777 protein-coding genes, 6 tRNA genes, 3 rRNA genes and 10 pseudogenes (2 of these 796 cut by a window edge) are annotated in these 922,746 nt (G+C 59.2%); 416 read left to right on the top strand and 380 right to left on the bottom strand.

Features of this window, described 5'->3' with window-relative positions:
- The 7 genes from NK667_RS03710 to NK667_RS03740 all read left to right on the top strand — a co-directional run.
- Nucleotides 1-344, top strand: the 3' portion of a protein-coding gene (locus NK667_RS03710; RefSeq protein ID WP_054051821.1) for a GNAT family N-acetyltransferase. 139 nt of this gene lie to the left of the window's left edge; the window shows 344 of its 483 coding nt (coding positions 140-483); its start codon lies beyond the left edge, outside the window; it ends in the stop codon at nucleotides 342-344.
- A 93-nt stretch (nucleotides 345-437) separates the two neighbouring features.
- Nucleotides 438-1,364 (top strand): hypothetical protein, encoded by a 927-nt coding sequence (locus NK667_RS03715; RefSeq protein WP_054613875.1) that lies wholly within the window; start codon nucleotides 438-440, stop codon nucleotides 1,362-1,364.
- A gap of 101 nt (nucleotides 1,365-1,465) precedes the next feature.
- Entirely contained in the window at nucleotides 1,466-2,458 is a 993-nt protein-coding gene (locus NK667_RS03720; RefSeq protein WP_054613876.1) for a 2-dehydro-3-deoxygalactonokinase, read from the top strand.
- Between the two features lie 19 nt (nucleotides 2,459-2,477).
- Nucleotides 2,478-3,098, top strand: a complete 621-nt coding sequence (locus NK667_RS03725; protein ID WP_054051827.1) for a 2-dehydro-3-deoxy-6-phosphogalactonate aldolase — start codon at nucleotides 2,478-2,480, stop codon at nucleotides 3,096-3,098.
- A gap of 47 nt (nucleotides 3,099-3,145) precedes the next feature.
- Nucleotides 3,146-4,294 (top strand): galactonate dehydratase, encoded by a 1,149-nt coding sequence (dgoD, locus tag NK667_RS03730; RefSeq protein ID WP_008152275.1) that lies wholly within the window; start codon nucleotides 3,146-3,148, stop codon nucleotides 4,292-4,294.
- A gap of 197 nt (nucleotides 4,295-4,491) precedes the next feature.
- Nucleotides 4,492-5,802, top strand: a complete 1,311-nt coding sequence (locus NK667_RS03735) for an MFS transporter (RefSeq protein WP_054613877.1) — start codon at nucleotides 4,492-4,494, stop codon at nucleotides 5,800-5,802.
- Between the two features lie 60 nt (nucleotides 5,803-5,862).
- Nucleotides 5,863-6,666 carry an IclR family transcriptional regulator gene (locus tag NK667_RS03740; protein WP_054613878.1) on the top strand — a complete coding sequence of 268 codons (804 nt, stop codon included), beginning with the start codon at nucleotides 5,863-5,865 and terminating at the stop codon, nucleotides 6,664-6,666.
- Here NK667_RS03740 and NK667_RS03745 read toward each other — a convergent pair.
- On the bottom strand, nucleotides 6,663-7,715 hold the full coding sequence (locus NK667_RS03745) for an NAD(P)-dependent alcohol dehydrogenase (protein WP_054613879.1): 1,053 nt from the start codon (nucleotides 7,713-7,715) through the stop codon (nucleotides 6,663-6,665). The two genes, NK667_RS03740 and NK667_RS03745, sit on opposite strands and share 4 nt — an antisense overlap.
- Before the next feature lie 191 nt (nucleotides 7,716-7,906).
- On the opposite strand from NK667_RS03745, the gene NK667_RS03750 reads away from it, so the two are divergent.
- Nucleotides 7,907-8,797 carry an AraC family transcriptional regulator gene (locus tag NK667_RS03750; protein ID WP_054613880.1) on the top strand — a complete coding sequence of 297 codons (891 nt, stop codon included), beginning with the start codon at nucleotides 7,907-7,909 and terminating at the stop codon, nucleotides 8,795-8,797.
- A 186-nt stretch (nucleotides 8,798-8,983) separates the two neighbouring features.
- Here the strand turns inward: NK667_RS03750 and NK667_RS03755 are convergent, their stop codons facing one another.
- Nucleotides 8,984-10,648 (bottom strand): electron transfer flavoprotein-ubiquinone oxidoreductase, encoded by a 1,665-nt coding sequence (locus NK667_RS03755; protein WP_054613881.1) that lies wholly within the window; start codon nucleotides 10,646-10,648, stop codon nucleotides 8,984-8,986.
- Nucleotides 10,649-11,193: 545 nt separating this feature from the next.
- Between NK667_RS03755 and NK667_RS03760 the strand changes: the two genes are divergently transcribed.
- The 10 genes from NK667_RS03760 to NK667_RS03805 all read left to right on the top strand — a co-directional run bounded on the left by NK667_RS03760 (nucleotide 11,194) and on the right by NK667_RS03805 (nucleotide 21,048).
- Nucleotides 11,194-11,943 (top strand): electron transfer flavoprotein subunit beta/FixA family protein, encoded by a 750-nt coding sequence (locus NK667_RS03760; RefSeq protein ID WP_054613882.1) that lies wholly within the window; start codon nucleotides 11,194-11,196, stop codon nucleotides 11,941-11,943.
- Nucleotides 11,944-12,888, top strand: a complete 945-nt coding sequence (locus NK667_RS03765) for an electron transfer flavoprotein subunit alpha/FixB family protein (protein WP_054613883.1) — start codon at nucleotides 11,944-11,946, stop codon at nucleotides 12,886-12,888.
- A gap of 234 nt (nucleotides 12,889-13,122) precedes the next feature.
- On the top strand, nucleotides 13,123-13,950 hold the full coding sequence (locus NK667_RS03770; RefSeq protein WP_054051841.1) for a substrate-binding periplasmic protein: 828 nt from the start codon (nucleotides 13,123-13,125) through the stop codon (nucleotides 13,948-13,950).
- 9 nt (nucleotides 13,951-13,959) lie between these two features.
- Complete coding sequence (locus NK667_RS03775) at nucleotides 13,960-14,316, top strand: DUF4398 domain-containing protein (protein WP_054051843.1); 357 nt, start codon at nucleotides 13,960-13,962, stop codon at nucleotides 14,314-14,316.
- Nucleotides 14,313-15,125 (top strand): OmpA family protein, encoded by an 813-nt coding sequence (locus NK667_RS03780; protein ID WP_054051845.1) that lies wholly within the window; start codon nucleotides 14,313-14,315, stop codon nucleotides 15,123-15,125. The genes NK667_RS03775 and NK667_RS03780 overlap by 4 nt, the downstream gene beginning before the upstream one ends.
- Nucleotides 15,126-15,468: 343 nt before the next feature.
- Entirely contained in the window at nucleotides 15,469-16,908 is a 1,440-nt protein-coding gene (locus NK667_RS03785; RefSeq protein WP_054051847.1) for an aminotransferase-like domain-containing protein, read from the top strand.
- A gap of 89 nt (nucleotides 16,909-16,997) precedes the next feature.
- On the top strand, nucleotides 16,998-17,477 hold the full coding sequence (locus NK667_RS03790) for a hypothetical protein (RefSeq protein WP_054613884.1): 480 nt from the start codon (nucleotides 16,998-17,000) through the stop codon (nucleotides 17,475-17,477).
- Between the two features lie 166 nt (nucleotides 17,478-17,643).
- Nucleotides 17,644-17,898 carry a YkgJ family cysteine cluster protein gene (locus NK667_RS03795; RefSeq protein WP_054051850.1) on the top strand — a complete coding sequence of 85 codons (255 nt, stop codon included), beginning with the start codon at nucleotides 17,644-17,646 and terminating at the stop codon, nucleotides 17,896-17,898.
- Between the two features lie 42 nt (nucleotides 17,899-17,940).
- Nucleotides 17,941-18,546 (top strand): START domain-containing protein, encoded by a 606-nt coding sequence (locus tag NK667_RS03800; RefSeq protein ID WP_054051852.1) that lies wholly within the window; start codon nucleotides 17,941-17,943, stop codon nucleotides 18,544-18,546.
- 408 nt (nucleotides 18,547-18,954) lie between these two features.
- Entirely contained in the window at nucleotides 18,955-21,048 is a 2,094-nt protein-coding gene (locus NK667_RS03805) for an LTA synthase family protein (protein ID WP_054613885.1), read from the top strand.
- Nucleotides 21,049-21,110: 62 nt separating this feature from the next.
- Here the strand turns inward: NK667_RS03805 and NK667_RS03810 are convergent, their stop codons facing one another.
- Nucleotides 21,111-21,269: a DUF3309 family protein gene (locus NK667_RS03810; RefSeq protein ID WP_177331420.1), complete on the bottom strand. Its 159-nt coding sequence runs from the start codon at nucleotides 21,267-21,269 to the stop codon at nucleotides 21,111-21,113.
- A 398-nt stretch (nucleotides 21,270-21,667) separates the two neighbouring features.
- Between NK667_RS03810 and NK667_RS03815 the strand changes: the two genes are divergently transcribed.
- From NK667_RS03815 to csrA, 3 genes are all read left to right on the top strand, one after another.
- Nucleotides 21,668-22,483: an SDR family oxidoreductase gene (locus NK667_RS03815; RefSeq protein WP_054051857.1), complete on the top strand. Its 816-nt coding sequence runs from the start codon at nucleotides 21,668-21,670 to the stop codon at nucleotides 22,481-22,483.
- 64 nt (nucleotides 22,484-22,547) lie between these two features.
- Nucleotides 22,548-22,880 (top strand): YnfA family protein, encoded by a 333-nt coding sequence (locus NK667_RS03820; protein ID WP_054613886.1) that lies wholly within the window; start codon nucleotides 22,548-22,550, stop codon nucleotides 22,878-22,880.
- Nucleotides 22,881-23,033: 153 nt separating this feature from the next.
- On the top strand, nucleotides 23,034-23,219 hold the full coding sequence (gene csrA, locus NK667_RS03825; RefSeq protein WP_054613887.1) for a carbon storage regulator CsrA: 186 nt from the start codon (nucleotides 23,034-23,036) through the stop codon (nucleotides 23,217-23,219).
- 5 nt (nucleotides 23,220-23,224) lie between these two features.
- Here the strand turns inward: csrA and NK667_RS03830 are convergent, their stop codons facing one another.
- The 5 genes from NK667_RS03830 to mnmC form a co-directional block, all read right to left on the bottom strand.
- Nucleotides 23,225-23,452, bottom strand: a complete 228-nt coding sequence (locus tag NK667_RS03830) for a YheU family protein (protein ID WP_010461751.1) — start codon at nucleotides 23,450-23,452, stop codon at nucleotides 23,225-23,227.
- A gap of 189 nt (nucleotides 23,453-23,641) precedes the next feature.
- Nucleotides 23,642-24,832 carry an osmoprotectant NAGGN system M42 family peptidase gene (locus NK667_RS03835; RefSeq protein ID WP_054051863.1) on the bottom strand — a complete coding sequence of 397 codons (1,191 nt, stop codon included), beginning with the start codon at nucleotides 24,830-24,832 and terminating at the stop codon, nucleotides 23,642-23,644.
- A gap of 165 nt (nucleotides 24,833-24,997) precedes the next feature.
- A complete protein-coding gene (gene ngg / locus NK667_RS03840) occupies nucleotides 24,998-26,746 on the bottom strand; it encodes an N-acetylglutaminylglutamine synthetase (RefSeq protein WP_054613888.1) in 1,749 nt (582 codons plus the stop codon).
- 3 nt (nucleotides 26,747-26,749) lie between these two features.
- A complete protein-coding gene (locus NK667_RS03845; RefSeq protein WP_054051867.1) occupies nucleotides 26,750-28,522 on the bottom strand; it encodes an N-acetylglutaminylglutamine amidotransferase in 1,773 nt (590 codons plus the stop codon).
- Between the two features lie 262 nt (nucleotides 28,523-28,784).
- Nucleotides 28,785-30,764 (bottom strand): bifunctional tRNA (5-methylaminomethyl-2-thiouridine)(34)-methyltransferase MnmC2/FAD-dependent 5-carboxymethylaminomethyl-2-thiouridine(34) oxidoreductase MnmC1, encoded by a 1,980-nt coding sequence (gene mnmC / locus NK667_RS03850; RefSeq protein WP_054613889.1) that lies wholly within the window; start codon nucleotides 30,762-30,764, stop codon nucleotides 28,785-28,787.
- A 252-nt stretch (nucleotides 30,765-31,016) separates the two neighbouring features.
- Here mnmC and pap point away from each other — a divergent pair, with 252 nt between their 5' ends.
- On the top strand, nucleotides 31,017-32,531 hold the full coding sequence (gene pap, locus NK667_RS03855) for a polyphosphate:AMP phosphotransferase (protein ID WP_054613890.1): 1,515 nt from the start codon (nucleotides 31,017-31,019) through the stop codon (nucleotides 32,529-32,531).
- Between the two features lie 102 nt (nucleotides 32,532-32,633).
- Nucleotides 32,634-33,818, top strand: a complete 1,185-nt coding sequence (locus tag NK667_RS03860) for a thiolase family protein (protein ID WP_054613891.1) — start codon at nucleotides 32,634-32,636, stop codon at nucleotides 33,816-33,818.
- Between the two features lie 129 nt (nucleotides 33,819-33,947).
- On the opposite strand, the gene NK667_RS03865 is transcribed toward NK667_RS03860, so the two are convergent.
- Complete coding sequence (locus NK667_RS03865; RefSeq protein WP_054613892.1) at nucleotides 33,948-34,142, bottom strand: DUF6316 family protein; 195 nt, start codon at nucleotides 34,140-34,142, stop codon at nucleotides 33,948-33,950.
- Between the two features lie 210 nt (nucleotides 34,143-34,352).
- Here NK667_RS03865 and NK667_RS03870 point away from each other — a divergent pair, with 210 nt between their 5' ends.
- The gene (locus NK667_RS03870; protein ID WP_054613893.1) at nucleotides 34,353-35,312 is read left to right on the top strand and encodes a DMT family transporter; all 960 of its coding nucleotides are present in this window, start codon (nucleotides 34,353-34,355) and stop codon (nucleotides 35,310-35,312) included.
- A gap of 106 nt (nucleotides 35,313-35,418) precedes the next feature.
- Here the strand turns inward: NK667_RS03870 and NK667_RS03875 are convergent, their stop codons facing one another.
- Nucleotides 35,419-36,813, bottom strand: coding sequence for a class II fumarate hydratase (locus NK667_RS03875; protein ID WP_054613894.1), 1,395 nt, complete (start codon nucleotides 36,811-36,813; stop codon nucleotides 35,419-35,421).
- A gap of 192 nt (nucleotides 36,814-37,005) precedes the next feature.
- Between NK667_RS03875 and NK667_RS03880 the strand changes: the two genes are divergently transcribed.
- From NK667_RS03880 to NK667_RS03900, 5 genes are all read left to right on the top strand, one after another.
- Nucleotides 37,006-37,539 carry a DUF2059 domain-containing protein gene (locus tag NK667_RS03880; protein WP_054051881.1) on the top strand — a complete coding sequence of 178 codons (534 nt, stop codon included), beginning with the start codon at nucleotides 37,006-37,008 and terminating at the stop codon, nucleotides 37,537-37,539.
- Between the two features lie 12 nt (nucleotides 37,540-37,551).
- Nucleotides 37,552-37,851, top strand: a complete 300-nt coding sequence (locus NK667_RS03885; protein WP_054613895.1) for a BolA family protein — start codon at nucleotides 37,552-37,554, stop codon at nucleotides 37,849-37,851.
- A 184-nt stretch (nucleotides 37,852-38,035) separates the two neighbouring features.
- Nucleotides 38,036-38,977, top strand: a complete 942-nt coding sequence (trhO, locus tag NK667_RS03890; RefSeq protein ID WP_054051885.1) for an oxygen-dependent tRNA uridine(34) hydroxylase TrhO — start codon at nucleotides 38,036-38,038, stop codon at nucleotides 38,975-38,977.
- Nucleotides 38,978-39,017: 40 nt separating this feature from the next.
- On the top strand, nucleotides 39,018-39,620 hold the full coding sequence (locus NK667_RS03895; RefSeq protein ID WP_177331421.1) for a DsbA family protein: 603 nt from the start codon (nucleotides 39,018-39,020) through the stop codon (nucleotides 39,618-39,620).
- Nucleotides 39,613-41,430, top strand: coding sequence for an ABC transporter ATP-binding protein (locus NK667_RS03900; RefSeq protein ID WP_054613896.1), 1,818 nt, complete (start codon nucleotides 39,613-39,615; stop codon nucleotides 41,428-41,430). Before NK667_RS03895 ends, NK667_RS03900 begins: the two co-directional genes overlap by 8 nt.
- Nucleotide 41,431: 1 nt before the next feature.
- Here NK667_RS03900 and NK667_RS03905 read toward each other — a convergent pair whose 3' ends face one another.
- Nucleotides 41,432-46,090: a deaminase domain-containing protein gene (locus NK667_RS03905; protein WP_063869660.1), complete on the bottom strand. Its 4,659-nt coding sequence runs from the start codon at nucleotides 46,088-46,090 to the stop codon at nucleotides 41,432-41,434.
- Nucleotides 46,091-46,407: 317 nt separating this feature from the next.
- On the opposite strand from NK667_RS03905, the gene NK667_RS03910 reads away from it, so the two are divergent.
- A complete protein-coding gene (locus tag NK667_RS03910; protein ID WP_054051892.1) occupies nucleotides 46,408-48,867 on the top strand; it encodes an EAL domain-containing protein in 2,460 nt (819 codons plus the stop codon).
- A gap of 78 nt (nucleotides 48,868-48,945) precedes the next feature.
- Nucleotides 48,946-49,707, top strand: a complete 762-nt coding sequence (locus NK667_RS03915) for an iron-containing redox enzyme family protein (protein WP_283777401.1) — start codon at nucleotides 48,946-48,948, stop codon at nucleotides 49,705-49,707.
- Between the two features lie 139 nt (nucleotides 49,708-49,846).
- Here the strand turns inward: NK667_RS03915 and NK667_RS03920 are convergent, their stop codons facing one another.
- From NK667_RS03920 to NK667_RS03940, 5 genes are all read right to left on the bottom strand, one after another.
- The gene (locus NK667_RS03920; protein ID WP_054613898.1) at nucleotides 49,847-50,773 is read right to left on the bottom strand and encodes a GGDEF domain-containing protein; all 927 of its coding nucleotides are present in this window, start codon (nucleotides 50,771-50,773) and stop codon (nucleotides 49,847-49,849) included.
- A 375-nt stretch (nucleotides 50,774-51,148) separates the two neighbouring features.
- On the bottom strand, nucleotides 51,149-51,889 hold the full coding sequence (locus NK667_RS03925; protein ID WP_007899713.1) for a YciK family oxidoreductase: 741 nt from the start codon (nucleotides 51,887-51,889) through the stop codon (nucleotides 51,149-51,151).
- A 152-nt stretch (nucleotides 51,890-52,041) separates the two neighbouring features.
- Nucleotides 52,042-52,713, bottom strand: a complete 672-nt coding sequence (mupP, locus tag NK667_RS03930) for an N-acetylmuramic acid 6-phosphate phosphatase MupP (protein ID WP_054613899.1) — start codon at nucleotides 52,711-52,713, stop codon at nucleotides 52,042-52,044.
- A 4-nt stretch (nucleotides 52,714-52,717) separates the two neighbouring features.
- A complete protein-coding gene (gene ubiG, locus NK667_RS03935; RefSeq protein ID WP_010461694.1) occupies nucleotides 52,718-53,416 on the bottom strand; it encodes a bifunctional 2-polyprenyl-6-hydroxyphenol methylase/3-demethylubiquinol 3-O-methyltransferase UbiG in 699 nt (232 codons plus the stop codon).
- Nucleotides 53,417-53,474: 58 nt separating this feature from the next.
- On the bottom strand, nucleotides 53,475-54,809 hold the full coding sequence (locus NK667_RS03940; protein WP_054613900.1) for a TRZ/ATZ family hydrolase: 1,335 nt from the start codon (nucleotides 54,807-54,809) through the stop codon (nucleotides 53,475-53,477).
- 108 nt (nucleotides 54,810-54,917) lie between these two features.
- On the opposite strand from NK667_RS03940, the gene mtnA reads away from it, so the two are divergent.
- From mtnA to NK667_RS04015, 15 genes are all read left to right on the top strand, one after another.
- Entirely contained in the window at nucleotides 54,918-55,994 is a 1,077-nt protein-coding gene (mtnA, locus tag NK667_RS03945; RefSeq protein WP_054051905.1) for an S-methyl-5-thioribose-1-phosphate isomerase, read from the top strand.
- 424 nt (nucleotides 55,995-56,418) lie between these two features.
- On the top strand, nucleotides 56,419-59,082 hold the full coding sequence (gyrA, locus tag NK667_RS03950; RefSeq protein ID WP_054051909.1) for a DNA gyrase subunit A: 2,664 nt from the start codon (nucleotides 56,419-56,421) through the stop codon (nucleotides 59,080-59,082).
- A gap of 247 nt (nucleotides 59,083-59,329) precedes the next feature.
- The gene (serC, locus tag NK667_RS03955; RefSeq protein WP_054613901.1) at nucleotides 59,330-60,415 is read left to right on the top strand and encodes a 3-phosphoserine/phosphohydroxythreonine transaminase; all 1,086 of its coding nucleotides are present in this window, start codon (nucleotides 59,330-59,332) and stop codon (nucleotides 60,413-60,415) included.
- Nucleotides 60,415-61,509: a prephenate dehydratase gene (pheA, locus tag NK667_RS03960; protein ID WP_028620536.1), complete on the top strand. Its 1,095-nt coding sequence runs from the start codon at nucleotides 60,415-60,417 to the stop codon at nucleotides 61,507-61,509. The genes serC and pheA overlap by 1 nt, the downstream gene beginning before the upstream one ends.
- 10 nt (nucleotides 61,510-61,519) lie before the next feature.
- A complete protein-coding gene (hisC, locus tag NK667_RS03965; RefSeq protein ID WP_054613902.1) occupies nucleotides 61,520-62,632 on the top strand; it encodes a histidinol-phosphate transaminase in 1,113 nt (370 codons plus the stop codon).
- A 28-nt stretch (nucleotides 62,633-62,660) separates the two neighbouring features.
- A complete protein-coding gene (locus NK667_RS03970; RefSeq protein ID WP_054614074.1) occupies nucleotides 62,661-64,868 on the top strand; it encodes a bifunctional prephenate dehydrogenase/3-phosphoshikimate 1-carboxyvinyltransferase in 2,208 nt (735 codons plus the stop codon).
- The gene (gene cmk / locus NK667_RS03975) at nucleotides 64,865-65,554 is read left to right on the top strand and encodes a (d)CMP kinase (protein ID WP_054051914.1); all 690 of its coding nucleotides are present in this window, start codon (nucleotides 64,865-64,867) and stop codon (nucleotides 65,552-65,554) included. Before NK667_RS03970 ends, cmk begins: the two co-directional genes overlap by 4 nt.
- 120 nt (nucleotides 65,555-65,674) lie before the next feature.
- The gene (gene rpsA, locus NK667_RS03980; RefSeq protein WP_054051916.1) at nucleotides 65,675-67,369 is read left to right on the top strand and encodes a 30S ribosomal protein S1; all 1,695 of its coding nucleotides are present in this window, start codon (nucleotides 65,675-65,677) and stop codon (nucleotides 67,367-67,369) included.
- Nucleotides 67,370-67,552: 183 nt separating this feature from the next.
- Nucleotides 67,553-67,831 (top strand): hypothetical protein, encoded by a 279-nt coding sequence (locus NK667_RS03985; RefSeq protein WP_054051918.1) that lies wholly within the window; start codon nucleotides 67,553-67,555, stop codon nucleotides 67,829-67,831.
- 149 nt (nucleotides 67,832-67,980) lie between these two features.
- Nucleotides 67,981-68,289 carry an integration host factor subunit beta gene (ihfB, locus tag NK667_RS03990; protein ID WP_054051920.1) on the top strand — a complete coding sequence of 103 codons (309 nt, stop codon included), beginning with the start codon at nucleotides 67,981-67,983 and terminating at the stop codon, nucleotides 68,287-68,289.
- Nucleotides 68,290-68,300: 11 nt separating this feature from the next.
- Nucleotides 68,301-68,540 carry a LapA family protein gene (locus NK667_RS03995; RefSeq protein ID WP_054613903.1) on the top strand — a complete coding sequence of 80 codons (240 nt, stop codon included), beginning with the start codon at nucleotides 68,301-68,303 and terminating at the stop codon, nucleotides 68,538-68,540.
- Between the two features lie 224 nt (nucleotides 68,541-68,764).
- Complete coding sequence (rfbB, locus tag NK667_RS04000; protein ID WP_054051924.1) at nucleotides 68,765-69,841, top strand: dTDP-glucose 4,6-dehydratase; 1,077 nt, start codon at nucleotides 68,765-68,767, stop codon at nucleotides 69,839-69,841.
- On the top strand, nucleotides 69,838-70,731 hold the full coding sequence (gene rfbD / locus NK667_RS04005; protein WP_054051926.1) for a dTDP-4-dehydrorhamnose reductase: 894 nt from the start codon (nucleotides 69,838-69,840) through the stop codon (nucleotides 70,729-70,731). The genes rfbB and rfbD overlap by 4 nt, the downstream gene beginning before the upstream one ends.
- Nucleotides 70,728-71,618, top strand: coding sequence for a glucose-1-phosphate thymidylyltransferase RfbA (gene rfbA / locus NK667_RS04010; protein WP_054051928.1), 891 nt, complete (start codon nucleotides 70,728-70,730; stop codon nucleotides 71,616-71,618). The genes rfbD and rfbA overlap by 4 nt, the downstream gene beginning before the upstream one ends.
- Nucleotides 71,619-71,675: 57 nt before the next feature.
- Nucleotides 71,676-72,596, top strand: a complete 921-nt coding sequence (locus tag NK667_RS04015; protein WP_054613904.1) for a glycosyltransferase — start codon at nucleotides 71,676-71,678, stop codon at nucleotides 72,594-72,596.
- 109 nt (nucleotides 72,597-72,705) lie between these two features.
- On the opposite strand, the gene NK667_RS04020 is transcribed toward NK667_RS04015, so the two are convergent.
- The 8 genes from NK667_RS04020 to NK667_RS04055 form a co-directional block, all read right to left on the bottom strand.
- Nucleotides 72,706-73,641 carry an NAD-dependent epimerase/dehydratase family protein gene (locus NK667_RS04020; protein WP_054051932.1) on the bottom strand — a complete coding sequence of 312 codons (936 nt, stop codon included), beginning with the start codon at nucleotides 73,639-73,641 and terminating at the stop codon, nucleotides 72,706-72,708.
- Between the two features lie 16 nt (nucleotides 73,642-73,657).
- Nucleotides 73,658-75,064 carry a glycosyltransferase gene (locus NK667_RS04025; RefSeq protein ID WP_054613905.1) on the bottom strand — a complete coding sequence of 469 codons (1,407 nt, stop codon included), beginning with the start codon at nucleotides 75,062-75,064 and terminating at the stop codon, nucleotides 73,658-73,660.
- Between the two features lie 58 nt (nucleotides 75,065-75,122).
- Complete coding sequence (locus tag NK667_RS04030) at nucleotides 75,123-76,793, bottom strand: acyltransferase family protein (protein WP_063869661.1); 1,671 nt, start codon at nucleotides 76,791-76,793, stop codon at nucleotides 75,123-75,125.
- A 95-nt stretch (nucleotides 76,794-76,888) separates the two neighbouring features.
- Complete coding sequence (locus tag NK667_RS04035) at nucleotides 76,889-78,229, bottom strand: glycosyltransferase family 4 protein (protein WP_054613906.1); 1,341 nt, start codon at nucleotides 78,227-78,229, stop codon at nucleotides 76,889-76,891.
- Nucleotides 78,229-82,380, bottom strand: coding sequence for a glycosyltransferase (locus NK667_RS04040; RefSeq protein ID WP_054613907.1), 4,152 nt, complete (start codon nucleotides 82,378-82,380; stop codon nucleotides 78,229-78,231). Before NK667_RS04040 ends, NK667_RS04035 begins: the two co-directional genes overlap by 1 nt.
- A gap of 4 nt (nucleotides 82,381-82,384) precedes the next feature.
- Nucleotides 82,385-83,725, bottom strand: a complete 1,341-nt coding sequence (locus NK667_RS04045; protein WP_054613908.1) for an ABC transporter ATP-binding protein — start codon at nucleotides 83,723-83,725, stop codon at nucleotides 82,385-82,387.
- On the bottom strand, nucleotides 83,715-84,548 hold the full coding sequence (locus NK667_RS04050; RefSeq protein ID WP_054051942.1) for an ABC transporter permease: 834 nt from the start codon (nucleotides 84,546-84,548) through the stop codon (nucleotides 83,715-83,717). The genes NK667_RS04045 and NK667_RS04050 overlap by 11 nt, the downstream gene beginning before the upstream one ends.
- A gap of 104 nt (nucleotides 84,549-84,652) precedes the next feature.
- A complete protein-coding gene (locus NK667_RS04055) occupies nucleotides 84,653-85,630 on the bottom strand; it encodes a glycosyltransferase family 2 protein (protein ID WP_254744553.1) in 978 nt (325 codons plus the stop codon).
- 510 nt (nucleotides 85,631-86,140) lie between these two features.
- Between NK667_RS04055 and NK667_RS04060 the strand changes: the two genes are divergently transcribed.
- From NK667_RS04060 to fabF, 6 genes are all read left to right on the top strand, one after another.
- A complete protein-coding gene (locus NK667_RS04060) occupies nucleotides 86,141-87,112 on the top strand; it encodes an NAD-dependent epimerase/dehydratase family protein (protein WP_054613910.1) in 972 nt (323 codons plus the stop codon).
- The gene (locus NK667_RS04065; RefSeq protein WP_054613911.1) at nucleotides 87,109-88,137 is read left to right on the top strand and encodes an MraY family glycosyltransferase; all 1,029 of its coding nucleotides are present in this window, start codon (nucleotides 87,109-87,111) and stop codon (nucleotides 88,135-88,137) included. Before NK667_RS04060 ends, NK667_RS04065 begins: the two co-directional genes overlap by 4 nt.
- A 105-nt stretch (nucleotides 88,138-88,242) precedes the next feature.
- Nucleotides 88,243-90,237, top strand: coding sequence for a polysaccharide biosynthesis protein (locus tag NK667_RS04070; protein WP_054051950.1), 1,995 nt, complete (start codon nucleotides 88,243-88,245; stop codon nucleotides 90,235-90,237).
- 113 nt (nucleotides 90,238-90,350) lie between these two features.
- Nucleotides 90,351-90,686 carry a ComEA family DNA-binding protein gene (locus tag NK667_RS04075; RefSeq protein WP_054051953.1) on the top strand — a complete coding sequence of 112 codons (336 nt, stop codon included), beginning with the start codon at nucleotides 90,351-90,353 and terminating at the stop codon, nucleotides 90,684-90,686.
- 190 nt (nucleotides 90,687-90,876) lie between these two features.
- The gene (locus NK667_RS04080) at nucleotides 90,877-91,671 is read left to right on the top strand and encodes an SDR family NAD(P)-dependent oxidoreductase (RefSeq protein WP_054613912.1); all 795 of its coding nucleotides are present in this window, start codon (nucleotides 90,877-90,879) and stop codon (nucleotides 91,669-91,671) included.
- A gap of 32 nt (nucleotides 91,672-91,703) precedes the next feature.
- Nucleotides 91,704-92,978 (top strand): beta-ketoacyl-ACP synthase II, encoded by a 1,275-nt coding sequence (fabF, locus tag NK667_RS04085; RefSeq protein WP_054051957.1) that lies wholly within the window; start codon nucleotides 91,704-91,706, stop codon nucleotides 92,976-92,978.
- Here the strand turns inward: fabF and NK667_RS04090 are convergent.
- The 3 genes from NK667_RS04090 to eat form a co-directional block, all read right to left on the bottom strand.
- Complete coding sequence (locus NK667_RS04090) at nucleotides 92,975-93,532, bottom strand: TetR/AcrR family transcriptional regulator (RefSeq protein ID WP_054051959.1); 558 nt, start codon at nucleotides 93,530-93,532, stop codon at nucleotides 92,975-92,977. The genes fabF and NK667_RS04090 overlap by 4 nt on opposite strands.
- A gap of 131 nt (nucleotides 93,533-93,663) precedes the next feature.
- Nucleotides 93,664-93,831 (bottom strand): DUF2897 family protein, encoded by a 168-nt coding sequence (locus NK667_RS04095; RefSeq protein WP_081744012.1) that lies wholly within the window; start codon nucleotides 93,829-93,831, stop codon nucleotides 93,664-93,666.
- A 124-nt stretch (nucleotides 93,832-93,955) separates the two neighbouring features.
- Nucleotides 93,956-95,320, bottom strand: a complete 1,365-nt coding sequence (gene eat / locus NK667_RS04100) for an ethanolamine permease (protein ID WP_054051961.1) — start codon at nucleotides 95,318-95,320, stop codon at nucleotides 93,956-93,958.
- Nucleotides 95,321-95,726: 406 nt separating this feature from the next.
- Here eat and kdpF point away from each other — a divergent pair, with 406 nt between their 5' ends.
- From kdpF to NK667_RS04130, 6 genes are all read left to right on the top strand, one after another.
- Complete coding sequence (gene kdpF / locus NK667_RS04105) at nucleotides 95,727-95,816, top strand: K(+)-transporting ATPase subunit F (protein ID WP_007899818.1); 90 nt, start codon at nucleotides 95,727-95,729, stop codon at nucleotides 95,814-95,816.
- 8 nt (nucleotides 95,817-95,824) lie between these two features.
- A complete protein-coding gene (gene kdpA, locus NK667_RS04110; protein ID WP_054613913.1) occupies nucleotides 95,825-97,519 on the top strand; it encodes a potassium-transporting ATPase subunit KdpA in 1,695 nt (564 codons plus the stop codon).
- Nucleotides 97,520-97,529: 10 nt separating this feature from the next.
- Nucleotides 97,530-99,587: a potassium-transporting ATPase subunit KdpB gene (gene kdpB, locus NK667_RS04115; protein ID WP_054613914.1), complete on the top strand. Its 2,058-nt coding sequence runs from the start codon at nucleotides 97,530-97,532 to the stop codon at nucleotides 99,585-99,587.
- Between the two features lie 214 nt (nucleotides 99,588-99,801).
- Nucleotides 99,802-100,347, top strand: coding sequence for a potassium-transporting ATPase subunit KdpC (gene kdpC / locus NK667_RS04120; RefSeq protein WP_054613915.1), 546 nt, complete (start codon nucleotides 99,802-99,804; stop codon nucleotides 100,345-100,347).
- Nucleotides 100,348-100,488: 141 nt separating this feature from the next.
- Nucleotides 100,489-103,134, top strand: coding sequence for a sensor histidine kinase (locus NK667_RS04125; protein ID WP_054613916.1), 2,646 nt, complete (start codon nucleotides 100,489-100,491; stop codon nucleotides 103,132-103,134).
- 68 nt (nucleotides 103,135-103,202) lie between these two features.
- Complete coding sequence (locus tag NK667_RS04130; RefSeq protein WP_054613917.1) at nucleotides 103,203-103,901, top strand: response regulator; 699 nt, start codon at nucleotides 103,203-103,205, stop codon at nucleotides 103,899-103,901.
- Between the two features lie 123 nt (nucleotides 103,902-104,024).
- On the opposite strand, the gene NK667_RS04135 is transcribed toward NK667_RS04130, so the two are convergent.
- The gene (locus tag NK667_RS04135) at nucleotides 104,025-105,062 is read right to left on the bottom strand and encodes a patatin-like phospholipase family protein (protein ID WP_054051972.1); all 1,038 of its coding nucleotides are present in this window, start codon (nucleotides 105,060-105,062) and stop codon (nucleotides 104,025-104,027) included.
- 222 nt (nucleotides 105,063-105,284) lie between these two features.
- Between NK667_RS04135 and NK667_RS04140 the strand changes: the two genes are divergently transcribed.
- From NK667_RS04140 to NK667_RS04150, 3 genes are all read left to right on the top strand, one after another.
- Nucleotides 105,285-105,563: a hypothetical protein gene (locus NK667_RS04140; protein WP_054051974.1), complete on the top strand. Its 279-nt coding sequence runs from the start codon at nucleotides 105,285-105,287 to the stop codon at nucleotides 105,561-105,563.
- Nucleotides 105,564-105,652: 89 nt separating this feature from the next.
- On the top strand, nucleotides 105,653-106,420 hold the full coding sequence (locus NK667_RS04145) for a CHAD domain-containing protein (RefSeq protein ID WP_054613918.1): 768 nt from the start codon (nucleotides 105,653-105,655) through the stop codon (nucleotides 106,418-106,420).
- A 233-nt stretch (nucleotides 106,421-106,653) separates the two neighbouring features.
- Complete coding sequence (locus NK667_RS04150) at nucleotides 106,654-107,451, top strand: acyl-CoA thioesterase (RefSeq protein ID WP_054613919.1); 798 nt, start codon at nucleotides 106,654-106,656, stop codon at nucleotides 107,449-107,451.
- Nucleotide 107,452: 1 nt separating this feature from the next.
- On the opposite strand, the gene NK667_RS04155 is transcribed toward NK667_RS04150, so the two are convergent.
- From NK667_RS04155 to NK667_RS04170, 3 genes are all read right to left on the bottom strand, one after another.
- Entirely contained in the window at nucleotides 107,453-107,815 is a 363-nt protein-coding gene (locus NK667_RS04155) for an Mpo1-like protein (protein WP_054051980.1), read from the bottom strand.
- A gap of 204 nt (nucleotides 107,816-108,019) precedes the next feature.
- Entirely contained in the window at nucleotides 108,020-109,504 is a 1,485-nt protein-coding gene (locus tag NK667_RS04160) for a methyl-accepting chemotaxis protein (RefSeq protein ID WP_054613920.1), read from the bottom strand.
- A 230-nt stretch (nucleotides 109,505-109,734) separates the two neighbouring features.
- A complete protein-coding gene (locus NK667_RS04170; protein ID WP_054051984.1) occupies nucleotides 109,735-110,544 on the bottom strand; it encodes a TatD family hydrolase in 810 nt (269 codons plus the stop codon).
- Nucleotides 110,545-110,778: 234 nt separating this feature from the next.
- Here NK667_RS04170 and NK667_RS04175 point away from each other — a divergent pair, with 234 nt between their 5' ends.
- The 3 genes from NK667_RS04175 (at nucleotide 110,779) to NK667_RS04185 (ending at nucleotide 113,295) form a co-directional block, all read left to right on the top strand.
- Nucleotides 110,779-112,200, top strand: coding sequence for an MltF family protein (locus NK667_RS04175; RefSeq protein WP_054613921.1), 1,422 nt, complete (start codon nucleotides 110,779-110,781; stop codon nucleotides 112,198-112,200).
- Nucleotides 112,201-112,303: 103 nt separating this feature from the next.
- Entirely contained in the window at nucleotides 112,304-112,738 is a 435-nt protein-coding gene (locus NK667_RS04180; protein ID WP_054613922.1) for a DoxX family protein, read from the top strand.
- Nucleotides 112,739-112,986: 248 nt separating this feature from the next.
- Nucleotides 112,987-113,295, top strand: coding sequence for a hypothetical protein (locus tag NK667_RS04185; protein ID WP_054613923.1), 309 nt, complete (start codon nucleotides 112,987-112,989; stop codon nucleotides 113,293-113,295).
- 18 nt (nucleotides 113,296-113,313) lie between these two features.
- Here NK667_RS04185 and greB read toward each other — a convergent pair whose 3' ends face one another.
- Genes greB through NK667_RS04200 form a run of 3 tightly spaced genes read right to left on the bottom strand, consistent with a single transcriptional unit; the run spans nucleotide 113,314 to nucleotide 117,033 of the window.
- Nucleotides 113,314-113,811 carry a transcription elongation factor GreB gene (greB, locus tag NK667_RS04190; RefSeq protein WP_054051991.1) on the bottom strand — a complete coding sequence of 166 codons (498 nt, stop codon included), beginning with the start codon at nucleotides 113,809-113,811 and terminating at the stop codon, nucleotides 113,314-113,316.
- Between the two features lie 34 nt (nucleotides 113,812-113,845).
- A complete protein-coding gene (locus NK667_RS04195; RefSeq protein WP_054613924.1) occupies nucleotides 113,846-116,350 on the bottom strand; it encodes an ABC transporter permease in 2,505 nt (834 codons plus the stop codon).
- The gene (locus tag NK667_RS04200; protein ID WP_054051996.1) at nucleotides 116,350-117,033 is read right to left on the bottom strand and encodes an ABC transporter ATP-binding protein; all 684 of its coding nucleotides are present in this window, start codon (nucleotides 117,031-117,033) and stop codon (nucleotides 116,350-116,352) included. The genes NK667_RS04195 and NK667_RS04200 overlap by 1 nt, the downstream gene beginning before the upstream one ends.
- A 10-nt stretch (nucleotides 117,034-117,043) precedes the next feature.
- Between NK667_RS04200 and NK667_RS04205 the strand changes: the two genes are divergently transcribed.
- The 3 genes from NK667_RS04205 (at nucleotide 117,044) to NK667_RS04215 (ending at nucleotide 119,321) form a co-directional block, all read left to right on the top strand.
- Complete coding sequence (locus NK667_RS04205) at nucleotides 117,044-117,649, top strand: arylesterase (RefSeq protein WP_054051997.1); 606 nt, start codon at nucleotides 117,044-117,046, stop codon at nucleotides 117,647-117,649.
- A gap of 56 nt (nucleotides 117,650-117,705) precedes the next feature.
- A complete protein-coding gene (locus NK667_RS04210; protein ID WP_054051999.1) occupies nucleotides 117,706-117,999 on the top strand; it encodes a hypothetical protein in 294 nt (97 codons plus the stop codon).
- 350 nt (nucleotides 118,000-118,349) lie between these two features.
- Entirely contained in the window at nucleotides 118,350-119,321 is a 972-nt protein-coding gene (locus tag NK667_RS04215; RefSeq protein ID WP_054052002.1) for a L,D-transpeptidase family protein, read from the top strand.
- Between the two features lie 125 nt (nucleotides 119,322-119,446).
- Here the strand turns inward: NK667_RS04215 and oprI are convergent, their stop codons facing one another.
- A complete protein-coding gene (gene oprI, locus NK667_RS04220) occupies nucleotides 119,447-119,698 on the bottom strand; it encodes an outer membrane lipoprotei OprI (RefSeq protein ID WP_002553018.1) in 252 nt (83 codons plus the stop codon).
- A gap of 645 nt (nucleotides 119,699-120,343) precedes the next feature.
- On the opposite strand from oprI, the gene NK667_RS04225 reads away from it, so the two are divergent.
- Entirely contained in the window at nucleotides 120,344-120,631 is a 288-nt protein-coding gene (locus tag NK667_RS04225) for a GNAT family N-acetyltransferase (RefSeq protein WP_020800382.1), read from the top strand.
- A gap of 63 nt (nucleotides 120,632-120,694) precedes the next feature.
- Here NK667_RS04225 and NK667_RS04230 read toward each other — a convergent pair whose 3' ends face one another.
- A complete protein-coding gene (locus NK667_RS04230; protein ID WP_054052004.1) occupies nucleotides 120,695-121,771 on the bottom strand; it encodes a 3-deoxy-7-phosphoheptulonate synthase in 1,077 nt (358 codons plus the stop codon).
- 129 nt (nucleotides 121,772-121,900) lie between these two features.
- Entirely contained in the window at nucleotides 121,901-122,344 is a 444-nt protein-coding gene (locus tag NK667_RS04235; protein WP_054613925.1) for a PilZ domain-containing protein, read from the bottom strand.
- Here NK667_RS04235 and NK667_RS04240 point away from each other — a divergent pair.
- The 5 genes from NK667_RS04240 (at nucleotide 122,343) to cysB (ending at nucleotide 126,298) form a co-directional block, all read left to right on the top strand.
- Entirely contained in the window at nucleotides 122,343-122,729 is a 387-nt protein-coding gene (locus NK667_RS04240) for a thioredoxin family protein (RefSeq protein ID WP_054613926.1), read from the top strand. The two genes, NK667_RS04235 and NK667_RS04240, sit on opposite strands and share 2 nt — an antisense overlap.
- Nucleotides 122,726-123,682, top strand: a complete 957-nt coding sequence (locus NK667_RS04245; protein ID WP_054613927.1) for a putative 2-dehydropantoate 2-reductase — start codon at nucleotides 122,726-122,728, stop codon at nucleotides 123,680-123,682. Before NK667_RS04240 ends, NK667_RS04245 begins: the two co-directional genes overlap by 4 nt.
- Before the next feature lie 24 nt (nucleotides 123,683-123,706).
- Nucleotides 123,707-124,612, top strand: coding sequence for a 5'-nucleotidase (locus tag NK667_RS04250; protein ID WP_054052013.1), 906 nt, complete (start codon nucleotides 123,707-123,709; stop codon nucleotides 124,610-124,612).
- Between the two features lie 94 nt (nucleotides 124,613-124,706).
- Entirely contained in the window at nucleotides 124,707-125,210 is a 504-nt protein-coding gene (locus NK667_RS04255; RefSeq protein ID WP_054052016.1) for a universal stress protein, read from the top strand.
- Between the two features lie 113 nt (nucleotides 125,211-125,323).
- Nucleotides 125,324-126,298, top strand: coding sequence for an HTH-type transcriptional regulator CysB (cysB, locus tag NK667_RS04260; protein WP_054052018.1), 975 nt, complete (start codon nucleotides 125,324-125,326; stop codon nucleotides 126,296-126,298).
- 6 nt (nucleotides 126,299-126,304) lie between these two features.
- On the opposite strand, the gene NK667_RS04265 is transcribed toward cysB, so the two are convergent.
- Both NK667_RS04265 and NK667_RS04270 read right to left on the bottom strand, forming a co-directional pair.
- Complete coding sequence (locus NK667_RS04265) at nucleotides 126,305-126,787, bottom strand: GreA/GreB family elongation factor (RefSeq protein ID WP_054613928.1); 483 nt, start codon at nucleotides 126,785-126,787, stop codon at nucleotides 126,305-126,307.
- 2 nt (nucleotides 126,788-126,789) lie between these two features.
- Entirely contained in the window at nucleotides 126,790-127,200 is a 411-nt protein-coding gene (locus tag NK667_RS04270) for a hypothetical protein (protein ID WP_054613929.1), read from the bottom strand.
- A 124-nt stretch (nucleotides 127,201-127,324) separates the two neighbouring features.
- Between NK667_RS04270 and earP the strand changes: the two genes are divergently transcribed.
- Together earP and NK667_RS04280 are read left to right on the top strand one after the other, a co-directional pair.
- The gene (gene earP, locus NK667_RS04275; protein WP_054613930.1) at nucleotides 127,325-128,482 is read left to right on the top strand and encodes an elongation factor P maturation arginine rhamnosyltransferase EarP; all 1,158 of its coding nucleotides are present in this window, start codon (nucleotides 127,325-127,327) and stop codon (nucleotides 128,480-128,482) included.
- 48 nt (nucleotides 128,483-128,530) lie between these two features.
- Nucleotides 128,531-129,100 carry an elongation factor P gene (locus tag NK667_RS04280; protein ID WP_007943632.1) on the top strand — a complete coding sequence of 190 codons (570 nt, stop codon included), beginning with the start codon at nucleotides 128,531-128,533 and terminating at the stop codon, nucleotides 129,098-129,100.
- Nucleotides 129,101-129,274: 174 nt separating this feature from the next.
- Here NK667_RS04280 and NK667_RS04285 read toward each other — a convergent pair whose 3' ends face one another.
- The 4 genes from NK667_RS04285 to NK667_RS04300 all read right to left on the bottom strand — a co-directional run bounded on the left by NK667_RS04285 (nucleotide 129,275) and on the right by NK667_RS04300 (nucleotide 132,568).
- Nucleotides 129,275-130,291, bottom strand: coding sequence for an alpha/beta hydrolase (locus NK667_RS04285; RefSeq protein ID WP_054613931.1), 1,017 nt, complete (start codon nucleotides 130,289-130,291; stop codon nucleotides 129,275-129,277).
- A gap of 33 nt (nucleotides 130,292-130,324) precedes the next feature.
- A complete protein-coding gene (locus tag NK667_RS04290; RefSeq protein WP_054052028.1) occupies nucleotides 130,325-130,744 on the bottom strand; it encodes an organic hydroperoxide resistance protein in 420 nt (139 codons plus the stop codon).
- Between the two features lie 336 nt (nucleotides 130,745-131,080).
- The gene (locus NK667_RS04295) at nucleotides 131,081-131,542 is read right to left on the bottom strand and encodes a MarR family winged helix-turn-helix transcriptional regulator (protein WP_054614075.1); all 462 of its coding nucleotides are present in this window, start codon (nucleotides 131,540-131,542) and stop codon (nucleotides 131,081-131,083) included.
- Nucleotides 131,543-131,611: 69 nt separating this feature from the next.
- Nucleotides 131,612-132,568 (bottom strand): LysR family transcriptional regulator, encoded by a 957-nt coding sequence (locus tag NK667_RS04300; protein ID WP_054613932.1) that lies wholly within the window; start codon nucleotides 132,566-132,568, stop codon nucleotides 131,612-131,614.
- Nucleotides 132,569-132,678: 110 nt separating this feature from the next.
- Here NK667_RS04300 and NK667_RS04305 point away from each other — a divergent pair, with 110 nt between their 5' ends.
- A complete protein-coding gene (locus NK667_RS04305) occupies nucleotides 132,679-133,428 on the top strand; it encodes a sulfite exporter TauE/SafE family protein (RefSeq protein ID WP_083471275.1) in 750 nt (249 codons plus the stop codon).
- Here the strand turns inward: NK667_RS04305 and NK667_RS04310 are convergent.
- Nucleotides 133,418-134,272: a LysR substrate-binding domain-containing protein gene (locus NK667_RS04310; protein WP_054613934.1), complete on the bottom strand. Its 855-nt coding sequence runs from the start codon at nucleotides 134,270-134,272 to the stop codon at nucleotides 133,418-133,420. The genes NK667_RS04305 and NK667_RS04310 overlap by 11 nt on opposite strands.
- Nucleotides 134,273-134,368: 96 nt before the next feature.
- On the opposite strand from NK667_RS04310, the gene NK667_RS04315 reads away from it, so the two are divergent.
- A complete protein-coding gene (locus NK667_RS04315) occupies nucleotides 134,369-134,584 on the top strand; it encodes a DUF1127 domain-containing protein (protein WP_054052224.1) in 216 nt (71 codons plus the stop codon).
- A 64-nt stretch (nucleotides 134,585-134,648) separates the two neighbouring features.
- A complete protein-coding gene (locus tag NK667_RS04320) occupies nucleotides 134,649-135,878 on the top strand; it encodes a winged helix-turn-helix domain-containing protein (RefSeq protein ID WP_054613935.1) in 1,230 nt (409 codons plus the stop codon).
- An 89-nt stretch (nucleotides 135,879-135,967) separates the two neighbouring features.
- Here the strand turns inward: NK667_RS04320 and NK667_RS04325 are convergent, their stop codons facing one another.
- The gene (locus NK667_RS04325) at nucleotides 135,968-137,314 is read right to left on the bottom strand and encodes a class II 3-deoxy-7-phosphoheptulonate synthase (protein WP_054613936.1); all 1,347 of its coding nucleotides are present in this window, start codon (nucleotides 137,312-137,314) and stop codon (nucleotides 135,968-135,970) included.
- 146 nt (nucleotides 137,315-137,460) lie between these two features.
- Between NK667_RS04325 and NK667_RS04330 the strand changes: the two genes are divergently transcribed.
- Nucleotides 137,461-138,216 carry a spermidine synthase gene (locus NK667_RS04330; protein WP_054613937.1) on the top strand — a complete coding sequence of 252 codons (756 nt, stop codon included), beginning with the start codon at nucleotides 137,461-137,463 and terminating at the stop codon, nucleotides 138,214-138,216.
- Nucleotides 138,217-138,319: 103 nt separating this feature from the next.
- Here the strand turns inward: NK667_RS04330 and NK667_RS04335 are convergent, their stop codons facing one another.
- Entirely contained in the window at nucleotides 138,320-139,111 is a 792-nt protein-coding gene (locus NK667_RS04335; RefSeq protein ID WP_054613938.1) for a crotonase/enoyl-CoA hydratase family protein, read from the bottom strand.
- A gap of 421 nt (nucleotides 139,112-139,532) precedes the next feature.
- Here NK667_RS04335 and NK667_RS04340 point away from each other — a divergent pair, with 421 nt between their 5' ends.
- Nucleotides 139,533-141,206 (top strand): DEAD/DEAH box helicase, encoded by a 1,674-nt coding sequence (locus NK667_RS04340; protein WP_054052043.1) that lies wholly within the window; start codon nucleotides 139,533-139,535, stop codon nucleotides 141,204-141,206.
- A gap of 213 nt (nucleotides 141,207-141,419) precedes the next feature.
- Here NK667_RS04340 and NK667_RS04345 read toward each other — a convergent pair whose 3' ends face one another.
- Nucleotides 141,420-142,187, bottom strand: coding sequence for a DODA-type extradiol aromatic ring-opening family dioxygenase (locus tag NK667_RS04345; RefSeq protein ID WP_054613939.1), 768 nt, complete (start codon nucleotides 142,185-142,187; stop codon nucleotides 141,420-141,422).
- Between the two features lie 103 nt (nucleotides 142,188-142,290).
- Between NK667_RS04345 and NK667_RS04350 the strand changes: the two genes are divergently transcribed.
- Complete coding sequence (locus NK667_RS04350) at nucleotides 142,291-142,947, top strand: thiopurine S-methyltransferase (protein WP_054613940.1); 657 nt, start codon at nucleotides 142,291-142,293, stop codon at nucleotides 142,945-142,947.
- 199 nt (nucleotides 142,948-143,146) lie between these two features.
- Here the strand turns inward: NK667_RS04350 and htpX are convergent, their stop codons facing one another.
- Together htpX and NK667_RS04360 are read right to left on the bottom strand one after the other, a co-directional pair.
- On the bottom strand, nucleotides 143,147-144,034 hold the full coding sequence (gene htpX, locus NK667_RS04355; protein WP_010461286.1) for a protease HtpX: 888 nt from the start codon (nucleotides 144,032-144,034) through the stop codon (nucleotides 143,147-143,149).
- Nucleotides 144,035-144,350: 316 nt separating this feature from the next.
- The gene (locus NK667_RS04360) at nucleotides 144,351-145,562 is read right to left on the bottom strand and encodes a pyridoxal phosphate-dependent aminotransferase (protein WP_054052048.1); all 1,212 of its coding nucleotides are present in this window, start codon (nucleotides 145,560-145,562) and stop codon (nucleotides 144,351-144,353) included.
- Nucleotides 145,563-145,787: 225 nt separating this feature from the next.
- Here NK667_RS04360 and msrB point away from each other — a divergent pair, with 225 nt between their 5' ends.
- The 3 genes from msrB to NK667_RS04375 all read left to right on the top strand — a co-directional run bounded on the left by msrB (nucleotide 145,788) and on the right by NK667_RS04375 (nucleotide 147,314).
- A complete protein-coding gene (gene msrB / locus NK667_RS04365; protein ID WP_054613941.1) occupies nucleotides 145,788-146,180 on the top strand; it encodes a peptide-methionine (R)-S-oxide reductase MsrB in 393 nt (130 codons plus the stop codon).
- Between the two features lie 190 nt (nucleotides 146,181-146,370).
- The gene (locus NK667_RS04370) at nucleotides 146,371-146,856 is read left to right on the top strand and encodes a glutathione peroxidase (protein WP_054613942.1); all 486 of its coding nucleotides are present in this window, start codon (nucleotides 146,371-146,373) and stop codon (nucleotides 146,854-146,856) included.
- Entirely contained in the window at nucleotides 146,853-147,314 is a 462-nt protein-coding gene (locus NK667_RS04375) for a MarR family winged helix-turn-helix transcriptional regulator (RefSeq protein ID WP_054052054.1), read from the top strand. The genes NK667_RS04370 and NK667_RS04375 overlap by 4 nt, the downstream gene beginning before the upstream one ends.
- Here the strand turns inward: NK667_RS04375 and NK667_RS04380 are convergent.
- On the bottom strand, nucleotides 147,298-149,619 hold the full coding sequence (locus NK667_RS04380) for a hybrid sensor histidine kinase/response regulator (protein ID WP_054052056.1): 2,322 nt from the start codon (nucleotides 149,617-149,619) through the stop codon (nucleotides 147,298-147,300). The genes NK667_RS04375 and NK667_RS04380 overlap by 17 nt on opposite strands.
- A 154-nt stretch (nucleotides 149,620-149,773) precedes the next feature.
- Here NK667_RS04380 and NK667_RS04385 point away from each other — a divergent pair, with 154 nt between their 5' ends.
- Together NK667_RS04385 and NK667_RS04390 are read left to right on the top strand one after the other, a co-directional pair.
- Nucleotides 149,774-150,664, top strand: coding sequence for an ATP-binding protein (locus NK667_RS04385; RefSeq protein ID WP_054613943.1), 891 nt, complete (start codon nucleotides 149,774-149,776; stop codon nucleotides 150,662-150,664).
- Nucleotides 150,661-151,143 (top strand): GAF domain-containing protein, encoded by a 483-nt coding sequence (locus NK667_RS04390; RefSeq protein ID WP_054052060.1) that lies wholly within the window; start codon nucleotides 150,661-150,663, stop codon nucleotides 151,141-151,143. The genes NK667_RS04385 and NK667_RS04390 overlap by 4 nt, the downstream gene beginning before the upstream one ends.
- Before the next feature lie 126 nt (nucleotides 151,144-151,269).
- Here NK667_RS04390 and NK667_RS04395 read toward each other — a convergent pair whose 3' ends face one another.
- From NK667_RS04395 to NK667_RS04410, 4 genes are read right to left on the bottom strand one after another with little or no spacing between them, the layout of a single operon-like run.
- Nucleotides 151,270-154,215 (bottom strand): HD domain-containing phosphohydrolase, encoded by a 2,946-nt coding sequence (locus NK667_RS04395; protein ID WP_054613944.1) that lies wholly within the window; start codon nucleotides 154,213-154,215, stop codon nucleotides 151,270-151,272.
- A gap of 48 nt (nucleotides 154,216-154,263) precedes the next feature.
- The gene (locus NK667_RS04400; protein WP_054613945.1) at nucleotides 154,264-157,908 is read right to left on the bottom strand and encodes a transporter substrate-binding domain-containing protein; all 3,645 of its coding nucleotides are present in this window, start codon (nucleotides 157,906-157,908) and stop codon (nucleotides 154,264-154,266) included.
- An 8-nt stretch (nucleotides 157,909-157,916) separates the two neighbouring features.
- Nucleotides 157,917-158,549: a response regulator transcription factor gene (locus tag NK667_RS04405; protein WP_152980853.1), complete on the bottom strand. Its 633-nt coding sequence runs from the start codon at nucleotides 158,547-158,549 to the stop codon at nucleotides 157,917-157,919.
- Between the two features lie 12 nt (nucleotides 158,550-158,561).
- A complete protein-coding gene (locus NK667_RS04410) occupies nucleotides 158,562-158,714 on the bottom strand; it encodes a hypothetical protein (protein WP_254744578.1) in 153 nt (50 codons plus the stop codon).
- A gap of 536 nt (nucleotides 158,715-159,250) precedes the next feature.
- Between NK667_RS04410 and NK667_RS04415 the strand changes: the two genes are divergently transcribed.
- The 5 genes from NK667_RS04415 (at nucleotide 159,251) to NK667_RS04435 (ending at nucleotide 164,367) form a co-directional block, all read left to right on the top strand.
- A complete protein-coding gene (locus NK667_RS04415; RefSeq protein ID WP_054613947.1) occupies nucleotides 159,251-159,532 on the top strand; it encodes a hypothetical protein in 282 nt (93 codons plus the stop codon).
- A 54-nt stretch (nucleotides 159,533-159,586) separates the two neighbouring features.
- On the top strand, nucleotides 159,587-160,657 hold the full coding sequence (locus NK667_RS04420; protein ID WP_054613948.1) for an ABC-three component system protein: 1,071 nt from the start codon (nucleotides 159,587-159,589) through the stop codon (nucleotides 160,655-160,657).
- Nucleotides 160,658-161,092 carry an ABC-three component system middle component 2 gene (locus NK667_RS04425; RefSeq protein WP_054613949.1) on the top strand — a complete coding sequence of 145 codons (435 nt, stop codon included), beginning with the start codon at nucleotides 160,658-160,660 and terminating at the stop codon, nucleotides 161,090-161,092.
- Nucleotides 161,092-162,909 carry an ATP-binding protein gene (locus NK667_RS04430; protein ID WP_054613950.1) on the top strand — a complete coding sequence of 606 codons (1,818 nt, stop codon included), beginning with the start codon at nucleotides 161,092-161,094 and terminating at the stop codon, nucleotides 162,907-162,909. The genes NK667_RS04425 and NK667_RS04430 overlap by 1 nt, the downstream gene beginning before the upstream one ends.
- 405 nt (nucleotides 162,910-163,314) lie before the next feature.
- On the top strand, nucleotides 163,315-164,367 hold the full coding sequence (locus tag NK667_RS04435; RefSeq protein WP_054613951.1) for a DUF3800 domain-containing protein: 1,053 nt from the start codon (nucleotides 163,315-163,317) through the stop codon (nucleotides 164,365-164,367).
- Nucleotides 164,368-164,392: 25 nt separating this feature from the next.
- Here the strand turns inward: NK667_RS04435 and NK667_RS04440 are convergent, their stop codons facing one another.
- The 4 genes from NK667_RS04440 to NK667_RS04455 form a co-directional block, all read right to left on the bottom strand.
- Nucleotides 164,393-165,283 carry an AbiJ-related protein gene (locus NK667_RS04440; protein ID WP_236708552.1) on the bottom strand — a complete coding sequence of 297 codons (891 nt, stop codon included), beginning with the start codon at nucleotides 165,281-165,283 and terminating at the stop codon, nucleotides 164,393-164,395.
- Nucleotides 165,284-165,840: 557 nt separating this feature from the next.
- Nucleotides 165,841-166,656, bottom strand: a complete 816-nt coding sequence (locus NK667_RS04445; RefSeq protein WP_054613952.1) for a hypothetical protein — start codon at nucleotides 166,654-166,656, stop codon at nucleotides 165,841-165,843.
- 108 nt (nucleotides 166,657-166,764) lie between these two features.
- The gene (locus NK667_RS04450; protein WP_054613953.1) at nucleotides 166,765-167,700 is read right to left on the bottom strand and encodes a hypothetical protein; all 936 of its coding nucleotides are present in this window, start codon (nucleotides 167,698-167,700) and stop codon (nucleotides 166,765-166,767) included.
- 146 nt (nucleotides 167,701-167,846) lie between these two features.
- Nucleotides 167,847-169,151 carry an FRG domain-containing protein gene (locus NK667_RS04455; RefSeq protein WP_054613954.1) on the bottom strand — a complete coding sequence of 435 codons (1,305 nt, stop codon included), beginning with the start codon at nucleotides 169,149-169,151 and terminating at the stop codon, nucleotides 167,847-167,849.
- 240 nt (nucleotides 169,152-169,391) lie between these two features.
- On the opposite strand from NK667_RS04455, the gene NK667_RS04460 reads away from it, so the two are divergent.
- Nucleotides 169,392-169,640 carry a hypothetical protein gene (locus tag NK667_RS04460; protein WP_254744581.1) on the top strand — a complete coding sequence of 83 codons (249 nt, stop codon included), beginning with the start codon at nucleotides 169,392-169,394 and terminating at the stop codon, nucleotides 169,638-169,640.
- 240 nt (nucleotides 169,641-169,880) lie between these two features.
- On the opposite strand, the gene NK667_RS04465 is transcribed toward NK667_RS04460, so the two are convergent.
- The 3 genes from NK667_RS04465 to NK667_RS04475 all read right to left on the bottom strand — a co-directional run bounded on the left by NK667_RS04465 (nucleotide 169,881) and on the right by NK667_RS04475 (nucleotide 172,857).
- Nucleotides 169,881-171,164 (bottom strand): SMODS domain-containing nucleotidyltransferase, encoded by a 1,284-nt coding sequence (locus tag NK667_RS04465; RefSeq protein ID WP_054613956.1) that lies wholly within the window; start codon nucleotides 171,162-171,164, stop codon nucleotides 169,881-169,883.
- Nucleotides 171,157-171,777: an SLATT domain-containing protein gene (locus NK667_RS04470; protein WP_054613957.1), complete on the bottom strand. Its 621-nt coding sequence runs from the start codon at nucleotides 171,775-171,777 to the stop codon at nucleotides 171,157-171,159. Before NK667_RS04470 ends, NK667_RS04465 begins: the two co-directional genes overlap by 8 nt.
- 579 nt (nucleotides 171,778-172,356) lie before the next feature.
- Nucleotides 172,357-172,857, bottom strand: a complete 501-nt coding sequence (locus NK667_RS04475; protein WP_236708553.1) for a helix-turn-helix domain-containing protein — start codon at nucleotides 172,855-172,857, stop codon at nucleotides 172,357-172,359.
- Nucleotides 172,858-173,031: 174 nt separating this feature from the next.
- Here NK667_RS04475 and NK667_RS04480 point away from each other — a divergent pair, with 174 nt between their 5' ends.
- The 5 genes from NK667_RS04480 to NK667_RS04495 all read left to right on the top strand — a co-directional run bounded on the left by NK667_RS04480 (nucleotide 173,032) and on the right by NK667_RS04495 (nucleotide 175,212).
- A complete protein-coding gene (locus tag NK667_RS04480) occupies nucleotides 173,032-173,355 on the top strand; it encodes a DUF6957 family protein (protein ID WP_152980855.1) in 324 nt (107 codons plus the stop codon).
- Complete coding sequence (locus NK667_RS32760; protein WP_413786135.1) at nucleotides 173,321-173,440, top strand: DUF6957 family protein; 120 nt, start codon at nucleotides 173,321-173,323, stop codon at nucleotides 173,438-173,440. The genes NK667_RS04480 and NK667_RS32760 overlap by 35 nt, the downstream gene beginning before the upstream one ends.
- A gap of 42 nt (nucleotides 173,441-173,482) precedes the next feature.
- Nucleotides 173,483-173,905 (top strand): hypothetical protein, encoded by a 423-nt coding sequence (locus NK667_RS04485; protein ID WP_054613959.1) that lies wholly within the window; start codon nucleotides 173,483-173,485, stop codon nucleotides 173,903-173,905.
- Nucleotides 173,906-174,011: 106 nt separating this feature from the next.
- A complete protein-coding gene (locus NK667_RS04490) occupies nucleotides 174,012-174,740 on the top strand; it encodes a metallophosphoesterase family protein (protein ID WP_054613960.1) in 729 nt (242 codons plus the stop codon).
- Between the two features lie 67 nt (nucleotides 174,741-174,807).
- Nucleotides 174,808-175,212, top strand: coding sequence for a DUF6957 family protein (locus tag NK667_RS04495; protein WP_054613961.1), 405 nt, complete (start codon nucleotides 174,808-174,810; stop codon nucleotides 175,210-175,212).
- 455 nt (nucleotides 175,213-175,667) lie between these two features.
- Here NK667_RS04495 and NK667_RS04500 read toward each other — a convergent pair whose 3' ends face one another.
- Entirely contained in the window at nucleotides 175,668-175,967 is a 300-nt protein-coding gene (locus tag NK667_RS04500; RefSeq protein ID WP_054614077.1) for a hypothetical protein, read from the bottom strand.
- 198 nt (nucleotides 175,968-176,165) lie between these two features.
- Here NK667_RS04500 and NK667_RS04505 point away from each other — a divergent pair, with 198 nt between their 5' ends.
- From NK667_RS04505 to NK667_RS04520, 4 genes are all read left to right on the top strand, one after another.
- A complete protein-coding gene (locus NK667_RS04505; protein WP_054613963.1) occupies nucleotides 176,166-176,465 on the top strand; it encodes a hypothetical protein in 300 nt (99 codons plus the stop codon).
- Nucleotides 176,466-176,630: 165 nt separating this feature from the next.
- Nucleotides 176,631-177,065: a LexA family protein gene (locus NK667_RS04510; protein WP_083471276.1), complete on the top strand. Its 435-nt coding sequence runs from the start codon at nucleotides 176,631-176,633 to the stop codon at nucleotides 177,063-177,065.
- Nucleotides 177,052-178,332: a translesion error-prone DNA polymerase V subunit UmuC gene (umuC, locus tag NK667_RS04515; protein ID WP_054614078.1), complete on the top strand. Its 1,281-nt coding sequence runs from the start codon at nucleotides 177,052-177,054 to the stop codon at nucleotides 178,330-178,332. The genes NK667_RS04510 and umuC overlap by 14 nt, the downstream gene beginning before the upstream one ends.
- Nucleotides 178,333-178,384: 52 nt before the next feature.
- Nucleotides 178,385-178,882, top strand: coding sequence for a 3'-5' exoribonuclease (locus NK667_RS04520; RefSeq protein ID WP_054613965.1), 498 nt, complete (start codon nucleotides 178,385-178,387; stop codon nucleotides 178,880-178,882).
- 302 nt (nucleotides 178,883-179,184) lie between these two features.
- Here the strand turns inward: NK667_RS04520 and NK667_RS04525 are convergent, their stop codons facing one another.
- On the bottom strand, nucleotides 179,185-179,502 hold the full coding sequence (locus NK667_RS04525; protein ID WP_083471277.1) for a hypothetical protein: 318 nt from the start codon (nucleotides 179,500-179,502) through the stop codon (nucleotides 179,185-179,187).
- A gap of 421 nt (nucleotides 179,503-179,923) precedes the next feature.
- Here NK667_RS04525 and NK667_RS04530 point away from each other — a divergent pair, with 421 nt between their 5' ends.
- Nucleotides 179,924-180,289: a histone-like nucleoid-structuring protein, MvaT/MvaU family gene (locus tag NK667_RS04530; protein ID WP_054613966.1), complete on the top strand. Its 366-nt coding sequence runs from the start codon at nucleotides 179,924-179,926 to the stop codon at nucleotides 180,287-180,289.
- 112 nt (nucleotides 180,290-180,401) lie between these two features.
- Here NK667_RS04530 and NK667_RS04535 read toward each other — a convergent pair whose 3' ends face one another.
- Both NK667_RS04535 and glgX read right to left on the bottom strand, forming a co-directional pair.
- Nucleotides 180,402-181,082 carry an HAD family hydrolase gene (locus NK667_RS04535; RefSeq protein WP_054613967.1) on the bottom strand — a complete coding sequence of 227 codons (681 nt, stop codon included), beginning with the start codon at nucleotides 181,080-181,082 and terminating at the stop codon, nucleotides 180,402-180,404.
- A gap of 99 nt (nucleotides 181,083-181,181) precedes the next feature.
- Nucleotides 181,182-183,356, bottom strand: a complete 2,175-nt coding sequence (gene glgX, locus NK667_RS04540) for a glycogen debranching protein GlgX (RefSeq protein ID WP_054613968.1) — start codon at nucleotides 183,354-183,356, stop codon at nucleotides 181,182-181,184.
- Between the two features lie 229 nt (nucleotides 183,357-183,585).
- Here glgX and NK667_RS04545 point away from each other — a divergent pair, with 229 nt between their 5' ends.
- Nucleotides 183,586-184,770, top strand: coding sequence for a DUF2252 domain-containing protein (locus NK667_RS04545; RefSeq protein WP_054613969.1), 1,185 nt, complete (start codon nucleotides 183,586-183,588; stop codon nucleotides 184,768-184,770).
- Nucleotides 184,771-184,817: 47 nt separating this feature from the next.
- On the opposite strand, the gene NK667_RS04550 is transcribed toward NK667_RS04545, so the two are convergent.
- Entirely contained in the window at nucleotides 184,818-185,294 is a 477-nt protein-coding gene (locus NK667_RS04550; RefSeq protein WP_054613970.1) for a DNA-binding transcriptional response regulator, read from the bottom strand.
- Nucleotides 185,291-185,566 carry a DUF1652 domain-containing protein gene (locus NK667_RS04555; protein WP_083471278.1) on the bottom strand — a complete coding sequence of 92 codons (276 nt, stop codon included), beginning with the start codon at nucleotides 185,564-185,566 and terminating at the stop codon, nucleotides 185,291-185,293. Before NK667_RS04555 ends, NK667_RS04550 begins: the two co-directional genes overlap by 4 nt.
- Before the next feature lie 558 nt (nucleotides 185,567-186,124).
- On the opposite strand from NK667_RS04555, the gene NK667_RS04560 reads away from it, so the two are divergent.
- From NK667_RS04560 to NK667_RS04570, 3 genes are all read left to right on the top strand, one after another.
- The gene (locus NK667_RS04560) at nucleotides 186,125-187,009 is read left to right on the top strand and encodes a manganese catalase family protein (protein ID WP_054613971.1); all 885 of its coding nucleotides are present in this window, start codon (nucleotides 186,125-186,127) and stop codon (nucleotides 187,007-187,009) included.
- 232 nt (nucleotides 187,010-187,241) lie between these two features.
- Nucleotides 187,242-188,171 carry a ZIP family metal transporter gene (locus NK667_RS04565; RefSeq protein WP_054613972.1) on the top strand — a complete coding sequence of 310 codons (930 nt, stop codon included), beginning with the start codon at nucleotides 187,242-187,244 and terminating at the stop codon, nucleotides 188,169-188,171.
- A 38-nt stretch (nucleotides 188,172-188,209) separates the two neighbouring features.
- Nucleotides 188,210-188,746 (top strand): hypothetical protein, encoded by a 537-nt coding sequence (locus NK667_RS04570; RefSeq protein WP_054613973.1) that lies wholly within the window; start codon nucleotides 188,210-188,212, stop codon nucleotides 188,744-188,746.
- Here NK667_RS04570 and NK667_RS04575 read toward each other — a convergent pair.
- The gene (locus NK667_RS04575; RefSeq protein ID WP_083471279.1) at nucleotides 188,743-188,979 is read right to left on the bottom strand and encodes a hypothetical protein; all 237 of its coding nucleotides are present in this window, start codon (nucleotides 188,977-188,979) and stop codon (nucleotides 188,743-188,745) included. The genes NK667_RS04570 and NK667_RS04575 overlap by 4 nt on opposite strands.
- Nucleotides 188,980-189,008: 29 nt before the next feature.
- The gene (locus NK667_RS04580) at nucleotides 189,009-189,263 is read right to left on the bottom strand and encodes a DUF6555 family protein (RefSeq protein ID WP_083471280.1); all 255 of its coding nucleotides are present in this window, start codon (nucleotides 189,261-189,263) and stop codon (nucleotides 189,009-189,011) included.
- Nucleotides 189,264-189,482: 219 nt separating this feature from the next.
- Between NK667_RS04580 and NK667_RS04585 the strand changes: the two genes are divergently transcribed.
- Both NK667_RS04585 and NK667_RS04590 read left to right on the top strand, forming a co-directional pair.
- The gene (locus tag NK667_RS04585) at nucleotides 189,483-189,743 is read left to right on the top strand and encodes a hypothetical protein (protein WP_054614079.1); all 261 of its coding nucleotides are present in this window, start codon (nucleotides 189,483-189,485) and stop codon (nucleotides 189,741-189,743) included.
- Nucleotides 189,744-190,078: 335 nt separating this feature from the next.
- On the top strand, nucleotides 190,079-190,318 hold the full coding sequence (locus NK667_RS04590) for a DUF1652 domain-containing protein (protein ID WP_054613975.1): 240 nt from the start codon (nucleotides 190,079-190,081) through the stop codon (nucleotides 190,316-190,318).
- Between the two features lie 26 nt (nucleotides 190,319-190,344).
- Here the strand turns inward: NK667_RS04590 and NK667_RS04595 are convergent, their stop codons facing one another.
- A complete protein-coding gene (locus NK667_RS04595) occupies nucleotides 190,345-190,737 on the bottom strand; it encodes a hypothetical protein (RefSeq protein ID WP_054613976.1) in 393 nt (130 codons plus the stop codon).
- Nucleotides 190,738-190,779: 42 nt separating this feature from the next.
- A complete protein-coding gene (locus tag NK667_RS04600) occupies nucleotides 190,780-191,019 on the bottom strand; it encodes a hypothetical protein (protein ID WP_054613977.1) in 240 nt (79 codons plus the stop codon).
- A gap of 898 nt (nucleotides 191,020-191,917) precedes the next feature.
- On the opposite strand from NK667_RS04600, the gene NK667_RS04605 reads away from it, so the two are divergent.
- The 3 genes and pseudogenes from NK667_RS04605 (at nucleotide 191,918) to NK667_RS04615 (ending at nucleotide 194,888) form a co-directional block, all read left to right on the top strand.
- Entirely contained in the window at nucleotides 191,918-192,739 is an 822-nt protein-coding gene (locus NK667_RS04605; protein ID WP_054613978.1) for an alpha/beta fold hydrolase, read from the top strand.
- Complete coding sequence (locus tag NK667_RS04610) at nucleotides 192,729-194,240, top strand: sensor histidine kinase (RefSeq protein ID WP_054613979.1); 1,512 nt, start codon at nucleotides 192,729-192,731, stop codon at nucleotides 194,238-194,240. Before NK667_RS04605 ends, NK667_RS04610 begins: the two co-directional genes overlap by 11 nt.
- 192 nt (nucleotides 194,241-194,432) lie before the next feature.
- Nucleotides 194,433-194,888: pseudogene (locus NK667_RS04615) on the top strand (Hsp20 family protein).
- A 97-nt stretch (nucleotides 194,889-194,985) separates the two neighbouring features.
- Here NK667_RS04615 and NK667_RS04620 read toward each other — a convergent pair.
- The 4 genes from NK667_RS04620 to NK667_RS04635 all read right to left on the bottom strand — a co-directional run bounded on the left by NK667_RS04620 (nucleotide 194,986) and on the right by NK667_RS04635 (nucleotide 200,121).
- Nucleotides 194,986-195,447, bottom strand: a complete 462-nt coding sequence (locus tag NK667_RS04620) for a low affinity iron permease family protein (RefSeq protein WP_083471281.1) — start codon at nucleotides 195,445-195,447, stop codon at nucleotides 194,986-194,988.
- Between the two features lie 180 nt (nucleotides 195,448-195,627).
- On the bottom strand, nucleotides 195,628-197,934 hold the full coding sequence (locus NK667_RS04625) for an FdhF/YdeP family oxidoreductase (protein ID WP_054613980.1): 2,307 nt from the start codon (nucleotides 197,932-197,934) through the stop codon (nucleotides 195,628-195,630).
- A gap of 218 nt (nucleotides 197,935-198,152) precedes the next feature.
- Complete coding sequence (locus NK667_RS04630; protein ID WP_054613981.1) at nucleotides 198,153-199,376, bottom strand: zinc-dependent alcohol dehydrogenase; 1,224 nt, start codon at nucleotides 199,374-199,376, stop codon at nucleotides 198,153-198,155.
- Nucleotides 199,377-199,644: 268 nt separating this feature from the next.
- Nucleotides 199,645-200,121 carry a hemerythrin domain-containing protein gene (locus NK667_RS04635; protein WP_054613982.1) on the bottom strand — a complete coding sequence of 159 codons (477 nt, stop codon included), beginning with the start codon at nucleotides 200,119-200,121 and terminating at the stop codon, nucleotides 199,645-199,647.
- Between the two features lie 452 nt (nucleotides 200,122-200,573).
- On the opposite strand from NK667_RS04635, the gene NK667_RS04640 reads away from it, so the two are divergent.
- On the top strand, nucleotides 200,574-201,950 hold the full coding sequence (locus NK667_RS04640) for a cytochrome ubiquinol oxidase subunit I (RefSeq protein WP_054613983.1): 1,377 nt from the start codon (nucleotides 200,574-200,576) through the stop codon (nucleotides 201,948-201,950).
- 12 nt (nucleotides 201,951-201,962) lie between these two features.
- Nucleotides 201,963-202,964: a cytochrome d ubiquinol oxidase subunit II gene (cydB, locus tag NK667_RS04645; protein WP_054613984.1), complete on the top strand. Its 1,002-nt coding sequence runs from the start codon at nucleotides 201,963-201,965 to the stop codon at nucleotides 202,962-202,964.
- Between the two features lie 4 nt (nucleotides 202,965-202,968).
- Here cydB and NK667_RS04650 read toward each other — a convergent pair whose 3' ends face one another.
- Both NK667_RS04650 and NK667_RS04655 read right to left on the bottom strand, forming a co-directional pair.
- The gene (locus tag NK667_RS04650; protein ID WP_054613985.1) at nucleotides 202,969-203,499 is read right to left on the bottom strand and encodes a cupin; all 531 of its coding nucleotides are present in this window, start codon (nucleotides 203,497-203,499) and stop codon (nucleotides 202,969-202,971) included.
- A gap of 37 nt (nucleotides 203,500-203,536) precedes the next feature.
- Complete coding sequence (locus tag NK667_RS04655; RefSeq protein WP_054613986.1) at nucleotides 203,537-203,797, bottom strand: hypothetical protein; 261 nt, start codon at nucleotides 203,795-203,797, stop codon at nucleotides 203,537-203,539.
- A 234-nt stretch (nucleotides 203,798-204,031) separates the two neighbouring features.
- Here NK667_RS04655 and NK667_RS04660 point away from each other — a divergent pair, with 234 nt between their 5' ends.
- Entirely contained in the window at nucleotides 204,032-204,292 is a 261-nt protein-coding gene (locus NK667_RS04660) for a hypothetical protein (RefSeq protein WP_054613987.1), read from the top strand.
- Nucleotides 204,293-204,672: 380 nt separating this feature from the next.
- Here NK667_RS04660 and NK667_RS04665 read toward each other — a convergent pair whose 3' ends face one another.
- Nucleotides 204,673-205,083, bottom strand: a complete 411-nt coding sequence (locus NK667_RS04665) for a response regulator (RefSeq protein ID WP_054613988.1) — start codon at nucleotides 205,081-205,083, stop codon at nucleotides 204,673-204,675.
- Nucleotides 205,084-205,355: 272 nt separating this feature from the next.
- Here NK667_RS04665 and NK667_RS04670 point away from each other — a divergent pair, with 272 nt between their 5' ends.
- Nucleotides 205,356-206,057, top strand: coding sequence for a glycosyltransferase family 2 protein (locus NK667_RS04670; protein ID WP_054613989.1), 702 nt, complete (start codon nucleotides 205,356-205,358; stop codon nucleotides 206,055-206,057).
- 19 nt (nucleotides 206,058-206,076) lie between these two features.
- Complete coding sequence (locus NK667_RS04675; RefSeq protein WP_413786136.1) at nucleotides 206,077-206,328, top strand: hypothetical protein; 252 nt, start codon at nucleotides 206,077-206,079, stop codon at nucleotides 206,326-206,328.
- A 455-nt stretch (nucleotides 206,329-206,783) separates the two neighbouring features.
- Here the strand turns inward: NK667_RS04675 and NK667_RS04680 are convergent, their stop codons facing one another.
- On the bottom strand, nucleotides 206,784-207,002 hold the full coding sequence (locus NK667_RS04680; protein WP_083471283.1) for a DUF2934 domain-containing protein: 219 nt from the start codon (nucleotides 207,000-207,002) through the stop codon (nucleotides 206,784-206,786).
- Between the two features lie 363 nt (nucleotides 207,003-207,365).
- Here NK667_RS04680 and NK667_RS04685 point away from each other — a divergent pair, with 363 nt between their 5' ends.
- Entirely contained in the window at nucleotides 207,366-207,593 is a 228-nt protein-coding gene (locus NK667_RS04685) for a PLD nuclease N-terminal domain-containing protein (RefSeq protein ID WP_054613990.1), read from the top strand.
- Between the two features lie 79 nt (nucleotides 207,594-207,672).
- The gene (locus NK667_RS04690; protein WP_054613991.1) at nucleotides 207,673-207,876 is read left to right on the top strand and encodes a DUF2934 domain-containing protein; all 204 of its coding nucleotides are present in this window, start codon (nucleotides 207,673-207,675) and stop codon (nucleotides 207,874-207,876) included.
- A gap of 173 nt (nucleotides 207,877-208,049) precedes the next feature.
- Here NK667_RS04690 and NK667_RS04695 read toward each other — a convergent pair whose 3' ends face one another.
- Nucleotides 208,050-208,292, bottom strand: coding sequence for a hypothetical protein (locus NK667_RS04695; RefSeq protein WP_054613992.1), 243 nt, complete (start codon nucleotides 208,290-208,292; stop codon nucleotides 208,050-208,052).
- Between the two features lie 428 nt (nucleotides 208,293-208,720).
- Between NK667_RS04695 and NK667_RS04700 the strand changes: the two genes are divergently transcribed.
- Entirely contained in the window at nucleotides 208,721-209,545 is an 825-nt protein-coding gene (locus tag NK667_RS04700; RefSeq protein WP_054613993.1) for an alpha/beta fold hydrolase, read from the top strand.
- A 32-nt stretch (nucleotides 209,546-209,577) separates the two neighbouring features.
- Here NK667_RS04700 and NK667_RS04705 read toward each other — a convergent pair whose 3' ends face one another.
- Nucleotides 209,578-210,390 carry a DUF1206 domain-containing protein gene (locus NK667_RS04705; RefSeq protein WP_054613994.1) on the bottom strand — a complete coding sequence of 271 codons (813 nt, stop codon included), beginning with the start codon at nucleotides 210,388-210,390 and terminating at the stop codon, nucleotides 209,578-209,580.
- Nucleotides 210,391-210,506: 116 nt separating this feature from the next.
- Nucleotides 210,507-211,034 carry an SH3 domain-containing protein gene (locus tag NK667_RS04710; RefSeq protein ID WP_083471284.1) on the bottom strand — a complete coding sequence of 176 codons (528 nt, stop codon included), beginning with the start codon at nucleotides 211,032-211,034 and terminating at the stop codon, nucleotides 210,507-210,509.
- Between the two features lie 1,157 nt (nucleotides 211,035-212,191).
- On the opposite strand from NK667_RS04710, the gene NK667_RS04715 reads away from it, so the two are divergent.
- The 3 genes from NK667_RS04715 to NK667_RS04725 all read left to right on the top strand — a co-directional run bounded on the left by NK667_RS04715 (nucleotide 212,192) and on the right by NK667_RS04725 (nucleotide 218,901).
- A complete protein-coding gene (locus NK667_RS04715; RefSeq protein ID WP_054613995.1) occupies nucleotides 212,192-213,316 on the top strand; it encodes a response regulator in 1,125 nt (374 codons plus the stop codon).
- 93 nt (nucleotides 213,317-213,409) lie between these two features.
- On the top strand, nucleotides 213,410-217,954 hold the full coding sequence (locus NK667_RS04720; RefSeq protein ID WP_063869662.1) for a PAS domain-containing hybrid sensor histidine kinase/response regulator: 4,545 nt from the start codon (nucleotides 213,410-213,412) through the stop codon (nucleotides 217,952-217,954).
- Between the two features lie 11 nt (nucleotides 217,955-217,965).
- Nucleotides 217,966-218,901, top strand: coding sequence for a diguanylate cyclase (locus NK667_RS04725; protein ID WP_054613997.1), 936 nt, complete (start codon nucleotides 217,966-217,968; stop codon nucleotides 218,899-218,901).
- Between the two features lie 320 nt (nucleotides 218,902-219,221).
- Here the strand turns inward: NK667_RS04725 and NK667_RS04730 are convergent, their stop codons facing one another.
- The 4 genes from NK667_RS04730 to NK667_RS04745 form a co-directional block, all read right to left on the bottom strand.
- Nucleotides 219,222-219,872: a hypothetical protein gene (locus NK667_RS04730; RefSeq protein ID WP_054613998.1), complete on the bottom strand. Its 651-nt coding sequence runs from the start codon at nucleotides 219,870-219,872 to the stop codon at nucleotides 219,222-219,224.
- Nucleotides 219,873-219,880: 8 nt separating this feature from the next.
- Nucleotides 219,881-220,342 carry a helix-turn-helix domain-containing protein gene (locus tag NK667_RS04735; RefSeq protein WP_054613999.1) on the bottom strand — a complete coding sequence of 154 codons (462 nt, stop codon included), beginning with the start codon at nucleotides 220,340-220,342 and terminating at the stop codon, nucleotides 219,881-219,883.
- 162 nt (nucleotides 220,343-220,504) lie between these two features.
- Nucleotides 220,505-220,714 carry a hypothetical protein gene (locus tag NK667_RS04740; RefSeq protein WP_054614000.1) on the bottom strand — a complete coding sequence of 70 codons (210 nt, stop codon included), beginning with the start codon at nucleotides 220,712-220,714 and terminating at the stop codon, nucleotides 220,505-220,507.
- An 86-nt stretch (nucleotides 220,715-220,800) separates the two neighbouring features.
- Nucleotides 220,801-223,443, bottom strand: coding sequence for an AAA family ATPase (locus NK667_RS04745; protein ID WP_054614001.1), 2,643 nt, complete (start codon nucleotides 223,441-223,443; stop codon nucleotides 220,801-220,803).
- Nucleotides 223,444-224,394: 951 nt separating this feature from the next.
- Here NK667_RS04745 and NK667_RS04750 point away from each other — a divergent pair.
- The 4 genes from NK667_RS04750 to NK667_RS04765 all read left to right on the top strand — a co-directional run bounded on the left by NK667_RS04750 (nucleotide 224,395) and on the right by NK667_RS04765 (nucleotide 229,958).
- Complete coding sequence (locus NK667_RS04750; RefSeq protein WP_054614003.1) at nucleotides 224,395-225,375, top strand: hypothetical protein; 981 nt, start codon at nucleotides 224,395-224,397, stop codon at nucleotides 225,373-225,375.
- Nucleotides 225,376-225,768: 393 nt separating this feature from the next.
- Nucleotides 225,769-226,941: an RES family NAD+ phosphorylase gene (locus NK667_RS04755; protein WP_236708554.1), complete on the top strand. Its 1,173-nt coding sequence runs from the start codon at nucleotides 225,769-225,771 to the stop codon at nucleotides 226,939-226,941.
- Between the two features lie 355 nt (nucleotides 226,942-227,296).
- Nucleotides 227,297-228,901 (top strand): ATP-dependent nuclease, encoded by a 1,605-nt coding sequence (locus NK667_RS04760; RefSeq protein WP_054614005.1) that lies wholly within the window; start codon nucleotides 227,297-227,299, stop codon nucleotides 228,899-228,901.
- Nucleotides 228,894-229,958 carry a UvrD-helicase domain-containing protein gene (locus NK667_RS04765; RefSeq protein WP_054614006.1) on the top strand — a complete coding sequence of 355 codons (1,065 nt, stop codon included), beginning with the start codon at nucleotides 228,894-228,896 and terminating at the stop codon, nucleotides 229,956-229,958. Before NK667_RS04760 ends, NK667_RS04765 begins: the two co-directional genes overlap by 8 nt.
- 813 nt (nucleotides 229,959-230,771) lie before the next feature.
- On the opposite strand, the gene NK667_RS04770 is transcribed toward NK667_RS04765, so the two are convergent.
- The 11 genes from NK667_RS04770 to NK667_RS04820 form a co-directional block, all read right to left on the bottom strand.
- Complete coding sequence (locus NK667_RS04770; protein WP_054614007.1) at nucleotides 230,772-231,818, bottom strand: tyrosine-type recombinase/integrase; 1,047 nt, start codon at nucleotides 231,816-231,818, stop codon at nucleotides 230,772-230,774.
- A 422-nt stretch (nucleotides 231,819-232,240) separates the two neighbouring features.
- Entirely contained in the window at nucleotides 232,241-233,671 is a 1,431-nt protein-coding gene (locus NK667_RS04775; protein WP_054614008.1) for a site-specific integrase, read from the bottom strand.
- Entirely contained in the window at nucleotides 233,664-234,215 is a 552-nt protein-coding gene (locus NK667_RS04780) for a hypothetical protein (protein ID WP_054614009.1), read from the bottom strand. The genes NK667_RS04775 and NK667_RS04780 overlap by 8 nt, the downstream gene beginning before the upstream one ends.
- Nucleotides 234,196-236,343: a hypothetical protein gene (locus tag NK667_RS04785; protein WP_152980861.1), complete on the bottom strand. Its 2,148-nt coding sequence runs from the start codon at nucleotides 236,341-236,343 to the stop codon at nucleotides 234,196-234,198. Before NK667_RS04785 ends, NK667_RS04780 begins: the two co-directional genes overlap by 20 nt.
- The gene (locus NK667_RS04790) at nucleotides 236,331-238,472 is read right to left on the bottom strand and encodes a hypothetical protein (RefSeq protein ID WP_054614011.1); all 2,142 of its coding nucleotides are present in this window, start codon (nucleotides 238,470-238,472) and stop codon (nucleotides 236,331-236,333) included. The genes NK667_RS04785 and NK667_RS04790 overlap by 13 nt, the downstream gene beginning before the upstream one ends.
- Nucleotides 238,473-238,888: 416 nt before the next feature.
- Nucleotides 238,889-239,281 carry a response regulator gene (locus NK667_RS04795; protein ID WP_054614012.1) on the bottom strand — a complete coding sequence of 131 codons (393 nt, stop codon included), beginning with the start codon at nucleotides 239,279-239,281 and terminating at the stop codon, nucleotides 238,889-238,891.
- 178 nt (nucleotides 239,282-239,459) lie between these two features.
- On the bottom strand, nucleotides 239,460-240,791 hold the full coding sequence (locus NK667_RS04800; RefSeq protein WP_054052070.1) for a deoxyguanosinetriphosphate triphosphohydrolase: 1,332 nt from the start codon (nucleotides 240,789-240,791) through the stop codon (nucleotides 239,460-239,462).
- A 68-nt stretch (nucleotides 240,792-240,859) separates the two neighbouring features.
- Nucleotides 240,860-242,023, bottom strand: a complete 1,164-nt coding sequence (locus tag NK667_RS04805; protein ID WP_054052072.1) for an EAL domain-containing protein — start codon at nucleotides 242,021-242,023, stop codon at nucleotides 240,860-240,862.
- 125 nt (nucleotides 242,024-242,148) lie between these two features.
- Complete coding sequence (locus NK667_RS04810) at nucleotides 242,149-242,490, bottom strand: hypothetical protein (protein WP_054614013.1); 342 nt, start codon at nucleotides 242,488-242,490, stop codon at nucleotides 242,149-242,151.
- Nucleotides 242,487-242,876 (bottom strand): phage holin family protein, encoded by a 390-nt coding sequence (locus NK667_RS04815; RefSeq protein ID WP_054052077.1) that lies wholly within the window; start codon nucleotides 242,874-242,876, stop codon nucleotides 242,487-242,489. Before NK667_RS04815 ends, NK667_RS04810 begins: the two co-directional genes overlap by 4 nt.
- A gap of 1 nt (nucleotide 242,877) precedes the next feature.
- On the bottom strand, nucleotides 242,878-243,192 hold the full coding sequence (locus NK667_RS04820; protein WP_054052078.1) for an ElaB/YgaM/YqjD family protein: 315 nt from the start codon (nucleotides 243,190-243,192) through the stop codon (nucleotides 242,878-242,880).
- A 306-nt stretch (nucleotides 243,193-243,498) separates the two neighbouring features.
- Between NK667_RS04820 and NK667_RS04825 the strand changes: the two genes are divergently transcribed.
- The gene (locus tag NK667_RS04825; protein WP_054614014.1) at nucleotides 243,499-244,707 is read left to right on the top strand and encodes an ammonium transporter; all 1,209 of its coding nucleotides are present in this window, start codon (nucleotides 243,499-243,501) and stop codon (nucleotides 244,705-244,707) included.
- Here NK667_RS04825 and NK667_RS04830 read toward each other — a convergent pair.
- A complete protein-coding gene (locus NK667_RS04830) occupies nucleotides 244,704-246,416 on the bottom strand; it encodes a cation:proton antiporter (protein WP_054614015.1) in 1,713 nt (570 codons plus the stop codon). The two genes, NK667_RS04825 and NK667_RS04830, sit on opposite strands and share 4 nt — an antisense overlap.
- A gap of 208 nt (nucleotides 246,417-246,624) precedes the next feature.
- On the opposite strand from NK667_RS04830, the gene NK667_RS04835 reads away from it, so the two are divergent.
- The 3 genes from NK667_RS04835 to NK667_RS04845 all read left to right on the top strand — a co-directional run bounded on the left by NK667_RS04835 (nucleotide 246,625) and on the right by NK667_RS04845 (nucleotide 248,296).
- Nucleotides 246,625-246,861 carry a glutaredoxin family protein gene (locus NK667_RS04835; RefSeq protein WP_054052084.1) on the top strand — a complete coding sequence of 79 codons (237 nt, stop codon included), beginning with the start codon at nucleotides 246,625-246,627 and terminating at the stop codon, nucleotides 246,859-246,861.
- A 152-nt stretch (nucleotides 246,862-247,013) separates the two neighbouring features.
- Nucleotides 247,014-247,334, top strand: a complete 321-nt coding sequence (locus NK667_RS04840; protein ID WP_054614016.1) for a hypothetical protein — start codon at nucleotides 247,014-247,016, stop codon at nucleotides 247,332-247,334.
- Between the two features lie 71 nt (nucleotides 247,335-247,405).
- Entirely contained in the window at nucleotides 247,406-248,296 is an 891-nt protein-coding gene (locus tag NK667_RS04845; RefSeq protein ID WP_054614017.1) for a pseudouridine synthase, read from the top strand.
- A gap of 78 nt (nucleotides 248,297-248,374) precedes the next feature.
- Here NK667_RS04845 and NK667_RS04850 read toward each other — a convergent pair whose 3' ends face one another.
- Together NK667_RS04850 and mobA are read right to left on the bottom strand one after the other, a co-directional pair.
- On the bottom strand, nucleotides 248,375-248,596 hold the full coding sequence (locus NK667_RS04850) for a YgdI/YgdR family lipoprotein (RefSeq protein ID WP_054052090.1): 222 nt from the start codon (nucleotides 248,594-248,596) through the stop codon (nucleotides 248,375-248,377).
- Nucleotides 248,597-248,673: 77 nt separating this feature from the next.
- Nucleotides 248,674-249,276 (bottom strand): molybdenum cofactor guanylyltransferase MobA, encoded by a 603-nt coding sequence (gene mobA / locus NK667_RS04855; RefSeq protein ID WP_054614018.1) that lies wholly within the window; start codon nucleotides 249,274-249,276, stop codon nucleotides 248,674-248,676.
- A gap of 81 nt (nucleotides 249,277-249,357) precedes the next feature.
- Between mobA and moaB the strand changes: the two genes are divergently transcribed.
- Entirely contained in the window at nucleotides 249,358-249,897 is a 540-nt protein-coding gene (moaB, locus tag NK667_RS04860) for a molybdenum cofactor biosynthesis protein B (protein WP_054614019.1), read from the top strand.
- 22 nt (nucleotides 249,898-249,919) lie between these two features.
- Nucleotides 249,920-251,107, top strand: coding sequence for a molybdopterin molybdotransferase MoeA (locus tag NK667_RS04865; protein WP_161807658.1), 1,188 nt, complete (start codon nucleotides 249,920-249,922; stop codon nucleotides 251,105-251,107).
- Nucleotides 251,108-251,161: 54 nt separating this feature from the next.
- Here the strand turns inward: NK667_RS04865 and NK667_RS04870 are convergent, their stop codons facing one another.
- Complete coding sequence (locus NK667_RS04870; protein ID WP_236708555.1) at nucleotides 251,162-251,425, bottom strand: hypothetical protein; 264 nt, start codon at nucleotides 251,423-251,425, stop codon at nucleotides 251,162-251,164.
- Between the two features lie 234 nt (nucleotides 251,426-251,659).
- Between NK667_RS04870 and yegS the strand changes: the two genes are divergently transcribed.
- A complete protein-coding gene (gene yegS, locus NK667_RS04875) occupies nucleotides 251,660-252,577 on the top strand; it encodes a lipid kinase YegS (protein WP_054614020.1) in 918 nt (305 codons plus the stop codon).
- Here yegS and NK667_RS04880 read toward each other — a convergent pair.
- The 3 genes from NK667_RS04880 to NK667_RS04890 all read right to left on the bottom strand — a co-directional run bounded on the left by NK667_RS04880 (nucleotide 252,561) and on the right by NK667_RS04890 (nucleotide 255,095).
- Nucleotides 252,561-253,220 (bottom strand): response regulator, encoded by a 660-nt coding sequence (locus NK667_RS04880; protein ID WP_054614021.1) that lies wholly within the window; start codon nucleotides 253,218-253,220, stop codon nucleotides 252,561-252,563. The two genes, yegS and NK667_RS04880, sit on opposite strands and share 17 nt — an antisense overlap.
- Nucleotides 253,217-254,110, bottom strand: a complete 894-nt coding sequence (locus NK667_RS04885) for a sensor histidine kinase (protein ID WP_054614022.1) — start codon at nucleotides 254,108-254,110, stop codon at nucleotides 253,217-253,219. The genes NK667_RS04880 and NK667_RS04885 overlap by 4 nt, the downstream gene beginning before the upstream one ends.
- 514 nt (nucleotides 254,111-254,624) lie before the next feature.
- Nucleotides 254,625-255,095 carry a hypothetical protein gene (locus NK667_RS04890; protein ID WP_054052103.1) on the bottom strand — a complete coding sequence of 157 codons (471 nt, stop codon included), beginning with the start codon at nucleotides 255,093-255,095 and terminating at the stop codon, nucleotides 254,625-254,627.
- Between the two features lie 443 nt (nucleotides 255,096-255,538).
- Between NK667_RS04890 and NK667_RS04895 the strand changes: the two genes are divergently transcribed.
- Nucleotides 255,539-256,474, top strand: coding sequence for a chemotaxis protein CheV (locus tag NK667_RS04895; RefSeq protein ID WP_054052105.1), 936 nt, complete (start codon nucleotides 255,539-255,541; stop codon nucleotides 256,472-256,474).
- Nucleotides 256,475-256,651: 177 nt separating this feature from the next.
- Entirely contained in the window at nucleotides 256,652-257,458 is an 807-nt protein-coding gene (locus NK667_RS04900) for an MOSC domain-containing protein (RefSeq protein ID WP_054614023.1), read from the top strand.
- A gap of 74 nt (nucleotides 257,459-257,532) precedes the next feature.
- Here the strand turns inward: NK667_RS04900 and ppnP are convergent, their stop codons facing one another.
- The 8 genes from ppnP to NK667_RS04940 form a co-directional block, all read right to left on the bottom strand.
- On the bottom strand, nucleotides 257,533-257,817 hold the full coding sequence (ppnP, locus tag NK667_RS04905) for a pyrimidine/purine nucleoside phosphorylase (RefSeq protein WP_054614024.1): 285 nt from the start codon (nucleotides 257,815-257,817) through the stop codon (nucleotides 257,533-257,535).
- Nucleotides 257,818-257,887: 70 nt separating this feature from the next.
- A complete protein-coding gene (locus tag NK667_RS04910; RefSeq protein ID WP_054614025.1) occupies nucleotides 257,888-258,430 on the bottom strand; it encodes a 3'-5' exonuclease in 543 nt (180 codons plus the stop codon).
- A gap of 71 nt (nucleotides 258,431-258,501) precedes the next feature.
- On the bottom strand, nucleotides 258,502-260,463 hold the full coding sequence (locus NK667_RS04915; RefSeq protein WP_054614026.1) for an acetyl-CoA carboxylase biotin carboxylase subunit: 1,962 nt from the start codon (nucleotides 260,461-260,463) through the stop codon (nucleotides 258,502-258,504).
- Between the two features lie 109 nt (nucleotides 260,464-260,572).
- Nucleotides 260,573-261,370 carry an enoyl-CoA hydratase/isomerase family protein gene (locus NK667_RS04920; protein ID WP_054614027.1) on the bottom strand — a complete coding sequence of 266 codons (798 nt, stop codon included), beginning with the start codon at nucleotides 261,368-261,370 and terminating at the stop codon, nucleotides 260,573-260,575.
- Nucleotides 261,367-262,524, bottom strand: coding sequence for a citronellyl-CoA dehydrogenase (atuD, locus tag NK667_RS04925; RefSeq protein ID WP_054614028.1), 1,158 nt, complete (start codon nucleotides 262,522-262,524; stop codon nucleotides 261,367-261,369). The genes NK667_RS04920 and atuD overlap by 4 nt, the downstream gene beginning before the upstream one ends.
- A gap of 23 nt (nucleotides 262,525-262,547) precedes the next feature.
- On the bottom strand, nucleotides 262,548-264,164 hold the full coding sequence (gene atuC, locus NK667_RS04930) for a geranyl-CoA carboxylase subunit beta (protein ID WP_054614029.1): 1,617 nt from the start codon (nucleotides 264,162-264,164) through the stop codon (nucleotides 262,548-262,550).
- Nucleotides 264,165-264,167: 3 nt separating this feature from the next.
- Entirely contained in the window at nucleotides 264,168-265,052 is an 885-nt protein-coding gene (locus tag NK667_RS04935) for an SDR family oxidoreductase (protein WP_054052121.1), read from the bottom strand.
- Between the two features lie 12 nt (nucleotides 265,053-265,064).
- Nucleotides 265,065-266,855, bottom strand: coding sequence for an acyclic terpene utilization AtuA family protein (locus NK667_RS04940; RefSeq protein WP_161807659.1), 1,791 nt, complete (start codon nucleotides 266,853-266,855; stop codon nucleotides 265,065-265,067).
- Between the two features lie 190 nt (nucleotides 266,856-267,045).
- On the opposite strand from NK667_RS04940, the gene NK667_RS04945 reads away from it, so the two are divergent.
- The 6 genes and pseudogenes from NK667_RS04945 (at nucleotide 267,046) to NK667_RS04965 (ending at nucleotide 271,802) form a co-directional block, all read left to right on the top strand.
- Nucleotides 267,046-267,672 carry a TetR/AcrR family transcriptional regulator gene (locus NK667_RS04945; RefSeq protein WP_054052124.1) on the top strand — a complete coding sequence of 209 codons (627 nt, stop codon included), beginning with the start codon at nucleotides 267,046-267,048 and terminating at the stop codon, nucleotides 267,670-267,672.
- A gap of 92 nt (nucleotides 267,673-267,764) precedes the next feature.
- Nucleotides 267,765-268,559, top strand: a complete 795-nt coding sequence (locus NK667_RS04950) for a substrate-binding periplasmic protein (RefSeq protein ID WP_054052126.1) — start codon at nucleotides 267,765-267,767, stop codon at nucleotides 268,557-268,559.
- 134 nt (nucleotides 268,560-268,693) lie between these two features.
- Entirely contained in the window at nucleotides 268,694-269,530 is an 837-nt protein-coding gene (locus tag NK667_RS32765; protein WP_054614031.1) for a hypothetical protein, read from the top strand.
- A gap of 6 nt (nucleotides 269,531-269,536) precedes the next feature.
- Nucleotides 269,537-269,668, top strand: a pseudogene (locus NK667_RS04955) (amino acid ABC transporter substrate-binding protein); the annotation flags it as partial.
- 134 nt (nucleotides 269,669-269,802) lie between these two features.
- The gene (locus NK667_RS04960) at nucleotides 269,803-270,636 is read left to right on the top strand and encodes a hypothetical protein (protein WP_063869663.1); all 834 of its coding nucleotides are present in this window, start codon (nucleotides 269,803-269,805) and stop codon (nucleotides 270,634-270,636) included.
- A gap of 152 nt (nucleotides 270,637-270,788) precedes the next feature.
- Nucleotides 270,789-271,802 carry a GNAT family N-acetyltransferase gene (locus NK667_RS04965; protein ID WP_054614032.1) on the top strand — a complete coding sequence of 338 codons (1,014 nt, stop codon included), beginning with the start codon at nucleotides 270,789-270,791 and terminating at the stop codon, nucleotides 271,800-271,802.
- A 134-nt stretch (nucleotides 271,803-271,936) separates the two neighbouring features.
- On the opposite strand, the gene NK667_RS04970 is transcribed toward NK667_RS04965, so the two are convergent.
- The gene (locus NK667_RS04970; protein ID WP_054614033.1) at nucleotides 271,937-272,485 is read right to left on the bottom strand and encodes an RNA polymerase factor sigma-70; all 549 of its coding nucleotides are present in this window, start codon (nucleotides 272,483-272,485) and stop codon (nucleotides 271,937-271,939) included.
- A gap of 372 nt (nucleotides 272,486-272,857) precedes the next feature.
- Here NK667_RS04970 and NK667_RS04975 point away from each other — a divergent pair, with 372 nt between their 5' ends.
- Nucleotides 272,858-285,841, top strand: coding sequence for a non-ribosomal peptide synthetase (locus NK667_RS04975; protein ID WP_054614034.1), 12,984 nt, complete (start codon nucleotides 272,858-272,860; stop codon nucleotides 285,839-285,841).
- Between the two features lie 172 nt (nucleotides 285,842-286,013).
- Complete coding sequence (locus tag NK667_RS04980) at nucleotides 286,014-286,826, top strand: alpha/beta fold hydrolase (RefSeq protein ID WP_054614035.1); 813 nt, start codon at nucleotides 286,014-286,016, stop codon at nucleotides 286,824-286,826.
- A 92-nt stretch (nucleotides 286,827-286,918) separates the two neighbouring features.
- Here NK667_RS04980 and dsbG read toward each other — a convergent pair whose 3' ends face one another.
- The 3 genes from dsbG to dsbD are packed head-to-tail and all read right to left on the bottom strand — an operon-like array spanning nucleotide 286,919 to nucleotide 290,270.
- Nucleotides 286,919-287,689 carry a thiol:disulfide interchange protein DsbG gene (dsbG, locus tag NK667_RS04985; RefSeq protein ID WP_054614036.1) on the bottom strand — a complete coding sequence of 257 codons (771 nt, stop codon included), beginning with the start codon at nucleotides 287,687-287,689 and terminating at the stop codon, nucleotides 286,919-286,921.
- Nucleotides 287,665-288,531, bottom strand: a complete 867-nt coding sequence (locus NK667_RS04990; RefSeq protein ID WP_054614037.1) for a TlpA disulfide reductase family protein — start codon at nucleotides 288,529-288,531, stop codon at nucleotides 287,665-287,667. The genes dsbG and NK667_RS04990 overlap by 25 nt, the downstream gene beginning before the upstream one ends.
- Nucleotides 288,531-290,270 (bottom strand): protein-disulfide reductase DsbD, encoded by a 1,740-nt coding sequence (gene dsbD / locus NK667_RS04995; protein ID WP_054614038.1) that lies wholly within the window; start codon nucleotides 290,268-290,270, stop codon nucleotides 288,531-288,533. The genes NK667_RS04990 and dsbD overlap by 1 nt, the downstream gene beginning before the upstream one ends.
- Before the next feature lie 153 nt (nucleotides 290,271-290,423).
- Here dsbD and NK667_RS05000 point away from each other — a divergent pair, with 153 nt between their 5' ends.
- From NK667_RS05000 to NK667_RS05020, 5 genes are all read left to right on the top strand, one after another.
- Complete coding sequence (locus NK667_RS05000; protein WP_054052145.1) at nucleotides 290,424-291,104, top strand: response regulator; 681 nt, start codon at nucleotides 290,424-290,426, stop codon at nucleotides 291,102-291,104.
- On the top strand, nucleotides 291,101-292,426 hold the full coding sequence (locus tag NK667_RS05005; protein ID WP_054052147.1) for an ATP-binding protein: 1,326 nt from the start codon (nucleotides 291,101-291,103) through the stop codon (nucleotides 292,424-292,426). Before NK667_RS05000 ends, NK667_RS05005 begins: the two co-directional genes overlap by 4 nt.
- Nucleotides 292,427-292,643: 217 nt before the next feature.
- Nucleotides 292,644-293,129 carry a GNAT family N-acetyltransferase gene (locus NK667_RS05010; RefSeq protein ID WP_054052148.1) on the top strand — a complete coding sequence of 162 codons (486 nt, stop codon included), beginning with the start codon at nucleotides 292,644-292,646 and terminating at the stop codon, nucleotides 293,127-293,129.
- Nucleotides 293,130-293,272: 143 nt separating this feature from the next.
- Nucleotides 293,273-294,685: an aspartate aminotransferase family protein gene (locus NK667_RS05015; protein WP_054614039.1), complete on the top strand. Its 1,413-nt coding sequence runs from the start codon at nucleotides 293,273-293,275 to the stop codon at nucleotides 294,683-294,685.
- Between the two features lie 82 nt (nucleotides 294,686-294,767).
- Nucleotides 294,768-294,995 (top strand): MbtH family protein, encoded by a 228-nt coding sequence (locus NK667_RS05020; protein WP_007990131.1) that lies wholly within the window; start codon nucleotides 294,768-294,770, stop codon nucleotides 294,993-294,995.
- A 174-nt stretch (nucleotides 294,996-295,169) separates the two neighbouring features.
- Here the strand turns inward: NK667_RS05020 and NK667_RS05025 are convergent, their stop codons facing one another.
- The 8 genes from NK667_RS05025 to NK667_RS05060 all read right to left on the bottom strand — a co-directional run bounded on the left by NK667_RS05025 (nucleotide 295,170) and on the right by NK667_RS05060 (nucleotide 301,505).
- On the bottom strand, nucleotides 295,170-296,141 hold the full coding sequence (locus tag NK667_RS05025; RefSeq protein ID WP_054614040.1) for a metal ABC transporter substrate-binding protein: 972 nt from the start codon (nucleotides 296,139-296,141) through the stop codon (nucleotides 295,170-295,172).
- The gene (locus NK667_RS05030; RefSeq protein ID WP_054052155.1) at nucleotides 296,142-297,041 is read right to left on the bottom strand and encodes a metal ABC transporter permease; all 900 of its coding nucleotides are present in this window, start codon (nucleotides 297,039-297,041) and stop codon (nucleotides 296,142-296,144) included.
- Nucleotides 297,041-297,799 carry a metal ABC transporter ATP-binding protein gene (locus NK667_RS05035; RefSeq protein WP_161807661.1) on the bottom strand — a complete coding sequence of 253 codons (759 nt, stop codon included), beginning with the start codon at nucleotides 297,797-297,799 and terminating at the stop codon, nucleotides 297,041-297,043. The genes NK667_RS05030 and NK667_RS05035 overlap by 1 nt, the downstream gene beginning before the upstream one ends.
- Nucleotides 297,800-297,900: 101 nt before the next feature.
- Nucleotides 297,901-298,827, bottom strand: a complete 927-nt coding sequence (locus NK667_RS05040; protein WP_054052159.1) for a metal ABC transporter substrate-binding protein — start codon at nucleotides 298,825-298,827, stop codon at nucleotides 297,901-297,903.
- Between the two features lie 35 nt (nucleotides 298,828-298,862).
- A complete protein-coding gene (locus NK667_RS05045) occupies nucleotides 298,863-299,435 on the bottom strand; it encodes a DUF6162 family protein (protein WP_054614042.1) in 573 nt (190 codons plus the stop codon).
- A gap of 2 nt (nucleotides 299,436-299,437) precedes the next feature.
- Nucleotides 299,438-299,767 (bottom strand): hypothetical protein, encoded by a 330-nt coding sequence (locus tag NK667_RS05050; RefSeq protein WP_054614043.1) that lies wholly within the window; start codon nucleotides 299,765-299,767, stop codon nucleotides 299,438-299,440.
- Nucleotides 299,764-300,306 (bottom strand): hypothetical protein, encoded by a 543-nt coding sequence (locus NK667_RS05055; RefSeq protein WP_054614044.1) that lies wholly within the window; start codon nucleotides 300,304-300,306, stop codon nucleotides 299,764-299,766. Before NK667_RS05055 ends, NK667_RS05050 begins: the two co-directional genes overlap by 4 nt.
- Nucleotides 300,303-301,505, bottom strand: a complete 1,203-nt coding sequence (locus NK667_RS05060) for a PepSY-associated TM helix domain-containing protein (RefSeq protein WP_054614045.1) — start codon at nucleotides 301,503-301,505, stop codon at nucleotides 300,303-300,305. Before NK667_RS05060 ends, NK667_RS05055 begins: the two co-directional genes overlap by 4 nt.
- Before the next feature lie 420 nt (nucleotides 301,506-301,925).
- Here NK667_RS05060 and leuC point away from each other — a divergent pair, with 420 nt between their 5' ends.
- Both leuC and leuD read left to right on the top strand, forming a co-directional pair.
- Entirely contained in the window at nucleotides 301,926-303,347 is a 1,422-nt protein-coding gene (gene leuC / locus NK667_RS05065) for a 3-isopropylmalate dehydratase large subunit (protein WP_054614046.1), read from the top strand.
- On the top strand, nucleotides 303,344-303,955 hold the full coding sequence (leuD, locus tag NK667_RS05070; protein ID WP_054614047.1) for a 3-isopropylmalate dehydratase small subunit: 612 nt from the start codon (nucleotides 303,344-303,346) through the stop codon (nucleotides 303,953-303,955). The genes leuC and leuD overlap by 4 nt, the downstream gene beginning before the upstream one ends.
- Nucleotides 303,956-304,080: 125 nt before the next feature.
- On the opposite strand, the gene NK667_RS05080 is transcribed toward leuD, so the two are convergent.
- From NK667_RS05080 to NK667_RS05095, 4 genes and pseudogenes are all read right to left on the bottom strand, one after another.
- Entirely contained in the window at nucleotides 304,081-305,031 is a 951-nt protein-coding gene (locus NK667_RS05080; RefSeq protein WP_054052172.1) for a LysR substrate-binding domain-containing protein, read from the bottom strand.
- 20 nt (nucleotides 305,032-305,051) lie between these two features.
- A pseudogene (gene dctA / locus NK667_RS05085) lies at nucleotides 305,052-306,349 on the bottom strand (C4-dicarboxylate transporter DctA).
- Between the two features lie 96 nt (nucleotides 306,350-306,445).
- A complete protein-coding gene (locus NK667_RS05090; protein WP_054614048.1) occupies nucleotides 306,446-307,321 on the bottom strand; it encodes an alpha/beta fold hydrolase in 876 nt (291 codons plus the stop codon).
- Between the two features lie 244 nt (nucleotides 307,322-307,565).
- Entirely contained in the window at nucleotides 307,566-308,024 is a 459-nt protein-coding gene (locus NK667_RS05095) for a VOC family protein (protein WP_054614049.1), read from the bottom strand.
- Between the two features lie 255 nt (nucleotides 308,025-308,279).
- On the opposite strand from NK667_RS05095, the gene NK667_RS05100 reads away from it, so the two are divergent.
- The 3 genes from NK667_RS05100 to NK667_RS05110 all read left to right on the top strand — a co-directional run bounded on the left by NK667_RS05100 (nucleotide 308,280) and on the right by NK667_RS05110 (nucleotide 311,007).
- Nucleotides 308,280-309,494, top strand: a complete 1,215-nt coding sequence (locus NK667_RS05100) for an SfnB family sulfur acquisition oxidoreductase (protein WP_054614050.1) — start codon at nucleotides 308,280-308,282, stop codon at nucleotides 309,492-309,494.
- Between the two features lie 2 nt (nucleotides 309,495-309,496).
- A complete protein-coding gene (locus NK667_RS05105; RefSeq protein ID WP_054052181.1) occupies nucleotides 309,497-310,162 on the top strand; it encodes a methionine ABC transporter permease in 666 nt (221 codons plus the stop codon).
- Between the two features lie 74 nt (nucleotides 310,163-310,236).
- Nucleotides 310,237-311,007, top strand: a complete 771-nt coding sequence (locus NK667_RS05110) for a MetQ/NlpA family ABC transporter substrate-binding protein (protein WP_054614051.1) — start codon at nucleotides 310,237-310,239, stop codon at nucleotides 311,005-311,007.
- 173 nt (nucleotides 311,008-311,180) lie between these two features.
- On the opposite strand, the gene soxR is transcribed toward NK667_RS05110, so the two are convergent.
- A complete protein-coding gene (soxR, locus tag NK667_RS05115; RefSeq protein ID WP_054614052.1) occupies nucleotides 311,181-311,636 on the bottom strand; it encodes a redox-sensitive transcriptional activator SoxR in 456 nt (151 codons plus the stop codon).
- A 93-nt stretch (nucleotides 311,637-311,729) separates the two neighbouring features.
- Between soxR and NK667_RS05120 the strand changes: the two genes are divergently transcribed.
- The gene (locus NK667_RS05120; RefSeq protein ID WP_054614053.1) at nucleotides 311,730-312,101 is read left to right on the top strand and encodes an antibiotic biosynthesis monooxygenase; all 372 of its coding nucleotides are present in this window, start codon (nucleotides 311,730-311,732) and stop codon (nucleotides 312,099-312,101) included.
- A gap of 4 nt (nucleotides 312,102-312,105) precedes the next feature.
- Here the strand turns inward: NK667_RS05120 and NK667_RS05125 are convergent, their stop codons facing one another.
- From NK667_RS05125 to msuE, 4 genes are all read right to left on the bottom strand, one after another.
- On the bottom strand, nucleotides 312,106-313,209 hold the full coding sequence (locus NK667_RS05125) for a sigma-54 interaction domain-containing protein (protein ID WP_054052190.1): 1,104 nt from the start codon (nucleotides 313,207-313,209) through the stop codon (nucleotides 312,106-312,108).
- Nucleotides 313,210-313,231: 22 nt separating this feature from the next.
- Nucleotides 313,232-314,419, bottom strand: a complete 1,188-nt coding sequence (locus NK667_RS05130; RefSeq protein ID WP_054614054.1) for an acyl-CoA dehydrogenase family protein — start codon at nucleotides 314,417-314,419, stop codon at nucleotides 313,232-313,234.
- Between the two features lie 140 nt (nucleotides 314,420-314,559).
- Nucleotides 314,560-315,705 carry an FMNH2-dependent alkanesulfonate monooxygenase gene (ssuD, locus tag NK667_RS05135; protein WP_054052194.1) on the bottom strand — a complete coding sequence of 382 codons (1,146 nt, stop codon included), beginning with the start codon at nucleotides 315,703-315,705 and terminating at the stop codon, nucleotides 314,560-314,562.
- A gap of 10 nt (nucleotides 315,706-315,715) precedes the next feature.
- Nucleotides 315,716-316,279, bottom strand: coding sequence for an FMN reductase (gene msuE / locus NK667_RS05140; RefSeq protein WP_054052229.1), 564 nt, complete (start codon nucleotides 316,277-316,279; stop codon nucleotides 315,716-315,718).
- Between the two features lie 391 nt (nucleotides 316,280-316,670).
- On the opposite strand from msuE, the gene NK667_RS05145 reads away from it, so the two are divergent.
- From NK667_RS05145 to NK667_RS05160, 4 genes are all read left to right on the top strand, one after another.
- Nucleotides 316,671-316,940 (top strand): hypothetical protein, encoded by a 270-nt coding sequence (locus NK667_RS05145; protein ID WP_054052195.1) that lies wholly within the window; start codon nucleotides 316,671-316,673, stop codon nucleotides 316,938-316,940.
- A gap of 101 nt (nucleotides 316,941-317,041) precedes the next feature.
- Complete coding sequence (locus NK667_RS05150) at nucleotides 317,042-317,653, top strand: LysE family translocator (RefSeq protein ID WP_054614055.1); 612 nt, start codon at nucleotides 317,042-317,044, stop codon at nucleotides 317,651-317,653.
- A gap of 206 nt (nucleotides 317,654-317,859) precedes the next feature.
- Nucleotides 317,860-319,017 (top strand): aminotransferase class V-fold PLP-dependent enzyme, encoded by a 1,158-nt coding sequence (locus NK667_RS05155; RefSeq protein ID WP_054614056.1) that lies wholly within the window; start codon nucleotides 317,860-317,862, stop codon nucleotides 319,015-319,017.
- Between the two features lie 65 nt (nucleotides 319,018-319,082).
- Nucleotides 319,083-320,891 (top strand): aminopeptidase P family protein, encoded by a 1,809-nt coding sequence (locus NK667_RS05160; RefSeq protein ID WP_054614057.1) that lies wholly within the window; start codon nucleotides 319,083-319,085, stop codon nucleotides 320,889-320,891.
- A 45-nt stretch (nucleotides 320,892-320,936) separates the two neighbouring features.
- Here NK667_RS05160 and NK667_RS05165 read toward each other — a convergent pair whose 3' ends face one another.
- Both NK667_RS05165 and NK667_RS05170 read right to left on the bottom strand, forming a co-directional pair.
- Nucleotides 320,937-321,527: a 2-hydroxychromene-2-carboxylate isomerase gene (locus NK667_RS05165; RefSeq protein WP_054614058.1), complete on the bottom strand. Its 591-nt coding sequence runs from the start codon at nucleotides 321,525-321,527 to the stop codon at nucleotides 320,937-320,939.
- Nucleotides 321,528-321,565: 38 nt separating this feature from the next.
- The gene (locus tag NK667_RS05170; RefSeq protein ID WP_054614059.1) at nucleotides 321,566-322,294 is read right to left on the bottom strand and encodes an SDR family oxidoreductase; all 729 of its coding nucleotides are present in this window, start codon (nucleotides 322,292-322,294) and stop codon (nucleotides 321,566-321,568) included.
- A gap of 92 nt (nucleotides 322,295-322,386) precedes the next feature.
- Here NK667_RS05170 and NK667_RS05175 point away from each other — a divergent pair, with 92 nt between their 5' ends.
- Nucleotides 322,387-322,965 carry a TetR/AcrR family transcriptional regulator gene (locus NK667_RS05175; RefSeq protein WP_054052207.1) on the top strand — a complete coding sequence of 193 codons (579 nt, stop codon included), beginning with the start codon at nucleotides 322,387-322,389 and terminating at the stop codon, nucleotides 322,963-322,965.
- Here the strand turns inward: NK667_RS05175 and NK667_RS05180 are convergent.
- Nucleotides 322,952-323,233 carry a hypothetical protein gene (locus NK667_RS05180; protein ID WP_054052208.1) on the bottom strand — a complete coding sequence of 94 codons (282 nt, stop codon included), beginning with the start codon at nucleotides 323,231-323,233 and terminating at the stop codon, nucleotides 322,952-322,954. The genes NK667_RS05175 and NK667_RS05180 overlap by 14 nt on opposite strands.
- 169 nt (nucleotides 323,234-323,402) lie before the next feature.
- Complete coding sequence (gene rhtA, locus NK667_RS05185) at nucleotides 323,403-324,290, bottom strand: threonine/homoserine exporter RhtA (RefSeq protein ID WP_054614060.1); 888 nt, start codon at nucleotides 324,288-324,290, stop codon at nucleotides 323,403-323,405.
- A 612-nt stretch (nucleotides 324,291-324,902) separates the two neighbouring features.
- Here rhtA and NK667_RS05190 point away from each other — a divergent pair.
- The 5 genes from NK667_RS05190 (at nucleotide 324,903) to rrf (ending at nucleotide 330,090) form a co-directional block, all read left to right on the top strand.
- Nucleotides 324,903-326,441 (top strand): 16S ribosomal RNA (locus NK667_RS05190).
- 83 nt (nucleotides 326,442-326,524) lie between these two features.
- A tRNA-Ile gene (locus NK667_RS05195) sits at nucleotides 326,525-326,601 on the top strand.
- 10 nt (nucleotides 326,602-326,611) lie between these two features.
- Nucleotides 326,612-326,687: transfer RNA gene (locus tag NK667_RS05200), tRNA-Ala, on the top strand.
- A 238-nt stretch (nucleotides 326,688-326,925) separates the two neighbouring features.
- Nucleotides 326,926-329,817 (top strand): 23S ribosomal RNA (locus NK667_RS05205).
- Nucleotides 329,818-329,974: 157 nt separating this feature from the next.
- Nucleotides 329,975-330,090, top strand: a 5S ribosomal RNA gene (rrf, locus tag NK667_RS05210).
- Together the 16S, 23S and 5S rRNA genes with 2 tRNA genes alongside form the textbook arrangement of a ribosomal RNA operon.
- Before the next feature lie 94 nt (nucleotides 330,091-330,184).
- Here the strand turns inward: rrf and NK667_RS05215 are convergent.
- On the bottom strand, nucleotides 330,185-331,108 hold the full coding sequence (locus tag NK667_RS05215; protein ID WP_054617384.1) for a TIGR03571 family LLM class oxidoreductase: 924 nt from the start codon (nucleotides 331,106-331,108) through the stop codon (nucleotides 330,185-330,187).
- 277 nt (nucleotides 331,109-331,385) lie between these two features.
- Between NK667_RS05215 and mrdA the strand changes: the two genes are divergently transcribed.
- Complete coding sequence (gene mrdA, locus NK667_RS05220; protein WP_054617393.1) at nucleotides 331,386-333,278, top strand: penicillin-binding protein 2; 1,893 nt, start codon at nucleotides 331,386-331,388, stop codon at nucleotides 333,276-333,278.
- Nucleotides 333,279-333,290: 12 nt separating this feature from the next.
- On the opposite strand, the gene NK667_RS05225 is transcribed toward mrdA, so the two are convergent.
- Complete coding sequence (locus tag NK667_RS05225) at nucleotides 333,291-334,247, bottom strand: LysR family transcriptional regulator (RefSeq protein ID WP_054617383.1); 957 nt, start codon at nucleotides 334,245-334,247, stop codon at nucleotides 333,291-333,293.
- 156 nt (nucleotides 334,248-334,403) lie between these two features.
- Here NK667_RS05225 and NK667_RS05230 point away from each other — a divergent pair, with 156 nt between their 5' ends.
- The 6 genes from NK667_RS05230 to NK667_RS05255 all read left to right on the top strand — a co-directional run bounded on the left by NK667_RS05230 (nucleotide 334,404) and on the right by NK667_RS05255 (nucleotide 339,874).
- On the top strand, nucleotides 334,404-335,705 hold the full coding sequence (locus NK667_RS05230; protein ID WP_054617382.1) for an MFS transporter: 1,302 nt from the start codon (nucleotides 334,404-334,406) through the stop codon (nucleotides 335,703-335,705).
- Entirely contained in the window at nucleotides 335,702-336,457 is a 756-nt protein-coding gene (locus NK667_RS05235; RefSeq protein ID WP_054053476.1) for a class II aldolase/adducin family protein, read from the top strand. The genes NK667_RS05230 and NK667_RS05235 overlap by 4 nt, the downstream gene beginning before the upstream one ends.
- On the top strand, nucleotides 336,454-337,383 hold the full coding sequence (locus NK667_RS05240) for a 2-hydroxyacid dehydrogenase (RefSeq protein WP_054053473.1): 930 nt from the start codon (nucleotides 336,454-336,456) through the stop codon (nucleotides 337,381-337,383). Before NK667_RS05235 ends, NK667_RS05240 begins: the two co-directional genes overlap by 4 nt.
- A 105-nt stretch (nucleotides 337,384-337,488) precedes the next feature.
- Nucleotides 337,489-338,862, top strand: a complete 1,374-nt coding sequence (locus NK667_RS05245; RefSeq protein WP_054617381.1) for an MFS transporter — start codon at nucleotides 337,489-337,491, stop codon at nucleotides 338,860-338,862.
- 15 nt (nucleotides 338,863-338,877) lie between these two features.
- Complete coding sequence (locus NK667_RS05250) at nucleotides 338,878-339,270, top strand: RidA family protein (RefSeq protein ID WP_054617380.1); 393 nt, start codon at nucleotides 338,878-338,880, stop codon at nucleotides 339,268-339,270.
- The gene (locus tag NK667_RS05255) at nucleotides 339,263-339,874 is read left to right on the top strand and encodes an RraA family protein (protein ID WP_054617379.1); all 612 of its coding nucleotides are present in this window, start codon (nucleotides 339,263-339,265) and stop codon (nucleotides 339,872-339,874) included. The genes NK667_RS05250 and NK667_RS05255 overlap by 8 nt, the downstream gene beginning before the upstream one ends.
- Here the strand turns inward: NK667_RS05255 and NK667_RS05260 are convergent.
- Complete coding sequence (locus tag NK667_RS05260) at nucleotides 339,871-340,803, bottom strand: LysR family transcriptional regulator (protein ID WP_054053465.1); 933 nt, start codon at nucleotides 340,801-340,803, stop codon at nucleotides 339,871-339,873. The two genes, NK667_RS05255 and NK667_RS05260, sit on opposite strands and share 4 nt — an antisense overlap.
- Nucleotides 340,804-340,966: 163 nt before the next feature.
- Between NK667_RS05260 and NK667_RS05265 the strand changes: the two genes are divergently transcribed.
- From NK667_RS05265 to qhpG, 7 genes are all read left to right on the top strand, one after another.
- Nucleotides 340,967-342,277, top strand: coding sequence for an MFS transporter (locus tag NK667_RS05265; RefSeq protein WP_054053463.1), 1,311 nt, complete (start codon nucleotides 340,967-340,969; stop codon nucleotides 342,275-342,277).
- A 23-nt stretch (nucleotides 342,278-342,300) separates the two neighbouring features.
- Complete coding sequence (locus NK667_RS05270) at nucleotides 342,301-343,530, top strand: Zn-dependent hydrolase (protein ID WP_054617378.1); 1,230 nt, start codon at nucleotides 342,301-342,303, stop codon at nucleotides 343,528-343,530.
- Nucleotides 343,531-343,685: 155 nt separating this feature from the next.
- Nucleotides 343,686-344,711, top strand: a complete 1,026-nt coding sequence (locus NK667_RS05280) for a histone deacetylase family protein (RefSeq protein ID WP_054617377.1) — start codon at nucleotides 343,686-343,688, stop codon at nucleotides 344,709-344,711.
- Between the two features lie 239 nt (nucleotides 344,712-344,950).
- Nucleotides 344,951-346,855, top strand: a complete 1,905-nt coding sequence (locus tag NK667_RS05285) for a sigma-54-dependent Fis family transcriptional regulator (RefSeq protein WP_054617376.1) — start codon at nucleotides 344,951-344,953, stop codon at nucleotides 346,853-346,855.
- Nucleotides 346,855-348,573, top strand: a complete 1,719-nt coding sequence (locus NK667_RS05290; protein WP_054617375.1) for an ABC transporter ATP-binding protein — start codon at nucleotides 346,855-346,857, stop codon at nucleotides 348,571-348,573. The genes NK667_RS05285 and NK667_RS05290 overlap by 1 nt, the downstream gene beginning before the upstream one ends.
- On the top strand, nucleotides 348,563-349,240 hold the full coding sequence (qhpE, locus tag NK667_RS05295) for a subtilisin-like serine protease QhpE (RefSeq protein ID WP_054617374.1): 678 nt from the start codon (nucleotides 348,563-348,565) through the stop codon (nucleotides 349,238-349,240). Before NK667_RS05290 ends, qhpE begins: the two co-directional genes overlap by 11 nt.
- Complete coding sequence (gene qhpG / locus NK667_RS05300) at nucleotides 349,237-350,526, top strand: flavin-dependent monooxygenase QhpG (RefSeq protein ID WP_054617373.1); 1,290 nt, start codon at nucleotides 349,237-349,239, stop codon at nucleotides 350,524-350,526. Before qhpE ends, qhpG begins: the two co-directional genes overlap by 4 nt.
- Nucleotides 350,527-350,628: 102 nt before the next feature.
- Here the strand turns inward: qhpG and NK667_RS05305 are convergent, their stop codons facing one another.
- Nucleotides 350,629-352,119 (bottom strand): aldehyde dehydrogenase family protein, encoded by a 1,491-nt coding sequence (locus NK667_RS05305; protein ID WP_054617372.1) that lies wholly within the window; start codon nucleotides 352,117-352,119, stop codon nucleotides 350,629-350,631.
- Between the two features lie 274 nt (nucleotides 352,120-352,393).
- Between NK667_RS05305 and NK667_RS05310 the strand changes: the two genes are divergently transcribed.
- The 5 genes from NK667_RS05310 to peaD all read left to right on the top strand — a co-directional run bounded on the left by NK667_RS05310 (nucleotide 352,394) and on the right by peaD (nucleotide 357,552).
- Nucleotides 352,394-352,648, top strand: coding sequence for a DUF1652 domain-containing protein (locus NK667_RS05310; RefSeq protein WP_054053445.1), 255 nt, complete (start codon nucleotides 352,394-352,396; stop codon nucleotides 352,646-352,648).
- Between the two features lie 343 nt (nucleotides 352,649-352,991).
- Complete coding sequence (gene peaA, locus NK667_RS05315; RefSeq protein WP_054617371.1) at nucleotides 352,992-354,572, top strand: quinohemoprotein amine dehydrogenase subunit alpha; 1,581 nt, start codon at nucleotides 352,992-352,994, stop codon at nucleotides 354,570-354,572.
- Nucleotides 354,573-354,653: 81 nt separating this feature from the next.
- Nucleotides 354,654-356,084 carry a quinohemoprotein amine dehydrogenase maturation protein gene (gene peaB / locus NK667_RS05320; protein ID WP_054617370.1) on the top strand — a complete coding sequence of 477 codons (1,431 nt, stop codon included), beginning with the start codon at nucleotides 354,654-354,656 and terminating at the stop codon, nucleotides 356,082-356,084.
- 1 nt (nucleotide 356,085) lies between these two features.
- Complete coding sequence (gene qhpC / locus NK667_RS05325; protein ID WP_054053439.1) at nucleotides 356,086-356,409, top strand: quinohemoprotein amine dehydrogenase subunit gamma; 324 nt, start codon at nucleotides 356,086-356,088, stop codon at nucleotides 356,407-356,409.
- Between the two features lie 24 nt (nucleotides 356,410-356,433).
- Nucleotides 356,434-357,552 (top strand): quinohemoprotein amine dehydrogenase subunit beta, encoded by a 1,119-nt coding sequence (gene peaD / locus NK667_RS05330; protein WP_054617369.1) that lies wholly within the window; start codon nucleotides 356,434-356,436, stop codon nucleotides 357,550-357,552.
- A 123-nt stretch (nucleotides 357,553-357,675) separates the two neighbouring features.
- On the opposite strand, the gene NK667_RS05335 is transcribed toward peaD, so the two are convergent.
- The 5 genes from NK667_RS05335 to NK667_RS05355 all read right to left on the bottom strand — a co-directional run bounded on the left by NK667_RS05335 (nucleotide 357,676) and on the right by NK667_RS05355 (nucleotide 360,843).
- Complete coding sequence (locus tag NK667_RS05335; RefSeq protein WP_054617368.1) at nucleotides 357,676-358,077, bottom strand: lysozyme inhibitor LprI family protein; 402 nt, start codon at nucleotides 358,075-358,077, stop codon at nucleotides 357,676-357,678.
- A 122-nt stretch (nucleotides 358,078-358,199) separates the two neighbouring features.
- Complete coding sequence (locus tag NK667_RS05340; RefSeq protein ID WP_054055340.1) at nucleotides 358,200-359,036, bottom strand: IS3 family transposase; 837 nt, start codon at nucleotides 359,034-359,036, stop codon at nucleotides 358,200-358,202.
- On the bottom strand, nucleotides 359,033-359,335 hold the full coding sequence (locus NK667_RS05345; RefSeq protein WP_054055342.1) for a transposase: 303 nt from the start codon (nucleotides 359,333-359,335) through the stop codon (nucleotides 359,033-359,035). Before NK667_RS05345 ends, NK667_RS05340 begins: the two co-directional genes overlap by 4 nt.
- Before the next feature lie 172 nt (nucleotides 359,336-359,507).
- Nucleotides 359,508-359,906, bottom strand: a complete 399-nt coding sequence (locus NK667_RS05350) for a GFA family protein (protein ID WP_054617367.1) — start codon at nucleotides 359,904-359,906, stop codon at nucleotides 359,508-359,510.
- Nucleotides 359,899-360,843, bottom strand: a complete 945-nt coding sequence (locus NK667_RS05355) for an ADP-ribosylglycohydrolase family protein (RefSeq protein ID WP_054617366.1) — start codon at nucleotides 360,841-360,843, stop codon at nucleotides 359,899-359,901. The genes NK667_RS05350 and NK667_RS05355 overlap by 8 nt, the downstream gene beginning before the upstream one ends.
- Nucleotides 360,844-361,040: 197 nt before the next feature.
- Between NK667_RS05355 and NK667_RS05360 the strand changes: the two genes are divergently transcribed.
- Together NK667_RS05360 and NK667_RS05365 are read left to right on the top strand one after the other, a co-directional pair.
- On the top strand, nucleotides 361,041-361,529 hold the full coding sequence (locus tag NK667_RS05360) for an SRPBCC family protein (RefSeq protein ID WP_054617365.1): 489 nt from the start codon (nucleotides 361,041-361,043) through the stop codon (nucleotides 361,527-361,529).
- A complete protein-coding gene (locus NK667_RS05365; protein WP_054617364.1) occupies nucleotides 361,530-362,330 on the top strand; it encodes an aminoglycoside phosphotransferase family protein in 801 nt (266 codons plus the stop codon).
- A gap of 1,056 nt (nucleotides 362,331-363,386) precedes the next feature.
- Here NK667_RS05365 and inhA read toward each other — a convergent pair.
- On the bottom strand, nucleotides 363,387-364,073 hold the full coding sequence (inhA, locus tag NK667_RS05370) for an isonitrile hydratase (protein ID WP_054617363.1): 687 nt from the start codon (nucleotides 364,071-364,073) through the stop codon (nucleotides 363,387-363,389).
- 92 nt (nucleotides 364,074-364,165) lie between these two features.
- Between inhA and NK667_RS05375 the strand changes: the two genes are divergently transcribed.
- Nucleotides 364,166-365,164 (top strand): GlxA family transcriptional regulator, encoded by a 999-nt coding sequence (locus tag NK667_RS05375; RefSeq protein ID WP_054617362.1) that lies wholly within the window; start codon nucleotides 364,166-364,168, stop codon nucleotides 365,162-365,164.
- Here NK667_RS05375 and NK667_RS05380 read toward each other — a convergent pair.
- The 5 genes from NK667_RS05380 to NK667_RS05400 form a co-directional block, all read right to left on the bottom strand.
- The gene (locus NK667_RS05380) at nucleotides 365,118-366,023 is read right to left on the bottom strand and encodes an alpha/beta fold hydrolase (RefSeq protein ID WP_054617361.1); all 906 of its coding nucleotides are present in this window, start codon (nucleotides 366,021-366,023) and stop codon (nucleotides 365,118-365,120) included. The genes NK667_RS05375 and NK667_RS05380 overlap by 47 nt on opposite strands.
- A 114-nt stretch (nucleotides 366,024-366,137) precedes the next feature.
- Nucleotides 366,138-367,382, bottom strand: a complete 1,245-nt coding sequence (locus tag NK667_RS05385; protein ID WP_152981167.1) for a hypothetical protein — start codon at nucleotides 367,380-367,382, stop codon at nucleotides 366,138-366,140.
- Between the two features lie 135 nt (nucleotides 367,383-367,517).
- Nucleotides 367,518-367,907, bottom strand: a complete 390-nt coding sequence (locus tag NK667_RS05390) for a hypothetical protein (protein WP_054617360.1) — start codon at nucleotides 367,905-367,907, stop codon at nucleotides 367,518-367,520.
- Between the two features lie 545 nt (nucleotides 367,908-368,452).
- Nucleotides 368,453-370,279, bottom strand: coding sequence for a glycoside hydrolase family 15 protein (locus NK667_RS05395; protein ID WP_054617359.1), 1,827 nt, complete (start codon nucleotides 370,277-370,279; stop codon nucleotides 368,453-368,455).
- Complete coding sequence (locus NK667_RS05400) at nucleotides 370,272-371,072, bottom strand: glucose 1-dehydrogenase (protein WP_054617358.1); 801 nt, start codon at nucleotides 371,070-371,072, stop codon at nucleotides 370,272-370,274. The genes NK667_RS05395 and NK667_RS05400 overlap by 8 nt, the downstream gene beginning before the upstream one ends.
- Before the next feature lie 228 nt (nucleotides 371,073-371,300).
- On the opposite strand from NK667_RS05400, the gene NK667_RS05405 reads away from it, so the two are divergent.
- Nucleotides 371,301-372,473, top strand: a complete 1,173-nt coding sequence (locus tag NK667_RS05405; RefSeq protein WP_054617357.1) for an MFS transporter — start codon at nucleotides 371,301-371,303, stop codon at nucleotides 372,471-372,473.
- Nucleotides 372,474-372,586: 113 nt separating this feature from the next.
- On the opposite strand, the gene NK667_RS05415 is transcribed toward NK667_RS05405, so the two are convergent.
- Entirely contained in the window at nucleotides 372,587-373,720 is a 1,134-nt protein-coding gene (locus NK667_RS05415) for a cupin-like domain-containing protein (protein ID WP_054617356.1), read from the bottom strand.
- Nucleotides 373,721-373,852: 132 nt separating this feature from the next.
- Here NK667_RS05415 and NK667_RS05420 point away from each other — a divergent pair, with 132 nt between their 5' ends.
- From NK667_RS05420 to NK667_RS05445, 6 genes are all read left to right on the top strand, one after another.
- Entirely contained in the window at nucleotides 373,853-374,587 is a 735-nt protein-coding gene (locus tag NK667_RS05420) for a thioesterase II family protein (protein WP_083471411.1), read from the top strand.
- A 248-nt stretch (nucleotides 374,588-374,835) separates the two neighbouring features.
- Complete coding sequence (locus tag NK667_RS05425; RefSeq protein WP_054617355.1) at nucleotides 374,836-387,189, top strand: non-ribosomal peptide synthase/polyketide synthase; 12,354 nt, start codon at nucleotides 374,836-374,838, stop codon at nucleotides 387,187-387,189.
- Nucleotides 387,189-400,730, top strand: a complete 13,542-nt coding sequence (locus NK667_RS05430; RefSeq protein ID WP_054617354.1) for a non-ribosomal peptide synthetase — start codon at nucleotides 387,189-387,191, stop codon at nucleotides 400,728-400,730. Before NK667_RS05425 ends, NK667_RS05430 begins: the two co-directional genes overlap by 1 nt.
- Nucleotides 400,727-403,948 (top strand): non-ribosomal peptide synthetase, encoded by a 3,222-nt coding sequence (locus NK667_RS05435; protein ID WP_054617353.1) that lies wholly within the window; start codon nucleotides 400,727-400,729, stop codon nucleotides 403,946-403,948. Before NK667_RS05430 ends, NK667_RS05435 begins: the two co-directional genes overlap by 4 nt.
- A 591-nt stretch (nucleotides 403,949-404,539) precedes the next feature.
- The gene (locus NK667_RS05440; RefSeq protein ID WP_054617352.1) at nucleotides 404,540-407,020 is read left to right on the top strand and encodes a TonB-dependent siderophore receptor; all 2,481 of its coding nucleotides are present in this window, start codon (nucleotides 404,540-404,542) and stop codon (nucleotides 407,018-407,020) included.
- 764 nt (nucleotides 407,021-407,784) lie between these two features.
- Complete coding sequence (locus NK667_RS05445; protein ID WP_054051488.1) at nucleotides 407,785-408,153, top strand: DUF6124 family protein; 369 nt, start codon at nucleotides 407,785-407,787, stop codon at nucleotides 408,151-408,153.
- A 463-nt stretch (nucleotides 408,154-408,616) separates the two neighbouring features.
- Here the strand turns inward: NK667_RS05445 and NK667_RS05450 are convergent, their stop codons facing one another.
- The 5 genes from NK667_RS05450 to pvdM all read right to left on the bottom strand — a co-directional run bounded on the left by NK667_RS05450 (nucleotide 408,617) and on the right by pvdM (nucleotide 418,449).
- A complete protein-coding gene (locus tag NK667_RS05450; protein ID WP_054617391.1) occupies nucleotides 408,617-412,747 on the bottom strand; it encodes an amino acid adenylation domain-containing protein in 4,131 nt (1,376 codons plus the stop codon).
- Between the two features lie 136 nt (nucleotides 412,748-412,883).
- Nucleotides 412,884-414,542, bottom strand: coding sequence for a cyclic peptide export ABC transporter (locus tag NK667_RS05455; RefSeq protein WP_054617351.1), 1,659 nt, complete (start codon nucleotides 414,540-414,542; stop codon nucleotides 412,884-412,886).
- A 130-nt stretch (nucleotides 414,543-414,672) separates the two neighbouring features.
- A complete protein-coding gene (pvdO, locus tag NK667_RS05460) occupies nucleotides 414,673-415,560 on the bottom strand; it encodes a dihydropyoverdine dehydrogenase (RefSeq protein ID WP_054617350.1) in 888 nt (295 codons plus the stop codon).
- A 238-nt stretch (nucleotides 415,561-415,798) separates the two neighbouring features.
- Complete coding sequence (gene pvdN / locus NK667_RS05465; RefSeq protein ID WP_054617349.1) at nucleotides 415,799-417,082, bottom strand: pyoverdine-tailoring periplasmic protein PvdN; 1,284 nt, start codon at nucleotides 417,080-417,082, stop codon at nucleotides 415,799-415,801.
- Nucleotides 417,079-418,449, bottom strand: coding sequence for a pyoverdine-tailoring dipeptidase-like protein PvdM (pvdM, locus tag NK667_RS05470; protein ID WP_054617348.1), 1,371 nt, complete (start codon nucleotides 418,447-418,449; stop codon nucleotides 417,079-417,081). The genes pvdN and pvdM overlap by 4 nt, the downstream gene beginning before the upstream one ends.
- A 232-nt stretch (nucleotides 418,450-418,681) precedes the next feature.
- Here pvdM and pvdP point away from each other — a divergent pair, with 232 nt between their 5' ends.
- Entirely contained in the window at nucleotides 418,682-420,310 is a 1,629-nt protein-coding gene (gene pvdP / locus NK667_RS05475; protein WP_054617347.1) for a pyoverdine maturation tyrosinase PvdP, read from the top strand.
- Between the two features lie 403 nt (nucleotides 420,311-420,713).
- Here the strand turns inward: pvdP and NK667_RS05480 are convergent, their stop codons facing one another.
- Genes NK667_RS05480 through NK667_RS05490 form a run of 3 tightly spaced genes read right to left on the bottom strand, consistent with a single transcriptional unit; the run spans nucleotide 420,714 to nucleotide 425,262 of the window.
- A complete protein-coding gene (locus tag NK667_RS05480; RefSeq protein WP_054617346.1) occupies nucleotides 420,714-422,108 on the bottom strand; it encodes an efflux transporter outer membrane subunit in 1,395 nt (464 codons plus the stop codon).
- A gap of 7 nt (nucleotides 422,109-422,115) precedes the next feature.
- On the bottom strand, nucleotides 422,116-424,089 hold the full coding sequence (locus NK667_RS05485) for a MacB family efflux pump subunit (RefSeq protein ID WP_054617345.1): 1,974 nt from the start codon (nucleotides 424,087-424,089) through the stop codon (nucleotides 422,116-422,118).
- The gene (locus tag NK667_RS05490) at nucleotides 424,090-425,262 is read right to left on the bottom strand and encodes an efflux RND transporter periplasmic adaptor subunit (protein ID WP_054617344.1); all 1,173 of its coding nucleotides are present in this window, start codon (nucleotides 425,260-425,262) and stop codon (nucleotides 424,090-424,092) included.
- Between the two features lie 320 nt (nucleotides 425,263-425,582).
- Between NK667_RS05490 and NK667_RS05495 the strand changes: the two genes are divergently transcribed.
- The 5 genes from NK667_RS05495 to NK667_RS05515 all read left to right on the top strand — a co-directional run bounded on the left by NK667_RS05495 (nucleotide 425,583) and on the right by NK667_RS05515 (nucleotide 434,932).
- Nucleotides 425,583-426,065: a sigma-70 family RNA polymerase sigma factor gene (locus NK667_RS05495; protein WP_054051507.1), complete on the top strand. Its 483-nt coding sequence runs from the start codon at nucleotides 425,583-425,585 to the stop codon at nucleotides 426,063-426,065.
- Between the two features lie 132 nt (nucleotides 426,066-426,197).
- Nucleotides 426,198-427,535: a lysine N(6)-hydroxylase/L-ornithine N(5)-oxygenase family protein gene (locus NK667_RS05500; protein WP_054617343.1), complete on the top strand. Its 1,338-nt coding sequence runs from the start codon at nucleotides 426,198-426,200 to the stop codon at nucleotides 427,533-427,535.
- Between the two features lie 504 nt (nucleotides 427,536-428,039).
- Nucleotides 428,040-430,745: a magnesium-translocating P-type ATPase gene (mgtA, locus tag NK667_RS05505; RefSeq protein ID WP_054051511.1), complete on the top strand. Its 2,706-nt coding sequence runs from the start codon at nucleotides 428,040-428,042 to the stop codon at nucleotides 430,743-430,745.
- 341 nt (nucleotides 430,746-431,086) lie between these two features.
- A complete protein-coding gene (locus tag NK667_RS05510) occupies nucleotides 431,087-431,707 on the top strand; it encodes a response regulator transcription factor (protein WP_054617342.1) in 621 nt (206 codons plus the stop codon).
- Nucleotides 431,708-434,932, top strand: a complete 3,225-nt coding sequence (locus tag NK667_RS05515; RefSeq protein ID WP_054617341.1) for an ATP-binding protein — start codon at nucleotides 431,708-431,710, stop codon at nucleotides 434,930-434,932.
- 3 nt (nucleotides 434,933-434,935) lie between these two features.
- On the opposite strand, the gene dkgB is transcribed toward NK667_RS05515, so the two are convergent.
- A complete protein-coding gene (gene dkgB / locus NK667_RS05520) occupies nucleotides 434,936-435,739 on the bottom strand; it encodes a 2,5-didehydrogluconate reductase DkgB (RefSeq protein WP_054617340.1) in 804 nt (267 codons plus the stop codon).
- Between the two features lie 242 nt (nucleotides 435,740-435,981).
- Nucleotides 435,982-436,521, bottom strand: coding sequence for a PaaI family thioesterase (locus NK667_RS05525; protein ID WP_054051519.1), 540 nt, complete (start codon nucleotides 436,519-436,521; stop codon nucleotides 435,982-435,984).
- A gap of 192 nt (nucleotides 436,522-436,713) precedes the next feature.
- Here NK667_RS05525 and NK667_RS05530 point away from each other — a divergent pair, with 192 nt between their 5' ends.
- The 3 genes from NK667_RS05530 (at nucleotide 436,714) to NK667_RS05540 (ending at nucleotide 439,760) form a co-directional block, all read left to right on the top strand.
- The gene (locus tag NK667_RS05530; RefSeq protein ID WP_054617339.1) at nucleotides 436,714-437,580 is read left to right on the top strand and encodes a pirin family protein; all 867 of its coding nucleotides are present in this window, start codon (nucleotides 436,714-436,716) and stop codon (nucleotides 437,578-437,580) included.
- A 205-nt stretch (nucleotides 437,581-437,785) separates the two neighbouring features.
- Complete coding sequence (locus tag NK667_RS05535; RefSeq protein ID WP_054617338.1) at nucleotides 437,786-439,228, top strand: mechanosensitive ion channel family protein; 1,443 nt, start codon at nucleotides 437,786-437,788, stop codon at nucleotides 439,226-439,228.
- A 91-nt stretch (nucleotides 439,229-439,319) separates the two neighbouring features.
- The gene (locus NK667_RS05540; protein WP_054051525.1) at nucleotides 439,320-439,760 is read left to right on the top strand and encodes a carboxymuconolactone decarboxylase family protein; all 441 of its coding nucleotides are present in this window, start codon (nucleotides 439,320-439,322) and stop codon (nucleotides 439,758-439,760) included.
- Here NK667_RS05540 and NK667_RS05545 read toward each other — a convergent pair whose 3' ends face one another.
- Both NK667_RS05545 and NK667_RS05550 read right to left on the bottom strand, forming a co-directional pair.
- Nucleotides 439,761-441,350: a DHA2 family efflux MFS transporter permease subunit gene (locus NK667_RS05545; RefSeq protein ID WP_054617337.1), complete on the bottom strand. Its 1,590-nt coding sequence runs from the start codon at nucleotides 441,348-441,350 to the stop codon at nucleotides 439,761-439,763.
- Nucleotides 441,347-442,468, bottom strand: coding sequence for an HlyD family secretion protein (locus NK667_RS05550; protein WP_054051528.1), 1,122 nt, complete (start codon nucleotides 442,466-442,468; stop codon nucleotides 441,347-441,349). The genes NK667_RS05545 and NK667_RS05550 overlap by 4 nt, the downstream gene beginning before the upstream one ends.
- Before the next feature lie 343 nt (nucleotides 442,469-442,811).
- Between NK667_RS05550 and NK667_RS05555 the strand changes: the two genes are divergently transcribed.
- Entirely contained in the window at nucleotides 442,812-443,462 is a 651-nt protein-coding gene (locus tag NK667_RS05555; RefSeq protein WP_152981156.1) for a hypothetical protein, read from the top strand.
- Between the two features lie 53 nt (nucleotides 443,463-443,515).
- Nucleotides 443,516-444,373 (top strand): hypothetical protein, encoded by an 858-nt coding sequence (locus NK667_RS05560; RefSeq protein WP_054617335.1) that lies wholly within the window; start codon nucleotides 443,516-443,518, stop codon nucleotides 444,371-444,373.
- Nucleotides 444,374-444,427: 54 nt separating this feature from the next.
- Here the strand turns inward: NK667_RS05560 and NK667_RS05565 are convergent, their stop codons facing one another.
- Both NK667_RS05565 and NK667_RS05570 read right to left on the bottom strand, forming a co-directional pair.
- Entirely contained in the window at nucleotides 444,428-445,363 is a 936-nt protein-coding gene (locus NK667_RS05565) for a choline ABC transporter substrate-binding protein (protein WP_054617334.1), read from the bottom strand.
- Between the two features lie 240 nt (nucleotides 445,364-445,603).
- Nucleotides 445,604-447,073: an aldehyde dehydrogenase family protein gene (locus NK667_RS05570; RefSeq protein WP_054617333.1), complete on the bottom strand. Its 1,470-nt coding sequence runs from the start codon at nucleotides 447,071-447,073 to the stop codon at nucleotides 445,604-445,606.
- 203 nt (nucleotides 447,074-447,276) lie between these two features.
- On the opposite strand from NK667_RS05570, the gene NK667_RS05575 reads away from it, so the two are divergent.
- Entirely contained in the window at nucleotides 447,277-448,014 is a 738-nt protein-coding gene (locus NK667_RS05575) for a class II aldolase and adducin N-terminal domain-containing protein (RefSeq protein WP_054617390.1), read from the top strand.
- A gap of 410 nt (nucleotides 448,015-448,424) precedes the next feature.
- On the opposite strand, the gene NK667_RS05580 is transcribed toward NK667_RS05575, so the two are convergent.
- From NK667_RS05580 to NK667_RS05590, 3 genes are all read right to left on the bottom strand, one after another.
- Nucleotides 448,425-449,489, bottom strand: a complete 1,065-nt coding sequence (locus NK667_RS05580) for a GlxA family transcriptional regulator (RefSeq protein ID WP_054617332.1) — start codon at nucleotides 449,487-449,489, stop codon at nucleotides 448,425-448,427.
- 9 nt (nucleotides 449,490-449,498) lie between these two features.
- Nucleotides 449,499-451,160: a choline dehydrogenase gene (locus tag NK667_RS05585; RefSeq protein ID WP_054617331.1), complete on the bottom strand. Its 1,662-nt coding sequence runs from the start codon at nucleotides 451,158-451,160 to the stop codon at nucleotides 449,499-449,501.
- Between the two features lie 148 nt (nucleotides 451,161-451,308).
- A complete protein-coding gene (locus tag NK667_RS05590) occupies nucleotides 451,309-452,478 on the bottom strand; it encodes an aromatic ring-hydroxylating oxygenase subunit alpha (RefSeq protein WP_054617330.1) in 1,170 nt (389 codons plus the stop codon).
- 309 nt (nucleotides 452,479-452,787) lie between these two features.
- Between NK667_RS05590 and NK667_RS05595 the strand changes: the two genes are divergently transcribed.
- The 4 genes from NK667_RS05595 to NK667_RS05610 all read left to right on the top strand — a co-directional run bounded on the left by NK667_RS05595 (nucleotide 452,788) and on the right by NK667_RS05610 (nucleotide 457,328).
- Nucleotides 452,788-453,162, top strand: a complete 375-nt coding sequence (locus NK667_RS05595; protein ID WP_083471413.1) for a c-type cytochrome — start codon at nucleotides 452,788-452,790, stop codon at nucleotides 453,160-453,162.
- A gap of 129 nt (nucleotides 453,163-453,291) precedes the next feature.
- Entirely contained in the window at nucleotides 453,292-453,792 is a 501-nt protein-coding gene (locus NK667_RS05600; RefSeq protein ID WP_054617329.1) for a sigma-70 family RNA polymerase sigma factor, read from the top strand.
- 40 nt (nucleotides 453,793-453,832) lie between these two features.
- Nucleotides 453,833-454,807, top strand: coding sequence for a FecR family protein (locus NK667_RS05605; protein ID WP_054617328.1), 975 nt, complete (start codon nucleotides 453,833-453,835; stop codon nucleotides 454,805-454,807).
- 97 nt (nucleotides 454,808-454,904) lie between these two features.
- On the top strand, nucleotides 454,905-457,328 hold the full coding sequence (locus NK667_RS05610) for a TonB-dependent siderophore receptor (protein ID WP_054617327.1): 2,424 nt from the start codon (nucleotides 454,905-454,907) through the stop codon (nucleotides 457,326-457,328).
- Nucleotides 457,329-457,718: 390 nt separating this feature from the next.
- Here the strand turns inward: NK667_RS05610 and NK667_RS05615 are convergent, their stop codons facing one another.
- Nucleotides 457,719-458,870 (bottom strand): MFS transporter, encoded by a 1,152-nt coding sequence (locus tag NK667_RS05615; RefSeq protein ID WP_054617326.1) that lies wholly within the window; start codon nucleotides 458,868-458,870, stop codon nucleotides 457,719-457,721.
- Nucleotides 458,871-459,007: 137 nt separating this feature from the next.
- Entirely contained in the window at nucleotides 459,008-459,259 is a 252-nt protein-coding gene (locus tag NK667_RS05620; RefSeq protein ID WP_054617325.1) for a hypothetical protein, read from the bottom strand.
- Between the two features lie 92 nt (nucleotides 459,260-459,351).
- Between NK667_RS05620 and NK667_RS05625 the strand changes: the two genes are divergently transcribed.
- Nucleotides 459,352-460,131 carry an AraC family transcriptional regulator gene (locus NK667_RS05625; protein ID WP_054617324.1) on the top strand — a complete coding sequence of 260 codons (780 nt, stop codon included), beginning with the start codon at nucleotides 459,352-459,354 and terminating at the stop codon, nucleotides 460,129-460,131.
- Nucleotides 460,132-460,148: 17 nt separating this feature from the next.
- Here the strand turns inward: NK667_RS05625 and NK667_RS05630 are convergent, their stop codons facing one another.
- Genes NK667_RS05630 through NK667_RS05640 form a run of 3 tightly spaced genes read right to left on the bottom strand, consistent with a single transcriptional unit; the run spans nucleotide 460,149 to nucleotide 466,878 of the window.
- Entirely contained in the window at nucleotides 460,149-461,258 is a 1,110-nt protein-coding gene (locus tag NK667_RS05630; protein WP_161807691.1) for a hypothetical protein, read from the bottom strand.
- Nucleotides 461,255-464,452 carry a phospholipase D-like domain-containing protein gene (locus NK667_RS05635; protein ID WP_236708665.1) on the bottom strand — a complete coding sequence of 1,066 codons (3,198 nt, stop codon included), beginning with the start codon at nucleotides 464,450-464,452 and terminating at the stop codon, nucleotides 461,255-461,257. The genes NK667_RS05630 and NK667_RS05635 overlap by 4 nt, the downstream gene beginning before the upstream one ends.
- 2 nt (nucleotides 464,453-464,454) lie before the next feature.
- Nucleotides 464,455-466,878, bottom strand: a complete 2,424-nt coding sequence (locus NK667_RS05640; RefSeq protein ID WP_083471409.1) for a type VI secretion system Vgr family protein — start codon at nucleotides 466,876-466,878, stop codon at nucleotides 464,455-464,457.
- Between the two features lie 264 nt (nucleotides 466,879-467,142).
- Here NK667_RS05640 and NK667_RS05645 point away from each other — a divergent pair, with 264 nt between their 5' ends.
- On the top strand, nucleotides 467,143-468,135 hold the full coding sequence (locus tag NK667_RS05645; RefSeq protein ID WP_054617322.1) for a diaminopimelate epimerase: 993 nt from the start codon (nucleotides 467,143-467,145) through the stop codon (nucleotides 468,133-468,135).
- A 130-nt stretch (nucleotides 468,136-468,265) separates the two neighbouring features.
- On the opposite strand, the gene codA is transcribed toward NK667_RS05645, so the two are convergent.
- The 6 genes from codA to NK667_RS05675 all read right to left on the bottom strand — a co-directional run bounded on the left by codA (nucleotide 468,266) and on the right by NK667_RS05675 (nucleotide 474,291).
- Nucleotides 468,266-469,510, bottom strand: coding sequence for a cytosine deaminase (gene codA, locus NK667_RS05650; protein ID WP_054617321.1), 1,245 nt, complete (start codon nucleotides 469,508-469,510; stop codon nucleotides 468,266-468,268).
- A 13-nt stretch (nucleotides 469,511-469,523) separates the two neighbouring features.
- Nucleotides 469,524-470,795 carry a cytosine permease gene (codB, locus tag NK667_RS05655; protein ID WP_054617320.1) on the bottom strand — a complete coding sequence of 424 codons (1,272 nt, stop codon included), beginning with the start codon at nucleotides 470,793-470,795 and terminating at the stop codon, nucleotides 469,524-469,526.
- 239 nt (nucleotides 470,796-471,034) lie between these two features.
- Nucleotides 471,035-471,865 (bottom strand): alpha/beta fold hydrolase, encoded by an 831-nt coding sequence (locus NK667_RS05660; protein ID WP_054617319.1) that lies wholly within the window; start codon nucleotides 471,863-471,865, stop codon nucleotides 471,035-471,037.
- 341 nt (nucleotides 471,866-472,206) lie between these two features.
- Complete coding sequence (locus tag NK667_RS05665) at nucleotides 472,207-472,659, bottom strand: GNAT family N-acetyltransferase (RefSeq protein WP_054617318.1); 453 nt, start codon at nucleotides 472,657-472,659, stop codon at nucleotides 472,207-472,209.
- A gap of 110 nt (nucleotides 472,660-472,769) precedes the next feature.
- Entirely contained in the window at nucleotides 472,770-473,126 is a 357-nt protein-coding gene (gene queD / locus NK667_RS05670) for a 6-carboxytetrahydropterin synthase QueD (RefSeq protein WP_017736453.1), read from the bottom strand.
- Nucleotides 473,127-473,211: 85 nt separating this feature from the next.
- Nucleotides 473,212-474,291, bottom strand: a complete 1,080-nt coding sequence (locus tag NK667_RS05675) for a hypothetical protein (RefSeq protein WP_054617317.1) — start codon at nucleotides 474,289-474,291, stop codon at nucleotides 473,212-473,214.
- 261 nt (nucleotides 474,292-474,552) lie between these two features.
- Here NK667_RS05675 and NK667_RS05680 point away from each other — a divergent pair, with 261 nt between their 5' ends.
- From NK667_RS05680 to NK667_RS05695, 4 genes are read left to right on the top strand one after another with little or no spacing between them, the layout of a single operon-like run.
- Nucleotides 474,553-474,861, top strand: coding sequence for a PepSY domain-containing protein (locus tag NK667_RS05680; RefSeq protein WP_054617316.1), 309 nt, complete (start codon nucleotides 474,553-474,555; stop codon nucleotides 474,859-474,861).
- Nucleotides 474,861-475,166 carry a PepSY domain-containing protein gene (locus tag NK667_RS05685; RefSeq protein ID WP_054617315.1) on the top strand — a complete coding sequence of 102 codons (306 nt, stop codon included), beginning with the start codon at nucleotides 474,861-474,863 and terminating at the stop codon, nucleotides 475,164-475,166. Before NK667_RS05680 ends, NK667_RS05685 begins: the two co-directional genes overlap by 1 nt.
- A gap of 3 nt (nucleotides 475,167-475,169) precedes the next feature.
- Complete coding sequence (locus tag NK667_RS05690) at nucleotides 475,170-475,838, top strand: response regulator transcription factor (protein WP_054617314.1); 669 nt, start codon at nucleotides 475,170-475,172, stop codon at nucleotides 475,836-475,838.
- On the top strand, nucleotides 475,835-477,148 hold the full coding sequence (locus NK667_RS05695; RefSeq protein ID WP_054617313.1) for a sensor histidine kinase: 1,314 nt from the start codon (nucleotides 475,835-475,837) through the stop codon (nucleotides 477,146-477,148). The genes NK667_RS05690 and NK667_RS05695 overlap by 4 nt, the downstream gene beginning before the upstream one ends.
- 210 nt (nucleotides 477,149-477,358) lie before the next feature.
- Here the strand turns inward: NK667_RS05695 and NK667_RS05700 are convergent, their stop codons facing one another.
- The 3 genes and pseudogenes from NK667_RS05700 to NK667_RS32775 form a co-directional block, all read right to left on the bottom strand.
- Nucleotides 477,359-479,041: an MFS transporter gene (locus NK667_RS05700; RefSeq protein WP_054617312.1), complete on the bottom strand. Its 1,683-nt coding sequence runs from the start codon at nucleotides 479,039-479,041 to the stop codon at nucleotides 477,359-477,361.
- 323 nt (nucleotides 479,042-479,364) lie between these two features.
- Nucleotides 479,365-480,120: a methyl-accepting chemotaxis protein gene (locus NK667_RS32770; protein ID WP_420852081.1), complete on the bottom strand. Its 756-nt coding sequence runs from the start codon at nucleotides 480,118-480,120 to the stop codon at nucleotides 479,365-479,367.
- Between the two features lie 102 nt (nucleotides 480,121-480,222).
- Nucleotides 480,223-481,512, bottom strand: a pseudogene (locus tag NK667_RS32775) (PDC sensor domain-containing protein); the annotation flags it as partial.
- A gap of 356 nt (nucleotides 481,513-481,868) precedes the next feature.
- On the opposite strand from NK667_RS32775, the gene NK667_RS05710 reads away from it, so the two are divergent.
- Both NK667_RS05710 and NK667_RS05715 read left to right on the top strand, forming a co-directional pair.
- Nucleotides 481,869-483,185 carry a Na+/H+ antiporter family protein gene (locus NK667_RS05710; protein WP_161807692.1) on the top strand — a complete coding sequence of 439 codons (1,317 nt, stop codon included), beginning with the start codon at nucleotides 481,869-481,871 and terminating at the stop codon, nucleotides 483,183-483,185.
- A gap of 193 nt (nucleotides 483,186-483,378) precedes the next feature.
- Nucleotides 483,379-485,061: a methyl-accepting chemotaxis protein gene (locus NK667_RS05715; protein WP_054051592.1), complete on the top strand. Its 1,683-nt coding sequence runs from the start codon at nucleotides 483,379-483,381 to the stop codon at nucleotides 485,059-485,061.
- A gap of 155 nt (nucleotides 485,062-485,216) precedes the next feature.
- Here the strand turns inward: NK667_RS05715 and NK667_RS05720 are convergent, their stop codons facing one another.
- A complete protein-coding gene (locus NK667_RS05720; protein WP_054617309.1) occupies nucleotides 485,217-486,152 on the bottom strand; it encodes a LysR family transcriptional regulator in 936 nt (311 codons plus the stop codon).
- Nucleotides 486,153-486,398: 246 nt separating this feature from the next.
- Between NK667_RS05720 and NK667_RS05725 the strand changes: the two genes are divergently transcribed.
- The 3 genes from NK667_RS05725 to NK667_RS05735 all read left to right on the top strand — a co-directional run bounded on the left by NK667_RS05725 (nucleotide 486,399) and on the right by NK667_RS05735 (nucleotide 487,706).
- Nucleotides 486,399-486,893, top strand: coding sequence for a DMT family transporter (locus NK667_RS05725; RefSeq protein ID WP_054617308.1), 495 nt, complete (start codon nucleotides 486,399-486,401; stop codon nucleotides 486,891-486,893).
- Between the two features lie 2 nt (nucleotides 486,894-486,895).
- Nucleotides 486,896-487,348: a DMT family transporter gene (locus NK667_RS05730; RefSeq protein ID WP_054617388.1), complete on the top strand. Its 453-nt coding sequence runs from the start codon at nucleotides 486,896-486,898 to the stop codon at nucleotides 487,346-487,348.
- A 193-nt stretch (nucleotides 487,349-487,541) separates the two neighbouring features.
- Nucleotides 487,542-487,706 (top strand): metallothionein, encoded by a 165-nt coding sequence (locus NK667_RS05735; protein WP_054617307.1) that lies wholly within the window; start codon nucleotides 487,542-487,544, stop codon nucleotides 487,704-487,706.
- Nucleotides 487,707-487,780: 74 nt separating this feature from the next.
- Here the strand turns inward: NK667_RS05735 and NK667_RS05740 are convergent, their stop codons facing one another.
- A complete protein-coding gene (locus NK667_RS05740; protein ID WP_054051602.1) occupies nucleotides 487,781-488,008 on the bottom strand; it encodes a DUF6555 family protein in 228 nt (75 codons plus the stop codon).
- Nucleotides 488,009-488,153: 145 nt separating this feature from the next.
- Here NK667_RS05740 and NK667_RS05745 point away from each other — a divergent pair, with 145 nt between their 5' ends.
- The 3 genes from NK667_RS05745 to NK667_RS05755 all read left to right on the top strand — a co-directional run bounded on the left by NK667_RS05745 (nucleotide 488,154) and on the right by NK667_RS05755 (nucleotide 490,387).
- Nucleotides 488,154-488,936, top strand: a complete 783-nt coding sequence (locus tag NK667_RS05745; RefSeq protein ID WP_054617306.1) for an AraC family transcriptional regulator — start codon at nucleotides 488,154-488,156, stop codon at nucleotides 488,934-488,936.
- Between the two features lie 289 nt (nucleotides 488,937-489,225).
- Nucleotides 489,226-489,399 (top strand): DUF1427 family protein, encoded by a 174-nt coding sequence (locus NK667_RS05750; RefSeq protein ID WP_082356724.1) that lies wholly within the window; start codon nucleotides 489,226-489,228, stop codon nucleotides 489,397-489,399.
- Between the two features lie 31 nt (nucleotides 489,400-489,430).
- The gene (locus tag NK667_RS05755; RefSeq protein ID WP_054051607.1) at nucleotides 489,431-490,387 is read left to right on the top strand and encodes a quinone oxidoreductase family protein; all 957 of its coding nucleotides are present in this window, start codon (nucleotides 489,431-489,433) and stop codon (nucleotides 490,385-490,387) included.
- Between the two features lie 113 nt (nucleotides 490,388-490,500).
- Here NK667_RS05755 and NK667_RS05760 read toward each other — a convergent pair whose 3' ends face one another.
- Nucleotides 490,501-491,535 carry a purine-nucleoside phosphorylase gene (locus NK667_RS05760; protein ID WP_054617305.1) on the bottom strand — a complete coding sequence of 345 codons (1,035 nt, stop codon included), beginning with the start codon at nucleotides 491,533-491,535 and terminating at the stop codon, nucleotides 490,501-490,503.
- 9 nt (nucleotides 491,536-491,544) lie between these two features.
- On the bottom strand, nucleotides 491,545-492,501 hold the full coding sequence (locus tag NK667_RS05765) for a nucleoside-specific channel-forming protein Tsx (protein ID WP_054617304.1): 957 nt from the start codon (nucleotides 492,499-492,501) through the stop codon (nucleotides 491,545-491,547).
- A gap of 593 nt (nucleotides 492,502-493,094) precedes the next feature.
- On the opposite strand from NK667_RS05765, the gene NK667_RS05770 reads away from it, so the two are divergent.
- From NK667_RS05770 to mnmH, 3 genes are all read left to right on the top strand, one after another.
- Nucleotides 493,095-503,507 carry an autotransporter-associated beta strand repeat-containing protein gene (locus tag NK667_RS05770; RefSeq protein ID WP_283777348.1) on the top strand — a complete coding sequence of 3,471 codons (10,413 nt, stop codon included), beginning with the start codon at nucleotides 493,095-493,097 and terminating at the stop codon, nucleotides 503,505-503,507.
- A gap of 244 nt (nucleotides 503,508-503,751) precedes the next feature.
- On the top strand, nucleotides 503,752-504,786 hold the full coding sequence (selD, locus tag NK667_RS05775) for a selenide, water dikinase SelD (protein WP_054617303.1): 1,035 nt from the start codon (nucleotides 503,752-503,754) through the stop codon (nucleotides 504,784-504,786).
- Nucleotides 504,786-505,889, top strand: a complete 1,104-nt coding sequence (gene mnmH, locus NK667_RS05780; protein ID WP_054617302.1) for a tRNA 2-selenouridine(34) synthase MnmH — start codon at nucleotides 504,786-504,788, stop codon at nucleotides 505,887-505,889. The genes selD and mnmH overlap by 1 nt, the downstream gene beginning before the upstream one ends.
- A 138-nt stretch (nucleotides 505,890-506,027) precedes the next feature.
- Here mnmH and NK667_RS05785 read toward each other — a convergent pair whose 3' ends face one another.
- Together NK667_RS05785 and NK667_RS05790 are read right to left on the bottom strand one after the other, a co-directional pair.
- Nucleotides 506,028-507,083 carry a permease gene (locus tag NK667_RS05785; RefSeq protein WP_054051616.1) on the bottom strand — a complete coding sequence of 352 codons (1,056 nt, stop codon included), beginning with the start codon at nucleotides 507,081-507,083 and terminating at the stop codon, nucleotides 506,028-506,030.
- A gap of 92 nt (nucleotides 507,084-507,175) precedes the next feature.
- Nucleotides 507,176-507,850 (bottom strand): hypothetical protein, encoded by a 675-nt coding sequence (locus NK667_RS05790; RefSeq protein WP_054051618.1) that lies wholly within the window; start codon nucleotides 507,848-507,850, stop codon nucleotides 507,176-507,178.
- A 303-nt stretch (nucleotides 507,851-508,153) separates the two neighbouring features.
- Here NK667_RS05790 and NK667_RS05795 point away from each other — a divergent pair, with 303 nt between their 5' ends.
- From NK667_RS05795 to hemB, 3 genes are all read left to right on the top strand, one after another.
- Complete coding sequence (locus tag NK667_RS05795; RefSeq protein ID WP_054617386.1) at nucleotides 508,154-508,852, top strand: glutathione S-transferase family protein; 699 nt, start codon at nucleotides 508,154-508,156, stop codon at nucleotides 508,850-508,852.
- A gap of 24 nt (nucleotides 508,853-508,876) precedes the next feature.
- Nucleotides 508,877-509,719, top strand: coding sequence for a PhzF family phenazine biosynthesis protein (locus tag NK667_RS05800; protein ID WP_054617301.1), 843 nt, complete (start codon nucleotides 508,877-508,879; stop codon nucleotides 509,717-509,719).
- Between the two features lie 354 nt (nucleotides 509,720-510,073).
- Nucleotides 510,074-511,048: a porphobilinogen synthase gene (gene hemB, locus NK667_RS05805; protein WP_054051622.1), complete on the top strand. Its 975-nt coding sequence runs from the start codon at nucleotides 510,074-510,076 to the stop codon at nucleotides 511,046-511,048.
- 194 nt (nucleotides 511,049-511,242) lie between these two features.
- On the opposite strand, the gene NK667_RS05810 is transcribed toward hemB, so the two are convergent.
- Both NK667_RS05810 and NK667_RS05815 read right to left on the bottom strand, forming a co-directional pair.
- The gene (locus tag NK667_RS05810) at nucleotides 511,243-512,772 is read right to left on the bottom strand and encodes an FAD-dependent oxidoreductase (RefSeq protein WP_054617300.1); all 1,530 of its coding nucleotides are present in this window, start codon (nucleotides 512,770-512,772) and stop codon (nucleotides 511,243-511,245) included.
- 256 nt (nucleotides 512,773-513,028) lie between these two features.
- Nucleotides 513,029-515,242 carry a TonB-dependent receptor gene (locus NK667_RS05815; protein ID WP_054617299.1) on the bottom strand — a complete coding sequence of 738 codons (2,214 nt, stop codon included), beginning with the start codon at nucleotides 515,240-515,242 and terminating at the stop codon, nucleotides 513,029-513,031.
- Between the two features lie 348 nt (nucleotides 515,243-515,590).
- Between NK667_RS05815 and NK667_RS05820 the strand changes: the two genes are divergently transcribed.
- Entirely contained in the window at nucleotides 515,591-516,682 is a 1,092-nt protein-coding gene (locus NK667_RS05820; protein WP_054617298.1) for a DUF1615 domain-containing protein, read from the top strand.
- Between the two features lie 300 nt (nucleotides 516,683-516,982).
- On the opposite strand, the gene NK667_RS05825 is transcribed toward NK667_RS05820, so the two are convergent.
- On the bottom strand, nucleotides 516,983-517,381 hold the full coding sequence (locus tag NK667_RS05825; protein WP_054617297.1) for a hypothetical protein: 399 nt from the start codon (nucleotides 517,379-517,381) through the stop codon (nucleotides 516,983-516,985).
- Between the two features lie 225 nt (nucleotides 517,382-517,606).
- Here NK667_RS05825 and NK667_RS05830 point away from each other — a divergent pair, with 225 nt between their 5' ends.
- Nucleotides 517,607-518,227 carry a cysteine hydrolase family protein gene (locus tag NK667_RS05830; RefSeq protein ID WP_054617296.1) on the top strand — a complete coding sequence of 207 codons (621 nt, stop codon included), beginning with the start codon at nucleotides 517,607-517,609 and terminating at the stop codon, nucleotides 518,225-518,227.
- Nucleotides 518,228-518,335: 108 nt separating this feature from the next.
- Here the strand turns inward: NK667_RS05830 and NK667_RS05835 are convergent, their stop codons facing one another.
- From NK667_RS05835 to NK667_RS05880, 10 genes are all read right to left on the bottom strand, one after another.
- Complete coding sequence (locus NK667_RS05835; protein WP_054617295.1) at nucleotides 518,336-519,952, bottom strand: ABC transporter ATP-binding protein; 1,617 nt, start codon at nucleotides 519,950-519,952, stop codon at nucleotides 518,336-518,338.
- Nucleotides 519,953-519,965: 13 nt separating this feature from the next.
- Nucleotides 519,966-520,988: an ABC transporter permease gene (locus tag NK667_RS05840; RefSeq protein WP_054050652.1), complete on the bottom strand. Its 1,023-nt coding sequence runs from the start codon at nucleotides 520,986-520,988 to the stop codon at nucleotides 519,966-519,968.
- Nucleotides 520,988-522,055, bottom strand: coding sequence for a microcin C ABC transporter permease YejB (locus tag NK667_RS05845; protein ID WP_054617294.1), 1,068 nt, complete (start codon nucleotides 522,053-522,055; stop codon nucleotides 520,988-520,990). The genes NK667_RS05840 and NK667_RS05845 overlap by 1 nt, the downstream gene beginning before the upstream one ends.
- Nucleotide 522,056: 1 nt before the next feature.
- Nucleotides 522,057-523,928 carry an extracellular solute-binding protein gene (locus tag NK667_RS05850; protein WP_054617293.1) on the bottom strand — a complete coding sequence of 624 codons (1,872 nt, stop codon included), beginning with the start codon at nucleotides 523,926-523,928 and terminating at the stop codon, nucleotides 522,057-522,059.
- A gap of 270 nt (nucleotides 523,929-524,198) precedes the next feature.
- A complete protein-coding gene (locus NK667_RS05855) occupies nucleotides 524,199-526,928 on the bottom strand; it encodes a TonB-dependent receptor (protein ID WP_054617292.1) in 2,730 nt (909 codons plus the stop codon).
- A 207-nt stretch (nucleotides 526,929-527,135) separates the two neighbouring features.
- On the bottom strand, nucleotides 527,136-527,537 hold the full coding sequence (locus NK667_RS05860) for an ExbD/TolR family protein (RefSeq protein WP_054050660.1): 402 nt from the start codon (nucleotides 527,535-527,537) through the stop codon (nucleotides 527,136-527,138).
- Entirely contained in the window at nucleotides 527,537-528,241 is a 705-nt protein-coding gene (locus NK667_RS05865) for a MotA/TolQ/ExbB proton channel family protein (protein ID WP_054050662.1), read from the bottom strand. Before NK667_RS05865 ends, NK667_RS05860 begins: the two co-directional genes overlap by 1 nt.
- Nucleotides 528,242-528,291: 50 nt before the next feature.
- Entirely contained in the window at nucleotides 528,292-529,110 is an 819-nt protein-coding gene (locus NK667_RS05870; protein ID WP_054050664.1) for a TonB family protein, read from the bottom strand.
- Nucleotides 529,111-530,362: 1,252 nt separating this feature from the next.
- Complete coding sequence (locus NK667_RS05875; protein WP_054617291.1) at nucleotides 530,363-530,950, bottom strand: GNAT family N-acetyltransferase; 588 nt, start codon at nucleotides 530,948-530,950, stop codon at nucleotides 530,363-530,365.
- Nucleotides 530,951-530,966: 16 nt separating this feature from the next.
- A complete protein-coding gene (locus tag NK667_RS05880; protein ID WP_054617290.1) occupies nucleotides 530,967-531,761 on the bottom strand; it encodes a DUF4349 domain-containing protein in 795 nt (264 codons plus the stop codon).
- Between the two features lie 147 nt (nucleotides 531,762-531,908).
- Here NK667_RS05880 and NK667_RS05885 point away from each other — a divergent pair, with 147 nt between their 5' ends.
- The gene (locus tag NK667_RS05885) at nucleotides 531,909-532,532 is read left to right on the top strand and encodes a glutathione S-transferase (RefSeq protein ID WP_054050669.1); all 624 of its coding nucleotides are present in this window, start codon (nucleotides 531,909-531,911) and stop codon (nucleotides 532,530-532,532) included.
- 129 nt (nucleotides 532,533-532,661) lie between these two features.
- On the opposite strand, the gene NK667_RS05890 is transcribed toward NK667_RS05885, so the two are convergent.
- The 3 genes from NK667_RS05890 to NK667_RS05895 all read right to left on the bottom strand — a co-directional run bounded on the left by NK667_RS05890 (nucleotide 532,662) and on the right by NK667_RS05895 (nucleotide 534,104).
- Nucleotides 532,662-533,102 carry a CBS domain-containing protein gene (locus tag NK667_RS05890; RefSeq protein WP_054053921.1) on the bottom strand — a complete coding sequence of 147 codons (441 nt, stop codon included), beginning with the start codon at nucleotides 533,100-533,102 and terminating at the stop codon, nucleotides 532,662-532,664.
- Nucleotides 533,103-533,195: 93 nt separating this feature from the next.
- Nucleotides 533,196-533,327, bottom strand: coding sequence for a hypothetical protein (locus NK667_RS32625; protein WP_330220024.1), 132 nt, complete (start codon nucleotides 533,325-533,327; stop codon nucleotides 533,196-533,198).
- A 36-nt stretch (nucleotides 533,328-533,363) separates the two neighbouring features.
- Nucleotides 533,364-534,104, bottom strand: a complete 741-nt coding sequence (locus NK667_RS05895) for a LysR family transcriptional regulator (protein WP_330220023.1) — start codon at nucleotides 534,102-534,104, stop codon at nucleotides 533,364-533,366.
- Nucleotides 534,105-534,318: 214 nt separating this feature from the next.
- Here NK667_RS05895 and NK667_RS05900 point away from each other — a divergent pair, with 214 nt between their 5' ends.
- Together NK667_RS05900 and NK667_RS05905 are read left to right on the top strand one after the other, a co-directional pair.
- A complete protein-coding gene (locus NK667_RS05900; protein ID WP_054617289.1) occupies nucleotides 534,319-535,152 on the top strand; it encodes an SDR family oxidoreductase in 834 nt (277 codons plus the stop codon).
- A gap of 238 nt (nucleotides 535,153-535,390) precedes the next feature.
- Entirely contained in the window at nucleotides 535,391-537,751 is a 2,361-nt protein-coding gene (locus NK667_RS05905) for a DNA polymerase II (RefSeq protein WP_161807690.1), read from the top strand.
- Here the strand turns inward: NK667_RS05905 and NK667_RS05910 are convergent.
- The 3 genes from NK667_RS05910 to NK667_RS05920 all read right to left on the bottom strand — a co-directional run bounded on the left by NK667_RS05910 (nucleotide 537,716) and on the right by NK667_RS05920 (nucleotide 540,802).
- Entirely contained in the window at nucleotides 537,716-538,186 is a 471-nt protein-coding gene (locus NK667_RS05910; RefSeq protein ID WP_054617287.1) for a DUF1810 domain-containing protein, read from the bottom strand. The two genes, NK667_RS05905 and NK667_RS05910, sit on opposite strands and share 36 nt — an antisense overlap.
- Before the next feature lie 28 nt (nucleotides 538,187-538,214).
- Nucleotides 538,215-539,036, bottom strand: coding sequence for an aldo/keto reductase (locus tag NK667_RS05915; RefSeq protein ID WP_054617286.1), 822 nt, complete (start codon nucleotides 539,034-539,036; stop codon nucleotides 538,215-538,217).
- A 617-nt stretch (nucleotides 539,037-539,653) separates the two neighbouring features.
- Complete coding sequence (locus NK667_RS05920) at nucleotides 539,654-540,802, bottom strand: aldose epimerase family protein (protein WP_054617285.1); 1,149 nt, start codon at nucleotides 540,800-540,802, stop codon at nucleotides 539,654-539,656.
- A gap of 236 nt (nucleotides 540,803-541,038) precedes the next feature.
- Between NK667_RS05920 and NK667_RS05925 the strand changes: the two genes are divergently transcribed.
- From NK667_RS05925 to NK667_RS32785, 5 genes and pseudogenes are all read left to right on the top strand, one after another.
- Nucleotides 541,039-541,776 carry a hypothetical protein gene (locus NK667_RS05925; RefSeq protein ID WP_054617284.1) on the top strand — a complete coding sequence of 246 codons (738 nt, stop codon included), beginning with the start codon at nucleotides 541,039-541,041 and terminating at the stop codon, nucleotides 541,774-541,776.
- A 239-nt stretch (nucleotides 541,777-542,015) separates the two neighbouring features.
- A complete protein-coding gene (locus NK667_RS05930) occupies nucleotides 542,016-542,801 on the top strand; it encodes a sulfite exporter TauE/SafE family protein (RefSeq protein WP_054053906.1) in 786 nt (261 codons plus the stop codon).
- A gap of 337 nt (nucleotides 542,802-543,138) precedes the next feature.
- On the top strand, nucleotides 543,139-543,738 hold the full coding sequence (locus tag NK667_RS05935; RefSeq protein ID WP_063869709.1) for a biliverdin-producing heme oxygenase: 600 nt from the start codon (nucleotides 543,139-543,141) through the stop codon (nucleotides 543,736-543,738).
- A pseudogene (locus tag NK667_RS32780) lies at nucleotides 543,735-544,643 on the top strand (GAF domain-containing protein); the annotation flags it as partial. The gene NK667_RS05935 and the pseudogene NK667_RS32780, both read left to right, overlap by 4 nt.
- Nucleotides 544,644-544,727: 84 nt before the next feature.
- A pseudogene (locus tag NK667_RS32785) lies at nucleotides 544,728-545,963 on the top strand (ATP-binding protein); the annotation flags it as partial.
- Here the strand turns inward: NK667_RS32785 and NK667_RS05945 are convergent.
- The gene (locus tag NK667_RS05945; protein WP_054617282.1) at nucleotides 545,960-546,328 is read right to left on the bottom strand and encodes a VOC family protein; all 369 of its coding nucleotides are present in this window, start codon (nucleotides 546,326-546,328) and stop codon (nucleotides 545,960-545,962) included. The pseudogene NK667_RS32785 and the gene NK667_RS05945 sit on opposite strands and share 4 nt — an antisense overlap.
- 309 nt (nucleotides 546,329-546,637) lie before the next feature.
- On the opposite strand from NK667_RS05945, the gene NK667_RS05950 reads away from it, so the two are divergent.
- Entirely contained in the window at nucleotides 546,638-547,207 is a 570-nt protein-coding gene (locus tag NK667_RS05950) for a DUF4174 domain-containing protein (protein WP_054053900.1), read from the top strand.
- A 272-nt stretch (nucleotides 547,208-547,479) separates the two neighbouring features.
- On the opposite strand, the gene NK667_RS05955 is transcribed toward NK667_RS05950, so the two are convergent.
- Nucleotides 547,480-548,274: an SDR family NAD(P)-dependent oxidoreductase gene (locus tag NK667_RS05955; protein WP_054617281.1), complete on the bottom strand. Its 795-nt coding sequence runs from the start codon at nucleotides 548,272-548,274 to the stop codon at nucleotides 547,480-547,482.
- 172 nt (nucleotides 548,275-548,446) lie between these two features.
- Between NK667_RS05955 and NK667_RS05960 the strand changes: the two genes are divergently transcribed.
- Entirely contained in the window at nucleotides 548,447-549,574 is a 1,128-nt protein-coding gene (locus NK667_RS05960; protein WP_054617280.1) for an MFS transporter, read from the top strand.
- Between the two features lie 114 nt (nucleotides 549,575-549,688).
- Here the strand turns inward: NK667_RS05960 and ampC are convergent, their stop codons facing one another.
- Nucleotides 549,689-550,840 (bottom strand): class C beta-lactamase, encoded by a 1,152-nt coding sequence (gene ampC, locus NK667_RS05965; RefSeq protein WP_413786167.1) that lies wholly within the window; start codon nucleotides 550,838-550,840, stop codon nucleotides 549,689-549,691.
- A 154-nt stretch (nucleotides 550,841-550,994) separates the two neighbouring features.
- Between ampC and NK667_RS05970 the strand changes: the two genes are divergently transcribed.
- Nucleotides 550,995-551,870 carry a LysR family transcriptional regulator gene (locus NK667_RS05970; RefSeq protein WP_054617278.1) on the top strand — a complete coding sequence of 292 codons (876 nt, stop codon included), beginning with the start codon at nucleotides 550,995-550,997 and terminating at the stop codon, nucleotides 551,868-551,870.
- A 123-nt stretch (nucleotides 551,871-551,993) separates the two neighbouring features.
- Here the strand turns inward: NK667_RS05970 and gudD are convergent, their stop codons facing one another.
- Entirely contained in the window at nucleotides 551,994-553,337 is a 1,344-nt protein-coding gene (gudD, locus tag NK667_RS05975) for a glucarate dehydratase (RefSeq protein ID WP_054617277.1), read from the bottom strand.
- Between the two features lie 24 nt (nucleotides 553,338-553,361).
- Nucleotides 553,362-554,708 (bottom strand): MFS transporter, encoded by a 1,347-nt coding sequence (locus NK667_RS05980; RefSeq protein WP_054053888.1) that lies wholly within the window; start codon nucleotides 554,706-554,708, stop codon nucleotides 553,362-553,364.
- 272 nt (nucleotides 554,709-554,980) lie between these two features.
- On the opposite strand from NK667_RS05980, the gene NK667_RS05985 reads away from it, so the two are divergent.
- Both NK667_RS05985 and NK667_RS05990 read left to right on the top strand, forming a co-directional pair.
- Nucleotides 554,981-555,694 (top strand): FadR/GntR family transcriptional regulator, encoded by a 714-nt coding sequence (locus NK667_RS05985; protein ID WP_054617276.1) that lies wholly within the window; start codon nucleotides 554,981-554,983, stop codon nucleotides 555,692-555,694.
- 92 nt (nucleotides 555,695-555,786) lie between these two features.
- Nucleotides 555,787-556,017 carry a hypothetical protein gene (locus NK667_RS05990; protein ID WP_054617275.1) on the top strand — a complete coding sequence of 77 codons (231 nt, stop codon included), beginning with the start codon at nucleotides 555,787-555,789 and terminating at the stop codon, nucleotides 556,015-556,017.
- A 186-nt stretch (nucleotides 556,018-556,203) separates the two neighbouring features.
- On the opposite strand, the gene NK667_RS05995 is transcribed toward NK667_RS05990, so the two are convergent.
- Nucleotides 556,204-557,121, bottom strand: coding sequence for a DMT family transporter (locus NK667_RS05995; protein WP_054617274.1), 918 nt, complete (start codon nucleotides 557,119-557,121; stop codon nucleotides 556,204-556,206).
- Nucleotides 557,122-557,219: 98 nt separating this feature from the next.
- Between NK667_RS05995 and NK667_RS06000 the strand changes: the two genes are divergently transcribed.
- Nucleotides 557,220-558,083 (top strand): LysR family transcriptional regulator, encoded by an 864-nt coding sequence (locus NK667_RS06000; protein WP_054617273.1) that lies wholly within the window; start codon nucleotides 557,220-557,222, stop codon nucleotides 558,081-558,083.
- A 169-nt stretch (nucleotides 558,084-558,252) separates the two neighbouring features.
- On the opposite strand, the gene trhP is transcribed toward NK667_RS06000, so the two are convergent.
- Nucleotides 558,253-559,572, bottom strand: coding sequence for a prephenate-dependent tRNA uridine(34) hydroxylase TrhP (gene trhP, locus NK667_RS06005; RefSeq protein ID WP_054617272.1), 1,320 nt, complete (start codon nucleotides 559,570-559,572; stop codon nucleotides 558,253-558,255).
- Between the two features lie 168 nt (nucleotides 559,573-559,740).
- Between trhP and NK667_RS06010 the strand changes: the two genes are divergently transcribed.
- The gene (locus NK667_RS06010; RefSeq protein ID WP_054053877.1) at nucleotides 559,741-560,802 is read left to right on the top strand and encodes an AI-2E family transporter; all 1,062 of its coding nucleotides are present in this window, start codon (nucleotides 559,741-559,743) and stop codon (nucleotides 560,800-560,802) included.
- On the opposite strand, the gene NK667_RS06015 is transcribed toward NK667_RS06010, so the two are convergent.
- The 3 genes from NK667_RS06015 to NK667_RS06025 all read right to left on the bottom strand — a co-directional run bounded on the left by NK667_RS06015 (nucleotide 560,799) and on the right by NK667_RS06025 (nucleotide 561,876).
- Nucleotides 560,799-560,981: a hypothetical protein gene (locus NK667_RS06015; RefSeq protein ID WP_054053939.1), complete on the bottom strand. Its 183-nt coding sequence runs from the start codon at nucleotides 560,979-560,981 to the stop codon at nucleotides 560,799-560,801. The genes NK667_RS06010 and NK667_RS06015 overlap by 4 nt on opposite strands.
- 104 nt (nucleotides 560,982-561,085) lie before the next feature.
- The gene (locus tag NK667_RS06020) at nucleotides 561,086-561,280 is read right to left on the bottom strand and encodes a hypothetical protein (protein WP_054617271.1); all 195 of its coding nucleotides are present in this window, start codon (nucleotides 561,278-561,280) and stop codon (nucleotides 561,086-561,088) included.
- Nucleotides 561,281-561,516: 236 nt separating this feature from the next.
- Nucleotides 561,517-561,876, bottom strand: coding sequence for a hypothetical protein (locus NK667_RS06025; protein ID WP_054053873.1), 360 nt, complete (start codon nucleotides 561,874-561,876; stop codon nucleotides 561,517-561,519).
- A gap of 245 nt (nucleotides 561,877-562,121) precedes the next feature.
- Between NK667_RS06025 and NK667_RS06030 the strand changes: the two genes are divergently transcribed.
- On the top strand, nucleotides 562,122-562,940 hold the full coding sequence (locus NK667_RS06030; protein WP_054617270.1) for a shikimate 5-dehydrogenase: 819 nt from the start codon (nucleotides 562,122-562,124) through the stop codon (nucleotides 562,938-562,940).
- A 126-nt stretch (nucleotides 562,941-563,066) separates the two neighbouring features.
- Here the strand turns inward: NK667_RS06030 and NK667_RS06035 are convergent, their stop codons facing one another.
- Complete coding sequence (locus tag NK667_RS06035; protein ID WP_054617269.1) at nucleotides 563,067-563,711, bottom strand: YceH family protein; 645 nt, start codon at nucleotides 563,709-563,711, stop codon at nucleotides 563,067-563,069.
- A gap of 141 nt (nucleotides 563,712-563,852) precedes the next feature.
- Here NK667_RS06035 and NK667_RS06040 point away from each other — a divergent pair, with 141 nt between their 5' ends.
- The gene (locus NK667_RS06040; protein ID WP_054617268.1) at nucleotides 563,853-564,362 is read left to right on the top strand and encodes a DUF1993 domain-containing protein; all 510 of its coding nucleotides are present in this window, start codon (nucleotides 563,853-563,855) and stop codon (nucleotides 564,360-564,362) included.
- A gap of 187 nt (nucleotides 564,363-564,549) precedes the next feature.
- On the opposite strand, the gene sstT is transcribed toward NK667_RS06040, so the two are convergent.
- The gene (gene sstT / locus NK667_RS06045; protein ID WP_054617267.1) at nucleotides 564,550-565,776 is read right to left on the bottom strand and encodes a serine/threonine transporter SstT; all 1,227 of its coding nucleotides are present in this window, start codon (nucleotides 565,774-565,776) and stop codon (nucleotides 564,550-564,552) included.
- A gap of 335 nt (nucleotides 565,777-566,111) precedes the next feature.
- On the opposite strand from sstT, the gene NK667_RS06050 reads away from it, so the two are divergent.
- On the top strand, nucleotides 566,112-567,272 hold the full coding sequence (locus NK667_RS06050) for an MFS transporter (RefSeq protein ID WP_054053937.1): 1,161 nt from the start codon (nucleotides 566,112-566,114) through the stop codon (nucleotides 567,270-567,272).
- Here the strand turns inward: NK667_RS06050 and nhaR are convergent.
- Complete coding sequence (nhaR, locus tag NK667_RS06055) at nucleotides 567,259-568,158, bottom strand: transcriptional activator NhaR (protein ID WP_054617266.1); 900 nt, start codon at nucleotides 568,156-568,158, stop codon at nucleotides 567,259-567,261. The two genes, NK667_RS06050 and nhaR, sit on opposite strands and share 14 nt — an antisense overlap.
- A 275-nt stretch (nucleotides 568,159-568,433) precedes the next feature.
- On the opposite strand from nhaR, the gene NK667_RS06060 reads away from it, so the two are divergent.
- Together NK667_RS06060 and NK667_RS06065 are read left to right on the top strand one after the other, a co-directional pair.
- Nucleotides 568,434-568,676 carry a hypothetical protein gene (locus NK667_RS06060; RefSeq protein WP_054053861.1) on the top strand — a complete coding sequence of 81 codons (243 nt, stop codon included), beginning with the start codon at nucleotides 568,434-568,436 and terminating at the stop codon, nucleotides 568,674-568,676.
- Nucleotides 568,677-568,704: 28 nt separating this feature from the next.
- A complete protein-coding gene (locus NK667_RS06065; RefSeq protein ID WP_054617265.1) occupies nucleotides 568,705-569,454 on the top strand; it encodes a TerC family protein in 750 nt (249 codons plus the stop codon).
- Between the two features lie 80 nt (nucleotides 569,455-569,534).
- Here NK667_RS06065 and NK667_RS06070 read toward each other — a convergent pair whose 3' ends face one another.
- The gene (locus tag NK667_RS06070) at nucleotides 569,535-569,693 is read right to left on the bottom strand and encodes a hypothetical protein (protein WP_177331489.1); all 159 of its coding nucleotides are present in this window, start codon (nucleotides 569,691-569,693) and stop codon (nucleotides 569,535-569,537) included.
- 179 nt (nucleotides 569,694-569,872) lie between these two features.
- On the opposite strand from NK667_RS06070, the gene NK667_RS06075 reads away from it, so the two are divergent.
- The 3 genes from NK667_RS06075 (at nucleotide 569,873) to NK667_RS06085 (ending at nucleotide 571,152) form a co-directional block, all read left to right on the top strand.
- Nucleotides 569,873-570,601, top strand: coding sequence for a peptidase C39 family protein (locus NK667_RS06075; RefSeq protein WP_054617263.1), 729 nt, complete (start codon nucleotides 569,873-569,875; stop codon nucleotides 570,599-570,601).
- A gap of 110 nt (nucleotides 570,602-570,711) precedes the next feature.
- Complete coding sequence (locus NK667_RS06080; protein WP_054617262.1) at nucleotides 570,712-570,918, top strand: DUF6021 family protein; 207 nt, start codon at nucleotides 570,712-570,714, stop codon at nucleotides 570,916-570,918.
- 18 nt (nucleotides 570,919-570,936) lie between these two features.
- The gene (locus NK667_RS06085) at nucleotides 570,937-571,152 is read left to right on the top strand and encodes a hypothetical protein (protein ID WP_054053853.1); all 216 of its coding nucleotides are present in this window, start codon (nucleotides 570,937-570,939) and stop codon (nucleotides 571,150-571,152) included.
- Nucleotides 571,153-571,214: 62 nt separating this feature from the next.
- On the opposite strand, the gene pbpG is transcribed toward NK667_RS06085, so the two are convergent.
- From pbpG to folD, 3 genes are all read right to left on the bottom strand, one after another.
- Nucleotides 571,215-572,153: a D-alanyl-D-alanine endopeptidase gene (gene pbpG / locus NK667_RS06090; RefSeq protein WP_054053851.1), complete on the bottom strand. Its 939-nt coding sequence runs from the start codon at nucleotides 572,151-572,153 to the stop codon at nucleotides 571,215-571,217.
- A gap of 159 nt (nucleotides 572,154-572,312) precedes the next feature.
- Nucleotides 572,313-573,107 (bottom strand): methanethiol S-methyltransferase, encoded by a 795-nt coding sequence (mddA, locus tag NK667_RS06095; protein WP_054617261.1) that lies wholly within the window; start codon nucleotides 573,105-573,107, stop codon nucleotides 572,313-572,315.
- 172 nt (nucleotides 573,108-573,279) lie between these two features.
- On the bottom strand, nucleotides 573,280-574,134 hold the full coding sequence (folD, locus tag NK667_RS06100) for a bifunctional methylenetetrahydrofolate dehydrogenase/methenyltetrahydrofolate cyclohydrolase FolD (protein WP_054053847.1): 855 nt from the start codon (nucleotides 574,132-574,134) through the stop codon (nucleotides 573,280-573,282).
- Nucleotides 574,135-574,408: 274 nt separating this feature from the next.
- On the opposite strand from folD, the gene NK667_RS06105 reads away from it, so the two are divergent.
- From NK667_RS06105 to NK667_RS06155, 11 genes are all read left to right on the top strand, one after another.
- Nucleotides 574,409-574,485: transfer RNA gene (locus NK667_RS06105), tRNA-Arg, on the top strand.
- Nucleotides 574,486-574,517: 32 nt separating this feature from the next.
- Nucleotides 574,518-574,593: transfer RNA gene (locus NK667_RS06110), tRNA-His, on the top strand.
- 56 nt (nucleotides 574,594-574,649) lie between these two features.
- A tRNA-Leu gene (locus NK667_RS06115) sits at nucleotides 574,650-574,734 on the top strand.
- Nucleotides 574,735-574,812: 78 nt separating this feature from the next.
- Nucleotides 574,813-574,888, top strand: a tRNA-His gene (locus tag NK667_RS06120).
- Nucleotides 574,889-575,291: 403 nt separating this feature from the next.
- Nucleotides 575,292-576,602, top strand: a complete 1,311-nt coding sequence (gene tig / locus NK667_RS06125; RefSeq protein WP_054053845.1) for a trigger factor — start codon at nucleotides 575,292-575,294, stop codon at nucleotides 576,600-576,602.
- Nucleotides 576,603-576,695: 93 nt separating this feature from the next.
- Nucleotides 576,696-577,331: an ATP-dependent Clp endopeptidase proteolytic subunit ClpP gene (gene clpP / locus NK667_RS06130; RefSeq protein ID WP_054053844.1), complete on the top strand. Its 636-nt coding sequence runs from the start codon at nucleotides 576,696-576,698 to the stop codon at nucleotides 577,329-577,331.
- Nucleotides 577,332-577,443: 112 nt separating this feature from the next.
- Complete coding sequence (gene clpX, locus NK667_RS06135; RefSeq protein WP_007901798.1) at nucleotides 577,444-578,727, top strand: ATP-dependent Clp protease ATP-binding subunit ClpX; 1,284 nt, start codon at nucleotides 577,444-577,446, stop codon at nucleotides 578,725-578,727.
- A gap of 162 nt (nucleotides 578,728-578,889) precedes the next feature.
- Nucleotides 578,890-581,286 carry an endopeptidase La gene (lon, locus tag NK667_RS06140; RefSeq protein ID WP_054053842.1) on the top strand — a complete coding sequence of 799 codons (2,397 nt, stop codon included), beginning with the start codon at nucleotides 578,890-578,892 and terminating at the stop codon, nucleotides 581,284-581,286.
- A 148-nt stretch (nucleotides 581,287-581,434) separates the two neighbouring features.
- Complete coding sequence (locus NK667_RS06145; RefSeq protein WP_002552737.1) at nucleotides 581,435-581,707, top strand: HU family DNA-binding protein; 273 nt, start codon at nucleotides 581,435-581,437, stop codon at nucleotides 581,705-581,707.
- 233 nt (nucleotides 581,708-581,940) lie between these two features.
- Complete coding sequence (locus NK667_RS06150) at nucleotides 581,941-583,812, top strand: SurA N-terminal domain-containing protein (RefSeq protein ID WP_054617260.1); 1,872 nt, start codon at nucleotides 581,941-581,943, stop codon at nucleotides 583,810-583,812.
- A gap of 228 nt (nucleotides 583,813-584,040) precedes the next feature.
- Nucleotides 584,041-584,883: a DUF2242 domain-containing protein gene (locus tag NK667_RS06155; protein WP_054617259.1), complete on the top strand. Its 843-nt coding sequence runs from the start codon at nucleotides 584,041-584,043 to the stop codon at nucleotides 584,881-584,883.
- Between the two features lie 351 nt (nucleotides 584,884-585,234).
- Here NK667_RS06155 and NK667_RS06160 read toward each other — a convergent pair whose 3' ends face one another.
- Complete coding sequence (locus NK667_RS06160) at nucleotides 585,235-586,272, bottom strand: AraC family transcriptional regulator (RefSeq protein WP_054617258.1); 1,038 nt, start codon at nucleotides 586,270-586,272, stop codon at nucleotides 585,235-585,237.
- A gap of 3 nt (nucleotides 586,273-586,275) precedes the next feature.
- Nucleotides 586,276-587,406 (bottom strand): carbon-nitrogen hydrolase family protein, encoded by a 1,131-nt coding sequence (locus tag NK667_RS06165; protein WP_054617257.1) that lies wholly within the window; start codon nucleotides 587,404-587,406, stop codon nucleotides 586,276-586,278.
- A gap of 210 nt (nucleotides 587,407-587,616) precedes the next feature.
- Between NK667_RS06165 and NK667_RS06170 the strand changes: the two genes are divergently transcribed.
- Together NK667_RS06170 and NK667_RS06175 are read left to right on the top strand one after the other, a co-directional pair.
- Nucleotides 587,617-589,656 (top strand): oxidoreductase, encoded by a 2,040-nt coding sequence (locus NK667_RS06170; protein ID WP_054617256.1) that lies wholly within the window; start codon nucleotides 587,617-587,619, stop codon nucleotides 589,654-589,656.
- Between the two features lie 153 nt (nucleotides 589,657-589,809).
- Entirely contained in the window at nucleotides 589,810-590,727 is a 918-nt protein-coding gene (locus tag NK667_RS06175) for a 1-aminocyclopropane-1-carboxylate deaminase/D-cysteine desulfhydrase (RefSeq protein WP_054617255.1), read from the top strand.
- Nucleotides 590,728-590,787: 60 nt separating this feature from the next.
- Here the strand turns inward: NK667_RS06175 and NK667_RS06180 are convergent, their stop codons facing one another.
- The 3 genes from NK667_RS06180 to NK667_RS06190 all read right to left on the bottom strand — a co-directional run bounded on the left by NK667_RS06180 (nucleotide 590,788) and on the right by NK667_RS06190 (nucleotide 593,700).
- Nucleotides 590,788-591,348 (bottom strand): cytochrome b, encoded by a 561-nt coding sequence (locus NK667_RS06180; protein WP_054617254.1) that lies wholly within the window; start codon nucleotides 591,346-591,348, stop codon nucleotides 590,788-590,790.
- Between the two features lie 224 nt (nucleotides 591,349-591,572).
- Entirely contained in the window at nucleotides 591,573-592,400 is an 828-nt protein-coding gene (gene phnX / locus NK667_RS06185) for a phosphonoacetaldehyde hydrolase (RefSeq protein ID WP_054617253.1), read from the bottom strand.
- Between the two features lie 190 nt (nucleotides 592,401-592,590).
- Entirely contained in the window at nucleotides 592,591-593,700 is a 1,110-nt protein-coding gene (locus tag NK667_RS06190; protein WP_054617252.1) for a 2-aminoethylphosphonate--pyruvate transaminase, read from the bottom strand.
- A 109-nt stretch (nucleotides 593,701-593,809) separates the two neighbouring features.
- Here NK667_RS06190 and NK667_RS06195 point away from each other — a divergent pair, with 109 nt between their 5' ends.
- On the top strand, nucleotides 593,810-594,673 hold the full coding sequence (locus tag NK667_RS06195; RefSeq protein ID WP_054617251.1) for a LysR substrate-binding domain-containing protein: 864 nt from the start codon (nucleotides 593,810-593,812) through the stop codon (nucleotides 594,671-594,673).
- Nucleotides 594,674-594,792: 119 nt separating this feature from the next.
- Here NK667_RS06195 and NK667_RS06200 read toward each other — a convergent pair whose 3' ends face one another.
- Nucleotides 594,793-595,665 (bottom strand): LysR family transcriptional regulator, encoded by an 873-nt coding sequence (locus NK667_RS06200; protein ID WP_054053822.1) that lies wholly within the window; start codon nucleotides 595,663-595,665, stop codon nucleotides 594,793-594,795.
- A 268-nt stretch (nucleotides 595,666-595,933) separates the two neighbouring features.
- Here NK667_RS06200 and NK667_RS06205 point away from each other — a divergent pair, with 268 nt between their 5' ends.
- On the top strand, nucleotides 595,934-597,259 hold the full coding sequence (locus NK667_RS06205) for an MFS transporter (protein ID WP_054617250.1): 1,326 nt from the start codon (nucleotides 595,934-595,936) through the stop codon (nucleotides 597,257-597,259).
- Between the two features lie 10 nt (nucleotides 597,260-597,269).
- Nucleotides 597,270-598,661 carry an FAD-dependent oxidoreductase gene (locus NK667_RS06210; RefSeq protein WP_054617249.1) on the top strand — a complete coding sequence of 464 codons (1,392 nt, stop codon included), beginning with the start codon at nucleotides 597,270-597,272 and terminating at the stop codon, nucleotides 598,659-598,661.
- A 152-nt stretch (nucleotides 598,662-598,813) separates the two neighbouring features.
- Here NK667_RS06210 and NK667_RS06215 read toward each other — a convergent pair whose 3' ends face one another.
- Nucleotides 598,814-600,208, bottom strand: a complete 1,395-nt coding sequence (locus NK667_RS06215) for a type VI secretion system Vgr family protein (protein WP_054617248.1) — start codon at nucleotides 600,206-600,208, stop codon at nucleotides 598,814-598,816.
- Between the two features lie 232 nt (nucleotides 600,209-600,440).
- Between NK667_RS06215 and NK667_RS06220 the strand changes: the two genes are divergently transcribed.
- Nucleotides 600,441-601,148 carry a YebC/PmpR family DNA-binding transcriptional regulator gene (locus NK667_RS06220; RefSeq protein WP_054053813.1) on the top strand — a complete coding sequence of 236 codons (708 nt, stop codon included), beginning with the start codon at nucleotides 600,441-600,443 and terminating at the stop codon, nucleotides 601,146-601,148.
- A 148-nt stretch (nucleotides 601,149-601,296) separates the two neighbouring features.
- Here the strand turns inward: NK667_RS06220 and NK667_RS06225 are convergent, their stop codons facing one another.
- Nucleotides 601,297-602,610: a leucine-rich repeat-containing protein kinase family protein gene (locus tag NK667_RS06225; protein ID WP_054617247.1), complete on the bottom strand. Its 1,314-nt coding sequence runs from the start codon at nucleotides 602,608-602,610 to the stop codon at nucleotides 601,297-601,299.
- Nucleotides 602,611-602,798: 188 nt separating this feature from the next.
- On the bottom strand, nucleotides 602,799-603,914 hold the full coding sequence (zapE, locus tag NK667_RS06230) for a cell division protein ZapE (protein ID WP_054617246.1): 1,116 nt from the start codon (nucleotides 603,912-603,914) through the stop codon (nucleotides 602,799-602,801).
- Between the two features lie 318 nt (nucleotides 603,915-604,232).
- Between zapE and NK667_RS06235 the strand changes: the two genes are divergently transcribed.
- The 7 genes from NK667_RS06235 (at nucleotide 604,233) to NK667_RS06265 (ending at nucleotide 610,744) form a co-directional block, all read left to right on the top strand.
- Nucleotides 604,233-604,727, top strand: a complete 495-nt coding sequence (locus tag NK667_RS06235) for a Csu type fimbrial protein (protein WP_283777303.1) — start codon at nucleotides 604,233-604,235, stop codon at nucleotides 604,725-604,727.
- Between the two features lie 106 nt (nucleotides 604,728-604,833).
- Nucleotides 604,834-605,358 (top strand): Csu type fimbrial protein, encoded by a 525-nt coding sequence (locus NK667_RS06240; RefSeq protein ID WP_054617244.1) that lies wholly within the window; start codon nucleotides 604,834-604,836, stop codon nucleotides 605,356-605,358.
- Nucleotides 605,359-605,378: 20 nt separating this feature from the next.
- Entirely contained in the window at nucleotides 605,379-605,915 is a 537-nt protein-coding gene (locus tag NK667_RS06245; protein WP_054617243.1) for a Csu type fimbrial protein, read from the top strand.
- A 4-nt stretch (nucleotides 605,916-605,919) separates the two neighbouring features.
- Nucleotides 605,920-606,420, top strand: a complete 501-nt coding sequence (locus NK667_RS06250; protein ID WP_054617242.1) for a Csu type fimbrial protein — start codon at nucleotides 605,920-605,922, stop codon at nucleotides 606,418-606,420.
- 51 nt (nucleotides 606,421-606,471) lie between these two features.
- Complete coding sequence (locus NK667_RS06255; RefSeq protein WP_236708666.1) at nucleotides 606,472-607,221, top strand: fimbrial biogenesis chaperone; 750 nt, start codon at nucleotides 606,472-606,474, stop codon at nucleotides 607,219-607,221.
- Between the two features lie 206 nt (nucleotides 607,222-607,427).
- Complete coding sequence (locus tag NK667_RS06260; RefSeq protein ID WP_054617240.1) at nucleotides 607,428-609,785, top strand: fimbria/pilus outer membrane usher protein; 2,358 nt, start codon at nucleotides 607,428-607,430, stop codon at nucleotides 609,783-609,785.
- Nucleotides 609,782-610,744 (top strand): Csu type fimbrial protein, encoded by a 963-nt coding sequence (locus tag NK667_RS06265; protein ID WP_054617239.1) that lies wholly within the window; start codon nucleotides 609,782-609,784, stop codon nucleotides 610,742-610,744. Before NK667_RS06260 ends, NK667_RS06265 begins: the two co-directional genes overlap by 4 nt.
- 108 nt (nucleotides 610,745-610,852) lie before the next feature.
- On the opposite strand, the gene NK667_RS06270 is transcribed toward NK667_RS06265, so the two are convergent.
- The 9 genes from NK667_RS06270 to NK667_RS06310 all read right to left on the bottom strand — a co-directional run bounded on the left by NK667_RS06270 (nucleotide 610,853) and on the right by NK667_RS06310 (nucleotide 619,334).
- The gene (locus NK667_RS06270; RefSeq protein WP_054055318.1) at nucleotides 610,853-612,031 is read right to left on the bottom strand and encodes an integrase core domain-containing protein; all 1,179 of its coding nucleotides are present in this window, start codon (nucleotides 612,029-612,031) and stop codon (nucleotides 610,853-610,855) included.
- Nucleotides 612,032-612,161: 130 nt separating this feature from the next.
- The gene (locus NK667_RS06275) at nucleotides 612,162-613,208 is read right to left on the bottom strand and encodes an ABC transporter substrate-binding protein (protein WP_054614081.1); all 1,047 of its coding nucleotides are present in this window, start codon (nucleotides 613,206-613,208) and stop codon (nucleotides 612,162-612,164) included.
- 18 nt (nucleotides 613,209-613,226) lie between these two features.
- Nucleotides 613,227-614,342 carry an NAD(P)/FAD-dependent oxidoreductase gene (locus NK667_RS06280; RefSeq protein WP_054614082.1) on the bottom strand — a complete coding sequence of 372 codons (1,116 nt, stop codon included), beginning with the start codon at nucleotides 614,340-614,342 and terminating at the stop codon, nucleotides 613,227-613,229.
- Nucleotides 614,339-615,694 carry an FAD/NAD(P)-dependent oxidoreductase gene (locus NK667_RS06285; protein ID WP_054614083.1) on the bottom strand — a complete coding sequence of 452 codons (1,356 nt, stop codon included), beginning with the start codon at nucleotides 615,692-615,694 and terminating at the stop codon, nucleotides 614,339-614,341. The genes NK667_RS06280 and NK667_RS06285 overlap by 4 nt, the downstream gene beginning before the upstream one ends.
- On the bottom strand, nucleotides 615,691-616,353 hold the full coding sequence (locus NK667_RS06290) for a hypothetical protein (RefSeq protein ID WP_054614084.1): 663 nt from the start codon (nucleotides 616,351-616,353) through the stop codon (nucleotides 615,691-615,693). The genes NK667_RS06285 and NK667_RS06290 overlap by 4 nt, the downstream gene beginning before the upstream one ends.
- On the bottom strand, nucleotides 616,350-616,640 hold the full coding sequence (locus NK667_RS06295; protein ID WP_054053789.1) for a (2Fe-2S)-binding protein: 291 nt from the start codon (nucleotides 616,638-616,640) through the stop codon (nucleotides 616,350-616,352). Before NK667_RS06295 ends, NK667_RS06290 begins: the two co-directional genes overlap by 4 nt.
- A 7-nt stretch (nucleotides 616,641-616,647) precedes the next feature.
- The gene (locus NK667_RS06300; protein WP_054053788.1) at nucleotides 616,648-617,442 is read right to left on the bottom strand and encodes an ABC transporter permease; all 795 of its coding nucleotides are present in this window, start codon (nucleotides 617,440-617,442) and stop codon (nucleotides 616,648-616,650) included.
- A 6-nt stretch (nucleotides 617,443-617,448) separates the two neighbouring features.
- Nucleotides 617,449-618,318, bottom strand: coding sequence for an ABC transporter permease (locus tag NK667_RS06305; RefSeq protein WP_054614085.1), 870 nt, complete (start codon nucleotides 618,316-618,318; stop codon nucleotides 617,449-617,451).
- The gene (locus tag NK667_RS06310) at nucleotides 618,315-619,334 is read right to left on the bottom strand and encodes an ABC transporter ATP-binding protein (RefSeq protein ID WP_054614086.1); all 1,020 of its coding nucleotides are present in this window, start codon (nucleotides 619,332-619,334) and stop codon (nucleotides 618,315-618,317) included. Before NK667_RS06310 ends, NK667_RS06305 begins: the two co-directional genes overlap by 4 nt.
- A gap of 244 nt (nucleotides 619,335-619,578) precedes the next feature.
- On the opposite strand from NK667_RS06310, the gene NK667_RS06315 reads away from it, so the two are divergent.
- Nucleotides 619,579-620,415 (top strand): IclR family transcriptional regulator, encoded by an 837-nt coding sequence (locus tag NK667_RS06315; protein ID WP_054614087.1) that lies wholly within the window; start codon nucleotides 619,579-619,581, stop codon nucleotides 620,413-620,415.
- A gap of 122 nt (nucleotides 620,416-620,537) precedes the next feature.
- On the opposite strand, the gene NK667_RS06320 is transcribed toward NK667_RS06315, so the two are convergent.
- Nucleotides 620,538-621,290 carry an anti-sigma factor family protein gene (locus NK667_RS06320; protein ID WP_054614088.1) on the bottom strand — a complete coding sequence of 251 codons (753 nt, stop codon included), beginning with the start codon at nucleotides 621,288-621,290 and terminating at the stop codon, nucleotides 620,538-620,540.
- Entirely contained in the window at nucleotides 621,287-621,793 is a 507-nt protein-coding gene (locus NK667_RS06325) for a sigma-70 family RNA polymerase sigma factor (RefSeq protein WP_054614089.1), read from the bottom strand. Before NK667_RS06325 ends, NK667_RS06320 begins: the two co-directional genes overlap by 4 nt.
- A 158-nt stretch (nucleotides 621,794-621,951) precedes the next feature.
- On the opposite strand from NK667_RS06325, the gene NK667_RS06330 reads away from it, so the two are divergent.
- Together NK667_RS06330 and NK667_RS06335 are read left to right on the top strand one after the other, a co-directional pair.
- Nucleotides 621,952-623,037: a catalase family peroxidase gene (locus tag NK667_RS06330; protein WP_054614090.1), complete on the top strand. Its 1,086-nt coding sequence runs from the start codon at nucleotides 621,952-621,954 to the stop codon at nucleotides 623,035-623,037.
- Nucleotides 623,034-623,579 (top strand): cytochrome b, encoded by a 546-nt coding sequence (locus NK667_RS06335; protein ID WP_054053772.1) that lies wholly within the window; start codon nucleotides 623,034-623,036, stop codon nucleotides 623,577-623,579. The genes NK667_RS06330 and NK667_RS06335 overlap by 4 nt, the downstream gene beginning before the upstream one ends.
- A 157-nt stretch (nucleotides 623,580-623,736) precedes the next feature.
- Here the strand turns inward: NK667_RS06335 and NK667_RS06340 are convergent, their stop codons facing one another.
- Entirely contained in the window at nucleotides 623,737-624,936 is a 1,200-nt protein-coding gene (locus NK667_RS06340) for an MFS transporter (RefSeq protein WP_054614091.1), read from the bottom strand.
- Between the two features lie 95 nt (nucleotides 624,937-625,031).
- Between NK667_RS06340 and NK667_RS06345 the strand changes: the two genes are divergently transcribed.
- The gene (locus NK667_RS06345; protein WP_054614092.1) at nucleotides 625,032-625,478 is read left to right on the top strand and encodes a winged helix-turn-helix transcriptional regulator; all 447 of its coding nucleotides are present in this window, start codon (nucleotides 625,032-625,034) and stop codon (nucleotides 625,476-625,478) included.
- A 37-nt stretch (nucleotides 625,479-625,515) separates the two neighbouring features.
- Here NK667_RS06345 and NK667_RS06350 read toward each other — a convergent pair whose 3' ends face one another.
- Nucleotides 625,516-626,667 carry a M14 family metallopeptidase gene (locus NK667_RS06350; protein ID WP_054614093.1) on the bottom strand — a complete coding sequence of 384 codons (1,152 nt, stop codon included), beginning with the start codon at nucleotides 626,665-626,667 and terminating at the stop codon, nucleotides 625,516-625,518.
- A gap of 482 nt (nucleotides 626,668-627,149) precedes the next feature.
- Nucleotides 627,150-627,491 (bottom strand): DUF6124 family protein, encoded by a 342-nt coding sequence (locus NK667_RS06355; protein ID WP_054053765.1) that lies wholly within the window; start codon nucleotides 627,489-627,491, stop codon nucleotides 627,150-627,152.
- A 130-nt stretch (nucleotides 627,492-627,621) separates the two neighbouring features.
- On the opposite strand from NK667_RS06355, the gene NK667_RS06360 reads away from it, so the two are divergent.
- Nucleotides 627,622-628,272, top strand: a complete 651-nt coding sequence (locus NK667_RS06360; RefSeq protein ID WP_054614094.1) for a LexA family protein — start codon at nucleotides 627,622-627,624, stop codon at nucleotides 628,270-628,272.
- A gap of 39 nt (nucleotides 628,273-628,311) precedes the next feature.
- On the opposite strand, the gene NK667_RS06365 is transcribed toward NK667_RS06360, so the two are convergent.
- The 4 genes from NK667_RS06365 to NK667_RS06380 form a co-directional block, all read right to left on the bottom strand.
- On the bottom strand, nucleotides 628,312-630,261 hold the full coding sequence (locus NK667_RS06365; protein ID WP_054614095.1) for an acetyl/propionyl/methylcrotonyl-CoA carboxylase subunit alpha: 1,950 nt from the start codon (nucleotides 630,259-630,261) through the stop codon (nucleotides 628,312-628,314).
- Nucleotides 630,261-631,073 (bottom strand): gamma-carboxygeranoyl-CoA hydratase, encoded by an 813-nt coding sequence (locus NK667_RS06370; RefSeq protein WP_054053760.1) that lies wholly within the window; start codon nucleotides 631,071-631,073, stop codon nucleotides 630,261-630,263. The genes NK667_RS06365 and NK667_RS06370 overlap by 1 nt, the downstream gene beginning before the upstream one ends.
- A gap of 105 nt (nucleotides 631,074-631,178) precedes the next feature.
- The gene (locus NK667_RS06375; RefSeq protein ID WP_054614096.1) at nucleotides 631,179-632,786 is read right to left on the bottom strand and encodes a carboxyl transferase domain-containing protein; all 1,608 of its coding nucleotides are present in this window, start codon (nucleotides 632,784-632,786) and stop codon (nucleotides 631,179-631,181) included.
- 12 nt (nucleotides 632,787-632,798) lie between these two features.
- Nucleotides 632,799-633,962, bottom strand: coding sequence for an isovaleryl-CoA dehydrogenase (locus NK667_RS06380; RefSeq protein WP_054053755.1), 1,164 nt, complete (start codon nucleotides 633,960-633,962; stop codon nucleotides 632,799-632,801).
- A gap of 339 nt (nucleotides 633,963-634,301) precedes the next feature.
- Between NK667_RS06380 and NK667_RS06385 the strand changes: the two genes are divergently transcribed.
- Nucleotides 634,302-635,999, top strand: coding sequence for an AMP-binding protein (locus tag NK667_RS06385; protein ID WP_054614097.1), 1,698 nt, complete (start codon nucleotides 634,302-634,304; stop codon nucleotides 635,997-635,999).
- Nucleotides 636,000-636,137: 138 nt separating this feature from the next.
- On the opposite strand, the gene NK667_RS06390 is transcribed toward NK667_RS06385, so the two are convergent.
- From NK667_RS06390 to NK667_RS06410, 5 genes are all read right to left on the bottom strand, one after another.
- Nucleotides 636,138-636,890, bottom strand: coding sequence for an SDR family NAD(P)-dependent oxidoreductase (locus NK667_RS06390; protein ID WP_054614098.1), 753 nt, complete (start codon nucleotides 636,888-636,890; stop codon nucleotides 636,138-636,140).
- A 121-nt stretch (nucleotides 636,891-637,011) separates the two neighbouring features.
- Entirely contained in the window at nucleotides 637,012-637,914 is a 903-nt protein-coding gene (locus tag NK667_RS06395; RefSeq protein ID WP_054614099.1) for a LysR family transcriptional regulator, read from the bottom strand.
- 634 nt (nucleotides 637,915-638,548) lie between these two features.
- The gene (locus tag NK667_RS06400; protein ID WP_054614100.1) at nucleotides 638,549-639,448 is read right to left on the bottom strand and encodes a hydroxymethylglutaryl-CoA lyase; all 900 of its coding nucleotides are present in this window, start codon (nucleotides 639,446-639,448) and stop codon (nucleotides 638,549-638,551) included.
- Between the two features lie 136 nt (nucleotides 639,449-639,584).
- Nucleotides 639,585-639,986 carry a MerR family transcriptional regulator gene (locus NK667_RS06405; RefSeq protein WP_054053745.1) on the bottom strand — a complete coding sequence of 134 codons (402 nt, stop codon included), beginning with the start codon at nucleotides 639,984-639,986 and terminating at the stop codon, nucleotides 639,585-639,587.
- Between the two features lie 213 nt (nucleotides 639,987-640,199).
- A complete protein-coding gene (locus NK667_RS06410) occupies nucleotides 640,200-641,129 on the bottom strand; it encodes a LysR family transcriptional regulator (protein ID WP_054053742.1) in 930 nt (309 codons plus the stop codon).
- 154 nt (nucleotides 641,130-641,283) lie between these two features.
- On the opposite strand from NK667_RS06410, the gene NK667_RS06415 reads away from it, so the two are divergent.
- Nucleotides 641,284-642,513 (top strand): acyl-CoA dehydrogenase, encoded by a 1,230-nt coding sequence (locus NK667_RS06415; protein WP_054614101.1) that lies wholly within the window; start codon nucleotides 641,284-641,286, stop codon nucleotides 642,511-642,513.
- 154 nt (nucleotides 642,514-642,667) lie between these two features.
- On the opposite strand, the gene NK667_RS06420 is transcribed toward NK667_RS06415, so the two are convergent.
- Nucleotides 642,668-644,008: a substrate-binding domain-containing protein gene (locus NK667_RS06420; protein ID WP_054614102.1), complete on the bottom strand. Its 1,341-nt coding sequence runs from the start codon at nucleotides 644,006-644,008 to the stop codon at nucleotides 642,668-642,670.
- Between the two features lie 192 nt (nucleotides 644,009-644,200).
- Nucleotides 644,201-645,013 carry an exodeoxyribonuclease III gene (gene xthA / locus NK667_RS06425; RefSeq protein ID WP_054614103.1) on the bottom strand — a complete coding sequence of 271 codons (813 nt, stop codon included), beginning with the start codon at nucleotides 645,011-645,013 and terminating at the stop codon, nucleotides 644,201-644,203.
- A 298-nt stretch (nucleotides 645,014-645,311) separates the two neighbouring features.
- Here xthA and NK667_RS06430 point away from each other — a divergent pair, with 298 nt between their 5' ends.
- From NK667_RS06430 to NK667_RS06495, 14 genes are all read left to right on the top strand, one after another.
- The gene (locus NK667_RS06430; protein WP_054053735.1) at nucleotides 645,312-645,962 is read left to right on the top strand and encodes a GNAT family N-acetyltransferase; all 651 of its coding nucleotides are present in this window, start codon (nucleotides 645,312-645,314) and stop codon (nucleotides 645,960-645,962) included.
- A gap of 65 nt (nucleotides 645,963-646,027) precedes the next feature.
- Nucleotides 646,028-647,755, top strand: coding sequence for an autotransporter assembly complex protein TamA (locus NK667_RS06435; protein ID WP_054053734.1), 1,728 nt, complete (start codon nucleotides 646,028-646,030; stop codon nucleotides 647,753-647,755).
- Nucleotides 647,752-651,420 (top strand): translocation/assembly module TamB domain-containing protein, encoded by a 3,669-nt coding sequence (locus tag NK667_RS06440; protein ID WP_054614104.1) that lies wholly within the window; start codon nucleotides 647,752-647,754, stop codon nucleotides 651,418-651,420. Before NK667_RS06435 ends, NK667_RS06440 begins: the two co-directional genes overlap by 4 nt.
- Before the next feature lie 184 nt (nucleotides 651,421-651,604).
- The gene (locus NK667_RS06445) at nucleotides 651,605-652,624 is read left to right on the top strand and encodes a LacI family DNA-binding transcriptional regulator (protein ID WP_054614105.1); all 1,020 of its coding nucleotides are present in this window, start codon (nucleotides 651,605-651,607) and stop codon (nucleotides 652,622-652,624) included.
- Nucleotides 652,608-653,612 carry an ABC transporter substrate-binding protein gene (locus NK667_RS06450; RefSeq protein WP_054053726.1) on the top strand — a complete coding sequence of 335 codons (1,005 nt, stop codon included), beginning with the start codon at nucleotides 652,608-652,610 and terminating at the stop codon, nucleotides 653,610-653,612. The genes NK667_RS06445 and NK667_RS06450 overlap by 17 nt, the downstream gene beginning before the upstream one ends.
- Before the next feature lie 9 nt (nucleotides 653,613-653,621).
- A complete protein-coding gene (locus NK667_RS06455; RefSeq protein ID WP_054616211.1) occupies nucleotides 653,622-654,482 on the top strand; it encodes an ABC transporter permease in 861 nt (286 codons plus the stop codon).
- Nucleotides 654,479-655,273 carry an ABC transporter permease gene (locus NK667_RS06460; protein ID WP_054614106.1) on the top strand — a complete coding sequence of 265 codons (795 nt, stop codon included), beginning with the start codon at nucleotides 654,479-654,481 and terminating at the stop codon, nucleotides 655,271-655,273. The genes NK667_RS06455 and NK667_RS06460 overlap by 4 nt, the downstream gene beginning before the upstream one ends.
- Entirely contained in the window at nucleotides 655,270-656,301 is a 1,032-nt protein-coding gene (locus NK667_RS06465) for an ABC transporter ATP-binding protein (RefSeq protein ID WP_054614107.1), read from the top strand. Before NK667_RS06460 ends, NK667_RS06465 begins: the two co-directional genes overlap by 4 nt.
- Before the next feature lie 25 nt (nucleotides 656,302-656,326).
- A complete protein-coding gene (locus NK667_RS06470; RefSeq protein WP_054614108.1) occupies nucleotides 656,327-657,160 on the top strand; it encodes a phosphodiesterase in 834 nt (277 codons plus the stop codon).
- Nucleotides 657,161-657,353: 193 nt separating this feature from the next.
- Entirely contained in the window at nucleotides 657,354-658,673 is a 1,320-nt protein-coding gene (locus tag NK667_RS06475; protein WP_054614109.1) for an OprD family porin, read from the top strand.
- 198 nt (nucleotides 658,674-658,871) lie between these two features.
- Nucleotides 658,872-659,345, top strand: coding sequence for a MarR family winged helix-turn-helix transcriptional regulator (locus NK667_RS06480; RefSeq protein ID WP_054053718.1), 474 nt, complete (start codon nucleotides 658,872-658,874; stop codon nucleotides 659,343-659,345).
- The gene (locus NK667_RS06485) at nucleotides 659,342-660,811 is read left to right on the top strand and encodes an efflux transporter outer membrane subunit (protein WP_054614110.1); all 1,470 of its coding nucleotides are present in this window, start codon (nucleotides 659,342-659,344) and stop codon (nucleotides 660,809-660,811) included. Before NK667_RS06480 ends, NK667_RS06485 begins: the two co-directional genes overlap by 4 nt.
- 15 nt (nucleotides 660,812-660,826) lie before the next feature.
- Nucleotides 660,827-662,041: an HlyD/EmrA/EmrK family protein gene (locus NK667_RS06490; protein WP_054614111.1), complete on the top strand. Its 1,215-nt coding sequence runs from the start codon at nucleotides 660,827-660,829 to the stop codon at nucleotides 662,039-662,041.
- Nucleotides 662,042-662,238: 197 nt separating this feature from the next.
- Nucleotides 662,239-663,768, top strand: coding sequence for a DHA2 family efflux MFS transporter permease subunit (locus NK667_RS06495; RefSeq protein ID WP_054053711.1), 1,530 nt, complete (start codon nucleotides 662,239-662,241; stop codon nucleotides 663,766-663,768).
- A gap of 292 nt (nucleotides 663,769-664,060) precedes the next feature.
- Here the strand turns inward: NK667_RS06495 and lpxH are convergent, their stop codons facing one another.
- Nucleotides 664,061-664,813, bottom strand: a complete 753-nt coding sequence (gene lpxH, locus NK667_RS06505; RefSeq protein ID WP_054614112.1) for a UDP-2,3-diacylglucosamine diphosphatase — start codon at nucleotides 664,811-664,813, stop codon at nucleotides 664,061-664,063.
- Complete coding sequence (locus NK667_RS06510) at nucleotides 664,810-665,313, bottom strand: peptidylprolyl isomerase (protein WP_054053931.1); 504 nt, start codon at nucleotides 665,311-665,313, stop codon at nucleotides 664,810-664,812. The genes lpxH and NK667_RS06510 overlap by 4 nt, the downstream gene beginning before the upstream one ends.
- 251 nt (nucleotides 665,314-665,564) lie before the next feature.
- On the opposite strand from NK667_RS06510, the gene NK667_RS06515 reads away from it, so the two are divergent.
- Nucleotides 665,565-667,265: a glutamine--tRNA ligase/YqeY domain fusion protein gene (locus NK667_RS06515; protein WP_054614113.1), complete on the top strand. Its 1,701-nt coding sequence runs from the start codon at nucleotides 665,565-665,567 to the stop codon at nucleotides 667,263-667,265.
- An 18-nt stretch (nucleotides 667,266-667,283) separates the two neighbouring features.
- A complete protein-coding gene (gene cysS, locus NK667_RS06520) occupies nucleotides 667,284-668,666 on the top strand; it encodes a cysteine--tRNA ligase (RefSeq protein ID WP_054053706.1) in 1,383 nt (460 codons plus the stop codon).
- A 219-nt stretch (nucleotides 668,667-668,885) separates the two neighbouring features.
- Here the strand turns inward: cysS and NK667_RS06525 are convergent, their stop codons facing one another.
- Nucleotides 668,886-670,733, bottom strand: a complete 1,848-nt coding sequence (locus NK667_RS06525) for a sigma-54-dependent Fis family transcriptional regulator (RefSeq protein WP_054614114.1) — start codon at nucleotides 670,731-670,733, stop codon at nucleotides 668,886-668,888.
- Between the two features lie 467 nt (nucleotides 670,734-671,200).
- Between NK667_RS06525 and NK667_RS06530 the strand changes: the two genes are divergently transcribed.
- From NK667_RS06530 to NK667_RS06555, 6 genes are read left to right on the top strand one after another with little or no spacing between them, the layout of a single operon-like run.
- The gene (locus NK667_RS06530) at nucleotides 671,201-672,295 is read left to right on the top strand and encodes an ABC transporter ATP-binding protein (RefSeq protein ID WP_054053702.1); all 1,095 of its coding nucleotides are present in this window, start codon (nucleotides 671,201-671,203) and stop codon (nucleotides 672,293-672,295) included.
- A complete protein-coding gene (locus tag NK667_RS06535) occupies nucleotides 672,295-673,392 on the top strand; it encodes an ABC transporter ATP-binding protein (protein WP_054614115.1) in 1,098 nt (365 codons plus the stop codon). The genes NK667_RS06530 and NK667_RS06535 overlap by 1 nt, the downstream gene beginning before the upstream one ends.
- A complete protein-coding gene (locus NK667_RS06540; RefSeq protein ID WP_054053698.1) occupies nucleotides 673,389-674,255 on the top strand; it encodes a carbohydrate ABC transporter permease in 867 nt (288 codons plus the stop codon). Before NK667_RS06535 ends, NK667_RS06540 begins: the two co-directional genes overlap by 4 nt.
- A gap of 8 nt (nucleotides 674,256-674,263) precedes the next feature.
- Nucleotides 674,264-675,064 (top strand): carbohydrate ABC transporter permease, encoded by an 801-nt coding sequence (locus tag NK667_RS06545; protein WP_007896138.1) that lies wholly within the window; start codon nucleotides 674,264-674,266, stop codon nucleotides 675,062-675,064.
- Nucleotides 675,065-675,074: 10 nt separating this feature from the next.
- Nucleotides 675,075-675,347 carry a DUF2160 domain-containing protein gene (locus NK667_RS06550; RefSeq protein ID WP_054053694.1) on the top strand — a complete coding sequence of 91 codons (273 nt, stop codon included), beginning with the start codon at nucleotides 675,075-675,077 and terminating at the stop codon, nucleotides 675,345-675,347.
- A gap of 46 nt (nucleotides 675,348-675,393) precedes the next feature.
- The gene (locus NK667_RS06555; RefSeq protein ID WP_054053692.1) at nucleotides 675,394-677,136 is read left to right on the top strand and encodes an ABC transporter substrate-binding protein; all 1,743 of its coding nucleotides are present in this window, start codon (nucleotides 675,394-675,396) and stop codon (nucleotides 677,134-677,136) included.
- Nucleotides 677,137-677,353: 217 nt separating this feature from the next.
- Here NK667_RS06555 and NK667_RS06560 read toward each other — a convergent pair whose 3' ends face one another.
- The 23 genes from NK667_RS06560 to NK667_RS06670 form a co-directional block, all read right to left on the bottom strand.
- The gene (locus NK667_RS06560; RefSeq protein WP_152980878.1) at nucleotides 677,354-677,566 is read right to left on the bottom strand and encodes a hypothetical protein; all 213 of its coding nucleotides are present in this window, start codon (nucleotides 677,564-677,566) and stop codon (nucleotides 677,354-677,356) included.
- 220 nt (nucleotides 677,567-677,786) lie between these two features.
- The gene (nuoN, locus tag NK667_RS06565; protein WP_054053690.1) at nucleotides 677,787-679,250 is read right to left on the bottom strand and encodes an NADH-quinone oxidoreductase subunit NuoN; all 1,464 of its coding nucleotides are present in this window, start codon (nucleotides 679,248-679,250) and stop codon (nucleotides 677,787-677,789) included.
- A 7-nt stretch (nucleotides 679,251-679,257) separates the two neighbouring features.
- Nucleotides 679,258-680,790: an NADH-quinone oxidoreductase subunit M gene (nuoM, locus tag NK667_RS06570; RefSeq protein WP_054053688.1), complete on the bottom strand. Its 1,533-nt coding sequence runs from the start codon at nucleotides 680,788-680,790 to the stop codon at nucleotides 679,258-679,260.
- Between the two features lie 40 nt (nucleotides 680,791-680,830).
- Nucleotides 680,831-682,684 carry an NADH-quinone oxidoreductase subunit L gene (gene nuoL, locus NK667_RS06575; protein ID WP_054614116.1) on the bottom strand — a complete coding sequence of 618 codons (1,854 nt, stop codon included), beginning with the start codon at nucleotides 682,682-682,684 and terminating at the stop codon, nucleotides 680,831-680,833.
- Nucleotides 682,681-682,989 carry an NADH-quinone oxidoreductase subunit NuoK gene (nuoK, locus tag NK667_RS06580; RefSeq protein ID WP_007905077.1) on the bottom strand — a complete coding sequence of 103 codons (309 nt, stop codon included), beginning with the start codon at nucleotides 682,987-682,989 and terminating at the stop codon, nucleotides 682,681-682,683. Before nuoK ends, nuoL begins: the two co-directional genes overlap by 4 nt.
- A gap of 2 nt (nucleotides 682,990-682,991) precedes the next feature.
- A complete protein-coding gene (nuoJ, locus tag NK667_RS06585; protein WP_054053684.1) occupies nucleotides 682,992-683,495 on the bottom strand; it encodes an NADH-quinone oxidoreductase subunit J in 504 nt (167 codons plus the stop codon).
- A 9-nt stretch (nucleotides 683,496-683,504) separates the two neighbouring features.
- A complete protein-coding gene (gene nuoI, locus NK667_RS06590; protein WP_177331423.1) occupies nucleotides 683,505-684,050 on the bottom strand; it encodes an NADH-quinone oxidoreductase subunit NuoI in 546 nt (181 codons plus the stop codon).
- 12 nt (nucleotides 684,051-684,062) lie between these two features.
- Complete coding sequence (gene nuoH / locus NK667_RS06595) at nucleotides 684,063-685,070, bottom strand: NADH-quinone oxidoreductase subunit NuoH (protein ID WP_028623953.1); 1,008 nt, start codon at nucleotides 685,068-685,070, stop codon at nucleotides 684,063-684,065.
- Nucleotides 685,067-687,781 carry an NADH-quinone oxidoreductase subunit NuoG gene (gene nuoG, locus NK667_RS06600; RefSeq protein WP_054053677.1) on the bottom strand — a complete coding sequence of 905 codons (2,715 nt, stop codon included), beginning with the start codon at nucleotides 687,779-687,781 and terminating at the stop codon, nucleotides 685,067-685,069. Before nuoG ends, nuoH begins: the two co-directional genes overlap by 4 nt.
- 137 nt (nucleotides 687,782-687,918) lie before the next feature.
- Entirely contained in the window at nucleotides 687,919-689,274 is a 1,356-nt protein-coding gene (gene nuoF / locus NK667_RS06605) for an NADH-quinone oxidoreductase subunit NuoF (RefSeq protein ID WP_054053675.1), read from the bottom strand.
- Nucleotides 689,271-689,768: an NADH-quinone oxidoreductase subunit NuoE gene (gene nuoE, locus NK667_RS06610; protein WP_054053673.1), complete on the bottom strand. Its 498-nt coding sequence runs from the start codon at nucleotides 689,766-689,768 to the stop codon at nucleotides 689,271-689,273. The genes nuoF and nuoE overlap by 4 nt, the downstream gene beginning before the upstream one ends.
- A gap of 2 nt (nucleotides 689,769-689,770) precedes the next feature.
- The gene (gene nuoC / locus NK667_RS06615) at nucleotides 689,771-691,555 is read right to left on the bottom strand and encodes an NADH-quinone oxidoreductase subunit C/D (protein WP_054614117.1); all 1,785 of its coding nucleotides are present in this window, start codon (nucleotides 691,553-691,555) and stop codon (nucleotides 689,771-689,773) included.
- Nucleotides 691,556-691,627: 72 nt separating this feature from the next.
- A complete protein-coding gene (locus NK667_RS06620) occupies nucleotides 691,628-692,302 on the bottom strand; it encodes a NuoB/complex I 20 kDa subunit family protein (RefSeq protein WP_008146035.1) in 675 nt (224 codons plus the stop codon).
- Between the two features lie 10 nt (nucleotides 692,303-692,312).
- Nucleotides 692,313-692,726 (bottom strand): NADH-quinone oxidoreductase subunit A, encoded by a 414-nt coding sequence (locus NK667_RS06625; RefSeq protein WP_003223812.1) that lies wholly within the window; start codon nucleotides 692,724-692,726, stop codon nucleotides 692,313-692,315.
- Nucleotides 692,727-693,333: 607 nt separating this feature from the next.
- Complete coding sequence (gene aceA / locus NK667_RS06630) at nucleotides 693,334-694,659, bottom strand: isocitrate lyase (protein WP_008032724.1); 1,326 nt, start codon at nucleotides 694,657-694,659, stop codon at nucleotides 693,334-693,336.
- 500 nt (nucleotides 694,660-695,159) lie between these two features.
- Nucleotides 695,160-695,921: a secretin N-terminal domain-containing protein gene (locus tag NK667_RS06635; RefSeq protein ID WP_054614118.1), complete on the bottom strand. Its 762-nt coding sequence runs from the start codon at nucleotides 695,919-695,921 to the stop codon at nucleotides 695,160-695,162.
- Between the two features lie 169 nt (nucleotides 695,922-696,090).
- Nucleotides 696,091-696,516 (bottom strand): GNAT family N-acetyltransferase, encoded by a 426-nt coding sequence (locus NK667_RS06640; RefSeq protein WP_054053668.1) that lies wholly within the window; start codon nucleotides 696,514-696,516, stop codon nucleotides 696,091-696,093.
- On the bottom strand, nucleotides 696,509-697,678 hold the full coding sequence (locus NK667_RS06645; protein ID WP_054053667.1) for a ribosomal protein uL16 3-hydroxylase: 1,170 nt from the start codon (nucleotides 697,676-697,678) through the stop codon (nucleotides 696,509-696,511). The genes NK667_RS06640 and NK667_RS06645 overlap by 8 nt, the downstream gene beginning before the upstream one ends.
- An 86-nt stretch (nucleotides 697,679-697,764) precedes the next feature.
- A complete protein-coding gene (gene purB / locus NK667_RS06650; RefSeq protein ID WP_054614119.1) occupies nucleotides 697,765-699,135 on the bottom strand; it encodes an adenylosuccinate lyase in 1,371 nt (456 codons plus the stop codon).
- A gap of 126 nt (nucleotides 699,136-699,261) precedes the next feature.
- Nucleotides 699,262-699,885 carry a high frequency lysogenization protein HflD gene (hflD, locus tag NK667_RS06655; RefSeq protein ID WP_054053662.1) on the bottom strand — a complete coding sequence of 208 codons (624 nt, stop codon included), beginning with the start codon at nucleotides 699,883-699,885 and terminating at the stop codon, nucleotides 699,262-699,264.
- Nucleotides 699,882-701,027: a tRNA 2-thiouridine(34) synthase MnmA gene (gene mnmA / locus NK667_RS06660; RefSeq protein WP_054053661.1), complete on the bottom strand. Its 1,146-nt coding sequence runs from the start codon at nucleotides 701,025-701,027 to the stop codon at nucleotides 699,882-699,884. The genes hflD and mnmA overlap by 4 nt, the downstream gene beginning before the upstream one ends.
- Before the next feature lie 59 nt (nucleotides 701,028-701,086).
- Nucleotides 701,087-701,533, bottom strand: coding sequence for an NUDIX hydrolase (locus NK667_RS06665; RefSeq protein ID WP_054053658.1), 447 nt, complete (start codon nucleotides 701,531-701,533; stop codon nucleotides 701,087-701,089).
- 198 nt (nucleotides 701,534-701,731) lie between these two features.
- Nucleotides 701,732-703,957 carry an NADP-dependent isocitrate dehydrogenase gene (locus NK667_RS06670; protein ID WP_054614120.1) on the bottom strand — a complete coding sequence of 742 codons (2,226 nt, stop codon included), beginning with the start codon at nucleotides 703,955-703,957 and terminating at the stop codon, nucleotides 701,732-701,734.
- Between the two features lie 494 nt (nucleotides 703,958-704,451).
- On the opposite strand from NK667_RS06670, the gene icd reads away from it, so the two are divergent.
- Nucleotides 704,452-705,708, top strand: coding sequence for an NADP-dependent isocitrate dehydrogenase (gene icd, locus NK667_RS06675; protein ID WP_017339594.1), 1,257 nt, complete (start codon nucleotides 704,452-704,454; stop codon nucleotides 705,706-705,708).
- Between the two features lie 62 nt (nucleotides 705,709-705,770).
- On the opposite strand, the gene NK667_RS06680 is transcribed toward icd, so the two are convergent.
- Nucleotides 705,771-706,052 (bottom strand): cold shock domain-containing protein, encoded by a 282-nt coding sequence (locus NK667_RS06680; protein WP_054616212.1) that lies wholly within the window; start codon nucleotides 706,050-706,052, stop codon nucleotides 705,771-705,773.
- 225 nt (nucleotides 706,053-706,277) lie between these two features.
- On the opposite strand from NK667_RS06680, the gene clpS reads away from it, so the two are divergent.
- Both clpS and clpA read left to right on the top strand, forming a co-directional pair.
- On the top strand, nucleotides 706,278-706,661 hold the full coding sequence (clpS, locus tag NK667_RS06685; protein WP_054053655.1) for an ATP-dependent Clp protease adapter ClpS: 384 nt from the start codon (nucleotides 706,278-706,280) through the stop codon (nucleotides 706,659-706,661).
- 30 nt (nucleotides 706,662-706,691) lie between these two features.
- Nucleotides 706,692-708,962, top strand: a complete 2,271-nt coding sequence (clpA, locus tag NK667_RS06690; protein ID WP_054053653.1) for an ATP-dependent Clp protease ATP-binding subunit ClpA — start codon at nucleotides 706,692-706,694, stop codon at nucleotides 708,960-708,962.
- 954 nt (nucleotides 708,963-709,916) lie between these two features.
- Here the strand turns inward: clpA and infA are convergent.
- The 4 genes from infA to trxB form a co-directional block, all read right to left on the bottom strand.
- A complete protein-coding gene (infA, locus tag NK667_RS06695; protein WP_002553999.1) occupies nucleotides 709,917-710,135 on the bottom strand; it encodes a translation initiation factor IF-1 in 219 nt (72 codons plus the stop codon).
- 111 nt (nucleotides 710,136-710,246) lie between these two features.
- The gene (locus tag NK667_RS06700) at nucleotides 710,247-710,954 is read right to left on the bottom strand and encodes an arginyltransferase (RefSeq protein WP_054053650.1); all 708 of its coding nucleotides are present in this window, start codon (nucleotides 710,952-710,954) and stop codon (nucleotides 710,247-710,249) included.
- 55 nt (nucleotides 710,955-711,009) lie between these two features.
- The gene (aat, locus tag NK667_RS06705) at nucleotides 711,010-711,690 is read right to left on the bottom strand and encodes a leucyl/phenylalanyl-tRNA--protein transferase (protein ID WP_054614121.1); all 681 of its coding nucleotides are present in this window, start codon (nucleotides 711,688-711,690) and stop codon (nucleotides 711,010-711,012) included.
- 64 nt (nucleotides 711,691-711,754) lie between these two features.
- Nucleotides 711,755-712,714 carry a thioredoxin-disulfide reductase gene (gene trxB / locus NK667_RS06710; protein ID WP_054614122.1) on the bottom strand — a complete coding sequence of 320 codons (960 nt, stop codon included), beginning with the start codon at nucleotides 712,712-712,714 and terminating at the stop codon, nucleotides 711,755-711,757.
- Nucleotides 712,715-713,020: 306 nt separating this feature from the next.
- Between trxB and NK667_RS06715 the strand changes: the two genes are divergently transcribed.
- The 6 genes from NK667_RS06715 to cysG all read left to right on the top strand — a co-directional run bounded on the left by NK667_RS06715 (nucleotide 713,021) and on the right by cysG (nucleotide 720,720).
- The gene (locus tag NK667_RS06715; protein WP_083471288.1) at nucleotides 713,021-715,426 is read left to right on the top strand and encodes a DNA translocase FtsK; all 2,406 of its coding nucleotides are present in this window, start codon (nucleotides 713,021-713,023) and stop codon (nucleotides 715,424-715,426) included.
- A 65-nt stretch (nucleotides 715,427-715,491) separates the two neighbouring features.
- Complete coding sequence (gene lolA, locus NK667_RS06720; RefSeq protein ID WP_054053642.1) at nucleotides 715,492-716,115, top strand: outer membrane lipoprotein periplasmic chaperone LolA; 624 nt, start codon at nucleotides 715,492-715,494, stop codon at nucleotides 716,113-716,115.
- 216 nt (nucleotides 716,116-716,331) lie between these two features.
- The gene (locus tag NK667_RS06725) at nucleotides 716,332-717,654 is read left to right on the top strand and encodes a replication-associated recombination protein A (RefSeq protein WP_054614124.1); all 1,323 of its coding nucleotides are present in this window, start codon (nucleotides 716,332-716,334) and stop codon (nucleotides 717,652-717,654) included.
- Entirely contained in the window at nucleotides 717,654-718,028 is a 375-nt protein-coding gene (gene crcB / locus NK667_RS06730; RefSeq protein WP_027614675.1) for a fluoride efflux transporter CrcB, read from the top strand. The genes NK667_RS06725 and crcB overlap by 1 nt, the downstream gene beginning before the upstream one ends.
- 16 nt (nucleotides 718,029-718,044) lie before the next feature.
- Nucleotides 718,045-719,325, top strand: a complete 1,281-nt coding sequence (serS, locus tag NK667_RS06735; protein ID WP_054614125.1) for a serine--tRNA ligase — start codon at nucleotides 718,045-718,047, stop codon at nucleotides 719,323-719,325.
- Nucleotides 719,326-720,720, top strand: a complete 1,395-nt coding sequence (gene cysG / locus NK667_RS06740) for a siroheme synthase CysG (protein ID WP_054614126.1) — start codon at nucleotides 719,326-719,328, stop codon at nucleotides 720,718-720,720. It abuts the gene before it with no gap.
- A 169-nt stretch (nucleotides 720,721-720,889) separates the two neighbouring features.
- On the opposite strand, the gene NK667_RS06745 is transcribed toward cysG, so the two are convergent.
- From NK667_RS06745 to NK667_RS06785, 9 genes are all read right to left on the bottom strand, one after another.
- Complete coding sequence (locus NK667_RS06745; protein ID WP_054614127.1) at nucleotides 720,890-721,891, bottom strand: glutathione S-transferase family protein; 1,002 nt, start codon at nucleotides 721,889-721,891, stop codon at nucleotides 720,890-720,892.
- A gap of 89 nt (nucleotides 721,892-721,980) precedes the next feature.
- Entirely contained in the window at nucleotides 721,981-722,982 is a 1,002-nt protein-coding gene (locus NK667_RS06750; protein WP_054614128.1) for a glycosyl transferase family protein, read from the bottom strand.
- Entirely contained in the window at nucleotides 722,979-723,314 is a 336-nt protein-coding gene (locus tag NK667_RS06755) for a TusE/DsrC/DsvC family sulfur relay protein (protein WP_054614129.1), read from the bottom strand. Before NK667_RS06755 ends, NK667_RS06750 begins: the two co-directional genes overlap by 4 nt.
- Nucleotides 723,311-723,604, bottom strand: coding sequence for a sulfurtransferase complex subunit TusB (gene tusB / locus NK667_RS06760; RefSeq protein ID WP_054614130.1), 294 nt, complete (start codon nucleotides 723,602-723,604; stop codon nucleotides 723,311-723,313). The genes NK667_RS06755 and tusB overlap by 4 nt, the downstream gene beginning before the upstream one ends.
- Complete coding sequence (gene tusC / locus NK667_RS06765; protein WP_054614131.1) at nucleotides 723,604-723,966, bottom strand: sulfurtransferase complex subunit TusC; 363 nt, start codon at nucleotides 723,964-723,966, stop codon at nucleotides 723,604-723,606. Before tusC ends, tusB begins: the two co-directional genes overlap by 1 nt.
- A gap of 1 nt (nucleotide 723,967) precedes the next feature.
- Nucleotides 723,968-724,360, bottom strand: a complete 393-nt coding sequence (tusD, locus tag NK667_RS06770; protein ID WP_054614132.1) for a sulfurtransferase complex subunit TusD — start codon at nucleotides 724,358-724,360, stop codon at nucleotides 723,968-723,970.
- 230 nt (nucleotides 724,361-724,590) lie between these two features.
- On the bottom strand, nucleotides 724,591-725,295 hold the full coding sequence (locus tag NK667_RS06775) for a YoaK family protein (protein ID WP_054614133.1): 705 nt from the start codon (nucleotides 725,293-725,295) through the stop codon (nucleotides 724,591-724,593).
- A 35-nt stretch (nucleotides 725,296-725,330) separates the two neighbouring features.
- Nucleotides 725,331-725,660: a DUF6388 family protein gene (locus NK667_RS06780; protein ID WP_054614134.1), complete on the bottom strand. Its 330-nt coding sequence runs from the start codon at nucleotides 725,658-725,660 to the stop codon at nucleotides 725,331-725,333.
- Nucleotides 725,661-725,681: 21 nt separating this feature from the next.
- Nucleotides 725,682-725,927, bottom strand: a complete 246-nt coding sequence (locus NK667_RS06785) for a hypothetical protein (RefSeq protein ID WP_054053620.1) — start codon at nucleotides 725,925-725,927, stop codon at nucleotides 725,682-725,684.
- 149 nt (nucleotides 725,928-726,076) lie between these two features.
- Here NK667_RS06785 and NK667_RS06790 point away from each other — a divergent pair, with 149 nt between their 5' ends.
- The gene (locus tag NK667_RS06790; protein ID WP_054614135.1) at nucleotides 726,077-726,427 is read left to right on the top strand and encodes a hypothetical protein; all 351 of its coding nucleotides are present in this window, start codon (nucleotides 726,077-726,079) and stop codon (nucleotides 726,425-726,427) included.
- Nucleotides 726,428-726,552: 125 nt separating this feature from the next.
- Here the strand turns inward: NK667_RS06790 and NK667_RS06795 are convergent, their stop codons facing one another.
- A complete protein-coding gene (locus NK667_RS06795) occupies nucleotides 726,553-726,984 on the bottom strand; it encodes a GNAT family N-acetyltransferase (RefSeq protein ID WP_054614136.1) in 432 nt (143 codons plus the stop codon).
- A gap of 143 nt (nucleotides 726,985-727,127) precedes the next feature.
- On the opposite strand from NK667_RS06795, the gene NK667_RS06800 reads away from it, so the two are divergent.
- From NK667_RS06800 to NK667_RS06815, 4 genes and pseudogenes are all read left to right on the top strand, one after another.
- Complete coding sequence (locus tag NK667_RS06800) at nucleotides 727,128-727,565, top strand: hemerythrin domain-containing protein (protein ID WP_054614137.1); 438 nt, start codon at nucleotides 727,128-727,130, stop codon at nucleotides 727,563-727,565.
- A 222-nt stretch (nucleotides 727,566-727,787) separates the two neighbouring features.
- Nucleotides 727,788-728,423 carry a lytic polysaccharide monooxygenase auxiliary activity family 9 protein gene (locus NK667_RS06805; protein ID WP_054614138.1) on the top strand — a complete coding sequence of 212 codons (636 nt, stop codon included), beginning with the start codon at nucleotides 727,788-727,790 and terminating at the stop codon, nucleotides 728,421-728,423.
- A 42-nt stretch (nucleotides 728,424-728,465) separates the two neighbouring features.
- Nucleotides 728,466-729,467, top strand: a pseudogene (locus NK667_RS06810) (chitinase); the annotation flags it as partial.
- 144 nt (nucleotides 729,468-729,611) lie between these two features.
- A complete protein-coding gene (locus NK667_RS06815) occupies nucleotides 729,612-730,205 on the top strand; it encodes an NUDIX domain-containing protein (RefSeq protein ID WP_054614140.1) in 594 nt (197 codons plus the stop codon).
- Between the two features lie 115 nt (nucleotides 730,206-730,320).
- On the opposite strand, the gene NK667_RS06820 is transcribed toward NK667_RS06815, so the two are convergent.
- Nucleotides 730,321-730,839, bottom strand: coding sequence for a methylated-DNA--[protein]-cysteine S-methyltransferase (locus tag NK667_RS06820; protein ID WP_054614141.1), 519 nt, complete (start codon nucleotides 730,837-730,839; stop codon nucleotides 730,321-730,323).
- A 148-nt stretch (nucleotides 730,840-730,987) separates the two neighbouring features.
- Here NK667_RS06820 and ggt point away from each other — a divergent pair, with 148 nt between their 5' ends.
- The 6 genes from ggt to NK667_RS06850 all read left to right on the top strand — a co-directional run bounded on the left by ggt (nucleotide 730,988) and on the right by NK667_RS06850 (nucleotide 735,971).
- Complete coding sequence (ggt, locus tag NK667_RS06825; protein ID WP_054053604.1) at nucleotides 730,988-732,715, top strand: gamma-glutamyltransferase; 1,728 nt, start codon at nucleotides 730,988-730,990, stop codon at nucleotides 732,713-732,715.
- Nucleotides 732,716-732,786: 71 nt separating this feature from the next.
- The gene (locus tag NK667_RS06830) at nucleotides 732,787-733,320 is read left to right on the top strand and encodes a cysteine hydrolase family protein (RefSeq protein WP_054614142.1); all 534 of its coding nucleotides are present in this window, start codon (nucleotides 732,787-732,789) and stop codon (nucleotides 733,318-733,320) included.
- A 141-nt stretch (nucleotides 733,321-733,461) separates the two neighbouring features.
- On the top strand, nucleotides 733,462-734,082 hold the full coding sequence (locus NK667_RS06835) for a YajG family lipoprotein (protein ID WP_054614143.1): 621 nt from the start codon (nucleotides 733,462-733,464) through the stop codon (nucleotides 734,080-734,082).
- 81 nt (nucleotides 734,083-734,163) lie between these two features.
- Entirely contained in the window at nucleotides 734,164-734,949 is a 786-nt protein-coding gene (locus NK667_RS06840) for a lysozyme inhibitor LprI family protein (protein ID WP_236708561.1), read from the top strand.
- A gap of 10 nt (nucleotides 734,950-734,959) precedes the next feature.
- Nucleotides 734,960-735,181: a hypothetical protein gene (locus tag NK667_RS06845; protein WP_236708562.1), complete on the top strand. Its 222-nt coding sequence runs from the start codon at nucleotides 734,960-734,962 to the stop codon at nucleotides 735,179-735,181.
- A 421-nt stretch (nucleotides 735,182-735,602) separates the two neighbouring features.
- Nucleotides 735,603-735,971: a DUF6124 family protein gene (locus NK667_RS06850; RefSeq protein ID WP_054053597.1), complete on the top strand. Its 369-nt coding sequence runs from the start codon at nucleotides 735,603-735,605 to the stop codon at nucleotides 735,969-735,971.
- A gap of 241 nt (nucleotides 735,972-736,212) precedes the next feature.
- Here the strand turns inward: NK667_RS06850 and NK667_RS06855 are convergent, their stop codons facing one another.
- Nucleotides 736,213-736,854: a TetR/AcrR family transcriptional regulator gene (locus tag NK667_RS06855; protein WP_054053596.1), complete on the bottom strand. Its 642-nt coding sequence runs from the start codon at nucleotides 736,852-736,854 to the stop codon at nucleotides 736,213-736,215.
- Nucleotides 736,855-737,072: 218 nt separating this feature from the next.
- On the opposite strand from NK667_RS06855, the gene NK667_RS06860 reads away from it, so the two are divergent.
- Both NK667_RS06860 and NK667_RS06865 read left to right on the top strand, forming a co-directional pair.
- Entirely contained in the window at nucleotides 737,073-737,816 is a 744-nt protein-coding gene (locus tag NK667_RS06860) for an SDR family oxidoreductase (protein WP_054614144.1), read from the top strand.
- Between the two features lie 75 nt (nucleotides 737,817-737,891).
- The gene (locus tag NK667_RS06865) at nucleotides 737,892-738,287 is read left to right on the top strand and encodes a cupin domain-containing protein (protein ID WP_054614145.1); all 396 of its coding nucleotides are present in this window, start codon (nucleotides 737,892-737,894) and stop codon (nucleotides 738,285-738,287) included.
- A 17-nt stretch (nucleotides 738,288-738,304) separates the two neighbouring features.
- Here NK667_RS06865 and NK667_RS06870 read toward each other — a convergent pair whose 3' ends face one another.
- On the bottom strand, nucleotides 738,305-738,604 hold the full coding sequence (locus NK667_RS06870; RefSeq protein ID WP_054053591.1) for a hypothetical protein: 300 nt from the start codon (nucleotides 738,602-738,604) through the stop codon (nucleotides 738,305-738,307).
- A 167-nt stretch (nucleotides 738,605-738,771) separates the two neighbouring features.
- Between NK667_RS06870 and NK667_RS06875 the strand changes: the two genes are divergently transcribed.
- The 6 genes from NK667_RS06875 (at nucleotide 738,772) to NK667_RS06900 (ending at nucleotide 745,472) form a co-directional block, all read left to right on the top strand.
- Nucleotides 738,772-739,782, top strand: a complete 1,011-nt coding sequence (locus tag NK667_RS06875) for a helix-turn-helix transcriptional regulator (protein ID WP_054614146.1) — start codon at nucleotides 738,772-738,774, stop codon at nucleotides 739,780-739,782.
- Between the two features lie 129 nt (nucleotides 739,783-739,911).
- Nucleotides 739,912-741,747, top strand: a complete 1,836-nt coding sequence (locus NK667_RS06880; protein ID WP_054614147.1) for an amidohydrolase — start codon at nucleotides 739,912-739,914, stop codon at nucleotides 741,745-741,747.
- Nucleotides 741,748-742,004: 257 nt separating this feature from the next.
- Nucleotides 742,005-743,402 carry a purine-cytosine permease family protein gene (locus NK667_RS06885; RefSeq protein ID WP_054614148.1) on the top strand — a complete coding sequence of 466 codons (1,398 nt, stop codon included), beginning with the start codon at nucleotides 742,005-742,007 and terminating at the stop codon, nucleotides 743,400-743,402.
- Between the two features lie 264 nt (nucleotides 743,403-743,666).
- Nucleotides 743,667-744,125 (top strand): GNAT family N-acetyltransferase, encoded by a 459-nt coding sequence (locus tag NK667_RS06890; RefSeq protein ID WP_054614149.1) that lies wholly within the window; start codon nucleotides 743,667-743,669, stop codon nucleotides 744,123-744,125.
- A 367-nt stretch (nucleotides 744,126-744,492) separates the two neighbouring features.
- Complete coding sequence (locus NK667_RS06895) at nucleotides 744,493-744,987, top strand: antitoxin Xre/MbcA/ParS toxin-binding domain-containing protein (protein ID WP_054053581.1); 495 nt, start codon at nucleotides 744,493-744,495, stop codon at nucleotides 744,985-744,987.
- The gene (locus tag NK667_RS06900; RefSeq protein WP_054053580.1) at nucleotides 744,984-745,472 is read left to right on the top strand and encodes an RES family NAD+ phosphorylase; all 489 of its coding nucleotides are present in this window, start codon (nucleotides 744,984-744,986) and stop codon (nucleotides 745,470-745,472) included. Before NK667_RS06895 ends, NK667_RS06900 begins: the two co-directional genes overlap by 4 nt.
- A 544-nt stretch (nucleotides 745,473-746,016) precedes the next feature.
- Here NK667_RS06900 and NK667_RS06905 read toward each other — a convergent pair.
- Nucleotides 746,017-748,503, bottom strand: a complete 2,487-nt coding sequence (locus NK667_RS06905; RefSeq protein WP_054614150.1) for a hypothetical protein — start codon at nucleotides 748,501-748,503, stop codon at nucleotides 746,017-746,019.
- Between the two features lie 284 nt (nucleotides 748,504-748,787).
- Here NK667_RS06905 and NK667_RS06910 point away from each other — a divergent pair, with 284 nt between their 5' ends.
- Entirely contained in the window at nucleotides 748,788-750,233 is a 1,446-nt protein-coding gene (locus tag NK667_RS06910) for a SulP family inorganic anion transporter (protein ID WP_054614151.1), read from the top strand.
- A gap of 6 nt (nucleotides 750,234-750,239) precedes the next feature.
- Here the strand turns inward: NK667_RS06910 and NK667_RS06915 are convergent, their stop codons facing one another.
- The gene (locus tag NK667_RS06915; RefSeq protein ID WP_054614152.1) at nucleotides 750,240-751,139 is read right to left on the bottom strand and encodes a LysR family transcriptional regulator; all 900 of its coding nucleotides are present in this window, start codon (nucleotides 751,137-751,139) and stop codon (nucleotides 750,240-750,242) included.
- 95 nt (nucleotides 751,140-751,234) lie between these two features.
- On the opposite strand from NK667_RS06915, the gene NK667_RS06920 reads away from it, so the two are divergent.
- From NK667_RS06920 to aepX, 7 genes are all read left to right on the top strand, one after another.
- Nucleotides 751,235-752,431, top strand: coding sequence for an MFS transporter (locus tag NK667_RS06920; protein ID WP_054614153.1), 1,197 nt, complete (start codon nucleotides 751,235-751,237; stop codon nucleotides 752,429-752,431).
- A gap of 34 nt (nucleotides 752,432-752,465) precedes the next feature.
- Nucleotides 752,466-753,290, top strand: coding sequence for a hypothetical protein (locus NK667_RS06925; RefSeq protein WP_054053570.1), 825 nt, complete (start codon nucleotides 752,466-752,468; stop codon nucleotides 753,288-753,290).
- Nucleotides 753,291-753,369: 79 nt separating this feature from the next.
- Entirely contained in the window at nucleotides 753,370-754,608 is a 1,239-nt protein-coding gene (locus NK667_RS06930) for an MFS transporter (RefSeq protein ID WP_054614154.1), read from the top strand.
- Between the two features lie 320 nt (nucleotides 754,609-754,928).
- Nucleotides 754,929-756,158, top strand: coding sequence for a pyridoxal phosphate-dependent aminotransferase (locus NK667_RS06935; protein WP_054614155.1), 1,230 nt, complete (start codon nucleotides 754,929-754,931; stop codon nucleotides 756,156-756,158).
- Nucleotides 756,159-756,212: 54 nt separating this feature from the next.
- Nucleotides 756,213-757,058, top strand: coding sequence for a hypothetical protein (locus NK667_RS06940; RefSeq protein ID WP_054614156.1), 846 nt, complete (start codon nucleotides 756,213-756,215; stop codon nucleotides 757,056-757,058).
- 88 nt (nucleotides 757,059-757,146) lie between these two features.
- Nucleotides 757,147-758,532, top strand: a complete 1,386-nt coding sequence (fumC, locus tag NK667_RS06945; protein ID WP_054614157.1) for a class II fumarate hydratase — start codon at nucleotides 757,147-757,149, stop codon at nucleotides 758,530-758,532.
- A gap of 48 nt (nucleotides 758,533-758,580) precedes the next feature.
- The gene (gene aepX, locus NK667_RS06950; protein ID WP_054614158.1) at nucleotides 758,581-759,468 is read left to right on the top strand and encodes a phosphoenolpyruvate mutase; all 888 of its coding nucleotides are present in this window, start codon (nucleotides 758,581-758,583) and stop codon (nucleotides 759,466-759,468) included.
- Nucleotides 759,469-759,626: 158 nt separating this feature from the next.
- Here the strand turns inward: aepX and NK667_RS06955 are convergent, their stop codons facing one another.
- Both NK667_RS06955 and NK667_RS06960 read right to left on the bottom strand, forming a co-directional pair.
- Entirely contained in the window at nucleotides 759,627-761,033 is a 1,407-nt protein-coding gene (locus NK667_RS06955; protein ID WP_054614159.1) for a M15 family metallopeptidase, read from the bottom strand.
- A 17-nt stretch (nucleotides 761,034-761,050) separates the two neighbouring features.
- Nucleotides 761,051-761,566 carry a GNAT family N-acetyltransferase gene (locus NK667_RS06960; protein WP_054614160.1) on the bottom strand — a complete coding sequence of 172 codons (516 nt, stop codon included), beginning with the start codon at nucleotides 761,564-761,566 and terminating at the stop codon, nucleotides 761,051-761,053.
- Nucleotides 761,567-761,887: 321 nt separating this feature from the next.
- Between NK667_RS06960 and NK667_RS06965 the strand changes: the two genes are divergently transcribed.
- On the top strand, nucleotides 761,888-762,928 hold the full coding sequence (locus tag NK667_RS06965) for an ABC transporter substrate-binding protein (RefSeq protein WP_054614161.1): 1,041 nt from the start codon (nucleotides 761,888-761,890) through the stop codon (nucleotides 762,926-762,928).
- Between the two features lie 135 nt (nucleotides 762,929-763,063).
- Here NK667_RS06965 and NK667_RS06970 read toward each other — a convergent pair whose 3' ends face one another.
- The 4 genes from NK667_RS06970 to NK667_RS06985 all read right to left on the bottom strand — a co-directional run bounded on the left by NK667_RS06970 (nucleotide 763,064) and on the right by NK667_RS06985 (nucleotide 767,937).
- Nucleotides 763,064-764,374 (bottom strand): MFS transporter, encoded by a 1,311-nt coding sequence (locus NK667_RS06970; protein ID WP_236708618.1) that lies wholly within the window; start codon nucleotides 764,372-764,374, stop codon nucleotides 763,064-763,066.
- A gap of 184 nt (nucleotides 764,375-764,558) precedes the next feature.
- Nucleotides 764,559-765,419 (bottom strand): CAP domain-containing protein, encoded by an 861-nt coding sequence (locus NK667_RS06975; RefSeq protein WP_054614163.1) that lies wholly within the window; start codon nucleotides 765,417-765,419, stop codon nucleotides 764,559-764,561.
- A gap of 476 nt (nucleotides 765,420-765,895) precedes the next feature.
- On the bottom strand, nucleotides 765,896-767,200 hold the full coding sequence (locus NK667_RS06980) for an ATP-binding protein (protein ID WP_054614164.1): 1,305 nt from the start codon (nucleotides 767,198-767,200) through the stop codon (nucleotides 765,896-765,898).
- The gene (locus NK667_RS06985) at nucleotides 767,197-767,937 is read right to left on the bottom strand and encodes a response regulator (RefSeq protein ID WP_054055184.1); all 741 of its coding nucleotides are present in this window, start codon (nucleotides 767,935-767,937) and stop codon (nucleotides 767,197-767,199) included. The genes NK667_RS06980 and NK667_RS06985 overlap by 4 nt, the downstream gene beginning before the upstream one ends.
- Nucleotides 767,938-768,234: 297 nt before the next feature.
- On the opposite strand from NK667_RS06985, the gene NK667_RS06990 reads away from it, so the two are divergent.
- The 3 genes from NK667_RS06990 to NK667_RS07000 all read left to right on the top strand — a co-directional run bounded on the left by NK667_RS06990 (nucleotide 768,235) and on the right by NK667_RS07000 (nucleotide 770,176).
- A complete protein-coding gene (locus NK667_RS06990; protein ID WP_054055186.1) occupies nucleotides 768,235-768,498 on the top strand; it encodes a DUF2790 domain-containing protein in 264 nt (87 codons plus the stop codon).
- A gap of 39 nt (nucleotides 768,499-768,537) precedes the next feature.
- Nucleotides 768,538-768,792, top strand: coding sequence for a hypothetical protein (locus NK667_RS06995; RefSeq protein WP_054055188.1), 255 nt, complete (start codon nucleotides 768,538-768,540; stop codon nucleotides 768,790-768,792).
- Nucleotides 768,793-768,964: 172 nt separating this feature from the next.
- Nucleotides 768,965-770,176 (top strand): cytochrome c biogenesis protein DipZ, encoded by a 1,212-nt coding sequence (locus NK667_RS07000; RefSeq protein WP_054614165.1) that lies wholly within the window; start codon nucleotides 768,965-768,967, stop codon nucleotides 770,174-770,176.
- 18 nt (nucleotides 770,177-770,194) lie between these two features.
- On the opposite strand, the gene NK667_RS07005 is transcribed toward NK667_RS07000, so the two are convergent.
- Nucleotides 770,195-770,653: a GNAT family N-acetyltransferase gene (locus tag NK667_RS07005; protein ID WP_054614166.1), complete on the bottom strand. Its 459-nt coding sequence runs from the start codon at nucleotides 770,651-770,653 to the stop codon at nucleotides 770,195-770,197.
- A gap of 40 nt (nucleotides 770,654-770,693) precedes the next feature.
- Nucleotides 770,694-771,683, bottom strand: coding sequence for an AraC family transcriptional regulator (locus NK667_RS07010; RefSeq protein ID WP_054614167.1), 990 nt, complete (start codon nucleotides 771,681-771,683; stop codon nucleotides 770,694-770,696).
- Between the two features lie 180 nt (nucleotides 771,684-771,863).
- Between NK667_RS07010 and NK667_RS07015 the strand changes: the two genes are divergently transcribed.
- Nucleotides 771,864-772,154 (top strand): DUF4242 domain-containing protein, encoded by a 291-nt coding sequence (locus NK667_RS07015; RefSeq protein WP_054614168.1) that lies wholly within the window; start codon nucleotides 771,864-771,866, stop codon nucleotides 772,152-772,154.
- A gap of 33 nt (nucleotides 772,155-772,187) precedes the next feature.
- Nucleotides 772,188-773,000 (top strand): class I SAM-dependent methyltransferase, encoded by an 813-nt coding sequence (locus tag NK667_RS07020; protein ID WP_054614169.1) that lies wholly within the window; start codon nucleotides 772,188-772,190, stop codon nucleotides 772,998-773,000.
- Between the two features lie 190 nt (nucleotides 773,001-773,190).
- Here the strand turns inward: NK667_RS07020 and NK667_RS07030 are convergent.
- A pseudogene (locus NK667_RS07030) lies at nucleotides 773,191-773,622 on the bottom strand (GNAT family acetyltransferase); the annotation flags it as partial.
- Nucleotides 773,623-773,780: 158 nt separating this feature from the next.
- Here NK667_RS07030 and NK667_RS07035 point away from each other — a divergent pair.
- A complete protein-coding gene (locus NK667_RS07035) occupies nucleotides 773,781-774,380 on the top strand; it encodes a SagB/ThcOx family dehydrogenase (protein WP_054614171.1) in 600 nt (199 codons plus the stop codon).
- A gap of 37 nt (nucleotides 774,381-774,417) precedes the next feature.
- Here NK667_RS07035 and NK667_RS07040 read toward each other — a convergent pair whose 3' ends face one another.
- The 4 genes from NK667_RS07040 to NK667_RS07055 all read right to left on the bottom strand — a co-directional run bounded on the left by NK667_RS07040 (nucleotide 774,418) and on the right by NK667_RS07055 (nucleotide 776,869).
- Entirely contained in the window at nucleotides 774,418-774,876 is a 459-nt protein-coding gene (locus NK667_RS07040) for a GNAT family N-acetyltransferase (protein ID WP_054614172.1), read from the bottom strand.
- A 163-nt stretch (nucleotides 774,877-775,039) separates the two neighbouring features.
- Nucleotides 775,040-775,426: a DUF488 domain-containing protein gene (locus tag NK667_RS07045; protein ID WP_054614173.1), complete on the bottom strand. Its 387-nt coding sequence runs from the start codon at nucleotides 775,424-775,426 to the stop codon at nucleotides 775,040-775,042.
- A gap of 6 nt (nucleotides 775,427-775,432) precedes the next feature.
- Complete coding sequence (gene pcsA / locus NK667_RS07050) at nucleotides 775,433-776,155, bottom strand: phosphatidylcholine synthase (protein ID WP_054055209.1); 723 nt, start codon at nucleotides 776,153-776,155, stop codon at nucleotides 775,433-775,435.
- 348 nt (nucleotides 776,156-776,503) lie between these two features.
- A complete protein-coding gene (locus NK667_RS07055; RefSeq protein ID WP_054614174.1) occupies nucleotides 776,504-776,869 on the bottom strand; it encodes a VOC family protein in 366 nt (121 codons plus the stop codon).
- Between the two features lie 176 nt (nucleotides 776,870-777,045).
- On the opposite strand from NK667_RS07055, the gene NK667_RS07060 reads away from it, so the two are divergent.
- Nucleotides 777,046-777,771 (top strand): tellurite resistance TerB family protein, encoded by a 726-nt coding sequence (locus NK667_RS07060; protein WP_054614175.1) that lies wholly within the window; start codon nucleotides 777,046-777,048, stop codon nucleotides 777,769-777,771.
- Nucleotides 777,772-778,298: 527 nt separating this feature from the next.
- On the top strand, nucleotides 778,299-779,270 hold the full coding sequence (locus NK667_RS07065) for an IS110 family RNA-guided transposase (protein ID WP_054616597.1): 972 nt from the start codon (nucleotides 778,299-778,301) through the stop codon (nucleotides 779,268-779,270).
- 33 nt (nucleotides 779,271-779,303) lie between these two features.
- Here the strand turns inward: NK667_RS07065 and NK667_RS07070 are convergent, their stop codons facing one another.
- Nucleotides 779,304-779,978 carry a DUF3313 domain-containing protein gene (locus tag NK667_RS07070; protein WP_054616214.1) on the bottom strand — a complete coding sequence of 225 codons (675 nt, stop codon included), beginning with the start codon at nucleotides 779,976-779,978 and terminating at the stop codon, nucleotides 779,304-779,306.
- 173 nt (nucleotides 779,979-780,151) lie between these two features.
- Here NK667_RS07070 and NK667_RS07075 point away from each other — a divergent pair, with 173 nt between their 5' ends.
- Nucleotides 780,152-781,213, top strand: a complete 1,062-nt coding sequence (locus NK667_RS07075; protein WP_054614176.1) for a hypothetical protein — start codon at nucleotides 780,152-780,154, stop codon at nucleotides 781,211-781,213.
- A 39-nt stretch (nucleotides 781,214-781,252) separates the two neighbouring features.
- Here the strand turns inward: NK667_RS07075 and NK667_RS07080 are convergent, their stop codons facing one another.
- The 3 genes from NK667_RS07080 to NK667_RS07090 form a co-directional block, all read right to left on the bottom strand.
- A complete protein-coding gene (locus tag NK667_RS07080; RefSeq protein ID WP_054055218.1) occupies nucleotides 781,253-781,531 on the bottom strand; it encodes a DUF3303 domain-containing protein in 279 nt (92 codons plus the stop codon).
- A 221-nt stretch (nucleotides 781,532-781,752) separates the two neighbouring features.
- Nucleotides 781,753-782,154 (bottom strand): hypothetical protein, encoded by a 402-nt coding sequence (locus NK667_RS07085; protein ID WP_054055226.1) that lies wholly within the window; start codon nucleotides 782,152-782,154, stop codon nucleotides 781,753-781,755.
- 112 nt (nucleotides 782,155-782,266) lie between these two features.
- On the bottom strand, nucleotides 782,267-782,581 hold the full coding sequence (locus tag NK667_RS07090) for a DUF2388 domain-containing protein (RefSeq protein ID WP_054614177.1): 315 nt from the start codon (nucleotides 782,579-782,581) through the stop codon (nucleotides 782,267-782,269).
- A gap of 223 nt (nucleotides 782,582-782,804) precedes the next feature.
- Between NK667_RS07090 and NK667_RS32790 the strand changes: the two are divergent.
- The 3 genes and pseudogenes from NK667_RS32790 to NK667_RS07100 all read left to right on the top strand — a co-directional run.
- Nucleotides 782,805-783,560, top strand: a pseudogene (locus tag NK667_RS32790) (HAMP domain-containing protein); the annotation flags it as partial.
- A gap of 132 nt (nucleotides 783,561-783,692) precedes the next feature.
- Nucleotides 783,693-784,418, top strand: a complete 726-nt coding sequence (locus NK667_RS32795; RefSeq protein WP_413786150.1) for a methyl-accepting chemotaxis protein — start codon at nucleotides 783,693-783,695, stop codon at nucleotides 784,416-784,418.
- Between the two features lie 66 nt (nucleotides 784,419-784,484).
- Nucleotides 784,485-785,150 (top strand): polysaccharide lyase family 7 protein, encoded by a 666-nt coding sequence (locus tag NK667_RS07100; RefSeq protein WP_054055232.1) that lies wholly within the window; start codon nucleotides 784,485-784,487, stop codon nucleotides 785,148-785,150.
- 126 nt (nucleotides 785,151-785,276) lie between these two features.
- Here NK667_RS07100 and NK667_RS07105 read toward each other — a convergent pair whose 3' ends face one another.
- Nucleotides 785,277-785,708, bottom strand: a complete 432-nt coding sequence (locus NK667_RS07105; protein ID WP_054614178.1) for a nuclear transport factor 2 family protein — start codon at nucleotides 785,706-785,708, stop codon at nucleotides 785,277-785,279.
- Nucleotides 785,709-785,889: 181 nt separating this feature from the next.
- On the opposite strand from NK667_RS07105, the gene NK667_RS07110 reads away from it, so the two are divergent.
- Genes NK667_RS07110 through NK667_RS07120 form a run of 3 tightly spaced genes read left to right on the top strand, consistent with a single transcriptional unit; the run spans nucleotide 785,890 to nucleotide 787,274 of the window.
- Nucleotides 785,890-786,111, top strand: a complete 222-nt coding sequence (locus NK667_RS07110) for a hypothetical protein (protein WP_054614179.1) — start codon at nucleotides 785,890-785,892, stop codon at nucleotides 786,109-786,111.
- Between the two features lie 12 nt (nucleotides 786,112-786,123).
- Nucleotides 786,124-786,555 carry a hypothetical protein gene (locus tag NK667_RS07115; RefSeq protein ID WP_054614180.1) on the top strand — a complete coding sequence of 144 codons (432 nt, stop codon included), beginning with the start codon at nucleotides 786,124-786,126 and terminating at the stop codon, nucleotides 786,553-786,555.
- Between the two features lie 53 nt (nucleotides 786,556-786,608).
- A complete protein-coding gene (locus tag NK667_RS07120; RefSeq protein ID WP_054616215.1) occupies nucleotides 786,609-787,274 on the top strand; it encodes a DUF72 domain-containing protein in 666 nt (221 codons plus the stop codon).
- 209 nt (nucleotides 787,275-787,483) lie between these two features.
- Here the strand turns inward: NK667_RS07120 and NK667_RS07125 are convergent, their stop codons facing one another.
- Nucleotides 787,484-787,945 (bottom strand): lysozyme inhibitor LprI family protein, encoded by a 462-nt coding sequence (locus NK667_RS07125; protein WP_054614181.1) that lies wholly within the window; start codon nucleotides 787,943-787,945, stop codon nucleotides 787,484-787,486.
- 604 nt (nucleotides 787,946-788,549) lie between these two features.
- Here NK667_RS07125 and mqo point away from each other — a divergent pair.
- Nucleotides 788,550-790,199 carry a malate dehydrogenase (quinone) gene (gene mqo / locus NK667_RS07130; RefSeq protein ID WP_054614182.1) on the top strand — a complete coding sequence of 550 codons (1,650 nt, stop codon included), beginning with the start codon at nucleotides 788,550-788,552 and terminating at the stop codon, nucleotides 790,197-790,199.
- 516 nt (nucleotides 790,200-790,715) lie between these two features.
- Here mqo and NK667_RS07135 read toward each other — a convergent pair.
- The 4 genes from NK667_RS07135 to NK667_RS07150 all read right to left on the bottom strand — a co-directional run bounded on the left by NK667_RS07135 (nucleotide 790,716) and on the right by NK667_RS07150 (nucleotide 797,243).
- Complete coding sequence (locus tag NK667_RS07135) at nucleotides 790,716-791,732, bottom strand: LecA/PA-IL family lectin (RefSeq protein ID WP_054614183.1); 1,017 nt, start codon at nucleotides 791,730-791,732, stop codon at nucleotides 790,716-790,718.
- A gap of 408 nt (nucleotides 791,733-792,140) precedes the next feature.
- On the bottom strand, nucleotides 792,141-795,161 hold the full coding sequence (locus NK667_RS07140) for an EAL domain-containing protein (protein WP_054614184.1): 3,021 nt from the start codon (nucleotides 795,159-795,161) through the stop codon (nucleotides 792,141-792,143).
- A complete protein-coding gene (locus tag NK667_RS07145) occupies nucleotides 795,149-796,168 on the bottom strand; it encodes a substrate-binding domain-containing protein (RefSeq protein WP_054616216.1) in 1,020 nt (339 codons plus the stop codon). Before NK667_RS07145 ends, NK667_RS07140 begins: the two co-directional genes overlap by 13 nt.
- A 454-nt stretch (nucleotides 796,169-796,622) precedes the next feature.
- On the bottom strand, nucleotides 796,623-797,243 hold the full coding sequence (locus NK667_RS07150; protein ID WP_054614185.1) for a hypothetical protein: 621 nt from the start codon (nucleotides 797,241-797,243) through the stop codon (nucleotides 796,623-796,625).
- A gap of 109 nt (nucleotides 797,244-797,352) precedes the next feature.
- Here NK667_RS07150 and NK667_RS32800 point away from each other — a divergent pair.
- Nucleotides 797,353-797,442, top strand: a pseudogene (locus tag NK667_RS32800) (hypothetical protein); the annotation flags it as partial.
- A gap of 63 nt (nucleotides 797,443-797,505) precedes the next feature.
- Here NK667_RS32800 and NK667_RS07155 read toward each other — a convergent pair.
- Nucleotides 797,506-797,754 (bottom strand): hypothetical protein, encoded by a 249-nt coding sequence (locus tag NK667_RS07155; RefSeq protein WP_054616217.1) that lies wholly within the window; start codon nucleotides 797,752-797,754, stop codon nucleotides 797,506-797,508.
- Between the two features lie 302 nt (nucleotides 797,755-798,056).
- Here NK667_RS07155 and NK667_RS07160 point away from each other — a divergent pair, with 302 nt between their 5' ends.
- The 5 genes from NK667_RS07160 to katG all read left to right on the top strand — a co-directional run bounded on the left by NK667_RS07160 (nucleotide 798,057) and on the right by katG (nucleotide 806,175).
- The gene (locus NK667_RS07160) at nucleotides 798,057-799,787 is read left to right on the top strand and encodes a PAS domain-containing sensor histidine kinase (protein WP_054614186.1); all 1,731 of its coding nucleotides are present in this window, start codon (nucleotides 798,057-798,059) and stop codon (nucleotides 799,785-799,787) included.
- Entirely contained in the window at nucleotides 799,772-800,161 is a 390-nt protein-coding gene (locus NK667_RS07165; RefSeq protein ID WP_054055281.1) for a response regulator, read from the top strand. The genes NK667_RS07160 and NK667_RS07165 overlap by 16 nt, the downstream gene beginning before the upstream one ends.
- Before the next feature lie 9 nt (nucleotides 800,162-800,170).
- Complete coding sequence (locus NK667_RS07170; protein ID WP_054614187.1) at nucleotides 800,171-802,285, top strand: EAL domain-containing response regulator; 2,115 nt, start codon at nucleotides 800,171-800,173, stop codon at nucleotides 802,283-802,285.
- Between the two features lie 211 nt (nucleotides 802,286-802,496).
- Nucleotides 802,497-803,564, top strand: coding sequence for an NAD(P)-dependent alcohol dehydrogenase (locus tag NK667_RS07175; RefSeq protein WP_054614188.1), 1,068 nt, complete (start codon nucleotides 802,497-802,499; stop codon nucleotides 803,562-803,564).
- 355 nt (nucleotides 803,565-803,919) lie between these two features.
- Nucleotides 803,920-806,175, top strand: a complete 2,256-nt coding sequence (katG, locus tag NK667_RS07180) for a catalase/peroxidase HPI (protein ID WP_054614189.1) — start codon at nucleotides 803,920-803,922, stop codon at nucleotides 806,173-806,175.
- 550 nt (nucleotides 806,176-806,725) lie between these two features.
- Here katG and NK667_RS07185 read toward each other — a convergent pair.
- The 4 genes from NK667_RS07185 to NK667_RS07200 form a co-directional block, all read right to left on the bottom strand.
- Entirely contained in the window at nucleotides 806,726-806,932 is a 207-nt protein-coding gene (locus NK667_RS07185) for a hypothetical protein (RefSeq protein WP_054616218.1), read from the bottom strand.
- Between the two features lie 61 nt (nucleotides 806,933-806,993).
- Nucleotides 806,994-808,016 carry an AbrB family transcriptional regulator gene (locus NK667_RS07190; protein ID WP_054614190.1) on the bottom strand — a complete coding sequence of 341 codons (1,023 nt, stop codon included), beginning with the start codon at nucleotides 808,014-808,016 and terminating at the stop codon, nucleotides 806,994-806,996.
- Between the two features lie 93 nt (nucleotides 808,017-808,109).
- Entirely contained in the window at nucleotides 808,110-808,487 is a 378-nt protein-coding gene (locus tag NK667_RS07195; RefSeq protein ID WP_054614191.1) for a low affinity iron permease family protein, read from the bottom strand.
- 174 nt (nucleotides 808,488-808,661) lie between these two features.
- Nucleotides 808,662-811,241 (bottom strand): bifunctional diguanylate cyclase/phosphodiesterase, encoded by a 2,580-nt coding sequence (locus NK667_RS07200; protein ID WP_054614192.1) that lies wholly within the window; start codon nucleotides 811,239-811,241, stop codon nucleotides 808,662-808,664.
- Nucleotides 811,242-811,604: 363 nt separating this feature from the next.
- On the opposite strand from NK667_RS07200, the gene NK667_RS07205 reads away from it, so the two are divergent.
- The 3 genes from NK667_RS07205 (at nucleotide 811,605) to NK667_RS07215 (ending at nucleotide 814,046) form a co-directional block, all read left to right on the top strand.
- Nucleotides 811,605-812,825, top strand: coding sequence for a hypothetical protein (locus tag NK667_RS07205; RefSeq protein ID WP_054614193.1), 1,221 nt, complete (start codon nucleotides 811,605-811,607; stop codon nucleotides 812,823-812,825).
- Nucleotides 812,826-812,860: 35 nt separating this feature from the next.
- Entirely contained in the window at nucleotides 812,861-813,490 is a 630-nt protein-coding gene (locus tag NK667_RS07210) for a Vgb family protein (protein WP_054614194.1), read from the top strand.
- 193 nt (nucleotides 813,491-813,683) lie between these two features.
- Entirely contained in the window at nucleotides 813,684-814,046 is a 363-nt protein-coding gene (locus tag NK667_RS07215) for a hypothetical protein (RefSeq protein ID WP_054054576.1), read from the top strand.
- Here the strand turns inward: NK667_RS07215 and NK667_RS07220 are convergent.
- From NK667_RS07220 to NK667_RS07245, 6 genes are all read right to left on the bottom strand, one after another.
- Nucleotides 814,041-814,829, bottom strand: a complete 789-nt coding sequence (locus NK667_RS07220; RefSeq protein ID WP_054616219.1) for an alpha/beta hydrolase — start codon at nucleotides 814,827-814,829, stop codon at nucleotides 814,041-814,043. The genes NK667_RS07215 and NK667_RS07220 overlap by 6 nt on opposite strands.
- Nucleotides 814,830-814,906: 77 nt before the next feature.
- Entirely contained in the window at nucleotides 814,907-816,028 is a 1,122-nt protein-coding gene (locus NK667_RS07225; RefSeq protein WP_054614195.1) for a hypothetical protein, read from the bottom strand.
- Nucleotides 816,029-816,178: 150 nt separating this feature from the next.
- Nucleotides 816,179-817,642 carry a GDL motif peptide-associated radical SAM/SPASM maturase gene (locus tag NK667_RS07230; protein ID WP_054614196.1) on the bottom strand — a complete coding sequence of 488 codons (1,464 nt, stop codon included), beginning with the start codon at nucleotides 817,640-817,642 and terminating at the stop codon, nucleotides 816,179-816,181.
- Between the two features lie 103 nt (nucleotides 817,643-817,745).
- Entirely contained in the window at nucleotides 817,746-818,327 is a 582-nt protein-coding gene (locus NK667_RS07235) for a DUF1842 domain-containing protein (RefSeq protein WP_054614197.1), read from the bottom strand.
- A 54-nt stretch (nucleotides 818,328-818,381) separates the two neighbouring features.
- On the bottom strand, nucleotides 818,382-819,023 hold the full coding sequence (locus tag NK667_RS07240; protein ID WP_054614198.1) for a DUF1842 domain-containing protein: 642 nt from the start codon (nucleotides 819,021-819,023) through the stop codon (nucleotides 818,382-818,384).
- Nucleotides 819,024-819,061: 38 nt separating this feature from the next.
- Nucleotides 819,062-819,250 carry a DUF1843 domain-containing protein gene (locus tag NK667_RS07245; protein ID WP_054054566.1) on the bottom strand — a complete coding sequence of 63 codons (189 nt, stop codon included), beginning with the start codon at nucleotides 819,248-819,250 and terminating at the stop codon, nucleotides 819,062-819,064.
- Nucleotides 819,251-819,564: 314 nt separating this feature from the next.
- On the opposite strand from NK667_RS07245, the gene NK667_RS07250 reads away from it, so the two are divergent.
- Entirely contained in the window at nucleotides 819,565-819,798 is a 234-nt protein-coding gene (locus NK667_RS07250; protein ID WP_054614199.1) for a hypothetical protein, read from the top strand.
- Here the strand turns inward: NK667_RS07250 and yghX are convergent.
- Together yghX and NK667_RS07260 are read right to left on the bottom strand one after the other, a co-directional pair.
- Nucleotides 819,786-820,694: a YghX family hydrolase gene (gene yghX / locus NK667_RS07255; RefSeq protein ID WP_054614200.1), complete on the bottom strand. Its 909-nt coding sequence runs from the start codon at nucleotides 820,692-820,694 to the stop codon at nucleotides 819,786-819,788. The two genes, NK667_RS07250 and yghX, sit on opposite strands and share 13 nt — an antisense overlap.
- 36 nt (nucleotides 820,695-820,730) lie before the next feature.
- Nucleotides 820,731-821,231 carry a transporter suffix domain-containing protein gene (locus NK667_RS07260; protein ID WP_054054559.1) on the bottom strand — a complete coding sequence of 167 codons (501 nt, stop codon included), beginning with the start codon at nucleotides 821,229-821,231 and terminating at the stop codon, nucleotides 820,731-820,733.
- A 174-nt stretch (nucleotides 821,232-821,405) separates the two neighbouring features.
- Here NK667_RS07260 and NK667_RS07265 point away from each other — a divergent pair, with 174 nt between their 5' ends.
- The 4 genes from NK667_RS07265 (at nucleotide 821,406) to NK667_RS07280 (ending at nucleotide 825,748) form a co-directional block, all read left to right on the top strand.
- Entirely contained in the window at nucleotides 821,406-822,941 is a 1,536-nt protein-coding gene (locus NK667_RS07265; RefSeq protein WP_054616220.1) for an efflux transporter outer membrane subunit, read from the top strand.
- Nucleotides 822,934-824,073: an HlyD family secretion protein gene (locus tag NK667_RS07270; RefSeq protein ID WP_054054557.1), complete on the top strand. Its 1,140-nt coding sequence runs from the start codon at nucleotides 822,934-822,936 to the stop codon at nucleotides 824,071-824,073. Before NK667_RS07265 ends, NK667_RS07270 begins: the two co-directional genes overlap by 8 nt.
- Nucleotides 824,063-825,079 carry a DUF2955 domain-containing protein gene (locus tag NK667_RS07275; RefSeq protein WP_054614201.1) on the top strand — a complete coding sequence of 339 codons (1,017 nt, stop codon included), beginning with the start codon at nucleotides 824,063-824,065 and terminating at the stop codon, nucleotides 825,077-825,079. The genes NK667_RS07270 and NK667_RS07275 overlap by 11 nt, the downstream gene beginning before the upstream one ends.
- Before the next feature lie 90 nt (nucleotides 825,080-825,169).
- Nucleotides 825,170-825,748, top strand: coding sequence for a DUF4337 domain-containing protein (locus NK667_RS07280; protein WP_054614202.1), 579 nt, complete (start codon nucleotides 825,170-825,172; stop codon nucleotides 825,746-825,748).
- A 696-nt stretch (nucleotides 825,749-826,444) separates the two neighbouring features.
- Here NK667_RS07280 and NK667_RS07285 read toward each other — a convergent pair.
- Complete coding sequence (locus NK667_RS07285; protein WP_054614203.1) at nucleotides 826,445-830,242, bottom strand: CheR family methyltransferase; 3,798 nt, start codon at nucleotides 830,240-830,242, stop codon at nucleotides 826,445-826,447.
- Nucleotides 830,243-830,712: 470 nt separating this feature from the next.
- Nucleotides 830,713-832,476, bottom strand: a complete 1,764-nt coding sequence (locus NK667_RS07290; RefSeq protein WP_054614204.1) for an L-lactate permease — start codon at nucleotides 832,474-832,476, stop codon at nucleotides 830,713-830,715.
- 383 nt (nucleotides 832,477-832,859) lie between these two features.
- Here NK667_RS07290 and NK667_RS07295 point away from each other — a divergent pair, with 383 nt between their 5' ends.
- From NK667_RS07295 to ycaC, 4 genes are all read left to right on the top strand, one after another.
- Nucleotides 832,860-833,276, top strand: coding sequence for a DoxX family protein (locus NK667_RS07295; protein WP_054054547.1), 417 nt, complete (start codon nucleotides 832,860-832,862; stop codon nucleotides 833,274-833,276).
- A complete protein-coding gene (locus NK667_RS07300; RefSeq protein ID WP_054614205.1) occupies nucleotides 833,269-833,886 on the top strand; it encodes an antibiotic biosynthesis monooxygenase in 618 nt (205 codons plus the stop codon). Before NK667_RS07295 ends, NK667_RS07300 begins: the two co-directional genes overlap by 8 nt.
- The gene (locus tag NK667_RS07305; protein WP_054054543.1) at nucleotides 833,883-835,721 is read left to right on the top strand and encodes an amidohydrolase; all 1,839 of its coding nucleotides are present in this window, start codon (nucleotides 833,883-833,885) and stop codon (nucleotides 835,719-835,721) included. Before NK667_RS07300 ends, NK667_RS07305 begins: the two co-directional genes overlap by 4 nt.
- A 69-nt stretch (nucleotides 835,722-835,790) precedes the next feature.
- Nucleotides 835,791-836,417: an isochorismate family cysteine hydrolase YcaC gene (gene ycaC / locus NK667_RS07310; protein WP_054054541.1), complete on the top strand. Its 627-nt coding sequence runs from the start codon at nucleotides 835,791-835,793 to the stop codon at nucleotides 836,415-836,417.
- A 227-nt stretch (nucleotides 836,418-836,644) separates the two neighbouring features.
- Here ycaC and NK667_RS07315 read toward each other — a convergent pair whose 3' ends face one another.
- Entirely contained in the window at nucleotides 836,645-838,072 is a 1,428-nt protein-coding gene (locus tag NK667_RS07315) for a mechanosensitive ion channel family protein (RefSeq protein WP_054614206.1), read from the bottom strand.
- 182 nt (nucleotides 838,073-838,254) lie between these two features.
- Entirely contained in the window at nucleotides 838,255-839,274 is a 1,020-nt protein-coding gene (locus NK667_RS07320) for an alpha/beta hydrolase (RefSeq protein WP_054614207.1), read from the bottom strand.
- A 139-nt stretch (nucleotides 839,275-839,413) separates the two neighbouring features.
- On the opposite strand from NK667_RS07320, the gene NK667_RS07325 reads away from it, so the two are divergent.
- On the top strand, nucleotides 839,414-840,310 hold the full coding sequence (locus tag NK667_RS07325) for a LysR family transcriptional regulator (protein ID WP_054614208.1): 897 nt from the start codon (nucleotides 839,414-839,416) through the stop codon (nucleotides 840,308-840,310).
- A 130-nt stretch (nucleotides 840,311-840,440) separates the two neighbouring features.
- Here NK667_RS07325 and NK667_RS07330 read toward each other — a convergent pair whose 3' ends face one another.
- From NK667_RS07330 to gspG, 3 genes are all read right to left on the bottom strand, one after another.
- Entirely contained in the window at nucleotides 840,441-841,172 is a 732-nt protein-coding gene (locus NK667_RS07330) for a hypothetical protein (protein WP_054614209.1), read from the bottom strand.
- A 149-nt stretch (nucleotides 841,173-841,321) separates the two neighbouring features.
- Nucleotides 841,322-842,509, bottom strand: a complete 1,188-nt coding sequence (locus NK667_RS07335) for a type II secretion system F family protein (protein WP_054614210.1) — start codon at nucleotides 842,507-842,509, stop codon at nucleotides 841,322-841,324.
- Between the two features lie 14 nt (nucleotides 842,510-842,523).
- Nucleotides 842,524-842,958, bottom strand: a complete 435-nt coding sequence (gene gspG, locus NK667_RS07340; RefSeq protein WP_054054531.1) for a type II secretion system major pseudopilin GspG — start codon at nucleotides 842,956-842,958, stop codon at nucleotides 842,524-842,526.
- Nucleotides 842,959-843,154: 196 nt separating this feature from the next.
- On the opposite strand from gspG, the gene NK667_RS07345 reads away from it, so the two are divergent.
- From NK667_RS07345 to NK667_RS07440, 20 genes are all read left to right on the top strand, one after another.
- Entirely contained in the window at nucleotides 843,155-843,763 is a 609-nt protein-coding gene (locus NK667_RS07345) for a lytic transglycosylase domain-containing protein (RefSeq protein WP_054054529.1), read from the top strand.
- 380 nt (nucleotides 843,764-844,143) lie between these two features.
- On the top strand, nucleotides 844,144-849,948 hold the full coding sequence (mnxG, locus tag NK667_RS07350; protein WP_054614211.1) for a manganese-oxidizing multicopper oxidase MnxG: 5,805 nt from the start codon (nucleotides 844,144-844,146) through the stop codon (nucleotides 849,946-849,948).
- Between the two features lie 355 nt (nucleotides 849,949-850,303).
- A complete protein-coding gene (locus NK667_RS07355) occupies nucleotides 850,304-852,268 on the top strand; it encodes a YncE family protein (RefSeq protein WP_054614212.1) in 1,965 nt (654 codons plus the stop codon).
- A 1-nt stretch (nucleotide 852,269) separates the two neighbouring features.
- Nucleotides 852,270-852,923 (top strand): SCO family protein, encoded by a 654-nt coding sequence (locus NK667_RS07360; protein ID WP_054614213.1) that lies wholly within the window; start codon nucleotides 852,270-852,272, stop codon nucleotides 852,921-852,923.
- Nucleotides 852,920-853,540, top strand: coding sequence for an SCO family protein (locus NK667_RS07365; RefSeq protein ID WP_054614214.1), 621 nt, complete (start codon nucleotides 852,920-852,922; stop codon nucleotides 853,538-853,540). The genes NK667_RS07360 and NK667_RS07365 overlap by 4 nt, the downstream gene beginning before the upstream one ends.
- A gap of 9 nt (nucleotides 853,541-853,549) precedes the next feature.
- Nucleotides 853,550-855,091, top strand: coding sequence for a cytochrome c/ABC transporter substrate-binding protein (locus NK667_RS07370; RefSeq protein ID WP_054614215.1), 1,542 nt, complete (start codon nucleotides 853,550-853,552; stop codon nucleotides 855,089-855,091).
- 15 nt (nucleotides 855,092-855,106) lie between these two features.
- The gene (locus NK667_RS07375; protein ID WP_054614216.1) at nucleotides 855,107-856,054 is read left to right on the top strand and encodes a peptidylprolyl isomerase; all 948 of its coding nucleotides are present in this window, start codon (nucleotides 855,107-855,109) and stop codon (nucleotides 856,052-856,054) included.
- A 222-nt stretch (nucleotides 856,055-856,276) separates the two neighbouring features.
- A complete protein-coding gene (locus NK667_RS07380) occupies nucleotides 856,277-856,807 on the top strand; it encodes a response regulator (RefSeq protein ID WP_054054515.1) in 531 nt (176 codons plus the stop codon).
- A gap of 84 nt (nucleotides 856,808-856,891) precedes the next feature.
- A complete protein-coding gene (locus NK667_RS07385; protein WP_054614217.1) occupies nucleotides 856,892-858,598 on the top strand; it encodes a GspE/PulE family protein in 1,707 nt (568 codons plus the stop codon).
- Nucleotides 858,579-859,382, top strand: a complete 804-nt coding sequence (locus NK667_RS07390; RefSeq protein WP_054054512.1) for a hypothetical protein — start codon at nucleotides 858,579-858,581, stop codon at nucleotides 859,380-859,382. Before NK667_RS07385 ends, NK667_RS07390 begins: the two co-directional genes overlap by 20 nt.
- A gap of 1 nt (nucleotide 859,383) precedes the next feature.
- Nucleotides 859,384-859,929 (top strand): PilN domain-containing protein, encoded by a 546-nt coding sequence (locus tag NK667_RS07395; RefSeq protein WP_054054510.1) that lies wholly within the window; start codon nucleotides 859,384-859,386, stop codon nucleotides 859,927-859,929.
- A complete protein-coding gene (locus NK667_RS07400; protein ID WP_054614218.1) occupies nucleotides 859,916-860,464 on the top strand; it encodes a type IV pilus inner membrane component PilO in 549 nt (182 codons plus the stop codon). The genes NK667_RS07395 and NK667_RS07400 overlap by 14 nt, the downstream gene beginning before the upstream one ends.
- A complete protein-coding gene (locus NK667_RS07405) occupies nucleotides 860,464-860,970 on the top strand; it encodes a hypothetical protein (RefSeq protein ID WP_054054505.1) in 507 nt (168 codons plus the stop codon). Before NK667_RS07400 ends, NK667_RS07405 begins: the two co-directional genes overlap by 1 nt.
- Nucleotides 860,967-862,799, top strand: a complete 1,833-nt coding sequence (locus NK667_RS07410; protein ID WP_054054503.1) for a secretin N-terminal domain-containing protein — start codon at nucleotides 860,967-860,969, stop codon at nucleotides 862,797-862,799. The genes NK667_RS07405 and NK667_RS07410 overlap by 4 nt, the downstream gene beginning before the upstream one ends.
- 2 nt (nucleotides 862,800-862,801) lie before the next feature.
- Nucleotides 862,802-863,275 carry a type II secretion system protein gene (locus NK667_RS07415; protein WP_054054501.1) on the top strand — a complete coding sequence of 158 codons (474 nt, stop codon included), beginning with the start codon at nucleotides 862,802-862,804 and terminating at the stop codon, nucleotides 863,273-863,275.
- A gap of 4 nt (nucleotides 863,276-863,279) precedes the next feature.
- Nucleotides 863,280-863,654 carry a type II secretion system protein gene (locus tag NK667_RS07420; protein ID WP_054054499.1) on the top strand — a complete coding sequence of 125 codons (375 nt, stop codon included), beginning with the start codon at nucleotides 863,280-863,282 and terminating at the stop codon, nucleotides 863,652-863,654.
- A 229-nt stretch (nucleotides 863,655-863,883) separates the two neighbouring features.
- On the top strand, nucleotides 863,884-864,339 hold the full coding sequence (locus NK667_RS07425; RefSeq protein WP_236708619.1) for a type II secretion system protein: 456 nt from the start codon (nucleotides 863,884-863,886) through the stop codon (nucleotides 864,337-864,339).
- The gene (csgE, locus tag NK667_RS07430) at nucleotides 864,336-864,725 is read left to right on the top strand and encodes a curli production assembly/transport protein CsgE (protein WP_054054495.1); all 390 of its coding nucleotides are present in this window, start codon (nucleotides 864,336-864,338) and stop codon (nucleotides 864,723-864,725) included. Before NK667_RS07425 ends, csgE begins: the two co-directional genes overlap by 4 nt.
- Nucleotides 864,722-865,141 (top strand): curli assembly protein CsgF, encoded by a 420-nt coding sequence (locus NK667_RS07435; protein WP_054054493.1) that lies wholly within the window; start codon nucleotides 864,722-864,724, stop codon nucleotides 865,139-865,141. The genes csgE and NK667_RS07435 overlap by 4 nt, the downstream gene beginning before the upstream one ends.
- 31 nt (nucleotides 865,142-865,172) lie before the next feature.
- Nucleotides 865,173-866,033, top strand: a complete 861-nt coding sequence (locus NK667_RS07440; protein WP_054054490.1) for a CsgG/HfaB family protein — start codon at nucleotides 865,173-865,175, stop codon at nucleotides 866,031-866,033.
- 730 nt (nucleotides 866,034-866,763) lie between these two features.
- Here NK667_RS07440 and NK667_RS07445 read toward each other — a convergent pair.
- Genes NK667_RS07445 through NK667_RS07460 form a run of 4 tightly spaced genes read right to left on the bottom strand, consistent with a single transcriptional unit; the run spans nucleotide 866,764 to nucleotide 872,388 of the window.
- Nucleotides 866,764-868,212: a curlin gene (locus NK667_RS07445; RefSeq protein WP_054614220.1), complete on the bottom strand. Its 1,449-nt coding sequence runs from the start codon at nucleotides 868,210-868,212 to the stop codon at nucleotides 866,764-866,766.
- A gap of 28 nt (nucleotides 868,213-868,240) precedes the next feature.
- Entirely contained in the window at nucleotides 868,241-868,702 is a 462-nt protein-coding gene (locus NK667_RS07450; protein ID WP_054054480.1) for a curlin, read from the bottom strand.
- Between the two features lie 60 nt (nucleotides 868,703-868,762).
- Nucleotides 868,763-871,006 (bottom strand): Ig-like domain-containing protein, encoded by a 2,244-nt coding sequence (locus NK667_RS07455; protein ID WP_054614221.1) that lies wholly within the window; start codon nucleotides 871,004-871,006, stop codon nucleotides 868,763-868,765.
- Nucleotides 871,007-871,041: 35 nt separating this feature from the next.
- Entirely contained in the window at nucleotides 871,042-872,388 is a 1,347-nt protein-coding gene (locus NK667_RS07460; RefSeq protein ID WP_054614222.1) for a hypothetical protein, read from the bottom strand.
- 752 nt (nucleotides 872,389-873,140) lie between these two features.
- Between NK667_RS07460 and NK667_RS07465 the strand changes: the two genes are divergently transcribed.
- The 7 genes from NK667_RS07465 to NK667_RS07495 all read left to right on the top strand — a co-directional run bounded on the left by NK667_RS07465 (nucleotide 873,141) and on the right by NK667_RS07495 (nucleotide 882,963).
- Entirely contained in the window at nucleotides 873,141-873,509 is a 369-nt protein-coding gene (locus NK667_RS07465; protein ID WP_054614223.1) for a DUF6124 family protein, read from the top strand.
- 322 nt (nucleotides 873,510-873,831) lie between these two features.
- Nucleotides 873,832-875,280, top strand: a complete 1,449-nt coding sequence (locus NK667_RS07470; RefSeq protein WP_054614224.1) for a sensor histidine kinase — start codon at nucleotides 873,832-873,834, stop codon at nucleotides 875,278-875,280.
- Nucleotides 875,281-875,464: 184 nt separating this feature from the next.
- Nucleotides 875,465-878,269 carry a multicopper oxidase domain-containing protein gene (locus tag NK667_RS07475; RefSeq protein WP_054614225.1) on the top strand — a complete coding sequence of 935 codons (2,805 nt, stop codon included), beginning with the start codon at nucleotides 875,465-875,467 and terminating at the stop codon, nucleotides 878,267-878,269.
- A gap of 17 nt (nucleotides 878,270-878,286) precedes the next feature.
- Entirely contained in the window at nucleotides 878,287-879,312 is a 1,026-nt protein-coding gene (locus NK667_RS07480) for an SCO family protein (RefSeq protein WP_413786141.1), read from the top strand.
- 102 nt (nucleotides 879,313-879,414) lie between these two features.
- Nucleotides 879,415-880,908, top strand: coding sequence for an ATP-binding protein (locus tag NK667_RS07485; RefSeq protein ID WP_054050968.1), 1,494 nt, complete (start codon nucleotides 879,415-879,417; stop codon nucleotides 880,906-880,908).
- On the top strand, nucleotides 880,877-882,301 hold the full coding sequence (locus tag NK667_RS07490) for a sigma-54-dependent transcriptional regulator (protein ID WP_054614226.1): 1,425 nt from the start codon (nucleotides 880,877-880,879) through the stop codon (nucleotides 882,299-882,301). The genes NK667_RS07485 and NK667_RS07490 overlap by 32 nt, the downstream gene beginning before the upstream one ends.
- 119 nt (nucleotides 882,302-882,420) lie before the next feature.
- Nucleotides 882,421-882,963, top strand: coding sequence for a hypothetical protein (locus NK667_RS07495; protein ID WP_054614227.1), 543 nt, complete (start codon nucleotides 882,421-882,423; stop codon nucleotides 882,961-882,963).
- 3 nt (nucleotides 882,964-882,966) lie between these two features.
- Here the strand turns inward: NK667_RS07495 and NK667_RS07500 are convergent, their stop codons facing one another.
- Complete coding sequence (locus NK667_RS07500; RefSeq protein ID WP_054050974.1) at nucleotides 882,967-883,353, bottom strand: hypothetical protein; 387 nt, start codon at nucleotides 883,351-883,353, stop codon at nucleotides 882,967-882,969.
- Nucleotides 883,354-883,529: 176 nt separating this feature from the next.
- On the opposite strand from NK667_RS07500, the gene NK667_RS07505 reads away from it, so the two are divergent.
- Nucleotides 883,530-884,336, top strand: coding sequence for a class I SAM-dependent methyltransferase (locus NK667_RS07505; protein WP_054614228.1), 807 nt, complete (start codon nucleotides 883,530-883,532; stop codon nucleotides 884,334-884,336).
- 462 nt (nucleotides 884,337-884,798) lie between these two features.
- On the opposite strand, the gene NK667_RS07510 is transcribed toward NK667_RS07505, so the two are convergent.
- From NK667_RS07510 to NK667_RS07590, 17 genes are all read right to left on the bottom strand, one after another.
- Nucleotides 884,799-885,497, bottom strand: a complete 699-nt coding sequence (locus tag NK667_RS07510) for a GNAT family N-acetyltransferase (RefSeq protein ID WP_054050978.1) — start codon at nucleotides 885,495-885,497, stop codon at nucleotides 884,799-884,801.
- A 114-nt stretch (nucleotides 885,498-885,611) separates the two neighbouring features.
- Nucleotides 885,612-886,403, bottom strand: a complete 792-nt coding sequence (locus tag NK667_RS07515) for a ChbG/HpnK family deacetylase (RefSeq protein WP_054614229.1) — start codon at nucleotides 886,401-886,403, stop codon at nucleotides 885,612-885,614.
- Nucleotides 886,375-887,580, bottom strand: a complete 1,206-nt coding sequence (locus tag NK667_RS07520) for a GNAT family N-acetyltransferase (protein ID WP_054614230.1) — start codon at nucleotides 887,578-887,580, stop codon at nucleotides 886,375-886,377. The genes NK667_RS07515 and NK667_RS07520 overlap by 29 nt, the downstream gene beginning before the upstream one ends.
- A 4-nt stretch (nucleotides 887,581-887,584) precedes the next feature.
- Entirely contained in the window at nucleotides 887,585-888,274 is a 690-nt protein-coding gene (locus NK667_RS07525) for a GNAT family N-acetyltransferase (RefSeq protein ID WP_054614231.1), read from the bottom strand.
- 86 nt (nucleotides 888,275-888,360) lie between these two features.
- The gene (locus NK667_RS07530) at nucleotides 888,361-890,280 is read right to left on the bottom strand and encodes a hypothetical protein (RefSeq protein ID WP_054614232.1); all 1,920 of its coding nucleotides are present in this window, start codon (nucleotides 890,278-890,280) and stop codon (nucleotides 888,361-888,363) included.
- Entirely contained in the window at nucleotides 890,277-891,581 is a 1,305-nt protein-coding gene (locus NK667_RS07535; RefSeq protein ID WP_054614233.1) for a lipopolysaccharide biosynthesis protein, read from the bottom strand. The genes NK667_RS07530 and NK667_RS07535 overlap by 4 nt, the downstream gene beginning before the upstream one ends.
- Nucleotides 891,578-892,579 (bottom strand): polysaccharide deacetylase family protein, encoded by a 1,002-nt coding sequence (locus NK667_RS07540; protein ID WP_054614234.1) that lies wholly within the window; start codon nucleotides 892,577-892,579, stop codon nucleotides 891,578-891,580. The genes NK667_RS07535 and NK667_RS07540 overlap by 4 nt, the downstream gene beginning before the upstream one ends.
- A gap of 12 nt (nucleotides 892,580-892,591) precedes the next feature.
- A complete protein-coding gene (locus NK667_RS07545; protein WP_054614235.1) occupies nucleotides 892,592-893,728 on the bottom strand; it encodes a glycosyltransferase in 1,137 nt (378 codons plus the stop codon).
- Nucleotides 893,721-894,689, bottom strand: coding sequence for a glycosyltransferase family 2 protein (locus tag NK667_RS07550; protein WP_054614236.1), 969 nt, complete (start codon nucleotides 894,687-894,689; stop codon nucleotides 893,721-893,723). The genes NK667_RS07545 and NK667_RS07550 overlap by 8 nt, the downstream gene beginning before the upstream one ends.
- Nucleotides 894,686-896,053: an O-antigen ligase family protein gene (locus tag NK667_RS07555; protein ID WP_054050995.1), complete on the bottom strand. Its 1,368-nt coding sequence runs from the start codon at nucleotides 896,051-896,053 to the stop codon at nucleotides 894,686-894,688. The genes NK667_RS07550 and NK667_RS07555 overlap by 4 nt, the downstream gene beginning before the upstream one ends.
- Complete coding sequence (locus NK667_RS07560; RefSeq protein WP_054616221.1) at nucleotides 896,050-897,144, bottom strand: glycosyltransferase family 4 protein; 1,095 nt, start codon at nucleotides 897,142-897,144, stop codon at nucleotides 896,050-896,052. The genes NK667_RS07555 and NK667_RS07560 overlap by 4 nt, the downstream gene beginning before the upstream one ends.
- The gene (locus NK667_RS07565) at nucleotides 897,141-898,733 is read right to left on the bottom strand and encodes a GumC family protein (RefSeq protein ID WP_054614237.1); all 1,593 of its coding nucleotides are present in this window, start codon (nucleotides 898,731-898,733) and stop codon (nucleotides 897,141-897,143) included. Before NK667_RS07565 ends, NK667_RS07560 begins: the two co-directional genes overlap by 4 nt.
- A gap of 17 nt (nucleotides 898,734-898,750) precedes the next feature.
- Complete coding sequence (locus NK667_RS07570) at nucleotides 898,751-899,779, bottom strand: polysaccharide biosynthesis/export family protein (protein WP_054051000.1); 1,029 nt, start codon at nucleotides 899,777-899,779, stop codon at nucleotides 898,751-898,753.
- Nucleotides 899,780-899,801: 22 nt separating this feature from the next.
- Nucleotides 899,802-900,449 (bottom strand): CpsD/CapB family tyrosine-protein kinase, encoded by a 648-nt coding sequence (locus tag NK667_RS07575; protein WP_054614238.1) that lies wholly within the window; start codon nucleotides 900,447-900,449, stop codon nucleotides 899,802-899,804.
- Nucleotides 900,450-901,196 (bottom strand): sugar transferase, encoded by a 747-nt coding sequence (locus NK667_RS07580; protein ID WP_054051004.1) that lies wholly within the window; start codon nucleotides 901,194-901,196, stop codon nucleotides 900,450-900,452.
- Nucleotides 901,197-901,216: 20 nt separating this feature from the next.
- Nucleotides 901,217-902,263, bottom strand: a complete 1,047-nt coding sequence (locus tag NK667_RS07585; RefSeq protein ID WP_054614239.1) for an NAD-dependent epimerase — start codon at nucleotides 902,261-902,263, stop codon at nucleotides 901,217-901,219.
- Nucleotides 902,260-903,612 carry a UDP-glucose dehydrogenase family protein gene (locus tag NK667_RS07590; RefSeq protein WP_054051007.1) on the bottom strand — a complete coding sequence of 451 codons (1,353 nt, stop codon included), beginning with the start codon at nucleotides 903,610-903,612 and terminating at the stop codon, nucleotides 902,260-902,262. The genes NK667_RS07585 and NK667_RS07590 overlap by 4 nt, the downstream gene beginning before the upstream one ends.
- 389 nt (nucleotides 903,613-904,001) lie before the next feature.
- On the opposite strand from NK667_RS07590, the gene NK667_RS07595 reads away from it, so the two are divergent.
- Nucleotides 904,002-905,699 carry a sulfatase-like hydrolase/transferase gene (locus NK667_RS07595; RefSeq protein WP_054614240.1) on the top strand — a complete coding sequence of 566 codons (1,698 nt, stop codon included), beginning with the start codon at nucleotides 904,002-904,004 and terminating at the stop codon, nucleotides 905,697-905,699.
- A gap of 119 nt (nucleotides 905,700-905,818) precedes the next feature.
- On the opposite strand, the gene NK667_RS07600 is transcribed toward NK667_RS07595, so the two are convergent.
- Nucleotides 905,819-906,724 (bottom strand): YncE family protein, encoded by a 906-nt coding sequence (locus NK667_RS07600; RefSeq protein WP_054614241.1) that lies wholly within the window; start codon nucleotides 906,722-906,724, stop codon nucleotides 905,819-905,821.
- 173 nt (nucleotides 906,725-906,897) lie between these two features.
- Here NK667_RS07600 and NK667_RS07605 point away from each other — a divergent pair, with 173 nt between their 5' ends.
- The 7 genes from NK667_RS07605 (at nucleotide 906,898) to NK667_RS07635 (ending at nucleotide 913,398) form a co-directional block, all read left to right on the top strand.
- Complete coding sequence (locus NK667_RS07605; RefSeq protein WP_054614242.1) at nucleotides 906,898-907,566, top strand: ABC transporter ATP-binding protein; 669 nt, start codon at nucleotides 906,898-906,900, stop codon at nucleotides 907,564-907,566.
- A gap of 1 nt (nucleotide 907,567) precedes the next feature.
- Nucleotides 907,568-910,039, top strand: a complete 2,472-nt coding sequence (locus NK667_RS07610; protein ID WP_054614243.1) for an ABC transporter permease — start codon at nucleotides 907,568-907,570, stop codon at nucleotides 910,037-910,039.
- Nucleotides 910,029-911,084: a lipocalin-like domain-containing protein gene (locus NK667_RS07615; protein ID WP_054614244.1), complete on the top strand. Its 1,056-nt coding sequence runs from the start codon at nucleotides 910,029-910,031 to the stop codon at nucleotides 911,082-911,084. Before NK667_RS07610 ends, NK667_RS07615 begins: the two co-directional genes overlap by 11 nt.
- A gap of 62 nt (nucleotides 911,085-911,146) precedes the next feature.
- The gene (locus NK667_RS07620; protein WP_054051018.1) at nucleotides 911,147-911,389 is read left to right on the top strand and encodes a hypothetical protein; all 243 of its coding nucleotides are present in this window, start codon (nucleotides 911,147-911,149) and stop codon (nucleotides 911,387-911,389) included.
- Nucleotides 911,390-911,400: 11 nt separating this feature from the next.
- Entirely contained in the window at nucleotides 911,401-911,568 is a 168-nt protein-coding gene (locus NK667_RS07625; RefSeq protein ID WP_166655970.1) for a hypothetical protein, read from the top strand.
- Nucleotides 911,569-911,654: 86 nt separating this feature from the next.
- Nucleotides 911,655-912,239, top strand: coding sequence for a hypothetical protein (locus NK667_RS07630; protein ID WP_054051020.1), 585 nt, complete (start codon nucleotides 911,655-911,657; stop codon nucleotides 912,237-912,239).
- 331 nt (nucleotides 912,240-912,570) lie between these two features.
- Nucleotides 912,571-913,398 (top strand): VanW family protein, encoded by an 828-nt coding sequence (locus tag NK667_RS07635; RefSeq protein ID WP_054614245.1) that lies wholly within the window; start codon nucleotides 912,571-912,573, stop codon nucleotides 913,396-913,398.
- Between the two features lie 52 nt (nucleotides 913,399-913,450).
- On the opposite strand, the gene NK667_RS07640 is transcribed toward NK667_RS07635, so the two are convergent.
- A complete protein-coding gene (locus tag NK667_RS07640) occupies nucleotides 913,451-913,633 on the bottom strand; it encodes a hypothetical protein (protein WP_054614246.1) in 183 nt (60 codons plus the stop codon).
- 115 nt (nucleotides 913,634-913,748) lie between these two features.
- Here NK667_RS07640 and NK667_RS07645 point away from each other — a divergent pair, with 115 nt between their 5' ends.
- A complete protein-coding gene (locus NK667_RS07645; RefSeq protein ID WP_152980888.1) occupies nucleotides 913,749-914,162 on the top strand; it encodes a hypothetical protein in 414 nt (137 codons plus the stop codon).
- 75 nt (nucleotides 914,163-914,237) lie between these two features.
- Here NK667_RS07645 and NK667_RS07650 read toward each other — a convergent pair whose 3' ends face one another.
- From NK667_RS07650 to NK667_RS07680, 7 genes are all read right to left on the bottom strand, one after another.
- A complete protein-coding gene (locus NK667_RS07650; RefSeq protein WP_152980890.1) occupies nucleotides 914,238-916,115 on the bottom strand; it encodes a hypothetical protein in 1,878 nt (625 codons plus the stop codon).
- An 81-nt stretch (nucleotides 916,116-916,196) separates the two neighbouring features.
- Nucleotides 916,197-916,826, bottom strand: a complete 630-nt coding sequence (locus NK667_RS07655; protein WP_054614249.1) for a hypothetical protein — start codon at nucleotides 916,824-916,826, stop codon at nucleotides 916,197-916,199.
- A 716-nt stretch (nucleotides 916,827-917,542) separates the two neighbouring features.
- The gene (locus NK667_RS07660) at nucleotides 917,543-918,592 is read right to left on the bottom strand and encodes a hypothetical protein (RefSeq protein ID WP_236708563.1); all 1,050 of its coding nucleotides are present in this window, start codon (nucleotides 918,590-918,592) and stop codon (nucleotides 917,543-917,545) included.
- Nucleotides 918,593-918,604: 12 nt separating this feature from the next.
- Complete coding sequence (locus tag NK667_RS07665; RefSeq protein WP_236708564.1) at nucleotides 918,605-919,654, bottom strand: DUF6708 domain-containing protein; 1,050 nt, start codon at nucleotides 919,652-919,654, stop codon at nucleotides 918,605-918,607.
- A 12-nt stretch (nucleotides 919,655-919,666) separates the two neighbouring features.
- On the bottom strand, nucleotides 919,667-920,719 hold the full coding sequence (locus NK667_RS07670) for a DUF6708 domain-containing protein (protein ID WP_236708565.1): 1,053 nt from the start codon (nucleotides 920,717-920,719) through the stop codon (nucleotides 919,667-919,669).
- Nucleotides 920,720-920,863: 144 nt separating this feature from the next.
- Nucleotides 920,864-921,958: a hypothetical protein gene (locus NK667_RS07675; protein WP_330220012.1), complete on the bottom strand. Its 1,095-nt coding sequence runs from the start codon at nucleotides 921,956-921,958 to the stop codon at nucleotides 920,864-920,866.
- 31 nt (nucleotides 921,959-921,989) lie between these two features.
- Nucleotides 921,990-922,746 carry the end of a toxin VasX gene (locus tag NK667_RS07680; RefSeq protein WP_054614252.1) on the bottom strand. Its footprint extends 2,564 nt past the window's final position, so 757 of the gene's 3,321 nt are visible here — the last part of the coding sequence; the start codon falls outside the window, past its right edge; the stop codon is at nucleotides 921,990-921,992.

Here is a 922,746-nt window from a genome sequence, read left to right on the forward strand (position 1 = left end):
AAGGCGCCACCGCCCACGGTCTGATCTGCCTGCGGGACGGCTTGCCGATCGGCTTCGCAGTGTTTTTCTTCAGCTACTCCACCTGGCTGGGCAGCAACTGCCTGTACCTCGAAGACCTCTACATCACCCCCGAGCAACGCGGTGGCGGCGCCGGCAAAACCTTGCTGCGCCACCTGGCAAAAATCGCCTGCGCCAATGATTGCGGCCGTTTTGAGTGGAGCGTGCTCGACTGGAACAAACCGGCCATCGAATTCTACAAATCCCTCGGCGCGCAGCCGCAGGAAGAGTGGGTGCGGTATCGGATGGATGGGGCGGTACTTCGGGAGTTTGCCGAGGGGCGCTGATGCGTGATGGTTATCCGCAGATGAATCTGTTGTCGGCCCCCCTCTAGTCCGGCACTCTGTGCGCCCTTTGCGCGCTCACGGATGACATTTGCAATGCAACCTGGCTTCTGCACTTTCCTGCGTTTTTTTACCTTGATGATGTTCTGTGCACTCTGTTCGGGGTGCCTGCATCTCGACGTACCGCCGGCACGCATCGAGTTTGTATCGATTAATCACAATAGCTATTCACTCTATGACGTGCGGTTTACTTCTGACAGGGACCTGATTCATTTATATGAAGCACACGGCCGCGGCGGACAGATAAGCACCAGCCTTCATTGTTCGCTCGATGGTGATCTCGACTTCTCCGTGGAACACAACATTGCGCTGGAAGGTTATGGCCTCATAGAAGATATGCGCCTGATCGAGGGCGATCGACGTTATGAAATGCTGGCCAGTATTCGATTTGAGGACAATGAAGACCGGACTGGCTCTAGTGATATCGCTCGATCACGGTTAGTCCGACTCTTGGAACCTCAAGACTACGTGCCCTGTAAGGTCGTCATCACCGCGTTTCCTTTCACGGCTTACTATTCGAAAGTGATGTACGTCCCGACGTCGCGGATTATTGCCGAGGTGAAAAATCCTCGAATTGCGCCTCGGCAGGTTTCACTCAAACCTGCTGATCGCCCTTTGACGTGGCTGCAATTCGAGCCGGTTTGCATCGTTCGATGGCGCGAAGAATTGTCACCGGCTTACGACCAGATCGACGACGTCGGTTTATGCCGCGATGCGCCCTACGCCGGTCTGTTGGCTTCATTCGCACCCAGCAACAAGAAACTGAGGCTTATCACCTGGTCGGACCAAACCCCCAAACCGCTGACGGCTTACACCCTTATTCGAGGCGATGGTCGGCGAGAGCCCGGTATCTCGGCTGAGAACGGCGATACCCACCTGGTGGGTTCCATGACGCGGGAGACGCTGAAGGTTGAAGTCGGGGCGGGTATTGGGGCTAAAGAACGATGGACACCACAAATCTAGCAATCCCATTATGTGGGAGTATTAATTACATATTGAGATTTTCCCTCTAGGAGGTCTATAGTCCAGCTCACTCACTGCCAATAAACAAAACAGGTGAAGCGATGCTGGCGCAATTGATCGCGCTCGATTGGGGGACAACCTCATTACGTGCTTACAAACTCGCTGCGGGTGGCCAGGTGCTGGAACAGCGTTCGCTGTCGTCCGGGATCATGCAGCTGCCCCGGACGCCGCGAATCATCAACGGCCAGGAATGCGCCGACGGTTTTGAACTGGCCTTCGACGAGGCCTGCGGTGACTGGCTTGACGCCCAGCCCGATCTGCCTGTGATTGCTTGCGGCATGGTCGGCAGCGCCCAGGGCTGGCGCGAAGCGGCCTACCGGGATACGCCGGCAAACGTCGCCAATCTCGGAACTTCCCTACAAACCGTACGCAGTCTTCGCGGTGTCGATGTGCACATCGTGCCGGGTGTGATTCAGCGTTCGCACCTGCCGAACGTGATGCGCGGTGAAGAAACCCAAGTGCTTGGCGTGCTGCAGACGCTGCCGAGTGGCAAGGGTGACGATCTGTTGATCGGTCTGCCGGGCAGTCATTCGAAATGGGTGGAAGTGGCCGACGGCTGCATCGTGCATTTCGATACCTTCATGACCGGCGAAATCTTTGCCGTGCTCAGTGAACACAGCATTCTCGGGCGCACCCAGCAACAAGGTGCGTCGTTCGATGGCCAGGCGTTTGACCGGGGCGTGCAAGTGGCGTTGTCGGCGGACGGCGAGATCGGGCCGTTGTCGACGCTATTCAGCGCGCGCAGCCTCGGGCTGACCGGCGAACTCAGCGCTACGGCGCAACCTGATTATTTGTCCGGCCTGTTGATCGGTCATGAACTGTCGGCCCTGGCCAATGTTCAGAGGCGCCGCCGCAACAGCGTGCACTTGCCGTCGATCATCCTCATCGGTAATGCCCAACTCTGCGCACGCTACAGCCGGGCCCTCGATGCCTGCGGTTTTGCCAAAGTGATGTTGGCCGAACAGGCCACCGAGCGCGGGTTGTGGCAACTGGCGGTTGCCGCCGGACTGGTCTCACAACATCCATCCCGTTAAACCTGACTGGAGATCTGACATGCTCAAGCAAGCCCTGGCGCAAAACGGCCTGATCGCGATCCTGCGCGGCCTGCGTCCAACAGAGGCTGCGGCCATCGGCGAAGTCCTGTACAGCGCCGGATTTCGCGTCATCGAAGTGCCGCTAAATTCCCCCGAGCCGTACGAAAGTATCCGCATCCTGCGCAGTACTTTGCCGGCCGATTGCCTGATCGGCGCGGGCACGGTGCTGACACCGGAACAGGTCGAGCAAGTGAAAGCGGCGGGCGGCCAAGTGATCGTCATGCCTCATAGCGATCCCAAGGTTCTGCGTGCAGCGAAAGCGGCGGGGTTGTTCCTGTCGCCGGGCGTGGCGACGCCGACCGAAGCCTTTGCCGCATTGGCCGAAGGCGCCGACGTGCTGAAGATGTTCCCCGCCGAACAGATGGGCCCGGCTGTTGTAAAAGCCTGGCTCGCGGTATTGCCGGCCGGGACCATTCTGGCGCCGGTTGGCGGGATCACTCCGGACAACATGCAGGTGTTTATCGACGCGGGCGTCAAAGGTTTCGGCCTGGGTTCCGGGTTGTTCAAGCCGGGCATGACGCCTGATCAAGTGGCCGCCAATGCCAAGGCCTACGTCGCTGCATGGAACGCTCTGCGTTAAGACTTTTTGGCGCCGAGCGCGCTACATCTAACAAGAGAGAGAATCAGATGAAAATCACCAAACTGACCACCTTCATCGTTCCGCCGCGCTGGTGCTTCCTCAAGGTCGAAACCGACGAGGGCGTGACCGGTTGGGGCGAGCCTGTAGTCGAAGGCCGCGCTCACACCGTCGCTGCTGCCGTTGAGGAATTGTCCGACTACCTGATCGGCAAAGACCCACGCAACATTGAAGACATCTGGACTGTGCTGTATCGCGGCGGCTTCTATCGCGGCGGCGCGATCCACATGAGCGCACTCGCCGGCATCGACCAGGCGTTGTGGGACATCAAGGGCAAGGCCCTGGGTGTGTCGGTCAGCGATTTGCTCGGTGGCCAGGTGCGGGACAAGATTCGCGTGTATTCGTGGATCGGTGGCGACCGTCCGGCCGACACCGCGCGTGCGGCGAAAGAAGCGGTGGAGCGTGGTTTCACTGCGGTGAAAATGAACGGCACCGAAGAGCTGCAATTTCTCGACTCCTTCGAAAAAGTCGACCTGGCCCTGGCCAACGTCGCCGCCGTGCGTGACGCGGTCGGCCCGAACGTCGGTATCGGCGTCGATTTCCATGGCCGGGTGCACAAGCCTATGGCCAAGGTGCTGATGAAGGAACTCGACCCGTACAAACTGATGTTCATCGAAGAACCGGTGCTCAGCGAAAACTACGAAGCGCTGAAAGAATTGGCACCGCTGACCAGCACCCCGATTGCTCTCGGTGAGCGCTTGTTCTCGCGCTGGGATTTCAAGCGTGTACTCAGCGAAGGCTACGTCGACATCATTCAGCCCGATGCGTCCCACGCTGGCGGCATCACCGAAACCCGCAAGATCGCCAACATGGCCGAAGCCTACGACGTGGCGCTGGCGCTGCACTGCCCGCTGGGTCCGATTGCCTTGGCCGCCTGCCTGCAACTCGACGCGGTTTGCTACAACGCGTTCATCCAGGAACAAAGCCTGGGCATCCACTACAACGAGAGCAACGACCTGCTGGATTACGTCAAGGATCCACGGGTGTTCGACTACGACAAAGGCTTCGTGAAAATCCCGAACGGCCCGGGCCTGGGCATCGAGATCAACGAGGAATATGTGATCGAACGCGCGGCGGTCGGCCACCGCTGGCGCAACCCGATCTGGCGTCATGCCGATGGCAGTTTTGCGGAGTGGTGAGTGCTTCCTGACTCAACACAAATCCAATGTGGGAGCGGGCTTGCTCGCGAAGGCGTCGTAACAGCCAATGATGATGTCGACTGACACACCGTCTTCGCGAGCAAGCCCGCTCCCACACTGGATCTCCATGGACAGGTAGATCTGCGTCAAATCCGATTTTGATATCGCCCTCAATAAACATAAGAAGAGGCATCCTCATGCAACCGCAAACCCTTACCGGGCAGGCGTCGTTGGTGACGCCCAGCCGCAAGCGTTTTTTCATCATGGTGCTGCTGTTTATCACTGTGGTGATCAACTATCTGGACCGCAGCAACCTGTCGATTGCCGCCCCGGCGCTGACCAGTGAACTGGGGATTGATCCGATTCATGTCGGGCTGATTTTCTCCGCCTTCGGCTGGACCTACGCCGCCATGCAAATCCCCGGCGGCTGGCTGGTGGATCGCGTGCCGCCACGGATTCTCTACAGCGTCGCGCTGCTGTTGTGGTCACTGGCCACGGTGATGCTCGGTTTCGCCGGCAGCTTCATCGCGTTGTTCGTGTTGCGCATGGCGGTCGGTGCGCTGGAAGCCCCGGCCTATCCGATCAACAGCCGCGTGGTCACTACCTGGTTTCCCGAACGCGAACGCGCCACGGCCATTGGTTTCTACACCTCCGGACAGTTTGTCGGGCTCGCATTTCTGACGCCGGTACTGGCCTGGCTGCAACATGAATTTGGCTGGCACATGGTGTTCGTCAGCACCGGTGTGGTCGGCATTATCTGGGCGGTGATCTGGTACGCGGTGTATCGCGAGCCACGGGATTTCAAGGGCGCCAACGACGCGGAAATCGACCTGATTCGCGAGGGCGGCGGGCTGGTAGACATCCAGGCTGAGCAAGCCAAGGTCAAAGCCAAATTCAGCTGGACCGACCTCGGGATTGTCCTGAGCAAACGCAAGCTCTGGGGCATCTACCTCGGCCAGTTCTGCCTCAACTCGACGCTGTGGTTTTTCCTGACGTGGTTCCCGACTTACCTGGTGAAATATCGCGGCATGGACTTCATCAAGTCTGGCCTGCTGGCGTCGCTGCCGTTTCTCGCCGCCTTCGTTGGCGTGCTGTGTTCCGGGTTCTTCTCCGACTTCTTGATCCGTCGCGGCTACACCGTCGGATTTGCCCGCAAGCTGCCGATCATTGGCGGTCTGCTGATTTCCACTTCGATCATCGGCGCCAACTTCGTTGAGTCGACGCCGCTGGTGATTGCCTTCCTCGCGTTGGCGTTCTTCGGGAACGGGCTCGCCTCGATCACCTGGTCACTGGTGTCGACCCTGGCCCCGGCGCGACTGCTCGGGTTGACCGGTGGGGTGTTCAACTTCATCGGTAACCTGTCGGCGATTACCACGCCGATCGTGATCGGTTTCCTCGCCACCGGTGATTCGTTCGCCCCGGCGATCACCTACATCTCGGTTCTGGCATTGATTGGCGCGCTTTCCTACATCTTGCTGGTGGGCAAGGTCGAGCGTATCAAGTTGTAGTGGCAGCCGTCGGGCGACCATAATGCCGCCCGTTCCCTCGCTCAACGGTAAAGGCTGGATATGCAGGAAGACGCCCCAAAAATCGCCAAGGACGCCGCGCCGACCGGCACCCAGACACTGCTTCGTGGTCTGGGTGTGGTTCAGGCCGTGGCCAGTGGCGCCCGCGATCTCAAGGAAATTGCCCGGCTGATCGGCACCACGCGCAGCACCACCCATCGCCTGGCCAGTTGCCTGGTGGATGAGCGTTACCTGCGTGTCGTGCCGCAAGTCGGCTATCTGTTGGGGCCGAAGCTGATCGAGCTGGGTTTCCAGGCGCGGGAAGAACTGCCGCTGGTGACATTGGCAGGTCCGTATCTGGATGAGTTGTCGGCATTGACCGGCGACACCATTCACCTGGCGATTCGCGAAGGCGACGAGGTGCTGTATCTGCACAAGAATCCGGGGCGCAATGGTCCGGAAATGCGTTCGCGGGTCGGCCATCGCATGCCCTTGGCGCGCACCGGGATCGGCAAGGCGCTGATGCTCGATGACACCCAGGAAGACTGGAAACGTCTGTACGAAGTCAGCCTTCCGGCCGGTGGGAAAAATCAGTTCTGGCCGCAGCACCCGGAGCAGTCCTGGGAGCAATTTCAGCAGCGCATGATTGAGTATGTGGCGGGGGGTTACGCGTTCGATCTGGAAGACAACGAGCCGTCGATCCGTTGTGTGGCGGCGCCGATCCGCGATGCCAGCAAACGCATCGTCGCCGGCATCAGCATCGCCAGCACCGTGCCGTATATGCCGCTGGAAAAAATGGCCGAGCTGATTCCCCTGATCAAAGGGGTCACGGCCCGGCTCTCGGCGGAACTCGGCGCGAAGGTTTAGACCTTCAGGGTCGCCATGTCGATCACGAAGCGGTACTTCACATCACCGGCAATCATGCGGGTGAACGCTTCGTTGATCTGATGGATGTTGAGCATTTCGATGTCGCAGGTGATGTTGTGCTCGGCGCAGAAATCCAGCACTTCCTGGGTTTCTGCGACGCCACCGATCAGCGAACCGGCGAGCACGCGACGGCTCATCACCAGTTTGCCGGCGTGAACTGGCGGATCGATCGGTTCGATCAAACCCACCAGAATGTGCACGCCGTCGAAACGCAGGGTATCGAGGTACGGATTGAGGTCGTGCTGCACCGGAATGGTGTCCAGCAGGAAGTCGAAATGCCCGGCGGCGGCCTTCATCTGTTCGGCATCGGTGGACACGATCACGTGGTCCGCGCCCTGGCGACGACCTTCTTCAGCCTTGCTCGCGGAGCGGGTGAACAACGTCACTTCCGCGCCCATGGCCTTGGCGAACTTGATGCCCATGTGGCCCAGGCCACCCATGCCGAGAATCCCGACCTTGTCGCCAGCCTTCACGCCGTAATGCTTGAGCGGCGAGTAAGTGGTGATGCCGGCACAGAGGATCGGCGCGGCGCTGGCCAGGTCGAGTTTTTCCGGGATACGCACCACGAAGTGCTCGCTGACCACGATGCTGTCGGAGTAGCCGCCCATGGTGTTGCTGCCATCGACCCGGTCCGGAGTGGCGTAAGTCATGGTCGGACCTTCGAGGCAATATTGCTCCAGGTTTGACTGGCAGGCTTCGCAGCTGCGGCACGAATCAACCATGCAACCGACACCGACCAGATCGCCGATTTTGTGTTTGGTGACGTTTGCACCGACGGCGGTAACTTTGCCGACGATCTCGTGGCCGGGCATCAGTGGGTAAACGGCAATGCCCCACTCGTTACGGGCCTGGTGGATGTCGGAATGGCAGACGCCGCAGTAGAGAATATCGATCGCGACGTCGTCGGCCCGAGGGCTGCGACGTTCGAATTTCACAGGGGCGAGGGGAGTGGTGGCCGACTGGGCGGCGTATCCGATAGCGGTGTACATGAGGAGCCTCGCAAAAGCAGTGACAGATGAGATGCGCCATTTTGGGGGGCGTGACCGGTGTCATCCATGACGATTCCTCCGGGTGTCATGCCTAATCCTCCGGGATGTACCGTTGATGGGTCGCATTGCCAGCCAGACCTGCGATGATGTTTTCATCCCTTTTTTCGTCACTTTTGTGTGAAGAGCTGCCCATGTTGTTGACCCGTCATCTGGATGCCAACGCCACGCTGGTTTCACTGATTCTACCGCTGACCACCCGCGACGGTTTCGCCCCCACGGCGTTGCCGGGCGTGCAGGTATTGCGCGCCAGTTGCGACGTGGCTCGGGGGCCGCAGATCTATGAGCCGAGCCTGGTGATCATCGTTCAGGGCAGCAAACTGGCGTACCTGGGGCCGCGTACTTTGGAGTACGGCGCCGGGCATTACCTGATTCAGGCGTTGCCTGTGCCATTCGAGTGCGAAACCTTTGCCGCGCCGGAAGGGCCGATGCTGGGGATTTCCATCGCTATCGACCGAGTGTTGCTCGGCGAATTGGTGTTGGCCATGGGGCTGGTGTCGGGACGCAGTGTTGCGGCGCAGACGCTGGAGTCGATGACTTCGGCGGTGCTCGATGATGAGATGCGCGGTTGCGTGGAGCGGCTGTTGCGTTGTCTGCACGATCCGCTGGAATGCCAGATCATGGGCCCGGCGCGTTTGCGTGAATTGTTGTTCGTGGCGTTGCGTGGTCCCCAGGCCGATGTGTTGCGGGCATTGGTGGAACAGCAGGGGCAATTCGCGCGGATTGCCGCTTCGCTCAATCATCTACACGGTCATTTCACCGAGCCGTTGAATGTCGAGACACTGGCGGGTTGCGCGAACATGAGTGCATCGACCTTTCATGAGCATTTCAAGCGCAGCACGTTGTTGTCACCGGTGCAGTATTTGAAGCGCTTGCGGTTGCTCAAGGCGCAGCAATTGTTGCTGTCCCAAGGGTTGGGCGTGGCGCAGGTGGCGCATCGGGTGGGGTACCAGAGCACGTCGCAGTTCAGTCGCGAATATAAGCGCTACTTTGAGCGCAGTCCGGGGGATGAGCGCGCTGCTTGAACCACCGCAAATCCCCCCTGTGGGAGCGGGCTTGCTCGCGAAAGCGGTGTGTCAGTCGATTTAAAGGGTGACTGATACACCGCTTTCGCGAGCGAGCCCGCTCCCACATTTGTTTTGTGTTGCTGCTTGAATCCCGCGCAACAAAAAGGCCCCCATGTCGGGAGCCTTGATGTTCAGGCGTGCAACTTACATGTTCGGGTAAGTCGGGCCGCCGGAGCCTTCCGGCGCCACCCAAGTGATGTTCTGTGCAGGGTCCTTGATGTCGCAGGTCTTGCAGTGAACACAGTTCTGGGCGTTGATCTGGAAGCGCTTCTCGCCGTCTTCCTTGGTGACCACTTCGTACACGCCGGCCGGGCAGTAGCGCTGAGCAGGCTCATCGTACAGCGGCAGGTTCTTGCTGATCGGGATGCTCGGGTCGGTCAGCTTCAGGTGGCACGGTTGTTCTTCTTCATGGTTGGTACCGGAGATGAACACCGAGCTGAGTTTGTCGAAGCTGATTTTGCCGTCCGGTTTCGGGTAGTCAATCTTCTTGCAGTCGGCCGCCAGCTTGAGGCAAGCGTAATCCGGCTTGGTGTCGTGCAGGGTGAACGGCAGTTTGCCGCCGAAGATGTTCTGGTCGAGCCAGTTGAAACCGCCGCCAACGATGGCGCCAAACTTGTGGATCGCCGGGCCGAAGTTGCGGCTGGCGAACAGTTCGTCGTAGAGCCAGCTCTTTTTGAACGCATCGACGTAAGTGGTCAGTTCTTCAGTGCCGTCTTTCTCGGCGAACAGCGCTTCGGCCACGGATTCAGCGGCGAGCATGCCGGACTTCATCGCGGTGTGGCTGCCTTTGATCTTCGCGAAGTTCAGGGTGCCGAGGTCGCAACCGATCAGCGCGCCGCCCTTGAAGACCATTTTCGGCAGCGAGTTCAGGCCACCTTTGCAGATGGCGCGAGCGCCGTAGCTGATGCGCTTGCCGCCTTCCAGGTACTGCTTGAGCACCGGGTGATGCTTGAGGCGCTGGAATTCGTCGAACGGCGACAGGTAGGTGTTGCTGTAGGACAGATCGACGATCAGACCGACGACCACCTGGTTATTTTCCAGGTGATAGAGGAACGAGCCACCGGTGTTCTCGGTGCCCATGATGTCCAGCGGCCAACCGGCGGTGTGGACCACCAGGCCTGGCTGATGCTTGGCCGGGTCGATTTCCCAGATTTCTTTCAAGCCGATGCCGTAGTGCTGGGCGTCGGCATCGCTGTCGAGGTTGAAGCGCTTGATCAACTGCTTGCCGATGTGGCCACGGCAACCTTCGGCGAACAGCGTGTACTTGCCACGCAGTTCCATGCCAGGGGTGTACAGGCCTTCCTTCGGATGGCCTTCACGGTCAACGCCCAGGTCACCGGTGATGATCCCGCGGACTACGCCGTTCTCGTCGAACAGCGCTTCCTGAGCGGCGAAGCCCGGGTAGATTTCCACACCCAGGTTCTCGGCCTGCTGGGCGAGCCAGCGGCACAGGTTGCCCAGGGAGATGATGTAGTTGCCTTCGTTGTGCATGGTCTTGGGCACAAAGAGGTCAGGGATTTTCTGCGCGCTGTCGGCGTTCTTGAGAACAAAGATGTCATCGCGGGTGACCGGCGTGTTCAGCGGGGCGCCGAGTTCTTTCCAGTCCGGGAACAATTCGTTCAGGGCGCGTGGTTCGAACACGGCACCGGACAAGATGTGAGCACCGACTTCGGAGCCTTTTTCGACCACGCAGACGCTGATTTCCTTACCGGCTTCAGCAGCCTTCTGCTTCAAGCGGCAGGCGGCGGAAAGACCAGCGGGGCCGGCACCGACGATGACCACGTCGAATTCCATGTATTCGCGTTCCACAGGTTATCTCCTACTCAAGGCTCAACAGTTTTTTTTCTAATTGGAGGTTTGGTGTCGCATCCATGAATTCCGGCGCAAGGCCGGAAGAGGACAATCGATGAACCACCTTTCTCTCTGGGTGGCGCATTATATCTACACCACTCCTAGCGTCCAATACAAACGTTTGTTTGAATTGGCTCCAGGCCAGATAAATCAAAGTAACGCGGCTTATGACTGGCCATTTTGCCGTATTGACCGGAATAGGTGTTCCGGTCAAGATACGGGCGGTTTTGCGCTCGCCGTAGGCTGACTGTTGGTTTCAAGAGCACCTCTAAAGACAGGGCGATGGCAGTACAAGGTGATGCGCAGCGAGGATTTGGCGCGCAGTTTACACGCCGCGGTAATGAATGACTCGTCGGTCACCACTGACGAACGGTCATTGTTCACGTGGGCAGTGTCACCCCGTTCAGATGCCAGCGTTTTTAGAGGTGCCCTTGCGCCCACGAGCATCAACCGCCAGGTTCGCCTAGGCGACTTTCTTTTCACCGGAGAGTAACGAGGAATCCATGAAGGTTCTTGTAGCTGTCAAACGCGTTGTGGATTACAACGTCAAGGTTCGCGTCAAGGCGGACAATTCCGGCGTCGACCTCGCTAACGTGAAGATGTCGATGAACCCATTCTGCGAAATCGCCGTGGAAGAAGCCGTACGCCTGAAAGAGAAAGGTGTTGCGACTGAAATCGTCGTCGTTTCCGTTGGCCCGTCCACCGCTCAAGAGCAACTGCGCACCGCGCTGGCTCTGGGTGCCGACCGCGCCATCCTCGTCGAATCCGCTGAAGATCTGACGTCCCTGGCGGTTGCCAAACTGTTGAAAGCCGTTGTCGACAAGGAACAGCCTCAGATGGTGATCCTCGGCAAACAGGCCATCGACAGCGACAACAACCAGACCGGCCAGATGCTCGCTGCATTGAGCGGCTACGGTCAGGGCACGTTCGCGTCCAAAGTCGAAGTCAGCGGCGACAGCGTTGCCGTGACCCGCGAAATCGACGGCGGCGCGCAGACAGTTTCTCTGAAACTGCCGGCCATCGTCACCACCGACCTGCGTTTGAACGAGCCGCGTTATGCGTCCCTGCCAAACATCATGAAAGCCAAGAAGAAGCCTCTCGAAGTGCTGACTCCGGACGCTTTGGGCGTTTCCACCGCCTCCACTAACAAGACCGTAAAAGTCGAAGCGCCGGCTGCACGCAGCGCGGGTATCAAGGTCAAGTCGGTGGCTGAACTGGTCGAGAAACTGAAAAACGAAGCGAAGGTAATCTAAATGACTATCTTGGTTATTGCTGAACACGACAACAAAGTGCTGGCCCCGGCCACGCTGAACACTGTTGCTGCCGCTGCCAAAATCGGTGGCGACATCCACGTTCTGGTCGCTGGTCAAGGCGCTGGCGCCGTGGCTGAAGCCGCTGCGAAAATCGCTGGCGTGGCGAAAGTGCTGGTGGCCGACAACGCCGCCTACGCTCACCAATTGCCGGAAAACGTTGCTCCGCTGGTTGCTGCTCTTGCCCATGAAGGCGGGGGCACGGGCTACAGCCACATCCTGGCTGCCGCGACTTCCAACGGCAAAAACATCCTGCCGCGCGTTGCCGCGACCCTGGACGTTGACCAGATCTCCGAGATCATCTCGGTTGAAAGCGCTGACACCTTCAAGCGCCCGATCTACGCCGGTAACGCCATCGCTACCGTTCAATCGAACGCTGCAGTCAAAGTGATCACCGTGCGTGCCACCGGTTTCGACCCGGTTGCTGCTGAAGGTGGTTCCGCTGCCGTTGAAGCGGTGGCTGCTGCCCACGACGCTGGCACTTCGAGCTTCGTTGGTGAAGAACTGGCCAAGTCCGATCGTCCGGAACTGACCGCTGCCAAGATCGTCGTTTCCGGCGGTCGCGGCATGCAGAACGGCGACAACTTCAAACACCTGTACGCCCTGGCCGACAAGCTGGGCGCTGCTGTCGGTGCTTCCCGCGCCGCAGTCGACGCAGGCTTCGTACCCAACGACATGCAGGTCGGTCAGACCGGCAAGATCGTTGCTCCACAGCTGTACATCGCGGTCGGTATCTCCGGCGCGATCCAGCATCTGGCCGGCATGAAAGACTCCAAAGTGATCGTAGCGATCAACAAGGACGAAGAAGCGCCGATCTTCCAGGTGGCCGATTACGGCCTGGTGGCTGACCTGTTCGAAGCAATCCCTGAGTTCGAGAAGCTGGTCTAATCCAGCGGCTTAAACTATAAAGAGCCCGGCCTTTTGGTCGGGCTTTTTTTTGTTCTTCTGTAGGCGCTGTGTAGGAGCTGTGTAGGAGCTGGTAGGAGCTGTCGAGTGAAACGAGGCTGCGATCTTTTGATCTTGTTTTAAAAAAATCAAAGTCAAAAGATCGCAGCCTCGTTTCACTCGACAGCTCCTACACAAATCAAGCGATCTAACTGGATTTAAGTGGAGAGTATTGCCATGGATCTGCGCCGCCTGTATGGCTGGTCTTTTTTGCTGGGCCTGACATTGTTGCCAGCGCTCGCAAACGCTGCGGGCAAATGCGAGCGCCTGGTGGTTACCGGCAGCCCGGATGCACCGCCGTACCTGTGGCAAGACCCGCAAAACCCCAAGCACCTGATTGGCGCCAGTGCCGACTTGTTGCAGCAAGTGGCGGGGGAGTTGGGTATCAAAGTCGAGATGCTCTACGCCGGCAAACGTGCCCAGGCCCTGGACGAAGTGCGCAGCGGGCGCATGGACATGCTGGCGGACGCACCGTTGACCCTCAACGAACTGGAAACCCTGGATTACATCCATCCACCGCTGCTGGAAAACGACTACCTGGTCTGGACCCGCAAAGGCTCGACACTGACCTACAGCGAAGCCAAAGACTTGCATGGGCACTCTGGCGCCGTGTCGGAAAAGTCTCGAATGACCCGGGAGTTCGGCACTTTCGCCGAGCAGCAATTGACCCTGGCTCGTACGCCGAACCTGACCCAGGCCTTGCAGAAATTGCTCTTGGGTGAGGTGGAATATGTACTCGCCGGGCGCTATTCGGGCATGGCGGCCGCGCAGGCATTGGGCATGGCCAATGACTTGCTGGCGTTCCCGCAACCTGTCGACAAACCCGGCCTGTTCCTCGCGGTTTCCCATAACTCCGCTTGCAACGATCCGTGGTTGCGCGGACAGCTGGCCAAAAAGATGACAGAATTGCCCGCGTCCGGACTGACGGAAGCTGTGCTGCAACGCAATATCGAGCGTTGGAAAGCGCAGCAACAGCAACAACCCGTCAGTACCCCAAAACAGTAGGGATTTTTAGTGAGTATTCGACCTCTTTTCGCTGCCCTGGCCGTTCTGGCTCTGGCGGGTTGTGCAGCCGATCCGGCGCCGAATGAACAAATTCGCCTGACCGAGCAGGCACTGGAACAAGCCAAAGCCGTTGGCGCCACCGCTGACGATGTGCCGGAGCTGAAACTGGCTGAAGACAAGTTCTCCCGCGCCCAGGGCGATATGACCGACCAGTCCTACAAACATGCCCGCATGCGCGCCGAACAGGCTGAACTGGATGCGCGCCTGGCCGAAGCCCGGGTCCTGACCCTCAAAAGCCAGGAGCAGTTGAACGTACTCAATACCCGCATCACTCGCCTGCGCAAGCAACTGGGAGATGCCAAATGAGCCTCAAGTCCAAAGCACTCGGCGGTCTGATCCTCGCAGGTTGCGCCAGCCTGTATGGCTGCGCCGGCCAACACAGTGAGTCCGCATTGCAGCAGGCCGGTGCCGACTTCCAGAAGGTCAAGGAAGATTCCAACGTGCTGCGTATCGCGCCGAAAGACGTGATCCGCGCCGGTGAGTCCCTGGCCCGCGCCGACCGCCTGTCCAGCTATTGGGGCAGCGGTTCGGACGTGGTGCATTACGCCTATTTGAGCCAGCGCTACAGTGAAATTGCCCGGGAGCACACCAATCAGGTGCTCAACGAGGAGCAGGCGGCGAAACTCGAACTGGAACGCCAGCGCCTGCAACTGGCCCTGCGCGAGTCCAAGTTGCTGAGCGTGCAGCAGCAGGGCAAATGGCTCGAAGAACAGATCGTGGCGCTGGCCACCACCCAGACGGATCGTGGTTTGGTGATGACCCTCGGCGACGTACTGTTCGACACCGGCGAAGCAGAGCTGAAGAACTCGGCGAACCGCGTGGTGCTGAAGATCGTGCAGTTCCTGCAGCTCAACCCCAAGCGCGTGGTGCGGATCGAGGGTTACACCGACAGCACCGGCGGCAAGCAGGACAACCTCAAGCTGTCCCGCGACCGTGCGCAATCGGTGGCTGACGTGCTGATGGACCTGGGCATCGACGACAAACGCATTCAGGTCGAAGGCTATGGCGATGAATACCCGGTGGACGTGAACGCGACTGAGCGCGGTCGCGCACAGAACCGTCGGGTGGAAATTGTGTTCTCCGACGAAAAAGGCCAGCTCGGCGCCGCCCGCTAAGGCCGACGCCAGTGCTCCTGTAGGAGCTGTCGAGTGAAACGAGGCTGCGATCTTTTGATCTTTCGCTTGAAACACAAGTGGACCTGAAAAGATCGCAGCCTCGTTTCACTCGTCAGCTCCTACGGTTTGCGTGGTTCATACGACTCATCCGGTTCATACAACCCGGCCTGCCTGTCAGCGCCGGGTTTTTTTACGCCTGTTAATTGGTTCGCAAAGCAGTACAGATTTTGCTGACACTGCACTGTACGGTCGACTATTGTGGCAACTGTCCCCGTACACTTCTAAACTGTTCCGGTATTGTTTCACACAAGAATAAAATGCCCGTGAAATCGAGTGCTGCGTCATGACCAATCTCTTGCTCTACCAACGTATTGCTCAACAACTGGCCGAAGACATCCGTCGCGGTGTCTATCAACCGGGGGAGCGCGTGCCTTCGGTGCGCAAGATGAGCTCGCAGCTCAATGTCAGCCATGCCACCGTGTTGCAGGCGTACGCCAATCTCGAAGACCAGGGCCTGATCCGCGCCCGGCCGCAGTCCGGTTACTACGTGCACCAGACCCCGGCCCTGACCGCGCCGACGCCGGACATTGCCCGGGTCGAGCGTCCCGGTCTGGTTACGCGCAGCAGCATCATCCAGCAAGTCTTGGTCGAATCCCGTCGCGAGGGCGTTTTCCCCTTGGGCGCGGCGGTGCCGAGCGTCGATTATTTGCCGGTGCGGGCGCTGCATCAGCAATTGGCCAAAGTCACTCGATTTCATAGCCCGCGGGCGTTCAGCTACATGTTCAGCCCGGGTTTCGAACCGTTGCGCCGTCAGGTCGCGATTCGCATGCGCGACGCCGGGGTGGTGGTTGATCCGTCCGAAGTGGTGATCACCCACGGTTGTGTCGATGCTTTGCAAATGTCGCTGCGGGTCTTGACCCGGCCAGGTGACCTGATCGCTGCAGAATCGCCGACCTATTACGGTCTGCTGCAACTGGCCGACTTGCTCGGCCTCAAAGTCATCGAAATCCCCAGCGATCCCGCCACCGGCATGAGCCTCGAAGCCTTGCAACTGGCCGCTAACCAATGGTCGATCAAGGCGCTGGTGCTGACCACCCGCCTGAGTAATCCGCTGGGCGGCACGATGCCCGAAGAGCGGCAAAAACAACTGCTGCGCCTGGCCTCGGATTTCGATATCCAGATTGTCGAAGACGATATCTACGGCGAATTGATGTTCGAGCAGGGCCGCACCAAAGCACTCAAGGCTTACGACCGGCTGGATCGGGTGATCTATTGCTCGAGCTTCTCCAAAACCCTGTCGCCGGGCGTGCGGATCGGCTGGATGATCGCCGGCAAATACCAGCAGGAGATCCAACGCTTGCAGACGTTCAGTACGCATTCGGCCTGCAGCGTCACGCAAATGGGCATCGCGGCTTACCTGGAAAACGGTGGCTACGACCGGCATTTGCGCTACATCCGTCAGGAGTACCGCAAAAACCTCAGCGCCTTCCAGTTGGCGGTGCAGCAATATTTCCCCGAAGGCACGCAGATGAGCCGGCCTACCGGCGGCTTCATTTTGTGGGTCAGCTTGCCGGGCCGGGTCAACACCCAGGAGCTGCATGTGCGGGCCTTGCAGCAGGGCATCAGCATCGCGCCGGGGCTGATTTTCAGTAACACCGAGCAGTTCAATCACTGCATTCGGCTGAACTGCGGCACCCCTTGGAATCGCGAAGCTGAGCGTGCATTGATGACCCTCGGCTTGCTGGCGACCCAACTCTGTCAGGAGACTGCCAGCGGTTTTTGATCAAGCGGGCAGATGATCGACTGCCCGTGCTTGTCATGTCGCGTGCAACAAGCGAGCATATGGCCCTCTGCCTTTCGCCCGTTGGGTCCATGAAATCGATTTTTTCTGCCGCTTGGCTGTCGATCTGCCTGATGCTGACTGCCATACCGCAAGGTGTGATGGCGGCTGCTGCCACGGAAAAACCCGCCGCCAGCAGCACCAAGGCAACGCCGAAGAAACCGGTCGTGGCCAAAAAAGCCGTGCCAGTCAAAAAGAAAGCCGCACCGATCAAGAAGCGCGCGCCCATCGCGTCCAAGTCCAAGTCGGCCAGTGAAGTGGTCAAGACCACCCAATTGCCCCCGGCCAATCTCGACTTGAGCCTGCCCCAGCACATGGTTGAAGAGCTCAAGCCTATCGGCACCGTGCCTTTACCCAAGCACGACGGGGCGTTCCCACAAATGTTCGGCGACAAGACCAGCGACTTCCAGCTCAACGGCCGCCTGCTGAGCAACGAAATGCAGCTGCAATTGCGTAACGAAGAGCGCCGTGAAGTCGAAGGCGCGGCGTTGGAATTCGAGTTCAAGCGGTAAATCATTGCCCTCGGCAAGCCGCGGACCAGACGCTTCGTCGGAGACTGGTCGGTCACGTTCGCCTGAGCGCAAAAACTGCCCTTCAAGTAATTTTAAACAGTCGTTTTAGCGGTTACTCTGTGCCACGTCCCTTTTACACATCACCCGTCGCGAGGAACTCGTCGTCATGAAATGCCGTGAAGGCTGTGGCGCCTGTTGTATTGCCCCTTCCATCAGTTCACCGATTCCCGGCATGCCCCAGGGCAAAGCCGCTGGCGAACGTTGCGTACAACTTTCTGTCGAAAACCTGTGCAACATTTTCGGCCAGGCAGAGCGTCCGGCCGTCTGTTCGGCCTTCGAAGCCGATGCCGAGGTTTGCGGCAACAGCAGTGAAGAAGCCATCAGGCTGATTGGCTGGTGGGAGCGAATGACGGCGGCGTGATGTGTTCAAACGAACGGAAACTCAACAATAAGGAATAACACTATGGGTTCGCTGCATCGTATTGCTGTGCTGTGTGGTTTGACGGTTGTGCTGGCCACCTCGGCCGCCCAGGCTGAAGACTGGAAAGTCGCGAAAAACGAAGACGGCATCAAGGTGTCCCTGAGTGAAGTGGCCGGTTCCGATTACAAGGCCTATCAGGGCGTGACCCTGATGAAGACCACCATCGCCAAATTGCGCGCGCTGCAGGAAGACGTGTCGGGAGCCTGCTCGTGGATTCACGAGTGCAAAGCCCAGAAGTTGCTCAAACACGAAGGCGCCGACAGCTGGACCTACACCCAATTCAATACTCCGTGGCCCGTCACCCCACGTGATTCGGTGCTGCACGTCACCACCGTCGAAGGCGCCGATGGCAGCCTTACCCGCAAACTCGAAGGTGTACCGAAGTACATTCCTGAAGAAAAAGGCTTTATTCGGGTCGCCAAGGTTGACGGTTTCTGGAAGTTCGTACCCAAGGGTGATCAGGTCGAAGTGACCTATCAAGTGCACACCGAGCCAGGCGGCAGCGTACCGTCGATGATCGCCAACAAGTTTGTGGTCGATGCCCCGTTCAATACCCTGAAAGCCCTGAAAGAACGCGCCGAGAAGTAACTGCGCCGCGCTTTCGAAAACGCCCCGACTGGTTCGGGGCGTTTTTATTTGGGCAATGCTTAAACACAATCCCCTGTGGGAGCGGGCTTGCTCGCGAAGGCGGTGTGTCAGTCGATATCAATGTTGAATGATTAACCGCATTCGCGAGCAAGCCCGCTCCCACAGGTTCAGAGTCCTGTCAGGTTCAGTGTTTTATTGTGTTTCCAGATATACGTTGCACGAAATTTTCACAAAGCCTCCAAGACAATTCGCCCGCGCCAACATCCGCACAGTAATCAATAGCAATGCCGCGAGTGATCGGGCAACATTTGCGCACCCGCGCAAGCCCCGGGGCCGAGTACTGGCCAACAGAGGGCAGGGCGCAGCTGTATTTTTGAAACTTCAACTTCCAATGGGTCCTAAAACGACATGGCAAACCCGGACGCCCTGAATCAGCAGCGAGCTTCTAATCGCCTGCTGCAACCGACCGTCAAATCGCATCTGGCCTACACGTTACTGTGTGCCCTGGTCATGATGGTCATGTTCAGCCTGCTGCGCGTCGCGCTGCTGGTCTACAACCGCTCGATGATCCTCGATACACCGGCTTCGACCTTCCTCGAAGCGTTCGCCAACGGCCTGCGTTTCGACCTGCGCCTGGTGGTTTACCTCATCATTCCGTTGCTGCTGGCATTGTTCAGCGCCCGGGCCATGGCAGCTCGCGGGTTCTTCCGTTTCTGGCTGACCATCGCTTCGAGCATCGCGCTGTTCCTCGGCCTGATGGAGATGGACTTCTACCGTGAGTTCCACCAGCGCCTCAACGGCCTGGTCTTCCAGTATGTGAAAGAAGACCCGAAAACCGTGATGAGCATGCTCTGGTACGGTTTCCCGGTCGTTCGCTACCTGCTGGCCTGGGCCGTGGGCACGTTGATCCTGACCCTGGCGTTCAAGGGCGCCGACCGCGCCACCCGTCCGCGTGGTCCGTTCAGCGGCGGCAGCATCGGCACGCGCCAGATCGCCCCGTGGTATGCGCGCATCGGTGTGTTCGTGGTTTGCCTGCTGATCTGCGTAGTCGCCGCTCGTGGCACCCTGCGCCAAGGCCCGCCGCTGCGTTGGGGTGACGTCTACACCACCGACTCCAACTTCGCCAACCAATTGGGCCTCAACGGCACACTGTCGCTGATCGCGGCGGCCAAGGCGCGGATGTCCGAAGAACGTGACAATATCTGGAAAGCCACGCTGGATCAGCCTCTGGCCCAGCAAACCGTGCGCGACATGCTGCTGACCCCGAGCGACAAACTGGTCGACGCTGACATCGCTGCGGTACGCCGTAACTACACGCCGGATGCCAACAAGACCCTGCCGATCAAGAACGTGGTCGTGATCCTGATGGAAAGCTTCGCCGGTCACTCGGTGGGCGCTCTGGGTCGTCCGGGCAACATCACGCCAGCCTTCGACAAGTTGTCGAAAGAAGGCCTGTTGTTCGATCGTTTCTTCTCCAACGGCACCCACACCCACCAGGGTATGTTCGCCACCATGGCCTGCTTCCCGAACCTGCCGGGTTTCGAATACCTGATGCAGACCCCGGAAGGCAGCCACAAGTTGTCCGGCTTGCCGCAGTTGCTCAGCGCCCGTGACTATGACGACGTGTACGTCTACAACGGCGATTTCGCCTGGGACAACCAGTCGGGCTTCTTCAGTAACCAGGGCATGACCAACTTCATCGGGCGCAACGATTTCGTGAACCCGGTGTTCTCCGACCCGACGTGGGGCGTGTCCGACCAGGACATGTTCAACCGTGGCCTGGAAGAACTGAAGGCTCGCGATGGCAAGGACAAAAAACCGTTCTATGCCTTGCTGCAAACCCTGTCCAACCACACGCCATACGCGTTGCCGACGCCATTGCCTGTCCCGCCTGTGACTGACCGTGGCAGCCTCAATGAACACTTGACCGCCATGCGCTACTCCGACTGGGCGCTGGGTCAGTTCTTCGAGAAGGCGCGCAAAGAGCCTTACTTCAATGAAACCCTGTTCGTGATCGTGGGCGACCATGGCTTCGGCGACGAGCAGCAAATCACCGAAATGGACCTGGGCCGCTTCAACGTGCCGATGCTGATGATCGCACCGGGCATCCAGCAAAAGTTCGGTGAGCGTGACCACACCGTGGGCACTCAGATCGACATCGTGCCGACCATCATGGGCCGTGTTGGTGGCGACGTGATTCATCAATGCTGGGGCCGCGACTTGCTGAACCTGCCGGAAGGCGACAAGGGTTTTGGCGTGATCAAGCCTTCTGGCAGCGATCAGACCGTGGCACTGCTGACGGCTGACCGCGTGCTGGTCTTGCCGAAAGAAATGCCGCCAAAGCTGTATCAGTACGAACTGGGCGCCAATCCGAAAGGTGTGGTGATTCCCGAGTCGGCTGACGAAGCGGCGCTCAAGCAGAAGCTTGAGTCGTTCCTGCAAACCGCGACCAAGAGCCTGCTGGATAACACCGCTGGCGTGGTCAACGGCAAGCCGGACTAAGGTTTGACGCAATAAAAAAGAGGCCCTTTTTCAAGGGCCTCTTTTTTTGGTCGGTTAAATCTTTATATCTTGCCGAGCAAGAGCAGAATCAACAGCACAACCAACACCACACCGAGGATACCCGACGGGCCATAACCCCAACTTCTGGAGTGCGGGAAGACCGGCAGACCGCCAATCAGCAAGAGGATCAGAATAACGATAAGAATTGTGCCCATGACGATTTCCTTGTTGGAAGTGTTCCGGATTGACCGAATGTTTTAACCATCAGCCGGGATGTAATTAATCCGAACTGCTTACAAAATCCGACTCACGCACCTGAAAGAAAATTCAAAGTTTTTTAATGTTTTTTAGAAACCAGGCTTATTTCTTTTTCTCTTAGGTCAAGTTCACAAGTTAGACCGCGTTATCGTTCTTCGCGAGCAAGCCCGCTCCCACAAGGGAATGCGATCAACTGTGGGAGCGGGCTTGCTCGCGAAGGCGGCAACACGGTCTACAAACAAACCAGGCCAGTCACTCCCACGGTTTGCCCGGACCATTCAGCAATCTGATGGAGCGTGGGTCGGGCAATTTCCTTCGCTACACTCGGCGCATCTTCCCCAGAACAACAAGGCTGTTTGCTATGCAAAATCGCATGATGATCACTGGCGCAGGCTCGGGCCTGGGTCGCGAAATCGCGCTGCGCTGGGCCCGCGAAGGCTGGCAACTGGCCTTGTCGGATGTCAGCGAGCCGGGCTTGCAGGAAACCCTGAAACTGGTGCGCGAAGCCGGCGGTGACGGTTTTATCCAGCGCTGCGACGTGCGCGACTACAGCCAACTGACCGCGTTCGCCCAGGCGTGCGAAGAGAAACTCGGCGGCATCGATGTCATCGTCAACAATGCCGGCGTGGCTTCGGGCGGGTTCTTCAGCGAACTGTCCCTGGAAGACTGGGACTGGCAGATCGCAATCAACCTGATGGGCGTGGTCAAGGGCTGCAAAGCCTTCCTGCCGCTGCTGGAAAAAAGCAAAGGCAAGATCATCAACATCGCCTCGATGGCTGCACTGATGCAAGGTCCGGCCATGAGCAACTACAACGTGGCCAAGGCCGGTGTGGTGGCGTTGTCCGAAAGCCTGCTGATCGAACTGGCGCAGCAGGAAGTCGGTGTGCACGTGGTGTGCCCGTCGTTCTTCCAGACCAACCTGCTGGATTCCTTCCGTGGTCCGACCCCGGCGATGAAAGCCCAGGTCGGCAAGTTGCTGGAAAGCTCACCGATTACTGCCACTGACATTGCCGACTACATCTATACGCAAGTGGCCGCCGGTGAATTCATGATCCTGCCCCACGAGCAGGGCCGCATGGCCTGGGCGCTGAAACAGAAAAACCCGCAACTGCTCTACAACGAAATGACCGTCATGGCCGACAAAATGCGCGCCAAGGCCAAACAATCCGCCAACTGATCTTGCCCGCCAGCAACAGCGTCGTTAGGGTGGCCGCATTCGGCCATCCTAACGAGACGTCTGCATGCTCAATTACCTGTGGTTTTTTCTTGCCGCGCTGTTCGAAATCGCTGGCTGTTTCGCGTTCTGGATGTGGCTGCGCCAAGGCAAAAGTGCCTGGTGGGTCATACCGGCGCTGCTGAGCCTGACCTTGTTTGCGCTGTTGCTGACGCGGATCGAAGCTACCTACGCCGGCCGCGCCTATGCCGCCTACGGTGGCATCTACATCATTGCGTCGATTGGCTGGCTGGCGGTGGTCGAGCGGGTGCGTCCGCTGGGCTCGGACTGGGTCGGCGTGGCGCTGTGCGTGATCGGCGCGTCTGTCATCCTTTTCGGCCCGCGCTTCAGCGCATCCTGAAGGATCGGTCCTTCATGGGCTCGGTTTGCAGGACATGTCTGTCAGGCAAAATGTCTTGGGTTGTAGGGCATTACTGATTTGCCTGTATTGCATTGAAGCTCCCGCGTGTGCCGGGCATCTTCAGGGACCGGTAACCCTTGAAGGATGAAGGCCATGCTTGTACTCAGTCGTGTCGTAGGCGAATTGATTTCCATCGGTGACAACATTTCCGTGCGCATTCTGGCGGTCAACGGCGGCAGCGTGCGCTTCGGCGTCGAAGCCCCGCAAGACGTCAATGTGCACCGAGCCGAAGTCTACCAACGCATCCAGGTCAAACAGTCCAAACACAAAGAACGCTGAGCGATTCAGTCGAACAGGTGCTTGGGCACATCGTGCTTGAGCATCAACTGGCATTGTTCGCTGTCGGGGTCGAAAACGATCAGCGCCTGGCCCTTGGTCAGTGCCTGGCGAACCCGCAGTACGCGGGTTTCCAGCGGCGTGTCATCGCCATTGTCCGTGCCGTCGCGGGTCACGAAGTCTTCGATCAGGCGGGTGAGGGTGTCGACTTCAAGTTGGTCGTAAGGGATCAGCATAGGCACCTCGGCTAAAACAATGGCGCGATGCTACGGCGAATGAGGTTTTGCGGCTAGCTGGGCGCATCATTGCCCGATCTACCGCTTTCGCGAGCAAGCCCGCTCCCGCTAGGGGAATGCATTCCAAATGTGGGAGCGGGCTTGCTCGCGAAGGCGTCGGATCACACACCAAACGTTTCAAACTGAAAATCAGCTCTCGTTACGCTGCCCAACAAGGCTATCCACCGACGGCACCCGCGTATCGCTTTCCATCTGCGTGTCATGTTCGATCTGATGACTGAACCGGTCCAGCGAACCCTTGGCCGGTTGCGCATCGCTGGCAAACACCGGCGGACTCAGAATGTACGCGCCGAGCAAACGACTCAACGCCGCCAGGCTATCAATGTGCGTACGTTCGTAGCCATGCGTCGCATCGCAACCAAACGCCAGCAGCGCGGTACGAATGTCATGCCCGGCGGTCACCGCCGAGTGAGCGTCGCTGAAGTAATAGCGGAACAGGTCGCGACGCACCGGCAAATCGTTGTCACTGGCCAGGCGCAGCAAATGTCGCGACAGGTGATAGTCGTAAGGGCCGCCGGAATCCTGCATCGCCACGCTCACGGCGTGTTCGCTGGAGTGCTGGCCCGGCGCGACCGGTGCAATGTCGATGCCGACGAATTCACTGACATCCCACGGCAACGCCGCCGCCGCGCCACTGCCGGTTTCCTCGGTAATGGTGAACAGCGGATGACAGTCGATCATCAGCTCTTCACCGCTGTCGATGATCGCTTTCATCGCCGCCAACAGCGCGGCAACCCCGGCCTTGTCGTCGAGGTGACGGGCGCTGATGTGGCCGCTTTCGGTGAATTCCGGCAGCGGATCGAAGGCGACGAAATCGCCGACGCTGATCCCCAGGGAATCGCAATCGGCGCGGGTCGCGCAGTATGCGTCAAGCCGCAACTCGACGTGATCCCAGCTGATCGGCATTTCATCCACGGCGGTGTTGAACGCATGCCCGGAAGCCATCAACGGCAACACGCTGCCACGGATCACGCCGTTGTCGGTAAACAGGCTGACCCGGCTGCCTTCGGCAAAACGGCTGGACCAGCAGCCGACCGGGGCCAGGGTCAAACGACCGTTGTCCTTCACCGCACGCACTGCCGCGCCGATGGTGTCCAAATGCGCGGAGACCGCCCGGTCCGGGCTGTTTTTCTTGCCCTTGAGGGTGGCGCGGATAGTGCCGCGCCGGGTCATTTCGAAGGGAATGCCCAGCTCTTCGAGCCGCTCGGCGACGTAACGCACGATGGTGTCGGTGAACCCGGTCGGGCTGGGAATGGCGAGCATTTCCAGCAGGACTTTTTGCAGGTAGTTGAGATCCGGTTCTGGAATTTTGCTGGTCATGGAAACTCCTGATGAGTAACGAACATCGATGGTTTCGATGAGGGGAAAGGATTTTGTGGTGCCTGGTAGGCCGCCTTCGCGAGCAAGCCCGCTCCCACACGGAATCGCGGCGCTTTTGTAGGAGCGAGGCTTGCCCGCGAAGGCGCCAGTCCAGGCACTACATGATTAAGAAACCGCCGGCTGACTATGCGGAAACAACAAATCCACAAACCGCTCCGCCGTCGGCTGCGGTTCATGATTCGCCAGGCCGGCGCGTTCATTGGCTTCGATAAACACGTACTCCGGCTGATCGGCGGCCGGTACCAACAGGTCGAGGCCGACCATCGGGATATCCAGCGCCCGCGCCGCGCGTACGGCGGCATCCACCAGCGTCGGGTGCAGGATCGCGGTGACGTCTTCAAGCACGCCGCCGGTATGAAGATTCGCCGTACGCCGTACGAACAGATGCTCACCGGCCGGCAGAATGCTCTCGTAGTCGTAACCCGCCGCCTGCAAGGTGCGCTCGGTTTCGTGGTCCAGCGGGATCTTGCTTTCGCCGCTGGTGGCCGCTTGACGGCGCCGGCTCTGGGCTTCGATCAGCGCACCGATGGAGTGCTGACCATCACCGACAACTTCCGCTGGCCGACGAATCGCGGCAGCGACCACTTCAAAACCGATCACCACAATCCGCAGGTCCAGCCCTTCGTGGAAGCTTTCCAGCAACACGCGGGAGTCGAACTGGCGCGCCGCTTCGATGGCTTGCTGAACCTCTTCAATGGTCTGCAAATCCACCGCTACGCCTTGGCCCTGTTCGCCGTCGAGTGGCTTGACCACCACCCGTTCGTGCTCGTCGAGAAACGCCAGGTTGTCGTCACCGTTGCCGGCCAATTGCTGGGAGGGCAGGTTCAGGCCAGCGGCTTTCAACACCTTATGCGTCAGGCTCTTGTCCTGGCACAGGCTCATGCTGATGGCGCTGGTCAGGTCGCTCAACGATTCACGGCAACGCACCCGGCGTCCGCCGTGGCTAAGTGTAAACATCCCGGCGTCGGCGTCATCGACTTGAACATCAATGCCGCGACGGTGAGCTTCCTCGACGATGATCCGCGCATACGGATTGAACTCGGCTTCCGGTCCAGGCCCCAGGAACAACGGCTGATTGATGCCGTTCTTGCGCTTGATGGCGAACGTCGACAAGTTACGAAAACCGAGCTTGGCGTAGAGACTTTTCGCCTGGCGGTTGTCGTGCAACACCGACAGATCCAGGTAACTTAGCCCACGGCTCATGAAGTGCTCGATCAGATGCCGCACCAGCACTTCGCCGACACCCGGCCGTGAACAATGCGGGTCAACTGCCAGGCACCAAAGGCTGCTGCCGTTTTCCGGATCGTTGTAGGCCTTGTGATGATTGAGGCCCATGACGCTGCCGATAATCGCGCCGCTGTCCTCGTCCTCTGCCAGCCAATACACCGGGCCACCCATGTGACGCGGGGTCAGCAACGACGGATCGATCGGCAACATTCCGCGAGCCTGATACAGCAGATTGATCGCCTGCCAGTCCGCCTCGCTCTGCGCCCGGCGAATACGGAAACCACGGAACACCCGGGTCGACTGGCGATAATCGCTGAACCACAGACGCAAGGTGTCGGACGGATCCAGAAACAACTGAGCCGGCTCCAGCCCCAACACTTGCTGGGGCGCCGCCACATACAGGGCGATATCGCGCTCGCCGGGATGTTCGTTGAGCAACTCCTGGGCGATGCTCGCCGGATCAGGAAAGGTATGCCCGATCAGCAACCGGCCCCACCCGCAGTGCACCGCAATCGGCGCCGCCCCGAGTTCACTGCCGTCCTCGGCTAGGCGCGCCTGCAAGCGTTCGTAAGTGGGGGACTGACCGCGCAGCAAGCGTTGGCTGTAAGCCGTAGCGTGGGGTTTCATCGATCAGAGTCCTTGTTCACTGAGCCACAGGTTCAGCGCCGCCAATTGCCACAGCTTGGAGCCGCGCAACGGGGTCAACTGGCCTTGCGGGTCGGTCAGCAAGCGATCAAGCATGGCCGGGTTGAACAGGCCGCGATCCTGGCTTGGATCGAGCAGCAGTTCGCGCACCCAGTTCAGCGTATCGCCCTGCAAATGCTTGAGGCCGGGCACCGGGAAGTAGCCCTTTTTACGGTCGATCACTTCGCTTGGAATGACCAGTCGCGCCGCTTCTTTCAGCACTTGCTTGCCACCGTCTGGCAGTTTGAATTTGCCCGGCACCCGGGCCGACAATTCCACCAGGCGATAGTCGAGGAACGGCGTACGCGCTTCCAGGCCCCAGGCCATGGTCATGTTGTCGACGCGTTTGACCGGGTCGTCCACCAGCATGATCGTGCTGTCCAGACGCAAGGCTTTATCTACCGCCGCATCAGCGCCGGGTTGTGCGAAATGTTCCTTCACGAAGTCGCCAGCAGCGTCATTCGCTGTCAGCCATTTCGGCTGCACGGTGGCGGCGTAGTCTTCGTAGCTGCGATCGAAAAACGCCTCGCGATACGCCGCATACGGATCGGCTGCGCCGTCCACTTGCGGGTACCAGTGATAACCGGCGAACAACTCGTCCGCGCCCTGGCCGCTCTGCACCACTTTGCAGTGCTTGGCCACTTCGCGGGACAGCAGATAGAAGGCAATGCAGTCATGGCTGACCATCGGCTCGCTCATGGCGCGGAACGCCGCAGGCAACTGCTCGATGATCTCGCTTTCCTGAATGCGCAACTGGTGATGCTGAGTGCCGTAATGCTTGGCGATCAGGTCCGAATACTGGAATTCGTCGCCACGCTCGCCGCCGGCATCCTGGAAGCCGATGGAAAAGGTCGACAGGTTCTCCACGCCGACTTCACGCAACAGACCGACCAGCATGCTCGAATCGACACCACCGGACAGCAACACGCCGACATCCACCGCCGCGCGCTGACGGATCGCTACCGCGTCGCGGGTGCTGTCGAGCACACGGTCACGCCAGTCTTCCAGGGTCAGGTTCATCTCATCGGCGTGGGGACCGTAGGGCAGGGTCCACCAGGTTTTCTGCTCGGTGGTGCCATCGGCTTCGATGCGCATCCAGGTCGCCGGCGGCAGTTTTTCGATGCCCGCGATCAAGGTGCGCGGAGCCGGGACCACCGCGTGGAAATTCAGATAGTGATTGAGTGCAACGGGGTCGAGCATCGGGCTGATATCGCCACCCTTGAGCAACGCCGGCAAGGCCGAGGCGAAGCGCAAGCGCTGGCCGGTGCGCGACAGGTACAACGGCTTCACGCCGAGACGGTCACGGGCGATGAACAGGCGTTTGGCGTCACGTTCCCAAATGGCGAAGGCGAACATGCCGTTGAGCTTGGGCAACAGTGCTTCGCCCCAGGCGTGATAGCCCTTGAGCAGCACTTCGGTGTCGCCGCCGGAATAGAAGGCATAACCGAGGCTTTCGAGCTCGGTGCGCAGTTCCGGGAAGTTGTAGATCGCGCCATTGAAGGCCAGGGACAGGCCCAGTTGGTTGTCGATCATCGGCTGCGCCGAGCCGTCCGACAGGTCCATGATTTTCAGGCGACGATGGCCCAGGGCAATCGGCCCTTGGCTGTGAAAACCCCAAGCATCCGGGCCGCGAGGGGCCAGGTGATGGGTGATTCGTTCAACGGCCGCGAGGTCCGCAGGTTGTTGATCAAAGCGTAACTCGCCAGCTAATCCGCACATAAAGTCCTTACCGGTTTTTCCGTTGGGGAGGGTCAGTCGATACCGCGCCGACACGGCGGGTACTCTGAAACTGACCCGGCGGGTTGGCGGGAGTTTTAGATCGATCGGTTATAAGTAACAGGGCGGGGCTGTTGCGGACAAAGCTAGACCCTGTCCCCGTAGGAGCTGCCGAAGGCTGCGATCTTTTGATCTTGATCCTAAAAACAAGATCAAAAGATCGCAGGGTATGACTCACCTACATAGGCAACTTTGTCTGTGCGAATCAACTGCCGCGGATCAACCGGCGCAAGGCAAAACGGTTCGGATGACAGGCCTCGGCGACGCTGCGCGGCAAGGGCAACGGTTCGTTGTCCAGCCACGCAGCCAGCAACTCGCCGGACAGCGGCGCGGTGATCAAGCCCCGTGAGCCGTGACCGCTGTTGACGTACAAGCCATCAAGCCAGGGGCATGGAATGTCCGGCACTTGCCGGGCGTCCTTGCTCAGGGCGGCATAGGCCTGATTGAACGCTTGGCCGTCGGCGAGCGGACCGACGATGGGCAGGTAGTCGGGGCTGGTGCAACGGAACGCGGCGCGACCTTGCAGCTGTTCGGCGTCCAGTTGATCGGCGTGCAGGCGGGTGACCAGATCGCTGGAAATCTCTTCCAGCAGTTGCAGGTTGCCCAGGTGTTCGGCGGTGGTGGGTGTCAGGTCATCGCTGTTGAAATCGAAACTGGCGCCTAGGGTGTGTTCGCCCAGTCGCGACGGTGCCACATAACCTTCGGCGCATACCACCGTGGCCAGGCTCTGGCTCTCGCTGGTTTGCGCCAGTCGGGTGATTTGCCCGCGAATGCGCTTGAGCGGCAGGTCGGCACTTTGCGCAAAACGTTTGATCTCGGCGGCGCCGGCCAGCACGACCACCGGTGCGCTGGCGAGCAGGGTTTCGCCGTCCCAGGCTTGCCACTGGTCATCGACCTTGCGCAGTTCCAGCACGTTACGATGAGTCAGCAATTGAACATTGGGTTGGGTTGCCTGCCACTGACACAACGCCGGCGGATGCACCCAGCCACCGTCGGGATAGAACAAACCGCCATGGGCCAGCGCAATGCCGGCCTGCGCCTCGGCTTGTGGCTGATCCAGCACATGCAGCAAGTCGGCCGGGAACGCCGCCGCCAATTGCGCCTGACGCTCGGCTTCCTTGGCATTGAACGCCAGTTGCAGCACGCCGCAGCCGTCCCAATCGACGCCGCGATGCAAATGTTCAAGCACGCGCCGGGTGTGGCCAAAACCGCTGACAATCAATTGCGATAACGCGGTGCCATGGGCCGACAGCTTGAGGTACAGCACGCCTTGCGGATTGCCCGAGGCTTCCTGGGCGATGTCGGTATGTCGTTCCAGCAAACTGACCTGCCAACCCCGGGCCGCGAGGCTGGCCGCACTGGCACAGCCGGCCAGACCGGCGCCGATCACCAAGGCACGGCGTTCGCCTTTATGCACGGGCGGGCGAGCGAACCAAGGTTTGGCGGCGACAGGTGCGGCGACTTCAGCAGGCCAGCCAAGAAAGACGCCCCGCAGGATTTCCCATTTATGGCCGATGCCCGGCGTGCGCTTCATCTTGAAGCCCGCGGCGTTGAGCAACCGACGGACCCAACCAGTGCTGGTAAACGTGCTGATGGTTGAATCAGGAGCGGCCAGCCGCGCCAGTTCGGCGAACAGCTCGGCGGTCCACATGTCGGGGTTTTTCGCCGGGGCAAAACCGTCGAGAAACCACGCATCCACCTGTGCGTCCAGTTGCGGCAACTGTTCCAGCGCATCGCCGATCAGCAACGTCAGGGTCACCCGGCCGTTATCCAGCACCAGCCGTTGGAAGCCCTGATGGATCGCCACGTACTGGGCCAATAACTGGTCGGCAAAGGGCTTGAGTTCTGGCCACAGTGCCAGCGCCCGTTTCAGATCCGGGGCGGTCAGCGGGTATTTTTCCACGCTGACAAAATGCAATCGCGCACCGGCCACGGCCTGCTCCTCGAACAGTTGCCAGGCGCAGAGAAAATTCAACCCGGTGCCGAAACCGGTCTCGCCAATCACCAGTCGACCGTCAGCGGGCAACGCGGCAAAGCGTTCCTTCAGGCGGTTTTGTTCGATGAACACGTAACGGGTTTCATCCAGACCGGACAGGTCTGAAAAATACACATCATCGAACACCCGCGAGTACGGGCGTCCCTGGTCGTCCCAGTCGAGCTGGGCGTTGGGCAATTCGGGGTTCATGGCAGGCTCGGTAACGGCTAGGCGGGCATTCTATCTGATCGGGGCTTGTGTGCTTGATCCGTGGCAAGTCCTTAGACAAGTAAGGCGGTGAAGATCAAAAGATCGCAGCAGCTCCATGGAATGCGTATCCCTGTAGGAGCTGTCGAGTGCAACGAGGCTGCGATCTTTTGATCTTGCTCGTGATCTTGAACTTCTCCCCCCATTGGAGAGGTCAATCCGCTAGTCTTGCTCAATCTTGGAAGGGAGCCGCCCATGTTCGAATCTGCCGAAATCGGTCACGCCATCGACAAAGAAACCTACGACGCCGAAGTACCGGCCCTGCGTGAAGCCTTGCTCGAAGCGCAGTTTGAACTGCAGCAGCAACAACGTTTTCCGGTGATCATTTTGATCAATGGCATCGAAGGCGCCGGCAAGGGCGAGACGGTCAAGTTGCTCAACGAATGGATGGACCCGCGCCTGATCGAGGTGCGCACCTTCGACCAGCAGACCGACGAAGAACTGGCGCGGCCACCGGCCTGGCGCTATTGGCGGATGCTGCCGGCCAAGGGGCGCATGGGGATTTTCTTCGGCAACTGGTACAGCCAGATGCTGCAAGGTCGCGTCCATGGCGACTTCAAGAATGCGGTATTGGATCAGGCGATCAACCAGTCCGAGCGTTTCGAAAAAATGCTCTGCGACGAAGGCGCGCTGATCTTCAAGTTCTGGTTCCACCTCTCGAAAAAACAAATGAAGGCGCGGCTCAAGGCACTCGCTGACGATCCGTTGCACAGTTGGCGCATCAGCCCGCTGGACTGGCAGCAATCCCAGACCTACGACAAATTCGTCAAATACGGCGAGCGCGTGCTGCGCCGCACCAGTCGCGACTATGCGCCATGGCATGTGATCGAAGGCGTCGATCCGCATTACCGCAGTCTGGTGGTCGGCCAGATCCTGCTCGAGGGTCTGCAAAATGCGCTGAAGCGGCCCAAGGTTCATCCGGACAAGGTCAACGCCGCGCCGTTGCCGATTCATGTCGATCAAATGAATGTGCTCGACAGCCTGGATTTGACCCAAAGCCTGGACAAGGACGATTACGAAGAACAACTGATTACCGAGCAGGCGCGATTCTCCGGCCTGATGCGCGACAAACGCATGCGTCAGCACGCTTTAGTGGCGGTGTTCGAGGGCAATGATGCGGCGGGCAAGGGTGGAGCGATTCGTCGGGTCGCGGCAGCCCTCGATCCACGGCAATACAGCATCGTGCCGATTGCTGCGCCGACCGAAGAGGAGCGAGCGCAGCCGTACCTGTGGCGTTTCTGGCGACATCTCCCGGCGAAGGGCAAGTTCACCGTGTTCGACCGTTCGTGGTACGGCCGGGTGCTGGTGGAGCGCGTCGAAGGTTTCTGCCCGCCGGCGGATTGGTTGCGGGCGTACAGCGAGATCAACGATTTCGAAGAGCAGATTTCCGATTCCCACGTCATCGTGGTCAAGTTCTGGCTGGCCATCGACAAGCAGACTCAACTGGAACGCTTCCAGGCTCGGGAGGACATCCCCTTCAAGCGCTTCAAAATCACCGAAGACGACTGGCGCAACCGCGACAAGTGGGACGCCTACCGCGCTGCAGTCGGCGATATGGTCGATCGCACCAGCACCGAGATCTCGCCCTGGACTTTAGTGGAAGCCAATGACAAGCGTTGGGCGCGGGTCAAAGTGTTGCGCACGATCAACCGGGCGCTGGAAGAAGCGTTCGACAAGGCCGACAAGAAGGCCAGGAAGCACAAGAAGTAGGACGATGGTTGCGCATACGCGGGGTGAATGATTGTCGCGGTCGGCAATGGGGTGGACTTATGCTCGGTCCACTCTCAACCGACAACAACAATGAGGTATGCCATGCGTGAAGTGGTGATCGTCGACAGCGTACGGACCGGCCTGGCCAAATCCTTTCGCGGCAAGTTCAATCAGACCCGCCCGGACGACATGGCGGCCCACTGCGTCAATGCGCTGCTGACGCGCAACGACATCGACCCGGCCAGCGTCGAGGATTGCATCGTTGGCGCTGGCTCCAATGAAGGCGCCCAGGGCTACAACATCGGGCGTAACGTCGCGGTGCTCTCGCACCTGGGCATCGGCACTGCCGGCATGACCCTCAACCGTTTCTGCTCATCGGGCCTGCAAGCCATCGCGATTGCTGCGAACCAGATCGCCTCGGGTTGCAGCGACATCATCGTGGCCGGTGGCGTCGAGTCCATCAGCCTGACCATGAAAAGCGTCAACACCGACAACCTGATCAACCCGTTGCTCAAGGAACAGGTGCCGGGCATCTATTTCCCGATGGGCCAGACCGCTGAAATCGTCGCCCGTCGTTACAACGTCAGCCGCGAAGAACAGGATTTGTACGCGTTGCAGAGCCAGCAACGCACCGCGCAAGCTCAGGCGGCCGGGTTGTTCAATGATGAAATCGTGCCGATGGCAGTCAAGTATCGGGTTGAAGACAAAGCCACCGGCCAGGTGCAGATCCTCGATGGCATCGTCGATCACGATGACTGCAACCGCCCGGACACCACCCTGCAAAGCCTCGCGGGTTTGAAACCGGTGTTTGCCGAGGACGGTTCGGTGACGGCGGGTAACTCGTCGCAACTGTCGGACGGTGCGTCGATGACTCTGGTGATGAGCCTGGAAAAAGCCCTGGAATTGGGCTTGAAGCCGAAAGCGTTCTTCCGAGGCTTCACCGTGGCCGGTTGTGCGCCGGACGAAATGGGCATCGGCCCGGTGTTCTCGGTGCCGAAGTTGCTCAAGGCCAAGGGCTTGCAGGTTGCCGATATCGATCTGTGGGAACTCAACGAAGCGTTCGCGTCGCAGTGCCTGTACAGCCGTAATCGACTGGAAATCGATAACGCCAAGTACAACGTCAATGGCGGCTCGATTTCCATCGGGCATCCGTTCGGCATGACCGGGTCGCGTCAGGTCGGGCATATCGTGCGGGAACTGCAACGGCGCAACTTGCGTTATGGCGTGGTGACCATGTGCGTGGGTGGCGGGATGGGGGCTACGGGGTTGTTTGAGGCGGTGCGTTAAACCGGTAGATTTGTTTTGCCTATTGTGGCGAGGGGGCTTGCCCCCGTTGGACTGCGCAGCAGTCCCTTGTTTTCTGGTGTACGGGGGGCCGCTGCGCGGCCCAACGGGGGCAAGCCCCCTCGCCACAGGTTATCGGTTTTTGCTCTGAAGCTGCATCCGCTCGATATACGCCTGTATCTCCCGCGCCGCCGCCTCAGGGTTGTCGAACGGCCCTTCGAGGGTGTTTTCCCGGGTGCTGAAATACAACTCCCCATTCACACGACACATCCGGTCACTGCGAAAGTGCGTGGCGGGGGCGTTGTCCTGGGCGCGCATGCCGTACATGGCGATCTCCTGAGGGTAGGTCCTGTTTGCGGATCCAATGAGCTTATGCCTGAAGTACTTGCCGCGCCTGGCGACCTGATCGACGGCACTTCGTCAATTTAGCGTTGCGACCTGCACAGTTTCATTCGCGGCCAATCCACAACTGTCCCTGTGTGCCATCGGGCGCTCAGCCTAGAATGACGACTCTCGTCACTTGGCTTTGGGGTCGGCATGCATATTTCATCGGGTCGCTGGGTGTACGGTCTGTTCCTGGCCTTGCTGACCGCGCTGTTGTGGGGAATCCTGCCGATCAAACTCAAGCAAGTGCTGGTCGTCATGGACCCGGTGACGGTGACCTGGTTTCGCCTGCTGGTGTCCGGCGGTTGCCTGTTCCTGTATCTGGCAGCGACCAAACGCCTGCCAAGCCGCAAAGTGCTCGGCCCAAAGGGCGGCTGGCTGGTGCTGATGGCGGTGCTCGGGTTGGTGGGCAACTACGTGTTGTACCTGATGGGCCTGAACCTGCTGAGCCCCGGCACCGCGCAACTGGTGGTGCAGATGGGCCCGATCATGTTGCTGATCGCCAGTCTGTTTGTGTTCAAGGAACGCTTCAGCATCGGGCAGGGGATTGGCCTGTTGGTGCTGCTGATCGGTTTCGGGCTGTTTTTCAATCAGCGCCTGGCCGAATTACTCACGTCCCTGACCGACTACACCGCCGGCGTATTGATGGTGTTGGCGGCGTCGACGGTCTGGACATTCTATGCGCTGGGCCAGAAACAATTGCTGACGGTGTGGAATTCGTTGCAGGTGATGATGGTGATTTATCTGTTCTGCGCGCTGTTGCTGACGCCGTGGGTACATCCGCTGGAAGCGCTGAGCCTGAGTCCGCGACAAGGCTGGTTGTTGCTGGCGTGTTGCATGAACACACTGATCGCCTATGGCGCATTCGCTGAAGCGCTGGCGCATTGGGAGGCTTCGCGGGTGAGCGCGACCTTGGCGATAACGCCGTTGGTGACGTTTGTCGCGGTGGCCTTGGCGGCGTGGGCATGGCCCGAGTATGTGCATGCAGAGACCATCAATGGCCTGGGTTATGGCGGCGCGGTGCTGGTGGTATTGGGATCGGCGCTGGTGGCATTGGGGCCGTCGTTGATGGCGGGGCTCCGGGCGCGGCGGGTGAAGGTGGCAGCAGGGTAGACCGCGTTATCGTTCTTCGCGAGCAAGCCCGCTCCCACAAGGGAATGCGAAAACCCCTGTGGGAGCGGGCTTGCTCGCGAAGACTGACTATCAGACGCTACAAACCTCAGCCCTTGGCCCCCGCTTCGAGCATATTCTCCGGCCGCACCCACGCATCAAACTGCTCATCGGTCAGATAACCCAATTGCAACGCCGCCTCACGCAAGGTCAGCCCTTCGGCATACGCCTTCTTGGCAATCTCCGCCGACTTGTCGTAGCCAATGTGTGGGTTCAGCGCGGTCACCAGCATCAAGCCACGTTCCAAATGTTCCGCCATTTTCTCGGCATCCGGTTCCAGCCCGGCGATGCAATGCTGCTGGAAGTTGCTGCAGCCATCGGCCAGCAGGCGAATCGATTGCAGCAGGTTGTGGATGATCACTGGTTTGAACACGTTCAATTGCAGGTGACCCTGACTCGCGGCAAAACCGATCGCCACATCGTTGCCCATCACTTGGCAGGCGAGCATCGACAACGCTTCGCACTGGGTCGGGTTGACCTTGCCGGGCATGATCGAACTGCCAGGCTCGTTGGCCGGCAGCTTCACTTCAGCGAACCCGGCACGCGGGCCGGAGCCGAGCAAACGCAGGTCGTTGGCGATTTTCATCAGGGTCACGGCCAGGGTTTTCAGCGCCCCGGACAACGTGGTCAGCGGTTCATGGCCGGCGAGGGCAGCGAATTTGTTCGGCGCGGTGACGAACGGCAAACCGGACAGCGCGGCCAGTTCAGCGGCAATCGCTTCACCAAAACCGTGGGGCGAGTTCAGCCCGGTGCCCACCGCCGTGCCGCCCTGGGCCAGTTCACAGACTTGCGGCAATGCGCTGCGGATCGCCCGTTCGGCGTAATCCAGTTGTGCGATAAACGCCGACAGCTCCTGGCCGAAGGTGATCGGCGTCGCATCCATCATGTGCGTGCGGCCGGTCTTGACCAGTTTCATGTGCCGCGCCGACAGCTCGGCCAACCCACCCGACAATTCACTGATCGCCGGCAGCAGTTGTTGCTGCACCGCTTGAACGGTGGCGATGTGCATGGCGGTGGGGAAGCAATCGTTGGAGCTCTGGGAGCGATTCACGTGATCGTTGGGGTGCACCGGCGACTTGCCGCCGCGAGGGTTGCCGGCCAATTCGTTGGCGCGACCGGCAATCACTTCGTTGACGTTCATGTTGCTCTGGGTGCCGCTGCCGGTCTGCCATACCACCAGCGGGAACTGGTCGTCATGGCTGCCGTCGAGCACTTCATCGGCGGCTTGCTCGATCAGCCGGGCGATGTCCGCCGGCACGTCACCATTACGGTCGTTGACCCGGGCCGCGGCTTTCTTGATCAGCGCCAGCGCATGCAGGACCGCCAGGGGCATGCGTTCCTGACCGATGGCGAAGTTGATCAGCGAACGTTGGGTCTGCGCGCCCCAGTAGGCATCATCCGGGACGTCCACTTCACCAAGGCTGTCGGTTTCGATACGGCTCATCGGTCACACTCCTGAATGTCTGATTGCGCAGTTTAGGCCGTGTTCGGCCGATGTGGTTCCATCAGTCTGTTTTTTGACCGCTCAGCCCTGCAAATCAGGCCCTGTAAGGGGCAGGGGTTGAGCCATGACGTTTTTTAGGCGCAGAATGGTCGCCCTTGGGGTTTTACCTCGCCTGCTAGAAAAGGAAACTCGATGACTCGTCTTCGTGCCATCTGTACCGCGGTTGCACTGGTTTGCGCCAGCGGCCAGGTTTTTGCCGATACCGCCAGCCACAACGCCAGTGCCGAAGCTTTCCTGACCCTGGCGCACGCTGACAAATTGGGCACTCCGGTGTACATGCAAGTGCAGCAAATGTTCGCTCAGCGCTTTGAACAGACCAAAGCCCCTGAATCGAAAAAGGCCCTGCTGGAAACCTACCAGGCCAAGGCCAACGCCGCTCTGGACCAAGCCATTGGCTGGAACAAGCTGAAACCTGACATGGTCAAGCTGTACACCACCAACTTCAGCGAGTCCGAGCTCAAAGACCTGGTTGCTTTCTACCAGTCGCCGCTGGGCAAAAAAGTCCTGGAAAAAATGCCGCAGCTGACTCAGCAATCGGCCCAGATGACCCAGGCCAAACTCGAAAGCGCCGTGCCAGTGGTCAACAAGCTGTTGGCTGACATGACCAACGAGCTGGATCCGAAGGCTGCCGCAGCTGCACCTGCTCCTGCCAAGAAAAAGCCTTAAGCGGAGTCGGGTATGACCATGCAACAACGCATCGAATCGACGCTGGGGTTGTTACAGCCCGAGCACCTGCAAGTGCAGGATGAAAGCCACATGCACAGTCGTGGGTTGCAAACCCACTTCAAGGCCGTGGTGGTCAGCCAGCAGTTCGAAGGGCTCAATCGCGTCAAGCGTCACCAGAAAGTCTACGGCACGCTCGGCGAGCTGATGGGTGAGTTTCATGCGTTGGCGCTGCATACCTACACGCCTGAAGAATGGGCACAGATGGATGCGGCCCCGGCCTCACCGACCTGTGCTGGCGGCAGCAAGCATTGATGTCCTGCCCCCTGTAGGAGCGAGGCTTGCCCGCGAAGGCGTACTCAAGATCGCCATCGCGGGCAAGCCTCGCTCCTACAGAAGCGTTTATTTTTGCTAGAATCCGCAACGCGCCGCTAACCCGGCGCGTTTTTTTTCGCATCCGGTTCACCCCTTACGAGGGTAGCCACCTGGAGAATCACCCATGACACAACAGATTGTCGTGGCGGCACTGTATAAGTTCGTCACCCTGGAAAACTATGTCGAGATGCGTGAGCCATTGCTGCAAGCGATGGTCGACAACGGCATCAAAGGCACGCTGCTGATCGCCGAAGAAGGCATCAACGGTACCGTGTCCGGCAGCCGCGAAGGCATCGACGGGCTGATGGCCTGGCTCAAGAACGACCCGCGCATGGACGATATCGACCACAAAGAATCGTACTGCGACGACCAGCCGTTCTACCGCACCAAGGTCAAGCTGAAGAAAGAAATCGTCACCCTCGGCGTTGACGGCGTAGACCCGAACAAAGCCGTCGGCACCTACGTCGATCCGCAGAACTGGAACGCGCTGATCAGCGATCCGGAAGTGCTGCTGATCGACACCCGCAACGACTACGAAGTCGCGATTGGCACCTTCGAAGGCGCCATCGATCCAAAAACCACCAGTTTTCGCGAATTCCCCGACTACATCAAAGAACACTTCGACCCGGCCGTGCACAAGAAAGTCGCGATGTTCTGCACCGGCGGCATTCGTTGTGAAAAGGCTTCGAGCTACATGCTCAGCCAGGGCTTCGATGAGGTCTATCACCTCAAGGGCGGCATCCTGAAGTACCTCGAAGAGGTGCCGCAGGAAGAAACCAAGTGGCAGGGCGACTGCTTTGTGTTCGACAACCGCGTGACCGTGCGCCACGACTTGAGCGAAGGCGACTACGATCAATGTCATGCCTGTCGTACACCGATCAGCGTCGAAGACCGCGCATCCGAGCACTACGTGGCGGGCATCAGTTGCCCGCATTGCTGGGATAAGCTGAGCGAGAAAACCCGTCGCAGCGCCATCGACCGGCAGAAGCAGATCGAACTGGCCAAGGCGCGCAACTTGCCGCACCCGATCGGTTACAACTACAAGCAAACCCCTTCCGAGGCTTGAACCCATGTCTGCTCGCCGCCTGCTCTATGTGATGGACCCGATGTGTTCCTGGTGCTGGGGCTTCGCGCCGGTGGCTGAAGCGCTAGTCGAGCAGGCGCAGGCGGCGGGCGTGGAGTTGCATCTGGTGGTGGGCGGTTTGCGCACCGGCAGCGGTTCGGCACTCGAGCCGACCACCCGACGCTACATTCTTGAGCACTGGCAAGCGGTCACCGAGGCCACTGGCCAGCCGTTCAAGCGCGAAGGTGCGTTGCCTGACGGCTTTGTCTACGACACCGAGCCGGCATGCCGGGCGCTGGTGACGGCGCGCAGCCTGGCGCCGGATTGCGCGTGGAAACTGCTCGGGCTGATTCAGCACGCGTTCTACGCCGAAGGTCGCGACGTCACCCACGCCAGCGTGCTGGTGGAATTGGCGGAAAAGGCCGGTTTGCCGCGCATCGAGTTCGCTGCGGCGTTCGACCGTGCCGATCAGCACGCTGCCACCGCCGCCGATTTCACCTGGGTCCAGGACCTCGGCATCGCCGGGTTCCCGACCTTGCTGGCCGAGCGCGATGGGCAATTGGCGTTGCTGACCAACGGCTATCAACCCCTGAATGTCCTGTCACCGCTGCTCGGCCGCTGGCTGGAGCGCGCTGCCTGTGCATGATCTGCCCGACGATGTACCCGCTTCCCCGCGTGTCGATCGACTGAGCTGGGCGGAAATCCGCCGACTGGCCCTGCATCATAAAAAATCCCTGTGGATCGCCAACGGCGTGGCCGTGCTGGCGACCCTGTGCAGTGTGCCCATCCCGTTGCTGTTGCCGTTGCTGGTGGACGAAGTGCTGCTGGGTCACGGCGATTCTGCGCTGAAGATCATGAACCACGCACTGCCCGATGTTTGGCAGAAAGCCGCCGGCTACATCGGCCTGATGCTGCTGGTGACCTTCGTCCTGCGCTGTGGCGCGTTGCTGTTCAACGTGGTGCAAGCGAAGTTGTTTGCGGCGCTGGCCAAAGACATCGTTTACCGCATCCGCGTGCGACTGATCGAACGGCTCAAACGCATCTCCCTGGGCGAATACGAAAGCCTGGGCAGCGGCACGGTAACCACGCACCTGGTCACCGACCTCGATACCCTCGACAAGTTTGTCGGCGAAACCCTCAGCCGTTTCCTCGTGGCGATGCTGACCCTGGTCGGTACCGCGAGCATTCTGGTGTGGATGCACTGGAAACTTGCGCTGCTGATCATGCTGTTCAACCCGCTGGTGATCTACGCCACGGTGCAGCTCGGCAAACGGGTCAAGCACCTGAAGAAGCTGGAGAACGACAGCACATCGCGTTTCACTCAGGCATTGACCGAAACCCTGGATTCGATCCAGGAAGTGCGCGCCGGTAATCGTCAGGGTTTTTTCCTCGGTCGGCTGGGTCAGCGTGCCCGGGAAGTGCGCGATTACGCAGTGAACTCGCAATGGAAAACCGACGCGTCGAACCGGGCCAGCGGCTTGCTGTTCCAGTTCGGTATCGATATTTTCCGCGCCGCCGCGATGCTCACCGTGCTGTTCTCCGACCTGTCCATCGGCCAGATGCTCGCGGTGTTCAGCTACCTGTGGTTCATGATTGGTCCTGTCGAACAGCTGCTGAATCTGCAATACGCCTACTACGCTGCTGGCGGTGCGCTGTCGCGGATCAACGAGTTGCTGGCGCGTGCCGATGAGCCGCAATACCCCGGTGGCGTCGATCCATTCCAGGGTCGCACCACCGTGGGCATCGACGTTCAGGGGCTGAGTTTCAGTTATGGCGATGAGCTGGTGCTGGACCAGATGAACCTGAGCATCGCCCCCGGTGAAAAAGTCGCGATCGTCGGCGCCAGCGGTGGCGGTAAAAGCACCCTGGTGCAGTTGCTGTTGGGCTTGTACACGCCGCTGGCCGGGACCATTCGTTTCGGTGGTGCGACGCAAGAAGAGATCGGCCTGGAAACCGTGCGGGAAAATGTCGCCGTGGTGTTGCAGCATCCGGCGCTGTTCAACGACACCATCCGGGCCAACCTGACCATGGGTCGCGAACGCAGCGACGAAGCGTGTTGGCAGGCCCTGGAAATCGCCCAGCTCGATGGCACGGTGCGCGGCTTGCCCCAGGGCCTGGACAGTGTGGTCGGGCGTTCCGGTGTGCGTTTGTCCGGTGGCCAGCGTCAACGGCTGGCCATTGCGCGGATGGTTCTGGCCCAGCCCAAAGTGGTGATCCTCGACGAGGCCACCTCGGCGCTGGATGCCGCCACCGAATACAACCTGCATGAAGCACTGGCGCGGTTCCTCAGCGAGCGCACCACCCTGATCATTGCCCACCGACTGTCAGCGGTGAAGCAGGCCGACCGCGTGCTGGTGTTCGATGGTGGACGCATCGCCGAGGATGGCGACCATCAGCAACTGATCGCCGATGGTGGTTTGTACGCCAAGCTTTATGGGCATTTGCAGCAGCTGTAAGTCACTTCCACAGGACTTGCAGCGCGTTTTCCCCGCCGTCGTAGGCGAATTCTTTCATCACCACCGAGCAGGAATCACACGGCGGCATCGTCGTGGCGACGTCGACCGACTTCATCGACTCCCGATTCGGGTATTTCTTGCGGATCACGCTGATCAGTTTGCTTTCACTGTCCAGTGAAGTGGGGCGGCTGGTCAGGTCCGGGCGATAGTTGTCGATGTCGCCGATGGTGTGCGGCACGGCGAGTAGTTTGCCTTCATCGGTGACATGCAGCGACGTGCTGGGAAACGAAGCATTGCGGTCGATATTGAAGTAGGTCGTTTCTCCCACGATGACTTCATCCATGCCCCGGTTATGCTTGAACAGCGGCAGATGCCCAGTAGCGCCCTGTGCGCCGGAAACACTGACGTAGACCTCGCGTTTCCCAGCGGCAGTGATGACTTCGGCATAAGCGATGTTTCGCACGCTGTGCTGGCGCAATCGATAGGGGAGCAATTTGTGGAACTGGTGCATCGTGGCATCGATTTTCAACGCGCTGGTGGCATTTTTTGGCGTTATGACCGTTTTAAGAAACAGTGTATCGAAGATCTCCGCCGTCCTTTGGCGAAAGGCCTCGGGGGCGTCCTTACTGCGTGACCAAGACGTTGCGCCTTCAGGCAGTTTGCTGATGATCATGCGCGTCGAATGATCGAACATCGCCGCTTCACCAGGGCTGGTGTCGACCTTCAACCACTTGAGGGTGTCCGGCGGGTTGGCGTGGCCACCAATCGGTATGGCGATTTCCTCCATGGTCTTCAAGGCGCGTTCGACGGCCTCGACGCCATGGATGCGCACGGTGTTATTGGCGTTGAGGGAACCGGTGTAAACCACCAGCAATTCGTTGCGCACCTCGTCGGGAAGGGTGGAGGCTTTTTTGAAGGTCAACGCATCACGCACGCTGTGGCCCTTGGCGACTTCAGCAACATAGAAGTCCCCGGCGTTGAGGCGGGTGAACAGGTAGTGTTTCGATCCGTCCATGGCTTCGACAATCGTGGTGCCCACGTCAAAGGTATCGACCAGCTCTTCCCCAACGACGGGGATGCTGACTTTGACTCGCCCATAAATCCCTTTCTGGAACTCCATCGTGGCGTGGAAGGACGGGTGTGTGGCGATGTTGAAGCTTTCCATCGCCGCCCTGTTGGTGGCCGGCGTGTAGATACTGTCGCCGAACCATGGCGCCCAGCCTTTGCTGTCATCAAACAGGCCGATGTCAGGCGTGGGGGCCGGGGTGCGGGTGACGTAGCGGGTCTGGCAAACCTCCGCGCCGGGGGCGCGACGTATCCGGCAAGGCAATGCCTTTAAGCCGTTACCGATATCCATGTCATCCGCGCGGCGCAGTACGTCTGCGTCCAGGCGATACGGCACGTCATCGATCAGCAGGGTGGTTCGGCCATCGACTTCCAATATCTCCACCACCTCGTTGTTGTCGCCAATGTGCACAACAACATGACTGTCGGTTTTTTCCACGGTGCTATAAGCCGAGCGACCGGGAGAAAACCCGTCGATGCTGTTGCTCAGCCCTGGACCGTAAGGCCTGGACGATAATGGATCGACGAGAAAGTGGCGTGGGGTAGCATCGGCGGCGGGAATGCTGCGGGTGGGAACGTCGGATACTCGGTTGAACCTGGCCAGTTGATCGCCCTCGATCAAGGGACGCCAGCGGCCGGGTTCGCTCACCTGGGGCAGGCCTTTGATAAAGCTGTAGCTGCCGGCGGACCCGGTCAGGGTTCTGGCATTCCGGATCCCTTTACTGCTGAGGCGGATAACACCCACGATACCTTTTCTGACAATCGACTTGAGTAAGGTCGGAAGCCCTTCGATAGGGTTAAGGTTTTTCAGCGTGGAGGTCATCAATTTACGCGTCAACGTGCCAAACGAGCGCAATGAGGTACGTGCGCTGACCTTTCCCGCCATCATCGCGATTTTCAGCGAGCCCGACATGAACTTGCCGATGGGAAACAGGAAGGAAGCCAGATCAGCACCCAGGCCGATCACACCCTCCAAAATGGTTTTCGCATCGCCAGACATCAGGTCGTCGATGCTGCTCCAGAACGGTACGAAGCTCTTCAGCGCCTGGAGTTTTGCCTGGTTCTTTTGCCTTTTGATATCGAACTGGGTTTGCCCCCTCGCGTAAGCGCGAAGTGCGGTCTCATCGACAAAAAGAAAGTGGCCAGAGATGAACTTGGCTATTTCCTGAAAGCGCGGTGAGGAGGGCGATGGGAAATGAGTCAGCGAAGGTTTTGCCGGTAAGGAGTCACCAATCGCATCGAGGATGGCGGAGCACTGCGCGTCTTGGTTCGGCACGGTCCCTTTGGTGTGAGCGTCCCAATCGAATGGCAGTGATTTGCTACGGTTGACCAGGTCGGGATGCAGCGAGAAGAGCGTTTCCTGCTCCGGAATAAAAGGTGCCCCGGGACCTGCGGTAAAAAAGGCGAATTCCTGCGCGGGGCCGAGCATATCGGAGGTGATATCGTCGCGGCGGCGGATAAACCCGGTCCTAGGCAGCACTTCGTAGTAGTACGAGCGTATCTCATGGGTGACTCGCAGGACAAAGCCCATTCGGGTCCTGAGGGGCATGGTCATTTCAGGCTTTTCAAAGATGGCCCGGAGGTCTTTGGTTTCTCCCCGCAGGGACAGCAACTGGACTTTCCCTCGATCCAGTATTTGGCGATCAGCCGGCGGCAGTGTGGCGAACAGGCTGATGATCAGGGTTTCATAAGCGCCTTTGATCGAAACGAGATGGGCGTCCAGTTTTGTCTGGAACTGCGCGGAGATATCGGGCAATACCTTGCGGTTAGGATTGAAGTAGGGGGCGTGGGGAGGCTCATCGAATCCGCTGAAGTGGTTGGTGAACAGCCTCCGTTTAGCATCCATCCGGACCCATAAGTTGTCCGTGGTTTCTCCATCCGTTTCAGTGATCAGCCAAGTCTTGCCCTGATTGAACTGACCGTCGGCGCACACATCCTCAAAGGTGTAGGAAACAACGAATGATGGCGTTTTGAGCAGGCCCGGACCGACATGTGCCGGTTTTTCCTTCAACACCAGTTTGCGACCATCGTCAAAACCTGCACCCGGGAATAACTTGTCCTTCTGCGCTTTGGCCATGGCCAGCCGATCCGGCGGAGTGACATCGATCCGGGTGATGGCGCTGCGCAACTGCTCGCTGTGCTCATCGAGTGCTTTCACGGCTTGCTCGATTTCAGCGACGCTGTAGTCCATGTCCTTTCGCTGGATGACAATGCCTTGGGTAACGGCCCACTCCAGTGCTGGGACAACACGTGCCAATGCGATGCTCGCCAGATCTTCTTCGGATGCGTCCTCGCTCAAGGCAAGTGGCAGTTCCACCAACTGCTGAAAACTCAAACGCTGCAACAGACCTTCACCCAAGGCTTCCGCCAACAGCACAGCATGGGCAAAATTCACCCAAACGACCGAGCTGCGGTAGGGCAGTTCTGCCGGGATGTCGCGGATGGAAAAGGTTTTTGGAAGCGCTGCCTGATAAATCCGGGCCAGGATAATGGCTTCATTTACTGACGATGCACGGCGAGTCTTGAGCAGGTGCGCTTCGAATTCGGCCCGTATGCTTTGATAGCTTTTCCCCCAGTTGCCGGTTTTTTGCACGTTGTAGCCGGCGATTTCATCGGGCGCCTCGGCGGATGGCGCATGGCAGTACAGGCGGATGGCGTGACACACCAGTTTGTTGCGCACCGAGGGCGCCGTCTGCTCGCCAGGGTTGGCGCCATACCAGCCTAGCGCCTTGATCAACAGGCCTGCGAGGGTTTGGGCCCGATTCACGTTCAGCAGCTTCTGCAGATAGACCGTCGGTTTGGCGCGAATCGCTTCAGGTTCAACCTTCAGGTCAAACCCCGAGCTCAAATAAGCAACCAACGTAGTCCTTGGCGGTAAAACAGCGACTATTGTCTCGATAATCAGTGCGTCGGATCGTCGGGCCAGATAGTCCTTGAACGCGGGGTCTTGCGCCAGGTGCGGAGCCCTCTGGAGCAAGGATTCGTGGGCTTTTTGGCCTTCGGGTCGAACGTGGTGCAACAGTTCGTCGAGCTCCAGGCCATTCTCGAGTTCAAGCACATGACAGGCGCGTTTTTCTTCCAGTGCGTCGATGGCTGACTGACGTTGAGCAGGGCTTTGCAAATCACCGGGCGCGTTGCCGTAGTAGCGGGCCATGTGTTGAAGGCTGAACTGGCCATCGCGACGAATCGTTCCACCGAGGGCTTGCACTGCGTTGTCCAGGGCATCCTGGTAAACCTGCCATTTAGGATGTGTAGTCGGTAAGCGGGGTGTTACTGCTTTGCTGACACTGGTGCGGTTTCCATCAGTGGGCTGGTCCTTTTTTGATGGAATCGTCAACTTGCTGTAGGACTCAACACTTGGTGCTTCACGATTTTCTTGTTCCGTGAGCTGTTCCAGAGCCTTCAATGCGTCTTGTGCTGTTCGGCTGTCCAGATCCATGGGTGAAAAGCGGCTGGGTCGTAACAACTGGTCGCCGGCTAGTTGAGGATCGCGCAGGGCGGCCAGCAGCAGGTTGTAGTCTTCCAACTGGCCTTGATGTCGTTGGGTGTAGTGGGTGGCGGACTGTACGGTTGTGTTTGTTAATGCGGTGGACATGAATAATGATTCTCTTCGCAAAGTTGCTCGCTAACCTGCATTCCATTGATTGATGGAAGGGCAGGGCCGGCGCCCAGTTAAGCGAGTAGGCAAAGAGCAAGTGCGGTACATATATATACAAACGACTAATCACTAGTCGCAGCGGCTCCTGTTAACGGTCAACTGACGGCGCAGGTCACGTTGTTGCTCTATGCTGGGACGATGCATCTTCGCCGGGTGTACGTCCCGCCCCTTGCAGGGAGAGGGATCGCCTCCTAGTCTTGCGGGAGTGGCGGGATCTGGATGATGATCAGGGCAGTGCCAATGCAAGGGACCTCATGAAGCCAAAACGGACTCTCGGAACGCCACGATTGTTGGGCATCGTCTGGCCGTTTATCGCCGTCGTGCTGTTTCAAGCGTTGCTCGGCGGTGTCAGCCTCTATGTGCTATCGGCGGTGCGCGGCTATGTGGCCGGCGAAAGCCTGTGGTCCAAGGGCCAGAAAGACGCCATCTATTACCTCAACCTCTACGCCGACAATCGCGACGAGGCGATCTTCCGCAAATATCAGGATGCCATCGCCGTGCCTCAGGGTGGGCATGAGTTGCGCGTGGCGCTGGACAAGCAGCCGCCGGACCTCGAAGCCGCACGCGTGGGGATTCTAAAGGGCGGGAACCATCCGGACGACGTCGCCAGCCTGATCTGGCTGTACCTCAACTTTCGTCACTTCAGTTACCTGGAAAAAGCCATCGACCGCTGGACTGTGGGCGATGCTTACCTGGTGCAACTCGATGACGTCGCCCGGGAGATGCACCAGCGTGTCGTCGATAATCAGGCCACCGCTGCGGATATCAAGCGCTGGAAGGATCAGATCTTTGCCATCAACGACAGCGTAACCCCGGCCGCCAAGGCGTTCAGCGACGCGCTGGGCGAGGGCTCGCGATTGATCCTGCGGCTGTTGCTGGTGACCAACCTGGCCACTGCGCTGGGGCTGATCGTCCTGGCATTGCTGCGCACCCACAAACTGCTCAAGCAGCGCCATGCTTTCGCCGAAGCTCTGCAACTGGAGAAGGACCGGGCGCAGATTACTTTGCAGTCGATTGGCGATGGCGTGATCACCACGGATGTCGAAGGGGCGATTGCCTATATGAACCCTGCCGCCGAAGCCATGACCCACTGGAAAGCCGAGCAGGCCACCGGGTTGCCGCTGGCGGCGCTGTTCAATCTGCTGGACGAGAATGCCCAGGCCGACGGCTTTACTTTGATCGAGCACATCTTGAGTGGCCAGCTCAGCGGCGGCAGCGAGCATTCGAAACTGATCCAGCGCCTGGATGGCAGCACGGTGTCGGTGACCCTGGTTGGCGCGCCGATCCGCAATGCCGGCAAGGTCAGCGGCACGGTGCTGGTGCTGCACGACATGACCCAGGAACGCCAATACATCGCCAACCTGTCCTGGCAGGCCACCCACGACGCCTTGACGGGGCTGGCCAACCGCCGTGAATTCGAATATCGCCTGGAGCAGGCGCTGCACAACCTCACGCGCCAGCCTGGGCGCCACGCCCTGATGTTCCTCGATCTGGACCAGTTCAAACTGGTCAACGATACCTGCGGCCATGCGGCGGGGGATGAGCTGCTGCGACACATCTGCGCGCTTCTGCAATCCGGTCTGCGCGAAGGGGACACGCTGGCCAGGCTGGGCGGCGACGAATTCGGCATCCTGTTGGAGAACTGTCCACCGGAGCATGCGGAAAAAATCGCCGAGGTGCTGCGCCAGACTGTGCAGAACCTGCACTTTGTCTGGAAGGGCCGACCATTCCTGACCACCGTCAGCATCGGCCTGGTGCATGTCGCGCAAACCCCTACCACCCTTGAATCCTCGCTACGCGCCGCCGATATGGCCTGTTACATGGCCAAGGAAAAGGGCCGCAATCGGGTGCAGGTCTACCACGCCGACGATTCGGAACTGTCCCTGCGTTTCGGCGAGATGGCCTGGGTTCAACGTTTGCACATGGCCCTGGAGGAAAACCGCTTCTGCCTGTACGCCCAGGAAATTGCACCCCTGGGGCATGTCGAGCACGGCGGCGGGCACATTGAAATACTGCTGCGCCTGCATGACGAAGCCGGGCGGATGATCTTGCCCGACAGTTTCATTCCGGCCGCCGAGCGTTATGGCTTGATGACGTCACTGGATCGCTGGGTTGTGGAGAATGTATTTAAGATCATCGCGCAATGTATTGCCGAACAGCGCAAAGGTCCGTTGGCTATGTGTGCGATTAATCTGTCAGGTATTACCATAGGAGATGAGGCGTTTTTAGACTTCCTGCGTGAACAGTTTGTTACTTACGCTATTCCTCCTGAAATGATTTGTTTTGAAATTACAGAAACCAGCGCTATTTCGAATTTAGGAAGTGCAATCAGATTTATTAATGAACTCAAAGGTTTAGGTTGCCACTTCTCACTTGATGACTTTTGCGCCGGAATGTCCTCGTTCGCTTACTTGAAACATTTACCTGTAGACTTCTTGAAGATCGACGGGAGTTTCGTAAAGGACATGCTGGACGACCCGATTAACCGCGCTATGGTCGAGGTGATTAACCACATCGGCCATGTCATGGGTAAACGCACCATTGCCGAGTTTGTCGAGACACCCCAGATCGAGCAGGCATTGCTCGAAATCGGTGTCGATTACGCTCAAGGGTATGTTATAGAACGCCCGCAATTGTTTACCTGTGACAGCTTGCAAAGTCGTCCCGCCAGACCACAGCCTCTGTTATTCAAGGCGCCTGGCACGTTCCGTTGAAATCTCTTGCTGATCTTACAATCACAAATCAAAAGGAGCCGAACAGTGATCGACACATTCAACCGAACCGGACCACTCATGGAAGCTGCAAGTTATCCCGCCTGGGCTCAGCAACTGATCCAGGATTGCAGCGAGAGTAAGCGCCGGGTTGTCGAACACGAACTGTATCAGCGCATGCGAGATAACAAACTCAGCGCAAAGACCATGCGTCAGTACCTGATAGGGGGCTGGCCGGTGGTCGAGCAGTTCGCGTTATATATGGCACAAAACCTCACCAAGACCCGCTTCGCTCGTCACCCCGGCGAAGACATGGCGCGTCGCTGGCTGATGCGTAACATTCGTGTCGAACTCAATCATGCCGATTACTGGGTGCACTGGAGCCGCGCGCACGGTGTCAGCCTGGAAGATCTGCAAGCACAACAGGTTGCCCCTGAACTGCATGCGTTGAGCCATTGGTGCTGGCACACCAGTTCGGCGGATTCGCTGATCGTGGCCATCGCCGCCACTAACTACGCCATCGAAGGCGCGACCGGGGAGTGGTCCGCGTTGGTGTGTTCGAGTGGTGTCTATGCGGCAGCCTTCCCCGAGGAAGATCGCAAACGCGCCATGAAGTGGCTGAAGATGCATGCCCAGTACGATGATGCCCATCCATGGGAAGCACTGGAAATCATCTGCACCCTCGCGGGTACGAACCCGAGCAAAGCGCTGCAAGTGGAACTGCGCCAAGCGGTGTGCAAGAGCTACGACTACATGTTCCTGTTCCTGGAGCGCTGCATGCAGCAGGAACACGCTGAACGGGCGCCGGTAGCTCGGGAAAGGATGGCGTTGGTCGAGAGTTGATCCCTTAAGGCAACACAAACCAAATGTGGGAGCGGGCTTGCTCGCGAAAGCGGTAGATCAGTCGACTTAAAGGGTGACTGTCAGTCCGTCTTCGCGAGCAAGCCCGCTCCCACATTGGTTATGCGGTGTGGCTAAGTGCTTAGCCCGCCATCGCCAGGCGATTACGTCCTTCGCGCTTGGCCACGTACAGCGCGCTGTCGGCTCGGCGCAACAGGCTTTCGGCGGACTCGCCGGGCAGCAAGGTCGAGCAACCGAGGCTGACCGTCAGCTCGATCACTTGGCCATCGGCGCAATATTCCTGAGCCTGGGCAGCAAACCGCAGGCGTTCGCCGACCATCGCCGCCGCTTCCCGCGTGGTGTTGGACAGCAGAATCAAAAACTCCTCGCCGCCAAACCGGAACACCATGTCCACGTTGCGCAACTGGCCTTTGATCGAGGCGGCAACCGCCTTGAGTACTTCATCGCCGGCGCTGTGCCCGTGGCTGTCATTGACCCGTTTGAAGTGGTCAATGTCGAGCATCAGCAACGACAAAGGCTGCAAATGACGCCGTGACATTTCTATTTCCCGCTGCAGGGTCTGGTCCATCGCGACACGGTTGCCGGTGCCGGTGAGCGGGTCACGCAGGGCACTTTGGGTCGCGGCGCGGTAGAGCAGGGCGTTGCGCATCGGATACAGCAGCGCCGACAGTAGCGACTCCAGATTGCCTTGTTCCTGTTCGTTGAAACGCTGATTGCGGCGGAACACCAGCTCACCCAGATGTTCACCTTCATGGCTCAGGCTGTAGCTGACCGTATGATGACCGCGCTGACCGAATTCAAGACGCAGGTCACTGGTCTTGTGCTCATAGCTCAAGGCATCCAGGGGAACAAGGCGCTGAATTTCGCGGAAAAAGAGCCCGAGAATGCGTTGCGGCTCAAGACTGGTTTGCAGTTGCAGGCCCAGTTGCTGGCGCAATTGCGCGAGACTGACCGGCCGCTCCAGGAGAGGAGGCTGCTGACCAAAGCCCAGGCGTTGCAATTTGGCGCTATCGAAGTCAATTGCGTTGGTCTGGGAAGGCGATTTCATATGGCGTGAGCCCCTAAGCAGTAAGGCTGTCTTACAGGCTGGGTGAGAGCGGCTTTGGGCTGCGCGTCATACTGGTCCATCAGTCCCGTAGGACATTTGGTACGAGTTTAGTCCGCTTTGCCGAATATAAGTAACCTATCGACTCAGGCGCTAACGCCAGCTGCTGTCACACTGCGTGTCTGAACAAAATTAGAGCGAAAGTCGTGCCATTCGGTTCATTCGGATAAAAACCGTTCTAATTCATTGGATTAGAGCGTTCTTCGAGAAATGTCGCCGAGATCGGCGGCATTTGTTTGACTGGAAAGGGCAGAAGTTGCAGCGATTGTAATGTGCCGCGACGGTTAAATGTCGCGGCACAAAAGCGACGTGCGGGCGTTACTGAGCGTTGAACGCCTGGCCATTGATGCCCGTACTGTCCGGGCCCATCAGGTACAGGTAGACCGGCATAATCTCTTCGGGCGTCGGGTTGTTCAACGGGTTTTCACCCGGATAAGCCTGGGCGCGCATGCTGGTGCGAGTGGCGCCGGGGTTGATGCTGTTGGAGCGCACCGGTGCCACGGTATCGACTTCATCGGCCAGGGTTTGCATCAGCCCTTCGGTGGCAAACTTGGAGACACCGTAAGCGCCCCAGTACGCCCGGCCCTTGCGCCCGACGCTGCTTGAGGTGAACACCACCGAGGCGTCCTGCGACAGCTTCAGCAACGGCAGCAAAGTGCTGGTAAGCATGAACATGGCGTTGACGTTGACATGCATGACGCGCATGAAGTTTTCGCCGGACAACTGCTCGATCGGCGTACGCGGACCAATGATCGACGCGTTGTGCAGCAAGCCGTCGAGATGGCCGAACTCAGTCTCGATCATCGCCGCCAACTCATCGTATTGATGGGGCAGGGCGGTTTCCAGGTTGAACGGGATCACCGCCGGCTGTGGATGCCCGGCTGCTTCGATCTCGTCGTAGACCTGAGTCAGGTTGGCTTCAGTCTTGCCCAGCAACAATACGGTGGCACCGTGGGCGGCGTAGGTTTTCGCCGCCGCAGCGCCGATGCCACGGCCAGCGCCGGTGACCAGGATGACCCGGTCCTTGAGCAATTCAGGGCGGGCGGAATAATCAAACATAAAAAAACCTCAACAAATCAGAATGCAGACCGCGGCGTGGCCATTCGCGAGCAAGCCCGCTCCCACAGGTACAGCGAGATCCATGTGGGAGCGGGCTTGCTCGCGAAGGCGTCAGCGCCGACAACCCGAAATCAGGATTGGAAAATCGATTCTTAGCAACTGCACAACGCGCTATCCAGCACCTTGCGCAACTCCAGCGGATGATCCACCACCACATCCGCGCCCCAATGCCGCGGGTTGTCGTCCGGATGGATGTAGCCATAGGTCACGGCGGCGGTCTTGGTGCCGGCGTCGCGGCCCGACTCGATATCGCGCAGGTCATCGCCGACAAACAGCACGCTGGCCGGGTCCAGGTCGAGCATCTTGCAGGCCAGGATCAACGGCTCCGGGTCCGGTTTGCTGTTCTTCACATGATCCGGGCAGATCAGCAGCGCCGAGCGCTCGGCCAATCCCAGTTGCTGCATGATCGGTTCGGCAAATCGCAATGGTTTGTTGGTCACCACGCCCCAGATCAGTTTGGCTTTCTCGATGTCGGCCAGCAGCTCGCCCATGCCGTCAAAGAGTTTGCTGTGAACCGCGCAATCCTTGAGGTAACGCTCCAGGAACTCCAGGCGCAGCTCCTCGAAGCCTGGCGACTCCGGGTCCATGGAGAAAGTCACCGCGACCATCGCCTTGGCGCCGCCGGAGATCTCGTCGCGAATGTGCTTGTCGTTCATCGGCGGCAAGCCGCGATCGGCGCGCATCGCCTGGCAGATGGCAATAAAGTCCGGCGCAGTGTCGAGCAGGGTGCCGTCCATGTCGAAAAGGACTGCTCTGATTCGCATCGGCTTACTCCTCGCGCAGGGTCTGGATCATGTAATTGACGTCCACGTCGGCCGCCAGTTTGTAGTGCTTGGTCAGCGGGTTGTAGGTCAACCCGATGATGTCCTTGACGGTCAGGCCGGCCATGCGGCTCCAGGCACCCAGCTCGGACGGGCGGATGAATTTCTTGAAGTCGTGGGTGCCACGGGGCAGCAACTTCATGATGTATTCGGCGCCGATGATGGCGAACAGGTAAGCCTTCGGATTGCGGTTGATCGTCGAGAAGAACACTTGGCCGCCCGGCTTGACCATCTTGAAGCAGGCACGGATGACCGAAGAGGGATCCGGCACGTGTTCGAGCATTTCCAGGCAGGTGACCACGTCGAACTGCTCAGGCATTTCTTCGGCGAGGGCTTCGGCGGTGATCTGGCGGTATTCGACGCTCACGCCGGATTCCAGTTGATGCAACTGCGCGACCGCCAGCGGCGCTTCGCCCATATCGATGCCCATGACTGTGGCGCCGCGCTGGGCCATGGCTTCGCTGAGGATGCCGCCGCCGCAACCGACGTCGAGGACTTTCTTGCCGGCCAGGTTGACCCGTTCGTCAATCCAGTTGACCCGCAGCGGGTTGATGTCGTGCAGCGGTTTGAACTCGCTTTCGCGGTCCCACCAGCGATGGGCCAGGGCTTCGAATTTGGCGATTTCAGCGTAGTCGACGTTGCTCATGGTTTAAGTCCTCTAAAACTTGAAAAATCCTGTTGCCCCGGGCGTGCGCCCGAGGTGCTTACGATTCGGTATGGCCGCTGATGCGCTGGCCCCAGGCCTTGGCCGTGGCGCAGAGTTGTGCTTCATCCAGGCGCGTCAGGCGCTTGTCGTCGAGCAGTTGCTTGCCGGCGACCCAAACGTGTTTCACACAATCGCGGCCAGTGGCGTAGATCAGTTGCGAAACCGGGTCGTAGATCGGTTGCTGGGCCAGGCCGGACAGGTCGAACGCGACGATGTCGGCAGCCTTGCCGATTTCCAGCGAGCCGGTTTCGGTCTCGATGCCCAGCGCGCGGGCGCCGTTGAGGGTGGCCATGCGCAAGGCGCGGTGGGCGTCCAGCGCGGTGGCCGAGCCGGCGACAGCCTTGGCCAGCATTGCGGCGGTGCGGGTTTCTCCGAGCAGGTCGAGGTCATTGTTGCTGGCGGCGCCATCGGTTCCGATGGCTACGTTAACCCCGGCCTGCCACAGGCGTTCCACCGGGCAGAAACCGCTGGCCAGTTTCAGGTTCGATTCCGGGCAATGAATCACATTGGTGTTGCTTTCTACCAGCAAGGCCAGGTCTTCATCGCTGATCTGGGTCATGTGAACCGCCTGGAAGCGCGGCCCAAGCAAGCCCAGGCGGCCGAGGCGGGCCAGCGGGCGTTCGCCACGTTGTTCGACTGCTTGCTGCACTTCGAAAGCGGTTTCATGGACGTGCATGTGAATCGCTGCGTCCAGCTCCTCGGCGATCACCCGGATTTTCTCCAGGTTCTCGTCGCCCACGGTGTAGGGCGCGTGAGGGCCGAAGGTGATTTTGATGCGTTCGTGGTGCTTGAGATCGCCGAACAATTCCACGCCCTGACGAATGGCGTCATCCGCCGTGGCGGCACCGGGAATCGGGAAATCGAGGATCGGAATTGCGATTTGCGCGCGAATGCCGCTGTTATGCACGCGTTCGCTGGCAACCTTCGGGAAGAAATACATGTCAGAGAAGCAGGTGATGCCACCTTTCAGCTGTTCGGCAATCGCCAGGTCCGTGCCATCGCGCACAAACTCTTCATCGACCCACTTGGCCTCGGCCGGCCAGATGTGGTTTTCCAGCCAGGTCATCAACGGGAGGTCGTCAGCCAGGCCGCGGAACAGCGTCATCGCCGCGTGGCCGTGGGCGTTGACCAGGCCGGGGCTGAGCAGAACATCCGGGAGCTCGCGGACTTCGGTCGCGTTACACTTCAGCGCTTCGGCACGCGGGCCGATAAACACGATGCGACCGTCGCGGATGCCCAGGCCGTGCTCTTTGAGAACCACGCCAGCGGGTTCGACGGGTACCAGCCAGGTCGGCAGCAATAATAAGTCGAGCGCAACGGCAGGTTTCGGCATCGAAGATCGGTTCCAGTGCTTTTGTAAAGGATGGCGAAGTATACCCGAGCGTCTTCGCGGGGGGATCGCTATAATCGGCGGCTTTTGTTCATGAGTGCGGGGTGAAGGATGCGCGATCGACTATTGGCTGCAGAGAAAGTTAAGGCCATCGATTGGCGTGATGGTGCCCTGTACCTGCTGGATCAGCGTATTTTGCCATTCGAGGAAACCTGGATCGCCTATACCAGCGCTGCTGGCGTGGCCGAGGCCATTCGCTCGATGGTGGTGCGCGGTGCGCCGGCGATCGGCATCAGTGCAGCCTATGCCATGGTGCTGTCAGCCCGCGCCCGGATTGCCGAAGGCGATGACTGGCAGGCATCGTGGGAAGAGGATTACGCGTTGTTGGCGGATTCCCGTCCAACGGCGGTCAATCTGTTCTGGGCCCTGAGCCGCATGCGTGACCGCCTGGACCGTCTCAAGGGCGATGCCGATCCTCTGGCAGCGCTGGAGGCCGAGGCCATCGCGATCCACGAAAGTGACCGCGAAGCCAACCTGACCATGGCCCAACTGGGTGTGGACCTGATCCGCAAGCATCAGGGCAATGCCCAGGCGATCCTGACCCATTGCAACACCGGCGCCCTCGCTACCGGTGGTTTCGGCACGGCGCTGGGGGTGATTCGCGGCGCCTTTATTGAAGGCATGGTCGAGCGTGTCTACGCCGACGAAACCCGTCCCTGGCTGCAGGGTTCGCGGTTGACCGCGTGGGAGCTGGCCAATGAAGGCATTCCCGTCACCCTCAACGCCGACTCCGCCGCCGCCCACATCATGAAAACCAAAGGCATTACCTGGGTGATCGTCGGCGCTGACCGGATCACCGCCAATGGCGACGTGGCGAACAAGATCGGCACTTATCAATTGGCCGTGAGCGCCATGCACCATGGCGTACGCTTTATGGTGGTAGCGCCGAGTTCGACCATCGACATGAATTTGGCCAGTGGCGACGACATTCCGATCGAAGAGCGCGACGGCAGCGAGTTGCTGGAAGTCGGCGGCAAGCGGGTCGGGGCGGATGTCGATGCCTTCAACCCGGTATTCGACGTGACACCGGCGGACCTGATCGATGCGATCGTCACCGAGAAGGGCATCGTCGAGCGTCCGGATACCGCGAAAATGGCGCAGTTGATGTGCCGCAAGCGTCTGCATTGACGGTATTTTTTGTCAGATAAATTGCCTTCGCGGGCAAGCCTCGCTCCTACAGGTTCCACATTTCTGTAGGAGCGAGGCTTGCCCGCGAAGAACGATGACGCGGTCTACCTCTCCTGCTACCCCATATTTTGCTTATGAATAGGGGGTTGTGGCGGCTCTAAGCCCCTCTCGTCCCCTTTAAGCCTGTCACCGGTCAACTAACTATGCTCCATGCGCATCTGGGGGATAGGTGCGTGGCGGCTCTTGTGATAACATCCGGCGTTTTCCGAGGCAGTCCCACGGGGTTGTCTTTACTGCGCAGATCCATGGCATAACTCGTTGATTTGTCGTAAGTCGGTGCATGGCAATCAGTCGGCATCGGCGAGCTTCGTTCGTCCCATATGGATGTGACGAAGTTTCACCAGAAAAAGGAATCAGGCTTCTCATGGGCGAACTGGCCAAAGAAATCCTCCCGGTCAATATCGAAGACGAGCTGAAGCAGTCCTACCTCGACTACGCGATGAGCGTAATTGTCGGGCGGGCACTGCCGGATGCGCGCGATGGCTTGAAGCCCGTGCACCGGCGTGTGCTGTTCGCGATGAGCGAGCTGGGCAACGACTTCAACAAGCCGTACAAGAAATCTGCCCGTGTTGTCGGTGACGTGATCGGTAAGTATCACCCTCACGGTGATACCGCGGTGTACGACACCATCGTTCGGATGGCGCAGCCATTCTCCTTGCGCTACCTGCTGGTAGACGGTCAGGGCAACTTCGGTTCGGTGGACGGTGACAACGCCGCGGCCATGCGATACACCGAAGTGCGCATGACCAAGCTGGCGCACGAGCTGCTGGCTGACCTGCACAAAGAAACCGTGGACTGGGTGCCGAACTACGACGGCACCGAAATGATCCCGGCGGTCATGCCGACCCGTATTCCCAACCTGCTGGTCAACGGCTCCAGCGGTATCGCCGTGGGCATGGCGACCAACATCCCGCCGCACAACCTCGGTGAAGTCATCGACGGTTGCCTGGCCCTCATCGACAACCCTGAGTTGACCATCGATGAGCTGATGCAATACATCCCTGGTCCGGACTTCCCGACCGCCGCGATCATCAACGGTCGCGCCGGCATCATCGAAGCCTACCGCACCGGTCGCGGCCGCATTTACATGCGCGCCCGCTCGATGATCGAAGACATCGACAAGGTCGGTGGCCGCCAGCAGATCGTCATCACCGAACTCCCGTACCAGCTGAACAAGGCCCGTCTGATCGAGAAGATCGCCGAGCTGGTCAAAGAGAAGAAGCTGGAAGGCATCACCGAACTGCGCGACGAGTCCGACAAGGACGGTATGCGCGTCGTGATCGAACTGCGTCGCGGCGAAGTGCCTGAGGTGATCCTCAACAACCTCTACGCCCAGACCCAGCTGCAAGCGGTGTTCGGTATCAACATCGTTGCGCTGATCGACGGCCGTCCACGGATCCTGAACCTCAAGGACCTGCTGGAAGCCTTCGTTCGTCACCGTCGCGAAGTGGTGACCCGCCGTACCGTGTTCGAGCTGCGCAAAGCCCGCGAACGTGGCCACATCCTTGAAGGTCAAGCGGTTGCCCTGTCGAACATCGACCCGGTCATCGCCCTGATCAAGGCTTCGCCGACGCCGTCGGAAGCCAAAGAAGCGCTGATCAAGACTGCGTGGGAATCTTCCGCCGTGGTCGCGATGGTTGAGCGCGCCGGTGCCGACTCGTGCCGTCCAGAGACCCTGGACCCGCAATACGGTCTGCGCGAAGGCAAGTACTTCCTGTCGCCGGAGCAGGCGCAAGCCATTCTGGAACTGCGTCTGCACCGTCTGACCGGTCTGGAACACGAGAAGCTGCTGGCCGAGTATCAAGAGATCCTCAACCAGATCGGCGAACTGATCCGCATCCTCAGCAGCGCCACGCGCCTGATGGAAGTGATCCGCGAAGAGCTGGAAGTGATCCGCGCCGAATACGGCGACGTGCGCCGCACCGAAATTCTCGATGCCCGTCTCGACCTGACCCTGGGTGACATGATCCCGGAAGAAGAGCGCGTCGTGACCATCTCCCACGGTGGCTACGCCAAAACCCAGCCATTGGCTGCGTACCAGGCTCAGCGTCGTGGCGGTAAAGGCAAATCGGCGACTGGCGTCAAAGATGAGGACTACATCGCTCACCTGCTGGTCGCCAACAGTCACACCACGCTGCTGCTGTTCTCCAGCAAAGGCAAAGTGTACTGGCTGAAAACCTATGAAATTCCGGAAGCGTCCCGTGCAGCCCGTGGTCGTCCGCTGGTCAACCTGCTGCCGCTGGATAGTGATGAATACATCACCACCATGCTGCCGGTCGACGAATACACCGAAGGTCACTTCATCTTCATGGCGACCGCCAAAGGCACCGTCAAGAAGACCCCGCTGGAATCCTTCAGCCGTCAACGCAGCGTCGGCCTGATCGCGCTGGAGCTGGATGAAGGCGACGTGCTGATTTCTGCTTCCATTACCGATGGCAGCCGCGAAGTCATGCTGTTCTCCGATGGCGGCAAGGTGACTCGCTTCAAGGAAACCGACGTTCGCGCCATGGGCCGTACCGCTCGTGGTGTGCGCGGCATGCGTCTGCCTGAAGGCCAGAAGCTGATTTCCATGCTGATCCCGGAAGAAGGCAGCCAGATCCTCACCGCTTCGGCGCGTGGTTACGGCAAGCGTACGGCGATCACCGAGTTCCCTGAGTACAAGCGTGGCGGTCAGGGCGTTATCGCCATGGTCAGCAACGACCGTAACGGCCGCCTGGTCGGTGCAGTCCAGGTGCTCGACGGCGAGGAGATCATGCTGATTTCCGACCAGGGCACCCTGGTTCGTACTCGCGTCGACGAAGTCTCCAGCCTGGGTCGTAACACCCAGGGTGTGACCCTGATCAAACTGGCCAGCGACGAAACGCTGGTCGGTCTGGAGCGGGTCCAGGAGCCGTCGGAAGTCGAGGGCGAAGAGCTCGAAGGTGAAGAGGGCGAAGCAGGTGCGGTGTTCGACGGTGAAGTCGTGATCGACGACGTTGCCGACGACCAGCAACTCGACGCTGCAGCCGACGAAGAACCGCAGGAATAAGCGGACAAGCAGGGGGCGGATGAAGATTCGCCCCTTCTTGTTTCTCCTGTTTGAATGTAGGACTTGTAGGACATGTAGGAGCTGTCGAGTGAAACGAGGCTGCGATCTTTTGATCTTGCTTCGCAGATGCAGGGAAAAGATCGCAGCCTCGTTTCACTCGACAGCTCCTACGGCTCCTACGACCCCTACAGGATTTTGAATTTTCAGATTTACTGCGTGATACCACCAAATCAGAGCGAGATTGGATGTGAGCAAGAGAGCCTATAACTTCTGTGCCGGTCCTGCGGCGCTGCCTGAAGCTGTCCTGAAGCGCGCTCAGGGTGAACTCCTCGATTGGCACGGCAAGGGCCTGTCGGTCATGGAAATGAGCCATCGCAGCGATGAGTTCGTGTCCATTGCTACCAAGGCCGAGCAGGATCTGCGTGATCTGCTGAATATCCCTTCGAACTATAAAGTGCTGTTCCTGCAAGGCGGCGCCAGCCAGCAATTTGCCCAGATTCCGCTGAACCTGCTGCCTGAAGGTGGCTCGGCCGACTACATCGACACCGGTATCTGGTCGCAGAAAGCCATCGAAGAAGCTTCGCGCTACGGCCACGTCAACGTTGCCGCGACTGCCAAGCCTTACGACTATTTCGCTATTCCCGGCCAGAACGAATGGAACCTGTCGAAAGACGCGGCCTACGTTCACTACGCGCCGAACGAAACCATTGGCGGCCTGGAATTCAACTGGATCCCGGAAACCGGCGACATTCCGCTGGTGGCGGACATGTCCTCGGACATTCTCTCGCGTCCGGTGGATATCTCGCGTTTCGGCATGATCTACGCCGGCGCCCAGAAAAACATCGGCCCGAGCGGCATCCTGGTCAACATCGTTCGCGAAGACCTGCTCGGTCACGCCCGTTCGCTGTGCCCGACCATGCTCAACTACAAGGTCGCGGCCGATAACGGCTCGATGTACAACACCCCGCCGACCCTGGCCTGGTACTTGTCGGGTCTGGTATTCGAGTGGCTGAAAGAGCAGGGTGGTGTTGAAGCCATCGGCAAGCTCAATGAAGTCAAACAGCGCACGCTGTACGATTTCATCGACGCCAGCGGCCTCTACAGCAACCCGATCAACAAGTCGGATCGCTCGTGGATGAACGTGCCGTTCCGCCTGGCTGACGATCGTCTGGACAAGCCATTCCTGGCCGGCGCCGACGAACGCGGACTGCTGAACCTCAAGGGTCACCGTTCCGTGGGTGGCATGCGCGCCTCCATCTATAACGCCGTCGACATCGTTGCGGTCAACGCACTGATTTCGTACATGGCAGAGTTCGAGAAGGAACACGGCTAATGTCTGAGCAAGAACTCAAGGCACTGCGCGTTCGCATTGATGCCCTGGACACCAAAGTCCTGGAGCTGATCAGCGAGCGTGCACGCTGCGCCCAGGAAGTTGCGCGAGTAAAGATGGCCTCGCTGGCCGAAGGCGAAGTGCCGGTGTTCTATCGTCCTGAGCGTGAAGCCCAGGTGCTCAAGCGCGTGATGGAGCGTAACCAGGGGCCTCTGGGCAACGAAGAGATGGCGCGGTTGTTCCGCGAAATCATGTCCTCGTGCCTGGCGCTCGAGCAGCCGCTGAAAGTGGCTTACCTCGGCCCTGAAGGTACATTTACTCAAGCCGCGGCCATGAAGCATTTCGGCCACGCAGTGATCAGCAAGCCAATGGCGGCGATCGACGAAGTATTCCGTGAAGTGGCGGCCGGTGCGGTGAATTTTGGCGTGGTCCCGGTGGAAAACTCCACCGAAGGCGCGGTCAACCACACCCTCGACAGCTTTCTGGAGCACGACATGGTGATCTGTGGCGAAGTCGAGCTGCGGATCCACCATCACCTGTTGGTCGGTGAAAACACCAAGACCGACAGCATCAGCCGCATCTATTCCCACGCCCAGTCCCTGGCCCAGTGCCGCAAGTGGCTGGACGCCCATTATCCGAATGTCGAGCGCGTGGCGGTGTCCAGCAACGCCGAAGCGGCCAAGCGGGTCAAGGGTGAGTGGAACTCGGCGGCGATTGCCGGCGACATGGCTGCGGGCCTGTACGGGTTGACCCGTCTGGCGGAGAAAATCGAGGATCGCCCGGACAACTCCACGCGATTCCTGATGATCGGTAGCCAGGAAGTGCCGCCGACCGGCGACGACAAGACGTCGATCATCGTCTCCATGAGCAACAAGCCCGGCGCCCTGCATGAGCTGCTGGTGCCGTTCCACGACAACGGCATCGATCTGACGCGGATCGAGACTCGTCCGTCGCGCAGCGGTAAATGGACCTACGTGTTCTTCATCGACTTCGTCGGCCATCACCGTGATCCATTGATCAAAGGTGTGCTGGAAAAGATCAGTCAGGAAGCAGTAGCACTCAAAGTGCTGGGTTCCTACCCGAAAGCAGTTCTCTAAGGGGTAGCAAATGAGTGGTGACTTCCTCGCTCTGGCACAGCCGGGCGTGCAACAACTTTCGCCGTACGTTCCAGGCAAGCCTGTGGACGAACTGGCGCGCGAGCTGGACATCGATCCGGCCAAAATAGTCAAACTGGCCAGCAATGAAAACCCGCTGGGTGCCAGTCCAAAGGCATTGGCCGCGATTCGCGAAGAATTGGCCGAGCTGACCCGTTATCCCGATGGCAATGGTTTTGCGCTCAAGACCTTGCTGGCTGAGCAGTGCCGCGTCGAGCTTAACCAAGTGACGCTGGGCAACGGTTCCAATGACATTCTGGAGCTGGTTGCCCGCGCGTATCTGGCGCCGGGCCTGAATGCGGTGTTCAGCGAGCACGCGTTCGCGGTCTATCCGATCGTGACTCAGGCCGTAGGTGCTGAAGCGCGGGTTATTCCTGCCAAAGACTGGGGCCATGACCTGCCGGCAATGCTGGCGGCAATCGATGCCGACACCCGCGTTGTGTTCATCGCCAACCCGAATAACCCGACCGGGACCTGGTTCGGCGCCGAAGCGCTGGACGAATTCCTGCAGGACGTGCCGGCCCATGTGTTGGTAGTGCTGGATGAGGCCTACATTGAATACGCCGAAGGCAGCGACTTGCCGGATGGCCTGGATTTCCTCGCCGCTTATCCGAACCTGCTGGTTTCGCGCACGTTCTCCAAGGCCTATGGCCTGGCGGCATTGCGGGTCGGTTATGGCTTATCCACCGCCGTGGTCGCCGATGTGCTGAACCGCGTACGTCAGCCATTCAACGTCAACAGCCTGGCCCTCGCCGCTGCGTGCGCTGCGTTGCAGGATGCCGAATACCTGGCTGAAAGCCGTCGCCTGAACGAAGCCGGCATGCTGCAACTGCAAGCGGGTTTTCGTGAGTTGGGGCTGAGTTGGATTCCGTCCAAGGGCAACTTTATCTGCGTCGATCTGGGGCAGGTCGCTGCGCCGGTCTTCCAGGGTTTGCTGCGTGAAGGCGTGATCGTGCGTCCGGTGGCCAATTACGGCATGCCGAACCACTTGCGCATCACCATCGGTCTGTCGGCTGAAAACAGTCGCTTCCTTGAGGCGCTGACCAAGGTTCTGGCTCGTGGTTGATGTCACTGCACTGCAATCTGCTGAACCTATGATCGGGCGCCTGGTGGTGGTCGGTCTGGGGTTGATCGGTGGTTCGTTTGCCAAGGGTTTGCGCGAAAGTGGCTTGTGCCGCGAAGTGGTCGGGGTCGATCTCGATCCGCAATCGCGCAAACTGGCGGTAGAACTGGGCGTGGTGGATCGCTGCGAAGACGACTTGGCCGCTGCATGCCAGGGCGCTGACGTGATTCAGCTGGCCGTACCGATCCTGGCCATGGAAAAAATGCTCGCGCGTTTGGCCGGAATGGATCTGGGTCAGGCGATCCTGACCGATGTTGGCAGCGCCAAAGGCAATGTGGTGCGTGCGGCCACCGAAGCCTTCGGCGGCATGCCGGCGCGCTTCGTGCCGGGGCATCCGATTGCCGGTTCCGAGCAGAGCGGGGTGGAAGCCTCGAATGCCGAGCTGTTCCGTCGCCATAAAGTGATTTTGACGCCGCTGGATCAAACCGATCCGGCAGCGCTGGCCGTGGTCGACCGTTTATGGCGTGCATTGGGCGCCGATGTCGAGCACATGCAGGTCGAGCGCCATGATGAAGTGTTGGCGGCAACCAGCCATTTGCCGCACTTGCTGGCGTTCGGTTTGGTCGACTCGTTGGCCAAGCGCAATGAAAATCTTGAGATCTTCCGTTACGCTGCGGGCGGTTTTCGCGATTTCACAAGAATCGCGGGTAGCGACCCGGTCATGTGGCACGACATCTTCCTCGCTAACCGCGAAGCTGTCCTGCGCACACTCGATACATTTCGCAGCGACCTCGACGCCTTGCGCGACGCGGTCGATGCAGGGGATGGGCACCAATTGTTGGGCGTATTCACTCGCGCCCGGGTTGCCCGCGAACATTTCAGTAAAATCCTGGCCCGCCGGGCTTATGTGGACGCTATGAACTCCAACGACCTGATTTTCCTGGCACAACCTGGTGGCCGCCTGACTGGGCGGATTCGTGTACCGGGCGACAAATCTATTTCCCACCGTTCGATCATGCTCGGCTCCCTGGCTGAAGGCACCACTGAAGTGGAAGGTTTCCTCGAGGGCGAAGATGCCCTGGCGACCTTGCAAGCCTTCCGCGACATGGGCGTCGTGATCGAAGGTCCGCACCACGGTCGCGTGACCATCCACGGTGTCGGCCTACATGGCCTGAAGCCTGCGCCAGGTCCGATCTATCTGGGCAACTCCGGCACGTCGATGCGTCTGCTGTCCGGCCTGTTGGCGGCACAGAACTTCGACAGCACCCTGACCGGTGATGCCTCGCTGTCCAAGCGTCCAATGAATCGCGTGGCCAATCCGCTGCGTGAAATGGGTGCCGTGATCGAGACTGCTGCAGAAGGTCGTCCACCGATGACCATTCGTGGCGGTAACAAGCTCAAAGGCCTGACCTACACCATGCCGATGGCCAGTGCCCAGGTTAAGTCCTGCCTGCTGCTGGCGGGTCTGTACGCTGAAGGCAAGACCACCGTCACCGAGCCAGCGCCCACCCGTGATCACACCGAGCGCATGCTGCGCGGCTTTGGCTACCCGGTCAGCGTCAACGGTGCAACGGCGTCGGTCGAGTCCGGCCATAAGCTGACCGCCACCCACATTGAAGTACCGGGAGATATTTCGTCGTCGGCGTTCTTCCTGGTGGCTGCGTCGATTGCCGAAGGTTCGGAGCTGGTGCTTGAGCACGTCGGTATCAACCCGACCCGTACCGGCGTGATCGACATCCTGCGCCTGATGGGCGCCGACATCACGCTGGAAAACCAGCGTGAAGTGGGTGGTGAACCTGTCGCTGACCTGCGCGTACGGGCAGCTAAACTCAAAGGTATCGAGATTCCCGAGGCGCTGGTTCCGCTGGCCATCGACGAGTTCCCGGTGCTGTTCGTGGCAGCGGCCTGTGCCGAAGGGCGCACCGTCTTGCGCGGCGCTGAAGAGCTGCGAGTCAAGGAGTCAGACCGGATCCAGGTCATGGCCGATGGCTTGCTGGCGCTGGGCGTCAAGTGCGAGCCGACCCCGGACGGCATCATCATCGACGGCGGCCTGATCGGCGGCGGCGAAGTGCACGGTCACGGCGATCACCGGATTGCCATGGCCTTCAGCGTGGCTTCACTGCGCGCCACGGCACCGATCCGCATCCACGATTGTGCCAACGTCGCGACCTCGTTCCCGAATTTCCTGGCGCTGTGCGCACAGGTCGGTATCCGTGTTGCACAAGAGGCTCAGTCGTGATTATCAAGCCACCGGTCATCACCATCGACGGACCTAGCGGTTCGGGCAAGGGCACTATTGCCGGGATTCTGGCCAAGCGTCTGGGGTGGTGCCTGCTGGATTCCGGTGCGCTGTATCGACTGTTGGCGTTCGCTGCACGCAATCATGGCGTCGATCTGACCAATGAAGAGTCGCTGAAACTGCTGGCCGCTCATCTGGACGTGCAGTTCGTCGGCGCGACCGAAGGTCATCCGCAGCGGATCATCCTTGAAGGTGACGATGTCACCGATGACCTGCGCAATGAGCAGGTCGGTGCCTGGGCTTCCCAGGTCGCTGCGCTGCCGGCGGTGCGCGATGCGCTGCTGCAACGCCAGCGGGCGTTCCAGGAACCGCCGGGCCTGGTGGCCGATGGCCGCGACATGGGCACGGTGGTATTTCCCGACGCGCCGCTGAAGATATTCCTCACTGCCAGTGCCGAGGAGCGTGCGCGCCGTCGATACTTGCAGTTGAAGGGCAAAGTCGATGGTGTTAGTCTGTCGAGTCTGCTAGATGAGATACGTGTCCGCGACGAGCGTGACACCCAGCGAGCGGTAGCCCCGCTCAAACCGGCGGCTGACGCCATACAGCTGGATTCCACGGAATTATCCATCGATCAGGTGCTGGAACGCATCATGAGCGAGATCGCCATTCGCGATATCGCCGGGTGACCAAGAAGCTGCGCAGGGGACCAGTCATAGTCTTGCGCTGCTTCTTTAAATGAACGTAACCCACGTCGTCTGGGATGTGGAGATGGGCGTATCCTTCGCCCTTATTCAACAGGAATTAAAATGAGCGAAAGCTTTGCGGAACTCTTTGAAGAAAGCCTAAAAACCCTGAACCTTCAGGCAGGCTCCATCATCACCGGTGTTATCGTTGATATCGATTACCAAGCTCGCTGGGTAACCGTTCACGCTGGCCTGAAGTCTGAAGCACTCATCCCGCTTGAGCAGTTCTACAACGATGCTGGCGAACTGACTATCAACGTCGGTGACGAAGTTCACGTTGCGCTGGACTCGGTTGAAGACGGCTTTGGTGAAACCAAGCTGTCCCGTGAAAAAGCCAAGCGCGCTGAATGCTGGATTGTTCTGGAAGCAGCCTTCGCAGCCGAAGAAGTGGTCAAGGGCGTTATCAACGGTAAGGTTAAAGGCGGCTTCACTGTCGACGTTAACGGCATCCGTGCGTTCCTGCCAGGTTCTCTGGTTGACGTCCGTCCAGTGCGCGACACCACGCACCTGGAAGGCAAAGAGCTGGAATTCAAGGTCATCAAGCTCGACCAGAAACGCAACAACGTTGTCGTTTCCCGTCGTAGCGTCCTCGAAGCCGAGAACTCCGCTGAGCGTGAAGCTCTGCTGGAATCCCTGCAGGAAGGCCAACAAGTCAAAGGTATCGTCAAGAACCTCACCGATTACGGCGCATTCGTCGATCTGGGTGGCGTCGATGGCCTGCTGCACATTACCGACATGGCTTGGAAGCGTATCAAGCATCCTTCCGAAATCGTCAACGTTGGCGACGAGATCGATGTCAAGGTTCTGAAGTACGATCGCGAACGCAATCGTGTTTCCCTGGGCCTGAAGCAACTGGGCGAAGATCCATGGGTTGCTATCAAAGCCCGTTACCCAGAAAGCACTCGCGTTACCGCTCGTGTAACCAACCTGACCGACTACGGCTGCTTCGCTGAGCTGGAAGAAGGCGTTGAAGGTCTGGTACACGTTTCCGAAATGGACTGGACCAACAAGAACATCCACCCTTCGAAAGTCGTACAAGTCGGCGACGAAGTGGAAGTTATGGTTCTGGACATCGACGAAGAGCGTCGTCGTATCTCCCTCGGCATCAAACAGTGCAAATCTAACCCATGGGAAGATTTCTCTGGCCAGTTCAACAAGGGCGATAAAATCTCCGGCACCATCAAGTCGATCACCGATTTCGGTATCTTCATTGGTCTGGACGGCGGCATCGACGGTCTGGTTCACCTGTCCGACATCTCCTGGAACGAAGTGGGCGAAGAAGCCGTTCGCCGCTTCAAGAAGGGCGACGAGCTGGACACCGTTATCCTGTCGGTTGACCCAGAGCGTGAGCGTATCTCCCTGGGTATCAAGCAACTGGAAAGCGATCCGTTCTCCGAGTACGTTCAAGAGAACGACAAAGGCGCAATCGTTAAGGGCATCGTGAAAGAAGTTGACGCTAAAGGCGCCATCATCACTCTGGCCGACGATATCGAAGCGACTCTGAAAGCCTCCGAAATCAGCCGTGACCGCGTTGAAGACGCGCGCAACGTTCTGAAAGAAGGCGAAGAAGTAGAAGCCAAGATCATCAGCGTTGACCGCAAGAGCCGCGTAATCCAGCTCTCGATCAAGTCGAAAGACGTTGAAGACGAGAAAGAAGCTATCCAGAGCCTGCGCGATAAGCCAGCTACGGAAGCCGCTGCCACTGGTGATACCACCATGGCTGCACTGCTGCGTGAAGCAATGGCCAAGCAGAACTAAGTTCTGTAAGACCATAGAAAAAGGGCGACTTCGGTCGCCCTTTTTTGTGCCCGGAATTTGGGGCATGAACCAATCCCTTCCGCATGCTGTCTCTTTCTTTAGTCGGATCAATCGTTTATTTGCAGCTAGGCTTACGCTTGGGGCGAACGAGAGTCGGGCGTGGCGTCCGGCATAAGGAAGTGAATGAACAAGCTCATTGTCGCAATTGCTGTGCTGACATTGACGGGGTGTACTACTAACGCCAAGACGCATGTTGTACGCGGGGTCAGTGGTATCGAGATCGATTGCTCGGGATTGGGTTCCGGGTGGGAGAAATGCCGCAAGCGAGCCGCCAAGGAGTGCAAGGCTGCCGGGTACAAGGTGGTTGCACGATCCGACGATGCCAAAGAAGAGGATGAGTTTCCTTTTGGCTTTAATCCAGCAGGCTACCTTACGCGCACCATGTTGGTTATTTGCAGGTGATAGTGTGGTGCCGCGGCTGTTTCGGTGTCCTGTAAATGGGCATTTCGAGGCTGGTAAAGATATGTCAAACCCTGGGCTGTTCAAATTCCTCCGGGCATGCTAAAACCTTTGAAGCGCTGATCTAGCTGCTTGAAAAAGAAGGGAAAAATATGACGAAGTCGGAGTTGATCGAACGAATTGTCACCCATCAAGGGCTGCTCTCATCCAAGGATGTGGAGCTGGCCATCAAGACCATGCTTGAGCAAATGTCCCAATGTCTAGCCACCGGGGATCGTATCGAGATCCGTGGTTTTGGCAGCTTCTCCCTGCACTACCGCGCACCGCGCGTGGGTCGTAACCCGAAAACCGGTCAGTCGGTTAGCCTCGATGGCAAGTTCGTTCCGCACTTCAAGCCGGGCAAAGAACTGCGTGATCGGGTCAACGAAGAAGAGGAGGAAGGTTTTGACCTCCATAACTAAAGGTTCGGCGCATGCGTAGCCTCAAGCGTGTACTCCTTGGCTTGGTATTCCTCTTGCTGATTCTGGTTGTTCTGGCATTCGTTCTCGAAAATCAGCAATCGGTTTCACTGTTGTTCTTTGGTTGGGCCGGGCCGCAACTACCGGTGTCGCTGGTAATGGTTCTTGCACTACTGATCGGCATGTTGATCGGGCCGATTTTGGGCTGGTTCCTGGGGCGTGCGTCCCGGGCCTCACGCAAGCGCCTTGTCTGATTCCGATAATGTGAGCGCAGGGCGAATTGGCTACACAGCTTGTCTATATCCATTAGTAAAACCTTCATTAAGCTGTAAAATGCTCCGCTTGTCCGGAGAGTGGCGCCTGCCGTTCCGTTCAGACTGACACTGTCAGAAGCTATGCTTAGTTATGGCTTTTGCATTCATGGATCAGACAGCGCTCGGTTGGTAGCTCTGTCAGCAGCTCAAGGGTATGGTTTCGCGTGAAAATTCTAGTAACCGGCGGCGCCGGGTTTATCGGTTCGGCAGTCATTCGTCATATCATTTCCAATACTGCCGACTCGGTGATTAATGTCGATAAGCTGACTTACGCCGGCAATCTTGAGTCATTGGCCGAAGTTAGCGAAAATTCGCGTTATGCATTCGAGCGCGTAGATATCTGCGACCGCGATCAGATCGACCGTGTCCTGCGTGAACATCAACCCGATGCCATCATGCATCTGGCCGCAGAGTCCCATGTCGATCGCTCGATCTCTGGTCCGTCCGAGTTCATCCAGACCAACATTATCGGCACTTACACCCTGCTGGAAGCTGCACGCCACTATTGGGCGGCATTGGATGATGCGCGTAAAGCCAACTTCCGTTTCCACCATATTTCCACCGATGAAGTCTACGGAGACCTCGAAGGTCCGGAAGACCTCTTCACGGAAACCACGCCATACCAGCCAAGCTCGCCGTACTCGGCCAGCAAGGCCAGCTCCGATCACCTGGTTCGCGCCTGGAGCCGTACCTATGGCCTGCCGACCCTGGTCACCAACTGCTCGAACAACTACGGTCCTTGCCACTTCCCTGAGAAGCTGATCCCGCTGATCATCCTCAACGCACTGGAAGGCAAGCCGCTGCCGGTCTACGGCAAAGGTAACCAGGTCCGTGACTGGCTGTATGTCGAAGACCACGCTCGCGCCCTGTACAAGGTCGTGACCGAAGGTGTCATCGGCGAGACTTACAACATCGGCGGTCATAACGAAAAGCAGAACATCGAGGTCGTTCAGACACTGTGCGCACTGCTTGATGAGATGCGCCCGGATTCCGCACATCGTCCTCACGCCAGCCTGATCACCTACGTTCAGGATCGTCCGGGCCACGATCAGCGTTATGCGATCGATGCCAGCAAAATCCAGCGTGAGCTGGGTTGGACTCCGGAAGAAACGTTTGAGACCGGTATCCGCAAAACGGTCGAGTGGTACCTCACCAACACTGAGTGGGTTGATCACGTGAAGAGCGGCAGCTACCAGCAATGGATTGACCAGAACTACGCGGATCGTTCGAGCAAGGCATGAAGATCCTTCTGCTGGGAAAGAACGGGCAAGTCGGCTGGGAGCTGCAGCGCTCCTTGGCTGCACTTGGCGAGCTGACTGCCTTGGATCGCCAGACGGTCGATGGTTTGTGCGGTGACCTGTCTGACCTCGATGCGTTGCGTGCGACTATCCGTCGGGTCAAGCCTGACGTTATCGTCAACGCCGCAGCTTATACCGCCGTCGATAAAGCCGAGTCCGAAACCGAACTGGCTGATCGTGTGAACGCTCAGGCAAGTCAGGTTCTGGCAGAAGAGGCCGCGTCCCTGGGTGCCTGGCTGATTCACTACTCGACTGATTACGTCTTCAGCGGTCAGGGCTCTGTGCCATGGCAAGAAACGGATGGCGTCGCACCGGTGAACCACTACGGGGCCAGTAAACTGGCTGGCGAGCAGGCGATTATTGCGTCGGGTTGCAAGCATCTGATCTTTCGCACCAGTTGGGTCTACGCCGCTCGCGGCAACAATTTTGCCAAGACGATGCTGCGCTTGGCAAAGGATCGCGAAACACTTAGCGTCATCGCCGATCAGATCGGCGCCCCGACGGGTGCAGACTTGATCGCCGATGTGACTGCATTGGCTATTCAGCAAGTCATGCAGCGCCCTGAACTGGCAGGCTTGTATCACCTTGCGGCTGGCGGTGAAGTGTCCTGGCACGGCTACGCCAGTCATGTGATCGAATTTGCCCAGGCCAATGGCGAGTCACTTGCCGTCAAGTCAATTAGCCCGATCGAAACAACCGCATACCCGACACCTGCCCGTCGCCCTCTGAACTCCCGTTTGAATACTCAGAAGCTACGCGACAATTTCTCTCTACACTTGCCGGATTGGCAAAGTGGTGTAACCCGAATGCTTAGGGAAGTTCTGAACAAATGAACACGACAAATCGTAAAGGCATCATCCTCGCTGGCGGTTCGGGCACGCGCCTGCATCCGTTGACTCTCGGCGTGTCCAAGCAGATGTTGCCGATCTACGACAAGCCGATGATCTTCTATCCGCTGTCGGTGCTGATGCTCGCGGGGATGCGAGAGATCCTGATTATCTCCACGCCTGATGACTTGCCAAGCTTTCGCAAGTTGCTGGGTGACGGCAGCCTGTACGGCATCAAGCTGACTTACGCCGAACAGCCTACTCCAGACGGCCTGGCTCAAGCGTTCATCATCGGGGAAGAGTTCATCGGCAAGGACCCTTGCTGCCTGATCCTTGGTGACAACATCTTCTACGGCCAGCACTTCTCGGATAACTTGCGTTCTGCGACTGAACAGAAGTCTGGTGCGACGGTCTTTGGTTACCACGTCTCCGACCCTGAGCGTTTTGGCGTGGTTGAATTCGATGCTACTGGTCGTGCTCTCAGCATTGAAGAAAAACCGCTGAAGCCCAAGTCCAACTACGCGGTGACCGGCCTGTACTTCTACGACAACGAAGTTGTCGAGATAGCCAAGAACATCAAGCCTTCCGAGCGCGGCGAGCTGGAAATTACCGACGTCAACCGTGCTTACCTTGAGCGTAAGTCCCTTAACGTCGAAATGCTTGGCCGCGGTTTTGCCTGGCTCGATACCGGTACTCACGACTCGCTGCTTGAAGCCAGCCACTTCGTGCATACCATCGAACAGCGTCAAGGCCTGAAAGTGGCTTGCCTGGAAGAGATCGCCTACCACAATGGCTGGATTACTGCCGAGCAGCTGGGTGCTCAAGCTGACGCCCTGAAGAAGACGGGCTACGGTCAGTACCTGCAGAAGTTGTTGGACTCGCCTTCCCACTGATTCGAAAGACCAGTCCTTCTCGAAAAAAAGCGTTCAATCGGTTCAAGCAGGAATGGCATGCCAGTAAAACTTCCCAAGATTGCGGTTTTGCTGGCTGCCTACAATGGCATGCAGTGGATCGAGGAGCAGCTTTTATCAATTCTTGACCAGTCTTCTGTTGCGGTAACGATCTACATAAGTGTCGATCCCTCCAGTGATGGAACTGAGTCCTGGTGTGAAGCTTTTTGCGCTGCCCAAGAGCGTGTTGTTTTACTACCCGATGCAGGACAATTTGGCGGTGCTGCACGCAATTTTTTTCGATTGATACGCGATGTCGACTTTGAAAATTACGATGCCGTTGCCTTTGCTGATCAAGATGATATCTGGCATTCAGATAAGCTGATGCGCTCCATGGAAATCATGGCTGCGCGAAAGGTTGACGCCTATTCAAGTAACGTCACGGCCTTTTGGTCAGGCGGAAAAAAGGTGTTACTCGATAAGAGCCAACCACAGGTCGCATGGGACTATCTCTTCGAAGCGGCCGGCCCAGGCTGTACTTACGTTTTTACCAAGCCGCTTGCTAAAGCACTAAAAGAAGCTGTCTTGCAGAATTGGAGTCAGCTTCAACAAGTAAGTTTGCATGATTGGTACTGTTACGCATTTGCTCGAAGTCACGGGTACGACTGGTTTATTGACCCTAAATCAACAGTGCTTTATCGGCAGCATGAAAGTAATCAGGTCGGTGCTAACACCGGGTTGTCACCATTGCTGCAGCGATATAAGACCATTCACGAAGGTTGGTGGTTTACTCAGGTGAGGGTGATTGCAGAGCTGATAGGGCAGGCCGACGAACCGTGGGTGAAGAGTTGGTTGCGCTTCAGGCGCCGTAATCTATTGGCGCTGTCATTGAAGTCATGGCAGTGTCGTCGACGATTGAGAGACAAGATATTGTTTTTCTTCGTGTGCTGCTTGACTGCAATAGTCGGCAGGAACATTTAACGAGAGGGGAGTGGCAACTGCTGTAACTCCAGGAAGCTCTTGCTTGCCAGCTTAAGCCACTACCAAACTCATGGTTGTTAAACAGCATGAGCTTGGCTTGAAAGTGTGCTTATTCGCTCTTTAGAGTATCAACGTACCAGCGAATGGTCTGGGCCAACCCCACCTCTAGTGAATGCTTGGGCTCCCAGCCAAGGTGTGTCTTTGCGAGGGTACAGTCAAGTACATTGACTGGCACATCGAATGGTCGGGCAGGCAAGTAATTGCGGGCAACATTTTTGTGCGTAATCTTTTCTATCAGATCAATTAGAGTATTGAGCGTCGTTCCGTTGCCGGAGCCGATGTTGAAAGTAATTTGCTCGCCATCATATTCCAGAGCTTTGGAAAATGCGCTTGCGATATCCTGGATATATATATAGTCACGGGTAACGGAGCCATCGCCCCATATATCAATAGCTTTGTCACCCACAGCCCTGCTAACGAACGCCGCAATGGCGCCTTGTGCTGTTTCGATGCGTTGCCGTTCCCCATATGGGTTCGCTACACGCAGAATGACGGGTTTGATGTTGTGTAATTTGCTATAGAGATAGAGGTATTTTTCGATAGCGAGTTTGCTGATCCCATAAGACACTTCCGGATTCGTCGGATGATCTTCTGACAGCGGGCATGAAACGGGTTTTCCATAAACAGTACCACCTGAAGAGATGAATACTATTTTGTCCACTTTCTGCTCAACCATGACGTTGAGCATATTAATGGTGGCAATGACATTAGTCTGAACGTCATAAACAGGATCTTCATTAGAGGATTTTGGCAGCGTGGTTGACACAAGGTGAAGCACGCCGTCGACGCCCTTGATAGCTTCCTCAAGATCATGCTTGCTCTGGAGGTCCCCCGAAATCCATTCAACGGACTCATGGGGCGCAAACGTCCGGTAAGGAGGAACTCGAGGTCGCTCGAAAATACGCAGGCTGTGACCTTCTTTGAGGAGCCTGTCCGCGATGGCCGAGCCAATGAAGCCACCACCACCAAAAATTACATATTTCATGATTTATTCCAATTCTTCATGAGCTGTGGATAAGGCTCGAGTAAACACTTGAAAGCGTGTTGATATACGCATGCATCGGTTCACCGGCTATCCTTCCTGCGCTCTGATTGTGAGCCGGGTCACTAATCAATGCAAGGCGTGACACAAGGCGTTCCGCCAGCTGCTCCGCATTCCCTGGCTCGAACAAGGTTACGTCGTCCGTAGCGCCCAGATACTCGGTTATACCCGTGACGTTGCTGGCAACAACCGGTGTACCGCAAGCCACTGCGTTCAATAACACTAGCGGGGCGTTTTCGCGCCAGGTAGAAGGTATGACCAGTACATCAATGGAATGCAAAATGTTGCCAATTTGTTGATGGGGAAACGTACCCATAAAACGAACGCGAGGGTCCGATTGAATAATTGCATTCAGCTTCTTGACGTATTCAGGGTTTTGATTAGTGTCGCCGTAAATAACGAAGTCGACATTCGCATCAGCAATTGTCTTTATCGCTTGAGCAAAGACATGGCAGCCTTTGTGGTCCACGAGGGTCCCTATAAAACCGATCGCAGGGCGACGACGAACCGAAATCTCTGGCGTTGGCTCAGAGCGATAAATAAGAGGGGGTTGGATCCCATACCTCAAGCGAGTTATTTTTTTTTGCGGAATACCTGAGTTGAGCAGCAGAGATTCAATAAACAAGGTAGGCGGCAATATTCTATCTATTTGGATCAGGCTGTCGTGTATGGATTGTTTACGGTTCGCTAAATCGCGAAGCACTTGCGCGTGTTTTTTAAATCGAGTTGCTGTGAGCCATGACGATGCAAAAATCAGTGCAGAAAATAAAGCGCTGGGTACCACGCTCAAAAGGCGTCGAGTAGGCCCGGTCTTTCTGTTCATGATCACATGCTTCAGGCAATTCCCAGATAGCAGGCTGGGTCCGGAGCATTCCTCTTTACCCCAAGGCTTGACCAGTTGGCAGGCTCTACAAGTTATCCAATAGTCAGTGGGGGTGTAGACAGTGGGGATCTTATAGTCAAAACACGCTTGAAGCGCTGCAGTGGTCAAGTTTTTAAGGTGAAAGAAATGCACCAGATCGGGTTTGAACTCGTCGAGCAAGCGTCTGAACGGAGTAGTGATTGCCGTGTTGCGATACTCGTTCAAAATTGCATCGCTAGAGAAACGTCCGGGCAGGTAGGTTATCTCTAATTGATGTACCTGGAAGCCTTGGTACAGGTAACTTGATGTGCCCGGGGTTTGCCGATCAGTCAGTGCGGCCGTAACGATTTCAACCGTATACCCACATGCTCGCAACGATTGCGCCGTCGATAGCGTAAGTACCTCTGTTCCCGCAGAAAACTGAGGGAAAAATTGATGTACGCACAACAAAATACGCTTGCCGTCGGCAATACACGGCTCACCTGTCATGGTGAGCAGCGGCATCGCGCATTTTGTTTTCTATCTCGGTTTTCTCATCGTCGCGGAGCATGATCCGGTTTCCTTAGTTTGACTGAATACTTGATAAATCAAGAATCACGCGTCGCCCATTGTAATCAGAAACAGGACTTTCCACGCTCATGGGTAGGGAAGGGTCGAGATAAATTGCCAGTCCCAGTTTCTCAGGTTGGCTATTACCTGACTTCCCGCCAAGTGTCGCCACTTCCACCCATTCGTCACCTGCGCGCAGGCTACTGGATTTTGAAAAGTAGGTATCGGACTTGTCAATGATCTCGGAGTTCTTGTCGAGCAGGTGGACAGCGAGTATGTAGCCTTTTGGCAGCGGTTGAAGCAGCTTGAATGCCAGCTCAATATTGCTGCTGCCAGACGTGGCTTTTCGGGATGTCGCCGCAATGAGTCGAACGCTGTCACCAAATTGAGGTGATTTGCTTAACGTGAAGTTCTTGACCAGATAGTTGCACTGTTCGGACTGGCAACCTTGGGGGGCAAACATCGGCGGCAAGGTTTTCAGCATGACTATCAGGCTGACGGCGACCAGCATGTAGCCTATCGCTTTCGCAGGGTAGGCGGATGCAAGGCCCTTTGAGATCGAAGTTTTATTGATGCTTAGTATCAGCTTGCGGCAAGGGTTTTCGATAGCCCTTTGCATCAGGAACGCTGTCCCCAGGGCCAGCAACCAGAATGCGGGGCCTCGGACATACAAGGGGATGTTACTAAAATAGGGTTCGTTCGCCAGATACCATTGGAACAGTGTCATATGAACAAGGTACAGCGAAAAGCTGATCTCGCCCAAAAGCACAAGCAGTGGATTGGACAGCGCTCGGGAAAGGATGCCTTTGCCAAGCGCAAAAGCAACGATCAGCAATGCGAAAAATACGAAACTGCCGGATTTGATCAGGTAATAATTTAATGCGGTACCGATAACGCCGTGCATGCCAAGAAACGTGGTCAGTTTAGGTGTGAGCCACATTGCTCCTATAGCAAGAGCAACTGTAAGGCATTCGACGACAGAGAACAGAGAGGCCGGCTTGCCGTCGGCATTCGCCCGGATCTTTTGGTAAGCGCCGCAAGCGAGAATGCCGGCGAAAAACTCCAACAGCCGAACCAGGGGATTTACATACAATAAACCCATCATGCTGACTTGTGACGAGGCGTCGTCAGCAGGGATGTTCCACGCAATCGAGAATCCCAGGAACAAAGCGACTATGAAGGATATGAATAACAGTTTCGCCTTCCAGCCCGGGATGATGCTAGTGATAAGCAGCGGAAAGGTCAGGTAGAAGAACATCTCTGTTGAAATGCTCCAGGCAACTCCATTAAAAGTCAGGAACACATCTCGTAAAGGAATCAGAGACTGGATCAGGAAGAGATTCGCCAGCGCTGTAAATCCGGCCTGCAGGTGTGACAGGGCGCCAAGATTTAAGCTTGATGTCAGCAGGTAGAGCAAGACAATGGCTGCGATATGCGCGGGCCAGATGCGTGCAATCCGGGCTTTTAGAAAGCCACCTATTTCTGCGGCGGTCGAAAGGCTAGGGTAGTTGTAGGCAAGAATGAAGCCGGAAAGCACAAAGAAAAACGAGACCCCCTGAGCGAGAGAGAGGGTTGTCGCCAAACCGAAGGAGCCGAATGCGCCGTGTGTATGGCCCAGAACAATCATCGCTGCTGCGAAAAAGCGGAGTGATGTCAGTGCGTCAAGTTTTACTGTCGCATGCATGAAAAATGGATCCTGTGCTTTAGTCTATAAAGCGAGTTCGAATTGATGAATGTTTAGCCATCCTTGGCTAAGTTGCTATCAACGGCCTTATAGACTTAACCAGCTGTTTTCATGTACATGGCAAACGTCTCTTTTGCCATGATTTCTGGTGTTCTTTCATACGTCGTGGTTTTGGCCAGTTCGTAAAGCTTTTTCGGATTGGCAACCCAGACGGATAGTTTCCGGTACAGATCCTCTGCGCTGCCTCTGTCGAAAATTTCGCCATTTACGCCGGCTTCTACAAACTCTGTCATCCCGCGTACGTCCGAGACAAGAGCTGGTGTATGAGTGGCCAGTGCATTCAAAAGAACCAGCGGGCTGTTCTCATACCAGCGCGATGGAATGACCAAAGTATCCATGTCCCTAAGAATGTTGGCCATGTCCTTGCTTTCGAATACGCCGCGGAATTCAATTTGAGTACCCGCGCTTTTGGCTTTCAGCTCTTCCATGTAAGCCGGATCCTGATCTGTCGGTCCATAGATCAGCAGGCGCGCAGAGCCCACAGGCAGCCGATTGAACGCATCGATCAGCAGGTCTGTACCTTTATGTGGGGCAATCTGGCCGATGAATCCAATAGTCGGAATGTGATCAGCCGGGCGTTCGGGTTTCTCGGTGCGGTCTACATCAATCCCGAACCACAGAGTCTTCATAGGCACCTTGATATCATTATTGACATAGGCTTCTTTCAGAAACGTGGTGGGTGCGACTGCACCGGAATAGGATCCGTTGTACAAGGCTCCCAAAATATCGGGACGGTCGGCGATGTAATCTATCGTCGTGTCGAAAACACCATTTTTGATTCCTGGCAGTTTTCTTAAAGTTGTCGCCACGCTGGCGATCAGCTTCGCTGATGTGCCATTTTTTGCGTATTTGAGCCAGCCGTCGTTGGCCGTACGAGCTGACTCCTTCAGGTAGCAGGCAACACAATTGCTTCTGGATGGCGAGGGGCCGGCACACAGCGCTCCGTCAGCAGCTTCCAGCTTGTTGGTCAGGCAGAAGCCGAAGAAGTCTGTAAAGGTTGCATACGTCGGGATGCCCAACGCCTTGGTCGCTTCAAGCAAGGCACTGGTATGGTTGATCAAGTGCGTGACATGAACAATATCCGGTTTCAACTCTGCCAATAGGTCGGTTAATACCGGACGCATTTCGGCCTGATAGTATGTTTCTTTGATAGTAGAGTGAGGGATCTTGTTCTTGTCGATGCAGACGACCTCGAACCCCTCGTGCTGATAAGTCGTCACCAACTGTTCAGCAGCCGGTTCGCCTTGAAACAAGGCACTCACGATGACAACTTCATGGCCCCAGGATTTATAGTTCTTGGCCAGTTCCAGCGTGTAGGTTTCGGTCCCGTAAAAGTGGTCCGGGAAAAAACAGTGTACGAAAAATACGATTTTCATTATTTCTTTTCCGCCAAGGTTGCGGCATAGATTTTGTCATAGCTTTTAATCATCGCTTTAATTGAGAAGTGAGCTTGAGCTCTCTCACGATGACGTTGGGCGATAAGGGTTCTGCGGGAGGTATTTTCCAGCAGGTTCACGATGATATCCGACAGGCTATCTGCGTCACCGTAAGGTGCGAGCAGAGATGAATCATCGACGATTTCGCCGATGGCACCGATGTCGTATCCCACGACCGGGACATGCATGTTCATCGCAAACGGACTTACCTGGCCGAAGCTCTCTTTCCAGACGGGAGCTACAAACAGCTTCATGCGGCGATAGAGTTCCGGCAACTGGGAGTAGGCCACATAGCCCGTGAACTCGAAGTTATCGCCGACCCCTGCAGTGTTGACGGCATTCTTGAATTCTTCCATCAGGCTTCCGCCACCGACAATCAGCACGCGGGTCTGCGGTCGCTTTTGTACGGCTTTTATGAACGGAAAGATGGATGCCGCATTGAGTTTGTCCGTTTCGAGGCGGTAAACCATGCCGATAGTGTCTATGTCGGAAAGGTTGGGGCTCTTGGCTTCGAATATAGAAAAATCGGAACCTGGATAAACGGTGACGTTCGGATCAGTATCGTGGCCAAACACGTTGCGCACATAGTCACTGACGTAGACGTAACGCTTGATCGCAGATGATTTATGAGGCGTCACAGGCGTATTGATATTCTGGATGACCGGAATATTCAGCTGCTGCGCTGCAAGCATCGCCTGGTCATACCAAGGTTCGTCGCAATCACCCCAATAATGCATATGGATGATGTCGGGTTGAAGCGATTCAAGGTATTGGACAAATGGCTGCTCGTCCGAAGAAAGCTTGATTTCCTTTACCGTAATCCCTGCATAAGCAGCAGGTGTTGGGGAGAGGCTAGTCAGAATGCTTTGATCGAAACGGCCACCGAGGTATTCATAAATGTCGACTACCAAGCGAGAGGAGCCGCCTGTCATGAAGTTGGCGATAACGTGCAGCACGCGCGGCCTGTTGTTCCGCACGGAAGTGGGCTGTTTTACGATATAGGTGTCCGCGCTGATATTGGCATCTGTGTTGGCTTCCAAAAGAACCGGCGTTCCCCTGTAAATACGCTTCAGATTATTGACTGTCGGCGCCAAAAAGCGTCGTACAGGCAATGGAGTTATCAGCGATCCGGCTAAATAGACCAGCCGAAGGCATTTTTTCAGATCCGTGGGTTGTGTCGCAAAGGCCTGGCTCAAACGATGAAGTCTGCTTCTACTGAAATGCTCAAGCTTCTGTTCTTTTTGAGAGTGCTCGGAGTTTAAATGATTTATCAGCAAATCCTTCTGAGCAAACTCTGTGTTTAATTTATCGATGGCCGAGTCTTTCTGGGAATGCTCGGCGTTCAAATAATCGATAGTCGAGTCTTTCTGAGCGATTTCGGAGTTTAAATATTCGATAGCCGAATCTTTTTGAGCGAGCTCGGAATTCAATTGGTCGAGTGCCAAATCTTTTTGAGCGAGTTCTGAGTTCAAATATTCGATAGTCGAATCTTTTTGAGCGAGTTCGGAATTCAATTGGTCGAATGCCAAATCTTTTTGAGCCAGGTCTGAGTTGAATTTTTCGAGTGCCGAGTCTTTTTGATTCAGCTTGGAGTTCAATTGATAGAATGCCGTATCTTTTTGAGCGAGTTCGGAATTCAACTGATTGATGGTCGAGTATTTTTGCGAAAGTTCATAGTTGAAACGATCGATGGTTGACTCTTTGTTAGCCAGTTCGGAGTTCAACTCATTAATGGTCGAATATTTTTGTGAAAGTTCGTTGTTAAAACGATCGATGGCCGACTCTTTGTTAGCCAGTTCGGAGTTCAGCTCATTGATGGCGGAGTATTTTTGCGCCAGCTCAGAGTTGAAACGATCAATAACAGTGTCTTTTTGCCCCAAAATTTCGGTGAGCGATATTTCCTGATTCTGAAGTTGCTGGGTGGCGGACGCTACTTCGTTGAGTATTTTTCCCTTTTCCAGAACCAATTCATTGATTGCGATATCTTTCTGCACAATCACTCCATTGAGGCGTTTTGTTTCCGCGACAATGGTCGTGATCGTAGAAAGCTGCGAGCTGCGGTCGCGCAGGTGTTGATGCCACCATTGAGGTGTACGATCTTTTTCGTTCGAAATGTATCGCAGTGAATAGGCACACGACGAAGCCAGTTCCACGATGGCGCCGAGTTCGGATACGCCGAAATCGGTCGGTTTATCGAGTGAGCCTATCGACGCGCGCCAATCTTCGCCCATTGCTTTTTCTGCGCTGATGACACCTTCACGCCAGTACTCTACCGCTTGGGTGGTATTGCCCAGACCGGACTCGATCAGCCCAAGATTCAGGTAGGCGCTTATTTGCTTGGTGATCAGCGTAGGGCTGAACTTTGTGCAGTCAAAAGCGATGCAGGTTTTATAGAGGGGGATTGCCCGGGATGTATCACCGGTCGCCTGCCACAGTTGCGCCATGACAAATGCCAGGGACACCTTCCAACGCAGCTGTTGTGGCGACTGATCGGGTTCATCCAGATAAGCCTGGATTTTCAGCGAAAAAGCTTCAATGTCCTCAAGCGTAAACTCGCCGTGTTTGAGGAGTTGATATGCCTGGATGCAAAGTGCTGCACCCAAGTCAGGCGATGCCAAAGAGGATTGACGTGTTACTTGATTTGCAAGATCCAGCAACTTCTCGTCGTTTTCTATTCGATGTCCGATGGTCACCAGACCTTTGACAAGCCACGGGTTCTCATAATCCGTGAAGTCAGTTGCCTTCCACTCGGTGTTCTCCGGGTAGAGGTCATAGGTGGTTTCGGTGTATGGCACGGAACTGCCGAGCACAGGGGATTTCATCCCCACCAGCAGGCACCACTCACAGGAAGGGTCATCTTTTTGCAGTGTCGCGGTGTCAACTTCGTACATCTCGCGGATGCCAACAGCCCACTCGTAAGTGTTGTTGATTTTTGGCTTGTACTGATCTGCGGTCTGGACGTAAGCGGACTCGAGAATAAAGTCTTTCTCGAGCTCCTTAACAATGCGGTCCCAAGTGTAGACGTGAAAGTGGAACGGATTCGGGTCGTCGCCGGTTTCGTCGGACCAGTCATTGGGCACGGAAAGTACGATCCGGCCTGACGGACTTAGTATCCGATAGAATTCAGCCATCAGACCAACAGGATCAGGCACATGCTCCAGGGTCTCGAAAGAAGTAATGAAATCAATCGAGTTGTCCGGAATTTCGTTGAGCGCCTCTGGCAGCCAGCCTTCCTTGAACGTCAGTTGTGAGTTGACCGCCGAAAAACTCGCTTCAGCATATTTGATGGCGTAGTTGCTTCCATCAACACCTAGAATCGAGCTGGCATCAGAGCAGTTGAAAAGGGTGTAGGCCCCGTAGCCCAGGCCACAGGCTGCATCGAGCACCCGATCGCCGTTACGTACATAACGGCTCGCCAACATATAGCGAATGATATGTGCGTCTGATCGGCTCCCGGGCTCCCGGGTCATGTCCATATGCAAATCGCGTTCTTCTTTCAGTGCTTCCAGCGGGTAAAGACGCGCTGCTTCTCTGGGTAGCTTTTCCAGAGGGATTGCAATATTGCCCTGTTCGTACTCAAGCGACTGGTAGTCGTTAACGCGGTAGTAGGCTGGATGCTTGCGCGCGCCATTATTGAAAAAGATCAATTCCCAGGCTTTGCGAGCTTCTTTGGTGCTCGATTCGGACGAGGTATCCAGGTACAGGAAAATATTACGTTCCGAAACCCGGGTAGTCTCCAGCGCCAGGTGCTCGAGCGAGAGCCCCAGATCGATGGCATTGCTCACCAGGACTGTAGAGAAGCTTTCATCGCTGAACGGCAAGGCCTCGCCGTCCCATTCGACAAAGCGATCAGGCAGCAATGTGTTCAATTCTTGCGTAGCGGCGCCAGGGCAGACGTTGTAAACCTGTACGCCGACCATCAGGAATGCGCGCAACAATTCTGGATCGGGTACGCCAATATGCAGCAACTTGCCGTTGCCACACGCAGAGAGTACCTGCGCAACCAACTGGCTGCGCTCACCTGTGGTCAGTGCTCGCGGTGTCCTGCCTGCTTCGGAAGCCGAGCGAATGGTTGTGTTCGAGATTGTCATTGGCTCAGCCCTTTATTTCAGTTGCTTTCATGCGAAGGTCAAGTACCCCTCCGAAATGGTACTCGCGCGGTTTGGTCGCCACAGTGAAGAATGCCGCCTCGTCTCTCCAGTGGAGAATGCGCTGTTCTGCGTAATAAGGTTTGCCTTCCTGGGAGACCGCAGCCTGTATTTCATACAGATTGGCGCCCAGGCTGCATTCAAACTGAAAATCAACGGAAGACACTGTTCCTGACTTGAATGTCTTGTTCCAGAACGATTCACCGGTGGTCAGGTTGGCAGCAATCGCCATGTCTTGGTTCAGTGTGCCCCAAGAGTAAATCTTCACGCCTTCCTTGTTGCGCAGTCGCAAACTGACATTGAGATGCTCAAGGTCAACATTGGCGCGGAAAGCAACGCGAATGATCGCAATATCCGTTGCGTAGAAAACCTGGGTTTCTTCGCCTTCGGCGTTCAATACCTGAACGTCCAGGACCTCGGCATCCTGATTCCCAAAGGAAAACCTGTCAGCGGCTTTTTCATCGACCTTGGTCGCCACTGCTTCTTCTTTTTGATGCTGGGCGGCTTTTTCCGACAGGTTTTTTGTCAGTTGCTGCAAATAAAGACTTTCTTGTTCGTGCAGGTTTCTGCGGTAGTCGAGAATTACATCTGCCGAGGTGCCAATACTGTGAATTTTTCCGTTCGAAAGAAAAATCGCACGTTGTGTCAGTGTTCGCACTGACTCTTCGTCGTGTGATACGAACAGAAGGGTTGTGCCATTGCTCGTCAGCTTCTCGATACGCTCATAGCAACGCTTTTGAAACAGCGCGTCGCCCACTGCCAGTGCTTCGTCGACGATAAGGATCTCCGGTTTCAGGTTGGCCTGAACGGAGAACGCCAATCGCACAAACATACCACTCGAATAGGTTTTCACTGGCTGGTCGACGAACTCGCCAATGTCGGCAAACGACAGAATGTCATCCATCAACTCATCGGTTTTGCTGCGGCTTATGCCGTGAATCGCGCAGTTGAGGTAAACGTTTTCGCGTCCGCTGAACTCGGGATTGAAGCCCGAGCCGAGTTCCAGCAATGCGGCGATGCGGCCATCAACATTGACGGTGCCGGACGTGGGCGTCAGGGTGCCGCAGATAATCTGCAGAAGGGTCGATTTGCCTGAGCCGTTCTTGCCGATGATGCCCACGGACTCGCCCCGTGCGACTTCAAAGTTGATGTCTTTGAGTGCCCAGAACTCCTGGTGGAGCTTTTTCGAAGGCAGCACCATCTGGAGTAAGCGGTCATGCGCTTTCTCATACATGTTGAAACGCTTTGAGAGGCCATTGACGTGAATGGCAACATCGTTAGAGGACATCAGCAAAGCCTGCGCGAGTTTTTTGAAAGAATGCAAAGCCCAGACAGCAAATTACGATGCCGACGGCATAGCTGATGCCCAGAGTGTGAAGGTCAGGAGTTTGGCCAAACAACATTGTTGCTCGTCCATTTTCAATGATGGCGGTGAGTGGGTTTATGTAGAGCCATCCCTGATACTCCTCCGGCAGCGCGCTGATCGGATAAAAAACCGGCGACAGGAACAGCAGCGCTGTCGTCACCATTCCCGTGATCTGACCAATGTCTCGGATGTAGGCACCCAATGAAGCGAGAAGCCAGGATAGGCCGATCACCATCAAAACCAGTGGCAGCAGGACAACCGGGAAGTATAGCGCCGTTAAGGGAACTGCCTTATAGAACACCAATTGCGCAGCGATCAGGACTGACAGGCTGACACACAAGTGGAACAACGCATTCAACACTGAAGTAGGGGCGAGCGTTTCAATCGGGAAAACGACTTTTTTTACATAGTTGACGTTGCTTGTGATCAGTTTGGGAGCCGAGTTTATGCACTCGGCGCAAAAAGCATGAATGATCAATCCGGTAAAAAGAATAAGCGCGAAGTCTACCTTCGAGCCGACGGCTGTGCTTGCACCCCAGCGCGCTTGAAATACGGTAGAGAAGACAAAGGTATAAATGGCCAGCAGCAATAAAGGGTTTATGAACGACCAGGCGACGCCCATGACCGAGCCCCGATAACGAGAAGAGATTTCCCGTTTCGTCAGTTGCAGAATCAGTTGTCGATTCTTGATCGCACTAATCAACATTCTTAAAGGAGAGGTTGGAAACGAGTCATGCATGTTCAAGGAAATAGCTCCATTCGCGTCAGATCCGGAAGAAAAAGCTTCCCGCAGCCGGCGCAAGACAATTCAATCGATTTTAATAGCTGGAGTGAACAGGCGTTCATTCGTCAGATGCCCTTCATGATGGCGGCAAAAAACAGACCGATATTGCCTGGTGTGGTTTGTCTATAAACACCTGCTCGATGGAGTCCCAGAAGTCGCCCGACAAGGTTGCTCTTCCTGGCGAATTTGAAGCTTTCGAGGGTTCGTTGGTTCTCTGGAGTCAGTAAATTGCCTACGGACGACAGGCAATGGAGGTTCTGTTCGTTCCAGGCAGAGAATCGCCCTTTAAGCATCATGCGAAGTCGCAGTAATCGTGCCTTCCAGCCTGAGTTGGAGCCCACCAGGTTGTCTTCATGCTGCCGGTACAGGACAGAGGGCATGGGGTCGTACGAGACCTTTCCACCTGCACCGGTTATTAGCAGATAGGCCCACCAGTCATGGGAGACGATGTCCATATTCTCGCCCGCATTCGCCATTAACTGGCGAGCAGCCTCGTTGAAGACCATCGTATTTCCCCCGGCCAGGCTCTGAACCAGAGCGTTGGCGAATGCGGGAGGGCGCTTGAACAGTGGCGAACATTCCAGCGGGTGCCCGTGAGTGTCCACTCCCTGAGTTCTTCCGCAGTAGAGCGCAGGAGTTTCGGAAGGTATTGTTTGCAGCCAGCTCACAGCGGTTTCAAGTTTGTTTTCGAGCCAGATGTCATCCTGGTCGGCCCACGCAAAAAAGTCGGCATGTAGGGACTGCTTGCACGCGAGAGTGAGGAAGTTGGTCGCGAATCCGCGCTTTGGACCTTGAAATGCGATGATTTTTTCGTGCCCCCAACGTTCGCGAAACGATTCGATTATTTCGAGAGTGTTGTCGGTCGATCCGTCATCCGAGACGGCGACTACCCAGCTTTCATGCGATTGGCGTTCAATCGATTCCAGCTGCTCAGCCAGAAATCGCTGGCCATTGTACGTGCACATGAGCACCGCGACATTTTTTGGCGATGGACGAGGATCGATGGCTGCTAGCCCTGTGAGGCTGTTTGGTTTGGTATCCACTTGAAAATCTGGTGTAAAAGGGCTAGGCACCAAGCACTCCGTTGCAGAGAAATGACCGAACGGTTCACTGGTTCCTATCAGCAGCACGCAGCGGGTTACCGCTTGCCGTTAAATAGGGTTGTATGACCCAAGTCAAAAGGGGCATTGTACCGAAAATCCCCGTCTATTTGATAGAGGGAAAGGGCCGGAGCGTGGCGGGTTGACTGGTGTGTGCGGTTTTGGGTGTTTGGCGTCGCTTTCAGGCATGCTTGTTGTTGGTGTGCGGATATCCCGCCGCCAGGAACTGCGGTGTAACGGTACGAATCCGGTTCGGCCGTATCATTACAAGAGAATTCGGTTTTACGTGTTTTTTCGAGGCGTGGTCAAAAACTTGATGTGTTTTTTCTACATGATTAGCAGGATCTCGTTCTCGTGTTATGGAGGTCGGCAAGTATTGTTACGGTTACCTTTGGTCACGAAAATCCGCGACGTTGTGAGACGCTTTGATTTTGCTTTTGTAGAGCACAATAAATGAGTGCTGAAAGTATTCTTGTTACTGGCGGTTCGGGATTTGTGGGAGGAGGGCTGCTGCGTTATCTGGCCCGGACAGGTCAGTACTCTTCAGTCGCCGCTCTGAGGAGTAAGCCAGCTGACCTGCCGCCGTCGGTTCGAACGTTTGAGTTCAAAAGCCTGACACCTGATCTCAACTGGCGTGCGGCTCTGATCGATATTGATGTCGTGGTTCACGCTGCTGCTCGAGTGCATGTCATGAACGAGGAGTCGGCCGACCCGTTGGCCGCTTTTCGTCTTGTGAATGTTGAGGCCACGTTGAACCTGGCTCGACAAGCTGCAGACGCCGGCGTGAAGCGTTTCATTTTTATCAGTTCGATCAAGGTGAACGGCGAAGGGACTGCCCCGGGTGTGGCATTTACAGCTGATGATTTACCGGCACCTGCAGACCCGTATGGTGTTTCCAAGTTTGAGGCCGAGGCAGCCTTGCGTGCGCTGGCGGAGTCGGTGTCGATGGAGGTTGTGATTATCCGCCCGGTTCTTGTATACGGTCCGGGCGTAAAAGCTAACTTTCTCAGCATGATCCGCTGGCTTCAACGAAGTATCCCGTTGCCGCTGGGGGCCGTCGATAACAAGCGTAGTCTGGTCAGTCTGGATAACCTGATTGACCTTGTCGTGACGTGCTTTGATCACCCCGAAGCGGCAAATCAGACGTTTCTGGTCAGTGATGGCGAAGATGTTTCAACGACTCAATTGTTGTGTAAAATCGGCCGCGCTCTGGGGCAGCGTGTCTTCTTGATCCCAGTGCCTGTAGGGTTGATGAGTTTCGTTGCAAGGCTGGTGGGTAAGGGCGCTATTGCACAACGACTCTTCGGTTCTCTGCAGGTTGATATAGAAAAGAACAAACGCCTCTTGGGATGGACGCCTCCTGTCACTCTTGATCGGGGATTAAGTGCTGCTGTGCAGCCATTTTTGGAATCCCGCAAACGATGATCTTATGTTGGCTCATTTTGGCATTGGCCGGTCTTTCCTATGCTCTTACTGCGATATTGCGTCGCTACGCTCTGTCTCGAAGTCTGCTCGATATTCCCAATAATCGCAGTTCTCATTCGGTTCCGACGCCAAGAGGTGGTGGAGTTGCGATCGTACTGACCTTTCTCCTGGCTCTGGCAGTGCTGTTCTCCGAGGGCCTTATTCCCGCGAGCATTTTTTTCGCGCTGGCAGGTGCGGGTGCTCTGACTGCAATTATCGGTTTCCTGGATGATCATGGGCATATAGCCGCGCGTTGGCGATTATTGGCACATTTTCTGGCGGCGATCTGGGGGGTTTACTGGTTGGGTGGGCTGCCCGCGTTGAGTGTCTATGGCGTTAGTATCAACCTGGGCTGGTTTGGCCATCTGCTTGCGGTGATTTATCTGGTATGGATGCTCAATCTTTATAATTTCATGGATGGTATAGATGGTATCGCCGGTGTTGAGGCGGTAACGATTTGCCTTGGCGGTTGTCTTCTGTATTGGGCAGGCCATTCGGCGGATCAGGCTTGGCCTGCGGTTCTCCTGGCCGCGTGTGTCGCAGGGTTTCTCTGTTGGAACTTCCCCCCGGCTAAAATCTTCATGGGGGATGCCGGGAGTGGTTTTCTCGGTGTTGTGATTGGCGTTTTATCACTACAGGCGGGATGGATTTCTCCTGATATTTTATGGGGTTGGCTGATACTCCTGGGTGTTTTTATCGTTGATGCCACTTTTACGTTGCTACGCCGTTTGTTGCGCGGCGACAAGATTTACGAGGCGCACCGCAGCCATGCCTATCAATTTGCATCGCGTCGGTTCGGCAAGCACCTGCCGGTCACGCTGGCGGTAGGCCTGATTAACCTGTTTTGGTTACTGCCGGTGGCGTTTTGCATGGTGTATTACAAGCTGGATGGTGCGACGGCTTTGGTCATCGCTTATGTACCGTTGGTTCTATTAGCGCTGAAGTACCGGGCAGGGCAGCTTGAAGGTGTCTCGTCAAATAACTGACGAGTAGCCTTGTCGTTTGGGTTTACAGTGCTATTCCTGTATCGGAACGCTTGACCGATCGACGTAGCGGGATCAAGGGAGAGCACTGAGGTGGTGGACGGATTTATGGATAAAGTCAGGGCGTATCTGTTGGGACTTCCCCGGCGGCGCAAAAGGTTGATTCAAGTTGCGACCGACACGGTGTTGGTGTGGCTTGCCCTTTGGTTGGCTTTCATCGTCCGTCTGGGCATCGATGACATGTACAACCCGCTGCGGGTCCACTTGTGGCTTTTCGCTGCTGCTCCGCTGGTCGCCATCCCTCTTTTTATCCGCTTTGGCATGTACCGTGCGGTCATGCGCTACTTCGGTAACGATGCGCTGATTGCGATTATCAAGGCCGTGAGCCTTTCTGCCTTGATATTGGCCGTGGTGGTCTACTGGTACAGCAACCATGAGGCGGTTGTTCCGCGGTCGATCATATTCAACTATTGGTGGTTGAGCCTGGTGATCATTGGTGGCTTGCGCCTGTGCATGCGCCAGTACTTCATGGGTGACTGGTTTACGGCTGCCAAGCACGTCCCCTTCACCAATCGTGACGACGGCTTGACCAAGGTTGCGATCTACGGTGCCGGAGTGGCCGGTAACCAGCTTGTCGCTGCACTACGCATGGGACGGGTCATGCGTCCCGTGGCATTTATCGACGATGATGCAAATATTGCGGATCGCTCTATTTCCGGCCTGCAAGTCTATAAACCGAAACATATCCAGCAGATGATCGATGTCACCGGTGCCCAGGAAATCCTCCTGGCCTTGCCGTCATCGACCCGTGCACGGCGCCGGGAAATCCTCAATATGCTCGAGGGTTACCCACTCCACATACGAAGCGTCCCCAATGTCACCGACCTGGCCAGCGGTCGGGTAAAGGTCGAAGACATCCAGGAAGTGGATATCGCGGACTTGCTGGGCCGCGACGCGGTTCCTGCGCAGCCGGATTTGCTTTCGCGTTGTATCAAAGGCAAGACGGTGATGGTAACGGGGGCGGGCGGGTCAATCGGTGCAGAGCTTTGCCGCCAGATATTCTCGCTGGGCCCGACCACGCTTCTGCTGTTCGAACATAGCGAATTCAATCTCTACAGCATTCTTTCCGAGCTGGAACAGCGCGGCTGCCGCGAGTCCGTGCCGGTGAAGTTGCTGCCGATCCTCGGCTCCATCCGCCACAAGGACAAGTTGCTGGACGTGATGAAGACCTGGCGCGTAGACACCGTCTACCACGCGGCAGCCTATAAACACGTACCCATGGTCGAACACAATATTGCCGAAGGAGTGCTCAACAACGTTATAGGCACTCTGAATACTGCCCAGGCTGCCTTGCAGTCCGGTGTTTCCAATTTCGTGTTGATTTCCACTGACAAAGCCGTCCGTCCTACCAATGTCATGGGCAGCACCAAACGCCTGGCCGAATTGACGCTGCAAGCCCTTAGCCGCGAAATTGCCCCGGTATTGTTTGGCGACAAAGGCAACGTGTCCCGTGTCAACAAAACCCGTTTCACCATGGTGCGCTTTGGCAATGTATTGGGGTCTTCTGGTTCGGTGATCCCGCTGTTCCACAGCCAGATCAAATCAGGCGGCCCGCTGACCGTTACGCACCCGAAAATCACTCGTTACTTCATGACCATCCCGGAAGCTGCACAATTGGTAATCCAGGCCGGTTCCATGGGGCTGGGCGGTGATGTGTTCGTGCTCGATATGGGCGAGCCGGTAAAAATCGTCGAACTGGCGGAGAAGATGATTCACCTATCCGGCTTGAGTATTCGTTCGGAGAAAAACCCTCAAGGCGATATCTCCATCGAATTCACCGGCCTGCGTCCGGGCGAAAAACTCTACGAAGAATTGCTGATTGGCGACAACGTGGTGGCGACGCCTCATCCAATGATCATGAGCGCTCACGAAGACCATCTGCCGTGGGATGTGCTCAAGGTCCGTTTGACGGAGCTGCTCAACGCTGTCGAGCAGGATGACTACTCCCGAGTTCGCCTGCTCCTGCGTGGGACCGTCAGTGGCTACACTCCGGACGGCGAAATCGTCGACTGGATCTACCAGCAGCGCCGTCTCGAACCCTGATTGTTTCATATTTTGAAACGTACACACTTTTGACAGCTCCATTACATCGCCTAAGTTGGTAGAGCAGCTTCGGAAAAGCTGCTTTCTCAATCGATGTTCATGGAGCTTCACTTATGCGTACAGGTTATTTCTCCTCCCTGGTTTTTGCCCTGCTCACCAGCGCCTCTATTGCCGCCATTGCTGCGCCTGCGAGCAAGCCTGAGGCTGTCAATGCGCCGCTGGTAATGGACGTTACCGCCAAGGCACAAGGTGAAAAAATAGATCTGAATGGTGCCGATGCTCCGACGCTGCAGCGTGAGCTGGCAGGTGTCGGCGAAGCCAAGGCCAAGGCGATTGTTGCATATCGTGACACTAATGGGCCGTTTGCATCGGTGGATGAGTTGCTGGAAGTGAAAGGGATCGGCAAAGCGATTCTGGACAGGAATCGCGATAAGCTCGAAGTGAACTAAGCTTTAGAGCTACGCCAAGAGGCCGGTCATTGACCGGCCTTTTTACGTTCTGGACGCCAGCGCCGACGCGCGACCTTTCGTCAGCAAATAAAAAATTACGGCTATCATATGGCAATTGAATTATGCCTATAATAAAAAGCTGAAGCGCTTTGGCGCTCGCTTTCCCTCAAGCATTTTCAGGAGCACTGTCATGAATTCTGCCAAGTCTCAAGGTACAGCTCTCGTCACCGGCGCTTCATCCGGTATCGGCGCAATTTACGCCGAGCGATTGGCGGCGCGTGGTTTTGATCTGTTGTTGGTGGCTCGCGATGAGCAGCGACTGGAAGCGGCGGCGAGTAAGCTGCGCGACGAGCACGGCGTTCAAGTTGAAGTGCTCAAGGCAGACCTGACGCAAAAGGATGAGGTGCTGAAGCTTGAACAACGCCTGCGAAGTGATTCGAGTATCACCCTGCTACTCAACAACGCCGGCGTCGCATCAGATGGTTTGCTGGCCAATGCTGATATGGACCAACTGGAGCGCCTGATACAGCTCAACGTCACCAGCGTTACTCGCCTGGCGTCGGCGGCAGCGGCCAGTTTTGCCAAGGCCGGGCGGGGCACGATCATCAATATTGCGTCGGTCGTCGCCTTGTTCCCTGAGCGGTTCAACGCGACGTATAGCGCCAGCAAGGCGTATGTTCTGAGTCTGACCCAATCGTTGAATGCCGAATTGAACGGCACCGGGGTCCAGGTCCAAGCGGTGTTGCCTGGGGTGACACGCACGGAAATCTGGGAGCGTTCCGGTATCGACGCCAGCGGCATCCCGGCGGAAATGATCATGGAGGCCGGGGAAATGGTCGACGCGGCGCTGTCGGGTCTGGACCAAGGCGAGTTGATTACGATTCCTTCGTTGCCCGACGCTGCCGATTGGGATGCCTTTGTAGCGGCGCGTCTGGTATTGGCACCGAATCTTTCCAAAAGTAAGGCCGCCACGCGTTACAAGTGAGGCGCCATGAATCGGCTTGAGGTAATTGCGGTATGAGTGATCGTCGAGTAGTTGTAACGGGCATGGGCATTGTGTCGCCGCTGGGCACGGGCGTCGAAGCTGTCTGGGCGCGCCTGCTGGCCGGGCGCTCCGGACTGCGAGCGTTGCCGGCTGACGTCGTGGCGGATTTGCCGGCCAAGGTCGGTGGCGCCGTACCGAGCGCAACCGAAGATGCGGAAGCCGGTTTCGATCCAGATCGGGCAATCGCGCCCAAAGAACAGAAGAAGATGGACCGTTTCATTATGTTTGCCATGGAGGCTGCACGTCAGGCGCTGGAGCAGTCCGGTTGGAAAGCGCTGGACGCCAATGCCCAGGAAAGGACGGCCACCATCATCGGTTCTGGCGTGGGTGGATTCGGCGCAATCGCCGATGCAGTGCGCACCACCGACACTCGCGGTCCGCGACGTTTGTCGCCGTTCACCATTCCATCGTTCCTGGTCAATCTCGCGGCCGGCCACGTGTCGATCCAACATGGTTTCAAAGGTCCATTGGGCGCACCGGTCACCGCGTGTGCGGCTGGCGTTCAGGCGATCGGTGATGCGGCGCGGCTCATTCGCTGTGGCGAGGCCGATATTGCCGTGTGCGGCGGGGCAGAGGCGTCAATTGATCGTGTCAGCCTGGCCGGTTTTGCCGCGGCCCGCGCCTTGTCCAGCGGTTTCAACGACACGCCGGAGCGCGCTTCGCGGCCGTTCGACAGTGATCGCGACGGCTTTGTGATGGGGGAGGGTTCCGGTCTACTGGTCATCGAATCCCTGGAACATGCGCTGGCCCGTGGAGCCCAGCCCATCGCGGAACTGGTCGGCTACGGCACCAGTGCCGATGCCTATCACCTGACCGCCGGCCCCGAGGACGGCAGCGGGGCCCGACGGGCGATGTCGCTGGCGTTGGCGCAGGCGGGAATTTCGCCGGCGCAGGTCCAGCATCTGAATGCTCACGCCACCTCGACGCCGGTCGGAGATCTGGGTGAGTTGGCGGCGATCAAGTCATTGTTCGGGACGGACAACAAGATTGCCGTGACCTCGACCAAGTCTGCCACCGGGCATCTGCTCGGCGCCGCCGGCGGGATCGAGGCGATCTTCACGCTGTTGGCCATCCGCGATCAGATCGTGCCTGCGACCCTCAATTTCGAAACGCCGGACCCGGCAGCCGAAGGCGTGGATATCGTCCATGGCGAAGCGCGGTCGATGCCGATCGAATACGCCCTGTCCAACGGCTTCGGCTTCGGCGGGGTGAATGCCAGCGTGCTGTTCAAGCGTTGGCAGGGCTAGTCGCTGGATTGCTTGAGGTGATTGCGAGTGACGTCGAGAATTCGCTGGGCCAGTTCAGCGTTCTCGACACTGCGTGATAGTAAAAGCGCCCCGACCAGCGTCGACATGATGACGATGCTGCGTTCGGCGGCGTTTTCCCCTTCAAGGGTGCCTTGCACCTGTTCCAGTCGCGCGTTAAGCACTGCATCGCTGGTGGGGCTCGCTTGCCCGCGCAACCCGAGTTCCGACGACATGGTCGGCAGGGGACAGCCCTCGTGTGGGGATGTCTTGTGCCATTCGGATAAGTAAGTGTCGATGAACGCATCCAGTGGACGCTCGGAAGCGAACAGCTCGGCGCAAACGCCTTCGACTTGCTCGCCAGCGGCCACCAAGGCCTTTTCCACCAGTTCGTCCTTGGATTTGAAGTGTGAATAAAAGCCGCCGTGGGTCAGCCCCAGCGCTTTCATCAAAGGTTGCAAGCCGGTCGCACCGATTCCGTCGCGGCGAAAGCGTGCTGACGCTTCCTTGATAATGCGTTGGTGGGTCTGGGCTTTATGGTCCTGCGAGTAACGCATCTCTAATCTCCGCGACAATGCGCCATCTTAACCAATGAATGTTGGATGGTGACTGTACTTCTACTCCTAAAAAGCATGCAGATGCGTCGAACCACAAAAAATAAACCCCGCCTTGATGGCGGGGTTTTTTGTCAGCGGTCCTGCGCTTCCTTGGCATCCATTTCCGCATTGCGTTCGGCGACGCGTTTACGTTGCTCTTCGGTCAGATCGACCTTGGTGGCGGTGTCTCGCAACATCATCAAACCGCCAACGATCGAGCCGATTGCAACGACCAGAATCAACCAGGCATACCAGGGCATAGGGCTCTCCTTGAGGGCAGGCCGGTTGGCGGAGTTCGCCAACCGATCGTGCATACCACTTTGAGCGATTAATTTTCGCAGTGGTTCCATTCTATGCCTGATATGCCAGCAACAGCTGCGCTGTTTAAAGCCCGGTCAACATCGCATCCGCCGGCGCATCGGCCCGCAGTTGCGCGGTCAGCATGAAGTACACGAAACCCACCGCCATGAAACCGAGGAAGATCAACCCGATCAACGCGTTGAACCAGGCCATCGCCACCAGGCACACCACCGCCAGCACCAGCGCAATCATCGGCACCAGCGGATAGCACGGCGCACGGAAGGTGCGTTCCAGGTTCGGCTCGGTTTTACGCAATTTGAACAGGCTGAGCATGCTCATGATGTACATCACGATCGCGCCGAACACCGCCATGGTGATCATCGCCGCCGTCAGCGTCATGCCGCCGAGGTTGATCAAACCGTCGCTATAGATAGCGGCGATACCGATCAGGCCACCAGCGATGATCGCCCGGTGCGGCGTCTGGAAGCGCGACAACTTGGCCAGGGATTTCGGCAGGTAACCGGCCCGGGCGAGGGCAAAGAACTGCCGTGAATAGCCAAGGATGATCCCGTGGAAACTCGCCACCAGGCCGAACAGGCCGATCCACACCAGCATGTGCAACCAGCCGGAGCTTTCACCGACCACAGTTTTCATCGCTTGCGGCAGCGGATCGTTGATGTTCGACAGGGTGCGCCAGTCACCAACGCCGCCGGCAAAGAACATCACGCCCATGGCCAGTAGCACCAGGGTCAGGATGCCGCTGATATAAGCCTTCGGAATCGTGCGTTTCGGGTCCTTGGCTTCCTCGGCCGCCATGGCTGCGCCTTCGATAGCGAGGAAAAACCAGATCGCGAACGGGATCGCCGCGAACATCCCGGCAATCGCCGGTGCGCCGAACACATCGGAACCGGCCCAGCCATTCAGGGCGAAGTTACTGAAACTGAACGCCGGGGCGACCACGCCCATGAACACTAGCAGCTCGGCCACGGCCAATACGCAGACGATCAACTCGAAGGTGGCCGCGAGTTTCACCCCGAGGATGTTCAGGCCCATGAACACGATGTAGGCGCCGACCGCCGCGTGCTTCGGATCGAGCGCCGGAAACTGCACATTCAGATAAGCGCCAATCGCCAGTGCGATGGCCGGCGGGGCGAAGACGAATTCGATCAGCGTCGCCAGCCCGGCGATCAATCCACCTTTCTCGCCAAAGGCGCGGCGGCTATAGGCAAACGGACCGCCGGCATGGGGAATCGCGGTGGTCAGCTCGGTGAAACTGAAGATGAAGCAGGTGTACATGGTGGCGACCATGAACGAGGTCACCAGAAAGCCCAATGTGCCCGCTACACCCCAGCCATAACTCCAGCCGAAGTACTCACCGGAAATCACCAGCCCGACCGCGATGCCCCACAGGTGCAGCGTGCCCAGCGTGGGTTTGAGTTGTGTGTTCATGCGTTGCTCCCTGAACGGTTTGGAAAGCTCGGGGGAGGGCATTGCAGTGGGCGTGCCATTTTGTATTTTGGCGTCGTAAAGCGGTTAAAGCTGTCGTATCGGGGATGATCGCGGCGGGATGCGCGCATTTTGTGCGCCAGTTGGGAGCAGTGCCGCCCGTTATGCCGCCTTCGCGAGCAAGCCCGCTCCTACAGGGGATTTGTGAACGACGCAAAACCAATGTGGGAGCGGGCTTGCTCGCGAAGAGGCCGGTCCATGCACCGCAAAACCTCGCTGTAACGCCGCCATAAACCCACTCTTTACGCTTTCTTTATGCCCCGCCACACCCCTCGCTCTCGTTCCTTTACAGCCTTGTTTCCGACAATGACTCCACACGCGGCAATACGCCGTAACACGGAGAACTTCCATGAGCGTTCTGGACGGGGTGTCACTGCTATTGGCAGTGGGGCTGTTCATTTATCTGTTGGTTGCGCTGTTGCGCGCGGACCGGAACTAGGAGCGGCTATGCACAGTTATGACTATTGGCTGATCCTGGCCTTCTTCGCCGTGGTGCTGATCCCGGCACCGTTCCTTGGGCGTTTCTACTACAAGGTCATGGAAGGCCAGCGCACGTGGTTGTCGCCGATCCTCGGCCCGGTCGAGCGCGGCTGTTATCGGGTGGCCGGCGTGGATCCGCAGGCCGAACAGAGCTGGCAGAAATACACCCTGGCCTTGCTCGCCTTCAACCTCGCGGGTTTCTTGCTGTTGTTCGCGATCCTGTTGTTCCAGGATCACTTGCCGCTCAACCCGCAAAACCTGCCGGGCCAGGAGTGGACGCTGGCGTTCAACACCGCCGTCAGCTTCATGACCAACACCAACTGGCAGGCCTACAGCGGTGAAGCGTCCCTGAGCTACCTGAGTCAGATGGTCGGCCTCACCGTGCAGAACTTCGTCAGTGCCGCCACCGGCCTCGCCGTGCTGGTTGCCTTGTGCCGTGGTATCGGTCGCAAGTCGACCAAGAGCCTGGGCAACTTCTGGGTTGACATGACCCGCGCTACCCTCTACGGCCTGCTGCCGCTGTGCCTGCTGCTGGCGCTGTACCTGGTCTGGCAGGGCGTACCGCAAACTTTCGCGCAGTACGTGAATGCGGTAACCATGCAAGGTGTCGATCAGGTCATTCCGCTCGGCCCGGCTGCCAGCCAGATTGCGATCAAGCAACTGGGCACCAACGGCGGTGGCTTCTTCGGCGTCAACTCGGCGCATCCGTTCGAGAACCCGACGGCGTGGAGCAACCTGTTTGAGATGGCCTCGATCATCCTGATCCCGGTGGCCCTGGTGTTCACCTTCGGCCACTACGTGAAGGACCTGCGTCAGAGTCGCGCGATTGTGGCCTGCATGTTCGCGCTGTTCCTGATCGGCGGCGCGACGTCGCTGTGGGCCGAGTACCAACCGAACCCGACCCTGGCCAACGCTGCCGTCGAACAGACCGCACCGCTGGAAGGCAAGGAAGCGCGCTTCGGTACGACGGCGACTGTGCTGTGGTCGGTGACCACGACGGCGGCGTCCAACGGTTCGGTCAACGGCATGCACGACAGCCTTAACCCGCTAAGCGGCATGGTTGCGCTGGTCAACATGATGGTCGGCGAAGTGATCTTCGGCGGCGTTGGTGCCGGGCTCTACGGCATGTTGCTCAACGTTTTGATCGCGGTGTTCCTCGCCGGCCTGATGATCGGCCGCACTCCTGAATACCTCGGCAAGAAACTGCAGGCCAGGGAAGTGCAACTGCTGGTGGTGACCTTGCTGGTAATGCCGGTTGGCGTGCTGGTGCTCGGCGCGATTGCGGCGAGTTTGCCCGGCCCGGCCGGAGCCATCAGTAACCCCGGGCCGCATGGTTTCAGCCAGTTGCTGTACGCCTACACCTCGGCCAGTGCCAACAACGGCTCGGCGTTCGGCGGTATGAGTGCCAATACCCCGTTCCACAACCTGATGCTGGGGCTGGGCATGTTGATCGGTCGCTTCGGTTACATCCTCCCGGTTCTGGCGTTGGCCGGCAGCCTGGCGATGAAGAAAACCGCACCGATCGGCCAGAACAGCTTCCCGACCCATGGCCCGCTGTTCGTGACCTTGTTGACCGTGACCATTTTGCTGGTGGGCGGCCTGACCTTTTTGCCGACCCTGGCGCTGGGCCCAATCGCTGAACATCTGAGCATGGGCTTCTAAGGAGTCAATGATGAATATGCCCGCAACTAAACCGGCGCCTGTCAAAGCCCCGGAACAACCGAAAACCGCGATCTCGGCCCTGTGGCGTCCGGCGCTGGTGCAAGCCTTCGTCAAGCTCGACCCTCGGCAATTGCAGCGCGCGCCGGTGATGCTGGTGGTCGAACTGACCGCCGTGCTGACCACCGTGCTGTGCTTCATTCCCGACAGCGCCGTGCCGACCTTCGTCGCCGCGCAAATCGCGTTGTGGCTGTGGTTCACCGTGCTGTTCGCCAACTTTGCCGAAGCCCTGGCCGAAGGTCGCGGCAAGGCCCGCGCCGACAGCCTCAAGGCGGGCAGCGAAGGTTTGAGCGCCCGCCGTCGGACCTCCAACGGCACCTTCCAGGTGGTGCCCGCCACCAGCCTGCGCAAGGACGATGTGGTGCGCGTCGAAGCCGGGGAAATGATTCCCGGTGACGGCGAGGTGATCGAGGGCATCGCGGCAGTCAACGAAGCGGCGATTACCGGTGAATCCGCGCCGGTGATTCGCGAATCCGGCGGCGACCGTTCGGCCGTCACCGGCAACACCCGGCTGGTGTCCGACTGGCTGCTGGTGCGCATCACCGCCAACCCGGGCGAATCAACCCTGGATCGTATGATTGCGTTGGTCGAAGGCGCCAAACGGCAGAAAACGCCTAATGAAGTGGCGCTCGACATCCTGCTGATCGGCCTGACCCTGATCTTCCTGCTGGTGGTCGTGACCCTGCAACCGTTCGCCCACTTCGCCAATGGCAGCTTGCCGCTGGTGTTCCTGGTGGCGTTATTGGTCACGCTGATCCCGACCACGATTGGTGGTTTGTTGTCGGCCATCGGGATCGCCGGGATGGATCGCCTGGTGCGGCTGAACGTGATCGCCAAATCCGGTCGCGCGGTGGAAGCGGCGGGGGACGTGCACGTCCTGCTGCTGGACAAGACCGGCACCATCACTTTCGGTAACCGTCGTTGCACCGCCGTCTATGCAGCGCCAGGCGTCAACGCGAAAGAACTGGCCGAGGGTGCGTTGTTGGCTTCGCTGGCCGACGATACCGCTGAAGGTAAATCCATTGTCGAGTACCTGCGCGGGACTCATCCGCAGCCCGAGCCGTCCGCCGAGTTGCTGACCGCCGTGCCGTTCAGCGCCGAAACCCGCCTGTCCGGTGTCGACTATCAGGGCCGCGTGTACCGCAAAGGCGCGGTGGATTCGCTGCTGGCCTTCGTCGGTCTGAAGCGTGCCGACCTGGCAGCGTCCCTGTCCCGGGAAATCGACAAGATCGCCCAGAGCGGCGGCACTCCATTGTTGGTCTGCGCCGACGGCAAACTGCTTGGCGCAATTCACCTCAAGGACGTGGTCAAGCCGGGCATTCGCGAACGTTTCGCCGAGCTGCGCAAACTGGGGATTCGTACGGTCATGGTGACCGGCGACAACCCGCTGACTGCGGCGGCGATTGCTGCGGAAGCTGGCGTGGATGACGTGCTGGCCGAAGCCACCCCGGAGAAAAAACTGGCGCGCATTCGCCACGAGCAGAACGACGGTCGCCTGGTTGCCATGTGCGGTGACGGTGCCAACGACGCCCCGGCCCTGGCCCAGGCAGACGTCGGCATGGCGATGAACGACGGCACGCAAGCGGCACGCGAGGCGGCGAACATGGTCGACCTCGACAGCGATCCGACCAAGCTGCTGGACGTGGTGCAGATCGGCAAGGAATTGCTGGTGACTCGCGGCGCGCTGACGACCTTTTCCATCGCCAACGACGTGGCCAAATACTTCGCGATCCTGCCAGCACTGTTCGCCTCGATCTACCCGCAACTCGGCGTGCTCAACGTCATGCACCTGAGCAGCCCGCAGAGCGCGATCCTTTCGGCGATTGTGTTCAACGCCTTGATCATCGTGGTGCTGATTCCACTGGCGTTGCGCGGTGTGCGAGTGCAAGCGGCGAGTGCGGCGGCGTTGTTGCGACGCAACCTGTTGATCTACGGCTTGGGCGGGATTCTGGTGCCGTTCGTGGGCATCAAGGCAATCGACATGCTGTTGACGGCGTTGCATTTGGTTTAACGAGCTATCGGGTGGTGCGGGCTTTTGTGGCGAGGGGGCTTGCCCCCGTTCGATTGCGAAGCAGTCGCCAAACCGATGCATGCGGTATGCCTGAAGAAATGAGATTGCAGGTTATGGGGCTGCTTCGCAATCGAACGGGGGCAAGCCCCCTCGCCACAGGTTGGGGTTTGTTTCCAAGTCTGTGTCTGTATTCAATGAATTCGAGGATTTCGAAATGTCCACAATGATACGTCCGGCCCTGAGCCTGCTGGTGCTGATGACCCTGATCACCGGCGTCGCCTACCCCTTGGTGGTCACTGGCGTTGCGCAAGTCGCGTTCCCGAACCAAGCCAACGGCAGCCTGGTGCGCGACGCCGACGGCAAGGTCCGTGGCTCGTCGCTGATTGCCCAGGATTTCGTCGGTGACGCCTGGTTCCATCCACGGCCATCAGCCGGTGCATTTGCCACCGTGTCGAGCAGCGCCAGTAACCTTTCGCCGAGCAACCCGGCGTTGGCTACTCGAGTGATCGACGATGCCAATAAACTGATCGTGCCAGGCCAGGGCCCGGTGCCGTTGGCGATGTTGACCACCTCCGGCAGCGGCCTTGATCCACACTTGCCACCGGCGGCGATTGCCTATCAACTGGCGCGTGTTGCGGCGGCGCGTAATGTGCCGGTGTCGACGCTTCAGCAACTGCTGAACGCGAATATCGAGCAGCCGCTGGTGGGGCCGCCGGTGGTTAATGTGTTGGCGTTGAATATCGCGCTGGAAAAGTTGTAGATCGGTGGCGCCGCTAATCGCGAGCAAGCTCGCTCCCACAGGGGATCTTCAGCGCCCACACATCCCATGTGGGAGCGAGCTTGCTCGCGATGGCGGCCGCACAATCACCACCACAATAACTGGAAAAAGAGATTCCCAAGCATGAGCGATTCCGGCCGCGCCGACGCATTGTTAGCAGACCTGCCCCGCGATGGCCGTGGCCGGCTCAAGGTGTTCCTTGGCGCCGCGCCCGGTGTCGGCAAGACCTACGCCATGCTGCAAGCCGCCCACACCCAACTGCGCCAGGGCGTGAAAGTCATTGCCGGCGTGGTCGAAACCCACGGTCGCGCCGAAACCGAAGCTCTGCTCGGAGGCTTGCCGCAACAACCGCTGGTGCGCTCGGAATACCGCGGCGTGATGCTTGAAGAAATGGACCTCGACGGCCTGCTCGCAGCCAAGCCGAAACTGGTGCTGGTCGACGAACTGGCCCACAGCAACGCCCCTGGCAGTCGTCACGCCAAGCGTTGGCAAGACATTCAAGAACTGCTCGCCGCCGGCATCGACGTGTACACCACGGTCAACGTCCAGCACCTGGAAAGCCTCAATGATCAAGTGCGCGGCATCACCGGCGTGCAGGTCCGCGAAACCCTGCCGGACTGGGTCCTGCAAGAAGCCTACGAACTGCTGCTGATCGACCTGCCGCCTCGGGAATTGCTGGAGCGTTTGCGTGACGGCAAAGTCTACGTGCCGGAACAGGCGCGGGCGGCGATCGATGCGTTTTTCACCCAGACCAACCTCACTGCCCTGCGCGAAATGGCCATGCAAACCGCTGCGGCCCAGGTCGATGATGATTTGGCCCAGGGTTATCGCCAGCTCGGTCAGGCAGCGCCAGCCGTGCGCGGTCGCTTGTTGGTCGGGGTCGACGGCGATGCCCAGGCCGAGCGCCTGGTGCGCCATGCCAGCCGCGTCGCCCAGCGTCGGCATTTGCCGTGGAGCCTGGTGCATGTGGACAACGGCAGTGTGCGCGACGAGCAATCGCGTCTGCGCCTGCAAAGTGCCCAGCAACTGGCCGAACGCCTCGGTGGCGAAGTCGTTTTGTTGCGCGCCGGCGAGGTGGCGAAAACCCTGATCCAGCACGCCGCCGAACGCCGCGCCAGCCTGGTGTTGGTCGGGCAGTCTCGCCAGCGCTTGCGGCGGCGTTTGTTCGGCGGTGGTCTGGCCTCGCGCTTGCTGCGCGATGCCCGAGGGCTGGAAATCAACGTCCTCGACAGCGATCACGAAGAGCATCAGCCACGCCAGCGTTCGACACATTCACTGGTCTGGTTCGATTACGCACTGGCGGTGGTGGCGACACTGTTGGCGAGTGCGTTGGCCTGGGCCGTGGCGAGTGTCTTGCCGCTGCCGAATATCTCCCTGGTGTTCCTCGCTGCCGTGTTGCTGGTGGCGGTGCGCAGCAGCCTCGGCCCGGCGCTGGCCTGTGCGGCGCTGTCGTTTCTGACCTACGACTTTCTGTTCATTCCGCCGAATTTTTCTTTCAGCATCCAGCGCGAAGAAGACGTGCTGACCTTGCTGTTTTTCCTGTTGATGGCAGCACTCACCGGCAACCTCGCTGCGCGGCAGCGTCGGCAGTTACAGGCCCTGCGCGACACCCAGGAAGAAACCACCGAACTGCTCGATCTGTCGCGCAAACTCACTGCCGCCACCGATCGCCAGGCCGTGGTCAGCGCCGCCGCCCAACACTTGAACGGCTGGAGCGATCTGCAATTGTGCCTGCTCAATCGTGACGGGCAGGGCGGCTGGAAAGTCGAGACCGGTGGCCCACTGGAGTTCTCTGAAGCCGAACGCGCTGCCGCCGATTGGGCTTGGCAACACGATCAACCGGCGGGCGCCGGCACCGGCACGCTGCCGTTCGGTCGTTGGTGGTGGTGGCCGTTGTCGGTCGAGGACGGACCGCTGGGATTACTCGGCGTGTGCGCCAAAGAAGGCCAGACCTTGAGCGGTCAGCGTCGACGTTTGTTGACGGCCCTGAGCCAACCGCTGGCCCAGGCGTTGGCCCGTGCGCAATTGGCCGAGGACCTGGAAGCCGCGCGGTTGCACGGCGAAACCGAGCAATTGCGCAGTGCGCTGCTGGCCTCGGTGTCCCACGATTTGCGCACGCCGTTGACCTCCATGCGCGGCAGCATCGACAGTCTGCTGGCCCTCGGCGAAGCGATCCCGCTGGAGGATCGGCGCGAGTTGCTCGAAGGCACTCGCGATGAAGCCGAACGCCTCGACCGCTACATCCAGAACTTGCTGGACATGACCCGCCTCGGTCACGGCGCGCTGAAACTGGCGCGGGACTGGGTGTCGCCCGCCGACATCGTCGGCAGTTCGCTCAATCGCCTGCGCGCGGTGCTGGCGCCGTTGCAGGTCAGCACCGAAGTGCCGGCCGAGTTGCCGCTGCTCTATGTGCATGCGGCGCTGATCGAGCAGGCGCTGGTCAACGTAATGGAAAACGCTGCACGGTTTTCCCCCGCTCACGGACGCCTGCAAGTGCGCGCCGGGGCCGATGACAGCGAGCTGTTTTTCTCGGTGAGCGATGAAGGTCCGGGGATTCCCGAAGAAGAACGCTCGAAGATTTTTGACATGTTCTACACCGCCGCTCGCGGTGATCGGGGCGGGCAGGGTACCGGGCTGGGCCTGGCGATCTGTCAGGGCATGGTCGGTGCCCATGGCGGACGGATCAGCGTCGCCGACGGCATCGAAGGTCGCGGCACCTGCATCACGTTGCACTTGCCGTTGCAGGCGCAGCCGGCCTTTGAAAATTAAGCGCCGAAAGTGAAGCCTGATCATGCTTGCGCTACTCTCTTGCCACTTCTTTGTGTTGATGTGAATTCATGAGCCAGACCGCGACCATCTTGGTCATCGATGACGAACCGCAGATCCGCAAATTCCTGCGCATCAGCCTCGCCTCCCAGGGCTACAAAGTACTGGAGGCCGGCACTGGCAACGAAGGCCTGGCGCAAGCGGCGCTGAACAAACCCGATCTGCTGGTGCTCGACCTCGGCTTGCCGGACATGGACGGCCAGCAAGTGCTGCGCGAGTTTCGCGAATGGTCGACGGTGCCGGTGTTGGTGTTGTCGGTGCGGGCCAGCGAAGGGCAGAAAGTTGAAGCGCTGGATGGCGGCGCCAACGACTACGTGACCAAGCCGTTCGGCATTCAGGAGTTCCTTGCCCGGGTGCGCGCCTTGTTGCGTCAGGCGCCGGCGGGTGAAGCCCAGCAAGCGGCGTTGACGTTCGGGCCGCTGACTGTGGATCTGGCGTATCGCCGGGTGTTGCTCGACGGCGTCGAAGTCGCGCTGACCCGCAAGGAATACGCGGTGCTGGCGCAACTGGCGCGGCATCCGGGGCGGGTGATTACCCAGCAGCAATTGCTCAAGGACATCTGGGGGCCGACCCATACCGAAGACAGCCACTATCTGCGGATTGTGGTAGGGCATCTGCGCCAGAAACTGGCGGACGATCCGACCCAGCCGCGGTTTATCGTGACCGAGGCGGGGGTGGGGTATCGGTTGTTGAGTGAGGGTGGGATTTAGGTTTTGTGGTGTCTGGTCGGACGCCTTCGCGGGCAAGCCTCGCTCCTACAAGGTCAAGCAAGCCCGTAGGAGCGAGGCTTGCCCGCGAAGAGGCCCTCTCATTCACTCGAGAATCATGAGTTGTCAGCTCTGCTCTTTCTCATACCGATCCATCGTATCCCGCGCAATCTCCCGACCCAACGCGATCAACTCCGGCGCCTTGTAGAACTCGAAAAACCGGCACACCCGCTTTGGCACGTTGATCAGGACGTCCGGTGGATACCCGGCAATCTTGTACTGCGCCAACGAGGTCTGCATCACCTCGAAACTCTGATTGATCAGGTCCAGCAAAGACGCCGGCCCGACGTTGTCGATGATGAACGAACCGGTAGCGGATTTCGGTGCGCCTTCACCTTGCGGGGCGGCCGCCGGTTGCTGGGCTTCGGGTTCGGCGGATTCGATCCACGGATTAATCTCCGCCGCTTCGGCCTTCAGTGCCTCCTGTTCCAGCAACAACAATTGTTCGGCCTGTTTGCGCCGGAACGGCATCTTCGAGCCAAGCGAGTTGATCAGGCTGTTGAACCGCGACTTGAACGCCGCTGGGCGCTCGATCACCGGTAATTGGTAATGCCGCTGGTTGGTCGAGTTGAGGTTGACCGCGATGATCAGATCACAATGGCTCGACACCACCGGCACAATCGGCAACGGGTTGAGCAAACCGCCATCCACCAGCATGCGATTGCCCTGCATTACCGGTGTGAACAGGCTGGGAATCGCCGCTGAGGCGCGAATAGCCTGGTGCAGGCAGCCGGCCTGGAACCAGATTTCCTGCTGGTTAGTCAGGTCGGTAGCCACCGCCGTGTAGGGAATGCGCAGGTCTTCGATATTGATCTCGCCGACGATCTTGCGAATCTGGCCGAAGACTTTCTCGCCGCGAATGGCGCCCAGGCGAAAACTCACGTCCACCAGACGCAACACATCAAGGTAGTCCAGACTTTCGATCCAGTTGCGATATTCGTCGAGTTTGCCGGCGGCATAAATCCCGCCGACCACGGCGCCCATGGAGCAACCGGCGATGCAGGCGATGTCGTAGCCACGCCGTTCGATCTCTTCAATGACACCGATATGCGCGTAGCCCCGGGCTCCACCCGAGCCCAGCACCAGTGCGACACGCTTTTTCATTAACCGCCCTCGTCTGACAAGGTTCAACAATGCACCCATCGAGGGGCGCGCTTCAATCGGTAAGGTCGTTTGCCGGGGCGGGGGCGTCGTTTTTTCGACACTGCATGGCGCCAGATGGGTATGCTCGCGAGCGCTATAGTTTGTACGGGCGGTGCAAGGCACTTTTTGCGCGGCGCACCGTCTTACTTGCACGACTGTTTATCTATCTTTGAGGTGTTATCGATGAAAGCCTGGATCTGTGTGCCTTTGATTGCCCTGGCTCTGGCCGGTTGTGCTGGCAAAACTGCTTACCGCGACAGCTGCGGCACCCAGATCGATGCGGCCTGGCATGAGCTGGACCTGGCCAAGGCCGAAGGTTTCGCCGGCACCGTCAGTTACTCCAAGGCCCTGTCGCTGTTGACCGGCGCCAAGACCCAGCAGCAATTCGAAGCCTATGAAGGCTGCACCAGCAAAGCTGAAAAGGCGCGTTTCTATATTCGTGAGTCGCGCGCCGGTCGATAAGCGCATGATGTAGCTCAATGCCTGCGGCATGCGCCGCAGGCAGGATGAGATTGAGCGCGATAACGGAAACTCGATTCAGGGAGCAAGTGATGTCTGCCTTGGTTGACCGGTTGGTGGCTCAGGTCTTGAGCATTGAAGTTCGTCTGCTGGCCTGCCAGGCACGCTTGAGTGCTCGCACCGATCCGGAGGCGCTGCACGATTTGCGCACCACGGTTCGGCGCTTGCGCAGTCTGTTGCGACCGTTGCGCGGTTTGCCCGGGGTCGAGCAACTGGAAAGCGCGGCGTCCGGGGTCGGTGAGTTGACCACGCCGCTGCGCGATCGCGAAGTGCTGGCGGCGTACTTGCTCCAGCACGGTCAACCCGAGGCGGCGCAGCGGCGCATGGCGCAAATGGATGTGGCTTATCCGACCGTTGCGACCAGCCCGCAAGTGATTCAACTGCTGATGATCCTCGACGCTTTTCCGCGTTTCCTGCGGGCCTCCCAGCGTCAGGGGCTGCTCAAGGGCTTGCGCCAACGTATCGAAAAGCGCCTGGCCAAGCAGTGGAAAAAACTGGATGAGGCTTTGCACGATCCGGCCCATGATCGCCATCGTTTGCGTTTGTTGATCAAGCGCGTGCGCTATGGCATCGAGGCCTATCCCGAACTGGATCGCCTGCCGAAAGCGGCGATGCCACGGCTCAAATCGGCCCAGGCTGCGTTGGGCGATTGGCACGATTGCTGGCAGTGGTTGCTGCGGGCCGAACAGGAGGCGGATTTACTGCCTTGTGTGGCGGTCTGGAAAATCACCATGGCCAAGGCTGAAGGCCGCGCCGACCGCGTGCTCGATAAACTCAGCAAGGCCTGCTTCAAATCCTGAGAACACCACAAAATCCAATGTGGGAGCGGGCTTGCTCGCGAATGCGGTGTGTCAGTCACCACCTGTATTGACTGACACACCGCATTCGCGAGCAAGCCCGCTCCCACAAGGGATCTATGTTGGATTTGGAATTGCGTCCTATCTGTCAGTCTCTTTGTCCGGAATAAGCGCTGTATCCCCTCCGCAGGCTGGTTAAGATCCCTTCATTCTTTTCCCGCATTCTTGAGGTTCCCATGCGCTTTTCCGATCTGCTTGACGCTGTGCGCAGTCAACCGCAGGCGTTGTCCATTCCTGCCGAATGGGGCCAGGGCCGGGCCAGTTTTGGTGGCCTGATCGCCGCGTTGCAATACGAAGCCATGCGCGCGAAAGTCCCGGCGGATCGTCCGGTGCGTTCGCTGGCGATCACCTTTGTCGGCCCGGTCGAGCCGGATGTGCCAGTCAGTTTTGAAGTCGATGTCTTGCGCGAAGGCAAGGCTGTCAGCCAAGTACTGGGCCGGGTAATGCAGAAAGGTCAGGTGGTGACGTTGGTCCAAGGCAGCTTCGGCGCCTCGCGACCGTCCGAAGTGGCCGTGGCGGCCCAGCCTGCACCCGAGATGAAACACTGGGACGATTGCCAGGAACTGCCTTACATCAAAGGCGTGACCCCGGAATTCATGAAACATCTGGCGATGCGCTGGAGCGTCGGCGGGTTGCCGTTCACCGGGAATAAATCCCGGGACATGGGCGGTTGGGTGCGCTTGCGCGGCGATGTGAAGGAAGAAGCGCTGAGCGAGGCCTACATTCTCGCGCTGGTCGATGCCTGGCCGCCGGCCTTGTTGCCGCACCTGAACAAACCGGCGGCGGGCAGCACGCTGACCTGGACCATCGAATTCGTCCAGCCGCTGCTGGCGCTGAACACGCTGGACTGGTGCAAATACCTGGTGGACATCGAACTCGCCCGTGACGGCTACGGCCACGCGGCAGCGAAGCTGTGGAGCGCTGACGGTCAGTTGATCGCCATGAGCCGGCAGACTGTGACGATCTTCGCCTGACTCACCGGTGGTGGCGCTTACGCCAAGCGCGCCACCAGCCGCCGCTGAGGAAAAACCGTGGGAAGGTCAGGAACTGCTCGACCAGCAAGCGTGACATCGCATCTTTGCGATCAGTGAACGGCTCGGAGGCTTGCGCCTCCAGGCTGTGACCGTGGCGCTGCAAGCCCAACGCGGCGATGACGCCAATCACGCCGATCACGACATTCAGCAAGCTCAAGCTGAACACCCCGGACACTATCAACAGAAACCCGATGATGAACAACGGCACCGCGATCAGGTGTATCGCCAGGTTGGTCGGGTGCTGATGATTGTGCGGGTAGGACTTCCATTGCCAGGCCGGAAGGTTGGGGTGACGTTTGCCCATGATGAAACTCCTCAAATCCATGTTGAACACAGGCTTGAAGAATAGGCGCGGTGCTGGAGGGCGGCGAATCAAGGTTGGCTATCGAAGTGATAGGGGTAATGACAGAAATTGATGTTGACGGGGCGGACGCCTTCGCGGGCAAGCCTCGCTCCTACAGGGGATCGCGGTCTACTGTAGGAGCGAGGCTTGCCCGCGAAGAGTCCCTCAGAGTTTCAACTGCCCGATCGCCTTGCTTAACTCCCCAGCCAACGTCGCCAACTCATTACTGGTATTCGCCGAATCCACGGTCTGCTGCACAGTATTCTCGGTCACGTCACGAATGCTCACCACCGAGCGATTCATCTCCTCCGCCACATGACTCTGCTGCTCGGCAGCCACGGCGATTTGCGTGTTGCTCTCACGCATCTGCGCCACCGCGCTGGTGATTTGCGCCAGTGCGGCGCCGGCCTCTTGAGCCTGCTGGACGCAGTCGTCAGCCTTGAACGAGCTTTCCTGCATGAAATCCACGGCATCCCGCGTCCCGGCCTGCAAGGCTGAAACCATCAAGGTGATTTCGTCGGTAGAAGTTTGCACACGCTTGGCCAGGTTGCGCACTTCATCGGCCACCACCGCAAAACCACGGCCCATTTCCCCGGCCCGCGCAGCCTCGATGGCGGCGTTGAGCGCCAGCAGATTGGTTTGCTCGGCGATGCTGTGAATCACACTGACCACGCCATTGATCTTCTGACTGTCCTCGGCCAGGCGCTGGATCATCTCGGCGGTCTGTTGCACGCCGCTGGACAAACCGGCAATCGACTTCTGCACCCGGCTGACCACTTCCTGGCCACTGCCGGCCAGGGTGTCGGCGCTTTGCGAAAGGTCGCGGGTGGCGCCGGCGTGCTGGGCGATGTGATAAACCGTGGCGGTCATTTCATTGATCGCGGTGGCGGCCTGATCGGTTTCGCTTTGCTGACCGAGCATGCCGTGGCGCACGTCGTTCATGCTCGCCGCCAATCGCGCCGCACCGACGTCCAGCTGCTTGGCGGTATTGGCGACGGTGTTGACCACCCGCTGATAACCGGCCTGCATCGCATTGAACGCATTGGCCATCTGCCCGACTTCATCCTTGCAAGCCAGTGGCACGCGGGCGGACAGGTCGCCGGTTTTCTCGACGTGCAGCATCACGTCTTTCAAGGTGTTGAGCTGGCTGAGCAAGAAGCGGATCAGCAATTGCGAAGCGCCGAGCATCGCCAGCATCAGGATCGCCACCGCCATCGCGTAATTGAAGAAGCGCTCACTGAGCACCTGACTCAGGCTTGGACCGTAGGCGATCACCGCGACTTGCTGGCCATCGGCGCGACTGAACACCTCGGCCCCCATCAACGGGTTGTCGCCGAACAGCGGCAGGGTATTGATCTCGATCCAACCGTTGTTGGTATCGGTCAGTTCAAGGACTGGTTGATCGTTCAGCCGTGGTGCCTGGCCGTGACTGAACGTCAGCACGTTGTCGGCCTTGGGCAGCGGCTGCCCGACGGGCCAGGCGCTGAGTAAACGCGCCTGTGCCTGGGCCGACGCCTGGGACGCGTGGCTGCGGGCCTGCTGTTCGAGTTGTACGGCGTACAACACCAACAGCAGGGTAGTGACGAAGGCGACCGCATTGACCGCCCAGAATTTGTATTTCAGCGAGATGTTGCTAAGCCAGGCACCCATAGGAAGGTCTTCTCTGATAGCGGAAACAGCATTGGCAAGGTGCCAGTATTGTGCCGCTATGCAGGGGGTTGGATTTGACGTAGGTCAACAACCCGCACACTGATGTTATGGGCCAACACCAATCCCCTGTGGGAGCGGGCTTGCTCGCGAATGCGGTGGGTCAGTCGCCACATGCACTGACTGACACTCCGCTTTCGCGAGCAAGCCCGCTCCCACAAGGGGAGTTGGGGCTACTGGGGAATTGAGGGAAGACGAAAGAATGCCCGCGCACAAGCCGTCGTATGCGCCGCCAAGTCCTCTTCGCTCTCTTCGCGATGCAACGCCACTTCACGCAGCACTTCAGTCAGATACGCCGGCTCGTTACGCCCATTCTTCGGCTTCGGCCGCAAACTGCGCGGCAGCAGATACGGCGCATCGCTCTCCAGCATCAACCGGCCGCGCTTGATCTCTTTCACCAGCGGATGCAGGTGCGTGCCCCGACGCTCGTCGCAGATCCAGCCCGTAATGCCGATGTGCAGATCCAGGTCGAGGTAGCTGAACAGCGCTTTCTTTTCACCGGTGAAGCAATGCACTACGGCGGCCGGCAACTGATCGCGGTAGTCCCGCAGGATTTCCAGCAGGCGCTGGCTGGCATCGCGCTCATGCAGGAACACCGGCAATTGCAGCTCGACGGCCATGGCCAGATGCTGTTCAAGGACCTTTTCCTGCTGCGGGCGCGGTGAGAAGTCGCGGTTGAAATCCAGCCCGCATTCGCCCACGGCGACCATGTTCGGCTCCTTGAGCAAACTGCGCAGGCGTTGTTCGCTGTCGGCGTTCCAGTCGCTGGCGGAGTGGGGGTGAATGCCGGCGGTGGCGAACAGCCGTTGTGCGCTTTCATCCAGTTGCCGACACAGCTCCAGCGCCTGTTCGCTGCCGTCGACGCTGGTCCCGGTCAGCACCAATTGGCAGACCCCGGCCGCGTAGGCGCGATCAAGTACTGCCTGGTGTTTATCGTCAAAACTGGGGTTGGTCAGGTTGACGCCGATATCGATGAGTTGCATGGTGCTACCTCGGACCAAAGGCCGGAAAGCATATCAGAGCTGTAGATTTATAAGAAAAGCCAAGAACTACAACGAGTTGAAGCTGTCTCTTGATGCCGCGAGACAGGTCGGGTTGGTGAAACTGCCATCACTGTGCCAGTCTTGCGCACGTTGCCAGCGCTCCAGGCGCTCTGTTTCTGTCGTTCGATGTCATGAATTTTCGTGAGGTCGGCCAGTATTCTTTCCGGAGAGTGGATGACACGTCCCTCGGTTTTGCTACTGCTGTGTTGTTCGTTGCTGCTGCCGTTGCCGGCGGTTGCGCGTCTGGCCGGACCGCTGCAAGCCGTGCCGGCCACCAAGGTGCGCGACCTGGCGGAAATCCGCAGCAGCCGTGTGCTGAAAGTCCTGGTCAACCAGAGCCGTAACAGCTCCGGCGAAGTCCAGGGCCAGGCCATCGGCGTCGAATATCATCGCCTGCGCGCCTTCGAGCAATACCTCAACGGTCATGCTCGCGACGGCCAGGAAATCACCCTCAAGATCATCCCCAAAGCCAAGGATCAACTGCTCGGCGCGTTGCAGCGCGGCGAGGGCGATCTGGTGGCGCCGGGAGAACTGCTCGATCCGCAATCCGGCCACGCGGTCAGTACCAGCGAACCGATTGCCAGCAACGTGCCGCTGATCCTGGTCGGCATCAAGGGCGAACGCCGCTACACGAAACTCGAACAACTCTCCGGCAAGACCCTGGCGTTGCCCACGGGCAGTGCCGCCGGGGATGCGGTCAGCCAGATCAACCAGAAACTTGCCCTGCACAAACTGGCGCCGATAACCGTCGAGTGGGTCGATCCGAGTCTGGCGGTCGAGGATGTGCTGGAAATGGTCCAGGGTGGCATCTTCCACCTGACCATCGTCGAGCAACCGATCGCCGAGCGCTGGGGCAAGATCCTGCCCAAGTTGCGCTTCGATCGGCAGTTGCTGATCAGCGAACCGGGTGAGGAATACTGGTTCGTGCGTCGCGATGCGTCGATGCTGCGGGCCAGTATCGATCGCTTCCTGACCACCTATAAAAAGCCGTCGGATGAGGACGTGGCATTCTTGCGTATCTACCGACGGCTGTATCAAGTCCACTATCCGCTGGCGAAGGCTGACCGGCAGCGTCTGGAAAAACTCCGCCCGGTGTTGCAGAAACACGCAGATGCCCAAGGCATGGATTGGCTGAACCTGGCGGCGCTGGCGTTCAAGGAGTCGGCGCTGCAACCCGAGGCTCGCGGTGGTGGCGGCCCGACCGGCCTGATGCAGATCACCCCGTCCGCCGCCCAGCGCGTCGGGGTCAACAACATTCAGAACCTCGACGCCAATGTGCAGGCCGGGGCCAAGTACCTGGCGATGATCCGTCGCAAATTCTTCTCCAGCCCCAAACTCAATGAGCGCGAGCGTATGGCGTTTGTGCTGGCAGCCTACAACATAGGACCGGAACGGGTTCAGGGCATGCGCGCCGAGGCCCGGCGCCGTGGCTTGAATCCGAATCAGTGGTTCTTCCAGGTCGAGCGCATTGCAATGGAGCAGGTGGGGATGAGCGCCGTCAGCTATGTTAATAGCGTGAACAAGTATTACTTGGCGTTCGATCGGGAGCGGGAGTCGTTGGAGCCTCAGGGGCAAAAAGTCGCCTCACGGAAATGATCGACTAAACTGATGGTTATGGCGAAATATTTGCGCTTTTATCATTCGATTTAACGATTAATATAGCGGCCAACCAACACACACATTCAATGGATGACACAGCATGAGCTCACTGATCAACAAAGTACTGTTTACCCGCGCTGGCTACGGCCTGACTGTTCTGCGGATCGTTGTCGGCATCATCTTCGCTGCCCACGGCTCGCAGAAACTCTTCGGGATGTTCGGTGGCTACGGCATTGCCGGCACCGCGCAGTACATGGAAAGCCTGGGCTTGGCGCCGGGTCACCTGATGGCGATCCTGGCCGGTGGCACCGAGTTCTTCGCTGGCCTGGCCTTGATCATTGGCCTGCTGGTGCGTCCGGCGGCACTGGGTCTGATCTTCCTGTCGCTGGTCGCCATCTTCACGGTGCACATCAGCAACGGTTTGTTCATGGCCAACAACGGTTATGAGTTCGCCCTGGCCTTGCTCGGTGGCAGCATCGCGGTACTGATCGAAGGTGCCGGCAAGCTCTCGGCTGACCGCGCCATCGCCGGCTGACCGCTCTGGCTCAACAAAAAGGCCCGCATTGTGCGGGCCTTTTTTGTTGCGCGTCATTCTTGACACTGTCCGGTCAGGTTCTCTAGGATGCTGCTCATGCGCCGATTTAAACAGCTACTTGCGGGGCGCCAGGTGACTCATTCAGTTGCCGATAGAAGCTTGAGTCAGGCTTCGAAATACCGCTAAAGCGCTGGTTCGGTGTTGCCTCTCACCTGCCATGCAGACTTTCGAGGCAGAGACACGACCCAATGAATGCACTAAGCCCCGTTGTACGCCCCGCGCCGATCACGGCACACCTCACCCAGCGCAATCCAAAAATCCTGCTTGGCGGTAAACATCAGCCGACGCTTCTGCGTTATCTCGATGGCTGGCCACGTCGCACCGGCGGCCCTGCCGCGTTCCTGATCCAGTTTGTCGAAGATGGCGAGTCGTTGGCGCGTTTTGCCAACGACAGTTTCGATCTGGCAGTGATTCAGTCGCCCACGCTTGACGATGCACCGGAAGTGATCCGGCAGCTGACTCGTGTTGCCCGTCAGGGGTTGATTACCCGGCGTTGAGGCATACAGCGCTGCGGCTCATGGATACTCGATCGCCACGATATACACGCACTGCTCGCCAGTCGGTGTCTGGACCCGAACTTCAGCATCCAGCGCCTTGCCGATCAGTGCCCGCGCCAATGGCGAATCGATGCTGATCAAGCCCAGTTTCAAATCCAGTTCATCCGGGCCGACGATGCGGTAGCGCGACTCTTTGCCTTCTTCATCTTCAATCGTCACCCAGGCACCAAAGTAAACCTTGTTCGGATCGCTGGGCTTTTCGCTGACGACTTTCAGGGCTTCCAGGCGCTTGGTGAGAAAACGCACACGACTGTCGATCTCACGCAGCATTTTTTTGCCGTAGGTGTACTCGGCGTTTTCCGAGCGATCACCCTGGGCCGCCGCTTCGCTGACCGATTGCGTCACCTGTGGTCGACGCACGTGCCAGAGTTCGTGAAACTCGGCACGCATCCGCGCTTCACCTTCGGGGGTGATCAGCGCGGTGCCAGCGGTGCGGGGAGGGCGATAACGGCTCATGGTGACTTCTTGTAGTAGAGAGTGCTTGAGTCTATCAACCCTCGCGCAAGACTGTCAGGGGGCTGGCATTCAAGGCGCGACGCGTGCCGAACACACCGGCACCACCGATCAGCACCGCACCAATCAATGGCAGTACCAGCAACCACGGATGCGGATGCCAAGGCAGGTCGAAGGCGTAGCGGTAAAGTACCAGGCTGACCAACTCTGAACCCAGTGCCGCCAACAAACCGCTGACCGCGCCGAGCAAGCCGAACTCGATCCGCCGGGCCTTGACCAGTAACTGCCGCTCCGCCCCGAGTGCTCGCAACAGCGCGCCTTGGCGAATCCGTTCATCCAGCGTGGCTTGCAGACCGGAGAACAGCACCGCCATCCCCGCCGCCAATACAAACAACAACACGTACTCCACCGCCAAGGTGACCTGGGCGAGGATGCTGCGCAGCTGTTCCAGCAAGGCCTCGACTTGCAGAATGGTCACCGCCGGGAAGGCCCGGGACAAATCGACAATCTGCTGATCGTGACCCGCCGCCAGATAGAAACTGGTGAGGTAAGTCGCCGGCAAATCTTTCAAGGTGCCGGGCTGGAAGATCATGAAGAAGTTCGGCTGGAAGTTGTCCCAGTTAATCTCCCTCAGGCTGGTGACTTTCGCTTCGCGATTGACCCCGCCGACGGTGAAAACCAGATGATCGCCCAGCTTGAGTTTCAGGCTCTCCGCGACTTTGCCTTCGACCGACACGCCAGGAATCTCATCCGGCGCCTGTTCGGTCCACCAGTTACCCGAGGTGAGCTTGTTGCCCGCCGGCAGGTCCGCCGCCCAGGTCAGGCTCAGGTCACGCTGGATCGCCCGGTCACCGGCCGAATCCTTGCTGACGATGTCCTGCACCGCTTCGCCATTGATGCTGATCAGCCTGCCCGGCACCACCGGATACAGCGGCGCCGATTGCGCCGACAGTTCGATCAGTCGATCGGTGAAGGCTTGTTTGTCCGCTGGCAGAATGTTCAACGCGAAATAATTCGGCGCGTTTTTCGGCAGCTGGTTTTGCCAGGTGTCGAGCAGCTCGCCGCGCAGCAAAGCGATCAGCGCCATGGACAGCAGAATCAAACCGAAGGCCAGGGATTGGCCGGCCGCTGCCAGTGGATGACGCAGTAATTGACCCAGACCCAAACGCCAAGGCAACGAAGCACGGGCCAACATTCGCCGCAGGCTTTTGAGCAGCAACAGCAGCAAGCCGCCGAGCACCACGGCAGCGATCACACCACCGCCGAGCAGGGCAAAAGTCAGGACCAGGTCCAGGCTCAAGCGCCACATGATCAGCCCGAGCGCACCCAGCGCCGCGCCGTAGACCATCCAAGTGCTGGACGGAATTGGCAGCATGTCCCGACGCAACACCCGCAATGGCGGGACCCGGCCGAGTGCGGCCAGCGGCGGCAGGGCGAAACCGGCCAGCGCCACCAGCCCGGTGCCGATCCCGGCAATCGCCGGCAGCAAACCACCCGGTGGAACATCCGTAGGCAACAAGTCATGCAGCAGCGCAAACAATCCGAGCTGCGCGAGCCAGCCGAGGAGGGCGCCGCTAAGACTGGCGAGCAAGCCGAGCACCGTCAGCTGCAAACTGAACAGCACCATGGTTTCCCGACGCGACAAACCCAGGCAGCGCAGCAAGGCACTGGCGTCGAATCGACGTGTAGCGAAGCGGGTCGCCGACAATGCCACGGCAACCCCGGACAGCAAAACCGCCACCAGACTGGCCATGTTCAAATAACGCTCAGCCTTGCCCAGCGCGCCGCCGATTTGCCGGTTGCCGTCCCGGGCATCCTGGATACGTTGGTTGGCCGCCAGTCCCGGTTTGATCAACTGACGATAAGTTTCCAGCGCCTCGGCCTTACCGCGCCAGAGTTCGCGGTAACTGACGCGGCTGCCGGGCTGCACCACGCCGGTGGCGGTGAGGTCGCTGAGGTTGATCAGCACTCGAGGTGTCAGGCTGTAGAAATTGCCGGCGCGGTCGGGCTCATAAGTCAGCACTCGCGTCAGCTTCAGGGTTTTCATGCCGACGTCGATGCTGTCGCCGATCTTCAGGTCCAGCGCCGTCAGCAACCGCGCCTCGACCCAGGCTTCGCCGGGTTTCGGCCCGCCACCGGGTTCTTCAGGGGCGAAGGGCGCGGGGGCGCTTTTCAGTTCGCCGCGCAGCGGATAGACATCGTCGGCGGCCTTGATGCTGGACAACTGGATGCCGTTGTCGGTCGCGATGACACTGGAGAACTCCACCACCTGGGCGTGTTCCAGACCCAGCTCGGTGCCGCTCTTGATCTGTTCCGGTCGTGCCGGCGAACTGCCTTCGAGCAGCAGGTCGGCGCCAAGGAACTCGGTGGCGCGCAACATCATGGCGCCGTTGAGGCGGGCACCGAAATAACCGATGGCGGTACTCGCCGCCACGGCCACCAGCAAGGCGAAGAACAACACCCGCAGTTCACCGGCGCGAGCGTCGCGCAACAGTTGGCGGATAGCGAGGCTGAACAGGCGCAATAGCGGCAAGCGTGCCATCAAGGCTCCAGAGGGGCGACCAGCAGGCCGGCTTCAAGGCGGATCAGGCGCCGGCAACGATGTGCCAGGCGTTCATCGTGGGTCACCAGCACCAGGGTCGTGCCGCGTTCCTTGTTCAGTTCGAACAGCAGGTCGCTGATGCGCTCGCCGGTGTGGCTGTCGAGGTTGCCGGTGGGTTCATCGGCAAACAGCACGTCAGGCTCGGCGGCAAACGCACGAGCAATCGCCACGCGCTGCTGTTCGCCGCCGGAGAGCTGGCGAGGCGAGTGGGTCAGGCGCTGGCCCAGGCCAACCCGCTGCAGCAATTCGGTGGCGCGCTGCCTTGCGTCTTTGCGGCCGTCGAGTTCCAGCGGCAGCATGACGTTTTCCAGGGCGTTGAGACTGTCGAGCAACTGAAAGGACTGGAAGACAAACCCCACATGCTCGGCGCGGATGCGTGCCCGTTGATCTTCATCAAGATTGCTCAGGGCTTGCCCGGCGAGGGTGACTTCGCCACTGCTCGGCAGGTCGAGGCCGGCCAGTAGGCCGAGGAGGGTGGATTTGCCGGAACCGGAGGCGCCGACAATGGCCAAACTGTCGCCCTTGTTCAGTTCCAGGCTGAGTTCGTGCAGGATAGTCAGTTCACCTTCCGCGCTGGGAACCACTTTGCTGAGGTTCTTCGCGGTGAGAATGCTTGCGCCCATGGAGAATCCGATGCGTGTGTGGTTTTTGAGTGCTGGCCTGGCCTTGATGTGCATGGCCCAGAACGCAGCGGCGGGTACAGTCCTGATCGTTGGCGATAGTATCAGCGCCGGTTTCGGACTGGATACCCGCTTAGGGTGGGTGTCGCTGCTTGAGCAACGGCTCAAGCGCGAAGGTTTCGACGATAAAGTGGTCAACGCCTCCATCAGCGGCGACACCAGTGCCGGAGGCCAGGCACGCCTGCCGGCGCTGCTTGCAGAGCATAAACCGGAGCTGGTGATCCTCGAGTTGGGAGGCAACGACGGCTTGCGCGGAATGCTGCCAACGCAATTGCAACAAAACCTTGCGGCGATGATCGACAGCTCCAAAGCCAGCGGTGCCAAGGTCCTGTTGCTGGGCATGCAACTGCCACCGAACTACGGTGCCCGTTACACCGAGGCCTTTGCGAAGGTCTATGGCGCCCTGGCAGAGGAGAAAAAAATCCCGCTGGTACCGTTTTTTCTCGAAGGAATCGGCGGCCATCCTGACCTGATGCAAGCCGACGGCCTGCACCCGGCCGCGGTGGCTCAGGACAAGTTACTGGAAAATGTCTGGCCGACACTGAAACCGCTGCTTTGACGCTTTTCTAGTGGCGGTGTTTCGGCTAAGGTGGCGCCCCCGATTTGGAGCCCCCGATGCCGCGTCCTGCCTGGTCCCTTTTTGCCTACCAACTGATCGAGCCTGACGAGCAGCTGGATCTGTTCGCCTGCCAGGAAGTGCGGGTGCATCTGGTGGCGCGTCAGCTGGAGCTCGGCGGTTCGGCGGACCGAACCTTGTGTGGCAGCCTGTTGCCGGCACAGCCGCGCTGGTCGAGCGTGAATCGCACGGTGTTCCAGGACCAGCGTTTGTGCTCGCTGTGCCGGGCCATCCTCGAATCGCAGAAGCGCGGCACCTCGCCGATCTGGCCGGAACTGCGGTTCGAGCTTTAGGTCGCAGTGGCCAATGCCAGTAAATTCAAGGTGACTACTGTCCTTGTGGCGAGGGAGCTTGCTCCCGCTGGGTCGCGAAGCGGCCCCAAAATTCTGGCTTCCCAAATAATCAGTTGCCTGACTCAGGACTGCTGCGCAGTCCAGCGGGAGCAAGCTCCCTCGCCACAGGTAAGTGTTCGACGCCAAATTTGCGGATCTGATCGGTACTAGGCCGAGTCTCTCGCCACACAAGCTCTACATGAAAAAAACGTCATGTATCGCCTGCAACATTCTCGGCCTCCCCGAATTTACGGGCGTCGGTGTACAATCGCCTTCTTATACCCTTGTCGATCATGCGAAGGATTTTCCGGATGTTGCCGCGCTTTCCTGCCGTCACCCGCTGCCTGACCCTTGCCGCCCTCTGTGTGGCGGGTCCAGTTTCAGCACTAGAGCTGCCTCTACCGCCCCCTGGTGAAGACATCATCGGCCAGGTGCAAGTGATCAAGGCCAAGTACGAAGATACCTTCGCCGACCTTGGGACCACTTACGATCTGGGCTATTCGGAAATGGTCGCGGCCAATCCGGGCGTCGACGCCTGGCTGCCGGGCGCCGGCACCGAAATCATTCTGCCGACCCGCTTCATCCTGCCGCCGGGTCCGCGTGAAGGCATCGTCATCAACCTGGCCGAATACCGCCTCTACTACTACCCGAAAGGCCGGAACGTGGTGTACACCTTCCCGCTGGGTATCGGTCGTGAAGGCTGGGGTTCGCCGATTGCCCATACCACCATCACCGCCAAGACGCCGAACCCGACCTGGACCCCTCCAGCGTCGATCAAGGCCGAGCACGCCGCTGACGGTGACCCGTTGCCGAATGTGGTGCCGGCCGGCCCGGACAACCCGCTGGGGCCGTTCAAGTTCAACCTGGGCACGCCGGGCTACCTGATTCACGGCTCGAACAAGAAATTCGGCATCGGCATGCGTACCAGTCACGGCTGCTTCCGCATGTTCAACAACAACGTGCTGGAAATGGCGAGCATGGTGCCGGTCGGCACGTCCGTGCGGATCATCAACGACCCGTACAAATTCGGCCTGAGCGGCGGCAAGGTTTATCTTGAAGCGCACACGCCGCTGGACGACAACGGCAATCCGTCGGTGGTCGACAAGCACACCGCCGTGATCAACGCGATGCTCAAGCGTGAAGACATCACCAACAACCTGCGTATGAACTGGGATGTGGTGCGTGACGTCGTGGCTGCCGAAGATGGCCTGCCGGTGGAAATCGCCGTGCCGAACACTTCCGCACCGATGGTGTCGAGCGTGCCGGTCGATCTGCAGCAGTAAGCACGAAGAACAGGAACCCGCCGACGTTGGCCGTCGGCGGGTTTTTTTATGGCCGGTACTAAACGCCGGGCATAAAAAAAGCCGACCCATAAATGGATCGGCTTGATAACAATCCCGAAGGACTATTACTTGCGGCTAGCTTTGTCCAGCATGCGCAGAGCACGCTCGTTAGCTTCGTCAGCAGTCTGTTGTGCTTTTTGAGCAGCAGCCAGAGCTTCATCAGCTTTACGGTAAGCTTCGTCTGCACGAGCCTGGGAGCGAGCAGCTGCGTCTTCAGTAGCGGTCAGACGTGCTTCGGTTTCTTTCGATACGCTGCTGCAACCGGTAGCCAGAACTGCGGCCAGAGCCAGAGCAGAGAATTTCAGAACGTTGTTCATCGTGTTCCCCTTCAAGGACTTTCTATTAAGTAGCTGTCTCCTCAGAGTGAGGAAATAGCCGGCGTACATACTACCCATTACTTGTCGTAAGTAAACTGACGTAAAGCAAGAAGCAAAAAAAATTGTAGGCGTTGATTCTTTTTCGAGCAATTTTTAACTGCTCTGTATAAAAAATACCCAGCTGCAAGGCCCGAGATGAGCGAGCCGCATGAGAAAAGTTCCCTATTCCGAAGGCAGTATTTCCAGTCTTTGTTAAAGTCTGTCTACATGCTTTCGTCTACACTTTTGTTCGGATTTTGCGCAGCGCCTCTCATATCTTTCTGCATGTTGAGGTGACTTTAACGAAGGGCGCTCGTCTTAAGTCTCAACATCCGGCAATGTTCAGGCTTTCGACCCGGGAAGATCTTCGGTCGAGCCGTCCCTGCGTAACCCCGGAGCAGCACCCGCAGTCCCCCTCGGCATGATGACGAGCGCACCTTGAGCATTTTCGCCAATGGTGCCTACTATTTGATACGTGCCCAGGTTGCGCGAGATTGGTGTCGCTCTTCTCGGTGTCCATTCAGGCACAGGGTGGCGTAGATGTTCCTTCGCCGGAAAAACATCGGTAAGGTAGGGGTCAGAATCCAAGACCCGCGAGGAGTAGTGATGAGCGAGGCGTTGTCCATCCACCATGACCAGGCTGGTCATCAGTTCGAGACCAATGTGGACGGTCATCGTGCCTACCTGACCTATATGGATCTGGGGAAACAGACCCTGGATATCTATCGCACCTTCGTGCCCAACGCTTTGCGTGGCCGTGGCATTGCGGCGGCATTGACCGAGCAGGCGCTGCAGTACGCCGAAGAAATGGGCTACACGGTGATTCCATCGTGCTCCTACGTGGAGCGCTACATGGAACGTCATCAGCGGCACGCGGCCAAGCTGAGCCAGTAAACGCAACGCATAAAAAAACGCCGGGTTTAAGCCCGGCGTTTTTTTGTGCCTGAAAAACAGTATTCAGCTGCGATCGCGTTTCGGCAACACATCCTTGAGCTTGGCGTGCATGCTGCGCAAGGTGTTTTCGGTGGCGGACCAATCGATGCAGGCATCGGTGATCGACACGCCGTATTGCAGGTCGGCGAGGTCTTTCGGGATCGCCTGGCAGCCCCAGTTCAGGTGACTCTCGACCATCAGGCCGATGATCGACTGGTTGCCTTCGAGGATCTGGTTGGCGACGTTCTCCATCACCAGCGGTTGCAGGGCCGGGTCCTTGTTGGAGTTGGCGTGGCTGCAATCGACCATGATGTTCGGCTTGATCTTGGCCTTGTTCAGCGCTTGCTCGCAGAGCGCGACGCTGACCGAATCGTAGTTCGGCTTGCCGTTGCCACCGCGCAATACCACGTGACCGTAGGCGTTGCCCTTGGTGGTGACGATCGACACGCCACCTTCCTGGTTGATACCCAGGAAACGGTGCGGACTGGAAACCGACTGCAGCGCGTTGATCGCCACGGTCAGGCCGCCGTCGGTGCCGTTCTTGAAGCCGACCGCCGAGGACAAGCCGGAAGCCATTTCACGGTGCGTCTGGGATTCTGTGGTGCGCGCGCCGATGGCCGACCAACTGATCAGGTCCTGCAAGTATTGCGGGGAGATCGGGTCGAGGGCTTCGGTGGCGGTCGGCAGGCCCATCTCGGCCAGGTCCAGCAGCAACTGGCGACCGATGTGCAAGCCATCCTGAATCTTGAACGAGTCATCCAGGTACGGATCGTTGATCAGACCTTTCCAGCCGACAGTGGTACGTGGCTTCTCGAAATACACACGCATGACCAGATACAAGGTATCGGACACTTCGGCGGCGAGGGTTTTCAGGCGCTCGGCGTATTCGTGGGCCGCCTTGATGTCGTGGATCGAGCACGGCCCGATGACCACGAACAAGCGGTGATCGGTGCCATCAAGAATGTTGCGAATGACTTCGCGGCCCTTGGTCACGGTGCGCAGGGCGGCATCGCTCAAAGGGATATCACGCTTGAGCTGATCGGGAGTGATCAGGGTTTCGTTGGAAGCGACGTTTAGGTCGTTGATCGGTAAATCAGCCATCGTTTACTCGTCAGGTCACGGGTGCCGGCCGCCAGCGAACCCGCGCGGCGGAGCACAGCAAATTAAGCGCGTCGGGGGACCCGAACCTTAGCGCGTTACACCGTGGCTCGACAATGGGCAAACACCGGTTTAATCCAGCACTGGCTGCGCAAAAGCCTTGCGAACCGTGTCGTGGGAGAACTCATCGGCATGCTGCTGCACCCATTCGAGTGCCAGGGCTTGAGCTTCCTGCAGATCATCATGGGCATCGTGCAGGCGGCAATAGCGCTCGATCTGGCACACCTGCTCGCCCATCCGTGCACTGAACAGCATCTGTTCATCGACAAAGGCAATGCCCACCAGATAGCCGCGCTTTCGGCGCAGGCACCAGGCTACGTAGCCCAGAAAACGCAAATCGGGGTTCAAGGTCGGCATGCGTACTTCCAGCGCTGTGCCGTGGCGCCAGGCGCGGTGGTAATTGCAAGCCATGCCGCCGAGGCTGATAGTGTGCAGCCGTTGCCGTGAAATGCACTCATGTTTGAGCAGCGTAAGTTCCACGGGCACATCGTCAGGATGAGGAAGAAAACGTCCCATGAACACGGACTCCCTGTGTCGCCCATTTGACATTGTTTCCCCCAGTATAGTGGTCGAATCGGAACTGACCGATTTCGACGCCGACCAACGGCTGCTGGCGATGAGCGGCATTTCCCTGGTTATTTTCACCAGCGTCGGTTGCGCCAGTTGCCGTTTTGCCCGCGAGCAGTTGCCCAGACTCGATCTGGCGATTGACCGGCTGTGCTGGATCGACGCCGCTGACAATGGCGGGTTGGTGGAACGTTATGAGGTCTTTCATTTGCCGGCGCTGTTTGTGGTGCGCGACGGTGAGTTCTTTGGGGCGGTACAGTCGCGCCTGACCGACACCGAACTGAATCAGGCGGTAGGCCAGGCGCTAAGTCGAATTGCTGAGGAGTTGCCATGATGGGAGCAGTTGCCAAGCCGACAATCGGCATTATCGGGACCGGCGCAATCGGTGGTTTTTACGGGGTGATGTTGGCGCGGGCCGGTTTCGATGTGCATTTTCTGTTGCGCAGTGAATTTTCCGCAGTGGCCGAACGCGGGCTTCAGGTTGACAGTGCGCCGCATGGGGCGCTGACGTTAAACCCGGTCCAGGCCTATTCGAGCGCCGAGGACATGCCGCCCTGTGACTGGCTGCTGATCGGCGCCAAAACCACCAGCAACGCCGATCTGGCGCCCGCCATCCTTCAAGCCGCCGCACCGAACGCCAAAGTGCTGGTGCTGCAAAACGGCCTCGACGTTGAGGACAGCCTGCGCGAATTACTTCCCGATTCGCTGCATGTGCTTGGTGGGCTCTGCTTTATCTGCGTTCATCGCACCGGGCCTGGCGTGATCACGCATCAAGCGCTGGGCGCGGTGAATGTCGGTTATCACAGTGGCCCGGCCGCTGATGAGCCGGCACGCATGGCCATTGTCGAGGAGGGCGCCGGGATGTTCCGCGCGGCTGGCATCGATTCTCAGGGCATGCCGAACCTGCACCAGGCGCGCTGGCAAAAACTGGTGTGGAATGTTCCTTACAACGGTCTCTCGGTGTTGCTTGGGGCGAGCACTACGCCGTTGATGGCCGATGCTGACAGTCGGGAACTGATCAAGGCGTTGATGGCCGAAGTGGTTCGGGGCGCAATCGCTTGTGGTCACGAGATTCCGGCCGTGTATGCCGATCACCTGTTTATGGTGACCGAAAAAATGCCCGACTATTGGCCGAGCATGTACCACGATTTCCTGCACAAACGACCACTGGAGCTGGAGGCAATTTATGCCCGGCCACTGGCGGCGGCGAAAGCGGCGGGATGTGAGTTGCCACGCATCGAGGCCTTGTATCGGGCGCTCGGTTTTATCGATCGACGTAACGTTTGAGTCGATCCACCAGAGGGGAAAGGCATGGCCAAAGACATAGATGACAAGCTGGTGCTGGCGATTTCTTCGCGAGCGCTGTTCGACCTGAGCGAAAGCCACAAGGTCTATCTGTCTGACGGGGTCGAGGCCTATCGGCAATACCAGATCGAGCACGAAGACGAAGTCCTCGCACCCGGTGATGCATTCCCTCTGGTGGAAAAACTCCTGAATCTCAATGCCAGTCTGGGTCGTGCCCGGGTCGAAGTGGTGCTGGTGTCGCGCAACAGTGCCGACACCGGATTGCGGGTGTTCAACTCGATTCACCACTACGGCCTGGCAATTTCCCGAGCGGCGTTTGTCGGCGGACGCAGTCCTTATCCGTACCTCAAGGCCTTTGGTTGCGACCTGTTTCTCTCCACTCATGCCGAAGATGTGCGCAGTGCGCTGGACGCCGGTTTTGCTGCCGCGACCATTCTGTCGGGCGGCGCGAGCCGTGCTGCCAGTGATGAATTACGCATTGCCTTCGACGGTGACGCGGTGCTGTTTTCCGATGAATCGGAGCGGGTCTATCAGTCGGGTGGGCTGGAAGCTTTTCAGGCCAGCGAGCGTGAATCAGCCCGGGAGCCCTTGCGTGGCGGCCCGTTCAAAGGCTTCCTCGCGGCATTGAATTTGTTACAGCGCGAGTTCCCCGAAGACGCCTGCCCGATCCGCACCGCCCTGGTCACCGCGCGTTCGGCACCGGCCCACGAGCGGGTGATTCGCACGCTGCGCGAGTGGGACATTCGTCTGGATGAATCGCTGTTTCTCGGCGGCCTGACCAAAGCGGCGTTTCTGGAAGCGTTTGCCGCCGACGTGTTTTTCGATGATCAGGCCGGTCATTGTGAGCTGGCGCGCGAAGTCGTCGCCACCGGCCATGTGCCGCATGGCATAAGCAATGAGCAGAAAGTTTAAGCCCTTGAGTCAAGGTGTTACGCGGCACGTCGTACTCGGCAAGGCACTGCTAAGCTGAATCAATCTCCGCCATGTCGGCACGCAAGGAGGTCATATGATTCGTTCCATGTTGTATGCCACTGACCTCGGCCTGTACGCACCGTTGGTGATGCAGCACGCCCTGGCGCTGGCGCGAACATTCAATGCCGACTTGTATGTGGTGCACGCGGTGGAGCCCATGGGGTTGTTCGCCGAGTCGGTGCTTCAAAGTTATCTCGATGAGCAGGCGTTGAACGAATTTCATAGTCAGGGCCTGAACACGGTGATCGCCAATATCGAACGGCGGGTGCTGGAAAGCTTTCGTGAAGAATTGGGGGATGAGGGGGAGCAGGATCTGGAACGGATTCAAGCGGTGCGGGTGCTTCAGGGTGACCCGTCGCAGGTGATTCTCGACCAGGCGCAGAAACTCTCGGTGGATTTGCTGATCGTAGGAAGTCATAGCCATCGCGCCAGTGCGGAAACCCCGCTGGGCCGCACGGCAGCGCGGGTCTTGCAGTTGGCCCGGGTGCCGGTCTATCTGGTGCCACTGGTAGAGCGTCGACGTCAGGGAGACCGGTAGAGCACGAATAATGGCGTTTTGATAAAAAAGTTCTAGATTTATTCTTCAAACCATTAATATAGTTATATACCGTCGCTGATGCCCGTGGCGTCTACCTGCTTTGAGGGATTCATATGAAGCTTCAACAACTGCGCTACATCTGGGAAGTGGCGCACCACGACCTCAACGTTTCCGCTACCGCCCAAAGTCTCTACACCTCGCAGCCGGGCATCAGTAAACAGATCCGTTTGCTGGAAGACGAATTGGGCGTCGAGGTCTTCGCCCGCAGTGGCAAGCACCTGACCCGTGTTACCCCGGCCGGCGAACGCATCATCACCACCGCCGGCGAAATCCTGCGCAAGGTTGAAAGCATCAAGCAGATTGCCCAGGAATTCTCCAACGAGAAGAAAGGCACCCTGTCGATCGCGACCACCCACACCCAGGCGCGTTATGCGTTGCCGCCGGTGATCAGCAATTTCATCAAGCAGTACCCGGACGTTGCGTTGCACATGCACCAGGGTTCGCCGATGCAGATCGCCGAAATGGCCGCTGACGGCACCGTGGATTTTGCCATCGCCACCGAAGCCCTGGAGCTGTTCGGTGACCTGGTGATGATGCCGTGCTACCGCTGGAACCGTTGCGTGGTCGTGCCCCAGGGTCACCCGTTGACCAAGCTGCCGAAGCTGACCCTCGAAGCCCTCGCCGAATACCCGATCGTGACGTACGTGTTCGGTTTCACTGGACGTTCGAAACTCGACGAAGCTTTCAGCCATCGTGGCCTGACGCCGAAAGTGGTGTTCACCGCTGCCGACGCCGACGTAATCAAGACTTACGTGCGTCTTGGCCTGGGCGTGGGCATCGTGGCGAAGATGGCGGTCGATGCCAAACTCGACAGCGATCTGGTGATGCTTGATGCCAGCGATCTGTTCGAATCCAGCATCACCAAGATCGGCTTCCGTCGCGGCACCTTCCTGCGTGGCTTCATGTGCGACTTCATCGAGAAGTTTGCCCCGCACCTGACCCGCGAAGTCATGGCCAAGGCGATCCAGTGCCACAACAAGCAGGAGCTGGAAGAACTGTTCGACGGCGTCGAACTGCCGGTTCATTAATCTGCGTTAAATCACCTCGGTAACAGCAAACTGTTGCCGAGCGCCCGCCACCAGAATCTCCACCTCGTCCCCTTCGAACTTGCCCAGCAGGCTTTTGCCCAGCGGCGAGCGGGGGGTGATGACGGTAATCATCTGCCCCACCACATCAACCTTCAAACCCGCCGCGTCGGGGGCCAGGAACAGCCACTGTTCACGTCCCTTTTCGTCTTCCAGACCGAGCAGGGCGCCGACTTCGATACCGCGCTGATCGTCATACGGACGCAATGTCAGGTTCTGGCACACCGTCAGTGAATGACGGATTTCCTCGACCCGTTTCGCCTGCCCGGCCGCCAGGTACGACGCTTCCAGGCCAAGGGTGTCGTACTTGTTTTCGGCGATGTTTTCTTCGTGAGTCGCGGTTTCGTACGCGGTTTGCGCAGCGCGTTCGGCGATGTCGAGATCGATGCGCAGCTTGTCGAGAATCAGTTGGTGGACGATTTGCTTGTTCATGATCAATCGCAGAATTGCTGGACGTTGGCGCGGCTTTTTTCGCTCGGCGCGGTCTGGTCCTGTTGCAGCCAGAACTGACATTTGGGGTTCGACAGGTTGCGGTTATTGGTGCGGGCCTGATCGAGGAATTGCTGTTGTTCGTTCTTGCGCAGGTTTTCTTTGTATTGTTCGAACAGCGGGCTCTGCGGCGGGATGTCCGGCACCGGCTGCACCACCACCGGCGGTTGGGCCAGTTGCTGTACGGCCTGGGCCACTGGCGCCAATTGCTCGGGGAAGATAAAACGCGAGGCGAGCCAGCACGTCAGCGCGATGGCCAGGAAGCCCAGCCAAAGGCCCAGGGCAATGCTGCCGGTCAATTGCAGGGCATTGAGGCGGATCGGCAACGGACGGCGCGGGTTGGGACGATAGGGCATGGCTGCCTCCTGGCGGGTGTTCGCGGGCGGATGGCGATTGTCGCACGAAGATTAATCGTCGTCGGCCCTTCTGCACGGGGTAATTTATGCGGACAATCGGCGCCTTTGCCAACGGAAGCCTTTAATGCCTGAACTGCCTCAAATGAAAAACCGCGGGCGCTGGGATATTTTTTGCACCGTGGTCGACAACTTTGGCGACATCGGTGTGACCTGGCGCCTGGCCCGTCAACTGGTGGCCGAACATGCAGTAGACGTTCGCCTGTGGGTCGACGACCTGCGGGCCTTCGAACGCCTGTGCCCCGAGATCGAAATCCACGCGCCGCAGCAATGGCAACAGGGTGTCGAGGTGCGGCAATGGGCTGCCGAATGGCAACCGGTGGAGGCCGCTGACGTGGTGATCGCCGCGTTCGCCTGCCAATTGCCGAGCCCGTACATGGACGCCATGGCCGCGCGGGAAACACCGCCGTTGTGGATGAACCTGGATTATCTGAGCGCCGAAGACTGGGTCATCGGCTGCCACGGTTTGCCGTCGGTGAAGTACAAGAGCGTGCAGAAGTTCTTCTTCTTTCCGGGGTTCCAGAAGGGCACCGGCGGCTTGCTGCGGGAAACCGGATTGCTGGAGCGGCGTCGGCAATTTCAGCAAAACCCCGAAGCCCGGCGCGAATTCCTGCAAGGCTTGGGGATTGATCCTGCGCCCGCTGCGCAACTGATCTCGCTGTTTGCCTACGAGAACACCGGGCTGGCGAGCTGGCTCGACACACTCGCCGCCGACTCTGCGCCCACGCATTTGCTGGTGCCAGAAGGGCGGATTCTCGGTGACGTCGAACGCTGGCTCGGGATAAACGGCTTGGTGGCGGGAGCGCTGCATGTGCGCGAAGCCTTGACCGTGCAAGTGCTGCCGTTCATCCGACAGGATCAATACGATCACTTGCTCTGGTGCTGCGATTTCAACGCCGTGCGCGGCGAAGATTCGTTTGTGCGTGCCCAATGGGCAGGGCGGCCGCTGCTCTGGCACATCTATCAGCAAGAGGAAAATATCCACCTCGACAAGCTTGAAGCGTTCCTCGCGCTCTATACAAAAGGCTTGTCGGCGCCTGCCGCAGAGGCAATCAGCGGTCTTTGGCGCGCATGGAATGCCGGCCAAGATATCGCCGACCAATGGCTGGCGACCCGCAAACACTGGCCAGAGCTGCAAAAACACGCTGAGGCGTGGTGTCTGGAACAAGCCTTGCAGGCGGATCTTGCCGCAGCGCTGGTACAGTTTTATGTAAATTGGATATGATACGCGGCCTAGATTTTTGTAAATCCCATCCAAATTCGGATATTCGCAATGAAAACTGGTAAAGAACTGAAACCCGGTACCGTGATCCGTCTCGAAAACGATCCTTGGCTGGTTCAGAAAGCTGAATTCACCAAGTCCGGTCGTAACAGCGCGATCATGAAGACCAAGCTGAAGAACCTGCTGACCGGTTACAAGACCGAGATCGTTTACAGCGCTGACGACAAACTGGACGACGTAATCCTCGACCGCAAAGAAGCGACCCTGTCCTTCATCAGCGGCGACACCTACACGTTCATGGACACCACTGACTACACCATGTACGAGCTGAACGCTGAAGACATCGAAGCCGTTCTGCCTTTCGTTGAAGAAGGCATGACCGATGTTTGTGAAGCGATCTTCTTCGAAGAGCGTCTGGTTTCCGTAGAACTGCCGACCACTATCGTGCGTCAAGTTGACTACACCGAAGGTTCCGCTCGCGGCGACACTTCCGGCAAGGTGATGAAGCCTGCCAAACTGAAGAACGGTACCGAACTGTCGGTTGCTGACTTCATCGAAATCGGCGACATGATCGAGATCGATACCCGCGAAGGCGGTTCCTACAAAGGCCGTGCTAAATAAGCACAGCTTCAGGAATGAAAAAGCCCGACCATTGAGTCGGGCTTTTTTGTGCCTGCCAGAAACACATATTCCCTGTAGGAGCGAGGCTTGCCCGCGAAGGCGGTTTGTCATTCAACATTGATGTCGACTGACACGACGCCTTCGCGGGCAAGCCTCGCTCCTACAAGGGTGGGGTTATTTCTTCAGGTGTTGCTTGAGTTCTTCAGACGCTTGCAACATCGCCGAACGCACCGCCGGCACCTGGCTCACCACGTTCAACAAACCATAATCGTGGATCATGCCGTTGTAGCGAACCGCCGTGACCGGCACGCCAGCCTCGTCGAGTTTGCGTGCATAGGCCTCGCCTTCATCGCGCAGCACATCAGCACCTGCGGTCTGCACCAGCGCTGGCGGCAGGCCTTTGAGTTGCGCCGTGGTCGCCCGCAGCGGTGATGCGTAGATCTCGTTCCGCTGATTGGCGTCGGTGGTGTAGTTGTCCCAGAACCACTTCATCATGTTTTTGGTGAGGAAGTGCCCCTCGGCAAACTGGTTGTAAGACGCGGTTTCGAAGCTGGCATCCGTCACCGGCCACAACAGCACCTGGAACTTGATCGCCGGCGTGCCTTTGTCTTTGGCCATCAGCGCAACCACCGCGGCCATGTTGCCACCGACACTGTTGCCGGCCACCGCCAGGCGTTTGCCGTCGACGTTGATCTCTTTGCCGTGCTCGGCCACCCACTTCGTGGCGGCGTAAGCCTGATTGATCGCCACCGGGTAGTGCGCTTCCGGCGACGGTGTGTAATTGACGAACACCGCCGCCGCACCCGAGCCCACCACCAGATCCCGAACCAGCCGTTCGTGGGTCGGGAAATCCCCCAGTACCCAACCGCCGCCGTGGAAGAACATGAACACCGGCAGCTCACCCTTGATCCCGGCCGGCCGGACGATGGTCAGGCTGATCGGTTGGCCATCGACTTGAATGGTCTTCTGGCTGACATCGGCTTTGGGCAGCGTCAGCTTCACCCCGGCTTGCGCACCCACCAGCACCGCGCGGGCTTCTTTGGGCGTGAGTTGCTCCATCGGCTTACCGGTGCCGGCATTCAGTACATCGAGGAACGCCTGGGTGTTGTGTTCAACCCCATCGCCCGCGAATGCGCTGTGGACGGAGAGGGTGAGAAGGGTACCGGTCAAGACTTTGCTGAACGTGTTCATGGTCATTTCCTGTTCGGGCCTGGGAATCTGCGGTTAGACGGTGACGTGCAGGCGCACTTCGACGTTGCCACGGGTGGCGTTGGAGTACGGGCAGACCTGGTGAGCCGCATCGACCAGGGATTGCGCGTCAGCTTGATCCAGGCCCGGCAGGCTGATGTGCAAGTCGATGTCCAGACCGAAACCGCCAGGGATCTGGCCGATGCCGACATGGGCAGTGATCGAAGCGTCGTTCGGGATGCTGCGTTTGGTCTGGCTGGCCACGAACTTCAGCGCGCCGATGAAGCAGGCGGAGTAGCCGGCGGCGAACAGTTGCTCAGGGTTGGTCGCCGCGCCGCCAGCACCGCCGAGTTCTTTCGGAGTAGCGAGTTTGACGTCGAGGATGTTGTCGCTGGAAACCGCACGACCATCACGGCCACCGGTGGAAGTTGCGATTGCGGTGTAGAGAGTTTGCATGGTGTGAGCCTCATTCCGATTTGGGTGTTTTGCGCTAAATGTTTGCGCGCTAAGTAACTGCGAGATAAATGTAGCTCGCTAATATTTAGCGCGCAAGATAAATTTTTGAAAAAGTTTTTTGAGGGAGGCGAGTGGAAGGGCGAGGGTTGTGAAGACTATTGAGTTAGAAGGGTTTGATCAGAATTTTAGGGCGAATATTTTTTTGAAGGTAAACACAAAACTAGTGTGGGAGCGGGCTTGCTCGCGAAAGCGGTGTATCAGTCAACATTATTGCTGAATGACACACCGCCTTCGCGAGCAAGCCCGCTCCCACAGGGATCTATTGTGTTTGGGGGATTAGAGGCTGTCTTGCAGGTGGCTACGCAGTTCTTGAAGGTCATTTTGCAGCTTCTTCAACTGCTCAAGCGTCTGCCCGCTGGCGCCCAAAATGCACTGCGGAATATCCCGCGCCTTGTCGCGCAACGCCCGGCCCTGTTCGGTCAGCTCGACAATCACCACCCGCTCATCTTCACGGCTGCGGGTGCGGCTGAGCAGTCCTTCGACTTCCAGGCGCTTGAGCAGCGGCGTCAACGAGCCCGGATCGGTCAGCAGACGGTTGCTGATTTCACCGACGGTCAAACCATCCTTTTCCCACAACACCATCATCGCCAGGTACTGCGGATAGGTCAGGCCCAGTGCTTGCAGCAACGGTTTATAGACCTTGGTCATCAGCAGCGAAGTGGAATGCAGGGCGAAGCAGACCTGATTGTCCAGCAGCAGGTCGTCGCAGTTGTCCGGGGTGTTGCGTTCGGTGGTCATGTCAAAGCCTTGATCAGTGATCTTCATGAATCTAGCGGGCGAATCTTTAATGCGCCAGATAATTTTGGCTTAGTAGCCGGTCAGATTGCCTTGCAAGGCCAGATCCCACGGTGCGATCGGGCTGAAGCGGGTTTTCAGGTATTCCAGCAACAGGCGACTGCGTGAGCTGGCCTGTTGCTCCAGGCGCAATGCGTAAATCCCGGCGGTTTCCGGTTTCGGCAGGCCGTTTTCGCAGAACAGCGGCAGCAATTCGCCGCGCAGCAGGTATTCGCTGGCCAGCCATGTCGGCAAGTGCGCGATACCGAGTCCGGCCAGTGCGCCGCAAACCAGCGCCTCGGCATTGTTGGCGCTCATGCGGATCCGCGCCGGGCGGTGCAGTTGCATGCGCCCGTCCTGTTCGAAGCGCCAGGCGAAGGGCGGGGCGAGGCCATCCCAGTCCAGGCCATCGTGTTCCATTAGCTGCGACGGATCGGTCGGCACGCCTCGGCGTTTCAAATAGTCGGGACTGGCGCAGGCGATGCGCACCATGTTCGCCAATGGCGTGGCCACCAGCCGGGTGTCGGCCATTTGCCCGGCGCGCAGCACAAGATCGACCTTGCCCAGGTTCAGGCCCTGCATATCGACAAAACTGTCGATCAGGTGCAATTGCACGTCGAGACCGGGGTACAACATCAGAAAGTCAGCGATAACCGGTGCCAGATGCCGGCGGCCGAATGCGGCGGGTGCGTCCACCCGAATCAAGCCTTCAGGCGCGCTGCTGAGGGACACCGCTTCCGCCCGGGCCAGACGCAATTCAGCGACGATCCGCCGCGCCCGTTCGGCAAACGCCAAACCCGCCGGCGTCGCTCGCACCGCGTGGGTGCTGCGCAGGAATAGCTGACTGCCGACCGCGCTTTCCAGGCTGTCGATACGCCGGGCCACCGCTGAAGGCGTCAAAGGATGACGTCGGGACGCGGCGGAAAAGCTCCCGGTTTCGAGCACGTCGAGGAACAGCCCAAGTTGATCGGTCAATTGATTGGGATTCATGGTTTTACCAGCGCTTGTGCGAAATCGGCACAGCCATTGTGCGTTGCTGTGCGTTTCCCCGCTAGGGCCGACTGCGTAGGATGAAACGCCTGACAAGAGGGAATTGGCCTGTGATTGAGTTTTTGATGTACCTGATCTTTGGCGTGGCCCTTGGCACCCTGGGTGGTTTGTTCGGAATCGGCGGTGGCCTGGTGGCCATCCCGTTGCTTGGCGTGCTCTGCGGTCTGGACCAGCAACTGGCCCAAGGCACGGCGTTGGTGATGGTGGTGCCGAACGTGATGCTGGCGCTGTGGCGCTACCACCAGCGCAATCGCATCGAATTGCGCCATGCATTGCCATTGGCCTCGATGGGGTTTTGTTTCGCGTGGATCGGTTCGATCTGGGCCGTGGGCATCGATGCGCAAACCATGCGCATCGGCTTCGTCGCGTTCCTCGTGGCCCTGTCCACCTACAACCTGGTGCGCATGTTCACCGCCAACGCGCCAGCATCTTCGCAGATGAATTACTCATGGCCATGGCTGGGCGTGCTGGGCGCGGCGTCCGGGACCATGGGCGGGTTGTTTGGCGTGGGCGGGGCAGTGGTGGCGACGCCGGTGCTGACCAGTCTGTTCGGCACTACTCAAGTGGTTGCCCAGGGTTTGTCGCTGGCGCTGGCATTGCCGAGCACCGGCGTCACCCTGGTGACTTACGCCGTGCACCATGAGGTGAACTGGATGATCGGTTTGCCATTAGCGGTTGGCGGTCTGATGAGTATCAGTTGGGGCGTGAAAATCGCCCACGCCTTGCCGGAGAGGCTGTTGCGCGGGCTGTTCTGCGGTTTCCTGGTGTTCTGCGCGGTGATGCTCGCCCTTAAAGTTTGAAGCCTTCGACGATGTGCTCGGCCAGGCATTCGGTGATCGGCGACGGGTTGTGCAGGTTGCGCACCAGCATGATGCTGGCCTCGGGCAGCAGCGGCAGGTCTTCGGCGGCGCCGAGGATGCGCATGTCCGGGGTGATCAGGCTTTCCAGTTGCGCGGTTACCGCCAGGCCGGCGCTGACCACGGCCATCAACGCCGACAGGCTCGAACTGTTGTAGGCGATCCGATAATCACGGCCCATCGCGTCGAGGGCATTGCACGCCCACAACCGGCAGAAACAATCACTGTTGAACATTGCCAGCGGCAATGGTGTTTGCTCGTGGGCGCTGAAACATTGCGCCTCGGCCCAGACAAAACGCTCCTTGCGCAGCAACTGGCCGATCTCGGTGCCAGGCTCGCGGGTGACGATCGACAAGTCCAGGTCCTGGCGCTGCAAGAGTTGCTTGGTTGATTCGCAGTGAACTTCGATCTGGATCAGCGGATAGAACTTGGCGAAGCGCGACAGGATCCCCGGCAAAAAGCGCATTACGTAATCATCCGGCGTACCAATGCGCACCGTGCCGACCATGTGCGGTTCGCGAAGGGTATTGAACACTTCGCTGTGCAGTTTGAGGATGCGTCGGGCATAGCCGAGCAGCACCTGGCCTTCAGCGGTCAGCTTGACCTGGCGCCCGTCGCGCTCGAACAGCTGGCGCTGCAACACGTCTTCTTCCAGGCGTTTCATCTGCATGCTCACCGCAGACTGCGTGCGGTTGACCAATTCGCCGGCGCGGGTAAAACCGCCCTGGTCGGCAATCGCGACAAAGGTACGCAGTACATCGGTATCAATACTGGGGAAAGCTGACATCCATCAATCTCCGAGATGCATACCATCAGAAACATTCGTTGGATTGATCTTAGCTCTGGCGCGAGACTTGAGCCATCCCTAAAGGAGGGCAACATGATGAAAGGTCAACACGAGCATGTAACGTCAGAAAAATTCTCAATCCACGCCGTTTCGGATCTGCTGCACAAGTTTAGTCGCTGGTACGAACTTCACCGCGAACGTGAGCTGTTGGCGAGCCTGAGTGATGAAGCGCTGAAGGACATTGGCGTGAGTCGTGCGGATGTCGAGCACGAGTCGATCCGGCCGTTCTGGGACGATCCGATGCATAAATGATGAGGCCATTGCTACACAAACCCCTCTCTGGTGAGGTAGGTTGCGAGCAGACAAGGAGGTGCTCATGCCCGCAACGCTGTCCTTTTCCATCAAACAGGCTCGACGTCTGGCACTGGCTGCCCAAGGGTTCAACGGGCGTCAGCCGCCAGCGGCGATCAAACCGGTGCAGCTCAACCGGCTGATCGAACGCCTGGGCATCTTGCAGATCGACTCCGTCAATGCGTTAGTGCGTTCGCACTACCTTCCGCTGTTTTCCCGTCTTGGTAACTACTCACCCGAACTGCTCGATCAGGCTGCCTGGAGTCAGGGCCGGCGACGCACGTTGTTCGAATATTGGGGCCATGAAGCTTCGCTGTTGCCGTTGTCCATGTATCCGTTGATGCGCTGGCGCATGCAGCGTGCGACCCGTGGCGAAGACATCTATCAGCAATTGGCGCGTTTCGGTCGTGAGCAACAAGACACGATTCGTCGGGTGCTGGCATCCGTTGAAGAGCTGGGCGCGTTGGGTGCGGGAAGCCTGTCGACCCGCCAGGAACGGGCCGGGCCGTGGTGGGACTGGAGCGCCGAGAAGCATGCGCTGGAATGGTTGTTTGCCGCCGGTGAAGTAACTGTCGCCGGGCGGCGTGGCTTCGAGCGACTTTATGATCTGCCGGAGCGGGTGATTCCTTCGGCGATTCTCCAGCAACCTTTGCTCACCGAAGCCGAGGCTCAGCGCGGGTTGTTATTGCATGCGGCTACGGCGTTGGGTGTCGGCACGGAAAAGGATTTGCGCGACTACTTTCGTTTGAACCCGGCCGACAGTCGGTTGCGATTGGCGGAGCTGGTCGAGAGTGGAGAGTTGCTGGCCTGCGAAGTGCAAAGTTGGCGGCAACCGGCCTACTGTTTGCCCGAGCCCAAAGTGCCGCGCAAGGTCGAGAGCAGCGCGTTGCTGTCGCCGTTTGATTCGCTGATCTGGGAGCGCAGCCGCACTGAGCGCATGTTCGATTTTCGCTATCGGCTGGAGATTTACACGCCGCAGGACAAGCGGGTCTACGGCTATTACGTGCTGCCGTTTTTGCACAATGAACGGATTGCTGCGCGAGTTGATCTGCGCGCTGAACGGGCGCTGGGCCGGTTGGCGGTGCATGCGGTACATGAGGAAGAACCGGGGCTGGATGAGGCGGGGATGCTGGCGTTGGCGGTCAATTTGCGGCAAATGGCGGATTGGCTGGGGTTGGAGCATGTGCAGTTGAATTGTCAGCGGGTGAGTGCGGATCGGTTGAGGGTGGCATTGGCCAGCGTTGGCGGTGATTGAAAGGACGCCTTCGCGGGCAAGCCTCGCTCCTACAAAGGATCGCGTAATCCTGTAGGAGCGAGGCTTGCCCGCGAAGGGCTCGACGCGATTTAACGGCGGACTTGCTTCAACGTCTCAGCAATCAAAAACGCCAATTCCAGCGACTGATCGGCATTCATCCGCGGATCGCAATGGGTGTGGTACCGATCCGACAACCCGTCTTCAGTAATCGGCCGCGCGCCACCAATGCATTCGGTGACGTTCTGCCCGGTCATTTCGATGTGGATACCGCCGGCATAGGTGCCTTCCGCTTCGTGCACCTGGAAGAACTGCTTCACTTCGCCGAGGATCTGCGCGAAGTCGCGGGTCTTGTAGCCGCTGCTGGCCTTGATGGTATTACCGTGCATCGGGTCGGAACTCCAGAGCACTTTCTTGCCTTCACGTTCCACGGCACGGATCAGTTGTGGCAAGTGATCGCCGACCTTGTTCGCGCCCATCCGCGCGATCAGGTTCAAGCGGCCCGGGTCGTTGTCCGGGTTGAGCACATCGATCAGGCGAATCAAGTCTTCCGGGTTCATGCTCGGGCCGACTTTCACCCCGATCGGGTTGTTCACTCCGCGCAGGAATTCCACGTGTGCGCCGTCAAGCTGGCGGGTGCGGTCGCCGATCCACAGCATGTGGGCCGAGCAATCGTAGTAATCGTTGGTCAGGCTGTCGCGACGCACGAAGGCTTGTTCGTAGTTCAGCAGCAGCGCTTCGTGGGCGGTGAAGAAACTGGTTTCGCGCAGTTGCGGCGAACTGTCCATGCCGCAGGCGCGCATGAAGGCCAGGGTTTCATCGATGCGATCGGCCAAGTGGCTGTACTTCTCGGCCAGGGCCGAGTTGGCGATGAAATCCAGGTTCCACTTGTGCACTTGATGCAGGTCGGCAAACCCGCCCTGGGCAAAGGCGCGCAGCAGGTTCAGAGTCGCGGTGGACTGGTGATAGGACTGCAGCAGGCGTTCCGGGTCTGGAACGCGGCTTTTTTCGTCGAAACCGATGCCGTTGACGATGTCGCCACGGTAGGCCGGCAAGGTTACGCCGTCGATGGTTTCGTCATTCGACGAACGCGGTTTGGCGAACTGGCCCGCCATGCGCCCGACCTTGACCACCGGGCAGCCGGCGGCGAAGGTCATGACGATCGCCATTTGCAGCAGCACTTTAAAGGTGTCGCGGATCTTCGCGGCGGAGAATTCGGCGAAGCTTTCGGCGCAGTCGCCGCCCTGCAACAGAAACGCGCGGCCCTGGGTTACTTCGGCAAACTGACGGCGCAACTCCCGGGCTTCACCTGCAAACACCAGCGGCGGATAGCTGGCCAGGGTTTGCTCGACGTGCAGCAAATGCGCGGCGTCGGGATAGCGGGGTTGTTGCTGGATCGGCAGGGCACGCCAGCTGTCAGGGCTCCAGGGTTGGCTCATCACGGTCTCTAGTGTTTACGCACGGGTCCTTATGTTATCAGCAATTAGTGCGTGACCTGTTCCCGTCGCTTCGCGGACAATCGCGCCTTTGCCGCTTCATGTTGCGGTGTATTGGTTGCCGGGCCCGGTGACGATCTGGAGACGAAATGACTGAGGAGCGCGTCGAGCATCTGCTCGCCGAGGTACAGGATGAGTTCGGCGTGATTCGCGTGCTGGAAGTGGCCGATTATCGCTTTCTCGAATTCGGCGATGCCATCGAGCAAAGCTGCGTGTTCACTGCTGACCCGAGCTGGCTGGAGTACGACTACACCCGCGCCATGCTGATCGGTGCGTTGTGCCACGAGCAGCCGGAAAGCGCGCTGTTCCTTGGTCTCGGCGCCGGGACGCTGACCCAGGCTTGCCTCAAGTTCCTGCCGCTGGAAGACGTCGAAGCCATCGAGTTACGCCCCGACGTGCCGCGCCTGGCCATCGAATACCTCGGGCTGGATGACGATCCCCGACTGTACATCCGCGTTGGCGATGCGCTGGAGTTGCTGGAAACGGCTGAGCCGGCCGACCTGATTTTCGTCGATCTCTATACCGATGTCGGGCCGGGCGTCGGGCATCTGGCCTGGAGCTTTCTGGAAAACTGTCAGAAACGCCTGAACCCGGGTGGCTGGCTGGTGATCAATCAGTGGGCCACCGACGACGGTAAACCGCTGGGGGCGGCATTGTTTCGCGGGCTCTATCACCGGCATTACTGGGAACTGCCGGTGAAGGAGGGCAACGTGATCCTGATCGTGCCGTCGGAGCTGGATCAGGAACTGGACATGGACAGCCTGATCGCCCGGGCCGAAGGGCTGGCGCCGCAGTTGGGGTATTCGTTGCTGTCGTTGATCAAGGCGATTCGGCCGGCGACTTGATGTGGTGCCTGTGAGGGCCCCTTCGCGAGCAAGCCCGCTCCCACAAAGGTTGCGCATGACCTGTAGGAGCGAGGCTTGCCCGCGAAGGCAATATCCGCAAACCTCAAACCCCTTTGAAAACGCCCGGCCGCTTCTCAATCATCGACCGCACACCTTCCTTGGCGTCCTCACTGGCCAGCAACTTCTTCACCATCGGCGGCAACGCCTGTGCCGCCGCCGTTTCCCCTTCATAACGCGCCTGTCTGGCAGACATCAACGTCGCCTGAACCCCCAGTGGCGCCTGCCGGGCGATGCGCTCCGCCAGTTCAATCGCCCTTGGCAACAAATCCTCGCTGGCCATGACTTCCTGGACCAATCCCAGGCGCAACGCGTCATGCGCGTCGAATTCATCGCCGGTCAGCAGCCAGCGCATGGCGTTGCCCCAGCCGGCGACCTGATGCAGGCGCAACGTGGCGCCGCCGAACGGGAAGATCCCGCGCTGCACTTCCATCTGCGCGAAACGGGTGTTGCTGGCGCAGAGGTTGATGTCGGCGGCCAGCATCAGCTCGATGCCTATGGTCAGGCAGTAACCTTGCGCGGCGACGATCACCGGTTTGCTCACCCGTGGCCCGGCGAACACGCCCCACGGATCACAGCCGCCGGGTGGCGCCTGCCAGCCTTCGGCGAGGGCGGCGCTGGCATTGATCAGGTCGAGCCCGGCGGTGAAATGCTCGCCATGGCCGAACACCACCGCGACCCGCGCCTCGCTGTCGGCCTCGAACTCGCCGTAGGCCAGGCTCAGCTCGTTAAGCAGATCCAGGTCGAAGGCGTTGCGCTTGGCGACCCGGTCCAGGCCAAGTAACAAGACATGACCACGTCGTTCACGGCTGACACGGCTGGAAACGGTCTGATTCATGGGGCATTTCCTCGGGCGGGAAGGGGAGGTCAGACCGAAGGTCTGCGTCACAAGGGTGAACCGTTTTAGCGCCATCACCAGCAGGGCCGGGCCTTTGAAAAATAGACCGTTGCACGATTATCCGCAAAGCCTGTGACACAACGGTATATACGTCAGTTTTCCGACAAATAATGCTCCCTTTTTGGCCGAATTCCGGTATAGTGCGCGCCGGCCTTTAACCGGGCCGCGTTTAGGTAGCGCAATTCCCCGAAGTCAGCTTCGGCTGCACGTCCGCACAGCGGACTCTCCCTTGACGAATCTTTTTCATTCATTCGTTTTCGCAAATCCCCGCCGACAAAGCAGCCAGGGCGACTCTTGAGTCTTACACGGCATGCGCAGCTTTGGAGCATGGGTCTTTGCGGATGCACTTAGAGGCAGACCCATGACCCAGGAAACCGGCGGCTTCGCCGCTTTTAATCTTAATCCGAATATTCTTGCAGCCGTCATTGCGACCGGCTACGAAGAACCTTCGGCTATTCAGCAGCAATCGATCCCGATCATCATGGCCGGCCACGACATGATTGGCCAGGCGCAAACCGGTACCGGTAAAACCGCCGCGTTCGCACTGCCTATCCTGCATCGCATCGATCCTGCCAAGCGCGAGCCGCAAGCCCTGATCCTGGCGCCAACCCGTGAGTTGGCGCTGCAAGTAGCAACCGCTTTCGAAACCTACGCCAAGCAAATGCCGGGCGTTACCGTTGTGGCCGTTTACGGCGGCGCCCCTATGGGCCCACAACTGAAAGCAATCCGTAATGGCGCACAGATCGTTGTCGCCACTCCGGGTCGTCTGTGCGACCACCTGCGTCGTGACGAAAAAGTCCTGTCGACCGTGAACCACCTGGTTCTGGACGAAGCGGACGAAATGCTCAAACTGGGTTTCATGGACGACCTCGAAGTTATCTTCAAGGCTCTGCCACCAACCCGTCAGACCGTATTGTTCTCGGCGACCCTGCCGCAGTCGATCCGTGCCATTGCCGAGCGTCACCTGCGTGATCCGCAGCACGTGAAGATCCAGACCAAGACTCAGACCGTTACCGCGATCGAACAGGCTCACCTGTTGGTTCACGCTGACCAGAAGACCTCGGCTGTATTGAGCCTGCTGGAAGTCGAAGACTTCGACGCCCTGATCATGTTCGTGCGCACCAAGCAAGCGACCCTGGATCTGGCCAGTGCCCTGGAAGCCAAAGGCTACAAAGCCGCTGCGCTGAACGGTGACATTGCTCAGAACCAACGTGAGCGCGTAATCGAATCCCTCAAGGATGGCCGTCTGGACATCGTTGTTGCGACCGACGTAGCTGCTCGTGGCCTGGACGTTCCGCGCATCACTCACGTGTTCAACGTTGACATGCCGTACGACCCTGAGTCCTACGTTCACCGTATCGGCCGTACCGGCCGTGCTGGTCGCGAAGGTCGTGCACTGCTGCTGGTTACTCCTCGTGAGCGCCGCATGCTGCAAGTGATCGAGCGTGTAACCGGTCAAAAGGTTGCCGAAGTTCGCCTGCCGGACGCTCAAGCTGTTCTTGATGCCCGCATCAAGAAGTTGACCAACAGCCTGTCGCCGCTGGTGGCTGATGCCGAATCGACTCACGGTGATCTGCTTGATCGCCTGACCGCTGACATCGGTTGCACCCCGCGTGCCCTGGCCGCTGCTCTGTTGCGCAAAGCCACCAACGCTCAGGCGTTGACCCTGGCTGCAATCGAGAAAGAACGTCCACTGGTGCCGAACAACGCACCACGTGGCGATCGTCCAGAGCGTACCGGTGATCGTCCGGACCGTGGTGATCGTGAGCGTCGTGCTCCGGTTCCATTGGCTGAAGGTCGTGCTCGTTGCCGTACCGCGCTGGGTGCGCGTGATGGTATCGCTGCCAAGAACCTGCTGGGCGCTATCCTGAACGAAGGTGGCCTGGCTCGCGAAGCAATCGGTCGCATCCAGGTGCGTGACAGCTTCAGCCTCGTCGAGCTGCCGGAAGATGGTCTGGAAAAACTCCTGACCAAACTGAAGGACACTCGCGTTGCTGGCAAGCAGTTGAAGCTGCGTCGCTATCGCGAAGATTAATCCGCTCTCGGGCTGATTGATCGCACATAAAAAATCCCCGACTGGTTCGGGGATTTTTTTGCCTGCTGTTTGTGTTTGGCTGGAGACCGAGTCGCGCCCTTCGCGAGCAAGCCCGCTCCCACAGGGGATCTCTGTTATACACAGATGTTGTGTTCACTGGAGATCCCTGTGGGAGCGGGCTTGCTCGCGAATGAGGGCAACTCGGTCTACCGATCAGCCAAACCGGTAAATATCCATCCCCAGCGCCCCCATGGTGAACCCCTGGTGCGCAATCCCGAACTCACCCCCGGCCCCACGGGCAAAGTACAGCGGTAGCAAATGCTCATCACTCGGATGGTTGCGCACAGCATTCGGCGCCTGCTGACGATAATCATGCAGCGCGGCCTCGTCGTTGGCAGCGAGTTTCTCAATCATCCAGTCGCGGAACGCCTTGGCCCACGGTTCAACGCTCTCCGGGCCGGCATGCCAGTCCAGTTCACGCAGGTTGTGGGTGATGCTGCCGGAGCCGATCAACAGCACGCCGTGTTCACGCAGACTGGCCAGCGCATGACCGACACGGGTTTGTAGCGCCGGGCCGCCACGGGTCGGCAGCGAGACTTGTACCACTGGAATATCGGCCTGCGGGTACATCAATGACAAGGGCACCCAGACCCCGTGATCAAACGGCCGCTTGGCGTCGATGCGCGCCGGCAGACCATCGGCTTTCAGCAACTCGACCACCTCGGCGGCCAGTTGTGGATCGCCGGGTGCCGGGTATTGCACGTCGAACAGGGCTTTGGGGAAGCCACCGAAGTCATGCCAGGTGTCAGGCTGCGGATTGCCGCTGACCAGCAGCTCGTTGCTTTCCCAGTGCGCAGACACGATCACGATGGCTTTCGGTTTCGGCATTTCTGCAGCCAGGCGCGCCAGGGCCGGGCCGCTGGCGCCCGGTTCCAGTGCCAACATGGGCGAACCATGGGATATGTACAGGCTGGGGAACATGAATGAGCTCCTGAGGGGTAAGATGGCGTCATCTTCAGTCAGATCATTGATCTAAATCTAATATAAGTTTTAGGGTCTTTTGATCGAATTTTCGGGATTAATTATGCAGCCGGAGTTTTGGCACAAGCGGTGGACGACGAATCAGATCGGCTTCCACCTGCCGGAAGTGAATCCATATCTGCAACGGTACTGGCCGCAACTGAGCCTGGAAGAGGGCGCGCGGGTGCTCGTGCCGCTATGCGGGAAAAGCCTGGATCTGCTGTGGCTGGCCAAATGCGGTCACGAGGTGCTGGGCGTCGAGTTGTCGGAAAAAGCCGTGGAAGATTTTTTCCATGAGCATCAATTCGACCCGGACGTCAGCGACCAGGGCCCTTTCACCGTATATCGTGCAGGCTCGATTGAAATCTGGTGCGGCGATTTCTTCGCACTGACTGCCGGCGATGTGGCTGATTGCAGCGCGTTGTACGACCGCGCGGCGTTGATCGCTTTGCCGCCGAAGATGCGTGAGCAATACGCCGAGCACCTGAAACGGATTCTGCCGAAGGATTCCCTGGGAATTTTGATCACCCTGGATTACGACCAGGCGCAAAAGGACGGCCCGCCGTTTGCGGTGCTGGATGACGAAGTGCAGAAGCTGTTTGGCGCATCGTGGGAGCTGAAGATTCTGGAAGACCAGGATGTTCTGGGTGAGAGCTGGAAGTTTGTCGAGAGCGGCGTGACACGGCTTGAAGAGCGGGTGTATCGGGTTTCCAGTCGTTAAGGTGTGGCGAGTTTGATTGCCTCATCGCGAGCAAGCTCGCTCCCACAATGGATCTGTGGTGATCAAAAAATTGTGTTTCAACTCGGTCAACTGTGGGAGCGAGCTTGCTCGCGATGAGGCCCGACTGAGCACCACAAAAACCAGCAGACAAAAAAAGGCCCGCATCGAATGCGGGCCTTTTCTTTTAGTGCGAAGCCAATCAGCCCCGACGACGCAACGCGTCAATACGCTCTTCCAGCGGCGGGTGGCTCATGAACATGCGAGCGAAGCCCTGTTTGATGCCACCGTTGATGCCAAAGGCGTTCAGGGTGTCCGGCATGTGTACCGGCAGACCTTGTTCGGCCCGCAGGCGTTGCAGGGCGCCGATCATTGCGCTGGTACCGGCCAGGCGTGCGCCGGCTTCGTCAGCGCGGAATTCGCGTTTGCGCGAGAACCACATGACGATCGAGCTGGCCAGGATACCCAGCACCAGTTCGGCGAAGATGGTCGCGATGTAATAGGCGATGCCCTGGCCTTCTTCGTTCTTGAAAATCACCTTGTCGACAAAGTTGCCGATGATCCGCGCGAAGAACATCACGAAGGTGTTCACCACGCCCTGGATCAGGGCCAGGGTGACCATGTCGCCATTGGCCACGTGACCGATCTCGTGGGCCAGCACGGCTTTGACTTCATCCGGCGAGAACCGCTCGAGCAATCCTTGGCTGACCGCGACCAGCGCGTCGTTCTTGTTCCAGCCGGTGGCGAAGGCGTTTGCCTCGTAGGCCGGGAAAATCCCGACTTCAGGCATCTTGATCCCGGCTTCCCGGGACAGTTGCTCGACCGTTTGCAGCAGCCATTGCTCGTGACGGGTGCGCGGCTGGCTGATGATTTGGGTGCTGGTGCTCATCTTCGCCATCCACTTGGAGATGAACAGCGAGAACAGGGAACCGGCGAAACCGAAGACCGCACAGAAAATCAGCAGCTGATTGAGGTTGAGATCAACCCCGTTGGCCGCCATGAACCCGTTGAAGCCGAAAAGGCTCAGGGTGATGCTGGCAATCAGCACGACCGCCAGGTTAGTGGCCAAAAACAGCAGGATGCGCATCATGGTTGTAGAAATCTCCTCATACTAAAGATGTAGCGTACTGCGGGGTATATAAGGTGCTGCACCGCGCTATTCAACCGGGTGACTATTTCAAACTGTGTCCTACAGCAATAGTTTAGCTGCGTGCAGGGCATTTCCGACGCGGACGCAGGAAGGGTTTGACAGACGATTAACCGCGTAGCCCCCGTCTTTGTTAGACGCGAGCGCAGATACCGTCATCAGGCAGCGATGGCAACAAGGGTGTGCGGCAAGATATAGAGATGTGTTGCTGAATCAATCACCGTGCGACCCGGACCTGCGCCGCACGGTGACCGTCGGCTTACTGGCGGTAAGTCTTGAGGAAGTTGCCGATCCGGCCGATGGCCTGATCCAGTTCGTCGACCCGGGGCAGGGTGACGACGCGGAAGTGATCCGGCCATGGCCAGTTGAACGCCGTGCCTTGCACCACCAGCAGCTTCTCGGAGAGCAGCAGGTCGAGCACGAACTTCTCGTCGTTGTGAATCGGGCAGACTTTCGGATCGATCCGCGGGAACGCATACAGCGCGCCCATCGGCTTGACGCAGCTCACGCCCGGAATGTCATTGAGCAATTCCCAGGTGCGGTTGCGTTGTTCCAGCAAGCGACCTTGAGGCAAGACCAGGTCATTGATGCTCTGATAGCCGCCGAGTGCGGTCTGGATCGCGTGCTGGCTTGGCACGTTGGCACACAGGCGCATGTTCGCCAGCATGTCGATGCCTTCGATGTAGCTCTGGGCGTGGTGTTTCGGCCCGGAAATGGCGATCCAGCCGGAACGGAAACCGGCCACGCGGTAGGACTTGGACAGACCGTTGAAGGTCAGGCACAACAGGTCCGGCGCCAGAGAAGCGGTGCAGATGTGCACGGCATCGTCGTACAAGATCTTGTCGTAGATCTCGTCGGAGAACACCACCAGATTGTGCGAACGGGCCAGTTCGAGCATGCCCAGCAACACTTCCTTCGAATACACCGCGCCGGTCGGGTTGTTCGGGTTGATGATCACCAGGGCCTTGGTGTTCGGGGTGATCTTGGCCTTGATGTCGGCCAGGTCCGGGAACCAGTCGGCACCCTCGTCGCACAGATAATGCACCGGGTTGCCGCCCGCCAGGCTCACGGCGGCGGTCCACAGCGGGTAATCCGGAGCCGGCACCAGCACTTCGTCGCCGTTGTTGAGCAGGGCCTGCATCGACATCACGATCAGCTCGGACACGCCGTTGCCCAGGTAGATGTCTTCGATACCGACGCCTTCGACCTGCTTCTGCTGGTAATACTGCATCACGGCTTTGCGGGCGCTGAACAGGCCCTTGGAGTCGCTATAGCCCTGGGCGGTCGGCAGATTGCGGATCACGTCCTGGAGGATTTCATCCGGCGCTTCGAAACCAAAGGGCGCCGGGTTGCCGATGTTCAGCTTGAGGATGCGATGGCCTTCCTCTTCCAGGCGTTTGGCGTGCTTGAGCACTGGGCCGCGAATGTCGTAGCAGACGTTGGCGAGCTTGTTCGATTTGCTGACCTGCATGGCGATGTGTTCCCGAAAATGAACGATCCAGGCGGCGGATGGACAACCGTACTGGGAATCCTGCGTAATCACACAGGCCTGACGCCTTCAATGGCGACACTCATAATCCGTTTGAATGCGCGGGGTCTGGCTGCCAGACTGGCGTTTGACGAGGCGCAATCATACGTGCCGCCCGATCCGTGGAAAAGGTACAGATCGGGCTTTTTCAGCTGCTGAGGTGTGACGATGGAAAAGTTGGATAAAACCCTGGAAGAATGGAAGGCGATGCTCGACCCGGAGCAGTACAACGTTTGCCGCCTCAAGGGCACCGAACGGCCGTTCTCCGGCAAGTACAACGACACCAAGACTGACGGCGTCTATCACTGCATCTGCTGCAACGAGCCGTTGTTCGATTCCAAGACCAAATTCGATTCCGGCTGCGGCTGGCCGAGCTTCTACGCGCCGATCGGCGAGAGTGCGATGGTCGAGATCCGTGACGTCAGCCACGGCATGATCCGCACCGAAGTGGTCTGCGCCAAGTGCGATGCGCACCTGGGGCACGTGTTCCCGGATGGCCCGCCACCGACCGGTTTGCGTTACTGCATCAACTCGGTGTGCCTGGACTTGGTGCCACGCTAGTAATCCGAGTCCCGTAGGAGCGAAGCTTGCTCGCGAAGGCGTCTTAACATTCAACACAGAAGTTGACTGACACGACGCCTTCGCGAGCAAGCTTCGCTCCTACAGGGGATCGGTATTGAATAATTAGATTGCACACAATTCAATTGCTTACTATGTTTGACGCTTCTTCCTTCATCTGGAGCCCGAACCCATGAGCGACAACCTGCTGAACATCCCGGTCACTACCATCAAGGGTGAACAGAAAACCCTGTCCGACTTTGCCGGCAAAGCCGTGTTGGTGGTCAATACCGCCAGCAAATGCGGTTTCACCCCGCAGTACAAAGGTCTGGAAGAACTGTGGCAGACCTACAAGGATCAAGGCTTGGTGGTGCTGGGTTTCCCCTGCAACCAGTTCGGCAAGCAGGAGCCCGGCAACGAAGGGGTGATTACCGAGTTCTGCGAGCTGAACTACGGTGTCAGCTTCCCGCTGTTCAAAAAGATCGACGTCAACGGTTCCGACGCCCATCCGCTGTTCGTGCAATTGAAAAAGCGCGCACCGGGACTCTTGGGTTCCCAAGGCATCAAGTGGAACTTCACCAAGTTCCTGATCGGCAAGGACGGCCAGTTGGTCAAGCGCTTCGCCCCGGCCACCAAGCCGCAGGACTTGACCGCCGAGATCGAAGCCCTGCTCAAATGAACAGCGTGTCCGCCGATTCCCTGAAACTCGACAGCCAGCTCTGCTTCAAGCTGTATGCCGCTTCCCGGGCGGTGATTCGTGGCTACAAGCCGATGCTCGATCAGCTCGGCCTGACCTACCCGCAATACCTGGTGATGCTGGTGTTGTGGGAATGGCAGGAAGAGGCGCCGGAGCAGCCGACCGTCAAGGCGCTGGGCGAACGTCTGGCGCTGGATTCCGGCACGCTCACGCCGTTGCTCAAGCGTCTTGAGCAACTGCAACTGGTGCAGCGCCAGCGCTCGGCGCGGGATGAGCGTGAGGTGCACCTGAGCCTGTCGCCCGCCGGCCAAGCCTTGCGCGAGCAGGTCGGGCCGCTCAAGGCGCGCCTGCTGTGCGACAGCGGCGTGGACCTGAATCGCCTGAATGAACTGCGTGACGGCCTCGATCAGTTGTTGGGGCAGATCAAGGCACTGTCGTAGTCGGGATCCACAAGTCGAGCAGGGCAGCCAGCTCTTCTCGGCGGAAAGGCTTGGCCAGATAGTCGCTCATGCCCGCCACACGACAGCGTTCGCGTTCTTCGGACATGGCGTTGGCGGTCAGGGCGACGATCGGCAACTGCGGCCAACGCCCGCTGCGACGAATGTGCCGACTGGCTTCGTAGCCGTCCATCACCGGCATGTTGCAGTCCATCAGCACCAGATCGAACTCACTCAGCTCAAGTTGATCCAGGGCTTCGGCGCCGTGGGCGGCGACAACCACTTCGCAACCGAGTTTGCCGAGCATGCCCTTGGCCACCAATTGATTGACCGGGTTGTCCTCCACCAGCAGCACCCGACCGCGCCGTTGGGGCGTGAGGGCGACGAGTTGCGCGTCGTTGATCGTCGCTGTGTCCGGCTGCAACACCCGGCGCAGTGTCTGGTACAGCGCGTTGCGGGCCAATGGCCGCGCCTGTTGTTGCAAGGGCGCCAGGGCCGCAGCTTCTTCGCTGGGCATGAAACTGCCATAAGCCGTCACCAGCAGAATCGGCGCCGTCAGCGTGGGGCGCAGGCCGAATAGGCATTCCGGGCAGTCGGTGATCAGGACATCGGGATCCAGCCCAAGCAACGAGTCCTCAATGGAGCGCTGCTGATAGTCGAGGCCCCATAACGGCAGCAGGCTTTTCAAGAGTTCCGCCAGGCCACTGCTGGCCGTCGTAATCGCGATGACTTTGCCTTGCAGTGGCGCAGGTGCAATAGCGCGGGTGTGGCAAGGCAGCGGCAGGTCGGCGCAGAACTGGCTGCCGAACCCGGCCTCGGAGCTGATCGTCAGCCGTCCTTGCATCGCTTCGCAGAGGTTATACGTGAGGGCCAGGCCCAACCCGGTGCCGCCGAATTGCCGGGTAATACCGGCGCCGGCCTGGGTGAAGGGCTGGAAGATTTTGACCTGCGCATCCTGGGCGATGCCGATACCGGTGTCGCACACCTCGATGCGCACGCCATCTTCAAACGTCGAAAGCCGCACATCGACCCGTCCGAATCGGGTGAACTTGAGGGCGTTGGACAGCAGGTTGCTGACAATCTGCCGCACCCGGGTCGGGTCGCCCAGCACCAGGGCTGGAAACTGCGGATCGATCAGGCAGGCCAGTTCGACGCTGGGTGCGGCGTTCTGCGACAGCAGGTTGGCGGTGTCCTCAATCAATGAGCCGAGGTCGAACGGTATATGTTCGAGCTCCAGTTGCCCGGCGTCGAATTTCGACAGGTCGAGGATATCGTTGAGCAGTTCCACCAACACTTTGCCCGAGTCATGCGCGATCGACAGTTGCTGTTGTTGTTCCGCATTCAACGGGCCATCGAGCGAGAGCGCGATCATCCCCAGCAAACCGTTGAGCGGGGTGCGGATCTCGTGACTCATGTTAGCCAGGAACGCCGAGCGCGCTTCAGCCATGTCGAGTGCGGTGCTGCGGGCAACTTCCAGTTCTTCATTCGATTGGCTGAGCCGGGTGTTGATAGCCTTGAGTTCGGCAGTGCGCGCCGAGACGATGTTTTCGAGTTGCGCGAGGTAGTCGGTCAGGCGGTTTTCCGCATTGCGCCGTTGCTGGATTTCGGTGGCGATGTTCTCAAACTGTTGATTGGCCACTTTGACCAGAACACCGATTTCATCGTTTTCATGCCCCGCCGGGTATTCCAGCCACGTCGGTTCCGCGCTTCGCGGATCGCGGCCGCTGAGTTCGCGGATGACCCGCACCAGCGGCTTGGTCAGCATCACATAGAACAGCGCCAGGAGAATGCCGGTCAGGATCAGGCTACGGGCGAAACCGTTGAGCAAGGTCACTTCGGCCCGGCGCAGGAAGCGGTTACCGAAGGAATAGGTATCAACCTCAAGCTTCAAGGTGCCGAGGGATTCGTTGGGTAAATGGTCGAGGTAGAGTCGGTCTTCGAACTGCCGGTTGGCGCCGAACAGGAAGTCGCTGATCACCCGGTAACCGCTTTGCAGGCCCTGGCGCTTGACGCTGGCCAGCACGGTATTGTTGTTATCGGTCAATTGCGCGCTGATGATCGCCGGCGAACGCAACAGGCCCATGGTCAGTTCCTGGGCGAGTTCGGCGTCGATGTTGTAGGCGATGCGTGAGGCCGGGTTATGGCTGATTTCCAGCAACGACAGGATTTCGCGGTTGATGGAGGCGTCTTCGCTGGCATAATCGATGCCTATTTGCACCAGACTGAGCAAGGTGCCCAGTATGAAACCGACCAGCACAGTGAGCCGGGCCTGCTTGTATGACAGCCGGTGGGTGAACTTGATATCCATGGGGTGTTGAACCACTTCCGTTTCCCTTCGCTGCTCAAGCATAGTCGATCATGCATGGATACCGATGTTCCCACGTCATCCTCTTTCGAGGGTGCTGGTTGTTGTAAGTTGCTGTATCGCCATCATTACTGTGAAACGTGCCCGAGGAGAAGACGTGGATTCCCGATTGAATGCTTTTCTTGAACGCGCCGATGCCGTTCTGGCCCGTATCGAACCCCTGCTGCCGGCCCCTCGGCAAACCATCGACTGGGCGCATTGCCTGGCCGCGCGCTGGCAGCGTGAGGGTCGCAGCGGTTTCCTGTTGCCGCTGCAAGTCAGCCTCGACACCCGTTTGACCGACCTGATCGGTGTCGATCGCCAGGTCGAGCAACTGGGCCGCAACACCCAGCAATTTATCGACGGCATGCCGGCCAACCATGCGCTGCTCTGGGGCTCGCGTGGCACCGGCAAATCGTCGCTGGTCCGCGCGTTGCTGTCCGAGCACGCTGCCGCCGGTTTGCGCCTGATCGAGATCGAGCGCGATCACTTGGCGGACTTGCCGCGTATCGTCGAACAGATCGCCAAATTGCCCCAGCGTTTCGTGCTGTTCTGCGATGACCTGTCTTTCGAATCCGGCGAAGGCGATTACCGCGTGCTCAAGAGCGTGCTCGACGGCTCCCTGGAGCAAGCGCCGGACAACGTTCTGTTGTACGCCACGTCCAACCGCCGCCACCTGGTGCCGGAAAAGGAAAGCGATAACGAAAACTGGAAACGCGTTGATGGCGAACTGCACCCCAGCGAAGCGGTGGAAGACAAGATCGCGTTGTCGGACCGTTTTGGTCTGTGGCTGTCGTTCTATCCGTTTACCCAGGAGCACTTCCTCAATGTGGTTGAGCACTGGATCGGGCAACTGGCCGACAAGGCCGGCCTCGCCTGGCAGCGCACCGAAGAGCTGGATATCCTCGCGGTCCGCTGGGCGACTGGCCGTGGCAATCGCAATGGCCGTTGCGCTTATCAATTTGCACGTTATTGGGTTGGACTGAAGCTGTTGGAGAACAAGGCATGATCGATTTACAACAAAGCGGCCAGGGCCTCGAAGGCTACGGCATGCTGCACGCACAGCTGGAATCCTTGCTGGCGGACGAGCGGGATTTCATCGCCAACGCGGCGCAGTTTTCTGCGTTTTTGTTCAATCAGCTCGATGACCTGAACTGGGCCGGTTTCTACCTCAATCGCAACGAAGAGCTGGTGCTGGGCCCGTTCCAGGGACAGATCGCCTGTGTACGGATTCCGTTCGGTCGTGGTGTATGCGGGGCGGCAGCGGCGACTTTGCAGACGCAACTGGTCGAGGATGTGCATGCGTTTCCCGGACATATCGCCTGCGACAGCGCCTCGAACAGCGAACTGGTGGTGCCACTGGTCAAGGACGGCCGACTGATCGGCGTGCTGGACCTGGACAGCCCGAAACTGGCGCGGTTTACCGCTGACGATCAGGCGGGTATCGAGCAACTGGCGGCGATATTCCTGCGCCTGACGGATTGCTGACCACCAGTTGAAGCGCACCTCCTGTGGGAGCGGGCTTGCTCGCGAAGGCGGTGTGTCAGTCGCTATGTGTGTTAACTGATACACCGCCTTCGCGAGCAAGCCCGCTCCCACAGTTGGTCTATGGCGCTAGCGTAAGCCTGCCTTGGCCAGCAGGCTTTCCGAATCCACGACATCGATCTGTTTCGGGTCGAGGAATTGTTCTGCGTACTGCCGGTAAATCTGCTCGTTGATAAACAGCCCGAACAGCTCGGGATCGATATGGGCATCGCGGCACATCGTGGCCATGATGCCCAGCGCTTCGCTCAAGGACTTGGCTTTCTTGTAGGGGCGATCGGCTGCGGTCAGCGCTTCGAAAATATCGGCAATCGCCATCATCCGCGCCGGCAGGCTCATGTCGTCGCGCTTCAACTGTTTGGGGTAACCGGTGCCGTCCATTTTTTCGTGGTGGCCGCCGGCGATTTCCGCGACGTTGTTGAGGTGGCCAGGGAAGGGCAGGTGGCTGAGCATCAGGATCGTCTGCACCATGTGGTGATTGATGATGTAACGCTCTTCGCGGGTCAGGGTGCCCCGGGGAATGCTCAGGTTGTAAAGCTCGCCGCGATTGTATTTGTGGTGCGGCACATCGAGCTTGAAACCCCAGGGATTGTCGGCCGGGATCAGTTCGCTTTCGGCGCGTTCCAGCAGGTGCTCGGGTTTGTCCGCCAGTAACGGTTCACTGACCGGCAGCGTCGGCGCGGGATTGCGTGCCTGGCGGCGGTTCTCTTCCCAAGACACCCCCAGGCGATCATCCAGGGTTCGGGTCCAGGTGTGTTGGGCGATCAGGTTCAGACGCTTGAGGTCGTCCTCGGCCATCGCTTCGCCGCCCAGGTTGCAACGGGCGATAAAGGCAAAGTCATCGTCCAGCCCGGCCAGATTGGCATTGCGCAGTTCAGCCAGGTGTTGTTCGTCGCCACCCAAAGCGATGGCCTGCCAATAGTTGATCCAGGCGTCACGCTTGAGCACTTCAAAACGGGTGCGGATTTCGTGGATGCGATCGTTCAGGGTTTCCAGTTTGGTCGCCTTGTCGACCACATATTCAGGCGTGGTGACCTTGCCGCAATCGTGGAGCCAGGCGGCAATGTGCAGGGCTTCCCACTCATCTTCGGTGGGCTGGTAGCCGCTGAACGCGGGCTCTTGGCTGGCTGCGGCCGCCTGGGCGAGCATCAGGGTCAGCGCCGGCACGCGCTGGCAATGGCCGCCGGTGTACGGGCTCTTGGCATCGATCGCGCCGGCCAGCAGTTGAATGAACGAATCCAGCAGTTGTTTTTGCTTGGCCTGCAGGCGCTGGCTCTCGATACTCACCGCCGCCGCGCCGGACACCGCTTGCAGAAACGCGATGCGATCCGGGCGAAGTTTTTCCAGGTCGCCTGGGCTGCCACTGTCGGCCAGCAGCAAAATCAGCAACCCGACGGTTTCGTTATGCCGATTGCGCAGCCGAATGCCGATCAAATGCACCCGTGGGCTCTCCATGGCCAGCAAGACTTTTTGCAAATCCCCAGCCTGTTCGAAACCCAGACTGGCGACCACATTGTCGGTAACCGCCAACTGTTGCAGCCACGAAGGGCTCTGCGGGTTCTGCAGTTCGTGTCCCTGGACACCGAACGACGGCAAGGGTTGGGACGCGCCGTTGATCACCAGGCCATGGGGCTCGATGCGATCGCTGTCACTTTCGCGCAGGTAGATCAGGCCGGCCTGGGCCTGGGCGATTTTTACCGTTTCAAACAGCACCCGTTGCAGCAAGGGCGCGAACCGGGTTTCGGCACACAGGCTGTCGGTGATCTGAAAAAAACTGCCCAAGGTGTCCTTCATCCGCACCATCGAAACATGTAACTGATCGACTTCCAGTACCGGTGAACGACGACTGACGGGAAAGTTGAAATCGAAACTGCGAATCGCATCGGCTTCCTTCACCAGCGCACGCAAGGGTTTGACCAGGATCCGCGACGTCAACCAACCCACCGGCAGGCACAACAATAAAGTGGCCAGGGTGATCAGCGCCCCTTGCCAGCGCATGCGGTAGGCATCGACCAGCAATTCATCCTCGGGCACCAGCAATGCCATCTGTAAACCCTCGGGGCCACCCTCCTGCATGTGGCTGCGGGCGACGATCCATTGCCGGCCAGCGACGTCCAGGCGCTTGCCCGTCTGTGGGTTGGCGAGCAGGGCACCGAGAACGGGGCTCAGGTCGGCGGCTTTGCTAAGGCGGGCGGTCTGGTCATCGATGATCAGTTTGCGGCTGTCGGGATAGGCAATCGCATTGCCCTCGGCATCGAACAACGCAATCTCGGTGCTGGGGGTGACGACGTGTTTGGCCAGGGTCGCGGAAAGCTCGGCCAGGGTCAGGTCGGCGCCCATCACCGCACCATCGCCACTGCGCCGGGCCAGTGTGGTGCCGACGTTATGGGTAGAGAAGAAAATGTAGGGTTCTGTGGTGATCTGGTCCGTGTCCTGGCGAGCATTGGTAAACCAGTCGCGAGTTCGCGGATCGTAGCTTTCGTCGGCAATCTGTTGGCGGCTGATGAGGTTCAGGGCCAGGTCGTAGAACAGGAATTGGGAGACAACCTGCGCTCCGTCGCCCTGATGTTCGATGCTCCACACCTGATACGCCGCCGTGTCCGGCGCCTTGAGCTGCGTCTTCAAGGCTTCGGTGCGCAACGGCCGGACCATGAAGAAATCGCCATTGCCGTAGCCCAGGTACAGCGAGGCCAGGTTGGGATTGTCCTTGAGTGATTGGCTGAACGGCTTGAGCAGCGCCAGGCGCGACGCAAGTGCCGGGGCTTGGGTGTCCGGTGTATCGGCCAGCAGGCTCAGCAGGTGACGAATCGGCTCATAGGTCGATTGCAGGTCCAGGCGTACATCCTGCTCAATGCGATTGAACAGCTTTTCGCTGCTGGACAGGATGATCTGCGTGGTCTGCTGGTAATTGAAAATGCCCAGCACCACGCCGGTCAGCAACAACAGGAAGGTGAACATGACGCTGATATGAACGTGCAGGGGAAACCGGCGTTGATCCGGGCGCAGTGGGCTGGGCATTACAGTCTCTCCATAGTGGTTAACGCACTGCTCAGCGTCCAAGCATAGTTAAGGCTCCGTCATTTTGCTGTGGGTGTTCAGGTCAATCTGTTGCAGCAACGCGCGCTCCAGTTCAAGCATGGCCAGATCCATGTTTTTGATGGCGAGGCTCAGTCCATTTTCAGCCGCTGGTGCCTGGCAGGCTTTTTCGAGCGCCTGGCAACAATCGATCAATCGGGAGGCCTGGATGATGCGGGCCGCGCCTTTGATTTTATGCGCGATGTCGAGCAGGGCCTGATGGTCATCGAGAGTGGACAAGCCCAGCAGCTCCTGGCGATCCAGGTGGTTGCTGCTCAACAGTTCGTCCAGCAACCGCTGGGTCATTTGCGGATTGCCTCCCGTCAGCAAATCCAGCCCTTGCAAATTGAACGGCTGCTGACGAACCGATGGCTTGATGCCTTCGACCCACTGACTCAATGCCATCAGGCTCAGAGGTTTGAACAGGCAATCATTCATTCCTGCGTATTTGCAGCGGTGTATTTCTTCCGGCTGCGCATTGGCGGTAAACCCCAGCACGGTGCATGACGGGCGTTGTTGCTGCCGTTCATGCTCGCGGATGGCGCGGGCCAGATCGTAGCCATTCATGATGGGCATGTTGCAATCGACCACCACCAGATCGAAGGGCTCGATCTTCCAGGCATCCAGTCCGGCCTGGCCATCGTTGGCCCCGGTAAACCGATGCCCCAGGTATTCAAGCTGTTGGCACATGAGCAAGCGGTTGGCGGGATGATCGTCGACCACCAGAACATTCAATGGCGTGCGGGTGGTGTGGATGGGTGTTTCAACCCGGTCCGACGCCTGCTCCGGCGCCAATGTTGCCAAGTGCAATGAAAGGCTGACCTGAGTGCCCACCCCCAGCTGACTGTTCAGTTGCAGGCTGCCGCCCATCATTTCGCACAATTGGCGACTGATCACCAGGCCGAGCCCGGCGCCGCACCTGGCCATCTGCCCGGTGTTATCGGCCTGGGCAAAGGGTTCGAACAGACGCTGCTGATCCTGTTCGCTGATGCCGACCCCGCTGTCCCTCACCTGTACCTGCATCCGCGTATGCTCGGGCTCATCACCGGGCAATAGCTCGACGGTTATCCTGACCTCGCCCTGTTGCGTAAATTTGATGGCATTGCTGACCAGATTCGACAGCACCTGTTTGAAGCGCAGCGGGTCAAGCAGCACATCCACGGGCGGCTGGGGCGGGTTGAACTCCAGCAGCAAGTTAAGATTTTTTTGCCGGGCCAGTCCGTCGAAAATCCTCACCACCGAGGTCACGATTTCCCCCGGATTGACCCGCTCCGGGCTCAGGCTCAGTCGCCCGGATTCGATCCGGGCAATGTCGAGAATGTCGCCGATCAGCTCCAGCAAGTCTTTTGCCGAGCTGTAGGCGGTTTCGATGGACGAATGATGCTGATGCCCTTGATCCATTCGTTTGAGGGTCAGCTCCAGCATGCCGATCACCGCGTTCATCGGGGTGCGGATTTCGTGGCTCATGGTGGCCAGGAACGTACTTTTGGCCCGGTTGGCCTCATCGGCCTGCTCCTTGGCGGCTCGCAGCTTGTCGAACAGTTGCCGCCGCTCGCTGATGTCGATCCAGCCGCCGATGATGCCTTGCACTTCACCGCTGGAGTCGCGATAGGGCAGGATCCAGTGATAGATCGTCAGCCGGCGGCCGCCGATGTGCAACGGACGGTCGACAATCAACGGCAACCCTTCGGCCACAACCCGTTGATAGTCAGCCTGAAACTCCCGGGCTTCGAAGGCATTGTTCATGTTGCCCGGCATAACGCATTTGCCGATCACGTCTTCGCGTTTCGCCTGGAAAACTTCCAGGTAACTGTCGTTGCAACTTTGCAGCAGCCCTTGGCGGTCACGTACATAAATCGGGTGAGGCGTACCGTTGACCAGCGAGCGCATGAATTCGAACTGATCGTTCAGCGCGCGCTCGGCCGCCTTGCGCTGATTGATCTGACGGCGCATCCAGGCGTTCCAGGCCATGGAAATCAGCAACAGCACGCTGGCGCCGATCACGAGCTGATAGAACACCCGGTGAAAGTTGTTCCAGGTCCTTTCCGAAGCCGCCGAGTAGCCACGCCAGCGACTGTTGATCACGCCCAGTTCTTCCGGAGCAATGCTCAGCAGCGCTTTGTCGATGATCGAACTGAGTTCGGTGGCGCCCCGCGCCGTGGCCAGCGAGAACGCTGCCTGTTGGGTGCCAATGGTGGTGCTGATCTGCAGTTTGTGTTCGAAGATGCGCGACGAAATAAAGTAATTGGCGATGACCAGTGAGTTGACGGCACCTTCTACCTGGCCCTCGGCGAGCAATTCCACAGCGTGAAAGGTGTCCGGCGTTTCAATCAGGTGGATCCGCGGAAATTCGCTGCGCAGATAGTCCACCAGCGGATTGCCCTGGGCGATGGCCAGGCGCTTTTCCTGTAGCTGCGAAAGGTTGGTCGCGCTGTCGGGGGACTTGCGCGTCAGCAGCACAAAGGAGTTTTCCAGATACGGGCGGCTGAAGTTCAGTTGCGCTTCGCGTTGTGGAGTCGGCAGCAGCGCTGCGATCAGATCGGCCTGATTGCCTTTGACCAGCGCGATCATCTGATCGTCGCCGCGGCTGCGCTGAATGTCGAAGCGCAAGCCGGTGCGCAAGCGGATCAGTTCGAGAAGGTCGGCGGTAACGCCGCGAAAGTTGCCGTCGCTGTCAAAAAACGTCAACGGCGCAAACGCCTCGTTGACCACCACACGGACGACAGGGTGCTGCGCCAGCCAGCGCTGTTCGCGGTCCGTCAGTTGCAGTTTGTGATCGGTGAGGAGAATGTCGCTGCCGGCGCTCCAGCGCTTGGCGATGTTTTCCCGTTCGCTGGTGGGGACAGCGTTAAGTATCGCGTTGACGATCTGCAGCAGGTCCGTGTTGTTCTTGTGTACGGCAAAACTGAAACCGTGAGCTTCGTGTTTACCGAAATTGGCCATGCGGATGTTGTTCAGGTAACCCTTGTTGATCATGTAGTGGGCGGAAATGGTGTCGCCGAGAAAAACGTCAGCCTGGTCAAAGGCCACCGCATTGATTGCATTTTGATAAGAGGGGTAGTCGGTGATGATTGCCTTCGGGTACAGCGCCTGAACTTCCTCCCGCGGTAAATAGTGATACACCATGCTCAGGCGCAGCCCGGCGAGTCCGTCGGTCAGAGACCGGGTTTCTCCCTCCCGGGTTACCAATACCGGTTGATCCACGGCATAGGGCACGGACAGTTGAATGTCGGCATTGTGTGCTTCGAATCCGTTGGCCGTGCCGAGCAGGTCGACCTCACCGTTTTCCAGTGCATCGATGGCGGCATTACGGCTCGCGTAGCGCTGGACCTTGACCGGCAAGCCCATGGCCTGCCCGAGGATCCCGGCATAATCAGCGGTGAAGCCTTCATAGTCACGGCCGCTGACAGTCAGGTCAAAAGGCGGGTAATCCGGGGCAGATGTGCCCACGATCAGTTCGCGTTTATTGTTAGCCCATTGCCGTTGTGATTTATCCAGTTGGACTTCCAGATGCCCGACTGTGGCGCGGCTGAGCAGGGTGTAGTTCTCGACGGCGTTATGCGTCGCGGACACTGAAGTGCTCAGGCATAAACCCGTGCTCAATATTATTAGATAGTCCTTTATGCTGCTGGGCATCCTGTCTCTCACACTAAGGCGTTACGTTTTGCCATCTCGATGAGCGCTACCAGGGATTTGGCCTTGAGTTTTTGCATGAGTCGTTTTTTATAAGTGCTTACCGTCTTGTTGCTCAGGAACATGCCCTTGGCGATTTCCTTGTTAGTGCGCCCTTGAGCGAAAAGTTGCAACACCATCAGTTCCCGGTCATTCACGGACTTGAACAATTCAAGTTCGGCGTAGCGCACATCATCCGGGCGCACCGGGTTCAAGGCCTGGCTCGGGAAGTAGTTGTAGCCCGACAGAACGGCCTTGATGGCGCTCATCAGTTCACTCAGATCTTCCTGTTTGCACACATACCCCGAAGCGCCGGATTGCATGCAGCGAATCCCGAACAGCGTTGGGCATTGCGCCGTCAGCACCAGTGTTTTCAACGGGGTGCTCATTGCATTGAAGCGAGAGAGAACTTCCAGCCCGTCGAGTTTGGGAATGCTGATGTCGAGAATGATCAAGTCGGGCATGCATTCACGAACCATCTGCATGGCATCGACCCCATTATCGGTTTCGCCCACGACTTTATAACCCTCATGCTCCAGCAGCATCCGGACAGCAAGACGGATGACGGGGTGATCGTCGACAATAAAAACGTTTTGTGGACAGATATCTCTTTGGTGTCAAAGCCCATAGGCTTTGACCTGCTCCTGCTCCTGCTCCTGCTCCTGCTCCTGCTCCTGCTCCTGCTCCTGCTCCTGCTCCTGCTCCTGCTCCTGCTCCTGCTCCTGCTCCTGCTCCTGCTCCTGCTCCTGCTCCTGCTCCTGCATTAACAAGCTTAAGCTCTGCTTTCGATAGGGAGTGCTCTAAGCTTGATGTTACTGACACACCACTATCTATGGCATACCCCGGAAGCCTCAGGATTTTGCCGGTTTGCTTTTGACTCCCTAAACCGGGCCATATCGATGCATAGTCGATCTCGCCAGTTCAAGCCTCTTAGAGGTGTCGATACAGGGGAGATTTGGCTTGCCTTACGAGTCCCTCACGATCCATAAAGATCGCGACGGAGATGGGGCAGCGGGTTTCACAAAGCAGCGCAATGACGATAGTATTGTGCCATTACCCAGGGGCACCCGGATGCCCAGTAACCCTCGCCTAGCGGGTGAGGAGGCCGGTAGGAGCTCGGCATGGATCAGCTACGCTACAGGAACGCAGACAGACAGGGATTATATCCGGAGCATTTACTCGGGAGCTTTCGTCGTGCCTGAGATTTGACGAACATCTGACCAACTCATCTGACCAACGCCCCCGATGAGTCGCCCAGCCGAACATAATCAGACGAACAACATTTCAATAACTAAGGGATTCATGCATGAGTGAGCAGGAACAGGAATACGCTTTTCACCCAGCTGATCTAATCGAATATGCGATGGACAAACCAATTGGCGCAGCCCGCGCGGCGTTGACAATGGGGTTGGAAGAAGCTGACGTTTACCCCGATATTATCATTGGTGAACTGTCAGGGAACATGGAGTTGAATCAGCGTTTCCTGAAGAAACTCACGGGTGCCTTGCGGAAGAACCCAAATAAAATTATTGGTGATATGCCAAATCATATCAAGGCTCTTCAGTTGGAGCGCGATCTCGGATTATGACTTCCTTTAACTATTATTTTGTGGGTGGCGCACCTGGTCGGAGAGGTGTAGCTAATGTCTTTTGGTGAGAACACCATCAAGCTCCCTCCAGCCCCGGAATTCGAGCTCACGGCACTGGATATAGAAAAAGGTGAGCCAGTCCACCCTCTGGATCGTCTGCAGATCATGTCAGCAGATACTTGGGAGGTCTTTACGCTGGAGTTCGTTTCTTACCTGGGCAACGGCTACGAGTCCGTAACCCGCTGTGCTGGTGCGGGAGACAAAGGGCGTGATGTTATCGCCAAGTTTGCAACGGGGTGGGACAATTATCAATGCAAGCACTACAAAGATAAGTTGAGCGTTGCAAACGTAGTCGCGGAACTGGGTAAGCTGGTTTACTACACGTGGAGGGAAGACTACACCCTGCCGCGTGATTATCGCTTTGTTTCGCCGAAAGGATGTAGTTCTGATTGCATTGATATGCTGGTCAACAAGTCTCGCATCAAGGTCGAGATCATCAAGCGCTGGGATAAGGTCTGTAAGGATAAGATCACGAAGACAGAGTCCATTCTTCTTGAGGGTGCTCTGTTGGACTATCTCAACACCATCGACTTTTCTTTTGTTGATGAGATGTCTTCCCAGGAGTTGATTGCTAAGCATGCGCTGACACCGTATCACTCAACGCGTTTCGGGAGCTACCATCTAAAGCGACCACAGGTTCAGAAATCCGTACCTGATGCTGTTGGAGATAACGAGAAAGTCTACATTGAAGCTCTCCTGCACGCTTTCTCCGATGCCGATGGGGCAGAGTATTCACTTGATAGCGTCATGGACACTGATTACAAGGATGACTTGGAGCGAGCGAGGATTAACTTCTTCAGCGCTGAGTCGCTGGAGATGTTTTCCCGCGATGCGTTTCCTACGGGGTGCTATGAAAGCCTCAAGTGCGAGTGTCACGAAGGTGTTCACAGTGTAGTACGTAAAAAGTTCGATGATGGGTATCAACGGTTTCTCGACGTCAGCACTCACTGCGTGAAGATTCAATATGACGCCCATCCTCTACGTCATTTCTTGCAGACCTCTGATCGAAAGGGGCTATGCCACCAGTTGGTGAACGACCTCAAGTTTAAATGGATCAAGAAATAGATGATGAATTCAAAGGACTTGTACAATAGCCCTGTTGAGATTGGTGCGCGCATCGTTTTGTTGCTCGCGGGCTTGTCCCGGGAGCTTGACTTGGATGAGCTAATCTTCTTTGACTATGCGTCGATTTATAGCAGTGACTTTGAAGGGGAGCCGAGTCTGCACCCTGTCTTACTGAATCGACTTGCCGAACTGGTTCGTAGGCGAGAAATATTTCCAGGCGCGATTAAGCTATTCATTGCTAAGGGATTGATGACTTCTCGGGTTGACGAGCATGGTGTTCGCTATTCAATCACTGACCCCGGTAGGGCATTTTCCACCAAGTTGACCACTGAGTATCACGCAGATTTCAAGCAGCGTGTTTTGTGGGTCGAGAGGAATATTGATTACCTCGCGGCTCAGCGTCGCAGTATTTATAAAATTGACAGGGTGGTCTGATGTATATTGAAAGTGTGGTTGTGAGTGGCCCTGATCGGAGAGACGCTTCAGTGTATTTTACGAAGGGTGCTAATGTTGTTCAGGGTGGTTCTAATACGGGCAAATCCTACATTGTTCAGTGCATCAAATTTGCCTTGGGTTCAAATACGCCCCCAAAGACTATAGATGAGTCTTTGGGCTACACCACGGTCAGGGTTAAATTTATAAATGATGATGCGACCTCTTTTACTATTGAAAGAGGGCTTTCTGCAAGTTCAAAGCCTACCTTTTATGATGAGAGTGGGGAGGTTCAAGTTCTGGGTGTAAAGCACAACCCTACGAAAATGAATTCTATTTCCAACCAAATTTTGGACAGGTTGGGACTCAATGGAAAACTTCTGCTGAAAGGCACTACTTCGTTAAACAATGCCTCTTTCTCTCTTCGCGATTTCGAAAAAGTTTTTTTGATGGATGAAACGCGAATTGTTGCTGATTACTCTCCATTGGGTACAGGCCAAAATGATGGAGCCACTAAAGAAAAATCTATCCTAAAGCTGCTGCTCACCGGAAAAGACGACGCCGGGGTTAAACAGGCTAAGAAGGAGCTGGCGTCAAAGGGGGCGTTGAGACATCGAGTTGCTGCGGTCGAAGACATCATCAGGCAATTCTATCCGGATGATGACGCCGCTGAGGCCCTTGAGCTCCAGAAGCTCAACTCGTTTACCGCCCAGGTCGCGCTCCGACTGGGGGTGGCCGAAAATGAGCTGGAAGGTGCGTTCCATTCGAGTGAAGACCTGTTTACCCAAAAAGCCAACCAGCTCTCCGAGCTGGAGTCTGTTGAAGGCAAACTCGCAGAAGATAAGGCGCTTCTCGACCGATTCGACATGCTTGGCCAGAAGTACGAATCAGACCGCCAGCGCCTGCAGGGCATTGAGCAGGCGGCAGTTCTGCTTGATGGTTCAGACGCTGTGCTATGTCCAACCTGCGGCAACCATTTTGACTCCGAGTCATGCACGACGGACGTTGAGGATATCAAAAAAGGTGTTTCCTTCGAGTTGAACCGAATTTCGAAGAACATTCACGAGCTCGCTGAAGCCCAGGGATCCTTGACCGCAGCGATCGAACGAAACGCCTCCAGCGCTGAGGCCACCAAGACGTCCATCGCCGCACTGGAGAGGTTGATCTCATCCGAGATCCAAGATTCGGTACAGGCCGTAAGCGACCTGAAGGAGCTCGCCTCGTGCCTTAGGCAAGACAAATCTGCACTGGAACGGCGTGTAGCCGATAAGGTCAGGCTGAAGGGAGAGCTAAAACGGCTCGGTATTTTGCTGCTTGAAGAGCAAAACACCTATATGCCTGAAAGCTTTGAGGAAACAGCCCAGCCTCTGGTGAAAGAGATTGAAGCGATCTTGAAACGGTGGAGCTTCCCGAATTACAGCCCGGTAACATTCAATTTCGCAACACGAGACATCACCATTGGTGGGAGTGCGAGAGGCAATTTCGGCAAAGGGTATCGAGCGATCGCTTCAGCTGCGTTCGCGCTGGGGCTGATGAATTTGCTGAAGCTTTCTGGGCGTCATCCTGGTTTTGTCGTGCTCGATTCGCCACTGACTACGTACAAGGAAGGGGATCCGGAGCCAGGGGAGGAAGATAAAGAAGTAGCTGAGGATATGATATACGCGTTCTATCAGGACATTGCAGATAACTTCAAAGATTCTCAAGTTATCGTATTTGAGAATAAGGAGCCTGATACGGCTATCATTCCTCATTTGAATTACGAGCACTTTACTAAGAGCAGGGGGAATGGTCGATATGGCTTCTTTCCGCTAAAAAACTGATTCGATGCTGTGATGTAGTCCGTCACTCGTCAAGTGGGTGGTGATCGACTAACTTTATTTTTTGTTAGCAGTAACGCAGCTTCTGGCAGATTGAACAACGATATCGGTCAAAGCTCAAAAGTGTTCGGTCGTACGGTCTGGCTCGGTGCGATTGATGGCCGTCAATTTGAACGCAAATCGAGTCCGATGAGATCGAACTGTAAACCCAGGCTGGAGTGTGGCGAGCCCCGAGTCATGGCGTCGTCAACAATGATTAACGATAAAGCAGTGAGCGATCGCCGGTTTCACTGATTAATCCGCCTTGTCTAATCAAGATTGAGGCTGCGCGCCAGGGCTGGGTGGATGGACGGTTATGGATAGCACAATTTTGTCTCTCCCGAGCCATCGGGATACGGAGTGATTTGCATGGAATGCTTTCGAATTGATGAGAGCGGCTACACCGGATTTGACCTGTTGAACGAAGCGCAACCCTTTCAGGGGGCTTCAGCGATCGGTATCGATGACGCAGAGGCTGCGCGCCTTATTCGTGAATATTTTCCCAAGCTTCAGGCGCCTGAGCTGAAGTACCGGTCGCTCTCAAAGCGTGTAACCAACCATCCCAGGCTTCTGGGGCTAATCGGCGAACTGCTGGCCAATCACAAGTGCATTACCTACCTCTGCGACAAGCGCTTCGCATTGCTCTTGAAGTTTGTGGATTACGGGGTTGAGCCCCATTACTACGAGCGCAACATTAATTTCTACGAGGATGGGCGAAATTACGCCTTAGCGTCTGTGTTGTATTACGCAGGGGCTCGACTGTTGGGTGACGGGGCGATGGAGAACCTGGAACGTGCATTTCAAAATGCTATGAAGCTCAAAAGCCTAGCAGCGCTTTCCGATTTAGTTACCGCCGCCCGGCAGACCGATTGGAGAAAGCTCGCAGATGCTACGGGGCCTCTGGTGTACGCCGATCCTGACTGTCTGGCGGCAATTGCAACCCCAGGGGTTACAACAGACATGGCATTACCCGTTCTCATGGCGCTCATCAGTCAAATGGAGCTGATGAGTGACGGGCCGTATAGGGTTGAGCATGACCAGTCGAGGAATCTGCTGACCTACCATGATCTGCTCCAGCGTCAGATCGATCACACGGATGAGGCTGAGTTTCGGCAGTCTGCACTCGCGAGCATCCGGTATCCGCTGAGGCTGAGCGAGGTGACCCAGGTCGATTCTAAGACGAGCCCAGCCGTCCAGCTTGCGGACGTGCTCATCGGCGCCACGATTGAGTCCGCGCAACGTATGACTGGACGAATCACTGATGGATTGGATCCTCAGTGTCTGGCTGAACTGTATCGCGATGATCAGATCATCCACATGCTGCCATCCTTGGATTTGGAGGGGCAGCGTGAATTCAGGAAGGGGACTCGGGCAGCGGCGTTGATCGATTACTTCGCGGAAAATTTTTCATCGTCCCAGTGAAGCAGTTTTCGGCTCAGGAGTTCAGTTAGCCATGATGCGGCAACAGCGAGTAACGCTCAAACAGCGAGCGATAGAATGCAATCAGCACCTCCTCGGCATTAGGCTGCTGAAGCTCGTGAACACCGAAGCGATACACCTCATACCCCACCAACCTCAGAGCCCTGTCAGCTGCCATCATCTCCGCGTAGAGACGGGGATTTGAGCGCCCGTCTGTGTCGGAATAGTGGTGTTTGCCATCAATTTCGATGACAACCCTTGCTCCACCGGGAAGCAGCAGAAGGAAGTCCATGCGTGACCTTAGCAATGCCTCCTTGCCGCGCCGTGACACCGTCTGGGGATCCCAGTGAAACCAGACCTCGGGCAGCAAGACCGGAAGCTCGGGAATCGCTGTCGTGAAGGTTTTGAAGAAGCTGGTAAAGGCCAGTGCTTGAGGGGGCGATGATTTCGGCAGGCACCCTTCAAGACGTCGATACAGACTTTTCTTGGCTTGGCTTTCCTCGATGCCATGAGTCTGGGCGTACCAAGCTTGTAGGTCGCGCCACAGGAGACCAGAACTCCCTATCGGACGGTCATAGATCAGAACATCCATTGGGTCGGACATCACCTCGATATCGTTGTCCAGGGCGTTGCCCAGTCGCAGGTCTGGCTTTCTGGTAGAGGCGAAGATGAGATTCTTTGGTGCTGACTGTTTGCCTGATCCTACGTAGGCCAAGGAGGCCGTCAGGAAGGCATCTTCTCCCACCCCAACGACAATGTGGACTCCACACGCTTTGAGGGTATCGTTGACGACCGCGATGAATTTTCGTTGAGCAGGTTCGCTGGGCAATACCCGCGAGGAAGCCAAGGCTTCGACGAATCGGCCAAATCGGGCATGCGAGGACTGAAACGCTCCGAGTTTGTCAAAGAGCGTCGCCACATCCCAATCGGGATTTTCGATGTAGTGTCGAGTCGCCAGAACTCACTCAGCACTTGTTCGAACGCAGTCCTGGTCATAAACAGGTCAATGTTGTTGAGCTTTTCTGCCAGTTCTCGCCGGTAGCGACCAGGGATGACAGGCGCTGTTCCATCGTCCCACACCAGCTCTTGAAGCTGGTCTCGCTCATGAACCTCAAAGCCAATCAGCTCCAAGGCTTTCTGAGCAGCAGCCACCCGTTGTGCATCATTCGCGTCTTCTACCGCTTTCTCAAGATGGCGCCTTTTTGAGCTGTACTCACTGCAGGTATCGAGACCCAACGAGAAGAGCAGCTCAGGGATTCGCGTATCCGTGTAGTGGTCTTTCTGGTTGCCTAAGATCTGGCTGAAGGTGTCTCTCAGGCTGGTGAGGTTTTGCTGGGTTCGAGGCATGCGCAAGGGGGTGCTCCGAGGTCGTTGAAAGGATGTTATCACCACCAGTCGGAACATTGAGCAAGCCAGCATATCAATTACAACCACTGATCCTCTAACGACAAAAACCGGCCACCTGGGCCAGCTTTTTTATCCGAATTTGAAGAACTGCGCGTATGCCTGATCAAGATAGGACTTGCACATTTTTGTTACAAAAGCGTATCCCTGGTCGATCTTCATTACAGGCAGTCTGCTGGCCTTTACTTTGTCTTTAAAGCCGTGCCTGGAATCAAAGCCGGTAATAGAATAGTTGTTCGCGGTGAACGTAAAACTCTCCCGCTCCTTCTTGTCTTCGCCGATAGTGATCCCTTTAACCCTGGCATGAGAGTCAATAGTTTCCAAAAGTCGATAGTAGCCGACCCAGCTATTTTCTAACTCGAACTGTTTTAGGAGCATGTAGACATCTTCATTTTCAGTAGCCAAGATCATCAAACCAAGCCGGGCGGACATTCGAAGAGCACATTTCACCTCCTCATTCCACTTATATTGGCTGATCGCTGGGCGCCTCAGTAGGCTAAGCGGCATCATTGGTTCATGCCAGTCAAGCGGCTTGCCTTCGAGCAAGATCTTGTGAATCGTGATTGGTCTTGCGTCTCTCCAGAACAGCTTGGATGCTCCGTTGAAAAGACTAGATAGTTCGTACGAGATCTGCCATATCAGATTTTCGTCATCTTCCCCCTCAAAATAGATCGAATTGAAGCTGAAATAGTCGCTTGGGCAGTCGTTCCAGTGATCAACCCCACCCCAAATGTGAAAATACTCTGTGGTTCCTACCCGCTCGCTGAGCTCTCTCAAGTCTTGAGGGTCACCGTTCAGCATCACTTCAAAATCAGCTCGCGCTGCCATGGTCACCTCGTCCATTTTGATGGCTGGCATGCTATCAAAAAGCCGGACAGTGTCCGGCATTCCTAGGCTGCATGTTTGATTCTAGTATTAGTTCTAGTTTTGCTCGCGAGGCTTTCAAGGCGGTAATTACGGCGTTAAAAGGCCTCATTGTTCTTTTGGGGCTGGTGGTCAGACTTTGGCTATCTGCGACTTCACGGCCAGCGTCAGGGTCAGGCGCCGGTTAGTGAATGTCTTGAATAACCCCTCCTTGGTGGCTTTTGTCTGGGCCGGGGTAGGGGCTTTCCACAGGCCGAAGATGATGACCTCATCGTTCTCGGTCAGCCCATCAAACCAGCTTGCCTTGATCGCCCACACGCTCACTTCGAGGCTGATTCCGTTTGTGGTTTCGTTGGGATCTTGGGTGACCCTGAGTCTTTCGAGATTCAGGACATTGAGCTTGGGATCGTCCTTGACGCCCCGCTTGATTTTACCGACGCGCCCTTGGACGGCGATGGGGTATTGAGTCGAACTCTTTGAGACGGCGTAGTGGGCTTCCATTTGCCGTGCGTGGTCGAAGTAGAACTGGTTCCAGCCAACGGTGTTGCCTGCAAACACCAGTTCCAGGTGCTCCTCGATGTCAGCGTCTTCGTCGCACATTGCGCGCAATCTGAGGACGCGCTGTGCGGTGTTGATATAGGAAGACAGCCGATTGGATGATGGTGTGTAGCTTTTGGAGGTAGTAGGGGTTCTCTCGCCGCCGTCATCTTCCTTGAGTCGCCTAGCAGTTGCTTTCAACTCTTCTGTCACCGCGATCAGACGCATGCGGAAGCGGTTTTTCTGAACGCTTTCGACCAGGCCTTCGGAGGTGCTGGCGAGCTCAACGATTTGCTTGTCGACGCCAAAACGGCAGTTAGGGCCATGCGCTCCATTCGCTTGCAGGCGGAAGAATGCACGAACCTTAGAGGGGTTGTCGTAGCAGTCCCGAGTGAAGGAATTGACATGAATCACTGTGGCGTCGCACCGCTCACACTTCAGAGGAGCTGTTCCCATGCCCTTGGCATAGTTGTCTGCAGCCCATTTGACGCCTTTTTTGTCGAAGGCGTGGGTCATCTTGATACCGGCCATACAAATCCTTATGCGCGTGCTGCCGCCTGGCTGCGGCATAGCGTAGTGAGTCGGTTACAGCGATGAGTCGAGATTCATCTCGACATTGGTCGAGGCTAGCCGTCCGTGCTCCTTAGTGATCGGCACGGCTGAGTGTACGAGCTTCGTCACTCGAAGCCTTTGGGATCCCTCAGGAACTCTTCGGCGATGTGCAGCGCGCTGATGTGCTGCGCATGGACGATGGGATTGCCGCATGAGCAATCTGTGGTCTGCGCTTCCCGTGTCCACACTCCGCTTGCCTGCCTCCGATATGTCCAGCCCGTGATGAAGCCGGCGCCGCTCAGTCGGAGTCCTGGGTGGTTGACGGTGAGTTCACAAACCTCAAATAGGTCGGGCCCGCGAGGTATGACGCCGACGCCCTTCTGGTAGAGCGTCAGGTGATCGAGGGTTGGATGCTTGATCAACGTGTCTGCTTCGAATGCTACCGTGCCATTCTCGTTGATTAACTTCTCGATCTGAGGGAAGCGAAGGGGCTTGCTCGGGTCGGCTGAGCCATAGAGCACTATGCCCGGGATTTCGACGAAGATTCCACTGTGTGGGTTACCATCAATCGAATCCTGGGTATCCAGAATCTTTGCACCACGATAGAACGCTGTTTGCGCACCTGCGATTTTCACAAAGCTCGGATGGTATTCCGGAAGCTCCAATGTTCGCTTGAACGCAGGCAGATTTTTGAGGCTTGCTTCAGACTTGATCTCCTCCCAAGGCAAGCCCAGCAGCGATCTCAAGATCGGATCTTCTGCGGGAGAGGGAAAGAGCGTGTTCGTGCCGGTTAAGCCACGGGCAGCGGCATACGCCTGCAGAACGTCGCTCGAGACAGTGATTTGTGCGAGAAAGCAATTCTGTGGAATCGGATTGTGCAGAGGGCCGAGAAGCCAAGCTGACTGAGCCACGGTGCGCGGCCTGTAGCCCTCAACGGTCAAGGTAGCCAAGTTGACCAGGCCTACATGATTAGCGGCCTGCTTACTGAGCACATACAGATGGCCAGTGCCGATCACAGGTGCATAGCGGGCCATGCGCTTTCTGACCATCACCGCCACCTCGTCACAGTCCTCGCACAGCTCTAGAGTGGTCGCTTCAGTGTATTTGTGGCTGGCAAACCACGCGGCTACTGCTGGGCTGGAGGTGCAATCCACGTAAAACGAACGCCACCCGTAGTGTTGAAGGAGGGCCTGCTGATAGCCAAAGTCTGCTCGATGTTTAGCGATGTATGCATCCAACACGCTTTGGGAGTAGCGGCACCATTTGAGCATTTCGCTCGGTATACAACCCTTTCTATCAAAGGACGTGCCGATGGAGGGTGCTCCCACCTCACCGTAATGGGAGGTCTGGCCACGAAACAAAACATCCTCACCGAAGCTCCCAATGAGCTGGTTTAACTCGTCGACGCTTTTTGCTGCATATTGCTTCATGCTGCCTCCCCCGCGATCGCATATGCGTTCGTGATTTCCTGGGCCCTACAGATTCGCTGCAGCGAGCAGCGCAAGCCGAGACGCATTCTTGCACAGCCATGGTGTTGCTGAGGAGCTTCTCCAAGCCGTGCGGATTGAGGCCGGTAATATCAGGTTATGCCTTGGGATGCTTTCTCAGTCGCCGGTTTGATATCGTGCTAGCGGTTCGACCGCAGGTAGCCTGTCCAGAAGGAATCAGTCATGTTGATGTTTAGGAAGTACAGCCCGAGGTTCGCCAGTGAGGGGGAAATTGCTGCGCAGCGCTATGCCAACAAGCTGGTGTGGCCCGGTCGTGTGGTTTCCTTATTACTCGCGTTTCCGCTAACGCAGTGGCTTGCAGCGATCCTCGGAATCGTTTTGGGACTGATCGTCTACGCGGTAGGGGGGATTTTCGGAAGCATGAGAAAGCGCTCGCCGGGCAAACTCCTTTCTGGCGTCGGCTCTGGCTGATGAAAGGTGGTGCAACGTTCTTGGGTTGTACCGTTGTTGCTGCCGGCGTGGCGCTGGGTCAGACAGATTGGTTGGGCAAGGCGCATGCGTTTCATGAGGTCACCCAATCAGCTATGACATTCGTGACCCTTACCGAAGCGTTGTTTAAGTGAGCGACCTATGAGAGGTCGGTCGCTCCGACCTCTCATGCCCGTTCTACGGAAGCACTTCTCGCACGTTCTTCTTTCATTACAATCGTACTCAGATCGGCACAATGATCCGACTGCGAGCTACACAAACATTGTCTTTCACTGCATAGCATTCCACGTAATGATCGCCTTGGAAGGTTGAGTGCTCGGTGATTTGGCTGTGGCCGCTGTCGATACGGATTTCGCCGCGAATCATATTTCGCTCGATGGCTTGGGGGCCCACATTCTTAACCTTCCAGTAGATCTTATAGGGTGGCGGCACATCGATCTCGGCGACCCAGAATGTCAACTCACGCTGCTTCGGAATCCGGTAGGTCATGACGCGAGACATGAGATTGCGAAGTCGGTCACCCTCGTTCTTAACCGAGCAATCGATGCGTAGGGTGTACTGGATGTCGAGGCTGAATTTTTGACCGATGAACTGCTCGACGTTCTTGACGCGGTTTTCCGTGATGGCCTGCTTCTTTTCCTGCTCGACGTATTCGGGGAAATGCTCGCCAAACACCGTGCTCCACCGCTCATGGGCAGCCTCGGCATCGTCAAGAGCCTCCTGTAAGCGCCTCAGCGCCTTTTTGGCTTTGGGGTGGAAGTTTCCTGATTTATTGACGATGGAGCCGCTACCGGGTGCACGCCACTGCTCCTTCTCCTCATCGATGTCTACCAGGTACGCGAAAAAATCCCGAGTCATTTCGCTGTAAGCGGCATAGGACTTGGCGTCGTAGTCCGTGGTGCTCTTGAGGAACTGGTAGCACAGTGTATCGATGAGCATCCCCTTTACCGGCACGCCATGATCGTTCTTCCAGGCTCGCACCATTTTGCAAAGACGCTTGAGGTTATGATTTTTGTCCTGGTTTAGCGTGTTGATCTCTTCGATTTCAGCGACCGGATTGCAAGTTTCCCAGCTGCCTCCATCATTGGCATCAGGGTAGGTGTAACTGCCATCCTCATGCTCGAATGCCGGGAGCACCTCCACCACGTAGTCCGAGAAATTTATCGACACTACCTGCTGCTGGGCCCTCACCTCATGGTTCGGGAAGCGCTCTTTCAGCGCAAGCCGGATCTCACCCAGCAACGACGACTGGCTGTTGTTCTCGTAGCGCTGGAAGCGATCGTATACCGACCACGGCAGCACGAACGCCATATCCAGATCGCTCACTCCGTGGACGGCGGTATGTCGACCGTACGAGCCGACCTGGCGGCAATGCTGGGTTTCTGAGGCACTGTCGTAGTATTTTCCGTTTAGCTTCTCAGTGACCTGCCGGTAGCTTTTGGAGATCTCGTCGGCATTCTTGACCGCCAGGTTTCTACGAAACTGCTCGAAAAGCTCTTTACTCATGGGTGCAGACTTCCTTCAGTGAGAGTAGAAGTTCCGGGTGTGCGGTAAGCCATGACCCGCCCGCCAAAGCGATCAGAATCACTACGATCAGTGCGTAAGCTGAAAACGGGATTTTGTCCCTGAAGAACGTAAATTCACGGTGTTCTGCGATCCAGTCGATCTGTTGATCCCAAAAGAATTTTTTATGAGCAAGCCAGCCCGAAAACAGAATGTGCTTCCTCTGGCAGGCCGATCGGAAATCAGTGGTGATTTGATCCAGTTCGGCTTGATCGGCGGCGGTGAATTGCAGGTTGGATTTGCAACGAGCCGACATGCCCTTCAGCTGATCAAGCAACTGAGTCAGCTTGTTTCCAGCCTGGAAATATTGCTCTTTGGTGTCGGCGTAATAGGTGATGTAGAGGCTGCAGATGCCGATGACCGTGATGAGCGCTGAGACATGCTTTGCCGCCAAGAGATCGATGTAGAGCGCTAGCACACCGATCACCAAGGAAATCAGACCAATCCACCCTGGCGCTTTCTCAACGATGTCATAGGTGGAGAAGTGAAGTTTGGCTGAGTAACCGACGTCGTACGCCTTCTCGGCGATCAACTTCATTGCAACCTGCTGATCCATTTAGCTTACCTGCAGTGAGTCCCTAGAGATCGCCTGCCTACCGCAGATGTGCGATAGGCCGACGGCCCTGACGCCCTCAGATTGAGCTGGGCAGAGTGAAGAGGCGTTCCAGCGCAAGGCGATTCGTCAAGTGGCGGGGTAGATTTTAGCCACTTTATGCCATGTAATGGCCACTACATTTCTCTGTAAACATCGAATTTGAGAAGGAGCTTGCTTTGGTCGATACTACGGTTGTTGAGCGCGTTCTCTGCGTTGTTGATCCATGCCTTAGCTTCGTAGACACCTCCAAGCCTTAAAATGAGACCCATTAGGAGGTGCCATGTCTGTGTGATCGGCGATGAGATTTATAATGTGTTCAGGATGATTGTTGAGTTTGCCTTGGAAGGCTTGCTAGCTTTCATTTATAAAAAACGTCAACGCGTCATTCTTCGATTGAGATGGGTCTCTAAAATCGTTAGAGGTACGCAACTGAACATCCATTCGCTCTTGTAGGCTAGCGCAAATCATAAGGCTTCAGATCTTCTGCAATTTATAATTCGCTGCCTCGACCTAAAGCCGTCGATATTGCCTTGATCGCCGCTAGTCCTTCTGCCAGTACCGATACACCGTGGAGCTGGCCAATCCAAGCCTCCGCGCCACCTCAGCCTGCCTCAATCCTAACGCTTTCAGTTCTCTCACGGCATCGGCATTCTCGGTTTTGCCAGGCTTACCTGAAGGTCTCTTTTTCAGCTCTTTGCCCATAAATTGATTCCGGACAAGCTGCTCTCCTCCGTCTGCTTTGAATGAGGCAAGCTCTGCGCGTGCTCGCTCTAGAGTGGTGTCGGTAGGCTCATCCTTCTGGATAGCGACACAGAGGGCCATAAGAGCAACAGGATCGAAATGGAGGGCCTCTGCTATCTCGATCAATTTCGAAACCGTGATATTGCTCTTTCCTTGCTCCAGCTTTCCTATGTTTGCTTTCGCACTGACGTCTGCCAAATCACCGTAGTCAAAACCTCGGATTGTCCTGATTGCCCTGAGTGCTCCGGCGATCTCATTCTTAAGCGACATGGTCTGCCCTAAAAGCGAGGATAGAGCCATAACGCCTGTCTTCCGATAAACCACGTTTAGTGGTAGTATCGGAAATGTGCGGTAACGCCTTCTCAGAGCTAAGCCGCACAATCATAGTTTCAGAGTCTTTTCGAGATGGGCATCAGGCAGTTTGAGCGTCCTGAGCGCCCAAACATATCACATGTATTGTCAGAGGCTTTTTGATTGAAACTCGAAGAAAATCAAGCAGCCGGTGAGCTCCTCTCCAGCAATGGAGAGCCTCGGTATGGTTCTACGGAAAGCGAAGAGAGCTTGATTCAGTTGGTACGAGGCCGCTTTCCAAACAAAGGTTTTTGCATCGTCCAGCAGTGGACGATCGTGCGCGCGATAGCGAGTGATGGGGATCTCACTAAAATCCATGTCCATGGCCACCTGCCGCTCTTTGTTTTCGCCGAAAAAGTCATCCTAGACAGCCGAGGACGGTTCGATTACGGAAAATTGGGTGCGCAGCACCATGGCCATTTCGTTCCAAGACGGCTTTCTCTTTGAAACCAGAAACACTGTGTACCTCTTTGCGGGAGACGGCGACGAAAAGTCAGCCAGTCTCGCTGCAATACTGTCTCTTTATCAGTGATATTGGCTGCGACTGCGGTCTGTAGATCCACGGGAATGTGAAATGTTTAGAAGTCATGAGACCGCTGCCGAGGGCGCTCCTAATATTTTTGGAGATGGATATTCGAACTGGCGCATGTTTGAACGCCACTTAGCTCATCCGTGGTATCACGTCGTCCTTGAAGAGTGCTTGGATGGCAAGGTATGGCCACGTTCCCTGATGATTAGCGACGTCGATAAGCTTGAAGAAATACTTTCTCAACAAACCAGTGAGTTTCTCGTTACGGAGATTCAGGTCGTCACGCCCGGCTGGATGAATAGAACTGGTAAGTGGAAGATGGAAATGCTTTCGGGGCTGTTGGTCGGATATGACTCCAATGGAGCTCGTGTTTGCCTTCATAACATAGGCGATGAAAAGGCTTATACCGATGCCCCAGGACGTCTTGTTGACCCTCACTCTCTCAAAGGGCTTCGAGTGATTTTTTAATCCGAGTACGTAACCCGCAGCCTCTCCCGGCAAGGCGCGCCATGCTCGGAGGCCGCCGGCCGCAGCTGTATGCAATGTACAACTAAATCGAAAGTGGTCGTCTGCTATGAAAATTCAGATTTACTCAGATCTTCACCTCGGTTTCGCTCGATTCGAGCCCACCCCTAGCGACGCGGACGTAGTCATTCTCGCTGGTGACATTGATATCAAATCTCGCGGAGTGAACTGGGCGAACGACACATTCCATTGCCCTGTGATCTACGTCTGTGGAAATCATGAGTACTACAGCGGCCACATTGATCGCACGCTTCAAAAAATGAAGGACGCCGCCGCGCCACATGTCCATGTACTCGAAAATGAAGTTTTGACCCTCAACCAAACCAGGTTTTTGGTCACTACAGCGTGGACAGACTACTCGTCGACCGGCGACGCCGTTGCGGCGAAACGCGCCGCTTGGGAACGAATGAACGACTTCACTGCCATCCGAACAGATGAGAGTTACCGACGCCTTCGTCCCGATGATTTGATCGCTAAATCTAAAGCAGCCTATGCCTGGCTCACACAGGAACTCGACAAACCTTTCGATGGCGAAACAGTTGTAGTAACGCACCATGCACCGGTACTGGATTACGTTGGTGATGAGCTTCCCACACACCTGGTGGCTGCTTATGCCAATGACTGGAAGGAGCTCGTAGGCAGGGCCGATCTTTGGGTTTATGGGCACACTCACGTCTCAGCGGATTTCCTCACGAATGGGTGCCGTGTGATCTCCAACCCTCGCGGCTATCCGAATCAACAAACCGGTTTCAATCCGGATTTTCTGATCGAGATTTGATGAATAGTCGTTCACCAACGAACCTCAGCGAACTGAATTTCGCTGCGTACGAATTCGAGAAACTCACATGGTTACGTTAAAAGAGATCTCCCAGCTCCTTTACGGCGCAGGCGAGGAGGTGGCCGGCTGGCAGGGCACCCAGGACGAGCTGATTGCATTGGCCGCAAACGCCTTCCCTGGCAAAGCCTTCTGTGTTGTGAAGCAGTGGATCCTGATCGACCTTACGGTTAACTCTGATGAGAAAGAAAAGCTCACCGGGCTCGGTCTACTTCCCGCAACGCTTTTCGCTCACGAAATCGTCCTAGACAGCAAAGGCCGCTTCCAGCCTCAAATGTGGGTGCGCAGCAATTTCGGTGTGTCTTTCACTGAAGGCTCCATGTTTGAAACCAAAAGTACGGTCTATCTCCTCCTCGGGCCAGGACTGAGAAAAGAGGCCAGCATTGGTGCTGCTTTTTCGATGAAAGCAGGGTGAGCGATGCTCGCAGACAATTAAACAGAGTCGTTTTGGAGCATGGGTTTGATGCCAGAAGTAACTGAGTTGGAGTTCCACAGTAAAGATTTAAGCGACTTTCAGCTGAGTCGCTTGGTGCGAGCAAGCCTTCGAAAATACACGGTGCCAGTCACTGCTTTCATTAGCGACGCTGTCTTCGCGGATGACACATGCCTGGGCGTTTCCTTCGACCATGCTGAGCGTGACGATGCGTACCATAGGGTGGATGGTTCTATTCTCCGGACAGGTAAAATTCAGTCAGCGAGGAAAGAAGGGCGGTTTTGGCTGCTCGAAACCCAAGACGGCAACTACGTCATCGCTAGCTTCAAGCGAGACCTCGGAAGAGCGAGCTTTCTCAAGCTTCTTCACTCCGCTGACCCGTGCTGAGTGATGCTCAGGCCACCAACTAGGTTTCGTGCGACTCCGATGCGGCTGGCTCAATAGCCGTAATCGTTAAGCAATTTCTTCAAAAACTCACGCCGCCGTTGGACGATGCTCAAAATGAGATAGTCGCGGTCGGTGTCTCTGGTCGACAAATGCCCAGCGTCCACAAGACCGTGGATATAGCCTTCGGCTCTGCCCTTAGCTTCGAGCAGTGCCTCTTTGGATGTGCTTTTGTAAATGTCTACAGCGATGAGCTCCCACCGCTTTTTCTGACGGTGCCCAACGGGGTCATCGGAAAATTTCGGGGCGTTGATCAGAGTGTTGAAATCGGCATGTACGTTTGGTGTGTTCAAAGCAGATTCTCGGAACGGTGATAACTGAGCGGAGGCTATCATGCGCACACTATATCGCTTGTTGTTGGCTGGTTTTTATAGGCGCTGGCGCGAAGGGGCGACATCAATGATGGTGCCCGCTTTCGGTGGCGTCTTTCAACGTTGTGGCGCGTACAGGCAGTGCTATTCAGCGAGTACATTCCTAGCCCGGAGTTCGATATGGGATACCTCAGCCTAGAGGACATCTACCCCGATGACGTAAAGATATATGGCCATCTGCGGGTGGGGATGACCGACCTCTACGTAAAAGACAATCATGCCGTTTATGGTGTGGTTACGCGTGGTCAATACCGCGAGCTGACCAGCAGGTTACTGCGTGACGAAGCATTGCAAATCATCATCAGCGCTAAGCTCGCAGCGTTGCCTGAGGATTACGATCCGTGGATAAGGCGGATCGAGCGCAATCGCGCCTTACACGCTAGGTATGGGGACAAGTTCGATCCTTGGGCAGACGACTGACAGAGCCCACGTCCAATCACAAACGCAGCGCCTCATCTTATTCGGCAGACCTGGTAGTTACGCTTGTCGCAAATCCATCGGTCGAAATTTCCTTTCGCGAGATTGACCGCAAGCGCGCTTCGACGTTAACTGTATGTATATACAGTTTCAGTTAAGGCATTGCTCATGAGCGTCACCATCCTCGGCCCACTTGCAGCAGGGGGAGTCCAGCTTCCGTTTTACTCCTTCAAAGTCCCTGCAGGCTTCCCATCGCCGGCTGCGGATCACCTTGAGCAACACATATCTATCGACGAGCTTCTGGACATTCGAGCACCGCATATCTATCTGGTGCGCATCGAAGGAAGCAGCATGGAAGGTGCTGGAATATTTGATGGTGATATGGCGGTTGTTGATCGCTCGATCACCGCTGAGCATGGGCACATCGTGATTGCTGCTGTTAATTGTGAGCCGGTCTGCAAGCGCCTTTGCAAACGTGGGCCCAATGTCATCTTGATGTCCGAGAACGTAGGTTACCCGCCACGATACATCCTCGAAGGCGATGAGCTGATCATCTGGGGAGTGGTGACATTCAGTGTGCGTGCTCATGATCCAAAAGCCTGAGCCCGTCTTCGCTCTCATCGACTGCAACAGCTTCTACGCGAGCTGTGAGCGAGTCTTCCGTCCAGACTTGGCCAAGACTCCCATCGTGGTGCTCAGCAACAACGATGGATGCGTGATTGCCCGCAGCTATGACGCAAAACCTTTCGTGAAAATGGGTGAGCCGTTCTTTCAGATCAAGCACAAACTCAAGCAGCATGGCATCGTCGCGTTTTCATCGAACTATGCCCTTTATGGTGACATGAGCGAGCGAGTGATGAGTGTCATCGAATCGCTCGTGCCAGCTGTCGAGGTGTACAGCATCGATGAGGCGTTCGCGGATTTATCAGGTGTGCCAGGTGATCTTGAGGCGCTTGGTCGTCGTATCCGTGCGCAGGTATATCGCGGCACTGGAATCCCTGTCGGTGTTGGTATCGCTGGCACTAAAACCCTCAGCAAGCTGGCCAATCACGCCGCTAAAAAATGGCAAGTACAGAGTGGTGGTGTGGTTGATCTTCGTGACCAAACCAAGCGCGATTGGGTGCTGAAGAAATGCTCGGTCTCGGACGTCTGGGGAGTTGGACGCAAGATGACTCTTCACCTCGAAGGCATGGGCATTAAGTCCGCTTGGGATCTCTCCAAAACCGATCCCTGGACGTTGCGTAAGAAATTCAGCGTAGTGGTTGAGAAGACGGCGCGGGAGCTCGCGGGTACGCCATGCCTTGAGCTTGACGAGCCTGATCCACCAAAGCAGGAAATTTGCTGCAGTCGAATGTTCGGCAAACGTCTCACCGAGATAGCGACGATCAAGGAGGCGGTCGCTACATATATGATGCGAGCCACGGAGAAACTTCGGGCTCAGAAGTCCTTGTGCAAGAAAATAAGGGTCAGCATTCGCACCGGTATGTTCAATCCGGAGGAAGCCAAATACGCTAATGGAGTCTTGGTCGAATTACCGTACCCAACTGACGATGTCCGGTTGATGACAAAGGCTGCCGTGGAAGCAGTGGATCGAGTCTTCCGACCTGGTTTCAAATACAGCAAAGCTGAGGTGCTTCTGGTCAACCTATGCCAGAAGGGCGAGTACACCGACGACTTGTTTTCGATCTCTCAACCGGAAGCGACCGAGAAAGTAATGGGCGTTTTAGATGCCATCAATGGCAGGTGGGGTAGGGGGACGATGCGTCTCGCGAGTGTGCCAACTGATCCAGACTGGGGGATGCGCCGGGAGATGATGAGCCAGAGTTTTACGACGCGGGTTGATCAGCTATGGACAGTGTACTGTAAATAGTCAGATGAGCAGGGCTCAGGTCACGCTAGAAAACCTATGAAAGGATCGGTCGTTGAAGATATTCCTAGATTGCGAATTTACTCAGCTGAATCGAGACTCGAAGCTGATATCCCTGGCGCTAGTATCTGAGTCTGGCAAAGAGTTTTACGTTGAGCTGACGGATACCTATGCAGTTGAAGACTGCAGTGACTTCGTCATCCACAACGTTTTGCCGCAGCTTGATCATTCGCTATGTGGTCAGTCGCGAAGGGAAGCCCAGGCATCTCTTCGAAGATTTCTGGGGAGCTTCGCCGAGGAACTTGAGGTCTGTTCTGATGCGCCACATTGGGATTGGGGTTTTTTCTGTGATCTCGCTTGTGCAGATCATCAACCCTGGCCACTCCAGGTTGTGAGTCAACCGACCAACCTTACTATCTTGTTCAATCAGGTGAGTGCGGAAGCTCTTGAACAGGTAGTGCTGGTTGATCCGCCACACCATGCGTTGCTGGACGCGCGGATGCTTGCAGAGCTCTGTATGGCCTTGGCCTCTCGGTTGGTTTTATCACCGTAGCGGTGCATCACTTCAGAGGTCGATCTGCTTTGGACGGTGGACTGCAGATAAATCGAGTTTCACCAACGATGGGGATGCCAAGCTGGATTATTCCAAATTATGGCTCCGCCATAATTATTGCTGAGCCATAATTTCTCACTTTTAAAAGCCTCGGTTCAGGCATCGAAGCAATACGCCATTTAACAGTGATCGTCTGCTGTATTCATCCTGTATGACTCAGCGGACACCCATTGATAAGGCAATAGCTGCTCGATCTCACTTGCCGGTGCTTCGACAGCCGCGCGAGAACGCCTTTGAGATACCTAGCAACGCTGTAGCGCAAGGTACCAATCAGAGTAGGGTGTATTGGCAACCTGCTTTCTATTGAAGTCTGGGCTGCCATCGTCCCACCAAACCGGCCCGCGCTCCCCTAGCGTCTCTTTAGCTTTTTGCACGCATGCTCTTGCCGCCGACAATTGCTCGTCATCTCCAGAGGCTATCGCTGCCTTCACCGCACGACGCGCTGCCATCAGCTTGTCAACAGCACGTTGCCGGTCAACCTCATTCAGCGACGGGTTGGTGCAACGCCATAGCTTGCCTTTGACTACGAAGTAGCGACCGTCTGGAGTCGTCGGATACATTTTTATGGTTTCCCATTGTATTCGTGAACTCCCCAGCTGATATCTGCTCAAGCTATCACTGAGGGATCAGTTTTGAGTGGTGCGAAACGACAAGGCTCGCCGCGTAGGAGAGTGTTTACAGGGGGCATCAGCGACAGTTTCGTCCTGAACAAATGAATGCTGCCGGCGTGTGTTTCGCAGCATTCCCTACAACATGGAAATTGCTATCGCCGTCCATGCGCCAATCATGCTGACGGTGGTCATTGCAAGGCTCATAAATATCTCCCTTTGCTTTGTCGTCTTCAGATTCTCCTAGTAGGTGACCTTGTGCCGCTTGTGTGATTCAAATTTAATGGTGGAAATAGAGCTGCCTGATCCGCATATTGATGCAAGTTTGTCTTTTTGGTGTACCGTTAGAATACTAATCCAGAAGAGGTTTTCCATGTCTAAGCTCGCAGAATTCCGCCAACTTGAAAAACATCTCGCCGAACAACTTGCAGCACTTGAAACTTTGAAAGGGGATGCAGGCCTTAAGCAGGAAATCGAATTCGAAACGAAGCTTCGTGCTTTGCTGGCCAAGTACGGCTATAGCCTAAAAGACATCGTCAATTTGCTTGATCCACATGCCGGTCGCAAAGCACCAGCGGCAGAGCAGAAATCCGGCAGCCGCAAACCTCGCCAAGTGAAGATTTACAAGAATCCTAAAACTGGCGAAGTCGTGGAAACTAAAGGTGGCAACCACAAAACTTTGAAAGAGTGGAAGGCGGAACACGGTTCGGACACTGTCGAGTCCTGGCTGACCAAATGAGTTTGGTTTGAGTACAAAAAGGCCCGCGAGGGCCTTTTTTAATATCGATTAATAGTGGGTCTCAGGGTGTTGGCATTTAGGTTATCACTTGCGTCATACACGCTCACCTGCACTAGAAGCTCGGACGGGAGGCAACCTCATCCAGGTGCTGCAGCAGAGACAGTGGATCTTCGTAGACTCTGAGTGCCCCTGCACGCTCGAGCTCACCCGTGTCGTAGCCACCAGAAAGCAGCCCTATACCGGTTGCCTTACAGCGTCTGGCGGCGAGCATGTCCCAGATGGCATCTCCTATCACCAGGCATTCTTCGATAGGCACAGCGAGTTTGGCTGCACCCGCGAGGAACAGGTCTGGATCGGGCTTGCCATATTTGACGTCATCACGGGTGATGAGATTTACGTCTGCGATGTCGAGACCTAACGCCTTGAGATTAATTGCTGCGGTATCCATCCCACCGCTTGTGGCAATGCACCACTTGAGCTGGTCGTGGTTCAGAGTATCCAGAAGTTCAATGGCGCCAGGGAGAGCGCTGATCTGACTCTGCAGCTCTTTGTAGGCTTTAGCATGTTTATCACTAAGTCTTTTAGCCTGATCTGGATTGATCTCCAGTCCGGTTTCACGGGCTAACATCTTAAGCATCAGTCCGCCGCTCATACCGATCTTTCGATGAATTCGCCACATGGCTAACGGAATGCCTTCTGCATCCAGCGCAGTTTTCCACGCAAAGACATTCTGGTAAACGCTATCAGTTAACGTGCCATCCAGATCAAATATGAACGAGGTTTGCTGGCGCATGCGTGTCACCTCCTAGATAAAAGTTCAAGCGGTAGATACCTGGTTTTGAAGTGTTGGTGGAACCGCAGAGCACGAACGCCGCTGCGGTTTTATCGCGTTTCACTTCCGCTTTTTCGCTGAGGGCTTTTTCAGCTCGAACATCAGCACTGAACGCCCGGTTACTTGGTATTCATCTCCAAAAGAAAACGATTCACCAGGGTCAAAATCTGTCTGGTTAGTATCCAATTGGAGAGCCCACTGTTTGCCTTGTGGCACTTCAGGCAGTTTAAAGCCCACTACATCGTGATGCGCGTTGACGATGATCAAAAGCGAATGATCTACTCCTTCCCGGCGAATACCGCTCGTTTGAGTGCGACCGTCCAGCAGGATGCCCATGCAACGGTTGCTGCCGTCCTGCCATTGCTCCATACCCATTTCATCACCGCTCGGCTGGATCCAGCTCACGTCTTTCACGCCGAGGCTCTCGTCATACTCCCCGGTGAAAAAGCGGTTGCGACGAAGCAGTGGGTAGCGATTGCGCAAGTCGATCAGGTACCTGACAAACTCCTGGAGCTCGCCACTTTTCTCACTCACATTCCAATCGACCCAGCCGATCTCACTGTCCTGACAATAGGCATTGTTGCTACCACCTTGGGTACGAGCAAACTCGTCGCCTGCCAAGAGCATGGGCGTGCCTTGGGACAGGAAGAGCGTGGCGAGAAGATTGCGCATCTGCCGATAACGCAGCTCGATGATGGCAGGGTCTTCGGTTGGCCCCTCGACACCACAGTTCCACGACCTGTTGTCGGAGTGCCCGTCACGGTTATCTTCGCCGTTGGCCTCGTTGTGTTTCTCGTTATACGAGACGAGGTCGTTCAGCGTGAAGCCATCGTGGGCGGTGATGAAATTGACCGATGAAGCCGGCTTGCGGCCACGTCGATTGAACTGGTCACCCGAGCCGAGAAATATCTTGGCAAAGTCACCTAGCATTTCGTCGTCACCTTTCCAGAAGGCGCGCGAGATGTCCCTAAACTTGTCATTCCACTCCATCCAGCCCGGAGGGAAATTGCCGACTTGATAACCCCCGGGGCCGCAGTCCCAGGGTTCAGCTATAAGCTTCACCTTCGCGAGCGCTGGATCCTGACGACACGCATCAAGGAAGCCGCCTCCCTCGCTGAATCCGTCTGGTTCCCGGCCAAGGATAGTCGCCAGGTCGAAGCGGAACCCGTCCACGCCCATCTCCGAGCTCCAATATCTCAAGGAGTCGGTCACCATCTGCAGCACGCAGGGATGGCTCATATTGAGTGTGTTGCCGGTACCTGTGTCATTGATGTAATAACGGGCATCGTCGGGCATCAAGCGGTAGTAGTTGGCGTTGTCGATACCTTTGAGTGACAGGGTAGGGCCCATCTCGTTGCCCTCGGCGGTGTGGTTGTAGACCACATCCAAAATCACCTCCAACCCTGCCTTGTGAAATCGCGAGACCATGACTTTGAATTCGCCGATGGACTGTCCTGCCATATAGCGAGCGTGCGGAGCAAAAAAGCCAAGCGTGTTGTAGCCCCAGAAGTTGTGCAGTCCTTTTTCTAGGAGATGATTGTCATCCAGGAAGTAATGCACAGGCATTAGCTCTACAGACGTCACGCCGAGCGAGCGAATGTATTCGACGACATCGTATTGATGGAAAGCTGCAAAGGTGCCGCGTTCAGACTCCGGAACCGCAGGGTGCCGCATGGTAAAACCGCGTACATGGGCCTCATAAAAAACAGTATTTTCCCAAGGCACGTTCGGCTTTGCTGTATTGCCCCAAGTGAAGGCAGGGTCGATGACCCTACAGCGAGGCATGAAAGGTGCGCTATCACGTTCATCGAATGACAAGTCACCATCTTCATGTCCTACGGTGTAGCCGAACAGCGCATCGTCCCATTGCAGTTCACCCGAGATCTGCTTGGCATAAGGGTCGATCAGCAATTTGTTGTGATTAAAACGATGACCATTTTCCGGATCGTATGGGCCGTGCACTCGATACCCGTATAGGGTGCCTGGCCGAGCATCAGGAAGGTAGCCATGCCAAATCTCATTGGTGAATTCCGGTAACTCAATGCGTTCAATTTCTTCCTGACCTTCAGCATCGAATAGGCACAGCTCAACCTTTGTGGCATTCGCCGAAAAAATTGCAAAGTTGACGCCCGAACCGTCCCACGTTGCGCCTAAAGGATAGGGAAGGCCTTCACTGACGCGGGTGGCTGGACGATCTTGGCTTGATGCACTGTCGCTCGCTGTTTGATCAGACATGATCAAGCACTCCGGAGAAAATTTAGGTTGGGCGAATAACCAACGCGGTCTATCGATAGAAGCCCGGAGTGCGGAACAGTTCAGGATATTTGCAGGGCATTTGTGCGTGGCCGATGCGGAACATTCTCGAGTGGGAGAACCCGCATGAATCATTTTGATGCGCTGTAATATTTTGAAACATCTGAGGCTGCGCGGGAGTCCACTGGTTTCAGCCCTTTAAGAATTCCTCATGAAAACGCCTCGCCCGTCCGCACGACTTGAACCACTTTCCCAGCTTAGAAATTTGAAGATGGCTCGATCTGCTCACGCCTATGTGCGAGGGAGCACTACTCAGTTTTATGAATGGCTACATAGTCAGTCTGGGAGGCGTCTTCCAAGTGGGCCACCCGTTTGGATCTGCGGTGATTGTCACGCGGGAAACCTTGGGCCGACGGGTGATCTAAAAGGCCGGATTGACATCCATATTCGCGATCTTGATCAGACAGTTATTGGCAATCCTGCACATGACTTGGTAAGGCTGGCTTTGTCATTAGCGACCGCAGCTCGTGGGTCTGATCTACCTGGCGTTGCAACTGCTCGAATGCTCGAAGAGATGATGCGTGGGTATGAGCAAGCGTTCGAAGACGATGTCGACGAAGAACCACCTCGACCTGCTCAAGTAAAAGCCGGGATGCGTAACGCAGTACAAAGGACGTGGAAGCATTTGGCAAAAGAGCGCATTGAGGACACTCGTCCCACGATCCCCCTCGGCAAGCATTTTTGGTCTCTTTCCCGAGCCGAGCGCAATGCTCTAAAAACACTTTGCGCCACCTCTGAAATCCACACTCTGGTGACCTCACTCAAAGGCAGGTCTGAAGATGACCCAGTTGAAATGCTCGACTCTGCGTATTGGGTGAAAGGCTGCAGCTCGCTGGGTTTGAAACGGTACGCGGTGTTGTTAGGGGTGGGTGATGAGGACAATCAAGAATTTTGCCTGCTAGATATCAAAGAGGCAGTTAGTGCGGTAGCTCCTCGGGCAGCGAGAGCTGCAATGCCAAGAGATAATGGTAAGCGAGTCGTAGAGGGGGCTCGTTTTCTTTCGCCCGGCTTGGGCAATCGGATGCTGGCAACACGTGTGCTCGATCATGGATTTTTTATTCGTGAGCTGCTCCCTCAAGACATGAAGCTGGAGCTGGATCAGTTGAGCCAACGAGATGCAATGCTTGCAGCCGGTTACCTGGCGCGAGTGGTTGGAATTGCTCACGCAAGGCAGATGGACATGGCTACTCGATCTTCTTGGATTGGCGACCTTCGAGCTTGCCGATCAAAGACACTCGATGCACCTTCTTGGCTTTGGTCGAGTGTCGTTCAATTGGTCGGAAATCATGAGAGAGGTTACTTGGAACACTGCCGTCGTTATGCGCTTGAACATTAAGTCGAGGGTTGGGCGCGGTAAGTCTTGGTAACAGCGCAAGCGCCGCGTCAACCCAACGTGGTCTTAGAAGCGTCCCTTGTCTGAGGCATATGGCTCGCCCTTGAGAGCGCAGCTGTCACTGTGCTTTCTAATTGATTAAGCGTGTATGGTTTCCTTAGAAAGGACGAGGAGGAGGGAATCAGATGGTCTTCTATCACGTGACCTGACGTGAGAATCGATGGAATTAATGGCCACTCGTCTCCCGCCATTTTAACAAAGTCTAGGGCCTCGGAAACGTTCGAAATTCCCTGGTCAGCAATTATCAGCGGGCACTTTCCTTGGACATCCACAAGATGGCTCATAGCAGCTTCTGCATGGTCGAAAATGACGGAACTGAAGCCGAATTCAGTCAATATTTCAGCTAACAGTAATCGGACTGCTGCATTCTCATCAATGATGATTACGTCACCATAAGCCGGTTGTGGGGCATCGAAGGTATGTATTGGGTCAATTTTGTTTAGCTGCGAAGAATTAGGTTTCATCATCGCTGCAACCCAAAAGCCTGATTATTGACTGCGTAGCCAGGAGCAGACGTTGAGAGTTCGAGGTCTTGTCGGAGCCCCTCGATGAGGTTTGCGATGGCATGTCCATTACTCAGTTGAGCCACAGAAATACCGGTGACGACAAGTACTTCTTGATTTGACCTGTCGTGGAAGAAACGTACAGTCAATGCCGCTCCCAGATCGACAGTGCATTCACAACGAATTGGCAGAAAACTTTGCTCGACTAAATGGCGAATTTCTAGAATCGACAGCATGCTCGGTCGTCTCGACGGGAGCCAGCCAAATGACTTTTGTCTGAAGGATTATGAGGAAGCGTCGTGAAAGTACGCGCTTGATAGGGCTTGACCTATTTATTGGCTAGGGGCTCACCCTTAATATTAGCCCTTTACGGCCTTCATCCTTAGACCCTTTTACGCTCGGGAAGGTTCGGCATGCATTGGTCGCGCAGGTCTACACCGCTACCAATTCGTGGGACTTCGTCAACGAGGTCATTAGTGTTCTTCTCGCTTTTTCTCATCACTGTCGGCGTCGGGTGATGCCGATAGCTGAAGGCGTCCCTCCGAATCGAAACAAGAGCTTGAAGTTGTCATGACTGCGGTTGAGGTAAGCGGCGAAAGAAAAGTTTTAATCGATTGAAGGGTGACCGACGACCGGAGGTAAAACGGGTAATTTGCACGGCTAAAAACCGCCTGTCGCGATCCCTAAATCTTTATAAAATTTTCCACAACGCATCGCCTTCAGATGACTGTGGACGTCGCATTCGGTAAATCACCGATTGAGTATCGACGCCTTTAGGCCTGAGGAGATTCGTCATGTTTTTACATAACAAACGACTTCAATACACCGTGCGCGTTGCCCAACCTAACCCAGGGTTGGCGAACCTTTTACTTGAGCAATTTGGTGGAGCGCAGGGAGAGCTGGCGGCTGCGTCTCGATACTTCACCCAAGCATTGGCCGAAGATGATCCAGGAAGAAAGGATCTGCTGATGGACATTGCCACCGAGGAGCTAAGCCACCTTGAGATCGTCGGTTCAATCATTGTGATGCTTAACAAAGGTGCCAAAGGCCGCTTGGCCGAAGGCGTGGAAGAAGAGGGCGAGTTGTATCGTGCTATTAACGGCGCCGGCAATGACTCACATATCACCGCGCTGTTGTACGGCGCTGGTGCGCCACTGACCAACTCTGCGGGTGTACCTTGGTCGGCAGCTTACGTCGATACCATCGGTGAACCCACAGCGGATATGCGCTCCAACATTGCCGCCGAAGCACGCGCCAAGATTGTTTACGAACGTCTGATGAACGTTACGGATGACCCTGGTGTGAAGGAGGCATTGGGGTTTCTTATGACTCGCGAAATCGCGCATCAACTGTCATTCGAAAAAGCGCTGCACTCGATCCAGCCGAACTTCCCGCAAGGCAAGCTTCCAGGCATGCCTGATTTCACCAACGTTTATTTCAACATGTCCCAAGGCGCAGAAAGCACTCGCGGGCCATGGAATCAAGGTGACGATTGGGATTATGTGGAAGACCCCAAGCCAGCAGTCGACGGTGGCGATGGCACCGCAACTGTGGAACTGAGCGAGGGTGAAGACTCGCTGCTGATGGACTTAAAAGCTCGGACTATGTCTGACCCGGAAAGTAATCCAATCACTGGTGCTGATTTGGGTGCAGGGGTTCAAGGGCGTGAAGAAGTCTAATGGAGGTCACCGCACGCCGTTCTGGCGTGCGGTGCTTTAGTTGAAGCGTTGAGGTGAACCAAATGTTTTCTAATTCGAAGAATTTTTCCGCAGTATCCGTAGAACGCTTTTCGCGTCTCTTTGACTCCACCGCAATGTCGTTTGAGCGAGAAGCGCAACGTATATCGAAACAGATTCTCACCGTCGCCAGGAGAGATTCTAAAAAGCAATCCGACGGTAATTAGGAGGCGTCATGTCCGAACCATCCTTACCTGTTAAGGCATCGTGGCGTTCTGGATTCGACTCTGAAAAAAATGGCGGGTGGGTAGGCATGGTTTTTTGGTCAACCCTTATTGGGGTGACCATCTTGTTGCTTATCAGCGGTTACAGCGCCTTCACCGGCGCAAACCGTGTCAACCTGCACTATGCACTCATCGGTGGACTTTCGGGCTTTGGTGCGACTGCTCTAGGTGCGGTTGTAGCAGTGATCTTGCGCGACATTACAGCCCGCACGCAGGACACCATGCTAGGGTTTGCAGCCGGTATGATGCTCGCTGCCAGTTCCTTTTCACTTATCCTCCCAGGCATCGCGGCGGCGCAGTCTATTTGTGATAACAAACTTTTTGCTGCGTGTGTCGTGGTGCTGGGTCTGGGATTGGGCGTGGCGCTTATGATCGGGTTGGAGCGCTTCGTCCCTCACGAGCATTTGGAGAGTGGACGTAAAGGCCCCGAGGCGCAGCGGTTCAATCGAGTGTGGCTCTTCGTCCTTGCAATTACGCTGCATAACTTGCCTGAGGGCATGGCGATCGGTGTCAGCTTCGCCAATGGAGACATGAAGGTTGGTTTGCCGCTGACGACAGCAATTGCCATTCAGGATATCCCAGAAGGCCTTGCTGTTGCATTGGCCCTGCGCGTGACCGGCATCTCCGCAATGCGTGCTGCATTGATCGCCGTGGGATCAGGTCTGATGGAACCTTTAGGGTCTGTCGTCGGCCTTGGTATCTCCACAAGTTTCGCATTGGGCTACCCCGTTGCTTTAGGTCTTGCAGCAGGAGCGATGATCTTTGTTGTTTCCCATGAAGCTATCCCCGAGACACATCGCAATGGTCACGAAACGCCAGCGACGCTGGGATTGATGCTGGGTTTCGGTGTGATGATGTTTCTTGATACGGCATTGGGTTGAACACCAGAGTCATATCAATTGGTCTGAGAGAACAAATAGTGCCTAAAATTTTGACTTCGCATTTATACGAAACAGAACTGAGCGCGCACAACGCCAAGATGTTCGGATCGCCTAAAGAACGTCTGGATTTTTATCGGAGAGAAATCCAATACGAGACGAGCATCTTGGCCAATCGAACAGACGCTTATCTGGCCGCGCAATCCTTTTTGGTCATCGCCTTTGCTTCTTGTATGGCCAATCTCAATCCCGAATGGGGAAAGCTTTTCACTTTAGTCGTGCCGCCATTTCTCGCACTGTTGGGAGTTCTTAGCTCGCTGAATGCATGGCCAGGAATTCGGGCGGCCTACGACATCATCGATCACTGGTATTACAAACAGAGCGAGCTTCTGAGGAGTGAACCAATGATGGGGCTCGCGTATGACGAATCTCCGTTGTTCAGTGAACGCGAGTCGACGCACAAGGGGTATCGAAAGGCTCTGCTATTTTCCGTTCGTACACCTTGGATCTTCGCGACGTTTTGGATTCTGCTAGCTATCTGGTCTGTCTACATCCAATTCACAAATCCGGGGGCCTAGACAGATTGAGTACCAAGCTTAGGACTCGTCGGTTTTTTCTGGCGTGTTGCTTGAATCCAAATCCTAGTTGCTTCGACTCGTTTGGCGTCCGCGATAGCTTTTGCCTCCTTAAATTTCTTCCAGATTTCTCCCGTTTTGGCTTCAGCATCCAAGATGCTGTAAGCGAGTGCCTCCAGGCGATCCGCCTCGAAGAAAAGCGCAGTTGAACGAGCTACCTCGGCGACATTATTCAACTCGCTTTCGTCTTTCGAAATATATGCGCTTATGAGGGTGAGACCTCCGTCCAATTCAAGGTTGCGGACTCACGCCATCTCACATCAGTCACCCCATACTTTTCAGCTTGAGGTTTGGAGATGACTTTGAGTGGCGGTCTTCCAGGCTTTGGTATGGGAGCTAATCCAGCATCACAACTCGCCCAATGCCAGGCGTCTGCATTGCGCATTGTCTTTGTCCGGATAATGAAGGATTTCGGCTCCCCATGGAGCTTGTACTCAATGATGAAAAGATCAGTGTTCATGAGATCCTCCTTACGCTCATGGACAAAAGAGTGGGCTCGCCAAAAAAAATTCAAAACGTTTTTCGGGCAATGTTAGGTGACTGAAATATCGACCGTTTTCCAAATTTTCATCACTCGTTAGCAACCTAGCTACTCGCTGGCGGTGCCTCTTGTGAGCTCTCAGGAACCTAAGTCGAATTTCCATGCTTCATGTTGAAATCCCTCGGGTGTAACACGGCCATGAACTCATTCAAAAATATGCTGGCACTGTCTCTGAATGCACAAATTCGTGTATTGGATATGTGGCATCGTGCCCTTGAAAACTGCTCTGTCCGTATGGAGTGTCCGGATACCCACCATGAGGAATTAATTCGTCTAGCTGACGAGTTGGATCGGCAACACATGATTAGCTGGGTGGAGTGGCGTGACTTACGGCTGGAAGCAGATAGAGCGTATTTAAGTGCTGTGGCGGGAGAGGACTATCACCCTGGCGGGATGTAGCTGAGAATTAGGATTGTACCGCGCGATGGATTCTCGTTTTCTGAAGCACGTTCCGATGCGTTCGATCACGATAGCCTGAGAACCCATCCACAAGTCCCGCCGAAATGTTCATGAGACTCGTAGCCACTCTGAACTTTTTTGGGGCCGGTATTTCCACTAACCACCTGCAACGAAATCTGTCCGTATCCATCGGGTTAGAGGGCAGCTTTTGATGGGAAAGCTTCGACGTGCAAGGGCGTTTTCCGGCTGGTGTATTTATCTATTGCACCACGCTTTTTACTGATCTGCCCCTCAACAATTATGAACCAACAAAATCTTACGCATAGGGCGCAAGCGTGATATCCAACTTAGAATTACGACACATCATCGAAAGCGGTTTCCTGCCCCTTTCCTGTTCTTGCACTATGAACGCGGACGGATCGCTAAAGATACGGGTGTTCGATAAGGATACTGGCCGGGTGGAGCTCTTAGTCACGCCCATTGCCACCTCCGGCTTGACATCCAGCCGAGCGATTGCCGAGTTGATAGGCGAAATACGTAATGAGATGGCGGCTAGAACCAAAAATTTTGCTTGAAGACGACCGACAGATCAATACGGCACCTAGAGCGATACAGGATTGATGCTCATCTCATCTATTCGCTGGATCAAGGCGTCGCCTGCTTTGACATTGATTTTGGTCTCTCGCATTCGACCGCCTATACAGCCTTCCAGCGGTAGCGTTAGTAGCTTGTGTACCCCAAATGTGAGGCCGAAGTCAGCTGCCTCTTTTTGTGCGAAGTCTGCGGCGGGTCTCCCATCAATCCATAGTCGGATCGTGCATTTTTTTTCCACGGGTAGTGGATCGTTAATCACAACAAGATGAGCGTCGGATTTTTTGGTGAGTGCGTACTGCCGCTCCAGCGGCACCCGGCTCAAGGTATCTGGACTGCTTTTGCTCGACGTTGAGCAGGCCGCCATCAAGGCAAAAGCCACTAGGAAAATGGAATACTTCATCTCGTTCCCAAGTAATTTTCGTAGAGATCGCTGTCGACAATTTTAGGTGCCCAAAGCGAGTTGCCTCAACGTCATCTCAGTCACTTTGTCGAAATGCTCAGCCAGCAAATCGCATTGCTCATCAGAAAGCCCCCGGGAGCACATTATTCCCAGCACAAAGCCATTTGCTTTCGCGCCGTTTTTGACAGCTGCAATCATCGACCCAGCGTTCTCGATGTCGTGCTGGATTCTTCGCGCCTGGCGCCGAATCGCCTCAGGCATTTCATTGGTGACGTCGTTCATTTGTTGCTCCGCACGCTCTTAACTGCCCCCCAGTGGCAGTCGAGGCACCAGTGCCTTCTGAATTAATCGACCAATATCAGCGTTCGGAGGTTCGTTTTTTTGCCCGTGATCTGGCCAACGGCGTCGGCCATTTGATTCAAAAGGACGGTGAGGATTCGGCGTTCGGGCAGTCTTCATCATGTAGCGACTGGTGAGGACTCGCGAACTAAAAATGTGCTTTGAAATCCTGCTGAGACCTTCCATTTTCTTCCTGCTTATCGGGTACGTGATCTCATGACCACCAAATCATTTATCGCGTTTTTGCTGATTCTCGGCGCTGTCTGGACAATATTGGTTTGGAGTGTCGAGATATGGGTTTCGCCTGCGGCTCACGCTCTGGTATCAGCCACCGTGATTAGTGAAAGGTCAAAGTAAATGCGTTGATTAGGGGCTTAGCTGGACACATCCTTTGAATCCTTTGATAGCGGTTGCAGCATAGCTTCGGTAGATGGTGGAGTAGATCCTGCCCGTTCGAACGAGAGCCCTGAAATCTAAGGTGGGAAGCCACGGCTCATTGCAGTCGCAGCGTTGAATTTTCACTCCCGCTGGCGATGGAATGAAGCCGACTGAGGGTTTGATACGTTGCAACATTTGTGAAGTAAGCCATTGATTTGCCAAGTTGAATTTATCGTAAGCACATTGGTCTGACCTTTACTTACGTTTCTCTAATTCGCTCACCCACTCAAATCTCGAAACACTGCGATCGACGCGGGAGCGCAGGGTGGTGAGATGGCCGATTGGTTTCGCTTGCTTTCGGTTAATTTTTTGCCGCCGAGCAGAGCGGACGACGCTAGTGAATGACCTACACTGCTAAACTTGCCCAAACGAATTCCATGTGTGATCAGCGCAGGAGGCTTAAATGTCTGTCCATATTCGCAACAATGTACGCGTCCAAGGTTCAGGCCCTGCCACCTTAGTTTTTGCGCATGGTTTTGGCTGTGATCAGAATATGTGGAGACTGGTCGAGCCAGCATTTCGAAAAAGCTTTCAGACGATTCTTTTCGACGTTGTAGGTTGTGGGAAGTCAGACCTCTCAGCCTACGAGATTGTGAGGTACTCATCATTGAAAGGGTACGCGCAAGACATCGTGGAGATTATTGAGGAGTTTGCGGACGGCCCGGTCATATTTGTTGGGCATTCTGTCAGTGCTATGGCTGGCGTAATCGCCGCAAACATGCGTCCTGAGCTCATCGGGGCGCATGTCATGGTTGGGCCTTCACCGTCGTATATCAACGATGGGGAGTATTTTGGTGGGTTCAGCCGGGAGGACATCGACTCGCTTCTGGAGACTTTGGAAAGCAACTACCTTGGCTGGTCGAGTTCCATGGCCCCCGCGATCATGGGCGCGCCTGGACAACCCCATCTTGGTGTCGAATTAACTAACAGCTTCTGCCAGACCGACCCTGATATTGCGAAACGGTTCGCCAGGGTGACTTTCCTATCCGATAACCGCAATGATGTGGCCAAGCTACTGGCGCCAGCGCTGATTATTCAGTCATCCGACGACATCATTGCGCCTGTCGAAGTAGGTCGTTACCTCAACAAGGTCATCCCGGATAATCGTCTTGAGGTGATAGAAAACGTGGGGCACTGTCCGCACCTGAGTGCTCCTGATCTATGCATCAATTCGATCCAAAGCTTCATTGAAAGCGTTCAGGGTCGAATTGCTCATGGGGGCTAATGACGACCCACTCCCCGATGCTGACTTGCTTTACGAGCACGCTCCCTGCGCCCTCATTATCACTAGCAAGGCTGGTTTAATCCTCCGGGCAAATGCCACCTTCTGCGAGTGGTTGGGATACCCCAAAGATCAGCTGGTTGGCCGACGCAAACTACAAGAGTTGCTTACTATCGGAGGACGAATTTTTCATCAAACTCACTGGATGCCTTTGCTTGAGATGCAGCGTTCGGTCTCCGAAATAAAGCTTGAGTTTGCGACGTCTGAGGGTAAAAAAGTACCCATGATTCTCAACGCAACAAGGCGTGAGCACATTGGTGGCACTTTCGATGAGGTTTCCGCTTTTGTAGTGATCGAGAGGCACCGATTCGAGCAGGAAGTATTGATTTCTAAGCGGCAAGCTGAGGATTCGCTCGAAGCTCACTTAGCTCTTCAGCGGGACTTGTCGGTGGCCGATGCAAGGCTGCGAGTTGCTTTAGAGTCGGCACAGATGCATGTGTGGGACGTCGACCCGGTGACACTTGAGCGTCGTTACGATAACAGCGTCGCACAATTGCTCGGTTACCCGTCAAGCCAAGATGTTTCCGCTGCAATTTACTCAGGCTTCATAGACCCCAAAGATTTGCCAAGGGAGGCTGAGTTGTTTTCGGCGGCTCTCGGATCGGTAGCTCAAGAGTATCGCTGCATTTATAGATTGAACGGAATAGACGGCGTTCAGCGCACGGTACTCTCAACGGGTCGTGCAGCATTCGACCCGAATAACAAGCTCGTTCAGTTTGTCGGTATCCTTCATGACATTACAGACGTAAAGCGGGAGCAGGCTGCCGCAGAAGACCGTGCTCTATTCTCTGAGCAAATGATTGGGATAGTGAGTCACGATCTTCGCAATCCCCTATCGGTGATTTCAATTGCCACCGAAATGCTTGAGCGGAATGGCCTGTCCCCTAAGCAGCAGAAATTTGTTCGGCATGCTCAGGAAGCGGCGCAAAGAGCGCGAAGGCTCATCAACGATTTGTTGGATTTCACGCAGGCCAGAATAGGGCGTGGCATAGGGGTAACAAAAACAACCATCGATCTGCATCTGCTCATCTCAGAGGCTGTCGAGCAACTCCGAATCGTTTATCCCAAACGAGAGCTGCTGCATTCAATGCATGGCCAAGGCTTATGTATTGCTGACAGCGATCGGCTGACGCAGCTTGCAGGTAACCTTGTTTCCAATGCTGTTACCTATGGTGCGGTGGATCGCCCTGTGACAATAATTTCCTCCATTACGGAGCGAGGTTTCGAGTTGATGGTGCACAACTGGGGTACACCGATTCCTCGAGACTTCCTCGCCACGGTTTTCAGTCCGATGACTCGCGGCGTCAATCTTCCGCAAGATAGTCGCAGCGTTGGATTGGGGCTTTTCATTGTCAGCGAAATCGTGAAGGCGCATGGCGGCACAGTTTCGGTCAGCTCGACAATTGAAAGGGGTACAGAATTTAAGGCCGCTTTTCCGTTATGAGAGGCCCATTGATCTACCTTTGTGAGCCGTTATCGTTGCGGCGTTGGTTATTAATCTATTGATTATTAAAGATAAAAATATTTCGTTTGATGTCTCTTGAAAAATTTCCATCGATATCTATTTTGGTTTTACGCGATGCCGCAATCGGGTCGCGTTTTTAAATCACTTGGAGAAAACTCAGGAGATTTTGCAATGGCGACTACCCCTTCGTTGGCCCCTCTGTTCCGTCAATCCGTGGGCTTTGATCGCTTCAACGACATGTTCGAATCGGCGCTTCGCAGTGAGGCCGCAAACACCTATCCACCTCATAACGTATAGAAGCATGGTGATGACCAATATCGCATTGTGATTGCAGTAGCGGGTCTCTCAGAGGAGGACATGGATATTCAGGTCGAAAAAGGCGTTCTTACTGTCTCCGGCGGAAAACGTGAGAACGATAAGGAAGTGAAATACCTTCACCAAGGGATCGCTCAGCGGGCATTTCGTTTGTCATTCCGCTTGGCCGATCATATCGAGGTGCAAGGTGCCTCTCTCACCAACGGTCTGATGGCGATTGACCTGCTTCGGGTTGTCCCTGAAGAGGCGAAACCTAAACGGATCGAGATCGGCGCTTCGACTAAACCTGATATGCCCCAGGTGAGTTTGTAGTAAGGTAAACAGGCGCTTTCCGGAGCGCCTTTTTTACTTTAAACATTTTCTGCATTGCTACTGGTCGGATTGCAGATGTCATATGAAGCGATAGCGCTCAGCGCTGCGATCCAAATGACGCACGTATATTTGCGAAATCATCAATCCCTACGGTGCCAGGTTGGTCGCTTGATTTGACCGCTTCCGCCTGAGTATCGTGAACATTGATCTCTCCTTCTTCTCCCAATGAACTGTACTGTTCACGAAGTTTTCTCAGCTCCTTTGTATCCATTTTGTCCAAGCACAACGTGGCATTTTGAGCTTCTTTGGTCGCTCGGATAAGCTCATCAATTTTCAGATGCAAAATGTCATTGTCGCGATTTTGGGTGTTTTGAATAAGGAAAACCATGAGGAAGGTGATGATCGTCGTCGACGTATTAATGATTAGCTGCCAGGTGTCGTTGTAGTGAAAATACGGCCCCGTCAGTGCCCATACTGCGATCAGAGCGACAGCTATAAGAAAGGTCTTAGAACTACCAGCCCAGTTGGAAAGTGCTTGACAGAATCGTGCGAATTTCATGGAGGCGACCTCTTGCTGTGGTTGGTGGATAGACCTCAGCAGCTCCTTGAAATTCTTTTTTACAAATTTTCTTTCCCGTTCTGTTCGTCGCCTAAAGGCACCCCCTTTTATAGTCTTGAAAGCTATCAACTGGATGCTGCTGGCTGGATGGCGCGTAAGCGAATGCAGCCAGCGGTTCGCTTAGTTATTCCCCACGGAGCTCAGTTTCACGGGAACTGATTTGGCAGCCGGCACCTTGCTTCGCTCGGCATGGTGCCAAAGCGGAACGAGCGAATTACATTCTGGATAGTAAGCAGCGGCGCAGCCTTCTGGAATGTCATAAGCAACAATTTCGAATGGCCCAACTTGACGCTTCACTTCAGATTCTACAGCCGTGGTGATCAACACCCGCTCGCCGACTTCAAATCCCAGCCGAACGATATCGTTGAGGTGCATGAAAACCACCTCACGCGTACCGCTGATACCGCGAAAGCGATCCTCGTAGCCATAAATAGTGGTGTTGAATTGGTCGTTGCTGCGTAACGTCATCAGTTGCAGCACATCGCGTGGCACGACCTCTGGCGTTATGTCGTCATCTTCGTTGAGCGTGACCGGGGTGATGAATTGAGCCTTGCCACTTTTGGTCGACCACTCCCGCTTGGCGGCGGCGATGGGTCGATGAAACCCACCCGGTTCCGCCATGCGAGACTCCATGTCATGGAAGATTGCCGGGTAAATAGTACCGATGGCCGTCCTGATCCTGGAGTAGTCATCGCACCATGCCTGCCAATCGATTGAATGACCAGAGGGCAGGGTGGCCAGGGCCAGGCCAGCTACGATGCTGGTTTCTGCTCGCAGGTGTGGGCCAACCGGCTCGGCGTTACCACGCCAGCCGTGGATGCAGCCGGTGCTGTCCTCGGTGGTATAGGTTTGCTCCTTCCCGTTTTGCCGATCTATCTCAATGCGCCCCAGGCACGGCAACAACCAGGTATTTTTCGCTGGCAGCAGGTGTGTGCGATTGAGCTTCGTCGAAATCTGCACGTTCAGTTCCAACGTTTCCCAGGCGGGTTCCATTCGAGAAGTGTCGGGAATGGCCCGCAGGAAATTGCCACCCAAGCCAATGAAACCTCGTACCTGGCCGGTCAATATGCCTTCACAGGCGTCGACAGTGCACAGTCCCAATTGCTGCGGCACCTTGAAGCCAAAATGCTGTTCGATCAGTTCAGCAGGTACTTTCTTTGGGTCTTCGGTAATGCCTACTGTGCGCTGACCCTGGACGTTGGAGTGGCCCCTTACCGGACAGACACCCGCACCGGGTTTACCGATGTTCCCGCGCATCAACAGCAGATTGACCACCATCTGCACGTTCTCCACGCCATGCCGGTGCTGGGTCAAACCCATTCCGTAAATCATCATCACCCGCTGGCTGCGGGCATAAGTTGTGGCCGCCGCTTCAAGTGCGCCTCGGGTCAAACCTGATTTACGTTCGATGTGTTGCCAGTGATGCGCGCGAACCGATAGGGCGAAGGCTTCGAAGCCTTCGGTGTGCCGGGCAATGAAGTCGTTATCGAGAATTGCATTGCCGCCATCGCGTTGCGCTTGATCGTCAAGCTCTAGCAATGCCTTGGCAATTCCGATCATCGCTGCGGTATCGCCACCTATGGCGACCTGGTGATACTGGGTGCTGATGACAGTCGATTCCGGCGTCAGCATTTCGGTGGGTGACTGCGGGTTAACGAAGCGCTCTAACCCCCGTTCACGTAAGGGGTTGAAGGTGATGATGGGGACGTTACGTTTGCGCACGTCCTGCAACTGATGAAGCATCCTCGGAGCGTTGCTGCCGACGTTCTGACCAAAGAAAAATAGGCAGTCGGTGTGGTTGAAATCATCTAGCGTGACCGTACCGACGGGCACACCGATACTTTCTTGCAAACCCACTGACGTGCTTTCGTGGCACATGTTCGAGCTATCGGGCAGGTTGTTGGTGCCATAAGCCCTGGCGAATAATTGGTACATAAACGAGGTTTCCAGGGAGGCACGGCCCGAGGCATAAAACACCACACTGTCGGGCTCCATGGTTTTCAGCTTTGCACCGATATCTCGGTACGCTTCTTCCCACGTAGTTTCCCGATACCGATCAGTCGCCGAGTCGTATCGCATTGGGTGGGTGAGCCGACCCTGTTGCTCCAGATCATAATCTGGCCATTGCCGAAGATCACTCAGGGTGTGGTTGGAAAAAAATGCGGGATCGGTTTTCTTCGATGTCAGCTCCCAGGCAGTAGCCTTGGCGCCGTTCTCGCAAAACTCCAATGCGTGAGGGTGTCCTGGCTTGGCCCAAGCACAACTGACGCAAGCAAAACCATCCGGCTTGTTCTGCTTTAGAAGCGCTTTGGGAGCCTTGGCAAATGCTTGCTCACGCCAAAGTATTTTCATCACGGAGTTCGCGGATCCCCAGCCACCACTTGCATGTGTATAGGGCTTGAAGTGGACTTTTGGATGAATGAGCATTGGCGGCTCCGGAAAGCTTGTCGGGGGGATGTTGATATAGTTATGACGAATGTCCGCAAGGAATGGTTCGAGTGGATGTGAGGGGTATTAATCCATTCAGCGTGAGAGTGTTGGATGGGGCGCATTGCGCTAAATGGTAAAAAATAGAGCCGCAAGATGCGGATACTTGCGGCTCCTAAGCTTCAGCGATGCCGAAATCTGAAAGATTTGCACTGAGGCTATGTAGCCAGAACACCGTTGTCGATAATGCTCTCTGGCAGGGTCGTATTAGTATTACCAGGCGTCAGAATGACCTTTCTGCAATCCTCTTCCTTCTTGTCGAAAATCTTGTAGCCCTCAGCTGCCTGTTCGAGCGACATGCGATGGCTGATGATGACGTCCGGGGCAAGGCGACCCGTCTCGATGTGGCCGAGTAGTTCTGGAAGAAAACGTTGCACATGGGTTTGTCCCATTTTGAAGGTCAGCCCCTTGTCGAACGCGTCACCAAATAGGAATCCGTGAATGAAGCCCGAGTACACACCAGGCACACTCACAACTCCGCCGCGTCTAACCGCTGCGATACATTGGCGTAATGCCTTGCCGCTACTGCCTTCGAGCTTGAGGGTCGCAAGCACCGTTTCGGTGGTACTGCCTTTGGCTTCAAAACCTACTGCATCCACGACACCATCCACGCCCCGCATGCCTTTGGTTTGTCGAATGATCGTGTCTGCAGGATCATCGTCTTCGTCAAAATTTATCGGAATCACGCCATAAGTTTTCTGTGCATAAGCCAAGCGATAGGCGTGGTGATCAACCATGAAAATCTGATCAGCACCCAGCATTCGCGCGCAGGCGGCGCTCAACAATCCGACCGGCCCTGCGCCGTAGATGGCAATGCTTGATCCAGCGCTAATGCCGGTGTTTGTCACGGCCTGGAAGGCGGTCGGCAAGATGTCCGAGAGGAACAGAACTTTCTCGTCCGACAGCGTCCCAGGGACTTTGAAAGGCCCGGTATTAGCTTTGGGAACACGCACGAACTCGGCTTGCCCTCCAGGAATGCCGCCATACATGTGGCTGAAGCCAAAAAGGGCGGCGCCCGGTGGGATGGCCTTTTTATTCAGAATGGCGCCGCGCCCCGTATTGGTGGTTTCACACGCGGCGAACAAATCCATTTGGCAGAAAAAGCAGCTGCCGCAGGCGATCACGAAAGGGATCACCACCCGGTCACCCGCCTGTACAGCAGTGACAGCTGAACCTGTTTCCTCAACGATGCCCATGAACTCGTGGCCGAAGATATCGCCATGTTCGACGGTTGGGATCTTCCCTCGGTAAAGATGAAGGTCGGATCCACAAATCGCGGTGGCTGTTACTCGAAGAATGATGTCGTCGCTATCCTCGATAACTGGATCAGGAACAGTATCGACTTTTACGCTGTGCGCGCCGTGGTAGGTGAGTGCTCTCATGACGTCTTGCCCCCTCAATAACTTAGTGGTAAGTGGGAGAGGAGCGATGGGAAAGGTTAGTTCAGAGAAATAGAACGGGAGATGACTAGCGGGCTGCGCCGTGCCGTTGGTCTGCCTGATCTCTATTCAGTTAAACGTTCTGCGATGGATGAACCTCAAACATGTACGAGCGGGATTGCTCGCGTGAGTGACCTCATTAGCCCGCAGAAATTGCGGGCTTTTTTTGGACACAAAAAGGCCCGGCGCTTAGCCAGGCCATTCAGTTCAACTAAGCCGCGAGACTTGAGCTCGAAAGCGCTTTTTTGTACGCCGCTTTCATGTCTTCCATCTGCTGTCCGAGTTCATTCAGTTTGGCCTTACCGAGGAGCTTGTTAGCTTGAGGAAACATTTCTGTTTCTTCTTCCTCGATGTGATGCTCCAGTAGTTCCTTCACTACTTTCACACGACCAGAGAATTCTGGCGTTCCGGGATCTGTCGCTTTCAGATCTGGGAGTACCAGAGAGTCTACAGTTCGGTGCTCTTCCTTCGCTTCGTAATACATTACGTCCTGCTCCTTACCCCCAGCCTCTTTGAATGCTGGGTAGAGGATTTCTTCCTCCAGCTTGGTGTGGATGGTGATTTCCATCTCTAGCTTGGCCAGTAATTCAGTGCGCTTTTTGATACCTCGCTCAGTCGACTCACTGAGCTGGGTGAGGATGGCCTTCACGCGCTCGTGGTCTGCTTTCAAGAGGTCAATGGCGTTCATGTCGAGACTCCTCTGGTTATCACGGTTAGACGCGCGTCGATCAGTCTGCCAACGCTACGCAGAAACGTTAGATTGCATAGGATGTGCCAACCATAACCATCGGATAAATCTCAATTAATTCAATACATTGAGTTGCCTTTTGAACTGATTTTCTCGTGTATTTTGCAAGGTTGATATTTTCATGGGTTGCAGTTTACGGGATGCGCAGTTGTACCTGATTCAAGATAAATAATTTTCCGGAGAAACCTTCGAGTCCGTTTCACAATGTGCGGTATTTGGCCTTCTCTTGGCGTTATGAATCATTGCGGATTGCGAGAGTCAACCGACAATACTGCACATTGGACATCTGTAATGCTTACCTTCGATAGCCCGTTTAGCAATGTCTCTAGTCGTTGCACTCTTCAAAAAACGGTCGACGTCGCTGACGTTCTTGCAAACGGTGGGTGGGTGGTATGAACGCAGTTGATTCAGCTCTGGCGGCAGCGCGTGCTCAGTTTGCGATTGCTATAAGCTTTCATATCGTGCTGGCGGCCTTCACCATTGGCTTAGCCAATTTTCTCATGGTGTTGGAGGCACTGTGGCTATGGCGCGGTCAAAGGATCTACCTGGATGTTTATCTTTACTGGTTAAAAGTATTTGCGCTTAACGTTGCGGTAGGCACAGCGTCAGGTCTGATTTTGGAGTACCAGTTCGGGCTGAATTGGTCGCGGCTTTCGACTCAGGCAGGAGATATTCTTGGCCCGTTGATGTTCTACGAAGTGCAGGCGGCATTTTTCCTGGAGGCAGGTTTCCTCGGGATCATGTTATTCGGAATGAAAAAAGTTGGCCCTCGTCTGCATCTCTTCGCCACCTGCGCCGTCGCCCTCGGCTCTTTGATCAGCGCCTTCTGGATCTTGTCGGCCAATTCCTGGATGCAGACACCCGCCGGGTATTCCCTCGGAGCCAATGGGCGTTTCATAGCCGAAAGCTGGTGGGCGATCATCTTTAATCCCTCGTTCCCTTACCGGTTAACGCATATGACGTTGGCCGCGTTTATAGGCACCGCCACGCTAGTGGCCGGTATCAGCGCTTGGCAGTTATTAGGTGAACGGCAGAACCCGCGAGCTCGTCTCGCATACTCCATGGCGTTGTGGTTGATCGTGGTGCTTACACCTGTGCAAATCTTGGTGGGGGATCTTCATGGTGAGCACAGCCTTAAAGTTCAGCCGCAAAAGGTTGCCGCCATAGAAGGTTCCTGGACACGACCGGCGGACGGTGAGGGGGAGCCATTACGTTTATTCGCCCTTCCAGATATGGCTGAGCGACGCAACCATTGGGAGGTGGCGATTCCGCGTGTAGCGTCGTTGTACTTGCGACATGACCTGAGCGGCACCATAGCTGCGCTTGATGAGTTTCCGCCTGAGGACATCCCGCCGGTGCCTGCGGTGTTCTTCGCGTTCCGTGTCATGGTCGGTTTGGGACTATTGATGATGGGGCAGGGGCTGGTCAGTGTGGTACTGCGCTGGCGACATCGTTTATATGCCGCGCGCTGGATGCTCCGAGGGTGTGTGCTGATGGCACCTGCCGGATTTCTGGCGATGCTGAGTGGGTGGGTTGTTACAGAGGTTGGCCGTCAGCCCTTCACTGTCTATGGGTTGATGCGCACTGCTGACAGTCTGTCTTCGGTGTCTCGTCAGCAGGTAATAGGGGCGACGTGGACAATCCTGGCGTTTTATCTGGTGATCTTCGGTGTGGGTCTCTGGGTGCTACTGCGATTACTGCGGGAGCCGCCTCACGAAGACGAGCCTGGGCCGCAACCCACTTTGGCGGATGAGACGGGTAAATCCTGAGGGCTGACATCCATGATGGACACTGACTGGGTAACACTGTTGTCCGCTGCTGCGCTGGGGTTTTCGGTATTGAACTACGTGCTGTTGGACGGCACTGATCTTGGTGTGGGCGTGCTGCTTGGTCTTACTCGTTGCAGTAAGCACCGACGTGCCATGGCGGTGACCATCCTCCCGATCTGGGACGCTAACGAAACGTGGCTCGTGCTAGGTGGCGGCGGTCTGCTGGCGTTGTTTCCGATGGCTTACGCCGTGCTGCTGCCGGCGCTTTATTTGCCGTTTATCGCGATGTTCCTGGCATTGATTCTTCGCGCCGTGGCGCTGGAATTTCGCGATTACTCGCAAAGCTATCGTATGAAGCGCATGGTCGATGGCTTGCTGCTGATCGGTTCACTACTAACCGGGGCTACTCAGGGGATAGTGCTGGGAACGCTTGTACAAGGCGTGCCGTATCAGGACGGGCAGTACAGCGGGAACGGCTGGGAATGGTCGGGCCTGTTTCCGCTGTATTGTGGCGCCGTGCTCGTAGTGGGGTATATGTGGTTGGGCGCGTGCTGGCTGTATTGGCGCACTGTAGATGATCTGCAACGTCGATCAGGGCGACAGGCGAGGGTGCTGGCCATCGTAACCATGGTGCTTTTGGCCGTGTTAGTGATCTGGACAGCGACGCTTGACGCTCGATATGCGCAGCGGCTTTCCAATCCACTGGTCTGGCTGCCAGCCGCATTGTTGCTCACTGCACTGCTGATCAGCTTCACCATGAGCTTTCGAAGCCGCCGGCACTATCTGCCGCTATTCGCCGCACTGGGTATCTTCATCTTGGCGTTCGCCTTGATGATCGCAGCGCTCTTCCCGTTGATTGTCCCGCCTAACCTGACCTTGCAAGCGGCCGCCTCAAGTCCCACCAGTCAGATGTTCATGTTGGTCGGTTTCGCCGTGCTGATCCCGGTGACGCTCATCTACAACACCTACGGTTTCAGAGTCTTCAGCGGAAAGGTTCGCGCCGTTCGTGATTGACTTCTCAACGCTGGCCAGCCCAATACCGGTGTACAGCGCCTTGCGAGCCTTGCACCGGATCCTGGTCGGGAAACGGCAGCGTGTCGATGCTCGCCAGTTGGGCTCTGGTTGGTGCCTCGCGGCAGATATCTGCATGTTGTCCCGGCGGATAAGCACCGACGACCAGAAAGTCTTCGCTTGAGTCTAAATTGCAATGGCCAGTGCCGGCAGGCAGTAGCAACACGTCGCCTGGACTGACTTCAAGTACATGACCATCCGGGCCACCCAGCATCAACCGAGCCCAACCACTGGCGATGCCAAGCACTTCATGACCTTCAGTATGGTAGTGGTGGCAGCTGTAAACCCCATATCGCCATTGTGGTGGCCAGCCATTGGCGATGAAGGTTCGCTCGAACAATGCAGCCGGATCGTTGCCTTGAACTGCAATCGCGGTTGGGTAAATGAGTACCGGCAGGCGCGGGTTGTTGGGAACCCATTGGTTGCGTTCAAGCATCAGGGTTTGAACGGTAGCTGTCTCAGCTCGCGGTTTGTTCATTTAAGAATCTCCGAGACCTAGATGCGGCGATGGTTATTCATGTATCGATCTGCAACTCCAAATCAGCATTTTCCAGTCTGCGGGCGTGAGCCACCGTGCCGTTCAAGCGCTGTCCTCCTGAAGAAAGAATAATGGTCAAGGAGTGGGCCTTGTGTAGGTCATCTGGCACCGGCGACATAACCTGTACCTGAAAGGCACCTGGCGTGATGGGCGTGATGAGTACGTCGCATTCAATAGTTTTAGCGATGGGGCCGAAGAGGGTGTCGTTTAAGTAACTCAAACGTGCGCGGTCGGTCATGGATATGTCCTATAACGCCAGGGATTTAAAGCTTAATTTCTATCCGCTTCTATGTGCTAGACGGTAGCCATGACAGAAGAGTTCAACGCCAAGGGCTGATGGCACTTGGCGATTGCAGGCTGCGTATCAAGGCGCATTAAGCTCCGTCGGTAACCGATTTTTGGATCTGCAGTTAAACTAAAATCTGACCTGTAAGTCAGATTTATTAATGGCATGCGATAGGAGAATCCAACCATGCAGATCTACAAGATTGAATACCTGTTCGAAGGCGAGCCCCGCACGCATCAATTTGAAATCAAGCAGGCTCGGTTGTCCGCTCATGAGGCCGCGATGCACTTGCTACAGCTGCATTTTGGGGACGGTGAGAACAGCTTGATCATGCCCACTGCTGACGCGACGCCAGACGAAATTTTGAATCAGGCTGAACTGGTAGGGCTGGCACAGATTATGGTCGTCGATCAACCCAGTGTTGATGGCAGTCGAAACAACCAGTAGGCGCGACTCGGCCAATTTTAGGTACCGCTTTTGGCCATAAAAGCCGAGTGATTAGGGTGGGGCTGGTTAGTGATTTTATGAACTCAGCTCCCGCCGGAGATTTACTAGGCCCCGAACAGGCTAAAGAAACTCAATGCCGCACCCGTTCCCAAAATTAGGGAGATGAGTATCAGGGTCAGAACGATAGGTCTATAGGGCATAGCGCGTGTCGGTACACTCAAGGAAATAGTCCTTACATTTTCACTATAGTCGGTTATGGTTACTTGCGAATGCGAGTCGATTATCGGATCCGTCAGCTGACATTGCAACAACATACTTTCCACTTGTAGAGCGGATGCGGAAATTTCGGGCGTTAACATCGGCATGTCTGCGAGTCAGGTTTACGTCTTGCGGATGGGATAGCCAGGTTGGAGGAGTGATGCCATCGCAATTACGAGGTCGTCCAGAGCCCAAGGCTTGTGCAAATATATCGTCTCAACTGGTACTGTTTCGGGGTCTATCAAGTAGCCCGACGTCAGTATTGCTGCAATGGACGGCCATTTGCATTTCACCATTTCGATGAATTCAATACCTTGAATTTGTCCTGGTACGCCGTGATCAACGATGACGATACGGCATTGTCCATGGGCTTGCAGAAGATGGGTTAGCGCATCATCGGCAGTCTCAAACGCTAGAGCCTTGGCACCTATTTCAGCGACGATATCCACCATCAGTGAACGCAAGGTCGGATCGTCTTCTACGACGACTACCACTCCCTGAATTGGCAAAATGCCTTCCCAATTAACATTCACTCATCGATTCCTTATTGGTGCAAAACGTGCAGGCGTCATAAAAGCCTGGCTCTGAGTGTATGCCCAATCGAAGAATTTGCAGCCCCTGCTGCATTTCGTTTGATGACTCAAGTCATAGGATTGGGACTTTGAAGCTAGATCCGAATGAATTTTTTCCTGCTGAGGACGGCAAGAAGCTGATCTTTGCGATGATGTAGATTCTTTAAACCTTCTTTTAAAGCCGGGTGTCGATAACTGGAGAGCTAAAAATTTGCTTGAACGAGAGAACGCCAATGATCGGTGTTGTGATACCCGCCCATAACGAAGAAAACCACATCACCGACTGCCTGTCATCTGTCCTGGTGGCTGCGGGGCATCCAGACTTGCATGGTCAGTTGGTCACGATACTTGTCGTCTTGGACGATTGTACGGACAACACCGCGCAGTTAGTCTCGGCTCAGGGTGTCGCAAAGCTCGAGGCCACTTTTCAGAATGTGGGTAAGGCCAGAGCGACTGGAGCGCAGGAATTGCTTAATGCAGGCGCACAGTGGCTAGCTTTCACCGATGCCGACACGGTCGTTGCTCACGACTGGCTCGCTTGCCAGATTGAGTTCAAAGCTGATGCGGTATGTGGAACAGTTGAAGTGGACAACTGGAATGAGCATGGAGACCTGGTACGTTCCAAGTATCTCGAGTTATACCAATTCGTCGAGAACCATCGCCATATTCACGGAGCTAATCTCGGACTAAGCGCCGAAGCGTATCGAAACGCCGGTGGATTTCAGCATCTTGCCGCACATGAAGACGTTCACTTGGTGGCCGATCTTGAGAGGATCGGTGCACGCATTGTTTGGACGGCGACGAACCCGGTGATTACCAGCGCACGCCGGGATTTCAAATGTCAGGGCGGGTTTGGCGAGTATTTGACCTCTCTAGGCGCTTCGGTCGGAACGCCTGTACTTGACCCTAAGGTCAGTGCCGGTATTGCTCTTTGAATCGATGGGCTGATGGGGGATGACTTTGGAATGCATCAACCTTGTGCAATGGCCCGCCATGGTAGTAACGGTGATCTCAGCTTGGTTCGTTGGCTCGCAACGACCACGTCGACGCATGATCGCCTTTTGGGGGTTCATTGCGAGTAATGCTTTGTGGGTTGTCTGGGGACTCCACGCAAACGCTTACGCGTTGATAATCCTCGAATGTGTTCTGCTGGGAATGAACGCCCGAGGCTTCAAGAAGAATCTCAACGGGTATCGAGGATCCTGACGACATGGCGCCATAGATCAAGCGCGACTGTCTACACGAAAGACCTGAAAGAGAGTAATCGCAACCTCGCGTGTTTTATCGGAAACAGACGAAGACTTTTGCAGAAGTGACCTATGGTGAAGGTGTCTCTGTGAGGACGTGAAGATGATCCAAAGATTCGTTGTTGTCCCTGCAGTTCCCACTGAAACTGGCTCCTCGCGTAGGCAAACGCCCGGATACTGCAAAACAGCGCCAATAGGTTTTAACATTTACGACAATGAGAAAAAGTTGCGCTTGCAAGCTACCTTTCTGAGTCGACAAGAGGCTGAGGCTGAGTGCCAGTGGTTAAACCTGCAACGGCTGCAGAGTGTCCCCTCACACCCGGACACCTTCTAAATTCATGGTGATAGCGCGCATTCGATGCGTGCGCGCCATCGGTGGGTATCCGCTAGTAGTGGCTTCATCCAACACAAGCTTTAACGACCATCGTTATCTGGGTTTTCAGCCTCGGTAGCAGAGTCAGCTGGAGACGGGGCATTTTCGTTCCCTAATGTTGAGCCAGAGGTGGAACTGTCAAAATCCCCTTCGCCTGCTGATTTTTCAGCAGTGAACCAGTGCTCCAAGTCTTGTCCTTGAGGCTTGCCTTCCTTCTCCCAAAGCCGATACGCAGCTTCTCGAATTTTTTGCTCATCCATCTTCAAATTCCTCCCATTGCTCACTGAGTGAATTTCGGGACAACGGGAGAAAGCAGTTGTGTCTCCCTATTCGTCACAGCATCAAGCATAGGCGCCATGACAGGCTCCATCATTGCTGTTGGTCTGATTTCGCATGCACATCTATGTCTCGGTCAAGCCACGAATGTGTGGCGGTACTTTGGAGAAAAGACAAGCCGACTAGCGGCTGAGTTCTGATTCCATGCACGGGCCTCGCCCGATTGTCAGAAGTCGATGTCATGGAGGTCACGCGTTGCATTGATTCGCCTGTTGCAAAAACAAATTGGTTTGAACGCAGGCATGACGCCGAGGCCTAAGTTTTACTAGCGCTTGGAGGGTCGAATCATGTCGGAAGCCACCACTTACTTCGCTATCGCCGTCGCTGTGATCATTTTGCTTGTAGATCTATGGGCAATGATCAGCGTTTTTCGTAGTGACAAAACCGTGGGCATAAAAGCAGCCTGGGCCATCGGTCTCGTAATCTTTCCCGTTTTGGGATTGATTGTTTGGGGAGTGGCGGGGCCACGGGGCATCAAGGAGGGGCCAACCTCTCCGGAGCACAGCAAAGGCTAGTATAAGAGGCAGAAGGTTCGGGTACATCAATTCGAATTGAGGGCTGTGGAGTGACACCTTGATCACTGAGGAGAATGACATGATTGACGATTCAGCCATCCGCGAACGAGCGTATGCACTGTGGGAGAAGGATGCTTGCCCGGAAGGAGCTGCGCAATTCTACTGGCACCTGGCGCGGGAGCAGCTTCAAGCCCAGGTGCAAGCGCAAGAATCTGATGCGCGTAAACATGCATTTGATAACGTGAAAAGCGATGTACTTGATACCATTGCTTTCTCCACGTGATACGCGTGGAGACGCTGAATCTAGAAATGCCGAGGACGGTTTCATCTGTCGCGAAGAACGGGGAAGCTTGGTAATCGAGACGACTAAACGGTATGCCCAACCTGTGGAGGGCGTTGGTGAGGGAACCTAGGGATTTGAGAAAAGCTGCGAGCCGTCGACGCGCGTGAGGGGGTTTACTTCTGCTGGACTTTAAAATTCTTTTTAAACCCGCGTAGGTTCATAAGGAAAAGACAAATCTGCAAGACGATTAACGCATACGCCCCCGCGTAAACTCCCCAAGTCACCCACAACACGTTGCTCAAACTGAAGCATACAAACCCGGTCATTCGCCGTCCTGGTCGCTGCGATCCGATTAGCCATGCGGCGAGAACGGTCACAACCATCGCTGGCCATTGAACCCAATCCAGATAAGCCAAAATATCCTCCCAGCACAGATTCGTGAGCTGAATCGCTATGTGGATGCCACGCTAATCAATCTGGTTTCTGATGGTTGGGTGACGCATTCGATTTCCCGAGAATGTAGCAGGGGTGGAGCTGACCATTAGGATGGGTTGTGACCACTACAGAGATCAAAGACCAGCCTTCATGAAGCTTGAGGTTTGCTTCGTTGGCTGATAGCGCTTCCATGACTTGGATTGTCTCAGATATGTGCATTTCGTCTTTCTCAAATTTTAGGATCAATCATTAGGTGCTGCGTACGGACGAGGGTTCCTTTACCCAACACTTGTTATTGGATCGTTCGGAGCCACGCTAGGTCAGAATCCATAATCGAGACCATGCTTTGAAGCCTAAGAGTGAACATCTAACGCCGCCATCTCAGCGACATGAAGCGAGGGGGACATCAATGACAACGCGCAAACTGACCATTGAAAACTTGCAGTTGAACGTTTCAATCTGCGGGCAAGGCTCACCGCTACTCTTGCTCAATGGCCTGGGTGGTTTGATTCGTACCTTCGATCCTCTGCGCAATGAGCTGATGGACTACACGACTATTACTTTGGACGTGCCAGGAGTCGGTAAATCTCAAATGCCCCGCTGGCCAATGCGTCTGCCGAGCCATGCCGACTTGATCGCCGAGATGCTGAAGCAGCTGGGAATCGACCAAGTCGATCTGTTCGGCGTGAGTTGGGGAGGTGCATTGGCGCAAGAGTTTGCCCTGCGTTACCCGAGCATGGTGCGCCGGTTGATCCTTGCGGCGACCTCTGCTGGCCCGATGGTGATAGTGAAGCCCGCCGACATTTTGGATTTTTTTGGCAGCCGCAAAGGCGCCAAACTGCACAAAAAAGAAGGCTCGCGTAATTCGATACAGGCGCTGCTGCGCTTCGGTGTGGTGAAAGGCATGCTCACCGTTAATCCGCGAACCTATTACCACCAGTTAGCTGCCTTGGTCGGCTGGACAAGCCTGCTGCGGCTGTTCCGTCTGCGCCAACGAACGCTGATCCTTACCGGCGACCGCGACACGCTGGTACAGACGTACAACGCGCATATCCTGCGCCGCAGCATCCGCCGTGCCGAAGTGCACGTCCTAAAGGGCGAGGGGCATTTCTTCGTGGTCACCAGCGCCAAGCGAACTGCCGAACTGATACGAGAATTCCTCTGTCAGCAGCACGATGATGAAGAGCCGGCGACAATGACCGCCAGCGGCAGATTGAGGCCGCTCCTGCTCTAGTCCGAGAGGTGGATCGCCATTATCGCTGCACCCTATGGTCTCGATACTCCAGGCACATCCATATTGATCTTGCGCCAGAAAGCCTCAGAGAAACTGTAAACCGAGAAGGCAATTAGCCCCAGGGCCATCACAATCAAAATCAGCCATCCAGCAGGTAGATTCTGGAGAGCGTCGAGGGCTTCTTTCATACCAGGTGGATCCATGGCTTGATAATTGGAACCGCTAATTGCCAGCAGTAAGGCAATTTCTATAAACACGACTCCACGGGCTATTAGACCGAACCGAGACACTGGCCGGACGTACCGCATGACGTCCTCGTCGGCCTCAAAATATTTCTCGAACGACGCCTTCCATCCTTTGATGATGTGAGCAAATCCAACACCAAGCGGAATGAGAGCGATCAGGTACACCAACAAATTCGAGTGATCCCAAGACAAAAGATACGCTAGCCAGTCTTTGGTCTGCCCTCCGGAATCCCCCGAGCTTCTAATACCGCTAATGAGTAGACCCATTGCAAAAAACGCCAGAGCGGCGTTGACCAAACCTCCGGCAAACAGACCAGTGCGAATCACCACTCCTTTGAGTTCTTTGCCGTGATGATCGACATCGCGCGTAGCTTGCAAGAAACGCCAAGCCGAAAATGCGAGCAAACCTGCCACCACAAGACCAACTAAAAAATATCCGAATGGCTGGCCTAGTAAAGCTTCCAGGCTCTTGTGGCTGTCCTTCGGTTTTGTCGAATCATGCGCTGCCAGCAACGCGAAGATACCGATGATCAAATAAAGTACTCCTCGAGCGGCATATCCTCCCCGAGCGAGTATTACAAGGTTGTGTTGCGCGGACATTGGATCTATTCCCGAGAGTAGTACAAAAGCAGACCCCTCTCGCTGGAATGGGTTCGATACCAAATCGAAGACTGCACTGACTTCGTGATCGAGAATATCTACCGCTCGAAAATCGCTCAAACACCGTAACGCTTATTGCCACCTGAAGTAATGCAATACCGACCGCCTCTTGGCCCGATGCAAACGTTTCCCGAAGAACAAGGGCAGGAGGATCCGTATTCTGGAGTCTGCCTCTGGGTTGGTTTTACTGGCGAAGGCGATGGTTTCGGTTTAGAGGCGATGTAGCAATTCGATCCGCTACAAAGACTCTTGGAAGAAAGCCATTTCGCAGGTTGGCCATCGATGCTTATGCGTACCCAGTCATCCCGCTTTTCGAATACCTGAACCTTGGCTCCCCGGCTCAACTTGGAGATAACTTTTCCGCTTGGTTGATCTCGGATATTAAGCTTGTCTGCGCTTACGTATTGATCAATGGACGAGGCCGTTGTAGGTGAGGGAACCGATGTGGTTGAGACCAGAGTATTCGGTGTACTCGGGGGGCTCGGTTGCACAGGAATGGGAGGTGTGTCTTTTTTGCTTATCGCCCATAGGACAGCGAAAAGGATCAGGAGAGGGACAAAACATGACTGAGATTTCTTGCGCATTTTCCATTGCTCCCGCTCAGCAAGCACTACCCAGCCTGTCTTCCTGACCAACCTGGCTTCATAAACCTATTGCGAGCTTAGCCACGCTTCCATTTTCAGCAGCCTACCTAGCTCTAAATGCGTGGATTTCCCAATTTAAGCGTCGCGAGCAATCGCTGTCTTTCTCCCAGGGATGGAAACCACTCAGCTATCTCGACATTGCAGTGTCTGGACTCGCTGAGTACCCACTTCACGATCACGTCCGCTGCAGCCTTGGTTATGAGTAACCCAGAAGACGCGATATCAATTTGGGTTGTTGGAGCGAATCAGAAGTCTTTCTGGATGCCAAAAAGCTTCCTTAATAAACGCTAATTCGAGTTGTAGGTAAGCGGACAGTGAACACATCTTGCGTTTTATCGCCGCGAGTTTCAGCTCCCATGTAGTCGTGCTCAGGCCCAGGAGCATTGCTCCAATGACCATCAAGGTAAATGGCCAGCCCATCATGACTGGGGATGGAAGCCCACAACCTCTGGACTGTTACTCGAAGATTGGCCGGTGATCAATACGGTGAGATAGCAACTGAAAGGCTGGCTCGGTTAGACCTCCAATTTGTCGGCAGTAGCCGGAATGACCGAATTCTCACTTATGATCAGGCGCATCTGAACGGCCACTTTTCCCCGATAGATGCCTTTTGCGAAGGGCTGCAATCGACCCGCGGCAGCAATTTGGGACGTGTTCCTTCAGTAGAAGCTAGGTCACTCCCATAAGTGTTGACGTAAAACCAGCCGAAACGCTATGTGCGACAGTCGCTCGGGCCGTTTGCCAAGACTGTTTGGAACCGTGAGTCAGAGGGGGGAGCGCATATTTGGGGGCCTAGGGCAGCGAGCAGCAGAACGGAATCACTCAAGCATTTCCGCTATCGCGCCGTTCATGTACTACTCCCGCCAGCCTAAATACCTGCGAGCTGTTTGCTTGCTTGTATAGTTCGCGGGTCAGGAATAGATTCGATCCTTCAAGGAAGCTATCAATCCGCCTGCCAAAGGGAAATTGCCGTGATTTACTCCAAATCGCTCGGTTACCACCTCACCCTTTGATCTTAACGACGTCTATTGCTGTTGGCTAACCGTAAGCTGCTAAGACGTTGCGAAGTTGAGTATCAATCCAGTGAGGATTACCGAATGCGCGTGATGATTCTGGATGATGACCCCTGGATATCAGATCTTTTAAAACAGCTCGTGTTGAGCATCCGTCCGGTTGCCCAAGTCGATTGCTTTACGGATGTAGCTAGCGCTTTAAACGCTTGGCAGCCAAGCACCTATCAATTGGTGATGGCTGACTGGAATTTACCGGATGCCCCCGGTGTCAACCTGCTGCAGAAAATTCGCGAAAATGATCTAGACACGCCGCTGATCATGATCACCGGGCGCGCTGATCGAGACAGTGTGCTGGCGGTAAAATCGCTGAGGATCAGTGCCTTTTTCACCAAGCCATTCCAGGTTTCGCGCGTCGTACAATGTCTGGACGCGCTCCTTCCGCTTGATGAGGCCCTCCGAGCGACCACTGTCAACACTGAAGACTTGATTAGCTATCTCGGTGGGCTGTCTGCGGGCGAGTTGGACTTGCCTTTACTCGCCTCAGTAAAGGAAAAGCTTGAGCTCGGCTATGGCGGGGCCTTATTGGATCCGCGAGAACTCGCTAATGACTGGCGGCGTGACCCGGCGCTGTGTACCCATTTGATAGCCGCAGCCAATAGTGCCGCTTATCTCGGCCACGGCCAGCCATGCACGAATTTGAACTCGGCCCTCACTCGGCTAGGCGGGCTTACCAGCGTGAATTTGGCGATTAGCCTGGCCTTGCGACAGACCACGACTCAACCCAACGCTATGCTCATGACGTTCGTTCAGGCCCATCTGGATGATGCCGAGCGTTTGGCTGAAAGGGTTGTGCTCCTGGCTCAACAATGCGGTCTGGATCCCGCTCCGCTGCAAAGTGCCGCCCTGTTGCACCGCATGGGCGAACTCTGTGTGTTTTACCAAACTCAGAAATGGGAGAACCGGGGCAATAGCGTCACCGAAGAAGCGCTCACGTACGCTGTCCGTGACTTTGCAGCGCCATTTGCCGTTCGCTTGAAAGCCCACTGGGGACTGCCTATGGTTTTACGCGAGCTGATAGGTGCTATCTATGCCTTACCGCCTATGCAAATCCGTCGCGAACAAGTAGTGATGCGCCTTGCCGCGTCCATGAACAACGGCGAACCCGAAGCAGACATTGAAAGACTTAAACGATTGGCCGGCCTGACCTGAGCGTATTTGGGATTTGCAGGTTGGACATTTCGCGGCTCTCAATAGGATTCGAACTTTAATCTTGAAGGCTTAAGAGCCTTCTGCAAAGGGACAGTGCGGGTGAGAAAGCATAAGGTTTTTGCATTGAGCTGGGGGGTAGCTATCACTCTGGTCGTGGGGTTAGGCGCAAGCGTTCTTTGCGGCTGGGCCCTTGAGCACAGCAACGAGCAGCAAACACAGGAAGCGATCGCAGCGGCTACCGAAGACGCTGCTGATTTGGTTTTGGCTCGCCTTAATCTTTACCAATATGGATTACGAGGCGCTCGTGGAGCGTTGCTGACAGCTGGCGAAAATGGTATCAGCCGTGAGGTTTTTGACCACTATAACCAGACGCGCGACCTCGCTGTCGAGTTCCCCGGCGCAAGTGCCTTGGGCTTTATCAGGCGTGTCCTGGAGCAGGACGAAAGCGACTTTCTCAAGCACGCTCGGGCCGACGGAAAAACTGACTTCTCCATTCGCCAATTCTCGCCTCATTCAGGCGAGCGTTACGTTGTCCAGTATGTCGAACCGGTTGAGGGTAACAAGCCTGCAATTGGCTTGGACATCGCTTCAGAAACATCGCGGCGAGAGGCGGCACAGTCCTCGATACAAAGTGGTGCGGCACGAATCACCGGGCCCATTACGCTGATACAGGCCCAAGGGAAACTGCAGCAGTCTTTCCTGGTGTTGTTGCCCATCTTTCGCGGCGCAGTGACTCCGGCGACCGCTGCTGAACGAGAGACAGCTGCTTTTGGCTGGAGCTATTTTGTGTTGCAGACCGAGGAGGTACTCAAAGGCCTGCGCATAGAAAATGAGACGGTAAAGCTTCGATTGAGGGATATCACTGTCCCAGGGCAAGAAAAACTGTTTTTCGAAAGCAGCAACGACTCGACTAGCCAAGAAACGCTAGTGACCCACCGGCTGGAGCGTGATGTGTACGGGAGGCGCTGGCAAATTGAACTCGGCGCAAATCCGTTGTTCATCCAGCGCTTGCATCAGGTTTCACCAACGGTGGTTATGTTGATGGGTGGTTTGCTCACTTTTCTTCTGGCTACTCTGGCGGGTGTCATGAATGTCAGTCGTCAACGCAGGCAGCAAATCTTCACTGAGCAGGCAAGGTTGGCCGCGATCGTCGAAAGTTCGGCTGATGGCATTATTGGAAAAACACTCGATGGCATCGTCACCAACTGGAACAAGGGCGCCGAGCATCTGTTTGGCTATACCGCTGAGGAGGCAGTCGGCCACACACTGGTCAGCTTGATTGTTCCTGAGGCGCTTGTAGCTGAGGAAGCCCATATCCTTGCGCGCATAAGGGCGGGAGAGCGAATCACCAGCTTTGATACTCAACGCCGCCGAAAAGATAACCGGCTGATCGACGTATCCACCAGCATCTCCCCTATTTATGGCGAGGGTGGTCGCGTAATTGGCGCCTCCAAGACGTTAAGGGATATCTCGGCGAAAAAAGCAGCAGAGGCTCGAATTCTCGAACTCAACTCCAACCTTGAGGAGCAGGTTGCGCAGCGAACGTCCGAGTTGCGGCATCTCAATCTGTTGTTGGGCTCCGTGATGAGTTCGGCGACTGAGGTTTCGATCATTGCGACGGATCTCGATGGCTTTATCCGTGTATTCAACAAAGGCGCCGAGCATTTGTTGGGTTATGACGCCGATGAGTTGATAGGCAAAGATACCCCGGCGCTCTTCCATGTACCCGAAGACATCGCTGCCCGTGGCGTTGAGCTGAGCGAGGAATACGCCCAGCCCATCGACGGTTTCCGTGTGTTTACCCATAAACCTGAGCTTGAAGGCGCAGAAACCCGAGAGTGGACTTACATTCGCAAGGATGGCTCTCGGTTTCCTGTCACCCTAGTGGTCACCTCCATGCGCGATGCCGATGGGGTATCGAGCGGTTACCTGGGTATCGCCGTAGACATCACCAAACGTAAAGCGGCAGAAAAGGAACTGGCAGCGAGCCTGAAGACGACACTGGAACAACGTAGCGAACTGATGACGGTGCACGATCAGTTGCTGATGGCTGCTGAAGTGGCCGAACTGGGAGTCTGGTCTTGGACATTGGCAGACAACGCTTTGAAATGGAATGACCGCATGTTCGAGTTTTACGGGCAGCCACTATCGTTGCGCGATACAGGTCTGAACTACATGCACTGGTACTCGCGTGTTCACCCCGAGGATGTCGTGGCAGCGGCTGCCATGCTGAATGCCGCCGTTGAGGGGATTGATGTGTATGACACAATTTTCCGTGTCGTTCGCCCGGACGGCCAGATCCGCTTCATACATGCCGGCGCACAGATAGAACGCAGTCCAGACGGTACAGCGTTGCGCGTGACCGGTATCAATCGGGACATCACTGTTCAACGCGAGCTAGAGTCACATCTGCTTTACGCCAAGGAACAGGCCGATGCCGGGAGTGCGGCCAAGTCTGCCTTCTTGGCCAACATGAGCCATGAAATACGCACACCGATGAACGCCGTGTTGGGTATGTTGCAGTTGGTGCAGAACACCGACCTGAATGGTCGCCAACTCGATTATGTGACCAAAGCGCAGACTGCTGCTAAATCACTGCTGGGGTTGCTCAATGACATCCTTGATTACTCCAAGATTGAGGCTGGCAAGTTGCAACTCGATGTGCACCCGTTCGAGCTCGAACCGCTCATGCGTGACCTCGCTGTAGTACTTGCAGGTAACCAAGGCGAGAAGGAGGTTGAGGTCATGTTCGACCTGGACTCCAATTTACCCAACGACCTGATCGGCGATAGCCTGCGACTGCAACAGGTACTGATCAACCTGGCGGGTAATGCCCTCAAGTTCACCCTGGAAGGCCAGATTGTGGTCAGCATTGAACAACTGAAACGCACGGAAAATGCCGTGAGCTTGCGCATCGCTGTTTCTGATACCGGCATCGGTATCAGCACCGAACAGCTTCACCGTATTTTTGAAGGATTCACTCAGGCCGAGGCTTCAACTTCCCGGCGCTTTGGTGGCACAGGCTTGGGTCTGGTGATCTGCAAGCGGTTGGTCGCCTTGATGGGTGGTGAACTTCAGGTGGAGAGCCAGCAAGGTGTCGGGAGTCGTTTCTGGTTTGATATCAATCTGGATGTAGCGCCGACGTCACTGCTGAGATCCGCCTGTACTGGAGTCGATGTGTCCTTACGGATTCTGGTCGTCGACGACAACGCCATGGCGGGTGAATTGCTGTTGCGAACCGTACATGCATTGGGATGGAACGCTGACCGCGTGAGTGGTGGCACGCAAGCGGTGGAATGGGTGAGGAAAGCCCAGGCGCTAGGTGAAGCCTACGACGTGGTGCTGATGGACTGGCGGATGTCCGATATGGATGGGCTGAGCGCTGCGCAATTGATCCATCAGCAGGGCAACGGTGTCCCACCTCCAATGGTCATTATGATCACTGCTTACGGTCGCGAGGTATTGGCTGACGCCCACCAGGCGGGAGACGCCCCCTTCGTGGGGTTCCTCACCAAACCTGTCACTCCCAAGCAGCTAGCCGACGCTGTTCAGCGAGCACTCAAGGGCAAAGACCTGCTGCATTCTCCTATTCCCCGGTCAACGGTTGACAGGCCGCAGCGTCTGGCCGGGCTGCGACTATTGGTTGTGGAAGACAATATGCTCAATCGCCAGGTAGCCGATGAGTTACTGACAAGAGAAGGCGCGCAGGTGACGCTGGCTGAAGGCGGGCTGGAAGGTGTGAGTAAGGTGATGAATGAGCGTGCGCCCTTCGACGTCGTATTAATGGATATCCAGATGCCGGATATTGATGGCTTGGAGGCGACTCGTCGCATTCGATCGAACCCACGCTTCGCAACGCTGCCGATTGTGGCAATGACCGCAAATGCCTCCAATACCGATCGCGAAGCCTGTCTTGCTGCGGGGATGAATGATCATGTCGGCAAACCTATAGACCTAGACCAACTTGTCGTAACGTTGCTCTTGCAAGTGGGCCGCGAGGGCAGCCAAGCAGCTTCAGGCCTGGGGCAAACCATGATGGGCGAAGTCTTCATCGATTCCCGGGCGTCAATCATTGATCGTTTTGGTGGCGACCTCGATTTGATCCGCATCGTGCTGAAAAACTTCGGCCCGGAGCTGGAAAAGCAGCTAGTCCGGTTGCACGATCAGATCCAGCACCAAGACGCATCGGGGGCCGCTTTTGTACTCCATTCCATTAAAGGCAGCAGCGGCACCATGGGCGCCAAGGCGCTGTCACAGCTGGCCGGCAACCTGGAGCAGACTCTGAAAGATCCAGAGTCTGCAGCGAGCATGTTTGCTGACGTCACCTGGTTTGACGAATTAAGCAGATTGTTGCAACTCAGTCTTGAGCAGATGAGTGTCGACTTTGGTCAGAGCCCGCGAGCAAAGATCAGTGCTGGCAACCAAATCATGGAACCGACGCAATGGAAGGAATCCCTCGAAGAGATTTTGCTATTGCTGGAAGCCGGTAATCTTCAAGCCATAGAGCTGGCAGACGCGTTGGTGTCAAAAACGCCGCAATCCTTGCGCCCACAGTTCGACGAACTCGTTGACAGGGTGCAGTCTCTAGACTTTTCCGCTGCGATGCCGATTGGTCGTGACCTGTTGAGATCTGCCTGATGGAACAATCAATGGAAACCTGGATACCGCATTCATTTAGCCGTCCAAAGCTCCTTATTGTCGACGACCAACCGACTAATATCCGGGTACTTCATGAGCTATTTCGTGAGGACTGTGATGTTTTCATGGCCACCAGCGGTGAGCAGGCAATCAGCGTATGCCAGACCCTGCTACCTGACTTGATTCTTCTGGACGTGGTTATGGAGGGTATGGACGGGCATGAAGTATGCCGTCGACTCAAGGTTGATCCTGCGACCCAGAGCATCCCCATCATCTTCATTACCGCACAGCAGCAGGAGTCAGATGAAGTGCTAGGTCTGGAGCTCGGCGCGGTGGACTTCATCACCAAACCCATCAACCCGGTCATTGTTAAAGCACGGGTACGAACACATCTAACCCTGAAACTACAGAGCGATCTGCTACGTTCCATGGCGTTGATAGATGGTCTTACTGGGGTGGCCAATCGACGAAAATTTAATGAGGACATATTGGCGGATTGGCGTCAGTGCTTTCGAGAGCACAAGCCGCTATCGCTCATTTTGGTGGATGTCGACTATTTCAAACGCTACAACGACCAGTACGGGCACCAGGCTGGAGATGGCTGCTTGAAATCCATTGCTCAAGCGTTATCTGAAACGGTTAGACGGCCCTACGACCTGGTCGCTCGGTACGGTGGCGAAGAGTTCGCCTGCGTTCTGCCCAATACCGTTCTTTCGGGTGCGGTCGACATTGCAGAAAAAATGCAAAAGCGTGTCCGATCGCTGGGCATCGAGCATTCTGCTTCTGATGTCGATCGTGTGATGACTATCTCTCTAGGCGTCGCAACATTGACGCCCGCCGGCGAACATGGATTCGAGGCATTGATAGAAGCTGCGGACAAGCAACTTTACGAAGCTAAGAACGCGGGCAGGGCGCGGGTATGTTCATCTGCAATGTCGTCCAGTTAAGCGTTTTTTCCGCTGCTGACTACATTTGGGGTTGGAGCTTACTACTGGCAGCAACGGGCTAAGGGCGTCTAAGCAACCCGAAACAATGGTTAATCTCTATTACCTTACTTTGCACAAGCCGGCGATAAGGGCTAATGCATCTGCCCCATTTGCTGCTTGGCCTGAGTCTACTTTGGGTCGAGTGCTGCCTGTCGTGACCGGCTAAAAACGACCCATAGCTGCCGGTCAGCACCGGCAGTAAACGGCGATTAGCGGCCATTCGGGCGTATTCACATAGGACTATAGGTGGTTAAAACGAAACCGACGCCTGCCAATATTCGTTAAGTAACCAGAACTCCATATTCATTATAAATAAATTTTCGCCCACCTTTGGTATGAGCAATTAGTAATTTTTCTACCTCATCAAAGCTGTAGCTGTTTACGATGTCCATTTCTGGTGTTACGCAGAATAATTCCTCCCCTTTTTCTAGATCGAAAAGAAAAATCTTATCCGCATGCTCGGTTAAATTTTTCACTGCGCTAAAGTTGGTCTTACAAAACGCGAGCCTCCCATTTCTGGAAACACCACTATCTACAATAGATGCCGTCAACTTTTTAATAATGATTGGATTTCCCTTGCAATCAAAAACATTGAAAACTGCTGAGCTGTGCTCTTCGATCCAGCTTTCAAGACTGAATGTTCCATTATCTGCTATAGAACCTTTGTTAGGCCTAAGCATTTTTCCACGAGCAGTTACTATATCGGCTGCGAGGTCAGCCAATAAAAACTCCCCTACGCTCCTGTTATAAAATGACTTTCCAACATCTTTAGAAGATGATGCCGCCCAAGACAGAGCCCAATTTTTCAACCTAGACAGGCGATATAGCCCTTGATAACCAATTGATTCGATGACCATTAGGGGTCTACTGAACACAATCGTACGCGTTGTATTCTTCAAGTTTCTTTCGGGAATTACCTGACTTTTCTTCATAAAGTCATTCACTCAATGTGATTGGCAGTATTTAATCGAGCACCCGTAGTAATGTAGTAAATGTCAGCCCCCAAGAAATTTATGTTCGCCAAATAATCAGCTTTTGGGGTTCGCATTCCTCGCTCATATTTATACTGAGCATCGGTATTCACGCCACCAACGGCTCCAAAATGTTGCTGGGTCATCTTCAGCTTGACCCGCTCCTCACGTAACCGACTGCCAATAGTGCTTGGGCCCGTTCTGACAATTTCCCTGGACGCCTGCCTGGTCATACTTGCCTGTTTATAAGCGTCATCAATCTCAGTAGTGATGTCCTGGACAGCCTTTAACGTGTCCCGAATGCGCTTGACAGCTTCCACTCCACCAAATTTTTCAACGATGGTCAGAAGCCCTTGCAGAGCCTCCTCAAAGCCTCGTTGGTTAGTGTGCAAGCGTTCAATTATTTCTGCTAAAGCATGCTTTGTCGGCATCCCGCCTCCTCATGTGCATGAGGCAGAATCCTAGCAGTGATGCATGGAGAGGAAAAGTTATCGGGGGAGACTCGGCTGCCATCTTAAATTCATGGTGATCGGGTCGATAGCTGTCCTGCGCGACAGGCAGCTATTGGCCGAATACTGCCTGTCGGAAAGAAGTCATTCCGGCGTCATCAGCACCGCGAGCGTCATGTTGATGAATTCTTCGTTCTTACTGATTGTGTCCAAAGCACCACGAACGTTGCCGGCGATTTCTGCTGATCCGCGCTGCTCCACCCACAGCGTTAGCTCCATTATGGCCGCCTCAAGGGCGAGTTGGTTTTGATTGATCTTGTATAGCAGGGAAGGGAGCAGGTCTGAATTTGGCATCGTGATTCCTCCTTGAGTGAGCTAGTAGAATGCATGCCGCCGAGAGCGGCTCGTCTAGGGTGCAACATGCATAAATATTGGTTGAGTCAGGCCGCCTGAAACGGTTTTTTTCGAGCCGCATTGCGATCTGATCGAGCCCTTTCGTACACCTTCCTTCTCTGTGCGGCTTCTCCTATAAGATCGACAGCTACTTCGACATCACGTAGTAGTTGTTCAGGGGGCGGGATGGGCAGTTGACGCTCTGCGGGCGTGTCGTGAGCTTCAATTGCCTCGCACGACCGGTCGTAAATGTCGATTAATGTTTCCCACTCTGCTTGGGTGTGTCCGATGACTGCTCCAAAGGACTCAACAGATACGACATCGCTGAAAGGCTGCACAGTGTTGTTCATGAATTCTTCGCGGACAGCCCTTTCAATGGTGCCGCGTAATTTTCCATATGCCCTTGTCACAGCCTGCGCGCTGTCGTCATTCATATACGTACCCATAGTCTTTTGTATTTCTTGGGCAACCTCAGCTATATCCTCCAAACGCATTTTGCAGTTCATGGTTTCCCAGGTAAGTCCGTCGACTACTTGGCCTGGCGCGTTATCCCAGCGAACGGATTTATAGCTAGCCTCTACTCCCGCTTTTCGTTGTGCGGTGTTTAGCTCTGTGAGGAAAACCGCGTCATGGGTAAGCACAATAACTTGTCGCTCCACTGCCAACGATGCGAGTCGTTCTGCCATTTTTCGGCGGTAGCGGTGATCCAATGATGTCGACGGGTCATCGAAAATGACGGCGGAGTGATGAGGCAACGAGCGGATTTCGGACAAGAAGAGTGCCAGTGCAATTGCTCGTTGTTCACCCTCGGAAAGCAGGTGGTGAGCGTCAAGATTAGAACCTTTTATTTTCAGCGTGACTTTGGTTGTGCCCGCACTCGTTCGCCCAGCGAGCTCAGGTTGAATGTCTCGTCGATAGCCTAGAAGCTGCAACTCGGCCGTCATGGCTTCGGCCAAAGCAGAAGTGACGTACAGCCTGGCGAGGTTTGTCATTTTTGTTGAGACACCGGTCGGACTTAGTGCTGCTAGGCACTTATCGAGGTTTTGCCGCACGATGCTGTTTCGAACATATTGCTCCGCTTGTGGCAGCAACAATGCGAACGCCTGACGAGCCCTGAGCTGCTTAAGCTCCTCCTGAAGTCGCGCTCGACTCTCCGGATCATCCGATTCGCGCAGCGTTTTGGCAGCTGATTCGTTTGCTTCTATTAACCGGTGTAACCGGATTTCCAACCGATCGCCGTCAGGGAAGGCAGGGGTGGCTAGAGTCCAATCATTCGTTTCGACGGCGGTTACCAGCCATGTTCTGCGTAATTTCCACGCTTCACAAACGGCGACCAGATGAGCATGCTCATCCGGCGCTACTGCTTTCAATTCGGTCAATGAGGGCGCGTCGAGGGGAGTAAAGTCTGCGCTGTTCAATACCGCCAACGCTACTCGAAGTGCGTTCGCAGCGGCGGATGCATTTGCCGCCGCATGTTCGTTAACGAAGGTTGAAAAATCTCGCATGCGCTGCTGTGCATCAGGGGTCAAAACTGTCTGACAAAAAACGCATTTCGCACCGTCCTCTGTGTGTGGAAACGCGTGGCCTGGGTACGCATCAATAGTAGAAAAGCGCTCGGCTGCTTCAAAAAGTAATTTCCAAAGAGCGTTACCAGTTCCAGGAAGTGTTGCGTCATCCACCTGTAAATTTTTCTGTGCATCCTGGTAGGCCGCCTCGGCTTCTATGTTTTCATCGTGAAGGCGCCTGAGTGTCTGAAAGGCTTCATCAGACACTAGGGCATAACCCGAAACTGCGTGCTGAGCGCCAACCTCTAGCCGCTCGGACTGTCTGTCCAAGGCTTGGGCTTTGGGTTCCGGGTTCATGTCCTGCAGGGCTTGTGCAAGTTGTTGCAAACGAGTTTCGTCCTCTTCGCTCAATGTCCCTAGGGTTCTCATGACTTCGACGTCAGTCACCACGCCCAATTCTTTAATGAGAGCACCCACCTCTGTCTCACCGCGTACAGGGTCAAACAGTCCAGCACTAAGGGCCACCGCATCACGTTCAGCTGTGATGATACGGTGCAGCTCTCGCTGTGCCAGTACTAGGCGATTCAGCTGTCCCAAGCCGTAGGGTAAGAAGACGGGCGTTCCTTCTTCCTCCACATAATCCATAGCGCATGCAGCGTCATACACGGAGATCATGCTCAAATCTGAGTTTGAGGGTTCACCCTGCGTCCATGTAGCTTGCTGAGCATGACCATTAACCAGGAACGAAACATCCGCTGCCGGCACTCCCGCCGCACCGAATGCGTTGCAACGGACGTTGTCACGTCGCCTAGCTCGACAGGTATTTTTGAGCAGCCTTGCGTACCCTGATTTACCGACACCATTTTCGCCAAACAGCACGGTCAAGCCATTAGGCTGCAGGTCAACTCCGCGCCCTGCTGGGAAACCGTTGATGTTGGACAGGTTGGAGAGACCTAAAAGTTGGACAGTCGCACCGCTCCCGACTCCTGCTACATGATCTTGAGTGAGTGGTGAGGCACGTTCTGGGGAGGCTGGCCCATTCCCATGAGCCTCTTTGATCATCGCAATGAGGTTCTCAAGGTCGGCTGGACTAAGGGCGTCTTGAATAAAGAGGCGTCTGAGAGCATCTCTCTGCCAATCTTTAAGTTCGGCAGACCACACCAAAACATCATCGACCAGGCTCATGTGTTTTCACTCCGTTCGTGGTGGAGCTTAGCGATAGGCCGCCCCCACAACCGCCATGAAGCATAGACAACACTCGGCCTCTTCACTTACCTGCATGAGCTATTGCATATCGAGTCCGGCCGGCACTTATCCGGTGGGCCATGTGTATGCATTTGCGGTGACTGTCACGCGGGAAACCTCGGGCTGACCGGAGTTCTGAAGTGGCAGTGCAGTAGCCAGATTCTACTATCGTTAATTCTGGCCGCGTCGCCAACTGAGCTGATTCCACTCAAGGAAATGAAGTGTTTGAGCTGATAGAAGATGCCAAATCGGATTTGTGCTCGAGCGGCTGGGCCAGCCTTCACCTGCCACTCGGTGGAATCGAGAGGATGGAGCAAGCTGCGATGGCCATTGCCTACAGCCTCGGACAGCCCCGCGCTACGCGGCGGCGAGGCCCTCTAATTGACCATTTGGCTCCGACGAACAGGTGTGCGGCAAATCCACGCTCTCTCAGCGCCCGCTACGGCTTGAGCCAATTCCCTTGGCACACTGACGGAGCTCACTGGAGCACGCCGCCTCGGTATCTAATTATAGGTTGCTTGGAGGCGGATCAGCAGGCCGCTGAAACGCTCATCTGCGAAGGTCGCAACTTCGCCCCGCTGAACTCAACAGTAGCTCGCTCCTCAGTGTTCAGGGTTACCAATAGTTGCAACAGTTTCTACGCTACGGCCCGGGGCACCTCTGATTGCTACTACAGGTATGACCCCGGCTGTATGACGCCTATGGATGTCGGCGCACGGGAGATCATGCGCGCTATAGACCATGAGGAGCCCGAAGATGAGCACGCGATTGAGTGGTGTGCCGGGACGTTTTTGCTCCTTGATAACTGGCGTTTTCTGCATCGTCGGGCAGCTACAATTGAAAGCGCTGAGCGCAAGCTCTTAAGGGTGTCCGTCATGGAGAGCATTAACGATGCATAACGCAGGGAGCGGTGCGAAAAAGTCGCACAAAGAAGTACCTCCAGCTATTTCAGCAGAGGCATTGCTTGGGAAGTCTCGGCTCTACGCATCACGGGCCCTACAGGCTAAAGCGTCAAAGGATTCTGAGGTCTACCAGATCTGGGCTGCGTTGGCATTGGAACTTCTTGGTAAGGCTCAGTTGGCTGGTATACACCCGTGCTTGGTGGTGGAAACCGACAATACCAATAGCCTTCTTGAGTCATGTGGTATCGAGACAGATAGCAAGGTCAAAACCATCAGCGCTCACGTGGTGTTTGCTCGTTTGAAGCACACGGTGGAGAAATTCGGGACACCTCATGCGAAAGCATGCGAGAACATCTCCTCGCGCAGGAATATTGAGCTCCATTCTGGTCAGGCTGCATTTGCTGGCATGGTGGACAAGGACTGGGAAGGTCAATTCTGGTCTACGGCACAACTCATCCTGACATCAATGGGGCTGGAGTTGGAGGACTGGGTGGGAAGCGACTCGAAAATTCCGGCGACCCTAGCACGTGATTTTCGAACCATTAAGATTGAGGCGGCGAAGCACCGGATTGCGAATGCCCGTGCTGACTTTTTGAGTCCAGGTGACAAAAAGCGGAGCAAAAAAGAGCTAGAGGCGCTTCGGGAGCAGTCCAAGGCATTTTATTGGTATACATATCGCGAGTCCTTCAGGTATTCCCTTCTGGATAGCTATTGGGATATCCCATGCCCCGCATGCGAATGCAAAGGTTTTCTAGGCGGAGACAAGGTGCATGAAGAAGTCATTGATCAAGACCATGAAAGCGGCTACGAAACAGTAGAAAGGTACTTCACCCCTGCAGAGTTCTACTGTCCCTCCTGTGATCTGCGGCTGGATGGTGCCGAGGAAATGGAAGCAGCAGAATTTGAAGAAGAGTACACAGATCAGGACGAGCGAGAGATAGAGTACGAGCCCGACTACGGGAACGATTAGCAGCGTTGCCTGACCATGAGCCTGACAACCGTCACAACTACCGTAAGCTAGGTGCTACGAAGAGGGTTGCAAGACGATTAGCAGCTGCGTTGAACGATGCTTCTGCCGCCGACGTGTACGACGGCCTTTTTAACCTCCGGAGCGCTTTCATTCGTGGCCGTGGGGGAATGAGCAAGATATCCAGTTCCCTGCGCGTCCAGGCACGAAGGATTGCAGCGAAAGCGTGTGCGTCCATGGTAGGGCTGGGGAGCCAGTCGGGTCTTTCTCGTGATGAGATTCTCGACGATCTCTTAGATAAAGGCGTGCAGCTTGTTGGTAGGCAGCAGCCGAGGCGCTGAATGTAATCTCACGCAGGGAAGGCCTGGAGGTTACACAGGCATTAATGGAGGTGCCATGAGCAAGCTGGTATGTGTCGATTGCCTCACTGATGGGTATTTACAGGCGAATTTCGCTGACAACGATGTCGACGAGTGCGATTACTGCAATGAAGAGCGGCCGGTAGTGGAACTGGATGAGCTGGTGTCGGAGCTCGAAGAAGCCATCCGGGCTTCATTCATCTATGCCGAACAACCCATGTCGGTTGTCCACCATGGGTATGCACCAGTAGGGCATTCAATCTACGACGTGGTCGAGATGGTGCTTGGGGCCGAGGATACGGAGTTGCTGAGCGATCTTGAGGCAGAACTACGGGAGCAGTGGAGCGAATGCGACGATGACGATCCGTTCCTCACTGAACAGACTTACGCTTCACCCCAGCTGACGTCAGACTGGGCACAGATGCAACAAAGCCTCCAATTTGAATCGAGGTTGGTCAACCCAGTTGTGGGGCGAGTGCTTGAGAAGATATTCGCAGGAATTGAGGAGCTTCATACCGCAACTGGGCCTCGTTCAGCCATCACAATCGCCGGCCCTGGCCAACCTCTCAACGCCTTCAAGAGGGCCCGCAAGTTTGATGACGAGGAGGGGATGGTCACTGCTTTAAAGCATCCTGAGAAGTATCTCGGCCCAACACCGAGGGGTAAGGGATCGGCAGGTCGCATGAATGCTGCAGGTATATCCGTCTTTTACGGGGCCACGGATGACGAAACTGCCATCGCTGAGGTTCGTCCCCCCGTTGGCAGTTGGGTCGTCACAGCAACCTTTGAAGTTATCCGGCCGCTACGACTGTTAAACCTAGGTGATTTAGGTGGAATTCGACCAGACTCGACGCTGAGCTATTTTGATCCATTGCGCCAGGAACAGGCCGAACGTTGCGCCTTTCTTCGCGAGCTACAGCAGCAAATGCTCATGCCGGTAATGCCGGACAGCGCAGATCTGGGCTACTTGATTACCCAGGCAATCGCGGACTACCTTGCCACAAATGAAACGCTTAATTTGGACGGCATTCTCTTCCCATCTGTACAGGTGCCTAAAGATGCCTCCCCAGGGCTGAACACCATACTTTTTCACAAGGCTAGCGGTGTCGAGAAGACTGAGGATCAAGATGCGCTTGAGCACGTGAGTCTTTGGGAGTCAGACGAAGATCAATGGATCTTCTACCCGCAAATCTGGGAGGTAGCCCAGTGACTCAAGAACCAGCGACAGGTTACATGGGGTACGTACTCGCCCCCGAGCCCAGTCTTCGGCTCAACCGAAATGGCATCGCAATCCATAAAATTCAGGGTGTGAGCTTCACTTACAAATCCGATCCAGTTCGCCACGAGCCTTGGTCGGAAGGAGCACGTCACTACGGGATTCGATAGATAATTGCCAACGTCATTTGCTTTCGCAGAACCGTGACGATCGATACTCGGTGGAGCAGAGTGATGTGACACGGCGCCGTGAGGAGATCGAAAGGTATAAAGATTCGTCTATAGCTTCGTGGGCACTCACCTTGAAAACTATCAATGCCCCGCATTTTTCGCCAAGGGAATGACGATTCATGATCACTAGAATTCACATCCATGGGTACCGCATCTATAAGGATTTCAACCTTCTTCCGAATCCTAAAATGAACATTTTGGTCGGGGGTAACGACGCAGGTAAATCCACCTTGATGGAGGCGGTCTCGCTGGCTCTGAACGGCCGGATCGGTGGCCGCAGTGTCCTTGAAGAATTAAACCCGCACTGGTTCAACACCGAGCTCGTCAAGGATTTCCTTGCGGAGCGAGCCGACGGAAAAAAGCCCGCATTGCCAGAAATCCTGATAGAGCTTTACCTGCGCGATGACGATGAATTGCAGGTGCTCTGTGGTGCCGTGAACACCGCTGTCCCAACCAATGCCTGCCCGGGCGTCTTCTTGAGGATCTACCCAAACGAAGAGTACCAGGACATGCTGGATGACTGGCTCAAGACACCTAATGCCCTGCTGCCCGTTGAGTACTACACGTGCGAATGGCGGTCGTTCGCTGATCGGGAGCTTACCAAGCGTCCGCGGGTGCTGTCGGTGGCAACAATCGATTCTAGGACAGTCAAATCCTCAGCGGGTGTGGACTACCACCTTCGCCAGATCCTGAGCGACCACCTGGAATCCACTGAAAAGGCTGAAATTTCCTTGGGTTTTCGTACTGTCAAAGCCTCGATGACCGATGGTGCGCTGGCGACAGTCAATACACGGTTCTCGACACTGGGTGCATCATTGCTGGCGGAGCCTATGGCGTTGGCCATGGATCAGACGTCGCGCACGTCCTGGGAAAACGTCATTACCCCTCACGTAGACAATGTTCCCTTCTCGATGGCGGGCCAGGGTCAGCAAGCTGCGATCAAGATATCGCTCGCGATGAAGCGTCACTCGGCCAAAGTGAAGATCGTCATGATCGAAGAGCCAGAGAATCACCTGTCACACACCAGTCTTACCACTCTGCTAGACCGCGTTGAAAAGCTAGCTTCTGACGACCAACAATTGTTTGTGTCCACGCACAGCACGTATGTGCTCAATCGCCTAGGCCTTAACGCGCTGCACCTTTTGAATAGAAATCACGCGTCGAAGATTACGGCTCTCGATCCAGGAACTGTCCGGTACTTTCAGCGCCTTCCTGGATACGACACGCTCCGTCTCGTGCTGGCTAAAAAGGTTGTCCTGGTGGAAGGGCCGTCTGACGAAATCATTTTCGAAAGGGTGTTTCACGATGTGCATGGGTTAACACCCATGGCTGCCAGCGTCGATGTCATCAGCATGCGGGGGCTTGCGCTGGCCCGCTGCCTTGAACTGTGTGCTGCCGTCGATAAGCCGGTGGCGGTGATGCGGGACAACGACGGCATTGAGCCGGCTGATCTTAGAGTGCCAGTCGAGAAGTGGCTGGACAGCAAGAAGCGAGAACTCTTCATCGGCGAGGTGAGTGATGGTCGTACCCTCGAACCGCAACTGATCACAGCGAACGGTGAAGGTCATCTGAGAGATGTACTCGGAATCACGCCGAAAGCCGACTTGGTGACCTGGATGACACGAGAGAAGACTGAGGGGGCTTTGCTGATCGCTGAATCCCCGAAAGGCCTGACCGCCCCGAGCTACATGAAGGAAGCGGCGGAGTTCATCCAGAATGCCTAACCATTTGACGCTCGCAGTAGCTGGCGGACGAAAGACGCAGGGCCTTGTCGATTACTGCCGGGAAGCGACTGGTCGCAAGATTGCCGTGTTGACCTTCACCCAAACGAACCAGCAAGAGATCAGATCGCGCTTGGCAAGCCAGGCGGGCGACTGCAACACGTTGGAAGTGATGGGTTGGTACACTTTTTTGCTGCGCCATTTCGCCCAGCCATTCCTGCGTTTCAAATTCCCTAAGGATCGGGTCAAGGGCTTTGACTTTGAAGGCAGACCTTTCAAATTCGCCAAAGACAAAAGCAGGTTCATGGACTCTGGAAATCGGGTGTACGCATGCGAACTCGGCAAGCTTGCCTTTGAACTCATGCAAGCCACACCGGCGCTCCTGCGCAGGCTCGTTTGCATCTACGATGAGATATTGATCGATGAAGTCCAGGATCTTGCCAGCTTCGACTGGGAGATTTTGGAGGTACTGCTTGGCTCTAAAATTGATGTGCGGATGGTGGGAGATGTCAGGCAGGCGGTTTTGTCTACAAATCCCCGAGGCCAAAAGAACAAGAAATTTGGGTATGCGGCGTCGCTCGAATGGTTCCGGGATCGAGAGGCGGAGGGTTTGCTGAGCATCGCCTACGCCACCACGACCTACAGATGCAGGACAGAGATCGCTGCTTTTTCCGATACCATCTTTGACGCTACGTGGGGCTTCCCAGATACCAGCTCGGAGAATTTCGAGGAGACTGAGCACGACGGTGTGTACCTGCTTCATAGCCAGCATGTCGATGAGTACGTAGGCCGATTTAGACCACAGTGTCTGAGGCATTCGGTCACCTCGGCAAAACATCTCGACCTCGACTTTCAGAACTTTAAAGGGGTAAAGGGCGCGACATTCGATCGGGTATTGGTTGCGCCTACTGCCAATATTGAGAGCTTCATCAAGAAGGGCACCTCGTTGGAGGCCACAGCTGCAGCGGCGTTCTATGTCGCGGCGTCGCGAGCTCGACAAAGCTTGGCCATCGTCATCGACAAGGTCGGCACGTCGAAGCTACCAATATGGGCTCCATAGGCTCGATGGCCTGGGTTTTAGGTTTGGGGAGCTCTACAGGACTTTGCAGAGCCGGCACTAGCGCTATGGTGACACTTTCCTACTTGTCGTATTGGGGCGGCAGGGGGCAATCGTAGTTCACGTCAATCATGTCGATATTTTTTAGATCAAAATTGGCGTAGCTTTTCCATTTGACGTCCGCACCGAAGGTCGGCCGTAGAAGAAAACGAACGCAGTCGGCTTGGGCTTCTGGGCGATTTGGATAGCCGAATCGCCATGAGGTTCTTGAGCTTGTAGCTTTCGATGAGTGCGTCGGAGACAAAGCTTGAGGTGACGAGGCTTTCGTTTCCACGCATAAAGTTCTTTTTGAACCTGATCCGGTACTCATTCTCATCTTTTGTGCGATCAACGAAGGCCCAGCCGTAGTAAATGACGGGTTGGTCGGGCAGGTCGTCCAGACTGAATAGAGCTTCGCATCATGATGCGTTTGCCGAGCGCGACGTCCGTCAGCACTTGGCTAACCTCGCCGGCAGGGAGGGGAGGGTTTGTGTTCAAAGTGTTCTGCGCTCGAGTCATCGCTGGCCAATGGTTAGGCTGCGGTATGGAGTAACGTCAACAGGGAGGTCGCTCTTTCGGGCAGATTGGCCCGGCTACGCATGGGTTCCACGTCTGATGGTGGAACCCGTCTACTGTTACTACCTCAAACACTTTCGGCTGTGGAAAATAGCTGATTCGAATGCCGCTGGCTTGGCGAGTAATTGTTTACTCGAAGTAGGGCGACTTGGGAGCGACCGAGCCTCATTCGACTGAAGCTTGGCCCCTCCCTTTGATGCCTTATGCTTTTGGCTTCAGGTTTAGCAAGGAGCCGTAGTAGCGCAACATTTCAGGCGAGATATGGCCTGTCAAATTGGCCACGGTAGACTGCTTTGATTCTGCGATAGCTCGGATGAACCGAGCGATCACTGACAGCCGCAGTGCATGTACCGACATTCCCGTCGGATCGATTTGGGCCTCCAACAACCAGGAGCGCAGAATTCTATTCAACTCAAAAGAGGTCATTGGATAGGCAGAGGTCTTACCGGATGGAAACAGATAGTCTCCGTGAGAAAGCGCACTTTTTTCAATGTACCGACGAACCAATAATCCATCAGTTGTAATCAAAATGCGTCGTTTCCAGATCGTACGCGACTTGGTGAATGGCAAGTCCAGCATCACCTTATCGTGGGTGTGGATTACATTTTCGACTCTGAGTTGGTGTAGTTCAGACTGGCGGATACCAGAGAGCAGCACCGAAAACAAAACTCGATCACGAATAATGGCTTTGCGGTGGACTACCTCCGCGATGGCATCAAGCTCATGCTCACTTAGCAATTTTTTTGATAGGACGAGAGACGCGGAGCTCGAGGGTACAGTGCCTGATGAATCTGATGCTTCGTGAATTACGCCTCGGGCCGCTTCTGTGGATTTTTGCCTTGAACGCACTTTCGAACCATGGTTGTGTGTCTTGCCGACGTCAGCCGTTTGCCCTTGCCGAAGGCTGTGGAAAGCCAGAAGTTCGTGCAGTGGCAATAACATGACCAAACGCTCGATATCACTGTCGTCGATACCAACGACGTTGCTTGATTTGAGAAACTGAAAAATAGATGTGCTGACGTTGTCCCTTACCTCTGGAAGAGTAGGGACAGGTGCATCCGGCGAGCAATTTTTTGAAGATTGCGACACATCGTGAAAGTCGCGATAGCCCAGCCCTCGAGCCAGAATCTCTTGCGCGGTCATGAGGCTGATATCGTTAGCGATAGGCCAGTGATGCCGAAGCACGTTTGCAATGCGTTTGAAGCGGCGTTTTGGAGTTAGATCGAAGGTGTAGATCGGAAAGCGCATGGCATTTCTCCAATGCGTCAGGGTGTCGGCTGCCCTCTGACTATTGTCGAATGCCTACGGAGTAGATCATGACAACCTGAGGCCCATGGCCTTTTGCGAACCGACCGCTCGATCCAGGAATCGATTTATTAAAGCTAGCATAGCTTTGTGACCTGTCTAGGAAAACGGCCCTTCGAAATGCAGGAGTCTAAGAGCAGGAGCAGTTCTCGAACTCATCGGTCGATTGGTGAGCGGGCGCTAACTTGAGCTTCATCGCGTGCTCACTCATCGATGGTCGCTGAAGTTGATCGCTGCTATTGATCCTTTGAGCCTAAGGCCCGGCTTAGTCAGCCAAGCATAGCCGGTGGTGTTGCAGTCGATTCTGCGGGTTATGGGTGGCCTAGCCCAATTAACGAGAGATGTTTGGAATAACTCAATAGTCATTAAATGGAATTTAGTTTTGACAAGATTTGTTCGAGCTCAGAAATTCCTTTGGCGAGATCTGGGTCGCTATATATAGTGGAGTGCTTGGACAATTCATGTATCCTGATTTCAAGTTGTTGTATAAGCATTTTTGTTTGGTTTGGGGAGGGCGCGGATAAACTAGCTATCGCTATCGCAAATCCCTCATCGAAATAATTTTTCAGCGACATCGGATCACGATGGCCTGTAAGTTTGGCTACTTTGGCTAAGATTCTTCTTTGGACAGCCTCCATCCACAAATCTTTCTGAGCTATATCTCGCTTCAGTTCCTTTGCGATCTCATATGCTATCTGGGTAGTGATAAAACGATGTCGAAACATGGACAAGCATACTTGCACATCTGTGAGGCCAGATAGCTCACAAAGCCTTCTGAAGTCTCGCGCCAAGGATCGTGTTTTTATGGCTTTTCCATCTTGCGCCAGCATGAAGGATGTGGCTTTTGTGGGTGCAATATTTAAATATGCTATGAAAGCTGTACGTGCTTTAAGGTATATGGATATTTCGATCGCCTCCTCAAGCGATAGGGGGAACTCACGTATAGGTCTAGTTACTTGTCGTGTTTTCAATGTTGGAATGTACAGGGTTCTTTTTTCTAGCGGATGCTGATTCAACTTTAGGGGGATGCTGTTTAGCTCGTCAGGACGAAGGCCAGTCATTTTCGCGACTTTAAGAGTCGCTAGCCGACGGTTGTATAAATATTCGTTTTTCGCAATATAGTCGTCACGCCGTTGAGAAGCAGTAACATCGAACAAATATCTGGGATTGGTTTTCAGCCTATAAATTGTGTCGCTAATCTTGCCGATGAAGTTATCGGGCATGGGCTTTTTATCACCCACTGGGGGGCGCGCTGTTGGAATCGCTGGGTGGTACAGAATCGGCTGACCTTGCCTGTTGGCCTTCCATTCAATTGTCACTTGTGCACCAGTGCCTAACTCTCCAATGAGCTTAGGTTGTGAGACGAGCCGATAGTTCATTTGATACCAAATCAAAAAATCTATCACTCTTCTAATGGTATATGCGACATGGTTTGGACTGCGAGCATCAGTAAGGGCCGAATGTTTTAATTTTTTTCCTTCTAATAGGTGATTTGAGAGGCCCAAGAGGAACGTATCGTCAACTGCGAGTAAATGAGCACTATGGCTAAAGCAGTAACGTACGTAGTGAGTCATGTGACTTGCAAACGTTTCGGCTGAGTCGCCGGTGGCCTGAACAGTTACATGCTGTAACCAGATATTAATCAGGGTGCAAGGTGAGCCGTTTGGCCAGAACATATAGACTTGTTTCGAAAGAGTTTTTTTTCTGACGATTGCGGCATCTTTTTTTCGAGAATAAACCACACTCCAAGGCATCTCTAGTACCATGCCTGTTTGGTAAAGCTGAAACTTAGGCATCCACCTTTCCTCCCTGTATAACACTCCACGCCTTCGGAGGCAAAGCTGGGTTCGCACTAATGTCTTCAAATCTGAGGTTTGACTCGAATAGGAAGTTTGTTATCTGAAGTTTGGTTACATTATTAAGACTGGTATCTGTTTCCACTAGGTTTTTAAAAAACCTAAATAAATCAAGATAGGCATATGTAGCTAGCTGAGCTTGGTTGTACGCTTCATTAATCATAATTTCAGGCGTTGGTTTGTCCTCAATAAAATCTTGGCTGGCTAGTCTGTAAGTGGAATAGATTTTTGCTCGTAACGAACGCATGTGTTCCCAGAGATTCTCTGAAGTATGAGTGATGGCGGGAAGAGTGTGTTTTAAACAAAAGTTCTTAAGGGTGTTGTAACTTATTTTATCGAATTCATTCAAGATCTCTAAAGTGCAAAACGCTTTCATGTCGGCCAGCTTTTCTTGATGAGACTTTGTTAGGCTAATCTTTCCATCCCAAACTGACTGCAGCCAATCATGTCTTCTTTGTATGTTTTCAACGGTGGAATTTTTCATCTTGAGCCTCCCCGTATTTCAAAGCTATTTCTGTATCGAAAACTTCTGACTCATAGGTGGTCAGCCTTATGGTGTAAGTCGAAATGAGTAACCCGTCACTCGCCAGTAGCGCTTGGAGGAATTGGTCAAATTCAAATTTGTTTCTTGATTTTAAAGATGTAATATTCATAGTGGATAATATTTGTTTATACAAGGCCGAAAGCCCTTGGTTTTCGTTCAGGTTAAGGTTTCCAAGTTCAAGTTCGATTAGTTTGTCTTCGATGTTTTCAATGTTGTATTTGATGATTTCTTCTTCTGGCACGTCGCCACTTAGATAATCATGCAGGTAACGAGGGTCATCCTGTCCGGCTTGATGCCTTATAGCATCGTCTGCGTATACTTTTGCATGATTGTACATTGTGACAATGAAGAATTTCCTCATCTCGTGGATTTTGATGTACCAACGGCGTTTATAAATATCCACGGGAATTTCGATTATGTCGCAGAAAGACCGCATGGCAGAATTGATTCGTGAATCCACTCGTCTTCCACTTGGCTGATTAAAGCCTCTAGAAGAAGGGAAATAAAAAAGATGTTCGGAGTGTGGTGATGTATCTTGATATATTTCTTTCAGACCGCTGCCTAACACGGCTAATAGCTGAACCGCAACAGATGCAATGTAAGGGATTGGGCGGCGGATGTAGGGAGCGATTGGAACGCGCTTCTTAAGTATAGGCTGCTTGATAAAAGCTCCCTCGTTGTTAGTTTGGTAACTAAGCGAGTCGCGTAATATAGTGCTGAGCTCATTAATTCTAATGGGTTTCGTAAATCCGATTACTAACGCACACGCAGCTACAAAGCACTCAAGCGCAACTGCAAATGTCATATTTTTACTCGTGCTTTCCGTGTGTGATTGGCTGGTAAGTTTAGAAATGTTTAATGCGTCGGCCAACGGTTGGGCAGCCAGGCCTTCGAAGGGTTGTGTGTTATATGAAGAAATAATTTGTTCAAAGATTTTTTGCCTTTGTAGATGCCGATTGCTCCGCCCTTTTAATTCGCCAGGAGGGATGTTATGAAACGCGGTGATGATTTCAAGCGTCGCACCCACGATGGCTTTTCCATATACCATAATCCATTGTACTGCTTTATCTAGAGCGTACATGCCAATGGAATAAGGTATTTTCTTTGTGTGGCCATCCATTCTGATATTATATTTCTTCATGTGCTCTTTATGGTCAAACTTAAAGCTTGGCATGACGTCAGGTAAGTTTGAGTTTCCTTCAGCAAGCGACTTCAGAAGAATTAGGAACTGAATAAGTGATTTCCTGGTGATCTCCCCGGTCTTGTCTTTTTCAAAAATAGCAGTCTTATGAGAGGTGTGCTGTGCTCTTATTCTAACTCCCTCAACCAAGATCGACTGCTGGAGGGAAACTTCAAACTGTCGTAGAAATGTGCGGATATATATGTGGTTGAAAGCAGTGGCGTGAATGCCTAAAATCTTTGCCAAGTAGTCTCTAGAGACCAAACCAATTTCACAGTTTTTAATATTGCCTTTTCTAACGTATAAATTATTAGTTCTCAAATGGTCTATTATTTTTCCTATTTGGGGCTGTGTGAGCTTCTCACGATACTCTTCGTCAATCAGTTCGCAAAATAACTCACAAAGCCTCGGGATTATTTGAAGAATCCCTGCCCAGCCGCCTTCGCAGTATTGTTCAATGAGCACTTCAAAGGCGTTCTCATTGATTAGTTTAAAACCGCATGTCTGTGGTTGGTATCGTTCTTTATAGAGGCATTGCCAGCTTGCTATGTTGATGTAAAAGCGTACGTACTTCATCCATGTAGAATGATCGACTCGTGGTGACAGATATCCTGCTCGAACGCAGAAAACTTGCTTTTGAATCGTTTCTAGTAATAGTTTGTTATGCGGATCGGTTAATAGGCTTCCGTCAGGAAGAGATTCAGAAAAATTAATAGTTGCTGTTGCATTGTTCTTACCTACTACTTTCCATTCCGTCGAGCCTATACCTCCCTCCTTTAGCCAAGAGGCGGAATAGGTGATAGTGCCTTCTAAGTTCTGGCGGGCTTTCTCTATAAGTAAAGATAATGTCGCTCTGGAGCTCATGGGTTTAATATTTATTTTTGGCATGACTTTAACTCATTTATCAAGGCATCCACTTTAACGATTTTTTTGGCTAGCTTAGATTTTAATTCTAAAGCCTCAACGTAAACGGCCTGAAAATATGGAACAGATAAACCCGCAATATTCCCAATGATGGTGCCGTTTGCGCTCGGGTCTTTACTTATATCGTATGCGCAATGTAATAGGCGGGCTAATGTGGTGATCGATTCTTCAGTGATTCCCGAGGTGACATCTTCGAATTGTTTTATGCGTGGGCTTATACGAATTTCTGAAAATAAAAATATGGCAGCTAAAGAGGCGGCATCTAGTTTCAGAATTACCTTGTGATTCACTAGTCGTTCGATCAGGTGATGAACGGCATCCTCCGTAAGCTCAGCTGCATAGCGTTTAAGATCAATTGAGATTGGATCAGAAGCGACACTTACTGCCGCTTCTCTAATGATGAAGTTAAATAAGTCATTTTCTGTTAGAAAATCGCTCGCTGCCAGATGCCAAGGCTTGCCTTTAGTCGCCAAGACTATCAGTTTCGTCTGGAAGGTACGGAGGATGCGCACATTCCATCGCTGCTTCAACCACTTTGGAATGTACCTGACTATGATGACTGCAATAGAATTACCTAAAGTGTTTGCAGCCGCCTGATAGGTACCTTCTTTTAAAAAGCTAATCAGGGCCTGAGTTCCACGAATTCGCTTTAATGTAAATATTTTTCTTGATATGTCACCGGTAGTAAGCTCTTTTTCCAAAGCTTGATAAAGACTAACGCCCAACTTAGTGGTGAAAATTTGATCAAGGCTGCTGCTTAAACCAACCCATTCATATGTTGATGTTAAAAACATCTTTCTGTAATTGATATCGCCAGCTAGCATTAGTCGTATTCGAGCTTTCATTGTTGCCTTCACAAGCTCCACATAGATTTTATGGCTGCGGGGAGGTAGCGCGGAGACTTTTCGAGATATTGCCCGAGGTTTACTAACGCTCCACATTAGCCGGCCCAGGGCACTATTGTAATAATGTATGGGTTTGTCGTTCCCTGACAAATAATCTGCAGTACGTAGTGCGTGCGGATTAAACTTCGGATTTTCAGCTGCTAAAATTGCAGCTGCTGCACCGCAGTCTCGCGCTGAAAGGTACCCCAGTAGTCTGTTTAACGTCTCATTAATAGTTTGTGTAGGAGCCCCATAATCCCCTGCGATCTTCCTAAGCTCCTTTACCATTCTAGCCTGCATATAACTGTTGGTGCAGAACGGTTGAAAAAAAGGAATCTTTTCCATCGCCTTGTAAGAAATAGCATCCAACTCTCCTGTCCGGAGAAAAAAATGCTCGATCATCGCTAAAAACCACGCGGCGCCGTCTGGATTTTGAGCGTCAGCTATATATCGATGGTTAATGTAAAAATCTCCTGACGCTAAAACTGCCTCAATTTTTTCTACAGATATAGAATTGATTAAGCTTTCGCCTATGCGATGGCAGATTACTACGTTATCCCAGTAACCCTCACAAGCTAATACAATGGTTTGAGTGCGTGTCTCAAGATCGCTTTGAAGTTTATCAAGGAATTTATCTGTACTGATATTGAGGCTTTTGTCTACTAGGTAAGTCTTAGGCCATAAATCATCAACATTCGTCAATGGCCAAAGTGACTCTTCAACTGAGTCCAACACGTCTGCGCTTGTTTCGTCATCTGGGATTATAGGCTGCTTCATTGTCGGAATGACAATATCGAGAGGGATAATATGCCTTTGCTTAAGGTTTTTATATAGGAGGAGTACTTGTCGCCATTCCGTACGAATAGTTTCGAGTTTTTTGTCGCCTTTCTTGTTAAACTTTTCAGGGTGTGAAAGATGATATATGTAGTGTTCGCTAACAAATACTCTCCATTCTGAGCTGCCAAGTTCGGGCAAGCCCTTTCCTTCAGCATTCGCGAAATCTAATATTCTCTTGAGTGCATTTATACGATGTGCTTTTGTAAGGTTAGCAAATCTCTGACATATCAAAATCGTTTCATTGCATATTGACATCAAACTAGTTTCGGATGCTAAGGGCGGCCTTGGCAGTTCCATTTCTCTGCAGCGTTTCTTATTTTGCCACGGGAGCTGGAACAGGATATGGCCAGTGGCTATGTTGAATGAGATCATGGCTGAAGCCTCAGGATGCTCTGCCTGAAGATAGACGAGATGAAGTTGGTGTCAAATTTTCGGTATCAAAAAATGGCCTATCGATTGATTAACCGATTGAAATTTATCATGAAAAATATTTTGACGTTATGATCATGTCCACAAAAACATTCGAGTTCATAATCAAGTCCCATACGTGCGCGAATAAAGCGCGCACATTAGCTCAGTTAATTGAGAGGGCGCATGAGCGGACAGGTCTATAGCGGTGATATAGGACAATTCCTACAAATGAAAAAGAATAGGACTACGGATCAATTGGGTTTTGAGTGGGGAAATGTGAAAGTTCTGATTGTGTAATCAGAAAGTGACGATGTTTATAGTGCACATTACACGCGCGATTTTATTGGGCTTTTCAAGTGCGAGTATTTTGCGCACTTTTATATTAAGGCCAAGGTCAACAAGTTTCTAAATTCAGTTTGTTTCAGCGGCTTGGTCAAGTATCCCAGCAAGGGCAATCGGTGTTCACTGGCCTGTTTCCTGAGTCCCTCCAGTTCAAGGGAAGTCAGGCTGCTCAGCAGGATCGCCTGCCTGATCATTCCACGGTGACTGGCCAGCTGGATCAACTCCAGTCCGGGGAGGTCGGGCAGGCATTGATCGCAGAGCAGAATGTCGAATGGTTGCCGCGCCTCGTGCATCTTTTGCAACGCACCTTCGGCGCTGTCGGTGACGGTCAGTTGAGTGAAGCCGAAACTCTCGAGCAGGCATTGGGTCGCAAAGAGCTGGAAGGGATGATCTTCCACCAACAAGATGCGCCAGTCGTTTTTCAACATGGGAATTGGCATTAAACGGAATACGTCGCCAGCGGGGAGGGACGATTATTCCGCGGTTCGACAGGACAATCGATCAGCTGGCTCAGCGCGATACGTAGGGGGATTCGTTGAAACGCAGTTGACGGACGAGCGACTCGATCAGCCGGTCAGAATTATCTGACACGGCTGATTCCGGTTTTTATCCGTGGACGGAGCGGCCAGTCATTTCCTGGGCCATTTCACTGGCATAGCTGTCGGTCATGCCGGCGATGAAATCAATCATGCGCAGGAACGACGTATGCAACGGGCCATTCGGATCGGGCGCGTTATTGCCCAACAGGTCGAGTACCCGACGGCTCTTGAAGGATGGCGTGCGGCCGTTGTGCTGTTCCAGCGCCGCACCGCAGAAGGCGTTGAGCAGGATTTCCAGCGTGGTGTAGGCACCGATTTCATGCAGCGTCTTGCGCTTGTCCTGGAAGATTTTTTTGCGCGCCATGTCCTTGGCATTCAGCACGCAGCGCTTGGCCGGGCCGTGCATGTGTTCGACCAGATCGCCGGGCAGCGTGCCGGCCAGCAGCGCATCCTGCTGCTCGACAAAGGCGCGGGCGGCGGCGTTGGTCAGGTGCTCGATGGCCTTGCCCCGCAGGATTGCCAGTTTGCGCCGACGGGAATCTTGCGGGCCGAGCAGGCGATAGGTTTCTGGAATATCGTCACCCACCAGGTCGAGCAGCAACGACTCGACTTCTGCGTATTCCAGCAGGTCCATTTCCAGGCCATCTTCGAGGTCGATCAGCGCGTAGCAGATGTCATCGGCGGCTTCCATCAGGTACACCAGCGGATGACGGGCCCAGCGCTGGTCTTCCAGTTGCGGCAGGCCGAGTTTGTGCGCGATCTGTTCCAGCAGCGGCAGTTCGCTCTGATAGCAGCCGAACTTGTGCTTTTTGTAGCCCAGTGAATCGGCGTGCTTGGCCGTCCACGGGTACTTCAAGTAGGTGCCGAGGGTGGCGTAGGTCAGGCGCGTGCCGCCGTCGAACTGGTGATACTCCAGTTGGGTTAGCACGCGAAAGCCTTGGGCATTGCCTTCGAAATTCAGGAAGTCGTTACGCTCGACCTCGCTCATCGCATCCAGCCAGCCACGTCCGGCGGCCTGCTGGAACCAGTGACGAATCGCGTCTTCGCCCGAGTGGCCGAAGGGTGGGTTGCCGATGTCATGGGCCAGGCAAGCCGATTGCACCACCATGCCCAAATCACTCGGTTCGCACCATTCGGGCAGGGCGCTGCGAATGGTTTCGCCCACGCGCATGCCCAGCGACCGGCCGACGCAACTGACTTCCAGCGAGTGGGTCAGGCGCGTGTGGATGTGATCGTTGCTGGACACCGGATGCACTTGGGTCTTGCGTCCCAGGCGGCGGAACGCTCCGGAGAAAATGATGCGGTCGTGGTCTTTATGGAAAGGGCTACGGCCAAGTTCTTCCGGGCTGTGCAGCGGCTTTCCGAGGCGTTCGCGGGTAAGCAGGGTTTGCCAATCCAAGGCTGGTTCTCTCCGTCAAATGACTGATGGCCTAGCTTCCCGGTTCGCATCAGTGCCTGCAAGCAGAACTACAGCCCGGCGGCGTCGATATCGATGAGCAGCAGACGCTCACCGTTGTCGAAAAACTGTCCCGCCGTCAGGCAATACTGGTTACTGGTGGCATCGCGGTAGGTGTTGGAAAGCGTCAGCCGCCGCTCATCCCACCCCTCGGCCAGCAGATGATAGAAGTACGGGCGCCAAGACCAGTTGTGGCCCAGGTAGCGGTTATCGGCTTCCCAACGGTTGTTGCGCCATTCCAGATTGGGCGTCAGCTGCGTGCCGTGGCGATCGCATTGGTAGAAACGTAACAGCCAGGGAAAGGCATTCAGTTGCGGCAACGCGCTAATGGGCGCGCGGGCCTGGGCCCAATCCTGCAGGATCGCCATCAACTCGCTGAGTTGCCGGCGCATGACCATCAGTTGCCCGCGTTCAATCAGCTTGCGCTGGACATAGCGTTGGCGCAGTTGGGCGAACTGGTCGACGAAGGCATCGGTGGCGAAGAAATCGGTGTGCGCCCGGGCGAACAGAAAACCCTGCACATAACGTGAACCGCATTCCAGGGCAAAACTCAGTTGGGCTTCGGTTTCCACGCCTTCGGCGATGATCCAGCACCCGGTTTTCTCGGCCATCAGCGCCAGGGCCTTGACCACCTCGCTACTCGGTCCGCCCAGGGCTGCGGCCTGAAACAGGCGCATGTCGAGCTTGAGAATGTCGGGTTGCAGGGCAAGCACGCGATCGAGTTGCGAATAACCGGCGCCGAAGTCATCGATGGCAATTCGCGCACCGGCCTGGCGATAACGCGCGACCACTTCGGCCAGGCGTTGGCCGTCGCCGCCCAGTTCGGTGATCTCGAAGACGATGCGTTGGGGGTCGACGCCATGCCGGGCCAGTTGCTTGAGACTTGGCAGCGCTTGGTCCGGGCGCAAGCGACTGATCCAGCGCGGCGACATGTTCAGGCTCAGAAACCATTCCGAAGGTGCTTCGTGCAGACGGCTCAACGCGTTATCACGTATCTGTCGGTCGAGGCGACGCAGGGCGATGGCAGGAGTTCGCGGATCGGCGAACAGCGGCCCCACGGAGGTCAATTGACCATCGGCCTGGCGCAGTCGACCCAATGCTTCGACGCCCGCGATACGCCCGGTGGCGGTATCGATAAACGGCTGAAAGCAGGCGAGCGGTTGCCCGTCGATCACGAGGCCTCCTTAGTGAGGTTTTGTTTTTGGATGACCCGAGGCCGGGTAGGCACGCAGGATTGAACCCCTCGATAAAGAGGTTCAATCCCGGTGGTATTGCAAGAATGCAGCCAGCTAGCGAACGATCAGTGTTTGTTCGAGGAACCCTGCAGGACCAGCTTGATCAGCGGCCCCAGGCTGGTGCCCAGTTGAACCAGGCGTGTGAGGCTGCTGACGCCGCCGTTCTTGGCGCCCTTGCCGGTCAGGAAACCGAGCAGGGTTACGGCGGCCATGCCCCAGAGAGGAGCGTGCTTGATGCCAAAACCGCCTTGCAGGTTTTGAGTCATCCCGCGCACGCGCTGCAGGGGTTGCAACAATTGCCGGGATTCCTGGCGGATTTCCTGGCGATGCATTTCCATGCGCAAACGGATCAGCGCCTTGCGCATTTCCGCGCGCGAGCTGTTGTGCGGCAGTTCAGGCAGGCTCATGGCAGCAGGCGCTCCCGATCATTGGCCAGTTCTTCCAGGGTGCCATGGAAGGGCGAGGATTCATCGAATACCGCAGCCTTGAGGCGCATCCCGCAGAAAATCGCGGCCAGGGTGTAGAACACGCACAGCCCGATAATGGCGGCCAGGCGATAGGTGTCCCAAAACAGGATCATCACCAGCGTCGACAACCCCACCAGCAACAGCAAGGCAAACACCAGCGCCAGGCCGGCAAACAACAACAGGCTGACGGTGCGGGCTTTCTGTTCCTGCAATTCGATGCCGAACAATTCGACATGGCTGTGCAGCAACCCTAGGAAAGCCGCACCCAGCCGCCGCGAGGAAGCGCTTGTGCCCGTCGCGGACGGGCCGGATTCGCCGATAGACATATCAGCGACGCGTGGCCAGCAGGCCAATCAGGAAGCCCACGCCAGCGGCGATACCCACCGATTGCCATGGGTTGGCCTGAACGTAATCTTCGGTGGCGGTGACGGCGGCCTGGCCGCGCTCGCGCAGCGAGTCTTCGGTCAGTTTCAGGGTTTCGCGAGCACGCAGCAGGCTGTCGTGGATCTGGTCACGCAATTCATCGGCCTGATCGCCGGCGATGGATTTTGTGTGTTCCAGCAACCGTTCGGTGTCGCTGACCAGGGTCTGAAAATCGTTCATCAGGATTTCTTGAGCAGTCTTTGCCTTGATGCTGGCCATGGGTGAATCTCCGTAAGTGGCTTCTGATGCGTTCGAGTATGAGCCTTGGGTGAAGGTTCAGTACAAATGACTGGTACAACTTTTGCTATGTCATGGTGCGTCAGCCCGCGCCGTTGCGCTGTTGCTGGGCATGATTTGAGCAAAACCATAACTCAAATAATCGAAACCCGCGCAAAGGTCACGACCTTGTGCGCCAAAGCGGTTCATTGGAATCAATGCGTTGGTTCCGGCAGGCCGCAACTTGGTGCATGGATTATCTGCGCGAACTGCTTTGGTGCTTTTTTAGCCTTCAGGTCTGCCAACCCCATGGAAAATCTGCAAAGCGCTGTGGACAGTCTGGTCCATAGCTCCAATACGTTGTTCATTCTGATCGGTGCGGTCATGGTTTTGGCCATGCACGCCGGTTTCGCGTTTCTGGAAGTCGGTACGGTTCGGCAAAAGAACCAAGTCAACGCGTTGTCGAAAATCCTCAGCGACTTCGCGATTTCGACGTTGGCGTATTTCTTTATAGGCTACTGGATTTCCTACGGCGTGACTTTCATGCAACCGGCGGCGGTGATCAATGCCGATCACGGTTACGCTCTGGTGAAGTTCTTCTTCCTGCTGACCTTTGCGGCGGCGATCCCGGCGATTATTTCCGGTGGCATTGCCGAGCGGGCGCGCTTCGTTCCGCAGTTGTGCGCGACGGCGCTGATCGTGGCGTTCATCTACCCGTTTTTCGAGGGCATGATCTGGAACGGCAACTTCGGCGTGCAAGCCTGGTTGCTGCAGCACTTTGGCGCCAGCTTCCATGATTTCGCCGGCTCGGTGGTGGTTCACGCCATGGGCGGCTGGCTGGCGCTGGCAGCGGTGTTGTTGCTGGGACCACGGCAGGGGCGTTATCGCGACGGTCGGCTGGTGGCGTTCGCGCCGTCGAGCATTCCCTTCCTGGCTTTGGGCTCGTGGATTCTGATCGTCGGCTGGTTCGGCTTTAACGTCATGAGCGCGCAGACATTGCAGGGCGTCAGTGGCTTGGTGGCGGTGAATTCGCTGATGGCCATGGTCGGCGGCACGGTGGCGGCGCTGATCGTCGGGCGCAATGACCCGGGCTTTCTGCATAACGGCCCGTTGGCCGGGCTGGTGGCGATCTGCGCCGGTTCCGACCTGATGCACCCGGTCGGCGCGCTGGTGACCGGCGCGATTGCCGGGGCCTTGTTCGTCTGGTGCTTTACCGCAGCGCAAGGCAAATGGCACATCGATGATGTGCTGGGTGTCTGGCCGTTGCACGGTTTGTGCGGTGTCTGGGGCGGGATTGCTTGTGGCATTTTCGGCCAGACGGCACTGGGCGGCCTCGGCGGCGTGAGCCTGATCAGCCAGTTGATCGGCACCTCGCTGGGCGTGATCGTGGCACTGGCCGGCGGCTTCGCGGTGTACGGCACGATCAAGGCATTCCATGGTTTGCGCCTGAGTCAGGAAGAAGAGTATTACGGCGCGGACTTGTCGGTGCACAAGATCGGCGCCGTGAGCCAGGACTAGTTTTCCTCATCGTCGGCACCGGGATAAAACCGGTGCAGCAGGCTGTAGCGGTCATGTCGGACCTGATCGACCCGCTCCTGGACCTGATGCGCCGGCAGACCCAACATGATCAGCGCATGGGAGGCGAGCATCAGGCTCGACTCCAGTAACTCCGGCACCACTTCATTGGCGCCGGCGGCTTTCAATTCGGCCCACTGACTGTCGTCCCGGGTGCGCACCAGGATCGGCACGCTCGGGTTGTATCGACGTGCTTCCTTGAGGATCAACAGGGCGATATCAGTCTGGTCCACGGCAATCACCAGTAACCGCGCACGCTCCAGTCCCACGGCGGCGAGCAACTCGCCGCGTCGTGAATCGCCATAGTGCACGCTACTTTCCTCGGCGGCCGCTTCCTGCACCCGCACCGGGTCGTTATCCAGGGCGATATAAGGTTGCTGGGCGTTGTGCAGAAAGCGTCCGATGGATTGCCCCACGCGACCGTATCCGCAAATCACCACATGGCCGTGCAACCCGGCGTTGAGCGCGCTGATTTCCTCGAGTTTTGCTTCGTCGTTGGGTTTGCGATGCAGGCGCGCGGCGATACGTGGCGCGGCGCGCAGCAACAATGGCGTAACCAGCATCGAACAGAACGTCGCCGCCAGCAGCAAGCCGCCAAGGTCGGCGGGCATCAATTTGTTCTGTTGCATCTGCGCCATCAAGGCAAAGCAGAACTCGCCGCCCTGGGCCAGCGCCAAGCCACTGCGCCAGGCGGTCTCGCCATCGCTGCCGCGCCATTTGACCAGCAGAGCCACCACACTGCCCTTGATCAGCAGCAATCCGAGCGTGAGGCCGAGGATCAACAAGCCGTGGCTGGCAAACAGTTGCAGGTCGATCAGCATGCCGATACTGACGAAAAACAGTCCCAGCAGGATGTCGCGGAACGGCCGGATGTCCGCCTCGATCTGATGCCGGTAATGACTTTCCCCCAGCAGCATGCCGGCGAGGAACGCACCGAGAGCGGGGGAGAGTCCAAGCAGATGCGTCAGCCAGGCGGTCAGCAGCACAATCACCAACGCCAGCAGCACGAACAGTTCTGCGGAACGGGACGCGGCAACTTCCTGGAACAACCGGGGCAGCAACCAGCGACTGGCCAGCAGCAGGCCGACAAACAGCAACACGGTCTTGGCCAGTGTCAGGGGCAGCGCCCAATACCAGGCTTGATCGCTACTGCCGGCGAACACCGGCACCAGGGTCAGCAGCAACACCGCCACCACGTCCTGGAACAGCAGCACGCCAATGGCATTCTGGCCGTGACTGCTGAAAATCTCCCCCAAGCTGCCCAGCTCCTTGCTGACGATGGCCGTGGACGACAACGCCAGGCCGGCGCCGAGCAGCAGCGCCGGGGTGACCGACATGCCGAACAGCATCAGCAAACCGCCGAGCAGCAGCCCGGAAACCAGCACTTGCAGACTGCCGAGGCCGAACACCACCTGGCGCAACGCGAGCATTTTCGACAGGGAAAACTCCAGCCCCAGGGAGAACAGTAAAAACACCACGCCCAACTCGGCGAGGTCTGGCAGCTCCTCGCTTTCATTCACCCAATCCAATGCCGTGGGCCCGACCATCAGCCCCACGCAGAGGTAGCCCAGCACCGGCGGCAAACGCAGGCGCCGGAACAGGGCAATGACCACCAGGGAGGAGGCGAGGATGATCAACAGATTGGCAAACACTGAAAACTCCGGTGAAGGGTTCGGGCTACCCAAGCGTAGAGGCAAAAAAAGTCCAGAGCATCGCGCAAACGGGATTGCGCGCAAATGATGTGCATCAGGAAATTGCCGAAACCTTTTGAAATTGGCTGGCGGGCCCTTGGGGCGTTGGCTCGACGGTTGATGGCGGCGGGGCCTAGAATGAAAGTCTATTTGAACAGGTCTGTTTGTCATGCCTCCTGAATGTCAGCTGTTCGGCACCTTGGGTTGCCATCTCTGTGAACTTGCCGAAGACGAACTGATGCCTTTGGTCGAGCACGGTTTGATGGTGGAGTTGGTGGATATCGCGGAAAACGAGGATTGGGTCGAAGACTACGGCCTGCGTATCCCGGTGTTGCGGCGCCTGGATACCGGCGCTGAACTGGATTGGCCCTTCGACGCCGAGCAGGTCGTTACGTTCTTGCGCTAGGTCTTCCCCATCCGTCGCGGTGTTGTGTTCCGCCATTGGCGAAAAACAGGTTATTCGGTTACTGTATGTTCATACAGTTATTCGGATTGCCTGCCATGCGTCCTCCTATCTCGGAGTTGGCCAGGTAATCCCGCTAGTCAGAGGGATGAACCGTGGTCAATGTCGAACAATTGAAGAACAGCGTGAACCGGATGTCGGTCGATGTGGTGCGCGAGGCGGTCCTCGAACTGCGTCTGGATGGCCTGGTCACGGAAGGTAAAACCCCCTTCAACAAGCTGCATTTCAACACCTGTTTCGCCGAGATCGAAGCCCTGTTCCAGCGCGCGGGTTATCACCGGCAACTGGACGTCGTGGGGTACCAGGGCTTGATGTACGCGCTTTACGATCCCGTTCGCTGGGAAGCGGTGGATGTGCTGCGCTGGCTCAAGGAATTCACCGAAGCAGCGGCGCGGACTCAGTCGATACCGGCCTGAGGATTCTCCGCTAGGTTCGCTCCGGCCGCTGTTGGATAATGCCGCCCTGTATTGAGGGTTAGAGCGTTCGTATGTCCACTTCATCGTTTTCCGCTGCACACAGCCAGGCCAGCACCCTCTATTTGCCGCCGGGCCCGTGGCAGACCGTGCTCGATTGCCTGTGCGAGCACTTCGGCGCTATCGGCCGTGAGCAATGGCTGGACCGTATCGCTCGTGGCCGTGTCCTCGACGGCCAGGGACAGCCGATAGCCCTGGACCTGCCGTACAAGGAAGGTCTGCGGATTCATTATTTCCGTGAAGTGCCGGACGAAAAGCCGATCCCGGTGGTCGAGTCGATCCTGTACGCCGACGAACATTTGGTAGTCGCGGACAAACCGCACTTTCTGCCCGTTACGCCGGCTGGCGAATACGTGGAGCAAACCCTGTTGCGACGGCTGATCCACCGCCTGGATAACCCGCATCTGGTGCCGTTGCACCGCATTGACCGGCATACGGCGGGGCTCGTGCTGTTTTCGGCCAACCCGCAGACGCGTTCAGCGTATCAGTCGTTGTTTCCGACGCGCCAGATCGAAAAGCGCTACGAGGCGATTGCACGGGCGTTGCCTGAGCTGTCCTTCCCGCTGGTGCATAAAAGTCGGCTCGTGGACGGCGAACCGTTCTTTCGCATGCAGGAAGGCCCAGGTGTCAGCAATACCGAGACGGCGGTCGAGGTCAGGGAGAAAAACGGCGAGCTCTGGCGTTACGGGCTGTACCCAGTCACTGGCAAAAAGCACCAGTTGCGGGTGCACATGACCGCCTTGGGTGCCAGCATCTGCAATGATCCGTTCTATCCGCAGGTACTCAAGGACGTCGAGGATGATTACGCCAATCCCTTGAAGCTGCTGGCCCAAGGGCTGCGATTCGTGGATCCGGTCACCGGCGAGGAGCGCGCCTTCGAGAGCACCATCACCTTGCAGTGGTGATCGGCAGCGCACTTTTCTTCAGCCACGAAAAAGCCCGCATTTAGCGGGCTTTTCTGTATCTGGTTGTCACCGCAAGGATTACAAGTCCTTGACGGTACGAACCTGATCCTTGTTGATGCGGGTGTGCTTGCCGTCCAACTGTTCGAACTCGTAGAAACCCGACTCTTCATCGAATTTAGGTTGGTCGACGGCCTGGATTTCACGACCATCATTCAAGGTGATCACTGTTGGCGATGCACAACCGGCGAGGGTAGCGAGGCCCAGTGCGAGCATGAAAGTGGCGAGGGTCCGTTGAGTCATGAGTGTGTCTCCGAATATGAATACTTTTAGTTACTGAGCTTGTAGACGTATGCAACGAGCGCAAGTTCCTTCTCGTGTCAGTCTGACACAGTGTTGTGTGCACTTAACAGTTCTGGTGTGTTCAGGTTGGCCAGCCGAGGGTCGTTGTCCGGGCATTGCAGGGCGGTGGCACCCAGCTGCCGCATGATTCGCCCGGGGCTGCGCTCGCCTTCGTTCCAGGCGTTTTCGAACGCATTTGAAAGGACCACGGGAATAATGCACAGCAACGGCTCCCAATGGTCACCGTGGCGCAGCATCAGGGGATTGTCCGGGTGCTGTGCGGCGGTTTCGCGCATGTCTTGAAGCAGGGCTGCGTCGATGCGCGGCACGTCACAGGGCAAAACCAGCAAATGGGCATGGCGGGCGGCTTTCAGGCCAGCACGGATACCTGCCAGGGGCCCGGGGAAATCGGCGTGATCATCAACCACCAGTTGGTCGGCGTAGGGCGCGTATTTTTCCTGGTTTCTGTTGCAGGAGATGATCAAGTCGTCGCTCAGCGCGCGGGTCTTGCGGTGCAGATGGGCAATCAGCGGTTCGCCGTGCCACTCGATCAGCCCCTTGTCCTGGCCGCCCATGCGCTGGCCACGTCCACCCGCCAGGAGCAGAATTGAACAGGTCGGCAGCGGTGTCGTTGAAGTCATGGCAGCTCTCCATGGGGGCGGCGAAAAATTGAGGCGCTGTGATATAACACCGGGCTGTTTCCCCTACAACTGGAAGAGCCTATGAAAGCCAAGGCTGATGTACCTTTCGCGCCGCTCAACATCGCGGTGTTGACGGTCAGCGATACCCGAACCCTGGAAACCGACACCTCTGGGCAGGTCTTTGTCGACCGCCTGAGAGCAGCCGGTCACAACCTCGCAGAACGGGTGTTGCTTAAAGATGACCTCTACAAAATTCGCGCGCAAGTCGCCACCTGGATTGCCGACGATGTAGTGCAGGTCGTGCTGATTACGGGCGGCACCGGATTCACCGGGCGTGACAGCACGCCGGAAGCGGTCAGTTGCCTGCTGGATAAGCAGGTCGATGGTTTTGGCGAATTGTTCCGGCAGATTTCCGTAGCCGACATTGGCACCTCGACCGTGCAGTCCCGAGCATTGGCCGGCTTGGCCAACGGCACGCTGGTTTGCTGCTTGCCGGGTTCGACCAACGCCGTGCGTACCGGTTGGGATGGCATTCTGGCCGAGCAACTGGATTCGCGGCATCGTCCGTGCAATTTCGTCCCTCATCTGAAACAGGCGGCCCCCTGTGAATCCCGCGGGTAAGCCCGGCAAGACCGGCAGCTTGATGCCTGTCGAGGTGGCACTGGCGCGCTTGCTGGAAATGGCCGAAGCGGCACCGATCCGCGAGCGCGAACACCTGCCGTTGGCGCAGGTTCAGGGTCGTGTGCTGGCAGAGGATCTGATCTCGACGCTGGACCTGCCGCCCTGGCCCAACAGTGCCATGGACGGTTATGCCTTGCGACTGGCCGACTGGAGCGGTGAACCGTTGGTGGTCAGCCAGAAGATTTTCGCTGGCCAGGCCCCGCAACCGTTGCAGCCAGGCACCTGTGCACGAATCTTTACCGGCGCGCCGGTGCCTGCCGGTGCCGACTGCGTCGAGATGCAAGAAAACGCCGAGGTCCAGGCCGATGAGCGCGTGCGTTTTACCGAAACCATGACGCCGGGCCAGAACATTCGTCCACAGGGCCAGGAAACCACTGCCGGTGAATTGGTCTTGTCCGCCGGCACGCGTTTGGGGCCTATCGAGCAGGGGCTGGCGGCATCGCTGGGATGTGCTGAGCTGGCGGTGGTGCGCAAGGTTCGTGTGGCGGTGCTGTCCACCGGTGATGAACTGATCGAACCCGGTCAGGCGTTGGGTCCGGGACAGATCTACAACAGCAATCGTGTGTTGCTTTGCAGCTGGTTGCAGCGTTTGGGTTGCGAGGTGATTGATGCCGGCATTCTTGAGGATGATCTGGCGGTAACGCGTGCTCGCTTGGGCGAACTGACCAATGTGGACCTGATTTTGTCCACTGGCGGTGTATCAGTAGGGGAGGCCGACTTCCTGGGCATTGCCTTGCGCGAAGAGGGTGAGCTCACATTGTGGAAGCTTGCAATCAAGCCCGGCAAACCGCTGACGTTTGGACATTTCCGTGGCGTACCGGTGATTGGCTTGCCGGGTAACCCGGCTTCAACGCTGGTGACCTTTGCTTTGTTGGCGCGGCCTTATCTCCTGCGCCGTCAAGGTGTCCAAGAGGTTGAACCGTTGAAGTTCCCGGTGCCGGCAGGGTTCGTCTGGCCCAAGGCTGGCAACCGACGGGAGTACCTGCGTGGGCGCCTCGAGAATGGTCGGGCAATCATCTACAGGAATCAAAGCTCCGGCGTTCTGCGCAGCGCCGCTTGGGCCGAAGGCCTGGTGGAGGTGCTGGAAGATCGCACGTTGATCGAGGGTGAATACGTCAACTTCATCCCCCTGAGTGAAGTCTTGGGCTGATGCCTGTCGACGCAGGGCCGGCTGATTCAGCCGGGCCTCGCGTCACCCTGCCGCTTAATGAGACAGGAGCGTCACGACCTGATCGAACCGGCTGTTGGCGATCCATCCCAGAAGCCCCAGTAACACGGCGCTTGCGCCAGCCAGGTAGGCCAGTCGGTGCTTGATGGATTTGACGTCACCACGCACTTCGTCCATGTCTCGGCGAATGTACTTGAGGTGGGTCTCCAGCTCAACGACGCGAGGTTCCATAGCTTCTCCAGCAGGTTTTGCGCTGTTTGTGAATTCAGTCTGGTGAGCCCTTAGGGCGTTTGCATTCATTGCGTGCACATCCTTGTGTGTTTGTATTTTGATGGTTGAAACCACAGGGCCCAACGTTGGACCAATCACCTGGCTCGGTCAATTGAGCCGATTCCGTATGTCTCGTAAGAAAAAATACCGCGTTGTAGGACCCCGGGCGCCGGGACCCTGAATTAATTCAAGTTTTCCTGACTTTTTTGCGTGTCCGTGAGGTCAACATCTCCCATACGGATTCCAATCATGGGAGTGATGGCAATGGATGAGCGCAAGGCGCTGTTGATTCTGCATGGCAAGCAGGCACTCAATGAGGACGTTCGCGCGGCCGTTGAAGGCAAGCGCAAGCAGGGGTGGGAGCTGGCGGTCCGGCTGACCTGGGAGGCCGGCGATGCCGCGCGTCTGGTGGATGAAGCGCTGACTGCCGGATACACACAAGTGATTGCCGGGGGAGGTGACGGCACCTTGCGCGATATCGCTGAAGCCATGGCGGCACACCCGAACGAGGCTAGCCTGGTGCTGCTGCCGTTGGGTACCGCCAATGACTTTGCCCGCGCCGCCGGCATTTCCCTGGAGCCCGCTCAGGCACTGGAACTGCTGGACACTGCTCCGAGCGCCATCGATCTGGGAACCGTTGGCGGACAGGCGTTCCTGAACATGGCCACCGGCGGATTTGGCAGTAACGTCACGGCCAACACCTCGGAGGACCTGAAAAAAATCCTGGGTGGCGCGGCGTATCTGTTCACAGGGTTATCGCGCTTCAGCGAATTACATGCCGCTTATGGCGAGTTGCAGGGGCCGGATTTTCACTGGCGTGGTGAATTACTGGCGCTGGGCATCGGCAATGGCCGACAGGCCGGCGGTGGCCGTGTGTTGTGTCCGGAGGCACTGGTAGACGACGGATTGCTGGACATCAGCATTCTGCCGGCACCTCAGGAAGTGGTCGGCACGTTGAAGAACTTGCTGACCGAGGGCTTCGGCATCGACAACATGTTCGTGCGAGCCCGTTTGCCTTGGGTCGAGATCAAGGTCTCGGAAGGCCTGCATATCAATCTGGATGGTGAACCGCTTGAGGGTGACGACTTGCGTTTCGAAGCGCGTCCGGCGGCGTTGCGTGTGCATTTGCCGCCGAACTCGCCGCTGCTGGGCTCAACGCCAGCCCTCAATCGTCCAGGCTGATAATTTGCTCGCGCACGGCGAACAGCACCAGGCCTGCCACGTCGTAGATCTGCAAGCGTTTCATGATCTGCGAGCGGTGGGTTTCGACGGTCTTGATGCTCAGGCCAAGGCCGTTGGCGATTTCCCGGGTGGATTTGCCGCGCACGATCAGTCGCAGGATTTCGAGCTGGCGTGCCGTCAGGTTGTGGGAGTCCTGGGCCGGCGCCTGGTTTTTCTGAGTACGGGTCAGCGCCTGGTTGATTACCGTGTGGGCGATGGCCGGGCTCAGGTAGCGCTCGTTGTTGCGCAAGGCGTCCAGGGCGTGTTCGAGTTCAGTCGCCGTGGTGTCCTTGAGCAAGTAACCATGAGCCCCGGATTCCAGTGCCTGCATGATCAGCGTCGGGTCGGTGTGCATCGACAGGATCAGTACTTTGCTTTGCGGGCGAACCCTTTTGAGACGCTGCAAGGCTTCGAGGCCGCCGGTCTCCTTCATGGAGATATCCAGCAAGACAATGTCCGGGGACAGTTGCTCGACCATCTCCAGCAGTTGCGAGCCGTCATTAGCCTCGCCGACTACCGCGTAGCCGGGAATATCCAGCACCAGAGCGCGCACGCCTGCCCGGATAAGCGAGTGGTCATCCACCAGAAGTAAATTACAAGTCAACGCATAACCTTATTCGTACTGGCCCGTTCGAGCGCGCGGGGCGCCCAGGGGAAAAGTGCTTCGATTTGAGTGCCTTTGCCTGGCTCGCTGGTCACGGTCAAGGTCCCGCCCAATTGCTCGATCCGTTCCGACATCCCGGCCATTCCACGTTGTCCCTCGCGTCCGGGGTTTGCCGCGGGCGCGAAACCGAGGCCGTCATCGCTGATCAGCAATGTCAGGCCTTGGGGCAGCCGTTGCACGCGCACCAGTAAATTCCGGGCCTCGGCATGGCGCAAAATATTGGTCACCGCTTCCTGGGTAATCCGGAACGCGGCCACGGCCATTTCTTCCGGAATGCCGGTCAAGCGCTGATGGCATTCCAGGCTCCAGTGCACCGAGGTATTGGCCAGGGTCTTGAGCAAGTGTGCCCGCAGGCTGGCTTCCAGGCCAAGACTGGTCAGCTGTCGGGGGTTGAGGATGGCTGAGACGTCGCGCACCTTGTTCAGGGTTTCTTCCAGGGTGTCGCACAGCACCGAGCATTGCCCCTGAAGGTCTTCGGGCAGTCGGCGCTTGAGCCACTCGCTTTGCAGTTTTGCCGCGGTCAGCAATTGGCCGATATCGTCGTGTAACTCGCGGCTGAGCCGATGGCGTTCGTTTTCCTGGACTTCCAGAAGTCGGTCGGCCAGCTCTTGGGGTTGAAACTTGATCGATTTGCGCGACAGGCGATGCCCGACCCAGACACAGGCCAGTGCCGCGATGTTGAGCACCAGCAGGCTCGCCGGCAAGCGAGTGGAGAGGCCATAGACCAGCAGACTGCCAAGCGCCGAGCAGGTACACAGCAACAGCGTGAACCGACGCGCGTTTACTCGGGAAGGTGGCCACGTGGTGATTGACTTGAGGCTGGCGTACATAGCAGATGGAGCCAATGGATGTTCGCTGCGGGCAGACCCGTCATGGTGACTGACGAGTCTCTGTCTGAAAAACTTTTGGGTAAATCACCGACTTCAACGGAGCAAAGCAAAGGGCGAAATACAGCGTTGAAGTTTGGCGTGTTGCACTCGTCTGGAATCAAGGTGCCATTAATTGACGCCAATTAATGGCCGGCATAATACCACTTAAGATACCGTTGGTCGCGTTTGGTATATATGTCTATACAGTCAGGAAATAGGGTGCATGGACGTTGGTTCCATAATGGAAAAAGTTTAGGTTTTTGTCACATGAAGATAGTGAAGGTGCCTGGATTTTATTTTTAAAGTCAGGCATTACCTGAGCCCGAGACAGAAAGTCGGTGCTCGACTGGAATACTTATTTGTAATGAGTTGTCGTTGACAGATATGAAATATGTAATTGCGACATGTGCATTCAAATGACAGAGCTGGGTGTGGGCAATAACAAAACCAGCCAACGAATAGTTGTCCGGTAAATTTAAGCTTGCCGTTCCGAGAACGTCACGAGGGTGAGCGGTTTGGCATGCACGGGAGGCTGAAAACGGCTTTGCCCGACCTGAAAGGCAAACGCTTCGATCAACGATGTCTGCTCGCTGTCATCCAGGCTCAACTGGCCGGTTTTTTGGTCGATGAGTTCGAGTTGCCAGGCCAGCAGCGTCAGGCAATCTTTCAGCGCTTCCAAGGCCAAGTCGTTCAGCACTCTCTGATGCTGGGCATGGTTCAACAAACCATGAATGTGCAGCGAAAACTCCGACACCGCTTCCAGTCCCAAGGCATCGGCCTTGTTCGCCAGCTTGAGCAGGGTGCTGAGCATGCAGTCGATCGCGTCCGTATCATGGCTGATCAGTTGCAGATGACTGAGGCATTCCTCGGTTTTGGCCAGGAATGTTTCAGCCTCGACGAGAAACTCGGGAAGCCCTTGAGTCCCCTCTTTATGGTCGTTCGGCATGCTTATCTCCACAACGTCATGTCAGATGGGGGAATGTCGTGTGTGTCGATAATCACGAGTTTTTGCGCGAGCGCACCCCGGCGAGCTGTTGTGCACGCTGGATAACTCGAGAGGGTGGAGGGCCACTGACCTGCGATCGCACACAAAAGCCTGACTCCGTTCATGCAATGAGAATGGCGTCACATTAATGGCTATTGGATATTGCGAATATCAGGTTGGGCCTGATTGTTACTAGGGGAATCCCTTACGCAGGGGAACCTATCGTGCAAACCGAGGTCGCGCGGCAGGGAAAGAAACGTGATGAAAATCACGAGGCCAGTAAAGCATGATGTTAATGTGACATCAATGGCTGAAGATGGCATTTCGTCGCGGGGTCAAGGTCCTGCAATAACAGCCGATAACCCTCTTTAGTGAATTCATCAGAACAAGCCCAGGAGTCATTGATGGCCGGCATTCTCGACACGGTAGACCAACGCACGCAACTGGTGGGTGAGAATCGCCTGGAAATTCTCATGTTCCGCTTGGCCGGGCGACAATTGTTCGCGATCAACGTGTTTAAAGTTCAAGAAGTCCTGCAACTGCCGAAACTGACCCTGATGCCCCAGCGTCATCCGTTTGTGTGCGGCGTGGTCAACCTGCGCGGCCAGACGCTGCCGGTGATCGACCTGTCCCAGGCGATCGGCATGCGTCCTTTGGTGCCAAGTCCGACCAGCACCATTATCGTTACCGAGTACAACCGCTCGGTGCAGGCGTTCCTGGTCGGCGGTGTGGACCGTATCGTCAACATGAACTGGGAAGCCATTCTGCCGCCGCCGACCAGCGCCGGTCGCCAGCATTACCTGACGGCCATCAGCAAGGTCGATGACCAGTTGGTGGAAATCATCGACGTGGAAAAAGTCCTCGCCGAAATCGTCCCGTACAACGCCAAGGTGTCCAAGGACAAACTCGATGACCCGGTGCTCGAACGCGCCCGTGGTCGTGAAGTGCTGCTGGTGGACGACTCCAATGTGGCGCTCTCGCAATTGCGCGACACCCTCGGCCAGTTGGGCGTGAAGATGCACATTGCCAGCGACGGTCTGAAAGCCCTGAACATGCTAAAGGCCTGGGCCGATACCGGTGTGGTCATGACCGACAAACTGCTGATGATCTTCACCGACGCGGAAATGCCGGAAATGGACGGCTATCGCCTGACCACTGAAATCCGTAACGACCCGCGCCTGCGCGGCCTCTACGTGGTCTTGCACACCTCGCTGTCCGGCAGTTTCAACGACTCGATGGTGAAGAAGGTCGGCTGCGACAACTTCCTCTCCAAGTTCCAGCCGGACAAGCTTGTGGATGTAGTGCGCCAGCGCCTGATGCTGGACGAAGTACCGGCCTGATCACGATCTAATCCCTGTGGGAGCGGGCTTGCTCGCGAAAGCGGTGTCACATTCAGCATTGATGTCAGCTGACACACCGCCTTCGCGAGCAAGCCCGCTCCCACAGGTTTTTTTTGCCTTTGATTCAGCGATCAAGCTCGTATAGGGTGGCTTTTTTTGCCCACCAGGGAGCAGGCAATGCTGCGTCTGAGCGCGCTTTATCGTTATCCGTTGAAATCCGCCAAGGGCGAGACCCTGCAACAGGTTAGCCTCGACAAACTGGGCCTGGACGGTGATCGACGCTGGATGCTGGTAGATGAAGCCAGCGGGCGTTTCCTGACCCAACGCGCGGTGGCGCAGATGAGCCAGTTGTCGGCGCTGTGGAATGCCGATGGCGGCTTGACCCTCCGTGCGCCTGGCCATTCACCCATCGATATCGCCTTGCCCGGCAACGAGGCAGAACTGCGCGGCGTGACCATTTGGCGCGACACTTTGCGTGTGCCGGATGCCGGCGACGCGGCGGCTGCCTGGGTCAGTCAGTTCATCGGCAAGCCGACGCGGCTGGTGCAAGTGCCGCTGGATCGCGCGCGCAGCACCCAGGCCGGTTACGGCAAGGACGATGATCAGGTGGCGTTCGCCGATGGTTTCCCGCTGTTACTAATCGGGCAGGCATCGCTGGAAGACCTGTCGAGCAAAGTCGGGCGACCGCTGGAAATGCTGCGCTTCCGGCCCAATCTGGTGATCGAAGGCAGCGGAGCCTATGCCGAAGATGGCTGGAAGCGCATCCGCATCGGCGATGTCGAGTTCCGGGTGGTCAAGTCGTGCGCGCGGTGCATCCTGACCACCATCGATCCGCAGACCGGAGTCCGCAGCGATGATCGCGAGCCGCTGGCCACGCTGCAAAAGTATCGGGCCGAAGAGGATGGCGCGATGTTCGGCCAGAACCTGGTCAACGACAGCAACGGTCGGCTTGAAGTCGGCATGCCGGTGACGATCCTCGAATAACCCGCACCATGAACGAAAAATGCCCGTGTCCTTGGACACGGGCATTTTTTTTGTCACTGTGAAAACCCAGGGTTTTAGCCGCGGTATTCGCACAGGTAAGCGGTGTCGACGGCCACTTTCAGCTGGAACTTGCTGTTGGCAGGAACGTTGAACTGGCTGCCGGCGGCGAAGGTTTCCCAGTCGCTGCTGTCCGGCAACTTGACGGTCAGGGCGCCGGTCACCACGTGCATGATTTCACGCTGGCTGGTGCCGAATTCGTATTCGCCCGGGGCCATGACGCCGATGGTCGCCGGACCTTCAGCAGTGCCAAAGGCGATCGACTTGACGGTGCCGTCGAAGTACTCGTTGACTTTAAACATGGGCGATTCCTCGAAAAAGGGCTTAAAAGGGCCGGCCAGTATGCACAACGCCCCTTGCGCCGTCACCTTCCTAGATGGGCAGCACCAGCGGTAACAACCGCGCGGTATTGCGTGCGTCCTCCAGCGCCCTGTGTTGCTGGCCGTTGAACTGCATGCCCGCGAGTTGCAGCGCACCGTTGAGCCCCAGCGGCCGTTCCAGTCGCCGCGCCTTGGCGAAACGCTGCTTGAGGTTCATGTGCGGCACCTGGCTCAAGAAACTGTCGAGTTGCAGGCGCTGCCATTCCTGAAGCAATTGTTTGCGGTCGTAGTCCCCCCAACTGGCCCAACCGTCCAGGCGCGAATGATGTTGGCCGAGCCAGCGTTCGAACGCCGGCCAGACCTCGGTCAGCGGCTGCGCGGTATCGATATTGGCCTGGGTGATGTGGGTCAACTCGCGGCAAAACGGCGTCAGCAACGGCCGGCGCGTCGGACGTACGAAGCGCTGGAATTGATCCAGTTCCCGACCTTTTCGGTCCACCAGGGTGGCACCGATTTCGATGATTTCCATCTCTGTGACTGGCCAGCCACCCTCATCGGTGGTGGCTTCCAGATCAATGACCAACCAGTGAGGCATCGCAGGGTTCCTGGTATCCGCGTCCTGATAGGGCTTGAGCGTAGCCAAACCCGGCGGATCCGCCTAGCGCCTTATTCGACCTCCAACAAAATCTGACGATTTTTGACCTGATCGCCGACCCTGACCTGTAAGCGCTTGAGCACGCCGTCGATGCCGGATTTCAGCGGATGCTCCATTTTCATGGCCTCCAGCACTACCAATAGCTGCCCCTTGCTGACGGTGCTGCCCTCGCTGACCAGCACGTCGACGATCGCCCCGTCCATCGGCGCCTTGAGCGTGCCGGAGCTGACGCTGGCCTGGCTGGTCACTGCAATTTGTGTGCGATCCACCAGCCTCAGGCTGCCGGGGCGGGTGAATAGCCAGAGTTGCTCGGCGTCGAGACGGTAGGCGTGACGCTGGCGGATGCCGTCGATTTCCAGAATGGCGTGCTGCCCGTCGCAGTGGATGATCTTCAGTTCGAGCGTCTGGTCGCCGACCTGTAGCCGGTATGGCTCGCCGGGCACCGCATTCAGTTCAACGCTCCAGTTCTGGTCTTCCACGCCGATCCGATAGTGCAGCGGCACACTGGCATTGTTGCGCCAGCCGGCCAAAGGCATGGTGTGTTGCTGGGCTGAAGCCTGATAGAGCAGCGCCGTCGCGATGGCCAGTTCTTCGGCGCTCGGGACGTGCGCATGCAGGCAAGGATGCTCGGCAAAGTGCGAAGGGATAAACCCGGTGCTGAACTCGCCGCTGATAAATTGTGGGTGTTCGAGCAGACTGGCGAGCAGGCGCTGATTGCTTTGCACGCCCAGCAGCACGCTGTCCTGCACCGCCCGCACAAGCTTGCGCCGGGCTTCTTCGCGGGTGGCGCCGTGGGCGATGAGTTTGCCGAGCAGCGGGTCGTAGAAAGGACTGACGTGCTGACCTTCGATCAGCCCATGGTCGATACGTACGCCGCTTTGCAACGCCGGCTCCCAGGCGCCGATACGCCCGGTTTGCGGCAGGAAACCCTGGGCCGGGTCTTCGGCGTACAGGCGCACTTCGATGGCATGCCCGTTGAGTTGCAGCTGATCCTGTCGCAATGGCAGCGGCAGGCCTTCGGCGACGTGCAGTTGCCAAGCCACCAGATCCAGCCCGGTGATCAGTTCGGTCACCGGGTGTTCCACTTGCAGTCGGGTGTTCATCTCCAAAAAGTAAAACTGCCCGCGCGCATCGAGCAGGAATTCCACCGTGCCGGCGCCGACATAGTTCACCGCGCGCCCGGCCTTGAGCGCTGCTTCGCCCATGGCCTGGCGCAGTTCAGCTGTCATCACCGGGCAGGGCGCTTCCTCGATGATTTTCTGGTGCCGGCGCTGGATCGAGCAGTCGCGCTCGCCGAGGTAGATCAAGTTGCCGTGCTGGTCGCCGAATACTTGCACCTCGACGTGGCGCGGATCGATCAGCGCCTTTTCGAGGATCAGTTCATCGCTGCCAAACCCGTGCAGGGCTTCGGAACGTGCAGTGCGCAATTGTTCCAGCAAATCACTGGCGTCGTACACCAGGCGCATGCCACGCCCGCCACCGCCGGCACTGGCCTTGATCATCAGCGGGTAGCCGATGCGCTCGGCTTCGCTGCTCAGGGTCGCGTCGTCCTGTGCAGCACCTTGATAGCCGCTGATGCAGGGCACGCCGGCCTGGATCATGGCGAGTTTCGACAGGCGCTTGCTGCCCATCAGCTCAATGGCTTCGGGGCTGGGACCGATGAAGGTGATGCCGGCCTGTTGGCAGGCGAGGGCGAATTCGGCGTTTTCCGAGAGGAAACCGTAGCCGGGGTGGATCGCATCGGCGCCAGTGCAGCGTGCGGCTTCGATGATCGCCGGGATGTTCAGGTACGACTGCTGCACCGGGGCCGGGCCGATGTTCACGGCTTCGTCGGCGATCTGCACGTGCAGGGCATCGGCGTCGGCGTCGCTGAACACCGCGACGGTGCGGTAGCCCAGGGTCTGGGCGGTGCGCTGGATGCGGCAGGCGATTTCACCGCGGTTGGCGATCAGGATTTTGCGGAGTCCGGGCATCGGTCGTCTCTCAAGTTATGCGGTGAAAGTGATGGCCTCTTCGCGAGCAAGCTCGCTCCCACATTTGGAATGCATTCCCCTGTGGGAGCGAGCTTGCTCGCGATGCTTTTTAGGAGGCCCACCCCGGTTTTCGCTTTTGCACAAAGGCCATGGTCCCCTCGACCCCCTCAGCCCCAGTCACCGCTTCGCTGAACCACTCGGCCGCTTGATCCAATAATTCATCGGACGGCTGCCCGGCACTCGCCAACAGCAATTTTTTGGTCGACGCATTCGCCCCCGGTGCGCAGCACAACACATGCGCCAATACTTCTTCGAGGCGTTCGGCCAGGGCTTGCGCGTCGTGTTCGACAAAATGCACCAGGCCCATGCGCCGCGCCTGGGTGCCATCGAAGCGTGCCGCCGTCAGGGCCAGTCTTCGCGCCTGGGTCAGGCCGATGCGCTGGACCACGAATGGTGCAATCTGCGCCGGCAACAGACCGAGGCTGGTTTCCGGCAAACCGAATTGCGCCTGATGATCGGCCAGCGCGACATCGCTGACACAGGCCAGGCCAAACCCACCGCCCAGCACCGCGCCTTGCAGCACTGTGATCACCACTTGCGGGGCGTGTTGTACCTCTTGCAGCAAGGCACCGAACGCCCGGTTCAAGTCGCGATAGGCTTCCGGACCTTGAGCGCGGGCATTGGCCATGTCCTTGATGTCGCCACCGGCGCAGAAATGCCCACCGGCACCGCTGATCACCAAGGCCCGCACAGCCCGGTCGTCATGCACTGCCGCCAGCACCGCGCGCAGTTCGGCGACCATCTGCAAGCTCATGGCGTTGCGGCTTTGCGGGCGGTTGAGGGTGATGTGCAGTACGCCGTTGTGCCGTTCGAGCAACAGCGTCTGGCAATCCGGCAGGCTGGTCATTTCTTTTTCCCCGGCAGGATGCCCATGAGTTTGCAGATGATCCCCAGCATGATTTCGTCGGCGCCGCCGCCAATCGACACCAGCCGCACATCGCGATACGCGCGGGCCACCGGGTTGTCCCACATGAAGCCCATGCCGCCCCAATATTGCAGGCAACTGTCGCTGACTTCCCGGCCGAGTCGCCCGGCTTTGAGTTTGGCCATCGACGCCAGGCGCGTGACGTCCTGGCCTTTGATGTACTGCTCGGTGGCCTGATAGACCAGCGCCCGCAGGCATTCGATTTCGGTTTGCAGTTCCGCCAGGCGAAAGTGAATTACCTGGTTGTCGATCAGCGCATTGCCGAACGTCTTGCGCTCCTTGCAGTACTCGATGGTGCTGTCGATGCAGTATTCCAGGCCCTTGATCATGTTCGCCGCACCGAACAGACGCTCCTCCTGGAACTGCAACATCTGCATCATGAACCCCGCGCCTTCGTGGCCGATGCGGTTGCGCTGCGGGACCCGCACGTTATCGAAAAACACCTGGGCGGTTTCCGAGCTGCGCATGCCGAGTTTGTCCAGGTGCGAACTCAGGCTGATGCCGGGCGTGTTCATCGGCACCATGATCAGCGACTTGTTGACGTGGGGTTTGTCGTCCGAGGTGTTGGCCAGCAGGCAGATGAAATCGGCGCTCGGCGAGTTGGTGATCCACATCTTGCTGCCGCTGATCACGTAGTCGTCGCCGTCCTTGCGCGCGGTGGTTTTCAGCCCGGCGACATCGGAACCCGCGCCGACTTCCGACACGCCGATGCAGCCGACCTGCTCGCCAGTGATCGCGGGTCTCAGAAACTCTTCACGCAATTCATCGGAGCCGAAGCGGGCGAGGGCCGGGGTGCACATGTCGGTTTGCACGCCGATGGACATCGGAATGCCGCCGCAATGGATGGTGCCGAACTCTTCGGCGGCGACGATCGAATAGCTGTAGTCGAGGCCCATGCCGCCGAATTTTTCCGGTTTGGAAATCCCCAGCAATCCGAGGTCGCCAGCCTTGCGAAAAAGTTCATGGATCGGAAAGCGCCCGGCCTTTTCCCACTCCTCGACGTGCGGGTTGATCTCGTGATCGACGAACTGGCGGACGGTGCGCCGCAGTGCTTCGTGTTCCTGGGTGAAGATCATTTTTATTGTTCTCCTGAGCGCCGCTAGAAGCGGGCGACACCAAAACTATTGGCTTGCAGCGGCCGAACCTCGGCCTCATGGCAGATATCCAGCAAGTACCCGAGCAACGTCCGGGTGTCTCGCGGATCGATCAACCCGTCGTCCCACAAACTGGCGCTGCCATAAAGTGCGGTGGACTGGCTGTCGAGTTTCTGCGCGGTGACCTGCTCCAGCATGTCGAGCATTTTCGGGTCCGGCACCAAACCGTCCTTGAGCTGTTTGGCCTCGGTGACGATGCGCAACACCTTGCCGGCCTGGGCACCACCCATCACCGCCGTCCGGCTGTTGGGCCAGGCGAAGATGAAGCGCGGGTCGAGGCCACGACCGCACATCGCGTAATTGCCAGCGCCATAGGAACCGCCGACGACGATGGTCAGTTTCGGCACTCGGGCATTCGCCACTGCCTGGATCATCTTCGCGCCGTGCTTGATCACGCCTTGCTGTTCCGACTCGGTACCGACCATGAACCCGGTGGTGTTGTGGAAAAACAGCAGCGGGGTCTGGCTCTGGTCGCACAACTGAATGAACTGCGCAGCCTTGCTCGCGCCCTTGGGCGTGATCGGGCCGTTGTTGCCGATGAAGCCGCAGGCGCGACCCTGGATTTTCAGGTGACCGCAGATGGTCTGCTGATCAAACTCGCCCTTGAATTCGAGGAAGTTCGACGCGTCGGCAATCCGCGCAATGATTTCGCGCACGTCGTATGGCTTTTTCGGATCGTCCGGGATCAGGCCGAGCAATTCGTCGATGGGGTAGAGCGGCTCCTTCCACTGCGGCTCGGGCAGCCATGGCAACTGCTCGTTCCAGGACAACAGGCTGACAATTTCGCGCGCCAGACGCACGCCGTCGGCATCGTTCTCGGCCAGGTATTCGGCGGTGCCGGCGGTTTGTGCGTGCATCTCCGCGCCGCCCAGTTCTTCATCGGTGGCGACTTCGCCAGTGGCAGCTTTCAGCAGCGGTGGGCCGGCGAGAAACAGTTTGGCCTTGCCGCGCACCACCACCACGTAATCCGACAAGCCCGGTTGATACGCGCCACCGGCGGTGGCCGAGCCATGGACCACAGTGATCTGTGGCAAACCCATGGCCGACATCCGCGCCTGATTGGCAAAGCTGCGCGCGCCTTCGATGAAAATCTCGGCGGCGTAATTGAGGTTGGCGCCGCCGCTCTCGGCCAGGGTGATCACCGGCAGTTTGTTTTCCATGGCGATCTGTTGCAGGCGCAGGGATTTTTTCAACCCACTGGGGGAAATGGTTCCGCCCTTGATCGCGCTGTTGTTCGCCACCACCAGCACGCGCACGCCGGACACGTAACCGATCCCGGCAATCAAGCCGCCGCCGGCGGAACTGCCGTCCTTGTCGTCGTGCAATTTATAGCCGGCCAGGCTCGCCAGTTCGAGGAACGGCGCGCCGGGGTCGAGCAGCAGGTTGAGGCGTTCACGGGGCAGCAGTTGGCCACGCTTGTCGAATTTGGTCTTGGCTTCGGCGGCCTTGTTCAGCAGGTTCTGTTCGAGCTGACGCACGTGCTCGATACCTACCAGCATCGCCGCGCGGTTTTGCGCGAACTGTTCACTGAAAGGGTCGATCTGGGACTCGATCACCGGCATGGCTTATTCCTTGTCCTTGAGCACTTCGGGCCGCAGTACATCGGGTAAATAGGCGCGGTGGAAACCGTTGTACGACTCGCTGTTCTGCGCCTTGTGAATTGGCCACGCCCGACCGCCCAGGCTCGCCGCACCGTCGATGCGCAACGTGCTGCCACTGACGAACGCTGCCGCCGGACTGAGCAGGAACACAATCGCCGCACTGACTTCCGATTCGGTGCCAATCCGTTTGAGCGGCACATGCTCGCGCAGGGTCGGGATCACCGCTTTGAACGCACCTTCGTAGGTGTCCATGCCGCTGGAGGCAATCCAGCCCGGCGCCACGGCGTTGACCCGCACCCCGGCGTAACCCCATTCGAACGCCGCAGTCTTGGTCAGGTTGTCCATGCCCGAGCGCGACGCCCCCGAATGGCCCATGCCGGGCATGCCGCCCCACATGTCGGCGAGCATGTTGACGATGGCCCCGCCGTGTTTGCTCATGGATTGGTTGAACACTTCCCGGGCCATCAGGAAACCGCCCACCAGGTTGGTGCGCATTACGGTTTCGAAACCCTTCTGATTGATCGAGGCCAGTGGCGACGGGAATTGTCCGCCGGCATTGTTGACCAGGCCGTGGATCGGACCGAACAGGCGGATCAACTCGCTGACCAGATGCTTGACCGCTTCTTCCTCGCGAATATCGCAGGTTTTCCAGTCAGCCTTGCCGCCGTCCTCGGCAATCTCGGTGGCGACGTTTCTCAATTTGTCGGCATTGCGCCCCACCAGCAGCACATGGGCGCCGAGGGCCGCCAGTTCGTGGGCGGTACAACGGCCGATGCCGCTGCCGCCGCCAGTGACAATAATGGTTTGGCCAGCGAACAGATCGGGTTTGAAAATCGAGTCGTAAGCCATGGCAGCGGTCCTCTAGTTGACCTGGTCGGCGATGCGCTGGGGCACCGGAATCTGCATCTCCAGCAGTTGTTGGGCGAAGGCCTTGCCTTGCGGATCGATCCGCAGGCTGGCCACGCCGCCACCGCCGAGGGCGTTTTCCAGCAGGAAATTCAAGCTGTGGGTGCCGGGCAAATACCAGCGCTCGACACGCCCGTGGACCGGATCAAGCACGTGGCTCATCCAGTCGACGATCACCTCCGGCGTCAACGCTTCGGCGATCCACGGCAGGAACTGGGCATCCCGCGGCATGACCCCGATGTTGCTGTGATTGCCCTTGTCGCCGGAACGGGCCACCGCGAGTTTGATCAGCGCGACACTGGCGTCGGCCCGCTCGGTGGGTTTGGGTGGCTCGAACGGCACGGGCAGATCAGCGGGGTCGAGCGCATCGAGGGCGGGCAGGGCGCAGGGAAAGCGTTGACCCGTGAGATCAATCTCCAGCGTGCAGGCGGTTTTGTCGATCAGGAACGAGAACAGCCGGATCAGCGGATACACCGTCGGCCTGCCGCCAACAATCCCGGTCAATCCCGGTGCCATGCCGGTGGCGGCCTGAGCGATTTCCCGGGAGAACACGATCAACGCCTGTTTGCTCGGGTGGCGCACGGCGAGTTTGATCACCACTTCGCGGCTGTCCTGGCGTTGGCCGTGGGGGCCGTAGGTGGCCTCGCTGCCGAGCAGTTCGATGTTGACTTCGCTGTAAGGCGCCCAGCCGCGCTGGCTGAAAATCTCCGACGTCTTGTTGATGATTGCTTCGCTGACCCGCCGCGCCTTGTCCACCGCATCGATACCGGCGATCAGGCAACTGGCGGTGCAGCGGAAACCGTCCGGGTAAGTCGCGCTGACCTTGTATTGATCCGTCGGCGGCAGGCCTTTGGCGCCGTGCACCTGCACCGCGTTTTTGCCTTGTTGCTGGAGTTTGACCTGACTGAAATCGCAGACCACGTCCGGCAGCAGGTAGGCTCGCGGGTCGCCGATTTCATAGAGCATCTGCTCGCCGACGGTCAGCGGCGTGACCAGCCCCCCGGAGCCTTCGGGTTTGCTGACGATGAACTGACTGTCGGCGCTGACTTCGACGATGGGGAAACCGATGTGCTCGTAGTCGGGCACCTCGCGCCAGTCTGTGAAGTTGCCGCCGGTGCACTGCGCGCCGCACTCGATGATGTGCCCGGCCAGCGCGGCCTGGGCCAATTTGTCGTAGTCGTGCCACGACCAGCCGAATTCATGCACCAATGCTGCGCTGACCACGGCGCTGTCGACCACCCGCCCGGTTATCACGATGTCAGCACCCAAACGCAGCGCTTCAACGATGCCCGGTGCGCCGAGGTACGCGTTGGTCGACACGCACATCGGTGGCAACGGCGCGCCGCTGAACATTTCGCGAATGCCCTGGCTGCTGAGCTGTTTGAACTGCGGTTGCAGGTCATCACCCAGCAGCACGGCGATCTTCAGCGCCACACCGGCCTTGTCGCACGCTGCTTGCAGGGCGGCGGCGCAGGCTTGCAGGTTGACCCCACCGGCGTTGCTGATGACGCGGATCTTCTGCTCGGCGAGTTGCGGCAACAGGGGACTGAGGACTTCGATGAAGTCGCTGGCATAGCCGGCCAGGGGATCTTTCATCCGGGCGCCGGCCATGATCGACATCGTGATCTCGGCCAGGTAATCGAACACCAGATAGTCCAGGCGCCCGCCTTGCACCAGTTGCGCGGCGGCGGTCGAGGTGTCGCCCCAGAAGGCACTGGCGCAACCGATGCGGATGTTTTTTGGCACAGTCAACTCCATGCTCAGCTCCGACAGAAGTGCTCCGAGACTACCAAGCAAGCGCTTGGTTTGTAAACGCCTGAAATATCTTCTCCCCAAGCGCTTGCTTGGTCGCTCCGGCCAGCTTAAATTGCCCGCGCAACCCCGCTGATTTAGCGGCGAGCGGCGCATCTGACTGAACGACTGTAGGAGAGAACGGGTGGACGAGCAAAAAGCCCTGAGGGTGATGCGCGAATTGGTCGACAACGGCCAATTGACCGACCCGGATAGCGCTCGCGGCAAACTGCTGCAAGTGGCGGCTCATCTGTTCCGCAATAAAGGTTATGAACGCACCACCGTGCGGGATCTAGCCAGCGCAGTGGGCATTCAGTCGGGCAGTATTTTTCATCACTTCAAAAGCAAGGACGAGATCCTGCGTGCGGTGATGGAAGAAACCATTCGCTACAACACCGCGTTGATGCAGGCGGCCTTGGCCGAGGCTGCCAACGTGCGCGAGCGGGTGCTGGCGCTGATTCGTTGCGAGTTGCAGTCGATCATGGGCGGCAGCGGCGAAGCCATGGCGGTGCTGGTTTATGAATGGCGTTCGTTGTCCGCAGAAGGGCAGGTCCACGTGCTGGCCCTGCGTGACATTTATGAAGAGATCTGGCTGCAAGTGCTGGGCGAGGCCAAGGACGCCGGGTTTATCCGTGGCGACGTGTTCATCACCCGGCGTTTCCTGACGGGCGCGTTGTCCTGGACCACCACCTGGTTTCGCGCCGGCGGCAGCATGAGCCTCGATCAATTGGCCGATGAGGCGTTGATTCTGGTGCTGGAAGAACGGCAGTAAGACGTCTATCTCGACGATAAACTGGCTAAGTAGGCGAAACCGCCTAGCTTGAATGGATTGATGCATATTTTTTCGGGGAGTGGGTTGTTTTGATGTCTTCGCCAAGTTGGACGGTCTCGCGGCTTTTGCTGGCGGCACTCGCGGTGCTATGGGTATTGCCGTCCCAGGCAGCGCAACAGGTGCGGGTCGGCGCTGCGCACTTTCCGCCTTACACCGTGCGCCCGGAGTCTGGTGCTGACACCGGTTTGTTGCCGCAATTGGTGGAAGCCCTGAATCAATTGCAGACCGACTACCATTTCGTGCTGGTGCCCACTTCGATTCCCCGGCGTTTCGGTGATTTCAAGCAGGGCCGGGTGGACATGGCGATCTTCGAGAACCCGGAGTGGGGCTGGAAGGACATTCCTCACACCACCGTCGACATGGGCCTGGAAGACGCGGAGATTTTTGTCGCGCAACGTAAACCAGATCGTCAGCAGAGTTACTTTGCCGACCTCACGGGCAAGCGTCTCGCACTGTTCAGCGGCTATCACTACGAATTCGCCAACTTCAACGCCGACCCGAAATTCCTCGCGCAGAATTACAACGCCACGCTGACCTATTCCCATGACAGCAACCTGCTGATGGTGCTGCGTGACCGCGCGGACATTGCCCTGGTCACGCGCTCGTACCTGAGCGATTACTTGCTGCGCAACGAAAAAGTCGCCGATGAATTGCTGGTGTCCCAGCGCATCGATCAGGTCTACCACCACTACGCGCTGCTCAGTCCGAGCGCGCCGATCAGTGGCCCGGCGTTCACCCAGTTGCTGCAAGGCCTGCGCGACAACGGCCAGATGCTGAAGATTTTCGAGCCATACAAGATCGCCGTGGTGCCAGTGCCCAAGTCCTGACCGATTGTCTGAAATAGCGGGTTTTTGCCACTGACCTGTCAGATCTGACAGTAGAAAACCCGCAGCCCCCACGTTTACATGACCTCCTGCCGTCGGCTCTGTTCTTGGGCTGACTTTGTCTAGAGGTCCATGCCATGTCTGACCCTGTCTTCGTCAATCTGAAATGTGTTCCACCACTCAACGTCCCTGAGGCTCCTGACAACCGGCTCAAGGTGCGTCCAACTGATGACGGACAACCGGGCATTAGCGTTCTGGTGGAACCTTGGCCGTTTATGGCCCCGTCCAATACGGTAACACTGCATGTCTGCGGCCAGCGTCAGGATGGCAGCCCGTTCATGTTGCGCGTGGTGTATGCCGAGCCAGTCACTGATACCGACGTCAACGAAGGCTGGGAGCGATCTATTCCGTGGCACGTGCTCAACGATCTGCAGCACGGCAGTTCACTGGTGTTTGTATTTCAAGTGGCCTTTGACGATTGCTGCGGGTGCTGTCCGTTGCTGTTTCCACCATTGGTGATCGAGGTACTCATCCCATTCGAAGATTTGACGACGTTCACCGATGGAAATTGGAATCATTGGGAAAAAGGGGATGCAATAAAAGATGCACGGGATCTGCTGTTGGTTAACAGGAACGGTAACGAATGCCTGGAGAATATGACTTACTCCAGTAATTCATCTGGAGTGGTCTTGATTAAGACTTACGATCAGCTTGAGGTAGGTCTGCGTTATGAGTTTGGTTTGTCAGTTCGGCGATTGAATAATTCCAATCCCGTTCCAGCCCTGTCGTTGCAGACAAGTTCAGGGCCTGTGACCGATGAAACCCCGATTACTGACTTATCCTGGCATCCGCTCAAGGGCGAATTCATTGCTGATGCCTGCACCATGCAGTTGTGGATCTACAGTCATGAGGCTGATACAAACATCAGAGGTAACGATTACGGGTTGGACGATATTCTGGTCCGGCAGGTGTAGCGCTTCGTGCTCAGCCCGGCCGCGCCGATCAGTGGCCCGGCGTTCAGCCAGTTGCTGCAAGGCCTGCGCGATAACGGCCAGATGCTGAAGATTTTCGAGCCGTACAAGATCGCGGTGGTGCCGGTGTCCAAGCCTTGACCGCTTGTCTGGAAAAGCGGTTTTTGGCCACTGACCTGTCAGATCTGACAGTAGAAAAACCACGAGCCAAACGATTTGATGACCTCTTGTTTTCAGCTCTATTACTGGGCTGAATTTGTCGAGAGGTCCTTGTCATGGCACAACCCGTCTTCGTCAATCTGAAATGTGTTCCATCAATCAACGTTGCGCACACCCCTGATAATCATTTCAGCGTAAGGCCGGCCGAAGATTCAGGAGAGGGCATTGCAGTGCGTGTTGAACCGTGGCCTTTCATGGCGCCGTCCAACACGGCAACTCTGCATGTTTGCGGGACGCACAATGACGATAGCCCCTTCATGTTGCGCGTGGCGTATGCGGAGCCGGTCACTGAAGTTGAAGTCAACGAGGGTTGGCAAAGAACGATCCCTTGGGATGTGCTCGGTGATCTGCGGCATGGCAGTTCGCTGGTATGTATATTCCAAGTGGCGTTCGACGATTGCTGCGGCTGCTGCCCGTTGCTGTTTGCGCCGTTGAGCTTGCGGGTAAACGTGCCGTGGCAGGACCTCACTACCTTCACCGATGGTGATTACAACGGCTGGCAGGTCGGGCCGGCGGCTTCTGATCCAAGGGATCTTGTCATTGTCAGAATGCCTGACGGTAATGACGTGCTTCACAATAAGTCCCACACGAGTGCCTCCAACGGCGTGGTTCTATTCAAAACCTATACCGAATTGCGGGTGGGTGAGGTCTATGAATTCAGCTTGAGGATTAGTCGATCAGGCATGGCAGGCACAAAGCCGATTCTCGTGCTTCAGGCCGATGATGCGGTGGTGGCCGGTCCAGAAGAAATTCCCACTCTTGATTGGGTGATACTGCGCGGGAGCCTCATACCGAGCAGTACGACGATGACGTTAAGGCTCATCAGCGAAGTCGCCACCGGGGGAGGCAATGATTACTACGTGGACGATATCCTGGTCCGTACGTTGTAGTGGAGGAACTTCCATCGAAGGGAAGCCTGATACGCCTCAACGGCTTTCAAACGGTTTGTCGATTGTCGGGCCGGCCAGGCGGATGACTTGTTAAATTTCCTTCTCCCGCTTACGTCACTTGTTGAATTGTCGACGATACGTGAGCCCGACCCATGTCCAATCTGAATGACCTGACTGCCCTGGCGTTACCGTCAGGGCGCAGCCTTGTAGCCGATGAAACCGAAAACCGGCTGAGCCTCAGCCTGGAAGGGCAACCGCTGATTCGTTTGCGTCTGTCCCGCGAGCCCGGTTTGCACATCGAGGTGGAAGAACGCTTCGGGTTGCCCGCCGGTCAGGCGTTCTGGGCGGCGTGTTATTGGCTGTTTGCGCGTGATCCGGATTGCCAGCGCCTGACCTGGCGCCTCGGCGAAGCGCCGACCGAAGCCTTGCGCAGCGGTTTGCTGATCCCGACCGAAAAACTCGGTGAGTACCGCTGCGAGCGCACGCTGTTCTGGCAGTTGCCGCAGCCGTGGCTGGGGGAGTCGCTGTCGGGCATTTATCCACAGCAAATGGTCATCAGCGCCGGCAAGCGTCATCCCTTGCGCCCGGCCAAACCGCGCGGTGAAGTCTATCGACGTTTCGATGCACGTCTCGGCGCCTGGATTTCCTTGCGCACGGTAGAAATCGAACAGGACCTGCCGCGCTTCAATCGCTGGCAGAACAGCCCGCGGGTTGCGAGTTTCTGGGAAGAGCAGGGCAGCCTCGAAAAGCATCGCGGGTACTTGAGCAAGCTCGACGCCGATCCGCATACCCTGACGCTGATCGGTTGTTTCGATGATCAGCCGTTCGCCTACTTTGAAGCCTACTGGGCCAAGGAAGATCGCATCGCGCCGTTCTATGACGCCGGCGATTACGACCGTGGCATTCACATGTTGGTGGGGGAAGAGGCGCATCGCGGCCCGCACAAAGTCGCGAGCTGGTTATCGGCGCTGGTGCATTACCTGTTTCTTGATGATCCGCGCACCCAGCGCGTGGTCGCCGAGCCTCGTGCCGACAACGCGAAGATGATCGGGCATATGCACAACCAGTGTTTCCACTGCGAGAAAGAGTTCGACTTCCCGCACAAGCGCGCGGCGCTGATGGTGTTGGGGCGTGAGTGGTTTTTTGATCGGTGCAGGTTGGCGTGATGCGTAGGGCTCAAGATTCTTTGCGGTCTTGAGTCAGCCTTCGCGGGCAAGCCCGCTCCCACATTTGACCTGTGTTCGCAGGACCAATGTGGGAGCGGGCTTGCTCGCGAATGGGGGCAACGGGATTTTGGAACTTAACGCCGGGCAAACGTATCCGCCCGACTCCCCGATACCTTGCGGCAGTGCACCAGCGCATCACGAATCATGAAATTCACCAAGGTCGGCGAGACGCCGAGTTCCTTGGCGATGTCCTTCTGCGGTACGCCGTGCAGGCGGTACATCTCGAAGGCATAACGCGTGCGGCTGGGCAGCTCGGTCAGCGCATCGGCGATGTGTTCCAGGGTCGAGAAATTGATGTGCGAGGTTTCTGGCGAAGCGCCCTGGATCACCACGTTCAGACCTTCCTCTTCAGGGCCCGAATACTTCTGCTCCAGCGCCTGTTTGCGGTAGTGATCGATCGCCAGGTTGCGCACGATCTGGAACAGGTAACTGAGCTGAGCCTTGAATGAAGACGTGATCTGCGGCGCCGATTGCAGTCGGAAAAACGCATCTTGCACCACGTCCTCAGCCCGCGACCGGCAGCCGGTAATGCGGGCTGCAATTTTGACCAGAATCAGTCGGTTGTCGACAAAGGCCTGAAGTAGCGGTGAATCGCACCTGCTTGTGGATACTTGTTCCGTCATGGAAATCACCTTGCTGCAAATAGGGTTGCGGGACGACAAGCGTTTCGGAGCCGTCCTACACATCGAGCGACAAATTATGTTGAATGATAATGATTGTCAATTGAGAAAGAGAATTAATGCTCCACAAAAGTGCAGAGTGCGAACTGCGACACGCTGTCGCGCCCCCAGCCTGGTTGCCGTTCAAGGCTGCCGACTAATTATTTCAAGACATCAATCGTTCTCATTGGTGAATGGTTCCGGATACGTCCCGGCCAAAACAGCATTCCCAAGCCTTGCGCGGTCGGCGAAGACCGCGCCCTGCACGCCATTTGTATGAGCGTGACGTAGGAAAACCGATTCCAACTTGTAAGCCGAATTCAGGCAGGAAACCTCATGACCGACGCGTTCGAACTCCCCAGCACACTGGTCCAAGCCCTCCAGCGCCGCGCGGCCCTGACGCCGGATCGCGTGGCTTTGCGTTTTCTCGCCGAAACCCCGGATCAGGCGGTGGTACTCAGTTATCAAGAGCTGGATCAGCGCGCCCGCACCATTGCCGGCGCGTTGCAGGCCGAGGCCGGATTTGGCGATCGCGCGGTGCTGTTGTTTCCCAGTGGCCCGGATTATGTCGCGGCATTTTTTGGTTGCCTGTATGCCGGTGTCATCGCCGTGCCGGCCTATCCGCCGGAATCGACCAAGCGTCATCACCAGGAACGCCTGTTGTCGATCATCAGCGATGCCGAACCGCGTCTGCTATTGACCAGCGCCGGCCTGCGCGACGCCTTGCTGCAAATTGAAGGCGCGCCGCCGTTGCTTTGTGTGGACACCCTCGACAGCAATATGGCCGAACGCTGGGTTGCACCGAAACTTGAAGACGACCACATCGCTTTCCTGCAATACACCTCCGGCTCCACCGCGCTGCCTAAAGGCGTGCAAGTCAGCCACGGCAACCTGGTGGCCAACGAGCTGTTGATCCGTCACGGCTTCGGCATCGACCTGAACCCGGACGACGTGATCGTCAGCTGGCTGCCGCTGTACCACGACATGGGCCTGATCGGCGGGCTGTTGCAGCCGATTTTCAGCGGCGTACCGTGCGTGTTGATGTCGCCGGCGTACTTCCTCGGCCGGCCATTGCGCTGGCTTGAAGCGATCAGCGAATACCGCGGCACCATCAGCGGCGGGCCGGACTTCGCTTATCGACTGTGCAGCGAACGGGTCAGCGAATCGGCGCTGGAACGCCTCGACCTGAGTGGCTGGCGCGTAGCCTATTCCGGGTCCGAGCCGATTCGCCTCGACACCCTGGAACGCTTCGCCGAGAAATTCGCCACCTGCGGCTTCACCCCGGACAGCTTCATGGCCTCTTACGGTCTGGCCGAAGCCACGCTGTTCGTGGCCGGCACCCCGCGCGGCCAGGGCATCGGCACCCTGCGCGTGGACGATCAGGCATTGGCACAAAACCGTGCCGAAGCAGGCGAGGGCGCAGCGATCATGAGTTGCGGGATCAGCCAGCCGGATCACGCGGTGCTGATTGTCGATCCGGTTGCGTTAACTGAACTTGCCGACAATGCCGTCGGAGAAGTCTGGGCTGCCGGCCCGAGCATCGCCCACGGCTACTGGCGCAACCTCGAGGCCAGCGCCAAGACTTTCGTCCAGCACGCGGGCCGTACCTGGCTGCGAACCGGCGACCTGGGCTTCAAGCGAGAAAATGAGTTTTTCATCACCGGGCGCCTGAAAGACATGCTGATCGTGCGCGGCCACAACCTTTATCCGCAGGACATCGAGCAAACCGTCGAGCGTGAAGTGGAAGTGGTGCGCAAAGGTCGCGTCGCGGCGTTCGCGGTGAATATCGACGGTCAGGAAGGCATCGGCATCGCCGCGGAAATCAGCCGCAGCGTGCAGAAAATCCTGCCGCCCGACGCACTGATCAAAGCCATCCGCCAAGCGGTGGCCGAGGCGTATCAGGAAGCGCCGAGCGTGGTGGTGTTGCTCAATCCCGGTGCGTTGCCGAAGACCTCCAGCGGCAAACTGCAACGTTCGGCATGCCGCAATCGCCTGGCGGATGGCAGCCTCGACAGCTACGCGTTGTTCCCGTCGGCAGAGGTTGAACGCGAAGCCACGGCGCAATCCGCTTCCGAGCTGCAAAGCCTGATCGCCACAATCTGGTGCGAGCAACTCAACGTCAAACAGGTCAATGCCGACGATCACTTCTTCCTGCTCGGCGGCAACTCCATCGCCGCCACTCAAGTGGTCGCGCGCTTGCGTGAAGAGCTGGGCCTGGAGCTGAACCTGCGCCTGCTGTTCGAAGCCCCGACCCTCGGCGCTTTCGCCGATGCCGTCGCCCGCTTGCAACAGGACGGTGGCCTCGCCCAAGGCGCGATCACGCCGCTGTCGCGCACTGAAGCGATGCCGCAATCCCTGGCGCAAAACCGTCTGTGGATCACCTGGCAACTCGACCCGCAGAGCAGCGCCTACAACATTCCCGGCGCCTTGCGTTTGCGCGGCGAGCTGGACGAAGACGCCTTGCGCGCGAGTTTCCAGCAACTGATCGAACGCCACGAATCCCTGCGCACACGCTTCTTCGAACGTGACGGCGTGGCCCTGCAACGGGTCGATGCGGCCAGTGAATTCAATCTGCAACTGATCGACATCAGCGATTTGCCCGTCGACAAGCGTGAACTGCGCGCGCAACAAATCCGTGAGGACGAAGCCCGTACCCAGTTCGATCTGGAGAAAGGACCGCTGCTGTGGGTGACGCTGGTGCGCCTCGACGACGAGGACCATCAACTGCTGGTGACGATGCACCACATCATCGCCGACGGCTGGTCGCTGAACGTGTTGATCGACGAGTTCTCACGGCTTTACGCCGCCGCGTCTCAAGGCCAGCAAGCCACGCTCGCGGCATTGCCGACCCAGTACGCCGATTACGGCAGCTGGCAGCGTCAATGGCTGGCGCAGGGTGAGGGTGAACGGCAACTGGCCTACTGGAAAAACCAGTTGGGCGACGAGCATCCAGTGCTGAGTCTGGCCACTGACCACCCGCGTTCGGCGCAGCACATCCACAGCGCCGCGCGCCACAGCGTGCGTTTGGGTGTGAGCCTGAGCGAAGCGATTCGCCAGACAGCCCAGGCCCATGAAACCACGCCGTTCATGCTGTTGCTCACCGCGTTCCAGAGCCTGTTGCACCGCTACAGCGGCCAGCGTGACATCCGCATCGGCGTGCCGAACGCCAACCGTCCGCGCCTAGAAACCCAAGGGCTGATCGGCTTCTTCATCAACACCCAAGTGCTGCGCGCCGAGGTGGATTCACGCCTGCCATTCGTTGAGCTGCTGGCGCAAACCCGTCAAGCCGCGCTCGGCGCCCAGGCCCATCAGGATCTGCCGTTCGAGCAACTGCTTGAAGCCTTCCCGCAGGCTCGCGAGTCTGGATTGTTCCAGGTCATGTTCAACCACCAGCAGCGCGACTTGAGCGCATTGCGCCGTTTGCCGGGGCTGCTCGCCGAAGAACTGCCGTGGCACAGCCGCGAAGCCAAGTTCGACCTGCAACTGCACAGCGAAGAGGACCGAAATGGTCGCCTGAGCCTGTCCTTCGATTACGCCAACGAACTGTACGACGCCGCGACCATTGAACGCCTGGCCGAACACTTCACCAACCTGTTGCGCGAGGTTTGCGAACAACCTCAACAAGCCATCGGCGACCTGCAACTGCTGACCTCAAGCGAGCACGATCAGCACGCCTCGTGGAGCGCGGCACCCTGCACACCGGCCAGCCAATGGCTTCCGGAATTGCTCAACGAACAACTGCGCCAGACCCCGGAGCGCACCGCGCTGGTCTGGGATGGCGGCCAACTCGACTTCGCCGAACTGCACGCCCAGGCCAACCGCCTGGCGCATTACCTGCGCGACAAAGGCGTCGGCCCGGATGTGTGCGTGGCCATCGCCGCCGAGCGTTCGCCCCAATTGCTGATCGGCTTGCTGGCGATCATCAAGGCCGGTGGCGCCTACGTGCCGCTGGACCCGGATTACCCGGCGGAACGCCTGGCCTACATGCTCAGCGACAGCGGCGTCGAATTGCTCCTGACCCAGACTGAATTGCTCGACCGCTTGCCGGCCGCCGACGGCGTCAGCGTGATCGCCATGGACGCGTTGCACCTGGAAAACTGGCCGAGTCAGGCACCCGGCCTGCACCTGCACGGCGACAACCTGGCCTACGTGATTTACACCTCGGGCTCCACTGGCCAGCCGAAAGGCGTCGGCAACACCCACGCGGCCCTCGCCGAACGCCTGCAATGGATGCAGAACACCTATCGCCTGAACGACACTGACGTGCTGATGCAAAAAGCGCCGATCAGTTTCGACGTGTCGGTGTGGGAATGCTTCTGGCCACTGATCACCGGCGCACGCCTGTTGATCGCCGGCCCCGGCGAACATCGCGATCCCCACCGCATCGCGCAACTGGTCCAGCAATACGGCGTGACCACATTGCACTTCGTGCCGCCGTTGCTGGCGCTGTTTATCGAAGAGCCGCTGACTACCGAATGCACCAGCCTGCGCCGGGTGTTCTCCGGTGGTGAAGCCTTGTCTGCCGAGCTGCGCAACCGTGTGCTGGAGCAACTGCCGGCGGTGCAACTGCACAACCGTTATGGCCCGACCGAAACCGCGATCAACGTCACCCATTGGCATTGCACCACGGCGGATGGCGAGCGTTCGCCGATTGGCCGGCCGTTGGGCAACGTTATCTGCCGCGTACTCGACAGCGACCTTAACCCCGTGCCGGCAGGTGTGCCGGGGGAACTGTGCATCAGTGGCATTGGCTTGGCCCGAGGTTATCTCGGTCGTCCGTCGCTGACCGCTGAACGCTTCGTGGTCGATCCATTGGGCGAGCAGGGCGCGCGCCTGTACCGCACCGGCGACCGTGCGCGCTGGACCGCCGATGGCGTGATCGAATACCTCGGACGCCTCGATCAGCAGGTCAAGTTGCGCGGCTTCCGGGTTGAACCGGAAGAAATCGAAGCGCGTCTGCTGGCTCAGGACGGTGTCGCCCAAGCCGTGGTGCTGGTGCGCGAAACAGCGGCTGGCGGGCAGTTGATCGGTTACTACACCTCAACGGATTCCTCCGAAGACATTGATGTTCAAACAGCACGCCTGAAAACCGCATTGGCCGCCGAGCTGCCGGAATACATGGTCCCGGCGCAACTGATGCGCCTGGATGAAATGCCCCTGAGCCCAAGCGGCAAACTCGACCGCCGCGCCTTGCCGGAGCCGCAATGGCAGGTCCGCGAACACGTCGAGCCAGTCACCGAACTGGAGCAACAGATCGCCGGCATCTGGCGCGAAGTGTTGGGCCAGAAGCAGATCGGCCTGCGCGATGATTTCTTCGCGCTCGGCGGCCATTCGCTGCTGGCCACGCAAATCATCTCCCGCACCCGTCAGGCTTGCGACGTCGAATTGCCGCTGCGCGCGCTGTTCGAAAACAGTGAATTGGGCGCGTTCGCCGAACAGGTGCGTTTGATCCAGGCCAGCGGGCACACCAACAAGCAACCGCCAATCGAGAAAGTCGACCGCAGCCAAGCGGTGCCGTTGTCCTATTCCCAGCAGCGCATGTGGTTTCTCTGGCAGATGGAGCCGGACAGCCCGGCCTACAACGTCGGTGGCATGGCGCGGCTGCGTGGGGTGCTGGATGTCGGGCGTTTCGAAGCGGCGCTGCAAGCGCTGATCATCCGCCACGAAACCCTGCGCACCACGTTCCCGAGTGTCGATGGTGTGGCCCGGCAACAGGTGCATGCGGATACCGGCATGCGCATGGACTGGAAGGATTTCTCGGCCCTTGACACCGAGCTGCGCGAGCAACGGGTCCAGGCCTTGGCGGATAGCGAAGCCCACACGCCGTTCAATCTGGAAACCGGCCCGCTGCTGCGCGCCTGCCTGGTCAAGACTGCCGAGCAGGAACATTACCTGGTGCTGACCCTGCACCACATCGTCACCGAAGGCTGGGCGATGGACATCTTCGCCCGTGAATTGAGCGCGCTCTACGAAGCCTTCGTCGATGACCGCGAATCGCCGCTGGAACCGTTGCCGGTGCAGTACCTGGATTACAGCGTCTGGCAGCGTCAGTGGCTTGAATCTGGCGAGCGCCAGCGCCAACTCGACTACTGGACCGCGCAATTGGGCCGCGAACATCCGTTGCTGGAATTGCCCGCCGACCGACCGCGTCCGCCGGTGCAAAGCCATCAGGGCGAACTGTTCCGGTTCGACCTGAGCGATGACCTCGCGGCGCGGGTTCGCGCGTTCAATGCGCAAAACGGTCTGACCCTGTTCATGACCATGACCGCCGCCCTCGCTGTGCTGCTTTATCGCTACAGTGGCCAGACCGATTTGCGCATCGGCGCGCCGGTGGCCAACCGTATTCGTCCGGAAAGCGAAGGGCTGATCGGCGCGTTCCTCAACACTCAAGTGTTACGTTGCCAACTCGACGGGCAAATGTCCGTCGGCGAGTTGTTCGAGCAAGTGCGCCACACCGTGATCGAAGGCCAGTCCCATCAGGACCTGCCGTTCGATCACTTGGTCGAAGCCTTGCAGCCACCGCGCAGCGCCGCGTACAACCCGCTGTTCCAGGTGATGTGCAACGTGCAGCGCTGGGAATTCCAGCAGAGCCGCACCCTGGCCGGCATGACCGTCGAGTACCTGGCCAACGATGCCCGGGCGACCAAGTTCGACCTCAACCTGGAAGTCACCGACCTCGACCATCGCCTGGGTTGCTGCCTGACCTACAGCACCGACCTGTTCGACGAACCGCGCATCGCACGGATGGCCGGGCACTGGCGCAATCTGTTGGAAGCGCTGCTGGCGGATCCTCAGCAGCGCCTAAGCGAACTGCCGTTGCTGGAAGTGACGGAGCAGAAAAACCTGCTGAACAGCCTCGGCATCGAGCCGGGCGAACATCGTCTGGACCAGTGCATTCATCACCTGTTCAGCGAGCAAGCCCTGGCGCGCAAGGATGCGCCGGCCCTGACGTTTGCTGGCGAAACCCTGAGCTACGCCGAACTCGACAGCCGCGCCAATCGCCTGGCCTGGATGCTCCGCGAGCGCGGTGTCGGCCCGCAGGTTCGTGTTGGCCTGGCGCTGGAGCGTTCGCTGGAAATGGTCATCGGCCTGCTGGCGATCCTCAAGGCCGGCGGCGCCTACGTGCCGCTGGACCCGGAATACCCGCTGGATCGCCTGCATTACATGATCGAAGACAGCGGCATTGGTTTGCTTCTCAGTGACAAAGCCATGTTCAACGCCCTCGGTGAATTGCCACCGAGCGTGGCGCGCTGGTGCCTGGAAGACGACGCGGCGGAACTGGCCAACTACCCGGCCAGCGAGCTGCCGTTTATCAGCTTGCCGCAACATCAGGCGTACCTGATTTACACCTCCGGCTCCACCGGCAAACCGAAAGGCGTGGTGGTGTCCCACGGCGAAATCGCCATGCATTGCCAAGCAGTGATCGAGCGTTTCGGCATGCGTCCCGACGACTGCGAACTGCACTTCTATTCGATCAACTTCGACGCCGCCACCGAGCGTTTGCTGGTGCCGTTGTTGAGCGGTGCACAAGTGGTGTTGCGTGCTCAAGGTCAGTGGGACGCGGAAGAAATTTGCGGCCTGATCCGCCAGCATCAAATCAACATCCTCGGTTTCACCCCGAGCTACGGCAGCCAGTTGGCGCAGTGGCTGGCGACCCAGGGCGAAACCCTGCCGGTGCGCATGATCATCACCGGCGGCGAAGCGTTGACTGGCGAACACCTGGCGCGGATTCGCGCGGCGTTCAAACCAAGCATGTTCTTCAACGCTTACGGCCCGACCGAAACCGTGGTCATGCCGCTGGCCAGCCTGGCTCCTGACGTGCTGGAAGAAGGCCTCGGCAGCGTGCCAATCGGCAGCGTGATCGGCGCTCGTGTGGCGTACATCCTCGACGCCGATCTGGCCTTGGTGCCGCAAGGCGCGACCGGCGAGTTGTACGTCGGCGGCGCTGGTCTGGCCCAGGGTTATCACGAGAGGGCAGGCATGACAGCGGAGCGCTTTGTGGCGGATCCGTTTGCCGATAATGGCGGGCGTATCTATCGCACCGGCGATTTGGTCCGCCAGCGCGCCGATGGCCTGGTGGAATACCTCGGGCGCATCGACCATCAAGTGAAAATCCGTGGTTTCCGCATCGAACTGGGCGAGATCGAAACCCGTCTGCTGGAACACGAATCCATCCGTGAAGCGGTGGTCCTGGCGCTGGATGCGCCGAGCGGCAAACAACTGGTTGGCTACCTCGTCACCGAAGTCGCCGAGCAGGACGAAACACAACAGGCCGCACTGCGCGAAGCGCTCAAGGTTCACCTGAAATCGCAACTACCGGACTACATGGTGCCGACGCACCTGATCCTGCTGGCGAGCATGCCGCTGACTGCCAACGGCAAACTCGACCGCCGCGCACTGCCGGCGCCGAACCCGGAGCTGAACCGCCAGCACTACGTGGCGCCGAGCAATGAGCTTGAGCTGACGTTGGCCGGCATCTGGTGCGAAGTGCTGAACGTTGCGCAGGTCGGCCTCAACGATAACTTCTTCGAACTGGGCGGCGATTCGATTCTGTCGATCCAAGTGGTCAGCCGTGCACGGCAACAGGGCATTCACTTCAGCCCGCGAGACCTGTTCCAGCACCAGACCGTGCAGACCCTCGCCGCCGTCGCGACGCGCACCGAGCAAGTCACCGCCGAGCAAGGTTTGCTGGTTGGTAAATCTGGTTTGACGCCGATCCAGCACTGGTTCTTCGACACTGATATCCCCGAGCGCCAACACTGGAACCAGGCGTTGCTGCTGGAACCGACCGTGGCGCTGGAACCGCATCGTCTGGAGCAAGCGCTGCTGGCGGTGATCGAACAGCACGACGCCTTGCGCCTGCGCTTCACTCAAGTGGACGCGCAATGGCACGCCGCGCACCAAGCGCTGAATGACACCCCGGTGTTGTGGCAAGTGCGCGTTGCGTCCATGGACAAGTGCAGCGCGCTGTTTGCCGATGCCCAGCGCAGCCTCGACCTCGAACAAGGCCCGCTGCTGCGTGCCTTGCTGGTCGATGGTCCCGAAGGCCAGCAACGCCTGTTCATCGCCATTCACCACTTGGTGGTGGACGGTGTTTCGTGGCGGGTTTTGCTGGACGATCTGCAAACGGTCTACCGTCAACTCGATGCGCAACAGTCGGTGAAACTGCCGGCGAAAACCAGCGCCTTCAAGGACTGGGCGGAACGCTTGCAGGCCTATGCCGGCAGCGAATCCCTGCGCGAAGAACTGGACTGGTGGCAATCACAATTGGCCGGACCAAGTGTCGAACTGCCATGTGATCGCCCGCAAGGTGGCCAGCAAAATCGTCATGCACAAACCGTCAGCGTGCGCCTGGATGCCGAGCGCACCCGGCAATTGCTGCAACAGGCGCCGGCCGCGTATCGCACCCAGGTCAACGACCTGCTGCTGACCGCACTGGCCCAGGTCATGTGCCGTTGGAGCGGTCACGAATCGGCGTTGATTCAACTCGAAGGCCACGGCCGCGAAACCCTGTTCGACGAGATCGACCTGACCCGCACCGTGGGGTGGTTCACCAGCGCTTATCCGCTGCGACTGATCCCGGCGCTGGAGCAGGGCGACTCGATCAAAGCGATCAAGGAACAACTGCGCGCTGTGCCGCATAAGGGCCTGGGTTATGGCGTGCTGCGTTACCTCGCCGACGACCTGTGCCGCCAGACTATGGCCGCGTTGCCGGTGGCGCCGATTACCTTCAACTACCTCGGCCAGTTCGACCAGAGCTTCGGTACGGACGCGTTGTTCCGGCCTCTCGATGAACCAGTCGGCGCGGCCCATGATCCTCACGCGCCGCTGCCAAACGAGTTGAGCGTCGACAGTCAGGTCTACGGCGGTGAACTGGTGCTGCGCTGGACCTTCAGCGCCGAACGCCACGATCCGCACACCATCAGCGATTTGGCAAATGCCTACCTGGGCGAGTTGCAAAGCCTGATCGAACATTGCCTGCTGGATGAGGCCGGTGGCCTGACGCCGTCAGACTTCCCATTGGCGCGACTGACTCAGCCGCAACTCGATGCGCTGCCGATTCCGGCCGCCGTGATCGAGGACGTCTACCCGCTGACCCCGATGCAGGAAGGCATGCTGCTGCACACCTTGCTGGAACCGGGCACCGGCCTCTACTACATGCAGGACCGCTACCGCATCAACAGCGAGCTGGACCCCGAGCGTTTCGCCCAGGCCTGGCAAGCGGTGATCGCCCGTCACGAAGCCTTGCGCGCCTCGTTCTGCTGGAACGTTGGCGAAGACATGCTGCAAGTGATCCACAAACCGGGCAGCACGCCGATTGAGTATCTGGACTGGACTGCCGTCGCCGAAACCGAGCAAGAACCGAAGCTGCAAACGCTGCTGAAAAGCGAGCGTGAAGCCGGGTTCGATCTGCTCAACCAGGCGCCGTTCCACCTGCGCCTGATCAAGGTCGGTGCGGCGCGCTACTGGTTCATGATGAGCAACCACCACATCCTGATCGATGCCTGGTGCCGCTCGCTGCTGATGAACGATTTCTTCGAAATCTACATGGCGCTCGGTGAAGGCCGGGACGCGCAATTGGCCGTGCCGCCGCGTTATCGCGACTACATCGGCTGGCTGCAACGCCAGAGCCTGGCCGAAGCGCGGCAGTGGTGGAAAACCAACCTGCAAGGCTTCGAGCGGACCACGCCGATCCCGAGTGACCGGCCGTTCCTGCGTGAACACGCGGGTGACAGCGGCGGCATGATCGTTGGCGACCGCTATACAAGACTGGATGCCCGTGACGGCGCGCAATTGCGCGAACTGGCCCAAGCCCATCAACTGACCATCAACACCTTCGCCCAAGCGGCGTGGGCCTTGGTGCTGCGGCGCTTGAGCGGTGATCGCGACGTGTTGTTTGGTGTGACGGTAGCCGGGCGTCCGGTTGAAATGCCGGAGATGCAACGCACGGTCGGGCTGTTCATCAACAGCATCGCGCTGCGGGTGAAGATGCCGGAAGACGACCAGCGAGTCAGCGTGCGCCAGTGGCTCAGCGGTTTGCTCGACAGCAACATGCAACTGCGCGAGTACGAATACCTGCCGCTGGTGACGATCCAGGAAAACAGCGAACTGCCGAAGGGTCAGCCGTTGTTCGACAGCCTGTTCGTGTTCGAAAACGCCCCGGTGGAAGTCTCGGTACTGGACCGTGCGCAAAGCCTCAACGCCACTTCGGATTCGGGCCGCACCCACACCAACTTCCCGCTTACGGCGGTCTGCTACCCGGGGGATGACCTTGGTTTGCACATCTCCTACGACCAGCGTTATTTCGACGAAACCACGGTCGAGCGCATGCTCGGCGAGTTCAAGCGTCTGCTGCTGGCGCTGGTGCAAGGTTTCCATGGCGACATGGCCGACTTGCCGTTGCTGGGCAGCGAGGAACAGGACTTCCTGGTCCATGGCTGCAACCAGAGCGAGCACGAATACCCGCTGGAAAAAAGCTACGTCGAATTATTCGAAGCCCAGGTCGCGCAGCATCCACAACGGATTGCCGCGAGCTGCCTCGACCGGCTGCACAGTTACGTCGAACTGAACCAGCGCAGCAACCGTTTCGGTCACGCGTTGATCGCGGCGGGTGTCGGGCAGGATCAACCGGTGGCGTTGCTCGCCGAACGTAATCTCGATCTGCTGGGCATGATCATCGGCAGCTTCAAGGCCGGTGCCGGTTATTTGCCGCTGGACCCGGGCCTACCGAGTCAGCGCCTGAGCCGCATCATTGACCTGAGCCGCACGCCGTTGCTGGTCTGCACTCAGGCCTGCCGCGAGCAAGCGCTGGCGTTGCTGGACGAATTCGGCTGCGCCAATCGACCGAAGTTGCTGGTCTGGGAAGACGTGCAAGCGAGCGACGCGTCGGTGCAAAACCCTGGCATCTACAGCGCCCCGGATAACCTGGCCTACGTGATCTACACCTCGGGCTCCACCGGTTTGCCGAAGGGCGTGATGGTCGAGCAGCGCGGCATGCTGAATAACCAGTTGAGCAAAGTGCCGTACCTGAGCCTGAGCGCTAGCGATGTGATCGCGCAAACCGCTTCGCAAAGCTTCGATATTTCGGTCTGGCAGTTCCTCGCCGCGCCACTGTTCGGCGCGCGGGTGGACATCGTGCCGAACACCATCGCCCATGATCCGCAAGGCTTGCTGGCTCACGTACAGAGCCAGGGCATCACCGTGCTCGAAAGCGTGCCGTCGCTGATCCAAGGTATGCTCGCCCAGGACCGCATCAGCCTCGACGGCTTGCGCTGGATGCTGCCGACCGGTGAGGCAATGCCGCCGGAACTGGCGCACCAATGGCTGCTGCGCTACCCGGAGATCGGGTTGGTCAACGCCTATGGTCCGGCGGAATGCTCGGATGACGTGGCGTTCTTCCGCGTCGACATGGCCTCGACTCGCGGCAGCTATTTGCCGATTGGTACGCCGACCGACAACAACCGTTTGTACCTGCTCGATGGTGCGCTGGAGCTGGTGCCGTTGGGAGCGGTGGGCGAGTTGTGCGTCGCGGGTACGGGCGTCGGTCGTGGTTATGTCAGCGATCCGCTGCGCACCGCCCAGGTGTTTGTGCCGAATCCGTTTGGCGAGCCGGGTGATCGTCTGTATCGCACTGGCGACCTCGCTCGTCGGCGCAATGACGGCGTGCTGGAATACGTCGGACGTATCGACCATCAGGTGAAGATTCGCGGTTACCGCATTGAGCTGGGGGAAATCGAGGCGCGTCTGCACGAGCAACCTGAAGTCCGCGATGGGGCGGTGGGTGTGCAGGAAGGTGTGAACGGCAAGCACTTGGTCGGCTATCTGGTGGCAGCGGATTCGGCGCTTAACCCGAGCGAACGACTGGAGCGGATCAAGCAGCGCCTGCGCGCCGAATTGCCGGAATACATGGTGCCGCTGCACTGGTTGTGGCTCGACAAGCTGCCGCTGAATGCCAACGGCAAACTCGATCGCAAGGCGCTGCCGGCGCTGGAGATCGGCCAGTTGCAGAGCCAGGATTACCAGGCACCGCGCAATGAACTGGAGCAGACCCTGGCAGATATCTGGGCCGAGGTGCTGAAAGTCGAGAAGGTCGGTATTCGCGACAACTTCTTCGAACTGGGCGGTCATTCGCTGCTGGCGACACAGATTGCGTCGCGGGTGCAGAAATCGTTGCAGCGGGATGTGCCGCTGCGGGCGATGTTCGAGTGCAGTACGGTGGAAGAGTTGGCCGAGTACATCGACGGGTTGGCGGCGAATGACATGACCGAGGAGAAGGTCGATCGATTGAATGATCTGATGGCGGAGTTGGAGGGGTTGTAGTTCTCTAGCGTTTGTTCTGGCCTCTTCGCGAGCAAGCCCGCTCCCACAGGTGATCGCATTCCCCTGTGGGAGCGGGCTTGCTCGCGAAAGGGCCGGCACAAACACCATAAGGTTGACTGCCGAGCCCCGGCAGCCCAGTCTTCCCGCTCCATTTTTGGTGAGGAGACAGCTGATGCCCTTCGCAACAATAGACGGACAATCCCTGCACTACATCGACCAAGGCACTGGCCCGGCCGTACTGCTGGCCGGCAGTTACCTGTGGGACCAGGCCATGTGGGCGCCGCAGATTGCCGCGCTGTCGCAGCACTACCGGGTGATTGCCCTGGACCTCTGGGGCCACGGCCAATCAGGTCAACTACCCGAAGGCACTACATCGCTGGATGACATCGCTCGCCAGGCCCTGGCGCTGCTCGATCATCTGGACATCGACCGCGTCACGCTGGTCGGTCTGTCCGTCGGAGGCATGTGGGGCGTGCGTCTGGCGCTGTCCGCACCGCAACGGCTCAACGGCCTGGTGCTGATGGATACCTACGTCGGCGTCGAACCCGAGCCGACTCGCCAATACTATTTCTCGCTGTTCAAACAGATCGAAGACACCGGCGTGATCTCGCCGCAGTTGCTGGACATCGTGGTGCCGATCTTCTTCCGGCCAGGCATCGATCCGCAGTCGGCGCTGTATCAGGACTTCCGCGCGTCATTGGCAGCGCTGCCGGCGGAACGTCTGCGCGAGAGCATCGTGCCGATGGGACGGATTACGTTTGGGCGGGATGATTTGTTGCCGCGTCTGGGCGAGCTGAATCCTGACACCACGCTGGTGATGTGTGGCGATCAGGACAAGCCGCGACCGCCGTCGGAAGCACGGGAAATGGCCGAGTTGATTGGTTGCCCGTGTGTGCTGGTGCCGGAGGCGGGGCATATCTCCAATCTGGAGAATCCCGGGTTTGTGACGGAGGCTTTGTTGGGGTTCTTGGCTGAGAGGAATTAGTCGATCGTTCTGACGCCTTCGCGGGTAAGCCCGCTCCCACAGACAGCGTGAACCTGTAGGAGCGAGGCTTGCCCGCGAAGAGGCCAGTAAGGTCACTTAGGCCCGAGAATCTTCACCAACTTGTCCGGCGACGGCGCGCCTTGCTGTTGCTGCAGCTCACCCTTGTCATCCATGTAGAAAATCGCCGGGGTCGCCTGCAACTCCAGGTCTTCCATCAACTGCATGTTCGCCGCCAGTTTCGCCTGGATCGCCGGTGGCACGTCTTTCATCGCTTTAAGCGAGCTTTCCTTGCCGGATTTTTCGTGGTCTTCCAGGGCTTTGCTCGGGTCTTTGGCAGCGAGCAGCGCGGCGGATTTGCCGGGGCTGTCTTCGCGGATGATGCCGACCATGATGTGCCGCAACTGTACTTTGCCCGACTTGACCCATGGCCGCGCCTGTTCCCAGAACATGTTGCAGTACGGGCAGTTCGGGTCGCTGAACAGGTACACCACGCGCGGCGCATCCTTGTTGCCGTCGCCGATCCAGTTGCTCGCTTCCATCTTGCCCCAGACTTCCTTGGACATTGGCGCGTAGACCAGTTTCTGCAACGGCGCGCTGCTGAGGTCATTGCCGTCGGCGTCGTACAGGTTGCCGAGCAGCACGTGCTTGCCGCCCGGGGTCAGGTACAGCGCGATGCCGCGGTTCTGGTATTGCGCCGCGTAACCGCGCAAACCGTCCGGTGCGTCGAACTGGCCGACGATCTTCGCGCCCTTGGCTTCGATCTTCTTGATCGCCTCGGGCAATTCTTCAGCGGCCTGCGCCGACGGCAAGTGCAGCAGGGCTGCACCCAGGGTCAGCGTCAGCAGGTGGCGGAGGCGGGGCATGGCAATTTCCTTGCAGAGGTGGCCGGTGCGGCAGGAGTGGGGGTGTCGAAGTTTTCCAGGGCACGGGCCAGGCTGGCTTCGGACAATTCGCCCAGATGGCTACCCAGCAGGCGACCGTCGTGGCTATAGAACAGCGTAGTCGGCAAGGCCATGGAGCCGACGGCCTGACCCAAACGGCCGCTGCCATCGAACAGCACGTTGGACAGGCTCAGCCCCTGGGTTTCCAGGAAGGTGCTGACGCTTTGCATGCTTTCGGCCTGGTTGACGAACAGGAAGGTCAGGTCCGGGCGATGTTGCTGGGCGTTTTCCAGTACCGGCATTTCCCGGCGACACGGTGGGCACCAGGTCGCCCAAAGATTGATCACCAGCGGGCCGCCCTGATAGTCCGCCAGTTGCACGGTTTCGCCAGCGGCATTGCGCAAGGTGATTTCCGGCAGGCGCGTGCCTTGTTCGTAAAGGCTCAGGGAGAACGTCGCCAGCAACCAGAACAGCACGCCGCTGCCGACGCCGAAACCCAGAGGCCGGCGCAGACCCGGCCGGCGCCAGCCGCGAAACAACGCCGCCAGCACCAGCACGATCACCCCCGGCCAGGCGAGAAAACCGCCATCGCGCAGGTCGATGATTTGCCACGGATCGTTGCGGTAGTGCGCCCAGTAGGCGATCACGAAACTGATCCGCGCCGCCAGCATGCCTAGCAGAAACAGGCTGAACAGCACCGACTCGGGGTTCTCGCCGCCACGCTTGGCCACCCGCCAACCAACAAAAGTGGCCAGCGCCAGGGCACTGATCAGCAGCAGGTGATTAAGCGCGATGGCAAAGGTGCCGAGGGTAAAGGTCAGCATTAACGGGCATCTCGGGTGGTGGTCCAGCGTTGCAGGAAAGTCTCGGCATCCACCTCACCGGTGATGCGCTGGCTGCGGCGTTCGCTGCCATCGGCACCGATCCACAACAGACTGGGCGGCCCCGGCACTTTGTAACGGCCGAGCAGCTCGCGACTGGCGGCATTGTCGGTGGTCACGTCCAGCCGTAGCAAGCGTACGTCTTTCAGGGCGTCGAGGACCTGCGGTTTGGCGAAGACCTGTTTTTCCATGACCTTGCACGACACGCACCAGTCGGCGTAGTAATCCAGCAGCACCCATTGGCCCTGAGCCTGGGCATCGTCGAGTTCCCGTTGCAGGGCGACGGGGTCCTTGAGCGTGGTGAAGGCCTCGTGACCGACCGGATTTGCGGCATTGTTTGTATTGGATGCGGTGTACACCTGCAACGGCTTGAACAGGTCATCGCTGCCCCCGGCCGCACCGACCATCAGCAGGCTGCCCCAGATCCCGAGCAACAACGCGCTGGCGCCGAACAACTGGGCGACGCGGCCGAAACCTTCGGATTGCTTCCAGGCGCTGTAGGCGGCGATCAGCAGCAGGGCGCCGCACAGGCCGATCCACAAGGATTGATCCAGCACTGGGCGCAGCATCAGCAACGCCGTAGCCAGGAACAGGAAACCGAACACGCCTTTGAGCAGGTTCATCCACGCGCCGGGCTTGGGCAGGAAGCGGTTGCCGACGGTCACCAACAGCAACAGCGGCACACCGATGCCGATGCCCATGGCGAACAGAATCAGCCCGCCATGCAGCGCGTTACCACTCTGTGCGATGTAGAGCAGGGCGCCGGCCAGTGGCGCGGTCATGCATGGGCCGACCAACAAACCGGACAAGGCCCCGAGCACGCCAGCGCCGATCAGACTGCCGCCGCGTTGATTGCGCGAGACGTTTTCCAGTCGATCCCGCAGCGCCACTGGCAATTGCAGCTCGAAGAAGCCAAACATCGGCAGCGCCAGCAGCACGAAGATCGCCGCGAAACTGCCCAGCAACCACGGATTTTGCAGCAGCGCCTGGAGGTTCGCCCCCAGCAGCGATGCGAGCACACCCATCGCCGCATACACCAGCGCCATACAGATCACATAGCTGCTGGCCAGGGCAAAACCACGTTTGGGCGTGGCGCCGCTGCCGACGATCAAACCGGCGAGGATCGGCAGCATCGGCAAGGTGCAAGGCGTAAAGGCCAGCAGCAGGCCGAGCCCGAAGAACACCAGCAAACTCCAACCCAGCGCCCGCTGTTGCAGGTTGCTGGCCAGGGCCTGGTCCGGTGCTTCATTGATAGTTGTGTTCGTCGCGCTGCTGTTGCCCAGGTCGACGATTTTGGTCTGTGGCGGATAACACAATCCAGCATCCGCACAGCCCTGGAAACCAACTTTGATCTGACCCGTGGCACCGGCCGGGATCTTCAATTCCAGGCCTTGGCGATAGACCTGCTGTTCACCGAAGAACTCATCGCTGTGGGACTCGCCCGCCGGCAGCACCGGCTGCTGATCCGGGGCAAGGCCGTCGAATTTCAGGCGTTTCTGATACAGGTAATAACCGTCGGCGATCTGCCAGAACAGCTGGGTTTCACCGGAGTCCAGACGTTCTGACGTGAAAACGAATGCCTGCTCGACGGGGAGGAAATCCGGTTTGGTCTCGAACGGATTGGTCCCTGCCTGGGCCAGACCCGAGATCAAGAGAGCAAAGAGGAAAAACAGTCGACGCATGGGTAAGCCTTGTCCCGGTGCAAGTGAGTTGCACAATGGTGGGCGGCGATTAACCGATGATTAACCGCCATGGCCTTGTGGCGCCGGTGATCGGGGCATAATGTCCGCTTAATCGGCCAACGGCCTAATCAGCTTTTTTCTACGGGGCTTTCCATGCACGTACTGGTTTGCGAAGACGACGAGTTGATCGCCAGCGGCATCGTCGCCGGCCTCACCGCCCAAGGCCTGACCGTGGAGCATGTGGCCACGGCTTCCGCTGCGCGGGCGATGCTCAAGGTCGCCGAGTTCGACGTCATGGTGCTCGACCTCGGCTTGCCGGACGAGGACGGACTCAAGCTGTTGCAGCAGTTGCGGCATAACGGTCTGGAGACGCCAGTGCTGATCCTCACTGCGCGGGATTCGGTCACCGATCGGGTCGATGGCCTGCAGGCCGGTGCCGACGATTACCTGCTCAAACCTTTCGACCTGCGAGAACTCGCCGCGCGCCTGCACACGTTGCTGCGCCGGGTGGCGGGGCGTAGCGTCAACCTGATCGAGCACGGCGCCCTGACGTACGACCCGAGCAGCCGCGAAACCATGCTCGCCGGCCAACCGGTGGACCTGTCGCGTCGCGAGCAATCGCTGTTGCAGGCCTTGTTGCACAACCGTGGTCGGGTGTTGTCCACCGAGCAATTGAAGGACAGCGTCTACGGTTTCAACGATGAACTGGAAAGCAACGCGCTCAACGTTCATATCCATCACCTGCGGCGTAAACTCGGCAATGGCATCGTCGAAACGGTGCGTGGCCTGGGCTATCGCCTCGGGCCGGCGGACGGTGGAGATCAATCGAAGTGATGAGCCTGCGTTTGCGCCTGAGCCTGACCCTCGGCGCCGCGTTTGCGCTGATCTGGGCCCTGGCGGCAGCCTGGATGCTCAGCGACCTGCGTAACCAGATGATGTTTTCCCTCGACCAGCGCCTGGTCGCCTCGGCGCGCATGGTCGCCGGCCTGATGGAGCAATTGCCGGCGCTGCCGACCAAGGGCGAGGGCACGCATTTCAGCGCCGAGCAATTGAACGTCCCCGGCGGCATGGCTTGCCAGGTCAGTTCATTGCGTGGAGAAATCCTCGCGCGCAGTCACACCGACCCGCAACAAACCCTAGAAGCCGAGAAAATGGGCTTCCATGACCAGATGATCGATGGCGCGCCGTGGCGCAGTTTTACCCTGGCGCGCGGCGATCTGCGGATCACCACGGCGGACCGGCAGATCGAGCGCGAAGCCCTGAACATGTCGATCCTGCTGGCCGCTTCGGTGCCGGTGGGTGTGGCGTTGCTCGGGTGTCTGTGCCTGCTCTGGCTGGGGATCGGCCAGGGCCTGGCGCCGCTCAATCGCATGCGCGATGCCTTGATGCGCCGCAGTGCAGATTCTCTCGAACCGTTGCAGATCCAGCCGCTGCCCAGCGAGTTGCAACCGTTGCTCGACACGCAGAATCAGCTGTTCCAGCGCATCGGCCGGACCATCGAGCGCGAACGCCGCCTGACCGGCGACGCCGCACACGAGTTGCGCAGCCCGCTGACCGCGATCAAGACCCACCTGCAAGTGGCGCGCATGACCGATGGCGCGGCGCGGGATCAATCCCTGGCCCGGGCCGAAGAGGGCGCTGATCGCTTGCATCGCACCCTTGAACAGTTGTTATTGCTGGCACGGGTCGAGGGCAGTTTGTCGTTCGATGACGGCGTGCAATGCAGCGCCGAGCAAGTGGCAAAACTGGCGATTCAGGACGCCGCCAGTGGTGATCGCCAGCGCATCAAGTTTCAACCGCCGACCAAGTGTTCGGCTGCTCCGGTGCAAATGCCTGCGGTGCTGTCGATTGCCGCGCTGCGCAACCTGCTGGATAACGCTCTGCGCCATACCCCCAGCGACGGGGCCGTGGAGTTGAGCCTGGAAACCACCGGCAACCGCGTGCGCTTCGTGGTCCGCGACCATGGTCCGGGGATTGCCGCAGATGACCTGCAACACCTGACCCAACGTTTCTGGCGCAACGGCCAGAGCACCGGTTGCGGCTTGGGGCTGGCGATTGTCCAGGCGATTGTTCAGCGTTGTGCGTGCACGTTGCACTTCGACAGCCGCCCGGACGGGTTGCGGGTCGAACTGACCATGCCCCTGCAAACGGTCTGACAAACACCACAAAACCCCTGTGGGAGCGGGCTTGCTCGCGAAGAGGGCGTGTCAGTCGACATCAATGTTGACTGACCCACCGCTTTCGCGAGCAAGCCCGCTCCCACAAGGGGATCTGTGTTGCACATCAAATGTAACCTCTCTCCATTGGCATTCCGGCCCAAACCGGCGCTATCTTCCCGGCAGCTTTGACTCAATGGATTGAGGTATCAGCGCCATGGATGCACCCCTGCTCATCTGCAAGGCAACCCCTGCCGACGTCGGCATTATCAGCCGGATCGTCGAACGTTCGATCCGGGTTGGTTGCGCCCTCGACCACCGCAACGACGCGAAAATCGTTGCCGCCTGGACCCACAACAAGACCGCCGACCACATTCACGCCTGGCTGACCGACCAACGGCTTTACCTGAATATCGCGTTGCTCCACGACAAGCCGATCGGCGTCGCCATGGCCGCGAGCAGTGGCAAGATCGCCTTCTGCTACGTGCAACCGGAATGGTTTCGCCGTGGCGCCGGGCAGGCCTTGATCCGTGACCTGGAAGCCTGGTTGCGTGCCCGGGACTTGCCCCAGGCCCGACTCAACAGCACCCGCACCAGCGAAGCCTTTTATCGGCATCTGGGTTATCGCGCCTGCGCGGAAACCTTCAGCGTGGCGGGGCTGTATGCCATTCCGATGCACAAGATGCTGGCGCCACCTTCATAGAAAGCTGAGCGCGGGTCTAAATCCTCACGCCCCTGATGCGTTTCCAGAACAGGAAAACCTGCAAGTGCGCCCCGTGACCGGAACGCGCACCTGCCCGGTGTGCAGTTTTGGTCACTATCAACAGCGTATTGAGGGGTCGAGAGATGTCAGTCGCTACCAGCCTTATCGAAGATCAGCCGGCCCGGGTTGCCCCGACGCCTGCCGAGACGCTTTACCAGTTCAACGAATCGCCGTTGCTGGCCCGTCAGAGCCAGCAGGAATCGAATGCCCGCAGCTACCCGCGGCGCATTCCCTTGGCGCTCAAGCGCGCCAAGGGCATTTATGTCGAAGACGTCGAGGGCCGCCGTTTCATCGATTGCCTGGCCGGTGCCGGGACCCTGGCCCTGGGGCACAACCATGCGGTGGTGATCGAAGCGATCCAGCAAGTGCTGACCGATGAACTGCCGCTGCACACCCTCGACCTGACGACGCCGGTCAAGGATCAGTTCGTCCAGGACTTGTTCGGTCTGCTGCCGCCGGCATTGGCGGCGGAAGCCAAGATTCAATTCTGCGGCCCCACCGGCACCGACGCCGTGGAAGCCGCGCTTAAATTGGTGCGTACCGCCACCGGGCGCAGCACTGTGCTGTCGTTCCAGGGCGGTTATCACGGCATGAGCCAGGGCGCGTTGAGCCTGATGGGCAGCCTGGGGCCGAAAAAGCCCTTGGGCGCACTGCTCAGCAGCGGCGTGCAGTTCATGCCTTATCCCTACGATTACCGCTGCCCGTTCGGCCTCGGTGGCGCGCAAGGCGTGCAGGTCAACCTCAACTACCTGGAAAACCTGCTCAATGACCCGGAGGCCGGCGTGCAATTGCCGGCGGCGGTAATCGTCGAAGTGGTGCAGGGCGAGGGCGGGGTGATTCCGGCGGACCTCGACTGGCTACGCGGCTTGCGGCGCATCACCGAGCAGGCCGGCGTGGCGCTGATCGTCGATGAAATCCAGAGCGGTTTTGCCCGCACCGGCAAGATGTTTGCCTTCGAACACGCCGGGATCATTCCGGACGTGGTGGTGCTGTCCAAGGCTATCGGTGGCAGTCTGCCGCTGGCGGTGGTGGTTTATCGCGACTGGCTCGACACCTGGCTGCCGGGCGCCCACGCCGGGACCTTCCGTGGTAATCAGATGGCCATGGCCGCCGGCTCGGCGGTGATGCGTTACCTGAAAGACAACAATGTCTGCGAACACGCCGCTGCCATGGGCGAACGCCTGAGCGAACATCTGCGCATCCTGCAGCGGGACTTCCCGCAACTGGGGGACATTCGTGGTCGTGGCCTGATGCTTGGCGTCGAACTGGTCGATCCGACGGGCACGCCGGACGTGCAAGGTCATCCCCCGGCATTCGGTCGCCTGGCGCCGCTGGTGCAACGCGAATGCCTCAAGCGCGGCTTGATCCTCGAACTGGGCGGTCGACATGGCGCGGTGGTGCGCTTCCTGCCGCCGCTGGTGATCACCGCCGCTGAAATCGACCGGGTCGCGGAGATTTTCGGCCGTGCGTTGGCGGCAGCTATCGCCAGCCTCTAAATTTTCCGGCGCCTCGAACGTTCCTTCTACATACCGGCTGCACGCGCCGTGCAGCCCACCCCTACAACGATGGAGAGATAGCATGACGTCAGTATTCGACCGCGAGGACATCCTCTTTCAGGTCGTGGTCAACCACGAAGAGCAATACTCGATCTGGCCTGACTACAAAGCCGTGCCACAAGGCTGGCGCACCGTGGGCAAGAGCGGCCTGAAGAAAGAATGCCTGGCCTATATCGAAGAAACCTGGACCGACATGCGTCCGCTGAGCTTGCGTCAGAAGATGGAAGAGCAGGCGGCAGTGGCTCACTGAAGTCATCGCCCATAAAAAAACCGCTGAACCGATAACGGTCAGCGGTTTTTTTTTGCCTGGGATTTGTGTTGTCTGTCAGGCCGTCTTCGCGAGCAAGCCCGCTCCCACAGGGGAACGCATTCCAATGTGGGAGCGGGCTTGCTCGCGAAGAACGATAACGCGGACTAACTGACGTTATGCCCCACTCAACCCCTTGATCAGCAAATCCACATTCCCCTCCAGCTCGGCCACCGGGTCCGCACCGTCGGTGTTCAACACCACCAAGCGGCTGCCGGCCTCGCTGATCACTGCTTTCAACGCCTCGGACGGCTGGCGATGGTGCAACACCACCGCCACGTCATTGTCCTTGAGCGTCGCGCCCAATTGCTTGAGCGCTTCAGGTGTCCACTCGGCATCCGGCCGAGAATCGAGGCCGACCAGTTCCAGGTTGAGCCCGCCGACCAGGTAGCCGAAGTGATCACTCAGGCTCAGCACCGTCAGGTTATCAACGCTGGCCAGCCGCGCTTCGCTGTCGGCGCTGAGCTTGAGCAAACGCTGCTTGAGCGCCGCCAGGTTGGCTTCGATTTTCGGCTTGGCTTCGGGGGCCAGGCGCACCAGGTCGGCGGCCATCACGTCGGCCATGCGCCCCATGTTGTTGCTGGAAAACCATGGCTGACTGTTCAAACCATCGACCTTGTTGCCCGGCTGCACAGCGATGCCGGCCAGGGCGCCGTCCACCGGGCGGGCGGCGTCGATTTCGATGATGCGGATATTGCTGCGACGCGCGTTCGGGTACAGCGGATCGTCCGGCCACAACGAGCGGATGCCAATTACCGCATCAGCGTCGGTCGCCAGTTTGCTCAGTTCCGCCGCGCCACGCCCGGTGAAGTAAGCGGTCTGTCGCGTACCGGGCAGGTTGGCCGGTGCCGCGCGCTCGATGGCGACATCGGTGCCTTCCAGCAACACGCTGCCCAGTCCATAGGTCACCGGCAGTGACGCCAGTACCAGCATTTTATGCGCTGACGACGAGGCGAACAGGGCGGTATTACCGACCCCGTGATTGGCCACCAGGCGCATCGGTTCGAAGTTGTCGCCGGCCAGCGCATTGAAAGAAGCTGTCCCGCACAGGGCCACGGCCAGGCTCAATTGACGCAAAGTAAAAGACATTTATCCGAGATTCCCTTTCAGACTTGGAACGACACCGCGCGCGATGGCGGAGAGGGCGAAGGCGATACCGGCCACCAGAATGATCGCGGCACCGGACGGGATCGGCAGGTCGAAAACAATCGGCGCCAGAATCCCGCACAGGGTGCTGACCGTCGCAATCGCCACCGAGCACCAGAAAAACCCCTTCAGCGACTGGCTGAGTAACCGCGCGGCCGCCGCCGGAATCACCAGCAAGGCACCCACCAGGATCGCGCCGATGACTTTCACCGCCGCGACGGTGATCAGGGTCACCAGAATCACGAACAGATAATCCAGAGTCTTCACCGCCACCCCGCGCACCGCCGCCAGTTGCGGGTTGAAACTGGCGAGCATGATGCGGTTGTACAGCGGCAGGGCGAGGGCCATCACCAACGAACCGACGATGGCCAACACCAGCAAGTCATTGCCGTTGACCGTCAGCACCGAACCGAACAGCACGTTTTCCAGAATGTGCACGTTGATCTTGCCCGCCAGAATCAACAGCAGGCTCGCCCCCAGTGCCAGCGACACGGAGAGGAACACCCCGATCAGCGTGTCCGGCGCCAGGCCGGTGCGGTTGCGCAGGTAGTTGAGCAAGATGCCGAACAGCAAACAGTAACCAAACAGGCTGCCATATGGACCGGTATAAGGTTCGCCGAGCAGGATGCCGATGGCCACACCGGTCAGCGCCGCGTGACCTACCGCTTCGGAGAAAAACGCGAAACGCTTGACCACCACCAGCGTGCCCAGACCACCGAGCACCGGGCCGATCAGCAATCCGGCGAGCAGCGCATTCACCACAAATCCATAGGCCAGCGCTTCCGGCAAATAACCTGAAGAGGCCCAGCCCTGGACCATTAAACGAAAGGCTTCGTAACTCATCAGACAGCGCTCCGTGGATGGGTCGAGAACAGGGTCAGCAGACGTTCCGGGGTTAGCGCCTGTTGCGGCGTGGCGTCGAACAGCACCCGGCGATTGAGCCCGGTAACCCGGTCCGCCAGACGCCCGACCGCTTCCAGGTCATGCTCGATCCACAGCACGGTGATGCCGCTCTGGCGCCAGTCCTCGAGCAGCCGTTCGAACACCTGGATGCCGGCTTCATCAAGGGCCGACATCGGTTCGTCGAGCACCAGCAGTTGCGGCGCCGGAATCAGCCCTTGGGCCAGCAACACCCGTTGGCGTTCACCACCGGACAACGCACCCATGCGGCGCTTGCGTTTGTCCTGCATGCCAACCCGTTCCAGCGCTTCACCAATCGCGACGGCGTAATGCTTGCTCAAGCCGAGAAACGCCGGGCGCCGCTGACACATGGCGGCCATGAAATCGTCGACGGTCATTGGCAGGCCACGATCAAACTCCAGCGCTTGCGGCACGTAGCCGATGGTGCCGGGCTCGCCGGGCCATTGCAGGCTCAGGCGACCCTGGTGCGGCATCTGCCCGAGCAGAGTCTTGATCAGCGAACTCTTGCCGCCACCGTTCGGGCCGACCAGGGCATGCACGGTGCCAGGCTGAACGGTAAAGGTGACCTTATCGAGGATCGTCGTGCGACCCAGCGTCAGGCTGACCTCCGCAAAATCCAGAGTCGGACCGGAAACCTGTGGGAGCGGGCTTGCTCGCGAAGGCGTCGTGTCAGTCGACATCAATGTTGACTGATCCACCGCATTCGCGAGCAAGTCGAATCGTCGCACCGCCGCTCCCACAGGGGATTCGGGGGTATTCGAGTGAATGCTTTCTTTCGCCGTCATGACCCCGACTCCTGAATCGCCCGCACCACAGTGTTGAGGTTGCCGGTCATTTCCTTTTCATACTTGTCGGCGGTGTATTCGCCGTACGAGATGTGAGACAGCGGATACAGCTTCACGCCGGATTCACGCTGGATGGTGTCGACGTAGGTGGACGGGAAATCCATCTCCGAGAAGATCACTTTCACGTCGAGTTCGCGCAGTTGATCGATGGTTTTCTTCAACTGGCTCGGGCTCGGTTCGATGCCGTGGGCCGGTTCGACCACCGCCGTTACTTCCAGGCCAAACTCGCGCAGCAGATAGTCGTAGGCCGCGTGGACCGTGGCCACCCGCAGTTCGGCGTTCGGCGCCTGGGTCAGTTTGGCCAGGGCATCGGCGCGCATCTGCCGCAGGCGTTTGCCGTAGGCGCGGGCGTTCTGGGTGTAGGTCTTGGCGTTGTCCGGGTCGAGCTTGCCGAGTTCCCGGGCGATGTTGTTGACCTGGGCAATCGAGGCGCTGATCGACAGGAAGGTGTGCGGGTTGACCACTTTGCCGGCACCGCGCGCGGCGGTGCCAGTAGCAGCGAGCAGTGGCACGTTTTCGTTGGCTTCGATCACCGGGATGTTCGGGGTTTCGCTGGCGGCAATCATGCGGTCGGCGAAGTCGTCATGCCCGACGCCATTGAGCACGATCACGTCCAGCCCGCTGATGCGCTTGATGTCCTCAGCGCGCGGCTCATAGGCGTGGGGGTTGAAACCGGCCGGGATCAGCGGCACCACTTCGGCCTTGTCGCCGACGATGTTGGCCACGTAGCTGTAATAAGGGTGCAGGGTGATGCCGATACGCAGGCGCTTGGCCTGATCGGCGCTGGCCAACGGTGCCAGCAGCAAGGCGCACAGGCCGACCAGCAGCAGGCGCAAAAACGAGCGTTGAGATGAAATAGGCATGGGAAAGCGGTCTTCTCTCGGGTGAAGGCGAGGGGTCAGTGCCGATGCTGGCGGGTCACGCCGGCATCGAATTGCGCGACAATCTGTTGCCAGCCAGCGCTTTCCAGCGCGGCGTCAGTCAGGTCAGTCGGCGTAGCGAGGGTTTTGCCGCGATTGAGCCAGACGTCCGGTGCATCGTCGTCAGCGGTCAAACGCATCAGGAACGAACCGGCCACGCTCGGCGCCTGGCTCTGGCCTAAATAGGCCTTGGCGCTGAGCAACTGCCACGCATGGCCACCGCGACTGACGGAACTGGCGTCCTGTGCAAACGGCGCGAAGCCTTCCTCGGCCAGCGCTTCAGGCGTCGGCAGCGTGGTTTGCTCCTGGCGCAGCAAGTGAATCTCGTCCAGGGTCACCCGCAGATCGGCATAGATGCCTTGCTCGGAAGCGCTCAGGTCGCGGCGCGCATCCAGTTGATGGCTGCTGACAGTGCTCACGTCCTGGGATTCGTGGCGCCAGGCGACCACCGAGCCGGCCACCGCAAGGATCATCAGGCACAACAGCAGTACATACAGGGTTTCATGACCGGCACCCGCCGGGCGCACGACTTGGGTAGTAGGTGTACTCATGTTCAGGGCGCCTCAATGTCGGCTTGGTCGATCTCGACTACGTGGCCGGGACCGGCGTCGAACAGCACATAGAACTCGGCGGCGGGTTTCTTGAACACCAGCGTCGAATCGGCGCCTAGCTTGCCCGGCACGAGGATGGTTTCGTCGTAGCCGATCACGTCCAGGGTCACTCCCGGTGCGCCGCTGCCATCGGAGAAACCGCCGGTGCATTTGATTTGCTCGGCGTCGACGGCCTTGCATTCGCACATCGGGTTATGGGCCAGGGCGCTCGCACTGAAGCCGGCGCCGAGCACCAGCAGCGCGACGCGCAGCGGGCGGAAAAGGATGATCATGGTTTGCCTCCTTGTTTGTTCAGCCAGGCGATGGTGGCCGGGGATGCCTGGCTCAGGGGGATCGAGGCCTGATGCATGCTGCCGTCCCAGCCTTCCATGGTGATCCACAGTTCGGCGTCGGCCGGGGTCTTGACCGGCACCGGCAACGAGGCGCCCATGCGGTACGGCGTGCCGAAGAAAATCACCCCGGCGGCGCGCAGGCTGCGCGGTTTACCGATGCGCAGGTAGGTGGCCTTGACCTGTTCGACACAGGCGTTGCACAGGGCGGCGTTGAAGTTTTTCAGGTGACTGGCGGGGCCGTCCGGGCGCGGTGCTTCGTCGCGAAGTTCGGCCAGACGCATACTCCAAGGGCCGACCTGAATCTCGCCGATTTCGCGTTCGCCCAGGCCGCTGTCACCGCGAAGCAGCGAGGCTTCGCTGAAGTATTTGGGCATGAAACCCAAGGGGATCAGCAGCAACAGGATGTTCAAGTGGAAACGCCATCTGCGCCAGAACACACTCAGGCGCGGCGGTTGTGGGGCGGCGGTGACTTTGCTCACAGGCTGGCCTCCGAGGTTTCGCGGCTAATGCTTGATTGCGCCGTGGCGGTGCGCTGTTTCTTTTCGCTGCGCTTGAGCGCGTTGGCGGTGGCCAGGGCGGTGCGCTTGGTCCAGATCAGCAGGCCGCTCAGCACCATCATGCTCAGCACCAGGCCGAAGAAGAACCAGATCAACTTGATCCACAGCCCTCCGAAATCCCCGGTGTGCAGCGGTCGCATGGACTCTGTGACGAACTCCAGGGCGGTGCGGTCCGAGAGCAACCGCGAGGCGGCGATTTCACCGTTGTACGGGTTGATCGTCGCGGTCTGGAACATCAACGGATACCAACCGCGACCACCGATGTCGAGGTGGCTGTAGCCATTGCCCGGCAGGCTGACAAAACTGGCTTCGAGCCCGGGAATTTTCTGCATGGCGATCTCAATCGCGCGATCCAGATCGATGCGCGGTGGCGGCGAGCCGTCAGCGGAGAGCGGCACCGCTTCGCGGGACATGGCGGGAATGACCGGCTCGCTGGAGATGGAGATCTGGTTGTCGTACAGCAGGGCTTCAATCAAGAACCACAGGCCGGTGATGGAAATCACGGCGATGAACCAGATCGACCAGATGCCGCTGAGGCGGTGAAAGTCGCCCCAGAAAATCCGCGCCCCGTGACGAAAGCGCAGGGTTGGCTTGAAGAAGCCTTTCCAGAATTTCTTGTAGACCACCAGACCAGTGATCAAAGAAACCAGCAGCGGCAAGCCGAGGAACGACACCAGGTACCAGCCCCAGCTGTAGCCATTGGTGAACGGCACCAGCCACCAGCCATGCAAGGCGCGGGTGAATTGTTTGAAGTTGAACGTGGGCGCAACGCCCTGGATCACCCCGGTGTACGGGTTGACGTAGACCGTCGTCGAGCGCCCGTCGGGATAGCTGACGCTCACGTCGAGGGCGAAGTGCGATTCGTCGGGGCGCTTGATCGATTGCACCAGGGTCAGGGGTTCGGCTTGCTTGAGGGCCGCGAGGACCTGGTCATAACTGAGTCGCGGCGCATCGTCCGACGGTGGGCTGGCGCGCATTTGCGGGTTGGCCAGCCAGACGATTTCCTGGCTGACAACGGCCAGGGTCCCGGTGACGCAGACGATCAACACGAAAAACCAGATCGGCAACGCCAGCCAGCTATGGACGAGAAACCAGAGTTTGGAGCGGGATTTCTTCGACATGATTAAAGGTCTTGTTTCGATGAAGGGACCTCTACTGCGGGCTTCGCAGCGTGAGGGTCCTCGAAAAGCCCGGCCGTGGCTTTTGCCTACGCGGCCTGACTGCATCTAAATAAGACGGATGAGCAATGAAAATCCCGAAGGCTTATATGAAAGTAAATGTTTCGCGTTCACTAATTACCCTGATCCCTTGTGGGAGCGGGCTTGCTCGCGAAGGCGTCGTGTCAGTCAGCATCACTTTGCCTGACCCACCGCTTTCGCGAGCAAGCCCGCTCCCACAGGGGGATATGTGTTCACTCGGGAGCGCGATTCAACACGAACCATGGTTCACGGGATCACTCTCCAGCCATTGATGGCCAACCCCCGCTCCCTATGATGGAACCCAGACGCCTGCCGCGTACCGTCCTTTGAGCGAGTACTTCCATGACCCCAGCAAGAACCCTCTACGACAAACACATCGATGCCCACACGGTGTGTCGCCTCGATGACCAGGGCCACGTCCTGTTGTACATCGATCGCCAGGTCATTAACGAATACACCAGCCCGCAAGCCTTTAGCGGTTTGCGCGAGGCCAAACGCGAGGTCTGGCGCCCGGAAACCGCGTTGGCCGTGGTCGATCACGTCAACCCCACCGCCCCTGTGCGCATCGCCGCGATGCCGGATGCCGGCGGGGCGCGGCAGGTGTCGTACCTGGCTGAAAACTGCCGGGACTTCGGCATCGAGTTGCTGGACATCCTCGACAAGCGCCAGGGCATCGAACACGTGATCGCCCCGGAGCAGGGTTTCATTCTGCCGGGCATGGTGATCGCGGCCGGTGACAGCCACACCACCACCTATGGTGCCCTCGGCGCTTTCGGTTTCGGCATCGGCACCTCGGAAATCGAGCACCTGCTGGCCTCCCAGACCCTGGTCTACAAACGCCTGAAAAGCATGCGCGTGACCGTGGACGGCGAACTGGCCAGCGGGCTGACCTCCAAGGACGTGATCATGGCGTTGATCGGCCAGATCGGCGCATCCGGCGCCACCGGTTACGCCATCGAATTTCGCGGCTCGACCATCGATGCCCTGAGTGTCGAGGCGCGCATGACCATCTGCAACATGGCAGTGGAGGCGGGGGCTCGCGGCGCATTCATGGCGCCGGACGAGAAAGTCTTCGCCTACCTCAAGGACAAACCCCGCGCACCGAAAGGCGAGTTGTGGGACCGCGCCGTCGAGCAGTGGCGCAACTTGCACAGCGATGCGGATGCGCAATTCGACCGCGAGGTTTATCTGGACGCCAGCGCTCTGGAACCGATGGTCACTTGGGGCACCAGCCCCGATCAAGCCTCGCCCATCGGCGCGCGAGTTCCTGATCCGCAAGACGTCAGCGACCTGATCCTGCGCCAAGACATGCGCCGCGCCCTGAACTACATGGGCCTGGAGGCCGGCATGCCGCTGAGTGACATCGTCATCAGCCACGCCTTTATCGGTTCCTGCACCAACGCGCGCATTGAAGACTTGCGCGATGCCGCCAGCGTGGTGCGCGGCAAACACGTTGCCGAACATGTGCGGGCGATGATCGTGCCCGGTTCCACCGAAGTGCGCGATCAGGCTGAAGCCGAAGGCCTGGCGGCGATCTTTATCGACGCCGGGTTCGAATGGCGCCAGTCCGGCTGCTCGATGTGCCTGGCGATGAACGACGACGTGCTCGCGCCGGGTGACCGCTGCGCCTCCAGCACCAACCGCAATTTTGAAGGCCGCCAGGGCGCCGGAGCGCGCACGCATTTGATGAGCCCGGCGATGGTCGCCGCCGCCGCGATCACCGGGCGCCTGACCGATATTCGCCACTTTGGAGAACGCGCATGAGCCAGCAACCCTTCACCCAGGTCAGCGGCAAAGCCGCGCCGATGCTCGCGGCCAATATCGATACTGACGTGATCATGCCCAAGCAGTTCCTCAAGGGCATCGACCGCGCCGGGCTGGATCGTGGGTTGTTTTTTGATTTGCGGTTCTTGGCAGATGGTTCGCCTAATCCTGAATTCGTGCTCAATCAACCGGCCTGGCAAGGCGCGAGTTTCATGGTGGTCGGGCCGAATTTCGGCTGCGGATCGAGCCGGGAGCATGCGGTGTGGGGATTGAAGCAGATGGGGGTTCGGGCGTTGATCGGCTCAAGCTTTGCCGGGATTTTCTATGACAATTGCCAACGCAATGGGGTGTTGTTGATTACGCTCGATGAGCCGGTGTTGCAGCGGCTGGGTCGGGTCGTCAGTCAACCCGACAGCGCACAGATCAGCGTCGACCTTGAGGCCCAAGAGATTCGTGTTCAAGGGGAAGTCATCCCGTTCGAGATCGACACCTTGCGCAAGACAGCGTTGCTGCTGGGGCTTGATGCTATTGGCAGCACGTTGCAGCGTGCCGAGCAGATCAAGGCCTTTGAGCGTGAGCATCTGGCGGCCAATCCCTGGTTGTCCTGAACACAAATCCCCATGTGGGAGCGGGCTTGCTCGCGAAGGCGTCGTGTCAGTCACCATCAACCTTGACTGACACACCGCTTTCGCGAGCAAGCCCGCTCCCACAATTTTGAACTGTGTTGACCGGGCTAAACCGACAACCCTTTGAAATGCTCCTGCAAAAACTCCACACACGCCCGCAACTTCCCGGAATACGCCAGCCGCGTCGGATACACCGCCCACACATTCGCACTCTGGGTGTAATCCCCCAGCACCTGCACCAACCGTCCTTGCTCCAGCAACGGCTTCACATCCCACAATGAACGCAGCAACACCCCGCGCCCATCGAGTGCCCACTGCAAGACAATCTCGCCGTTATTCGACGACAACGGTCCGCTGACCCGCACGCTCTCCTGAACCCCGTCACGCTCCAGATTCCAGATGCCGAACGCGTTGTCGCGCTCTTTGATCACCAGGCAATGATGCTGCTCCAGATCATTGAGCGTTTGCGGCGTGCCGTGGCGTTGCAGATACGCCGGCGCTGCGCACAGCACCCGCCGATTGCTCACCAGGCGCCGCCCGATATGCTGCCCGGGAATGTCATCGCCGACGCGGATTTCCAGATCGAAACCTTCGCTGACGATGTCCACCACCCGATCAAACAGGTCCAGGCGAATCTCCAGCTCGGGATAACGCTCGGCCAGCAGCGAAACCGCAGGCGCCACATGGTTACGGCCGAAACCAAAACTGCTGCACAAGTGCAAACGCCCGCGAGGGCTGTCGTGGGCGTCGGAGAGTTCGTCGTGCAGTTGCTGGAAGTCATCAAGGATGCGCAAGGCCCAACGCTGCACCCGCTCGCCGTCTTCGGTCAGGGCGATGCGGCGGCTGGTGCGATGCAGCAGGCGGGTGCCAAGGGTGGTTTCGAGAATCTGGATACGTTTGCTGACATAAGCGGGGGACAGGCCCAACTCATCGGCGGCTGCAGCGAAACCGCTTTTGCGGATGACGGTGAGCAATACACGCAAGTCTTCGGGTAGAGGCACGGTGTCTTTCTTGGTGGTCATGGCAGAACGAGCACTGGCGGCATGAGCCGCCAGCATAGCATCGGTGTGTGGGCTTTCTATTCAGCGGAAAGCTTGGCGGCGGCCCGGGCATGTCGGCCACGCTTGAGGGCGATCGGCGCCATTTTGCTGCGGTCCAGTTCACCTTCCCATGCTGCCACCACCAGGGCGGCCACCGCGTTGCCGATGATGTGGTCAGGGATCGGCACTCGGCCATGAATCGGTCAACGCCGAGGATCAACACCATCGCCGCCACGGGCACGGTCGGCACTACCGCCAGACTTGCCGCCAGTGCGACAAAACCGGCACCGACCACCGCACCCGCACCTTTGGATGTGAGCATCGCCACCGCCAGCAAGGTCAATTGCTGCTCCAGCGTCAGGTCGATATTGGTCGCCTGAGCGAGGAACAACACCGCCAGGGTCATATAGATGTTGGTGCCGTCCAGATTGAAGGTGTAGCCGGTCGGCACCACGATGCCGACCACGCCCTTCGACGCGCCGAGGCTTTCCAGTTTCTGGATCAGCTGCGGCAGCGCCGATTCGGAAGAACTGGTGCCGAGCACGATCAACAGTTCAGCCTTGATGTACGCCAGCAACTTGAAAATGCTGAACCCGGCATACCGGGCGATGCTGCCCAGCACACAGGCTACGAAAATAAACGCGGTCAGGTAGAAAGTGCCGATCAGTTTCAGCAGCGGCAGCAACGAGCCGAGGCCGTACTTGCCGATGGTGAACGCAATCGCGCCAAACGCACCGATTGGCGCCACGCGGCTGATGATGCCGACGATGCGGAAAAACACCTCGCTGGCCTGATTGATGATGCCCACCAGCGGCCGGCCCTTTTCCCCGACCATCACCAGCGCAATCCCGAACAGCACTGAAACGAACAGCACCGGCAGAATTTCCCCCTGGGAAAACGCCTCGAAAAATGTGGTCGGAATCACATGCAACAGAAACCCGGTCACGCCTTCGCCGTGTTGTGCCTGGCCGACGAAACCGGCGATGGCCGTTGAATCCAGCGTCTTCACGTCGATGTTGAAACCCGCGCCCGGATGCAACGTATGCGCCGCGAGCAACCCGATCAACAGCGCAATGCTCGACACCACTTCGAAATACAGCAAGGCCTTGCCACCGACCCGGCCCACCTGTTTCACGTCGTGCATGCTGGTGATCCCGGAGACCACGGTGCAGAAGATGATCGGGCCGATGATCATCTTGATCAGCTTGATAAAACCGTCGCCCAACGGCTTGAGATCGATGCCGACCTGCGGCCAGTAATGCCCGATCGCAATGCCCAGGGCGATGGCGATAAGCACCTGCACATAGAGGGTTCCCAGCAGTTTTCTGATTGTCATTTTTATTATCTCGAGACGGTTTTGGGCATGACGATCCCGCGCGGGCCAGTGACGGCTCGCGACGGGAGGTGGATTCAGGTCAGGCTGTTACGGGAGTCAGCGCAGGAAACCGAGTACTTCGGCGAGCAACAGCTCGGGGGCTTCTTCGGCGATGTAATGGCCGGCGGGCAGCGCTTTGCCACGCACGTCGGTGGCCACCCGTTGCCATTCCTTGAGTGGCTCGAAGCACCGGCCGACGGTGCCTTCGGCGCCCCACAACACCAGCAGTGGCAGATTCAAGTCGCGGCCAGCGTCGATATCCGCGCGGTCGTGTTCCAGATCGATGCTGGCGCTGGCGCGGTAATCCTCGCAGATCCCGCGTGCGGTGCCGGGCAGTTTCAGGCAGCGCAGGTATTCGCCGAACGCTTCGGGAGTGAACGGTTTGAGGCCGGCGCTACGGCTGCCCATCACGCTGCGAAGGTAGGATTCGGGATCGGCTTCGATCAGGGTTTCCGGCAACGGCGCGGGGCGGATCAGGAAGAACCAGTGCCAATAGGCGCGGGCGAATGCTTCATTGGTTTGCGCGTACATCGACAGGGTCGGGGCGATGTCCAGCAGCACCATGCGTTGCACGGCATCGGGATGATCCAGCGCCAGGCGATGCGCGACCCGGGCGCCACGGTCGTGGGCCAGCACCGAGAACCGTTCGAAGCCCAGGGACTGCATCAGCTCGACACCGTCCTTGGCCATTTCGCGTTTGGAATAATTGGTGTGGTGATCGTTGGCCGGCGGTTTGCCGCTGTCGCCATAGCCGCGCAGGTCGGCGGCGACCACGGTGAAATGCTCGGCCAGTTGCTCGGCGATCTTGTGCCAGATGACGTGGGTCTGCGGATGACCGTGCAACAACAGCAGGCCCGGCCCGCTGCCACCGATGCGGTAGGCAATGTCCACACCGTTTACGTGGCGCTGGTCTTTCAGGAATCCGGCGAACATGGGGAATGACTCCTTGTTGTAGTTGCCTGCATCCTGAAATTGTTGAGCGGTTACGGCAAGGCGCAAAGCGTGGGGTGGTTGTTCATGAAGTGTGTTCAAGGGGATGGGCGGTGTCCGGGAGGGCGCCTTCGCGAGCAAGCCCGCTCCCACAGGAGATCGGCCGTGTACACAAAATGTGTGTTCAACCCAATCCCCTGTGGGAGCGGGCTTGCTCGCGAAGAGGCCCGATCAGGCGCTGAAAATTTCAACCCTGCTGAAACATCTCCTTCGCCCGCTGCTCAATCTGTTCCTGGGTCAGGTCCTCCTTGCGTGTCGCCAGAAACCACAAATGCCCATAGGGATCCCTCAAGGTCCCCGAGCGGTCGCCGTAAAACTGATCCTTGACCTCGGACACCACCGTGCCCCCGGCGGCAATCGCCTGTTTGTAGGACTTGTCGACATCGGTCACGTACAGGTGCAACCCCACGGACGGTGACCTGTCCGGGTTGCTCAACGGTCCTTGATCGCACGGCGTGCCGAGCATGATCGGGCAGTCGCCGATGCGCAGTTCGGCATGGCCGATGCCGCCGTCGGGCATGCTCAGGCGCATGACTTCGATGGCGTTGAAGGCTTTTTTGTAGAAGTCGATGGCTTCGGCGGCTTTCTGGATGCCGAGGTAGGGGGTGATGCTGTGATAGCCCTCTGGAATGGGGTTGACGCTCATAACGGTTCTCCCTTTTTGTTGTGAGTTGAAGGTGTTCCTTCGTCGATTTCCGGTCGGATAACTATAGGTCAGCGCCATTGGCGTCACCGAGTGCCCGACGAGCAGCAACGCCACTGTTCAGCCATCAACAGTGAAGCAGCAGATTGCTCGGGTTCATCGCCGTTGATTCCGATGAAACCCCCGAAAACATTGGTCCATGCACTCGGCACAGAAGCTGCAATGACCCTCTCAAAACCCTGTTGTCGAGAGTCATGTATGCCTGAATCTGCCGTTTATCCGATCAACCCGCCGGCCGCCCATCGGATCGCCGACGAAGCGGAAGCCCTGCGCGTCGCTGAACGCGTAGCCGCTGTGTTGCTGGAGCAGGACGCCGAACGCGACCGCACTCGCCAGGTGCCGGCCGAGATCGTCGATCTGTATTCCAATAGCGGTTTGTGGGGCATCAGCGTGCCCAAGGAATTCGGCGGCGCGCAGGTGTCCTACGCGGTGCTGGCGCAGGTGATTGCGATCATCTCGGCAGCGGATCCATCCCTGGGGCAGATCCCGCAAAACCACTATTGCCTGCTCGAAGACATTCGCCTGCAAGGCACGTCGGAGCAGCAAGCGCACTTCTTCGAACTCGCGCTGCAAGGGCATCGCTTCGCCAATGCGCTGTCGGAAACCGGCGGCAAGAATGTGCAGGACATTCAGGCGACGATCCGTCGTTACGGCGACGGCCATGTGATCAACGGGCGCAAGGGTTATTGCACCGGTTCGCTCTACGCCCATTGGCTGGCGGTGCTGGCCGTGGATGAAGAGGAGAAGGGCCAGTTGTCGTTCGTCGAGCGCGGCACCAAGGGGCTGGTGATCGTCGACGATTGGGACAGCATCGGCCAGCGCACCACGTCCAGCGGCACGGTGTTGGCCGAGGACCTGCACGTCTCGCCGTTTAACGTGTTCCCGACTTATCGTTCGTATGAAAGCCCGACCCTGGCCGGCCCGTTCGCGCAATTGACCACCGCCGCCATCGACGCCGGCATCGCCCGCGCGGCCCTGCGCGACACCATCGCTTTCGTCCAGCAATTCGCCCGGCCGTGGATCGACGCGGGGGTGGAAAAGGCCAGCGAAGATCCGCTGACCATCATTCAAATCGGTGGCCTGGAGATTCGCCTGGAAGCTGCCGAAGCCTTGCTCGAACGCGCCGGTCTCGCGCTGGATGCATCGCGCCCGGCACCCGATGAAGACAACGTCGCCCGGGCGTCGCTGGCGGTGGCAAAAGCCAAAGTGCTCACCACCGAAATCGCCATCGAAGCCAGCAACAAACTTTTCGAACTCGGCGGCACTCGTTCGACCCTGAAGAAGCACAACTTCGACCGCCACTGGCGCAACGCCCGGGTCCACACCCTGCATGACCCGGTGCGCTGGAAGTACCACGTGGTCGGCAACTGGCTGCTCAACGGTGTCAAACCGCCACGCCACGATTGGTCCTGACCATGGCCGAGTGGTTTAAAAACATCTATTGGGCCGACATCGCCCAAGCCTGCCTCGACACGTTGACCATGCTCGGCGCCGCTCTTGGTTTTACCGTGTTGTTGGGATTACCGCTGGGGGTGGTGCTGTTCCTCACCGGCAAGCGCCAGTTGCATGAAGCCGTCGGGGTTTACCGGGTGTTGTCGGTGATCGTGAACATGCTGCGCTCGCTGCCGTTCATCATTTTGCTGATCGTGCTGATTCCCCTGACCACGTTGCTGGTCGGCACTTCGCTCGGCGTACCCGGGACGATTCCGCCGCTGGTGGTGGGCTGCACGCCGTTCTTTGCGCGGCTGGTGGAAACCGCGTTGCGCGAAGTCGATCGCGGGGTGGTGGAAGCGACCCAAGCCATGGGCGGCACCACGTGGCAAATCATCCGCCATACCTTGCTGCCGGAAGCCCGAGGCGGGTTGCTGGCGGCGGTGACGGTCACCGCGATTGTGCTGGTGGATTACACGGCGATGGCCGGGGTGATCGGTGGTGGCGGGCTCGGCGACCTGGCGATCCGTTACGGCTATCAGCGCTTTCAGACTGACGTGATGGTGGTCACCGTGGTGTTGCTGCTGATCCTGGTGCAGGCCCTGCAAATGACCGGCGACCGCCTGGTGGCGCGCTATAGCCGACGCTAATTATTCGTTTCGACAAAACAATCAGGCCCCACGTCCACCCCACGACGGCCACTCAATCTGCCTTGGAGCACAGCATGAAAAAGACCCTGGCCATTCTGGCTGCCGTCCTGTCGTTCAGCGTTCACGCCAACGAAAAACTCATCGTCGGCGCCACCCCGGTGCCGCACGCGGAAATCCTCGAATTCGTCAAACCGACCCTGGCCAAGGAAGGCGTGGACCTGGACATCAAGGTCTTCACCGACTTTATCCAGCCCAACCAGCAACTGGCGCTGAAAAACCTCGACGCCAACTATTACCAGTACCGGCCGTTCCTCGATGATTTCAACAAGACCCGCCACACCGACCTGGTGCCGGTGGTCGGCGTGCACATCGAACCATTTGGCGCCTACTCGACCAAGATCAAGAACATCAGCGAATTGAAGGACGGCGCCACTGTGTCGATCCCCAATGACCCGGTGAACACCGGTCGTGCGCTGGTGCTGCTGCACGAAGCGGGGCTGATCAAACTCAAGGATCCGAGCAACACCCTGGCCACGCAACGGGACATTATCGACAACCCGAAACATCTGAAGATTCGTGAACTGGAAGGGGCGTTGCTCGCGCGTTCGGTGAGCCAGGTGGATTTGGCGTTTGTGTTTGCCAACTACGCGCTGGAAGCCGGGATCGACACCAACAGCGCGTTGATCGTCGAGAAGGGCAAGAGCCTGTACATCGAATTCCTGGTCGCGCGCCCGGACAATATCAACGACCCGCGCATCCAGAAACTGGCCAAGGCGTTGAATTCGGATGAGGTTCGGCAGTTCATCTTGAACCGCTATAAAGGGCAGATTGCACCGGGGTTTTAAGGCTACACACTGAATGACTGAGTGAACTCATTGTGGCGAGGGAGCTTGCTCCCGCTGGGTTGCGCAGCAGCCCCAAAACCGGAGAGTGCGGTGCTTCAGATCGACCGCGGTAGCCGACTTTACGACTGCTGCGCAGCCGAGCGGGAGCAAGCTCCCTCGCCACAGGATTGCGATCAATCCGATTCCAACAGCCGCGCCCCCGGCCCGCGCTCCCCCAGCACGTCGCCAAAGTTACGCAACGGACACGCCTCCATCGACAAACACCCACAGCCGATGCAGCCATTCAGCCGGTCGCGCAACAAGGTCAGCTGATGAATCCGCTGATCCAGATCCCGGCTCGACTGCGCCGACAACACCTTCCAGTCTGCCGCCGTCGGTGCGCGGTTATCCGGCAACGACTTCAACGCCTCGGCGATCTCCGCCAACGGAATCCCCAACCGCTGCGCAACCTTGATCAACGCCACCCGGCGCAACACTTCACGCGGATAACGCCGTTGGTTGCCCTGGTTGCGATGGCTTTTGATCAAACCCTTGGTTTCATAAAAGTGCAGGGCGGTCACGGCCACGCCGCTGCGGGCGGCCACCTGGCCGACGGTGAGTTCCTTGTGCAGGTTCTCCGGGGTGATCATCTGAAAAAGCCTCTTGACCTCTAGTTAACTTGAGGTTTTACCCTGCAGGCCTTCGGATCGCAAATCCGGTTTCAAGGTGAGTGGGGACTATTCATGCCAACGTCAGAGAAAAACCGCAGTTTCACCCAATTGATCGAATTCGAGATCGAGCCTCATCAACAACCCGCACTGGTCTCGGCGCTGTCCGCCCAGACCGAGCGTTTGGCCCAGGATTTCAGTGGTTTCCTGAGCGCGAGCATCCAGGCCAGCGACGATGGCCGGCGGGTGCTCAATTACCTGCAATGGCAATCCCGCGAGGCCGGGGAAGCCGCGTTCCAGCGCTTTGAAAGCGGCGAGCAGGATTTCTGGCAACTGATCCGCGCCCATCAGGCGAAAACCGTGACCTTCGGTTCATTCCAGGTGCTGCACAGCCTGGAGCGCAGTCACGATGATGCGCTGCACTGCAATCTGGTGCATTCCGGCTAAGCGCCTAGATCGACAACTGCATCAAGCGCTCGCCCTGCACATTTTCCGTGGGCCGGCGCTTGTTCACCGCCAGTTCGCCGATCTTGATCAGTCGTGTACGGGTCACGTTGCGGCTCAAGCCGAGCAACGCAGCGGTGTGCACCTGGTTGTAATGGCTGAAGCGATATGCCGCGCGCAACAACGCGTCTTCGACTTTTTCGTGCAGCGCCCCGGCCTGTTCTTCGAAGAGCTTTTGAAAGGCTCGGTCGAGCAGGGCTTCCGGTGAATCGTCGACCGTGCCGTGGTGATCGTCCTGACGCTCGATACGCATGTTCGACAAGCGCAGGTCGTCGCGTTCGATCACGCCGTTACGGCAGATCAGCAGGGTGTGGTGAATCACGTTTTCCAGTTCGCGGATATTGCCCGGCCAACTGTAGCTGCGCAGTTTCAGCTCGGCTTCTTTGCTGATGGTGATGGTGCCGTAGCCGAGGCGCTGGCTGTAGGCTTCGACGAAGTGGCGGGTCAGCGGCAGGATGTCGCCGGGACGGTCGCGCAAAGGGCTGAGTTCCAGGCTGACCACGTCGAGGCGGTAGTACAAATCCTCGCGGAAATGCCCGGCGTTGATGGCTTTCTCCAGTTGCACGTTGGTCGCGGCCAGCACCCGTACATTGATCGGAATGCTTTTGCGCGAACCGAGGCGCACCACTTCACGCTCCTGCAACACCCGCAGCAACTTGACCTGGATCGCCATCGGCAAATCGCCAATTTCGTCGAGGAACAAGGTGCCGCCATCGGCCTCTTCGAACCACCCGGCCTTGGCGCTCAACGCGCCGGTGAACGCGCCTTTTTCGTGGCCGAACAGTTCGGCTTCCACCAGGGATTCGGAGAACGCGCCGCAGTTCACCGCCACGAATGGCCGGTTGCGCCGTGCGCTGAGGTTGTGGATATGCCGCGCGACCAACTCCTTGCCGGTGCCGGTTTCACCGATGATCAGCACGCTGGCTTCACTCGGTGCGACCTGTTGCAAATGCGCGAGCAAGGCCTGGGATTTCGGGTCTTCGAACACCTGCGCGGTGGCGCGGATCGACGTGGCCAGGGCGGGCGAGGGCGGTAGGGTCAGCAGTTGCATTGCAGGCTCCATGAAGAGAAGGTCAGGAATAGAAAGTCGGAATCGGCAGGGACTGGTTCAGCGCCCAATCACCCAGTTCATGGAGTTTGTAATCCACCGGGTCGTGCAGGGTTTGCGTGCGCAGGTTGCGCCAGTGCCGGTCCAGTCGCAGCGAGGCGTGGGTCGAACGCGCGCCGGTCACTTCAAACAAGCGGCTACAGAGTTCCAGGCCATTGCGAGTGGCGGCGACCTTGGCCGTGGCAATCGCCGTCGCCAGATGTCCACGCTCTTCGGCGCTGAGGTTCGGGCCTTTGGCCCAGGCTTTGTCGAGCAGATCGGCGGCACGTTCCACCAGCAAACGGACGCCTTCGAGGGCCACCCAGAACTCGCCGTAATGGGCGAGCACATACGGATCTTCGCGCACATCCTGAGTGCTGGATTTATGCCAGGGCCGGGTTTCGGTGAGGGTGTATTGCCGCGCTTCTTCAAACGCACCTTCGGCAATGCCGAGGAACATGTGGGTGAAGGTCAGTTGCGCGATCAACGGCCGCAGGCAGGCGAACGGTGTGCTCAATGGACCTGGATCGAGCAGCAATTCCGACTCTTCGACCCGCACCCGTTCGAAGGTGGCGCTGCCGCTGTCGGTCTGGCGCTGGCCCATGTTGTTCCAGTCGTTGTGCAGGGTGATGCCGCTGCGACCGCTGGGGATCGCGGCGATCAACAGTTTGCCGCCAGCAGTTTCATCCACCGCTGAGGCGATCAGCATCTGTGAGTCGCTGGCGCCGGAGCAGAAGCTTTTCTTGCCGGAAAACTCGCGCCAGCCGCCGAGGTTTTTCACCACGGTGCGGGTGTCCAACGGGTTGAGGGCGTTGCCCCAGAACCAGTTCTTACGCGCGGTTTGTTCGAACCATGGCTGCCACTGCTCGGGTTTGGCGAACAGGCGCACCGTGGCGAGCATCAGGTGATGGAAACCGAAGACGTGGGCAATCGAACTGTCGACCTTGGCGAACTCGCGCACGATGGTCAGGGTTTCACTCCAGCTGGCGCCGAGGCCGCCGTACTGGGTGGGAATGCTCAGCGCGAGCAGACCGCTGTTGCGCAGGGCGTCACGCTCAGCCTTGGGCGTACCGCCGCGTTCGTCGCGCTCGACGGCGGTCAGGGCAAACTCGGCCGCCAATTGGCGGGCGGTGTGCAAGGGAGAGAGCAGGGCGCTTTGTGGTTTGGCCGTCACGCGGGGAATTCCTTATATGGACGATGCTTTCTGTAGGAGCGAGGCTTGCCCGCGAAGCAGGCGCCGCGGTGGTTCTGATGCACCGCGTGATCGTTCTTCGCGGGCAAGCCTCGCTCCTACAGGAGCAGTGTCAGGCAGTGTCAGGCCGACGCTTTTGCCGGCAGCACATCATTGGCAATCATTTCGCCAAATGGCCCTGTGAGGTTGGTCACGCCACGTCCCGCAAGACTGGCATACGGCTCCGGCAGCAGCGGGAACACCAGTTCGGCAAAGCGATACGCCTCTTCGAGGTGCGGGTAACCGGAGAAGATAAAGCTCTCGATCCCCAGGTCCGCGTATTCCTTGATCCGCGCCGCAACTTGCTGTGGATCACCCACCAGCGCCGTCCCGGCCCCGCCGCGTACCAAGCCGACGCCGGCCCACAGGTTAGGGGCGATTTCCAGATTGTCGCGCCGACCGTCATGCAACGCCGCCATGCGCCGCTGGCCTTCGGAATCAAACCGCGAGAACGACTTCTGCGCCGCTGCGATGGTCTCGTCGCTGATGTGCTCGATCAGTTTGTCTGCGGCTTTCCACGCCTCTTCGGCCGTCTCGCGCACGATCACATGCAGACGAATGCCGAACTTCACCGTGCGCCCGTTGCGTGCAGCACGCTCACGCACATCGGCGAGTTTTTCCGCGACGGCGGCCGGCGGTTCGCCCCAGGTCAGGTACACGTCGACCTGTTCGGCGGCGAGTTCATGGGCCGCTTCGGAAGAGCCGCCGAAGTACAGCGGCGGATAGGGTTTCTGCACCGGTGGATACAACGCCTTGGCGTTCTGTACTTGCAGGTGTTTGCCTTCGAAGTCGACGGATTCGCCTTGCAGCACCCGACGCCAGATGTGCAGGAATTCGTCGGTGACTTCGTAACGTTCGCTGTGATCGAGGAAGATCCCGTCGCCACGGTTTTCATCCGGGTCGCCACCGGTCACCACGTTGATCAGCAGTCGGCCATTGGACAAGCGATCCAGGGTGGCGGCCATGCGCGCGGAAACGGTCGGCGAGATGATCCCCGGACGAATCGCCACCAGGTATTTCAGGCGTTCGGTCAACGGCACCAGCGCCGACGCGATCACCCACGAGTCTTCGCAGGAGCGCCCGGTGGGAATCAGCACGCCGTAGTAGCCAAGGCTGTCGGCAGCTTGCGCCACTTGTTTCAGATAGTTGAGCGTCACCGGGCGGGCGCCCTGGGTAGTGCCCAGGTAATGGCCGTCGCCGTGGGTGGGCAGGAACCAGAAAACATCCATGAAGAGATCCTTAAGCGATTTTCAGCAGATTTTTGGGGTGCACGCCAAACAGCGGCGCGGCGCGTTCTGCAGCAAGACGAATGCGGGCCTTCAAGGGCTCACTGGTTATTTGATAATTCGAGAAATCGGCCTCGGTGGCGTACACGCCAATCGGCAGGGTCAGGGCCTGGAAGAAACTGAACAGCGGGCGCAGTTGATGATCGAGTACCAGCGCATGGCGTTCGCTGCCACCGGTAGCAGCCAGTATCACCGGGGTGTTGATCAGCGCATTTAGGTCGATCAGGTCGAACAGGTGCTTGAGCAGGCCAGGGTAGGAGCCGCGATAAACCGGCGCGGCGACGATCAGCAGGTCGGCGCTTTCGATGGCTTGTAGCTCGGCTTCGATCTCGGCACTCAATTCCTGACGGGCGAGGGCAGCGCCCAGTGGTCGGGCGATGTCGCCCAGTTCGATCAACTTGCTCTCGATCGGCAATTGCTCGCCGAGTTCGGCCAACAGCGCTTGGGTCAGCACCAAGGTGCGGGACGGACGCCAGGTACCGCCGGAGAGGGCAACGACTTTCAATGGACGCGACATGATCAGTTCCTTTTTAAACAGTTGCTCAGGGAGCAGTGAATAGTCACTGGGCTTGAGCAAGACCTGTACCAATCCTTCGAAGCCCCGTATTCCGGGGCTTTCAGCGTTATGGTCGACGCAGATTGTGTGACTGGCAGGGCCATTTGTTGAATGGCTGTTGCCTGGCAAACAGTTGCGTGGGCAACAGCGGGTGAAGCAATGCAGTTGTTATAAAGGCTTGCTGTTATTCCGTAAAAGATCATTAAAAGATATTTATAGATCATTATTGAATATACGGCGCTGCGGTCCCGCGGCCCCTGATACCCACTATCGAGAGCGTTGATTTCTGCCGAACGCAGGCCGGGCGTAGCCTTCACACATCGCCAAACACAACCTTGTCAGGACGCTCACCATGAACCGCTTACTCACTGTTTCCTTGCTCCTCGCCGTCTCCGTTCTCGCTGGATGTGCCAGCCATGTTTCGCCTGAACTGCGGCCCTACACCGCCGAGGAAACCAAGGAACTGGCGATGGAAGCGTTGAATCGCCAAGGTCTGTCGTTTGAGGAATACCACGCGAAAAAAGCCGCACTGCTCGGCCAGCCAACCAAGTCCTTCGGCTTTGATAGCCAGGGCGAAATGAACGCTGAACGTGCCGTACATCTTCACGGTCGTCCAAGCTGATCCGCGACTGTACTGCTCGAACTTTTACCCAACTGTCCGTGGGTTTCCCGCAAGGCGTGCGATAGGGTCAATACCTGACTGACCCTGACGGACTGCCACCCATGCTCTCGCTTGATCTGTTGCTGGGCTTCGCCCTGTTTGCCCTCGTGACCTCAATCACACCCGGCCCGAACAACACCATGTTGCTGGCATCGGGTGTGAACTTCGGCTTTAACCGCACCATCCCCCATATGCTCGGCATCACCTGCGGCTTCTTCGTCCTCGTGGTTGCGGTGGGTTTTGGCTTGGGCGCGGTGTTTCAAACCTATCCGTTGCTCTACACCGTCCTGCGCTACGTCGGCGCGGCGTATTTGCTGTATCTGGCGTGGAAAATCGCTCACTCCGGGCCGGTGTCCGACAACGAACAGGGTGAAAGCAAACCGATCAGTTACCTCAGCGCCGCCGCGTTCCAGTGGGTCAATCCCAAGGCCTGGATCATGGCCATCGGCGCCATCAGCACTTACACGCCAATGCAGGGCTACTTCACTAATGTCATCGTGATTGCTGCAGTGTTCGCCTTGATCAACCTGCCGAGCGTCGGCGTGTGGGCGGGTTGCGGAACGTTGTTGCGCAATGTGTTGAAGGATCGCCGCTGGTTGCGGATCTTCAATTGGGGCATGGCCCTGCTGCTGGTGGCTTCGCTGTATCCGTTGTTGATCGAAAGCTTTAGCTGACGCATTGCTTCAACCGGTTGGCCGATGCCTGTTAAGCTCGACTTCAGGAGCGTTCCTACGCACTTTTAAATGAAGTTGTTCTTCTTTAACGGCCTCCGATCAGGTATTGCTGAGGTGCGGATAATTCGGCGTCGCCCACAAGGTGACGCTTTGAGCTATTCAGTCACGAGCCTCCTGATCCCGGAACACGCTCTGCGAGTCTTTTTATGAATAAACGTCCGTTGTATTTCGACTACGCCGCCACCACGCCGGTGGATGAGCGGGTCATCAAGGTTATGGTCGAGTGTCTGGGTTTCAACGGCAATTTCGGCAACCCGGCGTCCAGCTCCCATGCGTTTGGCCAGCAGGCCCGGCAATCGGTCGAGCAGGCGCGCCAGCAGGTTGCCGAACTGGTCGGTGCCCAGGCGGACCAGATCGTCTGGACCTCCGGCGCCACTGAGTCGAATAACCTGGCGCTCAAGGGCGTCGCCCAGGCCCGGGGTGTGTCTGGCGGCCATATCATCACCAGTCAGATTGAACACAAGGCGATTCTCGACACCGCGAAACAATTGCAGGACGCCGGTGTGGCGGTGACTTATCTGGTGCCGGATGCTGATGGCCTGATCACTCCGCAAGCGGTCAGCGAAGCGATGCGCGATGACACCTTTTTGGTCTCGCTGATGCTGGTGAATAACGAACTGGGTACGGTCAACGACATCCCGGCCATCGGCCAGGTCGTGCGTAATCGTGACGCGTTGTTTCACGTTGACGCGGCCCAGGGCGCGGGCAAAGTCGTGATCGACCTGGCCGAATGGCCGGTTGACCTGATGTCGTTCTCGGCGCACAAGATCTATGGCCCCAAAGGCATCGGCGCGCTGTACGTCGGCCCGCGTGCGCAACAGCGGTTGCAGGCACAGATCCACGGCGGCGGTCACGAGGGCGGCTTGCGTTCCGGCACTCTCGCCACGCACCAGATCGTCGCCATGGGCGAAGCGTTTGCGTTGGCGGCGAGCTTGTTTGATGACGAGAAAGCCACCATCGTGCATCTGCGCGAGCGCTTGCTCGAACAACTGCTGAGCCTCCCCGGCGTGCGCCTCAATGGCAGCGCGACCCAACGTATTCCCCACACCTTGAGCCTGACCTTCAATGAAGGCGAGTTCAACGCGGCGGCGCTGGGCCATTCGATCGCGTTTTCCGCGACCTCGGCCTGTAATTCTGCAAGCAATGCGCCATCCCATGTGTTGCTGGCCCTGGGGCACGACGCCCGCTCGGCCGGTCGCACCATCCGCTTGAGCCTCGGGCGATTCACCACCGAGCAGGACATCGACCAAGCGATCGAACTGATTAAAGCGGCGAATGCCAGCGCCCCGGCGTTCTGGCAATAAGCCGTTAAAGCGCCGACTCAGATCGGCACTCAACAATAATGATGAAGTGGTTAGCAGGAGACATGATGAGTACGCAGCCTTTGACCAATGGATTGGTACCCCAGCGCCTGGCGCAAACCCGTGAGCTGATGAACCGCGAGGGTATTCACGCCCTGTTGGTGCCGTCGGCCGACCCGCACCTGTCGGAATACCTGCCGGGTTACTGGCAAGGCCGGCAATGGTTGTCGGGCTTCCACGGCTCGGTCGGCACCCTGATTGTTACGCCGGATTTCGCCGGCGTCTGGGCCGACAGCCGTTACTGGGAACAAGCGAGCAAGGAGCTCAAGGGCAGCGGCATCGAACTGGTCAAGCTGCAACCGGGTCAACCCGGGCCGCTGGACTGGCTGGCCGAACAAACCCCTGAAGGTGGCGTGGTTGCCGTCGATGGTGCGGTAATGGCCGTGGCCTCGGCACGCACGCTGGGCGGCAAACTCGAAGAACGCGGTGCTCGTCTGCGCACCGACATCGACCTGTTGAGCGAAGTCTGGAGCGATCGCCCAAACCTGCCGAACGAACCGATTTATCAACACTTGCCACCACAAGCGACGGTCAGTCGTGGCGAGAAGCTGGCCAATCTGCGCGAAGTGTTGAAAGACCGCGGTGCCGACTGGCATTTCATCGCCACCCTCGACGACATCGCCTGGCTGTTTAACCTGCGCGGCGGCGATGTGTCGTTCAACCCGGTGTTTGTGTCCTTCGCTCTGATCAGTCAGGAACAGGCGACTTTGTTTGTGGCTCTGAGCAAAGTCAGCAGCGAGTTGCGCGCCATCCTTGAACAGGACGGCGTGACCCTGCGCGATTACAGCGAAGTGGCCGATGCCTTGCGCGGCGTGCCGAGTGGCGCGAGCCTGCAGGTCGATCCGGCCCGCGTCACTGCCGGGCTGCTGGATAACCTGGACAGCGGCGTGAAGTTGTTGGAAGGACTGAACCCGACCACGTTGGCCAAATCCCGCAAAAGCCTGGACGACGCTGAACATATTCGTCGGGCTATGGAGCAGGACGGCGCGGCGCTGTGCGAATTCTTCGCCTGGCTGGAGTCGGCCTGGGGTCGTGAGCGCATCACTGAACTGACCATCGACGAACACCTGACCGCGGCCCGCACCCGGCGCCCGGATTATGTGTCGCTGAGTTTCAACACCATCGCCGCGTTCAACGCCAATGGCGCGATGCCGCACTATCACGCCACCGAAGAAGAACACGCGGTGATCGAGGGTGATGGCCTGTTGCTGATCGACTCCGGCGGCCAGTACCTGGGCGGCACCACCGACATTACTCGGATGGTGCCGGTCGGTACGCCAACCGACGAGCAGAAACGCGATTGCACGCGGGTGCTCAAGGGCGTGATCGCGTTGTCCCGTGCGCAATTCCCTCGGGGCATTTTGTCGCCGTTGCTGGACTCGATTGCCCGCGCGCCGATCTGGGCGGAGAGCGTGGATTACGGTCACGGCACCGGGCATGGCGTCGGTTACTTCCTGAACGTTCACGAAGGTCCGCAAGTGATTGCCTATCAAGCCGCCGCAGCACCGCAAACCGCGATGCAGCCGGGGATGATCACTTCCATTGAGCCAGGGACTTATCGTCCGGGTCGCTGGGGAGTGCGGATCGAAAACCTGGTGTTGAACCGTGAAGCGGGCAAGAGCGAATTCGGCGAATTCCTGAAATTCGAAACCCTGACCCTGTGCCCGATCGATACTCGCTGCCTGGAATCATCGTTGCTGACTGACGACGAGAAACAGTGGTTCAACGGCTATCACGCTGAAGTGCGTGAGCGTTTGAGCCCGCTGCTCGACGGTGCGGCGCTCGAGTGGTTGAACACCCGGACTGCGGCTATCTGACCGGTTTGAGTTCAGGCGCTCCATCGAGCGCCTGGCTCATTTTATTCAGCTCAAGGCTTCAAGGACGAAGTCCAGTCGGTCCTGGCCGAAGAACAGCTGATTATCGATAAACATACTCGGCGCACCGAACACGCCGCGTTGCATGGCTTTCTCTGTGTTGTCCTTTAGGGTGGCTTTGACCTCCTCATCAGCGGCCAGGGCCAGCACTTCGTTCGGGTCAAAATCGTTTTCCTTCAATACGGCCGCGACGGTCGCCGGGTCATCGAGGCCGCGGCCTTCTACCCACAGTGCTGTGAACAAACAATCGATGAAGTCCTGGAAACGCTCCGGTTGGCGCAATTGCACGCCAGTCACGGCGCGCATCAGCAGCAGCGTATTGATCGGGAAGTGCGGGTTGTATTTCAGCGGCACGTCGTAGCGTTTGGCGTAGCGGTCCAGGTCTTGAAACATATAGCGACCCTTGGCTGGGATCATCGCCGGTGAGGCATTGCCAGTGGCCTTAAAGACGCCGCCCAGCAGCATCGGAATGTAGATCAACTGGCTGCCGGTCTGCGCACAGATCTTTGGTAGTTGGGTGTACGCCAGGTAGGTGGCAGGGCTGCCAAGGTCGAAGTAAAACTCCACGGTTTTGCTCATGGTCGATGCACTCTGCTTATTGTTATGGGGGGGAGGGCTTACCAGCGTTCGTTCCAAGGGCGCAGGTCGAGCTCGAAGGTCCAGGCATCCCGTGGCTGACTGTGCAGGTACCAGTAGTTTTCGGCAATGTGCTCGGGGTTGAGAATGCCGTCCTGATCCTTGGTCGCGTACTTTTCCGGGAAACTGTCGCGGATGAAGTCGGTGTCGATGGCGCCATCGACCAGCACGTGGGCGACATGGATGTTCATGGGCCCCAGTTCCCGAGCCATGCTTTGGGCGAGGGCGCGAATGCCGTGCTTGGCGCCGGCGAACGCGGCAAACCCTGAGGCGCCGCGCAGACCGGCGGTGGCGCCGGTAAACAGGATGGTGCCCCGTTGGCGAGTGGCCATGCGCTTGGCCACTTCGCGGGCATTGAGGAAGCCGGAGAAGCATGCCATTTCCCAGATCTTGAAATATTTGCGCGCGGTTTCTTCGAGGATGCTGCACGGCACGTTGGCGCCGATATTGAAGACGAACGCTTCGATGGGACCGATCTGAGTTTCGATCTGCTCCACTAACGCAATCACGTCTTCTTCCTTGCGCGCATCACAGGCAAAACCATGGGCTTCGCCGCCGCTGGCTTTGATGGCGTCCACCAGCGGCTGGAGTTTATCGGCGCTGCGGCGGGTGACGCAGGCGATGAAACCTTCCTGTGCGAAACGCTTGGCGATGGCGCCACCGGTAGCATCTCCCGCGCCGACAACCAGTACGACCTTCTTGTTATTCATGGGTAGATCCCTTTGGTAAACGATCGTTAACTAAACGAACGTTATGCTACGATCCGGCCAGCGTCAAGGCGATCAATCCTGAGGACAAGGCAATGCGTTATTCGCCCAATCACAAGCTGGAAACCAAAGAGAAGTTGCTGGAAAGCAGCGCGGTGTCGGCCAAGAAGTCGGGTTTTGCCACGGTCGGTGTCGACGGTCTGATGAAGGCGATCGGCTTGAGTGGCGGGGCGTTCTACAGTCATTTTTCGTCGAAGGATGAACTGTTCGCTGCCATCGTCGAGCGAGAACTGTGCCAAAGCCTGGACCGATTGGGTGGGCATGGTGAGCAAGATCGCGCCAGGCTCGAGCGCTGTCTCAAGCATTACTTGAGCATGGCTCACGTCGAGCAGCCGGAGGCCGGGTGTGCGCTGCCTGCGTTGGGGGCGGAGATTGCTCGTTCAGATCTGGTGGTACGCCAGCAGGCAGAGATATGGATTTGCCGGCTTCAGGAGAGTTGGGCGCGGATTCTGGACAGCGACAGCCTGGCCTGGGCGATTCTGTCGCAATGTATCGGCGCACTGGTGGTGGCGCGAATGTTGGCCACTCCTGATATCCAGCGAACCGTGCTGCAGTCCAGTCAAGACGAGATTGGCCGTCAGATTGCCGGACGGAATCCGGCTACTTGCAAATGACGATCATGCTGCGACTGGTGTAGCCGGCGGGGTTGAGACCGAACGGATAGTCGCCAGGCTCTTCCACCGAGTCTCCCGACTTGGCGATGACCTTGTAGCCTTTGGGCGCGCACGAATTGGCGGCGCTGGTGTAGCACTTGTCCCAGGAGGACGAGAGCCCCGAACAGTTGATATGCAGCCCTTTCTTACCGTGTTTGACCTGGGTTCTAGAGGTCGCCGCGCAGCCTGCAACTGCAAGTATGGCGATCAGTATCAAAATTCGTTTCATCACTTTCCTTATTGCGGCCCGGATCTGGTGCCCGGGTCTGCGTTCGCTTTTGCTATCGCTTGACGCGCTCCGATGTCCTTATCTGAAAAAGTCCATGTGTGGCACTGGGTTGCGGGCCTAAACATGGCCTAATTGCGAGGCAAATACCAGAGCTTCGTCAAATCCGCTATCAATCTGCCGCGACCGCAGGCTTGGCGGCACTCCCCATGGTCATGGTTGCGCCGATGGAAGCCAGGATGATGCACAGGATGGCCATCCATTGTGACAAGGAAAGGTACTCATGGAGGAATAGCAAGCCTGAGAGCGCGCCGATTGCGGGTTCGATGCTCATCAGTGTGCCGAAGGTGCGTGCCGGCATCCGGGTCAGTGCGATCATTTCCAGGGTATAGGGCAGGGCGGTAGAGAGAAGCGCGACACCGATGGCGACAGGGATCAGCGATGGGGTCAGCAAGGCGGCACCCGCGTGGACGATGCCGATAGGGGCGACAAACAGTGCGGCGATCATCACGCCCAGGGCGGCGGTCGTTACACCATTGTCGGCCCCGGCCTTCTGGCCAAACAGAATGTACAGTGCCCAGCAGACACCGGCGCCGAGCGCATAGCCTGCGCCCGCCAGATCGATACCGGCCGTTGCGGCTCCCGTAGGTATCAATAGCAGCAAGCCGACGGCGGCGAGTGCGATCCACAAAAAGTCGATGGCACGACGTGAGGCATAGATGGCGACGGCCAGTGGTCCGGTGAACTCCAGCGCTACGGCGATCCCGAGCGGGACCGTGCGCAGGGACATATAGAAGAGGAAGTTCATGCCGCCGAGCGCCATCCCGTAGATGATGACGGTGCGCAGGGATTTTGCCGTGAGCTTCGCCCGCCATGGACGCAATAGCAGCAGCATGATCACGCTGGCAAAGATCAGTCGCAGGGTGGTGGTCCCTTGAGCGCCGACAATCGGGAACATGCTTTTAGCCAGGGAGGCGCCAGACTGAATGGATGCCATGGCTATTATTAGCAGGCCAACCGAGAAGAGGGTCGAGGCAAGACTGCGGGGTTGGTCATTCATTGCTAGGCATCGTCCAAGGCAGGAAGCGAAAGTGTTGTTTTATGTGTTGGGCAATATACTGCGCATTCGTTGAGGTCGCGTCTATATATAAGCAGGGATTTTGCGTGTCTTGATAGAAAAGCTGAATCAGGGGTTGACGGCAGATTCTGGAAGTCTATAATTCGCCCCACTTCCGGCGCAGTCGAAACGGAAAACTCCTTGGTAAACAAAGAGTTACGCAGGTTTAGGCAGTGAGTTGCTTCAGTTCATCGAAGCGCGAAAGGAGTTGAAAAAGAGGTGTTGACAGCAGCGAGTAACGCTGTAGAATTCGCCTCCCGCTAACGAGAGATCGAAAGCGCAAGTGGTTGAAGTTACAAAGGAAACTTTGAAAACTTCTTAAAATAACCGCTTGACAGTAACTGGCGCTGCTGTAGAATGCGCGCCTCGGTTGAGACGAAAGAATCAACCCACCGCTCTTTAACAACTGAATCAAGCAATTCGTGTGGGTGCTTGTGGAGTCAGACTGATAGTCAACAAGATTATCAGCATCACAAGTTACTCCGCGAGAAATCAAAGATGTAACCAACGATTGCTGAGCCAAGTTTAGGGTTTCTTAAAAACCCAAAGATGTTTGAACTGAAGAGTTTGATCATGGCTCAGATTGAACGCTGGCGGCAGGCCTAACACATGCAAGTCGAGCGGCAGCACGGGTACTTGTACCTGGTGGCGAGCGGCGGACGGGTGAGTAATGCCTAGGAATCTGCCTGGTAGTGGGGGATAACGCTCGGAAACGGACGCTAATACCGCATACGTCCTACGGGAGAAAGCAGGGGACCTTCGGGCCTTGCGCTATCAGATGAGCCTAGGTCGGATTAGCTAGTTGGTGAGGTAATGGCTCACCAAGGCGACGATCCGTAACTGGTCTGAGAGGATGATCAGTCACACTGGAACTGAGACACGGTCCAGACTCCTACGGGAGGCAGCAGTGGGGAATATTGGACAATGGGCGAAAGCCTGATCCAGCCATGCCGCGTGTGTGAAGAAGGTCTTCGGATTGTAAAGCACTTTAAGTTGGGAGGAAGGGCATTTACCTAATACGTAAGTGTTTTGACGTTACCGACAGAATAAGCACCGGCTAACTCTGTGCCAGCAGCCGCGGTAATACAGAGGGTGCAAGCGTTAATCGGAATTACTGGGCGTAAAGCGCGCGTAGGTGGTTTGTTAAGTTGGATGTGAAATCCCCGGGCTCAACCTGGGAACTGCATTCAAAACTGACAAGCTAGAGTATGGTAGAGGGTGGTGGAATTTCCTGTGTAGCGGTGAAATGCGTAGATATAGGAAGGAACACCAGTGGCGAAGGCGACCACCTGGACTGATACTGACACTGAGGTGCGAAAGCGTGGGGAGCAAACAGGATTAGATACCCTGGTAGTCCACGCCGTAAACGATGTCAACTAGCCGTTGGGAGCCTTGAGCTCTTAGTGGCGCAGCTAACGCATTAAGTTGACCGCCTGGGGAGTACGGCCGCAAGGTTAAAACTCAAATGAATTGACGGGGGCCCGCACAAGCGGTGGAGCATGTGGTTTAATTCGAAGCAACGCGAAGAACCTTACCAGGCCTTGACATCCAATGAACTTTCCAGAGATGGATTGGTGCCTTCGGGAACATTGAGACAGGTGCTGCATGGCTGTCGTCAGCTCGTGTCGTGAGATGTTGGGTTAAGTCCCGTAACGAGCGCAACCCTTGTCCTTAGTTACCAGCACGTTATGGTGGGCACTCTAAGGAGACTGCCGGTGACAAACCGGAGGAAGGTGGGGATGACGTCAAGTCATCATGGCCCTTACGGCCTGGGCTACACACGTGCTACAATGGTCGGTACAGAGGGTTGCCAAGCCGCGAGGTGGAGCTAATCCCAGAAAACCGATCGTAGTCCGGATCGCAGTCTGCAACTCGACTGCGTGAAGTCGGAATCGCTAGTAATCGCGAATCAGAATGTCGCGGTGAATACGTTCCCGGGCCTTGTACACACCGCCCGTCACACCATGGGAGTGGGTTGCACCAGAAGTAGCTAGTCTAACCTTCGGGAGGACGGTTACCACGGTGTGATTCATGACTGGGGTGAAGTCGTAACAAGGTAGCCGTAGGGGAACCTGCGGCTGGATCACCTCCTTAATCGACGACATCAGCTGCTCCATAAGTTCCCACACGAATTGCTTGATTCATTGAAGAAGACGATAAAGAAGCAGCCCGAAATTGGGTCTGTAGCTCAGTTGGTTAGAGCGCACCCCTGATAAGGGTGAGGTCGGCAGTTCGAATCTGCCCAGACCCACCAATTTTGTTATGGGGCCATAGCTCAGCTGGGAGAGCGCCTGCCTTGCACGCAGGAGGTCAACGGTTCGATCCCGTTTGGCTCCACCACTACTGCTTCTGTTTGTTGAAAGCTTAGAAATGAGCATTCCAATGTGAATATTGATTTCTAGTCTTTGATTAGATCGTTCTTTAAAAATTTGGGTATGTGATAGAAAGATAGACTGAACGTTACTTTCACTGGTAACGGATCAGGCTAAGGTAAAATTTGTGAGTTCTCTTAATTGAGGAATTCGAATTTTCGGCGAATGTCGTCTTCACAGTATAACCAGATTGCTTGGGGTTATATGGTCAAGTGAAGAAGCGCATACGGTGGATGCCTTGGCAGTCAGAGGCGATGAAAGACGTGGTAGCCTGCGAAAAGCTTCGGGGAGTCGGCAAACAGACTTTGATCCGGAGATGTCTGAATGGGGGAACCCACCTAACATAAGTTAGGTATCTTAAGCTGAATACATAGGCTTAAGAAGCGAACCAGGGGAACTGAAACATCTAAGTACCCTGAGGAAAAGAAATCAACCGAGATTCCCTTAGTAGTGGCGAGCGAACGGGGACTAGCCCTTAAGTGGCTTTGAGATTAGCGGAACGTTCTGGAAAGTACGGCCATAGTGGGTGATAGCCCTGTACGCGAAAATCTCTTAGTCATGAAATCGAGTAGGACGGAGCACGAGAAACTTTGTCTGAATATGGGGGGACCATCCTCCAAGGCTAAATACTACTGACTGACCGATAGTGAACTAGTACCGTGAGGGAAAGGCGAAAAGAACCCCGGAGAGGGGAGTGAAATAGATCCTGAAACCGTATGCGTACAAGCAGTGGGAGCCCACTTTGTTGGGTGACTGCGTACCTTTTGTATAATGGGTCAGCGACTTATTTTCAGTGGCGAGCTTAACCGAATAGGGGAGGCGTAGCGAAAGCGAGTCTTAATAGGGCGTCTAGTCGCTGGGAATAGACCCGAAACCGGGCGATCTATCCATGGGCAGGTTGAAGGTTGGGTAACACTAACTGGAGGACCGAACCGACTACCGTTGAAAAGTTAGCGGATGACCTGTGGATCGGAGTGAAAGGCTAATCAAGCTCGGAGATAGCTGGTTCTCCTCGAAAGCTATTTAGGTAGCGCCTCATGTATCACTGTAGGGGGTAGAGCACTGTTTCGGCTAGGGGGTCATCCCGACTTACCAAACCGATGCAAACTCCGAATACCTACAAGTGCCGAGCATGGGAGACACACGGCGGGTGCTAACGTCCGTCGTGAAAAGGGAAACAACCCAGACCGTCAGCTAAGGTCCCAAAGTTATGGTTAAGTGGGAAACGATGTGGGAAGGCTTAGACAGCTAGGAGGTTGGCTTAGAAGCAGCCACCCTTTAAAGAAAGCGTAATAGCTCACTAGTCGAGTCGGCCTGCGCGGAAGATGTAACGGGGCTCAAACCATACACCGAAGCTACGGGTATCACTTAGGTGATGCGGTAGAGGAGCGTTCTGTAAGCCTGTGAAGGTGAGTTGAGAAGCTTGCTGGAGGTATCAGAAGTGCGAATGCTGACATGAGTAACGACAATGGGTGTGAAAAACACCCACGCCGAAAGACCAAGGTTTCCTGCGCAACGTTAATCGACGCAGGGTTAGTCGGTCCCTAAGGCGAGGCTGAAAAGCGTAGTCGATGGAAAACAGGTTAATATTCCTGTACTTCTGGTTATTGCGATGGAGGGACGGAGAAGGCTAGGCCAGCTTGGCGTTGGTTGTCCAAGTTTAAGGTGGTAGGCTGGAATCTTAGGTAAATCCGGGATTCTAAGGCCGAGAGCTGATGACGAGTGTTCTTTTAGAACACGAAGTGGTTGATGCCATGCTTCCAAGAAAAGCTTCTAAGCTTCAGGTAACCAGGAACCGTACCCCAAACCGACACAGGTGGTTGGGTAGAGAATACCAAGGCGCTTGAGAGAACTCGGGTGAAGGAACTAGGCAAAATGGCACCGTAACTTCGGGAGAAGGTGCGCCGGTGAGGGTGAAGCATTTACTGCGTAAGCCCATGCCGGTCGAAGATACCAGGCCGCTGCGACTGTTTATTAAAAACACAGCACTCTGCAAACACGAAAGTGGACGTATAGGGTGTGACGCCTGCCCGGTGCCGGAAGGTTAATTGATGGGGTTAGCTAACGCGAAGCTCTTGATCGAAGCCCCGGTAAACGGCGGCCGTAACTATAACGGTCCTAAGGTAGCGAAATTCCTTGTCGGGTAAGTTCCGACCTGCACGAATGGCGTAACGATGGCGGCGCTGTCTCCACCCGAGACTCAGTGAAATTGAAATCGCTGTGAAGATGCAGTGTATCCGCGGCTAGACGGAAAGACCCCGTGAACCTTTACTATAGCTTTGCACTGGACTTTGAATTTGCTTGTGTAGGATAGGTGGGAGGCTTTGAAGCGTGGACGCCAGTTCGCGTGGAGCCAACCTTGAAATACCACCCTGGCAACTTTGAGGTTCTAACTCAGGTCCGTTATCCGGATCGAGGACAGTGTATGGTGGGTAGTTTGACTGGGGCGGTCTCCTCCTAAAGAGTAACGGAGGAGTACGAAGGTGCGCTCAGACCGGTCGGAAATCGGTCGTAGAGTATAAAGGCAAAAGCGCGCTTGACTGCGAGACAGACACGTCGAGCAGGTACGAAAGTAGGTCTTAGTGATCCGGTGGTTCTGTATGGAAGGGCCATCGCTCAACGGATAAAAGGTACTCCGGGGATAACAGGCTGATACCGCCCAAGAGTTCATATCGACGGCGGTGTTTGGCACCTCGATGTCGGCTCATCACATCCTGGGGCTGAAGCCGGTCCCAAGGGTATGGCTGTTCGCCATTTAAAGTGGTACGCGAGCTGGGTTTAGAACGTCGTGAGACAGTTCGGTCCCTATCTGCCGTGGACGTTTGAGATTTGAGAGGGGCTGCTCCTAGTACGAGAGGACCGGAGTGGACGAACCTCTGGTGTTCCGGTTGTCACGCCAGTGGCATTGCCGGGTAGCTATGTTCGGAATAGATAACCGCTGAAAGCATCTAAGCGGGAAACTAGCCTCAAGATGAGATCTCACTGGGACCTTGAGTCCCCTGAAGGGCCGTCGAAGACTACGACGTTGATAGGTTGGGTGTGTAAGCGCTGTGAGGCGTTGAGCTAACCAATACTAATTGCCCGTGAGGCTTGACCATATAACACCCAAGCAATTTGCGTCGAAAGGCCAGATTGCGGTGTGTGAAGACGAAACGAACCGAAAGTTCGAAGCTGCTCACAAAACACCGAGATCTATCACATACCCATTCGCTGGAGCGTAAACCCGCAAGGGCAAGCGAGCCGGCTCCCGAATTTCTTGACGACCATAGAGCATTGGAACCACCTGATCCCATCCCGAACTCAGCAGTGAAACGATGCATCGCCGATGGTAGTGTGGGGTTTCCCCATGTGAGAGTAGGTCATCGTCAAGATTAAATTCCGAAACCCCTATCTGCGTATGCAGGTAGGGGTTTTGTTTTGCCCGCAGGAAAGTGGCGCAAAGAAAAGGGACAGCCCACTGCAATGTCAGTGAAACATCGGCAGAACGTGTTCCGCGATCTCCTCAATCACTTCCGCGACCGGCCGTTCGCTACGCCGCATATGCAGGCCCACATGCTGCACACCTGCGTCACGCAGCGCCTGAAGCTCATCAATCAATGCCAGCCGCCCGCAACTTCCGCCGAAGCGCACACGCCGTATCGGCGCGTATGGATTGGCTTGCAGATCCAGATGGATAAAGCTGATGTAAGGCTTATCGCCACCGACCTCACGCCACAGCCCCACTCGACGACGATGCTCATCCGGCGTTCCAGGGTAGGCGAGCCAGCCGTCCATATGCTGACCTATCCAGGCCGGAGACTGCTGACCAAGCCCCGCCACCAGCAGCGGCACCGCCTGATCACGCTCTGGCAGCAACCGCGCGCCCTCAGGCAAGCGGCCTTCACCCTGGCTACGCAATAACTCAACCGTATCGCGAAAGATCTCGCCGCGCTGAGCGTAATCCACGCCAAACAATGGATACTCCATCGGACGGTCACCACTGGCCACGCCAAGGAGCAAGCGTCCGTCACTCAGTTCATCGACACTATTAGCAGCCTTGAGTGTCAGCCACGGCTGACGCAGCGGCAGTACAACTGCCGCCGTACCCAACATGATGTTGTCGGTGATCCCCGCCAGATATCCCAAGTAGGAAAACGCTTCAAATACCTGGGCCGCGTCGCCAAAGTTCGGGTCATACACCGGCACATCGCGCACCCAAAGCGCACGAAACCCGGACGTGTCGGCCAAACGCGCCATAGCCGCGTGTTGCTTCAGGTCAGGAACGCCAAAAGGCCTGTTCTCAGCCGTGCGCAGTCGTTGGCCATCGCTGGACCAATCGTTATCCAGCGGCAGTTCAAGCCCAATGGAAAACCCGTTGGACCCCAGTAATCGTTGAAATCGTGAGTGCATGAATAACTCCAAAAAGGGAATGTCATGCACCCAGTATCTACAGGCCTATCTGCAAGAAAAATGCATGAATAGGAATATCAATCTTGAGTAAAACGCACGAGTAGATCACGTCACCCAGCACGTCCGACCGTCGTTTTGGCCCTCAAGGACAACCGTTCGAGGAAATCGCGCTAAAGTGCCGGCGTCATTTTTGGTATGGTGCAGCTCGTTTTTTAACGGACTGATTTCAAGCCTGAGGATCGGCACCCCCTTCATCGTCAAAGAGCTGCTGCAGAAAATGCCCGAACCGATACCGATCAAGGATCACGAAAAAGAGACGCGCCTGGTCAATAAAAGACTGATGGCCTGCGCCTTGTTTGTGGTCGCCATCACTTGCGCGCTGGTAGTGCGCATGTACGTGCTGCAAGTGGTCGAATTCGATTACCACTCGACCATCTCCGAAAACAACCGCGTCCACGTTTTGCCGATCACCCCGACCCGCGGGCTGATCTATGACCGCAATGGCGTGGTCCTGGCGGACAACCGGCCCAGCTTCAACCTGACTATCACCCGCGAACGCGCCTCCGACGTCAAGGAAGAGCTGGATGAGGTGGTCAATCTCCTGCACCTGCCGGCCGAAGACCGCACGTTGTTCGACAAGGCCATGAAACAGGCACGGCACCCGTTCGTCCCGGTGACCTTGTTCTACGAACTCACCGAACAGCAGATCGCCGTTCTCGCGGTCAACGAATTCCGTCTGCCGGGGTTGGATGTCGAGCCGCAGTTCGTCCGTCATTACCCGATGGGCGCGCACTTCGCTCACTCGATCGGTTACGTCGGTCGTATCAACGAGAAAGAATCCAAGACGCTGGATGGGGTGGAGTATCGCGGGACCCAATCCATTGGCAAGACCGGTATCGAAAAATTCTACGAGTCCGAGCTGCACGGCCACGTCGGTTACGAAGAAGTCGAGACCAACGCCCAGGGCCGCGTACTGCGCGTACTCAAGCACACCGATCCGACCCCCGGAAAAAACATCGTCCTGAGCCTGGATGTCCACCTTCAGGAAGCCGCCGAGGATGCCCTGGGGGATCGTCGCGGTTCGGTGGTCGCTCTCGATCCATCGACCGGCGAAGTGCTGGCCATGGTCAGCAAGCCAAGCTTCGACCCGAACATGTTCGTGACCGGTATCAGCTTCAAGGAATATGCGGCGCTGCACGATTCCATCGACCGGCCGCTGTTCAACCGCGTCCTGCGCGGCCTCTATGCGCCGGGCTCGACCATCAAGCCGGAAGTAGCGATTGCTGGCCTCGATTCCGGCGTGGTCACCCCACAGACCCGCGTCTTCGACCCTGGTTACTACCAACTGCCGGACTTCGATCACAAATACCGCAACTGGAACCACAGCGGCGATGGCTGGGTAGACATGGACGCGGCGATCATGCGTTCCAACGACACCTATTTCTATGACCTGGCGCACAAGCTGGGCATCGACCGTCTGCACGACTACATGGCCATGTTCGGGCTCGGCGAGAAAGTCTCCCTGGACATGTTCGAAGAGTCTGCCGGCCTGATGCCGTCCCAGGCCTGGAAGCGCGCGACGCGTCGTCAGCCATGGTTCCCGGGTGAAACCGTGATCCTCGGCATCGGCCAGGGCTACATGCAGGTCACGCCACTGCAACTGGCCCAGGCCACCGCGTTGATTGCCAATAAAGGTGTGTGGAACCGACCGCACCTGGCCAAGACCGTCGACGGTGTGGCGCCGGTGGATGAGAACCCGATGCCGAACATCCTGCTCAAGGATCCGCGTGATTGGGAGCAGGTCAACCACGGTATGCAAATGGTGATGCACGACGCGCGCGGGATTGCCCGGGCAGCGGCGGTGGGTGCCCAATACCGCATCGCCGGCAAGAGTGGTACCGCGCAGGTGGTCGCGATCAAGCAGGGCGAGCGTTACAACCGGGCGAAAACCCTGGAGCGTAACCGCGACAACGCCTTGTTCGTCGGTTTCGCCCCGGCCGAACATCCGAAGATTGTGATCTCGGTGATGATCGAAAACGGCGAGGCCGGTGGTCGCGTTGCCGGGCCTGTGGTGCGGCAGATCATGGACGCCTGGCTACTTGATCAGGACGGCCATCTCAAGCCGCAATACGCCACGCCCGCCAAACCACCGGGCGATCCCCACGTCTAAACCTGAGAGGCTTCACAGCACAGGCTCACGGATGCTGAGCATGTGCTGGAAGCTTTCCAGGAACACGGTTTCGGCCTGAGTCATCTTCTGTTCGCGATTCCACAGCAGCTGGATATCGAAATCCACCACGCCGTCCTCCGGCGGCAAACGCCAGAGCAAACCCTGCTCGACATCCCGCCGCACCAAGTGCACCGGCAAGCAACCAATCCCGAACCCTGCGCAGATCAAGCGGTAAATCTCTTCGAAACTGGTGGAGGAGGCGACGATCTTGCCGGTAAAGCCTTGTTCATCGCGAAACAGCGTCAGGGGCGAAAGATTGCCGCCCAATTGATCGCTGGTGAAGCTCACGAAGTTCTCCGCCGCCAACTGTTCCAGGGTCAGATTCTCCTGTCCGAACAGCCGATGACGCTGGCCGCAAAAATACGCATATCGCTCGCGAAACAGCACCCGCTGCTCCAGCCGTGGCTGCGGTAAACGGCACAGCCCAACACCAATGGTTGCAGTCTTTTGCAGCAACGAACTGATGATGTTCGAACTGCCCATCACCTCGACTTCCAGCTCGATTTTCGGGTGGGTTTCATGGAAGTCGGCAAGGAATTCATCGTAGTGCCGCGCCTGCACGCCGCTGACGGTGAGGATGCGGATCTTGCCCACCACATCGTCATGCCGACTTTCTAACACCGTGCCCAAACGCGAAATATCGCCATAGATATCCGCCGCGATGCGCAGGACTTCTTCCCCGGTTTCCGTCAGGTCAAAGCGCCGTCCGCTGCGGGCAATCAACACGCATTCCAATTGTTCTTCCAGACGTTTCAGCGCCTGGCTCACCGCCGACTGAGTGATGTGCAAGCGCGCAGCGGCGCGGCTCATGCTGCCTTCCTGGCCGATGACCAAGTAGGTGCGCAACAGGTTCCAGTCGAGGCGATCATTCAAAAAGCGCCGGCCAACCCAAGGGTTAGTTGAAGTCATGACAAGTCCATGTAGTAGCACAGCTAATAGTAATGATAAGAATTTGAAAATTGACTAATCCTGGCACGGAAGCGATAAAGCCCACAAGCGCCACAGAGTGCAACCGTCAACAGCCTTCAGTACCTGCCCAAAACTATAAATACACAGGGTCCTTGCATGCACACCACCCCTCAACCGCGACGCGCCGCGGCCGCTGCCTTCATTGGCACGACCATCGAGTTCTACGACTTCTACATCTACGCCACTGCGGCGGCGCTGGTGCTCGGGCAAGTGTTCTTTCCCAGCAGTGACCCGGTGATGAGCACCCTTGCCGCGTTCGGTAGTTTTGCCGTCGGCTTCATCGCCCGTCCCATGGCCGGCATGGTCTTCGGTCACCTGGGTGATCGTCTGGGCCGCAAGAAAATGCTGCTGGTGACCATGGCGCTGATGGGCCTGGCCACCGCCGGCATCGGTCTGTTGCCGAGCTACGCCAGCGTCGGCATCTGGGCGCCGATCGGTTTGATCGTGTTGCGATTGATCCAGGGGATCTCCGTCGGTGGCGAGTGGGGCGGGGCGGTGCTGATGGCCAGCGAACACGCTCCGGCCAAGCGCAAAACCTTTTACGCCTCGTTCGCTCAACTCGGCAGCCCGGCGGGTTTGCTGTTAGCCTTGATTGCCTTTCGCCTGGTCACCTCCCTTGAGCCGGAAGACTTCCTCGCCTGGGGCTGGCGCCTGCCGTTCCTTGCCAGCGGTGTGCTGATGATGGTTGGCCTGATGATCCGTTCCGGGGTCCACGAATCACCGGAATTCGCCAAGGCCCGGGACAACAACGAAACCGCCAAATACCCGGTGAAGGACGTGATCCGTACCTGCTGGCGGCAGATTCTGTTCGCCGCTGCCGCCGTGACCATCGGTTCCGCCGGGTTCTTCTTTACCAATACGTTCATGATCACCTACGTCACCCAATATCAGGGCATCGCCCGCTCGACGATCCTCGATTGCCTGTTCCTGGTGACCGTCATTCAGCTGCTCTCGCAACCGCTCTCGGCACTGCTGGCCGAACGCATCGGCGAAGGCCGCTTCCTCAAGCTCGTCGCGCTGCTGTGCATGGTCACGCCGTACCCGATGTTCTTGCTGGTCGGCACGCAAAACATTGTGCTGATGACCGTCGGCATTGCGTTGGCGGTGGTGATCCTCTCGGCGCTGTACGCGGTGATTGCCGGGTACATGACCCAGGCGTTCCCGGTGCACCTGCGCTACTCGGGGATTTCCATCGCTTACCAGTTGAGCTGCGCCCTGGCCGGCGGCACCACCCCGCTGATCGGCACGCTGTTGGCGAGCAAGTTTTCCGGACAATGGTGGCCGCTGGCGGTGTTCTTCACCTTGCTCTCGGCCCTGTCCCTGATCGGTGTTTGCGGCCTGGCCCGCCTGCGCGCCAACCCGGTCGTCACCCACGCTGCTAAAGAGGTGTATTCGTGAGTAAACCTGCACACATCGACCCGGTTGAATGGCAAGCCCGTTGCGAACTGGCGGCGCTGTATCGGCTGGTCGCGCACTTTCGCATGACCGACCTGATCGACACCCACATCACCCTGCGCATTCCCGGGCCTGAGCATCACTTCCTGATCAACCGCTACGGGGTGATTTTCGACCGCATGCGCGCCTCGGACCTGGTGCGCATCGATCAGAACGGACGCAACGTCGATCCTGAATACGCGGAGCATCGGGTCAACGCCGCAGGCTTTGTTATTCACTCGGCAATCCACATGGCGCGTCCCGATTTGAACTGCGTAATCCACACCCACACCGCAGCGGGTATGGCAGTCGCAGCACAAAAGCAGGGCTTGCTGCCGATCAGCCAACACGCGCTGAAGTTCTACGGCAAATTGGCGTATCACACCTACGAAGGCATCGCGTTGTCGCTGGATGAGCGCGAACGTTTGATCGCCGACCTGGGACCGCACCGCGCGATGATCCTGCGCAATCACGGCCTGCTGGTCGGCGGTTCCGGCGTGGCCCAGGCGTTCCAGGAGATTCACTTTCTGGAGCGTGCCTGTCAGGCGCAAGTGGCGGCGCTGGCCGGTGGTTCGGCGCTGCATTACCCGTCCCCGGAAGTCTGCGTCCACACCGCCGAACAGTTTGACCGTGATGAACAGGACAACATCATCGACCTGGCCTGGGAGGCCGCTCTGACCCTGATCGAATCCCAGCGCGAGTCCTATCTTTCATGAATACCGTGGTCCTGTTATCCCGCGACACCCTGTTGCTCAAACAACTGCAAGCAGCGTTCGCCCGCAGCGCGCCGCAACTCACAACCGTGCTGGCCGACGATCCTCGGGCCAAAAACGCGCAAATCGCCGCGTGCTGGTTTCCATTGCCCGGCAGCCTCGGTGCGTTGCCGAACCTGCAAGTGATTCACTCGGTCGCCGCCGGTATCGATCACCTGGAACACGATCCCTCGTGCCCGGACTTGCCGGTGTGTCGGGTGGTTGATCCCGGCCACCGCCAGGGCATGACCGAGTACGTGCGCTGGGCGGTGATTCACTATCACCGTGGCTTTGATCAGGTGCTGCAGCACCAACGCCAACAGCGCTGGGAACGACCGCTGCAACGGGCGGCGGGGCAGTTCAAGGTTGGGGTGATGGGGCTGGGTTCGTTGGGCAGCGCAATTGCTGAGGACCTGGCCGCCGCCGGTTACGACGTTCGTGGTTGGGCGCGCCGTCGCAAGGATTTGAACGGTGTCCAGACCTTCGCCGGTGCCGAACAACTGAACCCGTTTCTCGATGGCGTCGAGTTGCTGATCAACCTGTTGCCGCTGACCAGCGAGACTCGCGGCATTCTCGGTAATAGCACTTTTGAACATCTGGCGAATGGCGCCGCGCTGGTCAACTGCGGGCGCGGCGGTCATCTGAATATCGACGACCTCGAACAGGCCTTGCAAACAGGAAAACTGCGCGGTGCCTTGCTGGATGTTTTCGAACAGGAACCGCTGCCAGCCGATCATCGTCTCTGGCGCATGCCCGGCGTCACCATCACGCCACACATGGCTTCGGCTGCGTCCCACGACTGTATCGCCGAACAAGTCGCGGAGAACTTCCGCCGTTTAAATGCCGATGAACCGCTATTGAATTGCGCCGACCGAACACTCGGTTACTAACAACAAACTCGCCCACCAAGTTGGGCGAGGCATAACAACAATCCCTCACTCTCAAACGATTTACTGCCAGTAAAAAACAATTAAATAAATTCCTGGAGATCAGTGATGAGCGATCTATCGTCCGCAGAAAAGTCCGGCGCACCGCCGGAAGTGGCAATCAGCATGAAAAAAGTCGCCGTGGCCAGTGTCATCGGCACCACCGTGGAATGGTACGACTTGTTTGTTTTCGCCACGGCTTCCGCGCTGGTGTTCAACAAAGTGTTCTTCCCGGACTTCGTGCCGTTGATCGGTACGTTGCTGGCCTTCGGCACCTTCGCCTCGGCCTATCTGGCGCGAATCGTCGGCGCGGCATTGTTCGGGCATTTCGGCGACAAGCTGGGACGCAAGTCGATGCTGCTGATTTCGCTGCTGACCATGGGCGCCGCGACGTTCGCCATCGGCCTGTTGCCCAACTACGCGGCCATCGGTATCTGGGCGCCGATCCTGTTGCTGTTGCTCAGGGTGATTCAAGGTTTGGCGCTGGGCGGCGAGTGGGGCGGGGCGGTGTTGATGGCGGTGGAACATGCACCGGCCAACAAGCGCGGCTTGTATGGTTCGTGGGTACAGATCGGCGTGCCGGCCGGGACCATGATTGCCAACCTGGCCTTCCTGTTGATCGCCGCCTACCTGTCCCCGGAAGACCTGTTGGCCTGGGGCTGGCGTATCCCGTTCCTGGCCAGCGTGTTGCTGATCGCCGTGGGTTTGTACATCCGCTTGAACATCGCCGAAACCCCGGCGTTCAACAAGGTCAAGGAAGCCGAAGTGCAGGTGAAAATGCCCTTGGCGGAAGTCTTTCGCAAGTACTGGAAGCAAGTGGTACTGGGCGGCGTCGCAACCATGTCGACCGGGGCTTCATTCAACATCATCGTCGCGTTCGGCCTGACTTACGGCACGCAGAATCTCGGCTTCAGCCGCAGCACCATGCTCGGCGTGGTGCTGCTGTCCTGCGCCTGGTGCATCGTCATGTTGCCGGTGTTCGGCGCGCTGTCGGACCGCTACGGACGCAAGCCGATCATCGTCGCCGGCATCGTCGCGGAAGCCCTGGTGGCGTTCCCGATGTTCTGGTTGATGGACACCAAAGAGCTGCCGTTGGTGATCTTCGGCTACCTGTTGTTGATGACCGCGTTCGCCGCCAACTACGGGCCGATCGCGACCTTCCTTGCCGAGTTGTTCGGCACGCGGGTGCGCTATTCGGGGCTGTCGATCAGCTACATGTTGTCCGGTTTGCTCGGCAGTGCGGCGACACCGATCGTCACCACGGCATTGCTGGCGGCGACCGGCAAAGGTTCGTCGGTGGCCTGGTACATGATCGGCGCGGCGTTGATTTCGTTGCTGGCGCTGTTGCTGCTGACCGAGACCTTCAAGCGCGACATCAGCGAAATCCCGGTAGAAAAAACGACCGATGCGCCGAACAAATCCTTCAAATCCGCTGCAGTCTGAAAGGAGCTCGACAGCATGCGCAGAATTAACTCCGCCCCAGGCTTTATCGGCCCGGTAGGGCCTTATTCCCAAGCCGTGGTCAGTGGACACCTGGTGTTCACCGCCGGGCAGATTCCGGCTCAAAGCGACCTTAATGATCAGCCCGCCGATTTCACCGAACAAGTGCGGCAAACCTTGCGCAATCTGGAAGCGATCCTGATTGAAGCCGGGTCCGATTTCAGCCATGTGATCAAGGTCAACGCCTACCTCACCGATCCGGCGCAACTCGAACCGTTCAACGCGGTGTATCGCGAACTCCTCGGTCATGCGCCGCCGGCACGCACCACGGTGTGCGTGGCGTTGTGGGGCGTGTCGCTGGAAATCGATTGTGTCGCCGAGTTGATCGCGAAGGAGCCGCAGCATGGATGAGTCGAAACTGATCGAGCAGCTCAAAGAAGTGAGCTTTCCAACCCTCGGGCATTTCCTGGAGGAGGGCTTTGCCGATTCGCAACTGCGGGCCATGGTGCCGAATGTGAAAGTGGTCGGCCGCGCATTGACCCTGAAATTGGTCGGCGCCGATGCTATCGCGGTCAATCAGGCTTTGGCGCTGATCCGTCCCGGCGATGTGCTGGTAATCGACACCGATAGCGATTGGCGACACGCCCCGGTCGGCGCCGTTACCAGTTGCGCGGCGAGTTGCGCCGGAGCCGTGGGGATTGTGGTGGACGGCGCGGTCACCGACCTGTTGGAACTGCGCGAAGCCGGGCTGCCGGTGTTTGCTCGCGGCACCAGCCTGTTGACCACCAAACTGCACGGTCGCGGCGACAGCCAGATCAATCAGCCGATCCACTGCGCTGGCGTCACGGTAAACCCCGGGGATCTGGTGCTGGCGGACGACAACGGCGTACTGTTCCTCGACTGGTCAACGGCGGCTTCTGTCATCGAACAAGCCTTGGCCTCCGATCGCGCCGAACCGCGCTTGCTTGAGCGATTGCGTTCAGGCGAGCCGGTTGCTCAGGTGTTACAGGTTTAGGCCGTCAGGCACGCCTGCAAACTCTCGATAAACAGCGTCTCCGCGCGGCTCATGCGCTGCTCGCGGTTCCACAGCAAATGAATGTCCACATCGGCAATCCCTTCGTGGGGCGGCAGGCGCCAGAGCAATCCGGCGTCGACGTCGGCCGCCACCACGTGCTCGGGCAGACAGCCGATGCCAAATCCGGCGATCACCAGTCGCCGGACTTCTTCCAGGCTTGGCGACGACGCCACGATGCGTCCGCTGAAGCCCTGCTGATCGCGAAAAATCGTCAGCGGCGAGAGCATGCCGCCAATCTGGTCGCTGGTGAAACTGACGAAATTTTCCCGCTGCAAATCCCCTTCGGCGACGTTCTGCTGGCCGAACAATGCATGGTGCTTGCCGCAAAAAAACGCATAGCGCTGACGCAGGAATAATCGTTGTTCCAGGCGCGGTTGCGGGCGGCGATTGAGGCTCAAGCCGAGGGTCGCGGTTTTCTCCTGCAAAGCGCTGACGATGTCGGAACTGCGCATCACATCGACCTCCAGATCCACTCGCGGATGCTGGCGATGGAAGTCGGCGAGGAAGTCATCGAACCGCTCGGAGAAAATCCGGCTGATGATCAACAGTCGCACCTTGCCAATCACTTCATCAGCCGGTTGCTCCAGCACGCTGCTGACCTGCGACATCTGCCCGTAGATTTCCCCGGCCAGTTCGAAGATCTGCTCGCCGACTTCGGTCAGGGCAAAGCGTGGCCCGCGTCGGGCGATCAGTTGCCGGCCCAGTTGTTCTTCCAGCCGTTTCAGCGCCTGGCTCACCGCTGGTTGCGTCAAATGCAGGCGCGCGGCGGCGCGGCTGATGCTCAGCTCCTGGCCGATTACCCGAAAGGTGCGCAGCAGATTCCAGTCGAGGCGGTCATTGAGCAGGCGTTGCACTTCGCGTTCGGCCATGGGGACTCTCGATTATAAGCTGGCGTAATAGTCCGCATAATAAATAGAAAATTGACTAATCATAGCCCCGGGACGATAAATCACCTCCAAGACAGGCGCCGTCAGAGTGCCTTGATGCATCCGATTTCCTCCTGCCAAAAAAACAATCAAAGGAGCCCGACCTATGAAGCCCCAAGCTTCGTCCCAGCCGCGCCGTGCGGCAGCCGCAGCCTTCATCGGCACCATGATCGAGTGGTACGACTTTTACATCTACGCCACCGCCGCCGCGTTGGTGTTCGGCGCGCTGTTCTTCCCCTCCGACGACAAACTGTTCAGCACCATGGCCGCGTTCGGCACCTTTGCCGTGGGCTTCTTTGCGCGACCGCTGGGCGGGATTATCTTCGGCCATATCGGCGACCGTATCGGGCGCAAGAAGTCGTTGATCATCACTTTGCTGATGATGGGCGTGGTGACCGTGTGCATCGGTTTGCTGCCGACCTACGCGCAAATCGGCGTCGCCGCGCCGGTGCTGTTGATTCTGCTGCGCATCGTCCAGGGCATCGCGGTGGGTGGCGAGTGGGGCGGGGCGGTCTTGATGGCGGGTGAGCATGCGCCGAAAGGTCGACGCAATTTTTTCGCCTCGTTTGCGCAGCTGGGCAGCCCGGCGGGTTTGATCCTGTCGCTGCTGGCCTTCAGCGCCGTCACCCGTTTGCCGGAAGCCGATTTGATGAGCTGGGGCTGGCGCCTGCCGTTCCTCGCCAGTTCGCTGCTGCTGATCGTGGGCCTGGCGATTCGCCTCGGTGTGAATGAATCCCCGGAATTCCTCGCCAGCCGCGAACTCGCCAGCAAAAGCACACGCAAGGAACAGGCGCCGGTGATGGAAGTGCTGCGCACCGCGTGGCGTCCGCTGCTGCTGTGCATCGGCGCCAACACGCTGGGGATCGCCGGGGTGTATTTCACCAACACCTTCATGATTGCCTACACCACCCAGCAACTGGAGTTGCCGCGCTCGCTGATCCTCGAGTGTCTGTTTGTGGTGGCGATCATTCAGTTCTGCATTCAGCCGTTGGCGGCGTGGGTCGCGGAGAAGATTGGTGCGACGCGCTTCCTGTGCCTGATGTCGCTGCTGGCAATGGCCTCGCCGTACCCGATGTTTGTGCTGGTCAGCTCGGGCCAGGCGCCGCTGATCATCCTCGGCATCGCCCTGGCGGTGGTGTGCATGGCCTCGTTCTATGCGGTGATCGCCGGTTACGTCAGCGGCATGTTCGAGACGCGGGTGCGCTACACCGCGATTTCGTTGGCTTATCAGATTTGCGGTGCCGTGGCCGGTGGCCTGACGCCGCTGATCGGCACGATGCTGGCGCACAAGTTCGCCGGTCAGTGGTGGCCACTGGCGGTGTTCTACAGCCTGATCGCCGCCACTTCGCTGATCTGCGTCTTGTCCCTTGCCCGTCGCCATGCCAGCGCTGAACGCGTCGAATTGGCCAACGCTTAATCCCCGTTTTCCAGGAGTAATTTATGTTGAAGATTAACGGTGAACGCCTGTGGGCAAGCCTGATGGCCATGGCCGAAATCGGCGCCACGGCCCGTGGCGGCAGCTGCCGTCTGGCCCTGAGCGATGAAGACAAGGCCGGTCGCGAACTGTTTTCCCACTGGTGCCGCGAAGCCGGCATGAGCCTGAGCGTGGACGCCATCGGCAACCTGTTCGCCCGCCGCGAAGGCACCGATCCGGACGCTGCTCCGGTGATGATGGGCAGCCACCTCGACACCCAACCTGAAGGCGGCCGCTTCGATGGCGTCTACGGTGTGCTCGCCGGTCTGGAAGTGGTGCGCTGCCTCAACGACCTCGGCATCCAGACCCGCAAGCCGCTGGAAGTGGCGGTGTGGACCAATGAAGAAGGCGCGCGCTTCACCCCGGCGATGTTCGGCTCGGCGGTGTTCACCGGGATCATGCAACTGGATGCCGCGTTGGCGGTGCGTGACATCGACGGCATCAGCGTCGCCGAGGCCCTGCAACGCAGCGGTTATGCCGGCGAGCGTGCATTGGGCGGCGCGGTAGATGCGTACTTTGAAGCACACATCGAGCAGGGCCCGATCCTTGAAGATAACGCCAAGAGCATCGGCGTGGTCACCGGTGGCCAGGCGATTCGCTGGCTCGACGTGCGGGTCGAAGGCATGGCCGCCCACGCCGGCACCACGCCGATGCCGCTGCGCAAGGACGCACTCTACGGCGTGGCGCGGATGATCCAGGCGATTGAAGTGTTAGCCACGGATTTCGCTCCGGAAGGGCTGACTACGGTCGGTGAATTGAGCATCAACAAGTCTTCGCGCAACACCATTCCGGGGCTGGTGAATTTCACCGTCGACCTGCGTCATCACCGTGATGAAGCGATTGAGGCGATGGAACAGCAAGTGCGCGCACGACTTCAGGCGATTGCCGACGGTCGCGGCTTGAACCTGACTATCACCCCGCACTGGATTAGCCCGGCCACACCGTTCGACGCCGAGTGCGTGGCGGCGGTGCAGCACGCGGTGGATGCGCTGGGCTACGCTCAGCAATCGATTGTCAGCGGCGCCGGGCATGACGCGATCCACCTGGCGCGGTACTGCCCGACGGCGATGGTGTTTATCCCGTGCGTGGGCGGGTTGAGTCATAACGAAGCGGAAGACGTGTTGCCGGAAGATGTGCGCCAAGGCACGGACGTATTGCTCAACGCCGTCCTGGCCCGCGCCCAAATCACTGAATAAACCCAATCCCTAATGTGGGAGCGGGCTTGCTCGCGAAGGCGGCGTGTCATTCAACATGGATGTCGGCTGACCCACCGCTTTCGCGAGCAAGCCCGCTCCCACAGGAGGGCGCACTTGGTTTCAAGATCTATGACTAACTGACAGGTACTCACCCCATGCGCAGTTTTTTCCACCCCGAACAATTGCTCCACCATCCCCGCAGCTACTACTCCCGCGGGCAGATGCGCACACCGCAGGAGGTCCCCGAGCGCGCTCAGCGTCTGGTGCAGGCCTCACATTCCCTGGGCTTCAGCGTCGAGCAACCGGCCGACGCCGGACTCGCGCCATTGCTCGCCGTCCACGGCGCGCCGTACCTGACGTTTTTGCAGGAAGCCCATCAGCGCTGGAAGGAAATCCCCGAGGACTGGGGCGATGAAGTCATGTCGAACATCTTCGTCCGCGAACCCAATGCCCTGCGCGGGATTCTCGCCCAGGCCGCGCGTTATCTGGCGGACGGCAGTTGCCCGGTAGGCGAACAGACCTGGCGCTCGGCCTATTGGTCGGCGCAAAGCGCGATTGGCGGCGCCCAGGCGTTGCTCAATGGCGAACCGGCGGCGTATGCCTTGTGCCGTCCACCGGGTCACCATGCCCGAGCCGAAGCGGCCGGTGGTTTCTGCTATGTGAACAATGCGGCGGTGGCGGCTCAGGTATTACGCGGCGGGTTTGCGCGAGTGGCGGTGCTGGATACCGACATGCATCACGGTCAGGGCATTCAAGAGATTTTCTATGATCGGGACGACGTGCTGTACGTCTCGGTGCATGGCGATCCGACCAATTTCTATCCCGGTGTCGCCGGGTTTGCCGATGAGTGCGGTTTCGGCGCGGGGGAGGGTTTCAACCTGAATCTGCCGATGGCCCATGGCGCCAGCGAGGCGGACTTCCTCGGGCAACTTGAGGTGGCGCTGACGGCGGTGCAAGACTTTGGCGCCGAGGTGCTGGTGTTGTCCCTGGGCTTCGATATTTTCGAACTGGACCCGCAGAGCAAAGTCGCGGTGACCCGGGAAGGCTTTGCACTGCTGGGTGAACGGATTCGCAGCCTTGGGTTGCCGTGCCTGATCGTGCAGGAGGGCGGGTATCACCTGGAAAGCCTTGAAGATAATGCCCGGGCGTTTTTTGTTGGGCCTGAGGTTTGGCAGCTCTGAGTTTTTAGTTGTCCGGGAGATCGCTATCGCGAGCAAGCTCGCTCCCACGGGTGACCGAGTGCCGCCGGGATAATGCGATCCTATGTGGGAGCGAGCTTGCTCGCGATGAACGATTACGCGGTCTACCAGATACACCACAAGCGCTGTAAGGCACTTGCCATCGCCCTGACGTTAACGTAAAGATTGACGCCACGGCGCTGATTTCATAAAGCGCAAAGCGGACCGCTGCGGAGCGCTTGATGACACTCATAAAAACAACACACCCCAAGCCCCATCAGGAAGCCCGGCTGGCCCGGGAAAAGCTTCACCTCGAAGGCGAAGTCCCCGATGGCGTATTGCGTGCGGAAATCGACGCCTCATGGCGGCGCAGCCTGAGCCACGGCGTGCATTTCAACGGCAAGCACGAGCTGACGCTGGAATCGAGCGCCAGCCTCGAAGTGCTGCTGGCCAGCAACCGCTTGCTGATCGACGCCGCGATGCCGGCCATCGATTACCTGGCCGAACGCCAAGGCAAAGAAGGCCTGATCATCCTCGCCAACTCCGACGCGACCATCCTCGCCGTCGAAGGCCGCGCCGATCGCCTCAAGGGCTCCGGCTTGCAAGACATCACCCTCGGCGCCTGCTGGAGCGAAGCCGCGCGCGGCACCAATGCCCTCGGCACCGCGCTGGTGGAAGCTCGGCCGACCCTGATCGATTGCGGCGAACATTACCTTGATCGCCTGAGCGATTTCTCCTGCACTTCGGTGCCGATTCATTGCCCGCAAGGCGATATCCTTGGCGTCCTCGACCTGACCCGCGAAGGCCCGCTCGGTCGCGTCCACGACAGCACCGCGCTGCTGGCCATGGCGGTCAGCCAGATCGAAAGCCGAGTATTCAATGCCAGTTATCCAGACCAGATCGTCCTCGCCTTCCACAGCCGTCGGCAGTACCTCGAATCCCCATGGCAGGGTCTGTTGGCAGTGAGCCTCGGCGGGCAAATTCTCGCGGTCAGCGCCCAGGCCTGCCAGTTGCTGCGCGCCGAGCGTTCGGCGTTGGTCGGGCATCGCTGCGAAGAGTTTCTCGGCGTCGATGGCCTGCAACTGCTGGCGCGGCTGCAACAGGGCGGCGTCGGCAGTCTGCAAACCGCCAAGGGCGAATTCTTCTACAAAACCCTGCGCGCGCCCCAGCGTTCGATCAACGTCGGCACCACGCCACGCCCGGTCGCGAAACCGGCCAAACCGCAACCGGATCTCGAATCCCTGGCCGGCAGCAATGTGCGTTACGCCCGCGCCTTGCGCATGGCCCGGCAAGGTCTGGCCAATGAACTGCCAGTGTTGCTGCTTGGCGAAACCGGCACCGGTAAAGAGGTGATAGCCCGCGCCCTGCACATGGCCGGCACCCGCTGCGACAAACCCTTCGTCGCGGTGAATTGCGCGGCGATTCCCGAAGGCCTGATCGAGTCGGAACTGTTCGGCTACCGCGAAGGAGCGTTCACCGGTTCCCGCCGTGGCGGCATGGTCGGACGCCTGCAACAGGCCCATGGCGGCACCTTGTTCCTCGATGAAATCGGCGACATGCCATTGGCCTTGCAGGCGCGGTTGTTGCGCGTGTTGCAGGACCGCAAAGTCGCGCCACTGGGCGCCGGCGAAGAGCAGGACATCGACGTCGCGCTGATCTGCGCCACCCACCGCGACCTCAAGCGTCTGGTGGAGGACAAACACTTTCGCGAAGACTTGTTCTACCGGGTCAACGGCATCAGCGTGATGCTCCCGGCCCTGCGCGAACGCGAGGATTTCAGCGGCCTGGTCGGTCGCTTGCTGGCCAAGCTCGACGCCCCGACGGTCACCCTGCATGACGACCTGAGCAAATTGCTCGGCGGCTATCACTGGCCGGGCAACATCCGCCAATTGGAGATGGTCCTGCGCACCGCGTTGGCCATGCGCGAGGCGGGCGATAGCGTGCTCACCCTCGACCATTTGCCCGACAGCATGCTCGACGACCTGACCGCCACCGAGCGCCCCCAGGCCGGCAGCATTCGCGAAAATGAACTGGAGCTGATCCGCCAATCCCTGGACGCGCATCAGGGCAACGTCTCCGCCGCCGCCGACGCCCTCGGCATCAGCCGCGCAACCCTGTACCGCAAACTCAAACAGTTGCGCCTGTGATGCAGCGCCTGATCGTTCGGCTGATCGACAGCCCGAACCCGCAAGCCCTGCAAGCGGCGTTGCGCTGGTTGTACAGCTTCGTACGCCCGCATCGACTGGCGATTGCCGGGTTGCTCGGATTGTCGGTCTGCGCGTCGTTGCTGGTGCTGGTGCAACCGTGGCTGACCAAACTGCTGATCGACGACGGCCTGCTCGGGCGCAATTTCCCGGTGCTGGTGCTGATCGCCGGGTTGATGATCGTCGCCGGTCTGCTCGGCACCGCGCTGTCGGGGATCAACCGTTACCTGCACACGCGGTTGTCCGGGCGGATTCTGTTTGCCCTGCGCGATGACCTGTATCGGCATTTGCAAACCTTGTCGCCGAGCTTCTACGGCCAGCGGCGCATCGGCGACTTGATGTCGCGCCTCGACGGAGATGTCGCAGAGATCCAGCGCTTTGCCGTGGACTCGCTGTTCTCGGCGGTCTCGAGCGTGATCGGTCTGGTCTTCTCCATCGCGATGCTGCTGACCTTGTCCTGGAAACTCTCGCTGCTGGCGTTGGTGCTGATTCCCCTCGACGTGCTGTGGCTGCGCTGGATGCGGCGCAAGGTCGAGCGCGACGTGCGGCAGTTGCGCGAGCGTTCGGCGGACATGTCGTCGTTCATGGTCGAGACATTGCCGGTGATGAAATTCATCCAGTCTGCGGGTCAGCAACAGCGTGAGGCGCGACGTCTGGAGAACCTGGGCCAAGGCTATATGAGCCAGTTGCTGCGCCTGCAAGTCACCGAGTTTTTCACCCAGGCCGTGCCGGGCACGCTGACGTCGTTGTCCCGGGCCTGTGCGTTTTTGATCGGCGGTTATTGGGTGGTGCAGGGCACCTGGCAACTCGGCGCGCTGATCGCGTTTTCCACTTACCTCGGGATGGCGGTGGGGCCGGTTCAGAGTTTGCTCGGGCTGTATGTGGCGATCCAGCGCATGACCGTCAGCCTTGGTCGAGTGATGGAGTTGCGCGGCGAAGAACCGACCGTGCTCACACCGGTCACGCCGCAGCCGATGCCGGCCTCTGGAGAACTGCGTTTCGACGACGTGCATTTCAGTCATCCGGGGCGTCCGAGCACGTTGAGCGGGATCGACGCGCGCATTCCCTACGGCTTGAAAGTCGCCCTGAGCGGCGGTTCGGGTGTCGGCAAATCGACCTTGATCGACCTGCTGCAACGGCACCACGATCCGCAGTCTGGCCGGGTGTTGTTGGGTGAAGTGGATCTGCGAGAGCTGGACCTGTTCGAGCTGCGCAGACGGATTGCCATTGTCAGTCAGGACATCGTGCTGTTTCGCGGCAGCCTCGCGGACAACCTGGCTTACGCTGTGCCGGACGCCAGTCGCGAGGCGATTGCCGAAGTGGCGCGGTTGGCGCAACTCGACAGCCTGATCGCGTCCCTGCCCGAAGGCCTCGACAGTCCGTTGGGCGAACGCGGCCAGCAGCTGTCCGGCGGGCAGAAACAGCGCATCGCCATTGCCCGCGCCTTGTTACAGGACCCGTTGATTTTGGTGCTCGACGAAGCGACTTCGGCGGTCGACGAAGCCACCGAGCGGGAAGTGATCGAAGCCATCGACCGACTGTTTTCCGGACGCACGCGCATCCTGATCAGCCATCGCCCCTCGACCCTGGCGGACGCCGATCTGCGCTTCGAATTGCTCGACGGCGTGCTCATTTCGAAAACGGTGCTGCATGAAGCCTGAACTGCGAATTGGTGTGGTGGACAGCGGTCACTCGGCGGCGCAACGGGTGCAGGTGGTCGCGGGGCGCAGGTTTTCGCTGCTGGAGGATGGTCTGGCGGAAAGCGATTTGCGCGACGACCCACTCGGCCATGGCAGCGCAGTGATCGAGGCCATCGGCCGGCGTGCACCGGCGGCGGTGTTTTGCGTGGCTCAGGTGTTTGATCAGCGCGGTGTCACCAGCGCGTTGCAGATTGCCACGGCGATTGACTGGCTAGTGACGCAGGACGTGCGGCAGATCAATCTGAGCCTCGGCTTGCGCCAGGATCGCAGCCTGTTGCGCGAAGCCTGTGCGACGGCGGTGGCGCGGGGCGTGTTGCTCTGCGCATCGAGTCCGGCCCAGGGCGCGGGCGTGTATCCGGCGAATTATCCACAGGTGCTGCGGGTCACCGGCGACGCCCGTTGTGCAGAGAACGAATGGTCGTGGCTCAACAGCGCCCAGGCGGATTTCGCGGCGTGTGTGCACGGGACTTATCCGGGCCAGTCAGGGGCCAGCCTGGGCTGTGCGGCGTTGAGCGGGCACATCGCCGGTTTCCTCGTCGCGCATCCGGAGGCGAGCAATCAACACGTCATCGAATGGCTGCGGGATCACGCCCGGTATCGCGGCCCTGAACGGCGTTTCGGCCCGTGATTTTGATTCTAGGCGCCGGGCCTGCGGGGGCTGCGGTGGCGTTGGGGCTGCGTCGGCTCGGTTACCCGGTGACGCTGGTCAGCGAGTGGCGGCGCTTTGCCGCGCTGGAAGGGGTTTCCGTGCGGGTGCTCGAAGCGTTACGCGGCGCGGGCCTGAACCATGCGCTGGCGGACGCGGCGCTGCCTTCCCAACGGCAAGTATCGTGGAACGGCCAGCAGCATGCGCAGAACATCGAATACTTGCTGGACCGGCCGAGTTTTGATCGCGGCCTGCGCGAGGATTTGCGTGGGGCCGGGGTCGAGTTGATCGAAGGGCGAGTGCTGACAGTGCAGTCCTCGACTGAGGGGCATCGGGTCGAGATCGAAGGGCGCGAAACCTTGGTCGCGGATTTCCTGGTGGAGGCTCGCGGACGTTCGGCGCCGGCCCTCGGCAAAGGCCTGCGCGGGCCGGAGACGGTCAGCCTGCTCAATCGCTGGCAGGCAGCGCCGGGCGACACCGCCAGCGCCGTGGAAAGCCTTGAGGATGGCTGGGCGTGGATGGCGCGTCGGGCCGACGGTCAGTGTTATTGGCAATGGACGGTGGACGTGGCCAGTGCTGAGTTGCCGGGCAAGGCGATGTTGCTCGATTACTGCCGTCAACGGCGCCACGCTTCTGAAGTGGCCCGGGCGTTTTTCGGTGATGGGCTGGAAACCGATCTGCAACTGCACGCCCGCAGCAGCACCGCGATCTTGAGCCCGCAAGTGTGTGGCGATAACTGGATTCGGGTGGGCGACGCGGCGATGGCGGTGGACCCGTTGTCGGGCAACGGGATTTTCCAGTCCCTGTCCTCGGCGTTACAGGCGCCGACGGTGATCAACACCCTGTTGCGCAAACCCGAGCGAGCGGCGTTGGCCCAGCGTTTTCATCAGCAGCGCGTGGAACAGTTGTTTTTGCGCTTTGCCCGGATCGGCCGGGATTTTTATGCCGATGAGCAGCGCTGGCTGGAGCAGCCATTCTGGCAGGCTCGGCGGCAGTGGCCGGATGCTGAAGTGGCGCATGCCGAGGCGGATTTTGCTTCGTTGCGCATTGAGCAGGCGCCGGTGTTACGGGACGGGTTTGTGGATGAGGCTGAGGTGGTGATCACGGCGGATCAGCCGCTGGGGATCTGGCATGTGCAGGGGGTTGAGTTGGCACCGTTGCTGCGGCGGTTGTGGAGTGAACCGGCGGAGCAGGCATTGGCGGAGTTGACGGCGGAGCAGGGGCGGGTGGTTCGCAGTTGGTTGTTGACCCAGGGGTTTAAGCCGTGACCGGGCCGGCCCCTTCGCGAGCAGGCTCGCTCCCACATTGGAATCCGATTCCCTGTAGGAGCGAGGCTTGCCCGCGAAGGCGGCCTAAAGAACGACAAAAATTCAGAGCTTGATCAACACCGACTTCAACTCGGTGTAATGCTCAATCGCCGCATACCCCATTTCCCGCCCAACCCCGGACATCTTGTACCCGCCAAACGGCAGCGCCGGGTCGAGCGCACTGTGGCAATTGACCCACACCGACCCCGACTTGATCCGCGGAATCATCCGGTGCACCGCCGCCAAATCGTTGGACCAGATACTCGCCCCCAACCCGTAGGGACTGTCATTGGCCATACGCAACGCATCGGCCTCATCATCAAACGGAATCGCCACCAGCACCGGCCCGAAAATCTCCTCCTGAACCAATGAATGCCTCTGATCGACATCCACAATCACCGTCGGCTTGACGAAGAACCCCGGCCCGAACTGCTCGCCACCGCAGGCAATGGTCGCGCCGCTTTCCCGGCCCTGTTCGATGTAGCCGTAGACCCGTTCCTGCTGACGCTTGGAGATCAACGGCCCCATCTCGACCGTCGGGTCCATGCCGTTGCCGAGTTTCATGGCGTTGGCGATGTCGGCGATATCCGCCACCACATTGTCGAAATGCTTGCGCTGCACATACAGCCGCGAACCGGCGCAGCAGACTTGGCCCTGGTTGAAGAAAATCGCGCTGGCGGCACCGGCTGCGGCGGACTTCAAATCAGCATCGCCCATCACGATGGTCGGCGATTTGCCGCCCAGCTCCAGGGTCACACGGGTCATGGATTCCATGGCGATTTTGCCGATCTGCTTGCCCACGGCGGTCGAGCCGGTGAAGGTCAACTTGTCGACCAGCGGGTTGTGAGTCAGCGCCGAACCTGCGGTGATGCCGGTGCCAGTGACCACGTTGAACACGCCTTCGGGATAGCCGGCTTCCAGCACCAGTTCCGCCAGTTTCAACGCGCTTAGCGGTGTTTCGTCGGCGGGTTTGAGCACCACGGTGCAGCCGGTGGCCAGGGCCGGGCCGAGTTTCCAGCAAGCCAGCAGCAGCGGGAAGTTCCAGGCGACGATCGCGCCGACCACGCCCACCGCTTCACGACGGATAAAGCTGTGGAATTGATCATTGGGCATCAGCGGCAACGACACCTCTACGCTGGAGCCTTCGATTTTTGTCGCCCAACCCGCCATGTAGCGCAGGAAGTCGATGGACAGTTGCACGTCCATCACCTGGGCCACTGCCGCACTTTTGCCGTTGTTCAGGCATTCCAGTTGCGCCAGCAGCTCGGCGTCGCGCTCCATCAGGTCGGCGAGTTTCCACAGCAGGTTTTGCCGTTCACGTGGGCGGGTTCGGGTCCAGGGCGAATCATCGAAGGCCCGACGCGCCGCGAGCACGGCGCGGTCCATATCCTCGGGCGTGGCGCGCGGCACCACGCACAGCACTTCACCGGTGGCCGGGTTGTGCAGGGGCATGGTCTGGCCGTCGGCGGCCTCGACCCAGTCACCGCCGATCAACATGCGCGGTGCGCGCTGGATGAATGCCGACGTGGCGGGAAGCAGATAAGGAAGGGACATGGCGAGATCTCTTGTTGTTCGTGAGATCAGGGCTTTCGCAATGGCTGTGCCAAGTATCGGAAGGGGTGGGATGGCCCTTGATTAGCCGGGTTTCGCAGGTTTTGGACGAAGACGAGGCCCGGGATTTTTTCGCAAATTGCGACAGGCGCTGAGACGACGAGCAGCCGTGTTGCGCCCTTGAGACACTCACTATTGAGGACTAGAATTTTCAGGCTCGACGGGCGAAACGAGGGAGCCTTCGCTCGGCCACTCACCTGGCGTAAGGGAGGTCACGATGTTCCTTTCAACCCTGGAAATTCAAAACATCATTGAACGCAGCTTTCTGCCGTCGGTTTGCACCTGCAACATGGAGGCCGACCAGTCCCTGACGATTCGGGTCTGCGACTGCATGACCGGCAAAGTCGACATGGTGGCGACCCACGTCCCCCTCTGGACGCTGGACAGTCCCCACGCCATCGCCTCGCTGGTGGCGGACATGCGGCAGGAAATCGAGGTTCACAAAGGCGTTCATCCCACCTTTTACATCTGAATAGACGACATGCCGCCCCTGGGTGCCGGGGCGGCATGGCGCCGAACACCAAGACCGCTATTTTCCGCATGACCCCAGCGATTGCATCGAGGCAGCTACGCTTGTCTCAGACTGCAACAGCTGTCGCGATATTAGACGCAGGTGATCGCGTCCAGACCAGGCTTCGGGCCTTCTTCTTCACGCAACTGCTTGATAAAAAAGGATATCGGTAAGCTGGCACGCTCCGTGTATTGCTCATCGCAGACGTTTCTCTTGCCTCCGTCAGCGGTGCGCCGCCGGCGGCAGAAACCATAAAAACGATAAGCCACAACAATAAGAAAGCACCGTGCGAGGTTCGACGTTGATGAAGAGAAGACTCCGATCAGGCATGAGCGCCGGCCTGCTGGCCGTGGCCGCTTGTGTGGCGCTGCATTCGCCTTACAGCCTGGCAGCCCGCGACGCCCAGACCATCCTCAAGGAAACCTGTCAGGGCTGTCACACCCCCGAGGCCGATAATGCCCTGAGCCGCATCAGCCACCAGCGCAAGACCCCGGAAGGCTGGCTGATGAGCATCGCGCGGATGCAGACCATGCACGGTTTGCAGATCAGCGATGATGACCGCCGCACCCTGGTCAAATACCTGGCCGACACCCAAGGCCTGGCGCCGAGCGAAACCGACGGCGTGCGTTATGCGCTGGAACGTCGCCTGAACACCGTCGAAAAATTCGACGACCAGACCAGCCAGATGTGCGGCCGCTGCCACTCCGGCGCGCGGGTCGCCCTGCAACGCCGTCCCGCTCAAGAATGGGAACGCCTGGTCAACTTCCACCTCGGCCAATGGCCGTCCCTCGAATACCAGGCCTTGGCCCGGGATCGTGACTGGTTCGATATCGCCCGCAAAGACATGGTGCCGTTGCTGGCCAAGCGTTATCCGCTGGACAACCCGGCCTGGAAAAAATGGCTGAGTACTGCGCCGAAAAGCGACGCACTGGTCGGCGACTGGAGCTTCAGCGGCCACTTGCCGGGCAAAGGTGAATTGGCTGGCGTGATGAGCGTCACCGCCGATGGCAGCGACACCTTCAAAGTCAGCGTCAAAGGCCAATACGCTGATGGCAGCCCGTTCAATGGCGACGGCAGCGCGATTCTCTACAGCGGCTACGAATGGCGCGGCAACGTGACGGTTGATGGCGTGACCATGCGTCAGGTGTTCGCCGCCCAAGGCAACGCGATGCAAGGCCGGATGTTCGAGGCTGAGCACGATGAACGCGGTCTGGATTTCGTGGCGGCGAAGCAGGGCAGCAGTCGTTTGCTGGCGGTGCAGCCGGGTTACCTGAAGGCGGGCGTTGAAACTGAGGTGACGTTGGTCGGCAGCGGTCTCACCGGCAAACCGAACTTCGGCAAAGGCGTGGAAGTGGTCGCCGTTATTGAGCAAAGTCCTGAGCGGATCAGGGTCAAACTCAAGGCGGCGGCGAACGCCCAACCGGGTCTGCGCAACGTCACCGTCGGCACGCTGAAAGGCCCGACCTTGTCGGTCTACAGCAAAATCGCGTCGGTCAAAGTCGTGCCGGAATTCTCCGTGGCGCGGATCGGCGAGGGCGGTGGTTCGACGCCGAAAGTCCAGGGCCGTTTCGACGCCGAAGCCTGGGGCAAGGGCGCCGATGGCAAGCCATATCGCATCGGCGTGTTCCCGGCGCAGTGGAAGGTCGAAGCCTTCGACGACCGCGCCAAGGAAGACGAAGACGTCAAGTTCGCCGGCACCATGCAGGCCGACAGCGGCGTGTTCACCCCAGGCGATGCCGGGCCGAACCCGCAACGCAAAATGTCTACCAACAATGCCGGCAACCTCAAGGTGATTGCCGCCGTCGACGACGCAGGAAAATCCCTGACCGGCGAAGGCCACATGATCGTCACCGTGCAACGCTGGAACAATCCACCCATTCCATGAGTTGGCTGATCTCTCACGGTTTCAGACACTTTTCGGAATGATCGCAGGCCCCGTAAAACGGGGTTTGCACAGGAGGTTGCAATGGGCGCTATTTTGAATCTGGTCGAACGGAATCTGCACGAAGTGCACGTCGATGCCGACCGCATGCTGTTTCACATTCCCAGCAGTTCGCTGTTCGCCAGCGATGAACTGACGGGCACCATCATCGACACCTTGCGCGGCCCCGGTTGCTCCTCGGACGACCTGATCCAGCGCCTGGCCGCGCGTTTCAACGGTGAAGAAATCACCGAAACCCTGTGCGAGCTGATGGCTCTGGAACTGGTCAGCGACGGCTCGCCACTGACCCCGGACATCGGCACCAAACGGGTCGAGCGCACGGCGATCAACACCGTGGTGCTCAACGTCAACACCGGTTGCAACCTGAGTTGCACCTACTGCTACAAGGAAGACCTCGACAAGCCGTCGGCGGGCAAGAAAATGGACGTCGAAACCGCAGTGGCTTCGGTGGAAATGCTGTTGCGTGAATCCCCGGACGAAGAGCGTTTCACCGTGGTGTTTTTCGGTGGCGAGCCGCTGAGCAATCGCAAGCTGATCGAGTACATGGTCGATTATTGCGAGAAGCGGTTTGCCGAAGCGGGCAAGTTCGTCGAGTTCGTCATGACCACCAACGCCACGCTGCTCACCGAAGACACCGTGGACTACCTCAACGCCCACCGTTTCGGGCTGTCGGTGAGTATCGACGGGCCGAAAACCGTGCACGACCGCAACCGCATCACCGTGGGCGGACAGGGCACGTATGACGTGGTGCGGCGTAAGGCCGAGATGCTGCTGTCGCGCTACAACAGCCGTCCGGTCGGCGCGCGGGTGACCCTGACCACGGGCGTCACCGACGTGGAAACCATCTGGGATCACTTGTTCAACGAACTGGGGTTTGCCGAGGTCGGTTTTGCCCCGGTGACGTCGGGCGATATCAGCACCTTCAACCTGTCCAGCGACGAGTTGATCGAAGTCTTCGCCAACATGAAGAAGCTCGGCCGACGCTATCTGGAAGCCGCGCTGGAGCACCGCAATATCGGTTTTTCCAACCTGCACCAGTTGATCACCGACATCCACGAAGGCCACAAAAAAGCCCTGCCGTGCGGCGCGGGCCTGAAGATGTTGGCGGTGGACCACAAAGGCGAATTGAACCTGTGCCATCGCTTTACCGGTTCGTCACTGCCGACGTTTGGCAACGTCCACAGCGGCGTGAAACAGGTCGAATTGAACGACTTTCTGTCCCAGCGCCTGGACCGCACCAACACCGGGTGCGAGGACTGCCAGATCCGCAACCTGTGCTCCGGCGGCTGCTATCACGAAAGCTATGCCCGCTACGGCGACCCGACCCACCCGACCTATCACTACTGCGAACTGATGCGTGACTGGGTCGACTTCGGCATCGAGGTCTACACCCGGATCATGGCCCACAACCCTGCGTTTATCAGCAGCTACATCACTCCGCGCAAGGCTCACTGATATGAAACATCTCAAGGCAATCAATAACAAAGCGCTGAAAATGGACAAGGCCGCGGAGGAAAACCGCATCGAAGAAGTGGTGGCGATGAGCTCAGTCGCCGGCTGCGCCTCGACCACTGACCCAGGCTGGGAAATCGATGCGTTTGGTGGTGTGTCGTCGCTGTGCCAACCGATGGAAGCGGACCTTTACGGCTGCTCCGACCCTTGCTGGTGGCCGGCCCAGGTGCCCGACATGATGAGCACCTACCCGGACTGGAACAAGGACGCGCAGGCCTCCAACGACAACTGGCGCAACCTCGGGACTGTCTTCCCCAAAGACAAATAATCGGACAGAGAGAAGGATTCCAGCATGCTTCGTATCAAAGCCTGCGGCCTGGCCGCATTCGCCGTCTTGGGTGCTTGTTCGCTCAATGTTCTGGCCGATGAAAACACTGCGTTGCAAGACGGTCATGAGTACATGTTGACCACCAATTACCCGAACAACCTGCACGTGATCGACCTGGCCACCGACACCTTGTTCAAGACCTGCAAGATGCCGGATGCCTTCGGCCCGGGCACCGTGCAACTGTCGCCGGATCGCAAGACTGCGTATGTGCTGAACAATCACTACGCGGATATCTACGGCGTCGAACTTGACAGCTGCAAGCAGGTGTTCCACGCCAGCATCACCCAGAAACCGGGGGAGAAAGCCAAGTCGATGTTCGCCTTCACCCTGAGCCATGATGGCAAGGAATTGTTCGCCATTGCCAACCCGACGTTGATGCTCAACGACCGCTATGAAGTGCAGCAGCCACGGCTCGATGTCTATCCAACCGACGCCGGCATGGATGCCAAACCGGTGCGCAGTTTCCCGGCGCCACGGCAGTTGACCATCATGCAGAGCGGCGACGACGGCACGCTGTATGTGGCGGGGGCGGACGTCTACAAAGTGGATGTGAAGACCGGCAAGTTCGACGTGCTGATCCCCAGCCGTCACTGGAAACGCGAAAACTACAGCGCGCCGGACGTGCTCTATGTGTGGAACCAGCAGACCTATCGCCATGACTTCTCGCTGCTCTACACCGCGGCGAAATTCAAGGACAAGAAGCAGGACCCACTGACCGCCGAATACCTCTACGGGCTGTTCAGTGTCGACCTGAAAACCGGCAAGACCGAAACCACCGATTTCGGCCCACTGACGGAAATCTACTTCAGCGGCATGCGCTCGCCCAAGGACCCGAACCTGATGTTCGGCGTGCTCAACCGCTTGGCCAAGTACGATATCAAACAGAAGAAAATGCTCCAGGCAGCGACGCTGGATCACTCTTACTACTGCATTTCCTTCAACAAGGACGGCAGCAAGATCTATCTGGCGGGGACGTTTAACGACGTGGCGATTTTTGATGCCGAAAGTATGAAGCAGGTGGGGAGTATCAAGTTGCCGGGTGGGGATATGGCGATTACCACGGCGCAGATATTTGTTCGGTAACGGCAGCGCCTGACCGAACGCCTTCGCGGGCAAGCCTCGCTCCTACAAGGGATTTGTGATCGACGCAAAACCCCTGTAGGAGCGAGGCTTGCCCGCGAAGAAGCCCTCACTGACACCGCAGCATCAAGCCCCAGGCACCGGACAACTCAAATCACCTTCCTCGCACTTCAAGTAAGTCTTGAACGCCTCGACCCGCGCCTTGGTCAGCCCGGTGGTGCAGTTGCTGTAGATCAGCGGATACACACTGCCACCGTCCACCCCGGAAGCGGAGAAGTTGCACTCCGCATCCCGAAACGCCACCCAACTCCGCTGGGCACTGACCAGCAATTTTTTGGTGTCAGGACTGTCTTTCAACCGTTGGTTGATCTGCTGGTAAAGCGCATTCAGCTCTTTATCCGCCGCTTTGAATTGCTGGGCGGCGCACTGGTTCATATCGCCTTGGTTAGTGGCATTGTCACAATCCACGGCATGCGCAACGGTGGTGAAGAGCAGCGGCATCAGCGCCAGGAGAAAGCGAGGGGGCATAAGGGATTCTCACAATGACATTGGAAAGTGGGGTGCAGTGTAGCGAATCCACAACTCACCACTACCCCTGTGGGAGCGGGCTTGAACTGGTCAAGTAATTCTGGACACCCGTTACGGTTTTTTCACGCCGCCATTTTCTCCATGGCGACCGGTGACCGGTAATCGTTGTAGCTATGAAGCCTGACGTTGTTGTAGCGCATCACGTAGCGCTGCAAATCAGCCCGGGCTTCATACTCCGAGCGGTAACCGGCTTCAGGCACCCACTCTGATTTCAGACTGCCAAAGAAACGCTCCATCGGGGCGTTATCCCAGCATTCGCCTTTACGACTCATGCTTTGCCGCAGCCCATTCGCCAGCAACTCATTCCTGAACTTATGGCTGGTGTACTGGCAGCCTTGATCGGAGTGAAACAGCACGTCTTTGGGTTTTCCTCGCAGCTCAACCGCCATCCGTAGGGCCTCGCAGGTCAGCTCCGCATCCGAGATCATCGAAAACGCCCAGCCCACGAGCCGGCGGGCGAACAGGTCCAGAACCGCTGCAAAATACATCCACCGCGTGCCGACCTTGATATACGTCACGTCCGCGCACCACACTTGGTTGATCGCCGTGACATCAAACTCGCGCTTGAGCACGTGCGGCGCCACCAAGGCTTCAACACCCGATGACTTGTATTTGTGACGCCGGCGCTGACGACTGACCACGCCGGCTTCTCGCATCAAGCTGCGAGCCAAGTGCCGCCCGACGCGATGCCCCTTGGCTTTCAGCTCCCTGGAGAGGGTGCGCGCCCCCGCGGACGCTCTGGATTCCTTGTGATGCTCGACCAGCATGGCTTTGAGTTTCTCCCGCTCAGGGTTCACCTTGCCTTGGCGCTGACGCCAGGCATAAAAACTGCTGCGGCTGACTTCAAACACCCGGCAGCAGTCGTTAACGCCGTATCGCTCGCCCAGCTCATTGATCAGTGAGAATGATCTTTGGCGTCCAACAGCAGGAGAGCACTGGCCTTTTTTAGGATTTCGATATCCCGGTCTTTTTGCCTGAGCAAGGCTTTGAGTTCCTGGATTTCTCGCTGGTCAGCGGTGATCGCTTTGGCTCCCACCGGCGTCGAACCCTGGCGTTCTTTACGCACCTGGTCGACCCAGCGACGCAAGGCCGTAGGGCCAATATCTAAACTGGCACAGACCTCGGGAACCGATATCCCCTCGTCCAGCACCATGCCGACAGCCTTGAGTTTGAATTCAGTTGAATAAGAAGTACGCATACCAAACACCTCAGATTTGGGCGCCATCATAACGCCCGATTGAAGTGTCCAAAATCATTAGGCCTGATCAGCTTGCTCGCGAAAGCGGTGTGTCAGACAACATCAATGTCGACTGACACTCCCTCTTCGCGAGCAAGCCCGCTCCCACAGGGATTTTTGTGGCCTGATAAGTCTATGTCTGCCACTCCAAACATTTTTCAATCGATTCATATTCAAGCCAAGGCACATCATGCGCCGTCCAGATATGCGCCTGCGGCCTCGTCCCCGGATCAACATCCAGCGTCGCCACCCGCACAATCACATGCGGCTGAGCCAAGCGCTCCGCCATCAACTGCGAGCCACACACAGAACAGAAATGTCGCAACTTGCCCGGCGACGATTCATAACTGCTCAACCGATCCTGCCCCTTGGTCCAGCGAAAATGCTCGCGCATCACCCCTGCGGTCGAGGCAAACGCCGCAGCGTGGGCCTTGCGGCAGGTCTGGCAATGACAATGGCTGATCGACATGTCGAGGCTATCGAGCTGGTACTCGATGGTTTTGCACAGGCAGCTTCCGCGCAGGCTATTCATTACCATGCTCTGACTGAGTGAGTGGGGCGTGATCTTTTGCCGTCTGATACAGAGCTTCAGCTGTGGCTTCAATGTCATCTCGCTGATGCAACTTTGTCAGCCAACCCTCGGGAATCGCCTGTACACCGTAATAGGCTCCGGCCAACTGACCGACGATTGCGGCGGTCGTATCCGCATCGTCCCCCAGGTTCGCGGCTTCCAGGATGGCTGCTTCAAAACTGTCGGTGTGATGAAAACACCACAAGGCCGCTTCCAGCGATGCAACGCAATACCCACTGCCGCGGATCTCACTTTTCGGTTTGCCCAGGTAATCCCCTCGTGCGATGGCCGCGACCTTGGGTTCAAGGAAGGTCGTTTCCGGCAGACGGCGCAAATCTTCCTTGAAAGCACATTGCAGTGTCTTGCCAATCAATTCGGCGAACAACTGGCAGCATTCGATCGCTTCCGGCGCGGCGTGGGTGGTCCGGGAACTGTCGGCGGCAAAGGTTCTGATCCGTTCTATGTCGGGAAAGTAATACAGCACCACCGGCACCAATCTCATCAACGAGCCGTTGCCAGCGGTATTCGGGTCGACGGAGCCAGCAAAAGGGTCGCCGGTTTCCTGGTAGCGGGTAAGGGCGTCACGCACGGTCATGCCAATGTCGAAGCATTCGCCGGTTGAACTCAGGTAACCCCAATGCCACCAGTTGAGGTAACGGCCCATTTGATCGGCCGCGTTGAATCCGGTTTTGGTCAACAGGCTTTCCGCGAGGCAAAGCGCCATTGAGGTGTCATCAGTCCATTGCCCCGGCTTCAAGTTGAAAGGCCCGCCGCCCACCATGTCGGTCAGGCTGGCGAACGAGCCGCGCGGCTGGAATTCGACGCTGGTTCCAATGGCATCGCCGCATGCCAGTCCCAGCAGGGCCCCGCGATAACGCTCCGAGAGTGAAGGCTGCATGAATCGTCCTTGTCTGGTTCAACTTCGCTGCAAACGTTAGCAGTTTCGATCGGCCAACTCTCGTCCTTAATCCAGAACCGAAGGTCCTAAATACAGCCTAATATTTCAGACTATGTTGATAGTCGCACTGGCTTGATACAACTTTAGGGTTGGTCTTGTGGTCTTACAGGCCTACTGTTCAGTACAGGAGGTGACTTATGAATCCAGCATCAGATCGCATCGAAAGAAAGATTTTGCTCAAGGCGCCGCGTTCGCATGTGTGGCGCGTGTTGGCCAATGCCGAGGCGTTCGGCCAGTGGTTTGGCGTGGCGCTTGAGGGCAAGCGCTTTGTTGCGGGTGAGTGGACCCAGGGGCAGATTACCTATCCCGGTTATGAGCACTTGCTGTGGAATGTGCTGGTGGAGCGGGTCGAGCCGGAGCGGGTGTTTTCGTTTCGCTGGCACCCATATGCCGTGGAGCCGGACGTGGATTATTCCCAAGAGCCGACCACCCTGGTGAAATTCGAACTCCAGGACATGGACGAAGGCACGTTGTTGACGGTTGTCGAGTCCGGTTTCGATCACATTCCCCAATCCCGCCGGCTGAAGGCGTTCCGCATGGACAGTCGTGGCTGGGATGAGCAAATGAGCAACATCGAAGAGTTTCTGAAAGTCAGTGAAAAGGCCCGCGAACATCAGGGCGAGTGAATGTTTGAACCTTGGTTGAAGCGCTGGGCGCTGGTGCCCGACGGCGAGCCGATCATCACGCCCGGCAGTCGTTTGCTGCCGGTACGGATGGGTGAAGTGCCGGCGATGTTGAAGGTGGCGATGGATGCCGAGGAGAAGTTCGGCAATCTGCTCATGACCTGGTGGGACGGCGAGGGCGCCGCCCAAGTGTTTGCCCATCACGGCGACGGCTTGTTGATGGAGCGTGCCATGGGCCGGCGTTCACTGATGAACATGGCGCTCAACGGCCAGGACGACGAAGCCAGCCAGATTATGTGTGCTGCGGTGGCGCGGTTACATGCACCGCGCCTTTCGCCCTTGCCGCCGCTGGTGCCGTTGGCGCAATGGTTCACATCATTACACCTGGCGGCCGCGCAGCACGGCGGCCTCTATTCCCTCAGTCTGGCGACTGCCGAAGCTTTGCTGGCCTCGCCACAAGACGTGGTCGTGCTGCATGGCGACATCCACCACGACAATATCCTCGATTTCGGCCCGCGAGGCTGGCTGGTCATCGACCCCAAGCGGGTGATCGGCGAGCGCGGTTTCGATTACGCCAACCTGCTTTGCAACCCTGAACTGCCCACGGCGACCGACCCGCTGCGCTTTGCGCGACAAATCAAGGTCGTGGCCAAAGCGGCAGGGCTTGAGCGTCGGCGCTTGCTGCAATGGGTGCTGGCATTTGCCGGATTGTCGGCAGCCTGGTTTCTGGAGGATGACGCCAGCCTGGCGGCCGAAGGTCAGCTGCAAGTCGCTAAACTCGCGGCTTCCATGCTGGAAGCCTGAGGCATCTAAGGGTTTCCGGAAGGAGTGGTATAGCGAATGTCTTACACGCGGTGGTAGCTATGTCGTCTATTGCACATTGGATCCGAAGCGTAATCTAGCCTCATCAACTGAAGCACAGGAAGTGCTCAGGATCACGGATGATCGACCATAAGCAAGGATTCGCTGCCGACAGGGAGTCGACATGGTCTTGGAAAAACCCGCTTCGGCGGGTTTTTTTTCGCCTGTCGGAAAGTGGGCTGGATTTGTGGCAGTGAGCGATACCCAGATACCGCGCCGAACCGAAATCCCCCTGTGGGAGCGCGCTTGCTCGCGAAAGCGGTCTGTCAGTGACATTGATGCCGGATATGCCGCCGTCTTCGCGAGCAGGCTCGCTCCCACAATTTGATCCCAGCCATTCACAAATACCGCGCCGAACCCAGAACCCCTGTGGGAGCGAGCTTGCTCGCGATGAGGCCCTCACATTCAAAATAGATGTTGGATGTGCCGCCGCCATCGCGAGCAGGCTCGCTCCCACAATTGATCTCAGCCATTCACAAATACCTCGCCGAACTCAGAACCCCTGTGGGAGCGAGCTTGCTCGCGAAAGCGGTCTGTCAGTGACATGGATGCCGGATATGCTGCCGTCTTCGCGAGCAAGCCCGCTCCCACAATTGATCTCAGCCATTCACAAATACCTCGCCGAACCCAGAACCCTTGTGGGAGCGGGCTTGCTCGCGAATGCGGTCTGTCAGCCACATCGATGCCGGATATGCTGCCGTCTTCGCGAGCAAGCCCGCTCCCACAGGGAGATTTTCGCCTCTAATGGTCAATCGCTTACACGCGCTCGCGGGTATGTCGTCTGTTTAAGCTTCGGCGATGCGCATATTCTGGATCCATCAACTGAAGCACAGGAAGTGCTCAGGATCACGGATGATCGACCATTAGCCAGGATGGCTGCCGACAGGATGTCGCAATGGTCTTGAGAAACCCGCTTCGGCGGGTTTTTTTATGGGCGATGGAAAAGTCTTTCCGAAAGCCTGTGGCGGCAAGGGCATTAACCTTCGCCGCCACGATCATTTACTGAAGGTTCAACCTTGCCGCGGCCCGTTCAGTGATCAGCTTGCGCTGTACATACGACGGCGCCGCCCGCCGTTGCGCCTCTTCCACAATGCTCTGCGGCGCGGTTTCAGGGCTGCCGGCCTGGAACGGTGGTGCAGGCGCGTATTCGAGTTGCAGCTGCACTACTTGCGCGGTGTCCTTGCCGAACAGCTCAGCGGCCAGGGTCAGGGCGAAGTCGATGCCCGCCGTGATCCCGCCACCGGTAAACAGATTACCGTCGCGCACCACCCGATCTTTCACCGGGATCGCGCCCAATGTCCCGAGCAAATCGTGATAAGCCCAGTGAGTGGTAGCGCGTTTGCCCTTGAGCAGACCCGCCGCACCGAGCACCAGCGCACCGGTGCACACCGAGGTGACGTAGCGCGCATTGGCCGCTTGAGTCTTGATGAAGGCCAGGGTTTGCTCATCTTCCATCAACGGCCCGACACCGGCGCCACCCGGGATGCAAATCACATCCAGCGCCGGGCAGTCTTCGAAGGTGGTGGTCGGTTTCAGCACCAGGCCGGTACTGGCGGTGACCGGCACCAGGTCCTTCCAGATCAGATGCACCTGCACGTCCGGCAGCGAGGCCAACACGTCATAAGGGCCGGTCAGGTCCAATTGTTGAACCTGTGGAAACAACAGAAAACCGATCTGCAACGTCATGGCGTTTTTTCTCCTGGAGGGGGGTGGACGGCTTCACTGTAGGCTCGTAGGATCTGGCGTATCCGCCAATAACCCCACGAATTACGCCAATCATGCCGAAATCCATTCATGTGCTCGCGTTTGCGAACGTCCAGGTACTCGACGTCACGGGGCCGTTGCAGGTGTTTGCCTCGGCCAACGACATTGCACGGCAACAGGGTTTACCCGCGCCCTATGCGCCGTCGGTGATTGCCTGCGGGGGTGGGGCGGTGATGTCGTCGGCGGGCCTGGCGTTGTTAACCGAGCCATTGCCCTCGGACCCCAGCGATACATTGATCATCGCTGGCGGTTGGGGCGTTTACTCGGCGGCCGAAGACGCGCAGCTGGTGGAGTGGGTGCGCGAACACGCAACCGGTTGTCGCCGCGTTTCTTCAGTTTGCACCGGCGCATTTCTGCTGGCGGCCAGCGGCTGGCTCGACGGTCGGCGCGTGGTCACCCACTGGACCCGTTGCGAGGAGTTGGCGCAAAAGCATCCGCGCCTGCACGTCGAGCCCAACCCGATCTTCATCAATGACGGCCCGGTCTGGACCTCGGCGGGCGTCACCGCCGGCATCGACCTGGCGCTGGCCATGGTCGAAGAAGACCTCGGTCGCGCCATGGCCCTGGACGTCGCCCGGCAACTGGTGGTGTTTCTCAAACGACCTGGCGGCCAGTCGCAGTTCAGCGTGACCTTGTCTCTGCAGCAGGAAGGCAACCGTTTCGACGAACTTCATGCCTGGATCAGCGAAAACCTCACCAAGGATCTTGGCGTCCCGACTTTGGCGCTGCAAGCTGGCATGAGCGAACGCAGCTTCATCCGCCACTACCGCACCGACACCGGCCAGACTCCGGCCCGGGCCATCGAACTGATCCGGGTCGAAACCGCGCGACGGCTGCTCAGCGACACCGGCGTGCCGATCAAACGGGTCGCGGTGCAATGCGGTTTTGGCAGCGAAGAAACCCTGCGCCGCAGCTTCCTGCGGGCCATTGGAGTGACGCCGCAAGCCTATCGCGAGCGCTTCAGCGTCAGCCTTTCAGTAGATCCGCTTTCAGTAGATCCAGCAGTGCCTTGATCGTCGCTTCGGGCGCCTCTTCGGGAATGTTGTGCCCGACGCCTGCCAGCACACGGCGCTCGTAACGACCAGTGAAATGCTCGACGTCTTCATCTGCTTCTGGCGCCGGTCCCACGCCATCGTCAGCGCCGCACAGGGAAATCGTCGGCACGCTGATCGGTGGTTGTTTAGCCAAGGCTTCTTCCATCCACTCCAGCGCAGGATCGCCCGCCACATACATGAACCGATGCCGATAGGAGTGAATCACCACCTCGACAAAATCCGGGTTATCGAAGGCCGGCGCACTCAGGGGATAACGCTCGGCATTCCTGGCCCAGGTCGGCGACCAGAGGCGCCAGAGCAATTCGCAAAAAGCTCGGCGATTTTGCGTCAAACCCTCAACACCGCGCGCAGTGTGGAAGTAATACTGATACCAGAGGCGATGCTCGGTCTCAGGGTCCAAAGGCTGGATCGACCCCGGAATGTTCTGCAAATTGTAGCCATCACCGGTGACCAGGCCGCGAACCCGCTCTGGCCACAACGCCGCGACAATGCACGCCGCCCGACCGCCCCAGTCATAACCACAAAGCGTGGCTTGTGGAATGGCGAGGGCGTCCATCAGGTCCAGCAGATCCTGGGCGAGCGCGGCTTGCTGGCCGGAGCGCAGGGTGTCGGGGCTGTTGAAACGGGTCGGGCCGTAACCACGCAGATACGGGACGATGACGCGATAGCCTTGTGCAGCGAGGGCCGGGGCGATTTCGTCGTAGGCGCGGGGCGAGTAGGGGAAGCCGTGAAGCAGGATGACCGGGGCCCCGGTGGTGGGGCCGTGGTGTTCGTAGGCGAAGGTAAGTTTTGTGCCTTGAACGTATGAAATGATCATTTCTCACCGCAATTGAAGTAAGTAACCAATCTGTTTGGCTTAGAGTCTTGTTTCCATAAAAATATTCTGTATGAACTCATCGTGCTCTTGGCTTTAGTCGGAGCAGAATTTTATTTATGGGCTTAGGCGCTTTGCAGCATTCCAAGCATAATCAATTAGCTGTGTGTTTATGTTGATTGAGAGTTGGTCATTTACTAGTTCTAAGATTACCGGGGCTGCGCCAAGCTCCTCGGAATACCATCTTGATGTGATGGCTGTGTTTTCATTGTTTCCGACCGTAACTCTAGTGCGAGCGATTTTCGGTGCAGGAGAAAATAAATACCGTAGGGTGTCTGTATTGGCTCGCCCAGATAGACGTTTAGGCATATTTATTTCTTTGTCGGTATCATAAAGTGCGAATGTTGAATTTATCAGTACCCCCATATTTTCGTCTGCGACGAGTGTGCAATATTCATTCTGGGACCCGCTTTTTGGCAAAGGGTAAAATTCACTCCCTAAATTTATTATGCTGGTGGAGTAACGTTCTAGTGCGGGCTTTCTAGGCGTTTCCATTTGCTCTATAAGGTAAATCCTCGAAAGATAAAGTCTCTTTTCTTTAATTAAAAAATGAAGATCTATCCTCCTAGGCATTACTCTCACTCCTGTGGAGTCAATTTTATGCCATTCATAAATACCCCCACAAAATGATGCAAGAGGAGAGTTTACTTCATGACCATTTCTAATATCGCTTTCGCGATAGAGCATTTCTGCCGATATATGCTCCGCTAAATCTTCAGAAAGTGAAATTGTTCCTAACGGGAATTTTGCTGTGATTACTTTGTCTTTCGCTTTTATTATATCCATTATTAAATATGCACCGCTTCCGCTCGCATAACAAACGCCGAAGTTTTTTGTTGTGAACTCTACTGTAGGGTTATGTACGAAGGGAGTCCTTTGTGAGTTTTCATCAATTACGATACCAAGTAATGAAAACTTAGTTGCCTCGTGTTCGATTTCGGATATAGTGCTGTGTAGTGTGTTGAGTGTGACCTTGAATAATTCGTCGTATGATTTGTTTGTGTTTATTTTGTCGGAGAGCTTGTCCCAGAATGAATAAGCTGCTTGGCAATCATCTGCAAAAGCAAGCATTCCGGTGTTGTCGGGCAGAGTGAAACATTTTCTTCCGAGTCGAGTAATATGCCATGTTTTTTCTTTGTTGGTGTTTTTTGGAGAAAGATCAAGCCATTCTGATTTAATTGTACCTAGAGCTGGAATCCAAATACTTTTTTCGTTGTCCGGTGATGGGCCCAGCGCTGTGATCAAACTATCTGAAATGAGATAGGGCTCGACTTCAGCATTAATAAGAGCTATTGCGGTCATTATTTGCATTGTCCTAAGGTATTAGAAATTTGAAGTGGTGCGTCGATAGATGGTTGTTTGTTTTTTGTGATGAACTTTGCTTGTCTGTAGGCTCGCTGGTGAGCTTGGCAAGACCTGTACATAGAGAAGTAGTTGTTATACTTCCACTTCCGCCACCTGATTAAAATACTTCGTCCGATCCGGCGTAAACGTCACCACCATCTTCGTTCTCGAACACGTCAACGCCCGCTCCACCGCCAAATCAATATCCAGATCTTCCCCGCGCAATCCCTGCCATTGCGCCAGGTATTTGAGGGATCCGTACTTTTCGAGTTTTTTCAGGCTGCGGCTCACGCCACCTTTCCAGCCCAGCACCGGCAGTTCGTCGGCGAGGCATTGTTGGGCGAGCTCGGGGAATCGGGTGGCGCGTTGGCGGCCGATTTCCCAGCATTTGATCAGGCCCTTGTCGTGGGCTTCCCACAGAGCATCCCGGTTCAGGCCGGAGCGCAGTGGGGCGTCGATGGTGCGGTGGATGCGCTGGGTCATTCTGGGTCCTTGAATTCGGGTTTTGTTGGACAGCTCCGCTGTACCCGTTGACGGTGGATGGTAGGTGCGGATGTAACAGCTGGCAACAAGGTATTTCCGAGTGTAGGACTTGCGTTACGTGGCGCGAATACAAGGAGAGCGTTTAACTGTTGTAGGTAGCGACCTACAGACCTCTGTGGCGAGGGAGCTTGCTCCCGCTCGGCTGCGCAGCAGCCGCAGATCCAGCAAATGCGGTCACTTCTGGAGAAATTTTCCGGCAGATATAGGGGGACGCTGCGCGCCCCAGCGGGAGCAAGCTCCCTCGCCACAGGGGATGTGTTTTGGCTGCGGGATCGCGTTTTGTTTATCGCGGGCAGGTCTTGCTCCTACAAAACGAGTCGGGAAAAGGGATATTTCCCACGAGTGCTGTCGGTTCTGGATGACGGGTTCAGGTCGCTGGTTTTGCGTTTTGGCTGACGGCCTCTTCGCGAGCAAGCCCGCTCCCACAGGGGAATGCATTCCAAAATGTGGGAGCGGGCTTGCTCGCGAATGCAGGCGACGCGATCTCAAGGCTGCCAGTAATTCTTCTCCCCACTCAATTTACGATCGAGAAAACTCGCCGCACTGATCAGCGCCAGGTGCGTCAGCGCCTGCGGCGTATTCCCCAGATGTCGCGCATGGCTGTCGAACTCCTCGGCATACAACCCCAACGGGTTGGCATAGCGCAGCAGCTGTTCAAACTCCAGATGCGCTTTCTCAACCTGACCCGCCCGGGCCAGGCATTCGACGTACCAGAACGAACACGCGGCGAACGCGCCTTCGGTGCCGGACAGGCCGTCGATCTGGCTGTCTTCGTTGCGATAGCGGTAGACCATGCCGTCGCGCACCAGGGTTTTCTGGATCGCTTCCAGGGTCGAGAGCCAGCGCGGGTCCTTGGCGCTGACGAAGCGCACCAACGGCATCAGCAGCATCGAGCCGTCGAGGGCGGTGCCGCCGATGTGCTGCACGAAATGCCCGCGCTCTTCGTTCCAGAAGTTTTCCCAGATGTCGGCGTAAATCGCCTGGCGGGTCTGGTCCCAACGGGCGAACGGGGCGGGCAGGGAGCGTTTCGAGGCCAGACGAATCGCCCGGTCGACGGCGACCCAGCACATCAATCGCGAGTGCAAAAAGTGATGCTGCTCGCCGCGCATTTCCCAGATGCCGACGTCTTCGGTCTGCCAGGTTTCGCAGACCTGATCGACCACTTCCACGGTATGTTTCCAGCCCTCATGGGAGATGGCTTCGCCGTACTTGTTGACGAGATACACCGCGTCCATCAGCTCGCCAAAAATGTCGAGCTGGATCTGGTTGTAGGCGCCATTACCAATGCGCACCGGTTTCGCGCCGCCGTGGCCGGCCAAGTGTGTGAGTTCGGTTTCCGGCAGTTCCTGGCGACCGTCGATGGCGTAGAGGATGTTGATTTTCATCGACTGGCCGTGGCAATCGCTGACCCGATGGCGCATCCATTTCATGTAGGCGTTGGCTTCCTCGACGAAACCCAGGCGCATAAACGCGTAGACGGTGAACGAGGCGTCGCGGATCCAGGTGTAGCGGTAATCCCAGTTGCGCTCGCCGCCGGGGGTTTCCGGGAGGCCGAAGGTCGCGGCGGCGAGAATCGCGCCGTGTTTGCGCGAGGTCAGCAGCTTCAGCGCCAGGGCCGAGCGGTTGACCATTTCCCGCCAGCGCCCGCGATAGTTGGACTGGCCGATCCAGTCGCGCCAGAACTTCAGGGTGCGTTCCATGCACATCTCGGCAGCGCCTTCCTTGAAGCGCGGGTCGTCGATGGCGCCCAGCAAAAACGCCGCGCTTTCACCCTGTTTGAGGGTGAATTCGGCGACGGCGGCGTTGTCATCCAGGCTCAGTGCCTGATCCGAAGACAGGCGCAGGGACGGCTGATCGGCCGCGTCGAAAACAGCATCCTTGTCATCCAGGCTCGCGCTGGTCTTGGCCCGGGCGTAGTCATGCCGTACCGCGCAGCGCATGCGCATCGTCGCGGTGCCGCTGACCACCCGCACCCGGCGCATCAGCATCGGCAGGTCATCTTCGCTGTCACCGATGGGCAACAAATCGGTGACTTCGACCACGGCGCAGTCACTCAGCCAGCGGGTTTGCAGCACGTTGGTGTCCGGCAGGTAGATTTGCTCGCGGCGGGCGTCGGGCAGGTCCGGGGCTAATTGGAAGATCCCGGCTTCGGGAGTGTCCAGCAGCGAGCAGAAGATCGACGGGCTGTCGAACTCCGGCCAGCAGAAGAAATCCACGCTGCCCTTGTCGTTGACCAACGCTGCACTGCGCATGTCGCCAATGATGCCGTGGGCGTCGATGGCGCTTTGTCGTTCGGGATGATGATCAGCCATTGCCACGGAACTCCGGATAGAGGCTCATGCCGCCGTCGATAAACAGGGTGGTGCCGACGATGTAGTCGGACGCATCGGAGGCGAGAAACACGACGGCGCTGGCGATATCGTCGACATCACCGATGCGGCCGTAAGGGATGAGTTCAAGCAGCTTCTGCGCGGCGTCGCCCTCGGTTTCGGCGCGGTTGATCGCCGTGCGAATTGCCCCCGGCGCGATGCCGTTGATACGGATTTTCTGCTGGCTGACTTCCTGGGCCAGGGTCTGCATCAGCATGTCGACACCGCCCTTGGACGCGGCGTAATTGACATGACCGGCCCAGGGAATGCGTTGGTGCACCGAACTCATGTGGATGATCTTTCCGGCGGCCTTGGACACGCCTTCGCGAATGCCTTGCTGGGTGAAAATCCGCAGGGCAGCACGGGCACAGAGGAACTGGCCGGTGAGGTTGACGCCGATCACCTGATTCCAGTCGGCGAGGCTCATGTCCACGGCTTTCGCGTCTTTTTGCATCCCGGAATTGGCCACCAGAATGTCGAGGAAACCGAAGGCATCGAGGGTCTGGGCGAACAGGCGTTCGACGTCCTCTTCCTTGGAGACATCGGCGCCAATGGCGATGGCGCGACCACCGCTGTCATTGATCTGCCGCGCCAGTGCTTCGGCGGGTTCAGCCTGGGAGTTGTAGTTGATCACAACCGCAGCACCGGCAGCGGCCAAGGCCTTGGCAGCGCCGGCACCGATGCCGGAACTGGCGCCGGTGACCAGCGCGACTTGTTGCTCGAGGGAAATCTGCATGCAGGTTAGCGCCTTGAAGGGAGGGCCTAATTAGCTGACTGGTGTGCGGGGCGCAGAGTTCATTTGTGGGGCGACCGTGAAGAACTCTTCATGCGCCGGCCCTGAAATGCATTCCCCCTGTGGGAGCGAGCCTGCTCGCGAATAAGCCTTAACACTCAACCAACAATTCCCCGCTTTCCCCCAAGCCAGCCTTTATGGCAACTTGCAGGCCCTGAATGAGACCGACCCATGGCAAACCCCTACCGCGAACTGTTCAAAGCCCCTGGCGCCGGGGCCTTCGTGCTGGCCGGGATGATCGCGCGCATGCCGATTTCCATGACCGGCATCGGCCTGATCACCATGCTCTCGCAGTTAAAGGGTGGCTACGGACTGGCCGGCGCGGTGGCGGCAACCTTCGCCCTGGCCACGGCTTTCTGTGCTCCACAGGTGTCACGCTTGGTGGATCGCTACGGCCAGAGCCGGATCCTGCCGGTGTCGGCGCTGCTCGGCGGGGGAGCGCTGTTGATGCTGTTGCTGTGCACCCGCTTGCAGGCGCCGAACTGGACGCTGTTCGCGTTCGCCGCGCTGGCCGGGTGCATGCCGAGCATGTCGGCGATGGTCCGGGCGCGCTGGACCGAGCTCTATCGCGGGCAGCCGCAACTGCAAACCGCGTATGCCCTGGAATCGGTGCTGGATGAAGTCTGCTTTATCGTCGGCCCGCCGCTGTCGGTGGGGCTGTGCGTGGTCGCGTTCCCCGAGGCGGGTCCATTGGCGGCGTTGCTGATGCTCGCAATCGGGGTCACCGCGTTTGTCTTGCAGCGCAGCACCGAGCCGCCGGTGCACCCGCATGAAGTTCAGCATCAGGGCTCGATCATTCGCTCGGGTGAAATCCGCCTGCTGATGCTGTTGATGACCGCCATGGGCGTGATCGTCGGCGTGGTGGACGTGGTCAGTGTCGCCTTCGCCCAGCAACAGGGCCAACCGGCGGCGGCGAGCATCGTGCTGTCGGTGTACGCCATCGGCTCGTGCCTGGCCGGGTTGGTGTTTGGTGCGTTGCGCTCGAAATTGCCGTTGCCGCGACTGTTCCTGTATGGCGGTGTGATGACGGCGGTGACCACGTTGCCGTTGCTGTTGGCGACGAATATTTTCGGGTTGGCGCTGGCGGTATTTGTGGCTGGGCTGTTCTTCGCGCCGACACTGATTGTGGCGATGGCGTTGGTGGAGCGCATCGTCACGCCGGCCAAACTGACCGAAGGCCTGACGTGGCTGATCACCGGGTTGAGCATCGGCGTGGCGATTGGCGCGGCGAGTTCCGGGTGGCTGGTGGATGCGTTTGGCGCGCGTAGCGGGTTTTGGGTGGCGATTGCGGCGGGGGCGGTGGTGCTGGGCTCAGCCATCCAAAGCTTCCGTCATTTGAAATAAATAACCCCCTGTGGGAGCGGGCTTGCTCGCGAAAGCGGTGTGTCATTCAGCATTGATGGCGACTGATACACCGCTTTCGCGAGCAAGCCCGCTCCCACAGGGGGGATTGGGGGTTACCAGCCCCGCCCCGAGTTAACCCAGAAATTCACCGACAACGACGTCGACACCGATTCCACCTGATGGAACCAGCCTTCCGGCAAAAACAGCAAATCCCCAGCTTCTAAAGTCACCCTTAAAAACGTCACATCGCGCGCCTGCGGAAAACGCTGATAGTCCGGCGCGTCCGGGTTGAAGTCGCAGCCATCCAGCCCACCCTTGGGCGCGGTGGACCAGGTGCCGAGCGCTTCGCGGTGATGGGGCGCGGCGAGGGTGAAGGTTTTCTGGCCCCAGACCTGGGCGAACAGATTGTCAGTGTCGTCGCGATGCAGCGGTGTCAGCGTACCTTTGGGACCGATCCAGATCCGTGGCGGGATAAACAGCGACTGATCGAAATACGGCGGGTACTTGATCTGCTGCATCAACTGCGCCGGCAGGATGTTGTTGCCCATGTACGCCGGCGGCTCGCCGTTCGCGCCTTTGACCGCCGGGCTGTCCAGCGAGGCAATGAATTCGGCCATGGACGTGGAGCGGAAATCCCGTTCCGTGGAGAAGGTCTTCTTCACGTAATCGCCATGGCGGGTGATGCCTTGCAGTTCGGCGAAATGCACCAGCGATTCTTCACGGCTGAGCTTGAACAACGGCCAGTCCTGCAAGGCATCGCTGATGACTAAAGGGATGCCATTGGGCAGGTATTGCGTAGCGAACTCGTGCTTCGACAATTCGCTGCGCGGCCGGCGTTCGACCGTGCGCTGGGTCGGCAGGCTCGCAGTGAGCCGTTCACTGAAACGCGGCGGAGTCGGGTAGCGCTTGTTCATGTCGACCTTTTCCACCACCGCCGCGCCATGTCGGGCGTGGTCAATGATTTGCGGCAGCATGGTCGCCAGGCCCATGTTGCCGCCGATCTTCAAGCGGCCGCTGGCGAACAGTTCCTCGACGTTGGCCACGCCGCCCATGATCCCGAGAAAATCTTTCTCCGCCACTTCAATGGTCACGTCTGGGCTGGCGTGGCGCCCGGCTTCGGTGCGGCTGCTGGCATTGACCTCGGACCAGTACGCCTGGTGCGGGCCGAAGACGAATTGAAAAACCCCTTCGATGCCGACGGCGCCGGCATTGGCGAACAGTTTGCCCAGGATGGTCTGCAAGTCCACGACGTTCACTCTTGTTGGTTTTGGTCTGAAGAAAGAACGAGCACTTGCGCGGGAAATTTAACCCGCCGCGACTAATTTGCGCCGGCGCCGGACCGTTCCCTAGTACAGACCTATTTTTTTGAGGAGCCCACGGTGACCAAGCTGACTCTGCTGTGCCTGCCGTATTCCGGCGCCAGCGCCATGGTCTACAGCCGCTGGCGGCGCAAGTTGCCGGAGTGGCTGCAACTGCAACCGGTCGAGTTGCCGGGTCGCGGCGCCCGTTTCGATGAACCCTTGCACACCGATATGCGCGCGCTGGCCATGCAATTGGCCAAGGAACTGCGTCCGACGTTGAAAGCGCCGTATGCCTTGTTCGGCCACAGCCTCGGCGCGTTGATGGCCTGTGAACTGGCCCACGCCTTTCGTGCGCTTGGCTGCCCGGAACCGGTTGCGCTGTTCGCCTCTGGCACCGCCGCGCCGAGCATGCGCGCCGACTATGATCGCGGCTTCGCCGAACCCAAGACCGATGCCGAGCTGATCGACCAGTTGCGCACCCTCAATGGCACCAGCGAAGAAGTGCTGGCCAATGAAGAGCTGATGAGCCTGACCCTGCCGATCCTGCGCGCCGACTTCCTGTTGTGCGGGCGTTTCCAGCCGGTGCAGCGCCCGCTGCTCAAATGCCCGGTGCATGTGCTCGGCGGCAAGGCTGACAAGGCCACCACCGAGCAATTGATCGGCTGGAGCAAGGAAACCCAGGGCAGCTTCTCGGTGGACATGCTGGCGGGCGGGCACTTCTTCATTCATGAGCACGAAGCCAAGGTGCTGCGGGTGATCAAGGATCAACTGGACGTGCACCATCGGCGGCATGCGATGGCTGTCAGCGCCTGATCCATCCCCACTATTACCCTGTGGGAGCGGGCTTGCTCGCGAAAGCGGTGTATCAGCCACATCATTGCTGACTGACACACCGCATTCGCGAGCAAGCCCGCTCCCACATTGATCTGCAACAGCCTTGATACCCCGCCAATACCTCCTTTCTGATACTTGTTCTCAATCGCTAATTTTTCCGGTCTGCATTCGTTTTATAGGGACGACGTGCCTTTGTGCTTCCTGCCTACTGATCCGGATGCTAAGAAATGAATGCTGAAGACTCCTTGAAACTTGCTCGCCGGTTTATCGGGTTGCCCCTGGAAAAGCGCCAGATGTTCCTTGCGGCCTTGCACAAGGAGGGTGTGGATTTCGCCCGTTTCCCGATCCCTCAAGGGGTTGAAGCCGAAGACCGGCAAGCGCTGTCCTACGCCCAGCAACGCATGTGGTTCCTGTGGCAACTGGACCCGCAAAGCGGTGCCTACAACTTGCCCGGCGCGGTACGCCTTAAAGGCCGGTTGAACCTGGCGGCGCTGGATCAGGCTTTTGCCAGCCTGGTCGCGCGTCATGAAACCCTGCGCACGGTGTTCCAGCGCCAGCCGGACGACAGCCTGCAACAAGTGCCGGCCAGTGCGCCGCTGGTCATCGAGCAGGTCGACTTCAGTGAATTGCCGGTTGCCGAGCGTGAACACGCGGTCGCCCAGGCAGCCCAGCAACAGTCGTTGCTGCCGTTCGACCTGGCCGTCGGTCCGTTGCTGCGGGTCAAGTTGCTCAAACTTGCCGAGCAGGAACATGTGTTGCTGCTGACCCTGCACCACATCGTTTCCGACGGCTGGTCGATGAACGTGTTGATCGACGAGTTCATCCGTTGCTACGACGCCCATGATGCGGGCGCGCAGCCGCAACTCGCGCCTTTGCCGATCCAGTACAGCGACTACGCCCTGTGGCAGCGCCGCTGGCTGGAAGCGGGGGAGCAGGCGCGTCAGCTCGAATACTGGCAAGCGCAATTGGGCGACGAACATCCGGTGCTGGAGTTGCCCATCGATCATCCGCGTCCGGCGATGCCGAGCTATCGCGGCACGCGCCATGAATTCGCGGTGGACGCGCAACTGGCCGAGCAACTGCGTGCGACCGCACAGAAGCACAACATCACCCTGTTTATGTTGCTGCTCGGCGCGTTCAATGCGCTACTGCATCGCTACACCGGGCAGACCGACATCCGCGTCGGCGTGCCCATCGCCAACCGCAACCGTGGCGAAATCGAAGGCCTGATCGGTTTCTTCGTCAATACCCAAGTGCTGCGCACCCAGCTCGATGGCCAGACCCGCGTGGTCGACCTGCTGGCCCGCATCAAGGAAACCGCCCTCGGCGCCCAGGCCCATCAAGACCTGCCGTTCGAGCGTCTGGTGGAAGCCTTGAAGCTGGAGCGCAGCCTGAGCCACACGCCGTTGTTCCAGGTGATGTACAACCACCAGCCGCAAGTCGCGGACATCACCACAGTGACCACGGCCTCGGGCCTGGAACTGGGCATGATCGACTGGGAAGGGCGCACCACCCAGTTCGACCTGACCCTGGACACCTACGAAAAGGCCGGCAAGCTGCATGCTGCGCTGACCTACGCCAATGACCTGTTCGACGCCGACACCATCGCGCGCATGGCGCGGCACTGGACCCGCCTGTTACAGGCCATGGTCGGCGATGTCACCCAGCGCATCGGTGAACTGCCGCTGCTGGATGCCAGCGAACACCAAAACTTGGTCCACGACTGGAACCACACCGCGCAAAGCTATCCGACCGAGCAGTGCATCCATCAGTTGATCGAAGCCCAGGCGTCGCGCACGCCGGACAACGTCGCGCTGGTGTTCGGCGATGTGACCTTGAGCTACGCGCAACTGGACGCCCAGGCCAATCAATTGGCGCAACTGCTGCGCGAACAGGGCGTTGGCCCGGATGTGCTGGTGGGGATCGCCGTTGAGCGGTCGATTGAAATGGTCGTCGGACTGCTGGCGATTCTCAAGGCCGGTGGCGCCTATGTGCCGCTGGACCCGGAATACCCTCAGGAACGCCTGGCCTACATGATCGAAGACAGCGCGATTGCGCTGTTGCTGACCCAAAGTTCTCTGCTACCGCGCCTGCCGACTGAAGGCGTGAACGTGATCACCCTCGATCAGCCGGCCAATTGGCTGGACCGCTACAGCGCTGCCCGCGTACCGGTGGCGATGCACAGCCTGAACCTGGCCTATGTGATTTACACCTCCGGTTCCACCGGTAAACCCAAGGGTGCCGGCAACAGCCACGCGGCGCTGGTCAACCGTTTGTGCTGGATGCAACAGGCGTACGGCCTCGATGGCACCGACGCGGTATTGCAGAAAACCCCGTTCAGCTTTGACGTATCGGTCTGGGAGTTTTTCTGGCCGCTGATGACCGGCGCCCGTCTGGTGGTCGCCGCACCGGGTGAACATCGTGAGCCGGCACGCTTGATCGACACCATCGGTCGTCACCAAATCAGCACGCTGCACTTTGTACCGTCGATGCTCCAGGCGTTCATTCATGAGCCGGGCGTCGAAGTCTGCACCAGCCTCAAACGCATCGTGTGCAGTGGTGAAGCGCTGCCGTTGGACGCGCAGTTGCAAGTGTTCAGCAAATTGCCGAAGGCCGGTTTGTACAACTTGTACGGTCCGACCGAAGCGGCCATCGACGTCACCCACTGGACCTGTGTTGATGAGGGCGCCGACAGCGTGCCGATTGGCCAGCCGATTGCCAACCTGCGCACGCATGTCCTCGACGCGCAGTTGCTGCCAGTGCCGGCAGGCGTGGCGGGTGAGTTGTACCTCGGTGGCGCCGGTCTGGCGCGCAGCTATCACCGTCGTCCGGGGCTGACCGCCGAGCGCTTCGTGCCGTGCCCGTTCCATGACGGCGCGCGCCTGTACCGCACCGGCGACCGCGTTCGCCAACGCGCGGATGGGGTTATCGAATACCTCGGGCGACTCGATCATCAAGTCAAACTGCGCGGTTTGCGTATCGAACTGGGCGAGATTGAAACCCGTTTGATGCAACACCCGCTGGTGCGTGAAGCGGTGGTGCTGGTGCAGGGCGGCAAGCATCTGGTCGGCTATCTGGTCCTGGAAAGCGCCGAGCCTGACGCGCAATGGCAACAAACCCTCAAGGCCTGGCTGCTCGGCAGCTTGCCGGAATACATGGTGCCGACGTACTTGATGCCACTGGCCAAACTGCCGGTGACCGCCAACGGCAAACTCGACCGCAAAGCCTTGCCCGAGCCGGAAGCCGCCGTGCAACAAGCCTTCGTCGAACCCCAGGACGAACTGCAAAAAGCCCTCGCAGCGATCTGGCAGGACGTGCTCGGTGTCGAGCGCATTGGCCTGGAAGACAACTTTTTCGAACTGGGCGGCGATTCGATCATTTCGATCCAGGTGGTCAGTCGTGCCCGTCAGGCCGGCATTCGCCTGAGCCCGCGCGACCTGTTCCAGTACCAGACCGTGCGCAGCCTGGCGCTGGTGGCGACGGTCGATCACCTGAGCACTGTCGATCAAGGCCCGGCCACGGGTGCGGTGCTGCTGACGCCGGTGCAGCATTATTTCTTCGAGCAACCGATGGCCGCACGCGGGCACTGGAACCAGTCGTTGCTGCTGGCACCGCGTGAAACGCTAAAAGCCCAGTGGCTGGAAAGCGCACTGACACGCTTGATCAATCATCACGATGCCTTGCGTATGCGCTTTGTCGAAGACGCTCAGGGCTGGCAGCAAAGCTACGCCGGCGAAGTGACCGAGTCCGGGCTGTGGCAACGTCAGGCCGACAGCGCCGAGGTGTTGGCCGCCCTGTGCGATGAAGCCCAGCGCAGCCTTGACCTGCAAAACGGTCCGCTGCTGCGGGCGATGCTGGTGACCTTGGCCGATGGCGCTCAGCGTCTGTTGCTGGTGATCCATCACTTGGCGGTGGACGGCGTGTCGTGGCGCGTCTTGCTGGAAGATTTGCAGCAGGCTTACACGCAACTGGAAAGCGGCGGGGCGATTGTCCTGCCGAGCAAGACCAGCGCTTATCAAGCCTGGGCCGAGCGCCTGCAACAGCACGAACCAGCGCTGAGCGAAGAGCTGGCGTACTGGCAGCAACAAACCAGCGCACAGGCATTGCCGTGTGACCGTCCCGACGGGCGCCTGGACAATCGCTTCGGGCAAAAAATCGAATGGCGCCTGGACAGCGAACTGACCCGCCAGTTGCTGCAAAGCGCGCCGGCGGCTTACCGCACCCAGGTCAACGATTTGCTCCTGACCGCACTGACGCGGGTCATCTGCCGCTGGAGCGGCCAGCAAACGGCGTTGATTCAGCTTGAAGGCCACGGTCGTGAAGACCTGTTCGACGAACTCGACCTGACCCGCAGCGTGGGTTGGTTCACCAGCCTGTTCCCGGTCAGCCTGCAACCGGCGGCGACGCTGGCGGACTCGATCAAAACGGTCAAGGAACAACTGCGCGCCGTACCGGGCAAGGGCCTGGGTTATGGCGTGTTGCGCTACCTCGGCGAACCGGCGCAGCGCGCACAACTGGCAGCCCTGACGCCGCCACGCATCACTTTCAACTACCTCGGGCAGTTCGATCGCCAGTTCGACGAAACTGCGCTGTTTGTGCCGTCCACCGACGGCAGTGGCGTGGCCCAGGATCCTTCGGCGCCGTTGGCCAACTGGCTGACCGTCGAAGGGCAAGTCTACGGCGGCGAATTGTCCATGAGCTGGGGCTTCAGCCACGAGATGTTCGACGCGGCGACCATCCAGCAATTGGTCGACAGCTATGGCGCCGAACTGCGCGCGCTGATCGAACATTGCGCTGCGCTGGAAACGCCGCAAGCCACGCCGTCGGACTTCCCGTTGGCGCGCATCACCCAGGCGCAACTCGACGCGCTGCCGGTGCCCGTCGGCCAACTCGACGACCTGTATCCGCTGTCACCGATGCAGCAGGGCTTGCTGTTCCACACCCTCTACGAACAAGCGGCGGGCGAGTACATCAATCAGTTGCGGGTCGACGTTCAAGGGATTGATCCCGAGCGTTTCCGCGCCGCGTGGCAGGCCACCGTCGATGCCCAGGACATTCTGCGCAGCGGTTTTGTCTGGCAGGGTGAGCTGGAGCAGCCGCTGCAAATCGTCCATAAACACGTGCAGTTGCCGTTCAGCGTGCTCGACTGGCGCGCCCGTGGCGATGACGCCGCCGCCCTCGACGGCCTGGCCGACGCTGAGCGCCAACAAGGTTTCGACCTGACCCAGGCGCCGTTGCTGCGCCTGGTGCTGGTGCAAACCGCCGCCGATCAATGGCACCTGATTTATACCCATCACCACATCCTGATGGATGGCTGGAGCAACTCGCAGCTGCTGGGCGAAGTCTTGCAGCGTTATCGTGGTCGGGCGCCGCTGGCGGCCGCCGGGCGTTATCGCGATTACATCGGCTGGCTGCAACGTCAGGACGGGCAATTGAGCGAAGACTTCTGGGGCGAGCAACTGGCGTCCCTACAAGAGCCGACCCGGTTGGCGCGGGTGGTGTCCGGTAACGAAGCCTTGAGCGGTCATGGCGATCACTTCCAGACCGTGCAAGCCACTGGCACTCAAGCGCTGGAAGCGTTTGCCCGCCAGCAAAAAGTCACTCTCAACACCCTGGTGCAAGCGGCGTGGCTGCTGTTGCTGCAACGCTACACCGGTCACGAAACCGTAGCTTTCGGCGCCACGGTGGCCGGACGTCCGGCGGACTTGCCGGGCATCGAGCAACAGGTCGGCCTGTTCATCAACACCTTGCCGGTCATCGGCACGCCGCGCCCGGACCAGGGCGTCGGTGCGTGGCTGCAAACTGTGCAGGCGCAAAACCTCAGCCTGCGCGAGTTCGAACACACGCCACTGGCGGATATTCAGCGCTGGGCCGGGCAGGGCGGCGAGGCGTTGTTCGACAACATTCTGGTGTTCGAGAACTACCCGATTGCCCAGGCGCTGCAACAGGGCGCGGAACAAGGCGTGGTGTTCGGTGAGGTTACCAGCCTTGAACAAACCCACTATGCGTTAAGCGTCGCCGTGACCCTCGGCGACACGCTGGCGCTGCATTACAGCTTCGACCGCGCGCATTTCGCCAGCAATGCCATCGAGCGCATCAGTGCGCAATTGCTGCAACTGCTGGAGCAGTTTGCCGAGTCCGCCGAACGCAACCTCGGCGAAATCGCCCTGGCCAGTCCAAAGGAACTGGCGCTACAACTGGCCAACAACCATCCGCAGCCGTACTCGGTGGACGTCGCCGTGCACCAGCGCATCGCCCAATGGGCGGCCCAGGGCCCGGAGCGCACGGCGGTGATTTTTGCCGGCCAGCGCTTCAGCTATGGCGAGATCGACCGCCGCGCCAACCAACTGGCCCACGCGCTGATCGCTCGTGGTGTCGGCGCGGAAACCCGGGTCGGCGTGGCGTTGCCGCGCAGTGAAGGGGTGATCGTTGCGCTGCTCGCAGTGCTCAAGGCCGGTGGCGCGTATGTGCCGCTGGACACCAGTTATCCACGGGAACGCCTCGCATACCTGATCGAGGATTCCGGGCTGGCGCTGCTGCTGACCGACTCCCGCGTTTCGGCGCAATTGCCTATCGACGAGGCCACCCAAGTACTGGAACTCGATCGCCTCGACCTCAGTGGCCAGCCACTCGATGCGCCGCAGGTACAACTCGATCCGCAGAACCTCGCCTACGTGATCTACACCTCCGGCTCCACCGGCAACCCGAAAGGCGTGAGTGTGGCCCACGGGCCGTTGGCGATGCATTGCCAGGCGATCGGCGAGCGCTATGAAATGCGCGACAGTGACTGCGAATTCCACTTCATGTCGTTCGCCTTCGACGGTGCGCATGAACGCTGGCTGACCAGCCTGACCCACGGTGCGTCGCTGCTTATCCGCGATGACAGCCTGTGGACCCCGGAACAGACCTACAACGCCATGCGCGACCACGGCGTCACCGTCGTGGCATTCCCGCCGGTGTACCTGCAACAACTGGCCGAACACGCCGAGCGTGAAGGGCATCCGCCGAAGGTGCGCATCTACTGCTTTGGCGGCGACGCGGTGCCGGCCGCGAGTTTCGAGCGGGTCAAGCGCGCCCTCGATCCGGACTACATCATCAACGGCTACGGCCCGACCGAAACCGTGGTCACGCCGCTGATCTGGAAGGCCGGGCGCGAGGTGCCGTGCGGTGCCGCGTACGCGCCAATTGGCAGCCGCATCGGCGACCGCAGCGCCTACGTGCTCGACGCCGACCTGAACCTGTTGCCCCAAGGCATGGCCGGTGAGTTGTACCTGGGTGGCACCGGTCTGGCCCGGGGTTACCTGAACCGTCCGGGCCTGACCGCCGAACGCTTTGTCGCGGACCCGTTCAGCAACGTCGGTGGCTTGCTGTACCGCACCGGCGACCTGGTGCGCCAGCGTGCCGACGGTACTTTCGACTACCTGGATCGCATCGATAACCAAGTGAAAATCCGTGGTTTCCGTATCGAACTCGGCGAAATCGAAGCGCGCTTGCAAGCCCTCGATGGCGTGCGCGAAGCGGTGGTGGTCGCCCAGGAAGGCACGGCTGGCAGCGGCAAGCGTCTGGTGGCCTACGTGGTGGCGGATGCGTTGAACGCGGCGCGGGTTGATTTTGCCGAGAGCCTGCGCGAGCAATTGAAAGTCGCCTTGCCGGCGCACATGGTCCCGGCCTATTTGCTGCTGCTCGAACGTCTGCCGCTGACCCCGAACGGCAAACTCGACCGCAAGAACCTGCCCAAGCCAGATGTCAGCCAATTGCAGCAAGCCTACGTGGCGCCGCAAAGCGCGCTGGAGCAGCAACTGGCGACGATCTGGCAGGACGTGTTGAAGATCGATCAGGTCGGCCTGAGCGACAATTTCTTCGAACTGGGCGGCGATTCGATCATCTCCATTCAAGTGGTCAGCCGCGCCCGCCAGGCCGGGATTCGCTTCACACCGAAGGATTTGTTCCAGCACCAGACCATCCAGGCCTTGGCCACGGTGGCGCGCCTGGGCGAACAGGCCCAGCTTATTGATCAGGGCCCGGTCACCGGCGAACTGGCGTTGTTGCCGGTGCAGCAAGTGTTCTTCGCCCAGACTATTCCTGAGCGTCAGCACTGGAACCAGGCGGTGATGCTCAAGCCAACGCAAACCCTCGATGCCGTTGTGCTTGAACGGGCGTTGGGTGCGTTGATTAACCATCACGACGGCTTGCGCTTGAGCTTTGTCGAGCAGGCCGATGGCTGGCAGGCGCAGTACCGCGCGATCAATCAACAGGCAGACGGAATTGTCTGGGCGGTCGATGTCGCCGACGCCGCAGGGCTGGAAGCCGTGGCCAATGAAGCGCAACGCAGCCTGAACCTGCAAGGCGGGCCGCTGGTGCGTGCAGTGCTGGCCAACCTCGACGACGGCAGCCAGCGCTTGCTGCTGGCGATCCATCACCTGGTGGTGGACGGCGTGTCGTGGCGGATTCTGTTTGACGATCTGCAAACCGCGTATCGCCAATTGTCGGCGGGTGAACCGCTGCAATTGCCAGCCAAGACCAGTGCCGCCAAGGCCTGGGCCGAACACCTGCAAAGCTATGCGCGCAGTGCGCCGTTGCAACAGGAATTGGCCTACTGGCAACAACAGTTGCAAGGCGCCGACGTGGCGCTGCCGTGCGACAACCCAGAGGGTGGGCAACAGAACCGCCATGCGCTGACCGTTCGCACGCAACTGAACAAAGCACTGACCCGGCAACTGCTGCAAGACGCCCCGGCGGCTTATCGCACGCAGGTTAACGACCTGCTGCTGACCGCGCTGGCTCGGGCCATGGTGCGCTGGACCGGCGCCGACAGCACGTTGATTCAGCTTGAAGGCCATGGCCGCGAAGAACTGTTCGACGGCGTGGACCTGACCCGCACCGTGGGTTGGTTCACCAGCCTGTTCCCGGCCAAACTGACGCCGACCGCCGACCTCGGCGGCTCGCTGAAACAGATCAAGGAACAGCTGCGCAGCATCCCGAACAAAGGCATCGGTTTTGGTGCGCTGGCGCATTTGGGCGACGACGCCGCGCGTGAGGCGCTGGGTCAGTTGCCGGTGCCGCGCCTGACGTTCAACTACCTGGGGCAGTTCGACGGCAGCTTCACCGAAGCCGATGGCGCGCTGTTCGTGCCGTCCAGTGAAGCGGCCGGCGATGAACTCGATGACGGCGCGCCACTGGCCAACCACCTGGCCCTCAACGGTCAGGTGTACGGCGGTGAATTGAACCTGGGCTGGACCTTCAGCCGCGAGATGTTCAACGAGGCGACCATCCAGCAACTGGCCGACGATTACGCGCTGGAACTGCAAGCGCTGATCGCCCATTGCTGCCAGGCCGGGCAACACGGCGTCACGCCGTCGGACTTCCCGCTGGCGTGCTTGAACCAGGCACAACTCGACGGCTTGCCGTTGGCGCCGCAGTTGATCGAAGACCTTTATCCACTGTCGCCGATGCAGCAGGGCATGCTGTTCCACGCGGTGTACGAAGAAGCCACTGGCGATTACATCAACCAGATGCGCCTCGACGTCGAAGGGCTCGACCCCGAGCGTTTCCATCAAGCGTGGCAAGCGGCGGTGGAGGCCCACGACATCCTGCGCACCCGTTTCGTCTGGCAGGGCGAACTGGACGCGCCGGTGCAAGTGGTCAGCAAACACGTGCAGATGCCTTACAGCCTGCATGACCTGCGCGCCGAGCCGCAGCTTGAACAGGCGTTGCAGACCCTCGCCGACATCGAGCGTCAACGCCTGGACCTGAACGCATCGACCTTGCTGCGTCTGGTGATTGCGCGGGTCGACGACAACCGTCATCACCTGATCTACACCAACCATCACATCCTGATGGACGGCTGGAGCAACTCGCAGTTGCTCGGCGAAGTGCTGCAACGCTACAGCGGCCAGTTCCAGGCGACCCATGGCGGACGTTATCGCGACTACATCAACTGGCTGCAACGCCAGGACGCCGCCGCCAGCGAAGCCTTCTGGCTGCCGGCGCTGCGCAACCTCGACGAACCAACGCGCCTGGCCCAAGCCGTGGCCCGGCCAGCGGACGCTGACGAGCAAGGTTATGCCGATCACTTCCAGGTGCTGGACGCCGAACAGACCTTGCGCCTGAGCGAGTTCGCCCGCGCCTCGAAAGTCACGGTCAACACTTTGGTGCAAGCCGCATGGCTGCTGTTGCTGCAACGCTACACCGGCAAATCCACCGTGGCCTTCGGCGCCACTGTGGCCGGACGTCCTGCGGACCTGCCGGGTGTCGAGCAACAGATCGGTCTGTTCATCAACACCTTGCCGGTCATCGCCAGCCCACAGGCGCAGCAGTCGCTGGGCAGTTGGTTGCAAGCGGTGCAGGCGCAGAACCTGGCGCTGCGGGAGTTCGAACACACCGCGTTGTTCGATATCCAGCGCTGGGCCGGGCAGGGCGGCGAAGCCCTGTTCGACAGCATCATGGTGTTCGAGAACTACCCGATTTCCGAGGCCCTGGAACAGGGCGCACCGCAGGGACTGCGTTTTGGTCCGGTGGCGAATCACGAACAAACCAACTACCCGCTGACATTGCTGGTGAGCCTGGACCGTCAATTGTCGGTGCACATGAGCTATCAGCGCGGCAGTTTTGCCCAGGCGACCATCGAGCAACTGGCGGGGCATTTGCAACATCTGCTGAGCCAGATGACCGCGCCGGAACGTTGCCTCGGTGAGTTGGCATTGCTCGACGATGCTGAACAACGCCAGGTGTTGCTGGACTGGAACCCGGTAGACGAAGCGTTCGCCCAGGACCTGTGCATTCACCAGTTGATCGATCAACAAGTGGCGGCGCAACCGAACGCGTTGGCGGTGACCTTTGCCAACAAGCAACTGACCTATGCCGAACTCGATGCCCGGGCCAATCGCCTGGCGCACAAACTGATCGAACTGGGCGTCGGCCCAGAAGTGCGGGTCGGCGTGGCGATGCAGCGTTCCGACAGCCTGCTGGTCGCATTGCTCGCGGTGCTCAAGGCCGGTGGCGCCTACGTGCCGCTGGACCCGGATTACCCGGCCGAACGGGTCGCCTACATGCTCGAAGACAGCCACGCTCTGGTGCTGCTGACTGAACAAGCCATCGCCGCCACCCTGTCGGTGAGCGCCAATACCCAAGTGCTCTGGATCGATCAGGTCGAAGCGCAACTGGCGGCTTATCCGCACACCACACCGCTCACCCGCGTCACGCCGGACAACCTGGCCTACGTGATCTACACCTCCGGTTCCACCGGCAAGCCGAAAGGCGTGTCCATTGCGCATCGCAACGTGCTGGCGCTGATCGACTGGTCGCAGTCGGTCTACAGCCGCGACGACATTCAAGGCGTGCTGGCCTCGACCTCGGTGTGCTTCGACTTGTCGGTGTGGGAGCTGTTTGTCACCCTGGCCAACGGCGGCTCGCTGATCATCGCGCGTAACGCGCTGGAACTGGTGCAACTGCCGGCGCGGGATCAAGTGCGCCTGATCAATACCGTGCCGTCGGCGATCAATGCACTGCTGGGCGCGGATCAGATTCCGCCGAGCGTGCGCATCATCAATCTCGCCGGTGAACCCCTCAAGCAAAGCCTGGTGGATACGCTCTACGGGCAGGCGACGGTCGAGCATGTTTTCGACCTGTATGGCCCGTCGGAAGACACCACCTATTCCACCTGGACCCGGCGCGAGGCGGGCGGCAAGGCGAACATCGGTCGTGCGCTGAAACACACCGCCAGTTACTTGCTGGATGCCGATCTGCAACCGGTGCCGGTCGGTGTGTCGGCCGAGCTGTACCTGGCCGGCGCCGGCATCACTCGCGGTTACCTGGCACGTCCGGGCATGACCGCCGAGAAGTACGTGCCGAACCCGTTCTCCAGCACCGGCGAACGCCTGTACCGCACCGGTGACCTGTGCCGCTATCAGGCCGACGGTGTGCTCGAGTATCGCGGTCGCATCGACCATCAAGTGAAGATCCGCGGTTTCCGCATCGAGCTGAGTGAAATCGAAGCGCGGTTGCTGCAACAACCGGGCGTTCACGAGGTGGCGGTACTCGCCCAGGAAGCCCAGGGCGGTCAGCAATTGGTGGCCTACGTGGTCGCGCCGCAACTCGACCTGAACGCCGCTGACGCCCAGCGTCAATTGCGCGATGAACTCAAGGCCGGGCTCAAGGCCAGCCTGCCGGACTACATGGTCCCGGCGCATCTGCTGTTCATCGAACAACTGCCGCTGACCCCCAACGGCAAGCTCGACCGCAAGGCGTTGCCGAGCGTGGACGCGAGCCAGCTGCAGGCCAGTTATGTCGCGCCACACAGCGAACTTGAGCAACAGGTCGCCGCGATCTGGCAGCACGTGTTGACCGTCGAGCGCATCGGTTTGAACGACCACTTCTTCGAGCTCGGCGGCCACTCGCTGCTGGCCGTCAACGTGGTCTCGCGGGTCGCCCTCGAACTGGGCCTGACCCTGACCCCGCAATTGCTATTCCAGTACCCCGTCCTCAGGGATTTCGTCGCGCAACTCGACACCGACGGCGGGGCCATCAACGAACAGAAACTGAACAAGCTGGAAAGCCTGCTTGACGAAATGGAGGAAGTCTAATGGACAAGAGTGTTGCTTTGAGGATTGCCAAGCGCTTTATCACTCTGCCGCTGGACAAGCGCAAGTTGTACCTGGAGAAGATGCTCGAAGAGGGCGTGTCCCCGGCGAACTTGCCGATTCCCGAGGTCAAGTCAGGGTTTGAATCGATCCCGTTGTCCTACGCCCAGGAACGCCAGTGGTTCCTCTGGCAGATGGACCCCCATAGCACCGCGTATCACATCCCCAACGCCTTGCGCCTCAAGGGCGAACTGGATGTGCCGGCGCTGGAACGCAGCTTCAATGCGCTGGTGCAGCGCCATGACAGCCTGCGCACGACGTTCATCGAGCAGGACGAAAAAACCGTCCAGGTGATCCATGGACAGATGCCGATCAGCATCGACATTCAAGCCCTCGACGCTGACCTCGCCCCGGCAGTGCTGGACGAGCGGATCAAGGCATTTGTCGAGCAGGAAACTCACCGGCCTTTCGATTTGCAGCATGGGCCGCTGCTGCGGGTGTCGCTGCTCAAGGTCGCCGACGACGATCACGTCCTGGCACTGATCCAGCACCACATCATCTCCGATGGCTGGTCGATGCAAGTGATGGTCAAGGAATTGATCCAGCACTATGTCGCCCAGACCTCGGGTCAGCCGTTGACCCTGCCTGAGCTGACCGTGCAATACGCCGACTACGCGATCTGGCAGCGCCACTGGCTGGAAGCCGGGGAGCGCGAGCGCCAACTGGCGTACTGGACGGCGACGCTGGGCGGTGAGCAAACCGTGCTGGAGTTGCCGATCGATCATCCGCGCCCGGCGCTGCAAAGCTTTCGCGGCGCGCGGCTGGACCTGAATTTGTCGCCAGCCCTGGCCACTTCGCTCAAGCAACTGGCCCAACGCGAAGGCGCCAGCCTGTTCATGGTGTTGCTGGCCTCGTTCCAGGCCTTGCTGCATCGCTACAGCGGCCAGCCCGATATCCGCGTCGGCGTGCCGGTGGCCAACCGCAACCGCGTGGAAACCGAGGGCCTGATCGGCTTCTTCGTCAACACTCAGGTGCTGAATGCGCAAGTGCACGGGCAGTTGCCGTTCAATCAATTGCTGGCCCAGGTCAAGCAATCGGCGATGGCGGCCCAGGCGCACCAGGACTTGCCGTTCGAGCAACTGATCGAAGCGTTGCAACCGGAACGCAGCCTGAGCCATAGCCCGGTGTTCCAGGTGATGTACAACCACCAGGCACTGAATGACCAGACCCAGCAACAGAGCCGCGTGCAACTGCCGCAGTTGAGCGTCGAAAGCATTGTCTGGGAAGGGCGCACCGCGCAGTTTGACCTGACGCTGGGCACTTACGAATCGAACGACGGCGTATCGGCTGAGCTGACCTACGCCACGGATCTGTTCGAGCCAGCGACCATCGAGCGTCTGGCGCGGCATTGGCAAAACCTGCTGCAAGGCATCGTCGAGCAATCCAGCCAGCGCATCGGTGAGCTGGCGTTGCTGGACAGCGGCGAGCAAAGCGTTCTGTTGCAGGATTGGCATCGTGTGGTCGAGCACTCCGCGCAAGCGCCGTGCGTGCAGCAGCGCATCGCGGCTCAGGCGGAACAGACGCCGGATGCCGTCGCACTGATAGTCGGCGAACACAGCCTGACCTATGCGCAACTGGACGCCCGCGCCAATCAACTCGCGCATAAGCTGATCGAAGCGGGTGTAGGCCCGGATCGTTTGGTGGGCATTGCCGTCGAGCGCAGCGTGGAAATGATTGTCGGCCTGTTGGCGATTCTCAAGGCTGGCGGTGCTTATGTGCCGCTGGACCCGGCGTACCCCGAGGATCGACTGGCCTACATGATCGAGGACAGCGGTCTTGAACTGCTGCTGACTCAGTCCCATCTGCAAGCACAGTTGCCGATTCCGGCCGGGCTCAACACCTTGTTGCTGGATCAGCCGCAAACGTGGCTGGCGGCGTATCCACAGACTTGCCCAACTGTGGCGCTGAATGGCGAACACCTGGCTTACGTGATCTACACCTCCGGTTCGACCGGAAAACCGAAGGGCGTGATGGTGCGCCACGCCGCCCTGTGCAACTTCGTCGAAAGCATGGTTCATCAGCCGGGCCTGAATCCGCATGACCGCATGCTGTCGCTGACCACCTTCTCGTTCGATATTTTCGGCCTGGAAATCTACGGCCCGCTGCTGGCCGGCGCCCGAGTAGTCCTGACCGGCAAGGACGTGCACCAAGACCCGCAAGCCGTGCTCGAACTGATCGACCGCCACGGCGTGAGCGTGTTGCAAGCCACGCCATCAACCTGGCGCATGTTGCTCGACCACGAACAGGCCTCGATCCTGACTGGCCGTACCTTCCTGTGTGGCGGCGAAGCACTGCCGCAGGAATTGGCCGAGCGCATGCTCGCGCTGTCGCCAAAAGTCTGGAACCTCTATGGCCCGACCGAAACCACAATCTGGTCAGCCCTGCATCCATTAACGCGCGAGAACGCCAAGCCGTACCTCGGCAAACCGATCGACAACACCGCGCTGTACATCCTCGGCAGTGACCTGGAACTCAACCCGATCGGCGCGCCGGGTGAACTGCTGATCGGCGGCGACGGCCTCGCACGCGGTTATTTCGAGCGTCCATCGCTGACCGCCGAACGCTTCGTGCCAGACCCGTTTTCCTCCAGCGGCGAGCGTTTGTACCGTACCGGCGACCTGACCCGTTACCGCGCCGAGGGCGTGATCGAGTACATCGGCCGCATCGACCATCAAGTGAAAATCCGTGGCTTCCGCATCGAACTCGGCGAGATCGAAGCGCGCCTGTTGGCGCTCGATAGCGTGCGCGAAACCGTCGTCGTGGCGCAGGACGGCCCGACCGGGCCACAGCTGGTGGGTTACGTGGTCGCGGCAACAGCTGTCGAGGATGAAGCCGCGTTGCGTGCTGAACTCAAGGCCAGCCTCAAAGCCGAATTGCCGGAATACATGGTGCCTGCGCACCTGTTGTTCCTCGCGCAATTGCCGCTCACGCCCAACGGCAAGGTCGACCGCAAGGCATTGCCGTCGCCGGATGCCAGCCTGCTGCAATCGACGTACATCGCGCCGCAAACCGCGACTCAGCACAAAGTGGCCGAGATCTGGCAAGCAGTGCTCAAACTGGAGCAGGTCGGTTTAAGCGACAACTTCTTCGAACTCGGCGGCCACTCGTTGCTGGTCACCCAAGTGATTTCTCGCGTGCGCCAAGCGCTGAATGTTCAGGTGCCGTTGCGCACGTTGTTCGAACACAGCACGTTGCAGGACTTCGTCGCGGCACTCGGCGTGGAGCCGGCACACGCCGAGCCCGCCATTGTCGCGCTGCCACGCCAGCAACCGATGGCGTTGTCGTATGCCCAGGAACGCCAGTGGTTCCTCTGGCAATTGGAGCCGACCAGCAGCGCTTACCATGTGCCAGCGGCGTTGCGCCTGCGCGGCACTTTGGACCTGGCGGCGTTGCAGAATAGCTTCGACACGTTGATCACCCGCCACGAATCCCTGCGCACTCGTTTCATTCAACAAAACGAACAGACCTGGCAGCAGATCGATGCGCCGTCGCCCCTGGCCCTCACGGTGCAAACCCTCGATGGCGGACTCGACGACGAACGCCTCAAGGCGTTGGTGGCCGAAGAAACCCTGGCGCTGTTCGACCTGCAACAAGGTCCGCTGCTGCGGGTCAAGTTGCTGAAGCTGGCCGCCGACGATCACGTCCTGGTCCTGACCCTGCACCACATCGTCTCCGATGGCTGGTCGATGCAGGTCATGGTCGATGAATTGATCGAACTCTACGCCGGTTACAGCGTGGGCCAGCCGCGCCAACTGCCGGCGCTGGCGGTGCAATACGCCGACTATGCCGTGTGGCAACGGCAGTGGATGGAGGCCGGTGAACGGGAGCGCCAACTGGGTTACTGGACCGCGCAACTGGGCGGCGATCAGCCGTTGCTGGAGTTGCCGGCGGACCGTCCGCGTCCGGCCGAGCAAAGCTATCGCGGTGCGCGTCAGGACATCCCGCTGAACGCGGAACTGGCCACGGCACTGAAGCAAGTGGCGCAACGGGAAAACGTCACCCTGTTTGCACTGTTGCTGGCCTCGTTCCAGACCTTGCTGCATCGCTACAGCGGCCAGGCCGACATTCGCGTCGGCGTGCCGGTGGCCAACCGCAACCGCCTCGAAACCGAAGGCTTGATCGGCTTCTTCGTTAACACCCAGGTGCTCAAGGCCGAGATCGACAGTCAGCAGACGTTCCGTGGTTTGCTGCAACAGGTCAAAAACACCGTGCTCGGCGCCCAGGCCCATCAAGACCTGCCGTTCGAGCAACTGGTCGATGCCCTGCAACCGGAACGCAGCCTCAGCCACAGTCCGTTGTTCCAGGTGATGCACAACCACCAGAGCCAGGCCCGTGAAGCACGTGGCGCGGCGCGTCTGCCGCAGATCGAGATCGAAGGGCTGACCTGGGCTTCGCACACGGCGAAGTTCGACCTGACCCTCGACACCTTTGAATCCGTCGACAATGTCTGGGCCGAACTGACCTACGCCACTGACCTGTTCGACGCCGCGACCATGGCGCGCATGGCGGAGCATTGGACGAATCTGCTGAACGCCATCGTCGCCGATTGCGGCCAGCGCATCGCCGAGTTGCCGTTGCAGGACAACGCCGAACGTGAGGCAACGCTGCTGCAGTGGAACCCGGCCGTGGCGGATTTCCCAAGTCAACAATGTCTGCATGAACTGATCGAAGCCCAGGCCCTGCGTGCGCCCGAAGCGATTGCCGTGACTTACGGCGAGCAAAGCCTGAGCTACGCCGAGCTGAATGCGCGGGCCAACCCGCTGGCGCACAAACTGATTGAAAGCGGCGTCGGCCCGGACGTGCGCGTCGGCCTCGCGGTCGAGCGCAGCCTGGACATGCTGGTCGGCCTGCTGGCGATCCTCAAGGCTGGCGGCGCCTATGTGCCGCTGGACCCGACGTATCCAGAGGAGCGCCTGGCCTACATGATCAGCGACAGCGGCATTCGCCTGCTGTTGACCCAAAGCCATCTGCTCGGTCGCCTGCCGGTGCCGGACTCGGTGCGCAGCTTGATGCTGGATCAGGATCGCGACGGCCTCGAAGGCTACAGCGATGCCAATCCGCAAGTGGTCATGAGCCCGGACAACCTGGCTTACGTGATCTACACCTCCGGTTCCACCGGTCAGCCGAAGGGTACTTTGCTCGCCCATCACAACGTGCTGCGCCTGTTTGAAGCGACCCAAGACTGGTTCAATTTTGGCCCGCAGGATGTGTGGAGCCTGTTCCACTCCTACGCCTTCGATTTCTCGGTCTGGGAAATTTTCGGCGCGCTGCTGTACGGCGGCAAACTGGTGGTGGTGCCGTACGAGGTCAGCCGTTCGCCGGAAGATTTCTACGCCTTGCTGTGCCGCGAGCGCATCAGCGTGCTCAACCAGACGCCGTCGGCGTTCAAGCAGTTGATGCAAGTCGCCTGCGCGCCGGAACATGCAGCGCTGCAACCGTCCCTGCGTTACGTGGTGTTCGGTGGCGAGGCGCTGGAGGTCAAGAGCCTGCGCCCGTGGTTCGAGCGTTTTGGCGACCAGGCTCCGCAACTGATCAACATGTACGGCATCACCGAAACCACGGTGCACGTGACCTATCGTCCGTTGACTTTGGCGGACTTGCAGCGTGACGCGAGCAGTCCGATTGGCGAGCCGATTCCGGACTTGTCCTGGTATTTGCTCGACGGCGATCTGAACCCGGTCGCCAAGGGTTGCATCGGCGAGTTGTACGTCGGTCGCGCTGGCCTGGCCCGGGGTTACCTGAACCGTGCCGACCTGACCTGCCTGCGCTTTATCCCGGACCCGTTCGCTGCCGACGGCGGTCGCCTGTACCGCACCGGCGACCTGGCGCGGTATCGCGCTGACGGCGTGATCGAGTACATCGGCCGCATCGACCACCAAGTGAAGATTCGCGGTTTCCGCATCGAACTCGGCGAAATCGAAGCGCAACTGCTGGAACAGCCTGCCGTGAGCCAAGCGGTGGTGCTGGCGCAACCCGGCCTCAGTGGCCAGCAATTGGTTGCCTGGCTGGTACCGGCCGACGCCGCGTTGCTCGACGCCGACTCGATCACCCAAGGCCAATGGCGCGACAGCGTGCGTGCCGCGCTCAAGGAAAACCTGCCGGATCACATGATCCCGGCGCACCTGTTGCTGTTGGCGCAATTGCCGCTGACCGGCAACGGAAAACTCAATCGCAATGCTTTGCCGTCCCCGGATGCGAGCCAGGCGCAGCAGGCTTATCAGGCCCCGCAAAGTGAGCTGGAACAGCGCATCGCGGCGATCTGGCAAGACGTGTTGAAGCTGCCTCAAGTCGGGCTCAACGACAACTTCTTCGAACTCGGCGGCGATTCGATCATCTCGATCCAGGTAGTCAGCCGCGCCCGTCAACTGGGGATTCGCCTGAGCCCCAAAGACTTGTTCCAGCACCAGACCGTGCAGCGTCTGGCGCTGGTGGCCCAGGTCGGTGACAGCGAATCCGGCATCGACCAACAAGCGGTGAGCGGCGCGGCGCTGCTGTTGCCGATCCAGCAGCAGTTCTTCGACGATCAAATCCCCGAGCGTCATCACTGGAACCAGTCGGTATTGCTCAAGCCGCGAGTAGCGCTCGACGCTGAAAAAATCGAGCAGGTCCTGCGTGGACTGGTGGCGCATCACGATGCGTTGCGCCTGAGCTTCACCCCGCACAACGATGGCTGGGTGGCAGAGCATCAGTCGATTGAACAACTGCAACAGCCATTGCTATGGCAGGAATCGGTGGCTGATGCCGCCAAACTCGAAGCCTTGGGCAATCGCGCCCAGCGCAGTCTCGACCTGCAACAAGGTCCGTTGCTGCGCGCCGTGCTGGCGACCCTGGCCGATGGCACTCAGCGTCTGTTGCTGGTGATCCATCACCTGGCGGTGGACGGTGTGTCGTGGCGGATCCTGCTCGAAGACCTGCAAAACGGCTATCAGCAATTGCTCGACGGCCAGGCGTTGAAACTGCCGGCCAAGACCAGTGCCTTCAAGGACTGGAGCGAGCATTTGCAGCGCTATGCCAACAGTCCGGCGTTGCAGCAGGAACTGGCCTACTGGCAAGCCTGCCTGAGCGATGTGAGCACCGATTTGCCGTGCCTGCGCGACGATGCCGGCCAACAAAACCATCTGCGCGTGAATGTTCAGACGCGTCTGAATCAGAGCCTGACCCGACAATTGCTGCAAGAAGCCCCGGCGGCCTATCGGACCCAGGTCAACGACCTGTTGCTGACCGCACTGGCACGGGTGATCGGCCGTTGGACCGGCCAGCCATCGACGCTGATCCAGCTCGAAGGCCATGGTCGCGAAGAGTTGTTCGACGGGGTTGACCTGACCCGCACCGTGGGTTGGTTCACCAGCCTGTTCCCGGTGCGCCTGACCCCGGCCAGTGAGCCCGGTGCAGCGATCAAGCAAATCAAGGAACAACTGCGCTCGATCCCGAACAAGGGCATCGGTTTCGGCGCCTTGCGGCATCTGGGTGACGAGCAGGCGCAGCAATCCCTGCGTGCACTGCCAAGCCCACGGATCACCTTCAACTACCTCGGCCAGTTCGACGGCAGTTTCGAGGGCGATGAAGCGGCGCTGTTCACCCCGGCCCAAGACAACGCCGGGCTCGATCAAAGCCTTGAAGCGCCGATGGGCAACTGGCTGACCCTGAATGGCCAGGTGTATGGCGGCGAATTGAGCGTCGGCTGGAGTTTCAGCCGCGAACGTTTCGACACGGCCACCATTGAACGCCTGGCCGAGGACTACGCTGAAGAACTAGCGGCATTGATCGCGCACTGCGTGACCCCGGGCGTGCAGGGCCTGACGCCTTCGGACTTCCCATTGGCCGGCCTGACCCAGGCGCAACTCGACAGCGTGCCGGTAGCGCCGCAGCAAATTGCCGACATCTATCCGTTGTCGCCGATGCAGCAGGGCATGTTGTTCCACACCCTTTACGAGCAACAGGCTGGCGACTACATCAACCAGATGTGCGTGGATGTCGAAGGCCTGGATGTCGAGCGTTTCCGCGAGGCCTGGCAAGCGGCGGTGGGCGCCCACGATGTGCTGCGCAGCAGTTTTGTCTGGGACGGTGAGTTCAAGCGTCCATTGCAGGTGATTCACAAACAACTGGCCGTGCCGTTCACCTTCCACGACTGGCGCGCCCACAGCGATGTGGCGCTGGCGCTCAGCGAACTGGCGGCCGCACAGCGCCAGCAGGGTTTCGACCTTGCGAGCGCACCGTTGCTGAACCTGACCGTGGTGCGTCTCGACACCGCGCGTTATCACCTGATCTACACCAGCCATCACATCTTGATGGACGGCTGGAGCAATTCGCAGTTGCTCGGCGAAGTACTGCAACGCTACAGCGGCCAGGTGCCGGCGAACACGGCGGGGCGTTATCGCGATTACATCGAATGGCTGACCCAGCAGGACGCGCAGGTCACCGAAGGTTTCTGGAAAGGCCAATTGGCCGGATTCGATGAGCCAACCCGGTTGGCCAAGGCGCTGGTGTGGACCGGCAGCGAAGCCACCAACAGCGCACAGGGCGAACACTTCCTGACTCTGGACCTGACGCAGACTGCCGGGCTGAATGCCTTTGCCCGCGAACAGAAAGTCACCCTCAACACCATGGTGCAAGCCGCTTGGCTGCTGTTGTTGCAACGCTACACCGGGCTGGACACGGTCAGTTTCGGCGCAACGGTGTCCGGGCGTCCGGCGCAACTGGTCGGGGTCGAGCAACAGATCGGTCTGTTCATCAACACCTTGCCGGTGGTCGCCAGCCCGCGTGCCGAGCAGCCGCTGGCGCAGTGGTTGCAGCAGGTGCAGGCGCAGAACCTGGCGTTGCGCGAGCAGGAACACACCGCGCTGTTCGACATCCAGCGTTGGGCCGGGCAGGGCGGCGAAGCCTTGTTCGACAACATCCTGGTGTTCGAGAACTACCCGATCTCCGAAGCCCTGCAACAGGGGGCGCCGCAAGACCTGCGCTTCGGTGAAGTGGGCAACTTCGAGCAAACCAACTACCCGCTGACCCTGGCGGTCAACCTCGGCGCCGAGCTGTCGTTCCAACTGAGTTTCGACCGTCAGCAGTTCGATGAGACGGCGATTGAACAACTCGCCGGGCACCTCGCACACCTGTTGTTGCAAATGGTCGAGGCTCCTGCCGCCAGTTGCGTAGGCGATCTGGCGCTGGTCCCGAACGCAGTGCGCGAGCCGCTGGCGCTGCCGGCTGATGGTGTGGGCGTGCAGCGTTTGTTTGAGCTGCAAGCTGAACGCACCCCGGACGCCTTGGCGCTGATTTTCGACGAGCAACGCCTGAGCTATGCGCAACTGAATGCCCAGGCCAACCAATTGGCGCGCGTGCTGCTGCAACACGGCGTCGCCCCGGAAGTGCTGGTGGGCATCGCGGTCGAGCGCTCGACCCAGATGATTATCAGCCTGTTGGCGGTGCTCAAGGCTGGTGGCGCTTATGTGCCGCTGGACCCGGAATACCCGGCCGAGCGCCTGGGCGCGATGATCGAGGACAGCGGCCTGCGCGTGCTGTTGACCCAACGCCACCTCGCGGCGACGTTGCCAACCGCGGCGGGCGTGACTGTCCTGAGCCTGGATCAACTGGATTATCCGACTCAGACCGACAACCTGCCCGAGCGCAGCGGCCGGCAAAACCTCGCGTATGTGATGTTCACCTCGGGCTCCACCGGGCGTCCGAAAGGCGTCGGCATCACGCAATCGGCGCTGACCCGTCACACCCAGGTCGCTCTGGACGTCCTCGGCCTCACGCCGCAGGACCGTTCCCTGCAATTCGCCACGTTCAACTTCGATGCCTTTGTCGAGCAGCTTTACCCCGCGCTGATTTGCGGTGCCTCGGTGGTGCTGCGCGGTCAGGACATCTGGGACAGCGAAACCTGGTATCGCGAATTGCTCGACAAGCAGTTCAGCGTCAGCGACCTGACCACCGCCTACTGGAACATGTTGGCCAAGGACCTCGCGGCGGCGGGTCACCGCGACTATGGCGTGCTGCGCCAGATGATCGTCGGTGGCGAAGCCATGCCGCCGGAAGGGGTTGCCACTTGGGGGCAGGCCGGCCTCGGCCATGTGCGCCTGCTGAACACCTACGGCCCGACCGAAGCCACGGTCAGCGCCACGGTGCTCGATTGCAGCGACTACGTGTCCGGCCGCCTCCCGTTGCCGGTAAGCATGCCGATTGGCCGGGCGTTGGGCGGACGGGGGATTCATGTGCTCGACACCCAGGGCCAACCAGCGCCGGTCGGCGTGGTCGGTGAACTGGTGATTGGTGGTGAACTGTTGGCTCGCGGCTATTTCCAGCGCCCGGAACTGACCGCCGAGCGCTTCATTCCTGATCCGTTCGATCCAGTCGGCGGTGGCCGTGTGTACCGCACCGGCGACCTCGCGCGCTATCGCGCCGACGGTGTGATCGAGTACGTCGGGCGTCTGGATCATCAAGTGAAGATTCGCGGTTTCCGCATCGAACTCGGTGAAATCGAAAGCCATCTGTTACAGGTGCCAGCAGTGCGTCAGGCCTTGGTGGTCGCGCAACCGGGCGCCATCGGCCAGCAATTGGTGGCGTACGTGGTGTTCGACGATCCGGCGCACATCAGCGGCGATGCGTCCGCGCTGGCGGCGTTGCGCGATGACATCAAGGCACGCTTGAAAGCGAGCCTGCCGGATTACATGGTGCCGGCCCACGTGCTGTTCCTCGAAAGCCTGCCCCTGAGCCCGAATGGCAAGATCGATCGCAAGGCCCTGCCGGGCATCGACGCGAGTCTGGTGGCGTTGGACTTTGTTGCGCCGCAAGGCGAGCTAGAACAGCAGATCGCCACGGTCTGGCAAGACGTGCTGGAGCTGGATCAGGTCGGCCGCGACGATCACTTCTTCGAACTGGGCGGGCATTCCCTGCTCGCGACGCAAGCCGTCTCGCGCCTGCGCAAACTCACGGCTTGTACGCTGAGCCTGCGTGACCTGTTCAGCCATCCGCGACTCAAGGACCTGGCAGCGTGGATCGCGCAGCAGCAGGGCACACCGGAACCGAGCGGCCACAGTGTGGTGCTCAAGGCCCACGGCACCCGGCACCGCGCACCGTTGTCGCTGGTCCAGCGCCGCTTGTGGATCGCCGAGCAATTGTCCGGCGGCACGGCGGCCTATGGCATGCCGATGGCCCTGCGTTTGCGCGGCGAGTTGTCGGTGGAGCGGCTGATCGGCAGCTTCGCCGAGGTGGTGCGTCGTCACGAAGTACTGCGCACCGCGTACACCCAGGACGATGAAGGCGATCCGATTGCGGTGATCGCCGAGCAGGTCGATGTGGATTTCCCGGTGATCGATTTGTCCGGTCTGTCGCGCAGTGCCCAGGAAGAATTGGTCGCGCAAGCGGCCCTGGAAAACGCACGCACGCCGATTGATATGGAACACGCGCCGCTGCTGCGCGGGCGGATCCTGCACCTCGGGCCGACCGAGCACGTGATGCTGTATGCGATGCACCACATCATTTCCGACGGTTGGTCGATGGGCTTGCTGGTCAACGAATTGGTGCAGATTTACGAGCGTACCAAGGCCGGTGACCTGAACCCGCTGCCGCCGCTGGACGTGCAGTATTCCGACTTCGCGCTGTGGCAACAGGAGCTGGAACAGCAAGGCGTGCTGGCGCGTCAGGCCGAGTACTGGAAAACCCGACTGGCAGGCTACAACGGGCAACTGAAATTGCCAGCGGATAACCCGCGTGGTTTGACGCCGTCCTATGAGGGCGACGCGGTGCAGTTCCAGCTCACCCCGTCACTCAGCGCGGCATTGCGCAAGGTGTCGATGGACGCGGGCGTCACGCTGTACAGCACGTTGCTGGCGTCGTTCCAGGTGTTGTTGCACCAGGTCAGCGGTGCGGCGGATGTGCTGGTCGGTGCCGACGTGGCCGGGCGTGAACAGCCGGAACTGGAGCGCTTGATCGGCTTCTTCGTCAACGTCCTGCCGCTGCGTTCGCAGTTCGATGGCGCCACGCCGTTCGCCGGATTCCTGGCCCAGACCCAGGAAAACCTGCTCAGTGCGATGGAGCATCAAGACCTGCCGTTCGACATGATTGTCGACGCCTCGGACGTGCCGCGCCACAAGGGCATGAACCCGCTAGTGCAGGTGTTGTTCGTGATGAATAACCTGCCGGGACGCACCCAGTCCATGGGTGGTTTGAGCGTGGAATCACTGCCGGCGCTGGAGACCCATTCTAAATTCGACATGGCGTTGTTCGTTGACGATGAAGAAGGGCAATTGCTGGGTAATTGGCAATTCGCCACAACCTTGTTCGGACACGAGCGCATTCAGCACCTGGTCAAGGCCTGGATAGCCCTGTTGGAACAGATCGTCGCTGATCAGGACATTCAATTGGGAGCTATCAGCATGCCAGTCGACAATTTAGCGGTGGCCGCCAAGCCTGCCGTCCCCGGACCCAAGGCCGACAAACTCGGCAAGTTCCTCAAGCGCGGTGCCGCCCCGGTGGCCAAGGCCCGACCTGCGCCGATCCGCGAATCGCTGATCGCCGCGCCGCAGCCGTTCCCGCTGCTGCTGGAGCCGAACGAGCCGCAGCTGGACTTGATCGAGTGGATCAACCACAACCGCCCGCTGATCGAAGAAAAACTCGCCAAGCACGCCGGGATTCTGTTCCGTGGTTTCGAGCTCGACGGCATCCAGGGTTTCGAGGCGTTTGCCGAAGCGATCCAGCCGGGGCTTTACGGCCAGTACGGCGATCTGCCGAAGAAAGAGGGCGGCAAGAACACCTACCGTTCCACGCCGTACCCGGAACGCAAGATGATCCTGTTCCACAACGAGAGCTCCCATCAGGACCGCTGGCCGCGCAAGCAGATGTTCTATTGCGAGCAAGCCGCGCCCATCGGCGGAGCGACGCCGGTGGTGGATTGCCGCTTGATGTACGAAAAACTGCCGGCGGATTTGCGCGACAAGTTCGAGGAAAAGGGCCTGCTTTATGTGCGCACTTTCACCGACAACCTCGACGTGTCCTGGCAGCACTTCTTCAAGACCGAAGACCGCGCCGAAGTCGAGGCCCGTTGCCGGGCCGGTGGCATCGAGTGGCGCTGGCTCGACAACAATGAGCTGCAAACCCGCACCCCGGGCCCGGCGATCATCACGCACCCGGTGACCGGCGCCAAATCGTTCTTCAACCAGGTGCAACTGCACCACATCTACTGGCTGGAGCCAGATGTGCGTGAAGACCTGCTGTCAATGTTCGGCCTGGACCGCATGCCGCGCCACGTGTTCTACGGCGACGGCACACCGATCGAAGACGAAGTGATGCAACGCATCGGCGACTTGTACGAAGAATGCGCGGTGCGTTTCGACTGGCAAAAAGGCGACGCCATCCTGCTCGACAACATGCTGGTGGCCCACGCCCGTGATCCGTTCGAAGGCCCGCGCAAGATAGTCGTGGCCATGGGCGACATGTTCGACCGCAGCGCCCTAGAGCGCGTAATGAACACCGAGGAAACCGGAGCATGAACGAGGTATCGATGGACCAGCAGGACCTGGGTTTCGCCTTGACGCCTGAACAGCAACGCTTGCTGGAGCAGTTGCCAAAGGCCCCGGCCTGCGGCGATGCGCTGCGTTTCCTGGAGGTCGAGATCAACGGCGCCCTCGATCCGCAGCGGCTGCAAAGCGCACTGGACAGCGTGCTCGCGCAGCAGCCGATGCTGGTCGCGCGGCTGGGCAAGGCGCCGGGTTTCCATGGTTTGCGCCAGTTTGTCGGGGGCGCCGAGCGCTTCCCGCTGACCGTGCAGGCGCGGGTTGAAACCCCGGCCGGTATTCAGGCTCAGCTGGCTGAATGGGCGGAGCGTTCTTTTGTCGTCGGTGAATCCGAGGGCGCGCAAGCGGTGCTTTATCGCTTGGCCGATGATCAGTGGAAACTGGTGCTGGGCCTGGCCCGGCACAGCCTCGATGAAAGTGGCGTGCGCTTGCTGTATCAGCAATTAGTGCAGGCCTATGCGCAAGACGCGGCGGCGGACGATGACGAGACTGGGGAATTCACTCAGTACCTGGATTGGCGCAGTGAAGTGGTGCTCGACGAAGACGCGGCGGGTGCGCGTGTTTATTGGCAGGAACATTTGCTAGGTGCGGACCCTGATCTGAGTACGCCGTGGTTGGCGTATCGCAATCCGGGTTCTGCTGCTTCATCGGCGACTGAATCGCTGACCTTCGAACCTGCACTGCGCAGCGGTTTGCAGCAGGTCGCCGGGACGTTGGAGCAATCGCCGGGCGTGGTGCTGCAAGCAGCGTGGTGGTTGTTGCTGGGTCGGCTTAGTGGGCATGAACAGGTGCTGGTCGGTGTGCGGCACGACAGCCGCGAAGATTACGAATACTTCAGCGATGCAGTCGGTGTGTTCGCGAAAACCCTGCCGTTGAACCTGTCGCTGACGGCGAATACCGCGTTCAGCGCTTGGGTGGCCGAGTTAGCGGCGCGTCTGGATGAGCATCGCACCTGGCAGGAATACTGGTCGCCTGAACTGGCCCCGACAGCGGCTCGTCCGGCGTATGGTTTTGCCGTTTGCCGGGACACGCAGGCCGCGACATCCGGTGGTTTGCAGTGGGCGCCGCGTTCGACCGTACGCGAAGCGCTGTTTGAATTGATGCTTGAACTGGAAACGGACGAGGCGGGCAGTGCCCACGCATTCCACCTGCATTACAACCCGTCCCGCTACTCCGCTCAGGCGATCGAAGGGTTACTGGCACAGTTGCGCGTGTTGCTGGAAAACATCGTCGGCAATGCTCACGCCGAACTCGGTCAACTGAGCGTGTTGGGTGACGCTGAACAACAGCGTTTGCTGTCGATCAACCCGCCCGTGCAGGCGTTGGCCGATGCTCGATTCCTGCCGCAGCGGATTGCCGATTTTGCCCGGACCACACCGGACGCTATCGCCCTGACTGACGGCGATCAGCGCCTGACTTATGGGCAATTGCAGGTGAAGGTCGAGGCGCTGGCCCAGGCACTGAAAGCCCAGGGTCTGGCACCGGGGGCGATTGTCGCGCTGGCCTTGCCACGTTCGGCGGAGTTGGTGGTTGCGATGCTCGCGGCATGGCGCATCGGCGCGGCGTACCTGCCGCTCGACCCGCAATGGCCGCAAGCCCGTCAGGCCTTGATGCTGGAACAGGCTGGCGCTGCTTTGCTGCTGGTCGACGCCGCACACATTGCGCAATGGCACGATCATCCGTTGCCCTTGGCGACCGTGGACCGCGTGCTGCAATCGGCTCCGGCGGCGACGTCGGCCATTACGTTTGACACCCAGGGTGATCAGGCGGCTTACGTGCTGTTCACCTCCGGCTCCACGGGCGTGCCGAAAGGTGTGGTGATTGAACATCAACAGTTGCTCAACTACACCGCTCACGCCAGCCAGGCCTTGGGGCTGGAGCAGTGCCGGCAGTTCGGCTTCACCTCCACGGTGGCGGCGGACCTTGGCAACACCGCGCTGTTCGGCGCGTTGTTCAATGGCGCGGCGCTGCATGTGGCCAGCGATGAGCAAATGCAGGACGGCAATTTGTTTGCCGGTTTCCTGCAACAGCAAGCCATCGATTGCCTGAAGATCGTGCCGTCGCATTTGGCTGCGCTGCTCGACAGTGAGCGCGCGCAATTGCCGCAAACGCTGGTTCTCGGTGGCGAGCCGATTGCGCCGGCACTGGTGCAACGGATTGCCGGTTTGCGCAGCGATTGCCGGGTATTCAATCACTACGGCCCGACCGAAGCCACGGTCGGTGTGCTGGTGCATCCGCTGAGGCTGGATCTGCCGGACGCTGGCGTGCTGTCCCAGGTGTTGGGCAACAATCAGGTGTTTGTCCTCGACGACAATCTGCAACTGGCGCCGGTTGGTGTGCTGGGCGAGGTGTATTTAGGCGGCGCGCAGTTGTGCCGCGGCTATGTGAATGTCGAGGCCGATTCGGACGTGTTCATTCAGAGCCCGTTCAATCCTCAGCAGCGTTTATATCGTACGGGGGATCTGGCGCGTTATCGCCCGGATCTGGCGATTGCGCTGCATGGTCGGCGCGATCAGCAGATCAAGGTGCGCGGTTTCCGTATCGAACTGGCCGAGATCGAAGCCGAGTTGCTGCGCTTGCCGCAGGTCGCGCAGGCGCTGGTGTTGCCGGGGCAATCCGCGCAGGACGGGATGCTCGCTTTCATCGTCCCGCACGAGGCTCCTTCGGCGACGATGCTGGATACCGTTCGCGATGAACTGGCGCTGCGTTTGCCCAGCGTGATGCTGCCGCAGCATTTGCAATTCATCGAGAGCTTCCCGCGCTTGGCCAACGGCAAGGTTGACCGCAACGCGTTGCAACAACTGGCGTCCACCTCGGCGGACGATGAAGGCCTGCAACCTCGCGATGCGCTTGAGCAATTGCTGGTAACGCGCATGGCGCAATTGTTGGGGGTTGAGCGTCTGGGCATCGACCGGGACTTCTTCGCCGCCGGCGGCCATTCCTTGCTGGTGATCAAACTGGTGGCCGGCATTCGCAAGCTGTTGCAGTGCGAAATCCAGCCGGGCGTGGTGTTTGACCATCCGACCGTGGCGGGTCTGGCGGCGGCATTGCGGGCTCGGGAAAGCAGCCCAGGCCAACTGGAGAAAATCGCCCAGGCCCGGTTGCGACTGGACAACATGAGCCCCGAAGAAAAAGCGGCACTCACCGAAAAAGCCCGGCAACTGCAAAGCGCCAAGGCTGCGCAAAACGGTTAAGCCCTGCCTGATCTTGTGGGGGTGGGGTTGCTCGCGATTGCGGTGGGTCAGTCGCCTTCAATGGTGCCTGTGAGTCCGCCTTCGCGAGCAAGCTCGCTCCCACAGGGGAGATTTGTCGGGCACAAATCCAGTGTTCACCAGAGACCCAATGTGGGAGCGGGCTTGCTCGCGAAGGCGGTGAGTCAGTCAACATCATTGCTGAATGACACACCTCTTTCGCGAGCAAGCCCGCTCCCACAAGGGATTTTCATTGCCTGCAAAGGTGAGACAAGGATCACAAAAATGGCCGATGCCCAATGCATCGGCCTTTTTTTTCATTTTTCGCGCGAATGATAAATAAACTCATTCCGGTTTTTGCGCGGTGTTACGTCTTACTAACGTAAGCAGACAAATCGAGCCGGGCAGGGTAGCCACAGGGTTCAGTTTTTCTCGGCTGTACACCTTATTTTCCGCTGCCTGGACACACGATCGAGCCCGGGGAGGGGCCGGTCATCGACTTGCGGTGTCGCAAGCGGTTCACAGGTCCAGGCAGCGGCAGGGCACTCGGTTGCCCATGGGTCCTATCCATTTCGACTAATAATAGAGAGCACGATGTCAGCAATTCATGAGTTGAAACCTCTGTTCAAGGCTTTGGTCATCGCCCGAACCCTGCGCTCGCGTCGTTCGCTGGCCGGTCTGGGCATGGCGTGTCTGCTGCCGCTCAGCGCGCAGGTCGTCGCCGAAGACTTTACCCTCAACATTCCAGCCCAGCCGTTGCCTCAAGCGCTGCAGGCGTTTGGCACGCAGACCAATCAACAGGTGATCTACAACGCCGATGACATGGCCGGCCTGCGCAGTACGCGTGTCAGCGGCAAGTTGAGCAGCGAAGCGGCGATTGCCCAGTTGCTCAAAGGCACCGGCGTGCATTACAGCTTTGAAGGCAACACGCTGATGCTGGTGCGCGGCAGTTCGACCGAAGGTCTGGAACTGGGCGCCACCACCATCAATGCGCAACAGGTCAGCGCGACCACCGAAGGCTCGAAGTCCTACACCTCGAACGCCGTGACCATCGGCAAGGGCACCCACACCCTCAAGGAAATTCCGCAGTCGGTCACGGTGATGACCCGCAAGCAAATGGACGACCAGGACATCGTCGACCTCAAGGACGCGGCCAACAAGACCACCGGCCTGGTCGGCGCCCAAGGCGTTGGCCGGGGCTTGATCCTGTCTTCGCGCGGTTTCCAGATCGATGACTGGCAGTACGACGGCGTGCCGATCCCGCGTAACACGTACGCGCTGGGCAACTGGGCCACGCAAGATATGATTTTCTTCGACCGCATGGAAGTGCTGCGCGGTGCGTCGGGCTTGCTGCAAGGCACCGGCAGCCCGGGTGGCGCGGTCAACCTGGTGCGCAAACGCGGTCAGGCTGTACCGACCGTGACCCTGACCGGCAAGGCCGGCTCGTGGGATCACTACGGTCTGCAACTGGACGCCGGCGGACCGCTGAACCAGAACGGCACCATCCGTGGTCGCTTCGTGGCCGACCAGGACGACACCCACACCTTCGTCGATTCCGAATGGTACAAAACCACCTCGCTGTACGGCGCGCTGGACTTCGACCTGAGCGAAGCCACCACCGTGGGCGTGGCGGTCAGCCAGTCCGACGGCGAATCGCGCGCGAACGTGCGCGGCTTCCCGCGTTACTCCGACGGTAAACCGATCGACCTGCCGCGCAGCACGTACACCGGGGCGAAGTGGAACCACTCGGACATCGACGTCACCACGATCTACACCGATCTGGAACACCGCTTCAACGACGACTGGGCCTTCAAGGTCGGCGCCGTGCACATGACCGAAACCAACAAGGCGAAAAACCAGCGCACGCAAACCACCGGCTCCGGCATCCGTCCTGATGGCACCGGTATCCAGTACGCCGACTTCGTGACGGACATGGATTCCACCAAAGTCGCGCTGGACATGAACGTCACCGGCAAGTTCGAAGCCTTGTCCATGCAGCAGGAAGTCATGCTGGGCGGCAACTATTCCAAATACACCTCGGACGACAAATACGCCCGGACCTTCAACGCCAGTTCCGACAACATCTTCGACATCAATCACGACCGTCCGGAGATCAGCTACGACGGTCTGGTCAACACCCCCGGTGGTCGTGGCTTCCCGAGCAAATACGACATCCGCCAGAAAGGCCTTTACGGCAATTGGAGGGTCAAGCCTGTTGACGACCTGACCCTGGTGCTCGGCTCGCGGGTCAGCTGGTACGACTACAGCTACAAGTCCCAGATCGAGACCCCGACCAGCATCACCGACGATCAGAACAGCGCCTCCACCGAAACCGGTGAAGTCACGCCTTACGCCGGTATCATTTATGACCTGAGCCGTGAGTGGTCGGTCTACGCCAGTTACGCCGACGTCTTCACCCCGCAAACCGAACGCGACACCGCCGGCTCGGTACTGAAACCAATCATCGGTACCAACTACGAGATCGGTCTCAAGGGCGAGTTGATGGATGGCCGGATCAACACCTCCGTGGCCCTGTTCCGTTACGACCAGGAAAACCGCGCCGTTCTCAATACGGCGGGTGAGCAGAGCTGCGACGGTTGGTACTGCTCGACGGCCTCGGGCAAAGTGCGCAGCCAGGGTCTGGACGCTGAAATCAGCGGCGAAGTGACCGACAACCTGCAACTGTTTGCCGGCTACACCTACAACACCACCAAGTACCTCGACGACCCGGACAACGAAGGCAAAATCTTCAGCTGGTGGACGCCTAAACACATGCTGCGTGTGTGGGGCAACTATCAGATGACCGGCGACTGGAGCCGTGTGAGCACTGGCCTGGGCTTTACCGCACAGACCCACACGGTCGGTTTCGACCACTCCATCAACGTTCCGGGCTACACCGTGTGGAATGCCCGTGTCGGTTACCAGCTCACCTCGGAAATCGAACTGGCAATGAACGCCAACAACCTGTTCGACAAGACCTACTTCGCGGCGGCCTACGACCAGCTTAACGGCAACAACAACTACGGCGATCCACGCAACGTGATGTTCAGCGTGAAATACACCCCGCAGTTCTGATCCATCCCCCGCTGAAACTGGCCCATGTCCCTTTGAGGGGCATGGGCCAATTCCCATCCAAACCCGACCAGCCACCGCAGCCCCCTGTGGGAGCGAGCCTGCTCGCGAAGGCGTCGGCACAGCCAAAAGTCATGTCGCCTGACACACCGCTTTCGCGAGCAAGCTCGCTCCCACATTTTTGTTCGGTGTTGTTCGCAAAATGTGTGGCCGACACAGATCCCCTGTGGGAGCGAGCTTGCTCGCGAAGGCGTCGGCACAGCCAAAAGTCATGTCGCCTGACACACCGCTTTCGCGAGCAAGCTCGCTCCCACATTGGTTTGGTGTTGTTCGCAGGATTTGTAGCCGACACCGCCCCCTGTGGGAGCGAGCTTGCTCGCGAAGGCGTCAGTTGACCCACCGCATAAACATGTTTAACGGCGGGTGTTTAAAGACACTCGGTGTTACGTCATAAACGGCTACAACGCCTTGCGCCGTTACCTACGCGTACGCCAGAATCCGCCGGCTTGTGCGGCTTTGGGCTGGGCTATATCGTTTCCGGGTCACTGCAAAACAGTGATCGGGTTTGGTAGCCCGTCGTGATAGTCGTATGGCAACACCTTATGCAGCCCTGTTGTTGGGAAGCGCTTTATGGTGGTCATGCGTGGGGCTCCTTCGGGAGCGCCGGGTTTTCTGTCGCGACCGGTCTACCAACCCACGTATGGCCGCCACCCAGTCGTTTGGTAGCGAAGGTGATGGCTCCTCAAATTTGCGATGGAGTTTTATCTATGTTCAAAGTAACGCCCAACCCTCCGAATACCGGTCCAGTACCGTTCGACGCTTCTTTCAACCTTGACCCTGAAAAAATGAAAGCGGCGGCCGACCGTGCGCTCAAGTTCTACCTCGACCCCGGGGCGACGAAAACGCAGATACCGCCCCGCAGGTCCGGCACCTTCTACACCATCGACGCAGCGGTGGATCACGAAGCGTTGCTGGCAGAGGTCTACGAATCGCTGTCATCGGCCCGCGCGATGGTCAACGATCTCGTCGAGCTGTCGGAAGGCCCGCGACGCCAAACAATGCTGGTGTTGCATCGGTCGCTTGTGATGGGTGAAATGGCGGCGAATCGCATGCTGGATAACCACACGCCTGTGTAGCAGCCAGGCACATCCCCTGTGGGAGCGGGCTTGCTCGCGAAGGCGGTGTGTCAGCTGAATGAATGTCGGCTGACACGGCCTCTTCGCGGGCAAGCCCGCTCCCACACTTATTTTGTGTTGTTCGAATATTTGCGGCAAACGCTGTTCCCTGTGGGAGCGGGCCAGCGTCGTTCATATGATGTGAGCTCGACACAAACCCCCCTGTGGGAGCGAGCTTGCTCGCGATAGCGGTGGATCAGTCATCTTGATGTTGGATGTGCCGCCGTCATCGCGAGCAAGCTCGCTCCCACATTGGTCCAGCGTCATTCATTTGATTCGGGCCGACACAAAATCCCTGTGGGAGCGGGCTCGCGAAAGCGGTGTGTCAGCTGAATGAATGTCGGCTGACACGGCCTCTTCGCGGGCAAGCCTCGCTCCTACAGGAGGATTGCGCTGAACCTGCTCTTTTTTTGCCGTCGCCCGATCAGTTACAGGACTCGCCCTGGCCGCCAAGGAACACGTCGGTAAACGAGTCCAGCAGCGACTCGGCGTAGATCATGCTGCGGTGCGGCAGCGGGGTGTGGATTGATGTGTGCAATTGGCCTGTCACGTTGTGGGCCCTGAGCAACTGCTCCGAAAACAGTACTTGCTCCAGGGTTTTGTGAGACAGCGACCACCAGCAACTGACCTGGACCTTGAGCCGTGGCAGCGAGAATTCTTCGAACGCTGCCACCAGCCGTTCGTGGATCGCAAAGGCTTGTGCGTTCATGATCTCTTGCTTGATCCCGTCCAGGGTCGCGATCATTTCCTGTTCCCCGGTCGCCGTCTGTTCGCTGGCCCAGCGATAGAAGGCCTTGAGGTCGGCCGTGGGGTTTTCGGCGATGAAACTTGCCGCCGCCGTTTCCAGGTGCGCGAACATCAGGGTGAACACTTCGAGCGCCGCCTTCAGTTCGTTTTCCGCGCTGAGGTGGTTCGGGTTGTCTTGTTCCAGCGGCTTGCGCGGCAGGTCGGCGGGCAGGTCACGTTCCGGCACGTTGGTGTCGACCAGACCCAGGAAACTCACCTCGTGGCCTTGCTGTTCAAGGCGCGCGGCGATGTCCATGGCGATCGCGCCGCCCAACGACCAACCCATCAGCCGATAAGGCCCATGTGGCTGCTGCTCGACAATCTGCGCGCTGTAATCGGTGATCATCTCGGCCCAGGTCTGCGCGCCTGATGCCTTGTCGGCAAAGCCCTTGTGCATCACGCCGAAGGTTTTGGCGTGGGGTGCGAGTTTTTTCGCCAGTGGCTGGTAGCAAAACACGATGCCGCCGCTGGGGTGCAGGCAGAAAAGTCCGGGCGCCGAGGCCGTCGAGGCATTCAGCGCGACCACGCATTGTGTGTTTTGCTGATGCTCCTGGGCGATGAACCTGGCCAGAACTTCGACCGTCGGGTAAGCGAGCATTTGTTGCAACGCCAGTTTTATCCCGAGGCGGGCATGCAACTGCGAGATGAATTGAATCGCCAGGATCGAGTGGCCACCGAGTTCGAAAAAGTTATCGTCCAGGCTGACCCGTTTGACCTGCAAGGCTTCCTGCCAGAGTTCGGCCAGGGCTTTTTCCAGCGGAGTCACCGGGGCAACGAACGGGCGCTGCGACTGGCTCAGGTCCGGCAGTGGCAGGGCTTTGCGGTCAACTTTGCCGTTGGGCGTGAGCGGCAATTGTGCGAGGAACAACAGGTGCGCGGGCACCATATAGTCCGGCAATTCGGCCTTGAGGCTGGCCTTGAGTTCGGCGCGCAACGCGGCTTCATCCTCGACAGCCGTCGCCGTAACCACATAACCCACCAGTTGTGGACCGGTCGGGCCGTCCTGCGCCACCACCACGGTTTCGCGCACGCTATCGAGCGCCAGCAGGCGCGCTTCGATCTCGCCGAGTTCGATGCGGAAGCCACGGATTTTCACTTGATGGTCGATGCGGCCGATGTACTCGATCACGCCCTCGGCGCGGTAACGAGTCAGGTCGCCGGTGCGGTAGAGACGCTCACCGCTGAACGAAAACGGGTCCGGCACAAAGCGTTCGGCGGTCAACGCTGGACGCTGGAAATAACCGCGCGCGAGGCCGTCGCCGCCGATCAGCAGTTCACCCGGTGCGCCGATCGGGTTGAGTTCCAAATCACTGCCGAGGATGTACAGCGCGGTGTTGTCGATTGGCTTGCCGAGGTACGGACGCGGGTTCTCGCGCGTCAGCGGATGCAGGGCTGACCAGATCGTGGTTTCGGTCGGGCCGTAGAGGTTCCGGACTTTTGGCGACAGCGCGAGCATGCGTTCGGCCAATTCCTGCGGCAGTGCTTCACCGCCGCACAGGAACATGCGGCCAGTCAGGATCGAGGCTTGCTCGTGGTCGAGCAGCATGCGCCAAGTGGATGGCGTAGCTTGCAGCACCGTCACACCGTGGCGCTCGATCAGTTCGAGCACGGCTTGCGGGTCTTGGTGCACGTCTTTGCCGGTCAGCACTACACGGGCGCCGGCCAGCAGCGGACCGTAGATTTCCAGACCGAAAATATCGAACGAGAAGGTGGTCAACGACAGCATGCGGTCCTGAGCCGCGAGGCCCGGTTGATGAACCATGCTTTCGACGAAATTGCACAGGGCCGCGTGGCGCACCATCACGCCTTTCGGCTTGCCAGTGGAGCCCGAGGTGTAGATCACGTAGGCGAGATGTTCGCCACTCAGCGCCACCGTTGGGCAAGTCTGCGGATAAGTCGCCAGCCACTCAGCCGCCTGATCGAGCAACAAGGTTTTGAGCCCGGCCGGAATCGGCAGTCGTGCTTGCAGATGGGACTGAGTCAGCAACAGTTCGAGGCCGCTGTCCTCGATCATGTAGGCCAGCCGATCCTCGGGATACGCCGGGTCGAGTGGCACATAAGCACCGCCCGCCTTGAGGATCGCCAACAGGCCGACAATCATTTCCACACTGCGCTCGACGGCAATGCCCACCAAACGATCCGGGCCAACCCCCGCTTCGATCAGCTTATGCGCGAGCTGGTTTGCGCGGGCATCCAGTTGCGCGTAGGTCAAACAATCGTCGCCGACAATCAATGCCACCGCATCCGGCGTCTGTTCCGCCTGAGCCGCGATGCGCTGCTGCACACACGGCGCCTGCGCGGCGTGCTCAACCACACGATGCCAATCCTTCAACATCACGTTTTGCTCATCGCTATCCAGCAGCGGCAGTTCGCCGATCCGCCGACAGCAACCATCGACAATGCCTTGCAGCAGGTTTTGCCAATGCCGCGCCAGACGTTCGATGGTCGCCGAAGCGTAGAGATCGCGGCTGTATTCCAGGCTCGCTGTCACGCCGTGTTGCGAGTACGCGACATCCAGCGACAAATCGAACTTGGCTTGACCCAACCCCGCATCAAGAAACTCCAGCGCCAGTCCATGCAGATCCATGTGCGCAGGCTCGCCGCTGTCGGTGCGCCAGTTGAACAGCACCTGAAACAACGGATTGGCTTGCGCGCTGGCCTGCAAGTTCAGGGCATCGAAACTCAGCTCCAGCGGGTAATCCGCATGGTCCAGCGCCGCCAGGGATTCGCGGCGCAGGCGTTGCAGGAAATCGCTGCAGGACAGCATCGGGTCGAGGCGCACGCGGTACACCTGACTGCTGACAAAGAAGCCGACCAGCCCTTGGGTTTCGCTGCGATTGCGCGTGGCGTTCGGCACGCCGACGGTGAAGTCTCGCTGACCGCTGTAGCGGCTCAACAACAGTTGCCAGGCGCCGAGCGCGACCACGAACGGCGTCAGGCCCTGTTGCTGGCAGAAGCGGTTCAGGGCCGTCGACAGTGAGCCCGGCAGTTCGAATTCATGCTTGCCGGCCGGATGGCGCTGTTGCGCGCTGCGCGGGAAATCCACCGGCAAATCCAGGGTCGGCAACGGCGTGCCCAAGTAGTTTTGCCAGTAGTCGGCGCTGTTGGCGCAGGTCGCGCTGTGCAGGTAGTCATCGCGTTGCCAGGCAGCGTAGTCGGCGTATTGAATCGGCGGACGCGGCAGCGGCGGGGCGTCTGCGTCGCTGGCCTGGGCGAAGGCGCGGTTGAGGTCCTGCATCAGGATCGCGTTGGACCAGGCATCGGAAACGATGTGGTGCATGTTCATCAGCAACAGGTGTTCTGCGGCGCCGACCTTGAGCAAGGTCGCGCGCATCAGCGGCGCCTGACGCAGGTCGAACGGCGCGCCTGCCTGGGCCTCGATGCGCTGCGCAATCTGACGGGCGCGGTCTTCATCGGCGAGTTCGGACAGGTCTTCCACGTCGAGTACCAGCCTTGCCTGAGCATCGACCACTTGCATCGCCACACCGTCGATCTCGCGGAACGCCGTGCGCAGGATGTCGTGGCGATCGAGCACTCGGTTCAGCGCGATTTCCAGACGCTGCGCCTGCAACGCGCCGCTGATGCGCATTACGCGTGGCAGGTTGTAAGCGGCGCTGTCCGGTGTCAGTTGCTGCACAAACCACAAGCGTTGCTGGGCGAAAGAGAGCGGCGCCGGGGTGTTCTGCGCGCGGGCGGCAATGCCTTGGGGTTGATCACCGGCATCGGCCAGCAGCAGCGCCAGTAAATCATCATCGATCATGTCGTTCATCGGTCTCTCGTCGTCGGCGACCGCCTGGGCGCTGACGGCTTGGCCGGACATCGCGCCCACACGGGTAAACATTCAGTGGGTAACGGCCGGAGCGCGGGCGCTCCGGCGGATTGACAGGCGTTGGCTGAGAACGTGGTCAGACCGCCGTCAACGATTGCTTCTGCGCGACGACCCGTCCGCCCTCCATCCGCACCAATTGGTCGGCGACATCGAAGTAACGGTCGTCGTGGGAAATCACGATGATGGTCTTGCCCAGGTATTTGAGTTCCGGCAACAGCTCGGTGTAGAAAATCCGGCGGAAGGCCGGGTCCTGATCCGCCGCCCATTCGTCGAACACCAGCACCGGGCGTTCTTCCAGCCAGGCGTTCAGCAGGGCCAGGCGTTTGCGCTGGCCGGTGGACAGGTCGGTGGTGCTGAAAGCGCCATCGCGGATGCTGACCTTGTGCGAGATTTCCAGGCGTTCCAGGTAACGGTTGGCGTCCTCGGGAACGTTCTGCTCGCCTTGCACCAGTTCATCGAACAGGTAGTAGTCGGCGAAAATCGTGGTGAACAACTGGCGATAGTCGTCGCGGTTATGCGCCAAAACCGGTTTGCCGTTGAGGATGATTTCCCCGCCCTGTGGCGCATACAGCCCCAGCAACAGCTTGATCAGCGTGGTTTTGCCGCCGCCGTTCTCGCCGACGATAAACACGATCTCGCCCTGGGAGATGGACAGGTTCACCGGGCCAAGGGCGAAGGGTTTGCTGCCGTCCACCGCCGGGAAAGCGAAGTGCACGTCGCGCAATTCCAGGTGTTCGACCACCGGTTTCGGCGCGTCTTTGTCGCTGAGCAACAGGTGCGGTTCAGGGGAGGAAAACTGCTCCGCCAGGTCGGCAATGCGCTTGAACGCAATGTTCGCGCGGCTGACCACCGGCAGGGTGGTGATCAGGTATTCCATCGGTCCTTTCATGTACAGCAGCACCAGCACGAACCCGCTGAGCACCGCTTTATCGGAGCCCAGCCACATCGATTGCAGGACCAGCGCCAGGCCGATCACCACGAAAAACAGCATCGACCCGAGGGTCTTGGCCACCACGAAGGTGTTGACCGCGCGGATGTGCGTGTTGCAGATGAAATCGGCGGTGCCTTCGATGCGTTGGCTGAACATGCGTTGGCGGCGCGGGCGATGGATGCGCAGCTCCTTGGCGCCAGCGGCAATCGCGCTGTAGTGCTTTTGCAGTTCGTCCTCGGCTTCGCGCGCGGCCTGGAAACCCTTGATGCCTTTGGAGCGGGCCACGTATTGCAGCGCGGTGCCGATCACCAGGGCGACCATCAGCAAGGCAAACATCGGCAACGACAGGTAGGCCAGGTAGCTCAGGCAACCGAGGGTGACGGTGAAGGCGATGGCCAGCGGCGCGAAGGAAAACGCGAAATCGCTGACGGTGTCGACGTCATGGGTCAGCACCGGAATCAGTCGATAACTGCGGAAGCGCTCGATCTGTTCGATCGGTGCCAGCAGGACTTTTTCCCCGAGGGATTTACGCAGCCCGGCGATGATGTGCTGGCCGACATGGTTGGTGCCGATGTCCGACAGGATCGACGTTACGAGTGCCACCGCGCACAGGCCGATAAAAGTGAGCACCACACGGGTGGACGGGGTGGCGGCGGCATTCAACGCATCATTGATGGTCGCCAGCAACGCGGTGATGCTGAGGCCACCGAGCATGCCGAGCATGATCGACACCACAACGATGACCCGGAAAGGCCTGAGCAGGCCGAGGACTTCACTGAAGGCTCCGCGGGATTTTGAGGTCATGGAAGTTTCCGCTTCAAGTGCCGCTAAGGGCAAAGGTTCAAGAGTTTGGCTGCTTAAAAGACGAAACCCGTGGGCGACGATTTAGCCGCTCACGGGTTTGTTGCACGTCATGCGACGGGAGGTGAGAGCCTCACAGATCCCGAGCGACGCGAAAGCCCAGCCAGTCGCCACGGGTATCGGGGTAGGTAGCGTTGCGATTGCCCGAACGGGAGAACACCGGTGCTTCGCCCCAGTCGTTGCCACGGATGCGCCGCACCTTGCAGTCGCCGCTCAGCCAGGCACTGCCGTCGCTTGGCGCGCCAACGTAGTTCTCGTTGAAGCAATCGGCGGTCCACTCGTAGACGTTGCCGTGCATGTCGTACACGCCGAAAGCGTTGGCCGGGAAACTGCCTGCCGGCGCGGTGAAGTTGTAGCCATCGGCCGCGCCGTAGGTGTTGGCGTGCTTGGCGATGCTGTATTCCTTGCCTTCGTCGAACGGGAAGGGGAACGGCCCGGTGCTGCCGGCGCGAGAGGCGTATTCGCGCAGGGATTCGCTGACCAATCGATAAGCCTTGCCGGATTTTTTCGACAGCCACGCCACATAAGCATTGGCTTCTTCGAAGTCCATGCACACCGCCGGATGCTTGGCGGTACGCTCGTAGCGTGGCACGCCAGCCTTGCACTCGCGGCCCGGACGGGTATCGCCGTCGGGCATCACGTAACCGGTGTCACGCAGGTAGGCGTCCCATTCGCCGGCCAGCACCTGGAAGCGGCTGATGGCCAGCGGTTTGGCGAACGTCACCGGGTGCAACGGGCCTTCATCCGGCTCGCGACCGACTTCATCTTCCGGGGTGCCCATGGTGAACGTGCCGGTGGGCAGCACGACCATTTCCGGACAGTCCTTGCAGTCCTTGAACACCTTGCCCGGCTGGGTAGGCGCGGCGGCTTGCGCGAGGCCCGGCAACAGGCAAGCGACCACGGCGGCGAAAGCCAGTGCGGGGAGCGTCTTCAAGGAAAAACTACGCGGCTCACTGTTCATCATCTCTCTCGATACAAAGGTAAAAGGAGTCGTATCTGTTCAATGCGCATCCCTGTGGGAGCGGGCTTATGTGGCGAGGGGGCTTGCCCCCGTTCGGCTGCGCAGCAGTCGTAAAACCATCGCATGTGGTATGCCTGATGCACCGCAATCGTAGGTTCTGGGACCGCTTCGCGCTCCAACGGGGGCAAGCCCCCTCACCACACAGGCTCGCTCCCACAGGGGTTGTGTTGGCGCATCCTTAGCCGAGCTGTGTGCTGAGCAACGCCATGAAGCGGTCGATTTCAGCCTCGGTGTTGAGCAGCCCCGGTGCGGTGCGCACCACCGGGCCGACGTCGCGTTCCACCGCATCGGCGACCACTTTGTTTTGCATCAGGTACGCGGCGATCTTGTCGCTGTTCTTGCCCTTGACCCGGAAGAAGCTGAAACCCGATGACAACTCGGGGCTCAGCGGCGTGACGAGCTCGATCTGCGGGTGGGCTCGCAGGCGTTTCTTCATGTAGCTGTTGAGCGCATGGATGCGCGCCTGGACGTCGGCCTTGCCCAGTTGCAAATGCAATTTGAAGGCTTCGTTCAGCGCCCAGCGGTGTTCGAACGAGTGGTAACCACCGGGGGTCATGGTGGTGGAAAACGCCGTGGCTTCGGAGAAGGTCGGAATGATCGGCGTGACGTATTTGACCTCTGGGCTGCGGCTGCAAACGATGCCGGTGCCGCGCGGGCCGAACATCCATTTGTGGGTGCCGGCGATAAAGAAGTCGCAGTTCATCGCCTTGAAACTCAAGTCCTCGACGCCAAAACCGTGCACGCCGTCGACCAGGTAAATGATCCGGTCCTTATCGGCGCGGTTGCGGTTGTGTTTGTCCACCAGCGCGCCGATTTCCGCGATCGGAGTTTTCACGCCACTGCCGGACTGCACCCAGGTCATGCCCAAAACGCGGGTCTCGGGTTTGATGCCTTGGTCGATGGCGGTCAGGATTTCTTCCTTGGTGACCGTCTGCGGATCCTTGAACAACCGGAGCTTGCGCACCTTGGTGCCGTCGCGCTGGGTGCGCAAATCGAGGATGGTGTGGGTGGCGTAGTGTTCGTGGACGGTGGTGAGGATTTCCTGATCGGGACGCACGTGAACGCCGCCGTAGATCATCGCCAGGCCTTCGGTGGTGCTGCCGGTCAGCGCGATCTGCTTGGCATCGGCTTGCAGGTAACGACCGGCCCACACGCGAACTTCTTCTTCGCGCTGTTCGATCACGCCTAGGTCCCAATCCATCGCCAGCCCGGGATTTTTATCGAGGGCGGCGCGGTGCATCTCGATGGCTTCGCGCACGGGTTTGGGGTGCGAGGTGATCAGGAAATTGGAGAAATGCAGATAGGCCGGGTCCTGGTCGAACAGTTGGCGCAACTGCGCCCATTTGTCCCCGGACACTGGTGCTTTTGCTGCGGCACTGGCGGCGGAGGGCAGGCCGGCAGTCAGCGGCAGGCCGGCGGCGAGGATGCCGGCCTGTTTCAGGAAGGTTCGACGATCACTCATGGTTTGCTCTTGTCCTGCTGCGAAATCAATGCGGGCTTGGCGGCTTTCTGCACTTGATCCCAGACCCGCAGGAAGTTGCCGCCCCAGAGCTTGGCGATGTCCGCCTCGGAGTAGCCGCGCGACAGCAGTTCGGCGGTCACGTTGCGGATTTCGCTGACGTTCTCCCAGCCTTTGACGCCGCCGCCTTCGTTGAAGTCGGAGCTGATGCCGACGTGGTCGATACCGATTTTGCGCACCGTGTATTCGATGGCGTCGCCCAGATCCTTGAGGCTGGCCTTGGGTTCTTCTTCGAGGATCGCGTAGAGGCCGCTGGCGTACTGGCCGAACTTCTGCTCGGACCAGGCGGAGATGATCGGGTCGCCCGGCATCAGCGCCATCGCGAGGTTCGGCAGGGGCGGCAGGTCGAAGCGTTGGCGCAGTGCGTTGAGCTTGTCCTGGGTCGGCTGCGACAGCGGTTTGAGGTACTGCGAGAAGCCGACGATCTGCACCACGCCGCCGCTGTTTTTGATCAGTTGCAGTTCTTTGTCACTGAGGTTGCGCGGGATATCCACCATGGCCCGTGGCGCGGAGTGCGAGGCAACCAGCGGTGTGCGGCTCAGTTGCGCGACTTGCTCCAGGGCCTTGGTCGACATTTGCGAGACGTCGATGATCACCCCCAGGTCATTCAAGCGATGCACCGCTTGTTTGCCGAGGTCGGAGAGACCGTCGAGGGCGTCTGGCGAATCGTTGAAAAACGGCAGCGGCCGCGAGGAATCGGCCCAGTCGTTGTTGCCGATGTAGCTGAACGCGAACATGCGCATGCCGCGCGCCGTCCACAGGTCCAGCAGGCTCAGGTCGTGGCCCAGCGGGTAGGCGTTGAGCATGCTGATGAAAATGGCGAACTTGCCTTCACCGTGCAGGCGACGGAAGTCGTCGGGGGTGTAGGCGATGGCGACCTGATTGGGGAAGTCGCGGACCATCCCGGTGATGATCTTGTAGCGGATCTCCTGCTGGTTGCGCGCTTCTTCGAGAAACCCGGCGGTAGGCTTGTGCGGTGCGTTGGCGCCGTTCCAGATTTCCGGCCAGCCAAAAATCGTCAGGGCCGCGCCGGAGAGATGGCCGCGATTGGCCTTGACCAAGTCGAACTGGCCTTTGCCATCCTTGTCCGCCTCGTTGCCCTGGGTGCCGAAGTTCTGCATCAGGCTGACGTGGCTGTCGAAAGACAGTATGCGTTCGTGGAGTTCGTCGGCCTGCTTCATCACTTTGACCGGGTAGCCGGGGTTGTCCTTGAACCAGTAATCCCAGGCTGCATAGCCTGCACCGGCGCTTATCGCCAGAGCCAGCGGCAGGCCGATGTAAAGAGCCTTTTTCGAACGTGGTTTTGTCATTGCCATCTCAGTCAGGTTCGCCGTCGAGGTGCAGGCGCAGGGGCCTTTGCTATCTGGGAAGAACGAGTGGCTGGCGGGAAAATTTAGGTGGTTGTTCGCAAGCCTCGCTCCTACAGATGCGCGACGCATAACCTGTAGGAGCGAGGCTTGCCCGCGAAGCTCTTAAATTTGTCGGCAGGATGAACGTTCTAGCTTGGATAAAGCCTGCTTCATGGCTGACACAGGTAGGGCAATGACGATTTCTCGACGATGGTTCATGGCGGGCCTGGCGCTGACCGGCGCCGCCGTGCCTGCGGCTTTTTATGGGCATCGCGAATGGACGAAGCCGGACCCGACGATCACCCCTGGTGAGGCGACGGTCGATCTGGCGGACACTGCGGGCCAGCATCTGGCGAATTCGCTGCGTGGCGTCTGGGATGTTCGCTTCGAGGGCGCGCAGGCGGGCCTCGATGGTTTGCCGTTGCAAGGCCTGGAACTGTTGCTCGACGTCGCCCAGCGCGGGCGCGGCTTGCGCGGTTATCTGGACACCGCGCAGCAGTTGCGTGGCGATGCTGAGCCGCGTTATCGGCTCATGGGCGATCTGGTGTCACCCAAGCCTGGCGAGATGTATTGGCGCCTGATCGATACGCAATCGGCCAACGGCGCAGCGACGTATGAGTTGTCGGTGATTCTCGATGAGGTCTGGGCCGATTTCGGCAATGCCGGCAGTGGCACGCTCAGCGGGCGCATTCTGCGGCTGGACCGTCCACTCGGTTTACCGGCGCTGGACAATCGCTTTGTCGCGCACAAGCGCCTGTTTCCTGAAGCGCGGGAGCGTACCGGTCTGAATTCGACGTTACTGGCGTGGCTGATTTCTCCGGAGCATCGTTTGTTTCATCAGCTCTGGCATGCCTCGCGGGATAAATGGCACACGCTCTCCGAAGACAAGCGCGGGGCCTTGCGCGGGATTGGCTGGCAGCCCGGCCCGCGGGACAAGGAGCGCGATGCCCGGGGTCCGAAGAAGGATCGCAATGGTTCAGGCGTGGATTTTTTCTTTATGCACCGGCACATGCTCGCCACCGCGCGCTCGATGCAAGACCTGCCGTCCTGGCCAAACTTCCCGATGCCGCAACCGGAACTGGAGCGGGATCGCCAGGGTTTTGCCCGCTATTTCGACAACCACGATGGGGCTTCACTGCCGCCGACCTGGCTGGCGGGCGAGGATCCGGAGTACACCCAGTGGGTCAGCGACATCAAGACCGCCGAGACGTATCACAGCAATTTCCAGGTCTGGGAATCGCAGTACCGCGATCCGCGTTATCTGTCGAAGTTGACGTTGGGGCAGTTCGGTTCGGAAGTCGAACTGGGTTTGCATGACTGGCTGCACATGCGCTGGGCGTCGGTGCCGCGGGATCCATCGAATGGTCAGCCGGTGCCGTTCGCCCGGGATCCTTCGGACTTTGCCGCACGTTGGTTCGGGCCGGAAAACGATTTTCTCGGTGACCCATTTTCTTCCCATGTGAACCCGGTGTTCTGGCATTTCCACGGCTGGATCGATGATCGTCTGGAAGACTGGTACCGCGCGCATGAACGCTTCCATCCGGGGGAGGTCACGCGGCTGGAGGTCAATGGCGTGCCGTGGTTCGCCCCGGGCCGCTTCGTCGAAGTCGACGACCCCTGGCTCGGCCCGAGCACCCACGGGTGCAGCACCACGCCGGGATTGCAGGCGGGCAAGTCGGTGGAAATGGACCCGGAAACCATGAAACTCGCGCTGCGCATCACCTTCGGCACCGACGAAAAGAAACTCGCCGACCTGTTCCGCCGCGTGCCGCAACGGCCGTGGTATGCACGGAATTTGAAGGTCAAGCAGCGGCAGGTTTGACGACGGCGTTATCGTTCATTCGCGAGCAGGCTCGCTCCCACACAAGATCTATGGTGAACACAGTATTTGTGAACACCTGAGATCCCCTGTGGGAGCGGGCTTGCTCGCGAAAGCGTCGGCACATCCAACATTAATCTCGCCTGACACTCCGCCTTCGCGAGCAAGCCCGCTCCCACAATTTATCTTTGGTGAATGCAGTATCTGCGTACGCCCTGGATCCACTGTGGGAGCGAGCTTGCTCGCGATGGCGTTCTGTCAGTCGACGGGGATTGTGGATGTGATGACCTCATCGCGAGCAAGCTCGCTCCCACAGTTGATCTTCAGTGAGCGCAGTATTTGCGTAAGTCCAAGATCCCCTGTGGGAGCGAGCCTGCTCGCGAAAGCGATCTGACATTCACCGCCATCACAACGCCTGCCACCCCCCACCCAGCGCTTTGTACAGCGCAAAACTCGCTTGCAACCGCGACAGTTTCAGTTGCACATTCAAATCCTGCGCCGCGTACAGCGTGCGTTGTGTCTCCAACACGGTGAGCAAATCCTCGGCACCAGCCTGGTAGCGGCTTTGGGCGATGTTGAAGGCGGTTTGGGCCTGGCTCAGTTCTTCGCTTTGCCATTGGCGTTGTTCGTCGAGCCAGCGAATGCTGTTGAGGGCTTTTTCGACGTCGGCGAAACCGTTGATGATCGCGCCGCGATAGACCTCCAGCAGTTCTTGCTGACGTGCCGTAGCTTTGTCGCGCTCGGCACCGAGGCGGCCGTTGTTGAAGATCGGCGCGACCAAACCGGCGGTGAGGTTGTAGAACGGGCTTCGCAGAATATCGCTGGCGCTATTCGCCCCGGAGCCGAAGTTGGCACTGAGGGTGATGGAGGGCAGCATGGCGGCGCGGGCGACGGTGACGTCGGCCCGGGCGGCGGAGAGTTGTGCTTCGGCGCGGGCGATGTCCGGGCGGCGGCTCAGCAACTCGCTGGGCACGCCTGCACCAATCACGGGCCATTGCAGGTGATCGAAAGACTCATCGATCGGCGCCAATTCCTGCACTGGTCGGCCGAGGAGGGCGGCGAGGCTGATCAGCGCTTCGTCAGCCTGTTGCTGCACCGTCGGCAATTGCCGCTGTTGCGCCGCGACCAGGCTTTTCTGCTGGGCCAGTTCGAGGGCGGTGGCTGAGCCGGAGTCATAGCGGGTCTGCACCAGTTTCAACACACTCTGGGCATTCGCCAGATTGAGTTCGGCAATCCGCCGCTGCTCGCGCAGCGACAGGGTTTTCGTGTAGCTGTTGGCCACACCGCTGAGCACCGTCAGCTCCACCGTCGCCTGATCAAATTCACTGGCCTTGAGTCCGTACTGCGCACTGTCGCGGGACGCACGCTTGCCGCCCCAGAAATCGATCTCGTAACTGGCATTCAGGTTGGCATCAAAGTAATCCACCGCCTCGTTGCTGCTGTCCGCATCGAGCTGACTGTAGCCATTGCCGCGCAGCAGTTTCTGGCGGTTGGCATTCGCCCCGGCCTTGATCTCCGGCAACTGCGAGCCGCCGGCAATCACCGTCCCGGCCTGGGCCTGACGCACTCGGGCGACCGCCGCCGCGAGGTCGAAACTGCCGACCCGCGCCTGTTCGATCAGGCGATCCAATGGCGGGCTGCCGAATTGCGTCCACCATTGCGCATTGCTGCGCGCGGCGTTTTCGTTGTGCGGTGATTGCCACGCGGCGGGCGGTGCGAGGCCGCTGTCCGGGCGCGGGGCAGGGCTGCTGCAGGCGCTAAGCAACAGGCAGATAGTCAACAGGCTCAATGGCGGCTTCATAGATCGATCATTCACTGGTAAGGGCCGTGACCGGGTCGAGCCGGGCAGCTTTGCGGGCCGGCATGAAGCCGAAGACAACACCGGTAACAAGGGCGCAGCCGAAGGCGCCGAGCACCGCCATCAAGGAAAACGCGACGGCAACTTCGCTCAGCACCAACACGCCACCGACGATCAGCGCCAGGGCAATCCCGGCGAGGCCGCCGACCACCGAGAGCATCACCGCTTCGGTGAGGAACTGACGCAGGATGTCGCGCTGACGGGCGCCGGTGGCCATGCGGATACCAATCTCGCGGGTGCGTTCGCGCACGGTCATCAGCATGATGTTCATCACGCCGATCCCGCCCACCAGCAGCGAGATCGCGGCAATCGAGCCGAGCATCAGCGACAAGGTGTTCTGGGTCCGGGCTTCGGCCTGAATCATCGCCGCGTTGTTGGTCAATTCGAAATCCTGCTTGCCGCCGTGCAGGCGCAGCATCAATTGCTTGATCGCGGTTTCCGCTTCCTTGACCTTGCGCGCGTCCGCCGTGGCGATGGCCACGTATTCGGGATTGTGCGTGCCAAACAAACGCACGCTGGCCGCCGAATACGGGATGGCGATGCGATTGTCGCTGTCGGAGTCGCCGGAGCTGGCGCCTTTTTCCGCGAGCACGCCGACCACCTGGAACGGCACGTTTTCGATCAGGATGTACTGGCCGATCGGGTTGACCACGTCCTTGAGCAATTTGCTGCGCACCTTGTGCCCGATCACTGCCACCGCTGCGCCGGATTTTTCATCGGCGTCGGTGAAGTAACTGCCCTGGACCACCGGCCAGTTGAAGATCGCCGGGAAATTGGTGTCATTGCCGCCGACGTAGCTCAGGTGATCGACGTTGCCGAAACGCACCCCGGCCTCGGAGCCGTTGACCGGCATGATCCGCCGCACTTGCGGCAGGCTGGCCAGCGCGGCGACATCGTCGAGAGTGATGACGCCGGGCGGTGTCCGCGGGTTCGGCGCCGAGCCGCTGAGGTAAATAATGTTCGAACCGAATGCGCCCATCTGCGCCATGACCTGACGCTTGCTGCCTTCGCCGACCGCGAGCATCACCACCACCGACGCCACGCCGATGATGATCCCGAGCAAGGTCAGGGCGGTGCGGAACTTGTTGATCCACATCACCCGCCAGGCCGCGTGCACCGCATCCACCAGTTCGCCTTTCCAGGCACCGGTGGCCTCGGCGCCTTCGCTGAGGCGCTTGCGCAGGTCCACCGCTTGCAACGCGCCGGGATTGGCCGAGGCTTGCGCGGCGGGGTTGTCACGGGCGCTGTCGCTGATGATCAGGCCGTCGCGGATTTCGATGATGCGCTTGGCCCGCGCCGCCACTTCGCGGTCGTGGGTGATCAGGATCACCACGTGGCCCTGGCTCGCCAGCTCGTCGAGCAAGATCATGACCTCGGCGCCGCTGTGGCTGTCGAGGGCGCCGGTGGGTTCGTCGGCGAGGATAATGTGGCCGCCGTTCATCAAGGCGCGGGCAATCGACACCCGTTGCTGCTGGCCGCCGGAGAGTTGATGCGGGCGATTGCCAGTGCGCGTGGCCAGGCCGAGGCGGTCGAGCAGGGCGGCGGCGCGGGCGTGGCGTTCGGCGGCCGGTAAGCCTGCGTAGATCGCCGGCATCTCGACGTTTTCCTGGGCCGAGCCGGACGGGATCAGGTGATAGCCTTGGAACACAAAACCAAACGCTTCGCGACGCAGCCAGGCGAGTTCATCGCTGTCGAGTTGGGCGACGTTTTCCCCGGCGAAGCGGTATTCGCCCGAGGTCGGCCGGTCGAGGCAGCCGAGGATGTTCATCAGCGTCGATTTGCCCGAGCCGGAAGCGCCGACAATCGCCACGAACTCGCCGGCATGGATCGCCAGGTCGATGCCGCGCAACACATGGACTTCCGGGGCATCGCCGCCGCCGTAGGCTTTGCGGATGTCCTGCAGGTCGATCAGGGGCGTCTGCATTCAGCCGCCACTCCCGTCAGCCGGGCCGATCAACAGGTGATCGCCTTCTTCGAGGCCATCGAGGATCTGCACTTTCAGCCGGTCACTGATGCCGGTGCGCACCTCCCGTTGCTGGATCGCGCCGTTTTTCGCGACGACTTGCGCAGTCTGGCTGTCGGCCTGCGGGCCGCCCTGCAGCGCGGCAATCGGCGCGGTGAGGACGTTTTTCGCCTGGTCGGAGACGAAGAACACCTGAGTGGTCATTTCCGCCATCAAGGCATTGTCGGCGTTATCCACGTCGAGCAACACGGTGTACAGCACCACGCGCCCGGTGCCGCTTTTGCTCGAACTGGCGGGGCTGCCGCCACCCTGGCTGGTCTGGTCCAGCGGTTTGGGCGGGATCGGCAAGATCTGCCGCACCGTGCTGTTCCAGCGCCGGTTGCCGCCGCTGAGGGTGGTGAACCACGCGGTCATGCCGGGTTTGACGTGGCCGATGTCCGCTTCCGAGACCTCGGCCCACACCGTCATCGGCGACAGTTTGGCGATGCGAAGAATCAGCGGCGTCTGCTGCTGGGCGTTGAGGGTCTGGCCTTCACGGGCATCGAGGGCGACCACGGTTCCGTTCATCGGCGCATAAATGCGCGTGTAACCGAGTTCGGCCTGATCGCTGCGCAGGCTGGCCTGGGCCTGGCGAATCTGCGCCTGGAACATGTCCACGCGCGCCTGGGTGGCGCGCAATTCAGCCTGGGCGGTTTGCACGTCTTCGGCGCGGGTAGCGCCACCGGCCGCGAGGTTTTGCTGGCGCTGGAATTTCTGTCGGGCCAATTCGTGCTGGGCCTTTTGTTCCTCGAGCTGCGCCTTGAGGTTGTCGATGGAAAAACGCCCGGCGTCGAGTTTGGCCTGTTGGGTGGACGGATCGATTTCCACCAGCAGGTCGCCTTCCTTGACCACGTCGCCGACTTCCACATGGATCTTGTGGATCTGCCCCGACGCCTGGGCGCCGACATCCACATAACGTCGCGGTTGCAGGGTGCCCAGGGCCGTGACGCTGCTTTCGATGTCGCTGCGAGCGACTTGCACCGTGGCGAATTGATCGCGGCCAGGCGGGAGGATCTTCCAGGCCGCGACGGCCACGACGGGGATCAGACAAAGGGCTACAAGCAGGGCGCGTCGGGTGTGTCGGGGACGTTTCATGCAGGGTTCCGGCCAGAGAAAATCGGCCCGTCGCGCAACTGGCGCGCAAAAAGAGGCGACAGTCGAGCGCTGTCGGAGGGCCGACAGACACGGGGAGCTGTCCTGTAAACGAGGAATGCGGGGAGGAATTTAAGCGCGGACACACGGAGTTACAGGTGTAGATCAGGACTATTTATCGGGCAAATTGAAACAGCACTTTAAATCTATATGAGAATTACTATAAATTACGCGACTTAAATTGCCACCATCCTGCCACTGCCCATTCGGCGGTCGCGGAGCTGGCTCAAGGACAGGTCCCGCACCTCGTGCGGCCGGGAGTCATGTTGGAAAACTACTATCGCGAGCTGGTGTGTTTCCTGAACGCCAAGCTGGGCAACCGTCAGGTGGCCGAAGATGTGGTGCATGACGCTTATCTGCGGGTACTGGAGCGATCCAGCGACACGCCGATCGAGCAGCCCCGGGCATTCCTGTATCGCACCGCGCTAAACCTTGTGATCGACGACCATCGGCGCAATGCCCTGCGTCAGGTCGAATCCCTGGAAGTGCTCGACAACGAAGAGCGCTACTTCACCCCTTCGCCGCACACCAGCCTCGACCACGGCCAACGCCTGGCCATGCTCCAGCGCGCGTTGGCGGAATTGCCGAGGCTGTGCCGCGAGAGTTTCCTGCTGCGCAAGATCGACGGCCTGTCGCACCCGGAGATCGCTGAACACCTGGGGATTTCCCGGGCGCTGGTGGAGAAACACATCGTCAACGCGATGAAACATTGCCGGGTGCGCATCAAGCAATGGGACGCCCACTGATCCCTTCCGCTTAAATTTTTTTTCATTGTCCTCGTCCCTACTCAACAGACGATCTGCTGTCCTGCCTTAGGCCGGTCAGGTCACCCAGGTTTTATCCCCGCTGCTGAGGGGTTCATCCAGAGGACACTGGAAATGACACAGGCAATTGCATCGCCCATCGTTCACGACCTGATCGGCATCGGTTTCGGCCCTTCGAACCTGGCGCTGGCCATCGCTCTGCAAGAGCGCGCACCGAACCAGGGTGAGCTGGATGTTCTGTTTCTCGACAAGCAGGCCGACTACCGCTGGCACGGCAACACCCTGGTGACCCAGAGCGAGTTGCAGATTTCCTTCCTCAAGGACCTGGTGACCCTGCGCAACCCGACCAGCCCGTACTCGTTCGTCAACTACCTCAAGCATCACGGGCGCCTGGTGGACTTCATCAACCTTGGCACCTTCTACCCGTGCCGCATGGAGTACAACGACTACCTGCGCTGGGTTGCCGGGCAGTTCACCGAGCAGAGCCGCTACGGCGAAGAAGTGCTGACCATCGAGCCGGTGCTGCACAACCAGCAGGTCGAAGCGCTGCGCGTGATCTCCCGCGATACCCTGGGCCAGCAACACGTGCGCACCACCCGTTCGGTGGTGGTCAGCGCCGGCGGTACACCGCGCATTCCCGAAGCGTTCAAGGCGCTAAAGGATGACAGCCGCGTGTTCCACCATTCCCAGTACCTGGCGCAAATGGCCAAGCAGCCGTGCGTGAACAATCAACCGATGAGCATTGCGATCATTGGCGGCGGGCAGAGCGCCGCGGAAGCTTTCATCGACTTGAACGACAGCTTCCCGTCGGTGCAAGTGGACATGATCCTGCGCGGCTCGGCCCTGAAGCCGGCGGACGACAGCCCGTTCGTCAACGAAGTGTTCTCGCCGGAGTTCACCGACCTGGTGTTCCAGCAGGCCAGCAGTGAGCGCGAGCGTCTGGTCAACGAGTACCACAACACCAACTATTCGGTAGTGGACATCGACCTGATCGAACGCATCTACGGCATCTTCTATCGCCAGAAGGTTTCCGGGATTGCCCGCCATGCGTTCCGTACCCTGACCACCATTGAAAAAGCCACCGCCACCGAGCGCGGCATCGAACTGGCGGTGCGCAACAACGCCACCGGCGAAGTCACGCTTCGGCATTACGATGCCGTGGTCCTCGCCACCGGTTATGAGCGCCAGATGCACCGCAAATTGCTGGCACCGCTGGAGCAGTACCTGGGCGAGTTCGAGGTCGATCGCAATTACAAACTGATCACCGACGAGCGCTGCAAGGCCGGCATCTACATGCAGGGCTTCTGCCAGGCCAGCCACGGCTTGAGCGACACCTTGCTGTCGATCCTGCCGATCCGCGCCGATGAAATCGCCGGGTCGCTGTATGAACATGGCAAGTCGCGCGGGCATGGGCGGTCGGTGATGGATTTGTTGTTGGCGACCGCCAGTTAAGATTTTCTGCGCCTGATAGTCAGCCTTCGCGAGCAAGCCCGCTCCCACATTTGATCTGTGAACACAGGTCCATTGTGGGAGCGGGCTTGCTCGCGAAGGGGCCAAAAAGAACACTGAAAAACCTCGATCCTGAACCCTTCCTGAAGAACCCGCCGATTCCCCCGGCACACTCCCCAGCATCGTTTACTCTCCAGAAATCGGGGCGTAAGCTTCGCGCGTTTTCATCAATAGCGGAGACCCTCAGTGGGTACTTGTTCGAGTGACAGTAGTCGGCCGGTTTCGGTAACCGGCATTTTCTCGGCAAGCTAACGCGCAGCTTTTCTGTGCCGTTACCTTGCTGAAAAGCGAGTAGCGGCATCCCGATCGCGGCCAGTGGCGGCGCGATTCCCGACGTCCCTCTCATCGACGCTGAACCGTGCGTGATGTTCGACCTGCCTGTCGACATCGCGGCGACTCGACGCGCCTGCTCGACGGTTTCCCGGCTGACCCTGGGGGGCAACTGCCATGAACCTGACCTTGCTCAAAGAATTCTTCGCCGGATTCCTGCGCACCCGCCACATCGCCCGGCACTTCCGTCGCCTGGCGTTGCTGGAAAGCATCAACGACACCACGGTCAGCCGTGAAGTACCGCCGACGCTGGCGCAGACCCTGGTGTCGGCGGCCAACAGCGACACCGGCCTGTTGCTGGATAACCTCGGCAGTCACAGCGACGGTTTGAGCGAGGCCGAAGCCGACACTTTGCGCGAACAATTCGGCCTCAACGAAGTCGAGCACGAGCAGCCGCTGCCATGGTGGGTGCACCTGTGGCACTGCTACAAAAACCCGTTCAACCTGCTGCTGACCTTGTTGGCGGTGGTCTCCTGGTTCACGGAAGACATCAAGGCTGCCGTGGTGATTTTCTCCATGGTGGTGCTCTCGACCTTGCTGCGCTTCTGGCAGGAAGCCAAGTCGAACCAGGCGGCGGATGCGCTGAAGGCGATGGTGAGCAACACCGCGACCGTCATGCGCCAGGGCGCGCAGCGCATCGAACTGCCGATCAAGCAACTGGTGCCCGGCGACCTGATCGTGCTCTCGGCTGGCGACATGATTCCCGCCGATTGCCGGGTGCTCAGCGCAAAGGATCTGTTCGTCAGCCAGGCCGCGATGACCGGCGAATCGATGCCGGTGGAAAAATTCCCGCGCCAGCAGGACAGCGACACCAGCAACCCGCTGGACCTCGACAACATCCTGTTCATGGGCACCAACGTGGTCTCGGGTTCGGCCATCGCGGTGATTCTGACCACCGGCAACAGCACCTATTTCGGCGCCTTGGCTCAGCGAGTCAGCGCCACCGACCGGGCGCCGACCTCGTTTCAGAATGGGGTGAACAAAGTCAGCTGGTTGCTGATCCGCTTCATGTTCGTGATGGCGCCGCTGGTATTGTTCATCAACGGTTTCACCAAGGGTGACTGGATGCAGGCGCTGCTGTTCGCGCTGTCCATCGCTGTCGGCCTGACCCCTGAAATGCTGCCGATGATCGTCACCTCGACGTTGGCCAAGGGCGCGGTGTTCCTGTCGCGCAAGAAAGTCATCGTCAAGCGCCTGGACGCGATCCAGAACTTCGGCGCCATGGATGTGCTGTGCACCGACAAGACCGGCACCCTGACCCAAGACAAAATCTTCCTCGCCCGGCATGTGGACGTGTGGGGCGAAGAGTCCGACGACGTGCTGGAAATGGCCTATCTCAACAGCTACTACCAGACGGGCCTGAAAAACCTGCTGGACGTGGCGGTGCTGCAACACGTTGAAGTGCACCGTGAACTGGAAGTGGCCACGGCGTTCGCCAAGGTCGATGAAGTGCCGTTCGACTTCACCCGGCGCCGCATGTCGGTGGTGGTGGCCGAGCATGACCGGCCTTACCACGTGCTGGTGTGCAAAGGTGCGGTGGAAGAAATCCTTGCCGGTTGCACCCGTGTTCGCCACGGCGATAACGACGAGCCGCTGACCGATGAGCTGCTGGCGCGGATTCGCGAAGTGACCGCGTCCTTCAACGAGGAAGGCTTGCGGGTGGTGGCGGTGGCCGCGCGGCATACACCGAAGGATCAAGCGGTCTACAGCATCGCCGATGAGCAGCAAATGACCCTGATCGGCTACGTGGCATTCCTCGATCCGCCCAAGGAAAGCACCGCACCGGCCTTGCGCGCATTGGCCGCCCACGGCATCGCGGTGAAAGTGCTGACCGGCGACAACGAACTGGTGACGGCAAAGATCTGCCGCGAAGTCGGTCTGGAACAACAAGGCCTGCTGATGGGCAACGACGTCGAGCGCATGAGCGATGCCGAACTGGCCGTGGCGGTGGAGACCACCAACGTCTTCGCCAAACTGACGCCGTCGCACAAGGAACGCATCGTGCGTTTGCTCAAGGGCAACGGGCATGTGGTCGGGTTCATGGGCGACGGCATCAACGACGCCCCGGCACTGCGCGCGGCCGACATCGGTATTTCGGTGGACAGCGCGGTGGACATCGCCAAGGAAGCGGCCGATATCATCCTGCTGGAGAAGAGCCTGATGGTGCTGGAGGAGGGCGTGCTGGAAGGGCGCCGGACCTTCGCCAACATGCTCAAGTACATCAAGATGACCGCCAGTTCGAACTTCGGCAACGTGTTCTCGGTGCTGGTGGCCAGTGCGTTTATCCCGTTCCTGCCAATGCTGCCGATGCACCTGCTGGTGCAGAACCTGCTGTATGACATTTCGCAGATTGCCATCCCGTTCGATAACGTCGATGCCGAGATGCTGAAGAAACCCCAACGCTGGCAACCGGCGGATGTTGGGCGCTTCATGTTGTTCTTCGGCCCGATCAGCTCGATCTTCGACATCACCACGTTTGCCTTGATGTGGTACGTGTTCGACGCCAACACCCCGGACCACCAGACCCTGTTCCAGTCCGGCTGGTTCGTGGTGGGGTTGCTGACCCAGACGCTGATCGTGCACATGATCCGCACGCCGAAGATTCCATTCCTGCAAAGCCGCGCGGCCATGCCGCTGATGGTCATGACCGGGATCATCATGGCGGTCGGGATCTTCCTGCCGATGGGACCGCTGGCGCATTACTTCAAATTGCAGGCGCTGCCGTCGCTGTACTTCGTGTTCCTGCCGCTGATTCTGCTGGCGTACATGGGGCTGACGCAGGCGGTGAAAGGGTTCTATATCCGCCGGTTTGGCTGGCAATAAACCGCTTGAGGGGGCAAACACCAGTGGCGAGGAGGCTTGTTGTGGTGAGGGGGCTTGCTGTGGCGAGGGGGCTTGCCCCCGTTGGGGCGCGAAGCGGCCCCCCTGCAATCTGCCAGATACACCGAGTTGCCTGGATTTACGACTGCTTCGCAGCCGAACGGGGGCAAGCCCCCTCGCCACAGGGATCGCATGCCCTGGCGACCATTCGTCGGCACTGTCAGATCTGACAGGTAGTTTTACCTGTCGACCCATGCAAAAGTCATTGCGCAGCCGTTGCGACTGCCCCGAGCCAGCACCGGGGTAGACGTTGGGCAATCATGTCTTTTGCACAGGGAGTTGCCATGAAGTCAGCGCTGATTGTGGACGATCATCCGGTGGTACGGGCCGCAGTCAAAATTGTTCTTGAAAAGGAGGGCTTCAAACAGATCGACGAGGTGTCCAGCGGCAGCGAGGTCATGGCCATGCTTCGCGAACATGCCCCCAATCTGCTGGTGCTCGACCTGGTCATGCCCGGTCTCGATGGGCTGGAAGTGCTGGAGCGCATCAGGCTCAGTGAGTTCTCCTGTCGGGTGCTGATCTTTACGTCCCTGGAGCCGCTGTTTTTTCAAGAGCGTTGCATGCGGGCCGGCGCCTTGGCCTATGTCTCGAAAACCAACGATCTGAGCCAATTGCACAAAGCGATCCATGCGGTCATGGCCGGCTATACCTATTTCAGCCGATTGCCCTCGTCGTCCCTGGACATGCTGCAAAGCAGTGAAAAGCAGATGATCGACTCACTCTCCAATCGCGAATTGGCTATATGCCGACACTTGGCGAACGGTATGAGTAACAAGGCAATCGCCGAGCTCATGAACCTGAGCCACAAAACCGTCAGCACTTACAAGACGCGCCTGATCGAAAAACTCGGGGTGCATTCGGCGGTGCACTTGCGTGATTTCTGCAAACGCAACCAGCTGATCTGAATGGACCAGACCGTGCGCGCCTGCCTGATCGTGCTGATGTTGTTCACTGCGCTGCAAACCCCCGCGGTGATGGCGGACGAACCGCAAACCCTGGACCTGCTCGGACGCTCGACCGTCGACGGATACGACGTCCAACTCGACGAAACGGATTGGCAATGGCTGCGCAACAAACGCGTGTTGCGCCTCGGTGTGTCGGGGCCGGACTACCCGCCCTTCGAGGTGACGCGCAATCACGCTGAACTGGAGGGCCTCACCGCCGACTACGCCGATCTGCTCGCGCAACTGCTGCACGTCAAGGTCGAGGTCTTGCGTTACGCCACGCGCGAGGCGGCCATGCAGGCGCTCAAACTTGATGGGCTGGACCTGCTTGGGACGTCGAACAATTTCGAGGTGGCCGATCCCGACCTGATCAGGTCCCGCGCCTATGCCGAGGACCAGCCGATGCTGGTCACTCGACTGGACGAGCGCCTGCCCGACGATCTGGCCGGCAAGCGCATTGCCATGGTTGACGATTACCTACGGGCTTCCAGTGTCGAGGCGTTCTATCCCGAGGCACGGCTGCACCAGTATGCCTCGACACTCGAAGCCCTCGGCGCCGTAGCGTTTGGCCAGGACGATGTGTATCTGGGCGACTTCATCAGTGCCAATTACCTGATCAACAATAACTACCTCAACAACGTTCACCTGAGTGGGCCATCCGGCCTGGACGCCAATCCGTTCGGCTTTGCGCTGGCCCGTAGCAATACGCGCCTGTCGGGCATCGTCGATCGCGCGCTGGCGGCGATTCCCATGGATCAGCGCGCGGCCATCGAGCAGCGCTGGAGTGCCGGCCGGGCCAACCTTTCCGGTCAGCAGAGCGTGCGCTTGAGCGCCGCTGAACAGCGTTGGCTGGCGCGGCATCCGACGCTCACCGTGGGCGTCGTCGAGGATTTCGCGCCGCTGACGTTTTTCGATGCAAAGGGACGCTTCAGCGGACTGACGGCGCAGTTGCTGAACCTGATCAGCCAGCGCAGCGGCTTGAATTTCAGGGCGCTGCGCAGCCGCTCACTGGATCAACAGATCCAGCAACTCAAGGCCGGTGAAATTGACCTGGTACCCGCGATTATTCCCAGCGCCGAACGCGAGGCCGAGTTGCGTTTCACCCGCGCCTACCTGAGCAATCCGTTCGTGCTGGTCAGTGCTACCACGGCGGGCAGCCCGAAAACCCTGGACGACCTGGCGGGCAAGCGTCTGGCGATCAATCACAGTCATCCTTTGCGCGAGTTTATTCTGGCGCGGGCAGCGGGTGTCCGGCTGGTGGATGTGCAAAGTCCGGCGCAAGGTCTGGAGGCCGTGGTGAAAGGGCAGGCTGATGCGGCGCTCAGTTCATTGATCCTGACCCGTCACCTGATTGTCCGGCACTACCGCGACCGATTGCAGATCAATAGCACCGTGGGCAATGAACCGGCGCTCATCACCCTGGCCACCGACCTTGGCGCGGTGGAATTGCAGTCGATCCTGAACAAGGCGTTGCTGAGCATTTCGCCCCAGGAGATGGACGAATTGGTGGCGCGCTGGAGCAATGACATGATGGTCGATGACAGCTATTGGCAGCGTCATCGGCAAGCCATCCTGCAAGGCTTCGCCGCTGCTGCGGCCTTGCTGTTGCTGGCGCTGGGCTGGATCGCCTGGCAGCGCCGGCAGATTTCCCAGCGTCAGCGCTGGCTCCAGCAATTGCAGGACGCCAAGGACGTCGCCGATGATGCCAACCGGGCGAAAACCACCTTTCTGGCGACCATGAGCCATGAAATTCGCACGCCAATGAACGCCTTGATCGGCATGCTCGAACTGGCCCTGAAACGCTCGGAAGAGGGCGTCACTGATCGGTTTGCGATTGAAGTGGCGTCCAGTTCCGCGCAGCAATTGCTGGTGTTGATCGGCGATATCCTCGACATCGCCCGCATCGAGTCCGGGCATTTATCGTTGGCGCCGGAGCGCGCCAATTTGCGAGAGCTGACGGAATCGGTGTGTCGGGTTTTTGAAGGTCTGGCGCGCCAGAAGGCACTTGATTGGCGGGTTGAACTGGACGCGCACAGCGACCGCTATGTGTTGATCGATCCATTGCGCTTCAAACAAGTCCTGTCGAATCTGTTGAGTAACGCAATCAAGTTCACCGAAGCCGGCGAGGTCAGCCTGAGCTTGCACTTGGAGCCTGGCGTGTCCGGGCATCTGCGGGTGAGCGTGATGATCGAGGACAGTGGCATCGGCATTAGCGTCGCCGACCAGCAGCGGCTGTTCAGTCCATTCGTCCAGGCGGGCAACAACCCGCAATCCGGCCGTCACGGTTCGGGGTTGGGGTTAGTGATCAGCCGCTCGTTGTGCGAAATGATGGGTGGGCGGTTGCAGCTTCACAGTGAGCTCGGTCGGGGCACGCGGGTCGAGGTCAGTCTGGAGGTGCCCGTGCTGCAAGCGTTGCAGTCCAGCGTAGCGCCGCCGGGCGAACTGCCGTTGCCGATCCGCGCGTTGACGATTCTGGTGGTCGACGACTACCCGGCCAATCGCCTGTTGCTGTCGCGTCAGCTGAGTTATCTGGGGCATCGCGTATTGGTGGCCAAGGATGGCGGGCAGGGGTTGGAGCAGTGGCGAGAACAGACGCCCGATGTGCTGATCACGGACTGCAACATGCCGGTGCTCAGTGGTTATGAACTGGCGATGGCGATTCGTGATGAGGAGCGGACTCAAGGGTTGCCGGCGACGTTGATCCTGGGGTTCACCGCCAATGCCCAACCCGAGGAAAAGCTGCGCTGCCTCGAAGCGGGGATGGACGATTGCCTGTTCAAACCGATACGCCTGGGAGACCTGAGTGCCTGGTTGGCAGCAAGGTTTGCTGACGAATCACACCCGGAAGAACCACCGCAGGCCGATATCGATTTGAGTGGCCTGGAATGCTACGTCGGCAGCGACCGCAGCTTGATTGATCGTCTGGTGCAGGAGCTGGCGCTGACCAACCGTGAGGATCGCCAACGATTGTTGCTGGCGCACGCGGCGGATAATCGCCAGGACCTCCGGGACTTGGCGCACCGCATCAAGGGCGGTGCGCGCATGGTTCGGGCGGTGCGGCTGATCGAGTGTTGCGAGCAACTGGAACAGGCGTGTGCCGAAGGTCGCGGGGCGCAGATCGACGTCGCCGTCGAGCAGTTGCAGCAGACCATGACGCGCCTGGACCAGAGCCTCGGGCCGCGCTGACGATCAATCCCAGTGCGGGGCGATGCCTTTAGGGCTGGTCAAGCGTTGGCCGCGATCCAGGCCGGCGATCAACGCCATGTCGGCATCGCTCAAGGTCAGCGCAACGGCGTGCAGGTTGCTTTCCAGGTTGGCGCGTTTGGTCGATGAAGGAATCACCGCATATCCTAATTGCATGGCCCAGGCCAGGGTGACTTGAGCCGGTGTCGCATTCAGGCGTTCGGCGATCTGCTGGATCACCGGGTCCTTCAACACTTCGCCGTAGGCCAGGGTCATGTAGGAGGTGATCTGGATGCCCTGGCTCTGAGCGAACTCGACGACTTTGCGGTTTTGCAGGTACGGGTGCAGTTCGATCTGGTTGGTGGCGATGTTCTCGGCACCGAAGGCGGCGATCGCCTGTTGCATCAGGTCGACGGTGAAGTTCGATACGCCGATCTGGCGGGTCAGGCCCATGTTCTTGGCTTCGAGCAGGGCGCCCATGAATTCTTCCACCGGCACCTGGTTTTCCGGGGATGGCCAGTGGATCAGCGTCAGGTCCAGGTAGTCAGTCTGCAAGCTGCGCAGGCTCTGCTTGAGGCTGTCGATCAGGCGATCCTTGGCGAAATTCGCGACCCAGATCTTGCTGGTGATGAACAGCTCTTCGCGGGGAATGCCGCTGGCGGCGATGGCCTGGCCGACGTCGGCTTCGTTTTCGTAGATCTGCGCGGTGTCGATGACCCGGTAGCCGAGTTCAAGGCCGGTGCTCACCGAATCGATGACCACTTGGCCTTGCAGACGAAACGTACCAAGACCGAATGCGGGAATAGACATTGATGACTCCAGGGTTGCAGTGGGAATGGACACGAGTATCCGCGCCGGCATCCTTGAGAAAAACCGCTGGTGGGGCAAAGCAATGTTTACCGAAAGTCATGAATGGGGGCAGGTGGGTGAGGTTGTGGGTGTCTGGTCTGGCCCCTTCGCGAGCAAGCCCGCTCCCACCCTGAATCTGTGGCGTTCACAAATCCCCTGTGGGAGCGGGCTTGCTCGCGAAGGCCGCACCACGGTTCCAAATCTTACCCCCGCGCCTCAAGAATCATGCAAGTCGTCGATCCGGTCGCATACAACCGCCCATCCACATCATAAATCCGCCCCTCGGCCAACGCCGTCGAGCGCCCCAGGTGCACAATCTTGCCCTCGGCGCGTACCGGGCCGCTGGCGCCGGTCAACGCCCGGACATAACTGATGCGCAGATCCAGCGTCGTGTAGCCCTGGCCTTTCTTCAATTGCGTGTGAATCGCACAGCCCATGCACGAGTCCAGCAAGGTCGCCGCATAGCCGCCATGCACACTGCCCAGCGGGTTGTAATGCCGCGAATCCGGGGTGCCCTGGAAGATGAACAGCCCGGCCGACCATTCGATCGGGATGAAATCCATCAGCGTGCCAATTGGCGGCGAGGGCAGTTCACCGTTGCCGACGCCTTCGAAAAACTCCGTGGGCGACAGCGCGCTGACTTCGGCCATCGACAGGCTGCCGGGGCCGGCGAGGCGGGCGCGCATCGCCTGTTCCTGAGCGATCCATTGGGCGAGGGTGGCTTCACGGGTAGGACTTTGCATGGTCAATTCCTCGGACAGATATTACGGCTGTAATTTTCATCGATATTATGTCCGAAATAAAAACCTTGCCAGTCCTCGTTTGCCGGGATCGTTCTACTGGTGGGACGCTGAGACTGGTTGTTGCTGTCTAGTACAGAATTGATATCAGATTTAAGCTGGGTTCATGCTTTACCCAACTATTTCGGAGGCGCGATGAAAAACATCATCGGTATTTACACCAGTCCACGGGCGCATTGGGTCGGCGACGGTTTTCCGGTTCGCACGCTGTTTTCCTACGACACGATGGGCAAACACATCAGCCCGTTTTTGCTGCTGGATCACGCCGGGCCCGCTGAATTCACTCCAACCACCGAGCAGCGTGGCGTTGGCCAGCATCCACATCGCGGTTTTGAAACCGTGACCATCGTCTACGACGGCGAAGTGCAACACCGGGACTCCAGCGGTGGTGGCGGCACGATCGGGCCGGGCGATGTGCAATGGATGACCGCCGCCTCGGGGATCATCCATGAGGAGTTTCATTCCGACGCTTTCGCCAAAACCGGTGGCACCCTGGAAATGGTGCAGCTGTGGGTCAACCTGCCCGCCAAGGACAAAATGGCCGACGCCGGTTACCAGACGATCCTCGATCGCGACATCCCGAACATCCCGCTCAAGGACGATGCGGGCAGCCTGCGCCTGATCGCCGGGGAGTTCGACGGGCATACCGGCCCATCGCGCACCTTCACGCCGATTGATGTCTGGGACCTGCGCCTCAACGCCGGCAAATTGCTGACGCTGGACTTGCACGAAGGTCGCAACACCGCGCTGGTGGTGCTGCGCGGCACGGTGCAGATCAATGGCCTGGAATTGGTGCGGCAAGGGCAGTTGGCGTTGTTCGAACGCGACGGCCACCAACTCAGCCTGGAAGCCAATAACGACGCGGTGGTGTTGCTGCTCAGCGGCGAGCCGATTGACGAGCCCATCGTCGGCCACGGCCCGTTTGTGATGAACAGCGAGCAGGAAATCCACCAGGCGTTTGCCGATTACCAGTCGGGGCGGTTTGGGCGGATGAGCCACTAAAACCCGCCACACCGCAATAACCCTGTGGGAGCGGGCTTGCTCGCGAAGAGGGCGTGTCAGTCACTATCAATGTCGACTGGCACGCCACCTTCGCGAGCAAGCCCGCTCCCACAGTTGTTTGCTGTGTTCTCAGGACCGCAAATCCTCCTACACTGTGCCCAATCCGTGCGATCTTCGCGCCATTGGTCCTTGCTGGAGTTGCTTGATGCTGTCACTGCTCACCGATCACCCGCTGCTCGTCGCGCTGGCCTTGATCCTGATCGATCTGGGGCTGTGGCGTTTGATCAGCACCAACGGCAGCAACTGGAAACTGGTGGTGCGGCTGGTGATTTTTGCGTTGTTCAGCGTCCTGCTGTTCAACGAAGGCCTGAACCCGCTGGAGCCCGCGCCCTGGGCCGACAATGTGCCGCTGCACTTGGCCGCCACCGGTTTGCAGATCGGCTGGTGGCTGTTCGGTGCACGGACCCTGACGGTGCTGATCGGCGCCGTGATGATGCAACGGGTCGGGCACACCGGACGTTTGCTCCAGGATCTGCTCGGCGCGGTGATTTTCCTGATCGCGATCATCGCGGCCATGGCCTACGTGCTCGACCTGCCGGTCAAAGGCGTCCTCGCCACCTCCGGCGCGGTGGCGATCATCGTCGGCCTGGCGCTGCAAAGTACCCTCAGCGACGTGTTCTCCGGCATCGTCCTCAACACCACCAAGCCTTATCAAATCGATGACTGGATCTCCATCGACGGCACCGAAGGCCGGGTCACAGACATCGACTGGCGTGCCACGCGCATGCAAACCGCCCAAGGCAGCCTGGCGGTGATTCCCAACTCCCTGGCGGCCAAGGCCAAGATCATCAACTTCAGTCGGCCGAGCGACATGTTCGGCGTGTCCATCTGCCTGCAACTGAGCCCACATGCACGGCCAAACACCGTGGTCGAAGCCCTGGAGCGGGCGATGCAGGGCTGCCGTCTGCTGCTCGATCACCCGGCACCGAATGTCGCCCTGAAAAGCTCCAGCAGCGCCGGGGTCGAATACGAAATCAGCGGGTTTGTCGCCTCGATGGACCAGAAGCGCACCGTGCGCAATCTGCTGTTCGACCTGGCGTATCGGCACTTGCAGGCGTCCGGCATCAATCTGCTGTCGAGTGTGGAGCCCAACCCGCCGAGCAACGTGTCCCGGCCGAGGGCGCTGCTGGAAAGCTCGGCGATTTTCTCGACCCTGCGCCAGGAAGAGAAAGAAACCTTCAGCCAGAACATGACCCTGCAAACCTTCCGCGCCGGCGAGACGATCCTGGCGGCGGGGGAGGTCAGCGATCACTTGTTCATCATCGAGTCCGGGGTGATTTCGGTGACTCTGATGCGGCACGGCACGCCGTTCGAATCCGGGCGCATGGGGCCGGGCGAGGTTATTGGCGAGGCTGGCATTCTGTCCGATACCTCGGTGCCCGCCGCGTTTACCGCCAAGACATTCTGTGCCCTGTACCGCATTGAAAAGGCTTACCTGAAACCTTGCCTGGACGCACGTCACGACATCAACGATGCGATGAAAGCCTTGCTGGATTTCCGTTTGCACAAGGCGCGGACGTTGACCCAGGACGAACCGGTGGTGGTGCCGAAGAAGGGGTTTTTGCAGTGGTTGCGTAATCGGGCGTGAATGGCCTCCTCGACTTCCCGAATATTGGCTATTTGTCCCAGGCGTGGGCGGGATTAACGTAGCTCCACACCCACTTGTGATGGAGCCCACCATGAAACCTCGTATCGATTTCTACACTGCTTCCCCAGACGCGCTCAAAGCCATGATCGCCCTGGAAACCGCTGTCTCGAAACTGCCGCTGGAAAAGAACCTGATCGAACTGGTCAAGCTGCGCACTTCGCAAATCAACGGCTGCGCGTTCTGCCTCGATATGCACAGCGCCGATGCCCGCAAGGGCGGTGAAGATGAGCGTCGCCTGGCCACCTTGTCGGCCTGGCGCGAAACGCCGTTCTTCACCCCGCGTGAACGTGCGGCGATGGCCTGGACCGAATCCCTGACCCTGATCAGCCAGACCCACGCTTCGGACGAAGACTATGAATTGGCTGTCTCTGAGTTCAGCCCCAAGGAAATGGTCGACCTGACCGTCGCCATCACCACCATCAACGCCTGGAACCGCCTGGCGATTGGCTTCCGCAAAATGCCTCAAGCCTGATCAGTGAGCGTCTGCTGACGGCGCGGCCGGTGGTTGCACCTTGCGCATCAAGGGCACCATCGCCGTGGCGATGATGAAGCAGACCATGATCATCAAAAATGCGTCGCCGTAGGTTTGTGTCTGGGCTTCGCGGTATGTCAGCAACCACAGCTGATGCAGGCTGGCGGTGACCCCCGCGTCACCGCTTTGGCCAAGGGCGGCGAAGTTATTGCCGACCTGGGACAGCCACTGGTTGAGCGCTTCGTTGGTGCTGTTCAAGTGCTCCGCCAACCGCGTGAAGTGCAGGTTGGTGCGGTCGTTGAGGATGGTGGCGCACGCCGCAATACCAATCGCACCGCCGAGATTGCGCATCAGGTTGAACAACCCCGAAGCATGTTTGAGCCGCGACGGCGCCAGGCCACCCAAGGTCAGGGTTACCGCTGGCGGCACTGCCAGTTGCTGCGCAATCCCGCGCAAGGCTTGCGGCAGCATCAATTCCCGGGCGCCCCAGTCATGGGTGATCGGGCTGAAATCCCACATCGACAACGCGAACAGCCCCAGGCCGGTCATCATGATCCAGCGCAGATCGACGCGATTGGCCAGAAAGGCGTACAGCGGAATCGCCATGATCTGGAACACCCCGGTGGAAAAAACCGCCAGGCCAATGTCCAGCGCGCTGTAGCCACGCACCCGGCCGAGAAACAGCGGCGTCAGGTAAATCGTGGCGAACAGGCCGATCCCGGTGACGAATGAAAAGAAGCAACCGAGGGCGAAGTTGCGGTCCTTCAAGGCGCGCAAATCAACAATTGGATTGGCCACGTGCAGGGTTCGTCCGATGAAGGCCAACCCGGCGAGGCCGCTGATCCACGCAGTTGTCAGGATGGTGCTGTCGCTGAACCAGTTCCAGCGCGGGCCTTCTTCGAGGGTGTATTCCAGGCAGCCGAGAAACAGCGCCATAAACACCATGCTGAGGTAGTCGGCGCCCTTGAGCAGCGAGAGTTCCGGCTGGTCGATCTTGACCAGCATCGGCACTGCCACGGCGACAAAAATCCCCGGCACCAGGTTGATGTAGAACAGCCAGTGCCAGGACGACACGTCAGTGATGAAACCACCGATCACCGGGCCCAATGTCGGCGCCAGTGAAGCCACCGCACCGATGGTCGCGGCGGCGATCACCCGTTGTTTGCCGGTGAAGAAAAAGAACGCGGTGGTGAACACCAGCGGGATCATCGAGCCGCCGAGAAACCCTTGCAGGGCGCGGAAAGCGATCATGCTCTGGATGTTCCAGGCCACACCGCAGAGCAGGCTGGCCAGGGTGAAACCGACCGCCGAGGCGCAGAACAGCCAACGGGTCGAGAACACTCGGGACAACCAGCCGGACAACGGAATTACGATGATTTCAGCGATCAGGTAACTGGTCTGCACCCATGCGGTTTCGTCGGTGCCGGCGGAGAGCCCGCCGCCGATGTCGCGCAACGAAGCGGAGACAATCTGAATATCCAGCAGCGCAATGAACATGCCGATGCACATGCTGGCGAAGGCGAAGACTTTGGTCGCCGTCGCCATCGTGGCGGCATTGAACGGTTGCGCGGGGGCGGCGACGGTGCTCATGGTGCGCTGGCCACAGCTGGGGTTTTATCCTCGTCGCGGGTGTCGACTTCAGCGGTCACCGACAGGCCTGGACGCAGATGACCGAGCACACCATCCGCTGGATCAAGCACGATGCGCACCGGCACGCGCTGGACGATTTTGGTGAAGTTACCCGTGGCGTTTTCCGGTGGTAACACGCTGAACTGCGCGCCACTGGCCGGGGCGAGGCTGTCGAGATGACCGTGGAAAACCTGGCCAGAGAGCACGTCGGCACGGATGATCACGCGCTGGCCGGAGGTCATCCGCGCCAATTGGTCTTCCTTGAAATTGGCATCGACCCACAGTCCGCTCGACGGCACCACCGACAACAGTTGTGAACCGGCCTGGGCATAAGCGCCAACCCGCGCCCGGCGATTACCGACCACGCCGTCCACCGGCGCCTTGAGTTCGGTGTAGCCGACGTTCAGTTGCGCCAGATCCCGTTCGGCCTTGGCTTGCATCAACGCGGCGCGGGCCTGTTGTTTCTGGGTTTCGATCACGTCCAGCTGACGCTGGGAAGCGAGCAACTCTGCCTGGGCCCGGGCGCTGATCGCCTGTGCGGTCTTGAAGGTGGCGTTGGCGCGCTGCGCACTTTCCACCGAGACCGCGTTGCTGCCGACCAGTTTTTTGTAGCGCGCATCGTCATCCCGCGAACGAGCGGTTTCGGCGCCCGCCGCATCGATCCCGGCGCGGGCCTGGCCGATTACCGCGTGTTGCAATTGTTCGGTGGCATTAAGGTTGGCGAGCAGGGCCTCTTCGGCAGCGACCGCGCCTTCAGCCTTGGCCAGGTTGGCGCGGTAGTCGCGCGAATCCAGGCGGACCAGCACGTCGCCGGCCTTCACCTTCTGGTTGTCGGTGACCAGCACTTCTTCGATATAACCCGCGACTTTCGGCCCGATCACCGTGACGTCGCCGCCAATGTAGGCATCGTCGGTTTCCTCAAGGAATCGCCCGGCCGTCCACCAGTGGGCGCCGTACAACCCGAGGCCGATCAGTGCCGCGATGGCCACGGTCAGCAGAAGCAAACGTTTGAGCACGGGCGGCTTGGTGGTGGTCACCGGGACAGCCAGGTCGGGTTCAACGGTGGGCATGCTGGTCATGGGGAAATACCTGTGAAGAGCGAGTCGTTATTACGACCGTAATATGACGCATGTAATATTTTGTGGCAATTGATTTTTGCTGCCGGTCGTCAGGTTAGGCGTGAGCTGCCAGGACGCTGATGCCAAAGGCGCAGTTTCGCAAGTGCTGTGCTGGCCTCTATGCCGCAGAAATATTCTGAAAAGTGCCGCCCGGCGTGTTGTTCAGAACCCTGTGCTAGCTTGATGGGCAGCAACTGAAATCTCACAGAATCGTAAATTCCACGTGCAAGGAAGCTCACTTATGCCGCTACAGCGGCCCATAGCATCGCTGCTCGCCAGTGACGCCTCCGGGACCCCATTCCAAGTGAAAGTCAGTGTCGTGCCGATGACTAAAGCGTTGGCCAGGCATTGGCACGAAGCAGTTCAACCTATCGTCGACAGTCATTACTCGCATGACGGCCTTGCGAGTCAGAAAACCCGGGCGGATGTCGGATGGCGTTGGCCAAATAATCTGAAACTCGTCGCCATCCACAATTACCTCACCCAGTTACCTGGCAACTTCTCCGAAAAGGGCAAAGCGATGTGTGTTGTCCTGTCGAAGGGCGAGCAGAAATTTCCCATTGGTATGCTTTCTCTCGTGCCAAAGCTTCATTGCAACGTCCAGGGTGTAGAACGACAGCGCGCTTTTACTTGGTACTTATCTGATGCGCCCGCTGAAGTGTACGAACAGCTTCTGTGTCAGCCAGCCGTTCGAGGTGTTGCCAAGGCTTTGATTGATTGCACGATCCAGGCTGCGCTGGACGAAGGTGGGGATGGAGAGTTGTTGTTACATGCAGATCCCAAAGGAGGCAGGAAACTCATCGATTTCTATGAGGCGGGTTGCAGAATGCGCCGGCTGTCACCTCGCAATGGCAGTATTACAGCGGTGTGGCGCAGAGGCTGCCCTGATGAGTACTTCTACTTGAGCGGATCAGATGCGCAGGCGTTTTCTGCACGCTATGACGCTCGGCGATAGGCGGTCATGGTCCAACTTTGCGCAATGAACTGCCGGGAGGTAGAGTAAATTTTATGACTGATGCCAGACCTCAACTTTCAAAAGCCGAACTTGCTCATGCGCTTCGCGAGCTGAAGGGGTTCGATGCTGATCTGGAAACGCAAAGTGGATACGAAGCGTCCGCCGCGCTGATCGCTGAAATAATGTCCGACCCGGCTCAACGAGATCAGCTGATTGCTTTGTTGGAGCAGTTTGATGAGTTGAGTTCAGAGCGTTCAGATGTTAGCTGGGTAAATGATGGTGCGCCGTTTGATCGTTCCCCAAGGCCATTGGTACTGGATGATCTTTATCTTGATCTTCCTATGGGAACTGAAGACTCGTACCAAATGCCGGGCTCGGCAGTCGCCTCTGTCCAGCACTTTCTCAGTAAGTACAAAGAGGAAATGTCCACCTCCAGTGATTTCAGCGATGTGTCTCCATGGATAACCGACGACACATGCATGGCCTCCGCTGAATCGTACTCAAGTGCGTGTTCTGATCGTCGCGCTACTTATGATGTTGATGCCTGGAGCAGAGTACTTGTTTTGGCAAACCAGACGTTACAGGGAGAGGCGGCTCGGCGAGCTCCATTCTTGTCCAGACTCGCTCAGGTGTTCGGCAGGAGCGAGCCACCCGAGTGGGAAGTAGAAAAGTATCCGATCACCCGAGATTCAATTCTGGTGATCTTGCACCATGGCAATGATCACGCCTCTTTAGGTTTTATCGGCAATGGCCAGCGCGCTTATGTCATGGTTTCGATCAATGACACGGCTTTGACGATGAATGAGTCTTTTCAGAACACCCAAGAATTTGCGGCTCGTATTGCTGACTTTTTTACCGAGGCCCCAAAATCCGGACACAAAGCCATTCAGCACATGCTTAAAGCACTGTGAGATGAGTTTCGTAGGAGCCGCTTTTGGCTGCTCCTACGGATAATGCTTTCCAAGTTATTGAGCCGCCAAACGAGCGCCGGCCACCTTCAACCCATCCTTCCCATCCCGACTGGTAACCCCGACCAACCAAGCCTCAAGCACCTTCGGATTCGCCTTCAACCACGCCTTTGCCGCGGCCCTTGGCTTTTGATTCTGGTTCAACACCGCATCCATCAACTGGTTCTCCATCGCCAGGCTGAACTCCATGTTCTGCAGCAATTGGCCGACATTGCTGCACTCCTTCAGATAGTCCTTACGCACATTGGTGTACACCGTCGCCTGGCCGAAATTAGGGCCGAAGTATTCATCGCCGCCGCTGAGGTACTTCATCTTGTTGCGGGTGTTCATCGGGTGCGGTTCCCAGCCGAGGAACACCATCCATTCATTCTTGCGGGTGGCGCGTCTGAGTTGCGAGAGCATGGCGGCTTCGCTGGATTCGACGACTTTGAAACTCTTCAGGCCGAAGGCGTCTTTGTCGATCATTGTCTGGATCAGTCGATTGCCGTCGTTGCCCGGTTCGATGCCGTAGATCTGGCCGTTGAGCTTGTCCTTGAATTTGGCGATGTCGGCAAAGTCGTGCAGCCCGGCGTCGTACACGTAATTCGGCACGGCCAGGGTGTATTTGGCGCCGTGCAGGTTGGCGCGCACGGTTTCGACGGTGCCGGCGTCGCGGAACGGTTTGATGTCGTTTTCGGTGGTGGGCATCCAGTTGCCGAGGAACACGTCAAGGTCTTTGCCTGAAGCCAGGGCGCGGTAGGTCACGGGGATCGACAGCAGGGTGGTTTTGGTGGTGTAGCCGAGGGATTCGAGCACTTCGCTGGTGATGGCGGTGGTGACGGTGATGTCGGTCCAGCCGACATCGGAAAACCGCACCGTGGCGCAGGACTCGGGTTCCGCTGCCTGTGCCAGGAGTGGCAGGGTAAGGGTTGCAAGCAAGAGCAAGGCTTTCATTGGGTCAACTCCTCAAAGGTAAACGTGGGCAGCGGTTTGGGGTGTGGTGGTCTTGTTGTTATGGGTGATGCGAAACCTGGCGAGGGGCCTTTTGTGGCGAGGGGGCTTGCCCCCGTTGGGGCGCGCAGCGGCCCCCGGCGTCCTTTCAGACAAATCGAGTGCTCTGAATTGACGACTGCTTCGCAGCCGAACGGGGGCAAGCCCCCTCGCCACAGGGTTTGTGTCCGTTGAACTTTTCTCTCAATCAACCCCAAACCAGTTCAACGGTGCCGGCTCGGTATTGAGGTAGATGTGCTTGAGCTCAGTAAACTCATCGAGCCCGGCGCGGGACAGTTCACGCCCGATGCCGCTGGACTTGAAGCCACCCCACGGCGCCTGGGGAAACGCGGCGTTGTAGTCGTTGATCCACAAGGTGCCGACCCGCAGCCGCTTGGCCATGCGATAGGCTTTGCCCAAGTCTTTGGTCCAGACGCCAGCGGCCAGGCCATAGGGCGTGTCGTTGGCCAGTCGAAGCGCCTGGGCTTCGCCGCTGAAACGCTCGACGGTAATCACCGGGCCGAAGATTTCCTCCCGAGCGATGCGCATGTCCGCGCGCACGTTGCCGAGCAAGGTCGGGCGCAGCCAGAAACCGCGCTCGAACTGTTCGGGAACTGTGCCGCCCGCCAACAAAGTCGCGCCTTGTTCGACCGCGCCGGCAATCATCGTCAGGATCAGATCGCGCTGATGGGCGGAAATCAGCGGGCCCATTTGCGTCAATGGATCGAGACCGTCACCGAGGCGAATCTTCAGAATCCGCTGCTGCAACGCCTCGACAAATCGATCATGAATCCCGTCCTCCACCAGCAAGCGCGACCCGGCGGAACAGATCTGCCCTGCGTTGAAAAACACCGCGTTCAGCGCCTGATCCAGCGCCACTTCGAAGTCCGCATCGGCGAACACGATGTTCGGATTCTTGCCACCCAACTCCAGCGCCACACGCTTGAAATTGCCACTGGCAGCACGCATCACCTTGCCGCCAGCCCCAGCGCCACCGGTCAGCGATACCAGGTCCACCTCATCACTGGCAGCAAGCAATTCACCGACTTCGCCAGGACCGCAGAGCAAGTTGAACACGCCGCTCGGCAACCCTGCTTCAGCGAGCAATTCGGTCAAGCGGTGAGCAGTCATCGGCGTCAGGCTGCTGGGTTTGAACACCACGGTATTGCCGGCGGCGAGGGCCGGGGCTATCTTCCACACCGCTTGCAGCAGCGGATAATTCCACGGCGCGATCAACGCGCAGACACCCACCGGTTCACGCTGGTTGAAGCTGATGACATGCGCGGGCGCGTGGCTGTTGACGCTGGCGCTTTCGGTTTCCAGCAGGGCGGCGTAGAAGCGAAACGTGGCGACCACATTGCCGACGTCACCGAGGCTTTCACCCAAAGTCTTGCCGGCGTTGAGGGTTTCCAGGCGCGCCAGATGCTCGGCGTCCTTTTCGATTAGCCCGGCGATCCGCTGCATCAGTTGCGCGCGTTCGGTGACTGGCATCGTCGGCCACGGTCCCTCATCAAACGCCTCGCGTGCAGCGCTGATGGCCAACCTCGCATCGACCGCTCCGGCCACGGCCACCTGCGCCAGCACGTCCTCGTTCGCGGGGTTGATCACATCGCGATATCGCGCCTGCTGCGGCGCCTGCCAAACACCTGCAATGAACAACGGAATCTGCACCATCGATGTCTCCAGCCAAGTGGGTCGTGACGCTCACTATGTAGGTGCCGGAAGCGGTGCTCTTGATCAAACACGGCATAACCATGCCGTTTTCCCACGGTGGCCACGCCGCGAAATAACGGCAACCAATGTCGTTTCCCATCAAGTGCCGCGTCGGCGTCTCTCTACACTGCCGGAAAGCCGATCCACCACGCCGAGGGCACATGATGAATCCACCTGTCGAGCAACTGAGCATCCGTCTGGCCTGCGCCTTTCGCTGGGCGGCGCGGCTGAACCTGCACGAGTCCATCGCCAATCACTTCAGCGTCGCGGTGTCGGGGGACGGTCGGGATTTTTTGATCAACCCGTACGGCAAGCACTTCTCGCGGATCAAGGCCAGCGACTTGCTGTTGGTCAACGCCGATGACCCGGCCAGCCTCGACCGCCCGGACGCGCCGGACATCACCGCGTGGGCTTTGCACAGCGCGATCCACCGCAACCAGCCCCACGCCCGTTGCATCCTGCACACCCACTCTAAATACGCGACGGCGCTGGCGTGCCTGACGGATTCGCGGCTGCCACCGATCGAGCAGAATTCCATGCGTTTTTTCGAGCGGGTAGCGATAGACGAAGGTTTCGACGGCATGGGCTTGGGCGAGGAGGCGGAGCGGGTCAGTCACTTGCTCGGCGATAAACCGATCATGTTGATGGGCAACCATGGCTTGCTGGTGGCAGCGACGAGCATCGCCCAGGCCTTCGATGATTTGTACTACTTCGAACGCGCCTGCGAGACCTACATCACCGCGCTGTCCACCGGCCGCGAATTGCGCATCGCCAGCGACGAAATCGCACGCAAGACCTGCCGGCAATGGCTGGATTACCCAGGTTTTGCCGACAAGCATTTCAACGCGCTGATGGAGATTCTGGATGAGGAAGAGCCTGACTATCGGTTAATCAGGCCGTAACACGATCTTTAGCAACTGCCGATGCCTGTACTCGGTTTGTAGCAGCTGCCGAGGTACGAGGCTGCGTTCGGCTGCGAAGCAGTCGTAAAACCGAGGCTCGCGGTTTTACTGAAACACCGCATCGATCGACTTCACGACTGCTTCGCAGCCGAACGCAGCCTCGTACCTCGGCAGCTGCTACAGAACCGAACGCAGCCTCGTACCTCGGCAGCTGCTACAGAACCGAACGCAGCCTCGTACCTCGGCAGCTGCTACAGAACCGAACGCAGCCTCGTACCTCGGCAGCTGCTACAGAACCGAACGCAGCCTCGTACCTCGGCAGCTGCTACAAGCCGAACGCAGCCTCGTACCTCGGCAGCTGCTACAGAACCGAACGAGCTGCTACGACGAGTGGGGGTATCGGGTGCAAATCAATCCGCCTCGGCCGGGCGCCGTTCCTTGCTCAAGGGCTGGCGCATCACCGGGGCGGTAAAGAGCTGGCTGCGGTCTTCGCTGGGCGGGCAGCCGAAGCGGGCGCGGTAGGTGCGGGAGAAATGCTCCAGTGAGCCGAAGCCTGAGCACGCCGCCACCTGGGCCACGCTCAGTCGTGTTTGTTGCAGCAAACTGTGGGCCTTGGCCAGGCGCAATGTGATGTAGTACTTGAGCGGCGACAATCCGGTCTGATGCTTGAACTGACGCTCCAGCTGCCGCCGCGACAGCCCGACCTGACTGGCAATCGCCTCACAATCCAGCGGCTCTTCCAAGGCTTTTTCCATCAACTGCACCGCCCGGCGGATCTTGCTGCCGTACATCCCGGTGTTGGTCAGGCCGCCGTCGAGTTGATTGTCGGCCGGCGCCCGCACATGCCCCATCAACAAGTGCATGGCGATTTCCCGGGACAGGTCGCTGTCGACGCTTTGGCCGATCCAGCCGAGCAGCATATCCAGAGTCGTAGTGGCGCCGGCGCACGTCATGCGCTGGCGTTCCAGGGTGTAGAGCTGCGGCTTGGCATGGACCCGCGGATAGCTCTCCTGAAACCCTTGCAGATTGTCCCAGTGCACGGCGGCCTCATAGCCGTCCAAAACACCGGCAGCGGCGAGCAATTCGGTGCCGGTTTCCACGCCCATCAGCACCGCGCCGAACAACGCTTGCTTGCGCAGCCAACTCTTGAGCGCCAGGTTGCGGCTGTGTTTGTGCACATCGAAACTGGCGATCACCAGGCACACATCAAAACCCTGATCGGCGCGCAGACCGTCGTTGGCCACGCTGATCAGGCCATTGCTGGCCTGCACCGGTTCGCCGTCCAGGGACAACAGCGACCATTCGAATATCTGGCGCTGGGTCAGCCAATTGGCAATCGCCAACGGCTCCAGCACCGCCGCCAGGCCAAAGTTGGAAAACGACGGCAGCAACAACACCGCGACGCGCAACGGCGCGACATCGCCACGCCGCCAGGTGAAGCGGCTTTCAGTGCTATTGGACGACTGATCATTCATGAGCGATCTCTATCGTTGTCGAGTCTGCCACTGCGGATGAATCCAGACCGGAGCATCAACCATCGCCAGCGCTGGCCGGCCACGGATCAGGTCGCTGGCCTTTTCCGCGATCATCACCGTCGGCGCGTTGGTGTTGCCGCTGACGATCACCGGCATGATCGAAGCGTCCACCACTCGCAAGCCGTCGAGGCCGTGCACACGCAAGTGCGGATCGACCACCGCTTCGGGATCGCCCAGCGGGCCCATCTTGCAGGTGCCGCTGGCATGGTAGCCGGTTTCCGTGACCTGCCTGGCCCAGGCGTCCAGCGCTTCATCGCTCTGGGCGTGAGGGCCGGGGACCAATTCTTCACCTTTGAACGCGGCCATGGCCGGTTGCTCGATGATCTCGCGCACCAGACATGCGCCGGCGCGCATGTCGGCTCGATCCTGCTCGGTTTTCAGGTAATTGAACAGGATGCGTGGCGGTTGTCGAGGGTCGGCGCTGTTAAGGGTGACGCTGCCCAGACTGGCGGGACGCATCAGGTCGATATGGATCTGGAACGCGTGGCCCGGCACCAGATCGACGCTGCCCGGTTGCACCGCCAGCGGCATGAAGGTCAGTTGCAGGTCGGGATGTTCGACCCCGGCGCGCGAGCGGATAAACGCCCCGGCTTCGAAGTGATTGCTCGCCGCGAGTCCGTCATGGGTGACGAACCAGCGAGCGCCGATCCACCACTTGCCCGGCGCGGTGGTCCACGGATACAGCGACACCGGTTTTTTGCACAGGTATTGGATGACCGTGTCCGGGTGATCGTTGAGCCGTTTGCCGACGCCGGGCAGGTCGTGGATTACGCTAATGCCGAGGTCGCGCAATTCCGCCGCAGGGCCGATGCCAGACAGTAGCAACAGCTGCGGCGAATTGATCGCTCCGGCGGTGAGCAACACCTCGCGGCGGGCGAGTGCTTGATGGGTCTCGCCGTTCTGCTCGTACTCGATGCCGATGGCGCGTTGGCCATCGAACAGAATGCGCAACGCCAAGGCGTCGGTGAATACCTGAGCGTTTCCGCGCGCCAAGGCTTCGCTCAGATACCCCCGCGAAGTGCTCCAGCGCCGCCCGTTGCGAGTGGTGCGATCCACCGGCCCGAAGGCTTCCTGACGATAACCATTCAGGTCGTCGCTCAAGCCATATCCAGCCTCGGCACCCGCCGCCAGAAACGCCGCGCACAACGGCGTTTGCGTATCGCCAGGGGTGACGTGCAGATGCCCGCTCGCCCCACGGTAATCGTCGGCGCCGTCGGCATGGGATTGCGCGCGTTTGAAGTACGGCAACACTTCCTGATAACTCCAGCCGTCACAACCTTGCTCGGCCCAACCGTCGTAATCCCGCGCATGGCCACGGATGTAGACCATGCCATTGATCGACGACGAACCGCCCAGGGTCCGGCCACGCGGCGTGCCGATCCGGCGACCGTCCAGGTACGGTTCCGGCTCGGAGTTGTAGCTCCAGTTGTAGCGCGTGCCGCCGACCACTATGCCCACGGCGGAGGGCATGTCGATGGTCCAGCTCTTGTCCGCCGGCCCGGCTTCCAGCACCAGAATCCGCACGCTGGGATCCTCGCTCAAGCGATTGGCCAACACGCAACCCGCCGAGCCTGCGCCCACAATCAGGTAATCAAACTCATGATTGGCCATGGTTTGTTGTGCTCCATTAACGAAGATTCTCGACACTAAACCCTGTGGGAGCGGGCTTGCTCGCGAAGGCGGTGTGTCAGCCGACAGTTGTGTTGCCTGATACACCGCCTTCGCGAGCAAGCTCGCTCCCACATGGACTGTGTTTGGTTCAGATTGCACCGGGCCCATGAATCCCGTTAAACACCAGCTTGTGAAAGTGATGCACCAAATGCTCACTTTCATTACTGCGCTGGGCATCGATCATGTAGCGGCCCTGGTCATAACCCAGCGAGTGCAGGCCTTTCTGCACCGAGATGTTCAGCGCAATATCCTCCGGCCCCAGATCTTCATTCATCCACTTCATGCACGACGCGCTGACCGCCGCCGTTTCGCCGTTGTTCGAGTAGTAGCCGAAGCGCAGCAACGAGCGTTCGGCGTCCAGCGGGATCATGATGAAAGAGCCCAGAAACTCCGAAAACGGGAAGGTGTAGAAAGTATTGTTCGGCCACATGCCGATATTGAAGAAGCACTCATCCGGGTTTACTTCAGGCTTCAGCGGTACGCCGTAGGCTTCGGTCACCGAGAGGTTGGCCGGGGCGATGTAGGTCCACCAGTTGTCGCGTTTGGTCAACTGATAGCCCTTGAAGTCGATCAACTTGGCCAGGTCGATATGGCACGGCCCGGACAACTTGAAGTGATAACCCTCGATGGAATTGTCCATGATCACCTTCCAGTTGGCCGGCACGATCACGTCCTGTTCCTCGATCAGGCGCATGTTCGCCAGGTTAGGAAATACCCGACGCATCTCCTCATCGGCACCGGGAAACAGATCGCGCAATGACGCCGCTGCCGGATCCAGATTGAAGTAGATAAACCCGCCCAACTCTTCAGTACGCACCTGCGGAATATTGAACTGCTGCAACTCGAAGTTCTTCATCTTCTCGCAACGCGGCGCACCACGCAGGGTGCCGTCCATCTCATAGCACCACGAGTGATAAGCACAACGCACCACGCCGCCCGTTGTACCGCGCCGCTCTTCAAGCAAGCGATTGCCGCGATGCTGGCAAACGTTGTGGAACCCGTGAATCTGGCCCTGCCGATTTCTCGCCACCACCACACTCTGATCAAACAGATCCGTGACCACATACTGCCCCGGCTCGGCGAACTCACTGACATGCCCGGCCACGTGCCAGGCGTGCATGAAAATATTGTCGCGCTCAGCCTTGAACAGCGTCTCGTCGAAGAAGTAACGCGAGGGCAGGGTGAAGGCTTCTTCCGGGTCCTGATGATCCCAACCCTCGACGGGGCTTTGCTGTTTGCGGGTCTGGAAATTTTGCATGGGGTGATCTCCACAGGGACTGGCCGCACGGCACGGCTGCTTGTTCTGGGAGTTAATCTATGGCGCGGGGAAGGGTGGGGATTGATGGATTGCGACGAGTTGGGTGGGGGAATGATCAAGGGTGGGGGAACGGTGCTCCGCGATGAGGAACAGAGCGTCGCCCCTTCAAGAAAGTCGACTAAAACCCATAACGGCACATTGAGTAACTCGTGGACCGTGGCGCAAAATCGACAGAATCGCGTGTTGCAGTGGCACTTCCGAGATTCACCCTTGATTCAGATCCAATCTATCCAACAAGGTCATATGGAAATGAAAATAGCGTTCATCGCTTTACCAGGATTTTTATTATTAGCTCAAACATCGCTGTCCTTTGCGGACACTCTCAACGGGAAAAATCTCTATTTGCAGAGATGTTCCGTGTGCCATGGAGCCGATATCAAAGGAACCGGGCCATTGGCTGATAAAAGCAATCCACCAACACCTGATCTGACAACCCCCGCTTTCAAGAAACGGCTAACTGATTATCCGGGCGTCATTGTGTCATCGGTAATACTCCGCCCAAATGGAAACTTGATTCCGAAAACATTGCGAGAGAATGGGGTAAAGATACCGCCGCACGCTTGGAGCGTTGATGATCTGCGCGATCTACATCAATACATGAGTGGTGTGATTTCGAAAAAATGATGATCTCAGGTGAGGGGCGGGCACTGAAATCCTCTTTGAAAACCTACGTTCATCAGGCTACTGAGGAATGATTTGCCGGGCTTAATAGGAAGCATTACTATTCACGCCTCCTCCCCACAGCACACCGCAATGACCCCCAAGCTGCCCCGCACCCACGGCTTTTTCGAGCATTACGAAGAGTTGATCGGCACCTGGACCCGTCGCCTGAGAAATCGTCAGCAGGCCGAGGACTTGGCCCATGACACCTTTGTGCGGGTGCTTGAGTCGGATTCGGCGGCGGTGGAGCAGCCTCGGGCGTATTTGCACCAGACCGCGCGTAACATTGCGGTGGATGGGTATCGGCGTGAGGATCGGCGGGGCGCCATGGAGTCCGAGGCGATTGATCACAGTGTGTCGTCATCCGGCGACCCGGAGCATTTCATGCATGCGATCCAGTTGGCCGACTCCATTGAACGGGCGCTCACCGAGTTGCCGATCAACTGTCGCAAGGTGTTTGTCTGGCAGAAGATCGAAGGCCTGACCCAGGCGGAAATCGCCGAGCGGTTGGGGCTGTCCAAGAACATGGTGGAAAAGTATATGATCCGCACCCTGCGGCACTTGCGTGATCGTCTCGACGGATTGCAGCCATGATCGGCCGCGCCTTTTCATCCCCGGCCAAACAGGAATTTCCATGATGGATACTCGTGATTGCGCGTGCGGGCAAACAGCGGTTCGCGACGAGGCGGCACGGTGGTTTGTGCGTTTGCAGGAGCCTGCGGTGGACGTCGAGGAACATCGACGTTTCGAAGTCTGGCTGCACGAACATCCGCAGCACCGCGATGAATTTCAATTGCTTCAGGGCTTGTGGACGGCGGCGGATCTGCTGCCCGCCAAGCGTCTGCAAGCCTTGTGCGAAGCCCCGGTTGAGCGCCGCAAGCGACGTCCGCTGGTGCGTTATGCGGTGGCCGCGAGTGTGTTGGCGGTGGCGCTGGGCCTTGGCTTGTTCAGCAGTTTGAATCACCCGTCGACTTACACTGCGGAATTTTCCACGGCCCTGGGCGAGCGCCAGCATGTGGCGTTGCCGGACGGCTCGGTGATTGACCTCAACAGTCGCAGCCGGGTGCAGGTGCGCTTTGAAAAGAATCGTCGGGGCATCGAACTGACGGAAGGCGAGGCGATGTTCAGCGTCGAGCACGACACCAGCCGGCCGTTCGTGGTCGAGACCGGCAACGGCCAGGTCACGGTCACCGGCACCCGCTTCGATGTGCGCCGGGACCCGGCCCAAACCAGGGTCGCGGTGGAGCAGGGCACGGTCAAGGTTCAGGGTTACGGCACCGATTTCATCAACCTCACCGCTGGCCTCGGTACGCAGATCGATGCCCAAGGCAAAGTGGCCGCCGCCTACGCAGTCAACCCGCAGGAACTGACCGCGTGGCGCAGCGGCAAACTGGTGTTCAATAACGCCAGCCTTGCCGAAGTCGCCGCCGAAGTGTCGCGCTATCGCGAGAAGCCGCTCACGGTCGGCAACGAAAAAGTGGGCAATTTGCGCCTGACCAGCGTGTTCAAATCCGACAACACCGATGCACTGCTCAAGGCCTTGCCGAGCATTCTTCCGGTGGACGTGCGCACGCTTCCTGATGGCAGTCAGGAAATAATTGCGCGATAGATTCAGGTTTTTTTCGAGTTCTTCGTCTTCTTGTCCAACTGCAACTGGTTTGCATTAACAGCCGCGTATTCTTGCGATCCACAGGACAACGTTCGACGTGAAAAAAACCACCGCTAAAAACAACAAATTACCTTGGCTGCCGCTCGCGCTGGCATTGGCTGTCAGTGCAGCGCTGCCTCAGGCGTTCGCCGCCGATGCCATTCACATCCAGGCGCAGCCGCTGGGCCAGGCCTTGAGCCAGCTCGGTCAGCAAACCTCGTTGCAGGTTTTTTTCAGTCCGGAACTGGTCGCCGGCAAACAAGCCCCGGCGGTGGACGGCAATCTGTCCCCGGAACAGGCCCTGCGCCAATTGCTGCAAGGCAGTGGCCTGGAATATCAGATCGATGAAGGTTCGGTGACCCTGACGCCGGCGCCGACCACCGCGTCCAACGGCCCGCTGGAACTGGGCGTGACCGACATCAAAGTGGTCGGCGACTGGCTCGGTGACGCCGATGCCGCCGTGGTGCAAAACCACCCTGGCGCGCGGACGGTGATCCGCCGCGAAGCGATGATCGAGCAAGGCGCAATGAACGTCGGCGACGTGCTGCGTCGTGTCCCAGGCGTGCAAGTGCAGGACGCCAATGGCACCGGCGGCAGCGACATCGCCCTGAACGTTGGTGTACGTGGCTTGACCTCGCGCCTGTCGCCGCGCTCCACGGTGTTGATCGACGGCGTACCGGCCGCGTTCGCCCCTTACGGCCAACCGCAACTGTCGATGGCGCCGATTTCCTCGGGCAACCTCGACAGTATCGACGTGGTACGCGGCGCCGGTTCCGTGCGTTATGGGCCACAGAACGTCGGCGGGGTGATCAACTTCGTCACCCGCGCCATCCCGGAAAAAGCCACCGGTGAAATCGGCACCACCCTGGAAACTTCCCAGCACGGTGGCTGGAAGCATATCGACACCGCGTTTGTCGGCGGCACGGCGGACAACGGCATGGGCGTCGCGCTGTTGTACACCGGGGTGAACGGCAACGGTTACCGCGAAAGCAACAACGGCAATGACATCGACGACGTGATCCTCAAGACTCACTGGGCGCCCACCGACGTTGACGATTTCAGCCTGAATTTCCACTACTACGACGCCAGTGCCGACATGCCCGGCGGCCTGACCCAGAAGCAGTACGACGCCAGTCCGTTTCAGTCCGTGCGCGACTACGACAACTTCACTGGCCGCCGTAAAGATGTGTCTTTCAAGTGGGCGCGGCAGATCGACGATCGCACCCAGGCCGAAGTGCTGACCTACTACACCGACAGTTTTCGTGGCAGCAACATCGCCGCCCGCGACCAGAAAACCCTCAGCTCTTATCCGCGTTCCTATTACACCCTGGGCATCGAGCCTCGGGTGTCCCATGTGTTCGATGTCGGCCCGACCACCCAGGAAGTCAGCGTCGGTTATCGCTACCTCAAGGAAGCGATGCACGAGCAGTCGAGCCGCGTGGCATTGGTGAACAACCAACCGGTGATCACACCGACATCCGACGGCCATGTGTTCCAGGATCGTACTGGCGGCACCGAGGCGAACTCGGTGTACCTCGATAACAAAATCGACGTCGGCAACTGGACCATTACCCCAGGGATTCGCTTCGAGCACATCAGCACTGACTGGCACGACCGCGCGGTTCTCGACACCGTTGGCAAACGCGTTCCAGAGAAAAACCGCAGCATCGAAAGCAATGAACCGCTGCCGGCGCTGAGCGTGATGTATCACTTGTCCGACGCCTGGAAGCTGTTTGCCAACTACGAAACCTCGTTCGGCAGCCTGCAGTATTTCCAGCTCGGCCAGGGCGGTTCGGGTGACAGCACCGCCAACGGTTTGAGCCCGGAAAAGGCCAAGACCTACGAGGTCGGCACGCGCTACAACGATGACGTGTGGGGCGGGGAAGTGACACTGTTCTACATCGACTTCGATGACGAACTGCAATACATCAGCAACGACGTGGGCTGGACCAACCTTGGCGCGACCAAGCACCAGGGCCTGGAAGCGTCGGTGCATTACGACATGTCGGCGCTCGATCCACGGCTCGACGGCCTGACCGCCAACGCCGGTTTCACCTACACCCGCGCCACCTATGAGGGCGAGATCCCGGGCTTCAAGGGCCGTGACCTGCCGTTCTATTCCCGTCAGGTGGCGACTGTTGGCCTGCGTTATGACGTCAATCGCTGGACCTACAACATCGACGGTTTCGCCCAGTCCAAGCAGCGCTCGCCGGGCACCGGGGTGAACGCTGATGGCAGCTTCACCGGCAACTACATCACCGAAGGCAGCGCTGACGGGCAGTACGGCAACATGCCGGGCTACGTGACCTGGAACGTGCGCGGCGGTTATGACTTCGGTTCACAACTGTCGAACCTGAAACTCGGCGCCGGGGTGAAAAACGTGTTCGACCACCAATATTTCACCCGCTCCAGCGACAACAACTCCGGCATCTACGTCGGCGCACCGCGCACATTCTTTGTGCAGGCCAGCGTCGGGTTCTGATAGACCTCGGCGGCTTCATTCGCGAGCAGGCTCGCTCCCACATTCGGATCTCTGCCGTACACAAATCCTGTGTTCACTGGAGATCCCCTGGTGGGAGCGGGCTTGCTCGCGAAGAGGGCTTCACAGTCGATAAAGCTGTCGCCTGACCCACCGCTTTCGCGAGCAAGCTCGCTCCCACATTTGGTCTTCAGTCGTACACAAATCCTGTGTTCACTGCAGATCCCTGTGGGAGCGGGCTTGCTCGCGAAGAGGACTTCACAGTCGATAAAGCTGTCGCCTGACCCACCGCTTTCGCGAGCAAGCCCGCTCCCACATTTGGATCTCTGCCGTACACAAAACCCGTGTTCACTGGAGATCCCCCTGTGGGAGCGGGCTTGCTCGCGAAGCTGTTCAGACTTTCAATACTTTCCCGCCAATGGCCACGGCCACCAGCAACACCGCCATCAACCCGAATGCAAAACTCAAGCTGCTGGCATGGGCGACGAATCCGATCAGTGCAGGCCCGGCGAGGATCCCTGCGTAACCGAGGGTGGTGATGGCCGGCACGGCGATGCTTTCCGGCATGACAGTCTGTTTGCCCACGGCGGTGTACAACACTGGCACGATGTTCGAGCAACCCGCCCCGACCAGCGCATAACCCACCAGCGCCAGTTCCCAGCTAGGTGCGAAGGTCGCCAACGTCAGCCCGACTGCACCCGTCAGCCCACCAAACACCATCACTTTCGTCGCGCCCAGGCGCCGCACAATGGCATCCCCGGTCAAACGCCCGGCGGTCATGGTCAGCGCAAACGCTGCATAACCCATCCCCGCATAGGCCGTGTCGATCCCACGCTCGGACACCAGGAACACGGCGCTCCAGTCGAGCGCCGCGCCTTCGGTGAGGAACACGATGAAGCACATCATGCCGATAAACAGCACGATGCCATGGGGCACGGCAAACGCTGGCCCGGACTTTTCACTGCCGTAAGGCAACAGATGCGGCACCGCTTTCAGCAACGCAGCGATCAGCACCACCACGACCACCAGCATCGCGCCGAGCGGAGAAACCCCCAGACCGAGCAGGGCGCTGACACCCGCCGCGCCAACGATCCCGCCCAAGCTGAACAAGCCATGGAAGCCCGACATCATGGTCTTGCCGCTGGCCCGTTCGACGATCACCGCTTGCAGGTTCACCGTCGAATCCACCGTGCCCAGCCCCGCGCCAAACATGAACAGCGTCGCGATCAACGCTGGAATTGACGAGACCGTCGCCAACAACGGCAGCGCCGCGCAGATCAACAACACCCCGGCGCTCACCACGCGACGACAACCAAAACGTGTCGCCAGGAGCCCCGCAATCGGCATCGCCAGAATCGAGCCGACCCCCAGGCACAACAGCAGCAAACCGAGGGTCCCTTCATCCAGCCCGGCTCGCGCCTTGGCGTACGGCACCAGCGGCGCCCAAGCAGCGATACCAAGGCCGGCGATAAAAAAGGCGATGCGGGTAGACATCTGTTCCAGGCGGCCGGGAACAAAAGTGGCGGAGGTGTTGAGGTTGGTCATATCGATCCTTGGCAAAAAACGTCGCGTACCCAAGGGACAGTGACTTACCGGTCAGGTTCGATCAGCGTCCGCAGCGGTTCGCGGTGAGGCAGGCTGACATCCTTGCACAGCACGCCCCCTAATCGCGAGTGTGGGTGTCAGCGGCGTTCGCACAATTCGCGCAGACGTTCGTCGCGCACTTGCAGAATCTCGAACAAACCCAGCGCCCGCAGCGCCGGCAACGCCTCGATAATGTCCTGCTTTGCCGACCGTTGTTGTTCGGCGCTGCTGTGTGGGTCGGCCAACACCCGCGCATTGATCAGAAAAGCCCCGACCGTGCCTTTGCGCACAGTGATGCCATTGAATTGGCCTTGGTCGAGGTGGTCGGGAAGCAAGTCTTCGGCGCGCATATCGGTGACTCCTGTTGAATGAGTGCTCAGCCTAAAGCGTCGATCATGGCTAAACTGCCTCATTCTGGTCATTCGATAACGTGAAACTGCCAATGGCTAAACCGCTGATATCCACAGAGCTGGCGCAATCCGCCACAGCGGCACCGGTGATCGCCGTCACACTGGACAGCCCCGTCGAGCGCCAAAGCGCCTTGCACCAGCATGCTCGCGGTCAATTGCTGGGGGCGCGGCGCGGGTTGTTGTCGGTGGAGGCGGCGGATCATCATTGGGTGGTGCCGGCCACCCACGCGGTGTGGATTCCGCCGGACTGCCTGCACGGCTTGCGCTCCCATGGTCCATTCCATGGCTGGAGCGTCTACGTGGCGGCGCCTGCCTGTATCGGTTTGCCAGGGCAACCTTGCATCATCGCCACCTCGGGCCTGCTCCGTGAAGCCGTAGACCGCGCGGCGACCTGGGGCGACGGCGCACGGGATCCGCGACAGGAGCGCGTCGCCCAACTGATTCTCGATGAAATCGCCGTACTGCCCAGCGAGCCTTTCGGCTTGCCGCTGCCTCGCGATCAGCGGTTGCGCCGGATCACTCAAGCGCTGGTCGATGACCTGGCCGACAACCGCTCGCTGGAGCAATGGGCGCAGTGGGGCGGCGTGTCGGCCCGCACTCTGGCTCGACACTTCGTCAGCGAAACCGGCTTCACCTTCAGCCAGTGGCGCCAGCGCGCGCGATTGTTGCGGGCGCTGGAACTGTTGGCGGTAGGTGAGGCAGTGACGACCATTGCGCTGGAATTGGGGTATGAAAACGTCAGTGCGTTTATTGCGATGTTTCGGCGCACGTTTGGGGTGACGCCGGGGCGGTATTCCGGTGGAGCTTGCTGAAATACCACGCTACCCGATTACTGTGGCTTGATGCTCTCAGTCAATTTCAAAAAACGCGGAATCACCGCTTCGGGCGGCGGTGTCAGGAATTTCAAACCATCGGTGCCTTGCTTGAACGTGAACATCTGCACGGCCATCAACGGGCTGGCAAGACCACCGACATGCGCGATGGCAAACCACGCCCGCTCTTGTTCGCCAGATTCGGGACGCGGGTCCAGACGCCAGCCTTCAAGGGTGGTCATGCGATCACCGAAGTAGAACTTCTCCATGATCTTCGACTTTTTCCATTTCTCTGCGTCGTAGCCGGGATTGTGGTCCGTATTGTAGGTACCGGTGGTGGCTTTGGTTGGGTCGTCTTGCGAGGCATTGATCATGCTCATGATCACGTTTGGCGTGCTGGTGAAGCGCAGGCTGTTTTTGACGCTGAAACCGGTTTTTCCATCGTCATGGATAAAGCCGTAGGGCAGGCAGACGCCTGGGCCATTGGGGACTTGATAGAGCTCGCGGGGTTCGAAGCGGGCGATCAGGTCTTTGATGTCTTCGGCTGAGTTTTTAGTTGGCGTATTGAAGTTGAAATAATAGATGCGATTGTTGCGCCAAAGAAGAACTTGGGACGGCGTGGTGTTATCACCAAAGACATACGAGTCGGAAATGTTAAGTGCGTACTCTTTAATGGTCTTGTCGGCGGCTGATTCTTCCAGGATTTTTATCTCGTCTTTTAAGCGTTCAATGACGTCGGTGCTGTAATTCATTTCCTGAATGCTTTGCAGGCGGCCTTTCTTAGTGTCTATCTTTTCAAGGGTTTCTTTTTTTGATGTTTCGTCGGTATAAAGTATTGCATTGCGCTGTAGGTCGAATTCATGGTGGGTAGTGATATTGCTTACTCGAAGGGTAAGTCCGCTGTGATTGTAAGATAAGTACTCGTTCTCAGAACTTATATTTTTGCTGAAGGTGTGCCCGCCGCCCCCGCTTATTAACTTGTTTTCGGTAGGGTAAGTGGCCCATTCTATTTTTTCAGGTACGTCGAAAGTAAGGCGTCCCACGCATTCTTGTTTAGGTGAGTCGGCATGGGCGGGTTTCAGAATGGCAAAACAAAATAATATTATTAAACTCAGCTGATAGTTCATGCGCTTTCGATTCCGCTCTGATCGTTAGTGCTTGTGCTGGCAAGCGTACTATCATCTTTCTTGTTGGGGGTGCTCGCGAGGATGGTCATGTTTAATCCAGAGTCGTTATTTTCTTTCCAGGTCCATTGGATTGGAAGGTAGGTGATGAACCCTTTGATCCCTGCAGGTGCGGGATAAGCCTTCACATCCGCTAAGGTTTCATTCTCCCAGAAACGTTTTTCATAAGGCATGGGATTGGCTAATTTGCCACCGGCGCTCAGGTTGTTAGGGTCCCTATATGTCCACGTGGGCCATATGGAAGCGGGGTACTTATTATTTTTATTTTGAGGAATGAAGCCGAAGCATTCTTCGTAGGCATCCGCGTTTTGCCTGGCTTGGGACTGGATTGCTCTCCATGTATTTTCAGAGGCCGGTTGATCAAGGTATTTTTCCAAATGAGTCGCTGCTGCGACGGACGAGCTTTTAGTAAGGCTTAATCCAAAATGCTTTTTCCACAAGTCCTTTCTCAACTTGTTAATGGATTGACCGACTTGGTGAGTTCTCTCTCCATCCAACAAGGCGGGAGTAGGGCTGCTATCACGCACAATGACCGAAAGTTCTGAGTCGCGCTTGCCGTGCAAGCTTCGGTCATTAATATTAGCGCTTCCCAAAATTGCTACCCGGTCATCCGCAATGAGTAGCTTGCTGTGGATATAAATCTGTTCGGTAACGACCCTTCCTTCAAGGGTGTCCCAGGTGCGTAAGTTGAGCAGTGTTAAGTACTTGGACCAATCCTGTTGGGCATAAACAGGGACTTTTTTACTGTCCAAGCGCTCAACAATCTTCTCCGCCTCTTCTTTCGTGCACTTGCGATCCATCATCGCCTTGATCGCCATATGCCGTTGAACTCGTTTCACCAGACTCTGTTCGCCAAACACCAGGCTTTGCATGGTCAGGTGAACCTGATGCATGAGGTTAAGCACGTTCAGCGCTCCCTCCGGATGGACGGGCAAAATCAGGTACACATGAAACGGACGCTCCTCGGCAATTGCTCGTCCAATTCGATCAGCCAAGGCTTTGCCGATGCTGTTCGAGACTTTTACTTCCTTGCCGAGCTTTTGCGTTAGCCAGCCCTGTGCGTTGGTTTGCCAAATGGCGTAGAAGCCGTCGAGAAACTTACGTGCCTCTTCGTTGCGTTGTTTGCCGATGGAATCGACTTCCTTCCAGTCGATCTTGGCAAAGTCTTGTTCGTTCAGCGCTTCGCGCAGATTGATTCGCGCTACATAGTCCTGCCGCAGACTCGCTGGGTCGCGCAAACTGGCCATTGGGCCGGACAGCGGTTTGCCGGCAGGCAACTCCGCCTCATCTCCAAACTCAGTCTGAAAAAACTGGTTCTCGATGTAGATGAAATGCTGCGCGCTAGAGATAGCCTGCAGCATGGCGCTGTGGCAGTTGGCCTGGACGCCGCCGGTGTTGATCCCGGCGGGAACTGGCAGGTGGACGCTGGATTTGCTGCGTCCTTTTGCTTCTTGGGCGGTCATGTTGGCTGAAGCGCTGCGCAGTACCTGGACGCTGACGCCACCCCGGAGCATTTCCGGTGGTGTCGGCAGGGACTGCGGTTGGTTGATCCATACCGGTTTGGGCATGGGCAGGTTCAGTTGGATGCGATTGTTCAGGTCCAGGTGGTTGGTCAACCCGGCGTCCTTGGCGAGCATGTTCAGCCATTCCATCACCGCAACGATGACGTTGGTTTTTTCCAGTTTTTTGATGTCGGCAATGTAGGCCTGTTGGCCATTCCAGCGGTCAATGAAGTTGCGCGAGAGGTCATAGACCGACGGGCCTTCGATACGACTGTGGACGTCCTGCCATGGCATGCGTGGCTGATCGTCGGCCAGTCGACTGTAATCCGAAGAAGCCAGTGGCTGTGGCTTGTGCTCAAGGTAATAGAACGGCTCTTCGCGATTTTCCAAGCGGCTCTGCAACAGCGCATAGAAGTGCCCAAGCAGGGAGGTGCCGATTTCGTTGATGTCGTTCAACCAGCCCATTTTCTCTGCCGGCAGTGCGTCGTAGCCTTTGTCGCAGAACATCGCGATCATCCGGCCCAGGTCGGTGGCACTCATCCACTTGTTGATCAGCTCATAGCTTTTCAGGCGCAGGGCGGCTTGAAGATTACCGACGCTGCGTTCGACTTCTGCAATCCAGACTTTGACCTGGCCCTTCAACGGTTCTGCGATGGGCAGGTTGTCCCAGTTGCGCTTGATCAGGGCTGAGACCTGCCGAATCACCGTGTCGGTCAGGTACTTTTTGGTCGAGGCCAATGGGTCGATTGCACCGATTTGCTCCTTGAAGCTGTTGCCGGCCTTGGACAACCATTCGATGGCGGGTAGCGCCGGGCTGGAGAAGAAGTTTTGAATAGACGCGCCGGCATTGATGACGCCATCGGGGGCCGGAAGCGGCAACTTGGTCTTGCCGAGCGGAAGTGGGATGTAGCCGGCCGGCCGAGACAAGTCGAACAGCGTGGCCATTAACAGGCCGGTGCGGCTGACGTGCTTGTCCATGTCCATCCAGCCCAGATGCGGAATCCCGGGGTTGTAAGCGTCATTGCCCTGGCGCGAGCGAGCGTCGAGGCTGAAGTTGTTGTCGTCGCGTCGACCGTATGCCAGGTCGATGCCCCCGACGTAACCGATCTTGTTGTCGATCACCACGCATTTCTGGTGATGGGAAAAAGTCGAGCCCAGGCCTTTCATGTCGCTCTGCTGGATCGCCGGAGTGCAAAACGCGCGAGCAACTTTCAGACCTGCATTGAGTTGAAAGATCGCCAGCATGGTTTCGAAATCGTGGGTGCCCACGCTTGCCGCCGGACTCAGCCAGGGCATGACGAAGACTTTCAGTGTCGGTTTGGCCTTGAGTGCGTTATGCAGGCATTGCCAAAGGCTCTGCTTGCCATCCAGCGTCACGTCGTAGTTGATCTGCCAGCCGGTGATGAAGATGGAGTTTGCTGCGCCAGCAATTGCGCCCGCGAGGTCCTTGTAATAGTCCTCGCCGGTGGTGAAAAACCGTACTTGGTTACCGCTGCGCTTGGGGGCGAATGCAGACTCGTCCTGAATAAAGAAATCCGGAGCATTAATCGCCGGAAGGGCTTTGCCTTCGGCGGTATTGATCTGGCTGATTTCCTTGTGGCGAATGCCGTTGTAGGGCGTTGCGGAATTCGTCATGGTCATTCGTCCCTGGCTTGCAGTTGGCTGTACAGATCGCCTTCACTGAGCAAATCCTGTTTGCTGCGTTCGTTGTTCGCGGTGCTGATAGTGCGGTGTTTTGTGCTGTCATGAAAGTCCAGTGCGGCGAGGGCGAAGCGCTCCTTGTCAGCTGCCGAGGGTTCCTGGTGAAGCGCGACCGGCACGCGCTGGCCCGGATAGCACAGCCACAGCGGGCCTTTCTGTGAATAGGCTTCGGACAGTTTGAGGCGTTGCGGCTCATCGATATTGACCCGCCCGTCATCGCCGGTCTTACCTTCGAGCAGCGGTTTTTCTTCGCCGTCCTGAACGATCTTCCAGGAGGTATGTGCCAACGGGAAACCGTCATCGCCTGGAACATCAGTCAACGTGATGTCGAAGAAGTACTCCTTTGGCTTCGATTCCAGTTTGGGCGGCACAACGCCGGGTTTCGCATTTCCCAGCACATTGCCTGCCGCCGCTGACGGGGCGGGCACTGGCAACACCGGCATCAAAATCGCCAGCCCGGAGCCCATCCCCGCAGAGCCGCCGGCGTTCATTTTCACCACTGGCCCCACCACGGTAATTCCGCCGGCATCGAGCTTGATGAAACTCCCCCCGGCCTTGACCGTCAGTTCCATTCCAGCCTCGATCACCATTTTGTCGCCTGCCTTCAAGTGAATCTCTTTGCCCGCGTTCATCAATTGTGCGGTGCCGAGTTTGATGTGCTGGTTCTGGCCGACGGTGAGGTGGTCGTTGGCTTTGACCTCAATTTTCCGATCCGCAATCGTCGTCCGATGCTCTTCCGCCTTTAACTCGGTGTAGGTGTTCTTTTCCACCGTGTCATGCCGTTCATTGCCCACGCGAATCTTCTGGTCATGCTCGATGTTTTCATCCCAATCGCGCTGGGCATGCAGGTAGATCTGTTCCGCGCCTTTCTTGTCTTCGATCCGCAGTTCGTTGTATCCACCGCCGCCCGGTGAGCTGAGGGTTTTGAACACGGTGCGGGTTTTGTTCACCGGCAGTTCGTAGGGGACGAGGTTTTCCTTGTGGTACAGGCACCCGGTCACCAGCGGTTGATCGGGGTCGCCTTCGAGGAAGGTGACGAGGACTTCCATGCCGATGCGGGGGATGGCGATGGCGCCGTAGCGGTCGCCGGCCCAGGAGCTGGAGACGCGCATCCAGCAGCTGGTTTTGTCGTCGGCCAGGCCTTCGCGGTCCCAGTGGAATTGGACTTTGATGCGGCCGTATTGGTCGCAGTGGATTTCTTCACCTTTGGGGCCGGTGACCATCGCCGTTTGGCTGCCGAGGACACGGGGTTTCGGGTGTTCCAGGGCTGGGCGGTAGAACACGGCCCATGGCGTGGCGAGGAAGCGGTTGCGGTAGCCCTGGTGGAAGTCGTCTTTGTTGTCGGTGGTGTCGCTGGGTACCGATTCTTCGAGGACTTGCGGTTGTTTGCCTTCGTGGAGGATTTCGGTGAGCAGCCAGAGGTCGTTCCACTCGGTGCGCGGGTGGTCGGACATTTCCAGGAAGTGGCCGCTGATCAAACGTGTCTGGTCGCCCCAGCCTTCGGCTTGTTGGTAGTCGGCACGATGGCGTTCGAGGGCGCGTTGGCTGAGGAATTTGCCGCGCGCGCGGTCGATGAAGCGGCCCGGGTAGTCATAGTCTTCCAGGTCCGGTTCGGTGCTTTCGCCGTCGGGTTTGTACGCTGCTTCAAGTTGCAGGCGCGGCTTCTCAAAGTCGTAGTCGCGACGGGTCGTGCGGCTGGTGCGGGTTTCCAGACGCAGCTTGAAGCCTTTGATCACCGGCTCATCGGCGACCAATCCGCTGCCCTGCACATAGGCGGTCGGTTGGCCAAGTTTCGGGAACACGGTTTGGTCGTCGCCGAATACCAGCAAATGAGCTTTTTCGCTGTGCTGGAAGTGGTAGTGAATGCCTTCTTCTTCGCACAAACGCTGTACGAAATGCAGGTCGGTTTCATCGTACTGCACGCAGTAATCGCGGTCCGGGCACACGACGCTCAACTGGAAGCTGTAGGCGTTGGCCTTGATGCCGTGCTCGTCGAGGATCAACGCGATGATTTTCGGCGCCGACATCTGCTGGTAGATGCGCTGGTTGGTGCGGTGATGCAGGTATTGCAGTTGCGGCACCAGGGATATTTTGTAGCGGGTCAGGCGTTTGCCGGCATCGCCTTGGGCGACGCGGTAGATCTGGCCGTGGATGCCGCTATCGTTAGCGTCCAGCGCCAGAAATGCCTGTTTATGCAGCAGGGTTTCCAGGTCAAGGTCGGGATTTTCGCTGACCAGTTCCACTTCGAATGCGTAGGGTTGGCTGATGCCTTCGGTGCCGCTGAACGACAGCACTTGCAGGTCGTGCTCAAGACCTTCGATGGTCAGGCTGAAATGAGTCTCGTTGGCTGGGCTGAACATCTCTGGCTCCTTGAGGTGTCACGTTGCTCCATCAAAAACTGCTGGTGCGCGCACACAGAAGAGTGCGAGAGCCAGAATTGCGCCGGATGATAAAGGCTTAAAGTTGCGCAAGAAGTTGCGCACATAGGCTTAGAGGCGCTGTCCGTCTACGTCTTTCGGTTTTGATGCAAGATGTTTCTTGGCGATATGCCATCACTTTTTGCCTCGAAATAGCCGAGACGGCTACAGTAGCCTTCGCTTTCCAGCAGATTGAAGGTGAGGTTCATGGCTCGGTTCTATGATGCACGGGGCAATATTTATGCGGTGGTGACGCCCGAGGCGGTGCGCGGCGTTGGCATCCGCTTGCCTGCAACAGCCCAGGCGTCGGCGCTGACAAGAGACACCTGGAGTCGCGCGGCAGTGGATGCGTTTTGCGAGTGGCCGCAGGGAATGCGCCCGGATGGCGCGAAGGAGCATCGCTGTGACGGCCTGCTGATCGGTCCGTTTCAAGCCACGCCACCCTTTGACCTGTTGATCGTCAATACCGATGGCACCCTGGTCGAGCGCAGTGGCAATGGCTTGACGATTTTCTCTCAGGCGCTCGGTGAACACGGGTTGCTGCCAGGCGAGGAGCCTTGTTTGTTGCGGGTTCACCACGATAAAAGCGACGCGGTTTCTCCTGTGGAAACTTCCGTGAAACCGGCCGAGGTCGATGGCGTACAAGGTTTTTGGCTGGACCTTGGAAAGCCTTCGTTCGGAGCGCAAGCGGTGGGTGCGTTGGGCGTTGAAAGCGTGATGTTGAACGACCGTGACGTCAGCCATGTGCAACCGTTGTCAGTGCTCGAGCGGGCGTGGTGCCGCAGCCAGTTTGTGCGGATTGGCAATCCCCATTGCGTAACGCTGGTCACCAACGCCGAGGCCTTGCCGGACAACGAGCAGATGCGTGAACCGGGTTTGTCTGAAGGGCTGACGCGTATCGCCTACGCCATGCCGACCGGGGCAGGGCAGCCGTGTGTGGCGGGGGTGAATCTGCAATGGGCGATGCTTGAGTCTGAAGGAAGGATCGTCGCGCGGGTGTTTGAGCGCGGGGAAGGGCCGACGGCATCGTCAGGCACCAGCGCCAGTGCGGTGGCTAGCGCGGCTTGGCGGGTGGGGTGGGTAGCAGTGGGTGAAGTGAAAGTGGTTATGCCTGGTGGGACGGCGCCGATTCTTTTGGAAGAGCAGGGCGGTGAATTGAGTCGGGTGAGGTTGTTTGGTACGGCGCGGTTGATGGATTGAATTCCAGATTGCCTTCGCGAGCAAGCCCGCTCCCACATGGGATGTTCAGTGGACACAAATTTTGTGTTCGACACAGACCTAATGTGGGAGCGGGCTTGCTCGCGAAGAGGCCCGCCCGGTCAGCGAAAATTCAAACCGGTTGCGCCCATTCAACCACCGGCATCTGCCGCTTCATCAACACCTCTCCGCCGCGAATCGAATACAGCGGCAGACCCTGGCTACGAATCACCTCGTAATCACTGTCCGCCGACAGGATCAGCAAATTCGCCGGCCGCCCGCGCTCGAGTCCATAACGGTCCCCCAACGCCATGGCCTTGGCGCTGTTGTCTGTCACCAGATCCAGCGCACTTTGCAGGTTGCGGTAGCCGAGCATGTGGCAGATATGCAGGCCGGCTTCGAGCACCCGCAGGATGTTGCCGTTGCCCAGCGGATACCAAGGATCGACGATCGAATCCTGGCCGAAACACACGTTCATCCCCGCTTCGAGCAGCTCGTTGACCCGGGTTACGCCACGGCGTTTCGGGAAGTTATCGAAGCGTCCTTGCAGGTGAATGCTTTCGGTCGGGCAGGAGACGAAGCTGATCCCGGAATGGCTGAGCAAGCGGAACAGTTTGGCGCAGTAGGCGTTGTCGTAGGAGCCCATCGCCGTGGTGTGGCTGGCCGTAACCCGCGAACCCATGTCGCGGCTGCGGGCTTCTTCGGCCAGTACTTCGAGGAAGCGTGAATGCGGGTCGTCGGTTTCATCGCAGTGCACGTCCACCAGGCAACCGGTGCGCTCGGCCAGGTCCATCAGGAACTTCACCGAACTCACGCCCTGATCCCGGGTGTACTCGAAATGTGGAATGCCGCCGACCACATCGGCGCCCATGCGAATGGCTTCTTCCATCAGCTCGCGACCGTTGCGGTACGACTCGATGCCTTCCTGGGGGAACGCGACGATCTGCAGGTCGATCAGGTGACGGCTTTCTTCGCGTACTTCCAGCATGGCTTTGAGCGCGGTCAAGGTCGGGTCGGTGACATCGACGTGGGTGCGCACATGCTGGATGCCGTGGGCGGCCAAGGCCTGGATGGTTTTCTTCGCGCGGGTCTTGGTGTCTTCGAGGGTGATGGTCGCCTTGCGCTCGCCCCAGCATTCGATGCCTTCGAACAGCGTGCCACTCATGTTCCAGCGCGGCTCGCCGGCGGTCAGCGTGGCGTCGAGGTGGATGTGCGGCTCGACGAAAGGTGGCACCACCAGGTTGCCGCCGGCGTCGAGGTCGTCGGGGCCCAGGGTCGGGGCTTCGGTCTGCCGGGCGATGTTGCCGATCAGGCCGTTTTCCAGGTGCAACTCATGCAGGCCTTCTTGGTTGCGCAGGCGGGCGTTGATGATGTGCATCAGGCGAATCCTTTTATAGATCTTGTAGTGGTGCATCGGCAGTGCGGATACCCAGCACGCCGGTCAATATCACATACGTTAGCGCGGCAGCGGCGATGCCTACCAGCGGCGCGACCCACGGCGAGCTGAATGCGGCGACTGTGCCGACCGCATAAGCACTCAGGCCGGGCCAGTTGAACGCCGGCAGCCGCGCATCGGCCAGTCGAGGATATTGACCGCGATAACGGAAGAAAAAGTCCGCCATGATCACACCGCCAATCGGCGGAATCACCGTGCCGAGCAAAATCAGATAAGGCACCAGCATGTCGTACATGCCCAGCAGCGCGAGCAAGGTGCCGATCACCGCGCCGGCCAGGGTCACAGTTTTGCGCCGCCCGGTGCGCAGCAGGTTGCAACCGGCAACGGCGAAGTTGTAGATGGTGTTGTCCTGGGTGCTCCAGATATTGAGCAACAACATCGCCATCGCGGCCATGGCGAAGCCTTGCAACAGCAGCACTTCGACCACGTCTGGCTGCTGATAGACGATGGCTCCGTAGGCGCCGATCAGCACCATCAGGCCATTGCCGATGAAGAAGCCGATCAGGCTCGCCAGCACTGCGACCCGCGCCGAACGGGAGAAGCGCGTCCAGTTGGTCGCTTGGGTGGCGCCGCTGACGAAGGTGCCGAACACCAGGGTAATCGCCGTCGACCAATCCAGCGTGCCGGTCGGCACCACGGCGAGCAATCCGTCGAGCCCGCCGACCTTGAGCGTGGCGACCCACATCGACAGCATCAGCAGCAACATCATCGCCGGCACCGCGATGTACGACAGGATCTCCAGTCCGCGATAACCGACATACGCGGTTGCGCAAAACACCAGGCCGAACAGCACCATCAGCCCGAGCACCGTGCCTTGTTCCAGTTCGAAATACTTGCCCAGCACCACGGCAGCCGTGGCCGTGCCCCAGGCGTACCAGCCGATCTGGGTGAACCCGAGGATCAAGTCACTGAGCTTGCTGCCCACCTCACCGAAACAGAAACGGCCCATCAAAACCGAGTTGAGGCCGCTCTTGAAGGCGATGTAACCAAGGCCTGCGGCGTAGATCCCCAGCAGCAGATTGCCGACGACAATCACCGCCATCATCTCGCCAAAACTGAACGCCACGCCAAGCTTGCCGCCGGCGAACATGGTCGCGGTGAAGAAGGTGAAACCGAGCAGCACCATGGCGGTGGAGGCGAGGCCTTTGCGGGCGTGCATCGGGACTTCGCTGAGGGGGTAATCGTTTCCCGGATCGTTCTGCGTCATGGGGCGTTCCTTGCTGGATGAGAGACGCGGGGAGGGTTGCAGTGGTCGTGCCAAGCGTGAGGTGATGGGGTTATTTATAGACGAGGCGGGGGATCAGGGCGCGAAAGCGGTGCAGATGGCGCAACACAAGACCCATGTGGGAGCGGGCTTGCTCGCGAAAGCGGTGTGTCAGCAGTATCAATGGCGACTGGTTCACCGCATTCGCGAGCAAGCCCGCTCCCACAGGGGAATCGGTTTCGTCAGGGGGATTTGTGTAAAGGCAGAAACCACAGCAACGCCGCGACGATCGCTTCCGGCGCATCTTCTTGCACCAGGTGTCCGGCGTTTGGAATGGCGTGGAAACGCGAGCCCGGAATCATCCCGTGCAGCGCCTGACCGCGCTCGATGGGAATCCACTGATCATCCTCGCCCCACAGGATCTGCACCGGGCAGCGGATTGTCGGGTACAGCGCTTCGGCCTCGCGGGTGTAGCGCTCGTCCATTTGCGCGATCTGCCGATAGAACGCCGCTTGCCCCGGTTCCCCCAGCCATGGTTGCACGTAGGGCGCCAGTTCATGCTCAGAAATATCGCGCTTGATCGCGCCGCGAATATAGGTCGGCACAATGGCGCGCTGGATGTAGTCGGGTATTCCACTGAACGCCGCTTCATGCTGACGAACATGCTGCACGAACGGCGAGCCCCAAGGCGTCAGCGCCACCGGGTCGATCAGGGTCAGGCTGCGGTAGTTTTTGCCATTCAACAGATGCGTGCGCAGGGCGGTGGCGCCACCGAAATCGTGGGCCACCACGTCGGGTTGCTCCAGGCCCCAGTGGTCGAGCAACTGGGCCAGCAGATCGTTCTGCACGCCGAGGGATACATCACCGTCGTTTTTCTCGGATTGCCCGTAGCCCAGCAGATCGAAGTAATGCACCCGATGCGTGGCGATGAAATGCGGCGCGATGCGGTGCCACACGTAAGAAGAAAACGGCGTGCCATGCACAAACACCAACGGCGGGCCGTCGCCGCGCACGGCGTAGCGAACGGAGTGCCCGTTGAAGCGATAGGTTTGAGGCAGAGGCCAGTCAGTCATGGGGGTGTCCTCTTGGCGGGGGGGAGCCAAAAAGCATAGGCATCTTAGGACAGGACGAATGCAACACCTGACGAAACGCATTCCCCCCTGTGGGAGCGGGCTTGCTCGCGAAAGCGGTGTATCAGTCACTATTGATGTTGGCTAGCCCGGCCCCTTCGCGAGCAAGCCCGCTCCCACAGGGGACTTGGGCCAGACGCTGATTCTGTGTCCAGCGAAGATCCATTGTGGGAGCGAGCTTGCTCGCGATAGCGTCTGCGTATTCAACATCAAGGTGGCTGACAGACCGCCATCGCGAGCAAGCTCGCTCCCACAGGAGGTTGTGCCGGACGCTGATCCTGTGTCTAGCCCAATACTTTACTCATGTGCACCCGACGCAAGCCGTTCTCTTCGACCCGATGGGTTTCGACATACCCGCGGCGGGTGTACAGCGCGATGTTTTCGCTCATGGCTTCGTTGGTGTAGAGCCGGATCGTCGGGTAACCCGCTTCTCGCGCATGGCGTTCGGCGTACTCGAGTAACTGCCGGCCATGGCCTTGGCCCTTGAACGCCGGGCTGACCGCGATGTTGTCCAGCAGCAAATACTCTTCGGTGTCGATCAGTACCACAAAACCGCTGAGTGCCTGTTGGTCGGCGAGCACGTGCACGCGCCTGGCCAGCACTTGGCTGGCGTAGTCATCCAGCATCGGCGCCGGTTTACGGCCGATACGCTCGATGTAAGGCGAGTAAGCCGCCTCGACGATGGCCTCGATCTGCGCGATATCCTCAAGCGTAGCGGGGCGAATGAGCAGTGACATGAGGCGGGTTCCTTCGGGCCAAGGATGGGGCCTGACTGTACTCGGCGTGGAGGCGAAACGACAGGCATAAAAAAACCACCGTCGCCGGTGGTTCTTTTGAATCAGCTGTTTTATTCGCCGCGATAAATGCAGCCGCTGGTGCAGGTTTCGTGGATACGAATCGCGCTGAGTTCCGGCAGCAGTGGCTTCAACTCGGTCCAGATCCACTTGGCCAGCACTTCGCTGGTCGGGTTTTCCAGGCCAGGAATGTCGTTCAAATAGTTGTGATCGAGGCGCTCATACAACGGCTTGAAGATCGCCTTGATTTCCGAGAAGTCGCGGATCCAGCCGGTATGCGGATCGAGGTCGCCGCTCAAGTGGATCGCCACTTTGAACGAGTGACCGTGCAGGCGACCGCACTTGTGACCGTCCGGTACGTGGGGCAGGCGGTGGGCGGATTCGAACGTAAACTCTTTGAAGATTTCCACAGTGATTTTCAGCTCTGTCAGGTGGCGATCGCCGCGGCGATGTGGGCAGGCGGCGAGTTTACCAGAGCGCCGGGCAAAACACTGACTAAAGGGTCAGCAAGCGCTCGCCGAGGCGACCACTGGCGGCCAGTTCGAGGAACTCGTCGCCCATCCGACGGCTTTCCTCCATCGCCGCGCGCCAGTATTTCTGCCGGCTCGGCGCATCGCCCATGAAGCGCTTGAAGTCATTACGATCCGGCAGTTTGCCGTAGGGCAGGCGCGCCAGGTAATCCTTCGACGGCGCCAGCAGCAGGACATCCTGCAAGCGCGTCGGACAGGCGCGGCGCCACGGCAGGGTCTTGTCGAACCAGCCGGGAATGATCCGGTCGGTGAAGTGCGGATACAGCACGATGTCGTTGCCGCTGTAGGGCAAGTCGAGGTGATAGTCCAACAAACCGCCGTCGCGAAAGGTCCCGGCGCCGGCGCCGGGCAAGTCCCGCACGCCTTCCATGACCATCGGGATCGAGCCCGACGCCAGCAAGGCCTGACGCAAGTTGCCGGCGTTCAGCGCGACGAAACGCGACGGGAAGTCATTCAGCGCATTGACCGGCGGCGCCAGGCGCGGGTCGTGGATGATCAACCGCTCGAAATGCCGCGACAGCCGCGCGCGGCCCCGCAGGTTGTCGGCGATCACCGACGACAGGCCCAGCCCCAGGCGACCGCGATGGTCATGGGCGAGCAGACCGTGACTTTTGACCACCATGATGTTGAGTCGGTAATGCGCATTGTCGAGGATCGTGGCGTCGCGCCCGTCCAGCAGCTCATCGAGCATGCGCCGGGAGCTCTGGCTGATCTGCGCCATGGTCACGCCTTTGTCGAAATTCTGCTCGGTGTACAGATGACCGAGTCGCTGGATGCCTTCGGCGGCGTCCGGCAAACAAGCGCTGGCAAACCGCCAGGAACCCACCGACGCACCAATCAACGATCGCTCTCGCGGTGCCGTCGGCAGCCATTCGCCGAACAGCGCCAGGTCCAGACCTTGAATCCCCAACGCCTTGGGCCCACCGGCCGCGCCCGGCAGCGTGCCGACGTCGGTGGCGCTCAGGCCGTTTTCACGAATGCGCGCAAAGGCCCGAGGGCCGGCCTTGAGGGTCAGGGACGGGAACTTGATGTGGATAGCGGTCATACCGGTCTCGATGTCTGGCAAGCGGGGGATTATAGACATCCAAAATCCCCCTGTGGGAGCGGGCTTGCTCGCGAAAGCGGTGTGTCAGTCGATACACATGTTGCCTGACACACCGCTTTCGCGAGCAAGCCCGCTCCCACGGGTTTTATGCATATTGTGTGTGCTGTGTTGTCATGACCAATGATGGCAATTCAGTTTCAGTTAAGTTCGCCCCGCTATGGTGCACCCCGTACGCAACACATAAAAATACGGAGACACCCCATGAAAACCCTGACTGCCCTGTTCACCGCGTCCATTCTCGCCATGACTGCCAGCCTCGCCCACGCCCGAGACCTGGGCCCCGACGAAGCCCTGAGGTTGCGCGACGCTGGTACCATTGTGTCTTTCGAGAAGCTCAATGCCATCGCCCTGGCCAAACACCCGGGCGCCAAGGTTACCGAAACCGAGCTGGAAGAAGAGTACGGCAAGTACATCTACCAGGTGGAACTGCGTGACCCGCAGGGCATTGAGTGGGACCTGGAATTGGACGCTGTCAGCGGGCAGGTTCTCAAGGATCATCAGGATACGTAATGAAGGTGTTTTCCGTTTCACGCATGACGCTGGGGCTTCTGGCATTTTGCTCGGTGGTCATGGCCCGCGACCTGGATCAGGACGAAGCCCTGCGCTTGCGTCAGCAGGGCGTGATCCTGCCGCTCGAACAACTGCTGCAACAGGCGCTGGATCGCTATCCCGGGTCCAAGTTGCTGGAAGCCGAGCTCGAAGAAAAACACGACGTCTACATTTATGAAGTCGAGTTGCTGACCACCGAAGGCGTGGTCCGCGAGCTGGACATCGAGGCCGCCACTGGCCGTTTATTGAAAGACAAGGAAGATTGACCGATGCGATTGCTGCTGGTGGAAGACCACGTGCCCCTGGCCGACGAATTGATGACCGGCCTCAACCGCCAGGGCTACGCCGTGGACTGGCTGGCCGACGGGCGCGACGCGGTGTACCAGGGCAGCAGCGAACCTTATGACCTGATCATCCTCGACCTCGGCCTGCCGGGTTTGCCGGGGCTCGAAGTGCTGACCCAATGGCGCGCCGGAGGGTTGTCGACGCCGGTGCTGATCCTCACCGCACGGGATTCCTGGGCCGAACGCATCGAAGGCCTCAAGGCTGGCGCCGATGATTACCTGAGCAAACCCTTTCACCCTGAAGAACTGCACTTGCGAGTCCAGGCGTTGTTGCGCCGCTCCCACGGCCAGGCCAACCAGCCAACGCTCAAGGCCGCCGGGCTGCACCTGGATGAAGGTCGCCAGTGCGTGACCCGCGACGGCGCCGACATTCAGCTCACCGCCGCCGAATTCCGTCTGCTGCGCTATTTCATGCTGCACCCCGAACAGATCCTCTCCAAAAGTCACCTCGCCGAACACCTCTACGACGGTGAAACCGAGCGTGATTCGAATGTGTTGGAAGTTCACGTCAACCACCTGCGGCGCAAGCTCGGGCGCAGCGTGATCGAAACCCGTCGCGGCCAGGGTTACCTGTTCGGCGGGCAAGCCCAGTGAGGTCGATCCAGCGCCGCTTGAGTCTGGGCCTGATCAGCGTGATGGTGATCGTCGGCCTGGTGCTGGCGCAAACCAGTTTGTGGCTGTTCGAAATGGGCTTGCAGCGCTACCTCGAAGCCGGGCTGCGCAACGACAGTGAAAACCTGCTGGCCGCGTTGGTGCGCGGGCCCCAGGGTTTGCAACTGGATGAACGACATTTGGCGCCGGCCTATCAACGGCCGTTTTCCGGGCATTACTTCCGCATCGATTTTGCCGACAGCCACTGGCGCTCACGTTCGTTGTGGGATCAGGAATTGCCACGGCTGGATTACGCTGGGTTACACAGCAATCTGCAACTCGGCCCGGAAGGCCAGCAACTGCTGATCCTGCGCTCGGACTATCGGCGTCTGGGCCAATCGATTTCCATCAGCGTGGCGCAGGATTACACGCCGGTGCGCGAGAGCTTTTTGCGCATGCAACAGGTCGGGCTCGGGCTCGGGTTGGCAGGGTTGCTGCTGATTCTGCTGCTGCAACGGATCACCGTGCGCCGCGCCTTGCGTCCACTGGAAAAGGCCCGCGAGCAAATCGCGCAACTGCAGCAAGGCCAGCGCTCGCAACTGGACGATCAGGTGCCGGTGGAGCTGGAGCCACTGGTGGCGCAGATCAACCATTTGCTCGCCCACACCGAAGACAGCCTCAAGCGTTCGCGCAATGCCCTGGGCAACCTCGGGCATGCCTTGAAAACACCGCTGGCGGTGTTGCTCAGCCTGGCATCCAGCGAAAAACTCGATGCTCACCCGGAGCTGCGCAAGGTCATCCAGCAACAGCTGGAACAGGTGCAGCAACGGCTCAATCGCGAACTCAATCGCGCCCGGTTGTCCGGCGATGCCTTGCCCGGTGTGTTGTTCGATTGCGATGCGGAGCTGCCGGGGTTACTCGCCACGTTGAACATGATTCACGGCGAACACCTTGAGCTGAGCTACCGCGCACCCGCCGGTTTGCTGCTGCCCTGGGACCGCGAGGACTTGCTGGAACTGCTCGGCAATCTGCTGGATAACGCCTGCAAATGGGCGGACGCCGAGGTTCGCTTGAGCGTGGTCGAAATGGCCGACAAATTTGAACTGAGCGTGGAAGACGACGGCCCGGGCATTCCCGAAGACCAGCGCGCCCAGGTGTTCAGTCGCGGCACGCGGCTGGATGAACAGACCGATGGGCATGGCCTGGGACTGGGCATCGTGCGCGACATCGTCGACACCTGGGGCGGCACGTTGCTGTTGCAGGAAAGCGAGTGGGGTGGGCTGAAAGTCGTGATCGAACTGCCCAAGCGCTGACACTGAAGTCCAAACAATGAGCAACTTGTGGCGAGGGAGCTTGCCTGTGGCGAGGGAGCTTGCCTGTGGCGAGGGGGCTTGCCTGTGGCGAGGGGGCTTGCCCCCGTTGGGTTGCGAAGCGGCCCCAAAAAAAGCGGGCCTGCTGCGCAGTCCAACGGGGGCAAGCCCCCTCGCCACAGATAAACGCCAGCCATGAGGCCAGTGCCGTTCTTATGTGTGATGAATCTCCCGATCCTTGGTTTCCGGCATAAAGAAGATCCCCAGCACCGCCGTCATCACCGCAATCACAATCGGGTACCACAACCCGTAATAGATATCCCCGGTAGCCGCGACCATGGCAAACGCCACCGTCGGCAGGAACCCGCCGAACCAGCCATTGCCGATGTGATAGGGCAGCGACATCGAGGTGTAGCGGATGCGCGCCGGGAACAGCTCGACCAGCCACGCGGCAATCGGGCCGTAAACCATGGTCACGTAGATCACCAGGATCGTCAGCAACAGCAGGACCATCGGGTAATTGGTCTTCGCCGGGTCGGCCTTCTCAGGGTAACCGGCCTCCTTGAGCGCGGTGCTGAGGGTGGCGGTGAAGGCGTCGTTTTTAGCCTTGAAGTCAGCGGCGGGCATGTTGCTGCCTTCGAAGCTCGGGATCACCCTGTCGCCGATGCGCACCTGCGCCACAGTGCCGGGCTCGGCGCTGTCATTCTTGTAAGGGATGGCCCGTTTCGCCAGCAGGGTCTTGGCGAGGTCGCAGGAACTGGTGAATTTGGCCTTGCCCACCGGGTCGAACTGGAAGGAACACTGGTCCGGATTGGCAATCACCGTGACCGGGTTTTTCTCCTGGGCGATGAACACGTCGGGGTTACCGAATTGGGTCAGCGCATGGAAGATCGGGAAGTAGGTCAACGCCGCGAGAATGCAGCCAGCCATGATAATGCCCTTGCGGCCGATGCGGTCGGACAGGCTGCCGAAGATCACGAAGAACGGCGTGCCGATCAGCAACGAACCGGCAATCAACAGGTTGGCGGTTTGCGGGTCGATCTTCAGGGTTTGCAGCAGGAAGAACAGCGCATAGAACTGCCCGGTGTACCAGACCACGGCTTGGCCAGCGGTGCCGCCAAGCAGGGCCATGATCACGATTTTCAGGTTTTCCCAACGGGCGAAGGATTCGGTCAGCGGTGCTTTTGAGGCCTTGCCTTCCTCCTTCATTTTCAAGAACACCGGCGACTCGCTGAGTTGCAGGCGGATGTACACCGAGACAATCAGCAGCAGGATCGACAGCAGGAACGGAATCCGCCAGCCCCAGGCCTCGAAGGCTTCGGTGCCGAGCGCGGTGCGGCAGGCGAGGATCACTAGCAGCGAGAGGAACAGGCCGAGGGTCGCGGTGGTTTGAATCCACGAGGTGAAGTAGCCGCGTTTACCTTTCGGCGCATGTTCCGCGACATACGTGGCCGCGCCGCCGTACTCACCGCCCAACGCCAGGCCTTGCAGCAGACGCAGGGTGATCAGGATGATCGGCGCCGCTACGCCGATGGTCGCGTAGCCGGGCAGGAAACCCACGATGGCCGTGGAGATACCCATGATCACAATGGTGATGAGGAACGTGTGCTTGCGCCCGATCATGTCGCCCAACCGGCCGAACACAATCGCACCGAACGGACGCACGGCGAAGCCTGCGGCGAAGGCGAGCAGGGCGAAGATGAAGGCGGTTGTCTCGTTGACGCCAGCGAAGAAGTGCTTGGCGATGATCGCGGCGAGGGAGCCGTAGAGGTAAAAGTCGTACCACTCGAAAACAGTGCCCAGGGACGAAGCGAAAATGACCTTGCGCTCCTCCTTGGTGATGCTGTGGTGGGGCGCGCTGCCTGTGCCCGTGGTTGTGCTGTCGATTACGGCCATGGGTCTTCTCCGTCTTGCTCTTGTTGTAGGCCGGAGCACCTCATTACTCTTATTGTCGCACCCAGGCCCTGGGGCTGATGTCATGGGATTGCGCGAAGCATGGAACAGACAGTCTCGTGTTGCGGCGAAGCTTCCTAAAGCATAATCACGTTCGCGCAAATATCCACTCGCTGCCCGCTCAAACCCCAGAACCTGTGGAGATCCTGTGGGAGCGGGCTTGCTCGCGAAGAGGCCATGCCAGTCGAAATCAATGGCGGCTGACACACCGCTTTCGCGAGCAAGCCCGCTCCCACAGGGGATTAGGGTGTTTGAGGGATCTTGAATCAGACCCGGAACTGATCCATCAAGCTCTGCTGCTGATTCGCCAGGCTGTTCAGCGACTGGCTGACCCGCGCCGACTCATTGGCCTGTCCCGACAGCGACTCGGTCACGTCACGAATGGTCGCGACGTTGTTGTTGATCTCCTCGGCCACCGCGCTCTGTTCCTCGGCGGCACTGGCGATTTGCAGGTTCATGTCGCTGATGACCGTCACCGCATCGCCGATCTGGCGCAACGCGGTCACCGCTTGGCCGACTTGCTCGACGCTGCCCTGGGCCTGACGATGGCTGTTGTTCATCGAGTTGACCACGTCCTGGGTGCCGCTCTGCAATTGCTCGATCACCTGGCGGGTTTCCTCGACCGACTCCTGGGTGCGCCGCGCCAGGTTGCGCACTTCATCGGCCACCACGGCAAAACCGCGTCCGGCTTCACCGGCACGCGCCGCTTCGATCGCCGCGTTAAGCGCCAACAGGTTGGTCTGCTCGGCGATCGCACGAATCACTTCCAGCACCGAACCGATCTTCTCGCTGTTCGCCGCCAGGCCTTCGACCTGCACCATCGCCGCACTCATGTCGGCGGCGAGGTTATCGATGCTGGCGGTGGTGCGGTCGATCACGGTCAAACCCTGGCGGGTCGCCTGATCCGCATCTCGTGCTGCGTGAGCCGCCTGGGCCGCGCTGCGTGCGACGTCCTGGGCGGTGGCGCTCATTTCGTGGGAAGCGGTGGCCACCTGATCGACCTGACGGTATTGCTGCTCCATGCCGGCGCTGGTCTGGGTGGCGATGGCGGAGGATTGGTCCGCCGTGCTGCGCGCGTCCTGCACCGAGCGTTTCACCTCGGCGATGATCGGTTGCAGCTTGTCGAGGAAGCGGTTGAACCAGCCGGCCAACTGTCCCAGCTCATCTTTCTTGTCATAGGCCAGGCGCCGGGTCAGGTCACCTTCGCCGCTGGCGATGTCTTCGAGCATATGCGCCACGCCGAGGATCGGTTTGGTCACGCTGCGGGCCATCAACCACACCAGCAGCAGGCCGATCAACGCGGCGAGCACACCCAGACCGAGCTCGACCAGCGAGCCGGCGCGGTTGCTTTCGTCGAGTTGTTTTTTCAGCGCTTCGGCCGGACCGACCAGGACTTTCTCCGGCACGTCGAGCAACACGCCCCAAGGCTTGCCGCCCGGAATCGGCTGGAACGGCGACAACACTTTCAACTGCTGATTGCTGTGCAGGCTGGCGGTTTTGCTGCTGGCGGCGAGCATCCGAATCAGCTCGGCGCCGTTGGTTTTGTCCACGGTGTCCAGGCGCTGGCTGAGTTTGCTGGCGTCTGGGCTGTAACCGGCGAGCAGGCCGACCGGGCTGAGAATGCTGACGCTGGTCTGGCCGTCATAGAGCTTTTTGCTCGCGCCCTGGCTGATCGCTTGCAGGCTGTTGAGGTTGATGTCCACCGACAGCGAGGCGATGACTTTGCCGTTGACCATCAGCGGGAACACGATGCTGGTCATCAGCACGTTCTGGCCGTCGATCACATAGAAGTATGGTTCGATCACACACGGCTTGAGCGTGGTGCGCGGGCAGGTGAACCAGGCGTTGGCCGCCTCGCCGCTGGGGCCGGTGCTGGTGTCGGCCATGTCGCTTTCCGGCAGGGCCATCGACGTCACTTTGCCCGGCGTCGGTTGCGACCAGTACAGGGCGAAGCGGCCCTTGTCGTTGCTGCCGAGCTCAGCCTGGCCGGCGAACAGTTCATCCTTGCCGTCCAGCGCATTGGCTTCGAACACCAGGGACAGGCCGAGCAGTTCCGGGTTGGCTTGCAGCGCCGATTTGACCTGGCGGGTCAGGTCTTCACGCAGGTCGAAGGCGTCGAGAAAACGCTTTTCGGCCTGATCGCGCAGGAACAGCACCTGGCGCGAGAAACCGTGGCCGTATTGATAGGCGTCCATGAACTGCTGACGAATATTCAGCGCCTGGTTTTCACCCTGGGACTCGATCCGCGCCTGGGCGGCTTCGTTGAGCATCTCCATGCTCGACGCTTTCACCAGCGCGGAACTGTGCTCCATGCGATACAGCGAAAGACCCACCAACAGGGTCACGATACCCGCCAGGCAGAGCCCGGCCAGCAGGGTGATTTTCCATTGGATGGAGAGTTGTCTGAGCGACATGGAGACGTCCTTATTCGATATTTATCTGAGACTTTGCACTGTAACGGCCGCGAATCGTCTTTCTTAAGGACGAATCAGACCTGTAGGAGCGAGGCTTGCCCGCGATGGCGTCGGCACATTCAACATTGATGTGACTGACACACCGCCATCGCGGGCAAGCCTCGCTCCTACGAAAAGCAATTGTGCATCCAAGTCGGTTATCACAATCCGTAACATCGGCATGGCCCAAGCGCTTTGACACGACGCCCTCTCTGCGGCACAGTGCGCGCCCTCTAATAAAACCCATTCCTTGTTCCGCTGGCGGCTCTTCGCAGACTGCCGGCCGGGCTCATTTCGCTTGCCTAGAGGTAACGATGATTAATGCTGTAATTGCCGCGGTCGGCGTCATGCTGGTACTCAGCTTGTCCCGCGTGCACGTAGTGATCGCGCTGATTGTCGGCGCCCTGGTCGGTGGTTTGACCGGTGGCCTGGGCATCGACGCAACCCTCAAGGCTTTCAACAGCGGCCTCGGTGGCGGGGCAACGGTGGCGTTGTCCTACGCCTTGCTCGGCGCCTTCGCGGTGGCGATTGCCAAGTCCGGCCTGGCCCATGCGCTGGCTGACAAAGCCCTGGCGATGGTCGATCGCCAGCACGCCAACGGTGGCGGCTCGGTCAAATGGCTATTGATCGGCCTGCTGTGGGTGGTGGCGATCGCATCGCAAAACATTCTGCCGATACATATCGCCTTTATTCCGTTGCTGGTGCCGCCGCTTCTATATGTGCTGACCAAGTTGCAACTGGATCGGCGCTTGATCGCCTGCGTCATGACCTTCGGCCTGATCACGCCGTACATGTTCCTGCCGGTGGGCTTCGGCAACATTTTCCTGAATGAAATCCTGCTGGCCAACGTGGCCCGCAGCGGCGTGGACATCAGCGGCATCAACGTCACCCATGCCATGGGTATTCCGGCACTGGGCATGGTGGTTGGCCTGGCAGCGGCGTTTATCAGCTACCGCAAGAAACGCATCTATGACCTGGAAAAGATCGAGAAAGTCGAGCAGGTCGCAGTGGCGTACAACCCGTTGAGCCTGATGGTAGCCGGTGTGGCCATCGCGGCGGCGTTCATCATTCAGTTGCTGCTGGATTCGATGATCATCGGTGCGCTGTCCGGGTTCCTGATTTTCTCGGCATCGGGCATCGTGAAATGGCGCGACACCGACGACCTGTTCACCGAAGGCATGAAGATGATGGCGATGATCGGTTTCATCATGATCGCCGCCTCCGGGTTCGCCGAAGTGATGAAAGCCACCGGTGACGTGCAGACGCTGGTGCAAGCGTCTGCATCGTGGATCGGCCACAGCAAAGGCATCGGCGCGTTGTTGATGTTGCTGGTCGGCCTGCTGGTGACCATGGGCATCGGTTCGTCATTTTCCACCGTGCCTATCCTGGCGGCGATCTTCGTGCCGCTGTGCGTGCAGTTGGGCTTCAGCCCTATCGCGATCGTGTGCATCGTCGGCACGGCCGGCGCCCTGGGTGACGCCGGTTCGCCAGCATCGGATTCGACCCTGGGCCCGACCTCCGGTTTGAACATCGACGGCCAGCACCACCACATCTGGGACACCGTGGTTCCGACCTTCCTGCACTACAACCTGCCGCTGCTGGCGTTTGGCTGGGTGGCAGCGATGGTTCTCTGAACAACAGAGATCCAATGTGGGAGCGGGCTTGCTCGCGAAGACGGAGTGTCAGTCGACTTCATCATTGACTGACACGACGCCTTCGCGAGCAAGCCCGCTCCCACATTGATCTGTGTTTGCTTCACTCAACTTTTGATCTGGCCTGCCGTTACAGCCTTTAACCACGCCAATAAAATCAAAAGAGTGAACCGTCATGCGCATGAGCCTGAAGGCTAAAGTCCTGTCCCTTGCCGTTCTCCCGGTGTTGCTCTTCGCGCTAGTCATCAGCCTGACCACGCTGTTCATTCTCAAGGAACAGGCGCGCAAGGAGGTCGAGGAAACCCGCCAGAGCCTGCTCAAGGATGCCAAGGCTACCCTGCAAAGTTACGTGGCCGTGGCCATGACCGCGATCAAACCGCTTTACGACGCTGCCGCCCCCGGCGATGACGCGGCGCGGGCCCAGGTGGTCAAGTTGCTGTCGAGCATCAGCTACGGCAAGGACGGCTACTTCTTCGGCTACGACTCCAACACCGTGCGCCTGTTCAAGTCCAACAGCCCTGACGGCGTGGGCCAGAGCTTCAAGGACAACCGCGACCCGAACGGCGTCTACGTCAACCGCGACCTGGTGAAAGTCGCGAAGGACGGCACCCACTATCTGGAATACAGCTCGCCGCTGCCCGGCAACACCCAGGTGCTGGTGCCCAAGCTCGGCTACACCGAATACCTGCCGAAGTGGGACATGGCGGTCGGCACCTCGGTCAACCTCGACGGCATCGAAGCCCAGGTCGCGCTGGTGCAGGCCAAGGTCACCGAACGGATGGAAGGCGTGGTGCTGAGCATCGTCGGGATTGCCGTGGTGGTGTTGCTGGTGATTGCGGCGGCGGGGATGCTGCTGGCCAACGCGATTCTGCGTCCGCTGAATTTGATGAAAGCCAACCTCGATGACATCGCGGCGGGCGAGGGCGACCTGACCCGGCGCCTGACCATCACCAGCGAAGATGAACTCGGTCAATTGGCCGGTTCGTTCAACCGCTTCGTCGACAAGATTCACGGCCTCGTTCGTCAGATCACCGAAATGACCTCGCAGTTGACCGGGCTGGTGAACCAGGTGTCCGATCAGGCCCAGCGCTCGGATCAGGCGATGGAGCGTCAGCGTCATGAGACGGATCAGGTCGCCACGGCGATCAACGAGATGTCCGCCGCCGCCCAGGAAGTTGCCAAGAGCGCGCAGAACGCCGCCGTCGCCGCCCAGCAAACTGACGCCGAAGGCCAGGCTGCCAAGCGAGTGGTGGCCGGCAGCATCGTGAAGATTCATGCATTGGTGGACGACATCCGCACCAGCGGTGTGTCCCTCGACAGCCTGCAAAAAGACGTGTCATCGATTGTCAGCGTGCTCGGGGTGATCCGTTCGATTGCCGAGCAGACCAACCTGTTGGCCCTCAACGCGGCCATTGAAGCTGCGCGCGCCGGTGAGGCCGGTCGTGGCTTTGCGGTGGTGGCGGACGAAGTACGCGCGCTGGCCAGCCGCACGCAAATCAGCACCCAGGAAATCCAGGGCATGATCGACCGTTTGCAGGCCGGTACTCAGTCGGCGGTGGAAGCCATGCGCCGTTCCAGCGAGGCCGGCGACGGCACCTCGGCCCAGGCCAACGAAGCGGGGGCTTCGCTGGACACCATGGCGCAGTTGATCGGCACCATCAACTCGATGAACGCGCAGATCGCCAGCGCTGCGGAAGAACAGACGGCAGTGGCGGAAGAGATCAACCGCAGCGTGCATCAGATTGCGGTGGCGGTGGACAGCGTGGCGGATGAGACTCAGCTCGGTGCGCAGACATCGCGCAGCCTGGCGGACCTGGGCCAGCGTCTCGGTAAATTGGTCGGGCAGTTCCGGATCTAGAACGCGACACGCTCCCTGTAGCAGCTGGCGCAGCCTGCGTTCGGCTGCGCAGCAGTCGTTAACCCTAGCCTCGCGGTTTACCTGACACACCGCGCGGCCTGATTTCGCGACTGCTTCGCAGCCGAACGCAGGCTGCGCCAGCTGCTACAAGGCAACTATGGTCTGTCCCAATAGGGCACGGTTCCGAAACACTCCACATAAAAATCAATCACCGTCCGCACCTTCACCGACAACCGCCGGCTACCCGGCCACAGCACGGCAATTTGCTGCGGCTCCAGGCTGTTGGACACTTGATATTCTCCCAGCACCGGCACCAGCGTGCCTTCGCGCACCGCTTCGCCGATCAGCCATGACGGAAACATCACCAACCCCAGCCCCTGTTCGGCGGCCTGGGTCAGGGTGTCGGCGTGGTTGCCGGTGATCGGTCCCTTCACCGAGTACGGCGTCCAGTCCTCTTGCCCCTGACGAAAGAACCAGCGCTGCTGACCCGTCACGCCTTTGTAGGCCAGGCATTGGTGCGCGGCGAGGTCTTCGGGATGTTGCGGGACGCCGTGGCGTTTCAGATAGGCAGGACTGGCCGCGACTTGAAAGCGATGCGGCGCGAGGATTCGCGCCTGCATGCTCGAATCGTGCAGCGGGCCGATGCGGAACAACAGGTCGGCGCCTTCCTGCAACGGGTCGACGTAGCTGTCGGTCTGCTGGATATCCAGTTGCAGCTTCGGATAGCGCTCGCACAACTGCCCCAGCCACGGCGTCAGATGCCGCTGGCCAAACACCACCGGCGCATTGATCCGCACCAGTCCGCTGGGTTCGCTTTGCTGTTCCTGCAAGGCCTGTTCGGCCTCTTCCAGTTGCACCAACACCAATCGCGCGTGATGCCCGAGCATGCGTCCGGCCTCCGTCGGCGTGACCGCGCGAGTGTGGCGGTAGAGCAATTGCTGGTTGAGGGCCTGTTCCATCAACTGGATCTGCCGGGAAATCGAGGAGGGCGCGAGGCCTTCGCGGCGGGCGACTTCGGAAAAACTGCCGTGGTCGAGTACTGCGACGAATAGCCGAAGCGCCTTGAATCCGAGCTCGTTGAGGCCGTGCATGGTGGGTCCTGCTGTGCGAGTTGCGCAAAAGTGTTGTCCGGATGCTCCCATTTATCGCAAAGGATCGCCAGCCGATAATGCGCGCCTTACTCACACAGCAAGAACACCACAATCCAATTGTGGGAGCGAGCCTGCTCGCGAAGAGGGCGTGTCAGTCGGCATTGATTTGACTGATACACCGCCTTCGCGAGCAGGCTCGCTCCCACAGGATCTGTGATCTTGACTGACAAATCGCAGGTTTTCCTTATGCAATCTCCTTCAATCGATAACGCCGGCGTTATCACAACGCCAACCACCAAACCCGGGTTGCGGCTATTGCTGCTACCCCTGGTCATCCTCGCCGGCATGGGCTTGTCCGTGGAGGCCGGTTTGCTCGGGCCGCTCGGGGTTCAGGTCGGGCATCTGTGGGCAACCCTGAGCATCTTCGGCGTCGGTTCGGCGATTCTGTTTCTGTTGCTGCTGTTCAGCGGCAAGCAACAGGGTCCGGCCCTCAGCGAATTGCCGCGTTGGCAGCTGATCGGCGGGTTTCTCGGGCCGATCTACGTGGTGGTGTTGACCATGGCCACGCCGCACATCGGTGTCGCCATGACCATGATTGCGATCCTCTCCGGGCAGGTCGGCAAGAGTGTGCTGATCGACCATTTCGGCTGGTTCGGCGCCACCCGCAAAAAGGTCAACGGTGAACGTTGGCTGGCCTTGCTGCTGATTGTGGCGGCACTTGTTCTGAGCGCTCGGGGTTGATGATGAATCTGATTATTTTGTTGGCCGTGGTGGTCGCGGCAGGTGCGGTATTAAGTATCCAGGCGGCGATCAATGGACGTCTCGGGGAAACCGTCGGCGTGTTGCGCAGCAGTTTGCTGACCTTTGTGGTCGGCGCGGTGGTCACCGGGTTGTTGATCCTGTTTTTTGAACCGGCCCACGCCGTGAGCCTGTTGGACGTGCCGAAATGGCAGCTCAGCGGGGCGCTGTTTGGCGTGGTGTACATGATGGTCATGGTCGGCGCGGTGCCCCGGGTCGGCACGGCGGTGGCGACGGTGGCGGTGATCGTCGGGCAACTGGGCATGGGCATGTTGATCGACAACTTTGGCTGGCTCGGCAACCCGGCGATCGAGTTGTCGGGGAGTCGGATCGTGGCGATGGTGTGTCTGGCGCTGGCGTTGGTGTTTATGTATCGCAGCAATTCGCGGCAGGCGTAACTCTGTCCCGTGTAGGAGCTGTCGAGTGAAACGAGGCTGCGATCTTTTGATCTTGATTTTTTAAGATCAAAAGATCGCAGCCTCGTTTCACTCGACAGCTCCTACAAGGAGACGCTTTCCAATGTTGGCTTCTACACTGGTAATACGGTGCGCATCCGTCGCGCCGGACGACCATAACAGTGGAGTCCGCCTCATGATCGACAGTGAAAGTATCTGCGACTGCCCGAAATGCTCCTGCAAACTGGGCCAACATCCGATTGCGCGTCACGGCAAGCACTACTGCTGCGAAGCCTGCGCCAAGCATCATGAGCACGGTGAAGAGTGCTCCAGCAAGGGCTGCAAATGCGCCCACGACTGACCGCTCATCAAAAAAAAGTGGAGCCACAGGGCTCCACTTTTTGTTTCTGACGCTCCTTGTCTTCCTTGTTCCGTTCAGCTCGCCGGTCGCCACGTGACGTTCTCGACGCCGAATTTTTCCGCCAGCGGTTTGCTGGTCTTTTGCACCTTCTCACGGCCAAAGCGCGGGATGCGGCCCACGCCGGCATCGCAACTTGCCCAATGCCAGGCCTCCGCGTTGTCCATCTTGTCCAGGCGGATAATGAAAGACTTGGGGGCGCCATGAAGGGTGTATTCAATGACGAATAGTTTTGCGTTGTTCATAAAGCCCGTATTCCTCCCTGTGGTAATACAGGGATCCCGGGCGTTGGCAAAAATTCACTCGGATTGTCAGACGGTGGCCGTCACTGGCGGCAACCCGAGTGCCTCGTTACCATGATGCTTCCCTGAACCCCAACGATCCTCGTCTATGGCCCTTGCCGCACCCCCCGACCTGACTGACACCGATGTGCCCGTGCAGCCGCTGGCGCGCACTTATCCGCGTGGACTGTACATCGAGCCCCATGAACATGTCTGGGGCCAGTTGTTATACGCGATGAGCGGGGTTATGTGGGTCGAGACACCGCACGAGGCGCTGGTGGTGCCGCCGCAACGGGCGGTGTGGTTGCCGCCGGGCGTGCCCCATGGGATTCGCGTGGTCTCGGACTTGCAGATGCGCAATATCTACCTGCGACCGGCGCTGGCGGCGACCCTGGATGCCAAAGTGCAGGTGATCGAGGTCGGTGGACTGCTGCGTGAATTGATCGTCGGGCTGGTGGATCAGGGGGACAACGGTACGCCGGAGTATTACGAGGCGCTGGTTGGCCTGGCGTTGTTGGAACTGAAACGGGCGCGGCGTTCAATGCTGACCATCCCGTTGCCGGACGATTCGGATCGGCGCCTGCTGAACCTGTGCCAGGCCGTCATGGCCGCGCCGTCCCTGAATATTTCCTTTGAACAACACGCCGAAAACGCCGGGGCCAGCGTGCGCACCCTGGCGCGGTTGTTCAAGGACGGGCTCGGCATGGGCTTCGCCGAATGGCGGCGGCAGGTGCAACTGGCGACAGCGGCGGCGGAGTTGATCCAGGGCGTGCCAGTCAGCGTCATCGCCCGGGAACTGGGGTATTCGCCGAGCAGCTTCAGCGACATGTTTCGTCGGGAATTGGGTGTGGCGCCTTCGCAGTACACGACAGGACAACACCCATCCCTGTAGGACCGTAGGACCGTAGGACCGTAGGAGCTGTCGAGTGAAACGAGGCTGCGATCTTTTGATCTTGTTTTTAAAAAAGCAGAATCAAAAGATCGCAGCCTCGTTTCACTCGACAGCTCCTACACAGCTCCTACACAGCTCCTACACAGCTCCTACACAGCTCCTACACAGCTCCTACACAGCTCCTACATTCGATCATCACGTTTTGTCCGATATTCAGAAGCCCTTGGCCGATGGGTTTCGTTGCCTTTCTCTAGACTTCTCGCATACCCCCTGTGCCACGGAGTCTGTCATGAACTACCTCATCTCGCTGGGCATCGGCCTGGGCGTCGGCCTGCTTTACGGCGCTTTGGATTTTCGCTCCCCGGCGCCTCCGGCCATCGCGCTGGTGGGGTTGCTGGGCATGCTGGCCGGCGAGCAGTTGTGGCCCATGGGCCGGCAGTTGATCGCCGGTTGGCTCTCCTGAAAACCTTTCATCAATTCAAATGGAAACGCCCATGAAAGCTCTGCAATTCGACAAGACCGGCGACCTCTCTTCCCTGCGCTACGTCGAGGTCCCGACCCCGGTGGCCGGCGCCGATGAAGTGCTGGTGCAGATCAAGGCCGCGGGCCTGAACCCCAGCGATGTGAAGAACGTGCTGGGACGTTTTCCCTACACCACGCTGCCACGGATTCCCGGTCGGGATTTCGCCGGGGTGGTGGTGCAAGGCCCGCAGGCAATGATCGGTCAGGAAGTCTGGGGCACTGGTCGCGAGCTGGGCTTTTTTGCTGACGGTTCCCACGCGCAGTTCGTCAAGTTGCCGGCCAATGGCGTGGCACTCAAACCGACTCACCTGAGTTTCGCCCAGGCCGCCAGCCTCGGCGTGCCCTACACCACGGCGTGGGATGCGCTGGAACGCAGTCTGGTGACATCGGGTACGCGCTTGCTGGTAATCGGCGGCGGGGCGGTGGGCAGTGCGGCGCTGGCACTGGCGAAAATCCGTGGCGCCCAAGTACTCGCGGCGGCGCGGAGGGTGGAGCAGGTCAAAGAGTTGCAGGCGCAGGGTTTTCAGACCTTGCAACTGGACAAGCCCGAAGACCTCGGCGCGCAAGTGAATGCCGTGTACGCCGGTGGCGCTGACGTGATCTTCGACACCACCGGTTTCTGGCTGCCGGCCTCGGTACCGGCACTCGCGCCGTTTGGCCGCATCGCGATCATTGCCGCGCCGGTGGACGGCCTCGTGCAATTGCCGGCGCTGGCGTTGTATCGCAAGGGTGGTTCGGTGGTCGGGATCAACTCGCTGCTGTATGGCGTGCAGGCGTGTGCGGGGATGCTGGATCAGTTCGGCAAGTTCTTCGATCAGGATCTGTTGCCGTTGCCGGAAGGGCTGGTGGAATCGCCGTTGGCCGAAGGCGTGGCGCGGTATGCCGAGGTGAATCAGGGCAGTGGTGACAAGGTGATTTTGTTGCCTTAAACACTAACCACTGTGGGAGCGGGCTTGCTCGCGAAGACGGTGTGTCAGTCAATACATTCGGTGACTGACACACCGTCTTCGCGAGCAAGCCCGCTCCCACATGGGTGATCGGTTTAGGCTTCGGGCACACCTTTCTCCCAAGCCGACCAATTCTTCAGAATGTCCTGCACCAACGGATTCCCCGTGCGGTAGAGGTTTTCCAGTGCCGGCACAAACCCGCCCTGATCCGCGTACTTGAGCAAATTATCCACCTCACTCTGCCCCGGCGCTGGCCGGTCGAAGTCGGAACCGGCGCGCACCACCGCCAGGCGCTGCACATCCACCAGGCCTTCACGACTCGCCCGCAGCAGCGCTTCGTAGGTGGAGTTGTCTTCCTGCTGAGTCGTGCAGTACTCGCCTTTGTTATCGGTCAGCAACTTGGTCCAAACTTCCGCCCGTTCGCTCAAACGCGTGCCGGAAAACCAGGTATTGCCCGCGAGCGTGTCGCACTTCGTCACTACCGGCGGTTGATTGGCCGGGGCTGACGGGTACTTCACGCGCCAGGCTGCCGATTCCTTGCTCTCGCTCAGCTCGACTTTGTGTGACAGGGCAAACGCCTTGGCGAGCAGTTTCGGATTGAGCTCGAAGACTTCGGTCTTGTAGTCCAGTGGCGGTTTTTCGTTCGGGCCTTTGGTGTTGATACCGATGTAGCCGGTCGGCCAGTCTTTCGGCGCGTCCCGGGAATCGATCTCCCACTGGGTTCCGAATTCCACCAGGTAATGCGCCCAAGCAGCGGTGCCGATGGTCCCGTGTTTCGGGCTGATACCGGCAATCCCGGCGATCAAAAAGTAGCTTTTACGCAGGTCGAATTTCGACGACAGCGCCAAGGCCAGGGTCGATGCCGCCGCGTTGGTCTGGCCCATGCCGGTGACCATCAGGCACACCTGCTGCGTGTTGCAGCGAATGTTCGGGTACTCGGCGGACAGGCCCGGTACGCGGATTTCCTGCTTGAGTTCCAGGCGCTCGATCCAGTTCTGCGCCTCGGGGGCGAACATGGTGATCAGCATCACTTTCGGCTGGATCGGTGCTTCGCTCGCCCACGCGGTGGAAGCGAGCAGGGTGCCGCAGGCCAGGCCAACGGACAGGGACAGACGCGTCATTGCTTGCATAAAACCTCCTTAGAATTGATAACCGATGCCGGCGTAGTAACCCCAGCCATTGGAGCGGGCGCGGAAGTCGCCATCGCCGAAATTCAGCTCGCTGCCATCTTCCCAGTTGCCGCCGTTGTGGAAGTAACGGCCGACCAGGGTGAAGCGCAGGTGCGTGAACGAATACAGCAATACGTTGGTGGCCACGGTGGCGTTGGCGGTGCGCGCCGGGTTGTCTTTGTGCAGGTCGGAGCCGAAGTCGAAGTTGGTGAAGCCGATGTAGGTCAGCGACGCGCCATTGCTGAAGCTGCTGATGGGCACGATGTATTTCAACTGGGCGCGGTAGCCGTCCCAGGAATACTCGTTGCTGGCGCCGTAGTTTTCCCACTGGTAGCGACCGTAGAAGTTGGCCGACAGGTTGACCCGCGAGTGGGTGTCGATGTCGGTGCCCAGACCGCTGTACAACGTGTTGGCGCGGTTGCGGGTGTTGCTGCCGTGGTCGTAGATCCAGTCGAACGCCACATACCATTCCTTGAACGGCCCGACGGCCAGGCTGCGACCGGCCAGGTAGTCGATGGAAATGCGCGGTTCGTGCTCCATGAACAGCGGCGAACCGTGGTCCCACGCGCCTTTGTCATGGCTGTTGCCGATGTCGAAGATTTTCGGGATGTCGACGTAGCCGTACAACTCGAACGGTCCCTTGCGGCCGAAGTATTCGTATTCCAGGTACACATCGTCGGACGGTTGCGGGCCGAAGCTGATGTCCTTGCTGCCGATGACCGTCAGGTCCTGGTTGAACCAGTCCGACAGGTACGCGCCTTTTTTCGGTGGGCTGGCTTCGGGGCTGAGGGTTTCGCCCTGGGCGGATTCTTCGGCGGGGGCGGGTTGCGCCAAAACGGTGCTGCTGAGTAGTCCTGTAACGCTGGCCAGTAGCAAAGAAACAGCAAAGGAGCGCGAGCAAGTCACGCGGCTGGACATGCGGTGCATTAAAAGTCCCTTTTCGTGCGGATCGAAGGCCCGGTTTTTCGGGCTTGCGCGGTTATGTAGCGAAAACGCCGTCATCGGCGACTCGCAAACGTTTGCACATCTCATACCAATTGTTACAAATCCATGAAAAACCGAAGAAATCGGCGGTTTTACTGTCCTTTTGATCAGGTAATTAACCAGCATCCACACATCCCCTGTGGGAGCGGGCTTGCTCGCGAAGGCGGCGGCAAATCCAGCATTGATGTGACAGACAGATCGCCTTCGCGAGCAAGCCCGCTCCCACAGGGAAAAGGGGGCTTGCGCACGAAAGTATTAATGCTAATTAACCCGCGCCGGATCCCGGACCATCAACTAACGTGCCGGAATGAAACGGTTTTTTTCAGCCGGTCGCAGTCTTGATTCGCGTGTCATTGGATTCATGGCCAGGGTGGCCGACATAGCACGCCCTTCAAGGAAGAATGGTTAACCACGAAAAGGAACTGCCCGTGGACTTGAGATCTGTCATCGCCCCGATTTTCCGCGTCTGCCCTCTTTCTCTGGCTGTCCGCCTCGGTATCGTCGGGGTGGTGGCCACGCTCTCAAGTCCTCAAGTGATGGCCGCCTGTACGCCCGGCAGCCCGGCAGCGGGCGGGACGGTGACCTGTAGCGGCGTGCCGTCGTTGCCGTTGTTCCTCAATACCTTTTCCAGTGCGGTGAATGATCTGACGGTCAACGTCGGTTCCGCCGCGCAACTGAACGCCACCCTCGGCGGGCAGGTGCTGAACCTCACGGGCAACAACATCACGCTGAACAACGCCGGGCTGATCGACCCGGCCATGCTCGGCGCAGTGACCTTGCTGAGCGCGGGCGCGGTGATCGGCAACGCGGGCGCCTCGGTGGTCAACGTCACCAACGCCGCCACCGGCATTATCCGTGGCACTGGCGACTTGCTCGGCGTCAACCTGAGCAGCCTCAACGGCATGGCGTTGAACATCAACAACGGCGCTGGCGGCAGCACCAACATCGTCAACAACGGCACCCTCGGCTCGACTGCGCTGTTGAACATCACGCTGTTCTCGGCTGATACCCCCATCGTCGCGGCGCAGGGCGGCGCCCAGGTCAATGTGATCAACGCCGGCACCATCAACGGCCGGATGGCCTTCGAGACCTCGGCCAGCGGCAACACGTTCGTCAACTCCGGCACCATCAGCGGTGGCGTGTCGATGGGCGATGGCAGCACCAACACCTTCACCGCGATTACCGGTTCGACCATCTCCAACGGTGGCGGTATCGGCCTGGCCCTGGGCGGGTTGATCGGCGTCAACCTGACCTTCGCACCCACCGGCCAGATCGACGGCGGCGCGGGAGGCATTAACTCGCTGATCCTGCAAAACCCGATCGGCATCGGCGGCGGCACCTCGGGCGTCGGCGTGGTGTCGAGCGCCAACTACGTCAACTTCAACAACCTGACGGTCAACAGCGGCACCTGGACCTTGCAAGGTCCGCTGATCACCGGCAGCACCACGCTCAATGGCGGTATCGCCCAGTTCAACAACAACGCGACCTTCGGCAGCGGCGTATTGACCTCCAATGGCGGCGGGTTACAGGCCAGCAGCGGCGGCTTGTCGTTGAGCAACTTGATCAACCTCGGCGCCAGCGGCATCCAGCTGCTGGGCACCAACGCCATCACCCTCGGCAACGTGATCAGCGGCAGTGGCGGCATCACCAAGAATGGCACCGGGCAACTGGTGCTCAACGGCGCCAACACGTATCTGGGCGCCACCGCCCTCAACGGCGGTTCGGTACAACTGGGCAACAACCTGGCGTTCAGCACCGGCACGGTGACTGTGGGCGGTTCGACCGTGCTGCAGGCGCCGGGCACCATTACCCTGAACAACAACATCGTGCTCAACAGCGCCATGGGCACCTCCGGCGTCGGCAGCCTGACCCTGTCCGGGCTGATCAATGGCGCGGGCGGTATCTCGAAAAACGGTAGCGGCACCTTGGCGCTGACCGGCAACAACGCCAGTTATACCGGCAGCACCGACCTCAACGCCGGCACCTTGAGCCTGGGCAACAACAATGCGCTCGGCAGCGGCTCGCTGAACGTCAACGCGGCGGCGAGTCTCAATACCACAACTGGCGTAACCCTGAATAATTCGGTGGCGCTGAACGGCAATCTGACCGTCGTGGGCAGCAACGCGCTGACCCTCAATGGCCTGATTTCCGGCAGCAGCGGCTTGATCAAGAATGGTCTGTCGACCCTGACCCTGAGCGGCAATAACACCTATCTGGGCCCGACCGCATTGAACGCCGGCGGCTTGCTGCTGGCGTCCAACACCGCGCTGGGCACTGGTGCGCTGAACGCCGCTGCCGGCACGTCCTTGGACACCAGCGTGGCGGTGACGTTGGCCAACGCGGTCAACCTCGGCGGCGACCTGACAATCGGCGGCACCCAGGCATTGGGCCTGACCGGCGCGATCAACGGCGCGGGCGGACTGATCAAGAATGGCAGCGCCGCACTCACCCTCGGCGGCACCAACGGTTACGCCGGCGACACCACGCTGAACGCCGGCTCGCTGATTCTCGGTTCCAACACCGCGCTGGGCCTGGGCACCTTGAACACGGCGGCGGGCACCACACTGGATGCCAGCTCCACGGTTGCGGTGACCAACGCGGTGAACACCACCGGTAACCTGAACATCGGCGGCAGCGCCAACCTGACCCTCGGTGGCGTGGTCGGTGGCAGCGGCAGCCTGACTAAAAACGGCGCCGCTAACCTGACGCTCAATGGCGCCAACACCTTCCTTGGCGGCACCACTCTGAACGCGGGCACCCTCACCGTTGGCAACGCGAATGCCTTGAGCAGCGGCGTGCTGACCGTGGCCGGTGCTTCGACGCTGGACAGCAGCAGTGGCGTTGCCATCGCCAACGGCATTGCGATAAACGCCGACCTGATCATCGGCGGCACCAACCAACTGACCCTTGATGGCGTGCTGAGCGGCACCAATCAATTGATCAAAAACGGCGCGGCCAACCTGGCCCTCAACGGCATCAACACCTTCCAGGGCGGCAGCACGCTGAATGCCGGCAGCATCACCGTCGGCAACAGCGCGGCGCTGGGCACTGGCGGCCTGACCGTGGGCGGCGCGAGCACGCTGACCGGCAGTTCGGCCCTGAGCTTGGCCAACGCCATCACCCTCAATGCCAACCTGACCACTGGCGGCGCCAACGCGCTGACCCTCGACGGCGTCATCGCTGGCGCTGGCGGGTTGATCAAAACCGGCGCTTCCAGCCTGACGCTTACCGGTGCCAACACCTACACCGGCACCACGGCGCTGAATGCCGGCAGCCTGATCGTCGGTTCCAATACCGCGCTGGGTTCTGGCGCGTTGAACGCGTCGGGTGGCACCACCCTTGATGCCAGCGCTGCATCGACCCTGGCCAACGCGGTCAACCTGGGCGGCAACCTGACCCTCGCCGGCACCAACGCGCTGACCCTTAACGGAGTCGTCAGCGGCATCGGCGGGCTGATCAAAAACGGTGCGGCCGACCTGACCCTCAACGGCAGTAATAACTACCTCGGCGCCACCGCGCTAAACGCCGGCAAACTGATCGTCGGCGCCAGCGGTGCCTTGGGCGCCGGTGCGTTGAACGCGGCGGCCAACACCACCCTCGACAGCAACACCGCCGTCAGCCTGAGCAATCAGGTGAACCTGGCCGGTGCCTTGAACGTCGGTGGCTCGGCTGACCTGACCCTGACCGGGCTGGTCAACGGTGCGGGCAACCTGGTGAAAAACGGTGCGGCGAATCTGGTCCTCAACGGCGCCAACGGTTTCCTTGGTGGCACCACGTTGAACGCGGGCACCCTGACCGTCGGCAATGGCTCGGCGCTAGGCCTTGGCGGCCTGACCGTCGCTGGCGCGGCAACCCTGGACAGCAATGCCCCGGTCAGCCTCGGCAACAACGTGGCATTGAATGCCGACCTGACCGTCGGCGGCACTCAAGGCCTGACCCTCGGTGGCGTGATCAGCGGCACCAGTCAACTGATCAAAAATGGCGCGGCCAACCTGACCCTCAATGGCGTCAACACCTACCAGGGCGACACCACCCTGAATGCCGGCAGCCTGACGTTGGGCAACGGCGCGGCACTCGGTACTGGCGCGTTGATCGTGGGCGGCACCTCGACCCTCGACAACAGCGCGGCTTTCACCGTGGCCAACGCCATGACGCTGAATGCCGATTTGAACATCGCAGGCAACAACAACCTGAACCTCGGCGGCGTCATTGACGGTGCCGGTGCGCTGAACAAAAACGGCCTGTCCGACCTGACCCTCAGCGGCAACAACAGCTTCACCGGGGCCTTGAATATTCTGTCCGGCAGCGTCACTGCCGCCAGCACCGGTGCACTGGGTAACACCTCCGGAGCTAACATCAGCGCTGGCGCCAGCCTCAATCTCGGCACCGATGCCAGCCTCGCCGGCCTCAATGGCAGCGGCGATGTGTTGATCGGTTCGGGCAACACCTTGTCGGTGGGCGGCGTCAGTACCACCAGCACCTTCGACGGCGGTTTGGCTGGTCCTGGCGGCTTGACCAAAGTTGGCACCGGTACATTGAACCTCACCGGTATCAACGGCCTCACCGGTGACACCGCAGTCAACGGCGGCACCCTGGACCTCAGCGGTTCGCTGGGCAGCGCCAACGTCAACGTCAACACCGGCGCAACCCTGACCGGCACCGGCTCGGTATTGGGCACGCTGAACGTGAACAACGGCGGTCATCTGGGCCTGAGCAGCGGCAACACCTTGTCGGTCGGCGCGCTGGCCCTGAACAGCACCTCGAATATGGACGTCGCCCTCGGCGCACCGTCCACCAGCTCGCTGCTGAACATCGGCGGCAACCTGACTCTGGACGGCAACCTGAACGTTGCGGATGCCGGTGGTTTCGGCGTCGGCGTGTATCGCTTGATCAACTACACCGGCAGCCTGTTGAACCTGGGCATGAATATCGGCGCCATCCCGGTCGGCTACAGCCTCGCGGACCTGGCGCTGCAAACGTCGATCGGCAATCAGATCAACCTGCTGGTGACCGCGCCTAACGTCAGCCTGCGTTTCTGGGACGGCAGCCAGACCTTGCCAAACGGCACGGTGGATGGCGGCTCCGGAACTTGGAATGCCGGCAGCACCAACTGGACCTCGGCTGATGGTTTGACCAATCAAACCTGGGCCAGCGACTTCGCGATCTTCCAGGGCACGGCGGGCAACGTCACGGTGCTCGGTACGCAGACCTTTAACGGCATGCAGTTCGTCACCGACGGCTACAACCTGCTGACCGGTGCGGCCGGGCACCTGACGGCGGTCAACGGCACCGGCGGCAATGCGGCGATCCGGGTCGATCCGGGCTCGACCGCCACCATCGGCGTCGCCATCGACGGTGCGGCCACCCTGGCCAAACTCGACAGCGGCACCCTGGTGCTCAACGGCGCCAACACCTACAGCGGCGGCACCTTGCTGAACGGCGGCACGCTGGTGGTGGGCAACAACACCGCATTGGGCAGCGGTCTGTTGACTGCGGCTTCGGGCACCACTCTGGACAGCAACGCCGCCGTCACCCTCGGCAATGCCGTGGATCTGGCCGGCAACCTGAACATCGCGGGCTCCAATGCATTGACCCTCAACGGTGCGATCAGCGGCGTGGGCGGTTTGGTCAAGGCCGGTGGGTCCAACCTGACCCTTGGTGGCAACAACACATTCCTCGGTCCGGTGACGCTGAGTGCCGGTGGCTTGATTCTGGCCTCTAACACGGCACTCGGCGCCGGCGCGCTGAATGCCGCCAACGCCACCACTCTTGATGCCGCGACGGCGGTGACCGTCGGTAACGTGATCAATCTGGCCGGCAACCTCGGCATCGCCGGCAGTGCAGACCTGACCCTCAACGGCGCGGTCAACGGTGCGGGTAGCCTGAGCAAAAACGGCGCGGCCAATCTGACCTTGAATGGTGTTAACGGCTTCCTCGGCGGGGTTGCCCTGAACGCCGGGACCCTGACGGTCGGCAATGCATCGGGCCTGGGCCTGGGTAACCTGACGGTCGCCGGGGCCTCGACGCTGGACAACAACACGGCGCTGACCCTGGCGAATAACGTCGGCTTGAACGCCACGCTGGCGGTGGGCGGCAGCAATGACTTGACCCTCGGCGGTGTGATCAGCGGTGCCGGTGGCCTGATCAAGAACGGCGCGGCCAACCTGACCCTCAACGGTGTCAACAGCCAGCAGGGCGACACCACCCTCAACGCCGGCACCCTGACCCTCGGCAATGCCGCGGCGCTGGGTACTGGCGCCTTGACCGTTGCCGGAGCCTCGACGCTGGATAACAGCTCGGCGCTCAGCCTGGCCAACGACGTCAACGTCAACGCGGCGCTGAACGTGGCCGGCACCAATAACCTGACCCTGGACGGCATCGTCGGCGGCGCTGGAACCCTGAACAAAAACGGCGCGGCAGACCTGAGCCTCAGCGGCAACAACACCTTCAGCGGCACCTTCAATGTACTGGGCGGCAGCTTGAGCACCACCTCCGCCACGGCCCTGGGCAACAATGCCGGAGTCAATCTGGGCGCGGGCACCAGCCTCAACCTCGGTGCGTCCGGCAGTCTCGCCAGCCTTGCCGGCAGCGGTACGGCGTTGATCGGCGGCGGCAACACCTTGAGCATCGGCGGCAACAATGCCAGCAGCACCTTCGACGGTGTACTCAGCGGCAGCGGCTTGCTCGACAAACTCGGCAGCGGCACTTTCAACCTCACCGGCATCAACAGCCTGACCGGCGACACCAGCATCAACGGCGGCACTCTGAATGTCAGCGGTTCGCTGGACAGTGCCAACGTTGCGGTCAACAACGGCGGGACCCTCGCCGGCAGCGGCAGCCTTATTGGTGCAGTCAACGTCGCGGATGGCGGCCACGTCGCACTGGCCACCGGCAGCGCCTTGTCGGTGGGTTCGCTGGCCTTGAGTGGCAACTCCAACCTCGACGTCGGGCTCGGTGTGCCGGTGTCCGGCGGCGGTAACGCGCTGATCAATGTCGGCGGCAACCTGACCCTCGACGGTAACCTCAATGTCAGCGACATCGGCGGCTTCGGCAGCGGTGTGTATCGCATCATCAACTACACCGGCGCCCTGACCGACAACGGTCTGGCCGTCGGCACGGTGCCGGGCAGTGTATCGCCGGGCGATCTGCAAGTGCAGACCGCCGTGGGCAGTCAGGTCAACCTGCTGGTCAGTGCACCGAACGTCACCGTGCAATTCTGGGACGGCGCGCAATTGGTCGGTAATGGTGCAATCGACGGTGGCAGCGGCACGTGGAATAGCGGCACTACTAACTGGACCAATGTAAACGGCACCTCGAATCAGGCTTGGGCCAACAGTTTCGCGGTATTCCAGGGCACGGCGGGCAATGTCACGGTCGATGGCACGCACGCGGTTACCGGCATGCAATTCGTCACCGACGGCTACAGCCTGTTGAACGGCACGGCGGGCGCACTGAACCTGGTCAACGGCGGTTTGGGCAACGCGACTTTCCGCGTCGATCCGAACAGCACCGCAACCGTTGGCGTGGCCATCAATGGCGCCGGCACCCTGGGCAAATACGACACCGGCACCCTGGTGCTGAACGGTGCCAATGGCTACACCGGCGGCACCGCGCTCAACGGCGGCACCTTGGTGGTGGGCAATAACGGCGCGCTAGGCAGCGGCGTACTGACCGCCGCCAATGGCACCACGCTGGACAGCAACAGCGCCGTCAGCCTCGCCAACGCTATCGCGTTGAACGGTGGGATGAGCGTTGGCGGTTCAAATGCGTTGAGCCTCGATGGCGTTGTCAGCGGCACCGGCAGTCTGATCAAGAACGGCGCTTCCAGCCTGACCCTGAACGGCAGCAACACCTACGCGGGCGGCACGCAGTTGAATGCCGGTTCGCTGATCCTCGGCAACAACAGCGCCATCGGCACTGGCGCACTCGGCGTCGGTGGCAGTGCGCAACTCGACAGCAGCGCCGCCCTGCAACTGGCCAATGCCATCAATCTCACCGGACAGTTGACCCTGGCCGGCACCCAGGCCACCACCCTCAGCGGCATCATCGCTGGCACCGGCAGTCTGGTGAAAAACGGCAGCGGCGCGCTGTTACTCAGCGGCACCAATACCTACAGCGGCGGCACCACCCTCAACGCCGGTACCACCAGCGGCAACACCACCAGCCTGCAAGGCGCGATCCTCAACAACGCCGCGCTGACCTTCGAGCAAAGCAACAACGGCACCTACACCGGCAACCTCACCGGCAGCGGTACGCTGACTAAAAACGGTACCGGCGAATTGCTGCTCACCGGCACCAACGGCCTGACGGGCGACACCAACGTCCAGGCCGGTTCGTTGCTGGTCAACGGCACGCTCGCCAGCGCAAACGTGAACGTGGCGAGCGGGGCGAAACTCGGCGGCACCGGCCAGATCGGCGGCGCGGTGCAACTGGCCAGCGGCGCGACACTGGTCGGCGGTGGAAGCGTCACACCATTGTCGGTCGGCTCCCTGGTCTTGGCGTCGGGTACCAGCCTGGACTTCAGCCTCGGTTCGGCGACCAGCTCGACCAACGTGGTCAACGTCGCCGGCAACCTGACCCTCGACGGCACGCTGAACATCACCGATGCCGGCGGCTTCGGCACCGGTGTCTATCAACTGTTCCGCTACGGCGGCAACCTGACCGACAGCGGCCTGACCTTCGGCACATTGCCGGGTGGTGTAGCGTCCTCAAGCCTGTCCCTGCAAACCGCGTTGGCCAATCAGGTCAACCTGCTGATGCAGACGACCCAGGGTGAAGTGCAGTTCTGGAACGGCGGCAAAACCAACGCTGACGGCACGATCAGCGGCGGCGACGGCGTCTGGGGTTCTAGCACTAACTGGACGAACGCCAGCGGTACGGCAAGCCAGGGTTCGAGCGGTCAGTTCGCAATATTTGGTGGGCAGGGCGGCACGGTGACGGTGGTCGGCAACCAGGGCTTCACCGGGTTGCAGGTACTCGACAACGGTTATCGCCTGGTGCCAGGTGCCGACGGCAGCCTGACCCCAATCAACGCGGCGGATGGCAGCCTCGCGGCGGTGCGGATCAACTCGGGCGTCACCGCTGAAATCTCGGCGCCTCTGGTAGGCACCGGCGGCATCGAGAAACTCGATGCCGGCACCCTGGTGCTTAGCGGCGCCAACACCTACAGCGGCGGCACCATCGTCAGCGGCGGTACGCTGGTCGGTAACACCACCAGCCTGCAGGGACGTTTGGCGAACAATGCGCGGGTGCTGTTTGCCCAGAGCACTAACGGGCGTTTCAACGGTGTACTCAGCGGCACCGGTGATCTGGTCAAACAAGGCGCCGGCACACTGCTGATCGAGGGTGACCAGCCGTTCAGCGGCACCGTGGAAGTGGAGCAGGGCCTGTTGCAGGTCGGTGATGTTCCGTCGAACTTCGGCGGGCAGGTCACCGTGTTCAATGGCGCAGCCTTGACCGGTAATGGCAGCGTTGGTTCGGTGGTCAACCATGGGGTGTTCTCGTCCGGCGCCAATGGCGAAACCCTGAGCGTAACGGGTAACCTGACCAACGCGGCGGATGGCCTGTTGGCACTGACCGTCACCTCGCCGTCCGTCACACCGTTGCCAGTGGGCGGCACGGCAACGCTTGATGGTGCGCTGCAAGTCACCAATCTGCTGCCGTACTCCGGCGACACCACCTATAAGCTGATTACGGCGGGCGGTGGCGTCAACGGTACGTTCAGCGCAACCGATCTGCCGGAACGCGCGTTCCTCGACACCTCACTGGTGTACAGCGCCAACGAAGTCGATCTGGCCGTCAGTCGTAACCAGACGTCCTTCGCCACGGTTGCGGCCACGGGTAACCAACGCAGCACCGCGTCCGCGCTGAGCCGTAATGGCGTGGCCGGTGCGGCGTTGCAGAACGAAGTCATCAACCTGAGCACTGCCGGTGCCCGTGCGGCATTCGACAGCTTGTCCGGAGAGATTCACGCCAGTACCGCCAGCGCCATTCTCGAAGATTCGCGTTACATCCGTGACGCGGTCAACGACCGTATGCGCCAGCCGTCCTGCAGTGGGCCTGACGATCCTCGCCGCGCCCTGGCGCCTAGCGAAAATCGCCTGTCCAGCGGCGGCTGCCACGGCGAAATGGTCGGCTGGATGCGCGCACTTGGCGCCTGGGGCGAGATGGATGGCGACAGCAACAGCGCCAAACTTGATCGCAACCTCAGCGGCTTCATGCTCGGCACTGACAAACAGATCGACGATCAATGGCGTGCCGGGATGGCCGCCGGTTACACCCGCAGCGACCTGGATGCCCACGACCGCCGTTCCGACGCCACGGTCGAAAGCTACCACCTGGCGGCGTACCTCAACTCGCAGTTCGACGCCCTGGCCGTACGCCTGGGTGCCGCTTACAGCTGGCACGACATCGAAACCAAACGTGACGTCAACGTCGGTGGCTACAACGATCGCCTGAAAGGCGACTACGACGCCCGCAGTGCCCAGGTGTTTGGCGAAGTGGGTTACACGCTCGAAGCGGCAGGTATTGCGCTGGAACCGTTCGCCGGCCTGTCCTACGTCAACTACGACAGCGACACCGTGCATGAAAAAGGCGGAGTGGGGCGTCTGAAAGCTGATTCCAGCCAGGACATCACCTTCTCCACCCTGGGCCTGCGCGCCGGTAAAGTCATCACCCTGGCCAACGGCGGGCAATTCACCCCGCGTGCGGCCATCGGCTGGCGTCATGCCTTCGGCGACACCAAACCGGATGCCGACCTGAGCTTCATCGACGGCGGCGCCTCGTTCAGCACCCAGGGCGTGCCGATTGCCAAGGACAGCGCGCTGCTCGAAGCGGGCGTGGACTTCCAGATCAGCCAGAACGGCAAACTCGGCCTCGGCTACTCGGGTCAGGTGTCGGGCAAAAACGAAGATCACGCCATGACGATCAGTTTCAGCCTCGGTTTCTAACCGCGGTCGAAGCACTTTTAGCCGCCCGTAAGGGCGGTTTTTTTTGCCTGTCAGTCAGGGATGTGGAGGCTGTCAGGGCCCATTCGCGAGCAAGCCCGCTCCCACAGGTGATCTTCGGTGGACACAAATTCTGTGTTCGCCATCGATCCACTGTGGGAGCGGGCTTGCTCGCGAATGGGCCCTGACAGGCACCATCAATCCCGTCTGCTAGAATCGGCCCCACTGACTCTACGAGGTGCACCCCATGAGCGAGCCGATTCGTCTGACCCAATACAGCCACGGCGCAGGATGCGGATGCAAAATCTCCCCTCAAGTGCTGGAAGTGATTCTGGCCGGCAGTGGCGCGCAGAACCTCGATCCAAACCTTTGGGTCGGCAACGCCTCGCGCGATGACGCGGCGGTGTACGCCATCGACGACGAGCGCGGCGTGGTCTCGACCACTGACTTCTTTATGCCGATTGTCGACGACCCGTTTGACTTCGGCCGCATCGCCGCGACCAACGCCATCAGCGACATCTACGCCATGGGCGGCGATCCGCTGATGGCGATTGCGATCCTCGGCTGGCCAGTCAATGTGCTGGCCCCGGAAATCGCCCGGGAAGTGATTCGCGGCGGCCGCTCGATTTGCGACGAAGCGGGCATTCCCCTGGCCGGCGGGCATTCCATCGACGCCCCGGAGCCGATCTTCGGCCTGGCCGTCACCGGGCTGGTGCAAAAACGCCACATGAAACGCAACGACACCGCCACCGCCGGTTGCCTCCTGTACCTGACCAAACCCCTGGGCATCGGCATCCTCACCACCGCCGAGAAGAAGGGCAAGTTGCGCAACGCCGACATCGGCCTGGCCCGCGACTGGATGTGCACCCTGAACAAACCCGGCAGCCGCTTCGGCAAACTCGACGGCGTGACGGCGATGACCGACGTCACCGGTTTCGGCTTGCTCGGGCACCTGGTGGAAATGGCCGACGGCAGCCGACTTACGGCTCGCATCGAATACGATCGCGTACCACGTCTGGCGGGCGTCGAGTACTACCTTGAACAGGGCTGTGTACCGGGCGGCACCTTGCGCAACTTCGACAGCTACGCGAGCAAACTCGGGCGTTTGCAGGAGCTGCACAAACGCGTGCTGTGCGATCCACAAACCAGTGGCGGCCTGCTGATCGCGGTCACGCCCGAGGGCAACGAACAGTTTCTCTCGGTCGCTGCCGAACTTGGCCTGAGCCTTGAGCCAATCGGCGAACTGGTAGAGCGACAGGCCAACGCGGTCGAGGTGTTTTGATGTCAATCGACTGCACCGATTACCGTGACATCTTTCTCAGCGACCGGCCCATGATGGATGCCCGTGCGCCGGTCGAATTTGCCAAGGGCTCGTTCCCCGGCGTGGTCAACCTACCGCTGATGAATGACCACGAGCGGCAACGCATCGGCACCTGCTACAAGCAGCACGGCCAGCAAGCGGCCATTGCGTTGGGGCATCAATTGGTGTCCGGCCAGATCAAGGCCGAGCGCCTACAGGCCTGGGCCGATTTTGCCCGGGCTCACCCTGAGGGATATTTGTATTGTTTTCGCGGCGGCTTGCGTTCGCAGATCGTCCAGCAGTGGCTCAAGGACGAGGCGGGCATCGACTATCCGCGCATCGGTGGTGGCTACAAGGCCATGCGTTCCTTTTTGCTTGAGACGACGGATCAAGCCGTGGCGCAGTGCGATTTCGTGTTGCTCGGCGGCATGACCGGCACCGGCAAGACCGAAGTGCTGACGCAGTTGAGCAACGGGTTGGACCTGGAAGGCTACGCCAATCATCGGGGTTCCAGCTTCGGCAAGCGCGCCACTGGCCAACCTTCCAATATCGATTTTGAAAACCGTCTGGCGGTGGATCTGCTGAAAAAGCGCGCCGGTGGCATCGAGCAGTTCGTGCTCGAAGACGAGAGTCGTGCGGTCGGCAGTTGTGCCTTGCCGCTGCCGCTGTATCAGGGCATGCAGCAGTTTCCGATGGTCTGGCTGGAAGACAGCCTGGAAGGGCGGGTCGAGCGGATCCTGCGGGATTACGTGGTGGACCTGTGTGCCGAGTTTATCGGCGTGCATGGCGAGGACGGCTTTGCGCTGTTTTCCGAGCGTTTGTTGGAAAGCCTGAACAATGTGCAGAAGCGCCTGGGCGGGGAACGTCATCGGCGTATGTTGATTCTGATGGAAGACGCCTTGGTGGAGCAGGCGCGTAGTGGCGCGGTGGACTTGCACCGGGGCTGGATCGAAGGGTTGCTGACTGAGTATTACGACCCGATGTATGGGTTTCAGCGGGAGAAGAAGGGCGCACGGATCGAGTTTTCCGGGGAGCGCGGGGCGGTGATTGAGTATCTGCGGGAGCGGGGTAGTCAGCGGGTTTGATGGTTGTTATTGCCGGCCTCATCGCGAGCAAGCTCGCTCCCACATTGGATCTGCGTCGTGCACAGAATCTGTGAACAATGAAGATCTCCTGTGCGAGCGAGCTTACTCGCGATGGGGCCCTTACAGGCGCTAAAAAACTTAAAGCAAAGCAGCCCCGATCAACCCGCTGATCACTCCAATCCCCATGGTCATCAGCGCCACACTCACCAACACCCGCGTATTGAAATCCTTCCGCAGCATCAGCAGCGAAGGCAGGCTGATGCTCGGCAGGGTCATCAGCAGTGCGACCGCCGGGGCGGTGCCCATGCCCAGGGTCATCATGGTTTGCACGATAGGGATTTCGGCGGCGGTCGGAATCACGAACAACGTGCCGATGATCGCCAGCGGCACCAGCCACAAAAGGCTGTTGGCCATGGCGCCATCGATGTGCGGGAACACCCAGACCCGCACCGCACCCAGCACCAGCACCGCCAGGATGTAGATCGGGATGGTGCTCCAGAACAGTTGCCAGATCGTCCGGCCCCAGCGAGTCAGGAACGGTTGCGCGTTGATCTCGCGGGCTTCGACCACCGCCTCGACAGCGGCTTCGGGCACGTTCTCCGGCCCGGCGATCCGCTGGGCCACCAGCGACACGCCAAACACCAGCACGATACCCGCCACCAACCTCAACGCGGTAAAGCCCCAGCCGAGTACGAAACCCATGAACACCAGCGTGGCGGGGTTGAGCACCGGGTTGCCGATCCAGAACGCCAGCGCGGCACCCACCGACACGTTCTGTCGGCGCATGCTCGCCGCCACCGGGGCCGCGCAGCACGAGCACATCATGCCCGGCAGCGCGAACAAGCCGCCGCGCAGGGTCGAGGCGAAACCGGCGCGGCCGAACAGGCGCAGCAGCCAGTCCCTGGGAATCAACACTTGCAGCAGGGAGCCGAGGATCACCGCCAGCACGGCGGCTTTCCAGATCGCCAGGAAATACACCTTGGCGTACGTCAGGGCGGCGATCAGTGGGTCGGATTGTTGGTCATTGATGATCGAGGCGCCGATGCTGTGGTTGTCAGCGGCGACGAAAGCCTTGAGGTAGTAGGGCGACCATTTGACGTAGTAGAGGCCGACACAGGCGACCAGCAGGAACAGCGCGGGTTTCCACCAGAACGACCAGCCCCGGGCGGGGACAGCTGTGGTTGAGAGAGACATGGCAGGGTTCCGGGCAATGGGGAGATCAGTTGATGATAGCCCAGCCCCTTCTTACCCGTGGTCCCGACAGAGTGTGGGACGTGGCAGACGTCTTACGTAGGACAGTTCTGCGAGCCGTTATCCAGCCCTTGTTTGTACGTGTGGCTGACCAGGCTGGCCTTGCCGTTGTGCCAGGTCAGGGTCAGTACATACAGGGAATCGTAGTCGCTGGACTCCCAGTCCTCGGTGATGTTCTGCTTCTTGCCCAGCGCGTCGCCGGCGACCTTGTTGATCAGCTCGGGCAGGTAGCCGTGGGACCAGGCGGTGTAGATGATCGAGTTGTGGTACTTGTCGTGCAGCAGTTCATCCGCCAGTTCGCTGGTGTCGTTGGCCGAATACTCGATGTTCACCGGCAACCCGAGCTTGATTGCGCTGGGGCTGATGGTCATCAGGGGGCGAATGTAACTGTAGGAATTGTCCAGTTCACCTTCCTCGACATTACGCGTCGGGTTGGCGGCGAACACATAGTTGGCCTTGCCGAATTTCTCTGGCAGTAACGTGGACAGGTTGATCGCACGGTTCAACCCCTGGCAATTGAGCTGACCCAGGCCGCCTTCGGGTTTTTCCGCGTGACGCAGGAATACCAGCGTCTGGGTGCCGTCGGCCGGTTGGGCGCGGCTTTCGCTGGACTCAAGCGACAGGAACAGCGCGCTGGCCGCCAGTAACGAAGGCAGGAAAATGTACGCGCGATGCTTGAAGCGTTGGGCGAATTTCAAGAGGTTCATCATTGAATAATGGATTCTTCAGCGCATTCGATTAAGGCTGACAAACCTTTACACCGCGCTCCCAGCGTCGGGTGTTTTCCATGTCGTTGTGCCGGTCCGTTTCCGTGAAGGGCATTGCTCAGAGTCCCCTGAAGCCCATTTGGTTCGATACCGGCGGTTTCGCAGCACTTTAGCCGCAACCTTCGACGGGATGGCTGAAGGTTAGCGACAGGATGTTTCGGATTTATGGATACCCGCATATTTCTGCGCCAGAAGGCCCCGGACCTACATTATGATCAGCGCTCCAATGTCTGCGTGGATGCTCCCATGACTGATCTCTCTGCGTTCCCGATCAACCAAAAATGGCCGGCCCAGTACCCCGACTGGATTCAGCTCTACTCCTTGCCGACCCCCAACGGCGTCAAGGTCTCGATCATGCTTGAAGAGATCGGCCTGCCGTATGAGCCGCACCGTGTGGGTTTCGAGACCAACGATCAGTTGTCGCCGGAGTTCATGTCCTTGAACCCCAACAACAAGATCCCGGCGATCATCGACCCCCACGGCCCAGGCGACCAGCCGCTGCCGCTGTTTGAGTCCGGGGCGATTCTGATCTACCTCGCCGACAAAAGTGGCCAGTTGCTGGCCCAGGAATCGGCGGCGCGCTATGAGACGATCCAGTGGTTGATGTTTCAGATGGGCGGTATCGGGCCGATGTTCGGCCAGGTCGGTTTCTTCAACAAGTTCGGCGGCAAGGACTACGAGGACAAGCGTCCGCGTGATCGCTACGTCGAAGAAAGCAAACGCCTGCTCAACGTGCTCGACAAACGTCTGGAAGGACGCGACTGGATCATGGGCGAGCGCTACACCATCGCGGATATCGCGACGTTCCCGTGGGTGCGCAACCTGATCGGTTTCTACGAGGCCGGTGATCTGGTGGGCATCCAGAATTTCCCCAATATCACACGGGTGCTGGAGCGCTTCCTGGCGCGGCCGGCGGTGATGCGCGGGCTGGAAATTCCCAAGTAAAGCTATTCAAGACCAAGGCAGGCCATGAGTTCTTTCAATTTCAAGCAAGTCGATGTTTTCAGCCAAACGCCGCTCAAAGGCAATCCGTTGGCGGTGGTGTTCGGCGCTGACCGGCTCAGTGATGAGCGCATGGCAGCGTTCGCGAGCTGGACCAATCTCAGCGAAACCACGTTCATTCTCGAGCCCCGGGACCCGCGAGCCGACTACCGGGTGCGGATCTTCACCACGCTGTCGGAACTGCCGTTCGCCGGGCATCCGACTCTGGGCACCTGCCACGCATGGCTTGAGGCCGGTGGCGTGCCCAAGGGTGATGAGATCATTCAGGAATGCGGCGTCGGGCTGGTGCGGATTCGTCGGCAAGGGGCTGAGCTGGCTTTTCTCGCGCCGCCGCTGCTTCGGACCGGGGCGGTGGATGCCGACGTGCTGGAGCGGGTGCGACGTGGGCTGCGGCTGGAGGAGGGAGCGATTGTTCGGGCGCAATGGGTTGATAACGGCGCTGGCTGGTTGGCGGTGATGGTCGAGGATCGGCAGCAGGTACTCGATGTGCAGCCGGATCATTCGCAAATGCTGGGTCTGGCGGTTGGCGTGATAGCGCCGTGGAATCCCGAGCGTGACGGTGATGGCGCCCAGTTCGAAGTCCGCGCGTTCATCTCCGGCGACGGCATGCCGGAAGACCCGGCCACCGGCAGCCTGAATGCGGGGATTGCCCAGTGGTTGCTCGGCGAAGGGCTCGCACCGGCGTCGTATGTAGTCAGCCAAGGCTTGACCATGGGCCGCGCGGGACGGATTCAGGTGGATCAGGTCGGGGATGAGATCTGGATCGGCGGCGCGGTGGTGACCTGTATCGCCGGGACGCTGAGTCTGTAGCTGTCCAAATACAAATCCCCTGTGGGAGCGGGCTTGCTCGCGAAGGCGGTGCATCAGTCAATACATGTGACGACTGACACAATGCCTTCGCGAGCAAGCCCGCTCCCACATGGGTCTAGCGTCGTTCATATGATGTGAGCTCGACACAAAACTCCTGTGGGAGCGAGCCTGCTCGCGAATGCGGTGGGCCAGTCACCTGGATGTTGGATGTGCGACCGTCTTCGCGAGCAGGCTCGCTCCCACAAGGGGGATTGTTGCGAGGCTGGTAAGGGTTTGTTCCGCACTTGAGGTTTGTGTCCTGCGCCTGACAGGGCATAAGCTTCTCCCCCTACGACTTTTGTCTCAGGAAAACCCATGTCCAGCCAGTTCCCCGAAGCACGTCCACGCCGTCTGCGCCGCAATGCGAGCCTGCGCAGCCTGTTCCAGGAAACCGAGTTCAGCCTGAACGATCTGGTGCTGCCGATTTTCGTCGAGGAAGAAATTGACGACTTCGTGCCGATCAAAAGCATGCCCGGTGTGATGCGGATTCCCGAGTCGAAACTGGCCGGCGAGATCGAGCGGTATGCCCGTGCCGGGATCAAGTCGGTGATGACTTTCGGCGTGTCCCATCACCTGGATAGCAGCGGCAGCGACACCTGGAACGATAACGGCCTGGTATCGCGCATGTCGCGCATCGCCAAGGACGCGGTGCCGGAGATGATCGTGATGTCCGACACCTGCTTCTGCGAATACACCGATCACGGCCATTGCGGCGTGCTGCACAATCATGAAGTCGACAACGACAAAACCCTGATCAACCTCGGCAAACAAGCCGTGGCCGCGGCCCGTGCCGGCGCTGATGTGATCGCGCCGTCGGCGGCGATGGACGGTCAGGTCCAGGCGATTCGCCGGGCGCTGGACGAAGCTGGTTTCACCCAGACCGCGATCATGGCCTACTCGACCAAATTTGCCTCGGCACTCTACGGCCCGTTCCGCGAAGCCGGCGGCAGTGCGTTGAAAGGCGACCGCAAAAGCTACCAGATGAACCCGATGAACCGCCGCGAAGCCGTGCGCGAATCGCTGCTGGACGAGCAGGAAGGCGCCGATGCGCTGATGGTCAAACCGGCCGGCGCCTACCTGGACATCATCCGCGACATCCGCGAAGTTTCGCGTTTGCCGCTGTCGGCGTATCAGGTCAGCGGCGAATACGCGATGATCAAATTCGCCGCTCAGGCCGGGGCGATTGATGAAGATCGCGTGGTGCGTGAAAGCCTCGGCGCCATCAAACGAGCCGGCGCGGACCTGATCTTCACCTACTTCGCCATGGACCTGGCCCTGGCCGGGATCTAACCAACACCGCATCTCCCTGGGGAGCAGTTTTTTGTGGCGAGGGGGCTTGCCCCCGTTGGGCTGCGAAGCGGCCCTTGCCCCGGTCACCGCGATACTTCAGACGAACTGCGTATACCGAATTTACGACTGCTGTGCAGCCGAACGGGGGCAAGCCCCCTCGCCACAGGGACTGGTTGTGAGTCTAAAAATCGGGTTCAGCCAAAAAACGGCCGTATCCCGTGATCCCGGAAGTACCGGTCGATCACTTTCGGATCAGCACTGTTATCGGCAATCGCCACATAGGTATCCGGCCTTAACAGATAAAAACCGTTGCGCGCCAACCCGGCGGTATCAAACGCCGGCCGCCAGTCGAACACATGCAACGGCAAATGATGCTCGATGCACCAGTCGATCATTTCGTCGCTGGTGTCGCCGTACACATGCACCTGCCACGCGGGGTTTTTCAGCGGTTCGTAGTTGTCGCCTTCGCCATCGTGGGCCCAGGGCAGGCGGTCGCCGCCGTGGACGTGGCCCGCAGTGCCTTCGCTCAACGGCATGCCGCGATAGTTGAGGGTGATCTGCGACACGGTGCGGAACAGGAACTCCCGGCTCGCGCCGAACGAGGTCATTTTGGGGATCAGGAACGGTGCCAGCCGCGTGCGCAGCAGGTCGGCGACTTTGCCTTCGGCGGTGACGAAGCTGAACACCCGGTCGGTGGTGGACACCAGGCGCCGGGCGAAGGCGATGCGTTCGGTTTCGTAGCTGTCGAGCAGTTTCGCGGTGGCGGCGCCGCTCAGAACCGCAGCGAGTTTCCAGGCCAGGTTGATTGCGTCGCCGATCCCGGTGTTCATGCCCTGGCCACCCGCAGGGCTGTGGACATGGGCCGCGTCGCCGAGCAGAAACGCGCGATCACGGCGGAAAAACTCCGCGACCCGGTGATGCACGCGGTAGGTCGAGAACCAGTTCACCTGTTCAATCCTGACCTTCAAATGCTCGATGGCCCGGCTGCTGACGTCTTCGAATGCAAGGGTTTCGGCATGCTCGGCACGTTCGTCGCGCACGGTGCCGATCAACCGCGCATGACCTTCGCTGGCCAGGGGAAACACCGCGAGAAAGTCCGCTTCATCAAGGTCTACGTGCAGTTCGCCGTTGAACGCCGGGCCGCTCGCCTGAACATCCGCCACGTAGAAAATCTGTTGGTAGGTGCCGCCGGGAAATCCGCTGTCGAGGGTCTTGCGCACGATCGACCGGGCGCCGTCGCAACCCGCGATATAACAGGCCTGGCAGGTTTCTTCCTGGCCATCGGGCAGGCGTAACTGCGCGGTGATGCCGTCGCCGGTTTCCGTGAAGTTTTCCAGTGCGGTATCGCGTTCCACGCGGACGCCAAAGGTTGCGAGGCGTTCGATCAACAACGCTTCGTGTTCGTCCTGGGGAAAGATTTCCAGGAAGGCATAAGGCGTCAGGCCCTCGCCAATCCGGGTCAACGGCAGGCGCGCCACGGCTTCGCCCTTGACCCAGAAATTCGCTGCCGCTACTCGATGACCGTTTTGTACGATGGCGTCGGCGAGGTCGAGTTGACGGTATAACTCAAGGGTCCGCGCCTGCACGGCCAGGGCCCGCGAGGTGGTACCGGGGGCCGAGGTCTTGTCGATGATGCGCACCTGGATGCCGAGCTTGCTCAGCCACAGCGCCAGCACCAGACCGGTCGGCCCGGCGCCGATGATCAGCACGTCACTTCGGTTCATGGGGGCACTCTCCGAAAGGTGGGTCGGACAAGTATGGTTCAGACAAGACAATCAAGCCTGGGCAAACACAAAACCCCTTGTGGGAGCGGGCTTGCTCGCGAAAGCGGTGTTTCAGTCAATAAATGTGGTGACTGATCCACCGCCTTCGCGAGCAAGCCCGCTCCCACAGGAGGTTTGTGTTTGACATGTTTTTGTGGCCAACAAAAAAGGCCCCGCAGCGCTAAAACTGCGGGGCCTTTTCATTGCGCGGCGGTGCTTAGAAGTCGATGGTGCCTGACAACTTCGCGACGCGCGGTTCGCCCTGGGTAAGGTAGCCGGCCTGTGCCGATTCCCAGTACTTCTCGTTCGCCAGGTTCTCGACGTTCAGGCGCAGGGTGATGTCCTTCTGATCGACTTTGAAGCCATAACGAGCGCCAGCGTCGAAGCGGTTCCAGGTCGGCAGGCTGAGGTTGTTTGCCGCGTCGGCGTATTGGCCGCCGGTGCGCAACATCCGTGCGTTCAGCGCTACGCCTTGCAGGCCCGGCACGTCCCAATCCACACCAGCGTTGAACTGGAAGGTCGGTACGCCGATGGCGCGGTTGCCGTCGTTGGCGCCGTTCTGGGTGTTCTTCAGTTCGGTGTCCATCAGGGTCAGGCCGCTGATCAGGCGCAGACCTTCGATCGGTTCGCCAAAGACATTCAGCTCGACGCCCTTGTTGATCTGTTCACCTTGGCGAACATACTCCGCCGTGGTGGCGCTGGTGATGACCGAATAACCATCGCTCGGCTGCTCGATGCGGTACACGCCGAGGCTCGCGCCGTAGGTGCCCATGTCGACTTTGACACCGGCTTCGATCTGTTTCGAGCGGGCCGGGGCGAACGCCTGGTTGCCGTTGGTCACGATGCGGCTGCCAGACGTGGTCGGCGAGGTCGGGCCTTGGGCCAGGCCTTCGATGCGGTTGGCATAGAACGACACGTGGTCCCAAGGCTTGAACACCAGGCCATAGACCGGCGTGGTGATCGATTCGTCGTAAGCCGTGGTGCGGCTGCCGGAACCGTAAGGCGCGTAGCCGTAGCCTTGAACCACCAATTGTTGGCGACGCAGGCCGACGGTCAGCAACAGTCGGTCATCGAAGAAGCCGAGGGTGTCGGACACCGCGCCGCTGCGGGCGAAGGTCTTGCCGACGATGCCTGGGTCGCTCAAGTCGCCGCCGGAGAAGTTGCCGACGGGCGAGGGCGTTTCCACCGGATGGTAGATGTTGTTCGAGTAGCGGGTCAGGTCGAAATCGTAGGCACTGCGCTGTTCGGTCCAGATACCGGCCAGGCCGAAATTCAGCTTGTGGGTGACCGGGCCGGTGGCGAATCGGCCGTTGAGGCCGGCCATGACGCTGGTGTTGTCTTCATCGTGCGGGATGAACGAACCGGTGGTGGTCGAGGCTCCGTCGTTGCCCACCAGCGTGGTGGAGTTGTAGCGCCCGACTTCACGGGTGTGTTTGGCGCCGCCAGCGGCGTAGGCGGTCCAGTTGTCGTTCAGGTCGTACTCGGCGCGCAGCATGCCGAAGGTGTCTTCAATGTCGGTGAAACCCCACTTCGGCGCGTAGTTGGTATCGGCCGATGGCGCATCTGGAATGTGCGTGGTGTTGCCCAGGTTGACCGTGTTGCGACCACCGTTGACGCGTTCTTTCTGGTAAGCGAAATCGCCGGAAATGCGCAGGGCGTCACCGCGATAATCGAGGCCGATGGAGAACAGTTTCGAGCGCTGGTTTTCGTGGTCGATGCCGGTGTCGCCTTCGCGCTGGGCCAGGTTGACCCGCGCACCGAAACGGTTGTCTTCACCGAAGCGCTGACCAAGATCGAGGTGCTGACCGACGCGGCCTTCGTCGTTGATGTCGGTGGTGAAGCGGCGGGTTGGTACATCACCGGCGCGCTTGGGTTGCAGGTTGACGCCGCCGCCGATGCCGGAGCCGGTCGGGGTCACGCCGTTGATAAAGGCGTTCGGGCCTTTGAACACTTCCACGCGCTCCAGGGCGTCGGTGGAAATGATCTGCCGTGGCAACACGCCGTACAGGCCGTTATAGGAAATGTCGTCACCGGTCAGGGGCAAGCCGCGGATCATGAAAATCTGTGCCTGGTTGGAGAAACCCGAGGCCTGGCGCACCGACGAATCGTTGAGCAGCACGTCGGCGACGTCTTCGGCCTGTTGGTCCTGGATCAGTTGCTCGGTGTAGGAAGTCATGGTGAATGGCACGTCCATCATGTCCTGATTGCCCAATACACCCAACTGACCGCCGCGTGCTACCTGACCGCCGGCATAGACCGGGGGCAGGGCGGCTGTCGCGGTCGGGGCCTGGGCGTTGACGTTGACTTCATCCAGCACCAGCGCTTTGCCATCGTTGTCGGTGGTTGCGGCGTGAGCAGAGACGGACAGGGCGCAAAACAAGGCGAGAAGGGTCGGGCGAAAGGGAACGCCGAGTCGGGCTGGAGTGGGCATGTTCGATCCTGGCGGCGCGCCGCCGATGAGAAAAGAGATAACGGCGCGGGGAACTCCTTGCGCAAATACGACTCCAGGCGCAAATGATATGTTTTCTCAGTAACGTTTCGCAATGAGTTTGTCGTTGGCGGATGCAATCCCCCTGTGGGAGCGGGCTTGCTCGCGAAGGCGGCCTGTCAGTCACCACATGTATTGACTGATACACCGCCTTCGCGAGCAAGCCCGCTCCCACAGGGTATGTGTTGGGTGAAAGAATGGTGTAGAACAGCCGCCAATGACCGCAGTCATAGCCTGCACCTGGCCATTGATCGTATGGTTAACCCGGTTAAACGGACTTTATGGAGCAACATGCACGCCCACCGATTGATCATCAGCCTCGCTGCCTTGTTGGTTTTGGCCGGTTGCGGCACCCGGCAGGCTCAGGAAGCACCGGCCCGCAAGCCCGCCGAGGTGAAGGCGCAGATCGTGCGGCTATTGCCGGCGAAAACCGCTGACCGCGAGGGCTGGGCGACGGATATCTACGCGGCGTTTGCGGCCCAGGAGATTTCCCCGACCACGCAAAACCTGTGTGCGGTACTCGCCGTCACCGAGCAGGAATCAACCTTCCAGGTCGATCCACCGGTGCCGGGCCTGGGCAAGATCGCCCGGGACGAGATCGACCGCCGCGCTGCCAAGGCGCATATCCCCGGCCTGTTGGTGAGCGGTGCCTTGCAGGTAAGTTCGCCCAACGGCAAAAGTTACAGCGACCGGCTCAATGCGGCCCGCAGTGAAAAAGAACTGAGCGCGATTTTCGATGACTTCATCGGCATGGTCCCTATGGGGCGGACGCTGTTTGGTGGTTTCAACCCGGTGCACACCGCCGGGCCGATGCAGGTCAGCATCGAATTCGCCGAGCAGGAAACACGCAATTATCCGTACCCGGTGACTGGCTCGATTCGCCATGAGGTCTTCACCCGTCGCGGCGGACTGTACTTCGGCATTGCGCACTTGCTCGGTTACCCGGTGAGTTACACCCAGCCGCTGTATCGCTTTGCCGATTTCAATGCCGGGTGGTACGCCAGCCGTAATGCGGCGTTCCAGAATGCCGTCAGCCGTGCGTCGGGCATCCCGCTGGCGCTGGACGGTGATTTGATTCGCTACGACTCGATCATGCCCGGCACCACGGAACTGGCAGTACGCACCCTCGGCAAGCAATTGGGCATGCGCAATCCGACGATTCGCGATCAATTGGAAACGGGTAAAAGCCTGGAGTTCGAGGAGACGAGGCTCTATCAGAAGGTCTTTGCCTTGGCGGACAAGGCTGAAGGGCGGCAATTGCCGCGTGCGATGTTGCCGGGGATTACGCTGGAAAGCCCGAAAATCACCCGCAAACTGACGACGGCGTGGTTCGCCAAACGGGTTGATGAGCGGTATCAGCGGTGTATGGCGAAGGGGCGTTGAAGATCAAAAGATCGCAGCCTTCGGCAGCTCCTGCACGAGCATTGCGTACCCCTGTTGGAGTTGCCGATGGACCACGACAAAACACGCTCCCTGTAGCAGCTGGCGAAGCCTGCGTTCGGCTGCGAAGCAGTCGCGAAATAAGCCCACGCGGTGCTTCCGGGACACCGTGCACTCAGGTTTTACGACTGCTTCGCAGCCGAACGCAGGCTTCGCCAGCTGCTACAGGTTGGGTTTAAGGCACGAAAAAGCCCGGCTGATCAGGCCGGGCTTTTTGTTGAGTATCGCGATGAAACCATTCATTTATGCGGTGCGGTTTTGGATCAGACGGTCGGAGCCACCTTCAGCAACGCGTTTTTCCAGCAGACGATCCGAACCACCTTCGGCTACGCGGTTCTCGATCAGACGGTCGGAACCACCTTCGGCAACGCGTTTTTCGATCAGACGATCCGAGCCACCTTCTGCAACGCGTTTTTCGATCAACCGATCCGAACCACCTTCAGCGACGCGTTTTTCGATCAGACGATCCGAGCCACCTTCAGCCACACGATTCTCGATCAAGCGATCCGAACCACCCTCAGCCACGCGGCTTTCAATCAGGCGATCCGAGCCGCCTTCGGCGATCATTGTGCGAGAAGGCGCGGCAAAAGCGTTTACTGCGAAAACCGAGAAAGCGATGCTGAGAAGGATTTGGCGTTTCATGATCGTGTGCTCCGGGTGTTTTTAGTTGGGTATGGAGCGGATGTTACGCCGGGGATTTTTTATGAGAACTTCATTGACGTGATGGTGACCATCGACGGCAATGATGGTTGGGACCAGGCACCTCTCGCGGGCGTGATGATGCGGTCGTCGGCGGGGCCCGACGGGGTCGATGACGGGTTCTACACTGGATAGCTGGCGCATGCCTTTGTCCCTGAGGAGCCGATCATGAATGCCAGTTTCTATGTGCCCGCCCAAACCGGCCTGTTGCTGGTGGATCCGTATAACGACTTCCTCAGCGAAGGCGGCAAACTCCATGGTCGTGCGAAACCGGTGGCCGACAGCGTCGGTACCCTGGCCAACCTGAAAGCTGTAGTGGCGGCTGTGCGCAAGGCCGGCATGCAGGTGTTCTATGTGCCGCATCACCGCGCCGAACCCGACGACCTGGCGCGCTGGAAACACCCCGGCCCCTCGCAACTGCGCGCCAGTCACGCCCAAGTGTTTGCCGCCGGAGAGTGGGGCGGGGAATGGCACCCGGATTTTCAGCCTGAGCCCGGCGATGTCATCGTCAAGGAACACTGGGCCAGCAGTGGTTTTGCCAATACCGATCTGGATTTCCTGCTCAAGCAGCACGGTATCGACAAGGTGATCATCGTGGGAATGCTCGCCAACACCTGCATCGAAACCACCGGCAAGTTCGCCGCTGAACTGGGCTACCACGTGACTCTGGTACGCGATGCCACCGCAGCATTCAGCGCCGAAGCCATGCACGCCGCGCATGAGATCAACGGGCCGACGTATGCCCATTCGATAGTCACCACGCAGGAGTTGATTGCGGTGCTCGGTTGAGCGACGCGGTCTCCTGTGGGAGCGGGCTTGCTCGCGAAGGCCGCATGCCAGCCATCATCCATGTTGAATGTGCCGCCGCTTTCGCGAGCAAGCCCGCTCCCACAAGAATCAGGTGATGGGCATTGCCGCCGGTCTCGTTGAATCTGGCCGCTTGAGGCCCGAGGCCGCGAGCAACTCCCGCGTATACGGATGCTGCGGCGCCGAAAAAATCTCCCGCGATGACCCTTGCTCCACCACCTTGCCATCCTTGATCACGATCAAGTCATGGGCCAGCGCGTGCACCACTGCCAGGTCATGGCTGATAAACAAATACGTCAACCCATGGCGTATCTGCAATTCCCTGAGCAAGGCCACCACCTGCTTTTGCACGGTGCGATCCAGCGCCGAGGTCGGTTCATCCAGCAGGATCAGCGCCGGTTCCAGCACCAGCGCCCGGGCGATGGAGATGCGTTGGCGCTGGCCGCCAGAGAATTCATGGGGATAGCGATGACGGCTTTGCGGATCGAGGCCGACTTCTTTCAGTACGCGTATCACCGCCGCCTCACGCTCCGCCGGCGTGCCGATGCCGTGGGTCAGCAAGCCTTCGGCGATGATCTGCTCCACCGACATCCTCGGGCTCAGACTGCCGAACGGGTCCTGAAACACCACCTGCATCTGCCGCCGCAATGGCCGCATCAAGCGCTGATTGAGAATGCTCAATTCCTTGTTGCCAAAGCGGATGCCGCCCTCGGATTCCACCAGCCGCAAAATCGCTTGGCCGAGGGTCGATTTGCCCGAACCGGACTCACCCACAATGCCCAGCGTCTTGCCGCGATGCAGGCTCAAACTGACCCCGTCCACGGCTTTGATGTAATCCTGCGTGCGGCTGAACAGCGCTTTGGGTAACGCGAACCAGACCTTGAGGTTGTCCACTTCCAGCAGGTTATGGTTGTACTCGCTGGGCACCGGCGCGCCGGTCGGCTCAGCTTCGATCAACAAGCGGCTGTAGGGATGCTGCGGGGCCCGGAACAACGTCTCGCAATCGGCCTGCTCGACGATTTCGCCCTCGCGCATCACGCACACCCGCTGGGCGATCCGTCGCACCAGATTCAGGTCATGGCTGATCAGCAATAGCGACATGCCCAGGCGCTGCTGCAACTCGATCAGCAGTTCCAGAATTTTCTGCTGCACCGTCACGTCCAGCGCGGTGGTGGGTTCGTCGGCGATCAACAATTCCGGTTCGTTGGCCAGGGCCATGGCGATCATCACTCGCTGGCGCTGGCCGCCGGACAACTGATGCGGATACGCCTTGAGCCGTTTGTGCGGCTCACGAATGCCCACCAGTTCCAGCAGCTCCAAAGTCCGTGCTTTGGCGGCGCGATCCTTCAAACCTTTGTGGATTTCCAGCACTTCGCTGACTTGTTTCTCGACGGTGTGCAGCGGGTTCAGCGAGGTCATCGGCTCCTGGAAAATCATCGCGATCCGGTTGCCGCGCAAACCACGCAATCGGGCTTCGCTGGCGTGCACCAGATCCACGCCGTTGTAACAAATACTGCCCGAGGTCGAGACGGATTTACCCGGCAGCAGCCGCAGGATCGAGTGCGCCGTTACCGACTTGCCCGAGCCCGACTCACCCACCAGTGCCAGGCACTCGCCGCGACGGATATCCAGGTCCAGCCCATGCACCACTTCCTGGCCACCGAAGGCGACGCGCAGGTTACGAATTTCAATCAGGTTGTCGTTCATGTCAGCTCCGGGATCAAGATCGTGGATCAAACGCATCGCGGCAGGCCTCACCGATAAACACCAGCAACGAAAGAATCAGCGCCAGGGCAAAGAACGCCGTCAGCCCCAGCCAGGGTGCTTGCAGGTTGCGCTTGGCCTGGCCGATCAACTCGCCCAGCGACGCCGTGCCGGCGGGCATGCCGAAGCCGAGAAAATCCAGAGCGGTGAGGGTGGCGATGGCGCCGGTCAAAATGAACGGCAGGTAGGTCAGGGTCGATGTCATTGCGTTCGGCAGGATATGCCGACACATCAGCTCGCTGTCGGTCAGACCCAGGGCTCGCGCGGCTTTCACATACTCCAGGCTGCGGCCGCGCAGGAACTCGGCGCGCACCACGTCCACCAGTGCCAGCCAGGAGAACAGCGCCATAATCCCCAATAACCACCAGAAACTCGGCGAGACGAAGCCCGACAAAATGATCAGCAGATAAAGCACCGGCAGCCCTGACCAGATCTCCAACAGTCGCTGGCCGATCAGATCCACCCAACCGCCGTAATACCCCTGCAAGGCCCCGGCGACGATGCCCACCACCGCGCTGATCGCGGTCAGGACCAAGGCAAACAGGATCGAGATACGCGTGCCGAAAATCACCCGCGCCAACACGTCCCGGGCCTGGTCATCGGTGCCCAGCCAATTGCTGGCTGACGGCGGACTGGGGGCCGGTTCTGTCAGGTCATAGTTGACCGTGTCGTAGCTGAACGGGATCGGTGGAAACAGCATCCAGCCACCCTGGCCTTCGATCAGGTTGTGCACGTAGGCACTGGCGTAATCCGGCTGGAACGGCAATTCGCCGCCGAAGGTGATTTCGTCGTAGTCCTCAATGATCGGGAAGTACCAGGCGCCGTGGTAATGCACGATCAACGGCTTGTCGTTGGCGATCAGTTCGCCGCCCAGGCACAACAGGCACAGGCCGATGAAGATCCATAATGACCAGCGTCCGCGACGGTTGGCCTTGAAGTGCGCGATGCGCCGTTTGCCCAATGGCGACAGTGTGAACATCAGGCAGTCCTCGCCGAGAAATCAATGCGCGGGTCTAGCAGGGTGTAGCAGAGGTCACCGATCAACTTGATCAACAGGCCGAACAGGGTGAACAGAAACAGCGCGCCGAACACCACGGGATAGTCCCGGGACACGGCGGCTTCGTAGCTCATGCGTCCCAGGCCATCGAGGTTGAAGATGGTTTCGATCAACAACGAACCGGCGAAAAACACCTCGATCAATGCCTGGGGAATTCCGGCCACCACCAGCAGCATCGCGTTGCGAAACACGTGGCCGTAGAGCACGCGACGCTCGGTCAAACCCTTGGCCCGGGCGGTAATCACGTACTGACGGCTGATCTCGTTGAGGAAGCTGTTTTTGGTGAGGATTGTCAGTGTCGCGAAACCGCCGATCACCAGCGCCGTCACCGGCAATACCAGGTGCCAGAGGTAATCGCCGACCTTGCCCAAGGGGCTGAGGCTGTCGAAGTTGTCCGACACCAGCCCTTGTACCGGGAACCAGTTGACGTAGCTGCCGCCGGCGAACACCACGATCAGCAGGATCGCAAACAGGAACGCCGGCATCGCGTAACCGACAATGATCGCGGTGCTGGTCCAGACGTCGAACGCGCTGCCGTTCCTGATCGCCTTGCGCACGCCCAATGGAATCGAGATCAGGTACGTGATCAAGGTTGCCCAGAGCCCGAGGGAGATCGACGTCGGCAGTTTTTGCAGGATCAGGTCAGTGACCTTGGCCCCGCGAAAGAAGCTGTTGCCCAGGTCCAGTTGTGCATAGTTCTTGAGCATCAGCCACAACCGTTCATGCATCGGTTTGTCGAAACCGTAGTGATGCTTGATCTCCTCGATCAGCGCCGGGTCGAGGCCACGACTGCTGCGCCCGGCACCGCCGACGGCGGACACCTCGCCACCGCTGCCGCCCATGACGTTGCCGCCAAAACCTTGCAGGCGCGCGATGGCCTGTTCCACCGGACCGCCCGGGGCGGCCTGCACGATCAAGAAGTTGACCACCAGAATGCACAGCAATGTCGGGATGATCAGCAGCAAGCGACGACTCATATAACGCCACATGTCACTGCACCCCCGCGAGTTTGCGCAAGGCGCTCATCTGCTGGTTGTCCAGCGGCTTGGCGGCAACTTCCCACCAGGTGTTCAGGCCTTCGTCGTAGGCCGGTTGGGTCGCCGGCATGCCGAAGCGGTTCTGATACACCGTCGGCGTGCCTTTGGAGTAGTAGTTGGGAATCATGTAGTAACCCCATTGCAGCACCCGGTCGAGGGCGCGGGCGTAATGCACCATGTCGTCGCGGGAGTTGGACTGGACCAAACCATCGATCAGCCGATCCACCGCCGGGTTGGCCAACACCATCGAATTCGAGCTGCCGACCTGTGTGGCGCTTTGCGAGGCGTAGAGGCTGTAGAGCTCGCGACCGGGGGAGACGATGGGGTCGCCGCTGCGTGGAAAACTGGTGACGATCATGTCGTAGTCCCGGGCGTTGAGACGGTTGACGTACTGCGCCGAATCGATCCGGCGCAGATTGAGGGTGATGCCGATCTGCGCCAGGGTTCGCTTGAACGGCAGCAACATGCGGTCGAAACCGCCCTGGCCGTCGAGGAAAGTAAACGCCAGCGGCTCACCGGCAGCGTTCACCAAGTGATTGTTTTTCGGGGTCCAGCCGGCCTCGGCCAATAACTGAAGGGCCTGCAATTGCTTGTCGCGGATGTAGCCGCTGCCATCGGTTTTCGGTGCCTGGTACACCTGCGTGAACACCTCGTCCGGGACCTGTCCGCGCAGGGGTTCGAGGATCTCCAACTCACGGGCGTCCGGCAGTTCGGTGGCGGCCATTTCACTTTTCGGCCAGTAGCTGTTCTGGCGTACGTAGAAGCCGCGCATCATCTGCTTGTTGGTCCACTCGAAATCCCACAGCAGGGTCAGGGCCTGGCGCACGCGACGGTCCTGGAAGATCGGGTTTTGCAGGTTGAACACAAAGCCCTGGGCGGCGGTAGGTTTGGCCGGGGCGAGGATCGACTGCTGCAAGCGGCCGTCACGCAGCGCCGGGCTGTCGTAGCCGACCACATAACCGGACGAGGAAAACTCGCGGTTGTAATCGAACGCGCCAGCCTGCAATAGCTGACGGGCGACGTCGGTGTCGCCGTAGAAATTCACGGTCAGGCTGTCGAAGTTGTAGAGGCCCCGGCTGACCGGCAAGTCCTTGCCCCACCAGTTCGGGTCGCGGGCAAAACTGATGCTGCGCCCGGCATCGACCTTGCTGACGGTGTAGGGGCCGCTGCCCAGCGGTGGCTCGAAACCGCCGCCGTTGGCGAAGTCGCGGGTTGTCCACCAGTGTTCAGGCACCACGCGCATCGTCGCCAGGTCCAGCGCCAAGGTGCGGTTGAGGTTGTTCTTGAAGTTGAAGCGCACCTGATTCGGCGCTTCGACCACCACGTCCTGGACGTCAGCGTATTGCTGGCGATAACTCAGGCTGCCCTTGGTCATCAGCAGCTCGAAGGTGTAGCGCACGTCCTCGGCGGTGATCGGCGTGTCGTCGGCGAAACGCGCCTTGGGGTTGAGGGTGAAACGCACCCACAGGCCTTCGGGGTCGCGTTCCATTTGCTGGGCGATCAGGCCATAGACTGTGTAAGGCTCGTCCAGTGAGCGGAAGGCCAAAGGTGCATAGACCCAATCGTTGACCTGCACCACCGAGATGCCTTGGTCGGCATACGGCGTGATGTAGTTGTACTGGCCGATCTCCATGGACGCGCGGCTGAGCGATCCGCCCTTGGGCGCCTTGGGATCGACGAAGTCGAAATGCTGGAAATTGGCCGGGTACTTCGGCGCCTCGCCGTACACCGTCATCGCGTAGCTGCCGCCGGCCAGCGCGGACGCCGCGTTGCAGAGCAGGGCAGCACCGAGCAGCAGACCCGCCACATTGCGCTTGAATGTCATGAAGTCTTTCCTCTAAATCCGAAAAGCCCACGGCGACAGGCGGGCCACCGTGGGGTGCGAATTCGCAATGAGGTCGGGGAAATCACAATGCCGGTCAGTCGAGCGCGAACCCTGTGGGAGCGGGCTTGCTCGCGAAGGCGCAGTGTCAGGCAACATCAATGTCGACTGACACTGCCTCTTCGCGAGCAAGCCCGCTCCCACAGGTTGCACACCTCGGCAGATCGGTATTGCGGGGAAGGCCGGAGCATTGCGCTTCCCCCCGACCGTGACTCAGAAGTGGTAGGTCATGCGCGCAAACAGCGTGCGGCCCATCGGGTCGGCATAGCGCGGGTCATAACCGCTCTGGAAGGTGTAGGCCTGGTTGGAGAACGGCGGATCGCGGTCGAACACGTTCTTCACCCCGGCATCGAGGTCCAGCACTTTGTCGAAGGTGTAGCCGGCCGACAGGTCCCACAGCGAGTACGAAGCGACGCGGTCGTAGCTGGTACGGTCGTAATCGTTGTAGCCGGTGGTGAAGCGGTTGACCAACGATGCCCGCGCCGCGCCCAGGGTCCAGGTGCCGCTCAAGGCATGCTTCCAGCGTGCGATCACACCATCGCCTTCAAAGTCGCCGACCTTGTCGGTGTACGGGCCTTTGATGGTGCTCTGGAAGTCATAGCGATCAACATAGGTGCCTTGCAACCCGAGGCCGAACTGACCGTAAGGCGTGTTCGGGAAACGGTAGTCGAGGGACACGTCGACACCGCTGGTTTTGACGATGCCCAGGTTGGCGTTGCCGGTCACGATGTAGTTCAGCGAACCGTCGGCGTTGCGCACGAAACGGTCGGCGTAGGCGCCGGATTGATCGAACACGGTGGATTCAGGGAACGGCTGGATCTGGTTGGAGATGTGAATCCACCAGAAATCCAGACCTACCGACAAATCGCGCACGGGTTGATAGACAAAGCCCAGCGTCACGTTGCGAGCTTTCTCCGGGGCCAGCTCCTGGTTGCCGCCACCCTTGGCGAGGAACTGCTGACCACAGTCGCGACCGGCATTGCCGCCCGCTTGCAACACACCGCCGGTGCACAGGACCGGGTCGTTGTAGTTGGCCTGGGTGAAGGTCAGGCTTTGTGGCGCATAAAGTTCATACAGCGACGGCGCACGGAACCCTTCGCTGTAGGCGCCACGCACCACCAGTTCCTTGAGTGGTTGATAACGGAACGAGTACTTCGGGTTGGTAGTGCTGCCAAAGTCGCTGTATTTGTCGTGACGCACCGCAGCGGACAGTTCGAGGCTGTCGAGCACTGGCACGTTGATTTCGGCATACGCCGCTTTCACGCTGCGATCACCTTCGACGCTGCCGGCCGAGTCCGCGCCGAGGCTGGAAATATCGTCGACGAACGATTCGTAGTCCTGGTGGAATTTCTCTTTGCGATATTCACCACCGAGCGCCAGGCCGGAGGGCCCCGCGCCGAACCAGTCACCGATTTCGCGGCTGACCCGACCATCGAAGCCGATCACCCGACCGACCGCCGACGTGTAGGGCCCGTGATAGGCCGCTTGATCGATGTATTCCTGCCCGGCGCTGCTTTGCGGGCCGAACGGGTTGAGCAGGCCGCTGGCCAGGCCGGCGGTCATCGCCGAGTCACTGACATAGCCGCTGGTGACACTGGAAATCACTTTGTTCTGGTTGTACGAGGCGCCCGCGTTGTAATCCCAGCCGCCCACCAGCCCGTCGAAGCTCAGGATAAAGCGCTGGGCGGTGTTCTGGTCCTTGGATTCGCGCGCGCCTGCCGCTGTTTCGCGCCAGTTCACGCCGATCGGTTGCGTGGGGTCCAGGGTGAAATCGGTCGGCCCGGGCGTGATGCCATTGCCCGGATAGTAGGGCGACGATGAATCGAGGGTCTGGCCGGTCAACGGCGCCGGGGCAACGGCGGTGGCGTTATTGTTTCGGGCCCAGAAGTATTCAAGGTTGACGTTGTGATCGTCCGCCAGTTTGCCGGTGGCCTTGCCGAAGAATGAGGTCTTCTCGGTTTGCGGAATCAAGTCGATGTAGGAGGACGTCGCGAAGCGGCACACCCCTTGGCGCGACACCAGGTTCGGGCCGTTGCAGTTACTGCTGGCCAGCGGGTTGGTGGCGTTGTCGCCCTGGCTGTAGTTGCCGGGGAATGCAGTGCCGGAGGTTTGATCGAGGCCGCGTTCAGGTCGGTAGGAGGTGGCGAAGCTGCGGTCCTTGGCCTGGAGGTTTTCCTGCTTGTTGTAGTTGAACACCCCGAGCACATTGAAGCGGTCCTGCTCAATGTCGCCAAAACCCCAACTGGCGCTCATGTCCTTGCTATTGCCGCCGCCGCTGTGGGTCGGGGTTTCGCCGCCGAGGGTCAACTGGCCGTCGGTCATGGCTTTTTTGGTGATGAAGTTGATCACGCCGCCGATGGCGTCCGTGCCGTATAGCGCCGAGGCGCCGTCGCGCAGGACCTCCACCCGGTCAATGGCCGCGAAGGGGATCAGGTTCAGATCGACCCCGGCGCCATTCGACGTGTTGGTGCCGGACAGGGCGTTGTTCGCCAGGCGTCGGCCGTTGAGCAGGATCAGCGTCTTGTTCGCGCCGATGCCGCGCATGTCGGCGTAGGAAGCGCCGCCACTGCCCGAACCGACGGAGCTGGAGCTGTTGATCACCGACTGGCTGCCCGTGACCCGTTGCAGCAACTCGGCGGTGGTGCTCACGCCCTGTTTGCGCAAGTCATCGGCGCGCAGCACGGTAATCGGCACTGCCGTTTCCGCATCGACCCGACGAATCGCCGAGCCCGTCACTTCCACCCGTTGCAGCTGCGTCGTGGCCGGTGCCACGACTGCCGCGCTGGCGGCTGAAGCGTCGCTGCCGTCCTCGGCCAGCGCTTCAGCGGCTTGCAACGATCCGGCGCCCATCCCCATGGCCACCAGGTACAACGGAACAAAACGGTGACGTTGAATCGTCGCCACCAACGGCTTGAGCGTGAAACGTGGAGTGTTCATCAGCATGGTTACTTCCGACTTTATTAGACGTTTATCGAAATGGCCTTGTGAGCCCTCATTGCTCCGGCATCGGTGGTACCGCGCGCGGAAAACCACTTTCTTCAAGCAAGCCGATCCCCTCCGAAGACGCGGCGCGTTTTTCGGTCGGCTGATTGCGACGGGATACAACGAACGGTGCCGTGCGACTCCCTTACTGCACGCTCGGCACCGAACTCAGCGGGTGGTCATCACCGATATTTTGGTAATGCCCGAGCGCTCGATCGAGGCCATGGCTTTGGCCACCTGGCCGTAATTCACGGCAGAGTCGGCTTGCAGTTGCACGCGCACCTCGCTGTCCTTGGCCTTGACCTCCTTGAGGCTGGCCTCCAGGGATTCCGGCGCCAGTTCGGTCTTGGCCAGATAGAACTTGCCGTCCTGATCGACGCTGACCACCACCGGGTCTTTCTTTTCGGCGGGCGCCACGGCGTCGGTTTTCGGCAAGTTGACCTTGATCGCATTGGTCATCAGCGGCGCGGTGACGATGAACACCACCAGCAGCACGAGCATCACGTCGACCAGCGGCGTGACGTTCATTTCGCTGAGTACTTCATCGCTGTCTTGAGTGGAAAAGGACATCAGCTGGCCTCCCGCACGGCGGCAGTGGTTTTGGCGATGGCCTGGCGGGTGATGGAAAACGCGCTGCGCGAGGCGAGGGCGTCAAAGTCGTGGGCGAAGTCGTCCATGTCGGCGGAGGCGAGTTTCAAGCGACGCAGGAAGAAGTTGTAAATCAGCACCGCCGGCACCGCGACCGCGATGCCGACACCGGTGGCGATCAAGGCGTGGCCGATGGGGCCGGCCACGGTTTCCAGGCTGGCCGAGCCGCTGGCGCCGATGCTTTGCAGGGCTTCCATGATTCCCCATACGGTGCCGAACAGGCCAATGAACGGCGCGGTGCTGCCGATACTGGCGAGAATCGCCTGACCGTTTTCCAGGGAGCGACGCTCCTTCTGGATCTGCTGGCGCAGGTTGCGTTCCAGGCGATCCGAACGGTTGATGGTGTGGGCCAGTTGCTGGGTGGTGCGCGGTGATTCATCCACCAGCAAGGCTTCGAAACCGCTGCTGGCGATCCGTGCCAGAGAACCGGGGTATTGGCTGGCGTGCTCAGCGGCGGTGAGCAGATCCGGCGCCCCCCAGAACGCTTTGCTGAACTGTTTGTTCTGGGATTTCTGCCGCAGATACTGCGCGGACTTGACCAGCAAAATTGCCCAACTGACCACGGAAAACAGCACCAGGCCCCAGAGCACGCCCGGGACAATCATCGAAGAGAGTGAATCGTTCATGGCTACACCTCGCTTGCATTAATCGGTTAGGAGTTCAGTTCGTTGCGCTGTTACTGCGGCAATTTGAAGTCGATGGTTTGGGTGGCGAAGCCGTCGATCGGGGTGTCGCCGCGTTTGGCCGGAATAAATTTCCAGGCCTTCACCGCCGCGACTGCCGCATCGTCTAGTTGCGGCTTGCCGCTGGATTTGGTCACCGTCACTGCCCCGGCGCGACCGTTGGCCAGCACCTGAATGCGCAGCACCACAGTGCCTTCCCAACTGCGACGCAAGGCCAGGGACGGGTATTCCGGTGGCGGGTTACCAAGGCTGGCCAGCCCGGAAACGGCCGCCGATTCTTTCACCGGGCCAGGCGCTGCGGCCGGCGCCGGTGGCGCACTTGGCGTCGATGGCGCGGCGGGTGCTGCCGGTTGTGCGGGGGCGGGCGGGGCTTTGGGCGGCTCGACCTTTTTCACCGGTTTAGGTTTTTCCACCGGTTTCGGTTTTTCGATCGGCTTGGGTTTCTCAACCGGTTTGGGGGGCGGCTTGACCGCGTCCTCATCCTCCACCGGCTGCTCGGGTTCCGGCGGCGGAGGCGGGGGCGGCGGTGGTTCCGGGGTGGGAGGCGCAGGTGGCGTCGGGCTGGTCAGCTCGACAGTCATTTCCGGAATCTCTGGCGGAGTCGGCAGTGGTTCGGCCTTGGCCTGCTGGAAAAACCACCAGGCACCGCCGTGTATCAGCGCCGACACCGCGACCAGCAACAGCACCTGTTGCTTGTTCAACCCACCGGGTTTCGAGGTGTTGCTTTTATAAGGACGACCGCTCGATACCGGCGGGATCGGATCATCCCGTAACGGCCCCGGCAGGGTCTTGTGCTTTACCGCATCGTTCATTAAAGCTCCCTCGGGTAGATGAAGGGCAATAAGGTGCCGTCCGAACATTGGCGCAATGTTCGAGTGTTTTATTTCAACTTTTTCAAGGGTGTGCGCAAACCGATAGTTGAACTATCCATGGAATTGGTTTGTGCAGGTTGCTGGCTCAGTGCCATCGACTTCGTGTGTTCATTCGCCTATCCCTGGATGATCTCTTATTGGGTAAGACTGCCTATGTAGCTCAGCTGTCTCATGAACGTTACATAGCAACCGCTGTGCCAAATATTGCTGTCGGGTTGGACGATTATTTCAACAGTGTTACGCATGTCGCATTTATATAAGTTTTGCGAAGTGACTCGCTTATTACTGACAAAGCCTGGCCGTTCACCTCTAAAAGCAGTGCTTTTTCAGGGGCGAGTGATGCCGCTCGCTCTGGTCCGACAATTAGCGGAGAAGAGCGGTTGCAGGCCTGTGCGTCGATGCACCCAATGGTGCGCGACGGTTTGATTTGGTGCGTGTCAGTGTTTTAGCGGGTCACAGGGGGTGTTCCTTGTTTTTGTGTAAATGAAATCGGTCGCGGCGAACAAAGTTAGTTAAACGCCCAAGAGCACTTTTGGTGCGTTTATTAAAACTAGCTGTTGCGCAGCACAGGTGTATGTAAATGGCTCTGGAAGTTATTGTCGGACAATGTCTGATTGTCGTTGGTTAACTTTCCGCGTATGTAATATTTAAAAAATAAATAGCACTGCCCTGTCGGTGAGTGCAGTCACCAACAAGGAGCGCTGTAAGGCTATTCAGGTAATAAAGTAATCGCGAAAGGTGCTGACAGGGCGGTACACAGTTACTGGGCAACGATTGGCCAGAGCAGGCCGTGGGGATATTTGAAGATTCACGCTGTGATTTCCTTATTGCCAGCCAGGATGCCCAAACTTTTGATTCGGCATCGCACCTTACAAGAACGCGGATAGCGTCCGATGTTTGCTCTTGGTGCGGGGTGGGCACCGTAAGCGCTGTTTTGCGAGGTTAGAGTTTCGCAAGCTGCAGGTGCATGGAAAACGCGTGCCAAAACGGATACAAAGCGCAGAATTTTTCTACAACGAAGGCCTAACCCCGTTTTGTAGCAGCTGTCGAGCCCCAGCGAGGCTGCGTTCGGCGGCGAAGCCGTCGCAAATCCTGCGCACGCGGTTTACCTGAAACACCGAGTCGCTTGATTTCACGACGGCTTCGCCGCCGAACGCAGCCTCGCTGGGGCTCGACAGCTGCTACACGGGGGTTATGGGGAGGCCGGGTGGTCTCGTTCGATCAGCGATAAATATTGTTCAAGCGTGCCGTTGTTCAACGGCTTGATCAGGATGTCCACGGTATGGGTCAGGCGGCCCATCTCGATCCCTTCGCGGGTTCTGACGTCAGCAAAACCGAGCCCACGCCAGAAGCGCCCGGCCTTCACGTTGCTTTGCACCACGCACAGGCGCAGCCAATCAGCGCCCTGGGCACGGGCCCAGGTTTCGAAGTCGTGATACAGCGTCTGCGCCAGACCGGAACCGTGAAGGTCATTGGCTATGATGTACAAACCGATGTGCCAGACCTTCGGCGCCAGCAAGTCCGAGACGAACTGCAACGCCGCCACCAACGGGCGACCATCGGCCTGATAGCCCAGCATCCAGTTTTTGCTGAAGCTCCACCCCGGTGGCAACTCTCCAAGCAGTTCTTCGTGCGCCTTGTCAGGGCCAGCGGGTTCGCCTTCCACGATCAGAAAGTAATCCGGATTGGCCTCGAAAAAACCTTGCAGGTGCGCGGCATCTTCGGTGGTCAGTTCGCGGGTGCTGATGCCCGTGAGGGAACAGACCGGAAGTGTCGACATCTTTCGCTCCTGACCTTTACGCGCGACGACGCACAAACTTGCGCCACAACCAGACCCACAACATCAACAGCGGGAAGGCCAGGATCAGGAACGGCAGCGCGTAACTGCCTTTCTCCAGTGCATCGACGGCGCCATCGGCCAGGTTGTCCAGCAAGTTGCTGAACGCCTGGCTCAGGTGCGACGAGCGACTGCTGGCGCCGGTTGGCTGGAACGACAGGGTGACGCGATTGGTGTCGATTCGGCGCTGATGTCCGGCGGCGACCTGGGCCAGGGCTTGCAGGTCGTTCTCGATGCCGGCCTGTTCTTTGCTCAGGGCGATCAAGTCAGTGACGCTGATGTCCCGGCGGCTCGCGAGTTGGTCCAGGCGTTGTTGCTGGGCCTTGAGGCGTTCCTGGCGGCGACGGGTGTCATCCACCGCATCAGCGAGGTCTTCGGCAGAGGTGACGCGCTGACCCATCTCACCGCCCTCGGCGGCCATGGCGACCAACGGCTCGACGCCGGCGGGGGCGATGCGCAAGGTGATTTCGGCGCGGCCGGCGCCTTGTTCGATGCGCAACACGTTACAGGCGCCGAAGCGCGCGGTTTCACAGGCTTCGCGGGTGGCCTGCAAGCGCGGCACGATTTGCGCTTGGGGCAGCAATAACTGCACATCATGCTCATAGGCGAGCATCGCGCCGCCACGTCCTTGTTCACCGGCTAGACTGGCCGATGATGACCGGTCGCTCGGCGAGCAGCCGCTCAGGGCCAGGCAGGCCAGTACAAACCAATAGACGCGAGGCATTGAGGCAGGTTTGCCATCCGGTTGGCGCATGTTCTTTCCTTGAAGTGTGCAGCGGAACGTCAACAGTGCGCCCCGCAATGGCGCATCTTACCTGCATCAATCGGCCAAATGGCAGGGAACATGCCGCCGTGGCCAATCGTCTACCGACTGACTGTTTGTTCGCCGGGAGGGCGCGACATGTATCAGCTTTACGGACATCCGAATTCCGGCGCGGCGGCGATCGAAGCGGCCCTTGAACTCTGTGCGATTCCTTATCGCTTCATCGACGTGGCCGCGTCTGCCGAGGCCGAGCGTGCGCTGGAAAAACTCAACCCGCTCAAGCAGATTCCGGCCCTGGAACTGCCCGACGGCAGCATTCTCACCGAAAGCGCGGCGATCCTGATTCACCTGGGGCTGACCTTTCCCTCGTCGGGCCTGCTGCCGGACGACCCGATAGAGCGGGATCAAGCCATTCGTGGCCTGGTCTACATCGTCAGCAATTGCTACTCGGCCATCGGCATCATCGACTACCCCGAGCGCTGGTTGCTCAAGGCGGATGAGGCGTCCAGGGAAAACCTGATGGCCGGCGCCCGCAAGCGTTTGCACTGGAGTTGGGAGGTGTTTGCCGATGAATTTTCCGGCGAGCTGTACCTGGGCGAAGAGACGCCGGGGGCGCTGGATGTGCTGGCAGCGGTGGTATCGCGCTGGGCCGGCAGCCGCGAGCATCTGCGCAATGCCCGACCCGGGTTTTATGCGTGGCTGACACGCATCGACCGGCATCCGACATTGGCACCGGTCTTCGCCCGGCATTGGCCAACCTGAGCACACCACAAACCAAATGTGGGAGCGGGCTTGCTCGCGAAGACGGTGTGTCAGTCACCACATGTATGACTGATATACCGCCTTCGCGAGCAAGCCCGCTCCCACAAGGGGATCTCGATTGTTCTGAAGTCACTCGCCGCGAATGTACTGCTCCAGCTGCCGAATCAATTCCGCCTGCTCGGCAATCGCTTCCTTCACAAGGTCGCCAATCGACAGCAAACCGATCAACTGGCCGTTTTCTACCACTGGCAAATGGCGCAGGCGCTTGTCCGACATGATGCCCATGCAGGTTTCGACAGTTTGATGGGTGTCCACGGTAATCACTTCCTGCACCATGATTTCACTGACCGGCGTGCCGACCGATGAGCGCCCCTTGAGCACCAGTTTGCGCGCATAGTCCCGCTCGCTGATGATGCCCACGACTCTGCCATCCTTGAGCACCGGCAGCGCACCGACGTTTTTCGCGGCCATGACCATCAGTGCTTCCAGCACCATTTGATGTGGCGCGATGGTATGGACTTCGTGGTTTTCGTTGGCCTTTAACTTGAGCAGTTGGGCGACGGTTTTCATGGCGGTTTCTCTGGTGTTGTCGTTGTCCTTGAAGAATCGTAGACGCAAGCGTTCAGGGCAAGGGAGAAAGCGGCAGATAACACGCAAAAAACGTCATTCGGCGGTTTTTATCGGATAAACCTCGCGAACCAGGTCGATAAACGCGCGCAGACCGGCGGGAACGTGGCGATTGGCCGGGTAATACAGGCACAGGCCGGGGTAGGGCGGCAGCCAGTCTTGCAGCACCGGAATCAGCCGGCCAGCGGCCAGATGCCCGGCAATCTAGTGTTCGCTGGTACAGGCCAGCCCAATGCCTTGAAGCGCGGCGTCGACGATCAGTTGATGGCTGTCGAGGGTCAGCGGGCCATTGACGTCGATGATCTGCTGATGCCCGCGCTTTTCGAATTCCCAGCGGTATAGCGCGCCACTGGCAAATCGCGTGCGAATGCAGTTGTGCCCGGCCAGGTCTGCCGGTGAACGCGGTTTGCCGTGGCGCGCGAAATAGTCGGGCGAACCGACCACCGCAAATTGCAGCGGCGGGCTACAAGGCACGGCGATCATGTCCAGCGGCACGCTGTCGGCCAGGCGGATACCGGCGTCGAAGCCGTCGGCGACGATGTCCACCAGTGCGGTGTCGGTGACGATGTCCAGGCGCATGTCCGGGTAACGCTTAAGGAATTCCACCACCACCGAGGTCATGATCATCTGCACCGCGCCTTCGGTGGCATTGATGCGCAAAGTGCCGCTCGGGGTGTCGCGAAACTGGTTCACCGCCTCCATCGCCGCCGAGATCTCGTGCAACGCCGGCCGCACCCGGGCCAGAAACTGCTCGCCGGCCTCCGACAGCGACACGCTGCGGGTGGTGCGATTGAACAGCCGCACGCCCATGCGCTGCTCCAGCGCGGCAATGGCATGGCTCATGGCCGAGGGCGACATGCCCAGTTCATCCGCAGCGCGGCGGAAACTGCGGTGGGTCGAAACGGCGACCACCGCGTTGAGTTCCAGCAAACCCATCTTTTGCATTGTGCTGATTCCTGCATCAGTTCATCCCATATTAGCCCGATTGTTTGAAGGATGGCTGGCGCTTACTTTGGCCCTGACTCACCACTAAACCCCTGTGGGAGCGGGCTTGCTCGCGAATGCGGTGTATCAGTCAATAAATGTGGCGACTGACCCACCGCATTCGCGAGCAAGCCCGCTCCCACAGGGGGTACTCCATCTAATCGGGAATTTTGCAATGACCCAGACTGTTTTGATCACCGGCGCTTCCACAGGCTTCGGCCAATCCGCCGCGCAATTGTTCGCAGCCCAGGGCTGGAACGTCATCGCCAGCATGCGCAACCCTTCCGCCGGCGCAGCACTGGCGACCCTCGACAACGTGCTGGTCACCCGCCTCGACGTCCAGGACCCGGCCAGCATCGACACCGCGATAGCGGCAGGGATCGAGCGTTTCGGCCAGATCGATGTGCTGGTCAACAACGCCGGTTTCGGTCTGTTCGGCGTGTTCGAAGGCACTTCCCGGGAGAAAATCCGCGAGCAGTTCGACGTCAATGTTTTCGGTGTGATGGACGTGACCCGGGCGCTCCTGCCGCATTTCCGCCAACGCCAGGCCGGTGTGATCATCAATGTCAGTTCCGGCGCCGGGGTGTTCGGCTTGCCAATGATTTCCGCCTACAACGCCAGCAAATTTGCGCTGGAAGGGTTTTCCGAATCGCTGTCCTATGAACTGGCGTCGCAGAACATCTCGGTGAAAATCGTCGAGCCGGGCGGGGTGGTCAGCACCGGGTTCGGTTCGCGCTCGGCCACTGAGGCCGCACAACTCACCACGCCGAAGGAATACGACGCGTTTGTCGACGCGGCGATGAAGGCTTTTGAAGGATTGCGCGGGGAACGCCTGGCCACTTCCGAGGACGTGGCGCAGGTGATTGTTGATGCGGCGAGTGACGGGACGGATCGCTTGCGCTACTTGGCGACGCAGGATATTGAGCCGTTGGTGAGGGCTCGGCGGGAAACGTCGGAGAGGGAATACATGGCGATGATGCGCGGGAAGTTTGCCACTCCAGACCAATAACCGGGCGGCTTTATGTAGCAGCTGCCGAGCCCGCGAGGCTGCGTTCGGCTGCGAAGCAGTCGTAAAATCAGGCTACTCGGTCTTCAGGTCAACCGCATGGGCGAGGACTTCGTCCTCGAACGCAGCCTCGCGGGCTCGGCAGCTGCTACAGGAGGTGTCATCGAAGGCATTGTCGTGAGCGCTATCCCCCGCGATCGCGCGTAGAATTGCGCCCTGAATCAGTTTCGAGGTTGCAGTGGTGGATTTACAGCAGGGCTTCGTCCTGACCCGGCATTGGCGCGATACCCCAGCCGGCACGGAAGTCGAGTTCTGGCTGGCGACCGATGCCGGTCCCCGGCGTATCCGCCTGCCTTATCAACCGTCGGTAGCGTTTATCCCGGCCGAGCAGCGCGAGCAGGCCGAAAGCGTGTTGCGCGGGGAAAAGAACGTCGAGTTGCGGCCCCTGGCTCTGCTGGACTTCGAACATCGCCCGGTGCTCGGCCTGTATTGCCAGCAGCACGGTCAATTGATGCGTCTGGAAACCGCGCTACGCAAGGCTGGCGTCGAGATGTTCGAGGGCGACGTGCGTCCGCCGGAACGCTACATGATGGAGCGTTTCATCACCGCGCCCGTGCAATTCGGCGGCACGCCGAACGCCGACGGCCTGCTGCTCGACGCGCAAATGAAACCCGCCCCCGGTTACCGGCCAAACCTGCGACTGGTGTCCCTCGACATCGAAACCACGGCTCAAGGCGAACTGTATTCCATCGCGCTGGAAGGCTGCGGCGAGCGGCAGGTGTACATGCTCGGTCCGCCCAACGGTGACGCCAGTGCCGTGGATTTCCAACTCGAATACTGCGATTCCCGAACCCTGCTGCTGAAAAAACTCAACGAGTGGTTCGCCCGACACGACCCCGACGCGATCATTGGCTGGAACGTCGTGCAGTTCGATCTACGGGTCCTGCACGAACACGCCCGACGCCTCGCCGTGCCACTGAAATTGGGGCGTGGTGGCGAAGAGATGCAGTGGCGCGAGCACGGCAGCCGTAACCATTATTTCGCAGCCGCCGCCGGGCGCCTGATCATCGACGGCATCGAATCCCTGCGTTCAGCGACCTGGAGCTTCCCGTCGTTCAGCCTGGAAAACGTCGCGCAAACCCTGCTCGGCGAAGGCAAGGCAATCAGCACGCCGTACCAGCGCATGGACGAAATCAACCGCATGTTCGCCGAGGACAAACCGGCGCTGGCCACCTACAACCTCAAGGACTGCGAACTGGTGACACGGATCTTCGCCAAGACCGAGTTGCTGACCTTCCTGCTGGAGCGAGCCAGCGTCACCGGATTGCCGGCGGATCGCAGCGGCGGCTCGGTGGCGGCGTTCACGCATTTGTATATGCCGCTGATGCACCGCCAGGGCTTCGTCGCACCGAACCTCGGCGGCAAGCCACCGCAGGCGAGCCCTGGTGGATTCGTGATGGATTCACAACCGGGCCTGTACGAGTCGGTGCTGGTGCTCGATTACAAAAGCCTTTATCCATCGATCATCCGCACCTTCCTGATTGACCCGGTCGGGCTGATCGAAGGCCTCAAACACCCCGACGACAACGAGTCGGTGCCAGGCTTTCGCGGCGCACGGTTTTCCCGCACAAAACATTGCCTGCCGGCCATCGTCGCCCGGGTCGCCGACGGCCGCGAAACCGCCAAGCGTGAACACAATGCGCCGCTGTCCCAGGCCCTGAAAATCATCATGAACGCCTTTTACGGTGTGCTCGGTTCCAGCGGTTGCCGGTTTTTCGATACGCGGCTGGCGTCATCGATCACCCTGCGCGGCCACGAGATCATGCTGCGCACCCGCCAGTTGATCGAAGCCCAGGGCCACGCGGTGATTTATGGCGATACCGACTCGACTTTCGTCTGGCTGCGTCGTGCTCACGGTCAGGAAGAGGCGGCGCAGATCGGCCGCGCCCTGGTGGATCACGTCAACCAATGGTGGCGCGAGCATGTGCAGCAGGAATATGGGCTGGAAAGTGCGCTGGAGTTGCAGTTCGAAACCCACTACAAACGCTTCCTGATGCCGACCATTCGCGGCGCCGAGGAGGGCAGCAAGAAGCGTTATGCCGGACTGGTCACCCGCGCCGATGGCACCGACGAAATGATCTACAAAGGCCTGGAAACCGTGCGTACCGATTGGTCGCTGCTGGCCCGGCAATTTCAGCAGGAGTTGTATTCGCGGATCTTCCATCGCCAGCCGTATCAGGACTATGTGCGCGATTACGTGCGCAAGACCCTGGCCGGGGAATTCGATGATCGCCTGGTCTATCGCAAGCGTCTGCGCCGCACCCTCGACGACTATGAGCGCAACGTACCGCCCCATGTGCGGGCGGCGCGGATGGCCGATGCCTACAACGATCAGCAGGGCCGGCCCCGGCAATACCAGAACGGTGGCTGGATCAGCTACGTGATTACCGTTTCCGGGCCGGAGCCGCTGGAAATCCGTAGCGCGCCGATCGATTACGACCACTACGTCACCCGGCAACTGCAACCGGTGGCCGATGCGATCCTGCCTTTTGTCGATGACGACTTTTCAACTCTGATTGGTGGGCAACTGGGCTTGTTTTAGGTCCAGCAGCGACAGCGTCCAGTCATCCTGTATGCCGTGGAAATAGTGGTCCAGCGCCTGATGGAACAGACTGCCGTCGGCGGCAACCTGGGCGAACAGGGTCATCGATGAGTGAAACTTGAGGTCATCGGGATGACCGAAAATCTCGGCGATCGAGCGGTTTCTCAGGTTCAGTACTAGCTGAGTGCAGGCGCGCAAACGTGGGCCCAATAGTGGGTGATTCAGGTACGCCGTCGCTTCGTCGGCGCAGCTGATGGCGAAGTGGCGGGACATTTCGCTGCCGCCGAGCCCGGCAATCTGCGGGAAGATAAACCACATCCAGTGCCGGCGCTTCTGGCCGGCGCGCAGTTCCTCCTGGACTCTGTCGAACACTGGGTCCTGTGCCTGGACAAAGCGTGGCAGATTGAACGCGTCGAGCGGATCGGTACTTCTCATTCCGAAGCCCTCTACAAGTCGCGATGGCTCAGACCATGGCCAATCGCTGCTTACGTTGTGGCGCGCGAAACGCTTGGTCCAGCGCCTCCAGATCCGTAGCCTCCAGCTGCAATTGCGCGGCTTGCGCATTGAGCGTCACGTGCTCGGGTCGGACCGCTTTAGGGATGGCGATGACACTGTCCTGACGCAGTATCCATGCCAGTGCTACCTGAGCCGGTGTCACCTCGTGACGGGTGGCCACCTGCTTGAGCGTCGAGTTGACCAGCATATGCCCACCTTGACCGATGGGACAGTAGGCCATGACCGGCATTTGCTGTTGCTGGCACCAGGGCAGCAGGTCGAATTCGATGCCGCGTTCTTCCAGGTTATACAGCACTTGATTGGTGGCGCAGGCCGGTGTGGCCAGTTCCTGCAGGTCATCGACGTCGAAATTGGACACGCCCCAACGACCGATCTTGCCCTCTGCGCGCAGGCGTTCGAAGGCTTCGACGGTTTCTTCCAGGGGATATTGGCCACGCCAGTGCAGCAGGTACAAATCGATGTGATCGGTGTTCAAGCGCCGCAGGCTGCGCTCGCAGGCCTGGGGGATGCCTTTGCGGCTGGCGTTGTGCGGGTAGACCTTGCTGACCAGGAAGACCTGATCGCGCAGACCGGCGATGGCTTCACCCACCACCTCTTCGGCACCACCCTCGGCATACATTTCGGCGCTGTCGATCAGGGTCATGCCCAACTCAATGCCCTGACGCAGGGCCGCGACTTCATTACGGTGCGCCGAGCGATCCTCACCCATGCGCCAAGTGCCCTGGCCGATGATCGGTACCTGAACGCCAGCCAGTTCAAGGGTCCGCATAAAACCTCCTTTCTTCAACGCGATCGATACTACTGTGGGCAGCAGAATAGCGTTTGGGTTCCCCAGTGGGGGCGAGCCAGAAATTTGGATACGACGCGATCCCTTGTGGGAGCGGGCTTGCTCGCGAATGCGGCCTTCCAGTCAATAGAGATGTCGCCTGACACTCCGCTATCGCGAGCAAGCTCGCTCCCACAGTGGTTTTGTGTGGAACCAGGAATTTGCATACGACGTGAACCCTTGTGGGAGCGGGCTTGCTCGCGAATGCGGCCTTCCAGTCAATAGAGATGTCGCCTGACACTCCGCTATCGCGAGCAAGCTCGCTCCCACAGTGGTTTTGTGTGGAATCGGGGATTTGTATACGACGCGATCCCTTGTGGGAGCGAGCTTGCTCGCGATGGCGGCCTTCCAGTCAGGAGAGATATCGACTGACACACCGTCTTCGCGAGCAAGCCCGCTCCCACAAGGATTGCGGTAATGCACGGATACGCGGTTTCACACAAAACAACTGTAGGAGCGAAGCTTGCTCGCGAAAGCGGTGGGTCAGCCAATACAGATGTCGACTGAACCACCGCCTTCGCGAGCAAGCCCGCTCCCACAGGGTTTTGCGTCTACCGGCGTTACTCGGCGGAGAACTTGAACACTGTGTGTTGGGTGTACGCCTTGCCCGGATCAAGGCGCGTTGAAGGGAAGTTCGGCTGGTTCGGCGAGTCCGGGTAATGCTGGGTTTCCAGGGTAAACGCGCCCCAGTGCGAGTAAACCTTGCCGCCCTTGCCCTTGACCGTGCCGTCGAGGAAGTTGCTGGTATAGAACTGCACACCCGGCTCGCTGGTGTAGAGCTGCAAGCGGCGGCCGGTCTGCGGATCGCTGACATCGGCGGCGAGTTTTTTCACGTCACCCTTGGCGTCCAGTGCCCAGTTGAAGTCGAAACCACCCTGTTTCGGCTCGGCGAATTTCAGCTGTGGGTGGTCGGCCTTGATGCTTTTACCGATGGCGGTGGGTTGGGTGAAGTCCATCGGCGTGCCGGTCACTGGCGCCAGTTCACCGGTGGGAATCAGTGTGCCGTCGATCGGCGTGTAATGGCTGGCGTGTAAAGTGGCGAGCTGTTTCAACACGTCGCCATTACCCGCGCCGGCCAGGTTGAAATAACTGTGGTTGGTCAGGTTCAGCACCGTGGGTTTGTCGGTGCTGGCCTTGTACTCGATGCGCAGTTCGTTGTTCTCGGTGAGGCTATAAGTCACCTCGGTTTTCATGTTGCCGGGGAAGCCCATTTCGCCATCCTTCGACAGGTAGGTCAGAGTCACGCCCACCGAGTCCTTGCCTTTGCTCGGTTCGGCTTTCCACACGTGCTTGTCGAAACCCTGGGCGCCGCCGTGCAGCGAATTAGGGCCGTCGTTTTTCGGCACTTGATAGCGTTTGCCATCCAGTTCAAACGCACCACCGGCCAGGCGATTGCCGAAGCGGCCGATGGTCGCGCCGAAGTACGCAGTGCCGGCCTGATAACCCTGAACGTCATCGAAACCGAGGACGATGTCGTCGACCTTGCCGTTCTTGTCCGGCACCTTCAGCGATTGCAACGTGGCGCCGTAGGTAATGACCGTGGCTTGCAGGCCATGGCTGTTGCGCAGGATGTATTGCTCGACGGGCGTGCCGTCATTGGTCTTGCCGAAAGCTTTGTGTTCGCTGGACAGGCCAGCGGCGTGGGCGGGAAGGGTGGCGATCATCAGGGACAGTCCGAGGCCGGAGAGCAGGTAGCGGGATTGAAGCATGGTTGATCTTCCTTTTTGTTGTTTTGATCAGTAGTCATACTAAATATCGACTGGAAGGAAATTTATAGCTGATTAATCGATTAATTCCACTATAAAGTCCGACTAAATGCTTACCGTAGAAAAACCGGTGATCGGTCCGGCGCTCTCGACACTGCACTTTTTTGGATTAACCGGCTCTATCCATGGCCAGGCTGCGGCGACTCCCGCCGCACAGGAATGTGTCAGCCCGAGAACCCATGGCTCGAGTGTTACCCCGCCTCCAAACCCGAATTCGCCTGCTGTTGTGCTTGTCGCTGCTCTTCGCCAGCGGTTGCAGCCAACAGCAGGGCAGTGACGTCATCAGCCAGTTTCGCGAAGGCAAACCCCAGGAATTCCTTCAGACCAGCGTTGATCGCATGGCCACGTTGTCGATGCACGACAACCTGGAAAGCCTCTATCTGCTGATGAGCAAGCTCTACCTGCGCAACCCCCAGGAGCTGAAGAAATCCGGCTTCCTCGACGCCCGCACCGCCGAAAAGCAAGTGCGCGAGGCCATCGAAATGCAGCAACCGCTGCCGACCCTCGGCGGCAAAAAAGACCTGGCAGCGTTGAGCTATGCCATGAGCCCGGAGTTTCTGGGGGATCGGGTCGGCGCCTTCATCTATGCCATCGGCAGCATGCTGGTCACCGCCCACGGCAATCGGCTGGAGTTCTACATGACCGATGCTATCAACCCGGTGTTCGTCAGCAACGCCGCGCGCAACATCGAAAAAGCCACGTGGATCCTCAGCCAGCGGCAAAACAAGAACGGCGAGCCGTTGCTGTTCTCCAACGAAATATCGGAGGAGGGCAGCAACCTGAGTTTCGCGGTGGAGTTCGGCAAGATCGTGGCGCGCCTGGATTTGCTGACGCAGATGCTCGATGAGCGCTATCGGCGGATCGGTTTGAATTATGCGCAGAGCCTGTTGTTCCTGAATTTCCTGCCCGTCCAGTAACGCGCATCGAATGTGCACACATCACTGTGGGAGCGGGCTTGCTCGCGAAGGCGGTGTGTCAGTCACCCCATGCATTGACTGACACGCCGCCTTCGCGAGCAAGCCCGCTCCCACAAGGGGAATGTGGTGTGTCAGGGGGGGATCGAGGAATAACGATAGACCGTATCGATATAAGTGGTTATAAGAAAAATCGCTATGCTGCGGGCCAGTTTTTTCATGCGTTTTTTGTGGGCGTGTTAATGGATTTCGGTAATTTCGGGTTAGTCGTTGCAGGCTTGGTGGTGGGCTTTATCGTCGGGATGACCGGCGTGGGCGGCGGATCGCTGATGACGCCGATCCTGTTGTGGTTCGGCGTCAACCCGGCGACTGCGGTGGGCACGGACCTGCTGTACGCGGCCATTACCAAATCCAGCGGCGTGCTGGTGCATCGCAAGAACAAGAACATCGATTGGGCGATCACCGGTTGGCTGACCCTCGGCAGCGTGCCGGCCGTGGCCATGACGCTGTGGTTCCTGAGCAGCCTGCACACCGCGCCCGAGGCGATGAACGCCATCATCAAACAAGCCCTGGGCTTCGTGCTGTTTGCCACGGCCCTGGCAATTTTCTTCAAGAAGCGCCTGCTCGACTTCGCGCACAAACGCGCCGGCGGCAACTACAACCCCAGCGGCACGCGTTTGAACGTAATGACAGTTATTACCGGTCTGGTGCTCGGCACCATGGTCGCCCTGACTTCCATCGGTGCCGGCGCGCTGGGCACCGTCGCACTGTTTATCCTCTATCCGCTGCTGCCGACCCGCCGCCTCGTCGGTACGGAAATCGCCCACGCCGTGCCGCTGACCCTGGTCGCCGGCCTTGGCCATGCAAGCATGGGCAACATGGATTGGCATGTGCTGGGTTTCCTGCTGATTGGTTCGCTGCCGGGGATCTGGCTGGGCAGCCACCTGACCGGACGCATCTCCGACGAACTGCTGCGGCCTTGCCTGGCGACGATGCTGGTGTTGATCGGTTACAAACTCGCGTTTTGATTCCCCCAATCTGACTGATTCAATCCTGACCTGTGGGAGCGGGCTTGCTCGCGAAGGCGGTGGGTCAGTCACCAGATGTACTGACTGACAGACCGCCTTCGCGAGCAAGCCCGCTCCCACAGGGGGATTGTGGTGTTCAGTCGTTCGTACAGTCCCGCAAACAAACCACTTCTCGCCCTCTATAGATGCTACGGTGAAGAGCCACCCTTTCATTCCTTCGCGAATGACCTGTCGGCATTCCCTGATGATCGACAAGCAAGAGGTGACATGTGCACGGGTTAATCGACGTGGCTGAGCGTCAAATCCACACAGCCGGGTATTGCCTCGACGCCTTGTCGTGACCGTCCCGCCCAAGAGCCTGCCGCTGATTCTCAGTGAGCTGCGCATCGCGACCACCCAGCAACATCAACTGCTGGAAAAACGCATTCCTTTTTTTACCTCCGACCAAGCGCTCTACACCCGCTTGATCGAAGCGTATTACGGCTTTTATCGGCCACTGGAAGCAATGTTGTTCCAGATGGCGATGACCATTCCCGATCTGGATTGGCTGATTCGCAGCAAAACCCCATCCCTGGAAGCCGACCTGTACGCGTTAGGCCTGGATGCGGAAGCCATCAAGGCGATTCCCCTGTGCCGGTTCGGCCTGCAAATCCGCTCGGCGGCGGATGTGCTGGGCGTGTTGTACGTGCTTGAGGGCGCGACACTGGGCGGGCAATCCATGCGCAACGGTTTGTACGCGCGCCTGGGTATCGATGAACACCAGGGTGGTCGCTTTTTCGCGGTGTACGGTACCTCGACCCTGGTGATGTGGCGAGGTTTTCTGGCGTGCCTGTATGAGGTGCGCGAACCGGCCGAACGGGCGCAATCGGTGGTGGCCGCCGAGGCAACCTTCAAGGCCTTCGAGAACTGGCTTGAACGTTGCGGGGTGCTGCAATGAACCGGCTGAGCGCCGAGCAACTCGACGCCGCGCTCGCTCAGTGTGCCAATGAGCCGATCCGCATTCCGGGTTCGATCCAGCCTCACGGCGTGTTGCTGACCCTGAGCGAGCCGGATTTGATCATCGGCCAGATCAGTAGCAACTGTGCGGCGATGTTCGGGCATTCGGTCGAGGCGTTGTTGCAACAACCGTTGTCGACGCTGATCGGCGCGATGGCGATGGAGCAAGTCCGCGAGGCATTGCTGCCGGCGGAACTGGAAGACGCCAATCCGTTGGTGCTTGAGATTGGCGGCCAACGCTTCAATGGCTCGCTCAGCCGTCATGACGCCGTGATCATTCTAGAGCTGGAACCGTGGCGGGAAGCCGTCCAGGACAACACTGTCATTCTGCTGCGCGCCTTGCGCCGGATGCAGGCGGCCGCCACATTGCAGGACCTGTACACCGTCAGTGTCGAAGAGATCCGCCACCTGACCGGCTTCGACCGCGTGATGATTTACCGCTTCGAACCGGCCGGTCATGGCCAGGTGATCGGCGAAGCATTGGGCGGCCAGTTGCCGGGTTATCTCGGCCAGTGTTTTCCCGCCTCGGACATTCCGCCCCAGGCCCGGGAGCTGTATCGCCTGAACTGGATCCGGGTGATTCCCGATGCACGCTATGTGCCGGTGCCGATCCTGCCGGTGCTGCGTCCCGACACCGGACAGTCGCTGGACTTGGGCTTCTCGATGTTGCGCAGCGTGTCGCCGGTGCACTGCCAGTACCTCGACAACATGGGCGTGCGCGCTTCCATGAGCCTGTCGCTGCTGGAACAGGATCGGCTCTGGGGCCTGATCACCTGCGCGCATCACCAGCCGCTGCTGGTCAGCCATCCGGTGCGCACCATGTGCGCCGCGATTGCCCAGTTGCTCAGCGTGCAGATCACTGCGCTGCAAACCCGCGACCTGCAGACTGAACGCGAGCAGAAGTCGCTGCTGATCAATCAACTGACTGCGGCGATGCGCGAGGCGAAGCACGATGTGCTGGACGGTCTGGCCAATCATCCGCAACAACTGTTGAGCCTGACCGGGGCCAGTGGTGTGGCGCTGTTGATCGAGGATCGCTTGCAGCTGATCGGCCAATGCCCGACGGAGGAACAAGTGCGCGCGTTGTACCTGTGGGTGCGTGAGCAATGCCTCGACAGCGGCGAGTTGCTGATGACCGATCATCTGCAAAGCCTGCACGGCGTCAGCGCCACTTACAGCGATGTCGCCAGCGGTCTGCTGGCGTTCGTACTGCCCAAACCGGTGGACAACGCGGTGATCTGGTTTGGCGCGCAACTACGTTCGAGCATGAAATGGAGCGGCAATCCCGACGAGCATTTCGTCGCTGGCACTGACGCCAGCCAACGCTTGCAACCGCGCAAATCTTTCGAGGTGTGGGAGCAACAGGTTGAGGGCAGGGCACGACCGTGGAGTGCCGCCGATGCCTACGCCGCCCTGCAATTGCGTCGCGGTGCCATCGAAGACGACCTGGCTCGCCAGGTGCGCCGCGAACATGAAGCGGTTCGGGTGCGCGATGAACTGGTGGCGGTGGTGTCCCATGACCTGCGCAACCCGATGACGATCATCATCATGCAATGCGGAATGATGCAGCGCCTGGTGTCCCGGGAAGAAGGCAAGCACACGTTACGCATGAGTGCCGCGCTGGGCACCATGGAAGAAGCCACCGAGCGCATGAACGCACTGATCGCCGATTTGCTCGACAAGTCGAAACTGGACGCCGGGCAATACCCGTTGGACTGCAAGCCGCTGGATGTTGTCGAGTTGCTTGAGCAAGCGTGCGGGTTGCTGGTGACCCTGACCGCGCACAAGGGCATCGAGCTCAACTGCACCAGCGCCGCCGGCATGAGCATCGACGCCGACCCGCAGCGGCTGTTCCAGGTGTTGTCGAACCTGCTGGGCAACGCCATTAAATTCACCCCGGTCGGCGGGCGCATCGACCTTAAAGCCTGGCGGGCGGACGACAAGGTGATGATTTCGGTAAGCGACAATGGCGGCGGTATCCACGCCGTGCAGTTGCCGCATATCTTCGAGCGCTACTGGTCGGTGCGCGAAGGCAACCCCAACGGCAGCGGTCTGGGGTTGTACATCTGCCGCAGTATCGTCCAGGCCCATGGCGGCGAGTTGTGGGCGGAAAGTGAGCCGGGTGTCGGCAGCGTGTTTACCTTTTCTCTGCCGGCAATCGCTTAGGGCCGGGTCATGATCTCCAGCAGATGCCCGTCCGGGTCATCGAAATACACGCGCCGCCCACCGCCATAGGCGTTGATCTCATTCGGCCGCTGCTTGCCCGGGTCGGCCCACCACGGTTGCTTGCGCGCTTGCAGACGGGCGAAGGCCTGGTCGAAATCGTCGTCGCCGATCAGGAACGCATAGTGTTGGGAGGCGATCGGCGGGTCGTTGTCGTAGAAGTCCAGCGACACATCGTTGTCGAGCTTGACGATCAACATCGGCCCGAACGGCTCGGGGCTCGGCAGACCGAGAATCTCGGCGAGATAATGGGCCGAGACCTGCTTGTCGCGGCACCAGACGATGGTGTGGTTAAGCTGAGCGCTCATTGAGAGGTCCTCATGGCGGATCAATCAAGATTAGCCCAGGAGGACCAAATCACCGCAATCCCCTGTGGGAGCGGGCTTGCTCGCGAAAGCGGTGGTTCAGTCAATATCCATGTCGCCTGACACGACGCCTTCGCGAGCAAGCCCGCTCCCACAGGGGGTTATGCATTCGCTTGAAAGACTCATCAGCTGTTGCGCAATGCCGCCCCTGACCTAAGCTTTGGCCTAAGCGAAACATATTCGTGGATCGTCACCCGGAACGATCGACGCGATGCGCAATCATTAGAGCGTGGATATCAAAAGGAGATGCGCATGCTCATCAGGTCTTTGACCCTGACAACCTTGCTGGCGCTTGCCGGCCCCTTGCTCGCCGCTGACGGCGATTCACCTCTGGATATCGACAAGGGCAGGGCCCGACCGTTGATCGTGATCACGTCCAGTACGATCGACCCGGTGTGGCTGGGCCTGAAAAAGTCGTTCGACGATCCGGCCAACAAGCAGGGCGTCGCCCAGCGCAATATCAAGGTCTACAGCGTGCTCAACATGTCCGGCCAACTCGACGGCAAGGACATGGGGCAGCAAGACACCATGGCGCTGATCCGTTCGCTGAAACTCGGCGCGGGTGCATTGCCCAAAGTCATCTTGCTGGGCAAGGACGGCGAGAAGAAACTCGAAAGTTCGGGGGATGAATCCAAGGCGGTCGATCTGAAGAAAATCTTCGACACCATTGACGCCCTGCCACCGGAAGAGAAGGAAATCGCAGCGCCAACTCCGCCACCAGCGGCTACGGAACCGGCAGCGACACCTGCAAAAGGTGCCAAGGGCACAAAACCGGGTAAACCAGCCAAGCCTGCCAAACCACCTGAAATGCCGGATGACTAAACAATCGAATCCCTGAACACGCATTCCCTGTGGGAGCGGGCTTGCTCGCGAAGGCGGTGTGTCAGTCAATATGCATGTCGACTGACACTCTGCTTTCGCGAGCAAGCCCGCTCCCACACTCGATCTCCAGTGGACACAGCATTCGAGGCCAACCCAAATTCCCTGTAGGAGCGAAGCTTGCTCGCGAAGATGGCGATACATTCAATATCCATGTTGACTGACACACCGTCTTCGCGAGCAGGCTCGCTCCCACAGGTTTTGTGACGGTCCGGTCAGGCGATGGTGTCCACAACTCCGCCGTCTACCCGCAGCGCCGCGCCGGTCGTGGCCGATGCCTGGGGCGATACCACATACACCACCAGATTCGCCACTTCCTCCATGCTCGCCGCCCGCTGGATGATCGACGTTGGGCGGTTGGCCATGACAAAGTCCGCCGCGACTTTCTCGATCGGTTCGCCAGACTTTTGCTGCTCATCCTTGAGCATGTCTTGCAGCCCCTCGGACAACGTCGGCCCCGGCAGCACCGCATTCACCGTGACTCCGGTGCCGGCCATGCGCTTGGCCAGGCCACGGGAAATCGACAGGTTGGAGGTCTTGGTAAAACCGTAATGAATCATGTCCGCCGGAATGTTCAGCGCCGACTCGGACGAGATGAACACCACCCGACCCCAGCCGTTTTTGGCCATGCCTTCAAGGTAGGCACGGGACAGCCGCACGCCGGACATGACGTTCACTTCGAAGAACTTTTCCCAGACCTCGTCTTCAGTTTCGAAGAAATCCTGCGGACCGTAGATCCCGACGTTATTCACCAGGATATCGACTTGGGGCAGGGCCGCGACCATGGCTTTGCAGCCTTGCGCGGTGCCGGCATCGGCGGCGATCCCGCGTACATTGGCAGAGGGCAGCAAGTGTTTGAGCTGGGTGACGGCAGCGTCTACTGCGTCCTGCTTGCGGCCGTTGAGCACCACCTCGGCGCCGGACAGGGCCAGGCCTTTGGCGATGGCGAAACCGATGCCTTGGGTCGAGCCGGTGACGAGGGCAGTTTTGCCGGATAGATCGATGTTCATAGGGGATCACTCTCTTGAAGGGGGAGGTAAGAGGGATGACTGCGCGGGTCTTAGCCTAGTTCAAGACATTGCTTCGGCCACAGGATGGTGCGGTGCTGATAAAGCGATTGTCAGCGCCTTCGCTTCACGCCAGTCTGGTGGCCGCTGATTGTTACCAAGGCCTTTCACTCCCATGACAGAAAAAACCGCCGACAGACACTCCACCCGAGCCGCCGCTGTATTGGCCCTGTGTTTACCCGGCGACGTGTTGTTGTACTTGCTCTTGCCAATGCAGCCGCAGGCGTTTGGTATCAGTCTGGCCGAGGCGGGGATTTTGCTGGCGGCGAATCGGCTGGTGCGGATTTTCGGTTATCGCTATGTCATGGAGTTTTACACCCGCCGGGGCGATCGCCCGGCATTGCTGCTGGCCACCGGGACTGCGGCGTTATGTGCATTGGGCTACGCGACGTTGTCGGGGTTTTGGTGGTTGTTGGTGTTGCGCCTCGGCTGGGGTTTGTCCTATGCGGCGCTGAATTTGTCCACGCAGGTGATGGCGACCGCCGAGCCCTCGGGTGCTGCGCGACGCACCGGGCGCTCGCGGGCGTTGATCGCGGCGGGGCCGATGCTGGCGTTGCCGTTGGGGGCGCTGTTGAGCGTGGCGTATGGGCCGCGGGTGATTTTCTTGCTGATGTTCGCGACGTCATTGATCGCGATGTGGTTGGCGCTGGGCATGCCATCGGCAGCGCATCCGATGTCGGCGTCGACACGGCGTTTCAAGCGCCCGGACAGTGTGGCGATGTGGTCGTTTATCGAAGGGCTGACCCTCGACGGACTGTTCATCATCGGGCTCTCGCTGTTGGCGGATCATCTTCTGGAGGGCAACGCGGTGGTGGTCGCCGGGATGCTGCTGGCGTTGCGTTACGTCTCGGAACTGTTGCTCAGCCCGTTGGGTGGTATCGCAGCGCAGCGCTGGGGCGCGACACGAATGTTGATCGTGTTTTCGCTGATGACGTCGATGGCGCTGATCGGGTTTGGCTTCCATTGGCTGATCGTCGGCGGGGCGTTGGTGCTGATTCTGCGGGCGTTGCAATTGCCGTTGGTGGTGACGGTCATTGCGCAACGTCATCCGGACAGCGGCCGTGTCCGGGCGCTGGCGGGGAACGCGGTCTGGCGTGATATCGGCGCGGGTTTGGGGCCATTGCTGGCCGGGTTTCTGCTGCCGGTGGCGCCTTCGGAGTGGGTGTATACGGGGGCGGCGTTGTGCCTGGCGGTGAGTGCGTTGGCGTGTCTGGAGCGGAAGAAGACACAAGCCAACCCATAACCCTTGTGGGAGCGGGCTTGCTCGCGAAGGCGGTGTGTCAGGCAATAAAAACGTCGACTGATACACCGCTTTCGCGAGCAAGCCCGCTCCCACAGGGGGTTATGGTGTGGCGGGTTACTTGGCTAACGCACTCAATATCTGATGCGCCGCTTTGATCCGCTCCGGGATCGGGTAGTTTTTGTTGGCCAGGATCACGATGCCGATGTCCTTGGCGGGCACGAACGCAACGTAAGCCCCGAAACCTCCAGTAGAGCCGGTTTTGTTGATCAGCACACTTTCCGGCTCAGGCTGCGGCGGGGTCAGCCATTGGACTTTGTGCGCCTCCATGGCCATGGGCGTGGAGTTGCCGCCCAGCAACTTGTCGAGGCTGATCGGGTAGCTGTAGCGTTCCCAGCCCAGGCCTTGAGTCATGTCGCCGACCGTGTAGTAACCGGTGTGAGTCGTTGCGATGGCCTGCTGCAAAGGCTTTTCCAGTGAGGCCGGTTTCAGGTTCGCCTGAACATAACGAATCATGTCCGCCGTACTGGTTTTCACGCCGTAGGCCTCGGAGTCCAGCGCCCCCGGATCGACCCGTACAGGCTTGTCATTCTTGTCGTAGCCTTGGGCGTAAACGCTCATCTGATCCGGCGGCACCCGAAGGAAGGTGTGTGTCAGCCCGAGTTTGGGCAGCAAGGTATTTGTCATCGCCTCATCAAATGGCACGCCCAGGTTATGCGCGGCCAGATACCCGAATAATCCGATGCTTGGGTTCGAATATTGTCGATGCGTGCCCGCCGCATACACTGGTTTCCACTGCTTGAAATAGCCGAGCATCTTGTCCGCGTGATCCGCTTCATCAGGGAATTGCAGCGGCAACCCGCCCGCCGTGTAGGTGCCCAGTTGCAGCACGCTGACGTTATCGAATGCACTGCCGCGCAAGTCAGGCAAGACCTGGCTGGCCTTGTCGCTCAAGGACAGTTTGCCGGTTGCGATGGCATAGGCGCCGAGGGTCGCGGTGAAGGTTTTGCTCACCGAGCCGATTTCGAACAGGGTGTTTTCCGTCACTGCTTGGACGCTTTCCTTGGACGCAACGCCGTAGTTAAAGTAATGCGGCTTGCCATTGACGGTGACGGCCACGGCCATCCCGGGAACGCCCTGGGTTTGCAGGATGGGTTTGATAGCGGCGTCGACCGTGCTCTGAATCTGTTGGTCGGTCTGAGCCTGGGCCAGGCACGGGCCAGCACCGAGTAATGCAACGCAAGCGCCTAAAACAGTCAGTCTGGCCATGTTGGTTTTGTTAGTCATTGTTTCTATTCCCTGCGAATGGAGGGCGCTACCCGGTAGACTGCCCGCTGAACGGCGAGGCAAATTTAGGCAGTCTGTCGTTGATCGACAACCGATGATATTTCGCACGAGCCATTAGAAAAATTTGGGAGTAGGCATGATCCGGCCGCAATTACCGCTTAACGCACTGCGCGCCTTTGAAGCGTCGGCGCGGCATCTGAGCTTCACCCGGGCGGCGGTGGAGCTGTGCGTCACGCAAGCGGCGGTCAGCCATCAGGTCAAAGGCCTTGAGGCTCAGCTTAACGTAACCCTGTTCAAACGCTTGCCCCGTGGGCTGATGTTGACCAGTGAGGGCGAAACCCTGTTGCCGGTGCTGCGCGAAGCTTTCGACCGAATCGCCGAAACCCTGGAGCGGCTCGAGGGCGGGCATTATCGCGAAGTATTGGCGGTGGGCGCCGTGGGAACGTTCGCAGTGGGGTGGCTGTTGCCGCGTCTGGCGGACTTCCAGGCGAAATATCCGTTCATAGATTTGCGCCTGTCGACCAACAACAATCGAGTGGACGTGGCGGCTGAAGGGCTGGATTACGCGATTCGTTTTGGCGCCGGGGCGTGGCACGGGATTGAGGCGGTGAGGCTGATTGAAGCGCCGCTGTCGGTGCTGTGCGTGCCCGAGATTGCCCGGCAACTGCGCGAACCGACCGATGTGCTGGGGCAAACCTTGCTGCGTTCCTACCGCTCGGATGAATGGCCGGACTGGTTTCAGGCGTCAGGTCTTTCGACCCACGTCGCGCCGCCGCAAAGCATCGTTTTCGACTCGTCGCTGGCGATGATGGAAGCGGCGATGCAAGGCGCTGGCGTGGCGTTGGCGCCGCCGCTGATGTTTGCGCGGCAACTGGCGGCGGGTGCGATCGAGCAGCCGTTCGCCATTCACATCACCACGGGGAGTTACTGGTTGACGCGGTTGCAGTCGCGACCGGAAACGGCGGCGATGGCGGCGTTCAAGGCGTGGCTGCTGCAGATAATTCACGGTTAACCACAACACCTGTGGGAGCGAGCTTGCTCGCGATGAGGTCGGCACATCCAATATTGATGTCGACGGATACGCCGCCTTCGCGAGCAAGCCCGCTCCCACAGGGGGATTTTTGGTGCTCCGGGATCAGCGCACCAGGCACGGCCGCTTGTTATCGAATTTCCACCCCGGAATCAGAAACTGCATCGCCACGCTGTCATCCCGCGCGCCCAGCCCCATGCCTTTGTACAGCTCATGTGCCTTGGCCAACTGATCCATATCCAGCTCAACCCCCAGCCCCGGCTTCTTCGGCACTTGCACACAACCGCCGACAATTTGCAGCGGCGCCTTGGTCAGGCGCTGGCCGTCCTGCCAGATCCAATGGGTGTCGATAGCGGTGATTTCACCCGGCGCCGCCGCTGCAACGTGGGTGAACATGGCCAGGGAAATGTCGAAGTGGTTATTGGAATGCGAGCCCCAGGTCAGGCCCCACTCGTGGCACATCTGCGCCACCCGAACCGAGCCCTGCATGGTCCAGAAGTGCGGGTCGGCTAGCGGGATATCCACCGATTGCAGCTGGATCGCGTGGCCCATTTCCCGCCAGTCGGTGGCGATCATGTTGGTCGCGGTTTTCAGCCCTGTGGCACGGCGGAATTCAGCCATCACTTCACGGCCCGAGTAACCGTTTTCCGCACCGCACGGGTCTTCGGCGTAAGCCAGCACGCTGTGTTGATCGCGGCACAGGCGGATCGCTTCTTTGAGTGACCACGCTCCATTCGGGTCGAGGGTGATGCGCGCGTCAGGGAAGCGTTCGGCGAGGGCGGTGACCGCTTCGATTTCTTCATCGCCACTGAGCACGCCGCCCTTGAGTTTGAAGTCCTTGAAACCGTAGCGCGCGTGGGCTGCTTCGGCGAGGCGCACCACCGCGTCGGCGGTCATGGCTTTTTCGTGACGCACACGGAACCAGTCGTTGTCGGCGTCCGGTTCGCTGCGGTAGGCCAGATCGGTCTGATTACGATCCCCGACATAAAACAGATAGCCGAGCATTTTCACTTCATCACGCTGCTGGCCTTCGCCGAGCAGGGCTGCCACCGGTACGTCCAGGTGCTGGCCGAGCAGATCGAGGAGGGCGGCTTCCAGGCCAGTCACCGCGTGAATGGTGATGCGCAGGTCGAAGGTCTGCAAACCACGGCCACCGGCATCGCGGTCGGCGAAGGTCTGGCGCACCTGATTGAGGATCTTCTGGTAGGTGCCAATCGGGCTGCCGACCACCAGCGAGCGTGCATCTTCCAGAGTCTGGCGAATGCGCTCGCCGCCCGGTACTTCACCGACCCCGGTGTGCCCGGCGTTGTCGGTAAGGATGACGATATTGCGCGTGAAAAACGGCCCATGGGCGCCGCTCAGGTTGAGCAGCATGCCGTCATGGCCAGCCACCGGAACCACTTGCATGCTGGTGATGATCGGTGCTTTTGCAGTGTTGTGTGCGTTCATTGTCATGTCCTTCAAAGCAGAAATTCAGGCGTGGCTGGAAGCGGGTTTGCCGACGGCAGCGGCGGGCGCGGTTTTCGGTGTGTTGCGGGCGGCGAACACAATGATCGCGGCGATGATCGAGGTCGCGGCTAAACCGTAGAGCCCGCCCTGGATCGAACCGGTGTGTTCTTCCAGCAGGCCGAACGTGGTCGGCGCAACGAAGCCGCCGAGGTTACCCACCGAGTTGATCAGCGCGATTACCCCCGCAGCGATCCGCGCATCCAGGTACGCCTGGGGAATCGGCCAGAACAGCGACGACGCCGATTTGAAACCCAGTGCCGCAAAGCAGATCGCGACAAAGGCGAAGATCGGCCCGCCAGTCGTGGACATGAACATCCCGGCCGCCGCAATCAATAGCGCAGCGGCGACCCAGGCTTGCTGGTGTTTCCATTTGGCCGAGAACGCAGCGAAGGCGTACATGCCGACAATCGACAGCAACCACGGGATCGAGTTGAACAAGCCGACCTGAATGTCGCTGAGGTCGCCCATCTTCTTGATGATGCTCGGCAGCCAGAAGGTCGCGGCGTAAATGGTCAGTTGAATGAAGAAGTAGATCAGGCAGAACAGGATGATCTGGCGATCCTTGAGCAGTTTGCCCAGCGACGGTTTGATCGGCGTCGCGGCTTCGCGAGCGAGTTGTTCGTCGTCGATGGCCTTGACCAGCGCGTCTTGCTCATCGCGGCTCAGCCATTTGGCGTCGTGTGGTTTGGAGTCGAGCCAGAACCAGACGAACACGCACAACCCGACCGAGAACATCCCTTCAATGAAGTACATCCACTGCCAGCCGTGCAGGCCCAGACCGTTAATTTGCAGCAGCAAACCGGACAACGGGCCGGAGATCAGCGATGCAATCGCCGAGCCGCTGAGGAAGATCGCAATCGCCTTGCCGCGCTCAACCCCTGGCAACCAACGGGTGAAGTAGTAGATCACCCCGGGAAAGAACCCGGCTTCGGCCACGCCCAGCAGAAAACGCAGGATGTAGAAGTGGGTTTCGTTCTGGATGAATGCCATGCCGGCAGCGACCAGGCCCCAGGTCAGCATGATGCGGGTCAGCCAGATACGCGCGCCGACTTTTTGCAGGAGCATGTTGGAGGGGACTTCGAACAGGGCGTAACCGATGAAGAACAGGCCGGCACCGAGGCCGTAGGCGGCAGCGCCGATGCCCAAGTCCTGCTCCATGTGGGCGCGGACGAAGCCGATGTTCACGCGATCGATGTAATTAACGATGAACATGATCACGAACAGCGGCAGGACATGGCGTTTGACTTTCGAGATGGCGGACTTGAGGACCGAATCGGTGCCGTCGTTCATCCCGGATATGGATGTATTCACTTGCGTTTCTCCCACTGATTATTTTTATGCGGGGTGTGACTGGGTGTTGCGATGTTGATAGACATCATACAACTAGGTTTTTTCGTTTCGCAAGCGTCTTTGTCCAACAAAATATGGATGTTTTGGTTGGTTGTTATTCTTTTTGAGCGTTTGTCTGGGCTGGATTTGAGTGTTTTTGGCGTTTTTGTTGAGTGTTGTCATACAAGTTGAGCGCTGTTTTATCGAGCGCTCAGTGCTACGATCCCGTTAGCCCTGCTTTTCGGATAACCGCCATGCAAGAAGACCTCGACGCACCTGCCCGCAAGCGCAGCCATAACCTGGCCCATGACTTGGTGGCGAAGCTGACTCAGAGCATTCTGCTCGGCCAGATGTTGCCGGGGGACAAGCTGCCGTCGGAAAACACCATCGTTCAGGAACACGGGGTCAGTCGCACGGTAGTGCGCGAGGCGATCTCGAAGTTACAGGCCTCGGGGTTGGTGGAAACCCGGCACGGCATCGGCACCTTTGTCATTGAGCGCGTGGCGGAGCAAGGGCTGCGGCTGAACGTCGACACCGCGCTGGGAGTGCGCAGCATTCTGGAGTTGCGCATGGGCCTGGAAACCCAGGCGGCGGCACTGGCAGCGGTGCGCCGTACCGATCAGCAACTAGGGCAGATGCGTGAAGCGCTGGATGACTATCAGCGCCTGCTGGCCAACAACGACAGTTGCGTGGAGGCCGATAAACGCTTCCACCTGTTGATCGCCGAAGCCACCGGCAATGTGTGTTTCACCGAAATCATGCAGCACCTGGGCAGCGCGATGATCCCCCGGACCCGCGTGAATGCCGCCGAGCGCGGCGCCACGGATCTGAGCAAGCTCGGGCAACTGGCCAATCAGGAACACGAGGCGATCCTCAACGCCATCAAGCGCCAGGACGCGGACGCAGCGCGCGCGGCGATGTGGCTGCACCTGACCAACAGCCGCGACCGGTTTCTGGCCCAGGGCTGACAGCCGTTGGTCTACTCGATAGCACGCCTTTCATGCGCCCGCTTCCAAACTGTACGGCCCAGATTAACTGGACCTCATCAGTGAGGTGCATCATGGCTAACGATTCAATGTTCCAGGGCGGAACACCCAACACCGACCCAACCAGATCCATGCCCGGCACAGACGAGCCAACGCTGGATCAGGATGCACCGTCTGGCGTAGACCCTTCCCGGGATCCGGCCTTGAGCGACGCTGATCGCCCTGAAGACTGGAAAGACCCGACCGCCGACGAAGACGTGCCGACGGCGGATGAAGAGACGCCGCTGTCCGATGACATGCGATAAAACAAACCCGGCCATTGCGCCGGGTTTTTTGTATTCGCCGATCCAGATGGGAAAGATCAGTGTGGGAGCTCCATGTGGGAGCGGGCTTGCTCGCGAAGGCGGAGTGTCAGTCAACGCAGATGTTGAATGTGAGTCAGTCTTCGCGAGCAAGCCCGCTCCCACGGGGGAACCTCAGTGTCATTGCGATCAGTGTGGGAGCGAGCCTGCTCGCGAAGGCGTCAGCAGCCCCAGCACCCTCCGCTCCAGATTCAACGCCAGCACACTGATCAACACCACCATCGCCCCAACGATCACCATCAACGCCGGCCGCTCGCCCAGCGCTATCGACGCAATCCCCATCGCCGTCGGCGGCACCAGATACAACGTCATCGCCGCCCGGCTCAAATCCACATGCGCCAGCACAAACGCCCAGGCCAGATAGGCGAGGGCACTCGGTAAAACCCCCAGACCGATCACCGCCATCTGCACTGCAATCGGTGCGCGTACAACCTGATCCACCAACCCCGGCAGATACACCAGCAACAGCAGCGTCCCGGACCAGACCGTGTAGCAAGTCAGGGTCAAACCGTCATAACGCCCGGTGTGATGTTTCTGCAGGGCGAAGTAAAAACTCCAGGACACCGCCGCCAAAAGGATCAACAAGCCGTGCGCATCAATACTGCCCAGGCCTTTATCGCCGGCCACCACAATCACCACTCCGATCAAACCCAGCAACACACATCCCCAGCGCCAGACGCTCACGCGATCCTTGAACACAAACCGCGCCAGCAAGGTGCTGAACAACGGCGTCGATTGCGCCAGCACACTGGACGCGCCGGCGCTGACCCCTTGCTGGCCGAAATTCAGCAGCACGTGGTGCAGGCTCACGGCAAAGAAACCGAGGGCAATCAGGAACGGCAGGTCGCGCAGTTTCGGCAGGCTGATGCCTTTGAGCGCCGCGATCACCGCCATAAACACCGACGCCACCAGAAACCGCAGCAACGCCAGATGGCCAGGGTCGTAGGCCTGCAAACCGATATGAATGCCGGTCGGTGAATAACCCCAGCACGCCACGACGAATGCCATGGCCAGGATGATCTTGAGGGTAGGGGACAGTGACAGCATGGTCGGGCACCTGTGGGTTGATGCCACCAGTATCAGAAGCCGGATCATTCGCCGCAACTGACTTATACTGCGCCAATACATCACTTTTGGTGAGCAATATGGAACTGGCGCAGATTCGCATGTTCAAGACCGTTGCCGACGTCGGCAGCATCGCCCGGGCGGCGGAGCTGTTGCACTGCGTGCCGTCGAATATCACCGCACGGATCAAGGCGCTGGAGGCCGAGTTGGGGGTGGCGCTGTTCCTGCGCGAGGGTCGAGGGCTGCGGATCAGTCCGTCGGGGCAAACCTTTCTGGCCTACGCCTCGAAAATCCTCGCGCTGACGGCGGAGGCCAAGCGCGCGCTGGACCCGTCCGCCGATCCCTCCGGACCGTTGCGCATCGGCGCCATCGAATCCTCGGCCACTGGTCGCTTGCCGCGCTTGCTGGCCAAGTTTCACAAGCGTTATCCCGGCGTGGCTTTGGAACTGACTACCGGCACCTGGAGCCAACTGCTCGACGACACCGCCAATCATCGCCTCGACGGCGCGATCGTTGCGGTGGATGTCGAGCGCTCGCAGCTCAAGCGCACTCCGATGTACCGCGAAGAGTTGCTGCTGATTGCATCAACATCGTTGGGGCCGGTGCGCGATATCACCGATTTGCAGGACAAAACCGTGTTCATGTGGCCCCAGGGTTGTCCGTATCGGGCGGCGCTGGAACATTGGTTATTGCGCCAGGGGCACGCGCTGCCGATTGTCAGCCTGGCCAGTTACGGGGCGATTGTCGGTTGCGTCAGCGCCGGGGCCGGGGTGGCGCTGGTGCCCAAAGGGATATTCGATCAGTACGCCAAGGGCGCGGGTTGCGCCGGGTATGAGTTCCCGGAGCTGACGGCGGTGGAGAACTTGTTCTACTGGCATGAAAACGCCGGGGTGCACCCGGCGCGGGAGGCGTTTGTGGGGATGTTGCGCGAGGAATTCGCCTGACCCCTGAACTCTGACCCTGTGGGAGCGGGCTTGTGTGGCGAGGGAGCTTGCTCCCGCTGGGTCGCGAAGCGGCCCCAAAAGCGTTGCGACTGCTGCGCAGCCGAGCGGGAGCAAGCTCCCTCGCCACACAAGCCCGCTCCCACAGGGAATTTGTGTTGTTTGGAAGATCTCAGCGTTCGCCGACATCGCGCATCAACAACCCAAACTGCAAATCCACCGCATCCGGAATCGGCAGGTACACCGTGTGCCCATCCCCCGGCGCCACTTCGATCGGCTGGCCTTTGCTGTTCTGCAGCTCATGCAGATCAAAGTGAAAGTTGCCCTTGGGCGTCATCAGTTCCATGTGATCGCCCAAGCTAAAGCGGTTTTTCACCTTCACTTCCGCCAGTCGATCCCGCCGTTCGCCGGTCAACTCACCGACAAACTGCTGGCGTTCCGAAACCGAGCTGCCGTTCTGGTAATTCTGATACTCGTCATGCACATGCCGCCGCAGAAAACCCTCGGTGTAGCCGCGCTGGGCCAGGGATTCCAGATCGGTCATCAAGCTGCGGTCGAAGTCGCGCCCGGCCACCGCATCGTCGATGGCCCGGCGATACACCTGGGTGGTGCGGGCGCAATAGAAGTGGGATTTGGTCCGGCCTTCGATCTTCAGTGAGTGCACGCCCATTTGCGTCAGGCGTTCGACGTGCTGCACGGCACGCAGGTCCTTGGCGTTCATGATGTAGGTGCCGTGTTCGTCCTCGAAGGCTGGCATCAACTCGTCCGGGCGATTGGCTTCCTGCAACAGGAACACTTGGTCGGTCGGCGCGCCGATGCCGAGGGTCGGTTGAAACTGCTGGACGATTTCGCCGAGCTGATTTTCGGTGGCCTCCGTCGCCGAGTACTTCCAGCGGCAAGCGTTGGTGCAACTGCCCTGGTTCGCGTCGCGCTTGTTCATGTAGCCCGACAGCAGGCAGCGACCGGAGTAGGCCATGCACAGCGCGCCGTGGACAAACACTTCGAGCTCCATGGCCGGCACTTGCTGGCGGATTTCGGCGATTTCTTCCAGGGACAGTTCGCGGGACAGGATGATCCGGCTCAAGCCCTGTTGCTGCCAGAACTCGACACTTGCCCAGTTCACCGTGTTGGCCTGCACCGACAGGTGAATCGGCATCTGCGGGTAGTGGCTGCGCACCAGCATGATCAGGCCGGGGTCGGACATGATCAGCGCGTCCGGCGCCATGCCGATCACCGGTTCCAGGTCTTTCAAGAAGGTCTTGAGCTTGGCGTTGTGCGGCGCGATGTTGATCACCACGTAGAAGCGCTTGCCTTGTTGCTGGGCCTCGCGAATGCCGAGGGCCAGGTTGGCGTGGTCGAATTCGTTATTGCGCACCCGCAGGCTGTAGCGCGGCTGCCCGGCGTACACCGCATCGGCGCCGTAGGCGAAGGCATAACGCATGTTTTTCAGGGTGCCGGCGGGGGCGAGCAGTTCGGGAGCGATGAGGGGCATGGAGAGGTCGACCACAAAAGCCCGGCAGGGTAAGCGGCTTGTCCACGGGGTTTATTGATCTGGATCTATGCTTGATGAACAAACGGATGGCACTCGCGCGAACCGTGGCGGACTAAGCATCAGGAGACGAGTTTCGCGCTCCTTTTTGCGCACTGACATGGATCGGACATGAAAGAAACCACGCTACAAAAAAGATCGCTGCTCGTCTTGCTGCTCGCGGTCACCCTCGCGTTTATCGGGATCCTATTGCCGTTTTACGGCGCGGTGTTCTGGGCCGTTATCCTTGGCATCGTTTTCGCGCCACTGCAGCGGCGACTGCAGATGAGATTCGGCTGGCCGCGCAACCTGACATCGCTGTGCACCTTGGGCATCTGTCTGGTGATCGCGATTTTGCCGGTGATCATCATCAGCGTGTTGCTGGTTCAGGAGGGCGCGTCGCTGTATAGCCGCATCGAAAGCGGCGAGTTGGACATCGCGGCGTATGTGGCGCAGTTCAAGCACGGCTTGCCGCCGTATTTCCAGCATTTGCTCGATCGGTTTGGCGTCGGCGAGTTGAAAGGCTTGCAGGACAAGATCGTCAAGGGCGCGATGCAGGGCAGTCAGTTTGTGGCTGCGCAGGTCGTCACGTTTGGCCAGGGCACCTTCGAGTTCATCGTCAGCTTCTTCATCATGCTGTACCTGCTGTTTTTCTTTCTGCGGGACGGCGCCGAGCTGGCGCGTAAAGTCCGCACCGCGGTGCCGTTGCAGGAACACCAGAAGCGCCGCTTGCAGCTCAAGTTCAACCGCGTGGTGCGGGCCACCGTCAAAGGCAACCTGCTGGTGGCGATCACGCAAGGCGCGTTGGGCGGTTTGATTTTCTGGTTCCTGGATATCCCGAGTGCGTTGCTCTGGGCGGTGTTGATGGCGTTTCTGTCGCTGTTGCCAGCGGTGGGGGCGGGGATTGTCTGGGCGCCGGTGGCGCTGTACTTCCTGCTCAGCGGGGCGATCTGGCAGGGCGTAGTGCTGGGGTTGTTCGGGGTGTTCGTTATTGGCCTGGTGGACAACGTGCTGCGTCCGATCCTGGTGGGTAAGGACACAAAAATGCCCGACTACATGATCCTGATCTCGACCCTGGGCGGCATGGCCGTCTTCGGTCTCAATGGTTTTGTAATCGGGCCGTTGATCGCTGCACTGTTCATGTCGAGCTGGGCGATTTTCGTCGAAACCAAGCCGCGGGTTCAGCTGCCTTAGGCAATGAGCAGGACGGTGCCCATTTTTTGCGACAGCGCCTGGGCGGCGGGAAGCGAGGTGAGCGGACCGCTGACAGGTTCGCCGTCGCGCATCAGATACCAACAGGCGAGCAATCCCATCTCTCTGAGTGATGCGGGAACGGCGCTGCCGACAACGGACATAATCTGAACCTGGGACATCATAAGTACCTCCATCAATCTATGGAGCCACCTTACGGACCGCGCGGTTCAACGGACAATCAACGTTTTCGATAGTGGTCATTGATGCCAACGAGGGGTGGCGATCAATCCACGACCAGATCGAGCATGTGCACGACTTCCTGCTCATTGAGCAGGCCTTTGCGCACCAGGTTTTCGGCCAGCAGCGAGAGAAACTTGGCGTTGCGATGGCCTTCCAGGTGCTTGAGTTCGGTCAGTGTGTTGTACACCTTGCTGGAAGTGCACAAGCCGACATTGCGGTGCGGGTTTTGCGTGGGCATGAGGTCGTCCTTGTTTTTATCAACCTGTTGTTTACGGACAGATCCCAGCTTGCGGACCTGACATGACATAAATATGACCGTTTTCCCCAAAGTGGGGGAAGGGCGGTCCAATCAATCTTGCCTACTTTACCTGCCGATACTGTCCCGACAGCGACCTTTACAAGATTTATCCAGACCTCGCCCGACTGACGGGCATAAAAAAGGCCCCGCTGTTAAGGCGGGGCCTGATGAACCTGTTACCAGCGTGGGCCACCATAGTAACCATGGGGAGGGCCGTAGTAACCGCGTGGCGGGCCATAATAAACCGGCGCCGGGCGGTAGTAGACCGGTTGCTGCACGTACACCGGGGCCGGTTGGTAATAAACCGGTGGCGGCGGTTGTTGCACGTAGACCGGTTGTGGCTGAACGTAAACCGGCGCCTGTTCTACATAAACCGGCCGATTGGCGTTGATGAGGGCCGAGCCGACGATGGCCGAACCAACGATCGCGCCAAACACCGCTGGACCTTGCCAACCGCCACCGCCATGGGCTTCTGCCTGCCCTGCGACAGCCAGTACACCAATCAACAAGGCTACTGTGGGGATTTTACGGATCATGATAATTCCTCGGTTCTTCGACCCGGCGCTTGAATCTGCAATAGACCCAAGGATTGTCGCGGGGATACTTCTAAGACAGCGCTTTTTTGAAAAACTGCACAGCCGTTAGGTAAATTTTGTGTAAGGTCTGTACCGGCTTCCTTACGCTGCTGCAAAGCCGTGTGCGGACAGACCTAATGATCGAACAGAACAGGATGGAATGGCTAATCCCGTCTATCTGAAAGTGCAATCGAAGGAGATATTTCATGCAGATGAACCCCAACAACGATACCCAGCTGTGCATGTCCCTGTCTGGACGCCCCGGGAACTTTGGCCTGCGATTTCACAATCATCTGTACGAACAACTGGGGCTGAATTTTTACTACAAAGCATTCAGCAGTAAAGACCTGACCGGCGCGGTCGGTGGGATTCGTGCCCTGGGCATTCGCGGTTGTGGCGTGTCGATGCCATTCAAGGAAGCCTGCATCGCGCTGGTCGATGAACTGGACGCGTCCGCTGCCGCCATCCAGTCGATCAACACCATCGTCAATACCGACGGCCATCTCAAGGCCTACAACACGGATTACATCGCTATCGCGCAGTTGCTGGAAACCCATCAAGTGCCGAAGGAATCGACCTTTGCCCTGCGCGGCAGCGGCGGCATGGCGAAGGCTGTAGCCAGTGCTTTGCGCGATGGCGGTTACGAAAACGGCGTGATCGTGGCCCGCAACGAACGCGCCGGGCGGGCGCTGGCCGAATCCCTGGGTTATGAGTGGCAAGCAGAACTGGGGACTCGACGCCCGCAGATGTTGATCAACGTCACACCCATCGGCATGACCGGCGGGCCGGAGGCTGATCAACTGGCATTCGACGCTGACGTGATCAAGTCGGCCAAGACTGTCTTCGATGTGGTGGCGATCCCCTCGGAAACACCGCTGATCGTGCGCGGCAGGGCCGAAGGCAAGCGCGTGATCACCGGGCTGGAAGTGATTGCGATCCAGGCACTGGAGCAGTTTGTGCTTTATACCGGCGTGCGGCCGACGGATGAGCAGTTTCAGGCGGCAGTGGCGTTTGCGCGGAGTTGATCGCTTCACAAAATCCCTGTGGGAGCGGGCTTGCTCGCGAAAGCGGTGTATCAGTCACCATCAATGCTGAATGACACCCCGCCTTCGCGAGCAAGCCCGCTCCCACATTTGATTTGTGTTGTCAGGTTATTCCAGGCGCGCCAGGCGTTCTTCCAGCGCCGCAATCCGCGCTTCCAGCTCTTCGATCCGTTCCACCGACACGCCGCCAGTCCCACGTTCCGCTGGGTTCTGCCGGGCTGCAAGGATCACTTCGATATCCGCCGGATCGCCCAGCGCATGCATGTAGCGGTCTTCCCGCTGCCCCGCCTGACGCGGAATCAGCAGCGCCAGCCCCCGCGCAATCAAGCGCTCCAGCTGATGCACCACCTGCTCGGTATCTTCGAATTCATGCATGCGGCCGCTGCGGGTCAGCAGTTCATTGACGGTTTGCGGGCCGCGCAGAAACAGCAGCCCGGTCAGAATCACCTGGGCCGGCACCAGCTCCAGCGCCTTGTCCACCTTGTGTTCCCAGCGATCGGCGCGACTGCCCATCACCAGTTTGGTGAAGCCGCGACCTTCGAGGGCGCGCAGGCTCTGGCCGACCTGGCCCTGGGTCAGGTTCATCACCGGTTCGCGGCTGGTTTTCTGGTTGCAGGCAATCACCAGCGCATTAAGGGTCAGCGGATAGGTTTCCGGGCTGGTGGCCTGTTTCTCGATCAAGGAACCCAGAATGCGGATTTCCGTGCTGTTGAGGCGCGGCTCGTCGAAGGTCGTCTCTTGCTCAGTGCTCATTCGCGCTTTTCCCTTTGCTGTCGATGCGTGCAGTCGAAGCCGACTAGCCTAATCCTTGCGAAACAAAAGGCAAGCCGCCCGGTCATCAAGCATGGCTATAATCGCTCCACGTTTTTACACCCGCCACAACACGAGACTGCCATGACTATTTCTTTGTACGCCGCTTCCGTCCCGGTTTTCCAACAACTGCTCAACGCCCTGAGCGATGTGCTGAACAAGGCTGAAGCCCACGCTACCGCCAAAAACATCGACCCGAACGCTTTCCTGCAAGCCCGTCTGTACCCGGACATGTTCCCGCTGGTGCGCCAAGTGCAGATCGCCGTTGATTTCGCCAAGGGCGTTTCTTCGCGTCTGGCCGAAGTAGAAGTGCCGAAGTACGAAGACACCGAAACCACCTTCGCCGAGCTGCAAGCGCTGATTACCAAGGTCCTGGCCTACATCGGCGAGATCAAGCCTGAGCAGATCGACGGCAAGGAAGGCATCGAGATCGTTACTCGTCCAGGCACGCCGAAAGAGAAGCGCTTCAGCGGCCAGGCTTACCTGCTGAGCTACGGCTTGCCGCAGTTCTTCTTCCACGTCACCACCGCTTATGCGTTGCTGCGTCACAACGGTGTGGAAGTGGGCAAGCGCGATTACATGGGCGCGTTCTAAACCGTCCAGGCAATAAAAAGCCCCCGCAGCCTAAGGTTGCGGGGGCTTTTTCATGGGCAAGCATTTTTCAATTACACCGCAGATCCTGTGGGAGCGGGCTTGCTCGCGAAGGCGGCGGTACATTCAACATCAATGTGCCTGACACACCGCCTTCGCGAGCAAGCCCGCTCCCACAGGGGGAGGCGTGTTATGCCAGGCTTTTCCGTTCTTCACCCAAGCACGCGGCGGCGGTAAACAACACATCGGTGGACGAATTCAACGCTGTCTCCGCCGAATCCTGCAACACGCCAATAATGAAGCCCACCGCCACCACTTGCATCGCAATCTCGCTCGGGATGCCGAACAGGCTGCACGCCAGCGGAATCAGCAACAACGAACCGCCCGCCACACCCGAAGCGCCACACGCGCAAATCGCCGCCACCACGCTGAGCAAAATCGCTGTCGGAATATCCACGGCAATCCCCAGTGTATGCACGGCAGCCAGGGTCAACACGGTGATGGTGATCGCCGCGCCCGCCATGTTGATGGTCGCACCGAGCGGAATCGACACCGAATAAGTGTCTTCATGCAGGCCCAAGCGCTTGCTCAATTCCAGGTTGACCGGAATGTTCGCCGCCGAACTGCGGGTGAAGAATGCGGTGATCCCGCTTTCCCGCAGGCACATCAGCACCAGCGGATACGGGTTGCGACGCAGTTTCCAGAACACGATGACCGGGTTCATCACCAGCGCCACGAACAGCATGCAACCCAGCAACACCGCCAGCAGGTGCGCATAGCCGATCAACGCACCGAAGCCCGAGGTGGCGAGGGTTGAAGCCACCAGCCCGAAAATCCCCAGCGGCGCAAAGCGGATCACCAGGCGCACGATCAAGGTCACGCCATTCGACAAGTCACCGAGCACTTCGCGGGTGGTGTCGCCGGCATGCCGAATCGCAACGCCCATGCCGATCGCCCACGCCAGAATGCCGATGAAGTTGGCGTTCATCAGCGCACTGACCGGGTTGTCGACCACGCTCAACAGCAAACTTTGCAACACTTCACCGATGCCGCCCGGCGCGGTCACTGCGACATCCTGGGTCGACAACACCAGGCTCGACGGGAACAACGTGCTGGCCACCACCGCGACCACGGCCGCAGCAAAGGTGCCCAGCAGATACAGGAACAGGATCGGCCGGATATGCGTTTCCTGACCGTGCTTATGGTTGGCGATGGACGCCATCACCAGCACGAACACCAGGATTGGCGCGACGGCTTTCAGGGCCGCGACAAACACTTTGCCAATGAACGCGGTGGACTTCGCCACGTCAGGCGCAAACAAGGCCAGGGCAATGCCGGCGATCAGGCCGATGACGATTTGCGTCACCAGGCTGGTGCGTTTCAAGCGGTGCAACAGGGACGGGGATGAAGCGCTCATAACGGTATCTCTGATTTTTTTAGGTGCAGGGTTCCGCGCATCACGCAGCAAAAAGCAGGGCAGGCCACATGGAGGAACCGAGAGGTATCGCGACATCAATGCCAACAACTGGCCGATGAATAGGGTGTACGAATCGCAGGGCGCGGACTTTATCACAGGGTCGTCCCGATCCTTCAGACCTGTGACGATCTGCCGCCCGGGTGTTCCACGCGATATGCAGGTTCGTGCAACCCGGTTTGGAAACACTCTGTTAAGCTTCGCCCCCTTCATTTTCAAGTTCTGCCAGCGGGCCTCCGGGCTATCGCTGCTGTCGGCGTTTTCTGGAGTTCTGCATGCTGTTGCTGCCCATTCTTCTGTTGTCTGCCGCCGGTTTCACGGTGCTGACCACGGAATTCATCATCGTTGGCCTGCTGCCGGCGATTGCCCGGGACCTTGAGGTCACGATTCCCCAGGCCGGCCTGCTGGTGACGCTGTTCGCGTTTACCGTGGCCGCGTTTGGTCCGTTCCTCACCGCATATTTCGCCCGCTTCGAGCGGCGCAAGCTGTTTATCTCGGTACTGATCATGTTTGGCGTGGCCAACACCGTCGCGGCGCTGGCGCCGAATATCTGGGTCATGGCCGCCGCACGGTTGATTCCGGCGTTAGGGTTGCCGGTGTTCTGGGCCTTGGCCAGTGAGACGGCGGTGGACATCGTCGGGCCGGACCATGCCGGACGGGCGATTTCCAAGATCGGGTTCGGGATTGTGTGCGCGATGGTGTTTGGCATTCCGGTCGGCACGCTGATTTCCGATGCGTTCGGCTGGCGCAGTGCTTTCGGCATTCTGGCGGTGATCGCGTTTGCCAAGGCGTTGCTGCTGTATATCTATTTGCCGAGAACGATCCTGCATAAGCAGCAGGCGAGCTTTCGTTCCCAGTTCAAGATCCTGCGCAGCCCGTTGATGATCGGACATGTGCTGTTGTCGATCCTGGTGTTTACCGGCATGTTCACGGCTTATACCTACCTGGCGGACATTCTTGAACGCCTGGCCGGTTTCGACGGCACGTTGGTCGGCTGGTGCCTGATGGGCTTTGGTGCGGTGGGGTTGTTTGGCAACTGGTGGGGCGGCCGTGCTGTGGATCGTCATCCATTGATCGCATCGATGATGTTCTGCGCGTTCCTGATCGCCGGCCTGATTGCACTGGTGCCGAACATCCAGTCGCCGCTCGGTCTGGCGGCGGCGATGGGCATTTGGGGGATCACTCAGGCAGCCTTGTTTTTGGTAAGCCATGTACGCTTGATGAAAGCTGCGCCTGAGGCGCCGGCGTTTGCCGCGTCGCTGAACATCGCCGGGGCCAACCTCGGGATCGGCCTGGGTGCGATGGTGGGCGGTCGCGTGATCAATGCCTTTGGCCTTGGTGGCCTGGGTTTCGCGGCGGCTGCATTCATCCTCGCTTCGATCCTGCTGGCCATGGCGCTGATGACCATGGCGCCGCGTGAGCCGGTCACAGTTCAGTAAACAGCTCGCGTCGGGCACCTTCGGTAATGGCGACAATGCCGGGGTGCTTGACCTTGCGCTCCACTGAAATGGCATAGAACGACTCGGTGACCGCGTCGGTCTGGCCGATCAACTCCACGCCGTATTGGCGTTTCACCTCGTCGGCAATCACGCTCGGGCCAATGAAAATCCCGCTGCCGGATTGGCCGAACGCCTGCATCAATGCACTGTCATCGAACTCCCCGACGATGCGCGGCTGAATCTGCTGTTCGGCAAACCAGCGTTGCAAACGACTGCGCACCACGGTTTCCGGCCCGGGAATCAGCAACGGTGCGCCATGCAGACTGCGCGGGAAGTCCTGACCGAACTGCTCCGCCAATTGTTTTGTCGCAAAAAAACTGATCCCGCACTCGCCGAGCTTTTGGCTGTAGCCCTTGATGTCCAGGTGCGACGGCATCGGGCTGTCGGAAATCACCAGGTCCAGGCGCTGGATTGCCAGGTCGGCGAGCAACCGTTCGAGTTTGTCCTCGCGACAGGTGATGCGCAGCGGCTCGCTCAATTCCATGGTTGGCGCGATCAGGCGATAGACGATGGATTTGGGCACCACGTCCGCCACGCCGACCCGGAATAGAATCTGCTGCTCATTGGGCTGGGCGCGGAGCATCAACTCCAGTTCGCCACCGAGTTGGAACATCTGCTCGGCGTAGGGCAGGGTCTGGCGCCCGGCCTCAGTGAGTTCCAGATTGCGCCCGACCCGGCGGAACAGCTCGATGCCGTAGGTTTGTTCCAGCAGGGAAATCTGCCCGCTGATGGTTTGCGGCGTCAGGTTCAGTTGCTCGCAGGCGCGCACGATGCTGCCGGTCTTAGCCACGACCCAGAAATAATGCAGCTGTCGGTAGTTGAGCATTGGAAGAACCCCTGTTCATATAACCCCCGTAGGAGCTGTCGAGTGAAACGAGGCTGCGATCCTTTGATTTTTGAAGATCAAAAGATCGCAGCCTCGTTTCACTCGACAGCTCCTACGGGGAGGTGCGCGGTTGATATTGGGTTTGGTCTGGATTCGTAATGGCCGAAGTATAACCGCTAAAAATACGAATTTTCCTGAAGTGTTTGCCTCTCTAGAATGCCTCGCTATCGACGGGGTGCCTTTTCGCATCGGTCCGTTCTATCGAGGAAAGCCCAATGAAAACTATCGCTACGGCGCTGTTAATCACGTCTTTACTGGTATTGGCCGGTTGCGACCAGGCCGAAAAGAGCGCCCAGCAACTGATGGGCAAGGCGGCCGAGACTGCCAAGCAGGCGATCGACGACACCCATAAAGCAGCCGAACAGGCGATCAGCGATGCCACTGGCGGCCTGATCAGCAAGAAAGAACAACCGGCCGAAGATAAAGCGAAAAGCCAATCTTCGTCCCAGGAAATCTAAACCGTCTCAAGCGAGTCAGGACTGACCCATGGAATACCTTGTAGAACTAGCCGCCAGCCCCACCGCCTGGATTGCCCTGGCCACGTTGATCATCATGGAAATCGTGCTCGGCATCGATAACCTGATCTTCATTTCGATCCTGACCAATAAACTGCCGGAGCAGCATCGGCAGAAAGCGCGTCGTATCGGTATCGGCATGGCGCTGATCATGCGTCTGGCGCTGTTGAGCACCATCGCGTTTATCGTTCAGTTGACCGAGCCGGTAATCGATATTCTCGGCCATGCCTTCTCCTGGAAGGACATGATCCTGATCGCCGGTGGCCTGTTCCTGTTGTGGAAGGCGACCACCGAAATCCATCACAGCATGGACCCGGCGCCGGGAGATCCGAAGTCGGCGACTTCGGGGGTTACCCTGGGCTTTGCCGCCGCGATCGGGCAGATCCTGATGCTCGACATGGTGTTTTCCATCGACAGCATCATTACCGCTGTCGGCATGACCGAGCATTTGCCGATCATGATCATCGCGGTGGTGGTGTCGGTACTGGTTATGTTGCTGGCCGCTGATCCACTGGCCAAGTTCATCAACGAAAACCCGACCGTGGTGATGCTGGCCCTGGGCTTCTTGATCATGATCGGCATGACGCTGATCGCCGAAGGCTTCGGCGCCCACGTACCGAAAGGCTACATCTACGCTGCCATGGCGTTCTCGGCAACGATCGAGGGGTTGAACATGATGTCCCGGCGGGCCAAGCAGAAGCGCATCGCTGCTGAAGCTTAACCGGCGCTGAAACAAAACGGCCGCCTGCACTCGAAAGAGTCCAGGCGGCCGTTTTTTATTTGCGGGCCGAAAAAGGTCGGTCAGTGAGCGGTGGCGGGGCGGGTTACCGGTTGATCGGTTTTCGCCTCGGGCAGCGACTGCACCGGGTGGTGATGGTGCCGGCGGGTGATACGCAGGACTCCCCACAACATGGCGGCGGCCACGGCCAGCCAGCCGGAAATCAGCATTACGATTGTCATTGTCAGGCTCATCGGCGCCTCCTCTTTGCCCTGCATCGGGCACACGCTCTCTGCAAATGACAGTCTAGTCGCTGCTGTGTTTCAGGCTATTGACCAAAGGTCGCCTGTTACCAACCGGTTCGCTCTATCGAATGCAAACAACTGCCGGTTTAGGCTATACCGCTGTCTCGCGGCATCCTATGATCAGTGGCCAAGCCGGGGGCACGATTGCCTGGCGTCTGAACAAGAGAGTGATGATGGTGCGGGTATTTTCTCGAATTCGAACGGCTGCGTTGGTGGCGAGTTGCGTTGCGACGTTGGCCGGTTGCGCCGGCAGTGTGGCGCCGGAGGTTCAGCGACTGCCGGAGCGCGTTGAACTCAGCGGTACGTTCTACCGGGGTCAGGCCAATCAAAGCGGGCCACAGGTGTTGGCCAGCATGCTGTCCCAGCAGGGCGTGGTGATTACGCCCGGCCTGCTGGAAAAACCCCTGCGCTTGCCAGGCGCCGAGGCGCAGTTGCAGCAAAACATGCAGAACCTGGCCCGTGAATACGGCATGGTGGTCTATCCGCTCGACAGCAATCTGCCGGCGTTGTTGACCCAGGTGGCGGCCGGTTATCCGGTGATGTTGCGCTTCACCGAGGGTTCGGCGTTCTGGGCCGAGCCGCGCTACGCGATCCTCGCCGGGTACAACCGGCAAAAGCAGACGGTGCTGTTGCGTTCCGGGATGAACCGTCGGTTGTTGATGAGCTTCGGTTCGTTTGAGTCGTCGTTCAAGGATGCCGGCGGTTGGGCTGTGTTGATCCAGAAGCCGAACCAGATTCCGGCCAAGGTCGACGAACAGCGCTGGTTAAAGGCAGCAAGCGATCTGGGCCAGGCCGGCCAGGAGCAGGCAGCTGCGCGGGCGACCAAGGCGTTGAAGGCTCAGTAACTGTTTTCCCCGTAGACGCTCCGTTCGTCATCTCCCGGGCACCGTCGCGTGCCCCAGGCCTCTGATGAGTAGGGCCCGGATTTCTCCGGGTCAGACCCAAGGAGGCGTCCATGGCACATTCCAAGACTTCAGATGGCCCGCATTCGTCCGAGCATTCGTCCGGCGATGATTTGGGCTTCGATCCTGATTCGCCCGACCTTGCCGACCCACAGGTCGATCCTGTCGGTCCTGCCAAGGCACCCCTGGATATCGAGCCGGGTGAGGATGACAAGAAACCGGCGAAGCCCTACGACCCGCTGGGCGATCTCAAACCCTGATGCGCAATGAGGTGGCTTATGTCTACCGATTCGAGTTTTGACGACAAACGTCCGGACAGCGTGCCGACCACACCCGAGGACGACATCGATCCGGTGCTGGACCCGGACAGCCCGCTGCGCGATCCACTGGCGCGCCCGATGGTGGTGCCGGAGGAACATCCGCACGGCTGGAAAGATCCGAGTGCCGGTGACGGTATTCCAGATGACGACCAGATGCCGTTGCCCAACGATTAATTCATTTGGTCACAATGTAAAAAGCCCCGACTGATCGGGGCTTTTTGCATTTTGTTGACGACTTATTTCGAGGCTTCAACCACGCCGCTCTGACGCTGCTTCAGGTTCTTCGCGGCTTTGTACTGCAAGGCCACCGACGGCGCAGTGGTGCTCTTGCCGGTTTCGACCCAACTGCGAATCCGGGTGGCGTCGGCAAAGTGCGTGTACTTGCCGAATGCATCGAGAATCACCAAAGCCACCGGGCGATTGCCCATGCTGGTCACCAGCACCAGGCAGTGGCCGGCTTCGTTAGTGAAACCCGTCTTGGTGATTTTGATATCCCAATTGGGCTTGTTCACCAAATGATCGGTGTTGTGAAAGCCCAAGGTGTAGTTGGGTTTGCGGAACGCGACAGTGGTTTCCTTGGTGGTGGTCAGTTCAGTCAGCAGCGGGTATTTGTGCGCGGCGATCAGCAACTTGCTCAGGTCGCGGGCCGTGGACACGTTGCGCGGGGAAAGCCCGGTCGGTTCAACGAAATGCGTGTTGCTCATGCCCAGCGCCTTGGCCTTGGCGTTCATGGCTGCGATGAACGCGACATAACCGCCCGGGTAGTGGTGGGCGAGGGTGGCGGCAGCACGGTTTTCCGAGGACATCAGTGCGATCAGCAGCATTTTCTTGCGCGGCAGTTCGCTGTTGAGCTTGACCCGGGAGAACACGCCTTTCATTTCCGGCGTGTGGCTGATGTCGACGTTGATGTATTCATCCATGTTCTGGTGCGCTTCAACCACCACCAGGCCGGTCATCAATTTACTGACCGACGCGATAGGCACGACCACGTCCGGATTGTTGGCATAAATAACTTTGTTGGTCTGCAAATCCATCAACAAAGCGCTGCCGGAAGCGATCTTCAGTTGTGACGCGTCTCGCGGTGCCGCAGTGGTTTCCGCGGCATGGGTCATTGGCGTGATAACAGTCCCTGTAAATGCAAAAAATAGACTCAGGATGGAAAGACGGATTTTCACGCGGGCGAACTCATTAGGGTGGATATGCCGTTTTGTTACGGGCTGTTTCTTAAAAACGACGCATTCTAGGAGTATGAGCTACGAAAGCGCTAGGCGCCCGTATGACGAGCGCTTTATATGAAGAAAATTTAATGTTTTTGGTGCTGGATTCAATCGTCTTTATGCGCCTTTCTTGCGGCCCGGTTTGCGTTTGATCAGAGGCACCAGCATGGCGACGTTCTGTTGATAGCGTTGGTACCGTTCCCCGAACAACGCCACCAGATCTTTCTCTTCAAGATAAGCCCCGATCAGGATGTAGATCGTGTTGAGCAGCGCAAACATAAGATGGCCGACGGTCATGTCAGGCGTCGCCCAGAACACTATTAGAAACCCGAGATACAACGGGTGGCGGACCAGCTTGTAGAGCAAAGGCGTTTTGAACGTGGGGCTGTCGGGTCTGGCAGAGCGCCAGGCGCTGAGTGCCTGGGTGATGCCGAGCAATTCGAAATGGCTGATCAGGAAGGTTGAAAGCACCACCACAAGGCAGCCGAGCCAGAACACCGCCATAAGCAATCCGTGGCCCCATGTGGATGTCACGCTCCAGATGGGCGTTGCGATCGGTTGCCACAACCAGAAGAGCAGGATGAGCACCAGGCACGTCGACAAGACATAGGTCGCGCGCTCGATGGGCGCGGGGATGTGGGTGGTCCACCAGCGTTTGAAAGGCTGGCGTGCCATGCCGCTGTGCTGGACGGCAAACAGCGTAATCAGCAAGGCGTCGACGATAACGGCCAACGGCCAACTCAAACCCTGTCCCGAGTTAATGTCTTTGGGCACACCGAGACCGGAAAGAAAACCGATCAGGTAAAGCGCGGTGAGCAGGAACAGCAGGTAACTGCAGAGGCTATACAGCAGGCCCGCCAATTTGCCCGCGAGGGAACTCAGGTGATTTTCGGGTGTGGAATTCGGCTTCATGGACGACTCCTGGCGAAGGTGCCATTGGTATCCGGTTGCCCTGCTGGCGTCTGAAGGACGTTGTTCTTGTTTGTGTATTTTATTCTGAAGGTTCGCGGGCGGTTTGTCCTGACCTCAAAAACAACAAAGCCCCGCAATAGCGGGGCTCTGTTTGTACAGCCAGCCAGTGAACTCAGCCGTGCAGGGTTTCCGCTGCGTACAGGGTGTTTTCCAGCAGGCAGGCGCGGGTCATCGGACCAACGCCGCCCGGGACTGGAGTGATCCAGCCGGCGCGGGGCAGGGCGGTTTCATAGATCACATCGCCGACCAGCTTGCCATCTTCCTGACGGTTGATGCCGACGTCGATCACGATCGCGCCTTCCTTGATCCACTCGCCCTTGACCAAGCCCGGCTTGCCGGCGGCCACAACCACCAGATCGGCACGACCAACGTGGCCGGCCAGATCCTTGGTGAAGCGGTGGGTCACGGTGACGGTGCAGCCGGCCAGCAGCAATTCCATCGCCATCGGGCGGCCAACAATGTTGGAGGCGCCGACAATCACTGCGTCCATCCCGTAGAGATCAGCCCCGGTGCTTTCCAGCAGGGTCATGATGCCTTTCGGGGTGCAAGGGCGCAGCAGGGGAATGCGCTGTGCCAGGCGCCCGACGTTATAAGGGTGGAAACCGTCGACGTCTTTATCCGGACGAATGCGCTCCAGCAATTTGGAGGCGTCCAGGTGAGCTGGCAAAGGCAGCTGAAGCAGAACGCCGTCAATAGACGGGTCGTCGTTCAGGCGATCGATCAGATCGGTCAGCGCTTCTTGAGTGGTTTCAGAAGGCAGGTCGTAGGCTTGCGACAGGAAGCCGACCTCTTCACAGTCTTTACGCTTGTGCGAGACATAAACCTGAGAGGCAGGATCGCTGCCGACCAGGATCACCGCGAGACCGGGCGTGCGCAGACCTTGCTGGCGACGCTCGGCAACTCGTTTGGCGATCTGCTGGCGCAGGCTGGCGGCGATTGACTTGCCGTCGATTAGTTGTGCAGTCATTGCGCGTGATTAACCATCGAGAGGGGAAAAAAAGAGGGCGCATTCTCGCATGTCAGGCGGCAGGGGCAAAGGCGCTTGGTCTGCAAATTCCTCTAAGCCCTTTAATTAAATGAATTTTTTTTAAAAAGGATTTGACGGCCTCTGGGGCGCTCTATACTATTCGTCGCACTTGTCGGGCACAGCCTAGCACTGGATGAGAAGGTCAAGCGGGATTACGGTTCTGCGAGACTGGAAGCACTTAGTTTGTAGTCCTCCAAGAGTACAGATTAATAAGGCGCCCGTAGCTCAGCTGGATAGAGCATCCGCCTTCTAAGCGGATGGTCGCAGGTTCGAGTCCTGCCGGGTGCGCCATTAGGCAGCTTTGGCACAAGTAGCGCAATATGGTGGGCGTAGCTCAGTTGGTAGAGCACGGGATTGTGACTCCCGTTGTCGAGGGTTCGATCCCCTTCGTCCACCCCATATTTCGAAAGGCGCCAGATTAACAGTCTGGCGCCTTTGCTTTAACAGCTTCAAACGCGGATGTGGTGGAATTGGTAGACACACTGGATTTAGGTTCCAGCGCCGCAAGGTGTAAGAGTTCGAGTCTCTTCATCCGCACCAAATAAAGCTTCGCTCAGGCCGGTTGGCCTGATTGGGGTTTAGCAAGGGAAGTTTTTGGTTTCTTTGCACTGCAATATGGTGGGCGTAGCTCAGTTGGTAGAGCACGGGATTGTGACTCCCGTTGTCGAGGGTTCGATCCCCTTCGTCCACCCCATATTTCGAAAGGCGCCAGATTTAACAGTCTGGCGCCTTTTTTGTTTTAGCGGTTCGAGTGTTCAGCGACTGCATGTCCTGGGTCGCAGCGGTGGGGTGTTTCGTCGTATTTTTGTTTCTCGATGATGCCACGCCGCCCGCCGGCCTTGCTTGCAAGACCGGTTGTCAGGGAGATGATTGGCAGCTTCTTCTATATATAGAAGAGGTGGTGCAGAGCCCTGGCTTGATTGGCTGTATTTGCTAACAGGGCGAGGCACAACCGTTTGTCCCTCGCCTATAAATTGCCTGCTGCTTTTTTACCCGTTTTCAGTAGGGTGACTTCTTGAGTTTGACCCACTAGAATGCATGCCCTTGATTCTGGGGTCGGAAACGGCCGGCTAACGTCTGTGCAACGAGGAATATCCATGCAAGTTTCTGTTGAAAATACTTCTGCTCTTGAGCGCCGCATGAGCATCACCGTGCCGGCTGAGCGCATCGAGACTCAGGTCAACAAGCGTCTGCAGCAGACCGCCCAAAAGGCCAAGATTGCTGGCTTCCGTCCAGGCAAAGTGCCGATGAGTGAAATCAAGCGCCGTTTCGGTGCTGATGCACGTCAGGAAGCTGTTGGCGACGTGATCCAGTCCTCCTTCTACGAAGCTGTCGTTGAGCAGAAGCTGAACCCGGCTGGCGCTCCTTCGATCGAGCCTAAGTCGATCGAAGCTGGCAAAGATCTGGAATACGTCGCTATTTTCGAAGTGTTCCCGGAGTTCACTGTAGCCGGTTTCGACGGTATCACCGTTGAGCGCCTGAGCGCTGACGTGGCTGACGCTGATCTGGACAAGATGCTGGACGTGCTGCGCAAGCAGAACACCCGTTTTGAAGTGGCTGAACGCGCTGCCCAGAACGAAGACCAACTGAACATCGATTTCGTTGGCAAGGTTGACGGTGAAGTGTTCGCTGGCGGTTCCGCCAAAGGTACTCAGCTGGTTCTGGGTTCCGGCCGCATGATCCCTGGTTTCGAAGACGGTCTGGTTGGCGCTAAAGCCGGCGAAGAACGCGTTCTGAACCTGACCTTCCCAGAGGACTACCAGAACCTCGACCTCGCGGGCAAAACCGCTGAGTTCACCGTGACTGTGAACACTGTTTCCGAGCCAAAACTGCCAGAGCTGAACGAAGAGTTCTTCGCTCAATTCGGCATCAAGGAAACCGGTCTGGAAGGCTTCCGCACCGAAGTTCGCAAGAACATGGAGCGTGAACTGCGTCAGGCGATCAAATCCAAGGTCAAGAATCAGGTAATGGACGGTCTGCTGACCACCAACCCGATCGAAGTGCCAAAGGCACTGCTGTCCAACGAAGTTGACCGTCTGCGCGTGCAGGCTGTTCAACAGTTTGGCGGCAACATCAAGCCTGACCAACTGCCGGCCGAGCTGTTCGAAGAACAAGCCAAGCGCCGCGTTGTACTGGGTCTGATCGTGGCTGAAGTGGTCAAGCAATTCGACCTCAAGCCTGACGAAGCCCGCGTTCGCGAAATGATTCAGGAAATGGCTTCGGCCTACCAAGAGCCTGAGCAGGTTGTGTCCTGGTACTACAAGAACGACCAGCAACTGAACGAAGTTCGTTCGGTTGTGCTGGAAGAACAAGTTGTGGATACTGTTCTGCAGAAAGCTAGCGTGACCGACAAGTCGGTCTCTTACGAAGAAGCAGTCAAGCCGGTAGAAGCTCCACAAGCCGACTGATCGTTTCTGTAGTAGGAAGTAATCACCATAAGCCAGCCTTCGTGCTGGCTTATGCGTATTCAAGACATAACTATTTGGGAGTGACTGCAGAGCATGTTCCGTAATTCGTATATTCAGCAGAACTCTGATATCCAGGCCGCAGGCGGCCTGGTCCCGATGGTTGTCGAGCAGTCCGCTCGTGGCGAGCGCGCCTACGACATCTATTCGCGCCTTCTCAAGGAGCGAGTGATCTTTCTGGTTGGCCCGGTAGAGGACTACATGGCTAACCTGATTTGTGCGCAACTGCTGTTCCTTGAAGCGGAAAACCCGGACAAGGACATCCATCTTTATATCAACTCCCCGGGCGGTTCGGTGACAGCAGGCATGTCGATCTACGACACCATGCAGTTCATCAAACCCAACGTATCGACCACCTGTATCGGCCAGGCGTGCAGCATGGGCGCTTTCCTGCTGACGGCCGGTGCCCCTGGCAAGCGTTTCTGCCTGCCGAACTCGCGTGTGATGATTCACCAGCCATTGGGCGGTTTCCAGGGCCAGGCGTCGGATATCGAAATCCATGCCAAGGAAATCCTCTTCATTCGTGAGCGTCTCAACACGCTGATGGCCAAGCACAGCGGGCACACTCTTGAAGAAATCGAGCGCGACACCAACCGCGATAACTTCATGAGCGCAGAAGCCGCGCGTGAATACGGCTTGATCGATGAAGTGATCAGCCAGCGCCCCGCTTAAATTAAGCAGCTCAAAATAGGCTTGGTCGGCTGCTCCGATCACTAGCGGGCTTGAAAAAGCCCGCAATAGCCTTCATCTTGTGTTGCAAGCCTATCGGATTTGGATCGAACGAATGACTGACACCCGCAACGGCGAGGACAACGGCAAGCTGCTCTATTGCTCCTTCTGTGGCAAAAGCCAGCATGAAGTGCGCAAATTGATTGCCGGTCCCTCGGTCTTTATTTGCGACGAGTGCGTCGACCTGTGCAATGACATCATCCGTGAGGAGGTGCAGGAAGCCCAGGCCGAGAGCAGCGCGCATAAATTGCCATCGCCTAAAGAAATCAGCGGCATCCTTGATCAGTACGTGATTGGTCAGGAACGTGCGAAAAAGGTTCTGGCCGTAGCGGTATACAACCACTACAAGCGTCTGAACCAGCGTGACAAAAAGAATGACGACGTCGAACTCGGCAAAAGCAACATCTTGCTGATCGGCCCCACAGGCTCGGGTAAAACCCTGCTTGCCGAAACACTGGCCCGCTTGCTGAACGTTCCGTTCACCATCGCCGACGCAACCACCCTCACCGAGGCAGGTTACGTAGGTGAAGATGTCGAGAACATCATTCAGAAGCTGCTGCAGAAGTGCGATTACGACGTAGAAAAAGCCCAGATGGGCATTGTCTACATCGATGAGATCGACAAGATCTCGCGCAAGTCTGACAACCCGTCGATCACCCGGGACGTTTCCGGTGAAGGCGTGCAGCAGGCCCTGCTCAAATTGATCGAAGGCACGGTCGCTTCCGTTCCCCCGCAAGGTGGTCGCAAGCATCCGCAGCAGGAATTCCTTCAGGTCGACACCCGTAACATCCTGTTCATCTGCGGTGGCGCTTTCTCCGGTCTGGAAAAAGTTATTCAAAACCGTTCCACCAAAGGTGGCATCGGTTTCAACGCAGAAGTACGCAGCAAGGAAGAAGGCAAGAAAGTTGGTGAATCCCTGCGTGAAGTCGAGCCTGACGATCTGGTCAAGTTCGGTCTGATCCCGGAATTCGTCGGTCGTCTGCCGGTCCTCGCTACGCTGGACGAGCTTGATGAAGCTGCGTTGATGCAGATTCTCACCGAGCCGAAAAATGCTCTGACCAAGCAGTACGCCAAGCTGTTCGAGATGGAAGGCGTGGACCTGGAATTCCGGGCCGACGCACTGAAATCGGTCGCTAAACGTGCCCTGGAACGTAAAACCGGTGCCCGTGGTCTGCGCTCGATTCTCGAAGGTGTATTGCTCGACACTATGTATGAAATCCCCTCGCAGTCCGAGGTGAGCAAAGTAGTGATCGATGAAAGCGTTATCGAAGGCAAGTCCAAGCCACTGTATATCTACGAAAACAGTGAGCCGACAGCCAAGGCCGCGCCAGACGCTTAAGCGTCACGCTGCTGGAACAAAGAAGGGGCCTTCGGGCCCCTTTTCTTTTAAAGCGTTTTTAACACCCTCTTTGCGCTTGTTTTTTTTGAAAGCAGCCCCCATCTTGGTTTCAAGCTTACTTCCATCTGTTTACGGCCTTATGGCCGCCGTAGAGGCGAAATCATGAAGACAACCATCGAATTGCCTCTCCTGCCATTGCGTGATGTCGTGGTTTATCCGCACATGGTTATCCCGCTGTTCGTGGGGCGCGAGAAATCCATCGAAGCCCTCGAGGCAGCGATGACGGGCGACAAGCAGATCCTTCTGCTGGCTCAGAGAAACCCTGCTGACGACGATCCCGGTGAAGAAGCACTCTATCGCGTAGGTACCATCGCAACCGTTCTGCAACTGCTCAAGCTGCCTGACGGCACCGTCAAGGTTCTGGTCGAAGGCGAGCAGCGGGGCGCCGTGGAGCGCTTCAGCGAAGTCGACGGCCACCTGCGTGCCGAAGTGTCGCTGATCGACGAAGTCGACGCGCCTGAGCGCGAGTCGGAAGTTTTCGTTCGTAGTCTGCTGGCTCAGTTCGAACAATATGTGCAGCTGGGCAAGAAAGTCCCGGCTGAAGTCCTGTCGTCGCTCAACAGCATCGACGAACCAGGTCGTCTGGTCGACACCATGGCCGCGCACATGGCCCTGAAGATCGAGCAGAAGCAGGAAATTCTCGAAATCATCGATTTGTCGGCCCGGGTCGAGCACGTCCTGGCGCTGCTGGATGCCGAGATCGATCTGCTGCAAGTCGAAAAACGCATTCGCGGTCGCGTCAAAAAACAAATGGAGCGCAGTCAGCGCGAGTACTACCTGAATGAGCAGATGAAGGCCATTCAGAAAGAGCTCGGCGACAGCGAGGAAGGCCACAACGAAATCGAAGAGCTGAAAAAGCGCATCGATGCCGCTGGCCTGCCGAAAGATGCCCTGGCCAAGGCTCAGGGCGAACTGAACAAGCTGAAACAAATGTCGCCAATGTCCGCGGAAGCGACGGTGGTGCGTTCGTACATCGACTGGCTGGTTCAGGTGCCGTGGAAGGCTCAGAGTAAAGTGCGTCTGGACCTTGCCCGTGCCGAAGATATTCTCGACGCCGACCACTATGGTCTGGACGAAGTCAAAGAACGCATCCTCGAATACCTCGCCGTGCAAAAGCGCGTGAAGAAGATTCGTGGTCCGGTGCTGTGCCTGGTCGGTCCTCCTGGGGTGGGTAAAACTTCCCTGGCGGAGTCGATTGCTCACGCCACCAACCGCAAATTCGTACGTATGGCCCTCGGTGGCGTGCGCGATGAAGCGGAAATTCGTGGTCATCGCCGTACTTACATCGGTTCGATGCCAGGAAGATTGATTCAAAAGATGACAAAGGTGGGCGTTCGCAACCCGCTGTTCCTGCTCGATGAAATCGACAAAATGGGCAGCGACATGCGTGGTGACCCGGCGTCGGCGTTGCTGGAAGTGCTCGATCCAGAGCAGAACCACAACTTCAACGATCACTATCTGGAAGTCGACTACGACCTGTCCGATGTGATGTTCCTTTGCACCTCCAACTCCATGAACATCCCGCCGGCGCTGCTGGACCGGATGGAAGTGATTCGTCTGCCGGGCTACACCGAAGACGAGAAGATCAACATCGCCGTCAAATACCTCTCGCCGAAGCAGATTGCTGCCAACGGCTTGAAGAAAGGCGAGCTGGAATTCGACGCCGAAGCGATCCGCGACATCATCCGCTACTACACCCGCGAAGCCGGTGTACGGGGGCTTGAGCGCCAGATTGCCAAGGTTTGCCGCAAGACGGTCAAAGAGCACGCACTGGAAAAACGCTTCTCGGTGAAGGTCACCGCAGACATGCTGGAACACTTCCTGGGTGTGCGCAAATTCCGTTACGGCCTGGCTGAATCCCAGGATCAGATCGGTCAGGTGACCGGCCTGGCGTGGACTCAGGTGGGCGGAGAATTGCTGACCATCGAAGCCGCTGTCGTACCGGGCAAAGGCCAGTTGATCAAGACCGGTTCGCTGGGGGATGTGATGGTCGAATCGATCACCGCCGCCCTGACCGTGGTCCGTAGCCGTGCCAAGAGCCTGGGGATCCCCCTGGACTTCCACGAGAAGCGCGACACGCACATCCATATGCCGGAAGGGGCGACCCCGAAGGACGGCCCTAGCGCTGGTGTAGGCATGTGCACGGCCCTGGTGTCAGCATTGACCGGGATTCCTGTACGCGCAGACGTAGCCATGACTGGCGAAATCACCCTGCGTGGCCAGGTGCTGGCGATCGGTGGTTTGAAGGAAAAACTGCTGGCGGCTCACCGTGGCGGGATCAAGACTGTGATCATTCCTGAAGAGAACGTACGCGATCTGAAGGAAATTCCTGACAATATTAAGCAAGATCTGCAGATTAAACCGGTTAAATGGATTGACGAGGTCCTGCAAATTGCGCTGCAATACGCGCCGGAGCCCTTGCCGGATGTGGCTCCGGAGATAGTTGCAAAGGATGAAAAACGCGAGTCTGACTCTAAGGAAAGAATTAGCACGCATTAGTACGCATTTGCCTGGGGGGCTTCCTTGACAGTTTTTTAGAGCCCTTGTTATAAAGCGGCTCTTAAGTGTCTGTAGGCCATTCAGCACTCGTTTTTGCTTTCACCAAAAAACTTAGAATCATACTCAAATAGATATAAGGGGACTTAGAGTGAACAAGTCGGAACTGATTGATGCTATCGCTGCATCCGCTGATATCCCGAAAGCTGCTGCTGGCCGTGCGCTGGACGCTGTAATCGAATCCGTCACTGGCGCTCTCAAGGCTGGCGACTCTGTTGTTCTGGTTGGTTTCGGTACGTTCTCCGTGACTGATCGTCCAGCTCGCATCGGTCGTAACCCACAGACTGGTAAGACACTGGAAATCGCAGCTGCTAAAAAACCAGGTTTCAAAGCCGGTAAAGCACTGAAAGAAGCTGTCAACTAAGTTTGATTCAGGTTTTTGCCTATCCGGGTCGGGGTCATGCCTGACCTGGCAGCGGAGCGGTAGTCCAGCCAACAAGTCGTTGATCTGAGACACCGAGGGTCGCAAGTTCGAACCCTCGGTCCGCTCCGCCAGTTACGAGAAGGCGCATCCCCGGATGCGCCTTTCTTCTATCCGGATTCTACCCACGCTCCACGGTTGCCTAATTTTGAAGTTCAACCGTTTCTGGGGGACGCATGCTGCAGAATATCAGGGACAATTCACAAGGCTGGATTGCCAAGACCATTATCGGGGTCATCGTTGCACTGATGGCTTTGACCGGTTTCGACGCCATTTTCAAGGCCACGACGCACAGCAATGATGCGGCCAAGGTCAACGGCGAAGAAATCAGCCAGAACGAGCTGAGCCAGGCCGTCGATATGCAACGCCGTCAGCTGATGCAACAGCTGGGCAAGGATTTCGATGCCTCTTTGCTTGACGAAAAAATGTTGCGCGAATCGGCCCTCAAAGGCCTGATCGATCGCAAACTGCTGCTGCAAGGCGCAGAAAAATCGAAATTCGCTTTCTCCGAAGCCGCTTTGGACCAGGTGATCCTGCAGACGCCTGAATTCCAGGTTGACGGCAAGTTCAGCCCTGAGCGTTTCGACCAGGTGATCCGTCAGCTGGGCTACAGCCGTATGCAATTCCGCCAGATGCTGGCTCAGGAAATGCTGATCGGCCAGCTGCGTGCTGGCTTGGCCGGCAGCGGTTTTGTCACCGATGCACAGGTTCTGGCCTTCGCCCGTCTGGAAAAACAGACCCGCGATTTCGCGACCCTGAACATCAAGGCTGACCCGGCGGCAGTGAAACTGACCGACGATGAGGTCAAGGCTTACTACGACGAGCACGCCAAGGAATTCATGACGCCGGATCAGGTGGTCATCGATTACCTGGAATTGAAGAAGTCTTCCTTCTTTGATCAGGTCACCGTCAAGGACGAAGACCTGCAAGAGGCTTATCAGAAAGAAACCGCCAACCTGGCTGAACAACGCCGGGCTGCGCATATTCTGATCGAAGTGAACGACAAGGTGACCGAGGCGCAAGCCAAGGCCAAGATCGAAGAAGTGCAAGCGCGCCTGGCCAAAGGCGAGAAGTTCGAGGCGCTGGCCAAGGAATTCTCCCAGGATCCGGGTTCGGCGAACAATGGCGGTGACCTCGGTTACGCCGGTCCTGGCGTCTACGATCCAGCGTTTGAAAAAGCCCTGTATTCGTTGACCAAGGATCAAGTGTCGGAGCCAATCCGCACTGACTTCGGTTTCCACCTGATCAAGCTGTTGGGTGTTGAAGCGCCGGAAGTTCCGACGTTTGCCAGCCTCAAGGCCAAGCTGACCCGTGAGGCGAAAACCCAGCAGGTCGAGCAGCGTTTCGTCGAGGCGACCAAGCAACTGGAAGACTCGTCGTTCGAAGCGTCCGATCTGGCTCAGCCAGCACAAGACTTGAAGCTGACCGTCCACACTTCCGCGCCGTTCGGCCGTGAGGGTGGCGAAGGTGTTGCGGCCAACCGTGCCGTGGTCACTGCCGCGTTCAGTCCTGAAGTGCTGGATGAAGGTGCCAACAGCACCGCCATCGAGCTCGATCCGGAAACCGTGATCGTGTTGCGCGCCAAGGAGCACTTGAAGCCTTCGCAGTTGCCGCTCGAAAGCGTTGCCGCCAGCATCCGTACGCAGTTGGCCAAGGAACACGCCAGTGCTGCCGCCAAGACCAAGGCTGATGAGTTGATCGCTAGCCTGCGCGATGGCAAGACACCGCTGGACAAGGCGATTGACGGCCAGAACTGGAAAGTTGCTGCTGCCGCCACTCGTGCGCAGGAAGGGGTTGACCCAACCGTGCTGCAAGCGTTGTTCCGCATGCCTAAGCCTGCCGCCAAGGACAAGCCGACATTCAGCAGCGTGACCCTGGCCGATGGTAGCCTGGTGATCGTGCGCCTGAACGGTGTGAACGAAGCCGCGGCACCGACCGATGAAGAGAAGGCTCAATACCGTCGCTTCCTCGCGTCGCGCATTGGCCAGCAAGACTTTGCGGCCTACCGCAAGCAGCTGGAAGGCGAGGCTGAGATCAAGCGTTATTAATCGCTGATTGAGTTTCGCGCTACACAAGAACCCCGGTCGAAAGGCCGGGGTTTTTTGTGGGAGAAGCAAAATACTGCCCCGATTCATCGGGAATTCACGAAGATGTGCGACTTTTCCCACATATAACGGTCAACACACCTGTAACCGTTTTAAGACACTAATCGATGCGCACCTAAGCATCGATCTGTTGCACAATACGCCCCGGACCGTTTTCTCTCAGGATGTTCAATGTTTAGATCAATTCCCATGCGTGTTGTAGGGCTGGCACTGGTGCTGGCCGTCGCTGCCGGTTGTTCGTCGAAAAAAGCCGCCATCTATGAGCATGAGAACTTCGACGACTCCGGGACATTTTCTCGCAGCTACCCGGTAACCGATGCCCAGACCTGTGAAGCCGCGCGTCGTGCGTTACTCAGCCAGGGCTACATCATCACCAGCAGCGATCCGAAACTGGTCAGCGGACACAAGAGCTTCCAGCAAACCGGCGAGACCCACATGGAGATCAGCTTCAGTGTGGTCTGTGCCGATGATGGCTCCGAAGGGCACCACGCGACCATGTTTGCCAACGCCTTGCAGGATCGCTACGCGCTGAAGAAGACCAACAACTCCGCCAGCCTCGGGGTCGGCGTGTTGGGTTCGGTGTCGATGCCGATCGGCTCGTCCGATGACTCGATGGTCAAGGTCGCCAGCGAAACCGTGTCCTCGGCCAAGTTCTACGAACGTTTCTTTACCCTGGTTGAGTTGTTCCTGCCGCCGGAAGCGAAGAAAGCGGCGCACATCGTCGAGAAGCCGAAAACCGACCTGGGGGTGCCTGAAGCCAAGGCTGCGCCGGCAGCACTGGCGCCAACGCCAGCACCTGCCGCAGAACCTGCAGCGGCTCCGACACCTGCTGAAACAGCTCCGGCACCTGCTGAAGCGGCACCTGTCAGCTCGGAGCCAGTTGCTCCTCCACCGGAAGCTGCACCGATCGCTCCTGCTCAAACGTCCGAACCAGCTCCAGCCACCGAGACCATCACGCCGCCGTCGCATCCAGATAACATGCCACCGCCAAGCGAACCGATCCCGGCCCAGTAAAAGATCCAGGCGTTACGGGACGTGTCAGAAGGCACGCATCCCGTAACGGCCATCAAGCCTGATACACGTTAAACCAGGTCGTTTTCCTACGGCCTGTATCGAAAAAATCCTGTGATAAATTCCTGACCACCTGCTACGTTTTATTCAGTAGCGGCAGAGTGTCGTGTGAACGTCATTTTTCTTTCATGCGGGCACTTTATGCTCAAGGCGCTGGTCATTTGATCAGGCCATTTTTAATGAGTGAAAGGGGGAACATCACAATGGACGATTATCAAGAAGAGTTGCTCGAGTATTCGGCGTTTGAACTGGATCCGTTGGAACCAGCCGAAGACGCTACCGAGCTTTAAGGCTTCACGCGGATTGGCGATGACTGCGGCGGTATTCGCCGGGTGTCTGGCCGTTCCAACGCTTGAAGGCGCGTTGAAAGGCTTCGGCTGAGGCAAAGCCCAGCAGATAGGCGATTTCCCCGAACGCCAGTTCGGTATCGCGAATGTAGGTCATGGCCAGGTCGCGGCGAGTGTCGTTGAGAATTGCACGAAATTGCGTGCCTTCCTCGGCGAGTTTGCGACGCAGGGTCCAGGTTGGCAGCTTCAGGCGTGCCGCCACTTCTTCCAGGTCGGGTTCCCGGCCGCCATTGAGCAACGGCCCCAGCAACTGAGTGACCCGTTCACGCAGGCTGCGGGTGCGTGTCAGCTGTTCGAGTTCCCGTTCACACAATTGCAGCAGGTGCTTCCAGGTGCTCGGGCAGTGCTGCGGATTGCGCTGGGCGAGGCTGGCCAGGCTCAGGCGCAGTTGGTTGTGTTCGGCGCCAAACTGGATCGGGCAATCGAACCCGTTGTAGGCGTCTCTGTAGTGCGGTTCGTCGAACTCGATCTCGATGCGTTCGGCGCGCAGCGGGGCGGGGCTCAGGCTGGATAATTGCTGCAACCAGCCGGCGATGATCGAGTCCACCACAAAGCGGTTGTAAGCGTTGTAAGGGCTGATGGAATAGAACCGCAGCCACGCGCCCTTGGCGTCTTCGTGAAAACTCGACTGGCCGCGATAGTTGGAACCGTACAAGGCTTCGAAGCGGATCAGGCAACGCGCCGCTTCCCGTACCGTCGGCGCCTGAGCGGCGGTGACGCCAGCCAGACCGGCCTGACTCAAGCGACTGAGCTGACCCATGCGCAAGCCCAGCGCCGGTTCGCCGGTCAGTTGAATCGCGCCGTGGCCCAGGCGCATGTAGCGCGGGATCGACAGTCGCGCGCAGGCTTCACCGAGGCGGGCGGCGTCGAGGCCGTACTGGTCGAGCAAGGGCTGAGGATCGGCGCCATGGCTGCGCACGGCATCGGCCAGGCTGTGAACGAAGCCCACCGACAAATCCCCGAGGCGCATCGGCTGCGGCTTCATGGTTTACAGCCAGAGATTCAGCAAGCGTGCGCCACGGGTATCGCCGTCGGCAGAGTGCTGACCATTGCTGCTGAGAAAACTCTGCCCGGCGCTGCCCTTGTCCCAGAACTGCCCGCGCAGGAACACGCTCATGCCGGCAATCGCCTGGCTGCTGGGCGGCTGGGCAATCAGCGTCAGGCGATGCCAAGCCTGGCCTTCGCTGAGTTCACCGGCCTTGAGGCTGACGGAGCCGGGCGTGGACGCGCCTTTATAACCGCGCCACGGTTTGTCCCATGTGCCGTGCCCGACCACGAATGCAGGGACTGCCACCAGTTGCGCGCCCTGTTCGTCGAGTTTGCGGTAGTTGTCCGGGTACCAGCTGTCGCTGCCGATCAGGATCCCCAGGCGCCCAGCCGGGGTGTCGATCACGTTGACGGTGTGCTCGGTGTTGGCGGCGAGAGTGTCCTGTTCATCGAAGATCGGGTGCATCTGGCGTTGCGGCTGGCCGATCGGCAAACCGTCGCGACCGAACACCACGCTGCTGTTATACAACGCACCGCGACCGATTTTCAGGTTGCCGTCGATGACGCTGGGCTCAGGCAACACGATTGAGCCGGCCACCAGTGTGACGTGAAATTCTTTCGCCAAACCGCCGAACAGTGCCTGGTAATCCTTGGCCATGCTCTTGGCCTTCATGCGCAGGTGGGCGTCATCCAGACGATTGGTGCCCGTGGCGCCGATAAGGGCGCGGACGAACTGCAACGGATTGCTCGCCGCCAGCCAGTTCATCGCTTCCTTGAGCGTGCTGGCCTGGTACAGCTCATCTTTCTCGCCGCTGACCATCAGCCAGGTGCCGACATGTTCAGGCAGCACGACAATGGTTTTTTCGTTCAGCAGGCCCTGGTCTTGCGCCTTTTGCAAATAGGCCGCGAGCTTGCGGTGCAGGCGCTCGGGGCTTTGGTAGTCGGTGGGGAACAGCTCGGGCTGGATGCCCAGCAGGTTGCCGCGATCGGCCGGGGTGCCTTGATCGACCGCCAGATTGATCCGCAGGTCCGACAGGTAATGACCCACCGGACGGTCTGCGGCCCACATCGCGTAGGTCGTAAGAGCGGCGACCAGCGCCATGGAAAAGGTCAGGTACAGAAGTTTGCGCATGGGAAAGCAGTCAACAGCCGTGTGCAGGATTCGTTGACTAGGGTAGGGCGCCCGTTGGCGCTTGCCAAGGGGCGCTGCGCATTTGGATCAATAAGTTGTCAGTTTGGGTCATTGAGTGACAGCGGTGCGACTCTTAGTCTGTGGCACATGACAGATGGGGGCCAAAGAGCTCCTGCACTTTTTCCGTGATCGCTCGATGTGGAGTTACCGATGGCCGCCGCTCATTACCCGCACCTGTTGGCCCCGCTGGACCTGGGTTTTACCACGCTGCGCAACCGCACCCTGATGGGCTCGATGCACACCGGCCTGGAAGAAAAGCCCGGCGGTTTCGAGCGCATGGCGGCGTACTTTGCCGAACGTGCCCGGGGCGGCGTTGGCCTGATGGTCACTGGCGGTATCGGCCCGAACGATGAGGGCGGTGTGTATTCCGGCGCGGCCAAGCTGACCACCGAGGACGAAGCGCTCAAGCATCAGATCGTCACCCGCGCGGTACACGAGGCGGGCGGCAAGATCTGCATGCAGATTCTCCACGCTGGTCGTTATGCCTACAGCCCGAAACAGGTGGCTCCGAGCGCGATCCAGGCGCCGATTAACCCGTTCAAGCCTAAAGAACTAGACGAGGAAGGCATCGAGAAGCAGATCAGCGATTTCGTCACCTGTTCGGTGCTGGCGCAAACCGCCGAGTACGACGGCGTCGAGATCATGGGTTCCGAAGGTTATTTCATTAACCAATTCCTCGCGGCCCACACCAACCACCGCACCGACCGTTGGGGCGGCAGCTACGAAAACCGCATGCGCCTGCCGGTGGAAATCGTCCGTCGTGTCCGCGAAGCGGTGGGTCCGAACTTCATCATTATTTTCCGTCTGTCGATGCTCGACCTGGTTGAAGGCGGCAGCAGTTGGGAAGAAATCGTCACCCTGGCCAAAGCCATCGAGCAGGCGGGCGCGACGATCATCAACACCGGCATCGGCTGGCACGAAGCGCGGATTCCGACCATCGCCACCAAAGTGCCGCGTGCGGCGTTCAGTAAAGTGACGGCCAAACTGCGCGGTTCGGTGAGCATTCCGCTGATCACCACTAACCGCATCAACACCCCGGAAATCGCCGAGCAGATTCTGGCTGAAGGCGATGCCGACATGGTCTCGATGGCGCGGCCTTTCCTCGCCGATGCGGATTTCGTCAACAAGGCCGCCGCTGGCCGTGCCGATGAAATCAACACCTGCATCGGCTGCAACCAGGCCTGCCTCGACCACACCTTCGGCGGCAAGTTGACCAGTTGCCTGGTCAACCCGCGTGCCTGCCATGAAACCGAGCTCAACTATCTGCCGGTGCAACAGATCAAGAAAATCGCCGTGGTTGGCGCCGGGCCTGCTGGCCTGTCGGCTGCCACCGTGGCCGCCGAGCGCGGGCATTCGGTGACGTTGTTCGATTCGGCCAGCGAAATCGGCGGCCAGTTCAACATCGCCAAGCGTGTGCCGGGCAAGGAAGAATTCTTCGAAACCCTGCGCTACTTCAACCGCAAGTTGCAGACCACCAACGTCGAGGTCTGCCTGAACACCCGCGTTGATGTGGCGCAATTGGTGGCCGGCGGTTACGACGAGATCATCCTCGCCACCGGCATCGCGCCGCGCACTCCGGCGATTCCGGGTGTCGAGAACGCCAAGGTGCTGAGCTACCTGGACGTGATCCTGGAGCGCAAACCCGTGGGCAAACGCGTAGCGGTGATCGGCGCTGGCGGTATCGGTTTCGACGTCTCGGAGTTCCTAGTTCACGAAGGCGTGGCCACCAGCCTGGACCGCGCGGCGTTCTGGAAAGAATGGGGCATCGACACGCACCTTGAGGCTCGCGGCGGCGTGGCCGGGATCAAGGCGCAGGTCCATGCACCGGCTCGTGAAGTGTTCCTGCTGCAACGCAAGACCTCCAAGGTCGGCGACGGCCTGGGCAAAACCACCGGGTGGATTCACCGCACCGGTCTGAAGAATAAAAAAGTGCAGATGCTCAACAGCGTCGAATACCTGAAGATCGACGACGAAGGCCTGCACATCCGCATCGGCGAAACCGGCGAGCCGCAAGTGCTGGCGGTGGACAACATTGTGATCTGCGCCGGGCAGGACCCGCTGCGTGAGTTGCAGGATGGTCTGGTCGCGGCCGGGCAGAACGTGCATTTGATCGGCGGTGCGGACGTGGCGGCGGAGCTGGATGCGAAGCGCGCGATCAACCAAGGGTCGCGGTTGGCTGCTGAGTTGTAACAGGCAGGTTAATTCTGCCAATGGCCATCGCGAGCAAGCTCGCTCCCACACTGGATCTATGTTGCGCTGAAGATCAAATGTGGGAGCGAGCTTGCTCGCGATGGCTGCTAATGAGCGACTAGAATACCGGCTCTATCCCCAGAGCCGGCCTCAATGCTACTCCCTCCGAACGACTGGCTCCCCCAAGCCCCGCTGCAATCCCTGCACCTGGACTGGCTCACCGCCGCCGACCTCCAGCTCGCGATTCTGCGCCTGGACCTGATCGATCCACTGATCAGCGGCAACAAGTGGTTCAAACTCATCGAACACCTCAACGCCGCCGACCGGGCCGGTGCCGATGGCATCATCAGTCTCGGCGGTGCTCACTCCAATCATCTGCACGCCTTGGCTGCTGCGGGTAAGCGGCTGGGCTTCAAAACTGTCGGCCTGCTACGCGGTCATCCACAGGACACCCCGACCGTGCAGGATTTGCACGACTTCGGCATGCAGCTGCATTGGCTCGGTTACGCCGGATATCGCGCGCGGCATGAACTGGATTTCTGGCAACCCTGGCAGTCGCAGTACCCGACGCTGCAAGCGGTGCCGGAAGGGGGCTGCGGTTTGCGTGGCGCTCAGGGCTGCATGCAACTGAAGGATCTGGTCCGTGCGCAATTGCAGGGATTGGGCTGGAATGACTATGACGGTTGGTGGCTGGCCTGTGGGACCGGCACCACTCTCGCGGGACTGGTGCTAGCCGAGGCGGGCGCGCATTCGGTTTACGGCGCGTTGTCCGTGCCGGACGATCATGGTGTCGCGCAGCAGGTTGAAGCGATTGTGCGCGAGGGCGGGCTGTCGGACCCGGCGTATGAACTGGTCGACGCCAGTCTCGGCGGGTTTGCCAAGGTTGATCCGCTGTTGCTTGAGTTTATCGAACAGACTGAACAGGCCAGCGGTATTCCGCTTGAACCGTTGTACACCGGCAAGGCGTTGCTGGGGCTCAAGCAGCAAGTCGAAGCGGGGAGATTCCCCAAGAGTACGCGGCTGATCTTCATCCACACCGGCGGCCTGCAAGGCCGCCGCGGCTTCAACTGACAACAGAGATCCCCTGTGGGAGCGAGCAAGCCCGCTCCCACAAGGGGTTTTGTGTTGGCTTCAGGTATTGCGACGGACCCGCTTCGGCATCATCCGCAACAGCGTGTTATCCCCCACCACGTAATGGTGATAAAGCCCGGCCACCGCGTGCAGGCCGATCAGCCAATAGCCGATGGTGCCGCCGAGTTCATGCCAGCCCTGTATCCGTTTTGCCAGCACCTTGTCTTCAGAGACCAGCAACGGCAGGTCAAAACCATAAAACATCACCTGATGCCCCTTGGCGCTGGTCACCAGCCAGCCAAGCATCGGCATGGCGATCATGAACAGGTACAACGCCCAGTGCATCAACTTGGCCAAGGTGGTTTGCCAATGCGGCGAAGCCGGGAAGATCTGCGGCGCCGGGCCCAGGCTGCGGGCGAACAGACGCAGCCACACCAGCACAAACACCGTCAGGCCCAACATGAAGTGCGATTCGGTGATCAGCGTGCGACCACCACTGCCTTTGGGAAAGATCCCGCGAAATTCGATGCAGGCGTAAACCAGGATCAGCAGCACCAGCATCAGCCAATGCAATGTGATCGACACCGTGCTGTAACGTGAGTCGGAATTCTTCCAGGGCATACGGGGCTCTCCACAGGTCAATGCTCGAAGTGCCGTTCTTGTGCGGCGCTGTGCTTTAACTGTAAGCCTGTTTTGCCGGATTTGCCTTCCTGACGCTCTGGATCAGGTGAAAGAAACCGCGTAGGAGCGTGGCTTGCCCGCGAAGGCGTCCGGACAGTCAACATGGATGTCGGCTGGTCGGACGCTTTCGCGAGCAAGCCTCGCTCCTACAGGGGGGCGGTGAATCAGTGGGACTGAGGCATCTCGCCGTTGGCCAGGCGCTGGTTGATATCGGCGATCACCTCGGGCAAATCGGTGATCGTGTCGATCATGTAGTGCGGGCGCGAGCCTTCGAACATCGCGTGAATGCGCTTGCGCTCGCTGGCCAGTTCTTCACTGCCCAAGGCCTGATAACCCGCGTAATCCAGGCCCAGCGCATTGCCGGAGCAGATCAGCGCCACGGTCCACATGCCCGCGCGGCGACCTTCAAGAATGCCCGGCACGGTGTCGTCGATCTTCACGCAGGCCGCGACATCGTCGATGCCCAGGGCGATCACGTTGGCCAAGGCCTGGGCCGGCCATGGGCGACCATTCGGCACCTCGTCGGTGGCGACCACGTGGTCGGCGACGTAGCCGTTGGTGGCGGCCAGTTCCACCACCTTGTCCATCACCTGTTTCGGGTAACCGGAGCAGGAACCGATCTTGATCCCTTGCTGGCGCAAGTTGGCGATGGTTTCCAGCGCGCCGGGGATCAGCGCCGAGTGCTCCGCGATTTTCTCGATTTGCAGCGGCATGAAGCGTTTGTAGATGGCGGTGACATCATCGTCGGTCGGCGTGCGGCCGAACGCCTTGCGATAACGCTCGGCAACCTGCGGCTGATCGCACAGGGTGCGGATGTGGTCCCACTTGCCCATGCCCATCGGCCCGCGGGCTTCTTCGATGGAAACCTGGACGTCGAATTCGGCAAAGGCTTCGACAAAAATCTGAGTGGGGGCGAACGAGCCGAAATCGACCACGGTGCCGGCCCAGTCGAGGATGGCGGCCTGGAGTTTGGTTGGGTTTGCGTAGTTCATGTCTCAAATCCTGTAGTTGGGAAATGGTGATCTGTAGCAGCTGCCGAGCCTGCGAGGCTGCGTTCGGCTGCGAAGCAGTCGTGAATCCTGGCGACGCGGTCCACCTGAAACACCGAGGTGGATGGTTTTACGACTGCTGCGCAGCCGAACGCAGCCTCGCAGGCTCGGCAGCTGCTACGGGGGTTGTGGTTCAGATGTTGAGGACTTCCATTTCGCGCAACACCTCGGCAATCGCCGCCACTGCCGCGTGCATCTCGGCCTGGTTGACGTGGCCGATGCAGCCGACGCGGAAGGTTTCGACCTGGGTCAATTTGCCGGGGTAGAGGATGAAACCCTTGGCCTTGACCCGTTCGTAGAATTCCTTGAACTGATAGCGCGGGTCTTTCGGTGCGTGGAAGGTGACGATGATCGGCGCCTGGATCGCGGCGGGCAGGAAGCTGCGCAAACCCAGCTCGGCCATGTCATCCAGCAGCACCCGGCAGTTGTCGGCGTAGCGCTGATGCCGCGCCGGCAAGCCACCTTCTTCGTTGTATTGCAGCAGGGCTTCGTGCAGCGCCGCGACCACGTGGGTCGGCGGAGTGAAGCGCCATTGGCCGGTCTTGGCCATGTAGGTGTGCTGGTCGAACAAGTCCATCGCCAGCGAATGCGAGTTGCCAGCGGCATTCGCCAGCGACTCTTTGCGAGCGAAGACAAAACCCATCCCCGGCACGCCTTCCAGGCATTTGCCCGAAGCGGCGATCAGCGCATCGAACGGCACCTGTTGCGCGTCGATGGGCAGGGCGCCGAAGGAACTCATGGCATCGATGATCAGGCGTTTGCCGTGTTGCGCTATGACCTGGGCGATTTCCGGCAGCGGGTTGAGGATGCCGGTGCTGGTTTCGCAGTGAATCAGCGCGATGTGGGTGATGCTCGGGTCAGCCCGCAACAGGCGATCCACATCGGCAGCGGTGGTCGGTTCGTCTTCGGCGGTTTCGAAGGTGCTGAACGAGCGGCCGAGCACTTCGCAGATCTTCGCCAGGCGCTTGCCGTAGGCGCCGTTGATCAGCACCAGGACTTTGCCGTCGCGAGGCACCAGTGTGCCGATCGCTGCTTCGACGGCGAAAGTGCCGCTGCCTTGCAGGGGCACGCAGTGGTGGCTGTCGGCGCCGTTGATGATTGCCAGCAGTTGTTCGCAAAGGCTGGCGGTCAGTTGGTTGAAGCGGTCATCCCATGAACCCCAGTCGACCATCATCGCCTGGCGGGTGCGGGCCGAAGTCGTCAACGGGCCGGGGGTGAGCAGGATGGGTTCGGCAGTACTCATTCACGTGTCCTCGCAATCGATGGGATGAAGCTACGGGGCTTAAATTGCAATTTGCCGTCGTATCAATCAAATTGTTTGTTGTTATGCCAGCCATCAGTGAGGGTTATTCATGAACCTGTTCCAGCTCCGTGCCTTCGACGCGGTGGCCCGTGAGGGCAGCTTCACCCGGGCCGCCGCTCGGTTGTTCATCAGCCAACCGGCGGTCACCGGGCACATCAAGGCGCTGGAGGAGCACTATCAGATCACCCTGTTGCGCCGCACCGCGCGGCGGGTGGAACTGACGGAAGAGGGCACCAAACTGGCCGCGATCACTCGGGCGATGTTTGGCCTGGCCGAAGAGGCGCAGGTGATGCTGGAGGCCAATCGACAACTGCTGACCGGGCGCCTGGAAGTGGCGGCGGACGGGCCGCACATGGTCATGCCGATGCTCGCCAGTTTGCGCGCGCGTTATCCGGGGATCACCGTGAACCTGCGTTTGGGCAATGCTCAGGAAACCTTGGCAGCGTTGCTTTCCGAGCACGCGGACGTCGCGGTGCTGACCGAGGTCGAGCCACGCAAAGGCCTGCATCTGCAAGCGCTGAGCGAATCACGGATTTGCGCACTGGTGCCGGCCGGGCATCCGTGGGCGCAGCGGTCGAAGGATGTGCGGATCAAGGAACTGGATCAGGTGATCATGGTGTTGCGTGAGCCGAGTTCGATTACCCGACGCACGTTTGATGAGGCGTGCAGCCAGGCGAAAGTCAGTCCACGGGTGTTGCTGGAACTGGACAGTCGTGAGGCGGTGACTGAAGCCGTAGCCGCAGAACTGGGGGTTGGCGTGGTGTCGTCGGTGGAAGTCAGCCATGACCCGCGGGTGGTGGCGGTGCCGATTATTGGCGATGGGTTGGTAAATCGGCACATGATCGGGTGCATGGAACGGCGGCGGGAATTGCGCTTGATACAGGCGTTTTTCGATTTGGCGCCGGACAGGTAGACCGAGGTGCGGCCTTCGCGAGCAAGCCCGCTCCCACAGGGATTTATGCCAGACACACATTTGGTGTACGACACAAAACCTGTGGGAGCGAGGCTTGCCCGCGAAGGGGCCAGACCTGCCTACACCAGACTCTCACGCACCATCTCCAGAAACGTCGCCACCACTCGCCGCGAACTCTGCTCGCGCAAGCACACCAGCGTCTCCGTCAGGCGCCGCTTGCAGTCGGTAATCGGCAGCGCGCAAACCCTGGAATCCGCACCAAACTCCGCCGCCGAAACCACGCCAACCCCAATCCCCACCACCACGGCTTCACGCGCCGCTTCCCGACCCTCAACCTGAATCGCCGGCCGAATCCGAAACCCGGCGCCGGCCATTTCTTCTTCCAGGGTCTGACGCGTCACCGAACCAATCTCCCGCAGCACCAACGGCGTGTCATCCAGGTCCGCCAGGCAGATGGATTCGCGATCCGCCCACGGATGACTCCGCGAAACGAACGCCACCATCGGGTCATTGCGCAGCGGCAACGAGATCAAGCGCTCGTCGCTGACCTCCCGCCCGAGCAACGCCAGATCAGCCTGATAGTTGAACAGCCGAAACAGCGATTCATCGGTGTTGCCGGTTTCGATCTTCACGCTGATCCCGGGGTAGCGCTCACAAAACCGCGCGATCTGCGGCAGCACGTGCACCGGCGCATCGACGGCGAGGATCAGGCTGCCGGTTTGCAGCGCCCGGGAGTCCTGCAACAACTCCTGAGCTTCGGCCTCGATAACGAACAAACGCTGGGTAATGCTTAACAAGCGTTCGCCCAAATCCGTCAGGCGCACCGAGCGTTTGTTGCGGTGAAACAGCAACACACCGAAGCGTTCTTCGAGTTTGCGCACCTGGTCGGAAATCGCCGGTTGCGTGAGGAATAACCGCTCGGCGGCTTTGGTAAAGCTTCCGTGAACGGCCACGGCGTGGAAGGCTTTGAGCTGGGCGTGGGACACCGACATCGAAACCTCCAGTAACAAGCTGAACTTATATTGGAAATACGATAAATCGATTTCACTTATTAATCAGTAATTGTTTTTATCGGCCTCAGCCCCGGTGACTGGTCAGTCGAACGGCATCGGGTGCCATGAGCCTGCGCGTGCAACGGCAGGACTCATCTGACCGGTATCGCCTCAGGGAAGCAGCGGTATCGCAGTGCTCAACAATAAAAAAACAGGCGTTATTTCTCAATTTCTGCCGGCACACTCACACCCTGAGGTCAGAACCACCATGAACAAGCACATCGGCACCATCAAGCGTTGGCGCGTGCAGATCTTCGCCATCACCTGGCTCGCTTACGCCGCTTTCTACTTCACCCGCAAAGCTTTTTCAGTGGCCAAACTGGGGATCGCCGAAGACCCCACCTTCATGCTCGACAAAATGGCCATGGCCAACCTCGACGCGATCTACCTGGCGGCCTACGCCATCGGCCAATTCACCTGGGGCATCCTCGCCGACCGCTTTGGCCCAAGGGTTGTGGTGCTTGGCGGTTTGCTGATTTCTGCAGCGGCAGCCTTGGTGATGGGCAGTTTCGCCACGTTGCCGATCTTCGCCACTTGCATGCTGATTCAAGGTTTGGCGCAGTCCACCGGATGGTCGGGGCTGTGCAAAAACATCGGCAGTTTCTTTCCCGCCGAACAGCGCGGGCGGGTACTTGGATTGTGGAGTTCCTGCTATGCGTTTGGCGGGCTGGTCGCGTCGCCGTTCGCCGGTTGGTGGGCGTATACGCTGATCGGTACATGGCACGCAGCATTCATTTCCAGTGCGGCGGTGGTTGGGCTGGTCGCCGTGCTGTTTTTTATTTTCCAGCGCAACAAACCGGAAGACGTCGGCTTGCCCGCCGTGGAGCCGGAACCGGAGTTGAGCGCCGAAGAAACCTACGCGCAAAGCAAGATCAGCGTGTTGGAACCGCTGAAGGAAATCCTGCGCAACCGCACGGTGCTGGTTCTCGGGCTCTCGTACTTCCTGTTGAAACCGGCGCGCTACGCCATTCTGCTGTGGGGGCCGGTGATCGTCTTCGAGCAAATGCCCTCCGTGGGCAAGGTCGGCGCGGCGATTATTCCGACTTCGTTTGAACTGGCCGGGCTGCTCGGGCCGATCCTGCTCGGGCTGGCCTCGGACAAACTGTTCGGCGCCCGGCGCATGCCGGCCTGCGTGATCAGCCTGTTGGCGCTGACGGTTTCCCTGGCGCTGTTCATGGGCGCCTTGCACACCGGCAGCGTGATGCTGGTGGTGGCGTTGTTGTTCGTGATGGGCCTGACCTTGTACGGCCCGGACTCGATGATCAGCGGCGCGGCGGCGATTGATTTCGGCACCGCCAAGGCCGGCGCCACGGCGGCGGGTTTTGTGAACGGTTGCGGCTCGGTCGGGGCGATTCTCGGCGGCTTGCTGCCGGGCTACTTCGACTCGGTCACCGTGTTCATCATCTTCGCCGGTTGCGCGATGTTCTCGGCCTTCGTGCTGATCCCGCACTGGAACAGCCGCCCGGCTGGCCTGAGTCTCGATTGCGCCTTCGTGCCCAACCAACCGATGACCATCAAACCCCTGCGTACCTGAGGAAACCCCCATGAGACCTTTCTGGCTGGACCAAGCGCTGGCGGCCGAGTCCTGCGCGCCGTGCGAGCCACTGGCGGGCGACACCCGCGCCGACGTGTGCATTGTCGGCGGCGGCTACACCGGACTGTGGACCGCGATCATGCTCAAGGAGCAAAACCCCGAACTCGATGTGTTGCTGATCGAGGCCGACATCTGCGGTGCCGGCGCCAGTGGGCGCAACGGTGGATGTGCGCTGTCGTGGTCGGCCAAGTATTTCACGCTGGAGCGTTTGTTCGGCGTCGAGGAAGCAGTGCGGCTAGTCAAGGAGTCGGAACGCAGCATCTACGCGATCGGCACCTTCTGCGAACAGTATGGAGTGGATGCCGATTACCGCCTCGACGGCACGCTCTACACCGCGACCAACCGCGCGCAATGCGGCTCAACCGACGCGGTGATCGCGGCGCTGGAGCGCAACGGCATCAACTCGTTCACGCAACGGCCGGTGGCGGATGTGCAGCGCATGGCCGGTTCCAGCAAACACCTGGAAGGCTGGTTCTCTCCGGCGGCGGCCAGTGTACAACCGGGCAAACTGGTGCGTGGCTTGCGCCGGGTGGCGTTGCAACTCGGTGTGCGGATTCATGAGAACACCGCCATGACAGGACTGGAGGAGGGCAAACCAGCCGGGATTCAAACCCCGAACGGCACGGTCCGCGCGGATCGGGTGGTGCTGGCGATGAACGCCTGGATGGCCCGGGCGTTTCCGCAGTTCGAGCGCAGCGTGGCGATTGTTTCCAGTGACATGCTGATCACCGAGCCGCGCCCGGAACTGCTGAATCAAATCGGTTTGACCAGCGGCGTCACGGTGCTCGATTCGCGGATTTTCGTGCACTACTACCACAACACCCCGGACGGCCGGATCATGCTCGGCAAGGGCGGCAACACCTTTGCCTACGGCGGGCGGATGCTGCCGGTGTTCGATCAACCGTCACCGTATGCCGGGTTGTTGCGCAACAGCCTGACGGACTTCTTTCCGGCGTTTGCCGAGGTCAAGGTCGAGGCCACCTGGAACGGACCTTCGGATCGCTCGGTCACCGGGTTGCCGTTCTTCGGCCAGATGAGCACCAGCGGTAATGTGTTTTATGGCTTCGGCTACTCCGGCAGCGGGGTCGGGCCGTGTCATATGGGCGGGCAGATTCTCGCCTCGATGGTGCAAGGCCTCGACAACCCGTGGACCCGTTCGCCGCTGGTCAACGGGCCGCTGGGTTACTTCCCGCCGGAGCCGATTCGTTATCTCGGTTCGTTGATGGTGCGCAACGCGATTCGCCGCAAGGAACGCGCCGAGGACCATGGGCGCCGGCCACGGCATCTGGACGTGCGCCTGGCGAAATTCGCGGCGGCGGCGGGGAAGGCTGATAAAGGATGAGTCGACACAAAACCTGTGGCGAGGGAGCTTGCTCCCGCTTGAGTGCGCAGCACTCACAAAATCTGCATTGGATGCGAAGGTTTTGGGGCCGCTTCGCAGCCCAGCGGGAGCAAGCTCCCTCGCCACAGTGGTTTGGTGTTTGATCAATCGGGTCAGGGCGTATCAGGGCGATTGACCAGCCAATCAAACAACAGGCGTGTATCGCCGCGTGGTGTTGGCGAATGCGCCGGTGGTGAGTTTTGAATGTTTGAAACAGCACAAATAACCGGACGATCCGGGTCGCTGTCGAGAAAACTGATGAACACCTCACTGCCGGCCGTGGGCAACCCGGACGCGGCCACGGCCACGGGCAGCCAGATACCGTCAGCGTCGTGCGCATCTGAGCCCGGCCACAGGCTGACCTGGATCCGGCCCAGTTTATCGAGCATCGCCGCCTGCCCCGGCTCGCCCAGCACCCGCGCGAGTTGATAGCCGGGGATGCTCGGCCTGGGTTGCTTGAGCGCGGGTCGGAATACGGTTGACCAGGGAATCGCGCTGAACCGGTTGCCATAGCTAAACGATTCAAACGGCTCATCCGCAAGGATCGAGGGTTGCTGTCCCTGATGCTGTATTTCGGTAAGCAGCCATTGATCGTTGAAACTCGACACCGGGTGGTGCTCCACCTGCACGATCCGTCCGCTGAGCAAACCGGGTTGGTCGCTTTGGCCGTGGACCTGCCGATGCTGGCAACGCAGCCGCTCCAGGGATCGACGACTGCGTTGATCGCGGTGCAATGGCCCGGTCGCGAGTCGGGTGTTGCTTGCCGGTTTGTCGGTCAGCGGATGATTCGCTGCGCCAAAACTGGCAGCGGCTGAGCTTCTGTCCTGGGCCTGAGTTTGCGGGAGGATCTGCGGAGAATCATGGCGCTGGAACAGTTCGTGGATCGCCGCAAACGCCGGTTCGTCGAGGGGATTGTCATGGAAGGGCGTCAGCACCGGCTCCTGCGGGAAGCTCAAACTGTCATCGGCCAGCACCAGCACATGCCCGTCGCGGCGATGTTCGAAGTGATAGTGGATGCCTTCTTCTTCGCAGAGCCGATGCAACAGGGCCAGGTCGCTTTCTTCGTACTGAATGCAAAAGGGCCGGACCGGATAGTGCCCGGTGGCCAGTTCAAAACGGTAGCTGTGTTCGGGCAGGGCGTGTTCCTCAAATAATTGCCGCAGGATCGCCGGCACGCTGAGGCGATGAAACACCCGGCGGGCAGATTGTTGTTCGAGGTTTTGCAGATGCGGCACCAGTTCCAGTCGGTAGCCGATCCGGTGCAGACCGCGATGCTCGCGACTGGCGCTGTGGAGAATGCCGTGAAAGCCCTGGTCGTCGCCCAGGCTCAGAAAGGCGGGTTGTTGCAGCAGCCGCTCGAGGTTCATGGCCGGCGCCAGGCCGATGACTTTGATCTCGAATCGATAGGGCTGGTTAAGGCCCTCACGGCCACTGAACTGCAGCACCTGCAAACTCAAATCAGCTTCGACCAGGGTCAGGGTAAAGGGACTTTCCTTGTCGTTGTGCATCGAGTGCGCTTCTGCCGTTAAATACGAGGCGCTGAGGGTACGGAACCACAGCCCTGAATAGTCAGCGCAAACACACTTTTCAGAATCGCCCTACGAGCTCTGTTGAAGAAGTCGACGTCACGTCGGTAAACAGGATGGATTTTTTGGTCGATTGCCAACTTTAGGCCGTATAAACTTGGCGCCATGCGTCGGCCAATAGATGTCTCGGCGCCACAGATCAAGAGAGTGAGTAATGGGCGCACAGTGGAAGGTTAAACACAAAGAAGCGGCATCCAACGCCAAGGGCAAGATCTTCGGCAAACTGGTGAAAGAAATCACCATTGCTGCGCGTAACGGCGCCGATACCGCCACTAACGCACACCTGCGTCTGGTGGTCGAGCAAGCCAAGAAAGCCTCGATGCCCAAGGAAACCCTGGATCGCGCGATCAAGAAAGGCGCGGGCCTGTTGGGCGAAACCGTGCAATACCATCGCGTGACCTACGAAGGCTTCGCCCCGCACCAGGTGCCGCTGATCGTTGAATGCGTGACCGACAACATCAACCGCACCGTGGCGGAAATTCGCGTGGCCTTCCGCAAGGGCCAATTGGGCGCTTCCGGTTCGGTGGCCTGGGACTTCAACCACGTCGGCATGATCGAGGCGTCCGCGGACAGCCCTGACGCCGACCCGGAAATGGCCGCCATCGAAGCCGGCGCCCAGGATTTCGAGCCAGGGGAAGAAGAGGGCACGACCCTGTTCCTGACCGAACCAACGGACCTCGACGCGGTACAGAAAGCTTTGCCAGAGCAAGGTTTTACCGTGTTGTCGGCTAAATTGGGCTACCAGCCGAAGAACCCGGTCAGCGGGTTGAGCGATGAGCAAATGGCTGAAGTCGAAGCGTTCCTGGAAGGCCTCGATAACCATGATGACGTGCAGGACATGTTTGTCGGGTTGGCGGGTTAAGCATTTGCAACTTTGACGGCTTTGTTGTTTGACAGGCCGTCTTCGCGAGCAAGCCCGCTCCCACAGGGGATTTGTGTCGTACACAATATGTGTGACCAATACAAATCCCCTGTGGGAGCGGGCTTGCTCGCGAATGACCGCGCAGCGGTCACCGGTTATTCAGTTCCCGCACAATTTCGCTGAAACCGGGCCGCGCCAGCACATCAGCCTGACAGCAACGCCGCTGCAGATCCTCCAGCGCCACCCGATCCGCATCGCTCAACCCCGATTCAATCCGCTCCAGCAATTCCCCCAACAACACCCCGAACGCCCTGACTTCAATGCGTTGCAACGCACGGGTTTCAACCGTATCCGTCGTGGCATGAAACGACGCCCCGCCAAAGTCGCCCAGCAAACAATCCCCGTGCTCGTTCCACAAAATATTGTGGGCGTAGAGGTCGCCATGGGTGATGCCTTGCTGGTGCAAATGCTCGGCCGCTGACGCAATGCCACGGGCCATGCGCAGAGCCACGGCGGCGGTGAAACGGGTGTCCTCGGCGTAGACGTCACGGCTGCAGGAATCCAGGCTCGGCAGCCCGGCGAGGTTGCGATAGCTCGGGTCGATCAGTTGCATCACGAGTCCGGCCTGGGCTTGCGGATGTTCGACGATGCGCCCTTCGACGCGGATCAGATTGGGATGCAGCCCGGCAGTGATGCACGCGTTCATTTCATGCAGTGGTGAACCATCGCTGGTCATCTCGCCTTTATAGAGCTTCACCGCGACTTGGGTGGCCGGCTGCTGCGTACGTTCCCAAGTGGCGCGATGGATCACGCCGGAAGCGCCTTCGCCAAGTTTTTGTTCCAGATGCAGCGCTGACCACGGGATGCTCGGTGTGGCATCGAGGGCGGTGGCATCGGCTTCGGTTTCCAGCGGGTTACCGGCGTAGGCCAGCCAGGTCAGCGCCGGCAGAGCCAGCAGCCACTCGGGCAGTTCGGTAAAACGGTTGGCCGAGAGACGCAGCAGCTCCAGCCGATGGAGCTGCTTCAGGCTCTCGGGCAAGTGCTGCAACTGATTGCCGGACAGCATCAATTTTTGCATCAGCGGTCGCTCACCCAACTCGGTCGGCAGTTCGCTGATGCAGTTGTCGGTCAGGATCAGCCAGCGCAATAGCGGCGGCAGGGCGGCGCCTGGCACCCGTTCGATGCGGTTGGCGCGAAAGCCGATCATGCTCAACGCCGCGCATTGGCCCAGGCAGGCGGGTAGCTCGGTGAACTGATTGTCCGAGCAGAACACAATGCGCAAACGGGTCAGGCGGTGCAGATCGTCCGGCAGGCTGCTCAGGGCATTGCCGCTGAGGTTGAGAATCTCCAGCGAATCCGCCAGGTCGAAGATTTCACGGGGAAACTCCGTGAGGCCGCAGGCCAGGTCCAGCCGAGTGATGCCTGCCAGCTCGCCGGCCCGCAGTTGTGCAAGGGTATTCATGAACGGGTTCGCTATTGATCGGGGAGAAGGACGCGGGGTCCTGAGAATGGGCTGCATGATAGCGGGAAGTTGTGGTGTCGGTCAGGCCGCCTTCGCGAGCAAGCCCGCTCCCACAGGGGGAACGCAATCCAAATGTGGGAGCGGGCTTGCTCGCGAAGAGGCCGGCAGCCGCCCCGAAAGACTATCGGTCAAACCGATTCCCGAACTTCCACCAACTGCCCCAGCCGACTCCGCGTCCGCGCCAGATCAATGGCATCCCCGCCCAGGGTTTCGCGCAACGAATTCTGCCCCAGCAACACCAGATGCTTGTCCTGATCGTACAAAACGTCGATCAGGTTGATAAATCGCTGCTGCGCCGCAATCGAACAACCGGCCAGGCTCGGCAATTCATCAATAATCCAGTGATCGAAGCGCCGGCACAGTTCCAGGTAATCCATCACCGCCGTGGGGTGATCGCACAAGTCGCTGAAGGTAAAACCGACGGTGCGTCCTTCGCAGAAGCGCGCTGGCAGATGCCGGGTGCCGACGGGCAATGCGATGGGGGCAGCGCGTTCAGGCAGGTTCAACGCCTGACGTTGAAGGCTGGTCGCTGGCCAGACGTATTGGCCTTGGGTAAACATCTGATGGTTATGGCTTCGCGCCTGGCTTCTATAGTCATGCGGGCCGCCGACTTCCATGACTTGCATGCGCGTGTTGATCAGGTCGATCACCGGTTTGAAACGCGCGTGGTAGAGCGGGTTGGGCAGCAAGCCTTCCGGTGGGTAATTGGAGGTGACCAGCAGCAGGATGCCCCGGCGGAACAGGGCTTTGAACAGACGTGTGATCAACATCGCATCGCCGATGTCGTGGACGTGAAACTCGTCGAAGCACAACACCCGGCAATCCTGCAGCAGCTCATCCAGCGTCGTCGCCAGCGCATCAGGCTGCTCGCGATACTTGAACATGCCCTGATGCAACAGCAAAAAAAATTCATGAAAGTGCAGGCGCTGTTTTTGCGCGAGGGGGATGGCCTGGAAAAAACCGTCCAGCAGCCAACTCTTGCCGCGCCCGACAGCCCCGTGCAGGTACAGGCCGGGCAGGGTTTTCGCCGACGTTCCCAACAGCGTCGTCGCATGCTGGGCCATGCAGTCGATCACCCGCTGCTGGCTGTGGCTTAGGGTGTAGCCCTGAGCGAGCGCCTTGTGCTGGAAGTAATCGTGGATGACGCGATGGCTGGCCGGGAGCGCAACAGCCTTGCCGAACAACCGGCGCAATGCGGGCCAGCGCGGTGTGAGTCGCGAACGGATTGGCGGTCGAATGGCCACGATATTGTCACCCCCGGGTTCTTCAGGTCGGCTCACCGAGCTGCGGCGGCGTAGTGTAACCAGATGGGGAATCGCCCTACCACTTGTGTTGGCATGCAGGTGGCGCAGTGAGACAGGATTCTGCGGTGTGTACAGCTTATTTGCCGGTGGTGTTTCGGCGTTTTTCTAACAAATCGATACAAATACCCTGTTTTTTGATGGATCCAATCCGCCCGGCAAACTGGCGAAATCCCGTTGCGTTGCTACCCTGATTTTCAGGAGTCACTCCTCACAAGGAACGGGGCCGTGAACGGACGTTGGTTTTTGGCAATCCTGGGCATGATGCTCGTCACGCAGGCATGGGCCGCAGAACTTCAGGTGCAAGTGCGCGTCGATGTGCAGCGTGGCTGCCAATTGGTCGGGCAACAACGCAGTGCCGGCGTCGAGCAACTGGGCGTGCTGGATTTTGGCAGCACCGCGCGGCTGGATGATCCCGGCGGCCCGTTGAGTGCAGCGCTGATGAGCGAACGCCTGCCGCGCCTGGAATGCAATCCCGACACCCCTTATCAATTACGCGTCGATGGCGGCCAGCACGGTGGCGTCGGCGATGTGCGCTACATGGCGGGTTCCGCCGAACACAGCAAACCCATTCCTTATCGGCTCTATCAGGACCCCGCGCGGTTGATCCCGCTGGCGGTGAACGTCCCGATCAGCGGCCGCGTGCCGGACAGCGGTTCCGTGGATTTACCCTTGTATGCCCGTATCGAACGACTGGCGGAGATTCCCCGTGTCAGCCGTTATTCAGACCTGGTGAAAGTAACGGTCACCTGGTAGCAGCAACTGTGTAACTGCCCCCGACGGATTCGGGTGGCGCAGGGAAGGGGACGCTCCTCGTTGAGCGTCCGGGTTTCGGAGTCCTGAGGGAATTGGGATTGGCACGATGACAAGCAGACACTGGATGGTTATCACCGTGGGCGCACTGCTATTGCTCGCCGAAGACGCCCAAGCGGCGGTCAGCGGGCAGATCAATGCGCGGCTGACCCTCATCGCCGGGTGTGAAGTGACCAATGGCGTCAGCCCGGTCAGTGATGTCGGCAGCCTGGATTTCGGCCAGCAGGGCCCGACCTGGACCAACCCGATCAAAGCCAGCCTCAACGACAACACGGCGGGCAAACTCAACGTCGCCTGCAACCCCTCGGTCACCGGGTTCACCGTCACCATTGACGGCGGCGCCCATGGCGACGGCACCACTCGGCGCCTGAGCAACGGCAGCCAGACCCTCTCCTATCACTTGTTCCTCGATGCCTCCGGCAGCCAGAGCTACAGCATCGGCCAACAACACAATTTCGCTGTCACCAGCACCGGCCAGATACCGATCCCGGTGTTTGGCGCGGTGGTGGCGAATACCCGCGCGGTACCGGCCGGTGTCTATACCGACACCCTCACGGTGACGCTCGATTGGTAAACCCGTAGAGGACGGACACCATGCACATGCTCGTATCAAGGATAGGTTTGTCATTGCTCGGCCTGACGCTGGCATCCAGCGCCGTTGCGGCCACCACGGTCACCGGCCAGATCACCTCCAGCCTGACCCTGATCAGCAGCTGTCAGGTCAACGGAGCCGGCGGGTCCAGCGGCCTGAACTTCGGTGCCTTGAACTTCGGCACGGCCAACAGCCTGTTCACCGAGGCCGACGCCCAAGTGTTGGGTGGCGGAGGCGGGGCGCTGTCGATTCTGTGTTCCAGCGGCACCACGCCAGCGGTGAAAGTCCGGGCCGGCAGCCATGACGGACAGTCTCCCGGAGGTGCCCGTGCCCTGGCCGATGGCAGCGGCAACTTCGTGCCTTACGACTTGTACACCGACGCCGGTCATTCGCAGATCCTGGCCATCGACGGGGTGATCAACCTCGCTGCCAGTACCGGTGTGGCGCAGACCGTGAATATCTACGGCAAGGCCGTGGGCAAAGCCGGATTGCCGGCCGGGACCTACACCGACACCGTCGCCGTCGAACTGACGTTCTAAGGTCATGCCCCGCCATGGATGGGCGGCGCTGGTCCTGCTCTGTGCGAGCAGCGTGCCGTTGCCGCTGGCAGCGGTGACCAGCCAGAGCTTCCAGGTCAGCGCCACGGTGACGGCCGGCTGCCTGGTGGTGGGCGGGGTGTCGAACTACGGCGGCCTGAATTTCGGCAGTCGCTCGGCCCTGTCCACCAATACGGTGCAGGTGGCGTTGACCGGTGGCGTGCAGTTGCAATGCACGCCGGGGGTGACGCTGAACATGAGCGTCGATGGCGGCCAGTACAACAGCAGCGGCCGGCACATGCAGCGCAGCACCGGCGGTAACCGGGTGGCGTATGCGCTGTTTCGCGATGCTGCGTTCAGCCAGAGCCTCGGTATCGGCCAGAGCGTGGCGGTGGCCTACACCGATGCGAACAACATCAGCCTGCCGATTTACGGTCAGGTGCAGTTACCAGGCAATCAGCCTGGGGGGACGTACAGCGATGTGCTGCAGGTGCAGTTGTCGTGGTAATGCGCGGTTTTGAAAAGGAGCGGGCAAATGGGGTCGCAGGTCTTGCGCAGCATGGGGTTGGCGCTTGTGTTTCTCGGGGTGGCCAAAGTACAGGCCGCCAGTTCGGTGCTGATCTGGCCGATCGATCCGGTGCTGGAGGCCGATCAACAGGCCAGTGCCTTGTGGCTGGAAAACCGTGGCAGCGAGACGGCCAATTTGCAGGTGCGGGTGTTCGCGTGGAGCCAGAGTGGTTTCGGCGACCAGTACCAGAACCAGCGCGACGTGATCGGCAGTCCGCCGGTGGCGAAGATCGAACCGGGCCAGAAACAACTGGTGCGCCTGACCCGCACCCGGGAGATCCCGCCGGGGCAGGAACTGGCCTACCGCATCATCATCGATGAAATTCCCTCTGCAACACCGCCCGCGGCTGAAGACGGCAAGACCGCGGCGGCGATCCGTTTTCAGATGCGTTATTCAGTGCCGCTATTTGCCTACGGGGCCGGGCTGTGGAGCAAGGAAGACGCGACCCGCAAACGCGATCCCAAAGGCGTGGGCGTACCGGACCTGAGTTGGCGCAGCGTGGCGGTGGACGGTCGCTCGTACGTGGAAGTGCGCAACCAGGGCGCGGTGCATGCGCGGTTGACCGATGTTGCATTGAAGCAGGGCGGGCAGAGCAAACCGTTGGTGGAAGGGTTGCTCGGTTATGTGCTGCCGGGGGCGGTCATGCGCTGGCCAGCGCCGGGGGCGATTGCCGGGGAATCGGCGTTGCAGGTGCGGGTCAACGGCGCGGCGCAACTGCAAAGCGTTTCTCCAGCACGCTGACCCGTAGCAGCTGTCGAGCAACGCGAGGCAGCGTTCGGCGGCGAAGCCGTCGTGAAATCAGTCTGTGCGGTGTCTCAGGTAGACCGTGTTTGCAGGGTTTACGACGGCTTCGCCGCCGAACGCTGCCTCGCGTTGCTCGACAGCTGCTACCAGGCACTGCAAATGGATTTAGGAGGGCACGGTCCATTGACGGACAAAAAGCGCGAATGAGCCAGGGTTGGGCTCGCAGTTTCCAGTGTCCGTTGTGGGCTGCGACCTGCGCATGCTGGCTGATGATCGTCCCGCGCACCGAGGCCGGCGATTTACCGCCGCCGCCCAGCGGCATGGAGGCCGTGGCCGATGCACAGTTGTTTCTGGAGTTGGTGGTCAATCAGATGAATACCGGACGAGTCGTCGCGGTGGAGCAGCGGGGCGGGAGGTTCTTCCTGCCGGCCACGGCGCTGCGCGACAGCGGCATGCAACTGCCGGATAACATCAGCGCCGAAGTCGACCTCGACAGCCTGTCGGGCCTGCACAGCGAGTACGACAGTGCCGGTCAACGCCTGCTGCTCAACGTGCCGCCAGATTGGCTGCCGGAACAGTTCGTCGGCAACCGCGAGGTCTATCCTCGCACCCCGGCACTCAGCAGTTTCGGGGCCTTGCTCAACTATGACCTGTACCTCAACGACACCGACGATGCTGGCACTTACCTTGCGGCGTGGAACGAAGTGCGGCTGTTCGACAGTTGGGGCACGCTGTCCAACACCGGGCAATACCGCCGCACCTTGTCGGGTGATGCGGTCAGCACGTTGAACAACGGTTACCTGCGCTACGACACCACCTGGCGTTTTTCCGATGACGAGCGACTGCTGACCTATGAGGCCGGCGACCTGGTCAGTGGCGCGTTGCCGTGGAGCAGTTCGGTACGACTCGGCGGGGTGCAGCTATCGCGGGACTTCGGTGTACGCCCGGATCTGGTGACCTATCCGCTGCCGCAATTCGCCGGGGAAGCGGCGGTGCCATCCTCGGTGGACCTGTTTATCAACGGCTACAAATCCAGCAGCGCCGACCTGCAACCCGGGCCCTACACGCTGACCAATATTCCGTTCATTAACGGCGCTGGCGAAGCAGTCGTCGTCACCACGGATGCCCTGGGTCGGCAGGTCTCGACCACGGTGCCGTTCTACGTCACCAGCAGTTTGCTGCAAAAAGGCTTGAGCGATTTTTCCGTGGCCGCCGGTACGCTGCGTCGCGACTACGGCCTCCAGGATTTCAGCTACGGGCCGGGCGTCACCTCTGGCAGTCTGCGTTACGGCGTGAGCGACAACTTCACCCTGGAAAGCCACGCCGAAGCTTCGGACTCGCTCACCCTCGGCGGTGTGGGCGGCAATCTGCGCCTGGGCAATTTCGGCGTGCTCAACACCGCCCTCAGCCAAAGTCAGTTCGATAGCGAAAGCGGCCAGCAATTGAGCCTCGGCTATCAGTACAGCAGCCAGCGCTACAGCTTTTCTTATCAACGTTTGCAACGGCGTGACCAATACGCCGACCTGACAGTAATCGACAGCCCCTACACGACCCTGAGCAAACGCAGCGAACAGGCGACCCTGAGCCTCAACCTCGATACTTGGGGCAGCCTCGGTGTCGGCTATTTCGATGTGCGCGCGGCGGACGATTCGCGCACGCGTTTGCTCAACCTGACCTGGAGCAAACCACTGTGGCGCAACACCAGTTTCTACCTGTCGGGCAACCGCGAGATCGGTGACAGCAACTGGGCGGTGCAGGCGCAATTGGTGATTCCGTTCGACCTGCGGGGCAGCCTGGCCATCAGCAGCGAGCGCAGCAAAACCGGGCAAAGTCAGCAGCGGGTCAATTACAGTCGCGCCGTGCCCACCGAAGGCGGGCTCGGTTTCAACCTTGGATACGCCCAAGGCGATGGGCCGGCTTATCGTCAGGCTGACCTGACCTGGCGTCTGCAATCGGTGCAATTGCAGGCCGGCGTCTACGGCACCAGCGAGGCCGAAACCCGTTGGGCCGATGCCAGCGGTTCGCTGGTGTGGATGGACCGTCAGGTGTTCGCCGCCAACCGTATCGACGATGCCTTCGTAGTGGTCAGCACCGATGGTTATGCGGACATTCCGGTGCGCTACGAAAACCAGCAGGTCGGACAGACCGATCGCAACGGCCATCTACTCGTACCGTGGAGCAGCGCGTATTACCGCGGAAAATACGAAATCGATCCGCTGAACCTGCCAGCCAACGTGCGTAGCCCCAATGTCGAACAGCGCATCGCGGTGCGTCGTGGCAGCGGTTATCTGCTGGAGTTTCCGTTGAGTCGGGTGATCGCCGCGAGCATCGTGTTGGTGGATGCGCAGCAGAAGGAATTGCCCTTGGGCAGTGGCGTCGTGCATGAGCAGAGCGGCACGCAAACCGTGGTCGGTTGGGACGGGTTGGTGTACCTGGAAAACCTTCAGGCGCAAAACAATTTGCGGGTGACCCTGGCCGACGGGGGCACCTGTCAGGTGCAGTTCGCCGTGGATATGCAGCAGCAACAGATTCCGCTGATCGGCCCGTTGGTGTGCCAATGAAGTGGATGTTGTGGCTGGCGCTCTGGCTGCCGGGCTCGGTGTGGGCCTTGTGCTCGGTGGTCAGCACCTCGCCGGTGGCGTTTGGTTCTTTGAGTTCGATTGCGGTGCGCACCACGTCGCAGTCCAGTTCCACCACCAACGCCGGGTTGAGTTGCACAGGTTCCTTGCTGTCGTTGCTGACCACCAACGATCACTTCTACGCCACCGTCACTTCCACGCAGGCCGGGTTACTCGGCCCGACCGGCGATGTCATCGGCTACACGCTGTACGCCAACAACTCCACCAGTTACCCGCTGACCCGAGGCGTAGCGTTCGACTTTGCGCGCAACGGCATTATCGATGCGCTGGGATTGCTCGGCAGCGTGGTGCCGAAGACCGCGCCGATTTATCTGGGGACGACGATTGGTAGCAACGTCGCGGCGGGGATCTACACGGAAACCCTGAGCATCGCCTGGAGCTGGAATTATTGCTCGGGCATCGGCATTGGCAACGTGTGCCTGGGTCGCGATATCAACAGCGGCAACACTACGTTGACGGTCAACCTGACGGTGGCCAACGACTGCACGATTACCGCGCCGAACATCAGCTTTGGTAGCGCTCCGGTAATCAGCGCGTTTACGCCGGTTACGGGGCAGACGATCAATCTGGCGTGCACCAAGGGCAGCGCCTACACCGTGGGCTTGAGCGATGGTCAGCAGGCGGTGAGTGTGGGTGGGCGGCGGCGGATGATTTCCGGGGGAAATTATCTGGCGTATGACATTTTCAAAAGCGCGGGTACCACGCGGTGGGGCAGTGTGGGCAGTGCGCGGCGGGCGAGTTCGGATGCGGAGGTGAATCCGGGGAATGGGTTGGGGACTGGCAGTCAGGTCTTCAACTACAACGCAAAAATCTATACCGACCAGACCACACCGCCCGCCGGAACCTATCTGGACAGTGTGGTGCTCGACGTTGGCTTCTAATAATCCGCAATCCCTTGTGGGAGCGGGCTTGCTCGCGAAAGCGGTGTGTCATTCAGCATCAATGTTGACTGACACGACGCCTTCGCGATGTAGAAACGGACACATCCTTTACGATTGAAACCGGGGACGTCCTTTACGTTTCTGCTGGCTTGAAAGGCGGGTTTCGCCGCTTTTCAGCCTGCCTAAAAGGTAGTTACAAAGGTAAATATCCCACACATCATCGTCCACTTCCTTGAGCCCTAACGCCTCACCTGCCAGGGATTCACTGACGAAAATCATCTTACCTTTCCATTTCATCGACCCATTCTGCCTGACCATGCGGATCGTCATGTCCGAAGCGTAAACGGCCTCGGGCACGTGTCCGTCGTACTGCCGTTGAGATGGCTCGTAGAGGGCCGCAGGAACTTTCATCTCTAAAGCCTTGTGTGGTCTTACGAAATTGAACTCCTGTCGAAACTGTTCGAATGCCAACTGTTGCTCCACCAGATTACGTTCCGGTGCGTGAAGCAATGCAGCCTTGAGCGTTCGGTGCATGCGTTCATGACGGCCATTCTGGTCAGGGCGCCCCGGCTGGATTCTCTCCGGATAGATCCCTAGTCGTATCCACCACGCCGCCAGACTGGATATGCGTGAAATACCGGTGGAGGCAAAGGGGGAGCCATTATCTGTGCGGATTACGTCAGGCAAACCGAACTCTCGAAATGCCCAGTCAAATCCTTCGCGGGCACCGGCAACGCTACTCTGAGCCCTGCACAGCAATAAAAATCGGCTGACATGATCGGTAATGGTCAGTGGGTAACAACGTTGGCCGTTCTGAAGTGCGAAGTCTCCTTTGAAGTCCGCAGCCCATGTCTGATTAGGCGCAGTGGCATCGCGCAGCGGATTTTTCCCTGCTGGCGGACGATTGAGAAAGCGGCGTTTCTGCACCAGGCCTGCTCGTTTAAGCCACTCGCCTGCCGTGCTGACAGCTGGCCAAGACAACTCTGGGTGATCGATCCTGAGGTTATGCACCAGCTTCTCAGGCCCCCAACTGTGGTGCTCGCGCTTGTACGCGATTAGCAACTCAAGCACCTCGTCGCTGATTTTGAAGGGGCTCGTATGCGGGCGCCGTGACAACTCCTTTAACCCATCAACGCCATGTGCCTCGTAGCGTGCAAGCCATTTGTCCAACGTAGGCCGGCTGAGCCCGTAGTGACGGGCCAGCTCGATTTTTGAGTAGCTGCCTTGCAGCCAGTCGCCTATGAGTTTGATTCGTTGATCCATCGGGGACTCTCGATTCCAGGGCATGGTCAGGCACCTCCTGACCGTATTTCACACCTGTAAAGGATGTCTCCGGTTTAAAACGTAAAGGATGTCTCCGGTTTCTACCCGAGCAAGCCCGCTCCCACAGGGTTTTGTGGTGTTTTGCCTAATGAAACTAGCGCTCGATACTCCGATTCCACCGCGCATTCCACGCCGGGCGCTGTTCGTTAACCTGGTCCCAATCAATCGCAATCGCCGTCTCCAGGTACTTCTTCATAGCCTCAACCTGGCCACGGGTTTTATCGGTGGTCGGGGTGTTGGGATTCGACGGAATCTGGTCGCCATCTTCAAGCGCAGCCGCTTGCGCATCCGGGGTCAGCAGGAACGCTGCGAGTTTTTGCGCCAGTTCCGGTTGGGTGTTGTTGGCGATCGCGCATTCGGCGACGTTGAGCACCACGGCGCCTTCTTTCGGCTGCGCATATTCCACCGGCATGCCCTTGAGTTTCAGCGCGGTGACCTGGGTCGGGGTCAGCGGGAACAGCGCCGCTTCGTCGGTTTGCAGCATTTCGGAGATTTTCGCCGAGCTCGGGATGTACTCCAAAACGTTGCGCCCCACGGTGTTCGGCCAAGCCTTGAAGCCCGGTTCGACGTCGGTTTCGCTGCCGCCCTGGATCCGGTTGAACATCAGGAAACCGTGCAAACCGAAGGTCGAGGAAGCCATCGACTGGAACACCACTTTTTCCTTGAAACGCGGGTCGGCGAGGTCCATCCACGAGGTCGGCGCGGCCCAACCTTTTTCCTTGAACAGACGCGTGTTGTACGCCAGCCCGGTGACGCCGAGGCTGACCGCCACGGCCTCATCCTTGATCCGGCCCTTGGCCGGGATTTGCGCCAGGGTCGGGCTGTCGGCGAGTTTGTCGCACAGGCCCATGGAGATGGCGCGGTACATGATGCCGTCGTCGAGGAACATCACGTGCAATTGCGGGTTGCCCTTGCTGGCCTGGACCTTGGCCAGGATGTCGGCGGAAGTCCCCGGCACGATCACGACTTTGACGTTGTTGGCTTTCTCGAACACCGGCAGCACCTTGTCGGCGTAGAGCCGCTCCATGGTCCCGCCGTTCATGCCCAGGTAAAGCGTCGGTTCGGCCTGGGCCTGGGTGACCGTGAGCAGGGCGCCCATGCAGGACAATCCGAGCAGTGCAGTACGTTTGAGGTTATTCATTGGCGCGACCTTCCTCTATCAAGCAACGGAGATGGAGTGAAACCGGGTGATGGAAAACGCATCCAGCGACGTTTTTGACGCGCCGCTGCAGATGATTTCGGTGAGCGCCAGGCCCACCGCCGGGCCGATCTGGAAACCGGCGCCGGCAAAGCCAAACCCGTGCAACAAACCGGGTTGGGTGCCGCTGTGCCCGATCACCGGTTGGCGGTCGGGCAGATAACCTTCGGTGCCACTCCAGGTGCGAATCGCCTGGGCACCTTCAAGAAACGGATAGAGCTCGACGGCTTGGCGGAGGATTTCCAGCACCGCGTTCTGGCCGGGCCGCGCGCGAGCGTCGTCGAGGGCGAAACCCTGGCCACCACCGAGCACGCAGTTGCCGCGAGCGACCTGGCGGGCATAGATGCCACCGCCCTCGACCCCGGTGCTGGCGTTCATCACCAGCGGCAACGGTTCGGTGACCAGCATCGCCGGGTGCCCGGCATGCATTGGCACCGCTTCGCCAAATTGTTCAGCCAGTTTGCCGGCCCAGGCCCCGGCGCAATTCAGCAGCCACGGCGCGCGGAGTTTGAGGCCGTTCGCGGTACTGACGTGAAAGCGCTGGCCGTCGTGTTCGACTTGGGTGACCGCGCATTGCTCATGAATTTGCGCGCCGTGTCGCCGCGCCGTCTGGGCAAACGCTGGCGATACCAGTCGCGGATTGGAGTGACCGTCATCGGGGCAGAACGACGCGCCGGCTGCCACATCACCGACCCATGGGAACCGTGCGCGCAACTCGTCACGTTCGAGGATCTGCAAGTCGAGGCCGAAACCCTGGCTGCTGGCGGCGTAATCCTGCAAGGCGCGCAGGTCGTTGAGGCTGCGGGCCAGTTTTAGGTGTCCGCTGCGCTGGTATTCGCCATCGATGCCGATCAATTGCGGCAGTTGGGCCCACAGTTCATGGGCCTGTTGCGACAGCGGCAGTTGCGACAACGGCCGGCCTTGGCGTCGTACGCCGCCGTAGTTCACGCCGCTGGAGTGGGAACCGCAAAAGTCCCGTTCCAGCAACGCCACGCGGCGGCCAGCCTTACTGAGAAACAGTGCCGCCGAGGCGCCGACAATCCCGCCGCCAATGATGATTGCATCGACTTCGATCATGGCTCGACCTCCAGGCCAAACGGCAGGGGTTTGATCGGCGACTGGGCGCGCAGTCGACCGATCTCCGACACCGGTCGCTGGCTTTCGCAGGCGATGATTTCTGCTGCTGCGGCGCCACACATCCGGCCTTGGCAGCGACCCATGCCGACCCGGCAGTGGGCCTTGACCCGGTTGATCTCCCAGTGACCTTCGCGCACGACCTGGCGGATCTCGCCGGCCTGCACTTCCTCGCAGCGGCAGACGATGAGGTTGTCGGCGCTGTTGGCGGCCCAGTTTTCGGGGAAGACGAAGGCTTGCTCCAGGGCTGTGCGGAAGGTGCCGATCCGTGCGAGTGAGTGTTCAAGGGCGGCGGGGCGCTCTGGCGGGATCAGGTAACCGCTGTCTTCGAGCAGGGCCAACGCGGCGCGCTCGCCGGCCATTTCGGCGGCGTCGGCACCCATGATCCCGGCACCGTCGCCGGCCAGGTAGACCTCGGCGACACTGCTGCGACCAGCGCTGTCACGTTGCGGCAGCCAGGCACGGTTGAGCGGGTTCCAGGTAAATTCACAGCCGAGCAGGTCAGCGAGTTGGGTTTCGCTGCGCAAACCGTGGGCGAAGGCGACGGCGTCGCAGTCGATTTGCTGTTGGCCTTTGGTGTTGCGCCAGTTCAGCGATTGCACGCGCTGTTCGCCGTTGACCTGAAGCAGGCTGGCGACCTGATGCACCGGGATGCCGTGGGCGGTCAGCCAGCTTCGGTAATAGAGACCTTTGGCGAGGGTTGCCGGTTGCGAGAGCAGGCCGGGCAGGGCGCGGGCCTGAGCACTGAAGGGCGAGCTGTCGAGCACCGCCACGACCTTCGCGCCGGCCTTGGCGTATTGATAGGCGACGAGGTACAGCAACGGTCCGCTGCCGGCGAACACCACCCGTTCACCGATCGCGCAGCCTTGGAACTTCAGCGCAATCTGCGCGGCGCCGAGGCTGTAGACCCCCGGCAATGTCCAGCCCGGCACCGGCAGAACCCGGTCGGTGGCACCGGTGGCGACGATCACCCGAGAGAACTCCAGCCGCGTGGCGCGGCCGTCATGCAAGGTGTCGAGGGCAGCGGTTTCGGCGTTCCACACCAAGGTGTCGGGACGATAGTCGATCTGCTCGCGCAGCTCGTCGATGGCTTGATGAATCGCCCCGGCCTTGTGCGCTTCAAAGCCATACAACTTGACCGCCGAACGCTTGAAATTCGCCGGCTGCCGCCGATAAATCTGCCCACCGCCGCGCGCAGCTTCGTCCAGCAGAATCGGACGCACGCCATGCGCCACCAGCGTCTGCGCAGCACGAATCCCGGCAGGTCCAGCCCCCACAACAATCACCGGATTCATACAAAACCCCCTGTGGGAGCGGGCTTGCTCGCGAAAGCGGCGGCACATTCGATAGAGGTGGCGACTGACACGATGCCTTCGCGAGCAAGCCCGCTCCCACAGTGGATCTCGGTGAGCTGCAAAATTTGTGAACGACGCAAAACCCCTGTGGGAGAGAGCTTGCTCGCGATGGCGGCGATACATTCAACATTGATGGAGGCTGACAGTTCGCTATCGCGAGCAAGCTCGCTCCCACAGTTGATTTTGGTAGTCTGCAAAATTTGTGAACGACGCAAACCCCCTGTGGGAGCGGGCTTGCTCGCGAAGGGGGCGGTACATTCAAAAGGGATGGTGGCTGACAGATTGCTATCGCGAGCAAGCTCGCTCCCACAGTTGATTTTGGTTGGCTGCAATGTTTGTGACCGACGCAAAACCCCTGTGGGAGCGGGCTTGCTCGCGAAGGGGGCGGTACATTCAAAAGGTGTGGCGACTGACATGACGCCTTCGCGAGCAAGCCCGCTCCCACAGTTGATCTTGGTGAGCTGCAATGTTTGTGAACGACGCAAAACCCTTGTGGGAGCGAGCTTGCTCGCGATGGCGGCGATACATTCAACATGGGTGGCGACTAACAGTCCGCTTTCGCGAGCAAGCTCGCTCCCACAGGTGGATTGGGTGTTCATATCGAGCGCCCCGGTTCGCGGTTGATCTGTTGGCCGGGTTCGAGCAGGGTCGAGCAGGCGCGTACCCGGCGGCCGTCGCCCAGGCGTACCCAGCAGTCCTGGCACGCGCCCATCAGGCAGAAACCGGCCCGTGGCTGTGCGCTGAAGTCGCTGCCGCGCAGGTGGTCGCTGCAGGTCAACACGGCGGTCAGCACGGTGTCGCCGAGCAGGGCGGTGGCCGGTTGGCCGTCGAGGACGAAGTCCAGGGCCGGGCGGTCGCCTTCGGCCAGTCGTTTCAGCAGAGCCATGGCGCCCTCATTGTTTGCCCACCAGAACCCGATCCAGGCCATAGACCCGGTCGAGCAGAATCATCGTCAATGCCGTCAGGCCGATCACCAGTGCCGACACCGCCGCCATCATTGGGTCGATGGATTCGGTGGCGTACACGTACATCCGCACCGGCAATGTCTGCGTGGCTGGCGAGGTGACGAAAATCGACAACGTCACCTCATCAAAACTGTTGATAAACGCCAGCAACCAACCCCCCGCCACCCCCGGCAAAATCATCGGCAACGTGATTTGCTTGAACAGCGTGAAACGCCCGGCGCCCAACGATTGCGCGGCATGTTCAGCGCTGCGATCCAGGCCAATCGCCGAGGCCAGCACCAGCCGCAACACATACGGCGTGATCACCAGCACGTGAGCGAAGATCAGCCAGCCGAAGCTGCCATTCACGCCCATCAGCGCAAACAATCGCAGCAACGCCACCCCCAACACCAAGTGCGGAATGATGATCGGCGACAGGAACAAGCCATTGAAAAAACCGCGTCCGGGAAACTCATAACGGGTGATGGCCAGCGCCGCCGGCACCGCAATCAGCGTCGCCAAAGTCGCGGCGCAGAACGCCAGGATCAGGCTGTTGTAAAACGCATCGACGAAATCGGCGCGTTCAAAAACCGCACGGAACCAACGCAACGAAAAGTTCGTAGTCGGCAGGCTCAAGGTGTTTTCCGGGGTGAACGCCACCAGGCACACGACCACCAGCGGCGCGAGCATGAACAGCACCACCAGGGCATGAAACAGCAGGGCGAAAGGACCGTTCTTGGACATGACGAGTTATCCCAATGACTTCTTGTAGCGGCCTTCGATCATCCGGTTCCACGACAGCATGATCAGCAGGTTGAGCAGCAGCAGGGCCACGGCGATCGCCGCACCCATCGGCCAGTTCAGCTCCGACAGGTATTGGTCGTAGATCAGCGTCGCGACCATTTTCAGGCGACGTCCGCCGAGCAAACCGGGGATCGCAAAGGAGCTGGCGGCGAGGCCGAACACGATCAACGTGCCGGACAACACGCCGGGCATGATTTGCGGCAGCACCACTTTGCGCATCACCGTGAGATGACTGGCACCGAGGGACAGCGCGGCTTGCTCGGCGGCCGGGTCGAGTTTTTGCAGCGAGGTCCAGACCGGAATGATCATGAACGGCAGCATCACGTGGACCAGCGCAATCACCACCGCGAACGGCGTGTAGAGCAGCTTCATCGGCGAGCCACCGAAAGCTTGCAGGGTCTGGTTGACCAGGCCGTCGGCGCCGAGCAACAGGCTCCAGCCGAAGGCGCGCACCACCACCGAAATCAGCAGCGGGGTGAGGATCAAAATCAAGAAAATCGAACGCCACGGCGCGCCCATACGACTGAGGATGTAGGCCTCGGGCACACCGATCACCACGCACAACAGGGTGGTCAGGCCGCTGATCCAGAAGGTGCGCAGAAAGATCTCGTAGAAGTACGGGTCGCCCAATAGGCTGCTGTAGTGGTCGAGGGTGTAGGCGCCGCCGTTGATCCCCGAGCTGTAGTCGAACACGTTGAATGACAGCACCAGCGTCAGCAGCAACGGAATCACCAGCAGGCACACATACAACGCCAGCGCCGGTGCCGACAGTAAATAGCCCTGGCGCCCCTGACGGATCGAAGCGAGAAGACTCATGCCGACACCTCATCGACACTCAGCACCCGCAGCAGCGCCGCGTCCCAGTCCAGGCCCACCGCCGTGCCTTCGGCCAGCGGTGCCGAGCCGTCGTTGCGGCGCACTACGCTGAGTTCGCCCAGGGTCGTCGAGACGCCATACAGCCATTGGCTGCCGAGGAAGAAGCGGCTGACGATGTTCCCCGCCAAGCGACCCTGGCCGACTTCCCGCAGATCGATTTTTTCCGGGCGCAGGCTCAGGGTCAGCTCGCCGCCGCTGCGCACCTGAACCACGCCGGCACTGTCACGCTCGCCGGGCAGCAGATTGGCCTTGCCGACGAACCCGGAAATAAACTCGGTGCGCGGGTGCTCATAAAGGGTGTAGGGCGCGTCGATCTGAGTGATGCGCCCGGCCTGCATCACCACCACGCGGTCACTGATGGACAGCGCTTCGGACTGGTCGTGGGTGACCATCAGCGTGGTGATCCCGACTTCACGCTGGATGCGGCGAATTTCGAATTGCATCTCTTCGCGCAGGTTGGCGTCGAGGTTGGACAGTGGCTCGTCGAGCAGCAGCACCGGCGGCTCGATCACTAGCGCCCGGGCCAACGCAACGCGCTGACGCTGGCCGCCGGACAGTTCCCTTGGATAGCGTTCGGCGTGCTGGTCGAGGCGCACCAGTTTCAATACCCGCGCGACTCGTTGCTGCAATTCGGCGTTGGGCACTTTGCGCATCCGCAGGCCGAAGGCGACGTTGTCCTGCACGCTCATGTGCGGGAACAGCGCGTAACTCTGGAACACCACGCCCAGGCCACGGCTGGCGGGTTTGGCGTGGGTGATGTCGCGACCGTCGAGCACGATGCGTCCGCTGCTGACTTCAACGAAGCCGGCGATCATTTGCAGGGTGGTGGTTTTGCCGCAACCGGAAGGGCCGAGCAGGGAGACGAACTCGCCTTTCTCCACCGAGAGGTTGGTGGCGACGACGGCGTCGATTGCGCCGTAGCGTTTACCGAGGTTTTCAAGTTGCACGAATGCCATAGCTGCGCTCCACCTGAGATTGTTATGCGCGGCCAGAAGGCGCGCTTTTTTGTATGGGCAGATACGAAAGGATGATGCGGGGTGCGTTGGCGCTCGACGTGGGTCGGCTGCCGCTGTTGTTCGAATCGCCCCTGTATGGACGCAGAGTAGGGCGAAGAGTAGGATGGGCTCAATGGCCTATTTCACTGAAGCGATAACTATTTTCAGTTTCATTCAGTGAGTAAATTTTTAGTTGAGAAAACCCATGCCTGATTCCACTGAGCGGAATGAAAACAAAAATGAAGTCGGTGTCGGCGCCGTCTCCCGGTTGTTTGCGGTGCTGCGCAGCCTCGGTGATACGGTCGAGGGCGGCGAGCGCGTGACGCAACTGGCCCAGCGCATCGGTCTATCGCAACCGACGACCCATCGTTTGCTGCGCAGCCTGATGGACGAGGGCATGGTCGAGCAGGACGCGCGCAGCAAACGCTATCGCCTGAGTCTGGATTTCTTCGCCCTGGCGGCGCGTGCCGGCAACACCGGCAATCTTCGCGAACTGGCGCGCCCGGCGTTGTTGCGGTTGTCGGCTTCGTTGGGGGATTCGTTGTTTCTGCTGGCGCGCAGCGGGTTTGATGCGATCTGTCTGGATCGCAGTGAAGGACCGTTTCCGATCCGTACTTTTACCGGCGACATTGGCGGGCGCGTGGCGTTGGGTGTGGGGCAGGGCAGTCTGGCGATTTTGGCGTTCCTGCCGCAAGAGGAGCGGGACACGGTGATTCACTACAACTTGCCGCGGCTCAAGGATTTCCATTTGTATGACGAAGTGTTCCTGCGCTCGGAAGTCGAGAACGTGCGGGCGCTCGGGTATGCCGGGCGCAATACCGGCGTGTTGCAAGGCATGGCCGGGGTGGCGGTGCCGATTCTGGATCGTGACGGGCGCGCGGTTGCGGCGTTGAGCGTGGCCACTGTGAGTGATCGGTTGGGGCCGGATCGCTTGCCGACGGTGGTGGAAATGCTCAAGCGTGAAGCGGCGTTGATCGGGCCGCGGATTAATCCGTTTGATCCTTTACTGCGGCGGCCTTCGCAGGTATTCGGCCAGAACTGACACCACCCAATCCCCTGTGGGAGCGGGCTTGCTCGCGAATGCGGTATGTTAGACACATAGTTGCCGACTGACACACCGCATTCGCGAGCAAGCCCGCTCCCACATGGGGATTTGTGTTGTGGTCAGAACTGCACGGTTTGCTTGAGCATCCGCGCCGCCGGCGTATCGCTCGGGCTGACCATCGCGTAGTTGTACCCGGCCCCCGACCAATACTCAGCCTGCAACTCCCCATCACTGCGACTGCCCCGTGGCAACAGGTAGTTCTTTGGCCCCGGCGGCCGCACATAGAAACTGATCTTGTGCCCGCCCTGATCCTCGTAAACCACCATCGCCGCCGGCCCTTGCTCGGTGCTGAGCAAGCGCCCGCTGACCGGTTTGAACCCGGCACTCGCCAGATCCGGCAAGCGATGGGCTTGGGTGAAGTAACGGTCGAGCCAGCCCTGAATGTTGCCGTTGTCGCTGACCTTGTAGTCCGCCGGCAACATGCCTTGCTGGGCAAACAGCCGGTAGGCCTGCATCGCATCGGCCATCGGCGCCTGGGTGCTGACCAGGGTCATCTCCCGCGCCTGCCAGCCACTGATCCCGCCAATACCAATCGCGATCAACAACACCGCCGCGCTGGCCAGGTGTCGCCGGGACTGGCGCTTGAGACGCTGGCGAATCAACGCCGGATCGAGTTCCGGGTTGACCGGTTGCTGCAGCGCACCGCCGAGGGCCGCGCGCAGTTGCTGGGCGTCGTGTTGCCAGGCGCGCACTTGCTCGGAAATCTCGGCGTTAGTCGCGAGAAAAGTCTCCACCAGACGTCGGTCAGCATCGCTGAGCTGGTGATCGACGTAGGCGTGCAGGTCACGCTCGCTTGGGGGCATGCTGATCATTTGAGTCTCCGCAGGGAAGGGCGGCTGATTTCGCCGTCGCTGAGTTCGCGCAAGGCCTGGCGGGCGCGGGAAAGGCGGGACATCACGGTGCCAGTCGGGACGCCGAGAATCTCGGCGACCTCTTTATAGGTCAGGCCTTCCACCGACACCCACAGCAGCAAGGCGCGCTGTTCGGTGTTGAGTTGGTCGAAGGCTTGCAGGGTGGTTTGGGCAATCACGCTGCGCTCGGCCGAGGGGTGCGCATCGTCGCGGCCGGTGAAAAATTCGAGCATCCGCGCATAGCGCCGGGAGCGCCGGTGAGCGTCGAGGAACTGCCGATACAGAATCGAAAACAGCCACGCGCGCAGGTCGCCGTCGGGACGTTTGTCGCTCCAACTCGACAGCGCCCGCTCCAGGCTGGCCTGGACCAGATCGTCGGCGCTGCTGGGGTTGCGCGTCAACGACACCGCGAACCTGCGCAATCTGGGAATGATTTCTCTCAGTTGTTCGTCGATATCGTTCATGAAGTTCTGACTAGTCACTACGCTGTGGACTAGGAAGACGCCCGGGATTGGAGGTTATTCCACGTCGATAAAAATAAATACGGCGTGATGGAATAAACCGGCGCGGGGTGCGTCTGCTTGGTTCTTCTCACTTGTGGCCGATGGCCCTGGAGTCTTTCATGGTAGATCGCTCATCACCGCCCACCCGGCCACCCTTGAGTGCCGCGAGCCTGACGTTGCGTCTGGCCGGCATCGCCGTGATCGTTGCGGCAGTGGCCGGGGCTTTTGCCTACGTCAACGGCACCTTTGACCCACAACGCCTGACGCCGAAAAAACTGATCAATGTGCTGGAAACCAACAACGGCGTGCACCCGGGGTTCCGACGCAACCACTCCAAAGGCGTGTGCGTGATCGGGCATTTCGAGAGCAGCGGCGAGGCGCGCAGTTATTCCACCGCCCAGGTGTTCAATGAGCCAAAGACTCCGGTAGTCGGACGTTTCGCGCTACCTGCCGGGAACCCTTACGCGCCGGACAGTGCCGTGCCGATCCGCAGCCTGGCGTTGCGTTTCACCCAGGCCAACGGCCAACAGTGGCGCACCGGGATGAACAGCATGCCGGTGTTCCCGGTGGGCACGCCCGAGGCGTTCTATCAGCTGCAACAAGCGCAGTCGCCAGATCCGGCCACGGGCAAACCGAACCCGGCGCTGGTCCCTGCGTTCTTCGGTTCGCATCCGGAAGCCGGGCCGTTCCTGGCGTGGATCAAAACCGCCAAGCCGTCGGCCAGTTATGTGACGGAAACCTACAACAGCGTCAACGCGTTTTACCTGGTGAATGCATCCGGGCAGAAGCAAGCGGTGCGTTGGAGCATGGTGCCGGTGGTCAAGGACGCGGCGGGTGCTACGGCGCCTGAAGGCGCGGATTTCCTCGAAAAAGATTTGGTGCAGCGGATTTCCACAGGACCGTTGCGTTGGCAGTTGAACATCATCCTGGCTAATCCGGGTGATCCGGTGAACGACGCGAGCAAGGCCTGGCCCGAGGACCGCAAAGTCTTGAATGCCGGGACCTTGGTGCTCGAAGCGACCCAGCCACAACTGAACGGCGAGTGCCGTGACATCAACTACGATCCGCTGGTGTTGCCGGCCGGGATCGAAGGCTCCGATGACCCGCTGCTCGCCGCGCGTTCCGCCGGGTACGCCAGTTCGTACCTGCGTCGCACCAGCGAAGTCAATCAGTTGCCCGCCGCCAAACAGGAGGCTCAACAATGAGCGCCCAACCCAAGCATTTCGTCCCGCTGGCGCGCCTGCTGCACTGGCTGATGGCACTGATGGTCATCGCGATGCTGTTTATCGGCGCGGGCATGGTGGCCTCGGTGTCCGAGCGGCATGAGTGGCTGATTCATCTGCACAAACCCTTGGGCATCGCGATTTTGCTGTTGGTGATCGTGCGCCTGGCCGTGCGTTTCTCCACACAGCAACCACCGCTGCCGGCGGACCTGCCGGGTTGGCAGGTGTTGGCGGCCAAGGCGTCGCATGTCTTGCTGTATGCGCTGATGCTGATTTTGCCGCTGCTCGGTTGGGCAATGATTTCGGCGGCGGGCGACCCGGTAATGCTCAGCAGTTCGTTGCAGTTGCCGTCGATTGTGCCGGCCAATGCGCAGGTGTTTGCGGTACTGCGCAAGGCGCATGGATACCTGGCGTATCTGTTGTTCCTGACGGTGCTGCTGCACCTGGCGGCGGCGTTGTTTCATGGCTGGGTGCGTCGCGATGATGTACTGGACAGCATGTTGCGAGGCAAGGATCGCGATTAATCATCCCCCGATGATCCCCTGTAGCAGCTGACGAGCACCGCGAGGCAGCGTTCGGCGGCGAAGCCGTCGTAAAGTCAGCCACCGCGGTGTTTCAGGTTATACCGCGGCGGCAGGATTCACGACGGCTGCGCCGCCGAACGCTGCCTCGCGGTGCTCGTCAGCTGCTACAGGTTTCCAGCGGTTGGATTTTGGCGGGCAGGGTTTGCCACCAATAGATCAGCGCCACGGCGTTGATCCCTGCCCCCAACAAGCACACGCCCATCCACCCACCCCACGCATACATCGCCGTCGAACCAATCGACCCCAGCGCACTGCCAATTGAATAAAACAGCATGTACCCCGCAGTCAGTCTGCTTTGCGCTTCCGGCCGCACGCTGTAGATCATGCTCTGGCTGGTGACGTGCACGGCTTGCAGGCCCAAATCCAGCGTGATCACCCCAAGCAACAACGCCCACAGCGAAGATTGAGTGAGGGCGATCGGCAGCCACGAAGCCAGCATCAGCAACAGCGACAGGCCGCTGGTCCATTGGCCAAGACCACGATCGGCCAGATGCCCGGCGCGGGCGGCGGCCAGTGCACCAGCCGCGCCGGCCAGTCCGAATAATCCGATTTGCGTGTGGGACAACGACAGCGGCGGGGCGCTCAGGGGCAACACCATCGGTGTCCACAACACCATGGCGCTGGCGAAGGTCAGCAGGGCCAGGATCGCCCGTTGGCGCAGCACCGGTTCTTCCTTGAACAGGCTGAATACCGAGCCGATCAGCGCGGCGTAAGTGTGGGTTGGTTGCGGGGCTTCGTGTTTGGGCAGCACACGAAACAACAGCAACGCCATCAACAGGGTCAAGCCTGCGGACAACAGATAAATCGAACGCCAACCGGCCAGGTCCGCCATGCCGCCGGCCACGGTGCGCGCCAGCAAAATGCCGACAACGATGCCGCTGGTGACCACGCCCACCACGCGTCCGCGCTGGGCTGAAATCGCCAGGGTCGCCGCGTACGCCACCAACACCTGGGTCACCACCGCCAACAATCCGGTCAACGCCATGCCGATCAGCAGCCAGGCGCTGTTTTGCGCGAAGGCGATCATCAGCAACGCCACTGCCGACAACAGCGTTTGCGTGACGATCAGGCGCCGCCGGTTGATCAGATCCCCCAGCGGCACCAGCAATAACAGGCCCACGCCGTAACCGACCTGAGTCAGGGTGACGACGATGCCGATGGTCGCCGGGTTCATGGCAAACGCGTCGGCCATGGCATCGAGCAGCGGTTGGGCGTAATACACGTTACCGACGGCCAGTCCGCAGGCAACAGCGAACAGCAGCACCACGCCGCTGTTCAACGAATGATTGGGCTTCATGCCAGGCTCCTGATGTGGTTTCAAAATAAAACCAGTTGTACGGTAAGCAGGCTGGTTTTATATTGCAACCACATTTGCAGTCTGCGAGCACGAGCATGGTCAAACGAACAAGCATGCAAGGCGCCGAATGCCCGGTCGCCCGGTCACTGGATGCCATTGGTGATTGGTGGTCATTGCTGATCGTGCGCGATGCCTTCGATGGCATCCGCCGATTCGGTGAGTTTCAGCGCAATTTGGGCATGGCCAAGAACATCCTCTCGGCGCGCCTACGCACGTTGGTGGCCCATGGGATTTTTGATCTGGTGCCGGCGTCGGATGGCAGCGCGTATCAGGAGTACGTGCTGACGGAAAAGGGCAAAGGCCTGTTCCCGTTGATCATCGGCTTGCGGCAGTGGGGCGAGGCGTTTTTCTTTGAGGCCGGGGAGGCGCATTCGCGGGTGGTGGATCGTGAACAGGGGCGACCGGTGCGCACGTTGGAATTGCGCGCCGAGGATGGGCGATTGCTGGGGCCGGAGGATTGTGTGCGGGTGGCGGCGGAATGAACGTGGCTGCATGCCGGGCATGCAGCCACGAAGTCAATTAACGCAACGTATCAATCATCTCCGCAACAGTCGTCAGCACATCTTTCCCCAACTGCTTGGAGCGTTTGCCCGACCAACCCGTCAACGCATTCGGTGCGTCGTCGTTATCTTTGAACGGCATCTCCAGGGTCAGCGACAGGCAGTCGAACTTCTGACCGACGCTGTTACAGGCCAGGGTCATGTTGGCTTTGCCCGGTAAGTCACGGGTGTAGCCGTGTTTGGTCTGGAAGTCTTTGGTCAGATGCTTGAGGTGATCGCGGAAGTGGGTTTCGAGCTTCTCGATCCGCGGCGTATAACCGGGGTTGCCTTCACAACCGGCAGTGAACACGTAAGGGATTTCTTCGTCACCGTGTACGTCGAGGAACAGGTCGACGCCGTACTTTTCCATCTGCTGCTGAGCAAACAGGACTTCCGGGCTGATCTCCTGGCTGGCGCTCTGCCAGGCGCGGTTCAGGTCCTGGCCCATGGCGTTGGTACGCAGATGGCCGTGGAAGGCGCCGTCCGGGTTCATGTTCGGTATCAGGTACAGGTCGGCGCTGGCCAGGAGTTTTTTCAGTACGGGATCGTCATGCTTTTCCAGGCGTTCGATCACGCCTTCCATGAACCACTCGGCCATGTGCTCGCCCGGATGCTGTTGCGCGATGATCCAGACCTTGCGCTGACCTTCGGCGCCGCTGCCTTTGCGCAGCAACTGGATATCCCGGCCTTCGGCGCTTTTGCCAGTGGCCAGCAGTTCAGTGCCGGCCTTGCTCAGCGCCTGTTCGATCAGCCAGTCATGGCGACCGCGGCTGTAGGGTTCGAAGTAGGCAAACCAGGCGTGCGTGGCCGTAGCTTCGAGGCTGAAGCGCAGGCAGTCGCCTTCGAAAATGGTCGGTACGCGGAACCAGTTGACGTGGTCGTAGGACGCCACCGCCTGATAACCATCCCAGGCTTTGTTGTACGAGGATTTACTGGCGTTGTTCAGGCGAAACCAATGCTCTTGACCGACATGCAGACCGCTGGCCTTGAAGTGGAACCACTGGAAATGCTGGCTGCGCGTGTCTGGCTTGATTGCTAAAAGCGCTTGCAGAGGGTTGCTGATGTCCAGTACTTCAATGTTGCCGCTGTCGAAGTTGGCAGTGATGTCGAAAGAGGATTTAGCCACGGTCATAGTCGATTCCTGATTATGATTTTATGGCTGCTACTTTACACGCAAGGTGGGGATGAATCGGGGGAAAATTGCAGATGTAGCGGGGGGCGTCCTCCTTGACGCCGAAGCAGCTTAGAGACTGTGTGATTGATTCTCAAGTGCTATTTTGGATTAGTTTGGCCCAATGCTGCCGGGCTTCTCTTGCCAACGGATATTCTTTTGATATCATGCCGGCCATCGAATTAGCAGCACCTACAGTCTTCATTAGCCTGAAGCCAAAGCCAGAATAACTGGCAAAAAAAAGACCCGGCAAAAAGCCGGGTCAAAAACCGTGATTAGCCTGATGAGGAGATAGTCCAGGAGACCGACCTAAGGTCCTCTGGTCCATCGACTGATCTCGCGACCAGCTGCGTGCAATAATAATCATTCTCGTTTGCAAGTCAAATGATTTTATCTGCGCGATTGGAAAATTCTTTCCTGTCCTCCTGCAATACTCATCCGCCTCAGTCGTGCTGATCGCCATCCAGGGATCGGTCGACCATCGCCTGCGCCATATCGATCATGTGCACCACCGAAAACGCCAGCGCCCGGTTTGCGCCTTGCAGGTTGTCAGCCGATTCCTGTGCGGTGGCGGCGGCACAACGCAACAGATCGGACGCATGAACCAACGCTTCTTCACTGCTGATGTTGCGGTTGACGTCGAAAAAGCGTGCCTGGACTTCCACCTCTGAAACAGCTGGTTTCAAGTAATAATCCAGCGCCCGTTGCGCCGCAGCGGTGCCTTTTGGCGAAGTGAAGGTGGTGTCGAACTGGGTGTCGGCCGTGTCGTGGCTGGGGATGGTCATGATGATTGCAAACTCCGTGATAGATTCAGATCCGTGATTCCCATCCTAGTACGTACTGTATTTGTGACCAGAGTTTTAATACTACAATTTGTGTTTTGTTGGCCGGAGGCGCCCACGTATCGTGCCGCACATGGATAAATGGATTGAATTGGTCAAGGCCAAAATGAGTGAACTCAAAATCACTCAAATAGAACTCGGAGAGCGCCTCGGGATGTCCCAGGGCGGCGTCGGCCACTGGCTGAACAAACGCCGCGATCCTGGCGTCGTCAACATGAACCGTGTGTTGAAGGCGCTGGGCATGGACTTCCTCGAAGTGGCGCTGGTGATCCGCGAACGGCTCGCCCTTGAAGAGGAAGAGATACCCCTGGCGCTCAAGTACAACCCGTACTTCCGCTACCCGGTCAGTGACTGGAAGGAGCCGGCGCAACTGCGCGATGGCGAGTTGACGGTGTATCGCAAGGAGGAGCGCTTCGAGCTGACCGACTACCACTCTCAGGGCCCGGCCTTCTGGCTGAGTGTGGTGGGCGACGCGATGACCGCGCCAACCGGCATCAGCATCCCCGAGGGCATGATGATCCTGGTGGACCCGGCCATTGTGCCGGAGCCGGGAAAACTGGTGATCGCCCAGTGGCCGGACAGTTCCGAGGCGACGTTTCGCAGGCTGATCGAAGAGGGCGGGCAGCGTTACCTGGTCCCGCTCAATCCGACGTATCCGAAAGCCCTTTTCACCGAGGAGTGCCGAATTATCGGCGTGGTGGTTCAGGCAACAGCCAAATTCTAATCAGATCGGTCCTAGCATTGCGTAGGACCGATCTTCATTTCACGCTTCTTCCAACTCGACCAACGCACTGCCTTCGCTGACCATCTCGCCTTCCTGGCAATACAACGCCTTGATCACACCGGCATGGGGCGCACGAATGCTGTGCTCCATTTTCATCGCTTCCAGCACCACCAGTTGCGCGCCGGCCTCGACCGTTTGCCCGGCCTCCACCAACACGCGAACAATGCTGCCGTTCATAGGCGCGGTCAGGCCGCCCTGATGGCTGTGGCTGGATTCGACCGCAGCGATCGGATCGTAGGTTTCGACCCGGTGCAGTTCACCTTCCCATTGCAAGTAAAGAGAGTCACCACGGCGAATGGCCCGATGCTGACGACGCACCCCGTCGTGTTCGGTCAGCAGTTGCTCACCTTTGAGCTGCGCGGTAGTTACATCGCCCAGGGTCAACGCGCGATCCTGGCCCTCGCAACTCAAATGCAGGGTGATCTCTCTAGGCAGCCCGGCGCGGAAACCACTGTTGATAGCCCACGGCGAACTGGTGTCATCGGCACGCAACGCTGACGGCTGGCTTTGGGCAAACCCCTGGGCCGCCGCTTGCCAGAACTCATCGCTGAGGTCGGCAGGCGCTGGCAGCAGTTGCTCCTGATAGCGGGGAATAAACCCGGTATCCAGTTCCGCCGCCGCGAAGGCAGGATGGCCGACGATCCGGCGCAGGAAGTTGATGTTGGTCTTGAGCCCGCCGATGGCGAACTCATCCAGCATGCTCAACAACCGCAGGCGCGCCTGTTCACGGTCCTCGCCCCAGGCAATCAGCTTGCCGAGCATCGGGTCGTAGAACGGCGAGATCTCATCGCCTTCTTCGACGCCACTGTCCACGCGACGACCCGGACCCGGGGCGGATTCGCGATACAACTCCAGGCGCCCGGTGGCCGGCAGGAAATCATTGCCCGGATCTTCGGCGTACAAACGCACTTCAATCGCATGGCCAATCAGCGGCACTTCCGCCTGGGTCATCGGCAACGCTTCACCCCGCGCCACGCGAATCTGCCAGGCCACCAGATCGAGACCAGTGATGGCTTCGGTGACCGGATGCTCGACTTGCAGGCGGGTGTTCATCTCCATAAAGAAGAACTCGCCGCGCGAATCCAGCAGAAACTCCACCGTACCCGCGCCGACGTAACCGATGGCCTGGGCCGACCGCACGGCCGCTTCGCCCATGGCCCGGCGAAGTTCCGCGCTCAGGCCCGGGGCCGGCGCTTCCTCGACGACTTTCTGGTGCCGGCGCTGAATCGAGCAATCCCGTTCATTCAGATACAGGCAGTTGCCGTGTTGATCGGCAAACACCTGGATTTCCACGTGACGCGGCTTGAGCAGGTACTTCTCCACCAGCATCCGCGAGTCGCCGAACGACGATTTTGCTTCACGCTGGGCCGAGGCCAGGGCTTCGGCCAACTGGCTGACGTCCTCGACCACTTTCATGCCTTTACCGCCGCCACCGGCCGTGGCCTTGAGCAGCACCGGATAACCGATGCGTTCGCAGGCATCGCGGAAGGTGTCGAAGTCCTGAGCCTCGCCGTGATAGCCCGGCACCAACGGCACGCCGGCGGTTTCCATCAAGGCTTTGGCGGCGGATTTGCTGCCCATCGCATCGATGGCCGAGGCGGGTGGGCCGAGGAAAATCAAACCGGCGTCTTCAATCGCGCGGGCGAACCCGGCGTTCTCGGACAAAAAGCCATAACCCGGATGAATCGCCTGGGCGCCGCTGGCCTTGGCCGCCGCGATCAGTTTGTCGATTTGCAGGTAGCTGTCGGCAGCTTTACTGCCACCGAGGTCCACGCGAATATCCGCTTCGCGGCTGTGCCGGGCATCACGGTCGGTGGCGCTGTGCACGGCGACAGTGGTGAGGCCCAGGGCTTTGGCGGTGCGCATCACGCGGCAAGCAATCTCGCCACGGTTGGCCACCAGCAGGGTGGTGAGGACAGGTGCGCTCATCAACGCGGCTCCTTGGTGGTTTCGGCTTGCCAGTTCGGCGGACGTTTTTGCAGAAAAGCGCGCAGGCCTTCCTGGCCTTCAGGGCTGACACGAATGCGCGCGATGGCGTTTTCGGTGTAGCGGCGCAGGGCCGGGGTCAGTCCGCCGTGGCCGACTTCGCGCAGCAAGTCCTTGCTGACGCGCATGGCCGCCGGGCTGTTGAGCAGCAGATTGTCGATCCATTGCTCGACTTTCTGCTCCAGCTCCGCTACCGGGTAACTCTCCGACAGCAAACCGATTTCCCGCGCCCGTTGCCCGCCGAAACGTTCGGCGGTCAACGCATAACGTCGTGCTGCGCGTTCGCCGATGGCTTGCACCACGAACGGGCTGATTACCGCAGGCGCCAGGCCGATACGCACTTCCGACAGGCAGAACTGCGCGTCATCCGCGCCAATCGCCATGTCGCAGCAGCTGATCAGGCCCAGCGCGCCGCCAAACGCCGCGCCTTGCACCACGGCCAGGGTCGGGATTTTCAGCTTGGCGAGGTTGTACATCAACTCCGCCAGTTCCCGGGCATCGTCGAGATTGGTGTGGTAATCGAGTTCGGCTGATTGCTGCATCCAGGCCAGGTCGGCGCCGGCGCTGAAATGCTTACCGCGTCCGCGTACCAGCAAAAACCGCAGGCTGGCGTCGCCCGAGACTTTGTCCAGGGCGAGGATCAGTTCGCGGATCATCTCGGCGTTGAACGCGTTGTTCTTTTCTTCACGGCTGAGCCACAGGGTCGCGAAACCTCGCGGGTCGGTCAGCAGTTCGAGGGTGTTGAAGTCGCTCATAATGGTTCGTCTCCACAACTCTTGTGGGGGGATTGCCGGGGATGACGATTGCTTCGCAATCGAACGGGGGCAAGCCCCCTCGCCACACAAGCCCGCTCCAACAAATCACATCCGGAACACGCCGAAGCGGCTCGGTTCGATTGGCGCGTTCAGCGACGCGGACAAGGCCAAGGCCAGTACATCGCGGGTCTGCGCCGGGTCGATGACGCCGTCGTCCCACAGTCGTGCGCTGGAGTAGTAGGGGTGACCCTGCTCTTCGTACTGATCGAGAATCGGCTGCTTGATCTCGGCTTCCTGCTCGGCGCTGAAAGCGTGTCCGCTGCGTTCGGCCTGCTCGCGCTTGACCTGCACCAGTACGCCGGCCGCCTGTTCTGCACCCATCACGCCGATACGCGCATTCGGCCACATCCACAGGAAACGCGGATCGTAAGCCCGCCCGCACATGCCGTAGTTACCGGCGCCGAAGCTGCCGCCGATGATCACGGTGAATTTCGGCACCTTGGCGCACGCTACGGCGGTCACCAGTTTGGCGCCGTGCTTGGCGATGCCGCCGGCCTCGTATTTCTGGCCGACCATGAAACCGGTGATGTTCTGCAGGAACAGCAACGGAATGCCGCGCTGGCAGGCCAGTTCGATAAAGTGCGCGCCTTTCTGCGCGGCTTCGGCGAACAGGATGCCGTTGTTGGCGAGGATCGCGATCGGGTAACCGTGCAAGTGGGCAAAGCCGCACACCAGGGTGGTCCCGAACAGCGCTTTGAATTCGTCGAACACTGACCCGTCGACCAGCCGCGAGATCACTTCGCGCACATCGAATGGCTGCTTGGCGTCCGCTGAAACCACGCCGTACAACTCGTCGCTGCTGTACAGCGGAGCAATCGGCGTGCGTTGTTGCAGCTCGCCGAGCTTGCGCCAGTTGAGGTTGGCCACGCTGCGTCGGGCGAGGGCGAGGGCGTGTTCATCGCTCTCGGCGTAATGGTCGGCGACCCCGGAAATCTTGCAGTGCACATCGGCTCCGCCCAGATCTTCGGCGCTGACCACTTCACCGGTCGCGGCTTTCACCAGCGGCGGGCCGGCGAGGAAAATCGTCGCCTGGTTGCGCACCATGATCGCTTCGTCGGCCATCGCCGGCACATAGGCGCCGCCAGCGGTGCACGAGCCCATCACCACGGCAATCTGCGGAATGCCCATGGCACTCATGTTGGCCTGGTTGAAGAAGATCCGCCCGAAGTGCTCGCGGTCCGGAAACACTTCATCCTGACGCGGCAGATTGGCGCCGCCGGAGTCCACCAGATAGATGCACGGCAAACGGTTTTGCTGGGCGATGGTCTGGGCGCGCAGGTGTTTTTTCACGGTCAGCGGGTAGTACGAGCCACCTTTAACCGTGGCGTCGTTGGCGACGATCATGCATTCGACGCCTTCGACCCGGCCGATCCCGGCAATCACGCCGGCCGCCGGAACGTCTTCGCCATACACCGCGTAAGCCGCGAGTTGGCTGATTTCGAGGAACGGCGAGCCCGGATCGAGCAGGCGATTGATCCGCTCACGGGGCAGCAGTTTGCCCCGCGATGTGTGGCGTTCTTGCGCCTTCGGGCCGCCACCTTGCTGCACTTGGGCAAGCAGGGTGTGCAGGGCGTCGACCTGTTCGAGCATCGCCGCGCTGTTGGCAGCGAACTCCGCCGAACGGGGGTTGAGCTGGGTATGCAGGATAGCCATGGGCAGCTCCGTTTAGCGGGTTTCGTTGAACAGTTCACGACCGATCAGCATGCGACGAATCTCACTGGTGCCGGCGCCGATTTCGTACAACTTGGCGTCACGCAGCAGACGTCCGGCCGGGAATTCGTTGATATAGCCGTTGCCGCCGAGAATCTGGATCGCGTCGAGGGCCATTTGCGTGGCGCGTTCGGCGCTGTAGAGGATCACGCCCGCCGCGTCCTTGCGCGTGGTTTCGCCGCGCTCGCAAGCCTGGGCCACCGCGTAGAGGTAGGCGCGGCTGGCGTTGAGTTGGGTGTACATGTCGGCGACTTTGCCCTGGATCAGCTGGAATTCGCCGATGCTCTGGCCGAATTGCTTGCGGTCGTGGATGTACGGAACGATCAGGTCCATGCACGACTGCATGATCCCGGTCGGGCCGCCCGACAGCACGACGCGCTCGTAATCGAGGCCGCTCATCAGCACTTTCACGCCGCCATTGAGTACGCCGAGGATGTTTTCTTCCGGCACTTCGACGTCATCGAAGAACAGCTCGCAGGTGTTGGAACCGCGCATGCCGAGCTTGTCGAATTTGTTGCTGCGGCTGAAGCCTTTGGAATCGCGCTCGACGATAAACGCGGTAATGCCATGCGGGCCTTTTTCCAGGTCGGTCTTGGCATAGATCACGTAGGTGTTGGCGTCGGGGCCGTTGGTGATCCAGGTCTTGCTGCCGTTGAGCACGTATTTGTCGCCGCGTTTGTCGGCGCGCAGTTTCATCGAGACCACGTCGGAACCGGCATTCGGCTCGCTCATGGCCAGGGCGCCGATGTGCTCGCCGCTGATCAGCTTGGGCAGGTATTTGGTTTTCTGTTCGTGATTACCGTTGCGGTTGATCTGGTTCACGCACAGGTTGGAATGCGCGCCGTAGGACAACGCCACCGAGGCCGAGCCACGGCTGATTTCTTCCATGATCACCACGTGCGCCAGGTAACCCAGGCCAGCGCCGCCGTACTCTTCCGGCACGGTGACGCCGAGCAGGCCCATGTCACCGAATTTGCGCCACAGGTCGGCGGGGAACAGGTTGTCGATGTCGATCTGGGCCGCGCGCGGAGCGATCTCCTTGGCGACGAAGGACTGAACCTGATCGCGCAGCATGTCGATGGTTTCACCGAGGGCAAAGTTCAGGGATGGATAGCTCATGGGTCACCTTTTGGCTTTTTTGTAGGGTAGGGAGGGCCGTGATCGGGTTCTCACCTTTACGTTAACGTAAGCCTGTGACGAATGGCTGTCAATCACCCTTTACGTTAACGTCAACTTGAGCGAGAGTAGAGCCAGTTCAAGATTGAAAGCGGACCAACTCTGTGGGCGCGACTGTGGTGAGGGGGCGTGCCCCCGTTGGGTTGCGAAGCAGCCCCAAGATTTCCGATACACCAGAGATCTTGTGAGTGCTACGCACTCAAACGGGGGCAAGCCCCCTCGCCACAGGCGCTCCCACAGGTGAACGTCGGCAACCCATAAATAAACACAATAGGGGTCGTCATGGATCAACCCAGTGCAAACCCGCAGCGCAGCTACACCCGCGGTTCCCAGGACAAAGCCTTGCTGGCGATGACCATCGGCGAGCAGTTCGATCACACGGTCGCGCTGTACCCGGACGGCGAAGCGCTGGTCGTGCGTCATCAACAGCTGCGCTACACTTGGCAGCAACTCGCCGACACCGTGGACCTGCACGCCCGAGCACTGCTGGCGCTGGGTTTACAGACCGGCGATCGCCTCGGCATCTGGGCGCCGAACTGCGCGCAGTGGTGCATCAGCCAGTTCGCCAGCGCAAAAATCGGCGTGATCCTGGTCAACATCAACCCGGCTTACCGCAGCTCCGAACTCGAATACGTGCTGAAGCAATCCGGCTGCCAATGGCTGGTCTGCGCCGGGGCGTTCAAGACCTCTGACTATCACGCGATGTTGCAAGGGCTGGTGCCGGAGTTGGCGGAGCAATCCATCGGCCAGCTGCAGAGCGAACGCCTGCCGGATTTGCGCGGTGTGATCAGCCTCGACGCGCAGCCGCCCTCGGGTTTCCTGCCGTGGTCACAACTGGCCGATCTCGCCAACAGCGTCTCGGTCGAACAGTTGAATGAACGCCAAAACAGCCTGCATTTCGACCAACCGGTAAACATCCAGTACACCTCGGGCACCACCGGTTTTCCGAAAGGCGCGACCCTCAGTCACTACAACATTCTCAATAACGGTTACATGGTCGGCGAAAGCCTGGGCCTAAGCGCCGATGATCGGTTGGTGATCCCGGTGCCGCTGTATCACTGCTTCGGCATGGTCATGGGCAACCTTGGCTGCATCACCCACGGCAGCACGATGATTTACCCCAACGATGCCTTCGATCCGCTGCTGACCCTGACCACCGTCGCCGAAGAAAAAGCCACCGCGCTCTACGGCGTGCCGACCATGTTCATCGCCATGCTCGATCAACCGCAACGCGCTGACTTCGATCTGTCGACCCTGCGCACCGGGATCATGGCCGGCGCGACGTGCCCGATTGAGGTGATGCGCCGGGTCATCAGCGAAATGCATATGAACGAAGTGCAGATTGCCTACGGCATGACGGAAACAAGTCCGGTGTCTTTACAGACCGGTCCGTCAGACGAACTGGAATTGCGCGTCACCACCGTCGGTCGCACCCAGCCGCAACTGGAAAGCAAAATCATCGACGAGGCCGGCAACCTGGTGCCACGCGGCACGATTGGCGAACTCTGCACCCGGGGCTACAGCGTGATGCTCGGCTACTGGAACAACCCGCAAGGCACCGCCGAAGCGATTGATCAGGCCGGATGGATGCACACTGGTGACCTGGCGAGCATGAACGACGAGGGCTACGTGTGCATCGCCGGACGTAACAAGGACATGATCATCCGTGGCGGTGAGAATGTTTACCCACGGGAGCTGGAAGAATTCTTTTTCACACACCCGGCGGTAGCGGATGTGCAAGTGATCGGCATTCCCTGCCCGCGCTACGGCGAAGAGATCGTCGCCTGGATCAAGTTCCACCCCGGCCATAGCGCAACCGAAGATGAGCTGAAAACCTGGTGCAAGTCGCGCATCGCGCACTTCAAGACACCGCGTTACTTCAAGTTCGTGGAAGAGTTTCCAATGACCGTGACCGGCAAGATCCAGAAATTCCGCATGCGTGAAATCAGCATCGAGGAGCTCCGCGAAAACAACGCCTAACCCCAATCCCCCCCCCTGTGGGAGCGGGCTTGCTCGCGAAAGCGGTGTGTCAGTTAAAGTAATGTCAACTGACCCGACGCCTTCGCGAGCAAGCCCGCTCCCACAAAGGAATATGGGTGGAAATCTCCTTGAGTCCAATCAGAACGAGTAACCGCGCATACCGCCATCCACGGTCACGATGGTCCCGGTGATGTAGTGCGCCAGCGGCGAGGCGAGGAAGGTCACGGCGTTGGCCACGTCAATCGGCTCACCGAAATCGCCGAGGGCGATGTTGCGTTCGGCGAAGTCGCGCCGGGCGTCGCCGGGATAGAGGCGGCGGATTTGCGCGGTGTCGATCAGGCCCGGCTGTACGCAATTGACGGTGACACCGTACTGACCCAATTGCTCGGAAAGCCCTTTGGACCACGCCACCAATCCGGCCTTGGCGACGATCGCGGCGTTTACCACTTCCGGCTCCAGGTTGCCGCTGATGTTGATGATCGTGCCGCTTTTGCGCTCGATGAACTGCGCGAGCAATTGCTGGGTCAGTTGCCGATGACGGTCGAAATTCAGGGTCATGCCCTCAATCCATTCACTTTCCGGCGCATCAATGGCCATTGGGCGACTGCCGCCGGCACAGTTGATCAGAATGTCGACATGTTGCAGGCGCTCCAGTGCGGCGGCGGCAATGCGCTGTGGCGCGTCCGGGGCGACGAAGTCTTGGATCAGCCTCAGTGGCACGAGATCGCCCGCGTCGCGGATTTCTTCGACCAGGCTTTGCAGCAAGTCAGCGCTGCGGGCCACGCCCATGACCTGGACGCCTTCAGCGGCGAGGGTTTTGCAGATGGCGCGACCCAGCCCCATGCTGGCGCCGGTGACCAGGGCGGTCTTGCCGTTGAGTTTCAGGTCCATGTTGCCTCCGTTCGAAAGGTAGTGGTGCAAAGTGCACCGGTGGAGCGAACGATAGGCGGCGGGATTGGAAAGAAAAATAGCGATTCTGGGTTTTCATTGTTATCAGAAAAATAACAATGCTTCAGGCTAGGCCCTTTTGCTGCAGCAGTTCACTCAGCCATTCGATGAATACCCGGACCTTGGGCGCCAGATAACGCTTGTTGGGGTACAGCACCGAAATCGGTTTCGGCAACGCCTGCAATTGCGGCAGCACCGCCACCAACTCGCCGCTGTCGAGAAACGGCTGCAACGACAACTGCAACCCGTGCAGCAGGCCCAGTCCCGCCAGGCCGCAGGCGAGAAAGGCTTCGGAGTCGTTGACCTGAATCCCGCTTTTCAAACGGATGGGCACCGTTTCTCCGTCGATGAAAAACTGCCAGTCCATGATTTTTCGCGTGGGCCCGGAAAAGTAATTCACCGCCAGATGCCGGTTCAGGTCCGAAAGCCCAGTGGGTGTGCCTTCGCGGGCCAGATAGGCCGGCGATGCACAGGTCAGCATCGGTACGGCGCCGATCCGCCGCGCAATGTTGCTGGAATCCGACAGTTCGCCCAGGCGCACCACGCAGTCAATGCCTTCATTGATCATGTCCACGGCCTGATCACCGCAACCGATCACCAGTTCGATGTCCGGGTAGCGCGCACGAAAGTCCGGCAGCGCCGGGATGATCACTTCTTTGGCCAAGGTGACCGGCAAATCCAGACGCAGTTTGCCTTTCGGGCTTTCGGCGTCATGGGAAAACGTGGCCAGGGTCGAGGCGACGTCACCGAGGATTTTCGAGCACTGTTCATAGAAGCGCTCGCCTTCGGCGGTCATGCTGATTTTGCGCGTGGTGCGGTTGAGCAGGCGGACTTCGAGGGTCTTTTCCAGTTGCTGGATGGCTTTGGTAATGGCCGGGCGATGCAGTTGCAAGGCGTCGGCAGCATTCTTGAAACTGCCGGTATCGACCACCTGGGTGTAAATCTGCATGGCCTGGAACATGTCCATAAGCGTGGGGATTCCCGGTAAAAGCCCAGAGAATAACGGCAAACCGAGGGCAGTAGGAATGTGGGAGAGGGGTAAACGCCAGAAAGCACAAAGGGGAGCCGAAGCTCCCCTTTAATTTGTCGTTGCGCGTGCTCTTTTTTTATTATTGAGGGGCGGTCTGTTGTTGTTTTTGGCAACCGTGGCCCTTTACCGCTATTTTTGTCGATCCCCATCCGGGATCAAGAGCAAACGTATTTTTTTGAGCGCTGATCTACTTTTTCGCCAAGCGATCCAACCAGTTCGGGAGCTACCTGAGGGTAGTTTTATTGTTCTCTGCCCGGTTGCGGGTTACTCCGAAAAGCACCCTGAAAAGCACACCTTCTCCAAAAAAATCTGTTAGCTGCGTCTCTGCCGTGTTGTTTTTGTTATGTCAGAGTCGTTACGTCTTATTTTTATTAGGTTTGCCGCTTTTTTTGTTCTTGTTATGCAATAGAGATAGCAGAAGCCGTGCCAAGTTTAAAAATTCCTTATAAATCAACGAGTTGATTTTTTGTAAGGTTTTTCGCTCAGGTAAAATCCGACAATTTGTTTCCGTGTTACTCGCTTGTCCCCCACGTTTCTTACGCAACGGTAACACCCGGACACATCCACGCCGTTACTGCGCGCTGCGAGCCTTGGCCACGCGCGAACCGGTCGGACGACCCAGCACGCTGCAAATCTGTTGGCCCGCGAGAATCAAGGCGTCGAGGTCGATGCCGGTCTCGATCCCGAGGCCGTTGAGCAGGTACACCACGTCTTCGGTGGCAACGTTACCGCTGGCGCCTTTGGCGTACGGGCAACCGCCGAGGCCGGCGATAGAGCTGTCGAACACCGCGATGCCTTCGAGCAGGCTGGCGTAGATGTTGGCCATGGCCTGGCCGTAGGTGTCGTGGAAATGCCCGGCGAGTTTTTCGCGCGGAACGTCTGCCGAAACCACTTCGAACATTTTGCGGGTCGCGCCCGCAGTGCCGGTGCCGATGGTGTCACCCAGCGAGACTTCGTAGCAGCCCATGGCATACAGCTCGCGAGCGACCAGGGCGACTTGCTCCGGCGCGACGTGACCTTCGTAAGGGCAGCCCAGCACACACGACACGTAACCGCGCACGCTGACGCCGTGTTGTTTGGCCGCCTCCATGATTGGCACGAAGCGCGCCAGGCTTTCGCTGATCGAGCAGTTGATGTTGCGCTGGGAGAACGCTTCGGACGCGGCGGCGAACACCGCGACTTCCTTGACCCCGGCCGCGATGGCGTCTTCAAATCCGCGCAGGTTTGGCGCCAATGCACCGTAAGTTACGCCGGGTTTGCGCTGGATCTGCGCGAAGACCTCGGCGGAACCGCCCATTTGCGGCACCCACTTGGGCGAAACGAAACTGCCGACTTCTATATAGCCCAGGCCGGCGGCGCTCAAGGCATCGACCAGCCGCACCTTGTCCGCGACGCTGATGGGCTGTGCTTCGTTTTGCAGACCGTCGCGGGGGCCGACTTCGATCAGGCGTACGTGGGTGGGGAGGGGCATGGTGATGGACCTTCTGAATGTTCCGAGAACCCTGTGGGAGCGGGCTTGCTCGCGAAGGCGGTCTATCAGCCAACATCAATGTTGAATGTGAAACCGCATTCGCGAGCAAGCCCGCTCCCACAGGGGATCGTTGTGGTTATTGAATGGCTTCCTGACTCTTGATCGTCTGCTCCAGCGCCTGGGTGCAGCGCTCTTGCGCCGTATCCAGTTCCAGCTTCATCTGCTCGATGTCGAGCATCTGTTGCTCAAGTTGCTCGCGACGCTCGGCAATCTTGGTCAGCATGGTTTGCAGTTGTTTCTGATTGCCGCCGGTGGGGTCGTAGAGTTCGATCAGCTCGCGGCATTCGGCCAGGGAAAAACCGATGCGCTTGCCGCGCAGGATCAGCTTCAGGCTGACCTTGTCGCGGGGCGAATAGATGCGTTCCTGGCCACGGCGCTCGGGGCTGAGCAAGCCTTGCTCTTCATAAAAGCGAATGGCCCGGGTGGTGATGTCGAGCTCGCGGGCGAGGTCGGAGATGCTGTAGGTCTGGCTGCTCATGGGCGCGCTCGAAGAAGGTCATGGCGCTAAGCTAATGGCAGGTTGACGTTTACGTCAAGGGGTATGGGTTTGTGGTGTTGCGGCTGGCCTCTTCGCGAGCAAGCCCGCTCCCACAGGGTATCTCTGTAATCCACAAATATTGTGTTCACTGAAGATCTCATGTGGGAGCGGGCTTGCTCGCGAAGAACGATAACGCGGTCCAAAGCCAACGTCCTACACCTTATCGAGCTTCTTCTCATGCGCCGTCACCTGTTGGCACAACTCGATCATCTGCTCGCGCATCCAGCGGTTGGCCGGGTCCTGGTCGGTGCTTTCGTGCCAGTACAGGTGAGTCTCCACCGGCGGCACATCATTCACCGGCAGGTTGAACGCTTGCAGGTCATGCCGACGGGCAAAACGCTCCGGCACGGTCATGACCATATCGGTCTGCTGCAACACCTGGGACGCCATCAAATAATGCTGGGAGCGCAGGGCGATCTTGCGCTGGATCCCCATTTTCCCCAGCGCCAGGTCAACATGCCCCAAACCACTGCGGCGGCTGGAAATGTGGATGTGGGTCAGTGAAAGGTAATCATCTAGGGTGAATTTCTCTTTGCCCGCCAGCGGATGGCCCTTGCGCATGGCGCACACGTAGCGGTCTTCCATCAACTTGACGTGACGCACTTGCGGGTCGGTGTTGAGCGGCGCATCCACCGCGAAGTCGAGGCGACCGGCCGCCAGTTCCTTGGTGGTCTCGCGGCGCTTGGACAGGAAGCTTTCGATGATCACGGTCGGCGCGAGGCGGCGCAGGCGCTGGAACAGCGGCGGCAGGATCACCGCTTCGGTGAGGTCGGTCATGCTGATGCGGTAGGTCTTGACCGCCTGTAACGGGTTGAAAATGCGGCTTTCCTGCACCGACACCCGCAGCAGCGAGAGGGCGTTGCGCACCGGGCCGATGATGTTCTGGGCCATGGGCGTGGGCACCATGCCTTGGGCGGTGCGCACGAACAACGGGTCGTTGAACGTCTCGCGCAGACGGGCCAGAGCGTTCGAGACCGCAGGCTGGGTAATGCCGACAATCTGCCCGGCACGGGTCAGGTTGGCTTCGGTGTAGATCGCGTCGAAGACGATGAAAAGGTTGAGGTCGACCTTGCTCAGATTCATTGCGCGGCACTCTTATTGTTGGGGTCTCAATCACCCGATCATATATCGGTGATGAATGTTAATACACGCCGAGAATAGGCTAGGTAAATTTTCGTAGCTGTTCTAGCATCGATTGCATGACCTAAACAACCTCTGCCCAAGAAGGTAAATGCTCATGGATTTCGCTTATTCGCCCAAGGTTCAGGAACTGCGTGAGCGCGTGACCGCGTTCATGGACACCTACGTTTATCCCGCTGAAGCCGTGTTCGAGCGTCAGGTCGCAGAAGGCGATCGCTGGCAGCCGACGGCGATCATGGAAGAGCTCAAACTCAAGGCCAAGGCTGAAGGGTTGTGGAATTTGTTTCTGCCTGAGTCCGAGCTCGGCGCCGGCCTGACCAACCTCGAATACGCGCCGTTGGCGGAAATCATGGGTCGCTCGCTGCTCGGTCCGGAGCCGTTCAACTGCTCCGCGCCGGACACCGGCAACATGGAAGTGCTGGTGCGTTACGCCAACGAAGAACAGAAGCAGCGTTACCTCGAACCGCTGCTGCGCGGCGAGATCCGCTCGGCGTTCGCCATGACCGAGCCGGACGTGGCTTCGTCCGACGCCACCAACATGGCTGCCCGCGCTGTGCGTGATGGCAACGAGTGGGTGATCAACGGCAAAAAATGGTGGACCTCAGGCGCTTGCGATCCACGCTGCAAGATCCTGATCTTCATGGGCCTGAGCGATCCCGATGCGCCACGCCACGCCCAGCACTCGATGATCCTGGTGCCGGTGGACACGCCGGGCGTGAAGATTGTGCGGCCGTTGCCGGTGTTCGGTTACGACGACGCACCCCACGGCCACGCCGAAGTGCTGTTCGAAAATGTCCGGGTGCCGTACGAAAACGTCCTGTTGGGCGAAGGACGCGGCTTTGAAATCGCCCAGGGTCGCCTTGGCCCTGGCCGGATTCACCACTGCATGCGCTCGATTGGCATGGCCGAGCGTGCGCTGGAATTGATGTGCAAACGCGCGGTGAGCCGTACTGCGTTCGGTAAGCCGTTGGCGCGACTGGGCGGCAACATCGACAAGATCGCCGACTCGCGGATGGAAATCGACATGGCGCGGCTGCTGACGTTGAAAGCCGCTTACATGATGGACACCGTGGGCAACAAGATCGCCAAGAGCGAAATCGCACAGATCAAGGTTGTCGCGCCGAACGTCGCCTTGCGCGTGATTGACCGGGCGATCCAGATTCATGGCGGGGCAGGGGTGTCCAACGATTTCCCGCTGGCCTACATGTACGCCATGCAACGCACCCTGCGCCTGGCCGACGGCCCGGACGAAGTGCACCGCGCGGCGATCGGCAAATTCGAAATCGGCAAATATGTGCCGAAAGAGATGATGCGTAGCGGGCACTAATCCCCTGTGGCGAGGGGGCTTGCCCCCGTTGGACCGCGAAGCGGACCCAAAACCATCCACCGCGTTTTTTCTGAAAAATCGCGATGGATGATTTACGACTGCTGCGCAGCCGAACGGGGGCAAGCCCCCTCGCCACATTTGTTCGCACGCGGCTTCAATAAACCCAAACCTCAACCCGCCGATTCTTGATCCGTCCCTCATCCGCACTGTTCGCCGCCACCGGCATCTCGGCGCCAAAGCCGCGAATCTCGCGAAACACCACGCCGCTTTTCACCAATTCCCGCCGCACCGCCATCGCCCGCAGTTTCGACAGCAGATCGGCCCGCGCAGGATCGCTCTTGGCATCGCCAAATCCCACCAGCGTCACCTCACGGTTGGCTTTGTCGTGCTGCTTTATATAGTCGAGCACCCGGGACAAGTCCTGTCGGGCCTTGTTGTCCAGGCTCGCGCTGCCTTCTTCGAAGCGAAAATTCACCGTCAACCGCTGGGCATGCCGGCTCAGGGCCTGATAACCCTCGGGCATCAGCGCATTCGGCGTGACCGCCATCGCCTGCACCGTTTGGGCGATAAAGCCATTGGCCGCGACAATCGCCTGGCCCTTGCTGCTTTGCGCGAACGCCACCAACGCCTCGGCCCAGGGATTTTTCCCACTGGGTGGCAGGTAAAAGAACAGTCGCCGGGACAGCGGATAGTCTTCGGTGGCGATCAAACTGTTGAGCGGCAACATCGCTTGCGACTGCCCATCGACAATCGCCACCGCTTTGGCCTGACGCACATAGGGCAGGCCGATAAAACCGATGCCCTGCGGATCGAGGCTGACCGCGTCGGACAATTGCTCGCTGGACTCGAAACGTTTCGCCGCGCTGCTCAGGGTTTTCCCACGCCGACTGAGGACCAATTCCTTGAACGTATCGTAGGTGCCCGACTGGTCATCCCGCGCATACAGATGAATCGTCCCACCGATACCGCCGAGTTCTTCCCACGTGCTGACCTCGCCACTGAAGATCCGCGCCAGTTGTTCGGTGTTGAGCTGATTCAGCGGATTTTGCGGGTGCAGGATGATTGCCAGGCCATCGATGGCGATGACTTGTTCGGCATTCGGGCTTTTCAGATCGCCGAGGGATTTGAGGTCCGCCAGTTCGCTGTCCTTGATCGGGCGCGATGAGGCGGCGAGATCCGCGGTGGCATTTTTCAGTGCCGTGAAACCGGTGCTGGAACCGTGGGCCGCGACTTCGACCACCACCCGCCGACCTTGGGCGGTCTGCCCGACGATCCGCTGTTCGTTGGCCTTGTCCGGGGTTTCGCTGTGCACCTTGAGCAGGCCTTGCTCCTGCATCAACCCGATGACAAGCGCCGGGCCCAAGTCCGCACCGATGGTGTTGGAGCCCTGAATGCGCAGGACCGGGCCGTGTTCGGGAGTTGGCAGGTCACTGGCGGTGGCCGTTAACGGCAGGTTGAGACACACCATTAACAGGAACAATACGCGCAGCGTCATGCCGGCACCTTAATAAGCCAAAGGAAGTGCCGGGAGAATAAGTCAGTAAAGTTTCCGAAAGATGACAGCATTCCAAATGTGGGAGCGGGCTTGCTCGCGAAGGCGGTGGGTCAGTCAATATGGGTGTTGACTGACACTCCGCCTTCGCGAGCAAGCCCGCTCCCACAGTGGATTAGTGTTAATTTCGAAGGATCAGCTCAATTCAAGCCAGATCGGCGCATGATCCGACGGTTTTTCCATCGCGCGCAAATCGTAATCCACGCCGGCATCCTTCACCCGTGGCAACAAACCGTGGGACGCCATGATCACGTCGATCCGCAGCCCGCGCTTGGGCTCGTCTTCAAACCCGCGACTGCGGTAGTCGAACCAGCTGAAACGGTCGGCCACGTCCGGGTTGAGGTGACGGAAGCTGTCCACCAGGCCCCAGTTCTTCAGGCGCGCCATCCACTCGCGCTCCTCAGGCAGGAAGCTGCATTTGCCGGTTTTCAGCCAGCGCTTCATGTTGTCCGGGCCGATGCCGATGTCGCAGTCTTCCGGGGAAATATTCACGTCGCCCATCACCACCACTGGTTGTTCATTGCTGAACTGGCTTTCCAGCAGGTGCTGCAAATCGTTGTAGAAACGTTGCTTGGCCGGGAACTTGGTCGGGTGGTCGCGGCTTTCGCCCTGTGGGAAATAGCCGTTCATGATCGTCACCGGCACGCCATTGGCGTCGGCGAAGGTGCCCCAGATGAAACGCCGTTGAGCGTCTTCTTCATCGGTGGCGAAGCCTTTGTGCAGGGCCAGCGGTTCCTGGCGCGACAGAATGGCGACGCCGTAATGGCCTTTCTGGCCATGGAAATACACGTGATAACCCAGCGCCTGAACCTCGGCCAGCGGGAATTGGTCGTCGTGGACCTTGGTTTCCTGCAGGCCGATAACGTCCGGTTGATGCTTTTCAATCAGCGCCGCCAGCTGATGCGGGCGAGCGCGCAGCCCGTTGATGTTGAAGGAGACGATCTTCATGGTCGGCAGTCCTGGCAAAAGGGCGATGCTAGCTGACATGTAGGAATGGGGCCAGTGTTGGGGTGAGGGGATTCGTGTTTGGTCGTAGGAGATGTGTCGTCAGAAATGGCCCCTTCGCGAGCAAGCCCGCTCCCACAGGGGATGAGTCTGGTCTATACCTGTGTGGGAGCGGGCTTGCTCGCGAAGACGGCCTGAGCTGCAACACTGATTCGGATCAGAACGGAACTGTGCCAGCGCTATAGGCTCGTAACCAGAAGAGCGCCGTCATTTGAACGGTGCCCCGGGGAGATCTACCGTTATGCCTGAAACCTCGACCGCCATTGCCGATATCCACATGCTCGACAGCGGCTACTCCCGCGAAGCCCGCTCCTTGCTGTACCAGGCTTACCGCCACGAGCCGACCTTCGGCTACCTGTTCGAAGCCGAGCGCCCCGGCTATGAGCAACGTGTACGGGCCACAGTGCGCGAACTGGTCAAACAACACTTCCTCCAGGATTTGCCGGCCATCGGCCTGCTGGTCAACGACCGCCTGATCGGCATCGCTCTGATTGCGCCGCCGCAACGTCGGCTGGGCATCACCGAAAGCTGGGCCTGGCGCCTGCGCATGGTGCTCAGCACGGGGTTCCGCTGCACCCGTCGCTACCTCGAATACCACGATGCGGTTGCTGCCTGCGTGCCGTCCGACGCCGTGCACGTGTTGCCATTGCTGGGGATTCACCCGCAATTCCAGGGAAAACACTTCGGCGAACAACTGCTGCAAGCCGTTCATAACTGGTGCGCAGTGGATGAACACTCGGAAGGCGTGATCCTCGACACCGGGAATCCTCGCTATCTGGAGTTCTATAAGCGTCAGGGCTACGAGGAAATTGGCGAAGTGGCGGTAGGACCGATCCGCGAGCACGTGTTTTTTCACGCCAATCCCCAGGTGTTACAAACAGCCACGGCATAAAGGTAGAACTTTCACGGCACCCCAGGCTCTATCACGCTCTCAAGCTCGTGATAGCATCCGCGCCTATGAAGTTTCCAGGAAGATTTACCAGTGGCGTGCTCATGCTGTTATCCAGCTGCGCGGCGCTGGCGCAAAGTGAATTGGATGTGCGGATCAAACCGTCCAACGATGAACTGAAAGCCAATATAGAGGGCTATATCGGCAGCCTCGGCGATCGTGACGAGGAAGCTTTGCTGCGCTTCAGTCGCGGCGCCGAGGAACAGGCGCGCAAGGCCGCCCAGGCCTTGGGGTATTACCAGCCGCAGATCGACAGCGAAGTGAAGGGCGGCGAGAAGCCGCGCCTGACGCTGAAGATCGACCCCGGCGAACCGATCCATTTGCGCAACGTCACCGTGCGCATCGACGGGCCTGCCGCCTCCCTCAAATCCTTTCGCAAACCGCCGCCGGAGCTGCTCAAGCCAGGCGCGGTGCTCAATCATGGGCATTACGAAGACGCCAAGCGCCTGATCCAGAACCAGGCCTCGCGCTTCGGTTTTTTCAGCGGCTATTTCGCCAGCCAGAAACTCCTGGTGGACCCGCGCGCCGGTGTGGCTGACGTTGAACTTATCTACAACAGCGGCCCGCGCTACGCCTTGGGCAAGGTCACGTTCGAAGGCGATACGCCGTTCGACGAAGACCTGCTGCAACGCATGGTGCCGTTCAAGGCCGGCGCGCCGTATGACTCCGAACTGATCGCCGAACTCAACCAGGCCCTGCAATCCAGCGGCTATTTCGAAGGCGTGCGCGTAGACGCGGCGCCGACCGCGTCCAAGGACGATGTGATCCCGGTGGCGGTCAAGCTCGACACCCGCAAGCCGCGCACCATGGGCCTCGGCTTGGGTTACTCCACCGACGTTGGCCCCCGGATCAAGGCCAACTGGACCCGGCACTGGGTCAATCCCCAAGGCGACAGCTATGGCTGGGAAGCCGAAGTGTCGGCGCCACGGCAGAACGTCGGGGTGTTCTACGACATTCCGCTGGACCCGCCGCTCACCGACAAGCTGCGCTGGGCCGCCGGTTATCAATACGAAGAAATTGCCGACACCGATTCCGTGAGCAAGCTGCTGACCCTCGGCCCGGAATGGCACAGCAAGTTGCCCAGCGGCTGGCAGCGGGTGGTGTCGCTCAAATGGCAGCGCGAGGAATATACCCTCGGCGATGACTCCGGCTTGAGCACCTTGCTGATGCCCGGCGTTAGCTATTCGTACCTGAAAAGCGATAACCGCATCGACCCGCACAACGGCTATCGCCTGACTTTCGAAACCAAAGTGGCGAAGGAAGGGCTCGGTTCGGACACCAACTTGCTGTACGGCACCGCGCTGGTAAAAGGCCTGACCACCGTTTTCGACAAACACCGCTTCCTCGGGCGGGTGCAGGTCGGCGGCAGCGCCACCAACGGTTACAAATCGGTGCCGCCGTCCTTGCGTTTCTTTGCCGGTGGCGATCAGAGCGTGCGCGGTTATGACTATCAGAGCCTGTCCCCGGAAAACTCCGAGGGCGACCGCATCGGTGGCCGCTACATGATTGCCGGCAGCGTCGAGTATCAATACTCCATCGCCGAGAAATGGCGGGTCGCAACCTTCATCGACCAGGGCAACTCCTTCAATACACTCGAACTGCCAAACCTCAAGACCGGTGTCGGTATCGGCGTGCGCTGGGTTTCGCCGGTAGGGCCGATCCGCCTCGACCTGGCCCACGCGATGGACGACGACGGCGGCATTCGACTGCACTTTTCCATGGGGCCTGAGCTGTGAAGCGTGGTTTGAAAATTTCACTGGCGGCGCTTCTGGCGCTGCTGATGTTGATCGTCCTGGCCGTGGCCACAGTGCTGGGCACGGCGACCGGCAGTCGCTGGGCGCTCGGGTTTGTGCCGGGTCTGAGCGTGGATAATTTCCAGGGTCGTTTGGGCGGGCAGTGGAGCGCTGATCATCTGTTGTGGCAGCAGGACAGCAGCCGGGTTGAGCTGGACAAGGTGATTTTCGCCTGGTCGCCGCTGTGCCTGACGCGCATGACCCTGTGCATCGATCAACTTCAGGCCGATCAGGTCAGCCTGCAATTTCCGCCGGGCACCGAAGAAGCAAGCAGCGGCCCGATCACGCTTCCAGACTTGAAGTTGCCGCTGGCGATTGAGCTGGGCGACGTTAAGGTCGGCAGTCTGTTGTTCAATGGCAGCGAAGAACTCAAGGGCCTGCAACTGGCGGCGCACTGGACCGCGAAAGGTTTGCAGATTGATTCCGTGCAATTGCAGCGCGACGACCTGAGCCTGAACCTCTCGGGCCTGCTGCAACCCGGCGGCAACTGGCCGTTGACCGCCGAAGGCAAGCTGACCCTGTCGACGCCCGCGCCTTGGACGCTGGCCCTGAAGGTTGACGGCGACTTGCTGAAAACCCTGAATCTGAAAGCCGACAGCAGTGGCTACCTTAACGGGCAACTGACCGGCGAATTGCAACCACTGGTGGAAAACCTGCCAGCCAAGGTGCGAATCACCGCCGACGGCTTCAAGCCTGCCGCTGATCTGCCGGACACCCTGCAACTCAATCAACTGGAACTCACCGGCGACGGCGACCTGAAAAACGGTTACCAACTGCTCGGCAAAGCCACGCTGCCCGCCGAAAAAGGCCCGGTCGCGTTGTTGCTGCAAGGCAAGGTCGACGCCAAGGGCGCGCAGATCGCCGGCCTCGACCTGACCGCCAACGACAAGCAAAGCCTCAAGCTCACCGGCAACCTCGACTGGAGCAAAGGCTTCAGCGCCCAGGCGAAGATCGACTGGCAGGACTTCCCGTGGCATCGCCTCTATCCGCTGATCGACGAGCCGCAGGTCGCATTGCGCAGTTTCAACGGCGAAGTGTCTTACACCGACGGCAAATACCTCGGCAACTTCAAAGCCGCGCTGGACGGTCCGGCCGGGGCGTTCAGCCTGAGCAGCCCGTTCGCCGGCGACCTGACGAAAATCTACCTGCAACAATTCCAGCTCGAAGCCGGGCAGGGCAAGGCCGAAGGCCACCTGAACCTGCAATTTGCCGATGGCATCGCTTGGGACACCGCGCTGGACCTGTCGGCGATCAACCCGGCGTACTGGATAGCGGAGTTGCCGGGCACCTTGGCCGGACCGTTGCGCAGCAAAGGCGAGATGAAGAACGAGAAGCTCAGCCTCAGCGCCGACCTCGATTTGAAAGGCAAGCTGCGCGGCCAACCGGCGGTGATCCAGGCCAAGGCCGATGGCGCCGGGGAGCAATGGAACCTTAATGCGTTGCAGATTCGCCTCGGCGATAACAGCATCAACGGCAAGGGCAGCCTGCAACAGAAACTTGCCGGGCAGATCGACATCAAGCTGCCGCGCCTGGCCCAACTCTGGCCGCAACTGCGCGGTCAGCTCAATGGTCGGGTGGATGTCGCCGGCACGCTCAAGGCGCCTCAAGGCAAGCTCGGGTTGCAAGGCTCGCAACTGGCCTTCGAAGACAATCGCCTGCAAAGCTTGAACCTCGATGCGACGCTCGACAGTGCGCAACGGGCGAAGATCGACCTTAAGGGCAGCGGCATTCAGGCTGGCGACACTTCGCTGGGGACGCTGACTGCCAGCGGCCAGGGCGATATCAAGAACCAGAAACTCAGCCTCGACCTGCAAGGCCCACAGCTGAAACTCGCTCTCGGCCTCGACGGCGCACTGGATAAAGGCAACTGGCGCGGACGCCTGGCCAGCGGCGATATCCAGGCTGGCGGCCAGGACTGGAAGCTGCAAGGCCCGGCCAAGCTTGAACGGCTGGCGGACGGCAAAATCAACTTCGGTGCGCATTGCTGGATGTCCGGTCAGGCCAGTTTGTGCGGCGAAGACCAACGGTTAATGCCGGAACCGAAGTTGCGTTATCACCTCAAGCAATTCCCGATCGACAGCCTCGCCCAGTGGTTGCCGAAGGATTTCGCCTGGAAGGGCAAGCTCAACGCCGATCTGCAACTGGACTTGCCGGCCAGTGGCCCGAACGGTCAGGTCAGCATTGATGCCAGCGGCGGCACCTTGCGCATGAAAGAGAAGGATCAGTGGCTGGACTTCCCGTACCAGACCCTGAAACTCACCAGCAAACTCACGCCCAAGCGGATCGACACCGACCTCAACTTCGTCGGCGGCAAGCTCGGCGAATTGATGGTGCAGGCGCAGATCAACCCGCTGGCGAAGAACAAACCGCTGACCGGTTCATTCCGTCTCAACGGTCTGGACCTGTCAGTGGCGCGGCCGTTTGTGCCGATGGTCGAGAAACTCAACGGTCGCCTGAATGGCAGCGGCACGCTGTCCGGCGGGTTGCTGGCGCCGCTGGTCAACGGCAACCTGATACTCAGCGACGGCGAAGTGTCCGGGGCTGAATTGCCGATGGAGCTGCAAGCCTTGCAGCTGCAAGCGGTGATCGCCGGTGAAACTGTACAACTGAACGGCGGCTGGAAAAGCGGCAAGAGCGGGCAGGGCAGTCTGAACGGCAACATCGCGTGGGGTCAGGCGCTGGTGGTGGATCTGGCGCTCAAAGGCACGCAATTGCCGGTCACTGTCGAGCCTTACGCCAAGCTTGAAGTGGCGCCGGACCTGAAAATCTCGATGAAGGGCGACGAACTGGCCATCGCCGGCAAAGTGCTGGTGCCCAAGGGCGAGATCACCGTGCGCGAGTTGCCGCCCTCGACGGTCAAGGTCTCCGATGACACGATCATCGTCGGCGCGCAGACCGAAGCGGGCAAACCGCCGGTCGCCATGAAAATGGACATCGATGTGGTGGTCGGCGACGACAAACTCAGCTTCGCCGGGTTTGGCCTGACCGCGAATCTGCAGGGGTATGTGCACATCGGCGACAACATGGACACCCGTGGCGAACTCTGGCTTAACGACGGTCGCTACCGCGCCTATGGCCAGCGCCTGACGGTACGGCGCGCGCGGCTGTTGTTTGCCGGGCCGATCGATCAGCCGTATCTGGACATCGAAGCGATTCGCCAGACTGACGACATCATCGCCGGCATCCGCTTGAGCGGCAGCGCCGAGCAGCCGACCACGCAGATCTTCTCCGAGCCGGCGATGAGCCAGGAGCAGGCGTTGTCGTATCTGGTGCTGGGGCGTCCGTTAAGCACCAGCGGTGAAGACAACAACATGCTCGCCCAGGCCGCGCTCGGGTTGGGCTTGATGGGCAGCTCCGGGGTAACCAGCGGTTTGGCCAAGGACTTGGGAATCCAGGATTTTCAGCTCGACACCCAAGGCAGCGGCGACGCGACCAGCGTGGTGGCCAGCGGCAACATCTCCGAGAAACTCAGTTTGCGTTATGGCGTTGGCGTGTTTGAGCCGGCGAGCACCATTGCGTTGCGCTACAAGCTGAGCAAAAAGGTTTACGTGGAAGTGGCCAGCGGCGTGGCCAGTTCGCTGGACATCTTCTACAAGCGGGATTTCTAAACTTCCGGCACCTTCCAGAAAGACCCAGTCGCGCATTTCGTGATCAAGCCGCCCCCCACATTGCTGGGGGGCGGTGCCGTCATCAGAGGTGCGCCTGACATCAAAATGTCATTCGTTTATCGCGTGAACGCCATGTTCGCTGAGTAATGTCCTCGCCAATGAGATCGATCTCAAGCGAGTGACAATGACTGACTTGAAAGAAGTTGCACGACTGGCCGGTGTATCGCGGGCGACTGCCGCGCGGACCTTCGCCTCCCCCGAAGTGGTGCGTCCGGCGACCCGCGAGCAAGTCTTCGCCGCTGCCCGCGAACTGGGTTTTCGGCCCAATCGCCTCGGCCGCCAACTGCGTTTGCAAACCACCAACCTGATCGGGGTAGTGGTCCCCAATCTTCTCAACCCGGTGTTCGCCGAGCAGTTCCAGGCCATGGAGCGGGCCGCGCGTTTGCGCGGCTACAACTTGTTGCTGGCGACCACCGATTACAACAGCGAGCGTGAAAGCTCGGTCGTCGAGGAGTTGTTGCGCCAGCGAGTTGATGGGCTGGTGCTGACGGTCACCGATGCCGAAAGCAACCGCGTGCTGCAAAGCCTCGCCAGCGAGGACACGCCGTTTGTGCTGGCTTATCACCAACCGGGCAATCCTGATTACAGCGCGGTGTCGGTCGACAACCGCGCCGGGATGGCACTGGCCACGCGTTACTTGCTGGACGCGGGGCATCGGCGGATTGGCATGGTCGCCGGCCCGGCATTGCAGTCCGACCGTGCCCGTTTGCGTTACGCCGGTTATGGCGACGCGATGCGTGAGCACGGCCTCGACAGCTTGCCGGTGATCGAAATGCCCGCCCATACCCAGGCCGATTTCGCCGCCCTTCAACCTTTTTTGTCCGGACCACAGGCGCCCAGCGCGTTGGTCTGTTCCAACGATTTGCTGGCGATCAGCCTGATCGCCGAGCTGCGCCGGCACGGCTGGAATGTGCCTCGGCAAATGTCTGTGATCGGTTTTGACGGTATTGCCCTCGGCACGCAAATGCACCCCTCGCTGTGCAGTGTGGTGCAGCCGATTGCGACGCTGGCCAGCACGGTGATTGAACAGTTGCTGGCGCAAATTGCTGGCGCCGCCCCGGTTTCCCATTGCCTGCCTTGCCATGTCCGGCCAGGCGAAAGTACTCAACCCTACGAGGAGAAACTCGATGATCCGCTTCACTAAAACCCTGGCAGCGTTATGGCTGTGCGGTTTGGCCAGCCTGGCCCAGGCCGCTGAAACGGCGATTTGCTACAACTGTCCGCCGGAATGGGCGGACTGGGGTACCCAACTCAAAGCCATTGCCGACACCACCGGCGTGCAGGTCCCGCTGGACAACAAAAACTCTGGTCAGTCCCTCGCGCAGTTGGTTGCCGAGCACGCTGCGCCAGTCGCGGACGTGGTGTATTACGGCGTCACGTTCGGTTTGCAGGCACAAAAAGCCGGGGTGGTCGGGACTTATAAACCCAAGGGCTGGGAGCAGATTCCGACGGGATTGAAAGACCCGCAGGGGCACTGGTTTGCGATTCATTCCGGCACGTTGGGGATCATGGTCAACGTCGATGCGCTGGGTGGCTTGCCGGTTCCGCAGAGCTGGGCTGATCTGCTCAAGCCTGAGTACAAAGGCATGGTCGGCTACCTCGATCCGTCGAGTGCATTCGTCGGTTACGTGTCGGCGGTCGCTATCAATCAGGCCATGGGCGGGACCCTGGATAACTTCGCGCCGGCCATCGATTACTTCCAGAAACTGGCGAAAAACGCACCCATTGTGCCGAAACAAACCGCGTATGCGCGGGTGCTTTCCGGCGAGCTGCCGATTCTGGTCGACTACGACTTCAACGCTTACCGCGCGCGCTACAAAGACAAGGCCAACGTCGCTTTCGTGATCCCCAAAGAAGGCAGCATCAGCGTGCCTTACGTGATGAGCGTGGTGGACAACGCGCCGCATCGCGCCAACGCCGAAAAGGTTTTGGATTTTGTGCTGTCCGATCAGGGGCAGGCGTTGTGGGCCAAGGCGTATCTGCGCCCGGTTCGCGAGATGAAGATGCCGGCCGACGTCGCCGCGCAGTTTCTGCCAGACAGTGACTACGCCCGCGCGGGTGTGGTCGATTACGAAAAAATGGCGGCGGTGCAGGAAGCCTTTGCTGCGCGTTATCTGAGTGAGGTCAAGTAAGTGACGACTGTGCAGCTCAACGCGCTGGAGGCCTCGCCCCGCCGTGATGTTTTTCAGCGCTGGCGACCGACGGCTGCCTGGGCGCTGGCCCCGGCAGCGGCGGTCCTGCTCGCGTTCTGGCTGTTGCCGCTGGCGCATTTGATTGTGCTGGGCGGGCAAGGGCGCGATGGCAGCGACAGCGGCTATTGGCAAGTGCTGACTAGTGCGCAATACCTGGGCAGCCTGGTGCAGACCTGCGTCCTGGCGGCGGCGGTGACACTGGCGGCGTTGTTGGTCGGTGGCATCAGCGGGGTGTTTCTCGCTCGCCAACAGTTCTTCGGGCGCTCGGCGTTGGTTGCGTTGCTGACGTTTCCGCTGGCGTTTCCCGGGGTGGTGGTCGGCTTTCTGGTAATTCTGCTGGCGGGTCGACAAGGCCTGTTTGCCGCGCTGGGCCTGGAGCTGGCGGGTGAGCGCTGGATTTTCGCTTACTCGCTGACGGGGTTGTTCATTGGATATCTGTACTTCTCGATTCCGCGGGTGATTCTCACGGTGATGGCCGCGTGTGAAAGCCTTGATCGCAGCCTGGAAGAAGCCGCGCATTCACTCGGTGCCGGGCATTGGCGGGTGGTGTGCGACGTGATCGTGCCGGGGCTGGCGCCCGCGCTGGTGTCCTGCGGCGCCATATGTTTCGCGACGTCGATGGGCGCTTTCGGCACCGCGTTCACCTTGGGCACGCGGCTGAACGTGACCCCCGTGGCGATCTATAACGTGTTCACCAACTATGCCAATTTCACAGTGGCCGCTGCACTGTCAGTCATCCTCGGGGCAGTCACCTGGGCGGTGCTGTTACTGGCACGGCGCGTGGCCAAACAGTCGGGGACGGTTTTGTGAAACGAACAACGCTGTTTATCGCACAACTGGTTTTTACCCTGTTGGTCTGTGCCTTCATGTTGGTGCCCGTGCTGATGTCGTTGCTGGCGGGGCTGACGCGCAATTACTTCGTCGGGGTGTCCAGTGGGCTGACGTTCGACTGGTTGATTCAGGTCTGGCAAAGCTACTCGCCGACGGTCTGGTTATCGCTGCAATTGGCGGTTGCCTGTGCCGTGTGCGTTTGTCTGATCGGCGTGCCGGCGGCCTATGCCCTGGTGCGGATGAACAACCGATTCAGCCACGCGTTTGAAGAACTGATGGTGCTGCCCGTGGCGATGCCGGGCTTGGCCAGCGCCCTGGCGCTGCTGCTGACCTATGGGCAATTCGGCGAATTTCGCCGCAGTTGGCTGTTCATCCTGGTGGGCCATGTGCTGTTCACTCTGCCGTTTCTGGTGCGCCCGGTAATGGCGGTGATGCAGCGCCAGCAACTGCCGACGCTCGAAGAAGCGGCGGCGAGCCTGGGTGCCGGGCCGATCAAGCGTTTTTTCAGCGTGGTGGTGCCCAATTGCCGGGCCGGGATACTGGCCGGGGTGCTGATGGTCGTCACCCTGTCGCTGGGTGAGTTCAACCTGACCTGGATGCTTCACACGCCAATGACCAAGACCTTGCCGGTGGGCCTGGCCGACAGCTATGCCTCGGCGCGGCTGGAAGTGGCCAGCGCTTACACCCTCATATTTCTGTTGATGATCGTGCCGCTGCTGATTGCGTTGCAGGCCATCAGCGCCCGTCTTTCTCGTGGAGAGCGTCGATGACCGGAACCACTATTCGCCTGCAGGGTTGCCGCAAGGCGTTCTCTGACGGCACTGTTGCTGTAGACGATTTGAACCTGACCATCGAGGCCGGTGAAACCCTAGCGATCCTTGGCCCGTCCGGTTGCGGTAAAACCACCACGTTGCGCATGATCGCCGGCCTTGAGCGCCCGGATGTCGGGCAGATTTTCTTTGCCGACAGCGACGTCACACGCCTGCCCATCGAGCGTCGCGACGTGGGCATGGTGTTTCAGAATTACGCGTTGTTTCCGAACCTGGACGTGGCCGGCAATATTGTTTACGGCCTGAAGATAAGAGGCCTGTCGCCCGCCGAACGCAACAAGCGTTGCGCCGAGTTGCTGGAACTGGTCGGCCTGCAAGATCACGGCAAACGCCGTATTCATGAGTTGTCCGGCGGCCAGCGTCAGCGGGTGGCTCTGGCCCGAGCGTTGGCACCCCGGCCTCGGGTATTGCTGCTTGATGAGCCGTTGGCGGCGCTGGATGCACAGTTGCGCGAACGGCTGCGCAGCGAGCTTGATCAACTGCTGCGCAGCTTGCGCATTACCTCGGTGTTTGTGACGCACGACCAGGGCGAGGCCATGGCGCTGGGGGATCGAATCCTGGTCATGGAGCGCGGACGCGTCGCGCAGATGGCCACGCCGCGAGACATCTATCAGCAACCCGCCAACGCGTTTGTCGCCAGTTTCGTCGGCAACCTCAATGCATTCCCGGTGATCGAACCGACCGCCCATGGCTTGAAGGTCAGCGGCGGCGAGTTGCCCTGGAAGGGCATTCCCGTGCCGAAGACGGTGTACTGCCGTCCTGAGCATTTACGGGTGATGGACGGTGCCGGGCATGTGCGTGGTCGTCTGGTCGGGCAGTTTTTCCAGGGGGCGCAAAGCCGCCTGTTGGTGGACATCGGGGCTGAACAGCCATTGTTGGTCGACAGCGCTGACGGCGTCATCCATGCCACCGGCGCGCTGATTGCCCTGGCCATCGAACCGCACGTGTTGTTCACCCTGCATTCGTAATGTTTTTTGTTTAAGAGCACTTATTTTGAACAGTCCGTTTCTTATTGCGCAGATCAGCGATTTGCACCTTAAAGCCGATCAAAAGCTGACCTACGGCGTGGTCGATTGCCTGGGTGCGTTGCGGCGCGCGGTCGATCATTTGAATGCCAGCCAGCCGCGCCCCGACATCGTGGTCATCAGCGGCGACCTGGTGGATTTCGGCCGTCCCGATGAATACGCGGTGTTGAAGCGCGAACTGGCGCGATTGCACATGCCGGTCTACCTGGTACCCGGTAATCACGATGATCGCGAGCAGTTACTCGCGGGATTTACCCATCACCGCTATTTGCCGACGGACGCCAATGCGCCGCTCGATTGGGTGGTCGAGGATCACCCGGTGCGCCTGATCGGCCTGGACTCGACCCGCCCGGGCGCGCATGGCGGTCAGGTGCTGGACAGCCAGTTGCGCTGGCTCGATGAGCAACTGTCCCGTCGGCCCAATGTACCGACGCTGTTGATTCTGCATCATCCGCCGTTTATCACCGGTATCGGCCACATGGACCGAGAGTCGTTTGTTAACGCTGCCGCGCTGGAAGCGCTCGTCGCTCGCCATCCACAGATAGAGCGCTTGCTCTGCGGGCATCTGCATCGGCCGATGCAGCGTCGCTTCGGCGGCTCACTGAGTTGTGTGTGCCCCGGCACTTCCCACCAGATCGTGCTGGATCTGGAGGCATCCGCGCCGGCACATTTCAATCTGGAACCGGCGGGGTACCTGGTGCATCGCTGGCATCCGCAATACGGTCTGGTTACCCACAACGCCGTGTTCGGCGAATACGCCGGGCCTTATCCGTTTTATGACGTTCATGGATTGATCGACTGATAACACCAGGACGATGACGATGCTGTCCTTATTGAACTTGGGGAGGTGTTAACGACGGCCACTTAAGTACGGTTACACGACGTTTATCTCACTGATGACTTAATGCACGGGCTTACCCCTTGGTGGGCCCGGCGCTTCCTGCTGTCTTTTTTACTGCGCACAGAACATGGCTTCTGCGCTGGAGTTCGCCCTGATGAAAGCCTCGTTTCAAGTATTAAGTTTTTTGACCGGCGGTTTGGGCATGGCCCTGAGTCCCTTGGCGTCTGCTGATTTCATTAATGACAGTAAAGCCAACTTGAACTTGCGTAACTTCTATTTCAATAACGATAACCGCGACGGAGCCGCCGCGCCGTCGAAAACCGAAGAGTGGGGCCAGGGCTTCATGCTCAACTATCAGTCGGGGTTTACCGACGGTACTGTGGGCTTCGGTCTGGATGCGATCGGTTTGCTTGGGATCAAGCTCGATAGCGGTGAAGGACGGCATGTCGGCAGTTCAATGATCCCCAGCGATGGCGCTAAGGCCACGGATCAGTGGAGCCGTGTCGGCGCGACGGCAAAGATGCGCTTCTCCAAGACCGAGTTGCGCTACGGCACCTTGCAGCCGAAGTTGCCGATCCTGGTGGCGAACGATGGCCGACTGCTGCCGCAAACCTTTGAAGGCGGCCAGGTCACCAGTAATGAACTCGATAACCTGACCTTTACCGCCGGCCAACTTGAACATGCTACTGGTCGCGGTTCCAGCGACAGCGCCGGCCTTGCGGTGGCGGGTGCCACTCAGGAAAGCAATAAGTTCACCTTTGCCGGCGGTGATTACAAACTGACTAAAGACCTGACGGCCCAGTATTACTACGCCAATCTCGAAGATTATTACCAACAGCACTTCGCTGGTTTATTGCATGTATTGCCGTTGGGTGAATACGGTTCGCTGAAAACCGACCTGCGTTATTTCAAGACCACCTCCGATGGCAAGAACAGCAGTGCCGCCGGTCGCGCCAATGGCTACAAGTTTGGTGGTTACACCAAGGGCGGGACGGGTGAAATCGACAACGATACCTGGAGCGCTGCGTTCATTTACTCGTTAGGCGGCCATGCCATCACCGCGGGTTATCAAAGCGTTTCCGATGACAGCAACTTTGCGCAACTCAATCAGGGTGGATTGGTGGGCAAAGGCGAGGGCGGCGCCAGTCTTTATCTGTACACCGACCGCACCATTCAGACCTTCATTCAGGCCGGCGAACGAACCGCCTTCACGCAATACGCCTACGACTTCGCTGCGCTGGGCGTTCCAGGCCTGAAGGCGTCAGTCATGTACCTCAAGGGCGACAACATTCAGACGGCCAGCGGTAAGGACGCAGGCGAATGGGAGCGAGATATCTCCTTGGATTATGTGATTCAAAGTGGCGCGTTGAAGAACGTCGGTTTCGGCTGGCGCAACGCAATGTCACGCAGCGATATTGCCCGCGACCAGGATCAGAATCGCCTGATCGTGAGCTATTCCATTCCTCTGATGTAAGCCCCCGGCTCAAAGCCTATCGGCGGACAGGTTCACGATTGCGTGCGTGAACCTGATCCAGTCGACGATTTGCCTCCCCGTTCTCCCCGCCATTTATCCGCTAAATACAAAGCATCCTAACTATTACGTTGACATTCGCTGCCTAGGCAGTAACATCTCGACATACATTCTCTGCCTAGGCAGCTAATTGGTGTCCAGATGAAGCATTTCACCCCGGAACAATTCAAGCATTGCCATCTCGGCCTTTTGCTCGGGCGCGCCGCGCTGCTCAAGGACCGGATCATCGACACGCACATGGAACCCCACGGCATCACCGCCGCGCAGTTCAAAGTGCTGATCATCATGGCTCAGTTCGGCGTCGATACCCCGGCCGAGCTGTGCCGCCACCTGTCGCTGGACAGCGGTTCGATGACGCGCATGCTCGATCGTCTGGAACAGAAAGGTTTCCTCGCTCGCCAACGCTCCGAGGCCGACCGTCGACAGGTGCAACTGGTACTGACCGAACAGGGCCAGCAACTGGCTGACCGTCTGCCGTATATCGGTGCCGACGCCATGAATGAACTGGCCGGCGCCATCACGCCGGACGAGTTGAGCACCCTGGAACAGATCCTGAAGAAAATCTTGGTGGCAGCCGGTGACTCGATCACCCTGCTGCGGGTAGGTGACAAATGAGCAGTAAAACCTTGCGTACAGGCCTGAGCCTGGTGCTGTCGGCCATGATCCTGGCCGGTTGCGCCAGCTACAGTGGCTTGCACACCGAAGGCAAAAGCGTCGATGCGAAAAGCCTCAAGGCCGGGCAATCCCTCACTGGCGTGACCCTGTCGCCGGCGGCCTGGCCGAAAAGCGACTGGTGGAAAAGCCTCGGCGACCCACAACTCGACGGCTTGATCCGCGAAGCCCTGCACGACAGCCCCGACATGCAAATCGCCGAAGCCCGCGCCCATCAGGCCAGCGCCGCCGCGTATGCCGCCGATGCCGATAGGATGCCGACCCTCGATGCCAGCGCCGGCATCAGCCGTTCGCGCCTGGCCAAGGATCAGGACCCACGCGGGCAGGGCGATGCCTACGCCACCGTGCGTAATATCAGCGCCAGCTTCAATTACAACTTCGACCTCTGGGGCGGTCAGCGTGACGCCTGGGAAGCTGCGTTGGGCCAGGCCCGCGCCGCCGAAGTCGATCAGCAAGCCGCGCAACTGACCTTGTCCGCCGACGTCGCCCGCGCCTACAGCGATTTGGGGCAGGCGCACATCGTCTATGACCTGGCCAATGAAGACCTCAAGCGCACCAAACAAATGCTCGATCTGAGCCAGCGTCGCTTGAGCTCCGGGATCGACAGCCAGTACCAGTTCCAGCAAACCGAAAGCCTGGAAGCCAGTTCCGAAGCCAGCCTGATTGATGCGGAAAAACGCCTGAACAGCGCGAAAATCGCCTTGGCCGTGCTGCTCGGTAAAGGCCCGGATCGCGGCAACGAAATCGCCCGGCCGAAGATTCTCCAGGCCAGCGCCGTATCTTTGCCGTCGGTGTTGCCGGCGGAATTGCTTGGTCGTCGCCCGGATCTGGTGGCTGCGCGCTGGCGGGTCGAAGCCGCGAGCAAGGACATCGCCGCGAGCAAGACCCAGTTCTATCCCAACTTGAACCTGACGGCTGCTGCCGGTGCCGAATCCTTATTGGGTGACGCGATGTTCGGTTCGGCCAGTCGCTTCTTCAATATTGCCCCGACCATTTCGGTGCCGATTTTCGACGGCGGCCGCTTGCGCGCCAACCTCGATGCCCGCGACGCCGACTATGACCTGGCGGTGGCGCAGTACAACAAGAGCCTGGTCAAGGCGCTGGGGGATGTCAGCGACACCATCAACCAGTTGCGCGATATCGGCCGGCAGATTGGTGCCCAACAGCACGCCACCGAGATTGCCCAGGACTCTTACAACACCGTGGTCCAGCGCTACGGTTCCGGCATCGGCAATTACCTGGACGTGCTCAGCATCGAACAGCAATTGCTCCAGGCCCAGCGTCAGCTGGCCAACCTGAATGCCGAGCAGATCGATCTGTCGATCCAATTGATGCAGGCGCTCGGCGGCGGCTTCCAGGCCGAAACCATCGCCTCGGCCAATCCAGCTCCAGCCAAGCTGAACAACTAATTCAAGGTAACTGTCATGGCCACCGAAACTACTTCTGCTCCAACCCAACAAGCGCCTGAAAACGCCCAAGACACCAGCAACCCGCGCAAACGCAAAGTCATGCTGGTGGTGCTGGCGATTCTGGTGATCCTCGCCGGTGCCGGCGTCTGGGCTTATCACGAGTTCTACGGTCGCTGGAACGAAAGCACCGACGACGCCTATGTGAACGGCAACGTGGTGGAAATCACGCCGCTGGTCACCGGCACCGTGGTCAGCATTGGCGCCGATGATGGCGATCTGGTCCATGAAGGTCAGGTGCTGGTCAACTTCGACCCGAACGACGCCGAAGTCGGGCTGCAAAGTGCCCAGGCCAACCTCGCTCGCACCGTGCGTCAGGTTCGCGGTTTGTACAGCAACGTCGACGGCATGCGCGCCCAGGTCAACGCCCAGCAGGCTAACGTGCAGAAAGCCCAGGACAACTTCAGCCGCCGGAAAAACCTCGCCGCTGGCGGCGCGATTTCCCAGGAAGAACTGTCCCACGCTCGCGACGACCTGACCTCGGCGCAAAACGCCTTGGCCAATGCGCAACAACAGCTGAAAACCACCAGCGCCCTGGTGGATGACACCGTGGTGTCGTCGCACCCGGACGTGATGTCCGCCGCCGCGCAACTGCGTCAGGCTTATCTGAACAACTCCCGCAGCACCCTGATTGCGCCGGTCACCGGTTACGTGGCCAAACGCTCCGTGCAACTGGGCCAGCGGGTTCAGCCGGGTACCGCGCTAATGGCAGTGATCCCATTGGATCAACTGTGGATCGACGCCAACTTCAAGGAAACCCAGCTGCGTGACATGCGCATCGGCCAACCGGTGGACATCGAGGCCGACCTGTACGGCAGCGACGTGAAATTCAGCGGCACCATCGACAGCCTTGGCGCCGGTACCGGCAGCGCATTTGCCTTGCTGCCAGCGCAGAACGCCACGGGTAACTGGATCAAGATTGTTCAGCGCGTGCCGGTACGGATTCACGTGAATGCCGAAGAACTGGCCAAGCACCCGCTGCGCGTCGGCCTGTCGACCCAGGTCGATGTGAACCTGCACGACCAGAGCGGCCCGGTACTGGCGCAACAGCCGCCACAAAAGGCTTCGTTCAGCACCAACGTCTATGACCGTCAGTTGGCCGAGGCTGACGCGATGATCGCGCAGTTGATCCATGACAACAGCGCAGCGGTCAGCAAGACCGCGCAACGCTAAATCGCCATCACACCGACCCTGTGGGAGCAAGCCTTTGTGGCGAGGGAGCTTGCTCCCGCTCGACTGCGAAGCAGTCGTAAAGCTTTTGGGGCCGCTTCGCGACCCAGCGGGAGCAAGCTCCCTCGCCACAAAGGCTCCCACAAGGTCAGCTGCGTCTGTAACAGGCGGCGCGCCAGCCAAGTTTCAAAGGATTCGCGATGAGCAATAACGCCTCTTTCACGCCGCCCAGCCTGGTGCTCAGCACCATCGGCCTGTCGCTGGCGACCTTCATGCAAGTGCTCGACACCACCATCGCCAACGTGGCCTTGCCGACGATTTCCGGCAACCTGGGCGTGAGTTCGGAGCAGGGCACCTGGGTGATCACTTCGTTCGCCGTGAGCAACGCGATTGCGCTGCCGCTGACCGGTTGGCTGAGCCGGCGTTTCGGTGAGGTGAAGCTGTTTCTCTGGGCCACCATCCTGTTTGTGTTGGCCTCGTTTCTTTGCGGTATCTCGACCTCGATGCCGGAACTGATCGGTTTTCGCGTGCTGCAAGGTCTGGTGGCCGGGCCGTTGTACCCGATGACCCAAACGCTGCTGATTGCGGTGTATCCCCCGGCCAGGCGCGGCATGGCCCTGGCGTTGCTGGCGATGGTCACGGTGGTGGCGCCGATTGCTGGCCCGATCCTCGGTGGCTGGATTACCGATAGCTACAGCTGGCCGTGGATCTTCTTTATCAACGTGCCGATCGGGATTTTCGCGGTGATGGTGGTGCGCTCGCAGCTCAAGGCGCGTCCGGTGGAAACCAGCCGCCAGCCGATGGATTACGTCGGTTTGATCACGCTGATCATTGGCGTTGGCGCGTTGCAGATAATCCTCGATAAAGGCAACGACCTGGACTGGTTCGAATCGAACTTCATCATCATCGGTGCGGCGATTTCGGTGATTGCCCTGGCAGTGTTCGTGATCTGGGAAATGACCGACAAGCATCCGGTGGTCAACTTGCGGTTGTTCGCTTACCGCAACTTCCGCATCGGCACCATTGTGTTGGTGCTGGGTTACGCCGGATTCTTCGGCATCAACCTGATCCTGCCGCAATGGCTGCAAACCCAGATGGGTTACACCGCTACTTGGGCGGGTCTGGCGGTGGCGCCGATCGGGATTCTGCCGGTGCTGATGTCACCGTTTGTCGGCAAGTACGCACACAAGTTCGACCTGCGACTGCTGGCCGGGCTGGCGTTCCTGGCGATTGGCCTGAGCTGCTTTATGCGCGCCGGGTTCACCAACGAAGTGGACTTCCAGCACATCGCCCTGGTGCAACTGTTCATGGGCATTGGCGTGGCGCTGTTCTTTATGCCGACCTTGAGCATTCTGATGTCGGACCTGCCGCCAAGCCAGATCGCTGACGGCGCAGGCCTGGCGACTTTCCTGCGGACACTGGGCGGTAGTTTTGCGGCGTCGTTGACCACCTGGATCTGGATTCGCCGGGCGGATCAGCATCATGCGTACTTGAGCGAAAGCATCACCACCTATGACCAACCGACCCGGGACGCCTTGCACGCCTTGGGCGGGGCGAGTACCCCGGCGTATGCGCAACTCGACCAAGTGCTGACCAGTCAGGCGTACATGCTCTCCACCGTGGATTACTTCACGTTGCTGGGTTGGGGATTCATGGGGTTGATGCTGATTGTGTGGCTGGCCAAGCCACCGTTCGCGGCGAAGGCGGGGCCGGCTGCTTCGGGCCACTAAGCCATACACATTCCCCTGTGGGAGCGAGCCTGCACCGAAGATCCCTTTGTAGGAGCGAGGCTTGCCCGCGAAGGCGGTGTGTCAGTTGATGGAGATATTGACTGGCAGGACGCCTTCGCGAGCAGGCTCGCTCCCACATTGGTTATGTGTCGGGCCAACTATCCGCTAACCCCGAAGATCCCCCTGTGGGAGCGGGCTTGCTCGCGAAAGCGGTGTGTCAGTTGATGGAGATATTGACTGGCAGGACGCCTTCGCGAGCAAGCCCGCTCCCACAGGGGGTTGTGTTTGGCTGTCAGTGGGTTGGGGCGGCCAGTTGCGGCGGCGGGGCGAAGTCGAAGGGGGCGAGGGCAAACCCTTGCTCATCCACTTGCAATGCCCAGCCCTGGCGATCCCAATCCCCCAGCACGATGCGCCGGGCCGCTTTCTCGCCAATCTGCAGCTTGTGAATCGCCGGTCGATGGGTATGCCCATGGATCAGCGCCTTCACGCCATATTCCTGCATGATCCGCGGCACTTCTTCCGGCGTCACATCGACGATGTCATTGGCCTTCATCCGCGTTTGCGCACGGCTTTCGCTGCGCAGTTTGCGCGCCAGGTTATGGCGGGTGCGCAGGGGCAGGTGGCGCAGGATGAACAGGGTGATCGGGTTACGCAGGTAGCGACGCAGCTTCATATAGCCGATATCGCGGGTGCAGAGGCTGTCACCGTGCATCAACAGCACCGGTTCGCCATAAAACTGCACGACACTCGGGTCTTTCAGCAACGTGCAGCCGGCCTGTTTACAGAAGGCCTTGCCGAGCATGAAGTCGCGATTGCCGTGCATCAGAAAAATCGCCGTGCCGCTGTCGCTGAGATTGCGCAGGGCCTGGCAGATGGAACGCTGGAACGGCGTCATGGCATCGTCGCCAATCCACGCCTCGAAAAAGTCGCCCAGGATGTACAACGCACTCGCCGAACGGGCGCGTCCGGCGAGCAAATCCAGAAACGCCCGGGTGATGTCCGGGCGCTCCTCTTCCAGATGCAAGTCTGAAATCAGCAGTATCACTCAATGATCTCGGCTTTCTCGATGATCACGTCTTCTGCAGGTACGTCCTGGTGGCCGGACTTGGAAGTGGTGCTCACGCCTTTGATCTTGTCGACGACTTCAGTGCCGGCAACCACTTTGGCGAATACTGCGTAGCCCCAGCCCTGGGTGGTCTTGGCGCTGTGGTTCAGGAAGCTGTTGTCAGCCACGTTGATGAAGAACTGGGCGGAAGCCGAATGCGGCTCCATGGTGCGAGCCATGGCCACGGTGTACTTCTCGTTCGGCAGGCCGTTGTCGGCTTCGTTCTGGATGCTAGGGCGCTTGTCTTTCTTTTCTTTCATGCCTGGCTCGAAACCGCCGCCCTGGATCATGAAGTTACCGATGACACGGTGGAAAACGGTGTTTTCGTAGTGGCCGGCTTTGACGTATTCGATGAAGTTGGCAACGGTAACCGGTGCTTTTTCAGCGTTCAGTTCCAGGACGATGTCGCCGTGGTTGGTGGTCAGTTTGACTTGGGTCATGATCGGCACTCTTTCAAGAAATTCGTGGGTTTCGGGGCGTTTCGGCCCGCAACCGGTCTGGTCTGTCTCGACCAAGGTGCGCAGTTTAGCGCGACAGGCGCGAATTTCGAGGCTGTTTTTCATTTGCAGGCGATTAAATGCCACCGTTTGCAGGCCCGCTCTGTCAGCGGCTTGACAGCATCGGCTATGATAGCGGCTTTGTTTTGTCAGGCCTTTCGTTCCGGCCACGCACTTGTACGTTCAAGGATCCTATGAGCAAGCCCACTGTCGACCCTACCTCGAATGCCAAGACCGGCCCTGCCGTGCCGGTCAATTTCCTGCGCCCGATCATCCAGGCGGACCTGGACTCGGGTAAGCACACGCAGATCGTCACCCGTTTCCCGCCTGAGCCCAACGGCTACCTGCACATCGGTCACGCCAAGTCGATTTGCGTGAACTTCGGCCTGGCCCAGGAATTTGGCGGCGTCACGCACCTGCGTTTCGACGACACCAACCCGGCCAAGGAAGACCAGGAATACATCGACGCGATCGAAAGCGACATCAAATGGCTGGGCTTCGAATGGTCCGGTGAAGTGCGCTACGCCTCGCAGTATTTCGACCAGTTGCACGACTGGGCCGTCGAGTTGATCAAGGCCGGCAAGGCCTACGTCGATGACCTGAGCCCGGAACAAGCCAAGGAATACCGTGGCACCCTGACCGAGCCGGGCAAGAACAGCCCGTTCCGTGACCGCTCCGTGGAAGAAAACCTCGACTGGTTCGCCCGCATGAAGGCCGGCGAATTCCAGGACGGCGCACGCGTGCTGCGGGCCAAGATCGACATGGCCTCGCCAAACATGAACCTGCGCGACCCGATCATGTATCGCATCCGTCACGCGCACCACCACCAGACCGGTGACAAGTGGTGCATCTACCCGAACTACGACTTCACCCACGGTCAGTCGGACGCCATCGAAGGCATCACCCACTCGATCTGCACCCTGGAGTTCGAAAGCCACCGTCCGCTGTACGACTGGTTCCTGGACGCTCTTCCAGTGCCGGCGCACCCGCGTCAGTACGAATTCAGCCGCCTGAACCTGAACTACACCATCACCAGCAAGCGCAAGCTCAAGCAACTGGTCGATGAAAAGCACGTGTTCGGCTGGGACGACCCGCGCATGTCCACGCTGTCGGGCTTCCGCCGTCGTGGCTACACGCCAGCGTCGATCCGTAACTTCTGCGACATGGTCGGTACCAACCGTTCCGACGGCGTGGTGGATTTCGGCATGCTCGAGTTCAGCATCCGTCAGGATCTGGACCAGAACGCACCGCGCGCCATGTGCGTGCTGCGCCCGCTGAAAGTTGTGATTACCAATTACCCGGAAGACAAGGTCGATCACCTCGAACTGCCACGTCATCCGCAGAAAGAAGAGCTGGGCGTGCGCAAGCTGCCGTTCTCCCGTGAAATCTACATCGACCACGATGACTTCATGGAAGAGCCGCCAAAAGGCTACAAGCGCCTGGAGCCGAACGGCGAAGTGCGTCTGCGTGGTAGCTACGTGATCCGTGCCGACGAAGCGATCAAAGACGCCGATGGCAACATCGTCGAACTGCGTTGCTCCTACGACCCGGAAACCCTCGGCAAGAACCCTGAAGGCCGCAAGGTCAAAGGCGTGGTGCACTGGGTGCCGGCAGCGGAGAGCGTCGAGTGCGAAGTGCGCCTGTACGATCGTCTGTTCCGTTCGCCGAACCCTGAAAAGGCTGAAGACAGCGCCAGTTTCCTGGACAACATCAACCCTGACTCGCTGCAAGTTCTCACTGGTTGTCGTGCTGAGCCTTCGCTGGGCAATGCACAGCCGGAAGACCGTTTCCAGTTCGAGCGCGAAGGTTACTTCTGCGCGGATATCAAGGACTCGAAACCAGGCGCTCCGGTATTCAACCGTACCGTGACCTTGCGTGATTCGTGGGGCCAGTGATTCAAGGAAACAATTAAAGTGTTAACGATCTACAACACGCTCACCAAGAGCAAAGAAGTCTTCAAGCCGCTGGATGGCAACAATGTGCGCATGTACGTCTGCGGGATGACCGTGTACGACTACTGCCATATTGGCCACGGCCGCAGCATGGTCGCGTTCGACCTGGTGACCCGCTGGTTGCGGTTCAGCGGTTATAACCTGACCTATGTGCGCAACATCACCGACATTGAAGACAAGATCATCAATCGGGCCAAGGAGAACGGCGAGCCGTTCGACGTATTGACCGAACGCATGATCACCGCGATGCACGAGGACGAGGCGCGCCTCAATATTCTCAAGCCGGACATGGAACCGCGGGCCACCGATCACATCGCTGGCATGCAGAGCATGATCCAGACCCTGATCGACAAGGGTTACGCCTACGCCCCGGGCAATGGCGACGTGTACTACCGCGTCGCCAAGTTCATGGGCTACGGCAAGCTGTCGCGCAAGAAGATCGAAGACCTGCGCATCGGTGCGCGAATCGAAGTCGACGAGTCCAAGCAGGACCCGCTGGACTTCGTTCTGTGGAAAGGCGCCAAGCCGGGCGAGCCGAGCTGGCCTTCGCCGTGGGGCGACGGTCGTCCGGGCTGGCACATCGAGTGCTCGGTGATGTCGACCTGCTGCCTGGGCGAGACCTTCGATATTCATGGCGGCGGCAGTGACCTTGAGTTTCCGCACCATGAAAACGAAATCGCCCAGAGCGAAGCGGCGACCGGCAAGACCTACGCCAACGCGTGGATGCATTGCGGCATGATTCGCATCAATGGCGAGAAGATGTCCAAGTCCTTGAACAACTTCTTCACCATTCGCGACGTGCTGGAAAAGTACCACCCGGAAGTCGTGCGTTACCTGCTGGTGTCGAGCCACTACCGCAGCGCGATCAACTATTCGGAAGATAACCTCAAGGACGCCAAAGGCGCACTCGAGCGTTTCTACCACGCGTTGAAAGGCTTGCCGAGCGTGGCGCCGGCTGGCGGCGAAGCGTTTGTCGAGCGTTTCACCCAGGTGATGAACGACGACTTCGGCACGCCGGAAGCTTGCGCGGTGCTGTTCGAGATGGTTCGTGAGATCAACCGTCTGCGCGAGAGCGATCTCGATGCAGCGGCGGGTCTGGCAGCGCGCTTGAAAGAACTGGCGAGCGTGCTGGGTGTGTTGCAGCTCGAAGCCGATGACTTCTTGCAGGCTGGCGCTGAAGGCCGGGTTGATGCGGCTGAAGTGGATGCGCTGATTGCTGCGCGTCTGGCGGCTCGTGCCAACAAGGACTGGGCCGAATCCGACCGCATCCGTGACCAGCTCACCGCCATGGGCGTGGTGCTGGAAGACGGCAAGGGCGGCACGACCTGGCGTTTGGCTGACTGATAGCTGCATCGTTACAAACAAAACCCGCCAAGTGCGGGTTTTTGTTTTTGGGCCTGGCTTTAGTGCTGCGGTGGCAGGGTTGACGTCTTCGCGAGCAAGCCCGCTCCCACAGGGGATTTTTGGTGTGATTGAGTATTGTGCATGACACAAATCCCCCCTGTGGGAGCGGGCTTGCTCGCGAAGGTCTAAAGCCGACCGCCGCCAATGCTGCTCACTCCATCACTCAGCCTGCCGCAACCGCTTGTACAACGTATTGCGACTCACCCCAAGCCTCCGCGCCAAATGCGAAATATTCCCCCCAGCCGCCTGCAACAACCGATTCAAATCTTCTGCATCATTCAAATCCACCGCCAACGGTTCTGCGGGTTCCACCGGTTCCATCTCCAGATCGACAAAAAAATCATCCGGCAAATGCTCCGGCTTGACTGGTTGTTCCTCAGCCATGGCCAGCGCCACCTGCATCACGCTGCTGACTTGCCTTAAATTCCCCGGCCACAGATGACGGCTAAACAACTCCATCACCTCACGGCTCAACCCGGCCCATTGCGACGGCTCTCGGTGTTGCTCCCACAAACGCTTGAACAGCGCCTGCTTGTCGCTGCGTTCCCGTAGCGGCGGCAATTCCAGGGTCAAGCCGCCGATCCGGTAATACAGGTCTTCCCGAAACCGCCCCAGTTGCACCTGTTCGCGCAACGAGCGGTTGGTCGCCGAAATAATGCGGATGTCCACCGGGAACAATTCGCTGCTGCCCACCGGTTGCACGCAGCGCTCCTGCAAGACCCGCAACAGCCGGGCTTGGGTCGGCAGCGGCATGTCGCCGATTTCATCGAGGAAGAGAGTGCCTTTGTCAGCCTTACGGATCAGCCCGATGCTGCCTTTCTGGTTGGCGCCGGTGAACGCGCCTTTCTCGTAGCCAAACAGCTCGGACTCGACCAGTTCGGCGGGGATCGCTGCACAGTTGACGGCGATAAACGGTTGTTTGCTGCGGGAGCTGGCCTGATGCAGCGCTTTGACGAAGACTTCCTTGCCGACCCCGGTTTCGCCGTGGATCAGCAGCGGAATGTCTTTCTCCAGCAAGCGCTCGGCCTGACGCACGGCTTTTTCCACGCGGCTGTCGCCGAAATGCAGGGTGTTCAGGCTGATGGCAGCGGGCGCTGCAACGGTCGGTTCTGCGCCCTTGGTATCAGAAAACACCCGAGCCTGAATCGGCGCCTGTTTCGGCCGCTTCAGCAGGCACTGAAAGCGGTTGCGCCCGGACGCTTGCAGGGCAAACGGCAAACCATCCGGCTGGTTCAACAACTCCAGCAACGACACCTTGAACAGACTTTCCACGCTGACCCGCGACAAGCTGATGCCCAGCAAATTGTCGGCCCGGCGATTGGCCGACAGCACTTGCCCGGTCTCGTCGAAAATCAGCAGTCCCGCCCATTGGCTGTCGAGGTTGTTCAGCCCGGTGTTGAAAGTCAGTTGAAAATGCTGGCCGTGGAACAGGTTGAGGATCAGCCGGTTCTCCACGGTCTGGCTCATCATCTTGACCATGCCCAGTGTGTGGGACGGCGGCAGGTAGCTGTCGCTGGACACGTCGAGCACCGCGATTACCTTGCGCTCGGCATCGAAAATCGGCGCGGCGGACCCGGTCATGAAGCGGTTGGCTTTCAGGAAGTGTTCATCATGCTCGATATGCACCGCTTGCTCGCAGGCCAGGGCAGTGCCGATCGCGTTGGTGCCACTGCAACGTTCCATCCAGCTCGCCCCGGCGCTGAAACCGCGGGTCAGGCTCGGCTCGATAAACCGTTGGGTGCCCCAGGACGTGAGCACCTGGCCTTGGTTGTCGGCGAGCATGATCAGGCAATTGGAGTTACTCAGGATGTTCTCGTAATACGGCAGGACTTCCTGATGGGTGGTCTGCACCAGGGAATGCTGGCTCTCCAACAACTGCGCTATGCCATCGGCGGGCAACTGGTCGAAGGTCGGCACGCTGTGGTGATTGAGACCGAACGCGCGGCAACGGGACCAGGAGTCCTGAATGATGGCGTCATGGGAGAGCGGCGAGGCGGGTACGGCCATGGCAGTCGATCTCTGAGCAGAGCTTTTATTGTTTTTGTTATGGGTAACGCATTGTTCGTTTTTACCGGTTGCTTCGGCCTGATGCGATTCCGTAGCAGCTGGCGAAGCCTGCGTCCGGCGACGCAGTCGTCGTAAACCTGCACTCGCGGTCATCCTGACACACCGTGGCGCTTGATTTTACGACGACTGCGTCGCCGGACGCAGCCTTCGGCAGCTGCTACAAGGCCGTGTGTAATTCGGGATTTTGCACAGTAAAAGCATCCGTAGAGTGTTGTTCACTATTGTTCATTGTCAACCGCCGAAGTGTTCAGTTGTTCAGCCGCAACTGTTCATTTCTGTTCAGCAACGAAAGCGGTTTTCCGCTATTTCCACGGATTTCCAAACCAGATCAACCACTTGTGATTTCTGGCACGAATGTCGCTCTATCGCTACGGTCGCTTGACTCCAAATAATAAAAAGGCCGAGCCATGTCATTAACCCTGGAGCACGTCAGCCGTACCGTCGAGGGCCAGATCTGGATCGACGATGCGTGCCTTGTTTTCGAACCTGGATCCTTCAACGTTTTGCTCGGGCGCACGCTGTCCGGCAAAACCAGCCTCATGCGCCTGATGGCCGGCCTGGACAAGCCCGACAGCGGGCGCATCCTGATGAACGGCGTCGACGTCACCCAACGCCCGGTGCGTTTGCGCAACGTATCGATGGTCTATCAGCAGTTCATCAACTATCCGACCATGACGGTATTCGAGAACATCGCCTCGCCGTTGCGCCAGGGCGGTGTGTCGAACGAGGTGATCCAGAGCAAAGTGCTGGAAACTGCGAAGATGCTGCGCATCGAGAAATTCCTGCAGCGCCATCCCCTCGAACTCTCCGGTGGCCAGCAGCAACGCACGGCCATGGCCCGGGCGCTGGTCAAAGATGCCGAGCTGATCCTGTTCGACGAACCGCTGGTCAACCTCGACTACAAACTGCGCGAAGAACTGCGCCAGGAAATGCGCGAGCTGTTCAAGGCGCGGCACACCATCGCCATCTACGCCACCACCGAACCCAACGAAGCCCTTGCGCTCGGTGGCACCACCACGATTCTGCATGAAGGTCGGGTGATCCAGAGCGGCAAGTCCTCCGAGGTCTATCACCAGCCGCAAACGGTGCTGGCGGCGGAGTTGTTCTCCGAGCCGCCGATCAACCTGATGCCGGGGCGCATTGCCGGCAACGAAGTCAGTTTCGCGAATTTCGTGCACTTCCCGTTGAACGTCGATCTGCGCCCGGTGGGCGAGGGCGAGTTCCGCTTCGGCGTGCGTCCGAGCCACATTTCCCTGGTGCCGAGTAACGACGACGACCTGGAACTCGCGGTGACCGTCGAGGTGGCCGAGATCAGCGGTTCGGAAACTTTCCTGCATGTGCGCAACGAGCATTTCCTGTTGGTGCTGCACTTGCCGGGCGTCCACGAATACGACGTCGATGCGCCGATCCGCATCTATATCCCGACCCATAAACTGTTCGTCTTCGATATGCAGGGGCGGCTGGTCCAGGCGCCCGGTCGCCGTATCGCGAGGGTTGCCTGATGGCCGAAATTCGTTTGCAGAACCTCGCCCACAGCTACACCCGCACCCCGAGTGGACCTGAGGATTACGCGATTCGCGAGATGGACCACATCTGGGAGCAGGGCGGTGCCTACGCTTTGCTCGGGCCGTCGGGATGCGGCAAATCGACCTTGCTCAACATCATTTCCGGGCTGCTCAGCCCGTCCCAGGGTCAGGTGCTATTCGACAGCAAAGTCGTCAACGACCTGACTCCGGAGAAACGCAATATCGCCCAGGTTTTCCAGTTTCCGGTGGTCTACGACACCATGACGGTGTTCGACAACCTGGCTTTCCCGCTGCGAAATCAGGGCATGGGCGAGGCGAAAATTCACAGCAAGGTGCAGGAAATTGCCGAGGTACTCGACCTTCAGGCGCTGCTGAGCAAAAAGGCGCGCAACCTCACCGCCGATGAAAAACAGAAAGTTTCCATGGGCCGTGGACTGGTGCGTGATGACGTCTCGGCGATCCTGTTTGACGAGCCGCTGACGGTGATCGACCCGCACCTGAAGTGGAAACTGCGGCGCAAGCTCAAGCAGATCCACGAGCAGTTCAACATCACCATGGTCTACGTCACCCATGATCAGCTCGAAGCCTCGACTTTCGCCGACAAGATCGCGGTGATGTACGGCGGGCAGATCGTGCAGTTCGGCACGCCACGGGAATTGTTCGAACGGCCGAGCCACACCTTTGTCGGCTATTTCATCGGCAGCCCGGGGATGAACCTGATCGACGTGCAGCCGCAGCCCGGTGGTGTCGGTTTCGCCTCGACGCACTTGCCGCTGTCCGACACGATGCAGAAAAAAATCGCCGAGTCCGAGTGGAAAAGCCTGAAGGTCGGTATCCGCCCGGAGTTCGTCCACGTGTGGGACGAACCGTTTGATGACGCGATGCAGGCACAGGTCGTACACATCGAAGACCTTGGCACCTACAAGATCATGACCCTGAATCTCGATGGCGTGCCGCTGAAAGTGCGCCTGGCGGAAGACAAGCCGGTGCCCGAAGGTACGGCGTACATCAGTTTTCCGGCGCAATGGTTGATGGTGTATGCGGACGACTATCTGGTGGAGGTGCAGCCATGAACAAGGTGCAGAACAACAAGGCTTGGTGGCTGGTCCTGCCGGTATTCCTGCTGGTGGCGTTCAGTGCGGTGATCCCGATGATGACCGTGGTCAACTACTCGGTGCAGGACATTTTCGACCAGTCCAGCCGCTACTTCGTCGGCGCCGACTGGTACAAGCAGGTGCTGCTCGATCCACGCTTGCATGATTCGCTGCTGCGCCAGTTCATCTACTCCGGCTGCGTGCTGCTGATCGAAATCCCGCTGGGCATCGCCATCGCCCTGACCATGCCGACCAAGGGTCGCTGGTCGTCGTTGGTGTTGATCATCCTGGCGATTCCGCTGCTGATCCCGTGGAACGTGGTCGGGACCATTTGGCAGATTTTCGGCCGCGCGGACATTGGTCTGCTCGGCGCCAGCCTCAAGGCCATGGGCCTGAACTACAACTATGCGGCCAACACTTTGGACGCCTGGGTTACGGTGCTGGTGATGGACGTCTGGCACTGGACCTCGTTGGTAGCGCTGTTGTGCTTCTCTGGGCTGCGGGCGATTCCGGACGTGTATTACCAGGCGGCGCGGATTGATCGGGCGTCGTCCTGGGCGGTTTTCCGACATATCCAGTTGCCCAAGCTCAAGAGCGTGCTGTTGATCGCGGTGATGTTGCGCTTCATGGACAGTTTCATGATCTACACCGAGCCGTTCGTGCTGACGGGTGGCGGTCCGGGGAATGCCACGACCTTCCTGAGTCAGACGTTGACCCAGATGGCCGTAGGGCAATTCGACCTTGGCCCGGCGGCAGCTTTCTCGCTGGTGTACTTCCTGATCATCCTGTTGGTGTCCTGGCTGTTCTACACCGCCATGACTCACTCTGACGCCAACCGCTGAGGCCCATCATGAGCAAGAGAAAGCTGATTCCATTGCTGATCTACATCCTGTTCCTGCTGGTGCCGATCTACTGGCTGCTGAACATGTCCTTCAAGAGCAACACCGAAATCCTTGGCGGCCTGACGCTGTTTCCGCAGGATTTCACCTTCGCCAACTACAAGGTGATCTTCACCGATCCAAGCTGGTACACCGGTTATCTCAACTCGCTGTACTACGTGAGCCTGAACACGGTGATCTCCCTGAGCGTGGCGCTGCCGGCGGCCTATGCGTTCTCGCGGTATCGCTTCCTCGGCGACAAGCACCTGTTCTTCTGGCTGCTGACCAACCGCATGGCGCCGCCGGCGGTGTTCCTGCTGCCGTTCTTCCAGCTGTATTCCTCGATTGGCTTGTTCGACACCCACATTGCAGTGGCGCTGGCGCATTGCCTGTTCAACGTGCCGCTGGCGGTGTGGATCCTCGAAGGCTTCATGTCCGGAGTACCCAAGGAAATCGACGAAACCGCCTACATTGATGGCTACAGTTTTCCGAAGTTCTTCGTGAAGATTTTCGTGCCGTTGATTGGTTCGGGGATCGGGGTGACGGCGTTCTTCTGCTTCATGTTTTCCTGGGTCGAGCTGCTGCTGGCGCGCACGCTCACGTCGGTCAACGCCAAGCCGATCGCGGCGGTGATGACCCGCACGGTCTCGGCGTCCGGTATCGACTGGGGTGTGCTGGCAGCGGCGGGGGTGTTGACCATCCTGCCGGGCATGCTGGTGATCTGGTTTGTTCGCAACCACGTGGCCAAGGGCTTTGCCCTGGGTCGGGTCTGAGGAGCTGATGATGGAATGGATGAGTTGGACCACCCCCACCGCGGCGTTCTTCATCGCCATTGGCCTGATCCTGGTGGGCATGACCACCTGGGAATTGCGTTCGCCGAGCATTCTTCGCCGTGGTTTGTTACCGATTGCCACCACCCGTGGCGATCGCTTGTTTATCGGTCTTCTCGGCAGCGCCTACCTGCATTTGCTGGTAATCGGCGTCACCGACTGGAGCATCTGGGTCGCGTCCGCGTTGTCCCTGGTGTGGCTGTTGGCTGTGATGCGTTGGGGCTAGTCGAATCGCTCGGCAATGTTGCTCCGAAAACTAAACAGGAGGTCATATGTTCGATAAAAACAATAAGCTGCGACACAGCATTTCACTGGCGGCCATGCTGGCACTCAGCGGTTTGAGCGCGTCTGCCTGGGCTGATGCCTACGAAGACGCGGCGAAAAAGTGGATCGGCAGCGAATTCAAACCGTCCACCCTGACGGCCGATCAGCAGCTCGAGGAATTGAAGTGGTTCATCAAGGCTGCCCAGCCATTTCGCGGGATGGACATCAAGGTCGTTTCGGAAACCCTGACCACCCACGAATATGAGTCCAAGGTGCTGGCCAAGGCCTTTACCGAAATCACCGGGATCAAGGTCACCCACGACTTGCTGCAAGAAGGCGACGTGGTGGAAAAGCTGCAGACCGTGATGCAGTCGGACAAGAGCATTTATGACGGCTGGGTCAACGACTCGGACCTGATCGGTACGCACTTCCGTTACGGCAAGACCGAATCGATCACCGACCTGATGGCCAACGAAGGCAAGGATTTCACCTCGCCGACCCTGGACATCAAAGACTTCATCGGCATTTCCTTCACCACCGCGCCGGACGGCAAGATCTATCAACTGCCCGACCAACAGTTCGCCAACCTCTATTGGTTCCGCGCCGACTGGTTTGAACGGCCGGAGCTGAAAGCCAAGTTCAAGGAAAAGTACGGTTACGAATTGGGCGTGCCGGTGAACTGGTCAGCCTATGAAGACATCGCCAAATTCTTCAGCGAAGACGTCAAGGAAATCGACGGCAAGCGCATCTACGGGCACATGGACTACGGCAAGAAAGACCCGTCGCTGGGCTGGCGCTTCACCGATGCCTGGTTCTCCATGGCCGGTGGCGGCGACAAAGGCTTGCCTAACGGCTTGCCGGTGGACGAGTGGGGCATTCGCGTCGAGGACTGTCATCCGGTGGGTTCCAGCGTGACCCGTGGCGGCGACACCAACGGCCCGGCGGCAGTCTTCGCGACGCAGAAATACGTCGACTGGCTCAAGGCTTATGCGCCACCGGAAGCGGCGGGCATGACCTTCTCCGAATCCGGCCCTGTGCCGTCCCAGGGCAACATCGCCCAGCAGATCTTCTGGTACACAGCGTTCACCGCCGACATGACCAAGGCCGGCCTGCCGGTGATGAACACCGACGGCACGCCTAAATGGCGCATGGCACCATCGCCACGCGGCCCGTACTGGGAAGAGGGCATGAAGCTGGGCTATCAGGACGTGGGTTCCTGGACGTTCCTCAAGTCCACGCCTGAAAAGCAAAAACTCGCGGCCTGGCTGTACGCGCAGTTCGTGACCTCGAAAACCGTATCCCTGAAGAAAACCATCGTCGGCCTGACGCCGATTCGTGAGTCGGACATCAACTCGCAAGCCATGACCGACCTCGCACCGAAGCTCGGTGGTCTGGTTGAGTTCTACCGCAGCCCGGCCCGCGTGCAATGGACCCCGACCGGGACCAACGTGCCGGACTACCCACGTTTGGCGCAACTGTGGTGGAGCCACATCGCCGAAGCGGCCAGCGGCGAGAAAACCCCGCAACAAGCGCTCGATGGCCTGGCCAAGGACCAGGACGCCATCATGACGCGGCTTGAACGCTCCAAGGTGCAACCGGTTTGCGGGCCGAAAATGAACCCGGAACGGGATGCGCAGTACTGGTTTGATCAGCCAGGTGCGCCGAAACCTAAATTGGCGAATGAGAAGCCTAAGGGTGAAACCGTGAGCTACACCGAACTGCTGAAATCGTGGGCAGATGCGCGTAAGTAAGCGGCTGTAATGTGAAATGCGAACGGCACCGGAAGGTGCCGTTTTCATTGGTGTCTGATAGACCGCCATCGCGAGCAAGCTCGCTCCCACAGGGGTTCGGGGCTGTTCACAAATAATGTGTTCGCCACAAATCCCCTGTGGGAGCGGGCTTGCTCGCGAAGAGGCCCTACCGGTCAACAGACTTCTTGAAGCCAAGCAAACCAACCTTAATCACCGCTCACCTGTGGCGAGGGAGCTTGTCGGATCGCCGCACCGTCCCGCTCGGCTGCGCAGCAGACGCCAAATCTTCTGAATCATTGGCTTTATTCGAATGGGGACTGCTACGCAGTCCAGCGGGAGCAAGCTCCCTCGCCACAGGATTTTGTTGTTGCCGGTTCTTTGCAAGAAACTCCAAACCGTCCATCAGCTCGGCAAAAATATCACGCTTCATTCTTTGATCTCTCTCGATATCCATTCACCGAACTTAACGGTAAATGCCTTGAGTGATATGTCAGTCATTGCCTACTACCACGCAGGCATCTTCCGAAAGAGGGGAGAGCGATGAAGATCAAAAGATCGCAGGCTGCGATCTTTTGATCTTGAACCCCCAAAACGCAAAAACGGCACCCGAAGGTGCCGTTTCTGTTTTCTACCGAGTATCGCCTAGGCGATCAACCCGCCAACCCGGCCTGCTGAACCAGTACCAGCAATGGTTGCGGATACAGACCCAGGAAGAACGCGAGTGCGGCGATGGCCAGCAGCATCACGCCGCCTGCACGTTGTTCCCAGTGCAGTTGAGCATCGTGGCGACGCAGGTTCGGCTCGATCAGGTACAGGGTGACCATCACGCGCAGGTAGTAGAACACGCCGATGGCGCTGCCCAGTACCAGGGAACCGACCAGCCACCATTGGTGCGATTCGACGCCGGTGGCGATGATGTAGAACTTGCCGATAAAGCCCGCGGTCAGCGGGATGCCGGCCAGGGACAGCATCATCACGGTCAGTACGGCGGTCAGGTACGGACGGCGCCAGAACAGGCCACGGTATTCGTACAGGGCATCCGCGTCACGGCCGTTGTACGGCGAGGACATCAGGGTGATCACGCCGAATGCGCCGAGGCTGGTGATCACGTAGGTGACCAGGTACACGCCGATGGCTTCCACGGCCAGACCCTTGCTCGCCACCAGGGCGATCAGCAGGTAGCCGAAGTGAGCGATGGACGAGTAACCCAGCAGACGCTTGAGGTTGCTCTGGGTCAGTGCCAGCAGGTTACCGAACAGGATCGACGCAATGGCGATGATGGTCAGTACGTCGCTCAGCACGCCGCTGCTTGCCGCAGGCGAGATCTGGAACAGACGCACCATCACCGCGAACACAGCAACTTTGGAAGCGGTCGCCAGGAACGCTGCAACCGGAGCCGGAGCGCCTTCGTAAACGTCCGGGGTCCAGAGATGGAACGGTACCAGCGACAGCTTGAACGCCAGGCCGATCAGCATCATGCCCAGGCCCATTTGCGCCAGGGAGCTTGGCAGGCCAGTCGCGGCCAGTGCCTGACCGATACCGACGAAGCTCAGGCTGCCGGAGTCGGCGTAGAGCAGGGCCATACCGAACAACAGGAACGCCGAACCGGCGGCCGACAGCACCATGTACTTGATGCCGGCTTCCAGCGAACGCTTGTTGAAGAAGGCATACGCCACCAGACCGTAGACCGGCACCGACAACAGTTCCAGACCGATGAACAACCCGGCCAGGTGTTGCGCGCTGACCAGAACCAGGCCACCGGCGGCGGCCATCAGGATCAGCAGGTACAGTTCTTCGCGGTTGCCCGGGTAACCCGAACCGCCATCGCCGAGGTAGGCGTGGGCGAGGGTCACACAAGCGAGGGTGGCAACCAGAATCAGCGCCATGTACAGGCAAGCGAAGTTATCGATCTGCAGCAGTGGGGTCACGGCCAATGGCGCGACTTTCAAGGCTGGCAGGATCGACAGTAACGCCAGGTTCAAACCCGCCACGGAAATCAGGAAGGTCTGCGAGTGGTTGCGGCGCCAGGCGATGGCCAGCATCACCACGATGATCGTGGCGGTGGTGATCAACAACGGCGCGAGCGCGATAAAGTGTTGAGTCGTGAATTCCATAGCGCTCTTACCGGGCCGAAGCGAGTTGAGTGAAGGCGGTACCAAGCCACTGCTGCACGCCATGCATCGTCGCGGCAGAAGTGTCGAGGAACGGCTGCGGGTACACGCCGATGTAAATCAGCAGCGCCGCCAGGCCGAGCACCATGATCAGTTCGCGACCATCCATACCATGCAACACCGCGTCCGACTTGGACGGGCCGAAGTAGGCACGGTGGATCATGATCAGCGAGTAGACCGAACCGAACACCAGGCCCGTCGTTGCGATCGCGGTGATCCACGGCGCAGCGGCGAAGGTGCCGATCAGGATCAGGAACTCACCGACGAAGTTACCGGTGCCCGGCAAGCCCAGGGACGCGGCTGCGAAGAACAGGCTGATGGCCGGGAGGTAAGCGATCTTCGACCACAGGCCACCCATTTCACGCATGTCGCGGGTGTGAGTGCGTTCGTACAACTGACCGCTGAGGATAAACAGTGCTGCCGCCGACACACCGTGTGCCAACATCTGCATCACCGCGCCCTGCAGCGCCAGTTGGCTACCGGAGTAGATGCCGATCAACACGAAGCCCATGTGGGACACGGAGGAATAGGCGATCAGACGCTTGATGTCGGTTTGTGCGAAGGCCAGGAACGCACCGTAGAAGATCCCGATCAGACCGAGGGTCATGGCGATCGGCGCAAACTCGGCCGAGGCATTCGGGAACAGCGGCAGGGCGAAACGCAGCAGACCGTAGGCCGCCGTCTTCAACAGGATACCGGCCAGGTCGACCGAACCCGCTGTTGGCGCCTGGGCGTGAGCGTCAGGCAGCCAGGAGTGGAACGGCACGACCGGCAGTTTCACCGCGAAAGCGATGAAGAAGCCGAGCATCAGGATGTACTCGGTAGTGAGCGACATCTTGGTTTTCAGCAGGTCGGCGTAGTTGAACGTGATCACGCCGGTGCTGTTGAAGTTGACCAGCACCAGGCCCAGGATCGCCACCAACATGATCAGGCCGGAAGCCTGGGTGAAGATGAAGAACTTGGTCGCCGCGTAGATCCGGGTTTTCTTGCCGTCCGAAGAACTGTGACCCCAGAGCGCGATGAGGAAGTACATCGGCACCAGCATCATTTCCCAGAAGAAGAAGAACATGAACAGGTCGAGGGCGAGGAATACGCCGACGACACCGCCCAGGATCCACATCAGGTTCAAGTGGAAGAAACCGACGTGACGCTGGATCTCTTTCCACGAGCAAAGTACCGAGAGGATACCCAGCAAACCGGTCAGCAGGATCATCAGCAGCGACAGGCCGTCGAGGGCCAGGTGCACGCTGATGCCGAATCGCTGGATCCAGATGTGCTTGAACTCAAGCGCCCAGACCGGATCGGCGCCAGGCGCCGGAGCAAATGAATAATTACCGTGGGCCCACAGCCAGAGGCCGAGTGCGAGTTCCAGGGTCATGGTCAACAGCGCAATCCAGCGGGGGAGGGTAGCGCCGAAGCGCTCACCCATCCAGCACAGCAGGCCGCCGATGAAGGGGATCAGGATTAGCCAAGGCAGAATCATGACGGGCTCAATTCCTTTCGCAAGTTCGCAAGGTTCATATTCAGACCGCTACCAGCACGATGGCGCCGATGACCAGCACGGAGCCGGCTGCCATCGATGCCGCGTACCAACGCAGTTGACCGGTTTCGGTACGGCTCAGGGCGGTGTGGCCGCCTTTGGCCATACGCGGGATCAAACCGATGGTCTGATCGAGCGGGTCTCTGCGCAGTGCGTGGCTGATCGCAAGGTATGGCTTGACGAACAGTTTGTCGTAGATCCAGTCGAAGCCCCAGGCAGCGAACCACCAGGCCGAAAGGAAGCGGCCGATGCCGCTGTTGGCGATTGCAGTGACGAAACGACGCTTGCCGAGGAACAGCAGCGCGGCCAGCAGGATACCGGCCAGGGCGATGGCGCCCGAGGCGATTTCCAGACTGTGCTTGGCTTCGCCGCCGGCATGGCCGACGCTTTCCGGCAGTACGCCGTGCAGCGGTGGAACGATCATCGCGCCGACGAAGGTCGACAGTACGATCAGCACCGACAGTGGCAACCAGTGAGCGATGCCGTGACCGGCGTGGGCTTCGGTCTTCGCTTCACCGTGGAACGCGATGAAGATCAGGCGGAAGGTGTACAGCGAAGTCATGAACGCGCCGACCAGACCTGCATACAGCAGACCCTGGTTGCCGCTGGCAAACGCTTCCCAGAGGATTTCGTCCTTGGAGTAGAAACCTGCGGTCACCAGTGGCAGGGCCGAAAGGGCCGCGCCGCCGACGATGAAGCTGGTGTAGGCCAGCGGCAACTTCTTCCACAGGCCGCCCATCTTGAAGATGTTCTGCTCGTGGTGGCAGGCAACGATCACCGCACCGGAAGCAAGGAACAACAGCGCCTTGAAGAAGGCGTGGGTCATCAGGTGGAAGATCGCGCCTTCCCATGCACCAACGCCCAGCGCCAGGAACATGTAGCCGATCTGGCTCATGGTCGAGTAGGCGAGGATACGTTTGATGTCGGTTTGTACCAGTGCCGCGAAGCCAGCCAGCACCAGGGTCACGCCACCGACGATACCTACGAGGTGCAGGATGTCCGGCGCCAGGGCAAACAGGCCGTGAGTACGCGCAATCAGGTAAACGCCTGCGGTCACCATGGTTGCGGCGTGGATCAGTGCCGAAACCGGAGTAGGACCGGCCATCGCGTCCGCCAGCCAGGTTTGCAGCGGCAGTTGCGCGGATTTACCGACAGCGCCTCCCAGCAGCATCAGGGTTGCCAGAACAATCCAGAAGTCGCCGACCTGGAATTTCTGCGGTGCCAGCACCAGCAGTTCCTGGATGTTCAGCGTGCCCAGTTGCGCGAACAGGATGAACAGGCCGATGGCCATGAACACGTCGCCGATGCGGGTCACGATGAACGCCTTGAGTGCCGCGTTACCGTTGTTGCGGTTGCTGTAGTAGAAACCGATCAACAGGTACGAGCACAGGCCCACGCCTTCCCAGCCGAAGTACAGGAACAACAGGTTATCGCCCAGGATCAGGAACAGCATGCTGGCGATAAACAGGTTGGTGTAGGCGAAGAAGCGCGAGTAACCGTCTTCACCGCGCATGTACCAGGACGCGAACAGGTGGATCAGGAAGCCGACACCGACCACGACGCCGAGCATGGTGACCGACAGGCCATCCAGGTACAGCGCGAAGTTCGGCGTGAAGCCTTCAACCGCCATCCACTGCCACAACACCTGGGTGTAGTGACCGCCTTCTGGCGGGGCGACGTTGAATTGCCAGATCACGTAAGCGGCGACAATCGCCGACAGGCCGATGGAACCGACGCCAATCAGCGCCGACAGGTTTTCCGAGAAGCGGCCGCGTGAGAACGACAGCAGCAGGAAACCTATGAGAGGGAATACGAAAGTCAGATAGAGAAGATTCATCCGCGCATCTCGCTGGCAGCGTCGATATCGAGAGTGTGGAAGCGGCGATACAGCTGCAACAGAATCGCCAGGCCAATACTGGCCTCGGCGGCTGCCAGGCTGATCACCAGGATGAACATGATCTGTCCATCCGGCTGACCCCAGCGGCTACCGGCAACGATGAACGCCAAAGCGGAGGCATTCATCATGACCTCCAGGCTCATCAGCACGAAGAGAATGTTGCGGCGGACCATCAGGCCGACCAGACCGAGGCAGAACAAGATGCCGGCAACCGCCAGACCATGCTCCAAAGGGATAGCAGGCATCGTCATTGCTCCTTGGCTTCGTTGCGGCCCAAGTGGAACGCCGTGACGGCTGCGGCGAGCAGCAACATCGAGGCGAGTTCGACCACCAGCAGGTACGGGCCGAACAGGCTGATGCCCACGGCCTTCGCGTCTACGGTGGTGTGGCCGATGGCCTGGCCGCTGGAATGGCTGAACAGGACGTACAGCAGTTCAGCCAGCAGCAGGGCGCCGAGAACCACCGGACCGAGCCAGATGCCGGGCTTGAGCCAGACGCGCTCTTGCTGAACCGAGGCCGGGCCGAGGTTCAGCATCATCACCACGAACACGAACAGCACCATGATGGCGCCAGCGTAGGCGATCACTTCCAGCACACCGGCGAACGGCGCGCCGAGGGCGAAAAACGTCATCGCCACGGCAATCAGCGAAATGATGAGGTAGAGCAGGGCGTGCACAGGGTTGGTGTTGGTGATCACGCGAAGCGTGGCCACAACCGCGATACCCGATGCGAAATAGAAAGCGAATTCCATCTTTCTTCCTTAAGGCAGCAAGCTCTTCACGTTGATCGGTTCGGCTTCATTCTGCGCGGCGCCTTTCGGCTTCCCGGCAATCGCCATACCTGCAACACGATAGAAGTTGTAATCAGGGTTTTTGCCGGGGCCGGAGATCAGCAGATCTTCTTTCTCATAAACCAGGTCCTGACGTTTGAACTCGGCCATCTCGAAATCCGGTGTCAGCTGGATCGCGGTGGTCGGGCAGGCTTCCTCGCAGAGGCCGCAAAAGATGCAGCGCGAGAAGTTGATGCGGAAGAAGTCCGGGTACCAGCGACCGTCTTCGGTTTCGGCTTTCTGCAGCGAGATGCAACCGACCGGGCACGCCACGGCGCACAGGTTGCAGGCTACACAACGCTCTTCGCCATCAGGGTCACGGGTCAGGACGATACGGCCACGGTAGCGCGGCGGCAGGTACACGGCTTCTTCCGGGTACTGCAGCGTGTCGCGCTTGCGGAAGGCATGGCCGAAGATCATCACCAGGCTGCGAAGCTGGGTGAAGAAGCCATGCACGATGTCAAATATGTACTTCATGATTCTCTATCCTCACTGAGCCGCGACGGCGGGCGTGTTGAGCAACACGATCGCAGCGGTCACCAGCATGTTGACGAGGGTCAGCGGCAGGCAGAACTTCCAGCTGAAATCCATCACTTGGTCATACCGTGGGCGCGGAATCGAGGCGCGCAGCAGGATGAAGATCATGATGAAGAACGCGGTCTTGAGCGCGAACCAGATGAACGGGATCTGCGGCAGAATACCGAACGGACCGTGCCAGCCACCGAAGAACAGGGTCACCAGCAGCGCCGAAATCAACACGATGCCGATGTACTCACCAACGAAGAACATGCCCCATTTCATGCCGGCGTATTCAATGTGGTAACCGTCGGCCAGTTCCTGTTCCGCTTCCGGCTGGTCGAACGGGTGACGGTGAGTCACGGCGACGCCAGCGATGAAGAAGGTCAGGAAACCGAAGATCTGCGGAATGATGAACCACAGGTTCTGCGCTTGATATTCAACGATGTCGCGCATGTTGAACGAGCCGACCTGGATCACGATACCCATCAGCGACAGGCCCATGAACACTTCGTACGACACGGTTTGCGCCGAGGCCCGCAAGCTGCCCAGCAGGGCGAACTTGTTGTTACTCGACCAGCCGGCGAACAACACCGCGTAGACCGACAGACCGGCCATGGCGAAGAAGAACAGGATGCCGATGTTGATGTCCGCCACGCCCCAGGTCGGGGTGATCGGGATGATCGCGAAGGCAATCAGCAGGGCGCTCATGGCGACTACTGGTGCCAACGTGAAGATCATCTTGTCGGCGAACGGCGGCGTCCAGTCTTCCTTGAAGAACATCTTGATCATGTCGGCCGCGATCTGGAACGCGCCGAACGGGCCGACGCGGTTCGGACCGTAACGGTCCTGCCAGAGGGCGAGCAGACGACGCTCGACCCAGCTCAGCAGCGCGCCGCACACCACCACGGCGAGCAGAATCACGATGGCCTTGAGGACCGCGATGATCACGTCAATCACTTCAGGCGTGAACCAGGTCATTGAGCTGCCTCCTGCAGTCCGTCAACGGTTTTGCCAAAGATCGCGGCCGGAATGCCGGCGATACCCGCAGGCAATGCCACCAGGCCAGCGCCCAGCTCTTCATTGATACGCAGTGGCAGACGCAGGGTCTGGCCGTCTACGTTCACGCTGAGCAGGGCACCGTCGTTGACGCCAAGGCGATCGGCTTCGGATTTGGCCAACGCGACGTAGGCGGCCGGGATGCGTTCCTGAACCGGTGCGGCTTTCGAAGAGTTCTCTTCGCTGCCGAGCAGGTGGAAGAACGGCACGACCTGCCAGGTGCCCGGCGCCGGGTTGAAGGCGCGCGGAACACTGGCGAACCAGTTCAGCGAATCACCGGTGCTTTCGATCAGGCGGGTGCCCGGGTCGCCAGCGCGGATGTGACCACCGACTTCGTCCTGGAACTTGTTCCAGGCTTGCGGCGAGTTCCAGCCCGGCGACCAGGCGAATGGCACTTGCTGACGCGGTTCGACCGAGCCCGAGTAACCTTCCATCGAGAAGTTGAACGCGGTGTCGTTGTCTTGCGGGGTACGCGGTTCGTGCACGCTGATGTCAGCGCGCATGGCGGTACGACCGGAATAACGCAGCGGTTCGCGGGCCAGTTTCATGCCTTTGATGCGGAACGCGGCGGACGGTGCGGCATCAACGATACGCGCCAGTTGCGGCGTGCTCGAAGCCACGGCAGCGGTGACGTGGTCCAGTTGGGTCCAGTCGATCGGCTGGTTCAACAGGGTCGCGCGCAGGGCATGCAGCCAGCGCCAGCCTTCGTGAACCAGGATGCTCGCGTCCATGTATTTCGGGTCGAAGACCTGGAAGAAGCGCTGGGCGCGGCCTTCCTGGCTGACCAACGTACCGTCGCCTTCAGCGAAGCTGGCGGCTGGCAGAACCAGGTGCGCGCGATCGCTGGTTGCGGTCTTCTGATGGTCCGCCACGATCACCACTTTAGCGGCGTTCAGGGCGGCATCGACCTTGGCTTTGTCGGTGCGGGTGTACAGATCGTTTTCCAGCACGACGATAGCGTCGGCCTTGCCGTCGATCACTGCTTGCAATGCGTCGTCGACCGAGTTGCCACCGAGCATGGCCAGGCCGAGGCTGTTGGCCTCTGGCACGATCAGGCTGATGGAACCGTTCTTCTCGCGCAGCTTAAGGGCCTTGGCAATGTTTGCCGCCGCTTCGATCAGCGCTTTGGAACCGAGCGAAGTACCGGCAATGATCAGCGGACGCTTGGCGGCCAGCAGGGCATTGGCGATGCGTTGAGCCAGTTCAACGGCTTCAGCGTCCAGGCCTTCAACGGCCGGTGCGCTGGCGTCGAGGGCGTGAGCCACGGCGAAACCGATGCGGGCGAGGTCGTCTGGAGCAGCGTGTACGCATTCTTCAGCGATATCGTCGAGCTTGGTTTCAGCCAGGCTGGCGATGAACAGCGGGTTCAGCTCGTGCTGACCGATGTTCTTCACGGCGGCGTCGAGCCACGGCTGAACGCGCATCGCGTCGGCCATGTCTTCGGCTTTGCCCTTGACCGATTGACGCAGGGACAGGGCCATGCGCGCAGCGGTCTGGGTCAGGTCTTCACCGAGGACGAAGATCGCGTCGTGGTCTTCGATGTCGCGCATGTTCGGGATCGGCAGCGGGCTGTCTTTCAGAACTTGCATGACCAGTCGAATGCGCTCCAGCTCGGCGGCTTCGATGCCGGAGTAGAAGTGCTCGGCGCCAACCAGTTCGCGCAACGCGAAGTTGCTTTCGAGGCTGGCGCGTGGCGAACCGATACCGACGATGTTGCGACCGCGCAGCAGGTCAGCGGCTTTATCCAGCGCTTCGTCGAGTGTCAGCTTGGCGCCGTTGGCCAGCAATGGCTGACGCGGACGGTCTTCGCGGTTGACGTAGCCATAGCCGAAACGGCCACGGTCGCACAGGAAGTACTGGTTTACCGAACCGTTGAAACGGTTTTCGATACGACGCAGTTCACCGTAGCGTTCGCCCGGGGATATGTTGCAACCGCTGGAGCAGCCATGGCAGATGCTCGGTGAGAACTGCATGTCCCACTTGCGGTTGTAGCGCTCGGAGTGAGTCTTGTCGGTGAACACACCGGTCGGGCAGACCTCGGTGAGGTTGCCGGAGAACTCGCTTTCCAGGGTGCCGTCTTCAACGCGACCGAAGTACACGTTGTCGTGGGCGCCAAACACACCGAGGTCGGTGCCGCCGGCGTAGTCCTTATAGAAGCGCACGCAGCGGTAGCAAGCGATGCAGCGGTTCATCTCGTGACCGATGAACGGGCCGAGATCCTGGTTCTGGTGAGTACGCTTGGTGAAGCGATAACGGCGCTCGTTGTGGCCGGTCATTACCGTCATGTCTTGCAGGTGGCAGTGACCGCCTTCTTCACAGACCGGGCAGTCGTGAGGGTGGTTGGTCATCAGCCATTCGACGACGCTGGCGCGAAACACTTTCGCTTCTTCGTCTTCGATGGAGATCCAGCTGCCGTCGGTGGCGGGGGTCATGCAGGACATGACGATCCGACCACGGGTGTCGTTGGCGTCGGTGTACTGCTTGACCGCGCACTGGCGGCAAGCGCCAACGCTGCCAAGGGCGGGGTGCCAGCAGAAATAAGGGATATCGAGGCCTAGCGACAGACATGCCTGTAACAGGTTGTCTGCCCCATCGACTTCGAGCTCTTTGCCGTCTACGTGGATAGTGGCCATGGTTCAAAGTTCTTCGTTGGCCCGGTGTCAGCGGGCGTGGCTAATGGAATCTTGTTATTCGTGCGAATCAAAACAGCCTATAAAGGCGTCATCGAACGAGAAGGCGAAGGGCACGGACCCTTCGCCTTTTTAAGCGTTTACGCGCCGACTACGATCGGCCTTGCCAGAGGCGGGACGACGGCGCTGGTGGGCGCGATGCCGGCTTCGAACTCTGGACGGAAGTATTTGATTGCGCTGCCCAATGGCTCCACGGCGCCCGGTGCGTGAGCACAGAAGGTCTTGCCAGGGCCGAGGAAACCGACCAGACCCAGCAGGGTCTCGATGTCGCCGGCTTGCCCTTCACCGTTCTCGATCGCGCGCAGCAGCTTGACGCTCCACGGCAGACCGTCACGGCACGGGGTGCAGAAACCGCACGACTCGCGGGAGAAGAACTCTTCCATGTTGCGCAGCAGGGACACCATGTTGACGCTGTCGTCGACCGCCATGGCCAGGCCGGTACCCATCCGGGTACCCACTTTGGCGATGCCGCCGGCGTACATTTGTGCGTCCAGGTGTTCCGGCAACAGGAAACCGGTACCGGCGCCGCCAGGCTGCCAGCACTTGAGCTTGAAGCCGTCGCGCATGCCGCCGGCGTAGTCTTCGAACAACTCGCGACCGGTGACGCCGAACGGCAATTCCCACAGGCCCGGGTTCTTGACCTTGCCGGAGAAGCCCATGAGCTTGGTGCCCATGTCTTCGCTGCCTTCGCGCGCCAACGATTTGTACCAGTCCACGCCGTCGGCAATGATCGCCGGGACGTTGCACAGGGTTTCAACGTTGTTCACACAAGTTGGCTTGCCCCACACGCCAACGGCGGCAGGGAAGGGTGGCTTGGAGCGCGGGTTGGCGCGGCGGCCTTCGAGGGAGTTGATCAGTGCGGTTTCTTCACCGCAGATGTAACGCCCGGCGCCGGTGTGGACGAACAGCTCGAAATCGAAGCCGCTGCCCAGGATGTTCTTGCCCAGCAGGCCCGCTGCCTTGGCTTCTTCCACGGCACGGTTCAGGTGCTTGGCGGCGGTGGTGTATTCGCCACGCAGGAAGATGTAGCCACGGTAGGTTTTCAGCGCGCGAGCACTGATCAGCATGCCTTCGATCAGCAGATGGGGCAGTTGCTCCATCAGCATGCGGTCTTTCCAGGTGTTCGGTTCCATCTCGTCCGCGTTGCACAGCAGGTAGCGGATGTTGATGGATTCGTCTTTGGGCATCAGGCCCCACTTCACGCCAGTGGGGAAGCCTGCACCGCCGCGACCTTTGAGGCCTGCGTCTTTCACGGTCTGGACGATATCGTCCTGGGCCATGTCGGCGAAGGCTTTGCGCGCAGCCGCGTAACCGTTCTTGGCCTGGTACTCGTCGAGCCACACGGCCTCGCCGTCGTCACGCAGGCGCCAGGTCAGCGGGTGAGTCTCGGCCGAACGCTTGATGCGGTTGGCAGGACCGAAGGAAGTCAGGGTCATACGTAGCCCTCGAGCAATTGGGCGACGCCAGCAGGCTGAACATCACCGAATGTGTCGTCGTCGATCATCAACGCCGGCGCCTTGTCGCAGTTGCCGAGGCAGCAAACCGGCAGCAGGGTGAAACGACCGTCGGCGGTGGTCTGACCCAGGCCGATGCCAAGCTTGCTCTGGATTTCGCTGACCACCGATTCATGGCCGCCGATGTAGCAGACCATGCTGTCGCAGACGCGAATGATGTGGCGGCCGACTGGCTGACGGAAGATCTGGCTATAGAAAGTAGCCACCCCTTCAACGTCGCTGGCCGGGATGCCGAGGATCTCGCCGATGGCGTAGAGCGCGCCGTCAGGCACCCAGCCACGTTCCTTCTGGACGATCTTCAGGGCTTCGATCGACGCCGCGCGCGGGTCTTCGTAGTGATGCAGCTCGTGCTCGATGGCCGAGCGCTCGGTTTCACTCAGCGTGAAACGGTCTGTCTGGATAAGCGTGCTGTTCATGCTTAGCGGTCCACGTCGGCCATAACGAAATCGATACTACCCAGGTACGCGATCAAGTCCGCGACCATGCTGCCTTTGATCACCGAAGGGATCTGCTGCAGGTGCGGGAAGCTTGGGGTACGAATCCGGGTGCGGTAGCTCATGGTGCCGCCATCGCTCGTCAGGTAATAACTGTTGATGCCCTTGGTCGCTTCGATCATCTGGAAGGATTCGTTGGCCGGCATGACCGGGCCCCACGAAACTTGCAGGAAGTGCGTGATCAAGGTCTCGATGTGCTGCAGCGTGCGTTCTTTCGGTGGCGGCGTGGTCAGCGGGTGATCCGCCTTGTACGGGCCTTCCGGCATGTTGCGCATGCACTGCTCGATGATCTTCAGGCTCTGGCGCATTTCTTCGACGCGCACGATGCAACGGTCGTAGGCATCGCCATTGGCCGCCAGCGGGACTTCGAATTCGAAGTTCTCGTAGCCGGAGTATGGACGTGCCTTACGCAAGTCGAAGTCGCAACCGGTCGAACGCAGGCCGGCACCGGTGACGCCCCATTCGAGGGCCTCTTTGGTGTTGTAGGCGGCAACGCCGATGGTCCGGCCCTTGAGGATGCTGTTGTCCAGCGCGGCTTTCTGATATTCGTCCAGACGCTTTGGCATCCACTCGACGAAGTCTTTAACCAGTTTTTCCCAGCCGCGCGGCAGGTCGTGGGCGACGCCACCGATGCGGTACCAGGCCGGGTGCAGACGGAAACCGGTGATAGCTTCGATCACCGTGTACGCCTTCTGGCGGTCGGTGAAGGTGAAGAACACTGGAGTCATCGCGCCAACGTCCTGGATGTACGTACCCAGGAACAGCAGGTGGCTGGTGATCCGGAAGAACTCGGCCATCATGATGCGGATGACGTCGACCTTCTCGGGCACCTTGATGCCGGCCAGCTTCTCGACCGAGAGCACGTACGGCAGGTTGTTCATCACGCCGCCGAGGTAGTCGATACGGTCGGTGTACGGGATGAAGCTGTGCCAGGACTGACGCTCGGCCATCTTCTCGGCACCACGGTGGTGGTAGCCAACGTCCGGCACGCAATCGACGATCTCTTCACCGTCCAGCTGCAGGATGATGCGGAACGCACCGTGCGCGGAAGGGTGGTTCGGGCCGAGGTTGAGGAACATGTAGTCCTCGTTCGCCCCGGAACGCTTCATGCCCCAGTCTTCAGGCTTGAAGCGCGCGGCTTCTTCCTCAAGCTGTTGCTTGGCCAGGTTCAGGGTAAACGGATCGAACTCAGTGGCGCGGGCCGGGAAGTCCTTGCGCAGCGGGTGACCTTTCCAGGTCGGCGGCATCATGATGCGTGTCAGGTGCGGGTGACCTTTGAAGTCGATCCCGTACATGTCCCACACTTCACGCTCGTACCAGTTGGCGTTCGGCCAGATGCTGGTGACGGTCGGCAGGCTGAGGTCGCTCTCGGACAAGGCGACCTTGATCATCACGTCACTATTACGTTCGATCGACATCAAGTGATAGAACACAGTGAAGTCGGCGCCGCTTGGCAGCCCTTGACGCTTGGTGCGCAGACGCTCGTCCACGCCGTGCAGGTCATAGAGCATGACGTACGGCTTGGGCAGGTTGCGCAGGAAGGTCAGGACTTCGACGAGTTTGGCACGGACAACCCAAAGCACCGGCATGCCGGTGCGGGTAGGCTGGGCGGTGAACGCCTCGGGGCCAAAACGGTTGTTCAGTTCGACGACCACATCCTGGTCGTCTGCCTTATAAGGCGGGATGTACAGAGCACTGCCTGTAGTCATGGTTATTTATCGCTTTCGGTCAACGTAAAGAATGAAGCCAGTGTCTCGTTCTATAAAAGAAGCAGAGCTGGATCAGACTTCGTCGGGGCTGCGCAGGTTGGTGACTGCGATTCGCTGTTCGCGGCGCTGTTCCTTTTGCGAAGGCATCTCGGCGCGGTACACGCCTTGATCGCCGACGACCCAGGAAAGCGGACGACGCTCCTGTCCAATCGACTCTTGCAAGAGCATCAAGCCTTGCAGGAAAGCTTCAGGACGGGGCGGGCAGCCAGGCACGTAGACGTCCACGGGCAGGAACTTGTCCACCCCTTGAACGACGGAGTAGATGTCGTACATGCCACCGGAGTTGGCGCACGAACCCATGGAGATAACCCATTTAGGTTCGAGCATTTGCTCGTAGAGACGCTGAATGATCGGCGCCATCTTGATGAAGCAGGTACCGGCGATAACCATGAAATCCGCCTGGCGCGGCGATGCCCGGATAACCTCGGCACCAAAGCGCGCGATGTCGTGGGGCGCCGTGAAGGCGGTGGTCATTTCCACGTAGCAGCACGAAAGACCGAAGTTATACGGCCACAGGGAGTTCTTGCGCCCCCAGTTTATCGTGCCGTTAAGCACGTCTTCGAGCTTGCCCATGAAAATGTTTTTGTGGACTTGATCTTCTAACGGATCGGAAACGGTTTCCCGCTCGCCAATCGGATACTGCTCGTTAGGAGCATCGGGGTCGATCCTGGTGAGATTGTATTGCATTGCCAAAGCCTCATTGTTTCAGCTTCGCCTGCCGCTTGCGACGAGCTTCCGGAGCCCAGTCAAGGGCGCCCACTCGGAACAGGTAGACAAGACCTGCCAACAGAATTGCTATGAAAACGAGAGCTTCGACGAATCCGGTCCAGCCGCTTTCGCGGACGGACACAGACCAGGCAAAGAGAAAGAGGGCTTCGATATCGAAGATCACGAAGAGCATCGCGACCAGATAGAATTTGGCTGAGAGCCGCAAGCGGGCGCCACCTGTAGGTAGCATGCCGGACTCGAACGGTTCGTTTTTGCTGCGGCCCCAGGCTTTTGACCCGAGGAGGCTGGAGACGCCAAGCATGAAGGCACAGAGGCCGACAACGCCCAGAAGGAAAATGGCAAAGCCCCAGTTGTGGGCCATGAGTCCTGTCGCTTCGGGCATGCTGGTAATCCTTAACAGAGAGCAAAGGTCTCTGAGCTTGAAAAGAAACAAAGCAGTGACGATATGTCGCAGCAATCAATCGCGGTGATTTTATGGCACAACACCGTGCAAGTAAAATTCCTATAGCGAAATTATTTATAGGAATAAGGACATAGCGTACCTCCAAAGCCCTGTAGCCCATGCCGTGCGGGCATTAGCAGGCTTTTCACCAATATTGTTTTGTAGGAAATGTAACGAACATAGTTGGCGCTAAATGATAATCAATATTGTTTGAGCTGGTTTTTAAACTGTTTAACGGGTGAGGGGTTGGGAAGTTGTCTTATATAGCCGTTACTGCAAGTAGCAGCGGCGCTCGTTTTACCGCATTTTTCTGATCGCGAGGCCGCTCTGGATCAATGTTTTTTGCCCTTGTAGGAGCGAGGCTTGCCCGCGAAGGACGATGACGCGGTAAGCCTGCAAATCCGTAGCGCGTTCTTCGCGGGCAAGCCTCGCTCCTACAGGGGCGGGGTGAATCGCGGACAAAAAAACGCCCCGAACCAGTCGGGGCGTCAGATGTGCGACGTTGCGGTTAGCTTTTTATTCGGTCCGCAGCGGCCGTTTGCTCAGATCAGTGGAACTGTTCTTCTTCAGTCGAACCGGTCAGCGCGGTCACCGAAGACGAGCCACCTTGAATCACGGTGGTCATGTCGTCGAAGTAGCCGGTGCCCACTTCCTGCTGGTGAGCCACGAAGGTGTAACCCTTGGCAGCGTCAGCGAACTCTTGCTCTTGCAGTTTCACGTAGGCAGTCATGTCGTTGCGGGCGTAGTCGTGCGCCAGGTTGAACATGCTGTGCCACATGTTGTGAATGCCGGCCAGGGTGATGAACTGGTGCTTGTAACCCATGGCGGACAGTTCGCGCTGGAACTTGGCGATGGTCGCGTCGTCCAGGTTTTTCTTCCAGTTGAAGGAAGGCGAGCAGTTGTACGACAGCAGTTGGTCCGGGTATTCCTTTTTGATCGCTTCAGCGAAGCGACGAGCCTCGTCCAGATCCGGCTTGGCGGTTTCGCACCAGATCAGGTCGGCGTACGGCGCGTAAGCCAGGCCGCGAGCGATAGCCTGGTCGAGACCGGCGCGCACTTTGTAGAAACCTTCCTGGGTGCGTTCGCCAGTGACGAACGGCTGGTCGTACGGGTCGCAATCCGAAGTCAGCAAGTCAGCCGCGTTCGCATCGGTACGGGCCAGGATGATGGTCGGTGTACCGGCAACGTCAGCTGCCAGACGAGCAGCGGTCAGCTTCTGTACGGCTTCCTGGGTTGGAACCAGTACCTTGCCGCCCATGTGGCCGCATTTTTTCACGGAAGCCAGTTGGTCTTCGAAGTGAACGCCGGCGGCGCCTGCTTCGATCATGCTTTTCATCAGTTCGTAGGCGTTCAGTACGCCGCCGAAACCGGCTTCAGCGTCAGCCACGATCGGAGCGAAGTAGTCGATGTAGCCTTCGTCGCCCGGACCTTTACCGGCTTTCCACTGGATCTGGTCAGCACGACGGAACGAGTTGTTGATGCGCTTGACCACGGTTGGAACCGAGTCCACCGGGTACAGCGACTGATCCGGGTACATCGATTCGGCGGAGTTGTTGTCTGCAGCAACCTGCCAGCCCGACAGGTAGATCGCCTGGATACCGGCTTTGACTTGTTGTACAGCCTGGCCGCCGGTCAGGGCGCCCATGCAGTTGACGAAATCTTTCTCAGGACGGAAGGACGGCTTGGCACCCTGGGTAACCAGATTCCACAGCTTCTCGGCGCCCAGTTTTGCAAAGGTGTGCTCAGGTTGAACCGAGCCGCGCAGGCGGACGACGTCAGCAGCGGAGTAAGCGCGTGTCACGCCTTTCCAGCGTGGGTTTTCAGCCCAATCTTTTTCGAGGGCTGCAATTTGCTGTTCGCGTGTCAGTGCCATGGAGATAAACCTCGTCGCATAGGTCTTGGGTGGAAAATTCCTGCTCCTGCCGGTTACGCCTATCAAGGAAGCGTAAAAGGCTGCTCGCTGACCAGAAGCTTAGGTGGTCAAGTCGGATTTGGCGGGGATGGCGACGGGATGAACGATGGGCTCGAGGGGAAGTGAGCAGGTAAGGGCGAACTGGCGAGCGCATTCGGGCGTCGTGGGCCTTGGTACGAACTTCAGTGTGATGCCGGGTTTACCTAATTACGCTTCCGTCCCTCGGGACAACTTCGTTCCAGTCGGCAACCTCGTCAAACACACCTTGTGGGCGGTACAGACACGAATCGGCTTGCGGGGTAGATGCAGGCGGCGACTCGAAGGCCCTTGCCAGGGCCCCTGATTAGCGGGAGCGAGGCCATCATGCCTTTGCTTTTTTGGCTCGTCAAACGTTTTGTAGTGCTTTTTTTCAAGCACTACATCTTTAGTCTAATACGACTCATCAGTCAGTTTTTGGTGCTTTAGTCCAGCGTGTCGACTTTCACCCGCAAGGTCATATCATCCCGGCCCTGAGTAGAGTAGCTGCGGGTTACGCCCTGTTTATCGGCCTGAGTCTGGCGATTCACGCCGGCCAGGGTGATCCACTCGCCCAGACGCCCCGTGACAGTTGTGTCGGTACTTTGCACATTCACTACATCGGGACGTTCCTGGCTCATGCGGTCACGATTGGTACTGATCGCCAAGTGAACGATTTCGCCGGTGACGCTGGCGGTGACGTAAAACCCCTGAGTAACGTTGCGATATTCGGTTTGGCTTTGCAGGCGACCGTAGGTGTCGGTCTGCGTGCTGGTCAACGGCACGCTCTGGCCGACCTGGATCAGCGCCGGTGTGCCTTCGCTGGCCTGCACCTGCTGGATGCCGCCGTCACGGCTGTCGGTGCTGCGATTGATGATGCGGGTTTGGCTGGGCTTGGCGCCGTTCACCGTGTAACCCTGGTCGCCCTGGAAGTTGTTCTCGTTGGTGTCGACGGTGATCAGCAGGCGCTTGGCGGCCACATCGAGTTGGCTGATCAATGCCTTAAGTTCGTCGATCTTGCGTTGATCTGCATTGACGATCAGTTGGTTGCCATAGGCGCTGACCTGGCCGTCCTTGCCGATGAAATTCTGCGCCACCGGCAGCATGTCGGCGCTGGTGCGGTAGTTCAGGGGCACGATCTCGGTGGCGGCCATGACCGAAAAACTGCAGGTCAGCAGCAGCGTGGTGAGCAGGGGGCGTAGGGACATGTCCGTTATCTCCGCTTTCGAAAGGCTTGATATTGCCAGTTTGTCGGCCCGGGGTGGGGCAAGTTGAATCGTAGACAGCAAAACGCCCCGGCATCCGGGGATGGCGGGGCGTTTTGTGGTGTTCTTGCGGGCCTTTGTGGCGAGGGGGCAAGCTCCCTCGCCACAAGGGTTATGCCGAATGCCGAACCATGTCCACATGCGGAATCCCGGCTTCCAGGAATTCCTCACTGACCAGGCTGAAACCCAGGCGCTCATAGAACGCCGTGGCTTGCACCTGTGCGCTCAGCATCTGCTGCTTCAGCCCGCGCTTCTCGGCTTCGCCGATCACCGCTTGCATCAGCGCATCGCCGACTTTCAAACCGCGCCAGTCCTTGAGCACCGACACCCGGCCGATGTGCCCATCGGGCAGCAGGCGGGCGGTGCCAATCGGGAAGTCGCCTTCGAAAGCGAGGAAATGCACGGCTGTCGCGTCATCGGCATCCCATTCCAGTTCAGGCGGAACGGATTGCTCGGCGATGAACACCGTCTCACGAATGCGCCGTATCTCGGCGATATCCTTCTGCCAGTCTGCGACACGAACGTGGATTTTATTCATCAGCAAACCCCAGGCTGCCTTGCTTGACCAGCTCGCACAGCAGGCCACGGCCGTCTTCGTCATTCAGCCACTCACCGAGGTTGTCGGTGTGCAGGGCGTCGGCGGCGCAGATCAGCTTCAGCAGCTCGCGCAGTTTGCCCGGCAGATAACGGCTCTGGCCGCTGGCGAACAGCAGCAGGTCGTCATCGACTTCGGACCAGGCCATGCGCGCGCTCGGGTTGCGGATCAGCACGGCGCCTTGTTCCAGACTGGCGAGGAAGTCTTCTTCTTCGACTTCTTCCGGGCCGACCACCAGTTCCGGGTAGCGCGGCTCGGTCATGAACTGGCCGAACCAGGTCAGCAGCAGGCGTTCGTCGCTCATGTGCTCGGCCAGCAAGGCTTTCAGGCGATCAAGCGCGTCGTGCTGAATCTGGTGAGGATCGACCGCCGGCAGTGCGTCGGCGTCGGTGTAGCGTTCTTCGTCGGTCAGGAACTGGCTGAGGAAGTCGGTGAAGTGAGTCAGCACTTCAGCGGCGCTCGGCGCGCGGAAACCTACGGAATAGGTCATGCAGTCATCAATCGCAACACCACAATGGGCCAGGCGTGGCGGCAGGTAGAGCATGTCACCCGGCTCCAGAACCCACTCATCGGTAGCTTCGAAGTCGGCGAGGATGCGCAGGTCCGCGTGTGGCAGCAGCTTGCTCTCGGAGTCGCACATCTGGCCGATTTTCCAGTTGCGCTTGCCGTGACCTTGCAGCAGGAATACGTCGTAGTTGTCGAAGTGCGGACCGACGCTGCCACCCGGGGCGGCGAAGCTGATCATCACGTCGTCGACGCGCCAGCTCGGCAGGAAGCGGAAACTTTCCAGCAGTTCGCTGACTTCCGGTACGAATTGGTCGACTGCTTGTACCAGCAGGGTCCATTCGGTTTCCGGCAACTTGCTGAATTCGTCTTCGGCGAACGGGCCGCGGCGCAATTCCCAAGGACGCTCGCCGTGTTCGATCACCAGGCGCGATTCAACTTCTTCTTCCAGCGCCAGGCCGGCCAGTTCGTCGGGATCGATCGGGCTTTCGAAATCAGGGATCGCCTGGCGGATCAGCAGCGGTTTTTTCTGCCAGTAATCGCGCATGAATTCGCGCGCCGTGATGCCGCCCAGAAGTTGAAGAGGAATATCAGGATTCATGTGTAACCTATTGAAAAAATGCACTTTTCAGACGGGAATAAAAACGCCCGGCGCTGCCGGGCGTCTCAAAAGGGTCAAGCGGTCGATCAGATGCGTTTGGCTTGCTCTACAGCGTTGCCGATGTAGTTCGCCGGGGTAAGCAGTTTCAGCTCGGCCTTGGCGGCGGCTGGCATGTCCAGGCCGTCGATGAAAGTTTGCAGTGCTTCAGGGCTGATGCCCTTGCCGCGCGTCAACTCTTTCAGCTTCTCGTACGGGTTTTCGATGTTGTAGCGGCGCATCACGGTCTGGATCGGCTCGGCCAGGACTTCCCAGCAAGCGTCCAGGTCAGCGGCGATTTTCTGCGCGTTGAGCTCCAGTTTGCTGATGCCTTTGAGGCTGGCTTCGTACGCGATCACGCTGTGGGCGAAGCCGACACCGAGGTTGCGCAATACGGTGGAGTCGGTCAGGTCGCGCTGCCAGCGGGAGATCGGCAGTTTGCTCGCCAGGTGCTGGAACAGTGCGTTGGCGATACCCAGGTTGCCTTCGGAGTTTTCGAAGTCGATCGGGTTGACCTTGTGCGGCATGGTCGACGAGCCGATTTCGCCAGCGATGGTGCGCTGTTTGAAATAACCCAGGGAGATGTAGCCCCAGATGTCGCGGTCGAAGTCGATCAGGATGGTGTTGAAGCGCGCGATCGCGTCGAACAGTTCGGCGATGTAGTCGTGTGGTTCGATCTGCGTGGTGTACGGGTTGAAGCCCAGGCCCAGCTCGTCTTCGATGAAGGCGCGGGCGTTTTCTTCCCAGTCGATTTCCGGGTAGGCGGAGATGTGTGCGTTGTAGTTGCCGACAGCGCCGTTGATCTTGCCCAGCAGCGGAACGGCAGCGACTTGAGCGATTTGACGCTCCAGACGGTAAACCACGTTCGCCAGTTCTTTACCCAAAGTGGTCGGCGAAGCCGGTTGACCGTGGGTGCGCGACAGCATCGGCACGTCAGCGAAACGGATCGCCAGTTCGCGGATAGCTTCGGCGGTCTGGCGCATCAGTGGCAGCATCACATCATCACGGCCTTCACGCAGCATCAGGGCGTGGGACAGGTTGTTGATGTCCTCGCTGGTGCAGGCAAAGTGGATGAATTCGCTGACCTTGGCCAGTTCCGGCAGCTTGGCCGCCTGCTCTTTGAGCAAGTACTCGATGGCTTTTACATCGTGGTTGGTGGTGCGCTCGATCTCTTTGACACGCTCGGCGTGCTCCAGAGCGAAGTTGTCCGCCAGGGTGTTCAGCACCGCGTTGGCTTCGGCGGAGAACGCCGGCACTTCGCTGATGCCTGGGTGAGCGGCCAAGCGCTGGAGCCAGCGCACTTCAACCAGAACGCGAGCACGGATCAGGCCGTATTCGCTGAAAATTGGGCGCAGGGCCTGGGTTTTGCCGGCGTAGCGGCCGTCAACAGGGGAAACCGCAGTGAGCGAAGAGAGCTGCATGGGGTGTTCTCGGACAGTCGGGCAACGAAATGGGGCGCGTATCATACATGAAAATATCCGCCGGTCCGTTGCCAACTGACCGGCGTATTACGCGTTACAGATCTAAAGCATTGTTGCGGGCGCGGTTCAGCTGCTGCGCATCAGCGGGTAAAGCTCTTTAAGCAACTTGCGACGACTGATCACCAACTGCCAGCGATGACCGCCCAACTGCCGCCACAAGCGCGCCGAACGAATCCCGGCCAGCAACAGGGCGCGGATCTTCGAGGCGTTGCTCGGTTGCTGCAGGTTGCGCATGTCGCCGTGGACCTGGATCCGTTGGCGCAACGTACTCAGCGTGTCCTGGTACAGCGCGCCGCAAGCCGCGATCACGTTCTCGTGGGCCGGGCCGAAATGCTCGACCTGGGACTGAATCTGCGGCAAACGCTTGCCGATCACGCCGAGCATGTCGTCGCGCTTGGCCAGTTGACGCTCAAGGCCAAGCATCGCCAGGGCATAGCGCAGCGGTTCGCGCTGCAGGGTACTCGGATCGCGTTCCAGGGCGCCGATCAACGCGCGATAGCCTTCGCGCAGATTGATGTCGTCGCCGCCGTAGACTTCCAGGGTGTCCTTGGGATCGCGGATCAGCAGGCTGCCGAGCATGCAGGTCAGGCCGGCTTCGCTCGTCTGGCCGCTCTTGGCGATCTTGTCCACCAGCACCGCAGCGAGAAACACGCCGCCCAGCGCCGTCAGTTGCTCCTGAGTCGGGCTCATTGTGGCGCGCCTTGAGGAGTGCCTTTGCTGGTCCAGGGTTCGGCGATTTCGATCACGCCGCCGCCGAGGCAGATTTCACCGTCATAGAACACCACGGATTGACCTGGGGTGACCGCGCGTTGCGGGTCATCGAAGGTCGCGCGGTAGCCGGTGGCGGTTTTTTCAAGCGTGCACGGCTGGTCGCTTTGGCGATAACGGACTTTGGCGGTCAGCTTGCGGGGTTCGCTCAGATCAATCGGGTTGACCCAATAAATGTCCGAGGCGAGCAGGGCGCGGGAGAACAGGTACGGGTGATCATTGCCCTGGCCGACGATCAGTTCGTTGTTGACCAGGTCCTTGATCAGCACGTACCACGGCTCGTCGCTGGCGTCTTTCAAGCCGCCAATGCCCAGGCCCTGACGCTGACCGATGGTGTGGTACATCAAGCCGTGGTGACGGCCGATGACTTCACCTTCGGTGGTCTTGATCTCGCCCGGCTGGGCCGGCAGGTATTGCTTGAGGAAGTCGCTGAAGCGGCGTTCGCCGATAAAGCAGATCCCGGTGGAATCCTTTTTCTTCGCGGTGGCGAGTTCGTGCTTCTCGGCAATCGCGCGCACTTCGGGTTTTTCCAGCTCGCCGACCGGGAACAGGGTCTTGGCGATCTGTTCGCCGCCCACGGCGTGCAGGAAGTAGCTCTGGTCCTTGTTCGGGTCCAGGCCCTTGAGCAGCTCGGTGCGGCCATCGATGTCGCGGCGACGCACGTAGTGGCCGGTGGCGATCAGGTCGGCGCCGAGCATCATGGCGTAGTCGAGGAACGCCTTGAACTTGATCTCGCGGTTACACAGGATGTCCGGGTTCGGCGTGCGACCGGCCTTGTATTCGGCCAGGAAGTGCTCGAACACGTTGTCCCAGTACTCGGCGGCGAAGTTGGCGGTGTGCAGCTTGATGCCGATTTTGTCGCACACAGCCTGTGCATCCGCCAGGTCGTCCATGGCGGTGCAGTATTCCGTTCCATCGTCTTCTTCCCAGTTCTTCATGAACAGGCCTTCCACCTCATAACCCTGCTCGATCAGCAGGAGAGCGGAAACGGAAGAGTCCACGCCGCCGGACATGCCGACAATGACGCGCTTCTTTTGTATGTCAGAAGGGGCTGGATCACGCATAGGGATTCAATGAGTGTCTTGAAAAAGGACGCGATTCTAACAGGCCGAAGCCCGCAAGGCTAAAGAGAAGGGCGGATCAGTTCGAGACCGAAGTGAAAGCCTCCCAGATAATCATCGATACAGCGGATGATCAGCTCACTGCGCCAGTTTGCGCGCTGTGCCATGAGTTCGTCACGGGTTAGCCACTTGGCGCCGACGATACCGTCGTCCAATTGATAGTCGGGGTGGTGCTTCAGCGCCTTGGCGGTGAAGCAGACCCGCTGATAAGTCACGCCGTTGCTCGGGGCGGTGTAGAGGTAAATCCCTACGATGCCGGTCGGTTCGACGTCCCAACCGGTTTCCTCCAGGGTTTCACGCACGGCGGCTTCGATCAGGGTTTCGTCCGGGTCCAGGTGACCGGCGGGCTGGTTGAGCACCGTTCGTCCGCCCTTGGATTCTTCGACCATCAGGAAGCGGCCGTTGTCTTCGACGATGGTGGCGACGGTGATGTGGGGTAGCCAATCCATAGTGCTTCCTCAAATTCTGAATAATGAAATACGGACCCTGTGGGAGCGGGCTTGCTCGCGAAAGCGGTGGGTCAGTCAATAAGAGTGCTGAATGATAAACCGCATTCGCGAGCAAGCCCGCTCCCACATGGGTTATGTGGTGGGTCCACAAACAGAAACCCCGGCGCTGGGCCGGGGCTTCTTTGCATCCTTACAACCTTAAACCAACGCAGCGATCGCAGCGTTGAAGGTGTTGCTCGGGCGCATCGCCTTGCTGATCAGCTCGGCATTGGCGTGGTAGTAACCGCCGATGTCCACTGGCTTGCCCTGAACGGCGTTGAGCTCGGCAACGATGGTTGCTTCGTTCTCGGTCAGGGTTTTTGCCAGTTGGCCAAACTGCGCTTGCAGTGCAGTGTCTTCGGACTGGGCGGCCAGGGCTTGAGCCCAATACAGCGCCAGGTAGAAGTGGCTGCCGCGGTTGTCGATGTTGCCGACTTTACGCGATGGCGACTTGTTGTTGTCCAGGAACTGGCCAGTGGCCTGGTCCAGGGTCTTGGCCAGAACCAGTGCCTTAGGGTTGTTGTAAGTCACACCCAGGTGCTCAAGGGAAGCGGCCAGTGCCAGGAACTCGCCCAGGGAATCCCAGCGCAGGAAGTTTTCTTCCAGCAGCTGTTGAACGTGCTTCGGTGCCGAACCGCCAGCGCCGGTTTCGAACAGGCCGCCGCCATTCATCAGCGGGACGATCGACAGCATCTTGGCGCTGGTGCCCAGTTCCATGATCGGGAACAGGTCAGTCAGGTAGTCGCGCAATACGTTGCCGGTCACCGAGATGGTGTCCTTGCCTTCGCGAGTGCGTTCCAGGGTGAACTTCATCGCGTCGACAGGCGACATGATGCGGATGTCCAGGCCGGAGGTGTCGTGATCTTTCAGGTAAGCCTGAACTTTCTCGATCACAACGCCATCGTGAGCGCGCATCGGGTCCAGCCAGAAAATGGCCGGGGTTGCGCTTGCACGGGCACGGTTGACGGCCAGTTTGACCCAATCCTGGATCGGCGCGTCTTTGGTCTGGCACATGCGGAAGATATCGCCGGCTTCAACCGACTGTTCCAGCAGCAGGGCGCCTTTACTGTCGGTGACGCGAACGACACCGTTGGCCTTGATCTGGAAAGTCTTGTCGTGGGAACCGTACTCTTCGGCTTTTTTCGCCATCAGGCCAACGTTTGGCACGCTGCCCATGGTGGTTGGATCGAAAGCGCCGTTTACCTTGCAGTCTTCGATGACGGCCTGGTAGATGGTGGCGTAGCAGCGATCCGGGATCACAGCCTTGGTGTCGTGCAGCTGACCATCAGTGCCCCACATCTTGCCGGAGTCACGGATCATCGCCGGCATCGAGGCGTCGACGATAACGTCGCTTGGCACGTGCAGGTTGGTGATGCCTTTGTCGGAGTTGACCATGGCCAACGACGGACGAACGGCGTAGACCGCCTGGATGTCCGCTTCGATCTGCGCTTGTTGCTCAGCCGGCAAAGCCTTGATGCGAGCGTACAGGTCGCCGATGCCGTTGTTCAGGTTGAAGCCGATCTGCGCCAGCACGTCAGCGTGCTTGGCCAGTGCGTCTTTATAGAACTCGGCAACGATCTGGCCGAACATGATCGGGTCGGAGACCTTCATCATGGTGGCTTTCAAGTGAACCGACAGCAGCACGCCTTTTTGCTTGGCGTCTTCAATCTCGGCGGCGATGAAGCTGCGCAGGGCGTTTTTGCTCAGTACCGCGCAATCGAGGATCTCACCGGCTTGCACGGTGGTTTTTTCTTTCAGGACGGTGGTGGTGCCGTCTTGAGCGATCAGTTCGATTTTAACGGCGTCAGCAGCGTCGATCAGGGCGGCTTTTTCGCTGCCGTAGAAATCACCGGTGCTCATGTGCGCGACGTGGGACTTGGAGTCCGCAGCCCAGGCACCCATTTTGTGCGGGTGCTTGCGTGCATAGTTCTTGACCGACAGCGGTGCGCGACGATCGGAGTTGCCTTCGCGCAGGACCGGGTTAACGGCGCTGCCCTTGATCTTGTCGTAACGCGACTTGGCTTCTTTATCGGCCTCTGTAGTCACGGTTTCCGGGTAGTTCGGCAGTGCAAAGCCCTGGGCTTGCAGTTCGGTGATCGCGGCTTGCAGTTGCGGAACCGAGGCGCTGATGTTCGGCAGCTTGATGATGTTGGCTTCAGGCGTAACGGCCAGGTCGCCCAGTTCGGCGAGGTGGTCGGCTACGGCTTTGTCACCCAATTGCTCGGGGAAGCTGGCCAGGATGCGCCCTGCAAGAGAGATATCGCGGGTTTCCACGGCGATATCAGCGGAGGCGGTGAAGGCCTCTACGATAGGCAACAGTGAATAGGTGGCGAGGGCTGGGGCTTCGTCGGTGAAGGTATAGATGATCTTCGAGCGGGTGGGCATATTCGGATTAACTCTCTCTTCTTTGCTAAAGCGTGCGCCGAAACTCGAGGGGCGCCGGGTAAGCGCGTTCGTTCAAAGTCATCCATGAGCCGAATGTCGAGATTTCTTCGCGGTGATGTTGGGTGCATCAGTCGAGCGTCAAGCGGGTGGACTGCGGTAACAGTCCGGCTTCAATCTGGCTGAAAGTCTCGTAATAGAGAGCTTGGCCTTTGTGACCCTTCGGTCAGCGGCGGCATTATACATAGGTAGCTGGCAATCTGCCGATGGTTCATATGCAACGATTCTCGTCCATTGGTCTAAAGGTCGCAGGGGAGCGGGCGGCGTAGAGTCTTGCACCGTGCTTGAGTTTGGCGCTTTTCCCTTTGCTTTCAGGCTTGTAGATCACGAACTGCACAGCTTTGCGGCAGATGGGTGGAACATAGGGTTTGCGCGCCGATTTAACTGGGGTACGCTCGAACGAAGCCAGATGTTCAATCCAAACAATGGAGTTCAGCATGGGATACAAGAAGATTCAGGTTCCAGCAGTCGGCGACAAAATCACCGTCAACGCGGACCATTCTCTCAATGTTCCTAACAACCCGATCATCCCCTTCATTGAAGGCGATGGCATCGGCGTTGATATCAGCCCGGTCATGATCAAGGTTGTCGATGCTGCTGTTAAGAAGGCTTACGGCGGCGAGCGCAAAATTTCCTGGATGGAAGTCTACGCCGGGGAAAAAGCGACTCAGGTTTACGATCAGGACACCTGGCTGCCTCAGGAAACCCTGGACGCAGTCAAGGATTACGTGGTTTCCATCAAGGGCCCTCTGACCACTCCGGTCGGTGGCGGCATCCGTTCGCTGAACGTGGCCCTGCGTCAGCAACTCGACCTTTACGTCTGCCTGCGTCCGGTACGCTGGTTCGAAGGCGTGCCAAGCCCGGTCAAGAAGCCAGGCGACGTCGACATGACGATCTTCCGCGAGAACTCGGAAGACATCTACGCCGGTATCGAATGGAAGGCCGGCTCGCCGGAAGCGACCAAAGTCATCAAGTTCCTGAAAGATGAAATGGGCGTCACCAAGATCCGTTTCGACGAAAACTGCGGCATCGGCATCAAGCCGGTTTCGCTGCAAGGCACCAAGCGCCTGGCGCGCAAGGCCCTGCAATACGTGGTCGACAACGATCGCGATTCGCTGACCATCGTGCACAAAGGCAACATCATGAAGTTCACCGAAGGTGCCTTCAAGGAATGGGCCTACGAAGTGGCGGCTGAAGAGTTCGGTGCGACCCTGCTCGACGGCGGTCCGTGGATGCAGTTCAAGAACCCGAAAACCGGCAAGAACGTCATCGTCAAGGACGCCATCGCCGACGCCATGCTCCAGCAGATCCTGCTGCGCCCGGCCGAGTACGACGTGATTGCAACCCTGAACCTGAACGGCGACTACCTCTCCGACGCCCTGGCGGCCGAAGTGGGCGGTATCGGTATCGCGCCAGGTGCCAACCTGTCCGACACCATCGCAATGTTCGAAGCGACCCACGGTACCGCGCCGAAGTACGCCGGCAAGGACCAGGTCAACCCGGGTTCGCTGATCCTGTCCGCCGAAATGATGCTGCGGCACATGGGCTGGACCGAAGCGGCCGACCTGATCATCAAGGGCACCAACGGCGCGATTTCCGCCAAGACCGTGACCTATGACTTCGAACGCCTGATGGAAGGCGCCAAACTGGTGTCTTCTTCCGGCTTCGGCGACGCGCTGATCTCGCACATGTAAGACTTTCGCAGCAAAAAAAACCGCCTTCGGGCGGTTTTTTTATGACTGGATGATCGGTTGCGTCAGTTCGATACCTTTTCATGATGAGGCAAGGGCGTGGCGTGTTCATGCTCAATAGACGCTGCCGTGATCTTCACCGCGTGCAGGCCTTTGGGGCCCTGGACGATCTCGAAATTGACGGCTTGTCCGGCCTTGAGGGTTTTATACCCGTCCATGTCAATGGCCGAATAATGGGCGAAGAAATCAATGGTATGACCGTCCTCGTCCTTGCCTTCACGGGCGTCGGTATTTATGAAGCCGAACCCCTTGGCATTGTTGAACCACTTGACCTTGCCGACTGCCATGCTCATATCCCTCTGCAACAGACTCCATCACTGGAGTATCATCCAGTACATCCGCAGTCGAATCTCATAAATAAGATTGACTCCGCGGACCTTTTTTACCCACTGTGGGCTCTATTGGTTGTAACACCGTTTTCCCGATAGTCAAGGTGACTGGGCAGTCGGAGTTGAAATCGTTGATAGCCGCCCCCACCACTGTATTTGCACAACTGACGAACCTTTCTTTCCATGCATGCAATCAGCCAGATTCGACTAACATTCAATCAGGATCGCCCGACTCTCCAGAAAGATCTCCCGGAGGAACACGACGACGATTCCGCAGGCATTGCTGTTCAGGAGGCTAAGCCTGCTTTACAGGCGCCGCCGATGTACAAGGTGGTTTTGTTTAATGATGACTACACACCGATGGATTTCGTCGTCGAAGTGCTCGAGGTGTTTTTTAACCTGAATCGCGAGCTGGCGACCAAGGTCATGCTGGCCGTCCATACAGAAGGACGGGCAGTATGTGGAGTGTTTACCCGCGACATCGCCGAGACTAAGGCCATGCAGGTCAACCAGTACGCCAGGGAAAGCCAGCATCCGCTACTCTGTGAAATCGAGAAGGACGGTTAATCGCCGACCACTTGGGTATGAGGTGAAGCTATGTTAAACCGCGAGCTCGAAGTCACCCTCAATTTAGCCTTCAAGGAGGCTCGTTCGAAACGTCATGAATTCATGACCGTCGAACATCTCCTGTTGGCCCTATTGGATAATGAGGCTGCCGCCACCGTTTTGCGTGCCTGCGGCGCAAACCTCGACAAACTCAAGCATGACCTGCAGGAGTTCATCGACTCCACCACGCCGCTGATCCCCGTACACGACGAGGATCGCGAGACCCAACCCACCCTGGGCTTCCAGCGTGTTCTGCAGCGTGCTGTCTTTCACGTACAGAGCTCGGGCAAACGCGAAGTGACTGGCGCCAACGTGCTGGTCGCAATCTTCAGTGAGCAAGAAAGCCAGGCAGTGTTCCTGCTGAAACAGCAGAGCGTTGCGCGCATTGATGTCGTCAACTACATCGCCCATGGCATTTCCAAAGTACCGGGGCACGGCGATCACTCTGAAGGTGAGCAAGATATGCAGGACGACGAGGGCGGTGAGTCTTCTTCTTCAGGCAATCCTCTGGATGCTTATGCCAGCAACCTCAACGAACTCGCGCGCCAGGGTCGCATCGATCCACTGGTAGGCCGTGAGATGGAAGTCGAGCGCGTCGCGCAGATCCTGGCGCGTCGTCGCAAAAACAATCCGCTGCTGGTGGGCGAGGCAGGCGTGGGCAAAACCGCGATTGCCGAAGGCCTGGCCAAGCGCATTGTCGACAACCAGGTACCGGACCTGCTGGCCAACAGCGTGGTGTACTCCCTTGACCTCGGTGCCTTGCTGGCCGGGACCAAATACCGCGGTGATTTCGAGAAGCGCTTCAAGGCGTTGCTCAATGAACTGAAAAAACGTCCGCAGGCGATCCTGTTCATCGACGAAATCCACACCATCATTGGTGCGGGTGCCGCGTCCGGTGGCGTCATGGATGCCTCGAACTTGCTCAAGCCGTTGCTGTCGTCCGGCGATATCCGCTGCATCGGTTCGACCACGTTCCAGGAATTCCGCGGGATCTTCGAGAAGGACCGTGCCTTGGCTCGGCGCTTCCAGAAGGTCGATGTGTCCGAGCCTTCGGTCGAAGACACCATCAGCATCCTGCGCGGCCTGAAAGGGCGTTTCGAAACGCACCACGGCATCGAATACAGCGATGAAGCGTTGCGTGCAGCAGCAGAGCTGGCCTCGCGCTACATCAACGACCGGCACATGCCGGACAAGGCCATCGACGTTATCGACGAGGCGGGTGCCTACCAGCGCCTGCAGCCAATCGAGAAACGCGTGAAACGCATCGAAGTGCCTCAGGTCGAGGACATCGTGGCGAAAATCGCGCGGATTCCGCCTAAGCACGTCACCAGCTCCGACAAAGAGCTGCTGCGTAACCTTGAGCGTGACCTGAAGCTGACCGTATTTGGCCAGGATGCCGCAATCGACTCGTTGTCGACCGCGATCAAACTGTCCCGTGCCGGCCTCAAGTCGCCTGACAAGCCTGTCGGTTCATTCCTGTTCGCCGGTCCTACTGGTGTCGGTAAAACCGAAGCGGCGCGTCAGTTGGCCAAGGCGCTGGGCATCGAACTGGTTCGCTTCGACATGTCCGAGTACATGGAGCGTCACACCGTATCGCGTCTGATCGGTGCGCCTCCAGGCTATGTCGGGTTCGATCAGGGCGGTCTGCTGACCGAAGCCATCACCAAGCAGCCTCACTGCGTGTTGTTGCTCGATGAAATCGAGAAGGCGCATCCGGAAGTCTTCAACTTGCTGCTGCAGGTCATGGACCACGGTACGCTGACCGATAACAACGGGCGCAAGGCGGATTTCCGTAACGTGATCGTCATTATGACGACCAACGCCGGTGCCGAAACTGCAGCTCGCGCTTCGATTGGTTTCACCCATCAGGATCACTCGTCTGATGCGATGGAAGTGATCAAGAAGAGCTTCACGCCAGAGTTCCGCAACCGTCTGGACACCATTATTCAGTTTGGTCGCCTCAGTCATGAGGTTATCAAAAGTGTGGTGGACAAGTTCCTTACCGAGCTTCAGGCGCAGTTGGAAGACAAGCGCGTGCAGTTGGAAGTGACCGACGCGGCGCGCAGTTGGCTTGCAGCGGGCGGCTATGATTCGGCGATGGGTGCTCGACCAATGGCGCGTTTGATTCAGGATAAGATCAAGCGTCCGCTGGCGGAGGAGATTCTGTTTGGCGAACTGGCTGACCATGGTGGTGTGGTTCATATCGATCTCAAGGATGGCGAGTTGACCTTTGAGTTTGAGACCACGGCAGAAATGGCCTGACGGTTGTTGCTGTAAAGCTGAAGGCGCCGAAAGGCGCCTTTTTGCTGTGTGGGGTTTAGCGTTTGTGTACATATCCGTTGCTGCGGTAACGGCTGATTAGGGTTTCGCCCTTACGGCGAGTCCCTTTTGGCAAACGCCCCAAAAGGAACCAAAAGGTCTCGCCCCGGCGTCCGGCCCCTCGCTTAGGCTCGGCGTTCCTTCGTTCCGGTATTCATCTGGGGGCATCGCCTACGGTCGGCTTCGCTTCGACCTCCTCTCGATGTGTGCGGCTTCGCCGCACGGCGCTGCGCGCCCACCCCCAGATGAACACCTCCACTCAGCCTCCCGAAGGGGCGGGCACAGCAAGATCAAAAGCTGCAGGCGAGCTAACGCTCGGCCTGTTGAGTGGTGAGGGGCGGGTGGCGTACCCCCTGTAGGAGCGAGGCTTGCCCGCGAAGACGGCCTGATGGTCGACTCATCTCTTTCTGACGTACTGATGCCGGAGTTGCCGGAGGCTACGATCTTTTGATTCGGGCCGAAACTCCAGATCTTGCTGTGGCTGTGGCTGTGGCTGTGGCTGTGGCTGTGGCTGTGGCTGTGGCTTTTGACGTTGATTTTGATGTTGATCTTGACCTTGATCTCTCGCCCCTTCGGCAGGCCGAGCGTAGGTGTTCATCAGGGGGGTAGGCGCGTAGCGCCGTGCGGCGAAGCCGCACACATCGAGAGGAGGTCGTCGCGAAGCAGACCGTAGGCGATGCCCCCTGATGGACACCGTAGCGAGGGTACATCGAGCGAAGCGAGGTGCCGTACGCCGGGGCGAAGACTTTTTGGTTACTTTTGAGGCGTTTGTCAAAAGTGACTCGCTGTAAGAGCGAAACCGCCAGCCGCCATCACCGCAGCAACGGATATTCACCCAACCCCCAAACCCCAGACACAAAAACGCCCGGCATAACCGGGCGTTTTGTATTGACTTGATTAACGAGCGCGGTAAGTAATGCGCCCTTTGCTCAAGTCATAGGGCGTCAGCTCGACGCGCACTTTGTCACCGGTAAGAATACGAATGTAGTTCTTGCGCATCTTGCCGGAAATATGCGCGGTTACGACGTGCCCATTTTCCAACTCCACACGAAACATGGTGTTGGGCAGGGTGTCGACGACAGTGCCTTCCATTTCGAAGCTGTCTTCTTTCGACATGCAGTAAAGCCCTCGGTATCCAATGAATGGCCCGGTGCAACTGCGCCAGGCAAAAGCGGCGTGCATTGTGCCCGAAAAATGGGGTTTACGCCAAGCGGTTTACGGATTGCCTTAGTTCAAGACAACCCAGCGCTGATTAATCAGCAGTTCGATGGGGCGATACTGGGTCTTATAGTTCATCTTTTTGCAGTTCTTGATCCAGTAGCCGAGGTAAACCGCTTCCAGCCCCAGCCGCTGGGCTTCGCCGATTTGCCAGAGGATGGCGTAGCGTCCGAGGCTGCGATGGTCCTCGGCGGGCTCATAGAAGGTGTAGACCGCCGACAGGCCGTTGGGCAGCAAGTCGGTCACCGCTACCGCCACCAACCGTCCGTCGAGACGAAACTCGTAGAACCGGGAAAACGGCAGATCACGCACCAGGAACGTCGAAAACTGATCGCGGCTCGGCGGGTACATGTCGCCGTCGGCGTGACGCTGTTCGATATAGCGTTGATAAAGATCGAAATACTCTTCGCTGAACTTGGGCCTGGCCGGGCGCACCTGCAGGTCGGCGTTGCGCTTGAAAATGCGTTTCTGCTGACGGTTGGGTGAAAACTGAGCCACGGGAATGCGCGCCGGAACGCACGCATTGCAATTCTGGCAATGAGGCCGATAGAGATGATCGCCGCTGCGACGAAAGCCCATTTCCGACAGGTCTGCGTAGACATGCACATCCATGGGCTGGCTAGGGTCGAGAAACAGGGTCGTGGCCTGCTCCTCGGGCAGATAGCTGCAAGAGTGGGGCTGAGTGGCATAGAACTTCAAACGCGCCAACTCGGTCATGATCAACCCTCGGGATAAACTTTAAATAAGTGTAAGCCACCCGCGCAAAAGTCGCTCAGCAAACCCAAGTGGCGCGATTGGGTTGGTCCAGGTGTTGCGCCAGATATCCGGCAAACTCGTTGCGCGGTATCGCCCGTGCGCCGAGGCTGTGCAAGTGGTCGGTGGGCATCTGGCAGTCGATCAGCACAAAGCCTGAGTCTTTCAGATGACGCACCAGTGTGGCAAAGCCATATTTGGAGGCGTTGTCGGCGCGGCTGAACATCGACTCGCCAAAAAACAGCTGCCCCATGGCCAGGCCGTACAGCCCGCCGACCAGTTCGCCCTGGTCCCAGACTTCCACCGAATGGGCGTAGCCGCGCCGATGCAGTTCCAGGTAGGCGTCCTGCATGGCTTCGGTGATCCAGGTGCCGTCGGCGTATTCCCTTGGTGCGGCGCAGGCGCTGATGACCGCGGCAAAATCCTGATCGAAGGTCACTTGATAGCGTTGCTGGCGCAGCAGTTTGCCCAGGCTGCGAGAGACGTGCAGTTCGTCGGGAAACAGAACCGTGCGCGGATCCGGTGACCACCAGAGAATTGGCTGGCCTTCGGAAAACCAGGGGAAGCAGCCGTGTCGATACGCCTGGACCAGCCGATCGGCGGACAGGTCACCGCCCGCCGCCAACAGCCCGTTGGGATCGCGCATGGCTTTTTCCAGGGGTGGAAAAGTCAGGGTGTTGCGTTGTAACCAAGTCAGCATGGCATCCGGGCTTGCAGTAGGGGAGGGCGGTGGCGGGCAACGGGGCCCGCCGTGAAGTGGGGCGTCAAACGGTCGGAATATCGTCGAGGTATTTCTCGGCGTCCAGTGCGGCCATGCAACCGGCCCCGGCGGAGGTCACGGCCTGACGGTAAACGTGATCGGCCACGTCGCCAGCGGCAAACACGCCCGGGATTTCGGTGGCGGTGGCGTCGCCTTCATTGCCACCCCTGATCAACAGATAGCCGTCACGCATGGGCAACTGGCCCTGGAACAGGTCGGTGTTGGGCTTGTGGCCGATGGCGATGAACACGCCGGCCAGCGGTAGCTCACTGGTTTCGCCGGTATGGCTGTCGCGCAGGCGAGCGCCAGTCACGCCGCTGGCATCGCCCAGCACCTCGTCGAGGTTCTGGTTCCAGTGCAGGCGGATATTGCCGCTGGCGGCTTTCTCGAACAGCTTGTCCTGAAGAATCTTCTCCGAGCGCAGCTTGTCCCGTCGGTGCACCAGATGCACTTCCTTGGCGATGTTCGACAGGTACAGTGCTTCCTCAACGGCGGTGTTACCGCCACCGACCACTGCGACCACCTGATTGCGGTAGAAGAAGCCGTCGCACGTTGCGCAGGCCGAAACCCCTTTGCCAGCGAAGGCTTCTTCCGAAGGCAGGCCCAGGTATTGCGCCGAAGCGCCGGTCGCGATAATCAGCGCGTCGCAGGTGTAGGTGCCGCTGTCGCCGATGAGTTCGAAAGGGCGTTGCTGCAACTTGGCGGTGTGGATGTGGTCGTAAACGATCTCTGTGTCAAAGCGCTCGGCGTGTTTTTGCATGCGTTCCATCAACACCGGGCCAGTGAGGCCTTCGACGTCGCCGGGCCAGTTGTCGACTTCGACGGTGGTGGTGAGCTGGCCACCTGCCTGTATGCCGGTAATGACCACGGGTTTGAGGTTGGCGCGGGCGGCATAAACGGCGGCGCTGTAACCGGCAGGGCCGGAACCCAGAATGATCAGGCGTGAATGCTTAGCTTCGCTCATAAAAACACCTCATAAGCCTTTGTCACAAAAGAGAATGCGTGCTCAAATTGAACCGTGTGTCATGTGCCTTTGGCTATGCTACACCCAAGGGCCGCAAGCATGGCATCGGGCGAACAAACCCGTACAATGCCTGCTTGTAACAGCGCTTGTAATAAAAAAGCAGTGCTTGCCCTGTTTTGAAACACCGGGGTGCAGTGTTAAAAGTAGTCCCAGTTGCACCTGTTAACTTTTTTACCTGCCTGGATTGGGCAGTTTTTATAGTCATTCAACAGATGGACGCGCCATAGGCGCAGGAAAAGTAGCGTTTTGAAGAAATCCACCGCAGCACCTAAACCAGCCGTCGTTCCGCTCTGGCGCCAGCATTTGCACTACCGACTCAAGGAAGGTGCATTGATCGCCATCGGCGCCTTGTGCCTGTTCCTGATGATGGCCTTGCTGACCTATGGCAAGGACGATCCGGGCTGGAGCCATAACAGCAAGATCGACGACGTGCAGAACTTCGGCGGTCCGGTGGGCTCCTACAGCGCCGATATCCTGTTCATGGTGCTGGGTTACTTCGCCTACATCTTCCCGCTGCTGCTGGCGGTCAAAATCTACCAGATCTTCCGTCAGCGCCACGAACCGTGGCAGTGGAGCGGCTGGCTGTTCTCCTGGCGCCTGATCGGCCTGGTGTTCCTGGTGTTGTCGGGCGCGGCGCTGGCGCATATCCATTTTCATGCGGCGACCGGTCTGCCGGCCGGTGCAGGTGGCGCGTTGGGCGAAAGCCTTGGCGACCTGGCCCGCAACGCCTTGAACATCCAGGGCAGCACGCTGTTGTTCATCGCCCTGTTCCTGTTTGGCCTGACGGTGTTCACTGACCTGTCGTGGTTCAAGGTGATGGACCTTACCGGCAAGATCACCCTCGACCTGTTCGAACTGTTCCAGGGCGCAGCCAATCGCTGGTGGGCCGCCCGTGTCGAACGCAAGCAATTGGTCGCCCAGTTGCGTGAAGTCGACGACCGCGTCCACGACGTTGTGGCGCCGACCGTCACCGACAAACGCGAGCAAGCCAAGGTCAAGGAACGCCTGATCGAACGCGAACAAGCCCTGAGCAAGCACATGTCGGACCGCGAGAAGCAGGTTCCGCCCGTGATTGCCCCAGCGCCGTCCAAACCGGCCGCGCCGAGCAAGCGCGTGGAGAAAGAGAAGCAGGCGCCGTTGTTCGTCGACAGCGCCGTGGAAGGTACCTTGCCGCCGATCTCGATTCTCGACCCGGCAGAAAAGAAACAACTCAATTACTCGCCCGAATCCCTGGCTGCGGTTGGCCACTTGCTGGAAATCAAGCTCAAGGAATTCGGCGTCGAAGTCACCGTGGATTCGATTCACCCCGGCCCGGTAATTACCCGTTACGAAATCCAGCCGGCCGCAGGCGTCAAGGTCAGCCGCATTTCCAACCTGGCGAAAGACCTGGCGCGTTCCCTGGCCGTGACCAGCGTGCGGGTGGTGGAAGTGATTCCGGGCAAGACCACCGTCGGTATCGAGATCCCTAACGAAGATCGGCAGATCGTGCGCTTCTCCGAAGTGCTGTCATCGCCCGAGTACGACAACTTCAAATCGCCGGTCACCCTGGCCCTGGGCCACGACATCGGTGGCAAGCCGGTCATCACCGATCTGGCGAAAATGCCCCACTTGCTGGTGGCCGGTACGACCGGTTCCGGTAAGTCGGTGGGTGTGAACGCGATGATCCTGTCGATCCTGTTCAAGTCCGGCCCGGAAGACGCCAAGCTGATCATGATCGACCCGAAAATGCTTGAGCTGTCGATCTACGAAGGCATTCCGCACTTACTCTGCCCGGTGGTCACCGACATGAAGGACGCGGCCAATGCCCTGCGCTGGAGCGTGGCGGAGATGGAGCGTCGCTACAAACTGATGGCGAAGATGGGCGTGCGTAACCTGTCGGGCTTCAACCAGAAGGTCAAGGATGCGGAGGAGGCGGGTACGCCGCTGTCCGATCCGCTGTACAAGCGCGAAAGCATCCACGACGAAGCACCGCTGCTGCACAAACTGCCGACCATCGTGGTGGTCGTCGACGAATTCGCCGACATGATGATGATCGTCGGCAAGAAGGTTGAAGAACTGATCGCGCGTATCGCCCAGAAGGCCCGTGCGGCCGGTATCCACTTGATCCTCGCGACCCAGCGTCCGTCGGTTGACGTGATCACCGGTCTGATCAAGGCCAACATTCCGACGCGCATGGCGTTCCAGGTATCGAGCAAGATCGACTCCCGGACCATCATCGACCAGGGTGGCGCCGAACAACTGCTGGGCCACGGTGACATGCTCTACATGCCGCCGGGCACCAGTCTGCCGATCCGGGTCCACGGCGCGTTCGTATCCGATGACGAAGTTCACCGGGTGGTTGAAGCCTGGAAGCTGCGCGGAGCACCGGAATACAACGACGAGATCCTGGCCGGTGTCGAAGAGCCGGGTAGCGGCTTTGAAGGCGGTAGCGGCGGCGATGAAGACAGTGAATCCGACGCGCTCTACGACGAAGCCGTGCAGTTCGTGCTGGAAAGCCGTCGCGCTTCCATCTCGGCGGTTCAGCGCAAGCTGAAAATCGGCTACAACCGCGCCGCACGCATGATCGAAGCCATGGAAATGGCCGGGGTCGTGACGTCCATGAATACCAACGGTTCGCGCGAAGTCCTGGCCCCTGGCCCGGTGCGCGACTGATTGAACTGAAAAGCGGTGGAGCAATGACGCACCGCCGCATCCCCACGCATATCAAGAGGACTCCCATGCGTCTTATCCGCATGCTGTTGCTGCCGGTACTGGCTTTGACCACACTCTCGGCCCACGCCGATGACAAGGACGTGGCGCGCCTGACCCAATTGCTGGAAACATCCAAGACCCTGACCGCGCGTTTCTCGCAGCTGACACTGGATGGCAGCGGCACCCAATTGCAGGAAACCGCTGGCGACATGTCGCTGCAGCGTCCGGGCCTGTTCTACTGGCACACCAATGCGCCGGCTGAACAAACCATGGTGTCCGACGGCAAGAAAGTCACCCTGTGGGACCCGGACCTGGAACAGGTCACCATCAAGACCCTCGACCTGCGACTGACCCAGACCCCGGCCTTGCTGCTGTCCGGTGACGTGTCCAAGATCAGCCAGAGCTTCGACATCAGCGCCAAGGAAGCCGGCGGCGTGATCGACTTCACCTTGAAGCCAAAAACCAAGGACACCCTGTTCGACAGCCTGCGCCTGTCGTTCCGCAATGGCCTGGTCAATGACATGCAGTTGATCGACAGCGTCGGTCAGCGCACCAATATCCTGTTCACCGGCGTGAAGGCCAACGAGCCGATCCCGGCGTCCAAGTTCAAATTCGACATCCCCAAGGGTGCGGACGTGATCCAGGAATAACCCGCAAGCCCTGTAGGAGCGAAGCTTGTGTGGCGAGGGGGCTTGCCCCCGTTCGGCTGCGAAGCAGTCGTAAAATCCACAGGCGTGGTATGGCTGTTACACCGCGATTGCAGGTTTTGGGGCCGCTTCGCGACCCAACGGGGGCAAGCCCCCTCGCCACAGGTTTTTCTCCAAGCGTGAGAGCAACGTAATAACTCGAGGTTTTAACTGTACGTGATGGACCTGTTTCGCAGTGCCCCGATTGCTCAACCCTTGGCCGCTCGCCTGCGCGCAGCCAATCTGGATGAGTACGTCGGTCAGGAACACCTGCTCGCTCGCGGCAAGCCTTTGCGTGAAGCGCTGGAGCAGGGTGCCCTGCACTCGATGATCTTCTGGGGGCCGCCGGGAGTAGGCAAAACCACCCTGGCGCGGCTGCTGGCGGAAGTCTCGGATGCGCATTTCGAAACGGTGTCGGCGGTATTGGCCGGCGTGAAGGAAATCCGTCAGGCGGTGGAAATCGCCAAGCAGCAGGCCGGCCAGTACGGCAAGCGCACCATCCTGTTTGTCGATGAAGTGCACCGCTTCAACAAGGCCCAGCAGGATGCTTTCCTGCCGTACGTGGAAGACGGCACGCTGATTTTCATCGGCGCGACCACCGAAAACCCATCCTTCGAACTCAACAACGCCTTGCTCTCACGCGCGCGCGTCTACGTGCTCAAAAGCCTCGACGAAGCAGCCCTGCGCAAATTGGTGCACCGCGCGCTGACCGAAGAGCGTGGCCTGGGCAAACGGCAACTGACCCTCAGCGATGAGGGCTTCCAGATGTTGCTGTCCGCCGCCGATGGCGATGGCCGGCGTCTGCTCAACCTGCTGGAAAACGCTTCCGACCTCGCGGAAGACGACAGCGAGATCGGCATCGATCTGCTGCAAAGTCTGCTCGGCGACACCCGTCGGCGTTTCGACAAGGGCGGCGAAGCGTTCTACGACCAGATTTCCGCACTGCATAAATCCGTACGCGGCTCCAACCCCGACGGCGCGTTGTACTGGTTCGCGCGTATGATCGACGGCGGTTGCGATCCGCTATACCTGGCCCGGCGCGTGGTGCGCATGGCCAGCGAAGACATCGGTAATGCCGACCCGCGCGCTCTGAGCCTGTGTCTGGCAGCGTGGGAAGTGCAGGAGCGCCTCGGCAGCCCCGAAGGCGAGTTGGCGGTGGCCCAAGCCATCACCTATTTGGCCTGCGCGCCGAAAAGCAACGCGGTGTACATGGGTTTCAAAGCCGCAATGCGCAGCGCCACCGAGCACGGTTCGCTGGAAGTGCCGCTGCACCTGCGCAATGCGCCGACCAAGCTGATGAAGCAATTGGGTTACGGTGATGAATACCGTTATGCCCACGATGAGCCGGACGCCTATGCCGCCGGCGAAGACTACTTCCCGGAAGAGCTTGAGCCACAACCGTTCTATCAACCGGTGCCGCGCGGCCTGGAATTGAAGATCGGCGAGAAGCTCAACCACCTTGCGCAACTTGATCGTCTGAGCCCCCGGCAGCGGAGAAAATAGTGCTTCCATTGATCGTTGCAGTTTCCGTCGGCGGGATCGCCGGCACGCTGTTGCGCTTCGCCACCGGCAATTGGGTCAACGCTAATTGGCCGCGGCACTTCTATACCGCGACGCTGGCCGTTAATATCGTCGGCTGTTTGCTGATCGGCGTTCTATACGGTCTGTTTTTGATACGCCCGGAGGTGCCGATTGAGGTGCGCGCCGGGTTGATGGTCGGCTTCCTCGGGGGGCTGACGACTTTTTCATCCTTTTCACTGGATACGGTGCGCCTGCTTGAAAGCGGGCAAGTGCCGCTGGCCCTGGGCTATGCTGCCATCAGCGTATTCGGCGGGCTGCTCGCCACCTGGGCTGGCCTGTCCTTGACCAAACTTTGATAAACGAGAGACCGACATGCTCGATTCCAAACTGTTACGTAGCAACCTTCAGGACGTAGCGGACCGCCTGGCATCCCGTGGCTACACGCTGGATGTTGCGCGCATCGAAGCGCTGGAAGAACAGCGCAAGACCGTCCAGACCCGCACCGAAGCACTGCAGGCTGAACGTAATGCGCGCTCCAAATCCATCGGTCAGGCCAAGCAGCGCGGTGAAGACATCGCGCCGTTGATGGCTGACGTCGAGCGCATGGCGAACGAATTGAGCGCCGGCAAGGTTGAACTGGACCAGATCCAGACCGACCTGGACTCGATCCTGCTCGGTATCCCTAACCTGCCGCATGAATCCGTACCTGTCGGCGCAGACGAAGACGGCAACGTCGAAGTGCGCCGCTGGGGCACCCCGACTGCTTTCGATTTCCCGATTCAGGACCACGTGGCCCTGGGCGAGAAGTTTGGTTGGCTGGATTTCGAAACCGCCGCCAAGCTGTCCGGCGCACGCTTTGCGTTGCTGCGTGGCCCGATCGCCCGTCTGCACCGCGCTCTGGCGCAGTTCATGATCAACCTGCACACCAGCGAACACGGTTACGAAGAGGCCTACACGCCTTATCTGGTCCAGGCGCCGGCCCTGCAAGGCACTGGCCAGTTGCCGAAATTCGAAGAAGACCTGTTCAAGATCAGCCGCGAAGGCGAAGCCGATCTGTACTTGATCCCGACCGCCGAAGTGTCGCTGACCAACATCGTTGCCGGCGAAATCGTCGATTCGAAACTGCTGCCGATCAAGTTCGTTGCCCACACCCCGTGCTTCCGCAGTGAAGCCGGCGCGTCGGGTCGCGATACGCGCGGCATGATCCGCCAACACCAGTTCGACAAAGTCGAGATGGTCCAGATCGTTGAGCCATCGACTTCGATGGATGCGCTGGAAAGCCTGACCGCCAACGCCGAGAAAGTCCTGCAACTGCTGGAACTGCCTTATCGAACCTTGGCGCTGTGCACCGGCGACATGGGCTTCAGCGCAGTCAAGACTTACGACCTGGAAGTGTGGATTCCGAGCCAGGACAAGTACCGCGAAATCTCGTCGTGCTCCAACTGCGGCGATTTCCAGGCGCGTCGTATGCAAGCGCGTTTCCGTAACCCGGAAACCGGCAAGCCTGAACTGGTTCACACCCTGAACGGTTCCGGCCTGGCGGTCGGTCGTACTCTGGTGGCGGTGCTGGAAAACTACCAGCAGGCCGACGGTTCGATCCGTGTGCCAGCCGTACTGAAACCGTACATGGGTGGCCTCGAGGTCATCGGCTAAATGGACTATCTGCCGCTGTTTCATAACCTGCGCGGCAGTCGTGTGTTGGTCGTCGGCGGCGGGGAGATTGCCTTGCGCAAGTCCCGCCTGCTGGCCGAAGCCGGTGCGCTGCTGCGGGTGGTCGCACCTGAAATCGAACCGCAATTGCGCGAACTGGTGACCGGCAGCGGTGGCGAGTGCCTGTTGCGTGGCTACGTCGAAACGGATCTGGACGGTTGCGGGCTGATCATCGCCGCTACCGACGACGAACCGTTGAACGCGCAAGTGTCTGCCGATGCCCATCGGCGTTGCGTGCCGGTCAACGTGGTGGATGCGCCAGCCCTGTGCAGCGTGATCTTCCCGGCGATTGTCGACCGTTCGCCACTGATTGTTGCCATCTCCAGCGGCGGCGATGCGCCGGTGCTGGCGCGGCTGATCCGGGCGAAAATCGAAACCTGGATTCCTTCCACCTACGGTCAACTGGCCGGTCTGGCGGCGCGCTTCCGCAATCAGGTCAAAGGCCTGCTGCCGGATGTGCAGCAGCGTCGGGCGTTCTGGGAAGATGTTTTCCAGGGCCCGATTGCCGACCGGCAACTGGCCGGGCAGGGCGCTGAGGCCGAGCGCTTGTTGCTGGCGAAAATCGCTGGCGAGCCGCCGACAAAAACCGGTGAAGTGTATTTGGTCGGTGCCGGACCGGGCGATCCGGACCTGCTGACCTTCCGCGCTTTACGCCTGATGCAACAAGCTGACGTGGTGCTGTACGACCGCTTGGTGGCCCCGGCGATTCTGGATTTATGCCGTCGCGATGCCGAACGGGTCTACGTCGGCAAGCGTCGCTCCGATCACGCCGTGCCGCAGGATCAGATCAACAAGCAATTGGTGGATCTGGCCAAGGCCGGTAAACGCGTGGTGCGATTGAAGGGCGGTGATCCGTTCATCTTCGGCCGTGGCGGTGAAGAGATCGAAGAACTCGCGGCCCATGGCATCCCGTTCCAGGTTGTGCCGGGCATTACGGCGGCCAGTGGTTGCGCGGCGTATGCCGGGATTCCGCTGACGCACCGTGATTACGCGCAGTCGGTGCGATTTGTCACCGGGCATCTTAAGGACGGTTCCACCGATTTGCCTTGGGCTGACTTGGTTGCGCCGGCGCAAACCCTGGTGTTTTACATGGGACTGGTGGGCTTGCCGATCATCTGCGAGCAGTTGATCAAACATGGTCGCGCATCCGATACCCCGGCGGCGTTGATCCAGCAGGGTACCACCGTCAATCAGCGGGTGTTTACCGGCACGTTGGCTGATCTTCCGCAAATGGTGGCGGAGCATGAAGTGCATGCGCCGACGCTGGTAATCGTTGGAGAAGTGGTGCAACTGCGCGAGAAACTGGCGTGGTTTGAAGGCGCTCAGGCGCAGGTCTGACCTGTGGCGAGGGGGCTTGCCCCCGTTGGGGCGCGTAGCGGCCCTGAAGCGGCGAGCGAGTTCTGGCTGAAAAGACCGCGCTCGCTGTTTTGCGACTGCTTCGCAGCCGAACGGGGGCAAGCCCCCTCGCCACAATTGATCGTGCCCACCCTCAGGTTTCAGCAGCGTATCAGGCCCTGCGCCAAACCCCTTTCCCACTCAACCGCGCCCGATCATGGGCCGCTGTGAAATCCTGCGCCGGACCTTTCGGCACAACACCCGTCGGATTGATGGTTTTGTGACTGCCGTAGTAGTGATTCTTGATGTGTTCAAAATCCACGGTCTCGGCAATCCCCGGCCACTGGTACAACTCGCGCAACCAGTTCGACAAATTCGGATAATCGGCAATCCGCCGGAGGTTGCACTTGAAGTGCCCGTAATACACCGCGTCAAAGCGAATCAGCGTAGTGAACAACCGAATGTCCGCTTCCGTCAGGTATTCACCGACCAGATAGCGGTTCTCACCCAGTAACAATTCCAGGCGATCCAGCTCGGCAAACACGTCATCGAACGCTTCTTCATACGCCTGCTGCGACGTGGCAAACCCGGCGCGGTACACGCCGTTATTCACGGCCGGATAAATCCGATCGTTCAACGCATCGATCTCGCCGCGCAACGGTGCCGGGTAGAAATCCAGGTCATTGCCGGTCAGGTCATCGAAGGCGCTGTTGAACATGCGGATGATCTCCGCCGATTCATTGCTGACGATGCGCTGCTGCTGTTTGTCCCACAGCACCGGCACGGTGACGCGGCCGGTGTAGTCGGCGGTGTCGGCGGTGTAGCGCTGATGCATAAAGTTGAAGTGATCGAGTTTGTCGCCGGTGGAGCCGAGATTCTTGTCGAAGGTCCAGCCGTTTTCCAGCATCAACCAACTGACCACGGACACATCGATCAGGGATTCGAGGCCTTTGAGTTTGCGCAGGATCAGCGTGCGGTGCGCCCACGGGCAGGCGAGGGACACGTAGAGGTGATAGCGACCGGTCTCGGCGGCGAAACCACCGATACCGCTCGGGCCGGGTTGGCCATCGGCGGTCACCCAGTTGCGACGCTGCGCCTGCTCGCGCTGGAACGCGCCGTCCTTGCTACTTTCGTACCACTGGTCGTGCCAGCGGCCTTCAACTAACAAACCCATTTCAAGACTCCTCAACCAATAAGCGTTGGAGAGGAGTCTATGCGCATAGGTTCGATAAAATAGCGCAAAGGTTGGGCGGTTATGATCGGTTAAATCGATCTGTCACGCGCATCCCAGTAGTGTCTGGCGGTTTCGAAGGCTTGTTCGCGGGTCTGACCGAGGCCGCGCATGGCCAGGGCCATGGTCGAAATCAGCGCCATTTGCGGGTAGCTGTCGACCACATCTCCGCGCCATACGGCTTTCAGATGCTCAGGATCAAGGCTCGCCGGTTTGACGTGGCGCTGCGCCGACAACTGCGGCCATTCCTCGTCCCAGCTCTCGCCGCCGGTGGTGCCGTACAAATGACTGTCGGCGTCCGGGTTGATCTCGATTTCGCCGCCATCGCCCTTGACCACAATCGCGGTGTCGCCGAGCAAGCCGCTGGCATCGCGATGCACGGCTTGATAGCCCGGATGGAAAATACTTTGCAGACCACAGCGCGCGCCCAACGGATTGAGAATGCGCGTGAGGGAGTGTATCGGCGAACGCAGGCCCAAGGTATTGCGCAGGTCGATCATCCGTTGAAGCTGCGGTGCCCAATCCACCAGCGGCATAAATGCCAGACCGCCGTTATCCAGCGCTTCACCCACCTGTTGCCAGTCGCGACACAACGGGATCTTTAATTCTTCCAGCAGTTGCTCGCTGTATAGCCGACCCGCCGTGTGCGCGCCGCCGCCGTGCATGAAAATCCGCACGCCGTTTTGCGCCAGGCACTTGGCCGCGAGCAAGTACCATGGCAGATGGCGCTTCTTGCCGGCATACGTCGGCCAATCCAGATCGACCTGCAAGGCCGGGGGCTGCAACCGTTCACGCAAGGCTTCGGTAAACCCGGCCATCTCTTCGGCGCTTTCTTCCTTGTGCCGCAACAGCATCAGGAAGGCGCCGAGTTGGGTGTCCTCGACCTTGTCGTCCAGCACGAAGCCCATGGCTTCCCGGGCTTCGTCGCGGGTCAGGTCACGGGCGCCGCGCTTGCCTTTGCCGAGGATGCGCACGAACTGGGCGAACGGGTGCTCGGCGGGCGTTTCGAGGGTCAGTGCAGGAAAGTCGGTCATAAGCAATTCGTCGGTTTGGGCAGGCCCGCCAGTTTTGCGGCGAGTTTGGCAGGGGTGCCTTTGAACAGTCGGTTCAGGTGCAGGCTGTTGCCTTTTTCCGGGCCGAGCTTCAACGCGGTGTACTTGATCAGCGGCCGGGTCGCCGGGGACAACTGGAATTCGTCGTAGAAGCTGCGCAGCAGTTCGAGGATTTCCCAGTGCTCGGGGCTCAACTCGATGTCTTCGGCCGCAGCGAGGGCGCTGGCCACGTCGTTGGACCAGTCACTCAGTTCGACCAGGAAGCCATCCTTGTCCAGCTCGATGGAGCGGGCGCCGACGGTCAGGGAATTCATAGCCAACTGTTGACCTTGTCATAGCTGATCGACAATTCGACGAAGGCCGGGTAATCGATGGCTTCGGCCCAGTCCGGCACATTCAGCGCCCGGGCCTGGGCGTCTTCGGCCAGCACGAACAGTTTCAGGTTGCGAGCGATCAGCGTGTTGAACGGCGCAGTGCCCGGTTGCAAGGCATACGCCGCGTCGCCGGACAGCAGCAGCGCGTCGTTGGCGTCGATCACGCGCAGGCAACTGGTCAGGCGATCGTCGCCGAACGGGGAATGAGACAACACATGCAAAGTCGACATCAGAGGGTGATCACCTGGTCGTAACGGTCGATAAGGGCGGTGATTTCGGCGGCGGCCAGCACCTGGGCTTCTTCCAGCGCCAGAGCGCTCGGGTCCAGGCCACGTTCGGCGGCGCTGTCGGCGCAGACAAACAGGTCCTCGACACCAAACATCGGCAGCGCTTGCAGGTTGGCGCTCAGGTCTTTCTGTTGCAAAGCCTTGGCGTCCTGTTTCGCGGCGAGCTGGAACACCCCGTCATCGAGAAACAGCAGGCCAATCGGCAGATCGAACGCGCCGCCGGCCAGCACGATGTCCAGCGCTTCCCGCGCGCTCGGCCCGGACCATGGCGCCTGACGGCTGATAATCAGTAGTGATTTAGCCATCTCACGCGCCTCCGAAACAGATCAGGCGATCGGCGTCTTGCACCGCGTCGTGCAACTGGCCCAGACCAGACAATTCCCACGGCGCACCGACGGCTACCGCTTCGCGTTGATAGCGCTTGGCTTCTTCATCGTTCAACACGCCCCGACGCAGGGCGGCGGCGATGCACACCACGCCGTCCAGTTGATGCTCGGCGACAAACGCGCGCCATTGCTTGGGCAAGTCCTGCTCATCCTGGGGCGTGACCACGCTGCCGGACGCGTTGTAGACGCCGTCCTGATAGAAAAACAGCCGGACAATCTCATGCCCGCCGGCCAGCGCAGCCTGGGCGAACAGCAAGGCACGGCGCGAGGAGGGCGCATGGGCGGCGGAAAACAGCGCGATGGCGAACTTCATGACGGACTCGATCAGCAAAACTGCGGCCATGATAAAGCTTTATCGGCGGGGCGGCGAAGGGCGTTTGATCGTGGACCAAGGCTGGCGGTGAAACTGGCCGGCATGGACACCACCGGCCCACTGTGGGAGCGGGCTTGCTCGCGAAGAGGGAGTGTCAGTCGCCATCATTGTTGCCTGACACACCGCATTCGCGAGCAAGCCCGCTCCCACAGTGGATCGGTGTTTGATCATTAGCGCGGCATATAGCCCAACTGCCACCGCCGCGGAATCTTCAACGACAGCAACCCCACCATCCCGGCCAACAACCCGCTGACAAACAGCGCCTTGAGCCCCAGATGATGTTCCAGCACCGCACCGAGGATTGCGCCGGCAAACATGCCGGTCCAGGGAATCAACTGCACCCGCCAGCCATTGCGCCGTTCGCCGAGCATCCAACGCCCCAGGCCCCGGCCAAACCGCGACAAGGCGCCGGTGACGTAGGTCAGGCCGACGGGCAGGCCGTTCACTTCTTCCACGGCCGCATTGAGCATGCCCATGGCGATGATCGCCGCCAGCAGCGCCGGCAGTTGCTCGTCATACGGCCACGCGGCGGCGCCGCAGAGCAGGGTGGCGATGCACAACAGCAATGGCAGCGCCCGCCGCCCGCCGAGGCGGCTGACGACAATACCCAGCGCGTTGCCGACGATGAACGTTGCCACAAGAATCAACAAGCGCAGCGTTAGCCCAAAGTCGCCATCACTGATCGCCACGGCGAGGCGGGTGGTGTTGCCGCTCATAAAGGACACGAAGTCGCCGCTGGCCATGAAGCCGATGGCGTCGGTCATGCCGGCGAGCACCGACAGCGTGGCCACCAGCGTCATGCCGATGCGCCCACGCCATTTCTGAATATGCAGATGACCCGGGCTGGCCCGGTGAGTCGAGGCGGATGGCAGCATTGGCGTAAATCGTCCTCAGATAGTGACCGTCGCGGTCACTTGCTCAATCCATATAACTCGCAATACTCCAGCCAGTCCATGCCAGCCATTTCCGCCACTTCCTTGTGCACTTCCATGCGCTGCGCCTGATAGTCCTCGGCGGAGGCGGCGGTCAGTTGCAACGTCAGCTCCCAGGCAAACAGGTCCAGGCGCTCGGCCTCGGCTTCGAAGGCTTCGTGCAAGCGCTCGTCGCGGTACTGGGCCGGGGTTTCACCCTTGGCCTGGGCGAGCAGGGGGTTGAGGTTGTCGAGCTCGTGGCGCAATTCCGGGCGCTCATCGAGAAACTTTTTCAGTGCCTGCTCGTGTTGCTGTTCGGTGGCTGCCATGGTCGCTCCTTGCAGGTCAGGTTACGAAGACTGCTTCTTGGCCTTGGCCGCTGCGGCCAGGCATTCGAGGGCGAACTGCTCCGGGTAGGTCATCTGGATCGGCGTGGTTTCGCCCTTGACGGTCCGTTCGCCGTCGAGGATGTAGCGAATCCGCTTGTCGGTGACGCCGATGCGCTTGGCGATCCAGGAAGGGGTCTGACCGATCTGGCTGATCAGCTTGTCCGCGTATTCGGCGGTTGGTTTGTAAAATTCGGCGTTGGGTGTCATGTGGCTTTCCAGAAAAAGAGGTGATGCGCTATTAATTGCGCGACAGGGTGCGCGAATCGTCACGCGGTGTCGCGGTATAAATGAAGTAAAGCAGAACGATACGCCGCGCCACGGTGATACAGTCCGCTTTTTCTTGATGAGCGAACACAATGCGAATTCTGATGGTGGCGCTGGCCGCAACCCTGCTGGCGGGCTGCGCGGGCTCGGTAATGGAAGACTCCCGCACCAAATCCCCGACCAAGGTCCTGAACTCGGACAAACCTGAAAAAGTCGTCGCCCAGTGCGTGCAATTCGCCTGGCAGGACGAAGCGGTATTCGGGGTGGACGCCGGGGCTTATCTGCAGCCGGGCAAGAAGGGTGGTTCGACGGTGTATACCCGGTCGGCGGAAGTGTTTGTGGACTTGAGCAGCGATGCTTCCGGGACGCAGTTGAGTTTCTACTCGCAGCACGATGATTTTGTGAGCAAGCGCCGGTTGGCGGCGTTGGCGACTTGTTTGTAATTGATGGCAGATGAAGATCTCCTGTGGGAGCGGGCTTGCTCGCGAAGGCGGTTTATCATTCAGCATTGATGTCGGCTGACACACCGCCTTCGCGAGCAAGCCCGCTCTCACAGGGGGATTTGTGTTTAAAGGGGATGAATAAGGCGCTTCTGGAAAAAGTGGCGCTTATCCCCCGGCGGGTAATCAACAATCTGCCCAAACTCGCTGTACCCCAGCTTCTTGTAGAACTCCGGCGCCTGGAAACTGAAGGTGTCGAGCCAGATCCCTACGCATTCATTCTCCTGCGCCAGTTCTTCGGCCATCTGCATCAGTTTCGAGCCCAGCCCCAGTCCCCGACCTTCTTCCGGTACCGACAACAGCTCGATAAACAGCCATTGGTAAAACACCCGGCCATAAAGTCCGCCGAGGATCTCGCCGTTGTCGTCGCGCACCAGCAACGCAACCGGCTCTGGTTTGGCGAGCCCCGCTTGCGCCGCGTTATAGGTGCGCAGCGGTGCAAGGATGGCCTCGCGCTCTTCGTTGGTGGGATCTTGCGAGCGTTCGATACGCAATCTCATGGCTATGTCCTTATGGCGGTGACCCCGGAGATTATCTGGCTCGCCGACTTTGTTCCATCCCCGAACGCCAGTGGAACCGTCGCTCGCGCGCAGATGTCTAGCCTCTAGAGCGTCAATTCAGAACGCGGCCATGAGGATAGCCAATGAACATTTTCGAAGCCTTGCGCGAAAGCCACGACCGCCAGCGCAGCTATGCGGACGCGCTGATCAAGACCAGCGGCGACACCCCGGAACGGGTCGAAGCCTATAAGCAGCTCAAAGCTGAACTCCAGGCCCACGAGACTGCTGAGGAACGGCATTTCTACATCCCGCTGATGGAGTTCGACAACGGCGTCGACCTGAGCCGCCACGCCATCTCCGAGCACCACGAGATGGACGAAATGATGGAGACCCTGGACGAGACCGAGATGTCGGATCCGACGTGGTTGGTGACGGCGAAAAAACTCTCCGAGAAGGTCCATCACCACCTGAAGGAAGAAGAGCAGAAGTTCTTCCAGATGGCCGGCAAGTTGCTCGACGACAAGCAGAAAGAGTCCCTCGCCGGCAAATACGAAAAGGAATACAAGGAACAACTTTCTTGAGCTGAGAAGGGTTCCGATTGCTGCCTCGCACTGTAGGTTTTCACCTACAGGGGCTGTAGGAGTTGGCTCAAATTACTGGCTGTATATCCAGTGTTTGCGGGAAATTAGCCAAGCAGGCAGCAGCGGCAACGAGAATCCGCTCGGTGGACAAAAAAAGCAGCTCCGTTAGGTTGAAGGCCTCTCCTCAGGAAGGAGAGTTCATCAATCAACGGAGTGAAAAAAATGAACAAACCACAGACTCAACCCGAACTGCGACACGGTCGTGTCACATCCCCTTCCAGCCGCGGCGCCGTCGCTGTCGAGCTGGGACTGCTGGGTAACTGGCAGGTCAATGAAATGGAAGGTGGCAAGAACTTCCCGTCGCTGACTGCCGGCCCGTTCCCCGCGCCGTATCAAACCGACAGTGACAGCGTTACGCCTCCGGCCGATAGTTTCATCCTCAGCGGTGGCAAGACCGATGCCCGTGACTGCATCAACTTCACCAACGAAGAACTGAGCAAAAAACTCAACCGGCCGTTTGCCTGGCCGCTGCTGAACGTCGACCCTGGCCAGACCTTCAAGGTCACCTGGGAATACACCGCACCGCACGTCACCCGTGGTTATCGCTGGCTGATCACCAAGGATGGCTGGGATTCGAAGCAGCGCATCTCCCGCGCACAGCTTGAAACCAAGCCGTTCGCCGAGGATTTCTACACCCAGGTCCCGTACTACAGCCATTCCGCCGAAATGAAGGCCAAGGTCAACCACGAAGTGACACTGCCGGCCAACAAAAAAGGCCATCACGTGATCGTGTTGATGTGGATCGTCGCCAACACCGGCAACGCCTTCTATCAAGCGTTCGACGTGGACTTCAAGTAAGTCCGCAGCGTTAACCCACCCCCCGTTCTGAAGGAATAGAACATGTCTAAATTCGACTTTACGTTATTGAAATCCGCCGTCAGCGACGCTGCGTCGTTGATGCCGAGCATCGCCGGTAAAAAGATCCTCATGGGTTTCTGGCACAACTGGCCTGCCGGGCCGAGCGACGGTTACCAGCGCGGCCAGTTCGCCAACATCGCGCTGCAGGATGTGCCGAAGGATTACAACGTGGTGGCCGTGGCCTTCATGAAAGGCAACGGCATCCCTACCTTCAAACCGTACAACCTGTCCGATGCCGAGTTCCGGCGCCAGGTCGGTGTGCTGAACAGCCAGGGCCGCGCGGTGCTGATTTCCCTCGGTGGTGCCGATGCGCACATCGAATTGCACAAAGGCAACGAACAGCCACTGGCCAACGAAATCATCCGTCTGGTGGAAACCTACGGCTTCGATGGCCTGGACATCGATCTTGAACAGAGCGCGATTGATTTCGCCGACAACAAGACCGTCCTGCCTGCCGCGCTGAAACTGGTCAAGGACCATTACGCCGGTGAAGGCAAACACTTCATCATCAGCATGGCGCCGGAGTTTCCGTACCTGACCACCGCTGGCAAATACGTCGGTTACCTCCAGGCCCTGGAAGGTTATTACGACTTCATCGCCCCGCAGTATTACAACCAGGGCGGTGACGGGATCTGGGTGCAGGAAGCCAACAACGGCAACGGTGCGTGGATCGCCCAGAACAACGACGCGATGAAAGAAGACTTCCTGTTCTACCTGACCGAAAGTCTGGTGAGCGGGACTCGCGGCTTCACCAGGATCCCGGCGGACAAGTTTGTGATCGGCCTGCCGGCCAACGTCGACGCGGCGGCCACCGGCTACGTGATCAACCCGGCGGCAGTGGTGAATGCCTTCAAGCGTCTGGACGCCAAAGGGCTCTCGATCAAAGGCCTGATGACCTGGTCGGTGAACTGGGACAATGGCGTCAACAAGGACCACGTGCCGTACAACTGGGAATTCAGTCGTCGCTACGGGCCGTTGATCAACGGCAAGCGGTTGTCTTCCCATGAGGAAGCGCTCGCGGCAACCGAAGTCGCTAACACGCTGTAAAAAAGAAGCCCGGCAGAGATGCCGGGCTTTTTGGTTTTCGCCTACCATGGGGGTCCTCTCACGAAAAAAGGATGCGTTGTGATGGCGAATACAGCCGACCGGGTCAACCTCATTGACTCCCAGGTGTTGTCCCACGACTGGTACCTGCTGAAGAAAATCACCTTCGACTATCAGCGTAACAACGGCGAATGGCAGCGCCAGACCCGCGAGGTCTATGACCGTGGCAATGGTGCGGCGATTCTGCTGTTCAACCGTGAGAAGCGGACCGTGGTGCTGACGCGTCAGTTTCGGCTACCGGTGTTCGTCAACGGTCACGATGGTTTGCTGATCGAAGTGGCAGCCGGACTGCTGGAGGGCGCCGATCCCGAAGAACGCATCCGCGCTGAAGCCGAAGAAGAAACCGGCTATCGCGTTCATCACGTGCAGAAAGTCTTCGAGTCCTACATGAGCCCCGGCTCGGTGACCGAAAAGCTGCACTTCTTCATCGCTGAATACGACGCTGCGTCGAAAGTCAGTGATGGCGGCGGTCTGGAAGAAGAGACCGAAGAGATGGAAGTGCTGGAGTGGAAATTCGACGAGGCACTTGAGGCGTTTTATCGCGGAGAGATCTGCGATGCGAAGACGATAATGCTGCTGCAATATGCTGCGATGAAGAACCTCTTCACAGAATCCTGAATCTGACTGTGGCGAGCGAGCTTGCTCGCGCTGGGTTGCGAAGCAGCCCCAAGGTCCTGGCCAGTGCTACGCACTGGAGCGGGAGCAAGCTCCCTCGCCACAAAGGGCCGCTCGGTCAAAACAAATCACCCGTTCTGCCAGCCCCCGACCACTCGCACCCCTCCAGCGTCAGCAATCTCTCCTTGGCCTCAAGCCCCCCGGCAAACCCGGTCAACTTCCCCGACGCCCCGATCACCCGATGGCACGGCGCCACAATCGAGATCGGGTTCTTGCCATTCGCCGCGCCCACCGCCCGAACCGCGCTGGGATTGCCGATTTGCTCGGCAATCTGGCTGTAGCTGCGGGTCTCGCCAAATGGAATGGTCAGCAGCGCCTGCCAGACCTTTTTCTGAAAGTCGGTCCCGGCAAAAAAAATTAGCTCCAGGTCGAAGCGGTTTCGTGTGCCGGCAAAGTATTCCTGCAACTGTTGAACGGTACGCAGCAGGATCGGGTTGTCCGGCGCTTCATCCATCGGCCCGAGTCGGACCCGGTTCGGTTTGTCGTTTTCCCAGAGGATGGCCGCCAGTCTTGAACCGTTCGCGACCAGCTTCAACTCGCCAACCGGGGAGGCCATGGTGGTGAAGGTGTAGCGCATGCCGGCGAACTCCGAAAACGGCTGAATAGAGGGCAAGCATACTGCCTGATCGGGGAGGCGCAATACGTAATCCGAGCCATACTGGCTACTGCTCTTGAAGCGTTCCCTCTGTTATTGCAGAGCCTAAAAACAAAAAAGAGACCGAATCATGAAGTTCGAACCTTTTGCCAAATCGCTGATTGCGACCTCATTGGCGCTCAGCTGCCTCAGTGCTTACGCAGCCTCCGTGGCCCCGGTCGCGGCCGAAAATGGCATGGTGGTCACGGCCCAGCATCTGGCCAGCCACGTCGGCGTGGATGAACTGAAGAACGGCGGCAACGCGGTAGATGCCGCAGTCGCGGTCGCCTATGCGCTGGCGGTGGTCTATCCCGCAGCGGGCAACCTGGGCGGGGGCGGTTTCATGACCATTCAACTGGCGGACGGGCGCAAGACCTTCCTCGATTTCCGCGAAAAAGCCCCGCTGGCCGCTACCGCCAATATGTACCTGGACAAGGACGGCAACGTCGTTCCGGACCTGAGCACCCGTGGCCACTTGGCCGTGGGTGTGCCGGGCACCGTGTCCGGTATGGAACTGGCCCTGAGCAAATACGGGACCAAGCCGCGCAAGGAAGTGATAGCGCCGGCGATCAAACTGGCTGAAGACGGTTTTGAGCTGGAGCAGGGCGATGTTGATCTGCTGGAGTACGCCACCGATGTCTTCAAAAAAGACATGCGCGACTCGGGCTCGATTTTCCTGAGCAACGGCGAGCCGATGCAGGTCGGGCAGAAGCTGGTGCAAAAAGACCTCGCGAAGACCCTGCGGGAAATCTCCGAGAAGGGCGCCGACGGTTTCTATAAAGGTTGGGTGGCTGACGCCATCGTCACTTCCAGCCAGGCCAACAAAGGCATCATCACCCAGGCCGACCTCGACAAATACAAAACCCGCGAACTGGCCCCGGTGGAGTGCGATTACCGTGGCTACCACGTGGTCTCGGCGCCACCGCCAAGCTCCGGCGGTGTAGTGATCTGCGAGATCATGAACATCCTCGACGGCTACCCGATGAAAGACTTGGGCTACCACTCGGCCCAGGGCATGCACTATCAGATAGAAGCGATGCGCCACGCCTATGTGGACCGCAACAGCTACCTCGGCGACCCGGATTTCGTGAAGAACCCGATCGCTCACCTGCTGGACAAAAACTACGCGACCAAACTGCGCACCGCGATTCAACCGCAGAAGGCCGGCGTGTCCCGCGAGATCAAACCCGGCGTAGCGCCGCATGAAGGCAGCAACACCACGCACTTTTCCATCGTGGACAAATGGGGCAACGCGGTCTCGATGACCTACACCCTCAACGACTGGTTCGGCGCCGGGGTCATGGCGAGCAAAACCGGGGTCATCCTCAACGATGAAATGGACGACTTCACCTCGAAAATCGGTGTGCCGAACATGTACGGCCTGGTGCAAGGGGAGGCCAACGCCATCGCGCCCGGCAAGGCGCCGCTGTCGTCCATGAGCCCGACCATCGTGACCAAGGACGGCAAAGTGGTGATGGTGGTCGGCACGCCGGGCGGCAGCCGCATCATCACCGCGACCTTGCTGACCATCCTCAACGTGATCGATTACGGCATGAACATCCAGGAAGCCGTGGACGCGCCGCGTTTCCATCAGCAGTGGCTGCCGGAAGAAACCAACCTGGAGACTTTCACCACCAGCCCGGACACGGTGAAGCTGCTCGAAAGTTGGGGGCATAAGTTCGCCGGGCCGCAGGATGCCAACCATGTGGCGGCGATCCTGGTCGGCGCGCCTTCGCTGGGCGGCAAGCCGGTGGGCAAGAACCGCTACTACGGGGCGAATGATCCGCGCCGCAATACGGGGCTGTCGCTCGGTTATTGAAGGTTGTCATCAGAGGGGGACGGAGGTATTTTCCGTCCCCTGGCTCACTGATTAATCGAGGAAGGAACCCCATGACCACCGCATTACTCATCATCGACGTCCAACAAGCCCTGTGCAGCGGCGAGTACGAGTGCTTTGAGGTCAAACGCGTCATCGAGAACATCAATGGCCTGAGCGCCAAGGCCAGGGAAACCGGGGTTCCTGTCGTGTTGATCCAGCACGAAGAAAAGGGCGACCTGCTGCAACACGGCTCCAAGGGCTGGCAGTTGGCCGATGGCCTGGAGACTTCATCGCAAGATTTGCGTGTGCGTAAAACCACCCGGGATTCGTTCTACCAGACCCACCTGCAAGCGTTGCTGCAAGACCAGGGCACTGATCGCCTGATTATCTGCGGCCTGCAAACCGACTATTGCGTCAACGCCACCGTGCGCCAGGCTCTGAACCTGGGCTACGACGTGGTGCTTGCCGCCGACGCGCATTCCACCGTCGACAACGGCAACGTCGCGGCCGAAGAAATCATCGCCGAACACAATGCCGACCTGGCCCATTTGACGGGACCTGTGGCGCGGATCGACGTCCTGCCGACCGCGCAAATACGCCTCTAAGCCGCAGCTCCCCAACAGAAAAACACCCGAAGCGACTCATGGTTGTCGCCCCGCGGCCGATCTTTAGTGATCGCGCGGGTGCGCGATCGCGCCTGCCTTCCAGAAACGAATAGTGGACTGATCACAATGACCGGAGTTGTCATGAAACACCTAAAGCTTGCCTGCCTGTTACTGGCAACCACTGCGCTGTTCGGCTGCGCAACCAGCCGCTCGGTGGTCGACATCAATACGCCGCCCGCCGCGAATGGCAATGGCCAGAAAGTGTTTATCAGCGTGTTGGACGAACGCCGTTTCGAACTCAAGCCTGAACTCCCCGAGATTCCGTCCCTCAAGGAAGGCGAAATCACCGATAAATCCATCACCGAACGCGCCATCGCCCGTAAACGCAACGGCTACGGCAAAGGGCTGGGCGACGTGTTGCTGCCAGAAGGCACCAAGCTCAGCGATCTGATCGCCAAGAGCATCGCCGCCGCCTACGGTCAGGCGGGATATCGGGTAGTGCCGAGCAGCGAAAAAACCGTCGATACCCAAGCGGTGACCGTGCACGTCATCGAATTCTGGTCGTGGATGTCGCCAGGCTTCCTGACAGTCGGCGTGAACAACAAAGTGCACTTGAAAGTGGATACCGGCACCTCGAAGCCAATGGTCGAAATCTTCGGGCAAAATCGTGAAGGCGTTCAGGCTGTGACCGACAACGACTGGAAGGAAAGCACTGAACAGGCGCTGAAAACCGTCACTGACACCATGGCCAAGAATCTGTAAGCCTTGGAGTCAACGAAACGGGCGCCATGAGGCGCCCGTTTTCATTAGCGTCTGCGCTCAAATCAAGAATGGAATCTGCCCATGCCCCTCACGTTCTCTCCTGTCATCGTCACAACGTTGCTTTTAGCCGCCTCCGGCGTTGCCCACGCCAGCAGCTTCGACTGCACCAACGCTACCAGCCCCACTGAAAAAGCCATCTGCGCTGACGCCTACACCTCCAATCTCGACCAGAAGCTGGGTGAACTGTGGAGCGCCACGCTGCCCAAAGTCGTCGATCCCAAGGCGCTGAAGACCGACCAGCGCCAATGGCTGAAACAGCGTAATCAGTGCTCGGATAACCTCAGTTGTTTGCGGCAGAAGTACCAGATGCGCATCACCGAACTCGGGCACATGACTACGCCGTTCTCGTGGGACGCCACTTGGCAGATGATTGCGTGGGGTGTATCGACCGGTGGCGAGTTGAAGACCAAGCGTAAGGATTCGACTCACATAACGTTCGACGTCTTGGGGGCGAGTGGCGCCAACATGGGCAATCTGGACGGTATCGCCACGCTCAACGGTACGACGGCGCATTACTCCGAGGGCAATTGCGCGCTGACCTTCATCGCCATGAACGGCGTGCTCGATGTCAATCAAGAGGGCAGTGATGCCGATTGCGGGGCGGGGATGGGCGTATTTTATGCCGGACGATACGTGGCATCGGAGCAATCCCTGGCGGCGGAACGACTTGCTCAGCGTAGGATTAGTGCTTACTCGGCAAGAAGACGACGTGCTGCACAACTTGCTCAAGGACGACTACCAACGGTTGGTCGAGAGCAGCAGTTCGCGGACCATTGGCGACGCATCCAGCGATGTGCCAGACGCTGAAGTCGATGAAATGTGGGTACGCGGGCTCGGCGGTATCAACGCTTCCATTTTCATGCACACCGCAGATTCGCGCTTCTGGCTGGTGCTGATAGTCAGCGACTCGCGGGGCAACCTCCGGGCCCGTTACTACACCAATGTCCCGAGCTGGAAAGGGCGCCTGCCTGAAACACTCAAGCGTTGGTATGACAAACGGGCGGCGGCCGGATCTTTGCCGCTGGACCTGATGCCTTAGCCGGTTGATTGGTATCAATGGCGTGACCGAGGTGGGATTTTGTTCGTTTTTTGCCGCGGTTAAACATGTTTTTGAGTGAGTGTTTAAGGACACCCGGTGTTACGTCATAAACGGCTACAACGCCTTGCGCCTTTACCTACGCGTACGCCAGAATCCGCTGGCTTGTGCGCTTTGACCCCGGCCTCTATCGTTTACCTGCCACTGCTTATCAGTGGTCGGGTTTAGTAGCCCGGTGGTTACCGGTAAGGTGCATGAGCGCCATTCAGTCAGGTCATTCTATGCCTGCACTTGATGGTGGTTGTGCGTAGGGCGCCCTTGGGCGCGCCGGGCTTGCTGGTTCCACCGGTCTACTAACCTGCGTACAGCCGCCACCCTTCTTTTAGTAGAGAACGGTTGCGGCCACAATTTTGGAATCTGATCTATGTTCAAAGTAACGCCGAATCCCCCGCATACACGTCCAGTACCCTACGACGCCTCTCTCGATCTTGATCCCAAGAAAATGAAAGAGGCCGCCGACCGCGCACTCAACTTCTACCTGAACCCCGGGGCGACGAAAACGCAGATACCGCCCCGCAGCCCCAACACCATCTTCACCATCGAAGCGGCGGTGGATGACGAGGCGTTGCTGGTCCAGGCCTACGATTCGTTTTCATTGGCCAGCGTCATGGCCAGCGATTTCGCCGAGCAGATGGAAGGCCCGCAACGCAAGAGGATGCTGCTGTTGCTGCAGGTGATCACAATGGGTGAGCTCGCGGTCAATCGCGTACTGGATAACCACAAGCCTGGGTAGCAGCCAGGCACTGTAGGAGCGAAGCTTGCTCGCGAAGGCGTCAGGCCTGATACACCGCGTTATCGTTCTTCGCGAGCAAGCTTTGCTCCTACGGTTAACGCGTCAGGTCTGACATATCGCGTTATCGTTCTTCGCGGGCAAGCCTCGCTCCTACACACAGATCCAAATCATGCCCAGGAGCGACGCTCACCTGTGGCGAGGGGGCTTGCCCCCGTTGGGCTGCGCAGCAGCCCCCCAAAACTCAAGTAGCAAACAAAACCCCACCAATCGCCCCGACCCGCTCCGGCACCACACCCCCCAACACCAGCCGGGTAATCGTCGCCGCTGCTTGCTGATAATCCCCATCCTCCGGCACTTGCCGACCGGTGATATGCGCCATCTGCCAGCCGAGGTTGGTGTATGTGCGCGTCGCCGACCAGATAAACAGCATCAAATGCTCCGGATCCACCGGCGCCAGCAACCCGCGCTCGATCCAGCTGCGCAGGCAGTCGACATTGCGCTGCGCCTCGGCATACAACAAATCCCGACACTCCTCAGGCAACTGCCGCCCCCCCAGCAACAACTCGCCACTGAACACCTTGGCAATGTGCGGATGCTCGCGCGCGATGCGGATCCGCGCCGCGATGTACGCCTGCAATCCCACCACCGGATCATCGCTCTCGCGCAACACCGCCGAGGCTTCCAGCAACGGCTCGACAAACCCGAGCAACACCTTGGCGTAGAGGTTCTCTTTGCTCTGGAAGTAGTAATACAGATTCGCCTTCGGCACCCCCGCACGCGCCGCGATGTCCCGGGTCTGGGTGGCGTCGAAACCTTTGGCGGCAAATTCCTCGCTGGCGGCGGCGAGGATCAGGTGCTGATTGCGTTGGCGAATACTGGTCATGAGGCAGGAACAAAAGAGGAGGGCATGAGGACGTCTTGAAAAATCGGTTTCGTAATATACAAAACTATACAGCGAATGAGCCAGAAGCGAGTCGTCGGATTGCAGGGGCGGTTGCCCAAATCAAAAGGGCAGCCCGGCAACCGTGTCCTAAACTGAATGGGCTTCGGCCCTGCATAGTCAAACGCCGACAGATGCACCATCCAACTGGAGGCATTCCCATGAAAATTGTCGTCATCGGCGGAACTGGCCTGATTGGCACCCAGCTCTGCAATAACCTTCGCCAGCGCGGACACGACGTCCTCGCCGGCTCACCCAGCACCGGCATCAACGCCCTGACCGGCGAAGGCCTCGACGCGGCGCTGGCCGGAGCCGAAGTGGTGGTCGACGTCGCAAACTCGCCTTCCTTCGAAGATACCGCCGTGCTGGAATTCTTCGAAACCTCCGGCCGCAACCTGTTCGCCGCCGAGAAAGCCGCCGGCGTGAAACACCACGTGGCCCTGTCCGTCGTCGGCACGGAACGCATGCTCGACAGCGGTTACTTCCGCGCCAAAATGGCCCAGGAAAAACTGATCAAGGATTCGGGCATTCCCTACTCGATCCTGCGCGCCACGCAATTCTTTGAGTTCATCGGCGCCATCGCCCAATCCGGCGAGCAGGGCAACAGCACGCGTTTGCCCGCCGCCGACCTGCAACCGATCGCCTCGGCCGACGTTGCAGCGGCACTGGCCAAGATTGCCGAGCAACCACCGACGAACCAGACGCAAGAAGTGGCCGGGCCTGATCGGCTGCCGATCGCCTCGTTCGTCCAAACCTATCTGCAACACAACGATGATCCGCGAGAGGTGATTTCGGACGCCGAAGCCACCTATTTCGGCGCGCCCATCGACGACCGCTCACTGACCCCCGGCGCGAATCCGATCATTGGCGCGATTCACTTCGATGCATGGCTCAAAGGCAATTAGCGGATAGACGGGGGGCGGTCGCCCGTACGGGATCGCCACCCATCTGCTCTTGGCCGTCCAGATGAGGAAACCCTCATGCACCTCCATTCTTTCTTCGCCTTACTGCCGTTGTTGTGCACCGGGCTGGCAATGGCTGCCCCCGAGCCGCCGGTCGTCAAACCCGTAATGGAACAGGCGCTGTCCGACTACCCCGGAAAAGAAGTGCTGATGATCACCGTCGAATACCCGCCCGGCGGCGCGGACCCCGTGCATCGCCACGACGCGCATGGCTTCATCTACGTGCTCGAAGGCTCCATCGTCATGGGCGTGAAGGGCGGCAAGGAGGTCACGTTGCTGCCGGGGCAAAGTTTCCATGAAGGGCCGGATGACGTGCACACCGTTGGACGCAATGCCAGCCAGGACAAGCCCGCGAAGTTTTTGGTGTTTCTGCTGAAGGAGGCGGGGAAACCGGCAGTAATTCCGGTGGACTGATCGCAAGTATTGCCAGGTCAATGCTTGCACTCCGCCAACACCACCTGGCAAGTGTCCGGCGTGCCGCCGGAGCGGCCGGCATAACGCATGCAATTATCCAGGGATTTCTTGCGCGCCATGCTCAAGGTGTCACCCCAGGCCAGGCCGCCCTCGCCAGCGGTGGGCAGCGCTTTTGCATAACAGCTGGAGCCTATGCTTGAAGCCGAATAACGCGCCTTGGCCGATTTGCCGGCACACCCCGAAATCTGCGCCAGGCTGATCGCGAGCAGGGAAAGCAGGATCCATGACGAGCATTGGCGTGCTGTGTGTCCGGTCATCCCGATTCCCCTGTGGCAAGAGGCTGAGGCAGGTTGGTGCGTGTGTTCTCTTAATATTAGACGGTGTACGGGGAGTGCCTTTCCTTTAATAGACCTGAGCTGGACGCGATTCCTGCGTCTATGGCATGGTCGGATGAATACGCCATGTAACCAACAGGATAAGAATAATGGGGGAGGGTAACGACGTTACTTCCATGGCCACGCTCAACGCCTTCAACCGCTGCGTGTTGCACCTCGGTCGCCTGGCCCGGGAGCGCGGCGCTTCGCAGTTCATCGAAGAGGGGCTGCAGGCCTTCAGCGAACTGGTGCCGTTCGCTTCGGCGTGGTGGGGCGAGATGTCCGCCTCCGCCGCCGATGCGCCGCCCAAGAGCTGGATGCACGGGCGCATCAATCTGCCGGAGTCGTTTGCCGTCGAATGGCACAAAGGGGCCGACAGTGACAGCTTCTCCCATGACACCTTGAGTCAGCCCGGCGAGGTCGTGCGCGAAAGCGGATTCGACAATCTGAACGATGTGGTGGACGCGTTTGCGCGGCGCCACGATCTGTACCACGCAATGTGCATCACCTTCGAATTGCCCGAAAGTGGCTTGATGTTTTTCGTCTGTCTCTACCGTGGGGAACACGCGCCAGTGTTCAACGACAGCGAAGCCGATTTGTTTTCGGCGTTCTGCGATCACCTGCTGCAACTGTGGCGATTCCAGGTGCAGGACATGATCCGTTTCAACACCGGCAGCGGGGCGACTGATTTCGGCATCGCGCGACTGGACGGCAGTCTGCTGTATGTCGGCGCCAGTCTGTGCGCCGCCATCCAGCGCGAGTTGCCGGGGTGGAGCGGCTCGACGCTGCCGTTTGAGGTGATCGCGCAACTGCCGAAAGCGCCGTGCGTGATCCGTCTCGGTCGCTGCGCCTTGACGCTGAGTCCGAACGCCGAGCACGTGATTCTGTCTCTCGAAACGCAAGCGCGCGGGGCGGTGCTGGCGCCACGGGAACGTACGGCGGCAATGCTGTTTGCCGCCGGCCACTCCTACAAAGAGATTGCCAAGACCCTCGGGCTGAGCCCGGCCACCGTGCGCACTTACCTGCGCAACTGCTATTTGCAGCTCGGCGTGAAGAGCAAGGTGGAACTGGGTTCTGTCCTGCGTTCGCCGTCGCACGACACCCGCCGTACTCCTCATTAATTGCCTGACCCTCCTCATTTGTGGAGGTCCGGATTTCGACTGCGCGCTATAGGGTAGGCCCTGCCTGCCACGGGCTGGCGCGACAGTCTGTTCGGGCACTTCAAAACTATAAAAACAGAGGTGAGGCAGTTGAAACTTTCCAGGCTATTTATCGCGGTTGCCGCGACGACGGCATTCGCCAGTGTGGGGTTGGTGGGGTGTCAGACCCAGGGTTCGAGCGGCGCCGACATGGTGATGCGCAACGGCTATGTCTACACCGTCGATGGCAAGAATTCGGTACAACAGGCGATTGCCGTAACCGGCGGCAAGATCGTGTATGTCGGCAGCGATGCAGGCGTTGCTGCCTACATCGGCAAGCAGACGCAATTGATCGACCTGGCCGGGCGCATGCTGATGCCGGGCTTCATCGATGGGCACATGCATCCCGGTGATGGCGGCCGCGCGATGACCTTGTGCGACCTGAAATACCAGACCATGACCCGCAAAGTCTTTCAGGAAACCATTCAGGCCTGTCTCGATGCGGACAAGGACAAAGGCCCCGACGTGTGGCTCGAAGTCGGCAGTTGGGATCGCATGGGCATGGACGGCCTCGACGGCGACCCGGACAAATCGACCCTGGACGCGCTCAAGACCAAACGACCGATTCAGGTGCGTTCCACCGATTTTCACACCGTGCTGACCAACTCTCGTGGCCTGGAAGTGGCCGGCATCACCAAACAAACGCCCAACCCGAGTGACGGCAAGTACGTGCGTGACAAGGCCGGCAACCCAAACGGCATCTGCGAGGACGGCGCCGCCGACACCATGGCCGCTGTGGTGCCGCCCGCCACCGATGCCGAGAAACTGACCCAGACCCGCGCCGCGCTCGACGCCATGCGCCAGCAAGGCATTACCAGTTTCTTCGACGCCTTGTCCGGGCCTGAAAATGGCAAAGCCTTCACCACGTTGCAGCAGTCCGGCGAACTGACCGCCCGGGCCTTGCTGGCAATCAAACTCGACCCGGCCGCCGCAGCGGCAGACCCGACGAAAACCATCGCCGACGCCAAGGCCCTCGCCAACATCTACGACCAGGGCGAAACCAAGGTCGCGCCGGGCGTGAGCATGCGCCACGTCAAATTGTTCATGGACGGCATCATCAATGCGCCGGCGGATACCGGGGCGATGTTGACGCCGTACCTGCACAACGCCGGCACCGACAAGGCACCGAAGTGGGCGCCGGGCAAAAACGTCGGCGAGCTGTACTTCCCGCCACAAGTGCTCAATCCGTTGCTGCTGAAAGCGGTGGAGGCCGGTTTCGATCCGCACCTTCACGCCACGGGCGACCGGGCGGTGCGCGATTCCTTGGACAGCATCGAATATGTGCGTCATCAACTACCGGGCAACGCATTTCGCCCGACCATTACCCACAACGAGTCCGTGGACCCGGCCGACTATCCGCGCTTCAAAGCGCTGGACGTGACCGCCAACATGTCCTTCCAGTGGGCACAGCAGGCGCCGTCCACCGTCGATGGCACCAGTGACCACCTCGGGGCCGCACGTTTTGCGCGGATGGAGCCGTCTGGCAGCATTGCTCGTGCGGGTGGTCGCATCGCTTATGGCAGCGACTGGCCGGTGGACCCGCTGGATGAATTCCTCGCGCTGAAAATCGGCGTCACCCGCTCGGGCGATCCGCTGAACCCGCACAGCTACGGCCCCAAGTACGCCGGCAAGGTGAACGGCGACCCGGGGCTGTCGCGCTCGGAAGTCCTGCGTGCCATCACCCAAAACGCTGCCGAGCAATTGAAACTGGACGCGGTGGTCGGTTCGGTCGAGGTCGGCAAGTTCGCGGACTTGATCGTGCTGGACAAGAATTTCATGCAGGTGCCTGAGGATGAACTGGCGCGCAACAACGTGCTGCTGACCATGGTCGGCGGCAAAGTGGTGTGGGCCAAGGCGCCGTTCGTGGGCGTTGTACAACAACAATAAAAAACACCACTCGCCATCAATACCGATCAGTGCGAATCGTGCTGGCAGCCGAACGCATCGCCCCCTGTAGCAGCTGGCGTAGCCTGCGTTCGGCTGCGAAGCAGTCGTCAATTCAGCTCTCGCGGTTTGCCTGATGTACCGCGTGCCCTGGTTTCACGACTGCTTCGCAGCCGAACGCAGGCTTCGCCAGCTGCTACGCCGGACGCAGCTTCGCTTGCTCGGTATTGGCGTCTACCTTTTCTGAAGAGCACGTCGCAATGACTCAACAACGAAGTCCCCTGATCGAGACCCGTTCGATCGATTACATCCCCGAGGCCGAACGCCATGGCAGCCTCTACAGCCAGTTCACTTTGTGGCTCGGCGCCAACCTGCAAATCACCGCCATCGTCACCGGCGCACTGGCGGTGGTGCTCGGCGGTGATGTGTTCTGGTCGCTGATTGGCTTGCTGATCGGCCAGTTGCTCGGCGGCGCGGTGGTCGCCCTGCATGCCGCGCAAGGGCCCAAGCTCGGGCTGCCGCAGATGATCTCCAGCCGGGTGCAGTTCGGTGTCTACGGCGCGGCAATTCCGATTGTGCTGGTGTGCCTGATGTACCTCGGTTTCAGCGCGACGGGCGCGGTGTTGTCGGGGCAGGCGATTGCGCAGTTGATCCATGTCAGCGACAGCACCGGCATCCTGATCTTCGCCGCGTGCATCGCGTTCCTGACGATCTTCGGCTATCGCGTGATCCACTGGGTGGGCAGGGCGGCGAGCGTGCTGGGCATCATTGCCTTCGCCTATCTGTTTACCCGGCTGCTGACCGTCAACGACATCGGCCTGTTACTGGAAAACCGTCACTTCGGCTGGAGCACTTTCCTGCTGGCGGTTTCGTTGTCCGCGTCCTGGCAGATTGCGTTTGGGCCTTACGTGGCGGACTACTCGCGTTACCTGCCGAGCAAGACGTCGTCCTGGAAAACCTTTGCCGCCGTCGGCCTCGGCACGGTGCTGGGCGCCCAGGCTTCCATGGTGCTCGGGGTGTTCGCGGCGGCGTTGGCCGGTGCGAACTTTCGTGGTCATGAGGTGGCGACCATCGTCGGGTTGGGCAGCACCGGAGTGATGGCGTCGCTGCTGTATTTGAGCGTGGTGTTCGGCAAGGTCACGGTGTCGACGCTCAACGCCTACGGCAGCTTCATGTGCGTGGCGACGATTATCAGCGGCTTTCGCAGCCGCCTGGAAATCACCGCCCGCCAGCGCATGGTGTTTGTGCTACTGATTGTCGCCGCGTCCACCACGTTGGCGCTGCTGGGGCAGTACTCGTTCCTGAACTCGTTCAAGTACTTCATTCTGTTTCTGCTGACGTTCTTCACGCCGTGGAGCGCGATCAACCTGGTGGATTACTACTTCATCAACAAGGAGCGTTATGACATCCCGGCACTGTCCGACCCGGCGGGGCGGTATGGTCGGTGGAACGGACGCGGGATCGGCGTGTATGTGATCGGGGTGTTGATCCAGTTGCCGTTTGTGGACACGCATTTCTACTCAGGACCGATGGTGGCGCAGCTCGGTGGCGTGGATATTTCGTGGATCGTGGGGCTGGTGGTGCCGGGGGTGCTTTATTACGGGTTGGCGAGGAATTCAGTGATGGCGGTGGCTTCGGAGCAGCAATCGAAGGCTTGAAACAAGCGAAACGGCGATGAACGCTTACACTCGTTGCTGGGTGTTTGCGTTTTCTTGGAGTCAAGCCAAACACACTCCCTGTTGTAGCAGCTGGCGAAGCCTGCGTTCGGCTGCGAAGCAGTCGTCATACCTGGACGCGAGGTCATCCTGATGCACCGCGCTGCCTGATATTACGACTGCTTCGCAGCCGAACGCAGGCTTCGCCAGCTGCTACAGGGGCGCGTTGTGACTTAAGTTTGTTCAACCCGTATGGAGACGATCACCATGGCCATCCACGCCCAACGCGCCGACGCCAGCCACCTCGACCAAGTTGCCAACCTGTTCGACGCTTACCGAGGCTTCTACAAGCAACCCTCCAACCTGCCGCAATCCCGAGCCTTCATCGCCGAGCGCATCGCCCAGGATGAATCCGCGATTTTCCTCGCCCTGGACGACAACGGCGAAGCGCTAGGCTTCGTCCAGCTCTACCCGACGTTTTCCTCCATCGACGCCCACCGCACCTGGCTGCTCAGTGACCTCTTCACCACACCTGCCGCTCGGGGTCGCGGGGTAGGGACGTTACTGATGAACACCGCCCGCGCGTTTGCGCTATCGACGGGCGCGAAGGGGCTGGTGCTGGAAACGGCGACGGACAACTTCGGGGCACAGCGGTTGTATGAATCGCTGGGATACGTGCGGGATACGGGGTATTACACGTATTGCCTGGATTTGAAGCAGGGTTGATTAATGTGTAGGAGCGAGGCTTGCCCGCGAAGAACGATGACGCGGTGTATCAGGCCTGACGCCTTCGCGAGCAAGCTTTGCTCCTACAGGGGACGGTGTTGGCTGTAAATCCTGTGAACAACACCCAACCAATGTGGGAGCGGTGTTGACTCAAATGTAGGAGCGAGGCTTGCCCGCGAAGAACGATGACTCAGTGTGTCAGGTCCGACCCCTTCGCGAGCAGTCTTTAAACGCGCGCAAAACGCCGAGTAAATTCGCCTCTAACATTTGATGAATTCTTCGACAGCATTCAAGGAAAAACCTACTTGCCCTACCTGCGACATTTGGCGCTATCATTGCGTCAAATGTCGTATTGGAGGGCGTCGGTATGTCCGCAACGAATCAGATAGAAGAGCGAGCAGCTAAATACACGGCAGCCGGGGCAAAGAAGCTCACCCGAAAGCCGACTGAGGTGCTGTTACATGGCCGCAGGGGGGATACGCGTTTATCCATCATTCGGTACACGCAGGAGGGCTTCGAGCTGAGCGATGTCCGAGACATGCTTTCCACCTCCGCGTTGTATATGGAACACGACCTTATCCAGCGCATCACCGGAAAGTCCATCCGGACTGTGCAGCGCCTGGTGAAGGAGACCAAGCCAGTGCGCTTGAACCAGCAGCAGAGCACCGTTGCCTTCCAATATGCGCAGACTTTGGAGCGCGCGACGAGTGTGTTTGGTAACCAACAGTTGGCGGAGGACTGGTTGAAAAAGCCCTGCAAATACCTGGACGGTCATGTCCCGTTGGAGCTGATCGACAACTCGCTGGGCTTTCAAGTGGTAGAGGATTACCTGTCACGAATTGAGTACGGGGTTTATCAATGAATCCTTTGCCCTGGGACGGTAAGTGGCACGCGTGGCGTCTTGATCGCGAAATTTACAAGGACACATGGGACAGTGGAGTAGGTGCAGAAAGAACCGGTGGCCGATGGAACCCACCCGGCCGCCGGGTTATTTACGCTTCGGCCGATCCGTCGACTGCCATTCTGGAAGTCGCGGCCCATGTAGGCTTCGATTCCCTCGACATGGTGCCTCATGTGCTGACGTGCTTCGAAGTGCTGGAGCCGGACATCATCAGGGTTGTCCAGCCCGAAGATGTGCCGAACCCGAACTGGCTTATCCCATCTCTGCCTTCGCCTCATCAGCAACAGTTTGCTGATGAGTTGCTGGCCCTGCACCCTTTCGTACTGATTCCTTCTGCGGTAACCCGACACTCGTGGAATTTGCTGGTGAGCTGCGATTTGGCAGCGGATCAATTCAAGCTTGTCTCTCAGGAGCGCTTTGGTCTGGATACCCGATTGATCAAGTAGGCAAAAAAAGTGACGGACTTACTGATCAACTCAATGCTTGGCTGGATTTCAGATAGCATTTTATTAACGTGCGCGCAGCGGCTGGCTAACAACGCTGCGCGGTTTCTCATAGCTCTCCTGTCAGGCAGCAGATGAGACGGTGATCTTTAACGATAAAGTCTGATGGGGTGGCTGGGTCTTGCTCGCCAATGAAGAATACCCATGCCTATTCGGCCGATTTACCTCGTTTTTTAGCCTCGGCACGGGATACTTCTAACTCGGTGAGTACGTAGTTTTTCTCTGCATCACTCCAACCCGTGTAATCAATGATCACTCGATAAGGCTGGGCGAATTTTTTGTTCGCCCAAAATCCATAACTCAGTTTGATTGTGAGTTTTCCGTTGCTGTCTTCGAGCTGTGACCAACCCAGCGGCGCGGCGAAATATGTTGTTTTGGGTAGAAAACGATGTCTCCTGAAGCAAGCTTTCGAACCACCTCGTCATAAGTCTTTCCGTAGGTACCTGGCACATAAAGTGGCAGGTGACGGTCATGGGTGTTGGGGCTTCTAGGCCACAAGCGATTCACACGCCTCAATAACATCCTGAGCCTCATAACTGAGTGACGGCCGCTGCCGAACAACACTCACGACAACCGGCTTCAGGAAGAAATTGGTCATGGCACGCCGCTGGTGCTTGGCGGCATGGATGATCTCCAGGGTTTTCTGGTTCAGGATGACCGTCAGGTTGGCGTTGAGATTGTCCAGCTCGTCTTTGGTCAGCATGAACACCACGGCCAGGTGTTCGAGTTGGGCTTCGATCATTTTCAGAATCTTGACCCGGTCCTCCTCGACCAGCTTGCCGCCGATTTTATTGGCAATCGCCGAGGCGACGATCCCGCCGATGACTCCGCCGGCAGCTCGACCGGCGATGGCTCCTACAGGTCCGAGCGGGCTCAGTAGCATACCGCCGGCAATCGATCCGATCGCACCACCCGCGACGCCGGACGAGACGACCGCGAGGTTCTTGAAAAACTGCGCCTGCGATATCCGTCCGCGCGCAAGTTTAAGGAGGTCCGGCCCGGTGGTGATGGCAATGACCGCCACGGAGGTAATGAGGGTTCCGCGCAGTGCTTTATTCAGGCCGTTCTTTGTACCGACCCCCATACCTTTGCCGAGCAGGTCACGCATCGTTGGCGAAAGGCTGCCGACATCAATACGCACCAGCGCCTGCTGGATCATCGGCAAACGGTGTAGTTGCTGCGAGACCACATAGATAGTCAGTGTCTTGCCAAAGGTCTTGCCAGCCTGTACCGCCGCAACCCTCAGTGCTGCCTTGCTGTCCTTGGTGTTTATGTAAAAGACCAGGGCGGTGACACCAAAACTGATACCACCGGCAATACTGCCTACGATGACGCCTTCAGAGATGTCATAGGTGATGGATTCGAAGGTGCCGAACTTGGTGATGTTGCGGGCTTGCTGATAGGTCAAATGACCTTTGCGAATCAGTTTGCCAGCGTCTTTCGGATTGTCGTATCCCTTGACTTTTCCATCCTTGATCTTGTTTGCCATTGTTTTGAGCGCGTCGGGATACTGATCCTTGGGAACCTCGAGCTGCATCGGATTGCCATTGCTATCGAGGTACTTGTACATCCCTTGTTGCCCCTCGAAACCGGCGCCGACACTGCGGGCGCCGGTCGAGCAGTACTTGGTCTGCATGACCTGACCCTGAACAACTCGGTCAGCGCCGTTCTTGGCGTTGTCGTCGCCCAATATAGATGCGCTCTTGCCCATCATTCGGTCAACACGGTGATTGGCGCGCTCGGCCGCGAAGCCATGCCCTTGGCCTCCAGCCGCGAACAACTTGTGATTTTCACTCCAGGCTGCGCCGCCGGCCATTAACACGAAGCCACTCGTTGCGGCATCGGCAAGGAAAGACGGCAGTGGTTTTTCCTTGATGGTGACGCAGAGGTTTTCAGTCTCCTGGCAGGTCGTCGAGCAATACCACTCACCCTGTATCGTTGCATCAGCGCCAGCCTCGGCAACACCGCAGGAAGCACAGATCTGAAAGCGATTGTTATGTAGGTAGGCAACGTAGAACCGGCCATCCGAGAACTCGAAGTACTGCCCATAGTCGAGTTGGGTATGAATAAAGTCTCGGGCTTCTTTCTCGGAAAAAGACAAGCAGTTGCGAACCACTGCCACCATTTCTCCTTCCGTGTGGCGGAAGGTTTTAGAAATCACATTGTGCAGTGCGAACAGTCGAGTTCTGTACCACTGGGATTTGAACAGCCAGCGCGTCCTCGCAACTTCCGCCTCCTGAAGGACGTTTTCTGCCAGGCGTTTACCGACCATACCCTGGAAGATAATCGTGACCTCTTCCTTGTCCAGGAAGCAGTCTTCCGTGAGTTGCGTAATGCACGTCCTGGAGTTCAGTCCACCTTCAAACTCCAGTGCCTCTTCGATGGACTCGCTCAGCGACTTGCGCGCGATGTCGTGGCTGATGACGTAAATCTGCACTGCAACGGCTACCGCCCAGTAGGCGACGTTGACGTACCATCCCGTTTGGTGAGACCAGCCGAATATCGCAAAAAAACGGATCGTGCCTGCCGATACGGCAAGCAAAGCCAACGCGGAAAAAAAGCAGCGGTAATACTCGATGTCCTTGTCATTGAAAAATGAGTCCGCCACGCCTTTGGCCTGGACCTCGCGATGTGAACGATGGCATTGGATCATCACCACAAAGAGCACGGCCGGCAGGATATATTTCAGCGAGTCGAAAGACAGTGCGTTGAAATCTGGATGTGTGCCGAGGACCGACCAAGCCAATGCAAAACCCCAAGTCGCCAGCGTGGCGAGGAGGGTGGCGGTGAGTTTGAGTGCTCTGCCTGGCAAGATTTTTTGCAGGCCGATACCGACCAGCGCCGGTGGACCGGCAGTGGCAAGCAAGCCGATGCCAAGCGCTCCTTGCACCAGCAGAACGCCAAGTCTTGCCAGTTTTTTGATCAGGGCCAATGCAATGATGATGACGAAGATTGCCGCGATGATCTGGATCATTCGGCTGTCTCGTGGATCGATGAGGTAGCCGGGAACAGGACGGACGGGGTCGGCGCTGCATGCCGTGGCAGGTGAGTGGTGTACATAGATCCCTCTACAAATATCTCAGACAACGATCATCAATTAGCCATTATATAGCCATCATCGAGGTCTTTAGGTCAATGGTGGGGCATTAAGCGAATAGTCTCAGGGTGGCCCAACAGCCCCCAATTCCGTAACATCCCCATCCCTCATTCCCCGCAACTCCCGCGGCCAGTTCCACCGGCCCGCTTTTCAGGTAAGTCATGAAACCACAACGTCTGCGCGCCGATGCCCTGGCCGGGCTCACTACATCTTTCGCGTTGCTGCCCGAATGCATCGCTTTCGCCCTGGTCGCTCATCTCAATCCGCTGATGGGCCTGTACGGCGCGTTTATCATTTGCACGCTGACCGCGCTGTTCGGCGGGCGGCCGGGGATGGTGTCCGGTGCTGCCGGGTCGATGGCGGTGGTGATTGTGGCGTTGGTGGTGCAACACGGCGTGCAGTACTTGCTGGCCACGGTGCTGCTCGGCGGGTTGATCATGATGGCGTTCGGGTTGTTGCGGCTAGGCAAACTGGTGCGCATGGTGCCGCACCCGGTGATGCTCGGTTTCGTGAATGGCCTGGCGATCATCATTGCCCTGGCGCAACTGGAGCATTTCAAGAGTGGCGACACCTGGCTCACTGGCACGCCGCTGTATGTGATGAGCGGGTTGGTGGCGCTGACGATGGCGATTGTGTACTTGCTGCCACGGCTGACCCGCGCGGTGCCGCCGGCATTGGTGGCGATTCTGGGTGTCGGGTTGGCGGTGTATCTGCTGGGCTTGCCGACGCGCACGCTGGGCGATATGGCGCACATTGCCGGTGGCTTGCCGAGCTTCGCGCTGCCGGACATTCCGTGGAACCTGGACACCCTGCGCATCATCGCGCCTTACGCGATATTGATGGCGTTGGTCGGCCTGCTGGAAACCCTGCTGACCCTGAACCTCACCGACGAAATCACCGAGAGCCGTGGCTACCCGGATCGCGAATGCGTGGCGCTGGGTGCGGCGAATATGGTGTCGGGTGCGTTCGGCGGCATGGGTGGTTGCGCGATGATCGGCCAGACCGTGATTAACCTGAGTTCCGGTGGTCGTGGCCGACTTTCAGGCGTGGTCGCCGGGGTGATGATTCTGTTGTTCGTGCTGTTTCTGTCGCCGCTGATCGAGCGTATTCCGCTGGCCGCGCTGGTCGGCGTGATGTTCGTGGTGTCGCAGCAGACTTTCGCCTGGGCCTCGCTGCGGGTGATCAACAAAGTGCCGCTCAACGATGTGCTGGTGATCATCGCCGTGACCACCATCACGGTGTTCACCGACCTGGCGACTGCCGTGCTCTGCGGGATCATCATTGCCGCGCTCAACTTCGCCTGGCAGCAGGCCCGCGAGTTGTACGCCGACACCTATCTGGAAACCGACGGCAGCAAACTCTATCGCTTGCACGGCACGTTGTTCTTCGCCTCGACCACGCCTTTTCTCGACCAGTTCGACCCCGCTAACGATCCTGCCCAAGTGACCCTCGATTGCCGTCACCTGAGTTTCGTCGACTACTCGGCCATCGCCGCGTTGAAGACGTTGCGTGAGCGCTACGACAAGGCTGGCAAGCACCTGCGGGTGTTTCACTTGTCGGAGCGCTGCAAGCAGATGCTCAAACGCGCGGGCGGGGATTACCACTGATGAGCTTTAGCGATCCCGCAGAAGCTCATCGACCACGCCCATAAAGGCCTCGACCAGCAGCGAGCGTCCTTGGGTTCGCGTGAGTATCAGCAAGTGTGCGCACGCTTCGGGGTCGGCCAGTGGCCGGTAGGTCACACCCTTTTTGGCCAGGGTCTTGGTGCACTGGGGCACCAGCGCGACGCCTCTGCCGGCGGCCACCAGGGCAATGATCGAGGTGATCTGGCGCCCGGACGGACCGGGTCGCATGGGTAACCCGTTACGTCGGTACAGATGCTCGATGGATTCGTTGAGCCCGGAGCCATAATCCGCCGGAAACTGAATCAACGGGTGCGCACTGAGCTCGGCCAGGGTGACTTCGTCCTGGCTGGCCAGCGGGTTGTCGCTGGACAGGGCGGCTACCAACGGTTCTCCGCCCAGCGACAAGACCTGCACCTCGGTCTGTCCGCTTTCAGGCAGCAGTCGACTCATGCCGATGTCGATGCGGCCATCGATCACCTGCGAATACAGGCTGCTGGATGCACTTTCCACCAGGGTCAACTGGACATCCGGGAAACGCTGGGCGAAGGCCTGGATGGTCTGGCTGAACAGATCCGACAGCGCAATCGAACTGGCGTACCCCAGCGCCAATTGCCCGGCCGTTCCGGCGGCCAGCTTGCCGGCGATGACTTCGGTCAGGCTGGCCTGGTCGAGTACGGCGCGGGCATACGGCAGGAAATGTTGGCCTTGTGCAGTGAGCGTGACCGTGCGGCTGGTGCGATCGAACAGGCGAAAGCCCAGCTCGGATTCCAGGGCCGAGATCTGTCGGGTCAGGGGTGGCTGGGCGAGGTGCAGGCGCAACGCTGCGCGGCCGAAGTGCAGCTCTTCGGCGACCGTCAAAAAGTAACGTAACTTGCGTAGGTCAAGCATCCTGTTCCTTGGGTATTGATCGGTCCGAATTCGGTATTGGTGTTCGGCAGGCTGCGTATTCTATAAAGACCTCCGAGGAGAAAACGAGAGGTCTCATGAATTCGCGCCTGCACAGTGCTCGCGTCGCCCTGTTCCTGTGTGGCTGTGCGGCTTTTCTCAACCTCTATTCAACCCAGAGCATCCTTCAGGAGTTTGCCCTGAGTTTTCAGGTGAGCGCCCGCCAGGCGGGATGGAGCATCACGGTCACTACCCTGGCAGTCGCCATCACCGCCCCCTTTATCAGTCGCCTGACCGGTCGCTTCGAGCAACGCTCGGTGATTGTCATCGCGTCGTTGCTGTTGGCGGTGCCCGCGCTGTTGACCGCGCATGCCGGCAGCTTCGCCGAATTACTGGTCTGGCGCTTCGTTGAAGGCATGCTGATCCCGGTGGTTTTCGCCACCAGCGTAGCCTACATCGGCGACCGCTGGAGCGGTGGCACCGTCACCGAAATCACCAGCCTTTATGTCGCGGGCACAGTGCTGGGCGGTTTTGCCGGGCGCTTCGTGTCGGGGATCATGACCGAGTACGTAGGCTGGCGGGAAGCCTTTGAGCTGCTGACGGCGATAAGTGTGCTGGTTGGCGTGGCCATCTACTTCCTGTTGCCGGCCAATCCGGTGTTGGTGACCGAGGCCTCGCCTGTTCGCCTGCGAGGGTTTCGCGAGCTGTGCAGCAAACCTTTGCTGGCCGCGTATGGCGTCGGTTTTTGTGTGTTGTTCTCCCAAGTGGCGACCTTTACTTACGCGGGGCTGTACCTCAGTCAGGCGCCGTTCAACCTGGGCGCGGCGGCGCTGGGGACGATTTATGCGGTGTTCCTGTTGGCGCTGGTGGTCATCCCGATTGCCGGACGCCTGAGCAAAGCCCGGCCGCAAGCCGAATTACTGACTGGCGCGGTTTTGCTCGGCGTCTGTGGCTCGGTCCTGACCTTGCTGCCGTCGTTGTGGCTGATCGTGCTAGGCCTGGCCCTGAGTTCGACCGGGGTGTTTCTCGCCCAGGCGTCCGCGAATGCCTTCATCACCGCAACGACCCCGCACAACAAGGGCGGGGCAGTGGGGCTGTACCTGACGGGTTATTACCTGGGCGGCAGTTTCGGCGCGGTCGTCCCCGCGATGATCTGGAGTCGTTGGGGCTGGCAAGGCTGTGTGGCGCTGATTATCGGCTTCCAGTTGTTGTCGTTGCTGATCGCCTTGACTGGCTGGAAACCCCTCAAACCCGATACACCGGTCGCGCGCGGCCGCAGCGGTGAACCTGCCTGATTCATCATCCAATAATGGAATATAAGAGGTGACCATGAGTAACGTAATAGCCCGGCACAGCCAGTTGTTGAAGATCGTCGAGCCGGTGTTGAACGACATGCCGGCCAGTGTCTTGAAGCATGCGTTGTTCGAGGCGTTCTGGAGTGAAGAAGAGGCCCTGGTGGATATCGAAGAGGCTTTCGAGCAACTCACCTCGCGTCGTCATTCACCGGTGGCCTTGCGCAAGTTTTTCGCCAGTTGGTCCAAGACCAACAACTCGGCGACCAGTGTGTCCGGCCTGGCCAATCGGATTACCTTGCTGGCGCGTTCCGAACAGGGTTCGGAGGCGGCCGAGCAGCTCTATCGGGCTTGCGGCAGCCTGCAACGGATCACCGATGAAGACCTCGGCGCGTTGGGCAATACGCTGCACTCGGACCTGTTCTACAACATGGCGACGCCGTTGTGCGGCGATGACCAGTGGCTGTTGAAGGAAAATTGCCTGCCGTCGGCCCAGGCGTTCAAGGACTGGACTGACACCCGTCGCCTGCGCGACCGCGATTTGTTGCAAGGCCTGCTGACAACCTTGATTCATGAGGTCTACACCCACGGTGAAGTGGAGTTTATCCACCCGTTGTACAAGCAGTGGTTCGTCCGCGACATGGGCGTGCCAGAGTCCAAGGCCCGCGCGACGGTGGCCTGGGTGACCGTGCACACCGGCGGCACCGAGAGCAATCATTTCGCGCATGCCGTGGCGGCAGTCAGTGAGTTTGTCGATGCGATGCAGATTGCCGTCGACCACAACACCGCGCGGGAGATTTTCGCTGAGTACCTGCGCCGCAAGGCCAGCGTGATGAAGGATTGCGCGCAGGTATTGCAGTGATCGGGGACTCATCCGACCGGTGCAACCCCGGTGCGATCCTGTTTAACTATCAACGTCAACTTCCCAACTGCTCAAGCCAATGAACGATCTGAAACACGCATCAGCTTCCTTGCCGACGCTGAAATCTGCCGACGCTTCTGTACGTCGCCGATCCCTGATGGCGGGTTGCGGCGCCCACGCCGTTCACGACGGGCTGACCGACGTGATTTATGTGCTGCTGCCAATCTGGCAGGCGCAGTTCGGCTTGAGTTTCGCCCAGATCGGCCTGTTGCGCGGTGCCTATGCCGGGATGATGGCCGGGTTTCAACTGTTGGCGAGCCGGGCCGCCAAACGTTGGGGGCGCGAGCGCCTGTTGGTGGGCGGCACGGCACTCGCCGGTCTGGCCTATTTGCTGGCGGGGCAGGCGGGCGGGTTGACGGTGTTGTTGCTGGCGTTGCTGTTGGGCGGATTGGGCGCGAGTACCCAGCACCCGCTGGCCTCTTCGTTGATCACCGATACTCACGAGGCTGGCGGCGGGGTCAAGCAAGCGTTGTCGCAGTACAACTTCTCCGGAGACATCGGCAAAACCTTGATTCCGGGGTTGATCGGTTTGTTGCTGACGGTCATCAGTTGGCGCGCTAGTGTCACGCTGCTCGGCGTGCTCGGGCTGGCCGCCGCAGGATTGTTGTGGTGGCTGATTCCGGCGCGTTCGGAGTCTTTGTCCAGCCAGGGCAAAGCCTCCAAGGCGATCACGGGCAGCGGTTCTGCCGGCGGATTGCGCGCGCTGATTCTGACCGGAACCCTGGACAGCGCGGTGCGCATGGGCTTTCTCACGTTCTTGCCGTTTCTATTGAAAGACAAGGGCGCCGGGACGGCAGGTATCGGCCTGGCGCTGACGATGCTGTTTGTCGGCGGCGCGTTCGGCAAGTTGCTGTGCGGTTATCTGGGCGCGCGCATCGGCATGGTCAAAACCGTGTGGCTGACCGAGTTCACCACCGCAGTATTGATTGTCATGGCGGTGTACCTGCCGTTTCTTGGCCTGATGGTGATGTTGCCGCTTCTGGGCCTGGCGCTTAATGGCACCTCGTCGGTGCTGTACGGTGCGGTGCCGGATCTGGCGGGACCGGGCAAACGCGAGCAGGCGTTCGCGGTGTTCTACACCGGCACCATTGGCGGTGGAGCGCTGGCGCCGGTGTTATTTGGCAGCCTCGGCGACGTCACCGGCGTCCCCATCGCGGTGATCCTGTTGGCGGCCACGCTGTTGCTGACACTGCCGCTGTCCTGGCTGGTGCAACGAGGCCTCGACGCGGATGCGCGGCTTTATCAGGGCGCGCGTTGATCGCCGGGGTTTTCACCCCGTGATGCTATCCCTGAATACCTATTCCATTCTCGCAAGTTGCGGCTGCTGATTTCGCAGGCGCAATGCTGCGCGGCCGAAGTGCAACTCATCGGCGAAGCTCCCGAAATAACCCAAGTGATGCAGTCCCGGTATTTGTTGTTTTTCCAGTATCAATAACGACGTAAACGGTATTGGCCGGTGTTTAAACCGGTGGTCAGAATGTGAGAAGACCCGTTCGGTAAGGTGCCCGGTTTTGCACTTGCAGGAAACTGCATGTCGCCCGGTCGCCTGGTTTTCAAATCGTTTTCGCAGGTAAAACAATGAATAACAGCAAGACCTCTGCAATCCGATTGTCGTTATCCCATCGTGCGTTGAATCTCAGTGCTCCGGGCACTTCCAGCATGCGCAGTAAAGCCAATGCGTTGAAGGAAAAGGGCATCAAAGTCATCAACTTTGCGGCCGGCGAATTATCATTCGACGCTTGCCAGGAAATGAAAGCAGGCGCCATCCAAGCTATTGAAGGCGCACGCAATCGTTATACCCCGCCGATTGGCTTGCCCCAACTTCGGGAGAAACTGGCGCAACAGGTCAGTCAGCGTTGCGGTGTTTCTTACGCCGCCGATGAAGTGGCTGTAACCGCGGGCGCCAAACAGGCGCTGTATAACGCGGCAATGGTGTTGCTCAATCCCGGTGACGAGGTCATCGTCGCGACGCCTTATTGGGAAACCTTTCCAACGCAAATCCTGCTGGCCGGTGGCATACCAGTGCTGGTCGATACCAGGGCCGATGACTACCGGCTGACCTGCAAGGCCGTCGAAAGAGCCTTGACCCCGCGCACTAAAATGATCGTGATCAACACGCCCAATAACCCGACGGGCACGGTCTATCAACGGGAACAACTACTGGGGATTGCCCAACTCGCGTTCGATCATCAACTCTGGGTGGTGTTCGACGAGTGTTATCGCAAACTAGTGCGCGAGCCCCACGAACATCACAACATCGTGTCGCTGTTTCCGGCGCTGAAACAGCAGACCATCCTGGTTGATTCGTTCTCCAAGAGCCAGGCCGTCACCGGGTGGCGCATAGGTTATGCCTGCGCGCCGGCGCATGTGATCGCGGCCATGCATAACTTGCAAGGGCACACGACGTCCAACCCCAGCAGTCTTTCGCAATATGCCGCACTGAACACATTGACTGCCGATTCGCCAGACTTTGCCCGCAAGGTAAACACCTTTCTCGATCAACAACTGGTGGCGGCGTGTACGTGTCTTGGTTATGTCGACGGCATTACCTGCGCGCCACCAGAAGGTGCGTTTTATCTGTTTGTCGATGTCTCGCGCCATCTGGGTCGCTATTACCTCGGTACAAAGATCCGCGACGTCGATCATCTCGCCGATTTGTTATTGACCGAAGCGCATATCGCCGTGGTTCCCGGCTCGGGTTGCGGTGATCCCAACAGCATTCGTATTTCGTACGCCGTCGAGCGTGCAGAGTTGATCGAAGGGCTGACGCGCTTCGGGCAATTCATGTCGGAAGTCGTCGCGGATTGACGGCTGTTATTCATCTTGTTGTAGCGCAGTGACCCACTAAACAAGGAGAACAATGTGGAGAAGTTAAGCCGGAATTTCATCGAGTACGTCAATCAGGCCCTGGTTGATGTCGAGGACAGGAATCTTGTTGAAGCACTGCTGAGTGGTTTTCACAGCCACCCCGACAAGTTGGATAAATACTGCGAAACCTACGTCGAGATGACGTCCAACAATTGGACCGAGTCTTCGCTGTGCACGTTCTTTTGTGGCTGGCGCAGCCCCGACGGTGCGGCCCATGCGGTCTCCAGCATTATCGTGCGAATCCTTCAAGAGTCCGAGTCGCTGACCGACGATGCCAAGTTGAAGATGCTGGAAGCGGCGCGGCACTGTGGCGAGATCATCATTGAAGATGTGGGCCTGGGTGAAATGCACGGGCATCCGCATCATTCGAAGTTGTATTACCGCATGGCGTCGGCCATTTGCGGCTCCGATGACTGGCGTTTGCAGGACCGGTACCTGGACCCGATCACCAAGGAGTTTTCCAGTTGGGTCGGGGAAACCAGGCCACTGGCACCGAACCTCATCGAAGCCCTTGAAATGATGGCCATGACCGAGCTGTTCAACACCGGGGAATACAACTTGATGACCCCGATGTGGAAACAATGGCTGCGCGAGGTTCGGGGTTATCCGTCGGGTGAAGCCAACCGGGTCGCCGCTTTCCTCAGCGTGCATTGCGGCAGCGTCGAGGCGCGTCATTTCAAGCACGCGGCAGAGGCGTTGAAACTCTACGCCAGCGCGACTCGGCAACCGATCAACTACTTGCGCATCGAGCGTCTGTCCAAGGACTACGTGGCCAGGGCCTGCGTGCACCTCGGCAAAATGGCGTCGGTGTTGAAGAGTGAAGTACCTGCCTGGGACTGACAGCGACGTCAGGCAACACGGGCCTCGGGCCATACCTTTCCATGCTGACGGATCCCGCCGTCAGCGGTTTTCTACAGGTTGAATAAACATGCGTGTCGAGTCTGATTCAATGGGGTCCATCGAGGTGCCTTCCGACAAGTATTGGGGTGCCCAAACCGAACGCTCCATCCACAATTTCCCGATTGGCCGGGCGCGTTTTCAATGGGGCACGCCGATGATCAAGGCGATGGGGATCCTGAAGAAATCCGCAGCACTGGCCAATCTCAAACTGGGTGAATTGCCCGAGTCCATCGCGCTGCCGATTGTCGCGGCGGCGGATGAAGTGATTGCGGGGCAGCTCGACGATCACTTTCCCCTGGTGGTGTTCCAGACCGGCTCCGGCACCCAGTCCAACATGAATGCCAACGAAGTCATTTCCAACCGCGCCATCGAGATGGCCGGCGGTGTCATGGGTAGCAAAGCTCCGGTCCATCCCAATGACCATGTGAATCGCGGGCAATCCTCCAACGATACTTTTCCGACCGCGATGTACATAGCGGTGGTCAGCGAGGTCTTCGAAACGCTGCTGCCTGACGTCTCGCTACTGCGCGATACCCTGGGCGAAAAATCGCTGCAGTTTTGCGAAGTGGTGAAAGTCGGGCGCACCCACTTGCAAGACGCGACGCCGATTACCCTGGGGCAAGAGATCGGCGGCTGGGTCGAGCAGATTGATTATGCGTTGGCGTCGATTCAGCACAATTTGACCGGCCTCTATGACCTGGCGATCGGCGGCACGGCAGTCGGCACGGGGTTGAACGCCCACCCGTTGTTTGGTGACGAGTGCGCCAGGGTGATTGCCGAGTTGACCGGTTACCCGTTCAAGTCCTGCGCGAACAAGTTCTTTGCCTTGTCGGCCCACGATGCATTGGTAAACACCTCGGCCGCGATCCGCACGCTGGCCATGGCGTTACTCAAGATCGCCAACGATGTGCGCTGGCTGGCCAGCGGACCTCGGTGCGGCATCGGCGAGATCGACATTCCCGAAAATGAACCGGGCTCATCCATCATGCCGGGCAAGGTCAACCCGACCCAGTGCGAGGCGCTGACGATGGTCTGCACTCAAGTCTTCGGCAACGATGCGACCGTGGCTTTCGCCGGCAGCCAGGGCAATTTCCAGCTCAATGTCTATAAGCCGGTGATGGTCCATAACGTGCTGGAGAGCATCACGTTACTGGCGGACGCGTGCCGGGCCTTCAACGATAACTGCGCGGTTGGCATCGAGCCGAACCTGGGGAAAATTCACGAAAACCTCGAAAAAAACCTGATGTTGGTCACCGCGCTCAATCGGCATATCGGTTACGACAAGGCGGCCGTCATCGCCAAGACTGCTCATCACAATGGCAAGTCATTGCGGGAGGTGGCAGCGGAGTTGGGTCTGGTTTCCACACAGGATTTCGACCGATACGTGGTGCCGCTGGACATGACTCATCCTTGATTACTGCGCCGTTGCTCGCCTAATTATAAAAATGGAGCCTGGATTTGTATGGATACTGAAACCCGCCGAACCCACCTGGCAACACTGTTCAACAGCAAGCGTTGCCTGCGTGTCCTCGAAGCCCACAGTCCGATATCTGCGTTATTGGCACAGCGGGCCAAACTTGAAGTGGCTCCGGGGCAAAGCGTGTCGTACGACGCCATTTGGTCGAGTTCGTTGACGGACTCGACCCAGCGCGGCTTGCCGGACATTGAAATTCTCTCGCCGAGTAACCGGTTGCACGGTATTCGCGAGATTTTTGATGTCTGTTCGATGCCGTTGATTTTCGATGCCGATACCGGCGGCAAGTCCGAACATTTTGCGATTCATATCAAAATGCTCGAGCGGGCCGGCGTCTCGGCGGTGGTCATCGAAGATAAATGCGGGCTGAAGAAGAACTCGCTGTTCGGCACGGCGGTCAGCCAGGAGCAAGAGTCGATCGAAGAGTTCTGCGAAAAGATTCGGGCCGGCTGTGCCAGTCGCGACAGCCAGGGGCTGATGATTATTGCGCGGTGTGAAAGCCTGATTCTCGACAAGGGCATGGAGGACGCCCTTGAGCGTTGCATGGCGTACGTCGACGCGGGCGCCGACGGCATCATGATTCACAGCCGCAAAAAGGACGGTCTGGAAATACTCGAGTTTGCCCGGTTGTTCCGTCTGCAATGCCCTCAGGTGCCGCTGATTTGCGTGCCGACCAGCTACTCCCATCTGCGATTTGAGGTCTTGGAGAAAGCCGGATTCAATGCGGTGATTTACGCCAATCACATGTTGCGCAGCGCCTATTTGGCGATGCGGGATATTGCCGATGGCATCCTGGCTAACGGGAGGACTCTGGAAATGGAACCGCGTTGCCTGGGGATCGATGAAATACTCGATCTGGTTCCTGGCACCCGTTAAGTCGTTTGGACAGCGCTTCATCCTGTGGCGAGGGGGTTTACCCCCGTTCGAGTGCGCAGCGCTCGCAGCTTTTTTAGGGTCGCTTCGCAACCCAACGGGGGTAAACCCCCTCGCCACAGCAAGCTCCCTCGCCACAGGTTGAGTGTCAGGTTGTGGATTTACCGTTCGGGAAGACCCCACCGCTCACGCAGCTGCGCATATTCCGATTCCGGCAACTGCACCAGCAACGGCCCCTGATGCGGGTCCAGCCAGCTCAATAGCCGATTGATATTCGCCGGATCCATCGCCGTACACCCCAACGTCCCCGACGTCGGCCCTCGCCAGATATGCAAGAAAATGCACGAACCTGCACCCGCCACCGCCGGTGTGTTGTGCTCGATGAAAATACCGTTGCGGTACATGTCATCGTCGCGGCGCATGCGTTCGGAGCTGTTCCAGTCCTTGGTCACCGTGGCCCCGTCGACCAGTTCGTTGTAGCGCTTGGACTGGCCGTCATCCACGCATTCAATGGTCGGGCTCAGCGGCTGGTAGGGCAGCTTGGTGTCGGCGCTGTTGGCGTAACCGAAGGCTGTACCCAGCTTGAAAATCCCCGCCGGCGCCTTGCCGTCGCCTTCGCGTTTGACCGGTCCTGTACGTTGCTCGACAACGGTCAGGCCTTTACCCCAGGCCAGTCCGCTTTTACCGACCACCACCGCAAACGGTTCGCCGACTTTTTCAAAGGTTTGGCCGTGGCGTTCATAGCGTTGGGCGGTGCCCTGGATGTCGGTCCAGTTTTTAGTGGTGACGATGATCAACTGATGACTGTTGCTGAGTTCCATCGGGGTAATGGGAAAATCCATCACCTGGTTCAACGCCGGATTGCCGGTGTACGTGAAGTGCCACCACTCTTTCGAATAACCGACAAACCCTTCTTTTTGCATAGCGCTGGTGAGTCGTTGTCGATTGGCTTTGGCGGTCGCGTTGATCGCCGTGCTGTCGGCGTGTGCCGGCTCGTCGAAGCAGTCGAAACCGGTGCCCATGTCCAGCGCGCCATCCTGCCAGCGCTGGCCGTACGGAGCGGTGCAATCGACTTGCCTGGCCGAGGCTGACCCAGTGGAGGCGGGCAGGGCATTCGGGCCGGTCAGGGTCAGGTCCATCGTGCTGCCTTTGGAGTGTCCCGAGACTCGGGCCACATATCCCAGGCGCCAGAAGTCTTGCTTGTCCACGCGGGGATAGAATTCGGCTTTGGTCGGATCGCCCGGCACCTTGGCGAAGTTGCCCATGTCGGCGACCGCACGGGCCGGTCGATAGCAGTCGAATACCTTCAACCCGTAGCCTTGCGCGTGCAGTGCGGTTTGCACTCGGGCCAGGGCCTTGGCCGCGTCCACTGACAACAGGCACTCGGGCGCCTCGTAACCGTCGAGCGGGTGGCCGGTGAAGTTGTGGGCCGTGGCGTAGCGGATGTCTTGCTGAATGCTCGGGTCAATCGAGCGCAAGTAGACCATGTGCTCGGGCCTGGGCTCGGCGTTCGCCAGGCATGGCACGACGACGCACAGGGTGGACAGGATTTTGCTCAGCGTGCCCATGGCAAGTCTCCAAAAAGTCAGGTGCGACGGGCGATGTACACGAGGCTTTGCGGTTGTCCCGGTACGTCATCGAGCTCACTGAAGCGCTGCATGCCGATTTTCTCCAGCACGCCGATGGAGGCCAGATGACTCGGCCGGACCAACGCAAACACCTGCTCGGCCTCCAGTTCTTTGAAGGCATGCGCCAGCGCAGTGGTGCCTAATTCCGTGGCAAAACCCTTGCCCCACGCTGCGGCATCAAACCGATAGCCGAGGTTGAGGCGCTCGACGTCGAGGTAGTTGTACAACGCAATGCCGCCGAATCCGATGACATGCTCCGGTGCTTCCCGGGCGGCAATCGCCCATTGTCCGTAGGCGTTTTTGTCCCAGTGGCGGAGCCAGCCGTCGAGCAGGTTTTCAGCTTGATGGATGTCGGTCAGCGGTCCGGCAGGGTTGAATTGATTGGTCGCCGGGTCGCCGTAGATGGCAAACAGGCGGGCCAGGTCTTCGGCCATCGGTGGCCTTAATATCAATCGCGCGGTGGTTTGTTGCATGGTCCGGTCAGTCCTTGGTCGGCACAGAAAGCGCCTATTGGGCTAGGGCATCGGTTGGCCCCGAGTGTATCGCCAACACGGAATTGAAGCGCCCGGGCTAACGAGCTTTTTTATCGCTCCCAAGCATATTTTTAATATTTTTCCTCTGCAGAGGGATGTCGCACTATCGAGCCATACCCCGCGTGGTTCGGCTTTCCCGGATTAAGGCCTGTTACACAACGATGTCGGCCCAAGAGCCCGTCACGATGGAACTGTTATTGGTCTCTGGCCAGCACTGCCCGGCTTTACCCTAATTTTAAAAAACAGCTGTGGGAGCGTTCCATGTCTTTATCTTTGCGTACCTGTGTCCCGTTTACCCTGGCCCTGTTGTGCAACAGCGTGTTCGCCGCGCCTCAGGATCTGACCGTCATATCGTTTGGCGGCGTCACCAAGCAGGCTCAGGACAAAGCCTACTTCCAACCCTTCAACGCCAGCGGCGCCGGGCGCATCGTCGCCGGTGAATACAATGGCGAGTTGTCGAAAATCAAGGCGATGGTCGATGTCGGTCACACCAGTTGGGACGTGGTCGAGGTCGAAAGCCCGGAGCTGCTGCGCGGTTGTGATGCCGGTTTGTTCGAGAAACTCGACCCGGCCAGTTTTGGCGACCAGAGCCAGTTCGTGCCGGGGACGTTTACCGAGTGCGGCGTGGCCACTTACGTCTGGTCGATGGTCATGGCGTTTGACCAGAACAAGCTGACCAAGACCCCATCCTCATGGGCGGATTTCTGGAACGTCAACGACTTCCCAGGCAAGCGCGGCCTGCGCAAAGGCGCCAAGTACACCCTGGAAATTGCACTCCTGGCCGATGGCGTCGCGCCGGATCAACTCTACAAAGTGCTGAACACCCCAGAGGGTGTGAGCCGCGCGTTTGCCAAGCTCGACAAGATCAAGTCGAACATCCAGTGGTGGGAGGCCGGCGCGCAACCGGCGCAGTGGCTGATTGCCGGTGACGTGGTGATGAGCGCCGCCTACAACGGCCGGATCGCCTCGGCACAGAAAGAGGGCATGAACCTGAGCATCGTCTGGCCGCAAAGCCTCTACGACCCGGAATACTGGGCCGTGGTCAAAGGCACGCCGAACAAGGCCCTGGCCGAGCGCTTCATCGCATTCGCCAGCCAGCCGCAGACCCAGAAAGTGTTCTCGGAAAACATCCCTTACGGCCCGGTTCACCGCCAGGCGCTGGCACTCTTGCCGCCGCAAGTGCAGCAGCAACTGCCGACCGCCGACGCCAACATGGCCAAGGCCCGAGCGGTGGATGCGGAGTTCTGGGTGGATCATGGCGAGGAGCTGGAAGAACGCTTTAATGCGTGGGCGGCTCGTTAAGCAAACACTGAAAAACCTGTGGCGAGAGGGCTTTTGTGGCGAGGGAGCTTGCTCCCGCTGGAGTGCGCAGCAGTCCCTTCTTTGGGGGCCGCTTCGCAGCCCAGCGGGAGCAAGCTCCCTCGCCACAGGTCGGTGTTATGCCTTGGGCGCCACCAACCGCAACGCACTCGCCACACTCCCCACCGCCGCAAAGCCCGCACCAATGCTCAGCGCCAGCACCGGGCCGTGGGTGCCCGACATGCCGAAGCTCAACGCCACCAATGCAGCGCCGGTCGCCTGGCCGATCAGCCGGGCCATGGCGATGGTGCCGCTGGCGCCGCTGCTGCGTTCGCGTGGGGCGCTGGTCATCAGGGCTTTCTGGTTCGGGGCCTGGAAGAAGCCGAACCCAATCCCGCAGATGATCATGCGAATCACGATCCCGGTGGCACTGAGATCTGCCGGCATGATCGCCAGGGACACCATCCCCGCGCTGAGAATCGCAAGGCCGATACCGCCAAGCAGGCCCGGCGGATAGGTATCGGACAAACGCCCGGCCATCGGTGCGATCAGCGCCACGACGATGGACCATGGGGTCATCAGGAAACCGGTCTGGATCGGATCGCGGCCCAGGGTGGTTTCGAAGAAGAAGGGCAGCGAGACGAACGCCAACCCTTGAGTCGCGAAGGAGCAGAACGCAGTCAGCGTCGACAGGGCAAACATCGGGCGCTTGAGCAAATCCAGAGGAAACATCGGTGCCGGATGCCCGGCTTCACGGCGCAACATCAGCGCTCCGGCGATCAGGAACACCGCCAGGGCGATCACCACACTACTCATCGAGCCCAGTTGCGCGGCCTGACTCAGCGCGAAAATCAACGCACCGAAAGTGATGACGTTGAGCACAGCGGTCAGCCGGTCAAACACGACGGCTTTGGGCTGGCTGGTCGGCAAGGAGCTCCAGGCGAAGCTCAGGGCAAACAACCCAAGGGGCAGGTTGATCGCAAACAGCCAGGGCCAATTGGCCACCGACAGCACCAGCGAGGCGATGGTCGGGCCGGCGGCGAAGCAGGTGCCGACCACCAGCGCGTTCAGCCCCAGGCCACGGCCCATACGTTCCGGCGGGAAGATCAAACCGATCAGTGCGGCGTTCACGCTCATGATCGCACTGGCCCCGACGCCCTGGAGCACGCGCGCCACGGTCAGGGTCGGCAGCGACCACGCGAGCGCGCACAACCCCGACGCCACCACGAACAGGATGATGCCGCTGAGGAACACTTTGCGGTGCCCGATGATACCGCCCAGCGCGGCGAACGGCAGCAGCGTGGCCACGGCCGCCAGTTGGTAGGCGTTGATAATCCACACCGAGGCGGCGGGGGAGGCGTTGAGGTCTGCGGCAATAGTCGGGAGCGCGGTGTTGGCGATGGCGGTGTCGAGTACCGCCAGGGCAATCGACACCAGAATCGCCACCAGCCCGCGCAGTTCACGGGGGGTGAGTTTGCCGGGTGCGGCGGTCGGGAGCTGCGAGGCGGGCTGAGTCATGCGTTGCGACCGCCCAAGGCAAGGAGTGAAAGACGGATCATGCTGATTCCCCGTGTGCAGGCGTTGCGCAAGGGCCTCACTCTACCTAAATCCGTGGACGGTTCGCGAGCCTGACTTACTTCGCGCCGAACAGCATCGTCCAGTACACGCCCTCGTCGCTGCGTGCATCGGTGGCGAAGGCTGCGCCGACCTGGGTGAACATCGGGTTCATCAGGTTGGCGCAGTGCCCGGGGCTGGCGAGCCATCCGGCCATCGCCTTGCTCGGTGAACTCTGGCCAGCGGCGATGTTTTCGCCGATCTGCCGACCACGGAAACCCGCCGCCCTGGCGCGGTCCGCCGGCATTTCACCGTCGGGGTCCTGATGCGCAAAGTAGTTGCCGTAGGCCATGTCCTTGCTGTGACCTTGCGCGGCGGCGCCCAACGCGGCGTTCCAGCTCAATGGCCGGGCGGCGGCGAAGCGTCGGCCGCCACACATCCGCGACTTTGCCCGTGCTGCGTTGACTTCGGCCAGCAACGTTTTGTTGGCTGATCGGGTGTCGCTGACCTGATTGTCGAGCACCGGCCGCGCCAGCACGATTTGCCATTCGCTGCGGGCGCGACTGATGCCGATGTCGGCGTACTGCGCATCGAGCAGCGCGCCGCAGTAGTTGTCCTGCAACTCATCGAAGGCGTCCTCGGCATCCCGCGCGCCGACCAGGCGGATCGTGCGCACGGTCACCGCTTGATAACCGTTCTGCTTCAAACCCTCGCGCAAGGCCCCGCCATAACCGAGCGGCAGCGCCAGATTCGACTTCAGCACCAAGGGTTTCAAGCCCTGAACCGGGCGTATCGAACAGCCCCGAGGGTGGGCGCGGTAATTGTTGATCTCCGACACCAGCTGCCGTTCCTCGCTGGCGTGGGCGGGCGTGGCGAACAGGGGGAATAACGGGAAAAAACAGAGCGAAACAACGCGAAAAGACAAGGCGATCTGGCGCATGAGGCGAACGGCTCTGATGAGATGAAGACGGTACTGACGACCATGGGGCCGAGGGAGCGCTAGTCGTTTGGGCGGACGAGCGCATTTCAGGGCAGGTCTAAGACTGCGGGTTTTAAATCTGGTTCATGGGAGGGGAAGGCAAATTTTGGGTGGGGGGTATCCGCAATTATTTACCCATCGCCGATCCCCTGTGGGAGCGGGCTTGCTCGCGAAGGCGGAGTGACAGGCAACAAAAGTGTTGAATGTGATGGCCCCTTCGCGGGCAAGCCTCGCTCCTACAGTTGATCGGGGTCGATCAGGAATGTTGTGCCTGCCGCAGATCCCCTGTGGGAGCGGGCTTGCTCGCGAAGGCGGGGTGTCAGTCGACATTCATTTTGAATGTGCCGGCCTCTTCGCGAGCAAGCCCGCTCCCACAGGGGATCTGCGTTGGGTACAAAGTTGGCAATTCCCACAGATCCCACAGGGTTCAGCGGGGTTTATTTGCTCGCGGGCAACCGCAGTTCTGCGCACAAGCCGCCGCCTTCGCGGTTGCTCAGGGTCAGCGAGCCGCCAATCGCCAGGGCCAGTTGCTGGGCGATGGCCAAGCCCAGGCCGGTGCCGCCGGTGCTGCGGTTGCGTGAGTTTTCCACGCGGTAGAACGGCTCCATCACTTGCGCAAGTTCGTCCTCGGCAATCCCCGGTCCACGGTCCATGACTTTCACCGACAAGCTGCCGTCGGCCTTTTTTTCCACCTGCAACTCGGCAGCCCCGGCGAATTTCAGGGCGTTGTCCGTGAGGTTCACCAGCACCCGGCGCAACGCGTGGGGGCGGGTGTCGATGACGGCGGCGGTCTTGCCACTCAGTTGCACGTCTTTGCCCATGTCCTGATAGTCGAACACCAGGCTGTCGAGAAACGAATCCACATCTGTGCGCCGGCTCTCTTCGGTCGCGCCATGCACGCTGCGGGCATACGCCACGCCTTCGCGTACCAAGTGTTCCATCTCGCCGAGGTCATTCCACAGTTTGTCTTTCTCGCTGGAATCGTCCATGAATTCCGCCCGCAGTTTCATGCGGGTGATCGGGGTTTGCAGGTCATGGGAAATCGCCGCCAGCAGTTGCATGCGCTCCTTGAGATACGCCGCGATCCGCGCCTGCATGGCGTTGAACGCCATGGCGGCATGGGCGACTTCGGTCGGGCCTTTTTCGTCCAGCAGCACCGCGTGGGTGTTGGGGTCGAGGGTTTCCACGGCCACGGCGAGGCGGGTGAGGGGGCGGATGGCGATGCGCACGGCCAGCCAGGTGCAGGCGAGCATCAGCGCCAATTGGCCCAACAATACAATCGGCAACCACGGCGACAACGGCACCATCGCCGGTCGCACATCGATGGTCACCGGGCTGCCATCCGCCAGTTTCAGGTGCACCTGAAAGTGTTTCTGCTGCCCCGGGATATCGGTCACGGTCATCGGATAATCCATACCGATGGCGTCTTTGATCGAGGTCACGGCGATCGGCGTATCGCGCATGGCCGTACCCGGTGAACCTTCGTCCAGCAGATAGCGATAATTGCGTCGTTCCAGCTGTTTCAGCCAACCCGCACGCTCTTCCGCCGGCAAGCGGTCAAGAATGGCAATCGACGTCGAGACATCGGTTTCCAGATTGCCGAGCATGGTGTTTTTCGAACTTTCGTAACGCTCGTAGTACTGAGCGCCAAAGGACAATGCCTGGGCGAGGATCAGGCCAACCAGAAAGATCAGCGACAGCCGTGACGCCAGGGTGCGCGGCCAACGCATCGAGAGGTTCATGACGACGCCCCGATCACTTCCACCGGCAGGGAAAACACATAACCTTCGCTGCGCACGGTCTTGATATAGGCTGGCTCGCGGGCATCGTCGAGCAAGCGTTGGCGCAAGCGGCTCACCAGCAAATCGATGGAACGGTCGAACAGATCGGCATCGCGGCCCTGGGTCAGGTTCAGCAACTGATCGCGGTTGAGCACCCGTTGCGGATGATCGAGAAACACCCGCAGCAAGCGGTATTCCGCGCCGCTGAGGGCGACCATGGTGCCGTCGCTGTCGAGCAGGTGCCGGGCCGAAGTGTCCAGGCGCCAGCGACCGAAGGCCAGCAGACGACCACTTTCGGTGACCACCAGGTTCGGCGGCAGCATGCGGGTACGGCGCAGCACGGCGTTGATCCGCGCCAGCAATTCACGGGCGGCGAACGGCTTGACCAGGTAATCGTCGGCACCCATTTCCAGGCCGATGATGCGGTCGGTTTCGTCGTTGCGTGCGGTGAGCATCAGCACTGGCGTGGCTTTGTGTTTACCGGCACGCAACTCGCGGCAAAGCATCAGCCCATCGTCGCCGGGCATCATGATGTCGAGCACGATCAGGTCCACCGGCGTCGACTCCAGGAACGAGCGCATCTGCCGCCCATCCGCCACGACCGTGGTGCGCAGGCCATTCTTCTTCAAGTAGTTGCCTACCAGCTCTCGAATCTCGCGGTCATCGTCCACGATGAGAATGTGATCGACGTGTTCCATGGGGCCAAGCCTCTATCAATAGGGAATGTTGCGCAGTCTATCGAGCCTTTGCCCGTTCGCCTGCCGCCCTTTGTATTTCAGTGTATCTGGCGTATCGACGGATACACGCAGACGCAAAAACGTGAAATTTCCGGGGATTTGTATCGCTGTGTATCGGGCGGCGGCTTTGATACGTAACGATTTACTCAGGCCTTTTCCCGACACAGACGGGATACCTCCCGAGCTTCTAATGGGTTCCATCGAGGCAAACCAACCCGCCTCGGCCCAACCAATCATTGAAGCCTTGAGGGAACCATCATGAACACCAAAGCCGTCTACGCCGCTTGCCTGTTTGCCGCCCTGAATATCTGCACGTTGTCGGCCCGTGCCGAAGCCGATGTCACCCCGAAAACCTACACCTACGGCACGCATTTGGACATCCAGAAAGTCGTGTCGCTGAAAGAGGACACCGGTCCTTCCTGCGGGATTGTGAATGCCCGGCTGACTTACCTGGACTCCCAGGGCAAAACCCAGGCCCTGGACTACAGCAAGTTCTCCGATGACTGCCACGAAGGCAACTGAGCCTTTATCCCAATCCCCATTTGAAACAGGAAGAACACCATGATCAACGTGACTCGCTATTTGACCGCCATTGCCTTCTCCGTTGCCGGCGCCGCTGCGCATGCCAATGCGGCGGTTGAACAGGATAGCTGTGGCAGTGCCACGTGCTTCCAACTGACGCCGGTGGCGCACAAGGACAGCAACGCTTTCCTGGCCGAGGATGGTTCCAGCCGCACGCCGCAGGGGCAGATGGTGGCGGAGAGCGGCACTGACCGGACGCCACAAGGGCAGTTGCTGGATAACCAGACGGCTTGATGCCGGGCCGCGATTCCGTGAACACACCCATATCCCCTGTGGGAGCGGGCTTGCTCGCGAAGACGGCGGCACATTCAACATCGATGTGTCAGACACACCGCTTTCGCGAGCAAGCCCGCTCCCACAGGGGATGTGTGGTGGCCGCCCAATCCAATTTTTCCAAGGTGATCCCATGTTCCTCATCGCATTCCTCGGCGGCATTTTGACCGTCCTCAGCCCCTGCATCCTCCCGGTCGTGCCGTTCCTGTTCGCCGGTGTCGAGCGCACCCGCTCTTCGATCCTGCTCACCCTCGGCGGCATGGTCCTGACCTTCGCCCTGATCTCCAGCCTGGCCGTGGTCAGCAGCGAGTGGGTGGTCCAGGCCAACAACACTGGTCGGCATGTGGCGCTGATCGTCATGGTGCTGTTTGCCCTGTCGCTGATCTCCGCCCGAGTCGGCGGTTGGCTGGCGCGTCCATTCGTGCTGCTGGGCAATCGCCTCGACCCCAACACCCGTAAAATGTCCGGCCCGTTGAGTTCGCTGATGATCGGCGTCGCGACCGGGCTGCTCTGGGCCCCGTGCGCCGGGCCGATCCTCGGCGTGATCCTCACCGGCGCCATGCTGCAAGGCGCCAACGCGCAAACCAGCCTGCTGCTGGTGGCCTATGGTTTGGGCAGCGCGTTGTCCCTGGGCACCTTGATCTTCGCCGGTCGCGGCTTGGTCAATCGCCTGAAAGCATCGATCCCGGTCACCGGTTGGCTGCGTCGGTTTGCTGGTGTGGCAGTGCTGGGCGCCGCTGCGGTGATTTCCACCGGCGCCGACAAAACACTGTTGGCCGGCACCTCGTCGGAAGGCGTCAGCAGCCTCGAGAAAGGTGTGTTGGAAACCGTGCCGAAAGTGGTCGATTACTTCGTCAGCAAGGTCAAGGCCGACACTTCCATGGACAACGCCCAAGGCCCGATGCCTTCGCTCAACGGCGCCGTCGAATGGCTGAACTCGACGGCCCTGACCAACGAGTCCCTGAAAGGCAAAGTGGTGCTGGTGGATTTCTGGACCTACGACTGCATCAACTGCCAGCACACCTTGCCGTACGTGAAGGACTGGGCGAAGAAATACGAGAAGGACGGCTTGGTGGTGATCGGCGTCCACACCCCTGAATACGGCTTCGAACGCATCATCGACAACGTCAAGGATCAGGTGAAAAAACTCGGCATCACTTACCCGGTGGCCATCGATAACAACTACGCGATCTGGCGCAACTTCGACAACCAGTACTGGCCAGCGCACTACCTGATCGACGCCAAGGGGCAGGTGCGTTACACCCACTTTGGTGAAGGTCGCTACGACACCCAGGAACAGATGATCCAGCAGTTGCTGCAAGAGGCCAAAGCTCCCGCGGCCTGACCCTTCGACATCAATGGCTCACAGGTCTCGCACCATGAGCCATTGTTCTTTGTCCCACGCCCGAAAACCTTCCAGCAGCGTCCAGCCACGCTTGGCGTAGTAGTCGCGCTTGCCCTGGGTATGCAGGTAGATTCGCGCCACACCATTGGCTTTGGCGTGATCGCAAATCCCCTCGATCAACTGTTCCGCCAGGCCCTTGCCCCGCGCTTCGGGGCTGACGAATACACAGGCCAGCCAAGGACCGAGGTCCGGTCGGTGCGCCAGATCAGCCCTGGCGAGTGCCGCGCCGCCCAACAAGTGATCGCCATCCAGCGCAATCAGGCATTTCCAGTCGTCATTGGTTTGGCCGGCCGCGAACTCCCGTTGCCAGTCGGCCAGCGGTTGCTCGGCGTATTCGTAATGGAATTGCCGATGAATCCACGCGGCGAAGGTGTCGCTGTGCTGCGGGTGATGGGCGAGCCAGTCCAGGCGGGGCATGTCCGATTCCTTCAACGTTGGGCGGACATAAAAGCCGATTTCAGGGCGCGCAGGCAATCCCCGATTTGCTTCCCGTGGCGGCTTGCCCGCGTCGCCACGCCGCTGGCGGTGCACCGAACTCGCGGCGAAACGCGCGGCTGAACGCGGTATCGGTTTGGTAACCGACTTCCTCGGCAATCCGCGCCAATGAAGTGTTGCTGCGGCGTAACAGGTTGGCTGCCAGCAACATCCGCCATTGGGTCAGGTACTGCATCGGCGAGCTGCCGACCAATTGCTGGAAGCGCTCGGCCAATACCGACCTTGAGGTGCTGGCGGTGCGTGCCAGTTCTTCCAGGGTCCAGCAATGACTGGGCTTGGTGTGCAGCGCATTCAGCGCGGCGCCGACAATCCGGTCGCTGACGCCTGCCAGCCAACCGGTGCGACCTTCGCCGTGTTCGTTCATGTACAGGCGCAGCACTTCGATGAACAGCACCTCGGCCAGTTTCGCCAGTACGCCTTCGCCGCCCGGCCTTGGCGAGCGCGCCTCGGCCAGTGCGTAACGCACCGAAGATTCCAGCCACATACCGGTATTCGAGCCGCGCACATTGACCCGGATCACTGGCGGCAACCCGGTCAGCATCATTCCCGCCAGCCGCGTATCGCACGCCAGATAACCGCACACCAGCCGCGTGACGGCTCCGCCACCGCCATAACTCAGCTGTCGTGGACGCCGCGCCAGCACCGCGTCAAGACGTGCGCCAGTGGCGGGTTTAAGTCCGGGTTCAGAGCACATGCGATGCGCATCGCCCTGGGGGAATACCACCACATCACCGGCATTCAGCAGCAGCGGCGGATCATCACCGAGTTCGACGTAACACTCGCCTTCGGTGACCAGGTGAAAGATCACCACCCGCTCGGCGCCCGGTTCCAGAAACGGCGCGGCCGAGTCGGCGCTGGGAGACTGATAACACCAGGGCGCGGTGAACCTAGCATTGATGAAAATCGCGCCGATCAGGCGCACCACACGCAGGGTTTGGGAGAGGGCGTCCATGGTGATTGCTCATTTTGGGCGAGTCGCTTGATTGTGAGCCGGTTGTCGCGCGGCGTGAAACCTCCGGACGATCGGACAGTGTTGGCCGACGATCGGGCAGGACGCAGGCCCGCGCTGGCGCGATAGTTGAAGCACAGGGTCACTGCCGGCCTTGTACTGATAAGAAGAAGAGAGGTTGCCATGCCGAAGTTCGTCATAGAGCGAGAAATCCCAGGCGCCGGAGCACTGTCGGATCGGGATCTGAAAGCCATTTCGCAAAAGTCCTGCCGGGTATTGCGCGAGTTGGGCCCCGAGGTGCAATGGCTGCAGAGTTACGTCACCGGCGACAAGATCTACTGCGTGTACATCGCGCCGAACGAAGAGCTCATCCGGGAACATGCCAGGCAGGGCGGTTTCCCGGCGAACAGCGTGTCGCAGGTCAGAGGCATCATAGATCCCACCACGGCGGAAGAGTCGTCCGTCAGAGCCTGATTTCTGTTCAAACCCGCGAGGGAGCCACACCTCATGAGTACACCCATTGATCTTACTGCCCTGAAAAACCGTCAGATGGTCGCTTGGGCCAGTGGCGACTACGCCGTGATCGGCACCACGTTGCAGATCGTCGGCGAGCAACTGGCCGAAGCCTGCGACCTGCGCTGCGACGAACTGGTGCTGGACGTCGCCGCCGGCAATGGCAATGTCACGCTCGCCGCTGCCCGTCGCGGCTGCAAAGTCACTTCCACCGACTATGTGGCAGCGTTGCTCGAACGCGGCGAAGACCGCGCCCGGGCCGAGCGGCTGGAGGTGATTTTCCAGGTGGCCGACGCCGAAGCGTTGCCATTTGACGATGCCAGTTACGACGCCGTGCTCTCGACCTTCGGCGTGATGTTCGCGCCGGATCAGGCCAAGGCCGCTGCGGAACTGGCGCGGGTGGTCCGCCCCGGTGGCCGCATCGGACTTGCCAACTGGACGCCGGAAGGCTTTGTCGGCCAGATGTTCAAGACCCTCGGCCAACACCTGCCGCCACCACCCGGGGCACAACCGCCGTCGAACTGGGGCAATGAAGCCTGGTTGCACACGCACTTCGACGAACACGACTTCCAGACCCAGGTCACGCGCCGCACCTTCAACTTCCGCTACCGCTCGGCCGCGCACTTCATCGACACCTTCCGCAGCTGGTACGGGCCGGTGCACAAAGCCTTCGCGGCACTGCCGGCGGACGGAGCCGCAGCACTGGAAAAAGACTTCACCGCGCTGCTGAACAGGACGAACCGGGCAGGGGAAGGATCGCTGGTGGTACCGAGCGAGTACCTGGAAGTGGTCATCACCCGGCGTTGAAGACTGGCAACACCAATCCCCTGTGGGAGCGGGCTTGCTCGCGAAGGCGGTGGATCAGTCGATATTGATGTTGGCTGACACGCCGCCATCGCGAGCAAGCCCGCTCCCACAGTTGTCCGGGGCCAGTTGCGGATTTTTGTGTAATCCACCAATCCCCTGTGGGAGCGGGCTTGCTCGCGATGGCGGACTTTCAGGCGCTGGGGATGTTGACTTTCACCTTCTTCCCCATGCTGATTCGTGGCTCCACTCCATAACCCAGCGACTCATAAAAACTCTTCACTTGCTCATTGGTGCTGACAATCTGCAGATTGATCTTCATGCACCCGCGAGCCGTCAATGCCTGCTCGGCATGGCGAACCAGCCTGGCGCCCAAGCCTTGTCGGCGCTGCACCGGATGCACCGCCACCGAATACAGCCAGCCACGATGGCCGTCGTATCCCGCCATCACCGTGCCCACGACCACTTCGCCGTCCAGCGCCACAAAAAACAACCCATCAGCGACAGCCAGTTTCTTGTCGATCACCAGGCTTGAGGTGTTGTGCGCGGTCTCGTAGCCGAACGCGGTTTCCCAGAGTTCGATGACAGCGGCGCGATGATGCTCGTGGTTGTAATCAACGATCGGGAACATGACGAATCCTTTCACTGTGAGGGGGCCGACACTATCGGCATGGGCTGTGTTCTGTCCATTCGACCACTCGGCGAAATAAATCTGGCTCAACACAGCTACATACCGGATGAACTGCTTTAATCGAAGTTCTGAAAAATCAGGACGCACCCGCAATGGACGCTTCAACCGCAACAACGCTGCAGAACCTGCTTGCCCGCCGACGCAGCGTTCGGCGCTACACCGACGAAGCGGTCCCATTGAGCACCTTGCTTAACATCCTGTCTGCCGGACAGGGCCGCACCTCTGCAGAGGGAAAACGTGCCGCGCCCTCGGCCCATGCTCTGTATCCGCTAACGCTGGGCGTCATTGTTCGTCGGGTTGAAGGTTTGCAACCGGGCTTCTACGCATTCGACCCCGAGTCGGCACAGCTCAAGCTGTCGGGTCCGGACCTTGAGGCCGGAGTCCTGAACGAGGCCGCACTGGGCGACGAAACCTGGCTGGAGGACGCCGCCGTCGTGGTGGCGATTATCGGCAACCGGGAATTGGCGCTCCAGCATTTTGCTGAACAACAAACCGATGGACTGCGGGGCGCGCGCTATATCGATTTTGAAGCGGGCGCGGTCGCGCAAAACATGTACCTGGCGGTGACGGCCGAGGGACTGGGGTCGGTGGTGGTGATGGGTTTCGACGATGCCGCGATGAAAAGCGCGCTGAAACTGGGTGAATCCAGTCACCCGGTGGCGCTTTTTTGCGTGGGTCGGTCGGCAGACTGATCCGCTCCCGGAGTTGTTCTGCGGTGTACTTCTAAATTCAGTCCGGGCTCAAACGCTGCGCCATGATGATCGTGCGTTCGACACCGTGGAACTCATCGCGGATTTTTTGAAAACCCAACTTCAGGTAAAAACCTTCTGCGGTGATGGAGGAGGGGACGCGCAGGATTTTGATGTTGGCGTCGCGGGCGACGGATTGCAGGGTTGTCATCAACTGTCGGCCGATTCCGCTTCCTTGATGATCGGGGGCGACGAACACGCTGCGAATGATGTCGTGATCGAGGCTGGCGGTGGCCACAACTTGATGGTCAAGGGTCGCCACGAATACTTGGCGTTGGCTCAGCAAGAGAAGGATGGATTCGGTAGAGAAGCTTGTTTCTACCTGAGCAATGATCTCGGCCGAATAGTCTTGGGCGTTGGATTGGCGCAGGGACTGGATGATGACCTGGCTGATGGCGGCTGCGTCTTGCGGGTTGGCGAGTCGGATCTCATTGTTCATTTGGCTACATTCCTTTGTGGCGAATCTCCCGGTCTGGCGCAATCAAATGTGGGAGCGGGCTTGCTCGCGAAAGCGGTGGTTCAGTCGAGCCTGATGTTGGCTGACACACCGTCTTCGCGAGCAAGCCCGCTCCCACAGGGGAATTGCGGTGTTCGGAGGGGAGTTAGATTATCTCGGCGCCCCGCGCTTGCAGCAATTCACGCAAAACCGAGCGGTGACAATGCGCCTCATCCTCGCAGTAACACCCCACCGCCAGCGACGTTTGATGGGACAACGCCGCCAACAAATCCAACAAATGGCTTGGCGCAGGGTGATTCATTTCAGCCTTGAATTTGCGCTTGAAAGCGTCCCACGCCTTGGCATCTTCAGCTGCTTTCGCCTCGGCGACCAGTTCCGGGCTGGGGGACAGCAGCGGCTGCCAGACATCATAAAAATCACGGCTGGCGAACTCGGCTTTCGGTACGCCCCGAGGCGGGCGGCGCACCGTGCCCAGGCGCAGGCCTTCGTCGGGCCCACGCGGTGAGCCCAGCCGCACGATGTGGATGGCCATGCCGGTTTACTTGTGTCGCGAGCCGTCAAACCATTCCATCGCGGTACGCCAGATGCAGATGCCCAGGAAGTAGGCGGACATCAGCAACCAAAGCCCCATCACCATCGGGTTGATCACCGGGTGGTTGACCACCAGCGACAAGCTGCACAGCAGCCAGATGGCGGTCACGGCGATGTTGATCGGCATGAATTTGCGCACGCGGAACGGATGCAGGAATTTCATCCGGGTCACGGTCAGCAGGGCCAGGCCAATCACGGTCAGCAGTGTGATCCACGGCGACGGACTAATGATGTACAGGCACAGCGCGACGACGTTCCAGGCAGCGGGGAAGCCCTGGAAGTAGTTGTCCTTGCTTTTCATGTTGACGTTGCAGAAGCAGAACAGCGACGAGACCAGGATCAGCGACACGGTCAGCAGCAGCGTGTAGTCCGGCAACGGGATGTAGCGGTAGATGAACAGCGCCGGGATGAACACGTAGGTCAGGTAATCGATGACCAGATCGAGGATCGAGCCGTCGAAACTCGGCAGCACCGATTGCACATTGACCTTGCGCGCCAGTGCACCGTCCAGGCCATCGACGATCAGGGCCACGCCCAGCCACAGCAAGCAATGAGTGGCCTGATTCTCCAGCAGCGCGAGGGTGGCCAGGAAGGCAGTGACCACGCCAGTGGCAGTAAAACCATGGGCGCCCCATGCTTTGAGCCTGGCGATGTGTAGGGTCGATATCACGGGAGGGTTCTCCAAAATGTGAAGCAGGCCAGTCAGCACCCTTCTATTGGGGGCGTCGGCAAACCGGGTCGGGTTGCAGGTATCGACCGGGAAACCGGGGTTAAGGTTCACCATCTATGAATCTTAGCTGTCCCGTAAGAAATTACTTCGGAGAAATTTGCATGGCTCCCAGCCAGTAATGGTCGCAAATCATGGTGGCACTTGTGGCGAGGGAGCTTGCTCCCGCTTGAGTGCGCAGCACTCACAAAATCTCTGCCTGTTCGCAGAAACTTTGGGGCCGCTTCGCAGCCCGGCGGGAGCAAGCTCCCTCGCCACAGGATTGATGTCAGTCCTTTGATCATGGGCGGTTCAGCGAGGGAAGAACACTCGCAGCCGATGCTCATCGGGGTCAAGCGCGACGAACGTGCGACCAAAATCCAGCTCGGTGGGCGTTTGCAGGATGCTCAAGCCCAGGCTCGACCATTGGCTGAACAGCGCGTCGATCTCTTCAGCGGACTCCACCGGAAACGCGAGCTCCATGCCGCCGCCGGTCATCCCTACCGCCGGTTCAGCGGTGTGTCGCGACCAGAGGCCCAGTTTATAGCCGTCTTCCAGTACAAACAGCGCGAACGTCGGGGATTCTTCCACGGGTTTCAGTCCCAGCAGAAATTCATAGAACCGGGCGCTGACGGCGGGATTTTCGACGAAAAGCAACAGATAGCGAGGCGTGATCATGGGACTGCTCCGTGGTAAGTCGGTGCAGCATAAAAGCTGGCACTGTCAGTTTCTGTCAGGAGCGTGTTGCAGCCGTTCACGTCAGCCAAACGGTGCTGGCGCAATTGCCGGCGGGGACTATTGTTGCCTGACTGCGTCAAGCTTATTGAACAGCGTCTATTGATGAGGACGTCCACATGAACACTAGCGATTTGCTCGAACAACTTCTGCGGGCCGGCCAGGGCTCGATGACGCAACAGGGCGGCGGCGCTTCGCCATCGCAGGGAGGCTTGGGCGGTCTCGGAGGATTGCTCGGTGGCCTGTTGGGCGGTGGCGCTGGGTCTGGCGCGGGAGGTGGCGGGTTGGGTGTTTTGCTCGGTGGCTTGCTGGGCGGCGGCTCTGCGCTGGGCGGCTCGACCCGGACTCGATCTTCCGGCGGCACCAACTATGCGGCGCTGGCCTCCCTCGGGATGATGGCATTCCAAGCCTATCAAGCCTGGCAGCGCAACCAGGCCTCGGCCCCGCAACAAGCCCCTCGCACCGTGGATTTGCTGTCCGGCCCGGAAGTCGAAGACCACAGCCACGCGGTGCTGCGCGCCTTGATCGCCGCTGCCAAGGCTGACGGGCGGATCGATGACAGCGAGAAACAGATGATCAGCACCGAAATCGGCCGCCACACCGACGACCCGCAATTGCAGCAATGGCTCGACGAAGAAGTCGCCCGCCCGCTGGACCCCGCCGATGTGGCGAAATCCGCCACCGACCCGGCCATCGCTGCGGAAATGTACCTGGCCAGCGTGATGGTGGTGGACGATCAGCAAGACGCCGAGCGCAATTACCTGGATGAACTGGCGGCTGCGCTGAATATCGATCCGCAGTTACAGGTGCATCTGGAGCAGCAGGCGAAGGGTGGGGCGGTGTAGCGCTGGAATTGATGCATCGTTTGTACTGCCGCCTTCGCGAGCAAGCCCGCTCCCACAGTAGATCGGCGGTGGATGCGGATCTTGCGTACAACCTCAATCCCCTGTGGGAGCCGGGCTTGCCCGCGAAGAAGCCGGCACATTCAATATTGAAGTTGGCTGACACACCGCCTTCGCGTCTACGAGCACCCCGGTAGGAGCTGCCGAAGGCTGCGATCTTTTGATCTTGCTTTTGATCTGTTCGATGTAAAAGCCGCCGAAGATCAAAAGATCGCAGCCTTCGGCAGCTCCTTGTATCTCGACTATCGCTCCGTCAGGAGCGATAGTTCTCGACTGATCATCGAGGGAGGGACCTGGAAGCCGTGCAGCTCCTTAGGCTTTTTGCCTGTGACGTAGATTGTGCTCCAGCCCTCCACACTCACTCGTACAGTTCGAACGGTATCTTGGGCCCGTCTCTGGCGAGAGCCCGCATTCACAAGGTTGGACAGAGTGCAGTGATGATCGCAAGGGATCTAATTGGGGAGACGGTCATGTCCAGTTTCGTCGGCGTTGATGTTGCTAAAAACACCTTTGATATCGCTACACATCTGCCAAACGGCAAGCACAAAACCAAAGCCAAACTGGCTAACGACGCCAAGGGTTTCAACGAGTTTGAAGCCTGGTTGCAAAAGCAGGTCGAACCTTCAGCGCTAATCGTGATGGAAGCCACCAGTGTCTATCACCTGGAACTCGCTGAGTTTGTCTACAACAAGGGTTACCGGGTCTGTGTGGTCAATCCGGCCACGACCCATGCCTACGCCGGCAGCGAATTGCGCCGGATCAAAACCGATAAAAGCGACGCCAAGCTGATCGCTGACTTCGCCCGGGAAAAGGCTGAAAAGCTTCAGCTGTGGGCGCCGGAGCCTCTGAAGTATCGCCAGCTGAAAGCCTTGGTTCGCCGCCTGGATGACCTTCAGGAAATGGAACGAATGGAGCTCAATCGTCTGGAGGTGTCTGACGAAAAGGTCAAAGGCTCAATCAACTCCGTGCTGCGTCATATCGAAAAAGAGATCGCGCAAACGCACAAAGCGATCAAAAAACACATCGATGACGACCCGGATATGCGCGAGATGCGCGACTTGATCGTGACCATCGACGGTATCGGGCAGAAAACGCTTGAGCGGCTGCTGGCTGAGCTGGGCGACCTGCGCAAATATGACGATCCTCGCAAGTTGGTCGCTGCGGCAGGGTTGAACCCCAAGCTACAGGACTCGGGACTGCTCAAAGGCCGCACCGTGATCTCGAAAATCGGCTCAGCGCGCGTGCGGGCAGGCCTTTACATGCCTGGCCTGGTGGCGCTGCAGCATAACAAGGCGATCATGGCGATGAAGGATCGCTTGAAGGCCAACGGCAAGGCCCCCAAGCAGATCATCTGTGCAGCAATGCGCAAGCTGCTGCACTTCGTTTACGGCGTGCTCAAGTCGGGCCAGCCTTATGACCCGAAACTTGCGCTTGCCCGGTGAGGTTCAAGACGGTATCTACGGTGGAAGCGAGATCTACCGAATAAACGCCTGCAAATCCGCCGTCAATTTGCTGATCGCCGCTTTGAAGTCATTGGTAGTGATCTTCTCGCTCGAGTTCTTCAGCTGTTCGCCAAACACCTTGCGCACCACTTTGGCCATGATCTGGTTATTGCTGGCATCCACCAGTTCCGCTTCAAGGAACAGCGTAGTGTCCTGGCTGCGATGGCCGGACGCTGCGCTGACCCCGCCAACCACGGCCGCGACCGGCACCACTTCATACCATTGCATGCCCTCGTTGGACGCGGTGACACCAGTGATCGCCGCCCGCACGACCAATGTTTTCGAGCCCGCCGGAGCCTTTTTGGCGCTCGGCACGACGCGGTATTTCTGGCCGAGCACACCTTTGGCGCTGTTGGTCATGTAGGTCTGCAATTCTTCCAGTGTGCGCTGGTCGACCCGTTCGTTGGGCTTTGGCTTCGGATACAGTTCCAGCTTCATGAAGGCGACGGTGTCGTAGGCGTTGGGGTTCCACGACGGGCTGACCCAGCGCATGGCTTTCTCGCCACTGGGGGTGGTCACTTCCTGGAGGTTGTTGTAGTTGGGCAGGAAGCCGGAGTACTGCTCCCGCTCGGTGACTTTCGAAGTACAACCGCCCAGCAGCAGGCTGGCCAGTGCGGCGCCGATCAACACGTTTCGGGACAGTTTCATGGTGGTGGATGCTCCGTGGGGGTAATCGTTATTTTTTTGATAACGGTAGTTCAAAAACGCCGGAGCATAGGTGCGGACACTTACTGACAAGCGGTTTGCCAGGATGGACAGCATGATGGCCATTCAGTAGCATTTCGCGCCTCCCTTTGTGCCAAACACTTCAAGGACGATTCATGTCGATGTTTCCCTTCAACTTCACTCGCGCCGTCGCCATCGTAACGTTCGTGTCCGCGCTGCTCAGCGGCTGCAGCGTCAACGGCACTTATCCCGACGCCACTGAACCGGATGCAGCCAAACTGCGCTTTGTCGCCAACACAGAAAACGCCACCCTCGATTACTTTGACGGCGCCCACTGTGACGGGTTGACGACAGGCATCCTTAACAATCTGTTCTTGGGCGACACCTCTCGCCGGGCAGGTATGAGCTCTGCACCGCCCGCCGATGCCAGGGGTTATCTTGAAATCAAGCTCAAGCCTGAACAGGATGCCTACCTGCGCGTCAACACCCTGAGTACTTTTTCGGTGTGCGGTACAACGTTCAACCTCACCCCTGAGCGTAATGCGGAATACGAACTGACGTTCGACGCCAGACCGGGACAATGCCGCACATTGTTGCAGCGCGTCACGCGGGTTGATGGCAAGGACGTACGCACGCCTGTGCCGATCGAGCGCAAGGGGCTGCCCGCCTGTATAGGCCGCAGTCCATTATTTGTGAAATTGCCGGATCCGTTGCCTGACACGCCCCATCGCGTAACCCTGATCAACCAAATCATCGACGACTCAACGAACCCGGCAATGAAGCCTGACCCGGCCAAGGACAACAGCGATCGCTCGACTCCCGAACAGCTCGACAAATTGCTTGCCGAGCGCCAAGGCAAACTCGGTTTTACCTTGCCGGATGATTATTGGGCACTGTATCGCCAGAACCTGATCGCCTTCGACGATGAAGCGGCCCAAAACAAAGCCCAGACCTTCAAGCGTTACACCGACGAGTATCGCCTGCGCCTGCAACGCCTGGACGATCAGCAACTGGAAGCCTGGGCAAAGCCTGAAGACAAATCGGCCAAGCCCGTCAACAAAGCAGCATTTGAGCAATACAAAGCGATGACGCTGTTCTACTTTGAGGCCCAGAAAAATGTGCTGGTAGAGACCATCAACCACCACCTTGACCGGATGGCGCAGATGGATCGGCAGTACAAGGTGTGTGAGCGTTATTCGGAGTGCTGGAAGCGTTGATGCCCAGAGCGGCGAGCCAGGCTCGCCGCTTCAATGACGTTACTTGCCTAGCGTCCCCGCCAACAGTGGCGCCATTTGCTCGTCTGTCAGCGCCGCATGGACTTCCATGTTCATCAGGTCATTCCACTCCAGCACCCATGTCTGGATGGCGACCGGGTCACTGGCGTCGGCGATGCCAAAACCACTGGAAGCGCCGATCGCATGCCAGCGCCCGAGCATTTTCACGCCAGCGGGCGGGGCGCCTCCGGTCTTGAGGAATCGTTCGATTGCGGCGTTTCGGTTCTGCGGACTGATGGTCCAACTGACGATGAATAACATCTGCCACCTCCTGTCACGGATTGGCACCTGTTTGCGGATTGCGCACCTGGCTGGCGCCGGGGCCGGGTTCACGCGTGTGTTTGCAGGGCCGTCCAGGCTGGCTACAAACCATTGCTCCCACGATCAGGCATAGCAGCGGCGCGCTCCCGGCGTACGACCGCTGATCTTGTTTCGATGGGTTAAGAGCGAATATCCAGGCCAGTGATACGCGGGTGAAACACTCAGGCGTCGCGCAACAAGTCGTTGGCGTTGAGCAGCTCGTAGGCGATCTCCGGACGCTTTTCCAGGCTGCGACGAATCGCGGCGGGGATGGCGGCGCGGGTCTTGCGGCACAGGCCGGGCAGTTCCTCGATCTGAATGCCGATACCGCGCATGGTGCGTACTTCGTTGAAGCTCGGCACCAGCTCCAGGCGAATGCCCAATTGGTCAAACATCCGCACTTGCAGGCGTTCAAGGTCGGCCAGGCTTTGCAGGTTTTCCAGACGATCCAGCAGGCGTTTTTCTTCCTGGCGGGTCAGGAACAGGATGCGCACGTCCGCGCCGGGTGTTTCCAGCAACGGGTCGCGCCCGCAGATGCAGGCGCCGGGAGGGCAGGGAGAGCGGATTGGGGCCGAGGTCGTCATGGGCCAATCATAGAGGCCCATGAGCGGTTTTGCCCATAGCGTTTGCGCGCGGCCCAAGGGCAGGCATCGATTCGAGCCTGCCCTTGATATTCACGCGGATAAACGTAGGTGTTTAGTGAGTCGCTGGCCCTTCGTACTGAGCAAGGATAGCGTTGGCCAGTTCTTCGTCGGTGGCGTTAAGTCCAGGGTTGTCCTGGCGGATCTGCTGCAACACCGCCTCCATGTAGACCCCGCGAATCGCGCCGTTACTGGCGACAAATGCAGACACGTCATCCCTGGCCGGAATCACCATTTTGTGATCTTTGAAGGTGGAATACAGCGAAGCGGAAACCCCTGCCGAGGTCGCGACATCCTTGCCGCTTACGGCCAGGGCTGATCCGATGGGCAGGCACAATATCAGAGAAGTAATGAGTAGCATGCGGCGCATGGCGTCGTCCTCCAACAGCGTAAAGCGAAAAGGAAGTAACACATTACTTAGGAGGTGCGGCGAGGCTCAGGAGTTCAATGCTGTGCGCATAACCCCCGTAATGGGCGGTTGCGCCGCTGGTCTTAAACCAACGCTCGGATGGAAATAGGCTTAAATAACCACAGGATGGGGTCGATAACCTCTTCAGAGCTGCCTTTCGCTGCGTCCACCAGGGGAACTACAAGTGTCCATAAAACTGCGTTTACTTCTCTTGATGGGGACTGGCCTGCTCACTGCGTTGATCATGAGCCTGGTCAGTTATGTGGGAAATACCCAGATGGCCCAGGCCGTCAACGACAGCGAGGTCAGCATGGCGGCGCTGCGTAATCACCTTGAAGCCGACATGATGCACGACGCCCTGCGTGCCGACGTGTTGTCGGCGATGCTGGTCGGGCTGGGCAAAAGCACCAGTACCAAGGCCGAGGTGCGCAGCTCCATCGAGGAACATGCGGCGCGTTTTCGCGAGGTGGTCGGGGAGAACCTCAAGCTGCCGGTCAACGACACCATCATGGCGGGCCTGAACAAGGTCAAGCCGAGCCTCGACACCTACATCGGCACCGCCGAACGCATTGTCGGGCTGGCGCTGGAAAATCCGGACGCGGCGCAGCAGCAGTTGGGCTCGTTCAACACCGTGTTCACTCAGTTGGAAGGCGATATGTCGTCGCTGAGCGAGCTTATCGAAACCAACACCCAACAGGCCAGCCAAGCCACTCAGCAAGCGATCAGCCACGCCAACATCGCCCTCGGCAGCGTCCTCGTTGCCAGCCTGTTGCTCCTGCTGGCCCAGGGCCGCTGGGTGATCCTGAGCATCCTCGGCCCATTGCGCTCGGCCAGCCGCATCGCTGATAGCATCGCCCACGGCAACCTGAGTGAAACGATCATCGAGCCGACCGGCCACGACGAAGCCAGCACCTTGATCCGCACCCTGGCGACCATGCAACGCGATCTGCGCGGCATGATCGAAGTAGTGCGCAGCAACGCCCATGGCGTCAGCGGCATGAGCCAGCAATTGAGCAACGGCTGCCACGAAGTCGCCGGCAGCAGCCAGCAGCAAAGCGTCGCCGCCAGCACCATGGCCGCCGCTGCCAGCGAAATGACCGCCAGCATCGAGGAAATCACCCGCCACGCCGACCGTGCGCTGAACATGGCCAACCAGGCTGAAGAACTGGCCAAGGATGGCGGCCGGGTGATCCATCAGGTGGTTAACGACATGGACGGCATCGCTCGTTCGGCACAACAGTCGGCCCAAGTGATTCGCACGCTGGACAAGGAATCCGAGGGGATTTTCAGCATCATCCAGGTGATCAAGGGCATCGCCGACCAGACCAACCTGCTGGCGCTCAACGCGGCGATCGAGGCCGCACGCGCCGGTGAGCAGGGCCGTGGTTTTGCCGTGGTGGCCGACGAAGTCCGCAGCCTGGCCGGGCGTACCAGCGCCTCGACCCAGGAAATTGCCGCGATGGTCGCGCGCATCCAGCAAAGCACCCGCGAAGCCGTGACCAGCATGGAGGCCGGCGTGGCCCAGGTCGACAAAGGCATGGCGGTGACCGCCGATGTCGAGCGCGCCATTCGTGAAATCCTCGAAGCCACGCTGAACACCACGCAACTGGTCAACGACATCAGTCGCACCATCGGCGAACAGAGCCTGGCCAGCAACGAAATCGCCCATCAGGTGGAAATGATTGCCGGCATGTCCGAGGACAACAGCAAGGTGATCGGACGCACGGCGTCGACCACGGATGAGTTGTCGTCGCTGGCGGGGCAGTTGTCGCAGTCGGTGGATCGCTTCAGGCTTTAAAAACTTTCCTTGTGGGCCATCGGGCTTAAGTGCTGTAGGGTCCGATCGCCCCCAAGGAGAGTTGTAATGATTGATCTGGCCACCTGGAACCTGACGATCCCTGTCGGGACGCCTGCCAAAGTCATCGATACGCCGCGATTGGTGGATGGCTATACCGATTCATATTTTCGCTCCGGCGATAACCTTTTTTTCTGGGCGCCGGTTACCGGCTCCAGCACCTCAAAGTCCGAATTCCCCCGCAGCGAACTGCGCGAAACCCTGAGCGACGGGACGCTGCGCAACTGGACTTATCCCGAAGCCGATCACCGACTCAAAGCCGTGTTGAAGGTCAATCAAGTGCCTTCGACGGGCAGGATCGTGATTGGGCAAATCCATATCTACCAAGCTAAAGGCCCGTTGCTGAAAGTCGAATACCAGTACGACGCCGCCACGAAGAAAGGCAACGTGATTGCCAACTATCGGCTAAAACCGGGCAGTGAGGACATCACCATCGTGATTGCCCGGGACATTGCGCTGGGCAAGCCGTTCTCTTACGAAGTTCGCTTCAGTTCGGCCGGTTATCTGAATGTCAGTTCCCAGGGTTACAGCTGGGGCAAGCAAATCAGTTCGAGCTGGAAGAACAAGCAGCTGTACTTCAAGGCCGGGGTGTATGCGCTGGACAATGCGGGCTATAAAAATGAAGGAGGGCAGGTGACGTTCAGTCAGCTGGATGTGGCGCATACCCGGCCCTGAGGGAAAAATGAGGTGTCTGGTCTGGCCTCTTCGCGAGCAAGCCCGCTCCCACAGGAGGAACGCATTCCAAAGGTGGGAGCGGGCTTGCTCGCGAAGGCTTTAGATCAGACAACCATTAACCTACAGTCAGATACGGAAAGCCTGACGCCCAATCAACAGCCACTTGCCACCCTGTTTCTGCCAAATCTGAAAGTTCTCGATCTCGGTCGGCACCACTTCCGTGCCATTGAGCGCCTGCGCCGAGAAGTGGTTGCGCACCAACGCCGTATCGCCCAGCAGGGTGATGGTCTGCTTCTGCATTTCGAGGGTCTTGAATGCGCTTTTGCCGGTTTCGATATCGGCAATAAATTCTTTCTTGTCCTGGACCTTGCCGCTGGAATGCCCATAGCTCAGCTTCTCGGCCGTAAGCTTTTGCAGTTCGGGAATGTCCTTGTGCAGCATGGCTTGGGTCAGGTGATCGACCGCTTGGGCCACGTCTTTCTCGGCGGTTGCGGGAGCGGCGGCTACATAGCCGCTGAACAGGCACAGAAAACCGATCACTAATTTAGCTTTTTGCATGGTATTTCCTTGTTGTTGTGGGTGGTCGAGACTGATGAATTCGTCAGTCGTCGTACAACTTAGCAGATATTTTGCGGATAAGGCATAGCGTGTTTCGGGGTCTTATCGCCATTTGTCGGGCGCGAGGAACGGGCCTTCAGCTCGGTGCTTCCAAGGGGAAACAACCCGAGGAAGCCTGACCATGAACGACGAAGCGAAACGGGAAGCCTTGGCCACCTGGTACAAACTGCTGCGACACCCCGAAATCCGCATGGACAGCGAGGAGCACTACGACGAACTGCTAAAAGCCGCCGATGAGATGGAACGCACCGGGTTGATCAACGCCGCCGAGTGGCGCGTGCTGGTGCGCGAGGCAGGGGTTGCCTTTGCCAATTCGATTCAAGGCGTCGGTGGTGGAACCTAGGAGGGGTGAGCCATGAGCAAATCGATTAGTGCCCGGGATCTGGGCATTGAACTGAAAAGCGCTGATGAAAGCGCCTTGTTCAAATGGTTTGTGGCGAGTTTTTTGATGGGCAAGCGTATCCAGGCAGACATCGCCGCGCAGGCTTATCGCGTGATCGTTGAAAAGCACACGCGTGACACCGCGCGCAAATTGGCGGCGTGTACACATCGTGAGTTGGTGATGATGCTTGGTGAAGCGCATTACGTGCGCTACGACGAAACAACTGCCGAGCGCTTGCGCCACTTGGGCAAAAAGCTCAGTGACGAATACGCCGGCAAAATCGGCCACATCCACAGCGCCAGTGAAGACCGCCAGGCCTTCGAAAAACGCCTCGGCGAGTTCGAAGGCGTCGGACCGAAAACCATCGAAATCTTTATGCGCGATGCGGCGGCGGTGCTCTATTGAAACCGCTCTACATCGGCACCGCCGGCTGGAGCGTGCCACGGGAATATGCGGCGATGTTTCCCGACTCCGGCACGCATTTGCAACGCTATGCGGCGCAACTGACGGCGGTGGAAATCAACAGCTCGTTCTACCGCCCGCATCAGCCCCAGACCTATTTTCGTTGGGCGCAATCAGTGCCGCCGGCGTTTCGGTTTTCGGTGAAGATGCCCAAGCTCATCACCCATGTTCAGCGCTTGCAGAACTGCGAAGCGTTGCTCGACGAGTTCCTGTCCCAATGCCTGCAATTGGGGGACAAGTTGGGCTGTTTGTTGATTCAATTGCCGCCGTCGCTGGCCTATAACGCAGCGGTGGCCGCCGAGTTTTTCCGCATCCTGCGCCAACGTTATCTCGGTTCCGCCGTGCTGGAACCTCGCCATGAAACTTGGCGCGCAGCCAGCGGTTTACTGATCGAGCACCGGATCGGGCGAGTCGCGGCTGATCCATCGACGATCACCGGTGGCACCACGCCGGGCGGATGGTCCGGGGTGCGTTATTGGCGGCTGCATGGTTCGCCGCGGATTTATTACAGTGACTACGACATGGGTCGATTGCAGGCACTGGCGGAGAAGATTCAACTGTCGGCGCAGGCGGGAGCCGAGACTTGGTGCATCTTCGATAACACCGCGAGCGGGTTTGCTTTGGGGAATGCGCTGAGTTTGCTGGGGCTTTCAGGGCCTTAGTTTGAGGGTGCTTGTGCTGGCCTCTTCGCGAGCTTGCTCGCGAAGGCGTCAGCCCAGACTCACCCGAAATCAGCGACACCCACAAATCCCCTGTGGGAGCGGGCTTGCTCGCGAAGGCGTCCGCCCAGACTCACCCGAAATCACGACCCCCACAAATCCCCTGTGGGAGCGAGCCTGCTCGCGAAGGCGTCAGCCCTGACACCATTTATTCAAGGCGAACCAACAAACCCATTCAAATACTCGACCCGCTTTTGCGTCTGCTCCAGCAGGCAGGCCGTATGGATCGTGCCAAAGCCACTGCCGCCAATCGATTCATACGTCTCGAATTCGCAACTGGCATCTCTTAAGGCAATCCAGGCCAGTTGAGCCTTTTTCAGCATCAAATCCTGAGAGGGTTGGTTCGGAGCAGAGCCATTGTCTTTGTACCGCGCAATTAAGGTTTTGTAGGCCGTATTCAATGCGTGGTCTGAGGCTTTGAGCTGTCGCTGCAGGCAATCGAACATCTGGCCTTCCGTGGCGGCAGTGGCGCAGGTGCTGCTGGCTTGTGCGGTTGTGCTGAGCGCGAGCAACAAGGCTGGTACGAGAATAAATGAGCGGTATAGGGGATGTTGTCTGTTACGGGCAATCGTAATTCGCTCAGCGTGGGCGTCCAGGGGGAGAAGTCCATCCATGGTTCATCGTTCTCAGGTGTAGGAGGGCGCCACTTTAACGGTCTGGTGCGAGGCTTGGCGAGAGGCTGAACTTAAGGTTTCTGGATGCTTGTGCTGGCCCCTTCGCGAGCAAGCCCGCTCCCACAGTTGATCGTATTCCCATGTGGGAGCGAGCCTGCACGCGAAGGCGCCAACCCAGACCCACCTGAATCTGCTGTGTACACAACTCCCCAGTGGGAGCGGGCTTGCTCGCGAAGAGGCCCGCCCAGACACCGCAAATCCAACAGCCCTCAGCCCCAAACCCGGACCACCAAGTCGCGAACAGACGCGCGGGTTTGCCATGTCGTGATATTCTTCGCCCCAACTTGCTTTGACCTATTCAGTTCGCACGTCCTCGAGACGCGCAAACAGGATCAATGTCGCTCAAGTAGCTGAAGCCAATAATGATAAAAAGTCAGTTCAGTAGGGACATATAAACTGAGGTCGATGGAGACACGTCGGCCTTGTGTGCCCACCCTCCAATCCTGATGTACGGGAACCCGCGACATGCTGCCTGCATGCCGTGAACCAAGGGCCCTGGCGTTGGGATGGAAGGGCGGATGGCGTTTTATCATAGGTGCTACAGATGCTTAAGAAACTCAACACGGCCCTGCTGGGGCTGGCTTTGTCGATGGGGATCACGTCCGTTCACGCGGAAGAGGCAAAGAAAGTCGATGTGCTGCTGATTGGCGGCGGCATCATGAGCGCGACCCTGGGTGTGTGGCTCAATGAGTTGCAACCGGACTGGTCCATGGAAATGGTCGAGCGCCTCGACGGCGTCGCCCAGGAAAGCTCCAACGGCTGGAACAACGCCGGTACTGGTCACTCCGCCCTGGCTGAGCTGAACTACACCCCGGAAGACGAGAACGGCAAAGTGTCGATCCCGAAAGCCGTTGAAATCAACGAAGCTTTCCAGATCTCCCGCCAGTTCTGGTCGTGGCAGGTTCAGCAAGGCGTCCTGAAGAACCCGCGTTCGTTCATCAACTCCACTCCGCACATGAGCTTCGTGTGGGGCGATGACAACATCAAGTTCCTGAAAAAACGCTACGAAGCCCTGCAAGCGAGCCCGCTGTTCGCCGGCATGCAGTACTCCGAAGACCCGGCTGTGATCAAGAAGTGGGTTCCGCTGATGATGGAAGGGCGCGACCCGAACCAGAAAATCGCGGCCACCTGGACCCCGATCGGCACAGACGTGAACTTCGGCGAAATCACCCGCCAGTTCGTTGCGCACCTGCAAGCCACACCGAAGTTCGACTTGAAACTGTCTAGCGAAGTGCAAGACATCACCAAGAACGAAGACGGCACCTGGCGCGTCAGCTACAAAAACCTGAAAGACGGCACCAAAACCGAAACCGACGCCAAGTTCGTGTTCATCGGCGCGGGCGGCGGTGCATTGCACCTGCTGCAGAAGTCCGGCATTCCTGAAGCCAAGGAATACGCAGGCTTCCCGGTTGGCGGCTCGTTCCTCGTGACCGAGAACCCGACCATCGCCGAGCAACACCTGGCCAAGGCCTACGGCAAAGCCTCCGTTGGTGCACCGCCAATGTCGGTTCCGCACCTCGACACCCGTGTCCTGGACGGCAAGCGCGTCATCCTGTTTGGCCCATTCGCGACCTTCAGCACCAAGTTCTTGAAAGAAGGCTCGTACCTGGACCTGCTGACCAGCACCACCACCCACAACATCTGGCCGATGACCAAAGTCGGCATCAAGGAATACCCACTGGTTGAGTACCTTGCTGGCCAACTCATGCTGTCCGACGAAGACCGCATGAACGCTCTGAAAGAATACTTCCCGAACGCCAAAGCCGAAGACTGGCGCCTGTGGCAAGCCGGCCAACGCGTGCAAATCATCAAGCGTGATGAAGCCGCCGGTGGCGTGCTGAAGTTGGGTACCGAAATCGTAGCGTCGGCTGACGGTTCGATCGCTGGCCTGCTGGGCGCCTCCCCAGGTGCCTCGACCGCTGCGCCGATCATGCTGACCGTGCTGCAAAAGGTCTTCAAGGATCAGGTTGCTTCCCCGGCCTGGCAGGAAAAGCTGCATCAGATCGTGCCAAGCTATGGCACTCAACTGAACAACGATCCAGCCAAAGTGGCTGAAGAGTGGGCTTACACTGCAAAAGTGTTGCAGCTGACTCCGCCACCGGCGATCCCGCAGTTGACCGCTCCGGCTGCTCCGGCTCCTGCTGATGCTGGCAAGGCTCCGAAGGCAAATGCCGCTAGTGATATGGCTCTGTAACTAAAAGCCCTGTCGGAAAAAGCCCACTGAACCGGCGACGGTCAGTGGGCTTTTTTGTGGCCGGGATTTGGCTTTCTCGGATCACACAACCTCTGATCCTGACGAGCACCCTGTGGCGAGGGAGCTTGCTCCCGCTGGGCTGCGAAGCAGCCCCAAAATTCTGGATCCCGAGACGCTGTTTCTTCTGTCGAGTTCGGTCCGGCGAGGGGGCCTGCAAGCTACCCAGAATTGGTGCTGGTAGGTCAGAAACAGTCATTTACAATCCACGAAAAAGCGAGCCTCAGGCGACTTTCGGATACCTTGCTCGCCTCGAAATAATAGCGAGTGAATGCTCATTGCCGATAGATGCGTGTTACGAAGGGCCGGTATCGACCCAAGGTGGACGTGCGGTGTGGTCTGATCTCGACGGATTCGATGATTAGTAGCGGCCCGAAGTTGGTTGATCCCTTGTCACCAAGGGGCCGCTTGAATCCGTTGTGGATGGTAATAAACGTTTTGTGGAGACTAGACCGCCGCCTATCGAGCTGTTGGGCCAGATGTTATGGCCCGCAGTACTTTCCAGCTTCCGGTGCCGACGCCGGCCCTGTTCGGCGAGCGGTTTGTATAGACGTGATAACCAATGGTCTTTCTTCCGGCGAAATGATTACAGGTATCTAGATATCCACCTTGAGAATTGTTGTATTCGTTTCGGAGGCTGATCGGGTCTCCGATATAGATCTGTGAGCCGACAGCACCGTACATTACGACCCAATCGAGAGTTTTATGACCGGTTTTTTCAACGCCGCGGTTCGCCTTTTCCGCTGTGGAGACATTGTAAAGCTCTGGTGAATTGGCGTGATTGTTCGTATCGAGATAGCCGCCACCGTTTTTGTCGCTGTATCCCGGGCCGTCTCCGTACAGATTCAATAGCCTGATGGTATCGCCAGAGCGCACTCTGTCACCGTCTGGCTTGCCCGTTGCGGATCCGACCAACCAGGTGTCGATGGGGCCTTCTTTTTCTGGTGAGAGAACGGACACAACATCATACTTGGCGCCCACCTCTTTGGAACTGTCATAGACAGAGAGATAGCCGCCGTTCCAATTGGCATAACCGTTTAGAAAGCGGACTTTGTCGCCGTATTTGAGCACATCAGCTGTCGGCTCAGTGGTGAGCGTTTTCTTCTCTACGCTGACGTTGAATGAGCCGCTGTTGTTCCCGTAATCTCCCGCCAAATCATTGATGAGAAAGGTGAGTTCTCCGTCGGTCGGTACCGTCCAGCGGAACACTCCGTTATTAATCGGGGTGAGATAGTCATCGCCGATCTTCATCAGGAGCGCACCGACAAGTCCATCCGGATAGACCAACCCGGCGGGCTTGTACGAACCAACGAGACTCTCATCCCCTTGAGGGCCATAGGCCCTCCCTGAGCCACGCTCTACCCACCCCGAGGCGATAATCGTAATTACGTCTCCCTTCTTAACCTTAAAACCTGTCGCTCTGCCGCTCTCCAGCTTTGCATCGACGGTGCCGGACCAGATATCGGATTGAGACATTGTGAAGCTCCTTTTTCAAAAGTGATTTCCCTGCCAATTGCGGGGATGCAACAACGTTCGCCACGTTGTGACCTGCGTACTCACTAGTGAAGGAACCCACGTTCAAAGATACGAACCGGCCTAGCTCCATGCTCATTCTGACGGTTTGGGATTCCTTCCCGCAGGTCGCGAACTGACTATAGAGGGTGAGGGTAATCTGTCAAAAAATTACCGAAAGCAACCGTCCATGACTGACCGCTCTTGGCCGGTTTCTGCCCGTCCCCCCAAGTCGCTTGTGTCCCCAACTATTAACCGATCAGTAGGTGAGCGAGCGACCTGGCCACCCGGTTTTACCCCATAAACCCGAGCTGCCCTAACGCCAGATTTCTCCTTCAAACAACCAAATCAAAATAAACAAGCCAACTCCAATCAACGCCTAGCCATCGGACCGCCTGGGCGTTTCACATCGCGCTCTCGACTTACCGCGCCAGAGCCCACAATGCGACTTGATTGAGGCAACCGTGGCGTACGCAGTAACAGACTGATGTCCTCTGCGCTGACCGCTCTGCTGAAAAAGTGGCCCTGAATTTCATCGCAGCCGTTTTCGCGCAGGAAGGTTTGCTGTTCTTCGGTTTCGACGCCTTCTGCAATGACTTTGAGGTTCAGTTTGTGCCCCAGCGAGATCACTGCGGTGGCGATGGCTTTGTCGTTCTCGTTGTCGGGCAGATCGCGTACGAAAGACTGGTCGATCTTGAGTCTCGCGATCGGGAAGCTTTTCAAGGCGGCGAGGCTGGAGTAGCCGGTTCCGAAGTCGTCGATCGAGAGACTGATGCCCATTGATTGCAGTTCTTTCATTTTGCTGATGGCTTGCTGAAGGTCTTGCATGATCAGGCTTTCGGTCAGCTCCAGCTCAAGGTACTTCGGGTCCAGTCCGGTTTCTTGCAAGGCATGCCTCACCCGGTCGATCAGGTTCCTTTCGATGAACTGGCGTGCGGAAATATTCACCGACATGGTGATCGGCGGGCAACCCGCATCCTGCCAGGCCTTGTTCTGCCTGCACGCGGCATGAATCACCCAGTCGCCGATGGGCACGATCAACCCGGTCTCTTCGGCCTGCGGAATGAATTTGATTGGAGAGACCATGCCGAGTTCGGGGTGCTGCCAGCGGATCAGCGCCTCTACGCCGATAATCTGACCTGACTGCAAATCCACCTGCGGCTGGTAGAGCAGCAGGAATTCGTTATGGTTGAGCGCGTTTCGAAGCCCGTCCTGCATGGCGAGTTTGCCTTGAACCTTGTTGTTCATCTCGCTCGTATAGAACTGGTAACTGTTGCGCCCCAATTCCTTGGCGCGGTACATGGCCGCGTCCGCGTTGCTGAGCAATGTGTCGGTATCATTGCCATCGGCAGGGTAGGTGGCCAGGCCCATGCTGCAGGTGACGTGGAGTGTATGGCCGCTGATTTGAATCGGCCGCAGGATGGCTTCCTGGATTTTGTGCAGGGCGGGAGTCACGCCATCGATGTCCGAGGGCTGGTCGAACAGGATGATCACAAACTCGTCGCCACCCAGGCGCACGACGGTGTCGGTGCGGCGTACACACTCCAGCATGCGCTGGGCGACGGTTTTCAGCAGTTCGTCGCCAGCACTGTGTCCGAGGCTGTCATTCACCAGTTTGAATTTATCCAGATCGAGAAACACCACCGTCACCAGGCGGTTATAGCGCTGAGCGTAAAGAATTGCCTGTTTGAGGCGGTCTTCGAGCAGCGTGCGATTCGGCAGCCCGGTCAGTGCGTCATGGTCGCCCATGTAGCGAATACGCTTTTCGGTCAGCTGGCGTTCTATGGCGATGCCGGCAAGAGGTGTCGCCATGTTGATCAGTCGCGTTTCGCTCGAGCGAGGGCTGCGTACGGTGTTGGAATACAAGGCAAACGTACCCAAGACATTTCGCTCATGGGACAGAATCGGTGTCGACCAGCAGGCGCGAAATCCATAGGACGCAGCGACTGAACGGTATTCCTCCCACAGCGGATCCTGCTCGATATCCGTGACGATGACCGGTTCGCGTCGATAGACCGCGGTGCCGCATGAACCAACCTTCGGACCGATCGCAATCCCGTCGATGAGTTGGTTATAGGCTTGCGGCAAACTGGGCGCTGCCCCGTGCAGCAGGTGCTTGCCATCCTCATCCAGCACCAGGATCGACACCATCATCCCTTCCAGTTGGGATTCGACCAAGTGAGCCAGACTGTCGAGGACTTCTGATAGCTCGGTGCTCCTGGCGATCAGCTCCAGGACATGACCTTGTCCCGCGCGGATAATGGCTTCTTGCTCTAATCGACTGTTTTGCACGGCGAGCCGCTTTGTGGCGATGCTCAATTGGACGGTTCTTTTTTCCAGCTGAAGCCGATCTTGAAGGAATTGATTCACCGCGCGAGCCATGTTGCCGATCTCGTCCTTCCCATGCACCGCCATCATCAAATGCGTTTTGTCGGTGTGCTCCTGACGCAGTTGCCGGCTGATTTCATTCAGTCGCATGAGCACATGACGGCCCATGAAAACCCGGGTCACGAACCAGGCGAACACCAGGCTGGCGCCCAGCATGATCAGCACCCATTGCTGACTAAGATTTGAGGCCTCAACCAGGCGCTGCACGGCCTCGCGATAGTCTTCGGTGTAAGCACTGGATTGCGCACGGGCCACCGCGACCAGAACCCCGGCCTCATTCTTCAGTTCCTCATTGAAGCGCTGTATGACGTTTTGCTGATTGATGAGATTTAGGCGAAGGGTGAAGAGATCGGGCGTTTCCAGATCAGCGTCGGGTAACTGGCCGGCAGTGCGTGACAGGCGTTCATATCGGATTCGCAGCCGTTGCACGGCATCACTGTCGAGTGCCTGCGGAAGATCGAAAAGCAACACCGCCAGTTCCAGGCTGGCCCGCGTCTGGGTCGCGGTTAACCGGGCGGTGTGTTCCTCCACGGTTTGCTCGAAGGTGACCTCCGTTTGCAGCAGGCTTTCGCGCAGTTGCGCAACGATGTTGGCAGTATTGCGGAACATCTGACTCGACTGATACATGTCCAGTATCGCCACGCCACTGTTCGCGGCAGTCAGCTGCTGCACCAGTTGATCAAGGGCTTCAAGCTGTTCAACGGTCGCCGCATAGCTTGAACGCAGGGCGTCGGGGGAGCGGGTTGTCAAAAGCTGATCGGTCTGGCGTTCGATCAGCAAGGTGCGCTGCAGCATGTCTTGCCCATTTTGCATGCGGACCAGTCGTTCATCGGTCAGCTGACGGGTGGCGTTATTGGAAGTACGCAACGCGTAGACCGCCGTTGCACCGCCCGCCAGGATCAGCAGCGCCAGCGTCAGAAACGCCAGTGTGAACTGCGCGCGAAGCGATTGCGGCAAAAGCCAGCGTACGAGTCGGGAAGTAACGTCCAATGTCATGGATTCCACTGGTGGCGATAGATGTCTCGATAGCCATTGTCTGGGTCGTACTGGAATTTCTTCCCGCCGTCGAAGGCTATATTGTCGGCATTGACCAGGTGAATCGGCGCGACGAAACCGCTCACCGGCTGACCTGCAAACAACCGGTTCAATTCATCCATCACTTGCCAGCCATGCAGGTTGAGCGGCTCGGCGACGGTGACGGTCTGGTAGGTTTTCGCCTGTATGCGCAAAAAAGCCGAAGCGCTGCCATCACCGGCAGACAACAGACTGATCCCGTCACTGGGTATTGCGGCATTGGTCAAAGAGGCAATCGAGTAGTCGAAATAGATATCGTTGATGGCCAGTGCGTGGGTCCAGCGCTTGCCATAGCGCTGCAGCAGCTCCTTGGTGATCGCTGGCATTTTCTCACTACTTTCGGAGATCGCGACATCGCGCACTTCCAGCAACGTACATTCCCGACAGGCCCGAATAACATTTTCCATGGCCTTGGCTTTCGCCATGGCGATGCTGTATTTGGAATCGGTCAGGATGACCACGCCGGCGCGTCCGTTTGACTGTGCGACTGCTGCCATGGCGGTGAGGCGCGCCACTTCGAGCGGGTCAGTGGTGACGTTCATGGCCACCGGCGTACCGTCAATCGGCCCGGGGCGTGCCCCGGCGTGCCAGCCAACCACCGGCACATCATTTTTGGCGAAGCGCATCAGCGCTGCATTGTTCTCAACGGCATCGGAGCCGCACAGGATGAGGCCGTCGGGTTTCGCTGCCAGGGCATCGGAAAAGGCCTTGGCGCGCCCGGCCGATGATCCCGCGCCATCGAATATCTTCAGCGTCCAGCCCATCGCCTTGGCTGCCTCGCGAGCGCCCTGCGCGACACCGAGAATGCCGCCGTTACGCAGATCTTCTGCGACAAACGCGATGCTTTTGCCTCGCAGGGCTTGCGGACCGGATTCAGGGCCGCTCCAGCGAACAGCTTCGAGGGTGGCCCTGGCGACGATTTCCTGCGCCTGGATCACCGTAACCGTGGCGTTTTCGACCCGCGCTGCGATTGGCAGGTTCTGGGCGTATCCGGGCGCTGCCGTGAACAGACAGAAAACCGGAATTGAAGCCATCCAGCGTAGCCAGGCCTTGATCAGACTGGTTCGATCACCGTATGTGATGCTGGGTCTAGAGCCGATAGCGCAATCATAGTCCGGCATGGCGTCCCTTTTTTGCCAAGAATGCAGCGTCCACTATTCAAAAGAATAGTCGGTTCTGCTGTCTTCAGGTCTTTGTGGGCAAGTGCGCGAACTTTAGTCCTGAACATTCAGGAAATGGGGCAGGGTCCATGGCACAAAACAAGGGACGAGGGCCAATTGCATCGTTGACTACATTGGGTGGTTTTACAAGGCTTCTGATTTTGCACAGGCAACAGGCAAAAAAGGACGTGAGAGGCCGAACACTCGCCTGAAAACAGTCGGGGCGCGCTCATTAATCGGCGTACATCAGCTCCAGGCTCTCGATCCACGCATCCGAGGCGTTGAATGTTGCGTAGTACTGCTGTCTTTCCGAACGACTCAATCGAGTGAAAAAGGGCAGAAAGTAACTATCGTTGTAATACCCCTGAGCACCTTGCATCGCACCGCCCCACCAGGCGGGGTCATAACCCTCAAACGCTATCCACGGCGGTGGAACGGCTAACCTCATTCCCTGAAGAGTGCTCAGAAAATGGATGCTATTCGTCACCATACGAATCGTCGTGGCGTTAAATTCCGAGTTCGATCTGAAATAGATCAGGTGCTCGTCTTTTCGAGTATTTGAATAGCGCTTTACGGGCAGGCCATTGAATGGCTTTTCAGCGACGAAACTGAAATCCGATTCGACAAGCGACTCAAGTCCGGCAAAGTCAGCGTACGCGATTAAAAAAACACAGTAGTAGGCTGGAATGTCGAGACTCGCCAAAGACACCACCTGCGAAAAGTCAGGTAATGGCCGGGCAGGGGGAGACAAAGGCTGAGTAAAAACTGACTTCAACTCGGAAAGGGAATAACCGACGATCTGCTCGTCCGGGCTACGCCTGACGAAGGATTTGATACGTTTGAAAATGCTCATTCGCGGTCCTTGATCCTTCATTTTTTTCTACAAGCTTCAACGTCGTCCTGAGTTGTTAAGTTTGAGAAATGCCCACCAGTTAAGTACCTCGCCGGCCAATGACCATGTCTGGCGCAACCTCCTTCCAAAAGCCGTCGCGGATACCATGAAGTACGACGGGCACTGCGTTGCAGTGCCCGTCAACATCCATCGGATCAATTGACTGTGGATCAACTCCGCCGTATTAAAACAGAGGGCGTAATGCCCTGGCAGAGGGCGGATGTCATTTTTTCTTTTTAGCCGGCTTGTCTGCCTTCTCTGCCTTCTTGGCCTTTTCAGGCTTGCTGTCAGCTTTTTTTGCCGATTTCTTTGGTTCGGCGTCTTTTTTCTTGTCTTTCTTTTCGGAAGATTTCGAAAGAGCCGAGGCCGCCGCTGACTTCTTGGCCGGCGATGCCTTTTTGTCTTTCAAATCCTTGCTGGCTTTCGATGCTTCGCCTTTGCTTTTCTTCTCGTCTTTAGCCACGTTAACCACCTCTCGGAGCATGCCGGTATTGGCACATGGCCTGTGGGATTGTCCACAAGCTAATCATTAGGCGAGTGCGTTCAGGAGCGGTTCAAATTTTTTGATGCGTCGAGATAGGTTGGGGGAGGGGATGCACCGAGTCACCAAATCCCATGAACTGAAAGAATAACGAAAGCTTCCCTGCGTAACCTCCGTGCAGTACCTCTGCTATCGTGTAAAAACCTCTGGTCGCTCATTTGGGCGATTTCCGTAAGCTCGCTTTACGGCACCGTCATCACGGTCAGGTTCGCGAGTTAACGGGAAACGAATCAATGGACACGCCGCCAGTAGATCGTCCTTCCACCGAGCCCCAGTCTCGCGCCGAGAAGCTTGCCGAGTTTCGCCGACAACAGACCTTGCTCAAGACCGGCGCCCTTCAAGACGCCATCTTTAACAGTGCCTACTTTTCCAGTATCGCCACCGACGAAAAAGGCGTCATTCAGATCTTCAACGTCGGCGCCGAACGCATGCTCGGTTATCTGTCGGAAGACGTAATCAACAAGATCACCCCCGCCGACATTTCCGATGCCGACGAATTGATTACCCGCGCCGCGGCGCTCAGCCTGGAGCTCAAGACACCGATCACGCCAGGGTTCGAAGCGCTGGTATTCAAGGCGTCCCGGGGTATTGAAGATATCTATGAGCTGACCTACATCCGCAAGGATGGCAGCCGGCTGTCGGCGATGGTGTCGGTCACGTCGTTGCGCGACAGCACCGAAACCATCATCGGCTATCTGCTGATCGGCACCGATAACACCGCGCGCAAGCAGGAAGAAGCTGCGCAGGCGTTGCTGGATCAGCGTCTGCGCGACCAGCAGTTTTATACGCGCTCGTTGATCGAGTCGAACATCGATGCCCTGATGATGACCAATCCCCAGGGCATCATTACCGACGTCAACAAACAAATGATGGCGTTGACGGGGCGGACCCGGGACGAATTGATTGGCGCGCCGTGCAAGAACTTTTTCACCGACCCGGCCCGTGCTGACGCGGCGATCAAGCGTGTACTCAGTGAAAACAAAGTCAGCGATTACGAGCTGACCGTGCGCGCCTACGATGGCACCGAAACGGTCGTTTCCTATAACGCGGCGACCTTTCATGATCGCGATCGCAAGCTGCAAGGCGTGTTCGCCGCCGCCCGGGATGTGACGGAGCGCAAGCGCTTCGAGCGCACGCTGGAAGAGAAGAACATCGAGCTTGAACACGCCAGCCACATGAAGTCCGAGTTCCTCGCCACCATGTCGCATGAGCTGCGCACGCCGCTGAACGCCATCATCGGTTTTTCCGAAGCGCTCAAGGACGGCATGGTCGGTGATATGACCGATACCCAGCGTGAGTACATCGGCGACATCTTCACCAGTGGCCAGCACTTGCTGTCACTCATCAATGACATCCTCGACCTGTCCAAGGTCGAAGCCGGGATGATGGAACTGGAGCTGGAGCCCGTCGAACTGCAAAACCTGCTGAGCAACAGTTTGTTGATCGTGCGCGAGAAAGCCGCACTGCAACGCATCCAGTTGAAACTCGAGACCGATACCGAGCTTGGCACCTTCGAACTCGATCTGCGCAAGACCAAACAGATCATCTACAACCTGTTGGCCAATGCCGTGAAATTCAGTGCGCCGGGCGACGTGGTGACCGTGGCGGTGCGCCAGGTGCCGAGGGCTCAAGTGGGCACGATCGAGGGGGACTGGCCAGCTTACGGCTTCCAGCTCGCGGACAGCGACTATGAGGAATTTCTGGAGCTGAGTGTCAGCGACACCGGCATCGGCATAGCCCAGAGCGATATGGACAAGTTATTCAGGGCCTTCAGTCAGATCGATAGCAGTCTGGCGCGTAAATTCGAGGGCACCGGTCTAGGCTTGGCAATGGTCAAGCAACTGACTGAACTCCATGGCGGCAGTGTCGCCGTGGCCAGTCGTGAAGGCACGGGCGCCCGATTTGCTGCGTGGTTGCCTATCCGTCGTTCCCCCAGTGTGGAGGCGCCGTGGCTGAAATCCTGATCGTCGAAGACAACGCCGCCAACATGCGTCTGGCCCGGCTGCTGCTCACCAGCGCCGGGCACAGCGTCGTGTGCGCGACCGATGCGGAAACCGGCCTGAAACTGGCGCGCGAGCGACAGCCGGCGCTGATTCTCATGGACATCCAGCTGCCGGGAATGGATGGCCTGAAGGCCACCTCGCTGCTCAAGAGCGATGCGCTGACAGCCGCGATCCCGGTGATCGCGCTCACCGCCATGGCCATGAAGGAAGACGAGGAAAAAACCCGCCTGGCGGGCTGCAATGCTTACATCATCAAGCCGTTACGCTACAAAGAGCTCTACCGGGTCATCGATACGTTGCTGCAAAACAATCTGCCTCAACAGCCCTCTACTTGAGCTCTTTCCATGTCCGACATTGCCGCTACTTTATTGATCGTCGACGATGAACCGCATGTCTGCAAATTGCTGCAGATCCTGCTGCAGAACCAGGGGTATCAGACTTTAACGGCCGGTTCGGGCGAAGAAGCCCTGCTCATGGTTGCGCAACAACCACCGGACTTGATCCTGCTCGATATCATGATGCCGGGCATGGACGGTTTCGAAGTCGCCCGCCAGCTGAAAACGGACAAAGCCACCTCGAACATCCCGATCATCATGCTGTCCGCCCTCGGCGAGCACAGTGCGCGGATTTCCGGGCTGGAAGCGGGCGCTGAAGATTTCCTCAGCAAACCGGTGGAGAGCGCCGAGTTGTGGCTGCGGGTGCGCAACCTGCTGAGACTCAAGGCGTTTGGCGATTACCTGAAAAGCCACAGCCTGATGCTGGAAGAGCAACTGCAACAGCGCACCATCGACCTTGAGCGTTTTCGTTCGGCCATGGACGCGTCGGGTGACGCGATTTTCCTGATCAACCGCAGCACCATGCGGCTGATCGAGTTCAATCGCCGTGCCTGCCAAGTGCTTGGCTACACCCCGGAAGAGCTCCTGAGCAAGACACCGGCCGATCTCAGCGAAGACTCCACCGAAGAACTGGAGGTTTTGTACGACCAGATCATCGCCGGCCGAGGCCCCATTGAAGCCACGGAAACGCAGATCCGCTGCAAGGACGGCAGTTTCCTGCCGGTAGAAATTCACCGCCAAGCCTATAAGACCGGGGATGACTGGATCATCGTCGGCATTGCGCGGGACATCACGCAGCGTAAGGAAACCGATCAGCGCATGCTGAAAATGGCCCATTACGACACGTTGACCGGGCTGCCCAATCGCAAACTATTCTTCACTACCTTGCAAATGGGGCTGACCCAGGCGTCGCTCAGTCACTGGCAACTGGCGGTGGTGACCGTCGACCTGGACGATTTCAGCAGCGTCAACGAAACCTGGGGCCACCTACTGGGCGATCGAATGCTGGCGGAGCTGGGCCAGCGACTGACCAACTGCCTGAATGTGAGCGACACACTGGGGCGCATGGACGGTGACGAATTTGCGTTGATCCTGATGATTCGCGAGGGCCAGGTGGACCCGCTGCAAACCGTCGAGCGCATACGCGAAACACTGCGCGAGCCTTTTCAGCTCGGCGGCCAATCAACCGCGATGACTGCCAGCATTGGCATTGCCCTGTACCCGGATGACGGGGACGACGCACATGGGTTGATCAAGCACGCGAACACCGCCATGCACCGGGCGAAGAAGATTGGCCGGGATACTTATCGGTTTTATACGGCGCAAATGAATGAAGAGGCCTCGGCGCGGCAATCGATGGAAACCGCGTTACGTGAGGCGGTGAAGCAGCAGGCGTTCGAGCTGTTTTACCAACCCAAGATCGGCCTGGCCGACGGCCGAGTGTGCGGGCTGGAAGCGCTGCTGCGCTGGCCACGTCCGGGGCAGGCGAATGTCTCGCCGGCGGTGTTCGTGCCGATACTGGAAAGCCTCGGGCTGATTACCCAGGTCGGCAACTGGGTGATCACCCGTGTGTGCAAGCAAATCGCCGATTGGCAAGGCGCAGGGAAAGGCTCCTTCCAGGTGGCGGTTAACGTCTCCGGCCAACAGATCATCGAAGGTGATCTGATCGCCAGCATCCGCCAGGCGCTCATTGATCATCAGATTGAACCCCACTGGCTTGAGATCGAGCTGACGGAAAGCTCGCTGATGGAGAACACGTCGCACACCATCGCCAGCTTGCAGACCCTGCAACAACTGGGGGTCAAGGTGTCCATCGACGACTTTGGCACCGGTTATTCAAGCCTCGCGTACCTGCGGCGGTTTCCGATCGACAAACTCAAGATCGACATCGCCTTCATTCGTGAAGTGACGAGTAACCCCCAGGACGCGGCCATTGCCAGGACCATCATCGAATTGGCCCACAGCCTCAACCTGCAAGTGGTCGCCGAAGGGGTGGAGACCCCCGAGCAACTGGCGTTCCTCACGGCCAACGGTTGCGATCAGGTGCAAGGCTATCTGTTCAGCCGGCCACTGCCCGTCACGGAGTTGGAGTCTTTTCTGCAGGGGCAGCAGTGCTTCACCTGATCCATTTCAGCGGGATCAGGCAAGAATTCAGCAGAATGCAGCCATCGCTGCGGCCTACCCAAGTCGTACCCTGTACGCACCACGGCGCCATTTAGCCGCCAAGTCCCCCAGACGGTCGACGCTCAATCGACCGCTCCTGTCATCCACTTGAACGATTCAGCAACTACGCTACTCCTCTTGTATTCAACATCTGACTCAAAAGGCGATCGCAATGACCAAGACTTACAGCTATGCCGCGCAAGGCGCCAAGGACTCGCTCAAGCCTTTCACCTTCGAACGTCGCGCCCCGGGCGCTGATGATGTGCAGATCGATATCCTCTATTGCGGCGTGTGCCATTCCGACCTTCACACCGTAAAAAACGAGTGGCACAACACCCTGTATCCGTCGGTGCCGGGCCATGAAATTGTGGGTCGTGTAACCGCGGTCGGCGCAAATGTCAGCAAGTTCAAGGTTGGCGACCTGGCCGGCGTTGGCTGCATGGTAGACAGCTGCCAGCACTGTGCATCGTGTGCGGAAGGCGACGAGCAATATTGTGAAAATGGCTTCACCGGTACTTACAACGGTCCGGTGTTTGGCGGCGAGAACACCTTCGGTGGTTACTCGGACAATATCGTGGTGAAGGAGAAGTTCGTTCTGAGAATTTCCCACGGTGACGCCAATCTGGCTGCTGTCGCGCCGCTGCTGTGTGCCGGCATCACCACGTATTCGCCTCTGCATCACTGGAAGGTTGGTCCTGGCAAGAAAGTCGGCGTAGTCGGTCTCGGCGGTCTGGGGCATATGGCCGTGAAGATTGCGCATGCCATGGGCGCGCATGTGGTGTTGTTCACCACGTCGCCGAACAAGCGTGAAGACGGTTTGCGTCTGGGCGCCGATGAAGTGGTGGTATCAAAAAATCCGGATGAGATGGCCAAGTTTGCCAACACCCTGGATTTCATCCTCAACACGGTTGCCGCGCCGCATGATCTGGACGCGTTCCTCGGCCTGCTCAAGCGCGATGGCACGATGACGCTGGTCGGCGCGCCGGACAGTCCGCATCCGTCGCCGTCAGTGTTCAACCTGATCTTCAAGCGCCGCAGTCTGGCCGGTTCGTTGATTGGCGGGATTCAGGAAACCCAGGACATGCTGGATTTCTGCGCCCAGCACGGGATTGTTTCGGATATCGAGATGATCAACATTCAGGACATCAACGAAGCCTATGGCCGGATGTTGAAGGGCGATGTGAAGTATCGGTTTGTGATTGATATGAGCAGCCTCAAGAAAGAAGCGAATGCTGCTTGATGGATCGCCCCTCGGATCTGATCCGAGGGGCACATGAGCCACCCGTCAAAAGATTCCGCCTATCACGCTCTAACACTGCGGCTATTAGCAGTCCCCTCCAGACGGTCTAGTCTTACCGTTGCGCCAGCGCATGCTGGCCGCTTAATACCCTGATAACGAGATAAAAAGAGTCACAGGCTTGCCGTGGGCCCGCGTGCTGGCGAATCGATCGCCCATTTCTGGAATTCCCGTGTGGCTTTATGGGCAGTTGATCGAACTGCCTGGCCCAGCAGCCTATGTCCTTGATTTCACTCATTGCTATTGCAGGCCCGTCGGGCCGGGTAGCTGGATGAACACGACCAAAGGTAGCTCTTACATGGCAACTGAATCGAAATGCCCGTTCAATCACGCCGCTGGCGGTGGCACGACGAACCGCGACTGGTGGCCGAATCAACTGAACCTGAAGATCCTGCACCAGCACTCGTCCCTGTCCGATCCCCTGGATGAGGGCTTCAACTATGCCGAGGCGTTCAAGAAACTGGATTTTGCGGCGGTCAAAGCGGATTTGAATGCGCTGATGACCGACTCGCAAGACTGGTGGCCGGCGGACTTCGGTCACTACGGGCCGTTCTTTATTCGCATGGCCTGGCACGCGGCCGGTACGTATCGCACCGGTGACGGGCGTGGCGGGGCGGGGTCGGGTCAGCAACGCTTTGCACCGCTCAACAGTTGGCCGGACAACGTCAGTCTCGACAAGGCGCGGCGGCTGCTGTGGCCGATCAAGCAGAAGTATGGCCAGAACATTTCCTGGGCTGACCTGATTGTCCTCACCGGCAACGTGGCGCTGGAGTCCATGGGCTTCAAGACTTTTGGTTTCTCTGGCGGCCGTCCCGATGTATGGGAACCGGACGAAGACGTGTACTGGGGTTCCGAAACCAAGTGGCTCGGCGGCGACACCCGCTACGACAAGGCAAATCCTCCCGTGGAAGCGCCGGGCGACGGTCCTCTGGTAGCCGAGCCGGGGAAAAACGAGGAGAGCCGTACCGACCACGGCCGCAACCTTGAAAACCCGTTGGCCGCTGTGCAAATGGGCCTGATCTACGTCAACCCCGAAGGCCCGGAAGGCGAGCCCGACCCGGTCAAGTCGGCCCTGGACATCCGCGAGACTTTCGGCCGCATGGCCATGAACGATGAAGAAACCGTGGCGCTGATCGCCGGTGGCCACGCCTTCGGCAAGACCCACGGCGCCGGGCCTGCCGACAATGTCGGTGCAGAGCCGGAAGCGGCGGGCCTCGAACAACAGGGCCTGGGCTGGAAGAACAGTTTCGGCACCGGCAAGGGGCCGGACACCATCACCAGCGGCCTGGAAGTGACCTGGACCACCACGCCAACCAAGTGGAGCAACAACTACCTGGAAAACCTGTTCGGCTTCGAGTGGGAACTGACCAAAAGCCCGGCCGGCGCGCACCAGTGGACCCCGAAAAACGGCGCGGGCGCTGGCATCATTCCAGATGCTTTCGATCCGTCGAAACGGCGTAACCCAACCATGCTGACTTCAGACCTGGCCCTGCGTTTCGACCCGATCTACGAGCCAATTTCCCGACGTTTTCTTGAGAATCCGGACCAACTCGCCGATGCGTTCGCCCGCGCCTGGTTCAAGCTGATTCACCGTGACATGGGCCCGCTGTCACGCTACCTCGGCCCGGAAATGCCCGCCGAAGAATTGCTCTGGCAGGACCCGATTCCGGACCTCGACCACGAGGTGGTCAACGACAGCGACATTGCTGCACTGAAGAGCAAAGTGCTGGCCTCGGGGCTGAGCGTTTCGCAACTGGTGTCGACCGCTTGGGCAGCAGCTTCGACTTTCCGTGGCTCCGACAAACGAGGTGGTGCCAACGGTGGACGCTTGCGTCTGGAACCGCAGAAGTCGTGGCAAGCCAACCAGCCCGATCAACTGGCCAGCGTGCTGGGGAAACTTGAAGGCATCCAGCGCGAGTTCAGCAACGGCGGCAAGAAAATCTCCCTGGCCGACCTGATCGTATTGGCGGGCAGCGCTGGCGTTGAGCAAGCGGCGAAAAACGCGGGCCACAACGTGACAGTGCCGTTTACGCCAGGGCGGATGGACGCGTCGCAAGAGCAAACCGACGTCGAATCGTTCGGCTTCCTCGAACCGATCGCCGACGGCTTCCGCAACTACCTAAAAACCCGCTACAGCGTACCGGCCGAGCACCTGCTGATCGACAAGGCACAGCAACTGACCCTCACCGCGCCAGAACTGACCGCATTGATCGGTGGGCTGCGGGTGTTGAACACCAATGTTGGCCAAACCAAACACGGCGTCTTCACCCAGCGGCCAGAAGCGCTGACCAACGACTTCTTCACCAACCTGCTGGACATGGGCGTGGAGTGGAAACCGACGTCGGATGCGCAGGAGCAGTTCGAAGGACGTGATCGCAAAACCGGCGCAGTGAAGTGGACCGCGACGCGGGTTGACCTGGTCTTCGGTTCACACGCGCAGTTGCGTGCGTTGGCGGAGGTGTATGCCAGCAGTGATGCGAAGGAACGGTTTGTTAAGGACTTCGTGGCGGCATGGGTCAAGGTCATGAACCTTGATCGGTTTGATTTGAAGTGATGTAAGCAGCCAACAGCCCGCTGAACCGTTAACGGTCAGCGGGCTTTTTTTTGCCCTGCATTTACACAAACCGTGTGGGAGCGGGCTTGCTCGCGAAGGCGTCGTGTCAGCCGACATCAATATTGGCTGACCCACCGCCTTCGCGAGCAAGCCCGCTCCCACAAGGAATTCTGCAATCTGATCCGTATTTTCCAGTGCCATCTGCCTCTGTAACCAGATCAGCCCGAGTCCCACAATGCCTCACCGGCCCGGCCGCCTGAAGTGAACACACTTCACTGCGCCTGTTGCGCCGCAAACTCAAGTGGTAGGAGGCCTTATGGCTAAGATGGCGATTTTCCTGGGTGGGTTTCTGGTGCTGACCATTTTGATTGGTGTCCTTGCCACGATTTCTCCGACATGAAGAAAACCCTGTGGCGAGGGAGCTTGCTCCCGCTGGGGCGAGAAGCGCCCCCCTTCAGGCGCTGCGGTGTACCAGAAATAACCGAGTCACCGAATGGGGGCCGCTGCGCAACCCAACGGGAGCAAGCTCCCTCGCCACAGGTGGCTTCGTCTAGTTGCCATCCGCAACCTTGCGTTCAATCTCATCAACTTTCTTCTGCAGCTCCTCCGCATCCTGCTCTTTAACCCGAGTAGAGGTGGGCGTAATTACCTCATCCACGCCTCGGGTATCGTCATCTCGATCCTCAAGATCGCGTTCCACCACATTCACCGGTTTGCCGGATGCATCGGTGGGCGTTGCTTTCGATTCATCGTTCATTTCGCATACCTCCATTGACCGTATTCATTGGAGGCGCGGTTATGCCCAGAGTTCGAGATTTCTACAGTTCACTCTCGCGCCAGCGCCGTGCCTGAACCAGCACTGCCGGGGCAAAGTGCAGCATCACCATGCGCACCAGGTGGTGGGTGAGGATAAACACCACATTCAGCCCGCCGCTGAACGCGACGATGGCGATGGTTTCGATGGCGCCGGGCATGTAGGCCAGCCACAACGACAACGGATCGCTGCCCAGCACTCGCGAGGCCAGGACTGCAAATGCTGCGGCGATGAGCACCATCAGCGAGACCGACATCACGCCGGAGCGGCCGTGGCGGACCAGGTCCGCCAGGGAAATATCCTTGAATTTGGAACCGATCAGCGTGCCGAGGATGACGGTGGCGAAGTTGACGCTCCAGGGCGGCATCTGGAAGTCCGGCAGGAAACCCATCTTGACGTAGACGCCGGTGGCGACGATAGCGGTGAGCATGAACGGTGCCGGAACGCCGATGCGCAGCAGCACGCGACCGATGCCGATGCACAAGGCGATCAGCGACAGAACGATCACCACGGTGCCCGTAAGCAACGGTGAGTCTTCGGCGATCACCAGGTTGGTTTGTGCGGGGATGAGAAAACTGACCAGCACGGTAATCGACAGCAACCGCACCAGGTGCACGACGATCACTTTGCCGGACGCCCGCTCGGACTCCAGCAAATCAAACACCGCCGCGAGGGCGCCGGGGTAGACGGCCAGCAGCGAGTCCTTGAGATTCCAGCCAGACACCCGGAACAGCCAGAAACCGGCCACGGTGATCTGCACGGCCAGGCACACAAACAGAAAGCCCAGGCTCGGCAGCAGGGCGGCGGCGGTGTGGCTATCCCACGCCTTGAACATCAGGCCGGTGGCGATTCCGAGCACGACTTGTACGTAGCCGAGGCCCAAAGGCACGGTCGGCGCAAAGTGCAAGTTGCTGGCGATCAGTGCGCTCGTGAGGATTGAACCGAGCAACAGGCCGTGGGGCACGCCGGCGTATTGCAACGCCGCGCCTACCCCTGTGGCGATGAGCAAACACAGTAGGGTTTTCATGAGTCTTCCTTGATTCTAGTTGTTTCCCAATGTTTCAAACCATGCACTTTCTCCCATTGATCCGCGTGCAGCGTCAAGCAAAAGGCGCTGCGCCTATTCCACAGGCGTCGGCATCTTCATCGGCGCGCTTTCCCCCATCGTGCTGTATTGCTCACGCAGGGCGCGCAGTTCCTTGGTCCCCAACTTGTCCAGGCACAGTGCCGCGTTTTGCGCTTCGTGGGTGGCACGAAGCAGCTCGTCGATTTTCAAGTGCAGAATGTCGTTGTCGCGGTTCTGGGTGTTTTGAATCAGGAAAACCATCAGGAAGGTGATGATGGTGGTCGAGGTGTTGATGATCAGTTGCCAGGTGTCGTTGTAATGGAAGTACGGCCCGGTGCACGCCCAGATGCCGATCAGGGCAATGGCGAGCAGGAAGGTTTTGGAGCTGCCGGCCCAGTTGGAAAGGGATTGACAGAATTTTGCGAATTTCATGGCCGTGGTTCCTGAGGGTGGGTGAACCATGGACTGCGGCGAGTTCTTGAAATTCTTTTTTACATTTAAACAGTCCGACGAAACGTCTTTTTTAGGCTGGAGGTGTCTGGCTTGGGGTTGTGGTGATATTGAGGGCCTCTTCGCGGGCGAGCCTCGCTCCTACAAAGATCTCGATTAGGGGCGGGAATTTCTGAGCAGTTGGCTGAAGGCTTGTTTGTCGATCGGGCGGCTCATGTAGAAGCCTTGCACTTCGTGGCATTGATCGGCGCCGAGGATGTTCAGCTGTTCTTCGGTTTCGACGCCTTCGGCGGTGACGGTCAGGCCCATGGCTTTGCCCAGGCCGATGATCGCCTGGACCACGGCGCGGTCGTTGCCGCCGCTGCCCATCGAGGCGATGAAGCGTTTGTCGATTTTGATGCCATCGAACGGGTAAGCGCGCAAGTATCCCAGCGAGGAATAGCCGGTGCCGAAGTCGTCCATGTTCAGACGCACGCCGAGTTCCTTGAGGGCGTTCATGGTAGTGAGGGCGCCGTCGATGTCGTTGAGCATCACGTTTTCGGTGATCTCCAGTTCGAGGCGGCTGGCCGGGAAGCGCGTTTCGACCAGCACCTCGCGGACATCCTCGACCACGTCGCTGCGGGCGAATTGGGCCGGGGACAGGTTGACCGATAGCATGAGGTCGTCCGGCCAGGTGAGGGCGGTTTCACAGGCTTCGCGCAGGACCCAGCGCCCCAGCGGCACGATCAGGTCGGTTTGTTCGGCCAACGGAATGAACAAGTCCGGCCCCAGCAGCCCTTGGGTCGGATGCTGCCAGCGGACCAGCGCTTCAACCGAGACGATTTCCTTGCCGTCCACTTTGTAGCGCGGCTGGTAATGCAGCACAAACTCATGCCGTTGCACCGCCAGCCGCAGGTCGTTTTCCAGTTGGCGACGATGCTGGATCTGGTCGCTCATGTGCGCTTCGAAATAGCACCAAGTGTTTTTACCGTCGGACTTGGCCTTGTACAGGGCAATGTCGGCACAGCGGATCAGTTCGCTGGGCACATAACCCAGGCGTCGGCTGAGAGCGATGCCCAGACTCGCGCCGACATGCAGGGCGTGCTGTTCATAGTGGATGGGCCGGTGCAGGCTTTCGATCAGCCGGGCGCAGAACTTGTCGACCTCGCTGCGGCTGTCCATGTTGTGCAGCACCACGACAAACTCGTCACCGCCCAGCCTGGCCACGATGTCATGGTCGCGGGTGCACTCACGCAAACGCGCGCCGACTTCCTGCAACACCACATCGCCGGCGGGATGGCCGAGTGAATCGTTGATCGGTTTGAAGTTGTCCAGGTCGAGCATCAATAACGTCAGCGGCGCCGAGTGTTCCTTGAGCAGCAGGGCCTCTTCCAGATAGCGCGCGAGCTTGTTGCGGTTGGGTAATCCGGTCAGCGCGTCGTGCATCGACAGGTGCTGGATTTGCGCGTGGGCTGCGACTTCATCGGTGATGTCGCTGGCTGTGCCCCGGTAACCAACTATGCGCTGGTTGTCGAAGATCGGTCGCGCAGACACCCGGCAGTAGCGTTGTTCCCCGGTCTGATCGCGGTAGGTGCAGCGCAGGTCGCTGACACTGGTTTCTTCGGTCAGTTTGTTCAGCCACAGGGCCAGCGGCGTGGTGTCGCAATACAGCAATTGCTCGATGTTCAGTCCCAGCCATTGCTGATCGGAGAAACCCGTGACGGCGCTGAAGCGTCCCGACAAATAGGTAATGAACTGGCGCTGATCGATTTCCCAGATCCAGTCGGACGCCGCTTCCGCCACCGCGCGAAAGCGCTCTTCGCTGGCCTCCAAAGCGTGATTGGCGGTTTCCAGCGCCTGGTTGGAGGCTTGCAAGACTTCATAACTGCTGTCGACGTATCGAGACGAGCGCAGCGCATAGCGAAAGAAATAAGCGGTCAGCAACATCAGCAACACCAAGGTCCCGCCCAGGGTTGGCAACAACGACCACAACAAATGCTTGCCGGGCTGATCGAGTTCGGCGATCAGGCTGTAGCCGGTGCTTTCCAGCGGCACTTGCTGCTGGTTTTTTGCGAGGGAGCCATCGAGAGCGAGTTTCAGATTGTCCAGGCCATAACTGGTGCCCAGGGCATGCAGTTTGGCCGTGCTCAGTTGATCGACGAACACGAGCACTGACGTGGTTTTCGGATCTTCAATCGGACGCTCGTCATTCGGCATGATCGCCTCGGCGGTCAACAATGCCGGCGCTCCTTCGAACATCGTGTACAGGCTCACCGGTTTGTTCAGTTCCTCCTGGCCCTGGACCTGCTCGATCAACGCTGCGGCAGACGCCGTCAGGTAACTGGAAAATTCTCCCTCGACCAATTGCCCGCGAATCACCGCGTATTTGGTGCGCGCCCGATCGAGCACGAACACGCCCTCGTAGCCATCGCTGGTGAACATGGTTTTGCCCATGTTTTGCTGGGTGTACGCCCAGTCAGTGTCCACTTCGCCATTCAAATGGTCATAGGCGGAGGTCCAGAAGGCGTAACTGGTGATGTAGTTTTTCGACGCGGTGATGCGGTTTTCCAGCGCGCGGGCGGTGTAGAAGCGGGTGTCGTTGATGTCTTCGGCGTCGAGGCCGGTGGCGATGCTGAACAACGCGCCGACCACCATGCACACGCCGACGATAAACAGAATCGCCATTGCAAAAGCCAGGCGTCGGGTTACAAGGTTTTGTCGCGTGGGGGCGGGGGCCGTATAGGCTGAGACATCCATGCACTCGTCCTTGATCCATTGTCGCGGCGGGTGGGCAGCCTTGGTTGTTGAACTTGTCTGGCTGCCCGGTGATTCAGACATTTGCGACGGTTGGTGATGCATCTATGGGCGTGAGTATAGGTCGCGTGGGGGAGAGTGTTGGGACCATCCTGGGTTTGGCGGTGATTGTCAGGGCCTCTTCGCGAGCAAGCCCGCTCCCACAGGGGATTTGTGTATTCCACAGATCCAATGTGGGAGCGGGCTTGCTCGCGAAAGCGGCTGCCCAGCCGCCACAAACCCCGGATCAATTCGAGGTCCGTCATCCTGAGATAGACTCAACTCTGTGCATCAACCGGCAGGAGTGACCACTGTGGCGCGACTCAAATGGATTCGCTGATCACCGCAGCAGCGCGAGCACTGGCGGCGGGTGATCCCCTCGGAGCGCTGAACCGCATCGCCCTGCGCGAAGACGCGGCGGCGCTGGCATTGCGGGGCATTGCGATGGCGCAACTCGGCGATCTGCAGCGAGCACGGGCATTGGTGCAGCGGGCGGCGCGGGCGTTCGGGCCAAAAGAGGCGTTGGCGCGAGCGCGATGTGTGGTCGCCGAGGCCGAGATCGCGTTGGCGTCACGGGACCTCGGTTGGCCGGTCAAGAAGCTCGACGCGGCACGATTGACGCTTGAGGCCCACGGCGATTTCGTTAATGCCGCTCATGCGCGGTATCTGGAGATTCGGCGTCTGCTGCTGATCGGACGCCTGGATGACGCACAGCACACACTTGCCGAACTCGACCCCGCGCCGTTGCCGCCAGCCCTGCGTGCGGTGCATGAACTGGTGGTGGCCGGGATTGCGATGCGGCGCCTGCAATCCAACACGGCACGTGCAGCCCTGACCCGAGCCGAAGCGGCCGCCCTTGATGCCGCAATTCCCGCACTTACTGCCGAAGTCGGGCACGCCACCCGGATCCTCGACACGCCCGTCGCGCGGTTGATTGACCATGGCCAGGAGCGACCGGTGTTGCTGGCGGAAGTTGAAGCGCTGCTCGCCTCGACATCGCTGGTGGTGGACGCCTGCCGCTACAGCGTGCGCGGTGCTGGCATGTCGGTTCCCCTGGCTTCGCGACCGGTGTTGTTCGCCATTGTTCGGGCGCTGGCGGAAGCCTGGCCGGGGGACGTGTCGAGAGAAACGCTGATCGCGCGGGCCTTTCGACTGAAGCTTGGCGATGAGTCCCATCGCGCCCGTTTGCGCGTCGAGGTCGGACGTTTGCGTGCGGCGCTGGAACCCCTGGCCAGCGTGACCGCCACCTCGCGCGGTTTTGCGTTGGTGGTGCGCGGTGAAAGCGACGTCGTGCTGTTGGCGCAGCCTGTCGAGGAGAAATACGCGGCGTTGTTCGCGTTTCTTGCCGATGGTGAATCGTGGTCGAGCTCAGCGCTGGCGCTGGCGCTCGGCACCAGTCAGCGCAGCGTGCAACGGGCACTCGATACACTGGCGGCGGGCGACAAGGTGCAGTCATTCGGACGTGGCCGGGCGCGGCGCTGGATGACCCCGCCGGTGCCCGGTTTCGCGACGACTTTGTTACTCACGGCGCCGCTGCCCAGTGATTAGGATCACCTCACCAACCCGTGACTGAGGAAGCGATCATGAAACATTCAACAGCCGAAATACTCCGTGAATATGGACCTTTTGCCGGTGTCGACGCCGTGCATGGCGTGACCTGGGACGGCCAGCGTGTCTGGTTCGCCAGCGGCGAAAAACTCAACGCCCTCGACCCGGCCAGCGGCCAGACCTTGCGCGCCATCGACGTCACCGCCGACGCCGGCACCGCATTCGATGGCGAGCACTTGTTCCAGATCGCCGCCGATCGCATCCAGAAAATCGACCCCAAGACCGGCCGCGTGCTGCACACCATCCCCGCGCCCGGCGATAGCGATTCGGGCCTCACCTGGGCCGAAGGGACGCTGTGGGTGGGCGAGTACCGCGACCGCAAGATTCATCAGATCGACCCTGAGACCGGGGCCATCCTGCGCACCATTGAGTCCAACCGTTTTGTCACCGGCGTGACCTGGGTCGAGGGCGCGTTGTGGCATGGCACCTGGGAAGGCGATGAGAGCGAATTGCGACGGATTGACCCGACCACTGGCGAGGTTTTACAGAGCGTGAAAATGCCGGCAGGGGTGGGTGTTTCGGGGCTGGAGTCGGATGGCGGCGATCAGTTCTTTTGCGGCGGTGGTGGCAGTGGAAAGGTGAGGGCGGTGCGGCGGCCGAGATGAGTTTAATCGCTGATTTTGGTGGCGGCTCTGAGGCCGCCTTCGCGAGCAAGCCCGCTCCCACAGGGGATTTGTGTACGCCACAGATCCAATGTGGGAGCGGGCTTGCTCGCGAAGAGGCCATCACAGACAACGAAAAGCCTCGGACGGTAAAGTATGATTTGTGCCTACCCCAGCCAGCCACAAGGACCACCCCATGGCTTCAAGCAAACGCGAACAAGCCCACATCGAACGCCGCCTCGTCGCGACTCTGACCGAAGCCTGTGAAACCGCCAAAGCCGAAATCATCGGTTTCAGCTGGCTGACCCACGAAGTCGATTACGCCAGGTTCCCCTCCAGCCTGCGGGTGATCTGGGTCTTCAATACCGAAGCCGAGAAAAATCAGGCATTGGCCAACGGGCAGGGCGAGCGCATGCTCGAACTGACCACCTTCGCGTTGACTGAGGCAGAGGTGCTCGTCAGCCCGGTAGCCGCGCATGTGCAGTTCGACTCCGAAGAGCAATGCCAGCGAGTCAACGGCGGGAACTGGGTGCAACGGTTGGCGCGAGGAAAGTCATAGCCCGGCGCCTATCAACTTGAGGTACTCGGGGCTCTCGGAAATTGAATTGTGCCCGACCCCCGCAATCACCTTCATCGACGCCATGCCCGGATTGAAATGCCCATAGAGCCGATCCGTGCTCGAACGCGGGATCACTTCGTCGTTTTCAGCGGCAATCAAGAGCGTTGGTACGCTGATGTGTTCGGCGTATTTGCCTGAGTCAAACGTATCCTTCAACAACCACTTCACCGGAAAAACCGAGTACTGGCGAGCGGCGAGTTCCAGCAGGCTGTTGTAGGGCGTGATCAGGATCAGCCGCGCCGCCGGGCGTTGGCTGGCGAGGCGAATGGCGACGCCGGTGCCGAGGCTGCGACCGATCACCGCCACTTGCGGATGTTCGGCGTAAACCCGGTCAAACAGGTCCAGGGCATCGCGCGCGATAGCCTCTTCGGAAGGCGAGCCGGAACTGCCACCGTATCCCCGGTAATGCAGCAGGTAGATCGCCTGATCCGGGAACGCTTCGGAAAACGAAGGCAGGTTTTGCGAGACATCTTCGGCATTGCCGCCGAAGTAGATCAGCGCCTTGGGACCGTCGTGGGGCCTGATGGATACCTGCAAATCCGCGTCGGCTACCGAGAGTTTCAGCACCGTGTCCGCTGTGGCCATGGCGCCGGGTTGCGGGAAGTAAATCAAGGCGCGTTGAAACACGAACAACGCCAGGCACAGCAGCAGGTAAACGGCTGCGAGCGCTACGAGGATGTACACCAGAGTTCGTGGCATTCGGCTGATTTTTCTGGGTGGCATTGACGGCTCGGGCTGACGACAGCTTTCGCTGATCATTGTCGCAGTCTAGTCCATTGGCAGCCCCGCCCCGGCGTCTGTTACCGCACCGGGATCGGCAGGATTCCGAGCAGCAGCACAGGCCCGACAGGTTTTAGCGGCACATCGGCAACCCCTTTACCGGAGCGCTGGAATAATTTGCAGCCCGCTTCATCACCGGCAGCGGCGATATGTGCGGCAAAACCGGACTTTGTTTTGGTGGGTGGCAGTTTTTCGCCGGCGGTGACAGAAAGGCTGTCGGAGATCGTCACCCAGATGATTGCGTTGGCATCGACATACGTCTTGATGTGGCGGTCGTTATAGTCCGCACAAATCATCATCGCGAGTGTGTGCCCCCAAATGTTAATCGTAGGGCACTGGGTTCCCGGGACAAATTGAATCGAGGCATTCTGGTAGGTTTCATGAAAGTCGTTCTGTTTGCTGTACTTGAGAACGAGCACGCCGTCCAGGTAAACGAAACAAGTGTTCTTTACCAGGTACTTCAGCTCCGGGGCTTGCAGGGCGGCTATTTTTTGTTGGTAGGTTTGCTGTTGATTGAACCCGTCAATATTGGCCACCATCGCAGGTTCCCGGAATAACCGCGTAGAAGCGCCTTTTTTGTGAGACTTCCTGGCGGCATGCCAGGCGCTTATCCCGGCCGCGTACTTTGCTCGACGCTCGAACTCCGCCTGTTGGTGAAGGGCCGTGGGGTCGAAGGCGTCATAAAAAATATCGGTTTGCTGATCCTCTTCATCAAACACTTCTTGCCCTGGCGGGTTCCATGCCGCCAGCGCCGGGGCCAGCAAGCGTGAGGGAATTGCGTCGACACCCTTGCGCCATACAACGGTGCCGCAAAACATCAGAACCCCCGGAAATTTTGCGCTTAACGCCCCCAGGGAACGGGTGATGTCTTGTTTTTCCTGTTCGGAATAGGAGAGTGCCGTAACCGTGTTTTTTTCAATGGTCTGCGGTCGAAACAGGTATTCCGGGGCCACAAAAATAGCGATTGGCTTTAAGCCCGCGACCGCTTCCACCGCGCTGGACGAACTGGATGAAGAAGACAGCAAGGCGCTCATCCGCGTGAGTTGTTCTTCAAGTTGAGCAAAACGCATCATCCAGGTAGTGGGCGCTTCCCTGGAGCCGAACCCGAAATTCTGATGCCAATAAAACACTGGAATATCCATAGGCTTCCTTAGCAGTCGATCGGTAGTTTTGTGTCCGCCACAAATCCCCTGTAGGAGCGAGGCTTGCCCGCGAAGGCGGCTTAATCATCAGCAACGATGTTGACTGTCACACCGCTTTCGCGAGCAAGCCCGCTCCCACATTTTTAGTCGTTACATCAGGGTGTTTTGCGGCAACCCCAACAAACCCGTCAGCGTATTCATGATCCCTTGCTGCCGCGCCCGATCCACCTGGTGCAGCGCCTCTGCCGCCGCCACATCCGCTGCACAATGCGGGCAAGTCACTTCGTGTTGATGGATGTACTGCAAACATCCACGGCACAGCGCCAGTTGCGTCGGCACGCGGCCTTCATCCGGCGATTTCTGGCCCTGATTCGCCCAGGCCAGTTTGATCACCTGACCGCTGTCGCTGACGCTACTCACCGTTTCGCCGGTCTCGATGCGCTCGGTGATCAAGTCAAAACGCCCGACCGCGAATGACTTCTGCGCCGCGTCCTCCAGTTTGACAATCCGTTCGCGCAGCCCGCGTTTTTGCAGGTCCAGGGCGCGGTAATGGCAGTAGGGATTGTTGCCGGGCTTGCCGAGCAACGAGTGCGAAGTCCAGGTGCAACCGCCACGGCAGACGTCGTTGTAGTAGCAGCTGCGGCAGTAGCCCCACAGGTCATCGACCGAGCGCAGGCGGCCGAAGTGCATGCCTTCGCTGTAGTGCCAGATGTCGTGCAGGCTCATGTTGCGCACATTGCCGCCGGAAAAGCCGACGGTGGCCAGCGACGGGCAACCTTTCACCGTGCCATCGGCTTCAAGCGCCAGCACGGTTTGCCCGGCGGCGCAGCCACTCCAGTGCACGCGTTCGTCGCCGAAACCTCGCCACATGTGCTCATACGGGCCGTAGTAACCGATGTTGTTGCCCACGTTCATCAGCAGGCCGCGATCAACGCCTTCTCGGTACAGGCGCGCGAGCAACGGCATCACTTCCAACAGTTGATAGGGTTGCAGCAACAGTTCCGGATGATCGACGGCGTTGCCCATGGCGACGGTCAACTGGATCTGCCAGTGGGTGGCGCCGAGGTCGATGATCAGGTCCATCAGTTCGGGCAAGTCGGGCAGGGTGGCGGCGCCGATCTGGGTATTGACGCTCACCGCCAGGCCGGACTGTTTGGCGCGGCGCAGGGTGTCCACGGCTTTGTCGAATGAGCCGGGCACGTTGCGCACCGCATCGTGCAGCGGCGCCAGTCCGTCCAGCGAAACCCCGACGCCATTGAGCCCGGCGTCTACTGCGGCCTGCATTTTTGCTGGCGTGAGGTTGCGGCCACCGGTCTGGATCGCGCAATACATACCGTGGTCGTGGATAGCCTGGATCAGCCGGGTCCAGTCCTTGCGCAGATAGGCTTCGCCGCCGATCAAGGTGATCTCGCGGGTGCCGAGCGCCGCCAGGGAATCGATGACGTCGAGGCATTCCCGGGTGTTCAATTCGTCGGGTCGGCGGTGCCCGGCGCGGGAGCCGCAATGCAGGCATTTGAGGTCGCAGGCCAGGGTGATTTCCCAGACCACATGCACCGGCACGTAGCGTTTGAGGTCGGTTTCACTGAGGTAGCGGGCAGGGCGATTGTCTGACATGGGAAATCCTTGCGCACCGACATGTGCGCGGCACGAATCCATCGTAGTTGTGGCGAGGGAGCAAGCCCTCGCCACGGATCACTCCAATCACCTCACTGACGGTTTAGCGCGCCTCCAAACGCGCAATCTCCGCGTTCAACTGCTCCAGCGCACCGCGCAATGCGCCACTGTGAGCCAGTTGTTGCTCGCCTTTGCTCACCACCGATTTCAACTGCGCCAGATCACCGCTGGCTTGCGCCTGCTGCACCGCAACGGCGTACAGCGGCTGAGCGTGGTGCGGATGTTCCGGCTGCACAATTACCGGAGCCGGGCTGACGGCCGCATGTTTGACCGCATGCCAGGTGCCCCCCTCCTGATATTTGTAATCGACAAAACCGCTGACCCAATCAGCCCCCAGAATCCCCTTCAAGCCGAAGGTCTGGGCAATCTGGCTCAGCGGGCCGCTCGGGCTGCCATCCAGGGTCAGGATGATGTGGTTTTCCGCCGTCGGCACCAGTTTGACTTCGGAATACTCGCCCCATACGCGGGCGCGGAAGTTGAGCGGCGGCCAAGTGCTTTGATAGATGCTGGCAACCCCGCTGACTTTCTTTTTAACCGTATCCACCAGCAGGTCGAGGGTCAAAACAGGGGCGCCGAGCAGGTGATTGCTGACGTTGAGGCGTGTGTGAAAAAGTCCGATAGACATGGTGCAACTCCCTTAAATGTTTTCAGGACGAGCCAGGCACATTGAGTGGCCGGGTCAGCGGCGTTCCAGCCGATTGATTTCGCCCTTGGCGGCTTCCAGTGCACTTTGCAGTTGTGGCTGCTGATCCAGTTGCTGTTTGGCCAGACTGGCCAGGCTTTTCATCTGCGCCAGGTCACCGCTGGCAATGGCGCTTTGAATCGGCGCGGCGTACAGCGGCATGATCGGCGGATAGGGTGACTGTGGAGGAATCACCGGGCCAGGTTCTAGCGGCGGGAAGGCGCTGGAGCGCACGGTTTCGGCGAGATGAGCGGGCACGTTGTTCACTTCGATCCAGCGCTGGCCATCAAGGTAGGAGTAGTTGGCGACCCCGTCCTTCCAGTCGGTGCCCACCACCAATTGGATCTTGAAACTCACGATGGAATTGGAGCCCGGTCCACCCTGATTGCCTTGTGCGGTGATCAGGATTTTGCTGACCCCCGGCGACATGACCGTCAGGTAGGTGTATTCGCCCCAGACATCGGAATGCACATCCAGCGGCGGGTTGGTTGCTTGAGTGATTGCCGCTGTGCCGCTGACCGTTTCTTCAGGGGTAAAGACCAGCAGATTAAGTGCCAGGCTTTGTGCGCCCGGTGCCGAAGTACCAATACGGTAGGCGAGCGGGAACAAGCCGACAGGCTGTTGATTAGAACCAGACATGGTTATTGCCTCCATTGCAATAAGGGGAGAAAACAGAGCTAGTGTTTTTCCTGGCGCGTAACTTCCTTGGCCAGTCTTTCGTAGGCGGTCTGTAGCTCTTTGGGTTCAGCTTTGGCTGCGTCGCGTTGTTTCAATAACGCTTTCATCTTTTGCAGATTGCCTTCCGTGATCGCGTCATGGATGGCGGCCCCGTACGGGGGGATGGGATGAGACGAAGAACTGCTCATGACGACTCCTTCCGTGGTCTGTGTGACACTGCTCCGATCAGCAGTTTTTGCAGTTAAGCAGGACTCTTTGAATATGCAATGGCCAATGAAGGCATAATGCCTGTTAAATTTTTAATACTATTTTGTTAATCGCAATGTGCGTGGATATCGCATGGCTGATATTAAGAATGGCGATTAATAAATACGTATTCAGCTTTTTCCTCATATATAAGTGGTGTCTTTATCGCCATTAATAATGAGTTGTTCATATAACGTTTGGCATTAAACTTTATTGTCATTTGATAGGGGTTCAGGAATAAAACCGGGAGTGCGAAATGACCGAGCGCCATCTGATCCACACCGAAACATTGCACAACGGCTGCAAAATCGAGGTGAAAGCCAAGATCCTGAGGGACGGCTCGCTGGAGATGTTTATCGGGGTCTACCGGCCAGACGGCACGGTGATTCTGGAGAACAACGATCCATCGCCACATCTGCTGGATATGGAGGCCGCGATGGAGTGGGGCATCGAGATCGCCAGGAAGGCCGCTAACGCTCAGATCGCATGACCTTCATTCATCGCCAGATAGCGCTTGAACCAGTCCAGCGTGCGGCTCCAGGCAAGTTTGGCAGCGGCTTCATCGTAACGAGGCGTGGAGTCGTTATGAAAGCCGTGGTTCGCGCCGGGGTAGATGTAGGCTTCATAGGTCTTGCCCGACGCTTTCAACGCCTGTTCGAAGGCCGGCCAACCTTCGTTGATGCGGGTGTCCAGTTCGCCGTAATGCAGCATCAGCGGTGCCTTGATGCGTGGCACATCCTTGGCCTCGGGTTGGCGACCATAAAAAGACACTGCGGCGCCCAGTTCCGGATAGGCCACGGCCGCCGCATTGACTACGCCACCGCCATAGCAAAAACCGGTGATCCCGACTTTGCCGGTGCCCGCCGCATGATTCATCAGCCACTCGATGGCGGCGAAAAAATCATTCATGAGTTTTTCCGGGTCAACGGTCAGTTGCAGTTCCCGACCCTTGTCATCGTTACCGGGGTAGCCGCCCACCGATGTCAGGCCATCCGGGGCGAGGGCGATGAAACCGGCCTTGGCCAGGCGCCGGGCGACGTCTTCGATATACGGATTGAGCCCACGGTTTTCATGCACGACCACCACCGCCGGCAACTTGCCGGTGGCTTTTGCCGGGCGCACCAGATAGCCGCGCACCTGGCCGTTGCCCTTGGGAGACGGGTAGGTGATGTACTCGGCGAGGATGTCCGGGTCGGTGAATTCCACTTGCTCGGCCAGGGCGTAATTCGGGCTCAGGGCGGCGAGCAGGGCGGAGGCGGTCAAGCCACCCAGGGTGAACAACGCCGCACGGTCGAGAAACTCGCGGCGGTTGATTTGGCCATGCACGTAATAGTCGTAGAGTTCCAGCAATTCGGGGGCGAAGTCTTTGGCGGTCAGACGGGTCATTTGCCTGTTTCCTGTCGAGTCATTTGCAAAGAGTCCCTAAGCATTCGCGACCTTGGCGGTGCGGATAAACAACGCGCGCACCTTGTCCCAGAAGTTGCCGCCCAGCACGAAGAAGCTGCCGATCAGCATGAGATCGCCCAGCAACTGAAGCTGCCAGAGGTTCGGCCGCAGGCCCGGCCAGATGCTATCGACGTAGGGTTCAAGAAACGCCGAGATCAGCGGCAGGCAAAACATGACAAGTCCGATTCGATGCCGAACCGGGCCCACTTCCGCATCTGTGCTGGGCGCCAGTGAGGTCACATAGCCGAACACGCTGCGCTTCAACTGCTGGAACCCGGCCTTGCCCATGACTGCAATCACCAAAATCAGCAGCACTTTGTTGCTGATAAACAGCACGCCCGTCAGCGCAGCGACTTTCGAGCCCGGCACTCCGACAGCTGCGGCGAGCGGCACCATCAGCCACGAGCCCAGCATTAAACACAGAATGACGATGCCCAGTTTGAAGCGCCAGCCTGCCGAGTGGGGTTGGGTGGTCATGAGGGTCGCACCTTTGATGGATTGCTGCTGTTTTGGGAACACTTGAAAAGCGTAGCAGCTGACTCGCGACTGTGAGCAAGTCCGCGTTTTTGTACCGCTCGCCTTCCCTAGGGGCGGCTATGCTCCAGTCATCTTCCTTGGCCGGTAAAAAAACCTATGCATTCACGTGCCGCCATGCTGATCCGGTCGGGGCCGCTTTTGCTGCTGGTGCTCGGCTTCAGCGGCTGCGCGCGCGTGGGGCCGGACTTCCAGCCGCCGGGCGAGGAATGGGTCAAACACTGGAGCACCCCGGCGCTGGAGAAAGCCAGTGAGCGGGGCGACAGCCCTGACCTGCGTCAGTGGTGGCAGGTCTTTAATGACCCGGTGCTCGACCAGTTGATCACTGACGCCGATGCCCACAACTCCAGCCTGAAAATCGCCGGCCTGCGGGTGATGGAAGCTCGGGCGCAATTGGGCATTGCCCAGGCCGGGCGCTATCCGCAACTTCAGCAGGCCAATGTCGATCTGCTTTATGCGGAGCGCCGCCAGTACAACGGCAGCAACCCAAAGAACAGCCGTTTCTGGCAATTCAGCGAAGGCTTGGACGTCGGTTGGGAACTGGACTTCTGGGGTCGTTTCAGCCGGGCGATCGAGTCCTCGGATGCCAGTTATTTTGCGGCCCAGGCCAACTATGAAGACGTGCTGGTGCTGTTGCGCGCGCAAGTGGCGGACACCTACTTTTCCATGCGCACCACCGAAGCGCGATTGCGCGTGGCACGGGACAACACCCAGCAGCAAAAGCGCAGCCTGGAGATCACGCGCAAGCTGTTCAACAGTGGCCAGACTGCTGAACTCGACCTGCAACAGGCCAAGACCCAATACCTCGGCACGCTGGCCAGCATCCCCAACCTTGAAGACCAGTTGCATCGAACCCGCAACGCCTTGTCGGTGCTGACCGGGCAGGCCCCGGGCGAGCTGCCGCAGGTGACTGAAAACCAGGAGCTGATCCCGTTGCTGGACCGCGCGGTGCTGAGAGACGTGCCGGCCAATCTGCTGCTGCGTCGCCCCGATGTGCGCGCCGCCGAGTTGAATGTCGCCGCGCAGTCGGCGTTGATCGGCGTGGCCGTCAGTGATTTCTATCCGTCGCTGACCTTGCTCGGCAGCATCGTCTGGACCGCGACTTCTGTGGGCGGTACGCCGAACAATCTGGACTTTGTCGGCGGCCCGAGCCTGCGCTGGAACCTGTTCGATCACGGCCAGATCAGCAACAACGTGCGGGTGCAGGATGCGCGTTTGCAGCAGTTGATCGAGACCTATCGCGACACCGTGCGCCAGGCCGCCCGGGAAGCCGACGATGCCGCCGGCGGCCTAAGCAAGTCTTTGGAACGCGAACGCATCCTGCGTCAGGCCGAGGTCGCGGCCAAGCGCTCGCTGGTGTTGGCGCGGGCGCAATACACTGAAGGCTTCTCCGACTTTCAGCGAGTGCTGGATGCGCAACGGGCGCTGCTCGAACAACAGGACAACTACCTGGTCAGCCGCAGCAACGCGGTGAGCAATCTGATTGCGCTGTACAAGGCCCTCGGCGGTGGTTGGTACGCCGCGCAGCCGATCGTTGATCGCGCCACGCAAAAGCAAATGGAAAAACGCACCGACTGGGGCGACTTGCTCGATGAGCCGGCCGCCACGCCGCCAGTCTTTCCCCAGCCCGACAAGGTGAACAAGCATGAGTGAAGCCGCGCAGCCCTCCGTCGAAGCGCCTGCACCCAAGGCGCCAACGCCGGTTGCCGACCCGGCGAAAAAAGGCATCAAGTGGGTGTTGCTGCTGATCCTCATCAGCCTCGCTTGGTACTTGTTGGCCGACCGCTTCACGCCTTACACGCAACAGGCGCGGGTCGGGGCGTTCGTGATTCCGGTGGCATCGGAAGTGGCGGGCCGGGTGATCCGGGTGAACGTGCGCAACAACCAGGACGTGCGGGCCGGGGACATCCTTTTCGAGGTCGATCCGCAGCCGTATCAGATTGCCGTGGATCGCGCCCGCGCCGACCTCGAATCGACCCGCCGCCAGATCGGCGCCAGCACCGCCGGCATCGCTTCGGCGCAAGCCTCGTTGCGTTCCGCCCAGGCCAACGAATTGAGGGCGCGGCAGGACAGTCAGCGCCTGGAAGGTTTGTATCGAGCGGATAAAGGCACGGTGTCGGTGCGCCTGCTGGAAGTGTCCCGGGCCAATCTCGAACAGGCCACCAGCCAGGTCGCGGCGGCGGAGGCCGAAGTGCTGCGGGCGAAGGAACAGGAGGGCGGTAGCGAGGCGGAAAATGCCTTGCTGCGCAGCGCGGCGACGGCGTTGTCAAAAGCCGAACTGGATTTGGCCAACACCCGCATCGGCGCGCGTTCGGCCGGGCTGATCACCGACCTGCGCACCGATGTTGGCCAGTTCACTGCCGGTGGCAGTCCGGTGATGACCCTGATCGCCATCCACGACGTGTGGATCAGTGCCGACATGACCGAGAACAACCTGGGCCTGGTCAGACCCGACACGCCAGTGGCCATCGTGCTGGATGCGTTGCCCGGCGAAGTGTTCGGCGGCCGGGTGCGCAGTGTCGGCTATGGCGTCAGTGTCGGCCAGACCACCACGCCCGGCACCTTGCCGAGCGTGCAGAACAGCCGCGACTGGTTGCGGCCGGCCCAGCGTTTTCCAGTGGTGATCGAGTTTGATGAAGATGCCTTGAACGCTTTGCGCGACAGTCGCGCCATCCGCGCGGGCGGGCAGGCGGAAGTGATGGCGTTTCCGGCGTCGGGTAATCCATTGAATCCGCTCGGCCGGGTGTTTTTACGCCTGATGAGCTGGTTGTCGTATGCCTACTAATCGCACGCCCCGGGATCAGCGTTCACTGCGGCTGGCCACGGGTACGGCGCTGTGCCTGGCCACGAGTTTCGGCCTGGCGTTGCCGATTCCTTTTCTTTCGCCGGTGCTGGCGTTGCTGTTTTTGGCCACGCTCAATCGGCCACTGCCGTTCAAGGCCGGCGTGGTGCTGGCACTGGTGGCGATGCTGACCACTGGCATCGGTTTGTTGCTGATTCCGCTGCTGGGGCATTACCCGGTCAGTGCGTTGTTGCTGATTGGCGTTAACTTGTTCCTGGTGTTTCGCTTTGGCCTGCGCGGCGGCAATAACCTGATCGTGACCTTTCTGGTGATCGGCCTGACCATGATTTCGGCGGCAGGGACCGCGAGTTTTGACTTGGCGCTGCTGGTGATTGGTGCGCTGGTCAAAGGGTTGCTGCTTGCCGTGTTGGTGGTGATCTTGAGTCATGGTCTGTTTCCCGAACCGGCCAATGCGCCGCCGTCACCTGTGCCCCCGATGCTTCCTGCCGAAGAGGTTGATCAAGTCGCGCTGCGGGCCACGCTGATCGTGTTGCCGGCGTTCCTGCTGGCGCTGATCGATCCGGCGAGCTATCTGCCGATCATCCTCAAAGCCGTCAGCCTGGGGCAGCAGAGTTCCACGACCACCGCGCGCAATGCCGGTCGCGAGTTGCTTGGTTCTACGCTGTTGGGCGGTGTGCTGGCGATTCTGTTCTGGTGCGCGTTGAGCCTGTTTGTGCACCTGTGGATGTTCTTCCTGTGGATGCTGCTGTTCGGCCTGGTGCTGGCGCGCAAACTCTATGCGCTGAGCCCGACTCGTTTCAGTCCGGGGTTCTGGCTGAATACGCTGATCACGCTGATTATCCTGCTCGGCCAATCGGTGCAGGACAGCGCCGCTGGCAAGGATGTCTACACCGCGTTCGCCGTGCGCATGGGGCTGTTTATCGCGGTGACGGTGTATGCCTGGCTGATGGTGCATCTGCTGGAACAACGCCGGGTGAGACTAGCCTGAACCCAGGCTGAACGGCTCTGCGGTGGGCAGCGCTTTGGAGGAGGGCTGGCCTTACACTTCGGCACTCGTCCAACCCCTGAAGTCAAAGCCATGTCTGAAGCGTTCGAAGTCCCCAGCCCTCACGAACATCATGTCGAACACGTCACGCATCACGCGCATGGCACCGGCGATAACTTCGCCAGCAAAATCGCAGTGATGACCGCGATCATGGCAACCATCGGCGCCTTGCTCAGCTATCAGGCGGGCTCCACGGAGAGCGAAGCGGCGATGGACAAGAACAACGCCGCCATCGAGAAAACCGAAGCGTCTAACCAGTGGAATTATTACCAGGCCAAATCCAGTCGACAGAACCTGTCCGAACTGGCGACCCATATCCCCGGGATCGACGCGGCGCACTACGCGGCCGAAGCCGAGCGTTACAAGAAAGAAAAGGAAGTCGTGCGCAAGAAAGCCGAAGCGCTGGAAGAAGAGGTGCGGGTGTGGGATGAAAAGTCAGAGCAGGCCCTGCATCAGCATCACCGCTGGGCCCAAGCGATGACCGCGATCCAGATCGCGATCTCCCTGGCAGCAATCACCTTGCTGACCCGCAAGGAATGGCTGAAAAAAGTCGCCTACACCGCGGCGGGCGCCAGTGTGGTGCTGGGCACGTTGGCGTGGTTGCAACTGTAAAAGGACAGGCCTGCCTGCACACCAATCCCCCTGTGGGAGCGAGCCTGCTCGCGAAAGCTATTTACCCTTCAACATTGATATCGACTGACCCACCGCCTTCGCGAGCAAGCCCGCTCCCACAGGTAATCTGTGGTGGATGGAAATGGTGTGTACGACCCCAAACCACTGTGGGAGCGGGCTTGCTCGCGAAAGCTATTTCCCATTCAACATTGATATCGACTGACCCACCGCCTTCGCGAGCAGGCTCGCTCCCACAGGGGATCTGTGGTGGATGGAGAGGTCGTGTGCGACCCCGAACCACTGTGGGAGCGGGCTTGCTCGCGAAAGCTATCTACCATTCAACATTGATATCGACTGACCCACCGCCTTCGCGAGCAGGCTCGCTCCCACAGGGGATCTGTGGCGAATGGAGATGTTGTGTACGACCCCAAATTACTGTGGGAGCGGGCTTGCTCGCGAAAGCTATTTAACCTTCAACATTGATATCGACTGACCCACCGCCTTCGCGAGCAAGCCCGCTCCCACAGGTAATTTGTGGTGGATGGAAATGGTGTGTACGACGCCAAACCACTGTGGGAGCGAGCTTGCTCGCGAAAGCTATCTAACATTCAACATTGATACTGGCTGACCCACCGCCATCGCGAGCAAGCTCGCTCCCACAGGGGATTTGTGGTGGATGCAGACTTGTGGGGGAGATCAATCCCGCCGAATCTGCCACAGCTCTTCAATGGTCTCGATCAGCGCGTCATACGACACCGGTTTGCCCAGATGCCGGTCGAAGCCGGATTTTCGGGATTTCTCGATGTCGCTTTCGGCGCCGTAGCCGGTCAGGGCGATGGCCGGGACTTGTTTGATGTGCGGCAGTTCTCGCAAGGCGCGCATCAGGTCATGGCCGCTCATGCCCGGCATGCCCACGTCGGACACCACCACGTCATATCGACCGGTCTGGGCGGCTTCCAGCGCCTGGCGTGGCTCGGTGAAGTCGATGACCCGGGCGTCTTCCATTTCCAACAGAATTTTCAGGGTGTCCAGCACGTCCCGAGAGTCATCCACCAGCAACACCGTGAGCCCGGCAAGACGCCCGGACTGTTCGCCGGTCTGCGTCGATGGCGCCACCAAGTCATGGGGCTGTCTCAAGGGCAGCAGGACGGTAAAAGTACAACCCTGGCCCAGCCCGGCGGATTGCACCTCGACACTACCCCCATGCGCTTCGGTCAACTGGCGTACCAGCGACAGGCCGATACCCAGGCCATCCCGTTGATGGGTTGCATGCTGATTGGCGGCCTGGCCGAACAGATCGAACACCTGATGCAGGCTCTCAGCGCTGAGGCCCACGCCGCTGTCGCGCACATCCAGTCGCGCCATGCCTCCAACGCGGGCGGTGACCAACTGAATCTTGCCGCTGGTGGGCGTGAACTTCAGGGCGTTGTTCACCAGATTCCAGACAATTTGTTCGACCCGGGTAGGGTCGGCATCGATCACCAGAGGCTCCGGCATTTGCACCGACATGTCGACGTCCGGGTTGTCATTCGTCACCACCTGATAAATGTCTTGCAGCATCCGGTTCAAGTCCACGGCGCTGCGCTTGAGCCGCAGCTTGCCGGTGCGCACCCGGGCGACATCGAGCAAATCGTCAATGATCCGGGCCTGGCTGCTGACCGCCTCGCAAATGGTACTGACGGCTTTTTCCGCCGGCGTCGCGGATTTGATAACGGGCAGGCGCCGTAGCAGTTCGGCGTTGAGTTGAATCAGGTTCAGCGGGTGCTTGAGCTCATGGGACATCACCGCAAAGAACTCGTCCTTCAAGTGGTTGCTGCTCTTGATGTCGGACAGTTCCTGGTTTTGCTCGTCGTGCAGGCGCATGCGTTCCTGGCCCATGCGCAGCTCTTCTTCGGCGGCGCGGCGCTTGGTGATGTCGATGAAGGTCAGCACCGTGCCGTCGATATGATTTTCGCTGGAGCGGTAGGGCAGGATCCGGGCGATGTACCAACGGTTGTCGGTGCTGCTGACTTCACGCTCGATCATGTTCAAGGACTCGAACACCAGCGCCGCGTCACCTGCCAGATCTTCGTAATCGAGGCGATGGGTGATGTCGAGCAACGAGCGTCCGGTGTCCACCGGCAACATGCTGAAGATGTCGGTAGCCCGGGGCGTGAACCACTTGATGCGCAGTTTGCTGTCGACGAACACCGTGGCGATATCGGTGGAGGCGATCAGGTTGGTCAGGTAGTCGTTGATCTTGTCGGTTTCTTCGACTTTGGTTTTCAGCTCGAAGTTGACGGTCAATAACTCTTCGTTGATCGACTGCAGCTCTTCCTTGCTGGTTTCCAGCTCTTCGGTGGCCGAGCGCAGTTCTTCGTTGATCGCCTGCATTTCTTCGTTGGAAGCCTTGAGCTCTTCGCTGGAGACTTCCGATTGTTCGATGGTGTCCTGCAACTGCAACTTGGTGCGTTGCAGTTCCCGCTCAAGGTTGGAAAGCACCTGGTTTTCCGATTGCAGCGCGATACCGGTAGCGACTTCGGCAGCGCCGACTTCGACTTCCTCGAAAATCACCAAAACGAATTCGCTGTCCGATTCTTCGTCGCGGTAAGGATGGGCCAAAAGGTCGACTTTAAAGGTGCGATCCTCGCGTTTGATCACCACCGCCCGAGACTTCACCACCTGACTGCTTTGTTGCGCCTGGAACAGCGTGGTGCGCACTTCCAGGCGCAGATCCGGAATAATCAGCGTCAGCAAGTTGCGTGATAGCTCGCCGCCGACGTGCCGCAGGAAACGCCCCGAACTTTCGCTCATGTGCAGGATGTCGGCATTCGCGTCGACGATCATGCTCGGCGGTGCGGAGTGTTCCAGGGCGCGTTGATGGATGTCGGCAAACGACAGTTTGCGCGGTGTACTGCTCTGCGGGACCGGTTGGGAAATGTCGGTGCGCACGTAGCCTCCACGGGGCATCGCTGGGGGACGGCGGCTGTTGCCGGCGCCAGTCTTGGCCCGGAAGATCCGGTTACGCTTGTCCACTGGAGCAAACAGGTCGTGGCAGGCGTCCGCGCTCTCGGACGTGCCGAGGAACAGGAAGCCGCCAGGACGCAGGGCAAAGTGGAACATTTGCAGGATCTCGCGCTGGACCTCGCGATCCAGATAAATCAGCAGGTTGCGACAGACGATCAGGTCCATGTGCGAGAACGGTGGATCGGACAACAGGCTGTGCTTGGCAAACAAGACCTTTTCGCGCAGCTCTTTGCGAATCCGGTAATGCAGGTCTTCCTTGCTGAAGTAATGCCGCAGTCGAGTCGGCGGCACATCGGTGATGATCGCTTGCGGGTACAGCCCGCTGCGGCCGACGCTGATGGCGCGCTCGTCGATGTCGGTGGCGAACAACTGCAATGTGGCCTGACTGGCGTCCAGTTGCATCTGATCGCTGAGCAGCATGGCCAGGCTGTAGACTTCCTCGCCGGTGGAGCAGCCCGCCGACCAGACGCGGATTTCTTCTTTGTCGGGATGGGCCGAGATGGCAGCGCTGACCAGTTGCGGCACCACGTCCCGTTCCAGCGCTTCAAAGGCCTCGCGGTCGCGGAAGAAGTTGGTCACGCCGATCAGCATGTCGGCCAACAGTGCCTTGGTTTCTTCGGGGCTGTTTTGCAGGTAGTGGTAATAAGCGGCCAGGTCGGGCTGCGCCGTGACCTGCATGCGCCGTTCGATGCGGCGCAGCACGGTGGCGCGCTTGTAGTGCTTGAAGTCATGGCCGGTGCCAGCGCGCAACTGGATCAGGATGCTGTGCAGCAATTGTTCGGCGGTCGCGGCTTCACGCTCATCGACCGAGGCGAAGCTTTGCAGGTCGGGATCGTTGGCCGTGGGCAGGGTGATGGACTTGGCATTGCGCCACAACTCCAGCAGTTTTTGCGGCATTTCCACCACGGGCAAAATCAGGTCGACCATTTGCGTTTCGATGGCAGCCCGGGGCATGCCGTCGAACTCGGCGTCTTCCGGCGCCTGGGCCAGGGTCACGCCGCCCTGTTCCTTGATTCGCGACAAACCGACGGCGCCATCGGAGCCTGTGCCGGACAACACCAGGCAAAAGGCCCGTTCACGGTGTACATCGGCCAGGTTACGGAAGAACAGATCGATGGCTGAGGTCCGACCCAGGCGCGGGTCGGACGGGCTGACCTCAAGGTAACCGTCATTCATGGTCAGCCGGTGCGCCGGAGAAATCACATACACATGATTACGTTCGATGGGCACGGTTTCGGTGACCTGCAGGACCGGCATGTGCGTCGATTCCTGGATGATCTTGTCGGCAATGCTTTCGTGATCCGGCGACAGGTGAAGAATGATCACGAACGCCATGCCGTTGTCCTGGGGCATGTTGTCGAAAAACAACTTGATCGCTTGCAGTCCACCGGCGGACGCGCCAATACCCACGACACCAAAATCGAGTGGGTGAAAGGGATGCTGCGGTGAATCGGTAACGGTGGACTTTGGGTCGGATGAAGTTGTCATGCATATGCCTTGGAAAGCGACGGCCTGACGCCGCTACAAAATAAATAGGCTTGTGCCTGCTTCGTGAATCAATAGCAGGACGCGATCAATTACTTGTATTAAATCAACGCGAACCGGATGGCGGAGAAATTTAGCATTCTATACGGGATACGGGTGGACGTTTGTTCGGGGGGACTGAGTGGACCAATTGATGTGCCAAGTGTACGGGCTCAGTCTTTTAAGCTTAGTCGATTATCAAGTAATCAACGGCGGCGGGGGAAGGTTCCCGGTCGCACTGATAAATGGCCCGGTGCACATAGAACCTGTGGCGAGGGAGCTTGCTCCCGCTGGGTCGCGAAGCGGCCCCAAAACCTGCACTGCGGTGTAACAGACAAACCGCAGGCGATGGTTTTACGACTGCTTCGCAGCCGAGCGGGAGCAAGCTCCCTCGCCACAAGGACAGTGTTCTCCCTTGGTTGAGCGGCGCTAATTCAATGCCCACCAACCACCATATGGCTGAACGGCGCCACATATGCCTGCAACGTCACCAATCCGCCGACCAGTATCGCCAGCACGATGGAGTGGAAGAACACATAGCGCAGAATCTCCCCTTCATGCCCATACCAGCGGGTAGCGGTGGAGGCGACCACGATGGACTGGGCGTCGACCATTTTGCCCATGACCCCGCCGGAACTGTTGGCGGCGGCCATCAATACCGGGCTGATCCCCAGTTGTTCGGAGGTCACCCGTTGCAAGCCGCCGAACAGCACGTTGGAGGCGGTATCCGAGCCCGTCAACGCGACGCCGAGCCAGCCGAGCAGGGTGCCGAACATCGGGTAGAAAATCCCGGTGGCGGCGAACGCCAGGCCCATGGTCGCGTCCAGTCCCGAATAGCGCGTCAGATAGCCCAAGGCAAGCATTGCGGCAATGGTGATCAGCGAAAAACGCACCACCCACAAGGTTCGCAGGTATTGGCGCGCCAGTTGCGGAATCGAATAACCCATCAGCAAACCGCCGAGGATCGCCGCGAAAAAGATGCCGCTGCCGGTCGCGGTGAACCAGGTGAATTTGTAGATCGCGTCTTCGGTTTTTGGCGTCGGCACCACGGGCGGCACTTTTTCGACCTGCTGGTGCAGGGTGGTGAAAGTCAGTGCCGGGGAGAAGATCGGATTTGCCTCACGCAACGGCTTGCCCTGCGGGTCGAGCGTGGCGGCGTGGGTTTGTGGATCAATGACGGCGCGGGTATCGAACAGGTTCTTGAAGCCCTGGGTGCCCCAGGCGAACACGAAGACCGTGAGGATGATCCACGGCATCCACGCGCGCATGACCGCCGGTTTGGCATCGCTGGCAAACGTCGCACTGGCCTCGGGTTTTTGCTCATGCTCGGGGTCGATTTTCGAGTTGTCGACGCGTCCGGAAAGCGCGGCTGAGGTATGCACGGTGGCGGGTTTCCAGACCTTGAGGAAACCGGTCAGGCAGGCCATGGAAATCAATGCGGCGATCACGTCCACCAGCATCGGCCCGTGGTAGTTGGAGACGATGAATTGCGGCACCGCGAAACTGACCCCGGCCACCAGAATCGCCGGCCAGATTTCCAGCATCTTGCGCCAACCGGCGAACGCCCAGATCAACCAGAACGGCACCAGCACCGAGAAGAACGGCAGTTGCCGGCCGACCATCATCGACAGCTCCATTTCATCCAGCCCGGTGACTTTGGCCAGGGTGATGATCGGTGTGCCGAGGGCGCCGAAGGCTACTGGCGCGGTGTTGGCGATCAGCGCCAGGCCGGACGCAGCCAGAGGCGAGAAGCCGAGGCCGATCAGAATCGCCCCGGTCACCGCCACCGGCGTGCCGAACCCGGCCGCGCCTTCAAAGAACGCACCGAAGCAGAAGGCGATCAACAGCAATTGCAGACGCCGGTCGTCGGTGATGCGCGCCAGCGAATCCTGCAGCACCTTGAACGAACCGTTCTCGGTGGTCAGGCGGTGCAGGAAGATGATGTTGAGCACGATCCAGCCAATCGGTAGCAGCCCGTTGGCCGCACCGAATAACGCCGCCGTGCCCGCCATGTTCGCCGGCATGCCGAAGACGAAAATGGCGATCAGCAAGGCCGAGGCCAGGGCCAGCAGTGCCGCCATGTGCGCCTTGATATGAAAAAACGCCAGGGAGGCCAGCATCACCACCACCGGCACTGCTGCCATGACGGTTGATAACACCGGGTTGCCGAACGGGTCGTAGATTTGCTGCCAGACCATGTTCCACCTCTGCTTTTTATTGTTGGAAGCGCAGATCCATTGCGGTTAGGTGGTTGGAGTATAGGTGGCATTTAGCCGCTGTCCTGGCGGGGTAGGATTGCGGCTCTTTGCTTACCAGCAGCCACAGAGATCCCTTGTGGGAGCGGGCTTGCTCGCGAAGGCGGTGTGTCAGTCACCATCACTATCGACTGGCAGACCGCTTTCGCGAGCAAGCCCGCTCCCACAGGGAATTGCGCTCGGCAAGGCATCGGCGGTGGATGCTGGATCCAGGCCCATCCGCAAAAAGAGCACGTACATCCAATTTTCCCTCGCCTGACCCCGGCACTATCGGATCAAGTGCCGGCGAAGCCATGCCGGTGATTTTTCAATGGGATGGACGGGCCATGAATGCATCGGGCTGGGATGAACGGTCGCGGGACCTGGGGCTGCTGTTTTTGCGGGTCAGCGGTGGGCTGTTTCTGCTGTGGGTCCACGGCTTGCCCAAGCTGCTGAATTACACCGAGCAACTTCAACAGATCGAAGACCCGTTCCACCTCGGCGCCAACCTCACGCTGATCCTGGCGATTTTCGCCGAAGTGCTGTGCCCGCTGCTGATCGTCGCCGGGGTGCTGGTGCGTCTGGCGTGTTTGCCTATTCTGGTGGTGCTGTTAGTGGCGCTGGTGATCGTGCATCCGCAATGGAGCCTGTTCGAAGGACAGTTCGGCTGGCTGCTGTTGATTGTGTTCACCAGCATCCTTATCGCCGGGCCTGGACGGTTGGCGCTCAATCATCGATTCGCCGGAGTTTTGCGTTATGCCTGAGTCTTTCACCACCGCTGCCACCACGCGGCCGGGTTTCGATGAGATCGTGACCCTCATCATCAAGCACCGGGTCAAGGCCGGTTTTGAAGCACCGTATGAAGCCTGGTTGCGCAACATCGTGACGATCGCCGGGCAGCAGGAAGGGCATTTGGGCGTGGACGTGATGCGCGGCAAAAACGCCGGCCTCGACATGTACACCTGCGTGCTGCGTTTTTGCTCCACCGAGGCGATGCAACACTGGCTGGATTCGCCGCAGCGCCTTGAATTGGTCAACGAAGCCACGCCGATGCTGGCCGACGGCGACCAGACCGAGGTCAACCCGGTCAATGAATTCTGGTTTGCGCCAACCGCCGATGCCGCTTCGCCACCGCCACCGCGCTGGAAGCAAGCCGTGGTGACGTTGCTGGTGATTCTGCCGCACACCTTGCTGGTGCCGCTGCTCTGGGGGCCGCTGCTCAAGCTCCACCCCATCCTGTCCAATTACGTGCTCGCCACGTTCCTGATCACCGTGACCATCGTGGTGTCGGTGGTGTACCTGTTCATGCCCAGGGCGACCCGATTGTTCGCGCCCTGGCTTTCTCATTCCCCTGCGACGAAGGAAACGCGATGAACGCCGATCTGATTCTATTCAATGGCCAATTCCATACCGTTGACCGCGAAAACCCTCTGGCCAGTGCGGTCGCGATCAAGGACGGGCGCTTTGTCGCGGTCGGCAATGACGGCGAAGCCATGGCCCTGCGCGGCTCGGGCACCCAGGTCATCGACCTCAAGGGCCGCTGCGTCATCCCCGGCCTCAACGACTCGCACCTGCACCTGATCCGTGGCGGCCTCAATTACAACCTCGAACTGCGCTGGGAAGGCGTGCCTTCGCTGGTTGATGCCCTGCGCATGCTCAAGGATCAGGCCGACCGCACGCCGACCCCGCAATGGGTGCGTGTGGTGGGCGGCTGGAATGAATTCCAGTTCGCTGAAAAACGCATGCCGACCCTGGAAGAGTTGAACCAGGCCGCGCCAGACACCCCGGTGTTCGTCCTGCACTTGTATGACCGTGCCTTGCTCAACCGCGCGGCGCTGCGGGTTGCCGGCTACACCCGCGACACGCCAAACCCGCCGGGCGGCGAAATCGTGCGGGATGCAAATGGCAACCCGACCGGCATGCTGGTCGCGCGTCCGAACGCGATGATCCTCTACTCGACCCTGGCCAAAGGGCCGAAGCTGCCTCTGGAATATCAGGTCAACTCGACCCGCCAGTTCATGCGCGAACTCAATCGCCTCGGCCTGACCAGCGCCATCGATGCTGGCGGCGGTTTCCAGAACTATCCGGACGATTACCAGGTGATCGAGCAGTTGGCGAAGGACCAACAACTGACCATCCGCATCGCCTACAACCTGTTCACCCAGAAGCCGAAAGAAGAACTCAGCGACTTCAAGAACTGGACGTCGAGCGTGACCCTGCATCAGGGCGACGACTACCTGCGGCACAACGGCGCCGGCGAGATGCTGGTGTTCTCGGCGGCGGATTTCGAGGACTTCCTCGAACCGCGCCCGGACTTGCCGCAAACCATGGAAGACGAGCTGGAACCGGTGGTGCGCCACTTGGTGGAACAGCGCTGGCCGTTCCGTTTGCACGCCACTTACAACGAATCCATCAGCCGCATGCTCGACGTGTTCGAGAAGGTCAATCGCGACATTCCGTTCAACGGTTTGCCGTGGTTTTTCGACCACGCCGAAACCATCACCCCGCAGAACATCGAGCGGGTGAGGGCGCTGGGCGGTGGCATTGCGATCCAGGACCGGATGGCGTTCCAGGGCGAGTATTTCGTCGAGCGCTATGGCGCCAAAGCCGCCGAAGCCACGCCGCCGATCAAGCGCATGTTGGCCGAGGGTGTACCGGTCGGCGCCGGCACCGACGCTACGCGGGTGTCCAGCTACAATCCTTGGACCTCGCTGTACTGGATGGTCAGCGGCCGTACCGTCGGTGGTCTGGAATTGCACGCTGAAGGTTTGTCGCGACTGACCGCCCTGGAGCTGTTCACCCACGGCAGCGCCTGGTTCTCGTCCGAACAGGGCAAGAAAGGCCAGATCAAGATTGGGCAATTGGCTGACGTCGCCGCCCTCAGCGCTGACTTCTTCAGCGTGGACGAGGAAGCGATCAAGTGGATCGAGTCCGTGTTGACCGTGGTCGGCGGCAAAGTGGTGTATGCCGCCGGTGACTTCGAGAAACTCGGCCCGGCCAGCGTGCCGGTGCTGCCGGACTGGTCGCCAGTGGTGAAAGTCCCTGGCCACTGGCGCCCGACGTCGCCGATGCAGGCCCAGGTTCACCATTGCAGCGGGCCGTGTGGCGTGCACTCCCACAGCCATGAAAAGGCGCGCCTGTCGAATGCGCCGGTCAGCGATTTTGCGGGTTTCTGGGGCGCCTTTGGCTGCTCGTGCTTCGCCTTCTGAAGATCATAAAAAAGCGCCGGCCCAACATGCCGGCGCTATTGGCACCATCCCACTACCGAGGAGTTTCACATGAGCAACGTTCCGTACAAACGCCTGAACAAAGACGACGCCGTTGTACTGTTGGTTGACCACCAGACCGGCCTGATCTCGTTGGTGCAGGATTTCTCGCCCAACGAATTCAAGAACAACGTACTGGCCCTCGGGGACCTGGCCAAGTTCTTCAAACTGCCGACCATCCTCACCACCAGCTTCGAAAACGGCCCGAACGGCCCGATGGTGCCTGAGCTCAAAGAACTGTTCCCGGACGCGCCGTACATCCCGCGTCCAGGCCAGATCAACGCCTGGGACAACGAAGACTTCGTCAAAGCCGTCAAGGCTACCGGCCGCAAGCAACTGATCATTGCCGGTGTGGTGACTGACGTGTGCGTGACCTTCCCAACCTTGTCGGCCCTGGCTGAAGGGTTTGAAGTGTTCGTGGTGACCGATGCTTCGGGCACCTTCAACGAAACCGTGCAACAAGCTGCTTGGGCGCGCATGTCGGCGGCCGGTGCACAACTGGTGAACTGGTTCTCCGTGGCCTGCGAGCTGCAAGGCGACTGGCGCAACGACATGGAAGGCCTGGCCAACCTGCTGTCGCCGCGCATTCCGAACTATCGCAACCTGATGAACAGCTATTCGGTGTTGACCGCCAAGTAAGTCTCCACGCATAAAAAAATACCCGCCAATGTGCGGGTATTTTTCTATCTGACCAAATCCCGTAGCAGCTGCCGAGCCTGCGAGGCTGCGTTCGGCGGCGAAGCCGTCGTCAGTCCTGCCACCTCGGTTTACCTGAAACACCGCAGCGACTGGTTTTACGACGGCTTCGCCGCCGAACGCAGCCTCGCGGTGCTCGGCAGCTGCTACGGGGGCGTTTTGTTGGTGCATCAGCGTTTTTGTAGCCACCCCAGAAAACCACCTTTCTTGACCGGCGCCGGCACGGCCATCAACGCCAGCCGACTGTTCTGCTGCCGCACCGCCTGTAATTTGTTCAACGCCCGTCCAACCTCACCACGCTGCGCCATGCAATCGCGGGTCAGGGACTTGTCGATCCGGTAAATGATGCACGACGTCAGCGCCGTAAAGCTGGCCTGTGAAGGTGTGTCGGTGAGGATGCTCTGTTCGCCCATGACTTCACTCGGCCCCATGCGCCCGGCTTCGGTTTGCCCGGTGCCATCGGGCACGGTGGCGCTGACCACGCCGGTCGCGATCACGAAGAGGCTGTCTGGCACTTCATTCAATTCCAGCACCACCTGACCCGCCGTGTACTGCTGCGGGACCATAGCTTGCGCCAGTCGATCACGTTCATCCTCGCTCAGGGAACGGAAGATTTTCACCTCGTCCAGCAATGCCCGAGCGCGGGTCGATGGCTCGATCACGCCATCGAGCTGCCGGGAAATCCCTGCCGCTTCCAGATGCCGATGGGCCAAGTCGAACAGTTGATTGCGCACGTCACCTTTTTTGCTCAGTTCCGCGATAAACCCGCTGGCCACGTAGATGGACATGGTTTCGCCAGCCTCTTTCAGCACGGCTTTCGGCGCCGGGTTCAGCAGCAACGTGCTGCTGCCCTGAAGCGTACGATCCAGCGCATCCAGCACCCGACGCGGACGAATATGATTCGGCACCTGAATGCTGATCGACACGCCGTGCATGTTGTTTGGCCGGCTCAGGTTGACGATCTTCGCCTTGGCCGCCACCGAGTTCGGCACCACCGCCATGGTGCCGGCGCTGGTGAGCAAATGCGTGGCGCGCCAATCGATGTCGAGCACCTTGCCTTCAACGCCGTCGATCACCACCAAATCATCCACCTGATACGGCTTGGTGGTGTTGAGTACGATCCCGGAAAACACATCGCTCAAGGTGCTTTGCAACGCCAGACCGACCACTATCGCCACCACCCCGGACGTCGCCAGCAAGCCCTTGACCGGCAGCTCCAGCACATAACCGGCCGCCGCGACGATCGCCACCAGAAACACCAACGCACCGATGACGTCCTGCAACAAGCGCCCGCTGTGGCCGATGCGACGCATCAGCACCAGGCCGATGACTTCGGTCAGCACCCGCGCGGCGTACAGCCACCAGATAATCCCCAGCGCTGTGGCCCCGAGCTGCGCCACGCGATCGTCGGCAAACAGCGGCGCCTGCAACGGGCTGACACCAGCGTTGATGATCACCGCGCTGAAGATCATGAACAGCGCCAGGCGCAGGCCAATGCGGATCACGCGTTTCTGCAATGGCGCGAGGTGCCAGAGCAGGGCGTCGATCACCAGCAACAGGGCGCTCCAGGACAGGGGATGGTCGTAGACAAAGGACATGGCGGAACTCCGGATGAAAGTGAGATCGCTACGAGCTCTCGTAGCAGCTGTCGAGCACCGCGAGGCTGCGTCCGGCGGCGAAGCCGTCGTCAATCCAGCCACCGCGGTTTATCTGAAAAACCGCACTGTCTGGTTTACGACGGCTTCGCCGCCGGACGCAGCCTCGCGGTGCTCGGCAGCTGCTACTTCAGATGAGTTTTCAGTTCCAGCGCCGCTTGCCGCACCGCCGCTTTCACTTCAGGAATCTGACTCAGCGGATTCAACAAGCCAAAGTCATGGATCATCCCGTTGTAACGCACCGCCGTCACCGGCACACCCGCCGCATCCAGATGACGGGCATAGGCCTCACCTTCGTCACGCAACACGTCGAACTCGGCGGTTTGCACCAGTGCTGCCGGCAAGCCTTTGAGCTGTTCGGTGCTGGCCTGCAACGGCGAGGCGTGGATCTGCGCACGTTGGCCAGCGTCGGTGGTGTAGTTGTCCCAGAACCAACTCATCATGCCCTTGGTCAGGAAATGCCCTTCGGCAAATTGCTGGTACGACCCGGTGTCGAACTGCGCGTTGGTCACCGGCCACATCAGCAACTGAAAGCGCAGCGCCGGGGTTTTCTGTTCCTTGGCCATCAACGCCACGACTGCCGCCATGTTGCCGCCGACACTGTTGCCAGCCACCGCCAGGCGCTTGCCATCGACGCCGATTTCCTTGCCGTGCTCGGCGACCCAACGAGTCGCGGCATACGCCTGGTTGATCGCGGTCGGGTACTGCGCTTCCGGGGACGGCGTGTAATCGACATACACCGCCACCGCGCCGGAGCCCACCACCAGGTCATGAATCAAGCGTTGGTGAGTCGGGTAATCGCCCAACACCCAGCCGCCACCGTGGAAGAACATGAACACCGGCAACTCACCCTTGACCTTGGCCGGACGCACGATTTTCAGGTTGATGCTTTGCTCGCCGACCTTGATCGCACGCTCGCTGACTTCCACACCCGACAGATCCACTTTCACCGAGTTCTGCGCACCGGTCAGCACCGCACGGGCATCCTTGGGGCTCAGCTGTTCGAGGGGTTTGCCACCGCCAGCAGCGAGGGCTTCGAGGAAGGCCTGGGTGCTGTGTTCAACGCCAGGGCTGCCAGCAGCGAAAGCGTTGCCAACGGCGAGGGCGAGGAGGGAAGCGGTCAGGGTCTTTTTGACGAGGTTCATGGTGTAAATCCTTTTTAATTATGAAAGCGGCTTGGGTTCGGCGGCAGCGGCTGTCGCTGCACCATGGACACAGATTAATGGGGTGCCAGAATCGGAAAAAGCGGCTATAAAGTGTTTGACTGTCAACCAGGGCGTGACAATGAACCCGTTCGAAGATATGCGTATTTTTTGCCAGGTCATGGACTCCGGCAGCTTCACTGCGGCAGCCGACCAATTGGGCCTGTCCAAGCAATTCGTCAGCCGTCGATTGATGCAACTGGAAGAACGCCTCGGCGTGCGTTTGCTCAATCGCTCGACCCGGCGCCTCGACGTCACGCCACTAGGCCAGAGCTACTATGAGTCAGCCTTGCGTCTGCTCAGCGAAGTCGAGCAAGTGGAGCAGGGCATCGCCGGCCAGACCACCGAACCTCGGGGGACGATTCGCCTGAGCGCGCCGCTGTCGTTCGCGCTGGCGCATTTGGGGTGTTTGCTGCCGGAGTTTTTGCAGCGCTACCGCGACGTCACCGTGGAAGTCGACCTCAGCGACCGGCCGGTGGATTTGCTCGGTGAGGGCTACGACCTGGCGTTGCGCATCGGCGTGCTGGAAGACTCGACGCTGATTGCCCGGCGCATCGCCTCGATCCAGCGCGTGTACTGCGCCAGCCCGGCGTACCTGGCCGAGCACGGCACCCCGGACAAACCCGAAGACTTGCTCAAACACGACTGTCTGCCGTATGGGCATGGGCGGCAGGTGCAGTGGCGGTTTGAAGGGCAGGGCAAGCCGTTGACGGTGAATGTCACCGGGCGGATGCGCGTGAATAACGGGGAGTTGCTCAAGGATGCGGCGATTGCAGGGATGGGGATTACCTACCTGCCGACGTTTATTGTCGGCGCGGCGTTGAAGGACGGGCGGCTGGTGCCGGTGCTGGAGGATTTTCGGCCTGAGCCGCTGACGTTATCGGCGGTGTACCCGCAGCATCGCCAAGGATCGCGGCCGGTGCAGGCGTTTATCGAGTTTTTGCGCGAGCGGTTGGATCAGCGGGAGGGTGGGTTGTAGCGCGGATTTACGGTTCACACGGTCCCTGTGGGAGCGAGCTTGCTCGCGATAGCGGTGGGTCAGTCAGCATTGATGTGGCTGACACTCCGCTATCGCGAGCAAGCCCGCTCCCACAGGGGATTTGTGCAGGTCAGTTAGCCCGTTTGTCGTCGCCCGGTTCGCCGCCGACGTGAACGCCACGGTCATCGGCTACCTGGCCAACCGCATGCACGCCACGGTTGTCGCCCAGTTCACCGGCGCGATGCACGCCATGGTCATCGCCTAGTTCACCCGAGCGATGCACGCCGTGGTCGTCACCCAGTTCACCCGAACGATGCACGCCGTGGTCATCACCCAGTTCACCCGAGCGATGCACGCCGTGGTCGTCACCCAGTTCGCCCGAACGATGCACGCCATGGTCGTCACCCAGCTCACCCGAGCGATGAACCCCATGATCATCCCCACGCTCGGCATGGGTGCCGCTGCGTCCGGAGTTTGAGGCATTGCCGGCTTGCCCCGATCCATGGTCGCTGCCGCTGTGACCGCTGCTGTTTCCACCGTTGCCACTACTGCCATTGCCGCCGTGACTGCCGCCATTGCCGCTGCCACCGCCGCCAGATCCACCACCAGATCCGCCGCCACCACCGCCCGAGCCACCACCGCCGCCAGAACCTCCGCCGCCACCGCCCGAACCGCCACCGCCGCCAGAACCTCCGCCACCGCCGCCGGAACCGCCGCCCCCACCACCGGAGCCACCGCCGCCACTGCCACCATCCTTGGCTTGTGCGCTCGACACACCGGACAGGCTGTCCGGAATCAGAACGGTAGACGCCGACAGAACTGCGCCAATAGCTACTGCAAGTAAAAGCTTGTTGATGTGCATGTCGTTCTCCGTCTTTTTATTCAAGTTGGAACGTTGATGAACACTGCAACGTGCTGCCTGATTCAGTTCGTAAACACATCAGCGTTCCGATTTATTCATTCGAGACGTTAATGACCGATGCACGGTAGTGCTCGACCCGTTCCAGAGGGTCAGTGAATACTCGAAGCCAGTTCGAAAATCGGCATGTACATCAGGATCACGATGACCCCGATCAGCAGGCCGATGAAGGTCATCAGCAACGGTTCGAACAGGCGCACGAACCACTCGAGCCAGCGGCTGATTTCTTCGTCGTAGAAGTCGGCGCTGCGTTCCATCATTTGCCCGAGGTTGCCGGACTGCTCGCCCGCACGCAGCAAACGCAGGGAGACCGGGGTCACCAAATGGTTGAGTTCCAGCGCGGTGGACAGCGACTGACCTTCGCGCACCCGTTCGCAGGCCTGGTCCAGGCGTGTGCGCGAGGCGACGGTGAGCAGGCCGCGGACCATGCCCATGGCGGTGACGAGCGGTATCCCGCCCTGCAGCAGAATCCCCAGGGAACGGTAGAAGCGCGCCAGTTCGTACATGAAGATCCGCTGATGCACTGCCGGGAGTTTTTCGATCAAGCGGTCCACGCCCCGACGAAAGGCCGGTTGGCGCTGGAGGAAGGCGAGGGCGACGATGATCGCTGCCAGCGAGCCGAAAAATTCCATCTGGTGCGTGTGCAGGAACATGCCGCTGGTCATCAGGACCTGCGACATCCAGGGCAGGTTCGAACCTAGGCCTTCGAACACCAGGCTGAAGCGCGGCACCACATAGCCCATCAGAAACAGCACCACGCCACCGCCGACAATCAACAGCAGCAGCGGGTAGATCGAGGCGCTGATGATCTTCTGCCGAACCTCGTCCATGCGTTGGCGATAGCTGACGTAGCGCCCGAGCGCCTCGCCCACGGCGCCTGTCTTCTCGCTGGACTGCACCAGCGCCACGTAGAGCGGCGGGAACACCGCCGACAACTGGCCCAGCGCCTGGGAGAACGATTTGCCCTCATACAGCAGGCGCACCAGCTCGCTCAGGGTCTTGCGGGCCTGGGGCGCGCTTTCCTTTTCCGCCAGGCTTTCCAGCGCGTCGATCAACGGCAGGCCGGCGTTCAGCAACGTGGTCAGCTCCTGGCTGAACAGCACCAGGTTGAAGGTCTCGCGCTGGCGCAGGCGCAAGGCCCGCCAGTGCCGCTCGGCCTGCAGGCTGACCACGCGCAAGCCCTGGTCTTCGACGATGCGTCGGGCTTCGCTATGGCCGGGGGCTTCGACGGTCATCGAGACCACGCCGGCCTTGCCGACAGCCTTGAGATGAAAGCGCATGGGCGTCGCTCCGGTCATTGCCAGTTAGTGACTTCAGCGTTTTCGCCTTCGCCGCCGGGTTGTCCGTCCTTGCCCATCGACAGCAAGTCGTACTCGCTGTTTTCCCCGGGGTAGCGGTAGTTGTAGTTACGGCCCCACGGGTCTTGGGGCAGTTTTTTCTGCAAGTACGGGCCAGTCCAGCGGGTTTCATCGCTGGGCGCGGTGACCAGCGCCTGCAAACCCTGCTCGGTGGACGGGTAGTGGCCGACCTCCAAACGGTACAGATCGAGTGCCTTGCTCAGGCCTTCGATCTGCGCCTTGGCGACCTTCACTTCCGAGCGCCCGAGCTGGGCGAAATACTTCGGCGCGACGATGCCGGCCAACAGGCCAAGCACCACCAACACCACCAACAATTCGAGCAAGGTGAACCCGCTTTGGGAACGCGGGGCGGAACACAGACGCTGATTCATGATGACCTCATCCAGTCGGCAGCAGAGTCGCTGAGAAGGCTTATGCAATTGCCATGCTCACGTTTGGCGATACCGCTGGACCCCTTGTGATCCGGGCCTTGGCGCCGACGGCACAGTGCTTGCGTATGGCTGGTTGACTACCGGCCATTGGGGCAAAAGCCCCGTTTTTCGGGGCCGGCCAGGGGAGGTATGAAACATGAAAAATCTCACCGCAGGACTGCTCGGCACGCTGCTGCTGACCGGCATCGCCCAGGCCGATGTCTTCGTTTCCATGGACTCCAAGGGCAGCTACGTTCTGTCCAATGTCCACCGTCCCGGACGGCACTATGAACGGGTAATTCACGAGCCCGAAACCGCCCAGCTGAGCATGGATCAGCAACCACAAATGATCGCCCGCCAGCCCTATGCCGAGCTGGTTTCGGCAGCGGCCACGGCCAATCAATTGCCGGCGGCGCTGCTGCACGCGGTGATCCAGGCCGAGTCGCACTACAACGCCGACGCGACCTCCGCCAAAGGCGCCGGCGGGTTGATGCAATTGATGCCCGACACCGCCCGGGAACTGGGGGTGAACGACGTCTATGACCCCAAGGCCAACATCCAGGGCGGCGCGCGTTATCTCAAGCGTTTGCTGACCTTGTTCGACAACGACATCAGCCTCGCCGTGGCGGCCTACAACGCCGGGCCGCAAGCGGTGCTCAGCCGTGGCGGGGTGATCCCGCCGTTCGCCGAAACCCAGCGTTACGTGCCCAGTGTCTTGCGCCAATACCGACGCTTGCAGGGCCTGGCCGTGGATGCGCCGTTGTGATCGACGGTCGTGGGGCAGGTTGCCCCAAATGTGGGGCAAACCGGGTACCCCGTAGCAGCTGCCGAGCCTGGCGAGGCTGCGTTCGGCGGCAAAGCCGTCGCAAACCCTTAGCACACGTTTGACCTGAGACACCGCGCCGCCTGATCTCACGACGGCTTCGCCGCCGAACGCAGACTCGCCGGAGCTCGGCAGCTGCTACAGGGGAAATAGTCGCCAAACGTGGTTGGAAAGTGGGGAATGGGGGTGGGTTATTTCCCCCGATTGATTAACTCGTAACTTTAAGTTGTTGATAAACCGACAAATTATTTATGGCATGCGGATTGCTCAACCGGAGTTGTCGAGAATTATTCCTGTGAGCACCCAAAGCGAGGCCCGTGATCATGACCGGCATACCACACGCTCATCACCTGGTTAACCTGCTGCTGTTTTTAGCGCCGATGTTTGGCCTGCAGCTGGCTGAAGCCGCCGTGCGCTGCGAGCGCAATCTGGTAGCGAACGTCGTGGCGTTCGATCAGCCGCTGATGTTCAACCGCCTCGGTGCACAGAACGCCAACGGCATGATGTTCGCCCTGCGTCGCGATGTGGTCGACGACCATGATCGCTCCCTGGCCCAGGGTGGTTCGGCGGTGCCGGGCAAGGTTTCGCTGCGGCCCGACAAGCGTCCGCGTCCGCTGGTGCTGCGCGTCGCCGCCGGTGATTGCCTGACCATCAACCTGCAAAACCTGCTGGCCTATCAGGCCAATCCCGGCAGCCATGAAAGCGGGGAAGAAGAGGAGGGCGAAATCGGCAATGTCGATGATTTCAAGGTCGACGAACAAGTCACCGACCGCCACGTCGGCTTCCAGGTCAACGGCATGCAGGCGGTCACCAGCATCGACGACATCGCCTCTTACACCGGGCGCAACGCCAACAGCCTGATCGCCCCCGGCGCCAGCCGTTCCTACACCTTGTACGCCGAGCGCGAAGGCGCATTCGCTGCCAGCAGTCGTGGCGCGACATTCGGTGGTGAAGGCGATGCAGGCAACGTCGCCAACGGTCTGTTCGGCGAAGTGGTGGTGGTGCCCAAGGGCGGCCGCACCTATCGCAACACCGTCACCGAAGAAGAAATGCGCCTGGCCAGCAGCGGCCGCACGCCGACCGGCCAACCGATTGTCGACTACCAGGCGCGCTACCCGCAGCGCGAGCCGTGGATCCGAGAAGGTAAGGCCGGCACGCCGATCATCGGCATGGTCGATGGCAATGAAATCATTTCCAGCGAGAGCGACGCGATCGTGATGGGCAGCAACGCCGACGGTAGCTTCCCGGCCTCGACCTATCCGCTGGAAGCCGTTGGCAAACGCAACCCGGCGATCCCCAATCGGCTCGAACCGTTCCGTGATTTCGCCTCGCAATTCCAGGATGAAACCGCCGCCACCCAAGCCTTCCCGGCCTATTGGGCCGACCCGGTGATGGCCCACGTGCTGGAGCCGACCCGCGATTCGTTCATGATCAACTACGGCTCCGGCGGCATGGGCGCCGAGGTGGTGGCCAACCGTTTGGGCGTCGGGCCGATGCACGATTGCCTGTCCTGCGCCTATGAAGAATTCTTCCTCAGTTCCCACACCGTGGGCGACGTGGCAATGCTGGTGGACGTACCGGCCAACGCCGGCCTGGAAAACATTCGCCCCGGCGAAACGCCGCGTGCCGATCAGATCGGGGTCAAGGCGACGATGGCGCTGTATCCGTCCGAGCCGTCCAACGTCAACCACAGCTACATCGGCGACTTCGTCAAATTCCGCAACACCCACAACGGCCACGAGCAGCACATCTTCCATTTGCACGGCCATCAGTGGTTGTTCAACCCGAACGACGATAACTCCGACTATGTGGACGCCCAGGGCATCGGTCCGGGCGCCGGCTACACCTACGAAATCGCCAACGGTGGTTCGGGCAACCGCAACCGCGTGGCCGGCGATGCGATTTATCACTGCCACTTCTACCCGCACTTCGCCCAAGGCATGTGGAGCATGTGGCGGGTCCACGATGTGTTCGAAGAAGGCACCAAACTTGAGGTGTCGCAGCAAGGCGCCGACGGTTATCACAGCGAACCCTACGCCTTGCGCAGCGGCAAACCAGCCTCAGGCGCCCGAGCCTTGCCTGATGGCGAGATTATCGCCGGGACGCCGATTCCAGCCGTCGTGCCGCTACCCGGTAAAGCCATGGCGCCGATGCCGGGCAAAGTTGCCGTGGTGCCGAAAATCGGCGAAACCCTGGTGGCTGGTCATGACGATGACGATGACGACGATGATGACGGCGAACACCATGGCGGTGGCGCTCAAGCCATCGGTTCCCTGGCCCTGGTGGATCGCAGCGAAGCCAACCGCAACGCTGACGGCAGCCTGAAAAACCCTGGCTATCCATTCTGGATCGGCGGCATGGAAAGTTCGGTCGGGCAACGTCCGCCAACACCACCGCTGGACATGCTCGACGCCGCCAAGGCGCAGTCCCTGAAAAGCAGTGGCAAAGCCCTGTGGGCCAATCTCGACCCGGCGCAGTCCGGTGGTTGGGACGGCGGTCTGGGCCGGCATTCCCTCGACGGTTTCTCCTCAGGTGGCCTGGCCCACACCGTGACCACCTCGCTGGATTTCTCCAAGGAAGTGACCCGCGCCAAACCAATCTACATGCCGGAAGAGGGCACCGAAGTCGAACAGGCGGCCATGGCCTTCCACGCGAAAAAGGATCACCCAAGCTTTGCGCTGCTGCCCGGTAATCAAATCGTGGCCAAGGCGTTCCGCACCAACGGCGCGTTGCCGATTGCCGGTGCGCCGTACTACGAACCGTGCATGGACGACCGGCAAAAACGCCTGACCGCCAGCGCCGGCATGGGCGAGTTCAACAGCGGCGAGCGGGTCGACGGCATGTCATACACCGGTTCCTCGACCTTCACCGCCGACCGTCCGCGCATCTACAAAGCCGCGAACATCCAGTTCGACGCGGTGTACAACAAGGTCGGCTACCACTTCCCGCAAGCGCGCATCCTGGCCCTGTGGGAAGACGCCTGGCCTGTCATTACCAAGCAGCGTCCGCCAGAGCCACTGGTGATGCGCATGAACACCTTCGACTGCGTGCAATACCAGCAAACCAACCTGGTGCCGGCCACCTATGAGATGGACGACTATCAAGTGCGTACGCCGACTGACGTGATCGGCCAGCACATTCACCTGCCGAAATGGGACCTGACTGCCGCCGACGGTTCGGCCAACGGCTGGAACTACGAAGACGGCGTGCTTTCTCCAGGTGCCGTGCAAGAACGCATCCACGCGATTCGCGAGTTCAACCAGTGCGAAGGCACCGACCCGCGTGACGGCACGCCGGCCTGCCCGAAAGCCAAGACTCACCCGTTCTTCGGTCAATATGGCCGGGCGGACTGGGTGGGGGCGCGCACGGCGATGCAGCGCTGGTTTGTCGATCCGGTGGTGAACGCCAAAGGTGTCGACCGTGGTCTCGGGACGATTTTCACCCACGACCACTTAGGCCCATCGACTCACCAACAGATTGGCCTGTACGCCACTGTGCTGGCTGAACCGGCCGGTTCCACCTGGTTCCACGCTGAAACCGGCGAGCCGTTGTACAGCGGCGCGCGTCAGGATGGCGGGCCGACGTCGTGGCAAGCGGTGGTGTCCACCGGGGACATCGACGGCGATGGCAAGAACGACAGCTTCCGCGAGTTCTTCCTCGAATACAGCGACTTCCAGCACGCCTATGAAGCCGGTGTGTATGTGGGCGCCGGACCGGATGGCGTGCCGAATCCACAAGCGTTCCCGGCCACCGCCGACAGCTTCCGCTACTCGATCAATCCGCCGGTGCGCAAGGAAGCCGAGACCCTGCTTGAGCAGGTGATCGAAGCTCGCGGTGGCTTGACGCCCGGCTGCCCAAGCCGACCTTGCCCGCAAGCCATCTCGGTGGATGACCCTGGCATGTTCGTGGTCAATTACCGTAATGAACCGCTGGCCCTGCGGGTGTACGACCCGAACAAGGTCGGCCCGGACGGCAAGCGCGGCATGCAGGCCGACGGCCTCGGCGGCGACCTGGCGTATGCGATGCAAAGCCGCACCGACCGTGCGATCCCGGCGATGAACCTGGCGCCGAACCTGGTCACTGCAGCCACCGGTCCTACCGGCGGTACCACACTGTTCCCGCCGCACATCAACAAGGGCGGCGCCGAACCAGGTGATCCGTTCACGCCGATGTTGCGCACTTATACCGGTGACAACGTGCGGCTGCGGGTGCATGCCGGCGGTCACGAAGAAGAGCACAACGTGACCCTGCACGGCGTGAAGTGGCTGCAAAGCGGTTCCGGTTTCGGCAACAGCTCCAACTCCGGCTGGCGTTCGTCGCAGATGATCGGGATTTCCGAGCAGATGGGCTTCATTGCGCCGGTCTCGATGCTCTCCAGTTCGGCGGCGACCACCGGGGATTATCTGTACTCGATGGACGCCTCCCTGGAAGGCTACTGGAGCGGGATCTGGGGCGTGATGCGCAACTACACGGCCCAGCGCAACGACCTGTTCGCACTGCCGAACAACCCGAAACCGGCGGGCATGCGCAACACCGTGGCGTTCGACGGCAGTTGCCCACGGATCGGCGCCAACCCCAATGGCATCGGCACCCGGCCCACCGTGCAGCGCAACTATGAAGTTGTCGCGGTGCTGGCCAACGACATCCTCGGCAATCCGCTGGGCCTGTCCATGGGTGACCCGGCGGGGCTCGGTCAACACGTGGGCGGGCCGTTGAATCCGGCGGGGGGCACGCTGGTCTACAACTCGCGGGCGGTGAGCATTCCGCAAGTGACCGTGACCGATCCCGAGGACGGGACGACCTTCACCATCGGCGGGCAAAGCGGTCCGTTGCATGACCCGACCGCGATCCTCTACGTGCGCAAATCCGACCTCGACCCGGTCACCGGCAAGTTGAAACCCGGTGTGCCAGTCGAACCGCTGGTGCTGCGCGCGGCGGCCGGTGACTGCATCAACATCACCCTGGAAAACCGTCTGCCGAGCGTGATGCCGGACTTGACCCAGACGGCCTCGGTGATGGGGATGGTCAAGCGTGATCGCAACGGTGGCGAAGGCTCTACGACCTTCAGTAACAACTTGATGCGGCCGTCGAGCCATGTTGGCCTGCACGCGCAATTGCTGGCCTATGACATCACCAAATCCGACGGGACCAATGTCGGTGCCAACCCGATCCAGACCGTACCACCTCGGGTCGGCAACAGCGGTGCGTACCCGACTCGCACGTATCAGTACTACGCGGGGCACCTGGAGCGCGAAGGCAAGCCGATCTCGCAACTGGGCCGCAGCGTCGACAACATCAACGCCACGGCGGTGGAGTTCGGCGGGTTGAATTTCACCCCGGCGGACGTGATCAAGCAACCGCAAAAAGGCCTCGGTGGTGCGATGAGCATCCTGCCGATCGGCGCGACCTGGGTTGACGACATACGCAAAGTGTCGGCGACGGTCACGGCCCCTGGGCAGACCCCCTATCGCGACTTTGCGATGGTCTGGCAGAAGGCGCTGAACATGCGCTGGGCCAATGGTCGTCCTGTGGAAGGTATTGCCTCGGAGGCCGGCGTGCCGACCGATCCGCAGGACAACTCAAGCATGGCGATCAACTACAAGACCGAGCCGATGTGGTACCGCTTCGGCCTGGCGCCGGACGCACCGTTCGGGCATGCCGACGGCAACGGTTACGGCGACGTGCCGAACGCGCACATGGCCTACAGCAACGCGCTGGTGGGCGGCGATCCGCAGACGCCGGTGCTGTATGTGAAACCGGGGCAACCGTTCCGCACCCACATCCTGATGCCGACCGGGGGCAGTCGCGGTTCGACCTTCCAGCTGGATGGGCATGTGTGGTCGGTCAATCCGTTCCAGTCGGAGAAGAGCGATACCGGTGGCTATCCGATGAGCACCCCAGGCGTGGGCTCGGTGCGGTTCGGCTACAACCCGATGTCGATGTACATCGGCGCCCATGAAAGCATCCTGCCAGCGGCGCACTTCAGCTTCATGCACCCGAGCGCCGGGGGCAGCAACGCAATACCGGGCGACTACCTGTTCCGCGACTACGCCGCCTACGGCAACACCGCCGGGTTGTGGGGATTGCTGCGGGTGACCAACGAACCGGAGCCGGCGCCGGCGCCGTAGGAGAGGCGGATGACGCCATCGCGAGCAAGCTCGCTCCCACAGGGGGCAGGGCTGGACACAAGGACTGCGCCCACTGGCGATCGAATGTGGGAGCGGGCTTGCTCGCGAAGGCGGTGGGTCAGGCGACATCGAGGGTGAATGTGATGGCCCCTTCGCGAGCAAGCCCGCTCCCACAGTGGGGTGGGGTTGGGCACAGATGCTGCGACCACTGGAGATCAAATGTGGGAGCGGGCTTGCTCGCGAAGGCGGTGGGGCAGGCGACATCGATTGTGAATGTGAAGGCCCTTTCGCGAGCAAGCCCGCTCCCACAAGGGGACCGGTTTGGCAGGCACAGATGGGTAAGGGGAGACGCGGTATGAACAGGACAATAAGAATTGCCGGGTGTGCGCTGGTTGTCGCCGCCGTGTTGCTCTGGCTGGGTATCTGGCGCACGGCGCCGCCCACGATGCTCAGCGAGGTGGCGCTGCCGGACACCTGGAGCGGCCAGACGCTGGCCCGTGACGGTGTGGCGGTGGACTTCAAGGTGCAGGCGCTGGCCGAGGACGGTGTGCTGCGTGAAGGCGGATTTGCCGATGTGCAGTTCCGCGTCACTGACAGCAATTCCGGCCAACCGCTGTCAGGGGTGAATCCCGGTGCCTGGCTCGACCCGGAAACCGTCGCCGCCGACAAGGCCCAGGGCCGTGAACAAAGCTGCAAATCCCGGGTCGGGGTGTTCCTCAAATCCAGCATCGGCGCACGTCCGATGCTCGACCTGAACAGTTATTTCCTGCTGGTGATGAACCGCGATGCCAGCGTCTCTGTAGTCGATCCATCGGTCTCGGTCGGCGGCATCACCAGCACCATGGCGCGCATCGACCTCAAGCAAGCACCGATGGATTGGGTCACCACCAAAGACAACAAACGCGTGTTCATCTCGATGCCCACCGCCGGCGAAGTAGCGGTGATCGACAGCGAACAATTCAAACAGATCGACTCGGTCGCTGCCGGCAACAACCCGGTGCGCGTAGCCCTGCAACCGGACGAGCGCCTGCTGTGGGTCGGCAACAATGGCAAAACCGCCGAGGAGTCCGGCGTCACCGTCATCGACAGCCGCAGCCTCAAGACCCTGAAACACCTCGCGACCGGCAAAGGTCACCACGAAATCGCCTTCAGCAAAGACAGCCGCCACGCCTTCGTCACCAACCGCGACGACGGCACCCTGAGCATTATCGACATCGCCACCTTGACCATCAGCCAACAACTCAAGACCGGCACCCACCCGTTGTCGGTGGCCTACTCGCCGCTGTCCCAAGCGGTGTACGTCGCCGATGGCCAGGACGGCAGCGTCACCGTAGTCGACACCAGCAGCCTGGCGGTGCGACGCATCATCAAGCTGAGCCAAGGCTTGGGTCCGATGGGCTTCACGGCTGACGGTCGCTTCGGCATCGCCCTCAACACCCTGGAAAACCGCGCCGAAGTGATCGACGCCGCCACCAACGCGCGCATCCATTCAATCGACGTCTCCGCCGAACCCTATCAAGTGGTGTTCACCAAGGCCTACGCCTACGTGCGCGGACTGGCTTCGGCCAAGGTGACGATGATCAACCTCGCATCCCTCGGCGAAGGTCGCACGCCAATCAGCCAGGGTTTCGAAGCCGGGCCCCAGGCACCACGGCTAGCCGGTGACTTGCCGCTGGCGTCGAGCCTGGCAGTGTCGCGAGACGACAACGCGGTGTTCGTGGTCAACCCGGTGGACAACACCACCTACTTCTACGCCGAAGGCATGAACGCGCCGATGTCCGGCTATCCCAATCGCGGGCAGGTGGCGCGGGCCGCGATGGTCATCGACCGCAGCCTGCGGGAAGTCGAGCCAGGGCTGTACAGCGCACGGATCAAACTGCCCCCGGCCGGGCGTTTTGACGTGGCGTTCCTGCTCAACCAGCCGAACATCATTCACTGCTTCAGCGCCCTGGTGGAACCGGACAGCAACCTCGCCCAGCGCCCCGGCGTGCCGAAAGTGGAATTCATGCTCGACAAGTCCACGGCCGACCTTGGCGACCCGTATGTCGTGCGCTTTCGCATCGTTGAGGGCCAACACAAAACCCGGCGCAGCGGGGTCAAGGACGTGCAGGTGCGCTACTTCCGCGCCCCGACGTCCCGGGCCCAGCAAGTTGCGGCGCTGGACGTTGGCAACGGCGTGTATGAAGCGCCGGTGACCCTCGACCAGAGTGGCGCCTGGTACCTGCATGTGCGTGCCGCATCCCTGGGCGCGAATTTCGATGACAAGACCTTTGCCAGCGTCCGGGTATTGCCCTGCGATGACCACCGAAGAGGAAACTGACATGAACCGATTCGCACACCGTGGCTTGTTGACGTTCTGCCTGTTGGCCACCGGCATCGGCCAGGTCCTGGCGCATTCGGCGGATGAACACGCCGGGCACAACGCGCCGCCGGCCAAGACCCAGGAAAGCGCCCAGGTGAAATTTGCCGACGTCGCGCTGGTGGACCAGAACGGCAAACCGGTACGCCTGGAAAAGGACTTGATCAGCAACAAAATCGTGGTCATGGGCTTCATCTACACCAGTTGCACCACGGTCTGCCCGGTGGTGTCCTCGATCATGGGCAAGGTGCAGAAACAGCTCGGCGCGCGGGTCGGCAAAGAGGTGCAACTGGTGTCGATCAGCATCGATCCGCAACGCGATGACCCCAAACGCCTGAACGACTACGCGCGCAGTTTCCAGAACGGCCCGGGCTGGAGCTGGCTCACCGGCAGCCAGCAATCGGTAACCGAAACCCTCAAGGGCCTCGGTACGTTCAGCGGTGACTTCAAGAACCACGCGCCGCTGATCATGGTCGGCGACGGCAACAGCCGCCACTGGACCCGCTATTACGGTTTTACCGACCCGACGGTGCTGACCCGTGAAGTGGAAAAACTCAGCGGCCAGCGCAACGCCCACGCCAAACACACTGCTATCGCCATGGAGAACCAGCCATGAAAGCCCTCATTTTGATCTTCCTGACGATGTGCTTTTGCGTGATCAGCTTCCTCGCGTTTTCCCACGAACAGCACGCAGAGCAGGCGCCAACCGTGACCGCCGCCGCACCGGCAACCGGCACCCGCGATGCGCAGACCTGGTTCACCGACACGCCGTTACAGGACCAAAACGGCAACACCCTGCGCTTCTACAGCGATGCCCTGCAAAACCGTGTGGTGCTGCTCAACGTGATTTTCACCAGTTGCACCGATGCCTGCCCGCTGATCACCCGCAAGCTCAAGGAAGTGCGCGAAGTGCTGGGCGACAAGGCGGACGGCATCACCTTCATTTCCCTTACCAGTGATCCGCTGCGGGACACCCCGGCGGTACTCAAGGCTTACACCTTGAAGCAGGGCGTCGATGGCCCGCACTGGCTTTTTTTAACCGGCGACAAGGCGCAAATGGATCTGGTGCTGGGCCGCATCGGCCAGATCGTGCCGACGCCCGAGCAACATTCCACGCAACTGATCGTCGGTGACGTGGCTAACAAACGCTGGAGCAAGATCCGTCCCGATGCACCCGCCGCCGCCATTGCCCAGCGCTTGCAGTTGCTGACAATGCCCGTGGTCGGTCGCTGAGTCCGGGCCATGAATATTGCCCTCCTGATCCTTCTCGCCAGCTTCAGCCTGAGCTCTAGCGCGTTGCCGCTGAGCCCCAGCGAAAGTGCGGGCAAACGCTTGTACCGCGAAGGGCTGTCAGGCAGTGGCGAGCCGGTGATGGCGCGGGTCGGTGCGGCGGACATTGTGCTGCCGGCCACCAGCCTGCCGTGCGCCAATTGCCACGGCGCCGATGGCCAGGGCCGGGCGGAGGGCGGGGTGCGGCCACCGGACCTGAATTGGTCGCGGCTCAGCAGCGTTTATGGCCAACAGCAGATTAATGGTCGCGATTACCCGGCCTACACCGAGGGCACACTGGCGCGGGCGATTCAAGAAGGGCGCGACCCCGGCAACAATCGACTCGACCCGGCCATGCCACGGTTCGTGCTGTCGATGAAGGATCAACGCGATCTCAGCGCCTACCTCAAGCGCCTGGGCGAAGACCGCGATCCGGGCCTGAACGCCGACAGCCTGCACTTGGGCACCTTGTTGCCGAGCCAAGGGCTGTTGCGCGATGAAGGCGCGACCGTGGCGGCGGTGCTTCAGGGCAGCGTGGCACGGATCAATGAGGCGGGCGGGATTCATGGCCGCACGCTGCGCCTGACGATCCTCGATCCCGGCCCGGACAGCGCAAGTGCGGAAAAGGCTCTGGACCGCTTGATCGAGCAGGAACAAGTGTTCGCCCTGATCGCGCCGCTGGTTCCGGCGCTGGACACCGAATTGGCGGCACGCCTGGAGCGGGCCGGAGTGCCGCTGATCGGCCCGTTGTCGCTGCTCGGTACAGCCCAGGCCAGTCGGCAGATTTTCGAACCGTTGCCCGGTTTGCGCGAACAACTGATCGCCCTGGCCGACTACGCCACCGACAGCCTGCGGGTGCTGCCGGGGCCGACACTGATCGCCTACCCGGACGATCCCGGCCAACGCCTGGCGGCGCAGAGCCTCGGCCAATATTTGCAGGCCCACGCCTGGCAGGATGTGCGATTGCAAGCCTACGACTCGGCTCAGGACGAGTTGCCGCTGGGCTCGCGTTCAGTGTTTTACCTGGGCAGCGGCGGTGGTTTCAGTCACCTGGCCGAACGCTTGCAGACAGCGGGGCAGGTGCCTTACCTGTTCGCCGCATCGAATCAGGTCGCGGGGGAGTTGCTGCAAGTCCCCAGCGGATTTTCCCGGCGGGTGTTCCTCGCTTACCCGTTTGTGCCCAGCGACTGGACCCAGTCCGGGCGCACGGCCCTGACCTTGTTGCGCGAGCATCAGGGCCTCGGTGGCGAACACGCGGTGCTGCAAGTGGGAGCGTTCAGTTCGATGCTGCTGTTCAGCGAAGGCATGAAGCAGGCCGGGCGCGATGCCAGCCGCGAAAAACTCATCAGCGCCCTCGAGGGCCTGCACGACTTCGACACCGGGCTGACCCCACGGATCAGCTTTGGCCCCGGCCGCCGCCTGGGCCTGAATGGCGCGCATATCGTCACCGTGGACCTGTCCGACCAGCGTTTTTACCTGGTCGCACCCTACAAATCTATTGCCGTTACACCCTGACCGGAGGCTTCGATCATGAAGACGCTACTGTTGCTGCTGATGCTCTGGGTGCCCGTGGTCTTCAGTAATAACGGGCCGGCTGCGGCGCGGGTCAATGGCGAGGAGATTTCCGAGTTTCGCCTGGAGCGCTATTTCGCCGAATACCTGGAAGACCAGGGCCGGGCGGTGGCCAGCATTCGCAATCCCAAGGCGTACAAACAGCTGCGTCAGGCCGCCCTGGATGCGCTGATCGACAAAGAATTGTTGTGGCAGGAAGCGCTCAAGCGCGGGGTGGTGATCAGCGATGCCACGGTGCAGAGCCAGGTGGCGCTGACCCGCCAGGCCATCGGCGGCCCCGAGGTGTTTGCGCGCAAGCTGCAAGACTCCGGTTTCGATGAGGCGAGTTTTACCGAGTACACCCGACGCGAGCTGGCTGCCCAGGAGGTTTTCGCCGACCTCACCCGCGTGGCGGAGCCGGACGAAAAACAGGTCCGCGACTTCTTCCAAGCGCACCGCGCCGAGATGGGCAGCCCCGAGCAGATCCAGGCCCGGCATATCCTGATCAAAGTGCCCCAAGGGGCGGATGCCGCCACAGTCGAAGCCGCGCGACTACGCTTAGAGGAGCTACGTATACAAATCGCCAGTGGCGCGGACTTCGCCAGCGTCGCCCGCAGTGCTTCCGAAGACGCTTCGGCCAGTGCAGGCGGGGACTTGGGCTATTTCACGCGTGGGCGCATGATGCCGGAATTCGAAGCGGCGGCGTTTGCATTGAGGCCGGGCCAAGTCAGTGAACCGGTGCGCACGCCAGTTGGCTGGCATTTGATTTATTTACAGAACCACCAGGAGGCGGCGGATGTCACAGAGGAGCAAGGGCTTGAAACAGTCCGGGTGTACCTTGCCCGACAGCAAAAGGCCCAGGCTCGTCGAGACGTTCTGGCGCAGTTGCGATCCCGTAATCGCATTGAGCGGATTGACGATGATTGAACGTTCCCCCCCAATAGTGGGGAAAAGCTTCAATGCCAATCCATGCGCTTCCCCGCCTTTGGGGGGAGGGGGATCTGGACGACTTGGCATTGTCTTCAAATTCAAGGACATGAAGAGATAAAAATACCGGCGCTCGGCCTGGCATGAAGTGTGCGTTAGTCCTAGTAAGGCGCGCACTCCGCCAGGCTCGGTACTCGGACCTGCGGTTTCAAGGAGTCGACCTTGTTAAACAAAGTACTGGTTGTCGAAGACGAACAACTGCTTGCCGAAAACCTCAAGGATTACCTTCAGGCGCAAGCGTTGGAAGTCCGGATAGCTCACGACGGTGCCATGGCAATCGGTGAAGCCGAACGTTTTGCACCCGATGTGATGGTGTTCGATTACCGCTTGCCGGATATGGAAGGCTTTGAGGTGCTCGATGCCGTCCGCCAGAACAGGAACTGTCATTTTGTGCTGATTACCGGGCACCCAACCGCTGAAGTCTGTGAGCGGGCCCGACAGTTAGGTGTCAGCCATATCCTGTTCAAACCCTTTCCGTTGGCGGAATTGGCCCGTGCAGTCTGCGACCTTCTGGGGATGGAGCGCGAAGCCAAAGCAGGCGTGAGCACTTCTGAAGGTTTTGTCGAACGACGCCAGAGCAGGACCGAGAGTTTCCCGCTGCAGTTGTACGACGGCAGTTGGGTGCTGGCGGATCGCCGACGAACATCGGCCTCGCTGGCACCGGACGACGAACAATTGCTCACCGGGGAGTAGTGGCGCGACACGACGTTCCGGCTCCAGCCGCAATGGCCTGCCGCGCCGACAGGGCTTTAAGCCCCCGGCGTTGGAGAGCAAGCCATGGAACGTCTATCACTTGCCGTAGAACCGGCACCGTTGGAGTCTGTACCGACACGCTTTAGCAGTGAGCAATTGGCCCAGGCGCGGATCCGGGCCGCCAGTTCCGGCGAACGGGTACTGGACGCTCTCGGGGTGTTGTGCGAACTGGCCCCCATGCCATTTATCCAGTGCCTCGGCGCTACCCTGCATTACCCGGTGCTCGACACCGACACGCTGTTCCAGGCCACTCCAGTATTTGATCGGGTCACCCTGGCCCAATGCCTCAAGCGCGAATTCATCCTGCTGCGCCACGCCGACGAAGTCATCGGTGTGTTCGCCGACCCGTTCGACACGGCGCGCCTGGCCTGGATCGACGATTGCCTGCACGGCGCGCCGCTGTATCTGGTGCATGCCGACGACTTGAAAGCCTACCTGGCCCGTCACGAAGAAAGCTTCCACGCCGTGGAGTCGCTCAACGCCCAGGCCGACGCGAATGTCGAGATCGACAACCTGCAAAGCCTGTCCCTGACCAGCATCAGCGAAGACGCGAGCGTGGTGGTCAAACTGGTCAACTCGACCCTCTACGACGCGCTGAAAATGCACGCCAGCGACATCCACTTGGGCACCACCGGCAGCGGCTTGGTGATCAAGTACCGCATCGACGGCGTGCTCAATAACATCAGCAAGATCCAGGGCAGCGAGTTCGCCGAGCAGGTGATTTCCCGGGTCAAGGTCATGGCTGAGCTGGACATCGGCGAGAAACGCGTGCCCCAGGATGGGCGCTTCAAAATCGGCATCAGCGGTCGGCAGATCGACTTCCGGGTGTCGATCATGCCAAGCATTTTTGGCGAAGACGCGGTGCTGCGGGTGCTGGACAAACAAGACCTGGCGGACAAGGTCAGCGGCGTGCAGTTGCAGGCCCTCGGCTTCGAGGAAGACACCCTCAAGCAACTGCGTCGCCTGGCTGCCGAACCCTACGGCATGGTGCTGGTGACCGGCCCCACCGGCAGCGGCAAGACCACCACGCTCTACGCGATGATCACCGAGATCAACCACGGCGTGGACAAGATCATCACCATCGAAGACCCGGTGGAATATCAACTGCCGGGCGTCCTGCAAATCCCTGTGAATGAAAAGAAAGGCCTGACCTTCGCCCGTGGTTTGCGTTCGATCCTGCGCCACGACCCGGACAAAATCATGGTCGGTGAAATCCGTGACCCCGACACCGCGCAGATCGCTGTGCAATCGGCGCTCACCGGGCACCTGGTGTTCACCACCATCCACGCCAACAACGTCTTCGATGTGATCGGCCGTTTCACCCAAATGGAAATCGACCCCTACAGCCTGGTCTCGGCGCTCAATGCGGTGCTGGCCCAGCGGCTGATTCGCCTGGTCTGCGCCAGTTGCAGCGCACCGCACCATCCGACCGATGAAGAACTGCAACTGTCCGGCCTCGACCCGCAACACGTCGGCCACTACCACTTCGTGCATGGCAAGGGCTGCGGCCATTGCCGGGGCACCGGTTATCGCGGACGCACGGCGATTGCCGAGCTGCTGCACCTGGACGACGAGCTGCGGCAAATGATTGTCGAGCGCCAACCGATTTCGAAAATCAAGGCCCACGCCTGCAAACGTGGCTTGCGCTTGTTGCGCGAGTCGGCGCTGGAACTGGTGCAAGCGGGGCGTACTACGCTCGAGGAGATCAATCGTGTCACTTTTGTCTCGTGATCGTTATGTCGCCGTGCTCGGCGCCAGTGGCGTCGGCCTCGGCCAGCGCCAGGGCAGCGAAACCCGCTGGCTGGGCAGCATCGGCTTTATCGACGAAGGCTTCCACGCCTGGGCCGTGGCCCTGGAAACCCTCGACCGTCTGCTCGGTGAACATGCCCGCGCGGGTGCCGAATTGAGCGTGGTGGTCTCCGGGCACTTCAGCCGCTTTTGCCTGGTGCCCTGGAGCGACCAGATCAGCAGCCCCGACGAATTGCTCGGCTTCGCCCAGCTGTGTTTCGAAGACCTCTACGGCGCACCGACCCAAGCCTGGAGCCTGGTGCTCTCGGCGGAACCGGCGGGCTACGACCGCATCGCCTCAGCCTTGCCCCAGGACTTGCTGGAACGCCTGCGCAGCCTGGTCAGTGCTCGTGGTTTGCGCTTGCGTTCGGTGCAACCGTACCTGATGGCGGCGTTCAATCACTTCGATAAAAGCTTCGACGCCGGGGACTTCCTGTTCGTGGTCGCCGAACCGGTGCGCAGTGTGTTGCTGCTGGCTCGGGAAGGGCGCTGGACCTCGGTGCGCTCGGTGGGCAGCAACGACAGCGATGCCGCACTGACCGCGTTGATTGGTCGCGAAGGCCAGTTGCAGGCCTCCAGCAGCGAACGGCCACTCAACGTCTACCTGCACGCCCCGGCACGCATCGACTCGCAACCCGACGTACCCGGCGTGCACCTGCGGACCCTTGAAGAGGACCGGACTTCAGTACGGGATTGCCTGTACGTGATGTCCCGGGCGGTGGCCTGACATGCGCGCCCTGACCCTCGACTTCCAGCCGCGTCGCCGCTCGGGCCCCTTGGGCTGGAGCCTGATGACCGCCGGCGTGGCGCTGACTTTGGCGTGCTTCTTCGCCCAGCAGCACCTCGACCAGCAATCCTCACAACAACAAGGTCACTTGCAACACGCCCAGCGCGAACTCACCGGCGACACCGGCGGCAAAGTCGGCCTGACCCCGGCCGAGACCCGCGAACAAGCACAAAACCTCGCCGAGATGCGCAAGGTCTCCCAGCAACTGCGTCGGCCATGGGAACGCCTGTTCGCGATGCTCGAAGCCATGCCTCGGGATGACATCGCCTTGCTGACCCTGACCCCGGATGCGCGCAAAGGCCAGGTGCGGATCAGCGCCGAGGCGCGGGACCTGGAAGCGATGCTCGAATTTCACCAGCGTCTGGAAGCCAGCGACGAGCTGTCGGACGTGTCCCTGCTGAGCCACGAAATCGTCGCCAACGTGCCGGAACACCCGGTGCAATTCAACCTGTCGGCGACCTGGGAGATAGGCGATGCGAATCCCTAGACTGATCGTGCACGAATACCTTCAAGGCCTCGGTATTCCGGGCCTGGCCGGAATGGCACTGGTGGCGGTGGCGCTGATGTATGCGCTGGCCGGACTGATGCCGGACTGGCAGTCGCTGCAAACCCTCAGCCAGCAAACCCGCGAAGCCGGCGAGTACCTGGCCAAGGTTGAAGACGGCAGCGTTGCGCCACCGGTGGTGCCGCAACGGCAACTCGACGACTTCCGCAGCAAGTTGCCGTCGCAGCCTCAAGCCACCGTGGCCATCGACAAGATCTACGCGTTGGCCGCGCTGGAACACATCACCTTGGCCCGGGGCGAATACTCCCTGGGTATCGACCCCAAGACCCATCTCGCGCGTTATCAAATCCTGCTGCCAGTGCGCGGCTCCTATCCGCAACTGCGGCGCTTCCTGCACGCCTTGCTCGGCCAGTTGCCGGCGGTGGTGGTGGAGGACGTTGAGTTCCAGCGCAAAAAGATCGCCGACACCGACCTGACCGGGCGGATCCGCATGACCCTTTACCTGTCGAGGTCGTGATGAATACCAAACGCGTAGTGGGTTGGGTGGCGTTCTTCGGCGTGGCGGCAGCGCTGGCCTGGTTGCCGGATTACCTGCGGCAACCCGAGGACGGCGAGGTCAGCGTTGCGACCGTTGCGACGCCGGCCAAAAGCAAACAACCGGTTGCAGCTGCTAGCGTAAAAGCCGCACCGATCAAGGACTTGAGCCCGTCCGGCGACCTGTTCGCCACCCGCAGCTGGAAGGCTGCGCCGGTACTGGCCAGCGTCACCGAACAACCCGTCAACCTGACCCCGGTGGTGCAAACCCCAAGCGCCCCCGCGATGCCTTTCCAGTTCGTCGGCAGGCTGCATAACCAATCCGACCTGCAAGTGTTTTTGCAGAACGGCGAAAAAATATACGTCGTACGCAAAGGGGATGTGATCGACGACACGTGGCGGATCGAGGGCATTTCCGATGTGGAATTGAGCCTGGTCTACCTGCCTTTGCATTTGTCCCAGACCTTGTCTGTGGGGAGCACGCAATGAACAGATCCCGTTTGCTGATGAGCCTGTGCCTGAGCACAGCGCTGGCCGCGTGCAGTTCGGCGCAAGTCGCCAACAAAGAAGCGTCCGACCTGATCGAACAAGGCCAGTACGAGGCCGGGTTGGCGCGCATCCAGGAAGGCCTGCGGGAAAACCCTCGGGACACGGAATTGCACCTGCTGCTGAACACCGGTCGGGCCAAAGCGGTGACCTCGCTGCTGACGGCGGGCGACACCGACCGTGCGCGCCGGGACTTCGCGGCCGCACGCCTGGCCTACGGTCGGGTGCTGACCATCGAACCGAGCAACCGCCGCGCCCAGGATTCCCTGAAACAACTCGACTACCTGCGCAGCCAGGACGACAAACTCGAACTGGCCCGTGGCGACCTGCGCCGTGGCGACATTTACGGTGCCGACCGCCAGGTCAAACAGATGCTCGAACTCGACCCGAAGAATGAAGGCGCCCTTGAACTGCAAGGCAACATTCGTCTGGTCCAGAGTCGCAACGTGGTGCCGTATCCACAACTGCGTACCCGTCTCGATCGCCCAGTCACCCTGGAGTTTCGCGACGCCAACCTGAAAACCATTTTCGAAGTGCTGTCACAGGTCGCCGGGCTGAATTTCATCTTCGACAAAGACCTGCGCCCCGACATGAAAGCCACGATCTTCGTGCGTGACGTGCGCATCGAAGACGCTGTGGAACTGCTGTTGCAACAGAACCAGCTGCACCAGAAAGTGGTAAACGAAAACACCTTGCTGATCTACCCGGACTCGCCGCAAAAGCTCAAGGATTATCAAGAGCTGGTGATGCGCACCTTCTACCTGACCAGCGTCGATGCCAACACCGCGCTGAACATGATCAAGACCATGCTCAAGACTCGTGATGTGTTCGTCGATGAACGCCTCAACACCCTGACCATGCGCGACACCGAAGACGCGGTGCGCATGGCCGAGAAACTCCTGCAATCGCAAGACCAGTCCGACCCTGAAGTGGTGTTGGAAGTGGAAGTGATGGAAGTCGCTACCCAGCGGATTCTCGACCTGGGCCTGCAATGGCCGAACACCTTCGGCGTGGTCAACAGCGACGGTTCCGGGGTGACGATCCTTGATCAACTCAAGGGCATCAACTCCAGCCGGATCTCCATTTCGCCGTCGCCGCAAGCCAAGATCAATGCGCAGGACAATGACATCAACACCCTGGCCAGCCCGGTGATTCGCGTGAGCAACCGCGAGCAGGCGCGCATCCACATCGGTCAGCGCGTGCCGATCATCAGCGCCACGTCGGTGCCTTCGACTCAGGGGCCGGTGATCACCGAAAGCGTCACCTACCTGGATGTCGGTCTGAAGCTGGAAGTGCAGCCGATCGTGCACTTGAACAACGAAGTGGCGATCAAGATTGCCTTGGAAGTGAGTAACGCCACGCCGCTGGAACCGACCCGTCAGGGCACCATTCCGGTACAGGTCGATACCCGCAACGCCCAGACCACCCTGCGCCTGCACGACGGCGAAACCCAGATCCTCGCCGGTCTGGTGCGTAACGACCACGGCGCCACCGGCAACAAGATTCCGGGCCTTGGCGACATTCCGGGGCTGGGCCGCTTGTTCGGCAGCAACAAGGACACTGTCGGCAAGTCGGAACTGGTGCTGTCGATTACCCCACGGATCGTGCGCAACCTGCCGTATCAAAGTCCGTCGGACATGGAATTCCAGACCGGCACCGAAACCAGCATGCACATCCAGGCACCCGACCGTGGCATGGACTCGGCGATTCGTACCGACGTCATGGTCACACCGGTTGCGTCTTCCGCCCGTGTTGTCGTCGAGAAGCCTTGATCATGAACGCCTCCCAGCGCGGTTTTACCTTGATTGAAGTCGTGGTGACGCTGGCCCTGGTCGGCCTGTTGGCCGGCATGGCCGCGCCCCTGACCGAGACCGTGGTGCGGCGTGGCAAGGAGCAGGATATGCGCGCGGCGCTGTACCAGATTCGCGACGCCATCGACGCCTACAAACGCGCGTTCGACGCCGGTTACATCGAGAAGTCGCTGAACAGCAGCGGCTACCCGCCGAATCTGCAGGTGCTAGTGGACGGCGTGCGCGATGTGCGCAGCGCCAAAGGCGCCAAGTTCTACTTTTTGCGTCGGGTACCACATGACCCGCTGCTGCCGGTCAAGCGTAACGATGAAGGCGGCTGGGGCCTGCGCTCCTACGACAGTACGGCTCAAAACCCACGGGAAGGCGAAGACGTGTTTGACGTCTACTCCAAAGCCCGGGGCAAGGGCCTCAACGGCATTGCCTACCGCGAGTGGTGAACCTATGCGCCGGGAAAAAGGTTTTACCCTGCTGGAACTGATGGTGGTCATGGCCATCATCGCGACCCTGATGACCATCGCCTTGCCGCGCTATTTCAGCAGCCTCGAGGCATCGAAAGAGACCACGCTGCGCCAGAGCCTGTCGGCGATGCGCGAGGCGCTGGACCACTATTACGGCGACACCGGGCGCTATCCCGATTCCATCGAGCAGTTGGTCGAGCAGCGTTATTTGCGCAACCCGCCGACCGATCCGATTGCCGAGCGCAAAGACCTCTGGGTGTTGGTCGCACCACCGGACGGCGTGCCGGGCGCAGTGGCCGATATCAAAAGCGGTGCTACCGGGAGGGCGCGTGATGGCAGCCTTTATTCCGAGTGGTAGTCCCGCAGGTGAAAGCCTGCGGCTACGGCGCTTGTTGTGGCAAGGAAGCTTACTGTGGCGAGGGAGCTTGCTCCCGCTGGACTGCGAAGCAGTCCCCCGCTTTTTAGGCCGAGAAGTAGAGGGGCCGCTTCGCAGCCCAGCGGGAGCAAGCCCCCTCGCCACAAGAAAGCAGCATTGCGGCAAACAGGGCGGCTTCACTTACTTGGGCGTGCTGTTCCTGATTGTGCTGATGGGCATGGGTTTGGCCAGCGCCGGGGAGTTGTGGTCCACCGCCTCGCGGCGGGATCGCGAACGCCAGTTGCTGTGGGTCGGCACCCAATACGCCCAGGCGCTGCGCAGCTATTACCGCAGTTCGCCGGGACTGGCGCAGTACCCGAAAGACCTGGCCGATCTGTTGCAGGACGAGCGTTTTCCATCGCCCAAACATCATCTGCGCCAGCTCTATCCGGACCCGATTGGCGGCGGCGAATGGGAGCTGATGCGCGGGTTTGACGGGCGCATCACCGGCCTCTACTGCCCATCCACCGACACACCGCTGAAGCAGACGGATTTCCCCAGCCAATGGTCCGATTTCGTTGGCATGGCGAGCTACAAGGACTGGCAGTTCGTGGCCGAGAAAGCCTTCCTCGATGGCGCGTCCGGCCCGAAACCCCAGTCAACAGCCCCACAGGCGTTGGCGCCATGAACAGATATTGCCTGGCGCTGCTGCTGATGCTGCTGAGCCCTTTGGCCCCGGCCGGCGAAGAGGACGAAATGATGGGCTTCATCGTCGACGACACGATCTCGCACATCGGCCACGACTTTTATTACTCGTTCAGTGAACGCCTGCGCGCCACCAGCCCGATGGATTTCAACCTGGTGGTGCGCGAACGACCCTCGGCCCGCTGGGGCAGCCTGGTGACCGTGGAATATCAACAACGCCTGGTTTACCGGCGGTTCCTGCCGCCGAACACCGTGGAACTCAAGGACGAGGCGTACGACGCCGCCGACTGGGTTCGCCGGCAGATCGTCCAGCGCAAGCTGGAAACGTTATTGCAGGACACCACCGACCTGGAGAAGGACGAATTATGAACAAGAAAACGTTCTCACAGCGCACCGGCATTTGGCTCCTCGGATTGGCCAGTTGCGGCCTGGTCCACGCCACCGAGCTGGTCTATACGCCGATCAACCCATCGTTTGGCGGCAACCCGTTGAACGGCACCTGGCTGCTCAACAACGCCCAGGCGCAAAACGACTACGACGACCCCGACCTGAAAAACCGCACGGCGGTGGCAGGCACATCGGCCCTCGAACGCTTCACCAGCCAGCTGCAATCGCGGTTGCTTGGGCAGTTGCTGGACAACATCTCCACGGGCAACACCGGGAGCCTGTCCACCGACAGTTTTATCGTCAACGTCATCGACGACTCCGGCGCACTGAGCATTGAAGTGACCGACCGAGCGACCGGTGAAGTTTCGGAAATTCAGGTGAACGGCCTCAACCCTTGATAGGGACTCAGGCTGCCGGGGAGTGAAGGACATGAAAAATATAATTGTGCTAGGGCTGATGTTGGCGGCATTACAAGGTTGCAGCTTGCGCGACACCATGCCGGCCGAACAGGACACGGAATCACCGACCCTCACGCCACGGGCGTCGACCTATTACGACTTGCTGAAAATGCCACGGCCCAAAGGTCGGTTGATGGCGGTGGTGTATGGCTTCCGCGACCAGACCGGGCAGTACAAACCAACCCCGGCCAGCTCGTTTTCCACCAGCGTGACCCAGGGCGCGGCGAGCATGTTGATGGACGCGTTGCAGGCCAGTGGCTGGTTCGTGGTGCTGGAGCGCGAGGGGCTGCAGAACTTGCTGACCGAACGCAAAATCATCCGCGCCTCGCAGAAGAAGCCGAATACGCCGGTGAATATCCAGGGCGAGCTTCCTCCGTTGCAGGCGGCGAATTTGATGCTTGAGGGCGGGATCATTGCCTACGACACCAACGTGCGCAGCGGGGGGGAAGGGGCGCGGTACTTGGGGATCGATATCTCCCGGGAATATCGTGTGGATCAGGTTTCGGTGAATCTGCGGGCGGTGGATGTGCGCAGTGGGCAGGTGTTGGCGAATGTGATGACCAGTAAGACTATCTACTCGGTTGGCCGTAGTGCCGGGGTGTTCAAGTTTATCGAGTTCAAGAAATTGCTTGAGGCTGAGGTGGGTTACACCACTAACGAGCCGGCGCAGTTGTGTGTGTTGTCGGCGATTGAGGCGGCGGTGGGGCATCTCTTGGCCCAGGGGATTGAGCGGCATTTGTGGCAGGTGGCGGGGGATAATTCCACGCCGGTGCAGGATGAGACGCTGGGGCGGTATTTGAGCCAGAACAAGGTTGATCCGGAGAGTGAGTGAGCCGAGGCGGCCTTCGGGCCGACCTGGCTTTTGTTGATTGAGTACATATCCGTTTCTGCGGTAACGGCGGCTTAGGGTTTCGCCCTTACGGCGAGTCCCTTTGGCAAACGCCCCAAAGGAACCAAAGGTCTTGCCCCTGGCGTCCGGCCCCTCGCTTAGGCTCGGCGTTCCTTCATTCCGGCGCTCATCTGGGGGCATCGCCTACGGTCGGCTTCGCTTCGACCTCCTCTCGATGTGTGCGGCTGCGCCGCACGGCGCTACGCGCCCACCCCCAGATGAACACCTCCACTCAGCCTCCCGAATGGGGCGGGTGGGGCAAGATCAAGGGCAGGCGAGCTAACGCTCGGCCTTGAGTGGTTAGGAGCGGTGCGGTGTGTGCTGGGCTGCTTTTTCTTTTGCTTCTGTAGGAGCGAGGCTTGCCCGCGAAGGCGTCCTGACAGACGACCTGTCTGTGGGCTAGGCAAATGGACCGCGTTATCGTTCTTCGCGAGCAAGCCCGCTCCCACATTGGATCTCCATGCAGCACAACTCCCATGACCGCCACAAATCCCTTGTGGGAGCGGGCTTGCTCGCGAAGGCTGAGTGTCAGGCAACCCATCTCTAACGAATGTACTCAGCCCCCTTGTGGGAGCGAGCTTGCTCGCGATGGCGCCCGGACAGTCACCCCATCTCCCATAGGCACAAAAAAACCGCGACCCCACAAAGAGCCGCGGTTTTTTATCCCCCGCAATTACTGCTGCAAAACACTCGCCTGGTTAGCCGAGCCAAACTGCTGAACCGTCGCCATTTGCGTCACACCACTCTGATCCACAGTGGCAATGTTCCCCGTCCCGCCCTGGGTCACGTACGCCACGTTCATGGTGTCAGCCTGCTTCACAGTGATCTGGTTATCGCTGCCATACAGCTGCGAGGTATACGCCTGGTTACCAGTACCGGATTGGTCGAACTCGGTGCTGTTGCCCGAGCCGTTGGAAGAGCCCTGGGCCAGGTTGGTGGTGCCGCGCTGGTCGGCGATGAGGATGTTGTCGCTGCCGTTCTGGTCGAAGTACAGCTCGTTGTAGTTTTCAGCCTGGCTGACCGTGGTTTTGTTGCCGGTGCCGGTCTGGTTGGTGGTCATGATGTGGCCGACGCCGTCCTGCTTGAAGCTGGCCACGTTGTTGGTGCCGTTCTGGGTGACGGTCGCGCGTTGGTTGCTGCCGAACTGGCCGCCCAGTTGCGGACCTTTCCAGTTGCTGGCATAGACCTTGTTGCCGGTCCCCACGGAGGTGGCGTTGAGCACGTGGCTGTCGCCGCTCTGGTAGGTGAAGTGCACGTTGTTGGTGCCTTGCTGGTACAGCGCGACGGTCGAGCCCAGGGACTCGAACTGGTCGGCATAGATCGCGTTGAGGTCGCCGACTTGCAGCACTTGGGCCACGTTGTTTTCGCCGAAGCTCTGGTCGACTACGGTTTCGTTGGTCTGCCCATATTGGTTGATGGTCGCCTGGCTGGCGGTTTGTGTGTCTTGCCAGACTTCCGTTGCGTTGAAGTCGCCGAACTGGTTGATGTTCAGGTTGCCACCAATGCCGTTGCGCTGGTCGCCGTAGGCGTAGTTGTTTTCGCCGGCCTGGTTGATGCCGATCTGGCCGCCCATGTGGCTGACTTGTTCGGCAGTCGCATAGTTGGTGTTGCCGTACTGGATGATCATCGCGTTGTTGGCGACGCCCGGCTGGATCTGTTCGATGTTGGCTTCGTTGTTGTCACCGAACTGGAAGGTCTGGCCCGAGGTGGCTTCCTGGGAGTCCTGGTAGACGAACGAGAAGTTGCCGCTGCCTTGCTGTTGTTGCAGCACCTGGTTTTCGCCGCTGCCGATCGACTGGCTGGCATGGCTGGTGTTGAAGCTGCCGGTCTGTTGCTGGGTGATGGTGCTGGTGTCTTCGAACAACTGCTCGGCGTAACCGGCGTTGTAATCACCGACCTGGGTCTGGTCGATGGTGCTGGTGGCGGTGTCTTGCACGGCCGCCGCGTCGTTGCCCTGGCCGAGTTGTTGTTGAGTTGCGGTGCTGAACGGCGCCGCGGTCTGTTTCACGTCGGCGATGTTGGCGGTACCGACCTGGTTCTGCGTAGACACGCTGTCGTCGGCCAACGCCTGGGCACTGACAATGACCAGGATGGCGGCGGTGAGGGGCGTCAATTTAAACATGATGAAACCTCCAAGGTTATTGCAGTGCTTAGCGATATTGTTTGACCGAAACGCTCATGCCGTTACCGGACTGGGTCACGGCGCTGGAAAGCCCCGTGCCGGCCTGGTCGATGCTGGCGTCGTTGTTATTGCCGTTCTGGGAAATCTGCGCACGGTTGTGGCTGCCGGTCTGAGTGATCGAGGCGTCGTTGCCGGAACCTTGCTGAGTGATCTGTGCCATGAGGTCGCTGCCCTGTTGCAGGATGTAGGCTTCCTGATTGCTGCCCGACTGGACGATCCGTCCGAGCAACCCCTGACCGTTCTGTTGCAACAGCGCAACGTTGGCCTGGCCGAGCTGGTTGATCAGCGCTTGCTGGCCAATCGGCGGTGGCAACTCGCCGAGATCAGCGGTGGGGGCCAGGTCGTCGTTGTCCATCAAATCATCGGCGTACACGCCTGCGCCGCTGCAGAGCAGAAGCAGGCAGAGCAGGGCGGCGGTCGACGTTTGCATGGCGTTGTCCTTGGGCAAGAGGCTGGCCCCACCGACGTTAACGGTCGGCGGGGCGAGGGCTCAGAGCGTGGTTACCGACACCGAGCGCACGGTGCCTTGGGACGAGCGGATGGTCGCAGTCGGGTTGGCCGATGGCGCCACCGTGGTGCTGTTGTTGATCGTCAGCCGCCAGCGTCCGGTCACCGGCACCGTGGTGGTGCCCAGGGTTACCAGCCCGGTCGGGGTGGTCACCTGGATGGTGATGGTGTTGCCGGTGGTCACCGATGAGGTGCCCGCGAAGTCCCAATTGAAGCGGTTGTTGGAGCGGGCCTGGACCGTGGCGGTGGTCACGGTGAAGGTTTCCGCAGCAGGCCGTGGCGAGACTTGCACCGTGACCGTCGCTGGCGTCGACAGGGCGCCGAAGCTGTCCCGGGCGATGTAGGTGAAGGTCGTGGTGAACGCCGTGGTGACCGTGGCCGGTGGGGTGTAGGTGATCACGGTGCCATCAGTGCTGACGGTGCCGCGACCCGCTGCCGGTTGGGTCAGGCTGGCGACGCCGAGCGGCACATTGCCTTCCGGATCGGTGTCGTTGGCCAGCACGTTGATCGGAATCGCCACGCCCAGGGTCGCGACGCTGTCGGCAACCGCTACCGGTGGCCGGTTCGGCGCCACGGTGATGGTCACGGTCGCGGCGGTGGCCGAAGCCAGGCCTTTGACGTCCTGCGCCTTGTAGGTGAAGGTCGTGGTCAACGGCGTGGTGACGACCGCTGGAGGGGTGTAGACCACCGCGGTGGTGCCGCTCAACGCCACGGTGCCTTGGCCGGAAGCCGGTTGAGTCAGGGCCGTGATGCTCAGCGGCACGTTGCCATCCGGGTCGTTGTCGTTGGCCAGCAGGTTGAGGGTGATCGGCACGCCGAAACTGGTGGCGCCGGTATCAGCGACCGCAATCGGCGCCTGGTTCTCGCCGGTGTCCGGTGCGGTGCCGACGACCTCAACAAGCTCGGTATCATTGCCGCCTGCGGCGGATTTGACCGTGACGCTGGCGGGTGGCTGGGTCAGGTCGGTCACGGTGAGTTTTTGCAGGGTGCCGGATTTCGACAAGCGTCCGTAGCCCTGGGCAACCATGTCCGGCACGGCCACTTCATCGGTCGAAGTCGCTTCGATCAGCAGGCTGTGATTGCTCCAGCTGTAGCGCGCGGTCTGGATTTTCACCAGGTCCGTGAGCTTGCTCGAAACCGCCGTCGGACGCGTGGTGCCGGCCGGGTTGGTCGCGGTGACCACCACGGTTGTTGGCAAGGTGCCGGTAACCAGATGCTGGCCGAAGAACAAGCCATTGTTGTCGCCGATCAGGTTGGTCTGGCACGGCGAAACCGGTGGGCCGACCACCAGCGCGAGGGTGTCCCGGAAGCACAGGGTCGAGCCGTTGTTCGACTTGGCGAAGACCTCCACCCGTGCGCTGTTACCGGTGCCGGAGGTGGTGCGGCGGTAGGTCGCGCGGTTGATCTCCACGGGGGTTTGCGCGCGGTTATCGAGAACCTTGCCGGCGACGGTGAACAGGGTGGTCTGAATGGTCCCGGCCGGTCCCTGGATGCGCACGAAGTTGGTGTTGAACGGGCTGCCGGTCACCGCTTCGGTGAGGTTCGGGTCGCCGACAAAGGTTTCGACGGCGCCGGTGTCCGGGTTCACTTCGGTGTAGGGGCCGTTGACGCTGCGCAGGAACGGCCCGATGGCACCATTCAATGCGCCGCTGAAATCACCGGGGGCGCCAATGCCGACATCCTTGGTGATGTTGATCGCCCGACGGCCAGGGGCGGTGACGTTCACCGTTTCCACGCCATACGGGTGGGTGATGGTGTAAGTCCCGGCGACGGGAATGTTCACCCGCAGGCGAATCCGCGCGAAACTTTGCTGATCACCATCGGCTGGAGTGCCCGAGGCAAAGGCTGCTTCGATCCCGGCCACGTAGGCGTCCATCCCGTAGCCGGCGGCATTGTTGGGGATGGTGGTTTCGGCCAAGAACCAGAAGGATTCATCTGGCCAGTTATCCGGGAACACCATCGGCAGGGTGTCGTCGAAAATACCCGGCGTCGGCAGCAGGGTGCACATGTAGGCCGGTGGCACACTGGCCGGCACCCGCGAGCTTGCGGCCCGGGACTGGCAGAGTTCCATCGACAGCAGATTGTTGTCCTGATACCACATCGGGAATTTCCCGGTGGCGAAGGTGTAGGGGCCGGGATCGACTGCCGCCAGTTGCGCGAAAGCACTTCCCGACAGCGATAGCGTCAGTCCCAGGGCGTTGAGCGCCAGGCGTGGCCAATTGTTCATGATGCCTCCTGATACGGATCTGGGCATGAGAGCGTTCATTGCACGATGACCACTTCTTCGGTATCGCTGCCGCCATTGGATGACGTCACGCGAACCTTGGCCGGTGGAATCGGCGAGATCCCGGTCGCCAGGGTTTTCACCGCGCCGTCACCACTCAGGGCGCCGATGGCGGCACCGCTGATGGAGGAAGCGGTCAGTACCGGTGGCGAGGTTTCGTCGCTGGTCGAAGCCACGAGCGTCAGTTGCCCGGTGCTCAGGCTGTATTCGGCGCGCGAAATCACCACCAGGTCTGTCAGCGGCATCGACAAGGTGGTCGGCGTGCTGGTGGCGATGGCCAGGTGGTTGTCGGCGGTTACCTGCAAGGTGCTCGGCAAACTCGGGTTGACCGACGACTGCGCGTACCAGTTGCCGGTGGTGTCGGCTTCGGTCAGGTGCAGCGCCGGGTTGTTGCTGTCCAGGGTCACGGTGGCCGGTGGCGGCGGGGCCATGACGAACACATCCTGCTGGGCCACCGGCGCACTGCTGCCGGGTTTGCGCGAGTAAGTGCCGCGCTGGGTGATTAGCGGCGTAGGCCGTACCACCGTGGACAACTTGCCGGAGATGGCAAACACCGTGGTGCGCAGGTCCAGGCCATTGGGACCTTCGATGCGGATGAAGTTGGTATTGAACGGGCTGCCGGTCACGGCCTCCGAGAGGTTCGGGTCGCCAACGAACTTGTCGGCGGCACCGGTTAACGGATTGGTTTCGGTGTAGGGGCCGTTGACGCTGCGCAGGAATGGTCCGATATCGCCCTTGAGCGCGCCGTCGTAGGTTTTCGGCGTGCCGATGCCGATGTCCCGGGTCATGTTGATCGCCCGCCGCCCGGGGGTGTCGATGTTGAATACATCGACGCCGTAGGGGTGAGTGATGACGTAGGTGCCGGCGGTGGGTACATCGACGCGAATGCGGATACGGGCGAAGCTGATCTGGTCGCCTTCCGCAGGATCACCGCCGCTGAAGGCCGCTTCGACGGCGGCGACGTACGTCAGGTCGACGCCCCTGGCCGCATCGACAATCGCACCGTCGGCGGTGAACCAGAACGCCTCGTCGGGGAAGTTGGTCGGGAAGACCAGCGGTTGGGTGTCGTCAAAGATCCCCGGTGCCGGCAGCAAGTTGCACATGTAGGTAGGCGCGCCCGGCGCACTGGGCACCCGCGAGCTGACAGCTTTGGACAGGCACAAGTCGAGGGTTCGGCCGTGGGTGTCCTGATACCAAGCGGCGAACGAGCCGTTGGCAGGCAGGTAAGGGCCTGGATCGACCGCAAACAACGTTGCCTGGGCGACGCCTTGGGCCAGAGCGGTAACGACCAGCGCGGCCGCGGTTTTGGACAGTAAAGGGTGCATGAGTTAAGCCCTCTATCGGAATGCCTGTCCCTTGGAGACGGGCCAGTTGAGAGGGCTAGCGCAAATTGCATACCAATCGCGAGGAATGGGCGGGAAAGGGCCGGGGTACGGGCGTTGCGGGTGATGTGGAAGGTTGATGGATGGAAGTCTGGGCGGGCGAGTGTCCCCAGAGTTGGGGGTGAGTGGGGCAGGTGGGGGATGGGGGAATCGTTATGTCGGAAGCACTTAATTTGCGGTCAGAAAGTTTACCTGTGGCGAGGGAGCTTGCTCCCGCTGGGCTGCGCAGCAGCCCCTGCTTTTTGGGGTCGCTTCGCAACCCAGCGGGAGCAAGCTCCCTCGCCACAGGTTAGGTGTGTACCGCAAAGCGAGTTCGTTATTTTGACGGTGTTAAACACGTTTTCGCGCGCGCGTTTAAAGACACCCGGTGTTACGTCATAAACGGCTACAACGCCTTGCGCCGTTACCTACGCGTACGCCAGAATCGGCCGGCTTGTGCGGCTATGGGGTGGGCTATATCGTTTCCGGGTCACTGCAAAACAGTGATCGGGTTTGGTAGCCCACGTCTAAGTAACCGCATGGCGACACCTTATGCAGTCTCTTTTCAGGGCCTGCTTTATATGGTGGTCATGCGTGGGGCTCCTTTGTGAGCGCCGGGTTTTCCACTTAGACCGGTCTACCAACCCACGCATGGCCGCCACTCTTCGTTTGGTAGCGAATTGATGGCTCCTCAATTTCTAAGTGGAGCTTCATCTATGTTCAAAGTAACGCCCAATCCCCCGAATACCGGTCCAGTACCCTACGACGCCTCTTTTGATCTTGACCCCAAGAAAATGAAAGTGGCGGCCGACCGCGCGCTCAAGATCTACCTCAACCCCGAGGCGACGAAAGCGCAGATACCGCCCCGCAGACCCGGCACCATCTTCACCATCGACGCAGCGGTGGATGACGAAGCGTTGCTGGTTGAGGTCTATGAGTCGCTGTCAACCGCCTGCAAGATAGTCAACGACCTCGTCGAGCTGGAGGAAGGCCCGCGACGCCATACGTTGCTGGTGTTGCATCGGTCGCTCCTGATGGGAGAGGCGGCGGCCAATCGCGTACTGGATAACCACAAGCCTTTGTAGGAGCAAAGCTTGCTCGCGAAGGCGGTGTATCAGCTGCATAGATATTGGCTGACACACCGCATTCGCGGGCAAGCCTCGCTCCTACATTTGATGGGTGTCGTTCGCAAAAATTGTGGCCGACACAAATCCCCTGTGGGAGCGGGCTTGCTCGCGAAAGCGGTGTATCAGCTACCTTGATATTGGCTGACACACCGCTTTCGCGAGCAAGCCCGCTCCCACAGGGGACGGTGTTGGACCCACGATTTGCTTAGCTTGCTGGCATTGGGGCAAACACCAAACAGTGGGCTATAACCTTATAGGTGAATCGTCGGGATCCAACCCCATGACTATGTCCGAAAAAATGCTCCGGCCAGAGGAAGGCGACATTCGCTTGAGCACCCGCAAACAGCCGTTCAACCTGTTGCGCTGGTTTTCGCTGATCAGCATGGCGGTGATTGCGACTGTGGCGGTAGCGTTGGGGGCGGTGTCCACGCAGTTTGTGATTACCGAAAGCGTGCAGCGTGATGCTTTATTAACGGCGCAATTCATTCAGGCAATCGCCTCCGCCGAAGTGCGACATGTGTCGATCCCCAACGTGCGGACCATGGGCGAGCTGGTGGACCCCCGCCAGGACAAGCTCTTTCCCGATGTCGATCCCGCCGCACGGGCCAATGCCCGTGATGAATTTCTCGACCACATCGCCAACCTGCCGGACGTCATCCTGGCCAACGTGTATGCGCCTGACCGCACGGTGATCTGGTCCACCAATCCGGCGCTGATGGGCACCAGGATTCACGCCGACGAAGACCTGGACCACGCCTTCGAATTCAAGATCCCGGTCTCGGCCAGCTATCACGACGTTGACGAGGCGCGGATGGAGCAGAAATTCGTCGTGCCCCCCGACTTCATCTTTATCGAAAACTACATCCCGCTGTTCGATGCCGACGGCAAGAACGTCACGGCGATGGTCGAGATCTACAAGGAACCCAAGGACCTGATCGCCCGCATCGAGCGCGGCCTGGCGCTGATCTGGCTGGCCACGGCGCTGGGCGGCGGGCTGATTTACCTGGGCTTGTACTGGATCGTCCGGCGCGCGGCGATCCTGCTCGCGCAGCAACAAAAACAGCTGATCACCAACGAAACCTTTGTCGCCCTGGGCGAAATGTCCTCGGCGGTCGCCCACAGCCTGCGCAATCCGTTGGCGACCATCCGTTCCAGCGCCGAGCTGGCCCTGGAGTTCGACAGCGGCCCGGCGCACAAGAACATCCACGACATCATTGGCCAGGTCGATCGCATGTCGAAATGGGTCCGCGAGTTGTTGCAATCCTTGCGTCCGCTCAACGATGACCCGGAACCGGTGAACCTGGTGGCGGCGATCCACGACAGCCTGATGGCGTTCGAGCAACAAATCGCCAAGGCCGGCGTCAACGTGGTGTTCAATCCGCAGCAGACGCCGATGGTCCTGAGCCAGCAAGTGCAACTGACGCAGATCCTCAACAGCCTGATGGCCAACGCTCTGGAAGCCATGGACAAGGGCGGCACCCTGACCATCAGCCTGGAACCGACCGATACCCGTGGTGTAAGCGTGGTGCTCAGCGACACCGGCAAAGGCATGAACGAAGAACAGCGCAGCATGGCGTTCCGCCCATTCTTCACCACCAAGGCCGGCGGGCTTGGCGTCGGGCTGGTGCTGGTCAAACGGATCATGGAGCGTTTTGGCGGTGCGGTGACCCTCGGCAGCCGCGAAGGCGAGGGCACTTGCGTCCGTCTGTCGTTCAAATTGATCCCCTGAAAATGGGGATGAACTTTCCCCGTTAGCGGGTGTCATGGCCCAGTCATTGCTTCAATGGTGATCTGGCGGTTTTCATAACTCGTTGTTTAATCTGGTATAAATCCTTTGGTTTAAATTGTTTCAAAGTGTGGCGAGGTAATTGCAAAACTTCCATCACCCCTTAACGATTACAAGGCGGCTGGTGATGGACACAAAAGCGCGGCACCCCTGCAAGTGGTTCGTCTTGACTCCACTGAGTATCCTTCTGACGATGACGCTGGGTGCTGCGACCCTGCGCGCCAGCCCGATCGACGATGAACGTCAGCCCGAGCCTTCCGACCCCTCAGCCTACTACGATGAACCGGCGGATGAACCGGCCGCCCTGAACGCCATTTTGACCATGCCCGAGGCCAACGAAGATTCCTTCGACTTGCCCGATGGCGTCAAAGGCAGCCGCGACGACACGCGCAAGGAAAACATCCTGCCGCCGACGGTGCAGACCAGTTTCAACTACCCCACAAATGGCAAGCCGAGCCCGTTGTTCGGCGCCCAGCCGTTCACCCAGCAACTGGTGCTGTTCGAAGAATTCGGCCCGGAAAAACTCGACCCGACCACACCGGCGGCGCCGTTGGGTTTCCCACCGGCAGCGGTCGGCCCGTTGCCCCAGCAGGACCCGACCAATGCCGCCCGCAGTGCACCGCCGAGCGCGGCTCTCGATGCCTTCATGCGTCAACCGGGGCTGACACCGTTCCCCAGCCAATTCTCCAACGTGGTGGACCGCAACCCTTGGCAGTCGCAGATCGAGGTGTTCCTCAACCGCCATATCGGTTCATCCGCTGAAGGGCGTCCGCCAGGAAAGGGCTGGTCGCATCAGCGCTGGAACGAGTTCTACCCGCAAGTGGCCTATAAAACCGTGCAAACCGGGGCGAGGCTCAACAGCGGTTGGCGCGACAGCCATCAGATGCACGGCTATGCCATGGGCGAATTCGGCCCCGGCGGCCTGTATCACAACGTCGCGGGCGTGCCGGCCACTGATGGCACCGCCAAAGGCGTCGATGCGCGTTTTCACCCGAACATGCCGGTGCAGAACCACAACTCGGTCTGGACCTTCGACGGCACCTTGCCGCCCAAATTGCTCATGGTGCGCTACGGTCAGCCAGTGCTGATGCGCCACTACAACGGCTTGCCGATCGATCCGTCGGCCAACATGGGCTTTGGCCTGCACACCATCAGTACCCACGAACACAACGGCCACGCACCGGCGGAAAGCGACGGCTATGCCAACGCGTTCTTCTTCCCGGGGCAGTATTACGACTATCGCTGGCCGATCCAGCTGGCCGGTTACGACAGCATCAACACCAAGGCGGAAGACCCGCGCGCGGCGTTCCCTTGTTCGCCGGGCGAAACCCTGTGGACCAACGACCTGAGCCCGAGCCGCAAGACCTGCGAAAACGGCACGATCAAGATCCGTGGCGACTGGCGCGAAACCATGAGCACCCACTGGTTCCACGACCACATGCTCGATTTCACCGCGCAGAACGTCTACAAAGGCAACGCGGCGATGATGAACTACTACAGCGCCCTGGACCGTGGCAACGAATCGGTGAACGACGGCGTCAATCTGCGTTTCCCCAGCGGCAGCGCCTTGCCATGGGGTAACCGCGACTACGACGTCAACCTGGTGTTCGCCGACAAGGCGTGGGACGCAAGCGGTCAGCTGTGGTTCAACCCGTTCAACACCGACGGCTTCCTCGGTGACCAGGTGCTGGTCAACTGGCAGTGGAAACCGACCCTCGATGTGCGGGCCCGCAGCTATCGCTTCCGCATCCTCAATGGCTCGGTGTCGCGCTACTTCAAGTTCGCCATCGTGCGTGAGGTCAAGGGCAGCAGCGGCGAGTTCCAAGGGCCGAAAAACTCCGGTGTGTCCTATGCCCGCGTGCCGTTCCACATGATCGCCAACGACGGCAACATCATGGAACACAGCGTCCCGTTCGACGGGACCATGGACCTCGACGCCGACGGCGATAAAAAGAACCACTTCGCGATCCTGCCGACCCAGGGCATCGCCGAGCGCTTCGACATCATCGTCAACTTCGCGAAAAACGGCATCAAGCCCGGGGACAAGCTGTTCGTGGTCAACCTGATGGCCCACGACGACGGCAAAGGCCCGAAAGAGCCTATCGATCTGGCGGACGTGCTCTCGGAAAAATACCTGGCGGTGATCAAGCAATCGAGCAAAGGCCCGCAATGGGACAAGGGTGATCCGGGTGTGGGAAAAGTCTTGCAGCTCAACGTTAAGGCTTACACCGGTCAGGACCTGGCCATGGACCCTGCAGCGTATGAACCAGCCAAACCGGGCAAAGCCGAAGGCATGGTGATGATTCCGCTGAAGATCCACCGCGACAACGCCGCCGACAAAGTGCTGCTGGCCAACGCCCGTCACCGCACCTTCACCTTCGGCCGTTCCGACGGCACCGATGAAGCCCCGTGGACGGTCAAGACTGACGGCGGTTTCGGCTTCCACATGGACCCACGGCGCTTGAACACCGCGACCAAACTGGCCACCGGTCCTACCGATGCCGGCGTGACGGGTTTCGGCACTCTGGAAGTGTGGAACATCAAGGCCGGCGGCAAGGGCTGGAGCCACCCGGTGCATGTGCACTTCGAGGAAGGGATCATCCTCAGTCGCGGGGGCAAGGCGCCACCGGAATGGGAAAAATGGGCGCGCAAGGACGTGTACCGCATCGGTTCGGAAAACGATGGCCTGGACAACGTCGAGATGGCGATCAACTTCCGCGAATTCGCCGGGACCTACATGGAGCACTGTCACAACACCCAGCATGAGGACAACTCGATGCTGCTGCGCTGGGATATTGAGAAACCCGGGCAATTCCAGTTGATGCCGACCCCGCTACCGAGCTGGGACGGAGTGCGCTACGTCAACTCCGCCGCGCTGCCAACCTTCCGTACCGGCGACGGCTACGGTCCACAAGTGGCGGTGAAAAAATGAACCGCCGGGGAGCCGACATGACACCGCACACGCCGCGCTCCCGCGCCCTGGGCATGCACCTGATTCTGGTCCTGGTCACCTGTCTGCTGGTCAGTCAGGTGCTCCTGGCCCACGAAGGGGCACTGTCGTCGACCGAGTCGGCGACACCCTGGGGCGGCGACTACTTCCCCAATACCTTGCTGACCGATCAGGACGGTCAGCAGGTGCATTTTTTCGATGACCTGATCAAAGGCAAAGTGGTGGTGATCAATTTCATCTTCACTTCCTGTAGTGATTCCTGCCCGCTGGAAACCGCGCGCCTGCGCCAGGTGCAGAAGTTGCTCGGGGACCGGGTCGGCAAGGACGTTTTCTTCTACTCCATCAGCATCGACCCGCTCAGCGACACGCCGGAGGTGCTCAAGGCCTATGCGCAACGCTTCAAGGTCGGGCCGGGCTGGAAGTTTCTGACCGGCGAGTTTGCCGACGTCACCGACCTGCGCAAAAAACTCGGGCTGTTTATCGAGGGCGTCGACAACGGCCGCAGCAAGGACCACAACCTGAGCCTGATCGTGGGCAACCAGGCCAGTGGCCGCTGGATGAAGGCTTCGCCGTTCGAGAACCCGTGGATTCTGGCCGATCAATTGGCCAACACCTTGCAGAACTGGAAACAACCGAGCGTCGAGGAAAGTTATGCCAACGCACCGGAAATTCGCCCGCCGAGCAACGGCGAAGAACTGTTTCGCACCCGCTGCGCCTCGTGCCACAGCCTCGGGCCGCAAGACGGGCAGGGCATCGGCATGCGCAGCATCGGCCCGGACCTGATCGGCGTGACCCGCCTGCGCGAACCGGCCTGGCTCAACCGCTGGATTCGCGAGCCGGACCGCATGCTCGCCGAGAAAGACCCGGTTGCATTGGAGCTGTACCAGCGTTTCGACAAGATTTCGATGCCCAATCTACGTATGGACGAGCATTCCGCGCAGGCGATCATCGACTTCTTGCAGGAAGAAACCGACCGCCAGCAACCCCTGGCGACCCCGGCGCCAGCGGTGACGCAAATGAACTAGCGGCTAAATAACATCATTGGCCCGTCGATCACGATCAATGCCACCTACACTCTTCGTGACAACGGCTAAAAAGGCTTCAGGCAAGCAACCAGGGACATTCCCATGCAGCTATCAGAACAACAAAAAGTACCTGCGCCGGCTCTGCCAGCAGCAGAGCGCAAGGGCTGGGGCGGTCAGTTCAATCTGCTGCGCTGGTTTTCCCTGGCCAGTTTTTTCATCATCGGCGCCGTGGCGCTGGGCCTGGGCTACATTTCCACGCGTTTCGTGGTCACCGAGAGCATTGAGCGCGACGCGTTGTTGACCGCGCAGTTCATCCAGGCCATCGGCGATGCCGAAATTCGCCATGCCTCGATCAGTACAAGCAGAACCATGGGCGAAATGCTCGATCCGCGCCATGACAATGCCTATACCGACGTGGATCCGGGAGCCCGCGCTGCCGCCCGTATCGAATTCCTCGACCATGTGGAGCACCTGCCGGATATCTTGCTGGCCACAGTTTTTGCCTTGGATCGCACGGTGATCTGGTCGACCAACCCGGCGATGATTGGCATGCGTTTCGAAGATGACGAGGAGTTGGACGAGTCCTTCGAAATGAAGGTGCCGGTGTCCTCCAGCTACCACAAGATCGACGAAGAACGCCCCGAGCAAATGTTGTTGCGTGAGCCGCAGCTGTTGTTCATCGAGAACTACATCCCGATGTTCAACGCCGACAAGAGCAAAGTGATCGCCATGGTCGAGATCTACAAAGAGCCCGCTGACCTGGTGGAGCGTATTGAACGTGGCTTCAAGTCGATCTGGATCGCGACCCTGCTGGGCGGCGCGGCGATTTACCTGGCGTTGTTCTGGATTGTGCGGCGGGCGGCAAAGCTGCTGCAAAGCCAGCAGAAGCAACTGATCAGCAACGAAACCTTCGTCGCCCTCGGGGAAATGTCCTCGGCGGTCGCCCACAGCTTGCGCAACCCGTTGGCGACCATCCGCTCCAGCGCCGAACTGGCCCAGGAAATCGCGAGCCAGGGCGCGCAGAAGAACATCGGCGACATTATCAACCAGGTCGATCGCATGTCCCGCTGGGTCCGGGAGTTGCTGGTGTCGTTGCGGCCGATGAGCGACGACAGTGAGTCGGTGGACTTGGTGTTGTCCATCGACGACACCTTGAGCGCCTTCGAGCCACTGATCAAACGCTCGAACGTGGAGGTGCGGTTTACCCCGCACAGCTTCCCGCCGGTGGTCAGCCAGCCAGTGCTGCTTACACAGATTCTCAACAGCCTGTTTGCCAATGCCCTGGAAGCCATGCCCAAGGGCGGCGTGCTGAGCGTCGATATCGAGACGCCCAAGCCTGGGCAGTTGAGCATGATCCTGACCGATACCGGCAAGGGCATGACCAAACAGCAGCAACAGATGGTGTTCAAGCCGTTTTTCACCACCAAGCAGGGCGGTTTGGGCGTCGGCCTGGCCTTGGTCAAACGAATAATGGAACGCTTCCAGGGCTCGGTTGAACTGACCAGCCAGGAGCAGGAAGGAACCCGCGTTTGTCTCACCTTTAAAGTGGCAACGGGAGGGGAATATGGAGCACAGCATACTGCTGGTCGAGGATGATGAGCTTCTCGCCGAGAACATCCAGACCTACCTCGAGCGCAAAGACTTCGAGGTCACGGTCTGTCACTCGGCCGAGGACGCGCTGGAGCAATTGGGCACCTTCGTCCCGGACGTGGTGCTGACCGACAACTCGCTGCCGGGCATGAGCGGTCACGACCTGATCCAGAAGCTGCGCATCAGCGCGCCGGATCTGAAAGTGATCATGATGACCGGCTACGGCAACGTCGAAGACGCGGTGATCGCGATGAAAGAGGGCGCTTTCCATTACGTCACCAAACCCGTGGCCTTGCCGGAGCTCAAGTTGTTGCTGGACAAGGCCCTGGCCACCGACCGTATGGAGCGCACGTTGTCGTTCTATCAGGAACGCGAGGCGCAGAAGTCCGGGGTGCAGGCGTTGATCGGCGAGTCGGCACCGATGCATTACCTGAAAAACACCATCGGCCAGTTGCTCGACGCTGAGCGCCGCATGGCCAATACCGATCTGCCGCCAGTGTTGGTGGAAGGCGAAACCGGCACCGGCAAGGAACTGGTGGCCAGGGCGCTGCACTTCGACGGGCCACGGGCCAAAGGTCCGTTTATCGAATTCAACTGCGCGTCGATCCCGTCCAACCTGGTGGAATCGGAACTGTTCGGCCACGAGAAGGGCGCCTTTACCGACGCCAAGGATCGCCGGGTCGGGTTGGTGGAAGCCGCTGACGGCGGGACGCTGTTTCTCGATGAAGTCGGCGAAATGGACCTGCTGCTGCAAGCCAAATTACTGAAGCTGCTGGAAGACCGGACCATTCGCCGGGTCGGCTCGGTGAAGGAGCGCAAAGTCGATTTACGCGTGATCAGCGCCACCAATTGCAACCTGGAGCAGATGGTCCAGCAGGGCAAGTTCCGGCGTGATTTGTTCTTTCGTCTGCGGATTATTTCGATCAAGGTCCCGCGCCTGCACGCTCGTGGTGAAGACGTGCTGTTGCTGGCCCGACACTTCCTGGCGATCCATGGCAAACGCTATGGCAAACCACACTTGTATTTCAGCGACCAGGCCGAAGAGTTGCTGCTGAGCTACACCTGGCCGGGCAACGTGCGCGAGTTGCGCAACATGCTGGAGCAAACCGTGTTGCTGGCGCAGAGCGACACCGTGGCCGCGCACCAGTTGAACGTCTGCCAAAGCCTGGTCGATGAACCGTTGGTCATGCCCGAGACGCAATACTTCGAACCGCGGCCAAGCAACCACGTCGAATCGATGAACCTGCCGGAAGTGGAGCGGGACATGGTGCGCAAGATGCTCGACAAGACTGACTGGAACGTCACCAAGTCTGCGCGCCTGCTGGGCCTGAGCCGCGACATGCTGCGTTACCGGATCGAAAAACTCGGCCTGGCACGGCCGGATAAGCGTCAGTGGTAGCGGCATCGATTGACTGAAGGTCGGCAATTTGTCAGAGGACGACGAGGTGTAGGCGGGTTCGGTGGAAAATCCACAAAGCCTGTGCCTTACTGATTTTTCCCTTTGATGGAGTAATGGGCATGCGGCGTAGAGGCGCACAGTTCTGGCTCTGGAGTAACAGCCAATTACACGGTCGCAGTCACGATGAAGTGCTGCCCGACGGTACGCAGATCGAGGTACAGGCGCGGTTCAATCGTGAGCAAGTGACTCAGGTGTTCATCGGCGTGTACACCTGCGATGGCACGCCGCGGGCAGAAGAATTTTATGACCGTGAGGGCCATCCCACGTTGGCGAAAGCCCTGGCATGGGGCTGCACACGCGCCCAGGCGATCCTCACCACCGTGTCCGAATTCCGTGCGCCCCACCGGATCCAACTGACCGTGGGAGTGGTGGTGGATGATCCTTGTGAAATGGCCTTGCGCCATATGGAAATGTCCGCGGACGAAAGCCTTCGGCTCAAGCGTCAGGACGCCTGGGACGAGTATCTGGACGCCAAGCAAGCCGTGCTGGACATGATGCGCTCCAGCAAGGTCGACAGCGAGATCTGGGAAACCCAGAAACGCAGGCTGCGCAACGCCATCGATCGCCGGGCGGCGCTGCGGCATACCTGGCCTTGCGACTGACACTTAAGGCATCGCTTGTTCCTGCCGAGTGAGGCAGGCCAACAGGCACGAGGGGTCGAGCACCTCGTCGTTGACGTAGATCCCGCGTTCCGGGTCGTAGGAACGGATAAACACCCGCACGTTTGCATCCGCCACGGTGGGCAACTGCGAATCGTAGAACACATGTTCAGTAGCGATCGGGATGAAGTCCTGAGGTGCGCTCGGGATGTATGAACGCGGTGGCACGGAGCTCAAGGTCGGCGGCGCCGGGTGCGCGAAGGGCTGGTTGGGTCCGTAGTAGATCAGTGCACTGCTGGAGCTCTCGGTCTGCATGGGACTTTCGTCCGCATGCACCGCGCTGGCGGCAGTCAGAAGGGCGATAAAGCACAGCGTCAGATCGGTTTGTTTCATGGCGACACCTGCGTACTCGGTTTTCCCGCATTTCCCCAAGGCCTTTAACTATAGCTGCCTTGCGCTCATGCGTTCGCGCGGCCCGGATTACAAGTTCACAACAAAGCGCCGATGGGCTTTTCCAGCGGCTGATCTAGACTCGTGCCGGTCAATAAAAACGAGATCTGGAGTGCGCAATGGACATGCCGACCAAACAACAAGCCGTCGCCAGCAACCGCGAGGCGTGGAATGACTCTGCAAGGCATCACAAAGACAATCCCGAATGGCTGGCCGTGCTCGACGCCATCAGCCAGGCCGATTTTTGCTGCATCGATGACACCCTGCGCGGTGTGCTGGAACAGGTCGGCGTCGAGGGCACGGACGTGGTGCAACTGGGCTGCAACAATGGCCGTGAAAGTCTTTCGCTGTTTGCCCTGGGCGCGCGGCGGGTGGTGGGGGTCGATCAGTCTGCGGCGTTTCTCGAACAGGCGCGGGAACTGACAGCGCGTTCGCCGCATGATGCTGAATTCTTCGAGGCAGATATCCATCATCTGCCGACGCTGTTGCACGACCAATTCGACGTGGCGCTGATCACTATCGGTGTCTTGAACTGGATGCCGGACATCGCCGAGTTCTTCCGCCACGTCGCAAAAACCCTCAAGCCGGGCGGCGCGGTGGTGATCTACGAAACCCATCCGTTCCTGGAAATGCTCGACCCCGAAGCCGCCGACCCTTATCGGCTGGACAGCTCGTACTTTCGCAGCGACCCGTTCGTGCAGCATCAGCCAATCGTCTACGAAGGCAAAGTCGAACAACCGGCCAGCCCGTCCTACTGGTTCGTCCACACCCTCAGCGCCATCTTCACCGGCGCCATCGACGCCGGTTTGCAGATCAGCCACTTCCAGGAATACCCGCATTCCAACCGCGAAGAACTGTATGACCGGTATGAAAAACAAGTGGCGCAGTTGCCGTTGTGTTTTACGTGGGTGGCGGTGAGGGGTTGAGCTGAAATTTGCGTTGTGATGACTGACGCCTTCGCGAGCAAGCCCGCTCCCACAGGGATTTATGCTGGGCCCCAATTCTTGTGAACGATGCAAAACCACTGTGGGAGCGAGCTTGCTCGCGAAGGCAATTTCGAGGACGCCATCGCGGGCAAGCCTCGCTCCTACAAGGGATTAGGTCCAAGCACAGATTTTGTGAACAACACAAAACCAATGTAGGAGCGAAGCTTGCTCGCGAAGGCAATTTCGAGGACGCCTTCGCGGGCAAGCCTTGCTCCTACAGGGGATTGGGGCTGGACGCTGACTTTGTGAGCGCTACACAACCAAATGTGGCGAGGGAGCTTGCTCCCGCTGGGCTGCGAAGCGGCCCTCGAAAGGGACTGCTGCGCAGTCCAACGGGAGCAAGCTCCCTCGCCACAAGCAAGCTCCTTTGCCACAGGTTCAGTGTTGGCCTGACTTATCGTTTCAAGCCTCCGCCGTTGCCCCTGCCACCACTGGCCGACCTGGTTTGCGCAGTGGGTCGAGGCGCGAGCCTTGGTAGCGGGTTTCGCGGAAGAAGCGCCAGCGGCCGCCGAACAGGCCATAGACGTGGGTCACGCGGCCCTGTTCGTGGTAGCCCATGCGGATGTGCAGTTTCAGCGCCGGGATGTTGTGGGTTTCGCAGACGTCCACCACTTTGTCGCAGCCTTGGGCGGCCATGGCCTCCCAGAGGGCGACCTGCACGTCCACCGACAGGCTGGTGCCGAAATAGGCGCGGGTCATCTCGCCGCCGAACTCGAAGAACTCCCCTGGCTTCACCGGAAACCAGCAGCCGTAATAGTGGCGGTCGTGGTAGTCCCGGGTGCTGCCCCAGATGAAGCCGACGGCATGACCTTCCTCGTCCAGGTACATGTGCCCGGTGTGGCCTTCGGCGGCGAGTTCGGCCATGGTCCCCACGCGATCACCGAAGTGCTTGGTGAAAGCCACCGCATTGTCCGCGGTAATGTTCACCTGACGTAAGCCAGAATAGGGGCGCAACTTGTGCGGTGGCACTGGGCTGACCAGGTCGCGCTCCATCCACAGCAGCTCCCAATGGAAGAATACGTAGCGCTTCCAGAATGCCCGGAAGAGGTTGCCCAGACCTTTTTGCCTGATGCGTTCGCGTAGCTTTTCGATGACATTCATGACGCTCTCCTTAGCCGAGGCCAGGGTGTTGTGGGGAGGCTTTTGATGGGTATAGATGAAGCTTGCAAGTTCATGTCAAAGCGCCAGCTTTGAATGTGTTGCAATGTGTGTAACTCATTCGAGTGCGGCTGTTCCGGCCTGAAAATCCTTGCTGACAACCGCATAGGAAACCCGCTCGATACCGGCTAGGCGCCGCTCTAGCACCTGCGTTAGCGACTCGCCGGGGTTCAGGTACGCATCGCCAAAATCCGCCCCGAGCTGGTTCGGATGAGCGACGATTTCCAGCAGACCGTCGGTCGGCACGGGAGCGTTGCGCAGGTCGACTGGTGTGCAGACATAGTCCGCCGTCGCCCCGGCTAAATTGTGCAGACGCCGGTTGAGCAAACCCTTGAACACGCGTTTGGGCAGGCTCAGGTTTTGCCCCAGATTTCGCGCCAGTCGCACGGCGACTCCTTGGCGCGCGGCGAAGCGCGCGACGATCTCGCCGATGGGCCAAACGTTGTGCACATGCTGGTGGGAATCGAGGTGGCTGGGGCGCACGCCGTTGTCCAGGCAGCGTTGCCATTGGGCTTCCAATTCGTCCATCACCGCTTCACGGTCCAGGCGATTGAGCCATAGGCTGTGGCGGGGCAGGTTGAGGTCGAATTCACCCTGGCTGTCGCAGAACGTCGAGCGCTCGAGAATGCCCTGGCTCAATGGCCGACCGTAGGTGAGGTTGAAGTGCAGGCCAATTCGGCCTTGAAGCAACGGATGCTGGGCCATGACGCACGCCGCTTCGAAGGCCGGCATGTTGGCCATGGCCGTGGCGGAGCTGATGACCCCGGCCTGGAAGGCGCCAAGGATCACTGCGTTTTCGCACGGGCTGAGGCCAAAATCGTCAGCGTTGACTATGACTTGGTGAGGCATGTTTGCCCTCCATGGTTTTTTCAATAGGCGCCTGAGGCTGGATCGCTGGCGTGGAGACCGTGGCCACCGCTGCCGCGCGTTTCGCCCGCCATGTTTGCAAGACCGGTTTGAGTCGCTGCCAGACGCGCAGTGCTAGCCCCAGCACCAGCCCGCTCGGCCGCCAGGAATAGAAACTCCAGCGCCAGTGTTCGAGTTGCCCGGTCATGCGCTCGTGGAGTTGATGGCTGGAGTTTTCCAGGCTCACCCGCGAGGCATCGATCCAGTGCCAGTTGTCGTCCAGGCCCCAGCGAATCCACTCTTCGAGCAATACCCGGCCGCTGCCCAGGTCGGCGTATTGCGGGAGGAACGCCAGGTTGTAATCGTACAGCCGACCTTGCTCCAGCAAGCCGAGGCGATAGCTGATGCAGCGGCCGTCCAGTTCGAGCACCACGACACGTACCAGGCCGCGAGCGGCGAGGGCGGTGAAGGCGCGGTCCATCCATTGTCGATGGCGTTCGTCGGCGAAGATGCCGACGCCTTCATCGCCTTTCCAGCTCACCGCTTCGACTTCGCTGATGGCCTGCAACAGCGGGCCCATGCTCGTGGCGTCGGGAGTAATGCGCCGCACTTCGGCGCCACACGCGGCAATGCGTTTGCGCGCGCGACGCAGTTTGTAGCGCGGATCGCCCGAGACTTCCTGGCGATCCGCTTCGCTGATCAGGTGCACCGGCACCTTGCAACTGAGGCGCCGTTCACCGGTGGAACTGTGTGCCATCCACACCGTCAGGGCACTTTCTTCGCCCGTGGGTTCGGACAGCTCGTTGAGTTGCAGCAACGCATGGGGCATGCGGCGGCGAATCACGATCAGCGCCTTGCGGATGCTCTCGGCATCCAGGCAGGCGAGCAGCGCCAGGCGATCGGTCAGCGGATAGCCGAGGTGATGCACCACCCGGAACGGCCACCCGCCAAAGCGTTCGCGCGACGTCACCAACGGCAGGCAGAGCGCCAGTTCATCACCCTGCCAGCCGAGCAGCACGTGCAGGCGCTCGCCGTCCTTGAGCGCCTGTTCCGCAGCGCCCAGCCAGGCCAGGGTGTTGAACGGTGTGTGGTCCGTCACTCGCAGGCGCAGTGCTTCATAAGCCGCTGCCGGAAAGTCCGGAGCGCACAGCGAAGTGCGCCATTCGAATCGCGTCGGCATCGGGTCAGGTCGCCTCTGCTGCAACAGTGGACGGTGCCGGTTTGCGCAAGGCATCCAGACGCGATCCGCTGTAGCGGGTTTCACGGTAGAAGCGCCAGCGGCCAAACAGCTCGTAGACGTTCATGATCCGACCTTGCTCCTTGTAGCCCATGCGGATGTGCAACTTGAGCGCCGGGATATTGTGGAACTCACAGACATCCACCACTTTGTTGCAGCCCTGATCGGCCATGGCTTTCCACAGGTTCAGTTGGAAATCCACCGACAGCGTAGTGCCCCAGTAGGCGCGGATCTGCTCACCGCCGAATTCGAAGAACTCGCCCGATTTGACCGGGAACCAGCAGCCGTAATAGTGCCGGTCGTGGTAATTGCCTTTGCTGCCCCAGATGAAGGCCACGGCATCGCCGTCTTCATTCAGGTACATGTGCCCGGTATGCCCTTCGTTCGCCAGTTCGGCCATGGTGCCAATGCGATCACCGAAGTGTTTGCCAAAGGCCACGGCGTTCTGCGCGGTGATGGTTTCCAGGCGCAGCGGGTTGTAGGGCCGCAGCTTGTGCGGTGGGATCGGGGTGACCAGGTCGCGCTCCATCCAGATCAATTCCTGATGGGAAAACACGTAGTGCTTCCAGATCTTGTGAAGCGTGGCGCGCAGGCCTTTTTGTTTAATGTGATCGCTGAGTTTTTTCAGAATACTCATGTTATGTACTCCTGACGGGATCGGCCGTGGTGGGAGTGGTGCAACGCGCGGCAACATGCCTGCGCGGCTAACATATTCGATGGCGGTCATGACGCGATCCAGCTCAGGGCGAACAGGGTTTCCCCTGGCAAATCGAAGCTGACGCGACCGTCCTTGCAGCGAAAAGGCGCGTCACGGCTGCGGTTGTCGGCGCCGAAGTAGCGCAAGGAGCCTTTGACCATCGGGCAGGTCGCCCCGGCCAGGTCGATACGTTGCAAGCGCGTGCCTTTGTTGACCCCCAGCAGGCTGCGTTGCGCGTCGGTGGCCATGGCCAGCACGTCGACTTCGAAGGCGTCGTTCTCCAGGCGCATCACATCGTGCAGCCAATGCTGCCGGATGAACTGCTGGGCCAGGCCCACGGGTTTCAACTCGAAATGATCGTCATCCAGGACTTTGAACATGCCCTTGGGGTAGTTCGGTTCATCGTTGGCCTGGAACCAGTTGAGCATTTCCAGCAAACCGTCCTGGGACGAGTTGATCACCACCGAGGCCCACCACAGCGAGGCGAAGTGGGTTTCCTGATCGTAAGGGCTCAGGCTCGAACCGCTGGACATGTTGGTCTGGTCGAGCAGCAGCGCTTTGCGTGGCCGACCCTGTGCGTCCAGCCCGACGAGGTCGGCGGCGCGCCGTACGCTGTCGCGGTAGACCCGAGTCGCCAACAGGTCGCGAATCATCCATTCGTGCCACGCCAGTGCGTCGATCTGATCGCCGGATTCGGCCAGCAGACGCCGTGCCCAATCGATGCCGCGTTTGTCCGCCGCGTTGTCGGCGAAGGGGCCGTTGACCAGTCGTGAACTGGCGGGCATGGCGATGCGGATGCCGGCCTTGGCGTTGTCCGGGTTGCTGCGCACTTGCCGGGCCATGCTGTTGAAGATGCTTTGGTAGTTGGCGTAATCGGGGTAGTTGAGGTTCGGCTCGTCGGCGAACCCAATGTAGTGCGTGCCTTTGCCGCCGAGGGCGCGGGTGCTGGCGAGCCAGGCGTCGAGTCCGCCATTGCTCGTGGTGTCGGCGCGCAGATCGGCCTGACGTTGGCTGCCGGCCAGCAAGGTGATGTCCTGGGTGATGCCGAAACGGTCCTGATACATCTGACGGAACGCGTCTTCGTAGTGCGGCTTTTTCGCCAGGATGTCGACAAAACTGTAGTAACTGGCCGCCTGCGGCTTGAGCGCATCGAGCACCGCAAAACTCGACGGCGGCGGCAGCACATAGGGCAGGGCGATGCCCAGGTTCGGGGTCGGGCCGAGTATTTCTTTGTGCAGCGTCAGGCGCGTCTGGCCATCGTCTTCACGCAGCGGTTTGAGTTGCTGCGGCATCTGCGCGAACAGGTTGGCAGTGCCGTCGAGCCAGAATGCCGCTTTGCCACCGCCACGCAAGCGCAGGCGCCAGACTTGTTCGCGGTCGCTGACCGGCAGTTCGACTTGATCGAACTGCCAATAGGCGCGATAGGGTTTGAGGGCCAATACCCGTTGTTGATTGTCGCTCACCCGTGTGGCTTGAAGCGCACTGACGCCGCCCTGGAACTTGCCGGCCAGCACCGCGCGTTCGCCCGCTGCTACCTTGAAAAACAGTTCGTCGTCGTCACGGGTTTCGGCACTGAAATGCACCTTGGCCGGGGAGAACAGTGCCACCGTGCGTTCGTCGTGTTCGATCTTGTAGCGGCGGAAGCTGTAGCCAGGAATCTCCAGTCGATAACTGGCGGCGCCCGGCGCCAATGGCCAGCTCTGGGTGCCCCGGGTTTCACTGGCGGCAATCAGGCGTTCGCCCGACAGTTTGCCTTGGCCGTCCACCAGATAGATCTGTTCTTCATTGGCATCCGCCTGCCACGCCGGGGTCCAGCGCACGGTCACGGTGTCGGGACGATCCGTTTGCAGGTACAGGCTGCCGTCGCGAATGTCGGCCCAACGCATCGACGCCGCCTGAGCTTCGAGCACCAGGCCCAATCCCAACAGCAGCGCCAGGCGTTTCATGCCGACTTCCTTTGCAGCATCAGCAGCATCGGTGCGACGTCGCTGGGTAGGATGATCAGGGTTTGCCAGACCGGCACGCCACTCAACCGGCAATACAACACCAGCAGCGCAATGGTCACTGCGAGGTAGGCAATGGACGACGCGGCGGCGGCGCCGACGATGCCGTAGGTCGGGATCAGCAGCACATTCAGCGCCAGATTGAGCAGGGCGCTCACGCCCATCATCAGCGAGATCGTGCCGGGGCGATTCTTGCCCAGCAGGTCGAGGCGCAGGATGCTCGCGTAACACAGGCCGAACAGCCCCGGCAGCAGCGCGAGCAGGGCCGGATACGCCGGTTGATACGCGGCACCGAACAGCGTGACGATCAGCCATTCGCCGATCACCGCCATGGTCAGGCACGCGCCGAGCATCACCGTGGCGGTCAGGCGCAGGGCCAGCGGCGTGACTTTGTCGATGCCTTCTTCCTGTTGCAGCAGGCGTTTCATCAGCGGCGTGGTCACCGCTTCCGGGACGATCAGCAGCAACTCGGCGGCAGCGCTGGCCATCGCGTAATGACCGAGCGCGGTGCTGCCGAGCAGGGCGCCGATGAACAGGTAATCGGAACGCAGGATCACTTGCTGGAACAACAAATCAGGATGGCTGCGGGCGCTGTAGCGCAGCAGTTCTTTTTGGCTGGCGCGGTCCCATTGCAGGGTCAGCGGTTGATTGCGTTTGAGCCAGACCCAACCGGCCAGCACCACCAGGCTGATACCCGCCAGCCAACTGATCAGCGCGGCTTCGAGGGCGGCGGTTTTCCACATCCAGAACAGTGCGAGGAACAACAGCAGCGGCGCCAGGGATTCGACCAGGCGCAAGGCGTTGAACGCGACCACGCCGCCGGAGGCGTTGTGCAAGGTCAGCAAACCACTTTTCAGCACGGTCAGCGGCACCGCCAGCAGCAACAGCCAGGCGAGCAGACCCAGTTGCGTGGTGATGTCGAGTTGGCTGCCGAACTCCCGGGTCAACGCCACTACCAGCAAGGTCAGCAGCAGCGCCAGAAAACAGCCAAACACCAGCACCTGACTCAGCAGCAAACCCATCGGCCGTTGCTTGGCCGCTTGATAACCCACCGCTGAATTCAAGCCGCCGCTGGTGGCGGCGCTGATCAAGTCGGGCAGGGTGCTGAGCAGTGCAAACAAGCCGCGTTCGCTCGGCCCGAGAATCCGTGCGAGCAACACGTTGCGCAGCAAACGCAGGCCGATCATCGCCAGTTTGGTGCCCATGCTCAGGGCCAGGTGCTTGAGGTAATGGCTGCGGCTCATGGGCGTGCCCCGCGGTAGATGCGCCAGGACAGCAATTCCGGATTGCGCGCGGTGCGCTGGCTGACGCCGAAGCGTGGCAAGGCTAACGGTTCGCCAGCGCCGCGATAAATGCCGGTGCCGGTGCCCAGGGCGAACGGGAAATCATGCGCGGCGACTTGTTGCCGAACCCGCGCATCGTGGTCGCCGTTGGGGTAGCAGTAGACCGGCAGCGGCCGGTTGCAGCCGTTCAACAGCGCATCACGGCTGCGGCTCAGTTCTTCGTGCAAGCGTTGATCGTCGAGGCCAGTGAGGATCGCGTGACTGGCGCCGTGGGGGCCGAAGCGCACCAGTCCGCCGGCTTCCAGCGCACGCACTTGTTGCCAGTCGAGGGCCTGGGGCTGCGACTCTTCGGGGCATTCATCGGTCAAGCGGCTCAAGTCGTCCGGTGCCAGGGTTTTCAGGCTTTGCAGAAAATGCAGCAAGGTCAGGCTGCGGCGCTGCACGTCCAGGTCATCCATCAGCACTGGCAGCGGGCGACCGACCTGTTGCAGGCATTCGATCAGGTGCATCCGGGGAGTTTCGCCGTGGCTGCCCCAGAGGGTTTCGCCGATACTTTCCCACCAGAAACGCTGGCGGCTGCCAATGAAATCGGTGGAGAGAAAAATGCTCGCCGGCACCTGATATTGCTTGAGCAACGGGAAGGCATTCACCGCGTTATCGCGCCAGCCGTCATCGAAGGTCAGGGTGACTTTCGGCCGTTCCGAGCGCTGGGTGCCGGGGTGCAGGATGTCCATCAACGGCACGCAGTCGAAGTGCTTTTTCAGCCAGACCAGCAAGTGCTCGAAGGCCTTGGGCCCGACGCACAGTTCATTGCGATGGGGCAGGTCGGCGGCGCGGTCGTTGGCCAGCACCCGGTGCAACATCAGGATCACCCCGGCGCCGTGCAGTTGATTGCGCCCCACCGGGGAGTTGAGGTAGAGCCAGCCACTGGTGCGTTTTAATAATTGTTTGATCGCCATGGCACGCGCCTCTCATCGATTTTGCTCGGGGTTCCACTGGCTGTAACGCTGGCCACGCAGGAACTGCCACAGACCAATACTCATCCCGGCAAGGGTCACCAGGAGGAACGCGGCGAGGCGAAAGGGTTTGGGCAAACGGTGTTGCACATCCAGCAGGCCGGCAATGGCCACCGCGTAACCGAGCAGTTGCGCCACCAGAAACAATTGATAGAAACCGTGCTCGTTCCACAGCCAGAAATTGCTCAGCAGCAACGGCAGCAACAGGATTGGCGCCAGGCGCCGGATCAGCTTGTGGCTGATCAGCGCAATCGAATACAGGCCATGTTTCAGCGGATTGAGCAGCTCGCTGCGCTGGGCCAGGCTTTGCAGGCCACCGACGGTGACGCGCTGACGGCGACGGAATTGCTTGTCGGCTTCATCGACGCCGTGATCGATCACCTGGGCCTCGGGCACATAGACGATGCGTTTGAACGCCACCGGCGCGCAGGTGCTGATAAAGAAATCGTCGTTGACCTCCGCCGGCACGTTCTGGAACAACTCGCGACGCAAGGCGAGCAACGCGCCGTCAGCGGAAACCATGCAACCGGTGCGATTTTCCACCCGACGCAACCAGCCTTCGTAATGCCGATACAGGCTGTCGCCGATGCTCAGGCCACCGCCAGTGACCGGGATCACCATGTGCCCGGCACACGCCCCGACTTTCGGATCGGCCAGCGGCGCGAGCAAGTGGCCGAGGGTGTCCCGGGACCACTGGTTGTCGGCATCGGTGAACACCAGAATATCGCCGGTGCTCAGCGCCACGCCGGCATTCAGGGTCGCGGCCTTGCCCTGGCGGGGCAGGTCGAGCACGCTGATGCGCGAGTCGATAACCTTGTGCGCGCAGGCCACCGTGTCATCGGTCGAACCGTCGCTGACCAGAATGATTTCCATCGTCGCGGGCTGGTAATCCTGGGCGATCAGGGTGCGCAACTTGTGTTCGATGTGCCGCGCCTCGTTGTGCGCAGCAATCACGATGCTCACGTTGAGCGGCGCCGCCAGCCCGTGTTGGCGCGCCGGAAACAAGGGCGCCAGCAGCGTCAGCAACAGCGGATAGCCGAGGTAGGCGTAGACCGGCAATAACAGGCACATCCAGAAAATGAATTCAGCCACGGGCGGGCCTCCTGGCATTCCAATGACAGAGACTGAGGATGAACGCGGCGCCGGCCAAGTGCAGGCGCACCCAGTGCAGGCCCCAGAGTTGCAGGGTCAAACGGATATCGCGGTGTTTCAGGCTTTGGCGCAGGCTCAGGATCAGCCCCGGTATCGAGGTGATCAGCACCATGATTGCCGCATGGTGCGGGAAGCCATTGAACAGGGCGGAGATCGCCATGAAGTCCAGCAGCCACACCAACAGCGACAGCAGCGGAAAACGCAGCAGGCGCAGGCTGAATCCATGGGTGCGCAGCAGTTGCAGATGACTGCCCTGGCGCCACATTTCCTTGCCCATCCACTCGCGCCAACTGCTCTCGTAACCCCAATGCAGGGCGACGCTCTGATTGACCGCGAGCAAGCGCGCGCCGGCCTGGTTCACGCGCATGGTGAAGTCTTTGTCTTCGCCGGTGCGCAGGGTTTCGTCGAAGCCGCCGACCTGGTCGAACCAGGTGTGGCGCATCAGCAAATTGGCGGTGGGCAGCCACTGCACCGCGTGCAGGGTCTGGCTGGTAGGGCGCAGGGTGCGGCGTTGCCAGGCATCGGCATACCACGGCGCTTCGGCCGGGGTGTGCAGATCCAGGCTAAACACATCGGCCTGGGCGCCAGCGTCGAGCTCGAACAACAGGCTCAGCCAGTTTTCGGGCATCTCGATGTCGGCATCAATAAAGGCCAGCCATTCTCCGGTGGCCACTGCCGCTCCGCGATTGCGCAAGGCACCGATCAGCAAACCGGGAAGCACCAGCACCTGCGCGCCGAACTGCCGGGCTATCTGCGGGCCGTGATCGTCGGAACCGTTGTCGACCACAATCAGTTCGCACTCCACACCCGCCGCATCGGCAGCCTTTTGCGCAGCGAGCAAGGTCCGGCCGATGTGCCGGGCTTCGTTGAACATCGGGATCACGATGCTGACTCGGCTCATGCCTTGGCCTCCTGCAATGGGGCTTCTTCAGCTTTCAGGCGCAGTACGCTGGTCAGGGCGAGCATGATCCACACGTACTTTTGGTTGGGCGCGCTGAGGAACATCAAAAACAGCGTCAGCGACAGGAAACTCATGCCCAGGTGGGTCATCAAGTCGGCCTGTTGCCAATCACGTCGCTGCAGACAGGCGCGGCGGGCGCGAATCAGGTTGTACAGGCCGAGGCCGAGCATGCCGACGAACAACAGGCCGGCGGGAATCCCCAGTTCGCTGAAAATTTCCAGGTAGGTGTTGTGGGCGCGGCGATACAGGTCGCCGACTTTGCGGTTGGCCGAAAACGCCTTGGCATAACCGGTGGTGGCGTAGTGCAGCGGGAAGGTTCCGGGGCCGGAGCCGAGCAACGGGTTCTCGCGGATCATCTGGCTGCCGACCACGATGTAGGAGGCGCGACGGCCGAGGGATTCGTCCTGGCTCTTGGCGCCGGCGCTCAAGATGCTCAAGGACTGAATGCGCGCGATATATCCGGCAGGCATCGCATAGATCGCCAGCGGAATCGCGATCACCAGGCCGAGCATGGCGAACCCCAGGTGGCGTGGCCGGATGCGCGTCAATTCTGCGCGATAGTGCCAGACACCGATTATCAGGCTGAGGAACAGCACCACCAGCCCGGAACGCGATTCAGTCTTGGTCATACCGCCCAACAGCACCAGGCAGCAGACACCCCAGAACAATCGGTGCAACACGTTCGGGCTGCGAATCACCAGCAGCAGGCCCATGGGCACGGCGAAGGCGATCAGCATGGCAAAGGCGTTGGCATCTTCCAGCAGGCCGGAAGCGCGCCCCTGGTCCTGATACTTGACGGAAAACATCGTCATGGCGCAGGTAATCGCCACGCTGAGGGTGACCAGTTTGGCGAACAGGTCCAGGTTCAATTCGCGACCGACCAGCAGCGTGATGACAAACAGGATCAGGCCGACACTCAGCTCCCGCAGGTGCCCCATCGAGATGCCCATGTCATCGGTATTGAGCGTGCTCAGCAGGTACAACACCATGAACCAGATCAGGTAGCGCCAGATGTTGCTGCGCAGGCGTTCGGACGGAATCTGGTGGATGGCCAGTTGCAGCATCAGGATCAGCGCCAGCGAGGCGCCGACGAATTTGGTCCCCGACAGCGCACTGTCCTTGAAGAAGCCCTCGAACGGCACCAGGGCGACGATCCCCAGCAAACCCCAACCGGGCTTGCGATAGAGCACCGCGACACCCACCAGGCCGATGACCGCGCCCGGTGCCAGAAACGGATAAGGGCTGGCCAGCAAACCGAGGCAGACCAGGCCGAGCAGACTGATGATCGAGAGCGGAAAGATCACGCGCGTGCCTCCCGTGCAGTACGGATATAAAGCTGCGACCAGCGTTCGGCCAAGGCCTTGAGGTCGTAGCGATCCAGTTGCGTACGTCTTGCGTTGTCGCTCAGTTCGCGGGCCAGGGCCGGTTCGCTGAGCAAGGTGCCGATCTGCTGCGCGAGGGCAGCGCTGTCGGTCGGTTCGGCAAGCAAACCGTTGTGCCGTTCTTCCAGCACATCGGGAATCCCGCCGACACCGAACGCCACCACCGGCACGCCGGCCTGCATCGCTTCAAGCAAAATCATCGGTGTGCCTTCGGTGCGCGAGCTGATCACCAGCGCATCGAGTCGGCGCCACCACGGCCCCATGGCGGTCTGGTAGCCGGGCAGGGTGATGCGTTTCTGCAAACCCGCTTCGTTGATTCGTGCCAGCAAGCTGTCGCGTTCCGGACCGTCGCCGAGCATCACGGCGTCCAGTTGCGGGTACTGCCGACACAAAGGAATCAGCGCATCGAGAAACAGGTCCGGACCTTTTTCACTGCTCAGCCGCCCGACGTAACCGGCCAGCCAACGCTGGCGTTTGACGTTGTGCGGCAGCAGGCCCTTGGCCGCCGGCAATCCATTGGGGATCACCTGCAGTTTCTCCGCCCGCACGCTGGCCTTGCGGCACAACGTGGCGATGCTTTCGGCGACGCAAACCACGCGATTCACCGAGGCGGTGCGGCACAGTTGCAGGCTCAGCCAGGTGTAGAACTTTTGCTTGCGGCTGCGCGGCGTGAAACCGTGCTGGGTAATCACCAGTGGCAAGCGCAACAGCGTCGCGCCGACCCAGCCAAACAACAGGCCTTTGAAGTTGTGCGTATTGATCAGCGGCTGTTCCGCCCGCCGCTGACGCAGATGCCCCAGCAACGCCCCCAGCCCCGCGCAACCCTGGCAATCTACCCCGGCCTCGCGGAACCGTTCGATCAGGGCTGGCGGCGCATCGAGAAACAGCACCTGGTGCTGCCCCGGCGTCGCCAGGCAATGGTCCAACAGCATCCGCTCAGCCCCATAGAAGCCGCCGCTGCTGAGCAAATGAATGATCGGCAGGGCGCTGGAAGGGTTGAGCGGCGCGTTCAATTGCGCACCCAATGCACGAAGCTCGGCACGGTCCAGTTGCGGTGCGGATTGCTCGGCAACATGTTCTGCTCGTTGATCACCAACAGCACCGGCAGGTCCAGTTCATGGGTGATTTGCGCAGGATGTTTGAAGCGGTGATCGAAGAACTCACGCACGTAGACCAGGGCAATCGCCAGCAACAGACCGGTGAACAGACCAAACGGAATGATCAGGAACGGCTTGGGAAACGCCGGGGCGGTCGGTTCAAACGGCGGGCTGAGCACCCGGGCGTTCGACAGGTCGTTGTCCAGCGTGCGGGCCGAGCTGCTTTCGGCGAAACGTTGAGCGTAAGTGCCGAACGCTGCGTGCAAGGCGTTGATCTCGGTGTCCATCTGCCGCAGCTTGCTCTGGGTTTCCTGCAACTGGTGAATGCGGTTCTTGAAGTCAGCGATGCGTGCGGTTTTCTGCGCGATCACCGAGCCGATAATCGCCAGGTCGCTGGTACGTTCCTGAATGCGGTTGCTCACCACTTTCAAGAACTGCTGACGGGTGCGAGAGATTTGCTCGCGGGTCAGCAGCATCGGTTCACTGCTTGGCTGGAACACCGCCAGGTCGTTCATGTAGCGGCTGACTTGGGTGGTCAGTGCTTCGCCCATTTGTTTGATCTCGCGATCTTCAAAGGCGACGTTGTCCACGGTGGTGGTGAAGGTGTAGGGGAAGGTGTAGTCGTTGAGTTTGGAATTATTGGCGGCGGCCAGGCTGGACTTCAGGTATTCGAGCCAGCGTTGGCTTTGCAGCAGGCGATCCTGATACAGGTTGAGCGCTTGCTCTTCGGTGTTGATGGCGTTCAGGCGGAAGGTGATTTCCTCCCTGGGATCGGACGAACCGATGGCCTCCAGCAACGCCAGCCGATTGCCTTCAAGGCCATCGAGACGCACCTCGTATTGTTGTTTCTTGGTTTCGTAGAAGCTCTGCGGCAGGTCGATGGACTGCAGTTCCTGACGGCTGACCAAATAGTTTTGCAGCAGTGCCGCGACGAATTTGGTGCCCTGCGCCGGGTCGCCAAAGCTATAGACAATCGAGATCACGTTCGAGCCCGGCAGGGTTTCGATCTTGAGTTTGTCTATGGCTTCCTGGGTTAACCCGTCCAGCACGGTGTCGCGCACCGGATCGGTTTCCATTCCCAGCGCGGCTTTCGCCGGGTTGATCACGTACTCGCGCAGCGGTGTGGTGACAAAGCGTTTAAGCGGCTCGGACACCAGTTTGCTCAACATGCCGGGGCTGGGCGTGTACTCGCCCTTATCCCGCAGCTCGCTGATGGTCTGACGAATCAGCGCCGGCGAACGGAGGATATTGCTCTCGGTTTCCATGTCCGCCAGTGACGGCGGAATGAAACTGGCATTCTCCTGATTCAGCGACGTGGTGGCGTCGCCCTGGGAAAGTTTTTTCGATTGGACGATGACTTGCGCGGTGATGTCGAAGCTCTGTTTGAGCACCAGCGGCAAGAGCAGGGCGATGACTGCAAAGACCAGGAAGACTCGTTTCACCAACTGCTTGTTGGCGAAGAAGATCCTGAAGAACTCATGCAGGTAGTTTTCCTTTGGATTCATGTCTGCGCACCTGAGCGTTAGTTAGAGTTGCTGCTGTCGCCTTTATTGTCGACGCGGTAGCCAAAGCTGAAGCCCACACCCTGGAACAGCACGACGTCCGCCAATTGCCGTGCGAGCTCACCGGCGCTGGCCAGTTTGGTCTTGGGCACGTAGAGCATGTCGTCTGGTTGCAGGTAGGCAATCTGGCTGGCATCCCCGGACAAGGCTTTTTCGACGTCATAACGCACGGCCTTAACCTGGTTGCCGTTGCGCCGCATGATCACCACCGAATCGAGCCGTGCCTTGACGTTGGTGCCACGGGCGAGGGTCAACGCTTCCAGCACCGAGACCGGCCGGCGAATCGGGTAGGAACCCGGTTGGCCGACTTCACCCAGCACGTAGATTTCGTTGCCCGCCGTGGACTTCAGCAACACGTCGACGGTCATCCGCCCCGGCAAGTCCGCGTAACGTTTGTTGAGGAAGGTTTCCAGTTGGTTGACGGTCATGCCTTGCAGCGGCACCGAACCGATTTCCGGGAAACTCGCATAGCCGTCGGTGCCCACGGTGATCTCCCGGCTCATGCCGGTGCCAGGGTGGTTCAGCGAGCTCTTGAGGTTGGACTCATTACTCAGCGGGCTGATGATTTGCACCGACAACTGATTGCGGTTGGGCTGGAACAGTTGTTTGCGCTGATAGGCGCGCTGGATTTCGGTCTTCGCTTCCTCGGCGGTCAGCCCTTCGATTTTCACCGACTGATTCGCGCCCGGCAGTTCGATGGTGCCGTCAGGCAGCACCAGTTGATTGCCGTTGAGCTGGCTGGCCGCAGTGAAGTTCAGGCCGATCGTGTCACCGGACTGCACGCGATAGGCACTCGAACCGCTGGTGCTGATGTGGAAGATCACGTCCAGCACATCCTGCGGCCGCAACGTCTGTTCGACCTTGGGCATGTCGGTGGCCTGGGCGTTGGCCGGCGAGGCCGTGAGGATCTGCACCGGTATGTTGGTTTCGGCAGTGCTGGAGCAACCCGCAAGCGGCAGCAACAGCAGGAGAAGCATTTTGGCGTTCATGGCGTCATCCTTTTCTGATTGCTTACAGGTTTTTGTAGAGCCATTTCGGCATGTAGTACTTGCGTCGGTTGAACACGCTGCCGACCAGTTTCGCCCCGGCCTGGGTCAGGCGCTGGACGGCGGCCTGGGCCACTTCCCAACGGGTGTCCTCGGCACGCACGACCATGATCACGCCGTCCACCTGGGTGCTGATGACCAGCGTGTCGGCGGCGGAATACACCGCGTCGCCGTCGATCACCACAAAGCGGTAGCGGCTGCCCAACTGATCGAGCAGCGGGCTCAGGCGTTCGGCGGTCAGGTGCTCGTTGCCACGGATGTGTCGGCCGTTGGGCAGCACATCGAACGGCAGGCTGGAGACCTGCACCACGCAATCCTGCAGCAGCGGCGGGGTGCCGGTGCTGAACAACAGATCGCGAAAGCCGCGCTCTTTTTGCAGGTTGAGCTGGGCCGTGAGGTTGGTCGCCGACTGGCTGGCGTCGACCAGCAGCACTTGGCCGCTGCTCATCTGCGCCAGTTGGCTGGCCATCGCCAGGGCACTGGTGGTGGTGCCTGCGCCGGGGTTGGCGGCGGTCAGGAATAGGATCCGCAGATCTTGATCGAGCACGGTCGAAGTCAGGTTGGACTCGCTCGGGTTGGCGATGCTTAGGGCTTTATTGGTTGAACCGTCCATTTAACTCGCTCCGTGGCCGCTGAATACTTTGAAGGGGGTTTTCAACAAGATCTTCAGATCAAGCAAAAGGCTCTGCTCGGCGATATAGCTGAGGTCCAACTCAACGCGCTGGTCGAAGTCAATATTGCTGCGTCCGGAGATCTGCCACAGGCCGGTCATGCCGGGGTAGATGCTCAGGCGTGCAAGGTGGTTATCCTTGTAGCGGTAGGCGTTGAACGAGGTGGGCCGAGGGCCGACCAGGCGCATGTCGCCGGTAAATACGTTGATCAGGTTGGGCAGCTCGTCGAGGCTGCTGCGCCGCAGGAACCCACCGATGCGGGTGATGCGCGGGTCCTTGTCGATCTTGAAATCGATCGCGTCGGCACCGTGCTTGTTGAGGTGACGAAGGGACTCCTTGAGCTCCTCGGCGTTGGCCACCATGGTGCGGAACTTGTACATGCCGAACGAGCGACCGCGATAACCGGTGCGTTTTTGCACGAACATGACCGGGCCCGGGCTGCTGAATTTGATCGCCAGGGCCACGCCCAGCAACAGCGGCGAAATCAGCACCAGGATGACCAGGGCACCGAAGCACGCCACGACCCGATTGGTGCGCGACAACGTCCAGGGCCGACCACCATCGCGACCGGTAATCCAGCCGCGACCTTGCATGTGGATCGCGGTGTCCAGGCGCATTCGGTGCTCGGGGTCCAGGCGTTTGTCGCGACGCATATTCTGGAGTGGCACACCTTTTTCATGTCCAGTCATAGACTCCTCCGCTGTAGCTCTCAGCCCTGTAGCTCAGCCGCAAGCGGCGCGTGGGCGTGCAATGGGTAGTAATCGCGGAACCAGGCGACGAAGCGGCGAAGGCCCTCGTCGAGCTCGATGCGCGGGTGGAAACCGGTGTCACGTTCCAGTTCGTGGACATCGGCGCAGGTGTTGAGCACATCGCCCGGTTGCAGGGGAAGCAGCTCAACATTGGCTTTGCGGCCCAGGTGTTTTTCCATCAGGGCCAGGTAATCCTTGAGTTCCACCGGGTGCTCGCCACCGATGTTGTAGATCCGCCACGGCGCCATGCTGCTGGCGGCGTCCGGTTGTTCGCGGTCCCATTCCGGCGTGGTGACAGGTGCCCGATCAACCAGGCGGGCGATGCTTTCGACGATGTCGTCGATGTAGGTGAAGTCGCGCTGGTGCTGGCCGTAGTTGAACAACTTCAACGGGCTGCCCTCGACAATCGCCTGGGCGAAACGGATCGGCGACATGTCCGGCCGGCCCCAAGGCCCGTAGACCGTGAAGAAGCGCAGCCCGGTGCTGGGAATGCCGAACAGGTGGCTGTAGCTGTGGGCCATCAGCTCATTGGCTTTCTTGGTGGCCGCGTACAACGACAGCGGGTGGTTGACGCCGTCGTGGGTCGAGTAGGGCGTGTGCTGGTTGGCGCCATACACCGAACTGGACGAGGCGTAGATCAGGTGCTTGACCGGATGGTGGCGGCAGCCTTCGAGAATATTCAGGAAGCCGCTGAGGTTGCTGTCCAGATACGCCTTCGGGTTATCCAGCGAATAACGCACCCCGGCCTGGGCGGCGAGGTGAATCACCGCGTCTGGTTGTTCGCGGGCAAACAAGGCTTCGATGGCCGGGGCGTCGGCCAGGTCGATTTTGGCGAGCGGAAAACTGCCGACCTGATCCTGCACCCAGCGCACACGATCATGCTTGAGTTGCGGGTCGTAGTAGTCGTTGAAGTTATCCAGCCCGCAGATCCGATGCCCGTCGCGCAGCAGCCGCAACACACAATGGGCACCAATGAATCCCGCCGCTCCCGTCACCAGAATCTTCATGGGCGCAGACCCTCCGGAACGATGTGCCGAAGGCCGATGCCGCTGTAATGCAAACCGGCGGCGGCAACCTGTTCCGGGTTGTAGAGGTTGCGTCCGTCGATGATCACCTTGGAGCGCAATTTGCTCGCCAGCAGATCGAAATCCACCACCCGGAAATTCTTCCACTCGGTGCAGATCACCAGCGCATCCGCATCTTCCAGGGTGTCGTCGCGGGTAGCGCACAAGTGCAGGTCATTGCGGTAGCCGTAGATGCGCCGGCATTCGGACATGGCTTCCGGGTCATAGGCCTGCACACTCGCGCCTTCGGCCCACAGAGCATCCATCAGGTAACGGCTCGGCGCTTCGCGCATGTCATCGGTATTGGGCTTGAAGGCCAGGCCCCAGACCGCGATGGACTTGCCGGCCAAGCCTTGAGGGAACTGGGCTTTGAGTTTGCTGAACAGAATGTGCCGCTGCGTATCGTTGACGTCAGTCACGCTGCGCAGCAGACGCAATGGCATGCCGTTGTGTTCGGCGGTGTGCAGCAGGGCGCGCAGGTCCTTGGGGAAGCACGAACCGCCGAAGCCGCAACCGGGGTAGATAAAGTGATAACCGATGCGCGGGTCCGAGCCGATGCCTTTGCGCACCGCTTCGATGTCGGCGCCCAGCAGTTCGGTGAGGTTTGCCAGTTCGTTCATGAAGCTGATGCGGGTGGCGAGCATCGCGTTGGCTGCGTACTTGGTCAGCTCGGCGCTGCGGTTGTCCATGAACATCAGCTTTTCATGGTTGCGGCAAAAGGGTGCGTAGAGTTCACTCAACTGGTTGCGCGCGGTTTCGTCGTTGGTGCCGACGATGATCCGGTCCGGGCGCATGCAGTCGGCGAGGGCACTGCCTTCCTTGAGAAATTCGGGGTTGGACACCACCCGCACGGCTAACGCGTCTTTGCCCCGGCGGTGCAGTTCTTCGCTGGCGGCTTCGGCGACCTTGTCCGCGGTGCCGACCGGCACGGTGGACTTGATGATCAGGGTGCGATCCGCTTCCATGAAACTGGCGATCTGCCGGGCCACGTTCAGCACATGGCTGAGGTCGGCAGAACCGTCTTCATCGGCTGGCGTACCGACCGCAATGAAGATCAATTCGGCATGTTCCACCGCATCACTGGCCTGGGTCGTGAATAACAAACGGCCGGCCTTGATGTTCTCTTCCAGCGTGCCGGAAAGTCCCGGTTCACTAATTGGTGGAACTGCTTGTTGCAACTGCTTGATCTTGTTCGGATCGATATCAACACACAGCACGCGATGTCCGACATCGGCCAGTGCGGCTGCTTGTATCAGGCCAACGTAGCCCGTACCAAATACGCTCACGTCCATATTGGCGTGCCTCGTAAGACGGTGGAAAGATCAGGAATTAGACTGTCAAAAGGGGTATAGCCCAGCCGTGGCAAACCGTGTCAGCAAAATGACATGTTGCAATGCTAGAACACCCCCGTTTTTGGGGGCTAATGGCCATCAAAGGCTTGCTGCTGCTGGTTTTGCCGCGGTTTTGACGGGTTTTTCACATTTCGAAGAAAGCGATAAACGGTCGAGAGGCCTGTATTACAAGGGCTGTAGCGCCTTGAGTGTGTCAGATTTGAGTCAACGTTTTTTTGACGCTTTTCGGAAAAGTCGGGCATTTCTTGCGATTTGATGGCCCGGTGCTAGTGTCAAAAAATGGCCGACAATCTATTGGCCAGATGCCTACCACGAGCAGCGTAAATACTATGATTCGATACTTAAAAGAACTGCTGTTAGTTCTCTATTTGTTCAAGAGTTATGACTATTACCTTGAACGCCTGAATGCGATGGGTATCGGTATTCCGTTGTTGTTATTTGGCGGGATGTTTGTGGTGCTGACGGTGGCGCTGTTCATGAGCGCGTACATCCGCCAGACGCTGATTAGACATCTATTCGCTATAACGCTGTTTGTGTCGGCCGTGTTCTTTGACGTTTATACGAAAGTGACCGCCGATTACCTGACTTACAGCAGCTTCGTGTCGTTGGTGTATTCCGGCGGTTTCATCCAGGAAGCGGCGTATCAGTACCGTGACCCGCTGATCAGTGGTGTGCTCAGCGGCTTGTTGCTGCTGTTCGGCATCGGGCTCAAACCCCGTCGGCGGATGCCGTTGCCAGGCGCTCTGCTGGTGTCGGCGCCGGTGCTCGGGGTGTTGCTGCTCAGTGCGGTGCTATTCGTGCGGGCCGGCGAGGGCGCCCGGGGATTGCCGATCATGTACACGCCGCTGGCCTACCTGAACCTGTTTACCTATGAAGCACTGCACAACACCGTCGGCCCTCGGGAGCCGGTGAAACTGGCGCGCAATGATCAGCCGGTCGGCCATGACATCGTGCTGATCATCGACGAGAGCATTTCCGGCAATTACCTGGACATCAATGCGCCGTTCGGTGTGCACAGCAACCTCAAGGAAGCGCGCCCCGGCGTGGATATCTTCAACTATGGCTACGCCGCATCCATCGCCAATTGCAGCGCCGACACCAACGTCACCCTGCGCTACGGCGGCACCCGTGCCGACTACATGCGCATCAACACCACGCTGCCGTCGATCTGGCAGTACGCGAAACAGGCCGGGCTGCGCACCGTCTACATCGACGCCCAGCGTACCGGCGGCAACCTGCAGAACCTGATGACCGATACCGAGAAAAAGGACATCGACGAGTTTGTGCAGTTCGACCAGACCAGCGTGCGCGACCGCGACATGGCGGCGGCGACCAAGTTGATCGAACTGCTGAACGACGGCAAACCGGAACTGGTGGTTATCAACAAGGTGGGCGCGCATTTTCCGGTGCACGACAAATACCCGGACGCCTTCATGGCCTACCGCCCGACCTTGCCACGCGGGCAGTTTGTCGAAGTGGCCGACACCGGCAAGCGTGACGGCTTCAATGGCCAACCGGACGATTGGGTGCTGTACCGCAACGCCTACAAGAACACGCTGCTGTGGAACGTCGGGGAGTTTTTCGCCCGGGTGTTCGCCCAGGCTGATCTGAGCAATGCGATGCTGATCTACACCTCGGATCACGGGCAGGATCTGCATGAGCGCGGCAACCTCGGACTGAATACCCACTGCGGCGGCGATCCGGTGGAGGAGGAAGGGTTGGTGCCGTTGGTGGTGATTCAGGGCAGCGGTTTGAAGACCCTGGACTGGTCGGCGCAGTTGGCCGCTAACAAGGATCGCTCCAGTCACTACAACATCTTCCCGACGTTGTTGCAGTTGCTGGGCTATGACCTGGCAGGGGTTGAGGCGGTGTATGGCAAACCGTTGAACGTAGCAACGGCAGATGAATTCACCTTCAACTACCGCTTCAATGCGCGGCTGGGAGCCAAGCCGGAGTGGAAGCATATCGATCTGAAGACCATTGTCACGCCGGGGCAGGCGGCGACGAGTGTGGCGGCGGGGCAGTGAGGTTTTTATTGGCTTGAGGGCCTCTTCGCGAGCAAGCCCGCTCCCACAGTTGAAATGCATTCCCCTGTGGGAGCGGGCGTGCTCGCGAAGAACGATAACGCGGTGACATGACCATCCATTCAACCCAACGCAATCACCCAAACCGCATTCCCGGATGAATCACACAGATACACACGCCTCCCATCAGCGCTGAACACCGGACTCTGCAAATACTGCCCCGCCTTGAACCGGCTGACGACCTGCCACGTCCCGGTGTCGATAAACGAGACACTCCGTTCAGCCGCACTGCAACAACAGGCCAGGCGGCCGTCCGGGCTGAGGATGAAACCGTGGGGCAGTGCCGGCACGGGCAACAGGTCCACCACGTCATAGCTCGACAGGTCGATCTTGGCGACGACACCTGCGGGCGTGCGATAGGGCACATAGCCAAAATGCCCTTCTGGGTCGAGGGCGAGTTCTTCAAAGGGCTCGGGCAGCGACAGGACGGTGGCGATCTCGCCGCTCGCCGTGTTCATGGCTTTCAGTTCATGGTGCAGGTAGTCACAGAAAAACAGGCGACCGTCTCGACTGAGGACGGCAGCACTGGTCAATGAACCGGTGTCGAAACACCCGAGCGGTTTTCCGGCCAGTGGATCGACGACGCACACCTGGCGGTTGTCGTTGATATAAACCCGGTCACCCTTGGCATTGAGCGCAAGCGCATAACCCTCGCTGGCGGCGATTTCGCCAATGATGTTGTGCGTCGCAATATCCACGACCACGACCAGCGGTTTGCCCATCCCGCTCACATAGGCCCGGGTGCCCGAGGGATCAATGACAACGGCCAGCGGTTGGATGGGCAACCGCATGACGGCGCTCACGCGCAGGGCAATCGTGTCGATGAGCGACAGCGTGCTGTCTTCGGTGTTGCACACGCAGGCCACTGAACCCTGAACTGCCAGTGCCAGGCTGTTCGGCTCACGACCGACTTCGATATTCCCGATGACTATCGGCTTGCGCAGGTATCTATCAACAGAGGTATTCATGGCCCTGGCACCTACCCTGTTTAACGTGGTTGCCGCCTTGGCATCAAACACTTCTTGTGTGACGTTATTAGATACCCGCCCCTGATCGACCGCTACTGTAAGAATTAACAGGTAGTCTATGGGCTCAGGCGAGTCCGCTATCCTTGCACCACGCTCATCAATCAGGTTTTCCCATGCTTCAGGTCCAGGGCGTTTTCAAAAGTTACGCCACCCCACAAGGTCCGCTGCCGGTGCTGCAAGGCATCGACCTCACGTTGAAACCCGGCAGCAGCCTCGCGCTGATGGGCGAGTCGGGCAGTGGCAAAAGTACGTTGCTGCACCTGATCGCCGGGCTGGACAAGGTCGATCGCGGCAGCATCAGCAGCGGCGAGCATCGGCTGGAACAGATGAACGAAGGGCAACTGGCGAACTGGCGGCGCACGGAAATCGGCCTGGTGTTCCAGCAATTCAACCTGATCGGCAGTTTGCGGGTGGAGGACAATCTGGCGTTCCAGGCCCGTCTGGCCGGGCGCCACGACGCGCGTTGGCAAGCGCATCTGGTGCGGCGTCTGGGCCTGGGCGATTTGCTGCGGCGCTATCCGGAGCAATTGTCCGGCGGCCAACAACAGCGGGTTGCACTCGGCCGGGCCCTGGCCTCGCAACCGAAACTGCTGTTGGCGGACGAGCCCACCGGCAGCCTCGATGAAGCCACCAGCGACGAGGTATTGAAGTTGTTGCTGGAACTGCTCGACGACACGCCGACGACCTTGTTGATGGTCACGCACAGCCCGCGAGTTGCTGCACGCCTGGCGGAAAAAGTGGTGTTGCATCACGGCCGTCTGGTCGACGCGGACGCGCGCTGAGGTGCGGGTTTTTCGCGAAACCTTGCGCGCGCTGCTGAGCCATTGGCGCCAGCACCCGGTGCAGTTTTTCAGTGTGCTGACCGGGCTGTGGCTGGCGACCAGTCTGCTGACCGGCGTGCAGGCACTGAACAGTCAGGCGCGGGAAAGCTACGCCCGGGCCAGTCAATTGATCGGCGGCGAACCCCAGGCCAGTTTGAGTGCGCCCGGTGGCGGGGTGTTTTCCCAGCAATTGTTTGTCGAGCTGCGTCAGGCAGGGTGGCCGGTGTCGCCAGTGTTGCAAGGCCGGGTGACGCTCAAGGGCCACGTTGATCAGCGCTTGCAATTGATGGGCATCGAACCGGTGTCGCTGCCAGCCGGTTCGGCGGTGGCGGGGCAGGCGCTGGACATAGAACGCATCGTCGAATTTTTCAGCCCGCCGGGCAGTACCTGGATTTCGCCGCAGACCTTGCAAACCTTGGGGTTACGCGAGGGCGACACACCCGTTTCGGAGAGCGGGCAGACCTTGCCTGCGCTGCACGCCCAGCCCGATATGGCCCCCGGTGTGTTGTTGGTGGACATCGGTTTTGCTCAGCAGATCCTCGGTCTGCCGGATCAGCTTTCACGCCTATTGCTGCCCAAAGATTTCTCCGCAACCCTGCCCGAACAATTCAAAGGCCAACTCCAACTCAAGACCAGTGGCGAAGAAAACAACCTCGCGCGCCTGACCGAAAGCTTCCACCTGAACCTCGATGCTTTGGGCTTTTTGTCGTTCGTGGTCGGCCTGTTTATCGTGCACGCAGCGATTGGCCTGGCGCTGGAACAACGTCGCGGTTTGCTGCGAACCCTGCGCGCCTGCGGAGTCAGTGCGCGGATGCTGATCGCTTGTCTCACGGTCGAACTGGGTGGCCTGGCATTGATCGGCGGCTTGGCAGGCGTCGCCAGCGGTTATCTGCTGGCCAGCGTGTTGCTGCCGGACGTCGCCGCCAGCCTGCGTGGGTTGTACGGCGCCGAAGTGGCGGGGCAGTTGAGCTTGAGTCCGTTGTGGTGGCTCAGTGGGGTCGGCCTGAGCCTGCTCGGTGCGTTACTGGCCGGCGCCAACAGCCTGTTGCGCGCGGCGCGCTTGCCGTTGTTGGCCCTGGCCAATCCGCAAGCCTGGCATCAGGCCCATGCGCGGTGGTTGCGGCGTCAGGGTTGGGTGGCCGCGACGGCGGCGCTGATCGCGCTGCTGGCGTTGATCTGGGGCGACAGCCTGGCGAGCGGTTTTGTGCTGATGGCCGCGCTGCTGCTCGGCGCCGCGCTGGCGCTGCCGGTGTTACTCAACACCGTGCTGAATCTGGTGTTGCACCGCAGTCGCACGGTGCTCGGTCAATGGTTTCTCGCCGATTGCCGCCAGCAACTGCCAGCCCTGAGTCTGGCGCTGATGGCGTTGCTGTTGGCGCTGGCGGCGAACATCGGTGCCGGCAGCATGACCGCCGGTTTCCGCCAGACCTTCAGCGACTGGCTCGAACAACGCCTGACCGCCGAGCTCTACCTCAATCCGCAAAACCCGGCTCAGGCCCGCGAGTTGCACACCTGGCTCAAACAGCAGCCGCAGGTTTCGGCGGTGCTGCCCAGTTGGCAAGTGTCGATCCAGCTGCAAGGCTGGCCAGCGGACGTCTACGGCGTGATCGATCACCCGAGCTATCGCCAACACTGGCCGCTGTTGGAGGCGCTGGGCGATAACCCATGGGAGCGTCTGGCCAAGGACGACACCTTGATGCTCAGCGAACAACTGGCGCGGCGGCTGAAGGTGCAACTGGGCGATCACCTGACCATCCCGACACCCAACGGCTCATGGTCGCCGCGGGTCGTCGGCATCTATGCCGATTACGGCAATCCCAAGGGCCACGTGCTGGTCAACGTCAACCACTTGCTGCGCGGCTGGCCGCAACTCACGCCGAACCGTTTCAACCTGCGGATCGACCCGGCAGCGATCCCGCCGTTCCTTACCGCACTGCAAAATCGCTTCGCCCTCGACGACAACCGCATCGTCGATCAGGCGCGGCTCAAGGGCTGGTCCACTCAAGTGTTCGAACGCACCTTCGCCGCCACCGCCGCCCTCAACAGCCTGACCCTCGGCGTCGCCGGCGTGGCGCTGTTCATCAGCCTGTTGACCCAGAGCCAAAGCCGCCTCGGCCAACTCGCGCCGCTATGGGCGCTGGGCGTGACGCGGCGGCAACTGATGCTGCTCAACCTCGGGCAAACCTGGCTGCTGGCCGTGCTGACGCTGATTCTGGCGTTGCCCCTGGGCATCGCGCTGGCGTGGTGCCTGGATACGGTGATCAACGTCCAGGCCTTCGGTTGGCGCCTGCCGTTGCGGGTGTTTCCGCTGCAACTGTTGCAGTTGATGGGGCTGGCGCTGCTCGCCACGCTACTGGCGTCGGCGTGGCCGCTCTACACGTTGTACCGCACCCAACCGGCGGATCTGCTGAGGACATTTGCCCATGAGGATTAAGGTCGGGATGCTGATGCTTCTGGCGTTGCTGAGCGGCTGCGATAACTCGACGCCGGAGCAAAAGGGTTTTGCCGGCCTGGGCGGCGAGGCCGCTGCGTTTACCCCGGTGGTGCCTGGTCGCGTGTTCAGCTTTCCGGCGGATCATGGGCCGCACGATGGATTTCGCATCGAGTGGTGGTACGTCACCGCCAATCTCAAGGACGACAAAGGGCAAGAGTTTGGCGTGCAATGGACGTTGTTTCGCAGTGCGTTGAAAGCCACGCCCGAGGTGCCCGGTTGGGGCAATCAGACAATCTGGCTCGGGCACGCGGCGGTCACCTCTGCCACGGCGCATCACGCCGCTGAACGCTACGCCCGGGGTGGCGTGGGGCAGGCCGGGGTGAACGTGGCGCCGTTCAAGGCATGGATCGATGATTGGCGCTTCAGCGGTCCGTTGGCGGACATGCAACTCAGCGCGCGGGACAAAGGTTTCAGCTATCAACTGCGGCTGGTGTCGTCGCGCCCATTGGTGCTGCAAGGCGATAAAGGCTTCAGTCAAAAATCCGAACAGGGCCAGGCGTCGTACTACTACAGTCAGCCGTTTTTCCAGGCTAACGGTTCTTTGGAAATCGATGGCAAAACCTACACGGTCAGCGGCCCCGCATGGCTCGACCGCGAGTGGAGCAGCCAACCCCTGACCGCCAACCAGAGCGGCTGGGACTGGTTTTCCCTGCATCTGGACAGCGGCGAACAGGTGATGCTCTACCGCATGCGGCAAAAGGACGGCGCGCCTTACGTCACTGGCACCTGGATCGATGCACAGGGTCAGACGCAGCTATTACATGGCGACGACATCAGCCTCACGCCTGGGGATACCGCCAAAGTCGCCGGACATTCGATGCCGGTGCGCTGGTCGATCAAAATCCCCGGCAAACACCTCGACATCACCACCACCGCACTGAATCCCAATGCGTGGATGAATCTGCGCATTCCGTATTGGGAGGGGCCGGTGCGCTTGAGCGGTAGTCATGCGGGGCAGGGGTACCTGGAAATGACCGGTTATTGAATCGGAACTCTCGACGGAACGGCGTCCTCCTACGTTATGAAGCCCGTTCACTGGAGCCCGTCATGAGCGACGACCTCAAACCCCCAGACCTCGCCACCTGGCAACGTTTGTTCGACGACAAAGCCTACTGGCAACAATCCCCCGATGCCCATTACAGCGAACTGCTGCGGGTGGCCGATGACTTGCTGGGGCAGGGCGCCATCGACCTCGAACAGTGGCAAACCCTGAAAGCCAAGGCCGAGCAATCCCACCGGGATTCGCCTGCCGTCAATGTCGCCCGGGAAGTCGACGATCCCGAAGCCTGAGGAACACTGCGATGAAACCGATCACCGAATCCGAGCACCCCGACGAACCCCGGCCACCCGGTGAAACAGAGCGCGACAACGACGCCCTGCGCCCCACCGATCCCAACAAACGCAAGGAAAACAGCAAAGGCACCGACAGCGGCGAATCCACCGCGCAGGAAACCGCCAACACTCCCTGAACAGCGTCTATGCTCATTGGCACGCACGGAGCGGACCCTTGATCCAGAGCCGTGCGCTGCCATCAATCACAGGGAATGTACTGTTTATGAAATTCAACGCACTGGCCCAGGCCATCACCCTCGCCACCCTCCTGTCCGCCGCCAGCCTCAGCGCCATCGCTGCCGACATTCCACTGTCCGCCGCCGTAGAAGCCGATCAAGTCACCACCAAAGTCCTCGCCGTTGACGCCGCCAAACACCAGGTTGTCCTGGAAGGCGCCGAAGGTCGTCAAGTTCATGTACAACTTAGCGACAAGGCCAAAGACCTCGGCAACCTCAAAGTCGGCGATAAAGTTAACGTCGAAGTGACACATTCAGTGGCCGCCTACCTCGACACTGATGTCGACAAAGGCCTGCCAGGCTCCACCGAACGCACCGGCGACATCCGCGCCACCAAAGACAACCCGAACCCAGGCGGCGAAGCCTTCCGCCAGGTGCAAGTGCAGCTGAAAATCACCAAAATCGACACCAAGAAAAACCAGGTCACCTTCGAAAACCCGGCCGGCCAATCGAAAACCGTCGACGTTGTGAAACCTGAAGTTCAAGCAAAACTGAAGGATCTGAAAGTCGGGCAGAGTGTTGTCGTGACTTACACCGATATCTTGAAAGTGACAACTCAACACGAAAGCTGAGTATTGGCTCTATCTAGAGTGATTATTCTTGTACAGATTTTTGTATAGGAATAATCGCTTTAATGTTCGAGCTGGTGAGTTTGATGTATGTAAGTTTGATCTCGATAAATATCCAGTGAAGTTGTGTGCATAAATTTCATGTGCATGTATGCGGACATATTCATCGACTTCTATTAAAATACTTTTCGTTCGCCCAGTGTCAGGGCTCTTTACCGGTGCATGGATTGCCAGGCCATTACACTGGGCGAACACCTTCTTTCAAGTGAATACGTTAAGATACGCGGCATTTTTCAACTCAAGGAAGAAAACGGCTGCCGCCGTTCTGATACGGATGAAACCACTTTCCCTCTACCACCCGGCCCTCTACTGGCTGCGAGTGTGGCAAAAACGACTGTTCCGCCAACTGTCCTGGCGCTTCTCCCGCAAGCGTTACACCTTGCTGTTGAACACCGAATCCCGGTTGCCGTTCCGTTACCTCAAACACACTTCAAAACTGATCCGCAAACTCGGCGATTCCGATATTGCACTGCAACACAACAAAGTCATTAACCTGAAACTGGCCGTGGCCTCTGTGAATGGTGTGGTCATTCACCCTGGCGAGTACTTCTCCTTCTGCCGACTGGTGGGTCGACCGACGCGTAAACGCGGGTATGTCGAAGGCATGGAACTGTCCTTCGGTGAAGCACGCACGGGCGTCGGTGGCGGGATCTGCCAACTGAGCAACCTGATTCACTGGATGGCTATTCACTCGCCGTTGGTGGTGGTTGAGCGGTCAAATCACAGCTTTGATCCGTTTCCTGATGAGGGGCGGGTACTGCCATTCGGCTCCGGGGCAGCGATTTTTTATAACTATGTTGATCTGGTTTTGTATAACCCGACGGATCGTTGTTTTCAGTTGAAATTGAAGGTGGGTGAGCAGCAGTTGGAAGGGGAGTTGTTGTGTGAGCAGGCGAGGGAGTTTCGGTATCACGTCTATCAACGTGAGCATCGGTTTTTGCGAGAGTGTGGGCGAGTGTTTCGGGAGAATGAGATATGGCGGGATGTAAGGACAAAGGGGCAGGAGAGTGAATTGGTGCGGAGTGAGCGGCTTTACAAAAATCGGGTAGTGGTGAAGTACGCAGTGGATGATGCGTTAGTTGAAATGCCGGTCGAAATATAAAGAACGGGCGATCATAAGATCGCCCGTTTTTGTACTTTGGATTTAGAGGGACTTAAACCTCTTTTCTCCAACCGGAAAAGGTGATGGCTGTTCCTTCATCCTCTTTGTCCCTGATGTCGATTTTGTAGGTGCCACCGCCAGCAACGCCGTCAATCCGTGCCTTTTCATCATTCGCTTGTAACACGGCGCCTTTTGCTTGCTGCTGGTAAAACTTCAAAACATCGGCGAACGGCATAATCGATAACGGCGCCTGATAGAAAGGAATTCACCCGATTAAACATGCAACAATCCGCCGCCGCGCACCTGTGAGGTGCCGGCGGCAATGTTTTCCCCCAATCTTAAGGATCAAGATGAGCTCCTCCCGCGCAAATATCATTGGCATGAAAGTCCACTGCAACGCCTGTGAAAAAGAATTTCCCGTCGGCAAGAAACAGCAGACGCTGTTGCGCGAAGACCACCCCATTGCGTGCAAGGGCTGCAAGGGCTGCAAGGCCGAACTGGTGATATCGGCCGTGGAAAAGCAGCGCTTCCTGGGTTTCGACAACCCCGCCAAACCCATGATGCTGGCCATGATGCTCAGTGGCTTGCTATCGGTGTGTGTGTTCGGCGGTACTTTTCTCGGTTTCCTGAAGTCCGACACTCTGGTGCTGTTGGCCGTGGTGGTGCTGATCGGCAGTAACCTGATATTGGGGCCGATGATCAGAAGTGCGACCAAGCCCCTGATGGTCAATCTTGACCCCCAAGGCACGCCAGCTGCCGTTTGATAGTTGGCTTGCCGGCCTGCCGAGGCGGGCTGGCAAGAAGAGCAAAAGGTTTTTGCAATAAGCTGTCGTCTGGCGCTACCAGAACAGCGCTTGTGCGATCTGATTTGCCTCATTCCTGGTTTGCTCACCGCCCATGATTGGCGCCCTTAGCAACGACCGTTCCCCCTCGCGGTCGACGATCCAGAACGCCATCTTTATGGGCGTTTTGCGCTGGACGCCAGCAACGAAGTCGTCGGATATGGCACCTTCATCGCCAGGCAGCTTCGTAACATCGAACTCCCATTTCTGGCCGGTTGCTTGCGACTTTGCGGGCTCGACCGACTTGGGCGAAAACTTCGTCCTGCGCACATCCCCGGCTTGCAGTCCCAGCGTTTCCGACATGAACGAACGCAGTAATGATTCAAGCTTTTCGTCCGATGTCTGGGCCGAACCTACGGTAAGGCCAAGTTGTGCGCCTGTTTGCAGATTTTCGTAATAGAAACGATATTCCGTACCCAATCTCAGGCGATAGTCGCCCACGCGCAAGGGTAGATGTATGCCTATCGAGCTGTTAACCAGGGAATTTTCATCATTCGGCACTATCCAGCCGAGCGTAGCGTCGCTTTTCTGCCATTCGATGAGCGTCCGGTTCAAGGCGACGGCCTCCTGAGTTCTGCCTTGGCGGTAGGCGATATCAGCGGCGTAATCCAGCGCAGTGCTATAGAGAAGTTGATTGGTAAAACCGTACTCCCAGGCAGACACGGCCAAACCCAATGAGCGGCGCGCGGCATCCAGCGCGCCTTGACGGTACTGCGACACGCCGATAAGTGTCTGCACGCGCGCCACTTCCTCCGGGAAAATGGCGTCGGGCAACGCCTGTTTCGCCAGTTCCGCAGCCTTGGACTCGCCGCCCGGAAGCTCCCAGGTTGAATCCATGTCTTGGGTCTGCTCGGCCATAGTGCGTTCGCGGAACAGCGGTGGTGCGCTTTGCCATTTCAGCGCAGCGAACAACTTTTGCATCTGCTCAACGGCCTGGGCCTTGTCCCGCGATTTGAACACCACATCGATGTCCATGCGCCAGTCGCCGCGTAGCGCCGTCCAACGAATATTGGTGCATTGTTCGCCGTCACACTCCTCTTGCCTCCCCAGTTTGACGGAAGCCAGGTCGGCGAAGGGGAGGTCAGGCATCGCAGATGCAACCGCCCGGACTTCACGCTGTTCCTGATAGGGTTTGAGCCAATCCTGGCGTTGCGATGCCGTGTATTTACGTTGAGCTTCGTCATAAGCCAGCGAAATCTCGGCGCTCAGGCGTCCATTTGCCAACTCCTGCGTATAGAGGAGGAGGGTGGTGGCATCGCGTTTTTCTGCGGGTTCAAACTTCGCCAGCTTCCACTGCCCCAGCAGAAGTGGCATCGAGAAGTCAGCCAATTCGTAACGCAACCGCGGCTCGTCCGGCGACAAGCGCCACAGACCGGGATAGGGACTGACGGCCGCAAAAAGCTTTTCCTCCAGGCGTACGACCTCGGCTCTTTCACCCGCCATCATGCTTGCCTCGATGGCCAGGCCCAGCATGTTCGTGATGCGCGGGTCGCGCCTGTTAGTCGACCCGACAGAGGCTGCTTGCCGCTCCCAATGCGCTATCTGCTCTTCGGCGGCTTTCCGGGCCTCTTCGTATCTTTTCTGCTGATGCAGCAAATTGACGAGCAACACGCCCGCCTCGAGGTCCGTGAAATCCATGGCGCCGCCCTTGCGCCCCGCCTCCATGGCCGCCCGGGCGGCGACCGTGGCCTCTGCCAGTGAATTTTCGCCGCTCAGGCGTTGTGCCTCGTGCATCAGTTGCGCGGAACTGGGTGCCCGAGTTTTTGCCTGATCCGCAGGCGCCGACCAGACGGTGGGGCAGGTCGATAGCAGGATGGCGGCAAAGAGGGCGCAGTTTCGGCGTCGTATCGGGTTTTTCATGGTTGTGGGTTTCAATGCTTACTGCTCCTTGCAGGAAAATCTTCCGGGGTGCGCTGTGTAGCCCGTCTAAAGAAAGTAAATCTGTCTGCTTTACGCTTAACCGCGATGAATATCATCAAAGTCATCAGCCTTCGGCGTCGCCTGAATGCCTTTGGCTTCTTGAGCACGGTAGTAAGCTTCGATGCTCAGAGAAGGATCAATGCGAGCCTTGATAATGCAGGGCTGTTTTTGCCAAGGGTATTGCTCCAACTGTTGCGTCAGCTGCTTCAGACCTGTAGCCAACCAACCCTTTTCCGACTGGTCGCGCCAGCGTCGTGGGTTACGGCCCGCTTTGACGTCGTAGGCGACGGTGACCGGGTCGAGGTGACGACTTTGTTCCAGTACTGGCAGATCCGGCAACGGTTGCGTGACATCCATATAACGTTGCAGGCAATCCCAGAAGGCCAGTGCATTCACTTGGTCGAGGCCCAAGGCGTGAACCTTGGTGGCCAGACAAATCTTGTTGTCGGTATAGCGGTGGTGCAGCCACAGAGCATAGTCATGGGAACCATAACCACTGGGCAGCAATTGCAGCACGGGGTCGAACTCTTCAAAAGGCGCAACGAAGAGACGACGGAAACGGCGTTTGAAGCGAAGCATGCCGTCTATGCGGTTGAATTCGCTGCCGTCGTGGGTGGTGATTTTGCTGTGGAGCCAGAGTAGGGCGTCGAAACCTATGGCTCCCATGAAGTAGAGGAAGGCACCGATCCATAGGGAGATTTGTATTCCATCATTCCCCCAAAGAGAACTTTTCTGCCAATACACGATACCTGCGCAAATGAAAAAACCTACGATATGCATGTGATGGACCATTTTTCTTCCCGTCATGTAAAGCGTTAGTGAGCCAACTATCAGGGCGGCGGAAATCACAAGAAAGAATAGTAATGATAAGTCTTGTGAGTATTTAGCTGCGTCATGGTCTGGAATAAACGATGCCAAAATCCCTGCCCACGCGATCCAGCCAAAAGGAAAGCTAATCAATTTTAGAATGAAAAGTAAGTGCGGGATTTTGCTTGAGTTTTGAAAGCGCCAGCGTCTGGCATCGCAATACACGTCTTCCTTTTTCCCTAGCTCTTGCTGTCGTTGATAAACCGACTGCTCTTCACCTTGAAGCTGGGTGGTAACCTCCATCGCTGGTTCCAAGTTGCCGTAGTGACCAAAGGCGAGATGGGTGTCAAAGTTCCCTGAACGATTGGTATCTTCCGCCCATTTCGGCGGTGGCAAAGGTTCATGACTGTCGCTGCGATAAGCACTGGCAGTGTATGGGGCATCCATTGGTACGGTCATGCGGAGAGCTCGGCGGTCAAAAGGAGAGTGCGGCATCCGGTTGCAGCTAATCTGGTGGCAAGCGACGGAAAGAAAATATTTGTCCCGTTTTTTCTATTTTCCAAAGGCACTACTCGTCAGTTCGCAGAGTCGGATTCTTGAGTCGGTTTGGCAAACTTCACCTTGAAGTAGTCCAGCATGTTTTGGCCTTTGGCAAAGGCTTTCCGTATTTCGGTGCTTTCCCTGAGCAGTTCTTCACTAGGCATAGCATGTTGTTCAGTGGGAAGAGATTGTGACCATTTTTGAACTTCTTTGGGGAAGCCCGCCTTGGTGCGGTTATTGACCCAGCCGGAAATGAAGCATGGCAATGTCCAACCGCTAAGAAACTGTATTGTTAAAAATCCCCAAACGTAACGTACAAAGGAGTGATCTGCGCGATAGCTCCGGCGGCACAGATGAAAGAACTCCACTGTGCCTTCTTCAAGTTCGTCCGATTCATCGGTTGGAAGGGCAGATATGCCATCCTCCATATAGGCGCGAATTGCCTCCCACTCACAAATGGCAAGACTTAAATTTCCGCTAGGTATAACAGACCATAATAAGTTTCCAGAGTTAGCATCACGTAAGCCAATCATCAGCTTGTATTCTGGTGTCGCCGCATATTGGGTAATAAGCGTTCCAACTGACACGCAGGCAATAACATCTTCCCATTTCGCATAAAGGGGGGTATCACATTTTTTTGGAACAAAGACTACTTCGCGACGCTGCCGATTGAAGCGTATAGGAGGTTGACTGCTTACCTGGCGAATTGCAAAGAAAAAAACGCATAGGTAGAGAGCGGCAAGCGCCCCCACAAACCCCCAGACGGCAATGCTTGTAAAGAAATCAAGCCAACTGCTCCAAAATGGTTCTATATCTCGTCTTATCCATGATCCGAAACCCGTTGTGAAAAATAGAAAAATCAGTAGGAACATTACCGCCCCGATTCCTGCTCGCGCCATAAACTCAAAGCTTCCTCGAGATATGGCAAAGTCTAAGATCACGTCATTGGCGTAGCGGTGCAACTGGCGAGCACTGAAAGGTTGCACTCCAGTTGGTACTGGCTTTGGTGATAAATAGATTGTCTCAGTGCCTGATTCTCTCTCGATATCACCTGCGCGGGGCAGTCGGTCGTATCTATTTTCCAAGGGTATTACTCGTCAAGTGGCGGATTCAGACTTTTGAGTCGTTTCGGCAAACTTCACCTTGAAGTAATCCAGCAGGTTTTGGCCTTTGGCAAAAGCCTCCCGTATTTCGGTGCTTTCCCGGAGCAGTTCTTCACTAGGCATAGCATGTTGTTCAGTGGGAAGAGGTTGTGACCATTTTTGAACTTCTTTGGGGAAGCCCGCCTTGGTGCGTTTATTGACCCAGCCGGAGATGTAGCAGGGCAATGTCCAGCCGCTAAAAAATTGTATTGTTAAAAATCCCCAAACGTAACGTACAAAGGAATAATCTGCGCGATAGCTCCGGCGGCACAGATGAAAGAACTCCACTGTGCCTTCTTCAAGTTCGTCCGATTCATCGGTTGGAAGGGCAGATATGCCATCCTCCATATAGGCGCGAATTGCCTCCCACTCAGAAATGGCAAGACTTAAATTTCCGCTCGGTATAAAAGACCATAATACGTTGCCAGAGTTAGCATCACGTAAGCCAATCATCAGTTTGTGTTCTGGCGTCGCTGCATATTGGGTAATAAGAGTTCCAGCTGACACGCAGGCAATAACATCTTCCCATCGCGCATAAAGGGGGGTATCACCTTTTTTTGGTATAAATACGACTTCTCGGCGTTGCCTGTTGAAACGAATGGGAGGATGTATGGAAACCTGTCGGGCAGCTTGCGTAAAATAATAAAGGTATGTCGTTGCGATGGCGGCAATTATTAACCAGATCACTGGGTTGAAGAAAAAATTTGACCATCCACTTAGGAAAGGCTCAGCGTTACGTCTTAGATAGGAGGCAAATCCAGAAAAAAAGAATAACAAAGCAATAATAAACGTTATTGATCCAATTCCTATTCGGGCAAGAAATTCAAAGTTTCCTTGCCCGATAGAGAAGTCTAAAAATGTTTCATCCGCATAGCGGTGCAGCTGACGTGCACTGAAAGGTCGCACTCCAGTTGGTACTGGCTTTGGTGATAAATAGATTGTCTCAGTGCCTGATTCTCTCTCGATATCACCTGCGCGGGGCAGTCGGTTGTATCTATTTTTCAAGGGTATTACTCGTCAAGTGAAGGATTCAGACTTTTGAGTCGGTTCGGCAAACTTCACCTTGAAGTAATCCAGCAGGTTTTGGCCTTTGGCAAAGGCCTTCCGTATTTCGGTGCTTTCCCTGGTCAGTTCTTCACTAGGCATAGCATGTTGTTCAGAGGGAAGAGATTGTGACCATTTTTGAACTTCTTTGGGGAAGCCCGCCTTGATGCGGTTATTGACCCAGCCGGAAATGTAGCATGGCAATGTCCAACCGCTAAGAAACTGAATCATCAAGAAGCCAGCAAAGTAACGGAAAAACGAGTGATCCGAATGATACCCCTTACGACGCATGTGGAAGTAAGCGACCGTACCTTCTTCAAACTCCTCTGGTTGAGGTGGTGGCAGAGCTGAGGGGCCTTCTTCCATATAGCTGCGGATAGCCTCCCATTCGGAGACAGCTTCATCGAGATTTCCACTCGGCACGGAGACCCAAAGTACATCCCCATTGTCGGCATCGCGCAGTCCCATCATCAGCTTAAACTCGGGCATGACTGCGTATTGGGTGATGAGCCTGCCTACAGAGACGCATGCGATGACACTTTCCCAAGCGACATAGCGAGGTTTCGCGCCTCTATAAGGTACGCATACAACTTCCCGACGCTGACGATTAAAACGAATTGGCGGATGAGTGCTGACCTGCCGGACTACATAGCAAAATATGCAAAGGTACATAATGGTTAGAAATCCGAGAAATCCCCAAACCACCGAGCTCATGAAAAGATTATTAAAGCCGCTTAAAAAAGGCTGGTGATGTGTGCGTAGCCACGCGCCAAAAACAGAAGCCCAGAAAAAGAAGACCAACATACAAATTACCGAGCCAATGGCTCCCCTTGCCATAAACGCGAAGGCTCCTCGAGTCAGGGTAAAGTCGAGATAAATGTCATTCGCGTCGCGATGCAATTGTCGGCTGCTGACAGCAGGAAGTCCTGTTGGTAACGGTTTCGGTGATATATAGATAATCTCAGTGCCGGACTCTTTTTCAAAGTCTCCAGCATGAGGAAGGCGGTCATATTTGTCTTTAAGCATCTAAATGATCCGGCTTAATTTTAGTCCACTTAAAAACAAAAAAGGGTATACAAAAAAGGCAGATTTATTTTCGAGTGTAGAAAATAAATTTGCCCCGATTTTTATACGGTTTGACATCAAGTATATAAACAGGTCTTCTTCATCTCACGATGACTCCGACTCTTGCGTTTTTGTCTCGTTTAAATTTATGCTGAAATACTCCATGAAATCTTTCCCTTGAGAAAAGAATTTTTCGATTTTATCACTCTGATCTTTCAACTCCCTACTTGGTTTTGCCCATTGTTCGGGTGATAAAGGTTTAGACCACTCAGTAATAGAATTAGGTAGAGATTTCATGCTGTAACGATGGTCCCATTCCGCGACCCAATAAGGAAGTCTCCACCAAGTGATTATATGAGATAGATACCACAAGACAACACTTAGCACGGAGCGTTCGTTGTGTCTGTATTCCTCAAGCATGTTTGCTTGCTCTTTATCAAATGTATGACGGCCTTCGTAAGGTGCTTTGCCTGGGCAATATAACGGCCCCTTCTCCATGTAAAGACGGATTGCTTCCCACTTACCCAAGCCATGAATTGGGGTTGGTACTCCCTGGGTTACCATATGTACTGTATCGGCTTTTTGGTTGTCGAATGCCATGCCAAAGGTGTAAGTGCTAATTATTCCTACCCCAGTTACGCCAGTGCTGATAGAGAGCCAGGATACCAGTTCTTCCCAAGGTTGGATTACGGGCTCATCAGATCCATCTGCAAAAAAGCAGACCTCGCGGCGTTGCCGATGGAAGCGGATGGGGCGAGAGCGTGTTTTAGCGCGCGTGGTACTGATAACAACATAGAGCCCTAATAGGCCTGTTCCTGCCGCCGCCCAAGCGCCGATGGCTGCACCAGGAAAAAAAAACTCCATGAAAATTTGTGAAAATGTTCTGCCGTAGGGATCACCGAAACTCATCAGTCCGGCAATAAAGGGGCCCACCAACAAACTTACAATTAGTATAAGCATACCACTGGCGATCATAACTCTGGTTTGAAAAGCCTTGTTGAAATTGCTGCTACCTACATCGAGATACGTTTCATTGATATCCAGAAAACTTCCCCCCAAATCCATGGGGGTTTGGCCGGTAGGAACAGGCAACGGCGAAAAGAAAACTGCCTCACCAGTGTGAAAACGTCGAGATTCACCAGCGGTAGGGCGCTGGTGTTTTAGATTAAATTCATCGTTTTGTGTTGATTTGGATTGCATGAAGTTTAACCCTAAGTGGTGAGCTAGGCTGCTACAGGAAGTCGCTGTTAATCAGCAGCCATGGGGCATCGGTGTTACGCGATTTTAAAACAGAAACCGCTGGAAGCAGCTTGCCATTCTGTGGGTTCAACGTTGTCGTTTCGAAACGTTTTTCTCGAAAAGTCATATCGCCTGCAACGGGGTGATAGCGTACGACGATAGCCAAACCATGCTGCGCGTTAGCCTCGTGTTGGAATATATCCATACCCAGTTTAAGTGGCTCATCCGGAGCGCTAAGAAGATTGAGCTGATAAAGCAGTGGTTCGCTCCATGCTTCCCAGTCATTACGTTGATGGTTTGTCAACCAGTAAGCGCTCACGCCAAACTCTACATCATTTAGTTCACGAGCTGTTATTCCAGGTACTCGGAGGACGGCCATGGGTTGGTTGTTTATCGACTGCAAGGCTACCTGAGGTGCGGCAGTGATATCTGCAAGCAACAGACGTTCCTCGGCCATACTGCGGTTAGCACTCTGCTTGCCCCAAGGGCCTTTTTGCAGCCATGTATCAAGTTCGGTCTTGTTGTTACGGTTATACAAGAATTCCCCGCCTAATTGCAGGCCGGTGAGCACGAGGCCAATCAAATTCGCTTTGGCGGCGACACTCAGCAACTGGCTACCCGCTTTAACCCAGACTAATGCACGGGCTTCGTTGACGGTGGTAAACGCTTCATAAATAGATTTGCCACTTTGTGCAAAAGCCCATCCATTAAGCGCAAGCTGTCCCGAGTCGCCTGCTAATGTCATGCTG

This window comes from Pseudomonas nunensis (assembly GCF_024296925.1).
GTDB classification, from domain to species: Bacteria; Pseudomonadota; Gammaproteobacteria; order Pseudomonadales; family Pseudomonadaceae; genus Aquipseudomonas; species Aquipseudomonas nunensis.

Bases quoted from the DNA above. Each gene is read 5' to 3' on its own strand.
- NK667_RS03715 (WP_054613875.1), top strand. From the start codon at position 438: ATGCAACCTGGCTTCTGCACTTTCCTGCGTTTTTTTACCTTGATGATG.
- NK667_RS03720 (WP_054613876.1), top strand. From the start codon at position 1,466: ATGCTGGCGCAATTGATCGCGCTCGATTGGGGGACAACCTCATTACGT.
- NK667_RS03725 (WP_054051827.1), top strand. From the start codon at position 2,478: ATGCTCAAGCAAGCCCTGGCGCAAAACGGCCTGATCGCGATCCTGCGC.
- dgoD (WP_008152275.1), top strand. From the start codon at position 3,146: ATGAAAATCACCAAACTGACCACCTTCATCGTTCCGCCGCGCTGGTGC.
- NK667_RS03735 (WP_054613877.1), top strand. From the start codon at position 4,492: ATGCAACCGCAAACCCTTACCGGGCAGGCGTCGTTGGTGACGCCCAGC.
- NK667_RS03740 (WP_054613878.1), top strand. From the start codon at position 5,863: ATGCAGGAAGACGCCCCAAAAATCGCCAAGGACGCCGCGCCGACCGGC.
- NK667_RS03745 (WP_054613879.1), bottom strand. From the start codon at position 7,715: ATGTACACCGCTATCGGATACGCCGCCCAGTCGGCCACCACTCCCCTC.
- NK667_RS03750 (WP_054613880.1), top strand. From the start codon at position 7,907: ATGTTGTTGACCCGTCATCTGGATGCCAACGCCACGCTGGTTTCACTG.
- NK667_RS03760 (WP_054613882.1), top strand. From the start codon at position 11,194: ATGAAGGTTCTTGTAGCTGTCAAACGCGTTGTGGATTACAACGTCAAG.
- NK667_RS03765 (WP_054613883.1), top strand. From the start codon at position 11,944: ATGACTATCTTGGTTATTGCTGAACACGACAACAAAGTGCTGGCCCCG.
- NK667_RS03770 (WP_054051841.1), top strand. From the start codon at position 13,123: ATGGATCTGCGCCGCCTGTATGGCTGGTCTTTTTTGCTGGGCCTGACA.
- NK667_RS03780 (WP_054051845.1), top strand. From the start codon at position 14,313: ATGAGCCTCAAGTCCAAAGCACTCGGCGGTCTGATCCTCGCAGGTTGC.
- NK667_RS03785 (WP_054051847.1), top strand. From the start codon at position 15,469: ATGACCAATCTCTTGCTCTACCAACGTATTGCTCAACAACTGGCCGAA.
- NK667_RS03790 (WP_054613884.1), top strand. From the start codon at position 16,998: ATGAAATCGATTTTTTCTGCCGCTTGGCTGTCGATCTGCCTGATGCTG.
- NK667_RS03795 (WP_054051850.1), top strand. From the start codon at position 17,644: ATGAAATGCCGTGAAGGCTGTGGCGCCTGTTGTATTGCCCCTTCCATC.
- NK667_RS03800 (WP_054051852.1), top strand. From the start codon at position 17,941: ATGGGTTCGCTGCATCGTATTGCTGTGCTGTGTGGTTTGACGGTTGTG.
- NK667_RS03805 (WP_054613885.1), top strand. From the start codon at position 18,955: ATGGCAAACCCGGACGCCCTGAATCAGCAGCGAGCTTCTAATCGCCTG.
- NK667_RS03815 (WP_054051857.1), top strand. From the start codon at position 21,668: ATGCAAAATCGCATGATGATCACTGGCGCAGGCTCGGGCCTGGGTCGC.
- NK667_RS03820 (WP_054613886.1), top strand. From the start codon at position 22,548: ATGCTCAATTACCTGTGGTTTTTTCTTGCCGCGCTGTTCGAAATCGCT.
- csrA (WP_054613887.1), top strand. From the start codon at position 23,034: ATGCTTGTACTCAGTCGTGTCGTAGGCGAATTGATTTCCATCGGTGAC.
- NK667_RS03830 (WP_010461751.1), bottom strand. From the start codon at position 23,452: ATGCTGATCCCTTACGACCAACTTGAAGTCGACACCCTCACCCGCCTG.
- NK667_RS03835 (WP_054051863.1), bottom strand. From the start codon at position 24,832: ATGACCAGCAAAATTCCAGAACCGGATCTCAACTACCTGCAAAAAGTC.
- ngg (WP_054613888.1), bottom strand. From the start codon at position 26,746: ATGAAACCCCACGCTACGGCTTACAGCCAACGCTTGCTGCGCGGTCAG.
- NK667_RS03845 (WP_054051867.1), bottom strand. From the start codon at position 28,522: ATGTGCGGATTAGCTGGCGAGTTACGCTTTGATCAACAACCTGCGGAC.
- mnmC (WP_054613889.1), bottom strand. From the start codon at position 30,764: ATGAACCCCGAATTGCCCAACGCCCAGCTCGACTGGGACGACCAGGGA.
- pap (WP_054613890.1), top strand. From the start codon at position 31,017: ATGTTCGAATCTGCCGAAATCGGTCACGCCATCGACAAAGAAACCTAC.
- NK667_RS03860 (WP_054613891.1), top strand. From the start codon at position 32,634: ATGCGTGAAGTGGTGATCGTCGACAGCGTACGGACCGGCCTGGCCAAA.
- NK667_RS03865 (WP_054613892.1), bottom strand. From the start codon at position 34,142: ATGTACGGCATGCGCGCCCAGGACAACGCCCCCGCCACGCACTTTCGC.
- NK667_RS03870 (WP_054613893.1), top strand. From the start codon at position 34,353: ATGCATATTTCATCGGGTCGCTGGGTGTACGGTCTGTTCCTGGCCTTG.
- NK667_RS03875 (WP_054613894.1), bottom strand. From the start codon at position 36,813: ATGAGCCGTATCGAAACCGACAGCCTTGGTGAAGTGGACGTCCCGGAT.
- NK667_RS03880 (WP_054051881.1), top strand. From the start codon at position 37,006: ATGACTCGTCTTCGTGCCATCTGTACCGCGGTTGCACTGGTTTGCGCC.
- NK667_RS03885 (WP_054613895.1), top strand. From the start codon at position 37,552: ATGACCATGCAACAACGCATCGAATCGACGCTGGGGTTGTTACAGCCC.
- trhO (WP_054051885.1), top strand. From the start codon at position 38,036: ATGACACAACAGATTGTCGTGGCGGCACTGTATAAGTTCGTCACCCTG.
- NK667_RS03895 (WP_177331421.1), top strand. From the start codon at position 39,018: ATGTGTTCCTGGTGCTGGGGCTTCGCGCCGGTGGCTGAAGCGCTAGTC.
- NK667_RS03905 (WP_063869660.1), bottom strand. From the start codon at position 46,090: ATGTCCACCGCATTAACAAACACAACCGTACAGTCCGCCACCCACTAC.
- NK667_RS03910 (WP_054051892.1), top strand. From the start codon at position 46,408: ATGAAGCCAAAACGGACTCTCGGAACGCCACGATTGTTGGGCATCGTC.
- NK667_RS03915 (WP_283777401.1), top strand. From the start codon at position 48,946: ATGGAAGCTGCAAGTTATCCCGCCTGGGCTCAGCAACTGATCCAGGAT.
- NK667_RS03920 (WP_054613898.1), bottom strand. From the start codon at position 50,773: ATGAAATCGCCTTCCCAGACCAACGCAATTGACTTCGATAGCGCCAAA.
- NK667_RS03925 (WP_007899713.1), bottom strand. From the start codon at position 51,889: ATGTTTGATTATTCCGCCCGCCCTGAATTGCTCAAGGACCGGGTCATC.
- mupP (WP_054613899.1), bottom strand. From the start codon at position 52,713: ATGCGAATCAGAGCAGTCCTTTTCGACATGGACGGCACCCTGCTCGAC.
- ubiG (WP_010461694.1), bottom strand. From the start codon at position 53,416: ATGAGCAACGTCGACTACGCTGAAATCGCCAAATTCGAAGCCCTGGCC.
- NK667_RS03940 (WP_054613900.1), bottom strand. From the start codon at position 54,809: ATGCCGAAACCTGCCGTTGCGCTCGACTTATTATTGCTGCCGACCTGG.
- mtnA (WP_054051905.1), top strand. From the start codon at position 54,918: ATGCGCGATCGACTATTGGCTGCAGAGAAAGTTAAGGCCATCGATTGG.
- gyrA (WP_054051909.1), top strand. From the start codon at position 56,419: ATGGGCGAACTGGCCAAAGAAATCCTCCCGGTCAATATCGAAGACGAG.
- pheA (WP_028620536.1), top strand. From the start codon at position 60,415: ATGTCTGAGCAAGAACTCAAGGCACTGCGCGTTCGCATTGATGCCCTG.
- hisC (WP_054613902.1), top strand. From the start codon at position 61,520: ATGAGTGGTGACTTCCTCGCTCTGGCACAGCCGGGCGTGCAACAACTT.
- NK667_RS03970 (WP_054614074.1), top strand. From the start codon at position 62,661: ATGATCGGGCGCCTGGTGGTGGTCGGTCTGGGGTTGATCGGTGGTTCG.
- rpsA (WP_054051916.1), top strand. From the start codon at position 65,675: ATGAGCGAAAGCTTTGCGGAACTCTTTGAAGAAAGCCTAAAAACCCTG.
- NK667_RS03985 (WP_054051918.1), top strand. From the start codon at position 67,553: ATGAACAAGCTCATTGTCGCAATTGCTGTGCTGACATTGACGGGGTGT.
- ihfB (WP_054051920.1), top strand. From the start codon at position 67,981: ATGACGAAGTCGGAGTTGATCGAACGAATTGTCACCCATCAAGGGCTG.
- NK667_RS03995 (WP_054613903.1), top strand. From the start codon at position 68,301: ATGCGTAGCCTCAAGCGTGTACTCCTTGGCTTGGTATTCCTCTTGCTG.
- rfbD (WP_054051926.1), top strand. From the start codon at position 69,838: ATGAAGATCCTTCTGCTGGGAAAGAACGGGCAAGTCGGCTGGGAGCTG.
- rfbA (WP_054051928.1), top strand. From the start codon at position 70,728: ATGAACACGACAAATCGTAAAGGCATCATCCTCGCTGGCGGTTCGGGC.
- NK667_RS04015 (WP_054613904.1), top strand. From the start codon at position 71,676: ATGCCAGTAAAACTTCCCAAGATTGCGGTTTTGCTGGCTGCCTACAAT.
- NK667_RS04020 (WP_054051932.1), bottom strand. From the start codon at position 73,641: ATGAAATATGTAATTTTTGGTGGTGGTGGCTTCATTGGCTCGGCCATC.
- NK667_RS04025 (WP_054613905.1), bottom strand. From the start codon at position 75,064: ATGCCGCTGCTCACCATGACAGGTGAGCCGTGTATTGCCGACGGCAAG.
- NK667_RS04030 (WP_063869661.1), bottom strand. From the start codon at position 76,793: ATGCATGCGACAGTAAAACTTGACGCACTGACATCACTCCGCTTTTTC.
- NK667_RS04035 (WP_054613906.1), bottom strand. From the start codon at position 78,229: ATGAAAATCGTATTTTTCGTACACTGTTTTTTCCCGGACCACTTTTAC.
- NK667_RS04040 (WP_054613907.1), bottom strand. From the start codon at position 82,380: ATGACAATCTCGAACACAACCATTCGCTCGGCTTCCGAAGCAGGCAGG.
- NK667_RS04045 (WP_054613908.1), bottom strand. From the start codon at position 83,725: ATGTCCTCTAACGATGTTGCCATTCACGTCAATGGCCTCTCAAAGCGT.
- NK667_RS04060 (WP_054613910.1), top strand. From the start codon at position 86,141: ATGAGTGCTGAAAGTATTCTTGTTACTGGCGGTTCGGGATTTGTGGGA.
- NK667_RS04065 (WP_054613911.1), top strand. From the start codon at position 87,109: ATGATCTTATGTTGGCTCATTTTGGCATTGGCCGGTCTTTCCTATGCT.
- NK667_RS04070 (WP_054051950.1), top strand. From the start codon at position 88,243: ATGGATAAAGTCAGGGCGTATCTGTTGGGACTTCCCCGGCGGCGCAAA.
- NK667_RS04075 (WP_054051953.1), top strand. From the start codon at position 90,351: ATGCGTACAGGTTATTTCTCCTCCCTGGTTTTTGCCCTGCTCACCAGC.
- NK667_RS04080 (WP_054613912.1), top strand. From the start codon at position 90,877: ATGAATTCTGCCAAGTCTCAAGGTACAGCTCTCGTCACCGGCGCTTCA.
- fabF (WP_054051957.1), top strand. From the start codon at position 91,704: ATGAGTGATCGTCGAGTAGTTGTAACGGGCATGGGCATTGTGTCGCCG.
- NK667_RS04090 (WP_054051959.1), bottom strand. From the start codon at position 93,532: ATGCGTTACTCGCAGGACCATAAAGCCCAGACCCACCAACGCATTATC.
- NK667_RS04095 (WP_081744012.1), bottom strand. From the start codon at position 93,831: ATGCCCTGGTATGCCTGGTTGATTCTGGTCGTTGCAATCGGCTCGATC.
- eat (WP_054051961.1), bottom strand. From the start codon at position 95,320: ATGAACACACAACTCAAACCCACGCTGGGCACGCTGCACCTGTGGGGC.
- kdpF (WP_007899818.1), top strand. From the start codon at position 95,727: ATGAGCGTTCTGGACGGGGTGTCACTGCTATTGGCAGTGGGGCTGTTC.
- kdpA (WP_054613913.1), top strand. From the start codon at position 95,825: ATGCACAGTTATGACTATTGGCTGATCCTGGCCTTCTTCGCCGTGGTG.
- kdpB (WP_054613914.1), top strand. From the start codon at position 97,530: ATGAATATGCCCGCAACTAAACCGGCGCCTGTCAAAGCCCCGGAACAA.
- kdpC (WP_054613915.1), top strand. From the start codon at position 99,802: ATGTCCACAATGATACGTCCGGCCCTGAGCCTGCTGGTGCTGATGACC.
- NK667_RS04125 (WP_054613916.1), top strand. From the start codon at position 100,489: ATGAGCGATTCCGGCCGCGCCGACGCATTGTTAGCAGACCTGCCCCGC.
- NK667_RS04130 (WP_054613917.1), top strand. From the start codon at position 103,203: ATGAGCCAGACCGCGACCATCTTGGTCATCGATGACGAACCGCAGATC.
- NK667_RS04135 (WP_054051972.1), bottom strand. From the start codon at position 105,062: ATGAAAAAGCGTGTCGCACTGGTGCTGGGCTCGGGTGGAGCCCGGGGC.
- NK667_RS04140 (WP_054051974.1), top strand. From the start codon at position 105,285: ATGAAAGCCTGGATCTGTGTGCCTTTGATTGCCCTGGCTCTGGCCGGT.
- NK667_RS04145 (WP_054613918.1), top strand. From the start codon at position 105,653: ATGTCTGCCTTGGTTGACCGGTTGGTGGCTCAGGTCTTGAGCATTGAA.
- NK667_RS04150 (WP_054613919.1), top strand. From the start codon at position 106,654: ATGCGCTTTTCCGATCTGCTTGACGCTGTGCGCAGTCAACCGCAGGCG.
- NK667_RS04155 (WP_054051980.1), bottom strand. From the start codon at position 107,815: ATGGGCAAACGTCACCCCAACCTTCCGGCCTGGCAATGGAAGTCCTAC.
- NK667_RS04160 (WP_054613920.1), bottom strand. From the start codon at position 109,504: ATGGGTGCCTGGCTTAGCAACATCTCGCTGAAATACAAATTCTGGGCG.
- NK667_RS04170 (WP_054051984.1), bottom strand. From the start codon at position 110,544: ATGCAACTCATCGATATCGGCGTCAACCTGACCAACCCCAGTTTTGAC.
- NK667_RS04175 (WP_054613921.1), top strand. From the start codon at position 110,779: ATGACACGTCCCTCGGTTTTGCTACTGCTGTGTTGTTCGTTGCTGCTG.
- NK667_RS04180 (WP_054613922.1), top strand. From the start codon at position 112,304: ATGAGCTCACTGATCAACAAAGTACTGTTTACCCGCGCTGGCTACGGC.
- NK667_RS04185 (WP_054613923.1), top strand. From the start codon at position 112,987: ATGAATGCACTAAGCCCCGTTGTACGCCCCGCGCCGATCACGGCACAC.
- greB (WP_054051991.1), bottom strand. From the start codon at position 113,811: ATGAGCCGTTATCGCCCTCCCCGCACCGCTGGCACCGCGCTGATCACC.
- NK667_RS04195 (WP_054613924.1), bottom strand. From the start codon at position 116,350: ATGGCACGCTTGCCGCTATTGCGCCTGTTCAGCCTCGCTATCCGCCAA.
- NK667_RS04200 (WP_054051996.1), bottom strand. From the start codon at position 117,033: ATGGGCGCAAGCATTCTCACCGCGAAGAACCTCAGCAAAGTGGTTCCC.
- NK667_RS04205 (WP_054051997.1), top strand. From the start codon at position 117,044: ATGCGTGTGTGGTTTTTGAGTGCTGGCCTGGCCTTGATGTGCATGGCC.
- NK667_RS04210 (WP_054051999.1), top strand. From the start codon at position 117,706: ATGCCGCGTCCTGCCTGGTCCCTTTTTGCCTACCAACTGATCGAGCCT.
- NK667_RS04215 (WP_054052002.1), top strand. From the start codon at position 118,350: ATGTTGCCGCGCTTTCCTGCCGTCACCCGCTGCCTGACCCTTGCCGCC.
- oprI (WP_002553018.1), bottom strand. From the start codon at position 119,698: ATGAACAACGTTCTGAAATTCTCTGCTCTGGCTCTGGCCGCAGTTCTG.
- NK667_RS04225 (WP_020800382.1), top strand. From the start codon at position 120,344: ATGAGCGAGGCGTTGTCCATCCACCATGACCAGGCTGGTCATCAGTTC.
- NK667_RS04230 (WP_054052004.1), bottom strand. From the start codon at position 121,771: ATGGCTGATTTACCGATCAACGACCTAAACGTCGCTTCCAACGAAACC.
- NK667_RS04240 (WP_054613926.1), top strand. From the start codon at position 122,343: ATGAACACGGACTCCCTGTGTCGCCCATTTGACATTGTTTCCCCCAGT.
- NK667_RS04235 (WP_054613925.1), bottom strand. From the start codon at position 122,344: ATGGGACGTTTTCTTCCTCATCCTGACGATGTGCCCGTGGAACTTACG.
- NK667_RS04245 (WP_054613927.1), top strand. From the start codon at position 122,726: ATGATGGGAGCAGTTGCCAAGCCGACAATCGGCATTATCGGGACCGGC.
- NK667_RS04250 (WP_054052013.1), top strand. From the start codon at position 123,707: ATGGCCAAAGACATAGATGACAAGCTGGTGCTGGCGATTTCTTCGCGA.
- NK667_RS04255 (WP_054052016.1), top strand. From the start codon at position 124,707: ATGATTCGTTCCATGTTGTATGCCACTGACCTCGGCCTGTACGCACCG.
- cysB (WP_054052018.1), top strand. From the start codon at position 125,324: ATGAAGCTTCAACAACTGCGCTACATCTGGGAAGTGGCGCACCACGAC.
- NK667_RS04265 (WP_054613928.1), bottom strand. From the start codon at position 126,787: ATGAACAAGCAAATCGTCCACCAACTGATTCTCGACAAGCTGCGCATC.
- NK667_RS04270 (WP_054613929.1), bottom strand. From the start codon at position 127,200: ATGCCCTATCGTCCCAACCCGCGCCGTCCGTTGCCGATCCGCCTCAAT.
- earP (WP_054613930.1), top strand. From the start codon at position 127,325: ATGCCTGAACTGCCTCAAATGAAAAACCGCGGGCGCTGGGATATTTTT.
- NK667_RS04280 (WP_007943632.1), top strand. From the start codon at position 128,531: ATGAAAACTGGTAAAGAACTGAAACCCGGTACCGTGATCCGTCTCGAA.
- NK667_RS04285 (WP_054613931.1), bottom strand. From the start codon at position 130,291: ATGAACACGTTCAGCAAAGTCTTGACCGGTACCCTTCTCACCCTCTCC.
- NK667_RS04290 (WP_054052028.1), bottom strand. From the start codon at position 130,744: ATGCAAACTCTCTACACCGCAATCGCAACTTCCACCGGTGGCCGTGAT.
- NK667_RS04295 (WP_054614075.1), bottom strand. From the start codon at position 131,542: ATGACCACCGAACGCAACACCCCGGACAACTGCGACGACCTGCTGCTG.
- NK667_RS04300 (WP_054613932.1), bottom strand. From the start codon at position 132,568: ATGAATCCCAATCAATTGACCGATCAACTTGGGCTGTTCCTCGACGTG.
- NK667_RS04310 (WP_054613934.1), bottom strand. From the start codon at position 134,272: ATGTCAGCTTTCCCCAGTATTGATACCGATGTACTGCGTACCTTTGTC.
- NK667_RS04315 (WP_054052224.1), top strand. From the start codon at position 134,369: ATGAAAGGTCAACACGAGCATGTAACGTCAGAAAAATTCTCAATCCAC.
- NK667_RS04320 (WP_054613935.1), top strand. From the start codon at position 134,649: ATGCCCGCAACGCTGTCCTTTTCCATCAAACAGGCTCGACGTCTGGCA.
- NK667_RS04325 (WP_054613936.1), bottom strand. From the start codon at position 137,314: ATGAGCCAACCCTGGAGCCCTGACAGCTGGCGTGCCCTGCCGATCCAG.
- NK667_RS04330 (WP_054613937.1), top strand. From the start codon at position 137,461: ATGACTGAGGAGCGCGTCGAGCATCTGCTCGCCGAGGTACAGGATGAG.
- NK667_RS04335 (WP_054613938.1), bottom strand. From the start codon at position 139,111: ATGAATCAGACCGTTTCCAGCCGTGTCAGCCGTGAACGACGTGGTCAT.
- NK667_RS04340 (WP_054052043.1), top strand. From the start codon at position 139,533: ATGACCCAGGAAACCGGCGGCTTCGCCGCTTTTAATCTTAATCCGAAT.
- NK667_RS04345 (WP_054613939.1), bottom strand. From the start codon at position 142,187: ATGTTCCCCAGCCTGTACATATCCCATGGTTCGCCCATGTTGGCACTG.
- NK667_RS04350 (WP_054613940.1), top strand. From the start codon at position 142,291: ATGCAGCCGGAGTTTTGGCACAAGCGGTGGACGACGAATCAGATCGGC.
- htpX (WP_010461286.1), bottom strand. From the start codon at position 144,034: ATGATGCGCATCCTGCTGTTTTTGGCCACTAACCTGGCGGTCGTGCTG.
- NK667_RS04360 (WP_054052048.1), bottom strand. From the start codon at position 145,562: ATGCAGGTCAGCAAATCGAACAAGCTCGCCAACGTCTGCTACGACATT.
- msrB (WP_054613941.1), top strand. From the start codon at position 145,788: ATGGAAAAGTTGGATAAAACCCTGGAAGAATGGAAGGCGATGCTCGAC.
- NK667_RS04370 (WP_054613942.1), top strand. From the start codon at position 146,371: ATGAGCGACAACCTGCTGAACATCCCGGTCACTACCATCAAGGGTGAA.
- NK667_RS04375 (WP_054052054.1), top strand. From the start codon at position 146,853: ATGAACAGCGTGTCCGCCGATTCCCTGAAACTCGACAGCCAGCTCTGC.
- NK667_RS04380 (WP_054052056.1), bottom strand. From the start codon at position 149,619: ATGGATATCAAGTTCACCCACCGGCTGTCATACAAGCAGGCCCGGCTC.
- NK667_RS04390 (WP_054052060.1), top strand. From the start codon at position 150,661: ATGATCGATTTACAACAAAGCGGCCAGGGCCTCGAAGGCTACGGCATG.
- NK667_RS04395 (WP_054613944.1), bottom strand. From the start codon at position 154,215: ATGCCCAGCCCACTGCGCCCGGATCAACGCCGGTTTCCCCTGCACGTT.
- NK667_RS04400 (WP_054613945.1), bottom strand. From the start codon at position 157,908: ATGCCCAGCAGCATAAAGGACTATCTAATAATATTGAGCACGGGTTTA.
- NK667_RS04415 (WP_054613947.1), top strand. From the start codon at position 159,251: ATGAGTGAGCAGGAACAGGAATACGCTTTTCACCCAGCTGATCTAATC.
- NK667_RS04420 (WP_054613948.1), top strand. From the start codon at position 159,587: ATGTCTTTTGGTGAGAACACCATCAAGCTCCCTCCAGCCCCGGAATTC.
- NK667_RS04425 (WP_054613949.1), top strand. From the start codon at position 160,658: ATGATGAATTCAAAGGACTTGTACAATAGCCCTGTTGAGATTGGTGCG.
- NK667_RS04430 (WP_054613950.1), top strand. From the start codon at position 161,092: ATGTATATTGAAAGTGTGGTTGTGAGTGGCCCTGATCGGAGAGACGCT.
- NK667_RS04435 (WP_054613951.1), top strand. From the start codon at position 163,315: ATGGAATGCTTTCGAATTGATGAGAGCGGCTACACCGGATTTGACCTG.
- NK667_RS04445 (WP_054613952.1), bottom strand. From the start codon at position 166,656: ATGCCGGACACTGTCCGGCTTTTTGATAGCATGCCAGCCATCAAAATG.
- NK667_RS04450 (WP_054613953.1), bottom strand. From the start codon at position 167,700: ATGGCCGGTATCAAGATGACCCACGCCTTCGACAAAAAAGGCGTCAAA.
- NK667_RS04455 (WP_054613954.1), bottom strand. From the start codon at position 169,151: ATGAAGCAATATGCAGCAAAAAGCGTCGACGAGTTAAACCAGCTCATT.
- NK667_RS04460 (WP_254744581.1), top strand. From the start codon at position 169,392: ATGTTGATGTTTAGGAAGTACAGCCCGAGGTTCGCCAGTGAGGGGGAA.
- NK667_RS04465 (WP_054613956.1), bottom strand. From the start codon at position 171,164: ATGAGTAAAGAGCTTTTCGAGCAGTTTCGTAGAAACCTGGCGGTCAAG.
- NK667_RS04470 (WP_054613957.1), bottom strand. From the start codon at position 171,777: ATGGATCAGCAGGTTGCAATGAAGTTGATCGCCGAGAAGGCGTACGAC.
- NK667_RS04475 (WP_236708553.1), bottom strand. From the start codon at position 172,857: ATGGCTCTATCCTCGCTTTTAGGGCAGACCATGTCGCTTAAGAATGAG.
- NK667_RS32760 (WP_413786135.1), top strand. From the start codon at position 173,321: ATGGCCATTTCGTTCCAAGACGGCTTTCTCTTTGAAACCAGAAACACT.
- NK667_RS04485 (WP_054613959.1), top strand. From the start codon at position 173,483: ATGTTTAGAAGTCATGAGACCGCTGCCGAGGGCGCTCCTAATATTTTT.
- NK667_RS04490 (WP_054613960.1), top strand. From the start codon at position 174,012: ATGAAAATTCAGATTTACTCAGATCTTCACCTCGGTTTCGCTCGATTC.
- NK667_RS04495 (WP_054613961.1), top strand. From the start codon at position 174,808: ATGGTTACGTTAAAAGAGATCTCCCAGCTCCTTTACGGCGCAGGCGAG.
- NK667_RS04505 (WP_054613963.1), top strand. From the start codon at position 176,166: ATGGGATACCTCAGCCTAGAGGACATCTACCCCGATGACGTAAAGATA.
- NK667_RS04510 (WP_083471276.1), top strand. From the start codon at position 176,631: ATGAGCGTCACCATCCTCGGCCCACTTGCAGCAGGGGGAGTCCAGCTT.
- NK667_RS04525 (WP_083471277.1), bottom strand. From the start codon at position 179,502: ATGTATCCGACGACTCCAGACGGTCGCTACTTCGTAGTCAAAGGCAAG.
- NK667_RS04530 (WP_054613966.1), top strand. From the start codon at position 179,924: ATGTCTAAGCTCGCAGAATTCCGCCAACTTGAAAAACATCTCGCCGAA.
- NK667_RS04535 (WP_054613967.1), bottom strand. From the start codon at position 181,082: ATGCGCCAGCAAACCTCGTTCATATTTGATCTGGATGGCACGTTAACT.
- glgX (WP_054613968.1), bottom strand. From the start codon at position 183,356: ATGTCTGATCAAACAGCGAGCGACAGTGCATCAAGCCAAGATCGTCCA.
- NK667_RS04545 (WP_054613969.1), top strand. From the start codon at position 183,586: ATGAAAACGCCTCGCCCGTCCGCACGACTTGAACCACTTTCCCAGCTT.
- NK667_RS04550 (WP_054613970.1), bottom strand. From the start codon at position 185,294: ATGATGAAACCTAATTCTTCGCAGCTAAACAAAATTGACCCAATACAT.
- NK667_RS04555 (WP_083471278.1), bottom strand. From the start codon at position 185,566: ATGCTGTCGATTCTAGAAATTCGCCATTTAGTCGAGCAAAGTTTTCTG.
- NK667_RS04560 (WP_054613971.1), top strand. From the start codon at position 186,125: ATGTTTTTACATAACAAACGACTTCAATACACCGTGCGCGTTGCCCAA.
- NK667_RS04565 (WP_054613972.1), top strand. From the start codon at position 187,242: ATGTCCGAACCATCCTTACCTGTTAAGGCATCGTGGCGTTCTGGATTC.
- NK667_RS04580 (WP_083471280.1), bottom strand. From the start codon at position 189,263: ATGAACACTGATCTTTTCATCATTGAGTACAAGCTCCATGGGGAGCCG.
- NK667_RS04585 (WP_054614079.1), top strand. From the start codon at position 189,483: ATGAACTCATTCAAAAATATGCTGGCACTGTCTCTGAATGCACAAATT.
- NK667_RS04595 (WP_054613976.1), bottom strand. From the start codon at position 190,737: ATGAAGTATTCCATTTTCCTAGTGGCTTTTGCCTTGATGGCGGCCTGC.
- NK667_RS04600 (WP_054613977.1), bottom strand. From the start codon at position 191,019: ATGAACGACGTCACCAATGAAATGCCTGAGGCGATTCGGCGCCAGGCG.
- NK667_RS04605 (WP_054613978.1), top strand. From the start codon at position 191,918: ATGTCTGTCCATATTCGCAACAATGTACGCGTCCAAGGTTCAGGCCCT.
- NK667_RS04610 (WP_054613979.1), top strand. From the start codon at position 192,729: ATGGGGGCTAATGACGACCCACTCCCCGATGCTGACTTGCTTTACGAG.
- NK667_RS04620 (WP_083471281.1), bottom strand. From the start codon at position 195,447: ATGAAATTCGCACGATTCTGTCAAGCACTTTCCAACTGGGCTGGTAGT.
- NK667_RS04625 (WP_054613980.1), bottom strand. From the start codon at position 197,934: ATGCTCATTCATCCAAAAGTCCACTTCAAGCCCTATACACATGCAAGT.
- NK667_RS04630 (WP_054613981.1), bottom strand. From the start codon at position 199,376: ATGAGAGCACTCACCTACCACGGCGCGCACAGCGTAAAAGTCGATACT.
- NK667_RS04635 (WP_054613982.1), bottom strand. From the start codon at position 200,121: ATGAACGCCATTGACCTCTTGAAAGCAGACCACGAGCGCGTGAAGGCC.
- NK667_RS04640 (WP_054613983.1), top strand. From the start codon at position 200,574: ATGAACGCAGTTGATTCAGCTCTGGCGGCAGCGCGTGCTCAGTTTGCG.
- cydB (WP_054613984.1), top strand. From the start codon at position 201,963: ATGATGGACACTGACTGGGTAACACTGTTGTCCGCTGCTGCGCTGGGG.
- NK667_RS04650 (WP_054613985.1), bottom strand. From the start codon at position 203,499: ATGAACAAACCGCGAGCTGAGACAGCTACCGTTCAAACCCTGATGCTT.
- NK667_RS04655 (WP_054613986.1), bottom strand. From the start codon at position 203,797: ATGACCGACCGCGCACGTTTGAGTTACTTAAACGACACCCTCTTCGGC.
- NK667_RS04660 (WP_054613987.1), top strand. From the start codon at position 204,032: ATGCAGATCTACAAGATTGAATACCTGTTCGAAGGCGAGCCCCGCACG.
- NK667_RS04670 (WP_054613989.1), top strand. From the start codon at position 205,356: ATGATCGGTGTTGTGATACCCGCCCATAACGAAGAAAACCACATCACC.
- NK667_RS04675 (WP_413786136.1), top strand. From the start codon at position 206,077: ATGACTTTGGAATGCATCAACCTTGTGCAATGGCCCGCCATGGTAGTA.
- NK667_RS04680 (WP_083471283.1), bottom strand. From the start codon at position 207,002: ATGGATGAGCAAAAAATTCGAGAAGCTGCGTATCGGCTTTGGGAGAAG.
- NK667_RS04685 (WP_054613990.1), top strand. From the start codon at position 207,366: ATGTCGGAAGCCACCACTTACTTCGCTATCGCCGTCGCTGTGATCATT.
- NK667_RS04690 (WP_054613991.1), top strand. From the start codon at position 207,673: ATGATTGACGATTCAGCCATCCGCGAACGAGCGTATGCACTGTGGGAG.
- NK667_RS04700 (WP_054613993.1), top strand. From the start codon at position 208,721: ATGACAACGCGCAAACTGACCATTGAAAACTTGCAGTTGAACGTTTCA.
- NK667_RS04705 (WP_054613994.1), bottom strand. From the start codon at position 210,390: ATGTCCGCGCAACACAACCTTGTAATACTCGCTCGGGGAGGATATGCC.
- NK667_RS04710 (WP_083471284.1), bottom strand. From the start codon at position 211,034: ATGCGCAAGAAATCTCAGTCATGTTTTGTCCCTCTCCTGATCCTTTTC.
- NK667_RS04715 (WP_054613995.1), top strand. From the start codon at position 212,192: ATGCGCGTGATGATTCTGGATGATGACCCCTGGATATCAGATCTTTTA.
- NK667_RS04725 (WP_054613997.1), top strand. From the start codon at position 217,966: ATGGAAACCTGGATACCGCATTCATTTAGCCGTCCAAAGCTCCTTATT.
- NK667_RS04730 (WP_054613998.1), bottom strand. From the start codon at position 219,872: ATGAAGAAAAGTCAGGTAATTCCCGAAAGAAACTTGAAGAATACAACG.
- NK667_RS04735 (WP_054613999.1), bottom strand. From the start codon at position 220,342: ATGCCGACAAAGCATGCTTTAGCAGAAATAATTGAACGCTTGCACACT.
- NK667_RS04740 (WP_054614000.1), bottom strand. From the start codon at position 220,714: ATGCCAAATTCAGACCTGCTCCCTTCCCTGCTATACAAGATCAATCAA.
- NK667_RS04745 (WP_054614001.1), bottom strand. From the start codon at position 223,443: ATGAGCCTGGTCGATGATGTTTTGGTGTGGTCTGCCGAACTTAAAGAT.
- NK667_RS04750 (WP_054614003.1), top strand. From the start codon at position 224,395: ATGCATAACGCAGGGAGCGGTGCGAAAAAGTCGCACAAAGAAGTACCT.
- NK667_RS04755 (WP_236708554.1), top strand. From the start codon at position 225,769: ATGAGCAAGCTGGTATGTGTCGATTGCCTCACTGATGGGTATTTACAG.
- NK667_RS04760 (WP_054614005.1), top strand. From the start codon at position 227,297: ATGATCACTAGAATTCACATCCATGGGTACCGCATCTATAAGGATTTC.
- NK667_RS04765 (WP_054614006.1), top strand. From the start codon at position 228,894: ATGCCTAACCATTTGACGCTCGCAGTAGCTGGCGGACGAAAGACGCAG.
- NK667_RS04770 (WP_054614007.1), bottom strand. From the start codon at position 231,818: ATGCGCTTTCCGATCTACACCTTCGATCTAACTCCAAAACGCCGCTTC.
- NK667_RS04775 (WP_054614008.1), bottom strand. From the start codon at position 233,671: ATGCCTAAGTTTCAGCTTTACCAAACAGGCATGGTACTAGAGATGCCT.
- NK667_RS04780 (WP_054614009.1), bottom strand. From the start codon at position 234,215: ATGAAAAATTCCACCGTTGAAAACATACAAAGAAGACATGATTGGCTG.
- NK667_RS04785 (WP_152980861.1), bottom strand. From the start codon at position 236,343: ATGCCAAAAATAAATATTAAACCCATGAGCTCCAGAGCGACATTATCT.
- NK667_RS04790 (WP_054614011.1), bottom strand. From the start codon at position 238,472: ATGATCTCATTCAACATAGCCACTGGCCATATCCTGTTCCAGCTCCCG.
- NK667_RS04795 (WP_054614012.1), bottom strand. From the start codon at position 239,281: ATGTTGAAAAACGACTGGCGCATCTTGTTGGTGGAAGATCATCCCTTC.
- NK667_RS04810 (WP_054614013.1), bottom strand. From the start codon at position 242,490: ATGAGCCTGCCTGAACTGCCGCACAACAGCTCGCGCGCGGAAATGCGC.
- NK667_RS04815 (WP_054052077.1), bottom strand. From the start codon at position 242,876: ATGTCTATCGGCGAATCCGGCCCGTCCGCGACGGGCACAAGCGCTTCC.
- NK667_RS04820 (WP_054052078.1), bottom strand. From the start codon at position 243,192: ATGGCCAGCATCAAGGCAAAGACTGCTCAAGAAATCCTGATGAACGAT.
- NK667_RS04825 (WP_054614014.1), top strand. From the start codon at position 243,499: ATGGAAAATCTGCAAAGCGCTGTGGACAGTCTGGTCCATAGCTCCAAT.
- NK667_RS04835 (WP_054052084.1), top strand. From the start codon at position 246,625: ATGCCTCCTGAATGTCAGCTGTTCGGCACCTTGGGTTGCCATCTCTGT.
- NK667_RS04845 (WP_054614017.1), top strand. From the start codon at position 247,406: ATGTCCACTTCATCGTTTTCCGCTGCACACAGCCAGGCCAGCACCCTC.
- NK667_RS04850 (WP_054052090.1), bottom strand. From the start codon at position 248,596: ATGACTCAACGGACCCTCGCCACTTTCATGCTCGCACTGGGCCTCGCT.
- mobA (WP_054614018.1), bottom strand. From the start codon at position 249,276: ATGACTTCAACGACACCGCTGCCGACCTGTTCAATTCTGCTCCTGGCG.
- moaB (WP_054614019.1), top strand. From the start codon at position 249,358: ATGAAAGCCAAGGCTGATGTACCTTTCGCGCCGCTCAACATCGCGGTG.
- NK667_RS04865 (WP_161807658.1), top strand. From the start codon at position 249,920: ATGCCTGTCGAGGTGGCACTGGCGCGCTTGCTGGAAATGGCCGAAGCG.
- NK667_RS04870 (WP_236708555.1), bottom strand. From the start codon at position 251,425: ATGAATGCAAACGCCCTAAGGGCTCACCAGACTGAATTCACAAACAGC.
- yegS (WP_054614020.1), top strand. From the start codon at position 251,660: ATGGATGAGCGCAAGGCGCTGTTGATTCTGCATGGCAAGCAGGCACTC.
- NK667_RS04885 (WP_054614022.1), bottom strand. From the start codon at position 254,110: ATGTACGCCAGCCTCAAGTCAATCACCACGTGGCCACCTTCCCGAGTA.
- NK667_RS04890 (WP_054052103.1), bottom strand. From the start codon at position 255,095: ATGCCGAACGACCATAAAGAGGGGACTCAAGGGCTTCCCGAGTTTCTC.
- NK667_RS04895 (WP_054052105.1), top strand. From the start codon at position 255,539: ATGGCCGGCATTCTCGACACGGTAGACCAACGCACGCAACTGGTGGGT.
- NK667_RS04900 (WP_054614023.1), top strand. From the start codon at position 256,652: ATGCTGCGTCTGAGCGCGCTTTATCGTTATCCGTTGAAATCCGCCAAG.
- ppnP (WP_054614024.1), bottom strand. From the start codon at position 257,817: ATGTTTAAAGTCAACGAGTACTTCGACGGCACCGTCAAGTCGATCGCC.
- NK667_RS04910 (WP_054614025.1), bottom strand. From the start codon at position 258,430: ATGCCTCACTGGTTGGTCATTGATCTGGAAGCCACCACCGATGAGGGT.
- NK667_RS04915 (WP_054614026.1), bottom strand. From the start codon at position 260,463: ATGCCCGGACTCCGCAAAATCCTGATCGCCAACCGCGGTGAAATCGCC.
- NK667_RS04920 (WP_054614027.1), bottom strand. From the start codon at position 261,370: ATGACCAGCCTGCCGGATTGCCAGACGCTGTTGCTCGAACGGCACAAC.
- atuD (WP_054614028.1), bottom strand. From the start codon at position 262,524: ATGATCTTCACCCAGGAACACGAAGCACTGCGGCGCACCGTCCGCCAG.
- atuC (WP_054614029.1), bottom strand. From the start codon at position 264,164: ATGCCGGTGATCGAGTCCCAGATCGACCCTTTCAGTGAACAGTTCGCG.
- NK667_RS04935 (WP_054052121.1), bottom strand. From the start codon at position 265,052: ATGGCTTACGACTCGATTTTCAAACCCGATCTGTTCGCTGGCCAAACC.
- NK667_RS04950 (WP_054052126.1), top strand. From the start codon at position 267,765: ATGTCTTCGCCAAGTTGGACGGTCTCGCGGCTTTTGCTGGCGGCACTC.
- NK667_RS32765 (WP_054614031.1), top strand. From the start codon at position 268,694: ATGTCTGACCCTGTCTTCGTCAATCTGAAATGTGTTCCACCACTCAAC.
- NK667_RS04960 (WP_063869663.1), top strand. From the start codon at position 269,803: ATGGCACAACCCGTCTTCGTCAATCTGAAATGTGTTCCATCAATCAAC.
- NK667_RS04965 (WP_054614032.1), top strand. From the start codon at position 270,789: ATGTCCAATCTGAATGACCTGACTGCCCTGGCGTTACCGTCAGGGCGC.
- NK667_RS04970 (WP_054614033.1), bottom strand. From the start codon at position 272,485: ATGACGGAACAAGTATCCACAAGCAGGTGCGATTCACCGCTACTTCAG.
- NK667_RS04975 (WP_054614034.1), top strand. From the start codon at position 272,858: ATGACCGACGCGTTCGAACTCCCCAGCACACTGGTCCAAGCCCTCCAG.
- NK667_RS04980 (WP_054614035.1), top strand. From the start codon at position 286,014: ATGCCCTTCGCAACAATAGACGGACAATCCCTGCACTACATCGACCAA.
- dsbG (WP_054614036.1), bottom strand. From the start codon at position 287,689: ATGCCCCGCCTCCGCCACCTGCTGACGCTGACCCTGGGTGCAGCCCTG.
- NK667_RS04990 (WP_054614037.1), bottom strand. From the start codon at position 288,531: ATGCTGACCTTTACCCTCGGCACCTTTGCCATCGCGCTTAATCACCTG.
- dsbD (WP_054614038.1), bottom strand. From the start codon at position 290,270: ATGCGTCGACTGTTTTTCCTCTTTGCTCTCTTGATCTCGGGTCTGGCC.
- NK667_RS05000 (WP_054052145.1), top strand. From the start codon at position 290,424: ATGCACGTACTGGTTTGCGAAGACGACGAGTTGATCGCCAGCGGCATC.
- NK667_RS05010 (WP_054052148.1), top strand. From the start codon at position 292,644: ATGGATGCACCCCTGCTCATCTGCAAGGCAACCCCTGCCGACGTCGGC.
- NK667_RS05015 (WP_054614039.1), top strand. From the start codon at position 293,273: ATGTCAGTCGCTACCAGCCTTATCGAAGATCAGCCGGCCCGGGTTGCC.
- NK667_RS05020 (WP_007990131.1), top strand. From the start codon at position 294,768: ATGACGTCAGTATTCGACCGCGAGGACATCCTCTTTCAGGTCGTGGTC.
- NK667_RS05025 (WP_054614040.1), bottom strand. From the start codon at position 296,141: ATGTCTTTTACTTTGCGTCAATTGAGCCTGGCCGTGGCCCTGTGCGGG.
- NK667_RS05030 (WP_054052155.1), bottom strand. From the start codon at position 297,041: ATGAGTTACGAAGCCTTTCGTTTAATGGTCCAGGGCTGGGCCTCTTCA.
- NK667_RS05035 (WP_161807661.1), bottom strand. From the start codon at position 297,799: ATGTCGACTGACACGACGCCTTCGCGAGCAAGCCCGCTCCCACAGGTT.
- NK667_RS05040 (WP_054052159.1), bottom strand. From the start codon at position 298,827: ATGCCTATTTCATCTCAACGCTCGTTTTTGCGCCTGCTGCTGGTCGGC.
- NK667_RS05045 (WP_054614042.1), bottom strand. From the start codon at position 299,435: ATGAGTACACCTACTACCCAAGTCGTGCGCCCGGCGGGTGCCGGTCAT.
- NK667_RS05050 (WP_054614043.1), bottom strand. From the start codon at position 299,767: ATGATCATCCTTTTCCGCCCGCTGCGCGTCGCGCTGCTGGTGCTCGGC.
- NK667_RS05060 (WP_054614045.1), bottom strand. From the start codon at position 301,505: ATGTCGAAGAAATCCCGCTCCAAACTCTGGTTTCTCGTCCATAGCTGG.
- leuC (WP_054614046.1), top strand. From the start codon at position 301,926: ATGACCCCAGCAAGAACCCTCTACGACAAACACATCGATGCCCACACG.
- leuD (WP_054614047.1), top strand. From the start codon at position 303,344: ATGAGCCAGCAACCCTTCACCCAGGTCAGCGGCAAAGCCGCGCCGATG.
- NK667_RS05080 (WP_054052172.1), bottom strand. From the start codon at position 305,031: ATGCTGGCGGCTCATGCCGCCAGTGCTCGTTCTGCCATGACCACCAAG.
- NK667_RS05090 (WP_054614048.1), bottom strand. From the start codon at position 307,321: ATGTTCGCCGGATTCCTGAAAGACCAGCGCCACGTAAACGGTGTGGAC.
- NK667_RS05095 (WP_054614049.1), bottom strand. From the start codon at position 308,024: ATGAGCGTCAACCCCATTCCAGAGGGCTATCACAGCATCACCCCCTAC.
- NK667_RS05100 (WP_054614050.1), top strand. From the start codon at position 308,280: ATGCCTGAATCTGCCGTTTATCCGATCAACCCGCCGGCCGCCCATCGG.
- NK667_RS05105 (WP_054052181.1), top strand. From the start codon at position 309,497: ATGGCCGAGTGGTTTAAAAACATCTATTGGGCCGACATCGCCCAAGCC.
- NK667_RS05110 (WP_054614051.1), top strand. From the start codon at position 310,237: ATGAAAAAGACCCTGGCCATTCTGGCTGCCGTCCTGTCGTTCAGCGTT.
- soxR (WP_054614052.1), bottom strand. From the start codon at position 311,636: ATGATCACCCCGGAGAACCTGCACAAGGAACTCACCGTCGGCCAGGTG.
- NK667_RS05120 (WP_054614053.1), top strand. From the start codon at position 311,730: ATGCCAACGTCAGAGAAAAACCGCAGTTTCACCCAATTGATCGAATTC.
- NK667_RS05125 (WP_054052190.1), bottom strand. From the start codon at position 313,209: ATGCAACTGCTGACCCTACCGCCCTCGCCCGCCCTGGCCACGTCGATC.
- ssuD (WP_054052194.1), bottom strand. From the start codon at position 315,705: ATGGATGTTTTCTGGTTCCTGCCCACCCACGGCGACGGCCATTACCTG.
- msuE (WP_054052229.1), bottom strand. From the start codon at position 316,279: ATGTCGCGTCCATTGAAAGTCGTTGCCCTCTCCGGCGGTACCTGGCGT.
- NK667_RS05145 (WP_054052195.1), top strand. From the start codon at position 316,671: ATGAACCGCTTACTCACTGTTTCCTTGCTCCTCGCCGTCTCCGTTCTC.
- NK667_RS05150 (WP_054614055.1), top strand. From the start codon at position 317,042: ATGCTCTCGCTTGATCTGTTGCTGGGCTTCGCCCTGTTTGCCCTCGTG.
- NK667_RS05155 (WP_054614056.1), top strand. From the start codon at position 317,860: ATGAATAAACGTCCGTTGTATTTCGACTACGCCGCCACCACGCCGGTG.
- NK667_RS05160 (WP_054614057.1), top strand. From the start codon at position 319,083: ATGAGTACGCAGCCTTTGACCAATGGATTGGTACCCCAGCGCCTGGCG.
- NK667_RS05165 (WP_054614058.1), bottom strand. From the start codon at position 321,527: ATGAGCAAAACCGTGGAGTTTTACTTCGACCTTGGCAGCCCTGCCACC.
- NK667_RS05170 (WP_054614059.1), bottom strand. From the start codon at position 322,294: ATGAATAACAAGAAGGTCGTACTGGTTGTCGGCGCGGGAGATGCTACC.
- NK667_RS05175 (WP_054052207.1), top strand. From the start codon at position 322,387: ATGCGTTATTCGCCCAATCACAAGCTGGAAACCAAAGAGAAGTTGCTG.
- NK667_RS05180 (WP_054052208.1), bottom strand. From the start codon at position 323,233: ATGAAACGAATTTTGATACTGATCGCCATACTTGCAGTTGCAGGCTGC.
- rhtA (WP_054614060.1), bottom strand. From the start codon at position 324,290: ATGAATGACCAACCCCGCAGTCTTGCCTCGACCCTCTTCTCGGTTGGC.
- NK667_RS05215 (WP_054617384.1), bottom strand. From the start codon at position 331,108: ATGCACTCACGATTTCAACGATTACTGGGGTCCAACGGGTTTTCCATT.
- mrdA (WP_054617393.1), top strand. From the start codon at position 331,386: ATGCCCGAACCGATACCGATCAAGGATCACGAAAAAGAGACGCGCCTG.
- NK667_RS05225 (WP_054617383.1), bottom strand. From the start codon at position 334,247: ATGACTTCAACTAACCCTTGGGTTGGCCGGCGCTTTTTGAATGATCGC.
- NK667_RS05230 (WP_054617382.1), top strand. From the start codon at position 334,404: ATGCACACCACCCCTCAACCGCGACGCGCCGCGGCCGCTGCCTTCATT.
- NK667_RS05240 (WP_054053473.1), top strand. From the start codon at position 336,454: ATGAATACCGTGGTCCTGTTATCCCGCGACACCCTGTTGCTCAAACAA.
- NK667_RS05245 (WP_054617381.1), top strand. From the start codon at position 337,489: ATGAGCGATCTATCGTCCGCAGAAAAGTCCGGCGCACCGCCGGAAGTG.
- NK667_RS05250 (WP_054617380.1), top strand. From the start codon at position 338,878: ATGCGCAGAATTAACTCCGCCCCAGGCTTTATCGGCCCGGTAGGGCCT.
- NK667_RS05255 (WP_054617379.1), top strand. From the start codon at position 339,263: ATGGATGAGTCGAAACTGATCGAGCAGCTCAAAGAAGTGAGCTTTCCA.
- NK667_RS05260 (WP_054053465.1), bottom strand. From the start codon at position 340,803: ATGGCCGAACGCGAAGTGCAACGCCTGCTCAATGACCGCCTCGACTGG.
- NK667_RS05265 (WP_054053463.1), top strand. From the start codon at position 340,967: ATGAAGCCCCAAGCTTCGTCCCAGCCGCGCCGTGCGGCAGCCGCAGCC.
- NK667_RS05270 (WP_054617378.1), top strand. From the start codon at position 342,301: ATGTTGAAGATTAACGGTGAACGCCTGTGGGCAAGCCTGATGGCCATG.
- NK667_RS05280 (WP_054617377.1), top strand. From the start codon at position 343,686: ATGCGCAGTTTTTTCCACCCCGAACAATTGCTCCACCATCCCCGCAGC.
- NK667_RS05285 (WP_054617376.1), top strand. From the start codon at position 344,951: ATGACACTCATAAAAACAACACACCCCAAGCCCCATCAGGAAGCCCGG.
- NK667_RS05290 (WP_054617375.1), top strand. From the start codon at position 346,855: ATGCAGCGCCTGATCGTTCGGCTGATCGACAGCCCGAACCCGCAAGCC.
- qhpE (WP_054617374.1), top strand. From the start codon at position 348,563: ATGAAGCCTGAACTGCGAATTGGTGTGGTGGACAGCGGTCACTCGGCG.
- NK667_RS05305 (WP_054617372.1), bottom strand. From the start codon at position 352,119: ATGTCCCTTCCTTATCTGCTTCCCGCCACGTCGGCATTCATCCAGCGC.
- NK667_RS05310 (WP_054053445.1), top strand. From the start codon at position 352,394: ATGTTCCTTTCAACCCTGGAAATTCAAAACATCATTGAACGCAGCTTT.
- peaA (WP_054617371.1), top strand. From the start codon at position 352,992: ATGAAGAGAAGACTCCGATCAGGCATGAGCGCCGGCCTGCTGGCCGTG.
- peaB (WP_054617370.1), top strand. From the start codon at position 354,654: ATGGGCGCTATTTTGAATCTGGTCGAACGGAATCTGCACGAAGTGCAC.
- qhpC (WP_054053439.1), top strand. From the start codon at position 356,086: ATGAAACATCTCAAGGCAATCAATAACAAAGCGCTGAAAATGGACAAG.
- peaD (WP_054617369.1), top strand. From the start codon at position 356,434: ATGCTTCGTATCAAAGCCTGCGGCCTGGCCGCATTCGCCGTCTTGGGT.
- NK667_RS05335 (WP_054617368.1), bottom strand. From the start codon at position 358,077: ATGCCCCCTCGCTTTCTCCTGGCGCTGATGCCGCTGCTCTTCACCACC.
- NK667_RS05345 (WP_054055342.1), bottom strand. From the start codon at position 359,335: ATGCGTACTTCTTATTCAACTGAATTCAAACTCAAGGCTGTCGGCATG.
- NK667_RS05350 (WP_054617367.1), bottom strand. From the start codon at position 359,906: ATGAATAGCCTGCGCGGAAGCTGCCTGTGCAAAACCATCGAGTACCAG.
- NK667_RS05355 (WP_054617366.1), bottom strand. From the start codon at position 360,843: ATGCAGCCTTCACTCTCGGAGCGTTATCGCGGGGCCCTGCTGGGACTG.
- NK667_RS05360 (WP_054617365.1), top strand. From the start codon at position 361,041: ATGAATCCAGCATCAGATCGCATCGAAAGAAAGATTTTGCTCAAGGCG.
- NK667_RS05365 (WP_054617364.1), top strand. From the start codon at position 361,530: ATGTTTGAACCTTGGTTGAAGCGCTGGGCGCTGGTGCCCGACGGCGAG.
- inhA (WP_054617363.1), bottom strand. From the start codon at position 364,073: ATGACGTTGCAGATCGGTTTTCTGTTGTTTCCACAGGTTCAACAATTG.
- NK667_RS05375 (WP_054617362.1), top strand. From the start codon at position 364,166: ATGCCGAAATCCATTCATGTGCTCGCGTTTGCGAACGTCCAGGTACTC.
- NK667_RS05380 (WP_054617361.1), bottom strand. From the start codon at position 366,023: ATGATCATTTCATACGTTCAAGGCACAAAACTTACCTTCGCCTACGAA.
- NK667_RS05385 (WP_152981167.1), bottom strand. From the start codon at position 367,382: ATGACCGCAATAGCTCTTATTAATGCTGAAGTCGAGCCCTATCTCATT.
- NK667_RS05390 (WP_054617360.1), bottom strand. From the start codon at position 367,907: ATGACCCAGCGCATCCACCGCACCATCGACGCCCCACTGCGCTCCGGC.
- NK667_RS05395 (WP_054617359.1), bottom strand. From the start codon at position 370,279: ATGGCTGATCATCATCCCGAACGACAAAGCGCCATCGACGCCCACGGC.
- NK667_RS05400 (WP_054617358.1), bottom strand. From the start codon at position 371,072: ATGCAGATTTCCCTCGAGCAACAAGTCGCGCTGGTCACCGGCGCCAGT.
- NK667_RS05405 (WP_054617357.1), top strand. From the start codon at position 371,301: ATGGCAAACCCCTACCGCGAACTGTTCAAAGCCCCTGGCGCCGGGGCC.
- NK667_RS05425 (WP_054617355.1), top strand. From the start codon at position 374,836: ATGAATGCTGAAGACTCCTTGAAACTTGCTCGCCGGTTTATCGGGTTG.
- NK667_RS05430 (WP_054617354.1), top strand. From the start codon at position 387,189: ATGGACAAGAGTGTTGCTTTGAGGATTGCCAAGCGCTTTATCACTCTG.
- NK667_RS05435 (WP_054617353.1), top strand. From the start codon at position 400,727: ATGAACGAGGTATCGATGGACCAGCAGGACCTGGGTTTCGCCTTGACG.
- NK667_RS05440 (WP_054617352.1), top strand. From the start codon at position 404,540: ATGTCAGCAATTCATGAGTTGAAACCTCTGTTCAAGGCTTTGGTCATC.
- NK667_RS05445 (WP_054051488.1), top strand. From the start codon at position 407,785: ATGTTCAAAGTAACGCCCAACCCTCCGAATACCGGTCCAGTACCGTTC.
- NK667_RS05450 (WP_054617391.1), bottom strand. From the start codon at position 412,747: ATGAACGACATGATCGATGATGATTTACTGGCGCTGCTGCTGGCCGAT.
- NK667_RS05455 (WP_054617351.1), bottom strand. From the start codon at position 414,542: ATGACCTCAAAATCCCGCGGAGCCTTCAGTGAAGTCCTCGGCCTGCTC.
- pvdO (WP_054617350.1), bottom strand. From the start codon at position 415,560: ATGAACAGTGAGCCGCGTAGTTTTTCCTTGAAGACGCTCCCCGCACTG.
- pvdN (WP_054617349.1), bottom strand. From the start codon at position 417,082: ATGAGTGATCGTCGAACCTTCCTGAAACAGGCCGGCATCCTCGCCGCC.
- pvdM (WP_054617348.1), bottom strand. From the start codon at position 418,449: ATGACAAAACCACGTTCGAAAAAGGCTCTTTACATCGGCCTGCCGCTG.
- pvdP (WP_054617347.1), top strand. From the start codon at position 418,682: ATGACGATTTCTCGACGATGGTTCATGGCGGGCCTGGCGCTGACCGGC.
- NK667_RS05480 (WP_054617346.1), bottom strand. From the start codon at position 422,108: ATGAAGCCGCCATTGAGCCTGTTGACTATCTGCCTGTTGCTTAGCGCC.
- NK667_RS05485 (WP_054617345.1), bottom strand. From the start codon at position 424,089: ATGCAGACGCCCCTGATCGACCTGCAGGACATCCGCAAAGCCTACGGC.
- NK667_RS05490 (WP_054617344.1), bottom strand. From the start codon at position 425,262: ATGAAACGTCCCCGACACACCCGACGCGCCCTGCTTGTAGCCCTTTGT.
- NK667_RS05495 (WP_054051507.1), top strand. From the start codon at position 425,583: ATGTTGGAAAACTACTATCGCGAGCTGGTGTGTTTCCTGAACGCCAAG.
- NK667_RS05500 (WP_054617343.1), top strand. From the start codon at position 426,198: ATGACACAGGCAATTGCATCGCCCATCGTTCACGACCTGATCGGCATC.
- mgtA (WP_054051511.1), top strand. From the start codon at position 428,040: ATGAACCTGACCTTGCTCAAAGAATTCTTCGCCGGATTCCTGCGCACC.
- NK667_RS05510 (WP_054617342.1), top strand. From the start codon at position 431,087: ATGAAGTCAGCGCTGATTGTGGACGATCATCCGGTGGTACGGGCCGCA.
- NK667_RS05515 (WP_054617341.1), top strand. From the start codon at position 431,708: ATGGACCAGACCGTGCGCGCCTGCCTGATCGTGCTGATGTTGTTCACT.
- dkgB (WP_054617340.1), bottom strand. From the start codon at position 435,739: ATGTCTATTCCCGCATTCGGTCTTGGTACGTTTCGTCTGCAAGGCCAA.
- NK667_RS05525 (WP_054051519.1), bottom strand. From the start codon at position 436,521: ATGCAAAGTCCTACCCGTGAAGCCACCCTCGCCCAATGGATCGCTCAG.
- NK667_RS05530 (WP_054617339.1), top strand. From the start codon at position 436,714: ATGAAAAACATCATCGGTATTTACACCAGTCCACGGGCGCATTGGGTC.
- NK667_RS05535 (WP_054617338.1), top strand. From the start codon at position 437,786: ATGCTGTCACTGCTCACCGATCACCCGCTGCTCGTCGCGCTGGCCTTG.
- NK667_RS05540 (WP_054051525.1), top strand. From the start codon at position 439,320: ATGAAACCTCGTATCGATTTCTACACTGCTTCCCCAGACGCGCTCAAA.
- NK667_RS05545 (WP_054617337.1), bottom strand. From the start codon at position 441,350: ATGAGCACCGTCGCCGCCCCCGCGCAACCGTTCAATGCCGCCACGATG.
- NK667_RS05550 (WP_054051528.1), bottom strand. From the start codon at position 442,468: ATGACCAGCATGCCCACCGTTGAACCCGACCTGGCTGTCCCGGTGACC.
- NK667_RS05560 (WP_054617335.1), top strand. From the start codon at position 443,516: ATGACTGATGCCAGACCTCAACTTTCAAAAGCCGAACTTGCTCATGCG.
- NK667_RS05565 (WP_054617334.1), bottom strand. From the start codon at position 445,363: ATGAAAGCCTTGCTCTTGCTTGCAACCCTTACCCTGCCACTCCTGGCA.
- NK667_RS05570 (WP_054617333.1), bottom strand. From the start codon at position 447,073: ATGGTGCAGATTCCGTTGTTCATTGCAGGTGTTTGGCAGGCGCCGCAG.
- NK667_RS05575 (WP_054617390.1), top strand. From the start codon at position 447,277: ATGAATCCACCTGTCGAGCAACTGAGCATCCGTCTGGCCTGCGCCTTT.
- NK667_RS05580 (WP_054617332.1), bottom strand. From the start codon at position 449,489: ATGAATGATCAGTCGTCCAATAGCACTGAAAGCCGCTTCACCTGGCGG.
- NK667_RS05585 (WP_054617331.1), bottom strand. From the start codon at position 451,160: ATGGCCAATCATGAGTTTGATTACCTGATTGTGGGCGCAGGCTCGGCG.
- NK667_RS05590 (WP_054617330.1), bottom strand. From the start codon at position 452,478: ATGCAAAATTTCCAGACCCGCAAACAGCAAAGCCCCGTCGAGGGTTGG.
- NK667_RS05595 (WP_083471413.1), top strand. From the start codon at position 452,788: ATGAAAATAGCGTTCATCGCTTTACCAGGATTTTTATTATTAGCTCAA.
- NK667_RS05600 (WP_054617329.1), top strand. From the start codon at position 453,292: ATGACCCCCAAGCTGCCCCGCACCCACGGCTTTTTCGAGCATTACGAA.
- NK667_RS05605 (WP_054617328.1), top strand. From the start codon at position 453,833: ATGATGGATACTCGTGATTGCGCGTGCGGGCAAACAGCGGTTCGCGAC.
- NK667_RS05615 (WP_054617326.1), bottom strand. From the start codon at position 458,870: ATGACCAACCTCAACACCTCCGCCACTTTTGTTCCCGGCCGCCTGGAA.
- NK667_RS05620 (WP_054617325.1), bottom strand. From the start codon at position 459,259: ATGCGCGCCGAAGACTTGCTTCCCGACCACCTCGACCAAGGCCAATTC.
- NK667_RS05625 (WP_054617324.1), top strand. From the start codon at position 459,352: ATGGCTAAACCGCTGATATCCACAGAGCTGGCGCAATCCGCCACAGCG.
- NK667_RS05630 (WP_161807691.1), bottom strand. From the start codon at position 461,258: ATGAACTATCAGCTGAGTTTAATAATATTATTTTGTTTTGCCATTCTG.
- NK667_RS05635 (WP_236708665.1), bottom strand. From the start codon at position 464,452: ATGACGAATTCCGCAACGCCCTACAACGGCATTCGCCACAAGGAAATC.
- NK667_RS05640 (WP_083471409.1), bottom strand. From the start codon at position 466,878: ATGTTCAGCCCAGCCAACGAGACTCATTTCAGCCTGACCATCGAAGGT.
- NK667_RS05645 (WP_054617322.1), top strand. From the start codon at position 467,143: ATGGCTCGGTTCTATGATGCACGGGGCAATATTTATGCGGTGGTGACG.
- codA (WP_054617321.1), bottom strand. From the start codon at position 469,510: ATGCACATCATCAACGCCCGCCTGCGCAACCAAGAAGGCCTGCATGAG.
- codB (WP_054617320.1), bottom strand. From the start codon at position 470,795: ATGACGCAGAACGATCCGGGAAACGATTACCCCCTCAGCGAAGTCCCG.
- NK667_RS05660 (WP_054617319.1), bottom strand. From the start codon at position 471,865: ATGACTGACTGGCCTCTGCCTCAAACCTATCGCTTCAACGGGCACTCC.
- NK667_RS05665 (WP_054617318.1), bottom strand. From the start codon at position 472,659: ATGTCACTGCTCATTCGCCCCGCTACGCTTGAGGATATCGCGCAGATC.
- NK667_RS05675 (WP_054617317.1), bottom strand. From the start codon at position 474,291: ATGACCGCTATCCACATCAAGTTCCCGTCCCTGACCCTCAAGGCCGGC.
- NK667_RS05680 (WP_054617316.1), top strand. From the start codon at position 474,553: ATGAAAACCCTGACTGCCCTGTTCACCGCGTCCATTCTCGCCATGACT.
- NK667_RS05685 (WP_054617315.1), top strand. From the start codon at position 474,861: ATGAAGGTGTTTTCCGTTTCACGCATGACGCTGGGGCTTCTGGCATTT.
- NK667_RS05690 (WP_054617314.1), top strand. From the start codon at position 475,170: ATGCGATTGCTGCTGGTGGAAGACCACGTGCCCCTGGCCGACGAATTG.
- NK667_RS05700 (WP_054617312.1), bottom strand. From the start codon at position 479,041: ATGGCCGTAATCGACAGCACAACCACGGGCACAGGCAGCGCGCCCCAC.
- NK667_RS32770 (WP_420852081.1), bottom strand. From the start codon at position 480,120: ATGGAGCAGCAATACCGTCAGGTCGATCAGGTGGCCACCGCTTCCCAC.
- NK667_RS05715 (WP_054051592.1), top strand. From the start codon at position 483,379: ATGCGCATGAGCCTGAAGGCTAAAGTCCTGTCCCTTGCCGTTCTCCCG.
- NK667_RS05720 (WP_054617309.1), bottom strand. From the start codon at position 486,152: ATGCACGGCCTCAACGAGCTCGGATTCAAGGCGCTTCGGCTATTCGTC.
- NK667_RS05725 (WP_054617308.1), top strand. From the start codon at position 486,399: ATGCAATCTCCTTCAATCGATAACGCCGGCGTTATCACAACGCCAACC.
- NK667_RS05730 (WP_054617388.1), top strand. From the start codon at position 486,896: ATGAATCTGATTATTTTGTTGGCCGTGGTGGTCGCGGCAGGTGCGGTA.
- NK667_RS05735 (WP_054617307.1), top strand. From the start codon at position 487,542: ATGATCGACAGTGAAAGTATCTGCGACTGCCCGAAATGCTCCTGCAAA.
- NK667_RS05740 (WP_054051602.1), bottom strand. From the start codon at position 488,008: ATGAACAACGCAAAACTATTCGTCATTGAATACACCCTTCATGGCGCC.
- NK667_RS05745 (WP_054617306.1), top strand. From the start codon at position 488,154: ATGGCCCTTGCCGCACCCCCCGACCTGACTGACACCGATGTGCCCGTG.
- NK667_RS05750 (WP_082356724.1), top strand. From the start codon at position 489,226: ATGAACTACCTCATCTCGCTGGGCATCGGCCTGGGCGTCGGCCTGCTT.
- NK667_RS05755 (WP_054051607.1), top strand. From the start codon at position 489,431: ATGAAAGCTCTGCAATTCGACAAGACCGGCGACCTCTCTTCCCTGCGC.
- NK667_RS05760 (WP_054617305.1), bottom strand. From the start codon at position 491,535: ATGCAAGCAATGACGCGTCTGTCCCTGTCCGTTGGCCTGGCCTGCGGC.
- NK667_RS05765 (WP_054617304.1), bottom strand. From the start codon at position 492,501: ATGCACCGCATGTCCAGCCGCGTGACTTGCTCGCGCTCCTTTGCTGTT.
- NK667_RS05770 (WP_283777348.1), top strand. From the start codon at position 493,095: ATGGCCGCCTGTACGCCCGGCAGCCCGGCAGCGGGCGGGACGGTGACC.
- selD (WP_054617303.1), top strand. From the start codon at position 503,752: ATGAGCGAGCCGATTCGTCTGACCCAATACAGCCACGGCGCAGGATGC.
- mnmH (WP_054617302.1), top strand. From the start codon at position 504,786: ATGTCAATCGACTGCACCGATTACCGTGACATCTTTCTCAGCGACCGG.
- NK667_RS05785 (WP_054051616.1), bottom strand. From the start codon at position 507,083: ATGTCTCTCTCAACCACAGCTGTCCCCGCCCGGGGCTGGTCGTTCTGG.
- NK667_RS05790 (WP_054051618.1), bottom strand. From the start codon at position 507,850: ATGATGAACCTCTTGAAATTCGCCCAACGCTTCAAGCATCGCGCGTAC.
- NK667_RS05795 (WP_054617386.1), top strand. From the start codon at position 508,154: ATGACTGATCTCTCTGCGTTCCCGATCAACCAAAAATGGCCGGCCCAG.
- NK667_RS05800 (WP_054617301.1), top strand. From the start codon at position 508,877: ATGAGTTCTTTCAATTTCAAGCAAGTCGATGTTTTCAGCCAAACGCCG.
- hemB (WP_054051622.1), top strand. From the start codon at position 510,074: ATGTCCAGCCAGTTCCCCGAAGCACGTCCACGCCGTCTGCGCCGCAAT.
- NK667_RS05810 (WP_054617300.1), bottom strand. From the start codon at position 512,772: ATGAACCGAAGTGACGTGCTGATCATCGGCGCCGGGCCGACCGGTCTG.
- NK667_RS05815 (WP_054617299.1), bottom strand. From the start codon at position 515,242: ATGCCCACTCCAGCCCGACTCGGCGTTCCCTTTCGCCCGACCCTTCTC.
- NK667_RS05820 (WP_054617298.1), top strand. From the start codon at position 515,591: ATGCACGCCCACCGATTGATCATCAGCCTCGCTGCCTTGTTGGTTTTG.
- NK667_RS05825 (WP_054617297.1), bottom strand. From the start codon at position 517,381: ATGAAACGCCAAATCCTTCTCAGCATCGCTTTCTCGGTTTTCGCAGTA.
- NK667_RS05830 (WP_054617296.1), top strand. From the start codon at position 517,607: ATGAATGCCAGTTTCTATGTGCCCGCCCAAACCGGCCTGTTGCTGGTG.
- NK667_RS05835 (WP_054617295.1), bottom strand. From the start codon at position 519,952: ATGAACGACAACCTGATTGAAATTCGTAACCTGCGCGTCGCCTTCGGT.
- NK667_RS05840 (WP_054050652.1), bottom strand. From the start codon at position 520,988: ATGTTCACACTGTCGCCATTGGGCAAACGGCGCATCGCGCACTTCAAG.
- NK667_RS05845 (WP_054617294.1), bottom strand. From the start codon at position 522,055: ATGTGGCGTTATATGAGTCGTCGCTTGCTGCTGATCATCCCGACATTG.
- NK667_RS05850 (WP_054617293.1), bottom strand. From the start codon at position 523,928: ATGACATTCAAGCGCAATGTGGCGGGTCTGCTGCTCGGTGCTGCCCTG.
- NK667_RS05855 (WP_054617292.1), bottom strand. From the start codon at position 526,928: ATGCTGATGAACACTCCACGTTTCACGCTCAAGCCGTTGGTGGCGACG.
- NK667_RS05860 (WP_054050660.1), bottom strand. From the start codon at position 527,537: ATGTCCTTTTCCACTCAAGACAGCGATGAAGTACTCAGCGAAATGAAC.
- NK667_RS05865 (WP_054050662.1), bottom strand. From the start codon at position 528,241: ATGAACGATTCACTCTCTTCGATGATTGTCCCGGGCGTGCTCTGGGGC.
- NK667_RS05870 (WP_054050664.1), bottom strand. From the start codon at position 529,110: ATGAACGATGCGGTAAAGCACAAGACCCTGCCGGGGCCGTTACGGGAT.
- NK667_RS05875 (WP_054617291.1), bottom strand. From the start codon at position 530,950: ATGTCGACACTTCCGGTCTGTTCCCTCACGGGCATCAGCACCCGCGAA.
- NK667_RS05880 (WP_054617290.1), bottom strand. From the start codon at position 531,761: ATGCGCCAACCGGATGGCAAACCTGCCTCAATGCCTCGCGTCTATTGG.
- NK667_RS05885 (WP_054050669.1), top strand. From the start codon at position 531,909: ATGTATCAGCTTTACGGACATCCGAATTCCGGCGCGGCGGCGATCGAA.
- NK667_RS05890 (WP_054053921.1), bottom strand. From the start codon at position 533,102: ATGAAAACCGTCGCCCAACTGCTCAAGTTAAAGGCCAACGAAAACCAC.
- NK667_RS05895 (WP_330220023.1), bottom strand. From the start codon at position 534,104: ATGCAAAAGATGGGTTTGCTGGAACTCAACGCGGTGGTCGCCGTTTCG.
- NK667_RS05900 (WP_054617289.1), top strand. From the start codon at position 534,319: ATGACCCAGACTGTTTTGATCACCGGCGCTTCCACAGGCTTCGGCCAA.
- NK667_RS05910 (WP_054617287.1), bottom strand. From the start codon at position 538,186: ATGAGAAGTACCGATCCGCTCGACGCGTTCAATCTGCCACGCTTTGTC.
- NK667_RS05915 (WP_054617286.1), bottom strand. From the start codon at position 539,036: ATGCGGACCCTTGAACTGGCTGGCGTTCAGGTACCGATCATCGGCCAG.
- NK667_RS05920 (WP_054617285.1), bottom strand. From the start codon at position 540,802: ATGCTTCAATCCCGCTACCTGCTCTCCGGCCTCGGACTGTCCCTGATG.
- NK667_RS05925 (WP_054617284.1), top strand. From the start codon at position 541,039: ATGGCTCGAGTGTTACCCCGCCTCCAAACCCGAATTCGCCTGCTGTTG.
- NK667_RS05930 (WP_054053906.1), top strand. From the start codon at position 542,016: ATGGATTTCGGTAATTTCGGGTTAGTCGTTGCAGGCTTGGTGGTGGGC.
- NK667_RS05945 (WP_054617282.1), bottom strand. From the start codon at position 546,328: ATGAGCGCTCAGCTTAACCACACCATCGTCTGGTGCCGCGACAAGCAG.
- NK667_RS05950 (WP_054053900.1), top strand. From the start codon at position 546,638: ATGCTCATCAGGTCTTTGACCCTGACAACCTTGCTGGCGCTTGCCGGC.
- NK667_RS05955 (WP_054617281.1), bottom strand. From the start codon at position 548,274: ATGAACATCGATCTATCCGGCAAAACTGCCCTCGTCACCGGCTCGACC.
- NK667_RS05960 (WP_054617280.1), top strand. From the start codon at position 548,447: ATGACAGAAAAAACCGCCGACAGACACTCCACCCGAGCCGCCGCTGTA.
- ampC (WP_413786167.1), bottom strand. From the start codon at position 550,840: ATGGCCAGACTGACTGTTTTAGGCGCTTGCGTTGCATTACTCGGTGCT.
- NK667_RS05970 (WP_054617278.1), top strand. From the start codon at position 550,995: ATGATCCGGCCGCAATTACCGCTTAACGCACTGCGCGCCTTTGAAGCG.
- gudD (WP_054617277.1), bottom strand. From the start codon at position 553,337: ATGAACGCACACAACACTGCAAAAGCACCGATCATCACCAGCATGCAA.
- NK667_RS05985 (WP_054617276.1), top strand. From the start codon at position 554,981: ATGCAAGAAGACCTCGACGCACCTGCCCGCAAGCGCAGCCATAACCTG.
- NK667_RS05990 (WP_054617275.1), top strand. From the start codon at position 555,787: ATGGCTAACGATTCAATGTTCCAGGGCGGAACACCCAACACCGACCCA.
- NK667_RS05995 (WP_054617274.1), bottom strand. From the start codon at position 557,121: ATGCTGTCACTGTCCCCTACCCTCAAGATCATCCTGGCCATGGCATTC.
- NK667_RS06000 (WP_054617273.1), top strand. From the start codon at position 557,220: ATGGAACTGGCGCAGATTCGCATGTTCAAGACCGTTGCCGACGTCGGC.
- trhP (WP_054617272.1), bottom strand. From the start codon at position 559,572: ATGCCCCTCATCGCTCCCGAACTGCTCGCCCCCGCCGGCACCCTGAAA.
- NK667_RS06010 (WP_054053877.1), top strand. From the start codon at position 559,741: ATGAAAGAAACCACGCTACAAAAAAGATCGCTGCTCGTCTTGCTGCTC.
- NK667_RS06015 (WP_054053939.1), bottom strand. From the start codon at position 560,981: ATGTCCCAGGTTCAGATTATGTCCGTTGTCGGCAGCGCCGTTCCCGCA.
- NK667_RS06020 (WP_054617271.1), bottom strand. From the start codon at position 561,280: ATGCCCACGCAAAACCCGCACCGCAATGTCGGCTTGTGCACTTCCAGC.
- NK667_RS06025 (WP_054053873.1), bottom strand. From the start codon at position 561,876: ATGATCCGTAAAATCCCCACAGTAGCCTTGTTGATTGGTGTACTGGCT.
- NK667_RS06030 (WP_054617270.1), top strand. From the start codon at position 562,122: ATGCAGATGAACCCCAACAACGATACCCAGCTGTGCATGTCCCTGTCT.
- NK667_RS06035 (WP_054617269.1), bottom strand. From the start codon at position 563,711: ATGAGCACTGAGCAAGAGACGACCTTCGACGAGCCGCGCCTCAACAGC.
- NK667_RS06040 (WP_054617268.1), top strand. From the start codon at position 563,853: ATGACTATTTCTTTGTACGCCGCTTCCGTCCCGGTTTTCCAACAACTG.
- sstT (WP_054617267.1), bottom strand. From the start codon at position 565,776: ATGAGCGCTTCATCCCCGTCCCTGTTGCACCGCTTGAAACGCACCAGC.
- nhaR (WP_054617266.1), bottom strand. From the start codon at position 568,158: ATGCTCAACTACCGACAGCTGCATTATTTCTGGGTCGTGGCTAAGACC.
- NK667_RS06060 (WP_054053861.1), top strand. From the start codon at position 568,434: ATGAAAACTATCGCTACGGCGCTGTTAATCACGTCTTTACTGGTATTG.
- NK667_RS06065 (WP_054617265.1), top strand. From the start codon at position 568,705: ATGGAATACCTTGTAGAACTAGCCGCCAGCCCCACCGCCTGGATTGCC.
- NK667_RS06070 (WP_177331489.1), bottom strand. From the start codon at position 569,693: ATGACAATCGTAATGCTGATTTCCGGCTGGCTGGCCGTGGCCGCCGCC.
- NK667_RS06075 (WP_054617263.1), top strand. From the start codon at position 569,873: ATGATCAGTGGCCAAGCCGGGGGCACGATTGCCTGGCGTCTGAACAAG.
- NK667_RS06080 (WP_054617262.1), top strand. From the start codon at position 570,712: ATGGCACATTCCAAGACTTCAGATGGCCCGCATTCGTCCGAGCATTCG.
- NK667_RS06085 (WP_054053853.1), top strand. From the start codon at position 570,937: ATGTCTACCGATTCGAGTTTTGACGACAAACGTCCGGACAGCGTGCCG.
- mddA (WP_054617261.1), bottom strand. From the start codon at position 573,107: ATGAAGCCGAATTCCACACCCGAAAATCACCTGAGTTCCCTCGCGGGC.
- folD (WP_054053847.1), bottom strand. From the start codon at position 574,134: ATGACTGCACAACTAATCGACGGCAAGTCAATCGCCGCCAGCCTGCGC.
- tig (WP_054053845.1), top strand. From the start codon at position 575,292: ATGCAAGTTTCTGTTGAAAATACTTCTGCTCTTGAGCGCCGCATGAGC.
- clpP (WP_054053844.1), top strand. From the start codon at position 576,696: ATGTTCCGTAATTCGTATATTCAGCAGAACTCTGATATCCAGGCCGCA.
- clpX (WP_007901798.1), top strand. From the start codon at position 577,444: ATGACTGACACCCGCAACGGCGAGGACAACGGCAAGCTGCTCTATTGC.
- lon (WP_054053842.1), top strand. From the start codon at position 578,890: ATGAAGACAACCATCGAATTGCCTCTCCTGCCATTGCGTGATGTCGTG.
- NK667_RS06150 (WP_054617260.1), top strand. From the start codon at position 581,941: ATGCTGCAGAATATCAGGGACAATTCACAAGGCTGGATTGCCAAGACC.
- NK667_RS06155 (WP_054617259.1), top strand. From the start codon at position 584,041: ATGTTTAGATCAATTCCCATGCGTGTTGTAGGGCTGGCACTGGTGCTG.
- NK667_RS06160 (WP_054617258.1), bottom strand. From the start codon at position 586,272: ATGAAGCCGCAGCCGATGCGCCTCGGGGATTTGTCGGTGGGCTTCGTT.
- NK667_RS06165 (WP_054617257.1), bottom strand. From the start codon at position 587,406: ATGCGCAAACTTCTGTACCTGACCTTTTCCATGGCGCTGGTCGCCGCT.
- NK667_RS06170 (WP_054617256.1), top strand. From the start codon at position 587,617: ATGGCCGCCGCTCATTACCCGCACCTGTTGGCCCCGCTGGACCTGGGT.
- NK667_RS06175 (WP_054617255.1), top strand. From the start codon at position 589,810: ATGCTACTCCCTCCGAACGACTGGCTCCCCCAAGCCCCGCTGCAATCC.
- NK667_RS06180 (WP_054617254.1), bottom strand. From the start codon at position 591,348: ATGCCCTGGAAGAATTCCGACTCACGTTACAGCACGGTGTCGATCACA.
- phnX (WP_054617253.1), bottom strand. From the start codon at position 592,400: ATGAACTACGCAAACCCAACCAAACTCCAGGCCGCCATCCTCGACTGG.
- NK667_RS06190 (WP_054617252.1), bottom strand. From the start codon at position 593,700: ATGAGTACTGCCGAACCCATCCTGCTCACCCCCGGCCCGTTGACGACT.
- NK667_RS06195 (WP_054617251.1), top strand. From the start codon at position 593,810: ATGAACCTGTTCCAGCTCCGTGCCTTCGACGCGGTGGCCCGTGAGGGC.
- NK667_RS06200 (WP_054053822.1), bottom strand. From the start codon at position 595,665: ATGTCGGTGTCCCACGCCCAGCTCAAAGCCTTCCACGCCGTGGCCGTT.
- NK667_RS06205 (WP_054617250.1), top strand. From the start codon at position 595,934: ATGAACAAGCACATCGGCACCATCAAGCGTTGGCGCGTGCAGATCTTC.
- NK667_RS06210 (WP_054617249.1), top strand. From the start codon at position 597,270: ATGAGACCTTTCTGGCTGGACCAAGCGCTGGCGGCCGAGTCCTGCGCG.
- NK667_RS06215 (WP_054617248.1), bottom strand. From the start codon at position 600,208: ATGCACAACGACAAGGAAAGTCCCTTTACCCTGACCCTGGTCGAAGCT.
- NK667_RS06220 (WP_054053813.1), top strand. From the start codon at position 600,441: ATGGGCGCACAGTGGAAGGTTAAACACAAAGAAGCGGCATCCAACGCC.
- NK667_RS06225 (WP_054617247.1), bottom strand. From the start codon at position 602,610: ATGAATACCCTTGCACAACTGCGGGCCGGCGAGCTGGCAGGCATCACT.
- NK667_RS06235 (WP_283777303.1), top strand. From the start codon at position 604,233: ATGATGCTCGTCACGCAGGCATGGGCCGCAGAACTTCAGGTGCAAGTG.
- NK667_RS06240 (WP_054617244.1), top strand. From the start codon at position 604,834: ATGACAAGCAGACACTGGATGGTTATCACCGTGGGCGCACTGCTATTG.
- NK667_RS06245 (WP_054617243.1), top strand. From the start codon at position 605,379: ATGCACATGCTCGTATCAAGGATAGGTTTGTCATTGCTCGGCCTGACG.
- NK667_RS06250 (WP_054617242.1), top strand. From the start codon at position 605,920: ATGCCCCGCCATGGATGGGCGGCGCTGGTCCTGCTCTGTGCGAGCAGC.
- NK667_RS06255 (WP_236708666.1), top strand. From the start codon at position 606,472: ATGGGGTTGGCGCTTGTGTTTCTCGGGGTGGCCAAAGTACAGGCCGCC.
- NK667_RS06260 (WP_054617240.1), top strand. From the start codon at position 607,428: ATGAGCCAGGGTTGGGCTCGCAGTTTCCAGTGTCCGTTGTGGGCTGCG.
- NK667_RS06265 (WP_054617239.1), top strand. From the start codon at position 609,782: ATGAAGTGGATGTTGTGGCTGGCGCTCTGGCTGCCGGGCTCGGTGTGG.
- NK667_RS06270 (WP_054055318.1), bottom strand. From the start codon at position 612,031: ATGCCCTGGAATCGAGAGTCCCCGATGGATCAACGAATCAAACTCATA.
- NK667_RS06275 (WP_054614081.1), bottom strand. From the start codon at position 613,208: ATGAATAACCTCAAACGTACTGCACTGCTCGGATTGTCCTGCATGGGC.
- NK667_RS06280 (WP_054614082.1), bottom strand. From the start codon at position 614,342: ATGATCGAAGTCGATGCAATCATCATTGGCGGCGGGATTGTCGGCGCC.
- NK667_RS06285 (WP_054614083.1), bottom strand. From the start codon at position 615,694: ATGAATCCGGTGATTGTTGTGGGGGCTGGACCTGCCGGGATTCGTGCT.
- NK667_RS06290 (WP_054614084.1), bottom strand. From the start codon at position 616,353: ATGAACACCCAATCCACCTGTGGGAGCGAGCTTGCTCGCGAAAGCGGA.
- NK667_RS06295 (WP_054053789.1), bottom strand. From the start codon at position 616,640: ATGGCTCTGCTGAAACGACTGGCCGAAGGCGACCGCCCGGCCCTGGAC.
- NK667_RS06300 (WP_054053788.1), bottom strand. From the start codon at position 617,442: ATGTCCAAGAACGGTCCTTTCGCCCTGCTGTTTCATGCCCTGGTGGTG.
- NK667_RS06305 (WP_054614085.1), bottom strand. From the start codon at position 618,318: ATGAGTCTTCTCGCTTCGATCCGTCAGGGGCGCCAGGGCTATTTACTG.
- NK667_RS06310 (WP_054614086.1), bottom strand. From the start codon at position 619,334: ATGGCATTCGTGCAACTTGAAAACCTCGGTAAACGCTACGGCGCAATC.
- NK667_RS06315 (WP_054614087.1), top strand. From the start codon at position 619,579: ATGCCTGATTCCACTGAGCGGAATGAAAACAAAAATGAAGTCGGTGTC.
- NK667_RS06320 (WP_054614088.1), bottom strand. From the start codon at position 621,290: ATGATCAGCATGCCCCCAAGCGAGCGTGACCTGCACGCCTACGTCGAT.
- NK667_RS06325 (WP_054614089.1), bottom strand. From the start codon at position 621,793: ATGAACGATATCGACGAACAACTGAGAGAAATCATTCCCAGATTGCGC.
- NK667_RS06330 (WP_054614090.1), top strand. From the start codon at position 621,952: ATGGTAGATCGCTCATCACCGCCCACCCGGCCACCCTTGAGTGCCGCG.
- NK667_RS06335 (WP_054053772.1), top strand. From the start codon at position 623,034: ATGAGCGCCCAACCCAAGCATTTCGTCCCGCTGGCGCGCCTGCTGCAC.
- NK667_RS06340 (WP_054614091.1), bottom strand. From the start codon at position 624,936: ATGAAGCCCAATCATTCGTTGAACAGCGGCGTGGTGCTGCTGTTCGCT.
- NK667_RS06345 (WP_054614092.1), top strand. From the start codon at position 625,032: ATGGTCAAACGAACAAGCATGCAAGGCGCCGAATGCCCGGTCGCCCGG.
- NK667_RS06350 (WP_054614093.1), bottom strand. From the start codon at position 626,667: ATGACCGTGGCTAAATCCTCTTTCGACATCACTGCCAACTTCGACAGC.
- NK667_RS06355 (WP_054053765.1), bottom strand. From the start codon at position 627,491: ATGACCATCCCCAGCCACGACACGGCCGACACCCAGTTCGACACCACC.
- NK667_RS06360 (WP_054614094.1), top strand. From the start codon at position 627,622: ATGGATAAATGGATTGAATTGGTCAAGGCCAAAATGAGTGAACTCAAA.
- NK667_RS06365 (WP_054614095.1), bottom strand. From the start codon at position 630,261: ATGAGCGCACCTGTCCTCACCACCCTGCTGGTGGCCAACCGTGGCGAG.
- NK667_RS06370 (WP_054053760.1), bottom strand. From the start codon at position 631,073: ATGAGCGACTTCAACACCCTCGAACTGCTGACCGACCCGCGAGGTTTC.
- NK667_RS06375 (WP_054614096.1), bottom strand. From the start codon at position 632,786: ATGGCTATCCTGCATACCCAGCTCAACCCCCGTTCGGCGGAGTTCGCT.
- NK667_RS06380 (WP_054053755.1), bottom strand. From the start codon at position 633,962: ATGAGCTATCCATCCCTGAACTTTGCCCTCGGTGAAACCATCGACATG.
- NK667_RS06385 (WP_054614097.1), top strand. From the start codon at position 634,302: ATGGATCAACCCAGTGCAAACCCGCAGCGCAGCTACACCCGCGGTTCC.
- NK667_RS06390 (WP_054614098.1), bottom strand. From the start codon at position 636,890: ATGGACCTGAAACTCAACGGCAAGACCGCCCTGGTCACCGGCGCCAGC.
- NK667_RS06395 (WP_054614099.1), bottom strand. From the start codon at position 637,914: ATGGACATGTTCCAGGCCATGCAGATTTACACCCAGGTGGTCGATACC.
- NK667_RS06400 (WP_054614100.1), bottom strand. From the start codon at position 639,448: ATGCCCCTCCCCACCCACGTACGCCTGATCGAAGTCGGCCCCCGCGAC.
- NK667_RS06405 (WP_054053745.1), bottom strand. From the start codon at position 639,986: ATGAGCAGCCAGACCTACAGCATCTCCGACCTCGCCCGCGAGCTCGAC.
- NK667_RS06410 (WP_054053742.1), bottom strand. From the start codon at position 641,129: ATGAATCTGAGCAAGGTCGACCTCAACCTTTTCATCGTCTTCGACGCG.
- NK667_RS06415 (WP_054614101.1), top strand. From the start codon at position 641,284: ATGGATTTCGCTTATTCGCCCAAGGTTCAGGAACTGCGTGAGCGCGTG.
- NK667_RS06420 (WP_054614102.1), bottom strand. From the start codon at position 644,008: ATGACGCTGCGCGTATTGTTCCTGTTAATGGTGTGTCTCAACCTGCCG.
- xthA (WP_054614103.1), bottom strand. From the start codon at position 645,013: ATGAAGATCGTCTCCTTCAACATCAACGGGCTGCGCGCTCGCCCGCAT.
- NK667_RS06430 (WP_054053735.1), top strand. From the start codon at position 645,312: ATGCCTGAAACCTCGACCGCCATTGCCGATATCCACATGCTCGACAGC.
- NK667_RS06435 (WP_054053734.1), top strand. From the start codon at position 646,028: ATGAAGTTTCCAGGAAGATTTACCAGTGGCGTGCTCATGCTGTTATCC.
- NK667_RS06445 (WP_054614105.1), top strand. From the start codon at position 651,605: ATGACTGACTTGAAAGAAGTTGCACGACTGGCCGGTGTATCGCGGGCG.
- NK667_RS06450 (WP_054053726.1), top strand. From the start codon at position 652,608: ATGATCCGCTTCACTAAAACCCTGGCAGCGTTATGGCTGTGCGGTTTG.
- NK667_RS06465 (WP_054614107.1), top strand. From the start codon at position 655,270: ATGACCGGAACCACTATTCGCCTGCAGGGTTGCCGCAAGGCGTTCTCT.
- NK667_RS06475 (WP_054614109.1), top strand. From the start codon at position 657,354: ATGAAAGCCTCGTTTCAAGTATTAAGTTTTTTGACCGGCGGTTTGGGC.
- NK667_RS06480 (WP_054053718.1), top strand. From the start codon at position 658,872: ATGAAGCATTTCACCCCGGAACAATTCAAGCATTGCCATCTCGGCCTT.
- NK667_RS06485 (WP_054614110.1), top strand. From the start codon at position 659,342: ATGAGCAGTAAAACCTTGCGTACAGGCCTGAGCCTGGTGCTGTCGGCC.
- NK667_RS06490 (WP_054614111.1), top strand. From the start codon at position 660,827: ATGGCCACCGAAACTACTTCTGCTCCAACCCAACAAGCGCCTGAAAAC.
- NK667_RS06495 (WP_054053711.1), top strand. From the start codon at position 662,239: ATGAGCAATAACGCCTCTTTCACGCCGCCCAGCCTGGTGCTCAGCACC.
- NK667_RS06510 (WP_054053931.1), bottom strand. From the start codon at position 665,313: ATGACCCAAGTCAAACTGACCACCAACCACGGCGACATCGTCCTGGAA.
- NK667_RS06515 (WP_054614113.1), top strand. From the start codon at position 665,565: ATGAGCAAGCCCACTGTCGACCCTACCTCGAATGCCAAGACCGGCCCT.
- NK667_RS06525 (WP_054614114.1), bottom strand. From the start codon at position 670,733: ATGGCCGTACCCGCCTCGCCGCTCTCCCATGACGCCATCATTCAGGAC.
- NK667_RS06530 (WP_054053702.1), top strand. From the start codon at position 671,201: ATGTCATTAACCCTGGAGCACGTCAGCCGTACCGTCGAGGGCCAGATC.
- NK667_RS06535 (WP_054614115.1), top strand. From the start codon at position 672,295: ATGGCCGAAATTCGTTTGCAGAACCTCGCCCACAGCTACACCCGCACC.
- NK667_RS06540 (WP_054053698.1), top strand. From the start codon at position 673,389: ATGAACAAGGTGCAGAACAACAAGGCTTGGTGGCTGGTCCTGCCGGTA.
- NK667_RS06545 (WP_007896138.1), top strand. From the start codon at position 674,264: ATGAGCAAGAGAAAGCTGATTCCATTGCTGATCTACATCCTGTTCCTG.
- NK667_RS06550 (WP_054053694.1), top strand. From the start codon at position 675,075: ATGGAATGGATGAGTTGGACCACCCCCACCGCGGCGTTCTTCATCGCC.
- NK667_RS06555 (WP_054053692.1), top strand. From the start codon at position 675,394: ATGTTCGATAAAAACAATAAGCTGCGACACAGCATTTCACTGGCGGCC.
- NK667_RS06560 (WP_152980878.1), bottom strand. From the start codon at position 677,566: ATGAAGCGTGATATTTTTGCCGAGCTGATGGACGGTTTGGAGTTTCTT.
- nuoN (WP_054053690.1), bottom strand. From the start codon at position 679,250: ATGGAATTCACGACTCAACACTTTATCGCGCTCGCGCCGTTGTTGATC.
- nuoM (WP_054053688.1), bottom strand. From the start codon at position 680,790: ATGATTCTGCCTTGGCTAATCCTGATCCCCTTCATCGGCGGCCTGCTG.
- nuoL (WP_054614116.1), bottom strand. From the start codon at position 682,684: ATGAATCTTCTCTATCTGACTTTCGTATTCCCTCTCATAGGTTTCCTG.
- nuoK (WP_007905077.1), bottom strand. From the start codon at position 682,989: ATGCCTGCTATCCCTTTGGAGCATGGTCTGGCGGTTGCCGGCATCTTG.
- nuoJ (WP_054053684.1), bottom strand. From the start codon at position 683,495: ATGGAATTCGCTTTCTATTTCGCATCGGGTATCGCGGTTGTGGCCACG.
- nuoI (WP_177331423.1), bottom strand. From the start codon at position 684,050: ATGAAGTACATATTTGACATCGTGCATGGCTTCTTCACCCAGCTTCGC.
- nuoH (WP_028623953.1), bottom strand. From the start codon at position 685,070: ATGACCTGGTTCACGCCTGAAGTGATTGACGTGATCATCGCGGTCCTC.
- nuoG (WP_054053677.1), bottom strand. From the start codon at position 687,781: ATGGCCACTATCCACGTAGACGGCAAAGAGCTCGAAGTCGATGGGGCA.
- nuoF (WP_054053675.1), bottom strand. From the start codon at position 689,274: ATGACCCTGACTTCCTTCGGTCCTGCCAACCGCATCAAGCGTTCGGCC.
- nuoE (WP_054053673.1), bottom strand. From the start codon at position 689,768: ATGAACAGCACGCTTATCCAGACAGACCGTTTCACGCTGAGTGAAACC.
- nuoC (WP_054614117.1), bottom strand. From the start codon at position 691,555: ATGACTACAGGCAGTGCTCTGTACATCCCGCCTTATAAGGCAGACGAC.
- NK667_RS06620 (WP_008146035.1), bottom strand. From the start codon at position 692,302: ATGCAATACAATCTCACCAGGATCGACCCCGATGCTCCTAACGAGCAG.
- NK667_RS06625 (WP_003223812.1), bottom strand. From the start codon at position 692,726: ATGCCCGAAGCGACAGGACTCATGGCCCACAACTGGGGCTTTGCCATT.
- aceA (WP_008032724.1), bottom strand. From the start codon at position 694,659: ATGGCACTGACACGCGAACAGCAAATTGCAGCCCTCGAAAAAGATTGG.
- NK667_RS06635 (WP_054614118.1), bottom strand. From the start codon at position 695,921: ATGTCCCTACGCCCCCTGCTCACCACGCTGCTGCTGACCTGCAGTTTT.
- NK667_RS06640 (WP_054053668.1), bottom strand. From the start codon at position 696,516: ATGAATAAAATCCACGTTCGTGTCGCAGACTGGCAGAAGGATATCGCC.
- NK667_RS06645 (WP_054053667.1), bottom strand. From the start codon at position 697,678: ATGAATCCTGATATTCCTCTTCAACTTCTGGGCGGCATCACGGCGCGC.
- purB (WP_054614119.1), bottom strand. From the start codon at position 699,135: ATGCAGCTCTCTTCGCTCACTGCGGTTTCCCCTGTTGACGGCCGCTAC.
- hflD (WP_054053662.1), bottom strand. From the start codon at position 699,885: ATGAGCCCGACTCAGGAGCAACTGACGGCGCTGGGCGGCGTGTTTCTC.
- mnmA (WP_054053661.1), bottom strand. From the start codon at position 701,027: ATGCGTGATCCAGCCCCTTCTGACATACAAAAGAAGCGCGTCATTGTC.
- NK667_RS06665 (WP_054053658.1), bottom strand. From the start codon at position 701,533: ATGGATTGGCTACCCCACATCACCGTCGCCACCATCGTCGAAGACAAC.
- NK667_RS06670 (WP_054614120.1), bottom strand. From the start codon at position 703,957: ATGCCCACCCGCTCGAAGATCATCTATACCTTCACCGACGAAGCCCCA.
- icd (WP_017339594.1), top strand. From the start codon at position 704,452: ATGGGATACAAGAAGATTCAGGTTCCAGCAGTCGGCGACAAAATCACC.
- NK667_RS06680 (WP_054616212.1), bottom strand. From the start codon at position 706,052: ATGGCAGTCGGCAAGGTCAAGTGGTTCAACAATGCCAAGGGGTTCGGC.
- clpS (WP_054053655.1), top strand. From the start codon at position 706,278: ATGCATGCAATCAGCCAGATTCGACTAACATTCAATCAGGATCGCCCG.
- clpA (WP_054053653.1), top strand. From the start codon at position 706,692: ATGTTAAACCGCGAGCTCGAAGTCACCCTCAATTTAGCCTTCAAGGAG.
- infA (WP_002553999.1), bottom strand. From the start codon at position 710,135: ATGTCGAAAGAAGACAGCTTCGAAATGGAAGGCACTGTCGTCGACACC.
- NK667_RS06700 (WP_054053650.1), bottom strand. From the start codon at position 710,954: ATGACCGAGTTGGCGCGTTTGAAGTTCTATGCCACTCAGCCCCACTCT.
- aat (WP_054614121.1), bottom strand. From the start codon at position 711,690: ATGCTGACTTGGTTACAACGCAACACCCTGACTTTTCCACCCCTGGAA.
- trxB (WP_054614122.1), bottom strand. From the start codon at position 712,714: ATGAGCGAAGCTAAGCATTCACGCCTGATCATTCTGGGTTCCGGCCCT.
- lolA (WP_054053642.1), top strand. From the start codon at position 715,492: ATGCGTCTTATCCGCATGCTGTTGCTGCCGGTACTGGCTTTGACCACA.
- NK667_RS06725 (WP_054614124.1), top strand. From the start codon at position 716,332: ATGGACCTGTTTCGCAGTGCCCCGATTGCTCAACCCTTGGCCGCTCGC.
- serS (WP_054614125.1), top strand. From the start codon at position 718,045: ATGCTCGATTCCAAACTGTTACGTAGCAACCTTCAGGACGTAGCGGAC.
- cysG (WP_054614126.1), top strand. From the start codon at position 719,326: ATGGACTATCTGCCGCTGTTTCATAACCTGCGCGGCAGTCGTGTGTTG.
- NK667_RS06745 (WP_054614127.1), bottom strand. From the start codon at position 721,891: ATGGGTTTGTTAGTTGAAGGCCGCTGGCACGACCAGTGGTACGAAAGT.
- NK667_RS06750 (WP_054614128.1), bottom strand. From the start codon at position 722,982: ATGACCGACTTTCCTGCACTGACCCTCGAAACGCCCGCCGAGCACCCG.
- NK667_RS06755 (WP_054614129.1), bottom strand. From the start codon at position 723,314: ATGAATTCCCTGACCGTCGGCGCCCGCTCCATCGAGCTGGACAAGGAT.
- tusB (WP_054614130.1), bottom strand. From the start codon at position 723,604: ATGTCGACTTTGCATGTGTTGTCTCATTCCCCGTTCGGCGACGATCGC.
- tusC (WP_054614131.1), bottom strand. From the start codon at position 723,966: ATGGCTAAATCACTACTGATTATCAGCCGTCAGGCGCCATGGTCCGGG.
- tusD (WP_054614132.1), bottom strand. From the start codon at position 724,360: ATGAAGTTCGCCATCGCGCTGTTTTCCGCCGCCCATGCGCCCTCCTCG.
- NK667_RS06775 (WP_054614133.1), bottom strand. From the start codon at position 725,295: ATGCTGCCATCCGCCTCGACTCACCGGGCCAGCCCGGGTCATCTGCAT.
- NK667_RS06780 (WP_054614134.1), bottom strand. From the start codon at position 725,660: ATGGCAGCCACCGAACAGCAACACGAGCAGGCACTGAAAAAGTTTCTC.
- NK667_RS06785 (WP_054053620.1), bottom strand. From the start codon at position 725,927: ATGACACCCAACGCCGAATTTTACAAACCAACCGCCGAATACGCGGAC.
- NK667_RS06790 (WP_054614135.1), top strand. From the start codon at position 726,077: ATGCGAATTCTGATGGTGGCGCTGGCCGCAACCCTGCTGGCGGGCTGC.
- NK667_RS06795 (WP_054614136.1), bottom strand. From the start codon at position 726,984: ATGAGATTGCGTATCGAACGCTCGCAAGATCCCACCAACGAAGAGCGC.
- NK667_RS06800 (WP_054614137.1), top strand. From the start codon at position 727,128: ATGAACATTTTCGAAGCCTTGCGCGAAAGCCACGACCGCCAGCGCAGC.
- NK667_RS06805 (WP_054614138.1), top strand. From the start codon at position 727,788: ATGAACAAACCACAGACTCAACCCGAACTGCGACACGGTCGTGTCACA.
- NK667_RS06815 (WP_054614140.1), top strand. From the start codon at position 729,612: ATGGCGAATACAGCCGACCGGGTCAACCTCATTGACTCCCAGGTGTTG.
- NK667_RS06820 (WP_054614141.1), bottom strand. From the start codon at position 730,839: ATGCGCTACACCTTCACCACCATGGCCTCCCCGGTTGGCGAGTTGAAG.
- ggt (WP_054053604.1), top strand. From the start codon at position 730,988: ATGAAGTTCGAACCTTTTGCCAAATCGCTGATTGCGACCTCATTGGCG.
- NK667_RS06830 (WP_054614142.1), top strand. From the start codon at position 732,787: ATGACCACCGCATTACTCATCATCGACGTCCAACAAGCCCTGTGCAGC.
- NK667_RS06835 (WP_054614143.1), top strand. From the start codon at position 733,462: ATGAAACACCTAAAGCTTGCCTGCCTGTTACTGGCAACCACTGCGCTG.
- NK667_RS06840 (WP_236708561.1), top strand. From the start codon at position 734,164: ATGCCCCTCACGTTCTCTCCTGTCATCGTCACAACGTTGCTTTTAGCC.
- NK667_RS06845 (WP_236708562.1), top strand. From the start codon at position 734,960: ATGTGGGTACGCGGGCTCGGCGGTATCAACGCTTCCATTTTCATGCAC.
- NK667_RS06850 (WP_054053597.1), top strand. From the start codon at position 735,603: ATGTTCAAAGTAACGCCGAATCCCCCGCATACACGTCCAGTACCCTAC.
- NK667_RS06855 (WP_054053596.1), bottom strand. From the start codon at position 736,854: ATGACCAGTATTCGCCAACGCAATCAGCACCTGATCCTCGCCGCCGCC.
- NK667_RS06860 (WP_054614144.1), top strand. From the start codon at position 737,073: ATGAAAATTGTCGTCATCGGCGGAACTGGCCTGATTGGCACCCAGCTC.
- NK667_RS06865 (WP_054614145.1), top strand. From the start codon at position 737,892: ATGCACCTCCATTCTTTCTTCGCCTTACTGCCGTTGTTGTGCACCGGG.
- NK667_RS06870 (WP_054053591.1), bottom strand. From the start codon at position 738,604: ATGACCGGACACACAGCACGCCAATGCTCGTCATGGATCCTGCTTTCC.
- NK667_RS06875 (WP_054614146.1), top strand. From the start codon at position 738,772: ATGGGGGAGGGTAACGACGTTACTTCCATGGCCACGCTCAACGCCTTC.
- NK667_RS06885 (WP_054614148.1), top strand. From the start codon at position 742,005: ATGACTCAACAACGAAGTCCCCTGATCGAGACCCGTTCGATCGATTAC.
- NK667_RS06890 (WP_054614149.1), top strand. From the start codon at position 743,667: ATGGCCATCCACGCCCAACGCGCCGACGCCAGCCACCTCGACCAAGTT.
- NK667_RS06895 (WP_054053581.1), top strand. From the start codon at position 744,493: ATGTCCGCAACGAATCAGATAGAAGAGCGAGCAGCTAAATACACGGCA.
- NK667_RS06900 (WP_054053580.1), top strand. From the start codon at position 744,984: ATGAATCCTTTGCCCTGGGACGGTAAGTGGCACGCGTGGCGTCTTGAT.
- NK667_RS06905 (WP_054614150.1), bottom strand. From the start codon at position 748,503: ATGATCCAGATCATCGCGGCAATCTTCGTCATCATCATTGCATTGGCC.
- NK667_RS06910 (WP_054614151.1), top strand. From the start codon at position 748,788: ATGAAACCACAACGTCTGCGCGCCGATGCCCTGGCCGGGCTCACTACA.
- NK667_RS06915 (WP_054614152.1), bottom strand. From the start codon at position 751,139: ATGCTTGACCTACGCAAGTTACGTTACTTTTTGACGGTCGCCGAAGAG.
- NK667_RS06920 (WP_054614153.1), top strand. From the start codon at position 751,235: ATGAATTCGCGCCTGCACAGTGCTCGCGTCGCCCTGTTCCTGTGTGGC.
- NK667_RS06925 (WP_054053570.1), top strand. From the start codon at position 752,466: ATGAGTAACGTAATAGCCCGGCACAGCCAGTTGTTGAAGATCGTCGAG.
- NK667_RS06930 (WP_054614154.1), top strand. From the start codon at position 753,370: ATGAACGATCTGAAACACGCATCAGCTTCCTTGCCGACGCTGAAATCT.
- NK667_RS06935 (WP_054614155.1), top strand. From the start codon at position 754,929: ATGAATAACAGCAAGACCTCTGCAATCCGATTGTCGTTATCCCATCGT.
- fumC (WP_054614157.1), top strand. From the start codon at position 757,147: ATGCGTGTCGAGTCTGATTCAATGGGGTCCATCGAGGTGCCTTCCGAC.
- aepX (WP_054614158.1), top strand. From the start codon at position 758,581: ATGGATACTGAAACCCGCCGAACCCACCTGGCAACACTGTTCAACAGC.
- NK667_RS06955 (WP_054614159.1), bottom strand. From the start codon at position 761,033: ATGGGCACGCTGAGCAAAATCCTGTCCACCCTGTGCGTCGTCGTGCCA.
- NK667_RS06960 (WP_054614160.1), bottom strand. From the start codon at position 761,566: ATGCAACAAACCACCGCGCGATTGATATTAAGGCCACCGATGGCCGAA.
- NK667_RS06965 (WP_054614161.1), top strand. From the start codon at position 761,888: ATGTCTTTATCTTTGCGTACCTGTGTCCCGTTTACCCTGGCCCTGTTG.
- NK667_RS06975 (WP_054614163.1), bottom strand. From the start codon at position 765,419: ATGCGCCAGATCGCCTTGTCTTTTCGCGTTGTTTCGCTCTGTTTTTTC.
- NK667_RS06980 (WP_054614164.1), bottom strand. From the start codon at position 767,200: ATGAACCTCTCGATGCGTTGGCCGCGCACCCTGGCGTCACGGCTGTCG.
- NK667_RS06985 (WP_054055184.1), bottom strand. From the start codon at position 767,937: ATGGAACACGTCGATCACATTCTCATCGTGGACGATGACCGCGAGATT.
- NK667_RS06990 (WP_054055186.1), top strand. From the start codon at position 768,235: ATGAACACCAAAGCCGTCTACGCCGCTTGCCTGTTTGCCGCCCTGAAT.
- NK667_RS06995 (WP_054055188.1), top strand. From the start codon at position 768,538: ATGATCAACGTGACTCGCTATTTGACCGCCATTGCCTTCTCCGTTGCC.
- NK667_RS07000 (WP_054614165.1), top strand. From the start codon at position 768,965: ATGTTCCTCATCGCATTCCTCGGCGGCATTTTGACCGTCCTCAGCCCC.
- NK667_RS07005 (WP_054614166.1), bottom strand. From the start codon at position 770,653: ATGCCCCGCCTGGACTGGCTCGCCCATCACCCGCAGCACAGCGACACC.
- NK667_RS07010 (WP_054614167.1), bottom strand. From the start codon at position 771,683: ATGGACGCCCTCTCCCAAACCCTGCGTGTGGTGCGCCTGATCGGCGCG.
- NK667_RS07015 (WP_054614168.1), top strand. From the start codon at position 771,864: ATGCCGAAGTTCGTCATAGAGCGAGAAATCCCAGGCGCCGGAGCACTG.
- NK667_RS07020 (WP_054614169.1), top strand. From the start codon at position 772,188: ATGAGTACACCCATTGATCTTACTGCCCTGAAAAACCGTCAGATGGTC.
- NK667_RS07035 (WP_054614171.1), top strand. From the start codon at position 773,781: ATGGACGCTTCAACCGCAACAACGCTGCAGAACCTGCTTGCCCGCCGA.
- NK667_RS07040 (WP_054614172.1), bottom strand. From the start codon at position 774,876: ATGAACAATGAGATCCGACTCGCCAACCCGCAAGACGCAGCCGCCATC.
- NK667_RS07045 (WP_054614173.1), bottom strand. From the start codon at position 775,426: ATGGCCATCCACATCGTGCGGCTGGGCTCACCGCGTGGGCCCGACGAA.
- NK667_RS07055 (WP_054614174.1), bottom strand. From the start codon at position 776,869: ATGATCACGCCTCGCTATCTGTTGCTTTTCGTCGAAAATCCCGCCGTC.
- NK667_RS07060 (WP_054614175.1), top strand. From the start codon at position 777,046: ATGAACACTAGCGATTTGCTCGAACAACTTCTGCGGGCCGGCCAGGGC.
- NK667_RS07065 (WP_054616597.1), top strand. From the start codon at position 778,299: ATGTCCAGTTTCGTCGGCGTTGATGTTGCTAAAAACACCTTTGATATC.
- NK667_RS07070 (WP_054616214.1), bottom strand. From the start codon at position 779,978: ATGAAACTGTCCCGAAACGTGTTGATCGGCGCCGCACTGGCCAGCCTG.
- NK667_RS07075 (WP_054614176.1), top strand. From the start codon at position 780,152: ATGTCGATGTTTCCCTTCAACTTCACTCGCGCCGTCGCCATCGTAACG.
- NK667_RS07080 (WP_054055218.1), bottom strand. From the start codon at position 781,531: ATGTTATTCATCGTCAGTTGGACCATCAGTCCGCAGAACCGAAACGCC.
- NK667_RS07085 (WP_054055226.1), bottom strand. From the start codon at position 782,154: ATGACGACCTCGGCCCCAATCCGCTCTCCCTGCCCTCCCGGCGCCTGC.
- NK667_RS07090 (WP_054614177.1), bottom strand. From the start codon at position 782,581: ATGCGCCGCATGCTACTCATTACTTCTCTGATATTGTGCCTGCCCATC.
- NK667_RS32795 (WP_413786150.1), top strand. From the start codon at position 783,693: ATGGCCGCCGCTGCCAGCGAAATGACCGCCAGCATCGAGGAAATCACC.
- NK667_RS07100 (WP_054055232.1), top strand. From the start codon at position 784,485: ATGATTGATCTGGCCACCTGGAACCTGACGATCCCTGTCGGGACGCCT.
- NK667_RS07105 (WP_054614178.1), bottom strand. From the start codon at position 785,708: ATGCAAAAAGCTAAATTAGTGATCGGTTTTCTGTGCCTGTTCAGCGGC.
- NK667_RS07110 (WP_054614179.1), top strand. From the start codon at position 785,890: ATGAACGACGAAGCGAAACGGGAAGCCTTGGCCACCTGGTACAAACTG.
- NK667_RS07115 (WP_054614180.1), top strand. From the start codon at position 786,124: ATGAGCAAATCGATTAGTGCCCGGGATCTGGGCATTGAACTGAAAAGC.
- NK667_RS07120 (WP_054616215.1), top strand. From the start codon at position 786,609: ATGTTTCCCGACTCCGGCACGCATTTGCAACGCTATGCGGCGCAACTG.
- NK667_RS07125 (WP_054614181.1), bottom strand. From the start codon at position 787,945: ATGGATGGACTTCTCCCCCTGGACGCCCACGCTGAGCGAATTACGATT.
- mqo (WP_054614182.1), top strand. From the start codon at position 788,550: ATGCTTAAGAAACTCAACACGGCCCTGCTGGGGCTGGCTTTGTCGATG.
- NK667_RS07135 (WP_054614183.1), bottom strand. From the start codon at position 791,732: ATGTCTCAATCCGATATCTGGTCCGGCACCGTCGATGCAAAGCTGGAG.
- NK667_RS07150 (WP_054614185.1), bottom strand. From the start codon at position 797,243: ATGAGCATTTTCAAACGTATCAAATCCTTCGTCAGGCGTAGCCCGGAC.
- NK667_RS07160 (WP_054614186.1), top strand. From the start codon at position 798,057: ATGGACACGCCGCCAGTAGATCGTCCTTCCACCGAGCCCCAGTCTCGC.
- NK667_RS07170 (WP_054614187.1), top strand. From the start codon at position 800,171: ATGTCCGACATTGCCGCTACTTTATTGATCGTCGACGATGAACCGCAT.
- NK667_RS07175 (WP_054614188.1), top strand. From the start codon at position 802,497: ATGACCAAGACTTACAGCTATGCCGCGCAAGGCGCCAAGGACTCGCTC.
- katG (WP_054614189.1), top strand. From the start codon at position 803,920: ATGGCAACTGAATCGAAATGCCCGTTCAATCACGCCGCTGGCGGTGGC.
- NK667_RS07185 (WP_054616218.1), bottom strand. From the start codon at position 806,932: ATGAACGATGAATCGAAAGCAACGCCCACCGATGCATCCGGCAAACCG.
- NK667_RS07190 (WP_054614190.1), bottom strand. From the start codon at position 808,016: ATGAAAACCCTACTGTGTTTGCTCATCGCCACAGGGGTAGGCGCGGCG.
- NK667_RS07195 (WP_054614191.1), bottom strand. From the start codon at position 808,487: ATGAAATTCGCAAAATTCTGTCAATCCCTTTCCAACTGGGCCGGCAGC.
- NK667_RS07200 (WP_054614192.1), bottom strand. From the start codon at position 811,241: ATGGATGTCTCAGCCTATACGGCCCCCGCCCCCACGCGACAAAACCTT.
- NK667_RS07205 (WP_054614193.1), top strand. From the start codon at position 811,605: ATGGATTCGCTGATCACCGCAGCAGCGCGAGCACTGGCGGCGGGTGAT.
- NK667_RS07210 (WP_054614194.1), top strand. From the start codon at position 812,861: ATGAAACATTCAACAGCCGAAATACTCCGTGAATATGGACCTTTTGCC.
- NK667_RS07215 (WP_054054576.1), top strand. From the start codon at position 813,684: ATGGCTTCAAGCAAACGCGAACAAGCCCACATCGAACGCCGCCTCGTC.
- NK667_RS07220 (WP_054616219.1), bottom strand. From the start codon at position 814,829: ATGCCACCCAGAAAAATCAGCCGAATGCCACGAACTCTGGTGTACATC.
- NK667_RS07225 (WP_054614195.1), bottom strand. From the start codon at position 816,028: ATGGATATTCCAGTGTTTTATTGGCATCAGAATTTCGGGTTCGGCTCC.
- NK667_RS07230 (WP_054614196.1), bottom strand. From the start codon at position 817,642: ATGTCAGACAATCGCCCTGCCCGCTACCTCAGTGAAACCGACCTCAAA.
- NK667_RS07235 (WP_054614197.1), bottom strand. From the start codon at position 818,327: ATGTCTATCGGACTTTTTCACACACGCCTCAACGTCAGCAATCACCTG.
- NK667_RS07240 (WP_054614198.1), bottom strand. From the start codon at position 819,023: ATGTCTGGTTCTAATCAACAGCCTGTCGGCTTGTTCCCGCTCGCCTAC.
- NK667_RS07245 (WP_054054566.1), bottom strand. From the start codon at position 819,250: ATGAGCAGTTCTTCGTCTCATCCCATCCCCCCGTACGGGGCCGCCATC.
- NK667_RS07250 (WP_054614199.1), top strand. From the start codon at position 819,565: ATGACCGAGCGCCATCTGATCCACACCGAAACATTGCACAACGGCTGC.
- yghX (WP_054614200.1), bottom strand. From the start codon at position 820,694: ATGACCCGTCTGACCGCCAAAGACTTCGCCCCCGAATTGCTGGAACTC.
- NK667_RS07260 (WP_054054559.1), bottom strand. From the start codon at position 821,231: ATGACCACCCAACCCCACTCGGCAGGCTGGCGCTTCAAACTGGGCATC.
- NK667_RS07265 (WP_054616220.1), top strand. From the start codon at position 821,406: ATGCTGATCCGGTCGGGGCCGCTTTTGCTGCTGGTGCTCGGCTTCAGC.
- NK667_RS07270 (WP_054054557.1), top strand. From the start codon at position 822,934: ATGAGTGAAGCCGCGCAGCCCTCCGTCGAAGCGCCTGCACCCAAGGCG.
- NK667_RS07275 (WP_054614201.1), top strand. From the start codon at position 824,063: ATGCCTACTAATCGCACGCCCCGGGATCAGCGTTCACTGCGGCTGGCC.
- NK667_RS07280 (WP_054614202.1), top strand. From the start codon at position 825,170: ATGTCTGAAGCGTTCGAAGTCCCCAGCCCTCACGAACATCATGTCGAA.
- NK667_RS07285 (WP_054614203.1), bottom strand. From the start codon at position 830,242: ATGACAACTTCATCCGACCCAAAGTCCACCGTTACCGATTCACCGCAG.
- NK667_RS07290 (WP_054614204.1), bottom strand. From the start codon at position 832,476: ATGGTCTGGCAGCAAATCTACGACCCGTTCGGCAACCCGGTGTTATCA.
- NK667_RS07295 (WP_054054547.1), top strand. From the start codon at position 832,860: ATGAATGCATCGGGCTGGGATGAACGGTCGCGGGACCTGGGGCTGCTG.
- NK667_RS07300 (WP_054614205.1), top strand. From the start codon at position 833,269: ATGCCTGAGTCTTTCACCACCGCTGCCACCACGCGGCCGGGTTTCGAT.
- NK667_RS07305 (WP_054054543.1), top strand. From the start codon at position 833,883: ATGAACGCCGATCTGATTCTATTCAATGGCCAATTCCATACCGTTGAC.
- ycaC (WP_054054541.1), top strand. From the start codon at position 835,791: ATGAGCAACGTTCCGTACAAACGCCTGAACAAAGACGACGCCGTTGTA.
- NK667_RS07315 (WP_054614206.1), bottom strand. From the start codon at position 838,072: ATGTCCTTTGTCTACGACCATCCCCTGTCCTGGAGCGCCCTGTTGCTG.
- NK667_RS07320 (WP_054614207.1), bottom strand. From the start codon at position 839,274: ATGAACCTCGTCAAAAAGACCCTGACCGCTTCCCTCCTCGCCCTCGCC.
- NK667_RS07325 (WP_054614208.1), top strand. From the start codon at position 839,414: ATGAACCCGTTCGAAGATATGCGTATTTTTTGCCAGGTCATGGACTCC.
- NK667_RS07330 (WP_054614209.1), bottom strand. From the start codon at position 841,172: ATGCACATCAACAAGCTTTTACTTGCAGTAGCTATTGGCGCAGTTCTG.
- NK667_RS07335 (WP_054614210.1), bottom strand. From the start codon at position 842,509: ATGCGCTTTCATCTCAAGGCTGTCGGCAAGGCCGGCGTGGTCTCGATG.
- gspG (WP_054054531.1), bottom strand. From the start codon at position 842,958: ATGAATCAGCGTCTGTGTTCCGCCCCGCGTTCCCAAAGCGGGTTCACC.
- NK667_RS07345 (WP_054054529.1), top strand. From the start codon at position 843,155: ATGAAAAATCTCACCGCAGGACTGCTCGGCACGCTGCTGCTGACCGGC.
- mnxG (WP_054614211.1), top strand. From the start codon at position 844,144: ATGACCGGCATACCACACGCTCATCACCTGGTTAACCTGCTGCTGTTT.
- NK667_RS07355 (WP_054614212.1), top strand. From the start codon at position 850,304: ATGAACAGGACAATAAGAATTGCCGGGTGTGCGCTGGTTGTCGCCGCC.
- NK667_RS07360 (WP_054614213.1), top strand. From the start codon at position 852,270: ATGAACCGATTCGCACACCGTGGCTTGTTGACGTTCTGCCTGTTGGCC.
- NK667_RS07365 (WP_054614214.1), top strand. From the start codon at position 852,920: ATGAAAGCCCTCATTTTGATCTTCCTGACGATGTGCTTTTGCGTGATC.
- NK667_RS07370 (WP_054614215.1), top strand. From the start codon at position 853,550: ATGAATATTGCCCTCCTGATCCTTCTCGCCAGCTTCAGCCTGAGCTCT.
- NK667_RS07375 (WP_054614216.1), top strand. From the start codon at position 855,107: ATGAAGACGCTACTGTTGCTGCTGATGCTCTGGGTGCCCGTGGTCTTC.
- NK667_RS07385 (WP_054614217.1), top strand. From the start codon at position 856,892: ATGGAACGTCTATCACTTGCCGTAGAACCGGCACCGTTGGAGTCTGTA.
- NK667_RS07395 (WP_054054510.1), top strand. From the start codon at position 859,384: ATGCGCGCCCTGACCCTCGACTTCCAGCCGCGTCGCCGCTCGGGCCCC.
- NK667_RS07400 (WP_054614218.1), top strand. From the start codon at position 859,916: ATGCGAATCCCTAGACTGATCGTGCACGAATACCTTCAAGGCCTCGGT.
- NK667_RS07405 (WP_054054505.1), top strand. From the start codon at position 860,464: ATGAATACCAAACGCGTAGTGGGTTGGGTGGCGTTCTTCGGCGTGGCG.
- NK667_RS07410 (WP_054054503.1), top strand. From the start codon at position 860,967: ATGAACAGATCCCGTTTGCTGATGAGCCTGTGCCTGAGCACAGCGCTG.
- NK667_RS07415 (WP_054054501.1), top strand. From the start codon at position 862,802: ATGAACGCCTCCCAGCGCGGTTTTACCTTGATTGAAGTCGTGGTGACG.
- NK667_RS07420 (WP_054054499.1), top strand. From the start codon at position 863,280: ATGCGCCGGGAAAAAGGTTTTACCCTGCTGGAACTGATGGTGGTCATG.
- NK667_RS07425 (WP_236708619.1), top strand. From the start codon at position 863,884: ATGGGCATGGGTTTGGCCAGCGCCGGGGAGTTGTGGTCCACCGCCTCG.
- csgE (WP_054054495.1), top strand. From the start codon at position 864,336: ATGAACAGATATTGCCTGGCGCTGCTGCTGATGCTGCTGAGCCCTTTG.
- NK667_RS07435 (WP_054054493.1), top strand. From the start codon at position 864,722: ATGAACAAGAAAACGTTCTCACAGCGCACCGGCATTTGGCTCCTCGGA.
- NK667_RS07440 (WP_054054490.1), top strand. From the start codon at position 865,173: ATGAAAAATATAATTGTGCTAGGGCTGATGTTGGCGGCATTACAAGGT.
- NK667_RS07445 (WP_054614220.1), bottom strand. From the start codon at position 868,212: ATGTTTAAATTGACGCCCCTCACCGCCGCCATCCTGGTCATTGTCAGT.
- NK667_RS07450 (WP_054054480.1), bottom strand. From the start codon at position 868,702: ATGCAAACGTCGACCGCCGCCCTGCTCTGCCTGCTTCTGCTCTGCAGC.
- NK667_RS07455 (WP_054614221.1), bottom strand. From the start codon at position 871,006: ATGAACAATTGGCCACGCCTGGCGCTCAACGCCCTGGGACTGACGCTA.
- NK667_RS07460 (WP_054614222.1), bottom strand. From the start codon at position 872,388: ATGCACCCTTTACTGTCCAAAACCGCGGCCGCGCTGGTCGTTACCGCT.
- NK667_RS07465 (WP_054614223.1), top strand. From the start codon at position 873,141: ATGTTCAAAGTAACGCCCAATCCCCCGAATACCGGTCCAGTACCCTAC.
- NK667_RS07470 (WP_054614224.1), top strand. From the start codon at position 873,832: ATGACTATGTCCGAAAAAATGCTCCGGCCAGAGGAAGGCGACATTCGC.
- NK667_RS07475 (WP_054614225.1), top strand. From the start codon at position 875,465: ATGGACACAAAAGCGCGGCACCCCTGCAAGTGGTTCGTCTTGACTCCA.
- NK667_RS07480 (WP_413786141.1), top strand. From the start codon at position 878,287: ATGACACCGCACACGCCGCGCTCCCGCGCCCTGGGCATGCACCTGATT.
- NK667_RS07485 (WP_054050968.1), top strand. From the start codon at position 879,415: ATGCAGCTATCAGAACAACAAAAAGTACCTGCGCCGGCTCTGCCAGCA.
- NK667_RS07490 (WP_054614226.1), top strand. From the start codon at position 880,877: ATGGAGCACAGCATACTGCTGGTCGAGGATGATGAGCTTCTCGCCGAG.
- NK667_RS07495 (WP_054614227.1), top strand. From the start codon at position 882,421: ATGCGGCGTAGAGGCGCACAGTTCTGGCTCTGGAGTAACAGCCAATTA.
- NK667_RS07500 (WP_054050974.1), bottom strand. From the start codon at position 883,353: ATGAAACAAACCGATCTGACGCTGTGCTTTATCGCCCTTCTGACTGCC.
- NK667_RS07505 (WP_054614228.1), top strand. From the start codon at position 883,530: ATGGACATGCCGACCAAACAACAAGCCGTCGCCAGCAACCGCGAGGCG.
- NK667_RS07510 (WP_054050978.1), bottom strand. From the start codon at position 885,497: ATGAATGTCATCGAAAAGCTACGCGAACGCATCAGGCAAAAAGGTCTG.
- NK667_RS07515 (WP_054614229.1), bottom strand. From the start codon at position 886,403: ATGCCTCACCAAGTCATAGTCAACGCTGACGATTTTGGCCTCAGCCCG.
- NK667_RS07520 (WP_054614230.1), bottom strand. From the start codon at position 887,580: ATGCCGACGCGATTCGAATGGCGCACTTCGCTGTGCGCTCCGGACTTT.
- NK667_RS07525 (WP_054614231.1), bottom strand. From the start codon at position 888,274: ATGAGTATTCTGAAAAAACTCAGCGATCACATTAAACAAAAAGGCCTG.
- NK667_RS07530 (WP_054614232.1), bottom strand. From the start codon at position 890,280: ATGAAACGCCTGGCGCTGCTGTTGGGATTGGGCCTGGTGCTCGAAGCT.
- NK667_RS07535 (WP_054614233.1), bottom strand. From the start codon at position 891,581: ATGAGCCGCAGCCATTACCTCAAGCACCTGGCCCTGAGCATGGGCACC.
- NK667_RS07540 (WP_054614234.1), bottom strand. From the start codon at position 892,579: ATGGCGATCAAACAATTATTAAAACGCACCAGTGGCTGGCTCTACCTC.
- NK667_RS07550 (WP_054614236.1), bottom strand. From the start codon at position 894,689: ATGAGCCGAGTCAGCATCGTGATCCCGATGTTCAACGAAGCCCGGCAC.
- NK667_RS07565 (WP_054614237.1), bottom strand. From the start codon at position 898,733: ATGAATCCAAAGGAAAACTACCTGCATGAGTTCTTCAGGATCTTCTTC.
- NK667_RS07570 (WP_054051000.1), bottom strand. From the start codon at position 899,779: ATGAACGCCAAAATGCTTCTCCTGCTGTTGCTGCCGCTTGCGGGTTGC.
- NK667_RS07575 (WP_054614238.1), bottom strand. From the start codon at position 900,449: ATGGACGGTTCAACCAATAAAGCCCTAAGCATCGCCAACCCGAGCGAG.
- NK667_RS07580 (WP_054051004.1), bottom strand. From the start codon at position 901,196: ATGACTGGACATGAAAAAGGTGTGCCACTCCAGAATATGCGTCGCGAC.
- NK667_RS07585 (WP_054614239.1), bottom strand. From the start codon at position 902,263: ATGAAGATTCTGGTGACGGGAGCGGCGGGATTCATTGGTGCCCATTGT.
- NK667_RS07590 (WP_054051007.1), bottom strand. From the start codon at position 903,612: ATGGACGTGAGCGTATTTGGTACGGGCTACGTTGGCCTGATACAAGCA.
- NK667_RS07595 (WP_054614240.1), top strand. From the start codon at position 904,002: ATGATTCGATACTTAAAAGAACTGCTGTTAGTTCTCTATTTGTTCAAG.
- NK667_RS07600 (WP_054614241.1), bottom strand. From the start codon at position 906,724: ATGAATACCTCTGTTGATAGATACCTGCGCAAGCCGATAGTCATCGGG.
- NK667_RS07605 (WP_054614242.1), top strand. From the start codon at position 906,898: ATGCTTCAGGTCCAGGGCGTTTTCAAAAGTTACGCCACCCCACAAGGT.
- NK667_RS07615 (WP_054614244.1), top strand. From the start codon at position 910,029: ATGAGGATTAAGGTCGGGATGCTGATGCTTCTGGCGTTGCTGAGCGGC.
- NK667_RS07620 (WP_054051018.1), top strand. From the start codon at position 911,147: ATGAGCGACGACCTCAAACCCCCAGACCTCGCCACCTGGCAACGTTTG.
- NK667_RS07625 (WP_166655970.1), top strand. From the start codon at position 911,401: ATGAAACCGATCACCGAATCCGAGCACCCCGACGAACCCCGGCCACCC.
- NK667_RS07630 (WP_054051020.1), top strand. From the start codon at position 911,655: ATGAAATTCAACGCACTGGCCCAGGCCATCACCCTCGCCACCCTCCTG.
- NK667_RS07635 (WP_054614245.1), top strand. From the start codon at position 912,571: ATGAAACCACTTTCCCTCTACCACCCGGCCCTCTACTGGCTGCGAGTG.
- NK667_RS07640 (WP_054614246.1), bottom strand. From the start codon at position 913,633: ATGCCGTTCGCCGATGTTTTGAAGTTTTACCAGCAGCAAGCAAAAGGC.
- NK667_RS07645 (WP_152980888.1), top strand. From the start codon at position 913,749: ATGAGCTCCTCCCGCGCAAATATCATTGGCATGAAAGTCCACTGCAAC.
- NK667_RS07655 (WP_054614249.1), bottom strand. From the start codon at position 916,826: ATGGGAGCCATAGGTTTCGACGCCCTACTCTGGCTCCACAGCAAAATC.
- NK667_RS07670 (WP_236708565.1), bottom strand. From the start codon at position 920,719: ATGCTTAAAGACAAATATGACCGCCTTCCTCATGCTGGAGACTTTGAA.
- NK667_RS07675 (WP_330220012.1), bottom strand. From the start codon at position 921,958: ATGCAATCCAAATCAACACAAAACGATGAATTTAATCTAAAACACCAG.